Source organism: Streptomyces lunaelactis, assembly GCF_003054555.1.
In the GTDB taxonomy this organism is placed as follows: Bacteria; Actinomycetota; Actinomycetes; order Streptomycetales; family Streptomycetaceae; genus Streptomyces; species Streptomyces lunaelactis.
Genome location: NZ_CP026304.1, coordinates 1,487,279 through 2,398,627, shown reverse-complemented (window position 1 = coordinate 2,398,627; position 911,349 = coordinate 1,487,279). Strand labels below are relative to the sequence as shown.

The following is a 911,349-nucleotide window of genomic DNA, read 5'->3' as shown; positions in this document are numbered from 1 at the left end:
GGCGGCCCTCGCTGTTACTGACACTGGGTCAGAGAATCGACCGAGCGGTGCACACACGGTGCACAAGGGGGTGGAAGACCAGCGGGAACAACGAGAACTGCTGCGAAGTGTTTTTGCAGTTCGCAGCCGGTTCCCTGGTCTCCCGCCCGGGTCGCCCGACCCTGATCTTTAGATGTCGAAGTACAGCTCAAACTCGTGCGGGTGCGGCCGCAGCTGGATCGGGGCGATCTCGTTCGTCCGCTTGTAGTCGATCCACGTCTCGATCAGGTCCGACGTGAAGACCCCGCCGACCTGCAGGTACTCGTTGTCCGCCTCCAGCGCCTCGAGCACCGCCGGGAGCGAGGTCGGGACCTGCGGGACGCTCGCGTGCTCGTCCGGGGCCAGCTCGTACAGGTCCTTGTCGATCGGCTCGGCCGGCTCGATCTTGTTCTTGACGCCGTCGAGGCCCGCGAGCAGCAGGGCCGAGAAGGCCAGGTACGGGTTCGACGACGGGTCCGGCGCGCGGAACTCGACGCGCTTGGCCTTCGGGTTCGAGCCCGTGATCGGGATACGCATCGCCGCCGAGCGGTTGCGCTGCGAGTAGACCAGGTTGACCGGGGCCTCGAAGCCGGGGACCAGACGGTGGTACGAGTTCACCGTCGGGTTCGTGAAGGCCAGCAGCGACGGCGCGTGCTTCAGGATGCCGCCGATGTAGTAGCGGGCGATGTCCGACAGGCCCGCGTAGCCCTGCTCGTCGTAGAACAGCGGGACGCCGCCCTGCCACAGGGACTGGTGGACGTGCATGCCCGAGCCGTTGTCGCCGAAGATCGGCTTCGGCATGAAGGTCGCGGTCTTGCCGTTGCGCCACGCGACGTTCTTCACGATGTACTTGAAGAGCATCAGGTCGTCGGCCGCGGCCAGCAGCGTGTTGAACTTGTAGTTGATCTCCGCCTGGCCGGCCGTGCCCACCTCGTGGTGCTGGCGCTCGACCTGGAGGCCGTTCTTGTCCAGCTCCAGGGAGATCTCGGCACGCAGGTCGGCGAAGTGGTCCACCGGCGGGGCCGGGAAGTAGCCGCCCTTGTAGCGGACCTTGTAGCCACGGTTGTTCTCGACCGCACCGGTGTTCCAGGCGCCGGCCTCGGAGTCGATGTGGTAGAAGCTCTCGTTCGCGGCGGTGTTGAAGCGCACGTTGTCGAATACGTAGAACTCGGCCTCGGGGCCGAAGTACGCGGTGTCCGCGACGCCTGTGGAGGCGAGGTAGGCCTCGGCCTTCTTCGCCACGTTCCGCGGGTCACGGCTGTACTGCTCGCCCGTGATCGGGTCGTGGATGAAGAAGTTGATGTTGACCGTCTTGTCCTTGCGGAACGGGTCGAGACGGGCGGTCGACAGGTCCGCGCGGAGCGCCATGTCGGACTCGTGGATGGCCTGGAAACCGCGGATGGACGAGCCGTCGAAGGCAAGCTCGTCGTCCGGGTTAAACACCGCTGCCGGGATGGTGAAGTGCTGCATCACACCGGGCAGGTCGCAGAACCGGACATCGACGAACTTCACATCCTCGTCGGCGATGAACTTCTTCGCGTCGTCGGCGTTCTGGAACATCCAACTCCTCCTACTCCCGACCCGGGAGGGGCGGGGTTGCAGCTCGGTCGTGCGGCCAGTGCGGTGGCACACGCTGGACCCGACCATAGGCAGACGGGATTTCTCCAGCATGACCCATTTGTTTCGACGAAGTTAACCGGACCGGGGTCGGAGTCGTGTCAAGGCCCCACCCGCGGGTGGGTGAAACCGGTCGCAGTACCGTGTACGGGTGGACAACAGGCAAGCAATCGGATCGTGGCTCTCCGGGCCCCGCGCGGCGGCCGAGGACATGGGCGCCGACTTCGGTCACCGGGGCGAGCGGCTCGGTCTGCCGGCGGCGGGACCGGGCTCCATCGCCCCCCTCGGGCGGCGCTTCGGCGCCGTGTTCGTCGACTGGGGGCTCTGCCTCCTGATCGCATACGGGCTGTTCGCCAACGGTGACCGGCAGGCCGCCGGGAACTGGGCGCTCGGCATCTTCCTCGTACTCGGTGTGCTGACCGTGGGCACGGTCGGCTTCACCCCCGGAAAGCGGCTCCTCGGGCTGCGCGTCGTCGCCGAGGACGGCGGGCGGCTGGGGATCTTCCGGGTTCTCGTACGGAGCGTCCTGCTCTGCCTCGCCATTCCGGCGCTCATCTGGGACCGCGACGGGCGCGGGCTGCACGACCGCCTCGCCCGCGCCGTACAGGTGCGGATCTAGAAGCGGGCAGGAAGCGGCCAAGAAGCGGGCAGGACAGGAAAAGGACAAGAGAAAAGAGGAGGCGGCCGGGACACTTCGTCCCGGCCGCCTCCTCTGCTTCTTCTCGTAGGTCAGCGCATCTTTCCGCCGCGCGGCATCCGCATGCCCTTCGGCATCGGACCCTTTGGCAGCGGCATATTGCTCATCAGGTCACCCATGGCCCGCAGCCGGTCGTTCGCCGCCGTGACCTGCGGTCCGGTCAGCACCCGCGGCAGCTTCAGCATCGTGGTGCGCACCTTCTGCAGCGGCACCTGGCCCTCGCCGTCGCCGACGACGATGTCGTGCACCGGTACGTCCAACACGATGCGCGCCATCTTCTTCTTCTCGGCCGCCAGCAGCGTCTTCAACCGGTTCGGGTTGCCCTCCGCCACCAGCACGATGCCTGCCTTGCCGACCGCCCGGTGCACTACATCCTGGCTGCGGTTCATCGCCACCGCAGGGGTCGTGGTCCAGCCACGGCCCACGTTCTGCAGTACGGCCGCCGCCGCGCCCGGCTGTCCTTCCATCTGTCCGAAGGCCGCTCGCTCGGCGCGGCGTCCGAAGATGATCGCCATCGCCAGGAAGGCCAGCAGGAAGCCAAGGATGCCCAGATAAATGGGGTGGTCGATCAAGAAGCCGATCGCGAGGATGACACCGAAGGTGACGATTCCCACAGCCGCGACGACAAGACCGACCTTCGGGTCGGCCTTCCGGGTCATCTTGTACGTCAGGGCGATCTGCTTCAGTCGCCCAGTTTCCGCTGCAGCGTCACCGCTGTCTGAGTTTGCCTTCCTCGCCATGAGTGGAAGTTTACGTGGCCTAGGAAGTGCGGTCGGCCACGGCCTCCAGTACATGCTGTGCCTCGACCCGGTCCTTGGCCCGGCGCCGGTCTTCGAGGACCGCCGTCCATGCGTTACGGCGGGCGGTGCGCTGCCCGCCGCCCAGGAGCAGAGACTCCATGGCGCGCAGAGCGTCGGTGACGGACGGGATGGCGGTTGCGCGTACGGGACGAACCGGCGCGGCCTGCATGGTGGAGGTCCCCCTTCGGGGCGAGCGTCGACGATGAGTGGGAGCGGTGCGGTGCGGGTGCGTGCGGTGCGGGGTGCAGTGAGCGATACGTGATGCGGTGCGTGCGGTGCGTGCTGTGCGTAAAGCTAATGTCACTGATTGGTGTTACCAGCGCGTGACCCGGCGGTCAAACACCGATGAAACCTTGACGCGTTGCTCCAAAACGCTGACGCGGCTCGTACCCTGCCCCGACCTGCGGGGAGCGTACGAGCCGCGTCCAACCTCTGTTACTCAGCGGTAGTTGCTTGTGCCTGAATTCACACAGTCGAACCGTCTGCGATCACGCCGTCTGCGGCGCCACCGCGCTCCGGCGCTCCATCGCCTGCTGGTACAGCCGGCCCGCGCGGTACGAGGAACGCACCAGCGGTCCCGACATCACACCGGAGAAGCCGATCTCCTCGGCCTCCTCCTTCAGCTCCACGAACTCGTGCGGCTTCACCCAGCGCTCGACCGGGTGGTGCCGTACCGAAGGGCGCAGGTACTGGGTGATCGTGATCAGCTCGCAGCCCGCCTCGTGCAGGTGCCGCAGTGCCTCGCTCACCTCTGCGCGCTCCTCGCCCATGCCCAGGATGAGGTTCGACTTGGTGACCAGGCCCGCCTCGCGGGCGCGGGTGATGACCTCGAGGGAGCGCTCGTAACGGAAACCGGGGCGGATCCGCTTGAAGATCCGCGGCACGGTCTCGACGTTGTGGCCGAGCACCTCGGGGCGGGAGGAGAAGACCTCGGCCAGCTGCTCGGGCACCGCGTTGAAGTCGGGGATGAGGAGCTCGACCTTGGTGTGGCCGGCTTCGCGCTCCGACGTCATCGTATGGATCTGGCGCACGGTCTCCGCGTACAGCCAGGCGCCGCCGTCCTCAAGGTCGTCGCGTGCGACGCCGGTGATGGTGGCGTAGTTCAGGTCCATCGTGACGACCGACTCGCCCACGCGGCGCGGCTCGTCGAGATCGAGGGCGGCGGGCTTGCCGGTGTCGATCTGGCAGAAGTCACAGCGCCGGGTGCACTGGTCGCCGCCAATGAGGAAGGTCGCCTCGCGGTCCTCCCAGCACTCGTAGATGTTCGGACAGCCGGCCTCCTGGCACACGGTGTGCAGACCCTCGCTCTTCACGAGCTTCTGCATCTGCGTGTACTCGGGGCCCATCTTCGCCCGGGTCTTGATCCACTCGGGCTTGCGCTCGATGGGGGTCTGGCTGTTCCGGACCTCAAGGCGCAGCATCTTGCGTCCGTCGGGTGCGACTGCGGACACGTCCGGCTCCCTACGACTTCGATTCTTCGGCGGACACCAGGGTACGCCCGTTATTTGTGTGGCCTTACGTCTGGCCAACCTCTGGCCAGAGGGGCGCATTCCCTAGACGGCGGCTTCGACCGCGGCTTCGACCGCGGGCTCGGGCGCGGGCTCGACGGAGCGCGGCCGCAGCTCGGCGTTCTCCAGGACGGCGCGCAGGTGCTTCTCGATGACCGGGAGCACCTCGGCGATGGTGATCCCGCGGCCCAGTTCGTACGAGAGCGAGGTGACGCCCGCATCCCGGATGCCGCACGGCACGATCCGGTCGAACCAGGTGTTGTCGGGGTTCACGTTGATCGCGAAGCCGTGCATCGAGACGCCCTTGGCGATACGGATGCCGATCGCGGCGAGCTTGCGGTCCTCGCGGCGCTGGCCGGCGTTGGACGGGGCGTACTCCGGGCCGTTCAGCCTGGGGTCGAACTCCTCGTCCTGCAAGCGCGGGTCGAAGTCCAGCGACAGACCGCCGATCGACGGGCGCTGCTCGACCGGGTCGCCGAGCACCCACACGCCGCTGCGGCCCTCGATGCGCGTGGTCTCCAGTCCGAACTCCGTGCAGGTGAGGATCAGCGCGTCCTCGAGCCGGCGCACATGCGCGACGACGTCCACCGGGCGCGGCAGCTTCAGGATCGGGTAGCCGACCAGCTGGCCGGGGCCGTGCCAGGTGATCTTGCCGCCGCGGTCGACGTCGACGACGGGAGTGCCGTCCAGGGGACGCTCGCTGTCCTGCGTGCGCCGCCCGGCCGTGTAGACCGGCGGGTGCTCGAGCAGCAGGCAGGTGTCCTCGATCTCGTCCGCGAACCGGGCGGCGTGGACCTCGCGCTGCTTCTGCCACGCCTCCTGGTACTCGACCGCTTCCTCGCCGAACCCCAGTCGGACGAACCGCAGCTCACTCACGAGCTCACCCACGGCTGTGCCTCCCTAGAACCTTCACCCTGCACTCATCACGCCCCAGCCACTGTACGGCGGCTCCCGGAAGGGCGTCCGGGGAGGTGCCGACCAGGCGGTCCTCGTCAGCGACGCCCCCAATCCTCACACGATCGGATGAATGTGGGGCGAAGGCGGTGGTGGGGGCGGGAAGGGCCGCTAAATTCGCGCCGTTCCATGAAGGGCTGCTCCCGGCCCGGAAGGCAGGAGACCGCACCGCTGATGACGGAACGACCCCCACAGCGCATCCCCAACCGACAGCTCGCCGCGCTCATCGCAGAAGCCGGATTCTCCAACGCAGGCCTTGCTCGCCGAGTGGACCAGCTCGGACTCGAGCATGGCCTTGATCTGCGCTACGACAAGACCTCGGTGACCCGCTGGCTGCGCGGCCAGCAGCCGCGCGGTACGACGCCTGCCCTGATCGCGGAGGTGTTCACCCGGCGGCTGGGCCGTCGGCTCTCGGCGCAGGACCTGGGTCTGGACGCCTGTGCGCCCGTCTACGCCGGTCTTGAGTTCGCGGCGACGCCCGAGGAGGCGGTGGACATCGTCGGCGGGCTGTGGCGCAAGGACTCGGGCAGCCACGCGGAGCTGCGGAAGATCGCGTTCACCCCCGCCGGACTGGTGGTCCCGAGCAGGGACTGGCTGATCGGACGGGCCGACGAGCGGGTGAGCCGGGGGGACGCGATGCCGCACGGGACCACCCGCATCCCCTTACAGGGCAGGGCGACCGTGCCCCGGCAGCGCGGCACCGACCGGGGCCCCGGGCAGAAGGTCTCCAACGGCGACATCGCCGCGCTGCGGTCGGTCGCCGAGCTGTTCCGCACCCTCGACCACGCCTACGGCGGGGGGCACGCCAGGCAGGCCCTGGTGCGCTATCTCGAGCACGAGGCCGAGCCGATGCTCCGCGGCACCTACGGGGAGGTGACCGGGCGGCGCCTCTTCGCCGCAGCCGCCGATCTGACCCGGCTGGCCGGCTGGACCTCGTACGACATCGCGGCGCACGGCCTCGCGCAGCGCTACTTCGTGCAGGCGCTGCGGCTCTCCCAGGCGGCGGGCGACCGGGCGTACGGCTCGTATGTGCTGGTCACCATGAGCCGGCAGGCGGTCTATCTGGGGCACGGGCGCGAGGCGGTGCAGCTGACGCGCGTCGCCCAGCAGGGGGTGGGGTCAGCGGCCCCGCCCCTCGTGCAGGCGCTGCTGCACTCCGTCGAGGCGCGCGGGCACGGCGTGCTGGGCGAGGTCCGGGCGTGCACGGCCTCGCTCGTACGTGCCGAGCGGGCGCTGGAGACCGCCCGGCCCGGGGACGACGTCCCGCACTGGGCGCGTTTCTTCGACGAGGCGCAGCTCGCCGACGAGTTCGGGCACTGCCACCGGGATCTGCAGCAGTACCGGTCGGCGGTGCAGCACGCGGAGCGCTCGCTCCAACTGCGCGCACCGGCGTTCGCGCGCAGCCGGCTCTTCTGCAGGGTGGTGCTGGCCACCGCCCGGCTCGGCCTGGGCGAGCTGGACCAGGCGTGCGCGCTGGGGGCGGAGGCGGCGTTGCAGGCGTCGGAGATGCGGTCGGCGCGGGCGGTGGAGTACGTACGGGAATTCGAGCGGAGGCTGGATCCGTACCGGGACGCGGCGGCGGTCCGCAACTACCGGGACCGGGTCGCTGCGCTTGGCTAGGGGGTGTTTGGCGCTTTGTCCTCAATCGCCGGACGCGTGGAAAATTCGGCCCGAGCTAGGCCACCGCCGAGAGCGCGGCCGCCTCGTGACCCGTCACGACGCCGAAATCCCGCAGAATCGCATCCGCGGCACGGCGGCCCGAGTACAGCGCCCCCTGGACCGTGCTCGTGTCGCGGTGGTCCCCGCACACGTACAGCCCGGACAGCAGCCGCACCGGGCGGCGCACATCGTGCGGCGGGGGCATCGCGGGGACCGCCTCCGGGGAGTGGTGGACCGTGAGCAGCTCCCACTCGTCCGTCGGCGTGCCGTACAGCGTGGCCAGATGCGCGCGGACCGTGCGGTCCAGGTCCGGCGGGGGAGTGCCGAGCACCGTCGATGAGATCAGCACGCGGCCGTGCGGCGCGCGCGACGGGTCGACCTCGCTCATCACCGCCGTGTGCGAGACGGGACCGCCGCGGTCCGCGTCCAGCAGCAGCGCCGCCTCGGTGAGCGGCGGCGCGGGCGCCGTGTGGTGAAGGACCGTCACCGGGTGGAAGGACGGCACCCGCAGGCCCGGCAGGAGTTCGGCGGCCGCGCGGGCGCCGGTCGCCAGCACCAGGGCGCGGCAGCCGATTTCGCCGTGCTCCGCCGTCGTCACGCGGCTGATGGACGCGTCGGTGACCCGTACCCCCGTGTGTACGGTGCCGGGCGGCAGCGCCGCCGCCAGCTGCTCGGGGAACGCCGCGGCGCCGCCCGCCGGTACGCACATCAGGCCCCGCGCGAAGCCGCGCAGTGCCAGATCGGCGCACCGGCTGGAGGTGGTCAGCGCCGGGTCGCAGAGCAGCGCGGACAGCAGCGGGCGCAGGAAGCCGTGGACCGCACGGGCCGGGAGGCCGCGGGCACAGAGCGAACTCGCGGTGGGCCGCTCTGGGCGGGCAAGCAGGCGCTCCACCGGCATCGCGGCGAGACGGGCGAGTGACGCGCCGAGCCTGGCCTGGTCCAGCGGCCTGGGGGCGCTCGCCAGGGCGCGCGCGACCGTCAATGCGCCCCCTACGCCCCGGAGGGGGTAGGAAGACCCCCATCGCGGGCTACCCGCCTCACCGGCCCGCCGGACCACTTCGCCGGTCCGCTGCAGCCGTCCCCCGCTGTGCACGAGCACCCCGGGCGAGAACGGCCGCAGGGCCGCCTCCCCGAGCCCCGCCGTACGGCGCAGCTCCGGATAGGAGGTGTTGAGCAACTGTCCTATGCGGTCGAGCCGGAAACCGTCGATCTGTTCGGTGGCCATCCGGCCGCCCACTTCAGGGGCGGCCTCCAGAACGCTGACCGAGACGCCTGCGCTGGTCAGTTGATGAGCCGCCGAGAGACCGGCGATCCCGGCCCCGACGATGACGACATCCGCATGGTGAGCGCTGCTGAGCACGTGCCCCTCCCCGAGGTCGGCGCGGCTGGTGGGAGGCTCATGCCCCCAACAGGCCCAGGGAATACCCGAGTTCGGACCGAGACTAGGGAGCCGTGGCCGCACTGCCAGTCGCGCACACCGCGGAGCACCGGTGCGCGGGGGCGCACACCCGGGGCTCCGCCCGGGACCCCGCGACTCAAACGCCGGAGGGGCTGGAGTTCGCCGCGCGGATCGCCTCGTCGATGCTCGGGAACGCGAACGAGAAGCCCGACTCCAGCAGCCGCGCGGGCAGCGCCCGCTGGCCGGTGAGGATCTCCACGGACATCTCACCCAGCGCGATCCGCAGCGCGGGCGTCGGCACCGTGAAGACCGTCGGACGGTGCAGAACGCGTCCCATCGCCGCCGTGGCCTCGCCGTTGGTGACCGGTTCCGGGGCCGTGAGATTCACCGGACCCGACAGGGACTCGGTATCGAGAAGGTGCCGCAGCGCCGCGATCTCGTCGTGCAGGGCGATGAAGCTCCAGTACTGTCTGCCGTTGCCGAGCCGCCCGCCCAGACCCGCCTTGAACAGCGGGAACATCCGGCCCCACGCGCCGCCCTTGCGCGCCACCACCAGACCGCTGCGGGCGAACACCGTCCGAATGCCCGCCTCCTCGGCCGGAGCCGCCGCCTCCTCCCACTCCACGCACATCCTCGGCAGGAACCCGTCGCCGGGCGGCGCGCCCTCGTCCACCGCACGGTCCCCCGTGTCGCCGTAGTACCCAACGGCGCTCCCCGAGACCAGGACGCGAGGCGGTACGTCGAGGGAGGTGACGGCATCCGCGATCGCGGCCGTGCCGAGCACCCGGCTGTCCCTGAGCTCCTTGCGGTACGCGTCGTTCCAGCGGCGGTCCCCGATCCCCGCCCCGGCGAGGTGGACGACGGCCTCGCAGCCGACCAGGCCGCCCACGTCGACGTACTGCCGGTGCGGGTCCCACTCCACCTCGTCCCCGGCCCGCGATGGCCGCCGTACCAGGCGCACCACCTCGTGCTTGTCGGCGCGCAGCGAGCGCACGAGTGCCGTACCGATGAGTCCGGATGAGCCGGTGACCGCGATCCGCATGGGCCCATCCTGCCCCCGCGGGGCCGCATGGCACAGTGACTCCATGTCCCCGTCTCACATACGCCCCGCACGCCACACGGACGAGGCAGCTCTCGGCGCGCTCGACCGGGACACCTGGTCGCCGCTGCACGCCGTACAGCCGAGGCCGAAGCCGCCGTACGACCCGTTCTTCGACTCGAACCACCGGCCCGAGGACTTCCTGGTCGCCGAGGACCCCGACGGCACGATCACCGGTTACCTACGGCTGATCCCGCCCACCCCGCTCGCCTGCAACCAGCATGTGCGGCAGATCCAGGGCCTCGCCGTCGCGGACCGGGCGCGCGGGCGCGGCATCGCCAGGGCGCTGCTGCGGGCGTCCTTCGACGAGGCGCGGCGCCAGGGCGCGGTCCGGATGACGCTGCGGGTGCTCGGCCACAACAAGCCGGCCCGCGCGTTGTACGAGGCGGAGGGCTTCGCGGTCGAGGGCGTGCTGCCGGGGGAGTTCTACCTGGACGGGCAGTACGTGGACGACGTGATGATGGGCCGCAGCCTGACCGTGTGAGCCGACGAGCCAACGGCCTTGCCGCGACGATGAGTTCCTACGGCTCCCCGAAGCGCTCCCAGAGCCGGGGAAAACGCTGCGCCAGCGCCGCGTCGTCGTCGAAGTCGAACGGCGTGCCCGACGGCTCGGCCGCCTGCGCCGCGATCCCCAGATCCGGTGCCACCACGCCGGTCAGCTGCTCGTACGCCTCGTCCGCCGCGTACCCCAGCTCCTCGCCGTCCCCGTCGATGTCCTCGTCGAACTCGTCGAGCAGCTCGGCGAGCGAGTCCGGGTCGTGCAGCGCGCCCTCGAAGATCTCCCGGCCCCGGCCGATCAGCCAGCAGCGGAAGTAGTCGAAGGCGTCGTCACTGGCACCGCCGAGCAGTACGGCCGCCGCGCCCCACAGATCCCAGCTGTACGCGCGGTTGTAGCGGGCCTCGAAGTGCCGGGCGAAGTCCAGCACGGAGTCGGGGTCGAGCTGCAGCAGCCGCTCGACCAGCAGTTCGGCATGGTCCTCGGGGTCGCCCTCGGCGGCCTCTCGGGTGCTGTCGATGATCTCCCAGAACTCCGTCTCGTCCATCACGGGTCCAGCATCGTGGTTGGCGGGGGGCGGCGCACGCGGAGCCGCCGAAATGCTGACTCTTTCGAATGGCAGACAGAGGATGTCGGGTATTCGTGCGACGGTCGGCGTATGACGACGGACAAGGCACTGAGCCCGCTGACGGGGAAGATCGCGCTGGTCGCGGGGGCCACCCGGGGCGCCGGCCGCGCCATCGCCGTACAGCTGGGCGCGGCGGGCGCGACCGTGTACGCGACAGGCCGGACCACGCGCGAGCGGGTCAGCGAGATGGGCCGGGCGACGGAGACCATCGAGGGGACGGCGGAGCTGGTCACGGCAGCGGGCGGCGAGGGCATCGCCGTACCGGCCGACCATCTGGACCCGGCGCAGGTGCGGGCGCTGATCGAACGGATCGACCGGGACCACGGCCGGCTCGACATCCTGGTCAACGACATCTGGGGCGGCAACCATCTGATCGACTTCAACACGAAGGTGTGGGACGTCGAGCTGGACCGCGGGCTGCGGATGCTGGAGCTCGGTGTGAAGAGCCACATCATCACCAGCAGCTGCGCACTGCCGCTCCTGGTGCGGCAGCCCGGCGGGCTGGTCGTCGAGGTCACCGACGGCACCGCCGAATCGAACAAGGCCTTCCGCGAGAACTTCTACTACGACCTCGCCAAGACCGCTCCGATCCGGATGGCCTTCACCCTCGGCGAGGAGCTGAAGAGTGTCGGCGGCACGGCGGTCGCGGTCACCCCGGGCTTTCTGCGCTCCGAGGAGATGCTCGACACCTTCGGCATCACCGAGGAGACCTGGAGAGAGGGGATCAAGATCCAGCGCCACTTCGCGCTCTCCGAGACGCCGGTGTACATCGGCCGGGGGGTCGCGGCGCTCGCCGCGGACCAGGGGCGGGCGCGCTGGAACGGTCAGTCGCTCTCCAGCGGGCAGCTGGCGAAGGCGTACGGCGTCACGGACGCGGACGGCAGCCGGCCGGACGTCTGGGCCTATCTGGCGGAGGAGGCGGCGGGGGCGGAGCCCTCGATGGACGACTACCGGTGACGACTGGCCGCGACCACTGCCGGTGGAGCCACTGCCGGTGGAGCCACTGGCGGTAGAGCCACTACCGGTAGAGGCGTGCCGTACGGTCCGTGGCGTCGGCGAAGCGGGCACGCAGTTCCGGCGGCCCCAGGACCTCCACATCCGGTCCCAGGGACAGGAGTTGGGTGTACGCCACATTCGCGGACTCCACCGGCAGAGTGACCGTCACCCGGCCCTCGTCGTCCGCTGCCCCGGCCGCCGCCAGTGCCTCGCGCGCGGCGGCGCGGTCGGCGACGTACGGCAGCCGCTCGGCGCCCGCCTCCGAGAGGCGTACGACCACCTCGCTACGGAGGATCGAGCGCGCGAACTGGGCCGCCCGCTCCTCCCAGAACCCCGGCAGATCGAAATCCTCGTCCCGTTCGAACCGCTCATCGCCGAGAGTCACCGCGGTGAACCGGTCGATCCGGTAGACGCGGACCGTGCCCGCGCCGCCGTCGGCGCGGGCGCACAGATACCAGACGCCCGCCTTGAGCACGAGGCCGTACGGAGCCAACTCCCGCTCCACCTCGGCATCCTGGCGCCGGTAGCGGGCGGACAGCAGCCGGTCGTCCCACACCGCCTCCGCGACGGCGGGCAGCAGCTCGGGCGTCGCGGGCTCCTGGTACCAGCCGGGGGCGTCCAGATGGAAGCGCTGAGCCGCGGAGTCGGAGGCGTCCCGCAGGGAGGGCAGCAGCGCCGCGGAGACCTTCAGGCGGGCCGCGGACGCCGCGTCCTGAAGGCCCATCTCCCGCAGCGCGCGCGGCAGCCCGGAGAGGAAGAGCGCCTCGGCCTCACTGCGGCCGAGCCCGGTCAGCCGGGTGCGGTAGCCGCCGACCAGCCGGTACCCGCCGGCCCGCCCCCGGTCGGCGTAGACCGGAACCCCGGCCTCCGACAACGCGAGGGCGTCCCGCGTGATGGTCCGCTCCGACACCTCGAGCTCCTTGGCCAGCTCGGCGCCGGTCATGGAGGGCCGTGCCTGGAGGAGCAGCACCATCTTGATCAGCCGGGCAGCGCGCATCCGCCCATTGTCCACGCGGCGGCCGCGGGCCCGGGGTACCGGACGGAGTCCGGCCGCGGACATCAGAACTCAGCCCAGGGGCTCCTGCAGCTCCGTCACCCACTTCTCGCGGTCCGCCGGGCACTCCAGGGAGACCTCACGCGCGTAGCCCGCCGAGCGGTGGCCGCCCGCGTCCATCCAGCGGCCCAGGATCTGTGCCGTGGGCACGATCGCGTCCATGGGACCGCGGTGCACGATCGTCGCCGCCCGCTCGATGGCCGGCAGGTCGACGGTCTCGAAGCCCTGGCCCGGCTGCGGACCGGCGGCGACCGTGACTCCCGCGTGCACCAGGATCGCGCCGTCGCCCTCGGGCGCGTCCTCGTAGTAGGCGATGCCGGGGCCCGTCGGCGTCACACCGGCCGCCTCGATACGCCGGAACAGCTCGTCGTACAGGGGGCTGATGACAGGGCCGATGTGCTCGGGTCCGTAACCTGCCGCGGTGGCGGTCAGTTCGGCCACCCGTACCGCGGGGATGCTCTTGACGATGACGTCCTCGGTGGGCATGTGCCCCTCGCTCTCGATCGACCGGAGCCTCGCCTCGACCTGGGCCAGCCCGGCGGCCGCCGCGGCCATCGCCTCTTCCAGTTCGGCCCGCCGCAGCGTGAGCATCCCGCGCAGCTCCTCAGAGCTCACGCGCTCCTCCAGGATCTCCCGCACCTGTTGCAGCGTGAAGCCGAGATCCTTCAGGGCGATGATGCGGTTGAGCTGGGCGAGCTGGGCCGCCGCGTAGTAGCGGTAGCCGCTGAACGGGTCGGTGCGCTCGGGGCGCAGCAGCCCGATCGCGTCGTAGTGACGCAGCATGCGGGCCGACACACGGCCGTGCCTGGCGAAGTCTCCGATGGTGAACATGACGCCCCCTACTGCACGGCTTCACACGGTGTCAGGGTCAAGGAGGAACCCCCGGCGGCCGTGCGGCCACCGGGGGTTTCGTACACACAGCGGGCGTCAGAACCCGTAGCGCTCGCGCGCCTCCTTCACGGCCGAGGCCGGGACCTCGCCGCGCTTGACCAGCTGGGCCAGCGCGGCGACCGCGATCGACCGGGCGTCCACGCCGAAGTGGCGACGGGCCGCCTCACGCGTGTCGGAGAGACCGAAGCCGTCCGTGCCGAGCGAGGAGTAGTCCTGCTCGACCCACTGGCTGATCTGGTCCGGCACCTGGCGCATCCAGTCGGACACCGCCAGCACCGGGCCCGGAGCGCCCTCCAGCGCCTGGGTGACGTACGGCGTACGCTGTTCGCCGCGCAGCAGTGCCTCGTCGGCCTCCAGTGCGTCCCGGCGCAGCTCGCCCCAGGAGGTCGCGGACCAGACGTCGGCCGTAACTCCCCAGTCGGAGCCGAGCAGTTCCTGCGCCTCGAGGGCCCAGTGGATCGCCGTGCCGGAGGCGAGGAGCTGGAGGCGGGGAGCCTCCGCCGAGGCGGCGACTCCCTCCTTGAAGCGGTAGAGACCGCGGAGGATGCCTTCCTCGACGCCCTCGGGCATCGCGGGCTGCCGCTTCGGCTCGTTGTAGACCGTCAGGTAGTAGAAGACGTTCTCCGCTTCCGGGCCGTACATCCGGCGCAGACCGTCCTTGACGATGACGGCGATCTCGTACGCGAACGCCGGGTCGTAGTTGAGCGACGCCGGGTTCGTGGAGGCGATCAGATGCGAGTGGCCGTCCGCGTGCTGCAGGCCCTCACCGGTCAGGGTCGTACGACCGGCGGTGGCACCGACGATGAAGCCCCTGCCGAGCTGGTCGGCGAGCTGCCACATCTGGTCGGCCGTGCGCTGCCAGCCGAACATCGAGTAGAAGATGTAGAACGGGATCATCGGCTCGCCGTGCGTCGCGTACGACGTCGACGCGGCGATGAAGTCCGCCATGGCACCGGCCTCGGTGATCCCCTCGTTGAGGATCTGGCCGTCCTTGGCCTCCTTGTAGTACATCAGCTGGTCGCGGTCGACCGGCTCGTACGTCTGCCCCAGCGGGGAGTAGATCCCGGCCGACGGGAAGAGCGACTCCATGCCGAAGGTGCGGGCCTCGTCCGGGACGATCGGAACCCAGCGCCTGCCGGTCTCCTTGTCCCGCATCAGGTCCTTGACCAGGCGCACGAAGGCCATGGTGGTGGCCATCTCCTGCTTGCCGGAGCCCTTTTCGAGCGCCTTGAAGGCACGCTCCTCAGGCGCGGGCAGCGCCACCGCCTGTACGCGGCGGGCCGGGGCCGGGCCGCCGAGCGCGGCGCGGCGCTCCTGGAGGTAGCGGACCTCGGCGGAGTCGGCGCCGGGGTGGCCGTAGGGCACCAGGCCATCCGCGAACGCGCTGTCCGGGATCGGGAGTCCGAGCAGGTCACGCATGCCCTTGAACTCGTCGCTGGTCAGCTTCTTCATCTGGTGGTTGGCGTTCTTGGACTCGAAGCCCTTGCCGAGCGTGTAGCCCTTCACCGTCTGAGCGAGGATCACGGTCGGCGCGCCCTTGTGCTCGACGGCCGCGCGGTAGGCCGCGTACACCTTGCGGGCCTCGTGGCCGCCGCGGGAGGTGTAGAAGCACTCGGCGATCTTCGCGTCGCTCAGGACCGAGGCAAGCTGCGCGAGCGCGGGCCCGGTGCCGAAGAAGTGTTCGCGGATGTACGCCACATCACGCGTCGCGTACGTCTGGAACTGGGCGTCCGGGACCTCGCGCAGCCGGCGGACCAGCGCGCCCGTGGTGTCGAGCTGGAACAGCTCGTCCCAGGCGGAGCCCCACAGCGTTTTGACGACGTTCCAGCCGGCGCCGCGGAACTGGGCCTCCAGCTCCTGCACCACACGGAAGTTGGCGCGGACCGGACCGTCGAGGCGCTGCAGATTGCAGTTGATGACGAAGGTCAGGTTGTCGAGCTGCTCACGGGCCGCGAGGGCGAGGGCCGCGGTCGACTCGGGCTCGTCCATCTCGCCGTCGCCGAGGAAGGCCCAGACGTGCGAGTTGGCGGTGTCCTTGATGGAGCGATTGTGCAGATAGCGGTTGAAGCGCGCCTGGTAGATCGCCGAGAGCGGGCCGAGGCCCATCGAGACGGTGGGGAACTCCCAGAGCCAGGGCAGCCGGCGCGGGTGCGGGTAGGACGGCAGGCCGTTGCCTCCGGCCTCCTGGCGGAAGTGGTCGAGCTGCTGCTCGGACAGACGTCCGTCGAGGAAGGCGCGGGCGTAGATGCCGGGGGACGCATGGCCCTGGATGTAGAGCTGGTCGCCGCTGCCGTCGCCCTCCTTGCCGCGGAAGAAGTGGTTGAAGCCGGTCTCGTAGAGCCAGGCCGCGGAGGCGAAGGTGGCGATGTGGCCGCCGACGCCGAAGCGGGAGCCGCGCGTGACCATCGCGGCCGCGTTCCAGCGGTTCCACGCGGTGATGCGGGCTTCCATCGCCTCGTCGCCGTCGAAGGCGGGCTCGGCGGAGGTGGGGATGGTGTTGACGTAGTCCGTCTCCAGCAGCCGGGGCACGGGAACGCCGGCCCTCTCGGCGTGCTGGAGGGTGCGGCGCATCAGGTACGCGGCTCGGTGCGGGCCGGCGTGCTCGGTGACGGCGTCGAGGGAGGCCGCCCACTCGGCGGTCTCCTCGGCGTCACGGTCCGGGAGCTGGTCGAGCTCGCTCGGAAGCTTGCCTACGGGGTCGGTCATGATCGCCGCCTTCCGGACAGGAGGGGGGTGGAGAAAAGGGGGGCCTTGCCTGGCAGGACAGGGCGACGGGTTGGTGAACCCGGCGCCAACTGTAAGTCCCTGATCGATGATCGATCAAAGATCCTGGGAAATTGGCATCCAGTGCCGCGAAATGGGGCACAGGGTGTCGCCCCGAACCGGGGCAAATCAGCCCCTCGGTAATTGAGGGGCGGGGTTCGGGGCGGAGCCCCGACAGGCGCCCGCGGAGCCCCGGTCAGGCCCTCGGCGCGCAGCCCAGGACGTGGGCCTTCACCAGCGGGCCGATCTCCGGGTCACGGCGGCGGAAGGCCTCGACAAGCTCCTGGTGCTCCTCGGCGTACGACTTCTGCACCGTGCCGAGCCAGCGGATCGAGAGCGCCGTGAACACCTCGATGCCGAGCCCCTCCCAGGTGTGCAGCAGCACGCTGTTCCCGGCGGCCCGCACCAGCTCCCGGTGGAAGCCGACCGTGTGCCGCACCTGCGCGGCCGAGTCGGCGGCCCTGTCCGCCTCGTAGAGGGCGGCCACATGCGGCTCCAGCGCCGAGCAGTCGTCGGCCAGCCGACCGGCCGCCAGCTCGGCGGCGATCTGCTCCAGGCCGGCCCGCACCGGGTAGCTCTCCTCGAGATCGGCGGCGGTGAGATTCCGTACCCGTACGCCCTTGTTGGGCGCGGACTCGATCAGCCGCAGACTCTCCAGCTCGCGCAGCGCCTCGCGCACCGGCGTCTGGGATACCTCCAGCTCGGTGGCGATCCGCCGCTCGACGATCCGCTCGCCCGGCTTCCAGCGGCCGCTGACGATCCCCTCCACGATGTGCTCGCGGATCTGTTCGCGCAGCGAGTGGATGACGGGCGGGGTCATGAGGGCTCCTCCAGTGCGACAGGCACGAATGACAATACGGCGGCGCCCACCGGCAGGCTGCCCAAGGGTGCGCCGGAACAGGCCTCGTGGGTACGACAGTGCCCCGCCCGGAGTGTTCCGGACGGGGCACTGTCGTACTGCTGGTGAGCCCTACAGGCCGAGCTCGACCTCGAACTCGCCGGCCTCCAGGATCGCCTTGACGGCCGTCAGGTAGCGGGCCGCGTCGGCGCCGTCCACCAGGCGGTGGTCGTAGGAGAGAGCCAGGTACGTCATGTCGCGGACGCCGATGACGGTGCCCTCGGCGGTCTCGATGACCGCCGGACGCTTGACGGTGGCGCCGATGCCCAGGATGGCGGCCTGGTTCGGCGGGACGATGACCGTGTCGAACAGTGCACCGCGCGAGCCGGTGTTGCTGATCGTGAAGGTCGCGCCGGCCAGGTCGTCCGGGGTGATCTTGCTGGCGCGGACCGCGCCCGCGAGCTCCGCGGTCTTCTTCGAGATACCGGCGATGTTGAGGTCGCCCGCACCCTTGATGACCGGGGTCATCAGACCCTTCTCGGAGTCCACCGCGATACCGATGTTCTCGGTGTCGAAGTAGGTGATCGTGCCCTCGTCCTCGTTGATCCGGGCGTTGATGACCGGGTGGGCCTTCAGCGCCTGGGCCGCGGCCCTGACGAAGAACGGCATCGGGGACAGCTTGACGCCCTCACGGGCGGCGAAGGCGTTCTTCGCCTGGTTGCGCAGCTTCATCAGCTTGGTGATGTCGACCTCGACGACCGAGGTCAGCTGGGCCTGCGAGTGCAGCGCCCTCATCATGTTGTCGCCGATGACCTTGCGCATGCGGGTCATCTTGACCGTCTGCCCGCGCAGCGGGGACGCCTCGAGGGCCGGGGCCTTCGAAGCGGCCGCCGGAGCAGCGGCGACGGGCGCCTTGGCGGCGGCCTTGGCGGCCTCCGCGGCGGCGATGACGTCCTGCTTGCGGATCCGGCCACCGACGCCGCTTCCCTTGACCGCGGCCAGGTCCACGCCGTTCTCGGCGGCGAGCTTACGGACCAGGGGGGTCACGTACGCGCCGTCGTCACCGGCGGGGGCGGCCGGAGCCACCGGGGCCGGGGTGAGCGGAGCCGGAGCGGCAACCGGAGCCGGGGCGGGCGCCGGAGCGGCGACCGGAGCGGCCGGAGCAGCAGGCGCGGCCGGGGCCGCGGGAGCCGCAGGGGCAGCCGGAGCCGGAGCAGCAGCGACCGGGGCCGGAGCCGGAGCGGCGGCGGGGGCCGGGGCAGCCGGAGCGGGCGCGGCGGCAGGAGCGGTACCCGGGGCGCCGATCACTGCGAGCCTGGCGCCGACCTCGGCCGTCTCGTCCTCGCCGACCACGATCTCGAGCAGCACGCCGGCGGTGGGGGAGGGGATCTCGGTGTCGACCTTGTCCGTGGAGACCTCGAGCAGCGGCTCGTCCTCCGCGACCTCCTCGCCGACCTCCTTGAGCCAGCGGGTGACGGTGCCCTCGGTGACGCTCTCGCCGAGCGCGGGGAGGACAACGTCCGTACCGGTGGCGCCGCCCGCGGGGGCAGCGGCCGGAACGGGGGCCGGAGCGGGCGCGGCGGCCGGAGCCGGGGCCGCGGGGGCCTCGGCGACCGGAGCCGGAGCGGCGGGGGGCTGAGCCACCACGGTCTCGGCCGCGGCGGCAGCCGGAGCACCGGTGCCGTCGTCGATGATGGCCAGCTCGGCGCCGACCTCGACAGTCTCGTCCTCGGCGACCTTGATGGACGCGAGGATGCCGGCGGCCGGGGCGGGGATCTCGGTGTCGACCTTGTCGGTCGACACCTCGAGCAGCGGCTCGTCGGCCTCGACGCGCTCTCCCTCGGCCTTCAGCCAGCGGGTGACAGTGCCCTCGGTGACGCTCTCGCCGAGCGCCGGAAGGGTTACGGAAACCGCCATGGTTTCAGTTGCTCCTTACGAATGTGCGGAAGTGGTCGTCGCGCCCTGGACTACTAGTCGTGGGAGTGCAGCGGCTTGCCGGCCAGGGCCAGGTGGGCCTCGCCGAGCGCCTCGCTCTGCGTCGGGTGCGCGTGGATGAGCTGCGCGACCTCGGCCGGCAGTGCCTCCCAGTTGTAGATCAGCTGAGCCTCGCCGACCTGCTCGCCCATACGGTCACCGACCATGTGGACGCCGACCACGGCACCGTCCTTGACCTGGACGAGCTTGATCTCGCCCGCGGTCTTGAGGATCTTGCTCTTGCCGTTGCCCGCGAGGTTGTACTTCAGAGCGACGACCTTGTCCGCTCCGTAGATCTCCTTGGCCTTGGCCTCGGTGATACCGACGGACGCGACCTCCGGGTGGCAGTACGTCACCCGCGGCACACCGTCGTAGTCGATCGGAACGGGCTTGAGACCTGCCAGGCGCTCCGCCACGAGGATGCCCTCGGCGAAGCCGACGTGCGCGAGCTGGAGCGTCGGGACGAGGTCGCCGACCGCCGAGATCGTGGGCACATTGGTCTGCATGTACTCGTCGACCAGGACATAGCCGCGGTCCATCGCGACGCCCTGCTCCTCGTAGCCGAGACCGGCGGAGACCGGGCCGCGGCCGACGGCGACCAGCAGCACCTCGGCGTCGAAGGTCTTGCCGTCGGCGAGGGTGACGCGGATGCCGTCCTGGGTGTACTCGGCCTTCTGGAAGAAGGTGCCCAGGTTGAACTTGATGCCGCGTTTGCGGAACGCGCGCTCAAGCAGCTTCGAGCTGCTCTCGTCCTCGACCGGGACCAGGTGCTTCAGACCCTCGATGACGGTGACGTCGGTGCCGAAGGACTTCCACGCGGAGGCGAACTCGACGCCGATGACGCCGCCGCCCAGCACGATCGCGGACTGCGGGACGCGGTCCAGCGTCAGCGCGTGGTCCGAGGAGATGATGCGGTTGCCGTCGATCTCCAGGCCCGGCAGCGACTTCGGCACGGAGCCGGTCGCGAGGAGGACGTGGCGGCCCTGCACACGCTGGCCGCCCACGTCGACGGAGGTGGGGGAGGACAGCCGGCCCTCACCCTCGATGTAGGTGACCTTGCGGGAGGCGATCAGACCCTGGAGACCCTTGTACAGGCCGCTGATCACCTCGTCCTTGTACTTATGGACGGCCTCGATGTCGATGCCCTCGAAGGTGGCCCTGACGCCGAACTGGCCGGCCTCACGAGCCTGGTCGGCGATCTCGCCGGCGTGCAGCAGAGCCTTCGTGGGGATACATCCGTTGTGCAGGCAGGTACCGCCGACCTTGCCCTTCTCGATCAGGGCGACGTCCAGGCCCAGCTGAGCTCCACGCAGCGCCGCAGCGTAACCGCCGCTACCACCGCCGAGGATCACTAGGTCGAAAACGGTGCTGGCGTCGTTCGCCACGTCACGTCCTCCATGCATGTGCGCCGGTCGCCGGTCCTCGATGGCCGGTCGGCGGCTGGTGTTCGGCCGCTGTATTTTCGGCCCTGTGGTGGGGGCCCTGTCCTGCCGAGAACCCATCTTCGCACTTGTTGCCGGAAGGCGGGACCCGGGGCCGGTTTACCACGGGCCTCCGGGTCCCTTACGTGACGCAGGCCTCAGCCCAGGTCACCCGCGGCGGTGCGCTCGGCGAGCTTGACCAGAGTGCGGATCGCGGACCCCGTGCCGCCCTTGGGGGTGTAGCCGAACGGCGCACCCTCGTGGAAGGCCGGGCCCGCGATGTCCAGGTGCGCCCAGGTGATGCCCTCGCCCACGAACTCCTTCAGGAACAGACCGGCCACCAGGCCGCCGCCCATCCGCTCACCCATGTTGGCGATGTCGGCGGTCGGCGAGTCCATGCCCTTGCGCAGCTCGGTGGGGAGCGGCATCGGCCAGGACTGCTCGCCGACCTCCTCCGCGATCTCGTGGATCGAGGTACGGAAGGCGTCGTCGTTCGACATGATGCCGAAGGTGCGATTGCCCAGCGCCATCACCATCGCGCCGGTCAGCGTCGCGACGTCGACGATCGCGTCCGGGTTCTCCTCACAGGCCCTGGTGAGCGCGTCGCCCAGCACCAGGCGGCCCTCCGCGTCGGTGTTGAGCACCTCGACCGTCTTGCCGCTGTACATGCGCAGTACGTCACCGGGGCGGGTGGCCGAACCGGACGGCATGTTCTCGGCCAGCGCGAGCCAGCCGGTGACGTTGACCGCGAGGCCCAGGCGGGCGGCCGCGACGACGGCGGCGAACACGGCGGCCGCGCCGCTCATGTCGCACTTCATCGTCTCGTTGTGGCCGGCCGGCTTCAGCGAGATGCCGCCCGAGTCGTAGGTGATGCCCTTGCCCACCAGCGCCAGGGTCTTGGCCGCCTTGGAGTGGGTGTAGGTGAGCTTCACCAGGCGGGGCGGGTTCTGCGAACCCTGGCCGACGCCGAGGATGCCGCCGAAGCCGCCCTTGGCCAGTGCCTTCTCGTCGAAGACCTGCACCTTGATGCCGTGCTCCTTGCCGGCGGCGGTGGCCACGGCGGCGAAGGACTCGGGGTAGAGGTCGTTCGGCGGGGTGTTGATCAGGTCGCGGGCGCGGTTGATCTCCTCGGTCAGCGCGATCGCGCGCTCGGCCGCGGCCTTGAACGCCTTGTCGCGCGGTTTGGCGCCGAGCAGGGCGACCTCGGCGAGCGGCAGCTTCACGCCATTGCCGGTGCCGTCCTTGCCGTTCTTCGCATCCTTCTCGCCGCCCTGGTAGGCGGTGAAGGCGTACGCGCCGAGCAGCGCGCCCTCCGCGATGGCCTCCGCGTCCTCGGCCGCCTCGACCGGCAGGGCGAACGCGGCCTTCTTCGAACCGGTCAGCGCACGGGCCGCGGCGCCCGCGGCACGGCGCAGCGACTCGGCGCCGTACGCCTGGTCCTTCTCGGGTACGGGGCCGAGCCCGACCGCGAGGACGACCGGTGTCCTGAGGCCGGACGGCGCGGGGAGCTTGGTGATTTCGCCCTCGGCACCGGTGGCACCGAGGGTCTCCAGGATCGCGGCGAGCTTGCCGTCGAACGCCTTGTCCACGGCCTCTGCGCCCGGCGCGACGACCGGGGCCCTGGAGCCCTTCGCGACGCCGACGACGAGGGCGTCTGCGCGCAGCGTCGCCGCTCCGGCAGTGCTGAGAGTGAGAGCAGTCACGGTGGTGAAATCTCGCTTCCGTTGAGTTCCGGGGCCGTAGAAGGGGATGGATCGACATCCCACGCCGGACAAGAGCCTACGCGCGGCCGCATGTATCGCTCACGGCGGCGGCAGTTCACTCATCCGTGGCGTCTCTTTCACGTTTGCCCCGAACTCCGGCGAGACCTGAGTCACACTCGCGTCATTCGGGCAAGGGGGCGAGGGGCTTCTTTGCGTCATCTGCACAGGTCCTCCGCATTTTCCGGGTGCCGGGGCTTCGTGCGAGGGGGGAAACCATGGGGTTCCACGGACTGCGCGCGGGCAGGGCGGCCGCGGTGGCACTGGCCGCCGGAATGCCGGCCACGGCCGTACCGGCGGCGGGGGCAGCCGCCGCGGCGCCCGCGCCGCGCATCGATCTGACCGTGCTCGTCGTCGACGACGGAGGCGGCGCGGTCGGCGCGATCGTCGCGGAGCTGAAGGACACCGGGGTGCCGTACCGGACGGTGCGCGTGAAGCAACTCTTCCTGGGCACCGCCGTGTTCGGGGCCGCGTACGCGGGAGCGCGCTCGGCCTGGACATCACCGGAGCTGCTCCAGTCGGCGGTCACGCTCAGGCTCCCCGCCTGAGCCCGCCGCCGACCAGATGTCGTGCGGTCGCACCGCGGTCTCGCCCCTACCGGGACGGGCAGCCCCCGTCTCGTCGGCCTCGGCAGCGCGGCTGTCACGGCGGTGCTGCCGGCCGCCCGGGTCTGTGGTCTGCTGGGCCGTGCGACCGCCCACCGCGACGGAGGAAGCCTTCCGTGAAGACCCTGCTGGTGCCCTACTACGAGCACCCCGCCGAGCGCCCCGACGCCTGGGACGCCGTCGTCGCCGCAGCGCCCCGGCTCTACGGCGTGGTGCTCAACCCGGCCGACGGCCCCGGCACCGCCCCCGATCCGGCCTTCGCGGCGGTCGCGGAGCGGCTGCGCGCCGCCGGGGTGCGCGTCCTCGGCTACGCCGACACCGACTACGCCCGCCGCCCGCACTCCGCCGTCGTGCACGATCTGCTGCGCCACCGTGACTGGTACGGCGCGGACGGGGCCTTCCTCGACCAGGTGTCCGCGGAACCCGGCGCGCTGCCCCACTACCGCCGCCTCACCGTCGCCGCCCGCGCGGCCGGCGCCCGCACCCTCGTCCTCAACCACGGCGTCCACCCCGACCCCGGCTATGCTCAACTCGCCGAGCTGCTGGTCACGTTCGAGGGCCCCTGGGACACCTACCGCGACCTCGTCCTCCCGCTCTGGACCGCTGCCCACCCGCCCGAACGCTTCTGCCATCTCATCTACGCCGCCCCGCCCAACGCCCGCGCCGCCGCGGCCGTCCACTGTCTGGTCCCCGGTACCGGGGCGCACCCCTGGGGCACCCTTCCCCACGCCCTGGAGCCCGCCCGGTGAGACGTGTCCCCCTGCTGCTCGCGCTGCTCCTGCTCGTACTGGCGGGCTGCACCGCCCCGGAGCGGAACGAGCCGCACGAGGCGCCGGACCAGACGGATCCGAGGCCGTCCGCCGAGCGCTGGCTGCCGGAGCCGGGAGTGGCCTGGCAGTGGCAGCTCAGCGGCCGGCTCGACCCGACCGTGGACGTACCGGTGTACGACATCGACGGCTTCAACCACCCGAAGTCCGCCGTCGACGATCTGCACCGCCGGGGGCGCAAGGTCATCTGCTATCTCTCCACCGGCGCCTGGGAGGACTTCCGCCCCGACGCCGCGAAGTTCCCCAAGGCGCTCCTCGGCCGCGGCAACGGCTGGGAGGGCGAGCGCTGGCTCGACATCCGCCGAACCGACATCCTCGAACCCCTGATGGCCGAACGCATCGACATGTGCCGGGCCAAGGGCTTCGACGCGGTCGAGCCCGACAACATGGACGCGTACGCCAACCCCACCGGCTTCCGCATCACCGCCGCCGACCAGCTCCGCTACAACCGTCTGATCGCGCGCCTCGCCCACGACCGGGGCATGGCCGTCGGCCTGAAGAACGACCTCGACCAGATCCCGCAGCTGGTGGGCGACTTCGACTTCGCGGTCAACGAACAGTGCGCCGAGTACGACGAGTGCGAGGAGATGACCCCGTTCATCGAGGCGGGCAAGGCGGTCTTCCATGTCGAGTACGAGTTGAAGACCGCGGAGTTCTGCCCCCGGGCCCGCAGCCTGAAGCTCAGCTCGATGCTGAAGAAGTACGAACTGGGGGTCTGGCGGCAGGCCTGCTAGGTCCCGCCAGGCCTAGCCGAGCACGAGCGCGATGAGCGAAGCCGTCGCCGCGGCCTCGGCCAGCGCGCCGAACACATCCCCCGTCACCCCGCCGAAGCGGCGTACGCAGTGACGCAGCAGGAGTTGGGCCGCGCCCAGACCGGCCAGGACCGCCAGTGCCTGGTGCAGTACGCCGCCGTATCCGCCGAGGAGCGCGCCCGCCGCCGAGCAGACCCCGGTGACCAGAGCCGCGACGGCCAGCCCGGCGCGGACCGGAACGACCCCCGCGACCGCCGCGCCGAGGCCTTCGGGGCGGGCCGCCGGGACTCCGGTGCGGGAGGCGAGGGTGAGGGCGAGTCGGGCGGTGACACCGGAGACCGCGGCGCCGACCGCGCCCTGCGCCCAGCCCTGCCCGTACAGCTCGGTCAGCGCGGCGACCTGCGCGAGCAGCACGAACAGCAGCGTGATGACCCCGAACGGCCCGATGTCCGACTGCTTCATGATGCGCAGGGCGTCCTCGGCGGGCTTGCCGCTTCCCAGACCGTCGGCCGTGTCGGCGAGGCCGTCCAGATGAAGGCCGCGGGTGAGGGCGGCGGGGACGGCGGCCGTGGCCACCGCGGCGAGCAGTGGGCCGGAACCCAGCAGCAGGAGCACTCCGCCCAGGGCCGCCGCGAACAGGCCCACGACCAGCCCGGCCAGCGGCGCGCACAGCATTCCGGCGCGTGCCGCCTCACGGTCCCAGCGCGTGACGCGGACCGGGAGTGCGGTCAGGGTGCCGAAGACGAAACGTATGCCGTCCTGAGGAATCATCGCGCGAAGGGTAGCCCGGCCCGACTGACGGTAAATTGCGCATAACGTGCGAATCGGGAGCGGGTGGCATGGGTCACTGGTTTTATCGCAACATCATCGAGCCGGGGAAGCTCCCGATGCTCCTCGCGCTGACCTCCTTCATCCTCACCTTTCTGATCACCCGTACGGTCACCCGGCTGATCAGGGCGGGAAGAGGGCCGTTCAAGAACATCACGCCGGGCGGCATGCACATTCACCATGTGGTCCCCGGCGTCATCCTGACCGTCATCGGCGGCTTCGGGGCGGTGGGCAGTGCCCGGCACGGGGCGGCCGCGGCGGTCTGCGCGATCATCTTCGGGATGGGAGCGGGCCTCCTGCTCGACGAGTTCGCGCTCGTCCTGCATCTCGACGACGTCTACTGGACCGAGCAGGGCCGGCAGAGCGTGGAGGTCGTCGTGCTGGCCGCGGCCCTCGCGCTGCTGGTCCTCAGCGGCTTCGCGCCGCTCGGCGTCAACGAAATGACCCCCGACGAACGCCAGGACCGCGCCTCGCTGATCCTGACCCTGTTGATCAACTTCCTGCTCGTCCTCATCACGCTCTTCAAGGGCAAGCCGCGGATGGCTCTCATCAGTGTTCTGGTGCCGTTCGTGGCGATCTTCGGGGCGCTGCGGCTGGCCCGGCCGGGCTCCTCGTGGTCCCGCCGCTTCTACCGCAACCGGCCCAAGGCCCGCGCCAAGTCCCGGCTGCGCTCCTACCGCCACGACCGCCGCTGGGACCGGCCGCGCCGCAAGTTTCAGGACTTGATCGGCGGGGCGCCCGACCGGCTGCCGACGGCCAAGCCCTGACGTCTGACCCGCCGCCGTTGCCGTCGCCGCAGCGACGAGAGAGCGCACACGACAAGCACCGCCGCGATCGCCGCCAGATGTTCCTTGCCCGCGAGGTTGTTCTTGACGAGCACCTCGCCGATCATCGCGAGGATCACCAGCGTCGCCGTGAACCAGGACCGGTAGCGCCGGCAGACGAAGACCGCGAGGCCGACGACCGCCGCCGACGGCCCTGTGTCGACGACCTGCGCGTCCGAGGCCGGCAGCCCGAAGAAGCCGTCCGGGCCGAGCGCGATACCGATGCGGGCGTACGTCGTACCGGCGAGCGTCGAGACGTACGCGATCACCAGCGTCCGCCACGCGCCCAGACAGATCTCCGCGATCCCGAACACCAGCAGGACCTGCACCAGCGCACCCCACACCGGCAGATCCAGCGCCGGTACGAACAGCGAGAGCGGGGTACGCAGCAGCGCGAGCCAGAGCGGATCGTCGGCCTTCACGAAGCCGATGGCGCGGACGAAACCGTGGCCCCAGGACTGGTTCTGCAGCAGTTGGAAGAACGCCGTCAGACAGACCGCTCCGAGCGTCATGGGGACGGCCCGCCACCGCTTGGTGACGAGCGCCCCCCGCAGGGTCACGTACAGCGGTCCCCACTCGCGGCGCGCGAAGGCGCTCACCGTGTTCAACGCCTGGTCTCCAGATGTCTGCGGTGCAGCCACTTGGGCAGTCCGGGCGCCTCCAGAAAGCCCTCGGCGCGGCCTGCCGCCAGGCCGATGCGCAGCAGGTCGGCGCTCTTTTCGAAGAGCATGAAACGGGGCTCCCAGATAGGTCGGTACTTGGCGTTGGCGCGGTACAGCGACTCGATCTGCCACCAGCGGGAGAAGAAGCTGAGGAGCGAGCGCCACAGCCTCAGCACCGGACCGGCGCCGAGCTTCGAGCCACGTTCGAAGACCGACCTGAACATCGCGAAGTTCAACGACACCTGCGTGATCCCGGTCTCTTTCGCGCCCTGCAGGAGTTCGATGACCATGAACTCCATCAGGCCGTTCTCGGAGTCCCGGTCACGCCGCATCAGATCGAGCGAGAGCCCCTCGGGCCCCCACGGCACAAAGCTCAGCACCGCCCGCAACTCGCCCTGGCCGTCGGTGCACTCGAGCATCACGCAGCGGCCGTCGCCCGGATCGCCGAGCCGCCCCAGCGCCATCGAGAAGCCGCGCTCGGTGGCGCCGTCGCGCCAGTCGTCGGCGCGCCCCAGCAGTACGGCCATCTCGTCGGCCGGGATGTCCTCGTGACGGCGGATCCGCACCTCGTACCCGGCGCGCCTGACCCGGTTGTAGGCCTGGCGCACGGTCCGCATCGCGCGGCCCTCCAGGGTGAACTCGTCGGTCTCGACGATCGCCTCGTCGCCCAGCTCCAGGGCGTCCAGGCCGTGCCGCGCGTAGATCGTCCCGGCATCCTCGCTCGCCCCCATCACCGCCGGGATCCAGCCGTGTTCGCGAGCCTCGTCCAGCCAGGGGCCGATCGCGCCGGGCCAGGCCTCCGGGTCGCCGATCGGGTCGCCCGAGGCGAGCGATACACCGCCCACCACCCGGTAGACGACGGCGGCCTTGCCGGTGGGGGACCAGACGACGCTCTTCTCGCGGCGCAGCGAGAAGTAGCCGAGCGAGTCCCGCTCGCCGTACCGCTCCAGCAGTACGCGCAGCCTCCGCTCGTCGTCCTCGGTGAGCGCGTCGACGGCGCGACGGGAGCGGAAGGCCGCGTACAGCACGCCGAGCAGCAGCAGCGTGGAGAGGGCGTTGATGGTGACGTTCACCCAGCCGGGCGTACTGATCCCGGCGAAGGGGGAGTCGTCGGCGGCGAGCGAGACCAGCCGCATCAGGCCGTAGCGCCAGCGCTCCAGGAAGGTGGACTCGCCGGCCGAGGTGTTGGTGACCGTGACGAGTATCGCGGCGAGCAGCGAGGTGACCAGCAGTCCGCCGACCGCGACGACGGCGGCAAGCCGCGGGTTGGCGCGGTCGCCCTTCGCGTAGAACTCCCGTCGGCCGAGGACCAGAGCGAGGACGAAGGCGGCGGTCAGGGCGAGTGAGATCCAGTTCTGCGCGTGCTCACGGATCTCCGGGTCGACGCCGATCGCGAGGGCGAAGAGCAGCAGGAAGAGTCCGCCGAGGACGAGATTGAGGATCCAGGCGGCCCGCTTGCGGCGGCGCATGGTGATCGCCAGGAAGAGCGTGAAGGCCCCGGAGGCGAAGCCCGCGGTGAGCAGGTACGGCGTGAAGTAGTCATCGATGTTGTGCCGCCGAAGATCCTGGCCCAGGGAGACCCAGACGGCACTCAGGAAGTTGATGAACGTCACGGCGCGCAGATACCAGACGGCGAACGCCGCACTGCGCCGCGAGCGGACGGTGCCTCGGCTCGTACTCCGATCGGCGCCGCGGACTGTTTGCGGGCTCGCCTCGTCGATGGACAAAAGGACCTCTCCCATGAAACGCGATGATATGGGGCATCACGTCTCGAAATGGGCGAGGCTGCGGCCTGAAGCGGTCCCGGGGAAATGCGGGCGGCGTCACCCGCACTTCCCCGGCACCGCTTGGTCGGTGGCGGCCGCGTCCGCGCGTCAGTCCGTATCGCTCTCCACCGGAACCGCCGCCTCTTCCGGCTTCACCGGCTCCGTACGTTCCGGCAGTTCGGCCGCGAGCGCGGCAGCCGCCTGCACGAGGGGGAGTGCGAGCAATGCCCCGGTTCCTTCCCCCACAGTGACGCCATGATCGAGCAGCGGGTTGAGCGCCATGCGGTCCAGTGCCTTCGTCTGCGCCGGTTCGCCGCTCACCTGGCCCGCGAGCCACCAGTCCGGCGCGCGGAACGCGGCCCGCTGACCGACCAGCGCACACGCCGCGGACACGACCCCGTCGAGGATCACCGGCATCCGCCGTACGGCGCTCTGCAGCAGGAATCCGGTCGTCGCCGCCAGATCCGCGCCGCCCACCGCGGCCAGCAGCTCCAGCTGATCGCCGAGCACCGGCCGGGCGCGCCGCAGCGCGTCGCGGATCGCCGCGCACTTGCGCATCCACGCCAGATCGTCGATGCCCGCGCCGCCGCGGCCGGTGACCACCGAGGCATCCGTGCCGCACAGCGCGGCGATGAGCGTCGAGGCGGGCGTGGTGCCGCCGACGCTCAGATCGCCGAGCACGATCAGGTCGGTGCCGGAGTCGGCCTCCTCGTCGGCGATCGCCATGCCGAGGCGTACGGCCTGCTCGGCCTCCTCGACCGTCAGCGCGTCCCCGACGTCGATACGGCCGCTGCCGCGCCGCACCCGGCGACGTACGACCGTCTCGGGCAGCAGCTCCGGATCGCAGTCCAGACCCGCGTCGACGACCCGCACCGGCACGCCCATCCGGCGGGCCAGTACGGCGACGGGACTCGCGCCCTCCAGCACGGCACGCACGAGCTCGTGCGTGGAGCCCGACTCCCGGCCGGAGACGCCCAGTTCGGCGACCCCGTGATCACCGGCGAACAGCACCACACGCGGCTGCTCGATGGCCTTGACCGGTACGGAGGCCTGCGCGGCGGAGAGCCACTCGGCCAGCTCGTCCAGACGGCCGAGAGAACCGGGCGGGACGATCAGCCGCTCCCGGCGCTCTTCGGCGTCACGCCGGGTACCGCTGTCGGGGCGCTCGATCAGATCGGAGAAGTCATCGAGATTCAGCCTGCTCATTCGCGGAACAGTACCGGCAGCGGTGTCCGGGCCGGGCAGTGGCCCGTCAGCCGCGCAGCACGAGGACCTGGCCGGCGACGACGAGCAGGACGTGCTCGCACTCGGCGGCGAAGGCGGCGTTGAGGCGGCCCAGTTCATCTCGGAATCGCCGCCCGGAGGGGGTGGCGGGGACGACGCCGGAGCCGACCTCGTTGGTCACCGCCACAACAGTGCGCGACGTCTCCCGTACGGCCGCGACCAGCTCGGCCACGCGCGCGTGCAGCTCGCGCTCGCCGTCCGCCGCCCACTTCGCGTCGTCCCACGCGTCCACCCGGTCCATCGCGTCGGTCAGCCAGAGCGAGAGGCAGTCGATCAGCAGCGGCGGTCCGTCGTGGGCGAGCAGCGGTACGAGATCGCAGGTCTCGACCGTGCGCCAGGCGCCGGGGCGGCGATCGCGGTGCAGCGCGACGCGGGAGGCCCACTCGGGGTCGCCGTCCCTGCGGCCGCCCGTCGCGACGTACAGCACGTCGGGGAACGTCTCCAGCCGGCGCTCGGCCTCCAGCGACTTGCCGGAGCGTGCCCCGCCGGTGACGAGTGTGCGGCGGGGCACGTCCGGTACGGCGTGGTGCTCACCGACGTACAGCGTCGTCCCGTCGGGCACCGCGCGTGCGCCGGCGGCCGCGAGGCGCCGGGCCAGCTCCGGGCCGGCGGGCACGTCGTGGTCGATGTGCACGGCGATGACGTCGGTGGTCGACCCGATCGCCCCGGCGGCGCGCAGCCGGACGATGGCGTCGGGGCGCCCCACCACATCGGCGACGACCGTGTCGTACGCGGCCAGGCCCTCGGCGAGACCGGCGGGCGCCCCTCCGGGCGGCAGGTAGAGGAGCCGCTCGCCCTCCAGCGATGTGACCTCGTACCCCGTACCCGGGTGGTCCATCGGCACGGCCCGCACCCGGTGCCCGCTGATCAGCGTCAACTCCCGGCCGTCCGGCACCCGCCCGGCCGCGGGCAGCCCGGCGGGCAGGTCCACGGCGGGCCCGTTGTGCGGATGCGTCAGCAGCACCTGCCGGACGCCGGCGAGGGAGTGCCCGGACCGGGCGGCGGCCATGGCGGCGCCGGGGGTGAGGTCGAGCAGCAGCGCACCGTCGACGAGCAGCGCGGTGGCGGCGCGGGCGAGGGCGCCGCGGGAGGCGGCGCAGACGGCACAGGGGCAGTCGGGCCGGGGGAGTCCGGAGGGGGCGCCGGTGCCGAGCAGAGTGAGTTCCACGCATCTGATCCTCTCGCGTCACCGCGGGGTGTGCGCGCCCGGCTACGCTGCGGGCAGGAAAGAGATCACTGGCGGACCTGGGAGGCGCACATGGCATGGGTGTGGCGGTTCGAGAAGTCGGACGGTACGGAGGTCCAGCCGGCGGTGCAGCCGGAGGAGTTCACGACGCAGGGTGACGCCGAGTCGTGGATCGGCGAGTACTGGAAGGACTTGCTGGAGGGCGGCGCGGACCAGGCGATCCTGTCGGAGGACGCGACGAAGATCTACGGCCCGATGAGCCTGCACGCGAACGAGGCGTAGCCGGGGGGCCTGGGGGGCGGGGTCCGCAGGCGTTCCTGGGGCCGGGCCGGGCCACGCGCGCCGCGGAGCCGGCGTCCTGGGGGTGTGGGGGCGCCGGCCCCCACGTCCCTCCCCCCGGCAGGGGGTCTGGGGCTCCCCCCGGTTTCGGGAAGGGGCGGGTAGGGAACAAGCAGCACCCGCACCCCGGGCACCCGCCCCAGGCACCGCACCCCGATTAGGGGCCCCCCGCCGGTCAGGCGGCCCCCGGCGCCGACGCCAGGAACTGTGTCGCCGCCAGCTCCCCGTACAGCGGATCCCCCGCCACCAGCTCGCCATGGGTGCCCACCGCCCGTACCTTCCCCGCGTCCATCACGACGATCCGGTCGGCCAGCGTCACCGTCGACAGCCGGTGCGCCACCACCAGCACCGTCACCTCCCGCGACACCTCCGTGACCACATCGCGCAGCGCCATCTCGTTGACCGCGTCCAGCTGCGAGGTGGCTTCGTCCAGGAGCAGCAGCCGGGGCCGCCGCAGCAGCGCACGCGCGATCGCCACCCGTTGCCGCTCGCCGCCCGAGAGCTTGGAGCCGCGGTGCCCGACCACCGTCTCCAGGCCGTCCGGCAGCCGCTCCACGAGCACGTCGAGCCGGGCCCGTACGAGCACGTCCCGGATCTGCTCCTCGCTCGCGTCCGGCGCTGCGAAGACCAGGTTCTCGCGCAGCGTCCCCGCCAGCACCGGCGCGTCCTGCTCGACATAGCCGATCGCGGCGCGCAGATCGGCCAGCGGCCAGTCGCGGATGTCCTTGCCGTCGACCGTGATCCGGCCGCCGTCCGCCTCGTAGAACCGCTCGATCAGCCCGAAGACCGTCGTCTTGCCCGCGCCCGAAGGCCCGACGAACGCCGTCATCCCGGCACCCGGCACCTCGAAGGAGACGCCGTGATGGACGTACGGAAGACCGTCCCGGTAGCGGAAGGTGACGTCCTCGAAGACCACCGACGCGGGCCCCGTGCCCGCGTTTCCCGACGGCGTCGTCAGCGTCTCCGTCTCCAGCCGCTCGGCCTCCACGATCCGCGCTATCGCGGCCGAGCCCACCTGGTACTGGGTGGCCGCCTCCACCAGCTTCGACACCGGTTCGATCAGATAGAAGAGAAAGAGCAGGAAGGCGATGAGCGACGAGATGGAGATCGCCCCCGAGGCGACCCGCGCCCCGCCGATCCCCAGCACCGCGAGGAACGACACCTGCACGGCCAGACCGATCGAGGACCCGGCCACGGACTGCCACTTCGCGGACCGTACGCCGTGCCGCCACGCCTCCCGCGCCGCCTTCGCGACGACCGTCGTCTCGCGCTCCTCGGCGCCCGAGGCCTTGACCGTACGGAAGGCTCCGAAGGCCCGCTCCAGCACGGTGGATATCTCGCCGACCGCCATCTGCGAACGCTGCGTGGCCTGCGCGATCTTCGGCATCACCAGCGCGACGGCGCCACCGATCAGCACGATCACGCCCAGCGTGACACCGAGCAGTACCGCGTCCATCAGGCCCATCAGCACGATCGTCGCGATGAAGGCGAGCCCGCCGGTCGCCGCCGAGACGATCGACTGGGTGGTGACCGCGCGCAGCAGGGTGGTGTCCGAGGTGACCCGGGACATCAGATCGCCCGGCTGAGTGCGCTCCACCTCCGGCAGCCGCAGCCGCAGCAGCCGCCCGATCAGGCTGTGGCGGGCGGCGAGGACGACGGACTCGGCGGTGCGTTCCAGGATGTACGAGCCGACCGCCTCGATCGCCGTGCCGAACACCACCAGCGCGGTGAGCAGCAGCAGAATCCCGGTGATCGACTCGTCGCTGCCGAGCCGGTCGACGAGGGCCTTGGCCGCGAGCGGCTGAGCCAGCCCGGTCGCGGCGCCGATCAGTGCGAGGAACGCGCCGAGCGCGACGACCCAGCGGTGCGGGCGGAAGTGCCGGTACAGCGCCCGCCAGGTCTCGCGGGCGGGCAGTCTGACGGGAGGGTCTGCGGTGGCTGCTACGGCGGCCTCTGCTGTGGTCACTTCAGTGAGGACGCACAAACCCCCGGCGCACCTGAGCCGGGGGGCCTTGAATCAGCCGCGTACGCCGCACAGATGCAGCAGCGCGGCCACACCGCGGTACGGATCCGTGCGCCCCGCGCGGTCCTCCGCCGCCAGCAGCCGCTCCAGCTCGTCCGCGGCGGGCAGCCCGGTCTCGTCGGGGACGTTGTCGGTGAAGACCCGCACCCCGTACCAGGCGTGCAGCGGCGCGGCGATCCCCGCCAGCGTCGCGGTCACCGCCTCGAGCCGGTCCGCGCGGACCGGAAGCCCGAGACGGTTGGTGTACGTATCGGTGTCGAAGGCGGTCAGCGCGGCCGACCAGTCCCCGGCCAGACCCGGCCGCATGGCCAGCGCGTCCGCGTTCCGTACGAGCAGGGAGAGCAGACCACCCGGTGCCAGCATCCTGGCCAGGCCCGCGAGCATCGCGTCCGGCTCCTGGACATGCATCAGCACTCCGTGGCAGAGCACCACGTCGAAGCTGCCGGGCAGGAAGTGGACCCCGGTCTCCAGGCCGTCGCCCTCGATCAGCCGGACCCGCTCACGGATCCCGGCCGGCTCGGTGGCCAGCGACTCGCGGGCCGCCTTCAGCATGTCGGGGTCGGACTCCAGGCCGGTCACCGTGTGTCCGGCCCGCGCAAGCCGCAGGGCCTGGGTGCCCTGCCCCATCCCCACATCGAGGATCCGCAGACGCTGCCCGACCGGGTAGCGACCGGCTATCTGCTCGTCGAGCCGGCGGGCGACAAGCTCCTGGCGGACGGTGTTGCGCAGCCCGCCCAGCCCGGCCGGCCAGTCGGCCGAAGCACCTCCGAAACCGGAGATCTTCGTGGTCAGGGCCGCTCTCCGCGCTTGACCTGCGGCTTCGGCAGACGCAGTCGGCGCATCTGGAGCGTACGCATCAGGCCGTAGGCGACCGCGCCGCGCTTGGGCTCGTCCGGGAAGCGCTCATTGAGCTGCTTCTTCAGGCGCATCGTCAGACCGATCGAGTCAACGACGATCAGCACGATGACGCCGAGCCAGAGCAGCAGTGCGATGTTCTGCAGGGAGCCGATCCGGACCATGCTCATCACCAGGATGACCACGGCGAGCGGCAGGAAGAACTCGGCGATGCAGAAGCGGGAGTCGACGAAGTCGCGCACAAAGCGGCGGACCGGACCCTTGTCGCGGGCCGGCAGATAACGCTCGTCGCCACTGGCCAGGGCCTGGCGCTGCCTGGCCATGTCGGTGCGGCGGGCCTCCCGCTGGCGCTTCGCGGCCTCCTTGCGGTCGGTCGGCGCACTGGAAGAGGCACGGCGGCGCTGGGTCTGGGCCTCACTCCGCTTGGGCGTGGGGCGGCCCTTCGGGGCCTCGGGGCTGCGGGGCTGCTTGGAGAGGTCGGCCGTCACCTTGCCGGTGGGCGCCTTCTCTTCTTTCGCACGGCTACGGAACACAAAACCCAAGGGTACGGGGTGGAATGCAGGGACCCCACCCCCACGGGGAACGATCCCGCAACGCCGTGCGTCTGTAGGGGACAGAAGCCGGTCGTTAGCCGGACAGAGCGGACGTTGCCCGAGGTTTCCCTGATGGCCACCTACTCCTTGCGCCGGATCAAAGGCGTAGGCAGTCGTCCTTGGGGAGGAGCGCATCCGCGCTGGAACAGTGCGGTAATGGATGCAGGGCCCGTACTGTGGGTTCTGTTGGAGTGCTGAAGCTGAGTCCGTCAGAAGGGGGCGCGCGAAGCCCATGAGCGGTGTCATGAAGCGTATGGGGATGATCTTCCGCGCGAAGGCAAACAAGGCCCTTGACCGGGCCGAGGATCCGCGCGAGACCCTCGATTACTCGTACCAGAAGCAGCTCGAACTGCTGCAGAAGGTCCGCCGTGGAGTCGCCGATGTGGCGACCTCCCGCAAGCGTCTCGAGCTGCAGCTCAACCAGCTCCAGGGCCAGTCCACCAAGCTCGAGGACCAGGGCCGCAAGGCGCTGGCGCTCGGCCGTGAGGACCTGGCCCGCGAGGCACTGTCCCGCCGCGCCTCTCTGCAGCAGCAGGTCAGCGATCTCGAGACGCAGCACCAGACGCTGCAGGGCGAGGAGGAGAAACTCACTCTCGCGGCCCAGCGGCTGCAGGCCAAGGTCGACGCCTTCCGTACGAAGAAGGAGACCATCAAGGCCACCTACACCGCGGCCCAGGCGCAGACCCGGATCGGCGAGGCCTTCTCCGGCATCTCCGAGGAGATGGGCGACGTCGGCCTGGCGATCCAGCGGGCCGAGGACAAGACCGCGCAGCTGCAGGCGAGGGCCGGCGCGATCGACGAGCTGCTGGCCTCCGGCGCCCTGGACGACCAGTCCGGGATGGCGAAGGACGATATCGCCGCCGAGCTGGACCGCATCTCCGGTGGTACTGATGTAGAGCTGGAACTGCAGCGGATGAAGGCCGAGCTCGCCGGCGGCCCGAGCTCCTCGCAGCAGGCGATCGAAGGCAGCAATGGCCAGCAGGACGCCGCTCCGCAGCAGAACACCCCGAGCAAGTTCGACAAGCAGTAGGGACTCGTCGTGATCGTACGGATCATGGGGGAGGGTCAGCTGAAGGTGGCGGACAGCCACTTCGCCGAACTCAACAAGCTCGACAACGAGCTGCTGGCCGAGATGGAGAGCAGTGACGGCCCGGGCTTTCGCCGGACTTTCCACGCGCTTCTGGAAAAGGTCCGCGAGCTCGGCGAGCCCCTGCCGGACGACTCCCTGGAGCCGTCCGAGCTGATCCTGCCGGCTCCTGACGCGACCCTCGAGGACGTACGGGAGATGCTCGGCGACGACGGTCTCATCCCCGGCTGACCGCTCGCACTCCAACACCCGGGATGCCCCGTTCCGATCATCCGGAGCGGGGCATTCTGCTGTCTTCCGCTGTGCCCGCGGGTGTACGACCCTGTCGCGGCACGCCGTACCGTTGCTGGTTGTGACCTCACTCGCCACCGGGTTCGCCCGCACCCAGCGCTGGCTGCGCGCGCATCCGCTGGCGTTCGACGGCGCGCTGGCCGTGGTCGTCCTGGTCTGCATGCTCGTCGGTTCCTTCGCCGACCCGAACGGGCGGCACGGTCCGGAGTTCGGCGGCCGTACCCCCGAACTGCGCAGTGTGGTGCTGGTGGTCCTGGTCGCCGGCGCCCTCGTCTTCCGCCGCCGCAACCCGATGGCCGTGCTGGTGTTCACCACCGCGGTCTCGGTCGTCGAGCTCGTCGCGGGCGAGCCGCCCGCCCCGATCGCGATGAGCGCCGCGGTCGCGCTCTACACCGTCGCCTCCCGCACCGACCGCTCCACCACCTGGCGGGTCGGTCTGCTGACCATGGGGGTGCTGACCGCCGCCGCGATGGTCTTCGGCTCCACGCCCTGGTACACGCAGGAGAACCTGGGCATCTTCGCCTGGACGGGGATGGCGGCGGCCGCGGGCGATGCCGTACGCAGCCGTCGCGCCTTCGTCGACGCCATACGGGAGCGGGCCGAACGCGCCGAGCGCACCCGCGAGGAGGAGGCGCGCCGCCGGGTCGCCGAGGAGCGGCTGCGGATCGCCCGCGATCTCCACGATGTGGTCGCGCACCACATCGCCCTCGTCAACGTCCAGGCGGGTGTCGCCGCGCATGTCATGGACCGGCGGCCCGACCAGGCCAAGGAAGCCCTCGCCCATGTGCGGGAGGCCAGCCGCTCCGCGCTGAACGAACTGCGTGCCACGGTCGGGCTGCTCCGCCAGTCCGGCGATCCGGAGGCCCCCACCGAACCGGCGCCCGGCCTCGATGTCCTCGACGAGCTGGTCACCACCTTCCGGCAGGCCGGTCTGCCGGTCGAAGTGGCCCGCGCGGACGACGGCGTACGGCTGTCCGCGGCCGTCGACCTCGCGGCGTACCGGATCATCCAGGAGGCGCTGACCAATGTGCGGAAGCACGCGGGTACGGACGCGAAGGCCGAGGTGAGCGTGGTACGGGTCGGCCCGACCGTGGAGGTCACCGTGCTCGACAACGGCGCGGAGGCCGAAGGCCCGGCGGACGGCGGCGGTCACGGTCTGCTCGGCATGCGCGAGAGGGTCGGCGCGCTCGGCGGCAGGCTCACCGTGGGCCCCCGCTACGGCGGCGGCTTCCGCGTGCAGGCGATACTGCCCCTCAAGGCTCGGACGGCGGAGGACGGATGACGATCAGGGTGCTTCTGGCCGACGACCAGACACTGCTGCGCAGCGCGTTCCGGGTCCTGGTGGACTCCGAACCCGACATGGAGGTCGTCGCGGAGGCCGCGGACGGCGCCGAGGCGGTGGCCCTCAGCCGTTCCGCCAAGCCCGATGTCGTCCTGATGGACATCCGGATGCCGGGCACGGACGGTCTCGCCGCGACGCGCATGATCAGCGCCGACCCCGAACTCGCGTATGTACGCGTCGTCATGCTCACCACTTTCGAGGTGGACGAGTACGTCGTGCAGTCGTTGCGGGCAGGCGCATCGGGCTTCCTCGGCAAGGGTGCGGAACCGGACGAACTACTCAACGCCATCCGTATCGCCGCGGCGGGTGAGGCGCTGCTGTCCCCGGTCGCGACCAAAGGGCTGATCGCCAAGTTCCTTGCGCAGGGCGGCGGTTTTGACGACGAGTCGCGGAACCGGGTGCGCTCCGAGCGGCTCGGCGCGCTCACCGTGCGCGAGCGCGAGGTCCTCGTCCTGGTCGCAGGCGGTCACTCCAACGACGAGATCGCGGAGCGCCTCGAGGTCAGTCCGCTGACCGTCAAGACCCATGTGAACCGGGCGATGGCGAAACTGGGCGCCCGCGACCGGGCCCAATTGGTGGTTATTGCATACGAATCGGGCCTGGTACGTCCAAGGGTGGAGTGAGCCGGCGACCCGCGTACTCCAGCTGCGGTATGCGCGAGATAAGGAACTGGACCTGGGGTCTACGGTTGGGCCCTCTCGAATGGCTGATCGTATGAGTGGGCTGCCGACTGCCCCTCCGCGTCCTTCCTGCCGCTCACGCCACAGAAGAGAGACCCCATGTCCTGGCTGTCCAGATTCAGCCTGTCGCAACGGGCCCTGATCGGTCTGATGTCGATCGTCGCGATCGTCTTCGGAGCGATCGCCATCCCCCAGCTCAAGCAGCAACTGCTGCCCTCCATCGAACTGCCGATGGTGTCGGTGCTGGCCCCGTACCAGGGCGCGTCCCCCGATGTGGTCGAGAAGCAGGTCGTCGAACCGCTCGAGAGCACCCTCAAGGCCGTCGACGGCATCAAGAGCATCACGTCCACGGCGAGCGAGGGCAACGCCGTGATCATGGCCGGCTTCGAGTACGGGGACGGCACCAAGCAGCTCGTCGCCGATGTGCAGCAGGCCGTGAACCGCGCCCGTACCCAGCTGCCCGACGAGGTCGACCCGCAGGTCATCGCCGGTTCGACGGACGACATCCCGACCGTCGTCCTCGCCGTCACCTCCGCCCGGGACCAGCAGGCGCTCGCCGACCAGCTGGAGCGCACCGTCGTCCCGGCCATCGAGGACATCGACGGCGTCGGCCAGGTCTCCATCGACGGCGTCCAGGACCTCCAGGTCTCCGTCACCCCCGACGACAGGAAGCTCGCGGCAGCGGGCCTGAACACCATGGCGCTCGCCGAGACGCTGAAGGCGGGCGGCGCGACCATGCCGGCCGGTTCCTTCGCGGAGGGCGGCAAGAGCCGTACGGTCCAGGTCGGCGGCGGCTTCACCACGCTGAAGCAGATCGAGGACCTGCGTGTCCTGGCGGCTCCGCCCGCGAAGGGCAAGCCCGTACGCCTCGGTGACATCGCGACGGTCGAGCAGACCCCGTCGACCGCCGTCTCCCTCACCCGTACGAACGGCAAGCCCAGCCTCGCCGTCCTCGCCACCATGGACAACGACGGCAGCGCCGTCGCCATCTCCGACGCGGTCCGGGACAAGCTGCCCGGGCTCCGCAAGGACCTGGGCTCCGGCGCCGAGCTGACCGTCGTCTCCGACCAGGGCCCGGCCGTCTCCAAGGCGATCTCCGGCCTCACCACCGAGGGCGCGCTCGGCCTGCTCTTCGCGGTCGTCATCATCCTCGTCTTCCTGGCCTCGCTCCGGTCCACGCTGGTCACCGCGGTCTCCATCCCGCTCTCGGTCGTCCTCGCGCTGATCGTGCTGTGGACCCGCGACCTGTCGCTCAACATGCTCACGCTGGGCGCGCTGACCATCGCGATCGGCCGGGTCGTCGACGACTCGATCGTGGTCCTGGAGAACATCAAGCGGCACCTCGGCTACGGCGAGGAACGCCAGTCGGCGATCATCACCGCGGTGAAGGAGGTGGCGGGCGCGGTCACGTCCTCGACGCTGACCACCGTCGCCGTCTTCCTGCCCATCGGTCTGGTGGGCGGCATGGTCGGTGAGCTCTTCGGCTCGTTCTCGCTGACCATCACAGCGGCCCTGCTGGCCTCGCTGCTGGTCTCGCTGACCGTCGTCCCCGTCCTGTCGTACTGGTTCCTGCGCGCCCCGAAGGACGTACGGGGCATCGACCCGGACGAGGCCCGGCGCAAGGCGGAGGAGAAGGAGGCGCGCAGCCCGCTGCAGCGGATGTACGTCCCCGTACTGCGCTTCGCGACCCGTCGCCGCATCACCAGCGTCGTCCTGGCGCTCGTGATCCTCTTCGGCACCTTCGGCATGGCCGGTCTGCTCAAGACCAACTTCTTCGACCAGGGCGAGCAGGAGGTCATGTCCGTCAAGCAGGAACTGGCCCCCGGCACCAGCCTGGAGGCGGCCGACGCCGCCGCGAAGAAGGTCGAGAAGGTCCTCGACGGAGTCGACGAGATCAAGGACTACCAGGTCACGGTCGGCTCGTCCGGCTTCATGGCGGCGTTCGGCGGCGGTACGGGTGCCAACCAGGCCTCGTACCAGCTGACCCTGAAGGACGCGTCGTCGTACGAGAAGGCCCGTGACCGCATCGACGCGGAGCTCGGCAAGCTCGACGGCATCGGCGAAACGACGATCGCGGCCGGCGACGGCTTCGGCAGCCAGGACCTGAGCGTCGTGGTGAAGGCGTCCGACGCGGACACGCTGCGGAAGGCGGCCGAGGAGGTACGGACCGAGGTGGCGGGGCTCGACGACGTCACCGACGTACAGAGCGACTTGGCGCAGAGCATCCCGCGGATCTCGGTCAAGGCGAACGCGAAGGCGGCGGACGCGGGCTTCAACGAGACCACACTGGGTCTGGCGGTCGGCCAGGCGGTGCGCGGCACGCCATCGGGCAAGGCGATCCTGGACGACAGCGAGCGCGATGTCGTGATCACCTCGGCGAAGCCGGCGAAGACGCTCGCGGAGCTTCGGAACCTGTCCCTCGGCGCGGTGAAGCTCGGCGACATCGCCGAGGTCGAGCTGGTCCCGGGCCCGGTCTCGATGACCCGGATCGACGGCTCGCGGGCCGCGACGATCACGGCGAAGCCGACCGGGGACAACACGGGCGCGGTGAGCGCGTCGCTGCAGACCAAGCTCAAGTCCCTGGACCTCCCGGAGGGTGCCACCGCGACCATCGGCGGCGTCTCGGAGGACCAGGACGAGGCCTTCGCCGCGCTGGGCCTGGCGATGCTGGCGGCGATCGCGATCGTCTTCATGCTGCTGGTCGCGACGTTCCGCTCGCTGATCCAGCCGCTGATCCTGCTGGTTTCCATCCCGTTCGCGGCGACGGGCGCGATCGGGCTGCTGATCCTGACGGGTACGCCGATGGGTGTCCCGGCGATGATCGGCATGCTGATGCTCATCGGCATCGTGGTCACCAACGCGATCGTGCTGATCGACCTGATCAACCAGTACCGGGCGCAGGGCCTGGGCGTGGTGGAAGCGGTCATCGAGGGCGGCCGCCACCGGCTGCGCCCGATCCTGATGACGGCACTGGCGACGATCTTCGCGCTGCTCCCGATGGCTCTGGGGGTCACGGGCGAGGGCGGGTTCATCGCCAAGCCGCTGGCGGTGGTGGTGATCGGCGGCCTGATCACGTCGACGCTGCTGACGCTGCTGCTGGTGCCGACGCTGTACGCGATGGTGGAACTCCGCAAGGAGCGCCGCGCGAAGAAGAAGGCGGCGAAGAGGGCGTCGAAGCCGGGCGCCCCGGAGGACGGCGCGACGACTTCGGAGTCCCCGGTCCCGGAACCGGCCCAGGTCTGACCTGACGACGAGAGGGCCCCGTGGCTGGGGCCCTCTCGTCGTACCGGCCCCCGCAAGGGCTACGGGAGCGCCAGCATCCGCTCCAGCGCCAGCTTGGCGAAGCTCTCCGTCTCCTTGTCGACCTCGATGCGGTTGACCAGATTCCCCTCGGCCAGGGACTCCAGCGCCCACACCAGGTGCGGCAGGTCGATGCGGTTCATCGTCGAGCAGAAGCAGACCGTCTTGTCGAGGAAGACGACCTCTTTGTCGGGGTGGGCCGCGGCGACCCGGCGCACCAGGTTGAGCTCGGTGCCGATCGCCCACTTGGAGCCGGCCGGGGCCGCCTCCAGCGTCTTGATGATGTACTCCGTCGAGCCGACATGGTCCGCCGCCGCCACGACCTCGTGCTTGCACTCCGGGTGGACGAGCACATTCACGCCCGGAATCCGCTCCCGCACGTCGTTGACCGAGTCCAGCGAGAAGCGACCGTGCACCGAGCAGTGCCCGCGCCACAGGATCATCTTCGCGTTGCGCAGCTGCTCGACGGTCAGCCCGCCGTTCGGCTTGTGGGGGTTGTAGAGGACGCAGTCCTCCAGCGTCATCCCCATCTCCCGCACCGCGGTGTTGCGCCCCAGGTGCTGGTCCGGCAGGAACAGCACCTTCTCGCCCTGCTCAAAGGCCCAGTCCAGCGCGCGCTTCGCGTTCGACGAGGTGCAGATCGTCCCGCCGTGCTTGCCGGTGAACGCCTTGATGTCAGCGGAGGAGTTCATGTACGAGACGGGCACGACCTGCTCGGCTATGCCGGCCTCGGTCAGTACGTCCCAGCACTCCGCGACCTGCTCGGCCGTCGCCATGTCGGCCATCGAGCAGCCGGCCGCCAGGTCGGGCAGCACGACCTTCTGGTCGTCCGAGGTCAGAATGTCCGCGGACTCGGCCATGAAGTGCACACCGCAGAAGACGATGTACTCGGCCTCCGGACGCGCGGCCGCGTCCTTGGCCAGTTTGAAGGAGTCCCCGGTGACATCCGCGAACTGGATGACCTCGTCGCGCTGGTAGTGGTGCCCGAGGACGAAGACCTTGTCCCCGAGCTTCTCCTTGGCTGCACGAGCACGCTCCACCAGGTCCGGGTCGGACGGGGAGGGCAGATCGCCGGGGCACTCCACGCCGCGCTCGCTCCTGGGGTCGGCCTCGCGGCCGAGCAGCAGCAGGGCGAGCGGCGTCGGCTGGACGTCGAGCTCCGGGCGGGCTTGGGCGGTGGTCACGACACGCACCCTCTCTTTTCTGCAGCGGGACCTTCTCGTCTGTTTGACGCTATCTATCATAACTGCTTCACGTCACTTTGACGATGGCCATAGCGTCTATGTGACGCACCCCCGTCCACAGGCCAGTGCCTCCTCGTGGCCGGGTGTGCGAGCATGAAAGGGAACGACATGTCCTCGGCCCGGAATGAATCCGCGGCCACGCCGGTTGCAATCGTCGGCAAGCAGTGTCCGTACAACCCGGGAGAGAAGCAGATGTCCGTATCGGACGAGACCACCACCGTGAGCGACGGCATCCTCCTGTCCGACGCCGCCGCGGCCAAGGTCAAGGGCCTGCTGGAGCAGGAAGGCCGCGACGACCTGGCGCTGCGCGTCGCCGTTCAGCCCGGCGGCTGCTCGGGCCTGCGCTACCAGCTGTTCTTCGACGAGCGTTCGCTCGACGGCGATGTCGTCAAGGACTTCGGCGGCGTCAAGGTCGTCACCGACCGGATGAGCGCCCCGTACCTGGGCGGTGCCTCCATCGACTTCGTCGACACGATCGAGAAGCAGGGCTTCACGATCGACAACCCGAACGCCTCCGGGTCCTGCGCGTGCGGCGACTCCTTCAGCTAAAAGCTGAGCCCAGACGATAGGCGGCGGTCCCGATTCCGGAACCGCCGCCTTCGTCGTACGAGCCCGGCACGATCCAAACGAGAGGCCCTAGTTCCGCGGCACGGCCTCGCCCGTCGCCGCGTCCACGACCTTGCGGTCGCCCAGCGGCCGCTCCAGCGTCACCTTCTCCGTCAGCTCCTTGGCGATGGCGATACAGACCCTCTTCGGGTCCGGATTCGTCTCGGAGATCCGCACCTTCACCTGACTGCCGCTCTCGGTCGCCGTCGCCGCGTAGTTGCTGCACACCCCGCCCCAGAACGTCACGGACAGGACCTTCCCGTCCGCCGTGTACGACTGGATGCGCCGCTCGGACGGCGCCGCCGGGTCCGTGGGCGGCTCGGTCGGCTTGATGCTCTGCTCCGGCGGGCTGCTCTTCGCCAGGAACTCCGGGTCCACCGCGAGCTGGGTGACCGTGAACGGCTGGGCGCCGCCCCGCGGCACCACCTCGAACAGCCACGACGGTACGAGCGCCTGCTGCCCGTCCACGTACCGCGCGGCCAGCCCGAAGACCGCCTTGCCGACCGCCAGCCGCTCAGGACCGGTCGCCCTGCTCTTCGGCTCGCACGGCGCGGCCGGCTTCTGCTCGCCCTCCGGCTTCTTCTCGCCCTCCAGCGGCACCGCCGTGGCGCAGCCGCCGATCCCGATCGGGCCCGCGTCCTCACCGGCCTTGTTCAGCTGCGCCAGCGCCTCCTGGGCCGAGAGCACCGGATACTCGTCACTCTTCACGGGCTTCTTCAACTGCCCGCTGCCGCCGACCACTTGACCGTCCGCGCCGACCTGGATCCCGGTCGTCCAGCCGTACGTCGGCAGCCCGCCGACCAACGGATCGGCGTTCACGACCCGTACCGCGCCCATCAGTTGGCGCGCGTCCAGATCGGCGTCGCTCTGGCCGACGGCCTTCAGTACGGGCGATGCGGCCTTCTTCGCGGCCTCCTCGCTCACCGCCGGGCCCTCGCCGGTCTTCGCCGTCCCACCGCGCGCCGGACACTCCTTGCCCTTCAGGCAGTTGTCACCGCCCGGCGAAGCGCCGAACCTGGCGAACGTCCAGGTGCCCGGCGCCTGCTTGTTGACCTGGAGCATCGGACCCGAGCCGTCCTTCTCGGCCCCGGTCTTCCAGGCCGCGCCGTCCAGCCGCGGCGTGCCCGCCACGCCGAGCGCCTGCGCCAGCCGGGTCACCTCGGCCTCGGTGACCACACCCTTCGTACGGTGGACGGCGGCCTTGTCCGGGCCGTCCGGCAGCTTGCCCTCGGCCCGGTAGACGATCCCGCCGTTCGGGTCGGGCTCGCCGGGCGCGATGCTGCCCGGCCCCCCGCTCTCCTTGCTGCTGTCGAGGGCGAGCGGGGGCGGATTGCCGTCGCCACCCGGCGCACCGCTCCTGGCGTCCGCGCCGTCGCCGCCGCCTCCGAAACCGGCGGTCGCGAAGTACGTACCGCCACCAGCGACCAGCACCGCCACCGCCACCGAGGCGACGGCGAGCGGGGAACGCCGGCGGCGGGGGCTGTCGTGAGTGTTCTCCGTGCTGCTCACCGCATCGCTCCTTGTCTCATGTCCCCTTCCGCAGGGGGCACGGATGGGACGGAGCGGGGGAGCGTGCGGTTCCCTCCGTGCGCCTCTTCGCGCCTCAGTCGCCGTATTCGGACATCGCGTCGATCAGCCGGGCGGAGGCGGCCGGCACCACGACACCGTGGATACGGGACGGTGACACGCGCGCGGGTGCGGCGGCCGCGGGCACCACCCAGTGCGGAGCCATCCGCGCGCAGTCACCGCGCAGCTGGGCCAGGCTGTACTCGGACTCTCGCGACTCGCGCGGGGCGATGTGCTTCGTCATATCCGCACCGTACGCACGAGGAGGTCCACGAAAAAAGAGCTACTATCGGGTAGTTTCCGCACTTCAGCGCCCGTACCTCGACCCGGTAGCGTGAACTGTCAACGCCACCCCGCCACAGGAGCGTCCTCGCCGTGCGAATCGCAGTCACCGGCTCCATCGCCACCGACCACCTCATGACCTTCCCCGGCCGCTTCGCCGACCAGCTGGTCGCGGACCAGTTGCACACGGTCTCCCTCTCCTTCCTGGTCGACAACCTCGATGTGCGCAGGGGCGGTGTCGGCGCGAACATCTGCTTCGGCATGGGCCAGCTCGGCACCGGGCCGATCCTGGTCGGGGCCGCCGGCTCCGACTTCGAGGAGTACCGCGCCTGGCTCGACCGGCACGGCGTGGACACGGATTCCGTCCGTATCTCGGAGGTCCTGCACACCGCGCGCTTCGTCTGCACGACGGACTCCGACCACAACCAGATCGGCTCCTTCTACACCGGAGCGATGAGCGAGGCCCGCCAGATCGAGCTCCAGTCCGTCGCCGAGCGGGTCGGCGGCCTCGACCTCGTCCTGATCGGCGCGGACGACCCCGAGGCGATGCTCCGCCACACCGAGGAGTGCAAGACCCGCTCCATCCCGTTCGCCGCGGACTTCTCGCAGCAGATCGCGCGGATGAGCGGCGACGACATCCGTACGCTCCTCGACGGCGCCACCTATCTCTTCTCCAACGAGTACGAGAAGGGGCTCATCGAGTCCAAGACGGGCTGGACCGACGTGGAGATCCTCGGCAAGGTCGGCCACCGGGTCACCACGCTCGGCTCACGCGGCGTCCGCATCGAGGGCGTCGGTATGAACCCGATCGAGGTCGGCTGCGCGGAGGAGGAGGCCAAGGTCGACCCGACCGGCGTCGGCGACGCGTTCCGCGCGGGCTTCCTGTCGGGCCTGTCCTGGGGTGTGAGCCTGGAGCGGGCGGCTCAGGTGGGCTGCATGCTGGCGACGCTGGTCATCGAGACGGTGGGCACGCAGGAGTACACGCTGCGGCGGGCGCACTTCATGGACCGGTTCACGAAGGCGTACGGCCACGAGGCGGCGTCGGAGGTCCGTGCCCACCTGAAGTAGCCGTGCCCACCTGAAGTAGCCGTGCTCACCTGAAGTAGCCGTGCCCACCTGAAGCAGCCGGGGCCACCGCCCTTGCCGGGGCTCCGCCCCAGACCCCGCGCCTCAATCGCCGGCGAGGCTTGATTGTGCCGTACGGGGTCTGGGGGCTTGCCCCCAGTTACGGGAAGGGGCGGGCAGGGGAAAGGTCACGCCAGGCGGCGGACCACGTACGCAACCCCCCGCTCCGCCCGCTCCTCGCCCACGTACTCCTGCCCCCGCATCTCGCACCACGCCGGAATGTCCAGCCGCGCCGCCTCGTCGTCCGACAGCACCGTCACCGTCCCCCCGACCGGCACATCCCCGATCACCTTCGCCAGCTCGATCACCGGAATTGGGCACCGCTTCCCGAGCGCGTCCACCACCAGCGACGCCCCCTGCCCGGCAGCCGTCACGCTCACGGGCGCGCCGAGGCGTTCCCGTACCGCCGAGACCACCCCCGGCAGCACCTCCAGGAAGCGCTCCACCTCATCGTCCGGCGTACCCAGCGGCAGCGAGACGCGGACGTTCCCCTCCGACAGCACCCCCATCGCCCGCAGCACATGGCTCGGCGTCAGCGTGCTGCTCGTGCACGACGAACCCGACGAGACGGAGAAACCCGCCCGGTCCAGCTCGTGCAGCAGAGTCTCTCCGTCGACATAGAGACAGGAGAAGGTGACGAGATGGGGGAGCCGGCGCACCGGATCGCCCACCACCTCCACATCCGGGACCAGCTCCGGGACGCGGGCGCGGATGTGGTCCACCAGGGCCCTCAGCCGTACCGCCTCGTCCGCCGCCTCCGCCCGAACCGCACGCAGCGACGCCGCCGCCGCCACGATCGCCGGAATGTTCTCGAAGCCGGCCGTCCGCCCCGACTCCCGCTCGTCCACGGGACCTTGAGGGGCGAACCGGACGCCCTTCCGTACGGCGAGCAGCCCCACCCCCGCGGGGCCGCCCCATTTGTGCGCACTTGCCGTGAGCAGTGACCAGTCGGCCTCCACCGGGCCCCAGCCCAGCGACTGCGCCGCGTCCACCAGCAGCGGCACCCCGGCCGCCCGGCAGGCCTCGGCGACCAGCGCCACCGGCTGCTCGGTACCCACTTCGTGGTTGGCGGACTGCAGACAGGCGAGCGCGGTGTCCTCGCGCAGGGCGGAGGCGTACGCGGCGGGGGACACCGCCCCGGCCCGGTCCACCGGCACCTCGGTCACACCGCCCTGGGCCGCACGGGCCGGACCAACCGCACCGCTCTCGGCCGCACCGCCGTCCGCCGCCCCCAGGGCGGCAGCCGCATGCAGCACCGAGGAGTGTTCGACCGCGGAAACGACCAGGTGGCGCCCGACACGCCGACGCCCCGCGGCCGCGCCGGAGATTCCGAGGTGAACCGCGCGCGTCCCCGAAGGAGTGAAGACGAGTTCGTCCGGACGGCAGCCCACCGCCTCCGCGGCCGCCTCCCGCGCCGCGTCCAACAGCAGCCTGGCGCGCCGCCCCTCACGGTAGAGCCGGGCCGGATCGGCCCAGCCCTCGTCGAGGGAGGCCTGCAGGGCCTGCCGGGCAACCGGGTGCAGGGGAGCGGAGGACGCGACGTCGAAGTAGGGCACGCCTCAACGCTAACCCCCGCAGGTGGAGGGCCCGTCAGATGCCCGCCGGAGGCCGGGATTCCAGGGGGATTCCACCCCTTCGGGGAGTCGGGCGGCGCGTTGGGCACCCTCCCCGCGCGACCCCAAATAGCGTCCAGTAGGGTTTGCTCCGCATAAACATCCAAACCCCTGCCCGCGTCAGGGCCGGCGACCGACCACGAGACGGCCGCGGCATGCCGCGCGGGCCGAGACTCTCGGGAAGGCGCTACGTGAGTCCCAACGGCTCCGACCGCTCGTCGCGGCGCCCGATGCGGCGGAAGCTGCTCCAGGTGCTGACCGTGGGCGTGGTCCTGGCGACCGCCTCTGGTTGCACATACGAGGACTTCCCCCGCCTTGGAATGCCCACCCCGGTAACGGAAGAGGCCCCTCGGATCCTCTCCCTCTGGCAGGGCTCGTGGGCGGCAGCGCTCGCCACGGGCGTGCTGGTGTGGGGTCTGATCATCTGGAGTGTCATCTTCCACCGGCGCAGCCGCACGAAGGTGGAGGTACCTCCGCAGACCCGGTACAACATGCCCATCGAGGCCCTGTACACCGTGGTTCCGCTCATCATTGTTTCGGTGCTCTTCTACTTCACGGCGCGTGATGAGTCGAAGCTCCTCTCCCTCTCCGAAAAGCCTGCCCACACGGTCAACGTGGTCGGCTACCAGTGGAGCTGGGGCTTCAACTACATCGAGAACCTGGACGGCGACGCCACGACCGGCGCCGAGGTCCCCAAGGAGCTCGACGCCGTCCCGGACAAGTTCCAGAAGCAGTTCCCCGAGGGTGCCGAAGGCGTCTACGACGCCGGTATCCCCGGAACCCGGAATCCGCAGACCGGAAACCCGGGTCCGACTCTCTGGCTGCCCAAGGGTGAGAAGGTCCGGTTCATCCTGACCTCTCGTGACGTCATCCACTCCTTCTGGGTGGTCCCCTTCCTGATGAAGCAGGACGTCATCCCGGGTCACACCAACTCCTTCGAGGTGACTCCGAACCGGGAGGGCACCTTCATGGGCAAGTGCGCCGAGCTCTGCGGCGTCGACCACTCCCGGATGCTCTTCAACGTCAAGGTGGTCTCCCCGGAGCGCTACCAGCAGCACCTGAAGGAGCTGGCGGAGAAGGGGCAGACCGGCTTCATCCCGTCGGGCATTGAGCAGACGGACCCGGCCAGGAATGCGGAGAAGAACAAACTGTGAGCATCCTCAACGAACCTCAGGGTGCCGCCGCAGCAGCTGACGACTCGTACGAGAACGAGCTGCCGGTACGGCGCAAGCAGCCGGGCAATGTGGTCGTGAAGTGGCTGACCACCACTGACCACAAGACCATCGGCACGATGTACCTGATCACGTCGTTCGTGTTCTTCTGCGTCGGCGGTGTGATGGCGCTCTTCATGCGCGCCGAGCTCGCCCGTCCCGGCACGCAGATCATGTCGAACGAGCAGTTCAACCAGGCGTTCACGATGCACGGCACGATCATGCTGCTGATGTTCGCGACGCCGCTGTTCGCAGGGTTCGCGAACTGGATCATGCCGCTGCAGATCGGCGCGCCCGACGTGGCGTTCCCGCGGCTGAACATGTTCGCGTACTGGCTCTACCTCTTCGGCTCGATCATCGCGGTGGCCGGCTTCCTCACCCCGCAGGGTGCGGCCGACTTCGGCTGGTTCGCCTACTCCCCGCTGTCGGACGCGGTCCGCTCGCCGGGTATCGGCGCCGACATGTGGATCATGGGTCTGGCCTTCTCCGGCTTCGGCACGATCCTCGGCTCGGTCAACTTCATCACCACGATCATCTGCATGCGCGCTCCCGGCATGACGATGTTCCGGATGCCGATCTTCGTGTGGAACGTGCTGCTGACCGGTGTGCTGGTCCTGCTCGCCTTCCCGGTGCTGGCCGCCGCGCTCTTCGCGCTGGAGGCGGACCGCAAGTTCGGTGCGCATATCTTCGACTCGGCCAACGGCGGGGCTCTGCTCTGGCAACACCTCTTCTGGTTCTTCGGCCATCCAGAGGTGTACATCATCGCCTTGCCGTTCTTCGGAATCATTTCCGAGATCATCCCGGTCTTCAGCCGGAAGCCGATGTTCGGCTACATCGGTCTGGTGGCCGCGACGATCTCGATCGCGGGTCTGTCCGTGACGGTGTGGGCGCACCACATGTACGTCACAGGCGGCGTCCTACTGCCGTTCTTCTCCTTCATGACGTTCCTCATCGCGGTGCCAACCGGTGTGAAGTTCTTCAACTGGATCGGCACCATGTGGAAGGGCTCACTGTCCTTCGAGACCCCGATGCTCTGGACGATCGGCTTCCTGGTCACCTTCGTCTTCGGTGGTCTGACCGGCGTCATCCTGGCCTCGCCCCCGATGGACTTCCACGTCTCCGACTCGTACTTCGTCGTCGCGCACTTCCACTACGTCGTCTTCGGCACCGTGGTGTTCGCGATGTTCGCCGGCTTCCACTTCTGGTGGCCGAAGTTCACGGGCAAGATGCTGGACGAGCGCCTCGGCAAGATCACCTTCTGGACGCTGTTCATCGGCTTCCACGGCACGTTCCTGGTGCAGCACTGGCTGGGTGCCGAGGGCATGCCGCGTCGTTACGCGGACTACCTCGCCGCCGACGGCTTCACCACTCTGAACACGATCTCGACGATCAGCTCGTTCCTGCTGGGCCTGTCGATCCTGCCGTTCATGTACAACGTCTGGAAGACGGCGAAGTACGGCAAGAAGGTCGAGGTGGACGACCCGTGGGGCTACGGCCGTTCGCTCGAATGGGCGACGTCGTGCCCGCCGCCCCGGCACAACTTCCTCACCCTGCCGCGGATCCGTTCCGAATCCCCGGCGTTCGATCTGCACCACCCTGAGATCGCGGCTCTCGACCAGCTCGAGAACCATGGCGGAGCCGCCCAGGCTCTCGCCGGTGGCAAGGAGGACGGCAAGTGAAGATCCAAGGCAGGATGTTCATCTGGCTGAGCGTCTTCATCCTCGCCGTCGCCATCCTCTATGGCGTCTGGTCGAAGGAGCCGGCCGGTACGACGGCGCTGTTCCTGGCCTTCGGCCTGAGCATCATGATCGGCTACTACCTGGCCTTCACGGCCCGGCGAGTGGACGCCATGGCCCAGGACGACAAGGAGGCCGACGTCGCGGACGAGGCCGGCGAGGTGGGGTTCTTCGCCCCGCACAGCTGGCAGCCGCTCTCGCTGGCCACCGGTGGTGCGCTCGCCTTCCTCGCGATCGCGATCGGCTGGTGGCTGCTGTACTTCTCGGCGCCGCTGATCCTGGTCGGCCTCTTCGGCTGGGTGTTCGAGTACTACCGCGGTGAGAACCAGAACCAGTAACACAGCGTCAGCAACGCACGGCCGGGCCCGGGTCACCCTCACTCCTGAGGGGGACCCGGGCCCCTCGTTTGCAGTCACTCAGCGCGCCGCTACCAACAGATCTTCATAACGTGTGCTTATGAACCACACGCCACGCATCCGCAACGTTCTCGGCTGCACCCTGCTGGTCGCGTCCCTCGGGGCGGTCGCGACGGCGTGCGGTGCTTCCGACACCCATCCGCTCTCCGCGACGCCGTACGACGCCGCGGACCAGGTCGGCCTCAACGCGCCGTCGGGCAGCGCCAAGGCGGACCCGGACAAGCCTCTCGAGGTCACCGCCGAGGACGGCGGCGGCCGGATCACCGATGTGACCGTCACCGACGAATCGGGCCACTTCCTCGCCGGTGAGCTCTCCGCCGACGGCACCCGCTGGCGCTCGACTTCACCCCTGTCGGCCGGTGTGAAGTACAGCGTCAGGATCTCCACGGAGGACGAGGACGGCTACCCGGGCAACCGCACGGTGACCTTCGAGACCGCTCCATCCAAGGAGCTCCTCACGGTCAAGTTCGGCCCGCAGAAGGGCACGTACGGCGTCGGGCAGCCCGTCACCGCGGAGCTCAGCGCCCCGGTCAAGGACAAGGCGGCCAGGGCCGTTGTGGAACGCGCCCTCAAGGTCGAGTCAGCGCCCGCCGTCGAGGGCACCTGGTACTGGGTGGACGACACGAAGCTGCACTACCGCCCGAAGGAGTACTGGCCCGCGGGCGCGACCGTCAACGCGATCAGCAACCTCCAGGGCGTCAAGGTCGCCAGCAAGCTCTACGGCGGCCCCTCGAAGCCGCTGAAGCTCACCATCGGGGACCGTATCGAGGCCATCACCGACGCCGGCGCGCACTCCATGACGGTCATGCGCAACGGAGAAGTGATCAATACCATTCCGGTGACCACGGGCAAGCCCGGCTTCTCCACCCGGAACGGAATCAAGGTCGTGCTCGGCAAGGAGTACTTCGTACGGATGCGCGGCACCAGCATCGGCATCGCCGAGGGCAGCGCGGACTCCTACGACCTGCCGGTCTACTACGCGACGCGTGTCACCTGGAGCGGTGAGTACGTCCACGCCGCGCCGTGGTCCGTCGGCTCACAGGGTTACGCCAACGTCAGCCACGGCTGCACGGGGATGTCCACCGGCAACGCCGCCTGGTTCTACGGGACCGTGCGCCAGGGCGACATCGTCAAGGTCGTCAACAGCATCGGCGAGGAGATGGACCCGTTCGGCAACGGCTTCGGCGACTGGAACCTGGCCTGGGACAAGTGGCGCAAGGGCAGTGCCCTGGTCGCCGACACCAGGGACGGCAGCAGCCCCGCCGACGCGGCACGGCTGCGTCCCCAGGTCTGACACCTCCTGGGCCAGGACAGGGCCCGGGAGTGGTCTCAGGCCTGAATGGCGAGCCTGGCGCGCAGCAGGGACGCCAGAGCGGCCGCGAACTCCACCGGGTCGACCGGGAGGGTCACCGCGGCCTCGGCACGGCTCCAGGTGGCCAGCCAGGCGTCCTGCGGGCGGCCGATCAGCAGCAGCACGGGCGGGCAGTTGAAGATCTCGTCCTTGATCTGCCGGCAGACACCCATACCGCCCGCGGGGACCGTCTCGCCGTCCAGTACGCAGACATCGATGCCGCCCTCGTCCAGCTGCTTCAGGACGGCGGGGAGGGTGGCGCACTCGATGAACTCGACCGGCGGTACGTCCGCGGCCGGCCTGCGTCCGGCCGCCAGCCGCACCTGCTCGCGAGTGTTGGCGTCGTCGCTGTAGACCAGGACCGTGGCGCTCGACTGCATTGTTCCTCCGAATCGACGGCGGCACCGCATCGTGAATGGGACGGATGCTACTCCGTCCCACACCTCGTCAACAGCGGTTCGGACAGTGCTTCGATGGGCCGTTCGGGCTGGACACGGCCCACTGACACACCGAACGGCACCCCCCGGGGTGAGGGCGGGATAAGCGACCGACATAATGTCGGTCGTGGCGACAGCAACGACAGTAGAAACCGGGCACGCGCACCCGTCGGTCAATCGGCCGAACCTCACCAGCGTCGGAACCATCATCTGGTTGAGTTCCGAGCTGATGTTCTTCGCGGCCCTCTTCGCGATGTACTTCACCCTGCGATCGGTGACGGGTGCCGAGTTCTGGAAGTCTCAGGCGGATCATCTGAACTTCCCGTTCTCGGCGACGAACACCACGATCCTGGTGCTCTCCTCCCTCACCTGCCAGCTCGGCGTCTTCGCCGCGGAGCGGGGCGACGTGAAGAAGCTCCGCTCGTGGTTCACGCTCACGTTCGTGATGGGTGCGATCTTCATCGGAGGTCAGGTCTTCGAGTACACCGAGCTGGTCAAGGCGGACGGTCTCTCGCTGTCCTCCAACGCATACGGCTCGGCGTTCTACCTGACCACCGGCTTCCACGGCCTGCACGTGACGGGAGGTCTCGTTGCCTTCCTGCTGGTTCTCGGCAGGACGTACGCGGCCAGGAGATTCACTCACGAGCAGGCAACCGCCGCCATCGTCGTGTCCTACTACTGGCACTTCGTCGATGTCGTCTGGATCGGCCTCTTCGCCACGATCTACATGATCAAGTAACGGCGCGGGCACTCGCTGCCTGAAGCAGACACAGTCCAGAAGCATCGACGCAGAAGATCCTGACACCGGGGTAATCCGTGAAAAAGCTCTCCGCACGACGACGCCATCCGCTGGCGGCGGTCGTCGTCCTACTCCTCGCGCTGGCGGCCACCGGGGGGCTGTACGCCGCGTTCGCACCCGCGGACAAGGCGCAGGCCGAAGAGACCGCCCAGTCCCTCGCCATCGAGGAGGGCAAGAAGCTCTACACCGTCGGCTGCGCAAGCTGCCACGGAACCGGCGGTCAGGGAACCTCTGACGGTCCGTCCCTGGTCGGCGTGGGCTCCGCCGCTGTCGACTTCCAGGTCGGCACCGGCCGGATGCCGGCCCAGCAGCCCGGCGCGCAGGTGCCGAAGAAGAAGGTCATCTACTCGCAGAGTGAGATCGACCAGCTCGCGGCGTACGTCGCCTCCCTCGGCGCCGGCCCGATCGTGCCGACCGAGAAGCAGTACAGCCCCGAGGGTGCGGACATCGCCAAGGGTGGCGACCTGTTCCGTACCAACTGCGCCGGGTGTCACAACTTCACCGGTGAGGGCGGTGCGCTGACCAACGGCAAGTACGCCCCGAGCCTTGAGGGCGTGGACCCCAAGCACATCTACGAGGCCATGCAGACCGGCCCGCAGAACATGCCGTCCTTCCCCGACACCACGATGCCGGAGAAGCAGAAGCAGGACATCATCGCGTACATCCAGACCGTGAACGGCGAGGAAGCCGAGAGCCCCGGTGGACTCAACCTGGGCGGCCTCGGCCCCGTCAGTGAGGGTCTGTTCGGCTGGATCTTCGGTCTGGGTGCGCTGATCGCAGTCGCCATCTGGGTCGCGGCCCACACCGCTAAGGCCAAGAAGTCATGAGTAGCCAAGAGATTCCAGAAGAGAACCTGCCTGTTGAGCAGGGCGCCGCGCACGCCGCGGTAGAGGTCGCCGAAGACCCGTTCGCCGACCCGGGACTGCCGGTCCACAAGCCGCGCATCCAGGACATCGACGAGCGGGCAGCCAGGCGCTCCGAGCGCACGGTCGCGTTCATGTTCACGCTGTCGATGCTGGCGACGATCGCCTTCATCGCCTCGTTCGTGACCTTCCCGGTCGACAAGATCGTCTACATCTGGCCGTTCGGGAACGTCAGCGCGCTCAACTTCTCGCTGGGTATGACCCTCGGGGTCGCGCTCTTCGCCATCGGCGCGGGAGCGGTCCACTGGGCCCGCACCCTGATGTCCGATCAAGAGATCACCGACGAGCGTCACCCGATCGCGGCCGAGCCCGAGGTCCGGGCCAAGGTCATGGCCGACTTCGCGGCCGGCGCCGAGGAGTCCGGCTTCGGCCGGCGCAAGCTGATCCGCAACACCATGTTCGGCGCGCTGGCCATGGTGCCGCTCGCCGGTGTGGTGCTGCTGCGCGACCTGGGTCCGCTGCCCGAGAAGAAGCTCCGCAGCACGCTGTGGGCCAAGGGCAAGCAGCTCATCAACATGAACACCAATGAGCCGCTGCGTCCCGAGGACGTCGTCGTCGGTTCGCTGACCTTCGCCAAGCCCGAGGGCCTCGAAGAGGACGCGCACGACTTCCAGGTGCAGATCGCCAAGGCGGCTCTGATGATCGTCCGGATCCAGCCGGACGACATCAAGGACCAGCGCGAACTCGAGTGGTCGCACGAGGGCATCGTGGCGTACTCCAAGATCTGTACGCACGTCGGCTGCCCGATCGGCCTCTACGAGCAGCAGACGCACCACGTGCTCTGCCCGTGCCACCAGTCCACCTTCGACCTCGCCGACGGCGCCCGCGTCATCTTCGGCCCTGCCGGTCACCCCCTGCCGCAGCTGCGGATCGGCGTGAACGCTGAGGGCAACCTCGAGGCGCTCGGCGACTTCGACGAGCCTGTCGGTCCTGCCTTCTGGGAGCGCGGATGAGTACTACACCAACGAATCCATCAAGCGCCGGCGCGCCGGGCAAGCGCCAGGCGCCCGCCGGCGAGCGGGTGGCCGACTGGGCGGACGGCCGGCTGGGGATCTACGGCCTGGCCAAGGCCAATATGCGCAAGATCTTCCCGGACCACTGGTCCTTCATGCTCGGTGAGATCTGCCTCTACAGCTTCATCATCATCATCCTCACGGGTGTGTATCTGACGCTGTTCTTCCACCCGTCGATGAACGAGGTGGAGTACCACGGCAGCTACATCCCGATGCAGGGTGTGCGGATGTCGGAGGCGTACGCCTCGACGCTGGACATCAGCTTCGACGTACGCGGCGGTCTGCTGATCCGCCAGATCCACCACTGGGCGGCCCTGATCTTCGTGGCGGGCATGCTCGTCCACATGATGCGCGTCTTCTTCACCGGCGCGTTCCGCAAGCCGCGCGAGGTCAACTGGCTGTTCGGCTTCCTGCTGCTGGTGCTCGGCATGTTCACCGGCTTCACCGGCTACTCGCTCCCGGACGACCTACTGTCCGGTACGGGTGTCCGCTTCATGGAGGGCGCGATCCTGTCGGTGCCGGTCGTCGGCACGTATCTGTCGATGTTCCTCTTCGGCGGAGAGTTCCCCGGCGGCGAGTTCGTGGCCAGGTTCTACTCGATCCACATCCTGCTGCTGCCCGGCATCATGATGGGCTTGCTGGTGGGGCACCTGATCCTGGTCTTCTACCACAAGCACACGCAGTTCGCGGGTCCCGGCCGGACCAACAAGAACGTCGTCGGCATGCCCCTGCTGCCGATCTACATGGCCAAGGCCGGAGGCTTCTTCTTCCTGGTCTTCGGTGTCATCTCGGTCGTCTCGGCGGTTGCCTCGATCAACCCGATCTGGGCGCTCGGCCCGTACCGTCCGGACCAGGTGTCCACCGGGGCCCAGCCCGACTGGTACATGGGCTTCTCCGAGGGCCTGATCCGAGTGATGCCCGGCTGGGAGATCAATGCCTGGGGGCACACACTCGTCCTGGGTGTGTTCATCCCGCTGATCATCTTCCCGCTGGTGCTGGTGGCGATCGCGGTCTATCCGTTCATCGAGTCCTGGGTCACCGGCGACAAGCGCGAGCACCACATCCTGGACCGCCCGCGCAACGCCCCGACCCGAACCGCCTTCGGTGTGGCGTGGCTGACCTGGTACTTCGTCCTGCTGATCGGTGGTGGAAACGACATCTGGGCCACCCACTTCCACCTCTCGATCAACGCGATCACCTGGTTCGTCCGGATCTTCTTCTTCGTCGGACCGGTCATCGCCTTCGTCATCACCAAGCGGATCTGCCTGGGTCTGCAGCGGCGCGACAGGGACAAGGTGCTGCACGGACGCGAGTCCGGCATCATCAAGCGCCTGCCGCACGGTGAGTTCGTCGAGGTCCACGAGCCGCTCAGCCAGGGTGCCCTGCACACGCTCACGGCGCACGAGCAGTACGAGCCGGCCGAGGTCGGCCCGACGGTCGACGAGAACGGTGTCGAGCGCAAGGTGACCCGCGCGCAGAAGCTCAAGGCCAAGCTCAGCAACAGCTACTACGGCGAGGGCAACCAGATCCCCAAGCCGACCACCGAGGAGTACAAGGAGATCATCGAGGGCCCCGGCCACCACTGATCGCCTGTACTGATCTGTACGGATCGCCACAGCGGGAGCCCCGTCCATTCGATGGACGGGGCTCTTCGCCGTCCGTGGGGCTGGATAGGGTGGACCCATCCCTATTCGGCTGTGGACCCAGGAGTGGACCATGAACGTTGTGACCCCGGTTGGCGGCGACAGCGTGGCGGACCTCTCCTGGCCCGGTGTGCTGAACGCCCTCCTGGAGAACCGTGACCAGAGCGCGGATGCCACCGCCTGGGCCATGGACCGCATCCTGAGCGGCGAGGCGACGAACGCGCAGATCGCCGGTTTCGCTGTCGCGCTGCGCGCCAAGGGCGAGACGGTCGAGGAGATCTCCGGCCTCGTACGGACCATGTACGAGCACGCCAATCTGATCGAGGTGCCGGGCCCCAGCGTCGACATCGTCGGTACCGGCGGTGACGGTGCCAGGACCGTGAACATCTCCACGATGTCCGCGATCGTCGTCGCGGGGACGGGCGCGAAGGTCGTCAAGCACGGAAACCGCGCCGCGTCGTCGGCGAGCGGTGCCTCGGACGTACTGGAGAAGCTCGGCGTCAATCTTGAGCTCACCCCGCAGCGGGTCGTGGAGGTCGCGGCCGAGGCCGGGATCACCTTCTGCTTCGCGGTGAAGTTCCACCCGGCGCTGCGGCATGTGGCGGCGGCCCGCAAGGAGCTGGGCATCCGCACCACGTTCAACTTCCTCGGCCCGCTCACCAACCCGGCGAAGGTGAAGGCCCAGGCCACCGGTGTCGCGGACGCCCGGATGGCGCCGATCCTGGCCGGAGTGCTGGCCGACCGAGGCTCGTCGGCGCTGGTCTTCCGGGGCGACGACGGCCTGGACGAGCTGACGACGACGGCGACGTCCCGGGTGTGGGTGGTACGGGACGGGGCCGTGCGCGAAGAGGCCTTCGACCCGCGGGACATCGGCATCGATCTGGTGCCGGTGGAGGCCCTGCGGGGCGCGGACGCCTCGTACAACGCCGATGTGGCGCGCCGGCTGCTCGCCGGTGAGACCGGGCCCGTACGGGACGCGGTGCTGCTCAACTCGGCGGCGGCGCTTGTCGCTCTCGCGCCGGGAGAGGGGTCGCTCGCCGAGCAGATTTCGGCCGGGATGGCGAAGGCGGCGGACTCGGTCGACTCGGGGGCGGCGAGGGCGGCGCTCGAGCGGTGGGTGGCCATCAGCAACGCGTAGGGGTTGAGGAAGGGTCCGGCCTGCCCGCCGGGCCCTTCCGCCGTCCCGGATTCCGGACACCTGGTTGCGCCCCCGCGATCAACTGGCATACTTCTCGGCAGGTCATGAGTGACAGCGATAAGGCCCCGGCTCGCTGTCCGGCAACCCTCCGTCCGTGGCGGGGTGCCCCGGGTGAAGACCAGGCCGTAGGCAGCGAGGTCTGCGGCAAGCGCGGACCCCTGCAAGCCCTGGGGTCCTGGTCCTCAAGGGAGCAGTCTCGTGAGCAAGCGAATGCGATAGGGCTGACCGGCCCCTTCTTCAGCAGACCCTCCGTGCGGCGATCGCCGTGACGTTTTGAGGGCAATCCCCGTACACAGAGCGGCCGTTCGGCCGTTGTGCGGGTCTTCGAAGCCATTCCGCCTTCCTGCCGGGAGATTCCGCCATGTCCGCATGCCCGAACGCCGCCGCCACGTCCACCGCTGTCGCCCCCTCCGAGTCCGAGCCCGCCTGTGCCGCGCCGCTGCCGGTGCTCGGCCGCGATGTGACCGTCCCGCTCGTCACCGGCGGCGAGGTCACCTACGCCGCCCTCGACTACGCGGCGAGCGCCCCCGCCCTCCAGCGGGTGTGGGACGACGTGGCCGCGTACGCCCCGTACTACGGCAGCGTGCACCGCGGCGCCGGGTACCTCTCGCAGCTGTCCACCGACCTCTTCGAGAACAGCCGCACGACGGTCGCCGAGTTCCTCGACTGCCGCGCCGGCGACCAGGTCGTCTTCACCCGCTCCACCACCGACTCGCTGAACCTGCTGGCGGCCGCGCTCCCCGCCGACTGCCAGGTCTTCGTCTTCGAGACCGAGCACCATGCCTCGCTGCTGCCGTGGCGCGACGCCCGGGTGACGTACCTGAACGCGCCGCGTACGCCGGCCGAGGCAGTCGGCACGCTGGAGCGCGCGCTCGCCGACCGTACCGCATCTGCTCAGGACGTCCACGGCCCGGCGCTGGTCTGCGTGACCGGCGCGTCCAATGTCACCGGTGAGCTGTGGCCGGTGAAGGAGCTGGCGGCCGCGGCCCATGCCCACGGCGCGCGGATCGTGCTCGACGCCGCCCAGCTGGCACCCCACCACCCGGTCTCCGTACAGGAGTTGGACGTCGACTGGGTCGCCTTCTCCGGGCACAAGCTGTACGCGCCGTTCGGCTCGGGCGTGCTGGCGGGCCGTTCGGACTGGCTGCAGGAGGCGGAGCCGTACCTCGCGGGCGGCGGCGCGTCGCGCAAGGTGGCCCGGCGTACGGACGGCGGCGTGGACGTCGACTGGCACACCACGGCCGCCCGCCACGAGGCCGGATCGCCGAACGTCATCGGTGTGTACTCCATCGCCTCCGCCTGCAAGGCACTCACCGAGGCCGGCTTCGACACGCTGGTCGCCCGTGAGCAGCGGCTGGTCGCCACGGTCCGTGCGGGCCTCGCCGAGGTGGAGCAGGTCAAGGTGCTCTCGCTCTTCGGGGACGACGCGCCGCGGGTGGGCGTCATCTCCTTCGTCGTCGAGGGCTGGAACAGCTCGCACTTCGCGGCCGCGCTCTCGGCGGAGTACGGCATCGGTGTACGGGACGGGCTCTTCTGCGCCCACCCGCTGGTGCGGACCCTGCTGGGCAGCGACTCGCAGGACCCGGGCGAGTGCGGCGCGCCGGAGGCGGAGCCGGGCGAGCCCTCGCTGAACGCGATCCGGGTCAGTTTCGGGGCGGGTACTCCGGACGAGCACGTGGAGCGTTTCGTACGGGCGGTCAAGGAGCTCGTCAGCGACGGCGCGAAGTGGAACTACCGCACGGAGGACGGCCGCTGCGTGCCGGCGGTGTGACCCCGGGGCTCCGGCCCCGGTCCCCGTGCGGCGCGTGCGTCTGCGCCTGCGGCGCTGTTCCTCCGTATGCGCTGCGCGCGTGTCCTCAATCGCCGGACGGGCTGAATGTGCGGCCCAGCCGCACCCCGGCACCCCCCGCTGGAGGCGCTAGGCGTCCAGGCCGATCGCGAACGCCGCCTCGAGGTCGTGCTGCGAGTACGTACGGAACGCCACATGCGTGTCCGTGCCCTCGACGCCCGGGATCCTGCTGATCGAGCCGGGGATCACATCCGCCAGGTCGTCGTGCTTGGCCACCCGCACCATGGCGATCAGGTCGTACGTACCGGTCACGGAGAAGACCTCGCTGACGCTGTCCAGCGCCGCGATCGACTCGGCGATCTCGGGGATGCGGTCCACGCTGGTCTTGATGAGCACGATCGCGGTGATCACGGTTGGCTTTCTCCCTCGGTGGCCGCTGCTTGGGCCTTCACTCTAGTCCCCTGCCGGAATCGTCCCCAGGCGTAGAGAAAGCCGGCCCCGAACCCCACCAGATGGGCGAGATACGCGACCCCCGGACCGCTGCCCGCGCCCTTTGCCGCCAGCCACTGCAGGACGAACCAGAAGATCAGCACGATCCAGGCGGGGAAGCGCAGCGGCAGGAAGAAGAGGAACGGGAAGAGACTGGTGACCCGGGCCTTCGGGAAGAGGTAGAGGAAGGCGCCGAGCACGCCCGAGATCGCCCCTGAGGCGCCCACCAGGGTCTGCTCGGAGCCGGCATTGGCCGCCGCGTAGGCGAGCAGCGCGACATAGCCGCAGCCCAGATAGAAGAGGCCGAACTCCAGCTGCCCCATCCGTTCCTCGGCCATCGCGCCGAAGACGTACAGAAAGAGCATGTTGCCCAGCAGGTGCAGCCAACTGCCGTGGACGAAGAGGGCGGTGAGGGGGGTGAGAAGGGCGCCGGGGGTGCTGCTCATCAGCTCGGCGGGGATCACGCCCCAGCGCTCGAAATACGTGCTCTGCGCGGTGAGCAGCGCGTCACCGGTGCCGTACACCGGGTTGAGGCCCGAGACGGGGCCGAGGACGAACGCCACACAGCAGACGGCGATCGTGCCGTATGTCACCGCAGGTCCCGAGGCCGCGCCACGGACCGCACCCCACCAACCGATCATGGACAGATCATGGCGTAGTGGGGCTGACCGGTACAGAGTGCCTCGCCGCGTCATCGGGTACCCGCGAGGCCGTAGGGTTACAGGCAGTACGTCCGCAGTTCGACGGCGCACAGCGGCACCCGCATCCGCATGACGAAAGAGGACGGCACGATGACGACGGTTCCCCCAGCGACGGCCGATACCCGCTGGCGCTGCACGCTCTGCGGCAACCTCACGCGCTTCGATGTCACCCGCTCCTCCAAGGTCGTCGAATACGTCCATCTGGACCTGGCCGGAGAGCCGAAGGTCGAGGAGCGCGAGGTGGTCAGTGAGACCATCGAGTCGGTGCGCTGCCGGTGGTGCAACGCGGTGGACCAGATCGAGCTGGTGGACAGGCCGGGCGCCGGTTCCTGAGGGAGCGGCCCGAAGGGCCCTGAACGGGTAGTGGGGTGACGGATTGTGGAGCAGCCTGCAAACGGCGCGGAGCCGGCCGGTGCGGCCGGTGACGCCGCCGAGGCGCTCGACCGCCCGCTGCCCGAAGGCGTACGGCGCCGGGTGGTGTCGCTGGTCTCGGACGCCTTCGGCGGTCTGACCGTCGGCGAACTCCCGGCGCAGCTGCGACAGTACGCCCGATTCACCCCGACTCGTCGCGCGAAGTTCGCGGGCAACGCGATGGCCGCCGCGCTGGAGAGCGACCCGGTCTTCCGGCAGCGCATCGGCGAGCGGCTCAGCCAGGCGCAGCCCGAACTGTCCGGGGCGCTGGAGGCCGGATCACCCCCCGCGGCCGCCGATCCCGTCGATGTGGCGGCCGCCGCCTATGTACTGCGGCCCGCCGGATGGGTGAAACTCGTCGCCGCCGCCGGCGAGGAGGCCCAGCGGGCCGACGCCGAGCGCGCCGACGAGGCGGGCAGGCGCGAGCTGGAGCGGCTGCGCGAGGAGCTCAGCGAGGCGCGCGGCCAGGTCAAGAGCGAGACCGAGCGGCTGCGTACGGAGCTGGAGACGGTCCGCAAGGAAGCCGAATCGCTGCGCCGCAAGCTGCGCAGCGCCCAGAGCGATGTGAAGCGCGGTGAGGCGTCCCTGCGCCGCAGGGACGCCGAGATCGAGTCGACCAGGTCGGAGGCCGCGGTCCAGCTGTCGGCGGCCGAGAGCGAGAGCCGGCGGCTCAAGGCGCGTCTCGGCGAGGCCGAGGCGTCCGTGGAGGCCGGCCGCCGGGCGGCCCGCGAGGGTCGCTCGATCGAGGACATGCGGCTGCGGCTGCTGCTCGACACGGTGCTCGACGCGGCTCAGGGGCTGCGCAGGGAGCTGGCGCTGCCGCCCGCGGGCATCCATCCCGCGGACACCGTCGACGCGGTCGAGCCGGGCCGGATGTCCCCCAAGGACATCGCGGCCCGTGCGCTTTCGGAGACCGATCCTGCCCTGCTCGACCAGCTGCTCGCACTGCCCCAGGCACATCTGGTGGTGGACGGCTACAACGTCACCAAGACCGGCTATCCGACGATGCCGTTGGAGAAGCAGCGGCTGCGGCTGCTCGGCGGTCTCTCGGTGCTCGCGGCGCAGACCGGCGCCGAGATCACCTGTGTCTTCGACGGCGCGGAGCTGGCGGCGCCGGTGCTGCTCGCACCGCCGCGCGGGGTGCGGGTGCTGTTCTCGAAGGCCGGTGTGACGGCCGACGAGCTGATCCGTCAGCTGGTCCGTGCGGAGCCGCCGGGCAGGCCCGTGGTGGTGGTCTCCACCGACCGCGAGGTCGCCGACGGAGTCGCGAAGGCGGGCGCCAGGCCGGTCGCGTCCGCTTTGTTGCTGAAGCGGCTTTCGCGCGTCTAATAACTACCGCGCCAAATGCCCGAATTGATGCTCTCTCTGACGGACGTTGTGTCAAGTGGTCACTACTGCGCGTGTGGTGTGTGTAAAGAATGCGCGCGGCAAGGCACTTTTTTCTCATCAGGATTTGAACTGATCACAAGAAGGTCACTAGGGTCGGGCCTCGAACCTTCGCGCGGTTGATCGCCCATCCGGGGTGACAGCGAAGGAACCGCCGAGTTCGTACAGTTCAGTCCCTTTTCCCCGGGGGACCTGAAGTGCGGACGCCGGGGCTTGAACCCCCCACAGCCCGGTAGGCGGCTCGAGGAAGAAGGAGCTCGCCTTCGTGGCGTCCCACCGTCGACCCAAGCAGCCGAGCCGCACCCGTGTGACCGTGCTCACCGCGACCGCCGCCGCGGCCGTAGCCCTGACCTCCCAGGCCGCCCAGGCCGACCCGGCGCCGAGCAAGAGCGAGGTCAAGGAGAAGGTCGACAAGCTCTACGAAGAGGCGGAGAAGGCCACCGAGAAGTACAACGGGGCCAAGGAGCAGCAGACGAAGCTCGACAAGCAGATCGACGCGCTCCAGGACAAGGTCGCCCGCGGTCAGGACGAGCTCAACACCCTGCGCGACGGTCTCGGTTCGGTGGCGAGCGCCCAGTACCGCTCCGGCGGCATCGACCCCGCCGTACAGCTCTTCCTCTCCGCCGACCCGGACAGCTACCTGGACAAGGCCTCCGCGCTGGACCAGCTCGGTGCCAAGCAGACCGAGGCGCTGACGGAGATCCAGGCCAAGCAGCGGACCCTCGCGCAGCAGCGCAAGGAGGCCCAGTCGAAGCTCGGTGACCTGGCGGACACCCGCAAGGAGCTCGGCGAGAAGAAGAAGGAAGTCCAGACCAAGCTGGTCGCCGCGCAGAAGCTGCTGAACTCGCTCACCGCGCAGGAGCGCGCCGCGCTCAGCGCCGACGAGTCCCGCGCCAACCGCGCCAGCTCGCGTGCGGACCTCGGCAACGCGGTTCCGGCCTCGCAGCGGGCGTCCGCCGCGTTCTCCGCGGCCCAGAGCAAGATCGGTTCGCCGTACGTCTACGGCGCCTCCGGTCCCAACTCCTTCGACTGCTCCGGGCTGACCTCCTGGGCGTACGCGCAGGCCGGTGTCTCCATACCGCGCACCTCCCAGTCGCAGGCCAACGCCGGCACCCGCATCTACTCGCAGAGCGCACTCCAGCAGGGCGACCTGGTCATCTTCTACGGCGACCAGCACCACGTCGGCTTCTACGCGGGCAACGGCCAGGTACTGCACGCCCCGAAGCCCGGTGCCAGCGTGCGCTACGAGTCGATCAACAACATGCCGTTCCAGTTCGGCGTGCGCATCTGACGCACCCTGAAGCGCAGCCGACCCGTCGTTCACGCCCGCCCAAACGGGCGAATTGGGTCAACTCCCGCTGACGTCGCGCCCCGCCGGTGACCTGTGGTCTCCGGCGGGGCGTCACTTTGCGTGCCCGGCACGGTCTTTGGCCGCTCCGTGTTCGCACGGCTACTGTCTGCCGCGCAACATCCCTCGTACAGCGGAAGGGAGCGCGGCCCGTGGCGTCCCATCGCCGACCCTCACAGTCCGGCCTCACTCAGAGCGCCCGGGTCACCGTCCTGTCCGCCGCGGCGGCAACGGCCGCTGCGGCCCTCGGCGCCGCACCGGCGAGCGCGGACCCGCGCGACGCCACGGAGGCGACCCGGGCCAATGTCGACCGGCTGTACGAGGAGGCCGAGCAGGCCACCGAGAACTTCAACAAGGCCGGTGAACGGGTGGGGCGGCTGCGCGAGCAGGTGGCGCAGGCGCAGGACAGCGCGGCCCGCGGCCAGGAGCGCATCAACCGGATGCGGGGAGCGCTCGGATCGGTGGCGGGCGCCCAGTACCGCTCGGGCGGCATGGACCCCGCGCTCGCCCTGCTGCTCTCCGAGGACCCGGACAGCTACCTCGACAAGGCCGCGACCCTGGACCGCATCAGCGAGCGGCAGACGAGGGCCCTGGAGGATCTCCGGCGGGCGCGGCGCAAGCTCGGCCAGGAGCGCGAGGAGGCCACAAGGGACCTCGCCGAGCTGGAACTCAGCCGGACCGCAGTCGCCCGCCACAAGCGCACTGTCGAGCGCAAACTCACCGAGGCGCAGCGGCTGCTGAACTCGCTGCCCTCCGAGGACCGCGCGGCCTTCGACCGGGTCTCCCGCTCCGGCCGCGGCTCGCTGCCCGAACTGTCCGGCCTCGCCCCCGCCTCCGCTCGTGCGGCGACCGCGGCAATGGCGGCCCGCAGTGCTGTCGGCCGCCCCTATGTGTGGGGCGCCAACGGGCCCTCCGGCTTCGACTGTTCGGGGCTGATGCAGTGGTCGTACGCGCAGGCGGGCGTCGGGCTGCCGCGCACCTCGCAGGCGCAGCGGTACGCGGGCAGGCAGGTCTCCCTGGCGGAGGCGCGCCCCGGCGATCTCGTGGCGTACCGCAGCGATGCCAGCCATATCGGGATGTACATGGGCAACGGCCAGGTGGTGCACGCCCCGTATCCCGGCGCGCCGGTGCGCTACGACCCGGTCGGCATGATGCCGGTCTCGTCGGTCACCCGCGTGTGACCGTACGATCGGCAGGATGGCTGGTCAAAGGCGCACAGCGGCGGCGATACGGTGCGCGGCGGGGCTCGGCCTCGCCGCGGCGCTGCTGGCATCCGGCTGCGCGTCCCCAAAGGCGTCCGACACCACCGCGCGGGACATCCGGCGGACGCTGGACGGGCGGGCCGCCGCCGTGCTCGGCCACGACCGGAGCGCCTATCTCGCGGCCCTCGCCCCCGAGGCCGCGAAGCTGCGGGCGACGCAGAGCAGGGAGTTCCAGAACCTCGCGGACATACCCCTGGAATCCTGGGAGTACCGGCTGGGGGATGTGCGGCGTCAGGGCAAGCGGGCCGTCGCCCAGGCCGAACTGCGCTACCGGATCGCCGGCTACGACACCGCGCCCGTGACCGTCTCCCGCACGCTGGAGCTCGGCGAACGCGACGGCCGGTGGTACGTGACCGCCGAGCGCGCGGGCAGGGGCGGCGCACAGCAGCTCTGGCAGCAGGGCGACGTCCAGGTCGTACGGGGCGGGCGAAGCCTCGTACTCGGCGTCGGCCAGGACCCGGTACGGCTGCGCGCGCTCGCGGCGACCGCCGACCGCGCAGTGCCCGCTGTGTCCGACGCCTGGCCCTCGAAGTGGGCGGGCCGCGTGGTCGTCCTCGCCCCCGCATCGCTGGACGCCATGGGGGCGCTGCTGGGTGCGGCCGCGGCCGGATACCGGGGGATCGCGGCGGTCACCACCGGCGAGACCGGGGCGCCGGGAACGGCGCCCGCGGACCGCGTGATCGTCAACCCCCAGGCGTACGCGGTACTCGGCGCCTTCGGCCAGGACACCGTGCTCACCCACGAGACCACCCATGTGGCCACCCGCGCCCACACGTCGGCGGCCACGCCGATGTGGCTGTCGGAGGGCTTCGCCGACTGGGTCGCCTACCGCGGCACGGGAAGTACGGCCGGCCGGATCGCCCCCGAACTCCAGCGGGCGGTACGGCTCGGTGACGTGCCGGCCACGCTGCCGGACGACAAGGACTTCGGCTTCGCGGGGGACGCGGGCCGGCTGGCGCGGGCGTACGAGGGCGGCTGGCTGGCGTGCGAGCTGATCGCCGCGCGCTGGGGCGAGGAGCGGCTGACGGGGTTCTACCGGGCCGTCGGAGAGGGGAAGCACCGGGCGGGCGCGGTGGAGAAGGCCATGAGCGATGTGCTGGGGACGACGCCGGAGGAGTTCACGATGCGGTGGCGGGAGTATCTGCGCGAGCGGCTGGGCGGCTGAGGCGGTTCGGCGGTCGGTTCGGCGGTCGGTTCGGCCCGACCGCCGGAGCGGGCGTCTGTGAGGCTCACGAGGAGAGCAGCGCGTTGTCGCGAGCCGGCCGAGCGGGCAGCAGCCCGCGGCGGCGGGGCTCGGTCACCGTTTGGCGCCACAGCCGCCCGCAGGCGGTCAGCGTCGCCGCGACCAGCAACCCGTTGCGTACGGCCAGCAGCAGCACGCCCAGCGGGTCGCTCGCCACCACATGCGCGAACCAGACGGGAAACTCCAGCATCGTCACCCCCGTGGCGGCCACCGCCAGCCACGCGGGCAGCGCCATCCGGCTGCCCCGGAAGGCGAGGCACGCGGCGGCCAGGCCCACCAGCCAGATCATGTACTGGGGGCTGATCACCCGGCTTGTCGTGGTGAACAGCAGCACGGCGGCGAAGGCCGCGTCGCACGGCGTGCTCGGCGCGAACCTCTTCGCCCGCAGCCGCCACACCGCCAGCCAGCCCATGGCGAGAGCGGTCAGGGCAAGGGCGAGCGTGGAGACGAGAGGGACATACGGGCCGAGGAACTCCACCGAGCCGTAGTTCAGCAGCACCTCGCCCTGCCAGCCGAAGTGGCGCGCGACATGGAAGACCAGCGCGCCCAGCGACTCGATCTCCGTGCCCCGGTCGCGCTGGAAGGTGAGGAACGCCAGCGCGCCCGGCATCGACGCGTTGAGCAGCAGCGTCAGCCCGGCCGTCGTCCCGGCGGCGGTGGCCCAGGAGCGGCGGGTGGCACGGCCGCGCGGGGTGCCCGCGAGCAGCAGCAGCGGCCACACCTTCAGCAGCGCGCCGAAACCCGCCAGCGCGCCCAGCGTGCGTGGATGGCGCGCGCCCGCGAGCAGCGCGGCGACGGCGACGGCGGTCACCATCAGGTCGTAGCGGGCGTACGCGGTCGGCCCGAGGAGCGTCACCCCCGTGACCCACACCCAGGTGCCGCGCTGCGACTTGCCGGGCCGCCCGCCCGCGTACCGCAGCAGCCCGAGGACGAGCGCGTCGCAGAGCAGTGCGAGGAAGGAGAAGGCGGCGGCGTAGCCGAGGAAGGGCAGCAGCGCGGGGGAGAGGATGGCGAGCGCGGCGGCGGGCGGGTACTGCCAGGTGACGTCGTCCAGCGGATACGTGCCGGTCTGCAGCACCTCGTACCAGCCCTGGTAGATCACCGAGACATCGGTGGTGACATCGGGGCCGGGGAAGGTGACGACCCTGAGGACGAAGAGCAGCAGTGCGGTCCTGGTGAGGAGCCACACCGCGACGGGGAGGCGTGTGCCGCCGCGGGGGAGGGGGAGCCGTGTGCCGCCCCCGGCGAGGGGGAGCCGTGCGCCGCCGCCGCTTGCGCTGCCCGCCATGAGCACCTCGTCCCTTTCATCCGGGATTGGGGGTGCCCATGATGCCGGGCGGGGGCTCGCCGGAGCGGTCAGGCAGGGCCGTTCGGTACTGTCGGCAGCGATGCACAAGACCTTGATCGTGACCAACGACTTCCCGCCCAGGCCCGGCGGCATCCAGGCGTTCCTGCACAACATGGCGCTGCGACTGGACCCCGGGCAGCTCGTCGTCTACGCCTCCACCTGGAAGCGGGGCCCCGAGGGCATCGAGGCGACCGCCGCGTTCGACGCCGAGCAGCCCTTCACCGTCGTACGGGACCGTACGACGATGCTGCTGCCGACCCCGCGCGTCACCCGAAGGGCGACCCAGCTGCTGCGCGAGCACGGCTGCGAGTCGGTGTGGTTCGGCGCGGCAGCGCCGCTCGGGCTGATGGCACCCGCCCTGCGCAAGGCGGGTGCGCGCCGGCTGGTGGCCACCACGCACGGCCATGAAGCGGGCTGGGCGCAGCTGCCCGCGTCCCGGCAACTGCTCCGCCGCATCGGCGAGGGCACGGACACGATCACCTATCTCGGTGAGTACACCCGCTCGCGCATCGCCGCCGCGCTGACCCCCCAGGCCGCCGGGCGCATGGTCCAACTGCCGCCCGGTGTCGACGAGAAGACCTTCCACCCGGCCTCGGGCGGGGACGTGGTCCGCAGCCGCCTCGGGCTGAGCAGTCGCCCGGTCGTGGTGTGCGTATCCCGGCTCGTGCCGCGCAAGGGGCAGGACACCCTGATCCGCGCGATGCCCGCCATCCTGGCGAGCGTGCCCGACGCCGTGCTGCTGATCGTGGGCGGTGGCCCGTACGAGAACGAGCTGCGGGGCCTCGCGGCCGCGACCGGGGTCGAGGGCTCCGTACGCTTCACCGGCGCCGTCCCCTGGGCGGAACTGCCCGCCCACTTCGGTGCGGGGGATGTCTTCGCGATGCCCTGCCGTACCCGAAGGGGAGGCTTGGACGTCGAGGGTCTCGGAATGGTGTATCTGGAGGCGTCGGCGACCGGACTGCCGGTCGTCGCGGGCGACTCGGGCGGCGCCCCCGACGCCGTACTCGACGGAGAGACGGGCTGGGTGGTCCGGGGCGGCTCCGCCGAGGAGTCCGCCGAGCGGATCGTCGCGCTGCTGGGCGACTCCGAGCTGCGCCGGCGGATGGGGGAGCGCGGCCGGGAGTGGGTCGAGGAGAAGTGGCGCTGGGACCTGCTGGCCGAGAGGCTTCGGACGCTTCTCTGAACTCCTGGGCCGTGTCCGACACCCGGCAGGATCGACCGGACAGGGCCTACGGCCACGCCAAGGGCTGTCCGGGGCTCCCGGATCCCCGCCGAGGACCCGGGAGCCGAACAGCGGCGGCGGTCAGCCTCGGTAGATCGCCTCGACCTCGTCGGCGAAGTCCTTCGCCACCACATTGCGCTTCAGCTTCAGCGAGGGGGTGATGTGTCCCGCCTCTTCGGTGAACTGGGAGCTCAGAATACGGAACTTCCGTACCGACTCCGCCTTGGAGACGGCCGCATTGCCGTCGTCCACCGCCTGCTGGACCTCCGCCAGCAGATCAACGTCGTCGCGCAGGGAAGCAGCTGTCGAACCGGCCGGCTTGCCGTGGTCCGAGGCCCAACGGCCCAGGAACTCCTCGTCGATGGTGACCAGCGCGCCCACGAACGGGCGTCCGTCGCCGACCACCATGCACTCCGCGACCAGCGCGTGCGCGCGGATGCGGTCCTCGATCACCGCGGGAGCGACGTTCTTGCCGCCGGCGGTGACGATGATCTCCTTCTTGCGCCCGGTGATGGCGAGGTAGCCGTCCTCGTCGAGGGTGCCGATGTCGCCGGTGTGGAACCAGCCGTCGGCCAGCGCCTCCGCCGTCGCCGCCTCGTTGTTCCAGTACCCCTGGAACAGGTGCTCGCCGTGCAGCAGCACCTCGCCGTCGTCCGCGATCCGTACCACCGAGCCCGGCAGCGGCTGACCGACCGTGCCGATCTTCTGCCGGTTCCAGGGGTTGAACGCGGTCGCCGCACACGACTCGGTGAGGCCGTAGCCCTCGAGCACCGTGAAGCCGATACCGCGGAAGAAGTGCCCGAGGCGCTCGCCCAGGGGAGCGCCGCCGGACACCGCGTACTCACCGCGGCCGCCCAGCACCGCACGCAGCTTGCTGAAGACGAGCCGGTCGAACACCTTGTGCTTGAACTTGAGCCCGATCGACGGGCCCTCGGGGGTGCCCAGCGCACGGCTGTAGGCGATCGCCGTCTGCGCGGCCTTGTCGAAGATCTTGCCCTTGCCGTCCGCCTGGGCCTTCGCGCGGGCCGAGTTGTAGACCTTCTCGAAGACGCGCGGCACACCGAGGATCAGAGTCGGCCGGAAGGAGGCGAGCTCATCGGTGAGGTTCTTGATGTCCGGTACGCAGCCGAGCTTGATCGGTGCCATCACGGCCGCGATCTCGACCATGCGGCCGAAGACGTGCGCGGCGGGGAGGAACAGCAGCACGGAGCTGTCGCCCGTACGGAACAGGGGTTTGAGGCGCTCGACGAGGTTGCCGCACTCCGCGAAGAAGCTGCGGTGGGTGAGCACACAGCCCTTGGGGCGGCCGGTCGTGCCCGAGGTGTAGACGATCGTCGCGGCGTCGTCCGCCTTGGCGCTCGCGCCGCGCTCCTCGACCGTCTCGTCGGTGACGTCGGCGCCGGCCGCGGTCAGTTGCTCGACCGCCCCCTGCTCGATCTGCCAGATGTGGCGCAGGCTGGGCAGTCTGTCGCGTACCGACTCGACGGCGGCGGCATGCGCCTCGCCTTCGACGACCACCGCGACCGCGCCCGAGTCACCGAGGATCCACTGGACCTGTTCGGCCGAGCTGGTCTCGTACACGGGGACGGTGACCGCGCCCGCGCTCCAGATGGCGAAGTCGAGCTGCACCCACTCGTAGCGGGTGCGGGACATCAGGGCGACCCGGTCGCCGGGCCGTACGCCGGCGGCGATCAGCCCCTTCGCAGCAGCCCGTACCTCGGCGAGGAACTGGGTGGCGGTGACGTCCGTCCAGACGCCTGCCACCTTTCTGCCCATCACTGCGACATCGGGATGCTGAGCGGCATTGCGGCGGATGAGATCCGTCAGGTTGCCGTCCGAAGGGACCTCGTACAGGGCCGGAAGGCTGAACTCGCGCAAGACTGCTGCTCCTCATCGGGCGCCGGCGCCACGGCTCTGTGTGATGCACCGGCTGCGGTCCAAGATCGGGCAGGTGCTCAGTGGGGTGAGCACGACTGGACTGCCCGGACGTTACCCACCAGTACTCGGTTCCCGATAGGGGGTTCCGGCCAGATGTTCGCTGCGTCACACGTGTATGGCAGTGCTTCGCGCAGAGTAGTCCACGCCTGTCACGACTCGGAAGAACGGCTGGTCCGCCCCCCTCTACCCAGCCGCAACGCAAGCGTCCTAGGGTGATCGCCATGCGAGGTATCCGAGTCAATGTGGTCAGTGACGTGCACGGCAACTCCAAGGATCTCGCTACCGCGGGCGACGGTGCCGACGCGCTCGTCTGTCTCGGTGACCTCGTGCTCTTCCTCGATTACGCCGACCACTCGCGCGGCATCTTCCCCGACCTCTTCGGCGTCGAGAACGCCCATCTGATCGTGGAACTGCGCACCGCCCGCCGCTTCGACGAGGCCCGCGAGCTGGGGCGCAGCCTCTGGGCCGGGCTCCAGGCGGACCGGGAGAGCGCCATCGAGTCGGCCGTAAGACGTCAGTACGCCGAGATGTTCGCGGTCTTCCCCACCCCGACGTACGCCACCTACGGCAATGTCGACATGCCGACCCTCTGGCCCGAGTACGCCCGCCCGGGCACCACCGTCCTGGACGGCGAACGCGTCGAGATCGGCGGCCGCGTCTTCGGCTTCGTCGGCGGCGGACTGCGTACCCCGATGAGTACCCCGTACGAGATCTCCGACGAGGAGTACGCGGCGAAGGTCGAAGCACTCGGGGACGTCGATGTGCTCTGCTCGCACATCCCGCCCGAGGTGCCCGAACTGACCTACGACACCGTCGCGCGCCGCTTCGAGCGCGGCAGCCGCGCACTCCTGGACGCGATCCGCCGTACCCGGCCCCGGTACGCGCTCTTCGGCCACGTCCACCAGCCGCTCGCCCGCCGGATGCGGGTCGGCGCGACGGAGTGCGTGAACGTCGGGCATTTCGCCTCGACCGGGCGGCCCTGGTCCCTGGAGTGGTGAGACCGGACCCCGGGATGGTGACCTGTCAGCTCGCGATAGCCTGCACACCACACCACACCACCCCCGGTCCGTACCGCACTGTGAGGAGCCGCAGCGATGGCGGAACACACCAGCTCGAGCATCACGATCGAGGCGGCGCCGGCCGACGTCATGGGCGTGATCTCCGACTTCACGCGCTACCCGGAGTGGACCGGCGAGGTGAAGGAGGCCGAGGTGCTCGCCACCGACGCCAAGGGCCGCGCCGAGCAGGTCCGGCTGGTGCTCGACGCCGGCGCGATCAAGGACGACCACACCCTGGCGTACACCTGGAACGGCGACAATGAGGTCAGCTGGACGCTGGTGAAGTCCCAGATGCTGCGCGCCATCGACGGCTCGTACACGCTCGCCGCGGTCGGCGGCGGTGACCGCACGGAGGTCACCTACCAGCTGACCGTCGACGTCAAGATCCCCATGCTCGGCATGATCAAGCGCAAGGCCGAGAAGGTCATCATCGACCGCGCTCTGGCCGGTCTGAAGAAGCGCGTCGAGAGCGGTCCCGCGGCCTGATGCGTACGGTCCTCGTCACCGGCCTGGGCGGCGCGGGCCGTACCACCGTCGCGGCGGCCACCGCACTCGCCGCAGCGAGGCGCGGCAAGCGCGCCCTCTTCCTCTCCGCCGAGCCCGCCGACGTCCTCGCCACCCCTGTCACCGGCCTGCCCGGCGCACCCGCCGAGGTGACGGCCGGGCTGTGGGCGGCCCGCATCGACTCCGCCGCCGACTTCCGCGCGGAGCTCCTCTCGCTCCAGGAGCGCAGCGCCACCGCACTCGATCTGCTCGGCGCGGAACGGCTGGAGGACGAGGAGCTGACCGAGCTCCCGGGCAGCGAACAGTTCGCCCTGCTGCGTGCGCTGAGGACTGCCGCGGACGGCGGCTGGGACGTGGTCGTCGTCGACATGCCGCCCCTGCGCGAGACCATCGCCCTGCTCGCGCTGCCCGAGCAACTGCGCCGCTATCTGCGCCGGCTGCTGCCGCCCGAGCGCCAGGCCGCCCGCGCGCTGCGTCCGATGCTCGCCCAGCTCGCGGGCGTACCGATGCCCGCGCAGTGGCTGTACGAGACCGCCGGCCGCTGGGAGGCGGAACTGGCAGCCGTCCAGGCGCTGATCGAAGCCGGCACCACGACCCTGCGGGTGGTCGCCGAGCCCGGACCCGCGGCCGCCGACGCCCTGCGCACCGCACGCACCGGGTTCGCGCTGCACGGACTGCGCGTCGACGCCCTTCTCGCGAACCGGATGCTGCCGCCCGCATCGGCGGACACCTGGCTCGCCACCCTCTCCGCACAGCAGGAGAAGTGCCTGGCCGAGTGGTACGGGCAGTGGGCCCCCGGGACCTCCCTCTGCGAGGTGCGCCATCTCGGCAGGGACCCCCGCGGCCTCGCCGACCTCGCGCTCCTCGATACCGGGCCCGGCTGTGAGACCGGCCGGCAGCGCGAGGAGCGGGCCGACGACATCTGGCAGCAGGTCGAGGACCGGCGCGCCGAGGACGGTGTCCTTCTGTGGCGACTGAGCCTGCCCGGCGCCGTCAAGGAGGATCTCGGTCTCGTACGCCGCGGAGCTGAACTGCTGCTCACCGTCGGCCCGTTCCGCAGGATCGTTCCCCTGCCGTCGGCGCTGCGCCGCTGCACGGTATCGGGCGCGGGCCTCACGGACGGCGTACTCAGTGTCCGCTTCACACCGGACCCCGGGCTGTGGCCGCGCACAGGCTGAACGTCCTGCCTCCATTCGGGTAACGTCGAGCGTACGAGCCCGCAGAACCGCGGTCCTTTCACGTCCTTCCGCAGGAGTACGCCATGAGCGATGCCACCGAGCGTCCCACCGTCGACGCCGATGCCTGGGCGAAGGCGTGCGCCGAGGATCTTGAGGCGGAGAAGGCCCGCCGCCGTACCCAGTACGGGCCGGAGCCCGGCTCCGCCGGCGAGGAGCTGCGCAAGCTGCTCGACGCGGTCGCCGACAAGGTCTCCTCGTTCCAGACCTCGCTGCCCGGCATGGCCGCGCAGAGCGCCGTATCGCAGCTCGTCAACCAGGCGAAGTCCGCCGTCGAGCCGGTCATCGAGCGCAACCCGCAGATCTTCGACCACCTCGCGGCGGCCGGCAGCGAGCTGCTCGCCGCCTATCGATCCGCGGTCGAGGGGCACGAGCGACGCTGGACCCAGGGTCCGACCGACTCGGGCAACGAGCCCAGGGACGGGTTCAAGGACGCCACGGACCCCCGTGACGAGGGCCCCGGGGCGAGCGAGCACATCGACCTGGACTGACAGGACCCGTGCCCGCCCTCGGGTACCGTTGGCCGTAGCGGGGCTCGACCGAATACTGAGGGACACATGGGACTCACCATCGGCGTCGACATCGGCGGCACGAAGATCGCGGCGGGCGTGGTCGACGAAGAGGGCACCATTCTCGAGACGTACAAGGTGCCGACCCCGTCGACCCCCGAGGCCATCGTCGACGCGATCTGCGCAGCCGTCGCCGGGGCCGGCGAGGGGCACGACATCGAGGCCGTCGGCATCGGCGCCGCCGGATACGTCGACGACAAGCGCGCCACCGTGCTGTTCGCTCCGAACATCGACTGGCGCCACGAGCCGCTGAAGGACAAGGTCGAGCAGCGCGTCGGGATGCCGGTCGTCGTGGAGAACGACGCCAACGCGGCGGCCTGGGGCGAGTACCGCTTCGGCGCAGGCCAGGGCCACGAGGACGTCATCTGCATCACGCTCGGCACCGGGCTCGGCGGCGGCATCATCATCGGGAACAAGCTGCGCCGCGGACGCTTCGGTGTGGCCGCGGAGTTCGGCCACATCCGGGTGGTCCCGGACGGTCTGCTGTGCGGTTGCGGCAGCCAGGGCTGCTGGGAGCAGTACGCCTCCGGGCGCGCCCTCGTCCGGTACGCGAAGCAGCGCGCCAACGCCACCCCGGAGAACGCGCAGATCCTTCTCGGCCTCGGCGACGGCACGGTCGAGGGCATCGAGGGCAAGCACATCAGCGAGGCCGCCCGGCAGGGCGACCCGGTCGCGGTCGACTCCTTCCGCGAGCTCGCGCGTTGGGCGGGCGCGGGCCTGGCCGACCTGGCGTCGCTCTTCGACCCGTCGGCGTTCATCGTGGGCGGCGGCGTCTCGGACGAGGGCGAGCTGGTCCTGGACCCGATCCGGAACTCCTTCCGCCGCTGGCTGATCGGTGGCCAGTGGCGGCCGCACGCGCAGGTGCTCGCGGCACAGCTGGGCGGCAAGGCGGGCCTGGTGGGCGCGGCGGACCTGGCGCGCCAGGGCTAGCTTCCCTCTGTGTTCTGTCCTCAATAGCCGGGCGGGCTATTCAGCCCGTCCGGCTATTGAGGACCGGGGTCCGGGGCGGAGCCCCGGAAAGACCCGCGCCCGGCGTATCTTGCTGCGCATGGTGATCACCGCACTCCCCAACTCTCGCACCGAGCCGGACGGTTCGGCTGTGGTCCGGGTGCTCAGCTACAACATCCGCTCCATGCGCGACGACGAGGACGCGCTGGCCCGGGTCATCCGCGCCTGCGAGCCCGACCTGGTCTTCGTCCAGGAGGCCCCGCGCTTCTTCCGCTGGCGCAAACACGCCGCCCGGCTCGCGGCCAAGAGTGAGCTCGTCGTGCTGACCGGGGGCGCGACCGCGACCGGGCCGCTGCTGCTCTGTTCGCTGCGCGCGACCGTGGAGCGTACGGAGGATGTGCTGCTGCCGCGCACCCCCGGCCTGCACCGGCGGGGCTTCGCGACGGCGGTCGTACGGATCGGGGGCGCCCGGATCGGGCTGCTCAGCTGCCATCTGAGCCTGCAGTCCAACGAGCGCTACGCACAGGCCGGGATGCTGCTGGAGAGGCTGGCCGCGATGGACGTGCCGTACGCGATCACGGCCGGCGACCTCAATGACCGGCCCACCGGGCGCAGCTTCCGCCGGCTGTCGGAACAGCTCCAGGACTGCTGGGCGGTCGCGCCGTGGGGCGGTGAGTACACCTCGACACCCGACGACCCGCACCAGAGGATCGACGCGATCTTCGCGACGAAGGGCGTCGAAGTGCTGGGCTGCGGCGTGCCGCTGGACCTCCCGGGCATCACCCGGTCCGACGTGCGCGCGGCGACGGACCACCTTCCGGTGCTGGCAGCGCTGCGCGTCCCCGCGAGCTGAACCAAGCGCGATCGCGCGCCTGGACCACCGTGCCTGGACCACCGTGCCTGGACCGCCGTGCTCACACCGCCGTGCTCACACCACCGCGCCGCGGCCCGGGTCGTCGTCCTCGTCGTCGTCGCCGTGCGACATCCGGGCCACCAGGGTCACGAAGCCCCCCAGGAAGCCGCCGACGCACAGCGTCGTCAGCCACCACGTCATGTCCCACTGCAACAGCACCGCGATCAGCATCAGCACCGGACCGCCGACGACCGCGAGCCAGGCGAACCTGGCCGTGACATCCGCGTCCGGCAGCGGCGGCGGCTCCGGCGGTACGAAGTGGCCCTCGTCGCTCTCGTCGAGGTCGTCGTCCTTCGGCTCGGGTACCTCGTAGTCGCGCGGGCCGCCGACCCCGGGCGCGAAGGTGATGGAGCTGCCCAGCGCGGGCCTGTCCGCATCGGGGTCGGGCTCGGGCTCCACCCCGGGCGCCTTGTCCTTCGGAGTTTCGTTCATCCCGCCCTCGAGCACGGCGAGATCCTCCACCGACTTGAACGGCTTGGCTCCCGGTGGGTCCTTCGGCTCGTCGCCGTACCCCGCGACGATGGCCGCCCACGCGGCCTCCTCGTCGATCGGCTGCGGCTCGCGGTCCGCATCGTGCTGCTCAGCCACCGGTCGTGCTCCCCTTCTTCCCGACACTCGGAGCGAGCCGGCCGATGAACGCGTAACTCTCCTCGAAAATCCGCTCCGCATCGTGGTCCAACGTCGCCACGTGGTAGCTCTGTTCCAGCAGGATCTCGGAAACATCCGTGGAGGAGACCCGGCTGAGGATCCGCGCCGAGTCGGCGGGCGGCACCACATGGTCCTGCGGGCTGTGCAGCAGCACCATCGGCTGGGTGACCTGCGGAAGCTCGCCGTCGACCAGCCGGAAGAATTTCCGCAGGGAGTGCGCGGAGTGCAGCGGGACCCGCTCGTACCCGACCTCCTCCGAGCCCTCCTTGGCGATGTCGCTCGTCAGACCCTTGGTCGTCCGCACGAAGTGGCGGGCGACCGGCAGGGCGTACGCGGAGAGGCCGTGCACCTTGTTCGCCGGGTTGACCACGACGATTCCGCTGATCGCGTCCCCGTGCTTGGCGGCGAGCCGCAGGGTGAGCGCCCCGCCCATCGAGAGCCCGAAGACGAAGATCTGGCTGCACCGCTCCCGCAGCACCCGCAGCTCGCGGTCCACCTCCGCGTACCAGTCCTGCCAGCCGGTGAGCTGCATGTCCTGCCAGCGCGTGCCGTGTCCGGGCAGCAGCGGCAGCGACACCGTGAGACCGCGCTCCGCCAGATACTCGGCCCAAGGGCGCAGCGACTGCGGGGAACCGGTGAATCCGTGACAGAGAAGGACGCCGACCTCTCCGCCTTCGTGGCGGTACGGCTCGGCTCCAGGGAGGACCGGCACCGGGGTCTCCTGTTCTGTATGACGCTCGAAAGGTGTATTCACCGTACGCGACCGGACCGACACCGACCAGGTCCGTAAGCGCCCCAGGGCGGGGATCCGGAGCCCACCACGGGTTAAGGTCTGTTCGACAGCACACAGGAGGCATTCGAGTTGATCTACGGCGCAATGAAGTTCTCCATCGGGGGCTCGTTGAAGCTTGCCTTCAGGCCCTGGGTGGAGGGCCTCGAGAACATTCCCGCCGAGGGACCGGCGATCCTCGCGAGCAATCACCTGTCCTTCTCGGACTCGTTCTTCCTGCCCGCGGTCCTCGACCGCAGGGTCACTTTCATCGCCAAGGCGGAGTACTTCACCTCGCCCGGTGTGAAGGGCAAGCTCACCGCGGCCTTCTTCAAGGGCGTCGGACAGCTCCCGGTGGACCGTTCGGGTGCCCGTGGCGCGGGTGAGGCGGCGATCAAGGCCGGCATAGACGTCCTCGACGGCGGCGGTCTCTTCGGGATCTACCCCGAGGGCACCCGCTCCCCCGACGGCCGCCTCTACCGGGGCAAGCCCGGCGGCCTCGCGCGCGTGGCGCTTGCCAGCGGCGCTCCCGTCATCCCGGTCGCCATGATCGACACCGAGAAGATCCAGCCGCCCGGCAAGGTGGTCCCCAAGCTGATGCGCCCGGGGATCAGGATCGGCAAGCCGCTCGACTTCAGCCGCTACCACGGCATGGCGGGCGACCGCTTCATCCTGCGCTCGGTGACCGACGAGGTCATGTACGAGATCATGAAGCTTTCCGGCCAGGAGTACGTCGACATCTACGCGACCGCCGCCAAGCGGCGGATCGCGGATGCGGAGAAGGCCGAGAAGGCCGCGGAGAAGGCCGCGGAGAAGGCGAAGGCAGCGGCAGAGAAGGCGGAACGGCCGGCCGCCTAGTCGCGTCGTCCGTTCTGGGGTGGGGGAAATGGCCAAGCGCGAGCGTGTCGTGCGGATGTCGGTCGAGCTGCCGCTGTGGCGTGCGCTCGCCGCCTACCGCGTACTCACCATGATCTACGCGGTGCTCCTCTTCGTCTTCACCCGCAGCAAGTTCGAGCGTCCCTGGGTGGCGGTCGTCTTCCTCGCGGTGATGGCCGTCTGGACGATCGTCACGCTCCCCAAGGTGGCCAACGCCACCCGCTGCACCAAACGCTTCCTGGTCGTCGACCTCACCATCGCGCTGACCGGCATCATGCTCACCCCGCTCGCCGACTTCCACGCTCAGACGGTCGACGGCCCCACCCTGCCCACGATATGGACCGCCGGATCCGTCCTCGCCTTCGCCATCAAGGGCGGCTGGCGCTGGGCGGGCTTCGCGTCCTCCTTCGTCGCCGTCGCCAACATCATCGAGCGCGGCTCACCCAGCCGGGACACGTTCCACAACGTCCTGCTGGTCTGGGTCGCCTCCATCGCCATCGGATACGTCGTCGAGGTCGCCCGCGCCTCCGAACTCACCCTCGCCCGCGCCCTGGAGATCGAGGCGGCGACCCGTGAGCGGGAACGGCTGGCCCGCGACATCCACGACAGCGTGCTCCAGGTGCTGGCGATGGTGCAGAGGCGCGGCAGCGCCCTGGGCGGCGAGGCCGCCGAGCTCGGCCGGATGGCGGGGGAGCAGGAGGTCGCCCTGCGCACCCTGGTCTCCAGCGGTCTGGTGCCCACCACGCGCGCGTCCGAGGACGTGTCGCTCGGCGCCGTGGTCCGGACCGTGGATGTCGACGACGACCCGTCGGACGGTCCCGGCCCGCACGATCTGCGCTCGCTGCTCGCCCGGCACGCCGGGTCGAAGGTGACCCTCTCGGAGCCGGGCGCCCCGGTGCTGCTCCAGGCCGCCGCGGCGGCCGAACTCGCGGCCGCTGTCAGTGCCGCCCTGGACAATGTCCGCAGACACGCGGGGGATGACGCCCAGGCCTGGATCCTGGTCGAGGACTGGCCGGACGAGGTGATCGTGACGGTACGGGACGACGGCCCGGGCATCCCGGAGGGCAGGCTCGCGCAGGCCGAGGGCGAGGGGCGGCTCGGTGTCGCCCTCTCGATCCGCGGGCGGCTGCGGGATCTGGGCGGCACGGCCGAGCTGATCTCGGTGCCGGGCCAAGGCACAGAAGTTGAACTGAAGGTTCCACGGGTGAAGGCAGGAAAATGACGGACCAGCAGACGATCAAGGTGATGGTCGTCGACGACCACCCGATGTGGCGGGACGCGGTCGCCCGCGATCTGGCCGCGGCCGGGTTCGACGTGGTGGCCACGGCGGGCGACGGGCCGCAGGCGGTCCGCCGCGCCAGGGCCGTGATGCCCGACGTCCTCGTCCTCGACCTCAACCTGCCCGGGATGCCCGGCGTCCAGGTGTGCAAGGAGCTCGTCGGCTCCCACCCCACCCTGCGGGTCCTGGTCCTCTCCGCGAGCGGCGAGCACGCCGACGTACTGGAGGCGGTGAAGTCCGGCGCCACCGGCTATCTGCTCAAGTCGGCCAGTACGGAGGAGCTGACCGATGCCGTGCGGCGCACTGCCGTCGGCGACCCCGTCTTCACCCCGGGCCTGGCCGGTCTGGTGCTCGGTGAGTACCGTCGGCTCGCCTCGGAGCCCGTCCCCGGGACCGGCGCCGGCGAGTCGAAGGCCCCGGAGCTGACCGAGCGGGAGACCGAGGTCCTGCGGCTGGTGGCCAAGGGGCTCTCGTACAAACAGGTCGCCGAGCGGCTGGTCATCTCGCACCGCACCGTCCAGAACCACGTCCAGAACACCCTCGGCAAGCTCCAGTTGCACAACCGCGTGGAGCTCGTGCGGTACGCGATAGAGCGCGGCCTCGACGACGCGTAACCCTCTGCCCTTGACTCGTACGGGTGAATGACCGACCTCCGGGGGCCCGTCAACCGCCGTATGACGCACAGGAATTGACCTTTCCCCCCATCCCTGAGTGACCTGGATCACCATTAGCGTGGCGGTCATAAGGGCTCACCAGGCGAAGGGAAGTTTCCATGCGCGTCGGAGTACTGACCGGGGGCGGCGACTGCCCCGGGCTCAATGCGGTCATCCGTGCCGTCGTCCGCAAGGGCGTTCAGGAGTACGCGTACGAATTCATCGGCTATCGCGACGGCTGGCGCGGACCCCTCGAAGGCGACACGATTCCGCTCGACATTCCGGCCGTACGCGGGATTCTGCCCCGCGGCGGCACCATCCTCGGCTCTTCGCGCACCAACCCCCTCAAGGCGGAGAACGGCATCCGCCGGATCAAGGACACCCTCGCCAAGGACGAGGTGGACGCGCTGATCGCGATCGGCGGCGAGGACACCCTCGGCGTCGCCGCGCGGCTCCACGACGAGTACGGCATCAACTGCGTCGGCGTGCCCAAGACCATCGACAACGACCTGTCGGCCACCGACTACACCTTCGGCTTCAACACCGCGGTCGGCATCGCGACCGAGGCGATCGACCGGCTGCACACCACCGCCGAGTCTCATATGCGCGTCCTGGTCGTCGAGGTGATGGGGCGGCACGCGGGCTGGATCGCCCTCCACTCCGGGCTGGCCGGCGGCGCCAACGTCATCCTCATCCCCGAGCAGCGCTTCGACGTCGACCAGGTCTGCGCCTGGGTGACCTCGCGTTTCAAGGCCAGTTACGCCCCGATCGTCGTGGTCGCCGAAGGCGCCATGCCCAAGGACGGCGATGCGGTGCTCAAGGACGGCACGCTCGACTCCTTCGGCCATGTCCGGCTCTCCGGAGTCGGCGAGTGGCTGGCCAAGGAGATCGAGAGGCGTACGGGCAAGGAGGCGCGCACCACCGTCCTCGGCCATGTCCAGCGCGGCGGCACCCCGAGCGCCTTCGACCGCTGGCTGGCCACCCGCTTCGGGCTGCACGCGATCGACGCGGTGCGGGACGGGGACTTCGGCAAGATGGTCGCGCTCCAGGGCACGGACATCGTGCGCGTCCCGATCGCCGAGGCGACGGCGAAGCTCAAGACGGTCGACCCGAAGCTGTACGAGGAGGTCGGGGTCTTCTTCGGCTGACCCGCTCCTCAATCGCCGGAGGGCTTATTGAGCCCGTCCGGCGATTGAGGACACGGCCGGAGGCCGTACGGGGTCCGGGGGCTTGCCCCCCACGCGGCGGAGCCGCACATCGATACAGCGGGAAGGGGCGGGGAAAGGATCAGGCCCGGCCCACCCGCGTCGCCGCAGCCAGGAGGTCGTGGATCACCTCCGGACCCCGCATCGTCAGTACCGATTCCGCGTGGAACTGGATGCCCGCGAAACCCGGCCCGCGCATCGCGTGCACCTCCGCAGAGAGGGGATCGCGGGCCACCTCGACCCCGTGCGCCTCCAGCTCCGCTACGGCCGCGTCGTCGCAGCGCGCGGTGAAGCTGTTGTAGAAGCCCACCGTCTCCTCCCGCCCGAAGAAGTCGATCCGCTCCTGCGCCCCCTGGTGCGGCGCGTCCTTCCGTACGATCTCCAGGCCCAGCTCGGCCGCCATCAGCTCATGGCCGAGGCACACGCCCAGCAGGCCGTGGCGGTGATCCCGCAGCAGATCGGCGGCGAGCGCGCGCAGGAAGTGCATCTTCGGGTCGGTGGCATCCGCCGGATCGCCCGGTCCCGGCCCCAGCACCACCGGACCCTCGTGGGTGCGCACGGTCTCGCGCAGGCCTGGCTCGTCGAACCGCCGTACCGTCACCTCCAGGCCCGACGAGCGCAGCAGATGCGCCAGCATCGAGGTGAAGGTGTCCTCGCCGTCGACGACCAGGGCGTGGCCTCTCAGGTCCTGTCCGGGCGATCTTGTCGGGCCCTCGACGCCGGCTACGGCACCCTCGAAGATCGCCCGACCAGGGCCTAGTTGCGCGGACCGCTCCTGCATCCGCAGCCAGAAGGGCGCGAGGTCGGCGCGGCGGGCGTCGAGGGCGGCGCGCACCCGCGGGTCGTCGGCGAGCTTCGGACGTTCGGCGTGCTCCCGCGGCCGTCCGGGGCGTACCCCCAGCGCGGCCAGCACGCCAGCCGCCTTGGCGTGCGTCTCGGCGACTTCGCCCGCCGGGTCGGAGTGCCGGACCAGGGTCGCCCCGACCGGCACGCGCAGCGATCCGTCGGCGTCGATGTCGGCCGTACGGATCAGAATCGGCGAGTCGAGGGTCTGCGCGCCGCCCGCGTCCTTACCGATCAGGGCCAGCGCACCCGCGTAGTAGCCGCGCCCGCCCACCTCATGGCGCTCGATGACCCGGCAGGCGTTCTGTACGGGCGATCCGGTGACGGTCGCCGCGAACATGGTCTCCCTCAGCACCTCCCGTACATCGAGGGACGAGCGCCCCCGCAACTCGTACTCGGTGTGCGCGAGATGAGCCATCTCCTTGAGCCGGGGCCCGATGACGACACCGCCCATGTCGCCGACGGTGCACATCATCTTCAGCTCCTCGTCGACGACCATGGAGAGCTCCTCACGCTCCTTGCGGTCGTCCAGGAAGCCGAGCAGTGTCTCGGGGGCCGGTCCCTCGGGCGGATAGCGGTAGGTGCCGCTGATCGGGTTCATCACGACGGTGCCCCCGCTCATCCGGACATGGACCTCGGGGGAGGCGCCGACGAGGGTGCGCTCGCCTGTGTGCACGACGAAGGTCCAGTACGCACCTCGCTCGCCGGCCAGCAGCCGCCGGAAGAGGGCCAGGGCATCGGCCTTGCCGAAGCCGGGGATCCGGCCGGTGCAGGTGCGGCGGATGACGAAGTTCGCGCCCTCGCCCTGGCCGATCTCGTCCTCGATGACCCGCCGGACGATGCCCGCGTACTCCTCGTCGTCGACGTCGAAGGCTCCGCCCTCGACCCGTACGTCGTGCGCGGGCAGTCTCTCCAGGGCCTCGGCGAGCGGCAGTTCGTACGACTCGTCGGCGACCAGCACGCTCAGCGGCGTGCCGTCGTCGCGTACATCGAAGCCCCGCTCCCTGATCTGGCGGAACGGGATCAGAGCCAGCGAGGGCCGGTCGCCCGCAGGGATGTCGGCGAGCGTGGCGGCCTCGTGCACCGCGCCGATCAGCACCTCGACGGTGTCGTGGTCATGGCCGGGGGTGCGCCTGCGCAGCAGGGCGAAGGGCGGGCAGTCGTCGTCCAGCAATCGGCTGATGGGCATCAGGTGGGTTCCTTCCGGGTGGGAGGAACGGCCCGTGGCAACGGAAAAGGCCGCCCCTCGGGGCGGCCTTCGCGAGCTGTGTACGCGCAGTCAGCGGGCCGCCGGATGAGCGGTCCACCACCAGTTCTGGATCGAGTGCGCGAGCATGGCGCCGACCCTAACGCATCCGCCCGCGGCGCCGCGGGCGGAGGGTGACCCGGACGAGCAGGTCGTAGATGTTCCAGCCGCTGCCGATCAGGTCGGAATGATGGACTGCGTCTCATTTGGTGAGCAGCTGGATGGACCGCCCACCCGACACCGTAGTGTTGGCTGCGTGACCGTGAACGCTAAGACCACCAGTGCCGGTGGCAACACCTGGCGAGACCTGCCCGCGGCGCAGCAGCCCGAGTACCCGGATGCCGAGGCTCTGCGCGATGTGATCGCGGACCTCGAGTCGTATCCGCCGCTCGTCTTCGCGGGCGAGTGCGACCAGCTGCGCGCCCGGCTGGGAGCCGTCGCCAAGGGCGAGGCGTTCCTGCTGCAGGGCGGCGACTGCGCCGAGGCCTTCGACGCGGTCTCCGCCGACCAGATCCGCAACAAGCTCAAGACCCTCCTCCAGATGGGCGCGGTGCTCACCTACGCCGCGTCCGTCCCGGTGGTGAAGGTCGGCCGGATCGCGGGCCAGTACTCCAAGCCGCGCTCCAAGCCGACCGAGACCCGCGACGGCGTGACGCTCCCGACCTACCGGGGCGACTCCGTCAACGGCTTCGACTTCACCGAGGCGGCCCGTATCCCGGACCCCGAGCGCCTCAAGCGGATGTACAACGCCTCCTCGGCGACGCTCAATCTGGTGCGCGCCTTCACCACCGGCGGTTACGCCGACCTGCGCCAGGTGCACGCCTGGAACCAGGACTTCGTGAAGTCGTCCCCTTCGGGCCAGCGTTACGAGCAGCTCGCCCGCGAGATCGACAACGCGCTGAACTTCATGAAGGCGTGCGGCACCGACCCCGCGGAGTTCCGCACGGTCGAGTTCTACGCCTCCCACGAGGCGCTGCTGCTCGACTACGAGGGCGCGCTGACCCGCACCGACTCCCGTACGGGCAATCTGTACAACACCTCCGGCCACATGGTCTGGGTCGGTGAGCGCACCCGTCAGCTGGACGGCGCGCACATCGAGTTCGCCGCGAGGATCCGCAACCCGATCGGTGTGAAGCTCGGCCCGACGACCACGGTCGACGATGCCCTGCAGTACATCGACAGGCTCGACCCGGACCGTGAGCCGGGCCGGCTGACCTTCGTCGTCCGTATGGGCGCCGACAAGGTCCGGGACAAGCTCCCCGAGCTGGTCGAGAAGGTCACGGCCTCCGGCGCCACGGTGGCGTGGGTGACCGACCCGATGCACGGCAACACCTTCGAGGCCGCCTCCGGCCACAAGACCCGCCGCTTCGACGATGTGCTCGACGAGGTCAAGGGCTTCTTCGAGGTCCACAAGGGCCTCGGCACGCACCCGGGCGGTATCCATGTCGAGCTCACCGGTGACGATGTCACCGAGTGCGTGGGCGGCGGCGACGAGATCTTCGTCGACGATCTGCACCAGCGCTACGAGACGGCCTGCGACCCGCGGCTGAACCGCAGCCAGTCCCTGGACCTGGCGTTCCTGGTCGCCGAGATGTACCGCGACCAGTAGTGACGGATCAACGACGGTGGGGCGCGGATCGATGTGATCCGCGCCCCACCGTCATTTCCGGGGCTTTTGCGCAGCGGGCCCGGCGGGTAAGGTTAGGTTAGCCTCACCGATTAACGGGGACGGCGCCGCCTAACGATCCCCTCCGGGAGGTGAACCGCGTGTACGTCTGCTCATGCTTCGGCATCACGGAGAAGCAGGTCAAGGAACACGCGGATGCCGGCGCCTGCACTCCCCGCCAGATAGCGTCGGTCTCCAAGGCGGGCACCGACTGCGGATCGTGTGTGCGCCGGATTCAGGGGATTCTCGGCCGGGGCGCCTGCCCGCGGCGCGAGCTGCTCGACCAGGGCGAATCCGCCGCCGTACTGGCCGTCGACCCCGGCTCGCAGCCCGAGCTCAGCGAAGCGGCCTAGGCCTAGGCGTGGGCCTCAGCTGTCCGGCTGCTCGATCAGCTGGGCGATGTAGAGCGCTTCACCGAGCTTCTCGACCAGCTCCAGCTGGGTGTCGAGATAGTCGATGTGGTGCTCCTCGTCCTCGAGGATCGACTCGAAGATGTTGGCGGACGTGATGTCGCCCTTGGCGCGCATGACCTCGATGCCGCGTTTGAGGCGGTCGATCGCCTCCACCTCGACCTGCCGGTCGGCCTGGAACATCTCGGTGACCGTCTGGCCCACGCGCACATGGAAGAGCCGCTGGTAGTTCGGCAGACCGTCGAGGAAGAGGATCCGGTCGGTCAGTACCTCCGCGTGCTTCATCTCGTCGAACGACTCCGCCCGCGTGTACTTCGCGAGCTTGGTCCAGCCGAAGTTCTCCTGCATCTTGGCGTGCAGAAAGTACTGGTTGATCGCCGTCAGTTCGGCGGTCAGCTGCTCATTGAGAAACTCGATGACCTCGGGGTCGCCCTGCATCGCAGAGGCTCCTTCCGCGCGTGTGGCTGGGGCAGGTGCGCGCATCCTCGCACCGGGACCGGGGGGCGTCCAGTAAGTGCCTCCTTAGTAGGAGTTGCCCGAATCGGGCCAGACCTGGTCATGACCACCCCTCGCGGTCTGTCACCATTGAAGGCATGGGTCAGCCGGAGAGCCGGGAATACCGCGCGTCAGAGGAGTCCGAGCTTCCGCCGGGGCAGCGACTGCAGCGTGGCTGGCCGGTCACTCACTACGGGCCCGTACCCAAGTTCAAGCCGGACCGCTGGGAGTTCAGGGTTTTCGGGGCCACGGCGGACGGCGACAAACGCTGCTGGAACCACGAGGAGTTCTCGGCGCTGCCCTTCTCCACCGTCGTCGCCGATCTGCACTGCGTGACGAAGTTCAGCATGCTGGGGGCCGAATGGGGCGGTGTGTCCGCCCGTACGATGGTGGACTTCGCTCCGCCGGCGCCGAACGTCACCCATGTCATGGTCTGGGCCGAGTACGGATACAGCGCCAATCTGCGGCTCTCCGACTTCCTCTCGGAGTGCGCGATGTTCGCGACCCACAAGGACGGTGAGCTGCTCACCGCCGAGCACGGCTTTCCGCTGCGGCTGGTCGTACCGCATCTGTACGCCTGGAAGGGGCCCAAGTGGGTCCGGGGTATTGAGTACATGACCGCCGATCGCCGCGGCTTCTGGGAGGAGCGCGGCTATCACAACGTCGGCGACCCCTGGCGGGAGCAGCGCTACTCCTACCAGGAGGAGCCGGGGGACGGCCCGGAGCTGTAGGGCGCGAGGGTGTCAGTGGTACTGGTGCACCACGGCGTGGCCCTTGCCGCGGCCGATCATCCACTTGTTGACCGGCACGGTGATCGCAAAGGCGGCGGCCAGCGCGATGGCGAGCACCAGCCAGAACTTCACATCCGCGAGATGCGCGTCCATGGCACCGGGCCAGAGCGCGATCACGCCGTTGTCGATCAGTTCCATCACGGCGATGGAGAGCGTGTCCGCGGCCAGGGCGACCCGGAGGGCGGTCCTGAAGTCGACGCCGGCCTTGAGGACGCCGCGCAGGGTGAAGGAGTAGCCGAAGAAGAACGCGAGGACGATCGCCAGGATCATCGTCTGGACGTTTCCCCAGCCCAGCGCTGTGCCGATGACCATGCCGAGCACTTCGCCGATGGCGCACCCGGTGAGGCAGTGGAGGGTCGCCTGCGCGGCCATGGACCAGCTGACCGTGCCAAGGCCGCCGTGCTCGTGGTGCGCGTGCTGGGTGTCGTGCTGCATGTGAGGCCCCCAACGTCAGGCAGTGGTTCCTGTCGGATGCAAGAACCATATACCCCCTAGGGGTATTCCCGGTCAGTCGCGGAGCTTCTTCAGCCGCGCCACATCCGCCGCGTGCCCTTCCTTGCCACCCGGCGTCTCGATGATCAGCGGTACGCCTTCGGTCGCCGGGTGACGCATCAGTTCCCGGAACGGCTCCTCGCCGATATGGCCCGAGCCAATGTTCTCGTGGCGGTCCTTGTGGGCGCCGACCACATCCTTGGAGTCATTGGCATGGATCAGTTTCAGCCGCCCCTCGCCGACCGTTTCCACCAGCAGATCCAGAGTCTGAGCCATCCCGTGCGGGCCCGCGAGATCGTGCCCCGCCGCGAAGATGTGGCAGGTGTCCAGACAGACGCCCAGCTTGGGGTGGGCGTCCAGGGCCTCGAAGTACGGGCCGAAATCCCAGGTCCGCGAACAGAGCGAGAAGCCCTGGCCGGCCGTCGACTCCAGCAGCAGGAACGGGTCGTCGTCGTGCGTCAGCTCGTCGAGCAGCGGCAGCATCCGCTCCCGTACCTGCGCCAGCGCCACCTCACGGGGGCGTCCGCCGGTCGCCGAGCCGGTATGCACCACCACGCCCGGCGCGCCGATCTCGCGGCCCCTGCGCAGTGAGTGGCGCAGCGACTCGACGGACCTCTCGGCCGTCTCCTCGGTGTGCGAGCCGAAGTTGATCAGATACGGGGCATGGACGTACGCCGAGATCCCCTCGGCGGCGCACTCGGCCCGGAACTGCTCGTCCTGCGCCGGGTTCCCGGTGGGCGTCGCCCAGCCGCGCGGATTGGCGACGAAGACCTGGACGGTCTCCGCCTCCAGCTCACGGGCGTAGGCGAGGCCGGTCGTGGCGAGGCCGCCGGCCACGGGGACATGGCCGCCGACGGGGTTGCGCATCAGAGCTGGAGCCCCTTGGTCTTGATCGTGATCGTGCTGCCCTCGGGGGCCTGTCCGCCGCCTGCGACCGACTGGCTCTCGACGGTGTCACCGAGGAAGGGGAAGCTCTTCTCGACCTTGACCTCGAAGCCCGCCGCCTCCAGCTCGCTGGTGGCGTCGTCGACCTTGTCGCCGACGACATCGGGGACCTCGATCATCCGCGGGCCCTTGGACACCGTCAGGGTGATGGTGTCACCGCGGGCCAGCTGGGAGCCCTCGGCGGCGGACTGCTTGGCGACGGAGCCCGCATCCTCGGGGGAGTTGATCCGCTCGGCAGCGATCCTGACCTCGAAGCCCGCGCCCTTCAGCTCGCCGGTGGCGTCCTCGAGCGTCTCGCCGGTGACGTCCGGGACGTCGATCGGGGTGCCCTTGCTGACGACGAGGGCGACGGCGGAATCGGGGCTGCGCTCGCTGCCGGCCTCCGGGTCCGTACGGATCACCGAACCCTGGTCGATCTCGTCGCTGAACTCCTTGGTGACCACTCCCGGCGCGAGACCGAGCCTCTTCAGCTCGCGCTCGGCCTCGGCGAGCGGCTTGCCCTCGACGTCGGGGACCTTGACGATCTCCGGGCCGCGCGAGACGACGATCGTCACCGAGTCATTGCCGCGAATGCGCTGGTTGGTCGCGGGGTCGCTGCTGATGACCATGCCGCGCTTGACCGTCTCACTGAAGTCGAACCGGACCTTCCTCACATCCAGCCCGGCGTTCCTCAGCTCCTGCCGGGCGTCCTTCTCGCTCTTGCCGATCAAGGCGGGGACGCGGGTGAACTGCCCGGAGTTGATGTACCAGACGCCGGCGCCCACGCCGAGGACCAGGAATGCCGCGACCAGCAGCGCGAGGACGCCGCGCCTGGGGACGGCGCGGCGGCGGTCCGGCCGGGGCTGCTGCGGCGGCTGCGGGGGAGGCATCGTCAGCCGCGTGGTGCGGTGGACCTCGGGCTCCTCGCCGGGGAGCACCCGCGGGATGACGCTTGTGCGGTCCTCGGAGGCGGGAATCCGGCTCTCGTCCGCGTCCTCGGCCGGCTCCTCGGGGTGCGCCTGCGGCGGCATCAGGTCGAGCTGCTCGTCGCCGAGCGCCGCACGGGCCTCGCGGGCCTGCGCGAGCAGCGCCACCGCGTCGTGCGGGCGGACCTCGGGATTACGGGCGGTGGCGCTCGCCACCAGCTCGTCGAGCTCGACGGCGAGCCCGGGGACCAGGGCGGACGGGGCCGGAACGTCCTCGTTCAGATGCTGGAAGAGGACCGCCGCGGGGGTGTCGCCGGCGTGCGGCTTGGAGCCGGTCAGCATCTCGTAGAGGACGACCCCGCAGGCGTACACGTCGGCGCGGGTGTCTGCCGTGCCGTACTCGATCTGCTCGGGGGCGAGATACGACACCGTGCCGAGGACGGTGCCGGTGGTGTTGGTGACGGAGCCCACGGCCCGTACGAGACCGAAGTCGGCGACCTTGACCCGGCCGTCGTCCCCGATCAGCACGTTCTCCGGCTTCATGTCCCGGTGCACGAATCCGGCCCGGTGCGCGGCGCCGAGCGCGGCCAGCACCGGCTCCAGGATGTCGAGCGCGGCCCGCGGCTGGAGCGCCCCGCGCTCGCGCAGGACGTCGCGCAGCGTGCAGCCCGCGACGTACTCCATGGCCAGATAGACGTACGCACCCTCGGCGCCCTGGTCGAAGACCCCCACCACATTGGGGTGGGCGAGGTGCGCCACGGACTTGGCCTCGCGGATGAAGCGCTCCACGAAGGAGGCGTCGGCGGCGAGGGCGGGGTGCATCACCTTGAGCGCGAGCACCCGGTCGAGCCGGGTGTCGACGGCCCGGTAGACCGTGGCCATCCCGCCGACGGCGATGCGCGCGTCGACGCGGTAGCGGCCGTCGAGCACGTGCCCGACGAGGGGGTCCTTGAGGGTCGTATCCACGCGGGAGAGTCTACGAGCCACGGCCGACAGTACGGACGGGGCGGGGTGGGACCGGAGCCGTACTGCAGCCGAGCTGTAACGCTGCGCGTGTCCCCGCCGGGGGGCTCCGCCCCGGACCCCCGCGCCTCAATCGCCGGCGAGGCTCGAGTTGCCTGGCAACACTCAGAACGCGGGCCGCTCCGGGTCCAGGGCCGCCCGGCCCTCCACCGGCGACGACGCCTCCGCGAAATGCCGGCGCGGAATCCGCCCCGCCCTCCGCGCCAGCCGCCCGCCCCACCGCGTACCGCATCGCCTCCGCCATCAGCACCGGCTCCTGCGCCCGGGTGACCGCCGACGCCAGCATCACCGCCGCGCAGCCCAGCTCCATCGCGAGTGCCGCGTCGGACGCCGTGCCCGCGCCCGCGTCCAGAATCACCGGCACGCGCGCGTGCTCGACGATCAGCTGGAAGTTGTGCGGATTGCGGATGCCCAGTCCGGACCCGATCGGTGAACCCAGCGGCATGATCGCCGCGCAGCCCACATCCTCCAGCTTCCGGGCCAGCACCGGGTCGTCGTTCGTGTACGGCAGGACCGTGAAACCGTCGTCGACGAGCGTCTCCGCCGCGTCCAGCAGCTCGATGGGATCGGGCAGCAGGGTCCGCTCCTCCGCGACGACCTCGAGTTTGATCCACTCCGTGCCGAGGGCCTCCCTGGCCAGCCGCGCGGTCAGGACGGCCTCGCCCGCCGTGAAGCAGCCCGCCGTATTGGGCAGTACGCGGATGTTCAGCTTCTCCAGGACGGACAGCACCGAGCCCTGGACGGTCGGGTCGAGACGGCGCATGGCGACGGTGGTCAGCTCGGTACCGCTCGCGACGAGGGAGCGTTCGAGTACGTCGAGACTGGGCGCCCCGCCCGTACCCATGATCAGCCGGGAGCCGAAGGTGGTGTCGCCGATGGTGAGAAGGTCGTCGGCCATCGCTGATCAGCCTCCCTGCACTGCGGTGAGGACCTCGACGCGGTCGCCGTCGCCGAGCGGGGTTCCGGCCCACTGGCTGCGCGGGACGACGCTCTCGTTGACGGCGGCGGCGACGCCGGACGGGGCGGCGGTGAGGTCCGCGACCAGGGCGTCCAGGGTCGTGCCGGTGGCGAGCTCACGGGCTTCGCCGTTGACGGAGACCGAGACGGACACGGAGACGTTCATGCGGGCTGCTCCTGAGGTACGGGGGAGAAGCGGCGAGGAGTGAAGGGGCGTGCCACGTCCGGCAGTTCACCGGTGACCAGCACGGCAGCGAGCACATCACCGGTGACGGGCGTGAGGAGCACCCCGTTCCGGTGGTGGCCGGTGGCCAGATGCAGACCGGGCAGGGCCGTCGGGCCCAGCAGCGGGGCGTTGTCGGGCGATGCGGGGCGCAGCCCGGCGCGGGTCTCGGTGAGCGGCAGCTCGGTGAGGCCCGGCACCAGCTCGTGCGCGTCGCGCAGCAGCTCGTACACCCCGCCCGCCGTGACCGTCGTGTCCCAGCCGAGCTCCTCGCTGGTCGCGCCGACGACCAGCTCGCCGTTCTCGCGCGGCACCAGATAGACATGGCTGCCGCGCACCACCGCCCGCACGGTCCGGGAGAGGAAGGGCGCGTACGGACGCGGCACGGTCAGCCGCAGCACCTGCCCCTTCACCGGCCGTACCGGAGGCAGCACCTCCGCCGGTACGCCGCCGAGCCTGCCGCTGAGCGAGCCGCCCGCCAGCACCACCTGGTCCGCGGTGACGTCGTCGCCGTCCGTCAGAAGGGCTCCCCTCGCCCGGTCCCGTACCACCAGCAGCCGCTCCGCCCAGCCGCGATGGAACACCACCCCGGCCCGCTCGCAGGCCGTCACCAGCGCCGCGGCCAGCCGCCGCGGATCGACCTGGTGGTCGCCGTCCACCCGCAGCCCCCCGCGCACACCGGGCGCGAGCATCGGTTCCAGACGGCGGCATTCGCGCCCCGTCAGCCACTCCGACTCCAGGCCCGACCGGCGCTGCAGGGCGTGCAGTTCACGCAGGTGTGCGCGGTCGTCGGCGTCGAGTGCGACGGCGAGCGTGCCGCACGCGCGGTAGCCGACCGACGCTCCGCTCGCCTCCTCCAGTTCCGCCACGAACGCGGGATAGCGCCGGGCGGATTCCAGATTGAGGCCGAGCAGCGTCTGCTCGCCGTAATGGAGCTCGGTGACGGCGGCGAGCATGCCCGCCGCGACCTGTGCGGCCCCGCCGCCCGGCTCCGGATCGGCGACGGCGACGCGCAGCCCGCGCTGCGCCGCACGCCAGGCCGTGACCAGGCCGATGATTCCGCCCCCGATGACGAGGACGTCTGAGGTGCGGGTTTCAGAGATACGCGACATGGGCGTCCAGCCCCTCCCTTCGCCGGCATGACCCGGATCAGGTTCGTACGGTCGGAGGCCGTCCAGCCTCCCTCTCAGCCCGGTGCGTCCGGGCTCCCGCGAGTGCCTTACGGTGGCCACCCTAACCCCAGGCCCCAACGCGCAGTAAGGGAGCAGCCACAGTGGCAAGGTCGCTCGACGGACTCGTGCTCTCCCCGGTGGCCGACCAGGCTCCGGGCCAGGTGGGCACCCGCACCCGGTTCACGTACCACGAGCACGACGGCCGGATCTGGGCCGAGTACGAGGGCGGGGACGTGATCCGCGGCCATCTCGTGGGCACCAGGGAGGGCGACCGGCTCGACTTCCGATATGTGCAGCTGAAGACGGACGGCGGCACGTCATCGGGGCACTGTGTCTCCACCGTGGTCGAGCTCGATGACGGGCGGTTGCGCCTGGAGGAGAGCTGGGAATGGGAGTCCCAGGAGGGCAGCGGGACGAGCGTCGTCGAACAACCGCCTTCCTGACGGTCCGTCAGGTGCGTAAGGTTGACGAGTGAGCGAGCAACAGACAGCACAGGGGCAGCGCCGCGTGGTCGTCGTCGGCGCGGGCATGGCCGGCGTGCAGACCGCGGTGGCCCTGCGTGAACAGGGCTTCACGGGACCGGTGACCCTGATCGGCGCCGAGCCCCACCAGCCGTACGACAGGCCGCCACTCTCCAAGGCGATCCTGCTCGGCAAGGCGGAGGGATCGGCCTTCGAGGTCGACTTCGAGGCACTCGACATCGAGCTGCGGCTGGGCTGCGAGGTGACCGGCGTACGCGCCGGGGCGCATGAGCTGGACACCGAGGCGGGACCGGTCCCGTACGACGTCCTGGTCATCGCCAGCGGCGCCGAACCGATCACCCTGCCCGGCGCCGAGGGCGTCCAGGGCGTCCATCTGCTGCGCACCCTCGACGACGCCGAGCGGCTGCGCCCCGTCCTCGCGGAACAGCACGACATGGTGGTCGTCGGCGCGGGCTGGATCGGCGCGGAGTTCGCGACGGCGGCCCGTGAGGCGGGCTGCACGGTCGTCGTCGTCGAGGCCGCCGAGCGGCCGCTGGCAGGGGCTCTGCCCGCCGAGGTCGCAGCTCCGATGGCCGACTGGTACGCCGAGTACGGCGTCGAACTGCTCACCCACGCGCGCGTGGCCGACATCGAGCCCGGCGCGGTCATCCTCGCGGACGGCAGGCAGCTGCCTGCCGGGGCCGTGGTCGTCGGCATCGGCGCCCGCCCCGCCACCGCCTGGCTCGCGGGCTCAGGCATCGCACTCGGCCCGGACGGCGCAATCACCGCCGACGCGTACCTGCGCACCTCGCTGCCCGATGTGTACGCCGTCGGGGACTGCGCCTCCTTCCCGTCCGGCCGCTACGGCCGACGGCTGCTCGTGCACCACTGGGACAACGCCCTGCAGGGGCCGCGCACGGTCGCCGCCAACGTCGTCGGCGGCACGCCGGGGGCCCTGCCGCCCGAGGTCTACGACCCGGTGCCGTACTTCTGGTCCGAGCAGTTCGGGCGCTTTGTGCAGTACGCCGGCCACCACGAAGCCGCCGACACGACGGTGTGGCGGGGCGATCCGGCGGACGCGGCCTGGTCCGTGCTCTGGCTGCGGGAGGGCGCACTGGTCGCGCTGCTCGCCGTCGGCAGAGCCCGTGATCTGGCGCAAGGGCGCAAACTCATCCTCGCCGGTGCGCGGCTGGATCAGGACCGCGCGGCCGACCCCCTGGTCCCGCTGAAGGCGGCCGTTCTGGCGTAGTCGTGACAGGGTCCGGCTACCGACTGTCAGTCCGGGATGGCAGGCTTGTCCTGTGACCGAGATTGACGCAAAGATCGATGCTCTCGTACCTGCCTGGCTCCACCTTCCCGACATCGCGGAAAAGCTCGATGTCGAGGTGACCCGCGTACGGCAGCTGGTAAAGGAAGGCCAGCTGATCGCTGTACGCCGTGGTGAGAACCGGGCGCTTCAGGTGCCTGCCGCCTTCATTGACGGCGACAAGGTGGTCAAGGGGCTCGCTGGGACCCTGACGCTCCTGAGGGACGACGGCTTCACAGACGCCGAGATGCTGGAATGGCTCTTCACCCCCGACCCGACCCTGCCGGGCACGCCCGCGCAGGCGCTCAGCGAGAATCGCGGCACGGAGGTGAAGCGCCGGGCCCAGGCGCTCGCCGTCTGACACGAGAAGACAACCAGACGCGGTGTGCGGGCCGGGGGCTGTGCCCCTTGCCCGCGTACCGACGACCGACTACCCAGCGGGGGGAATCGCCATGTCCACAGCTCGTGCGCTGCTGTCCGACGCCCGGCTCTATCTGTGCACGGACGCCCGGAAGAAGCAGGGCGACCTCGCGGAGTTCCTCGACGCCGTGCTCGCCTCCGGCGTCGACATCGTGCAGCTGCGCGACAAGGGCATGGAGGCGGGCGAGGAGCTGGAGCACCTCCAGGTCTTCGCCGACGCCTGCCGCCGGCACGGCAAGCTGCTCGCCGTGAACGACCGGGCCGATGTGGCACACGCCGGCGGCGCCGGCGTACTGCATCTGGGACAGGACGATCTGCCGGTCCCGGCCGCCCGCGCGATCCTCGGCGACGAGGTGCTCATAGGCCGCTCCACGCACGCCGGGTCCGAGGTGGACGCGGCCTCCGTCGAGCCCGGCGTGGACTACTTCTGCACGGGCCCCTGCTGGCCGACCCCGACCAAGCCCGGGCGGCATGCCCCCGGACTCGGCCTCGTGCGGTACGCCGCCGCGCTGGGGACCGAGCGGCCCTGGTTCGCGATCGGAGGAATCGACGCGGGCAACCTCGACGAGGTGCTGGACGCGGGTGCGCGCAGGGTCGTGGTCGTCCGAGCGATCACAGAGGCCGACGATCCGGCCGCGGCCACCGCGGATCTCACCAAGCGGATACGGGCCTACGGGCAGTAGGCCATTTCATGAGAGATCGGTGTCCGAAAGGTGGACTCCGGTTGGGTGACCCGGAAGGCCTGGCTAACCTGCGAGTATGGCCCTCGGTACACCTTCGACCAGGACAGATCGCGCGCGTACCGTGCGCGACCTTCTCGCGACCGGCAAAACCTCCTACTCCTTCGAGTTCTGGGCGCCCAAGACCGAAAAGGGCGAGCGGAACCTGTGGAACGCGCTGCGCCGGGTCGAGGCGGTGGCCCCCAACTTCGTGTCCGTGACCTACGGCGCCGGCGGTTCGACGCGCTCCGGCACGGTCAAGGCGACCGAGCAGATCGCCGCCGACACCACTCTCACCCCCGTCGCGCACCTCACCGCCGTGAACCACTCCATCGCCGAGCTGCGCAACATGATCGGGCAGTACGCCGACGCCGGGATCCGTAACATCCTCGCCGTCCGGGGCGACCCGCCCGGCGACCCGATGGGCGAGTGGGTCAAGCACCCGCAGGGCGTGCGGTACGCCGCCGAGCTCGTCCAGCTGATCAAGGAGTCCGGGGACTTCTGCGTCGGTGTCGCGGCCTTCCCCGAGATGCATCCGCGCTCCGAGGACTGGGACGCGGACACCCGGCACTTCGTCGACAAGTGCCGGGCGGGCGCCGACTACGCCATTACGCAGATGTTCTTCAAGCCCGAGGACTATCTGCGGCTGCGTGACCGGGTCGAGGCGGCGGGCTGCACGACCCCGATCATCCCGGAGATCATGCCGGTCACCAGCGTCAAGCAGCTCGAGCGGTTCGCCCAGCTCAGCAACGCTTCGTTCCCGCCGGAGCTGAAAGAGAGGATCCTCACCGTCAAGGACGATCCTGCCGCTGTACGCTCCATTGGCATCGAGTTCGCGACGGAGTTCTGCGCGGGGCTGCTCTCGGAGGGCGTCCCCGGACTGCATTTCATTACACTCAACAACTCCACGGCGACGCTCGAGATCTACGAGAAACTCGGACTGCACGAGCAGTCGTGATCGGCCGTACCCGCCCCGACCCGGGGCGGCGGCCGCAGGAGAGGGGCGGGCATGGGCTGGACGGTCCTCTATCTCGCGTTCGGAGTCGTCGCGCTGTGGCTGCTCGGTGAGGTGCTGCTGCAGTACAAGGCGCGGCTGCGCTGGCGGCTGCTCGCCTTCGGCGGGTTCCTGGGCGTGGTGCTCGGCGTACTGATGCCGTCCGTCGTGGTGATCGCACTCGGTGCGATCGCCTTCGCGGTCGGCCAGACGTACGTCACGCTCTCCTTCCGGCGCGGCTTCTCCACCGGCTGGGCGCTCGGCGGCAGTCCGGGAGCCAGTCCGCGGCGCAAGTCCGGCAGGCCGGACAAGTCCGCCTCGCGCGAGCCCACGCTGGAGGTGTCCGACCTCGCCTATGAGCCGGGCGCCTATGAGCCCTATGAGCCCGGCGCCTATGAGCGCGGCCCGCAGGCACCCGAGCCGGAGCCGGATGCGGTCTACGAGCCGCAGCCGCTGCCGGACGACACCGGGCAGTACGGCGTGTACAGCGAAGCGGCGTATGCCGCACAGCAGCAGGACCAGAGCCAGGACCAGAGCCAGAACTACGCCACGTACGGCAGCGGTTACGACCCCTACGCCGGCTACGAGCAGCAGCCGGTGGCCCAGGACAGCTACGCGGGGCAGTACGACTACGGGACCGGGCAGCAGCAGTACGCCGCCTACTCCGACCCGTACGTGGGCGGCCAGCAGTACAACACGTACGAGACGTACGACAGTTACGGCGGGCAGCAGCAGTACGCCGACCCCTACGCCCAGCCGCAGTACAGCGAGACGCCGCCCGGCGGCGTGTGGGTCCCGCAGCAGCGCGACGGCGAGCAGCAGGTGCCGCCGATGCCGCAGGAGGCGCCCTCTCCGTACGGCTACGACCCCGGGTACAACGAGCAGCAGTACCGCCACTGACTCACCGAGGGCTCGCTGAGGGCTCACCGAGAGCCGAGAGCCGATCGCCGGGAACCGTCATGGGGAGCCGGTCACTGGGAGCCGCGGAAGTCCGCGCCCTCCACGATCAGTCCGGCCACCAGCGCCCCCGACATCCCGGCGTGCGCCGGCCCGCCGCCCGGGTGCGAGCGGCCGCCCACCAGATACAGGCCGGGCAGCCGTGTCATGTTCGCCGGGTGCAGATAGCGCCCGCCCTGCCCCGCCAGTGCGGGCGCGGGCAGTGGTCCAGTCTGCGCGGGCGTACGGATCTCGTGCCACAGCAAGCGTTCGCGTATGTCCGGCAGCGCCGCGCGCGCGGCATCGATCAGCACCTCGGCGTACGGCTCACGCGGCTCCGCGTCGGTCCAGTCCACCTGCCCGCCGCTCGCCGTGACGGTCGCGGAGAGGGTGACCGCCTCGTGCTCCCCGTCCGGGCGGGTACGCGGATCGTCGGGCCGCAGCACGGTGACGGTGGGCCGCTCGGCCGTCCGGCCGCCGAAGATGTCCGCGGACTCCGCGCCGGCGTCGGGGGAGTGGACCACACTGCGGTGGACGGCCGATCCCGGCCGCGCCCCGCGCAGCGCCAGCAGGACGGTGAACCTGCCCGGCAACTGCGCACCGGCCGCGCCCCCTTGGGGCCGTACATCGCCGTCCTGCCAAAGATCGTGCCCGACGAGCGCCGCCGCCCCGGCGCCCGCCACCACATGGCCGGCCTCGGCGGTCGTGCCCCCGGCGAGCTCGACTCCCGCCGCCCGGCCGTCCTTCTCGACGATCCGGGACACCTCGGCCCCGAAGATGAACTCCACCTTCCGGGCCAGGCACCGCTCGTACACCGCGCGGGCCAGCTCCCGCATCCCGCCCTCGACGTACCAACTCCCGAAGGTCTGCTCCATGTACGGCAGCAGGGCGGCGCTCGCCGGGGCGTGCCGGGGATCCAGTCCGTAGGAGAGGGCGTACCCCTCCAGCAGCGCGGCGAGCCGTGGCTCGGCCAGCTCCCACGCGCCGATCTCCGCGACCGTGGACGCCTGCCGGGCGCGCAGCAACCTCCGCTGTCGCAGTGCCGGATAGGGATCGCGTCCGAGCATCTGCCAGTCGGCCCGCAGGGGCTCTTCGAGCAGCGGCCGCCTGGACCGGTCCCAGGCGTCCCGCGCGCGCCCCAGGAACGCGCCCCAGCGCTCGCCCGCCCCCGCGCCCAGCGCGGAGTCGAGTGCGGAGACGATTCCGGCCCGTGAGGCATTCGGCAGGGACACCTCGGTGCCGTCGGCGAAGAGATGCCTGCTCGCCGGGTCCACCTGGACGAGCCCGACGCACTGCTCCAGCGGCTCCTTGCCGGTCTTGACGAACAAGTCCCGCCAGACGGCAGGCAGATGCAGCAGACCGGGTCCGGTGTCGAAGGCGAAGCCCTCGCGCTCGAACCGGCCCACCGCGCCGCCGTAGGTCGACGAGCGCTCGTACACCGTCACCCGGTGGCCTGCCACGGCCAGCCGGGCAGCAGCCGCCATGGCGCCCATCCCGGCGCCGATCACCGCAATCCGTGCCATGTCCGCGACTTTATCCGCCGGGGTCCGGGGGCTGTCACCCGGGAAAGCACAGCATCGGCCACCACGGGCAGTCACCCCGGCGGTCGGCGGAGCCCGGGCCTCACTCGGGTCGAGCAGAGCCCGTGCGGGTGGGCATGAGTGCGGACGACTGAGTACCCGTACTTAGTGGGTGAGATGAGTACGCGCGCGGATGGGGTCCGACCTGTGCGGAAGGAAGAGTGGAGACCACGGAAGGGGCGCAGCGCCGGCACCGCCGACACGGGGCGGCGGAAACGGCGCGGCTCCCCCGACGGAACGGGGAGCACAACGGAGAACCCAACGACCACCGGGGGAACAACGGGGGCAATGGGTTCTCCGGCACCACGGGGGACAGCGGGGGACAACGGGGACACGGGGACACGGGGAACGCGCCGGTCCGGCGGGGCTCGGGGGGATCGAGCCTCATCGGACCGGCGCTTCTGTCTCTCGGGCGCTGCCTTCGGCGCTGTCCCCGAACTGGACCGGCCGGACAGGAGACCTATCGACCGCTCACGCGACCGTGCAGCAGCCGCGACAGCGCCGCGTGCACATCGTCGAGCGACCGCTCCGGCTGGAACGCCTGCCAGTCCAGTGCAGCCACCAGCACCATCCCGACCAAGGCGGCGGCCGTCAGCTGAACGTCGATCTCCTCGCTCAGCTCGCCGTTCTCGACGGCCTCCCGCAGCACCGTCTCGATCACGGCCACCGCCTGTTGCCGTACGACCAGAAGCGTCGACTGCCAGGCGCGGTTGGTGCGCCACAGCTCGGCGACGTACAGCTGGGTGAAGGCCGGATAGCGGTCGATGAAGCCCAGACCGGCCCTGATCATCGCGTCCAGCGCCTCGACCTTGGTGCCGCCGCGCTCCGCCGTCTCGTCGGCGGCGGACTGCAGCGACGCGGTGAGCAGCCCGACGCCGTACCGCAGCAGCTCCTCGAAGAGCTCGGTCTTGCTCTTGAAGTTGTAGTAGACCGTGCCCTTGGCGACCCCGGCCCGCTCGGCGATCTCGTCCACCGTGGTGGCGGAGAAGCCCTGCTCGGCGATGAGCGTCACAGCGGCCTCGTAGAGCTTCGCCCGGGTCGCCCGGCGTCTGGTGCTGGTGCTGTCCTTGGCGTCCATGGCGTCGTCCATGGCGTCGATTCTCACAGGTCCGGCCAGGTTCACAGGCTCAGCTCCGGGTGCAGACGGTCGAGTGTCCACACCTGCTTGCGCCGCGCGGAGAGGGCGGTCAGCGCGAGCGCGCCGACGGTGAAGGCGGCCAGCACCGCGCACGCCTGCCACACCGGGCCGAGTCCGCCGCCCGTGATGAGCCTGCGCAGCGCGTCGACGACGTAACTCATCGGGAGGAAGGGGTGGATCGCGTTGAAGAACGCCGGGCTGGTCTCTACGGGGTAGGTGCCGCCCGCCGAGGTCAGCTGGAGCATCAGCACCGCCAGTACGAGGATCCGGCCCGCGGCCCCGAAGCGGGCGTTGAGCCATTGGATGATCGCGGCGAAGCAGCAGGTCACCAGCGCCAGGAAGGCGACCGTGCCGGCCGCGTACGCCATCTGCAGGCCAAGGCTCCAGTGCAGTACGGACATCAGGGCGCCGACCTGCAGCAGACCGATCGCGGCTACGGGCAGCCAGCCGGCCAGGGCGATCCGCCAGGCGGACGCGCCGGCGGCGAGCGCACGCCGGTTGAGCGGCAGAATGATCATGTACGCGACCATCGAGCCCACCCAGAGGGAGAGCGGGATGAAGTACGGGGCGAAGCCGGTGCCGTAGTTGGGCGCCTTGTGCAGGGACTGGCCGGCCAGTTGCACAGGGTCGGCCATCACTTCGGTACGGCGGTCGCGGTCCTTCCTGTCGTAGTCGGGAATCCGGTCCACGCCGCTGTTCAGCCCGCCGGCCAGCTCGGTCGAACCGTCGGCGAGCTTGAAGAGCCCGCCGTCCAGGTCGCCCGCGCCCTTCTTGAGCTTGCCGACGCCGGTGTCGAGGTCGGCGGAGCCGGTCTTCGCGCCGCTCAGGCCGGTGTGCAGCTTGCTCGCACCCTGGGCGACCTTCTTCGCGCCGGAGTTGAGCCGATTGATCTTGCCGACGGCCGACTCCAGGTCCTCGTCCAGACGTGGTGACCGCTTGGCGAGGTCTGTCGCCTGCTGCTGCAGCTTGGCGAGGTGTCCGTCCAGCTTCTTCAGATCGCCGTTGTTGTCCTTCACCGAAGCGTTGACGTCGTCGGCGATCCTGGCGACATCGGCCGCGGTGTCCTTGGCGCGCTTCAGGTCGGCGCAGACGGTGGGGTCGGGGATGGGCGCGTCCTCGCAGCGCGAGGTGTGGATGGAGCTCAACGCGTCGGCCGACTTGTGGGCGAGGACGGCGGATCGGGGCGCCCTCTTCACAAGGTCGCCGAGGTTGCGGCGTACCGCGCCGGACGAGTCGGCGACCAAGCGGGCCGTGTCACCGATCGACCTGCCGTTGTCCTTGAGGTACGGACGGACGTCGGCGGCGATGCCGTTGACCTTGTCGGCGAGCGACTGGGTGCCGTCGGAGACCTGCTTGGAGCCGGTCTCGAGGTCGCGCGCGCCCTTGTTGAGCTTGGTCAGCCCGCCGGCCAGTTTGCCGCTGCCGTTCTTGGCGTCCTTCAGCCCGTCCGCGAGGTCCTTGGAGCCCTTCTTGGCCTTGCCGACCCCGTCCTTGAGCTTGTCGGCGCCCTTCGCCGCCTTCTCGGTGCTGTCATGGATGTCGGAGAAGGAGATGAAGATCCTGTCGAGGAACGTGCGGGAGGCATTGGTCGACGCGGCGGTGCGCACCTCGGAGAAGACCGTCCGCGAGATCTGCCCGACGATGTAGTTGTTGGCGTCGTTCGTACGCACCTGGAGGGCGCCGGTCTCGGGGGAGTCGCCGGAGCTGGACGCGATGCGCTTGCTGAGGTCCTCCGGCATGGTCAGCGAGAGGTAGTACGCGCCGTCCTCGACGCCCTTGCGGGCCTCGGCGGCGCTCACCTCGTGCCATTCGAAGACCTTGCTCTCGCGCAGGCCCTCGGTGATCTCGTCGCCGGCCGCGACCTTCTTGCCGTCGGCGGTGGCCCCCTTGTCGTCGTTGACGAGGGCGACGGGTATCCGGTCGAGCTGTCCGTACGGATCCCAGAAGGAGCACAGGTACAGCGCGCCGTACAGCAACGGCAGCAGCAGGACCGCGACGAGCGCGGCGGCCGGCAGCTTCCCCCTGCGGAACCGCGTCAGCTCAAGCGCGGCCAGTTTCGGCGAGCGCATCGGCCGTCCCCTCCTCGTTCGTGGTCGTGTCCCCGCTCGAACAGGTGGCCTCGTTCGTACGGATGGCCTCGTTCGTACGGGTGTCGGTGGTGGTGCGGACGGTGGCCGTGCCCTCGGGTGCCTGGCTGCACACGGCGAGCACGGTCGTACCGCCGTCGGCCACGGAACGCAGCAGTTTCCAGGCCTCGGCCCGGTCGGTGTCGGAGAGCTTGAGATCGCTGTCGTCGACCGCGAGCAGCCGGGGACTGCCGATCAGTGCGAGGGCGACGGACAGGCGCAGCGCCTCCAGCCGCTCCAGGTCACGCACGGAGGTGCGCTCGTCCTTGGGCAGCGTGGCGATGTCGAGGCCCGCCGCCTCCAGTGCCTCGTCGATACGGCGCCGGGCCGCTGCCACTCTCTCGGACCGCGGCCGCAGCAGGGCGCGCAGCGAGCCGTCGAAGCGGCGCTGCAGCAGCGCGCGTTCGCGCAGGTGCTCGGCGACGGTCAGGGCCGGGTCGAGCTCGCTGACGCCCGTTACCGGGCCGAGCGCGCTGATCCGGCGTACGGCTGCCATCTGGCGCGGCAGGTGCAGGCCCGCGATCTCGGCCCGGCCCTCGGTGGGGCGCATCCGTCCGGTGAGCGCGAGCAGCAGGCAGGTGCGGCCGGAGCCGGACGGGCCCTCGATCGCGATCAGCGAACCGGGCTGCGCGTCGATGCTGACCGAGCGGAACGCCCAGCCGCGCGGGCCTTTGAGCCCGAAGTCCTCGGCGGTCACGGCCGCCCCGTGCGGGCTGTCCACGCACCCTCCCCATTTTTTGCACTGACCAGTCAGTGCAAAAACTACCGCGGCTCACGCCCGAAGCAAAACCCGGCCGGTCAGCGCGGGTCGGCGCGGGTCGGCGCCGGTCAGCGATCGGGATCCGCTCGCTCGCGCGGCTCCACCCCGGCGACCATCTCGGCGAGCCGTGAACAGACCCGCTTGATCTCCTCGTGGGTCTCGTTCCGCTCGGTGATGACCGCCGCGAGCAGCAGGGCCGTCAGTGCCGCGGCGCCGTTGAAGGCCTGCAGCGTGACCATGTTGGTGAACAGGTCGCGACCGGCGAACGGGCCGTCCTCCCGGGCCGCGGCGAGGATCGTCAGCGTCGAAACCGCCAGCGCACACGGAGCGGCACCGGCCAGCTGGAATCGGAACGCGGCCCAGATCAGGAACGGGAAGGTGAGGAAGAGCAGGGTCGAGCCGGTGGTACTCGTCGCCAGAATCGTCACCAGGATCGTTCCCACAACCAGCGCTGCCGCTTCGATCCAGCGGCCGATGCCGGTCCTATGAGGCCACCGGGCCCTGTGGAGGACGAGGAGGAACGGAGTGACCACCAGGACCCCCATCGCGTCACCGGTCCACCACACCGACCACGTCGGCCAGAATTCGCTCGCGTCCAGCGCCCCGGAAAGCACCAGCACACCGCTTCCCGCGGTCGAGCTGATCAGCATCCCGGCCAGGGCGCCGAGGAAGACCAGCGCCAGTACGTCCCGCAGCCGGTCCAGCTCCTCGCGGAACTGCGCCCGACGCAGCAGCAGGTATGCGCAGACCGGAGCCAGGGTGTTGCCGGCGGCGATGGCCAGCACGGCGAGAACCGAAGGGCCGAGGGATGCGTTGACCAGGAGTGCGCCGAGCGCGATGCCCGGCCAGATCCGCAGACCGAACACGAACAGACCGGCCAGGGCCACCCCGGTCGGCGGCCACAGCGGAGTGACCTGACCGCGTACCAGCTGCTGAAGGAGCCCGAGCCGCGCGGCCCCGTAGTAGACGGCGGCGACAGCGAGGATCCACAGAGCAGCGGACCCGTAACGGCTGATCTCCGCAGTGCGCACCACAGCAGTCTGCGCTCCCGGTGAGCCTGCGGCGACTCCGCGGCGCAGGCCGGTCAGCCGGGTTCCGGCGGGCCGTCGTAGCGGACGACGAGGACGGCGGCATCGTCACGGTGACCGGTCTGCTCGGCCACCTTGATGACGGCGGAGGCCAGTACGTCGGGGTCGGCATCGAATCCCGCGCGCACCAGCCGGGCCACCTCGGCCAGACCGGCCTCCATCGGGTAGGTCGGTCCTTCCACGACCCCGTCGGTGAGCAGGACCAGGACCCCGGCCTCCGTCAGCCGACGGTGGGTCACCGGATAGCGCTCGCCCGCCAGGACGCCAAGGGGCGGGCCACCGCGGTCGAGGGCGATGCCGGAACGGCCGCCGGCGGTGGCCCAGACCATCGGGACATGGCCGGCCCGGGACACGGTGAGATCGCGGCTGACCGGGTCGAAACGCAGGAAACAACAGGTCGCGAAGAGGCCGAAACCCATTGATATCAGCAGGTCGTTGGTGCGGCTCAGTACCTCTCTCGGATCGCTCGTCGCCTCGGCGATGGCCCGCAGACTGGTGCGGACCTGCCCCATGAACGCGATGGCCTCGACGTCGTGGCCCTGCACATCGCCGATCGTGAGCCCGAGCGACCCGTCCATCATCAGGAAGGCGTCGTACCAGTCGCCGCCCACGTCAAGACCGTCCCGTGAGGGCGCGTAGCGGGCCGCGATGTGCACCCCGGGCAGCTGTGGCAGCCCGGGCGGGAGCATATGACGCTGCAGGGCCATGGCCAGCTCTGCGCGGGCCTGCTGCAGCTTGATCCGCTCCAGGGCCTGGTCGACAAGTCGCCCGAGGGTGAGGAGCAGTTGCTGCCCACTGTCGGACGGGTCGGTGCGATGTCCGGGCATGACCGCTCCGAGGGCTCCCACGTACTCCTCACCATAGCCGTCACCCCGGCCCACCACCCTTGCCGCGAAAACAGCAGGCCCTGCCGGGAAAGCAGCAGGCCCTGCCGGGAAAGCAGCAGGCCCCTGCCGGGAAAGCAGCAGGTCAGAACCGATTGTCAGTGGTGCCCTTCACGATGGACACATACGGCCACAGCGCCGTCACACGACGACGGAGGTTCGTCATGGCCAGCTCCTACGCAGCAGCCGCACACCGGCGCCGCGCCACCGGCCCTGCCCCCTCACCGACCGGACCGGCGAACGACATGCACCCCGTCCTGCGACGGGCCTCGGCACCACCCGCCGCCCTCGACCTGCTCGCCCAGGCCCGCACGGGACTTGACGAGGCCGCCACCCTCGAAACCCCCAACGAACGATTCGCCACGGCCCATCTGGCCGCCCTGCGCACCGCCGCCGCGGTCCTCGCCGCCCGTGGCCGCCCGGAGACCAGCGAGCGTCGCCGACAGCGGATACGCAGCGCCTGGGAAGTCCTTCCCGAGATCGCGCCGGAGCTGTCCGAGTGGAGCGTCCTGTTCGCCTCGGGCGCCCGCCGCCGGGCGCGCGCGGAGGCCGGCATACAGGGCGCGGCGAGCGGCCGCGACGCCGACGACCTGCTGCGTGACGCGGCCATGTTCCTGCGCCTCGTCGAGCGGATGCTGGTGCTCCAGCCGGTACTGCCGCAGCCCAGGACGGAGGGGGAGCCGGGTGGTGCCGTGGGGTGAGACGGAGGGCCGGGACGGTCGGCGAAGGCAATAGGGTGGGCTGCGTCTTCGACGTACAGCCGCCCGAGGAGTCAACTGCCGTGTCGGACCCGATGCGACCCCGCGCCGCTCTCCGTACCGCCGTGGTCTGGGAGGTCCTCAAGGACGCTCTCGACCGCCGGGTCAAGGTGACCGGGACGGATGCCCTGGACGTCCTCGACACCGGCGGCGGCACCGGCAACTTCGCGGTGCCCGTGGCCAAGCTCGGGCACCGCGTCACCGTCGTCGACCCCAGCCCCAACGCGCTCTTCGCGCTGGAGCGCCGCGCAGCCGAGGCCGGGGCGGCCGACCGGGTCCGCGGGGTGCAGGGCGATATCCACGGCCTGTTCGACGTCGTCGAGCGCGGCGGCTACGACGCCGTGCTGTGCCACGGGGTCCTGGAGTACGTGGACGACCCGGCCGAGGGCGTACGCAACGCGGTGGCCGCCCTCCGGCCCGCCGGCGCGCTCAGCCTGCTCGCCGCCGGGCTCGGCGGGGCGGTCCTGGCCCGTGCGCTGGCCGGGCACTTCAACGAGGCCCGCCAGGCGCTGTCCGACCCCGCGGGCCGCTGGGGCGCAGGCGACCCGGTGCCGCGACGCTTCACCGCCGAGCAGCTCGCCGAGCTCGTCGCGGACGCCGGCGTCGAGGTCGGTGCCGTGCACGGCGTAAGGATCTTCGCCGATCTGGTCCCGGGCGTCCTGGTGGACACCGAGCCCGGCGCCCTGGACGCGCTGCTCAAGCTGGAGGCCGCCGCCGCCGAGCTGCCCGCCTTCCACTCGGTCGCGACCCAGCTGCACGTACTGGGCGAGAAGCGGGGCTGATCAGCGGCGCAGCCGCACATGGAGTACGCCACAGACCACCCGATCGTGGCCTTCGCCCCGTATGATCGGGGGACACCATCCGGCATGACGGATCGGCGGTTGGGGAATCAACGCCTCAATGACCGGGCCGACGTGGCGGCCCGGACTGGCGGATTGGCGTTGAGGGCGGGTTTCACGGGGGCGGTTCCCTGCCTATCCTGAAAGGGCCGCATACCGGTCGCCCCCCGCGACCGACGACTAGGAGGACTCCGTGCCGCTCTCGGAGCACGAGCAGCGAATGCTCGAGCAGATGGAGCGAGCGCTGTACGCCGAAGATCCCAAGTTCGCTACAGCGCTTGAGGGAAGCGGGCTGCGTACGTACACCCGGCGACGGGTCTACCAAGCGGTCGCGGGCTTCCTGGTGGGTATCGCGCTCCTCATGGCCGGAATGGTCGCGCAGCAGATCTGGATCAGCGTGGTGGGGTTTCTCGTCATGCTCGGCTGTGCGGTTCTCGCGGTCACCGGTTGGCGCAAGGCGCCCAAACCGGGTGAGCAACAGACCCTGGGGGACACGGCGGAACCAGCTCGCCGCCAGCCCCGCCGGCGCAAGTCGATGATGGACCGAATCGAGCAGCGGTGGCAGCGCCGCCGCGACGAACAGGGCCACTGAACAGACCGCGGTTTCTCTCCGAGTGAGCCGCGGTCCTGGTTCGCAAAGCTTGCTGTACGGGTGAGGGGCGACGCTCTTGAGCGTCGCCCCTCACCCGTACTCGTGACCGTGCTTGAATCCGCCTCGTACCCGCCTCGGGTCAGCCTCGCTGCCGGGACGGGCGGCGCAGGACTCCCGACCACCGCTCCAGGGTGCGCCGACGGCGCGCGCCCCAGCGGTCCGTGAGCGCCGCCCAGCGCGCCGAGAGGGCCCACACCACCCGGACGGAGGAGCGGGGCGCGAGCAGTGCCCGCAGGCGGGTCCCACGGCCCACCCCGGCCCGGAGCCCGGCCCGGATCTGCTGGGTGTCCTCCTCCAGTGCCGTACCCGGCCGGGGCTCCGGGGCGTACAGCACCTGCTCCACGGCGCCGGCCATCCGGTGCATCGCCTCCGCCGACTCGTCCTCCAGCTTTCCCAGCCGGACGATGCGGGCGGCCGCCTTGCGCGGCGTCTGCGACTCGTCCGGCAGGATGCCGTGGTCCCAGGCCAGGTCGGAGATCTCGTGCCAGGCCGCCAGGGTCCGGGCCGACGCGGTCGCGGTCGCCTTCGCCCGGGCGGCCGCGGCGGCCTGCCCGCCGGAGGCCGCATCCCCGTCCAGCGATGTCCCGGCCGGGACATCCGCGGGCCTGCGGCCACCGGCGCGCAGGCGCTGGGACCGCGTCCTGATCCGCCACAGCATCGGCAGCAGAGGCAGCAGCACCAGCGCCACCACGCCCAGGGTCAACAGCAGCACGGACTTCACATCCGTCCCCGCGTCGGCGGGCGGCTGGATGTCACGCGGTGCGGCCGCTCCGCAGTCCCCGAGCCGCCTGGCCTGAGGCGGGCAGTTGTCCGAGGCGGAAGGCTCCGCGGTGGGCGCCGCCGAGCCGCTGGCCTCGGGCTGGCTCGGGCTGCTCGGCCCGCCGCCCGGCGACTGGTCCCGGGTGTAATCGGGAGCGGTGCCCCGGGTCGGGGTCGGCTCGAACCGCGTCCACCCCACGCCCTCGAAGTACAGCTCGGGCCAGGCGTGTGCCTCTTTCAGACCCACCGACATGGTGCCGTCCGAGAGCGGGGAGCCCGGAGTGAAGCCCACCGCGACCCGCGCCGGTATGCCCAGCGTCCTGGCCATCGCGGCCATCGAGAACGAGAAGTGGACGCAGAAGCCCTTCTTGTCCCTCAGGAAGCGGGTGATCGCGTTGACACCCGTCCCCGAGCGGACGTCGGTGTTGTAGCTGAAGCCGCCGCTCGCGGCGAACCAGTCCTGCAGCTTGACGGCCCTGTCGTAGTCGCTCGTGGCGCCCTTCGTCACGTCCAGTGCCGTGCGCTTCACCACGCTCGGCAGCGAATCGGGCACCTTGGTGTACTCCTTCACCAGCGCGTCGGGCGCCGGGGGCGCCGTGGCCAGCTGCTTGGCCGCCGGGTTCACCATGAGGCTGGTGACGGAGTACTGCGCACCGCGGGTGTCCTGCCCTCGGTCGCCGACCAGCGTTCGCCCGGCCGGCTCGTACCGCCAGCGGCCGCTGATCGCCACCTTCGTCGCCGGGTAGGGCATCGGCAGATAGTTCTGCTTGTACGAGCCCGCGGCCGAGATGTTCGTCCTGATCTCGGTGGTGCCGACCGACTGGCTCAGTCCGTCCGGCAGGGGCAGCACGCCCGGCACCTCGCCGATCGTGCGTTGCGAGGTTTTCCAGACCGCGCCGTCGAACTCGTCCAGCGCGACGATCCGCAGATACATGTCCTGGGTGCTCGTGGCGTTGGTGCGGTACCGGATGACCTCGCGGTTCTCCGGCTGGTTGAGGTTGTCCTGCAGTGAGACCAGCGGGTTCACCGCGGAGATGGTGCCACCGCCGGCGCCCGGGCCGTCCCCGCTGCCCGCACTGTCCAGCAGCCCGCCGTTCAGCGCCGGAAGTGCTGCCGGGACAACGAGCGCCACGCCCAGCGCGAGGGCGCCGATACGCCGCCCGGTGCGGACCGGTGCCAGCGGAGTACCGCCCGCCGGTTCGAACCCGGAGCCGGTACGCCCCTGAGCGGGCGCCGCTCCCCCGAAGACGCGGCCCCACTGGGACAGCCGGTCCCGGCCCTCGGCCAGCAGGAGCACCAGATATCCGGAGGCCGCGACCAGGAACCACAGCCAGCTCGCGCCGCCGCCGGAGAGCCCGGCGGCCACCGAGTAGAGCGCCAGCAGCGGCAGTCCGGCCGGGGCCGCCATGCGGAACGTCACCGCGAGCGTGTCCACGGCGAGGCCGATCACGAGCACGCCGCCGATCACCATCAGCCTGATGCCGTCCGTCGCCGGCGCCGGGATCGCGTACCGCCCGACGTCCTCGGCGCCCGCGTTCAGCAACTGGCCGAACTGCTGGAAGGCCTCGGGCCCCGGCAGTATGCCGAGGACCGCCTGGCCCCGGGCGAAGACCACGGTGAGCAGCAGCAGTACGACGAGGGCCTGCACCGCCACCGTCAGCGCTCTGGCCAGCGGCACCCGACGGGCGAGTGCGCCCACCCCGCTCTGGATCGCCAGCAGGAACGCCGCCTGCAGCATCCAGGAGGCCGGATCGACCAGCGGCAGCATCGCGCCCGCCGCCATCAGCGTGGCGGCGAAGGCGCAGAGTGCCAGCCTCCCGCGACCGCTCATGACCAACCCCCAGAGAAACCGTTCGTACCGCTGTCGGAGTACCCCGACGTCTCCGTGCGCTGACGAGCGGCCTGCGTCCACAGATCGGAGAGCTGCACCCCGGGCCCGACGGCGAGCGCCGTCCAGCCGGACTCGCGCAACTGCCTCAGACGCTCGTCCACCGCCCCGGCCACCGCGCCGTTCGTCACCCAGGTCCCGCTGTCCAGGACGAAGGCGACGGCGGCGCCACTGCGCTGCCGCATCCTGGCCGCCACGGCCGCCTGCTCCTCGTCCAGATCGCCGAAGAAGGCGACCAGCAGCCCTTCGTTCCCGCCGCGCAGTACGTCGTACGAGCGCGAGAGCCCGGCCCCGTCGGAGTGGTCGACGACCGCGAGCGTGTCCATCATCAGACCCGCGGAGTCCGCGGACTCCTGGGTCGATCCGGCGAAGCCGTCGGCCCCCTCACCGGGCACCGAGCTTCCGGTGTCCGTCAACAGCCGGACGGCGAAGCCCCGTCCCAGCATGTGCACCAGTGCGGAGGCCGCGCCCGACACCGCCCACTCGAAGGCGGAGTCGGGACCCGCGCCCTGATAGGCGAGCCGCCGGGTGTCGAGGAGAACCGTGCATCTGGCCCGCTGCGGCTGCTCCTCGCGGCGCACCATCAGCTCGCCGTAGCGCGCGGTGGAGCGCCAGTGGACCCGGCGCAGATCGTCGCCGTGGCGGTAGCTGCGCGGGATGATGTCGTCGTCGCCGGCCAGCGCGAGCGAGCGCTGGCGCCCGTCGCCGTACCCCGAGGCCTCGCCCGCGAGCCGCACGGGCGGCAGCGCCTCGGTCCGCGGTATGACGGTGAGGGTGTCGTACGCGCTGAAGGAGCGCGTCAGTTCGCACATCCCGAAGGGGTCGCTCAGCCGCAGCTGCAGCGGCCCGAGCGGATAGCGCCCGCGCAGATCGGAGCGCACCCGGTACGAGACCTCGCGCCGGCCGCCCGCCTCCACCCGGTCGAGCACGAATCTCGGCCGCGGCCCCAGCACGTACGGCACATGGTCCTGCAGCATCAGCAGCCCGGTGGGCAGCCGCGAGACATTGTCCATCCGCAGATGCACCCGCGCCTCGGACCCGGCGGGCACCCGCGACGGCGAGAGACGGCGGCTGCCCGCGACCCGGTAGCGGGTGCGGTACAGCACCGCCACACAGGCCAGCGGCAGTACGGCGAGCAGCAGCCCGACCCGGAGCAGGTCGCCCTGCCCCAGGACGTACGCGCACACCGCCGCCGCCACTCCGGCCGCAAGGAAGGAGCGGCCGCGCGTGGTCAGCCCGCCCAGGGCCGCCCGCAGTCCGCCCGCGTCCTTGCCTTCCGCGGCGGCGGGCGCCCCGGCCGACATCACAACCGCCGGGCGCCGGGCTGCTGGCCGTAGAGCGGCGGCTGAGCCGGCCGGCCCGGGACGTAGGCGCCGTCGGTGCCCCCGGTCGTGGGCACGGGGATGCGCTGCATGATCTCCTGCACCACCTGCTCGGCGGTACGGCGGTTCAACTGGGCCTGCGCGGTGGGCAGCAGCCGGTGCGCGAGCACCTGCACCGCCAGCGCCTGGACGTCGTCCGGCAGCGCGTAGTCACGGCCGCTGAGCGCGGCCGAGGCCTTCGCGGCACGCAGCAGATGCAGCGTGGCGCGCGGCGAGGCGCCGAGTCTGAGGTCCGGGTGGTTGCGGGTGGCCCCCACCAGCTCCACGGCGTACCGCCGCACGGAATCGGCGACATGGACCGTACGCACCGCTTCGATGAGCTTCACGATGTCGTGGGCGTGCGCCACCGGCTGGAGGTCGTCCAGCGGCGAGACGCCGCCGTGCACATCGAGCATCTGCAACTCGGCTTCGGCGCTGGGATAGCCGATCGACACCCGCGCCATGAAGCGGTCGCGCTGCGCCTCGGGCAGCGGGTACGTGCCCTCCATCTCCACCGGGTTCTGGGTGGCCACCACCATGAAGGGGCTGGGCAGTTCGTAGGTCTGCCCGTCGATGGTGACCTGGCGCTCCTCCATGGACTCCAGCAGCGCGGACTGGGTCTTGGGCGAAGCGCGGTTGATCTCGTCGCCGATCACGATCTGCGCGAAGATCGCGCCCGGCTTGAACTCGAAGTCACGGCGCTGCTGGTCGAAGATCGACACACCGGTGATGTCGGACGGCAGCAGGTCGGGCGTGAACTGGATGCGCCGGACCGAACAGTCGATGGATCTTGCCAGCGCCTTGGCCAGCATCGTCTTGCCCACGCCCGGCACATCTTCGATGAGCAGATGTCCCTCGGCGAGGAGCACGGTCAGCGAAAGCCGTACGACCTCAGGCTTGCCCTCGATCACACCCTCCACCGACCTGCGGACACGCTCCGCTGTGGTGGTCAGATCTGTGAGGCTCGCTCGATCGTCATAGGTCGTCACCCGGCCCTCCTCGGCCCGTTCTGCGGGCCGGTTGCTCTTCGGACGGCCCGGCCCACCCCAAAACACGGACACCGTCTCCGGAAGGTTCCGGATGGCGTCACACACGCATTCTTGTTGCCGTTACCGCTTCGTGTCACTCGCCTGTGGATAAGTGGGTGGGATATGCCGGTTTTGCTCTGTTTTCTCAGGGTGCTCGGCCGGTCACGCCGAGGGATCGATCTCCCGCAGCAGCCCGTCCGTCACATCGAACACGAAGCCGCGCACATCATCGGTGTGCGGCAGGAACGGCGAGGTCCGTACCCGCTGCATCGACTGCCGTACATCCTGGTCGACGTCCCGGAACGCCTCGACCGCCCAGGCGGGCCGCTGTCCGACCTCGTCCTCCAGCTCGTGCCGGAAGTCCTCGGTGATCGTCTCCAGACCGCAATTGGTGTGGTGGATGAGTATCACGCTGCGGGTGCCGAGCGCCCGCTGGCTGATGGTCAGCGACCGGATCACATCGTCCGTGACCACGCCGCCCGCATTCCGGATCGTGTGACAGTCGCCCAGCGCCAGACCGAGCGCGTCGTGCAGGTCGAGCCGGGCGTCCATGCAGGCCACGACGGCCACGTGCAGAACGGGGCGCGCGTCCATCCCGGGGTCCTGGAAGCCGGCGGCGTAGCGCTGGTTCGCCTCGACAAGACGATCTGTGACCGTGCCACCGGAACGCGCTGCGTCGGCGGGGTGGTGCGCGGAAGTCGACATGAGGATGACGGTAATGGGCACAGGCGGCCGAAGCCTGCTGTGAGAGGGGACAAAGAACATCATTGAGTCTTGGTGTGAGCTAACCCACAGGTGTGGAGCGGGCACGCCCGTACGGGTGAAGTGTCCGCATCCGTCACCCGTCCCCACGTGCTGCGCGCCACGCGCCATCCGGTTGATTGACCGGAAGGACCCGTGGACTAAAGTGACGCGCAGTTCACGGACACTTCCTGCACATTTCCAAGTTTCTCCCCGCGTGTGCGGCGTACGTACGGCCTCTTCAGCGGGCGGGGACCAGGCAGTACGTACACCCGCGCCGGACCATGAGAGGGCGCATGAGTCAGACCCGACACGTTCCGGTGATGCTCCAGCGGTGCCTGGACCTGTTGGCCCCGGCGCTGGAACAGCCGGGCGCGGTCGTCGTCGACTGCACCCTCGGCCTCGGCGGACACAGTGAGGCACTGCTCACACGGTTCCCTGACGCACACCTGGTCGCGCTCGACCGGGACAAGGAAGCACTGCGGCTGTCCGGCGAGCGGCTCGCACCCTTCGGCGACCGGGCCACGTTGGTGCACGCCGTCTACGACGAGCTGCCCGAGGTCCTGAGGCGGCTGAAGATCCCCCGCGTCCAGGGCATCCTGTTCGACCTCGGCGTCTCCTCCATGCAGCTCGACGAGGCCGACCGCGGATTCGCGTACGCCCAGGACGCTCCGCTCGACATGCGCATGGACCAGTCGACCGGCGTCAGCGCCGCCGAGGTGCTCAACACCTACCCGCCGGGCGAGCTGGTGCGGATCCTGCGCGCGTACGGCGAGGAGAAGCAGGCGAAGCGGATCGTCTCCGCGGTCGTACGGGAGAGGGAGAAGGAGCCCTTCTCCAACAGCGCCCGGCTCGTCGAGCTGATCCGTGACGCGCTGCCCCAGGCCGTCAAGCGCACCGGCGGCAACCCCGCCAAGCGCACCTTCCAGGCGCTGCGCATCGAGGTCAACGGCGAGCTGACGGTCCTGGAGCGGGCGGTCCCCGCCGCGGTGGGGGCGCTCGCGGTCGGCGGCCGGATCGCCGTGCTGTCGTACCACTCGCTCGAGGACCGGCTGGTCAAGCAGGTCTTCGCGGCGGGCGCGGCCAATACGGCGCCTCCCGGCCTGCCCGTCGTGCCGGAGAAGTACCAGCCGCGGCTCAAGCTGCTGACGCGAGGCGCGGAGCTCCCCACGGAGGAGGAGATCGCCGAGAACCGCCGTGCGGCGCCCGCGCGGTTCAGGGGAGCGCAGCGCATCCGGGAGGACGAACTGTGAGCAGTGGGGCGAGCGGGGAGTACAGGTGAGCGCGGCGGCCGGGCAGCTGAAGGGACGGGCCGCCCGGCTGGCCCGGCTGATGCCGTCGGGGCCGAGCACCGCGGCACGTACCCCCTTCGTCCTGCTGGTCGTGCTCCTTCTCGGTGGCGGGCTGATCACGCTGCTCCTGCTGAACTCCTCTCTCAACGAAGGCTCGTTCGAGCTGAGCGAGCTCAAGAAGAAGACCACCGAGCTCACCGACCAGCAGCAGGAGCTGCAGCGGGACGTGGACAGCTACTCCGCCCCCGGCGCCCTTGAGCGGCGGGCCCGCGAGCTGGGCATGGTGCCCGGTGGCAGCCCCGCTTTCCTGGACCCGGACGGCACGGTCCGCGGCGTGCCCCGAGAGGCCTCGGCGCAGCCCACCCCGGATCCGTCGCCCATGGAGAACCGGGAGTCGGTCGCCCCGACGCCCCCGGCCGCCGCCTCCCCGTCCGTCTCCGCGTCCCCTTCGGCCCCGGCCACCGCAGCCCCGTCCGCGGCAGCCCCGTCGACGTCTGCGGCCGCCCCGACGCGGACACAGAGGCAAACGCAGCCCCAGCCCCGGCCACAGACGCAGCAGTCCGCGCCCCAGCAGCCGCACAGGCCCGCGATCTCCAAGTCCACCAAGCCCACCAAGGCCTCCAAGCCGTCGCACACACCCGCGAAGCCGACCCCGACGACCCCCGGCAGGTGACGCAGTGCCCTCCAAGGAACCACCGCGGCGACGGGTTCCGAGCCCCGCCCGGCGGCCGTCCGCGCGCCCCGCACTCCGCCGCTCGCGTCCCGCGCAGCGCAGCACCCCGCGCCCGATCCGGCTCGGCAGCCCCCGCCCCCGGCTGCGGCTGGTCAGCCTCGGCCTGACCCTCGTGATGCTCGCCTTCGTCGTCCGGCTGCTCCAGGTCCAGGCCGTCGACGCGAGCGCGTACGCCGCCAAGGCCGAGAAGGATCGCTACTTCAGCCACAAGCTCACTGCCGAGCGCGGCGAGATCACCGACCGGGCCGGCATCGCCCTGGCCACCAGCGTCGACGCGTACGACATCACCGCCGACCCGCAGCTGTTCACGCCGAAGGAGAGCAAGGCTCCCGACGCGCCGGAACAGGCGGCCGCGCTGCTCGCCCCGATCCTCGGCAAGGACGTCTCCGAGCTCGCCAAGAAGCTCGGGACCCCCAAGTCCCGCTACACCGTGCTGGCCCGCCGCCAGACCCCCCAGGTCTGGAACCAGATCAAGGACCTCAAGGGCGTCTTCGCCGAGAAGGCCCGGGCCGACAAGCACAAGGGCGGCTCCGGCGCCAATGTGCTCCTCGGCGTCTTCCAGGAGCCCAGCAGCAAACGCGTCTACCCCAACGGCGATCTCGCCGCCGGGATACTGGGTTACGTCAACGGTGAGGGCAGGGGAGGCGGCGGCGTCGAGTCCATGCTCGACAAGGCGCTCGCGGGCCAGGACGGGCAGATCACCTACGCCCAGTCCGGCGGCCGGCGAGTCCCCACCGCGGGCTCCCGTGAGGTCCCCGCGGTCCCCGGCTCGGATATCGAGCTGACCATCGACCGCGACATCCAGTGGGCCGCCCAGCAGGCCATCGCCGAGCAGGTGAAGAAGTCCAAGGCCGACCGCGGCTACGTGATGGTGCAGAACACCCAGACCGGCGAGGTCCTCGCCATGGCCAACGCGCCCGGCTTCGACCCCAACGACCTCTCCCAGGCCAATTCGGCTGCCATGGGCAATGCCGCGCTCCAGGACGCGTACGAGCCGGGCTCCACCGCCAAGGTGATGTCCATGGCCGCCGTGCTGGAGGAGAAGGCCGCCACGCCCGCCACCCATGTCGTCGTCCCCAACCGGCTGCACCGCGGCGACCGGCTCTTCAAGGACGACATCGACCACCCCACCTGGAACCTCACGCTCAACGGCGTACTTTCCAAGTCCAGCAACATCGGCACGATCCTGGCGACCGGCCAGCTCGGCAAGACCCAGCCGGCGGCCAACCAGGTGCTCTACTCCTACCTGCGGAAATTCGGCCTGGGCAGCCCGAGCGGGCTCGGTTATCCGGGCGAGACGCCCGGCATCCTCGCCAAGCCGCAGGACTGGTCCACCTCGCAGCAGTACACGATCCCGTTCGGCCAGGGCCTCTCGCTCAGCGCCATGCAGGCGGCCTCCGTCTACTCGACGATCGCCAACGGCGGTGTACGCGTCGAACCCACCCTGATCCGCGGCACCAAGGGGCCCGACGGGCGGTTCACCCCGGCCGCCGCCCCCAAGAAGACGCGCGTGGTCAGCGAGGCGACCGCCAAGACGCTGGCCACCATGCTGGAGTCGGTCGTCGACGACGAGGAAGGTACGGGCACCAGGGCTCGTATCCCCGGCTACCGCGTCGCGGGCAAGACCGGAACGGCCAACCGCGTCGATCCGGAGCTCGGCCGCTATAAGGGCTACACCGCCTCCTTCGCCGGCTTCGCGCCCGCCGACCAGCCGCGGATCACCGTCTACTGCGCCATCCAGAACCCCACCAAGGGCAGCTACTTCGGCGGCCAGATCTGCGGCCCGATCTATCAGAAGGTCATGGAGTTCGCCCTCAAGACCCTCCAGGTCGCACCGACCGGCAGTACTCCCGCCCGGCTGCCCGTCACCTTCGAACCCGGCGAGTGACCCGGAGGAACCACCAGTGACAACGATCACCTCCGATTCCGGGAACCGCCCGGACCGCAGTACCCGCAAGGCCCCCTCCTTTTCGCCCGGGCCGGGTGCGCCGGGTACGCTCACCGCCGTGTCACACGCTGATCAGTACCGAACCGCCCAGCCGGACGTCCGCGCGGGGCACCCGGGAGCGCCCCGTCCGGACCGGCCCCGCCCGACCCCGCTCGGGGAGCTGGCCGCCCGGCTGGGCGCGAAGAGCCCGGCCCCCGGTGAGGTCACCGGCATCACCCACGACTCCCGGGCGGTACGCCCCGGTGACGTGTACGCGGCCCTGCCGGGCGCCCGCTTCCACGGCGCCGACTTCGCCGCGCAGGCCGCCGACCTCGGGGCTGCCGCGATCCTCACCGACCCGGCGGGTGCCGAGCGCGCCGCCGCGACCGGCCTGCCGGTCCTGGTCACCGAGAACCCGCGCGGCCGTATGGGCGAGCTGGCAGCCGAGATCTACGGGCATCCCGGCGAGGACCTGCTCCAGATCGGGATCACCGGCACCTCCGGCAAGACCACCACGGCGTATCTCGTCGAGGGCGGGCTCCGGAGGGCGGGCCGCTCGACCGGTCTGATCGGCACGGTCGAGATGCGTATCGGCGACGAGCGCATCAAGTCCGAGCGCACCACCCCCGAGGCCACCGATCTCCAGGCACTGTTCGCCGTCATGCGCGAGCGTGGCGTCGACTCGGTCGCCATGGAGGTCTCCAGCCACGCCCTCGTGCTCGGCCGGGTCGACGGCTGCGTCTTCGACGTCGCCGTCTTCAACAACCTCAGCCCCGAGCACATGGAATTCCACTCCGGCATGGAGGACTACTTCCAGGCGAAGGCTCAGCTGTTCACCCCGCGCCGCAGCAGGCTCGGGGTCGTCAACTTCGATGACGAGCACGGCCGCAGGCTGGTCAAGGAAGCGACCGTCCCGGTCACCACCTTCTCCGCCGAGGGCCACCCGGACGCCGACTGGCGGGCCGAGAACGTTGAAATCAGCGCAGTCGGCTCGATTTTCACCGCGGTCGGCCCTGAGGGCGAGCGCATCCGCGCCCGGGCCCCGCTGCCAGGACCCTTCAACGTCGCCAACACCCTGGCGGCCGTCGTCACCCTCGCCGTCGCCGGCATCGACCCGCAGACCGCCGCCGACGGCATCGCCGCCGTCCCCGGCGTGCCGGGCCGCCTGGAGCGCGTCGACGCGGGCCAGCCGTACCTCGCCGTCGTCGACTACGCCCACAAGACGGACGCCGTCGAATCGGTCCTGCGCTCCCTGCGCAAGGTCACCGAGGGCAAGGTGCACATCGTGCTCGGCTGCGGCGGCGACCGGGATGTGACCAAGCGCGGCCCGATGGGCGCGGCCGCCGCCCGCCTCGCCGACACCGCCGTGCTGACCTCCGACAACCCCCGCTCCGAGGACCCGCTCGCGATCCTCGCCGCGATGCTCGCGGGCGCCGCCGAGGTGCCGATCCATGAGCGCGGCGACGTCCTGGTGGAGGCCGATCGGGCAGCGGCCATCGCGGCGGCCGTCGCCCGCGCACGCCCGGGCGACACCGTGCTGATCGCGGGCAAGGGCCACGAGCAGGGCCAGGACATCGCCGGAGTGGTCCGCCCCTTCGACGACCGTCAGGTACTTCGCGCAGCAATCGAGAACAGTCAGGGATGACCCAGTGATCGCCCTCTCCCTCGCCGAGATCGCCGAAATCGTCGGCGGGCAGTCGTACGACATACCGGATCCGGCCGTACGGGTCACCGGTCCCGTCGTCATCGACTCCCGCGCGGTCCGGCCCGGCAGCCTCTTCGCCGCCTTCGCCGGCGAGCACGTCGACGGCCACGACTACGCACGGAGCGCGGTGGCGGCAGGTGCGGCGGCCGTACTCGCCACCCGCCCCGTCGGCGTACCCGCGATCGTGGTGCCCGACGTCACCGTCGCGCTCGGAGCCCTCGCCCGCACCATCGTCGAACGCCTCGGCACCACCGCCGTCGCGCTCACCGGCTCCTCCGGCAAGACCAGCACCAAGGACCTCATCGCCCAACTCCTCGAGCGCAAGGGCCCCACGGTCTACCCGGCGGGCAATCTGAACAACGAGATCGGCCTGCCGCTGACCGCGCTGCGGGCCGTCGAGGACACCGAGCACCTCGTCCTCGAAATGGGCGCCCGCTACATCGGCGACATCCGCTATCTCAGCGGCCTGGTCCCGCCGAAGGTCTCTCTCGTACTGAACGTCGGCACCGCCCACATCGGCGAGTTCGGCGGCCGTGAGCAGATCGCCGAGGCCAAGGGCGAGATCGTCGAGTGTCTGCCCGAGGACGGAGTCGCCGTGCTCAACGCCGACGACCCCCTCGTACGCGCCATGTCCTCCCGTACCAAGGCCCGTGTGGTCCTCTTCGGAGAGGCCGCGGACGCCGACGTACGTGCCGAGAATGTCCGGCTCACCGAGCACGGACAGCCCGCCTTCACGCTCCACACCCCCACCGGGTGCAGTGACGTGACCATGCGGCTGTACGGTGAGCACCACGTGTCGAACGCGCTCGCCGCGGCCGCCGTCGCCCATGAGCTGGGCATGTCCGTCGACGAGATCGCCCTCGCGCTCTCCGAGGCGGGCACCCTCTCCCGCTGGCGCATGGAGGTCACCGAGCGTCCGGACGGCGTGACGATCGTCAATGACGCCTACAACGCGAACCCCGAGTCCATGAGAGCCGCACTGCGTGCGCTCGCTGCCATGGGCCGGGGGCGGCGGACCTGGGCGGTGCTCGGCCAGATGGCCGAGCTCGGCGACGAGGCGCTCGCCGAGCACGACGCGGTCGGACGGCTCGCTGTCCGGCTCAACGTCAGCAAGCTCGTCGCAGTCGGGGGCAGGGAAGCGTCCTGGCTGCAACTGGGCGCATATAACGAGGGTTCGTGGGGTGAGGAGTCGGTGCACGTGTCCGACGCGCAGGCGGCGGTCGACCTGTTGCGCAGTGAGCTGCGTCCGGGAGACGTCGTGCTGGTGAAGGCTTCCAGGTCGGTCGGGCTCGAGCGGGTCGCCCAGGCACTGCTCGAGAACACGACCGAGGGTGAGGTCACCGGCCGATGAGGCAGATCCTCTTCGCGGGAGCCATCGGGCTCTTCCTGACCCTGGTCGGAACCCCGCTGCTGATCAAGCTCCTTGCCCGCAAGGGTTACGGGCAGTTCATCCGGGACGACGGCCCGCGCAGCCACGGAAGCAAGAAGGGCACGCCCACCATGGGCGGTATCTCCTTCATCCTGGCCACGTTCATCGCGTACGCCCTGGCCAAGGTGATCACCGGCGAGGACCCGACGTTCTCGGGTGTGCTGGTGCTCTTCCTGATGGGCGGCATGGGCGTGGTCGGCTTCCTGGACGACTACATCAAGATCGTCAAGCAGCGCTCGCTCGGTCTGCGGGCCAAGGCGAAGATGGCGGGACAGCTGATCGTCGGCATCGCCTTCGCCGTGCTGTCGCTGCAGTTCGCGGACAACCGGGGCAACACCCCGGCCTCCACGAAGCTTTCGTTCATCACGGACTTCGGCTGGTCCATCGGCCCGGTGATCTTCGTCCTCTGGGCGCTGTTCATGATTCTCGCCATGTCGAACGGCGTGAACCTGACGGACGGTCTGGACGGCCTGGCCACCGGTGCGTCGGTGATGGTCTTCGGGGCGTACACCTTCATCGGGCTCTGGCAGTTCCAGGAGTCCTGCGCCAACGCGGTGACGCTGACCAACCCCAACGCCTGCTTCGAGGTACGCGATCCACTCGACCTCGCGGTCGTCGCCTCCGCCCTGATGGGCGCATGCTTCGGCTTCCTGTGGTGGAACACCTCACCTGCCAAGATCTTCATGGGTGACACCGGCTCGCTCGCCCTGGGCGGCGCGCTCGCGGGTCTGGCGATCTGCTCCCGTACGGAGCTGCTGCTGGCCCTCCTCGGCGGCCTCTTCGTGATGATCACCATGTCGGTGGTCATCCAGGTCGGCTCCTTCAAGATGACCGGCAAGCGGGTCTTCCGGATGGCGCCGCTCCAGCACCACTTCGAACTCAAGGGGTGGTCCGAAGTCCTTGTGGTGGTCAGGTTCTGGATCATCCAGGGCATGTGCGTGATCGTGAGTCTGGGCCTCTTCTACGCGGGATGGGCAGCCGACAAGTGAGCACCTGGCAGGGCAAGAAGGTCACCGTCGCGGGACTCGGCGTGAGCGGCATCCCCGCCGCCCGGGTGCTGCACGGCCTCGGTGCCGTCGTCACGGTCGTCAACGACGGGGACGACGAGCGCTCCCGTACGCAGGCGGCCGAGCTGGAGGCGGAGGGGATCACCGTCCGCCTCGGCGACGGATCTTCCCTGCCCGCCGGTACCGAGCTCATCGTCACCACGCCCGGCTGGAAGCCGGCCAAGCCGCTCTTCCTGGCCGCCACCGAGGCGGGCGTCCCGGTATGGGGCGACGTGGAGCTGGCGTGGCGCCTGCGGGGTCCGGACGCCGCTCCCTGGCTCGCGGTCACCGGCACCAACGGCAAGACCACGACCGTACGCATGCTCGCCTCGATCCTCGAGGCCGCGGGCCTGCGCACGGCTGCCGTCGGCAACATCGGCGTCTCGCTGCTCGACGCGGTCCTCGGCGATACGACGTACGACGTACTCGCCGTCGAACTCTCCAGCTACCAGCTGCACTGGGCGCCCTCGCTGCGCGCCCACTCGGCCGCCGTGCTCAACCTGGCGCCGGACCACCTCGACTGGCACGGCTCCATGGAGGCGTACGCCGCCGACAAGGGCCGTATCTACGAGGGCAACACGGTCGCCTGTGTCTACAACGCCGACGACAAGGCGACCGAGGACCTGGTGCGCGAGGCCGACGTCGAGGAGGGCTGCCGGGCGATCGGCTTCACCCTCGGCACGCCCGGCCCCTCCCAACTCGGCGTTGTCGACGGCATCCTGGTCGACCGCGCCTTCGTGGACAACCGGCACAAGCAGGCCCAGGAGCTCGCGGAGGTCGCGGACGTCAGGCCGCCGGCCCCGCACAACATCGCCAACGCCCTCGCGGCGGCCGCGCTCGCCCGCGCCTTCGGCGTCCCGCCCGCCGCCGTACGCGACGGACTGCGGGCCTTCCGCCCCGACCCGCACCGCATCGAGCACGTCCAGGACGTGGCCGGTGTGGCGTACATCGACGACTCCAAAGCCACCAACACCCATGCCGCGGAGGCCTCCCTGGCGGCCTACGACCCGATCGTGTGGATCGCGGGCGGCCTGGCCAAGGGGGCGACCTTCGACGAGCTCGTGGAGAGGTCGGCAAAGCGACTGCGCGGAGTCGTACTGATCGGAGCGGACCGCGCCCTGATCGCCGAAGCCCTCGCGCGACACGCCCCGGAGGTCCCGGTCGTCGACCTCGACCGGACAGACACTGGGGCGATGTCGGCGGCGGTCCGGGAAGCAGCAGGGCTCGCCCGGCCCGGGGATACGGTTCTGCTGGCCCCGGCGTGTGCCTCGATGGACATGTTCGCCAACTACAACAAGCGAGGCGAGGCGTTCGCGGACGCGGTCCGCGCACTCGCAGAACGCGCCTGACCGGCCCGACCCCCGCGCTGCCGCGCCGCGCACACCTGGAGGGGACAGCCAGCATGGATATCCAGCCCGTGGGGGCACCTCCCAGCGGTAGCCGGGGGAGATTGAGGACGAAGCTGTCGCCGGACGGGCCCGCACGCGCCGCTGTCGGCCTCCCCGGGCTCGCGCTGCGGGGCCGCGCCGGGGGAGCCGTACGCCGCCCAGCCGTCGCCCGCGGCACCGACCGCAGGCCCAGCCCGCCGCGACCGCCCCGCGGCCGCGGCCTCCGGCGGCTGTACGAGCAGGCGCGCCGGGCCTGGGACCGGCCGCTGACCGCGTACTACCTCATCCTCGGCAGCAGCCTCCTGATCACCGTCCTCGGCCTGGTCATGGTGTACTCCGCCTCGATGATCAAGGCGCTGGAGCTCTCGCTCCCCGCCTCGTACTTCTTCCGCAAGCAGTTCCTCGCCGCGGCGATCGGCACCGTGCTGCTCCTGGTCGCGTCGCGGATGCCCGTCACCCTGCACCGGGCCCTGTCCTACCCGCTCCTCATGGGCGCCGTCTTCCTGATGGTGCTCGTCCAGGTCCCCGGGATAGGACATGCGGTCAACGGCAACCAGAACTGGATCTATCTCGGCGGCCCGTTCCAGCTCCAGCCCAGTGAGTTCGGCAAGCTGGCGCTGATCCTGTGGGGCGCCGATCTGCTCGCCCGTAAACAGGACAGGCGGCTGCTGACCCAGTGGAAGCACATGCTCGTGCCGCTCGTCCCGGTCGCCTTCATGCTGCTCGGTCTGATCATGCTCGGCGGCGACATGGGTACGGCGATCATCCTCACCGCGATCCTCTTCGGCCTGTTGTGGCTGGCCGGAGCGCCGACCCGGCTCTTCGCCGGTGTGCTCGCCATCGCCGGCTTCGTCGGCTTCGTACTGATCAAGACCAACGAGAACCGCATGTCACGGCTCTCCTGCATCGGCGCCATCGACCTCGGCCCCCAAGGCGAGTGCTGGCAGGCCGTGCACGGCATCTATGCTCTTGCCTCTGGCGGATGGTTCGGTTCCGGCCTGGGTGCAAGTGTGGAAAAATGGGGTCAACTCCCCGAACCTCACACCGATTTCATCTTCGCCATCGCCGGGGAGGAACTGGGCCTGGCGGGGACGCTGTCGGTGCTCGCCCTCTTCGCGGCTCTAGGCTATGCGGGTATCCGCGTGGCCGGATGCACGGAGGACCCCTTCGTGAGGTACGCGGCGGGAGGTGTGACCACCTGGATCACGGCTCAGGCCGTGGTCAACATCGGTGCGGTGCTCGGTCTGCTGCCGATCGCCGGTGTCCCGCTCCCGCTGTTCTCCTACGGAGGGTCGGCCCTCCTGCCGACCATGTTCGCGGTGGGGCTGCTGATTGCCTTCGCGCGAGAGGATCCCGCCGCGAGGGCGGCCCTGGCCATGCGGAGGCCCGGGGTGAGATGGAAGACGATCAGACGGCGCGCCAAGAAGCGTCCGTCCGGAGAGCGGTGAATTTCGGTGCATGTCGTACTCGCCGGTGGGGGGACCGCCGGCCATATCGAGCCCGCGCTCGCCCTCGCGGACGCCCTGCGCAGGCAGGACCCGACCGTGGGAATCACGGCCCTCGGCACGGAGAAGGGGCTCGAGACCAGGCTCGTACCCGAGCGGGGATACGAGCTGGCGCTCATCCCTGCCGTTCCGCTGCCGCGCAGGCCTACCCCTGAGCTGATCACGGTCCCCGGACGACTGCGCGGCACCATCAAGGCCGCCGAGCAGATCCTGGAGCGTACGAAGGCGGACTGCGTCGTCGGCTTCGGCGGCTATGTCGCGCTGCCCGGCTATCTGGCCGCCAAGCGGCTCGGGGTGCCGATCGTGGTCCACGAGGCCAACGCCCGGCCCGGCCTGGCCAACAAGATCGGTTCGCGGTACGCCGCGGGCGTGGCCGTCGCCACCCCCGACAGCAAGCTGCGCAACTCCCGCTACATCGGCATCCCGCTGCGCCACACCATCGCCACCCTCGACCGCGCGCGGGTGCGCCCCGAGGCACGCGCCGCCTTCGGTCTCGACCCCAACCTGCCGACGCTGCTGGTGTCCGGCGGCTCGCAGGGCGCCCGCCGCCTCAACGAGGTGATCCAGCAGATCGCTCCGGTGCTGCAGCGCTCCGGCATCCAGATCCTGCACGCGGTCGGTCCGAAGAACGAACTGCCGCGCGTGGACAACATGCCCGGTATGCCGCCCTACATCCCGGTACCGTACGTGGACCGGATGGACCTCGCGTACGCCGCGGCCGACATGATGCTCTGCCGCGCGGGCGCGATGACCGTCGCCGAACTCTCCGCCGTCGGGCTGCCTGCCGCATACGTACCGCTGCCGATCGGCAACGGCGAACAGCGGCTCAATGCCCAGCCTGTGGTGAAGGCCGGCGGCGGACTGCTGGTCGACGACGCCGAACTGACCCCCGAGTGGGTCCAGGGGCATGTCCTTCCGGTGCTCGCCGATCCGCACCGGCTGTACGAGATGTCCCGTGCGGCCGCCGAGTTCGGCCGCAGGGATGCCGACCAGCTGCTCGTCGGCATGGTGTACGAGGCGATTGCTGCACGCCGCAAGGCGTGAGGAGGCAGGGGAGCGTGGCCGGACCGACCACCGCCGAACGTGGCGCACGCAGGCCGTCCGACGGGGCGGACGGGTCGCCCCTGCCGTCCCGGCAGGGTCCCCCGGCCCGGCGGCTGCGCCTCCCCGGCCGCCGCGCCCTTTTGATCGCCAGTGCCGTCATCGTGCTTCTCGCGGGCGGAATCTGGACGCTTTACGGCTCCGAATGGCTGCGCGTGGAGCGTGTGACGACCACCGGAACCGAGGTTCTGACACCGGGTGAAGTGGAAGCGGCGGCAGCCGTTCCGATCAAGACACCGCTGATTTCCGTCGATACGGACGCCATTGAGGCCCGGCTGCGGCATAAGCTGCCCCGTATCGACTCGGTGGATGTGGTCCGGTCATGGCCGCACGGGATCGGTCTGAGAGTGACCGAGCGAAAGCCGGTCCTGCTTTTCGAAAAGGGCGCAAAGTTCATCGAAGTGGACGCGAAGGGTGTCCGGTTCGCCACGGTGGACAAGGCACCCAAGGCTGTTCCGCTGCTCGAATTGGCAGTGGACCAGTCTCCTAGTCTGCGGCGTTTCGGCGCGGACCGGCTCCTTGTGGAGGCGGTCCGGGTCAGGGGCGAACTCCCCGGAAAAGTCGCCGCGGACACAAGAACGGTCACGGTGCGCTCGTACGACTTCATCACCCTGGAGTTGAGCCGGGACCGTACGGTGGTCTGGGGCAGCCCCGAGGAGGGCGAGGCGAAGGCGCGCGCACTCACCGCGCTGATGAAAGCCGCACCGAAGGCCCGGCACTTCGATGTAAGTGCTCCCACCGCCCCTGCCGCATCAGGGAGTTGACGCACAAAAGTGCTGGCCAGCACCCTGGTTGGTCACCGCAACGGCTGATCACATAGGGTGAAAAGAAAAACGGGAGGTTCGGCGTGTTCGTTGAACGTGCGCCACTTGTCGACTTAGTGTCCTGTTCGGAGAGTCCAGGAAGCAGACACACTGGTAACCCTGAACTTCAAGGTTAGGGTTTGGGTCGGCGTTTCGGACCGTCCCATCGGCATCCGTCGTCGCGACGCGACAACCGCGCAGCGACGACACGTAACTCGAGGCGAGAGGCCTTCGACGTGGCAGCACCGCAGAACTACCTCGCAGTCATCAAGGTCATCGGTGTCGGCGGCGGTGGTGTCAATGCCATCAACCGAATGATCGAGGTCGGTCTCAAAGGCGTCGAGTTCATCGCGATCAACACTGATGCGCAAGCTCTGTTGATGAGCGACGCCGACGTCAAGCTCGACGTCGGCCGTGAACTCACCCGGGGCCTCGGCGCCGGAGCGAATCCGGCAGTCGGTCGCAAGGCGGCAGAGGACCATCGCGAGGAGATCGAGGAGGTCCTCAAGGGGGCCGACATGGTCTTCGTCACCGCCGGTGAAGGCGGCGGCACCGGTACCGGCGGCGCACCTGTCGTCGCCAACATCGCACGCACGCTCGGCGCCCTGACGATCGGTGTGGTCACCCGGCCGTTCACCTTCGAGGGCCGGCGTCGGGCGAACCAGGCGGAGGACGGCATCGCCGAGCTCCGCGAAGAGGTCGACACCCTCATCGTCATCCCGAACGACCGGCTGCTGTCCATCTCGGACCGCCAGGTCAGCGTGCTGGACGCGTTCAAGTCCGCGGACCAGGTGCTGCTCTCGGGTGTTCAGGGCATCACCGACCTCATCACCACGCCCGGTCTGATCAACCTCGACTTCGCCGACGTCAAGTCCGTGATGTCCGAGGCCGGATCGGCGCTCATGGGCATCGGCTCGGCCCGCGGCGACGACCGCGCGGTGGCCGCGGCCGAAATGGCGATCTCCTCGCCGCTTCTCGAGGCGTCCATCGACGGCGCCCGTGGGGTGCTGCTCTCCATCTCCGGTGGCTCGGACCTCGGTCTCTTCGAGATCAACGAGGCCGCGCAGCTGGTGAGCGAGGCCGCCCACCCCGAAGCCAACATCATCTTCGGTGCGGTCATCGACGACGCCCTGGGCGACGAAGTACGGGTCACGGTCATCGCGGCCGGCTTCGACGGCGGGCAGCCGCCGACCCGGCGCGAAACCGTGATCGGTTCCGCGACCGGCAAGCGCGAGGAGCCGGCGATGCCGTCGCGCAGCACGGACACCTCGCGTCCGTCCGGCGGACTCGGCACCGTACCCGTGCGCGACGAGCCCTCGGCCCCGGCCGAGCCGGTTCCGGTCGCGAACGACCTGAGCGCCCCGCAGGTTCCGCCGGCCCGTCCGTACCAGGACAGCCAGGCCGAAGAGCTGGATGTCCCGGACTTCCTGAAGTGACAGTGCGGCACGACGCGATACACGTGAGCGGCGCGCACTTCGCCTTCACCGACAGGTGGGGCGGGGTGAGCGCCGTTCCGTACGACGAGCTCAACCTCGGCGGCGCGGTCGGCGACGACCCCGCGGCCGTACTGACCAACCGGACGATCGCCGCGAAGTCCCTGGATCTCGACCCGGACCGGGTCGTCTGGATGAACCAGGTCCACGGCACTGACGTCGCCGAAGTGGACGGGCCGTGGGGCGAGGGTCCGATTCCTCAGGTGGACGGTCTGGTCACCGCACGGCGCGGGCTCGCCCTCGCCGTACTGACCGCGGACTGCACCCCCGTACTGCTGGCCGATCCGGTCGCGGGCGTCGTGGCCGCCGCGCACGCGGGCCGGCCCGGGATGGTCGCGGGGATCGTGCCCGCCGCCGTCGGGGCGATGACGTCGCTGGGCGCGGAGCCGTCCCGGATCATCGCCCGTACCGGACCCGCAGTCTGCGGACGCTGCTACGAGGTTCCCGAGCGGATGCGGGCCGATGTGGCCGCGGTCGAACCGGCGGCCTGGTCCGAGACCGGCTGGGGAACCCCGGCCGTCGATGTCACCGCCGGAGTCCACGCCCAGCTCGAAGCGCTCGGTGTACGGGACCGGCAGGCCTCGCCGGTCTGCACACTGGAGTCGCGGGACCACTACTCGTACCGCCGAGACCGCACCACCGGGCGGCTCGCGGGATATGTCTGGTTGGACGGGCGGGAATGACGGACCGGAAGAAAGAACTCGCGGGCGGTCTGGCGACCGTGGAGGAACGTATCTCCGCAGCCTGCGCGGCCGCGGGCCGCAAGCGGGAGGAGGTGACCCTCATCGTGGTCACCAAGACCTACCCCGCGAGCGATGTACGGCTGCTCCACGAACTCGGCGTGCGGAATGTCGCCGAGAACCGTGACCAGGACGCGGCCCCCAAGGCCGCCGCCTGCTCGGATCTGGACCTCACATGGCACTTCGTCGGACAGTTGCAGACCAACAAGGTCCGTTCTGTGGCGGGTTATGCCGATGTGGTGCAGTCCGTTGACCGTCTCAAGCTCGTTTCCCTCCTGTCCGCCGCCGCGATCCGGGCGGAGCGTGAGCTCGGCTGTCTGATCCAGGTCGCGCTCGACGCCGAGTCGGGCGAGCGCGGTGAGCGGGGTGGCGTCGCACCGGACGGCATCGGGGAGTTGGCCACCGCGGTGGCCGAAGCACCAGGACTGCGGCTCGACGGACTGATGACCGTCGCGCCGCTCGCCGGACCGTACGCGGGGCGGCAACAGGCGGCGTTCGAGCGGCTGATGGAATTCTCATCCAGCCTGCGCGCCGGGCATCCGGCTGCGAACATGGTGTCAGCAGGGATGAGTGCGGACCTCGAACAAGCAGTGGCGGCCGGAGCGACACATGTGCGCGTCGGCACTGCGGTACTCGGAGACCGACCCCGGCTCGGGTAACGTCGCGAAGCAAGTCGGACCACAGCAGAAAATATGGTCATTCCCGTCACAACGCGGGTAGACCGAGTGGATCGCCGGCACTTGGTGACGATGCCGATCCACCACAGAGCGGAGGACTCAGAGAATGGCCGGCGCGATGCGCAAGATGGCGGTCTACCTCGGCCTCGTGGAGGACGATGGGTACGACGGCCGGGGTTTCGATCCCGATGACGATTTCGAACCCGAGCCGGAGCCCGAGCGGGACCACCGCCGGCACCAGCCCCCGCACCAGGTGGAGCGGGAAGAGCCGATGCGGGTGGTGCAGCCCCCCGCGCAGCGCGAGCCGGTTCCGCTTCTCGCTGAAAGTGGACGTCCGGCACGAATCGCCCCCGTGGCATCCATCACACCTGAACGTCCGAGCCTGGAGAAGAACGCACCGGTGATCATGCCCAAGGTCGTGTCCGAGCGGGAGCCGTACCGCATCACCACGCTGCACCCGCGGACCTATAACGAGGCCCGTACCATCGGGGAACACTTCCGCGAGGGCACCCCGGTGATCATGAATCTCACGGAGATGGACGACACGGACGCGAAGCGACTTGTCGACTTTGCCGCGGGACTCGTCTTCGGCCTGCATGGCAGCATTGAGCGGGTGACGCAGAAGGTGTTCCTGTTGTCGCCTGCTAACGTCGATGTCACGGCGGAGGACAAGGCCCGCATCGCAGAGGGCGGGTTCTTCAACCAGAGCTGAGAAATACGACACCGGAACGACCCGGCCGCAAGGCCGGAATGATGAGAGCCAGGGGAGAGGGAAGCGCGGGATGGGCGTCGCACTACAGGTGGTCTACATCGCGCTGATGTGCTTCCTCATCGTGCTGATTTTCCGGCTGGTCATGGACTACGTTTTTCAGTTCGCGCGCTCATGGCAACCCGGCAAGGCGATGGTGGTCGTTCTGGAGGCCACCTACACTGTCACCGATCCACCGCTCAAGCTTTTGCGGCGGTTCATCCCGCCGTTGCGTCTCGGGGGCGTGGCACTCGACCTGTCCTTCTTCGTTCTGATGATCATCGTCTACATCCTGATCAGCATCGTGAACAACTTTGCGAGCAGCGTGTGAACGATACGGTCTTGCCGACTGCCGACGACTACGTAGAGGTGAAGAAGAGATGCCGCTGACTCCCGAGGACGTGCGGAACAAGCAGTTCACGACCGTCCGCCTCCGAGAAGGCTATGACGAGGACGAGGTTGATGCCTTCCTCGATGAGGTCGAGTCCGAGCTGACCCGCCTGCTCCGCGAGAACGAGGACCTGCGCGCCAAGCTGGCCGCGGCGACCCGTGCGGCGGCGCAGAACCAGCAGCAGCAAGGTATGCGCAAGCCGCCGGAGCAGCAGGACGGCCGTGGGCCCGGTGCACCGGTGCCCGCCGCCATATCCGGACCGCCGGTCCAGCAGCAGCCCCCGCAGATGGGTCCGCCCCAGCTGCCCGGTGGTGCGCCGCAGCTGCCCGCCGGCCCCAGCCACGGTGGCCCGCAGGGCCCGCACGGCCACGGCCCGATGCAGGGCGGTCCCATGGGTGGACCGATGGGCGGCCCCATGGGCGGTCACGGTCCGCAGATGCCGCAGCAGGGACCTGGCGGCGACAGTGCCGCGCGTGTGCTCTCGCTGGCGCAGCAGACCGCCGACCAGGCGATCGCGGAGGCCCGTTCCGAGGCCAACAAGATCGTCGGCGAGGCGCGCAGCCGCGCCGAGGGCCTGGAGCGGGATGCCCGCGCCAAGGCCGATGCACTGGAGCGGGACGCTCAGGAGAAGCACCGCGTCGCGATGGGCTCGCTGGAGTCCGCGCGCGCCACGCTGGAGCGCAAGGTCGAGGACCTGCGAGGCTTCGAGCGCGAGTACCGGACCCGGCTGAAGTCGTACCTGGAGAGCCAGCTGCGTCAGCTGGAGACCCAGGCGGACGACTCGCTGGCGCCGCCGCGGGGGCCCGTGGCCGCTTCGCTGCCGCCGTCGCCCTCGATGGCTCCGGCCGGTGCGGGTGCGATGGGTCACACCATGGGTGGCAACCCGTCCATGGGGCAGTCGATGGGCCAGCCGATGGGTGGCAACCCGTCCATGGGCGGTGCCCCGTCGTACGGCGGCCAGCAGCAGATGTCGCCGGCGATGACCCAGCCGATGGCACCGGTGCGGCCGCAGGCGCCGCAGCCGATGCAGCAGGCGCCGTCGCCGATGCGTGGGTTCCTGATCGACGAGGACGACAACTGAGGGCGGCGGGTCGCGCGGACAGCGCGTAGCCGTCGGCAGGCTGAGGGCCGGGCCCGGGACTGATGTCCCGGGCCCGGCCCTTTTGCGTGCGCAGCGTGCGGGGTCGCCTGCGGGGGCTTGTTCCCCACCCCGCCCCTTCCCCTGACCAGGGCTCCGCCCCGGACCCCGCGCCTCAATCGCCGGCGGGGCTGACAGAGTCAGCCCGTCCGGCGATTGAGGACACGGCCGAAGGCCGTACGGGCCCGGCGTCAGACCTTGCGGAGGCGGAACGTCAGGGACAGGCCCTCGTCCGTGAACAGGGGGCCGAAGCCGGCGTCCGGCTCGTCCGGCGTGAAGCTCGTCGCCAGCACCTCGTCCGCGATCAGCTCCGCATGCGCCGACAGTGCCTCCGCCGTCGACGGGTCCGAGGAGGACCAGCGCACCGCGATCCGGTCCGCCACGTCCAGGCCGCTGTTCTTGCGGGCCTCCTGGATCAGGCGGATCGCGTCACGCGCCAGGCCCGCCAGGCGGAGCTCCGGAGTGATCTCCAGGTCCAGGGCGACCGTCGCGCCCGAGTCGGAGGCCACCGACCAGCCCTCGCGCGGGGTCTCCGTGATGATGACCTCGTCCGGGGAGAGGGAGACGGTCTCGCCGTCCACGGAGACCGACGCGTTGCCCCCGCGCAGGGCCAGGGACAGTGCCGCCGCGTCCGCCTCGGCGACCGCCTTCGCCACCGCCTGGACGCCCTTGCCGAAGCGCTTGCCCAGCGCGCGGAAGTTCGCCTTGGCCGTCGTGTCGACCAGTGAGCCGCCGACCTCCGAGAGAGAGGCCAGGGACGAGACGTTCAGCTCCTCCGTGATCTGGGCGTGCAACGCGGGCGGGAGCGACTCGAAGCCCGTCGCCGCGACCAGCGCGCGGGACAGCGGCTGACGGGTCTTGACACCCGACTCCGCACGCGTCGCGCGGCCCAGCTCCACCAGCCTGCGCACCAGCGCCATCTGGGAGGAGAGCGTGGGGTCGATCGCGTCCAGGTCGGCTGCCGGCCAGGTCGACAGGTGGACCGACTCGGGCGCGTCCGGCGTCACCGGGACGATCAGGTCCTGCCAGACCCGCTCCGTGATGAAGGGGGTCAGCGGAGCCATCAGGCGGGTGACCGTCTCGACCACGTCGTGCAGGGTGCGCAGTGCCGCCTTGTCGCCCTGCCAGAAGCGGCGGCGCGAGCGGCGTACGTACCAGTTGGACAGATCGTCGACGAACGAGGAGAGGAGCTTGCCGGCGCGCTGGGTGTCGTACGACTCCAGGGCCGAAGTGACCTGGTCCACCAGCGCGCCCAGCTCGCTCAGCAGCCAGCGGTCCAGGACCGTGCGCTCGGCCGGCGCCGGATCCGCCGCGGACGGCGCCCAGTTGGACGTACGGGCGTACAGCGCCTGGAAGGCCACCGTGTTCCAGTACGTCAGGAGCGTCTTGCGGACGACCTCCTGGATCGTGCCGTGGCCCACGCGCCGCGCCGCCCACGGGGAGCCGCCGGCCGCCATGAACCAGCGGACCGCGTCGGCGCCGTGCTGGTCCATCAGCGGGATCGGCTCCAGGCTGTTGCCCAGGTGCTTGGACATCTTGCGGCCGTCCTCGGCGAGGATGTGGCCGAGGCAGACCACGTTCTCGTAACTGGACTTGTCGAAGACGAGCGTGCCGACGGCCATCAGCGTGTAGAACCACCCACGCGTCTGGTCGATCGCCTCCGAGATGAACTGCGCCGGATAGCGCTTCTCGAAGAGCTCCTTGTTCTTGTACGGATAGCCCCACTGCGCGAACGGCATCGAACCCGAGTCGTACCAGGCGTCGATGACCTCGGGGACGCGCGTCGCGGTCCCCTGGCAGGTCGGGCAGGGGAACGTCACATCGTCGATGAACGGACGGTGCGGGTCCAGTGCCGACTGGTCCGTGCCCGTCAGCTCGGTCAGCTCGGTGCGCGAGCCGACGCAGGTGAGGTGGTTCTCCTCGCAGCGCCAGATCGGCAGCGGCGTGCCCCAGTAGCGGTTCCGCGACAGCGCCCAGTCGATGTTGTTGTTCAGCCAGTCGCCGTACCGGCCCTGCTTGACCGAGTCGGGGAACCAGTTGGTGTTCTCGTTCTCCTCGAGCAGCCGGTCCTTGATGGCCGTGGTGCGGATGTACCAGGACGGCTGCGCGTAGTAGAGCAGCGCCGTGTGGCAGCGCCAGCAGTGCGGGTAGCTGTGCTCGTACGGGACGTGCCTGAAGAGCAGGCCGCGGGCCTGCAGATCGTCCACGAGGGTCTCGTCGGCCTTCTTGAAGAAGACACCGCCGACCAGCGGCACATCCTCCTCGAAGGTGCCGTCGGGGCGGACCGGGTTGACCACCGGCAGGCCGTACGCACGGCAGACCTTGAGGTCCTCCTCACCGAAGGCGGGGGACTGGTGGACCAGACCCGTACCGTCCTCGGTCGTCACGTACTCGGCGTTGACGATGTAGTGGGCCTCCGAGGGGAACTCCACCAGGGCGAAGGGGCGGTCGTACGTCCAGCGCTCCATCTCCGCGCCCGTGAAGGACCGGCCGGTGGTCTCCCAGCCTTCGCCGAGCGCCTTCTCCAGCAGCGGCTCCGCGACGACGAGCTTCTCCTCGCCGTTCGTCGCGACGACGTATGTGACGTCGGGGTGCGCGGCGACGGCGGTGTTGGAGACCAGGGTCCAGGGGGTGGTGGTCCACACCAGGAGGGCCGCCTCGCCGGCCAGCGGGCCGCTCGTCAGCGGGAAGCGGACGAAGACGGACGGGTCCACGACCGTCTCGTACCCCTGCGCCAGCTCGTGGTCGGAGAGGCCGGTGCCGCAGCGGGGGCACCAGGGGGCGACGCGGTGGTCCTGGACCAGCAGGCCCTTGTTGAAGATCTCCTTCAGCGACCACCAGACCGACTCGATGTACGACGGGTCCATGGTGCGGTACGCGTCGTCGAGGTCGGTCCAGTAACCCATGCGGGTCGTCAGCTCGGCGAAGGCGTCCGTGTGCTGGGTCACCGACTCACGGCACTTGGCGTTGAACTCGGCGATGCCGTACGCCTCGATGTCCTTCTTGCCCGCGAAGCCGAGTTCCTTCTCGACGGCGAGCTCGACCGGCAGGCCGTGGCAGTCCCAGCCGGCCTTGCGGGCGACGTGGTAGCCGCGCATGGTGCGGAAGCGCGGGAAGACGTCCTTGAAGACGCGGGCCTCGATGTGGTGCGCGCCGGGCATGCCGTTGGCGGTCGGCGGGCCCTCGTAGAACACCCACTCGGGGCGGCCCTCGGACTGCTCCAGGCTCTTGGCGAAGATCTTGCTCTCGCGCCAGAAGTCGAGCACAGCGTGCTCGAGCGCGGACAGATCGACCTGGGCGGGCACCGGGCGATACTGGGGTGGTGTCATCGACGAGCTCCTCCAACGGACAGTGTCTGTTCCGTCGGAGGGACGAGAGCGCGAGCTCCCGCGGTACCACCCTCCTTGGCCCGCCGGCCAGTGACCGGTGAGCCCCCTCATTGGGGTCGCGATGCCGGGTCTACTCGCCCGCGGTCCGGCTGCGGGCTTTCTTCCGGCGGCTCAGGGGTGATGCTTCACTCCGCGCTCGCCCCCGGGCTCTCACCGTCCCCGGGTCGCTCATGGCTGCGTACGAAGCTACTCGTCCCCATCCACGCCTTTCGCTCCGCCCAGTGTACGGGGCGGTACGGGAGGCGGCCGACCGCATTTCACGGGGCTGTCCGCGGTGTCGTCCACGGGGTCTCTCGCGGGCCGTGCCGTTGACCCGAATGGCCACACACGGTCCGGCGGAGTCCGGCTCCGCCCGTGCGGCGGATTACCCGGCGGGGAGCTGGGCACAACGGATGCAGGTTCGTCTTGCCGCAGGCCAAGGCGGGCCCAGCTGGCGGCGTGCCCCGTTTGCCGCGGGGCTGGGGTCGACTTATCGTCCCAGCACGATTCGCGAGCGAGATCACAATATGTGAAGGGGCCGCGGCCATGGTGGCGAAGAAGACCGCCGAGAAGACGGCGTCCGCAAGATCCGCCGCCGCTGGTGCGGCGGCGAAGGACCCGAGCGGGAAGAAGAGCACCGTCGCCAAGCAGGCCGTGGCGGCGGACAACCCCGTGAAGAAGAAGGCGTCGGCGGCTGCGGCGCCTGTCAACAAGGTGTCGGCTCTCGAGGCGCCTGCCAAGAAGGCGGTCGCCAAGAAGGTCACCGCGAAGAAGACCACTGCCAAGGCCACGGCCAAGAAGGTCACCGCCAAGAAGACGGCGCCGGCGAAGGCAACGTCGAAGAAGGCGACCGCCAAGACGACGACCGCGAAGAAGACGACCGCGAAGAAGACGACGACCGCCAAGAAGACGACTGCGAAGAAGGCGACGGCCGTGAAGGAGATGGCCGCACCGGCGGTGGGGACCTCGCCGGTGAAGAAGGCACCTGCGAAGAAGGCCGTGGCCAAGAAGGCCGCGAAGAAGGCCGCGAAGAAGGCCGCACCTGCGGCCAAGGAGGCGGCCCAGGCCGCCAAGCAGACAGGAGCCAGAACGGTGGGAGCGAAGAAGACCGCGGGTGGGGCATCGGCTGCCGGCAAGGGCGCTGCAGCGCTGCCCACGGCCCCTACAGTGGCCGCGACACCGCCCGGTGAGCTCGCGGTACGGCCCGGCGAGGATCCCTGGACACCGGAAGAGGTCGCCGAGGCGAGGGCGGAGCTGGAGAGCGAGGTGACCCGGCTGAACGCCGAGCTGCTCTCCTCGGAGGTGGCACTGGCCGGGCTGATGCGCGACTCCGGCGACGGTGCCGGCGACGACGACGCCGACACCGGGACCAAGAACATCACGCGCGAGCACGAGATGTCGCTCGCCGCCAACGCCAGGGAGATGCTGGAGCAGACCGAGCGGGCGCTGCAGCGGCTCGACGCGGGGACGTACGGGCTCTGCGAGATCTGCGGCAAGCCGATCGGAAAGGCCCGTATGCAGGCGTTCCCGCGCGCCACGCTCTGTGTCGAGGACAAGCAGAAGCAGGAAAGGCGGGGCTGAGACTCCGTACGTGTGTGCCGTACCCTCGTGCTCAGTCAGGCACCTAGGTTGAGGGACTCACGTGGCAGAGGCGGAGCGCATCATCGGTACGCCAGATGTTGACGACGAGGCTGCGGCGCGCGCCGAGCAGCCGAAGGGCAAGCGCAGGATCGCCGTGCTGTTCGGCGTTGCCCTCGTGGCCTACCTGATCGACCTCGGCAGCAAGATGCTCGTGGTGGCCAAGCTGGAGCACCACGAGCCGATCGAGATCATCGGCGATCTGCTGAAGTTCGAGGCGGTACGGAACGCCGGCGCGGCCTTCGGTATCGGCGAGGCCTTCACGGTGATCTTCACCGTCATCGCGGCCGCGGTGATCGTGGTGATCGCGCGGCTGGCGCGCAAGCTCTACAGCCTGCCCTGGGCGATCGCGCTCGGCCTGCTGCTGGGCGGTGCGCTCGGCAATCTCACCGACCGGATCTTCCGTGCGCCCGGCGTTTTCGAGGGCGCGGTCGTCGACTTCATCGCGCCCGCGCACTTCGCCGTCTTCAACCTCGCCGACTCCGTGATCGTGTGCGGCGGGATCCTGATTGTGATCCTGTCGTTCAAGGGGCTGGACCCCGACGGGACCGTCCACAAGGACTGACAAGGCATACTCGACGGGTGAGTACCCTTCCCGAGATCCGCACCCTGCCCGTACCCGATGGCCTTGAGGGCGAGCGCGTCGACGCCGCCATTTCCCGGATGTTCGGGTTCTCCCGTACGAAGGCGGCCGAGCTGGCCGCCGCCGGGAAGGTGCAGGTGGACGGCTCCGCCGTCGGAAAGTCCGAGCGGGTGCACGGCGGTGCGTGGCTCGAGGTGGAGATGCCCCTGGCGCCCGCCCCGGTGCAGATCGTGGCCGAGCCGGTCGAGGGCATGGAGATCGTGCACGACGACGACGACATCGTCGTGATCGTCAAGCCGGTGGGCGTGGCCGCGCATCCGAGCCCGGGCTGGACCGGGACGACGGTGATCGGCGGGCTCGCGGCGGCGGGGTACCGGATCTCGACGTCGGGTGCGGCGGAGCGCCAGGGCATTGTGCACCGCCTTGACGTCGGCACGTCCGGGCTGATGGTCGTGGCCAAGTCGGAGCGGGCGTACACCCTGCTGAAGGCGCAGTTCCGGGACCGGATCGTGGACAAGCGGTACCACGCGCTGGTGCAGGGGCACCCGGACCCGATGAGCGGGACGATCGATGCGCCGATCGGCCGGCATCCGAACCACGACTACAAGTGGGCGGTCACGGCCGAGGGCAAGCCGTCGGTCACGCACTACGACCTGATCGAGGCGTACCGGGCGGCGTCGCTGCTGGACATCAAGCTGGAGACGGGGCGTACGCACCAGATCCGGGTGCACATGTCGGCGCACAAGCACCCCTGTGTGGGTGACCTGACCTACGGCGCGGACCCGACGCTGGCGAAGCGGCTGGGCCTGACCAGGCAGTGGCTGCACGCGGTGCGGCTGGGCTTCGAGCATCCGTCGGACGGGCAGTGGGCCGAGTTCTCGAGCACGTACCCGGACGATCTGCAGCAGGCGCTGGACAAGATCACGGCGGAGAGCGAGTGAGTTCCTTCGTCGTGCGGGTCGCTGCCGCCCCGGCCGACCGTGAGGCGTGCTTCGCGGTCCGCAACGCGGTCTTCGTGGTCGAGCAGCAGGTGCCCGAGGAGATCGAGTACGACGCGCTGGACGCGGAGGACGCGGACACGGTGCATGTGCTGGCGGTCGCGGCGGACGGTCTGCCGCTGGGCACGGGACGCCTGCTGTACGGCCCGGCCGCGGCGGACAGGACCGGCGGTGACGCGTCGGTGGGCTCGCTGGGCCGGCTCGCTGTGAACAAGGCGGCGCGCGGGCTGGGCGTGGGCGTGGCGCTGGTGCGGGGCATCGAGGACGCGGCGCGGGAGCGGGGGCTGGCGGCGGTGGACCTGCATGCGCAGACCCAGGCGCTGGGGTTCTACGAGCGGCTGGGGTATGTGGCGTACGGTCCGGAGTTCTTGGACGCGGGGATGGGGCATCGGGCGATGCGGCGGGTTCTGTAGCGGCCTGATCCAGAAGCCAGATGATGTCGGCGGCGCGCCACGAGGTGCTGTCGGCACGGAACGAACCGGGCGCGACGTCAGCCTCGGCCCGTGCGGGGCTGATCGCCGTCGGGGTGGCCGTCGTCGTGGTCTTCCGCCGGTGTGCCGGACTTCGCCGCCGCGCCTCCATCCACCGCCGCCGGCGACGTCGTGATCCGCGGCAGCGCGTACGGATGCTGCTCGCACAGCCAGGCGATCATCTGCTCCCGTACGGCACACCGCGCCGTCCAGACGTCGTCGGCGTCCTTGGCGGTGACCACTGCCCGTACCTGCATTGTGCTGGGAGTCGTGTCCGTGACCGCCAGGCTCCAGTCCCGGCCGTCCCACGCACCGCACTCCCGCAGGATGTCCTGCAACTTCTCGCGCATCAGGCTCACCGGCGCCGAGTGGTCCAGATGGAAGAAGACCGTTCCGGTCATCTGCGCCCCGCCGCGCGACCAGTTCTCGAAGGGCTTGCTGGTGAAGTACGACACCGGCATGGTGATGCGCCGCTCGTCCCAGGTCCGTACGGCCAGGAACGTCAGCGTGACCTCCTCCACCGTGCCCCACTCGCCGTCCACCACCACCGTGTCGCCGATCCGCACCATGTCGCCGAAGGCGATCTGGAAACCGGCGAAGAGATTGCCGAGTGTGGACTGCGCGGCGACACCGGCGACGATGCCGATGATGCCCGCGGAGGCCAGCAGGGAGGCGCCGACCTTCTCCATGCCGGGGAAGGTCAGCAGCATCGCCGCGACCGCCACCACCACGACGATCGCGGTGACGATCCGCATGATCAGCGTGACCTGCGTACGCACCCGCCGTACCCGGGCCGGGTCGCGGGTCGATGACGCGTAGCGGACGTACGTGGACTCCACCACGGCGGAGACGATCCGTATCACCAGCCAGGCGCTCGCGCCGATTAGCACCAGCGACAGCACATGGCCGATCCCGGCCTCGTGGTCCTCGATGAGCTGCCACTGCGTCTCGCGGTAGGTCCCTCGCAGCAGGGCGGTGAGGAGCACGACCTGCAAGGGCAGCCGGCAGCGGCGCAGCAGCCCCCACAGGGGAGTCTCGGGGTGGTGGCGGTCCACGCGGCGCAGCAGCAGGTCGACGACCCAGCCGAGCAGCAGGGTGAGCACGACCGAGCCACCGACCACGGTCAACGGGCGCAGTGCGTTCTCCATGACTCCAACGCGGGCTGGCAGGATGGCCGAATGGACATCATGCTTTTCCATTCGGCCTACGGTCTGCGCCCGGCCGTGCACGCCGCAGCCGACCGGCTGCGCGAAGCGGGGCACCAGGTTCACGTGCCCGACCTCTTCGGGGGACAAACCGTCGAGAGCGTCGAAGTGGGCAGGGAGCTCCAGGACAAGATCGGCACGGACGAGCTGCTGCGCCGCGCGATCCTGGCGGCGGCGCCCCACTCCGACGAGGGGCTGGTGTACGCCGGGTTCTCCCTCGGCGGCTCGATCGCGCAGAACCTCGCGCTGGGCGACGAGAAGGCGCGTGGGCTGCTGCTTCTGCACGGCACCTCGGACATCGCGGCGGGAGCGGCCGTGGACGAACTGCCCGTACAGCTGCACGTCGCGGACCCGGATCCGTTCGAGCCGCACGACTGGCTGAGCGCCTGGTATCTGCAGATGCAGCGGGCGGGCGCGGATGTGGAGATCTACCGCTACCCGGGCGCCGGGCATCTGTACACCGACCCCGAACTGCCCGACTACGACGAGGCGGCGGCCGAGCTGACCTGGCGGACCGCGATCGGATTCCTCGCGACGCTGTAGGGCTGGGGGCTTGGGGTCTCAGGGGCGGGTGCACCGGCCGGTCGTGCCGCCGCCCGGGGCCGGGTTGCAGAGATACACGCGGTCGGACTCGCTGTCGCTCAGAAAGCGGCCGAAGCATTCGTTCTTCGTACTGAGGCCGTTGGTGCGGCACCAGGTGACCGCGGCGGCGCCGTTGTCGAAGCCGGGGACGTAGAACATCCAGTAGCCGGCGCGAAGTGAGGCGTACTCACCGCTGTCGACGTAACGGACATTGCTGAGGCCCTGGTTGCGCAGGACCCGCTCCTGGCGGTCGCGGGCGGCGGTGCCGGCCGACTTCGACACGGAGGCGAGCTGGGCGACCCAGATATCGGTGGTCGGGTTCCCGGCCGGGGGAGTTGGGCTCGGCGTCGGCGTCGGCGTCGGAGTGGGTGTCGGGGTGGGGCTCGGCGACGTGGTCCCGGTAGGGGTCGGCGCGGGGGAGCTGCTGCTCGATCTGCCTTTGCCCGCAGAGCTGTTGCCGTCCCCGCTGTCCGGGTTGCGCAGGGCGAGCACCAGCACCGCGCCCGCGGTGACCGCGAGGGCCACCGCGATCACCGCGGCGACGACCGGCATACGGTTCCGGGCCGACCCGGCCGATCCCCGCGGCCGCGGCCGAGGCCGCAGCCGCGTCGCCGCCGGCTGGTACGGGGTCTGCGGCGGGGTCGGATACAAGGGCGGGGGCGGCGGCACCGGAGCCACGCCCGCCGTCCTTGTCGGCTGCGCCCAGTGCGGCGCGTTCCCCGACTCGACCTGCGCCAGCATCGTCTCCAGCCGGGCCGCGTCGGGCCGCGCCGCCGCATCCCGTACCAGCAGCGCGTTCAGTACGGGCGCGAGCGGACCGGAGCGCACCGGCGGCGGCACCGGGTCGTCCAGCACGGCCGCCAGCGTGGCCAGCGTCGTACCGCGGCGCAGGGGACTGACGCCCTCCACGCACACGTACAGCACCAGACCGAGCGACCACAGGTCGGAGGCCGCGTCGTTGTCCCGCCCGCGGATCCGCTCCGGGGCGATGTACTCGGGCGAGCCGATCAGGTCACCGGTCGCGGTCAGCGAGGCCGAACCCTGCAGGGCCGCGATGCCGAAGTCCGTGAGCACCGCGCTCCCGTCGGCGCGCAGCAGCACATTGGCGGGCTTCACATCCCGGTGATGGATGCCCGCTGCGTGCGCGGCACGCAGCGCCGAGAGCACCTGCCGCCCGATCCGCGCCGCGTCCCGCGGCGCCAGGGGCCCCTGGGCGAGCCGGTCCTGGAGCGTGGTGCCGGGCAGCAGCTCCATGACGATCCACGGGTGCGGGCCCTCGTCCACGATGTGATGGATCGTCACGACATGGGGGTGGCTGATCCTGGCCAGGGCCCTGGCCTCGCGCAGCACACGTTCCCGCAGTGTGCGCGAGGCCTCCGGGTCACCGGCCGCGAGCGCCGGATCGGGCGGCCGGACCTCCTTCAGCGCCACCTCGCGGTGCAGGGCGGTGTCCCAGGCGCGCCAGACCGTGCCCATGCCTCCGCTGCCGAGCCGCTCCCGCAGCTCGAAGCGCCCGTCGATGACCCTGTGAGCCGAGCCCCCGTTCATGCGGGTCAGCGTACGGGCTGGCCGACCCGCTCGACACGCTGTGTCCCCGACAGAGTCCGGTAGGACCGGGCCCACTTGGAGGTCGCGTCCTCCGTCGTCTTGTCGGAGATGACGTAGTAGTCCATCTGCGAGCGCTCGGCGGTGACGTCGAGGACGCCGTAGCCGTGGTTGTCCATGTCGATCCACTTCACATGGCGGTTGGCCGCCTTGACGGCCGCCGACGCGACCAGCGAGAGGGTGCCCGGGGCGACGTGGAGGATGTCGTCCAGGTTGTCGGAGGTCACCGACGTCACCACGAACTCGGTCGCCGCGGACTCCGAGAAGGGGTACGTCGCCGCCTTGACCGGCACGTCGTTGGCCCAGGCCATGTGGATGTCACCGGTGAGGAAGACGGTGTTGTCGATCCCGCGCTGGGTGAGGTGCGCCAGCAGCTCCTTGCGGTCGTCGGTGTAGCCGTCCCACTGGTCGACGTTGACCGCGAGGCCTTCCTTGGGCAGGCCCAGCAACTCGGCTATCGGACCCAGCAGATGGGCCGGTACGGAGCCGAAGGCGACCGGCGAGATCATCACCGAGGTGCCGACCAGCTTCCAGGCCGCGTCGGATCCGGCGAGGCCCGCCTTGAGCCAGTCGAGCTGGGCGCGGCCGGTGATCGAACGGTTCGGGTCGTCCACGCTGCCGCTGCCGACCGTCGCCTGCTGGGAGCGGAAGGACCGCAGGTCGAGCAGGTGCAGATCGGCGAGCTTGCCGAAGCGCAGCCGGCGGTAGACGGTGCCCTCGGTGGAGGCGCGGACGGGCATCCACTCGAAGTATGCCTGGCGCGCTGCCGCCGCCCGTGCCGCCCACTCGCCCTCGGCGCCGGGGGTGTGGTTCTCGGCCCCGCCCGACCAGGTGTCGTTCGCGAACTCGTGGTCGTCCCATATCGCGATCACCGGGTGCGCGGCGTGCAGCGCCTGGAGGTCGCTGTCCGTCTTGTACGTGGCGTGGCGGGTGCGGTAGTCGGCGAGCGTGGTGATCTCGTTCTTCGGCGAGTGCTGGCGTACGACGTACTTGGGCTCCGGGTAGCCGCCGGTCGCGTACTCGTAGATGTAGTCGCCGAGATGGAGGATCGCGTCGAGGTCGGCGCGGGCGGCGAGATGGCGGTACGCGGAGAAGTAACCGGCCTCCCAGTTGGCGCAGGAGACCACACCGAAGCGCACTCCGGGGGTGGCGGCTTCGGTGGCCGGGGCGGTGCGGGTGCGGCCGACGGCAGAGATTCCCGTACCGGCGGTGAAGCGGAAGTAATAGGCGGTCGCCTGGCGCAGGCCCCTTACGTCGACCTTGACGGTGTGGTCGGAGGCGGCCTTCGAGGTGGTGGTGCCGCGCGCGGCGATCCGGGCGAAGGCCTTGTCCTCGGCGACCTCCCAACCGACCGCGGTGTCGGCGCCCTTGCCGGAGCCCGGCACGGCGTCGGGGGTGGGTGTGATGCGGGTCCACAGCAGCACGCCGTCGGGCAGCGGATCGCCGGACGCGACGCCGTGCAGGAAGGCGGGGGCCTCCTGGGCGGAGGCGGCGGTGGCGGAGGAGGCGGCCGCGAGAACGGGGGCGGCGACGACAGCGGTGGCGGCGGCGGCCTTGACGACCGTGCGGCGGCTGGGAGTTGAGGAGAGTCGACTGGTCACGGCGGATCAGACTACTGAGCAGTAGCCCGAATGGGCGAGCGAATGGGGAAAGTTCGCACGGGTATTGGGGGCGGGTCACCGGGATGTTGCCTGGGGTTGGGGAGGTCGTAACGGGCGAGCGGGTGTTTTCCCCACCCACCGCGCCCTCCCGAAACCAGGGGGATACCCAAGAGCAGCGCCCTGCCCCGCCGGGGGGGCAGAGCAGCGCCCCACCCCCCGCCCGTCGTCAGGCCTTCAGCGCCTTCGCGATCGCCGCGTTGAACTGCTCCACCGTCATCGGCGGGTTGTCGCTGCCCTCCGCCGTCACCTTCTTGCCATCCATCTTCAGCGCCGGCGTGCCCGTGACCCCGCTCTTGTCGAACGTCGCCGACATCTTCATCGCCCACGCGTCGAAGGTGCCGTCCTCCACGTTCTTCTTGAACTCGGCATTGCTCTTCAGCGCCGGAATCGTGTCGGCGACCTCAAGCAGGTACGAGTCCTTGGCGAACTTGTCGTCGCTCTCCTTGGGGTGCCACTTCGCCGAGTACAGCGCGGCCTTGTACTCCGTGAAGGCCTCCGGGCTGACATTGAGCGCCGCACCCAGCGCGCTCAGCGCGTTCTTCGAGCCCTCGCCCGAGTCGGAGTTGTCGATGAACGTCGCGCCGACGTACTTCACCTTGTACTTGCCGGCGTCGACGTCCTTCTTCACCGTCGGGCCCACCGCCTGCTCGAAGCTCGCGCAGACCGGGCAGCGCGAGTCCTCGTACAGCTCCAGCGTCTTCTTCGCGGTCGACTTGCCGATGACGACGGTCGTCCCGTTCTCGCCCTCGGTGTTCTTCGGCGCGGTGACGTTCTTCTCGTCCTTCACCGACTCCCAGTGGGTCGGCTTATTGGCCTGCATGATCGCGTAACCGGCGCCGCCCGCGATCGCGAGGACCACGATCGCCGAACCGATCACGATCAGCTGCCGGCGGGTCTTGTCCTTCTTGGCCTGGCGCTCACGCTCCTGGCGCAGCCGCTCGCGGGCCGCCGCCTTGTTGGCCTGGTTGTTGCGTGCACTCATGCTCATTCACTCCGTGTGACGTCGTATCAGGAGATACGGAAAGGGGTACGGCAAAGGGGGACTGCGTGCTCAGGCGAAAACTGCCGCCGAGCGCGGCGGTCCCCGCCGTCCGACGGAGTGCACCAGCAGGCGGGTGCGGGAGGTACGGGGCCGGCGGGGCGCGGGGCGCGCTCCGCGGCGTACGGTCCGGTGCGCCGTGCCCACCGCGGCCGCGAGCAGCAGCGGGCGGAATGCGAAGGCGCCCACCGCCCGCACCAGACCCGCCAGCGCCGACTCGCCGCGCCGCAGCCACGCCGCGGCGAGCAGCCCGACCGACATGTGCGCGGCGAGCAGCAGCCAGGGCAGCGCCGGGTCCGCGGAGTGCAGCAGGGTGGCCGCACCCCGCTCGGGGATGGCCACCCCCGGCAGCGCCGTGCCGACATTGCCGCCGCACAGCACGTCGAAGCCGACCGAGCGCAGCGAGCCGGCGACCGGTCCGCCGGCGGGGCCGTAACAGACGTTCTGGCCCGTGGTGAAGACCGTGTCGGCCGCCAGCTCCAGCGGCACGAGCAGGCCCGCGATCCGCCAGAAGCCGCGCTCCCGGCCCGACAGCGCGAACGCGACGGCGAAGACGCCCGCCGCGAGTCCGGCGACGGTGGTCAGCGGCAGCGGGACCTGGGACAGCAGCACATGGGAGGCGGCGGACAGCGTCACGACCAGTCCCGTGAAGATCGCCGCCCGCAGCCCCCTGAGCCGCATCCCTGATATGTCCATCACCGGGGAGTGTCCCATGCCCGCCTGTAAGAGACTCCTAAGGCCCCGAGGAGCTGGCCCCGAGGAGCCGGCCCTGAGGAGCCGGCCCGCGGCCCTGTCCTAGAGGCCCGGAATCTTTCCGTTGCGGAACAGGTCCACGAAGATCTGGTGGTCCGCCCGCGCCCGCGCGCCGTAGCTGTGCGCGAACTCCACCAGCAGCCCGGCGAAGCCCTCCTCGTCCGCCGCGATCGCCGCGTCGATGGAACGCTCGGTGGAGAACGGCACCAACGAGTGACCGCTCTGGTCGTCCGCCGCCCCGTGCATCGTCGCCGTCGCCCGGCCCAGGTCCGCGACGACCGCCGCGATCTCCTCCGGGTCGTCGATGTCCGACCAGTCCAGATCCACCGCGTACGGCGAGACCTCGGCCACCAGCTGACCGGCGCCGTCCAGCTCGGTCCAGCCCAGCCACGGGTCGGCGTGGTCCTGCAGCGCACGCTGCGAGATCACCGTGCGGTGGCCCTCGTGCTGGAAGTACTCCCGCACGGCCGCGTCGGTGATGTGACGGGAGACTGCGGGGGTCTGCGCCTGCTTCATATAGATGATGACGTCGTTCTCGAGGGCGTCGCTGTTGCCCTCGAGCAGGATGTTGTACGACGGCAGGCCGGCCGAGCCGATGCCGATGCCGCGCCGCCCCACCACGTCCTTGACCCGGTACGAGTCGGGCCGGGTCAGGCTGGACTCGGGCAGGGTCTCCAGATAGCCGTCGAAGGCGGCGAGCACCTTGTACCGGGTGGCCGCGTCCAGCTCGATGGAGCTGCCGCCGGCCGCGAACCGGCGCTCGTAGTCGCGGATCTCGGTCATCGAGTCCAGCAGCGAGAAGCGGGTGAGCGAGCGGGCGTCGCGCAGCACATCGAGCAGCGGGCCGTCGGCGGTGTCCAGCGTGAAGGGCGGTACCTCGTCGTTCTTCGCGCCGGCGGCCAGGGCGTGGATGCGCTCGCGGTAGGCGGCGGCGTAGACCCGCACCAGCTCGGTGATCTGCTCGTCGCTGAGCGCCTTGGTGTAGCCGATCAGCGCCAGCGAGGCGGACAGCCGCTTCAGGTCCCAGGTGAAGGGGCCGACGTACGCCTCGTCGAAGTCGTTGACGTTGAAGATCAGCCGGCCGTTGGCGTCCATGTACGTGCCGAAGTTCTCGGCGTGCAGGTCGCCGTGGATCCACACCCGGCCGGTGCGGTCGTCCAGGAACGGGCCGCCGTGCTGCTCCCGCTCCAGGTCGTTGTAGAAGAGGCTGGCGGACCCCCGGTAGAAGGCGAACGCCGAGGCGGCCATCTTCCGGAACTTGACCCGGAACGCCGCCGGGTCGGCGGCCAGAAGCTCGCCGAACGCGGTCTCGAAGACGGAGAGAATCTGCTCGCCGCGCTGATCGGCTTCAGCCTGCTGGACCGACATCGCTGGGTGCCTCCTGGTGCCAGATGTGCATGACAAATGGGACGGTTGGTTCCGCCCCTTCCAACGCATGAAGGTACTCGCGAGTGCCCTCGGACTGTCAGTGCGGAGACGTAGACTTCCACGCTGTTCCCCCAGACTGTCCGCAGCAGGGGGTCCGGGGGTGTCCCCCGGGTAAACACAGTGCTCAACGTTCTTTCGGAGGCATTCCGTCGTGACCAAGCCGCCTTTCACGCACCTTCACGTCCACACCCAGTACTCCCTGCTGGACGGTGCCGCGCGGCTCAAGGACATGTTCGACGCCTGCAACGAGATGGGCATGTCGCACATCGCCATGACGGACCATGGCAACCTCCACGGCGCCTACGACTTCTTCCATCAGGCCAAGAAGGCCGGTGTGACGCCGATCATCGGCATCGAGGCGTATGTGGCCCCGGAGTCCCGGCGGAACAAACGGAAGATCCAGTGGGGCCAGCCGCACCAGAAGCGGGACGACGTCTCCGGCTCCGGTGGCTACACCCACAAGACGATCTGGGCGCACAACAGGACCGGTCTGCACAACCTCTTCCGGCTCTCCTCCGACGCGTACGCGGAGGGCTGGCTGCAGAAGTGGCCGCGTATGGACAAGGAGACCATCGCCCAGTGGTCCGAGGGGCTCATCGCCTCCACCGGCTGCCCCTCCGGCGAGCTCCAGACCCGGCTGCGCCTCGGCCAGTTCGACGAGGCACTCAAGGCGGCCTCCGAGTACCAGGACATCTTCGGCAAGGACAAGTACTTCCTGGAGCTGATGGACCACGGCATCGAGATCGAGCGCCGGGTCCGCGACGGTCTCCTGGAGGTCGGCAAGAAGCTCGGCATCCCGCCGATCGTCACCAACGACTCGCACTACACCTACGCGCACGAGGCGACGGCCCACGACGCCCTGCTCTGCATCCAGACCGGAAAGAACCTCTCCGACCCGGACCGCTTCCGCTTCGACGGCACCGGCTACTACCTGAAGTCCACGGACGAGATGTACGCGGTGGACTCCTCGGACGCCTGGCAGCAGGGCTGCGCCAACACCCTCCTGGTGGCCGAACAGGTCGACACCACGGGCATGTTCGAGGCGAAGAACCTGATGCCGAAGTTCGACATCCCGGAGGGCTTCACCGAGATCACCTGGTTCCAGGAGGAGGTCCGGGTCGGCATGAACCGCCGCTACCCGGGCGGTGTCCCCGACGACCGGCAGAAGCAGGCCGAGTACGAGATGGACATCATCATCCAGATGGGGTTCCCGGGGTACTTCCTGGTCGTCGCCGACTTCATCATGTGGGCCAAGAACAACGGCATCGCGGTGGGCCCCGGCCGTGGTTCGGCGGCCGGTTCGATCGTGGCGTACGCCATGGGCATCACCGACCTCGACCCGATCGAGCACGGGCTGATCTTCGAGCGATTCCTCAACCCCGAGCGTGTCTCCATGCCCGATGTCGACATCGACTTCGACGAGCGCCGGCGCGTCGAGGTCATCCGGTACGTCACGGAGAAGTACGGCGCCGACAAGGTCGCCATGATCGGTACGTACGGCAAGATCAAGGCGAAGAACGCCATCAAGGACTCCGCGCGCGTCCTCGGCTACCCGTACGCGATGGGCGACCGCCTCACCAAGGCGATGCCGGCCGATGTGCTGGGCAAGGGAATCGACCTCAACGGCATCACCGACCCGAAGCACCCGCGCTACAGCGAGGCGGGCGAGATCCGGGGGATGTACGAGAACGAGCCGGACGTCAAGAAGGTCATCGACACCGCCAAGGGCGTCGAGGGCCTGGTCCGGCAGATGGGTGTGCACGCGGCCGGCGTGATCATGTCCAGCGAGACGATCACCGACCACGCCCCGGTCTGGGTCAGGCACACCGACGGCGTCACCATCACACAGTGGGACTACCCGAGCTGTGAGTCGCTCGGCCTGCTGAAGATGGACTTCCTGGGTCTGCGAAACCTGACCATCATGGACGACGCCGTCAAGATGGTGAAGGCGAACAAGGACGTAGAGCTCGATCTGCTCGGCCTCCCGCTGGACGACCCCACGACGTACGAGCTGCTGTGCCGGGGTGACACGCTCGGCGTGTTCCAGTTCGACGGCGGTCCGATGCGCTCGCTGCTGCGGCTGATGAAGCCCGACAACTTCGAGGACATTTCCGCCGTGTCGGCCCTGTACCGGCCGGGCCCGATGGGCATGAACTCCCATACGAACTACGCGCTCCGCAAGAACGGCCAGCAGGAGATCACGCCGATCCACCCGGAGCTGGAGGAGCCGCTCAAGGAGGTCCTCGGCCTCACCTACGGTCTGATCGTCTATCAGGAGCAGGTGCAGAAGGCCGCCCAGATCATCGCGGGGTACTCGCTCGGCGAGGCCGACATCCTCCGCCGCGTGATGGGCAAGAAGAAGCCCGAGGAGCTGGCGAAGAACTTCGGCATCTTCCAGGCCGGCGCCCGCAAGAACGGCTACAGCGACCAGGCCATCCAGGCGCTGTGGGACGTGCTGGTCCCCTTCGCCGGATACGCCTTCAACAAGGCGCACTCCTCCGCGTACGGCCTGGTCACCTACTGGACCGCGTATCTCAAGGCCAACTACCCGGCCGAGTACATGGCGGCGCTGCTCACCTCGGTCAAGGACGACAAGGACAAGTCCGCGGTCTATCTGAACGAGTGCCGCCGCATGGGCATCAAGGTGCTGCCGCCCAATGTGAACGAGTCGCAGTCCAACTTCGCCGCCCAGGGCGACGAAGTGATCCTCTTCGGTCTCTCCGCCGTCCGGAACGTCGGCACGAACGTCGTCGATTCGATCATCCGCTCGCGCAAGGCGAAGGGGAAGTACTCCACCTTCCCGGACTTCCTCGACAAGGTCGAGGCCGTCGTCTGCAATAAGCGGACGGTCGAATCGCTCATCAAGGCCGGCGCCTTCGACGAGATGGGCCACACCCGCAAGGGCCTGGTCGCCCACCACGAACCCATGATCGACAATGTGGTCGCGGTCAAACGCAAGGAGGCCGAGGGCCAGTTCGACCTCTTCGGCGGGATGGGCGAGGAGGAGACCAGCGAGCCGGGATTCGGGCTCGACGTCGAGTTCTCGGACATCGAGTGGGACAAGTCGTATCTGCTCGCGCAGGAGCGCGAGATGCTCGGTCTGTACGTCTCCGACCATCCGCTCTTCGGTATCGAGCACCTCCTGAGCGACAAGTCGGACGCCGCGATCTCCCAGCTCACCGGCGGTGAGCACTCCGACGGAGCCGTGGTGACCATCGGCGGCATCATCTCGGGCCTGCAGCGCAAGATGACCAAACAGGGCAACGCCTGGGCGATCGCCACCGTCGAGGACCTGGCCGGCTCCATCGAGTGCATGTTCTTCCCGGCGACCTATCAGCTGGTGTCGACCCAGCTCGTCGAGGACACCGTCGTCTTCGTCAAGGGACGGCTCGACAAGCGCGAGGACATCCCGCGGCTGGTCGCCATGGAGATGCAGGTCCCCGACATCTCCTCGGCCGGCACCAACGCCCCGGTGGTCGTCACCATCCCCACGGTGAAGGTCACTCCGCCGATGATCAGCAGGCTCGGTGAGATCCTCAGCCACCACAAGGGCAACACCGAGGTCCGGATCAAGCTGCAGGGCCCCCGCAAGACCACGGTGCTCCGGCTCGACCGGCACCGCGTCCAGCCGGACCCGGCGCTCTTCGGAGATCTGAAGGTGCTGCTCGGCCCGTCCTGTCTGGCCGGCTGACCCACTTCGCCTACGCCTACGTCTACGCACACGCCGCAAGGGGCGCGCCCGTCGTCACGGGCGCGCCCCTTGCGGCGATGTACGGCGCGATCAGTTGTGGCCGAAGCGCCGCTGGTGTTTACGGGCGACGTCCGCCGGGCTGCCCTGAGCCTGTGACTGGGGCCGAGCCTGGGACTCGTACGCGGTCGACTTCGCCTGCTCGCTGCCGCGCTCGGCGGCGGGTGAGCGGTCCTGCTGGCCGCTCTGCTTGCGATTCTTGTTCTTGGCCATGGTGATGCCTCCTGTGGGATTTCTCGGGGCCAGGGCCGCTGTCAGACTCACATACCCGCAGAACTGCCGCATTTTGGATCAATACGGTGGGTAAGGGCTCCCTGTCATGCCATGGGTGAGGGATCCGCCACGCCGATGATCGAGTTCCGGCCGTTAACCCTCCCGTGGTCGGGCAGACTCGAAGGAAACCCGGAACAATCCCCGATCCGGAACCTTCTCCGATCCCGAAGTTCCCGAAAGAGGGTGGAACGCGTGGACCGCTGCGTTGTCCTGGTGGACGCCGGATATCTGCTGGGCGCCGCCGCGAGCCTGCTCGCCGGAGAGCCGGCGCGTTCCCGGATCACTGTCGACCACGCCGCCCTCATCCAGGGCCTTCGCGACCTCGCCGAGGCCGATACGGAACGCCCCCTGCTCCGTATCTACTGGTTCGACGGAGCCCCCGACCGCGTACCGCAGCCCGAGCACCGGCGGCTGCGCGTCATGCCGCGCGTGACGGTCCGGCTCGGCGCACTGACCCGCAGCGACGGCCGCTGGGCGCAGAAGGGCGTGGATGCCGCCATGCACGCCGAGCTCACCGAACTGGCCAGAAATCGCGCCTGCTCGGATGTCGTCCTGGTGACCGGCGACGGAGATCTGCTGCCCGGACTGATGTCCGCGAAGGAGCACGGCGTCGCCGTCCACCTCTGGGCGGTGCAGGCCGCCGACGGCGACTACAACCAGTCCGAGGACCTGGTCGCCGAGGCCGACGAGCGGCGGGTGCTGGACCGTGTGTGGATCACCCGTTCCGTACGGGCCAAGGAGCTCACCGGCATCTGCGCGCCGCCCCCCGCGCCCCGCCCGGAGATCGCTGCGATCCTCTCCGCACCGCTGCCCGAATCGGCGCTCGCCGCCTCGCAGGAGCGCGCGGCCGAGGCCGTACGGAACGGCTCGCAGCCCCCGGCCTCCGAGAACGGCGCCGAGGCCGGCCCCGCCCCCGCCACCACCAAGGGGGGCGTCCCCACCCCCAAGGACCTGGCAAGCCTGCGCGCCCCGGGGCCCGCCACCGCGGCACACCCGACGAGCGCCACCCTGCGCTGGTCCTCCGACAAGGGCTGGGTCGAGCGCCCCGGCGGCGGAGGGGCACTCGGCGAGCCGCCGGAGACCGCATCGCTGCCGACGCTGGCCCAGCTCACCAGCGCCGAGCAGCGCTGGGCCGACCGCGAGGAGGACATCACCACGGTCGGCGGCGACCCCTTCGAGGTCGGCCAGGTCTTCGCCAGGCGCTGGATGGAACGGCTGCCGGAACAGAGCCATGTGCAGAAGCTGTCCACCATGTACCCGCGGATCCCGCACCGCATCGACGGCGAACTGCTGCGCTACGCGGCCCGCTTCGGGCTGCTCGCGCACAAGGACGACCAGATCGACGAGCACGACCGCTATGCGATCCGGGCCGGATTCTGGCGCGAGATCGACGTACGGGCGGCCGCCGAGCACGCCCCCGCGGGGGAGTAGCCCTGCCGACCCCTTAGGCTCGTCCCTTGTGAGTACGGTGTGCGTGGTGCGCGATCTGGTCAAGACGTACCCCGCCGTGCGCGGTCGCCGCGGTACCCCCGGGACCCCCGAGGTGCGCGCCACCGACGGCATCTCCCTCGAGGTGCGGCGCGGTGAGATCTTCGGCCTGCTCGGGCCCAACGGCGCCGGCAAGTCCACCCTCGTGCGACAGCTCACCGGACTGATGCGGCCGGACTCCGGCAGTGTCGAGATGCTGGGGCACGATCTCGTTCGTCATCCGGAGCGGGCTTCCCGGCTCGTCGGCTATCTCGGGCAGCAGTCCACGGCGCTCGACGAGCTGACCGTCGCGCTCGCCGCGGAGACGACGGGGCGGCTGCGCGGACTGTCCGTACGCGATGCGCGGGCCGAGCGGGACGGCGTACTGGAGGAGCTCGGGCTGACCGAGCTCGCCGCGCGCCCGCTGAAGAAGCTGTCCGGCGGACAGCGGCGGCTGGCCTGCGTCGCGGCGACACTGGTGGGGGACCGGCCGGTGCTGGTACTGGACGAGCCCACCACCGGAATGGACCCCGTCGCGCGCCGCGCGGTCTGGGCCGCGGTCGACCGGCGGCGGGCCGGGAACGGGGCGACCGTACTGCTTGTCACCCATAACGTCATCGAGGCCGAGACCGTCCTCGACCGGGTCGCCGTACTGGAACGGGGCCGCGTCATCGCCTGCGACAGCCCCGCCGGGCTCAAGGAACGGGTCGCGGGCGAGGTGCGGGTCGAGCTGGTGTGGCGCGAGCGGGCGCCGCTGGATGTGCCCGAGGTCGCCGCGCTGCGCGGGTCCGCTCAGGAGTCCGGGCGCCGCTGGGTGCTCAGGCTCGCGCCGGACGAGGCGCGTGCGGCGGTCGCGGCGGTGACGGGGGGCGCGGCGTTCGCGGCGCTCGACGACTTCACGCTGGCCACGCCCAGCCTGGAGGACGTGTACTTGGCGCTCGGCGGGAACGCGACGAAGGGGCTGGTCAAGGCATGAGCATCGCGCCTGCGGAGGCGGTGGCCGAACGGGTCGGGGCGGCCGGCGCGGCAGCGGTGGAAGCCGCACCGCTCGCGCCCCGCGCCCGGCTGCTGCCCGCGCTCTGCGCCGTGTACCGCGCGCAACTGTCGCGGGCGCGCGTCGCCCGGATCCCGCTGCTCTTCGTGGCGACCTTCCAGTCGATCGGGATCATGGTCCTGATGCGCGGGGTCGTCGACGGGGGGAATGAGGCGCGGGCCGTCGTCGCCGGGTCGAGCGTGCTCGTCGTCGCCTTCGTCGCGCTCAATCTGCTCGCCCAGTACTTCGGACAGCTGCGCGCCAGCGGCGGCCTCGACCACTACGCCACGCTGCCGGTGCCGCCGGCGGCGGTGGTGCTCGGTGCGGCCGGTGCGTACGCCTCCTTCACGGTGCCCGGGACGGTGGTCACGGCGGTCACCGGCAGTGTGCTGTTCGACCTGCCGATGACGCATCTATGGGTGCTGGCCGCGGTGATCCCGCTCGCCGGTGCGGCTCTGGCCGGGCTCGGCGCGGCGCTCGGGCTGCTCGCGCCGCGTCAGGAACTGGCGACGCTGCTCGGCCAGTTGGGCATGTCCGCGGCGCTTCTGCTCGGCGTGCTGCCGGCCGACCGGCTGCCCGGTCCTGTCGGGTACGCGCGCGATCTGCTGCCTTCCACGTACGGTGTCGAGGCGCTCGCCAGGACTTTCGACGCCCGGCCGGACTGGGCGGTCGTGGGACTCGATCTCGGGGTCTGCGCCGCGGTCGGTGTTGTCTCGCTGAGCGTCGCGACGTGGGCGTACCGGCGGGCGGCGGTCCGGTGAGGCACCGTTCGAGTACGCCTGGCACGATGGCGGTGTGACCGCACCTCTGACTCCGCCTCACCAGCCGCATCAGTCTTCGCCGAATTCGCCGAACCCCGGCCCTTGGCAGTCGCCGCCGACGGGGCACGCGCCGGCGTACGCGACCGACGCGGAGGAGACCCCGGACGTGAGGACGGAGCTGCGGGACGCGGCCGTGGTCCTGGTGGCCGTGGCGATCGCGGGCGTGGCGCTGGGCCTGCTGTGGCTGTGGCTGGCACCGCGGGTGCCGCTGATCTCCAACGACAAGGCGGTCTTCCTCAAGGACACGGAGGGCGAGGAGGCGGTGGGCGCAGACGGAACGTTTGCCCTGCTGGCACTCGGCTTCGGCGCGGTGAGCGCGGCGGCGGTCTTCTGGTTCCGAAGGCGCGGGGGCATCGCCCTGGTGGTGGCCCTGGCCCTGGGCGGCCTGCTGGGCTCGCTGCTGGCGTGGGGCATCGGGACGTGGTTCGGCCCGACGGACGATGTGGTCGCACATGCGAGGGCGGTCGGCGAGGGCGTGACGTTCGACGCGCCGCTGGAGCTGAAGGCGTACGGGACGCTGCTGGCGTGGCCGGTCGCGGCGATGGTGGTGCACCTGGCCGTGACGGCGCTGTTCGGCCCACGGGACCCGGAGCCGGAATGGCCCCCCACGCCGTACGGCCCGCCGCCCGGGGCGTGACGCCCGGCCCGTACGGCATCCGGCCGTGTCCTCAATCGCCGGACGGGATGAGGTTGCCGGACCGGCAGCCCGCCGCTCCCGTCAGTTGGGGCTCGTCGGCGCCCGGGTCAGATCGACCGCGGGCAGCGACGGAAGATGGCGGATCACCGCGGTTTCCGCGCGCAGGAGCGTGAGCTCCTCGCGCAGCCGGGTCGCCGTGTCCGGGGCCTGCAGCAGCCGTTGCTTCGCGGGGGTGTCCAGTACCGCCGCCGCGGCGACCAGATACGAGACCACCGACGGATCGTCCGGCAGATCCGCCCCCGTCGACAGGGACCGCTCCCGCGCTCCCGCCAGCCGCTTCTGATAGCTGCGGAACGCCCGCAGCACACCCTCGGCCAGCGCGCCCGCGCCGTCCCCCGAGTCCTCCGGGATCTCCTCGAACTCGGCCGTCAGATACGGGCCGCTCGCGTCGACCGAGAGGAGCTTGACCCGGGACGTACCCGTGGCCAGCACCTCGAAGCTGCCGTCCGCGCGCTCGCGGATCGTCGCCGCGTCCGCGATACAGCCGACGTGGTGGAAGGCCTGGATCGGGTCGGAGCCGAACCCCGCCGCCGGCCCGCGCTCGGGCAGCGCGGTCGGGTCCGGCATGCCGGGCGCGCTCGGCGCGACCTCGCGGCCGTCGCGGATCGCGACCACGGCGAAGCGTCGCGGCTCGGACTCGTCCGTCTTCATGAGCTCCCGCATCATGGCGCGATAACGCTCCTCGAAGATGTTCAAGGGCAGGACGAGGCCCGGGAACAGCACTGAGTTCAGCGGGAAGAGGGGGAGACGAGCGGTGGTCACAACGGTCAAGCCTAATGGCCCACGGACCTGCTTCGTCCTGCCCGTCCACGCAGTGGCATCGCGGACGCGATCTCGATCCGTACACCGTCCCTCGCCTCGAGGAACCGGCCCAGCGGATCGTCGGTCACGGATGTCCACGGGAAGGACGTCGCGTACGGGCCGATCAGCCGGAACTGCTCCAGCGCCTGGGCCCACCGCCCCCGCCCCACCAGCACATACGCCAGCAGGTTGCGCACCTCGGCCGGCCAGGGATCCCCGGCCGCGTAGTCCGCCGAGAGCGCGATCGCGAGATCCGCCGCCGCGTCGATCCGGTCGTCCTGTACGGAGGTGGTCTCCCCGCTCAGCAGCTGCGCGAAGGCCGCGCGCAGCGGAAGTGCCTGTATCAGCGAGCCCGGCAGCGCGTCCGCCGCCGCCTTCTCGGCGAAGTCGAAGCAATCGCGGTGTGAGCCGTACCACTGGGCCGACAGATACTGCAGCGCCGCGACATGGCAGCCGTAGTGGTGCGAGGAGCGGCGTACCGCCTGCCCCCACAGCGACTCGAAGGCCGTGTGCGTGGCATGCGTACCGCGCGCGTGGTCCAGCGAGATGCGCCACGGCACCGGGTCGCTGGGATCGCCGTCCGCCGCCGCGTCGATCAGCGGCCCGACCTCGCGCAGCCGTTCGGCCCGCGCCGGCGACTCCCAGGCCCTGCGGACCGCGAGCTCCGCCTTGACCACGAGCGCGTCGGGGTCGCGCGGTGCCGCGGCGAGCCAGTACGTCAGCCACTCGTCGCGGTTGAGTGCGAAGGCCGCGAGCCGCATGACGTACCGGTCGCGGTTCTCCCACTCGGCCGCCTCGCGGGTGGTGGCCAGCAGCTTGGCTGCCGGCTCGTACTCACCGAGCGCGGCCGCCACGAGCGCGGGGCCGAGCCGCTCGTCGGGGGCGTCGAGCAGTACCGCCTCGTCGGGCGGCAAGCCGTCGGCGAGCAGCGGCGTATGACGGATCATGCGCGCGGTACGGATCAGGGCGGTGAGCAAAGACATGGTGCGGACCATTGAAAACCGCAGGTCGGGGGTGCGCCATAGGACAGCTGTGAAGCTTTGGTAGCGGCAGAATGGTTGTCCTGGCGAAAGCCAAGAGAGCGTAAAGAAAGCGAGCGTTGAGAAGGGCGTTAAGGCGTTGGGAAGGGCGTAGGAACAGTGAGTCAGCCGCGCCGGAGAAGGCGGGACGCGCCCGCAGCGACCGTCGTCGCCAGGATCCAGCCGAGCAGGATCAGCGCGGCGGAGGCCCATTGCCAGTGGCCGTCCAGCCGCCAGTAGCCGTCCTGGCCGAGATTGATCACCGGCACCAGCAGATCCAGCGCGTACAGCGGGGCGTTCCACTGCGGATGCTCGTCGCCCTTGATCGGTGCCGGATCGATCTGGGCGAAGGCCACCGCGCCCGCCGCCCAGAGCACAGCCATCCACAGCGCGGCCCGGCCGGGGCGGTAGCCGTACGCCACCGTCCAGTCCTGGAGGTAGCCCCAGAGCTTCGCGGCCAGCGGCAGCGTCTCCCGGCGGCGGCGCTGCTTGGCGAGCAGCACCTCGCGGGCGTCCGCGTCCTCGCCGCTGTTGCGCAGCACGGTCGCCAGCCGTTCGTACGGCTCCGGTGAGTACTCCGGGGTCGCCGACGCCACCCACTCCAGGCGCCGCCCCAGCGGGAACTCCTCGTACGGGACGAGGTTCTCGTACACGAAGCCGCCCATCGCGAGCCCGCCGGGCCCCGGCCAGCTCGCCGCCTTGTCGATCAGCGTCACCACCTTCGCGCCGTTCAGCACGACGCGTCCCTCTTCCGGGCGCTCCGCGTTGAACCGCAGTTCCGGAGTGGCGATCCGGCGCAGCGACAGCTCCTCGCGCGGGCTCAGCACGAACCGCGCGCGGTTCAGGTCGACCGCGTCGCCGAACCGCCCGTCGTCCAGCCGCACCCCGCCATGGCATTCGAAGGGCTGCAGCCGGGTGCCGCGATTCGTGGTGCCGGCATGGGCGATGCCGAACGGGGGAGTTGCGCCCTGGTTGCCCGTGGCCTCGCTCACCCACGCGCCCGTCATGTAGAGCGTCCGCTCCACGCTCAGCTGGGGGGCGTTGAGTGCCCGCCGCTCCGCCGCCGCGCGCAGCCGGCTGCCGCGCAGGCTCAGTGAGACCCCGACCTTCGCGCCGCGCAGACTGAACTCGCCGTATGTCTCGATCAGTTCGGCCTGTAAGTCCTGGGCGACGGACATCCCGTCGGCGGTGATCGCGCGGCCCCGGCGGTCCGGCCGCACATGGATCTGGTTGATCAGCAGATCGGTGCCGATCTGCGCGTCGGTGAGCCGGATGCCGTGCTCGACGCGGCAGCGCGGCAGATGCAGATCGCCCTCGGTGCGCAGCCGGGCGGCCTCGATGCGCGGGATCGCGCAGCCCACCATGCGTACCGTGGTGAAGTGCGCCTCGGGCATCAGTAGTTCGCTTTCGAAACGGCAGCCGTTCAGCTCGACGTAGGGGGCGATGCTGCCGCCGGCGAGCTTGAGCGTCCCGGTGATCTGGACCCCGCGCAGCTTGAGCGCGGCGACTCGGCCGGGCCGCGCGGGCGGACCGCTGAGCAGCAGCCGGGCGACGATGCCGGCGCGAACGCTGCGCTCGGGGCCCCAGGGGCGGGGCGAGAAGGGATCGTTCAGCAGGGGATTGGTGTCGCTCAGGTCGCAGGTGTTTCCGTTCCGGAAGGCGTTCCACATCTCCAGCTCGGTCGGGCGCAGCCCGTCTGGAGGCCCGTCGTCCAGCGGCTCGGTCAAGGCCGCTCCTCACGCATCGTTGGCTCGTACAGTTGTTCTTCCCGCTGAGTAGCGGACTGAACGCTAGTGGTGATGGTCAAGTTCTGGGACGTGTATCAGCCAGTGATACGGGCGACCGGCGGCCGATACCGGTCTGAGAGAATTGGTTCCGTGATCTCACGAATCGACCTGCGTGGTGACGCCCTCCCCGAGGGCGGCGCCCTGCGCGACCTGCTGCCCCGTGCCGAGTTCGACGTGGAAGCCGCCCTGGAGAAGGTCCGGCCCATCTGCGAGGACGTGCATCATCGCGGCACGGCGGCGCTGATCGAGTACGCGGAGAAGTTCGACGGTGTGAAGCTGACGCAGGTCAGGGTGGACGCGAAGGCGATCACCGACGCCCTGGAGCAGCTCGACCCCGAGGTCAGGGCCGCTCTGGAGGAGTCGATCCGGCGCGCCAGGATCGTCCACCGCGCGCAGCGCCGCAGCGAGCACACCACCCAGGTCGTCCCGGGCGGCTCCGTCACCGAGAAGTGGGTGCCGGTCGAGCGCGTGGGTCTGTACGCCCCCGGCGGCCGTTCCGTTTACCCCTCCTCCGTGATCATGAACGTGGTGCCGGCCCAGGAGGCGGGCGTCGAGTCGATCGCGCTCGCGTCCCCGCCGCAGGCCGCATTCGACGGCCTCCCGCACCCCACGATCCTGGCCGCCTGCGCGCTGCTCGGCGTCGACGAGGTGTACGCGGCGGGTGGCGCCCAGGCCGTCGCGATGTTTGCGTACGGAACCGAGGACTGCGCCCCCGCGAACATGGTCACGGGCCCCGGCAATATCTGGGTCGCCGCGGCCAAGCGGTACTTCACCGGCCGGATCGGCATCGACACCGAGGCCGGACCGACCGAGATCGCTGTCCTCGCCGACTCCACCGCCGACCCGGTGCATGTCGCCGCCGACCTGATCAGCCAGGCCGAGCACGACCCGATGGCCGCCGCCGTGCTGGTCACCGACTCCGTGGAACTGGCGGACGCGGTCGAGAAGGAGCTCGAGCCGCAGGTCGCCGCCACCAAGCACATCGAGGACCGGATCGTCCCGGCTCTCAGCGGCAAGCAGTCCGCGATCGTCCTGGTCGACGGCGTCGAAGAGGGACTGCGGGTCGTCAACGCGTACGGCGCCGAGCACCTGGAGATCCAGACCGCCGACGCCTCCGCGGTCGCCGCCCGGGTCCGTAACGCCGGCGCGATCTTCGTCGGCCCGTGGGCGCCGGTCTCCCTCGGCGACTACTGCGCGGGCTCCAACCACGTCCTGCCGACCGGCGGCTGCGCCTGCCACTCCTCAGGTCTGTCCGTCCAGTCCTTCCTGCGCGGCATCCACATCGTCGACTACACACGGGACGCGCTCGCCGAGGTGACCCACCACGTGGTGACACTCGCCGAGGCCGAGGACCTGCCGGCGCACGGGGCGGCGATGAAGGCCAGGTTCGGGTGGAAGGTGCCGCAGAAGTGACAGGCATCGACGACCTCCCCATCAGGGACGAGCTGCGCGGCAAGTCCCCGTACGGCGCGCCCCAACTCGACGTACCCGTACGCCTGAACACCAACGAGAACCCCTACCCGCTGCCCGAGCCGCTGGTCGAGCGCATCGCCGAGCGCGTCCGCGAGGCCGCCCGCCAGCTCAACCGCTACCCCGACCGGGACGCGGTCGAGCTCCGCACCGAGCTGGCCGCGTATCTCACCCGCACCGCGGGACATGAGGTCACGGCGGCCAATGTCTGGGCGGCCAACGGCTCCAACGAGGTCATCCAGCAGCTGCTGCAGACCTTCGCCGGACCGGGCCGTACCGCCATCGGCTTCGAGCCCTCGTACTCCATGCACGGCCTCATCTCGCGCGGCACCGGCACCGCCTGGATCTCCGGGCCGCGCAGTGAGGACTTCACCATCGACGTGGCGGCCGCCGAGGCCGCCATCGCCGAGCACCGCCCCGACGTCGTCTTCATCACCTCGCCCAACAACCCCACGGGCACCGCGGTCGAGGCCGGGACGGTCCTCGCCCTGTACGAGGCCGCCCAGGCCGCCAAGCCCTCGCTGGTCGTGGTCGACGAGGCGTACGTCGAGTTCAGCCACCGCCCCTCGCTGCTGCCGCTGATCGGTGGCCGGCCGAATCTGGTGGTCTCGCGCACCATGTCCAAGGCCTTCGGCGCCGCCGGTCTGCGCCTGGGCTATCTGGCCGCGCACCCGGCCGTGGTCGACGCCGTCCAGCTGGTGCGCCTGCCGTACCACCTGTCCGCCGTCACCCAGGCCACCGCGCTGGCCGCGCTGGAGCACACCGATACGCTTCTCGGGTACGTCGAGCAGCTCAAGACCGAGCGGGACCGCCTGGTCGGCGAGCTGCGGGCGATCGGTTACGAGGTCACCGAGTCCGACGCCAACTTTGTGCAGTTCGGACGCTTCCAGGACGCGCAGGAGGTCTGGCAGCAGATCCTCGACCGGGGAGTCCTGGTCCGTGACAACGGCGTACCAGGCTGGCTGCGGGTCACCGCGGGCACCCCGGCAGAGAACGACGCGTTCCTCGATGCGGTACGCGCGATCAAGAAGGAGCAGAGCGCATGAGCCGCGTAGGACGGGTCGAACGCACCACCAAGGAGACGTCCGTCGTCGTCGAGATCGACCTCGACGGCCACGGAAAGGTCGATGTGTCGACCGGGGTCGGCTTCTACGACCACATGCTCGACCAGCTCGGACGCCACGGCCTGTTCGACCTCACGGTGAAGACCGAGGGCGATCTGCACATCGACTCGCACCACACCATCGAGGACACCGCCCTCGCGCTCGGCGCCGCCTTCAAGCAGGCGCTCGGCGACAAGGTGGGGATTTATCGATTCGGCAACTGCACGGTGCCACTGGACGAGTCCCTCGCCCAGGTCACCGTCGACCTCTCGGGCCGTCCGTACCTCGTGCACACCGAGCCCGAGAACATGGCGCCGATGATCGGCGAGTACGACACGACGATGACGCGGCACATCCTGGAGTCCTTCGTCGCACAGGCCCAGATCGCGCTGCACGTCCACGTCCCGTACGGCCGCAACGCGCACCACATCGTGGAGTGCCAGTTCAAGGCGCTGGCCCGTGCCCTGCGTTACGCCTGTGAGCGCGACCCGCGCGCCGCCGGCATCCTCCCCTCCACGAAGGGCGCCCTCTAAACCCATGACCGGTCTCTCCACCATCCTCATCGTCGTCGGGCTTTTCCTCGCCGGCGGTGTGTACTCCTTCTCCAAGCAGAAGATGCCCAAGGGACTGATCGTGCTCCTCGGCATCGGCTCGGTGATGTGCCTGGTCGCCGGTGTCCTGCGGATTCAGGGGATCTGGGAATGAGCGCGCCCAAGAAGGTCGTCGTCTTCGACTACGGATTCGGCAATGTCCGCTCGGCCGAGCGGGCACTGGCCCGGGTCGGCGCTGACGTCGAGATCACCCGTGACTACGACAGGGCCATGAACGCCGACGGGCTCCTCGTCCCCGGTGTCGGTGCCTTCTCCGCCTGCATGGAGGGCCTGAAGAAGGCCCGCGGTGAGTGGATCGTCGGCCGCAGGCTCTCCGGCGGCCGCCCGGTCATGGGCATCTGCGTCGGCATGCAGATCCTCTTCGAGCGCGGCATCGAGCACGGCGTGGAGACCGAGGGCCTCGACGAGTGGCCCGGCACGGTCGGCCCGCTGAAGGCCCCCATCGTTCCCCACATGGGCTGGAACACCGTCGAGGCGCCCGCCGACAGCAGGCTCTTCGCCGGCCTCGACGCCGACGCCCGGTTCTACTTCGTGCACTCCTACGCCGCGCACGAGTGGGATCTGGAGGTCACCAACCCCGCCATCCGCGCGCCCCAGGTCACCTGGGCCACGCACGGCGAGCGCTTTGTCGCCGCCGTGGAGAACAGCGCGCTGTCGGCGACCCAGTTCCACCCCGAGAAGTCCGGCGACGCCGGCGCCCAGCTGCTGACCAACTGGATTGAGACGCTGTAATGCCGAAGCTTGAACTCCTCCCCGCAGTCGACGTCCGCGACGGCCAGGCCGTGCGCCTCGTCCATGGCGAGTCCGGTTCGGAGACCTCGTACGGCTCCCCGCTCGAAGCCGCTCTGACCTGGCAGCGGTCGGGCGCCGAGTGGCTGCATCTGGTCGACCTGGACGCGGCCTTCGGCACCGGCGACAACCGGGCGCTGATCGCCGAGGTCGCGGGCGCGATGGACATCAAGGTCGAGCTGTCGGGCGGCATCCGCGACGACGCCTCGCTGGCGGCCGCGCTGGCCACCGGCTGCACCCGGGTCAACCTGGGGACGGCAGCGCTGGAGACCCCCGAGTGGGTCGCCAAGGTCATCGCCGAGTACGGCGACAAGATCGCGGTCGGCCTGGACGTACGCGGTACGACGCTGCGCGGCCGAGGCTGGACCCGCGACGGCGGCGACCTCTACGAGACGCTCGCCCGTCTCGACTCGGAGGGCTGCGCCCGCTACGTCGTCACCGACATCGCCAAGGACGGCACCCTCCAGGGCCCCAACCTGGAGCTGCTGCGCACTGTCTGCGCGGTCACCGACAAGCCGGTCGTCGCCTCCGGCGGCGTCTCCTCGCTCGACGATCTGCGCGCGATCGCGTCGCTGGTGCCCGAGGGCGTGGAGGGCGCGATTGTCGGCAAGGCGCTGTACGCCGAGGCGTTCACCCTGGAAGAGGCGCTTGCGGCGGTGGCCGAATGACGGACGTCGTACGCCGTATCGCTTCGAGCGGTCCGTGGGAGGAGGCCTTTGGTTACTCCCGGGCCGTGGAGCTGCCGAACGGCCTCGTCCTGGTATCGGGCTGCACCTCCGTGGTCGACGGCGTGGTCCTCGACGGCGATCCGTACGACCAGGCGATCACCGCTTTCGGTGTGGCCGTCGGCGCGCTGAGGGACCTCGGTCTCGACCACGAGGATGTGGTGCGTACGCGGATGTACATCACCCACGCCCGGGATGTGGACGAGGTCGGCCGGGCCCACCGGGAGCTGTTCGGCTCCGTCCGCCCCGCCGCTTCGATGATCATCGTGTCCGGCTTCGTCGACCCCCGGCTGGTCGTCGAGGTCGAGGTCGAAGCCTACCGAGGAGGTGCCCGATGACTCTCGCCATACGGGTCATTCCCTGCCTGGACGTGGACAACGGACGGGTCGTCAAGGGCGTCAACTTCCAGAATCTGCGCGACGCGGGCGACCCCGTCGAGATGGCCAAGCTGTACGACGCCGAGGGCGCCGACGAGCTGACCTTCCTCGACATCACGGCCTCCTCCGGCAACCGCGAGACGACCTACGACGTGGTGCGCCGCACCGCCGAGCAGGTCTTCATCCCGCTGACCGTGGGCGGCGGTGTGCGCAGCGCCGACGACGTCGACAAGCTGCTGCGCGCGGGCGCCGACAAGGTGGGCGTCAACACCGCGGCGATCGCCCGCCCCGAGCTGATCCGCGAGATCGCCGAGCGTTTCGGGCGCCAGGTGCTGGTGCTGTCGGTCGACGCGCGGCGTACGCCCGGGGGCTCCTTCGAGGTCACCACGCACGGCGGCCGCGAGGGCACAGGCATCGACGCCGTCGAATGGGCGCACCGGGCCGCCGAGTTGGGCGCGGGCGAGATCCTCCTCAACTCGATGGACGCCGACGGCACGAAGGACGGCTATGACACCGAGATGATCGCGGCGGTGCGCAAGCACGTCACCGTCCCGGTCATCGCATCCGGTGGCGCGGGCAAGCTCGCCGACTTCCCGCCGGCCATCGCGGCGGGCGCGGACGCGGTCCTGGCCGCGTCCGTCTTCCACTTCGGCGATCTGCGTATCTCCCAGGTCAAGGACACACTGCGGCAGGCCGGCCACCCGGTCCGGTGACACCGGCGGACACTGTCCGAGACGCCTGAGAGGACCGGCTCCCATGTCCGCCGTGGACAGCAAGGCCATGGCCGCCGCCGTCGAACGCCCCGCGTACCGCGACACCAATGTGCTGCGCTGGCTCGGCGCCTACGCAGCGTCGACCGTCGGCGACATCATCTACTACCTGGCCCTGTCCTGGGCCGCCACCCGCGGCGGCAGCCCCGCCCAGGCAGGCGTCGTGCTCGCCATCAGCGCCGTGCCGCGCGCCCTGCTGATGCTCGGCGGGGGAGTACTCGCCGACCGCCTCGGACCCCGCCGGGTGGTCATCGCCGGCGACGCGGCACGCAGCGTGATCGTCCTCGGTGTCGCGGCCCTGCTGCTCGTCGCCGCCCCGGGGCTGTGGCTGCTGGCCGCCGTCGCCGTGGTCTTCGGCGTTCTGGACGCGCTCTTCATGCCGGCCGTCGGTGCCCTCCCGCCCCGGATCGCCCCGCCGGGCCAGCTCGCCAGGATCCAGGGCATGCGCGGACTCGCCTCCCGCCTCGCCACCGTCGTCGGCGCCCCGCTCGGCGGTGTCGCGGTCGCCCTCGGCGGCTCTGTGACCGCGTTCGGCCTCGCCGGACTGCTCTTCGCGCTCTCGCTGCCGCTGCTGCTCGCCGTACGGATCGGTCCGCTGCCGGCCGACGACGACCGCCCCAAGGCCACCGCCCTGCGGGATCTGACGGGAGGGCTGACCTACATCCGCCGCCACCGGGTCCTCGCCCCGCTGCTGGTCGTCATCGCCCTGGGCGACCTGGGCTTCGTCGGACCGCTGAACGTCGGCCTCGCCCTGCTCGCGGACGACCGCGGCTGGGGCGCGTCCGGCATGGGCTGGATCCTCGCCGGGTTCGGCATCGGCTCGGGCGCGGCCTCACTGCTGCTGGCCGTGCGGGGCCGTATCGCGCGCGCCGGACTCGTCCAGGGACTCGCGCTGGTCGTCGGCGCCGGGGCGATCGCCGCCCTCGCCGTAGTGCCGCACATCGTCGCCGCGGCCGGCATCGCCGTCGCGATCGGGCTCTTCGCGGGGCTGAGCGGCGCGGTGTGCAGCGCGCTCGTGCAGACGCAGACCGATCCGGCCTACCTCGGCCGCGTCACCTCGGTCTCGACCTTCTTCAGCCTCGGCGTCGCACCGCTCAGCTTCCCGCTCACCGGCGCGGCCGTCGGCCTGTGGGGCACCGCGCCCGTCTTCACCGCGAGCGCGGCGGTCTGCGCCCTCGGAGCGGTCTACGGACTGTGCTCCAAGGGCCTGCGCGGCGCCGAGCTCCCGTGACTCCGGCGCGCGCTACAACCCCAGCTTGGCTTCGTTCAGCCGGGTGATCGCGTCCTTGTCGCCCTCGAGGTCCACCTGCGCCGCGTCCTGCCGCCCGAACATGAAGATCGTCAGCTCGCCCGGCTCCCCGGACGCCGTCACCACCGGGGTGCCGCGGTGGGCGACCGCCGTCTGACCGTCCGCACGGCGCAGCACCAGACCGACCGGCGCCCTGCGGCCCAGCAGCCTGGACGCCTTCTCCAGCCGTGACCACAGGGCGTTCTCGAAGACCTGGTCCAGCTCGCGCGGCGTCCAGTCCGGCTGCGCCCGCCGCACATCCTCGGCGTGGACGAAGAACTCGACGGTGTTCGCGGCCTCGTCGATCTGCTTGATCCCGTACGGGGACATCCTCGGCGGTCCCGTACGGATCAGCTGGATCAGCTCCTCGTACGGCTTCGCGGCGAACTCCGCCTGCACCCGCTCCATACGCTCCCTGAGCGCGCCGAGCAGTACCCCGGCCGCCGCGTCCATCCGTCGCTCGCGCATCACCACATGGGCCGCGAGCTCCCGGGTCGTCCAGCCCTCGCACAGGGTCGGAGCATCCGAGCCCGCCGCTTCCAACAGATCAGCGAGCAGAAGTCGTTCACGCTTTGCATGGGTCGACATGCCCGCCAGCGTACGGCGGCGGCACCGGGTCCGCCCAGTGGACGCACCGCCCGGCGAACCCGGCGGACACGGCACAATGGCGTTATGACCAGCAGTGTCCCCGCAAGCTCCCTCGATCCCGCCGTCGCCGCCCGCCTCAAGCGCAGCGCCGACGGCCTGGTTCCGGCCATCGCCCAGCAGTACGACACCGGTGAGGTGCTGATGCTCGGCTGGATGGACGACGAGGCCCTGCACCGCACCCTGACCACCGGCCGCTGCACCTACTTCTCACGCAGCCGCCAGGAGTACTGGGTCAAGGGCGACACCTCCGGCCATGTCCAGCACGTCAGGTCCGTCGCCCTGGACTGCGACGCCGACACGGTCCTCGTCAAGGTCGACCAGGTGGGCGCCGCCTGCCACACGGGGGCCCGCACCTGCTTCGACAACGACGTTCTCCTGGACAAGTAGGGTCGGGCGCCATGGATCTCGAGACCTTCCGCAAGCTCGCCGCCGACCGCCGTGTCATCCCCGTCAGCCGCCGCCTTCTCGCGGACGGCGACACCCCGGTCGGGCTCTACCGCAAGCTCGCCGCCGAGCGCGAAGGCACCTTCCTCCTCGAATCCGCCGAGAACGGCCGCTCGTGGTCCCGCTACTCCTTCATCGGCGTGCGATCCGACGCGACCCTCACCGAACGGGACGGCTCGACCCGCTGGCTCGGCAACCCGCCCGTCGGCGTCCCCGTCGACGGCGACCCGCTGCAGGCCCTGCGCGCCACCGTCGAGACCCTGCACACCCCGCGCGACCTCGCCTCCGGCATGCCGCCCTTCACCGGCGGCATGGTCGGCTATCTCGGGTACGACATCGTGCGCCGGCTGGAGAAGATCGGCCCCGGCGAGCGCGACGACCTGAAGCTCCCCGAGCTGACCATGCTGCTCACCTCGGACCTCGCCGTGCTCGACCACTGGGACGGCACCGTCCTGCTGATCGCCAACGCCATCAACCACAACGACCTCGACACCGGCATCGACGAGGCCTACACGGACGCCGTCGCCCGTCTCGACGCGATGGAGTCCGATCTGGCGCGGCCGCTGGCCTCCGCGCCGGCCGCGCTGCCGCCCTCCGAGCTGCCGGAGTTCTCGGCGCTGTGGGGCGGCAAGGCCTACCAGGACGCCGTCGAGGACATCAAGGAGCGCATCCGGGCCGGCGAGGCCTTCCAGGTCGTACCCTCGCAGCGCTTCGAAACCCCTTGCCACGCAAGCGCGTTGGACGTCTACCGGGTACTGCGGGCCACCAACCCCAGCCCGTACATGTACCTCTTCCGCTTCGACGGCTTCGATGTCGTCGGCTCCAGCCCCGAGGCGCTGGTCAAGGTCGAGGACGGGCACGCCATGGTGCACCCGATCGCCGGGACCCGGCCGCGCGGCGCGACCCCGCAGGAGGACCAGGCGCTCGCCGAAGAGCTCATGGCCGACCCCAAGGAGCGCGCCGAGCATCTGATGCTCGTCGACCTCGGCCGCAACGACCTGGGCCGGGTCTGCGCGCCCGGCAGCGTCGAGGTCGTCGACTTCATGTCGGTCGAGCGGTACTCCCACGTCATGCACATCGTCTCGACCGTGACCGGCCAGGTCGCCGAAGGCCGTACCGCCTTCGACGTACTGACCGCCTGCTTCCCCGCGGGCACGCTCTCCGGCGCCCCCAAGCCCCGCGCGATGCAGATCATCGACGAGCTCGAACCTTCGCGGCGCGGCCTGTACGGCGGCTGCGTCGGCTATCTCGACTTCGCCGGGGACTCCGACACCGCGATCGCCATCCGCACCGCGCTGCTGCGCGACGGCACCGCGTACGTGCAGGCCGGAGCCGGTGTGGTGGCGGACTCCGACCCGGTCGGCGAGGATACCGAGTGCCGGAACAAGGCGGCCGCGGTGCTCCGCGCCGTCCACACGGCGAACCGCCTCAACGGAGCATGAAGCCGTAGGGGATAGTGGGGTACGTGAGTGCTGTACCCGTACCCCAGCCCCGCGCCGAAGCCGCAACCGCCGCCACGAGCAGCCGCCGCAGCCTCGCCGCCGCCCTGTTCCTCGGCGCCGTCGGCGCCGTCGTCGTGCTGCTCGCCTCCGGCCGGACCTGGGCAGAGGGGACGGCCGCGGTAGGGGGCGGCAGCCTGCCGCTCGGCGCCGACGGCGGCGATGTCACCGGCGTACCGACGGCGCTCGCGATCGTCGGCCTGGCCGCCCTCGTCGCCGTCTTCGCGGTACGTCGCGCCGGCCGGCTGCTCGTCTCCGCCCTGCTCGCCCTGAGCGGCGCGGGCGCGGCCCTCGCGGCCTTCCTCGGCGCCTCCGACAGCGCGGCCCTCGACGAGAAGGCCGCGCAGACCACCGGCGACGCGGCCGCCACGGTCGACGCGCTCACCCACTCCGCCTGGCCGTATGTGACCGTGGCGGGCGGCCTGCTGATCCTGCTCGCGGGCCTGCTCGCGCTGCGGTACGGCAAGCAGTGGCCGGCCATGTCCGGCCGCTACGAGCGCGACGGCACGCCCCGGCCCCGCAAGGCCCCGGTCGTGGACCCGGACCGGCCCGAGGACCTGTGGAAGGCCCTGGACCGCGGCGAGGACCCCACGCGCGAAGCGTGACCCCGGGCTCGGGCATTCCCCGGCGTACGGGACAATGAGAGCCGAGCTTCCGGCTCACACAGACCGACAGCTCACCACAGAGCAACATCGACGAGGAGCAAACTCATGGCGGGCACCAGCCACGGACACACCCCGGCCGCCTGGACCGGCGTCACCATCGCCTTCATCGGCTTCTGCATCGCAGGCGTCTTCATGGTGGCGGCCAGTCCGCTCGGCTTCTGGGCCGGCATGGCCGTCATCGCGCTCGGCGGTGTCATCGGCCTCGCCATGAAGGCCGCCGGTCTCGGCATGCCGAAGGAGTCCGAGGCCGCGGTGCACGCCAGGCACCAGGCCGGCCGGATCACGGGGCAGACCGCTCAGGCGCAGACGACCGCCTGAGGCCGCGGTCCGGCCCGCGATGCGAGGCGCGGCCCGGCGTTGGCGGGCTGCGCCATTCGGTATGAGCTGCGCCTTTCCGCACGAACGGGGAGAATCACGGGGTGGACGCCATGCCTTCCTCCGCCGCACCCGCTCACGAGCCGGGCCCCGCCCCGCTCGCGCGGCGCCTGGCGATGCCGCTGGCCACCCTCGCGGGGGTCGCCGCGGCCTTCGCGTACGTCGGCTCGGTCGACCCCAATGAGCCCGGCCACTACCCGGTCTGCCCGCTGCTGCGCTTCACCGGGATCTACTGCCCGGGCTGCGGAGGGCTGCGCAGTGCCCACGCCTTCATCCACGGCGATCTGACCACCGCTCTCGGAGCCAACGCGGTGGCCGTCGTCGGCTACGGAATCTTCGCCGTGGTGTGGCTGATGTGGCTGATTCGCGCCGTACGGGGCGAGCCATTGCGGATCGCTCCGGCACCCGCCTGGTGGTGGTCGCTGGGCGGTGTTCTGCTGATCTTCAGCGTCGTACGGAACCTGCCGTTCGGGTCACTGCTGGCCCCGTGAAGTCCCAGGTAGTGGGACGGGCGGCGGCCGGATGCGAGCCGCGGGCCATCCTCCGGATACCATCGACATGGCTGATCCTGTTCCATCTCCACCGTCCCGGAAGGGGGCCGCTCGCGTGAGTGTGCTCGACGAGATCATTGAAGGCGTACGCGCCGACCTCGCGGAGCGGCAGGCGCGTGTGAGCCTCGACGAGCTCAAGGAGCGCGCCGCCAGGGCTCCTGAGGCCAAGGACGGCGTCGCCGCGCTGCGCGGTGAGGGCGTCCACGTGATCTGCGAGGTCAAGCGCTCCAGCCCGTCGAAGGGTGCGCTCGCCGCGATCGCCGACCCGGCCGGGCTCGCCGCCGACTACGAGGCGGGCGGCGCGGCCGTCATCTCCGTACTGACCGAGCAGCGCCGCTTCGGGGGATCGCTGGCCGATCTCGAAGCCGTGCGCGCCAAGGTCGACATCCCGGTGCTGCGCAAGGACTTCATCGTCACCGCGTACCAGCTGTGGGAGGCCCGGGCCTACGGCGCCGACCTCGTGCTGCTGATCGTGGCCGCGCTCGAGCAGGAGGCGCTGGTCTCGCTGATCGAGCGTGCCGAGTCGATCGGGCTCACGCCGCTGGTCGAGGTGCACGACGAGGACGAGGCCGAGCGCGCGGTGGAGGCCGGAGCGAGGATCATCGGTGTCAACGCCCGCGATCTGAAGACGCTCAAGGTCGACCGGACGGTGTTCGAGCGGGTCGCCCCCGAGATCCCGGCGCATATCGTCAAGATCGCCGAGTCCGGTGTGCGGGGCCCGCACGACCTGATCGCCTACGCCAACGCGGGCGCCGACGCGGTGCTGGTCGGCGAATCCCTGGTCACCGGCCGCGACCCGAAGTCGGCGGTGGCCGACCTGGTCGCCGCGGGCGCGCACCCGGCCCTGCGGCACGGTCGGAGCTGACCCTCCTGTGACCGCCGCCGCTCGCCCTGCCGCCCTGCCGTACCGGACGCCTTCGCGCCCGGCGCGGGCGGGTGTGGCCGCGCGCGCGGACGAGACGGTGAGCGACGGGTACGCACGCCTGGCCAGGGGCTGCAAGCCCCGCGGCTGCCGGGCCCCGGCCCGGCGGGTACACGGCCGCCGGGTGCGGTATGTGATCGGCTCCGAGCCGGGACAGGTCAACGGCATGCGATGGCGCGGTAGCCGCGCGCGCGACTGATGGGGGCTCTGCCCCCGGATCCCCGCGCCTCAATCGCCGGCGGGGCTGACAAGGTCAGCCCGTCCGGCGACTGAGGACACGGCCGGAGGCCGTACGGGGTCCGGGGCCTGCCCCTCACGCGGCGGAGCCGCACATCGGTACAGCGGGAAGGGGCGGGCAGGGGAACAGGCCCCCGTCCGACTCCCGCACGCGCGCACACCGTGTCCCCGCACACCCAGAACCCCTGGGGCATCCGCCCCGACAAGGAGCACGTCGCAATGTCGAGCGACTTCTTCATCCCGGACCCGGACGGTCGAGTCCCCAGCCCCGAAGGCTACTTCGGCGCCTTCGGCGGCAAATTCATTCCCGAGGCGCTCGTCGCCGCGGTCGACGAGGTGGCCGTCGAGTACGAGAAGGCCAAGGCCGACCCCGCTTTCGCCGCCGAGCTCAACGACCTGATGGTCAACTACACCGGCCGCCCCAGCGCGCTCACCGAGGTGCCCAGGTTCGCCGAACACGCGGGCGGTGCGCGGGTCTTCCTCAAGCGCGAGGACCTGAACCACACCGGCTCGCACAAGATCAACAACGTGCTCGGACAGGCGCTGCTCACCAAGCGGATGGGCAAGACCCGCGTCATCGCCGAGACCGGCGCCGGACAGCACGGCGTCGCCACCGCGACCGCCTGTGCCCTGTTCGGCCTCGAGTGCACCATCTACATGGGCGAGATCGACACGCAGCGCCAGGCCCTGAACGTGGCCCGGATGCGGATGCTCGGCGCCGAGGTCATCCCGGTGACCTCCGGCAGCAGGACCCTGAAGGACGCCATCAACGAGGCGTTCCGTGACTGGGTCGCCAATGTGGACCGTACGCACTATCTCTTCGGCACCGTCGCGGGACCGCACCCCTTCCCCGCGATGGTGCGCGACTTCCACCGCGTCATCGGCGTCGAGGCGCGCAGGCAGATCCTGGAGCGGGCCGGCCGGCTGCCCGATGCCGCCGTCGCCTGCGTCGGCGGCGGGTCCAACGCGATCGGGCTGTTCCACGCGTTCATCCCGGACGCCGGTGTACGGCTCATCGGCTGCGAGCCCGGAGGCCACGGCATCGAGACCGGCGAGCACGCGGCCACCCTCACCGCCGGCGAGCCCGGCATCCTGCACGGCTCGCGGTCCTACGTCCTGCAGGACGAGGAGGGCCAGATCACCGAGCCGTACTCGATCTCGGCCGGACTCGACTACCCGGGCATCGGCCCCGAGCACTCGTACCTCAAGGACAGCGGGCGCGGGGAGTACCGCGCGGTGACCGACGACGAGGCGATGCAGTCGCTGCTGCTGCTCTCTCGTACCGAGGGGATCATCCCGGCCATCGAGTCCGCGCACGCGCTGGCCGGCGCGCTGGAAGTGGGCCGGGAGCTGGGCAAGGACGGACTCATCCTGGTCAATCTGTCCGGCCGGGGCGACAAGGACATGGACACGGCGGCCCGCTACTTCGGGCTGTACGACGGCGAGGGGGACGCGAAGTGAGCGGGAACGTCGAGCTGCTGAGCGACACTCTCGCCGGCGCCAGGAGTGAGAACCGGGCCGCGCTCATCGCGTACCTCCCGGCCGGATTCCCGACCGTCGACGTCGGGATCGAGGCCGTCAAGGCGGCCTTCGAGGGCGGCGCGGACGTGGTGGAGGTAGGGCTGCCGCACAGCGACCCCGTCCTCGACGGCCCCGTCATCCAGACCGCCGACGACATCGCCCTGCGGGGCGGAGTCAAGATCGCCGATGTGATGCGTACGGTCCGCGAGGGGCATGAGGCCACCGGCAAGCCGGTCCTCGTCATGACGTACTGGAATCCGATCGACCGGTACGGCATCGAGCGCTTCACCGCCGAGCTCGCCGAGGCGGGCGGCGCCGGCTGCATCCTGCCCGACCTGCCGGTCGAGGAGTCCGGGGTGTGGCGTGAGCACGCCGAGAAGCACGGTCTCGCCACCGTCTTCGTCGTCGCACCGAGCAGCCAGGACGCCCGGCTGGCGAAGATCACGGCGGCCGGCTCCGGCTTTGTCTACGCGGCCTCGCTGATGGGCGTCACCGGCACCCGCGCCTCGGTGGGCGTGCAGGCCCAGGACCTGGTGCGGCGCACCCGGGCCACCACCGAACTGCCGGTCTGCGTGGGCCTCGGGGTGTCCAACGCCCAGCAGGCCGCGGAGGTCGCCTCGTTCGCGGACGGGGTGATCGTCGGATCCGCGTTCGTGAAGCGGATGCTCGACGCGCCGGGCCCGGCCGCGGGCCTTGAGGCGGTACGCGAACTGGCGGCCGACCTCGCCAAGGGCGTGCGCCGGGGAGCGTAGCTCGTACGGGTGGATATGGGACCGGGGAGGCATGCACAGCCTCCCCGGTTCGTTTGTGGGATGTGAGTGAGAAGAACCAGGAACGGAAGCGGACCGCGCGAGAGCGGCTCCAGCAGGAACGTGAGTCGGAGAAGGCGCGTGAGAGGCGCCGGCGGCTCCTGATCGTGTCGGCGGCGGTGGTGGCCGTGCTGGGCCTGGCCGCCGTGGTCGGCGTGATCGCCGCCAACTCCGGGAAGGACGACAGCGGCTCCGATGCCGGTCCCCTCCTCGCGCCGGCAGGCGTGCAGGGCAAGGACCGGCTCGCGATCCCGGTGGGCGCGAGCGACGCCCCGTCCACGCTCACGGTGTGGGAGGACTTCCGCTGCCCGGCCTGCGCCAGTTTCGAGAACGGCTTGCGGGACGCGATCCACGAGCTCGAGCAGGCGGGTCGGATCAAGGTCGAGTACCACCTCGCCACCATCATCGACGGGAACATGGGCGGCAGCGGTTCGCTGCGCGCGGCGAACGCCGCGGCGTGCGCTCAGGACGCCGGAAAGTTCGCTCCGTACCACGACGTGCTGTACCAGAACCAGCCGCCGGAGACGGACGACGCCTTCGCCGAGAACAGCAGGCTGATCGAGCTGGCCGGCAAGGTCGACGGTCTCGACACCCCCGCCTTCCGCAGCTGTGTCCAGGAGGGCAGGCACGACAGCTGGGTCGACAAGTCGAACACCGCGTTCCAGAACGGCGGCTTCCGCGGCACGCCGACCGTGCTGCTCAACGGGGAGTCCGTCTTCCCGCAGAAGGGCTCCGAGCAGATCTCCGTGGCCAACTTCAAGAAGTGGGTCGAAGAGGCGAACAAGGGCAAGAAGCCGGGCACCCAGCGGTCCACACCGAGCCCGGGTTCGTCCTCTTCCTGACCGCTTCGGGGCGGCCTCCCGGGTGCGTCCGGGGCGCGGCTCGTTATCCAGACGTTGCCGGGTGGGTTGTCGCACGTCCCACCCGGCAGGGTAGCGTCGGTGCTGCCATGGATATTGCCTACATTCCCAGCCCGTCGACCGGAGTGATCCATCTCGGACCGCTCCCGCTGCGCGGCTATGCCTTCTGCATCATCATCGGTGTCTTTGTGGCCGTCTGGTACGGCAACAAGCGCTGGATCGCGCGGGGCGGCAAAGCCGGCACCGTGGCCGACATCGCCGTCTGGGCGGTGCCCTTCGGTCTCGTCGGCGGCCGGCTGTACCACGTGATCACCGACTACCAGCTGTACTTCAGCGAGGGTGAGAACTGGGTCGACGCCTTCAAGATCTGGGAGGGCGGCCTCGGTATCTGGGGCGCGATCGCGCTGGGCGCGGTCGGCGCCTGGATCGGCTGCCGCCGCCGCGGGATCCCGCTGCCTGCCTGGGCCGACGCCCTGGCACCCGCCATCGCCATCGCGCAGGCGATCGGCCGCTGGGGCAACTGGTTCAACCAGGAGCTGTACGGCAAGGAGACGGATCTGCCGTGGGCCCTCAAGATCACTGAGGGTACGAACCGCGAGGCGGGCCTCTACCACCCGACGTTCCTGTACGAGTCCCTGTGGTGCATCGGCGTCGCGGTGCTGGTCATCTGGGCCGACCGCCGCTTCAAGCTGGGCCACGGCCGGGCGTTCGCGCTGTACGTCGCGGCCTACTGCGTGGGCCGGGCCTGGATCGAGTACATGCGGGTCGACGAGGCGCACACCATCCTAGGGCTGCGCCTCAATGTGTGGACCTCGATCGTGGTCTTCGTGCTGGCGGTGACGTACATGGTCATCTCGGCGCGACTGCGGCCGGGGCGCGAGGAGATCGTCGAGCCGGAGCCGGCGAAGGCCGGTACGGCGAAGCCGGACGCCGACTCCGAGGACAAGGCCGCTGCCGAGGACTCGGCGCAAGCGACGGAGGACGCCTCGGACGTGGACGCCTCGGACGTGGACGCGGAGTCGGCCAAGAAGGGCTGACCGCGGACCACACGCACGGTGCAAGGCCGCCGGGACCGAGAGGTCCCGGCGGCCTTCGCGTTTCTCAGAGGGCTTCGCGCCGAGCGAGGGAGAGGGTCCGTTGCGCCGCGGCCACGACCGCGGCATCCACGAAACGGCCGTCCGGCAGGGCCAGCGCGCCCTCGTCCGTGGCGGCCGCTTTGACGATCTCCTCCGCCGCCTCGATCTCCTCGGGTGTGGGCCGGAACGCCCGCTCGATGACCGGGAGTTGGTGGGGGTGGATGGCCGCCCGGCCCAGGAAGCCGAGGGAGCGGCCGTGGGCGCAGGAGGCGTAGAGGGCGTCCAGGTCGCGGATGTCGGGGAAGACGGACTGGATGGGTGGCGGCAGCTGCGCGGCCCGGGCGGCGACCACGATGCGGGTGCGCGGCCAGTCGAGGCCGGCACCGTCCCGTACGCCGAGGTCGGCGCGGAGGTCGGACTCGCCGAGTGCGATGCCGTGGACGGCGGGGTGGGCGGTGGCGATCGCGTACGCGTGCTCGACGGCGAGCGCGGATTCGAGGAGGGGGTAGAGGGGGAGGTCCGGTGCCCGGGCCGCGATCTGCTGAATGTCAGTGGCGTATGCGACCTTGGGGATACGCAGAGCACGGAGGCCCGGGAGTCCGGTGAGGGTCTCGATGTCATGGGGGGTGTTGATGCGGACATGGACCGGGAGGGGCTGGGGCGAGGCGAGGAGTTCGGCTGTGGCGTCCAGCGCGTACTCCTTGCGGCCGGGGGACACCGCGTCCTCCAGGTCGACGATCACGACGTCGGCGCCGGAGGCGAGGGCCTTGCGTACGACCTCGGGCCGGTCGCCGGGGGCGTACAGCCAGGTGAGGGGGGTGGTCATACGGCCCCCTGGGTGCGCAGTGCGGTGATGTCGGCCTGGGACAGGCCGAGTTCGGTGAGGACCGCGTCGGTGTCTGCGCCGTGCGGGCGGCCCGCCCAGCGGATGGCGCCGGGGGTGTCGGAGAGGCGGAAGAGGACGTTCTGCATACGGAGGGGGCCGAGTTCGGGGTCCGGGACCTCGGTGACGGTGTCCAGCGCTTGGTACTGGGGGTCTTCCATGACGTCACGGATGTCGTAGATCGGTGCGATCGCCGCTTCGGCCTTCTCGAAGGCGGCCATGGCGTCGTCGCGGGTGTGGCGGGCGATCCAGCCGCCGACCGCCTCGTCGAGTACGTCCGCGTTCTCGGCGCGGCCGCTGCCGGTGGCGAACCACGGCTCGTCGATCAGCTCGGGGCGGCCGACGAGATGCATGACGCGTTCGGCGATGGACTGGGCCGAGGTGGAGACGGCCAGCCAGCAGCCGTCGGCCGTGCGGTAGGTGTTGCGCGGGGCGTTGTTGCGGGAGCGGTTGCCGGTGCGCGGCTGGACGTAGCCGAGCTGGTCGTACCAGAGGGGCTGCGGGCCGAGGACGGTCAGGATCGGCTCGATGATCGCCATGTCGACGACCTGGCCGCGGTCCGTCGCGGTGCGGGCGGTGAGTGCGGTCATGACGGCGTACGCGGTGGCGAGCGCCGCGATCGAGTCGGCGAGGCCGAACGGGGGGAGGGTGGGCGGACCTTCGGGTTCGCCGGTGATGGATGCGAAGCCGCTCATCGCCTCGGCGAGGGTTCCGAAGCCGGGGCGGTGGGAGTACGGGCCGAACTGCCCGAAGGCGGTGACGCGGGTCAGGACGAGACGGGGGTTGGCGCTGCTCAGCTCGTCCCAGCCGAGCTGCCACTTCTCCAGGGTGCCGGGGCGGAAGTTCTCGATGATCACATCGGCGGTGGTGGCGAGGCGGAGGAGGGTCGCGCGGCCGCCCGGGGTGGAGAGATCGAGGGTGACGGTGCGCTTGTTGCGGCCGAGCAGCTTCCACCAGAGGCCGACACCGTCCTTGGCGGGGCCGTGGCCGCGGGAGGGGTCGGGCCGGGTGGGGTGCTCGACCTTGATGACCTCGGCGCCGAAGTCACCGAGCATGGTGGCGGCCAGCGGGCCGGCGAAGAGGGTGGCCAGGTCGAGGACGCGCAGTCCCTGCAGGGGAGTTCCGGGGGCTGTGGTCATGAGGCGTCGATCTCGGTGCGGTACGGCATGGAGGTGGAGGCTCCTGGGCGTTGGACACAGAGTGCCGCTGCGGCGGAGGCCCAGATGAGGGCCTGCTGTACGGGGCGGCCCTCGCCGAGTGCGACGGCGAGGGCGCCGACGAAGGTGTCGCCGGCCGCGGTGGTGTCCACGGCGGTGACATGGGGTGCGGGGACGGTGAGTGGCTCGGCTCCCCGGCGGGCGTACAGGCTGCCCGCCGAGCCGAGCGTGATCACGACCTCGGGGACCTGACGCAGCAGCGCCTCGGCGGCGGCGGGCGGGTCGGCGATCCCGGAGAGGGTGGCGGCCTCGTGCTCGTTGGGGACCAACAGGTCGGTGACGGCGAGGAGTTCGGGAGGGAGGGGCTGGGCGGGGGCGGGGGTCAGGACGGTGCGTACGCCGTGGCGGCGGGCGGCTTCGGCGCCGCCGAGCACGGCGGTGAGGGGGAGTTCGAGCTGGAGGAGCAGGGTGTCGGCGGTGGCGATGAGGGCTTCGTCGCCGGGGACGAGGGAGGTGACGGTGCCGTTCGCGCCCGGGATCACGACGATGGAGTTGCCGCCTTCGTCGTCGACGACGATGTGCGCGGTGCCGGAGGGGCCCTCGGCGGTACGGAGGAGGTCGTCGTCGACGCCGGAGGAGACGAGCGTCCGCCTCAGCCGTACGCCGAAGTCGTCCGAGCCGACCGCGCCGATCATCGCGACGTCTCCGCCGGCGCGGGCGGCGGCGACGGCCTGGTTGGCGCCCTTGCCCCCGGGGATCGTACGGAACTCACGACCCGTGACGGTCTCTCCGCGTTTCGGCGCGTGCGCGACGTACGCGACGAGGTCCATGTTGGTGCTGCCGAGCACCGCGATGCCTGTCATGGGCGGAGTGCCTCCTGGTGGGTGAGGTGGGCGAGGGTGTCGAAACCGATGCCCGCGAAGCCGGGGACGGAGGTGGCGAGGCGGTTCTTGAGGGGCGCGGTCCAGCGGTCGGGGAGTGCGTCCGGGTGGCCGGCGAGCAGTCCGGCGATGGAGCCGGCGGTCGCGCCGTTGGAGTCGGTGTCCCATCCGCCGGACACGGCACGGCAGATGGAGCCGGTGAAGTCGCCGTCGGCGTGGGTGAGGGCGGCGGCGAGGAGGGCGGCGTTGGGGATGACGTGGACCCAGTGGTGGTGGCCGTAGATGGCGTGGATGAGGTCGACCGCCTGCTCGAAGTCCGGTTCCTTGTGTGCGGTGTCGATGCCGAAGCGGATGGCTTGGGCGAGGCGGGAGCGTGGCGGGATGACGGACAGGCCGGTCCGCAGGCACTGGTGGATGTCGCTGCGGCCGCCGGCGGCGGTGGCGATGGTGGCCGCGACGAACATCGCGCCGTAGATGCCGTTGGCGGTGTGCGTGAGCGACGCGTCGCGGTACGCCTGCGCGGCGGCGGCCGCGGGGTCGCCCGGGTGTGTCCAGCCGTGGATGTCGGCGCGGATGGCGGCGCCGATCCACTCCCGGAAGGGGTTGCGGTGGCGGGCGGTGAGCGGGGGCTCGATGCCGGAGAGGAGGTTGCGGTAGGCGATGCGCTCGGCGGTGAAGGTACGGCCGGCGGGGAGCTCGTCGAGCCAGAGCCCGGCGAGCTGGGCGGTGGTGAAGTTCCTTCCGTGGCGCTGGAGGAGGAGCAGGTTGAGGAGGGGGTAGTTGAGGTCGTCGTCCTCGGGCATGCCGTCGATGTTCTCGGCGAGGGAGGTACCGGCGGACCGGCGGTTCCAGGGGTGCGCGGCGGCGAGGTCGGCGGGGAGGCCCTTGGCGGTGAACCAGCTGTTGAGGGGCCAGTTGCCGGTGGCGCGGGCGAGGTCGCGGATGGCGCTGAGGGGGAGCTTCTCGACGGGCTTGCCGAGCAGGCACCCGACGGCGCGGCCGAGCCAGGCGGCGTGCAGGGGGTGCTGTTCCCCCACCCCGCCCCTTCCGTCCCGGTCGCGCGCTGAGGGCCAGTTCGGGCAGGACGTCACGATCATGGCCAGGTCCGTTGGCTCCTCCGTCGTCAACGGGGAAGGCAGCAGCGACAGTTCGGCCAGCAGTTCGACCGCGAGGGTGCGCAGGTGCGGGGGAGCCGGGGTGGGGGAGGCGCCGGCTCGGGGTGGGGCCGGGTGGCCGCCCGCCGTCTGCCACCTTGCGCGGATCTCGGTCGCGTCGCGGCCGTCCTCCTCCGCCTGGCGCAGTTCGTGGCCGAGGAGGTCCTCCGGCTGGACCCAGGTGAGGCGGAGGTCCGTCATCGTGCCACCGTCAGACGGGCGAACGCCGACTCGTGGGCGCGGCGGCGTTCCCTGTCGCGGGTGAAGATCTCGCGGGTGACCGCGGTCAGTTCCGCCGCCGGGGCGTGCAGGTCCAGGCGGCTCGCCTCGGCGACCCCCTTCGCCCAGTCCGCCGGGACCGCCGACTCGCCGTGGAGCGCCCCCGCGATCGCCCCCGCCATCGTCGCGATCGAGTCGCAGTCCCGTCCGTAGTTGACCGAGCCCAGGACCGTACGGCGGTAGTCGCCCCCGCCCACCAGAAGCATGCCGAGCGCGATGGGGAGCTCCTCGATGGAGTGGAGACGGGACGGGCGGCGGGCCGCGAGCGTCGGGGCGCGGTAGTCGGGGCCGACCGTGTCGAAGGGGGCGACCGCGACCCGCAGCGGTGCCATCGCCGACTCGAAGTCCGAGTGGTCCGCCGCGACTTCGGCCACCGCCTCGATCGCCGAGGCCGTGCCGTCCTTGGCCAGCGACAGACAGCTGTCGATGACCGAGGCCGGCGTCGCGCCCGGGAGGCAGGCCGCAGCGACCGCCGCCGCGAAGACGCCCGCCGCCTCTCGTCCGTACGAGGACTGGTGCGCGCCCGCGACGTCGATGGCCTCGGCGTATGCGGCGGCGGGATGCGCCGCGTTGACCAGGCCCACCGGCGCCATGTACATCGCCGCGCCGCAGTTGACGATGTTGCCCGCACCGGCCTCGCGCGGGTCGTTGTGCCCGTAGTGCAGGCGCGCGACGATCCACTTCTCGGCGAGGAAGACCCGCTGGAGGGGGAGCGCCTCCGCTTCCAGCTCCGGGATCCAGCGGGGGTTCGACATCAGGTCGGGGACCAGATGGTCGGCGACCGCGTAGGCGTCGATGTGGTCGCGGACGGTGGCGTACACGCGGATCAGCGCGTGGGTCATGAGGGTGTCGTCGGTGATGTGGCCGTCGCCCTTGTGGTACGGCGCGATGGGGCGGGCGGTACGCCAGGCATCGCCGTTCCACGGGCCGACGATGCCGTGGACGCGGCCGCCGTGCCGTTCCACGATCTGCTCCGGGGTGTAGCCCTCGACCGGGCCGCCGAGTGCGTCACCGACAGCCGCTCCGATGAGGCTGCCGGCGATCCGGTCATCGAGTGCGAGTGTCGTCTCGAGTGTCGTCGTCATGCCGGAATTGTCCACCCGGGGCGGTCAGTTCCGTGTGTGCGAGCAGCCCGGCGAGTTCGACCAGATCCGTACCCGCGAGCCGGGGGAGCGCGCAGCCGGCCAGGATGCGGCAGGCGTCGCGCCAGGTGCCGGGGACGGAATCGCCGCCGCCGAGCGCCCCGGTCAGGGCGCCGGCGAGGGCGGGGGCGGAGTCGGCGACGCGGGAGAGGCAGGCGGCCGCGGGTACGGCTTCGCAGACCCGGCCACGGGCGGCGGTGGCGAGGGCGAGGGCGACGGGGACGGTCTCGGCGGCGGCGATGCCGTAGCTGTAGACGTGGTCGACGATCTGGTGCTCGAGGAGGGGTACGAGTTCGAAGGCGCCGTGCGCGTCGCGGGCGAGCTTGACGGCGTGCTGGGCGTTGCGGCCGATCTCGGTGGCGGCGGGGAGTTCGGCGAGGGCGGCGTCGACGGCGTCGTCGACGGGCGCGCCGCCGAGGGCGACGGCGACGGCGGCGGCCATGGCGCGGGCGCCGTGCACTCCGTCGCCGTCCTGGGTGTAGCGCGCGTCGAACTCGGCGAGCGCTGCGGCGGCGGCCGGGTCGCCGGGGTGGACGACGGCGAGGACGACGGCGCGTACGCAGGCGGCGTCGTCGAAGTAGTGCGGGTTGTCGTGGCCGGTGGCGGGCGGGCGCAGTCCGGTGGCGAGATTGCCGAGGCCGGCGCGTACGGAGATCCGGGCGCGGAGAGGGAGTACGGCGGACTCGACCTCGGGGGCGCGGTCGGCGGCCGCGGCGACCTCGCTGGCGAGGGAGTTCCAGGCGAGGGCGACGGCGGCGCGCATACGGCGGCCGGGGGCGAGGCCGGAGAAGAGGTCACCTGCCGCGGTGAGCACGGTCTCGGCGGCGAAGGCGGCCCACTCGGCGTCGTCGGACGGGCCGAGGCGGAGGGTTCGGGGGGCTGGTTGAGGGCGATGGGGACGGGGAGGGTGGTGGTTGCGTTCTGCTCGGCGAAGGTGTCGAGCTCGCGGGTGAGGCGGCGGGTCCACTCGGGCATCCGCGCGGCCCGGTGCCGCGCGGCGGGCCACCCGGCGGCGTCCCCGGCGGCGAGCCCGAGGAGGAGGCCTTCGATGGGCCGGGGAGGGGTGCGCCCGGTGGGGTGGTGTTCCCTCGGCCCGCCCGTTCCTGAAACCGGGGGGAGGGCCTCCGGCCCCGCGGTGGTGCCCGGCGCTTCCCGCGAGGGCGGTGTCGTGTCCTGGGCGTGCCCGCACTCCCCGGGCGCGCTCGGCGATTCCCGCGTGCGCCCACGCCCGTCGGATTCCCGCGTGCGCCCACGCCCGTCGCTCGGCGGCAGGCCTTCCGGGCGTGGTGCCTGCCCGCTCTCGGGCCTCATGCGCCGGCCTGGGGTTCGTCGTCCGGGGTCAGCAGTTCCGCGATGTCCAGGACATGGTGGCCGCTCATCGAGGGCAGGCAGCTGCCGCGGACCGGGCCGATGGCCGAGGACCATTCGGGCGGGATCGCTGCGGCCCCGGACATCGCTCCCGCCAGCGCTCCCGCCACTGCCGCCGTCGTGTCCGCGTCGCGGCCCATGTTGACCGCGGTGAGCACCGACGTACGGAAGTCTCCGCGGGCCGCCGCGAACGCGCCGAACGCCAGGCCCACCGCCTCCGGCGCCAGGTCCGTCCACGGGTAGCCGCCGATCACGACCGCCGAGCGGACCGCACGCTCCATCGCGAGCGTGTCCGTGTGGGTGTGCTGGGCCGCCACGACCGCGCGGCGCAGCGAGCGGGCCGTCCAGGAGTCCATCGGGACCACGGACAGCGCCGCGCCGATCACCCCCGCCGGGCCCGCGCCCGCCATCGCCGCCGCGACTCCCGCCGCCACCGCCTGGCCGCCGTAGATGCCCTCACCGTCGTGGCTGACGCTGCCGTCGATCGCGACGAGCCGTGCCGCCTCCGCCGGGTGGCCCGCCGCGAAGACGCCGAACGGCGCCGCGCGCATCGCCAGGCCGTCGCTCCAGGCGTGCCGGTGCTGGGCCGAGATGGGGGCCGCGAGCCCGCGCCGGAGGTTTTCGAGGGTGCCGCGTTCGCTGAAGCCCGCACCACGGAACGGGCCTTCGTCCAGGTCCGCGATCCAGTGGTGCCATGCCTTCTCGACATGCGAGACGGTCAGTGCCGAGCCGTGCCGGGCGAGCAGCAGGCCGGAGAAGATGGCGTACTCGGTGTCGTCCGTGCCCGCCGGGTCGTCGCTCACGAAGCCCTCGATACGGCCCCAGCGCCGGCGGATCTCGGACGGCCGCATGTTCTCCGCGGGGGCGCCGAGCGCATCGCCCACCGCGAGGCCGAGCAGTGCGCCGCAGGCCCGCTCGCGGAGCACCGCGGCCGTCGGGGGCGCACCGGGTGCGGGGCCGGCTGACTCGGCGGCCTGGGCGGAGTCGGCGGACTCGGCGTGGGCGGGGCCGGCCGGATCAGCGGGATTGCATGCAATCAACTCCATGAGGCGGGGCCCTTTCGCGCGCTCCGAGCCTGTTCATGCATCCCTGCCACATGTGGCGCGTGACGAGTCTGAGAAACGTGTCTGTCACCCGTTCCGCCACCCGCCCGAACCCAGGTAAGTACGGCCTGCCTTGCTGGCGGACCCCTTACGTCGTGCGTATTTTCGAGGGTGTTGAGGGGGAGCGGGACCACAGGGCCCGCTGCTGAGAAGGGGAGAACTGTGTCCATCATCGAAACCGGAGCGACGCTCCACGAGGCGCACCGCGACAATCACACCCACCGTGATGTGAACGGCGGCTGGCTGCGCCCGGCGGTGTTCGGCGCGATGGACGGGCTCGTCTCCAACCTGGCGCTGATGACCGGTGTCGCGGGCGGCGCGGCCTCCCAGCAGACCATCGTCATCACCGGCCTGGCCGGACTCGCGGCGGGAGCCTTCTCCATGGCGGCGGGCGAGTACACGTCCGTGGCCTCCCAGCGTGAGCTCGTCGAGGCCGAACTCGACGTGGAGCGGCGGGAGTTGCGCAAGCATCCGGTGGACGAGATGGAGGAGCTGGCCGCCCTGTACGTCGCGCGCGGCGTGGAGCCAGTGCTCGCTCGCGAGGTGGCGATGCAGCTCTCCAGGGATCCCGAGCAGGCGCTGGAGATACACGCGCGCGAGGAGCTCGGCATCGACCCGGACGACCTGCCGTCGCCGACCGTCGCCGCGGTCTCGTCCTTCGGCTCGTTCGCACTGGGCGCGCTGCTGCCCGTACTGCCGTATCTGCTCGGCGCGGCCGCCCTGTGGCCGGCGGTGCTGCTGGCGCTGACCGGGCTCTTCGCCTGCGGTGCCCTGGTGTCCCGGGTGACGGCGCGCGGCTGGTGGTACAGCGGGCTGCGCCAGCTGGTCCTCGGCGGGACCGCGGCCGCGCTCACCTTCGGGCTGGGTTCGCTGCTCGGTGCCGCGGTCTGACCGGCGGTCCTCCCCGCTTGTGACGTACGCCCCTGGCCGGAATCACCAAGTCGGTGGGACACTATGCGTGGCGCCACATAAGTAGCCGTTACCCGGCGGTTTCGAGTCCTTAACCACCGGGCATGAGCCGTAGGCGCTGCGGGCAATGAAGCCTGCTCTGCGACGGGCTCGCGGACATCGATCTGTCCGGCTGTGACCCACCTCCACCACTTTGCGTGGTGTCCGCATGCTGGAACGGACTATCCGCTTTTCGAGAAGCGTTCCATCATGTAACCTGCACGAAATTTCGCGGAGGGCCAACGTCGTCCCTCGATAATCGCTCCCCCGGACGTGGTCCGGGAGGGCATACGACGACGACGGGAGAGCCGATGCGTTCCGACGCCTGGTCGCCCATGGACGGTCGCCCCGCCCCCCAGGGGCTGTACGACCCCCGTAACGAACACGACGCATGCGGCGTCGGGTTCGTGGCCACCCTCACCGGTGTTGCCAGCCATGAGCTGGTCGAACAGGCGCTGACCGTCCTGCGGAATCTCGAGCACCGCGGTGCCACCGGCTCCGAGCCCGACTCGGGTGACGGCGCCGGCATTCTGCTCCAGGTCCCGGACGCCTTCCTGCGCGAGGTCAGCGGTTTCGAGCTTCCCGAGGCCGGTTCGTACGCCGTCGGAATCGCCTTCCTGCCGGCCGATGAGAGCACTGACGCCGTCTCACGCATTGAGACGATCGCCGCCGAGGAGGGTCTGACCGTCCTCGGCTGGCGCGAGGTCCCGGTCACCCCGGATCTGCTCGGCAGCGGCGCCCGCGCCACGATGCCCGCCTTCTCGCAGCTCTTCGTGTCGGACGGCGGTACGAGCAAGGGCATCGCCCTCGACCGCAAGGCCTTCGTGCTGCGCAAGCGCGCCGAGCGCGAGGCCGGTGTCTACTTCCCCTCGCTCTCCGCCCGCACCATCGTCTACAAGGGCATGCTCACCACCGGTCAGCTGGAGCCCTTCTTCCCGGACCTCTCCGACCGGCGCTGCGCCACGGCCGTCGCGCTCGTCCACTCGCGCTTTTCCACGAACACCTTCCCGAGCTGGCCGCTCGCCCACCCGTACCGCTTCGTCGCGCACAACGGCGAGATCAACACGGTCAAGGGCAACCGCAACTGGATGAAGGCCCGCGAGTCCCAGCTCGCGTCGGGCCTCTTCGGTACGGACCAGCTCGACCGGATCTTCCCGGTCTGCACGCCGGACGCCTCCGACTCCGCCTCCTTCGACGAGGTGCTCGAACTCCTCCACCTCGGCGGCCGCTCGCTGCCGCACAGCGTCCTGATGATGGTTCCCGAGGCGTGGGAGAACCACGAGTCCATGGAGCCGTCGCGCCGCGCGTTCTACCAGTACCACGCCACGATGATGGAGCCCTGGGACGGCCCGGCCTGTGTCACCTTCACCGACGGCACCCAGGTCGGCGCGGTCCTCGACCGCAACGGTCTGCGCCCCGGCCGCTACTGGGTCACCGACGACGGACTCGTCGTCCTCTCCTCCGAGGTCGGCGTCCTCGACATCGACCCGGCGAAGGTCGTCCGCAAGGGCCGTCTCCAGCCCGGCAGGATGTTCCTCGTCGACACCGCCGAGCACCGCATCATCGAGGACGACGAGATCAAGTCCACCCTCGCCGCCGAACAGCCCTACAAGGAGTGGCTGGAGGCCGGCGAGATCGAGCTCGAGGACCTTCCCGAGCGCGAGCACATCGTCCACACCCACGCCTCGGTCACCCGCCGCCAGCAGACCTTCGGATACACCGAGGAGGAGCTGCGCGTCATCCTCGCGCCGATGGCCCGTACCGCCGGCGAGCCGCTCGGCTCCATGGGTACGGACTCCCCGATCGCGGCCCTGTCCGAGCGCCCCCGGCTGCTCTTCGACTACTTCACCCAGCTCTTCGCGCAGGTCACCAACCCGCCGCTGGACGCCATCCGCGAGGAGCTCGTCACCTCGCTGCGCTCCTCGCTGGGACCGCAGGGCAACATCCTGGAGCCGACCGCCGCGGCCTGCCGCAGTGTGACCCTGCCCTTCCCGGTGATCGACAACGACGAGCTGGCCAAGCTCATCCACATCAACGCCGACGGCGACATGCCCGGCATGACCGCCGCGACGCTCTCCGGTCTCTACCGGGTCAGCGGCGGCGGCAACGCCCTCGCCGCCCGTATCGAGGAGATCTGCGCCGAGGCCGACGCGGCCATAGAGGACGGCGCCCGCCTGATCGTCCTCTCCGACCGCCACTCGGACGCCGAGCACGCGCCGATCCCCTCGCTGCTGCTCACCTCCGCCGTGCACCACCACCTCATCCGCACCAAGCAGCGCACCCAGGTGGGCCTGGTGGTCGAGGCCGGCGACGTCCGCGAGGTGCACCATGTCGCGCTCCTCATCGGTTACGGCGCCGCCGCGGTCAACCCGTACCTCGCGATGGAGTCGGTGGAGGACCTGGTCCGCGCCGGCACCTTCATAGAGGGCCTGGAGCCCGAGAAGGCCATCCGGAACCTGATCTACGCGCTCGGCAAGGGCGTTCTGAAGGTCATGTCCAAGATGGGCATCTCCACCGTCGCCTCCTACCGCGGTGCGCAGGTCTTCGAGGCCGTCGGCCTCGAAGACGCCTTCGTGGAGAAGTACTTCAACGGCACCGCCACGAAGATCGGTGGAGCCGGTCTCGAGGTCGTCGCCAAGGAGGTCGCCGCCCGGCACGCCAAGGCCTACCCCGCCTCCGGCATCTCCGCCACGCACCGTGCGCTGGAGATAGGGGGCGAGTACCAGTGGCGCCGCGAGGGCGAGCCGCACCTGTTCGACCCGGAGACGGTCTTCCGGCTGCAGCACGCCACGCGCTCGCGCAGCTACGACATCTTCAAGAAGTACACGGACCGGGTCAACGAGCAGTCCGAGCGCCTGATGACGCTCCGCGGCCTCTTCGGCTTCAGGTCCGACCGTCCCGCCATCTCCGTCGACGAGGTCGAGTCGGTCTCCGATATCGTCAGGCGCTTCTCCACCGGCGCCATGTCGTACGGCTCCATCTCCAGCGAGGCGCACGAGACCCTCGCCATCGCCATGAACCAGCTGGGCGGCAAGTCCAACACCGGTGAGGGCGGCGAGGACGCGGACCGGCTGTACGACCCGGCGCGCCGCTCCTCCATCAAGCAGGTCGCCTCCGGCCGCTTCGGTGTGACCAGCGAATACCTGGTCAACGCGGACGACATCCAGATCAAGATGGCGCAGGGCGCGAAGCCCGGCGAGGGCGGCCAGCTGCCCGGCCACAAGGTCTACCCGTGGGTCGCCAAGACCCGGCACAGCACCCCCGGTGTCGGTCTGATCTCCCCGCCGCCGCACCACGACATCTACTCCATCGAGGACCTGGCTCAGCTGATCCACGACCTCAAGAACGCGAACCCGGCGGCGCGTATCCACGTGAAGCTGGTCTCCGAGGTCGGCGTCGGCACGGTCGCCGCGGGTGTCTCCAAGGCGCACGCGGACGTCGTCCTCATCTCCGGCCACGACGGCGGTACGGGCGCCTCGCCGCTCACCTCGCTGAAGCACGCGGGCGGCCCCTGGGAGCTCGGCCTCGCCGAGACCCAGCAGACCCTGCTGCTCAACGGCCTGCGCGACCGTATCGTCGTGCAGACCGACGGCCAGCTGAAGACCGGCCGCGATGTCATCATCGCCGCGCTGCTCGGCGCCGAGGAGTTCGGTTTCGCGACCGCGCCGCTCGTCGTCTCCGGCTGCGTCATGATGCGCGTCTGCCACCTGGACACCTGCCCGGTCGGCATCGCCACGCAGAACCCGGTGCTGCGCGACCGGTTCTCCGGCAAGGCCGAATACATCGTCAACTTCTTCGAGTTCATCGCCCAGGAGGTCCGCGAGCTCCTCGCCGAGCTGGGCTTCCGTACGATCGAGGAGGCCGTCGGCCACGCCGAACTGCTCGACACCGAGCGGGCCGTGCACCACTGGAAGGCGCAGGGCCTCGACCTCGAGCCCCTCTTCTACGTCCCCGAGCTGCCGGACGGCGCCGTACGCCACCAGGTGATCGAGCAGGACCACGGTCTGGAGAAGGCCCTCGACAACGAGCTGATCGAGCTCGCCGCCGAGGCGCTGAGCGCGGCCTGTGCCGAGGACGCCCAGCCGGTCCGCGCACAGATCGCGATCCGCAACATCAACCGCACGGTCGGCACCATGCTCGGCCATGAGGTGACGAAGAAGTTCGGCGGTGCGGGTCTGCCCGAGGACACCGTCGACATCACCTTCACCGGCTCGGCCGGCCAGTCCTTCGGCGCGTTCCTGCCGCGCGGTGTGACGCTGCGGCTGGAGGGCGACGCCAACGACTACGTGGGCAAGGGCCTCTCCGGCGGCCGCGTCATCGTCCGCCCGGACCGGGGCGCGGACCACCTCGCCGAGTACTCCACCATCGCGGGCAACACCATCGCCTACGGTGCGACCGGCGGCGAGCTGTTCCTGCGCGGCCGCACCGGCGAGCGGTTCTGCGTCCGCAACTCCGGTGCCACGGTCCTCTCGGAGGGCGTGGGCGACCACGGCTGCGAGTACATGACCGGGGGCCGCGCGGTGGTGCTCGGCGAGACCGGACGTAACTTCGCGGCCGGTATGTCCGGCGGTATCGCGTACGTCATCGACCTCGACCGCGACAACGTCAACGTGGGCAACCTCGGCGCGATCGAGGCCCTCGACGACTCCGACAGGCAGTGGCTGCACGATGTCGTGCGCCGCCACCAGGAGGAGACGGGCTCGACCGTCGCGTCGAAGCTGCTGGCCGACTGGTCCGCCGCGGTGGACCGGTTCAGCAAGATCATCCCGACCACGTACAAGGCAGTGCTCGCCGCCAAGGACGCCGCTGAGCTCGCCGGTCTCTCCGAGCAGGAGACCACCGAGAAGATGATGGAGGCGGCGACCAATGGCTGACCCCAAGGGCTTCCTGACCACCGGCCGAGAGGTCGCCGAGACCCGCCCCGTCACGGAGCGCCTCAAGGACTGGAACGAGGTCTACGTTCCCGGTTCGCTGCTGCCGATCATCAGCAAGCAGGCCGGGCGCTGCATGGACTGTGGCATTCCGTTCTGCCACAACGGCTGTCCGCTGGGCAACCTCATCCCCGAGTGGAACGACTACGCGTACCGCGAGGACTGGTCCGCGGCGAGCGAGCGGCTGCACGCGACCAACAACTTCCCGGAGTTCACCGGGCGGCTGTGCCCCGCGCCGTGCGAGGCCGCGTGTGTGCTCGGCATCAACCAGCCGGCCGTCACCATCAAGAACGTCGAAGTCTCGATCATCGACAAGGCGTGGGACAGCGGCGATGTCACCCCGCAGCCGCCGGAGCGCCTGTCCGGCAAGACGGTCGCGGTCATCGGCTCGGGCCCGGCGGGTCTGGCCGCCGCCCAGCAGCTGACCCGGGCGGGTCACACGGTCGCCGTGTACGAGCGCGCGGACCGCATCGGCGGGCTGCTGCGGTACGGCATCCCCGAGTTCAAGATGGAGAAGGTGCACATCAACCGGCGCATCGAGCAGATGCGGGCGGAGGGCACCAAGTTCCGTACCGAGGTGGAGATCGGCCGCGACATCGACGCGGCGAAGCTGCGCAGGCGGTACGACGCGGTGGTCATCGCGGCCGGCGCGACGCTCTCGCGCGATCTGCCCGTCCCGGGCCGTGAGCTGACCGGCGTCCACTTCGCGATGGAGTACCTGCCGCTCGCCAACAAGGTGCAGGAGGGCGACTTCGTGGCCCCTCCGATCACCGCCGCGGGCAAGCACGTCGTGGTCATCGGCGGCGGCGACACCGGCGCGGACTGCGTGGGCACGGCGCACCGGCAGGGGGCGGCCTCGGTCACCCAGCTGGAGATCATGCCGCGCCCGGGCGACGACCGCCCGACGGGCCAGCCGTGGCCGACGTTCCCGATGCTCTACAAGGTCACCTCGGCGCACGAGGAGGGCGGCGAGCGGGTCTACTCCGTCTCCACCACCCACTTCGAGGGCGACGAGGACGGCAACGTCCAGTTCCTGCACCTGATCGAGGTGGAGTTCAAGGGCGGCAAGCTGGAGCAGAAGCCCGGCACGGAGCGGAAGATCCCGGCGCAGCTGGTCACCCTGGCGATGGGCTTCACGGGCACGGACCAGGCCAACGGCCTCGTCTCCCAGTTCGGCCTGGAGCTCGACGAGCGCGGCAACGTCGCGCGCGACGCGGACTTCGCGACGAACGTCAACGGCGTGTACGTCGCGGGCGACGCGGGGCGCGGCCAGTCGCTGATCGTCTGGGCGATCGCCGAAGGACGCTCGGCAGCGCGGGGTGTGGATCGTTTCCTGACCGGTGCGAGTGAGTTGCCGGCTCCGATTCGTCCCACGGACCGTGCGCTGACGGCGTGATGACTGTTTGACCCCTTATACGGTCCCGTACAACGGCGTACGGGCTCGGGTTGGTCCGGGGCTCCGGACCCCCGTACCGCGGCGCTCGCCCTGTCCCCGACCGGACACTGGGTGGGCGCCGCGGCGCGTTCGGGCTCAGACACGGCCTTAAGCGGCCCCGGGGAAGTCCGGGCGGCGTCGCGGGCCGATGGCTGTCGCCTGGCTGCGTTGTCGTCAGTCGCCGACGCTCCGCGTGGACTCTCCCCCTGCCTTCGGCGGGGGGACCCCCATCCTCCGCCTTGCCAGACTCGGCCCTCCCCCGTAGCCCTGCGGGCACGGGAGGTACCCCCACCTTCACCCACCCGGACTTCCCCGACACCGCTCAGGGCGAATGCCCGTCGTCCGTGCCCGTCAAGGGACTTGGCGACTCCCGCCTCTCGTCCCGACAGCGGTGACGTAATCTGCTCACTCCAGGACGAACGGAGCCCCGCATGGCGGCCATCAGCCTCCGCAAGGTCGAGGAGACCGCCCCCGCGCTCGTCAGCCTCTACAAGAGCGCCGGCGTCTCCTTGGAGAAGCACCGGCTGAGCGGGGAGCGTGCGGCCGTCTATCTCGTGCTCGACTACTCCGGCTCCATGAAGGAGTACTACAAGGACGGCAGCGTCCAGGCACTCGCCGACCGCGTCCTGTCCCTGTCGGCCCATCTCGACGACGACGGCCGGGTGCCCGTCGTCTTCTTCTCCACGGACATCGACGCGGTCACCGACATCGCCCTGGACAACCACCACGGGCGGGTCGACGAGATCGTGGCGGGCCTCGGGCACATGGGCAGGACCAGCTACCACCTCGCCATGGACGCGGTCATGGACCACTACGTCGACAGCGGCTCGACCGCGCCCGCGCTCGTCGTCTTCCAGACCGACGGCGGCCCGATCAGCAAGCACGCGGCGGAGCGCTATCTGTGCAAGGCGGCCAAGCTGCCGCTGTTCTGGCAGTTCATCGGCTTCGGCAACAAGCGCAGCTCGCAGTTCGACTTCCTGCACAAGCTCGACGAGCTGGCCGTACCCGCCAAGCGCCCGATCGACAACGCCGGCTTCTTCCACGCCGGACTCGACCCGCGGCAGGTCCCGGACGCCGAGCTGTACGACCGGCTGGTCGCCGAATTCCCGCTCTGGCTGGCCGCCGCCCGCGCGCAAGGGATCGTGCGGTGACGCTACGGGTGCTGCGGGCGGCCGACCGTACGGCCGTGCCCTGGAAGAACGGCGGGGGAGTCACCCGGGAGATCGCCGCCTCCCCCGAAGGCGCCTCGATGGACGCCTTCGACTGGCGGGTCAGTCTGGCGGATGTGGCCGCGGACGGGCCGTTCTCCGCGTTCCCCGGCGTCGACCGGACCCTGACCGTGGTCGAGGGGGCAGGGATGGACCTCATGGTGGGCGGCGAACACCACATCGTCGACGAGCAGTACTGGCCCCATGACTTCCCCGGGGACCTGGAGACCGACGGCCGACTCCTCGAAGGCCCGGTCGTGAATTTCAATGTGATGTACCGAAGGGGGCATACGCAAGCGGCGACCGCGGTCGTACGCGGCACCCTCCGGCTCATGGTGCCGCAGGGCGGTGCGGTGCTGGCTGTCGCACTCGAGGACGGTGCCGTGCTCGACGGGCAGGGCGTCGAACTCGCCCGCTACGACGCGGTGTTGGTGACCGGCGAGTCACCGGGCGTACTCCGGACGCAGGGGTATGCGGTGGTGGTCACGCTCTCGGTCCGGTGAGCGGTGCTACGCCGCCCCGGGTGTCCAGTGGTTGTGCACCTGCGCGATCTTCGGGGGTCCGCCGGTCCGGGGGAAGCCAAGACCCTGGGCGACCGGCATCATCACGGTGGTGAACTTGTCCATGGCCGCCTCGGACTCCCACAGGTCGAAGATCTCCAGGCCCGAATCGGATGCTACGCAAACGTGCGAGAGACACCCGGCGAAGGTGTCGCCCGGCAGGGCCTGCAATTCGCTGTTCAGCGTGTCGTACTGGTCTGTCGTGATGCCCGGCAGAGTGGCGTGCATGAAGATCGCCATCAGAAATCTCCTCGGGTGGCGGGTTCGGTCCCCCGCGCCGCCACGATGACGGCCCTGCCCTCTCCAGCAGACCACGTTCGCCCTGGGACGGCATCCGTGCGGCACCCGGATCCGAAACCCGACAGAAGATGTCGGGATTCTGGGGTTCGATGGCGTCATGACATCGAGTACAGGGACATCGAGTGCGGGGACCACCTGGGCAGATTTCCGGGCGGCGGAGCCGGCCTTCGCCGAGACCGTGCGGAAGCGGTTCCAGCAGTACAAGCATCATGTCCTGGCCACCCTCCGCAAGGACGGCTCACCGCGGGTGACCGGCCTCGAGGTGGACTTCCGCTTCGGTGAGCTGTGGCTGGGCATGATGCCGTACTCCCGCAAGGCGCAGGATCTTCAGCGCGATCCGCGGTTCGCGGTGCAGGCCAACCCCGGCCCCGACGACTCGATGGACGGCGGTGACGTACGGATCGGCGGGCGCGCGTTGGAGGTGACCGACCCGGAGGTGATGGCCCGGTTCGTGGCGGAGGCCAAGCCGCCGGAGCCGTTCCATCTGTTCCGCGTCGAACTGGACGAGGTGGTGCGGACGCACGTCGAGGGCGAGGAGCTGGTCGTAGAGTCCTGGCGGCCCGGCGGAGCGGTGCGCACCGTCCGGCGGCGCTGAGCCCTCCTCCGCTCATGTCCCCAGCACCCGCGCCCGGCACTGGGCGGGGGTGCCCCACGCGTCGCGCAACGGCCGTGCCTTGCGCAGCCAGAGCGAGAGATCGAGCTCCTCGGTGTAGCCGACGGCGCCATGCAGCTGGAGAGCTGTGCGGGCCGCGGCGTACGCGGCCTCGCCCGCACTCACCTTGGCGGCGGCGATATCGGCGGGGGCCATGGAGAGGGCGGCCCCGTAGAGCAGCGGGCGGGCGAATTCGAGCCCGATCAGAGTGTCGGCCAGCCGGTGCTTGACCGCCTGGAAGGAACCGATGGCGGTCCCGAACTGGGTGCGCTGCTTGACGTACGCGACGGTGCGGTCGAGGAGGGTGAGCCCGACGCCGAGGGCCTGCGCGGCGGTGGCGAGGGCGGCGACATCGGCGGCGTACGCGGCGACGGCGGCGACCTGCGGCCCGACGGCCAGGGCTGCGCCCTCGGGGCCCGGCACCGCCGACCGCCGCACGGGATCGACGGACCCCCGAAGAGGCCCGTGCCCGCGGGCTACCCGTAGCGTGGCCGATGCGCCGCCGGCCCGACCGCTGCCGCCCCCCGCCTCCACCACCAGCGTCACCGTCGCCGCGTCCGGGTCCAGCGCGTACGTGCCGCAGCCGTCCACCGCCAGTGTCAGGACCTCCTCGCCGCCCGCCACGCCCGGCAGCAGCCGCTTCGCGGGGGACGCGTCGCCCAGCTCCGCGAGGCGGGTCAGCAGCGCCGCTGCCGCGACCGTCTCGACCACCGGCCCCGGTACCGCATGGCGGCCCAACTCCACGAAAGCCACCACCAGTTCGACGGGGAGCGTGCCCACGCCCTCGTACGTCCGAGGGACCGCAAGCGCGAAGACCCCCGCCTCCGCCAGCCGGGCCCACACCTCGCGGCCCTGCGCGTGGTCGCCCATGGCCCACGCGCGGGCCGCCGACGGGACGTCCGACGCCGACAGCATCGCGTCCAGCGAGCGCGCGAAGGCCCGCTGTTCATCGGTGAGCAGAAAACGCATCAGCGGCGGCCCTTCGGAAGGCCGAGCAGCCGCTCGGCGATGATGTCGCGCTGGATCTCGTTCGTCCCGGCGTAGATGGGTCCGGCGAGCGAGAACACATATCCCTCCGCCCACTCACCGTCCGCCAGCTCCCCCTCCGCGCCCAGCAGATCGAGCGCGGTCTCGTGCAGGGCGATGTCGTACTCGGACCAGAAGACCTTGTTCAGGCTGGACTCGGCACCGATGGACTCGCCCGCCGCGAAGCGCGAGGCGCCCGCGCAGGTGAAGAGCTGATAGGCACGGGCGCCGATCACCGCGTCCGCGACCCGGTCGCGCAGCGCGGTGTCCGACCCGTCGGCCGACGCGCGCCACTGCCGTACGAGACGGTCCGCCGCGGCCAGGAAACGGCCCGGCGAACGCAGCGTCAGCCCCCGCTCGTCGCCCGTCGTGGACATCGCGATCCGCCAGCCCTGCCCCGGCTCGCCGATCACGTCCTCGTCGGGCACGAAGACCTGGTCCAGGAAGAGCTCGGCGAAGGCCGGCTTGCCGTCGAGACGGCCGATGGGCCGGAGGGTCACCCCCGGCGCCGACAGGTCGAACATCAGGTAGGTGAGGCCCTGGTGAGGCTTCGGCGCATCGGGATCGGTGCGGAAGATGCCGAAGGCGCGATCCGCGAACGCCGCCCGCGAGGACCACGTCTTCTGGCCGCTCAGCAGCCAGCCGCCCGCCGTCCGCACGGCCCGCGATGTCAGCGACGCGAGATCGGACCCGGCCTCGGGCTCGGACCAGGCCTGCGCCCAGATCACCTCGCCGCTCGCCATCGCGGGCAGCACCCGGGCCCGCTGCTCCTGCGTGGCGTGGTCGAAGAGCGTCGGGGCGAGGAGGCTGATGCCGTTCTGCGAGACCCGGCCGGGCGCCCCCGCCGCGTAGTACTCCTCCTCGAAGACCAGCCAGCTGAAGATGTCGACGCCCCGCCCGCCGTACTCGCGCGGCCAGGAGACGACCGACCAGCGGTCCGCGCGGAGCAGGGCCTCCCACGCGCGGTGGGCCGCGAAGCCCTCCTCGGTCTCCAGCGAGGGGAGCGGCTCGGCGGGCACATGCGCGGCGAGCCAGGCGCGGGCCTCGGCCCGGAAGGTTTCCTCGTCGGCACCGTGGTGCAGGTCCATTCGCGCATCCTTCCCTAACAAGTGTTTGGTAGGTTAACGTGCTGCTGTGACGAACAACAGGGCGCAGTACGTACCGGGCCATGGCCTGCTGAAGGGCCGTACCGCCGTCATCACCGCCGCCGCCGGAGCCGGCATCGGCGGAGCGACCGCCCGCAAGTTCCTGGAGGAGGGCGCGCGCATCCTCATCAGCGACGCGCACACCCGCCGGCTCAAGGAATCGCAGGAGGCGCTCGCCGAAGAGTTCGGAGCGGACGCCGTCACCTCACTGCCCTGCGACGTCACCGACGAGCCCCAGGTCCAGGCGCTGTTCGAGCAGGCGGTACGGGACCACGGCGGCCTGGACATCGTCGTCAACAACGCGGGCCTCGGCGGCACCACGGCCCTCGTCGACATGAGCGACGAGGCGTGGGACAAGGTCATCGACGTCACCCTGAAGGGCACCTTCCGCTGCACCCGGGCCGCCCTGCGCTCCTTCAGGGCGACCGGCCGCGGCGGGGTGATCGTCAACAACTCCTCCGTCGTCGGCTGGCGCGCCCAGGCCGGCCAGGCCCACTACGCCGCCGCCAAGGCCGGAGTCATGGCGCTCACCCGCTGCGCGGCGATCGAGGCGGCCGAGCACGGCGTACGCGTCAACGCCGTCGCCCCCAGCCTCGCCATGCACCCGCACCTGGTGAAGGTCACCTCGGCCGAACTGCTGGCGGAGCTGACCGCCAAGGAGGCCTTCGGCCGGTACGCCGAGCCCTGGGAGATCGCCAACGCCATCGTCTTCCTCGCCAGCGGCTACTCCTCGTACCTCACCGGCGAGGTCGTCTCCATCAGCAGCCAGCATGCGTAGGACGAGAATGGCCCTGTGCCGACCAACAGCAAGAAGAAGACCCAGGTGACCGCCTCACCCGCGCGCCGCCGCGAGCTCCTCGACACCGCCGCCGAGGTGTTCGCCGCGCAGGGGTACAACGCCACCACCGTCCGCAAGATCGCGGACCGGGCGGGGATGCTCGCCGGCAGCCTCTACTACCACTTCGATTCCAAGGAATCGATGCTCGACGAGATCCTCTCCGCCTTCCTGGACGAGCTGTGGCAGGGATACGACGCCGTGCTCGCCGCCGGCCTCGGGCCCAGGGAGACCATCGAGGCCCTCGTCACCGAGTCCTTCCGCGAGATCGACCGGCACCGCGCCGCCGTCGCGATCTACCAGAAGGAGTCCAGGCACCTGGCCGCGCAGCCCCGCTTCCACTACCTCACCGACTCGCAGCAGAAGTTCGAGAAGGCATGGCTGGGGACGCTGGAGCGCGGGGTCTCCGACCAGGTCTTCCGACCCGACCTGGACATCCGGCTCACCTACCGGTTCGTGCGCGACACCGTATGGGTCGCCGCGTCCTGGTACCGGCCGGGCGGGCAGCACAGCCCGGAGGAGATCGCCCGTCAGTATCTGTCGATGGTGCTGGACGGTATCGCCGTACGTACATAGACAGCCGTACGTACATGGACATGGGGAGTTGTCATGGCCGAGGCCTACATAGTCGAAGCGGTACGCACTCCGGTGGGCAGGCGCAAGGGCGGACTGTCCGGTGTCCACCCGGCCGACCTGGGCGCGCATGTGCTGCGGGCCCTCGTCGAGCGCTCCGGAGCCGATCCGTCCGCCGTCGAGGACGTCGTCTTCGGCTGCCTGGACACGGTGGGCCCGCAGGCCGGCGACATCGCCCGTACGGCATGGCTGGCGGCCGGGCTGCCCGAGGAGGTGCCGGGCGTGACGATCGACCGGCAGTGCGGGTCCTCGCAGCAGGCGGTGCACTTCGCGGCGCAGGGAGTGCTGTCCGGCACCCAGGACCTGGTCGTCGCGGGCGGCGTCCAGAACATGACGCAGATCCCCATCGCCTTCGCCTCCCGGCAGGCCGCCGAACCGCTCGGGCTGACCGCGGGCCCCTTCGCCGGCAGCGAGGGCTGGCGGGCCCGGTACGGGGACCGGCCGGTCAACCAGTTCCACGGCGCGCAGCTGATCGCCGAGAAGTGGGGGATCTCGCGCCGTGACATGGAGGAATTCGCGCTCCGTTCCCACCAGCGGGCGGTCCGGGCGATCGACGAGGGCCGCTTCGATCGGGAGCTGGTCGCGTACGGCGATGTGACGGCGGACGAGGGCCCGCGCCGGGACACCACCCTGGAGAAGATGGCGGCCCTGAAGCCGGTCATGGAGGGCGGGACGATCACCGCGGCCTGCTCCTCGCAGGTCTCGGACGGCGCCGCGGCGATGCTGATCGCGAGCGAGCGCGCCGTCGCCGAGCACGGCCTGGTGCCGCGGGCCCGTATCCACCACCTCTCCGTACGGGGCGAGGACCCGATCCGGATGCTGTCCGCGCCGATCCCGGCGACGGCGTACGCGCTGAAGAAGACCGGCATGTCGATCGACGCCATCGACCTGGTCGAGATCAACGAGGCCTTCGCGCCCGTGGTGCTCGCCTGGCTGAAGGAGACCGGCGCGGACCCGGACAAGGTCAACGTCAACGGCGGGGCGATCGCGCTGGGTCATCCGCTGGGCGCGACGGGGGTGAAGCTGATGACGACGCTTCTCCATGAACTGGAGCGCACCGGCGGCCGATTCGGACTGCAGACGATGTGCGAAGGCGGGGGTCAGGCGAACGTCACGATCATCGAGCGGCTGTGAACACGGGCCTTCGCGGCCGAGGCGTGCTACGGTGTGGGCGTTGCAGTTTTGGTACCCATGAACTTTGTGTGCGCCTGACGGGAATGCTTCCTCAGGCGCATGTTTTGTTTTCCGGCTTCTCCGGATGGGGCTCAATACAACAACGGGAAACTCACGAGGTGTGGGTTTCCGGCTTGCCCCTTGTTTTAGGAGAATGACATGGCTACTGGAACCGTGAAGTGGTTCAACTCGGAAAAGGGCTTCGGCTTCATTGAGCAGGACGGCGGCGGCGCCGACGTCTTCGCCCACTACTCGAACATCGCCACCCAGGGCTTCCGTGAGCTCCAGGAGGGCCAGAAGGTCTCCTTCGACGTCACGCAGGGCCAGAAGGGCCCGCAGGCGGAGAACATCGTCCCGGCCTAATTGCTGGACGCGTACCTCGCAGCCGGGGCCCGCACCGTCAAGGTGCGGGTCCCGGCTTGTGCTGTCCACAGGCCCAGGAAGGCAATATCCGCATGACTCGCTCCGAACGCCCGGCCCGTCCGACCCGAAAGGGCCCGGTCAATTCGCGCGCCAACGGCCCCGCGAAGGGTTCCGGCAAGGCTCCCGCCCGCAAGGTGGCGCCCCCGCAGGAATTCACGCTGCCGGAATCCACTACTCCCGCGCTGCCTGCCGTCGAGGCGTTCGATGAGCTCGACATGCCGGCCGCCCTGCTGAAGACCCTTGTGGCACAGGGTGTGACCGAGCCCTTCCCGATCCAGGCCGCCACCCTGCCGAACACTCTCGCGGGGCGCGACATCCTCGGCCGGGGGCGCACCGGCTCCGGCAAGACCCTTGCCTTCGGCCTCGGGCTGCTCGCCCGCACCGCTGGGCGACGCGCCGAGCCGCGGGCGCCGCTCGCGCTCGTGCTCGTACCGACGCGTGAGCTGGCGCAGCAGGTCACCGACGCGCTCCTGCCGTACGCGACCTCCGTGCAACTGCGGATGGCCACGGTCGTCGGCGGCATGTCGATCACCAAGCAGGCGGGCACGCTGCGGCGCGGCGCCGAGGTGCTCGTCGCCACGCCCGGACGGCTCAAGGACCTGATCGAGCGTGGCGACTGCGCCCTCGACCGGGTGTCGATCACCGTCCTCGACGAGGCCGACCAGATGGCCGACATGGGCTTCATGCCGCAGGTCACGGCGCTGCTCAAGCAGGTCGAGCCGGACGGTCAGCGGATGCTGTTCTCGGCGACGCTGGACAAGAACATCGACCGGCTCGTACGGATGTTCCTGACCGACCCTGTCGTGCACTCCGTCGACCCGTCCGCGGGCGCGGTCACCACGATGGAGCACCACGTGCTGCACGTGCTGGACGAGACCGACAAGAAGGCCGTGGCCACGCGGATCGCGGCGCGCGACGGGCGGGTGATCCTTTTCGTGGACACCAAGCGCGCGGCGGACCGCTTCGCCAAGCGGCTGCTGTCCAGCGGCGTACGGGCGGCGGCGCTGCACGGCGGCCGTTCGCAGCCGCAGCGCAACCGCACCCTCGACCAGTTCAAGACCGGGGAGGTCACCGCGCTGGTCGCGACGAACGTCGCGGCCCGCGGCATCCATGTCGACGATCTCGACCTGGTCGTCAACGTCGATCCGCCGGTCGACCACAAGGACTATCTGCACCGCGGCGGGCGCACCGCCCGTGCGGGTGAGTCCGGCAGTGTCGTGACGCTGGTGCTGCCCGAGCAGCGGCGTGAGATGACCCGGCTGATGGCGGACGCGGGTATCAGCCCGCGTACGGCTCGGATCAAGTCCAGCGACGAGGAGCTCAGCCGCATCACCGGTGCGCGCGAGCCTTCCGGTGTCGCGATCACGATCGAGGTACCGCAGCCGGTCGTGCAGCAGCAGCAGCAGCGGCCGCAGCGGCGCCGTGCGCAGGTCCCGGGCCAGGGCGGCGGGGGCCGTGCGGCTCAGGGCGGCGGTGGCGGCGGTGGCCGTGGTCGGCGCGGTGGTCAGGGCGGTCAGGGTGCGCAGGGCGGCGGCCAGGGCAGGCAGGGGGGCCAGGGCGGACGCCCTCGCGGTGCGCAGGGCGGCGGCGGCCGCCGCGCCGCGGCGTAGCGGCGCCGGCCTTGTCGGGGCTCCGCCCCGAACCCCGCTCCTCAATCGCCGGAGTGGCTGACCTTGTCAGCCCCTCCGGCGATTTGCAGCGCGCCCAGTACCCGCGCCGCCTCCGTCATCACACGCGCGACCAGCTCCTCGCAGCTCGGGACGTCCTCGATCAGCCCCGCGACCTGACCCGACGCCATCACACCCAGGTCAGCGCGGCCCTCGACCATCGAAGCCCGCAGCAGCATCGGGGTGTTGGCGGCGAGCAGGACCTGGCTCCAGCTCAGGTCCCTGCCGTGCTTCATGGCGAGACCGTCGCGGATCATCTGCGGCCAGGAAAGGCCCGAGATCTTCTTGAAGCCCGCCGCACGGCGTACGGCCTGCGCCAGGGCTCTCGTACGGCCCGCCCGCTCGAGGGCGTCGACCAGCTCCGTACGCAGCATGCGATGCGGGAGCCCGTCGACGGCGGTGGTGAGCGTGATGTCCTTGACCGTCGCCGCGAGGTACCGGGCCTTGACCGCGTCCGGCACGGTCGAGTCCGAGGTCAGCAGGAAGCGCGTGCCCATCGCGATGCCCGCCGCTCCGTAGGCGAGCGCCGCGACCAGGCCCCGCCCGTCGTGGAAGCCGCCCGCCGCGATCACCGGAATGTCGACCGCGTCGACAACCTGCGGCAGGAGCACGGTCGTTGCCACGTCACCCGTGTGTCCGCCGCCCTCACCGCCCTGGACGATCACCGCATCCGCGCCCCAGGCCGCGACCTTCTCCGCGTGCCGGCGGGCCCCGATGGAGGGGATCACGACCACGCCCGCGTCCTTGAGCTCGGCGATCAGCTCGCGGGACGGAGCCAGAGCGAAGGAGGCGACCTTCACCCCCTCGTCGATGATGATCCGGACGCGGTCGCGTGCGTCGCTCGCATCCGCGCGGAGGTTGACCCCGAAGGGCGCGTCGGTGCGGGACTTGACCTCGCGAACGGCCTCCCGCAGCAGGTCGGTGGTCATCGTCGCGGAGGCGAGGATGCCCAGTGCGCCGGCCCGGGCCGCGGCGGAGACCAGGCGGGGTCCCGCGACCCAGCCCATCCCCGTCTGCACGATGGGGTGCCGGACTCCGGTGAGCTCGGTGAGGGCCGTCCGGATCAGCGCCGTCTCCATCAGGGCCTGACCTCGCGGTCGCGCAGGCCCTTCGGGTCGATCACCTCGCGGATCAGCCGGAGTTCGGCGGGGGTGGGCTCACGGGTGTACGGGACGTCGTCGGGGATCGTGAGTGCGAAGCCGGTCGCCTGCCGGATCTGCCCGACCGTGACACCCGGGTGCACGGACGCGAGCCGCATCGAGCGGTCGGGGGTCGCGAAGTCGAAGACGCCCAGGTTGGAGACGACACGCGGGATGCGGTGGAAGCGGGTGGCGGACGGGCCCGCGGCGGCAGCACGGTCGTAACCGACACCGCTGACCATGTCGACCCGCTCGACGAAGACCCGGGTGGAGTGCTTCGGCACCCAGTAACTGACCGGATTGTTCAGGGTGTTGACGGGCGCTCCGCGTACGCCGAGCAGCTGGCGGGTGGGCTGGTGCCAGTCGCCGACGCAGGAGATGTTCTGGTTGCCGAAGCGGTCGATCTGGCTTGCGCCCATCATGACGTGCCGCTTGCCGCCGGTGACCATGGTGAGGTGCTGGCGGTACGGCAGCCAGCCCTCTGTCGTCCCGTCGAGATCGACGAGCATCGCCTCGCCGTCCGTGAGCAGGAGCTCGGGGGAGAAGGTGCGCTTGGCGAGCCGGGCGCCGAAGGAGGAGACGGGGGCCATGGTGGCGGCCAGCACCTCGCCGTTGTCGCGCCAGGCCTCGGCGCAGGCGACCACGCAGTACTCGGCGCGGCCGGCGGTCAGCGTGTCGGTCACTGCTGCTCCTCGTGCCAGGTCCGGACGGCGGACTGGTAGTCGAGCTCGGCCGGGCCGGCGAGGAAGCGCTCGGCGAACTCCGGCCAGGGGGTGCTCGCGTACAGCTTCTGGAAGGCCTCGTCGCGCCCGTAATCGGGGGCGCAGGAGGTGAAGTGCGCGCCGTTCGGCGTCTCGGCCACGCCCGTCACCGAGTGGCGCTTGACGAGCAGGGTCTGTGGGGCCGCGTCCTTGGTGAGCTCGGCGGTCTCGACGAGCTGCTCGCAGCAGACATACGCGGAGTCGGCGGCCTCGCAGAAGAGATCGTCGAAGTACGGGTCGGGGCCGAGGTACTGGCCGTTGCCGAGCCGGTCGGCGCGGTTGAGGTGGACCAGGGCCGCGTCCATGCGCAGGGCCGGTACGGCGACGAACTCCTCCCCGTCCTCGTACGGCGAAGTGACCGTACGCAGCCCGGGGTTGACCCGCATGACGTCGGAGCCGATGCCGGCCCGCACCGGCAGGAACGGCAGCCGGTTGGCGGCCGCGTGCAGCCCCCACATGAACATCGCCTCGTCGATCTCGGTGAGCGCGAAGGCGCCGCGCTCGCGGGCGGCGCGGAAGTGCGGCTCGAGCGGGATCGAGTCGAGGGTGACAAAGGCAGTGACCAGCTTGCGGATCCGTCCGGCCGCTGCGAGGAGGCCGACGTCGGGGCCGCCGTACGAGACGATGGTGAGATCGGTGATCCCGGAACGGAGCAGTGCCCGCACCAGCGCCATCGGCTTGCGGCGCGAGCCCCAGCCGCCGATGCCGATCGTCATCCCGCTGCGCAGGCGACCGACGACCTCCTCGGGAGTCATGGTCTTGTCGGTCACTGTGCGCCCTCCTTGCCGAAGGTGTCGCGGACGCGGTCGGCGACCCCGCTGAGGTTGGCCTCGAAGGTGAAGCCCTGCTCGAAGCGGTAGCTGCGGCGTACGTCGACGGGGTCGATGCCGTTGATGGCGGCCTTGGCCAGCCGGATGAGGCAGCCGTCCTTCCGGGCGATCTCCCGCGCCAGCTCCAGGGCCGCGGCGGCCAGTTCCTCGCGCGGGACGACCTTCCAGACCGATCCGTGGGCGTGCAGCTCCCGCGCGGTCGCGGTACGCGAGGTGTAGTACAGGGCGCGCATCAGATGCTGGGGGACGAGGCGGGCGAGATGGGTGGCCGCGCCGAGCGCGCCACGGTCCAGCTCCGGGAGCCCGAAGGTGGCGTCGTCGGAGGCGACGATCGCGTCCGCGTTGCCGACGAGGCCGATGCCGCCGCCCAGGCAGTAGCCGTTCACCGCGGCGACGACGGGCACTTCGCACTCGTACACGGCGGCGAAGGCCTCGTAGCAGCCGCGGTTGGCGCCGATGAGCGCGGCGTGTCCGGTGTCGCGCCGCATCTCCTTGATGTCGACGCCCGCGTTGAAGCCGCGGCCCGCGGCGGCCAGGACGACACAGCGGATCTCGGGGTCGCGGCCCGCCGCGCGGAGGGCGTCGGCAAGGTCGTACCAGCCTTGTACGGGGAGGGCGTTGACGGGTGGGAAGTCGACCGTGACGACACAAATTCCCCTCTCGGGGCTTGTGGTGGAGACACCCATGAGCGGATCAGCTACCTTTCCACCAAACATTTGTTAGGTCAGGAAGGTAGCAGCGGATGGAGCTGGCCGGGAAGGTGGTCGTCGTCACCGGCGGCACGCGGGGCGTGGGCGCGGGCATCGCGCGGGCGTTCCTGCGGGCGGGCGCCGAGGTGGTGGTCTGCGCCCGCCGGCCGCCGGAAGTCCCCCTCGCCGGGGCCGAGTTCGTGCCGCTCGAGCTGCGCGATCCGGCCGCGGTGGCGGAGCTCTTCGACGGGATCGCGGCCCGGCACGGCCGGCTGGACACCCTCGTCAACAACGCGGGCGGCACACCGTACCGGCTGCTCGGTGAGGGTGATGCGGCCCGCCACGCACGCGTGATCGAGCTCAATCTCACCGTGCCGCTGACCGCCTCGCTCGCGGCCCACGAACATCTCAAGGCGGCACGCGGATCGGTCGTGATGATCGGCAGCGTCAGCGGCGGCCGCCCCTCGCCGGGCTCGGCGGCGTACGGGGCGGCGAAGGCGGGCCTGGAGAATCTGGCCCGCTCCATGGCCGTGGAGTGGGCGCCCGAGGTGCGCGTCAACACCCTTGTCCTCGGCATGGTCCGCACGGAGCTGTCGCATCTGCACTACGGCGACGAGGACGGCATCGCCGCGGTCGGCCGCACCGTGCCGCTGGGCCGTCTTGCCGAGCCGTCGGAAATCGGTGAGGCGGCGGTGTTCCTCGCCTCGGAGCGGGCGGCGTATGTGAGCGGGGCGTCGCTGCTCGTGCACGGCGGCGGGGAGCGCCCCGCCTTCCTCGACGCCGCAACTGCCAACAAGGAGAAGTGACATGACCGGGATCTGCGACGGGCGAGTGGTGATGGTGACGGGCGCGGGACGGGGCCTCGGGCGGGCCCACGCGCTCGCCTTCGCCGCCGAGGGCGCGAAGGTCGTCGTCAACGACCTGGGTGTCGGCCCGGACGGGGCAGGTGGATCGAGCGGACCCGCCCGGCAGGTCGTCGACGAGATCCGGGCGGCCGGCGGTGAGGCGGTGGCGCACAGCGGCGACATCGCGACGACGGAGGGCGCCGCGTCCCTGGTCAGGGCCGCTCTGGAGACGTACGGCCGGCTCGACACCCTCGTCAACAACGCCGGGTTCCTGCGCGACCGGATGCTCGTCAACCTCGACGAGGACGACTGGGACGCCGTCATGCGCGTTCATGTGAAGGGCCACTTCCTGCCCCTCAAGCACGCCGCCGCGCACTGGCGTTCCGAGGCCAAGGCAGGGCGGCCGGCGGCGGCCCGGGTGATCAACACCACCTCCGGGGCAGGCCTGTTGGGCAGCGTCGGGCAGGGCAACTACGCGGCCGCCAAGGCCGGGATCATCGGCCTGACACTCGTCGCGTCGGCCGAGCTCGGCCCGTACGGAGTCCAGGTCAACGCCATCGCGCCGGCGGCCCGCACCCGGATGACCGAGGAGACCTTCGCCGGTCTCTCTGCCCTGCCGGAGGATGTCTCGCCGCTCGTCGTCTGGCTCGGCTCCGACGGCAGTACGGGCGTGACGGGCCGCGTCTTCGAGGCCGAGGCGGGCCGTATCACCGTCATGGAGGGCTGGCGGCCGGGACCCACCGCGGACAAGGGCGCGCGCTGGACTCCTTCCGGGGCGGGGGAGGCGGCGCTGAAACTGCTCACGGAGGCCGAGCGGCCGCAGCCCGTGTACGGCGTGCGGTAGCCGCGCGGAGAGAAGGTGAAGGCCGGCTTCCGCCGGACCGCAGCCCGGTTAACTTCCGGGAAATTCAGCCCAGTTGACGTTGACGCGTCAAGGTCTACGCGCATCAATAGTGCGTATGCGAATCCCCCCACGAATCGCCACCCTCGGTGGCATCGCCGCCCTCGTCTCGACTCTCCTCATCGGCGGAACGGCCACGGCCACCCCCACGACCGTGGCCGCCGTCGGTGACATCTGCTACTCCGACCTCCCCTCCCAGGCGCACGACACGCTCGACCTGATCGACCAGGGCGGGCCGTTCCCGTACCGCCAGGACGGCACCGTGTTCCAGAACCGCGAGGGCATCCTGGCGTCGCACCCGACCGGCTACTACCACGAGTACACGGTCAGGACGCCGGGCTCCTCCAACCGCGGCGCCCGCCGCATCGTCACGGGCGACACGGCCCAGGAGGACTACTACACCGCCGACCACTACGCCTCGTTCGACCTCGTCGACCACGGCTGCTGAGCCGGTATCCTCCGCCCCGTGACCAGGACCTATGTGATCGACGGGGCGGAGGTCACCGGCCTCGACAGCTTCTGGCGGGTGATCGGCGCCGCCGTGAACGGGCCGGAGGGATACTTCGGCCGCAATCTCGACTCCTTCGCGGACGCTCTCAGCGGTGGATTCGGCACGCCGGACGACCGCGACTTCGTCATCGAGTGGCGCGACCACGAACTCTCCCGCCGGGCACTGGGGCGGGAGGAGACCGTACGCCGGCTGCGACTGCGGCTGGAGCGCGCCCATCCGCTGAACAGGGCCGCGATCCAGGCCGAGTTGGCGCAGGCCGAGGCGGGCCGGGGCGCGACCGTCTTCGACTGGCTGGTGGACATCATGGCGGAGCGTGCGCCGGGCGCACTGCGGCTGCGCTGAGCGGGGCCCGGCCGTCCGTGTGCGGCGACCGCGCCGTCAGCGGCAGCGCGGTGCCGTCTGTTCCAGCCGGCGCCTGAGCTGTTCGTCCCGTACGTGTCCCACGGCCTCCAGCGCCGTCTCGCGGGCGTAGCCGTCCGGATCCTCGTCCGCGAGGATCCGGGCCAACGCCGCTGCCGCGCGAGGATCCTGACGCATCGCCAGGCCGCGCGCCGCCTCCGCCGCCGTGTCCGCGTCCGGGTCGTTGAGCCGTGCCGCCAGCGCCTCGCGGACCTCGTGCGCATCGGATTCCACACCCGCCAGAGCCGTCGTCGCCCAGTCCCTGACATGGGTGTCCGCGTCCCGGCTCAGCGCGATCAGGGTCTCGACACCCTCCGCATGGTCGCCGGACACCAGCCCGCACAGCGCCAGCGCCACCCGGTGGCGCACCTCCGCGTCCGGATGCCCGGCATGCCGCAGGATCTCGGGCAGCGCGCCCGGATCCCCGTGGTGACCGAGCCCGAGAACGACCGCCTGGATCAGCTCCGCGTCACGCGCCCGACGGGACAGCTCGCGCAGCAACGGCAGCGCACGGGCGGCGAACGGCCGTACGGGGCCGTGCGCGGACGACCCGTCCACGGGTGCGCGGAAGCCCAGTTGCGCCAGCACATCGGCCGCGAACGCCTGCCGCATCGGATCGTCGCTCGCGCACCACGCTGCCGCCGCCTGGAACGTCTCCTCGTCGCCCCGGCCCCGCAGCGCGGTCATCGACTCGACCCAGTCGTCCCGGCCCGGGTCCCCGCAGCGCAGCGCCCGTTCGGCCAGCTCCGCGTACGGCGTCGAGATCCCCAGCTCCCCTTCCAGCAGGGTGGCGATCGCGCCGTGCCCGGTCTGCCGCTCATTGCCTGCCAGCGGTGTGCCGTCCCGCAGCAGCTCGACGACGACGGTCACCCCGCCGTCCTCCTCTATCCGGCGCGCGTACGTCTCGTACCGCTCGCCGTCGGCCTCGCCCTCCCCCTCACCGAACGCCTGCAGCAGCCCGTCCCGCAGCTCTCGCTCCACATCCCGTACGAGCCACTGCCTGGCCTCCGCCAGCGCCGCCTCCTTCGCGCCGGTGCCGGCTCCGTGCCGCAGCAGGGCCCGCACGGTCGAAGGGGAGCCGCGGCGGGCGGCCAGCACCAGCGGCGGCTCGCCGCCGGGGCCCGGCAGATCGGGGTCGGCCCCGTACTCCAGCAGGACCTCCACCGTCCCGGTGTGACCCTGCCCCACCGCCCAGGCCATCGCCGTGAACCCGTACGACTCCGGCAGATCGGGCCGGGCGCCCGCGGCGAGCAGCGCCCGTACCACCTCGGTGTGCCCGCCGACCGCGGCCCCGCACAGCGGCAGGTCCCCGGCGTCGGGGCCGCTCGCGCGCTCGGGGACGGCACCCGCGGCCAGCAACAGCCGTACGATGCCCACTTCGTCGCTCACCGCCGCCAGATAGAGCGGCGTCTGCCCGTCCTCGTCCGTCACATCGGCGGCGGTCCCGGCCCGCAGCAGCCGTACGACAGCGTTGTCCGCGCCGTCGTGCACCGCGTCGAACAACGCGGCCCGCCCGGCGTGGGCGCCCGCTGTCGGCTCTTTCGTCATGCTTCGACCCTACGGAAGATCGGTCAGGTGTCGCATTCCAGAATCGTGCGGCACAGCCCGCATCGGGCGCGCACCCGCCCCCGCACGGGTACGCGGATGCGTGCGTGACAGGTGGGGCACGAGAAGGAGACACGCAGTCCGTCGGGTCCGCTCTCGAAGGCGTACGCGGACGACGACGCGGACGAAGAGGTGGACGCCGACGCCCACGATCCGGCGTCCGCGGGGGCGGCGCCCGGGTGCTCCCGGGCGTAGCGCCGGTCCTTGGCGTAGCGGTGGCGGCCCGACCAGCCCGCCGTCGTGAGCGGCGGCTGCTGCGCGTCGCGCAGCGCCTGCGCGCGGCCCTTGGTGTAGGCGGTGTATCCCTGCGGGCTGGTGAACCAGGGCGAGGGGTCCTCGTCGAAGGCGATCGCCCGCTTGGCGAGTACGTAACCGAACTCCTCCGGCGTGAGATAGCCCAGCTTCTGGCTGGAGACGCGGTCCTCCCGGAACGCGTCCAGCAGCAGCCAGCCCGCGCCGAGATAGGTGGTCGCGGTGTCGGTGAGGATCTCGTTGTCGCGCGTGCCGGGGAAGGAGAGGTCGAGCCGGTGCAGCAGCACATGCATGATCTCGTGGGCGAGGGCCGCGCCGATGTCCCTGCGGTGGGTGCGGAAGCGGTCGTTGAGCTCGATGAAGTACTCGGGTCCCGCGGTGAACTCCACGCTCGCCGCATGGTGCATCTCGCGGAAGCTGACGATCATCCGGGCCTCCGGCAGCTTCAGATGCTGGACCAGGGCGCGGGCGACGCGCTGCGCGCCCAGATGCAGATCGTCCTGGTCGGCGAAGGCCACATCGCCGGGGACGACGCTGGGCGCGTAGGAGAGCACGCCCTCGGGTGACAGCCGTCTGTAGAGCGCGGTGATCGCCGACCGCACGGTGTCGAGGTGCGGAAAGCCGTGTACGACCTCGCTGCCGTTCGCCACCACTCCCGTACCCCCCCATGAACGACGGTCGGCCGGAATCAACTGTACGGGGCGGCGGCGGCGAATCCTCGCTGGTGACCCTGGCCGAAAACTGCTCCTTGTGGCACTCGTGATCCGCTCTCCATAATCCGGATCACGCCTTGTCGGGCCCATGTCAGCGCGTGCACTGTGCTGCCTGGATCCGGCAGACGCGTAGGCATCAACCCCCCACGAAAGGCAGTCCGTTGAAGCAGCTTCTGCGTGTGCTCAAGAGATGTGCCGCGGCCGGGACCGTCATCCTCGCCGCGATAAGCCTCCAGCCCAGCTCGGCCTCTGCCGCCGCGCCGCCAGTCGTCGGCGGAACCCGCGCGGCCCAGGGTGAATTCCCCTTCATGGTCCGGCTCTCCATGGGCTGTGGCGGCGCGCTGTACGCCCAGAACATCGTGCTGACAGCCGCCCACTGTGTGAGCGGCTCCGGCAACAACACCAGCATCACCGCGACCGCGGGCGTCGTCGACCTGAGGAGCCCCAGCGCCATCAAGGTCAAGTCGACCAAGGTCCTCCAGGCCCCCGGCTACAACGGCACGGGCAAGGACTGGGCGCTGATCAAGCTCGCCAAGCCGATCAACCTGCCCACCCTGAAGATCGCCGAGACGAAGGCGTTCGACAACGGCACGTTCGACGTGGCCGGCTGGGGCGCGGCGCGCGAGGGCGGCTCTCAGCAGCGCTACCTCCTGAAGGCCAAGGTGCCCTTCGTCTCCGACGCCAGCTGCAAGCAGGCGTACCCCTCGCTCGTCTCGAGCGAGGAGATCTGCGCCGGTCTCCCGCAGGGCGGCGTCGACACCTGCCAGGGTGACTCGGGCGGCCCGATGTTCCGCAAGGACAACAACAACGCGTGGATCCAGGTCGGCATCGTCAGCTGGGGCGAGGGCTGCGCGCGGCCGAACCTCCCGGGTGTCTACACCGAGGTGTCCACGTTCGCCGCCGCGATCAAGTCCGCGGCGGCCGGCCTGTAATGACCGGGGCTCCGCCCCGGACCCCGCGCCTCAATCGCCGGCGATGTTTGAGTTGCCGGGCAACCTCAGCCCGTGCGGCGATTGAGGACACGGCCGAAGGCCGTACCGGGGTCCGGGGCGGAGCCACAGTCACCCCAGACAGACCGACGTTCCCGCCGCCTCCAGCTCCAGCACCCACACCTCGTTCGTACCCTCGCGCAGCACCGGCCCCGGAACGTACAGCGTGTGCTGCGGTCCCGCCGACCAGTAGCGGCCCAGGTTGAAGCCGTTCACCCAGACGAAGCCCCGTGTCCAGCCGGGCAGTTCGAGCTCCGCGTCGCCGGGGACAGCGACCTCGAAGGTGGCCCGGTACAGACCGGGGGCCGCGGCCCCGTCCCCGGCCGGCGCGCGGAACGGCACCTTCGCGACCGCGCCCGCCTCGTCGAAGGCGTCCAGCCGCAGCCCGCGGGACCGTACACCGTGCAGATACTGCCGCTCGTGCATCACGCCGCCGGTGATGCCCTTCGTCTCGCCCATCAGCGGCCCGTAGTTGACGCGGCCCAGCGACTCCACCCACAGCTCCACGGCAGCGGGCCCCGCCACCGGCTCGGCCAGCACGGCGTGCTCGCCGCTCAGCACCCCGGCCCGCACGCCGTCGACGTACACGACGGCCCGGTCCCGCAGACCGGCCACGCTCAGGGGACGTGGCTTCCGTGGCCCCGGAATGCCGACCCGGTAGCGGACCAGACCGCGGTCCACGTCCAGCTGCTCGAACGACGCTGGCACGGGTGTCTCCGCCTCCGTGCCGCCGAGCACGTCCAGTACGTCCCCCAGCGGCGCCCACTCGGTGAGCTCCACCTGTACCGGCGCGCCGAACAGGGCGGGGGCGGGCGGCAGTTCCGGCAGCGGGCCCTCCTGGTACAGCGCGAGCACATCCCGGAACAGCCAGAACTTCCGCGTCGGCCTCCCGAACTCATCGACCGGCGCACCGTAGTCGTACGACGTGACGTCCGGCTGGAGCTCTCCCATGTGCAGATCGCCGCCGCCCCGGTTGGCGCCCGACCAGCCCGCGAAGTTCGTTCCTCCGTGCGCCATGTAGATGTTGACCGAGGCACCGCACTCCAGGATCTCCCGCAGCGTGGCCGCCGCGTCCGCCGGATCCCGTACGACATGGTCCGCGCCCCAGTGGTCGAACCAGCCGCACCAGAACTCCATGCACATCAGCGGTCCGGCCGGCTGATGGCGGCGCAGGGTCTCAAACCCCTCCCGGGCCCCCGAGCCGAAGTTCGCGGTCGCCAGCACCCCGGGCACCGAGCCGCCGGTCAGCATATGGTCCTCGGGCCCGTCGGAGGTGAACAGCGGTACGGTCACCCCGCAGCTCCGAAGCAGGTCCACCAGTTGGCGCAGATAGCCCTGGTCGGTGCCGTAACTGCCGTACTCGTTCTCGACCTGCACCATGATCACGGGTCCGCCACGGCCGATCTGCCGCTCGGCGACCTGGGGCAGCAGCCGCGTGAACCACCGCTCCACATGGCCCAGATACTCGGGGTCCTCGGTGCGCACGCGCAGTCCGAGCCGGCCGGTCAGCCAGTGCGGCAGCCCGCCGTTCTCCCACTCGGCGCAGATGTACGGTCCCGGCCGCACGATCGCCCACAGTCCCGCCCGGTGCGCGGCGTCCAGGAAGCGTCCCAGTGCGGCGTCGTCCGCGTACCGGCCGGGCTCCGGCTCATGCATGTTCCACGGGACGTACGTCTCGACGCAGTTGAGCCCCATGGCCCGCAGCATCGCCAGCCGGTGGTCCCACTGCTCCTCGTGGACCCGGAAGTAGTGCAGTGCTCCCGACAGCAGCCGTACGGGCCGCCCGTCCAGCAGGAAGTCCGCATCACCCACAGTGAACTCAGCCACCGTTCCCGCTCCTCACTCGGTCCCTTACCGCGACCAACCATCGCCCCCTGGCGGTGAGCCGGTCCATGGACAAAGATCAGCGCTGTTTGGACGCAACGTCGGCACTCGGCGCCCAGGGAAAGGACAGAGGCGGATGTACCACACCTGGATGCGCTATTTCACCCCACGTCCCGTCCACCATCGTCTGGGCCTGGTCTGTCTCGGCGTCGGCCTCCAGCACGGCACCCTGCCCACCGTCGGACCCCGCACCCTCGACCACCATGTCGCCGTCGTGATCAGCGCCGGCAGCGGCTGGTTCCGCGGCCCCGACGGACGGCGCGCCACCGTCACCGCACCGGCCCTGATCTGGCTCACCCCCGGCGTACCGCACCACTACGGACCCGATCCGGCCTGCGGCTGGGACGAGAGCTTCGTCGATTTCACCGGGCCCGCCACACTCACGTACACCGAACTCGGCTACATCGAGCCCGACCGTGCCCTCGTCCCGCTCTCCGACGCCGGCGGGGCCCGCGCAGTCGTCGGCCGTATCGCCCGCGCGGCACGCCGCGGCAACCCGCTCCTGGAGGTCGAGACGGCCGCCGCCGTCCATGAACTCCTCGTCGCCCTGCGCCGCGCCCGCGCCGACACCAGCGCCGAGGGCGACCCCGTACTCACCGCACTGGCGCGCGACGCCTTCCGGCCACTCTCCGTCGCCGAACACGCCGCGCGGCACGGTATGTCCCCCGCCGAACTGCGCACCGCCGTACGCCGCGGCGCCGGCTGCAGCCCCAAGGACTACCTGCTCGGCATCCGTCTCGGCCGGGCGAAGGAGCTGCTCGCGGCCACCGAACTCCCCGTCGCAGCGGTCGCCCGCCGCGTCGGCTACGAGGACCCGGCGTACTTCTCCCGGCTGTTCACCCGCCGCGTCGGCATCGCGCCCATCCGCTTCCGTGACCAGCAGGGCCGGGCCGTCCCCGGCGGCTGGAGCAACCAGATTCCGGATCCCGAACACCCCCCGACGATCACCACGTGATCGACGCGGGGCCTGTCCTCCGGAGCAGCCCGGCACGATCCAGAAGCAGGCCCTAAGCTCGATGACCATGACCACGAGGGACATCGACGAGACCGTACGCGCCGAACTGAACCGCCTGCGCGAGAGCATCGACAACATCGACGCGGCGGTCGTCCATATGCTCGCCGAGCGCTTCAAGTGCACCCAGCAGGTCGGCCACCTCAAGGCACAGCACCATCTGCCGCCCGCCGACCCTGCCCGCGAGGCCAGCCAGATCGAGCGGCTGCGCCAGCTCGCGGTGAGCGCCCACCTCGACCCGGCATTCGCGGAGAAGCTGCTCAACTTCGTCATCGCCGAGGTCATCCGGCACCACGAGACGATCGCGGGCCAATCCGCCGGCCGCACATGACCAATGACGGCCGTACACAGAGTGACCGCGTAGATCGCCACGGACACGGCGGCGGCCGGAATAGGGCGCCGCCGGTACGTGCGCCGCCGGCGGAACCGATACCCCGTGTGCGGGACGGGGCCCATCAGGCAGCATGGCCCCATGTCCGTACTGACGCGCGACGAAGCGCAGACCCGTGCCCAGCTCCTCGACGTCCACCGGTACACGATCGACCTCGATCTCACCACCGGCGAAGAAACCTTTGACTCGCGAACCGTCATCCACTTCACCGCGCGCGCGGCCGGGGACACCTTCGTCGAGCTCAAGCCGGCCGTGCTGCGCTCCATCACACTCGACGGACACCCCATCGACCCCGGGACACTGGCCGAGAACCGGCTCGCGCTCACCGGCCTGAGCGCCGGGGAGCACGAGCTGCGCGTCGAGGCGGACATGCGCTACTCCCGCACCGGCGAGGGCATGCACCGCTTCACCGACCCGACCGACGGTGAGGCGTACGTCTACACCCAGCTCTTCATGGAGGACGTCCAGCGCGTCTTCGCCGCCTTCGACCAGCCCGACCTCAAGGCCGTCTTCGAAGTCTCCGTCACCGCCCCCGACGGCTGGACCGTCCTCGGCAACGGCATCGCCACCCACACCGGCGAAGGCCGCTGGACCTGCGCGCCCACCCCGCCGCTCGCCACCTACTTCGTCGCCGTCACCGCGGGCCCCTGGCACTCCGTGCGCACCGAGCACGCCGGTCTGCCCTTCGGCCTCCACTGCCGCCGCTCCCTGGCGCCGTACCTCGACGCGGACGCCGACGAGATCCTCGAGATCACACGCCAGTGCTACGACCGGTACCACGAGAAGTTCGACGAGCCCTACCCCTTCGACTCCTACGACCAGGCCTTCGTGCCCGAGTTCAACGCGGGCGCGATGGAAAACCCCGGCCTGGTCACCTTCCGCGACGAGTTCATCTACCGCTCCGCCGTCACCGACACCGAGCGGCAGACCCGCGCCATGGTCATCGCCCACGAGATGGCCCACATGTGGTTCGGCGACCTGGTCACCCTCAAGTGGTGGGACGACATCTGGCTGAACGAGTCCTTCGCCGAGTACATGGGATACCAGACCCTCACCGAAGCCACCCGCTTCACCGACACCTGGGTGGACTTCGGCATCGGACGCAAGTCCTGGGGTTACGACGCCGACCAGCGGCCCTCCACCCACCCCGTCGCCCCCGACCCGGACGCCGTCCCCGACACCGCGTCCGCGATGCTCAACTTCGACGGCATCTCCTACGCCAAGGGGGCCTCGGCGCTGCGCCAGCTCGTCGCCTGGCTGGGCGAGAAGGACTTCCTGGCCGGCATCAACACCCACTTCGCCCGGCACAAGTTCGGCAACGCGACCCTCGCCGACTTCATCGACTCGCTGGCCGGCGCCACCGACCGCGATGTGCACGGATGGGCCGAGTCCTGGCTCCGTACGACCGGAGTCGACACCCTCACCCCGGCGATCGCCGAGTCCGACAGCGGCTGGTCGCTGACGGTCGCCCGCGACGGCAGCCGCCCGCACCGCATCCTGGTCGGCGCCTACGACGCCGACCCGATCGACGCGGACCGGCTCGTCCTGCGCGACCGCATCGAACTGGACATCCCGCAGAGCGAGAACGGTGCGCGCCCCGGCCGCCGCCCGGCCCTCGTCGTCCTCAACGACGGCGACCTCGGCTACGCCAAGGTCCGCCTCGACGCCACCTCCTGGAACACGGCCGTACGCGCGCTCTCCGGCATTCCCGACCCGCTGACCCGCACCGTCGTCTGGAACGCCGCCCGTGACATGGTCCGCGACGGAGAGCTCGCGCCCGCCGCGTATCTCGAGGCCGCCCGCGCCCACCTCCCGCGCGAGTCGGACCTCGCGGTCGTCCAGGGCGTCCTCGCCTTCGCCGCCACCCAGCTCGCCGACCGCTACCTCACCGCCGAGCAGCGGCCGGCCGCCCTCGGCACGCTCAGGGAGATCTGCCGCGCCCTGCTGCGCCGCACCGAGGACGGCAACGGCCCCGGCCTGCGCCTCACCGCCGTACGCCACTTCATCGACGCCGCCGCCCAGCCGGACACCCTCCAGCAGTGGCTCGGCGACGGCAGCGTGCCCGGCGGCCCGGAGCTCGACCCGGAACTGCGCTGGCGCATCCTGTACCGGCTCGCCGTCCTGGGCGCGACCGACGACGCGGCGATCGCCGCCGAGCTGCACCGCGACCCCAGCGCCACCGGCCAGGAGGGCGCGGCCCGCTGCCGCGCCGCTCTGCCGACCCCGGAGGCGAAGGCGGCGGCCTGGGAGCGGCTCTTCACCTCGGACGGCCTGTCCAACTACCTCTTCACGGCCACGGCCCAGGGGTTCTGGCAGCCCGAACAGGCCGATCTGGTACGGGAGTACGTCCCCCGCTACTACCCGCACTCGGTCGCCCTCGCCGCCCGCCGCGGCCCGGTCATCGCGGAGGCCGCGGGCCGCTACGCCTTCCCGCTCCACGCGGTGGACGCGGAGACCCTGCGCCTGGGCGAGGAGTGCCTGCGGGACGCGGACATGATCCCGGCGCTGCGCCGCAAGCTGGTCGACCAACTGGACGACTTGCGCCGCGCGCTGACGGTACGGGGCGCCTAGGGTCCCCGTACGGCCTCCGGCCGTGTCCTCAATCGCCGGACGGGCTTATTGAGCCCGTCCGGCGATTGAGTACCACTTTCCGGTTCCGATCGTTGAGCTCTGCGGGCCCCGGACGGGGCCCCGTCCACCCTGGTGTGACACTCCCGCTCGCCGAAGGACCCCGCATGAGTACGCCGCCCCTCGCCGGAGGCACCACCGGACCCGACGCCCTGCGGCCCCTGCTCGCCGTCGTGCTCGACGCGCTCCACGACGGTGCGGCGGACCGCGGCGGCCCGCTCCCCGCCGGAGGCCCCGACGCGGTCGCCGCCCGGATGCGCCAGGCCGCCGAGCCCGTGCTCCCCGACACCGGCACCGGCGCCGGTGAAGCCCTCCGCAGCCTCGTCCACGCCGTGGCATACGGCTCCGCCGACCCCGCCGACCCCCTCTGCGCCGCCCATCTCCACACGCCGCCCCTCGCACTCGCCGTCGCCGCCGATCTCGCCGCGTCCGCCCTCAACGCCTCCATGGACTCCTGGGACCAGGCCCCCGCCGCGTCCGAGCTGGAGGCCGCGGTCACCCGGACCCTCGCCGCCGAGGTCTACCCGCACGGCCCTGACCCCGACGCCCTCGTCACCACCGGCGGCACCGAGTCCAACCAGCTCGGCCTGCTCCTCGCCCGTGAACGCCACGGCTCCGTACAGGTCGTCTGCGGCGCCGGCGCCCACCACTCCGTACACCGCGCCGCCTGGCTGCTCGGCCTCCCCGAGCCGGTGACCGTCCCCTCCGGCGTACTCGACCCGGCCGCCCTGGACGAGGCCCTCACCGATCTGTCCGGACCGCTCCTCGTCGTCGCCACCGCGGGGACCACCGACACCGGGCGCATCGATCCACTGTCCGAGATCGCCGATCTGTGCGAGCGCCACGGCGCCGAGCTGCACATCGACGCCGCGTACGGCGGACCGCTGCTGTTCAGCGCGGAGCGCCGCGGCAAACTGGCGGGCCTCGACCGCGCCCACTCCGTCACCCTCGATCTGCACAAGCTGGGCTGGCAGCCGGTCGCGGCTGGCCTGCTCGCCGTACCGGACCGGGCCCACCTCGCCCCCCTCGGCCACACCGCCGACTACCTCAACGCCGACGACGACACCGAAGCCGGTCTGCCCGATCTGCTGGGCCGCTCGCTGCGTACGACCCGCCGCCCCGACATTCTCAAGATCGCCGTCACCCTCAGAGCCCTCGGCCGCACCGGCCTCGGCGCCCTCGTCGACCGCACCTGCGCCACCGCCCGCCTCCTCGCCGACCTCATCGAGAAGAACCCCCGCCTGGAGCTGTACGAGCGGCCCACCCTCTCCACCGTCCTGTTCCGCCCCACCGGCGCCACCGACGAGCAGACCGCCGCCATCCGCCGCACCCTCCTCGCCGAGGGCCGCGCGGTCCTCGGCCGGGCGCGCGCCGACGGCCGCCTCTGGCTCAAGGCCACCCTCCTCAACCCCCACGCCACCCCCCGCGACCTGGCGAACCTGATCGAACTCGTGGAAGGCAGCACCCCCCGATGACCGGCATGCCCGCAACCGAACCTGAGCAGCCCCACGACCTCGTGGGCATCGGCATCGGCCCGTTCAACCTGTCCCTGGCCGCGCTCGCCGACGGCGTCCACGGCGGCATCGCGGCCACCTTCTACGAGCAGCGGCCCGCCTTCACCTGGCACCCCGGCCTGCTGATCGAGGGCGCGACCCTCCAAGTCCCGTTCCTCGCCGACTTGGTGACCCTCGCCGACCCGGCCAGCCCCTGGACGTTCCTCAACTACCTGCGCTCGAGGGACCGGCTCTTCCCCTTCTACTTCGCCGAGCGTTTCCACATCCAGCGCGCCGAGTACGACGCCTACTGCCGCTGGGTCAGCCACAGTCTCTCCGGCCTGAACTTCGGCCATCAGATCGACGCCGTCCGCTGGAACCCCGAACGTTCCCTCTTCGAGGTCGACTTCACTCAGCTCGACGCCGACGGCGAGGCCGAGGCCCTGGGCCGCGCGTACACCCGGAACATCGTGCTCGGCGTCGGCACGGAGCCGTACGTCCCCGAGCCGCTGCGGCCGCTCGCCGAAGCGCCCGCCGTCCCCGTCATCCACTCCGCGGAATATCTCGACCACCGCGAACGGCTGCTGGCCGCCGAGCACATCACGATCATCGGCTCGGGCCAGTCGGGCGCCGAGGTCTTCCTCGATCTGCTGCGGGCCCGCCCCGAAGGGGTCGAGAAGATCCACTGGCTGACCCGTACCGAGGCGTTCGCGCCGATGGAGTACTCCAAGCTCGGCCTGGAGCACTTCACACCCGACTACACCCGCTACTTCCACGCGCTGCCCGAGCAGACGCGCGACGAACTCCTGCCGCGCCAGTGGCAGCTCCACAAGGGCATCGACGCCGGCACCATGGCGGCCATCCACGACGAGCTCTACCGCCGCACCCTGCACTGGGGCTGGCCCGACGTCGTCCTCACGCCCGGCGTCAGCGTCCGCACAGCGGGCCGGGTCGCCACCACCAAGGTCGAACTCCACCTGGAGCACGTCCAGCAAGGAGCCCGCTCCCGCCTCACGACCAGCGCCGTAGTCCTCGCCACCGGCTACCGCGAGCGGCCGCTGAACCGGATGCTCGCCGGTCTCGACCCGTATGTGCGCCGCGACGCGTCCGGACGCACATGCATCGACGACCAGTTCCGGATGGTCCTCGACGACTCGGTCACCGGGTCCGTCTACGTACAGAACGCCGAACGGCACACGCACGGCGTCGGCGCGCCCGACCTCGGCCTCGCCGCCTGGCGCAGCGCCAGCATCCTCAACTCCCTGACCGGCAAGGAGCCCTACCCGCTGCCGCAGCGCACCGCCTTCACCAGCTTCGGCCTGGAACGGCGCGAGGCGCCCAGCATCCCCGCTCCGGCGCCGGAGCTGACGCCCCTCGCCCAGGGAAACTGAACGCCCCGCGACCGATCCCGCATGGACCGAGCCCGTGCCGACCGAGCCCTTACTAGAAGACCGGCGTGCCGTCCCGCGTCAGCTTCCAGCCCACGACCGCGAACTGCGCCGGGTCGACCGTGCCCTTCGCCTTCACCCAGTTGATGATCGTGTTCCGGATCTCCTCCGAATTCGCCCACAGCTGCTGGGAGCCCGCGACATGCGGGAAGTTCCCGCCGCCGCTCGCCCGGTAGTTGTTGACGGCCAGCACGAACCGCGCCGCCGGGTCGATCGGCTTGCCGTCGAAGGACAGGCTCACGATCCGTGAGCCCGCCGGCTTGGCGATGTCGATCTCGTACGTCACACCCGAGATCGCGTCGTAGTTGTAGTCCGGGGTGTTGCCGGCGTTCGTCAGCTTCGAGGTGTCGACCGGACCACCGGCCGGCGTCTGCACGTAGTACCGCGCCGAGAACTCCAGATAGTCCTTGACCTGCGCGCCGGTCACCAGCCGCGCCTCCAGGGTGTTCTCGAACACGTAGAGCCCGGCCGCGTCCCTGATGGTCACCCGTCCGGCCGGAATCGCCGCGGTGCGCGAGAAGCAGGAGGCCTGCGAGAGGACGGGCAGCGCCGCGTACTGGCCGCCGGCCAGCGCCGCCTTCACCGTCTCCGCCTGGACATGGTTGATCAGATCGATGATCGGCTCGTCCTTCCACGGCGCCTCGGCCGTGGCCATCGCGGCGGTGGAGGTGCCGATGACCTGGTTGACGTACGCGACGACCTTCGTGTGCTCGTCGCCGAGCAGCCGGGTGATCTTCGGATCCTCGGCGGTGGTGTTGGAGTTGAGGACCTGCGCGCCGACCTTCTCGACCGTCCAGCCGCCCTTGTCCCAGACCAGGTCGAAGTCGAAGAGGGTGAGCCGCTGACCCCACTTGAGCGGCTCGGAGAGCACGACCTTCTGGCCGGTCTCCTTGTTGGCGACGAAGTACTCGGCGATCTCGGTGTGCGCGTGGCCGACCAGGATCGCGTCGATGCCGGGCACCTGCTCGGCGACAAGACCGGCGGCGTTCTCGATGTACGGGAGCTGGTCACCGTAGGAGGAAGTGCCGCTGGAGCCCGAGTGGGCGGAGACGATCACAACGTCCGCACCCATGGAGCGCAGCTTCGGCACCCACTTCGCGGCCTGCTCCTCCAGGCCCGGGAAGGTCATCTTCCCCTGGACGTTGGCCTTGTCCCAGATGGCGATGCCCGGGTTGGTAAGACCGAGGACAGCGACCTTCACATCACGGCCGCAGGGGGTGCGCAGCCGGTGCAAGCTGTACGGGGCGAAGGCCGGCCGGAGCGTCTTGGCGTCCAGGGCGTTCGCGCCGAGCAGCGGGAAGTCGCACTGCTCCTCGAACTTCCGCAGCACCGGGATGCCGTAGTTGAACTCGTGGTTGCCGAGCGCCGCCGCGTCGTAGCCGATGGCGTTCATTGCCTGCGCCATGGGGTGCACGGGGCCGTGCTCCGCCGTGATCGGGTCGACCTTGGCGTAGTAGTACGAGAGCTGGGTGCCCTGGATGGTGTCACCGGCGTCGATGAGGAGGGTGTTGCGCGGGCCCTTCTCCTTGCGGATCCTGTCCACGAGCGTGGAGATCTTCGCCAGGCCCACGTCGTTGTGGTCCTTGTCGTCGAACTCCTTGTCCGTGAAGTAGTCCCAGTTGAAGACATTGCCGTGCAGGTCCGTGGTGCCCATGACGGTGAAGGAGTACCGCTTCGGCGGGCGTCCGTGGCCGTGGCCGTCCTCCCGTGCCTCAGCCGGCGCGGCGGCACTGCCGACTATCGCCACACCGGCCCCGGCGGCGGCCGACCGCTCCAGGAACGTCCTACGGTTCAGCGGCATTTCGTCTCCCTCGTTTCAGTTCTGCAGTGGTGCACAACGCGCGTAGATTCTGGCCCAGGAGCACCATCCGGCAACACCCCCCGCGGGTTTCCATCTGGTGTCCGCCGGTTGTCCTGCGCGGATGCGAGAGTGTGCGGGACCACTGCCACAGGACGAGGGAGCCATCCGTGACCACCGACGCACCCACCACCGCCGCGCCGTACGGCACTCCGGAGACACCGCGGGTCGCCGTACGCGGCGAAGCACGCCTGGAGTTCGACCCGGAGATCGCCAGGATCGGCGTAGTGGTCAGCGCACGCGGCACGGACCGGCGCAGCGCGCTGGAGGACCTCACCCGTCGAAACGCCGCCGTCCTCGACCTGATCAAGTCCTACGGCGAATCCGTCGAAAAGCTCGAGACGGGCGCCTTCTCCATCAGCCCCGAACTCACCCGCCACGGCCGCGGCGAACGTGTCCGCGCCTACCACGGCCGCGTCAACATCACCGCGGAGCTCGCCGACTTCACCGCGCTCGGCGAGCTCACCACCCGCCTCGCGGACCTCGAACTCACCCGCGTCGACGGCCCCTGGTGGGCCCTGCGCCCCGACTCACCGGCCCACGGCGAAGCCCGCCGGCAGGCCGTCAAGGAAGCGGTCCAGCGGGCCCGCGAATACGCCGAGGCACTGGGCGCGCAACTGGCAGCCCTGGTCGAGCTGGCCGACCTCGGCGCGGAGCACGCCGAGACGTACCCCGTTGTCTCCTACGGAGCGCCCCGCGGTGCCGCCTACGGCGGCGCCCAGGCCGAGAGCGCCCCGGCCCTCGATCTGGAGCCCCAGCGCCAGACGGTCTATGCGCAGGTGAATGCGCGCTTCACGATGACTCCGCCGCAGCTCTAGAGCGTGTTTAGAAAGTGCGTTCACAGCCACTCGTCGATCATGGCGATGTTGACTGTGGCCTCGTAGCGGACGGCCAACTTGTCGTACCGGGTCGCGACCGCGCGTCGGCGCTTGAGCCGGCCGATCCCGCACTCCACCGCGTGGCGCTCGCGGTAGTCGACTTTGTCGAACGTCGGTGGTCGGCCACCGGCGGAGCCCCGCTTCCTACGGTTGCGGATCCGGTCCCGCTTCTCCGGGATGGTGCAGCTTATGCCAAGACCCTCAAGGGGCAGCTTGACCTGGAACGGCACGGCGGCAAGAGCCCGGCGGGCGTAACCGTGCGGGTCCTGTCCCGCATCCTCGCGCTGACCACCGCGATCTGGCTCAACGACAAGACCGGGCAACCCATCAAACGATCACTGACAGCCTTCGATCACTGACCGCAACCACACCCCTTGGACTCAATCATCTAGAGCCTGGCTGACCGCGCCGTCGGGCTCCTCGATGCAGTCGAGGCTTGCGTCCCTCCCTGGGAGTCCGCCAACGACGGTTCCCTGGTACGGAGTTGTCCCGAGCAATGGCCACGGGATCCGGCCGCAGCCAACGAGCTCATGCGAGACCTCGGTCGTCGCAGGGTTGGTACGCTTGCCATGCTGCACTCACAGCTGGGGAGGCGTCGTCGTGACCGGGATCCCGTTGGCCAGCGCGATCGCCGACCTGCGCTCGGAGTTGCAGAAGGCGATCCTGGCGGGTGCCAGGGAGCCGTTGCGCTTCGAACTTGACACAGTCGAGCTGGAGCTTCAGGTCGCCATCACCACCACGGGTTCCGCCGAGGCGAAAGTGGGCCTGTGGAGTGTGCTGACGGCTGGAGCCTCCGCCGAACACAGCCATGGATCCGTGCACAAGCTGACGTTGAGGCTGTCCCCGAGGCATGCCAACCCGGCCAGCGGGGTCACCGTCCTGGTCGGTGACGACCTGGAGGCACTGCCTCCGGCGGCCACGCCGGAGGACTGAGCACACCATCCCGCTTCGGGGGAGGCCGGCCATGGATCATCGGCAGCAGCGGACCGGACTGCATCGCGTGGTCGAGGTGTTCGGGGTGACCTACGGCTCCGGGTACGCGATCAACGACCGAATGGTCCTGACCGCCCGTCACCTGCTGGTCGTGGACGGGAAGAGGATTGCGCCGGGCCAACCGGTCACTGTCCGCGTCACGGGCGAGGAGAACGGGCGCCGCGCGACGGTCGAGTGGGTCAGCAAGGACGTCGGCGACGCGGCGCTGCTCTCGGTCGAGGGAGCACCGTGGGCCGACGCTCCCGACGTCGGCGCCGTACGCTGGGGCTGTGTCGCCGACGATGGCCCGGTGCGGTGCCGGGCCTGGGGATTCCCGGCCGCGCAGGCGCGGGCACAGGGGAACCGGGAGGTCCGGGACCCGGAGGAGATGCTCGGTGGGGTCAAGGCGCTGACCGCCTCCAAGCGCTATGAGATCGACGTCCGTTCCGCGGCGCCGGTGCTCACCGACGATGAACACTCGCCTTGGCAGGGGATGTCCGGCGCGGTCCTGATGGATTCCAGGAAGCGGATTCTAGGCGTCGTCATCGCCAACCGCCTGCGCTACGGCGGACAGCGACTGCAGGCGACTCCGATGGAACGCCTTTTCACGGACCCCGAGTTCTGCGAGAGGGCGGCTGCCGACCCGAGCCGGCTGGAGGCTGTCGGCGCCGAGGACGCCGTCCAACTGGACGCTCCCGGGGAACGGCCCATCCTGCAGACCTTTCATACGGCCGCGCCAAGGCTTCGCGGGCTTTCCGACTACCAGTTGCTCCAGGCGAAGTCTCAAGCGGTCCACTTCCTTGGCCGGGAGGACGAGCGACAGGACCTGCGAGCCTGGTGCACCGCGGACCAGGCCGTCAGCCTGGGGCTGGTGGCCGGCACAGGCGGGGCGGGCAAGACCCGACTCGGCATCCAACTGTGCCGGGAGTTCGCGGAACGGGGCTGGTCTACCGGCTTCGCCGACGAAGAGGTCCTGGACGGTGCCCTAGGCGCCAACAAGGCCGTCGACGTCGTATGGCCGACCCTGCTGATCCTCGACTATCCGGATCGTCTCACCGACCGGACCATCAAGTGGATCGAGAGCATGGGCGCGCGGTCCTTCGGACCGAAGCTGCGGATCCTGCTGCTCGACCGGGTGCCCGGGGGCACCGACGACCGGACCGAAGCGGCGCGCGCCGACCTCACCTGGTGGGCCAACGCCAAGAGGATCACCCGCAGTGACTTCATCGCCAGGCCGCAGGTCGTGGTCCACCTGCGCACCGGCGGGTTGACCGGGATCGATCGATCCCGCCATCTGGAATCCGCCCGTCGTGCCTTCGGCGGCCGCAGTACGGATCTTTCCGGTCTCGACCTCTCCGACGACGCCTATCGCAATCCGCTGAAGGTGCATGTCGCGGCGCTGCTGGCGATCCGCGGCGAGTTCTATCCGACGGCCGCGGAGGTCATGCGCCATTTCCTCGACCGGGAAATGGACATCTGGATACGGGAGCTGAACAAGCACCGGATCGGCAACATCGCGGCGCCGCTGGCGCATCAGATTGTCGCGCTGACCACTCTGACCAGGCCGAAGATCGATGCCGTGCCGCAGTTGCTGTCGGCGATCCCAGACCTGGCCGACCCCGTCGACGGCGGAGGGCTGCTCCGGCCCAACATCAGGAACTGGCTGACTGAACTGTTCGGAGTCGGATCCCGGATCTCCGCCATCGAACCGGACCTGCTGGCAGAGGAACTGCTCGGCACCACTCCAGATCTTGACCGGATCGTGGTGGCGATCTACAGGCACAAGTCCAGCACCGCCGAGCACGCGGCGAGCATGCTCGAGTCCCTGAGCCTCGCGGGTGGTGGCAGGGAGAGTATCCGCAAGGCGCTCCGGCGGTTCCTGGCCACCTGCCTCGGGCCCTTGATGGCCCAGGCCGCCGCGGAACCTGGCGGGCGGCTTCCCGGCCTGATCGAGATCGCGCTGACCCAATTCCGGGACGACGGGGACGCGCTCGCGGAGCTGGCCGTCGTCGCCGCGGGCATCCGCAGAGTCCCGCACCCGCAGGACAGCTATCGCCAGGTGATGAGCCGTCTCGCCCAACTGGCTCTCGCATGGTGCGATGCGCAGCCGCCGAGCGTCAGGACCAGGCTGGTCCGGGTGGACGCGCTGACCGACATGGCCGCGGAAGCCGCCATCACCGGTAGCGTCGCCGAAGCGACAGCGCTGGCCGGTGAGGCACTCGGCGTCTGCCGCTCACTGGGCCCCGACGAGTCCCGGCGCCTGGCGCGCGCCTGGTACAACCTCGGAACCTGCCAGGCGAACAGCGGCGACCTGCCGGCCGCGCGGGAGGCGCTGTCCACGGCGGCTGCCGGGTACCGGCAGAGGGCGGACGAGGACACTGGCGAACTGATCGAGCGCCGCGAGGCGCTGATAAATCTTGGCTCCTGCCTGGCCGATCTGGACGATCAGGCGGCGGCGCTGGACGCCTGCGTGGAAGCGATCGAGCTTCATGTCGGACGGGACTACACCGGTCATATGCTGGAACCGCTGGCCGAGCCGCTGGCCCTGCTGGCCCGGAGCGTGCGCGGGAACCCCGGGCCCGGCGCTTCGCTCGGTGATCCGCTGCCCTTCCGTCCACTTGGCTGGAGCGAACCGGAGCACCGGACCTGGATCCCGCCGCACAGATTCGCGCTGATCACGCTGGTGGCGAGGTTGAGCACTGGCCTTGCCGACAGCCTTGCAGCGCACCTTCGCACCTTGCCCGGAAACGAGGCCCCAGCGAAAGCCGTCGCGCTGTCCGACGCACTTCACCGTCTCACCCTCGACCTGTCCGACTTCACCTTGTCCGAAAGACCGCTGATTGAGAGCATCGAGCTCCGCCGCCGGTTCGTCACCGACGACCAGTCGCGTGCCGTATTCGCGAAATATCTCAGCACCATCGCCGAGGATTTCGGTGACGCGGATCGCAGCGACGCGGCCATCGCTTATGCGAACGAATCGATCACCGAGTTCCAGCGGCTGAGCCCCGAGCATATCGCGCAATATGAGGATGATTTCGGGAAGGCAGTACTGACCAAGGTCGGGGCACTGACCCAGCGTGGCATGATGGACCCACTGCAATTGACACAGGCCGAGCTGCAGCAGTCGACCACTCTGGAACTCGAAGAGGCCGAGCTGCTCCTGAGCAGGCTGCCGGAGACTCCGGAGAACTCCCTGGTGCTCGCGAGTGTGAGCACCATGCGGGGGATCAACCTCCTGCTTACCGGCGATACCGATGCCGCGGGTGAGGCTCTGACCAGGGCTGGCGAACGATATGCGGCGATCACGGATGATTCCGAGGACTCCTTTGATGAGCGGGCGATACCGTACATCCTGCTGGAATTACTGGCCGGTCGGCGGCCGTATGAATGGCTGACCTCATTGAGCGATTATGAGCTGACAGAAATGGACCCGGAGGCACTGCCACTGCTTGACCAGGCCATCCTGGCGGACTCGGAGGAGATCGGGCAGTTCTTCGATCTGCTGTCCGGTATGCTCATTGCCGCCGATCGACCGGACCTCGCCCTCGGATTCGCCAATCAGTCCGTCGAGCTCGCCCGGTTCTGGCTGAGGTTCGAAGAGGAATCGGATCCGGAGGAGCGAACCGAAATTCGGATGGGTTTGAGCAGTTCGCTGTCGAACCTATCCGGGATAAGGATAGGGGTTCCCGAGGAGGCGCTTCGATATGCCAGGGAAGCCGTGGACGTCATCGCCTCGGCCCCCGAGGATGAGCTGCTGCTGCCGCTCGTCCGCGGACAGGCCGAGCTCGCGTTGGCCCGCGCATCACTGGCCGGCGATCCGCACATCGACGTCGTCGGTATCGCGGAGAGTGCGACGGCCGATCTGGTGACGGCGGTGCACTCGCTCGGCGAGATCGACGAGCTGGGCTCGTTCGCAGACTCGGCGAGTGTGGCGGTGATGCGAGCCGAGGCGCTGGTCATCCTGTCCAACGCCTACCTCGCCGCCGATCGGCATGCGGAGGCGATCGAGCAGGCGCTGGTCGCACGTGACCTTCTCCTGCCGTGGCCGCAGACGAAACACGTCGTCACCCTGATGCTGTCCACCTACCTCGTCGAAGGCCAGGGCGAGCTCGCTTTCGGCCGCTACGAAAGCGCCCTGGCCGCGCTTGATCAGGTCATCGGAGTGCACGAGGATGCGGATCTCGCGCCTTCCTCCCCGGCCGCTCTGGCGCAAGCCGTATTCCTGACGGCCGTCTGTCGGCAGGAACTGGGCCAGGCGGAACTGGCCGTGCAGAGTTCGCGGCTGGCCATGGAACTGCTGCGAAGTCCTGAGCTCGAGCAGGTGCCGGCGCTGCAGGCACGGGTGGCCCCGAACCTGGTGGTGCAGGCCGTCGGGCTCGGCATGCTCGGAGATCTCAACGAGGCGTACCGGGTCAGCCTGGAGGCCGTCGTGGCAGCCCGGGGCGTGCCGCAGGCTGCCGCCGAGCTGGTGAACGCCTTGCGAGTACATGCGAACTGTGCGTTCGAACTCGGCCGCCTGCCGGAAGCGCTGAGCGTGCTCGAAGAGGGCTTGAACGTGGCCGAGTTGGCCGTAGGTCACAAGATCCCACCGATCCAGCTCGGGCTCGTCAATCTCGGCTACGGGAACTGCCAGGTTGCGCTCAGTCGGCACACCGAAGCGCTGGACGCGTTCCTGGCGGCGGCGGGGTTCTTCCGGGAGATCCCCGACCAGACGCCGCTGTTCTCCGGGACGCTGGTGCTCGCCGCCCGGTGCCATCGGGAGCTGGGACGCGACCTGGCCGGGCTGCCCCTGCTGAACGAGGCGGTGAGCCGGTGCTGTGAGCTCATCGTCGACCAGCACAGCGCCGCTGGCCTCGCGGACGCGCTGACCGAAGCCCTGTGGGAGGTGGTCGTCTGCCAGGAGTCGGCCGGCAACAGCGTTGACGCCGACGCCGCAGCCACCGAGGGCATCGACTTCCTCCGGACATGGAGGCTATCCCAGCCGGGCGAACCGACCCATGCGACGCTCTACTACGCCGACATGTTGACCTCTCACTTCAGCTTCCTCGCCGAGCACGGCCGTGATCTCGAAGCGCTGCCCTTCTGTGTCGAGGCAACCGGGATCTTGCGGAACCTGGGCGGGATCGATCCGGAGGCATACCTGCCCGCATACCTCAACTCCCTTGCCAGTCAGGGAGAACTGCTCCGACGCCTGGGCCGGCCCGCCGAAGCGGCTATGGCCGACGACGAGTACGCCCGCTGGGCGGCGGACTGATCCGAGCGGACGGTCGGCACTCTCCGGTGAGCGGATGGGCCGGGGCAAGACGCTGGTCTTACTGAGCCCGAATCCACCGGTCAATTGCTGGTCCAGGGCTTGGACGTGAGGGCGTGGATACCATCTGACCTGGGATGATGGGACTTCCCACGGTTCCAAGTCCACAGATCGAGAGAACATCCGCGAGATGCAATCTTCCCATGCCATCACGGCGGTCCGCGCTGCGTTCGACGAGCCGAACCTGATCGCCGACGCCGGGCTGCGGCCGCTGGTCCGCCTGGCCGAGCGGGCCGGACTGCCCGACCTGGCCGCCGCGATACGCATCGACGGGGCCGCCAACAGCGACGGCGCCCACCCGGCGGCCAAGGTGATGTCGCTGCTGGGGCCAGCGCGCCGTGCCGCAGCCGGTCGGCGTCGTCGATGCTGCCCGCTCTCGCGCACATCGCGCCCGCCTTCGGCGGCGTGCGCGCACCGTCCGCGCCTACCTGCGCAGACGCGGCATACGCTGCACCATCCAGGAGAAGCGGGACCGGATCCGCAACCGTAGGAAGCGGGGCTCCGCCGGTGGCCGACCACCGACGTTCGACAAGGTCGACTACCGCGAGCGCCACGCGGTGGAGTGCGGGATCGGCCGGCTCAAGCGCCGACGCGCGGTCGCGACCCGGTACGACAAGTTGGCCGTCCGCTACGAGGCCACAGTCAACATCGCCATGATCGACGAGTGGTTGTGAACGCACTTTCTAAACACGCTCTAGGCAATGCCGAGCCGATGGCCCGGTAATGCTCATCAGAGCACCCCCGCGCACAATTCAACACTTGTCAATAAGCTTTCACGTAAAGGTTGTTGAGTAGTCATGCAGGGCCAATTCTCTACCGACCGGTAAGCCGTAGGCTCGAATCATGCGCCGAGCAAAGATCGTCTGTACTCTTGGGCCCGCCACCGACACATACGACCAGATCAAGGCACTGGTCGAAGCCGGAATGGACGTCGCCCGCTTCAACCTCAGCCACGGCACCTACGCCGAGCACGAGGAGCGCTACCAGCGCGTACGCAAAGCTTCCGACGAGACGGGCCGCAGCGTCGGCATCCTCGCCGACCTTCAAGGTCCGAAGATCCGTCTGGGCCGCTTCCGGGAAGGTCCCGTACTCCTTGAACGCGGCGATGAATTCACCATCACCGTCGAGGAGACAGAAGGCGACCGTCACACCTGCGGCACCACCTACCAGGGCCTCGCCGGCGATGTCACCATCGGTGAGCGCATCCTCGTCGACGACGGCAAGGTCGCCCTGGAGGTCACCGCGGTCGACGGCCCCCGGGTCCGTACCACCGTCGTCGAAGGCGGCATGGTCTCCGACCACAAGGGCCTCAACCTCCCCGGCGTAGCGGTGTCCGTGCCCGCGCTCTCCGAGAAGGACATCGACGACCTCCGCTGGGCCCTGCGTATCGGCGCCGACATCATCGCCCTCTCCTTCGTGCGCAGCGGACGCGACATCGTGGACGTCCACCGCATCATGGACGAGGAGGGCCGCCGCCTCCCCGTGATCGCCAAGGTCGAGAAGCCCCAGGCCGTCGAGAACATCGACGACATCGTGGCCGCCTTCGACGGCATCATGGTCGCCCGCGGCGACCTCGGCGTCGAAATGCCGCTGGAGCAGGTGCCGATCGTCCAGAAGCGCGCCATCAAGCTCGCCAAGCGCAATGCCAAGCCGGTCATCGTCGCGACCCAGATGCTCGACTCGATGATCGACAACTCCCGCCCCACGCGCGCCGAGGCGTCCGACGTCGCCAACGCCGTCATCGACGGCACGGACGCCGTGATGCTGTCGGGCGAGACGAGCGTCGGCAAGTACCCCGTCGAGACGGTGAAGACGATGGGCCGCATCGTCGAGGCGGCCGAGGAGGACGTCCTCGCCAAGGGCCTGCCGCCGCTGACCGAGCGCAACAAGCCCCGCACGCAGGGCGGCGCCGTGGCCCGCGCGGCCGCGGAGATGGGCGACTTCCTGGGCGCCAAGTTCCTCGTCGCCTTCACCCAGTCCGGCGACACGGTCAAGCGGCTGTCCCGCTACCGCTCACCGATTCCGCTGCTGGCCTTCACCCCGGACGCGGCCACCCGCTCCCAACTCAACCTCACCTGGGGCGTGGAGACCTTCCTCGGCCCGCACGTCGGCTCAACGGACGCGATGGTCGCCCAGGTCGACGAGGAGCTGCTGAAGATCGGCCGCTGCGAGAAGGGCGACATCGTGGTCATCACGGCCGGTTCCCCGCCCGGGGTCGCTGGCTCCACGAACCTCGTGCGGGTGCACCACATCGGCGATGACGACAGCCCCAAGTAGGCGGCGGGGCAGGTCTGTCGGGCCGGGGTGGTCAGTACTTCGGCCCGACGTGGGCGTCCATGAGCGCGACGGACGCGCGCTTGGCGACGGAGATGTTGTACGGCTTCCCTGCGCGGGTGCAGTGCTTCCACTCGACGCCGACCTTGTCGAGAGTGTCGGTGTAGAGCTGTCGGATGTCGTCAGACACGTTGGTGAACCAGTAGCGGGGATACTCGTAGCGCTTCCGCTCGCCGCTGACGAGGCGAGTGGTCCAGTTCATGTTCCGGCACCCGTCAGAGTGAATCAGCCCACGGATGAACGCCCAGGGATGGGCGTCCACGATCTCTCGCTGCCAGGGTTCGAGCACGATCTTCCGCTCGTGCTTCTTGCCCGGGCCATGCTGGGGGAACATGCACGTCCAGTGCTGCGTGTAGGACTTGACCTCCACGCACCCCTGTCTCTGCCGTCGTCGCACGCTTGGCAGGGACATCACGTGGCGCATTGCCGACTCTGCTGCATTGATCAATCCGGGCCATGTGTCGGTGCAGAAGATCGACAGGTGATGCTGCTTGGGCTTCGAGATGATGTGGCCGTCGCCGAGGTAGAGCCCCAGAAGGTACGAGTACGCCTCGCGGTCGAATCCGCGTCCCGTGCACTTCGGGCAATCGGTGGGGTGCTCGAACTTCTCGCCCCGTTTCTTGCGGTCTTCGTGGCGCCACCAGCCGACCGTGCCGCGAGGCACGTTCAGGCGGTCGGCCACGGCACGATTGGTCACGCCTCGCCTCAACAGCACGAGTGCTTCTTCGCGTATCGAAAGGTCATGTTGCTCCATGGCACGAGCTTCGCTGGATCTTCGCCAAGCCGAGCTGAAGCGATGATGCGTTCACCGTGAAGAGCGACGATCACGAAAGGGGTACGTGACCTTGGAATCCAAGGAAATGTGCCCCAGGTGGGATTCGAACCCACACTGTCGGTGGTTTGAGCACCGTCTCTCTAACCATTGGAGTACTGGGGCCTTGCGAATCGAAGGATCAAGGGGGCCTTCTGCTGCCCTACCTTACCGCAGCTGGGTAGGCTCATGGATAGCTGCACCTGCCCTGAACGAGGAGTCCCGTGACCGCCCCCGAGTCGCCCCAGCCCGCCGCCGATGACGACAAGTCGCACGTTCCGCCGCTGACGACCCGCGTCGTGATCGCCGAGGACGAGGCCCTCATCCGTCTCGACCTCAAAGAGATGCTCGAGGAAGAGGGATACGCGGTCGTCGGCGAGGCCGGTGACGGTCAGCGGGCCATCGAGCTCGCCCGGGAGCACCGTCCCGACCTGGTCATTCTCGATGTGAAGATGCCCGTCCTGGACGGGATCTCCGCGGCCGAGAAGATCGCCGAGGAGTCCATCGCCCCCGTCCTGATGCTGACTGCGTTCTCGCAGCGCGATCTCGTCGAACGGGCGCGGGACGCCGGAGCGATGGCGTATCTGGTGAAGCCGTTCAGCAAGAGCGACGTGGTGCCCGCCATCGAGATGGCTGTCTCCCGTTTCGCGGAGCTGAAGGCGCTGGAGCAGGAGGTCGCGGACCTCTCCATGCGGCTGGAGACGCGGAAGTTGGTCGACCGCGCGAAGAGCGTTCTGCAGACGCAGTACGGGCTGACGGAGCCTGCCGCGTTCCGGTGGATCCAGAAGACCTCGATGGACCGGCGGCTGTCGATGCAGCAGGTCGCCGAGGCGGTCATCGAGGACGCCGAGGAGAAGAAGGCCGCGAAGGGCGAGTAGGACATACGGAAGGGCCCGCACCCCGACTCGGGGTGCGGGCCCTTCCGTATGCGTAGGCCTAGTCCTCGCCGAGGTACGTCTTGCGGACGTTCTCGTCGTGGAGCAGGTCCTGGCCGCTGCCGGTCAGCTTGATCTCGCCGACCTCCATCACATGGCCGTGGTCGGCCAGCGAGAGAGCCGCCTGGGCGTTCTGCTCGACGAGCAGGATGGTGGTGCCCTGCGCCTTCAGCTCGATGATCGTCTCCATGATCTTCTGCATCATGATCGGGGAGAGACCCATCGAAGGCTCGTCCAGCATCAGGAGCTTCGGCTGGGACATCAGTGCGCGTCCCATCGCCAGCATCTGCTGCTCACCGCCCGAGAGGGTGCCCGAGGCCTGCTTCCTGCGCTCTCCCAGAATCGGGAACAGGTCGTAGGCCTTCTGGATGTCCTTCTCGATGCCCGCCTTGTCGGTCCGCAGGAACGCACCGAGCTGGAGGTTTTCCGCGATCGTCAGACGCGGGAAGATGTGCCGGCCCTCGGGGGAGTGGGCAAGCCCCAGCGACACGATCTTGTGGGCCGGGACACCGGCGAGCGGCTTGCCGTCGAAGCTGATCCGGCCGCCGGAGGGCTTGAGCAGCCCGGACAGCGTCCGCAGGGTGGTGGTCTTGCCCGCGCCGTTGGTGCCGATGAGGGTGACGACCTGGCCGGCCTCGACGCTGAAGGAGATGCCCTTGACGGCTTCGATCTTGCCGTAGGCGACCCTGAGGTCCTCGACCTCGAGCAGAGCGGTCACTGGGTTTCCCCTTCCTTGCTGGTGGTGCTGGTGGTGCTGGTGGTGCCGGTGGAGCTCTGTGCCTCGGCCGCCTCGACAGCGGCGGCCTCCTCCGCGCCCGGTGCGCCTTCGAAGGGCGTACCGAGGTAGGCGGCGACGACGCGCTCGTCGCCCTGGACGACGTCGGGTGTCCCCTCGACGAGCTTCTCGCCCTGGACGAGACAGGCGACGCGGTCGCACAGATTGAAGATGAAGCGCATGTCGTGCTCGATGACGAGTACGGCGATGCCCTGGTCCCGGATGGCGAAGATGAGCTCTTCGGCCGCCCGGGTCTCCTGCGGGTTCATGCCGGCGGTCGGCTCGTCGAGAAGCAGCAGGCCGGGCTCGCTGGCCATGGCCCGTGCGATCTCGAGCTTGCGCTGCTCGCCGTAGGGGAGGTTGCGGGCGAGGTGGTCGGCCTTGTGCTGCAGGCCGATGAACTCGAGCAGTTCCATGGCGCGTTCGTGCGAGGCGGCTTCGGCCTTCTTGAAGCCGGGGCCGCGGAGCAGAGCGGACCAGAGGCCTTCCTTGGTCCTGGTGTGGCGTCCGACGAGGACGTTCTCCAGGACCGTCATGTTGGAGAAGAGCCTGATGTTCTGGAAGGTGCGGGCGACGCCTGCCTTGGTGACGAGGTGAGGCTTGGGCGGCAGGGTGGTGCCCTTGTAGGTGACCTTGCCCTCTGTGGGTATGTACAGCCCGGTGAGGCAGTTGAAGAAGGTGGTCTTGCCGGCGCCGTTGGGGCCGATGAGACCGACGATCTCGCCGGCGCCGACGGTGAGGTCGACCGAGCGCACGGCGGTGAGGCCGCCGAAGCGCATGGTGACGCCGCTGGCGTCCAGCACGGTGCCGGTCGCGGTGTTCGTGGTGGTGGTCGTCATGTCGTTCACGCCCCCGCCTTCGCGATGCCGACGCCGGAGGGGGGCGGCCCCTCGTCCGGTACGTCGAGTTGGTCGTTCTCGTGGTATTCGAGCTGGGCACGCCGGTTGGCGATCAGGCCTTCGGGCCGGAAGCGCATCAGCAGGATCAGCGCGATACCGAAGCCGAGGAGCTGGTAGTCCTGGAGGAACTGCAGCTTCGCGGGAATCATGTACAGCAGCGTGGCGCCGATGAGGGGTCCGCTGATGGTGCCCATGCCGCCGAGGATGACGGCCGCCAGGAGGAAGGCGGAGTTGGGCGGGACCGGACCGGCGAACTGGTACATCTCGGGGACCACGGTGCTCTGGACATGTGCCTGCACGGTGCCGGCGAGGCCGGCCAGGGTGGCGCCCAGCGCGAAGGCGATGAGCTTGACCCGGAAGCCGTTGATGCCCATGGCGGTCGCCGCGGTCTCGTCCTCGCGGATGGCGACCCAGGCGCGTCCGATGCGCGAGCTGCCGGCCCGGCTGAAGACGACGACCACGAGGATCATCACGACCAGCATCAGCAGGTAGTAGTTGGCGTAGGAGCCGAGTTCGAAGCCCAGGATGTTGTGGGACTCGCCGAAGCTGTACCCGAAGAAGACGAGGTCGGGAATGTTCGGGATGCCGTTGGGGCCACCAGTGATCTCGGGTCCCGATACGCCGTCCAGGTTGCCGACGGTGATTCGGAAGATCTCGCCGAAGCCGAGGGTGACGATGGCGAGATAGTCACCGCGGAGCCGCAGGGTCGGGGCTCCGATGACGACACCGAAGATCAGGGAGACCGCGGCTCCGGTGAGGACTGCCGCCCAGAAGGGGAATTCGACGTCGAAGGCGGAAGCGGTCGATCCGGAGACGAGGGCCGCGGTGTACGCGCCGACGCCGAGGAAGGCGACATATCCGAGGTCGAGGAGTCCGGCGAGGCCGACGACGATGTTCAGTCCGAGAGCGACGGTCGCGAAGATGAGGATGTTGACCGCGATCAGGGTGAACTGGTCGGTGTTCTGGGTGAACGGGAAGGCCGCGGCGGCGACGAACGCGGCGGCGACGGCGATGGAGCGGTACTTGGCGGTGAGCGCCGAGAGCCGCGCCATGAGGCCGGCCTTGAAGAGTGCCGCCGCTGCGAGGCCGGCGGTGATCAGGTAGCCGGTGAAGAGTTCGGCGTACTCCGTGTCGATGCCGTAGGTGATCGCGAACAACGCGATCGCGAAGGCGCCGACGATGATCAGGATTTCGGCCCAGGAGGGGAGCTCCTTGGGGCGCGCGGCCTTGCGGGTGTCGTCGGGGAGCTGGAACGCCGCGGCGACGGGGATGGCCGAGGCCACGGCGGCGACGAAGCCGCCCGGTTCGAGGTTGACCACGCCGCCGAGTTCGACGGTGATGGCGATGACCGTGAACCAGGTGGTGCCGAACGCGCCGAGGGCGAACAGCTGCAGGGCCTTGGTCGTGCCGGTCGGCGCCAGCCAGCGCAGGCCCTTGATCTCCAGCGAGGCCAGTGCGTACAGCAGGACGAGCAGGCCCGCCACGAGGGTGAGGACCTGGAGGCCGCCGGGGTACCCGTAGACGGTGAGGTCGCCGGGGAACTCGTCCGTGTACGTCCAGGACAGGAAGGTGCTGGCGATGGTGGCGAGCCCGCCGACGGCGATCAGCCGGCGGAGCGTGGTGGTACGGGAGGTGACCCCGGCCGGGATGGCTTCGGCGGTCTTGGTGGTGTCGGTGGTCATCGCTCTCACGCCCGATCCGCGACGCGCTCACCGAGCAGACCCTGCGGCCTCACGAGGAGCACGACGATGAGAAGTACGAATGCCCAGACGTTGGACCAGGCGCCACCGCCGAGCTGCTGCATACCGGGGATCTCTTCGATGTAGGCGATCGACAGGGATTCCGCCAGGCCGAGGACGACGCCGCCGACCATGGCTCCGTAGATGTTGCCGATGCCTCCGAGGACCGCTGCCGTGAAGGCCTTCAGTCCGAGGATGAAGCCCATCTCGAAGTTGATCTGGCCCTTGTCGAGTCCGTAGGCGACCGCTGCGACCGCGGCGAACGCGGCGCCGATGGCGAAGGCCATCACGATGATGCGGTCGGTGTTGATGCCCATGAGCTGCGCGGTGTCGCGGTCCTGTGCGGTGGCCTGCATGGCGCGGCCGCTGCGGCTCTTGGAGACGAAGACGCCCAGGGCGAGCATGCACAGGGGGGCGAGGATCAGCACGAAGGCGTCGGCTCGCTGGATGGCCAGGTTGTCCAGGACCTTGAAGGACTCACCGTGGAACTCGGGGAAGCTGCGGGCCGCCTTTGCTTCGGGGTAGAAGCCCCAGATGAGCTGCTGCAGGGCGATGGACAGGCCGATCGCGGTGATCAGCGGGGCCAGCCGTGGGGCGCCGCGCAGCGGCCGGTAGGCGAAGCGTTCCGCGGCTGTGGCGACAGCGACGGAGGCTATTGCGCCGCCGACGATCATGAGGGGTATCGCCACCAGGAGTGAGGTTCCGCTGGGGAGCAGAATGTAGGTGGTGAGGGCGCCGAAGCCGCCGATCATGAAGATCTCGCCGTGGGCGAAGTTGATGAGCTGGACGATGCCGTAAACCATCGTGTACCCAATGGCGATGAGGCCATAGAGGGCTCCGAGGGCAAGGCCGTTGGCCAGCTGTTGCGGCAGTTCGTTCACCGCAGGGCCTCCGATGAGCTTGTCGGATATGACTCCGCGCGAGGGCGCTGTTGCGCCCTCGCGCGGCTGGATCAGGTGGTGCGGGGCGATGCGGTGTGGATCAGTCCTCGAACGTGGCGCTCTTGACGTCGACCCAGGCGTTGCCCTTGACCGAGTACACGGTGAGCTGCTTGTTCGTGGTGTCACCGAACTCGTCGAAGGCGACCTTGCCGGTCACACCGTCGAAGGAGACCTTGGCCAGTGCCTCGACGACCTTGGTGCGGGCGTCGTCCGGGACCTTGCCGTCGTTGGCGGCGACCACGGTCTTGACGGCCTGGATGAGGGCCCAGGCTGCGTCGTACGAGTAGCCGCCGTAGGCCGCGTACGGGTCCTTGTAGCCACCGGCCTGGTAGTCCGCGATGAACTTCTTGGCGGTCGGGAGCTTCTCCACCGGGTAGCCGACGGAGGTCGAGAGGTCACCCTCGTTGGCCTCGCCGGACGCCTTGATGAAGGCGGGGTCGTAGATTCCGTCGCCACCCATGGTGGGGATCTTGGCTCCGGCCTTCTTGACCTGGTCGGAGAGGAGACCGCCCTCAGGGTACTGGCCACCGAAGTAGACCGAGTCGGCGCCGGAGGCCTTGACCTTGTCGGCGGTGCTGGAGAAGTCGGTCTCCTTCACCGTGACGTGGTCGGTACCGGCGATCGTGCCGCCGAGGCGCTTGAACTCCGCGGAGAAGATCGCGGCGAGACCGGCGCCGTAGGTCTGCTTGTCGTCGACGACGTAGACCTTCTTCTTCTTCGCGTCGTTGTACAGGTACTGGGCGGCGAACTTGCCCTGGATGACGTCCGTGGTGGCGGTGCGGAAGTACGTCTTGAACGGACGCTTCTTGTCGCCGCTGCCCCATTTGTCGCCCTGGGTCAGTGCCGGGTTGGTGTTGGCCGGGGAGACCTGGGCGAGGGTGGCCTTGTCGAAGACGCTCTGCATTGACTGGGCAACACCGGAGTTCAGCGGGCCGACGGCGCCGAGAACGTCCTTGTTGGCGACGAGCTTGGTGGCGTTGGCCTGGCCCGAAGCGGGAACCGCCTGGTCATCGAGGGCTTCGATCTTGAACTCGACGCCCGGAACCTCGTTGTTCTTGTTCGCGGTCTTGGCCGCGAGGTCCACGGAGTTCTTGATGCCCTGGCCCAGTGCGGACAGCGAGCCGGTCAGCGGTGCGTCGACACCGATGACGACGGTGGTCTTCTTTCCGCTGTCGGTGCCCTTGTCGTCGTCGCGCGATCCGCAGGCGGAGAGGGTGAGAGCTCCCGTGGTGACCACGGTGGTGAGGATGAGCAAGGAACGGTGTCGCACAATAAATCCTTTCCCTGGCGCGGCCCCCTCTGCTGAGGTGCCGTTTGGTCGCCGGGCCGTACTGAGAGGTACACGGCCGTGCTGATGACGAGCCCGGCGGCGCGGTGACTGGCCGTGACTCTAAGCGGAGGCGGCGGGGTCGGGGAGCCGGGACGTCAGGATGTGACGCTCTTGTTATGCCGAGGCCAAGGCTCGGTGGGGGGACTGTGGACAGATCGGGCGTTCGTTACACCGACGTTTCGGCTCACATGGTGAGAACGCGCAGTTCCGCTAAGGGGCTTGAAGCGATCTTGGTGCCGGCGGCGGAAAGATCGCGCGGAGGGCTCGCGCGAGATCGTCGGAGTGGGTGCGGCCGGGGGTGGAGCCCGAACCCCCGACCCCTTCCTTGTTACGGAGAGTTATATCAAGGAGGGGCGGTTGCGCGTCACGCGGGAAGCCGTCGCGGCCGCGCACGGTGACCTCAAGAGTGCTGGTGCGGCTCGCGCCAGGGCATACGGCGAGGACCGGGGCGGTGGCCGCGGCGCCGGCGAGCGCGGGTCGACTCCAACGGGGCGTCCGATTATCGGGGTTGGCGTCACCGATTGTCGCGCACGGCGGTGTCCTCACCGTCGGTGACCGCTTCGACCGGCGAGATGCCGCCGCCTATTTCGGCGGACGCCAGTTCTCCGAGCTGCCGGTGGCGCCGTTCTGTGCGGTGCACTTCTGCCTGGCCTGGAGATCGATCAACTTCAGGGCCGCTGGACGCCCTTGCCGCTTCTCCTCGGCGCGAGCCGCGGCGAGGATCTCCTCGTGGATGGCGTACTGCTCGTTGGACAGCCCCTTCTGCTCCCAGTCGAGCCCCGACCACTTGCCGCCGTTGACTGTCTCTTTTGCCCAGTAGGAGACGAGATTCGCGCATACATCTGCCGGCGATGTCTTCTGCGGTACGGGTGTTGAGGTGGCGGGCTGCCCGGCCGGGGACGATCGGGTGCAGCCCGCGACGGCGAGCGCGGCCAGGAGCGCGCAGGCGAGGTACCTGGCCGAGGTGTACTGCTTGGTCCCCATAAGGGGAACGCTAAGTCGTCACGATCCGTGACACAACAGGCCGGAAAGTCCCCGGCCGGCCCGCGCGGGACCGTTCACGCAGTGGACGCCGCCGCGCCGCCGGCATCCCGCAGCAGACAGGTCAGCCGAGCCGTGCAGACCCGCTTGTCCTGCTCGTCGGTGATGACGATCTCGTACGTGGCCGTGGTGCGGCCCCGGTGCACCGGGGCCGCGACCCCGGTGACCAGGCCAGAGCGGACGCCACGGTGGTGCGTGCAGTTGAGATCGACGCCGACGGCGATCTTGGAGGTCCCGCCGTGCAGCATCGAGCCGATCGAGCCGAGGGTCTCGGCCAGCACGGCGGAGGCGCCGCCGTGCAGGAGTCCGTACGGCTGGGTGTTGCCCTCGACCGGCATCGTGCCGACGACGCGGTCCGCGGATGCCTCGACGATCTGTACGCCCATGCGGTTGCCCAGATGCCCGGCGGAGAAGAGCGCGGGCAGATCGACCCCCAGCGCGGCGTATTCGTCGATGACCTCTTGCGGGAACTTCACGGTTCGCTGCTCGCCCATGGGGCCCGGCTCCGATCGTCGTACCGTCCTGTGCCTGAGCGAACGCTTAGGCGGGTGGTGATTGTTCCAGACGTACGATCACGGACTTGCTCGCGGGGGTGTTGCTCGTGTCCGCGGTGGAGTCCAGCGGCACCAGCACATTGGTCTCCGGGTAGTACGCGGCCGCGCAGCCACGGGCAGTGGGGTAGTGCACCACCCGGAACCCGGGGGCCCGCCGCTCCACACCGTCCTTCCACTCGCTGACCAGATCGGTGTACGAGCCGTCCGCGAGGCCCAGCTCCCCCGCGTCCTCGGGGTTCACCAGCACGACCCGGCGGCCGCCCTTGATGCCCCGGTAGCGGTCGTCGAGACCGTAGATCGTGGTGTTGTACTGATCGTGCGAGCGCAGCGTCTGCAGCAGCAGCCGGCCCGCGGGGACCTCGGGGAACTCGACCGGCGCCGCGGTGAAATTGGCCTTGCCGGTGGCGGTGGGGAAGCGGCGCTCGTCGCGCGGGCCGTGCGGGAGGGTGAAGCCGCCGGGCCGGGCGATCCTGGCGTTGAAGTCCTCGAAGCCGGGCACCACGCGCGCGATGCGGTCGCGGATCGTCCCGTAGTCCTTCTCGAAGTCCTCCCAGGGCGTGACCGAGCCGGGGCCGAGCACGGCACGCGCCATGCGGGTCACGATGGCCGGCTCGGACAGCAGATGGGGGCTCGCCGGGGTGAGATTGCCGCGCGAGGCGTGCACCATGCCCATCGAGTCCTCGACGGTCACCACCTGCCGCCCGCCCGCCTGCACGTCCTTGTCGGTACGGCCGAGGGTGGGCAGGATCAGCGCCCGGGTGCCGGTGACGGCGTGCGAGCGGTTCAGCTTTGTCGACACATGGACCGTGAGGCGGGCCCTGCGCATCGCGGCCTCGGTGACCTCGGTGTCGGGAGTCGCGCTCACGAAGTTGCCGCCCATGGCGAAGAAGACCTTCGCCTCGCCGTCGCGCAGCGCGCGGATGGACCGTACGACGTCGAAGCCGTGGTGGCGGGGCGGCGCGAAGCCGAACTCCTTCTCCAGGGCGTCCAGGAAGGCCGGGGACGGCCGCTCGAAGATGCCCATGGTGCGGTCGCCCTGGACGTTGGAGTGCCCGCGCACCGGGCAGACGCCGGCGCCCGGGCGGCCGATGTTGCCGCGCAGCAGAAGGAAGTTGACCACCTCGCGGATGGTCTGCACGGCGTGCTTGTGCTGGGTCAGACCCATCGCCCAGCACACGATGGTGCGCTTCGAGGCCAGGACCATCGCCAGCGCCTGCTCGATCTCCGCGCGGCCGAGCCCGGTGGCGGCGAGCGTCGCCTCCCAGTCGGCCGCGCGCGCCGCGGCCGCGAACTCCTCGTACCCATGGGTGTGTTCGCGTACGAACGCCTCGTCGACCGCGCCCTCGGCCTCCAGGATCAGCTTGTTCAGCAGCCGGAAGAGCGCCTGGTCGCCGCCGATACGGATCTGCAGGAAGAGGTCGTTGAGCGCGACGCCCTTGAGCATGCCGTGCGGGGTCTGCGGATTCTTGAACCGCTCCATACCGGCCTCGGGCAGCGGATTCACCGAAATGATCTTCGCGCCCGCGGTCTTGGCCTTCTCCAGCGCGCTGAGCATCCGCGGGTGGTTGGTGCCCGGGTTCTGCCCGGCCACGATGATCAGGTCCGCCTCGTGGATGTCCTCCAGGGAGACGCTGCCCTTGCCGACGCCGATCGTCTCGGTGAGCGCCGAGCCGGAGGACTCATGGCACATGTTCGAGCAGTCGGGGAGGTTGTTGGTGCCGAACTCGCGGGCGAAGAGCTGGAGCAGGAAGGCGGCTTCGTTGCTGGTGCGGCCCGAGGTGTAGAAGAGCGCCTCGTCGGGGGATTCCAGCGCCGTGAGCTCCTCGGCGATGATCGCGAAGGCCCGCTCCCAGGTGACCGCTTCGTACCGCTCGGCGCCTTCGGGGAGATACATCGGCTGCGTGATGCGGCCCTGCTGCCCCAGCCAGTAACCACTGCGCGAGGCGAGGTCCGCAACGGGATGCGCGGCGAAGAAATCGGGGGTCACGCGGCGCAGCGTCGCCTCCTCGGCGACGGCCTTCGCGCCGTTCTCGCAGAACTCCGCCGTATGCCGCTTGTCGCCCTCCGGCCAGGCGCAGCCCGGACAGTCGAAGCCGTCCTTCTGATTGACCTTGAGCAGGGTCTGCGCGGTCCGGCGCACGCCCATCTGCTGCTGGGCCATGCGCAGGGTGTGCCCGATCGCGGGGAGTCCGGCGGCGGCGTGCTGCGGGCCCGCGACCTGCGGTGCGTCCTGGACCGGGTCACCTGTGGGCGGCTTGCTGGCCATCGCGCTCTCCCTCGAGCCTGCGTCTGCTGCGTACGTGTCCGATCCTGCCACGGTTCTTCCCGCGGTCGGGATTGTCAGTGGTACGTGGCAGGATCGGGGACGTGGCTGAGACGGCATCGAAGAAGACCGCAGACAACCGACCGCGCCTGCTCCTCATGGACGGGCACTCCCTGGCGTACCGGGCGTTCTTCGCGCTGCCCGCGGAGAATTTCACGACCGCGACCGGCCAGCCGACGAACGCCGTCTACGGCTTCGCCTCGATGCTGGCGAACACGCTGCGCGACGAGTCGCCCACGCATTTCGCGGTGGCGTTCGACGTGTCCCGCAAGACGTGGCGCTCGCAGGACTTCCCCGAGTACAAGGCGAACCGCTCCAAGTCCCCGGACGAGTTCAAGGGCCAGGTCGAGCTGATCGGCGAGCTGCTCGACACCATGAACGCCGAGCGGTTCGCGGTGGACGGCTTCGAGGCGGACGACATCATCGCCACCCTCGCCACGCAGGCCGAGACCGCCGGCTTCGATGTGCTGATCGTCACCGGCGACCGGGACTCCTTCCAGCTGGTCAGTGAGCACACCACCGTGCTCTACCCCACCAAGGGCGTCTCCGAGCTGACCCGCTTCACCCCGGAGAAGGTCCAGGAGAAGTACGGACTGACCCCGCAGCAGTACCCGGACTTCGCCGCCCTGCGCGGCGACCCGTCGGACAACCTGCCGGGCATCCCCGGCGTCGGTGAGAAGACCGCCACGAAGTGGATCAGCCAGTTCGGTTCGTTCGCGGAGCTGGTGGAGCGCGCCGACGAGGTCAAGGGCAAGGTCGGGCAGGCGCTGCGCGACCACCTGGAGTCCGTCAAGCTCAACCGCCACCTCACCGAGCTGGTGCGGGACGTGGAGCTGCCGAAGCCCGTCATGGACCTCGAGCGAAAGCCGTACGACAGGACCGCGCTCAAGGGGTTCCTGGAGGTACTGGAGATCCGGAACCCGAGCCTGCGCGAGCGGCTCCTCGCCGTCGACCCGGGCGCGGAGGAGGACGAGGCCCCGGCTCCCGCCGCCGGCGTCGAGCTGGACGGCACGGTGCTCTCCACCGGCGGGCTCGCACCCTGGCTGGCGGAGCACGGATCGCAGCCGCTCGGCGTGGCCACCGTCGACACCTGGGCGCTGGGCACCGGCACGGTCACCGAGATCGCGCTCGCCGCGGCCGGGGGAGCCGCCGCCTGGTTCGACACCACCCAGCTGAACGAGGCCGACGAGCAGGCCTTCGCCGCCTGGATCGCCGACGCCGGCCGGCCCAAGATCATGCACAACGCCAAGGCCGCCATGCGGGTCTTCCCCGAGCACGGCTGGAGCGTCGACGGCGTCACCATGGACACCGCGCTCGCCGCCTATCTGGTCAAGCCGGGCCGCCGCTCCTTCGCCCTGGACGCCCTCTCCGTGGAGTACCTCGGCCGTGAGCTCGCCCCGGCCGCCGCCGACGGCCAGCTCGCCTTCGGTACGGACGAGGACGAACAGGCCGAGGCGGACGCCCTGATGTCCCAGGCCCGCGCGGTCCTCGACCTCGGGGAGGCCTTCTCCGGGCGGCTGCCCGAGGTCGGCGCGGCCGAGCTGCTGCACGACGTCGAGCTGCCCACCTCCGCGCTGCTCGCCCGCATGGAGCGGAACGGCATCGCCGCCGACCGGCCCCATCTGGAGGCCATGGAGCAGCAGTTCGCGGGCGCGGTGCAGCAGGCCGTGAAGGAGGCGCACGCCTCCGTCGGGCACGAGTTCAACCTCGGCTCGCCCAAGCAGCTCCAGGAAGTCCTCTTCGGCGAGCTGAACCTCCCCAAGACCAAGAAGACCAAGACCGGTTACACCACGGACGCGGACGCGCTCGCCTGGCTGGCGTCCCAGACCGAGCACGAACTGCCGGTCCTCATGCTGCGCCACCGCGAGCAGGCGAAGCTCCGGGTCACGGTCGAGGGTCTGATCAAGACCATCGCGCCGGACGAGCGTATCCACACCAGCTTCAGCCAGATCGTGGCGGCGACCGGCCGGCTCTCGTCCACCGACCCGAATCTGCAGAATGTGCCGGTGCGCACCGACGAGGGCCGCGCGATCCGCCGCGGCTTCGTCGTCGGCGAGGGCTTCGAGTCGCTGATGACCGCCGACTACAGCCAGATCGAACTGCGCGTGATGGCGCATCTGTCGGAGGACGAGGGTCTGCTGGAGGCGTTCGCCTCCGGCGAGGACCTGCACACCACCGTCGCCTCCCAGGTGTTCGGCGTGGAGCGGTCCGCGGTCGACGCGGAGATGCGCCGCAAGATCAAGGCCATGTCGTACGGACTGGCCTACGGGCTCTCGGCGTTCGGCCTCTCCCAGCAGCTGAACATCGATCCCGCCGAGGCACGCGGCCTGATGGACACCTACTTCGAGCGCTTCGGCGGCGTACGCGACTATCTGCAGCGGGTCGTGGTGGAGGCCAGGGCGACCGGCTATACCGAGACGATGCTGGGCCGCCGCCGCTATCTGCCCGACCTCAACAGCGACAACCGTCAGCGCCGTGAGGCCGCCGAGCGGATGGCGCTCAACGCCCCCATCCAGGGCACCGCGGCGGACATCGTCAAGGTCGCCATGCTCAATGTCGACCGGGCGCTGCGGGAGGCGAAGCTGTCCTCCCGGCTGCTGCTCCAGGTCCACGACGAAATCGTCCTGGAGATCTCGCCGGGCGAGCGCAAGAAGGTCGAGGAGCTGGTCCGCAAGGAGATGGCCTCGGCCGTGTCCCTGCGTGCGCCGCTGGATGTCTCGGTCGGCGTCGGCACGGACTGGGAGTCCGCGGCGCACTGACCCCGCTCCTCAATCGCCGGCGGGGCTCAAAAAATCACCCCCGCCGGCGATTGAGGACAGGGCCGAAGGCCGCAGGCGACGACTCGGCCGCGCCCCGCCTCAGACCCGCACCGCGCGCGCCCGCAGCCGCATCCCCGCCCTGTACACGAACAGGCCGACCCCAGCCCGCGCCCGCCCCGAAGCAGGCCGTCGGGATGATGTCGAGGGGCGAGTCCACCCGCCCGTAGTACACGTACCAGCGCGCACACCGCTGTACGACGCCGAGCAGTACGCATATCCCCAGCAGCGCCCCCGCGAGCCATCGCCCCCGCCGGTCGAGTACCGGCACGGAAGCGGGCGACGCGACCGCCGGCTGCCGCCGCAGCGCGGAGACCAGGAACCACACCATGGCGACGAGGGCGAGCGCCGAACTGCCGTACTGCGCGTACGAGTACACCGGCAGCCCCGCCACCGTCCCGCCGAGCACCGGCACCAGCTCCGTGCCCCACCGGTCGTGGTGGGTGAAGGCGTCCCACACGACGTGGGTGCTCGCGCCGAGGACCGCCGAGACGTAGAACCGGAGCGCGAAGGCCGGGCGCCCGCCACCATCGGGCGCTCGCCCCTGTACACACGCGTGCACCCGCCCCCGCCAGGCGGCGGGCAGCAGCGCGAGCAGTGGTTCGCGCAGCAGCAGCCACACCGCCACCAGCGCCGCGGCGATCGCCACATCGACGGTCAGCACCCCGAGCGGGGCGTGCGTGAAGCTCCCGAACTCCATCGCTCCCGGAATGGCAGTGGCCGCGAAGTACGTCATATCGGGCGCGAACGAGCCCATCACGAGCGCCGAGGCGAGCAGGGGGCCGCGGCCGGTCCCGTCTCTCCGGATGCCCGGCAGTACGGCCGCGGCATGGCTCAGCGTGAACGGCATGGTGGTGTGCCCCCTGCGACCGTTGTGGATCAATGACGCCCAGTATGCGTGACGTTGGAAGACCGGAATCCGGGCAAACGGGAGGTGGCGAACCGGTGAAAGCCGGTCAGGGGGCAGTGTTCCAGGGTCTCCGGTTGCCGTAGGGTCACCTGAGTCCGCGCTGGGGAGCGCGAACAGCCGCCGATGGGGAGGGACCAGACGTATGGCAGCGCAATTCGGCCGCCGACTGCGCAGGGGGGCGACCACCACCGCGATTGCCGCGGCAGCCGTGGCCGCACTCGCCGCCTCACAGGCGCCCGGTGTCACGCACACCCCCTCGGGCGGCAGCCAGGGAGCAGCCGACGAGACCCCGCCTCCCGGCACCCCGGTCACCGGCAACTCCCCGTACTACACCGACCTGCCGCCGCTGAACACGCCCGGCAAACCGGGCACTTCCATAGATCTGCCCGCGACGGGCACGGCGGAATCGGGCATACCGGCCACCGTCCTCGCGGCGTACAAGCAGGCGGAGCAGACCATCGCGGGCACTGACCCCGGCTGCCACGTCCCGTGGCAACTGCTCGCCGCGATCGGCAAGGTGGAGTCCGGACAGGCGCGCGGCGGCAAGGTCGACGCCGACGGCACCACCCTCTCCCCGATCCTCGGCCCGGTACTCAACGGCGTCGGCTTCGCCAACATCTCGGACACCGACAACGGCGCGTACGACGGCGACTCGACGCACGACCGCGCGGTCGGCCCGATGCAGTTCATCCCCTCCACCTGGGAAACGTGGGGCCAGGACGCGAACGCCGACGGACTCAGGGACCCCAACAACATCTACGACGCCGCGCTCGCCGCGGGCCGCTACCTCTGCGCCGACGGCCGCGACCTGGCGGTCAAGGCGGATCTCGACCGGGCGATCCTCGGCTACAACCACTCGCAGGAGTATCTGCGCACGGTTCTGTCCTGGTTCGAGTACTACAAGCGCGGCACCCACGAAGTCCCGGACGGCACCGGCGTACTGCCGGACGCCACCGTCCCCGACAGCCCTGGCTCGACACAGCCGCCCAGTGCCACACCGAGTCCGCCCGCGTCCGGGACGCCCAGCCCGCCTCCCACCCCCCCGAAGCCGGGTGGCGACCCGGGCGGAAAGCCGACCGCGCCACCGACGCCGACCCCGCCACCTACGCCGCCCCCGGCCCCGTCGCCCGTCACCCGTATCGAGGACGCGGGCACCGGCGAGCTGGCCGCCATGGCGGGCCAGGAGTTCACCGCGCGGCCCACGGTGCGGGTGAAGAACGCCGCGGGCCGTACCGTCCCGGCGCAGGCCGTGCGCTTCGAGATCGTCGGCGACACGGACGCCCTCTTCCCCGGCGGCAAGAAGAGCGTCGTCCTGTACACCGGCGCGGACGGGACGGTCGATGCGCCGGCCCTCCAGGCGGGCGAGAAGACCGGCACCTTCACGGTGCGGGCCACGGCGGCCGCTCCCCTGGCTCCCGTCATCGACTTCACCGCGACTGTCACGGCCCGGGCCGCGGACGCGATCGCCAGGACCGACGAGAAGGTCCTGACGGCCGCCCCCGGCGCCGAGTTCGCGGACACCGTCGAGGTCACGGCCACGTACAAGGGCGCCATCGCCTCGGGCGTCGCGGTGACCGCCACCATGATCACCGCCGCGGACAACCCGGCCGTGAACGACAAGGGTCCGTACTTCAAGGACGCCGACGGCAAGACGGTCCGCACGCTCACCGAGCTCAAGACCGACGCCAACGGTGTTCTGGAGCTCCCGAAGATCTACGCGGACGACGCGACGGGCACCTTCCTGCTCCGCCTCACCACCGAGGGCGGCGCGACCGTGACCATCGAGCTGGAGGTCGCCGCCCCGGCCGCCTGACCCACCACGCACCTTCACCGCCCCTGTGCCGCCGGCCGGCGCCGGGGCGGTGTGATGTGCCGGTGGTGAAACGTGTTCTCATCTCGCGGCTCCATTGCTACGGTGCCCCCGCCCTGACGCCGTATCAGATCCAACCGGATCCGAGCTCCCGGGAGGCCGAGCATGCGCGCACTTCTCGCCGCAGCCGTCGGGCTGGCCGCTGCCCTCGCCCTCGTCCTCACCATCACGGCGATCGGCGCACCTCCCGGCGAGACCTCGCCCGAACCGCTGCTGACCACCGTCCCCGGCCCCAGGAAGTAGGAGGGCCGGACCATGCGCCGCAGAGTGAGCCTCGTACTCCTCGCCTTCGCCGTCTTCTTCGCCGCTCTTTCACCGCTGCTGCGCTGGTACGCCTTCCCGCGGCTCGCGAAGATCCCGCCCGGCCAGTATCAGGAGATGGTGCTCGAGGCGAAGCCCGCGACCCTCCTCGACTACGGGACCCTGAAGGCGAAGGAGGTCGAGAAGGTCACCATCGTGCAGACCCTCAAGGGAAATGTGGAGGAGTCCGAGAAGATCGAGCGCAGCGCGGGCCGCGATGTCGTCGTCTGGGACTCGCTCTCCTACGTCCAGGGTCCCGACGGCAAGATGGTCTCCCAGATCCCCGAGCGCTATATCTTCGACGCCCACAGCCAGGCGCCCGTGCACGCCACCGGCGAGATGGTCGACGGCGACGCGGTACGGCGCGAGGGCATCGAGTTCAAGTGGCCGTTCCTCACCGAGAAGCGGGACTACGAGTACTTCGACGCCCAGGCCCGTACATCGGCGCCCATCCACTACAAGGGGACGCAGAAGTTCCGCGGGCTCGACGTCTACTACTTCGACCAGACGATTCCCTGGACCAAGGTGCCGTACCCGAAGAAGATGCCCATCCCGGGCGTCGACGCGACGACGCTGGAGAAGCAGACGGGCACCACCCGCTGGTACACCACCAAGCGGATGTTCTGGGTCGACCCGGTCACCGGAGCCCCGGTCAACGGCGAGGAGATCCACCGGGAGGAGCTGCGCGGCGGGACACTGCTGGGCGGCCGGGACAAGGTCACCGCGTTCGCCGGACATGTGAAGATGCGCGCGGACTACATCGACTCGACCGTCGAACTGGTCAAGTCCCAGCGTCAGTTGGTGCTGCTGATGACCTCGTATCTGCCGTGGGGCTTCCTGGTGCTCGGCGGCGGACTGCTGGCGCTCGCCCTGGTCCTCGAGGCCCGCAGCCGCCGGCCGCACCCGCCGGCGGCGGAGCGTGAGCCGGAGCCCGAGCCGGTGCCGGCCTGACGGACCGCCGCGTCAGCTCTCCCTGCTGAGCCGCGCCTTGGTGTGCCGGGTCGGCTCGGCGGTCGCCGGGTCCTCCGGCCAGGGGTGCTTCGGGTAGCGGCCGCGCAACTCCGCCCGCACGGACCGGTATCCGCCCTTCCAGAACGACGCCAGGTCCGCGGTGACGGCGGCCGGCCGGCCGGCGGGGGAGAGGAGATGCACCAGCACCGGCACCCCCGAGACCGTGGGCGTCTCACGCAGTCCGAACAGCTCCTGGAGCTTCACCGCGAGGACCGGCTGCGGCCCGCCGTACTCGACGCGGATCCGCGATCCGCTCGGCACCTCGATCCGCTCCGGCGCCAGCTCGTCCAGCCGGGCCGCGTCCCCGGTCGCCCAGGGCAGCAGCCGTTGCAGCGCCTGGCCGGCCTGGATGCGACCGAGATCGGCCCGCCGCCGAGCTCTGGACAGTTCAGGCTCCAGCCACTCCTGCGTACGGTCCAGCAGCGCGGCGTCCGACACATCGGGCCAGGGCGCCCCCCATACCCGGTGCAGAAAGGCGAGCCGCTCGCGCAGCCCTTCCGCCTCGCGCGTCCAGCGCAGCAGCCCGAGCCCCTCGCGCCGTACTCCCTCGAGCAGGGCCTCGCGTACGAGAGCGGGGTCCGGCGACTTCAGCAGACGCACGGAGAGCTCGACGGCTCCCAGCCGCTCCACCTCGCGGGCGACGACATCGCCGTTCTCCCAGTGGACCTCCTCGCCGGAGGCGAGCAGGTGCGCGGCGGCCGTACGCGCGGTCTCCTCGTCGATGACGGCGGCGAGCCGCACCCGCGCGGATGCGGAATGAGCGGGACGGTCAGCGACGGCGACGGCCAGCCAGGGCGCGTTACGCAGCCCCGACCCGGCGAGCAGTTCGCCGGCGGTCCCGGACGCCATCAGGAACGTGCCCTCACCGCGGGCCCTGGCGACTCGCTCGGGGAACGCGAGCGCGGCGATGAGCCCGGCGACGGCGTCCGTACTCTCCGGCCCCGCCTGCGTTTGAGGCGCGGGGTCCGGGGCGGAGCCCCGGTTACGGGAAGGGGCGGGGTGGGGAAAGGCCCGCCGCAGGCGTTCCGCTTCGGAGCGCCAGCGCCCCGCATACGAGTCGCCGCCCCGCCGGGCCGCGCGCCACGCCGCCCCCAGATCGTCGCCGTACTCCCGCGGCGGCTCCTCGCTCAGCAGCGCGACGACCTCCGCCGCCCGGCGCGCGCCCACCTCCCGCGCGCCGTCGAGCAGCGCCCGCGCGAGCCGGGGGTGCAGGCCCAACCGGGCCATCCGTACGCCTCGTTCGGTCGCCCGGCCCGACGCATCCACCGCGCCGATCGCGGTCAGGACAGAGCGCGCCGCGGCCAGCGCACCCGCCGGCGGCGGGTCGAGGAGCGCCAGGCCGGCAGCCGTCGGATCGCCCCAGCACGCCACCTGCAGGGCGAACGCCGCCAGGTCGGCGACCTTGATCTCGGGCGATGCGAACCGCGTCAGCCGCGCGTCCTCCGCCTCGGTCCAGCACCGGTACACCGTGCCCGGGGCCTCGCGTCCCGCACGTCCCGCCCGCTGCCGCGCCCCCGCCTGCGAGACGCGCACCGTGGTCAGCGCGCTCAGACCCCGCGCGTGATCGGTGCGCGGCTCGCGCGCGAGACCCGCGTCCACGACGACCCGCACGCCCGGCACGGTCAGCGACGACTCGGCCACCGCGGTCGCGAGCACGACCCGGCGCCCGGAGCCACCGGACAGCACCGCGTCCTGCACGGCTGCCGGTGCCCGCCCGTGGACCTGCAGGACATCCGCGCCCACATCCCCCAACTGGCCCGCCACCCGGCCGATTTCACCCACGCCGGGCAGGAAGCACAGCACATCGCCCGCGCGCTCGACGAGCGCCCGACGCACCACCGAGGCCACATGGGTCAGCAGCACCGGGTCGACCCGCATCCCGTGCGGAGGCCGAACGGGTCGCGCCGGTGGAGCCCACACCACGTCCACCGGATGCGCGACGCCCTGCGCCTCCACCACCGGCGCATCGCCGAGCAGCCGTGCCCAGCCCTGCGCGTCCGTGGTCGCCGAGGCCGCCACCAGCCGCAGCTCGGGCCGCAGCGCGGCCCGTACATCCAGCAGAAACGCGGCCACCGTGTCCGCGTCCAGATGCCGCTCGTGGCACTCGTCGATGATCACCACATCGACCCCGGCCAGCTCCTGGTCGCGCTGAAGCCGCTGCAGCAGCACACCGGTGGTCACGACCTCGACCACCGTCCCGCGCCCGACCACCCGTTCCCCGCGCACGGTGAAGCCCACCTTGCCGCCGGCACTCTCGCCCAGCAGCCACGCCATCCGTCTGGCCGCGGCCCGCGCCGCGATCCGCCGCGGCTCGGCGACCACCACGCGCCGCACAGGACCGCCACCCACCAGTCCCGACAGCACCAGGGGTACGAGCGTGGTCTTCCCGGTTCCGGGCGGCGCGCACAGCACCGCGCACCCGTGCGCGTCGAGCGCACGCGTGAGCGCAGGCACGGCGGTGTATACGGGCAGGCTGCCGAGAACGTCTTCGCGGATCACCGCCCCAGTCTCCCAAGAGCCGTGCGGCTGGTCTCCCACGAGCCCGGCGGGTGATCCTGGGGCCCGCACTCGGGTCGCTCTCAGTCGCGCTCGCAGACGAAGATCGCCGTGCCCGGGATGAGATTCCCGCGCAGTGGCGACCAGCCGCCCCACTCCTGGCTGTTCCAGGCCGGCCACTCCGGCTCGACCAGATCCACCAGCCGGAAGCCCCCAGCCACCACGTCCCGCACCCGGTCGCCGAGTGTCCTGTGGTGCTCGACATAGACCGCGCGCCCCCGCTCGTCCTGTTCGACGTACGGGGTGCGGTCGAAGTACGACGCGGCCACCGAGAGCCCCTCGGGGCCCGGCTCGTCGGGAAACGCCCAGCGGATCGGGTGCGTGACGGAGAAGACCCACCGCCCGCCGGGCCGCAGCACGCGCCGTACCTCCCGGAAGACCTGCACCGGGTCGGCCACGAACGGAACCGCGCCGTACGCCGAGCACGCCAGGTCGAACGAACCGTCCCGGAAGGGCAGCGCCCCCGCGTCCGCCTCCACCAGCGGGATCTCGTCGCCGATCCTGAGCGCGTGCTGGAGCTGCCGGTGGGAGAGGTCCAGGGCCACCGGGCGCGCGCCCTGCGCGGCCAGCCATCGTGAGCACTGCGCCGCGCCCGCGCCGATCTCCAGGATGCCGAGCCCCTTCAGCGACCCGGCAGGACCCAGCAGGCCGGCATCCGCCTCGTCGAGCCCTTCCGGCCCCCATACGAAACGGTCGTCCCCCAGGAACGCGCCGTGCTCGGTCTGGTACTCATCGGCGTTCCGGTCCCACCAGCCGCGGCTGGCCCGGCTGCTCTCCGAGTCGTCGGTGTTACGGCGCGTGGCTTCCGGCTCAAAATCTTGGAACATCGTCACCGTCGTTGTAGTTTGCGTGCAGCGCGGCCAATGGCGGCCAGGGCGGTCAATGACGGCCATGGTGGCCTCGGCAAACATTAGTTGTGCCGGGTATGGGCGTTCCGCCCCGGGTGTGCGCCTTCGCGCATTGACCCTGTCCGGCTGCCCCCGTATGCTACAAGTTGCGCTGCGGGCCTGCGCGCCTCAGACAGAGCAGGCCGCGCTCGCATCTGTATGCATGTCCCCTCGGTTCACGAGGCGCCCCGGGCGGTGTTTGCGAAAACACGAGCCGGGTCGGCGCTTCTCAGGCTGTCCGGCTTTTATACAGCTGCGATACGGGCTCCCGGCGTAGCAGTACCTACGACTCACTGTCCGTACCGGAGCCCTTACCCACATGACGAGCAGCACCGAGACCACCGCCACCACCCCTCCGCAGGTAGCGGTCAACGACATCGGTAACGCGGAAGCCTTCCTGGCCGCGATCGACGAGACGATCAAGTACTTCAACGACGGCGACATCGTCGACGGCGTCATCGTGAAGGTCGACCGGGACGAGGTCCTGCTCGACATCGGTTACAAGACCGAAGGCGTGATCCCGAGCCGCGAGCTCTCGATCAAGCACGATGTCGACCCGAACGAGGTCGTCAAGGTCGGCGACGAGATCGAGGCCCTGGTTCTCCAGAAGGAGGACAAGGAAGGCCGCCTGATCCTCTCGAAGAAGCGCGCTCAGTACGAGCGTGCCTGGGGCACCATCGAGAAGATCAAGGAAGAGGACGGCATCGTCACCGGCACCGTCATCGAGGTGGTCAAGGGTGGTCTCATCCTCGACATCGGCCTCCGTGGCTTCCTGCCGGCTTCCCTCGTCGAGATGCGCCGTGTCCGCGACCTCCAGCCCTACGTGGGCAAGGAGCTCGAGGCGAAGATCATCGAGCTGGACAAGAACCGCAACAACGTGGTCCTGTCCCGCCGCGCCTGGCTCGAGCAGACCCAGTCCGAGGTTCGCCAGACGTTCCTCACCACCCTGCAGAAGGGTCAGGTCCGCTCCGGCGTCGTCTCCTCGATCGTCAACTTCGGTGCCTTCGTGGACCTGGGTGGCGTCGACGGTCTCGTCCACGTCTCCGAGCTCTCCTGGAAGCACATCGACCACCCCTCCGAGGTTGTCGAGGTCGGCCAGGAAGTCACCGTCGAGGTTCTCGACGTCGACATGGACCGCGAGCGCGTCTCCCTGTCGCTCAAGGCGACGCAGGAAGACCCGTGGCAGCAGTTCGCCCGTACGCACCAGATCGGTCAGGTCGTCCCGGGTAAGGTCACCAAGCTCGTTCCGTTCGGTGCGTTCGTGCGCGTCGACGAGGGCATCGAGGGTCTGGTCCACATCTCCGAGCTGGCCGAGCGCCACGTGGAGATCCCGGAGCAGGTCGTCCAGGTCAACGACGAGATCTTCGTCAAGGTCATCGACATCGACCTCGAGCGCCGCCGCATCAGCCTCTCGCTGAAGCAGGCCAACGAGGCCTTCGGCGGCGACCCGGCCTCGGTCGAGTTCGACCCGACGCTGTACGGCATGGCCGCGTCGTACGACGACCAGGGGAACTACATCTACCCCGAGGGCTTCGACCCCGAGACCAACGACTGGCTCGAGGGCTTCGAGTCCCAGCGTGAGGTGTGGGAGACCCAGTACGCCGAGGCGCAGCAGCGCTTCGAGCAGCACCAGGCCCAGGTCATCAAGTCCCGCGAGGCCGACGAGGCCGCCGCTGCCGAGGGTGCTGCCGCCCCGGCCGCCGGTGCGGGTGCCGCCGCTGGTGTCTCGGGTGGTTCGTACTCCTCGGAGTCGGACGACAACTCCGGCGCCCTGGCGTCGGACGAGGCCCTGGCTGCCCTGCGCGAGAAGCTGGCCGGTGGCCAGAGCTGACGCTCTGACCCCAGCTGGTAACTAGCTGAAGTAAGGCCCGCTCCCCCCTGGGGAGCGGGCCTTACCGCGTTATGGGGCACGGACATTTTCTACGGCGTTATGGGGATGTTCGTCAGGCCCTTGCCGCCGGTGACGGTGTTGCCGGCGTAGACGGTCGTCCTGCAACTGGAGCTGTTGTTGGTGACGTTGATGGCGAGTTGCTTGTCGCCGGTGGAGCCGCGCAGATCCGACGTGTTGCTGCGGAAGACGGTGCCGCAGCCCCAGCCGCTCTGCTGGGTGTGGGTCTCATAGCCGTTGTTGGTGGTGTTCTTGCCGGTGTTGTTCTCGACGAGGACGTTGTTGCCCTTCACATCGACCCAGGAGTCGTCGAAGTTGGCGCCGGTCAGACCGCGGCCGTCGAAGGTATTGCCGGTGATCTTCGCGCCGGTGGTGCCTTCCTTGATGTCGATGGCCTCGCCGCCGACGTCCGGACCGATGGTGTTGCCCAGGATCTGTACGTTGTCGCTCTTGTCGGACGTGCCGCCCGCCGAGCCGACGTAGACGCCCTCGCCCATGCCGCTGCCGTTGTTGCCGGTGTCGTAGATCCGCGAGTTCTTGATGACGCCGTTGCGGCTGGACTTGCGGAAGTGGACGCCCTCCATGTCCAGTCCGTGCACGGTGACCGAGTCGATGACGACGCCGTCGGCCGTGTCCGTCATGATCCCTTTCTGGCCACCGGTGACGGTGACGCCCTTGACGGTCCAGTACGAGGCGCCGTTGAGGTGGAGGCCGTAGCCGCCGCCGGCCGTGAGTACGGCCTTCGAGGATCCGGTCAGGGTGATCCGGGATCCGGAGGTGCCGGGCGTCGTCGCCTTGAAGTTGCCGGTGTACCTGCCGTCGGCGAGCCGGATCGTGTCGCCGGGGCGAGCGGCGGTCAGCGCCGACTTCAGCTGGGCGGCCGTGGTCACATCGATGACCGTGGCAGCTTTCGCAGGAGTGGCGAGCAAGGACAGTCCGCCGGCCGCGACTGCGGAGGCCAGCAGGGCGGGGAGCAGCTTTCGGGTACGCATGTGGGGTTGCCTTCCCGTCGGGTCCGGGTATCGGGTCCGGGATTCGAGCGTTCTCGTATGCGGACAGTGGGCGTGTCTCTGAACGTGCGCTGCCCCGTGACGGTAGGGACGGGCCGGAGACGTGTCAAGGTCCGGACCAACAGGGCGGCTCGGTCGGCAGCTCCGTACGGTTGCCGCGAACTGAGCGTTCTGCTCCAGGTGTTCATCACGCGATGACGGGAATGCTCATGCACCACCACGCGTTCTTGCCTAAGAACACGAGGAGGAGCGGTAATCGTGCTTGATCCGCAGGGTTTGTACGAATGGGAGCCGAAGGGCCTCGCGGTCGTCGACATGGCGCTCGCACAGGAGTCGGCCGGCCTGGTCATGCTGTACCACTTCGACGGATACATCGACGCGGGTGAGACCGGCGAGCAGATCGTCGACAACCTGCTCGAGACGCTTCCCCACCAGGTGGTGGCCCGCTTCGACCACGACAGACTCGTGGACTACCGGGCCCGCCGCCCGCTGCTGACCTTCCGCCGCGACCGCTGGAGCGCCTACGAGACCCCGACGCTCGACGTCCGGCTCGTCCAGGACGCCACGGGCGCGCCGTTCCTGCTGCTGTCCGGCCCCGAGCCGGACGTGGAGTGGGAGCGCTTCGCCGCTGCCGTCGGACAGATCGTCGAGCGCCTCGGAGTGCGGCTCGCGGTCAACTTCCACGGCATCCCGATGGGTGTCCCGCACACCCGTCCCGTAGGCCTCACACCGCACGGCAACCGCACGGACCTCATGCCGGGCCACCGCAGCCCCTTCGACGAGGCGCAGGTGCCGGGCAGCGCCGAGTCGCTGGTGGAGTACCGCCTGATGGAGTCGGGTCACGACGTTCTGGGCGTTGCCGCACATGTGCCGCACTATGTCGCGCGTTCCTCCTACCCGGACGCCGCGCTGACCGCCCTGGAGGCGATCACGGCCGCGACGGGCCTGGTCCTGCCGGCTGTCGCGCACTCCCTGCGCACCGAAGCCCATCGCACTCAGACCGAGATCGACCGGCAGATCGGCGAGGGCGACGAGGAGCTGGTGTCGCTGGTGCAGGGACTTGAGCACCAGTACGACGCGGTGGCGGGTGCCGAGACCAGGGGCAGCCTGGTCGCCGAGCCGGTGGACCTGCCGTCCGCCGACGAGATCGGCCTCGAATTCGAGCGCTTCCTCGCGGAGCGGGAGGGCGACGCGTAGGGCGCCCGCACGCGGGGCTCGCGTAGGCTGCGGCCCATGCTGAAGGTGGGCCTGACCGGCGGAATCGGAGCCGGCAAGAGCGAAGTCTCCCGTCTGCTCGAGTCGTACGGGGCGGTGCTGATCGACGCCGACAAGATCGCTCGCGAGGTCGTCGAGCCCGGAACGCCGGGGCTCGCTGCCGTTGCCGAGGCTTTCGGCCCGGAGATCCTCAACCCCGACGGGACCCTGGACCGGCCGAAGCTCGGCTCGATCGTCTTCTCCGACCCCGAGCGCCTGGCGACGCTCAACGCGATCGTCCATCCGCTGGTGGGGGCGCGCTCCATGGAGCTGGAGGGCATGGCAGGGCCGGACGCGGTCGTGATCCACGACGTACCGCTGCTCGCGGAGAACAAGCTGGCGGGGCTGTACAACCTGGTGGTCGTGGTGGACGCCTCGCCCGAGACCCAGCTGGACCGGCTGGTGCGGCTGCGCGGAATGGCAGAGTCCGAGGCGCGTGCACGGATGGCCGCGCAGGCCACGCGCGAGCAGCGGCGGGCCATCGCCGACCTGGTCATCGACAACGACGGGCCGCTGGAGGATCTGGAGCCCCAGGTCCGCAAGGTGTGGGCGGAGCTCACACAGCGCGCCGCCACGGGGTCCGCTCCGCGTTAGGCATCCGTCAATGAGCTCCCGCGATCAATAACATCCCGCAAACGAACGGCCGGGTCGGCCTAGCATCGATGAGGTGCAGATCGTCTTCGCGGCCTTCACCGCCATCGGCGGCCTGGTCGCCGCGCTCGCCGGTGCGTACGGCCTGCGGCAGACCCGCCGGATCGCCGCCTCGGGGCACTTCGCCATCGCCCTGGTGAAGCCCGCGCCGCCGGGAGTCGAGCGGCCGCTGCTGCAGTACGAGACGGAGGACGGCCGGGTGATGGAGATCGTCTCGCCCGTGCCGCTACAGGCGCCATTGGAGTCGGGGAGCAGTGTGCGGCTCTCGTACGACCCGGAGGATCCGCGCGATGTCGTCCTGGACGGGCATGCGCGTACCCGTGTCGACAAGGGATTCGTGATCGCCGGGCTGGCACTGGTGGTGATCGCCCTCGTGCTGGCGGTCACCGCGCTCTGAGTCCCCGCCGAGCGCCGGGCTGAACCGGCTGTTCGTCCCTTCGCCGGAATAGCGTTGTCGGACCCGGTGTTGGAACCGTGCAGCGAGGGGAAGGATGTGACCGTGCCCAAGAGCAACCCGGAGACGCACGTCATCGACTACCGCGCGGCTGAGCACTTGCTGGCCGCGCGGGATCCGCGCGGGGCCGTGAAGCTGCTGGACTCGGTGATAGCGGCCCACCCGGAGAACACGGCGGCGCGGCTGCTGCGCGCTCGCGCCTTCTTCGCGGCGGCGCAACTGCGCCCGGCCGAGCTCGAGTTCGAGCTGGTCCTGGAGCGCGAGCCGGACAACGCGTTCGCCCACTTCGCACTGGCCCGCACCTTCGAGCGTTCCGGCCGCCCGGAACAGGCGAAGCGTCACTTCCGCCTGGCGGCCGCGCTGGACCCGAAGCCGGAGTACATGAGGGCCGCTCGCTTCGACGCGGAGGCCTGACCGCGTCAGCGTCCACCTCTGCCGACCGGGCCGTGGCCGCCGTGGTCCGGTTCGTACGGCGGGATGTCGCGGCCCGGCTGGTAGTGCGGGCCCTGGTGGATATGGCGCAGGACCATGGCCAGATCGACCGCCACGATCAGCAGCAGCACACCGCAGGCGGCCGCCCAGCCGGGCCGGCCGGCGAGTGTGAAGAACGCCGTGCCCGCGGCTGCCCAGATCAGGCCCCACACACTCAGCCAGAACCGCAGCCGCAGGGGACTGCGTGCAGTCGTCGGTTCACTCCCAGTGCGCATGGCCATCGCATCTCCTCCTCCAGAATGCACCCGTACGACCGCTGTCCGCCTTCCGATGCGTACGCCTGATCCGCACAATCGACGAGCGCGATCGACCCGCGCGACCGACCTGCTCAACTGATACCGGAGGGGGAGGAGTCGCTGGTGACAAGTACGTTGCTGGACCTGCCGGAAGCCGACGACCTGGCCGAGGCTCTGCTGGATCTCGCGGTGCCGCACGAGGACATCAATGAACTCCTCGCTCTGCGCGGCCGGATGCTGTCGGACCCAGGGCTGCGCCGGCTGCTGGATGCGGGCGCGGCGGAGCTGGTCCAGGACATGGGAAAGGTCGGCGGGGGAGGGGAACTGCCCCGGATGCCCGAGGAATCGGGGGCGGTGGGCCGCTACCTCCCGGTGTACGTGTTTGTCGCGGCCCTTCCGTACGTACGGGCCTACCACCGTGAGCGTTCCGTACCGGACGAGGTCTCCCGCCGTACGCTCGCCGACCTCGGCCGCAATATGGCCGTTCACCGGCGGCGGCACGGCACGGGCGGACTGCTGATACCGGGCTGGATCGGGCTGCACTTCCGGGGCGAGCTCTACCAGCTGGGGCGGCTGCAGTTCCAGCGCTCCCGGCTCGGCGGCCGGACCGGTGAGGCCGTGCGGGCGGCCGGACTGCCGCTCGGGCCCGGCGACTTCGCCCTGGATCTCCATGTCCCGGACTTCCTCGGGCCGATCTCGCCCGCGACCTGCGACCGATCGCTGGCGCGGGCCCGGGACTTCTTCGCCCGGCACTTTCCGGAGGAGCCGTACCGGGTCGCCACCTGCCACTCCTGGCTGCTCGACCCGCAGCTTGCCGAGTGTCTGCCGAAGGAGTCCAACATCGTCCGCTTCCAGGGCCGCTTCCGGCCCGCGTACGAGGCGAAGGAGGTCGACGACGGCGGCCCGGTCGGGTTCGTGTTCGGCGACCCGGAGCTGCTGCCGGACGGGCTGCCGCGCCGTACCGGCGTGGAGCGCGCCATCGGCGACCATCTGCGGGCGGGCGGCCACTGGTACGGCGGGCACGGCTGGTTCGAGATCTGAGCCCTCCGGTTCATGGGTCTGATGACCGGCGCTGCGGCGGCAGGGGAGAGTGGGAGGCTCGACCGAGGGGGTATACCGGGCATATCGTGGTAATTAATACCCGGCTCGGACGGTAGGGGGTGCCCTGATGGTCGAAGAGCTGGTGGCTGTGGGCGCTGCGGTCGCGGCCGGTTGTTTCGTCTATGTGGTGGCGGCTGCCAAGGTGGTCAAGCAGTACGAGCGGGGCGTGGTCTTCCGCCTCGGCCGGCTGCGCGGCACTGTGCGCGGGCCGGGCTTCACCATGATCGTTCCTGCCGTTGACCGGTTGCGTAAGGTCAATATGCAGATCGTGACGATGCCGGTTCCCGCGCAGGACGGTATTACGCGGGACAACGTGACGGTGCGGGTGGACGCGGTGATCTATTTCAAGGTCATCGACGCCTCCGACGCGATCGTGCAGGTCGAGGACTATCGGTTCGCGGTCTCGCAGATGGCGCAGACGTCGCTGCGTTCGATCATCGGCAAGAGTGATCTGGATGATCTGCTGTCCAACCGCGAAAAGCTCAATCAGGGGCTGGAGTTGATGATCGACAGTCCGGCGATGGGGTGGGGTGTGCAGATCGACCGGGTGGAGATCAAGGACGTGTCCCTGCCCGAGGCCATGAAGCGGTCGATGGCGCGGCAGGCGGAGGCGGACCGGGAGCGCCGGGCGCGGGTCATCAACGCCGACGCGGAGCTGCAGGCCTCCAAGAAGCTGGCCGAGGCGGCCGGGGTGATGGCCGAGCAGCCCGCCGCGCTTCAGCTGAGGCTGTTGCAGACGGTGGTCGCGGTCGCGGCCGAGAAGAACTCCACGCTGGTGCTGCCGTTCCCGGTCGAGCTGCTGCGCTTCTTGGAACGTGCCCAGCAGCCCGCGTCGTCGGGGCAGTCCCAGCCCGCGCAGTCCCAGATCGCGCAGCCGACGTCGGGGGAGCCCACGTCCGTGGAGCCGCCGGCGCGGGCCGAGGAGCAGGAGGCATTGGAGCCGCCGCCGGTGCAGCCGGTGCCGCCTCTGCCGCCGGCCGTGCCGCCCGCCGCGTGAGTGCGCCCGGCCTTCACCCACATCGCGCCGGGCATCGGCGCACCCGCTCGGGAGCGCCGTCTCATAGGCTGTCGGGGCCCATTGTCAGACCCCACCCGTAAGGTCGTAGATCCAGTACTTCGGTACGCGACCTGCGGGAGCGAGGTGACCCGATGACGTCCGAGACGCGGCAGCTGCTGCACACCCGTGCCGCGGTCTTCGTGCCGGCGGCGCTGCCGCGCGAGGGGCGGGTCGCCTTCTGGGATCCGGACGGCGACCGGCTCGGTGACGGGTTCGGCGACCGGCTCGGCGACCGGCTCGGGGACGCCACCGATGAGCTCACCGTCGTAGGCCGCGATGGCACGGGCATCCGTAGCCGTACCGTCCCCGCCGTGCTGCTGCCGATCGCCGAGGCCGTACCGCTGCTGACCCGAGCCCGTCATGACCCGGCCGCGCACCCCGCCACCGCCTGCTGGGGCGCCGCCGCGCTGCATGCCGTCCATCTCGTGGCGCGCGGCAGGCTGCTGCCGGGCCTGACCGTCACCGATCACGACGCATGGCGGGCGGGCCCGCTGGACGCCGACGACATCGCCCAGCTGAGGGCGATCGCCGCCGCCATGCCGTACGAGGCGCATGCCATCGCCGTCCCGGAGCTCACGCCGCTGCAGCTGCCGGACCCCGAGGCGCTCGTGCGGTCGTTCTTCGACGCGGTGGCCGACGCCCTGCCGCGTACGCCCGCCGCCGTGTACGCCGCGGGGGCGCCGTTCGCGGCCGTCTCCGCGCAGTATCTGCCCGGGGCGAGGGAGTGGGCGGCTGAGGCCGCGGCGGGCATGGACGCGGGGGTGCGGGTCTCCCTGCGCCTCGACCTCTCCGCGTTCGAGCTCTTCGACATCGCCGAGGAGGACGGGGCCGAGCGGAATGCCGGCGCGGCCCTCGTCCAGGTGCACAGCCTCGCCGATCCGACGCTCGTCATCGACGCGGCCCGGCTCTGGGCGGGCGACGGCGACGAGCACTTCGGGCCGCGCGCCCGGATCGACGCGGTGCTGGCGCTGCGCCGCGCGGCCCGGGTCTGGCCGCCGCTCGCCGGCCTGCTCGAGCGGGACGTGCCCGATGTGCTGCCGCTCACCGAGGACGAGCTGTACGAGCTCCTGGGGCCGGGGGCGGCGCGCCTGGCCGCCGCCGGAGTGGCCGTGCACTGGCCGAAGGAGCTGGCCCGTTCCCTCTCGGCCGCCGCGGTCGTACGGTCCGCGCCCGGCTCGGCGACGGACGGCACGCCGTTCTTCGACAGCGAGGAACTCCTCAAGTTCAACTGGCAGTTGGCCCTCGACGGCGATCCGCTGACCGAGCGCGAGATGGACGCGCTGGCCGAGTCGCACCGCCCGATCGTGCGACTGCGGGACCAGTGGGTGGTGCTCGACCCCGATCTCGTACGGAAGGCGCGCAAGCGGGAGCTGGGGCTGCTCCAGCCGGTCGACGCGCTGGCCGTGGCGCTGACCGGCACGGCGGAGGTGGACGGCGAGACGGTGGAGGCGCTGCCGACGGGAGCGCTCGCGACCCTGCGCGACCGGCTCACCGCGGCCTCCACCCCCGTCGCACCCCCGGCGGGCCTCGCCGCCACACTGCGCGACTACCAACTCCGGGGCCTGGCCTGGCTGGACCTGATGACCTCGCTCGGACTCGGCGGCTGCCTCGCGGACGACATGGGCCTCGGCAAGACGGTCACGGTGATCGCCCTCCACCTCCACCGCGCGCGTACGGCCCCGACGCTGGTCGTCTGCCCGGCCTCACTGCTCGGCAACTGGCAGCGGGAGATCAACCGCTTCGCCCCCGGCGTGCCGGTGCGCCGCTTCCACGGTGCCGACCGCACACTGCCCGAGCTCGACGGCGGCTTCGTCCTCACCACGTACGGCACGATGCGCACCAGCGCGGACCAACTGGCCGCGCACAGCTGGGGAATGGTCGTCGCCGACGAGGCGCAGCACGTCAAGAACCCGTTCTCGGCGACCGCCAAGGCGCTGCGCACCATTCCCACCCCCGCGCGCGTCGCCCTGACCGGAACGCCCGTCGAGAACAACCTCTCCGAGCTGTGGGCGCTCCTGGACTGGACGACCCCCGGACTGCTCGGCCCGCTGAAGGCCTTCCGCTCCCGGCACGCGCGCCTGGTGGAGAACGGGGAGGACGACCACGCGGTCGAGCGGCTCTCCCGGCTGGTCCGCCCCTTCCTCCTGCGCCGCAAGAAGTCCGATCCGGGCATCGTGCCCGAGCTGCCGCCGAAGACGGAGTCCGACCATCCCGTCGCGCTCACCCGCGAGCAGGCCTCGCTGTACGAAGCGGTCGTACGGGAGACGATGGCGGCGATCGAGAGCGCCGAGGGCATCGCGCGCCGCGGCCTGGTGATGAAGCTGCTGACCGCGCTCAAGCAGATCTGCAACCACCCCGCCCAGTACCTGAAGGAAGAGACGGCGAGGCTGGCGGGCCGCTCCGGCAAGCTGTCACTCCTGGACGAGCTCGTGGAGACGATCCTGTCGGAGGACGGCTCGGTCCTGATCTTCACCCAGTACGTATCGATGGCCCGCATCCTGTCGGCGCACCTCGCCTCCCGGGCGATCCCGTCCCAACTCCTGCACGGGGGAACGCCGGTGGCGGAGCGCGAGCGCATGGTGGACCGCTTCCAGTCCGGCGAGACACCCGTCTTCATCCTCTCCCTCAAGGCCGCGGGCACCGGTCTGAACCTCACCCGGGCGGGCCATGTCATCCACTTCGACCGCTGGTGGAACCCGGCGGTCGAGGAGCAGGCGACGGACCGGGCGTACCGCATCGGCCAGACACAGCCGGTGCAGGTCCACCGCCTGATCGCGGAGGGCACGGTGGAGGACCGCATCGCCGAAATGCTCGCCTCCAAGCGGGCGTTGGCCGACGCGGTCCTCGGCTCGGGAGAGGCGGCCCTGACCGAACTGACCGACCGAGAGCTGGCCGACCTCGTCTCGCTGCGGAGGCCGTCATGACCCCGCGCACCCCTCCCCGGTACGACGACCGCCGCCGTACGTTTCCGGCCATGGAGCCGCTCAGGGACGCCAAGGGCGAGGAGTTCGCATCCAGCTGGTGGGGCAACACCTGGGTGGAGGCGCTGGAGGACATGGCGTTGGACCGGGCTCGTCTCGCCCGGGGCCGCGCGTACGCCGGCCGTGGCCATGTCGACGCGATCACGGTCACGCCGGGCCGGGTCATGGCGTACGTCCACGGCAGCAGGCCGCGCCCGTACCGCACGGAGATCCGCCTCCGTACCCTCAGCGACGCCGACTGGGACGACTTCCTGGCCGCCGCGGCGGCCCGACCGGACCACATCGCGGCGCTGCTCGACAAGGATGTCCCGCACGCGCTGGCGACCGCGGCGGATCTGCTGCCCACGCCGGGTGATCTGATCCCCGACTGCTCCTGCCCGGACGACGGTTACCCCTGCAAGCACGCGGCCGCGCTCTGCTATCAGACGGCGAGGCTGCTGGACGAGGACCCGTTCGTCCTGTTCCTGATGCGCGGTATGGGAGAGCGCGACATCCTCGCCTCGCTCTCCCACCGGAACGCGACCCGGTCGGCCGCCGAGCGCACCACCGCGGCCACCGCCACCCCCGTGCCGACGGTCCCGGCCGACGAGGCCCTGGCCCGGCGCTCACTCCCCATGCTCCCGCCCCGTTCCGGCCCCGCCCACCCCGGACGCCCACCGCCTACCCCACATGCCCGGCGCCCCCGACCCCCTGGCCCTGGACCTCCTGGCCACCGAGGCGGCCGCCCGCGCCCACACCCTCCTCACCACAGGCACCGACCCCACCGCGGAGCTGACGGAATGGCAGGACGCGGTCCGCCTGGCCGCCGCCCACCCCGGATCCGGCCTGACCGCCTCCACCCGCGCCCTCTACCGCGATCTCGCCGCGGCCACCGACCACACCCCCACCGACCTGGCCCGCGCGGTGGCCGCCTGGCGCCAAGGGGGTCTCGAAGCCCTGGCCGTACTCGAAGACCCCTGGGACCCGCCGGCGGGCCCCTTCGACCGCGCCCGCCCGGCCCTGATCGCCGCCGACTTCCCGTACTTCCGTCCCTGGCGCAACCACCTCTCCACGGACTCCATCCAGCTCCGCTTCGGCCGCGACGGCCTCTGGTACGGCTATGAATCGGACGCCGGCCGCGAGGACTGGTGGCCGCGCGGCACCCCGGACGCCGACCCGGTGGGCGCGCTCACCGCACTGCTGGGCAGGTGAGCGACTGGGCGCTAGCGGGAGGCCGCGAACGGGACGAACGCCGCCCATGAGCCGTCTGCGAAGGCGAGTTGCGCGCCTGCCTTGTCCTTTGAGTCCCGGACGCGGACGGTACCGGGGGCGGAGGCGACCTCGACGCACTCGGGACCTTCGCCGGTGCTGTAGCTGCTCTTGAACCACATCAGCTCGGCGGCGCTGTCTGCAGAGGGTTGCACTGTCATGTCTCTCCCAGCACTTTCTCGATCAGGGCCAGCGACTCCCGTGGAGTGAGAGCCTGCGCTCGGATGGTGCCATACCTTGCCTCAAGGGTGCGGACCTCTTTCCGGTCAGTGACCACGCGGCTGAACTGCTGCACTTCGGCGTGCGCTGTCCTGGGCCCAACCTTGGGCTCCAGCAGCTGGAAGGGGCCGCCCAGTCCTACATGCTCCTCACGGTCGGTCGGCATCACCTGGATCGAAACATTCCGCAACTTGCCGATCTCCAGCACCCGTTCCAGCTGAGCCCTCAGCACATGCCTGCCACCGACTGGGCGGAGCAGTGTCACCTCCTCCTGAACGAAGGTCAGGAGCGGAGCGGGCCAACGGCTGAAGATCTCCTGGCGGGCCATGCGTGCGGCGACGTACCGTTCGATCGTCTCTTCGTCCAGTAGGGGCGTCCGCATCCGGAACAGCGTCCGGGAGTAGTCCTCGGTCTGCAGCAGCCCGTGGATGACGGAGTTGGCGTACGCACCCAACTCGACTGCCTCCGCCTCCAACTTGGCGAGATCCCGCACTTTCCTGGGATACCGCGCCCGTTCCACGTCCCCCTTGAACGCCGCCAGGATCCCGCCCGCCCCCAGCGCCTCGTCCGCCCGGTCGAGGAACTCCGGTTTCGCGATGCGGCGCCCTCGCTCGACCGCCGAGACCTGGTGCTCCGTGTAACCGATCGCCTTGCCGAGCTCGGCCTGCGTCAAGTGAGCCCGTTCCCGCCACAGCCTGACCTGCTTGCCGACGGTCTTGAGGAGTTCCGCCGTCCCCTCGTCCCAGTCCGGCTGCTCTTCTGCTTCGTCGTTCATCGGCCCTGTCGTATCCGCCATGTCGTCCCACCTTCGACGCGCCCCTGACCAACGCCGCCCTGCGCTCTGCGTCACGCCCGACAACCCGGACAGCACGCCTCCGAGCTTGGACAATCACGCTGCGTACCGACAACGCTCCTGTTCAGGTTACGCACGCTCGGCCACGCTGAGTGATGTGAATCACCAAACCGTCAGCACCGAACTCCCCGTCCCCACCCACCGCTTCACGGTCCGGCTGAGCGCGACCCGCCGCGGCGCCCGTCTCGCCCGACGACTCGCCACTCAGCAACTCGACGCCTGGGGCTGGCCGTACGACTCCGACTCCTCCCGGACGGCCGCCCTCCTCGTGGCCGAACTCGCCGCGAATGCCATCACGCACGGTCGTGTCCCCGGCCGGGATTTCCGGCTGGGGCTCACTGTCGTCCCTCCTGGCACGCTCCGTGTGGAGGTCAGCGATGCCCGCCGCGACCGTGGGCTGCCCGTGCCGGCTGACCTTGGGTCCGCACCTCTCGACTCCGACGGTGGTCGCGGCCTGCTTCTCGTCGACGCCCTCGCTGCCGACTGGGGAACCAGCCACAGTGATCCCGTCCTGAAGACCGTCTGGTGCTCGATCGCTCTGGGCCCCAGCGTCACCGGGGCCCGGCGGGTCACAAGCCCTCCGCCCAGCTGACCAGCGCCGCGAAGTCCTCCTCCCGCAGCCCCCGCCCCGGGTGGATCCGCAGGAGCAGCGCCGGTGCGTCGTGGTTGGCAGCGACATGGGCCGTGTCCAGGTCCGTGATCATGTCGTCCACCCAGGCGAACGGGCGGCCTGCCGCCCAATCCAGCAGCGGCCGGGTCTTCCAGTACAGGCCGTCCGGGTCCTTCGCGAAGAGTTCCGGCCACTCGATCACCGGGAGATCGGCGGGCAGGCCGACGCCCGGGGCGATCATGGTGTTGGCCTCGTGCATCCAGGTGGTCGCCCAGGCCAGTTCGAAGGGCAGGCCCGTCAGCCGTGGGCCGTGGGCGGGGTTGAGACGGACCCGTAGGCCGCGGCGGTGGCGGCGGGAGCCAGGGCGCTGGCGGGCGAGCCAGTTCGCCGGGTGCAGGCGGTGCGTCGTATAGCCGCGCAATCGCGGGAGACGCGCCGCGTACGGGTTGAGCGGGCCGTCGACGTCGAGGAGGAGCAGCGGGCGATCCGTCATGGGGGAGAACTGCCCGCTGCGGAGCCGGATTACGGCAGGCAGCCGTCGACAGTTCCGGACTGCCGCACCCTCCAGGGGGACCGGGCCCCTGCCCGCTCAGTAGTCGAGGTACTGGACACCCGTGAGTTGCTGCGATGTCGCCCATAGGGCGTGGGATCCGTCGCGGTCGAGGCCTGCACCGGTGAACGCCCCGGGCCGCACCTGCGGGTGGAGCTTGGGGCCGGTCGGGCCGTAGAAGCTGCCCGGCGAGGCGTCGGGGGAGGTTGCGGCGTAGAGGATCGGAACGGCAGCGTGTTCCGCGGGCCGTCCGATCAGCGCCGCCGCCGTCTTCGTCACGAGCCGCAGCGCGGGTGAGGGGTAGGTGGTGTGCAGTGGTGTCTTCGCCATGCCCGGGTGGGCGACGAAGCTTCTGACCGTGGAGCCGGACGCTTGCAGGCGGCGTTGGAGTTCGCGGCCGAAGAGCACATTGGCGAGCTTCGAGCGGTTGTAGGCCCGGCCCGGTGAGTAGGTGCCACTGCCGTCGAGTCGGTCCAGGTCCAAGTCGGCGCGCGCATACAGCGCGGACGCGACGACGACGATCCGTGGATCATGGCCGTTGCCGAGCAGATCCAGCAGCGGACCGGTCAGCGCAAAGTGACCCAGGTGGTTCGTCGCGAACTGGCTCTCCACGCCCTCGGGGCTCAGCACGAGCGACTGGCTGCTGATCCCGGCGTTCTCGATCAGCAGGTCGACCGCCGTGAACCGCTCGTGCACCGCGGCCGTGAACCGGTGCACCGAGGCCAGGTCGAGCAGGTCGAGTTCCATCACCACCGCTTCACCCGGACCTGGGGCCAATTCGGCGCGCATCTGCTCGGCCTTGGCTGTGTTCCTCACCGCCATGACGACTCGTGCGCCGTGGGCGATGAGTGATCGTGTGACCGCCAGCCCGAGACCGCTTGCGGCGCCGGTGACAACGGCGGTACGTCCGGCCAGGTCGGGCATGTCATCGGTGGACCATGAGAGGGCAGGAAACCGGGGAGAACGAGTGCTCATACGCCGACGCTAAACTCTGACATCAGTGTCAAGGTCAAGGAAGCCGGGCGGTGAGCGGCTGCGAGTGGAGAAGCATGAGGATCGGCGAGTTGAGTCGAGCGACCGGCGTCAGCGCCCGCTCGCTGCGCTACTACGAGCAGCAGGGCATCCTCACGTCCGAACGCCGGGGCAATGGGTATCGCGAATACGGACCTGAAGCGCCCGAAGTGGTCTTCCGTATCCGTGCGCTGCTGGCCATCGGCCTGCCGACTGACAGGATCCGCGACATCCTGCCCTGCGACGGCGCGGCGGGACGGCAGTCAGAGGTCTGCCCCACGCTGCTGGCGAAGATCCGCGAGATCCGCGACAACGTTTCCGAGCAGGCCGCAGAACTGTCCCGTACGAGCGACGCCCTTACCCGCTACCTCGGCGAGAACTTCGCCTGACCCGGCCCGTGTCGTTCGCCTCGATCCGGTAGCCGGTACGAACAGACCCGTCAGTTCGACAAGAAGCACACTCGATGGAGTGAAAGGCATTTCTGCCATAACCCGAATGGCCTCATGAGCGTTGGTTCAGGTGCGGGCGAGTGCCCGCGAACTTCTCCTGAAGGCAGGGAACCCATGAGGCAGGTTCACCGAAAGGGTCTGGCCGTCCTGATGCTCACGGGCGGCGCGCTCGCCATGGCGGGGCACGCGCACGCCGACTCCAACGCGGACGGCGGTGCGGCTCGTTCGCCCGGACTGCTGTCCGGCAACACGGTGCAGATCCCGGTGAATGTCCCGGTCAACGCCTGCGGCAACACGGTCGATGTCCTCGGAGTGCTCAACCCTGCCGCCGGGAACGCCTGCGCCTCCGCCCCCGACGTCCCCGGCAGGCCGCCCGTCCGCCCGCGTCCTGCCACCCCGCCGAAGCCCGCGGCACCGGTGCGCCTGGCCGACACAGGCTCCGGTTCTGTCGCCCTGACCGCGCCCGCAGGCGCCGCCCTTCTGCTCGGCGGAATCGTGCTCTACCGCCGCCGCCGGCCCGCCAACCGGTCCTAGTGCGCAGGGCAGGACCAGGACGCCAGCACCCCATCGATCACAGCCGCCACCCTGGCCCGCGCTTCATAGCGGGCCACTCCGGCCATCAGCAGGGTGTCGTACTCCGTGTCGAGATGCCGTACGGAGGCCCGCACCGCGGCCGTGACCGCACCCTCATCCAGGGAGCGGCCCGCCGCGGTGCGGCCCACCCTCCCGCTGCCGCGCGCCGAGGCGTGCTCCGCGACCTCGCGGGCGCGGGCAGGCGGGCAGCCGGGGAACAGCCGCAGGATCTCCGCGGCGAACGAGGTGGTGAACCGTACGTCCTCGGCCGCGCGGCGGACCGCGTCCCGCTCGCGACGTCGCGCCCGTGCGTCCGCGTCCGCCAGGCACGCCGACTCGGCGCGGGCCAGCGCCGCCTCCTCGACCAGCAGCCCCTGGCGTTCGTACCGCTTGCGGCGCCGGTTGAAGCGGACCACGACCGCGCACAGCGAACTCGCCTCACGGGCACGGCGGGTGAGAGCCGCGGAGCCCCGCGGCAGATACACCAGGTGGGCAAGGTCCGCGCAGTCCAGACAGACGGGCGCGTTGAATTCGAGAAGGTGCAGCGGAAGAGGCCCTTGGCGGCACTCGGCGCAGTGCCGCTGCTTCAGTGGTTCGATCACCACCAGGTCCATGTCCGCAGCGTACCCAGCAGGTACGCTCCGCTCCCATGACGCTGCACTGTGCCGTGCTCGACGACTACCAGGATGTCGCGCTGTCCATGGCGGACTGGTCGGCCCTCGGAAGTGATGTCGAAGTGACCTCGCTGCAAAGTCACTTCACACACGAGGACGAGGTCGTGGAGGCCGTCGGCGACTGCGAGATCCTCGTAGCGATGCGCGAACGCACCCCGTTCACCGCCTCCCTCTTCGCCCGGCTGCCGCGTCTGCAGCTGCTGATCACGTCCGGTATGCGCAACGCGTCCATCGACCTCGAAGCCGCCGCCCGCCACGGTGTCACCGTCTGCGGCACCAGCAGCAGCTCCGAACCGCCCGCCGAGCTGACCTGGGCGCTGATCCTCGGACTGGCGCGGCACGTCGTCCAGGAGGGCTCGGCCTTCCGCGACGACGGCCCCTGGCAGAGCACCGTCGGCGCCGATCTGCACGGAAGTCGGCTCGCGCTCCTCGGCCTCGGCAGGATCGGCGCGAAAGTCGCCCGCGTCGGACAGGCCTTCGGGATGGAGGTCATGGCGTGGAGCCGGCACCTCACCGACGAGCGGGCCGCGGAGGTCGGGGTCGTACGCGCCCACTCGCTCGGGGAGTTGCTCGAAGCCGGTGACTTCGTCTCCGTACATCTGCAGCTCGGCGACCGCACCCGCGGGCTGATCGGCGCGAAAGAGCTCGAGCGGATGCGGCGTACGGCCTACCTGGTCAACACCTCGCGGGCCGCGATCGTCGACCAGGCAGCGCTGGTGCGGGCCCTGCACGACGGCTGGATCGCCGGAGCGGGCGCCGACGTCTTCGAGACGGAGCCGCTGCCCGAGGACGACCCGTTGCGCTCCGCGCCGAACTTCCTCGGGCTGCCGCACCTCGGCTATGTGACCCGGCGCAATTACGAGGGGTACTTCCGGCAGGCCGTCGAGGACATCGCCGCATATCTCGCCGGCCGGCCCGTCCGTACGCTCGGTCCCAGCCCGGGGTAGGAAGTCCCAGCCCGCGCTAGGGAGTCTCAGCGCACGCCCGGCGCCGCCGCCCCGATGAACTCGGACAGTGTCTCGCGCGCCTGCTCGGAGCGCTGCGAACGGTCGGCCTCGTCCGGCGCCTCGTGCATGCAGTTGGTGACCTCGAAAGCGGACGCGGCCAGCTCCAGCGCCTGAGCATCGTCACAGACCAACTGGACGCGGATCAGCGCCTGATGGGCGGACGAGCGCAGCCGGTAGGAGTCGATACGCGCCGCCTCGGCCACCGCGCTGCCCGGCCGCTCCTTCGCCCGGTGCCAGCGGTCGTTCTGACCGCGCCGGTAGTCGACGAGCGTGCCGGCGAAGGCGCTGTACGCGGAGATCCGCTCCTGGCGCAGCTGTTCGGCACGGGTGAGGGCAGCGGTGCGCTCCATGGTCTGGCGCTGGAAGAAGTGGGTGGCCACCGAGCCGAGCAGGGTGCCTATGACCGCGATGACGGCTGTCTCCATCGTGCGTAACTCCCCGGCGGATCTGAAGAGATGGATCTGAAAATCGTTCGATAACGGGTGGGCGGTCTTGCTAGCTTGATCGACGTGGCGAAACTCAATCAGATCATCGCAGTCGAGAAAGGCGTCAAGTCCAAGGCGCATCAGGACCTGACGACAGCGCATCACGGGCTGCAGAAGCCCGCGCTGCTCGCCGGCATCTCGCGTACGTACCAGCCGAAGGACGAGGAGGGCGAGCAGCTGCCGCCCGAGTCCACGCGGGTGCAGGTCAAGGCCGAGGATGTGCTGCGCGAGACCGCGAAGACGCTGACCCGGCTGTTCGACGTGACCGCCACCAAGGACTGGGCCAACTGCACCGCGCGCGCCGATGTCACGGTGGACGGGCGGGTCCTGGTGAGCGAGGTGCCGGTGGCGTATCTCCTCTTTCTCGAGAAGCAGTTGACGGACATCAACACCTTTGTGCGCAAGCTGCCGGTGCTCGATGCCTCGGAGTCGTGGTCTCAGGACCCGTCGACCGACGCATGGAAGACCGAGTCGGTACGGACTCTGCGTACGAAGAAGGTCCCGCGCAACCATGTGAAGGCGGAGGCGACCGAAAAGCATCCCGCGCAGGTCGAGGTGTACTACGAGGACATTCCGGTCGGTTACTGGACGACCGTGAAATTCTCCGGTGCGCTGCCGGCCCGGCGGGTGAATGAACTGCTCGAGCGGGTGGAAAAGCTTCAGCAGGCCGTGAAGTTCGCCCGCGAGGAGGCGAATGGCGCGGAGGTCACCGACCAGCGGGTGGGCGACGCCGTATTTGGCTATCTGTTCGGGTAGCCTCAATGATTCCCCGGCCGCCTCTGTGCGGGCGGGGTGCGCGAGGAGCGCAAGCTGAAACTGAAGCTTGTCGTGACTGTGCGGTTCAAGTGGAGGTTCGAGTCCTCCCCGCGGCACATCCAGCAGGATGTACGGGCCGCGGTAGCCCAACTGGCAGAGGCAGACCGCGATCAATCTCAGACTATTGCTCCAGACTCAGCATTCGCCGCCGATCGCCGGATCAACCGGGCCCAGGCCCTGGTGCGTCGAAATGCCGGTTCAAGTCCGGCCCGCGCAGCTCGATGCGCGGTGGTCCAAAGGCAGGACGCGGCGACATAACGACTGACCTGGGTTCTCAAGCGTGCCGGCGTGCGAAATGGGCGGCATCACAGGGCTCGGGAGCCGGCTACGCTCCCGGGCCCGCTCCCGTTTCCGGTCCGGAACGGACTTCTCATCCGGTACGTTGGGGCCGTTTTGGCGGCGCCGCCGAGTTGGAGGAGTTCCATGGGATTCAAGGACAGAACGCGTACGCGGATGGTCCTGGCCGGATGCCTCGCAGCGCTCGCGACGGTGCCCTCCGCGGCGAACGCCACGCCCGGCAGCGGCGTTTCGGGCACGGTCCTCGCACAGGGAGTTTCGGAGGGGACCCTCAAGCTGAAGGCCAAGGGGACGACGGATGTGGTCGTACGGACGATCACGATCGCCCCGGGCGGCTCCACAGGCTGGCACACGCACGCCGGGCAGCTTCTCGCCGTCGTCAAGTCCGGGACGCTGACTCGCACTCTGGACGACTGCTCCGTCGAGGTCACGTCCGCTGGTACGGCCTTCATCGAACCGTCCGGCAAGAAGCACCGGCACATCGGGCGCAATCTGGGCAGCGAGCCGGTCGTCCTGTACGTGACGTATCTGCTGCCCACGGGCAGCGCACTGTCCGACGACGCGGACGCGCCGCCGTGCGCCGGTAAGTAGGCCATGCGATTCGAGGCGATCTCCTGGGAGCGGCTGACCGCTGCCCTCGTCGGCCGGATCATGGAGGCCAAGGCGGAGGACGGCAGTCCGTGGCTGCGCATTGGTGTCGACGGGGCTCCCGCCGCGCCGGCCGGGGAGCTCGCCGGGCGGGTTGCCGAAGCGCTGCGGGTGCGGGGGCGGGGCGTCCTTGTCGTCGGGACCGGGGGGTTTCTGCGGCCCGCCTCGCTGCGGTACGAGTACGGGCGCGAGGACCCCGATACGTACTACAGCGGCTGGTTCGACACCGGGGCGCTGTGGCGTGAGGTCTTCGGGCCGCTGGAGGCAGGCGGCAGCGGGCGGGTGCTGCCCGATCTGTGGGATCCGGCGACCGACCGGGCGACCCGTAGTGCGCGGGTGGAACTGCCGCCGGGCGGCGTCCTGTTGCTGCACGGACCGCTTCTCCTCGGGCACTGGTTCCCGTTCGATCTCACCGTGCATCTGCGGCTGTCGGCCGCTGCGCTCCGGCGGCGTACGGAGGAGAGCGAGCGCTGGACACTGCCCGCGTTCCAGCGGTACGAGGACGAGGTGGAGCCGGGGGCGGCGGCGGACGTGCTCGTACAGGCCGACGATCCCCGCCGTCCCGCGTGGGGTGGGCCGGACCGAGAGGCCTGACCGGCGCCCCCGCGGCACTACGGGCGGCCGCCGACCACCGTCACCGCCTCCGCGCCCGCCCGGCAGCCCTGCGCCGCGGCCGTCGCCGCATCCGCCCCCGCCAGCCGCGCAGCGAGGAACGCACCCGTGAACGCGTCGCCCGCGCCCGTGGAGTCCACCGCATCCGCCGGGAACGGCGCGACGCGGGCCGTGACCCTGCCGGACTCCGCGACCAGGGCGCCCTCGGCGCCCAGGGTGACAACGGTCAGCGGGACATGCCGGCTCAGCTTGGCCGCCGCGTCGGCCGGGTCGGAGAGGCCGGTGAGGAGGCGGGCCTCGTCGCCGTTCGGGATGAGGACGGCCGCGCCGTCGACCGCCGCCAGCACGCGGTCCACGCCGAGCTCGGTGATGAAGCCCGCGGATGCCGGGTCCACGCTCACCGGGACGCCGCGGGCTCGCGCCGACTCCAGTGCGAGCAGGGCCAGTTCACGGCTGGTGTCGGCGAAGAGCAGATAGCCGGACAGATGCAGATGGCCGACGCCGTCCAGCATCGAAGGCGACCAGTCCGCGCGGGATATCCGCAGCACCGCACCGCTGTCGGTGAGGAACGTCCGCTCGGCCGTCGCGTCGACCAGGGCGATGACGGTCGCGGTCGGAGCCTCGGCGTCCGGGACGAGGAGGGGACGTACGCCCGCGGCCCGCAGATGCTTCTCGTGCCAGCCCGCCTCGTCCTCGCCGACCCGCCCCAGCAGCGTTACGTCCGCACAGCCCCAACGCGCCGCCCAGCAGGCCGCGTTGGCCCCCGCCCCACCCGGCAGTATGCGGATCCGGGCCGCCGTGTCCGTCCCCCGGGGGAACGAAGTGAGACGGGGGTCCCCCCGGCCGACGGCCGGGGGAAGCGTGCGGTGCCTGGCCACGACATCCGTGACGACATCCCCGATGACCAGCAGTGCGCCCCCCTGGCCATCGCTCACAGCGCCACCGCGATCCGCGCCGCCAGCCGCACATTGCCGCGCACCGCTGCCAGGTTGGCCTCCAGCGAAGCCCCCTCGGTCTGCCGCATCAGATAGTCGAGGAGGAAGGGGGTCACCGACTGGCCGCGGATGCCCCGCTCCCGGCACTCGTCCAGCGCCTCGCCGAGCACCCGGTCGTGCAGCGCCGGATCCAGTTGATCGGCCTCCGTGACCGGATTGGCGACGATCAGCGCCGACTCCGGACCGCCGAGGGCCTCCTTGGCCCGGATCACCTCCGCCACCTCCTCCGGCGTACGGACCGTCCAGTCGACCCCCTCACCCGATGAGGTCAGATAGAAGCCGGGGAAGCGGTCGGTGCCGTAACCGACGATGGTGACGCCCAGCGTCTCCAGTCGCTGCAGCGTCGCCGGGACGTCCAGTATCGACTTCACGCCCGCGCACACCACCGCGATCCGTGTCTGCGCCAGCAGCCGCAGATCCGCCGACTCGTCCTGCGTCTCGGTCCACTCGCGGTGCACCCCGCCGAGCCCGCCGGTCGCGAAGACCCGGATCCCGGCCCGCGCCGCCAGGAACGCCGTCGCCGACACCGTCGTCGCCCCGCTCGCCCCCGCCGCCAGCGCGGGCGCGAGATCCCGGTGGCCGAATTTCCGTACGCCGTCGTCCCGCGCGATCCGCTCCAACTGCTCCTTGCCCAGTCCGATATGAGGCTGTCCGTCCAGTACGGCGACGGTGGCGGGGACGGCGCCCCCGGACCGTACGAGCTCCTCCAGCTCCTCGGCGACAGCCAGATTGCGCGGACGCGGCAGCCCGTGCGCGATGATCGTCGACTCCAGGGCGACGACGGGCCGGTTCGCGTCGAGCGCTTCCTGTACTTCCTCGGTCACTTCGGTCAGCAGCATGTCCCATCCCTGGCACGGGAGGGGCACGCCCAAACCCTCGGGCCGGCCGCTGCGCGCGTCGGCCGCAGCCCGGCATCGGCGGCAGCCGGTCCGCCTCCCCGCCCGGATTTCCGGACAGTCAGCTTCCGGGAAGAGGGCGGAGCGCCCTCCGGACCGTCAGGGCCGCCATCGGCAGCAGCAGACTCGCGCCGATCAGGTTCAGCCAGCCGTAGCTCGCCTGCGCGACGATCAGGCCGGCGGCCGCGCCGCCGAGGCCCGCCGCCGTGTTCATGGTCAGGTCCGACAGGCCCTGCACGGCCGCGCGGGCGGGCTGCGGCACGGAGTCGGTGAGCAGCGTCGAACCGGACACCAGGCCCGCCGACCAGCCGAGGCCGAGCACGAAGAGCCCCGCCGCGGTCTGCCCGTGGCTCGCCCCCGCCGTACCGGCGAGCAGCGCGGCCAGCGCCAGCAGCCCGGCCGCCAGCCCGATCACCGCGAGCCTGCCGATACGGTCCGCCAGCCACCCCATCAGCGGCGAGAACGCGTACATGCCCGCGATATGGCCACTGATCACCAGGCCGATCAGCTCGATGCTCGCGCCGTGGTGGCCGAGCGCGACCGGGGTCATCGACATGATCGACACCATCGCCGTGTGCGAGACGGCGACGGTGACCAGCGCGAGGCGGGCCATCGGAGACTCGCGTACGGCCCGCAGCCCCGCCCGCAGCGAGCGCCCTTCGGGCGAGCGGTCGGCCGGGGACAGCGCACGGGCGGTCAGCAGCGGGTCGGGGCGCAGCAGCACGAAGACCATGACGGCGGCCACGAGGAACACCCCGGCCGCCCAGACGAACGGGCCCGCGGCCGCCGGTATGCCGAGCCCGGAGACGCTGCGGCCCGAGGGCGCCGCGATATTGGGGCCCAGCACCGCGCCGATCGTGGTCGCCCAGACGACATTGGAGATGGCCCGGCCGCGCCGCTCGGGCTCGGCCAGATCGGCGGCCGCGAAGCGCGCCTGCAGATTCGCCGACGACCCCGCACCGAACGCGGCCATGCCCAGGAGCAGCAGCGGAAAGTTCCCGACGACCGCGCCGAGTACGACCACTCCCGCGCCCAACGCCCCGATCACATAGGCGAGTACGAGCCCGGGCCGCCGCCCGCGGGCCGTCATCAGCGCGGCCAGCGGCATGGAGAGCAGCGCGGTCCCGGCCACGGTGGCGGTCGGAGCAAGCCCCGCCAGCGCCTCGGTCCCGCTCACCTGCTGCGCCAGCACTGTGGCCAGCGCGATCCCGGTCGCGACACCGAGCCCGCCGAGGATCTGACTGGCGACGAGCACGGCGGTGATACGCCGCCGCAGCGCGGGCAGCGCCTCCGCCGACACGGGCGCGAGAGCCGCGGCCTTGTCGATCGACGTCATAGCGCGTACGCCGATCCACCCCAGCTGCACGGGGGTGCAGGGTTGTGCGGCACGTGGGCTATGTCAGGTGCGTCAGGGCTGATGGTCACTGGCGCAGTGTGCCAGCCCGTACGAGCGTACGAAAACGGGTTCCCCCGCCCTCGGCCGGCGACGGCCTCGACGCACACGCTCCTCCACGCCACCCGCTCAGAACAGCGGCTCGGGCAGCACCCCCTCAAGTGCCAGCAGCTTTCGCTTCGTCTCAAGACCGCCACCGAACCCGCCGAGCCCGCCGTTCGTCTCCACCACCCGGTGGCACGCCACCACCACCGGCAGCGGATTCGATCCCATCGCCGCGCCCACGGCCTGTGCCGCGCCCGGCTGACCCACGCGCGCCGCCAGATCGCCGTACCCTACGACCGTCCCGTACGGCACCCCGTCCGCGAGCTCCCGCAGCACCTGCCGGTTGAACCCGGAGGACAGCGTCCAGTCCAGCGGGAGGTCGAACTCCCGCAGCCCGCCCGCGAAATACGCCTCCAGCTGCCGTATCGGCTCGGCCAGCAGTCCCGTCGCGTCCTCGACCGGCTCGGCGCCGAGCCGGCCCGTCAGCCGGCCGAGCACCTTGTCCCGTACCGCCGCGTCGGCATGGAAAGCCACGCTCACCAGACCCTCGTCGGTCGCGGCGAGCAGCAGCGGGCCGATGTCCGTGCCCACGACGGTCCACTCGAAGCTCTTCATGCGAACCACCGTACGACCGGGCACTGACAATGCCGGTTCAGTCCAGCGCGTCCCGTACGACGTCCGGGTTGTTGGTGATGATGCCGTCCACCCCGAAGCCGGCCACCCGCACCGCGCCCGCCGCGTCGTTCACCGTCCAGGTGCTGACCTGCAGCGGCTTGCCGTGAGGGCCCTTCAGCCGGTGCACCGCGGCCACATAGGCGGCCGTGAGCGTGGTGTACGTCGGGTTGATCTGGTCGGTGAACGCCGCGTACGACGGCAGATCGGCGACGGCGGGCGTACCGAGGAATCCGGTGACGATGTCCGGCCGCTGCCGGTGCACGACCTTCACGGTCTCCGCCCCGAAGCTCTGGATGACCAGCTTGTGCCCGACGTGGCAGCGGTCGAGCCAGCCCTCCGCGCCCAGCACCCGCAGGGTGTCCTGTTCGATGCCCGGGTAGGACCGGGGGTTCTTGATCTCCAGCAGCAGTTTCTGGCCGTTGTCCTCGACCCGGTTCAGATACTGCTTCAGGGTCGGCACTCGCGCGCCCGCCCACTTCGGGCCGAACCAGCTGCCGGCGTCGAGCGTGGCGATCTCGGCGGCCGTGAAGTCCTTGATCTTCCACGGGGCGCGGCCGGGAAAGCGCTGCTCCACATCCGGGTCCGGGCCAGGGATTCGTCGTGGACGACGACCAGCTCGCCGTCCTTGGTGCGCTGGACGTCGTTCTCGACCCAGGAGAAGCCCATGTCGCCGGCGAGGTCGATCGCCGCGAGGGTGTTCTCCGGGGCGTAGGCGGAGGCTCCGCGGTGGGCGATCACGAGCGGTTCACCGTGCCGGACGGCGGCCGGCACGGCGGACCGGGAGGCCTCGGCGGCCCCGGCCGCGGCGCCCGGAACGAGCAGCGCGGTGACTCCCAGGACGGTGGCGGCCGTTGCTGCGGCGGGACGTGCGTACACCTGGACTCCTCACGTCTTCGGATCGCGGACGGGCCGAGGGTGGCAGCCGGCAGCCAACGAGGAACAGGCGAAGTATGGCCACAACGTGAACGGAACCGCCCAGATCGCATCACCTGCTGATTTCCGTGTCGATAAATCTCTGCTCCAATGTTTGCTTACTGTGGCGTCAGCCATACTCTCGGCCCGGACCAGACGTTCCGTCAGGGATCACGGGGATCGCAAGGAGCGAAGGGCATACGGGTATGCAGGGCACAGTGGACGGATTCAGCTACGGCCTCGTCACACCCGTGGCCGCGTACTTCATGGCGTGCCTCGGCGGCGCCCTCGGTCTGCGCTGCACCACCAGGTCTCTCCGCAACCGGCGTTCCTTCAAGTCCGGCTGGCTCGCACTCGGCGCGACCGCGATCGGTTCGGGCATCTGGACCATGCACTTCGTCGCGATGATGGGCTTCAGCGTCGCCGAGGCGCCGATCGGCTACGACCGGCCGACCACCTTCGCCAGCCTCGCCGTCGCGATCATCATGGTCGGCATCGGGATCTTCATCGTCGGCTACCGGGGCGCGACCCCGATGGCCCTGATCACCGGAGGCACGATCACCGGCCTGGGGATCGCCTCCATGCACTACCTCGGCATGGCCGGGATACGGCTGCAGGGGCGCCTCGAGTACGACACGGCGACCGTCGCCCTCTCCGTGGTGATCGCCGTCGTGGCCGCCACCGCGGCCCTCTGGGCGGCCGTGTCGGTCCACGGCTTCATGGCGAGCCTGGGCGCCAGCCTGGTGATGGGCGTCGCCGTGAGCGGTATGCACTACACGGGGATGGCGGCGGCCAGCGTCCATCTGCACGGAGCGGCGGCGGCTGCCGTCGGCGACGGCGATTCGCCCGCCTCGCTGCTGGCCCCCCTGCTGATCGGCCCGGCGGTGTTCCTGCTGCTCGCCGGAGTCGTGGTGATGTTCGACCCGCTGCTGGTGATGGGGGAGCCGGACTGGCGGGAGCCCGCGGCGGGCAGGCGCGCCCGCCCCGGCGTGCCCTCCCAGCGGCCGAAGCCGTCGTACGGAGCGTCCGCCTCCTGGGCGGCCGACCGGTCCCCCCGCCGCGAGGTCCCACCCCGGGAATCCCCGCGCTCCAGCGACTGGTGACCAGCTGATCCACCACCGATCACCCACCCGCTGTCAGTGCTGGGTCGTACGGTGGATCCATGCGGCCCGTTTCCAACATCGAACGTACGGTGGCGCCCTTCGAGGTCGTCAGTCCCTACCAGCCCAGCGGCGACCAGCCGACGGCCATCGCCGACCTGGAGCGGCGTGTCCGCGCAGGTGAGAAGGATGTCGTCCTGCTCGGTGCGACCGGTACCGGAAAGTCGGCGACGACCGCCTGGATGATCGAGAAGCTTCAGCGCCCCACCCTGGTGATGGCGCCGAACAAGACCCTGGCCGCCCAGCTGGCGAACGAGTTCCGCGAGCTCCTGCCGAACAACGCGGTGGAGTACTTCGTCTCGTACTACGACTACTACCAGCCCGAGGCGTACGTCCCGCAGTCGGACACCTACATCGAGAAGGACTCCTCGATCAACGAGGAGGTCGAGCGGCTGCGCCACTCCGCGACGAACTCCCTGCTCACCCGGCGCGATGTGATCGTGGTCGCCTCCGTCTCGTGCATCTACGGCCTCGGCACCCCGCAGGAGTACGTCGACCGGATGGTGCCGCTCAAGGTCGGCGAGGAGATCGACCGCGACCAGCTGCTGCGCCGCTTCGTCGACATCCAGTACACGCGCAACGACGTGGCGTTCGCGCGCGGCACCTTCCGGGTCCGCGGCGACACCATCGAGATCTTCCCGGTCTACGAGGAGCTCGCCGTCCGCATCGAGATGTTCGGCGACGAGATCGAGGCGCTCTCCACCCTCCACCCGCTCACCGGCGAGATCATCAGCGAGGACGAGTCGCTCTACGTCTTCCCGGCCAGCCACTATGTGGCGGGCCCGGAGCGTATGGAGAAGGCGATCAACGGCATCGAGAAGGAGCTCGAGGAGCGCCTGGCCGAGCTGGACAAACAGGGCAAGCTCCTGGAGTCCCAGCGGCTGCGCATGCGCACCACATATGACCTCGAGATGATGCGCCAGATCGGCTCCTGCTCCGGCATCGAGAACTACTCGATGCACTTCGACGACCGCTCGACCGGCACCGCCCCCAACACCCTCATCGACTACTTCCCCGAGGACTTCCTCCTCGTCATCGACGAGTCGCATGTCACGGTCCCGCAGATCGGCGCGATGTACGAGGGCGACGCCTCCCGCAAGCGGACCCTCGTCGACCACGGCTTCCGGCTGCCGTCCGCGCTCGACAACCGGCCGCTGAAGTGGGAGGAGTTCCAGCAGCGGATCGGCCAGACCGTCTATCTCTCCGCCACCCCCGGAAAGTACGAACTCTCCCGCGGCGACGGCTTCGTGGAGCAGATCATCCGTCCCACCGGCCTCGTCGACCCGGAGGTCGTGGTCAAGCCCACCGAGGGCCAGATCGACGACCTGGTGCACGAGATCCGGCAGCGCACCGAGAAGGACGAGCGGGTCCTGGTCACCACGCTCACCAAGAAGATGTCCGAGGACCTCACCGACTACTTCCTCGAACTGGGCATCCAGGTCCGGTACTTGCACAGCGACGTCGACACCCTGCGCCGTATCGAGCTGCTGCGCGAACTGCGCGCCGGTGAGTACGACGTCCTGGTCGGCATCAACCTGCTGCGTGAGGGCCTCGACCTCCCCGAGGTGTCACTGGTGGCCATCCTCGACGCCGACAAGCAGGGCTTCCTGCGCTCCGGCACCTCGCTGATCCAGACCATCGGCCGCGCGGCGCGCAATGTCTCCGGCCAGGTCCATATGTACGCGGACTCCATCACCCCGGCGATGGCACAGGCCATCGACGAGACCAACCGCCGCCGGGAGAAGCAGGTCGCGTACAACACCGAGCGCGGCCTCGACCCGCAGCCGCTCCGTAAGAAGATCAACGACATCGTCGCGACCATCGCGCGCGAAGAGGTCGACACCGAGGAGCTGCTCGGCACCGGCTACCGCCAGGCGGCGGCGGACAAGTCCGGCAAGGGCGCCAAGGCGCCGGTCCCGGTGCTCGGCGGCCGGGGCGGCAAGAAGGGCGAGGTGCTCACCGACCGTCCCGCGGCCGAACTGGCGGGGATCATCGAGGAGATGACCGACCGGATGCGGGCGGCGGCCGCCGACCTGCAGTTCGAGGTGGCCGCCCGGCTGCGTGACGAGGTGAGCGAGTTGAAGAAGGAACTGCGGCAGATGAAGGAGGCGGGCCTCGCCTGAGCACCGCGCACCTGGTGTGTTTCAAGACCGACACAAAAATGAGCCAATTGTGCTGCCTCGTCGACGCCACTGCGTAGGGTGCAGGGCAACCGCACACACGAGCGGCCGCATATCGGGAGAAGGGGACAGCGCGTGACGGTCAACATGACCAAGGGTCAGGCCATCAACCTGCAGAAGAGCGACGGGGGCACTCTCACCGCGGTGAGGATGGGGCTCGGCTGGCAGGCGGCGCCGCGCCGCGGTCTGTTCGGCTCGCGCACCCGTGAAGTCGACCTGGACGCCTCGGCGGTGCTGTTCGCCGACAAGCAGCCGGTCGACGTGGTCTTTTTCCGCCACCTCGTCAGCGACGACGGCTCGGTCAAGCACACCGGCGACAACCTGGTCGGCGGCGCCGGCTCGGGCGGCGACGACGAGGCGATCCTGGTCGACCTGCAGCGTGTGCCGGTCCACATCGACCAGATCGTCTTCACGGTGAACTCCTTCACCGGCCAGACCTTCCAAGAAGTGCAGAACGCCTTCTGCCGCATCGTCGACGAGACCAACGGCCAGGAGCTCGCCCGCTACACGCTCGACGGCGGCGGCCAGTACACCGCGCAGATCATGGCGAAGGTGCACCGCGCGGGCGCCGGCTGGCAGATGACCGCCCTGGGCAACCCCGCCAACGGCCGTACCTTCCAGGACCTGATGCCGTCGATCCTGCCGCACCTGTAGGCACGGCTCGTACGGAAGACGACGCAGCTCCCGGAGGCACCTGGCCGCCGGGAGCTGTACCAATTGCCACCACGCGCACCAATACCACCAGCCGCAGCGATTACCACCACCGAGCACCGCACAGCACTGAGGGGACAGAGGCGATGACGGCCGAGCTGGTCCGGGGACAGAACCACCCCTTGCCCCACACCCGCCTGGAGATAAGGGTGTCCGCAGGCCATCCGGTCATGGCCTGCGCCACCTGCTCCGACGAGCGGGGGTCGGTGCGGGAGCAGTGGCTCGCGCATCCCGGCGCCCCCGCACTGCCCGGAGTCGAGGTGTCCCCGCGCGCCACCGAAGCGCCCCGGTTCACCGTCGACCTGGAGGCCGTGCCCGAAGCGGTGCATCAGGTCAACGTGCTGCTCGCGCTCCCCGAAGGCACCGGCGGCCCGGCCCAGTTCGGAGCAACCGCGGCGCCTTTCGTGGCGGTCGCCTGCCAGGACGGCACCGAGCTGGCCAGCTTCACCATCACCGGCCTCGAGGCCGAGACCGCGCTCGTCGCGCTCGAGCTGTACCGCCGCCAGGGCGCCTGGAAGGTCCGCGCCGTCGGCCAGGGGTACGCGGGCGGACTCGCGGAACTGCTGGGCGACCAGGGGCTGCAGACGGCCCGCGAGACGGCCGCGGACATTCAGCAGGCGGTGGCTCCGCGCGCCCCCCGGGCCGAACCGGCGCGGCTGCGCACGCGCGGCGCCGACGGCGCTTTCACCCCGCAGGCCGCGCCGCGGCCGAACCAGACCCCCGCACCCGGACCGGACACGACGGTGCCCGACGGCCTGTCCACCTCGGGTCAGGCCGGCGCACCGGGCGGCCACGCGGGTTCCCAGCAGACTCCCGTGCCCGACGCCGCGCCAGGGCCCGACGGGCCCGTCAACTACGCGCATCCGCGCCGTCAGTCCGCCGCGCCCCCGCCGCCCCGGCCGCACAGCCCGCCCAGCCCGGTCAGCCGGCTCCGCCCGTCGCGGGCGATGCCACCGGCTGGTCCATGGACGAGCGGCTCTACAACCAGATCTGGGGCATGTTCGAAGACCTGGCCCGCAGTGTCGCCGCGTACCGCAGCGCCATCGACTTCGCCGAGAACCGGATGGACCAGGAGCTCGACAAGGTCCTGTCCGACCCGCGCAGCCGTATCGGCGGCCAGGGGGACGCCGCCCGCGATGCGGCCCGCGTCAAGTACGAGCAGCTGGCCGACCAGGCACGCCAGGTCCTCGACCGCGATCTGGCCCAGCTCGCCGCCGAGTCCGAAGTCGTCGAGCCCGCCCTGCCGCCCGCCTTCGCCCGCTGGGACAACCCCGCCTGGCACGCGTACCGCGTCCCCATGGAGATCCCGATGGCGCTGCGCCTCGGCGATCTCCATCTGCCCGAGAGCCCGGAGCTGCGCATCCCCTTCCTGGTGCGGCTGCCGCTGGAGCGCGGGCTGTGGGTGGACAGTGGACGGTCCGGCTCCGAGGCCGCGTTGGTGCTCGACGAGGGGCAGTTGCGCAAGCTCGCGCTGGACTGCGCGGTCGCGCACGCGGCCCGGCTGCTCGCCGTCTACCCGCCGGGCGAGTTCACGGTCCATGTCATCGACCCGGCGGGCACAGCGGCCCCTTCGCTCACCCCGCTGGTCGACTCCGGGGCGCTCGACGGACCGCCCGCGGCCGGCGCCCAGGGCGTCAGTGCCGTCCTCGCCAAGCTCACCCAGCGCGTGGACCTGGTGACGATGGCGGTGCGCGGCGGCGCCGCCGACTCGCTCCCGCCCGATCTGGACACCGCGGAACAGCTGCTGATCGTCAACGACTTCCCGCACGGCTTCGACGACCGCGCGGTCACCCAGCTGCGGTACCTCGCCGACGAGGGCCCGGCGGTCGGCGTCCATCTGCTGATGGTCGCGGACCGCGAGGACGCGAGCGCGTACGGCCCGGTGCTCGACCCGCTCTGGCGCTCCCTGCTGCGGATCACCCCGGTCCCCGACGACCACCTGGCCGACCCGTGGGTCGGCCATGCCTGGACGTACGAGCCGCTGACGGTGCCCGCGGGCAGTGGAGTGCTGCGGCAGGTACTGGATCAGGTCACCGCCGCCCGTCGCTCCTGGCGCCGCTGACCTGCACACTTGGGGCCTGCTTTACCAACGCCTTTACCTCCCTTTGGTCTTTCCTGTACTCTTCTTTGCGCGGAGGGGAGTACTCCCGACTCGCGGCGTTCCCGTCAATACGGACCGGCATCGGTCCCGGGGCGTCGGCCCGTGGTGCGGCGGAGGCCGCTCGGGTGGAGGAGACCTCCGGCAGCGACGACGCTGATCAGTAGCCGTACGACGCCGGAGGCGCAGTGGACGTTTCATGGACCCTTTGGGCGCTCACCATTCTTGGTCTGAGTGCCCTGATCGCAGTCGACTTCTTCATCGGGCGGAAGCCCCATGACGTGTCGATCAAGGAAGCCGGAATCTGGACCGTCGTCTGGATCGTCCTGGCCGCGCTCTTCGGCCTCGGCCTCCTGGTATTCGGCAACACCCAGGCGTCGGGCGAGTTCTTCGCGGGCTTCATCACCGAGAAGTCCCTCAGCGTCGACAATCTCTTCGTCTTCGTCCTGATCATGGCGAAGTTCTCGGTGCCGTCCCACCTCCAGCAGCGGGTGCTGCTGTTCGGTGTGCTGATCGCCCTCGTTCTGCGCGCGATATTCATCGCCGCCGGCGCCGCGGTCATCGCCAACTTCTCGTGGATCTTCTACATCTTCGGTGCGTTCCTGATCTACACCGCCTGGAAGCTCATCCAGGAGGCGCGCTCCGACGACGAGGAAGAGGAGTTCGAGGAGAACCGACTCCTCAAGTCCATCGAGAACCGCTTCGGCGTCGCCGACAAGTACCACGGCACCAAGCTCTTCATCCAGAGCAACGGCAAGCGCGTGCTGACCCCGTTGATGGTGGTCATGCTCGCCATCGGCACCACCGATGTGCTCTTCGCGCTGGACTCCATCCCGGCGATCTTCGGCCTGACCCAGGACCCGTACATCGTCTTCACGGCCAACGCCTTTGCCCTGATGGGTCTGCGCCAGCTGTACTTCCTCATCGGCGGGCTGCTCAGGAAGCTGGTCCACCTCAGCTACGGCCTGTCGGTCATCCTCGGCTTCATCGGCGTCAAGCTGGTGCTGCACGCCCTGCACGAGGGCGGGGTGCACGTGCCCGAGATCTCCATTCCGTTCTCGCTGGCGGTCATCTGCGGCGTACTGATCATCACCACGATCACCAGCCTGATCGCCTCCAAGAAGCAGGCCGAGCGGGAGGCGGCCGAGGCGGCCGAGAAGGAGAGCGTCGAGGCCTGACGGTCGTACGGCGCAGGGATGACCAGCACCGGCCGGAGCGAGTGACGCACTGCCGCCCGATCCGGCCGGTGTTCGGCTCTACGGCGCTCAGTACGTCACGGTGATCCGGCGGCCAGGACCGTCGACGCGGACCGAACCGCCGTAGGGGATCACCAGCTGAGGGTCGGTGTGCCCGAGGTCGACGTCGAAGACCGCCATGGTGTCCGGGGCGTACTCGGCCAGCGCGCGCTGCACCGCCTCGCGCTGCTCACTGGCGTAACGCTCCGCGGAGGCCCGGTCGTTGGGCTGCTCGAAGGACCAGGTCTTGGGGCGGCCCATCAGCAGCGCGGGGAAGCGCCGCAGCAGCCCGCGCTCGCCCATGTTCCGCAGTATCCGGAACACCTCGGTGGCACGCGGCAGTTCCTCTGAGGTCTCCAGGAACAGCACACAGCCGTCGTACGCGGAGAGGCCGGCCTGGATCTCTCGGTCCGACATCAGCAGCCAGGAGAGCACCTCCAGATTGCCGCCCCAACTCCTCCCGTCCACCACGTGCTGCGGCCCGTACCAACTCCAGCCGCCACCCGGCCGGGTCTTCGGCTCCGCCGTGAAAGTCGCCGGGTCGGCCCAGTCGCGGTCGGCATCACGGAACCGTTCGGCGGGCCGCAGCTCATAGGTCCCGGAGGAGAACAGCGCGGCCCGCACGGACTCCGCCGTATGCGGATCCATCGCCCCGGGCCGCCCGAGCTCCGTCATCACGCTCGCGCCGTGATAGCCGACGACCCCGGTGTTCCACAGCCAGGCCAGCAGATTGGTGTTGTCGCTGTAGCCGAAGAAGGGCTTGGGGTTGTCGCGGATCAACTCCCGGTCCAGCAGCGGCAGCACGGTGATCTGATCGTCTCCGCCGATGGACGCCATCACCGCCCGGACGGAGGGGTCCTGGAAGGCTGCGTGTATGTCGTCGGCCCGTTCCCGCGGCGTGGCCCCCATCTTCCGGCTCGCCGGATACTCCACCGGTACCAGCCCGAAGTCCTTCTCCAGCCGCAGAAGCCCGAGTTCGTACGGCATCGGCAGCAACCCCGGCAGCCCGCTGGATGGCGAGATCACACCGATCCGGTCACCGGGACGGGGCTTGGGCGGATACGTGGGATTCGGCATCCGGTGATCGTAGCGAGGGCACCGTGCGCGGCCGAGGTCTTTTTCGGCAGGGAGCCCAGTGGTTGAATCGGGAGATGGACATGAGCAAGAAGCCGCTGGGCGAGGTCAGTCTGTCCAAGGGCGGTCAGGCCCGGATTTCCCTGGACAAGGGGGATCACGACGTCACGGTGACGGCGTCGCTCCAGTGGGACGGCGGCAGCGACCAGCGCCGGCAGCGCGGCGCCGACCTCGATCTCTACGCGCTGTACGTCCCGGCCGAGGACGCCGTGCGCAGCGCCGACCATGCACCCGGGTATGTCTTTCCCCAGCTGAAGCGGGGATTCTTGGGGCCGAAGAACAAGGACGAGGCCAAGGCCCTGAAGGCGCAACTGGCGGACCGTACGGACGCCGGTCAGGTCGTCTACTACAAGCGGCTCGGCTCGCTGAAGACGGCGCCGTACATGAAGCTGAGCGGCGATGCGAAGATCCCGGGCGAAGAGACGATCACCATCGTCCGCCCGGATCTCCAGGGCTATGCCCTGATCTGCGCGTACAGCGCGGTCGAGAATGGCAGGGGCAGCTTCCGCAGTTTCGGCGCGCGTGCTGTCGTCTCCGACGGACGCGGTTCGGAGGTGACCGTGCCGCTCTACGAAGAGGCAAACACCTCGTACTGGGTCGCCATCGCCTTCATCGACTTCACCGATCCGCAGGGCGTGGAGATCAGCCACGTCGAGCGGTACGCCAGGCGGGCCACGGAGAAGCGGCCGGTGCTGCACACCGATGGGACCGTGCTGATGGACGCGGGGCCGGTGGAGTTCAAGCGGACCTAATCACCAGCCGCGCTCGCGCCACTCCGCCAGATGCGGTCGCTCGTCGCCCATGTCGGGCGCCGGCTCCCGCGCGGCCGCCCTCGCGATGGTCTTCAGCTCGTCGAGTCCGCCCAAGCCCGCTGGCGGGCCGTGAACGCACCTCCCCTCGTCGCCCTCGTCCGGGCCGGAGCCCGCTTCGAGCGCGGCCACCTCGTCGAACGCTCCGAGGCTCACGCGGCCTGAACCACCTCAACTGACGCAGAGGTATTGACAATTACTCAACCGAACCGGCCTGCATGTAGGGCCGGATGGCCACCGTGACATCCATGTCGAAGGCGTTCGCCCCCGCCGCGGACGGCAGGCCCAGGGCCCGGTCGAGCGCGCGGCTCAGGGGGCCGCAGCCACTAGTGCCCGGGGCGGCGAACTCCGCGTCCTGGGCACCGAAGGCGACGACCAGGGGGTCCTCGGATATCACCCGGGTGGGATCGGTGTCCTTGAGCACTAGGTGGACCGCGTCCTCATCGCTGCCCACCGAGCAGCCCGACGACGGCAGGGCCAGCAGCCCGTGCGCCGAGCCTATGGCGAACTTGATGTCGAACTCGCCGCGCCGGGTGTCGTCGGACAGGAAGTCCGAGTAGCCGCCGTACTGCGGAGTCAGGGTCAACGGGGTGCCTCCCACCCGGATTGGCGCAGCGGTCATCTCCCCGAAAACCTGGCGGAATTCACCGTCCACACGGCCTTCCGCAAAGGTGATCTTCATAGGTTCGGTGAGCGGCTCGTCGACGGCGCCCATGCGCAGATACCCCGTGGCGTGCATGACCTCGCAGCGCCAGGTCCCGGGGTCCGCACCCGCAGGCAGCTCATCGACGGTCGGGCAGGCGGAGAAGTCGAACTCGGGTCGATCCGCGGCCCGTTCAGCTCCATGCGCGGGTGCGGCGCCCAGGGCGAGTCCGGCAAGTAGTGCCCCCGCAGCACCACTTGTGAAGCGGCGGACTGTGCGATTCAAGGTCACTCGGTTCGGCGTCATACGCCACAGCATTGCAGAGGTTTCTCTGCAGAGTAAGATCTGCAGAGAAATCGCTGTGATCTGGATAGACTGCCGCCATGACGAAAGAGCGGAGAGCGGAAGCCGCAGTGCGGCGCACGGTCGACAGCCCCGAGGTGCTCAAGGCCCTCTCACACCCCCTGCGCCTGCGCATCCTGCGCCACCTCGGCGCGGCGGGCCCGGCCACCTCAACCACACTGGCCGCCGCCCTCGGCGAAAACACCGGGACGCTCAGCTACCACCTGCGCATGCTGGAGCGCAGTGGCCTCGTCGAGGACATCCCCGAGCGCTCGACCGGGCGTGAGCGCTGGTGGCGCGGGGTGCGCGGCCTCGACATCCGCAGACCGCCGCAGGGTGAGCTGACGGAGGCCGAGCGTGCCATGTCGGCCGAGCTGGACCGGATGAGGATGGAGGAGGACGTCGAGCTAGCCCGGCAGTTCACCGCCGGACAGGCGGAGTCCGAAGGCTGGATGCGGGGTTCACGCGGCCTCATCCACCTCACGAAGGGTGAGCTGGACGCGTTCCATGACGACTATCTGGCCCTGCTCGCGCGCTATGCCCGCGGCCCCGAGGACGCCCCCGACGACGCACGACCCATACTCCTCCGCTGGTTCGGCCTGCCCGCTGACTGACCGGCAGCCGGCCGACGAACTGTATGATCGACCGACTGACGTGCGAGTGAGTTGAGGGAACGGACCAGGTCGGGCCGACTTCTTCACTCGGGGCCGACCGGTGTGCAGTCGGCGGGTTCGGGCCCTTGCCCGTACTGCCGTTGCCTGTGGTCGTCACACATTCAAGATGGCGCGGCCACGGAGAGTTGCGCGGCGTCAGTGCGGGCGTCAAAGCGGCGACATACGGGGCGTCATATCGGTGTCATTCAAGGCGGGTTGGAGCTACCGTTCTCCCATGGCCACACCGAACAGCGCACTGCGAGCAGTCCGCATGGGCCTGCTCATGTCCCAAGACGACTTCGCCCGCGCCGTGCGAGATGCCGGAACCCGCGCGGGCCAGCCCAACGACGCCAACAAGCGGCTCGTGCAGCGCTGGGAGTCCGGCACGACGACCGCGCCCCGCCCCGTGTATGCCCGCGCCCTGGAGTACGTCACCGGTCTGCCCATCGAGTCCCTCGGCTTCAGCGGCGTCGTGCCCATGGCGCGCGTTGCCGAGGACGGGCAGGGCGGGCACGACGTCGAAGCGTCCGTGAACGGCATCGCCCCCGCGCATGCCGCGCCGCAGCCCGAACCCCATGGCAGCCACCGCAACTACTCGGGCGTATGGCTGTCCCGCTACGAGTACTTCTCCAGCGGCCGCGACTCGTCCTACACCGGGCAGCACTACGTGGTGCTGCTCCAGCACGGCAACCGGCTGTCCGCGCGGAGCCTGCCCGGCTCCAGTGACTCGCCGCTGACGATGGATCTGGAGATAGACGGCCACGTCGCCACGGGCACCTGGACCGAGCAGACGGAGACTGAGGGCTACTACCGGGGCGCCCGCTATCACGGGGCGATTCAGCTGCTCGTCGAACCGACCGGTCGGCGCATGACGGGCAAGTGGGTGGGGTTCGGTAAGGAGTTCGATGTGAACACCGGGCCGTGGGAGCTGGTCTTTCAGGACGGCTCGACGAACAAGGCGACTCTCGCGGCGTACAACAAGCGGCCCGACGCCTGACCCTGGACGCACGGATGCGCCCCTCCCACCCGAAGGTGAGAGGGGCGCAGTGCGTTACGGGTACTGCCCTGTCGGCTGGCCTCAGCGGGGCAGGGGGCATCGTCCGCTGGTCGTCAGGTTCGGGCATCCGGGGGTCGGTCAGACCTGCATGGCCTTGCGAGGCATGGTCACCTCACCGCATGCGTGAGCACGCCCGCGAGGGTGTGTCGGCCACGGGCGCTCACCTCCCTCCTATGCCTTGGGGATGGCCCACTCGGTGGGCTCGGACTCCTCAGGCTCGTACACTAGGTTCTGAGGACGCTTGTCGCTGGGCACTGGGAAGGCGATCAGGCCGCGCGCGCATCGCCCTGGCTTGAGGGTCTTGTCCATCGGGAACTCGGGCTTCGGCATGTCGCCGCCCGAGGAACCGGTGACGTCGATGCTGGTGCCATCGCTGTAGGTCAGTGACCAGGGGAACTGGCTGACGCTGATGTCGGCGCCCTTGACGTTGCAGACCTTGACGTCTGCCGTTGACCAGGTGTCGCCGCCCTGGAAGTCCTGTGGGGGCTGGGGCTGGGGCTGGGGCTGGGGGCCCTTGTAGGGCTGTTGGTAAGCGAGCGCCTGAACGGTGATGTGGATGTTGTTCTCGGGGTCGACAGCGTCCTTCTTGGACCCCATCTTGAGGACGCTGTCGGTTTGGGCGGCGGCGGCTTCCTTGCCGGGCGTGGCCGTGACAGTCTGCGTGACGGTGATGGTGATCTTCTCTGGTTCGCCGCTGCTGCTGCAGGCGGTGGCAGTAGCTGCGACAAGCACGGCTGCGCAGGCGGCTCTATGGGTGCGCACTGTCCCCCCAAGGACTGTTGCGTGATGAGGGGACATCGTGGCGTGAGTCAGGAGATGGCGGTGCCAACGTGGCCATTCCGTAGTGCGGCCGTTCGGCTGCTGCCAGACTCTCGCCATGGATCAGGGGGACGCGGCTGTCTGGGCCGCAGGCATTGGGGTGGTGGTGGGCGCCCTGGCTGGGGCCCTCGGCGGCTTCTTCGCTGGGCGGGCTCAGGCCAAGGCCACTGTTGACGGAGTGAAGCTTTCCGTTTCTGGTGAGCGGACCAACGCGCTCTGGGAGGGGCGCAAGAGCGCCTACGCGTCCTTCTTGGCTGGGATCGAAGAGGTGCGGATGAAGCTAGTGCACCTTGCCCAGATCGGACCTACTACTTCGAGGGGATCAGCGGGAACGGAGCGGCAGTTGGGCGGGCGGTAGACGAAGCGGCTGAGCACTACAAGGATCTCCTGCTGCGGCAGTCCACGCTCAGGCTCTCGGTGGACAGTCCCGAGGTCGTTCAGGCGGAAGACCTGATGAAGCTGGCGTGGCAGGTCATCCAAGCCTTTAACGAATACGCGCAGTTGGCCGACAGTCATGCTGACTCCGAGGGCTCCTGGGGGAGTTCAGTGATGGGCTACTGCGCCTGCGGTCCGGAGTCGAAGGCTGGGCGGTGAACGCGCGCAAGCGACTGACAGATGCCGAGCAGTGGCACGGCGAAGGACCCGACCTTAGGGGCGATCGGCGCGGATGCAGATGAATGACCTGCCGCTGGTATCCATGGCGGTCGTCGTCGAGGGCGGGCGTGTCCTGCTGATCCGGCGCAGCGTGCGTGAAGGTGACCTGTCCTGGGCGTTCCCTGGGGGAGTCGTCGAGGCCGGAGAGTCCGCAGCGGAAGCGGCAGTTCGGGAGACGCTCGAGGAGACCGGGCTCACGGTCCGCGCCGTCCGGGCGCTTGGTGAGCGCCTCCATCCCGACACGGGCCGGCTGATGGCGTACACGGCGTGCCATGTAATGGGGGGTGCCGCGCGCGCAGCCTCTCCCCGGGAAGTCTCCGCGGTCTCCTGGGTGGGGCACGGCGAGCTTGCCCGCTACGTGCCGCGCGGACTGTACCCGCCCGTTCAGGCGTACCTCGACGACGTTCTGCTGCCGCACTAACTCCCCGCCGCCGTCCGGACCTAGGAGCGCGAGAAGCCCGCCGTGAGGCGGGCTTCAGCTGTATGCGGCGGTCTTGGCTAGGTCACCAGCCCCTGGCGCGCCACTCATCAATGTGAGGCCGCTCATCCCCGAGCGTCGTGTCATTCCCGTGCCCGGGGTACACCCACGTCTCATCAGGCAGCACCTTGAACAGCTTCTCCCCGAGGCCGTCCATGAGGCTGTTGAAGTCCTCTGGGTTTGTTGTCCTCCCAGGACCGCCGGGGAACAGGCAGTCGCCGGTGAAGACGTGCGGGGGCCCCTGCGGGTCGTCGTAGATGAGGGCGATGGAGCCCGGGGTGTGGCCCACGAGCCGGCGGGCGGTCAGTTCGACGCGGCCGACCCGGATCGTGTCGCCGTCCTCCACCAGTACGTCGGTCGGGACGGGGATGCCCTCGGCGTCGTACCGGCCCGCGTAGGTGCGGGCGCCGGTCGCGCGGACGATCTCGGCGAGTGCCTGCCAGTGGTCGCCGTGGCGATGGGTGGTGACCACGGACTCGATGGAGTCGTCGCCGATCAGATGCAGGAGGGTCTCGGGCTCGTTGGCCGCGTCGATCAGCAGCTGCGCGCCGGTGTTCCGGCACCGCAGTAGATAGGAGTTGTTGTCCATCGGGCCGACCGCGACCTTGGAGATCATCAGCTCCGTCAGTTCGTGGACAGCGGCACGGCCGCCGACCTTCACCACACCGCTGTACGTCATGGAGTCAGCCTATAGCGGGGGCAGCGCGGGCAGCGGGGCTCCCGCGGTGTTCAGGGCCGCTCCGTCGCGGCGGCCCGCGAGCCAGCCGAGCAGCGCGGGGGCGGTGCCGGAGACCGTGACCGGGTCGCCGTCCCCGCCGCCGGTTCCCCACTCGCCGGTGTCCGCGACGATCCGGGTCGGCGGGACGTCCGGGCGCCCGGAGAAGCGCTGTGCGAGGAAGGCGATCTCCCGCTCGGCGAATTCCTTCGGCAGGTCCTCCAGGTCGTAGCCGATGCCCAGGTCGACGTGGTGCAGTTCGACCTCGATGAGGCGGCGGAAGGGGATGCGGGCCGCGGCGTCGGTGATGCCGTTGCGCAGCTCGACCGTGCGGCTCCAGTCGGCGGGGACGGCGCCCGCGGCCTGGAAGCGGGCGGCGGTCGCGCGCACATCGGCGAGCTGGTCGGTGAGGGGGCGGGGCGCGTCCCGCTCGATGTCGGCTTCGCGTGCCTCGCCGCTCGTATACATCGGGCGGCCCTCGAGAACATTCACGAGCGCTTCGGCGTTACGGGAGATGTGGGCCAGGACATGGCCGCGGCTCCAGCCGGGCAGTCGCGACGGCTCGGCGGTGGCGGCCTCGTCCAGTCCGGCGGCTGCGGCGAGGAGCCGTTCGGTGGCTTCACGTACAGAGTCCAGGTCGCGCAAGGGATCGATCATGGCGCCGACGATAGCCGCGCCACACGATCGGGTGAAGGTGGCAGAGCAGCGCCGTAATTCGAATGCACGTGCTATAGGCTCAGTGGAGGAATCCGGCATCCTTGGTTGGCAGCAGCCAATTCAGAGCTTGGATCCAAACGATCCGGCGGCCCCCATAGTCTGGGACGGGGGCTGTGCCCCCCGCTTCTCTCAAGAAAGGTGCGGACCGGCGTGGCCGACCGTCTCATCGTTCGTGGCGCTCGCGAGCACAATCTCAAGAACGTCTCGCTCGACCTCCCGCGTGACTCCCTCATCGTCTTCACCGGGCTCTCCGGGTCGGGCAAGTCGTCCCTCGCGTTCGACACGATCTTCGCCGAGGGGCAGCGCCGGTACGTCGAATCGCTCTCCTCGTACGCCCGGCAGTTCCTCGGACAGATGGACAAGCCGGACGTCGACTTCATCGAGGGCCTCTCACCGGCCGTTTCGATCGACCAGAAGTCGACCTCGCGCAACCCGCGCTCCACGGTCGGCACCATCACCGAGGTCTACGACTACCTCCGGCTGCTCTTCGCCCGCATCGGCAAGCCGCACTGCCCCGAGTGCGGCCGGCCCATCTCGCGCCAGTCGCCGCAGGCCATCGTCGACAGGGTGCTCGAGCTGCCCGAGGGCAGCCGCTTCCAGGTGCTGTCGCCCCTCGTGCGCGAGCGCAAGGGCGAGTTCGTCGACCTCTTCGCCGATCTCCAGACCAAGGGATACAGCCGGGCCCGTGTCGACGGGCAGACGATCCAGCTCGCCGAGCCGCCCACCCTGAAGAAGCAGGAGAAGCACACCATCGAGGTGGTCGTCGACCGCCTCACTGTCAAGGACAGCGCCAAGCGCCGGCTGACCGACTCGGTCGAGACCGCGCTCGGCCTCTCCGGCGGCATGATCGTGCTCGACTTCGTCGACCTCCCCGAGGACGACCCCGAGCGTGAGCGGATGTACTCCGAGCACCTCTACTGCACGTACGACGACCTCTCCTTCGAGGAGCTCGAGCCCCGCTCGTTCTCCTTCAACTCGCCCTTCGGCGCCTGCCCCGACTGCACCGGCATCGGCACGCGCATGGAGGTCGACCCCGAGCTGATCGTCCCGGACGAGGAGAAGTCCCTCGACGAGGGCGCGATCCACCCCTGGTCGCACGGCCACACCAAGGAGTACTTCGGGCGGCTCATCGGCGGGCTCGCCCAGGCGCTCGGCTTCTCCACCGACATGCCCTGGGCCGGGCTGCCGCAGCGCGCCAAGAAGGCCCTGCTGTACGGGCACAAGACCAAGCTCGAGGTCCGCTACCGCAACCGTTACGGACGGGAGCGGGCGTGGACCACGCCCGCTTTCGAAGGGGCCGTGCAGTTCGTCAAGCGGCGGCACACCGAGGCCGAGAGCGACTCCAGCAGGGAGCGCTTCGAGGGCTATATGCGCGAGGTGCCCTGCCCGACGTGCGAGGGCACCCGGCTGAAGCCGATCGTCCTCGCGGTCACGGTGATGGAGAAGTCCATCGCCGACATCGCCGCGATGTCGATCAGCGAGTGCGCGGACTTCCTCGGCCTGCTGCGGCTCAACGCCCGCGACAAGAAGATCGCCGAGCGGGTGCTCAAGGAGGTCAACGAACGGCTGAGGTTCCTGGTCGACGTCGGCCTCGACTACCTCTCGCTGAACCGCGCGGCCGGCACACTCTCCGGCGGCGAGGCCCAGCGCATCCGGCTCGCCACCCAGATCGGCTCCGGCCTGGTCGGCGTGCTGTACGTACTGGACGAGCCGTCCATCGGCCTGCACCAGCGCGACAACCACCGGCTCATCGAGACCCTCGTCCGGCTGCGCGACATGGGCAACACGCTCATCGTCGTCGAGCACGACGAGGACACCATCAAGGTCGCCGACTGGGTCGTCGACATCGGCCCCGGCGCCGGCGAGCACGGCGGCAAGGTCGTGCACTCCGGCTCGCTGAAGGACCTGCTGGCCAACAAGGACTCGATCACCGGTCAGTACCTCGCAGGGAAGAGGTCCATCCCGACCCCGGACATCCGCAGGCCCATGGACCCGAGCCGGCAGCTCACCGTCCACGGCGCCCGGGAGAACAACCTGCAGGACATCGACGTCTCGTTCCCGCTCGGCGTACTGACGGCGGTCACCGGTGTCTCGGGATCCGGCAAGTCGACGCTGGTCAACGACATCCTCTACACCCACCTGGCGCGCGAGCTGAACGGCGCCAAGTCGGTGCCGGGCCGCCACACCCGAGTCGACGGCGACGACCTCGTCGACAAGGTGGTGCACGTCGACCAGTCGCCCATCGGCCGTACGCCCCGGTCCAACCCGGCGACGTACACCGGCGTCTTCGACCATGTCCGCCGTCTCTTCGCGGAGACGATGGAGGCGAAGGTCCGGGGCTACCTCCCCGGCCGGTTCTCCTTCAACGTCAAGGGCGGCCGCTGCGAGAACTGCTCCGGTGACGGCACCATCAAGATCGAGATGAACTTCCTGCCGGATGTGTACGTCCCGTGCGAGGTCTGCCACGGAGCGCGCTACAACCGGGAGACCCTGGAGGTCCACTACAAGGGCAAGTCCATCGCCGAGGTGCTGGACATGCCGATCGAGGAGGGCCTGGAGTTCTTCGAGGCCGTCCCGACGATCTCCCGCCACCTCCGCACGCTCAACGAGGTGGGCCTGGGATACGTCAGGCTCGGGCAGTCCGCGCCGACGCTGTCCGGCGGTGAGGCACAGCGCGTGAAGCTGGCGAGCGAGCTTCAGAAGCGTTCCACCGGCCGTACGGTCTATGTCCTGGACGAGCCGACGACCGGTCTGCACTTCGAGGACATCAGCAAGCTGATCAAGGTGCTGTCCAACCTGGTCGACAAGGGCAACACGGTCATCGTCATCGAGCACAACCTGGATGTCATCAAGACGGCCGACTGGGTCGTCGACATGGGTCCAGAGGGCGGCAACGGCGGCGGACTGGTCATCGCCGAAGGCAGCCCGGAACAGGTCGCGGGGGTGTCGACCAGCCACACCGGCAAGTTCCTGCGGGACATCCTGGACGCCGAGAGGATCAGCGACGCGGTGGTGCCGGCGGCGCGCAGGGCGCCGAAGAAGGCGACGGCCAAGAAGACCGCCGCGGCGAAGAACGCGGTGGCCGCGAAGGCGAGCCCGGCCAGGAAGACGGCGACGGCGCGGACCAGCCGGGCCCGTAAGGCCTGACCGGGATGCCGTTCTGCCCTCGATCGCCGGACGGGCTTGATTCAAGCCCGTCCGGCGTCGAGGACGAACCGGCTGCCGGACGGCCCCGACTTCTCCCGTCAGCCGTCAGCCGTTCAGCTCCGACGCGTACGGCGGCTCCGCGCCCGTGCGGGAGCAGGTGACGGCCGCCGCTCGGGCGGCGAAGCCCAGCACCTCACTCCAGCCGTCCGCGTCCAGACCGGGCAGCGCGTCCGCCGACAGGGCGTTCCGGGCCGCGAGGCTGTGCAGCAGCGCCGCGTTCACCGTGTCGCCCGCGCCGATCGTGTCCGCGACGGTCACCGGTGCGGCCGGGACCGAGAGCTCGAGCCCGGCCCGCGTCCGTAGCGTCAGACCGTCCCCGCCCCGTGTCAGCACCACGGCCGCAGGGCCCACCGGCACCCCGCCGAGCCACTCCGCGTCGTCCTCGGAGAGCTTCAGCAGCGACACATACGGCAGCCAGCCGGCGAACCGCGCGCGGTAGGCGTCCGGATCCGGGATCAGGCCGGCCCTGATGTTCGGGTCGAGCAGGGTGAAGACCCCACGCCCGGCCTCCCGCCGCAGCAGTGCCTCGTACGCCGTCGCGCCCGGCTCCAGCACCAGCGAACAGGTGCCGAACGCCAGCGCCCGTACTGAATCCGGCAGTGGCGGCGGCAGCTCGAAGAGGCGGTCCGCGCTGCCCTGCACGTAGAAGCCGTACCCGGCGGAGCCGTCCGCTTCGATCGCCGCGACCGCGAGCGTCGTCGGCTCCGGGCCGCGCTGTACCAGGGAGGTCCCGACCCCCGCCGTGCGCAGCCCGGCCAGCAGCGCCTCGCCGAATCCGTCCGTCGAGACGCGGGAGCAGAAGGTGACCGGCGCGCCCAGCCGCCCCAGGGCGACAGCGGTGTTGTACGGTCCGCCGCCGAGCCGCGGCAGGAGCATCGGCAACGGCTCGCCGCCCCGCTGCGGGACCAGGTCGATCAAGGACTCTCCGGCGACGACGATCACGGGCCAGAAGGTAACCCATCGCCTCAGGGCGTAACAGGCGGCCCGCACGGAGGGCCGCCGATCTCCGCCGGTATCGTCGGGTCTGTCACCGACGCCCTGCCGGACGGGCGGCGCCTCCGTCCGATGACCCACCCGATGCCCCGTCCGACGCCCTGAACTGTGGAGAATCCATGCCCGGCCAGCCCGCCGCCCGCCGCACCGTGCTGAAAGGCGCCGCCCTCGCCGGCGCCGCCGGGCTGGGGGTCGCCGCCTGCTCCACCGAGTCGAAGCTCGGTCACGCCGAGAACCCGACGCCGACCGCGCCCGTCGACCTCGGTGCGGCGGACGCCGTCCCGGTCGGTGGCGCCAAGCTCTACCGCGAGCAGCGGCTCGTCGTGAGCTGCCCGGCCAAGGGCCAGTACAAGGCATTCAGCGCGCAGTGCACACACGCCGGCTGTGTCCTCGACAAGGTCGAGGGCACCGAAGGCAACTGCCCCTGCCACGGCAGCCGCTTCGACGTCACGACGGGCAAGGCGCTCCAGGGTCCGGCGACCGAGCCGCTTCCCGAGGTCCCGGTCAAGGAGGCGGGCGGCAAGCTGGTCGCGGGACCCGACGCGTAGCGAGCCGGGAGGTCCGGCCGCCGTCAGGCATCAGTCCCAGTCCCAGTCGATCCCGAGGATCCCCGGCCGTACCCCCTGCTCCACCATGTGGACCGTACGGTGCCGCCCGCTGAGCGTCAGATTCGTACGGGCCCCCCGTGACGCCCCCGTCGTCGCCTGCGCGAACCGACGGCACCGCACCGGCAGCGCGCCCTCGTCGAAGCGCACCTGCAGTACGTACTGCCCGCCCGCGAAGCTGAAGCCGCGCACATACTCACCGCTCGGCCCGCCGGTCCCGTCCTCGAAGCCGTAGCCGAAGAGGTACGTCTCACCCGCGCGCAGCCGGGCGTCGAACAGCAGCTCCGCGACGAGCACCCCCGTCTCCCGGTGCCACCGCACCCGCCCCGTGCGGCAGTTCTCCAGCGCGCTCACCTCCACCCGCGCCGGGTCGCAGCCCGGATCGCCGTGGTGGATGGCCAGATAGCGGTCGATGCCGTCCCGGTGGGCGCGTACGACGTGCTGCGAGTCGCGCCCCACCAGCTCGCGCCCCGCCCCGATCCGTACGCGCTCGTGGTGCCCCACCGTGTGCAGCCCGCCGTCCGTCGGTGACTCGAGGTCGGCGAGCAGCTGCTCCACCGCCCCCGAAGCCTCCACAAGTGAGCGGTACGAGCGCGAGGCCGGGCGCTCGACATCACGCTGTGCGCTCCCCTCGCCGACATCGAGCAGCCGGATCAGCGAGTTCCCGGGCAGTTCGAGCACGTCCTCCAGTGCGCGCACGGCGCGCAGCGACTCGGGGCGCTGCGGGCGGCGCGCACCCTGCTGCCAGTAACTGAGGCTGGTCACCCCGACCGTGATGCCGCGGTGGGCGAGATGGTGCTGGACCCGCTGGAGCGGCAGCCCGCGCACGGCGAGGGCGGCGCGCAGAGCCAGATGGAAGGGGCCGGTGTGCAGCACCTGTGCCAGATCGGCCTCGGTGTGCCCCATGGTTCCTCCAGCGCTTACAGGGAATGAGTGAACGTTCACGAAGTGTGCGAGCCGCTGCGGGTGGGCGGCGACGGGCGTCCAGGTGGAGCGGGACGGAGGTGTTCACATCCCGGCCGCAGCATTCACAGCGCCGTGTCACCCCGCATTGAAGCGTGTTGGCCTGCCCTCGACAAGGACTGATGCACATCCGCAGCGGTCGCCTCGGCCGGGGCTCCGCAGTAGGGGGCGGGTCCACGGGCGGAGCCCCCGGGTACACCGCGCGCGCCCGCACTGTCAGCCCCCGCCAGTAGGGTGGACGGCATGGCAGACCCCTCCAGTTACCGCCCCAAGCCGGGACAGATCCCCGACTCCCCGGGGGTCTACAAATTCCGCGACGAGCACCGCCGGGTGATCTACGTCGGGAAGGCCAAGAGCCTGCGCCAGCGCCTCGCCAGCTACTTCCAGGACCTGGCGAATCTGCACCCGCGCACCCGCACCATGGTCACCACGGCCGCCTCCGTCGAGTGGACCGTCGTCTCCACCGAGGTCGAGGCGCTGCAGCTGGAGTACTCCTGGATCAAGGAGTTCGACCCCCGGTTCAACGTCAAGTACCGGGACGACAAGAGCTATCCGTATCTCGCGGTCACCCTCAACGAGGAGTTCCCGCGGGTCCAGGTCATGCGCGGCGCCAAGAAGAAGGGCGTGCGCTACTTCGGTCCGTACGGACACGCCTGGGCGATCCGCGAGACCGTCGATCTGATGCTGCGCGTCTTTCCCGTACGCACCTGCTCCGCCGGGGTCTTCAAGAATCACGCGCAGAAGGGCCGCCCCTGTCTGCTCGGCTATATCGGCAAGTGCTCCGCGCCCTGCGTGGGCCGGGTCACCCCCGATGAGCACCGCGAACTGGCCGAGGAGTTCTGCGACTTCATGGCCGGCCGCACCGGCACGTACATCCGCCGCCTGGAGAAGCAGATGATGGTGGCCGCCGAGGACATGGAGTACGAGAGGGCCGCCCGGCTGCGTGACGACATAGGCGCACTCAAGCGGGCCCTGGAGAAGAACGCCGTCGTGCTCGCCGACGCCACCGACGCCGATCTGATCGCCGTGGCCGAGGACGAGCTGGAAGCGGCCGTGCAGATCTTCCACGTCCGCGGCGGACGCGTCCGGGGCCAGCGGGGCTGGGTCACCGACAAGGTCGAGGCCGTCGACACCGCCGGTCTTGTCGAGCACGCCCTGCAGCAGTTGTACGGGGAGGAACGTGGCGACGCCGTCCCCAAGGAGGTCCTCGTCCCGGCGCTCCCCGAGGACACCGACGCCGTCACCCAGTGGCTGAGCGACCGCCGCGGCTCGCAGGTATCGCTCCGCATTCCGCAGCGCGGCGACAAGAAGGACCTGATGGGGACGGTCCAGCGCAACGCCGTGCAGGCGCTCGGCCTGCACAAGACCAAGCGCGCCAGCGACCTCACCACCCGCTCCCGCGCACTGGAGGAGATCGCCGAGGCACTCGGCCTCGACTCGGCGCCGCTGCGGATCGAGTGCTTCGACATCTCGCATCTCCAGGGCGAGGACGTCGTGGCGTCGATGGTGGTCTTCGAGGACGGTCTGGCCCGCAAGAGCGAGTACCGCCGCTTCCAGATCAAAAGCTTCGAGGGGCAGGACGACGTCCGGTCCATGCATGAAGTGATCAGCCGCCGCTTCAAGCGGTATCTGGCGGAGAAGGACAAGACGGGGGAGTGGATCGGGGACGACATCCCCGAGGACGACGGCAGGCCCAAGCGCTTCGCGTACCCGCCGCAGCTCGTCGTGGTAGACGGCGGACAGCCCCAGGTGGCCGCCGCCCAGCGTGCCCTCGACGAGCTCGGCATCGACGATGTCGCCGTCTGCGGCCTCGCCAAGCGCCTCGAGGAGGTCTGGCTGCCGCACGACGACGACCCGGTGGTCCTGCCCCGCTCGAGCGAGGGGCTGTATCTCCTCCAGCGGGTCCGTGACACAGCTCACGACTTCGCCATCCGCTACCAGCGCGCCAAGCGGAGCAAGCGCATCAGGACAAGCCCGCTGGACGCGGTCCCCGGCCTCGGCGAGTCCCGCAAGCAGGCTCTGATCAAGCACTTCGGCTCCGTGAAGCGGCTGAAGCAGGCGACAATCGAGCAGATCTGCGAGGTACCGGGAATGGGCCGCAAGACGGCGGAGTCCGTCGTGGTGGCCCTTGCCCAGGCGGCTGTGGCCGCCCCTGCCGTGAATACGGCAACAGGAGAGATCATTGAAGAGAACGACGGGGGCAGCAGGACATGACTGAGCACGATGGAGACGGAGCAGCTGAAGTGAGTACGGGCACCACGGCCGAGCCCGGCGGAGCCGCAGACGCGGCCATCCCCGAGCTGGTCATCATCTCCGGAATGTCGGGCGCCGGGCGCAGCACGGCCGCGAAGTGTCTGGAGGACCTCGGCTGGTTCGTCGTCGACAACCTGCCGCCCGCGCTGATCCCCACCATGGTGGAGCTCGGCGCCCGCTCGCAGGGCAATGTCGCCCGGATCGCCGTCGTCGTCGACGTACGCGGCCGGCGGTTCTTCGACAACCTCCGCGAATCCCTCGCCGACCTCGACTCCAAGCAGGTCACCCGGCGGATCGTCTTCCTCGAGTCCTCCGACGACGTCCTGGTCCGCCGCTTCGAGTCGGTCCGCCGGCCCCATCCCCTCCAGGGCGACGGCCGGATCGTCGACGGCATCGCCGCCGAGCGCGATCTGCTGCGTGAGCTGCGCGGCGACGCCGACCTGGTGATCGACACCTCCAGCCTCAACGTGCACGAGCTGCGCGCCAAGATGGACGCCTCGTTCGCGGGCGACGAGGAGCCGGAGCTGCGTGCCACGGTGATGTCGTTCGGATTCAAGTACGGACTGCCGGTCGACGCGGACCTCGTCGTCGACATGCGCTTCCTGCCGAACCCGCACTGGGTCCCTGAGCTGCGCCCCTTCTCCGGACTCAACGAAGAGGTGTCGAACTACGTCTTCAACCAGCCCGGCGCCAAGGAGTTCCTCGACCGCTACACCGAGCTGCTCCAGCTGATCGCCGCGGGCTACCGCCGCGAGGGCAAGCGGTACGTCACCATCGCAGTCGGCTGCACCGGCGGCAAGCACCGCTCGGTCGCCACGTCCGAGAAGCTCGCCGCACGCCTCTCCTCCGCGGGGATCGAGACCGTCATCGTCCACCGGGACATGGGGCGCGAGTGAGTGGACGCAATCTCCGTCTGAGGCGTCTGCGCAGGTCCACGCACGCGCCGTCGGGACGGAAGCGCGGGGCGCAGCCCAAGGTCGTCGCACTCGGCGGCGGCATGGGCCTGTCCGCGTCGCTCACCGCTCTGCGCCGTATCACCGGCGACCTCACCGCGGTCGTCACCGTCGCCGACGACGGCGGCTCCAGCGGCCGGCTCCGCGACGAGCTGGGCGTGCTGCCGCCCGGCGACCTGCGCAAGGCCCTGGCGGCGCTGTGCGGCGACGACGACTGGGGCCAGACCTGGGCCCGCGTCATCCAGCACCGCTTCCACTCCAAGGGCGATCTGCACGAACACGCGGTCGGCAACCTGCTGATCGTCGCCCTGTGGGAGCAGCTCGGCGACCATGTCCTCGCCCTGGACCTGGTCGGCAAGCTGCTCGGCGCGCACGGCCGGGTGCTGCCGATGTCCGCCGTGCCGCTGGAACTGCAGGCGCTCGTACGGGGCCACGACCCGGCGCGCCCGGACGACGTGGACACGGTGCGCGGTCAGGCGACCGTCGCGCTCACCCCCGGTGAGGTGCAGTCCGTGCACCTCGTCCCGCACGACCCGCCCGCCGTGCCCGAGGCTGTCGCCGCGGTCCTGGACGCCGACTGGGTGGTGCTCGGCCCCGGCTCCTGGTTCTCCTCGGTGATCCCGCACCTGCTGGTGCCCGAGCTGCTGGACGCACTGATCCAGACGAAGGCCCGCCGCGTCCTCTCGCTGAACCTCGCGCCCCAGCCGGGTGAAACAGAAGGCTTCTCACCGCAGCGTCATTTGGAGGTTTTGGGACGACACGCGCCTAAACTCGCCCTGGACGTGGTGCTGGCCGACGAGGCCGCCGTGCCCGACCGCGAGTCCCTCGCAGACGCCGCCAAGCGGCTCGGAGCCGCGGTCGAGCTGGCGCCGGTGGCTTCGCCCGACGGACTTCCGAAGCACGACCCGGAGCTGTTGGCCGCCGCGTACGACCGTATTTTTCGGATGCATGGAAGGATCGGCCCATGGCGATGACGGCAGCGGTGAAGGACGAAATCTCCCGGCTTCCCGTCACCCGGACCTGCTGCAGAAAGGCAGAGGTCTCGGCGATTCTTCGGTTCGCGGGCGGGCTGCACCTGGTCAGCGGCCGCATTGTGATCGAGGCGGAGCTGGACACCGGCATCGCGGCGCGCCGGCTGAAGCGGGACATCCTGGAGATCTTCGGGCACAGCTCCGAGCTGATGGTGATGGCGCCGGGAGGACTGCGCCGCGGCTCCCGTTACGTCGTACGGGTGGTGGCGGGCGGTGACCAGCTCGCCCGCCAGACCGGTCTGGTCGACGGCCGGGGCCGCCCGATCCGCGGGCTGCCCCCGCAGGTCGTCTCCGGCGCCACCTGTGACGCGGAGGCCGCCTGGCGCGGCGCGTTCCTGGCGCACGGCTCGCTCACCGAGCCCGGCCGCTCCTCCTCGCTGGAGGTCACCTGCCCCGGCCCGGAGGCCGCCCTCGCCCTGGTAGGCGCGGCCCGCAGGCTCTCCATCGCAGCCAAGGCGCGCGAGGTACGCGGCGTGGACCGCGTCGTCGTACGCGACGGGGACGCGATCGGCGCGCTGCTGACCCGGCTCGGGGCGCACGAGTCCGTACTGGCCTGGGAGGAGCGGCGGATGCGGCGCGAGGTGCGCGCCACCGCCAACCGCCTCGCCAACTTCGACGACGCCAACCTGCGCCGCTCGGCCCGTGCCGCGGTCGCCGCCGGTGCCCGGGTGCAGCGCGCGCTGGAGATCCTCGGCGAGGAGGTGCCCGAGCACCTCGCCGCGGCCGGCCGACTGCGGATGGAGCACAAGCAGGCCTCCCTGGAGGAGCTGGGCGCGCTCGCCGACCCGCCGCTGACCAAGGACGCGGTCGCGGGCCGGATCCGCAGGCTGCTCGCGATGGCCGACAAGCGGGCCCAGGACCTCGGCATTCCGGGTACGGAGTGCAACCTCACCGAGGAGATGGCGGACGGCCTCGTCGGCTGACCCGCCGTCACCACCCGGTCGACCCACCGCTGCCGGCGTTCACACGGACGCCGGCAGCGGTTGTACATTGCACCCCTTCGGACCGCGTGGCTGTCTTGACATGGCCATGGGGTCTGATGAGTCTGGCGTCTGTTGCTTTTCCTGGCAGACACCAGCAAGGGGGGCCAATGAGACGAAGAGCGAGATCGATCCTCGCCGCCGTATCACTCCTGACCGCCGGACTCGCGGCGGCGCCGCTCGCCCAGGCCGACCAGAGGGGCGAGGGCGACGGACTCTCCGTATGGCACGCGACAGTCACCGAGGCACAGGTGCCGCTGATCCTCGCGGCAGGCACCGACGGCCACGAGCTGACGGAGCAAGTGCCTGACAAGGGCACCGCCACCATCGAGCTGTTCCTCACCGAGAAGCAGGCCGGCGAACTGCGCCGGCAGGGCATCGGCATCACCGAGCACACGATCTCGGCCAAGTCCGAGAAGCGTGTCGCGGCCGCCGGAGACGGCGTCTTCCGCCCGTACAGCGGCGAGAACGGCCTGCAGCGCGAGATCCTCGCCACCGGACAGGCCAACCCGAACCTGACCAAGGTCGTCAGCATCGGCAAGAGCGTCAAGGGCCAGGACATCCTCGCCCTCAAGATCAGCAAGGGTGCCAAGAAGGTCAAGGACGGCTCCAAGCCCTCCACGCTGTACCTCTCCAACCAGCACGCCCGCGAGTGGATCACGCCCGAGATGACCCGGCGGCTGATGCACTACTACCTCGACGGTTACGGCAAGGACCCGCGGGTCACCAGGATCGTGGACTCCACCGAGCTGTGGTTCGTCCTCTCCGCCAACCCCGACGGCTACGACTACACCTTCACCGGCACCGACGAGCGCCAGTGGCGCAAGAACCTGCACGACAACAACGGCGACGGCAAGACCGCCCCCGGCGACGGCGTGGACCTCAACCGCAACTTCGCCTACAAGTGGGGTTACGACAACGAGGGTTCGTCCCCCGACCCGGCCGACGAGACCTTCCGCGGCACCGGTCCGGCCTCCGAGCCCGAGACCAAGGCCCTCGACGCCTTCCAGAAGCGCATCGGTTTCGAGTACGGCATCAACTACCACTCGGCGGCGCAGCTGCTGCTGTACGGAGTCGGCTGGCAGGTCGCGACCCCGACACCGGACGACGTCCTCTACGAGTCCCTCGCCGGTACGCCCGCGAACTCCGCCGTCCCCGGCTACCGCCCGCAGGTCTCCTCCGAGCTCTACACCACCAACGGCGAGGCCGACGGACACGCGGCCAACATCAACGGGATGATGATGTACACCCCGGAGATGTCGACCTGCGGCACGGTTTCCCGCATCGACCCCAACGACCCCTGGAACGCTGCCGACTGCGCCTCCGTCTTCACGTTCCCGGACGACGAGAAGCTGATCCAGCAGGAGTTCGCCAAGAACGTCCCGTTCGCGCTCTCCGTCGCCGAGACCGCCGCCCACCCCGACCAGCCGTCCTCCTCGCTCGGTCTGAAGGCCGCGGACTTCACCCCCGATGCGTTCACCACCTCCTACGCGCGCGGCGGCGACCAGGAAGTGTCCGTCATCGCCCGCAAGTCCGTACGCGACAAGGAGCTCAAGTACCGCGTCAACGGCGGCCATACGCACGATCAGGCACTCAGGGCCTGGAAGGGCGGCGAGACCTACGGCGGCGACGACAACATCCGCTTCGACGAATACCGCGCCAAGGTGCAGGACGGCGACGTCGGCGACAAGGTCGAGGTCTGGTTCACCGGCGAGACCAAGGCCGGGAAGCCCACCGCCGGCGAGCACTTCACGTACACGATCGCCGAACGGCCGCGCGGAGACACGCTGGTGATCGCGGAAGAGGGCGGCACCACCGCGGCGAAGAACACGGCCGCCTACACCAGGGCCCTCGCCGACAACGGCCGCAAGTCCGCGGTCTGGGACGTCGCCACCCAGGGCGTCCCGGACGCCCTCGGGGTGCTGAGCCACTTCAGGACGGTCGTCTGGTACACCGGCGTCAACCAGCCCTCCGCGGCGACCACACAGGCCGTACGGGACTTCCTCAACGAGGGCGGCAAGCTGATCAACGCCGGTGAGCAGGCCGGCGGCACCGTCGACCTCGGCGGCGCCGACTCCGACGACTTCGCCCAGTACTACCTCGGTGCCTACAACCGGGTCGGGCTCAAGTCCCCGCCGGCCTTCGCGGGCGCCGGGAACCTCGCGGGTGCGAATGCCTCCCTCGCCGACGCACCCGGCAACCCGCTCGACCTGGCCGGGGCGTACACCATCACCTCGGACACACTGAAGCCCGACCGGTTCCCGCAGTTCAAGAGCGCGCCCGCGGGCGGCTACCCGGGTACCCGTACCCCCTTCGAGCCGGCCGACGGCTCATGGTTCGCGGCGGCGAAGCACCAGGACAACGGCTATATGCGGCTGTCGCGCACCGTGGACCTGTCAGGTACGGCGGCCACCGCCGAGCCGAGCCTTCAATTCCGGCTCAGCTACGACACCGAGCCCGGCTTCGACAACGTCATCGTCGAGGCGCACACGGTCGGCCAGGACGACTGGACGACCCTGCCGGACGCCAACGGCGGCACCACGTCCGAGGTGCCCGTGCAGTGCGAGGAGGGCTACTACGTCCAGGGCCACCCGTTCCTCGCCCACTACCTGACGGTCGCCGACAGCGGCTGCACGGCGACGGGCACCAGCGGCGCCTGGAACCGCTTCACCGGCTCCTCCAACGGCTGGCAGACGGTCTCCGTCGACCTCGGCGCCTACGCGGGCAAGCAGGTCGAGCTCTCCATCTCGTACGCCTCGGACCCGGGCACCGGCGGGATCGGCGTCTTCGTCGACGACACCAAGCTCGTCGTGGGCGGCACCCCGCAGGGTCCCGAGGGCTTCGAGACGGCGCTCGGCCCGTGGAGCGTTCCCGGACCGCCGGCGGGCAGCCCCGGGAACGCGGACGACTGGGCACGGTCCCAGGCGCTCTTCCGGTCCCATGCGGCCGTGACCACGCGGGACACCGTGCTGATCGGCTTCGGTCTGGAGCATGTGCCAGGCGCGGCCGACCGCGAGCAGGTCATCGGGAAGGCGCTTCGTGCCCTGCGCCGCTGACGCTGACGCTGAGTAGTCAGTACGCATAGTGCACGGTCAGGACCCGAGTCGCGGCGGTCCGTGCCCCTACTGGGGGGTAGGGACCGCCGTGCCACGCAGGGACCCTCTCGATGTCACCCCTGGGCTCACAGGGAGGTAGGGTCGTAGGCGGTCGGGGACATCCCATACAACTCGCCGGCGTCTAAAACCGGCGTACCACGAGGAGATCGGTTCGTGACGATCCGCGTAGGCATCAACGGCTTTGGCCGCATCGGTCGTAACTACTTCCGCGCGCTGCTGGAGCAGGGTGCAGACATCGAGATCGTGGCTGTCAACGACCTGGGTGACACTGCGACCACGGCCCACTTGCTGAAGTACGACACCATCCTCGGCCGTCTCAAGGCCGAGGTGACCCACACCGCCGACACGATCACGGTCGACGGCCACACCATCAAGGTGCTCTCGGAGCGCAACCCCTCGGACATTCCGTGGGGCGAGCTGGGCGTCGACATCGTCATCGAGTCGACCGGCATCTTCACCAAGAAGGCCGACGCCGAGAAGCACATCGCCGGCGGCGCCAAGAAGGTCCTCATCTCGGCTCCGGCCAAGGACGAGGACATCACCATCGTGATGGGCGTCAACCAGGACAAGTACGACGCGGCCGGCCACCACATCATCTCCAACGCCTCCTGCACCACAAACTGCGTGGCGCCGATGGCCAAGGTTCTCCTCGAGAACTTCGGCATCGTCAAGGGCATGATGACCACGGTGCACGCGTACACGAACGACCAGCGCATCCTGGACTTCCCGCACTCGGACCTGCGCCGCGCCCGCGCCGCCGCCGAGAACATCATCCCGACCACCACCGGTGCCGCGAAGGCCACCGCGCTGGTCATCCCGGAGCTGGCGGGCAAGCTCGACGGCATCGCGATGCGCGTCCCGGTCCCCACGGGTTCCGTGACCGACCTGGTCATCGAGCTGGAGCGCGAGGTGACCAAGGACGAGGTCAACACCGCGTTCCAGAAGGCCGCCGAGGGTCAGCTCAAGGGCATCCTGGACTACACCGAGGACCAGATCGTCTCCTCGGACATCGTCAACTGGCCGGCCTCCTGCACCTTCGACTCCTCCCTGACCATGGTCCAGGGCAAGAGCGTCAAGGTCATCGGCTGGTACGACAACGAGTGGGGCTACTCCAACCGTCTGGTGGACCTCACGGTCTTCGTCGGCGGTCAGCTCTAATCAGCAACGAGAGCAGCAAGATGTGAGCGACAGGGCTCGGCCGGTGCAAGGAAGCGCCGTCCGAGCCCTGTCGCACGTCTCCCCTTTACGGCTGAACCGCCGCCGCTCTCGCGGACGTGGTTGCTCGCCGTGGGGGTTACTCAATTGATGGTTGCTGTGTTCCTCGCTCGGTCGGGGAGCCGCTCTCTAGGAGTCATGCACGCATGAAGACGATCGACGAACTTCTCGCTGAAGGGGTCGCCGGCAAGCGGGTATTCGTCCGCGCCGACCTCAACGTGCCGCTCGACGGCACCACCATCACCGACGACGGCCGTATCCGCGCCGTCCAGCCGACGATCGCCAAGCTCGCCGAGGCGGGCGCACGTGTCATCGTCGCCTCGCACCTGGGCCGTCCCGCGGGCGCCCCGGACCCGGCGTTCTCCCTCGCCCCGGCCGCCGCGCGGCTCGGTGAACTGCTCGGCGCCGATGTCGCGTTCGCGACCGACACGGTCGGCACCTCCGCCCAGGAGACCGTCGCGGGCCTCGCCGACGGCCAGGTCGCCGTCATCGAGAACCTCCGCTTCAACGCCGGCGAGACCTCGAAGGACGACGCCGAGCGCGGCGCCTTCGCCGACCGGCTCGCTCAGCTCGCCGATGTGTACGTGGGCGACGGCTTTGGTGCCGTACACCGCAAGCACGCCTCGGTGTACGACCTCCCGGCCCGGCTGCCGCACGCCGCCGGCCACCTCATCGCCACCGAGGTCGGCGTACTGAAGAAGCTCACCGACGAGGTCAAGAGCCCGTACGTCGTCGTACTCGGCGGCGCCAAGGTCTCCGACAAGCTCGCCGTCATCGACCAGCTGCTCGGCAAGGCCGACCGCATCCTCATCGGCGGCGGCATGGCGTACACCTTCCTCAAGGCCCAGGGCCACGAGGTCGGAATCTCCCTCCTGCAGGAGGACCAGATCCCGACCGTCACCGAGTACATGCAGCGGGCCGAGAAGAACGGCATCGAGCTGGTGCTGCCGGTCGACATCCTGGCCTCGGGCGAGTTCCCCGACCTGAAGACCAAGGCCCCGGCCGACTTCATCACGGTCGACGCCGACAAGATCCCCTCCGACAAGGAGGGCCTGGACATCGGCCCGAAGACGCGCGAGCTCTTCGCGTCGAAGATCGCCGACGCCGAGACCGTCTTCTGGAACGGCCCGCTCGGCGTCTTCGAGCACCCCGACTACGCCGGGGGCACGAAGGCCGTCGCGCAGGCACTGCTCGACAGCCCCGGCTACACGGTCGTCGGCGGTGGCGACAGCGCCGCCGCGGTCCGGATCCTGGGCTTCGACGAGAACGCATTCGGCCACATCTCGACCGGTGGCGGCGCGAGCCTCGAATACCTCGAGGGCAAGACGCTCCCCGGCCTCGCCGCACTGGAGGACTGACCCCCTTATGACTGACATTGCTCAGGGCCGTATCCCGCTGATGGCGGGCAACTGGAAGATGAACCTCAACCACCTCGAGGCCATCGCGCACGTCCAGAAGCTTGCCTTCGCCCTGGCGGACAAGGACTACGACGCCGTCGAGGTCGCCGTACTGCCGCCCTTCACCGATCTTCGGTCGGTGCAGACCCTGGTCGACGGCGACAAGCTCAGGATCAGGTACGGCGCCCAGGACGTCTCGGCGCACGACTCCGGTGCGTACACCGGAGAGATCTCGGGCCCGATGCTGTCCAAGCTGAAGTGCACCTACGTCGCCGTGGGGCACTCCGAGCGCCGGCAGTACCACGCCGAGACGGACGAGATCTGCAACGCGAAGGTGAAGGCCGCCTACCGGCACGGCCTGACCCCGATCCTCTGCATCGGTGAGGGCCTGGACGTCCGCAAGGCCGGCCGGCAGGTCGCGTACACGCTCGCGCAGCTCGACGGCGGACTGAAGGACATTCCGGCCGAGCAGGCCGAGTCCATCGTGATCGCGTACGAGCCCGTGTGGGCGATCGGCACCGGCGAGGTCGCCACCCCCGAGGACGCGCAGGAGGTCTGCGGTGCGATCCGCGGGCGCCTTGCCGAGCTGTACTCCCAGGAACTGGCCGACACGGTCCGTATCCAGTACGGCGGCTCGGTGAAGTCGGGGAACGTCGCCGCGATCATGGCGCAGCCCGATGTGGACGGTGCTCTGGTGGGCGGTGCGGCGCTGGACGCCGACGAGTTCGTCAAGATCGTCCGGTTCCGCGACCAGTGAGTATGCGGTAGCGCGGATCCGTCGTACCCTTGCGGGGGCCTGAGGCTTTTCCAGCCCGGGCCCCCGTCGTCCGTTTCAGTCCGAGGAAGTTGGTCCAGCCGTGATTATGGGGTTCTCGATCGCCCTGGTCGTCTTCAGCCTGCTGATGATGATGCTGGTGCTGATGCACAAGGGGAAGGGCGGCGGCCTCTCCGACATGTTCGGTGGCGGTATGCAGTCCTCGGTGGGCGGCTCTTCGGTAGCCGAGCGCAACCTGGACCGCATCACTGTGGTTATCGGTCTGCTGTGGTTTGCGTGCATTGTCGTACTTGGTCTGCTGATGAAGCTGGACAGCTGACCCAAGCCTTCCGTGTCCTGGGCTGGGGTGTAACTCCAATCACTGGACGAGCGTTGGGCCTTACGTAGACTGGGGCACCGCGGCGCAGCCGCTGTGAGACGCTGTGCAGCACCATCACGCAGGGAGTTACGACCGTGGCAAGTGGCAACGCGATCCGGGGAAGCCGGGTCGGAGCGGGGCCGATGGGTGAGGCTGAGCGAGGCGAGTCCGCGCCACGCCTCCGCATCTCCTTCTGGTGCTCCAACGGGCACGAGACGCAGCCGAGCTTCGCCAGTGACGCACAGGTCCCGGATACGTGGGACTGCCCGCGCTGCGGGTTCCCGGCCGGCCAGGACCGGGACAATCCGCCGGACCCGCCGCGCACCGAGCCGTACAAGACGCACCTCGCGTACGTACGCGAGCGGCGCAGCGACGCGGACGGCGAGGCGATCCTTGCCGAGGCGCTTGCCAAACTGCGCGGCGAAATCTAGAAGTTGCGGTCCGGCCGGACACCTGAGGGTGCCCGACCGGACCTTTTTCGTTGACTGTCAGTGGCACCCCCTACGGTTCTGAATCACAGGACCGGGAGGGGATGTTGTGACGGCGACAGAAGCGGTGCGGACGCGAACACCCGCGTGGCGCGGGGGGTTCGGGCGGCTGTGGACGGCCGCGATCGTGTCCAGGTTCGGAGACTCGCTCCGGATCGCCGCGATGCCGCTGCTCGCCGCCTCCTTCACCGACGACCCGCTGCTGATCGCCTCGGTGACCGCATGCGGCTATCTGCCCTGGCTGCTGTTCGGACTGCTCGGCGGCGCGGTCGCCGACCGGGTGGACCAGCGGCGGGCGATGTGGGCGGTGGATCTGCTGCGCGGCGCGCTGATGGCCGCCTTCGCCGTCGCTGTGTGGCTGGACCTGGGATCCATCGCCCTCCTGCTCGCCCTCGCCTTTCGCGCTCACCACACTCCAGACGCTCTTCGACAACGCCGCCACGGCCCTGCTGCCCTCCCTGGTGCCGGCCGATGCGCTGAGCAGTGCCAATGCCCGGCTGATGACCGCACAGCAGATCGTTGGCGGCTTCCTGGCCGCGCCGCTGGTGCCGGTGCTGCTCGTCGCGGGCGCCGCCGTGCCGTACGCGGCGGATGCGGCCACCTACGTCGTGGCGGCGCTGCTGGTCGCCTCCCTGCGGGTGGCGGCGCCCGACAGGGCTCCCAGACCGCCGGGCAGCACACTGCGTGCGGAGATCGGGGAAGGGCTGCGGACCCTGTGGGCGGATCGCGCCCAGCGCGGGCTCTGTATCGCCACCACCCTCTGCAACATCGGCATGGGTGCTCTCATCGCCACCCTCGTCATCCACGTCACCGGCTGGCTGGACGCGGGCAACGGCGGATACGCGGCGGTGATCACGGCGTTCGGGGCGGGCAGCGTGCTGGGCGGACTGCTGGCCCGCAGACTCTCCGACCGCCTCGGCCGAATACGGAGCGTGTTCGCCGCCGGGATCGTGCAGACCGGATGCCTGGTCGCGATGGGATCGGTGCGCGCGCTCTGGGCGACGATCGCGGCGATGGCGGTGTTCGCCGTCATGGGCATGGTGTGGAACGTCAACCAGACGACGCTGATACAGGAGCGCAGCCCGGCGGCCATGCTGGGCCGGATCAGCTCCGCCTTTCGCACGCTCGCGATCGCCGGCGCCCCGCTCGGCGCACTGCTGGGCGGTGCGGCGGCCGCCGCCTGGGGCCCGAACACGCCCGCGCTGCTGGCGGCCGGACTGTTCATTCCGGCAGTCGCGTCGCTCACCCCGCTGATCAATTAGGTTGGAGACGCAGCGGGGCACGCAGGCAGGTACGAGAAGAAGTGGGCTGATGTCCGGATGAACGCAGAAGGCCGTACCAGGCTCAACCAGACGCCCGAATGGGCTGCTCTCGGCAAGCACCGGGAGCAGCTGGGGGAGACGCATCTGCGGGAGCTGTTCGCAGCCGATACGGCGCGCGGCACCGAGTACACCCTCCAGGCCGGCGATCTGTACCTCGACTACTCCAAGCACCTGGTGACCGACGAGACGCTGGCGCTGCTGCGCGAGCTGGCCGCCGCCACCGACGTATCCGGCCTGCGGGACGCGATGTTCCGCGGCGAGAAGATCAACACCACCGAGGACCGCGCCGTCCTGCACACGGCGCTGCGCGCCCCGCGGAACGCCGTGATCGAGGTGGACGGCGAGAACGTGGTGCCGGCCGTCCACGCGGTGCTGGACAGGATGAGCGCCTTCTCCGACCGGATCAGGTCGGGCGAGTGGACCGGCCACACCGGCAAGCGCATCAAGAACGTCGTCAACATCGGCATCGGCGGCTCCGACCTGGGACCGGCGATGGCGTACGAGGCGCTGCGCTCCTACACCGCGCGCGATCTGACGTTCCACTTCGTGTCGAACGTCGACGGGGCCGATCTGCACGAGGCCGTCCGGGACTTGGACCCGGCCGAGACGCTCTTCATCATCGCCTCCAAGACCTTCACCACCATCGAGACCATCACCAACGCCACCTCCGCCCGCGACTGGCTGCTCACCGGTCTCCGGGCCGGCCAGGAGGCCGTCGCCGCGCACTTCGTGGCGCTGTCGACGAACGCCGACAAGGTCGGCGACTTCGGCATCGACACGGCGAACATGTTCGAGTTCTGGGACTGGGTCGGCGGGCGGTACTCCTACGACTCCGCCATCGGCCTCTCGCTCATGATCGCGATCGGCCCGGACCGCTTCCGGGAGATGCTCGACGGCTTCCACCGGATCGACGAGCACTTCCGTACGGCTCCGGCCGAGACCAACGCGCCGCTGCTGCTCGGCCTGCTGGGGGTCTGGTACGGCGCGTTCTTCGACGCGCAGTCGCACGCGGTGCTGCCGTACTCCCACTATCTGAGCAAGTTCACCGCCTACCTCCAGCAGCTCGACATGGAGTCCAACGGCAAGTCCGTTGACCGCGACGGCAATCCGGTGGACTGGCAGACCGGCCCCGTGGTGTGGGGCACGCCCGGCACCAACGGGCAGCACGCGTACTACCAGTTGATCCACCAGGGCACCAAGGTGATCCCGGCGGACTTCATCGGCTTCGCCGAGCCGGTCCAGGATCTGCTGCCGGGACTGGTGGCTCAGCACGATCTGCTGATGGCCAACTTCTTCGCGCAGACGCAGGCGCTCGCCTTCGGCAGGACGCCGCAGGAGGTACGGGCGGAGGGCGTGGCCGAGGAGCTGGTGCCGCACAAGACGTTCAAGGGCAACCATCCGACGACGACGATCCTCGCGGACGAGCTGACCCCGTCCGTGCTGGGACAGTTGATCGCGCTGTACGAGCACAAGGTGTTCGTCCAGGGCGCCATCTGGAACATCGACTCCTTCGACCAGTGGGGCGTCGAGCTCGGCAAGGTCCTCGCGAAGAAGATCGAGCCGGTGCTGACCGAGGGGACAGGTGCCGAGCAGCTGGACAGCTCGACGTCGACGCTGGTGGCCAAGTACCGCACACTGCGCGGACGTTGAGCCGATGGCGGGGGAGGGGGGCGGCACGGCCGGGGTACGGCTGAGGCCGCCGGACAACAGGCTGAGCGAGCGGGCCGTCGGCTTGTGGCGGGTGCAGTGCCTGCTGACGACCGCCGTGCCCGTGACCGTACTGGCCGTGCTCGGCGCACTCATCGCGCCCGCACGGCCGTGGCTGCTGACGATCGCCGGGGTACTGGCGGTGCCGGGTCTGGCCGGCACTGCCTTCTTCCCCGCGTGGTGGTTCAGGGTGCACCGCTGGGAGGTGACGGACGAGGCTGTCTATGTCCGTACGGGTGCGCTCTGGCAGGAGTGGCGGATCGCGCCGATGTCCCGGATCCAGACCGTGGACACGCTGCGCGGGCCGCTGGAGCAGGCGTTCAGGCTCGCCACGGTCATCGTCACGACGGCCTCGTCCAAGGGCGCGATCAAGATCGAGGGGCTCGACCATGAGCTCGCAGCGGAGCTGGCCGAGCGGCTGACCCGGATCACCCAGGCCACGCCCGGGGACGCGACATGAACAGCCCGCAGGAGGAGTGGCGGCGGCTCGACCGGCGTACGGTCCTGGTCACCGCGCTCGTCATGGCGGGCGTGGCCGCCGGCGCCGGGCTGCCCACCGCCCTCGGCCTCGCGGGCGGGATGCCGCTGTGGGAGGCGTTCGCCTGGGTGCTGACGGGGGCGGCCCTGCTCATCGCCGCCGGCGCGGGCGTCGACTACGTGCGGTGGCGCCGGACCCGCTACCGCATCGGCCTTGAGCGCGCCGAACTCCACACCGGGCTGCTCGTGGTCAAACGCCGCTCGCTGGCCCGTGAGCGCATCCGCAGCGTCGATCTCGCCGCCAACCCGCTGCTGCGGGTCATGGGCCTGGTCAAGGTGCGTATCGGTACGGGCGAACAGAGCGCGGGCGGCGAGTCCACGCTGGAGCTCGACGCGGTCTCCAGGGCGGAGGGCGAGCGGCTGCGTACGGAACTGCTGGCCCGTGCCGCGCGTGCGCCCGGCACTCACCGCGAGGGCGTGCTCGCCGCCCTCGACCCGTCCTGGATCCGCTATGCGCCGGTCTCCTTCGTCGCGCCGCTGCTCGGCGGCGCGGCGGTCGGCGGTGTGATGCAGGTCAGCGAGTGGTTCGGGGCTCAGGGCGAGGTCATCGACTGGGTCGGGGACCGTTTCCAGGACACCTCGATCCTCATGATGGTGGTGGTGCTGGTCGCGGCGGCCGGGGCCGCGGGGCTCGTCGGCGCGCTCGGGCTCTGGATCGAGATGTGGTGGAACTACCGCCTGGAGCGTGAGCCGGGCGGCACGCTGCGGGTGCGGCGCGGCCTGTTCACCGCCCGCTCGATCTCCATAGAGGAACGGCGGCTGCGGGGCGTCGAGCTCGTCGAGCCGCTGGGCGTGCGGCTGTTCGGGGCGGCCCGGGTGGACGCGGTCGCCACGGGTCTCGTCGAGGACGAGCAGGCCAGGCACGGGGACCTGAAGGTGCTGCTGCCGGCGGCGCCGCGTGACGTGGCTGAGGAGGTGGCCGCGCAGGTGCTGCGCGAGCCGGTGGCTCCGACGAGCGCGGTCCGGCTGACCGCGCACCCGCTCGCCGCCCGGGGCCGCCGGCTGCGCCGGGCGCTGACGACCGTGCTGCTCCCGGTGCTGGTGGCGGCGGCCCTGGGCGCCTGGCTCACTCCCGTACTGCTGTACATCGCGGCGGCCCTCGCGGTCGTGGCGGTGCCGGTCGCGGTGGTCCTCGCGCGGGACGCGTACCGCAACCTGGGTCACGGCATCAGCGGCGGGTACCTGGTCGCCCGCTCCGGGACGGTCCGCCGGGCGACGGTCGCGCTGCAGCGGGGCGGGGTCATCGGCTGGACGCTCAAGCAGTCCTCCTTCCAGCGCCGGGCCGGTCTGCTGACGCTGACGGCGACGACGGCGGCCGGGGCGGGGGAGTACTCGGTGTACGACGCCGGGGAGGACGAGGGCCTGTCCTTCGCGGCGGAGGCGGTACCGGGGCTGCTCGAGCCGTTCCTCATACGGGACCACGGGGCATGCCCCGGACCCCGTACGGCCTTCGGCCGTGTCCTCAATCGCCGGACGGGCTGACTCTGTCAGCCGCGTCGGCGATTGAGGACACGGGGTCCGGGGCGGAGCCCCGGCTTCACTTCAGGCCGACGCCGGTGGGTACAGATCGCGGGGGAGCTGGGACGCCGCCGCCGCGTCCAGCAGCCACAGCGTCCGGCTGCGGCCGTACGCGCCGGCCGCCGGAGCCTGTACCTCCCCCGCGCCCGACAGCGCGATCGTCGCCGCCTTCGCCTTGTCCTCGCCGGCCGCCAGCAGCCATACCTCCCGCGCCGCCCGGATCGCCGGGAGCGTGAGCGAGATACGCGTCGGCGGCGGCTTCGGCGCGCCGTGCACGCCGACCACCGTGCGCTCCGTCTCCCGGACCCCAGGGAGCTCCGGGAAGAGCGACGCCACATGCGTGTCGGGGCCGACGCCCAGCATCAGGACGTCGAAGGTCGGCACCGGGCCGTGGTCCTCCGGCGCCGCCGCGGCGGCGAGTTCGGCCGCGTACGTGGCAGCCGCCGCGTCCGCGTCGTTGCCGTACTCGCCGTCCGACGCGGGCATCGCGTGCACCCGCGCCGGGTCCACCGGAACGCTGTCCAGCAGAGCCTCACGGGCCTGCGTGACATTGCGCTCCGGGTCGCCCTCAGGAAGGAACCGCTCGTCGCCCCACCACAGGTCGAGCCGCGGCCAGTCGATCGCGTCCCGGGCCGGCGAGGCCCCGAGGGCGGCCAGCAGCGCATTGCCGTTGCGGCCGCCCGTCAGGACCACCGACGCCGAGCCGCGCGCGGACTGGGCGTCCACGATCTTCGTGATCAGCCGGGCCGCCGCGGCCTGCGCCATCAACTCCTTGTCGCGGTGGACGACGAGTTGCGGGGCACTCACTTCGCCGCCGCCTTCTTGGCCGGTGCGGCCTTCTTCGCAGGGGCGGACCCGGCCTCAGGCTTCGACTCTTCCGCGGGCGTCCCCGACCCGTCACTCAGCCGGTCCACGCCGAACCGCAGCGCCGACGCGTAGGTGTCGTCCGGGTCGAGCCGCCGCAGCTCCTCCGCGATCAGCTCGGCCGTCTCACGCCGCTTGAGCGCCACTGCCCGGTCCGGCTGCCCCTGGATCGACAGCGTCGCCAGCGAGCCGTCCGCCCGGTCCAGCACGATCGGACCGCAGGTGGACCCCATCCGAACGGCGGTGAGGCCGGGGCCGGAGGACCGCGAGCGCCTCACCGGCACGTTCAGCCGGTCCGCGAGCCACATGGCGAGCAGCTCACAGCTCGGGTTGAACTCCTCGCCCTCCACCTCCACCTCGGTGACCTCGCAGCTGACCTGGTCCAGAGCGGCCGCGAGCATCGAGCGCCACGGCGTGATCCGGGTCCAGGCCAGGTCGGTGTCGCCGGGGGTGTACGCCTCGGCGCGCGCCGCCAGTTCGTGCACCGGCTGCTCGGCGGCGTACGTGTCCGTCACCCGGCGCTGTGCCAGCGTGCCCAGCGGGTCGTTGGCGGGGTCGGTCGGCGCGTTCACCGGCCACCAGACCACGACCGGCGCGTCGGGCAGCAGCAGCGGCAGTACCACCGACTGGGCGTGGTCGATGACCTCGCCGTACAGCCGCAGGACGACCGTCTCGCCGGTGCCCGCGTCCGCGCCCACCCGCACCTCGGCGTCCAGGCGTGGCTTCGCCCGGTCGCGCGGCGAGCGCGAGACCCGCTTGATGACGACGAGGGTGCGCGAAGGGTGTTCGCGGGACGCCTCGTTGGCCGCCTTCAGCGCGTCGTAGGCGTTCTCCTCGTCGGTGACGATGACAAGGGTGAGGACCATGCCGACGGCAGGCGTGCCGACGGCCCGCCGCCCCTGCACCAGCGCCTTGTTGATCTTGCTGGCTGTGGTGTCCGTAAGGTCGATCTTCATGGCCGACGCCAGCTCCGTCCGTCTCGTGCGAGCATTTCGTCCGCCTCGACCGGACCCCAGGTGCCGGACGGGTACTGAGCGGGCTTGCCGTGCTTGTCCCAGTACTGCTCGATCGGGTCGAGGATCCTCCAGGAGAGCTCGACCTCCTCCACCCTCGGGAAGAGGTTGGAGTCGCCGAGCAGGACATCGAGGAGGAGGCGCTCGTACGCCTCGGGGCTGGACTCGGTGAAGGACTCGCCGTAGGCGAAGTCCATCGAGACGTCCCGCACCTCCATCGAGGTGCCGGGCACCTTCGAGCCGAACCGCATGGTCACGCCCTCGTCCGGCTGGACGCGGATGACCAGGGCGTTCTGGCCCAGTTCCTCCGTCGCCGTGTGGTCGAAGGGGGAGTGCGGAGCGCGCTGGAAGATCACCGCGATCTCTGTGACACGACGGCCGAGCCGCTTGCCCGTACGGAGATAGAAGGGGACGCCCGCCCAGCGGCGGTTGTCGATCTCCAGCTTGATCGCGGCGTAGGTGTCGGTCTTCGACGTGGGGTCGATGCCGTCTTCCTGGAGGTAGCCGACGGCCTTCTCGCCGCCCTGCCAGCCCGTCGCGTACTGCCCGCGCACCGTGGTCCTGGACAGGTCCTTGGGCAGCTTCACCGCGCCCAGCACCTTGGTCTTCTCGGCCGCGAGCGCGTCCGCCTCGAAGGAGGCGGGCTCCTCCATCGCGGTCAGCGCGAGCAACTGGAGCAGGTGGTTCTGGATGACGTCACGGGCGGCGCCGATGCCGTCGTAGTAGCCGGCACGGCCGCCGATGCCGATGTCCTCGGCCATGGTGATCTGGATGTGGTCGACGTACGACCGATTCCAGATCGGCTCGAAGAGGGTGTTGGCGAAGCGCAGCGCCAGGATGTTCTGGACGGTCTCCTTGCCCAGGTAGTGGTCGATCCGGAAGACCTCGTTGGACGGAAAGACCTCGTGCACCACCTGGTTGAGCTCCTTGGCGGAGACCAGGTCGTGGCCGAACGGCTTCTCGATGACCGCGCGGCGCCAGGAGCCTTCCTTCTGGTCGGCGAGCCCGTGCTTCTTGAGCTGCTGGACAACCTTGGGGAAGAACTTCGGCGGCACGGACAGATAGAAGGCGAAGTTGCCGCCGGTGCCCTGCTTCTTGTCGAGGTCCTCGATCGTGGCCTTCAGCTTCTCGAAGGCGTCGTCGTCGTCGAAGTCGCCCTGGACGAAGCGCATGCCCTGGATGAGCTGCTGCCAGACCTCATCGCGGAACGGCGTACGGGCGTGCTCCTTGACGGCGTCGTGGACCTCCTGCGCGAAGTTCTCGTCCTGCCACTCGCGGCGGGCGAAGCCGATGAGCGAGAAGCCCGGTGGCAGCAGCCCCCGATTGGCGAGGTCATAGACGGCAGGCATCAGCTTTTTACGTGACAAATCACCCGTGACGCCGAAAATGACCAGGCCCGACGGCCCCGCGATACGCGGGAGCCGTCGGTCTGCGGGGTCACGAAGCGGGTTGGCTCCGCTAAGACCGGACAAGTTGGTCAGCCCTCCGAAGGAGCGAGGCGCTTGAGCTCGGCCTCGGTCGAGTTGAGCAGGTCGTTCCAGGACGTCGCGAACTTCTCGACGCCCTCGTCCTCGAGCAGCTGCACGACGTCGTCGTAGGAGATCCCGAGCTTCTCGACGGCGTCGAGGTCCGCGCGGGCCTGCTCGTACGTGCCGCGCACCGTGTCACCGGTGATCTGACCGTGGTCGGCGGTGGCGTCGAGGGTGGCCTCAGGCATGGTGTTCACCGTGCCCGGGGCGACCAGCTCGTCGACGTACAACGTGTCCTTGTACGCCGGGTCCTTGACGCCGGTCGAGGCCCACAGCGGACGCTGCTTGTTGGCCTGCGCCTTGTCGAGCTCGGCCCAGCGGTCGGAGGAGAAGACCTCTTCGTACGCCTCGTACGCCAGACGCGCGTTGGCCAGAGCCGCCTTGCCGCGCGCCTCCTTGGCCTCGGGCGTGCCCAGGGCGTCGAGCCGCTTGTCGATCTCGGTGTCCACGCGGGACACGAAGAAGGACGCCACGGACTGGATCTTGGAGAGGTCCAGGCCTGCGGCCTTCGCCTTCTCCAGACCGGCCAGGTAGGCGTCCATGACCTCGCGGTAGCGCTCCAGCGAGAAGATCAGCGTGACATTGACGCTGATGCCCCTGCCGATGACCTCGGTGATCGCCGGCAGGCCGGCCTTCGTCGCCGGGATCTTGATGAGGGTGTTCGGACGGTCCACCAGCCAGGCCAGCTGCTTGGCCTCGGCGATGGTCGCCGCGGTCCGGTGCGCCAGGCGCGGGTCGACCTCGATGGAGACCCGGCCGTCCTGGCCGCCGGTGGTGTCGAAGACCGGGCGCAGGATGTCGGCGGCGTCGCGGACGTCCGCCGTCGTGATCATCCGTACCGCTTCCTCGACGGTCACCTTGCGCACGGCGAGGTCGGCGAGCTGCTGCTCGTAACCGTCACCGCTGCTGATGGCCTTCTGGAAGATCGACGGGTTGGTGGTGACGCCCACGACGTGCTGCTGGTCGATCAGTTCGGCGAGGTTGCCGGACGTGATCCGCTTGCGCGACAGGTCGTCGAGCCAGATCGCGACGCCTTCGTCGGAGAGGCGCTTGAGTGCGTCTGTCATGAGAGTTGCATCTCCTACTTGTCGTGTACGGGCGTCAGCGCGCGGCGGCTTCGATGGATTCCCGGGCGGCGGCGGCCACGTTGTCGGCAGTGAAGCCGAACTCCCGGAAGAGAACCTTGCCGTCGGCCGAAGCGCCGAAGTGCTCCAGCGAAACGATGCGACCGGCGTCACCGACGAAGCGGTGCCAGGTGAGACCGATACCGGCCTCGACCGCCACGCGCGCCCTCACGGACGGTGGCAGCACGCTCTCCTTGTACGCCTGGTCCTGCTCCTCGAACCACTCGACGCACGGCATCGAGACCACCCGGGTCGGAACGCCGGCGGCCTGCAGCTGCTCGCGCGCGCCCACGGCCAGCTGGACCTCGGAGCCGGTGCCGATCAGCACGACCTGCGGCGCTGTGCTCTGCCCTTCGGGGCCTTCGGCGTCGAACAGGACGTAACCGCCCTTGGCCGCGTCCTCGTTGCGCTCGTACGTCGGCACGCCCTGGCGGGTCAGCGCCAGGCCGTGCGGAGCGCCCACGCCGAACTTCTTGGTGTAGCGCCTGAGGATCTCGCGCCAGGCGATGGCGGTCTCGTTGGCGTCGGCCGGGCGGACGACGTTCAGGCCCGGGATCGCGCGCAGCGAGGCCAGGTGCTCCACCGGCTGGTGCGTCGGACCGTCCTCGCCGAGGCCGATCGAGTCGTGTGTCCACACGTGCGTCACCGGCAGGTGCATCAGCGCCGCGAGCCGTACGGCATTGCGCATGTAGTCGGAGAACACCAGGAAGGTGCCGCCGTAGATACGGGTGTTGCCGTGCAGCGCGATGCCGTTCATGGTCGCGGCCATCGCGTGCTCGCGGATGCCGAAGTGGACCGTACGGCCGTACTTGTCCGCACCCGGCAGCGGGTTGCCCTCGGGGAGGAACGACGACGTCTTGTCGATCGTCGTGTTGTTCGAGCCGGCCAGGTCGGCGGAGCCGCCCCACAGCTCGGGGATGACCGCGCCGAGCGCCTGGAGGATCTTGCCGGAGGCGGCGCGGGTGGCGACGCCCTTGCCGGGCTCGAACTCCGGGAGCTTCTCCTCCCAGCCGGCGGGCAGCTCGGCGGCGCGGATCCGGTCGAACTCGGCGGCGCGCTCGGGATTGGCGGTGCGCCACGCGGCGAAGGTCTTCTCCCACTCGCCCTTGGCCTCGCGGCCGCGGTCGAGCGCCTCACGGGTGTGCGAGAGGACCCCTTCGGAGACCTCGAAGCTCTTCTCCGGGTCGAAGCCGAGGACGCGCTTGGTGGCCGCGACCTCCTCGTCGCCCAGCGCCGAGCCGTGCGCGGCCTCGGTGTTCTGCGCGTGCGGGGCAGGCCAGGCGATGATCGAGCGGGCCGCGATGAAGGAGGGGCGCTCGGTCTCGGCCTGCGCCGCCTTCAGGGCCTGGTACAGGCCGGCCGGGTCGAGGTCGCCGTCGGGCAGCTGCTCGACGCGCTGGACGTGCCAGCCGTACGCCTCGTACCGCTTGAGGGTGTCCTCGGAGACGGCTGTCTCCGTGTCGCCCTCGATGGAGATGTGGTTGTCGTCCCACAGCAGCACCAGGTTGCCCAGCTTCTGGTGCCCGGCCAGCGAGGACGCCTCCGCGGAGATGCCCTCCTGGAGGCAGCCGTCACCGGCGATCGCCCAGATGGTGTGGTCGAACGGCGAGGTGCCGGGGGCGGCGTCCGGGTCGAACAGCCCGCGCTCGTAGCGGGAGGCCATCGCCATGCCCACCGCGTTGGCGACACCCTGGCCGAGCGGCCCGGTCGTCGTCTCGACGCCCGTGGTGTGGCCGTACTCCGGGTGCCCCGGGGTCTTCGAACCCCAGGTGCGGAAGGCCTTCAGGTCGTCGAGCTCCAGGCCGTACCCGGCCAGGTAGAGCTGGATGTAGAGGGTCAGGGACGAGTGCCCCGCGGAAAGCACGAACCGGTCGCGGCCGGTCCAGTCCGCATCGGCGGGGTCGTGCCGCATAAGCTTCTGGAACAGCACGTAGGCGGCGGGCGCGAGGCTCATGGCCGTACCGGGGTGGCCGTTGCCGACCTTCTGTACGGAATCCATGGCCAGGACGCGGACGGTATCAACGGCCCGCTGGTCCAGATCGGTCCACTCGAGGTCTGTGGTGGTCGGCTTGGTGCTCACCCTGGGTCAGGGCTCCTCTCCACATGTTCGTATCCCGGTGACGACGGAAGCACCGGGCGTTGTCGAGCCTACCCCCGGAGCGGCGCGCGCTTTTCGAGTGCCCGCCTTTTGAAATGAGGCGGGTCACAGTGGAAAAAAGCAGACACAGCCAGGGTGCCGTCACAGCCGGGTCTCCGCCTGTCGGCGATGTATACGCACGCGGTCCGGACGGCGCTCAACACGAGCGCACCCCCGCGAAGATCGGCGTCTGGGCAACGTCTAGAGTGGCGTGGTACGCGCAAGTCTTTACCGGGCATTCACGCCGGGAACTTGCTGGGATTTCTCTGTCAGGGGTGTGCGTGACGGCCGTCGAGTCCCGACCCGCAGGGGTCGTCTTGACTCCCAGCCCGGGGGGCCATCGGCCGTTCGGGGCCCGCGTCAAGGCATTCGTGGCGCTGACCAAGCCCCGGATCATCGAGCTGCTGCTGATCACCACCGTCCCGGTGATGTTCCTGGCCGCGCAGGACGTGCCCGATCTGTGGCTCGTGCTCACGACGTGCATCGGCGGCTATCTCTCCGCCGGTGGCGCCAACGCGCTCAACATGTACATCGACCGCGACATCGACGCCCTGATGGACCGGACGTCGCAGCGGCCGCTCGTCACCGGAATGGTCTCGCCCCGCGAGGGCCTGGTCTTCGGACTCGTACTCGCCGTCGTCTCCACCCTCTGGTTCGGACTCCTCGTCAACTGGCTGTCCGCCGCGCTGTCGCTGGGCGCGCTGCTCTTCTACGTCATCGTCTACACGATGATCCTGAAGCGCCGCACCTCACAGAACATCGTCTGGGGCGGCATCGCCGGCTGTATGCCGGTCCTGATCGGCTGGTCCGCCGTCACGAACTCGATGTCCTGGGCCGCCGTCATCCTCTTCCTTGTCATCTTCTTCTGGACGCCGCCGCACTACTGGCCGCTGTCGATGAAGGTGAAGGAGGACTACGCGCGCGTGGGCGTTCCGATGCTGCCGGTCGTCGCCTCCAACAGCGTGGTGGCCCGCCAGATCGTCCTCTACTCCTGGGTGATGGTCGCGGTTTCGCTGCTGCTGACGCCGCTCGGCTACACCGGCTGGTTCTACACGACGGTGGCGTTGGTGACGGGTGGCTGGTGGCTCTGGGAGGCGCACTCCCTGCAGAACCGCGCGAAGTCCGGCGAGACGGGCGGCAAGCTCAAGGAGATGCGGCTGTTCCACTGGTCCATCACCTATGTGTCGCTGCTGTTCGTGGCCGTCGCGGTGGACCCCTTCCTCCGCTAGCTAATCCGCTCTACTCGCGAGTAGCATCGCCGTATGGCAGACACCAAGCAGGCCGAGCACTCCAAGCAGGCCGAGCGCAAGGCGGCCAAGCTCGCCAAGCAGATCGGCGCCTTCGCCAAAGCGCACGGCGGCGCCGAGGGGCAGCTCGCGTACATGGGTCAGATGGGCACCCGCATCGTGCTCGTCGGCGAGGACGGCGGCTGGGGCGACCTCGTCGCGCCGGACCACTCCATCGCCGAGGCCGCGGCCGAGAAGGCCGGGATCACCCTGCACGAGTCGTTCGACGGCGAGTTCGCGGCCAAGGTCCGCACCGGTCCGTACGAGTGGACCCGCATGGCCGGCATCCAGCTCGGCGGTCCGTCCAACGGCTGAGCAACACCTCGTCGGGGTGTCACCCGTTAGGACTGTGGAAGCACGGTCCACGACTGGGAGCCCGGATGATCGACACCCCGACCCTCGTGGACCAGTACTGCCACGGCGTGCTCCGTACGGAACTCGGCCTCGGCACCTTCGAGGCGCACCTGGGCAGGACCGCGGGCCCGCCCGCGCCCGGCACCACCTTCTTCGACACCCAGACCGGCTTCGCGGTACGCCGCTGGTGCCCGCCGCTGCTGGATCTTGAGCCGCACTGTCCGCCCGCGCGCTATCTCGCCCGCCGCCGCGAGCTCGGAGTGCTCGAGTCGGGCAGGCGGCTGCTGCGGGGGAGCGGGATTTCCACCTACCTGGTGGACACCGGGCTGCCCGGCGATCTCACCGGACCCCGCGAGATCGCCGCGGCGGGCTCGGCCGAGGCGCGCGAGATCGTACGTCTGGAACTCCTCGCCGAGCAGGTCGCCGACACCTCGGGCACCGTGGAGGGCTTCCTGGCCAATCTCGCCGAGGCCGTGCACGGGGCGGCCGCCTCCGCCGTCGCCTTCACCTCCGTCGCCGCCGTGGGCCACGGGCTCGCCCTGGCGCCCGAACCGCCGGGCCCCGGGGAGGTACGCGGGGCGGCCGGGCGCTGGCTGGCCGGACGACAGGTCGGCGGCAGGCTCACCGATCCCGTACTGGTGCGGCATCTGCTGTGGATCGCGGTCGCCTCGGGCCTGCCGCTCCAGCTGCACGTGGGGGTCGAGGACCCGATGCTGCTCACCGGCTTCGCGGCCGCCACCAGCGGACTCGGCACCGATCTGGTGCTGCTGCACGGCTATCCGAACCACCGGCACGCCGCGCATCTGGCGAGCGTCTTCCCGCATGTGTACGCCGATCTGGGGCCCGCTCTCGTGCACACGGGGGCGCGGGCCGCGGCCGTGCTCGCGGAGATCCTGGAACTCGCGCCGTTCGGGAAGCTGCTCTTCTCCAGCGGCGCGCACGGGCTGCCCGAGCTGCATGTGGTGGGCGCGCGGATCTTCCGTGAGGCGCTCGGCCTGGTGCTCGGCGGCTGGGTGGGCGACGGCGCCTGGGCGCGTGCGGACGCGGAACGGGTCGCCGGGATGATCGCGGCGGGCAACGCGCGCCGCGTCTACGCCCTGCCGGACGCCTGAGCCGCCCGGCGTTGAATCAGACGCCGGACGTTGAATTCAGACGGTCGAGAGGGCCGCGTCGGTCTGGGCCGGGATCTCCGCGTTCGTCTCCGGGCGCTCGCGCAGGCTCAGCGCCAGCCGCAGCACCGCGATCCACATCAGCGCGGAGCCGAGCATATGGGCGGCCACCAGCGCCTCGGGCACATGCGTGAAGTACTGGACGTAGCCGATGGCGCCCTGCGCGAGCAGCACGAGCAGCAGGTCGCGGGCGCGCGCCCGGATGTCATCGGGGGCGTCGACGACTCGCAGCACCAGCCACATCGCGACGGCCAGTGCACACACGACCCAGGCGGCGATCGCGTGGACGTGTGTGGCGTCCGTCCAGTCCCACGGCATGCGCGGTACGTCGCTGCTGTCGCCGGCGTGCTTGCCGGACCCGGTCACCGACGTGCCCAGGGCGATGAGCACCACCGAGACGCCGACGATTGCCCAGGACAGCTTGCGCACCGGGCGCGGGACGCGCGGGCGCGGTGTGCTGTCGCCCTCACGGGTGCGCTGCCAGGTGATCGTGGCGACCGTGAGCAGCCCGGTGGCGAGCATGAAGTGCCCGGCCACGGTCCACGGGTTGAGGCCCGCCCAGACCGTGATGCCGCCGAGCACGGCGTTGCCCATCACGATCCAGAACTGCGACCAGGCGAGCCGGGTCAGCCCGCGCCGCAGCGGCTTGGTGGCGCGCGCCGCGATGATCGCCCAGCCGACCGCCGCCGACAGGACGTACGTCAGCATCCGGTTGCCGAACTCGATCGCGCCGTGGATGCCCTGTTCGCGCGTGGCGAAGAGGCTGTCGTCCGTGCACTTGGGCCAGGTGTCGCAGCCGAGACCGGAGCCGGTCAGCCGGACCGCGCCGCCGGTGACGATGATGACGACGCTCATCACGACGGCGGAGAGCGCGGCGCGCCGGAGGGTCCGGGGTGACGGAGTCCAGCGCTCGGAAATGAAGGTGAGCGGGTTTCGCGCGGCTTGAGCGACTTCGGCTCGGGTCAGCTTGGGCACGCGCACCATCGTAGGCGGGCGTTTGTGCACGCTTTCACGAGGGGGTCGGGGGGTCCCTGAAAGGCCCATGGGATCCCAGGAAAAGTCACGTGGTGGGTGCGGAGGGGGTGGCGGGCGCGGACGGCGCGTACGTCTTCAGGAAGCGCGAGCCGTCCAGATGGTCCTCCTCCTCCCACCACACCGCGATCCGCCAGTGCACCGAGGACGGCGGGCGGTCGGGCGCATGCAGGAACGCGTCGGTCAGCTCCGCCGCGACCGCCGCCGCGCTGCGGTCCGTGACCGCGTCCGTCCCGCGCCAGGGGTACCTCATCGGGGTCCAGTGCCCGTCGGCCGTGTCGCGCACGTCGAACCGCCACACCGCACGCCAGGACCGCGCCCGCAGGATGCGCCGGACCTCCGTGCCGTCCACCCCCAGCCCCTCGGCGATCGCGTCCGGCTCCACACCCTCGATGCGCGCGGCCACGACAGCGAGCGGCACCAGTCGGCCCGGAAGCAGGCCCTCCGCCTGCAGCTGTGTCAGCCCGCCGTCGAAGGGGCAGCGCCTGAGCCTGCGTTCGAGCTGATCGCCGAGATGCTCCAGGGTCGCGTTGTGCGCCGCTTCGCGCGGATCGGGCGGCGACCACAGGAGGTGGAACTCACGCTCCGCCCGTACGGCCCAGGCCGCCGCGTCCACCGGACGCCCCAGCTCCTCCAGCCGGTCGCCGAGGAAGACATGCGCCTGGGCGAGACCCTCCTGGTTGCGCGGGTCCGACTGGTCCAGGCTCTCCCAGACCCCGATGGCCCGGCGGGTGGCCGCCAGGGCGGCGAGCCCGTCCTCCCGGTCGTCGGGCGAGGGCTGCTCGCCGCTGGGATGGAAGGCATAGCGCGGCAGACCCAGCTCGTCGCTGAGCGGCTCGGCCAGATAGACGGCCTGGTTGATCAGCGCCCGCGCGTACCAGCGGGCGTGCTGTTCGTCGTGCCTGGCCGGCTCCTCGCAGCGCCGGATCGCCTCGTCGACGGCGGTCAGCGCCGCCTCGCGGCGGCCGGTGTCGAAGTGGTGCCGCGCCAGATCCCCGTACCGCAGGCTCAGCCGCGCGGTGAGCGAGAGATCGTCCTCGGCGTGCGGGGCGAGCGCGGCGATCAGGTCCGTGAGCATGCGCTCGCGCTTCCCGGGCGAGGTCCCGGCCCTGCCGGACCTGATCTTCGCCCATTCCGCGTCCATGCGCAGTGCGGCAGTCCGCTCCATCGAGGCCTCCGACCGTATGATCTTGGCAGGCTCATACTGGCCCGTGAGTCAGTCCCAGCGGAAGAGCCGGGCGGCCGCGCCGAGACCGAGCACCGCCCATACGGCGAGGATCGCGAGATCGCCCCACGGCACCGCGGCGCCGTGCTGGAGCACATCGCGCAGACCGTCGGAGAGCGCCGAGATCGGCAGCAGCGCGAGGACCGACTGGACCCCGTCCGGGAACGTGTCCAGCGGCACGATCACCCCGCCCCCCACCAGGAGCAGCAGAAAGACCAGGTTGGCGGCGGCCAGGGTGGCCTCGGCCCTGAGCGTCCCGGCCATCAGCAGACCGAGGCCGGAGAAGGCGGCGGTGCCGAGGACGAGCAGCAGCAGTACGGAGAGAGGGTTGCCGTGCGGCGACCAGCCGAGCGCGAAGGCGATGACGGTCAGCAGCGCGATCTGGAGGACCTCGGTGGCCAGGACGGAGAGCGTCTTGGCGGTCATCAGCGCCCAGCGGGGGATCGGCGAGGCACCGAGCCGTTTGAGGACTCCGTACCGGCGCTCGAAGCCGGTCGCGATGGCCTGGCCGGTGAAGGCGGTGGACATCACGGCGAGGGCGAGGATGCCTGGCGCGAGGAAGTCGACGGCCTTGCCGCTGCCGCCCGTGTTCTCAACGGACAGGGTGACAACGTCGACGGTGGAGAACAGCACCAGCAGCAGCGACGGGATGATGACGGTGAGCAGCAGTTGCTCGCCGTTGCGCAGCATTATCTTCGTCTCGAACGCGGTCTGCGCCGCGATCATGCGGGGCAGCGGGGCGGCACCGGGCCTCGGCGTGTACGTACCGACGCTCATGAACGCAGCCGTGAGCTCGAGGCTGTGTCTTCCCGGGGGGCAACCCCCGGACCCCCGGTCGAGACCGGTGTCGTCCCACTTCATGAACGCAGCTCCTTGCCCGTGAGCTCGAGAAAGACATCTTCGAGGGTGTGGCGCTCGACCGAGATCCCGTCCGGCATCACTCCGTGCTGCGCGCACCAGGAGGCCACGGTCGCCAGCAGTTGCGGGTCGACCTGGCCCGTGATCCGGTACGCGCCCGGCGTGAGCTCGACCGCCTCCGTGCCGTCGGGGAGCGCCTTGAGCAGGGAGCCGGCATCGAGCCCCGGCCGTCCGGTGAAGCGCAGGGTGTTCTCGGCGCCGCCCCGGCAGAGCTGCTCCGGGCTGCCCTGGGCGATGACCTTGCCCGCGTCGACGATCGCCACATCGTCGGCGAGCTCCTCGGCCTCGTCCATGAAGTGGGTGGTGAGGACGGCCGAGACCCCGTCGCCGCGGAGTTCGCGTACGAGCTCCCAGGTGGACCGGCGGGCCTGTGGATCGAGGCCGGCGGTCGGCTCGTCCAGGAAGAGCAGTTCGGGGCGGCCGACGACGGCCATCGCCAGCGCGAGGCGCTGCTGCTGGCCACCGGAGAGCCGCCGGTAGGTCGTACGGCCGCAGCTGCCGAGGCCGAGGCGCTCGATCAGGGCGTCCACATCCAGCGGATGGGCGTGCAGCTTCGCCATGTGGCGCAGCATCTCGTCGGCGCGGGCGCCCGAGTACACGCCGCCGGACTGGAGCATCACGCCGATCCTCGGGCGCAGCTTTCCGGCGTCGGCGACCGGATCGAGGCCGAGCACGCGTACCGTGCCCGCGTCGGCGCGGCGGTAGCCCTCGCAGGTCTCGATCGTGGTGGTCTTACCGGCGCCGTTGGGGCCGAGGACGGCGGTCACGGAGCCCCGGGGGACCTCGAGATCGAGGCCGTCCACGGCCGTCTTGGATCCGTACCGCTTCACCAGGCCACGGATCTGGACGACGGGCTCGCTTCGCATGCCGGGAATTCTAGGCGGGGGTTCAAGACCGCCGGGGCGCGGGGGCCGGGGTCCGCCACAGGGGACCGCCGTGTACGGATCACGCCATGCGGTGGACGGGGTGTGGGGGAGTGACTGCTGGTGGCCGTTTCGCCGTACGGGGTCGGGCACCGACAGCCTTCGCCTTCGGCGGGACGGCGCACCGCTCGGGCCGCCGGCCGCTGTCCGGAAACAACGCCCGGCCGGCGTCGGGGATCTGCCGCGCGACCTCCCCTTCATCGTGCCGCGCACTGCGACCGGCCTCGGGCGGCCCATGGCTGATTCCAGTGCTCCAGGTGGCGCGCGGGACGCCCGTGACAGGAATGGCCGGAACTGACACCAGAGGCGTTCTTCACATGAACCTGCCAATTCCTTCACGATCGTTGTTGGCTCAAGCCGCCACTGCACCCCCCACCCCGTCCCCCCACACCACGGGACAGCAGCGGTACTGAGCGTCGGTACGAACCCACTCACGCAAGGAGAGTTCGTGGCTAGACGCATCCCGGGACGGCGAGGAACCCTCGCCACGCTCACGGCCGCCGCGGTGGCTCTGCCGCTCGCCCTCGGCGCCTTTCCCGCCCAGGCACAGGACCCCGAAACCTCCCGGACAGCCCTCCCCCCGGCGTATCTGCACAAGGCCGAGGACTCACTGATGGGGCGGCTCGCGACCAAGGACAGCGCGACCTTCTGGGTCACCCTGACGCAGGAGGCCGACACCTCCGCAGCCCGCAGGGCCAAGGGCAAGACCGCGAAGGCGCGCACGCTCTACGAGACCAAGACCGCGTACGCCGAGAAGTCCCAGGCCCCGCTGCGCGCCCTGCTGGACAGCGCGGGCGTCCGCTACGAGTCGTTCTGGATCACCAACACCCTCAAGGTCACCGCCGGCAAGGCGCTCGCCGAGAAGATCGCGGCCCGCGCCGACGTCGCCGCGCTCGAGGCCGACGACCCGGTCACCATCCCCGACCCGTTGCCGGGGAAGAACGAAGAGCGCCTGGACGCCGTCGAGTGGAACGTCGACCGGGTCAACGCCCCCAAGGTCTGGTCCGAACTCGGTGTACGCGGCGAGGGCGTGGTCGTCGCCAGCATCGACTCCGGTGTGCAGTTCGACCACCCGGCGCTCAAGGCGAAGTACCGCGGGCTCAAGTCCGACGGCAGTTACGACCACGCCTACAACTGGTTCGACCCGGCCAAGGTCTGCACCACCGCCGCCCCCTGCGACAACAACGGCCACGGCACCCACACCATGGGCACGATGGTCGGCGACGACGGCGCCGGCAACCGGACCGGCGTCGCCCCCGACGCCAAGTGGATCGCCGCCAAGGGCTGCGAGACCAGCTCCTGCAGCCGCGACTCGCTGCTCCGCTCCGGCCAGTGGCTCGTCGCCCCGACCGACCCCGCCGGCGCCAATCCGCGCCCCGACCTCGCGCCCGACGTGGTGAACAACTCCTGGGGCAGCGGAATCATCGACACCTGGTACAAGGACGTCGTGCAGTCCTGGCGGGACGCGGGCATCTTCCCGGCGTTCTCCAACGGCAACAGCGGCCCTGGCTGCAACAGTTCGGGCTCCCCCGGCGCGTACACCAACTCGTACTCCTCCGGCGCCTTCGACATCAACAACACCATCGCGTCCTTCTCCTCGCGCGGCACCGGTGAGAGCGGCGGCATCAAGCCCAACCTCGCCGCTCCCGGCGTCAACGTCCGATCCTCCTGGGCGGGCGGCGGCTACAACTCCATCTCCGGTACGTCGATGGCCTCACCCCACACCGCCGCCACCGTGGCGCTGATGTGGTCGGCGTCGCCCGCGATCCGCGGCAACATCGCCGAGACCGAGAAGCTCCTCGACTCCACCGCCGTCGACACCGACAACACCGGCTGCGGCGGCACGGCGGCCGACAACAACGTCTTCGGCGAGGGACGGCTCGACGCGTACGCCGCCGTCACCGCCGCCCCGCGCGGCGCGCTCGGCGCCGTCAGCGGCAAGGTCAGTACGGCCACCGGCCCGCTCGCCGACGCCGCCCTGCGCTTCGAGGGCCCGATGAGGACGACCGTCACCAGCGGCGCCGACGGCGGCTACGCCCTGCCGAAGCTGATGGTCGGCGACTACAAGGTCAGCGTCGCCAAATTCGGTTACGTCACCGCCCAGGGCGACGTCACCGTCGTCGAGAACGGCAGCGCGGTCAAGGACTTCGCGCTCGCCGAGGCCGCCTCCGCCGATGTCACCGGCAAGGTCACCAGCAGTGCCGGAGCCGAGGCGAGCGCCGTCATCACGGCCCAGGGCACCCCGGTCACCACCAAGTCGGGCGCCGACGGCGGCTACACGCTGCGGCTCCCCGTCGGTACGTACGACCTCGCCGTCACCCCCGGCCACCGCTGCGCCGCGGCGACCAGCGTCCGCGTCGAGGTCACCGGCAACACGGCCAAGGACATCGGCCTGCCCGACCGGACCGACACCTTCGGCACCGCCTGCGCCCTGGGCGGCGGTGAGTTCCCGTCGGGCGCCGCCAAGCTGGCGTACACGAGCACGACCTTCGGCACGGCAGCCTTCGACCTGCCCTTCCCGGTCGCCTTCTACGGCCGCACCTACCGGGCGGCGACCGCGTCCATCGACGGGGTGCTCTCCTTCGGGACCGCGTCGACGTCCAGCAGTAACAGCACGCTGCCCACGACCTTCACCCCGAACGGCTCGCTCTATCCGTTCTGGGACAACCTCACCGTGGACGCCGAGTCGGGCGTGTACTGGTCGGCCACCGGCACCGCCCCGTACCGGAAGATCGTCGTCGAATGGCGCAACGCGCTGATCGCGGCGACCACCACCGAGCGCGTCTCCTTCGCGGCGGTGCTCGGCGAGGACGGCTCGGCGTCCTTCCACTACAAGGACATCTCCGGGACCGGCTTCGAGAACGGCTCCGGCGCGACCATCGGCGCCGAGAACGCGACCGGCACGGACGCCCTGCTCTACTCCTTCAACGAGGGCACTGTCCGCGACGGGCTCAGCCTCGGCTTCCGTACGACCAGGAGCGCGGTCGTCGCGGGCCGGGTCACGGATGCCAACGACGGCAAGCCGGTGGCCGGCGCGGCTGTCGCGGTCACCAGCGGCGGTACGGCGACGGGCAGCGACACCACGGGCGCCGACGGCGGCTATCTCCTCCAGGTGCCCGCCGACGCGCCGTACGACATCGCCGTCTCCGCCCCCGCCTACAGCGGCGCGAGCGCCCAGCAGACACCCAGGCCCGGTGAGATCGCGGTCGCCGACGCGGCCCTGAGGACCGGCCGGGTCGCGGCCGACAGCGGGGCACTGACCGTCGTCGTACCGGCGACGCAGCAGCGCACCCGGGCGCTCACCCTCGCCAACACCGGATCGGCCACCGCGTTCACGGTCGCCGAGAAGGACGGCAAGAGCTGGATCAAGGCCGCGCCGGGCACCGGGCAGCTGGCGGCCGGCGCCTCGCAGAAGGTGGCACTGAGCCTGGACACCGCCGGGGCCGCCCCGGGCACGGTCCTGACTGGGACCCTGCAGGTGAGGTCCGACAGTGGCCGCCGGCCGGTGATCGAGATTCCGGTCAGCGTCGTCGTACCGGCCTATCAGGCGGCGATCGACTCCGGGACGTCGAAGTCCTCGGTGGACGCCCTCGGCGACACCTGGGGCCCGGACCGAAAGCACGCAGGCGGCTCCTACGGATATCTGGGCAGCGCCAGTGAACTGTCCACCACCCGGACGATCACGGGCGCGGCCGACCAGACGCTCTACCGGACCGCCCGGCAGGGCATGTACGAGTACCGCTTCGACGGTCTTCCGGCCGGTACCTACCGGATCGAGCTGGGCTTCGCGGAGCTGAGCTCCAAGGACCCGACGGACCGGGTCTTCGACGTGATGGCCGAGGGGACGCAGTACGTGCCCAACCTCGATCTCGCGCTGGAGGCCGGCACCCGTACGGCCCATGACCGGGCCTTCACGGTCCAGGTCACGGACGGCGTGCTCAACCTGCGGTTCGTCGCGAATTCGGGCAGGACTCTGGTGAATTCGATCAGGGTCACCGAGCGCCCGGATCTCGCCGGATAATTTCCCGGGACATTCCTGGTCAGGGCCCGTACGGCAGCTGCCGTACGGGCCCTGTTCTTAGGTGACCCTTAGTGATGAAGCGCACCGGACCACGTCGTGGACGCCAGTTGTCAGGGCCAGAGGAATTACGCAACAATGGCGTTGTGAAAAACGTTGGCGAGGTTCCGCAGGAGGAACTCGCGACCGGTGAGCGCTCCACGCGCAACCGGGTCGCGCGCTCCATCCTGGATCACGGCCCGTCCACCGTGACCGACCTCGCGGGGCGCCTCGGCCTGACCCCGGCCGCGGTCCGCCGCCACCTCGACTCGCTCGTCGCCGAGAATGTCGTCGAACCCCGTGAGCAGCGGATCTACGGCGCACGTACGCGCGGGCGGCCCGCGAAGGCGTTCGCGCTGACCGACTGCGGGCGGGACGCCTTCGACCAGTCCTACGACACGCTGGCCGTCGACGCTCTCCGCTGGATCGAGCAGAACGCCGGGGGAGAGGCGGCCGTCGCCGCCTTCGCCCGCGCTCGGATCGAGGCACAGGCGGTGGCTTACCGCGAGGCGGTCGAGGCCGCAGCCCCCGAAGAGCGCACGGAAGCTCTCGCCAAGGCCCTGAGTGCCGACGGGTACGCTGCTACGGCGCGTAACGCGCCGGTGGGCGAGCAGCTCTGCCAGCACCACTGCCCGGTCGCCCATGTCGCCGAGCAGTACCCGCAGCTGTGCGAGGCGGAGACCGAGGTCTTCTCCCGCCTGCTCGGGACCCATGTACAGCGTCTGGCAACCATCGCCCACGGCGACGAGGTCTGCACGACGTTCATTCCCAAGACCACACCGCCATCAGGTTCTGCAAGCACGGCCGGGAGGAACCCCGCATGACTCTCCCCACGGAGACTGCCCACCCCGAACTCGAGGGTCTGGGTACGTACGAATTCGGCTGGGCCGACTCCGACGCGGCAGGCGCCACGGCCAAGCGTGGCCTTTCTGAGGCCGTCGTCCGCGACATCTCGGCGAAGAAGAACGAGCCGGAGTGGATGCTGAAGCTGCGGCTCAAGGGCCTGCGGCTGTTCGGCAAGAAGCCCATGCCGAGCTGGGGCTCCGACCTGTCGGGCATTGACTTCGACAACATCAAGTACTTCGTCCGTTCCACCGAGAAGCAGGCCGCTTCGTGGGAGGAACTGCCGGAGGACATCAAGAACACGTACGACAGGCTCGGCATCCCCGAGGCGGAGAAGCAGCGCCTGGTCGCCGGTGTCGCCGCTCAGTACGAGTCCGAGGTCGTCTACCACCAGATCCGTGAGGACCTGGAGGAGCAGGGCGTCATCTTCCTCGACACGGACACCGCGCTGAAGCAGCACCCGGAGCTCTTCCAGGAGTACTTCGGCACGGTCATCCCGGTCGGCGACAACAAGTTCGCCTCGCTGAACTCCGCCGTGTGGTCCGGTGGCTCGTTCATCTACGTGCCCAAGGGCGTGAAGGTCGACATCCCGCTGCAGGCCTACTTCCGTATCAACACGGAGAACATGGGCCAGTTCGAGCGGACGCTGATCATCGTCGACGAGGACGCCTACGTCCACTACGTCGAGGGCTGCACCGCCCCGATCTACTCCTCGGACTCGCTGCACAGCGCCGTCGTCGAGATCATCGTCAAGAAGGGCGGCCGCTGCCGCTACACGACGATCCAGAACTGGTCGAACAACGTCTACAACCTGGTCACCAAGCGCGCCGTGGCCTACGAGGGCGCGACCATGGAGTGGGTCGACGGCAACATCGGCTCCAAGGTCACCATGAAGTACCCGGCCGTCTACCTGATGGGCGAGCACGCCAAGGGCGAGACCCTGTCCATCGCCTTCGCGGGCGAGGGCCAGCACCAGGACGCCGGCGCCAAGATGGTCCACATGGCCCCGAACACCTCCTCCAACATCGTCTCCAAGTCGGTGGCGCGAGGCGGCGGCCGTACCTCCTACCGCGGTCTGATCGAGATCGGCGAGGGCGCCGCGGGCTCGAAGTCCAACGTGCTCTGTGACGCGCTCCTGGTCGACACGATCTCCCGCTCGGACACCTACCCGTATGTGGACGTCCGCGAGGACGACGTGTCCATGGGCCACGAGGCCACCGTCTCCAAGGTCTCCGAGGACCAGCTCTTCTACCTGATGAGCCGCGGTATGACGGAGTTCGAGGCGATGGCGATGATCGTGCGCGGCTTCGTCGAGCCGATCGCCAAGGAACTGCCCATGGAGTACGCGCTGGAGCTCAACCGGCTGATCGAGCTGCAGATGGAGGGGTCGGTCGGCTGAGACCCGCCGTCCCCGAGCAGCGACTGTTCTTCTGTCTGACGTAGGCAGCGTCCTTTTAACGAGAGTGAGCAAGACGACAGCCATGGCTGAGGCTCAGAACATTCCGGCGGGATCCACCACCGCCGGCTCGATCGCGGTGGCCGCCGAGTCGACCGTCGCCACTCGCATGAGTGCGCCCCCGTCCTTCGACGTGGCGGACTTTCCGGTGCCGCACGGCCGCGAGGAGGAGTGGCGCTTCACTCCGCTGGAGCGGCTGCGCGGTCTGCACGACGGCACCGCCACCGCGACCGGCACCGGCATCAAGGTCGACATCGACGCGCCCGAGGGCGTCATCGTCGAGACCGTCGGCCGTGACGACGCCCGGCTCGGCAAGGCCGGCACCCCCGTGGACCGGGTCGCCGCCCAGGCGTACTCCTCCTTCGAGAAGGCCTCGGTCGTCACCGTGCCCAAGGAGGCCGTGCTCACCGAGCCGGTCCGGATCTCCGTGCACGGCGAGGGCGGCACCGCCTTCGCGCACCAGGTCATCGAGCTCGGCGCCTTCGCCGAGGCCGTCGTGGTCATCGACCACACCGGTGACGCGGTGCTCGCCGCCAATGTCGACTTCCTGCTCGGCGACGGCGCGAAGCTCACCGTCGTCTCCGTCCAGGACTGGGACGACAAGGCCGTCCATGTCTCCCAGCACAACGCGCTGGTCGGCCGCGACGCCACGTTCAAGTCGTTCGTCGTGACCTTCGGCGGCGATGTCGTACGTCTCCACCCGCGCGTGCAGTACGCGGGCCCCGGCGGCGAGGCCGAGCTCTTCGGCCTGTACTTCACCGACCAGGGCCAGCACCAGGAGCACCGCCTCCTGGTCGATCACAACGCCCCGCACTGCAAGTCCAACGCCGCCTACAAGGGCGCGCTGCAGGGCCAGGACGCGCACGCCGTATGGATCGGCGATGTGCTGATCCGGGTGATGGCCGAGGGCACGGACACCTACGAGATGAACCGCAACCTCGTCCTCACGGACGGCGCTCGGGTCGACTCGGTGCCGAACCTGGAGATCGAGACCGGTGAGATCGCCGGCGCCGGTCACGCCTCCGCCACCGGCCGCTTCGACGACGAGCAGCTCTTCTATCTGCAGGCCCGCGGCATCCCCGCCGGCGAGGCCCGCCGTCTGGTGGTCCGCGGCTTCTTCGCCGAGCTGGTCCAGAAGATCGGCCTGCCCGATGTCGAGGAGCGCCTTCTCGCCAAGATCGACGCGGAGCTGGAGGCGTCCGTCTGATGGCCTTCGTCAAAGCCTGTGCGCTGAGCGAGCTCGAGGAGGACACCCCGAAGCGGGTGGAACTCGACGGCACGCCGGTCTCGGTCGTGCGCACGGAGGGCGAGGTGTTCGCGATCAACGACATCTGCTCGCACGCGAACGTCTCGCTGTCGGAGGGTGAGGTCGAGGACTGCTCCATCGAGTGCTGGCTTCACGGTTCCACCTTCGACCTCCGCACCGGCAAGCCGTCCGGCCTTCCCGCGACGCGCCCCGTCCCCGTATACCCCGTAAAGATCGAAGGGGACGATGTGCTCGTCTCCGTCACCCAGGAGTCCTGAGTCACCCATGGCAACGCTTGAAATCCACGACCTGCACGTCTCCGTCGAGGCCGAGAACGGCGCCCGCGAGATCCTCAAGGGCGTCGACCTGACCGTCAAGCAGGGCGAGACGCACGCCATCATGGGCCCCAACGGCTCCGGCAAGTCGACCCTCGCGTACTCGATCGCGGGCCACCCCAAGTACACGATCACCAGTGGCACCGTGACCCTGGACGGCGAGAACGTCCTGGAGATGACCGTCGACGAGCGCGCCCGCGCCGGCATGTTCCTCGCCATGCAGTACCCGGTCGAGGTCCCCGGCGTCTCGGTCTCCAACTTCCTGCGCACGTCGGCGACGGCGATCCGCGGCGAGGCCCCCAAGCTGCGTACCTGGGTGAAGGAGGTCAAGTCCGCCATGGAGCAGCTCCAGATGGACCCGGCCTTCGCCGAGCGCAACGTCAACGAGGGCTTCTCCGGCGGTGAGAAGAAGCGCCACGAGATCCTCCAGCTGGAGCTCCTCAAGCCGAAGATCGCGATCCTCGACGAGACGGACTCCGGTCTGGACGTCGACGCGCTGCGCCAGGTCTCCGACGGCGTCAACCGCGTCCGTGAGACCGGCGAGGTCGGCACTCTGCTGATCACCCACTACACGCGCATCCTGCGCTACATCAAGCCCGACTTCGTCCACGTCTTCGCGAACGGACGGATCGCCGAGTCCGGCGGCGCCGAGCTCGCCGACAAGCTCGAGGCCGAGGGCTACGAGGCATACACGAAGGGTGGCGTATCCGCGTGACACAGCTGCCGGGCCTCCTCGACACTGAGGCGCTCCGCAAGGACTTTCCGATCCTGGACCGCGTGATCCACGACGGGAAGAAGCTCGTGTACCTGGACAACGCGGCGACGTCACAGACGCCGCGGCAGGTGCTCGATGTGCTGAGCGAGTACTACGAACAGCACAACGCCAACGTCCACCGCGGTGTCCATGTGCTCGCCGAGGAGGCCACGGCGCTGTACGAGGGCGCCCGCGACAAGGTCGCCGCCTTCATCAACGCACCGAGCCGCAACGAGGTGATCTTCACCAAGAACGCCTCGGAGTCGCTCAACCTCGTTGCGAACATGCTCGGTTGGGCCGATGAGCCCTACCGCGTGGACCACGAGACCGAGGTCGTCATCACGGAGATGGAGCACCACTCCAACATCGTTCCGTGGCAGCTGCTCTCGCAGCGCACCGGCGCGAAGCTGAAGTGGTTCGGCCTCACCGACGACGGCCGCCTCGACCTGTCCAACATCGACGAGATCATCACCGAGAAGACGAAGATCGTCTCCTTCACGCTGGTCTCCAACATCATGGGCACGGTCAACCCGGTCGACGCGATCGTCCGCCGCGCGCAGGACGTCGGCGCCCTGGTGCTGATCGACGCCTCGCAGGCCGCGCCGCACATGCCGCTGGACGTACAGGCGCTCGGCGCCGACTTCGTGGCCTTCACCGGCCACAAGATGTGCGGCCCGACCGGCATCGGCGTGCTGTGGGGCCGGCAGGAGCTGCTCGAGGACCTGCCGCCGTTCCTCGGCGGCGGCGAGATGATCGAGACCGTGTCGATGCACTCCTCGACGTACGCGCCCGCGCCGCACAAGTTCGAGGCGGGGACGCCCCCGATCGCCCAGGCCGTCGGCCTCGGCGCGGCCGTGGACTACCTCACCGCGATCGGCATGGACAAGATCGCCCAGCATGAGCACGCCCTCACCGAGTACGCGGTGAAGCGTCTCCTGGAGGTCCCTGACCTGCGGATCATCGGCCCCACCACGGCCGAGGACCGCGGCGCGGCGATCTCCTTCGTGCTCGGCGACATCCACCCGCACGACGTGGGCCAGGTACTCGACGAGCAGGGCATCGCGGTCCGGGTCGGCCACCACTGCGCGCGGCCGGTCTGCCTGCGGTACGGAATTCCTGCGACCACGCGGGCGTCGTTCTATTTGTACTCCACGCCGAGTGAGGTCGATGCCTTGATCGACGGGCTGGAGCACGTCCGCAACTTCTTCGGATGAGGGACTGAGGCGTGAAGCTGGATTCGATGTACCAGGACGTCATCCTGGACCACTACAAGCACCCTCACGGGCGCGGTCTGCGGGACGGCGACGCCGAGGTGCACCATGTCAATCCGACGTGCGGTGACGAGATCACTCTCCGCGTGCGGTACGAGGGAACGCTCATCGCGGACATCAGCTACGAGGGCCAGGGCTGCTCCATCAGCCAGGCCAGCGCCTCCGTACTGAACGAGCTGCTGGTCGGCAAGGAGCTCGCCGAGGCGCAGAAGATCCAGGCGACCTTCCTGGAGCTGATGCAGTCCAAGGGCCAGCTCGAGCCGGACGACGCGATGGAGGAGGTGCTGGAGGACGCGGTCGCGTTCGCCGGTGTCTCGAAGTACCCGGCCCGTGTGAAGTGTGCTCTGCTGAGCTGGATGGCGTGGAAGGACGCGACGGCGCAGGCGCTGTCCGAAGGGAAGACCGCATGAGCGAGAACGAGATGGTGACGACCAAGCCGGCCTCCGAGGAGGAGGTCCGCGAGGCGCTGTACGACGTTGTCGACCCCGAGCTGGGCATCGACGTCGTCAACCTCGGCCTGATCTACGGCATCCACATCGACGACTCCAACATCGCCACCCTGGACATGACACTGACGTCCGCGGCCTGTCCGCTGACCGATGTGATCGAGGACCAGGCGAAGTCGGCGACGGACGGCATCGTCAGTGAGCTGAAGATCAACTGGGTCTGGATGCCGCCGTGGGGCCCGGACAAGATCACGGACGACGGACGCGAGCAGCTGCGCGCGCTCGGCTTCAACGTCTGAGCCGGATTCTCACCGAGATCCACGAAACGGCCATGACCGCCAGGCAGACTGGCGGGCATGGCCGTTTCTCTGTACACCGTCGTCATCGACGCCCACGATCTGCCGGCGCTCGCCCGCTTCTGGAGCCGGGTGCTGGACTGGAAGGTGGTCTTCGAGGCCGAGGACGAAATCGTCATCGGGGCGGACGAGTTCACTCTGCCGGGGATCACCTTCGTACCCGTGGGGGAGCGCAAGTCGGTCAAGAACCGGCTGCACATCGACCTCACGCCCGACGATCAGGGCGCGGAGGTCGACCGGATCATCGGGCTGGGGGCGCGGCGGGCCGACGTCGGCCAGCGGCCGGAGGCGACCTGGGTGGTGCTCGCCGACCCCGAGGGCAATGAGTTCTGTGTGCTGCGACCGAAGAAGACGCTGCTCGACTAGGACTAGTACACGGGCGGTACGGCGGCGGCCTCGGCGAGCGTCGGGGCCAGGTTCTCCTTGCGGATGCGCTGGTCGACGTAGAGCAGGCTGCTCACCAGCTGCGGGAAGACGGCGACGAAGATCTGGCCGATCAGCTGGCCCACCATCGCCACGATCAGCGCGCCGCCCATGGCGACCAGGATCTGGGAGACGCCGGGGTCGGAGCCCAGATCCGAGGTGTCGACCAGGCCGGGAAGGGCCCCCGCGAGATTGAACGGCAGCTGGATGACGTAACTCGCCGCAGCGGCCAGGACGGCCGCCAGCAGTGAGATGCCGAAGATCCGCCACCAGCCGCCCCGCACCAGCTCGGAGGAGCGGCGCAGCGCCGCGATCGGGCGCTGCCGCTCGATGACTGCGGCCGCCGGGGCCAGGCTGAACTTCACCCAGAGCCAGATCCCCAGCGGGGCGGTCACGAGGGCGCCGAGGAAGGCGAGGAAGGGCACGATCAGCGGTCCGGTGCGCAGGGCGAGCAGCGCGACGGACAGGGCGACGAAAGCCGTCAGGAACAGGGCCAACGGGATCAGGAAGATCAGAGCCGTGAGGAAGAGCGTGCCGATGACCGAGGGGACCCGGGCCCAGGCGCGCCGCCAGACGCTGCCGAAGGTGGTCGGCCGGCCCAGGACCGCGTCCTGGAGCAGCGCGGGACAGGCGGCGTAGATCACCGCCGTGGCGAGCAGCATGGCGATCATGCTGACGCACCACACGACGACGAAGGCGATGAGCAGCGGCAGGATGTCGTCCCAGGCGGACGGATGGTCGTCCTCCACGCCGACGACCCGGTCGAGGTTGTCCCCGACGACGGCGTACGCGACCGCCAGCGCTGCCGCGACGACGGCGGTCGCCGCGCCGTACACGGCCGCGGCTATGCCGAACAGCTGCTTCCAGTAGCGGCCGATCGTGGCGAAGGCGCCGGACAGTATGTCGCCGAGGGTGAGCGGGGCCAGCGGGATCACCCCTGGCTTTGGCGGCGGCGGGGGCATCCAGCCGCCCCAGCCCGGAGGGCCTGCGTGCGGCGTGTTTCCGTATGCCACTGGTGAATCTCCCGCGCGTCTCGTGCCTGGTCGGACGGGACACCGTAGCGGGACGGGGCGGGGTGGGACAGGGCAGGGTCCATCACCGCGCCGCCCGGCGGGGATCCGGCGTTGTGTACGGATGTACGCAACGATGTGTACCCTCGTACGCATGGGATACGGACTGCTGGCCGCGGCGATCGCGGCGGAGGTGGCCGGAACGACGGCCATGAAGTACAGCGAGGGCTTCACCCGGCTCTGGCCCTCACTGCTCACGGTCGCGGGCTATGTGCTCGCCTTCTCGCTGCTCGCGCAGACCCTCAAGACGCTGTCTGTGGGCACCGCGTACGCGATCTGGGCGGGCGTCGGCACCGCCGCGATCGCCGCGATCGGCATGATCTTCCTGGGTGAGTCGACCAGCCCGGTCAAGATCGCGGGCATCGCGCTGGTGATCGCCGGGGTCGTGGTGCTCAACTTCGGGGGTGCGCACTGATGGCGCGGCGGTACGACCCCGAGCGGCGCGAGCGCATCATCGACGCGGCGATCCGGGTGGTCGGGCGCAGCGGGATCGCCGGGCTCAGCCACCGCACGGTGGCGGCGGAGGCGGATGTGCCGCTCGGCTCGACGACGTATCACTTCGCCTCGCTGGACGAGCTGTTGGTCGCCGCGCTGCGCCAGGCCAACGAGGGCTTCGCGGCGGCCGTCCGGGACAGCGACGCGCTCGCCGACCCGGACGCGGACCTCGCCGAGGAGCTCGCGCGGCTGATGGGGGACTGGCTCTCGGGGGAGCGCGCGGGGGTGGAGCTGGAGTACGAGCTCTACCTGGCAGCCCTGCGGCGGCCCGCGCTGCGGCCGGTCGCGGCGGAGTGGTGCGAGGGCGTCGCCGAGATCCTGTCCCGCCGGACCGATCCGGTCACCGCGCGGGCGCTGGTGGCGCTGATGGACGGGATCTGCCTGCAGGTGCTGCTGACGGGCGCGGAGTACGAGGCGGGGTACGCGCGCGAGATGCTGGCGCGGATCGCCGGCTGAGCGAGCGCCGACCCGGACCGGGCGGCAGGGCCTGGAGCGTCCCTCCGGCCGTCCCGCTGTTGACCGGCCATGATCCGGCTGACATAGTCCGTTCCCAAAGGGAACTCACTGGGGGGCGGGTCGATGGCGGGGGCGGCACGAGCGATACGGGATGTGCCGCGGGCGGTGCGGATGCTGGCCTTCGGGGCGTTCTTCAACTCGGTGGTCAGCTTCACCTTCGTCTATCTCTTCGTGTATCTGACCGGGCCGCGCGGGCTGACCCTCGCCCAGGCCGGGCTGATCAGCGGCATCGGCGGCGCCGGCCTCGTCGCGGGGAACTTCACCGGCGGCTGGTTCGGCGACCGCTACGGTCACCGCCGGGCCCTGCTCGCCGGCGCCACCGTGAGCGGCGCCGTCCTGGTCACCCTCCCGGCGCTCCCGATCGCCGCGCTGTACGTGGCCCTTCCGCTCGCCGAGTACGCCGCCGGCGTCGTACGCGCCACCAGCTCCGCGCTCGTCGCGGTGTCCGTCCCCGACGGCGCCCGCCGCCAGGGCTTCGCCGTGATGCGCTTCGCGGGCAACGCGGGCTTCACCGTCGGCCCGCCGCTCGGCGCGCTGATCGCCGCCCGCGCCTCGTACGACTGGCTCTTCGTCGCCGACGGCCTCGGCACGCTCGCCTTCGCCGCGTACGCCTCGCGAGTGCTGCCCGCCCGCGCGGCGGTGCACGCCAAGCCCGCGTACGACCCGCAAGCGCCCGGCGTATGGCGCGAACTGCGCGCCCGCCCCACCGTGTTGGTGCTGCTCGCCGCGATCCTCTGCGTCGACCTCGTCTACCGGCAGCAGTACTCCACACTGCCCGTTTTCCTCGCCGACCACGGTATGGACACCCAGGTCTACGGCTGGCTGCTCGCCATCAACGGCGGCGTCATCCTCTGCCTCGAACTCCCCGCCGCCCACGCCCTGCGCAGGCGCGCCCCGCTGAGCATCGTCGGCACCGGACTGCTGCTGGTCGGCCTCGGCTACGCCGTACTGATCCCGGGCGCCGGGCTGCTGTTCGCCATCACCATGATGCTGTCGCTGACGGCGGGCGAGATCCTCTACAAGACCACGGCCACCGCCTACGTCGCCGACGAGGCCCCCGTCCATGCGCAGGGCCGCTTCCAGAGCCTGTACGCGGGCGCCTCCGTCAGCGGCCAGGTGCTCGCGCCGCCACTGGGAGGCGCGCTCTACTCGGCCGCGCCCGCGCTGTTGTGGCCCGCCTGCGCGGTCCTCGCGGGGGCGGCGGGAGTCACGGTTCTGGCGGCGGGGAGGCTGCGTACGCGCCCGTCAACTGAGACCGGTTCGCTCAGTCGCCTCCCGGCCGGTTAGGTTTTCTGTCATGACCGACACCACTGCTCCCCGCACCACCGGCGCCGTCGCCGCCGGACTCGCCACCCTCACCACCGACGGCACCGTCCTCGACACCTGGTTCCCCGCCCCCGCGCTCACCGCCGAGCCCGGGCCCGCCGGCACTGAGCGGCTGAGTGCCGAGCGCGCCGTCGAGCTCCTCGGCGAAGGGGCAGCCAAGGCCATCGGGTCCGACCCGCGCCGCGGAGTCGAGGTCGTCGCCGTCCGTACGGTCATCGCCGCGCTCGACGACAAGCCTCTCGACGCGCACGACGCCTACCTGCGTCTGCACCTGCTCTCGCACCGGCTGGTCAAGCCGCACGGCCAGAACCTCGACGGCGTCTTCGGGCTGCTCGCCAACGTCGCCTGGACCTCGCTCGGACCGGTCGCCGTCGACGACGTCGAGAAGGTGCGGCTGAACGCCCGCGCCGAGGGGCTGCACCTGGCCGTGACGAGCATCGACAAGTTCCCGCGGATGACGGACTACGTCGCGCCCAAGGGCGTACGCATCGCCGACGCCGACCGTGTCCGCCTCGGCGCGCACCTCGCCGAGGGCACCACCGTGATGCACGAGGGCTTCGTCAACTTCAACGCGGGCACGCTCGGCACGTCGATGGTCGAGGGCCGGATCTCCGCGGGTGTCGTCGTCGGTGACGGCTCCGACATCGGCGGCGGCGCCTCCACCATGGGCACGCTCTCCGGCGGCGGCAATGTGCGCATCGTCATCGGCGAGCGCTGCCTGATCGGTGCCGAGGCGGGCGTCGGTATCGCGCTCGGCGACGAGTGCGTCGTCGAGGCCGGTCTGTACGTCACGGCGGGGACCCGGGTCACCCTGCCCGACGGGCAGATCGTCAAGGCCCGTGAGCTGTCCGGCGCGAGCAACATCCTCTTCCGCCGCAACTCGGTCACCGGCACGGTGGAGGCCCGCCCGAACAACGCGGTCTGGGGCGGCCTCAACGACGTCCTGCACAGCCACAACTGATCACCGGCGGCCGTGACCTGCGGCCGCCTAATAGATCATCGCTTTGACCCGCTGCCAGGCTGTCGGCAGTTTTCGGCGTCGGTCATCGTTGAGCGCCCTTCCACGGCCCCAGGACGGCCCGGGAAGGGCGCTCGTGCGTTGGGCGACACCTGCTTTGTAAGCCTGGCGCCGCTCCCTAAAACGTGCTTCCAGCTCAACAGCCCTGCCAGGGCTCCGGGCCTACCTATCGTCACCGACACCGTCACACACCCCGATTGCCCGTGGCTGACCGATGGATCTGGCACGGATCTGGCACGCCGGGACCTCCATGGCGCTTCCCCTTGCTCTCCTCACGCGCTCTTGGGTCCCCCCCCACAGAGACCTAACGGTCGAGACACATGCCGCTCTGCGCTGGCGCACGGAGGGGAAGGGTGGTACGAGGCCGTCGCTACGGCGAACGCTCTGAGCTTGGGAATCACCGGAACACGGGTGCGGATCACCTGGTCATCGTTGTGCGGCCGGGGGCCATGAGAGCGGCCTCTCCGCGCACCATTTGCGGGAGTGCATCGGACCAAATAAGTTTGATATGCACTATCCGACTGTGGATCAGGCTAGTTTCTGCGGCTCGCCGCTACGCCCAACCTTGCCCAGGAGGTGCTTTCGAGGTGTCAACCGATCGGACCATCAATGTACGGTTCTTCAACGAGTGGGGTGCGGACCTTCAGAACGTCGTCCTGAAGTTCAGTACCTCAAAGAGTGGTGTCGAATCCGACTCGTATAAACTCGACTTGCTGAAGGACGGGGACAGTGCCGGGCCGTTCCTTCGGCACTACCAGACCGGGATGGGCTCGGAGAATTTCGACTACTGGTACGTTGAGTTCGTTTCCACGGGCCAGCCGAGCGGAAAGTACTGGACCAAGAACAACTTCTCCTGCGTGCTGGACTCCGACGTCGATAACACTCGGGAAGCCCACTTCTGGGTCGGCGGAACCCAGAAGGAGGCGTACACGGGATTCCCGGAGGCCGGTGGCGGCTGGGAAGACGGGTACGACGGTACTCCGAAAAAAGACCCTAAGAGCGACTACACGTGCTACGTCAGCCTGGACGGGCCCGCCTGATCATCCGTCAGTGGAAGCGTCTTTTGTGTGACGGCCCGCCCCTTCTTCGGGCGGGCCGTTTCGAGGCCCTTTCGTGCATGCTGCTCGGGCCAGCCGCAAAGCGCAGTACCCGTGAGCTGGCGTCCCGCCCCCATGAGGCGGTGGCGTACTCCGTCACAGAACCGTGCTGGTCCCAATAGCGGCACAGGCTGCACGCACACCACGTCACGCCTCCGCACCGCACGCCGCCCGGTCCGGTCCTCGATCAAACCGAACGTCATCTTCGGCAGCTTCTCCGGCACGGCCAACTCGGGGGCGCTCTCGGCCAGCTCACCCGGCAGCCACGACACCAAGACGCCGCAGATGACGGCCCCGACACGGCCCATGAGGCGGATTGATCCTCTGGCCTGCAACAACATCAGAACAGCCACAACTGAGGCACCCCCGGGGCTCAGCTCCGGCCCTCCGCCCCTCAGAGGCCGGAGGGGCTTGACCCTTGCAACGCCTCGTACGCCACGCGCAGGCCGTCGACCGCCTCGCGGCCGGCGGGCTGCAGCGGTTCCCGGACCGGCCCCGCGCCCAGCAGCGCCTTCGCTGTCACCGTGCCCGGCAGGCCCGAGGCCATCATCAACTCGGCCAGCGGGATGGTCAGCCGGTTGAGCCGCGCGGCCTCGGTGACCCGGCCCGCGTCGTACGCGTCGAGCACCGCCCGCAGCTGCCGGGGCGCGACATTCGCCACCGTACTGACGAAACCCGTGCCGCCCACCGCGTACAGCGGCAGATTCAGCTCCTCGCAGCCCGAGTAGTACGCCAGCGAGGTGCGCGCGATCACCTTGGTCGAGCCGAGCAGGTTGTACGCGCAGTCCTTGACGGCCACGATGCGCGGATGCCCGGCCAGGCGCAGCATCGTGTCCGGCTCGATACGGGTACCGGTACGGCCGGGGATGTCGTACAGCATCAGCGGGATGCCGACCGCGTCCGCGACCCGCCGGAAGTGCGCCTCGACGGCGGCCTGCGGGGGACGGCTGTAGTACGGCGTCACCACCAGCACCCCGTCCGCGCCCGCCGCCTCGGCGGACCGCGCCAGCTCGACGGTGTGCCGGGTGTCGGCGCTGCCCACGCCCGCGACGACGGACGCGCGGTCGCCGACCGCCTCCACCACCGCCCGTACGAGCGCGGTCTTCTCGGCGTCCGAGGTGGTCGGTGACTCACCGGTGGTGCCGTTCAGCACGAGACCGTCGCAGCCGTCGGCCACCAGCCGGTCCGCGAGCTTCCGGGCGCCGCCCAGGTCCAGCTCGCCGGAGTCCGTGAAGGGCGTGATCATCGCGCAGAGGGCGCGGCCGAAGGGGGGTGTTGTGGTCATACGGCAGTCTCGGCCGAGCCAAGTGTGAAGGTCTACTTAGATTTTCTTGGGGTGAGGGGCAAGGGGCGCTGAACAGTCGAGTCCTTCCCTCCGTCTGTCATGATCGGTTACGGGTGGGACAGGACCGACATACGGAGGGAACCGAACATGACTGAACAGCGCGTGGCCCTGGTGACCGGTTCGTCGTCCGGCATCGGCGAGGCGGTGGCCCGTCGGCTGACCGCGGCGGGGATCAAGGTGGTCGTCAACTCCGCCCACTCGGTGGAGGCGGGCGAGAAACTCGCCGCCGAACTCCCGGGCGCTGTCTACATCCAGGCGAACGTGGCCGAGGAGCGCGAGGCCGCCAGGCTCGTCGAGGCCGCGGTCGCCGCGTACGGACGCCTCGACATCCTGGTCAACAGCGCGGGCACCACGAGGTTCATCCCGCACGCCGACCTGGCGGCGGCCACGCCCGAGGTCTGGCGGGACATCTTCGACGTCAACGTCCTCGGCGTCTGGCAGACCATCACCGCAGCCGTGCCCCATCTGCGGGCGAACGGCGCGGGCAGCATCGTCAGCATCTCCTCGCAGGCGGGCGTGCGGCCGGGCGGCAGCTCGATCCCGTACGCCGTGAGCAAGGCGGCCGTGAACCACATGACCGCGCTGCTCGCCAAGACGCTGGGCCCCGATGTGCGGGTCAACGCGGTCGCGCCCGGCTTCATCGACACCCACTGGTTCGACGGCGTCGAGGGCGCCGACGAGGCGAGGGCGCGGGTCGCGGAGACGGTTCCGCTGCGCCGGGTGGGCCGGGCCGAGGACATCGCGGAGGCCGTCTTCGACCTCACCAACGCCTCGTACATCACCGGCGAGGTGCTGCTCGTGGACGGTGGGGGTCATCTGCTGTGAGACCGGCACACCCCGGGAACCGCTCACTCCGGTAGCCGGTACACGCCCGCGCTGAGTCTCAGCGCGGGCGTGTAGGCCCTGCGCTTATGGGCGGAAGCGCAGCACCTGCGGGTCGTGGTCGCTGTTCTGGTCCGCGAACTCCGCGTTGATGTGCACGCTGTCGTACGCGAAGTCGTCGATCGACGGGCTCGTCAGGATCTGGTCGAGGACCTGGCTGTTGCCCTGGAAGACGTACGAGTAACGCTCCGAGCGGGGCAGGGACTTGATCGCCGGGTAGAGCGCGCCGCCGTTCGTCAGGGCCTTCGTCGTCGCCGAGAAGTCGAAGTCGTTGATGTCGCCGACGACCAGCACATCGGCGTGACGCTCGGCCTTCAGGATGTCCTTGACGAAGGCGTTCACCGCCTGCGCCTGCAGCAGACGCTTGGCCTCGGAGGAACGGTTCGGCGGCTGGTGGTGCGAGGTCAGCGACTCGTCGCCGCCCTTCGAGCCGAAGTGGTTGGCGATCACGAAGACCGTACGGCCACGGAAGTTGAACTCACCTGCCAGCGGCTTGCGGCTGTCGGCCCAGGCGGCGTTCGCCGGGTCGATCCGGCCGGGGGAGAGCGTCAGGGCCGCGCGCCCCCGCTCCCGTACGACCGTTGTCGCCGTCTTCGCGTCGCCGCCCGCGCGGTCCGTGAAGGAGACCCGCTCCGGGTTGAAGAGGAAGACCTGACGGATGTTGCCGCCGGGCTCGCCGCCGTCCTTCTTGTCCTCGGGGTTGATGGTGCGCCACTGGTACGCCGGGCCGCCGGCCGCCGTGATCGCCGCCGTGAACTTCTTCAGCGTCTCCTCGGCCGAGACCGTGCCGTCGTTCTTGGCGCCGTTGTCGTCCTGGATCTCCTCCAGGGCGAGGATGTCGGGCGAGGCGAGGTTGTTCACGACCGCGGCCCCGAGCGCGTCGAACTTCGCCTGCGGGTCGGTCGGGTCGAGGTTCTCGACGTTGTAGGTGGCGACCGCCAGCTCGCCGCCGCGCTGCTCGCGGGTCTCCTCGGGCTCCAGGCCGCGGTCCTCGACCGTGCCGAGGGTCCGCGCGGTCAGCGTGTAGCCGCCGAACTGGTTGAAGTCCAGCGGTCCTTCGGTCGTCCCGGACAGCACATCCCCGACGTTCGCCTTCGGGAAGGGCTTCTCGGCGAGCGGCGTCAGCGACTGGATCTGGAGCCGTCCGGTGTTCTGCGCGGTGTACGAGCGGTAGAGCGTGCCGCCGCGGCGGACCGGGTTCTCGTGCGGCTTCACCGTCACCCACAGCTCGGCGTACGGGTCGGTCGCGCCGACGATGCGCGAGGTGCCGATGCGTACGTTGCTGCCCTCGAGCGACTCGTAGTAGTCCAGGGCGTATGCGCGCGGCTGCAGCGGCAGGGCGTTGATGCTGCCGGCCGCGGCCGTGTCGCCGGCCGGGGTGTACGCGGAGGGAACCGACCAGGCGGAGATGGTGACCGGCGCGGGCAGCGCGTTGCCGGCCGAGACGACGGTGACGGTCGGCTTGGCGATCTGGGTCACCGACTGGTTGCCGGAGGAGGTGCCGCCGGGGATGTACTCGCCGACGGTGCCGGAGACCAGCACGCTGTCGCCGACGGCGACGGTCGGGTTCGAGCCGGTGTAGACGAAGACGCCCTCGCTGGTGGCCTGATCCGTGTCGGCCTGCGGGTCCTGGAACCAGAAGCCCTTGGAGCCGTAGGCCCGTACGCCGGTGACGATGCCGGGGACCTCGGTCACCAGCTGCCCGACCAGCGGGGATATCCGGGTGGTGCCCTGGATGTCGTGGATCCGGACCCCGGTGGCGGAGTCGGCGGAGGCGGCGGACGAGCCGGCCAGCAGGCCGGTGGCCAGCGCGGCGGCGACAACGGCCGCGAGCGCGGCGGATCTCGGTGCGACGGAGGAAGGCATCAAGGAACTCCGGGAGTGAGGGTTGTGGGGTGGCGCAATTGGTTCTACGCGCGTCAATCTCTTGGTTTTGCACGGGAGTTGTCAAGGGTCGACGGGTGTACGGCGGCCAACGGGCGGGTGAACCGTCGCGCGGGAGCCGGTCGGGAGCACGTCGGGAGCCGGTCGGGAGCAGGCCGGAGCCGGTACCGCCCCCCGGCTGTCCTGTGCTTACTGCTCGGGGGCGGCGAAACCCGGTGAAATACGTCTACGCTGGGGGCCGCCCACCGGGCAGCCCGCACCCCGCCCCACGCCCGTACCCCCCGTACGCCCCGAGGAGAACCACCAGATGTCCGAAGACCGCCCCACCCTGCCGCCGGTGCGGCTGCACTCGGAAGCGGAGCTGGCGCGGGACGCGCTCGCCGCACCGCTGCTGACCAGGGCCGTCCGGCTCGCCCGCTGGGCGGGGCCGAAGACGCGGGTCGGCGCCGGTGGCGAACTTGTCGACGAGCAGCTGCCATCGGCCGCCGAAGAGCTGGGTCTCGGCGGGGCCGACGGCGACGGGCCCGCGTTCGCGAGCGAGGCGTGGCGCATCGCCGTGGACACCGGTCTGGTGGAGGCCCAGGACCCGCAGGAGGACGACGCCGAGTACGGCACGGTCGGCGCGGGGGAGAACCTCGCCCTGATCACCGCGGGCGGACCGCAGGACATCCTCGGGATCTGGCGGGACGCGCTGGAGGCCGTGCACGCGGACGCCACCGCACCGGTGCTGGCGGACCTGGCCGACGCCATCGGCGAGGACGGCGAGATCGACTTCGCGGCGCTGGACTGGGACCCGGAGGCGGAGTCCGCGTTCCTCGACGGGGTGCTGGGGAACCTGTATCTGCTCACCGTCACGGAGGGCGGTGCGGGCGAGGAGCCGGTGCCGCTGCCCGCGCTCGCGGCGTCGATGATCGTGCCCGACGACATGGGTGAGCCCACCGACGACGTACTGGAGCAGGTGTCGGAGGCAATGATGCGGCTGGACGACCAGTTCCGGCTGCTCGAGCCGATCGGTCTTGTCGAATACCGGCCGATGGACGCGGCGTTGATGGCTGAGGAGGGCGGGGCCGGGGACGAGCCCGTGCCGCCCGTCGACGACGAGGACGTCACGCGGTACGGGATGGTCAAGCTCACCCCGCTCGGGCTGTACGGCATCAGGGCGCGGATGCGAGAGGCGGGCATCGACGCGCCGGCGGTCGGAGACCTGGCGGACAAGGGCGCGGACGCGCTGCTGGACGGGCTGGCGAACTACCCCGAGCTTTCGGCCCGGGCCGAGACCGAGCAGTGGCTGGCGCGGCGCGCCGTGGCCGACGCCGCGCGCGAACTCCTCGCGGCGGCGCGGGGCACGGACGCGGGCGCGCCGCTGCGCCGCCTCCACTGTCAGCAGGCGCTGACCCTGGTGGGCCCGCAGGCCGAACCCGCGGTCCGGGCGGTCCTCGACGACGCGGAGCTGGGTGGCCTCGCGCGGGTGTGGCTCGCGGAGCGGGGCGCGACGGATGTGCCGGCGCCGTCGGAGGCGATGATCTTCTGGCTGGCGATCGACACGATTGCCGCGCAGCTGGACGCGGAGGGTGAGGTCGAGGAGCTCCAGGACCTCGTGGAGGGGCTTGTCGGCCGGCACAGCGGCTTCTTCGAGGCGGCGTGGCGGGTGGAACACCCGGCGACGGCGGAGGTGCTGGAGGCGATGGGGCGGCTGCACCCGGACAAGAGGGCGGCGAAGGAAGCACGCAAGGCGGCGTTCAAGGCGCGCTCCCGGGCGGGGGGCTGACCAACTCGGCCTCGCCGGCGTTTGAGGCGCGGGGTCCGGGGCGGAGCCCCGGTTCGGGGAGGTGGCGGGCGGCGCGGCAGCACCGCCGCGTCGCCCGCCTGGTGAGGGAACGTCAGCACTCGTACCGGGTGGTGTGCTTGAACGAGGACGTCGCGCCCTCGAAGCCGTACGTGCCCCGGTACGCCGGCGGGTTCTGGTACTCGCCGACGATCGTGATCGTGTTCGCGCACGAACCCTGGCCCGAGCGCTTCGCGTCCAGCCTCAGCTGGTCGCCGATCGAGCCGCCCGTGATGTCCCACGGCGCGCCGCAGATGCCGGACGTGATCTGACCGCCCGTCACCACATGCGGGTAGGTGTTCGGGTTGTACTTCACCTCGATGGCGAAGGTGACCTGACCGTTGTGCAGTTCCAGCTTCGCGGACGCCTGGAGCGCCTCCGCGGAGACCTCCAGCGGCTGGGCGAACGCCTCGTCGCGCGTCTTGACCTCCGCGCCCTGCGCGTTGAGGTAGCGGTGCTCGGTGCGGGCCTGCGCGGTCTTCTGCTTCCTTGCCTGAGTGGTCATGGTGCCTCCTCCCGTCAGGCCAGCTGCTCGGCGATCTCGACGCGCAGCAGCGCGCGGACGTTCTCGATGTGGTTCGCCACGGTCACGACCGAGGAACCCGCGAACAGCAGACCGACCGCGACGTTGTCGAGCGAGGTCACCAGCGAACCGGAGTCGCCGCCCGCCGAGATGTTCGTCGTCAGGATCTGGTCCTTGAAGCGGGCCGTGCCCGCCGTGCCGTAATTGACGTCGATCGTCGCGTCCACCGCGATGATGCGGCCGAAGCTGATGTTGGTCGTCCGGCCGGTCTTCTTCACCAGGTCGCCGACCGCTACATTCGCCCTGCGCCGCCACGCGCGCGGCGCACCGCTGAAGTACTGCTGCCGTGTCGCGTCCTCGAACTCGACCTTGCCGAGCGCCGCGTCGACGACGTTGTTGTGCTGGGCCGGCGGGATCTGCGGCGCGAACTGGATCGTGATGAACCGGTCCAGCGTCGCGATCCGGTCCGCCGGGTCCTGCCCGCCGTCGAACACACCGGGCTGCACGATCGGGCTGCCCAGCTGTGCGCGGTTGGAGTCCGCGAGCACATGGTTGTTGGAGAGGATGTAGAACTTCCCCGGCACGCCGAGACCCGGCCCCGGCGGGTCCGTGGTGGCCCCGGGCAGGAAGTCGTACACCACACTGCCGAGCGTTCCGGCCGTCACCCGTACGTTGCCCACCGAGATCCCGGCCGGCGCGGGCCGCAGCCTGCGCCGCAGGAGCTGCGGCTCCAGCGTGCCCATCTCGCGCAGCTCTTCGAGCAGCGGCCGGGACAGCTGCGAGAGCTGTTCCGCGACACTGCCGTCGGAGCGGTACTGCGTGTCCTGCTCCGACGCGCGGCGCGGCTGCTGCCGCGGCTGCCGCTGCGCGGAGACGTGCCCGACCGCGATCACATCGGTCGGCGTTCCGTCGTCCATCTGCCGCGGGATCACGTCCCGTTCGGGCAGCATCGACTCCGGGACCTTCTGGGTCACGAAGACGAGCACGGCCTCTTCGCCGGTGGGGCGGCCGTCGCTCCACTTCACGCCGTGGCCGAAGCCGACGACGTTGGCGAGCGGCGCCTGCGGTCGCAGGAAGTCGCTCATCGCCTGCTGCCGGGAGCTGTCACTGACCTGCCCGCCGGTCGGTCCTCGCATCATCTCGGGCTGGCTCGTCACGCCAGACCACCTCTTCCCCTGGTTCGAAGGGGCTCCCTCACAACTCCTGGTCGTGGGCGTCGACTTCACCGATGGCGAGCACGCGCACCGGTACGCCTTCGAGCTGTGCGGGAACCATGTCTTCTTCCCGGAGCCGGTCACGGGGCACTTTGCGGGTGACGAGGACGACGATCACGTCCTCGCCCGAGTGCTCGTCCCTCCCGGTGCCGACACCGGTCACATTGGCCAGCTCCAACAGCCGGCTCTCATGGAGTTCGCGAGCCCCTTTCGCGTCCACTCGGTGGCTCGCCTCCCCCCGCGGGTGATGCCTTGCAGGTAGGGCATGTCTATTGCCGCGCCCTTCAGCGGTCAAGGTGTTCCGCACTAAATCATGGGTTTGGTAATGATCCATCCCTGTTGACCTTGTTTACGAAGATTCTTCGGACGAACCGTCACCTATGCAGATGCGAAGTGCCGTTGAGGCCGAGCACCGCGCGGCGGCCGGTGGCTCGGATACTCATGGACTGCGAGGCCTTTCGATGTCGGACAGCGTTCAAGTGCTGTTTATTCGTGGGAGGAAGTGTGTGGCCGTCATCAGACAGCCGGATGCGCCCCCTCAGGAGACCCCGATGCCGCTCACCCGCAGGGAATTCAGCAGACAGTCCGCGCTCACCGGTGCGGGAATCGCCATCACCGGCGCAGTCGGTGCGCTCGCCAGCGCGCCCGGCGCACTCGCCGCCGAGGACTCCGTCGAGACCGCGGAGCACGGCGACGACGGGCACGACGGCCAGGGCCACGGCAGCCACCGCCCCGGCTACGGACCGCTGATCCCGGACCCCAAGAAGCTCCTCGCGCTGCCCGCCGGATTCTCGTACCGCGTCATCGCCCACGCCGGTGTCACCAAACTGGAGTCGGGCGAGTTCACCCCGGCCAAGCACGACGGCACCGCCACCTTCGAAGGCCCGCGCGGAGTGACCCTCCTCGTCGTCAACCATGAGCTCAGGGGCGACCGCTCCAAGATCAAGCACCCGGTCCCGCTCACCGAGAACCTCGTCTACGACCCCGCTGCGCCCGGCGGCTGCACGGTCGTCGAGACCCACCGCAGCGGCGAGGTCGCCTCGTGGGTCGGCATCGCGGGCACCGCGCAGAACTGCGCCGGCGGGAGCACCCCCTGGGGCACCTGGCTCACCTGCGAGGAGAACGAGGACCGGGCGGGCCAGAACGGCACGACCAAGGACCACGGCTATGTCTTCGAGGTCGACCCCTACGACCGACGCGCCAACCGCGCCCCCAAGCCCATCAAGGCACTCGGCCGGTACGCCCACGAGGCCGTCGTCATCGACCCCAAGCGCGGCCACGCCTATCTGACCGAGGACGCCGACACCCCCAACGGCCTGCTCTACCGCTGGGTCCCGCCGCACGGCTTCAAGCACGGCCGCGGCCACCTGCGCGGTCTCGCCGACGACGCGGGCGTCCTCCAGGCGACCAGGTGCTACGACTCCGGCGGCCGTTTCGTGGACGACCTGTCCCGCGCCACCAAGATCGGCACGGTCTACGGCGTGGACTGGGTCGACGTGCCGGACCGCGACGCCCGTACCGTCTCCGTGCGCAAGCAGTTCACCGACAAGCAGGTCACCCGCGCCCGCAAGCTCGAAGGCATGTGGTGGGGCGACGGCGGCGCGTACATCGTCTCCTCCTACGCCCGTGACGAGAGCCCGGTCCACCACGACGGCCAGGTCTGGTTCTACGACCCCAAGCGCCGCACCCTCACGCTGAAGGTGCTGTTCGGCGTCAACCCCGACCCGTCCAAGGACGGCGCCTACGACGGCCCGGACAACATCACGGTCTCCCCGTACGGCGGCCTGATCCTCGCCGAGGACGGCGCAGGCATCCAGCACCTCATCGGCGCGACCGAGCGCGGGCGCACGTACCCGATCGCCCGCAACGAGCTGAACCTCGGCACCGAAGAGGACCCGGACTTCAGCGAATTCGCCGGAGTCGTCTTCTCTCCCGACGGCCGGACGCTCTACGCCAGCATCCAGACCCCGGGCATCATGCTCGCGATCACGGGGCCCTGGAAGCGCCAGTCGCACCGCGACTGACCTCGGCCGGACAGGGCCGAAGCGGCCCTGTTGTACGCCCGTACCGTCCTCCCGCCGGTACGGGCGTACCAGCCGGCCACCTCGGTGCTCAGCCCGAGGATGCCCGCCGGCTGCCCCGTGTGAGAGCTGCCGTACGCATCCGGCCGGTCACTGCGACGCCAGGAGGTCCGGCCTTGGTCGCGCCCCCCGAAAACCCTTGGCGCACCCGAGGACTGTCCTCCTAAAGTGATCCTTGTCCAGGTGCGAAGGCAGGACCTACTTCCACTCTTAATGGGGAGGCCACGGGTTCGACTCCCGTCACCGGCTTTCGAGCCGGTGTAGCTCAGTGGCAGAGCACCTTGTCGGTTCCGCCGGCCTCGATCTCTGGACACACCACATTTCATGCACCTCCCGGTGCGAAGGCCGCGGCTACTTCTTCGAACGAAATCACGCCGCAGCCACTCTTGATCTCGGGAGGCCCGGCATTTCGGGGTGCCAGGTGCGCAGGCACCCCTTTCTGCTGCGCTTCCCCCAGGAATTCGGGGGAATTCACATGGCACGCTTCAACGCCCGGGTCACCAAGGTCTGGGCCACCTCGCCCGTGCGGTCGACCGGCCGCGCCCTGCGCACCCACCAGGGCGGCACCGGCGCCGAGCGCGACCCGCGTTCCGAGCTCTTTCTGCTCGCAGTCGCCAACTTCGTTTCCCAGCAGACCTTTTCCGAGACCGGCGACAACCGCGACAACCGATTCACCACACTCGTACGCCGACTCGCCGTCGAGGACCCCCAGTGGACCGCAGATCATCTGCTCGGATGGCTGCGCGGCGCGGGCAATATGCGGACCGCTTCCATCGTCGGCGCCGCCGAATACGTCAAGGCGCGCCTGGACGCTTCCGCGACCGCGGGTCCGACGAACCGGCAGGTCATCGACTCCGTACTGCGGCGCGCCGACGAGCCCGGCGAACTGCTCGGATACTGGACCTCGCAGTACGGCCGCAATGTCCCCAAGCCCGTCAAGCGCGGAATCGCCGATGCCGTGGCCCGCCTCTACAACGGAAAGTCGCTGCTGAAGTACGACACGGCGTCCAAGGGGTACCGCTTCGGCGACATCCTCAACCTGGTGCACGCCTCGCCCGACCCCGGGAAGCCGTGGCAGGGCAGCCTTTTCCAGTACGCCCTCGATCGTCGGCACAACCCGGACACGGCCGAGCCGCCCGCCTCGAACCGCACCCTCACCGCCCACCGGGCGCTGATGGCCGTCCCGGTCTCCGAGCGGCGTGCGGTGATCACCGCGCCCGACGGCTCGGCGCGCCTGGCGGAGGCGGGCATGACCTGGGAGGCGCTGGCGGGCTGGCTGCAGGGACCGATGGACGCGGCGGCCTGGGAGGCCGTCATCCCGTCCATGGGCGCGATGGCGCTCATCCGGAACCTCCGGAACTTCGACGGGGCCGGAGTCTCGGACGAGGTCGCCGCGCAGGTCGCGGCGGAGATCTCGGACCCGGAGGTGGTCGCGAAGTCGCGGCAGTTCCCTTTCCGCTACCTCGCCGCCTACCAGCACGCCCCGTCGCTGCGCTGGTCGTACGCGCTGGAGCGGGCGCTCGGCCACTCGCTGGCCAATGTGCCCGCGCTGTCCGGCCGGACGCTGATCCTGGTCGACCGCTCGGGCTCCATGTGGGCACGGCTGTCGGACCGCTCCGAGCTCAACCGCGCGGACGCGGCCGCGATCTTCGGCACGGCCGTGGCGATGCGGGCGGCCGGGGCCGACCTGGTGCAGTTCGGCACGACCAACTCCCCGGTGAAGTTCCGCACGGGCGAGTCCGTGCTGAAGGTCCTGGAGCGCTTCGGCGACCTCGGCGGCACCAACACCACCGAGGCGGTCCGTAAGCACTACAACAAGCACGACCGGGTACTGATCGTCACCGACGAGCAGGCGGCGTACAGCCACCACGGCGATCCGGCCGAGCAGGTGCCGGCGCACATCCCCGTCTACACCTGGAACCTCGCGGGATACCGGGCCGGCCACGCGCCGTCGGGCACGGCGAACCGGCACACCTTCGGGGGCCTGTCGGACGCGGCCTTCCGCATGGTGCCCCTGCTCGAGCGGGGCCGGGACGCCGACTGGCCCTGGAACTGAGCCCGGGGTGTCCCCGGCGCGCCTGAGGGCGCCGGGGACACCTTCGGTGGACGGGGGAAAGTCGACGGCAGAGCCGACAGCCCTGGTCACGCGGGGTGAGACCGGGTCCGGAGCGGCCCAATTCCCTGCCTGTCCCGGCGGTCGGCCGGGCCTCGGCGCCCACAGCGCACGGTTCCGACGTGGCGTGCCGGGGGCCCGAGGGCGCATACTCGAGGTGATGACAAAGTCAGCCGGATCCCGGCGCCACCTGCCCTCCAGTCCCTTCAACAAACCGGCCGCGGCTGCCCCACCCATTGAGCAGTACCAAGTGGGGGACCGGGTCTCGCACGACCAGTTCGGACTCGGAAGAGTCCTCGCAGTCGAGGGCGACAACGCCGCTGTGCTCGTCGACTTCTCCGGGCGACAGGGAAGAATCCTGAGCCCTTATTCCAAGCTGGCCAAACTCTGAGGACCTGGCCCCCGGGCCCGCCATCACCGTTCTGATGGCGGTCCCGGCGGCGTGGGTCACGGTGTCGGCGCGAGTTACAGCGCCTGGGCGGCCGGCTTCACCATGCCTCGTACCGTCCGGGACTTCACGAAATCGCCCATGGCGGTCATGTCCCATTCGCCCGAGAACTGCTTGATCAGCTTCGCCATCATCACGCCGGTCTGCGGCTCCGCGCCGGTCAGATCGAAGCGGACCAGCTCCTCGCCCGTCGCCGCGTCGATGAGCCGGCAGTAGGCCTTGGCGACCTCGGTGAACTTCTGTCCCGTGAACGAGTTGACGGTGAAGACCAGGCCCGTCGCTTCGGCGGGAATGCGGCCCAGATCCACGACGATCACCTCGTCGTCGCCCGCGCCCTCGCCCGTCAGGTTGTCGCCGGAGTGCTTGATCGCGCCGTTGAGGATCGAGAGCTTGCCGAAGTAGCAGCTGTCCAGGTGGTTGCGGTTGGGGCCGTAGGCGATGACGGAGGCGTCGAGGTCGATGTCCTTGCCGCGGAACGCGGGCTCCCAGCCGAGGCCCATCTTGACCTGGGAGAGCAGCGGGCGGCCGCCCTTGACCAGGGAGACGGTCTGGTTCTTCTGGAGGCTGACCCGGCCCTTGTCGAGATTGATCTTCCCCGTGCCGGGGGCGGCGGCGGGAGCGGCCGGGGGTGCGGACGGTGCGGGCGGGGCGGCGGCGAGACGCGGATCGACGGGAGCGGCCACGGGGGCGGGCGGAGCGGCCGCTACGGGCGCGGCTGCGGGCTCCTCGTCGACGGAGACGCCGAAGTCCGTGGCGATGCCCGCCAGGCCGTTCGCATAGCCCTGGCCGACCGCACGGGCCTTCCAGGCGCCGTTGCGGAGGTAGATTTCGACGACGACCAGCGCGGTCTCGGCGCCGAGCTGCGGCGGGGTGAAGGTGGCCAGCGCGCTGCCGTCGTCGGCGCTGCGGATGGTTGCGGTCGGCTCGATGCCCTGGAAGGTCTGCCCCGCGGCGTCCGGGCTCGCGGTGACGACGATCTTCTCGATGCCGGGCGGGACGGCGGAGGTGTCCACCACGATCGCGTCGGGGGCGCCTCCCCCGCCGGAGCGATAGCTGACGCCGGCGCCCGCCGGCTGGTTGTAGAAGATGAAGTCGTCGTCGGAGCGCACCTTGCCGTCGGCGGTGAGCAGCAGGCCCGATACGTCGAGCCGCACCGGAGCGGCGACGTCCACCGCCACGCGGGTGACGGAAAGAGGGATGTTCGAGCCGGGGGTCATAGCTGTCATGCCAGGGGTAACGAGCGAGACCGCTTTACCGTTCCCTTACTCTTTTCAGCGATTGCGGCCCGGATGGCCCCCCCGCATTGCCTGGCCGGGCCCGGAGCTCGCGACGGGCGGCTGATCAGTACGGCCACCGCGGCGGGTTGGTGGTGAAGTGGCCGCCCAGGTGTGCGTGGTCCGGGTTGTCCGGGTCGAGTTCGCCCTGTTCCGCGACGAGCTTCTCCGCGTACTGCTCCGAGTCGTCCTGCGGCTCGTAGCCGAGCGAGCGCGCGGTCGTGAGGTCCCACCACAGCCGGGTGTTGGCGGAGGAGCCGTAGACGACGGTGTGGCCGACGTGCTCGGCGGTGAGCGCCGCGTGGAAGAGGCGGGCGCCGTCGCCGGGGCTCATCCAGACCGACAGCATCCGCACCGACGTCGGTTCCATGAAGCAGGAGCCGATGCGGACGGAGACGGTCTCCAGGCCGTGCAGATCCCAGTAGAGCTGGGCCAGGTCCTCGCCGAAGCACTTGGACAGGCCGTAGAAGGTGTCCGGGCGGCGCGGGGTGTCGATGGGGATCAGCTCGGAGGGGGCGTGAGGGGCCTGGCCGCGCGGGCGCGGGGTGAAGCCGACCGCGTGGTTGCTGGAGGCGAAGACGATGCGCTCCACGCCCTCCTCGCGGGCCGCCTCGTAGAGGTTGTAGGTGCCTTCGATGTTCGCGCGAAGGATCTTGCCGAAGGAGGCTTCCAGGGAGATGCCCGCGAGATGGATGATCGCGTCGACGCCCCGTACCGCCTCGCGCAGCGCGTCCTTGTCGGCGAGGTCGGCGGTGACCGCGTCCGGCACCCCCTCTATCGGGGTGGCGTCGAAGAGGCGGAGTTCGTAGCCGTACGCGGGCAACAGCCCCCGCATCAGCGTGCCGAGGCCGCCTGCGGCGCCGGTGAGCAGGAGGGTACGGGGAGCGGGCATGGGTGGATCTCCTCGAAATGCTCAGGTCCGTAGACGGCATTCACATTCGTGGAAACGCTAGGGAGTGGTCCGGATGCCGTCAAGTGTCGCGCGGAGGGTCCGACTCCGCCTCTGAGTTGCGGTTTTCCGTCTTGACCGGCGCCACGCGGCTGCCTTAGCGTGACGGCGTTCAGAAATATGGACGTCGATCAGAATGGTGCACGGGTCGACAGGCTCGGTGCACGGCCCAGGGAGCGCCCGTGACCTCAGCCCCGCTCGCCGCCCGGCTCACCCGGGTCGAAGGACCGCTGTTCTTCCCCGTCACCGCGTACGGACCGGACGGCAGCCTCGACCTCGATGCCTTCCGCGCCCATGTGAGAACCGGCATCGACTCCGGCGCGGCCGCGGTCTTCGCGTGCTGCGGCACGGGCGAGTTCCACGCTCTCACCCCCGAGGAGTTCCGCGACTGCATCGCCGCGGCCGTCGAAGAGACGGCCGGCGAGGTGCCCGTCGTCGCCGGCGCGGGCTACGGCACCGCGCTCGCCGTCCAGTACGCCCGGCTCGCCGAGGACGCGGGCGCGGACGGACTCCTCGCCATGCCGCCCTACCTGGTCGTCGCCGACCAGACCGGACTGCTGCGCCACTACACCGCGCTCGCCGCGGCGACCTCCCTCGACGTCATCGTCTACCAGCGCGACAACGCCGTCTTCACCCCCGAGACCGTCGTCGAACTCGCCCAGGTCGAGGGCATCATCGGCCTCAAGGACGGCTACGGCGACCTCGGTCTGATGCAGCGCATCGTCAGCGCCGTCCGCCGCGAGCTGCCCGAGCGGGACTTCCTCTACTTCAACGGGCTGCCCACCGCCGAGCTCACCGGCCTCGCCTACCGGGGCATCGGCATCACCCTGTACTCCTCCGCCGTATTCGCCTTCGCCCCCGACATCGCCCTCGCCTTCTACCGCGCGCTGACCACCGGCGACGACAAGACCGTCAACCGGCTGCTGGACGGCTTCTTCGTACCGCTCGTCGAACTGCGCGACACGGGCCGCGGATACGCCGTCTCGCTCGTCAAGGCGGGCGTACGGCTGGAAGGCCTGGACGTCGGCGAAGTGCGGCCGCCGCTGAGCGAACCCCTGGCCGTCCACATCAAGGCGCTGGCGGGACTCATCGAACGCGGCCGCGCGCTGCTGGAGGACGGCGCGTGAAGACCTCCGCCTTCCTCTACCCCTGGGACGTCGTCGGCGACCCGGACGCCGCCGCCCGCATCGCCGGCCTCGGCGTCCAGCAGGTCACCCTCGCGGCCGCCTACCACTCCACCCGCGCTCTGACCCCGCGCCACCCGCGGCACCGGATCGTCACCGCCGAACACGCCGCGGTGCTCTACGAGCCGGACGAGGCGCGCTGGGCCGGCCGGGAGCTGCGCCCGTACGCCGCCGGGGGCTGGGCCCCCGGTGACGCGTACGGCGAAGCGGCCGCCGCACTCGCCGATGCCGGGCTCGAGGTCCACACCTGGGTGGTCCTCGCCCACAACTCCCGCCTCGGCGCGGAGCATCCGGAGACCTCCGTGGTCAACGCCTACGGAGACCGCTACCCCTGGGCGCCCTGTATCGCGCAGCCGGCCGTCCGCTCCCTGCTGGTGGATCTCGCGGCCGAGGCGGCGACCCGGCCCGGTGCGCGCGGCACCGAGCTGGAGTCCTGCGGCTGGTACGGCCTCGCGCATCTGCACGCCCACGACAAGATCGCGGGCGTGGCGCTCGGCGACGCGGCGCAGTTTCTGATGTCGCTGTGCTTCTGCGCCGCGTGCGCTGAGGGCTACGTGGCACAGGGCGTGGAGCCGCAACTGCTGTCCGCCGCTGTACGGAACGCGCTGGAGCCGGTCTGGGCGGGCGTGGCGCCGTCGGACGCCGGGATCGAGAGACTGCTCGGCGCCGAACTCACGGCGGCGACGCTGGACTTCCGGACACGGACGGCGCGCACGCTCCAGGAGTCCGCGGTCGCGGCGGTGCGGGCGGCCGCGCCGGCCGGCTTCCAAGTGCTGCTGCACGCGGACCCCGTGGCCTGCCACGGCGGGGCGAACGCGGGGGTGGACCCCGCGCATGTCCTGTCCGTGGCGGACGGAGTGGTGGTGCCGTGCACGGGTGGCGCGCGGCTGCTGGAGCCCTTCGCGAGCCGTGGCGTGGCCGGCTCCGTGCTCGCCGCGAACTTCACGGTGGTGAGGGGGATGGGGGGCAGTCCGGGGACGCTGGCGGAGGACGCGGCGCGGGCGGTGGGGCTCGGGGCGAATGAGCTGCGGCTCTACCATGCGGGGTTGGCGTCCGACGGGGACCTGGCGGTGGTGTCGGCGGCGCTGTCCGGGCCGGCCTGACGGGGCCCTTGCCGGGGCTCCGCCCCAGACCCCGCGCCTCAATCGCCGGCGAGGCTCATGTTGGGGCTCCGCCCAATCCCCGCGCCTCAATCGCCGCCGCCCCCGGATCCGTACGCGGGGTGAAAGTCCGGTGCGAAGTAACACGCGCATAACCTGGAACGGCCTTCTCGCAGGAACAATCCAGCTACCCCCCAGCCGGATCGCCGCCAACGAGGAGTGCCATGTCCGCACAGGTCGACCGCTACTTCCATATCAGCGCACGAGGCTCGACCTATGCGCGCGAGATACGCGGCGGCTTCGCCACGTTCTTCACGATGGCCTACATTCTCGTGCTCAACCCGATCATCCTGGGCAGCGCCGAGGACAAGTTCGGCGCCCACCTCTCCGGTCCCCAACTGGTCACCGTCACCGCCCTGGTGGCCGCTGTGATGACCGTGATCATGGGCATCGGCGGCAATCTGCCGCTCGCCATCGCCGCCGGACTCGGGCTCAACGCCGTCGTCGCCTTCCAGATAGCGCCGCTGATGAGCTGGCCCGACGCGATGGGGCTTGTCGTACTCGAAGGCATCCTCATCTGCGTCCTGGTCGTCACCGGACTGCGCGAGGCCGTCATGCACGCCATCCCGTCCTCGCTCAAGCAGGCCATCAGCGTCGGCATCGGCCTCTTCATCGCCTTCATCGGCTTCGTCGACGCGGGCTTCGCCACCCGCATCCCCGGCGACACCGGCTCCGTGCCCGTGCAGCTCGGCGCGAGCGGACACCTCTCCGGCTGGCCCGTCCTCGTCTTCTGTCTCGGCGTCCTGCTCACCGTCGCGCTGATGGCCCGCAAGGTGAAGGGCGCGATCCTCATCTCCATCGTCGCCATGACCGTCCTGGCGATCGTCATCAACGAGAACGCCGACATCGACCCGCTCGCCTGGGGACTGACCGTTCCGTCCGTGCCCGACGATGTCGTGGCCGCGCCCGACTTCGGGCTCGTCGGCGACTTCAGCCTCTTCGGCGCCTTCGAGCAGATCGGGGTCGTCACCCTTGTCCTGCTCGTCTTCACGCTGATCCTCAGCGACTTCTTCGACACCATGGGCACGGTCGTCGGCATCTCCAACGAGGCCGGTCTGCTGGACGAGAACGGCAAGGTCCCGAACCTCGGCCGGGTGCTGCTGATCGACGGCGCCGCCGCGGTGGCGGGCGGCGCGGCCTCCGCGTCCTCCAACACCTCGTACATCGAATCGGCGGCCGGCGTCGGCGAGGGCGCGCGCACCGGATTCGCCTCCGTGGTCACCGGCGCGCTGTTCGCGCTCGCGCTCTTCTTCACCCCGCTCGCGACCGTCGTCCCGGCCCAGGCCGCCGCCCCCGCGCTCGTCGCCGTCGGCTTCCTGCTGATGGCGCAGGTGCGGCACATCGACTGGGAGCGGTACGAGATCGCCATCCCGGCCTTCCTGACGATCGCGGTCATGCCGTTCACGTACTCCATCACCAACGGCATCGGCGCCGGCTTCCTCGCCTACGTCGTCATCAAGACGGTGCTGGGCAAGGCGCGCGACGTGCACTGGCTGCTGTGGGGCACGGCGGCGCTGTTCGCGGTCTACTTCGCGATCGACCCGCTCGAGCAGCTCCTCGGCGTCAAGTAGGGGTCAGGACGTCAGGGCCGCGGCCATCATCTTCTTCGCGATGGGCGCGGCCAGACCGTTGCCGCTGACCTCCGAGCGGGCGGCGCCCGAGTCCTCGATCAGCACGGCGACCGCGACCTCCTTGCCGGTGGAGGAGTCCTTGGCGTAGGAGGTGAACCAGGCGTACGGCGTCTTGCTGTTGTTCTCGCCGTGCTGGGCGGTGCCCGTCTTGCCGCCCACCTCCGCGCCGTCGATCCGGGCGTTGGTCCCGGTGCCCTTGTCCACCACGGTGACCATCGCGCTCCGCAGCTGCTCGGCGGTCGATGAGGAGACGATGCGCTGCGACGCGCCGTCCTCGTAGGAGTTGAGCGTGCTGCCGTCGGCGTCCACGACCTTGGAAACCATGTGCGGCGACCGCATGACGCCGTCGTTGGCGATGGCCGCCGAGACCATGGCCATCTGCAGGGGAGTCGCGGTCACATCGAACTGGCCGATGCCGCTGTAGGCGGTCGAGGGCTTGTCCATGCCGGTCGGATACACGCTCGGCAGGGCCCGCACGGGGGAGTCCTGCTTCGTGTCGTTGAAGCCGAACTTCTCCGCCATCGCCCGGACCTTGTCCTGGCCGAGATCGACGGCGAGCTTCCCGAAGACGTTGTTGCAGGAGTACTGGAGTGCGGTGCGCAGGCTCGCGTTCTCGCAGGGCGCGGACTTGTTCTCGTTCTCCAGGGCCCGGCTCGTGCCGGGCGGGGTGTACGGATCGGGGCTGTCCGTCCTCGCGTCCACCGACGCGTAGCGCCCGTCCTCCAGGGCCGCCGCCGCGACCACCAGCTTGAAGGTCGAGCCGGGTGGCAGCGGCTGCCGCAGTGCCCGGTTCACCAGCGGCTTGTCCGGGTCGGCCAGGAGCTTCTGCCAGGTCTCGCCGTCCGTCGTCCCGCTGATCTTCGAGGGGTCGTACGAGGGGGTGCTGACCATCCCCAGGATCTTCCCGGTCTTCGGGTCGATGGCGACTGCGGCGCCCTTGGTGTCGCCGAGTGCCTGGTAGCCCGCCTTCTGGACCGCCGGGTCGATGGTGGTCAGCACATCGCCCGGCTCCTGCTGCTTGCCGGTGAGCGCGTCGATGGGGTTCTTCAGCCGGCTGTCGGTGCCGTCGAGGACATGGCTGTAGATGCCCTCCAGCTGGGTCGCGCCGTACGCCTGCGAGCTGTAGCCGGTGACCGCGGCGTAGAGCGCGCCGTCGGTGTACGTGCGTTTGTACGCGAGATCGCCGCCGGTCGTCCGCTTCGAGCCGGTGACCGCCGATCCGGCCACGACGATGTCGCCGAGCGGCTGCGCGTACTGCGCGATGATCTTGCGCCGGTTCTTGTCGTTGTCCGCGAGTGCCGTGGCTTCGTACGCCTGGACCCAGGTCGCCCGCACCAGCAGGGCGAGGACCAGCAGCAGACTGAAGACCGCGGCGTTCCTGATCGTCTTGTTCATCCCTCGTAGGGACGAGCGGGACTCGGGAAGCCGTTCCCCGTTCGTCCCCTTTCTCAGGTTTCTCAGGAATTCCTCATGTCCATCTCCGCGTCACCGGGGCGAGACGAACCCCGACTCGTACGCCGCGATCACCGCCTGTGTACGGTCCCTGGCGCCCGTCTTCGCGAGGACCGCCGCCACATGCGTCTTCGCCGTCGCGGGACCCACACCCATCCTGCCGGCGATCTCCGCGTTGGTCAGGCCCGTCGCCATCAGCCGCAGCACCTCGGCCTCGCGCTCGGTCAGCCTGGCCGCCCACGGCGGGGGAGCGGCCGGCTGCCGGCTGCCGTACTCGGCGGCCAGGGAGCGCAGTGCCGACGGGAAGAGCAGCGAGTCGCTGCGGGCGACGAGACGGACGGCCTGGACGAGCTCCTCGGCGGCTGCTCGCTTGAGCAGAAAACCGGCCGCTCCCGCGCGCAGCGCGTCGTACACATAGGAGTCGTTCTCGAAGGTCGTCACCACCACGATCCGGGGCGGCTCCGCCAGGGTGCCCAGGATCTGCTCGGTGGCCCGGATGCCGTCGATCTCGGGCATCCGCACATCCATCAGCACCACATCGGGGCGCAGCTCGCGCACCACCGACACCGCCTCCGCGCCCGTCGACGCCTCGCCGATCACCTCCAGGTCGGGCTCGGCGTCTAGGATGACGCGCAGCGCCGTACGGACCATCCGCTCGTCGTCGGCGATGACGACCCGGATCGCGCTCATCGGCGGCCCGCCAGGGGGAGCCGGGCCGACAGCCGCCACAGCGCACCCTCGGGGCCCGCCTGCGCGTGCCCGCCGAGCAGCGTGGCCCGCTCGGCGATGCCGCGCACTCCGCGGCCGCCTCCCGGGCGGACCGCCGGGGCCCTGCCGGGCAGCGGATTCTCCATCGTGATCTCCAACTCCTCGCCGCGCAGGGCGATCCACAGGGACACGGGGGGCGCCCCGGCGTGGCGCAGGGCGTTGCTCAGGCCCTCCTGGACGATGCGGTACGCCTCGCGGGAGACGGGCGCGGGGACGGCCGCCAGGTCGCCGTCGGCGATGAGCGACACCGGGACCCCACTGCGCGCGAGCATTCCGTCCAGGGTGTCCAGGGCCGGTCCGCCGAGCTGGGTGGTGTGGTCGTCGTCCTGGCGCAACAGGCCCAGTACGGAGTCGAGTTCGCCCACCGTGCGCCGGGTGGTCTCCTCGATCGCGGCCAGTGCCTCCCGTACGAAATCCGGATCGCTGTCCAGGACCCTGCGGGCCGCGCCCGCCTGCAGGGTGACGGCGCTCAGGGCGTGGCCCACCGAGTCGTGCAGCTCGCGGGCGAGCCGGTTGCGCTCGGCCAGTTCGGTGGCCCGGCGCTCCGCGGCGGCCAGCCGGTCCGCGGGGGTGTGGCCGAGAAGGACCTGCGCCTGGCGGGCCAGCAGTGCCCCGGCCGCCGCCGCACAGGCGGCGAGCGCGATCAGCATGGCGATCCCGGCGAACGGGAACAGGGCCAGCTGCCAGGCCGGGTAGTGCGGCATCTCCAGCCAGTCCCGCAGCGAGGGGAAGAACGGCACCACGATCAAGCTCACGGCGAACGGCGGCAGCGCGAGCGTGGCCCCGCTGATCAGCGCGCCGATCCCCACATGCAGCGTGAACCAGCCCGAGGTCCGCAGCCGCGCGGCCCGCGAGCGCGCCGGCCCCTCCGCGAACAGCTCGGCGGGCACCCCGCACAGCGCCTTGGCCACCGCCACCGACACCGGTCGGGCGAGCGGGAACAGCGCGGTCGCCGCGGCGATCGGCAGGGCGACGCCATACGCGCCGAACTGCACGGCGAGGGAGTTGGAGAACATGTTGCCCGAACCGAGGAGCGGGCCGACGACCACCGTGCCCACCAGCCAGTACGGCATCAACAGGGCGCCGCCCAGGATCAGATGGACCCAGCGAAGCCTGGCCCGCATCCCGAACAGCGCCCGGACGGACGCCTTGAGCACTCTTTTCACGCGCCGCGCCGCCGCAGGAACGAGGCGGTCCCGGTGGCGACGAGCAGACCGACGATCATGCCCACAGCGTAGGTCAGGGCCATCAACCCCGAGGCCCGCCCGCCTTCTTCACCAGCGGGCAGTACCGCGGCGATCAGCAGCCAGATGCCCCAGCAGCCCACCGCGCCCGAGCCCAGCCAGGCCATGGCCAGCGGCGCCTTCAACGGCAGCGCGGGGACCCGGCGGAAAGCGAGCATCAGCGCTCCGGCCACGGCGATGACCACAAAGAGGACGCTGATCCCCTCGAGTACGTAGAAGTCGGCCGTACGCTCTTCGATCCGTGCCTCGGAGAGACCGGTCGTCGCGCCGCACGCCCACAGCAGGCGCATCGTGGCGGGGAAGAGCGCGAGCACGGCGGCGGCCACGGCGGTCACCTTCAGCGTCCCGCCGATGGCGGCCGTGGGCAGGTCCCAGACCCGGCCCCGCCACACATGGTTCCAGCGCTCCCGCGCGTACAGCACGAAGAGTGTGCCGAGGGTCAGGCCCTGGACGATGAAACCGGAGTAGACGACGCCGAAGACCCACTCGTCGAGGAAGGGTTCACTCGTGGAGCGCTCGGCCTCGGCCCCGGTGAAGGCCCCGGCCAGCAGCTGGACCGGGAAGCCGACCATGATCGGGAGCAGCAGGCCGCCCGCGGTCCACATGGGGGCCGCCAGCAGCCAGGCGGGGACGCGGCGGCCCCAGGCCTGGACGAGCAGCAGCGCCAGGACGATGACGGCGCCGTCCATCAGGACGGTGATGCTGTTGGCGACGGCCATCAGGGCCCGGTTGTCGAGCAGCGCACTGCCGTCCGGTATGCCGGTCCGGCTGCCGGCGATCCAGGCGGTCTTGAGCCCGAGATAGGGGACGCAGGAGGCGATCGCGACGGCGCACAGCACCGTCCGGGCGCGTCCGGCGGGTACGGGGAAGGCGGCGGGAGCGAGCGGTGTCCGTGTCATGACACCCACGCTCCCGGGCCGGGCGGTCCCGCACCTCCTGCCCTGCGACGAACCCCCTCCGCCGCGCGGGGGAGGGGATCAGCCGGTCAGGGTGAGGAGCACCTCGTCGGTCTCCGCACCGCGGGCGTTCGCGAAGCTCCGCTCCGTGCCGGTGACAGTGAACCCGCACTTCTCCAGAACCCGGATCGAGCCGGCGTTGTCGGCGGCGGTACGGGCGGCCAGCGGCCGCTTCGGTGCGACGTCGAGCAGCGCGCGCAGGGCGGCGGTGGCGACGCCCCGGCCCCAGTACGCGCGGTCGATGACGTACGTGACCTCGCGCTCCTCGGGCGGTCCGTACACGGCGGTGTGGCCGACGACCACGCCGTCGGCGAGGACGGTCCGTATGACGGCGTCCGAGGCGCGGATCCGCGCCCAGTGCGCGTCGAAGGCGGCACGGTCGGTGGGGTCCTTGGAGGTGAAGGCGGCCATCCGGTTCGACGCGGGGTCGCTCATGTGCCGGAAGAAGTCCGGCAGATCACTGTCGATCACCTCGCGGAGGGTGACATGCGCGGCCATTCAGAGCCTCCGGGTGGCGAGCGTCAGCCGGTCGCGCGCGTCGAAGAGCGCGTCCTTGATCATCTGCTCATGCGCGGGGGTCAGCCGGGCCACCGGCACGGAGCAGCTGATCGCGTCGCGCGCCGGGGTGCGGTACGGGATCGCGATGCCGAAGCAGCGCAGTCCGAGGGTGTTCTCCTCGCGGTCCACGGCGTAGCCCTGCTCGCGGATGAGGTGCAGCTCCTCGATGAGCTTCTCGCGGTCGGTGATGGTGTGCTCGGTGAGCGGCGCCATGGTCTCCGGCAGCATCTTGCGCACCTGCTCGTCGCTGTGGGTGGCGAGCAGCGCCTTGCCCAGCGAGGTGGAGTGGGCGGGCAGCCGGCGGCCGACGCGGGTGAAGGGACGCAGATAGTGCTGCGACTGGCGGGTGGCGAGATAGACGACATTGGTGCCGTCGAGCCGGGCGAGGTGGATGGTCTCGGTGGTGTCGTCGGAGAGCCGGTCCAGGGTGGGGCGGGCGGCCGCGACGACCTCGTCCCCGTCGATGTAGGAGGTGCCGACCAGCAGGGCGCGTACGCCGATGCCGTACCGCGTGCCCGTCGCGTCCGTCTCCACCCAGCCGAGCTCCACCAGGGTGCGCAGCAGCATGTAGAGGCTGGACTTGGGGTAGCCGACGGCCTCCTGGACCGCGGCGAGTGAGTGCATGCCGGGGCGCCCGGCGAAGTATTCGAGCAATTCCACCGTCCGCACCGCGGACTTGACCTGTGCCCCACCGGAATCCGCCGTTGACATTGCTCTTCGCCCCTTCTTGACCGCGCAGAACGCCCGGAAATAGAGTCCCCACACATTCACCATCAGGAACGATGTTCAGAATACCGAACAAAACCCCTGATGGGTGGCAGTAGACCGGGAAGGAAGCCGCGGTGGCAGCAGCACCAGTCTGGAGTGTCGACCCCCGAACCGGGAACCCGCGTGAGCAGGTTGCCGTGGAGTCCACAGCCGATGAGATCGACCGCGCGGTCCGCGCGGCCGACGCCGCACGCTCCGCGCTCGCCGACCGGAGTGTACGCGCGCTCCTGCTGCGCACCGCCGCCGACCTCCTCGACGAGGCCGGCGAGCACGTCATCGAGGCCGCCGACGCCGAGACCGCGCTCGGTCCCACCCGCCTCACCGGTGAACTCGCGCGCACCACCGCCCAGTTGCGGGCCTTCGCCGAGATCGTCGACGAGGGAGCCTTCCTCGACATCCACATCGACCACGCCGACGGCACCCGCACGCCGCCGTGGCCCGACCTGCGCCGCTACAAGATCCCGCTCGGCGTCGTCGCCGTCTACGCCGCCAGCAACTTCCCGCTCGCCTTCTCCGTCCCCGGCGGCGACACCGCGAGCGCGCTGGCCGCCGGCTGCCCGGTCGTCGTCAAGGCGCACCCCGACCACCCCGGCACCTCGGAACTCTGCGCGTCAGTCCTGCGCAGGGCCGCCCACCGCGTCGGCCTGCCCGAGGACGTCGTGATCCTCGTGCACGGCTTCGAGGCGGGCATCGAGCTGGTCAGGCACCCGCTGGTCGCGGCCGCCGGCTTCACCGGCTCCGTACGCGGCGGGCGCGCGCTCTTCGACGCCGCGGCCGCCCGGCCCGCACCCATCCCCTTCCACGGGGAGCTCGGCTCACTCAACCCGGTCGTGATCACCGAGGCCGCAGCAGGCGAGCACGCGGAGCAGCTCGGCGCCGGGCTCGCGGGCTCGATGACCTTGGGCGAGGGGCAGTTCTGCACCAAGCCCGGCTTCGTCCTGGCCCCCGCGGGCGACGCGGGCGACCGGCTGCTCAAGTCCCTGACGGCCGCGGTCAGCGAGACCGAGCCCGGCGTGATGCTCGACCACCGGATGCGCGGTGCCTTCGTCGACGGCGTACGGGAGAGGGCCGAACTGCCGGACGTGGAGGCTCCCATCACCCCCGGCGCGGGCGGCGAGCACACCGTGAGCGCCGGCTTCCTCTCCGTACCCGCCCGGCTGCTGGCCGCCGAAGGGCCGCACGACCTGCTGCTCGAGGAGTGCTTCGGCCCGGTCACCGTCGTCGCCCGCTACGAGTCCGACGCCGAGATCACCGCGGTCCTCACCCGCCTGCCCGGCAACCTCACCGCCACCCTCCACCTCTCCGACGGCGAGGCCGCGGGCGAGGGCCGGGGCGCGGAGCTGCTCGCCGAACTCACCCCGCTCGCGGGCCGCGTCCTGGTCGGCGGCTGGCCGACCGGCGTCGCCGTCGCCCCCGCCCAGCACCACGGCGGCCCCTACCCAGCGACCACCTCCACCTCCACCTCCGTGGGGGCCACCGCGATCGAGCGCTGGCTGCGCCCGGTCACGTACCAGACGACCCCCGAGGCGCTGCTCCCGCCCGAGTTGCGCGACGAAAACCCGCTGGGGCTGCCGCGTCGGGTGGACGGCCGACAGGAGACTCCGGGAAGCTGAGCGCTGTGACCGACCAGATCGACCTGCCCGAGTTCCCCTTCCCGCTGCGGCCGTACGGCCCCGACGCCAACTGGTCGTACGAGAACGGGGTGCTGACCGGCTGGGCGGGAGCCAGGCAGGACCGCTTCGTACCGCCCGCGGGCGAGTCCCTGGAGCCCGCATCCGACGCGCCGCGCCTGCTCGGCGCGCCGGAGGGCGACTTCCAGCTCATCGCGCGCGTCACCGTCGGCTTCGCCGCGGCCTTCGACGCCGGCGTGCTCTATCTGCACGTCGGCGAGCGGGAGTGGGCCAAGCTCTGCCTGGAACTCTCCCCGGACAAGCCCACCATCTGCACGGTCGTCACCCGCGGCCACTCCGACGACGCCAACTCCTTCGTGGTGGACGGCGACAGCGCCTGGCTGCGGATCAGCAGGACCGGCAAGGCCTTCGCCTTCCACGCGTCGACGGACGGCGAGCGGTGGACCTTCGTACGGATCTTCGCCCTGGGCACCGAGGAGCAGGCGGGGGCCGCGCTCGTCGGCTTCCTGGCGCAGTCGCCGGTGGGCGAGGGCTGTGTGGCGACCTTCGACCGGATCGAGTACCGGCCCGGCTGGCCGGAGGGCCTGCGCGACGGCAGCTGACGGGCGGCCTTCTGACGGGCGTCGCCGCCGTGTCCGATACGGCGCCGACGGCCCGAACCGACTACAGCTCGTCGTATGTCGCACTGGCGCACAGTAGCCAGTACCACACTGCGGGACACACCGGAAACCATCGCAGACCCCATCGTCGAACTCACAGCACAAGGCATGGGCCAACTCCCGGCCGCACAACACTGGAGGAACCTGGTGGCCGTGGACCTCTCCTTCTACACCTCACCCCTGTCGGAAGAGATTCGAGACGAAGGCCGCGCCCAGGGCATCGCGCAGAGCATCGTTCTCCTGCTCGAGCAGCGCGACATCGTCGTTCCCGTCGCCGCCCGCGAACGCATCACCAGCTGCGGCGATCCCGAGATCCTGCGGCACTGGCTCGCCCGGACCATCACCGCATCCTGCGCAGAGGAGATCTTCGCAGAGGAATAGTCCCGCCCCGCCGAGGCGCAATCGGCCAGGGCGGACGGCCAATGCGAACGCCTCTGGTGTCAAGGTCGGCCGGGAACACCGATGCCTCTGCGACCAGGTATGTGGTCTGGGGATTCGGGGCGTTGAGCGAGATCAGACGACAGCATGTCCGTCGCGAGCCCGATCTCGGTCAGTGACAAATCTGCGTGTCTCCGCGCCCCGACTCCACGCCCGCCGGGTCCCGGAGAACCGGCGCCCGCCGGGTCCCGGAGAACCGGGACCCGGTCAACACCGTCAGCCGGAAGCTGGACCCAACGCATGGACCGGGTTCGTGCCGCACCTCACACCGGCGGCCCGTGCGGACGCGCTGCGCCTGCCGTCCTGGCCCGACCCGGCTGCGCGCCCTTCAGTTCTCGACGAGCCGGGCCACGAGGACGAAGCAGGCGCCCAGGAGCAGGGCGCTGATGTAGCCCGAAACCAGCCGCCGGCGCCCCCGGATCAGGTTCCGCACCGAGGCGACGATCGCGAACACGGCGGCGAGCATCCCGAGACCCCCGAGCACCGCGGCCGTCCAGTACGCCCAGCCGTGCTCCCCGAGGTACCGCAGCAGCATCATCGCGGGCACCAGCAGCACCAGCGCCGGCAGGCTGTCCGCGACCACGGTCTCCTTCGGCGCCCGCTCCACTTCCCCGACAGCCTGTGCCTCTTCGACGGCCCGCTCTGTCATTCCCGCTGCCTCCCTTGTCAGGAACTGCCCTCCGGAAAGGACGCGCGGCCCACCCGCCGGGTTGCCTCCACCGGACGGCCCGCGCTTACCGCCCATACGGCCGACGGCTCCTGCGAGGTCCCGCAGCGCTGATCACTGCCGATCGGACAGGTCGGCGGCCATGTGGAAGCCCTGCTGAGAGGCACCCCTCAACAATTCGCGATTGACCAGGCGTTGAGGGGGCCGCAGGGTGATCACATGGAGACCCTGGGCGGCGCCGAGTTCGCGCCGGACACGACGTATCTGAACACCTCCACCTGCGGGCTGCTGCCCCGCCGGACCGTCGCGGCGGTGACCGCGCTGGCCGAGGAGCTCGCCGCGGGGCGGCCGGGCGGGGCCGGTGACTTCTCGGAGGTGACCGCCGCCCGGCAGTCCTTCGCACGGCTCGCCGGCGTGGACGAGGAACGGGTGGCGGTCGGCGGCTCGGTCTCGGTGCACGTCGGACTGATCGCCGCCTCGCTGCCGACCGGCGCGGAAGTCCTCTTCCCCGAGGGCGAGTACGCCTCGGTCATCACGCCCTTCACGGTGCGCGCGGATCTCAAGCTGCGCTACGCACCGCTCGACGGCCTCGCCGACGCGGTACGTCCCGGCACCGCGCTGGTGGCCTTCTCGTCGGTGCAGTCCGCCGACGGCCGGATCGCCGATCTGCCGGCGGTACGCGCCGCCGCGGCCGCGCACGGCGCCCGTACGCTCGTCGACGCCAGCCAGTCGGCGGGCTGGCTGCCGCTGGACGCGGGCGCGTGGGACTACACCGTCACCGGCGGCTTCAAATTCCTGCTCTGCCCGCGCGGCGCGTCCTTCCTCACCGTGACCGAGGAGGCGCAGCAGTCCCTGCTGCCGATCCACGCCGGGACCTTCGCCGGTGAGGAGCTGTGGGGGACCACCTACGGGCCGGTCGAGGAGCTGGCGCTGTCGGCCCGCCGGTTCGACGAGCCGCCGGCCTTTCTCTCGTACCACGGGGCGAAGCAGTCACTGGCGCTGCTGGAGGAGATCGGCATCGACGCCGTGCACGCCCACAACACGGCGCTCGCCCGGCTCTTCCGGGCCGGTCTGACGGAGCTGGGGCACCAGGCGGTGCCCGGCGAGTCCGGCATCGTCGCCGTCCCCGGGCTCGGGCACCGCGTCGCGGAGCTGGCTCGCGCGGGCATCCTCGTCGCGGACCGGGCGGGCCATCTGAGGGTGGCCTTCCACCTGTACAACTGCTCCGCCGATGTGGAGCGGGTGCTGGACGTCCTGTCGGTCTGACCGGAGCGGATCAAACGCCCGGCTGCGCGTCCCGCCCGCCCCGGAGCTCGGCCCTGCGGTCGGGGCACTCCTCGGCCGCCGTGCAGAGGTTCTCCTCGACCTTGGCGAGCAGCCGGGTCAGCTCACGGCGCTCGTCCGCGTCGAGCCCGGCGAGCGTGTACGCCTCCAGATCGCCCCAGGCGTCCGTCACATCGGCGAGCAGGGCGCAGCTGTTGTCCGTGGCCTCGACGAGCACCGCGCGCCGGTCGTCCGGGTCCTGGCAGCGGCGTACATGCCCGGTCTGTTCGAGCCGCTGGAGCATCTTGGTGACGGTCGACGGGTCGAGGTCGACGGCCTTGATGAGCTCCGACTGCCGTACGGGGCCCGCGTCCCACAGCCGCATCATCACGAACTCCTGGCCGGGGTAGAGGCCGAGCCGCTTGAGCAGCTTGCCGGCGGCGATGCGATGGAGCCGGGCGACGCGGGAGATGGCGTGGCTGACCGGACCGCCGCGGGCGGCGATGGGCAGCTCGTCGGGGCACGCGGCGTTCGGCCGCGCGTCGGTACGGACGGGGTCGGCCTGCACCGGGGACGTGGCGGACATCGTGGCCTCCTCGGACCTCCTGGCTCAGGTACTGAGAGTACTCGCACAGGATTACCTTGGTCGACCAAGTAATACGCTACAGTGGCGCTCGCCGCAGATTTGATTGGCCGACCACATACTTCTTGGGAGCTTCCATGACCACCGCCTTCGACCCGATCGACCTGTCCGGCACCCGGCTGGGCAACCGGATCGCCATGGCGCCCATGACCCGTAGCCGGGCGCACGGCGAAGGGCTCACCGTCACCGACTCCACCGTCGAGTACTACAGCCAGCGCGCCTCGGCCGGCCTGATCATCACCGAGGGCATCCAGCCCTCGGTCGTCGGCCAGGGCTACCCGAACACCCCGGGCCTGCACAGCGCCGAGCAGGTGGCCGCGTGGCGCAAGGTCACCGACGCCGTGCACGCCGAGGGCGGGAAGATCTTCGCCCAGATCATGCACGCCGGACGCATCGGTCACCCGGTGCTCTGGCCGGAGCGGGAGCTGGTGAGCGTGGCCCCGTCCGCCGTCGCAGCCGAGGGCCAGCTCTACACGCACGAGGGGCCCAAGGACTTCATCGCCCCGCGCGAGCTGTCGGGCGACGAGGTGCGCCCCATCATCGGCGAGTTCGTCGAGGCGTCCCGTAACGCCATCGCGGCCGGCTTCGACGGCGTCGAGCTGCACGGCGCCAACGGCTACCTCATCCACCAGTTCCTGGCGCCCAACACCAACCTGCGCACCGACGAGTGGGGCGGCAGCGTCGAGAACCGCATCCGCTTCGCCGTCGAGGTCACCAAGGCCGTGGCCGAGGCGATCGGCGCGGAGCGGACCGGACTGCGGGTCTCGCCCGGCAACGTGTACAACGACATCAAGGAGACCGACCCGGAGGCGGTCTACCCCGCGCTGATCAACGAGCTGGAGCCGCTCGGCCTCGGCTATCTGCACGTCGTCGAGATGATGCCGGGGTTCCGGGAGATCACGCTCGGGCTGCGCAAGCAGTTCAGCGGCACCTTCATCCTCAACCCGGCGACCGAGGGCCCGACCGACCACGGGGCGCTGGGGCTGATCGAGGAGGGCAGCGCGGACATCCTCGCCTTCGGCGCGCTGTTCCTGGCCAACCCGGACCTGCCGGTCAGGCTCAGGACCGAAGGCCCGTACAACACCCCCGACACCGCCTCCTACTTCGGCGGTGACGACAAGGGCTACACCGACTACCCGGCCCTGTGACGCAGTTGACCGGTGGGGGCCCCTTCGCGAAGGGGCCCCCACCGGTCACGCCGGTCTCACCGTACGGGTGTGAAGTCCCGCGCGCCGATGAAGGCCGGGCGCGGCACCGGCGCCGCGAACGGCTTCACCGCCGCGTTCTCCACGCTGTTGAACACGATGAAGACATTGCTGCGCGGGTACGGGGTGATGTTGTCCCCGGAGCCGTGCATGCAGTTGCAGTCGAACCAGGTCGCCGACCCCGCCGGACCGGTGAAGAGCCGGATGCCGTGCCGGTCCGCGTACCGGGTCAGCGCCTCGTGCGACGGCGTTCCGGCGTCCTGCATCTGCAGCGACCTCTTGTAGTTGTCCTTCGGCGTCTCGCCCGCGCAGCCCAGGAACGTCCGGTGCGAGCCGGGCATGATCATCAGGCCGCCGTTGGTGTCCCGGTTCTCGGTCAGCGCGATCGAGACGGAGACGGTGCGCATGTTCGGCAGCCCGTCCTCGGCGTGCCAGGTCTCGAAGTCCGAGTGCCAGTAGAAGCCCGAGGCGCCGAACCCCGGCTTCACATTGATACGGGACTGGTGGACGTACACATCGGAGCCGAGGATCTGCCGGGCCCTGCCCACCACCCGCTCGTCGCGCACCAGCTGGGCGAAGACCTCGCTGAGCCTGTGCACCTCGAACACCGAGCGCACGTCCCCCGACTTCGGCTCGATGATCGAGCGCTCATCGGCCCGTACCGCCGGATCGGCGATCAGCCGGTCCAACTCCGAGCGGCAGAGCGCGACGTCGTCCTGCGAGATCAGCTCGTCGACGGTCAGGAAGCCGTCCCGCTCGAAGCCCATCAGCTCGGACGGGACGATCGGCCCCGGAGCGCCGGGCGAGGACCAGACGACCGGGTCCTGGCGCGTGGTCGTCACCTCGCCCACGCCACGGGTCGGGTACAGGTCGGCGCGTACAGGGGCGGTGGTCATCTTTCAGCCCTCCTCGGACTCGGTCAGCAGCGGGTAGACGCCGTTCTCGTCGTGGTCCTCCCGTCCGGTGACGGGCGGGTTGAAGACGCAGACACAGCGGAAGTCGGTCTTGGGGCGCATGGTGTGACGCTCATGGCCGTCCAGCAGATACATCGTGCCGGGCTCGATCCAGTGGGTCTCGCCGGTCTCGTCGTCGGTGAGCTCGGCCTCGCCCTCCACGCAGAGCACGGCCTCGATGTGGTTCGCGTACCACATCGACGTCTCCGTGCCCGCGTAGAGCACGGTCTCGTGGAGCGAGAAGCCGACCCGCTCCTTGGCGAGCACGATGCGCTTGCTCTCCCAGGTGCCGGACGCGGCCCTCACATGGCGGTCGGTGTTCTCGATGTCCTTGAACGATCGGACGATCACGGTGCGTCGGTGCCTTTCTCGTACGGGTGTCAGGCGGTCTCGCGGACGGAGCGGGCCAGAATGCGCAGGCCCTCGTCCAGCTCTTCGGGAGAGACGGTGAGCGCGGGCAGCAGTTTCACCACTTCGCCCTCCGGGCCCGAGGTCTCGAGCAGCAGCCCCAGTTCGAAGGCGCGGGCGCAGATGGCCGAGGCGCGCGGCTTGTCCTCGAACTCCAGGCCCCACACCAGACCGCGGCCACGGAAGCTCACACCGGCGCCGTCGTTCTCGTCGACGATGGCCAGCAGCGCACGCTCGATCTGCTCGCCGCGCGCCAGGGTCTGCTTCTCCATCTGGCCGTCGGCCCAGTAGGTGTTGAGGGCGGCGGCCGCGGTGACGAACGCCGGGTTGTTGCCGCGGAAGGTGCCGTTGTGCTCGCCCGGCTCCCAGATGTCCAGCTCCGGCTTGAACAGGCAGAGGGACATGGGCAGTCCGTAGCCGCTGATGGACTTCGACAGCGTGACGATGTCCGGCGTGATGCCGGCCTCCTCGAAGGAGAAGAAGCCGCCGGTACGGCCGCAGCCCATCTGGATGTCGTCGACGATCAGCAGCATGTCCTGGCGGTGGCACAGGTCCTGCAGCGCGCGCAGCCACTCGGCGCGGGCGACGTTGATACCGCCCTCGCCCTGCACCGTCTCGACGATGACGGCCGCGGGCTTGTTGAGCCCGGAGCCCTGGTCCTGGAGCAGTCGCTCGAACCAGATGAAGTCAGGGACCTGGCCGTCGAAGTAGTTGTCGAACGGCATCGGCGTGCCGTGCACCAGCGGGATTCCGGCGCCGGCCCGCTTGAAGGCGTTGCCGGTGACGGCGAGCGAGCCCAGCGACATGCCGTGGAAGGCGTTGGTGAACGAGACGACGGACTCGCGCCCCTTCACCTTGCGGGCCAGCTTCAGCGCCGACTCGACGGCGTTGGTGCCGGTCGGGCCGGGGAACATGACCTTGTACGGAAGGTCGCGCGGCCGCAGGATCACATTCTCGAACGACTCGAGGAAGGCGCGCTTGGCCGTGGTGGCCATGTCGAGGCCGTGCGTGATGCCGTCGCGCTCGATGTAGTCGATCAGCGCGCGTTTCAGCACCGGGTTGTTGTGCCCGTAGTTGAGCGATCCTGCGCCGGCGAAGAAGTCGAGGTAGGTGTGGCCGTCCTCGTCGTGGAGGTAGCTGCCCTGCGCGCGGTCGAACACGGCGGGCCAACTGCGGCAGTAGCTGCGCACCTCCGACTCCAGGGTCTCGAAGACACTCAGGGCGGGCGGGGTGATGGTCACAGCAGTCTCCAGAGGTGGGGGGGTTCAGGCGGAGAGGGGGCTGATGCGGTAGAGCACTTCCGGCTGGTGCGTTCCCTCGGGGAACAGCCCGCCGTCGAAGAGGACTTCACGCTCCACGCGTGCGCCGTGGCGCTGGGCGTACGAGGTGAACAGCCGGTCGGATGCGGTGTTGTCCGGGGTGATGGTGGTCTCGATCTCCCGGATCCCGCGGCCGTCGGTGACCCTGGCGGTCAGCGCGTCCAGCAGTACGCCGGCGAGTCCCCGGCCGCGGTGGGCGTGGTCGACGGCGACCTGCCAGACGACGAGTGCCTCGGGGCGGTCGGGACGTACGTAGCCGGTGACGAAGGCGATGGGCTCACCGTCACAGCCGCGCGCCACCACGGAGGTGGCGGCGAAGTCGCGACACCACAGCAGATAGCTGTACGAGGAGTTGAGGTCCAGGACCTCGGAGTCACGGGCGATGCGCCAGATCGCGGCTCCGTCCTCCACTCGTGGGGTGTCGATCTCCAGAAATTCGCTCGGGGTGCTGGCTCGTACAAGGTGTTCTTGTGCGGCTGTCATGCCGAGGAAATTTACCGAGCAAATTCAGAAAATGCATCGAGGGAAGGGGTTGGGTGGAGTGTCCCCTTGTGTTATCGCGCGGGCGCGTGCCTCAACTCAACGCGAGGGCATTTTGATGGCTTTTGTGCCGGATTTAAAGCACGAATCGGACGCGATGTGGAGTCGGTCACACGGCTGTAACTCCCGTGAGACCCGTCCGAATTACGTCGTTCGATCCTATCGAAACCTTGGCGTTTAGGATCGCGGAACGGGGGCAGACGAATACGGGAAGCTGCCTGGAATAAAGCAGCTTCCCGTCTATTTCAATTAACGCAGAATTTAGTGTCCGGAGAAATGCTGTTCGTCGTGACTGCGCTCACTCTGCCGATACGACCAGCGGGGAAGCGCCGACTCCGGCCGTACCCGGGCCCTCGTACAGTGCTGTTCATGAGCGATCACACGGTGCTGCACGTGAAGGGGCGGGTGCTCGTCGGGCCCGAGGAGGCGAGGGACGAGCTGTGGGTGGTGGACGGCCGGATCTCCTACGATCGGCCCCGCGCCGAGGCCGTCACCGTCCGGGGCTGGGCGCTCCCGGGGCTCGTCGACGCGCACTGCCATGTCGGGCTCGACCACCACGGCGCCGTCGACGAGGCGACCAGCGAGAAGCAGGCGCTCACCGACCGGGACGCGGGCACGCTGCTCATCCGCGACGCGGGATCGCCGTCGGACACCCGCTGGATCGACGAGCGCGAGGATCTGCCGAAGATCATCAGAGCGGGCCGGCACATCGCCCGCACCCGCCGCTACATCCGCAACTTCGCCCATGAGATCGAGCCGGACGACCTCGTCGCGTATGTCGCCCGGGAGGCCCGGCGCGGCGACGGCTGGGTCAAGCTCGTCGGGGACTGGATCGACCGGGACGCGGGGGATCTGACCGCCTGCTGGCCACGCGGCGAGGTCGCGGCGGCGATCGCCGAGGCACACCGGCTCGGCGCGCGGGTCACCGCGCACTGCTTCGCCGAGGTCGCGCTCCGGGACCTGGTCGAGGCGGGCATCGACTGCATCGAGCACGCCACGGGGCTCACCGAGGACACCATCCCGCTGTTCGCCGAGCGCGGCGTCGCGATCGTCCCGACGCTGGTCAACATCGCGACCTTCCCGGACCTCGCGGCGGGCGGCGAAGCCAAGTTCCCCCAGTGGTCCGCCCATATGCGCCGGCTGTACGAGCGCCGCTACGACACGGTGCGCGCGGCGTACGACGCGGGTGTGCCGGTCTTCGTCGGCACGGACGCGGGCGGCTCGCTGGCGCACGGCCTGGTGGCCGCGGAGGTGGTGGAGCTGGTGAAGGCGGGCATCCCGCCCGTCCAGGCGCTGTCGGCGACGGCCTGGGGGGCGAGGGAGTGGCTGGGCCGCCCGGTGCTGGAGGAGGGCGCTCCGGCGGACCTGGTGGTGTACGACGAGGATCCGCGGGCGGACGTCAGGGCGCTGGCCGCGCCGCGGCGGGTGATCCTCAACGGGCGGGTGATCGGCTGACGCGGCACCGACGTCTAGGGTCTTTCGTTTGGATCAGGCCGGATGAGTGAGCGGGGTCTGGTGCGTGCGATCGCAAGGCGGAGGAGGGAGGCATGGCGGAGCCATGCCGACCGACGACAACGCGGCGAGCGTGCGTGCCAGGGCACGCGAGCCCGGCAAGATCCAAACGAGAGGCCCTAGGTGCGGGCGCCGTGTTGACCGAGCGTGACCTGCTCGTTGTCCGGCTCGTTGAAGCACTTCACGCGCGAGCCGCCGCAGTCGACCGGCGCACTGCCCGTTCGTCGCGACACGCGCGGCTGAGGGGAACGCCCGCACCTCATGAATCGAATGCGAGCACGGAAACCCCACTTTAGGGTGAACTCACGCCAGGTGTCTGCCGGTTCACTCTCCGTGCGTAAAGATTCCGGTGTCTCAGTCGCCGCCGACCACGTGTCCCCGTGGGGCGGCGGGCGACGCCATGTCTCTTGTGGGGGTTCCACCACCTTGAACAGCAACACGTTCCGCGCTGCCGCCGCGCTCCTCGCCACGGCGCCCGTCGCCGTCCTCGCCGCGGCTCCGGCGCATGCCACAGGGGGCGGCGGCGAGGGTGGCCGGGCGAGCGCGGTCGTGCTCCGTACCGGCCTCGATGTGTCCCTGCTCAACAAGACCGTCAACGTCCCGCTGGCGGCCACGCTCAACGAGGTGCAGGCGCCCGCCAGTGCCGAGAAGACCGCGCTGACCGTGCAGTTGGACGGGGTCGACGGGGGCAGGCCCTTCCAGGTGCTGCGCGCGGACGTCGCCACAGCGAAGGCCACCGTCGACCGGCACAAGGCCGAGGGCCACACCAACCTCGCCCGCGCCGGGCTGCATGTGCCCGGACTGCCGCTGCTCTCGCTCGTCGAGGTCGAGAAGGTCACGTCGAAGGCCGTCTGCGAGGCGGGCAAGCAGCCGGTCGCCGAGTCCAGTCTGCTCGGCCATGTGACCGTGCTCGGCAAGAAGGTCACGCTCACCACCGGCGGCACCAGCCGGGTCGAGGTGCCGGGGATCGGCGAGGTGACGCTCGATCTGTCGAAGACGCACACCACGTCGCGCACGGCGGCGGCCACCGCGCTGTCGCTGAAGGTTTCGGTGAACCCGCTCAAGCTGAACGTCGCGGAGGTCACCGGCACGGTCACTCTGGCCGAGGCGAAGTGCGAGTCGCCGGAGGCGCCCGCGAAGCAGGAGGAGCCCGCGGAGCAGAAGCCGTCGGCGAAGCCGAGCGCCGGAATGCAGGCGCAGTCCGGCGAGGACCCGGCTACGGAGAACCTCGCGGAGACGGGTGGCAGTGGGGCGACGCCGTACATCGCGTGCGGCGCGATCCTGTTGCTCGCGGTCGGTGGCCGGGGGCTCCTCCTGGCTCGCAGCCGCGCGCGGGACTGACCCCGGGCCCTTGGCGGGGCTCCGCCCCGAACCCCGCGCCTCAATCTCCCCCTACGCCCTGCGGGCGTGGGGGGACCCCCAGCGGGGCTGGAAGGTCCAGCCCGTCCGGCGATTGAGGACTGGGGGTCTGGGGGCGAAGCCCCCAGCAGTACGCCCCTAGGGCGTGTTTTAGAAGTCCCGCCTGCCCCGCGGCGCCTGGCACGCGCACTCGCGATGTTGTCGGAGTCGCCCAAGTACATCCAGTACGAGGGCGATCCTCCGCCTTGCGATTGCACGCACCAGACGCCGCAGGGCCCGCCCTCCGGGCGGACGGCGCTACTTCTAAAACACGCCCTAGTCGCCCACCATCGTCAGCGCCTGGTCGAGCGCCTGCAGAAAGCGGTTGGTCGTCGCACGGTCCCGTACCGCCAGCCGCAGCCAGTCGGGGCCGAGTCCCGGGAAGGTGTCCCCGCGTCTGGCCGCGAAGCCGAGCCCGCGCAGCCGCTCGCGCACCTCGGCGCCGCGCCGGACATGCAGGAGGACGAAGGGGGCCTCCGCCGCCTCCACCACCCGTACCTCGTCGAACTCCGCGAGCCCCGCCAGCAGATGCGCCCGCTCCCTCGCGATTCCGCAGGCGGCCAGCGAGGCCTCCTTGAGCGCGGCCGGCTCCATGCACGCCTCGGCCGCCGCCAGCGCGGGCGTCGCGACCGGCCACAGCGGCTGGGCCCGCTCCAGCGCCACGATCGTCTCCGGCTCGGCGAGCACATAGCCGATACGCAGGCCAGCGAGGCCCCAGGTCTTGGTGAGGCTGCGCAGCACCACCAGACCCGGGACATCGGTCCGGCCCGCCAGCGCCTCGGACTCGCCGGGCACCGCGTCCATAAAGGCCTCGTCCACCACCAGCACCCGGCCGGGCCGGGCGAGTGAGGCGATGTCGGCGGCCGGATGCAGCACGGATGTCGGGTTCGTCGGGTTGCCGATCATCACCAGGTCCGCCGCGTCGGGGACGGCCGCCGGATCGAGGCGGAAACCGTCCGCCTCCCGCAGCAGCACCCGCGCCACCTCGTGTCCGGCGTCCCGCAACGCCGCCTCCGGCTCCGTGAACTGCGGGTGCACGACCAGGGGATGACGTACCGTCAGGGCGCGGGCGAGCAGGACGAAAGCCTCGGCCGCGCCCGCCGTCAGCAGCACCCGCTCCACCGGCACCCCGTGCCGCCGCGCGACCGCCGCACGCGCCGCCCGCCCGTCCGGATACGCGGCCAGGGCCTTGAGTGAGTCCGCGATTCGCTCGCGCAGCCAGTCCGGGGGAGTCCCGGTCCGGACATTGACCGCGAGGTCCGTGAGATGCGCGTCCCGCACCTCGGCGTCACCGTGGTGGCGCAGATCGTGTGCGTCAGTGTGCGTGCGCATGACTGCCATGGTGATGCCCGTGGCCGTGGTGGTGCCCGTCGTCATCGGGGTGGAAGTGGGGCTGCTGCGGCAGACCCACCTTGTCCTCGAAGCCGGGCAGCGCGATCCGGTACACGCAGGAGTCGCAGTTCATCCGGATGTCGCCGGCGACGGCCTCCCGGTAGCGCTCCATGACCAGGTCCAGCAACTCCTCGGTGGGGCCGATCACATCGGCCGAGACCACGTCCACCTCGGGGTGGGCCGCCGCCCAGCCCTGCGTCTGCAGGCGGACGCGCTCCGGCAGGATGCCGGTGAAGAGGAAGTACGGGAGCACGACGATCCGGCGCGCGCCCAGTTGCACGCACCGGTCGAGACCGCTCGGCACATCGGGAGCGGCGAGCGAGACGAACGCGGTCTCCACGCCCGCGTAACCGCGTCCCTCCCACAGCAGCCTGGCCGCCTTGAGCACCTCGGCGTTGGCGTCCGGGTCGGTCGAACCGCGGCCCACCAGCAGCACGGTCACATCGGCGCGGTCGGCGGGCGTACGGGCAGCCGTGCCCAGCGCCTCGTCCAGCCGCCGCTCCAGCACCTTCAGCAGCGAAGGGTGCGGGCCGAGGGGACGCCCGTAGGCGTACGAGATCCCCGGATGCCGCTCCCGCTCACGGGCGAGGGCCGCGGGGATGTCGCCCTTGGCGTGCCCGGCCGAGACCAGCATCAGCGGCACCGCGGCGAAGCGGTTCACGCCCTGCTCGACGAGCTCGGTGACGGCGTCGCCGAGCGGCGGCGGGGACAGCTCGATGAAGCCGCCGGCGACGGGGAGTTCGGGATGGCGCCGCCCCAGCTCCCCTACGAAGTCCCGGAAGGCCTCGGCCCCGGCTTCGTCACGGGTGCCGTGGCCGGCGATCAGCAGTGCGGGCGGGGTGGTCACGCGTTCTCCTTGATATGGGGGTGGTAGAGCAGAGCGTTGAGGGCGGCGGCGGCGACGGCACTGCCCCCCTTCTCGGACACGTTGCTGACGGCGGGCAGCCCGCTCGCGCGCAGCGCGGCCTTGGACTCGGCGGCGCCGACGAAGCCGACGGGCAGGCCGATGACGAGGGCGGGCGCGGCATCGAGGACGAGGAGCTCCTCGAGTGCGGTGGGAGCGCACCCGATGACCCAGATGGCACCGGGCCCGACCTGCTCGTGGGCGAGCCGCACCGCGTGCGCGGAACGGGTGAGCCCCGGGCCGGACCTGGCGTCCCTGAGGCGGCAGACGGTCTCGCGCCGGGTGATACCGGCGGCGACCATCTCGACATCGGCGACGACGGGCGCACCGGCGTGCAGCGCGGCGTGCGCGGCGCGGAGCGAGGGCTCGTCGCAGACGAGATCGGTGGCGTACTCGAGGTCGGCGGCGGAGTGAATGACCCGCTCGACGACCGCTCGCGTCAGTGGCTGAAAACCGCTGGTGTCGAGCCGCGAGCGAAGCCGCCGGAACGACTCCTGCTCGATGGGGTGAACGACGCGGGTCACGGGGCGACTCCGGGGTGACGGCGGGCGGTACCGGCTTTCGCCGGCGGTTGAGCGGGGCCGGGGGCCGCGGACCACGGGGGAGCGGAGACGCGGTCGCCCGCGTGCGCCACGGGGCCGCGGCGCCGCCGCGCCTCGGTGGTGCCGGGGTGCGGCACAGGCGCGCGGTCCCGCGCACCCCCCACCGCGGGCGCGGCACACGCTGCCCTCACGACTGCCACCGGTAGCCGCGTGGCGTCACCATGCGGCCCGCGATTTCCCGCGTGGCCGTGTTGCCGACCGTCACGACCGTCATCATGTCCACCGTCGTCGGATCCAGTCCCGCCAGTGTCGTCAGGCGGCTGGATTCGTCCGCCCGCGAAGCGTTGCGTACGACCCCGACGGGCGTCGAAGCCTCCCGGTGCCCGGCGAGGATCACCAGCGCCTTCGGGAGCTGCCAGTCGCGGCCCCGGCTGCGCGGGTTGTAGAAGGTCACGATGATGTCCGCCTCCGCCGCTGCCCGCACCCGGCGCTCGATGACCTCCCACGGCGTGTGCAGATCCGAGAGGCTGATCGAGACGTGGTCGTGCCCGAGCGGCGCGCCCAGGATCGCCGCCGCGGCGAGCGCGGCGGTCACCCCCGGCACCCCCACCACGTCGATGTCGTCGGACGCCTCGGCGAGCGCGGGCGACGCCATCGCGTACACGCCCGCGTCGCCGCTGCCGATCAGCGCGACCGCGTGACCGGCGCGGGCCTCGGCGACGGCGGTACGGGCCCGTTCCTCCTCCGCCCCCAGGCCGGATTCGAGCACCCGCGTGCCGGGCCGGAGCAGGTCGCGGATCTGGTCGACGTACTGGTCGAGCCCGACCAGTACGGAGGCCCGGCGCAGCTCTTCGGTGGCGCGCGGAGTGACCAGGTCGCGGGCGCCGGGCCCGAGCCCGACCACGGCCAGCCGTCCGCGCGGAGCCCTGCGTACGACCGCGCAGGTCGCCATCGCGGCCCGGCCCCCGGGGCTCGACTTCCGCTTCGGGACGAGGAGTTCACCCCCGCCCGCGAGCGCCGCGGCCTCCGCGACGGAGGGCGTACCCACGGCGGCGAGCGGCGCGCCGGACGGGTTCGGCACCGCGATCGCGGACAGTTCACCGGCCGCGTACGTGACCACCGGCACCCCGAGCCGCTCCGCCGCCGCCACGATCCCCGGCTCCGCCGCCTTCGCGTCGACGGTCGCCAGCTCGGCGATGCTCAGCGGCGAGAGCCCGGCCTCGCGCAGCGCCTCCTCGATCAGCCCGAGCACCTCGTCGACGGGAGCGCCCTTGGAGGCCCCGACCCCGACGACGAGCGACGCGGGCCGCAACACCGCCTCCCGCGCGCCGGGTTCGACGACGCGGTCGGTCACCCGGAGGACGGCCTCGCCCTCGGCGCCCACATTCGGTGGCAGCGGCGGCAGCGGCCACACCGCGTCCGACCGCAGCGCCACCGGCTCGCCGTCCAGGATCGCCCGCGACACCGCGGCGACCGCGCCCTCCACCGGCAGGCCCAGGGTGTCCAGGCCCGGCACGTCCGTCGCGTCCGTCGCCGTCGTCACCACGGGGGCGCAGCCCAGGACGTCCGCGACCTCCGCGGCCAGCTCGTTCGCGCCGCCGCCGTGCCCGCCGAGCAGGGACACCGCGTACCGCAGCCCCTCGTCCACGCACACCACACCCGGGTCCGCCGACTTGTCCGCGAGCAGCGGGGCGATCAGCCGTACCACCGCACCCGTCGCCAGGAAGCACACCAGCTGCTCGCACTCCGCGAACGCGCGCTCCACCGACTCGCGCACCGGGCCCTCGTACACCCGGGTGCGGCCGGGCCGGGCCGCGGCCAGGCGGTCGCGGGCGGCGGCGCCCGCCGCCGTCGCGGAGATCAGGCCGATCACTGAATCGCTCCTTCGTTCACCGAATCCGCGGGACGGTCGCCCCACAGCAGGAAGACGGGGTTGGCGGCCGCGAGCCGGGTCACGTCCCCGGGCAGTGGGGCCAGCCGCGACGAGTGCAGCAGTACGCCGTCGGACGCGAACCCGGCGGCGCCCAGCGCGGACCGCACCGAGGGCACCCGGTCCAGCGCCGCCAGCGCGACGACCACCGTGCGCCGGGCCCGCCGCGCGCACGCGGCGACGATCGCGGGCAGCTCCGCGCCCCCGCCGCCGATGAACACCGCGTCCGGGTCCGCCAGATGGGACAGCACCGTCGGCGCCGCACCGTGCACGGCCTGTACGTCGACCCCGTGCGCCGCCGCGTTCGCGCGGATCCGCTCCACACCGTCGGGCGTCTTCTCCACGGCGACCACCGCCGCACCGAACCGCGCACACTCCACCGCCACCGAACCGGACCCCGCGCCGATGTCCCACACGAGGTCGCCGGTACGCGGTCCGAGCCTTGCCAGCGCCAGCGCCCGCACCTCGAACTTGGTGATCATCGAGTCGCGGTGCTCGAACTCGCCCTCGTCCAGGGCCCATCGGGACGGCGACAGCCGCGGCCCTGCCACCGTCCGCTGGGCCGGCGACAGCGCCCGACGCTCGTCCAGGCAGAGCACCACACTCACCGCGTCCCACTCCCGCGCCGCCGCCTCCGCGGGCGTCATCCGCTCGATCCGCTCGTGCTCCGGGTCGCCGAGCGCCGTCGCCACCACCAGCGTCCGCTCGGTGGCCCGGTAGGCCAGCTCGGCGCCCAGCTCCGCAGGACCCGAGCCGGGGCCGGTGAGCACGGCCGTCTTGGGGTGCGCCCGGCACACATTGACCGCGGTCCGCAGATCACGGCCGTGCGCGCTGACGACGACCGCGTCGTCCCAGGGCAGCCCGATCCGCGCGAAGGCGACCGCCACGGACGGCGCCCCGGGCCGTACGTCCAGCGCGTCCGCGCCGAAGCGCTCGGCCAACGCCCGTACGATCCCGAAGAATCCGGGGTCGCCCGAGGCCAGCACGACCACCCGCGCCCCGCCCCGGGTCCGCTCCTTCTCGATCACGTCGAGCGCCGGCGCGAGCGGCCCCAGCGTCAACTCCTGTGCGGCGGCGGGCACGTCGGCCGACGCCAGATGCCGCCGGGCGCCCACCACGAGCGTGGCCGCCGCCAGCGCCGCGCCGTCGCGTACGGACAGGGGCGCCCCCGTCCCCGTACCGATGACCGTGATCACGGCGTCCCACCTTGCGCGCGAAGCGCGCGCCGGGCCTCGGGGTCCGCCTTGCGGAAGCCGTGGAAGTGCCCCGGGTGGTACAGATGCGACCGTGTTCCCGACGCCGCCAGCGCCGGACCGACCAGGAACAGCGTGTGCTTCCAGAGCTTGTGCTCCTTGACGGTCTCCTCGAGCGTGCCGATCGTGCAGTGCAGGATCAGCTCCTCGGGCCAGGTCGCCTGGTACGCGATGACCACCGGCGTACTCGTCGGATAGCCGCCCTCCAGCAGCTCCTGCGTCAACTGGCCCGAGCGGGCCGCCGACAGGAAGAGCGCCATGGTCGTGCCGTGCCGCGCGAACTCCCGTACCTCCTCGCCCGGCGGCATCGGCGTCTTGCCGCCGCCCAGCCGGGTCAGGATCACGGACTGCGCGACCTCCGGGATCGTCAGCTCGCGCTGCGCGATCGCGGCGACCGCGGAGAACGACGAGACGCCCGGCACGATCTCGACGTCGAGGCCCAGCTCCACGCACCGGTCGAGCTGTTCCTGCGTGCCGCCCCACAGGGCCGGGTCGCCGGAGTGGATCCTGGCGACCTTCAGGCCCTCCTCGCGGGCCCGTTCGTAGACGGCGACCACGTCCTCGAGCGACATCGCCGCCGAGTCGAGGATCTCGGCGCCCTCGCGGGCGTGGTCGAGGACGTCGGCCTGCACCAGGCTCGCCGCCCAGATGACGATGTCGGCGTCGGCGATGGCACGCGCGGCGCGGAACGTCAGCAGATCGGCGGCGCCGGGGCCGGCGCCGACGAAGGTCACCTTGCCGTGGGTGGCGGCATCGGCCATGAGCGGGGGTCCTCTCGGGTCATTCGGGGTGGATCAGGATCCGGGATTGGTCAGACACGGCCCAGCAGGGGCGCATGGCTGTGTTCGTCGCGCTCGGCGCGTTCCTAACCCGAGGTGCACCACGACCACCCCGCCCGCTCCACCCTGCTGTGCACGGTGGGAGGCGTGGCCTTCATCCGGCCGGTGGTCGGCCTCGTGGAGTGAGGACTTCGGCGGGGCGCTCACAGTTTGCCTCCTCTGCCGCCGCCGCGCGGCGCCGGCGCGATGAGCGTCGAGAGGTACGGCAGCGGTCCTTCTGCCAGCTCCGCGGCCGGCCGGATCGACTCCTCGGGCAGCCCGAGCGCCGATCCCCATACCGCGCCCTCGGTACGGCCCGTCTCGCGCAGCGCGGTGGCGACCTCCGCCGCGAGCCGCCCGAACTTGTACGCCACGACCGTCCCCGGCCCTTCCAGGGCCTCCTTGAGCGCGGCGGCGCCGGCGGTCACGGGCACCAGGGTCAACGGCTCGGTGCCCTCGGTGAGTACGGCGCCGCTGCGGGCCGCCAGGTCCTGCATCGCCGTGATGCCCGGCACGGTCTCCACGACGGTCCCCGGGACCAGCTCGGCGACGGTCTGCGCGAGATAGGTGAACGTCGAGTACACATTGGGGTCGCCGATCGTCGCGAAGGCGACGGAGCCGTGTGCGCGCAGGAGGGCGGCGACGCGCTCGCCGGCGGCGTCCCAGGCGGCTTCACGGCGGGCCCGGTCGGTGCGCTCGTTGAGCGCGAAGACGACCCGTACGACCTTCTCCGCGCCGACGTAGTGCAGCACGGTCGCCTCGGCGCGTCCCGGCTCGCCGCCGTCCTTTCCATCGGATGCGGACATCACCGGTACGACGACGGCGTCGGCCTCCTGAAGGGCGCGTACACCCTTCACGGTCACCAACTCCGGGTCGCCGGGCCCGACTCCCACTCCGACCAATGTGCTCATCGCGTACACCTCTCAACAAACCGAAGGGCCATGCCGGGCTGCGAAGCCCAATGCGTGTGCAGATAGCTCGCGTGCACGCCCTGCTGTACGAATCCCTCGACGCGGCGCTCGGACCGGTGCATCCCCCACGCGGGGGCGGGTCCCGCCGCCGGTTCGACGACGGTGCGGTGGAACTCGTGCCCGTTCAACCGCGTCCCGGCCGCGGCGAGCGCGCTGTCGCTCACGGCGACGGCCTCCCGGTACCCGAGCGTGAGCCGCTCCGACATCCGTGCCTCGGCATCCAGCACACCGCACATGGGCGCGCCGTCCAGGGACCGCGCGAGATACAGCAGCCCGGCGCACTCGGCGGCGATGGGCGCGCCGGAGGACGCGAGCCCGGCGACGGCCTTGCGCAGCGCCTCATTGGCGGACAGCTCGGGCGCGTACACCTCCGGGAACCCGCCGCCTATGACGAGCCCGCTCGTCCCGTCGGGGAGTTGCTCGTCCCGGAGCGGATCGAAGGTGACGACGTCGGCGCCGGCGGCGGTGAGGAGTTCGGGGTGCTCGGCGTAGGAGAACGTGAACGCGGGGCCGCCCGCGACGGCGACGACGGGCGGGGCTGACGTTGTCAGCCCGACCGGACCGCAGGCGGCCCCCGCCTCCCACGGCTCGGCCCCCAGCGACGGCGCACTCCGCGCCAAGCCCAGGAGCGCCTCCAGGTCACACCCCTCCCGCACCAGCTCCGCCATCGCCTCGACCGAGGCCACGGCATCGGCGCGGCGTTCGGCGACCGGCACCAGCCCCAGGTGCCGTGAAGGCGTAGCGGCTCGCTGGATCCGCCGGAGCACCCCCAGCACCGGCACCCCCGACTCCTCCAGCGCCACCCGCAGCAGCTCCTCGTGCCGGTCCGACGCCACCTTGTTCAGGATCACGCCCCCGATCCGCACCTGCGGATCCCAGGATGCGAAACCGTGCACCAGCGCCGCCACCGACCGTGACTGCGACGACGCGTCCACCACCAGCACCACCGGTGCCCGCAGCAGCTTCGCGATCTGCGCCGTGGACGCCAGCTCACCCGCCCCCGCCGCACCGTCGTACAGCCCCATCACGCCCTCGACCACCGCCAGATCGCACCCCGCCGCGCCATGCGCGAACAGCGGCGCGATCAGCTCCGTGCCGCACAGATACGCGTCCAGATTCCGGCCCGGACGCCCCGTCGCGAGCGCGTGATAGCCGGGGTCGATGTAGTCGGGACCGGCCTTGTGCGGGGACACGGTCAGGCCCGCCGAGGTGAACGCCGCCATCAACCCCGTGGCGACAGTGGTCTTCCCACTCCCCGAGGCCGGCGCCGCGATGACGAGACGTGCTACCACTCGATGCCCCGCTGCCCCTTCTGACCGGCGTCCATCGGGTGCTTGACCTTCGACATGTCGGTGACGAGATCCGCGAAGCCGACCAGCCCGGCAGGCGCGTTGCGCCCGGTGATCACCACATGCTGCGTCCCCGGCCGGTCCCGCAGCACCGAGATCACCTCGTCGGTGTCCACCCACCCCCAGTGCATGGGGTACGCGAACTCGTCCAGCACGTACAGCTGATACGTCTCGGCCGCCAGGTCCCGCTTGACCTGCTCCCAGCCCTCGCGCGCCGCGTCCTCGCTCGACTCGATGTCGCGCTGCACCCAGGACCAGCCCTCGCCCATCTTGTGCCACGCGACGGAACCGCCCTCGCCGGAGTCGCCCAGCACCCGCAGCGCCCGCTCCTCGCCGACCTTCCACTTCGCGGACTTCACGAACTGGAACACCCCGATCGGCCAGCCCTGGTTCCAGGCGCGCAGCGCGAGCCCGAAGGCGGCCGTCGACTTCCCTTTGCCGACCCCTGTGTGCACGACGACGAGCGGCCGGTTGCGCCGCTGGCGGGTCGTGAGTCCGTCGTCCGGGACGACGGACGGCTGTCCTTGCGGCATTACGCGACCCTCCTGGCAGTGTGAACGTCCTTGACGAGCCCGGCGATGGAGTCGGCGCGCAGCTCGTCGAGGGTGACGGCGGTGCCGCCGAGATCGCCGGCGAGTGTGCCCGCAAGACCGAGCCGTACGGGACCGGTTTCGCAGTCCACGACGATCGCGGCCGTCCCCTCGGCGCAGTGCAGCCGCGCGGCCCGCGCGGCCAGCGCCACCGGATCGACCCCGCCCGTCGCCCGGCCGTCCGTCACCACGACCAGCAGCGGCCGCCTGGACGGATCGCGCATACGCTCCACCCGCAGTACGTCGTGCGCCTTGAGCAGCCCGGCCGCCAGCGGTGTGCGGCCGCCCGTCGGCAGCTTCTCCAGACGGACGGCGGCCGCCTCAACCGACGAGGTCGGCGGCAGCGCCACCTCCGCGTCCTTCCCTCGGAAGGTGACCAGCCCGACCTTGTCGCGCCGCTGGTAGGCGTCGAGCAGCAGCGAAAGCACCGCGCCCTTGACCGCGCTCATCCGCTGCCGGGCCGCCATCGACCCCGACGCGTCCACCACGAACAGCACCAGGTTTCCCTCGCGCCCCTCGCGGTTCGCCTGCCGCAGATCGTCCCTGCGCACCACCAGGCCACGGCCGCTGCGCCCGCGCGCCCGCTGATGCGGTGCGGCGGCCTGCACGGTCGCCGCCAGGTGCAGCTTGGTGAGCGCCCCTTGGGGCCGCCGCGCGCCCGTCGTCCGCCCGTGCTCGGTCCGCGCACGGGACCTGCGCCCCGCCGCGCCCTCGCCGAGACCGGGCACGCTGAGCATCTTCGTACGGTACGGCTCGGCCGCCCGTACGGGCTGCTGCTCACCACCGCCCGCCGACTGCGGCTCCCCGCCCTCCGACTCCTGCGGCCGCGCGGGTGTGTCGCCCTGCCCCGCATCGCCCTGCGGCGGAGTGCCGGGCCCGCCCTGCGGCGGCTGCCCACCGCCGCCGCCCGGACCGTCCGGGTCCGGATCGTCGTCGCTCTCGTCCTCGCCGCCGAACTCCTGCAGCGTGTCGTCGAGTCTGTCCTCGTCGAGCCCGGGAGCGTCGAAGGGATTGCGCCGCCGCCGGTGGGGGAGCGCCAGCAGCGCGGCCTGCCGTACGTCCTCGGCGAGTACGTCCGTACGCCCCGCCCACGCTGCGAGCGCGGTCGCCGTCCGGGCCATCACGATGTCGGCGCGCATGCCGTCCACCTCGAACGCCGCGCAGGTCGCGGCGATCTGCCGCAGCGCACCGTCCCCGAGCCGGACCTCGGGCAGCAGGGCGCGCGCGGCGACGATGCGCGAGCGCAGCGCGGACTCCTCGTCCGCCCACCGGGTGGCGAATCCCGCCGGATCGTCGTCGTACGCGAGCCGCCGCCGCACGACCTCCACCCGCTGATCGGGCTCGCGCGAGGCAGCGACCTCGACGGTCAGCCCGAAGCGGTCCAGCAACTGCGGCCGCAGCTCGCCCTCTTCGGGGTTCATGGTCCCGACGAGCAGAAAGCGCGCGGCATGCCGCACCGAGACACCCTCGCGCTCGACGTACGAGGCGCCCATGGCGGCCGCGTCGAGCAGCAGGTCGACGAGGTGGTCATGGAGGAGGTTGACCTCGTCCACATAGAGAATCCCGCGGTGCGCGTCGGCGAGCAGCCCGGGCTCGAAGGCCTTCACGCCCTCGGCCAGCGCCCGCTCGATGTCGAGCGCCCCGACGAGCCGGTCCTCGGACGCCCCGACGGGCAACTCGACCATCCGCGCGGCCCGCGCGGTGCCGCCACCGGGCTCGTGCGGACCGTCGGGGCAGGCGGGATCGGGCGAAGCGGGGTCACACGAGAACCGGCATCCGGGGACGACCGGAACCGCCGGTATCAACGCCGCAAGGGCGCGGACGGCGGTGGACTTGGCGGTCCCCTTCTCCCCCCGCACGAGGACACCACCGACGGCGGGGGACACGGCGTTGAGTAGAAGGCCCAGCCGCAGGTCGTCCATGCCGACGATCGCGGTGAAGGGGTACGGGGTGCTCATGCGGACTCCTCGATCGTGTTCGGGCGGTGTGGCTGCATCCGATATGCGGCTCCGCCGCGTGGGCCCACCGCAGGCGCACCCCTCACGCGTCCCCCTCCAAGTCGCCCTCGAGCTCGAGATACGTCTGCCGAAGCCGCTCCAGGGTCTCCGCGTCCGGCTCCGCCCACAGCCCCCGCTCCGCCGCCTCCAGCAAACGCTCCGTAACCCCCCGCAGCGCCCAGGGATTGGACTTCTGCATGAACTCCCGGTTCTCCGGATCGAAGACGTACTCCGCCGAGAGCTTCTCGTACATCCAGTCGTCGACGACCCCCGTCGTCGCGTCGTACCCGAACAGGTAGTCCACGGTCGCCGCCATCTCGAACGCGCCCTTGTACCCGTGCCGCCGCATCGCCGCCATCCAGCGCGGATTGACCACCCGCGCCCGGAACACCCGGTGCGTCTCCTCCCCGAGCGTCCGCGTCCTCACCTGGTCCGGCGTGGCCGAGTCACCCACGTACGCCTCGGGCGACTCACCCGTCAGATGCCGCACCATGGCGACCATCCCGCCGTGGTACTGGAAGTAGTCGTCCGCGTCGACGAGGTCGTGCTCCCTCGTGTCGACGTTCTTCGCGGCGACCGCGATCCGCCGGAACGCCGTCTCCATGTCCCCGCGCGCCGCCCGCCCCTCCAGCCCGCGACCGTACGCATAGCCGCCCCACACCGCGTACACCTCGGCCAGATCCGCGTCGCTGCGCCAGTTCCGAGCGTCGATCAGCGGCAGCAGCCCCGCCCCGTACGCCCCCGGCTTCGAGCCGAAGATCCGGGCCGTCGCCCGCCGCCGGTCGCCGTGCTCCGCCGTGTCCTCGTCCGCGTGCGCCCGTACGTAGTTGGACTCGGCCGGCTCGTCCAGCTCCGCCACCGCCCGTACCGCGTCGTCGATCAGCCCGACCACATGCGGGAAGGCGTCACGGAAGAAGCCGGAGATACGCACCGTCACATCGATGCGCGGCCGTCCCAGCTCCGCCACCGGCACGACCTCGAAGCCACTCACGCGGCGCGAGGCGTCGTCCCACACCGGCCGGCACCCCAGCAGCGCCAGGATTTCGGCGATGTCGTCGCCCTGGGTGCGCATCGCGGACGTGCCCCACACCGTGAGGCCGACCGACTTCGGGTACTCGCCCGTGTCCGTGAGGTAGCGGGCCACCAGGGAGTCGGCCAGCGCCTGGCCGACCTCCCACGACAGCCGGGAGGGAATCGCCTTGGGGTCGACGGAGTAGAAGTTGCGGCCGGTCGGCAGCACATTCACCAGGCCGCGCGTCGGCGACCCGGAAGGCCCGGCCGGTACGTAGCCGCCGTCCAGCGCCCGCAGGATGTTGCCGATCTCGTCCGTCGTACGGGCCAGCCGGGGCACGACCTCCTCGCAGGCGAAGCCCAACACGGCCACCGCGTCCGGGAGTTGAGTGCCCAGCACATCGCGCACCAGGCCGGCCACGGCCGCGAGGTCCCAGCCGCGCTCCTCCATGCCCTCCGCGAGCCGCCGGCACAGCTGCTCCAGCAGATCGATCGCGTCGGCGCCCGTCCGCGCGGGTCCCTCGACCAGCTCCGTGAGCTCCACCGGCACCTTCACCGGTGCGCCCGGCTCGCCCAGCAGGTCCTTCTCCACCAGAGCGAAGTGCTCGGCGAGACAGGCCCTGAGCCCCGGCAGCGCATTGGCCGTGCCGCCCCACACCTGCGATGCGCGCAGCACGGCCAGGACGAGATTGACCCGGGCCTCCGCCTCGGGACCGCCGCCCAGGATGTGCAGACCGTCCCTGATCTGGACGTCCTTGATCTCGCAGAGATAGCCGTCGATGTGCATGACGAACGAGTCGAACTCGCCGTCGTCCGGCTGTTCGTCGACATGCAGATCGTGGTGCAGCTCGGCCGCCTTCACCAGCGTCCAGATCTGCGCGCGCACAGCGGGCGCCTTCGTCGGGTCGAGATCGCTGACGAGCGCGTACTCGTCGAGCAGCTGCTCCAGCTTGGCCAGATCGCCGTAGGTGTCGGCACGGGCCATCGGCGGCACCAGATGGTCCACGACCGTGGCGTGACCGCGCCGCTTCGCCTGGGTGCCCTCGCCCGGGTCGTTGACGATGAACGGGTACACCAGCGGCAGTTCGCCGAGCACGGCGTCCGGACCGCAGCCGGCCGACAGGCCGAGGCCCTTGCCCGGCAGCCACTCCATCGTGCCGTGCTTGCCCATGTGCACGATCGCGTCCGCGCCGAAGGTGTTGTCCAGCCACCGGTACGCGGCCACGTAATGGTGCGAGGGCGGCATGTCGGGGTCGTGGTAGATCGCGATCGGGTTCTCACCGAAGCCGCGCGGCGGCTGGATCATCACGACGACGTTCCCGAACTGCAAGGACGCCAGCACGATGTCGTCGCCGTCGACATACAGCCGACCCGGCGGCTCGCCCCAGTGCTCCAGCATCCCGTCGCGCAGTTCCGGCTCCAGCTTCTCGAACCAGGCGCGGTAGTCGGCGAGCGGGACCCGCGCGGGAGCGGCGGCCAGCTGCTCCTCGGTCAGCCACTCCACATCGTGGCCACCGGCGTTGATGAGCCGGTGGATCAGCTCGTCGCCGTCGTCCGGGTAGCCGTCCACGGCGTAACCGGCGCCGCGCAGCGCGTCCAGTACGCGAACCGCGGAGGCGGGAGTGTCGAGACCGACCGCGTTGCCGACCCGCGAGTGCTTGGTCGGATAGGCGGTGAAGACGATCGCGAGCTTCTTCTCGGCGTTCGGCTTGTGCTTCAACCGGGCGTGACGGACGGCGATCCCGGCGACCCGACCGGCCCGCTCGGGGTCGGCGACATACACCGGTACCCCGTCGGGGCCCTGCTCCTTGAAGGAGAACGGCACCGTGATGATCCGCCCGTCGAACTCGGGGATCGCCACCTGCATCGCCGCGTCCATGGGAGACAGGGCCGCGTCCGACGCCTCCCAGGTCGCCCGCGACGAGGTCAGGCACAGCCCCTGGAGGACCGGCACATCGAGGTCGGCGAGCGCGCCGATGTCCCAGGCCTCGTCGTCCCCGCCGGCGGAGGCGTCACTGGCGCGGGTGCCGCCGGCCGCGAGCACCGTGGCGACCAGCACGTCGGTCCGCCCCAGCGTCTCGTACAGCTCCGCGTCGGCGCCGCGGAGCGAACCGCAGTACACGGGAAGGGCGTTGGCCCCCCGCGCCTCGATCGCGTCGCACAGGGTGTCCACGAAGCCGGTGTTCCCGGAGAGCTGGTGCGCCCGGTAGAAGAGCACGCCGACGCTCGGCCGCCCCTCCACGTACGCACGCTCGCCGTGGACGCCCCACTCGGGCATCTTCTGCGGCTCGGCACTGTGCCTGTTCCGCGCGCCTCCGGCACGACCGTGGCCGCTCAGCAGCACGTCCTCCGTCAGGAACCGGGCCAGCTCGACGAGGTTCCCCGGACCACCCTCGACGAGATACTGCAGAGCCTCCGCGACAGCACCCGCATGCACGGACGACTCGGCCATCAACTCCGCGTCGGGCACCGCCTCGCCGCCCAGCAGGACCGTCGGAATCCCGGCGGCCTTCAGTGCGGCGAGCCCGTCCTCCCAGGCCCGCTTGCCGCCGAGCAGCCGTACGACCGCGACGGACGCGCCCGCGACGAGCGCGGGCAGCTCCTCGGCCACATCGATACGGGTCGGGTTGCCGATCCGGTAGGGCGCGCCGGATGCCCGGGCCGCCAGCAGGTCCGTATCGGCGGTGGACAGCAACAGCACGGTGTTCTCGGTGCTCATGGCGCTCCAGGTGCGATGAAGGGAAGTCCTGACGGTGCGCCCGACTCGATGAGCCGCAGCAGCGCATCCGTATCCGCGTGTTCTTCGACGAGGTCGCCGAGGCGGTCCAGCTGCTCCTCGCGCAGTGCTCCGAAACTGGTGTCGGGCGCGGGCACGAAGCGCCGTCCCGCGGCGCGCGCGACCTCGCGCAGGAAGGCGCGCCGGAAGCCGTCGCTCTCCAGCGATCCGTGCCAGTGCGTGCCCCAGACGGCCCCGGCCCGGCAGCCGTCCAGGCTGTGTCCATCGCCATCAGAGATGAACGGGTCGCCGCCGAGTACTTCGGCGACGCCGTGATGGATCTCGTAGCCCTCGACGCGCTCGCCGAGGGCTTCGCCGACGGGCCTGGCGAGGGTCTTGCCGACGGCGAACCTGATGCGTACGGGCAGCAGCCCCAGGCCCTCGACGCTCCCCGCCCGCGACTCGACCTCATCCTCGATGTGCTCACCGAGCACCTGGAAGCCGCCGCAGATACCCAGGACGGGCCTGCCCTCGGCGGCCCGCCGCTTCAGCGCCTCCGCGAGCCCCCGCTCCCGCAGCCACTCCAGGGCTCCGACCGTGCCCCGGGTCCCCGGCACGATCACCAGGTCGGCGTCGACGAGTTCCTCGGCCCGGTCCACGAAGCGCACGACGACGCCCGGTTCGGCGGCCAGGGCGTCCACGTCCGTGAAGTTGGACATCAGCGGGACGGCGCAGACGGCGACCCGCAGAATGTCCTCGCCGACGGGCGGGGCGACCACCGACTCCCGTACCGCGCCGCGCAGGGACACCCGCAGCCCGTCCTCCTCGTCGATGCCGAGACCGTGGGCGTACGGCAGAATCCCGTACGTGTGCCGCCCGGTCAGCCCCCGCAGCATCTCGATGCCGGGCTCGAGCAGCGACACATCGCCCCGGAACTTGTTGACGATGTACCCGGCGACCAGCGCCTGATCCTCGGCACTGAGCAGCGCGGTGGTCCCGAAGAACGAGGCGAAGACGCCCCCGCGGTCGATGTCCCCGACCACGAGCACCGGGAGCCGGGCCGCCCGCGCGATGCCCATGTTCACGATGTCCGTACGCCGCAGATTGATCTCGGCCGGACTGCCCGCCCCCTCACAGATCACGGCTTCATACGTGCCCCGCAGCTCCTCCAGGCACTCCACGACGGTGCCCAGGAGAGCCTCCTGCCGCCCCCCGTGGTAGCCGCGGGCGCTCAGTTCGCCCACCGGCTTGCCCATCAGGACCACCTGGCTCGAACGGTCGCTCCCCGGCTTGAGCAGTACGGGATTCATCAGCGCTGTGGGCTCCACGCGCGCCGCCTGCGCCTGCATCGCCTGGGCCCGCCCGATCTCCGCGCCCTCGCGCGTCACGAACGAATTGAGCGACATGTTCTGTCCCTTGAAGGGCGCGACCTTCACTCCCTGCCGTACGAGCCATCGGCAGATCCCGGCCGTGACGACGCTCTTGCCCGCGTCGGACGTCGTCCCCGCGACCAGCAGCCCGCCGCCTCTGCGCCTGCTCATCCCCGCCCCTTTCCCGCGCGCCGCGCGCGCAGCGCGTGACCCGCCAGGCGGCCCGCCGCGCAGGCCGCCAGAGTCAGCCAGCCGACGCGGCGGGAGAGCCGCACGGCGCGTTCGATGTCACCGAACTCCACGGTGCGGCCCGAGCCGTTGAGCACGGGCCGGTGCTCGACCCGGCCGCCGTACGAGAGGGTCCCGCCGAGCCGTACGCCGAGCGCCCCCGCGAACGCGGCCTCCACCGGCCCCGCGTTCGGGCTCGGGTGCTTCCTCGCATCGGCCCGCCACGCCCGTACGGCCCCGGGCGCGTCCCCGCCCGCGAGCACCGCAAGACCGGCGGTGAGCCGGGCCCCCGGCCAGCCGGCCACATCGTCGAGGCGTGCCGACGCCCAGCCGAACCGCCGGTACCGGGGCGACTTGTGCCCGACCATCGCGTCCAGCGTGTTGACCGCCCGGAAGCCCACCAGACCCGGCACACCCGCGAGCGCACCCCACACGAGCGCGCCCACGACCGCGTCGGAGGTGTTCTCGGCGACGGACTCCACGACGGCGCGCGCGATCTGCCGCTCGTCCAGGTACTGCGGATCGCGCCCGCACAGATGCGGCAGCCGCTCCCGCGCCACCTCCAGATCCCCGGCCGCGAGCGCGCCACCGATGGCCCGCGCCTCGCGGCCCAGCGACGTACCCCCGACAACGGCCCAGGTGGCGGCGGCGGTCAGCGCGACGGATGCGGCGCCGCGGCCCCGCGCACCGCGCGAAACAAGCGCGGCACCGGCGGCGGCACCTCCGGCGCACAGGGCGGTGTGCAGGGCGCCCCAGCCGCGGTGATCACGCCACAGCACCTGCTCGACAGCGCCTGCGGCCCGCCCGAACGCGGCGACCGGATGCCCCCGGCGAGGATCGCCGAGCAGCAGGTCACCGGCCAGACCGGCGATGGCGCCGTACACGAACTCACGGTCGACACGCATGGGTTCAGGCCGCCGTTACGCCTCGAGTGACCCTGGGATCGACCTTCGTACTGACAGCGGGAACGGAACGGCAGCCGGGCATGGCGATATGTCCTCACTCAGGGTGTCCGCGCCCTGGTTCGACGTGATCGGCGGTGAGAGTTCCTGGCTTCCGGGGATGTGCTCCCCGGTGACAGTGGCGGGACCGCGCCGGATTCGCACCGGCTTCCTCTTCTGCCGCCGTAATGGCCTCGGCAGTCCACCACGCTCGCGAACGCCCGTCAACTCGCCCTTGACCTGCGGTGGGACAGTGTGCCGAGCCCCACACCGGGCAGTCGGCCGGGCGCCGCGCCCAGGGCAGCGGAAAGCCGGGCCGGACGCACCCGAGGGTGTGTCCGGCCCGGCCGGTGAAGCTGTGCCGTTGCGGCTGTGCCGTCAGGTGACGATCAGATAGATCCCGTACGACACGGCCGCCGCGCAGAGCGCGAAGCAGGCGTACGCACCGGTGCGCGCCATTGCCGCGGTGCCGCCGCCCTGTCCGGACGCCGACTCCTGCTTGGTCAGGCCCACCACGCCGAGGGTGAACAGGCCCACCAGGGCGACGGTGGCGACGAGGCTCACGCCGAAGACGGAGCCGAGAGCTACCCAGTCGATGTTCATGCAGATCTGTCCTTACACCGTGGCCGGCTGCGTCGGCTCGGAGCCGGCGGGGGCCGGAGCCGGGATGGTCGTCTTGAGGTCGTCGTTCGCGGGCGTGCCGGCCGGCGGCGGGGTGACGGCCGCGATGGCCGCGGTCACGACGCCCGCGGGCTCGGCGTCGGCGCTCACGTCGTTGACGTTGGTGTGGTCGACGACCTGGCGGCGGGAGACGAACCAGATCGCGGTGCAGGCGCCGATCAGGAAGACCGCGACGGCCGCGACGCCCCAGTCGCCCTGCTTGGTCACGAACTCCGAGCCCGCGGCGACCAGGCCGGCGGCGGGCAGGGTCAGGCCCCAGGCGACGAACATCCGGGTGGCGGTGGACCAGCGGACCACGCCGCCCTTGCGGCCGAGGCCGGCGCCCATCACCGCGCCGGAGCAGGAGTGCGTGGTCGACAGCGAGAAGCCGAGGTTGGAGGAGGCGAGGATGACGCTGGCCGCGCTGGTCTGGGCGGCGAAGCCCTGCTGCGGCTGGAGGTCGGTGAGGCCCTTGCCCATGGTGCGGATGATGCGCCAGCCGCCGAGGTAGGTGCCCATCGCGATCGCGAGACCGGCGGAGAGGATGACCCACATCGGGGGGTTGGAGCCGGGGGAGAGCACACCGCCGGCGACGAGCGCCAGCGTGATGATGCCCATCGTCTTCTGCGCGTCGTTGGTGCCGTGGGCCAGGGAGACCAGGCCGGCCGAGGCGATCTGGCCGGTGCGGTAACCCTTCGCGGTGGCCTTCTCGTCGGCGTTCTTGCCGATCTTGTACGTCAGCCGGGAGGCGAGGAAGGCCGCGATGCCGGCGACCAGCGGGGCGGCGATCGCGGGGATCAGCACCTTGGTGACGACGGTGCCGCCGTTGACACCGCTGACGCCGACCGAGGCGATGGTGGCGCCGATCAGACCGCCCATCAGGGCGTGCGAGGAACTGGACGGCAGGCCGATCAGCCAGGTCATCAGGTTCCAGAGGATGGCGCCGACGAGCGCCGCGAAGATGACTTCGGGTGTGATGCCCGCCTCGGTCACGAGGCCGCTGGAGATCGTCTTGGCGACCTCCACGGACAGGAACGCGCCGACGAGGTTGAGCGCGGCGGACATGGCCACCGCTGTCTTGGGCTTGAGCGCGCCGGTCGAGATGGTCGTCGCCATCGCGTTGGCGGTGTCATGGAATCCGTTCGTGAAATCGAACACGAGCGCTGTCACGATCACAATCGCAAGGAGCAAGGTGATGTGTTCCATTTACCCAGGCAATCGTTTGACGTCAGTGGCGCGGCGAACGTAGTTAACCTGGATGAACGGAAGATGAACTACGACGGGCGTTGCGGTGTCGTTAAGTGAGGATCCATCACCCCGCTCCTCAGGGGGAGTGGCCACAGCGGTGCGTCAGACCGTGTCGGGCTTGCGTCAGGGTTGCCCGAGGGGGTTCCGCGAGGCGCCGGAAGCGGCATTTGTGCGGGTTGAAGAGATCTCCGTCACTCGACGCCCTGCGGCACGCCGCAGCCGCCTGACAGGATCACCGCATGACCGATGAGGTACGGCAGGACGCGATCGGGCGGGCGTGGGAAGACCTCGTGGCCACGGCCCGCAGAACGGCGGCCGAAGGCCTGGTGGTGGGCACATCGGGCAATGTCTCGGTACGGGCCGGCGGACTCGTCCTGGTCACCCCGAGCGGAGTGCCCTACGACCGTCTCACTCCCGAGGACGCCGTCGCCGTCGATCTCGACGGCAACCAGGTCCTGGGCGATCTCGCCCCCACCAGCGAGCTGCCGCTGCACCTCCAGGTCTACCGGAACACCCACGCGGGCGCCGTGGTGCACACCCACGCCGTGCACGCCACCGCCGTCTCCACCCTGGTCCCCGAGGTCCCGCTGATCCACTACATGGCGGCTGCCCTCGGCGGACCTGTCCGCGTCGCCGCGTATGCCCTGTACGGAACGGACGAGCTGGCCGCGAACATGCTGCGCGCCCTGCGGGACCGCACCGGGTGTCTGCTCCAGAACCACGGAACGGTCACCTACGGCGACTCCCTCGACCAGGCCTACGACCGCACCGCCCAGCTGGAGTGGATGTGCAGGCTCTGGCTGACCGCGGCGGCGCTGCCCGGATACTCGCCCAGCCTGCTCTCCAGGTCCCAGCTGCGCGAGGTGGAGGAGAAACTCCAGGGCTACGGCCGGCCCCGGCCCAGCACCTGAGGCTCCCCGACACCTGCGGCCCCCGCCCACTGGCAGCGCGGCCGGTGGGTGCCGACACTGGAACAGTGCGCCCGGCTATAGCGGCGGCAGCAGCCGTCACCACTCTGATCGGCGTCGGCGCGGCCGCGATCGCGGCCGGCCGCTACGCGAGCGACGCGGCGCTCAAGGCGCCGCTCGGCCGGCCCCTGCCCGGCGACCCCCGGCTCACCGTGCACGCCACGGCCCCGGGCAGGCTGACCCTCACCCGCAGCCTCGCCTCGCTGCGCCCCGGTACGTACGGCCTGGAGGGCCCCGACGTCCACGCGGTCGTCGGCGCCGTACTCGACGAGGTCCCGCACGCCCCCGACACCGTCGTACGCCGCCTGGAACGGGTCAGCCACGGCACCCTGGACCCGCGCACCCGGGTGCGGCTCACCCCGCAGGTGCACAGCGGCGACCCGGCCAGCGCGCTCGGCCTCAAGCACAGCGATATCGACATCCCCGGCGAACTCGGCGCGCTGCCCGCCTGGTTCGTGCCCGGCGCCCGCGACACCTGGGTCATCACCGTGCACGGCCTGGGCACCACACGGGAGCACCCCATGAACATCATGGAGTTCCTCAGCGCCCACCACTTCCCGGTGCTCGATCTCGCCTACCGCGGGGACCTCGGTGCCCCCAGGCCCCCGGACGGACTCGCTCACCTCGGCGACTCCGAATGGCGCGACCTGGACGCGGCCATCCGCTATGCCGTCCGCCACGGAGCCGCGCGTGTCGTCCTGCACGGCTGGTCCACCGGAGCCTCGATGGCCCTGCACGCGGCGGCAAACTCCTCGCTGCGCGACCGGATCAGCGGACTCGTGCTGGACTCCCCGGTCCTGGACTGGGGAACGACCCTGCGCAATCTGGCCGCCGCCCGCGGCACCCCGGGGCCCCTGCTGCCCCTTGTCGTCAGGGCGGCCCAGGGCAGGACCGGGCTGCACGGCGACCGGCTGCTCGAAGCGGCCGACCCGAACGGCCTGCGCGTACCGACCCTGATCTTCCACGGCCCGGACGACACCCTCGCGCCCTGGGGGCTCTCCCGTGAACTCGCCGCCCGCCGCCCCGAACTGATCACCCTGCACACCGTCCGGCACGCCCCGCACGCCGCGATGTGGAACGCGGCCCCCGTGAGTTACGAAGAGGCCCTCCGGCGCTTCCTCACCCCCCTGATGTAGCCGGGACCTGTCCGAGATGTCGCCGGACAGTCCCTGACGGGACGGCCGCTCTGTCCGGCCGACCAGGTTCCGTTTGGGCTTTCGGGCCGTCAGCGGGAAGACTGCCCCCGTGACGTCCCGAAAGCCTGATGAGCAATTGGCGCGCAACTCCAGACTCCGTCTTGTCCGCCCGCGATCGTTGGCCACCGCACGGCGGGCCGTGACGACCCGGCGCACCCGGCCGGCCCCGCGGCCTCCCGAGGGAACTCCGCCCCCCGCCGAGCTGGCCCGCCAGGCGAGGGCGGTCCTCGCCGACGCCGTACGCATCGCCCGCTGGGCGGCCGTCGAGAGGGACCCCAGCACCGCCCCACTCGCCGAGCGCGCCCAGGAACGGGCCGCGGCCGCCCTGGAGTTGACCCCGCTCCAGGTACGCGTCGGCTGGGACCGGGCCCGTCTCGCCGGCCTGGTCGAGCTGCACGGTGACACCGCACGCCCCGGCTGGCGGCTGCGCGCCTGGGACCGCGACGACATGGCCGTGCTGCGCGGCTGGGTCGCCCTCTTCGACGCCTGGTCGCTGATCCACCCCGCACCCGGCGATGTCGCCCCCACGGCGGTCGCCGAGGTCGTCGAAGCCGTCCCCCAGGTGCTCTCCCTCCTCCAGCTCTCGGCAGGACCCGTGCTCGTACCGGTCCTGCTCGACCTCCTGCAGCAGCGCGTCGCCGAACTCCGCGAGGAGCGCTGCGAGGTCCCGTACGGTTCGCACGCCGGTCCGCGCCCCGCCGACGCGGAGCACGGGCACGGGTCCGGGCCCGATCCCCACCCCTTGACCGAATCCGATCCCCGTCCCGAGTCCGGGACCGAGGACCGTCCGGGCGTTCCCGTCTCCCTCCTTCTCGACTGGGCCCTGGAGGGCCTGTCCGCCGTCGGCGCCCTCACCCTGGACAAGGGCCGGTCCGCCACCCTCACCCCGCTCGGCAACTGGGCGGTCTGGGTCAAGCTCGAGCAGATCTGCGTCGCCGCCCAGAGCCCCGCGGGCAATATCGAGCAGTCCGCCGAGGACATGGTGCGCGGCTGTGCCCGGCTCACCCCCGGCCCGGCCCGCGCCGAGTACCGCGCCTGGCTCGCCGCCCGCACCGTCTCCAGCGCCGTCACCGAACTTCTCGCCGTGGCCCGCGGCGAGGACGCCCTGCTGCGCGGACTCGCCTTCGAGGCCCTGCGCGTCGTCGGCGCCCCCGCCGAGCCCGAGGTCCGAGCCGCCGCCGACGAGCCCTCACTGCGGCCCTACGTCCTGCTCTGGCTCGCCGAGTACGAGGGAGCGGACCCCGAGGACGCGGCCGACGTCCTCACCCGCGAGGAAGCGACCTGGCTCTGGGTCGACACCGCGGCGGCCGTCGCCGACCACGGCGAGCCCCAGCTGCTCCTGCGTCATCTCGACTCCGCGGTGCAGGGCACGGTCCCCGCGCTGCTCGAGGCGGTCCGGGTCGGCGGCCACCCGCGAACGGTCCAGGTCCTGGTCGCCCTGGCGGCCGCGCACCCGGACCCGGCCCTGGCCAAGGCCGTGCGCCGGGCGGCGTTCCAGGTGCACACCGGAGGGTCCTGAACGGGCAGGACGCGGCACGGGGGGCGGGGGAGGCCGGGTCAGACACGGCCTACGACTCCTCCGCCCCCGGTGCGTAGGTCCCGAAGCTCCAGATGTTGCCCTCGACGTCGCGCGCCATGTAGTCGCGAGCCCCGTAGTCCTGATCGGTGGGCGGCATCACGATCTCCGCGCCGTGCTCCACAGCCGTGCTGTGGTGCGCGTCGGCATCATCGACATGGACGAACACGCCTGTGGGTCCGCCGCCCGCCATCAGCTTGTCGAACTCGCTGCCGGTGCCCTTACTGCCGAGCATCACCATGCCGTTCCCGTACGTCAGCTCCGCGTGCATGACCACGCCGCCCTCGTCCTCGTACACCGCGCGCTCGGCGAAGCCGAAGGCCTCGGTGAGTTGCTTGATCGCAGCCTTGGCGTCCGCGTACACCAGCGTCGGACAGATGCTCGGTGAGTCCGTCATCCCGATCACTCCTTCATGCTCGACGGTAGGGGTGTGATCTGGGTCTCAGTCTTGCACCGGCCACTGACAGCGGGGCCGAGGTGCGGTCCCAGCGCGATGAGGCCGACGATGCCGCCGCCGACGGTGGCCCTGCCGCCGGGGATACGGTCCGTGACTGTGCTCTGCGCGTCCCGGCCGGATCGCCTCCCATCCGCACGCCCCTTGCCAACGACCGACGAATAGCACTTGCCCGGGCCCGTTAGACTGGCCCGTATGGCAATTCTCCTTGTGCATTAGACGGCGTCGAAGCTCCTGCGTCCGTCCCTTCCGCCGTCCATACCGCCCTGGAGTCTTTCCGTGATCACCGCCTCTGGTGTCGAGCTGCGCGCAGGCGCGCGCGTCCTCATCGAGTCCGCTTCCTTCCGCATCGCCAAAGGCGACCGCATCGGCCTGGTAGGCCGCAACGGTGCGGGCAAGACCACCCTCACCAAGTGCCTCGCCGGTGAAGGCGTCCCCGCCGGCGGCGCCATCACCCGCTCGGGCGAGGTGGGCTACCTCCCGCAGGACCCGCGCACCGGCGACCTCGACACCCTCGCCAGCGACCGCATCCTCTCCGCCCGCGACCTCGACTCCGTCCTGAGGAAGATGCGCGAGAACGAGGAGCGCATGGCGAACGGCCAGGGCGCCACCCGCGAGAAGGCGATGAAGAGGTACGAGCGCCTGGAGACGGAGTTCCTCACCAAGGGCGGTTACGCCGCCGAGGCCGAGGCCGCCACCATCGCCGCCGCGCTCGGCCTGCCCGACCGGGTGCTCGGCCAGCCGCTGCATACGCTCTCAGGTGGTCAGCGCCGCCGCGTCGAGCTCGCGCGCATCCTCTTCTCGGACGCCGACACCCTGCTCCTCGACGAGCCCACCAACCACCTCGACGCCGACTCGATCGTCTGGCTGCGCGACTACCTCAAGACCTACCGCGGCGGCTTCGTCGTCATCTCCCACGATGTCGACCTGGTCGAGACCGTCGTCAACAAGGTCTTCTACCTGGACGCCAACCGCGCGCACATCGACATCTACAACATGGGCTGGAAGCTCTACCAGCAGCAGCGCGAGGCCGACGAGAAGCGCCGCAAGCGCGAGCGCCAGAACGCCGAGAAGAAGGCCGCCTCGCTCAACTCGCAGGCCGACAAGATGCGCGCCAAGGCCACCAAGACCGTCGCCGCGCAGAACATGGCCAAGCGGGCCGAGCGGCTGCTCTCCGGTCTCGACGCCGTACGGGTCTCCGACAAGGTCGCCAAGCTGCGCTTCCCGGATCCCGCGCCCTGCGGCAAGACCCCGCTGATGGCGGAGGGTCTGTCCAAGTCCTACGGCTCGCTGGAAATCTTCACCGATGTGGATCTCGCGATCGACAAGGGTTCACGGGTTGTGATCCTCGGCCTCAACGGCGCGGGCAAGACCACACTGCTGCGCCTGCTGGCCGGGGCCGAGAAGCCCGACACCGGCGAGGTCATAGAGGGCCACGGTCTCAAGATGGGCTACTACGCCCAGGAGCACGAAACCCTCGACCCGGAACGCACGGTCCTGGAGAACATGCGCTCCTCCGCGCCCGACCTCGATCTCGTCCACGTCCGCAAGACGCTCGGCTCCTTCCTCTTCTCGGGCGACGACGTCGACAAGCCGGCCGGGGTCCTCTCCGGCGGTGAGAAGACCCGTCTCGCGCTGGCGACCCTGGTCGTCTCGTCCGCGAACGTGCTGCTTCTCGACGAGCCCACCAACAACCTCGACCCGGCCAGCCGCGAGGAGATCCTCGGCGCGCTGCGCACCTACAAGGGCGCCGTCATCCTCGTCACCCACGACGAGGGCGCGGTCGAGGCGCTCGAGCCGGAGCGCATCATCCTGCTGCCGGACGGCGTCGAGGATCTGTGGGGCGCGGACTACGCGGACCTCGTCGCGCTCGCCTGATGCCGGCCGGATCGGAAGCCGGATCAGGAGCCTGATCCGGTGCGATCCGGTGCGATCCGGTGCTGATCCACTCCGTATGGATCATTCGGCTTACGGGTGATCCATCATCTGAGTGAGAACGTCTCGTACTGCGGCGTGGCGGCGGGCGGATTCAGGCCTTCCGGTCCCACGCGGCGCTTGTCCCCGGTGCGCTGCGCTGACCAGGCACTTCTCCGGGAAACCCGTTCGGACGTGCGAACGCGGGCGTGCGGAATCAAGGATTCCGGTAGTGGCGATTGCCCAGCGCCGGGCAAAGCTTGTCGCACGGACCTTGCCGAATGGGTGGCCAGGAAGCCCCCGAGGGGTGATCATGAGAGTCCAGAGCGCACTTCCCATGAGGAGGCACGGGTGGCCGAGACTCTGAAGAAGGGCAGCCGGGTAACCGGCGCCGCGCGCGACAAGCTCGCGGCAGACCTGAAGAAGAAGTACGACTCCGGTGCGAGCATCCGGGCGTTGGCCGAAGAGACCGGCCGCTCCTACGGATTCGTCCACCGGATGCTCAGCGAGTCCGGAGTCACGCTGCGGGGACGCGGCGGAGCGACGCGAGGCAAGAAGGCCGCCTCGGCCTGACGGTCGAGGCTCCTCCGGCCTACCGGTTTTCACGGTGGCCACCCGGTCGGTCGCACGGTCGACCGGGTGGTTACTGTGCAGTCACTTATCTTCGTTTGCAGTGACTGTTCCCGAACCGGAGGCGCCCCATGACTTCGCTCGACTCTGTGCTCGACAAGGACGGCGTACGGCTCACCGTCGAGGACGCGGTTGCCACGGTGACCTTGACCAACCCGGACAAGCGCAACGCCCAATCTCCCGCTCTGTGGCGGGCGTTGGCGCAGGCGGGTCGGTCATTGCCGGGCACTGTGCGGGTCGTGGTGCTGCGCGGCGAGGGCAAGTCCTTCTCCGCGGGTCTCGACCGGCAGGCGTTCACGCCCGAGGGCTTCGACGGCGAGCCGTCCTTCCTCGATCTCGCACGCGGTTCCGACGAGGAGCTCGACGGGGTCATCGCCGAGTACCAGGAGGGATTCACCTGGTGGCGCCGCAGTGACATTGTCACGATCGCGGCCGTCCAGGGTCATGCGATCGGGGCCGGTTTCCAGCTCGCCCTCGCCTGCGACCTCCGGGTCGTCGCTCAGGACGTGCAGTTCGCCATGCGTGAGACCAGCCTCGGGCTCGTACCGGACCTCACGGGTACGCACCCCCTGGTGTCGCTCGTGGGCTACGCCCGCGCGCTGGAGATCTGCGCGACGGGCCGCTTTGTGCATGCCGAGGAGGCGGAGCGCACCGGCCTCGCCAACCTTGTTGTGCCCGGCGACGAACTCGACGGCGCGGTGCGGGACTTGGCGGCCGCGCTGCTGGCGGCGCCGCGGGACGCGGTGATCGAGACGAAGGCGCTGCTTCAGGGTGTGACGAGCCGCTCGTACGAGGACCAGCGCACCGCGGAGCGCGCCGCGCAGGCGCGCCGTCTGCGCGATCTCGCGGGCCTCTCCGACTGAGTCATGCCGATGCGGGTCACCCGCACGCTGGGCACCCCGTGCCGGTCGCCACAGCGCGAGCGACCCCAGCACGAGTCACTCCTGGGCCGAGGTGACCAGCACCGCCACCGGTCGGCCGTCCGCGAGAGCCGTCGTCACCGCCTCGCGGACCGCCCGGACCACGTCCAGGGGCTGATGGCCGCTCGCGGTCGCCACCTCGACGCGGACATGGTCCGGGGCCAGGTGCACCGCCGTGCCCAGGGTGGCCGTCAGATGCGCGACGCCCGGCGCCCCGGCCGCCGCCGTGCCCGCCGGGTCCTTCGGGGCGACCGGCCGTACCCCGGGTGGGGGAGCGGCGGCCGACGATTCCGGGGCGGTGTCCAGCAGCTCCGTCACCCGCAGATCCACCTCGGTGACCTCAAGGCCCAGCAGGTCCGCCGAGGCCGTGAACAGCGCGGTGCGCAGGGCTGCCGCGGCGGCCGGCAGCGGCTCCTGCGCCACCGCCCCGAAATCCGCCTCGATACGCAGCGGCCCCGGCGGCAGCGCGCTCGGCGGGGCCGGTAGGGCCGGAGCAGCCGCCGATTCCGGGTCCACGAGAGCCAGCCTGAGCCGGCCCAGCGCCACCCCGGGCACTTCGGCCGCCGCACGCCGCAGCACCGTGTCGGCCGCCTGTTCGGTCAGCCAGGCCCCGTCCGCCGCCCCGCCCAGCGCGAGCAGCCTGCCGAGGCCGAGCCGTCTGCGAACCGCGTCAGCAGTGGTCATTGCTCCAGCCTGCCGCATCCCCGGCGCGAGACCTGGCAAGCGCACTTAGTGTGGGCAGAGGAGTCCACCAGCGCCCGGAAAGGACGAACGGCGATGACCGACACCGCTCAGCGGAACAGGCCCGAGCCCTCCGGCAACGAGCCGTCGGGCTCGGGCGAAGGATTCAGGAAGACCTCAGGCACCAGGCGCGGCGGCGGAGATCCCGCATCCCGCGGCCGTACCACCATCGCCGACGGCGTGGTGGAGAAGATCGCCGGGCTCGCGGCCCGTGAGGTGATCGGCGTCCACGCCATGGGCAGCGGCTTCTCCCGCACCCTCGGCGCGGTGCGCGACCGGGTGCCGGGCGGCAGCAGGTCCAATGTCACCCGAGGGGTCAAGGCAGAGGTCGGCGAGCTGCAGACCGCCCTCGACCTCGAAATCGTCGTCGACTACGGCGTCTCCATCGCCGATGTCGCCCGCGCGGTCCGCGAGAACGTCATCTCGGGGGTCGAGCGGATGACGGGTCTTGAGGTCGTCGAGGTCAATATCGCGGTCAGCGATGTGAAACTGCCCGATGAAGAAGAGGAAGAGCCGGAGCAGCGGCTCCAGTAGAGGAGCTCACGATGAGCATGGCGGTGGTCGGCCTGATGGCCGGCATGGCGCTCGGCTTCGCCGGATACTTCGGCGGCTTCGGTGCCTTTCTGCTGGTGGCCGCCTTGGGGGCGGTCGGCTTTGTGGCGGGCCGGTTCCTCGAGGGCGACCTCGAACCCGGCGACTTCTTCCGGGGTCGCGAGCGCGGCGACCGGCGGCGGTGACCCGCAGTGGCCGCTGGGGATCCCCCCACCGGAGGCAGGGAGAGCATCGTCGCCGGCGAGCGCGGGCAGACCACGATCGCCGACCGGGTCGTGGCGAAGATCGCCGCGCAGGCGGCACGGGAAGCGCTCGACGCCGTACCGGCAGGCGGCAAGGCGCCGCGTGCCACGGTCACGGTCCACCATGACGCCGCCCGGGTGCGGATCAGCCTCGAACTCGACTATCCCTCCGACATCGGCCGCCAGTGCGGTGCCGTGCGTCATCGAGTCACCGAGCGGGTAAGGGCGTTGGCGGGGATGGACGTGCCCGAGGTGGCGGTGCTCGTCGAGCGGCTGCACTCCGACCACCTCCGCAGCGCGGCACAGGGGAGGACCAGATGAGCGAACCCGCAAAGCCCGCAGGCCCCGTACTCGATCTGGACCAGTCCGCATCGGCGGCGGCGTACGAGCCGGTGCCGGACGACGGCGACGGCGGCAAGGCCGGACGCTTCTGGTCCGTACGCCGGGTGCCGGCCGGGCTGCTGGCGGTGGTGGTGCTCGGCGGCACGGGGCTGCTGCTGTACGACATCGCGGCGGTACGGGCCGACCGGCCGGCCATGCACTGGCGCCGCACCACCGCGGCGCACCTCGAGGAGTGGCGGCTGGACGAGACGGGGGTGCTGGCAGCCGCGGCGGCCGCGATGGCCCTCGGCGTCTGCCTGATCGTCATCGCCGTGACGCCGGGGCTGCGGGCGCTGCTGCCGATGCGCCGCGACGTCGCTTCGGTACGTGCCGGTCTGGACCGGGAGGCCGCTGCGCTGGTGCTGCGGGACCGGGCTATGGAGGTCTCCGGAGTCCAGTCCGTACGCGTACGGATGGGGCGGGCGAAGGTCTCGGTGCGGGCACAGTCCCACTTCCGTGAACTCGACGACGTACGTGCCGATCTGGACGCGGCACTGGGCACCGGCATCAGGGAACTGGGACTGGCCAGGCAGCCGGCCCTGACCGTGTATGTGAGCCGGCCTCCGGCGAAGAAGGCGTGACGAAGGCGTGACGAAGGCGTGAGGTGAGGGCGGAATGCTTCGGGTGGTCAATCGCGTACTGCTGGGCCTCGCCGGACTGGTGCTGCTGTGCGCGGGCGGTGCGGTGCTGGCGGCGGGTACGGGTCTGTCCGTGCCGTCCTGGTGGCCCTACGACGGGCGGGACGACGTGCTGCTGAGCCGGGCGGACCGGTACCGATGGCGCGACGAGGGCTGGTGGTGGCCGGTGGTCATCGCGGCGCTCGCGGTGCTGGTGCTGCTCGCCGTCTGGTGGCTGCTCGCCCAGCTGAGGCGCGCCCGGCTGGCGGAGATCCTGGTCGACAGCGGCGACGGCGAGGGCGCGCTGCTGCGGGGCCGCGCGCTGGAGGGCGTGCTGGCGGGCGAGGCGGAGTCCCTGGAGGGCGTGGCCCGCGCGCGGGTGAGCCTGACGGGCCGCCGGAGCACGCCGGAGGCGCGGGTGGGCCTGCTGCTGGAACCGTTCGCGGCGCCGGGCGAGGCGCTGACGCGCCTGACGGACGAAGCGCTGGCGCACGCGAGGGACTCGGCGGGGCTGGCGTCGCTACCGGCGGAGGTCAGGCTCCGGGCGGCGAAGCACGGGGCGCGCAGAGTGAGTTGAGGGGCCCCGTCCCCCAGGAGCGCTATTTGTCAGACCCGGCCTAGAACGGCCTAGAACCCGTGCCGCGCGCCCCCGTCCACCGGGAGCATCACACCCGTCAGGTACGACGCGGCCGGCGACAGCAGGAACGCCGCCGCCTTCCCGAACTCCTCCGGCCTCCCGTACCTCCGCAGCGGAATGCGGGACTCGTTCGCCGTGCGCGCCGCCTCCGCGTCGCCCGACAGCGCGTCCAGTTCGCGGACCCGGTCGGTGTCGATGCGGGCCGGGAGCAGCCCGGCCACCCGGATGCCCTGGGGGCCCAGCTCGTCCGAGAGGGACTTGGCGAAACCGGCCAGACCCGGGCGGAGCGCGTTGGAGATCGTCAGGCCCGGGATCGGCTCATGGACCGAGCCCGACAGAACGAAGCCGATCACGCCGCCTTCGCCCAGCTCCGCCGCCACCGTGCGGGCCAGTCGTACCGCGCCCAGGAAGACGGACTCGAACGACGACTGCCACTGCTCGTCCGTGTTGTCCGCCGCGAAGCCCGGCGCCGGGCCGCCCACGCTGATCAGAACGCCGTCGAGGCGCCCGAACTGTGCCCGCGCGGCCGCGACCAGACGATCCGCTGTCGCAGGGTCGGCGTTGTCGGTGGCGAGGCCGACGGCGTTCGGGCCGAGTCCGGCGGCGGCGTCCGCCACGGCCTTCTCGCCCCGCCCGCTGATGACGACCTTCGCGCCGTCGGCGACGAGCGCACGCGCGGAGGCGTTCCCCAGCCCTCGGGACGCACCGGTGACGATGTAGACGCGGTCCTTCAGTCCAAGATCCATGGACCTATCCTGCCGTGTCCTCCCGGCACAGCGCGAGGGCCGTGGACACCAGCCCGATATGACTGAAGGCCTGGGGGAAGTTCCCGACCTGCCGCCCGCTCACCGGGTCGTACTCCTCGGCGAGCAGCCCGACATCGTTGCGCAACGCGAGCAGCTGCTCGAAGATCTCCCTGGCCTCCTTCACCCGTCCCGTCATCCGCAGCGCGTCCACCAGCCAGAACGAGCAGGCCAGAAACGCTCCTTCGCTCCCCGGCAGCCCGTCGACCGCCTCTCCGGCCGTGCTGTAGCGGCGTACGAGCCCGTCGCCGGTGCCCAGTTCCGCCAGAATCGCGTCCACTGTCCCGATCACCCGCGGATCCTCGGGCGGCAGGAAGCCGACCCGTGGGATGAGCAGAGCCGCCGCGTCCAGTTCGACGGAGCCGTACGACTGCGTGAAGGTGTTCCGTACCGGGTCGTACCCCTTCTCGCACACCTCCTGGTGCACCTCGTCGCGCATGGTGCGCCACCGCCCCACGTCGCCGCGCATCTCGGGATGCTCCTCCAGGGTGCGTACGGCACGGTCCGCGGCGACCCACGCCATCACCTTGGAGTGCACGAAGTGGCGCCGCGCGCCCCGCACTTCCCACAGCCCCTCGTCCGGCTCGCGCCACCTGGACTCCAGGAAGCCGAGCAGGCTGAGCTGCAGATTCCAGGCGTGCCGCTCCGCGGGCAGGCCGGCAGCCCGCGCCAGATAGAGGGAGTCGATGACCTCTCCGTACACGTCGAGCTGCAGCTGGCGTACGGCTTCGTTGCCGGTACGGACCGGCGATGAGCCCTCGTACCCGCTCAGCCACGGCAGCTCCATCTCCGGCAGCCGGCGCTCGCCGGAGAGCCCGTACATGATCTGCAGGTCCGCCGGGTCGCCGGCCACCGCCCGCAGCAGCCAGTTGCGCCAGGCCTTGGCCTCGTCCAGATAGCCGGCCGACAGCAGCGCGCCCAGCGTGAGGGTGGCGTCGCGCAGCCAGCAGAAGCGGTAGTCCCAGTTGCGTACGCCGCCGAGCTCCTCCGGCAGGGACGTGGTGGGCGCGGCGACGATCCCGCCGGTCGGGGCGTAGGTGAGCCCCTTCAGCGTGATGAGCGAGCGGACGACGGCCTCGCGGTACGGGCCCTCGGCCTGGCAGCGCGAGGACCATGCGGCCCAGTCCGTCAGGCTCTCCTCCAACGCGGCGAAGGGGTCGCAGAGCGCCGGCCGGTCATGGTGCGAGGGATGCCAGGTGAGGACGAACGCCACCTTCTCGCCCGCGCCGACCGTGAACGACGAGCGGGTGCTGAACTGATGCCCCCACGTCTTGACCTGCGGCTCACTGCGCAGCCATACGGAGTCGGGCCCCGCGATGGCGATCCGCTCACCGTCCGAGCGCCGCACCCACGGCACGACGGAGCCGTAGTCGAAGCGCAGCCGCAGGGTTCCGGCCATCTCGACCGTGCCGCTGACGCCCTCCACGATCCGGATGACATCGGGCGCCGCGTCGCGCTGCGGCATGAAGTCGACGATCTTGACGGTGCCGGTCCTGGTCTCCCACACCGACTCCAGGACCAGCGATTCACCCACATACCGGCGGCGGGTGCAGCGGCCCGCGCCCTTGGGAGCGACCCGCCAGTGACCGTTCTCCTCGTCGCCGAGCAGCGCGGCGAAGCAGGCCCCCGAGTCGAAGCGGGGCAGGCACAGCCAGTCAATGGAGCCGTCCATGCCGACCAGCGCGGCGGTCTGCAGATCGCCGATGAGGGCGTAGTCCTCGATACGTTGCGTCACGCTCTGGCGTGTTCCCGCCAGGCGCGTCCGCTAAGCAGCCGCGGTGGCCGGTTCCGGTGAGTTCGGGGTACTGGCTGCCTGGCCGTCGCGCTTCTCCCGGCGTACGAGAATCACCCAGCCGACGGGTACGGCCGCGACGAACAGCCACCACTGGACGGCGTACGCCATGTGCGGGCCGATGGACTGGTGGTCGGGCTCGGGGATCAGTTCCGGGTTGCCGCCGGCGGGCTCGGGCGCGCTCTGTTCCAGATATCCGCCGAGGACGGACCGGCCGAGCGCCTTCGCCTGCTGCGCGCTGCTGATCAGCATGACCTGGCGGGGCGGCAGACCGGCCAGGTCCTTGATGCCGCTGGCGCTGGTCGTCTCGTCGGCCTTGAGCCGGCCGGTGATGGTCACGCTGCCCTTGGGGGCGGCCGGCACGGCGGGGAAGGCCTTCTGGTCGGCGGCGGCCGGGACCCAGCCGCGGTTGATCAGGACCGCTCGGCCGTCGGCCAGGACCAGCGGGGTCAGCACATGGAAGCCGACCCGCTCGTCGGCGGAGGTGCGGCGGCGTACGACGACCTCGTGTGCGCTGTCGTAGGTGCCGGTGGCGGTGACCTGGCGCCAGTAGTCGGCGCGGGGGACGGTGTGCCCGGGGGAGGTGAGCTCGCTCACCGGTACGGGCTTCGCCCTGAGGTTCCGTGAGATCAGGCCGTTCTGCTCGACCCGGTGTTCGTGCCGGTGGAGCTGCCAGAAGCCCAGCTCGATCATCGCGGGGATGAGGACGAGGGCGATGAGGGTGAGGATCACCCACTGCCGGGACAACAGGAAGCGGTACACCCCATGACCGTACAACTGGGGTCATGGGGTGCGAGGAGTGGGGGTCGGGGAGCCGGCGCCGAGGAGCCTGGCTCCGGGGGCCCGGGATCAGACTCTGTCGACGATGCCCGCCTTTCCGTCGGCGCGGGCGCAGTGCCCGCCGCAGTACCAGTGGCCGTCGGCCTCGACACCCTGGCCGATGACCTGGACCCGGCAGTGCTCACAGATGGGCGCCATGCGGTGAATGGCGCAGGAGAAGCAGTCGAAGACGTGCACCGCGCCCTGCGCGTGCACCTCGAAGGACATGCCGTAGTCGTTTCCGCATACCTCGCAACGTGCCATGCGCCACAGGGTGGGACGCGCGGTGGCCGCGGGCGGGCGCGCGGCGCGGCGAGTCGCGCCGGGTTCACTCCGATGCGCGTGCCGGGGCCACGTCCCGCAACAGCTGGGTGAAGGCAGCCTCGTCGATGACCGGGGTGCCGTACGACTTCGCCTTGACGGTCTTCGATGTCGACGCCTCGGGATCGTTGGTCACCAGCAGGCTGGTCAGCCGGGAGACGCCGGTCGCGATGTGCAGGCCCGCTTCGATCGCCCGGTCCTCCAGCAGCTCGCGGTCGACGGAGGTGTCGCCGGAGAACGCCACCCGCATCCCCTGCGTCAGCTGCTCGCCCACCTCGTACCGCCCGGGGTTGGGGTAGGGGCAGGGCGGGCGCTTGCGCGAGGGCCGCCAGCCGTTCTGCCCGTACGAGCCCTGGCCGTACGACGCCTGGTAGCCGATGCGCGGGGTGGCGGGGGAGTCCGACCACTCGGTCAGCGGGCGGCACTCGAGCAGCGGCAGCCGCACCCCATCGCGGGCCGCGGTGTGCAGACTCGGCCGGAACGCCTCGGCCAGCACCCGGGCGTCGTCCAGCGCGTGGTGCGCCCGCTGCTGTACGACCCCGAAGTGCGCGGCGAGCGACTCCAGCTTGTGGTTGGGCAGCGGCAGCCGCAGCTCCTTGGAGAGCGCGATGGTGCACAGCCGCTGGCGGGTGGGCGCGGCCCGCTCCGCGCGCGCGTACTCCCGGGCGATCATCGACCAGTCGAAGATGGCGTTGTGCGCGACGAGGACCCGGCCGTCGAGCCGCTCGGAGAACTCGGCGGCGATATCGCCGAAGAGCGGGGCGCCCTCCAGCACGTCGCTCGTCAGACCGTGGATCCACACCGGGCCCGGATCGCGCTCCGGGTTGACCAGGGTGTACCAGTGGTCCTCGACATCACCCCGGGCGTCGAGGCGGTACACGGCAGCGGACACTATCCGGTCGTCGCGGGCGAGTCCGGTGGTCTCCACGTCGACGACCGCGTACCCCTGGGGGTACGCGCCCGGCCACGTCGTCGCTGCGGTCGTACGGTCGTCGAGCATGGTCACAGAGAATACGGGCCGGGACTGACAGCGACGGACGGGCCCGGTCCCCCTCACACTCACGTGTCCACAAGTGCGCTCACCAACGCCCGTACGGAGGCGGTGAACAGCCTCTCCGGATCGGCGGGCCGCGCCAGCGCGCGGGCCAGCGCCGGGTCGTGCTCCGCCGTCGTGGCGTCGTCCCACAGCTCGCCCTCGCCGGGCGACTGGACGGGCGAGCGCTCGCGGTTGCGCTCGACGAGCACGAAGCCGACGACCTGGAACTGCACGGCGCGCACGGCCTCGGCGGCGCGCGTCCCGCGCAGTCCGGCGGCGTGCATCTCATGGACGAGCGCCTGCTGGGCGGGCAGGAACATCCGTTCCGTCAGGCCCCGTTCATGGACCATCGCGATCAGATGCGGGCGCTCGCGCAGCTCGCGGCGGAGCCCGCGCGCGACCGAGACGACCCGCTGCGCGGGCGTACGGCCGACGGGCCGGATGGCGCCCATCTCCTGGACCGTGCGCTCGACCAGCGCGTCCAGCAGGGACTCACGGTTGCCCACATGCCAGTAGATCGAGGTGACGGCGGTTCCGAGCTCGGCGGCGAGCCTGCGCATCGTCAGGGCCCCCGGGCCGTGCTGCCTGACGAGGGCGCCGGCCGCTTCGAGTACCTCTTCGCGGGTCAGCGCGGTTCTCGGCATGGGACCCCCAATTCCGGTACGTGCACGGCTCTTTACCCTTCATCGCCGTCGGTGTAACTGTGTTACAGGCTTCCCGACGAAGGGCGGTACGGCATGGCACGCGTACGGTACGGCGCGCGCACCGAGGCGGAGATCACCGCGGCCCGCGCATCCAGTTCCAAGCTCCCCGACATCTGGTCCACGGGCGTGGTGGCGGTGTGGGAGAGCGACCCGGACGCGGTCGCGGCCGTACTCCCGCCGCCACTGGGGCCCACCGAGCGCCCGCTCGTACGGGCCAACATCAGCAAGGTCGACCTGACCGGCTATCCGCTCGGCGCCGGCTCGGTGGCGGTCGCCGCGCTGCACGACGGACGCGAGGGCTGGTACCCCCTCGTCATGCCGATGACCCACGAGCGCGCGCTGATCGGCGGACGCGAGGTCTTCGGCGAGCCCAAGAAGCTGGGCGAGGTCACCGTCGAGCGGGACGGCCTGCTCGTGCGGGCGGCGCTCGCCCGGCACGGCATCGCCTTCGTCGAGGTGCGGGGCGCGGTGGACGGCCCCCTTCCGCTGCCCGAGCCGGCCGAGAAGCTCGACTTCTACTTCAAGTTCCTGCCCGCGGTGGACGGTCAGGGCTTCGACGCCGACCCGGTGCTCGTCCACTGCACCCGTAACGAGAAGTTCCGCAGACTGGAGAAGATCACCGGCGATGTGGTGCTGCGCGAGTCGGTGTACGACCCCGTCGCCGACCTCCCCGTACGCCGCGTTGTCGAGCTCACCATCGGCGAGAAGACCACCGATCAGAAGGGCCGGGTCGCGGAACGGGTGAGCGCGCAGGCGCTCCTGCCGTACATCCACCAGCGCTACGACGACCCGCGGCAGATCCTCGACGAGCCGCCCGAGGGGAGCGTCTGATGGAGCTGAGCGCAGGACAGGTCGCCGTCGTCACGGGCGCGGCGAGCGGCATCGGCCGCGCGATGGCGCGCCGGTTCGCCGCGGACGGGCTGAAGGTCGTCCTCGCGGACGTCGAGGAGGAGGCGCTGCGCAAGGCCGCCGGTGAACTCACCGCGGAAGGCGCCCAGGTGCTCGCCCGCACGGTCGACGTCAGCGACCGGGCCTCGGTGCTCGCGCTGGCGGACGCCGCGTACGAGACCTTCGGCGCCGTCCATGTGCTGTGCAACAACGCCGGGGTCGGCTCCGGCGCCGAGGGCCGGATGTGGGAGCACGAGCCCAACGACTGGAAGTGGGCCTTCGCCGTCAACGTCTGGGGTGTCTTCCACGGCATCCAGGCCTTTGTGCCGAGGATGATCGCGAGTGGCGAGCCCGGTCATGTCGTCAACACCTCGTCGGGCGACGGCGGGATCGCCCCGCTGCCCACCGCATCCGTGTACGCCGTCACCAAGTCGGCCGTCGTGACGATGACCGAGTCGCTGTACGCGCATCTGAGGGCGGCGCACGCGCGCGTGGGCGCGTCCGTGCTCTTCCCGGGACCGCACATGCTGCGCACCGGACTGTGGGAGTCGCACCGCAACCGGCCCGAGCGGTACGCCAAGGAGCGGCCGCGCAGGACCCCGTACCGCAGCCTCGAGAAGTGGGAGACGGCGATGAAGGACGCCGGGCACGAGGTGGCGTTCACGCCGGTCGAGGAGGTCGCCGGGCTCGTCGTGGACGGGATCCGCGCGGACCGGTTCTGGATGCTGCCGGCGAGCGAGCACAGTGACCGGCAGATCCGTGCCCGGTCGCAGTCGATGCTCGACCGCGCCAACCCGTCGTACCTGGAAAACTTCATTCTGGACTGAGGGACTGGGGACTAGCGATGACAGAGCGGGACCCGTACCTGATCATCTCCTCCGACTGCCATGCCGGGCTGCCGACCGAGCAGTACCGGCCCTATCTGGACAGCAGGTTCCACCGGGCCTTCGACGGCTTCCTCGCCGGGCGCGACGCGCGCCGCGAGGAGATGAACCGGCTCGGCGTACGCAACGAGGCCTTCGCGGCGAAGTGGTTCAGCGACAACGAGGAAGGCCTGAAGGGCGGTTGGGACACCGCCCAGCGGCTCAAGGAGCTGGACGGCGACGGAGTGGCGGCCGAGGTCGTCTTCCCCGACGCGGACGCGGTCGACAGCCGGACCGCCGCGCCCTTCGGTGTCGGCCTCGGGCTCTCCGGCGACCAGGACCCCGACCTCGGCATGGCGGGCGCGCAGGCGCACAACCGCTGGCTCGCCGAGTTCGTCGGCGAGAATCCCGAACGGCACTGCGGGGTGGCCCTGTTGCCCATCACCGGCGAGGTCGACCGGGTCGTCGCCGAGATCCACCGGGCCAAGGAGTCCGGGCTCGGCGCGCTGATGATCCCCTCGATGTGGGTGGACAAGGAGCCGTACCACGACCGGCGCTACGACCCCGTCTGGGCGGCCGCGGCCGAGACCGGCATGCCGATGGTCACCCACTCCGGCGCGGCTCCGCGCCATGAGTACGGAGACCACCTGGGCATCTATGTCTCCGAGGTCACCTGGTGGCCGGCCCGCCCGCTGTGGTTCCTGCTCTGGTCGGGCGTCTTCGAACGACACCCCGGCCTGAGGTTCGGCGTCGCCGAGTCCGGCTGCTGGTGGCTGCCGAACCTCCTCTGGTTCATGGACCGGCTCTACCTCGGCGCGCACGGCGGCAAGAAGCTGTCGCCCTTCGCCGAACTGGGGCGGCCCCCCAGCGAGTACCTGGACCGCCAGATCTTCATCTGCGCCACCAACACCAAACGGCGCGAGCTCGCCCAGCGGTACGAGATCGGCGTCGACAACATCCTCTGGGGCAGCGACTTCCCGCATCCGGAGGGCACCTGGCCGCGCACGCGCGCGTGGCTGAAGGACACCTTCCACGACATCCCGGTCGCCGAGACCCGCCGGATGCTGGGCCTGGCCGCCGCGGACGTCTTCGGCTTCGACACCGCGAAACTCGCCCCGATCGCCCGCCGCATCGGTCCGACCCCGGCCGAACTGGGCCAGCCCGACGACCAGTCGGCCGTCGAGGCCTCCTGGGCGAGGTCCCGCGAGGTGGGCCGGCACTGGCTGACCGACCATGACTTCCCGGTCCTGGGGGCCTCGTCATGACGGAGCGCTACACGGTCGTCTCCGCCGACTGTCACGCCGGGGCCGATCTCCTCGACTACAAGCCGTACTTGGAGAAGAAGTACCACGACGACTTCGACGCCTGGGCGGCCACGTACATCAATCCGTACGAGGATCTGCTCGCCGACACCGCCGACCGGAACTGGAACTCCGAGCGCCGCGTCAGCGAGCTGGAGGCGGACGGCATCGTCGCCGAGGTCCTCTTCCCCAACACCATCCCGCCCTTCTTCCCCAGCGCCTCGCTGGTGGCCCCGGCGCCGCCACGGGAGGAGTACGAACAGCGCTGGGCCGGGCTGCGCGCCCACAACCGCTGGCTCGCCGACTTCTGCGCGGCGGCCCCCGGGCGCCGGGCGGGCGTCGCGCAGATCCTGCTGGGCGACGTCGAGGAGGCAGTACGCGAGATCCGCCGGACCAAGGAGGCCGGGCTCACCGGCGGGATCCTGCTGCCCGGCACGCCGCCGGGCTCGGGGCTGCCCGAGCTGTACTCGCAGACGTACGACCCGATCTGGGCGGTCTGCGACGAGCTCGGCGTACCGGTCAATCACCACGGCGGCTCGGCGTCGCCGCCGCTGGGCGAAGAACCGGCGGCCCGCGCGGTGTTCATGGTGGAGACCACCTGGTTCTCGCACCGGGCCCTGTGGCACCTGATCTTCGGCGGGGCCTTCCGCCGCCACCCGGAGCTGAAACTGGTCCTCACCGAGCAGGGCTCGGGCTGGATCCCCGGCGTGCTCGACATGCTGGACTACTACCACGCGCGCCTGGTGGCCGCGGCGACGAAGGCCGTCACCGCCGAGTCCAAGTTCGGTGCCGGGCTCGCCGCTTCGATGGGCCGGGGCCCGAGCGAGGTCTGGCGCGACAACTGCTTCGTCGGCGCGAGCTTCATGCGCCCGCACGAGGTACCGCTGCGTGAGCGGATCGGGCTCGACAAGATCATGTGGGGCAGCGACTATCCGCACGACGAGGGCACGACCCCGTACTCCCGCGAAGGCCTCCGCATCGCCTATGCGGGCCTGCCCCAGAGCGAGGTCGCGGCGATGGCCGGCGGCAACGCCGCCCGCGTCTACGGCTTCGATCTCGGCCTCCTCGACCCGATCGCGGCCGAGGTCGGCCCGACGGTCGAGGAGATCGCCGAGCCCCTGGCGGAGATCCCGGCCGACGCGACCAGCCCGGCGTTCGCCCGGGGCGGGTCGGTGCGGGTGTGGTGAGGGGGAGGGTGAGACCCTCCCCGGGTGACTGACGCACCTCACGAGGAAGCCCACGGCGAGGCCCTCGGCGCGCGCCTCAACTGGCTCCGCGCCGCGGTACTCGGCGCCAACGACGGCGTCGTCTCCACCGCGGGCCTCGTCGTCGGCGTCGCCGGAGCCACCGACTCGCGCGCCACCCTGCTCACGGCGGGCCTCGCGGGACTGCTGGCGGGCTCCATGTCGATGGCGGCGGGCGAGTACGTCTCCGTCTCCACCCAGCGCGACTCGGAGAAGGCGGCGCTGGCCATGGAACGACGCGAGCTGCGCGAACAGCCCGAGGAGGAACTCGAGGAGCTGACCGGCCTGTTGGCCGCCCGCGGCCTGTCGCCGGAGGTGGCCCGCGAGGCGGCACAGCAGCTCACCGAACGGGACGCGCTGCGTGCCCACGCGCGCGTGGAGCTCGGCATCGACCCGGACCAACTGGCCAACCCCTGGCACGCGGCGGGCGCGAGCTTCCTGGCCTTCACGGTGGGCGCGCTGCTGCCGCTGCTGGCGATCGTCCTGCCGCCCGTGTCCCTGCGCCTGCTGATCACGGTCCTCTCGGTGCTCGCAGCCCTCGCCCTGACGGGCTGGTGGAGCGCCCGCCTGGGCTCGGCGGCGGCCGGGCCCGCGATGCTGCGGAACGTGGGCGGAGGAGCGCTGGCGATGGCCGTGACGTACGCGGCGGGGTCGCTGCTGGGCGCTGCGGGCGTCTGAAGGCCGTCGCATGCGCGCCACCGTCATCCAAGCCCGCACGACATCCGCGTGGAGCCCGTCTTCGACCTGTCGGTCGGCCTCGACGGCGTGCCGGCCGGTTACAGGGCAATGGACGAGCGCACCGCGCTCAAGGTCATCATCAAGCCGTAGCCACGACCTCGGCCCGGGTCAGCGCCACTCGGGTGCGTCCGTGCCCCACCGGCCGGACGGGCGTGCCCAGTTGACCGGGCCACCGGCGAAGGAGACGGGCGGCAGGGCGTGCCGCAGCCGGCCCATGGGGCTGTCCGTCAGGGTGAGCCACGGCTCGGGGTCGTACGGAACGGTTTCCCCCGCCGGGCCCTTCCCGAGGCCGTTCACCAGCCAGGCCGCGGTCTGGGTGAGGGCGAGCCGTACCAGCCTGGCCCTGCCGTCGTCGGCCTGCTCGGTGAGCGCGCGCAGTACGCCCGCCGCCAGCAGATACCCGGTGCCGTGGTCGAGAGCCTGCGCGGGCAGCGCGCCGAGCTGCTCCGCATCGCCCTCGATCGCGGCGATACCGGTCGCCACCTGCACCAGACTGTCGAAGCCGCGACGCCCGCCCCACGGCCCGTACCCGCCCCACGCGGAGAGCTGTGCGATCACCAGCCGCGGATTGCGTACGGCCAGCTCGGCCGGTCCCATCCCGGAGAACTGGTCCAGCGCGCCCGGCCGGTAGCCCAGCACCACCACATCCGCGCTCTCCAGCAGCTCCTCGAAGGTCCGCCGGTCGCCGCCCCGGTCGGACAGATCCAGCCGGGTCGAACGCTTCCCCATGCCCGTGTCGTTGTGCGCCTCCTGGCTCTCCGGCAGCTGGGGCGCGTCGATCCGCAGCACATCCGCGCCGAGCAGCGCGAGGGTGCGGGTGGCGACCGGGCCCGCGAGCACCCGGGTGAGGTCCAGGACCCGCAGCCCGGCGGCCGGGAGCAGGGTGCCGCCCGTCAAGTCCGGGAAGCCGCGCGGCGGTTGCCCGGCCGCCTCGCGCACCGAAGACGCATCGACTGGAGCGATCGTCAGCAGCGGGTGCGTGGCGGCCAGAGCGCCCTGCTCGTGCGCCGCCCACTCCTGGGGCGTACGGGCGGCGACGGCAAGACCGCCCGCCGCGTACACCGTCTCCTCGACCTCCGCGACCCTGCGCCCGCCGATCTCGGCCGCGACGGCCTCCACGCCGGCGTCGCCGGGCAGCCCGAGCCCGGCCAGCAACCAGGCGCGGTGGTGCGGGTAGTTGGCGTGTGTACGGACCCAGCCGTCGGCAGCCCGCCAGAAACGGGACAGGGGAGCGAAGGTCGTCGGCGCCTCGCCGTCGACCCGCACCAGCCGGTCGCTGAGGAACGCAGCCGTGACCGCACCGTCGTCGACCCGGACGGACGGGACCTGCCCACCGGTACGGCGGGCGGCGAGCTCGGCCGCGGCCAGCGCGCAGACCGCCACGGAGGAGCGGGCCAGTTCCATGACGGGCAGTTCGGCGGGCAGCCCGCCGGTGCCTTCGTACCGGACGCGGCCGAGGAGCGTGGGATCGCCGCCGAGCGCCGCCCACGCCTGGGCAGTGCCGCTCGAAGGCGTACCGCTCGAAGACGTAGCGCCCAAGGATGTCTGAGCCATACAGGCACTATGGCACTGAGTGCCAACCGAGTGCCATGCGGCGAGTGCCATGCGGTCGAGTGTCATGCGGTCGAGTGTCATGCGAAGGGGCCGGACGCGGAATGCCACGTCCGGCCCCCCAGAGCGCTGTTACCGGCGAACCGCGTCCAGGGCGTCGGCGACACCCGTTCCGTAGAAGCTGTTGTCGCGCGTGCCGCCCTCGCACACAGCGTCGACAGTGCCGTCGCCGTTGATGTCGTACGGGTTGGTGCAGGCCGTGTCGTCGGCCTGCCCGTAGAGCAGCGCCTTCACCTGCGCCGCCGAAGCGTACGGGTGCTGCGACTTGATCAGCGCGACGACGCCCGCGACATGCGGCGAAGCCATCGACGTACCGGCCTTGTAGCCGTATCCGCCGCCCGGCAGCGTCGACAGGATCCGGCCGTCGACGGCAGGCGCGTCCGGCTTCTGGAAGACGGTCGAGTCACCGCCCGGCGCGGAGATGTCGATGACGCCGAGACCGTAGTTGGAGTACGAGGACTTCAGGTTCTTCGCACCCAGCGCGGAGACGGTGACGACCCCGGGAATCTGGGTCGGAATGTCCAGGCAGTCACGGGGGTTGATGACCCGCTCGACCGGAGTGGTGTCGTTCGGGCTCGTCGTGTCCGTGAGCGCGTCGGAGGCCAGGTCCATCCTGGAGTTGCCGGCCGCGGCGACGTTCACCACGCCCTTGCGCTCCGCGTACCCGATGGCCCGGCGGTGTGCCTCGACAAGAGCCCCCTGGTCGAGGTCGTCCTTGCAGTTGAACAGCCACGGGTCGGTGTAGTAGCTGTTGTTGGTCACATCGACGCCGTGCTCCGCGGCCCAGACGAAGCCGCAGACGACCGCTTCGGTGTAGAAGAAGCCGGGCTGGGTCGACACCTTGATGCCGGAGACCTTGACGCCCGGCGCGACACCGGTGATGCCGACGCCGTTCTTGGCCGCGGCGATCGTGCCCGCGACATGCGTGCCGTGGTCGCTCTCGTCGGCGGCCGGCCGCCAGGAGCCCGGCGTGGTGTCCGGCTTGCCGGTGACGCAGTTGGCCGACGCCTGGGCGTCGAAGTTGGGCGCCAGGTCGGGGTGGGTGTCGTCGACACCCGTGTCGATGACCGCGACGGTGACCTTCTTGCTGCCCAGCGTCCTCTCGTGAGCCTTGTCCGCCTTGATGGCGGGCAGGTCCCACTGAAGCGGCTCGAGCGGGTCCTGGTCCGCGTCCGCCTGCGCCGCCGCCGTCTTCGCCTCCTCGGCGGTCAGCGGACGCTCGGAGTCGATCGCCGTGTCGGCCGCGGGGGCGATCGGCGCCGTGCGCGTCGCGCCGGCCGAGGCGACGCCCCGGACCGTACGGATCGCCGTGGCGAAGTCCGGGTTCTGCGAGTGGACGACGATGACACCTATCTGGTCATAGGCGATCACCACCGAACCGCCCGCCTTGGCTATCGCCTTCTTCACCGCTGTGGCGGTGCCGTACCCGCCCTTGACGTTCACGACATACGACAGCTTCGGGCCGTCGGTCACGACCGCGGCGGGTACCTCGTCCGCCGGGGCTGCCGAGGCGGCTCCCGCGGGAAGGAAGCCGAGCGAGGCCGTGAGTGCCAGACCTGCGGGCAGAGCGAGCGCGCGCCGCCGTCTGGATCCCAGATGAGCCATGGGTTCTCCACATCATCCGTGACAAACCCGCCCAGACACCCCTGTTGCGAATGGGCGGGTACATGACCAGCGAAGCTATCGCTGATCATGCGGCGCCTTCAATGAGTTCGAGAAGAAATTCGAGAAGAAAGCGGCAAGAAAGAGGCTGATGTTGAACCGGTTCGGCGTGCTCACCGTGCCGTTGTCAGGGGGTGGAGCAACATCAATCCATCCCCGACCAGTGAGGTTCTGTTGTGACTACCCCTACGTCCTTCCCCACCGCACCCGCGTCGCGAGGAGATTCCGTGGCTACCGATGCACCGCCGCCCCCGGGCGGCACGGACACCAGCCCCGCTCAGCCCACGACAGAGGCGTTCGTCGAGGTGCAGGAGAGTGCGGAATTCGGCGAACTGCGCCGCACATACCGCTCCTTCGCCTTCCCGCTGACCGTCGCCTTCATCGCCTGGTACCTGCTCTACGTGCTGCTTTCCAACTACGCCGGCGGCTTCATGGGCACCAAGGTCTTCGGCAACATCAATGTCGCCCTGGTCTTCGGACTCGCCCAGTTCGCCACCACGTTCCTCATCGCCTGGCTGTACTCGCGGCACGCCGCCACGAAGCTCGACCCGAAGGCTCAGGAGATCAAGTCCCGCATGGAGGCCGACGCATGAGCGCCGCGTACGCCGCGTATCCCCCGCTTCAGCTCGCCGCAGGAGAAGGGGCGAGCGAGCACCGGCCGCTGATCATCACGCTCTTCGCCTGCTTCGTCGTCGCGACGCTGGTCATCACCGTGTGGGCCGGCCGCCAGACCAAGAGCGCCTCCGACTTCTACGCCGGCGGCCGCCAGTTCACCGGCTTCCAGAACGGCCTCGCGGTCTCCGGCGACTACATGTCCGCCGCGTCCTTCCTCGGCATCGCGGGCGCCATCGCCCTCTTCGGCTACGACGGCTTCCTGTACTCCATCGGCTTCCTCGTCGCCTGGCTGGTCGCGCTGCTCCTGGTCGCCGAACCGCTGCGCAACTCCGGCCGCTACACCATGGGCGACGTCCTCGCGTACCGCATGCGCCAGCGCCCGGTCCGTACCGCCGCGGGCACGTCCACCATCGTCGTCTCGATCTTCTATCTGCTGGCGCAGATGGCCGGCGCGGGCGTCCTGGTCTCGCTGCTCCTCGGCATCACCAGCGACGCGGGCAAGATCGCGATCGTCGCCCTGGTCGGCGTACTGATGATCGTGTACGTGACCATCGGCGGGATGAAGGGCACCACCTGGGTGCAGATGGTCAAGGCGGTCCTGCTCATCGCGGGCACCCTGCTCATCACCTTCCTGATCCTGCTGAAGTTCAACTTCAACCTCTCCGACCTGCTCGGCACGGCCGCGTCGAACAGTGGCAAGGGATCGGCGTTCCTGGAGCCCGGTCTCAAGTACGGCGCCACGAGCATCTCGAAGCTGGACTTCATCTCGCTCGGCATCGCGCTGGTGCTGGGCACCGCCGGACTGCCGCACATCCTGATCCGCTTCTACACCGTGCCCACCGCGAAGGCCGCCCGTAAGTCGGTGATCTGGGCGATCGGCATCATCGGCGCCTTCTATCTGATGACCATCGTGCTCGGCTTCGGTGCCGCCGCTCTGCTCAAGCCCGGCGACATCATCGCCTCCAACAAGGCGGGCAATACGGCGGCCCCGCTGGCAGCCCTGGAGATCGGCGGCGGATCGGGCTCCACCGGAGGCTCGATTCTGCTGGCGGTGATCTCCGCGGTCGCCTTCGCCACCATCCTCGCGGTGGTCGCGGGCCTCACCCTGGCGTCCTCGTCCTCGTTCGCGCACGACATCTACGCGAACGTCATCCGCAGGGGCAAGGCCACCGAGAAGGAGGAGGTCCGTGCGGCCCGCTGGGCGACGGTCGCCATCGGCGTCGTCTCCATCGCGCTCGGGGCACTGGCCCGCGATCTGAACGTCGCAGGCCTGGTCGCACTCGCCTTCGCGGTCGCCGCTTCGGCGAATCTGCCGACGATCCTCTACAGCCTGTTCTGGAAGCGGTTCACCACACAGGGCGCCCTGTGGTCCATCTACGGCGGTCTGGCCTCGTCCGTGCTGCTGGTGCTCTTCTCGCCGGTCGTCTCGGGCAAGCCCACCTCGATGTTCAAGGACGCGGACTTCTACTGGTTCCCGCTGGAGAACCCGGGAATCGTCTCGATCCCGCTGGGCTTCCTGCTCGGCTGGCTCGGCTCCCTCGTGTCGAAGGAGGAGCCCGACAAGGGCAAGTACGCGGAGCTCGAGGTCAAGTCCCTCACCGGGACGGGAGCGCACTGACCAGGAGCGTTCCACGCGTACGAAGCGCGGCCGCGTCGTAGAGTCCTACGACGCGGCCGCGCCGGTCCTCGTGACAATCGGGCCACCCCGTTGTCGGACCTCTGGCGTAGGCTCGAAGACAATAAGATCCGCGAATCGGGGAGGGGGCCCATAGTGCTCATCGACACCTATGGCCGTGTGGCCACTGACCTGCGTGTTTCACTCACTGACAAGTGCAATCTGCGGTGCTCGTACTGCATGCCGGAAGAGGGCCTGCAGTGGCTCGCCAAGCCGGATCTGCTCAGTGATGACGAGATCGTCCGGCTGATTCGTATCGCCGTCACCGACCTCGGTATCACCGAGGTCCGCTTCACCGGTGGGGAGCCGCTGCTGCGGCCCGGCCTGGTCGGGATCGTCGAGCGGTGTGCCGCGCTCGAGCCCCGCCCGAAGATGTCGCTGACCACTAATGGCATTGGGCTGAAGCGCACCGCGGCCGCCCTGAAGGCCGCCGGCCTGGACCGGGTCAATGTCTCGCTCGACACCCTGCGGCCCGAGGTCTTCAAGACCCTCACGCGCCGCGACCGCCACGACGACGTACTGAACGGGCTCGACGCCGCCCGCGCCGCCGGCCTCACCCCGGTCAAGATCAATACGGTGCTGATGCCGGGTCTCAATGACGACGAGGCCCCCGACCTGCTCGCCTGGGCTGTGGCCAACGACTACGAGCTGCGCTTCATCGAGCAGATGCCGCTCGACGCGCAGCACGGCTGGAAGCGCGACGGCATGATCACCGCAGGCGACATCCTGCAGTCCCTGCGTACGCGCTTCACGCTCACCGAGGAGGGTGAAGAGGAGCGCGGCTCCGCGCCCGCCGAGCGCTGGATCGTGGACGGCGGGCCGCACCGGGTCGGCGTCATCGCCTCCGTCACCCGCCCGTTCTGCGCGGCCTGCGACCGCACCAGGCTCACCGCCGACGGCCAGGTGCGCAACTGTCTGTTCGCCCGTGAGGAGACGGACCTGCGTGCCGCACTGCGCTCGGAGGCGCCGGACGAGGAGATAGCCCGCCTCTGGAAGCTGGCGATGTGGGGCAAGAAGGCCGGATCCGGCCTTGACGACCCGACGTTCCTGCAGCCCGATCGGCCGATGTCAGCGATCGGCGGCTGAGCCGTGGCCCGAGTCGGAGCCCAGGCCGTGGCCCGAGTCGGAGCCCGCGCCGGAGTTCCGCTCCCACTCCGCGAGCGTCACGACATCCTTCAAGAAGCCACGCACACCCAGGAATTGGGAGAGATGCTCGCGGTGATCGTCACAGGCGAGCCAGGTCTTGCGGCGCTCGGGAGTGTGCAGCTTCGGGTTGTTCCACGCGAGCACCCAGACCGCGTCGGCGCGGCAGCCCTTGGCGGAGCAGATCGGCGTTTCGTCACTCACTGATGTTCATCCCAAACAAGGCGACGCCGAGCAGCCACGGGGGGAGCTGCCCGGCGTCGGTCCGTCGCTCCGACGGGGGATGCGGAGCGCGTACGAAGTATGTCACGGGGACCGGGGTGCAGTGCACAGGAACTTCATGATTGATCTGAGCTTTTCCTGAGCTTCACGGGCCCGCGAGATCAGGTCCGTTCGTGCCCCTGACGGCCCCGTTCAGAGGCTCCGGCCTCCGGTTCGCCCTCTGTTGCGCCGGGCGCCGGCGAGGGCGCGGAGACGGGCGCGATCACCGGCCGGGAGGGGGCGGGGACGAACGTCGAGGGCAGCGAAGGGGCGCTCTCCCGGCCCGCGTTGGCGATCACCACAGCGATATAGGGGAGGACCCCACCCAGCACCAGCGCCACAATCGCCACGGGGCGTTCCACGTTCCACAGGGTGACGGCGAGGATCACCGCGAGGGTCCGCACCGACATGGAGATCACATAGCGGCGCTCCCGGCCGCGCACATCCTCGGCGAGCCCCTGCCTGGCTCCCGTGATCCGGAATACCTCCGCGCTGCCATGCTTCCGCATCACGTCCACCACCCGGTTTCCACGTCGGACGCTCCCGGTCCTGACCACTCCACCGTACGCCGCGCCTGCGACGCCTACGAGAGCGGGGGCGGACCCGCCTGCGTGTCCCGACTGCGCCGTCGCGCGTATGGCGGTGCCCGACATGCGCCGTATGGCGGACAGGCCGAGACTGGCGGCGTAACTGCTCACACAGGGCCGTACGAGGAGGCAGCCATGGGCTGGTTGTGGGCGATCATTGTGGGATTCGTGCTGGGCCTGATCGCAAAGGCGATCATCCCCGGCAAGCAGCACAGTCCCCTGTGGCTGATCACCATTTTCGGCATCTGCGGCGCCGCACTCGGCAACTGGCTGGCGATGGGGTTCGGGATCGACGAGACCAGGGGCATCGACTGGGGCCGGCATGCGCTTCAGCTCGCGGCGGCCGTGCTCATCGTCTTCCTCGGCGACAGGGCGTACAGCACGGTACGCGGCGACAAAAAGCAGCGAGCTTGACCGTTGTCGCCGGCGGGGCTGAACCCAGCCCCGCCGGCGTTTGGGTCGCGGGGTTCGGGCCGGAGCCCCGACCGAGTCAGCCGGCGGCCGTGACCTCGACCGCGGCCAGGTTCTTCTTGCCGCGACGCAGCACGAGCCAGCGGCCGTGCAGCAGTTCGTCCCGCGCCGGCACCGCGTCCTCGGCGGCGACCTTCACGTTGTTCACGTAGGCCCCGCCCTCCTTCACCGTGCGGCGGCCGGCCGACTTGCTGGCCACCAGCCCCACCTCCGCGAGCAGGTCCACGACCGGGACCAGCTCGGCGACCTGGGCCTGCGGCAGCTCGGAGAGCGCCGCCCGCAGCGTCGGCTCGTCGAGCTCGGCCAGCTCGCCCTGCCCGAAGAGCGCCTTCGACGCGTTGACGACGGCCGCGCACTGGTCGGAGCCGTGCACCAGCGTCGTCAGCTCCTCGGCCAGCGCCCGCTGCGCGGCACGCGCCTGCGGCCGCTCCTCGGTCAGCCTCTCCAGCTCCTCGATCTCCTCGCGGGACGTGAAGCTGAAGATCCGCAGGAACTTGGAGACATCCCGGTCGTCCGCGTTCAGCCAGAACTGGTAGAAGGCGTACGGCGTCGTCCGCTCGGGATCGAGCCAGACCGTGCCGGACTCCGTCTTGCCGAACTTCGTACCGTCGGCCTTGGTGATCAGCGGGGTGGCCAGCGCGTGCACATCCGCCTCGGGCTCGACCCGGTGGATCAGGTCGGTGCCCGCGGTGAGGTTGCCCCACTGGTCGCTGCCGCCGGTCTGCAGGGTGCAGCCGTACCGCCGGTTCAGCTCCAGGAAGTCCATGCCCTGCAGGATCTGGTAGCTGAACTCGGTGTAGCTGATGCCCGCGTCGGAGTTCAGCCGCCGCGCGACCGCCTCCTTCGCGATCATCTTGTTGACCCGGAAGTACTTGCCGACGTCGCGCAGGAAGTCGATCGCCGAAAGACCCGACGTCCAGTCCAGGTTGTTGACCATGGTCGCGGCGTACGGACCCTCGAAGTCGAGGAACCGCTCGATCTGCCCGCGCAGCCGCTCCACCCAGCTCGCGACGACCTCGGGCGCGTTCAGCGTGCGCTCCGCATTGGGCTTCGGGTCACCGATCAGGCCGGTGGCACCGCCGACCAGACCCAGCGGGCGGTTCCCCGCCTGCTGGATCCGGCGCATGGTGAGGATCTGGACCAGATTGCCCAGGTGCAGGCTCGGCGCGGTCGGGTCGAAGCCGCAATAGAACGTGACGGGACCGTCCGCGAACGCCTTGCGCAATGCGTCCTCGTCAGTGGAGAGGGCGATCAGCCCGCGCCACTGCAGTTCGTCGACGATGTCCGTCACTTCTCTCGCGTCTCCTTCGATCTGCCAATAGACGTTTACGAGGTTATACGCCCTGGCTGACCGAGCTCATATTGAAATCCGGGACCCGGACAGCGGGCATCGCGGCCCGGGTGAACCAGTCGCCCCACTCGCGCGGCAGCGTCTTCTCGGTGCGGCCGGCCTCGGAGGCCCGGGACAGCAGGTCGACGGGCGACTCGTTGAAGCGGAAGTTGTTGACCTCGCCGACGACCTCGCCGTTCTCCACGAGATAGACGCCGTCCCGGGTCAGCCCGGTCAGCAGCAGCGTCGCCGGGTCGACCTCGCGGATGTACCAGAGACAGGTCAGCAGCAGCCCGCGCGCGGTCGCGGACACCATCTCCTCCAGCGAACGCTCGCCGCCGCCGTCCAGGATCAGGTTGCCCGCCCCGGGCGCGACCGGCAGCCCGGTCAGCGCGGCGCTGTGCCGTGTGGTGACCAGATGCTCCAGCTTTCCGCCGCGCACCCAGTCCGTCGGCGGCAGCGGCAGGCCGTTGTCGAAGACCGAGGCGTCGTCACCGGAGGCGTGCGCGATCACGAAGGGCGCGGACTCCAGGCCCGGCTCGTTCGGGTCGCTGCGCAGGGTCAGCGGCAGCGGGGAGAGCCTCTCGCCGACGCGGGTGCCGCCGCCCGGCTTGGAGAAGACCGTACGGCCCTCTGCCGCGTCCCGGGCCGCAGACGACCACAGCTGGTAGATCAGCAGATCGGCCACGGCGGTGGGCGGCAGCAGCGTCTCGTACCGGCCGGCGGGCAGTTCGATACGGCGCTCCGCCCAGCCGAGCCGCTGCGCGAGCTCCGCGTCGAGGAGTGCGGGGTCCACGTCCTTGAAGTCCCGCGTGGAGCGGCCGGCCCAGGCGGAACGCGAACGGTCCGGGGACTTGGCGTTGAGCTCCAGCGTGCCGCCCGGCTGGTCGTGGCGCAGCCGCAGCCCGGTCGACGTACCGAGGTAGGTGGAGGTCAGCTCGTGGTTGGCGAAGCCGTACAGCTGACGCTCCCCGGCGCGGGCACGGGCGAAGGCCTCGCCGAGCGCGGGCGCGAAGTCGGCGAAGACGGCCGAGGAGGTCTCGGCCGGAGCGTCGGTGAAGTCCGGGGACGCCTGGACCCCTTCGACGAGAGGCTGGGCGTCCTCGGCGGGTTCGGCTCCACGGGCGGCGGCCTCCGCGGCCCGCACCAGCGGCTCGAGGTCGTCGGCGGTGACGGCGGACCGCGACACGACGCCGGATGCGGTGCCTTCGGCGCCGTCGACGGTCGCGATGACGGTGAGGGTGCGGCCGCGGGTGACGCCGTTGGTGGTGAGGGCGTTGCCGGCCCAGCGGAGATTGGCGGAGGAGTGCTCGTCGGCGATGACGACACAGCCGTCGGCGGTGGACAGCTCCAGGGCCCGCTCGACGATCTCGTGCGGCTTGCTGCTGCGGCTCATCGACCGGCCTCCTGCGTGGTGTTGAGACTGTGCTTGCCCGGGGGGCGCCCCCCGGACCCCCGGCAAATTCCGTGCCGCCCGCTCATCGACCGGCCTCCTGCGTGGTGTTGAGGATGTTGACACCGCGGAACAGCGCGGACGGGCAGCCGTGGGAGACCGCCGCGACCTGGCCCGGCTGGGCCTTGCCGCAGTTGAAGGCCCCGCCCAGCACGTACGTCTGCGGGCCGCCGACCTTCTCCATCGAGCCCCAGAAGTCCGTCGTCGTCGCCTGGTAAGCGACATCGCGCAGCTGACCCGCCAGCCGGCCGTTCTCGATACGGAAGAAGCGCTGCCCGGTGAACTGGAAGTTGTAGCGCTGCATGTCGATCGACCACGACCGGTCGCCGACCACATAGATGCCGCGCTCGACCCCGCCGATCAGATCGTCCGTCGACAGCCCGCCCGGGTCCGGCTGCAGCGACACATTCGCCATCCGCTGCACCGGCACATGCCCGGGGGAGTCCGCGAACGCGCAGCCGTTGGACCGGCCCAGGCCCGTCAGCTTCGCGATCCGCCGGTCCAGCTGGTAGCCGACCAGCGTGCCGTCCTTGACCAGGTCCCAGGACTGCGCCTCGACACCCTCGTCGTCGTAGCCGATCGTGGCGAGACCGTGCTCGGCGGTACGGTCGCCCGTCACATTCATCACCGAGGAGCCGTACTCCAGCTTCCCCAGCTTGTCGAAGGTGGCGAAGGAGGTCCCGGCGTACGCGGCCTCGTACCCCAGCGCCCGGTCCAGCTCGGTGGCGTGGCCGATCGACTCATGGATGGTCAGCCACAGATTCGACGGGTCGACCACCAGGTCGTACCGCCCGGCCTCGACGCTCGGCGCGCGCATCCTCTCCGCGAGCAGCGTCGGGATCCGCTCCAGCTCGGACTCCCAGTCCCAGCCCGTGCCGGTCAGATACTCCCAGCCCCGCCCCACCGGGGGCGCGATCGTGCGCATCGAGTCGAACTCGCCGGTCGTCTCGTCGACGGCGACAGCGGTCAGCTGCGGGTGCAGCCGCACCCGCTGCTGGGTGGTGACGGTGCCCGCCGTGTCCGCGTAGAACTTGTTCTCCTGGACCGTGAGCAGCGAGGCGTCCACATGCGCGACGCCGTCGGCCCGCAGCAGCCGCGTACTCCACTGCGCCAGCAGCGCAGTCTTCTCCTCGTCGGGTACCTCGAACGGGTTGATCTCGTACGAGGAGACCCAGGTCCGGTCCGCGTGTACCGGCTCGTCCGCCAGCTCCACCCGCTCGTCGGAGCCCGCCGCCGCGATCACCTGACCGGAGAGCTTCGCCATCGAAATCGCCTGGCCCGCGACCCTGGCGGCCGCGTCCATCGTCATATCGACGCCGGATGCGAAACCCCAGGCGCCGCCGTGCACCACCCGCACCGCGTAGCCGAGGTCCGTGGTGTCCGACGAGCCCGCGGGCTTGGCGTCACGCAGCCGCCAGGCCGCGCTGCGTACGCGCTCGAAACGGAAGTCGGCATGCTCGGCACCGAGCGCGCGGGCCCGGGCGAGTGCCGCGTCGGCGAGCGCCCGCAGCGGCAGCGCCGTGAAGGCTTCGTCGATGGAATGAGGCACGAATGTCTCCTGTCGTCGAGACGGGTCGCCCTGATCATCGCGCGCCGGAGGGTCCGTTGCCCAGCCGCCCGGCGGAGCCGGGGGGCTGGGCCTTCTGTAGAGACCCGACAGTGACTCAACCAAGGCGCTGTCAGGGCCCGATTCTCCATAAGGCGGACAGGACCGATAGGTTTTCGAGGTACCAGACCGCGTACGAGCCCGCTATCGAAAGGGTGATCCGTTGAGCCGCTCGGTTCTCGTCACCGGAGGAAACCGGGGCATCGGCCTCGCCATCGCCCGCGCATTCGCCGACAACGGTGACAAGGTTGCGATCACCTACCGCTCCGGCGAACCGCCGGCCGGCTTCCTGGCCGTCAAGTGCGACATCACCGACGCCGAGCAGGTGGAGCAGGCCTACAAGGAGATCGAGGAGAAGCACGGTCCCGTGGAGGTGCTCGTCGCCAACGCCGGTGTCACCAAGGACCAGCTGCTGATGCGGATGTCCGAGGAGGACTTCACGTCCGTCATCGACACCAACCTCACCGGCACCTTCCGGGTCGTGAAGCGTGCCAACCGCGCCATGCTGCGGGCCAAGAAGGGCCGTGTCGTACTGATCTCCTCCGTGGTGGGGCTGCAGGGCTCCCCGGGGCAGGCGAACTACGCCGCGTCCAAGGCCGGTCTCGTCGGCTTCGCCCGTTCCCTCGCCCGTGAGCTCGGCTCGCGGAACATCACGTTCAATGTCGTCGCTCCCGGTTTTGTCGACACCGACATGACCCGGGTGCTGACCGAGGAGCAGCGCGCGGGCATCGTCGCCCAGGTGCCGCTCGGCCGCTACGCGCAGCCCGATGAAGTCGCCGCCGCGGTGCGCTTCCTCGCCTCCGACGACGCCTCGTACATCACTGGAGCCGTCATTCCCGTTGACGGCGGATTGGGCATGGGTCACTGATCACATGAGTGGAATCCTCGCCGGCAAGCGCATCCTGATCACCGGTGTGCTGATGGAGTCGTCCATCGCCTTCCACACCGCCAGGCTGGCCCAGGAGCAGGGCGCCGAGATCATCCTGACCGCCTTCCCCCGGCCCACGCTCACCGAGCGCATCGCCAGGAAGCTGCCCAAGCCCGTCAAGGTCATCGAGCTGGACGTGACCAATACCGAGCACCTGGACCGGCTCGCCGACCTGGTACGCGACGAGCTCGGCGGGCTGGACGGCGTCGTCCACTCCATCGGCTTCGCCCCGCAGGACGCGCTCGGCGGCAACTTCCTCAACACGCCGTTCGAGTCCGTCGCCACGGCGATGCACGTCTCGGCGTTCTCGCTGAAGTCGCTCACGATGGCGTGCCTGCCGCTGATGAACGAAGGCGGCTCGGTCGTCGGCCTGACCTTCGACGCCAAGTTCGCCTGGCCGCAGTACGACTGGATGGGCCCGGCCAAGGCCGCGCTGGAGGCCACGTCGCGCTACCTCGCCCGCGATCTGGGCAAGCAGAACGTCCGCTGCAACCTGGTCTCGGCCGGTCCGATCGGCTCCATGGCCGCCAAGTCCATCCCGGGCTTCTCGGAGCTCGCGGACGTGTGGAACCACCGTTCCCCGCTGGAGTGGGACATGTCCGACCCGGAGCCTGCCGGCCGTGGTGTCGTGGCGCTGCTCTCGGACTGGTTCCCGAAGACGACCGGCGAGATCGTCCACGTGGACGGCGGTCTGCACGCCATCGGCGCGTAGCGAGTCACCGCGCAGCGAGTTCTACGACGACGCCCCGGCTCCTCACAGGAACCGGGGCGTCGCCCGTTCGGGCCCCCGGAGCGCGCGGTGCACCCCGCAGAGGGCGAGGCTGGAGAGGCAATCCCCCTTGTGGTGCAGCCGCGGCCACCAGCCGCAGTACGGCCGAGGAGGTCCTGCTTGTGCGTACGACCTGGTGCTCCGCCTCCGTACTGGTCAGCCTGACGGTCCTGCTGTGGGCCACGCCGACCGCCGTTTCCCAGCCGCGCATCGAAGAGCCGAAGTCCCGGTCCCAGTCGCAGCCCGTAACCTTCGAGGCCGACTGCCGCATCGTCGTCGAAGGCTCCCGGGCCACCGCCTACTGCCACAATCCGTACCCCGAGACCGACCGCGTCCAACTGCATGTCGAGTGCGAACGCTGGTGGGACGTCGACGCGGACAGCGCGCCCGTCAGCATCGGCCCGGCCGGCTACGCGGAGCTCACCGAGCGCTGCTGGAAGGAGATCCGCGAGGTCTGGGTCAGCCACCGGCCCCAGTAGGTTTCCGCAGGCACATGAACGGGTGGCGGGCCCCCCTCCGCGGCCGCCGCGTCGCCGTCGCCCGTGCGGATCGCATCGACCATCCGCGCGTGGTCCATGGGCTATCTGATCTCCATCCCGGGACCGCTGCTGGTGGCCGGCCGGGACCGGACGATCGAGGACGAATGCCGAGGTGCGAGACTGAGTCCATGCCTGTGCTCGACCCGAACCCCCCGAACGGTCAGAAGAAGCTCCTCCTCGTGTTCGGCGCGATGATCGCCATCACGGTGGTGATCGCCGTGATCGCGTCCATCGCCTCGCCCTGACACGGAGTTGGTCGCCCGCGGCCCGCAAGGTGGTGCTAGCACCACCAACCCCTAGGGGGTCAGGGTCAGGGTGAAGTGGGTGGGTCACCGGATGGGCCCGCGGGCCCATGATCCCTAGGTTTGAGGTACTGAAACCGCAGACCTACGGAGGCGGCCATGTCGGCCCACACGTACACCCGGTCCCACGCCAAGGCCTCGGGCAGCGTCGACATCCGGCTGCCGTGGTGGGCCCTCGCCCTGCCGATGCTCGCCTTCGTCGTACTGCTCCTGCTGATCGCGGACCCCGGCCAGGCGCACGCCGCGGGCGGCGACCCGGCGGTCGGCCAGATCATCGACCGCATCCAGCACACACTGTCCCGGTAGACACGGTCCCGGTGACGGATTCACCCTTCGTGGGGGAGCCCGCCAACACCCTGCGCCCGCTGGCGCATTTCATGCGAAGCTGGGGTGCATGAGCGCCGCTGTGTCTTCCGGTGGGACACCCCCCGGACCTCCCGAATCCCGCAGGATCGCCCTCCTCCGGCATGCGAAGGCCGACTGGCCGCAGGTGTCCGACCATGAGCGCCCGCTCGCCGAGCGCGGCCGCCAGGACGCCTCGACGGCAGGCCGCAGACTGGCCGAGACCGGTATCGCCTTCGACCTGGCTCTGTGCTCGACAGCGAGCAGGACCCGCGAGACCTGGAAGCTGGCGGTGCACGAGCTGCCGCACCGCCCCAGGACGGTGTACGAGGAGCGGCTGTACGACGCCTCACTCGGCGATCTGATCGCGCTGCTCAACGAGACCCCGGACGAGGTGAACGATCTTCTCGTGATCGGCCACAACCCCGGGGTGCACGCGCTCGCGGACGCGCTCGCCGGCAAGGCCGAGGGTGACACGCTGGCCCGGATGACGAAGAGCGGCTTCCCGACCGCGGCGCTCGCGGTCGTGGGCTTCAGCGGCTCCTGGAAGTCCGTGGAGCACGGCGTGGGCACTCTGCTCGAATACTGGGCGTCGCACGACTGACCCCCATCCGGCCGATGCAGCCGGCCCAGGCGCGAGTCTTCGCGCCGGGGCCCCTTGCCCGTGCGCGCCAGGGGGTGATTTCAGCCCCTCCGGCGATTGAGGAGCGGGGTGCGGGGCGGAGTCCCGGTTCGGGCGACGGCACCCGCTATTTGTCAGACACCCCCTAGTGCTCCGCGCCCTCGCCGTCGGCCGCCTCGACCTCTTCGCGCGTAATCCCCAGCAGATAGAGCACCGCGTCCAGGAACGGCACATTGACCGCGGTGTGGGCCGCCCGGCGGACGACGGGCTTGGCGTTGAAGGCGACACCGAGCCCTGCCGCATTGAGCATGTCCAGATCATTGGCACCGTCACCGATCGCGACGGTCTGCGACAGCGGCACCCCCGCCTCGGTGGCGAACCGGCGCAGCAGCCGGGCCTTGCCCGCGCGGTCCACGATCTCGCCGACCACCCGGCCGGTGAGTTTCCCGTCCACGATCTCCAGCGTGTTCGCCGAGGCGAAGTCGAGCCCGAGCCGCGTTTTGAGATCGTCGGTGACCTGGGTGAAGCCACCCGACACGACGCCCACCTGGTAGCCGAGCCGCTTGAGCGTACGGATCAGGGTGCGGGCACCGGGGGTCAGCCTGACCTCCGTCCGTACCTTGTCCACGACGGACGCGTCGAGCCCGGCCAGCAGCGCCACGCGCGCGTGCAGCGACTGCTCGAAGTCCAGCTCACCGCGCATCGCGGCGGCGGTGACCTCGGCGACCTTGTCCTCGCACCCCGCATGCGCGGCGAACAGCTCGATGACCTCGTCCTGGATGAGGGTCGAGTCCACATCCATGACGACCAGGCGCTGGGCCCGCCGGTGCAGCCCGGCCGACACGACCGCCACATCTACGCCGATCTCGGCGGCCTCGGTCGCCAGCGCGGTGCGCAGCGGCTCGGTCTCCGTGCCGGACACCGCGAACTCGACGGCGGTGACGGGATACTTGGCGAGCCGGAAGATCCGGTCGATATTGCCGCCGATCGCCGCGATCCTGGCCGCTATGGCGGCGGTCGACTCGGCGGTGAGCGGGTGCCCCAGCACGGTGACATGCGAACGGCCACTGCCGCGCGGCCGGTTGTCGCCGGTGCCCGAGATGATCTCGGCCTGCAGCTTCAGGGACTCGGCCCAGCTGTGCACGGTCGCCCGCAGCTCGCCCTCGGTGGTCCCACCGGCGGTCGGCGCGGTGACGAGGGCGCACAGGACGAGGCGGCCCCGGGAGACGACCTGCTCGATGTCGACGACGTCGACGGAGTAGGCGGCGAGGGTGTCGAAGAGGCCTGCGGTGATCCCGGGACGGTCCTTCCCGAAGATCTTGACGAGGAGGGTGGGTACGTCAGGGGTCTCAGAGGTCTCAGGGGTCTGAGGGGTCTGCGATGCGGGGGGCTGCGATGCGCTCATGGTGCTTCCACCGTATCGGGCGGAGGTGACGGTGAGACGACGCGTCCCGAGTGCCGGACAGCCGGCGCCCTCAGCGGCCGCTTCTCGGGGCGCCGGGCGGGGGCGGCCCCTCCTCCGGGTCCGGTGCGGAGGGCGGCGCGGCGGGTGGTGGAGTGAGCGGGCCCACCATCGTCGGGGCGCCGTGGATCCCCGGCGGCGGGCGCAGATACGGGTTCGTGTCGTCGTTCGACGGGCGGTACGGCGCCGCCGGGCGGTACGGCCCGGGCACGTCGGCCGCAGCCACCTCGGCCTGCGCCGGCCCGGCGCCCGCGTCCGTACACCAGCAGCGCCCCACCCCGCCCGTCCCGCTCCCGCCGCCCCAGCAGCAGCGCCATGCCCATCTGGCCGTGCAGCTCGATGCCCGCGCCGAAGGCGTCTATGCCCAGCACCGACAGCGACGCGTCCGCCGAGACATCCGTCAGCCACACCAGCAGCGGCAGGGTCAGCGCCGTGACCAGCCCCAGACGCACCGCGCACCGACCGGCGAACGCGAAGGCCCCGTGCCCGTCCACCGGTGTACGCGCCGCCGCCAGCACCCCCGCGTACAGCATCATCACCGCTGCCGCGACCGCCAACAGCCATACCCGCCCGTCCAGTTCCGCCAGCCTGCTCACGGTCGCGGGCTCGTCCGCCGAGACCCGCAGCAGCTCGTCCAGCGGATCAGGCAGCACCTTCGCCAGCTCACCCGTCGCTCTGCCGTCCCAGGGCACGAACAGCCCCAGGGGTATCCCCAGCCACGCCCCGTTCGGCGCCCCGATCAGCGCCGCTCCCGCGATCCGCTTCGGGTGGTCGTCGCCGATCGCCGCGTACGCGGCAGCCGCGTACCCCGCGAGGACCGCGACCAGCAGCACGCTCACCATCGCGGACGCCGCCGGCCGTACGGTGCGCCGCACCGCCTCCCACGCTGCCCCGCGGGGCAGCGGCGTACGCCGGGACGCGAGCAGTGCGATCACCAGCACCCCGAGCACCCAGAACAACGCGCCCGCCAGCGAATCCGTGGTGTTCACGCTGAACCCCACCGCCGCCTCGGCGTCCACGAGATGCCCGACCCGGTCGGGCAACAGCCCCCCGATGTCCCCGATGTCGCCCAGCCCCGGTACCTCGATACCGCCGCCACCGGCCCCCGGCGCCTTGTCGAGGTCCAGCCCCAGCTCCGCCCCGTCGATCGTGATGACGTCGTGACCTGCCCATGCCAGCCCGCCGACGGTCGCGACGAACAGAATCACCACCCCGCCCGCCCGCGCGGCGAGTTCGGTCCCCGAGATGTACGGCCCGGCGCCACGCAGCGAGCGTAGGAAGAAGTACGCAAGGAGTAACGCCCCGACGAGGCCCACGCCCAGTGGCGTGATGTCGACGGCCGTCGTGGCCTCTGCGCCTTCCAGCCCGAACGCGGACACATCACCTGCCGGAGTGACCGATCCGCCCACCGCGAGCACCACCGTGGCCGCCGTCATCGGCCCGAGCGCCGCCGTCGAATCCGCGCCCAGCAGGTGCAGTCCGAGCGCCGCCGCACCGGCCATACCGACCAGTGCCCAGCTCACCGCCGCTATCGACGCCAGCAGCACATCGCCCCAGCGCACCCGGTCGGCACTGCCGCTCGCGTTCATGCGGACCCCCCGATCCCTCTGGGTTTGCCCCAGTTACCCCCATTCGCGCGTGATCCGTACGCACTCATGGGCGGTTACCACTCTCCGGGCGTGTTTCTCCCCCGTCAACGGCCGGTCCGAACGCGGTCTTCACAAGGCCCGGCTTTCGGATACGGGAGCGGGCCTGAAATAGTTCCTCAGGATGTTCGCCATCCCTAGACTCCCTGTGATGGGGGTAACTCGGGGGACAATAAGTGGGGCATGGAGTGCCGGAACTCGTACTGGAATTGAACGGAAGGACCTGGACCCTCGATCCGTCCAGGTCATACACCCTCGGACGTGATCCGCAGGGCGACCTGGTGATCGACGACGCCAGGGTCTCGTGGCGGCACGCCAGCATCAGCTGGGGCGGCCGGAGTTGGGTGATCGAGGACCACGGCAGCACCAACGGCACATACGTACAGGGCCAGCGGATCCATCAGATGGAGATCGGCCCCGGCTCGGCCGTGCACCTGGGCAACGCGACCGACGGCCCGCGGCTGAGCCTCTCGGGTGCCGCCAGCGCCGGCGCGTACAGCGCCCAGAGTGCCGCGCCCCAGCAGCAGGCGGTCAAGCAGCAGGCCGCGCAGGCTCCGGTCCAGCCGCAGCAGCAGGGCTGGCAGCAGCCGCCGCAGGCTCCGGCGCAGCCCCAACAGGGCTGGCAGCAGCCGCCGCAGGCGCAGGTCCCGCACCAGCAGGGACCCGGCGGCGCGGGCGGTTTCGCGGGGGCTCCGCCGGTGTACGGGGACCGCAGCCCGACCACCTTCCATCAGCTGGCCCTCGGCCGGGTGATGCGCATCGGTCGAGCGCTCGAGAACGAACTGGTCGTCTCCGACCTCCAGGTCTCGCGCAACCACGCCGAGTTCGTGGCGACTCCCGACGGCCGCTTCGAGATCCGCGACCTCGGATCCCACAACGGCACGTACGTCAACGGTCAGCCGATCGCCAAGAACGGCACCGTACTCCTCGGCCCGAACGACATCGTCGGCGTCGGTCACTCGACCTTCCGCCTCGTCGGGGACCGGCTCGAGGAGTTCGTCGACACCGGTGAGGTCTCCTTCTCCGCCCGCCACCTCACGGTGACGGTCGAAGGCGGCAAGCAGATCCTCAAGGACGTCTCCTTCGGCGTCCCGGAGAAGTCGCTGATCGCGGTCATCGGCCCGTCGGGCTCCGGCAAGTCCACCCTGCTCAAGGCGCTCACCGGCTACCGGCCCGCCAACGAGGGTGACGTCCTCTACGACAACCGGAACCTGTACAAGCAGTTCGCCGAGCTGCGCCAGCGCATCGGTCTGGTCCCGCAGGACGACATCCTGCACAAGGAGCTGACCGTCCGGAAGGCCCTCAAGTACGCGGCCAAGCTCCGCTTCCCCGGCGACACCGCCGAGGCCGAGCGCGAGGCCCGTATCGACGAGGTGCTGCGCGAGCTCAAGCTCGACATCCACAAGGACAAGAAGGTCACCTCGCTCTCCGGCGGCCAGCGCAAGCGCGTCTCCGTCGCCCTCGAGCTGCTGACCAAGCCGTCGCTGATCTTCCTGGACGAGCCGACCTCCGGCCTCGACCCGGGCATGGACCGCGATGTCATGCAGCTGCTGCGCGGCCTCGCCGACGACGGCCGTACGGTCCTCGTCGTCACCCACTCCGTGGCCGAGCTGGCGATCTGCGACAAGCTGCTCGTCATGGCCCCCGGTGGCGCGGTGGCGTACTTCGGCCCGCCGGAGGAAGCGCTCAACTTCTTCGGCTACAGCACCTGGGCCGACGTCTTCTCGGCGTTCGAGAACTACCGCGACTACGACTGGGCGGGACGCTGGCGCGGCTCGCAGCACTACCAGATGTACGCCGCCGACATCGACGCCGTCGCCGCGCAGTCCGTCACCATGCCGCCTGCGCAGCAGATGCGACCGCCGAAGGCGCAGAGCTGGGGCTCCCAGCTGTGGACGCTGATCCGCCGCTACTCCTCGGTGATCGCGTCCGACCGGGGCTTCCTGGGCCTGATGGTGATCCTGCCCGCCGTCCTCGGTGTGGTCAGCGTCGTCATCCCGGCCGACTTCGGCCTCGCCCCGCCGACGCCGCCGTCCAGGTTCAACGGCGACGCCGGCACGATCATGCTGATCCTCGCGGTCGGCATGTGCTTCTCGGGCGCGGCCAACTCCGTACGAGAACTGATCAAGGAACGGGTCATCTACGAACGGGAACGGGCCACCGGCCTGTCCCGCTCGGCGTATCTGATGTCCAAGGTGATCGTCCTCGGCGTGATAACGGCCATCCAGGGCGTCATCATCTGCGGTATCGGCTTCGCCACGCGCGAGCTGCCCGAAGAGGGCCTGATCATGCCGCCGGCCGTCGAGCTGTGCGTCACCATCACGGCCCTGGGCTTCACCTCGATGATGTTCGGCCTGGTCATCTCCTCGCTGGTGAAGACCGCCGAGAAGACGATGCCGCTGCTGGTCATGTTCGCGATCGTCCAGGTCGTCTTCACCGGCATTCTCTTCCAGGTCTACGGTTCGCCCGGCCTGGAGCAGTTCGCCTGGCTGATGCCGTCCCGCTGGGCCATCGCCGCCGCCGGTGCGACGCTCGACCTGTCGCACCTGATGCCGCCGTGGGACCCGAAGAACCCCACCAACCTGGACCCGCTGTGGGAGCACACGGCCGGCCAGTGGGGCATGAACATCGCGATCCTGCTCGCGATCGGCATCGCCTGCGGCTTCGCGGTCGCGCGGCTGCTGCGCCGCCACGAGCCGGAGGTCATGCGCAAGTAGCGTGGACACGCACACGCCGAAGGGCGGCACCCCGCCGGGTGCCGCCCTTCGGCGTATGTCAGGAGCGTGCCTGTGTTGCTCAGTAGGCGCTGTCGACGTTGTCGATCGAGCCGTAGCGGTCGGCGGCGTAGTTGGCCGCGGCGACGATGTTGGCGACCGGGTCGTACTGGTTGTGGGCCGTGCCCGCGACGTGGTAGGCGTCGAACGTCGGCTTGATGACCTGCAGCAGGCCGATCGACGGGACGCCGTTGATCGCGTTGATGTCCCAGTTGTTGATGGCGTTCGGGTTGCCGCTGGACTCACGGATGATGTTGCGGTGCAGCCCGTCGTACGTGCCGGGGATGCCGTGCTTCTTCATGATCGAGAGACCCTCGCGGATCCAGCCGTCCAGGTTGTTGGCGTAGACCGGCTTGCGGGCGGCGGCGCGGCTGGCGGCCTGCTTCTTCGCCCGCTCCTTCACGGCGGCCTTGGCAGCGGCCTTCTTCTTGGCCGCGGCCGCGGCGGCAGCCTTCTTCTTGGCGGCAGCGTCGGCGGCGGCCTTCTTGGCCGCAGCAGCCTTCTTGGCCGCGGCGTCGGCCTTGGCCTTGGCCGCGGCGTCTGCTGCAGCCTTCTTGGCCGCGGCGGCCGTCTTGGCCTTGGCCGCGGACTGCTGCTCGGCGATCGCCTTCACGGCGGTCGTCTTCGCGGTGTCGGCGGCGCGGATCTCGGTGCCGGCGGAGGCGTTCCCCGGGACGAGGGAGAACGCGAGGGCCGCAGCGCCGGCCGTGGCGATGCCGGCGATGGAGAACTTGTGGGTCTTGTTCAGACGACTGTTAATGCGGAACGCGGACATACAGACGTACCTCATTCGAATAGCGGAAGTCGCATCAGGCCGGGGCGGCGCTGCGCTCCTCGGCGGCGACGGCTGCAATTCTTAGCGGCAGCAAAATGCTGTGGCAAAGGTGTGACGTACTATCCGCAGTAGTGGATCACGGTCGGGGTAAATGCCTCAAAACCTACCCAGTCCCCGCTCACGTGCCCCATATGTGTCCACTAGGGGTGTTCGTAAGTGATGTGCGTCCTATGCGCGGGCTCACATCGAGCGCGTAGCATTCTCACCACGCGTTGCGTCAGCAATGCAAAGAGTGAGGGTTGTCGTCCGGGAGTATGAGGTGGACGTCGCCGAACTCGTGCCAGAGGTAGAGACGGCGCAATGCCTCGGCATAACCGCGGTACAGAGCCTCTCGCCCCGCGATCGCCTCCAGCATCAGCAGATGCGAGGCCTCCGGCTCGTGCAGCCCGGTCAGCAGCCCGTCCACGGCACGCGCCCCGCGCCCCGGCGTGATGACCAGATCGGTCCACCCCGAGGCCGCGTGCACCACGCCGTCGGGACCCGCGGCCGACTCCAGGGCGCGTACGGCCGTCGTGCCGACCGCCACGATGCGCCCTCCCGCCCGTCGCCCGCCACCACCCTTCCAAGGAAGCGCTCCGCGCCCTGCTCTCTTCGCGCGCGCGGCATTCACCAGCCACGCCGTCGTCGGCGGCACCTCGAAGCGCTCCGGATACGGCGGCTCGTACGCCTCCGCCGACGCCACCCCCGTGTGCAGAGTGACCGGAGCGAACTGCACGCCACGGCTCACCAGCTCTGCCACCAGCCGCGCGGTGAAGGGGCGCGCGGCGCTCGGCATCTCCGCCGAGCCGGCGCCGTCGGGGGAGGGCAGCGCGAAGACCGTCTGATACGCGGACAGGGGCTGGTCCCGCACCGTGTACCGGTACCGGATCGGCCTGCCGCAGCGGCGCATCAGCCCTGCCACGTCCGTCGACACCGAGGCCCACCACAGCCGGTCCGCGCCCGGCGTCAGCGGCTCCTCCAGCACGAGCTTCTCGCCCCCGGGAAGTCGTACGAGCGCCCCCACGGGCCCTCCGGCGCGCGGCAGCGTGCTGCCCGAGCCGTCCGGCCGGCGCAGCTCCACCGCCCAGCGGTGGTCGTCACCCCGCGTCGAGAAGTGCACGACGACCGCATCGCCGCCGACCCGCCCGTTGACCGCCGCGGGCAGCGTGACCGATGTATTGACCACCAGGACGTCCCCGGCCAGCAGTTGCCCGGGAAGGTCACGGAAGGCGTGGTGGGAGACCTCCGTCCCGCGCGAGACCATCAGGCGTACGTCGTCCCGCCCCGAACCGCGCTCCTCGGCCGGCACCCGCGCCGAGAGCTCCTCGGGCACCCACAGCGTCTCCAGCACGCTCATCGCACATCCACCAGCGCGGGCGCCGCGTACCGCCCGCTCACGGGCCGCTGCTCCAGCAGGCGGAGGAAGCCCGGAACCACCGCCTCCGGCGCCGGGCGCGGATCGTCGTCGTCCGGTACGGCGGCCGCGTACAGATCCGTCTGCATGTCGCCGGGGTCGACCGTCCACACCCGCAGCTCCGGCTCCTCGACCGCGAGGACCGCCGCCAGCTGGTCCAGAGCGGCCTTTGAGGCCCCGTAGCCGCCCCAGGTCTCGTACGCCTCGGCCCCCGCGTCCGAACTGACCGCGATCACCGTGCCCGCCTCCGACGCCCGCAGCAGCGGCAGCGCCTCCTGTACGAGCCCCAGCGCGGCGACCACATTGGTCTCCAGCGCCGCCCGCAGCCCCTCCAGCGGCAGCGCGTCCAGCCGCACCAGCGGCTCGGCGCCCAGGGCGCTCGCATTGCTCACCAGCAGATCAAGGCCGCCGAGCCCGCCGGCCGCGGCCAGCAGCTCCTTACGGTGCCCGGCATCGGTGACATCTCCCGCCACCGGCACCACGCGCGTTCCGTACGAAGCGCCGATACTCCGCGCGCTCTCGTTGAGGGCGCTCGCGGTCCTGGCCCCCAGCACCAGATCCCAGCCCTGCTCGGCGAGGGCGGCCGCGAGCGCACGCCCCAGGCCCTTCGAAGCCCCTGTGATCACCGCTACCGGCATGATGTCCATCCCCTTGCCCGCTGTCCGCGTCGATGCCCCCAACGTAGGAACGCGGCCGTGCCGGACGCCTCGTGCGCGGGGACCCACCGGTAAGGGATTTCGACCTACGCCCTGAGCCCTGGGCGGGTGCCGTCCCTGGCCCGATACGGACTGTCACAACCCGCCGGTACGGTGAGTTCATGAGTCATCGACCCAGCTCCGGCCTCGCCGCCGTGAGCACCGCGCTCCTCGCGATGAGCAGGCATCTCGAGGTGCGCGACGTGCTGAAGACGATCGTCGCCTCGGCGCGCGAGCTCCTCGACGCCGAGTACGCGGCGCTGGGCGTGCCCGACGACCACGGCGGCTTCGCCCAGTTCGTCGTCGACGGCGTCAGCGACGCGCAGTGGAAGGCGATCGGTCCCCTCCCGCGGCAGCACGGCATCCTCGCCTCGATGCTCCGCGACGCGAAGGTGGAGCGACTCGCGGATGTCCGCGAGGACTCTCGCTTCGAGGGCTGGCCGTCCGCCCACCCCGACATGTCCGACTTCCTCGGCCTGCCGGTCAAGGACGGCGACGAGGTCATCGGCGCGCTCTTCCTCGCCAACAAGAGGTGCCCCAAGCCGGACGGCGGCTGCGGCTTCACCGCGGAGGACGAGGAACTGCTCTCCATCCTCGCCCAGCACGCCGCGATAGCCCTGACCAACGCCCGGCTGTACGAGCGCAGCCGCGAGCTCACCATCGCCGAGGAGCGCTCCCGCCTCGCCCATGAACTGCACGACGCGGTGAGCCAGAAGCTCTTCTCGCTCCGGCTGACCGCGCAGGCCGCGGCCGCCCTGGTGGACCGCGACCCGGCCCGCGCCAAGGGCGAGCTCCAGCAGGTCGCGGGGCTCGCCGCCGAGGCAGCGGACGAACTGCGCGCCGCCGTCGTCGAGTTGCGCCCCGCGGCCCTCGACGAGGACGGCCTGGTCAACACACTCCGTACGCACATCCAGGTCCTCGACCGCGCGCACAGTGCCAAGGTCACCTTCGACGCCTCCGGCATCCGCGCCCTGCCGGCAGCGCAGGAGGAGGCCCTGCTCCGCGTCGCCCAGGAGGCCCTGCACAACGCGCTGCGGCACTCCGGCGCCGACCAGGTCGATGTGGTCCTGGCCCGCCGTGGCCAGGGCGCGGTCCTCGGCGTCACCGACAACGGCAAGGGATTCGAGCCGAGGACGGTCCGCCGGGCCGGCCGGCATCTGGGACTCGTCTCGATGCGGGACCGGGCGAGCGGGGTCGGTGGAAGGCTCACCGTGGATTCCGCGCCGGGCAAAGGCACCACGATCGAGATGGAGGTCCCCGGTGGCTGACAATATTCGGGTCCTGCTGGTCGACGACCACCAGGTGGTCCGCCGAGGCCTGCGTACGTTCCTGGAGATCCAGGACGACATCGAGGTCGTCGGCGAGGCCGCGGACGGCGCCGAGGGGGTGGCCCGCGCCGAGGAGCTGAAGCCGGACGTCGTCCTCATGGATATCAAGATGCCCGGCATGGACGGCATCGAGGCGCTCCGCAAGCTCCGCGAACTCGCCAACCCCGCCAAGGTGTTGATCGTCACCAGCTTCACCGAGCAGCGCACGGTCGTCCCCGCCCTGCGCGCGGGCGCCTCGGGCTACGTCTACAAGGACGTCGACCCGGAGGCACTGGCCGGCGCCATCCGCTCGGTACACGCGGGCCATGTCCTGCTCCAGCCGGAGGTCGCGGGCGCGCTCCTCTCCCAGGACGACCCGGGCAGCGGCACGGGCCGCGGCAGCACCCTGACCGAGCGCGAAAGGGAGGTGCTCGGCCTGATCTCCGACGGTCGCTCCAACCGCGAGATCGCCCGGGCGCTCGTCCTGTCCGAGAAGACCGTCAAGACACACGTCTCGAACATCCTGATGAAGCTGGACCTGGCGGATCGCACCCAGGCGGCGCTGTGGGCCGTCAGACACGGCATGGCGGGCTAGGGCCTCTCGTTTGGATCTTGCCGGGCTCGCGTGCCCTGGCACGCACGCTCGCCGCGTTGTCGTCGGTCGGCATGGCTCCGCCATGCCTCCCTCCTCCGCCTTGCGATCGCACGCACCGCAGTGACATCAGCCGCTCCGCGGCGGGCCGCTCACTCATCCGGCCTGATCCAAACGAAAGACCCTAAGCGGCCCCGGGGAAGTCCGGGCGGCGTCGCGGGCCGATGGCTGACACCCCCTAACCGGACCGTCGCCTTCCGAACCGAGATTCATACTGTCGGGTGTATGTCACCCGTCCAGCGCATCCTGATCGACTCCGCGCCGTTCTCCATGGAGTGCTGCGGCGGTTGGCCGCAGCGAATGCTCAGGAGGATTTCGAAGTGAAGAACCTGAAGAAGGCCGCAGCCCTCACCATGGTCGCCGGTAGCCTCGTCGCCGCCGGTGCGGGTGTGGCGTCCGCCACCACGGGTGCGCACGCCGATGGCACGGCCGTCAACTCCCCGGGCGTTGCCTCCGGCAACCTGGTCCAGGTCCCGGTCCACGTCCCGGTGAACGCCGTCGGCAACACCGTCAACGTGATCGGCGCGCTGAACCCGGCGTTCGGGAACGACGGCTTCAACGGCTGACCGGTTCCCACGACCGAACGGTGACCCCCCGGCCCCCAGGCACCACCTGGGGGCCGGTCCCTTGCGGGGACCGGTCATGTGGTCGGCGTGGGCCGGGTGGCACCGGGCCCCCGAACCCGAGCGCCGTCAGCGCGCTCCCCGCTCCCTCTCCTCCACGTACGCGTTGTACGCCGCCACCTGCGCCCGTCTCGCCACCCGTTCCACCGGCCGCAGCGCCTCCCCCCGCGCCGCCATCTCCGACGCGCTCACCGCCCCGCCGTGCCCGTTCTCGTACGCCACCGAGATCAGCAGCCCGACCCGCTGCGCCAGCTCCAACACCCGTACCGCGCGCGGCGGATACCCCGGAGCCAGTACCTCGCCGGCGCCCCGTGACGCCCGCGCCCGGTACGCGTCGATCGCCGCCTCCGCCACCGGACCCGACGCCGCCACATCCAGCCGCGACATCACCTCCGTCGCCTCCCGCAACGCCTCCGCCAGCTCCCGCTCCGCCTCTCCGAGCGAGGGCACGTCCGCGGGCGGCGCATCCCGCACCGGCAGGCAGTGCCAGACGACCTCCGTGTGCACATCTCCCGCGGGCCCGGCCTCGTACACCTCGGGCACCAGGCCGTATGCCGCTCCCGAAGCGACCACGGCCTCCTCCGCGTCGAGCGCCCGCGCGTTGAAGTCCGGCGGCCCGCTGAGTCCCAGCGGATGACCCGGCGCCGGCAGCGCGACCCGGTACCCGGTCACCCCGAGCACCCGCAGGCGACCCAGCGCCAGCGTCAGCCCGACCGGGCCCGCCTCGCCCGGCAACCCCTCCACTCGGTGCACCGCGTCGTCGCCGACGATCGCGAGCACCGCGTCATCCGGCGATACAAATCCGGCCAACAGGGCATTTCCCCATGCGGCCAGTCGTCCTGAGCGTGGTTCGGAAAGCATGGACCCAGCCTAGGGACCGGGCCGGGGGGCCGGGCCACCCGACTGGTGGCGTAGGTTTTCCCTGGGAGCTGTGCCCACAGGTGCACAAAGGCCCCCAATACCTCAAGACGATTGCATGGGGAGACAACGCGCTCATGAGCGATGTACTGGAGCTGGTGGACGTATCCGTGGTCCGCGACGGACGCGCTCTGGTGGACGACGTCTCCTGGTCGGTCAAGGAGGGTGAGCGCTGGGTGATCCTCGGCCCCAACGGCGCCGGCAAGACCACCCTCCTCAACATCGCCTCCAGCTACCTCTTCCCGACCTCCGGTACCGCGAAGATCCTGGGCGAGCGCCTCGGCACCGCCGGTGTCGATGTATTCGAACTCCGCCCCCGCATCGGCATGGCCGGCGTCGCCATGGCCGAGAAGCTCCCCAAGCGCCAGACCGTGCTGCAGACGGTGCTCACCGCCGCATACGGCATGACCGCCACGTGGCACGAGGACTACGACGCCGTCGACGATGAGCGCGCCCGCGCCTTCCTCGACCGCCTCGGCATGACCGACTACCTGGACCGCAAGTTCGGCACCCTCTCCGAGGGCGAGCGCAAGCGCACCCTGATCGCCCGCGCGATGATGACCGACCCCGAGCTGCTGCTCCTCGACGAGCCGGCGGCCGGCCTCGACCTCGGCGGCCGTGAGGACCTCGTCCGCCGCCTCGGCCGCCTCGCCCGCGACCCGTACGCCCCCTCCATGATCATGGTGACGCACCACGTCGAGGAGATCGCCCCCGGCTTCACCCATGTGCTGATGATCCGTCAGGGCAAGGTGCTGGCCGCCGGTCCGATGGAGACCGAGCTGACCTCACGCAACCTCTCGCTCTGCTTCGGCCTCCCGCTCGTCGTCGAGCAGAGCAGCGAGCGCTGGACCGCGCAGGGCCTCCCGCTCGGCTGACACGCGCACGAAACCCGCACACCGGGACTGTTCCACCTGATCGCGACCCCTGTCCCCACTGCGACCGGCGGACCTACCATGAGCATGTGGAAATCGACGCATGGGTGTGGTGGCTGATCGGCGCGGTCGGACTGGGCATTCCGCTTGTCCTGACCGCGATGCCCGAGTTCGGAATGTTCTCCGCAGGAGCGGTGGCCGGGGCCGTCGTCGCGGCGCTCGGCGGCGGCACGGTGGCACAGGTGCTCGTCTTCGTCGCGGTCTCCGTCGCACTCATCGCGGTCGTACGCCCCATCGCGAGCCGACACAGAGCCCAGAGCCCCCAATTCGCCAGCGGGATCGACGCGCTGAAGGGCCGTCAGGCCGTCGTCCTGGAGCGGGTCGACGGCAGCGGCGGCCGGATCAAACTCGCCGGCGAGATCTGGTCCGCGCGCGCACTCGACGCGGACATGTCCTTCGAGGCCGGCCAGCAGGTCGACGTCGTGGAGATCGACGGCGCAACCGCCGTTGTCATGTGACCCAACCAGGCCGAACACCCCACACACCAGCCCGTGTTCTGGGAAACTCGATCATCAGATTCATCCGGCAGCGAAGGGCCAAGGGAACGCGATGCAACCGATCATCATCGTCCTGATCATTCTGGTGGTGCTGGTCTTCATCGCCCTGATCAAGACGATCCAGGTCATCCCACAGGCCAGTGCCGCCATCGTCGAACGTTTCGGGCGCTACACCCGCACCCTCAACGCCGGCCTGAACATCGTCGTCCCGTTCATCGACTCGATCCGCAACCGCATCGACCTCCGTGAACAGGTCGTCCCCTTCCCGCCCCAGCCGGTGATCACCCAGGACAACCTGGTGGTCAACATCGACACCGTCATCTACTACCAGGTGACCGACGCCCGCGCCGCGACGTACGAAGTCGCGAGCTACATCCAGGCGATCGAGCAGCTCACCGTCACCACCCTGCGAAACATCATCGGTGGCATGGACCTCGAGCGGACCCTGACCTCCCGCGAGGAGATCAACGCCGCGCTGCGCGGTGTCCTCGACGAGGCCACCGGCAAGTGGGGCATCCGCGTCAACCGCGTCGAGCTCAAGGCGATCGAACCGCCCACCTCCATCCAGGACTCGATGGAGAAGCAGATGCGCGCCGACCGTGACAAGCGCGCCGCGATCCTCACCGCCGAAGGCATCCGGCAGTCCGCGATTCTCACCGCGGAGGGCGAGAAGCAGTCCTCGATCCTGCGCGCCGAGGGTGAGGCCAAGGCGGCCGCCCTGCGCGCCGAGGGCGAGGCCCAGGCGATCCGTACGGTCTTCGAGTCCATCCACGCCGGAGACGCCGACGAGAAGCTCCTCGCCTACCAGTACCTCCAGATGCTCCCGAAGATCGCCGAGGGCGACGCCAACAAGCTCTGGATCGTGCCCAGCGAGATCGGCGACGCGCTCAAGGGACTGAGCGGTGCCATGGGCAACATGGGCCCGATGGGCGGTATGCGCGGCGGCTCCGGATCCGGCTCCGGTTCCGGCAAGTCCGGCGGTGGCAACGGCACGGAGCGCCGCGAACAGCCCCCCATCGACTGACCCAGCCGCCTCTGAGGCATGATCGGTGCATCCGGCACCGATCATCGAGAGGCACAGCGTGACCATCTGGGAGATGCTCGCCGTCTTCGCCGCGGGCATCAGCGCCGGCACGATCAACACCATCGTCGGATCGGGGACGTTGATCACCTTCCCGGTGCTCCTCGCCACGGGCCTGCCCCCGGTCACCGCCACCGTCTCCAACGCCCTCGGCCTGATCCCCGGTTCGGTCAGCGGAGCCATCGGCTACCGCGCCGAACTCACCGGGCAGCGCAGCCGCGTCCTGCGCCTGAGCATCGCCGCCGCGATCGGCGGCATCAGCGGAGCCGTACTGCTCCTGATGCTTCCCCCGAGGGCCTTCGAGACGATCGTGCCCGTACTGGTCGCGCTCGCCCTCGTCCTGGTGATCCTCCAGCCGCGCATCTCCAAAGCTGTCCAGCGCCGCCGCGAACAGAACGGCACCCACGCCCACCCCGACGGCGGCCCGCTGCTGTTCATCGGACTGCTCCTCGCCAGCGTCTACGGCGGCTACTTCACCGCCGCCCAGGGGATCATCTACGTCGCCCTCATGGGCATGCTGATCGACGACACCCTGCAGCGCCTCAACGCCGCCAAGAACGTCCTCGCCGCCGTCGTCAACAGCGTCGCCGCGCTCTTCTTCCTCTTCGTCGCGGACTTCGACTGGACGGCGGTCGTGCTGCTCGCGGTCGGCTCCGCCATCGGCGGCCAGTTCGGCGCCAAGGTCGGCCGCCGCCTCCCCCCGACGGCACTGCGCGGCCTGATCGTGGTGGTCGGCACCGTCGCCATCGTCCAGCTGCTGCTGCGCTGACCGCCCGCGACGCACGAGAGCCCGCCCTCGTACGAAGGCGGGCTCTCCCACAGAAGACCTACGCGGCAGGCTGCGCCGCCAGCCACCGCGGCAGCTCCGACCGCTCACCGGCCCGCATCCCCAGCAGCATCGCATCGGCAGGCGACGGCACGAACGGCGCGTGCAGCAGCGGCATCCCCGCCTGCTCCGGCGTACGGTCAGCCTTGCGGTGGTTGTCCTCGGCGCACGACGCCACCGTATTCAGCCAGCTGTCCGCACCACCGCGCGACCGCGGCACCACATGGTCCACGGTCGTGGCACGCCTACCGCAGTACGCGCACCGGTGCTGGTCCCTGACCAGCACACCCCGCCTCGACCACGGCGCCTGTCTTCGGAAAGGCACCCGGACATAGCGGCAGAGCCTGATCACCCGGGGCACCGGAAGATCGACTGCGGCCGCGCGCATACGGAGTCCGGGGTGGGCGTGCTCCACGACGGCCTTGTCCTGCAGGACCAGCACCACCGCACGATTGAGGGTCACTGTCGACAGCGGCTCGAAGCTCGCATTCAGTACCAGCGTGTCACGCATCTCGCCCACCTCCCGTTCGCCGGCCCAGCCCTGTTGCGGGCCTGGGGCTTGGATCAACTTTGGCCGGGCGCGCCGAGATGGACAACGCAATAAAAGATGCCCTGCCCTGATCTCTCCAAGACCAGGGCAGGGCAAACAACAAACGAACGGTCAGCTCTACGAGGGACCCTCGTACTCAGCGATGAGCTGCGCACGGGCCAGCGTGTGGAAGCGCAGATTGAAGCCCACGACCGCGGGCGAGACATCCGCGTCCGGCCCGAGCCTCTCGCTGTCCACCGCGTACACGGTGAAGACATAGCGGTGGTTCTCACCGGCCGGCGGAGCGGCGCCGCCGAAGTCCTTCGACCCGTAGTCGTTACGGACCTGAACGGCGCCCTCGGGCAGCCCCTCGAACTTCCCGCTGCCCGCACCCGCCGGCAGCTCCGCGACCGACGCCGGGATGTCGAAGAGCACCCAGTGCCAGAACCCGCTGCCGGTCGGCGCGTCCGGATCGAAGCACGTCACGGCGAAGCTCTTGGTCTCCGCCGGGAAACCTTCCCACCGCAGCTGCGGCGAGGTGTTGCCCGCCGCGTGGACCTGGGCGTCCTTCAGCACCGACCCCGGCTCGATGTCATCGCTCACCACCGTGAACGACGGCACCGCCGGATGAAAGTCGTGCGGAAGCGGCGCCCTCTTGAGCTCGGTCACGTCTGAACCTCCGGTTTCGGCTGTTCTCCTGCCAACCTGCTGCCGCATCCGAGCCTAGAGCCAGTTACGACGCCCACCGACATCGGCGAGCCACTGGTTGAGGTATGCCGCCCAGTCGGTCGACTGGAAGTCGTGGTGACCGACCCGGAAGGCCTTGTACGAGTCACTGCTCTCGCTGAACAGCCCCGGCTTCTTGTCCATCTCCAGGATGACGTCCATCTCGCGGTCGTCCGCGACGAACGTGAGCTCGATCTGGTTCAGCCCGCGGTACTGCTGCGGCGGGAAGAACTCGATCTCCTGGTAGAACGGCAGCCGCTGACGGGTGCCGCGGATTTGCCCGCGCTCCATGTCCGCGCTCTTGAAGCGGAAGCCAAGCTGGATGAAGGCATCCAGGATCGCCTGCTGCGCCGGCAGCGGATGCACGTTGATCGGGTCCAGGTCGCCCGAGTCCAGGGCCCGCGCGATCTCCAGCTCGGTGGTCACACCGATGTTCATCCCGCGCAGCTGCTGCCCGGCGATGCTGGTGACCGGGGTCTCCCACGGAATCTCGAGCCCGAACGGCACCACATGCGTGGCCCCGGCCTTCACCTGGAAGGCGCCACCGAGCCGCTGCTTGGTGAACTCGATGTCCTGCTTGACCTCCTGGTCACCGCCCTCGACCTCGACCCGCGCCTGCAGACCGACGGAGAGCCCCTCGATCAACTGGTCAACCGAGCCGCCCTGAATACGTACCTCGCCCTGGACGACACCGCCAGGTACGACGTTCGCCTCGGTCAGCTCCGTCTCCACGGAAGCACCGCCGGCGCCCATGCTGGCAAGCAGCCTCTTGAAGCCCATGTCCACTCCTCCTTGGTCCTGACCTCTACATACGCGCGACGACCGTAGTCGGTTCCCGGGTACGCTCGTACGCCATGATCGAGAGGCCCGACCGTACGCCGCTGCCCCGGGGCTTTTTCGACCGCCCTGTACTGGACGTGGCCCCCGAGCTCCTTGGCTGCACACTGGCACGTCTCACCGGCGACGGCCCCATCGAGTTGCGGCTCACTGAAGTAGAGGCGTACGCGGGCGAACTCGACCCCGGCTCCCATGCCTACCGCGGCCGAACCCCGCGTAACGACGTCATGTTCGGCCCGCCCGGTCACGCGTACGTCTACTTCACCTACGGCATGTGGCACTGCCTGAACGTGGTGTGCGGCCCGGAAGGCAGGGCGAGCGGCATCCTGCTGCGCGCCGGGGAGATCCAGATCGGCGCCGATCTCGCACGTAAACGTCGATTCTCGGCCCGTCATGACAGAGAACTGGCCAAAGGCCCCGCCCGCCTGGCCACGGCCCTCGATGTCGACCGTGCCCTGAACGGCACCGACCTCTGCGCCGACGCCACCGCCCCACTGTCTCTGCTGCCCGGTACCCCGCCCCGCCCTGACCAGGTGCGCAACGGCCCGCGTACGGGAGTGGGCGGCGGGGGAGCCCACCAGCCCTGGCGCTTCTGGATCGACAGCGACCCCACGGTCAGCCCCTACCGGGCCCATGTACCGCGCCGCAGGGCAACTTGACTCGGCTTCCCGGGACGCCTAACGTGGCCCGAGCCGCTTGAAACGGGCCCTGCTGTTCAGCAACCCGAAGTGGCCATCCACTACTCACGACGAACCCAATCGGGTGCGATTTCGGCATGCCGAAATTCAAGCCCACTGACTCGATTATGAGTCACCCTGGGAATCGGCTAAAGTAGTGAACACGCCGAAAGGCGAAAGGCTCCCAACGGCCACTGGATTTGAATTCCTCACCGGAAACGGAACGGAAAAAGAATCTGGTAAGGTTGGAAACACGAAGGGAAGCGCCCGGAGGAAAGCCCGAGAGGGTGAGTACGAAGGAAGCGTCCGTTCCTTGAGAACTCAACAGCGTGCCAAAAGTCAACGCCAGATTGACAACCCCGGCCCACTTCGGTGGGTTGAGGTTCCTTTGAAAGTCCTACTGGCCCTTGTGGTGGGTAGGCAATGACACAGCGAGGACGCTGTGAACGGTCGCTCTTATTCCGAGTCGACTGTTCCGCTCTAAGTGGTGTTCATCCCGATTACGGGAAAACATTCATGGAGAGTTTGATCCTGGCTCAGGACGAACGCTGGCGGCGTGCTTAACACATGCAAGTCGAACGATGAAGCCCTTCGGGGTGGATTAGTGGCGAACGGGTGAGTAACACGTGGGCAATCTGCCTTCACTCTGGGACAAGCCCTGGAAACGGGTCTACCGGATAATACTTCTTCCCGCATGGGAAGAGGTTGAAAGCTCCGGCGGTGAAGGATGAGCCCGCGGCCTATCAGCTTGTTGGTGGGGTGATGGCCCACCAAGGCGACGACGGGTAGCCGGCCTGAGAGGGCGACCGGCCACACTGGGACTGAGACACGGCCCAGACTCCTACGGAGGCAGCAGGGAATATTGCACAATGGGCGAAAGCCTGATGCAGCGACGCCGCGTGAGGGATGACGGCCTTCGGGTTGTAAACCTCTTTCAGCAGGGAAGAAGCGAAAGTGACGGTACCTGCAGAAGAAGCGCCGGCTAACTACGTGCCAGCAGCCGCGGTAATACGTAGGGCGCAAGCGTTGTCCGGAATTATTGGGCGTAAAGAGCTCGTAGGCGGCTTGTCACGTCGGATGTGAAAGCCCGGGGCTTAACCCCGGGTCTGCATTCGATACGGGCTAGCTAGAGTGTGGTAGGGGAGATCGGAATTCCTGGTGTAGCGGTGAAATGCGCAGATATCAGGAGGAACACCGGTGGCGAAGGCGGATCTCTGGGCCATTACTGACGCTGAGGAGCGAAAGCGTGGGGAGCGAACAGGATTAGATACCCTGGTAGTCCACGCCGTAAACGTTGGGAACTAGGTGTTGGCGACATTCCACGTCGTCGGTGCCGCAGCTAACGCATTAAGTTCCCCGCCTGGGGAGTACGGCCGCAAGGCTAAAACTCAAAGGAATTGACGGGGGCCCGCACAAGCAGCGGAGCATGTGGCTTAATCTGACGCAACGCGAAGAACCTTACCAAGGCTTGACATATACCGGAAAGCATCAGAGATGGTGCCCCCCTTGTGGTCGGTATACAGGTGGTGCATGGCTGTCGTCAGCTCGTGTCGTGAGATGTTGGGTTAAGTCCCGCAACGAGCGCAACCCTTGTTCTGTGTTGCCAGCATGCCCTTCGGGGTGATGGGGACTCACAGGAGACTGCCGGGTCAACTCGGAGGAAGGTGGGGACGACGTCAAGTCATCATGCCCTTATGTCTTGGGCTGCACACGTGCTACAATGGCCGGTACAATGAGCTGCGATGCCGTGAGGCGGAGCGAATCTCAAAAAGCCGGTCTCAGTTCGGATTGGGGTCTGCAACTCGACCCCATGAAGTCGGAGTTGCTAGTAATCGCAGATCAGCATTGCTGCGGTGAATACGTTCCCGGGCCTTGTACACACCGCCCGTCACGTCACGAAAGTCGGTAACACCCGAAGCCGGTGGCCCAACCCCTTGTGGGAGGGAGCTGTCGAAGGTGGGACTGGCGATTGGGACGAAGTCGTAACAAGGTAGCCGTACCGGAAGGTGCGGCTGGATCACCTCCTTTCTAAGGAGCACTTCTTACCGAGCCTGCTCGGTCAGAGGCCAGAACACCGGCGAATGTCCGGTGCTGGTTGCTCATGGGTGGAACGTTGACTATTCGGCACGTTTGGTTTGGGACTGTCAGTACTGCTTCGGCGTGGAACACAGGATCTGGATTGGACGTGCCGGGCGCGCTGTTGGGTATCTGAGGGTGCGGACTGAAAAGTCTGAACCTTCGCGATGCCGGCCCCAGTGAACTCGCCTGTGAGGGCGGGGTGATGGGTGGCTGGTCGTTGCTTGAGAACTGCACAGTGGACGCGAGCATCTGTGGCCAAGTTTTTAAGGGCGCACGGTGGATGCCTTGGCACCAGGAACCGATGAAGGACGTGGGAGGCCACGATAGTCCCCGGGGAGCCGTCAACCAGGCTTTGATCCGGGGTTTGAATGGGAAACCGGCAGTCGTCATGGGCTGTCACCGCTGCTGAACACATAGGCAGTGTGGAGGGAACGAGGGGAAGTGAAACATCTCAGTACCCTCAGGAAGAGAAAACAACCGTGATTCCGGGAGTAGTGGCGAGCGAAACCGGATGAGGCCAAACCGTATGCGTGTGATACCCGGCAGGGGTTGCGCATACGGGGTTGTGGGATTGCACTTCAACAGTCTGCCGGCTGTTGGGCAAGTCAGAAACCGTTGATGTAGGCGAAGGACATGCGAAAGGTCCGGCGTAGAGGGTAAGACCCCCGTAGCTGAAATTCATACGGCTCGTTTAAGAGACACCCAAGTAGCACGGGGCCCGAGAAATCCCGTGTGAATCTGGCGGGACCACCCGTTAAGCCTAAATATTCCCTGGTGACCGATAGCGGATAGTACCGTGAGGGAATGGTGAAAAGTACCGCGGGAGCGGAGTGAAATAGTACCTGAAACCGTGTGCCTACAAGCCGTGGGAGCGTCGCTCATTGAGTTTACTCAATGGGTCGTGACTGCGTGCCTTTTGAAGAATGAGCCTGCGAGTTAGCGGTGTGTAGCGAGGTTAACCCGTGTGGGGAAGCCGTAGCGAAAGCGAGTCCGAACAGGGCGATTGAGTTGCACGCTCTAGACCCGAAGCGGAGTGATCTAGCCATGGGCAGGTTGAAGCGGAGGTAAGACTTCGTGGAGGACCGAACCCACCAGGGTTGAAAACCTGGGGGATGACCTGTGGTTAGGGGTGAAAGGCCAATCAAACTCCGTGATAGCTGGTTCTCCCCGAAATGCATTTAGGTGCAGCGTCGTGTGTTTCTTGCCGGAGGTAGAGCACTGGATAGGCGATGGGCCCTACCGGGTTACTGACCTTAGCCAAACTCCGAATGCCGGTAAGTGAGAGCACGGCAGTGAGACTGTGGGGGATAAGCTCCATGGTCGAGAGGGAAACAGCCCAGAGCATCGACTAAGGCCCCTAAGCGTACGCTAAGTGGGAAAGGATGTGGAGTCGCAGAGACAACCAGGAGGTTGGCTTAGAAGCAGCCACCCTTGAAAGAGTGCGTAATAGCTCACTGGTCAAGTGATTCCGCGCCGACAATGTAGCGGGGCTCAAGCGTACCGCCGAAGTCGTGTCATTTCAGCATATAGGGCCAACGCCCGCTGGGATGGGTAGGGAGCGTCGTGCCGGGTGAAGCCGCGCCGGAAGGCAGTGGTGGACGGTACACGAGTGAGAATGCAGGCATGAGTAGCGATACACACGTGAGAAACGTGTGCGCCGATTGACTAAGGGTTCCTGGGTCAAGCTGATCTGCCCAGGGTAAGTCGGGACCTAAGGCGAGGCCGACAGGCGTAGTCGATGGACAACCGGTTGATATTCCGGTACCCGCTTTGAAACGCCCAATACTGAATCCTCTAATGCTAAGGCCGTGAAGCCGCCCTGATCTCTTCGGAGTTGAGGGGAGTGGTGGAGCCGCCGGCCCAAGGTGGTAGTAGGTAAGCGATGGGGTGACGCAGGAAGGTAGTCCAGCCCGGGCGGTGGTTGTCCCGGGGTAAGGGTGTAGGCCGTGTGGCAGGTAAATCCGTCACACATTAAGGCTGAGACCTGATGCCGAGCCGATTGTGGTGAAGTGGATGATCCTATGCTGTCGAGAAAAGCCTCTAGCGAGTTTCATGGCGGCCCGTACCCTAAACCGACTCAGGTGGTCAGGTAGAGAATACCGAGGCGTTCGGGTGAACTATGGTTAAGGAACTCGGCAAAATGCCCCCGTAACTTCGGGAGAAGGGGGGCCATCACTGGTGAGAGGACTTGCTCCTTGAGCTGGGGGTGGCCGCAGAGACCAGCGAGAAGCGACTGTTTACTAAAAACACAGGTCCGTGCGAAGCCGTAAGGCGATGTATACGGACTGACGCCTGCCCGGTGCTGGAACGTTAAGGGGACCGGTTAGTGCGCTTTCGGGCGTGCGAAGCTGAGAACTTAAGCGCCAGTAAACGGCGGTGGTAACTATAACCATCCTAAGGTAGCGAAATTCCTTGTCGGGTAAGTTCCGACCTGCACGAATGGCGTAACGACTTCTCGACTGTCTCAACCATAGGCCCGGTGAAATTGCACTACGAGTAAAGATGCTCGTTTCGCGCAGCAGGACGGAAAGACCCCGGGACCTTTACTACAGTTTGATATTGGTGTTCGGTTCGGCTTGTGTAGGATAGGTGGGAGACTTTGAAGCGGCCACGCCAGTGGTTGTGGAGTCGCCGTTGAAATACCACTCTGGTCGTGCTGGATGTCTAACCTGGGTCCGTGATCCGGATCAGGGACAGTGTCTGATGGGTAGTTTAACTGGGGCGGTTGCCTCCTAAAGAGTAACGGAGGCGCCCAAAGGTTCCCTCAGCCTGGTTGGCAATCAGGTGTTGAGTGTAAGTGCACAAGGGAGCTTGACTGTGAGACCGACGGGTCGAGCAGGGACGAAAGTCGGGACTAGTGATCCGGCGGTGGCTTGTGGAAGCGCCGTCGCTCAACGGATAAAAGGTACCCCGGGGATAACAGGCTGATCTTCCCCAAGAGTCCATATCGACGGGATGGTTTGGCACCTCGATGTCGGCTCGTCGCATCCTGGGGCTGGAGTCGGTCCCAAGGGTTGGGCTGTTCGCCCATTAAAGCGGTACGCGAGCTGGGTTTAGAACGTCGTGAGACAGTTCGGTCCCTATCCGCTGCGCGCGCAGGAGTCTTGAGAAGGGCTGTCCCTAGTACGAGAGGACCGGGACGGACGAACCTCTGGTGTGCCAGTTGTCCTGCCAAGGGCATGGCTGGTTGGCTACGTTCGGAAAGGATAACCGCTGAAAGCATCTAAGCGGGAAGCCTGCTTCGAGATGAGGACTCCCACCTCCTAGAGAGGGTAAGGCTCCCAGTAGACGACTGGGTTGATAGGCCGGATATGGAAGCACCGCAAGGTGTGGAGTTGACCGGTACTAATAGGCCGAGGGCTTGTCCTCAGTTGCTCGCGTCCACTGTGTTGTTCCCGGGTTGCGAACAGTCGCACCGGTTGAACAGTTTCATCTCTTAATTGAAGAGTGTGCTTGTTCGCTAGAGCCCGATAGGGTTTCGGTGGTCATAGCGTTAGGGAAACGCCCGGTTACATTCCGAACCCGGAAGCTAAGCCTTTCAGCGCCGATGGTACTGCAGGGGGGACCCTGTGGGAGAGTAGGACACCGCCGAACAATCTTTCAAGGACCCTTGGTCCAGCGTTCATGCTGGACCAAGGGTCCTTTTTTGTTTTGCCTATTTTTTCGAAGCGCGTCCGATGGCCGGCTGCGCGAGAATGACTGCAGTACCCGAAGACAGGAGTCACGCCGATGTCCCCCAACTCTCCCGACGACCGTCCGGAGCGCGAGCCGCGTCGTAAGGACGGTGGTGACCGGGGCGGCTTCCGCGGCGGCCGTGACGACCGGGACCGTGGGCCGCGACGTGACGATGACCGTGGTGGAGCCCGCGGGCCGCGACGTGATGACGACCGTGGCGGCCGGCCGAGCTCCGGCGGCGGTGGTTTCCGTCGCGATGACCGTTCCGGCGGTGGCAGCAGTGGCGGTGGCGGCGGCTTCCGTCGCGATGAGCGGCCGAGTGGGCCGCGTCGCGATGATGACCGTGGCGGTCGCCCCAGTGGTGGCGGTGGCTACGGCTCCCGTCCCAGCGGCGGTGGCGGTGGCGGTGGTTTCCGTCGTGACGACCGTTCCGGCGGTGGCAGCAGCGGCGGTGGCGGCGGCTTCCGTCGCGATGAGCGGCCGAGTGGGCCGCGTCGCGATGATGACCGTGGCGGTCGTCCCAGCGGTGGTGGTGGCTACGGCTCCCGTCCCAGCAGCGGTGGCAGCAGTGGCGGTGGGGGCGGCTTCCGTCGCGATGAGCGGCCGAGTGGGCCGCGTCGCGATGACGACCGTGGCGGTCGTCCCAGCAGTGGTGGTGGCTACGGCTCCCGTCCCAGCAGCGGTGGCAGCAGTGGCGGTGGCGGTGGCGGTGGCGGCGGCTTCCGTCGCGATGAGCGGCCGAGTGGGCCGCGTCGCGATGATGACCGTGGCGGTCGTCCCAGCGGTGGTGGTGGCTACGGCTCCCGTCCCAGCAGCGGTGGCAGCAGTGGCGGTGGCGGCGGCTTCCGTCGCGATGAGCGGCCGAGTGGGCCGCGTCGCGATGATGACCGTGGCGGTCGTCCCAGCGGTGGTGGTGGCTACGGCTCCCGTCCCAGCAGCGGTGGCAGCAGTGGCGGTGGCGGCGGCTTCCGTCGCGATGAGCGGCCGAGTGGGCCGCGTCGCGATGACGACCGTGGCGGTCGTCCCAGCAGTGGTGGTGGCGGCTATGGCCCCCGTCGCGATGACGACCGTGGTGGGTACCGCGGGTCTCGTGACGACCGCGGCTCGCGGCCCAGTGGTGGCGGGTACGGCGCACGCCGTGACGATGACCGTGGCGGTCGCCCCAGCAGCGGTGGCAGCAGTGGCGGTGGCTACGGGCGTAGGGATGACCGGCCGAGCGGGCCGCGTCGCGATGATGACCGTGGCGGTCGTCCCAGCGGTGGCGGTGGCTACGGCTCCCGTCCCAGCAGCGGTGGCAGCAGTGGCGGTGGCTACGGGCGTAGGGATGACCGGCCGAGTGGGCCGCGTCGCGATGACGACCGCGGTGGTCGGCCGAGCTCCAGCAGTGGTGGTGGCTACGGGCGTCGCGATGACCGGCCGAGCGGGCCCCGTGGTGACGACCGCGACCGTGGTGGCTTCCGTGGGCCGCGTGACGACCGGCGGGACGACCGCGGCGGCTACGGGCGGCGCGACGACCGCGACCGTGACCGCGGTGAGCGCGAGCCGATCAAGCGGCTGCCGATTCCCGACGACGTCACGGGCGACGAGATCGACAAGGACGTACGGCAGGAGCTCCAGAGCCTGCCGAAGGGTCTTGCCGAGGACGTGGCCAGGAACCTCGTCATGGTCGCCAATCTGATCGACGAGGACCCCGAGCAGGCGTACGCCTACTCCAAGGTGGCGCTGCGGCTCGCCTCCCGTGTCGCTGCCGTGCGCGAGGCCGCCGGCTTCGCCGCGTACGCGACTCAGAAGTACTCCGAGGCACTTGCGGAGTTCCGCGCTGCGAAGCGGATGACCGGGAGCGTCGAACTGTGGCCCGTCATGGCCGACTGCGAGAGAGGGCTCGGGCGGCCCGAGCGGGCGATGGCGATGGCCGGTGAGCCCGAGGTGCAGAAGCTCGACAAGGCCGGCCAGGTCGAGATGCGGCTGGTCGCGGCCGGAGCGCGCAGGGACATGGGGCAGATCGACGCCGCCATCGTGACCCTGCAGAGCCCCGAGCTCGCGTCCAACTCCGTACAGCCCTGGTCCGCGCGGCTGCGTTACGCGTACGCCGACGCACTGCTGTCGGCCGGGCGTGAGGGCGAAGCGCGTGAGTGGTTCGCCAAGGCGCTCGAGGCGGACAAGGACGGGGCGACGGACGCCTCGGACCGGCTCGCCGAGATGGACGGCGTGGAGTTCGTCGACGCCATGGGCGAGGACGAAGTGTCCGACGAGTCCACGGAGTCGGCGGCACCCGCCCAGCAGTCCGACGCTGATGTCGACGAAGACGAAGACGAAGTCGACGAGGACGAGGACGAAGACAATGTCGACGACGACGACGATGCCGACGAGGGCGATGTCGCGGGTGACAAGGGCAAGTAGGCACAGGTAGTTGAAAGGGCGGCACCCGGTTCGGGTGCCGCCCTTTCGTATGTCCGGATCTCCGCGTCAGTCCAGCGCGAGGCTTCTCAGGACCAGGCCCGTCGCCGGCTTCGGGCCGAACGACGTGGACTTGCGGGGCATGGTGACACCTTCTCGCGCGAGTTCCCGTACGACCTCTTCCCGTACCGGATGCATCAACACCGCTGTGCTGTCGTTGCGTTCCGCGTGGGTGACGGCCGCCTCGGTGTCATGGATGTAGGCGATGTGCTCCGGGGTGTCCGGGATCCGCCAGATATGGTCCAGGAGCGTGGAGTGGAGGACCGTGGCGTCGAGCGTGCGCCACGCCTCAGGGCGGTCGGCGCGGATCGTACGGGACAGGAGCTCCGGGTCCGGGCGGTCGACGAGGTGGAATCCGCCGTCGCCCGCGAGCAGAAAGGCATTGCCCTCGGCCGCCGCGTCCGCGAGAGCGTCCAGCGCCAGCGGAAGCGGGCCGTCGACGCGCTTGATGCGGAAGGAGCCGGACAGGGCGGCGATCGCCTCGGAGACGGGAAGCCGGTGCAACAGGCGGTGGATCGAGCGGACCTGCAGCGGATAGCGGGCCGTGTCGATCAGCAGGACCAGGCCGTAGTTCCACGGACCGGGCGAGGGATGCTCGGCGCGCAGCCGCAGATATGTCGCCCAGCGGTGGTGGCCGTCGGCGATCAGGGCCTGGCGGTCGGCGAGATCGGCGCGGATCTCGGAAAGCTCGCCGGGATCCGTCACCGACCAGAGGCGGTGGCTGAAGCCGTCCTCCGTGGTGGTGGCCAGGAGCACGGAGCGCAGGATGGTCCGCTCGATGACGGCCGTCGTACCGGCCGCGTTGCCCGTGCTCCGGTACGTGAGGAGCAGCGGCTCCAGATTGGCGGCTGTCGTACGCATCAGAGCCGCGCGGTCCGCGACGATGTCCGGCATCACGTCCTCGTGGGGGAGGACGACACCCTCGGACGGTTCGGACAGGGCGAGCGCCCCGATGATGCCGCGCTGCAGGATGTCGCCCCTGCGCTGCTCGTACACATAGAGCGCGGGCTCGGCGTCCGGGGCGAGGACGCCCTCCGAGAGCCAGCGGTCGAGGGTCTCGGCGGCCTGCTGGTTGCGGGCTTCGGCGGTGGTCGCCTGGGGCAGGATCAGCCGGACGATGTTGTGGGGGTCCGCCGACTCCAGGTGGAGCAGACCGTCGGGCCTGACGACCACGTCGTACGGCGGTGAGGTCACGGCGGCGAGGCTGCCGATCCGCTCGGGGACGTAACGCAGTCCACGGAACGGGATCAGATGCAGACCTTCATTGGCCGCGGGACCTTCGGTGTTCATTCGAGCATCGTATGTGGATCGCGGGGATGAGCGATGATCGGGGGAGTGACGGTGAGCGAGGAGCGGAAACGTATGAGTCAGCGGAGCAGGACCCGGCCGAGCGGCAGCGCTACGGCGCTGAGCAGCGCGTATGACACCGCGCTGCTGGATCTCGACGGAGTGGTGTACGCGGGTGGCGAGGCGATCGCGCACGCCGTGGAGTCGCTCCTGGTGGCGCGTGCGGGCGGTATGCACCTTGCGTATGTGACGAACAACGCGCTGCGGCCGCCCGAGACCGTGGCCGCGCACATCACGGAGCTCGGGGTGCCGGCGGATGCTGCTGATGTCATCAACTCCGCGCAGGCGGTTGCCCGGCTGATCTCCGAGCAGGTGCCGGCCGGCTCCCGGGTGCTGGTGATCGGCGGCGATGGACTGCGCGTCGCGCTGCGCGAGCGGGGGCTCGAGCCGGTGGAGTCCGCCGACGATGATCCGGCGGCGGTGGTGCAGGGGTACGGCGGTCCCGACCTGCCCTGGGGGCGCTTCGCCGAGGCCTGTTACGCGATCGCGCGCGGTGTGCCGTGGTTCGCCTCCAACACGGATCTGACGATTCCGAGTGCGCGGGGGATCGCGCCCGGCAATGGTGCGGCCGTGGAGGTCGTACGGATCGCGACGGGGGCTGAGCCGCAGGTGGCCGGCAAGCCGCTGCCGCCGATGCACAAGGAGACGATACTGCGGACCGGTGCGAAGAAGCCGCTGGTGGTCGGGGACCGGCTGGACACGGACATCGAGGGTGCGTTCAACGGTGGAGTGGACTCGCTGCTCGTACTGACCGGGGTGACCGACGGCGCGCAGCTGCTGGCGGCGCGGCCCGAGCACCGGCCGACGTATGTGGACGCCGATCTGCGCGGGATGCTGAGCGGACAGCCCGAAGTGGCCGAGGCGGAGGGAGGATTCGGCTGCGGGGGCTGGACCGCTTCCGTACGGGACGAGGAGCTGGCGCTCGACGGCGAGGGTGATCCACTGGACGGGCTGCGGGCCTTGTGCGCGGCGGCCTGGACCCAGGCAGGGGACGGCGTCTGCGAGCTGGAGGCGGGCAAGGCGCTGTCCCGGCTGGGGCTGTAGCGCCGTCCTCGCCGGGCTCGGGCGTCTGCCTGCGGGCGTCTCTCCGCGGGCTTTTCCCAGCAGGCGACTCGAGGCGCGATGCGAGGCTAGGCTAACCTAACCTCGTGTTGGTCGACAGTCCTCCCGAACAGAGCGCGGAGCCGATATCCGCACCCACACCCCGTAGGCGCCACGCACTGCGCGCCACGGGGTTGCTGGTGTCCGTCGGCATCCTGCTGCTGGTCTGCGTCGCGAGCATCGCCGTAGGTGCCAAGTCGATGCCGCTCTCCGACGTGTGGCACGGCCTGTTCCACAACTCCGGCGCCGGCAATGACGTGATTGTGCACGATGTGCGCGTACCGCGGACCCTGCTCGGTCTGCTCGTCGGCGCGGCCCTCGGGCTCGCCGGCGCGGTGATGCAGGCGCTGACACGCAACCCGCTCGCGGAACCAGGCCTGTTGGGCGTCAACGCGGGAGCGTCGGCCGCCGTCGTGTCCGCCATCAGCTTCCTCGGCGTCACCTCGCTCACCGGCTATGTGTGGTTCGCGTTCCTCGGTGCGGCCGTCGTGTCCGCACTCGTGTACATCCTCGGCGGCAGCCGCGGCGCGACACCGGTACGGCTCGCGCTCGCCGGGACTGCCGTCTCCGCCGCGCTCTTCGGCTACATCAACGCCGTACAGCTGCTGGACGCGGCCGCGCTCGACCGGATCCGGTTCTGGACGGTCGGCTCGCTGGCCTCGGCCGACATGGGGACCATCGGCAAGGTGGCGCCGTTCATCGGCGTCGGCGTGCTGCTGGCGCTGCTGCTCGCACGGCCGTTGAACGCGATGGAGATGGGCGACGACACCGCCCGCGCGCTGGGCGCGCATCTCAACCGCACGCGCATCCTCTCGATGCTCGCCGTCACCCTGCTGTGCGGGGCGGCGACCGCCGCCTGCGGGCCGATCGTCTTCATCGGCCTGATGATCCCGCACCTCGTACGCAGCATCACAGGACCGGACATGCGGTGGATCCTGCCGTACGCGACGGTGCTCTCGCCCGTCCTGCTGCTGGGCGCGGACGTCGTCGGCCGGGTCGTCACCCGCCCCGCCGAGCTGCAGGTCGGCATCGTCACCGCGCTGATCGGCGGGCCCGTCTTCATCCATCTCGTACGCCGCAAGAGGATGGCCCAGCTGTGAAGGCCGTGCTGTGTCCCGGGGGACGCCGCACCCGAAAGCGGCTTCGCCACGGGCCGGATCCCCGGCAGGACAGACAGCTCCGACGACCTGCCCGGCACGTCATGCGAGGGACATCCCAGTGAAGGCGATACGCACCCCCGGCGGGCTCTCCGTCCGGGTCGATCCCCGGGCGGCCGTCGCCGTCCTGCTGCTCGCCGCGGCCACCGCGGCCACCGCGGTCGTACTGATCGGCAGCGGCGACTTCCCGATCTCGCCCGGCGATGTGATCGCCACGCTCCTCGGGAACGGCACTGCGGCACAGGAGTTCATCGTCCAGGACCTGCGGCTGCCGCGTGTGCTCGTGGGACTGCTCGTCGGTGCCTCGCTCGCCCTCAGCGGAGCGATCTTCCAGTCCATCTCCCGTAATCCGCTGGGCAGTCCGGATGTGATCGGCTTCGGGCAGGGCGCGACCGTCGGCGCGCTCAGCGTGATCGTGCTCTTCCACGGCGGGGCCGCCGCCGTGTCGGCCGGTGCCGTTGTCGGTGGACTGGTCACCGGACTCGGCGTCTATGTGCTGGCCTGGAAGCGCGGCGTGCACGGCTATCGTCTCGTCCTCGTCGGCATCGGCATCGCCGCCATGCTCACCGCCGTCAACCACTATCTGCTCACCAAGGCCAGCCTGATCGACGCCACCCGGGCGACGCTGTGGATGACCGGCTCGCTCGACGGCCGCGACTGGGCCCAGGTCTGGCCGCTGCTCGCGACGTGTGCCGTCCTCGTACCGCTGGTGTTCGTGTACGGGCGGCCGCTGCGGATGCTGGAGATGGGCGACGATGCCGCGTACGCGCTGGGCGCGCCGGTCGAGCGCACCCGCCTGGTGCTGATGAGCGTGGGCGTCCTGCTCATCTCGGTCGCGACGGCCGCCGCCGGACCCATCGCCTTCGTCGCGCTGAGCGCACCGCAGCTGGCCCGCCGGGTGACCCGCGCGCCCGGTCCGAACCTCGCCGCGTCGACGGTCATGGGCGCCGCGCTGCTGCTGGTCGCCGACTGGACCGCCACCAACGCCTTCGGCGAGCGGCAGTTGCCGGTCGGTGTGGTGACCGGGGTGCTCGGCGGCTGCTATCTGCTCTGGCTGCTGGTCACCGAACGCAAGGCGGGACGCATATGAGCCCCGCGAGGCAAGCGAAGCCCGTTGCCGCCGGACCATCGGAATCCAGGAGTACGACGACTATGCAGCGCCTCACCGCGGAATCGGTCACCCTCGGCTACGACCAGCGGATCATCGCCGAGAACCTCTCGGTGGAGATCCCTGACAACTCCTTCACGGTGATCGTCGGCCCGAACGCCTGCGGCAAGTCGACCCTGCTGCGCGCCCTGTCACGGATGCTGAAGCCGTCCCAGGGGCGGGTCCTGCTGGACGGGCAGGTCATCCACTCGCTGCCGGCCAAGAAGGTCGCCAGGACCCTCGGCCTGCTGCCGCAGTCGTCGATCGCGCCCGACGGGATCACGGTCGCCGATCTCGTCGCGCGCGGCCGCTATCCGCACCAGGGGCTGCTGCGCCAGTGGTCGCCCGAGGACGAGCGGATTGTCGAGGAGTCGATGGCCGCGACCGGAGTCGGCGAGTTGGCAGAGCGTTATGTCGATGAATTGTCCGGCGGGCAGCGGCAGCGCGTATGGATCGCGATGGCGCTGGCCCAGCAGACCCCGCTGCTGCTGCTCGACGAGCCCACGACATTCCTGGACATCCAGCACCAGCTCGAGGTACTCGATCTGTGCGCGGAGCTGCACGAGACGCAGGGACGGACGCTCGTCGCCGTACTGCACGACCTGAACCAGGCCGCCCGTTACGCGACACACCTCATCGCGCTGCGGGAGGGAAGGGTTGTCGCCGAGGGCGCGCCGGCGGACGTGGTCACCGCCGAGCTGGTCGAGCAGGTCTTCGGGGTGAAGAGCCAGGTCATCGACGACCCGGAGTCCGGGACGCCGCTGGTGGTGCCGGCGGCCCGGAGGCGTACCGCTACAGCAGCGTCCGCAGGCGCAGCAGATCGCGGAAGCCGGCCTCGAGTCTGACCCGGCCCGAGGCCCAGGCCTTGGCGAAGTTCAGTTCGCCGTTCACCATCGCCACCAGGTCGTCGCCGCTCATCGCGAGGCGGATCTGAGCCCTTTCGGGGGGCGGACCGGGGAGCGTGTCGGCCACCTCGATCCGGCCGTCCTTGAGACGGCCGGTGAACGTGATGTCCAGGTCCTTGATGTGGCAGCTGAGGGAACGGTCGAGCGCGGCCGCGCTCCGTACGTCGCCGTCCGCCTGTGCCAGGTTGTCCGAGAGTTTGTCGAGCGCGCTGCGGCACTCTTCCGTCGTCGCCATCGTGATCGACGGTACCTCAGGGCTTCGCGGTAGCGTCTTGGCATGAGCGACTCGATGCCGGGCCCGGAGATCCAGGACCAGGGGATCCATGTGCAGGGAACGCAGGGCGAGCCGGAGCGCCCGGAGAACCCGGAGCGCCCCGAGACCCCGGAGAACCCGGAGCGGGAGCGCGCGGAGGCCCTGAGTCCTGAGGCCGGGGGCGGGCAGCCGCCGGCGGCCGGCCGCGAGGCGTACGACCCCGCCGCGCCCGCACCCATCGGTGTACAGCGGGTGCCGACCGGCGACGCCGGTGTCGACGCCCAGCTGGAGCGTCTTGCCGACGCCGACCACCTCCCGGCGGACGGACACCTCGAGGTGTACGAGGATGTACACCGGGGGCTGCGCGACACGCTGACCGCGCTCGACGCACGCCCGGGTCCCCCGGCGCCCTCCGCTTCGTACGACAACAGGAGCTGAACCGAACGTGGCAGGAGTGGCCCGCCGCCGTCTCGACGCCGAGCTCGTACGCCGCAACCTCGCACGCTCGCGCGAACACGCGAGCCAGCTGATCGCCGCGGGGAGGGTGACGGTCGGCGGCAACACCGCGACCAAGCCCGCCACCCAGGTCGAGACCAGAGCCGCCGTCGTCGTCACCTCCGACGGCAGCGACCCCGACTACGTCTCGCGCGGCGGGCACAAGCTCGCCGGAGCGCTGGCGGCCTTCGTGCCGCTCGGGCTGAAGGTCGAGGGCCGGCGGGCGCTCGACGCGGGCGCGTCGACCGGCGGCTTCACGGACGTACTGCTGCGGGCGGGTGCCCGTCAGGTCGTGGCAGTCGATGTCGGATACGGACAACTCGCCTGGTCTCTTCAGAGTGATGAACGCGTGAGGGTCAAGGACCGTACGAATGTGCGCGAGATGACCCTGGAGACGATCGACGGTGAGGCGGTGGACCTGGTGGTGGGGGACCTTTCCTTCATTCCGCTCGGGCTCGTCCTGCCCGCACTCGTCCGGTGCACCGCGCCCGGCGCGGACCTGGTGATGATGGTCAAGCCGCAGTTCGAGGTGGGCAAGGAACGCCTCGGCAGCGGTGGGGTCGTACGCAGTCCCGAATTGCGCGCGGACACGGTACGGAACGTGGCGCGCAAGGCGGCGGAGCTCGGTCTCGGTGTGCTGGGCGTCACCGCCAGTCCGCTGCCGGGACCCTCCGGGAATGTCGAGTATTTTCTCTGGCTCCGGGCCGGAGCGCCCGAGCTCGATCCGGCGGATGTCGACCGTGCAGTTGCGGAGGGACCTCGTTGACCACGACACCAGCAGCCACGCCAGAAGCCACGTCAGCACGCACCGTTTTCCTGCTTGCGCACACCGGCCGGCCTGCGGCGATCCGCAGCGCCGAACTCGTCGTACAGGGGCTGTTGCGCAGCGGCCTGAGGGTACGCGTACTGGAGGCGGAGGCTGCTGATCTGCCGCTGCCGCCGTCCGTCGAGACGGTCCGCGAGGCCAATCCCGGCGTACTCGACGGCTGTGAGCTGCTGATCGTGCTCGGCGGCGACGGGACGCTGCTGCGCGGCGCCGAGTTCTCCCGCGCTTCCGGGGTGCCGATGCTCGGCGTCAACCTGGGGCGGGTGGGCTTCCTCGCCGAGGCCGAGCGGGACGATCTCGACAAGGTCGTCGACCGGGTCGTCACGCGCGCCTACGAAGTCGAGGAGCGGATGACCGTCGATGTCGTCGTGCACAACAACGGCGATGTCGTGCACCGGGACTGGGCGCTGAACGAGGCCGCCGTGCAGAAGGTCTCGCCCGAGCGGATGCTGGAGGTCGTGCTCGAGATCGACGGGCGTCCGGTGACCGGTTTCGGATGCGACGGCATCGTCTGCGCGACGCCGACCGGCTCGACCGCGTACGCCTTCTCGGCCGGCGGTCCGGTGATCTGGCCGGAGGTGGAGGCGCTGCTGATGGTGCCGATCGGGGCGCACGCCCTGTTCGCCAAGCCGCTGGTGACCTCGCCGACGTCGGTGCTCGCGGTGGAGGTGCAGCCGCACACGCCGCAGGGGGTGCTGTGGTGCGACGGGCGCAGGACGATCGAACTGCCACCGGGCGCGCGGGTGGAGGTACGGCGCGGGGCTGTTCCGGTGCGGCTGGCGCGGTTGCACCACGCGTCCTTCACGGACCGGCTGGTGGCGAAGTTCGCGCTGCCGGTTTCGGGTTGGCGCGGCGCGCCGAGCTAAGCGGCCCCGGGGAAGTCCGGGCGGCGTCGCGGGCCGATGGCTGTCGCCTGGCTGCGTTGTCGTCAGTCGCCGACGCTCCGCGTGGACTCCTTCCTCCGCCTTGCCAGACTCGGCCCTCGACCCGCTCCTTCACCCACCCGGACTTCCCCGACACCGCTTAGGCCGTGTCTGGCAAATGGCGCCGTCCGCCGAGGGTGTGGGCGGGGCGCGGGTGAGGGGCCGGTGGGTGCATATGTCCGTCCCGTGCCCCGGAGAGTGAATCGGCGACCGGGGCCCGTCGCACAGCGGGCCCCGGACCTCGTAAGGTCGTGTCCGTGTTGGAGGAGATGCGGATACGGTCGCTCGGTGTCATCGACGACGCGGTCGTCGAGCTGTCACCCGGTTTCACCGCGGTGACCGGTGAGACGGGCGCGGGCAAGACCATGGTCGTCACCAGCCTGGGGCTGCTGCTCGGCGGGCGCGCCGACCCCGCCCTGGTGCGGATCGGTGCCAAGTCGGCGGTGGTGGAGGGGCGGATCAGTGTGTCCGCCGGCGCCCCCGCCGCCGTACGGGCCGAGGAGGCCGGGGCCGAGCTCGAGGACGGCACCCTGCTCATCAGCCGGACCGTTTCCGCGGAGGGGCGCTCGCGCGCCCACCTCGGGGGGCGGTCCGTGCCGGTGGGCGTGCTGGCCGAGCTGGCCGACGAACTGGTCGCCGTACACGGACAGACCGACCAGCAGGGGCTGCTGCGGCCGGCGCGGCAGCGGGCGGCGCTCGACCGGTACGCGGGCGGTGCGGTCACCGGGCCGCACGCCAAGTACGCGGCGGCGTACCGGCGGCTGCGGGCCGTGTCCGTGGAGCTGGAAGAGCTGACTACGCGCGCACGTGCGCGGGCGCAGGAAGCCGATCTGCTGCGCTTCGGGCTGAACGAGATCGCGCGCGTCGAGCCGCGGGCGGGTGAGGACGTCGAACTCGCCGCGGAGGCGGAGCGGCTCGGCCACGCGGAGGCGCTTGCCTCTGCCGCGTCGGTGGCGCACGGCGCGCTGGCGGGCAACCCCGAGGACCCCGAGGGCGTCGACGCGGCGACCCTGGTCGCGGGCGCGGGGCGGGCGCTGGACGCCGTGCGCTCCCACGATCCGGTGCTGGCCGCGCTCGCCGACCGGATGGGCGAGATCTCCATCCTGCTCGGCGATGTGGCGGGCGAGCTCGCCGGGTATGCGGACAATCTGGACGCCGATCCGCTGCGGCTGGCCGCGGTGGAGGAACGCCGGGCGGCGCTGACCGTGCTGACGCGCAAGTACGGCGAGGACGTTGCCGCCGTACTTGCCTGGGCGGAGGAGGGCGCGGACCGGCTCACCGAACTGGACGGCGACGACGACCGGATCGGCGAGCTGGCGGCGGAGCGGGACGCGCTGCGGGGCGAACTGTCCGGTCTGGCTCAGGCGTTGACCGACGCGCGTACGGAGGCGGCGGCGCGGTTCGCCGACGCGGTCACCCAGGAGCTGTCCTCGCTCGCGATGCCGCACGCGCGGGTGTCCTTCGACGTTCGCCAGACCGAGGCCGTCGAGGCGGCCTCGGGCGTCGAGGTCGGCGGCCGCTCGGTGGCGTACGGCCCGTCCGGCGTCGACGAGGTCGAGCTGCTGCTGGCCCCGCATCCGGGGGCGCCGCCGAGGCCGATCGCCAAGGGGGCGTCGGGCGGTGAGCTCTCGCGGGTGATGCTGGCGGTCGAGGTCGTCTTCGCGGGGACGGACCCGGTGCCGACGTATCTCTTCGACGAGGTCGACGCGGGCGTGGGCGGCAAGGCGGCGGTGGAGATCGGGCGGCGGCTCGCGAAGCTCGCGAAGTCGGCGCAGGTGGTGGTGGTGACGCACCTGCCGCAGGTGGCGGCGTTCGCGGACCGCCAGCTGCTGGTCGAGAAGACGAACGACGGCACGGTGACGAGGAGTGGCGTCACGGTCCTCGAGGGGGAGGACAGGGTGCGGGAGCTGTCGCGCATGCTTGCGGGCCAGGAGGACTCCCAGACGGCGCGGGCCCACGCGGAGGAACTCCTGGCGACGGCGCGGGGGGACGGGTAGGGGTTGCCCTCATCGCCGCCGCCGCGTACGGAGACGAGGTCACCGGCCCCGCGGGATCACCCATGTGAGTGATCCGGCGTCCGGAGTCCCAGTTCCGGACACGGGCACGATGCCTCGACGGTGCCGGAACGTGCGTACGGACTGGCATCCTTGGCCGAGTGACACAGCTGCGTACGGTCCAAGTGCTGGGCGGCGGCAGTGCGGGCAGCTGCGCGCACGTCAGGTCGCTGGCCGCGGGACTGGTGGCGCGCGGCGTGCGGGTGACGGTGTGCGCCCCCGCCGAACTGGAGCACGCCTACGACTTCCCCGGCGCCGGGGCCCGGTTCGCACCCGTACCGCGGCGCAGCGACCCGGCGGCCGTCGGAGCCCTGCGCGCGGCGTGCGCGGGCGCGGATGTGGTCCACGCGCACGGAGTGCACGCCGCCGCACGCGCCACGCTCGCGCTGAGCGGGCAGCGGGTACCCCTGGTCGTCACCTGGCACACGCGGGCGCACGACGACGGCGCGCGGGGCCAGGTGCTGCGCCTGCTGGAGCGAAGGGTCGCGCGGGCGGCGGCGGTTGTGCTCGGTACGTGCTCCGAACTGGTCGACCGGGCCCGAAAACGGGGCGCGCGCGACGCTCGCCTCGCACCGGTCGCGGTGCCGGCGCCCCGGGGGCGGCCCGGCGGCGCGGAGGGCAAGGCGCGTGCGGAACTGGGCGTCGCCGACCGCCCGTTGCTGATGGCCGTCGGCAGCCTGGTGCCGCACCGGGGCTACGGAACCCTGCTGGACGCGGCCCGGCAGTGGCGCGACCTGGATCCCGTGCCGCTGCTGGTGATCGCGGGGGAGGGGCGGCAGCGGGGTGCGCTTCAGCGCCGTATCGAGGCGGAGGGGCTGCCGGTGAGGCTGGTGGGCCGCAGGGACGACATCGGCGAACTGCTCGCGGCGGCGGATGTGGCGGTGCTGCCGAGCCGCTGGGAGGCGCGGTCGCTGCTCGCGCAGGAGGCGCTGCGGCTGGGCGTCCCCCTGGTCGCGACGGCGGTCGGCGGAGTCCCTGAACTGGTGGGCGACGCGGCGGAGCTCGTTCCGTACGGCGACGCGGGGGCGCTGGGGGACGCGGTGGCGCGGCTGCTCGGGGATGCGGCGCGGCGGGAGGAACTGGTGGCGGCGGGGCGGGCGCAGGCGGCGACGTGGCCGACGGAGGACGAGACGATCGCGCTGGTGCTGAGCGTGTACGACGAGGTGGCGGCGGGGCGGGTGCGCTGAGGACGCGGGCTTTCCGCTGCCCGGGGCGGACACGGCTCAGGGCAAGAGCCTCCGGGCGCGTAGCGCCAGGCTCAGGGCCAGCACCGTCTGGGGGTCGTCCAGGTCAGTGCCCAGGAGTTCCGAGATGCGGGCCAGGCGGTTGTACAGCGTCTGGCGGTTGAGGTGGAGTTCCCGTGCCGTCTCCGCCTTGCGGCCCGCGTGGGTCAGATACGTCTCCAGCGTCGGGAGCAGCGCGGGACGCGAGGTGCGGTCGTGGTCGCGCAGCGGGCCGATCGCCCGGTCCACGAACGCCGCCAGGTCCGGGTGGTCCCGCAGGCGCCACAGCAGCAGGTCCGTGTCCAGCCGGCGCGCGTCGTACCACGGGAGCTCCGACAGGCCCTGCGCCGCCGTCGCCGTCTCCGCGGCGTGGCGCAGGCCCGCCGACGCCGCCGCCCAGCCGCCCGCCATGCCCACCACCACGACCGGCGGATGCGCCCCCGCCCTCTCCAGGCCGGCCCGTTCCACACCCGCCCGCAGCGCCGCCGCGACCCGGTCCGCGACCGCCGTGCGTTCGGACTCGGAGCGCAGACCCAGCAGCAGCGGCACGCGGCCCTCCACCGGGCGAACGCCCAGCAGCACCGGCACGCCCACCGACGACAGTTCCTCCAGCACGGCCCTGGCCAGCAGCGCCCAGTTGCCCGAAGGGGACAGCTCGGCGGCCAGGCGCATCACCACCGGCAGCAGCGGTCCTTCGCCCGGTTTGAAGCCCAGCACCCTCGCCTGCGCCGGTGCGTCCTCCGCCGTGATGCGGCCCTCCGCCAGGTCCGTCAGGAAGTCCCCGCGGCCGCGCGCCGCCAACTCCTCCTCCTGGCGCGCCTGCATCAGTACGACCGCGAGCAGCCCGGCCGCACGCTCCGCCGCCATCCGGTGCACCGGGAGCAAGGGTGAGGCGACGGCCAGCAGCACCAGCCGGGCCCGTACCGAAGCCGCCCCCTGCCCGCCGCCGGGGACGTCCACCAGGACCGCGCCGACCGGGAGAGACTCCCGCGCCGCCCGCTGGCCACGCATTCCGTCCCAGACCTGGAGCGGATCCGCGCCGGCCTGCCCCGACTCGGACCCGGCCGCGAACAGCAGCTGCCCGTCCGCCGTCTCCAGGAAGACCGGGTTCGCGGTGAAGTCCGCGAGGATACGCAGCACTTGGGGCACTCCGCCCCCGTCGAGCAGCACCTCCGTACACCGCCGGTGCACTTCCTCCGCCTGACGCAGCAGCGCGTAGTGCCCGTTGACGATCTCGGTGTGGACCTCCTCCGTCACCGAGACGAAGGGGACCTCACGGTGCAGCTGTACGAGCGGCAGCCCTGCCGCCCGCGCCGTATCCACGATCGTCGCCGGCAGCCTGCTGAAGCGCGGCCCCAGCTCCACCACCAGCGCGGCGATCCCGCGGTCCGCCAGCTGCCGTACGAAGGCGCGCTGTTCGGCCGGCCGGGTGCCGAGCCCGAGACCCGTGGTGAGCAGCAGCTCGCCGCCCTTGAGGAGCGAGGCGATGTTCGGCACCTCGCCCGCGTGCACCCAGCGCACCGTACGGTTCAGCCGCTCCGCGCCGGCGACGACCTCCGGCAGTCCGGCCCGCAGTCCGGGCAGCTCGAGCGCCCGCTGCACCGTGATTCCACCTTGGGTCTCCACTGACTCTCGCCTCGCGATCACACACCGGCCGGACGGGCAGTCGCCCGGGATCCGGACGCTACCTCGGCGGTACTTCCCTGAACATCACCAGGGCCGCGAGGACCGAGGGCCTGATCTCTGGATCAGGCCGGTTTGATGTTGTGGTTGAGCCGGAACACATTGTCGGGGTCGTACTGCGCCTTGACCGCCGCGAGGCGCGCGTAGTTGTCGCCACCGACACCGGCGACGACCCGCTCGTCGCCCTCCTGCCCGATGAAGTTGAGGTAGACGGCGCCATTGGACCAGGGCTGCACATCGGCGCGCACATCGCGGACCCACTTCTTTCCGCGCTCGTCGTCGGCGGGGCTCTCCCAGGTGCCGAAGGGATGGACGACCCACGGCGAACCACGCCACGGCAGCGGATAGTGGGCCGGGCCGTCGGCCGCCGCGCCGCCCAGCGGGAACAGCACATGCTGGGTCCCGGAGGGCACGATCATCGTCGACGAACGGGCGCAGAAGGCGTCCACGGCCTTGTCCGGGAGGGCGTCCAGATACTCCGCCGACCAGTAGTTGCGCATCCCGGCCGGGTCGTCGAGCATGCACTGCAGTTCGGCGTAGGGCAGTTCGGCGATCATCTCTGCCGCGTGCGCGAGTTCCAGCATCGGCGCGGCCACCATGCGCGCCTCCGATTCCGTGCCCGCGTAGGTGATCAGAACCGCGCAGACGAGCTTGCCCACCAGATCCTCGGGGACGAACTCCTCGGGAGGCCCGGTGAGATAGATGCACCCTCCGCCCACCTCGTCCGGGGCCGACTCCACGAAGTCACGGTAGGCGCGCAGCACTTCGGGTCCGGAATCGGGCCGGAACAGCAGCATGATCATGCTCATTGCGGGCAGCTCATGCAGCTTCAGGGTGATCGCGGTGGCCACACCGAAGTTCCCGCCACCGCCGTGCAGCGCCCAGAACAGCTCCTGGTTCTCGTCCTCACTGGCGTGGACGGTGCTGCCGTCGGCCGTCACCAGCTCGACGGCGAGCAGATTGTCGCAGGCCAGCCCGAACTTGCGCTCCAGCCAGCCCGATCCGCCGCCCAGCGTGAACCCGCCCACCCCGGTGGTGGACGCCCGGCCACCGGTGGTCGCCAGGTCGTACGGCTGTGTCGCCCGGTCGAGATGGCTCATCGTGGCGCCGCCCCCGACGCGCGCCGCACGGCTCTCGGGATTGATGATCACGGTGTGCATACGCCGTAGATCCACGACGATTCCGCCGTCGCTCAGCGACATGCCCGCGACGCTGTGGCCCCCACCGCGGACAGCGATCTCCAGGTCGTTCTCCCGGCCGAAGCGGATCGACCGGGCCACATCCGCTTCCGTCTCGCACTGCGCGATGACCGCGGGCCGCCGGTCGATCATGGCGTTGTGGACCGCGCGAGCCTCGTCGTACCCCGGATCACCAGAGGTGAGCGCATCGCCGGTCAGTTGTTGACGGAAGCCGGTCAGCGCCGCCTCCGTCATGCCTTGGGGCGCCATAGTGGCCCCCTTCCGAGGGCGCGAGGGGACCTTCTCATCGTAGTCCCGCACGGGGAATCGTGATCAGTCGAAGGTCCTGCCGGGCCAGGGGGCGCTCTACCCTCCGTACGCCCCGGACGCGGTGAGCCGCAGCGCCGTGTCGATCAGCGGGACATGGCTGAACGCCTGCGGGAAGTTCCCCACCTGCCGCTTCAGCTTCGGGTCCCACTCCTCGGCCAGCAGCCCCAGGTCGTTCCGCAGCGACAGCAGCTTCTCGAAGAGCCGCCGCGCTTCGTCCACCCGCCCGATCATCGCCAGGTCGTCGGCGAGCCAGAACGAGCAGGCCAGGAACGCGCCCTCGTCGCCCTCGAGACCGTCGACGCCGGCCTCCTCGCCCGCGGTCGGGTAGCGCAGTACGAAGCCGTCCTCCGTGGACAGCTCCCGCTGGATCGCCTCGATCGTGCCGATGACGCGCTTGTCGTCCGGCGGCAGAAAGCCCATCTGCGGAATCAGCAGCAGGGAGGCGTCCAGCTCCTGCGAGCCGTACGACTGTGTGAAGGTGTTGCGTTCTTTGTCGTAACCCTTCTCGCAGACATCGCGGTGGATGTCGTCGCGCAGCTCGCGCCACCGCTCGATCGGCCCGTCGGCGTCCCCGGACTCGATCAGCTTGATGGTCCGGTCGACCGCGACCCAGGCCATGACCTTGGAGTGCACGAAGTGCCGGCGCGGACCGCGCACCTCCCAGATGCCCTCGTCCGGCTGGTCCCAGTGCTTCTCCAGATAGCGGATCAGCTTGAGCTGCAGCAGCGAGGCGTAGTCGTTGCGGGCCAGACCCGTCATGTGCGCCAGGTGCAGCGCCTCGGTGACCTCGCCGTAGACATCCAGCTGGAGCTGGTGCGCCGCGCCGTTCCCGACCCGGACGGGACCCGAGCTCTCGTAACCGGGCAGCCAGTCCAACTCGGTCTCGCCCAGCTCCCGTTCACCCGCGATCCCGTACATGATCTGCAGGTTCTCCGGGTCGCCGGCGACCGCGCGGAGCAGCCACTCGCGCCAGGCGCGGGCCTCCTCGCGGTAGCCGGTGCGCAGCAGCGACGACAGGGTGATCGCCGCGTCGCGCAGCCAGGTGTAGCGGTAGTCCCAGTTCCGTACGCCGCCGATCTCCTCCGGCAGCGAGGTCGTCGGCGCGGCGACGATCCCGCCCGTCGGCCCGTACGTCAGCGCCTTCAGCGTGATCAGCGAACGGACCACGGCCTCGCGGTAGGGCCCGTTGTACGTACAGTGCTCGACCCAGTCGCGCCAGAAGTCCGAGGTCGCCTCCAGCGCACCCTCCGGGTCGGGCAGCGCGGGCGGCTGGTGGTGCGAGGGCTGCCAGCTGATCGTGAAGGCGATCCGCTCGCCGGGAGCGACGGTGAAGTCCGAGTAGGTGGTGAGGTTCTTGCCGTACGTCTCGGTCTCGGCATCCAGCCAGACCGAGTCGGGTCCGGCGACGGCGACCGTACGCCCGTCGACCTTGTGGACCCAGGGCACCACACGTCCGTAGCTGAAGCGCATACGCAGCGCGGAGCGCATCGGCACCCGCCCGCTCACGCCCTCCACGATCCGCACCACCTGCGGCGCGCCGTCACGGGGCGGCATGAAGTCCGTCACACGGACCGTGCCGCGTGGCGTATCCCACTCCGATTCGAGGATCAGCGAATCCCCGCAGTAGCGGCGCCGGTCGGCCGGCGGCGGCTTGGCCTCGGCGGCGTGCGCCGGGCCCAGCCGCCAGAAGCCGTGTTCCTCGGTGCCGAGCAGCCCGGCGAAGATGGCGTGTGAGTCGAAGCGGGGCAGGCACAGCCAGTCCACGCTGCCATCCCTGCAGACCAGCGCTGCGGTCTGCATGTCTCCGATAAGTGCGTAATCCTCGATGCGCCCGGCCACGTGCATCTCCAGTCGAACGGCCACGTCCGCCCCTCGGGGCGCTTACTGCGGTCAAGCGTCGTTGACGAGCGCGATGTTCCGGGTGACGGACGGGGAGGGTGCCGTTTGACAGCCTGGCTCGGCAGCGAGTGTCCGAGCAGGATACGACGCACCCTAGTGATCTGCGCGACGGGTCCGGCAACACGGGTCTGCCGAACGGGTGAGCCAAGGGTGAGCCCCTGGTGAACGGGGTGCGCGTGTGAGCGCGCGTGGCCGGAAGCAGTCTCCCGTCGTCGCTGATACCCTGGTACCCCGTGGACCGGTGGCCGTCCTGTGCAGAACAGGGGCCCCGAAACCGCAGCGACGGCACCCCTCGAACCTCCGGGAGGGTCGCCGGTACGCATCTCACCTCGCGACCCACGGGAGCCCCCTCTTGGCGATGCCGCCCAAATCCATGACGACCAAGCACATCTTCGTCACCGGGGGTGTCGCCTCCTCCCTCGGCAAGGGCCTCACGGCCTCCAGTCTGGGTGCGCTGCTGAAGGCGCGGGGTCTGCGGGTCACGATGCAGAAGCTCGACCCGTACCTGAACGTCGACCCGGGCACGATGAACCCGTTCCAGCACGGTGAGGTGTTCGTCACCAACGACGGTGCCGAGACCGACCTGGACATCGGCCACTACGAGCGCTTCCTCGACGTCGACCTGGACGGTTCGGCGAATGTCACCACCGGCCAGGTGTACTCGACGGTGATCGCCAAGGAGCGGCGCGGCGAGTACCTGGGCGACACCGTGCAGGTCATTCCGCACATCACCAACGAGATCAAGCACCGCATCCGGCGGATGGCGGCCGACGACGTCGATGTCGTGATCACCGAGGTCGGTGGCACGGTCGGCGACATCGAGTCGCTGCCCTTCCTGGAGACCGTCCGCCAGGTCCGCCACGAGGTCGGCCGGGACAACGTCTTCGTCGTGCACATCTCGCTGCTGCCCTACATCGGCCCGTCCGGTGAGCTGAAGACCAAGCCGACCCAGCACTCGGTGGCCGCGCTGCGCAACATCGGTATCCAGCCGGACGCGATCGTGCTGCGCGCGGACCGCGAGGTGCCGACCGCGATCAAGCGGAAGATCTCGCTGATGTGCGATGTCGACGAGGCCGCGGTGGTGGCCGCGATCGACGCCAAGTCGATCTACGACATCCCCAAGGTGCTGCACACCGAGGGTCTGGACGCCTACGTCGTACGCAAGCTGGACCTGCCGTTCCGCGATGTCGACTGGACCACGTGGGACGACCTGCTGGACCGCGTCCACAACCCCGACCACGAGGTCACGGTCGCGCTGGTGGGCAAGTACATCGACCTCCCCGACGCGTACCTCTCGGTGATCGAGGCGCTGCGCGCCGGCGGTTTCGCGAACAAGGCCCGCGTCACGGTCAAGTGGGTGGCTTCCGACGACTGCAAGACCCCTGCGGGCGCTGCCGCGCAGCTCGGCGATGTGGACGGAGTCCTCATCCCCGGCGGCTTCGGCGACCGTGGTGTGTCCGGCAAGGTCGGCGCGATCCAGTACGCCCGGGAGAACAAGGTCCCGCTGCTGGGTCTGTGTCTGGGCCTGCAGTGCATCGTGATCGAGGCGGCGCGGAACCTCGCCGAGATCCCCGATGCCAACTCCACCGAGTTCGACGCGGTCACCTCCCACCCGGTGATCTCCACGATGGAGGAGCAGCTGGCGTACGTGGAGGGCGCGGGCGACCTGGGCGGCACCATGCGGCTCGGTCTCTACCCGGCGAAGCTCGCCGAGGGCTCGATCGTGCGTGAGGCCTACGGTGACCAGCCCTACGTCGACGAGCGCCACCGCCACCGCTACGAGGTGAACAACGCCTACCGCGCGGAGCTGGAGAAGAAGGCGGGCATCGTCTTCTCCGGCACCTCTCCGGACAACAAGCTCGTCGAGTACGTCGAGTACCCGCGCGAGACGCACCCCTACCTGGTCGCCACCCAGGCCCACCCGGAGCTCCGCTCCCGCCCCACCCGGCCGCACCCGCTCTTCGCCGGCCTGGTGAAGGCCGCGGTGGCGCGCAAGTCGGGCGAGTAACGGCAAGGCGATACGGTTGCCGGGGTATGAGTCTTCTGGGACTCGTACCCCGGTTTCTGCGTGGAGGACGTACATGGAGCTCAAGGACACCCCCGAGGAATGGCAGGTCACCGCGACCGCGACACCCTTCCGGGGCAACAAGACCAGCGTCCGTACCGACGATGTGGTCATGCCCGACGGCACCGTCGCGCGACGTGACTACCAGGTGCACCCCGGCTCCGTGGCGATCCTCGCGCTCGACGACTCCGCCCGCGTCCTCGTACTGCGTCAGTACCGGCACCCCGTGCGTCACAAGCTCTGGGAGATCCCGGCCGGTCTGCTCGATGTGCCGGGGGAGAACCCGCTGCACGCGGCCCAGCGCGAGCTGTACGAGGAGGCGCACGTCAAGGCCGAGGACTGGCGGGTGCTGGCCGACGTCTACCCCACCCCGGGCGGCTGCGACGAGGCCGTACGGATCTTCCTCGCCCGTGATCTCTCCGAGGCCGAGGGCGAGCGCTTCGAGGTCTCCGAGGAGGAGGCCGACATGGAGCTGGCGCGGGTTCCGCTCGAAGAGCTCGTACGCGGTGTGCTCGCCGGGGAGTTGCACAACAACTGCCTGGCGGTGGGCGCCCTGTCGCTGGCCGCCGCGCTGAACGGCGGCAGCGTCGACGCGCTGCGTCCGGCCGAGGCGCCCTGGCCGGCGCGTCCGTTCGAGGCCTGAGCGACAACCCCGGTGATGCAGGGCAGGCCCCGCTCACTGATCCGGCCTGATCGGCCGGACAGGGCCCGGTAAGACGATCTGCTGATCCGATCGGGGGATGCCCCGCCGCGCTCCGCCGGGATCGTTGCAGAGCGTGAACTACGCTCGGAACGCCCGTGCGGAGTCCCTACGGGCTCGACTCGTGCGCGGACGGACGGGAGCGTGGCCCGTGACGGATCAGGCGGTGGACTCGGGCGGCCCTGCCGACGCGTCCCGGGACCAATTCTTCGGTCGGCAGCGGGAGTTGAAATCCCTGCGCGCCGATATCGAGCGAGCCGGTCTGGACACCATCGCCGGACGCAAGGCTCCCCGTGCCCGGGTGCTCCTGATCGCGGGCCGGCCAGGATCCGGGCGCACCGCGCTCGCCGAGGAACTCGCGCACCGGCTCGCCGGCGACTACCCCGACGGGGTGCTGCGCACCCGGCTCACCGAGCCGGGCGGGCGGCGGGTCCCGATGGAGCGGGCGGCGCGCGGACTGCTCGACTCGCTCGAGATCGCATCGCCGCCCGGCGCGGGCGAGGACGAGCTGACCGAGATGGTGCGCGAGGCGCTCGCCGTACGCCGGATGCTGCTGTTCCTCGACGACGCCGGGGACGCCGAGCAGGTCGACCCGCTGCTCCCCGACAATCCCGACTGCCTCGCCGTGGCCGTGGCCCAGGGGCCGCTCACCGGCATTCCCGACGTACGGCCGTGCACGCTCGGCGGCATGGACGCGAAGTCCGCGATCGAACTGCTCGGCACCTTCACCGGATCGGTGCGGATCACCGTCGATCCGCAGGCCGCCGAGACCCTCGCGGAGGAGTGCGGCGGCCAGCCCGCCGCACTGGTCCTGGTCGGCGGCTGGCTCGCGGCCCGGCCCAAGACGTCGGTCGCCGATGTGGCCAAGCGGCTGCGCGCCCTGCCGGACGACGGTGAGCAGCCCAGGAGCGTCAGGCCGCTGGCCCGCGCTTTCCGGCTGGTGTACGAGTCGCTGCCGCAGGCCGCCGCCCGGATACTGCGACTGCTCGCCCTCGCGCCCGCCGGACTCGCCGACGCGCACACCGCGTCCGCGCTGGCCGGCTGCTCGGTCTCGGCCGCGCAGACGACGCTGAACGACTTCACCGCTCTCGGTCTGGTGCACCGCAGCGGCCACCAGTACGAGGTGCCGGGAGCTCTCGCGCCCCTGCTGCGCGCCCTGCTGGAGGCGCAGGACCGGCCGGCGGAGGTGCAGCTGGCCCGGGCGCGGATGCTGGAGCGGACCGTACGGCAGCTGCACTCCTGCCGGGCGGTCACCGAGCCCGACGGGTCCCCGGCCCGCAAGAAGCTGGCCGGTCTGCCGCGCGCACTGCGCTTCGCCACCGCGCCGGCCGCCGCCGAGTGGCTGCGGATCCGGCAGCCCGCACTGCTGGCCTCGGCCCGGCTCGCGGTCGAGGACGGCGAACTGGACACGCTGGCGCGACGGCTGGTCGCCGCGCTGGTCAGGGCGCTGGCCGCGCACCGTGGCACCGAGGACGCGGCCCCCGAGCTCTACGGTCTGCACCAGTTGGTGCTCGGTGTGGCCGAGCGCCGCGGGCTGCACCGCGAAGAGGCCGCCGCCCTGCTGAATCTCGCCGATCTGGACGCGCAGACGGGCCGTACGGAGGAGGCGCTGGCCCGCTACCGGGCCGCGCTGGACGCCGGACGGGCAGCAAATGATCCGTACGCGACCGGCCGCGCGATGGAATCCGTAGGTGGTGCCTATCAGGAGCTGGGGGACTGGCAGCGGGCCGCCGACTGGTACGGGCGGGCGCTCGCGCAGCGGCAGGCGCGGGGCGAGCGGGCCGACGAGGCGCGGCTGTACGGCCGGCTCGCAGCGGCGCACACCTATGCGGGCCGGTACGGCGACGCGCTGCGCGGCTGGCGGGCCGCGGTGGCCGGATACCGCAGGCTGGGCGATCTCCCGTCCCAGGCACGAGCGTTGAGCGAGGCGGCGCGCGTACAGGAGTACGCGGGCCGGCCGGAGGAGTCGTTGCACACCTGCAGGGAGGCGGTGGAGTGGGCGCGGCAGGCCGGGGACGTGCGGCTGCAGGCAGCTCTGCAGCTCAGGCTGGCCGACACCCTCGACCGGATCGGCGACCCGGCGTCCGCACGGCTGCACCGCGGCACGGCGGGGAGATTGCTAGGGCCGGAGGGTACGGAGGGATTCAGCCTGCGAAATCCGTAGCACTTCGACCAAAGATTAAAGCTTTGTAAGGCTAGACAGCGTGAAATCCTTCATTAGACTGGCTCCGCCATGTGTTCTCGTGGTGTCTCCCGGTGCGTCCTGCGCATCTGGGTATGTATGGCATTGCCCGGTAAATCCCCTGAGCCAAGGACCGTGATCGACGTGAAGGTCGGCATCCCCCGCGAGGTCAAGAACAACGAGTTCCGGGTGGCGATCACCCCCGCCGGTGTGCACGAGCTCGTGCGCCACGGCCACCAGGTCTTCATCGAGCAGAACGCCGGTGTCGGCTCCTCGATCACGGATGACGAGTTCGTCGCCGCGGGCGGGCAGATCCTGCCCACCGCCGACGAGGTCTGGGCCACCGCCGACCTGCTGCTGAAGGTCAAGGAGCCCATCGCGGAGGAGTACCACCGCCTCCGCAAGGGCCAGACCCTCTTCACCTACCTGCACCTCGCCGCGTCCCGCGAGTGCACGGACGCCCTGCTGGAGTCCGGCACCACCGCCATCGCGTACGAGACGGTGGAGAGCGCGAACCGCGCGCTGCCGCTGCTCGCCCCGATGTCCGAGGTCGCGGGCCGTATCGCCCCGCAGGTCGGCGCGTACCACCTGATGCGCCAGGCCGGCGGCCGTGGCGTACTGCCGGGCGGCGTCCCGGGTGTCGCCGCGGGCAAGGCTGTCGTCATCGGCGGTGGCGTCTCCGGCTGGAACGCGGTGCAGATCGCGGTCGGCATGGGCTTCCACGTCACGCTGCTCGACCGGGACATCAACAAGCTGCGCGAGGCCGACAAGATCTTCGGCACCAAGGTGCAGACGATCGTCTCCAACGCCTTCGAGCTCGAGAGGGCGGTCGTCGAGGCCGACCTCGTCATCGGTGCCGTCCTCATCCCCGGCGCCAAGGCCCCGAAGCTGGTCACCAACGAGCTTGTCGCCAAGATGAAGCCCGGAAGTGTACTTGTCGACATTGCAATCGATCAGGGTGGCTGCTTCGAGGACTCGCGTCCGACCACCCACGCCGAGCCGACCTTCCCGGTCCACAACTCGGTCTTCTACTGCGTCGCCAACATGCCGGGTGCGGTGCCCAACACCTCCACCCACGCGCTCACCAATGCGACGCTGCCGTACATCGTCGAGCTCGCGAACCGTGGCTGGGTCGAGGCGCTCCGCCGCGACCAGGCGCTTGCTCTGGGTCTCAACACCCATGACGGCCAGGTCGTTTACGGCCCGGTGGCCGAGGCTCACGGCCTGCAGAGCGTCGAACTGAGTACGCTCCTCGGCTGACGCTCCCCTACAGCCTCCGGCGTGGGAGGTGCCCCCATATGCGCACGTTCGTCAACATCACGCCAACGGCCGGACCTTGCCGAGCAGGGTCCGGCCGGATGTGTATCCGCCCACTTTGCGAGGCTCGTTCAACTCGCCTCGAACGTAACCCTTTAACCGTTTCGCGCACCCGCGAAACGTGCGGGCCGGGTTGCGCCAAGAGTCTTGAGCGCCCTTGACAGAAGGGTGTTCGGTTGCCGACACATCGGGCCGGGTCCGGCGGATTGTGTTGCTGCGGACCGGTGACACGCCATAGAGTCGCCAACCGTCGGCATGGTGCCACGCTGACCTATCGATAAAGTCCTGGTCACGTCCAAGGAGGTAAGACGACTTGTGAATGAGTCGACATTTACTCCCGGGGGTGGTCAACCTGGTATGCCTGCGCGGGGCCAGAGCCCGTCATCCGGGCTCGAGGCTGTCGGCTCCGTCGCTGTCCGCACCTTCGAGACGCACCGGCGCGCGACGCACACGACGCACATGACGACAGCCCACACGATGAAGATGATGGACGGCCAACACGTGAACGCCATGGCCGGCAACGAGAGTGGCCGAGAGTCCACCCACTTCGCCGCCTACCAGGAAGTCCCCGAGGGGCACTTCTACGACCCCGACGCCGAGTACGAGCCCGATCCCGAGTACGCGGCCACCCTCGCCCCTGACGCAGCCCGTCAGCGCCGCGAGCGGATCGGCCCCACCGGGCGGCCTCTGCCGTACTTCCCGATCCCGGGCCCGCTGACCTCACACGGTCCCGCGACGATCATCGCGATGTGCAATCAGAAGGGCGGCGTCGGCAAGACGACGTCGACCATCAACCTGGGCGCCGCGCTCGCGGAGTACGGACGGCGTGTACTGCTCGTCGACTTCGACCCGCAGGGAGCCCTGTCGGTCGGCCTCGGCGTCAACCCGATGGAGCTCGACCTCACCGTCTACAACCTGCTCATGGAGCGGGGCATGCAGGCGGACGAGGTGCTGCTGAAGACCGCCGTGCCCAACATGGACCTGCTGCCGAGCAATATCGATCTCTCGGCCGCGGAAGTGCAGTTGGTGAGCGAGGTCGCGCGCGAGTCCACGCTGCAGCGGGCGCTGAAGCCGCTGATGTCGGACTACGACTACATCGTGATCGACTGTCAGCCCTCGCTGGGCCTGCTCACGGTGAACGCGCTGACCGCCGCGCACAAGGTGATCGTGCCGCTCGAGTGCGAGTTCTTCGCGCTGCGAGGCGTGGCGCTGCTGACGGAGACCATCGAGAAGGTCCAGGAGCGGCTCAACCCCGACCTGGAGCTCGACGGGATCCTCGCCACGATGTACGACTCGCGGACGGTGCACAGCCGTGAGGTGCTGGCGCGGGTGGTCGAGGCATTCGACGATCACGTCTACCACACGGTGATCGGGCGGACCGTGCGCTTCCCGGAGACGACGGTGGCCGGTGAGCCGATCACCACGTACGCCTCCAACTCGGTTGGCGCGGCCGCCTATCGTCAGCTCGCCAGGGAGGTGCTCGCCCGGTGTCACGCCGAGTGAGTCTGCCCGGGGCCGACGAACTGTTCCGTACGACCGGGGGCATGGCACTGCAGTCGTCATCGCCGCGCCGGCAGGCGAACGGTGAGGCGAGGGTGCCGGCGCCGGCGGGGGAGAGCGATCCGGTCGCGGAGGGCGGGGCCGAATCGTCCCCGGCTTCGTCCGGTTCCAGCTCCACGTCCACGTCGTCGCGGGAGCACTCCGCGGCGGACGCGGACTCCTCCACCGGGGGACGTAGCCGGGGGGCGGAGGCCGAGCAGGGCGCGTCCGCCGGGTCTGCGGGCCGCCGCCAGCAGGACGCGGCCTCGGTCGCGGCCGGAGCCGCGGGTGTGTCGCCGACCGGACAGACGCGTCGCCGTCGCAGCGGTGCGAACCGCCGGCCCAGCGGCCGTGAGAGGCACGACGAGAAGATCACGGTCTATGTCTCGGCCGAGGAACTGATGGATCTCGAGCACGCGCGGCTGGTGCTGCGCGGCGAGCACGGGCTGGCGGTCGACCGCGGGCGGATCGTCCGCGAGGCGGTGGCGGTGGTGCTGGCGGATCTCGAGCAGCGCGGCGACGCGAGCATTCTCGTACGACGTCTGCGCGGGCGCTGACGGTAGCCTGCGCGCTGCCCTGCCTGATCCTTCCGCTCCCTGGACCGCGATGCCGCCGACCGACGATTCCGCCCCCCCCCAGCCTCCGGCCGGGCGCTCGCCCCGCCGCAACCTGGGCCGCGGCCCGGGTACACCGCGCCCCGAGTCGGCGGCGCCGGACCTGGGGGGTGACGCGGGCGACGAGCCCGAGGGGGCCGCGGGTGCTGTTTCCCCGAACCCGCCCCGCCCCGCCCCTTCCCGAGACCGGGGGCGAGCCCCTGCACGGCGACGGTGCCGGCCCAGAGGCGTACCGGGGCTCCAGGGACTCGGATGCCGCCTCCGGGGCACTGGGGGCGGTCACGGAGCCTCTCGTGGACGTCTCGGCGCCGGGCGGCTCTGAGCCCGACGCTCCAACCGGTCCCGAGCCCACGGCCGGCGCCGGGCCCGTTGATGACGGGCGGTTCAAAGTACGGCTTGCCAACTTCGAGGGGCCCTTCGACCTCCTCCTGCAGCTGATCTCCAAGCACAAGCTCGATGTGACCGAAGTCGCCCTCTCCAAGGTCACCGACGAGTTCATGGTGTACATCCACGCCATGGGGCCCGACTGGGATCTCGATCAGACCACCGAGTTCCTCGTCGTCGCGGCCACGCTGCTCGATCTCAAGGCCGCGCGGCTGCTGCCCGCCGCCGAGGTGGAGGACGAGGCCGACCTCGCGCTGCTCGAGGCGCGGGACCTGCTCTTCGCGCGGTTGCTGCAGTACCGCGCGTACAAGCAGATCGCCGAGATCTTCAGCGCGCGGCTGGAGGAGGAGGGGAAGCGGTATCCGAGGACCGTCGGGCTCGAGGCTCATCACGCCGAGCTGCTGCCCGAGGTCGTCATCAGCATCGGCGCCGAGGGCTTCGCCAGGCTCGCGGTGAAGGCGATGCAGCCCCGGCCCGAGCCGCAGGTGTACATCGACCACATCCACGCACCCCTCGTGTCCGTACGCGAGCAGGCCGAGATCGTCGTCGCGCGGCTGCGGGAGGCCGGCGAGGTGAGCTTCCGGGAGCTCGCCGCGGACGCCCCCGACACCCTCACCGTCGTCGCCCGCTTCCTCGCCCTGCTGGAGCTCTACCGCGAGAAGGCCGTGGTCCTGGACCAGGAGGAGGCCCTGGGCGAGCTCATGGTGCGCTGGACCGGCGGTGAGGGCGCCGGCCGGCCCACCGTCACCGATGAATTCGATTCCGAGGTTCACGAGAACCCGGACGAGGAGGAGGACGCGTGAGTGATCTGAAGCCCGCGCTCGAAGCCGTTCTCATGGTCGTCGACGAGCCGGCCACCGAGGAGCACCTCGCCAAGGTCCTGGAGCAGCCGCGCCGGGCCGTCGCCGACGCGCTGCGCGAGCTGGCCGACGAGTACACCGTCCAGGGCCGCGGCTTCGAGCTGCGGCTCGTCGCGGGCGGCTGGCGCTTCTACAGCCGCGCCGAGCACGCCGACGCCGTCGAGCGCTTCGTCCTCGACGGGCAGCAGGCCCGGCTCACCCAGGCCGCCCTGGAGACCCTCGCGGTCGTCGCGTACCGCCGGCCGGTGAGCCGTTCGCGCGTCTCCGCCGTGCGCGGAGTGAACTGCGACGGCGTCATGCGCACCCTCCTCCAGCGCGGTCTGGTCGAGGAGGCGGGCGCGGAACCCGAAACAGGTGCGATCCTGTACAGGACGACGAACTACTTTCTGGAGCGGATGGGCCTGCGTGGCCTGGACGAGCTCCCGGAGCTCGCGCCCTTCCTCCCCGAGGCGGAGGCGATCGAGGCCGAGACGCAAGAGGGTGTGCCGTCGTTCGATCCGGACGCACCGGACACCGACGCAGACGACAAGACGGAATTTTGATGCGAAGCAGCGGCAGGAACAGCGGAAGCGGCAACCGGGACTCTCGGGGTGCCGGCGGCAAGGGGCGCGACGACCAGCAGAAGCGCGCGGGCCGGCCCCGTCCCGAGGAGCGCCGTTACGACGTCGGCGGCAGCCAGGGTTCCGAGGGCGGCGGCAAGGCCGGCGGCGGTCGCGGCGCGTCCGCGCGCGGTGGCGCCAAGGGGGGCCCGAAGTCCCCGCAGAGCGGTAGCAGGGGCGCGGCCCCGCGCCGCGGCCCGCACGGCCAGCGCGAATCCCGTCCCCGCGAGCTCGACGCCAAGATCGAGGAGCGCAACCGGGAGCGGCACAACAAGCCGCAGGTCAAGACGCCCAAGACCTTCCCCGGCGCCGAGCAGGAGGGTGAGCGGCTGCAGAAGGTCCTCGCCCGCGCCGGCATGGGCTCCCGCCGCGCCTGCGAGGAGCTGATCGACCAGGCCCGTGTCGAGGTCAACGGTCAGATCGTCACCGAGCAGGGCAAGCGCGTCGACCCGGACCACGACGAGATCAAGGTCGACGGGCTGACCGTCGCCACCCAGTCGCATCTCTTCTTCGCGCTCAACAAGCCAGCCGGTGTCGTCGCCACCATGGAGGACCCGGACGGCCGCCAGTGCCTGGGCGACTACGTCAACAACCGGGAGACACGCCTCTTCCACGTCGGCCGGCTCGACACCGAGACCGAGGGCATCATCCTGCTCACCAACCACGGCGAGCTGGCCCACCGGCTGACCCACCCCAAGTACGGCGTGAAGAAGACCTACCTCGCCGCGATCCAGGGCCCGCTCCCGCGCGACCTCGGCAAGCGGCTCAAGGACGGCATCGAGCTGGACGACGGCTACGCCCGCGCCGACCACTTCCGCGTCGTCGAGAACACCGGCAAGAACTACCTGGTCGAGGTCACCCTCCACGAGGGCCGCAAGCACATCGTCCGCCGCATGCTGGCGGAGGCCGGGTTCCCGGTCGACAAGCTCGTCCGGGTCAGCTTCGGCCCGATCGCGCTCGGCGACCAGAAGTCCGGCTGGCTGCGCCGGATGACCAACACCGAGGTCGGCATGCTGATGAAGGAAGTCGGCCTGTAAACCTGCCCCTTACTACGTAACAAAGCCCGCGACCTGACCGGTCGCGGGCTTCTCGCGTCTTGTGGGACAGACCCCGGCACCTTTATAGTCAACATGACTATTAAGGAGGCGGGCGTGAGTCTCGCGGACATCCTCGGACCCCTGCAGCAACCGCTGTTCACCGTTCTGGACACCCCGGTGAGCTGGACCGAGTTCCTCGGTTTCGGCAGTGGCGCGCTCTGCGTCTGGCTCGTCGCCCGCCAGCACCTCGCCAACTGGCCGATCGGCATCGCCAACAACCTCTTCTTCATCCTGCTCTTCACCCAGGCGGGCCTGTACGCCGACGCCGGCCTGCAGGTCGTCTTCATCACCCTCGCCGTGTACGGCTGGTGGACCTGGACCCACGGGGGTGGACCAGGTCCCGACGGACTCCCGGTGCGGCGCACTTCGCGCACCGAGTGGTCCTGGCTGCTCGCGGCGGGGGTGGTGGGGACACTCGCACTGACGCTCCTCCTCGGCCGCGCCACCGACTCGAACGTCCCCTTCTGGGACGCGCTCACCACCGCCCTGTCGCTGATGGCGACCTACGGGCAGTGCCGCAAGCGTCTCGAGTCCTGGTGGCTGTGGATCGCCGCCGATGTGGTGTACGTGCCGCTCTACGCGTACAAGGAGCTCTATCTGACCTCCCTGCTGTACGCAGGCTTCCTGACCCTGTGCGTCATCGGCCTGCGCAGCTGGTCGCGCGATCTGGTCGTACGGCAGCGGGAGTTGGCGGAGGTGGTCGTATGAACACCTACCGGCACGGCCTGGTGCTCGGGAAGTTCTACCCGCCGCACGCGGGCCACCACCACCTCGTACGGACCGCCGCCGACCGCTGCGAGCGGCTGACCGTCCTGGTCTGCGCCTCCTCGGTGGAGACGATTCCGCTCGCCGAACGCGTGCGGTGGATGCGCGAAGTACATGCGGACGTACGGGTCGTGGGCGCCGTCGACGACATCCCGATGGACCTGAACGACCCGGACATCTGGGAGGCGCACATGGCCGTCTTCCGCGCCGCCGTCCCCGAACCGGTCGACGCCGTCTTCACCTCGGAGCCGTACGGCGAGGAGCTCGGCCGGCGCTTCGGCGCCGCGTCCGTGTGCGTCGACCCCGACCGCACCGTCTTCCCGGTCTCCGGCACGGCCGTACGCAAGGACCCGGTCGGCTGCTGGGACTTCCTGGCGCCGCCCGTGCGCGCGGCGCTCGTCCGGCGTGTGGTCGTCCTCGGCGCCGAGTCCACGGGCACCACGACGATGGCGTGGGCCCTCGCCGAGCACTACCGCGGGCGCGGCGGTGTCTGGACGCGGACCCGCTGTGTGCCGGAGTACGGACGGGAGTTCAGCGAGCACAAGCTGGTGGAGCTGCGCGCCCGGCGGCCGGAGGCGGGCTGGGACGAGGTGCGGTTCACCTCGGAGGAGTTCCCGCTGATCGCCCGGCGGCAGACGGAGCAGGAGGACGAGGCCGCCCGGGCCGGATCGCCCGTGCTGTTCTGCGACACCGACGCCTTCGCCACCACCATCTGGCACGAGCGCTACCTGGGCGGCCCGAACGCGGACGTCGCCCGGATCGCCGCCCGCGGACAGCAGCATCTATGGCTGCTCACCGACCACCGTGGCGTGGACTTCGAGGACGACGGGCTGCGCGACGGAGAGCATCTGCGGCCCTGGATGACCGCCCGCTTCGCGGCCCGGCTCGCCCGCACCGGACGGCGGACCGTCGTGCTTCAGGGACCGCACGAGCAGCGGCTCGCCACCGCCGTCGCCGCCGTGGACCAACTCGTCGGCGAGGGCTGGGACCTCGCCGAACCCCTGCCGGAGCAACGATGATCAAGGACTACGACCCGGGCGCCTTCCCGCCCTTCGCCGTCACCGTCGACCTCGCCGTCTTCACGGTCCGCGAGGGCCGGCTGCACGTCCTGCTCGTCGAGCGCGGAGAGGACCCGTACAAGGGCGCCTGGGCGCTGCCCGGAGGCTTCGTACGCCCCAAGGAGTCGGCCGGGCAGGCCGCCCGCCGTGAACTGGCCGAAGAGACCAGCCTGTCCGAGGAGACCGTCGCCGGCCTCCACCTGGAGCAGCTGCGGACCTACAGCGACCCGGACCGCGACCCGAGGATGCGCGTCGTCTCCGTCGCGTACACCGCGCTCGTACCGGACCTGCCGGAGCCGCGCGGCGGCGGGGACGCGGCGCACGCCCGGTGGACACCGCTCGCATCCGCCCGTGGGCTCGCCTTCGACCACGAACGGATCCTCGCCGACGCGCACCACAGGATCGGTGCCAAGCTCGAGTACACCTGCCTCGCCACCACGTTCTGCCCGCCCGAGTTCACGCTCGGCGAGCTGCAGCAGGTGTACGAGACGGTCTGGGGCGTCGAGCTCGACCGTCCCAACTTCCGGCGCAAGGTCCTCACCACACCCGGCTTCGTCGAGGCCGTCGAGGGTCCGCCGCGCCGCACCGGCGGCCGCGGGAAACCGGCCGCGCTGTACCGGGCGGGTGCCGCCTCCGCCCTGCATCCCCCACTCCTGCGACCGGAAGGACGGCACACATGACCACCATGAGAACCACGAGGACCATCACCAAACAAGCGGCCACCGGCTCGTTGATCGGGCTCGCGCTCGGGGACGCGCTGGGCTTCCCGACCGAGTTCAACGATGTGCCGCGGATCCTCGCCACGTTCGGGCCGTGGCGCGAGATGAGCCTGCCGAGGCCCGCGATCGTCACGGACGACACCCAGATGACGCTCGCCCTGGGGCGCGGCATACGTACCGCGATGGACCGCGGGGTGCTCGTCGCCTCCCGGCTGACGGGGCCGGTGCGCGAGGAGTTCGTCCAGTGGTACCACTCCCCGGACAACAACCGGGCCCCCGGCAACACCTGCCTGGTGGCCTGCGAGAAGCTCGACAGCGATCTGCCCTGGCAGGAGGCCAGCCAGGTCGGCTCCAAGGGCTGCGGCGCCAATATGCGGGTCGCGCCGGTCGGACTCGTACCTGGGCTGAGCGAGGAACAGCGGGCGGGCGCCGCGCAGTTGCAGGCCGCCCTCACCCACGGACATCCCACCGCGCTGGCGGCGAGCGACCTGACGGCCCGCGCGGTGTTCCTGCTGGCACACGGCGCGGAGCCGATGGGGCTCGTGGGGCAGCTGCGCTCGTACGCGTACGAGATGCGCAACCACTACTACCACCACTGGCTCGGCAATCTGTGGACCTACTCCCACGATCCGACGCCCGAGGCCTTCATCGCACGCGGCTGGGACGAGTGCCTGCAGATCCTGGAGCGGCTCGCGACGGCGCTGCGCACGGCCAACCCGGAGACCGACCCGTGCCTGGCCACCGGCGACGGCTGGATCGCCGAGGAGGCGCTCGCCACGGCACTGCTGTGCTTCCTGATGTTCCCCGAGGAGCCGGTCACGGCACTGCGCCGGGCCGCCTGCACCAAGGGCGACTCGGACTCGATCGCCTGCCTCGCGGGCGCGTTCGCCGGGGCTCACCTCGGGGCGGGCGCCTGGCCCAAGGAGTGGTCCGAGCGGATTGAGTACCGCAGCGATCTGATGTCGCTCGGCGCGCTCTGGGACTCTTGATCCATGACTGATCCACTGGCCATGGAACTCGGCCCCGTCGTCGCCGAACAGCCCGACCCGCTGCTGTTCGCCACCGTCTCCGGGGCGCATCTGTACGGATTCCCGTCCCGGGACTCGGACGTGGACCTGCGGGGGATCCACCTGCTGCCCGTCGAGGAGCTGCTGGGGCTGCACGAGCCGGAGGAGACCCGGTCCCGGATGTGGGACCGGGACGGCGTCGAGATGGATCTGGTCACGCACGACCTGCGGAAGTTCGTAAGGCTGATGCTGCGGCGCAACGGATACGTCCTGGAACAGCTGCTGTCGCCGCTGGTGGTGCACACGTCGGACGCGCACGCCGAGCTCATATCGCTCGCTCCCGGTGTGCTCACCAGCCACCACGCCCACCACTACCGGGGGTTCGCGAACACCCAGTGGCGGCTCTTTGAGAAGACCGGCGAGCTCAAGCCGCTGCTGTACACCTTCCGGGCGCTGCTCACCGGCATCCATCTGATGCGCAGCGGCGAGGTGCAGGCGCATCTGCCCACGCTGCTCGGGGAGGTCGAGGCCCCGGGCCGGCTGCCCGCGCTGATCGCGGCCAAGGCGGACGCCGAGCACGGCCACGTCACGGGGGTGGACCACCACCGCGTACGCGCCGACGTCGAGGCGCTGCACGAGGTGCTCGAGGAGGCGCGGGTGGCCTCGCCGCTACCCGACGAGCCCACCACCTACGAAGCGCTGCGCGACTTCGTGGTCCGCGTCCGCCTGGAGCGCTGACGCCTCGAGCGCCGACGCCTGGAGCGCCGACGCCCGGCGCGTACGGAACAGGAAGTCCTCGACGCGCGCCCGGTCGGGCTCGGGCGGCAGCGGGGAGCCGGGCGCGGCCTCGTCCGCCTCGTCGGCGAGGCGGTTCATCCACGCCTCGACCCGCGGCCACGGCACCTCGCCCCGCTTGACCTCCAGCAGCCGCTCCCGGCCGGCGCCGACGTCGATCACCAGCTCGCCCGTACGGAGCAGATCGCGGCAGGTGGCGAGGAGCCGCAGCAGATGCATGGCGTGCTTCCAGCGCGGGGTGCCGTGCTGACGGATGTCCGCCTCCAGCTTCCTGCGCTGGCCGATCGCATAGCGCACGAAGGTCTCGTGGGCCTGGCGGGAGAGGAATGCCCCGCGCAGGGCGAGGAGTTCCCGGCCGGTGTCGTCGACGCGCTCGACGAGAGGGGAGTGCAGACACTCCAGGACGTTGGGGTTGGCGCGCAGAGCGAGCTCCAGGAAGCGCTCCAACTCCCAGGAGAACTGCTCGTCGGCCGGTCCCTCGGCATGGGTGGGGGGCTTGTCGAGGCGCCAGTAGAGCGGGGCGGGCGCGAGGAACACCCCGCGGCGGTCGGTGTCGCTGCCGTCCGTGGCCAGACCGAAGGCGCGCGAACCCATCACGCACGAGTAGATCGTGTGGTCGCGTACGAGCGCTTCGGAGGTCAGTTCGGGAGGCATGCGCGAGAGGGTACGCGAGTGGGGCCGGTCGAGCCGGGCTGGGCCGTGTCTGACAAATGGCGCCGTCCGCCCGCAGGGCGAGGTGCGCGGCGTTCGGTGCGTGCGATCGCAAGGCGGAGGATCGTCCTCGTACTGGACGTACTTGGATGACTCCGACAACGCCGCGAGTGTGCGTGCCGGGCGTCGCGCGCCAGGCGGGATTTGTCAGACACGGCCCAGGGCGTTTCGTTTGGATCGAGCCCGGCACGGTCCGAACGAGAGGCCTAGGTCAGCACGATGGTGTCCCCGGAGACGTTGATCTGCTTCGTCGGCAGCGGCCGGGTGGCGGGGCCGTGGACGACCGCGGCGTCCTCGATGTTGTATTTGCTGCCGTGACAGGGGCAGTCGATGGTGCCGTCCGCGACCTTGTTGACCGTGCAGCCCTGGTGGGTGCAGATCGCGGAGAAGGCCTTGAAGTCGCCCGACGTGGGCTGGGTCACGACGACCTTCTGGTCGGCGAATACCTTGCCGCCGCCCACCGGGATGTCGGCGGTCTTGGCGAGCTCCTCGCCGGCCGGGGGCGCCGAGCTCTCGGGCGGGGCGCTCGTCGTGCCGGTGCCCGAAGTGGCGGGCTGCGTGGTTTCCGGTCGGCTCGTGCTCGGTGTGGCCGACGTGGAGCCGCCGCCCTCGTCGCCGTAGTTGCTGCAGCCCGCCACCAGAGCGGCGGCGCCCGCCGCGCCCGCCACCAGAACCGTACGTCGTGGAGTCTCCATGGCCGTCTCCCTATGTCGTGACCCCGACCGTGCGGAAGAACCACAGCGCCGAGGTCAGCCAGATCACCGTGAGCGCCGTGAAGGCCGCCCCGCCGACGACCGGCAGCAGCCAGCCAGGCAGCCGTTCCGCTCGCAGCAGGAGCATCTTGGCGCTGAAAGCGCCGAAGAAGAAGCAACCCAGCAGCGAGTGCCACATCACGCGCGAGCTGTACGTCTGATAGCCCAGTCCGTACAGGCAGTGGACGGCCACCGGCACGGCGAGGAGGAACGCGATCCGGCCCGACCAGCGGTGCAGCGCGGGGATCCAGGAGGCGGCGCGTACGCCCGGAAGCCGTCCGTACATCGCGAACGCCGAAACGATCTGGACCAGAGCGAAGGCGAGGGCCGCAGTGCCCAGCCAGGACTTGACGGCCCCGGTGCTGCTGAAGCCGGCGAGGTTGAAGGCCGTGCCCGCCGGATCGTGCACCTTTCCGTACGCCCCGAGTCCGACCGCGACCGCGGCGGCTACCAGGGCGGGTACGAGGTAGCGGGCGGCGCTCGGGCGGGCGTGGTTGCCCGGGCTCGCGGGGAACGAGGCGGTGCGGGCGTTGGGGTCGATGGGAGGACCGAAGCTCATGACGCACCTCAGGGGACGACGGGGCGGGCGGTGAGCCGGGTGCCGTCGACCGTGACGGCGCCGGATGCGGGGTCGATCCGGGGTGCGGCGGCGGGCTCGCCGTCGCGCTTGAGGATGCCGACCTGGCGGCCGTCCGGCAGGACGATCCAGCCGCCGTCGAGCTTCGCGCCGCGGACTTCGGCGGTGGCGCGGTACAGGCCTGATGGCCTGACCGCCTTGGCCGCCGTGAACTGCCGGGTCCTGTCCTGGATTTCGACCGTTCCGTCGAGCTTCCCGGCGCGCAGGACGCCTTCCAGCCTGGCGCCGTCGTCGCCGGTGAGCCGCATGCTGCCGTCGTCCCCGACCTCGCCGCGCAGCCAGGACTCCTGGTCCCGGCCGTCGCAGAAGTAGCCGATCGCCTTGCTGCCGCGTACGGAGACGGAGACGGCGGCGGTGTCGTCCGCCGTACGGCCCGCGTACTCGGCGTCGGGCCGCGGGGCCGCGGTCGCGGACGCCGATGTGCCTGGCGCGGGCGTGCTCGGCGCGGGCGTGGACGGAGCCGGCGCGCTCGGGGAAGGTGCGGTGGGGGAAGGCGGCGCGATGGTGCCGCCGGACGAGGCCGTGGCGCGCGTCCCCGTCGTGGCGTTGAGCGACAGCATGAACAGCCCCAGCAGCAGCCCCGCCAGCAGCGTGAGCAGTGGTCCTGAACGCTTCACGGGGCGGCCTCCCCCTGCGGTGGGGCATGCGCGGACACCCAATGCAACTGCACCGGGGGCGTCGCGTCCAGGGTTTCGGGGGTTCAGGCCCAGGGGGTGAGCTCACGCGCGCGTCCGTCGGCATCCCGCCGCACCGCCATCACGGTCGTGACGGCGGCTCGCTCGATCGGACCGTACACATGCGGGAAGAGCATGTCCTCGGACCCCTCCCAGCGGACCTCGGCGCCGAGCCGTCTCTCGTCGATCAGGAGGACCAGCAGGTCGGGCGCGTCCCGGTAGGGGCCGTCGGCGATGGCGAGCGCGGTCGGTTCGTCCGGCGAACAGTGCACGAAGCCCTCGGTGGTCAGTGAGGCCGGGGTGTACGGCCGCTCCACGTCAGCCGTCCACTCGTCCACGGGCACGACATGAAAGAGCATGCCGTCAGTTGTAGCGCAGGGCGGTCGAGCGCGGGGTCGCCCAAGTGGCGATCGGGTCCGATGGGGGCGACATTGACCGTGTTCGGGCGCTCGGGCCGTGTCCCTGCGGAGCCCGGGCCCTCCCGCTACGCGCGTGCCCGCGGCGGCCGCCCGCTCCGGCGCTCTCGTCTCGGAGGGCGGTCGCCGCGGCCGTGTGCCCCGGGGCCTGACTACGCTGAATGGAGCACTCGCACAGGTAAGGAGCACGACGTGGCGGTACGAGCGGTCCGTGGAGCCGTCCAGCTGGAACGGGACGAGGCCGGACACATGGACGAGCAGGTCAGTGAGCTGCTCACCGCCATCCTGGAGCGGAACGGGCTCGGCGCGGACGATCTGATCAGCGTCTGGTTCACGGCGACGCCCGATCTGCGCAGCGACTTCCCGGCGGCGGCCGCGCGCAGGCTCGGCATCGTCGACGTACCGCTGATCTGCGCTCAGGAGCTGGACATCGTGGGCGCGATGCCGCGAGTCGTCCGGATTCTGGCGCACGTGGAGTCCGAGCTGCCCAAGTCAAAGATCGCGCATGTGTACCTCGGTGCCGCGGCTGCCCTGCGCAAGGACATCGCCCAGTGAGAACCGCCGTCGTCATCGGAACCGGCCTGATCGGTACGTCCGCGGCCCTCGCCCTGGCGGGCCGCGGCGTCGCCGTCCACCTCGTCGACCACGATCCGGAGCGGGCCCGTACCGCGGCCGCACTCGGCGCGGGGACGGACGAGCCGCCGGAGGGACGGGTCGACCTGGCGATCGTCGCCGTACCGCCGGCGTACGTCGCGACCGCGCTCGCCGAGGCGATGCGCGCCGGGATCGCGCGCGGCTACCTCGACGTGGCGAGCGTCAAGGGCGGTCCGCGGCGTGAGCTGGAGGCGCTGGGCCTGGACCTGAGCCCGTACATCGGTTCACATCCGATGGCGGGCAAGGAGCGCTCGGGTCCGCTGGCGGGCACGGCCGACCTGTTCGAGGGCCGCCCATGGGTGCTGACGCCCACGCGTGACACCGATACCGAGGTCCTGAACCTGGCCCTGGAACTGATCTCGTTCTGCAGGGCCGTGCCGGTGGTCATGGACGCCGACGCCCACGACCGGGCGGTCGCGCTCGTCTCCCACACCCCGCAGCTGATCTCCTCGATGGTCGCGGCCCGGCTGGAGGAGGCGGACGAGACGGCGGTACGGCTCTGTGGCCAGGGCATCCGTGATGTCACCCGGATCGCGGCGTCCGACCCCCGGATGTGGGTCGAGATCCTCTCCGCGAACCCGGGCCCGGTGGCGGACGTCCTGGCCGGGGTCGCGGCCGACCTGGACGAGACGGTCCAGGCGCTGCGCGCCCTGCAGTCCTCGGACGAGTCCAAGCGCCAGGACGGCGCGGAGGGCATCGAGGACGTCCTGCGGCGCGGCAACGCGGGCCGCACCCGCGTCCCCGGCAAGCACGGCGCGGCGCCGACGACGTACGAGATCGTGGCGGTCCTGATCAGCGACCAGCCGGGCGAACTGGCCCGGATCTTCGCGGACGCGGGCCGGGCGGGCGTGAACATCGAGGACGTCCGCATCGAGCACGCGACGGGCCAGCAGGCGGGCCTGGTCCAGCTGATGGTGGAACCGACGGCGGCGACGGTGCTCAGCGCTTCGCTCCGGGAGCGCGGCTGGTCGCTCCGCCTCTAGGCCCTGGCGGGCCCTGGCGGGAGCGCGGCACGGGACGCGCCGAATCCTCGGTAACCTTGGGCAGGGCCATCCGCACTTCCGCCGGCCCCCTCCACAGACCAGGAAGGTGTCCGACACCGTGGAATCCGTGATCGTCGCCATCGATGGACCCTCCGGCACGGGCAAGTCGAGCACCTCCAAGGCCGTCGCCGCCGCGCTGGGGCTGAGCTATCTGGACACCGGTGCCCAGTACCGGGCGATCACCTGGTGGATGATCAGCAACGGCGTCGACACCCAGGACGCCGCGGCGATCGCGACCGCCGCGGGCAAGCCCGTCATCGTCTCCGGCACCGACCCGGCCGAACCCACCATCACGGTCGACGGCGAGGACACCTCCGCCGCCATCCGTACCCAGGCCGTCACCTCCAAGGTGAGCGCCGTCAGTGCCGTCCCCGAGGTGCGCGCCCTGATCACCGAGCTGCAGCGTTCGATCGCCGCGGCCGCCGAGAAGGGCATCGTCGTCGAGGGGCGCGACATCGGCACCACCGTCCTCCCGGACGCCGATCTGAAGATCTTCCTGACCGCTTCGCCCGAGGCCCGTGCCGCCCGCCGCTCCGGCGAGATCAAGGGCGCCGACGTCGCGGCCACCAGGGAAGCCCTGATCAAGCGGGACGCGGCCGACTCCAGCCGTAAGACCTCGCCGCTCGCCAAGGCGGACGACGCGGTCGAGGTGGACACCACCGCCCTGACCCTGCAGCAGGTCATCGAGTGCGTGGTCAGTCTGGTCGAGGAGAAGCGGAGCGCGACCGATAATGCGGAGAAGCGGGCCGCGCGGTGACCGTACCCTCTGAGAAGGGCGCGGCGGTCGGGCGGAGGATCGGCATCGGGCTCATGTACGGGCTGTGGAAGCCGCGGGTGCTCGGCGCCTGGCGGGTTCCGGCGGCAGGCCCCGTGATCCTCGCCGTGAACCACTCGCACATGATCGACGGGCCGATGCTGATGGGCACCGCGCCCCGTCCCGTGCACTTCCTGATCAAGAAGGAGGCGTTCGTCGGCCTCCTCGACCCGTTCCTGCTGGGAATGGGTCAGGTGAAGGTGGACCGTACGACCGCCGACCGCGCCGCCATCACCAACGCGCTCGGCGTGCTGGAGGCCGGCGGAGTTCTCGGGATCTTCCCCGAGGGCACCAGGGGCGAGGGCGACTTCGCCTCGCTCCGGGCCGGTCTCGCGTACTTCGCGGTACGCAGCGGAGCCCCGATCGTCCCGGCCGCGGTGCTGGGAAGCACCGAGCGCCGCGGACGGTTGATACGGGCCATGCCGCCGCTGCGCAGCAAGGTCGACGTCGTCTTCGGTGACGCCTTCGAGGCGGGCGACGGCAGTGGCCGGCGCACGCGCACGGCGCTGGACGACGCCACCGTACGAATCCAGGAGCGGCTCACCGCCCACCTGGAGAACGCCAAGCGCCTGACCGGGCGCTAGGAGAGACTTGAGTAGTGGGCCGCGGATCGCGGTCCATCGATGATGCAACGAACGAGGTACGAGACTTCATGAACGACCAGATCCACTCCGGCGACGAGCACGGCGAGCTTGGCGACGCCGAGTACGCGGAGTTCATGGAGCTCGCATCGGTAGAGGGCTTCGACGCCGAGGAGATCGAGAACGCGATCGGTGAGGCCGGTCACGGCCCGCTGCCCGTCCTCGCCGTCGTCGGCCGCCCCAATGTCGGCAAGTCGACCCTGGTGAACCGCATCATCGGCCGCCGTGAGGCCGTCGTCGAGGACAAGCCCGGCGTCACCCGCGACCGCGTCACCTACGAGGCCGAGTGGGCCGGCCGCCGCTTCAAGGTCGTCGACACCGGCGGCTGGGAGCAGGACGTGCTGGGCATCGACGCCTCCGTCGCCGCCCAGGCCGAGTACGCGATCGAGGCCGCCGACGCGGTCGTCTTCGTCGTGGACTCCACCGTCGGCGCCACCGACACCGACGAGGCCGTCGTCAAGCTGCTGCGCCGGGCCGGCAAGCCCGTCGTGCTCTGCGCCAACAAGGTCGACGGACCCAGCGGTGAGGCGGACGCCACTGCCCTGTGGTCGCTCGGCCTCGGCCAGCCGCACCCCGTCTCCTCGCTGCACGGCCGCGGTACGGGCGACATGCTCGACGCCGTCCTGGAGGCGCTGCCCGAGGCCCCGGCCCAGACCTTCGGCACAGCCATCGGCGGCCCGCGCCGTATCGCCCTGATCGGCCGCCCGAACGTCGGCAAGTCCTCGCTGCTCAACAAGGTGGCGAACGAGGACCGGGTCGTCGTCAACGAGATCGCCGGCACCACCCGCGACCCCGTCGACGAGCTGATCGAACTCGGCGGTGTCACCTGGAAGTTCATCGACACGGCCGGCATCCGCCGCCGCGTCCACCTCCAGGAGGGCGCGGACTACTACGCCTCGCTGCGTACCGCCGCCGCCGTCGAGAAGGCCGAGGTCGCGGTCATCCTGATCGACGCGAGCGAGTCCATCAGCGTCCAGGACCAGCGGATCATCACGATGGCCGTCGAGGCGGGCCGTGCCATGGTCGTCGCGTTCAACAAGTGGGACACCCTCGACGAGGAGCGCCGCTACTACCTGGAGCGCGAGATCGAGACCGAGCTCGCTCAGATCGCGTGGGCGCCGCGGGTCAATGTCTCCGCCCGTACCGGCCGCCACATGGAGAAGCTCGTCCCGGCGATCGAGACGGCACTCGCGGGCTGGGAGACGCGGATCCCGACCGGCCGGCTGAACGCCTTCCTCGGCGAGATCGTCGCCTCCCACCCGCACCCGATCCGCGGCGGCAAGCAGCCCCGCATCCTCTTCGGTACGCAGGCCGGCATCAAGCCGCCGCGGTTCGTGCTCTTCGCCTCCGGCTTCCTGGAGCACGGCTACCGGCGCTTCGTCGAGCGCCGCCTGCGCGAGGAGTTCGGCTTCGAGGGCACTCCGATCCACATCTCGGTGCGGGTGCGCGAGAAGCGCGGCCGCAAGAAGTGACGTAACGACGAAGGCGTACGACGACGTTCGACGACGGCGCTGCCCCGGACCTGTCACCGGTCCGGGGCAGCGCCGTGTCTGTTGTCCCGGATGTCCCGGGACCGGTCAGAGACCTCTGCGGCGAGCCGGTGGCAGCGCCGCCGGGACGTGGTGGACGCCGCTGTGCGGCCGGCTCACCGGGTACGGCTGCCACCCGGCTCCCGGGTGGCTCGTATGGCCGCCCTCTCCGCCGCGGCTGCTGTGCAGCCCCGTGCCGAAGGCCCTGAAGTCGAGATCCTCTTCCCCGCTCCTGTCGCCCGGCAGCGCGCGGTACGCCCTGAGGTACTCGGAGTACAGCGCGTCGTAGATCGGCGTGGGCGACTGGCCGGCCGGTACGTCGCGCGCGGGGCGCATGGAGGGGATCTGACTCTGGTACGGCTGGAGTGAGGGGTCGTATGAGTGCACGTACCTGCAACGACACCGCCGTCGGACGGATGCGGTCTCGGCGGAGCCGGATTCCTGCGGGCGACGGTACACACCTGCGGGCGCCGGTACGCAGACCTGCGCCGGGAGTACGTCCGTGTACTCCCGGCGTTTGTCACGCGCCCGTCGTATGCCCGGCCTGCGCCCGCTGTCCGCTCAGGTGCCCGCAAGCGGCATGGCCGCGGCCACCAGACGGCCGCGGGCCGCGGCCTTCTCCAGCGCTTCGCGCAGCAGGTCCTCGCGCGGCTGCTGGCCGATGGAGCCGACCGGAGCGGCGAAGACCAGCACCGTGTGCGACTTGTTGGCGGCCGCGCGCCAGCCGTCGGTGACCTGCAGCGGCTGATGCGCCTGCCACCAGGCCACCGGGCCGCCGCCGCCCGTGCCGGGCTGGAGCACCGCGTGCAGCTGGCCCATGGCGACCAGCACGGACCAGCCGGAGAGCTGGCTGGGCCGTTGGTTCACGTCGGAGATCGGCAGGAAGCCCTGCTCGATGAGGAGCGGGAGGAAGTCGTCGCCGCCGTTGCCGGTCGTGCCGGGGCGGGCGATGGGCGCGGTCGGTTCGACGACCAGGGCGGGGTGCAGTTCGCCCTCGATCAGTACGAGGCCGCTGGTGATGCCGAGCACGGCCTGCTCGGGACCGGCGCTGCCGGGGACCTGCGGCTCCTCGCCGGTGATGGACCGTACCGCGCCCTGCAGTTGGTCCTCGGCGACCTGGACGACCTGCGAGGGGATGCAGCTCGCGTGGGCGAAGGCGAGAACGGCGGTCTCCTCGCCGACGAACAGCACGGTGCTGGTCCGTTCCTGCCCGGAGTCGCCCGGAGTGCGGCAGGAGGTGCAGTCGTAGCTGCCCGGGGCGTTCTCGCCGGCGAGCAGCCGGTCGGCTTCTTCGTCGCCGATCTCGGCGCGTACGTCCTCGCTGACGTCGAGCATGCGCGGCACGGGTGGCTCCTCGGGCTTGTACGTGGACTTGATACGGGCGCCGGGCGGTTCCCGGCTCGTAAAGACTCAACGGGTGATCTGTGGCGGGAGTCACGCGCGAAAGGGAACGGAATCGAACCATCCGGCGCAAGCGGTGAGACGGCGGGCGGAACCGGTTACTCCGCGTCAATAGCTGCTGAGTGCACGGAAGTTGAGGTGGTGAACCGAGTCACAGATCGACTCGGCGTCAGGTCGACAAATCATGAAATCAGCGAATCAAGTGGGTGGCCGGACATCGCCGATACCGCAGGTAACGGGCAACTGGCCTGGAATGACAGGGGATTGGTTGGTGTCACCGGGTTCACCTGCCTAGATTCCTTCGACGTGTGCAGAGAGCACCGCCCGGGACCGCCCGCCGGCCGTACAGCCAGTACGGCGCAGCAGCAGCACGGCACGACGACCTCAGGCGGGCGAGGCGGAGCGGACCCGAGGCGCCGGATGCGCCGGAGTCCGCACCGCCCGGAGGGACCCCGGGTCCTTCGAGAGGGATTTGATGTTCACGAGTTCCCGTTCCATACGCAGGCGTGACACGGCAGCGCTCGTAGGTGCCGCACTGGTGGCACCGCTGGCACTGCTCGCCGCGACCACGGGCGAGGCCCGGGCGGCGGACGGAGGGGTATGGGACCGCATCGCAGCGTGCGAGAGCGGCGGAAACTGGCACATCAACACAGGCAACGGCTACTACGGCGGGCTGCAGTTCTCCGCCGGGACCTGGCGGGCCTACGGCGGCGGGGCGTACGCGTCCACCGCCGACAGGGCGAGCAAGGGGCAGCAGATCGCTGTCGCCGCGAAGGTGCAGCGGGCGCAGGGCTGGGGGGCGTGGCCCACGTGCTCGGCGCGGGCCGGGGCGAACGGGAGCGCACCGGCGGCACCCAAGGCCGCAGCACCCAAGGCAAAGGCAAAGGTGAAGGTCACGCCCAAGGCTGCCGCACCCAAGGCCGCCGCACCCAAGGCAAAGGCTCAGGCAAAGGCGCCGGAGCGGGCATCGGGCCACGCCGACCGCGGTAGCACCCGCGGCGACTACACCGTCAAGCGCGGCGACACCCTGAGCGGGATCGCCTCGGCGCACGGCGCGGACTGGCGCGCCCTGTACGCCGCCAACAAGGCCGTCATCGGCGGTGATCCGAACCTCATCGTGCCCGGGCAGCGCCTCGCGCTCTGATCCGCTCGCTGATTCGAGGTGCTCGAGGTGCTCGAGGTGTTCGACCCCAGCCCCGCCCGGTCGTCCGACCGGGCGGGGCTGCCCAGCGTGACCCGATGCCCAGAGTGTCCCAGGAGGTACGGGCTCAGCGTGGGCTCGATGCCGGCTCCTGCGGCGGGGGCAGCTCGGCGGGCTCTCCGCTGAACACGAGGGAGCCGCGACGCAGTTCATGCACGACGACGGGCCTTTGGCCGCTGCGCACGCCGGGCGGCAGGCGCTGTTCCGCGATCACGACGGCCGCGTCGAGTGCGCGCAACAGCTCATAGGTACGGGCCGCGACAGGCGGCGACATGCCCTGCGCGGGCTCGTCGACGAGGACCACGCGGGCGGGCGAGAGCAGCGCACGGGAGACCGCGAGCATCCGCTGCTCGCCGCCGGACAGGGTGCCGGCGCGGCGCCCCAGGAGCGGACCAAGGGCCGGATACCCCTCCAGCGCCGGTCCGAAGTCTCCTTCCGATGCGGCCAGTTCCAGGTTCTCGGCGACGGTGAGGCTGTCGTACACCGCGCGCAGATCCGGTACGAAGCAGAGCCCGCGGCGCGCTCGTTCATCGGCGTGGAGAGCGGTGACGTCGGCGCCGCGCCACACCACCTGCCCGGCGGCGAGCGGCACGGTCCCGGCGAGGGCACGCAGCGCGGTGGTGCGGCCGGAGCCGTTGCGGCCGGTCAGGACGGTCAGGGTGCGGGCGGGGACGGGGAGGCGGATGCCGTGCAGGGCCTCGAGGGGTCCGTACCGTACGCGGGCGCCGCGCAGCTCGATCTCGACGGTCATCGCACGATCCGCCCCGCCTCCATGACATGCACGGTGTGCGCGATGCGCGCGACGAGATCCAGATCGTGCTCGACCACGAGCACGGCCATCCCGTCCGCGGCGAGTGCCTCCAGGATGCGGGCCAGGGCCTCGGCCTCCACGGTGTCGAGCCCGGCCGCGGGCTCGTCGAGCAGCAGCGTGTGCGGCCCCCCGGCGAGCGCGCGCCCCAACTCGACGCGGCGCAGCGTCCCGGTGGCCAGCCCGGCGGCGGGCCGGTGCCGTACGGGCCCGTCCAGCCCCAGCAGCCGCAGCACGGGCCCGACGGCGGCGGGGTCGCGCCGACGGCCCTGCTCGGCGCCGATCCTCACGTTCTCCTCGACGGTCAGCGAGGGGAAGACGGCCAGCTGCTGGAACGTCCTGGCGATCCCGAGCCTGGTGCGTGTGTGGGCGGCACGCCGGGTGATGTCGACCCCGTCGAGCTCGACGCGCCCGGAACGGGGCCGGAGGGTGCCGCAGAGGCAGTGGAAGAGGGTGCTCTTCCCGGCCCCGTTGGCCCCGATGAGTGCGGTGACCTGTCCGGCGGGAAGGACGATGTCAACCCCGTCGAGGGCGGTGTAGTGCCCGTACTGGAGCCGCACGTTGTGGGCGCTGAGGGTGTGTGCGCCGGGTACGGGGCCGGCGGGCCGGTTCCCCCCGGTCCGGCGCCTGCGCGTATCCGGTGAGCGCATCTCCGCCCCCACCCCGCCGCCGGACGGCGTACGAGCCCCCGCCGCCGTCAGCCCCACCCGCCGCAGCACCCACCGTGGGCCGTCCGGGAAGCGGCCGATCAGGATGGCCATCAGGCCGATCAGCGCCGCCGCGACACCGCCCCGGGCGCCCGCGTCCAGGCCCACCAGGAGCGCCGCCGCGGCCAGGGGGCCCAGGAGGTTGTCCGCGCCCAGGACCACGACCGCCGCGAACCAGAGGAGGCCGCGCACCGGGTCGTACGCCGACGGGTCGAAGGCGCGCAGGCCCATACCGAGGAGGCCGCCGCCCAGGGCCGCGAGGGCCGCGCCCGTGACGAAGGCCAGGAGTTTGAGCGCGGGGACCGGGACGCCCGCCGCGGACGCGCCCGGCTCGTGGTCGCGCAGGGCCGCGAGGGCGCGGCCGGTCCGGCCCCGGCGCAGCGCCGACACCGCGAGCAGCGCACCCGCCAGGACCGCCAACTCGACGACGTAGAACGCGCGGTCGGACGAGAGGCCCGCGGGACGCGACAGTGACAGGCCCGCCGTCGCGTACGGCTGCGCGAAGACGAAGCGGCTCACCCCCACCCCCACCGCCAGCGTGGCGAGCGCCAGCGCGAGACCGTGGCGGCGGATCGCCGGCCAGCCCGTCAGCACACCCAGCGGCGCGACCAGCGCCGCCGCGACGACCAGGGCGAGCAGCTCGGGGAGCCGAGGCAGCCCCGGGAAGCGCCCGGCCGCCAGCAGAGCTGTGAAGAGCGCGCCCAGACCCGCGTACGCCGCCTGGCCCAGCGAGATCTGGCCGCCCCGGCCCGTCACCACCACAAGCGACAGCAGGATCACGGCCAGCGCCGGGACCTGGACCGAGGTGTGCAGGTCCGAGCCCGCGAAGCCGAGGGGGAGCAGGAACAGGATCGCGGCGACCAGCCAGACGACGCCGGGGATGCGTACGGCCGGCGCCGCGGGACGCGTGAGAGTGCCCCGCGAGCCCACCCCCGGCAGCACCAGCGCCGCGATCAGCAGCGCCACCACGAAGAGGTTCGCGCTCACCGCCTGCAGCAGCGGCTCGCCCCATCCCGAGGGATGAAGGCGCGTCAGCTGGGCCTGGGCCACGCCGATCGCCAGCGCCGTGCCCACCGCCACCGGCAGGCTCCGCATCCGCGCCACCACCGCGACCGCGATCACCTCCACGACCAGGAGCGGCAGCCCGTACGGATCGAGGCGTACGTACGGCGCGAGCAGCACACCCGTCAGACCGGCCGTGAACGAGCCGAACGCCCAGCCCACCGCCGACACCCGGTCCGCGTCGATCCCGCCCAGCGCCGCGAGCGCGCGGTTGTCGACGACCGCGCGCACCTCCCGGCCGAACCTGGTCCACCGGGTGACCACCGTGACCAGCGCGGCCAGCAGAGCCACAGCGGTCAGCTGCGCCCACGGGTCGTCCGGCAGCAGCTCCGGCGCGTCCGACCGCGCCCCGCTGCCCCACAGCAGCGCCGCACCCCCGACGAGCAGTACGAACACCCCGATCGAGGCGACCAGGGCGCGCGCGGGGTCCACGTCCCTCACCGCGATCGGCCGGAAGACAAGCCGGTCGAGGAGCAGCCCGATCCCCGGGGCCACCAGCAGCAGGGTCACCGCCGCGCCGAGCGGAAGGGGCCAGCCCCACTCCACCACCAACTGCCGCAGCACATAGGCGCACACCATCGCGATCGCGCCCTGCGCCAGGTTGAGGACCCCCGTCGCCCGGTAGGTGACGATCAGCCCGATCCCGGTGAGCGCCGCCGCACTGCCGACCGCCAGCCCCGCGAGGGTGAGGTCGTACGTCAGCGAGCTCACCCGTCAGATCCGGGGCTCGCACACGGGGCACGGGCCGAGCTCCCGGTCACCGACCGGCTCCGCCTCCGGCTTGCCCGCCACCAGCGGGCAGTCGGGCCGGTGCGCCAGCGTCCCGCCGGGCACGCACAGCGGCGGCCCGTCCGAGGACGGCGCGTCCCAGGGCGGCACCTCCTCCGCGGCCGCGTCCCCGGCGGCCGAGGGCTCATCCGGTGCCGGCGGCCCGCCGTGGCGCCCCGCCGCCGCGATCAGCACCGCACCAGCCACCAGCAGGGCCGCCCCCGGCACCGTGCTCGACGCCAGATAGGGGAGCTGCCGCGCGGTGAAGCGCTCGCCGGACACCCCGTACCACCCGATGACGCACAGCACAGCCCCACAGGCCGCGGCCACCAGCCCGCCCCACCACAGCAGTCGGGAAGTCGGCATCGGGGCGCCCTCCGGCTCTGGTGTTGAACGCCGATTCCTTGCACTATGCCCTGAACCGGCACACGCTGGAAGCCGAGAATCGGTGGTGAGCCAGATGGTCCATGTCAGGCACCGGAGAACCGCGGCGTGGGCGGCTGCCGCGGTTTTGATACTTGTCCCGGCCGCAGGATGCTCGGACGACGGCGGCGGCGGCTCCACGCCCTCACCGACCCCGTCCGCGACGGCCCCGACCACACCGGCGACCAGCGCCCCGGCAGCCGACGGCCCCGCCGACCCGGCCGCGGCCAAGCAGCAGATCGAGGCGAACTGGACGACGTTCTTCGACCCCGAGGCGTCGACCGAGGACAAGGTCAAGGTGCTGGAGAACGGCAACCTGCTGCGGCCGCTGCTCGCCGCCTTCGGCGGTGACGAGAACGCCGCGCAGTCCTCCGCCAAGGTCACGGACGTGCAGTTCACCTCGCCCACCGAAGCCACGGTCACCTATGACCTGCTGGTCGGCGGCACCCCAGCGCTGCCCGGGGCCAAGGGCACCTCGGTCCTACAGGACGACACCTGGAAGGTCTCTGTGAAGACCCTGTGCGCCCTGGTCAAGCTCAGCGGCAATGCGGCCGCGCCGGGCTGCTGAAGCGCTGCTGCTCGCGGCCCTGACGACCGGGATCGCCGCCTGTGGCAGCCGGCTGCCGGAGAGCGACTTCGAGGGCGGCCCGTCACCCGTACGCAGCAGCGGCGGTGAACCGATCCGTATCGGCATCATCGCCAGCGCCACCAGCCCGGTCGGTGGTGCCGCCTTCACCGGGCCCGGGGAGGGGGCCAAGGCCTACTTCGACGCGCTCAACGCACAGGGCGGCGTCGACGGCCGCCGTATCGAGGTGGTCACCTGCGACGACGGCGGCAGCGGCGTCGGCAACAACGAATGCGTCCACAAGCTGATCGACGAGAGGAAGGTCTTCGCCCTCGTCGCCACCACCGCACTCGACTACGCGGGCGCACCCCTCGTCGCCAAGGCCGGTGTCCCCGACATCGGCGGCCAGCCGATCGGACCGGCGTACGACACCTATCCGCATCTGTACGGGATCTACGGAAGCCTCGCCCCGCGTGACGGCGGCAAGCCCGGCTGGGACGGCACCCTGTACGGCGGCACCGAGGTCTACCGCTACTTCAAGCGCGACCAGGGCGCCCGTACAGCCGCCGTCGTCTCCTACAACCAGGCCTCCTCCGCCGCGTACGCCCGCCTGATCACCCAGGGACTGAAGGCCGAGGGCTACCGCGTCGTCAACGAACAGGTCGACTTCGCACTGCCGAATTTCCGGGCGGTCGCCGCCGACCTCGGACAACAGGGCGCCGATCTGGTCTTCGACGCCCTGGACACGCACGGCAACGCCCAACTGTGCGAGGCGATGGACGCCGCCGGCGTACGCGTCACCGCCAAGGTCACCAACGTCCAGAACTGGAACTCCTCGGTACCGAAGGACTTCAAGAACGCCCCCACCTGCCGAAACGCCCTGTGGGTGACCGGATCCAGCCGCAACTACGAGGACGCGGGCCACCCCGCCGTACGCGGCTTCCGCGACGCGATGAAGGGCCGCGAACTCTCCCAGTGGCAGCTGGAGGGCTGGGCTGCCGCCATGTGGTTCACCGACGCGGCCAAGTCCTGCGTGCGAGGCGGAGCGGCGGAGCTCACGCGCGCGTGCGTCGAGAGATTCCTGAACCGTCCGGAGCCGTACACCGCCCGCGGGCTGCTGCTCCCCGTCTCGTACGAGAAACTGGCCGAGCCGCCCAAGACCCGGCGCACGTGTCTGTCGGTCGCCCGCTGGCAGGACGGAAAGGGCTGGGTGTCCCAGAGCGGCGAAATGAACGGGAACTGCTTCACCGTGCCCCAACTCCCGTATCAGCCCTAGGGCATCTCGTTTGGATCTTGCCGGGCTCGCGTGCCCTGGCACGCACGCTCGCCGCGTTGTCGTCGGTCGGCATGGCTCCGCCATGCCTCCCTCCTCCGCCTTGCGATCGCACGCACCAGACCTCGCTCACTCATCCGGCCTGATCCAAACGAAAGACCCTAGGAGACCAGTACAGTCCGGTTTGCACACCGGAAGACCTGGGGGACACGGCGGCACATGCACATCTCTTTTCTGCTCCACAACGCGTACGGCATCGGCGGGACGATCCGGACGACGTTCAACCTCGCCCAGACCCTGGCCGAGGAGCACGAAGTCGAGATCGTCTCCGTCTTCCGCCACCGCGACGAGCCGATGATGGGCGCCCCTTGCGGGGTCACCATGAAGCACCTGGTCGATCTGCGGACGACGAGCCCGGGCTACGACGGCCACCGCCCGGAGTACGGGCTCCCCGCCAAGGTCTTTCCGCGCGGCGACGGCCGGCACAAGCAGTACAGCCGCCTCACCGACGCCCGGATCGCCGCCCATCTGCGCTCCCTCCAGGCCGATGTCGTCGTCGGCACCCGGCCCGGACTCAACGTCCACATCGCCCGCCAGACCAGGCGCGGCCCGGTCCGCGTCGGCCAGGAGCACCTCACGCTGGACAGCTACGGCCACCGGCTGCGCCGCGAGATCGGGTACCGCTACCCGCTCCTCGACGCGGTCACCACGGTCACGGAGGCGGACGCCCGCTCCTACCGCTCCCAGCCGAACCTGCGCGGCGTACGGATCGACTCCGTCCCCAACTGCGTGCCCCTGCCCAAGGTCGCCCCGGCCGACCTGGCCGCCAAGTGGATCGTCGCGGCCGGCCGGCTGACCGGGGTCAAGCGGTACGACCTGCTGGTCAAGGCGTTCTCCAAGGTGGTCGCGGCCCGCCCCGACTGGCGGCTGCGGATCTACGGCGGCGGGGACGCGACCGGCAACGAGCGGAACGCCCTCCATGCCCTGATCGCGGAGCGCGGGCTGCACAACCATGTCTTCCTGATGGGGCCCGCCAACCCGCTCGAACCGGAGTGGGTCAAGGGCTCGATCGCCGCCGTCACCTCCAGCCGCGAATCGTTCGGCATGACCATCGTCGAGGCGATGCGCTGCGGCGTCCCCGTCGTCTCCACCGACTGCCCGCACGGGCCCGGCGAGATCATCGAGGACGGCGTCGATGGCCGGCTGGTCCCGGTCGGTGACGTGGACGCGATCGCCGACGCGCTGCTGGGGCTGATCGACGACGACGAACTGCGGCGCCGTACGGGACAGGCAGCGCTCACCGCCTCGGCCCGCTTCGACCCGGCGCGCATCGCGCAGCGCCATGCGGCCCTGTTCACGGAGCTCGTCGCGCGCCGCCAGGGTGGTCGCACGCACAGCGCACTGCGCGACGCGCTGTACCGAGGCCGGAGCGCGCTGTACGACATGGCGTACTCCCTGCGTGATCGGGCCGCCGACGTGATCCGGAGAAGGAAGAGAGCCTCATGACCACGTCCACCTCATCAGCCGTCGAGCAGCGGACACCACGGGCCGACTGCATCGCGGACTCGGCAGGCGGCATCACCTTCGACCTGGCGGTGCCCGCTTCGCCGGACGCGGTGCTGGTGCTGAAGCCGCGCTCCGGCAAGGACGCGGCGGACGAGGTGCGGCTGCCGCTGACCCCTCTGGGGGACGGCTCTTCGCGCGCCGTACTGCCCAGCACCGTCGAACTGGCCGAGGGCCACTGGGATGTGCTGCTCAGCAAGCAGGGCGTGGACGGCGGTGACGCCGTGGAGCCCGGCATCCGGGATCTGCGGGCGCTCCTCGACCGCGCCCCTCACGCCGACCGGATCACCGCGCGAGTCCCCTGTCCTGCGGCGGGCGGCCGCCTCGCGCTGCGCTGCTGGGCGCGCGCGCCGCACGCCGAGGCCGGCGACATCGGCTTCGCGCCCCAGCAGGGCGCACTGACGGTGGAGGGGCTTCTGTACGGCGCCGAGCCGGCCGGAGGAGCTGTGGCGGAGGCAAGGCTCCACTCCGGCGAACTGGTGCACGAGGTGCCGGTGACGGGCGAGGGCAGGGCCTTCGCCTTCACCCTGCCGTGCCGGCCGATGGCCGGAAAGCCGCTCGGCAAGGGGCAGGTGTGGGATCTGTGGCTGCGCCCGGCCGCGGACGCCCCCGCGATCCGGATCTCCCGCATCCTCGACGACATCTGGGACAGGAAGGACATCTTCGTCTACCCGAGGCTGACCACGGACACCTGTCACGCCGCGGCCTTCTACACCAACGACAACGACCTCTGCTTACGCCTCACCGAAGCGGGCTGAAGAGGCCCTGACGTCCCCGACCAGGGGATCGGGAGCCTCCAGCGCGGCGAAGCCATGTCCCTCAGGGCACGCAGGCTTGCGGACAGTCGGTGTCCTCAATGGCTGGCAGACTCGAAGCCATGTTGGAGACCTCGGCAAGACTGCTGCGTCTGCTCTCACTGCTGCAGGCCCACCGTGAATGGTCCGGGGCCGATCTGGCCGACCGGCTCGGTGTCACACCGCGGACCGTACGGCGCGACGTGGACCGGCTGCGCGAGCTCGGCTATCCCGTCAACGCCAGCCCCGGCACGGGCGGTGGCTATCAGCTCGGCGCGGGGGCCGAGCTGCCGCCGCTGCTGCTCGACGACGAGGAGGCCGTGGCCGTCGCGGTCGGGCTGCGCACCGCCGCCGGCAACGGCATCGAGGGCATCGGCGAAACCTCCGTACGCGCCCTGGCCAAGCTGGAGCAGGTGCTGCCGCACCGGCTGCGCCGCCGGGTCGGCGCGCTCAACGCGTTCACCGTATCGATGTTCCGCGCACCTCAGTCACAGGTCGACGCCTCCGTGCTCACCGAACTGGCCAACGCCTGCAGGGACAGCGAGCGGCTGCGCTTCGAGTACCGCGACCATGGCGGCTCCGCCACCCGCCGCAGCGTGGAGCCGCACCGCCTGGTCTGCACCGAGCGGCGCTGGTATCTGGTCGCCTGGGACCTGGACCGTGCCGACTGGCGTACGTTCCGGGCGGACCGGATCACCCCGAAGCCGCCGCACGGACCGCACTTCACCCCGCGCACCCCGCCGGCCGAGGACCTCGCGGCGTATGTCTCCAGGGGTGTGTCCACCCGCGCCTACGCGGCACAGGCGGTCATCAGACTCCATACGTCCGCCGAGCTGGCCGCCCAGATCGTCGGCCCGTCCGACGGGGTGCTCGAGGCGGTCGACGAGAACACCTGTCTGCTGCGCACCGGGGCCGCCAGCCTGGACGTGCTGGTGATCCATGTGATGCTCATGGGCGTGGACTTCGAGGTGATCGAGCCGGCGGAGCTGACCGAGCACATCAGGGCAGTCCGGGACCGGCTTTCCCGGGCCCTGGACTGATCGAGTCCGGTTCGTGTGCCAGCTCCTCCACCGCCGCGAACTCGGGATGGTGCAGATCGAAGGCGGGCGACTCGGAGCGGATACGGGGGATGGTCACGAAGTTGTGGCGGGGCGGCGGACAGGACGTGGCCCACTCCAGCGAACGCCCGAACCCCCAGGGGTCGTCCATGCCGACCTTCTTCCCGTACTTGGCGGTCTTCCAGACGTTGTAGAGGAACGGCAGCGTCGAGATGCCGAGCAGGAACGAGCCGATGGTGGAGATGGTGTTGAGCGCGGTGAAGCCGTCGGCCGCCAGATAGTCCGCGTACCGCCGTGGCATGCCCTCCGCGCCCAGCCAGTGCTGGACCAGGAAGGTGGTGTGGAAGCCGATGAACAGTGCCCAGAACTGGATCTTGCCGAGCCGCTCGTCGAGCATCTTGCCGGTGAACTTGGGCCACCAGAAGTAGAAGCCGCCGAAGGTCGCGAAGGCGACGGTGCCGAAGACGACGTAGTGGAAGTGCGCCACCACGAAGTACGAGTCGGTGACATGGAAGTCCATCGGCGGCGAGGCCAGGATGACGCCGGTCAGCCCACCGAACAGGAACGACACCAGGAAGCCGACGGCCCACAGCATCGGTGTCTCGAAGGACAGCGAGCCCTTGAGCATCGTCCCCGACCAGTTGAAGAACTTCACCCCGGTCGGGACCGCGATCAGGAACGACAAGAAGGAGAAGAAGGGCAGCAGCACCGCGCCGGTGGCGAACATGTGGTGCGCCCACACCACCACCGAGAGCCCGGTGATGGCCATGGTCGCGGCGACGAGCGTGAGGTAGCCGAAGATCGGCTTCCGGGAGAAGACCGGGAGGATCTCGGTGACGATGCCGAAGAACGGCAGCGCGATGATGTAGACCTCCGGATGGCCGAAGAACCAGAAGAGGTGCTGCCACAGCAGCGCCCCGCCGGACTCCGGCTGGAACACCACCGATCCGAACTGCCGGTCCGACTCCAGCACGAGCAGCGCGGCCGCGAGAACGGGGAAGGCGAACAGCACCAGGATCGACGTGAAGAGCACGTTCCAGGTGAAGATCGGCAGCCGGAACATCGTCATGCCGGGCGCGCGCATCCCGATGATGGTGGTGATGAAGTTGACCGCGCCGAGGATCGTGCCGAAGCCCGCGAGCGCGAGACCCATGATCCACATGTCGGCGCCGATGCCCGGCGAGCGCTCCAGGGAGTTGAGCGGGGCGTAGGCGAACCAGCCGAAGCTCGCCGGTCCGCTCGGGGTCAGCAGGGAGCCGAGCACGATCAGGCCGCCGAAGAGGTACAGCCAGTACGAGAGCATGTTCAGCCGTGGGAAGGCCACGTCCGGTGAGCCGATCTGCAGCGGCATGATCTCGTTGGCGAAGCCGGCGAAGGCGGGGGTGGCGAAGAGCAGCAGCATGATCGTGCCGTGCAGCGTGAACGCCTGGTTGAACTCGTTGTTGCTCATCAGCTGGAGCCCGGGGCGGGCCAGCTCGGCGCGCATCATCAGCGCGAGCAGCCCGGCGATCAGGAAGAAGATGAACGAGGTGATCAGATACAGGTGCCCGATCTTCTTGTGATCCGTGGTGGTCAGCCAGTCCACCACCACCCTGCCCGGCTTCTGTACCCGTGCCCGTTCGGCTGTCGCCTCAGCGGTCTCGGTACCCATCGTTGCCCCCTCGCTGTCCGCGGCTCGGGCTTCGTCGCACCGGTTTCGGGCTGCAGACATGATGCTCGCGGTCCGGTCGTCTTCAACAGGGTGCGTACGCGGCGGGATGCGTGTTCGGTCAGGAGGCCGCACGTAGGAGCGGGGGGTTATGTAAGGAACCCGTAAATTACCTACGCTCCGTCAATTCCTGGGGAGACACCTGCCGCGGACAATTCCGCGAGGATATTCGACGTGATCGCCAAAGCGTGCGCAATTACTGTGGGGGCGACGCTGAACTGCTCGTTCGAGTGACGGCGTTTGAGCTGAACGCGTGTCGTGATCCTGTGACAGAAGCGTGACCGCTGAGGTACGTGGGACTGTTGACGCATGCTCGGACCCCCGACTTCCGTCACCGTCCGAGGCCGCCTACGGTGGGTGTCATGGCACCCGTACCGACTCCTCCCGCACAGCCCGACGACGCCCCCGAGTCGTATGTCGGCCTCCCCGCCGAGGGCGCCGAGGGCGCCGAGCAGCTGGCCCGCGAGCGCGGCTGGACCACTGTCCGATCACTGCCGCCGGGCGCGATCATCACCATGGAGTACCTGGTGGGCCGGCTCAACTTCGAGGTGGAGGGCGGCACCGTCGTCCGCTGCTGGATCGGCTGACATCCCCGTACGCGCCCCGGACCACCGGCCCGTACCCGGGCACGGCGAAGGCCCCGACCTGGACGGTCGGGGCTGGGCCGTGTCTGACAAATCCCGCCTGGCGCGCGACGCCCTGTACGCACACTCGCTGCGTTGTCGGAGTCATCCCAGTACGTCCAGTACGAGGATGATCCTCCGCCTTGCGATTGCACGCACCGGACGCCGCGCGCCCCGCCCTGCGGGCGGACGGCGCTATTTGTCAGGCACGGCCCAGGGCGCTCTGCCAGGTCAGCCGCCCGTGACCGGCCGTGAGGTCGGCGGACGGCGGCTGCCGGACGGAGTGAGCGGCGTCCGCTCGGAGCGCACCGCATGCGGCCGCGGCTGGGCGAGCTGCGTCGCGGTCCGCGTCGTGGACACGGACCTGCTGCCTCCCGCGGCCACCGGCTCACGGCTCTGCTCGTCGTCCCCCAACGGCCCACGCTGGGGGAACATCGCAGGCCGCGGGCCACCAGCGGCGACCGGCAGGGACGGGGCGAGCCGACGGCGCGCACGCCACTGCTCGCGCAGCGAGAGGATCCAGGCTTCCGCACGGCCGATCAGCGGCTCGCACCAGGGCAGGGCGAGCAGGATCAGCAGCCCGGCGGCCCAGCCGAGCAGCACATCGCTCAGCCAGTGCGTACCGAGATAGACGGTGGTCAGTCCGACTCCGAGGGAGACCACGGCCGAGAGGGCCGACAGATAGCGCCTGGCGCGCGGAGTGGTGGCCAGATACGCCAGGATTCCCCAGGTCACGACCGCGTTCGCGGTATGTCCGGAAGGAAATATATCGCCGCCGGCGAAGAGCTCGGCGGATCCGATCTCGGTCGCGTAGTGGGGGCCGAGCCGCCCGAGGCCGATCTTGACCGCGCCGACGGTCACGTTGAGCAGCAGCAGCGAGGCGCCCAGCGCCAGCAGGGGCCGGAGGGTGTGCTGACGCCAGGAGCGCCAGCCGAGCCAGGCCGCGACCATCACGGCGGTGGGGCCGCGCTGGCCGAGGACCACGAAGTAGTCGAGAAAGGCGTGCAGCTCGGACCACTGCTGGTAGGGCCGGAAGAGCATGACCTTCCAGTCGATGATCACCAGCCAGGACGGCACCAGTACGGCGACCACGATGGCGAGATAGAACGCCGACGTCCCGCCGAAGAGCGCGAGACGGGTGCGGCTCATCCGCGGGATCTCTATCTTCGGCGGTTCCGGCTCCCGGTCCAGGCGGGCAAAGATGTCGGTACGCACCCAATCGACGTTACAGCGAGTGAGTGAGGGCCCAGGTCGATCCCGGCCGTTCGTGATGACGATGTGATGTGGACTATGTCTCAGCTCCCGCTCTATTCCAGACCAATCCGGAAATCACGGTGACCTTGTGAGCTATTTTCCGGGAGGTCGACTCCGGGAGAGTTCTTTCTGTGTCGCGGAAATAGTTCACCGCTTGCCCGTATGGAATTTCCCCCTCGTTCGGCAGCGCCCGAGATCGACTTCGGTGCGGCTCGGGACAGTTGGGGGTGGAGCCCAGGTCAGGCGCAGGCCCGGGTCCGATCGGCCCGCCCAGGGGACTCGGCGTGGCGTACGCCACACTCGCGAGGCCTTCGAGGTGAGAGATCGACCACGCGCCACTGGCCTGAACTCGCGTACTCTGACGGCTCACTCGCCCGTCGATGCCGGGCCGCCCCAGTGGGACACCGCTCTGTACCGTCCCCGGCCGGCCCGCCGAGCGCGAGGGACTCATTGGGAGGTAGGTACATGTTGGGGACGACCACGGCCGGAGCACGGCTGCGTGCCGTCGGCGGCGGTGCCAACCGCTGGGTCGTCCTTGTCGTCCTCTGTATCAGCCTTCTACTGGTCACGCTCGACGCGACCGTGCTGCATGTTGCCGTCCCGGCCGTCACGGAGGATCTGCGCCCCAGCGGCGTCGAGCTGCTCTGGATAGTGGACGCGTATCCCCTCATCTGCGCCGCCCTGCTGATCCTCTTCGGCACCCTCGGCGACCGGGTCGGACGCCGCCGTGTCCTGCTGATCGGTTACGGGATCTTCGGCGCAGCCTCCGCGGTCGCCGCCCTCGCCACCACCCCCGAGGTGCTGATCGGGGCGCGCGCCCTGCTCGGCGTCGGCGGCGCGATGATCATGCCTGCGACGCTCTCCATACTCCGGGCCGTCTTCCCGGACCGGCGGGAGCGGGCGATGGCCATCGGCATCTGGACCGCGGTCGCCGCGGTCGGCGCCGCCACCGGACCCGTAATCGGCGGCTTCCTCGTCGAGCACTTCTGGTGGGGCTCGGTCTTCCTGATCAACATCCCGCTGATGGCACTGATCCTGCCGATCGCCCGCTGGCTGCTGCCCGAGTCCAGGGGCGGCGCCGACGGCCCCTGGGACGTACTCGGCGCGCTGATGGCGGCGGCCGGTGTGCTCGGCGCGGTACTCGGCGTGAAGCGGCTGGGCGCCGGCGAGGGCCTGCTCGACGTCAGGACCGCCTGCCCGCTGCTGGTGGGCGGCGTGCTGCTCGCCCTGTTCGTACGGCGGCAGAAGCGCCGCGAGCACCCGCTGGTCGATATGCGGATGTTCGCCAGCGCCACCTTCTCCACTTCCGTCGGCTGCATCGTCCTCGCCATGCTCGCGCTGGTCGGCCTCGAGCTGATCGCCGTCCAGTACCTCCAGCTGGTCCTCGGCCTGAGCCCGCTGGAGACGGGTCTGCGGCTGCTGCCGCTGACCTTCGCCGCGATGGCCGCCGGCGCCACCGGCTCGCACACGCTGCACCGCATCGGCCCGCGCCGGATGGTCGGCTGGGGCTTCGTCCTCACCGCGGCGGCTGTGCTGCTGCTGACCCTGATGGGCCAGGACGACCGGCCCTGGCTGCTCACCACGGGCTTCGTACTCCTCGGCTTCGGACTGCAGACCACGCTCTTCGCCGCGTACGAGTCGATGCTCAGCGAGGCGCCGCCGGAGCAGGCCGGCGGGGCGGCCGCGATCGGTGAGACGTCCTACCAGCTGGGTGCGGGCATGGGGATCGCCCTGCTCGGCAGCATCATGAACGCCGCCTACGCGCCCGCGTTCACCTCCCTCGGCGGCGTCCCGGGATCGGCGAGCTCCGCCGCGTCCCATTCGCTGGGCGAGGCCTACCAGGTGGCGGACCGGCTGGGCGGCGCGCCCGGCGAGGTGCTGCGCAACACCGCGCGCCACTCCTTCGTCCACGGCCTCCATGTCACGCTCCTGGTCAGCGCCGGGCTGCTGCTGCTCGGCGCGCTCGCCGCGCTGCGGCTGCCGCGGGTCATGGAGTGCCCGACGGTCGAGAAGTGCCCCAGGCCGAGGCGCGAAGTCCCGCTTCCGGCAAGCCGCGAGCCCGCCGAGGCCACCGGGTCTGGACGCAGGGCACACTGAGCCGTAACGTCAGCCGAGCCGTAACTAGCGCTGCTAGTTTTCGGTGATCGGTGATCCACTGTTGTGATCCGCTGTGTGAGCGCCACCGGAGGCCACGCCATGTCCGCACCCTCGAAGCTGCCGCCCTTCGACGCCGGCGACCCCCTCGGCCTCGACGATCTGCTCGAACCCGAGGACCTCGCGATCCGCGACACCGTCCGCAGCTGGGCCGCCGACCGCGTACTGCCGTACATCGCCGACTGGTACGAGCGCGGCGAGCTCCCCGACGTCCGCGGGCTGGCCCGTGAGCTCGGCTCGATCGGCGCCCTCGGGATGTCGCTGACGGGGTACGGCTGCGCCGGCGCCAGCGCCGTCCAGTACGGACTGGCCTGCCTCGAGCTCGAGGCCGCCGACTCGGGCATCCGCTCGCTCGTCTCCGTACAGGGCTCGCTCGCCATGTACGCGATCCACCGCTTCGGCTCCGAGGAGCAGAAGCAGCGCTGGCTGCCCGGCATGGCGGCGGGCGGGATCATCGGCTGCTTCGGCCTCACCGAGCCCGACCACGGCTCCGACCCGGCCGGTATGCGCACCTTCGCCAAGCGCGACGGCGGCGACTGGGTGCTCACCGGCCGCAAGATGTGGATCACCAATGGCTCGGTGGCCGGGGTCGCCGTCGTCTGGGCGCAGACCGACGGGGGCATTCGCGGTTTCGTCGTACCGACGGACGCCCCCGGCTTCTCCGCCCCCGAGATCAAGCACAAGTGGTCGCTGCGCGCGAGCGTGACCAGCGAGCTGGTCATGGACGAGGTGCGGCTGCCCGCCGATGCGGTGCTGCCGGACGTCACCGGTCTGAAGGGCCCGCTGAGCTGTCTGTCGCACGCCCGCTACGGCATCGTCTGGGGCTCGATGGGCGCGGCCCGCGCCAGCTTCGAGTCGGCGCTGGAGTACTCGAAGACGCGCGAGCAGTTCGGCAGGCCGATCGGCGGCTTCCAGCTCACCCAGGCCAAGCTCGCCGACATGGCCGTCGAACTGCACAAGGGGATCCTGCTCGCCCACCATCTGGGCCGCCGCATGGACGCGGGGAAACTCCGCCCCGAGCAGGTCAGCCTCGGGAAGCTCAACAATGTGCGGGAGGCGATCGAGATCTGCCGCACCTCGCGCACCATCCTCGGTGCGAACGGGATTTCGCTGGAGTACCCCGTGATGCGACATGCGACGAACCTCGAGTCGGTGCTCACCTACGAGGGCACCGTCGAGATGCACCAGCTGGTGCTGGGCAAGGCGCTCACCGGCCTGGATGCCTTCCGGTGACCCGGTGACCCGGTGACCCGGCGGCCTGTTGGCCCCACCTGCCGGACGGGCGGGCGGCTGGCGAGCGCCTTGCTCAGTTCTGGTTGAAGAAACCGTCCTGCGCAGGACGGCCGGCGGCTTCCCCGCTGACGACCTGCGTGTCGGCGGGGCTCAGCAGGAAGACCCGGGTCGCAACACGGTCGATGGAGCCGCGCAGCCCGAAGGTCAGCCCGGCGGCGAAGTCCACGACGCGCTTGGCGTCGGTGGGCTCCATGGAGGTGAGGTTCACGATGACCGGGACGCCGTCCCGGAACAGCTCACCGATACCGCGGGCGTCCCGGAAGCTGGAGGGCGACACCGTGGCGATCCGGCGGCCCACTTCCTGGGCGGACTCGGAGGCCACGCGCACCCGGGGGTCGGTGACCCACGCGTCACCCGTCTCAGCACCCTCGGCGTACTCGTCGTCGTAGTAACGCTCGTCACCGTCCTCGACGAGTCCCAGCCAGGCGCTCGCCTTGCGCACAGATCCCATGGACGCCTCCTTCCGCTCCAGTCCGCTCATTGCGGTCTTCTGTCGTTCCGCATCCCTATGGTCGTCCATAATGCGGATCCCGCGCCAAGTGGATAGTCGCCGCGCAGGTGATTCGTGACGGTACTGGTGCAGAAGATGTGGCGATTCGTCAAGGTTCTACCTGTGTACGGGGCGTGGCGGGCCCAAAATATGAAAGTCGGGCCAGACGGGTGATGGTGGGGACGTACGGGTGAACGGTTGGCTCGATACGATGCCTGACGCACTGTTGAACGACTCTCGGGGGACCGTCGTGTTCGGAATCGTCAGGCCATGCACCCACCGGCTCACCGACGGGCTGAAAACCGAGTGGATGGCCCATCTCTGCGGGCTCTGTCTGGCACTTCGCTCCGACCACGGCCAGTTCGCCAGGGTCGTCACGAACTACGACGGTCTGATCGTCTCGGTCCTGACGGAGGCTCAGACCGAGCGCACCCCGGCATCGAGGCGCACCGCGGGCCCCTGCCCGCTGCGCGCCATGCGCACCGCGCCGGTCGCCCGGGGCGAGGGCGCGCGCCTGGCGGCGGCCGTCTCGCTGGTGCTGGCCTCAGCGAAGGTAAGGGACCACGTCGCCGACCGGGACGGGGTGTTGGCCCGCAAGCCGGTGGCTGCCGCGGCCCGCAGGGTCGCCGCGGGCTGGGACCGGGCGGGCGCCCGCACCGGCGCGGAACTCGGCTTCGACACGGCGGTACTGCTCGACGCGGTCGACCGGCAGACCGGGATCGAGGCGCTGGCCGGTCCTGGCACCCCGTTGCTGACGGTCACCGAACCGACCGAGACGGCGACAGCCGCAGCCTTCGCGCACACCGCCGTACTGGCCGGGCGGCCGGAGAACATGGCGCCGCTGGCCGAGGCGGGCAAGCTCTTCGGGCGGCTCGCGCATCTGCTGGATGCCGTGGAGGACAGGGAAGCTGACGCGGCGTCGGGTGCGTGGAACCCGCTCACTGGGACCGGCACCTCCCTGACCCAGGCGCGCAGGCTCGCCGACGACGCGCTGCACGGGATACGCCTCGCGCTGCGCGACGTCCGCTTCGTCGACGACAAGCTGGTGCATGTGCTGCTCGCTCACGAGCTGCGGACCTCGGTGGACCGTGCTTTCGGCACGACGACCTGTTCGCACCAGGGGTACGGAGCGCCGCAGCCGCCCCAGCACGGGAATCCGTACCAGGGCGGCGGCCATGGGCCGAATGGCTCGAACAACCCCTACGGCGGCGGCAACCCGGGAGTGCCCGGCGGACCCGGTGGCCCCGGCTGGCTGCCTCCGCAGTTCGGCGGTGAACCGCCGAAGCCCAAGCGGCGCGGCTTCCTGGCCGGCTGCGCGGTCTTCACCGGTCTCTTCTGCACCTGCCAGATCTGCTGCGCCAAGGAGTACGAGGGCCCCTGGTCCCGCAAGAAGCGGGAGGGCTGCTGCCGTGACTGCGACTGCCCGGACTGCTGCGACTGCTGCGGGTGCGACTGCTGACCCTGCGTCAGATTGCTGGGCGCGCGTCACGTTGCCCGACACGTCAGATGGGTCACTCGGCGCGTCACCTCGCTCCACCGCCGGAGGACACTGGATCTCCGGCGGCGAGATCTGCGACTTCTCGATCGCCGAAAGGAAGCAGGTGCGAATTCCGGCCGTCCCGGGGATCTGGACCGAGGACGGTGACGACGTGGTCCTGACCGCCACCGCCGAGGACGGTCTCACGGGTCCAGGGCATCGAGGCGACCGCGTACGACGCCCGCCGGTAGCTGACGGGACGCTTCCGTCCGTACGAGGAGCACCGCAGCGTACGGGTCGAGAACGCCGATGGGCGCGAGCGCGGCCTCGGCCTCGGCGGCGAGATCGCCTTCGAGCGTCGACTCAACCGGGCGCTGCCGCCGCCGTGCGCCTTCGCGGACCACTTCATCTGCCCCTTCCCGCCGCCCGGGAACACCCTTGAGGCAGGCGTGCCGGCGGGCGAACGGAACCTTCGCAGCCGCTGACCCGTCCTAAACGAGCAAGGCCGCATACGACACAGCCCCGGAGGCCACCGAGCCTCCGGGGCCGCGCGCCGTGAGGCGCCCGCGCGGCCGAAAGACGCCCTTGCGCGGGTAGTTGACGGCCCGAATACTCCCGTTGCAGCGCTTGTCAGGAGCACGGCTAGTCCGAAATCCGAACAGCTGCTCCCTGGCTGCGCCTCACGGGCCCCGAACCCCACTGAGGGCCCCCGATTCCCTTCGGGAGGAACGACAAGTGAGGATCAAGCGCACCACCCCCCGCAGTGGCACGGCGAGACGTACGCGTCTGCTCGCCGTCACCACTGGCCTGATCGCCGCCGCCGCTCTGGCAGTCCCCGCTGCCAGCGCCGACACCGCCCAGACCTTCAGCGCCAATCAGCTCACCGCCGCGAGCGACGCCGTACTCGACGCGGATGTGGCAGGTACCGCCTGGCACATCGACAAGGCAGCGGGCACCCTGGTCGTCACGGCCGACAGCACCGTCTCCCAGGCCGAGATAGCCCAGATCAAGCGTGAGGCCGGAGCGAACTCCGGTGCGCTGCGCATCGAGCGCACTCCCGGCACGTTCTCCAAGCTCATCTCCGGCGGCGACGCCATCTACGCCACCAGCTGGCGCTGTTCGGCGGGCTTCAACGTCCGCAGCGGCAGCACCTACTACTTCCTGACCGCCGGCCACTGCACCGACGGCTACCCGCCCTGGTACACCAACTCCTCGCGTACCACGAGCATCGGGCCCACGGCCGGATCCAGCTTCCCCGGCAATGACTACGGCATCGTGAGGTACTCGAACACCTCGCTCGCCCACCCGGGCACCGTCGGCAGCGTCGACATCACCAGCGCGGCCAACGCCACGGTCGGCATGTCCGTCACCCGCCGCGGCTCCACCACGGGCATCCACAGCGGCTCCGTCACGGGCCTCAACGCCACGGTCAACTACGGCGGCGGCGATGTCGTCTACGGGATGATCCGCACCAACGTCTGCGCCGAACCGGGCGACAGCGGCGGCCCGCTCCACTCCGGCAGCCGGGCCATCGGCCTGACCTCCGGCGGCAGCGGCAACTGCTCCTCCGGCGGCACGACGTTCTTCCAGCCGGTCACCGAAGCGCTCAGCGCCTATGGAGTCAGCGTCTACTGACCTGACGCACCACTTCCGCGGCCGACAGCCGTCGACAGCAGTCGAGCCCCCGTCCTGTGATACGGACGGGGGCTCGACGTCGCTCTCCCTTTTGAGAGGATGTCAGAGCGGTCGGGCACCGGAGAAACGGGGGCGCGGTTCAGTGAAACGCATTGGAGTGACCGGCCACCGAGGCATTCCCCCCGAGGCCCATGCCCATATCCGCGCCGTGATGCGCGCGGTGCTCTGCGGCCACGAGGGCTCGATGGAGGCCCTCTCCAGCCTCGCGGCGGGCGCCGACCAGCTCTTCGCGGACATCGCCCTGGCCTGCGGCGCGGAGCTGACCGTGGTCATCCCCAGCGGTGACTACGAGGACGGCTTCACGGTCCCGGACGAGCTCGCCCGCTACCAGTACCTCAGGGGCAGGGCGACCCGGGAGGTCCAGCTCTCCTTCCCGTACTCCACCGACGAGGCGTACTACGCGGCCGGCGCCTATATCGCCGACAACTGCGACCGCCTCCTGGCGGTCTGGGACGGCCGCCCGGCCCGCGGCCTGGGCGGCACGGGCGACATCGTCCGCTATGCGCGCGACCTCGGCAAACCCGTGACGGTCATCTGGCGCGAGGGCCTCGAACGCTCATGATCGGCCATGAGTGATACTCCATCAACTCCGGTGCCTGACAAGCCAGTCGGTGTGCTGCGGCGAGACGATGCGCTCGGTCTCGTACACCGCCGACCCCCACTCCACATCGGTCACCGTGGTCTCCATCGCCGTGTGCATCGCCGCGAGGTCCTCCTCGACCAAGGAGTGGGCGGCGATGAGGGGTTGATGACGCCGGATCTCGCTCCACGCCAGACACGCGGCCGCCGCTGCCGACAACAGACCCACCACACCGGCCGATTCGGCGAGCGAGAAGGTCCGCAGCAGCGCGAAGAACAGTGCGAGCAGGGTGAGCAGACCGATCGAGGCGGACCAGAACGTGGTGGCGCGACGGGAGATCTCCGTGCGGCGGTGGTACCAGTTGCGCTGCTCGATCAGCCGGTCCCTGACGTACGTCTCCTTGCGGATGCTGAACGTCTTCGCGCGCAGCCGCCGCATGGGAGTGGTGATCAGGTCCGCGGCGGCCACCTCCCCGTCGCTCTCGCGCGGGTCCTCCCAGCCGACCTTGGCCAGCTCCCGCAGTCCTTCCTCCAGGCGGATGACGAACAGTTCGTCGGCGTCGGTGGAGTTGGAGTCGAAGGGCGCTCCATGAACGGCGTAGCGCCAGCACATGGATCTGATGAACTCCGCGGCGGAGCGGTTGAGTTGCCAATGCGACTTTGCTCTGCGGCGGGAGGAGCGGTAGCTGAGCGTCAGCACCCCGGCGTACGCCAACGCGCTGAGTGCGCCCGCGAGTTGGAAGGAGTCGCCGAGCTGCCACGAGGACGGCAGCGCCGCCAGAGCCGCGCCCAGGACCAGGAGCAGCAGCTGGTGGCGGGTGGCGCCCACGGCCTCGCGCTGGCGCGCGATCGCCACGCTGTCGGCGCGATGGAAGAGAACAGGCAGATCAGTGTTACGGAAGACCATGCTGTGCAGTGGGCCGTGAAAATCGGTCATGCGCACCCCCGTCTGCAGTTTTGTCTTCACTCTTTAGGCGGAATGGCTTGTTCCGTACTGTCCTGCGAGAATGCGGCGCAACGCTTTTGATGCATCTCCACGCGCTGAGTTGCTGCAAGTGGCCATGAGAGTAAAGTCGTGCCGCCGGCATCGCAACGGTGCGTGGTATCTGTGCTGGACACAATGCTGGACACAACATCAAGGACGGCCCCTCATGACGTTTCAGACCTCCGCCTCCTTCGCCGCTGCGAAGAAGAATCGCGTCCCGCTGGCACAGATCGACGTGCGAGGTGCCGATGCCGCCCGGAAGCTGGCACGCGTGCTCCCCGCCTCCACGGACCGCACTCCGCGGGCGTCGACCTTCAACTCCGCGCTCTAGACTGGCGGAATGACTGGACCCCTGGTCCCATTCCGCGAGATCGTCTTAAAGGTCCACAGCAGATGTGATCTTGCATGTGACCACTGCTATATCTACGAACACGCTGATCAGAGCTGGCGTACCCGCCCGAAGGCAATCTCTGACGAAGCGATTTCCTGGACAGCTCTGCGACTGGCCGAGCATGCCAAGAGTCATGCCCTGCCCTCCGTGTCAGTGATCCTGCACGGAGGGGAGCCTCTTCTGGCAGGGCCCGCACGACTGCGACGCGTCTGCGAGGAGCTCACTGCGGCCCTCGACACAGTCGCCGGCCTCGATCTCCGGATCCATACGAACGGCCTTCAGCTCAGCCCCCGCTACCTCGACCTCTTCAGCGAGTACGACGTCAGGGTCGGGATCTCACTCGACGGCGACCGACGCGCGAATGACCGCCATCGCCGCTTCGCGGACGGCCGCACCAGTCACCCCCTGGTCCTGAGAGCCGTCGATCTGCTCCGTCAGGAGCGCTACCGCCACCTCTACCTCGGTCTGCTCTGCACCATCGACGTGGCCAACGACCCGATCGCCGTGTACGACGCGCTCACCGACCTGGACCCCCCGCGCATCGACTTTCTGCTGCCGCACGCGACCTGGGACGCCCCGCCGGCGCGCCCGGACGGCTCGCCCACCGCCTATGCCGACTGGATCCTCGCGATCTTCGACCGCTGGGACCAGCAGGGCCGGAAGGTGCCGGTGCGGCTCTTCGAATCCGTACTCTCCACCCTCGGCGGCGGCCCCAGCCTCACCGAATCCCTCGGCCTCGCCCCCACCGACCTCGTCGTCGTCGAGACCGACGGCACCCTGGAGCAGGTCGACTCGCTCAAGAGCGCCTACGAAGGCGCCGCCGCCACCGGATTCGACGTCTTCACGCACCCCTTCGACGAGGTCGCGGCCCACCCCGGAGTCAGAGCACGCCAGCAGGGGCTCGCCGGAGTGAGCGAGACCTGCCGCCAGTGCCCGGTCGTACGGTCCTGCGGCGGCGGGCTCTACACCCACCGCTACAGCTCCCGGAACGACTTCGACAACACCTCCGTGTACTGCGCCGACCTCGAAGCGCTCATCCGCGGCATCGAGGAGCGCACGGCCGCCGCCACCGTCTCGCCCGCGGTCACAGATCCCGGAGTGCTGATGGCCGAGCACCAGGACGTGACCCGCAATCTGCTCGCCGACGTCCATCTGGAGCTCGACGGGCGGGGCGGCGAGGCCTGGGACGAGGCCTGGGAGCTGGCGTGTGCCCTGGAGGAGCGCTCCGACGCGCTCGACGCCGTATTCGCTCACCCGTACACCTACACGTGGCTGCAGGACTGTCTGGCCGCGCTGCGCGAGGGGCTGCCCACGGCTGCCGGGCTCGCGCTGCGGCTGCCGTCGTATCTCGCCGCGGCGGTCGTACGGGGCGGGCTCGAGGTCCCCGTCCGGGTGCCGTACCGGGACGGCAGGCTCGTGCTGCCCACGCTCGGGGAGCTGCGGCCCACGGGCTCACCGGAGCACGGCGAGGCCGAGGTGCGCGTGGCCGGGAAGGGGTTCCAGATGCGGGTGGACGGCCGCGAGCCCTGGCAGGTACGCCCCGGTGAGGACAGCGGCGACTGGCGGCCCGTGCGCAGGCTCGGCGACGACGGGGCGCCCGCTCTGCGGCTCGACGACCTCGACCCGTACCGGGACAGCTTCGGCGCACCCGTACGGGAGCGGCTCGGCGCTCGCGAGGCGGCCGACTGGAGCGGCCGGCTGGCGGCGGCCTGGCGCCTGCTGCGGCAGGCCGTACCCGAGCAGGCCACCGAGGCCGCCGACTGTCTGACCACCGTGACACCGCTGGTCGCGGGCGAGCCGTCGGTGCTCCGGCACGGCTATGGAGCGCTCGGCCTCGCGGTGCCCGGCAGGCCCGAGGAGCTGGCACCCGCGCTGCTGCGCGGATTCCGCCGGGCCAAGCTGCACGCCCTGGTCGACGTCGCGGACCTCTACGCGCAGGACGGCTGGTGGACCCACCCGGCGCCCTGGCGGAACGCTCCGGTGCCGGTCTCCGAGCTGCTGGCGGGGGCGTACGAACGCGTGGGCCTCGCGGCCTTCGAGCCGGCCGCGGCCGAACAGGCCGGGCGCGCGCTGGAGACCCTGGAGCGCGCGGCCGAACTGACCGTCAGCGGGCAGCGGCTGCTGGACGCGATGTGGAAAGAACTGGACTGTGGCTGAGCCCGGATACGGGGTATGACACCCGTGCAGTCGGCACTCTTCCGGGCGGACTTGCCGGCCATCGGTACCGCGATCTCCTGCGGTCGGGGGATGGGCCGGTTGGCCGAGTCCGTACATAACGCAATTGATCTCGCCGAATACCGGACCGGAGCGTGCCCGCACACCTATCGTTGTGTGGTGCAGCGACCTGGTGGGGACAATCAGTGGGCCGGGTGCGAGGGCATAGAACCGGAGGATGACTGAAAAGCGGTGTTGATTGACTGAACGTCGGGGGGATGGAGAGTGACCGGCTCCGTAATGATTAATTCGCTCGCAGCCTTCTCGCTTGTGGGTGTGGGTTCGGGCGTTCACACAGGACGGGGGTCGTGTGGCAGATTCATCGCAGAGAGCGGCGGATCATCGGCCGTACTTCTTCTTGAGTTATGCGCATACGCCGCGGTACGGGGCAGGCGGCCCGGATCCCGACATGTGGGTCGAGCGGTTATTCCGTGATCTGTGCGGCCATGTGATGGCCATGACCGATCTGCCGGCCGGCGCGCCCGCGGGGTTCATGGACCGGGAGATCCGCTCGGGGGAGGGCTGGTCGGAGCGGCTGGGTGAAGTACTGGCCACCTGCCGGGTGTTCGTCCCGCTCTTCTCGCCGCGGTACTTCGCCAGCGAGATGTGCGGCAAGGAGTGGTACGCCTTCGCCCAGCGCGCGATCTACCACCATGCCAAGAGCAACCGGCCGGCGGAGGCGATCGTGCCCGCGCTGTGGGTGCCGATGCCGCCGGAGCAACTCCCGGGCCCCGCCGAGCGGTTGCAGTTCAACCACCGCGCCTTCGGTGACCGCTATGTGACCGACGGGCTCTACGGGCTGATCAAACTCCGCATATTCGCCGAGGAGTACGAGGCTGCCGTCTATGAACTCGCCAAACGCATCGTCAGCGTCGCCGACACTACGCGCGTCGGTTCCGGCAGCCCGGTCGACTACCGGCAGGCGCCCAGCGCCTTCGGCAGGCCCACCGGCGGTCCCCGCCCGATGCATGTGACCGTCGCCGCGCCCACCCAGCACGATCTGCCCGAAGGGCGCGCCTTTGACTACTACGGCAAGCAGTCCCAGGACTGGAATCCCTACCACCCGGACTCCGCACGGCCGTTGGCGTATGTCGCCCAGGACCTGGTGCGCTCCCTCAACTACCAGCCGACGGTCTCCTCCTTCGACCATGAGACACCGCCCGACATCAGCCTGCCGCCCACCCGGCCCGAGATACTTCTCGTCGACCGCTGGGCGCTGGAGGACGACGAACGGCGCCGGCGGCTCGCCGCCTTCGACGCGGAGAACCGCCCCTGGGTGAGCGTCGTCGTCCCCTGGAACCGCGACGACCCGCAGAGCCGAATATCGGAGGCCGAGCTGGTCGAGAAGCTGGAACGGACCATGCCGCACCAGATGCGCCAGGGCCGGGCCGCCTGCCGGGCCGCCGCCAAGGGCGTGCTCAGCATGGAGGCCTTCGGCCAGATCCTGCCGCAGGTGGCGGAGGCGGCGGCCCAGGAGTACCTGCGGCACGCCGAGGCCTTCCCGCCGGCGGTGCCGCCCGGCGCGGCGCCCCGCGAACGCCCCCGGCTGCGCGGCCCGATGGCCGAGTACGGCACCACCCACTACGTGCCGCCCACGCATGACATCGCCCCGGATGCGGAGGACACGGATGACAGCCAGTCGTGAGGGACGCATCGTCACCTTCTATTCGTACAAGGGAGGTACGGGCCGCACGATGGCCCTGGCCAATGTGGCCTGGATCCTGGCCGCGAACGGCAAGCGGGTCCTGGCGGTCGACTGGGACCTGGAAGCGCCCGGCCTGCACCGCTTCTTCCACCCCTTCCTGGACCCCTCGACGCTCGGCGCCACCACCGGGGTCATCGATCTGATCACCGAGTACGCCTGGGCCGCGACCAGCCCCGAGCCGCGCCGCGACGACTGGCACCTCGACTACGCGCGCATCCAGCCGCACGCGGTCTCCCTCACCCCCGAGAGCCTGGGCTGGGAGTTCCCCGACGGCGGCACGCTCGACTTCGTCTCCGCCGGCAAGCAGAACCGCGAGTACTCCGCGACCGTCTCCACCTTCGACTGGGACAACTTCTACGACCGGCTCGGCGGCGGCCACTTCTTCGACGCGCTGCGCGACGACATGAAGGCCAACTACGACTACGTCCTCATCGACAGCCGTACCGGACTCAGCGACATCGCCGACATCTGCACCGTTCATCTGCCCGACGTCCTGGTCGACTGCTTCACCCTCAGCGACCAGTCCATCGACGGCGCCGCCGCGGTGGCCCGGCAGATCGACGAGCGGTACGGCGGCCGCGGCATCAAGATCTTCCCGGTGCCGATGCGGATCGACGAGGGCGAGAAGGAGAAGGCGGACGCCGGACGCGCGCTGGCCCGGCTGAAGTTCGACCGCTTCCCCTCCGGGCTCACCGGCGAGGAACAGACCGCCTACTGGGGCGCGGTGGAGATTCCGTACCGCCCCTACTACGCGTACGAGGAGACCCTCGCCACCTTCGGCGACGAAGCAGGCCTGACCAACTCCCTGCTCTCCGCCTTCGAACGGCTCACCTCCGTCGTCACCGAGCAGCGCATCACCTCGATGCCGCAGGTCGGCGAGGAGATCAGGCTCCGGATCAGGGACGCCTTCACCCGCCGCCGTCCCGCGCTGCCCGCGGATCTCTTCCTCAGCTATGTGGCCGAGAACCGTATGTGGGCCGACTGGGTCGAGTCCGTCCTCACCCGGGCCGGCTTCCGCGTCGTGCCGCGGGATGTCTCGGTCGAGCGTGAACCGGTCGGCACGGACGCGCTCGCCGCCGAGAACGCCGCCCGCACCGTGGTGCTGCTGTCCAGCGCGTATCTCAAGTCCGCCCGTGCGGTGGAGGTCTGGTCGCGGGCCGCGGCCGAGGACCCCGGCGGCGGCCGCCGCCATCTGCTGCCGATCCGGGTCGGCGACGTCAGACTCAGCACCCCCTACATCGACCGCAACCCGGTCGATCTCTTCCGGCTCGACGAGATGCACGCCGCCACCGCGCTGCTGCGCGCGCTCGACCGCCCGGTCCAGCTCCCCGACAGCGCCTCGCCAGGACCGCGCTTCCCCGGCACCGTGCCGAAGATCTGGAACGCGCCGCCCCGCAACCCCGGATTCACCGGGCGTTCCGTGGTGCTCGAGCGGATGCGCGACCAGCTCGGCGGCGGCATGGCCGTGGCCGCGGTGCTGCCCCAGCCGCAGACCCTGTACGGACTCGGCGGCGTCGGCAAGACCCAGGTCGCGCTCGAGTACGTCCACCGCTTCATGGCCGACTACGACCTGGTGTGGTGGATCTCCTCCGAGCAGCCCGACGACGTGGTCGCAGGTCTCGCCGAACTCGCCGTCCGGCTCGGCGCCCAGGGCGGGGAGGACATGGCGGCCGCGTCCGCGGAGGCCATCGACCTGCTGCGGCGCGGAGTCCCGTCATCGCGCTGGCTGCTGGTCTTCGACAACGCCGACGACCCCGAGCAGCTCAAGCGGTTCTTCCCGCCGCAGGGACCCGGGCACATCCTGGTCACCTCCAGGAACCAGACCTGGTCGCAGTACGGGGACGCGCTGCCCGTCGACGTGTTCCTGCGCGAGGAGTCCATCGAGCACCTCCAGCGGCGCGCCCGCGGGCTGACCATCGAGGACGCCGACCAGGTCGCCACCGCGGTCGGCGATCTGCCGCTCGCCGTCGAACAGGCCGCGGCCTGGATCGCGGAGACCGCCACACCCGTCGCCGCGTATCTGGAGCAGCTCAGGGAACAGGCCGCGAGCGTTCTCGCGCTCAACCAGCCCGCCGGCTATCCCGAGCCGGTCGCCGCGACCTGGAACGTCTCCATCCAGCGGCTCAAGGAGCGTTCACCCGCCGCCGTGCGCCTCCTCCAGCTCTGCGCCTTCTTCGCACCCGAGCCGATATCCGCGAACCTCCTCTACAGCAAGGAGATGATCGACGCGCTCAAGCCGTACGACGCCTCGCTCCAGGAGAAGCTGGTGCTCGGCCGGGTCATCCGGGAGATCGGCCGGTTCGCCCTCGCCAAGGTCGACCAGGTCTCCAACAGCATCCAGGTGCACCGTCTGGTGCAGGCGGTCATCAGGGCGCAGCTGACCGAACAGGAGCAGCGGGACGCGCGGCACGCCGTCCACCGGGTCCTCGCGGGCGCGCGGCCCGACGACGACGAGCCGATCGACAACCCCGAGACCTGGCCGCGGTTCGCCACCATCTGGCCGCATCTCGGCACCTCCGAGGCCAGGTTCTGCAAGGAGCCGGAGACCCGTCGGCTGATGATCGACCGCGTGCGCTATCTGTGGAAGCGCGGTGACTTGAACGCGGCCTACACACTTGCCGACGAACTGCGCGAGGTCTGGCGGGAGATGCTCGGCAACGACGATCTCCAGTACCTCTACCTCCGCTTCCACCTCTCCAACATCCTTCGCTCACAAGGCCGTTATGTGGAGGCGAAGGAGCTGGACGAGGTCACCCTGGAGCGCCAGCAGGCCGTGCTCGGCACGTCCCATCCGCATACGTACATGACCACCAGCGGTCTCGCGATGGACCTCGGAACCCTCGGCCAGTACGGCAAGGCGATGGAGCTGGCGACCGAGGCGCACGAGGGATTCAGCCAGATCTTCCACGAGTCCCATCCGCGTACGCTCGCGGCCGCCAACAACCTGGCGTTGAATCTGCGCATGGTCGGCCAGTACGCCAAGGCGCGCGAGATCGACCAGGAGGTGTTCGACCGGCGGACCGAGGTGCTCGGCCCGGAGCATCCGTACACCCTCTCCTCGGCCATGAACCTGGCGCGTGACCTGCGCGAGGTCGGACGGTACGAGGACTCCGTCTCGGTGCTCAGCCGTACGTACGACATCTACAAGGAGCAGCTCGGCAGGGCCTTCCCCGGCACGCTGGCGGCGGCCAAGAGCCTCGCCGTGTCGCTGCGCAGGGCCGGCCGGACCGAGGACGCGCGACGGCTGACCACGGCGACGCGCAACCGCTATCGCGCCAAGTACACCTCGGCCAACCCGGACTCGCTCTCCTGCGATCTGAACCTGGCGGCGGACCTTTTCGCGGCCGGGGAGCCGGTGGCGGCGCGCGATCTGGCGCAGGAGGTCGTCGACCAGTACATGAAGGTGCCGGGGGAGCGGCATCCGTACACCCTGGCGGCCCTGAACAACCTCGGCATCTTCCACTGGGGCTGCGGCGCTCCGGAGGCCGCGGAACAACTGCTGGTGAAGGTGTCCAGGACGATGCAGGAGGTCCTCGGGGAAGCGCATCCGCACGCCCTGTACAGCACCATCAACCTCGCCAACGCGCTGGCGGATCTGGGCGGTCTGGAGGAGGCACTGGAGATCGAGCAGCGGACGGTCACCAGGCTGCGGGAGGTGCTGGGATCGCACCACCCCGAGGTGCTGGGCATCGCCTCCAACATGTCCGTCACGCTGGGGCTGCTGGGGCGCAAGGACGAGGCGGCGCATCTGCGGGCGGAGACCGTGGACGAGCTGCAGCGGCTGCTGGGCGAGGAGCACGCGCTGACCCGGATCGCGCGGGACGAGCGCAGGGTGCACCGCGACCTGGAGCCTCTCGCGGTGTGACCCGGGGGCTCAATCGCCGGAGGGGCTTGTTGAGCCCGTCCGGCGATTGAGGACACGGCCGAAGGCCGTACGGGGTCTGGGGGCGCAGCCCTCAGGTCAGCGCTCGAGCAGCCAGGTCAGGATCCGCGGCAGCGCATGCAGCGCATCGAAGTGCGCGGCGGCCGGTTCCAGTACCGCCGTCACGCCCGGGATGCGCTGCGCGAGCCAGCGGGAGTGACCCACGGGTGAGAAGACGTCCTTCTCGCCGTGCCAGAGCATCACCGGGCCCTTGATCTCGGCGGGGTCGAAGCCCCAGGGGCTGCAGAAGGCGAGCGCGTCGTCGATCCAGCCGTACGCCGAAGTGCGCAGCGCCTCCTGGTAGTTGCGCAGGAGCATGGATCTGACACCCGCGTCCGCCACGACCATCCGGTCGGAGTCGGTCAGTTCCCTGCGCAGATCGTCCAGAAGCCGGATCGGGTCCTTCCTGATCTCGGCGGAGCGCAGGATGAACCGCTCCGTCATCCCGGCCGGGTCGACCGAGGCGGAGGTGTACTCCGTGACGTTGGAGGCCGCCATGCCCTCGAACCAGTCGAGTCCGTCCGCGTCCCTGGGGGCGAGCGTGACCAGAGCGGCGGTACGGGTGATCCGCTCGGGCATCAGGGCGGCACAGGCCAGCGCATGCGGGGCGCCCCCCGAGCGGCCCACCACGGCGAACCGGTCCAGGCCCAGCTCGTCGGCTATCGCCCGTACGTCCTGGGCCACATCGGCGACGCTGCGGCCCGCCAGCCGGTCCGAACCGCCGTAGCCGGGGCGGTCGTACGCGATCAGCTGCGTACCTCGCTGGTACAGCACCATGCCGCGCGGTGCCGGACCCAGTCGGCTGCCGGGGGTGCCGTGCAGCAGAAAGACCGGTCTGCCGCGCGGGTCCCCCAGTCGCTCGACCATCAGATGCCGCCCGTCCGTCGCGCGCAGCCGACGTCGCACTCCCGCGCCCCCTTCGTCGTAGGTGCCCTCTGCAGGCATGGTGAGCGTGGCATTCCCCACCGGTTCGATGATTACCCATCAGGGGCACTTACCGGGACTCCCTTTGACGTCATTTGGGGACTACCGTCGAAGAGGTACGTGTATGCGCGTCCACATCGCACCCCAGGGGGCCGTGATGGTAGAGGCACTGGTGACGGCCGGCGCTCTTGTGGCGTCCGCCGGCGTCGTCTACGTGATGGCGGCCGCCCGCGTCGTCAAGCAGTACGAGCGGGGCGTGGTCTTCCGGCTCGGAAGGCTCAAGTCCTCGGTACGCGGGCCGGGCTTCACCCTGATCGTCCCCTTCGTGGACCGGCTGGCGAAGGTCAATATGCAGATCGTGACGATGCCGGTTCCCGCGCAGGACGGTATTACGCGGGACAACGTGACGGTGCGGGTGGACGCGGTGATCTATTTCAAGGTCGTCGACGCCTCCGAGGCGATCGTGCAGGTCGAGGACTATCGGTTCGCGGTCTCGCAGATGGCGCAGACGTCGCTGCGTTCGATCATCGGCAAGAGTGATCTGGATGATCTGCTGTCCAATCGCGAAAAGCTCAATCAGGGGCTGGAGTTGATGATCGACAGTCCGGCGATGGGGTGGGGTGTGCAGATCGACCGGGTGGAGATCAAGGACGTGTCCCTGCCGGAGACGATGAAGCGGTCGATGGCGCGGCAGGCGGAGGCGGACCGGGAGCGCCGGGCGCGGGTCATCAACGCCGACGCGGAGCTGCAGGCCTCCAAGAAGCTGGCCGAGGCGGCCGAGGTGATGTCGGACCAGCCCGCCGCCCTTCAACTGAGGCTGTTGCAGACGGTGGTCGCGGTCGCGGCCGAGAAGAACTCCACGCTGGTGCTGCCGTTCCCGGTCGAGCTGCTGCGCTTCCTCGAACGGGCGGCTCCGCCGCAGGCCGGACCGCCTCCGGTGCATCCCGCGGTGGAACAGCCGCCCTCGGAATCCGGTCCCGCAGCGGCGAAAACAGGACAGGACTAGTCCTTACCCGCTGCCCATGGGGTGATTGCACGCGGTGTTCGCAAACGGAATCGGCCAGTGGGGACGGTTCCTGTGAAGGCGCCGTGTACGCCCCCGCGTTGTCGTGTGCGCGTCCTGAAGTCGACCTTGTGTGCTACCGATCGGTATCGGAATAGTGGGCGTCCCATCCTCCGTGTCCTGACACCCCACTTGCCCGGACGCGGCCCCCACAGGAGGTTGATGTTGAAGCACCGACGCATACCCAAAAGGAAGGCGGCCATCGCAGGCGGCGCGGTCGCCGCTCTCGTAGCCGCGGGCGTCACCTTCCAGAGTGCGAACGCCAGTGACAACACTGAGCAGTTCACCGTCAAGCCGCTGACCGCGGTTGCGGCCGGAAACCTTGCTTCCACCCTCAGCAAGGATCTGGGCGCCGACGCGGCCGGTACGTACTACGACGCCGACGCGAAGTCCCTCGTCGTGAACGTCGTCAACGAGGTGGCCGCCCAGACCGTCCGCGAGGCGGGCGGCAAGGCGAGAATCGTCGAGAACACCCTCGGCGAGCTGAAGAGCGCCCGGCTGACCCTCACCACCAAGGCGACCATCCCCGGCACCTCCTGGGCCGTGAACCCGGTCACCAACAAGGTGGTCGTCACCGCCGACCGTACGGTCACGGGCGCTGAGCTGACCAAGCTCAGCGCGGTGGTCAAGGGTCTCGGCGGCAAGGCCGAACTGAAGAAGTCCGCCGGGGAGTTCAAGCCCCTCATCGCGGGCGGCGACGCGATCCACTCGGGCGGCGGACGCTGCTCGCTCGGCTTCAACGTCGTCAAGGACGGCGAGCCGCACTTCATCACCGCCGGTCACTGCGGGCAGGCCGGCAGCGACTGGTCCGACTCCGCGGGCGGTGCGGCGATCGGCTCGATGGCCGACTCGCAGTTCCCCGGCAACGACTTCGCGCTGGTCAAGTACAGCGGCAGCAGCGAGCACCCGAGCGAGGTGAACCTGTACAACGGCAGCTCGCAGGCGATCACCAAGGCGGGCGAGGCGACCGTCGGCATGGCGGTGCAGCGCAGCGGCTCCACCACCCAGGTGCACGACGGTGAGGTCACCGGGCTCGACGCCACGGTCAACTACGGCAACGGCGACATCGTCGAGGGCCTCATCCAGACCAACGTCTGTGCCGAGCCCGGCGACAGCGGCGGCTCGCTCTTCGCGGGCGACACCGCGATCGGCCTGACCTCGGGCGGCAGCGGCGACTGCTCCGCGGGCGGCGAGACCTTCTTCCAGCCGGTACCGGAGGCGCTCGCGGCCTTCGGCGCCGAGATCGGCTGACGGCTCCACCCTGGGCCACAAGGCCCACGGCTCCACCCTGGGCGGCCACGAGGCCCGGGTCACCCGTCCTGGGTGGCCCGGGCCTTGCCCATGGTCCTGTTGGCGAGGTCCTGCTCGGGTGTCCTGCGCAGGGCCTGACGGGCCGACCAGATGACGGACACCAGCGGTACGGCCACCACCGCGCCCACCACTCCCGCCGCGATGGCTCCGCCGATGACCGAGAGCGCGACCACCACCGGGTGCAGACTGACGGCCCAGCTCATCACGATCGGGTGCAGCAAATGCCCCTCGATCTGGCCGATGACGACGATCAGCGCGACGACGACGGCAGCGATCAGCGGCCCCTCGGACGCCAGCGCCACCACCGCCGCGACGGCCAGCGCGATGGGCGAGCCGATCAGCGGGATGAAGGCGGCGAAGAACTCGAGCAGCGCCAGGGGCACGGCCAGCGGCACACCGAGAGCCCACAGGGCCACACCGACCAGTACGGCGTTGATGGCCGCCACCAGCACGATGCCGTGGGTGTACCCGGTGAACGTCCGCCAGCCCGCCCGGCCCGCCACCGCCACCCGGTCCCGGACCGACATCGGCAGTTGAGCGCAGAACCAGCCCCACTGCCGGTCGCCCGAGTTCATGAAGAAGACCGAGCAGAACAGCGCGAGCGCCAGCACGGTCAGCACTTCCACCAGCCGGCGGCTGCCACTGAGAGCGGTGCTGATCAGCGTGGACCGGTGATCGGACAGGAACCGCCCGATCCGCCCCTGGATGTCCGTCAGCGCCTCCGGGTTCAGCCGGAACGGAGGCTGCTCCAGCCAGCGCTCGATCCTGCCGATCCCGGCCCCGAACTCCCGCTCCAGTACGGCACGCTCACCGGCGACCGTCTCGCCGACGAAGGCCAGGATGCCGAGGACGAGGGCGATGCTGGCGAGCAGCGCCACGGCGACGGCGAGCGGCCGCGGCAGCCGGCGGGCCAGCAGACCGGCCACCGGCCGGAGCATCGCCGTGACGACCAGACCGAGAAAGACGGCCACGGCGATTTCGTGAAAGCGCCCCAGCAGCGAGAAGACGGCGTACACGAGGGTGCCCACCACCAGGAGCCGCCAGGCGTAGGCGGCGGAGGTCCGCAGTACCGGGGACACCCGCGGTTCGACACCCGTGTCCGCGCCCGCGCCCGTCCCGCCCGTCCCGCCGTGCCCGCCGTGCTCTGTGCCGGAGCGGGCAGCGGTGCGGGCCGGGCCGCGCGGGGTGCGGCGCGCCGCCCGGATCCGGAGCCGCCGCTGCGCCGTCGGCTCGCCGCTGTGCTGTGGATCGGTTCGTTCGGTCATCGGGCCCGCCTCAGCCGGTGGCCGGGCGGCCGGCGGTGGCCGTCCCGCCGGCACCTGTGTGTGGTGTCCCGCTTCCGCGCGCCGGCACCCCGATGACCAGGGCCGCCGCCCGCGTACTCACCGCGTCCTCGACCTCGCTGAGGAAGCCTGCGCGGGGGGCGTCGTCTGTCTGGGTCATGGCCCCACGCTCCGTGGAGCGGGGTGTTCACGCAGGTGGTGCGGGGCCGAATGGCCGATGGGGCACATGTCGCACGCATGTTCGAAATCTGGTCTATGGTGGAGGCGGGGGAGGTGAGACGGACTGATCCAGGAGGTGCGGATGCCCGGGTTCACGCATCTGCACACCGTTTCCGGGTTCTCCCTGCGCTATGGGGCCTCGCACCCGGAGCGGCTTGCCGAGCGCGCCGCCGAGCGGGGCATGGACGCCCTCGCTCTGACCGACCGCGACACCCTCGCGGGCGCGGTCCGCTTCGCCAAGGCCTGCGCGAAAGAAGGCGTGGGGGTCCGGCCGCTGTTCGGGGTGGACCTGGCGGTGGGCGAGCGGGCACGCAAGGAGGGACCCACCGAACGGCGGCGCACTCCCGTACGCGGCGGGGCGTTCGTCGACGAGTCCGCGCCCCGCACCGTCTATCTCGCCCGCTCCCGCCAGGGCTGGGCCGAGCTGTGCCGCATGGTGACCGCCGCCCACGCGGCGGACGGCGGCAGCCCGCTGCTGCCCTGGAGCGAGAACCACGGCGATGGGCTGACCGTGCTGCTCGGTCCCGCCTCCGAGATCGGCCGGGCGCTGGCCGCCGGCCGTCCCGACCGCGCGGCGAAGCTGCTCGTGCCCTGGCAGGAGAACTATGGCGACCGGCTGCGCCTCGAAGTCGTGCACCACGGCCTGGGGGGCACCGGCCCCGGCTCGCTGCGGCATGCTGCCCGCACCCTCGGCTTCGCCGCCGAACAGGGCGTACGGGCCGTGCTGGCCAATGCCGTCCGGTACGCCGACCAGGGCCAGGGCCCGGTCGCCGATGTCCTCGACGCGGCCCGCCGCCTCGTACCCGTAGATCCGCGCAAGGGCCTCGACAGTGGCGAGCGCTGGCTCAAGGACCCTCGCGAGATGGCCCGTATCGCCGAGCGGGTCGCCGAAGCCGCCGGCTTCCGGCGCGACACCGCGTACCGGCTGCTCGCCATGACCGAGGAGACGGCTGCCGCGTGTCTGGTCGACCCCGAGGACGATCTGGGGATCGGTGCCGTCCACTTCCCGGAGCCGCATCTGGTCGGCGCCGGGCTCCGTACCCCGCAGCGGGTGCTGGCTTCCCGCGCCGCCGCCGGCATGGTGCTGCGCGGCTATGACGGCCGGCGTGAGTACTGGGAGCGGATGCACCGCGAGCTGGACATCATCGCGCACCACGGCTATGCCTCGTACTTCCTGACGGTGGCTCAAGTGGTCGATGACATAAGAGAGATGGGCGTCAGGGTCGCGGCGCGCGGCTCCGGGGCCGGCTCGCTCGTCAACCATCTCCTCGGCATCGCGCACGCCGACCCCGTCGAGCACGGGCTGCTGATGGAGCGCTTCCTCTCCAAGCGGCGCGTCGTGCTGCCCGACATCGACATCGACGTGGAGTCCGCCCGCCGGCTCGAGGTCTACCGCGCGATCATCGGCCGCTTCGGCGAGGAGCGGGTCGCGACCGTCTCCATGCCCGAGACCTACCGGGTCCGCCATGCGGTACGGGACGTGGGCGCCGCGCTCTCCATGGACCCGGCCGAGATCGACAGGATCGCCAAGTCCTTCCCGCACATCCGCGCCCGCGACGCCCGCGCCGCCATGGAGGAACTGCCTGAACTACGTGCTGTCGCAGGAGAGGTGGATCGGCACGGACGGCTGTGGGAGCTGGTCGAGGCGCTGGACGCGCTGCCGCGCGGGATCGCCATGCACCCGTGCGGGGTGCTGCTCTCGGACGCCACGCTCCTCACCCGTACGCCGGTGGTGCCCACCAGCGGCGAGGGCTTCCCCATGTCGCAGTTCGACAAGGAGGACGTGGAGGATCTCGGGCTGCTCAAACTCGATGTCCTGGGGGTGCGGATGCAGTCGGCGATGGCGCACGCGGTCGCCGAGCTGCGCCGGGCGACGGGGGAGGAGCTCGACCTCGACGACCCGGAGCAGGTGCCGCCGGACGACCCGGCGACGTATCGGCTCATCAAGTCCACCGAGACGTTGGGCTGCTTCCAGATCGAGTCGCCGGGCCAGCGCGATCTGGTCGGCCGGCTGCAGCCGGCGACCTTCGGCGACCTGGTCGTCGACATCTCGCTCTTCCGGCCGGGGCCGGTCGCGGCCGACATGGTGCGGCCGTTCATCGAGGCCCGGCACGGCCGTGCACCTGTCCGCTATCCGCATCCGGACCTTCAGGGGCCGCTGAAGGAGACGTACGGGGTGGTCGTCTTCCATGAGCAGATCATCGAGATGGTGAGCATCATGACCGGCTGCGGCCGGGCCGAGGCCGACCGGGTGCGGCGCGGGCTCTCCCACCCGGAGTCGCAGGGGGCGATCAAGGTCTGGTTCGCGCAGCAAGCGGAGGCGAAGGGGTACGGGCCCGAAGTGATCGCCCGTACCTGGGAGATCATCGAGGCCTTCGGCTCGTACGGCTTCTGCAAGGCGCACGCGGTGGCCTTCGCCGTGCCGACGTACCAGTCGGCGTGGCTCAAGGCGCACCATCCGGCGGCCTTCTACGCCGGGCTGCTCACTCATGATCCGGGGATGTATCCGAAGCGGCTGCTGCTGGCGGACGCGCGGCGGCGCGGGGTGCCGGTGCTGCCGCTGGATGTGAACCGGTCCGCGGCCGCTCATCGAATCGAACTGGTGTCTGATGACCGGGCCGGGCGTGAGGTGTGGGGCCTGCGGCTCGCGCTCTCGGACGTCCATGGCATCAGTGAGGCGGAGGTGGCGCGGACCGAGGCCGGGCAGCCGTACTCCTCGCTGCTGGACTTCTGGCAGCGGGCCCGTCCGGGGCGGCCGGTCGCCGAACGGCTCGCCCAGGTCGGCGCGTTGGACGCCTTCGGCGCGAACCGGCGTGATCTGCTGCTCCACCTGGCCGAACTCCACCGCGGGCACCGGAGATCGGGCGTACACGGTGGTCAACTCCCCCTGAGTGACGGGCAGAAGACCGCCCCGGTCGGACTCCCCGACCTCGGTGACGCGGAACGCCTCAGCGCCGAGCTGGGCGTCCTCGGCATGGACGCCTCCCGTCATCTGATGGGGGATCACCACGCCTTCCTGAAGGAGCTGGGCGTGCTCTCGGCCCAGCGGCTGCGCGCGGCACAGCACGGGCAGACGGTGCTGGTCGCGGGCGCGAAGGCGGCCACCCAGACCCCGCCGATCCGGTCCGGCAAGCGGGTCATCTTCACCACGCTCGACGACGGTACGGGCCTGGTCGACCTGGCTTTCTTCGACGACAGCCACGCGGCGTGCGCGCACACCGTCTTCCACTCCTGGCTGCTGCTGGTGCGCGGGGTGGTGCAGCGCCGCGGACCGCGCAGCCTCAGCGTGGTCGGCGCGGCGGCCTGGAATCTGGCGGAGCTCGTGGAGCTGCGGCGTACGGGCGGTCTCGACGCGGTCGCGGCGCGGCTGGCGGCTCCGGTTCCCGAGGAGGCCCCTGACGGGGTTCCGTCCGACAGCGGCCGCCGGATCCACCTGCCGACGGGCTATGAGCTGAACCCCTGGGCGGACCTCCAGCCGCCCGGCGAACGGGCCGCCACCGGACGGAAGCTGTGGCACCAGAGTCCGGGGAGCGCGGGATGATCCTCTGCGTACGCTTCCGGCGGCCCCCCATGTATGAGGCGGGCGGGGTGGAGTCGGGCGGGGTCGAGGCTGCGCTGCCGGCGCTGCTGGGCCTGGTCGAGGACATCAGCCCCGTCGTGCAGGCGCTCCCGCCCGACGCCGCGCTCGTCGATGTCCGGGGTGCCGAACGGTACTTCGGCCGGGACGCGGCCCAGCTCGCCTCGCTGCTGCGGGTGCGGGCGCTCGCACACTGCGGGGTGGACTGCGTGATCGGGGCGGGCCCCAGCCCGATGCTGGCCAGGATTGCGGCACGGGAGGCCACACCCGGGACGACCCTGGTGGTGGCGGACGACGGGGCCGCGGAGTTCCTGGCCGACAAGCCGGTCGCCGCGCTGGACGGGGTCGGAACGGCGACGGCCCGCACCCTGTGCGCGTACGGCCTCGACTCCATCGGCCGGGTCGCCGCCGCGCCGCTCGCCGTGCTCCAGCGGATCGTCGGCGCGCGGGCGGGGCGCGAGCTGTGGGAGCGGGCGCGCGGCATCGACCGTACGACGGTCGTCCCGAACGCCGCCGCCCGCTCGGTCGCCGCCGAACGAGCCTTCTCGCACGATGAGCTGGACCCTGCGAGCCACCGCAGGGCACTGCTCTCGATCGCCGAGGAGCTGGGGCTGAGGATGCGTGGCGAGGGCCAGGTGTGCCGCTCGCTGGCCCTGACCGTGCGGTACGCCGACCGGTCCACGACCACGCGTGCGCGCACCCTGCGCGAGCCGACCGCCCACTCCGTGGCGCTCACCGGTGTCGCATACCGGATCCATGAGTCGCTCGGCCTGCAGCGGGCCAGGGTGCGGAGTCTGTCGCTGCGGGCGGAGGATCTGACACCCGTCGAACGGGCCGCGCGGCAGCTGACGTTCGACCCCGCGGACGAGCGGGCGCGGCGGATCGAGGCGGTGGCGGACCGGGCGCGGGCGAGGTTCGGCCCGCGGGCGGTGGTTCCGGCCTCGCTTGCCGCGTAAGGCCCCTGTCCGGATCTTGCCGGGGGCAGCCGGCTTTAGCACCACGTGTTGACGAAGGGTCAGTTTTTACCGACGCGTAACTTCCATTCTTTCGTTACCCGTGCGTAAGTTGGCTAGAGCGCCACATATCCAGCCATCGCTACTCCCTTGAGCCGCAAGGAGACTGCCCGATGCTGTCCTGGAAACGTGCACTCAGACCGCTGGCCGCCCTGCTGCTGACCGCGGTCGTCACCCTCACCCCCGCCGCCGCTGCGAGCGCCTCCCCAGCGCCCAGCAGTGGCTGGAACAACTACTCCTGCAAGCCCTCCACCACCCACCCCCGCCCCGTCGTCCTGGTCCACGGGACCCTCGGGAACTCCGTCGACAACTGGCTCGCCCTCGCTCCGTACCTGGTGAAGCGCGGCTACTGCGTCTTCAGCCTCGACTACGGGCAGCTCCCCGGCGTGCCCTTCTTCCACGGCCTCGGCCCGATCGACAAGTCGGCCGAGCAGCTCGACACGTACGTCGACAAGGTGCTCGCCGCGACGGGCGCACCCGAAGCGGACCTCGTCGGCCACTCCCAGGGCGGCATGATGCCGCGCCACTACCTCAAGTTCCTGGGCGGGGCCGACAAGGTGAACGCGCTGATCGGCCTCGCACCCGACAATCACGGCACCACGCTGAGTGGCCTCACCAGGCTGCTGCCGTACTTCCCCGGCGCGGCGGACCTGCTCAGCGCCACCACCCCGGGGCTGGCCGACCAGATGGCCGGCTCCGCCTTCCTCACGAAGCTCAACGCGGGCGGCGACACCGTGCCCGGCGTGCGCTACACCGTCATTTCCACCCGCTACGACGAGGTGGTCACCCCGTACCGATCGCAGTACCTGGCAGGACCGGACGTACGCAACGTCCTGGTCCAGGACCTGTGTTCGGTCGACCTGTCGGAGCATGTGGCGATAGGACTGTGGGACCGGATCGCGTACCACGAGGTGGCGAACGCGCTGGATCCGGCGCGGGCGACGCCCACGACGTGTGGTTCTGTGTTCGACTGAGTACGGACGAGTCCGACGAGTCCGAGAAACGCACAACTGCCGTCCGTTCCCGGGGGTACGGACGGCAGTTGTGCGTCTGGGGCTGTATACGGTCAGCGGCTGTGACGCCCGCCGGTCGTCGCGGCCTTGCGGCGGACGGTGCCGAACATCGCGGCGGCACCGACGGCGAGGGCGGCGGCACCACCGATGGCGATGTACGGGGTGTTGCTGTCGCCGCCGGTCTCGGCGAGGTTCTCGCTGCCGGCTTCGGGGGCGGCGGCGCCGTTCGCCTCGGGGGCGTTGTCGGCCGGCTGCTCGGCAGCAGGCGTGGCCGGGGCGGCCGGAGCGGTCGAGTGCTCGGCGTGCTCGTCACCGCCATGGCCGTTGTGGTCGACGGTGGACTCGTCGGCGCCGTCGGCGATCTCCTCGTCGGAGGGTGCGGAGGCGGTCGGCGCGGGCGCGGTGCCACCCGTTCCGCCGTTGTCCTTGCCGAAGACCACGTCGGAGCAGGTGTAGAAGGCCTCGGGCGAGTCCGAGCGCTGCCAGATGGAGTAGACCAGGTGCCGGCCGGACTTGTCGGGGACGACGCCGTCGAAGACGTACTCACCGTTGACCAGCGTGGGGTTGGTGACCTTGGCGAACGGCTTCTGCTCCAGGTCCGACCACTTGAGGGGCTTCGACGGGTCGTAGCCGTCCTTGGTGAGGTACAGCTCGAAGGAACCCTTGTGCGGGGCGGTCGCCTTGTAGCGGAAGGTGTGATTGCCGGAGGCGAGCGAGGACGACGGCCAGTCGCCACGGGGCAGGTCGAGACCCTTGTACTTGTCGCGCCCCGCGCTGCACAGCTTGCCGTCCGGGATCAACTGCTGGTGGTTCCCGGCGGCGTTGGCGATGTTGACTTCGTTCCAGTCGTAGAAGGCCTGCGCCCCACTGGCCGCGACCGCCGCCTTGCACGCCGCCGACCGCGGGCTCTCGGGCCCTTCGGCGTAACAGGCGGACACCCGGCTGACCGGATCGGTCATCGACCCGTGCGCAACGGCCGGAGCGGCAGCCAGCCCGGCCAGAGCGAACGGCGCGAACCCGAGGGCGGCGACCGAGGTGACCTTACGGCGAGCGGTCATGGTGACGTACTCCTTCAAGAGCGGCATATGGGGGGACCCGGGACAGGTTCAAACGGGCGGCGCGGCCCCCCGTAGGACTACGGAGCCGACCGCTCGAACCGGCCCCGGCGATCAGCAAGCTAGCCGCTCGGGACGGTGAAATCGCCTGCTGGGAGGGGGTGATGGCGATCCTTATGGTGGCTTTAAGGCGGGGGTAAGCGGGGGCTCAGGAAGGGGGTGGCGCGCGCCGGCCCGGGCAGGGAGCCGGCCACGGACGGCGGGCGAGATGTTGCGGCCCTGATCACCCAGGGTGACGCTGGGCGGGACGCCACCGGACTCAGCGAGCGCGGACCGTACTGCGCCGGTCGTGGCGGTTCGAAGGAACGAGTGCGATGCGGGGGATGCTGCGAGCCCGTCTGGACATCCAGGCCTCGAACGAGGCGATCAAGAACGGCAGGCTGCCGCAGATAACCTCAACGACGGCGTGCGGTCCTTCATCATGGTCTTCGACCTGCAGGACAGCTCGGATCTGGTGACCATCAACGAACCGCTCTTCATGGAGCTCGGCGCGCTGCTGGAGGTCCAGCCGGTGATGAACAGCGAGGACTTGCAGAAGGGGCTTGCGGCTCTGCAGCAGCGCCAGAGCTGACGCGTGAGCGATTTGCCGCACCACCCATCAGCCGATGCAGGGCGTCGTTCATCGACGTCATGACTGCTCCCCATACGGGTTCCCCGAGGCGGGGGTGACGCGCCAGAAGGTGGTCTGTACGGCTCGATAGGAGCGGTGGCCGGGGTGCGAGCCGGTGTGCTGGAGCGCCCATACCTCGGCGGGCAGGCGACGGCCCTCAGTCGCTCCCGACGTCTCCCCGCAGGTGGTGCACTGTGCCTCGTGCAGCGGCTCCGCCGGTGCCCCGCGTTCGATGTCGATTCCCAGAGTCCACTCGACTGCGGCGATGATCGTGTGCGCGCTCATGACGATGCCTCGAGTCGATCTCGGCCGATGGCCAACAGTGCGGCCACAGCCTCAGCTGTGCACAGGTCGCCTGCGGACCGGGGCAGCACCGCCCAGTGGACGCCACGTGGCTGCGTGCGGTCCGCACTGGGCACCCCGAGCCATCCACCGCGACCCCGGCACTGCGCCAACGAGGAGGCCCAGTCCTCGGTCGTCCGCGGCGGCACCAGTGCGTAGTACCAGGTCTGTCGGTCGCAGATCACAGGCCCGTCGAGGAGCTCGGCCAGCGTTCGGGTGACCACGTCTGCCGCGGTGCTGCCGATGGCGGCGTGAACGAGCGCCCGGGGCATGCGAACGGCATCGAAGAGGCGCCCAGTTGGCAGCATTGTCAGACGCTGCTCACGCCAGTCGCTATGGGCGACCTCGGGAACTCCGAGCGCGCGGGCCAGCCAGTTGGCGATCGCGAGCTCGGTGTCGGTTGCGGTGTGCACTGCGGCCCCCGGTTCTCGGTTGGTTCGGTGCCTCAACAGTCGCAACCAGCGCCGTTGCCGTCACGGTCACCGGCGTCCAACTTTTGTGGCAGGTCGACGAACCTATGACCTGGGAGAACGTGTGGCTTTGGACTGCGACATGGACGGATTGTGCCCGGGGCTACTCATTGTCCAGCTCCCCAACGGGTGAACTGGTGGCTACGGTGAGCGAAGCTCCGCGTACGTAGGGAGAGTTGATGACGGCACAGGGCAGCCAGGGCACCAAGAGCAATCGGGATGCCCTGCGCCATGAGATGACAGCCGCCGGGTGCAGCCTCGCTGAGATCGCGGTGGAGATGCGCGTCCGCTTCCGCATGCGCCCGCGCGAGGCGTGGCGCCATGCACACGGCTGGACGCTGCAAGAGATCGCCGAGCGCATCAGCGCGTGTCCAGGGCAGACCATCGCTGCTGACGCATCGCTCGTCAGTAAATGGGAGAAGTGGCCGGGCCCGAGCGCACGCCGTCCCAGCCTGTCCGTGCTCGTCGCCACCGCGACGGTGCTCGGCTGCACAGTCGAGGACCTCCTTGACCTGGACGACTACAGGGCTCTTCCCCAGAGTGACCTGCGCATCCTGCGCCACCACGCTCCGGAGGCGCCATCCGTCGAGTCGGCGCCGACAGCGGCCCCGCCTACGGCTGTAACACCACCGGACAAAGATGACATCCTGGCCGCCGCGGACGAGTCGGCCGCATGGGCGCAGTGGGCAGAGACAACCAATGTCGGGGAGATCGCCCTGGAGCAGATCCTCGCGGACGTGCAGACCCTCGCCGGGGACTACCTCACGGGCGATGCCGTCGAGTTGTTCGGCCGCGCGCGGAGGCTGCGGGACCGCGTCTTCCGGCTCCTCGAGGGGCATCAGCCGCCTCAGCACTCTGCGGAACTGTATGTATCCGTCGGCTATCTGTGCGGGCTCCTGGCCTGGATCTCCAGCGATCTGGGGAACCTCCGCGCGGCGGATACGCAAGGACGTACGGCGTGGCTGTGCGCCGAGATGTCCGGCCACTCCGAGCTGCACGCATGGGTCGCCTCCACCCGGAGCAAAGTCGCGTTCTGGGACGGCCGCCTGAGGGACGCGATCAACCACGCCCGGCGCGGTGCCAGTTACCACCCGCGTGGAAGCGTCGGCGCACTGCTCGCATGCCAGGAGGCCGACGCCTGGTCCAAGCTGGGCGTGGCCGACGAGACACAAGCAGCGCTGCGCCGCGCTGCCGCAGCGAGGGAAGCTCTCGTCGGCGTGGACGACATCGGGGGTATCTTCGCCTGTCCGCCGGCCCGGCACGAGAACTACGCGGCCGGGGCACACCTGCGCATCGGCGCTTACCGCGATGCGCTCACCGAGGCGGACAGAGCGCTCGACCACCTGCGAGCTCAGCCGGTCCACGCCTACGGAACCGAGGCTCAGGTCCACATCACCCGCGCCGCCGCATTCGCAGGGACCGACCAGCCCGACGGCGTCATGGAGGCACTCACGCCGGTGCTCGCCATGCCACCGCAGCAGCGTCTTGAACCCATCACCCGACGTATGCAGGACCTCGGACAGTTCATGGCCGGCAGCCGCGCGGCGACCGGTTCGGCAACTGTTGCGGCACGGCGGGCGCTGGAGGAATGGTGCTTGGACTCGGCGCCCCGGCAGTTGGCCCTCTCGTCAGGAGAGGGGGCAGCCTGATTGGATCTCGGGGCATGACGACAGGACCGGAGCACATGCGTGATCACTGGTGGTGGCGACCCGGTTGGAGCGTGGGTCGGCGCTTCTACACCTGGCACCTGACGTTCGAGGGGCAGTCCGACGTCCACCGGTTCGCGGCGGCATACCGCGCGGCGCTTGCCCCCGTTGGGGGACTCGATCTGATCCCAGACCAGTGGCTGCATCTCACGATGCAGGGCATCGGATTCGTGGGCGAGGTGGATGAGAAGGATGTGGCGTCCATCGCCGAGGCGGCAGAACGGAGACTCGCGGACGTGCCGCCCTTCGATGTCCTGCTGGGCACACCCGTAGTGGATCCGGAGGCGATCCTCGTGCCGGTGCAGCCGGATGCTCCGGTGCGAGCGGTGCGTGACGCGATCCGGGCCTCGATCGGCGACGTACTCCCCGAAGTCCCGGAACGTGCAGAGGGTTTCACTCCACATGTCTCGGTTGGCTACAGCCACGGGGCAGGTGAGGCTGCTTCGTTCGTTGACGCCCTCGCCGCCACGGACATCGAGCCGGCCCATGCTCGCATCACTCAGGCTGAGTTGATCGTCATCAACCGGGACAACCGTATGTACGAGTGGGAGTCCCTCGCGCAGGTACCCCTGGGCTGACTGGCCTCGGACTGGTGGCCCCACCACCTCTTCGGCGAACCGCACCTGTACAACCTTCGGGACGCCCTGCTGCACGTCATCACCGAGACGGCGTGCCACGCCGGCCACCTCGACGCGGCCCGAGAACTCATCGACGGCCAACGCTGGATGGTCCTGACCTAGACCCGGACTTCGCGGGTCGTTGATTCGGATCTGCCCCGGTGGTTCCAGCGGGTCTCACTGGTGCCGTATCAGTGAACGCACCTGGCTCGGAAGTGAGTTGCTCGGCAATGGAGGGCGGCGCGAGGGCAGGAACCTTGCCTGGCGGGTCATCGACCCGGGTGCCTCCGCATGCCACTATCGGCGGCGTACGGAGCCCGACCGACTGGAAGGACGCCATGCCCGCCTATGCCATAGCGCACCTGCAAGAGGCCACCCTGGTCCCGGAGATCGTTGAGTACATCGAGCGCATCGCCGCCACCTTCGAGCCGTACGGCGGCCAATTCCTCGTGCACGCCGCGCAGCATGAGGTGAAAGAGGGCAGTTGGCCCGGGCACGTCGTGGTGATCGGCTTCCCCGGGATTGCCGAGGCACGGGCCTGGTGGGAATCGCCCGCGTACCAGGAGATCGCACCCCTGCGCTCGCGGCACATGGATGGCGACATCATCCTGGTCGAAGGCGTTCCCGAAGGCTACGACCCAACTGCCACGGCCAAGGCGATGCGGGAGACCCTAACTACCGAGTAACCCCAGGTTCGGGCCCGGCGCAGTAGCGCCTGGCCCTCTGCGGAATTCGGTCCCGCGGTAGCCGGATGTAGCTGCGGTTCAGCAGTGCGAGTGATCGTGAACGCCGCCGCTGAACTCGTCACAAATCCTCTGCAGGGCAGTTGAGGACATCCTCATCGAAGTGCCAGTCCAGAGCAGGGACGCCGTGCTCGTCCTCAGTGACGTGAAAGCGCAGGCAGGAAGCGACACGGCGCTTCGCCGCGATCACACCGAGGCGGGCGACGATCTTCTCGGCATTCTTGTAGTGCCGTCCGCCGCCCGCCCCGGCGAGCTTGCCGAGATCGTCAGCCGCCTTGGTCAGGCGCTTGTCCCGGGCGGCCCGCTGGCCGGCGGCGTTCGCGGTGGAGTGGACCAGGATCCGCCGCACGGTGAGCTCGGGATCGCTCTTCCTCGCTCCCTTCAGGGTGTGGGTGTCCTCCAGCACCCGGTAACTCTCCCGCTGAGCGGAGGTCTTGCCCGCGTCTCTGCCCGGCACCCAGTCCACGGTCGCGGCCCGGGTGAGGCCGAGGGCGGCATAGACCTCGTCCTTGACCTGATCGGCGGGGGCCGGAGCGATGAACTGGACCCCGGCCGTCAGCAGTGCGCTGGCGTTGGAGTAGGAAACCAGCTTGGAGTCGGCGACCATCAGCAAGTCGCGGGTGCCGGCCATCGTGCGCAGGTCCCTCATCGCGCCGACGACCTGGCTGACCTCGGCAGCCGACCCGTCGAAGACCGGGCATGGACCGGGATACCCCCGTCGGCGCTCACCGCGAGCCCGGCCTGGACCTGCTTCAGATCCACCCGCCGGTCCTTGGGATGCCCGTAGCCGATAACAGGGAAATCCTCGTCCTGGCCCTCGGCCGGATAGGCGCCGTGGACGGACATATTGGTCATATCCCAGTGTAAACGGGACACATCGATGCCGAACTCGGCGATCGCCCGGGCCCCGACCGTCCCGGCAAATGCTCCAGATGCGGAGCGATCGCATCCAGAGCCCGGGCCAGCCGGTCGTCGTTGAGCAGGCCGGCTCGATACCGAAGACTTCCTCCACCGCCCAGGTGCGAGCCCAGTCCCCGACCCGCACCACACTAGGCTCGCCAGTACCACCATTTGCCTGGAGGAGAGCGATGCGCATCAGCGAGCTGGTCGGCACTGACGAGTGGCACACCGTCGATGGGCGGCCGTACGTCGTGTACAAATACGCAGCCACGCTGGACGGACGCATCGCAGCAATGGACAGCACAAGCCAGTGGATCACCAGTGCGGAATCCCGTGCCGAGGTGCATGCCCTGCGCGCAGTCTGTCAGGCGACCGTCGTCGGCTCTGGAACCCAGCAGGCTGACAACCCGCATCTCGCCGTGCGTTCGACGAAGGACGACCCAAACCTTCAGGTGGCCGTACCCGTCGACCAGCAGCCCTGGCGCGTCATCATCGATACCAACGCCCGCACACCTGCCGACGCCCGGGTCCTCGATGCGGTCGCACCCACGATGATTGCCGTTGCTGAGGACGCCGACGCCTCCCACCTGGAAGGTGCCGCCACCGTTGTCCGGCTGCCGCGAGCAAAACAGGGTCTGGACATTGGGGCGTTGCTGCGGGAGCTACACCATCGCGGCGTGCGCGGCATATTCCTGGAGGGCGGACCCACGCTCGCCGCGTCCTTCGTGTCGGCGGGGCTGGTAGACCGCATCATCGCCTACATCGCGCCCGCGCTCCTCGGCCGCGGGAAGAGCGCTCTCCAGGGCGGCACCATCGAGACGATGGATGACATCCTCCGGTACGAGCTGCTGGACGTGGCCCGGTCCGGCCCGGATGTGCGGCTGATCGCCCGCCCGCGAAACTGAGAACGCTGGGAACAGCAGCGCCCGGCCCCTCCGTGAGGGTGCCGGGCGAGCAGGCCGCGTGCGATGGCCTCAGCATCATCCAGGTTGTGGAGCCGGGCGTACGAGCACGTCGAGGACAGTGCCGTCGCGGTAGAACCGGAACACCTGCAAGTGTGCGGCGAAGATCCCGCTCAGGGATGAGGAGCGTTCACGATGGCGCCGAGTGCTGGTCATTCGCTGATTCTCCCAGGTGCTCATGGCCGCCTCCTCGCGTCTCCCCGGCGCAGCGAGCGGCAAGCGCGACGATTCGCACCGCCGTCACCACGCCGACGCGGCACTCGGCCGAACGGCCTTCCCGAACGAGGGAGGCGGCCGATTCCGGGCACGGGCCGGAAGTCCGGTGGAGGGTGTACTGCGCCGGCGGGCGGGCAGCTGGCCGAGGGGCGTGTCTGGGCACGGGTGGTTAGCATCCGCGCAGGGGCAGCCCACGGATGGCACCGGAGGCCGACATGCACAGGACACCCCCTTCGCGCCTGTCGCGGAACCGCTCACGACTGGGGCACAAGGTGCGATACGCGCTGCGGCATCCGCGGCGTGTGCTGCCGTACCTTCGACGGGCGGGCCGGGACGGCTGGCTGTGGTTCCGGCATCGCGGGAGTCACGTCGCCTACTACCGGGCCGTGATGGCATCGGACACCGCGAGGAGTCCGGAGGCGGCCGTCGGTGGTGGGCCGTCGCACGACCGTTGGCTGGCCATCGGGCAGCTGCAGTTCGACTACCTGGTGCGGCACGGGCTGAAGCCGCAGGACCGGATGCTCGAGATCGGGTGCGGCAACCTGCGCGCCGGGTGGCGGTTCATCGAGCACCTGGAGCCCGGCCACTACGTGGGGATCGACATCTCGCCCGACATCCTCATCGAGGCCAAGAAGACCCTGGTCCACTACGGCCTTCAGGACAAGATGCCGTACCTGACACCCGTCGACAATCTGACGCTGGACTTCCTTCCCGACGCCTGGTTCACGGTGGTGCACGCGCACAGCGTGTTCTCGCACTCACCGCTGGAGGTCATCGACGAATGCCTCTCGCACGTCGGACGGGTGCTGGCCCCCGGCGGCTTCTTCGACTTCACCTACGACCGCACCGAGGGAGGCGAACACCGGGTGCTCGGTGAGGACTTCTACTACCGCACAGAGACGCTGATCGCGCTGGCCGAGAAGCACGGTCTCGTCGCCGGCTTCATGGACGACTGGGAGCGGCTGCCGCACGGACAGTCGAAACTCCGGGTCACCCACCCCGCGCCTGAAGGGGACAGCTGAACCGCGGCCACGCCTTGCGCGGTGCCCGAGGCACGGCCCCAGCGAGTACGACAGGACCCAGCACCACGGACACTGCGGCGACCGCGACCGCGATCGGTGCGCGGGTGCGCAGGCGGGCGAGTGGCTCCGTCCGCACAGCATGGCCGGCGGAGTCGGCCCGTCGTCAGCCGATCCGCCGGTACCGCCGCTCCGGACGCCCCGTCCCCCGTACCGCAGCGTCACCTCCACCCGCCCCGTCTCCACGAAGTACTCCAGATACCGCCGCGCGCTGACCCGTGACAGTGAGCCGAGATAGTGCAGGGCGCCCGCGCGCAGTGCCGCCCGTACAAGGCCCGCATCCCGCGCGGCCGTGATGAACAGGACGTCCACGCTCCCGCGCAGTTCGTCGCGCTCCTCCGCCGCGCGCAGCTCCCGCAGCACGTTGATCCCGTCCATATCAGGCAGATAGATGTCGAGCAGTACGAGATCAGGCCGAAGCCTCTCGGCCGCGCGCAGCGCTTCCGCGCCGCTGTGGGCCACCCCGACGACCGTGAAGCCCTCAGCCCTCGGCAGCCGCCACCTCGACCGCGATCCGCTCATCGCCGCGGTCCTCTCCCTGGTCACCTACTTCGTCTTCGACAACCTGCTCGGTGTTCCGCTGCCGGGTGGCCCGCTGATGGGAGTGCTTTATGGACTCTCTCAACTCCCTCATCGACGGGTTCGGCACAGCGCTGACCCCGATCAATCTGCTCTGGGCGGCGATAGGCGTGCTGCTCGGCACGGCGATCGGCGTACTGCCCGGCATCGGGCCCGCGATGGCGGTGGCACTGCTGCTGCCCGTGACGTACGGACTGGAGCCGACCGGCGCGTTCATCATGTTCGCCGGCATCTACTACGGCGCGATGTTCGGCGGTTCCACGACCTCGATCCTGCTCAACACGCCAGGTGAGAGCGCCGCCGTGGTCGCGGCGATGGAAGGCAATCCGATGGCCAAGGCGGGCCGCGGCGCACAGGCCCTCGCGGCCGCCGCCGTCGGCCACTTCGCAGGCGGCATGATCGGCACCATCCTGCTGGTCGTACTCGCCCCGACCGTCGCCGAACTGGCCGTGGACATCGGTGCCCCCGACTACTTCGCGATCATGGTGCTCGCCTTCATCGCGGTCACGTCCGTACTCGGCTCCTCACGTATTCGCGGGCTGGCATCTCTGCTGATCGGACTCACCCTCGGGCTCGTCGGCCTGGACCAGATGACCGGCCAGCAGCGGCTCACCTTCGGCTCGCTCCAACTCGCCGACGGCATAGACGTGGTGATCGTCGCGGTCGGCCTCTTCGCGATCGGCGAGGCCCTGTGGGTCGCGGCCCATCTGCGGCGCAGCAGCGGCGAGCCCATCCCGGTCGGCCGGCCCTGGCTCGGCAGGTCCGACGTCAGGCGCACCTGGAAGTCCTGGCTGCGCGGTCCGGTCATCGGCTTCCCGTTCGGCGCGATCCCGGCCGGCGGCGCGGAGATCCCGACCTTCCTCTCGTACGTCACCGAGAAGCGGCTCTCCAAGCACAAGGAGGAGTTCGGCAAGGGAGCGATCGAGGGCGTGGCCGGACCGGAGTCGGCTGCCTCGGCCTCGGCCGCGGGCACCCTGGTCTCGATGCTGACGCTGGGCCTGCCCACGACGGCGGTCGCGGCCGTGATGCTGGCGGCCTTCCAGCAGTACGGAATCCAGCCCGGACCGCTGCTCTTCGAGCGCGAGCCGGACCTGGTCTGGGGTCTGATCGCCTCGCTCTTCGTGGGCATGGTGCTGCTGCTCGCGCTGAATCTGCCGCTGGCGCCGGTGTGGGCGAAGCTGCTGCGCATCCCGCGCCCGTACCTCTACGCGGGCATTCTCTTCTTCGCGGCGGTCGGTGCGTACGCGGTCGGCGGCGAGGCGCTCGACCTGGTGATCCTGCTGATCATCGGTCTGATCGGCTTCGGCATGCGGCGGTACGGACTTCCCGTGCTGCCGGCCGTGATCGGCGTCATCCTCGGCCCGGCCGCCGAGCAGCAGCTGCGTCGTGCGCTCCAGATCAGCGACGGCAGTGTGACGGGGCTGGTCAACACGCCCTTCTCGGTGACGGTGTATGTCGTGATCGCCGTGCTGCTCGCCTGGCCCCTGCTGAAGAAGGTGATCATCCGCCGTCGTAACGCGGCGGCGTGACCGGCGCGGCCCACCACCGCTACTTCCCGTCGCGAGCCCAGTGCTCGGACCACCGAGTGAGCCCGGCCAGTGCGGCGCACGCCTCCTGGCCGAGCTCACTCAGCCGGTAGTCCGTCCCGGACAAGGCATGCCCTGGCCGACTACGCTCCGGCTCAGGTGAGCAGAGCCGTGAACCCGCCCTCGCGGGCGAGGAGTTCGAGCTCGTCGAGAGCCCGCAGGGCGCGGTCCGCGGCCTCCGGGTCGCGGGCGGCCAGGCCGCTCGCCTCGAACTCGTCCTCGTCCAGGCGCAGTACGGATGTTCCGTCCGCCGACACCCACAGATCGAGGTCCAGGTCCTCGACCACCAGCTCCCCGCCGTCGAGGACGGCGGGGCGGGTGATGTCGCAGTACCAGCCCTTCAGCGTGCCGTCGCCGCTGCGGACCTCCTTCACCGCGTACCAGCGGTCCCGCCAGTAGTACTCGGTGAAGACATCGCCCGCCTCGAACCGCACGAAGCCGAAGTCGCGGACGCCGTCGCCCGCCCACGGAGCGCGGACCGTGAGGCGCGTTCCGTCGTCGGCGACCACCTCGGCGGGGTAACGGATCTTCGTCGCGCCGGCCTTGACCAGTCGCACCTCAACCGAGGGTGCGGACATGACGTACCTCCGTGGCGCAGATCTCGTAGCCGAACCACTTGTTGACGGCCAGCATGGGTCCATTGTCGCCGTCATTGCTGGTGAACGCCTCCGCATGGCCGGCCGCGCGGGCACGGCGCAGGGAGTCGGTCTTGGCGAGCTTCGCGAATCCCCGGCCGCGGTGGGCACGCAGCGTGCCGGTCATGCCGGACATGTAGCGGGTGCCGCCGTCCGACTGGGCCGCGGTGAAGGCCGCGACCTCGCCGTCCACCAGCACGACCGTGCTGAGCTCACGGTCGAGTAGCGGGTTGTTCCAGGTGTGGCTGATCCAGTCCTCGTAGTCGTCGAAGTCCGCGCTGATATCACTCGGCTCGTCCGACGTGGCCTCGGCGTCGGCCCGGAAGATCGGCCGCGGATCGGCCTCGAAGTCCGCGGCGGTACGCAGCTCGACGCCCGCGGGCAGTTCCGGCAGCGGGGGCAGCGTGCCGCCCCGCAGGTCCAGACGCTGGAAGTGGGCCGGGCGCGTCGGCCGGTAGCCTCGCTTCTCGGCGAAGGACCGGGACTCCGGCTCGTCCATGACCCAGGCGTAGACGGTCCTCGCGCCCTCGGCCGTCAGATGCTCCTCGGCGGTCCGCAGGATCAGCGCGCCGGCGCCCTGGCCGCGGTGGGCCGGGTGGACGTGCGGGGTGACGAAGGACTGGCCCGGCTCGCTGGAGTCGTACGCGACGCCGGTATGGGCCGTGCCGATGATCTCCCCGTCCTTCTCGGCGATCAACAGCCGGTATTTCTTGGCCGGGTTGGCGGTCTCCACGGCGAAGACGATGGCTTCGGGGGTCGTCACCATGTAGGGGAGAGCGGCCCGCCTGACGGCGGACACGGATGCGGCGTCCTCGATGCGGAAATCACGGACGATCAATGTCATGGGGAGCGACGGTACGGGCCTGCCGGGTGGCGTCGCCTCCCATTTTGCGGCGGTGGGGGAGAATCGGCGGGTGACCTTGAAGATCGCCATTGATGCAGGTGCGGCCGACGCCCCGTACGAACAGCTGCGTGCCCAGATCTCGAAGCAGACGCGCTCGGGCAAGCTGCCTGTGGGCTACCGGCTGCCGACCGTGCGAGGGCTCGCGGAGGAGCTGGGGCTCGCCGCGAATACCGTGGCCAAGGCGTATCGCGCGCTTGAGGCCGACGGGGTGATCGAGACGCGCGGCCGGAACGGCACGTTTGTCGCGGCGGCGGGGGATGCGGCGAAGCGGCAGGCGGCGGCCGCGGCGGCGGCGTATGCGGAGCAGGCGCGGCGACTTGGGCTGAGCCGGGCGGCTGCGGGGGCGGCGGTCGAGGACGCGCTGCGGGCGGTGTACGAGGGCTGAGGTCCCTTGCTGGGGCTCCGCCCCAGGCCCCGCGCCTCAATCGCCGGCGGGGCTCTTTTCGGGGCTCCGCCCCAGGCCTCGCGCCTCAATCGCCGGCGGGGCTTGACCCAGGCTCACAGGTACAGGCCCGCGTCCGCGCCGTCGTGCTGGGATGGGACCGACGCCGGGCTCGTGCCGCGGCGCAGCGCGTACAACTCCGCCAGCGTCGCGCCCTCGCGGCCCACGCCCTCCTCCGTGCCCAGCCAGTTCACCGACTCCTCGCGGGTCAGCGCACCCACCTCGATCCGGGCCAGACAGCGGCCCGGGCGGACCACCGCCGGGTGCAGGCGCTCCAGGTCCTCGTTGGTGGTCACGCCCACCAGGACGTTACGGCCCTGGCCCAGCAGGCCGTCCGTCAGATTGAGCAGCCGGGACAGGGCCTGGCCCGCCGTGTGCTTGGCCTCGCCGCGGATCAGCTCGTCGCAGTCCTCGAGCAGCAGCAGCCGCCAACGACCCTTCGACGTGCCCTCGTCCTCGCCGATCGCGATGTCCATCAGATAGCCGACGTCGTTGAAGAGCCGCTCCGGGTCGAGCACACAGTCGACCTGGCACCAGTCACGCCAGGAGCGGGCCAGCGTCCGCAGCGCCGAGGTCTTGCCGGTGCCCGGCGGGCCGTGGAGCAGCAGCAGCCGGCCCGAGATGTCGTCCGGCGTCACCTTCATCAGCCGGTCCATGGCATCGGCCACCGGCGCCGTGTAGTTGGGCCGGACCTCGTCCCAGGTCCCGGCGGCGATCTGGCGGGTGGTGCGGTACGGGCCGCGCCGGGGCGAGACGTACCAGAACCCCATGGTCACGTTCTCCGGCTGCGGTTCCGGCTCGTCCGTGGCGCCGTCGGTCGCCTGGCCAAGGACCTTCTCGGCGAGCTCGGAGCTGACCGCGGTGACCATGACATCGGCGCCACGGTTCCAGCGGGAGATCAGCAGCGTCCAGCCGTCGCCCTCGGCGAGCGTGGCGCTGCGGTCGTCGTCGCGCGCGGAGCGCAGCACACAAGCGGACGGCGGCAGCAGAGAGGCGCCGGGCTTGACGCGGTCGATGGTGGAGCTGTGGGAGTGAGGCTGCTCGCCCGTCGCGAAGCGGCCGAGGAACAGCGCGTCGACGACGTCCGATGGTGAATCGCTGTCGTCGACGTTGAGCCGGATCGGCAGAGCGTCCTGAGGCTTGGCAGACATGCGCCCATGATCCGGCACGGGACCGCTGTGTGCACGGTGTTTTGACCGCTGACGCGAGGCGTCCGGGTGAGGGGATCCGGCGGCGGTCGAACGCCGCCGGTTCCTGTCGTTCGGCTCCGCCATCAGGTCCTGACCCGGCGGATCAGCCCGCCGGCCCTGCGGGCCCGGCGCACCACGGCGTAACCCTTGGTCAGTGCACGGTCCCTGGCGAAGTTGCGGGCGATGGATCTGCCCACGACGAGCTGTTCGAACTCCTCGATACCGGTGGTGCGCCGCACGGTCACCCGCTCCAGGGCGTACGGCCCCTGGCGGCGTACGGCGAGCGCGTTGCCGACGGCGAGCGACTGGGCGAAACCGGCCGCCCGGACCGTACGCCGCACCCGGCGGCTGGAGTAGCCGTAGGGATAGGCGAACGACACCGGCCCGGCGCCCAGCTCGTCCGCGATGATGTCCCGGCAGCGGACCGTCTCGTACCGGAGGCGGTCGTCGTCGAGCTGGTCGAGCTGCGGATGGGTGTGGGTGTGGCCGCCGATCTCCGTGCCCGCCGCGGCCAGTTCGCGCACCTGGTCCCAGTCGAGCATCGTGTCGAGCGCACCGCCCGCTTCGTACGCACCGCGCAGCCAGCCGGTCGAGACGAAGAGGGTCGAGGCGAAGCCGTGCTTGGCGAGGACGGGGAGGGCGTGCCGGTGCACGCCCTCGTAGCCGTCGTCGAAGGTGATCAGGACGGGCCGGCGCGGCAACGGTCCGCCCGCCGCCCGCCAGGCAGCGCCCAGTTGGGCGGTGGTGACGGGCGTGAACCCGCGCTCGCCGAGCAGTTCCATCTGCTCGGCGAAGGCTTCGGGCGAGACGGACAGACCGTACGCGGCCTGCGCCGGGCGGTGTCCGACGGCGTGGTACATCAGAATGGGCACCGGCTGGTTCACCCGGACATACCTCCCATGACCGGTTCTGCCGCGATGGGACCGGAGGAGAACGTGGCGCCGCCCCCACGGGCACGCACGCTCCCGACCACATAGCCGCCCGCCGCCGCCGCGACCCCGGTGACGATCGCACCGGCCCGGCCCACGCCGCCCCGGCGGCCCAGCGCCGCGTCGCGCAGCCCGCGTACGACTCCGGCCGGCAGTACCCGTGTGGTGTAGCGGCGCTCGGACTCGAGTCCCTTGTCCGCCCCCACACTCTTGGCCACGAGCGCCTTGGACAGGCCCTCGGCGTAGGCGCGGGTGCGGAAGTAGCCGAACCGTTCCCTGACGGCCGGGACCTTGTGGTGGATCACCGCGCGGTCGTCGATCAGCAGGACCGCGTCCGGCACGGCCTTGGCCAGCCGGATGCACAGTTCGGTCTCCTCGCAGCCCAGCGGCCGTTTGTCGCCGTCGCGCCCGATGCCCGTGGCGAAGCCGCCGGAGGCGTCGAACGCGCTGCGCCGGAAGGAGGCATTGCCGCCCAGGACATTGCGGACGCGCACCTTGCCGCGCGGCAGCCCCCGGTACGTACAGCCGACGACCCAGTCGAACTCCTCGGGGAACCAGACGGGCCTGCGGCCCGATGCCCAGGCGGCCATCGTCCGGCCGCCGACGGCCATCACGAGCCGGTCGTCGTACCCCTCGGCGAAGTACCGCAGCCAGTCGCGCTCGGCCACGGCGTCGTCGTCGAGGAAGGCGACGAACTCGCCGCGCGCGGCGGCGATTCCGGTGTTGCGGCCCGCGGAGAGGCCACGGGGGCCCGCGTTGGCGAGCACCCGCACCCCCTCACCGTGTGCCGCGCTCTCCTTGAACTCCTTGCCGAGCCGCGCCAGCAGGGCCGCGTTGTGGTCGACCACGAGCAGCGTCTCGAGGGCAGGCAGTGACTGCTTCCGTACCGAGTCGACGGCCGCGAGGATGTCGTCCCAGCGGTCCTCGGTATAGACGCAGATCACCACGGAGAACCGGTGCGACGGGCGCTCGCTCAAGATGCCTCTCCCCGCGGGATCCTGACGCTCGGCGCTGCCCACGCGTGACGGCGCGCCGATCTGCGTACGCCCTTCTCCTTCACGATCACCTTGAGGACCCGCAGTCCGTCCCGTACGGCGCTGAGGTTGCTGACGCCGTGGATGCGGAGGTACTCGTGGCTGGGGACCTCCTGCACCCGCAGCCCGGCCTTGACGACCCGGATGTTCATCAGGGTCTCTATCTCGAAGCCGGTGCAGTCCAGGGTGACCTTGTCCAGGCAGTGCTTCCAGAAGGCGTTGTAGCCGTAGCAGAGATCGGTGTAGCGGGCCCCGAACTTGGCGTTGACGATGGCGCACAGCACCCAGTTGCCGAACTTGCGGATCGGGGTCATGTCGTCGGTGCCGCCGCCGTTGGCGAAACGCGAGCCCTTGGCGAAATCCGCGCCCGAGACCAGGGCGGACACGTAACTGACGATCTCATGGCCGTCGGCCGAGCCGTCGGCGTCGACCATCACGATTATGTCGCCGGTGCAGGCGGCGAATCCGCTGATGAGGGCATCTCCTTTGCCCTTGCCGACCTGCTTGACGACCTTGACGTCCGGCCACAGTTCACGGGCGACCTGGACGGTGTTGTCGCTGGAATTCCCGTCGACCAGCACGACTTCATGAATCCACGCGGGCAGAGTCTTGAAGACGTACGGGAGATTCTCCGCCTCATTCATGGCGGGGATCACGACGCTGACGGGCGGAGTGATCGCGAGATGCGAGGAGATAGGCCGGTACGTGGCGGATATTCGGCCGAGGCTACTCACCGGTCCTTCCGGACCGGCGGCTGTTTCGACGGTGTCCCCATGGTGCGACGGTGCGGTGAACGGATCTTGCCCCGGCGCCGCCGGGTGCAGGACTGAGCTCATGAGTCTGATTCCCTCTCCACCGGTGGACCGCCCGCCCCCGGGCAGTCCGGATGAGTTTCCGGTTTGAAAGGGGGGTTCTTCTCACCCCGGCCATGACGGAATAGCGCTCCCTACCTGGTGGGTGAGCTGGCAAAACTGGCCGCGCGGCATACGGCTCCGACAGAGCGCGAAAACCGAGCACGGCACCCCCCTACCGCGCCCCGCTCCGAATCCATCGCGACGCTTGAGCCCTCCCCTAGAGCCGCTTAGTGATGGACCGTTGCGGGTGGATGTACGACGGTATTGATGATTAGGACTGTATGGCAAGACCTGGAACGTGGACTCACTTTTTTACTTTTTTGGTACACCTTCTGCCGTCAGATGCGGAACCGTCCCGATCGGGTTTCCTTGATCCCTTTCATCAATCGGTCGACCGGATTGATGAGTTCCGTCTTCCGTATGCGCCGGCCCAGTGACAAGAGGAAGAGCAGAGCGGTGATCGCCACGACCGCGATGACCGCCCCGCCGACCGTCAGGACGTGCAGGGACGAGACGGTCTGAGCTGCCAGCCCGTCGATGACGAGGGCCCCGGTCGCGGCCGCGGAGGCGCGGGCCGCGGGTTCCAGTCCGGGCAGTGCGGCGGTGAGACCGCCGGCCGGGCCCGCGAAGAGGAAGAAGAGGATGAACGGCGCGCGCAGCGGCGACCGGACGTCGGCGAGCGCCAGCGCGACGCCCACCCCCGAGATGGCGACCGCGATGCCCGCGAGCACCGGGAGCAGATCTGTCCAGACCGCTTCCGGCTTGCCTCTGATCGTCTGCATGGCCGACTTTGCCCCCAGGCGCCGGATGCCGAGCCTCAATGCTCGGTAGCGGGCGACGCTCCGTCAAGTCCACACGGAATCTTCTTGGCATGGACACTTCCGGTGAAGTATGGGACTTGCTACGACAGTTGTGGCAGAAATCCTGCTAAAGGGAGGTTCCATGAAACTGTCCCGAATCGCGGCATTCTCATCCTCACTCCTCCTCGGCGCCGTCCTCGCTCTCACCGGAGCCGGCCAGGCACAGGCCTCGGACACCGCACTGGCGCTGGACTACGTGGCCCTCGGCGACTCCTACTCATCGGGTCTCGGGGCCGGCAGCTACGACAGCTCGAGCGGTAACTGCAAGCGCAGCAGCCGTGCCTACCCCAAGCTCTGGGCGGCCGCGCATTCACCCTCGTCGTTCGCGTTCACCGCTTGCTCGGGCGCTCGTACGGGTGATGTCACAGCCGGTCAGCTTGCCCCCCTCAGCTCGGCCACCGACCTCGTCTCCCTCACCATCGGCGGCAATGACGCCGGCTTCGCGGACGTCATGACGACCTGCGTCCTGCAGTCGGAGTCCACCTGCCTCAACCGGATCGCGACGGCGCGCGGTTACGTCGACTCCACCCTGCCCGGCAAGCTCGACCAGGTGTACTCGGCGATCAGAGCCAAGGCCCCGGCCGCCCAGGTCGTCGTCCTCGGCTACCCCCGCTTCTACAAGCTCGGCGGCAGCTGCGTCGCCGGGCTGAGCGAGAAGGAACGGTCCGCGATCAACGGGGCCGCGGACTACCTCAACGCCGCAATCGCGAAGCGGGCGGCCAACCACGGATACGACTTCGCGGACGTCGCCGGGGCCTTCACCGGACACGAGATCTGCTCCAGCGCGTCCTGGCTGCACAGCGTCAACTGGCTCAGCATCAGCGAGTCCTACCACCCCACCGCGTCCGGGCAGTCCGGCGGCTATCTGCCGGTCCTGACCGCCCACGCCTGACCGCTCGCGCGCTCAGCCCGATCCACCCGCTTCATCGGTTCCGTACGTGTTCGCCGTGTAGGAGCCCCCGTCCGTCGGGGTCTCCTGCTTGCAGGTGACCGAGAAATCGATCCAGTTGGAGCGCACCTCGACCGGACTCCGGATCTCCACCCGGATCCGGTCGTTGTGCGTCCCGTCCTGCTTGTAGGTCAGCTCGACGTGGTTGACCTGCTTCTGCTTCCCGCCCCCCGAGGCGAAGTGCAGTGTCTTCCAGCCGTCGTCGGAGCTCTCACCGCTCTTGGTCGCCCAGCGGTACTCGACGGCCGCCGGCGTACGGCCGACCGTGATCGTCGCCTCGAAGGCCGGAGCCTGGGCCTCGGGCGGCGGGCAGGTGCCCGAGTAACTCCCGTGCACGGTCCGGACGTAGACCTGCACGGACTGGGGCGGCGGCGTCGTACCGCCGTTGCCCCCATCGTTGCCCCCACCGTTCGTCCCGCCGTTCGTCCCCGCACCGCCGCCGTCCGAGCCGGCGGCGGGCGGGGAGGCCGTGCCGGCCGAAGGGGCGCTCGAACTCCCGCCCACCGGCGTCGTACCGCCGCCGTTGTCCGTTCCGCCCGGGTTGTTGTCCTTGTTGACCAGGGCCCAGGCGAGGCCGCCCACCGCGAGGAGAAGGAACGCCACCCCGGCGACCAGCACTGTCGTCGCCCGCCGCGAGCGGTCCTGCTGCGGCACACCGGTCGTCGCCGTCGTCGGGGGCGGCGGACCGAAGGACGCGGGGGGGGGACGAGACCGGGGTCGGGGACGAGGCCGCCACCGTAGGGCTGTACAGGCCGGGCGCGGCCGGCGGCACCGTGCGCACGGTGCCGCCGGCGCCCACCACCCGCAGCTGATGCCCGGCCTCCTCGGCCGAGAGCCGCTCGGCCGGATCCTTGCGCAACAGCCCCGCGATCACCGGCGCCAGCGGACCGGCCCTGCGCGGCGGCGGCAGCTCCTCGTCGACAACGGCGCGCAGCGTGCTCAGCGGGGTGTTCTGCCGGAACGGGGAGTTGCCCTCGACCGCCGCGTACAGCAGCACCCCGAGCGACCACAGATCCGACTCGGGCCCCGGCGTACGCCCCATCGCCCGCTCGGGGGCGAGGAATTCGGGCGAGCCGATCAGCTCGCCCGTCATGGTCAGATTGGAGGTCCCCTCGACCATGGCGATCCCGAAGTCGGTGAGCACCACCCGGCCGTCATTGGCGATGAGTACGTTCCCGGGCTTCACGTCGCGGTGCAGCACACCCGCCTCGTGGGCGGCGCGCAGAGCGGCGAGAATCTCCGCCCCGACATGCGCCGCGCGCTGCGGGGTGACGGGCCCCTCCGCGTCGAGTACGTCGGAGAGCGCGAGTCCGCGCACCAGCTCCATCACGATCCAGGGCCGGCCGTCCTCGGTCGCCACGTCGTAGACGGTCACCACATTGCGGTGCGAGATCCGGCCCGCGGCCCAGGCCTCCCGCTCCAGACGTGCGTACAGCCGCCGCTCGTCGGCCTCGCCGAGCGCGGTGGGGGCGCGGACCTCCTTGACGGCGACCTCGCGGTTCAGCACCTCGTCGCGGGCGCGCCACACGATGCCCATGCCGCCCTCGCCGAGGGGGCTGAGCAGCCGGTACCGGCCTGCCACGACACGCTCACTGCCCGGCACTTCACTCACCGGCGAGCCCCCCATCCGTAGCAGAGCAACCACCCCAAGTTAGCTCACGCAAGAGCTGTTGCCGCCCCCTTGAGCGCCAATCCGCATCCGAGGGCGAGCACCACGCACGCCGTGCCGAGCGGCAGCGTGCGCTGCGCGGCGGAAATCAGCCGTCCCTTGCGAAGGCTCCGCTCGGCGAGAAGACGGGCCGCGCGGTCGCCGAGGCGGACCGCCGCGAAGCCCGCGGCGGCGAGGGTGAGGGCGAGCCCGGCGCCGTACGCGAGGACGAGCAGCAGACCGAACCAGGCGCGGCCCAGCGCGGCGGCCCCGACGAGCACGACGACGGCGGAGGGGCTGGGGACGAGTCCGCCGGCGAAGCCGAGGAGGAGGGTGGAGCGGAAACTCAGCGGGCGGTGATCGTGGCTGTGGCTGTGGCCGTGACCATGACCATGGCTGTGTCCGTGGTCATGGCCGTCCGAGTGCCCGTGTCCGTGGTCGTGTGCGTGGTCGTGTCCGTGGCTGTGGCCGTGCGAGTCGCCTCGGTTCCTCCAGGCCCTGCGCACCAGCATGACCCCCGCCCCGGCGACCAGAGCGCCGCTCGCGACGCCCAGCCACGCCACCACCGACGGCGCCGCCGCCGAGCCCGCGGTGATCAGCGCGCCCAGCGCGAACACCCCGAGCGTGTGCGTGAGCGTCACCGAGGCGCCCAGCGAGAGGACGTCGCGCAGCGACTTCCGTCCGCCCGCCGCCGCCGCGGCGGCCATCACCGTCTTGCCGTGGCCCGGCGCGAGCGCGTGCAGCGCACCGAGCAGAAGCGCGGTCGCCAGCGCCAGGGCGGCGAATCCCGCGGTCAGTTCGCGCCGGGACACCAGATCGGTCAGCGCCTGCGTCCAGCGGTCCGCGCCCCGCGGCAGTACGGAGGCCGGGGGGGCCGCCCCCTGCCGGTCCGCCGCCGCCGGGGCGCCGCCCGGTGCCACCGAGAGTTCGGCCGCCCGCTGATCCGGCGCGGAGGAGAGCTGCCCGTCCGGATAGACCGCCAGCCGCCGGGACACCGATGTCTTCGGCACGTCGGAGGAGGTGAGCGTCATCCGGTCGCCGCCGGCCGCGATCTCCCGCCAGCCCGGCCCCTGGTCGCCGCCCGGCGCCCGGAAGCCGATCGTCTGCCGCCCGTCCGGCAGTGCGGCCGTGAGCCTGCACTCGACGCGGAGCGTCGGCAGCCCGGCCTGCCCGGGGCGCACCTCGGCGCGGCTCGCGCCGGGCGTGAGCGCGGCCGTACGCCCCGCGACGGTGACCCGGCCGTCCCGCGCCGCGTCCCGGCAGCGGCCCTGGGCCCACCCGGACAGTTCACCGGGGGACATCTTCCGGTCGCCGTCCCCGTCGATCCTGGTACGCGCCTGGGCGGCGGGTATCTCCGCCAGATCCTCCACATGATCGACGCTCAGCACACCGGGCGCGACGAGCAGCCCGTCGTAACGGTTGACGGTGAAGTTCCCGAGGGGATGCGCTGCCGCAGTCCCCGCCGGCAGCAGCGCGAGCGCCGCCCCCGTGAGGAGTACCGCCGCGCCGGTGACGGTCGTACGCCTCCTCATGACGCCTCCAGTGCCTTCAGCGCGGCACTGGCCGCGCGTGAACCGGTCGGTGAGAAGCCGGGGTTGATCTTCAGCGCCGCGGCGAGCGAGACGCGGGCGGCCGCCGTCCGGCCCGTGGCGCGTTCGATCATGCCGCGGTGGTACAGGAACAGCGCGTTGCGGCAGCCGGCCGGCGCCGACGTGGCCAGGTACGGGAGGGCTTCCGCGGAACGGCCGTTGACGTGCAGCGACCACGCGAGCGCGTCGGCCGTGTGTACGGTCCTGCGCTCGCTCCACTCGGCGCGCGCCGCCTTGAGCGCCTCGGCCCTGTCGCCGTGGTCGGCCAGCGCCAGAGCGGTGTCCAGATCGGTGTCCACGCCGTTGGCGCGGGCCAACTCGGTCCAGGTGCCGATGAGTTCGTACTGCGCGCGGGCATCGGACATGCGGCCCCCCGCCTCGTAAAGCTCACCCAGAGCCACGAGCTGTCCCGGCAGCGGCAGCCGGTCCACCACCGCTTCGAGCCCGGACACCGCGCCCTTGCTGTCGCCGCGCGCGGCCTGGGTGCGGGCCCGGCCCTCGAGCGCGGACAGATACGCCGGGTCCGCGTCGAGCGCCGTCGTGAAGTACCTGAGCGCCGGGGCGTACGCCCCCTGACTCCACTCCAGCTGGCCCAGAGCGGTCGCCACATACGCTGTGTCGCCGGGGGACGAGGCCGAGTTCAGCGCGGCGCCGAGCACCCGGCGGGCACCGGCGATGTCGCCGCGCAGCTCCAGCACATACGCGTAGCGCGTGAAGACGGGGATGCCGGGGCGGCGGCCGTCGGCCTCCTTGGCCGCCGCCAACGCCTTTGGATAGCTGCCCAGTTCGACGAGCGCGTCGATCCGGGAGGCGAGCGCGCGTTCGCTGAACGGGTTGATCTTCAGCGCGGCCTCCGACTCGCGCAGCGCGCCGCGGAAGTCGTGCCGCGCCGCCGCGAGCGCGGCACGACCCGCGAGTGCCGTGTCATTGTCCTGCGGCCGGAGCGCCATGGAACGGGCCAGCGCCTTGTCGGCCTGCGGATACCTGGTCGGGTCGCCGCTGGTCCTGGCCTGCTCGACATAGGCGGCGCCCAGGGCCGCCCACCCCCGCGCATCCTTGGGCTGAGCCCGCACATGGGCCTGGAGGCCGGTGACCCCGCGGGCGAGGTCACCGGTGCCGATCCGCTCGAACGGCGCGTCCCCGACGGGTGCGGCGGTGCGGGCCGCCGGGGGCTCATCGCCCGCACCGCCGGACACGACGATGCCCACGGTCAGGGCGACGGCCAGCACCCCGGAGGGCAGGAGCACGCCCACCAGCCTGCCTGCCCCGAACCGGGGGCCGGTCTCCCGGCCCCCCGGGTCGCGGCCGCCGGCCGCGGTCGTTCCTGGCGCCCTTCGCAGGGACATGTGTCTGCCCTTTCCTTGTCGTGGCGTGCCTGCTGCGTCGGGCCGGTCAGCGGTACGCGTTCCGGCGCCGCATCCGCCACCAGTTCAGCCCCAGCGTGACAAGCAGTACGCCCGCACCCGCGGCGACCGCGGAGGCGATCAGCGTGTTGTCGGTGAAGTCACTGCCGGAGGAGGCGGACGATGCGCCCCCGCTGAGCAGGTTGCCCTGGGCGTCCTTGGCCGCGCCGTCCTTGGCGAGCGGACCCCGCGAGCCTGCCGTCGGCAGCGCCAGATACGGGAAGGACCCGGTGAACTTCTGGTCGTTCTCGTTGACCGCGTCACCCAAGTCGTTCTTCGCGCCGACCAGTTCGCCCTCGACGACCTGGAGTGCGATGTCCAGGACGTCGTCCGTCAGACGCCGCCCGTTGGGGAATCCGGCGTTGTCGCCGTCCAGCACACCCAGCCGCTTGGGCTCGGCGCTCGGCGGGATGGAGGTGTTGAGCCGCAGTGCCTCGGCGGGGCGGACGTGTGGCGGCTTGTTGAGCTTGTCGACGCCGGTCAGGAACACCGAGACGAGGTCATTGCGCGGTTCGGCCGGGGCCTTGATCTTGTAGATGCCCTCGATCAGCTTCGGCAGCTCGGGCTGGGTGACGAACTTCAGGAAGTCGCCGTCGTTCCACGGGTGGGACGCGTTGAACTTGTCCTTGTCCTTCACGGGGATGACGACCTCGTTGACCAGCGGCATACCGAGCCGGGACACCTGCGCCCAGTGACCGCTCGCGCTCTTGCGCTGGGTGGTGGACCAGATGCCGACGATCGGCTGCTTCTCCGACTGCCGGATGTACGCGGTCGGCACCTGCAGGGCGATGGAGTTGACGCTGTAGCCCTTGAGCGTGTCGTTGCCGACCTCGGAGAGGTTCCCGCCGTAGAGCAGGTCGAAGACGCGCAGGTCCGCGAAGAAGGGATCGTCCGCCTGACCCGCGAACGCCGTGGATCCGCCCGCGATCTGCTTCACGGCCTGGTCGCGCAGGCTCTGATAGTCCGGCATGGACGCCTTGCCCACGTTCGACGGTGCCACCGGCAGATCGTCGGCGATCTTCGTGGAATGCATCACACGCTGGTTCTTCAGCCTCAGCATCTCGATGTCGTACGTCTGCGTGATGTTGAGGTCCGGGTCGTCGATCGAGGTGACGGGACCGGTGTTGAACAGGAACGTATTGCCGTTCTTGACGTGGTCCTTGAAGGTCCACCGGTAGATCAGGTCGCCCTGGGCGTCGCCGTCGCTGTCGATGTGGACGTCGTACTGCGCGTCATTGGCGAACTTGTAGAAGTTCGGGCCGCCGCCCGGCTCCTCGAACGGCAGCCAGTTGGCGACGAGCGTGGTGGTGTCGGGCTTGTCGGGGCTGACGAACGCGTACACGTCCGTGTTGTCGTACTGAGGCTGCCCGGAGATCAGCGGGGCTTCACGGTGGCTGGAGGCGCGGGCCGTGCCCGGCTCCGCGCCGGTCACGCCGGAGGCCACCAGGCCTCCGGTGGCCAGCGCCACGCAGGTGAGTGCGGCGAGCCTCTTGAGCCCCCGCCCGCTGCTGCTGATTGCGGTCATCGAGTCCGTCCTTCGCGCGATTGCCGTTCGTGCTTCGATGCCAGCGATTCGGCGCGGAGGGCCGGGCGGATTGGTCGGTGGGCGGAGATTTTCTTGATGACGACTGCGCGCACTGTCCAACTCACCCTGGAATCAGGCATATTCGGAGGGAAGTCGTCAACCTTCGTACAGGCGTGGTGAATCCTGTGGCCGGGATACACGAGTGTCCTGACGGAGCGATAGGGTTAACCTGCCCGGGCCGGGTGCCCTCGTACGGGTGGGGAGTGACATGGAACAGATAACAATGCACAGCAGGGCGCGAGTGCCTGCGATCACGTGTGGGAGCAGTGCGACCAGCACGCGTCTCGACCGTCATCTCGCGGTGCTCGGCGGCCCTGCCGTCCCGCAGCGTGAGACAGCCGAGGCGACGTCGCTGATGCTCGAGCTCACCTCGCGTGATATCGCGCACACCCGCCAGAGCAAGAGTGCGCGCGTCTCGCTCTTCGCGCCGCTGCGGCGGCTGCGTCGCTCGCTCTTCGGCAGCCGCGGCTGACCCACCAGCACGTCATCCCGTACGCGAACGCGCTCAGGCGATCACACCGTCCCGGCGCAGCGCCGCTGTCCCCTCATCCGTCATTCCCAGGGCCCTCAGCAGCGCGTCGGTGTGCTCGCCGAGCGCGGGAACCGCTCCCATCCGCGCCTCGGCATCGCCCGGCAGGTTGATGGGCGGCAGCAGGGCCCGCAGCGGCCCGACCGGTGAATCCACTTCCCGCCACCGGTCCCGCGCCGCGAGCTGCGGATGCTCGGCCACATCCCGCACGGTGTTGAGCCGGGCGCAGGCGATGCCCGCCGCCTCCAGCCGGCGGATCGCCTCCGGAGTGTCCAGCGCGGCCAGCGCCTCGGCCACCGCCGCATCCGTCCTCTCGCGGTTCGCCGTACGGGCGGTATTGGTGGCGAAGACCGGATCCTCGCCCAACTCCGGCCGCCCAAGCACCTGTTCGGCCAGTCGGCGCCACTCCCGGTCGTTCTGCACCGACAGCAGCACCTGCCCGCCATCCGCCGTCGCATAGGCGTCGTACGGGGAGATGACGGCGTGTGCGACCCCGGTGCGCGCCGGGGCCTCACCTCCATGCATCCCGTAGTTCAGCGGATGCCCCATCCACTCGGCGAGCGACTCCAGCATCGAGATCTCCACCGGCCCGCCGCGGCCTGTGGTGCCCCGCCGCAGCAGCGCCGCGAGCACTCCCGAGAAGGCGTACATCGCGGCCGCGATGTCGGCCGCGGGAATGCCCGCCTTGACCGGGTGCAGCGCCGTCCCGGTCACCGACACCAGGCCCGCCTCGCACTGCACGAGCATGTCGTACGCCCGCTTGTGCGCGTACGGACCCTCCGCGCCGTATCCGGAGATGTCCACGGCGATCAGCCGCGGGAGCTCGGCGCACAGTGCGGCCGCGTCCAGACCGAGCCGCGCGGCCGCGCCCTGTGCGAGGTTCTGCACGAACACATCGGCGTCCGCGAGCAGTTGACGCACGATCTCAATACCGCGCGGGTCCTTGAGATCGACGGCCAGGGACTCCTTGCCGCGGTTGCACCAGACGAAGTGCGAGGCGAGCCCGCGGGCGGCGGTGTCATAGCCGCGCGCGAAGTCACCGCCGTCCGGGCGCTCGATCTTGATGACGCGGGCGCCGAGATCGGCGAGCTGACGGGTGGCGAAGGGCGCCGAGACGGCCTGTTCGACGGCGACGACCGTGATCCCGTCGAGGGGCAGGGGCTGATGGTTCATACAGCCGTGCCTACCGTGTACGTGGCACCTTTGTCATCCCCCGACGGGTGTCACCTGCCGTTTTTCGCGAAACGGCGGACGGCGAGGGGTTCCGCGAGGTCGAGAGCGGCGCTTATCCGCGCCTGGCGGCAGCGTTCGCCGACGGCATCGGGGCGCTCGACCCGGACGAGGTCTTCGAGCGCGTACTGACCCGCGTCCTCGACGCATTTCAGAGCAGCGCGAACTGACCTTCCGGCCCCTCTTCGTGATGGTCCAGCACGGAGGCGGGCCGCCGGGCGGCGGCGGGCGGCGGCAGCACACCGGCCAGCTCGCCCGGCGTGATCTCGGCCCCCACCTCGAATTCCCCCTGCCGCAGTTCACCCAGCAAGGCCAGCACGGTGATGAGCTCCAGCAGCTCGGAGGTCCACTCCTGCGGCCACGACGCGGGCCGGATCGCCTCCAGCGTGCCGGGCTCGACCTCGGCGGTCCGCCGCTCGAACCAGAGCTCGAGCACGCGTACGCCACCGACCTCGAAGTCCCAGGCCTCACGCGGTACGGGGGAGATGCGGCCCCCGCCGAGACTGAGGGCCTGCTCATCGGCGTCGTAGGCGATCGCGTCGGGCCGGGCGGGCACAGCCGCCCGCACATACGGCCGCCGGCCACCGGGCAGCCTGGGCCGTTCATCACCGCGGGCCCCGCGCAGCTGGATCTCCAGCATCCGCCGCCCCAACTCCACGCCGCTCAGCCATATATGCGGGTCGGCGGGCAGCGGTACGACACAACCGCCCGGCGCGGACCTCGCGGCCGCAACGATCCAGCCGGCCATGTCGCCGGCATCGACCTCACGCCCGTACCGCGAGCGCAACAACGGGAGCAGTCCAGGGGCGAGATTCGGCTCGAGACCACCGGGCCGCCGGTAGAGCGGCCGAATCCGTCCGGGCCTTCCGGCAGGCGAGCGCCCGTCGGGCAACAACGCCGACGCCACCACGGCGGGTCCCGACGCTTCCGCGACGTACCCCTGCTCCACCACGAAGACCTGCCGCTGGTCGGCGACGCGCCACAACTCCGGCCGAGCGGCGTCGATGAGCCGGTGGTCGGGTATCAGCCACTGCTCGTCGAAGGCCCCGTGCAGGACACGCACGGGCGCGGGACACCGTCCGTCCTCGCGGAAGAACCTGCCGGTTCCGGTGGACTGCCCGGGCAGCTGGCTGACGGCACTGCGAGGCGTACGCGCCCGGGTGGCCCGGAAGAGCGCCTCGCGCTCGCCGCCCTCGGCCTTCACGAGGGCATCCCACCGACCCTTGAGCGAGGCGGGATCGGGGCTCATCACCCCCCCCCGCCCCAACCGCAGGGGAGCCGCGCCCCACGGCATGAGCTGGTCCAGCATCGGCATGCGGAAATGTTAACCGCGCGCCCAGGGGCCCGTCCTGGCGCCCACATGAGCCCCGCGTTCCGCGCCCCGGCGCACCCCGAGGAACCGCACCCGCACCCCGGGGCCCGGTCCGCCCCGCGGGGTCACTCCGCGTCGACCGTTACCGAGAACGAGAACCGGTCCCCCCGGTACCGGATCCGGGCCACATCCACCACCCGTCCCGCCTCGTCGTACGTCACCCCCGTGTAGTGCAGTATCGGGCTCAGCAACGGCACCCTAAGCAGCTCCGCCGTCGGCGGATCCGCCAGCCGCGCCTCCACCGTGTCCGTGATCCTGCTGATCCGTACGCCCACCGCGTCCCGCAGCACCTTCGTCATCGGCCAGCGCTCCAGGTCGGCGACGTCGAGACGCGCCGCCACCTCCGGACGCACCGCGTTCTCCGCCCAGTTCGTCGGCTCGCCGCTCTCCCCGTCGCACCGCAGCCGCTTGTACATCACGACCTCCGCCACACCCGGGAAGTACTCCGCCAGCTCGCCCGGCACCGGCGTGGGACCGTGCGCCAGGATCGTCGTCCGTTCGCCCGACTGCTGTGCCACGATCGCGTCGATCGAGCCCAGCAGCCGCCTCGGCGCACCCCGCCTCGCCCCCGGTTCGATGAAGGTCCCGCGCCGCCGGTGCCGGCTGATCAGGCCCTCCTCCTCCAGTTCTTTGAGGGCCTGGCGCATGGTCAGCACACTGACGCCGTAGTGCGCGGCGAGCTGCTCCTCGGTGGGCAGCCGCAGAGACGCCTCGGGCGCCCGGCCGAGTATCGAGGCACGCAGCGACTGCGAGACCTGGTACCACAGCGGCAGCTTGCGGTTCAGGACCAGCGAGTCGGGAGCGAAGGCGGTCACGGCATCTCCGAACTACGACTACGACCGGAAGTGGCGTTCAAGACCCTGCCACACGTCGTCGTACCCCTTCTGCAGATGGTCCGCGCCCGCCGCCTGCCCGGTCGCCGTCAGCGGCCACCGCGTCTCGAACATGAACGCAAGCCCGTCGTCGATCTTCTGCGGCTTCAGCTCGGCCGCGCTCGCCCGGTCGAAGGTCTCCCGGTCCGGACCGTGCGCGGACATCATGTTGTGCAGCGACCCGCCTCCGGGGACAAAGCCCTCCGCCTTGGCGTCGTACGCGCCCTCGATGAGCCCCATGTACTCGCTCATCACGTTGCGGTGGAAGTACGGCGGCCGGAACGTGTCCTCGCCGACCAGCCAGCGCGGCGCGAACACCACAAAGTCGACGCCCGCGAGACCGGGCGTGTCCGAGGGAGAGGTCAGAACCGTGAAGATCGACGGATCCGGGTGGTCGTAGCTGATGCTGCCGAGCACATTGAAGCGCCGCAGGTCGTAGACGTACGGAACATGGTTGCCGTGCCAGGCGACGACATCGAGCGGCGAGTGGTCGTACGTCGCGGCCCAGAGGTTCCCGCAGAACTTGTTGACGACCTCGACCGGCCGCTCCACGTCCTCGTACGCGGCCACCGGCGTGAGGAAGTCCCGGGCGTTGGCGAGCCCGTTCGCGCCGATCGGGCCCAGATCGGGCAGCTGGAACGGCTGCCCGTAGTTCTCGCAGACGTACCCCCGCGCGCTCTCGTCAAGGAGCTCCACGCGGAACCGCACCCCGCGAGGGACCAGCGCCACCTCGCCCGGCCGGGCGGCGAGCAGCCCGAGTTCCGTACGGAGCAGCAGGCCGCCCCGCTCGGGCACGATCAGCAGCTCGCCGTCCGAGTCGCTGAACACCCGATCGATCATGGGGGAGTTGGCGTGGTAGAGGTGCACGGCCATGCCGGTGCGCTGCGTCGCGTCGCCGTTTCCGCCGAGCGTCCACAGACCGGCCAGCCAGTCCGTGCCGGCCGCGGGCTCCGGCAACGGGTTCCAGCGCAGCCGGTTGGGGTCGGGCACCGCCTCGGTGAAGGGTGCGCTGCGCAGCCGGCCGTTGTCGACGCGTACGAACGGCGGATGCGCCGCCGAGGGGCGGATCCGGTACAGCCACGAGCGGCGGTTGCCGGCGCGCGGCTCGGTGAAGGCCGAGCCGCTCAGCTGCTCCGCGTACAGCCCGAGCGGCGCGCGCTGCGGCGAATTGCGTCCGTGCGGAAGCGCGCCAGGCACGGCCTCCGAGCTGTGTTCATTGCCGAAGCCGGCCAGGTACCCAAGACCCTGGGCCGTCTTCCGCGCCTGCTCGATGCCGCTCATCGTCCGCTCCCGGTGCTGAAGGTTCGCGTGCTCGATTCCTATGCTCAACCGTAGGATTGCGGGACCGCTCCGTCAACGGCAAGCGGGCGGCATGATGGAGCCCGTGTCCCCAGCGAGCCCTGCCCCGCATCTCCGCCGTACGCCCGTACAGCAGCGCAGCGCCGAGCGGCTGACCCGGATACTGGACGCCTGCGCCGCACTCCTCGACGAATCCGGTTACGAGGAGCTGTCCACCCGGGGGGTGGCCGCGCGAGCGGGTGTGCCTATCGGCTCCGTCTACCGCTTCTTCGGTAATAAGCGTGCCCTCGCCGACGCGCTCGCCCACCGCAATCTGGACAGCTACGCCGAGCGGATCAGTGGCCGTCTCGCCGAGCTGCCCGCGGGCGACTGGCGCGGCGCGCTCGACGCCGTACTGGACGAGTACGTGGCGATGAAGCGGACCATGCCCGGCTTCGCGCTGATCGACTTCGGCTACCGGATCCCGTTGGGCGCGCCCGCGGCCGGGGCGAACCACGAGGTCGCCGACCTGCTCGCCGAGCTGCTCGCGGGACATGTCGGCCGCAGCGCCGACGAGGAGCTGCGCCGCGCGGTCCTGGTCTCCGTGGAGGCGGCGGACGCGCTGCTGCAACTTGCGTTCCGGGTGGAGGCGGCGGGGGACGAGGCGATCGTGGCGGAGACGCGGGAGATGCTGCGCGCGTATCTGGCGAGACTGCTGGACTGATTTCAGCCCGTCCGGCGATTGAGGAGCGGGGTCTGGGGCGGAGCCCCAGGAAAAGGCCCGCGCCCCTCCCGTGCCTGCATACCGGTCGGTATGCTCTGGAGGAACCGCGCGCCACCGCCGTCGCCCCGGGGAGGGCCCATGTCCCGCACCGCCGCCACCCGTACCGCCCTGCGCATCTGCCCCCTCTGCGAAGCCACCTGCGGGCTGACCCTCACCATCGAGGGCACCCGTGTCACCGGCGCCCGAGGCGACCGTGACGACATCTTCAGCCGTGGCTTCATCTGCCCCAAGGGCGCCTCCTTCGGGGAGCTCGACGCCGACCCCGACCGACTGCGCAGCCCCCTCGTACGCAAGGACGGCGAGCTCCGGGAGGCGAGCTGGCAGGAGGCTTTCGACGAGGTCGCGGCCCGGATCAGGCCGCTGATAGAGGAGTACGGGCCGAACGCCGTCGGCGTCGTCCTCGGCAACCCCAACGTCCACACCATGGCCGGCGCGCTCTATCCCCCCGTACTGCTCTCCCTGCTGCGCACCCGCAACCTGTTCACCGCCAGCACCCTGGACCAGATGCCCAAGCACGTCTCGAGCGGGCTGCTCTTCGGCGACCCCGTCGCCATCCCCGTCCCGGACCTGGACCGCACCGACCATCTGCTGCTCCTCGGCGCCAACCCCTTCGACTCCAACGGCAGCCTGTGCACCGCCGCCGACTTCCCCGGCAAGCTCAAGGCGCTGCGCCGACGCGGCGGCACGCTCACGGTCGTCGACCCGCGCCGCACCCGCACCGCGCAGCTCGCCGACCGGCACATCGCCATCCGTCCCGGCGCGGACGCCCTGCTGCTCGCCGCCCTCGCGCAGGTGCTCTTCGAGGAGAAGCTCACCGATCTCGGAGCGCTGGAGGCGCATGTCGAGGGTGTGGGTGACGTCGAGGAAGCGGTACGGGAGTTCACCCCGGAGGCCGTCGCCGCCGCCTGCGACATGGACCCGGAGGAGATCCGTACGATCGCCCGGGAGCTCGCCGCCGCGCCGACCGCCGCCGTGTACGGACGCGTCGGCAGCAGCACCGTCGAGTTCGGCACCCTCACCAACTGGCTGGTCGACGTCCTCAACGTGCTCACCGGCAATCTCGACCGCCCGGGCGGCGCCCTGTTCCCGCTCTCCGCCACCGACCGCGCACCCCGCCCCGCCGCCCCCGGCAAGGGCTTCGCGCTCGGCCGCTGGGCCAGCAGGGTCAGCGGACACCCCGAGGCCAAGAGCGAACTGCCGATGGCCGCCTTCGCCGAGGAGATCGACACCCCCGGGGACGGGCGGATCCGCGCGGTGATCTCGCTCGCCGCCAACCCCGTGCTCTCCGCCCCCGACGGCGACCGCCTCGACCGCGCACTGGCCGGACTCGACTTCATGGTCAGCGTCGACCCGTATCTCAATGAGACCTCGCGGCACGCGGATGTGATCCTGCCCCCGCCGCCGCCCTCCCAGAGCTCCCACTTCGACTTCGCCTTCAACGCCTTCGCCGTGCACAACCAGGTCCGGTACACCCCTGCGGCGATCCCCCTGGAGGAGGGCCGGCTCGGCGAGAGCGAGATCCAGGCCCGGCTGGTGCTCGCCGTGGGCGGACTGCACGGCGCGGAGCCGTCGGCCGTCGACGACATGGTCATCGAGCGCACGCTCACCAAGGCCGTAGCCGACCCGCACTCCCCGGTCCACGGCCAGGACGTCAAGGAGCTCACCGCGCGGCTCACCGGCCGCACCGGACCGGAGCGGCGACTCGACATGATGCTGCGCCTCGGCCCGTACGACCTCAGCCTCGAGGCGCTGCTCGCCAGCCCGCACGGCATCGACCTCGGCCCGCTGCGGCCCCGTATCCCGCGACTCCTGAAGACCCGCAGCGGACACATCGAGCTGCTGCCGGCACCCATCGCCGCCGATCTGCCCAGGCTCCGGCGCGCCCTGGAGGAGCGGCCCGGCGCTCTCCTGCTCGTCGGCCGGCGTCATCTGCGCTCCAACAACAGCTGGATGCACAACGTCGCCACCCTCAACGGCGGTTCGAACCGCTGCACCCTCCAGATCCACCCCGTCGACGCGGCACGGCTGGGCATCGAGGACGGAGCCCCGGTGCGTATCACCGCCGAAGGAGGGGAGCTGGAGGCGCCGGTGGAGATCACCGACGCCGTACGGACCGGAGTGGTGAGCCTGCCGCACGGCTGGGGACACGACCGTCCCGGCACCCGGATGTCGGTGGCCGCCGCGCGCCCCGGGGTCAATGTCAATCAGCTGCTCGACGGCTCCCGGCTCGACCCGCTGTCCGGCACCGCTGTGCTCAACGGCTTCCCCGTCGAGCTATCACCTCTGCGATGACCTGGGGTTTTGCTCGTATTGCTCACGCGTCAACATCTTGTTAACGGCTGTTGGCGCGACCTAACGTCATCCGAACCGCCGCTCCCGGTGGGAGTTCAAGGGTGAACGTTAGGTGTCCCACATGCTGACAATCCTCGGCTTTGCCATGATCGCGACCTTCCTGGTCCTGATCATGATGAAGAAGATGTCGCCGATCGCGGCGCTGGTCCTGATCCCCGCACTCTTCTGCGTGTTCGTAGGAAAGGGCGCGCACCTCGGGGACTACGTCCTCGAAGGCGTCGGCAATCTCGCCCCCACCGCCGCGATGCTGATGTTCGCGATCGTCTACTTCGGGGTGATGATCGACGTCGGTCTCTTCGACCCGATCGTCCGGGGCATCCTGCGCTTCTGCAAGGCCGACCCGCTGCGCATCGTGGTCGGTACGGCGGTGCTCGCCGCGATCGTCTCGCTGGACGGCGACGGCTCGACCACCTTCATGATCACCGTCTCGGCGATGTATCCGCTCTACAAGCGCCTCAAGATGAGCCTGGTCGTGATGACCGGAGTCGCCGCCACGGCGAACGGCGTGATGAACACCCTGCCCTGGGGCGGCCCCACCGCCCGCGCCGCCACCGCGCTGAAGGTGGACGCGGCCGACATCTTCGTCCCGATGATCCCGGCGCTCGCCGTCGGACTGCTCTTCGTCTTCGTCCTCGCCTATGTGCTGGGCCGACGTGAGCGCAAGCGCCTCGGCGTGCTCACCCTCGACGATGTGCTGGAGACCGAGACCGAGGCTGAGAGCGTCACCGAGACCGTGCTGGTCAAGACCGGGGGTGGCAAGGGTACGGACAGGAGCCCGACCGGTGGAGCGGGTACGGGCGCGGACGCCGCGTCCCGGAACGAAGGCGCCGCGTCCCAGAAGGACGACGCCGAGTCCCAGAACGACGACGAGGACGACGAGCGCCTCCAGGGCCTCGACCCCGACCGCGCCACCCTGCGCCCCAAGCTCTACTGGTTCAACGCCGGCCTCACCGTCGCCCTCCTCGCCGCGATGATCATGGAGATCCTCCCCATCCCGGTGCTCTTCCTCCTCGGCGCCGCCCTCGCCCTCACCGTCAACTTCCCGAAGATGGCCGACCAGAAGGCCCGCGTCGCCGCCCACGCCGAGAACGTCCTCAACGTCTCCGGCATGGTCTTCGCCGCCGCCGTCTTCACCGGAGTCCTCACCGGCACCGGCATGGTCAAGCACATGGCCGACTGGCTCGTCGGCGCCATCCCCGAGGGCATGGGCCCGCACATGGGCATCGTCACCGGCCTGCTGAGCCTCCCGCTCACCTACTTCATGTCGAACGACGGCTTCTACTTCGGCGTGCTGCCCGTCCTCGCCGAGGCCGGCGCCGCGCACGGCGTGTCCCCGCTGGAGATCGCCCGCGCCTCCCTGGTCGGACAGGCCCTGCACATGTCGAGCCCGCTCGTCCCCGCCGTGTACGTCCTCGTCGGCATGGCCAAGGTGGAGTTCGGCGACCACACCAAGTTCACCGTCAAATGGGCCGCGCTCACCTCGCTGGTGGTGCTCGGCGCCGGAATCCTCTTCGGCATCATCTGATCGTGCCTGTTTCCCAAGGGCCCGGCAGGGGCTGGCTGCTGCGTCTCGTCATCGCCTTCGCGTTCGCGCAGGGTGCGGTGTCGATGGCGCGGCCGGCCGTCTCCTACCGGGCCCTCTCGCTGGGCGCGGACGAGCGCGCGATCGGTGTCATCGCGGGTGTGTACGCGCTGCTTCCCCTGTTCGCCGCCGTACCGCTGGGGCGCAGGACGGACCACGGGCGGTGTGCACCCCTGCTGCCCATCGGTGTCGTCCTGATCTCCGGCGGGTGTGCCCTCAGCGGTACGGCGGCTTCACTCCTCGCGCTGGCGGCCTGGAGCGGAGTGATGGGGCTCGGCCATCTCTGCTTCGTCATCGGCGCCCAGTCGATCGTCGCCCGCCAGTCCGCCCCGGCCGAACAGGACCGGAACTTCGGTCACTTCACCATCGGCGCCTCGCTCGGGCAGCTCGTCGGACCGATCGCCGCCGGGTTCGCGGTCTCCGGGCAGGACGGTGCCATGGGGCGTACGAGCGCACTCGCCCTGGTCGTGTCGGCGGCCGTCGCCGCGGTCTCCTTCGGCTCGCTCTGGCGCATCGAGCACCGTACGAATGGCGGTGCGGCCCGAGAGCGGCGGACCAGGGTCCCCGTACACCGGATACTGCGCACCCGCGGCGTACCCGCCGGGATCTTCATCAGCCTCGCCGTGCTCTGCGCAACCGACATCCTCACCGCCTATCTGCCGGTGATCGGCGAACACCGCGGTATCGCCCCCGCCACCATCGGGCTGCTGCTGAGCCTGCGCGCGGCCGCCACCATCGCCTGCCGGCTGGTGATGACGCCGATGATCCGCCTGCTCGGCCGTACGGCGCTGATGACCGTGACCTGTCTGCTCGGCGGTCTGCTGTGCGCGGGCGTCGCGCTGCCCGTCCCGGTCTGGGCGCTCGCCCTGATGCTCGCCGTCCTCGGCTTCTGCCTGGGCGTCGGACAGCCGCTGTCGATGACGACGGTCGTCCAGGCCGCCCCGGCGGAAGCCCGCTCGACCGCCCTCGCCCTGCGGCTGACCGGAAACCGCCTCGGCCAGGTCGCCGCGCCCGCCTCCGCGGGACTGGTCGCCGGGGTCGCGGGCACGGCGGCTCCGTTCGTGATGCTGGGCGGACTGCTGCTGGTGGCGGCGGGTCTGGGCGCCCGGCAGTCAAGTCGCCCGGTGCGGAGGGAAGTTCCCGAGGTCAGGGGCAGGGGCCGACGCCGGGCACGGGAGGCGGCCCGCTCCGTACAAAAAGCGCACGCCCAACCTTCGCGCGAAACATTCCCTGACCCGGAGTAGTCGGCTAGTTTCAGGCGTCTCGGTCGCTCCTCCTCTCACTCCGGCGGATCCATATGAGTCGCGCCATCTCCCTGCGCAGTGTCAGCAAGAGGTACGGACGCTCCACCCGCGCCGTCGACCGCTTCACCCTCGACATCGCACCGGGGGAGTTCGTGGTGCTGCTGGGCCCCTCGGGCTGCGGCAAATCGACCGTCCTGCGGATGATCGCCGGCCTCGAGGACATCACCGAGGGGGACTTGCTGCTCGACGGCGAGCACGCCAACCACATCCCGCCGCGCGAGCGCGAGATGGCCATGGTGTTCCAGAACTTCGCGCTGTACCCGAGCATGACGAACCGCGAGAACATCGGCTTCCCGCTCCGGCTGGAGAACCCCCGTATGGACAGGGGCCCGCAGGTCGAGGCCACCGCCCGGATGCTGGGCATCGAGGACATCCTCGACCGCTATCCCAGCCAGCTGTCCGGCGGCGAGCGCCAGCGGGTCGCGATGGGCCGTGCCATCTCCCGCAAGCCCTCGGTCTTCCTGATGGACGAGCCGCTGTCCAACCTCGACGCGAAGCTGCGCAACCATCTGCGGGCCGAAATCTCCAAGCTCACCGCCGAGTTGGGGGTGACCACCGTCTATGTCACCCACGACCAGGCCGAGGCGATGTCGCTGGGCGACCGGGTCGCCGTCATGCGCGGCGGCGTGCTCCAGCAGGTGAGCACCCCGCGCGAGACCTACGCCCTGCCGCAGAACGTCTTCGTCGCGGCGTTCATCGGCACCCCGCGCATCAATCTGCTGCAGGCCGTCGTCTACGCACCGCTGGACGGCCGCATGTCGATCGACCTCGGCAAGCAGCGGCTGCCGCTGCCCGAACCGCTGAGCATCGACCACCAGTTGCTCCGTATCCAGCAGGGCCGGCAGATCATCGTCGGCCTGCGCTCCGAGGCCACCCGCATCGCCCCGCCGAGCCAGGCCCGCCCCGGCGAGGTCGCGCTGACCGGGATCGTCGAGCACATGGAGTACCAGGGGCACGAGGCGCTGGTTCACTTCAACACCGGCTCGCAGGCCGCCGTGGTCGCCGACCTGGAGTCGCCGAGGCCCCAGCCTCCCGGGCGCCGGCGACGAGGCAGAAGCGGCGGGCCGAGCGTGCTGGCCCGGCTGAAGGAGCGCGCGGTCGCGCATGTCTCGGGTCCCGTCGTGGTCCTCGATGAGCCGGAACCGCTGCCGGGGCCCTTCGCGCCCGCCCCCGCGCGTCAGGCCGTGGCGGCGGGCGATCTGGTCGTCCGCACCGGACCCGACGTGCGGCTGCGGACCGGCGCACAGGTGCCGCTCCTCGTCGACCTCGCGCATCTGTACGTCTTCGACCACCACGGGCACCGGATCTGCCCCGCGCCCGCGGACCTCCCCGGGCTGGACGGCTGACCCTCCGGCTACGCTCCCAGTGCCCCTGGCGTCCAAAAACTAACACCGCTAGTTTGGGGTGCGGACGACTACGCAGGTTCTGGGTTCAAAGGAGTGCGATGAAGGCTCACGACGGGATGTACATCGGCGGCCAGTGGCGGCCGGCCGCCGGACCCGACACGATCGCGGTGGTCAATCCCGCGGACGAGCAGGTCATCGCCCATGTCCCGGCCGGCACGGCGGACGATGTCGACGCCGCCGTACGCGCCGCCCGCGAGGCGTTCCCCGCCTGGGCCGCCACCCCGCCCGCCGAGCGCGCGGCAAGGATCGCCGCGCTGCGCGACGTACTCGTGGCCCGCAAGGACGAGATCGCCGAGACGGTCACAGCCGAGCTCGGCGCGCCCCTCGCCCTCTCGCGGACGGTCCACGCCGGAGTGCCGGTCCTGGTCGCGGGCTCGTACGCGGAACTGGCCGCCTCGTACTCCTTCGAGGAGAGGATCGGCAACTCCACCGTGCTGCTGGAGCCGGTCGGCGTCGTCGGCGCGATCACCCCCTGGAACTACCCACTGCACCAGGTCGTCGCCAAGGTGGCCCCCGCCCTCGCCGCGGGCTGCACGGTCGTACTCAAGCCCGCCGAGGACACCCCGCTGACCGCCCAGCTCTTCGCCGAGGCCATCCACGAGGCAGGGCTGCCCGCCGGGGTGTTCAACCTGGTGACCGGCCTCGGCCCGGTCGCAGGCCAGGCGCTCGCCGCGCACGAGGGCGTCGACCTGGTCTCCTTCACCGGTTCCACCGCGGTCGGCAGGCAGATCGGCGCCACGGCCGGCGCCGCGGTCAAGCGGGTCGCCCTGGAGCTCGGCGGCAAGTCCGCCAATGTCATCCTGCCGAGCGCCGACCTGGCCAAGGCCGTCAGCGTCGGTATCGCCAACGTCATGTCCAACTCCGGCCAGACGTGCAGCGCGTGGACCCGGATGCTGGTGCACAGGAACCAGTACGACGAGGCGCTCGCGCTCGCCGCGGCCGCGGTCGCCAAGTACGTACCGGGCGAGAGGGTGGGGCCGCTCGTCAACGCCAAGCAGCAGAAGCGCGTACGCGGCTATATCGAGAAGGGTCTCGCCGAGGGCGCCCGCCTGGTCGCGGGCGGTCCCGAAGCCCCGCACGAGACGGGCTACTACGTCAGCCCGACCGTCTTCGCCGACGTCACCTGGGACATGACCATCGCGCAGGAGGAGATCTTCGGCCCGGTCCTCTCCATCCTCAAGTACGAGGACGAGGAGGACGCGCTCCGAATCGCCAACGGCACCGTCTACGGCCTCGCGGGCGCCGTCTGGGCTGCGGACGAGGCGGAGGCCGTCGCCTTCGCCCGCCGGATGGACACCGGCCAGGTCGACATCAACGGCGGCCGCTTCAACCCCCTTGCCCCGTTCGGCGGTTACAAGCAGTCGGGCGTAGGCCGCGAGCTCGGCCCGCACGGTCTGTCCGAGTACCTCCAGACCAAGTCCCTCCAGTTCTGAGCCGGGAGCCTCGCCATCATGGTCCGCGCCGCCGTACTGCCCTCCGTCGGCTCTCCACTGGAGATCACCGACATCGAACTGCCCGACCCCGGCCCCGGACAGGTCAGGGTCCGCCTCGCCGCCGCCGGGGTCTGCCACTCCGATCTGTCCCTGTCCAACGGCACCATGCGCGTCCCCGTCCCGGCCGTACTCGGTCATGAGGGCGCGGGCACGGTGGTATCCGTCGGCGAGGGCGTCACCCATGTCGCCCCCGGCGACGGGGTCGTCCTCAACTGGGCGCCCTCCTGCGGGAGTTGCCACCACTGCGGGATCGGCGAGGTGTGGCTGTGCGCCAACGCGCTCGCGGGCGCGGCGAGTGTCTACGCCCGCGCGGTCGACGGCACCGAGCTGCATCCTGGTCTGAACGTCGCCGCGTTCGCCGAGGAGACCGTGGTCGCCGCCAACTGCGTACTCCCGGTTCCGGCCGGCATCCCGCTCACCGACGCGGCCCTGCTCGGCTGCGCGGTCCTCACCGGTTACGGCGCCGTCCACCACTCCGCCCGGGTACGGGAGGGCGAGTCGGTGGTGGTCTTCGGCGTCGGCGGGGTCGGCCTCGCCACGCTCCAGTCCGCGCGGATCGCGGGCGCGGGGACGGTCATCGCCGTCGACGTGTCCGCGGAGAAGGAGTCGCTCGCCCGCCGGGCGGGTGCCACGGAGTACGTCATCGCCTCGGACACCACCGCCAAGGAGATCCGTAAGCTCACGGGCGGCCAGGGGGCGGACGTCGCGATCGAGTGCGTGGGCAGGGCCGCGACGATCCGCACGGCCTGGGACTCCACGCGCCGCGGCGGCCGCACGACGGTCGTCGGCATCGGCGGCAAGGACCAGCAGGTCACGTTCAACGCCCTGGAGCTCTTCCACTGGGGCCGTACGCTCTCGGGCTGCGTCTACGGCAACAGCGACCCGGCTCGTGACCTGCCGGTCCTGGCGGACCACATCCGGGCGGGCCGCCTGGACCTGGGCGGTCTGGTGACGGACCGGATCGGCCTCGAAGGCATCCCGTCGGCGTTCGCCGACATGCTGGCGGGCAAGGGTGGCCGGGCGCTGGTGGTCTTCTAAGCGGCCCCGGGGAAGTCCGGGCGGCGTCGCGGGCCGATGGCTGTCGCCTGGCTGCGTTGTCGTCAGTCGCCGACGCTCCGCGTGGACTCCTTCCTCCGCCTTGCCAGACTCGGCCCTCGACCCTCCCCCGTAGCCCTGCGGGCACGGGAGGTACCCCCACCTTCACCCACCCGGACTTCCCCGACACCGCTTAGTTGGCTGAGGCGACCGGCACCTAGACGGCGGTCTCCGGCTGCATCATCGGCCTCGCCGTGATCGCGCTGATCTCGATCAGGATTCCGGCGTCGAGGACCGCGACCCGGGACTGGCCCCTTCAGCAGCACGGCCACCGCTCGGCCGTGCGCGACGGTCGCCCCGCACCTCCCCATCGCGCGGGGCGGCCGTCACCTTCCGGCCGCGGGACCGCGACACCGCCACGCCCGCCAGACACAGCGCACCGCCCGCCATGGTCAGCCAGCCCGGCACCTCGTCCAGCGCCAGCCAGGACATCAGCACCACCAGCGCCGGGACCGCGTAGGTCGTCGCGCCCATCCGGCCCGCGGTCGTACGCGCCAGGGCGTAGGCCCAGGTCGTGAAGGCCAACGCGGTCGGGAACAGGCCCAGATAGACCATGTTCAGGGTGGCCGGGACCGGTGCCCGACCGGCCTGGTCGACCAGCTGCCCGATGAAAGGCAGACAGGCCACCGTTCCGACCAGACAGCCGAATGTCGTCACCTGCAGCGCACTCGCATGCGCCAGCGCGGGCTTCTGGCCCACCACTCCGCCCGCGTACCCCACCGCCGCCAGCAGACACAGCAGCACACCCAGCGTGGACGCGCTGCCCTCGCCGGACATGGAGAGCCCCACGGTCACCGCCCCGGCGAACGACACCGCCATGCCCGCCAGCAGCCGCGGCGGCAGCGCCTCGCCCAGCAGCCGCGCGCCGAGCAGCGCGATCAGCACCGGGCCTATGTTCACGACCATCGCCGCCGTGCCCGCGTCGACCTCCTGCTCACCCCAGTTGAGCACCACCATGTAGACGCCGAACCAGAGCAGCCCCGAGATGGCGATGCCCGGCCACGCGGCGCGCGGCGGGAGCCCCTCACGCCGGATCAGCAGCACGGCGCCGAGCGCGAGCGATCCGGCGAGCAGCCGTCCGAGGGCGAGCGCGCCGGGGGAGTACGCCTCTCCGGCACTGCGGATCGACACAAACGCGGAGGCCCACAGGACGACGGTGACGCCCGCCGCGGCCAGCGCGGGCCACTGCACACGACGGGCGGAGGAAGCTGAGCCGGGGGAAGCGGAGTCTGTCATGGCCCGACCGTACGGCTCCGGCCCTTCGGCGTTCACCGCAATACTCCGGGCTCGATGCCGAGCAGCTCGGCCAGCGCCCGCTCCCCGTCCGCGGTCACCTTCACGGCGCGCTCCGACCCGATCCGTACGCACCAGCCCGCCGCCAGCGCATGGCGGCACAGCTCGGCCCCCGCGACGCCCGCAAGATGCGGCCTGCGCTCGGTCCAGTCCAGGCACGACCGCACGAGCGGCCGCCGGCCCGTGCGCTCCAGCGAAAGCCCCAACTCCCGGAACCAGTCCGTCCCTTGAACGGTCAGCGCGAAGCCGGTGTCCTGGTGCAGCAGCCCGCGTGCGGTCATGGCCTCGGTGATCGTGATGCCGAGCCGCCCGGCGAGATGGTCGTAGCAGGTCCGCCCGCGGGCCATGGCGCCGCGCGCGTTCGCCGCCCGCAACGTCCCCGGCCGCTCGGGACCGGGGCCGGCGTACGAGGTCAGCTCCTCGACCAGATGCGCGACCCGCTCGTCGGCGAGGCGCACATAGCGGTGCCGCCCCTGACGCTCCTCGGCGAGCAGCCCGCCGGCCACGAGCTTCCCGAGATGCTCGCTGGCGGTCGACGGCGCGACTCCGGCGCGCCGCGCCAGCTCCCCCGCGGTCCAGGCGCGCCCGTCGAGCAGGGCGAGACAGAAGGAGGCGCGGGTGTCGTCGGCGAGCAGAGCGGCCAGCGCGGCCAGATCTCGGGAGGAGCTCATGCACTCCAGGATGGCGCACTCACTGTTCGGCAGCGGCCGAACCTTTCTCTGCCCCTGTCTCGTACTGCACGGCCAGCCCGTCCAACAGCGCCCGCAGCCCCGTCTCGAAGGCGCCCTCGTCCACCTTCTGCTGCCGCTCCGCGAGCAGATGCGCCTGGCCGAGGTGCGGATAGTCGGCCGGGTCGTACGCCGTCTCGTCGTCGACGAACCCGAGGGCGAAGGAGCCGAGTGCCGAGCCGGTGATGAAGTACCGCATCAGGGCACCGATACAGGTCGCCTGGGCCGGCGGCCAGCCCGCGCGGACCATCGCGCCGAAGACCGCGTCGGCCACGCGCAGGCCGGCCGGGCGGCGGCCGGGGCCGCGGGCCAGGATCGGGACCGTGTGGGGGTGGGCGGTCAGGGCGGCGCGGTAGGAGACGGCCCAGTCGTGCAGCGCGGTGCGCCAGTCGCGTTCGTCGTCCTGATCGAACATCGACAGGTCGACCTGGGCGCTGACCGCGTCGGCGACGGCTTCGAGGATCTCGTCCTTGGTGCGGAAGTGGTTGTAGAGGGAGGGCCCGCTGACGCCCAGCTCGGCGGCCAGCCGCCGGGTGGAGACGGCCTCGAGTCCCTCCGAGTCCACGAGCGCGCTCGCCGTTTCGACGATGCGTTCTCTGCTGAGGAGGGGCTTGCGCGGTCGGGCCATGCGGCACATGGTAGGGCCTGCGAACTGGAAACTAGCAGTGATAGTTAAAAGCGGGGGACCGAGTAGGGACCCGCCGAGAACATCGACAAGTCGACCGTGGGCAGTCCCGGCCTTCTCAAGGCCGGACTCTCCGCTTTCTGAGTACGCAGGTGAGTACGGGAGCGGAGGTCGCGCGGGCCGTAACGGCCGATGCTGACCGACATGAGTGAAACACCGGTCAAGCAGCAGAACACGGCGGCGTTCTACGGACAGGCCGTCGCATCCTTCGCGGTCGCCCTGGCGGCCGTCAGCCTCGGCATCCTGTACCTCGACGCCAACGCCTGGGTGCGGAGCTTCCTGGCGATCGCCGTCCTCTACCTCACCACCTCGGCGTTCACGCTGGCCAAGGTGATCAGGGACCGTCAGGAGGCGGGTCAGATCGTCAGCCGCGTCGACCAGGCCCGGCTGGAGAAGATGCTCGCCGAGCACGACCCCTTCCAGAAGCAGCTCTGAGTCACGGAAGCCGCGCCAGGGCTCTAAGCGCTTGCTCACCTTCGAGGTATGGTGTGCGTTCTGATGAACAGAAGGAGCGAGCGATGAGCACGGCGGAGGACACGGCCGGCGAGGACATGCCGTGGGACGAGGTCACGCCCGAGGCGGCCAGAAAGCTTCTCGTCGCCGCCGTCGAGGCCTTCGCCGAGCGCGGCTACCACGCGACGACGACCCGCGACATCGCCGGCCGTGCCGGGATGAGCCCGGCCGCGCTCTACATCCACTACAAGACCAAGGAAGAGCTGCTCCACCGGATCAGCCGGATCGGGCACGACAAGGCCCTGGAGATCCTTTCGGCGGCGGCCGGCACGGAGGGCACGCCCTCCGAGCGGCTCGCCGACGCCGTCAGTTCCTTCGTCCGCTGGCACGCCGGGCGGCACACCACCGCGAGGGTCGTCCAGTACGAACTCGACGCGCTCTCCGCCGACCACCGCACCGAGATCATTGAACTGCGCCACCGCAGCGACGCCGTCGTACGCGGCATTCTGCGCGAGGGAGTCGAGGCCGGGGAGTTCGACGTCCCTGATGTGCCGGGCACCACGGTCGCCGTGCTGTCGCTCTGCATCGATGTGGCGCGCTGGTTCAACACGAAGGGCCGCAGGACGCCCGACGAGGTCGGCGCGCTCTACGCCGACCTCGTCCTGCGCATGGTTTCCGCTCCGAAGCAGTCCGGCAGCAGTAGTCCGGGAGCGGTGTCGGACGCTCAGAAGTAGTTCGGACGCTCAGAAGTAGTAGCGGGACACCGACTCGGCCACGCAGGCCGGCTTGTCGCCGCCCTCGCGTTCCACCGTGACGAGGGCGGTCACCTGCACACCGCCGCCCGCCTCCTCGACGCTCTGCAGGACCGCCGACGCGCGCAGCCGCGAGCCGACGGGCACGGGGGAGGGGAAACGGACCTTGTTCGTCCCGTAGTTGATGCCCATCTTCATGCCCTCGACGCGCAGGATCTGCGGGACGAGCGTCGGCAGCAGCGACAGCGTCAGATAGCCGTGCGCGATCGTCGTGCCGAAGGGGCCGCCCGCCGCCCGCTCCGGGTCCACATGGATCCACTGGTGGTCACCGGTGGCATCGGCGAAGAGGTCGATCCGCTTCTGCTCGATCTCCAGCCAGTCGCTGTGCCCCAGCTGCTCGCCGACTCCGGCGCGCAGTTCATCGGCGGAGGTGAAGATCCTCGGCTCAGCCATGTCCCTGGTCCCTGCCTCTCAAGCGTTCAACAGCTCTTCTCCGAGCCCTTGTCTAAGCGCTTGCTCAGCATGGTTGGGCGGGCGCGGTCCTGTCAACGGATGACCAGTAGGGTTCGAGGAGTGCCACAGATTCCCGAGAAGATCCACGAGCTCACGGTCGGCCAGCTGTCGGCGCGCAGCGGTGCCGCCGTGTCCGCCCTGCACTTCTACGAGTCCAAGGGTCTGATCAGCAGCCGCCGGACCAGTGGAAACCAGCGCCGCTACGGAAGGGACGCGCTGCGCCGCGTCGCCTTCGTGCGGGCCGCCCAGCGGGTCGGAATCCCGCTCGCCACCATCAGGGACGCGCTCGCCGAACTGCCCGAGGAGCGCACGCCCGACCGGGAGGACTGGGCCCGGCTGTCCGAGGCCTGGCGTACCGGGCTCGACGAGCGCATCCGGCAGCTCGGCCGGCTCCGCGACCATCTCACCGACTGCATCGGCTGTGGCTGTCTCTCGCTGGAGACCTGTGTGCTGTCCAACCCGGACGACGTCTTCGGCGAGCGGATGGCCGGCTCGCGGCTGCTGCCGGAGCGCCGGCGCGCGATGTGAAAGGTGGGCCCGCACCCCCGTGCCGGGCCCACCCAGATCCTGTCCGCCGTTCCTACTCGTACTCCGTGCCGCCCTTGCGGGTCAGATACGCGGGGCTGACCGCCTTGGCGATCGCCCTGCCGCCCACCACCGGGCTGTAGCGCTCGGTGGCCGGACGGATCACGACGCCCTCGCGCAGATGCAGCTCGCGCCCGGACACGCTCTCCCGTCCGCTCGCCAGCTCCAGCACCTTCTCGATGTCGTACGGGCCCTCGTACAGCCGTGGCACCAGGGGCAGTTCACCCTCCAGCAGCCCGGCCGGGTCCAGCCATCGGACCTGGCCGTCGATCTCGGCCGACACGTCGAAGACGGCGTAACCCAGCGCCTCGGAGCGAGCGTCGGCACCGTAGACGAGGTCCTGCACCCCGGCGCCGTACACCTCGCCGAAGAGCCCGACCCGGCTCGCCCCCAGCTTGGCGGCGAGGCGCGCCGCGACGGCCGGGACGTCATGGCCGAGGATCGCCCGCCAGTACAGATTCCGCGGGTCCTCCTTCAGCGCCAGGCCCTTGGACCCGAAGCCCTTGGACGACACCTGCACGCGCCCGCCGTCCGGATCGCCCTCGGCGCTGCCGCCCGCCACGCTGTACGTCATCAGGCAGGCCGAACCGTGCAGCTTCTCGGTCAGCACCACGGGCTCGCCCGGCTCGAAGATCTCCGGGTAGCGCTGGATGTTCTCGATGTCCACCCACGGCAGCAGGTCCGGCGCCCTCTCCACGTCGCCGTCCATCGTGGGCGGGATGGGCGGTGCCCACTTGGTGATCGAGAGCAGCTCCGCGAAGTCCGTGCCGTCGGCGGCCGCCTGCGCGAGATCGATGTCCGCGACCGCCCGCGGCCGGCACACGATGCCCTGCGACAGCTCCCCGCGCAGCCGCACCGCCTTGACCCGGTCGGACGCCCTTCCGGCCAGCCGCCCCGTCAGCCCCAGCTCCTCGATCAACTCCGTGGGGAGCACGGCCTGCTCGGGGATGTAGACGGCGATGTCACCACTGCGGTACGCACCCTTGGCGACGACGGCGCGGTAGAGACCCACCTGGGCCAGCTCGAGCGCGTCGGCGTTCGGGTGCTCGTGGACGGTCAGCAGTTCGGCGGTGACGCGCAGCGTCGACATGTCAGGGCTCCTCGGGTGCGGTTCGCATCGACCCCACTGTGCGTGCCGGGAATCCCTCTGGGCCACTCAATATTGCCTCTGGTACCGTCCCCCGGTTCGGTCTGCGGGACTGTGATCGCCCCATGCCGTCAGGAGCGGGCGTCGGCCAGGACGCGCGGCGACAAGGCGTCGTCCCCTCACGCCACCGACGCCAGGTCCTTGCGCCCGGCCCGCTTCGCCGCCGCCACGGCCTCGGACGTCAGAACGGGCTGCGGCACGACGATGCCGCAGCCCCTGCACACCGGCCCGAACCACGGCTCATGGGCGAGATCCTGCCGCCATACGATGCTGGTTCCCTCGCACACCGGGCAGGCCGCTCCCGCGTCCGTCCCCAGCGCGGAGATCAGTCGGCGCAGCACCTCGCCGAGCGCGCCCGAAGGATGGGCGGCCGGGGTGTCGCAGCGCGCGACACCGTTCCCGCCCCAGGTCCGGCGGTGCCAGTCGTCGATGGAGCCGGGCCGTCGCCGTCCGTCGTGCTTCTCGCGCTTGCGGCGGTCCGCGAAACTTTCCTCGTACGCGAGCCAGACGGCCCGCGCCTCTTCCAGTTCATCGAGCGCGGCCACCAGCCGCGCCGGATCGGGCGCCCTGTCCTCGGGCTCGATGCTGTGCCTGCCGCACAGATGATCCCAGGTTGCCCGGTGCCCATAAGGGGCAAACCGCTCAAGGCACTTCCGTAGCGAATAGCGCCTGAGCGCCAGATCGCACCGCGGATCGCGCACCTGTCTGGCAAGACTCCGGAAACCGGCCATCGCACTGCCACCTCCGTCGCTGGTACATCGACGTCAAAGAGTGGACGTACGAGTACCCGATCCGGCTCCATCGAAAATTCGATGACGGTCATCAGGACATCGCCCGGCGCGCGCTCGCACCCGTGCGCCCATCGGAAAAGGTGACGCATCTTCACCTCGCTCGCGAGTCCTACCGCCAGTAACGCCCGACGCCCGCACGGGCGCCCGGCGATTCAGCGCCCGATGCGGCCCGCGGCGAGCACCACCCGGGCCAGCTCCGCATGACAGATGTCGCTGTGCGCACCCGACGGCGGCCCGCCGCGCCGGACCACCGACGCCGTGTCCACACTGACGCAGCCCGAGCCCGGTATCCCGTCGCGCAGCGCCTCGTCCAAGGTCAGCCGCGGTGTCCGCGGGACGGCCTGGATGCCGTCGTGGCCCATCGCCCACCACCGTTTGTCGAGTCCGGCCGCGGTCGCCGAGTCCCCGGCCAGACTCGACGCCAGCGGGTAGATCACCCCGAGCGCGCTGTCGTGCCGCGAATAGCAGGCGACCACCGGCCCGTCGACCCGATGATCCATGGTGCACAGGGCGCCGCCGGTGTGCGGTGCGTGCGGCAGACTCGATGCGAACGCATAGTGGGAAAAGGCTCCCTGAAGGAGCGTCAGTGATTTCACGTTGCGTGCGCCGTCGGGCAGTCCGCGCAGCGCGAACGAGACCAGCCGGGCCCCCTGACTGTGCCCGACCAGATGCACGCGCACAGTGGGGGAGGACCGCGCGAGCTGCCCGAGCAGCGGCCCGAGCCCCAGCTCGCCGACCGTCCCGGCGCGCCGCTTCATCGCGTAGTACGTGGTCTGCCGCAGTAGCTCCTTCGCGCCCTTCCACACCGTCTTGAGCCCGCCGCCGAGCGAGAAGGAGGGTGCGGCGGGCTTCTCAGTCACCGCTCCGGTCTCGTCCAGTGCCAGGCTGAACCTGCGGCACATGGCGAGGGTGTTCTCGTACAGCACGGCCGGGGGGCTCTGCTCGTCCTGCGGCAGATCGTCCGTGAAGCGAGCCTCCAGGCCGCCGGGCGGCACCTCCGCCAACTGCCGTGCCAGCATGCCGAACTCCGCGAACGCCGCCTCCGACTCGGGCTGTTCGTCGAGCAGTTGGGCCAGGCGCTCCACCGTCTCCGTGTGTCCCGGGAAGAGTTCGGTCAGGGCGTCCTGGGTGGCCTTGTCCAGGCGGGCCTCCACAGGCGCGACGGCCGAGGGCCTGAAGTCGGGGATCGGCTCGTCCGTGAAACGCATCGACGGCCACACGACACCCACGTACCCCAGCCGCACCCCCGGCGAGTGCGCCAGCAGCCCCGGGAAGGGTGCGAAGAAGGCGGAGTACAGCTGGGCGGCGACCGAGGGCGAGTTGTTCCACCCGTGGGCGAACATCACCAGATCGGTGACATCCGTTTCCGCCAATCGGTCACGCTGCCCGGCGTTGACATCGCCGTCCGCGTCGAAGGTGATTTCCCGGTACGGCCGCACGCTCATCTCCGGCATGACCTGCCCCTCCCCGTTACCGTCCCCTGTTCGAACAGCATCCTGCGCGGGGGGAGGGAGGGCCATACCTATGACACATGTCGGCCATTGTCGACCTGGACCGGTCGCATACGGTCCCCGGTCAGTACCGCAGATATCCCTTCCGTACGGCCCTGAACGCGGCAAGGTCGCCCTGCCACGCCCCCACGACCTCGTCCGTCCCGGCGCCCGCGTCGATCATCGTGCGTACGTTCGCCGAGCCCGTCAGCTTGTCGATCCAGTTGTCCGGCCGCCAGGCGAAGCCGCTCCAGGTCCGCTTCGCCGTCACCAGCAGCGCGATCCCCGTGCGCACCGGGTCGTACGACGTCCGGTCGTGGATGTGCAGTTGGACCCCGCCGATCGTCCTGCCCTGGAACTTGGAGAACGTCGGGGCGAAGTACGCCTCGCGGAAGCGGACGCCCGGCAGCTCCAGGGCGTTCGCGGCCTGAGCCCAGCGGCGGTCGATGCCCTCGGCGCCGAGCAGCTCGAACGGCCGTGTCGTGCCGCGCCCCTCCGAGAGGTTCGTCCCCTCGAACAGGCAGGTACCCGAGTAGACGAGCGCGGTCTGAGGCGTCGGCATATTGGGGCTCGGCGGCACCCACGGCAGGCCCGTGTCGTCGAAGAAGTCCGAACGCCGCCAGCCCGACATCCGTACCGTCTCCAGTTCAACCGGCTTCGTCAGGAACTCGTCGTTGAACAGCCGCGCCAGCTCGGTCACGGTCATGCCGTGCGCCTGCGCGATCGGCTCGCGGCCCACGAAGGTCGCGAAGGCCTTGTCGAGCACGGGGCCGAGGGCGGCCCGCCCGGTCACCGGGTTCGGCCGGTCCAGCACCACGAAGCGCTTGCCCGCGAGCGCGGCCGCCTGCATGCAGTCGTAGAGCGTCCAGATGTACGTGTAGAAGCGGGCGCCGGCGTCCTGGATGTCGAAGACGATCGTCTCCACGCCCGACGCGGTGAAGATGTCGGCGAGCGGCTGCCCGCTCTTGAGATACGTGTCATAGACGGGCAGCCCGGTCGCCGGGTCGTCGTAGCGGCCCTCGGAACCGCCCGCCTGCGCCGTGCCCCTGAAGCCGTGCTCGGGGCCGAAGACGGCGACGAGGTTCACCCGCTCGTCCGCGTGCATCACATCCACGATGTGACGGACGTCCCGGGTGATCCCGGTCGGGTTGGTGACCAGCCCGACCCGCTGCCCGGACAGCTGCGCGTAGCCGTCGGCGGCCAGCCGGTCGAATCCGGTACGGACCCGGCCGCGGCCCGAGTGGGCGGCCGTGGGTGACGCGCCCGCGGCGAGCGCGCCCACCGCGCCGCCCGCGGCCAGTAAACCCCGTCTGGACAGGCTCATCGGGCTACCTCCGTGATCGCCTTCGGTACCGCCGTCTGTCATGGCCACGCACGCTGGGGCGTGTTGTGGAAGTCCCGCCTGCCCCGCGACGCCTGGCACGCACACCCGCGATGTTGTCGGAGTCGCCCCAGTAACGCCAGTACGAGGGCGATCCTCCGCGGAACGCTGCGGAACGCTGCGGAACGGACCGGGCGCGCCGCCCCACTCCGTCCCTCCCCCTTCCCTCGCTACATACCGACCGGTTAGTCTGCGTGGATGGCCGGCACGCGGAGAGGCGGAGCTTGATGAGTACGGTGCAGGGAGCTGGGGTTGTGGTTACGGGCGCGGGCGGCGGTATTGGTGCCGCACTCGCCCGCCGGTTCGCGGCGGAGGGTGCCCGCGTCGTGGTCAACGACCTCGACCCGGCAAGGACCAAGGCGATCGCCGACGAGATCGGCGCGACCGCGGTCCCCGGTGACGCGTCCGAGATCGTGGACGCGGCCCGCGACGCGCTGGACGGCACCGTGGATGTCTACTGCGCCAACGCCGGTCTCGCCTCGCCCGGTGACGCCTTCGCCGACGAAGCGGTCTGGGGCGCGGCCTGGGACGTCAATGTCATGGCGCACGTCCGCGCGGCCCGCACCCTGCTGCCCGACTGGCTTGAGCGCGGCAGCGGCCGCTTCGTGTCCACCGTCTCCGCGGCCGGACTGCTCACGATGGTGGGTGCCGCCCCGTACAGCGTCAGCAAGCACGGCGCGTACGCCTTCGCCGAGTGGCTCTCGCTCACCTACCGCCACCGCGGCCTCAAGGTCCACGCGATCTGCCCCCAGGGCGTGCGTACGGACATGCTCACGGCGGCCGGATCGGCGGGCGAGCTCGTCCTCGCCCCGACCGCGATCGAGCCCGAGGACGTCGCGGACGCGCTGTTCGAGGGCATCGAGGCCGACCGCTTCCTGATCCTGCCGCACCCCGAGGTCGCCGGGTACTACCAGGCCCGCGCCGCCACCCCGGAGCGCTGGCTCACCGGCATGAACCACATCCAGCAGAAGTGGGAAGGTGCCGGCCAGTGACCTCGATCTACGCCGCCAAGCCGTGGCTCTCCCAGCTCAGTGCGGCCCAGCGGGCCGACATCACGCCGCCCGCGACCGTCGTGCACTCCTTCCGGGCCGCCGTCGACCGCGCACCCGATCACACCGCCCTCGCCTACTTCGACGGGCGGCTGACCTACCGCGAGACCGACGCGCTGTCCGACTCCGTCGCGGGCCATCTCGCCTCGCGCGGCATCGAGCGCGGCGACCGCGTCGCGATCATGCTCCAGAACACCCCGCACTTCGTGATCGCGCTGCTCGGCGCCTGGAAGGCCGGCGCCACCGTCGTACCGCTCAACCCGATGTACAAGTCGGCCGAGGTCGCGCACGTACTGGCCGACGCCGACGTCACCGCGCTGATCTGTTCGGACCGCGCCTGGGAGACGTATCTGCGCGAGAGCGCCGCCGGTTCGTCCGTACGAATCGCCCTCACCGCCTGCGAACTCGATCTGCAGACCCGCAACGACGAACGGGTCCTGGGCTTCGAACGGCTGACACCGCCGGCCGACGCCGACGATCTGGTGGCCGTGGCCCGGAAGGGTCTCCCCGCGCCGTCGGAGCGTCAACTCGCCGCCACCGACGTGGCTTTGATCAGCTACACCTCCGGCACCAGCGGCACCCCCAAGGGCGCCATGAACCTCCACGGCGGCATCACCTACAACGCCGAGCGCCAGCGCACCGGCCACCCGGTGCCCGAGGGTGCCTGCTACTTCGCCCTCGCGCCCCTCTTCCACATCACCGGCATGGTCTGCGAACTCGCCGCGTGCATCGCCAACGCGGGCACCCTCGCCCTCGCATACCGCTTCGACGCGGGCGTCGTCCTCGACGCCTTCACCGAGCACCGGCCCGCCTACACCGTCGGCCCCTCGACCGCCTTCATGGCACTCGCCGCCCACCCCGCCGCCACCCGCGAGCACTTCGACTCCTTCCAGGTGATCTCATCGGGCGGTGCCCCGGTGCCGCCCGCACTGGTCGAGAAGTTCCGTGCCGGCTTCGGCCCTTACCTCCGCAACGGCTACGGACTCACCGAGTGCACCGCCCCCTGCGCCTCCGTTCCCCCGGAGAAGGAGGCCCCGGTCGACCCGGCATCCGGCACCCTCTCCGTCGGCATCCCGGGCCCGGACGCGATCGTCCGGATCGTCGACGAGAAGGGGGCCGACGTGCCCTTCGGCGAGCCGGGCGAGATCGCGGTCAGCGGCCCCCAGGTGGTGCCCGGCTACTGGAAACTGCCCGAGGCCACCGCCGAGGCCTTCCCGGACGGCGAGCTGCGCACCGGCGACATCGGCTTCATGGACGCGCAGGGCTGGCTGTACGTCGTCGACCGCAAGAAGGACATGATCAACGCCTCCGGTTTCAAGGTGTGGCCGCGCGAGGTCGAGGACGTCCTCTACACGCACCCGGCGGTGCGCGAGGCGGCCGTCGTCGGAATACCCGACGACTACCGCGGGGAGACGGTGAAGGCGTACGTCAGCCTGCGCCAGGGGTCTGCCGCGGAACCGGACGAAATCTCCGCGTACTGCGCGGAACGACTGGCTGCGTACAAATACCCGCGCGAAGTGGAGATCCTGCCGGAGCTGCCGAAGACCGCAAGTGGGAAGATCCTCAGGCGGGAACTGCGTTCCCAGGCGTAGAACCGCGGAATTGAACGAAAGGCAGGTGGCGGCAATGGCCAGGACGACGGACGGCAACGGCACCCCCGTCCCGCAGAGGCTGCTGGCCGCCGCCACCCGGCTCTTCGCGGAGCGCGGCTACGACCGGACCTCTGTGCAGGAGATCGTCGAAGCGGCCGGCGTCACCAAGGGAGCGCTCTACCACTACTTCGGCTCCAAGGAAGACCTGCTCCAGGAGGTCTACTCCCGGATGCTCCGCCTCCAGCAGGAGCGGCTCGACGCGTACGCGGAGGCCGACGAGCCGGTGGAGGAGCGGCTGCGGGGCGCGGCGGCCGATGTGGTCGTGACGACGATCGACAACCTCGACGACGCCGCGATCTTCTTCCGGTCCATGCACCACCTGAGCCCGGAGAAGCACAAGCAGGTACGCGCGGAGCGCCGCCGCTACCACGAGCGGTTCCGCGCGCTGGTCGAGGAGGGCCAGCAGAGCGGGGTGTTCTCCTCGGCGACCCCCGCGGACCTGGTCGTGGACTACCACTTCGGCTCGGTCCACCACCTGTCGACGTGGTACCGCCCGGACGGCCCGCTCACGCCCCAACAGGTCGCGGACCACCTGGCCGACATGCTCCTCCGCGCCTTGCGCCCGTAGGGCCCGGGCCCTTGTCGGGGCTCCGCCCCGAACCCCGCGCCTCAATCGCCGGCGGGGCCGGAAATCCAGCCCGTCCGGCGACTGAGGACACAGGGGTCCCGGGGGCCCGGCAAGCTACAGGTACTTCTTCAACTCCCGCCGCGCCAGCGACCGCTGATGCACCTCGTCCGGCCCGTCCGCCAGCCGCAGCGTCCGCGCCCCCGCCCACAGTTCCGCCAGCGGAAAGTCCTGGCTGACCCCGCCCGCGCCGTGCACCTGGACCGCCTTGTCGAGGATGTCCACCACCGCCCGCGGCGTCGCGATCTTGATCGCCTGGATCTCGGTGTGCGCCCCGCGGTTGCCGGCCGTGTCCATCAGCCAGGCCGTCTTCAGCACCAGCAGCCGCAGCTGCTCGACCGTGACGCGCGCGTCCGCGATCCAGTTCTGTACGACTCCCTGCTGGGCGATCGCCTTGCCGAAGGCCTCACGGGACACGGCCCGCCTGCACATCAGCTCGATCGCCCGCTCGGCCATGCCGATCAGCCGCATGCAGTGGTGGATGCGGCCCGGGCCCAGCCGCGCCTGGGCGATCGCGAAGCCGCCGCCCTCCTCGCCGATGAGGTTCGACGCGGGCACCCGTACATCGGAGAAGACGATCTCCGCATGGCCGCCGTGCGAGTGGTCCTCGTAGCCGTACACCTGCATGGCCCGCCGCACCTCGAGGCCGGGGGTGTCCCGCGGTACCAGAATCATCGACTGCTGGCGGCGGATGTCCTCGCCGTCCGGGTCGGTCTTGCCCATCACGATGAAGATCTTGCAGTCGGGGTTCATCGCCCCGGAGATGTACCACTTGCGGCCGTTGATGACGTAGTCGTCACCGTCCCGGTCGATCCGCGTCTGGATGTTCGTCGCGTCGGACGAGGCGACCTCGGGCTCGGTCATCGCGAACGCCGACCGGATCTCCCCGGCGAGCAGCGGCTCCAGCCACTGCTTCTTCTGCTCGTCGGTGCCGAACTGCGCGAGCACCTCCATGTTCCCGGTGTCGGGAGCGGCACAGTTCAGCGCGGTCGGCGCCAACTGGGGGCTCCGGCCGGTGATTTCGGCCAGCGGGGCGTACTGCAGATTCGTCAGCCCGGCGCCGTGCCCGGCATCGGGCAGGCTGTGCTGGTCCACAAAGAACAGGTTCCACAGACCCTGCTTGCGCGCCTCGGCCTTCAGTTCCTCCACGATCACCGGCTGGTCCCACGGCGAGGCCAGCAGCTGCCGCTGCTCGTGCGCGATCGCCTCGGCCGGGTAGACGTGCTCGTCCATGAAGGCGAGCAGCTTGGCACGCAGCTCTTCGGTACGGGCGTCGAATGCGAAGTCCATGGGGTACTCAGCCTTCCTGAAGGGTGGTGAGGCCGTGCTCGATGAAGAGGGGGACGAGATCGCCCATCCGGTCGAAGCCGGCTCCGACGGTCTGGCCGAGGGTGTAGCGGTAGTGGATGCCCTCGAGGATCACGGCGAGCTTGAACCAGGCGAAGGCCGTGTACCAGGAGATGGCGGAGGTGTCGCGGCCGGAACGCGCGGCGTACCGCTCGATCAGCTCGGCGGCCTCCGGGTGGCCCGCGGCCCCCGCGGTCGTGCTGATCGGGGAGTCGGGCAGCTCCAGCCTGGCGCTGTACATCACCAGCAGCCCGAGATCGGTCAGCGGGTCGCCGAGGGTCGACATCTCCCAGTCGAGTACGGCCTTGATCCGGTCGTCGTCGCCGAGCAGGACGTTGTCCAGCCGGTAGTCGCCGTGGATGACGGTCGGCGTGGATGAGGCGGGCAGCGAGCGGCCGAGCGCGGCGTGCAGCTCGTCGATGCCGGCGAGTTCGCGGTTGCGGGACGCGTCGAGCTGCTTGCCCCAGCGCCGCAGCTGCCGGTCGAGGAAGCCCTCGGGCCGGCCGAAGTCGCCCAGACCCACCGACTCCGGGTCCACCGCGTGCAGATCGACGAGGGTGTCGAGAAGGCCGAGCACCGCGCCCCGGGTGCGCTCGGGGCCGAGCGGGGCGAGTTCCTCGGCCGTGCGGTACGGAGTGCCGTCCACGAACTCCATGACGTAGAAGGACGATCCGATCACCGACTCGTCCTCGCACAGCAGCACCGGCTCGGGCACCGGTACGGCGGTCGGGTGAAGCGCGCTGATCACCCGGTGCTCGCGCTTCATGTCGTGCGCGGTGGCCAGCACATGCCCGAGCGGTGGCCTGCGCACGACCCAGCGGCCGGTGCCGTCGGTGACGGAGTACGTGAGGTTGGAGCGGCCGCCCTGGATCAGCCGGGCGCTGAGCGGTCCGCTCACCAGACCCGGCCGCTCGCGGTCGAGATAACCGCGCAGCTGCCCGGGATCGAGGCCTGGCGGGGGAACTGAGCTCATCGTGGGCACCTCCGGGGGCGGAAGAACGGATCCCGCCCATGATGACCGACCAGTCGGTATGTCGTCCAGCGTGCTCACCGAACCCGGGCCTGGATCACAGTCCGGGGGTCACATCCGTGGGCGAGGTTCACATGGAGGAGCGCGCCTCGAAGGGCCCTTTGTCGGGTCGGGCCTGCGGCGTCGGGCCCGCCCGGGTGCGGGCCGCGCTCAGGCGTGGCAGGCCACCGGTACGCCGCCGTTCATCGCCGCCATGTCGGCGAACACGGCCACGGCATCGAGCGGCGACCCCGCCGGCTTCCCGTCGAGCTCCGCGTACGCCCGGTGCAGATTCGCCACCAGCCGCTCGCTCTCCCGCAGTTCGGCGAAGACCCCGAGATCCGCCTCGCGCGCCGCCTCCAGCGGGGTGCGCCCCTTGCCGTACGCCTCCTGGGCCAGCTCGGCGACGTACCGCAGATAGCGCTCCGTGGCCTCGTACGCGGACGGGCCGGTGATCGGGCCGTGTCCGGGGACCACCGTCGTGGCGTCGAGCGAGCGCAGTACCTCCAGGGCCCGCAGGGACCCGCTCAGCGAGCCCATGGGCACGAAGGGTGTGCCGCCCTGGAAGATCAGGTCCCCGGTGAAGACCACCCGCTGCCGGGGCAGATGCACGATCGTGTCGCCGATGGTGTGCGCGACGCCGGGGTGGATGAGCCGTACCTCGATGTCTCCCACGTGGACGGTGAGACGGTCGTTGTACGTCACGGTCGGCGCGGTGATCCTGATGTCGCCGAAGTCGGTCTGCGGCCACATCAGATGGAGCTGATGGCCGGCCGCGAGCACCTCGCTGCGGCAGGAGTCGTGCCCGATCACCATGGCCTCTGGCAGGAAGACGCCATTGCCGTACGTGTGATCGCCGTGGTGGTGCGTATTGACGACGGTACGGGGGAGCGGGACGCCGCTCGCCAGGACCGCCTCGCGCAGCGCCCGTGCCCGCCGTTCGGTGGCCGCGGTGTCGATGAGGATGGTCGATTCCCCGTCGCTGATGAATCCCGCGTTGTTCAGGCACCAGCCGCCGTCCGGCTGGACGTAGGCGTGCGCTTCAGGCGTGAGCCGGACGGTGTACGGATCCGTGGCGGACAACAGAGCTCCCCGAGTAAAGGCCGAACTGGTCAGTAGGAGACTGCCAGTTGGAGATGGCGCCGGGGAAGCCGGGGCCCGGGCCCCGTGGGCGAGGACCGTGCTCAGTGGTCGTCCCAGTGCCCGTCGTGCTCGGCGTGCCGGTGTCCCTCGTGGACGTAGTCCTGGTGGTCGCCGTGCTGCACGGCGGGGTGCCCGCAGCCGGGGCCGTGATCGTGGACGTGACCGCTGTGCGCGATGTGCTCGCCCGGCTCGCACTCGTCCCAGTGCCCGGAGTGCTCCTTGTGGAGGTGGCCGTCGTGCGCGTAGTCGACGTGGTCGCCGTGCCGGACTTCGGTATGTCCGCAGGCCGGGCCGTGCGTGTGCTCGTGCGTGGGGTGCTCGTGGTGGAGAACGGTCATGAGGCTCACCTTTGGTGTGATTCGTGGCCTTCTGTCCCTCGCAGGCTAGTCCTCGAGACCGGCTCCGCACCCTTCCAGGCTCTGTGCCACGCCCGGGAAGAACACGATGACCCCACGGACCGCCAGGCCCCTCTCCGTCAGACCACCATCGCCACGGCGAACCCTGCCAGGGCAACCGTGCAGGCCACGGCGGCCAGCGCGGCGGGCACCGACATCGCCGGAGGCCTCGGCCCGCTGCCCAGAGCCAGCACCCGCCGGTGGGCGACGCGCAGAAACCCCAGCCACACCAGCGCACTGCACGCCACCGCGACAAACCCGGCCGCGCTCAGATCGCCGCCCGCCACCTGCCTGGCCGCCAGCACCGCCGCCACGGTGAACGCCAGCGTCGTCCTGCGCCAGGCCAGCCGGGTCCGCTCGGGCTGCAGCCCCGGATCGCGCTCCGGGGCAACGGCGTCCGTGTTCAACGCCCTTCCCAGCCGAAGAGCACGACGACCACCATGGCCACCGCGACGACCGCGACCACCAGGCTCAGCACGGTCGGGAACCGGGAGACGGGCAGGTCCTCGCCGCGCCGCATCGCCCGCTCGCAGCGCACCCAGTGATTGACCGCCCGCAACGCACACAGCACCCCGGCGCCGAGCAGCCCCAGCGCCATTCCGGCGCGTACTCCCCAGGCCAGATCGGGCAGGAACTGGTCGACGGCGAAGCCGCCGCCGATGAGCGCGAGAGCCGTACGGAGCCAGGCGAGGAAGGTCCGCTCATTGGCGAGCGAGAACCGGTAGTCGGGGGTCTCGCCCTCCTCGCTCACACGCTGGGGCGCGAACCACAGCCGCAGGCTCCGCACGAAGTCGCTCACAGGCCCGACTCCCGCAGCCGCTGCCACGCCGCCAGGCCGTCCGGCACCCACTCCCACTCGCCGAGCCGCCGTTCGAGTTCTTCCTCGGGGAGGAAGTCGTGCCAGGCGACCTCCTCCGCCTGAGGGTGTACCGGCAGCTCGCAGCGGACCTCGTACACCGCCGACCACCAGCTGTGCTCGCCGTTGTCGTAGAGGAACTTGAACAGCGGCACGGGCCGGGGGAGTCCGGAGACCCCGAGCTCCTCCTCCGCCTCGCGCAGCGCCGCGGCGTCGTACGACTCGCCCGTGCCGACGACTCCGCCCACGAACATGTCGTACAGCGAAGGGAAGACCAGCTTCGTCGAGGTCCGCCGGTGGACGAAGATCCGGCCCTCCGCGTTCCTGACGAGGATGAACGCGCAGCGGTGGCGCATCCCGCGCGCGTACGCCTCGCCGCGCGGGGCCTGGCCGATCACCTCGTCGTTCTCGTCGACGATGTCCAGGATTTCGTCAGCGGGGGTCATGACCCCATCCAATCACCGGGTCGGACAGCCGCGCTCCGCCGACACCTTGACGAGTTACTGGCCCGTACCGAAGATCAGAGCCATCGCAGTCCGGCTCCCCGACAAGGATGGAACCCATGGCGTACGACGCTGATGTGATCGTGATCGGGGCAGGGCTCGCGGGCCTGGTGGCCACCGCGGAGCTCGTCGATGCCGGGCGCAAGGTCATCCTGCTCGACCAGGAGCCCGAGCAGTCGATCGGCGGGCAGGCGCACTGGTCCTTCGGCGGGCTGTTCTTCGTCGACTCGCCCGAGCAGCGCCGGATGCGGATCAAGGACAGCCGGGAGCTGGCGTACCAGGACTGGCTCGGCACGGCCGGCTTCGACCGTGACGAGGACCGGTGGCCGCGCAAGTGGGCCGAGGCGTACGTCGACTTCGCCGCCGGCGAGAAGCGGTCCTGGCTGCACGCCCAGGGCATGCGGTTCTTCCCGGTCGTCGGCTGGGCCGAGCGCGGCGGCTACGACGCCACCGGGCACGGCAACTCCGTACCGCGCTTCCACATCACCTGGGGGACGGGCCCCGGCGTCGTCGCCCCCTTCGAGCGGCGGGTCCGTGAGGGCGTCGCCCGCGGCCTCGTCCAGCTGAGGTTCCGCCACCGCGTCACCGGGCTGACCGGCAGCGCGGGCGCGCTGGACACCGTGAGCGGCGAGGTACTCGAAGCCTCCGACGCCGAGCGCGGCACCGCGAGCAGCCGCGAGGTGGCGGGGGCCTTCGAGTTCCGGGCGCAGGCGGTGATCGTCACCTCGGGCGGCATCGGCGGCAACCACGACCTCGTACGCGCCCAGTGGCCCGAGCGGCTGGGCACCCCGCCCGCGAAGATGCTCTCCGGCGTCCCCGCGCACGTCGACGGGCTGATGCTCGGCATCGCGGAGCGCGCGGGCGCGAGCCGCATCAACGGCGACCGTATGTGGCACTACACCGAGGGCATCGAGAACTGGAACCCGATCTGGGCCAAGCACGGCATCCGGATCCTGCCGGGGCCGTCCTCGCTCTGGCTGGACGCGCGCGGCAAGCGGCTGCCCGTCCCCCTCTTCCCCGGCTTCGACACCCTGGGCACGCTCGAGCACATCATGAAGTCCGGCCACGACTACACCTGGTTCGTGCTCGACCAGAAGATCATCGGCAAGGAGTTCGCGCTGTCGGGCTCCGAGCAGAACCCGGACCTGACGGGCAAGTCGGTCCGCGACGTCATCGGGCGCGCGCGGGCGGATGTGCCGGGCCCGGTGAAGGCCTTCATGGACAACGGAGTCGACTTCGTCGTCGAGAACGACCTTTCGGCGCTCGTACGGGGCATGAACGCGCTCACCAAGGAGGCGCTGATCGACGAGGCGGAACTGCGGCGCGAGATCACCGCGCGGGACCGGGAGATCAAGAACCCGTTCACAAAGGACCTCCAGGTGACGGCGATCCGCGGGGCGCGCAAGTACCTCGGCGACAAGCTCATCCGCACGGCGGCGCCGCACCGCATCCTCGACCCGAAGGCGGGCCCGCTGATCGCCGTCCGGCTGAACATCCTCACCCGCAAGTCGCTCGGCGGTCTGGAGACCGACCTGTCCTCGCGGGTACTCGGCGATGACGGCGAGCCGCTGGCGGGTCTGTACGCGGCGGGCGAGGCCGCCGGATTCGGCGGCGGCGGGGTGCACGGCTACCGCTCGCTGGAGGGCACGTTCCTGGGAGGCTGCATCTTCTCGGGCCGGGCGGCGGGGCGCGCGGCGGCGAGGGCGGTGGCGTAGCCGGGGCTCTGCCCCGGACCCCGCGCCTCAATCGCAGGCGAGGCTGGAGTATCCAGTAGGGGAACGCCCCCCGGTCACCGCAACACGCGGAACCGCTCCGCCACCACCCACGTCTCGTCGTCCACCACGAACCCCCCGTCCCCCAGCGCCTCCCGCATCTCCTCCCCCTGCCAGAACCGCTCATGCGCCGCCCGCCACTCCGCCACCGACCCGTACCCCTCGCCCTCGTCCAGCGCGTGCTGCAGATCGACCTCGCCGAGCCGCAGTACCCGCACCTCCGTCAGCTCGATCACCGCCACCTCGCGGCCCTCCGAGTCGATCAGCGCCGACCGTTCGCCGACCGGCGGCAGCTCCTCGTTCTCCGCCTCGTACTCCGCGAGGAGCCCGGTCGTCGAGACCTTCCGGCCGGACAGCACTGCGGCCACCAGCTGGTCGCGCAGCGGCCCGGGAAAGGCCAGCAGGAACGGCTTCAGCTGTTCACGGTCCTCCGAGTCACGGTTCTTCATGCGCCGAGTGTGACGGAAGTCTGACGTGCCCCCGCTTCTCCTGGCTTCTCGGAGCCCGGAGTGTTCGAATCGATGGGTGACCTCACACCACTCCGATACGGAGGGCGTGCCCGTCGGCCGCCGTCTGGTGCTCTCCATGCTCGGGCTCGGCGCGGCCGGCTTCGCCGCCGCGCCTTATCTGCAGCGCGGCCTCGAATCCTTCCTCGGCTCGGCCGCCGGCAGCGACCCGACCGGTCTGACCGGGCTGCTGCCCAACGGCGGCGGCTTCCGCTACTACTCGGTCGCCTCCTCCGTACCGCACAAGAACGAGCAGAACTACCGGCTGAAGGTGGACGGACTGGTCGACCGCCCGGCGACGTACACCCTCGACGCCCTGCGCAGGCTGCCGCAGACCCGCGTCGTGCGGGACGTCCAGTGCGTCACCGGCTGGCGGGTTCCCTCCACCCCCTTCGCCGGCGTCAAGCTCTCGTTGCTGCTGGACGCCGCAGGCGTACGCCCGGGAGCCAAGGCGATCCGTTTCACCTGCTTCGACGGCACGTACAGCGAGAGTCTCACCCTCCCGCAGGCCCGCCGCGACGATGTGCTGGTCTGCCTGCAGATGCAGGACAAGCCGGTCACTCACTCCCACGGCGGTCCGGTCCGGCTCTATGTCGCGCCCATGTACTTCTACAAGTCGGCGAAATGGCTCTCCGGGATCTCCGTCACCTCCGACGTACAGCCCGGTTACTGGGAGGAGCGGGGATATGACGTCGACGCCTGGGTCGGCCGGTCCAATGGCCGCAGTGACACCCCCACCGTCTGAACGGCCCGCGCGGGTACGGCGGTTCAGCCGTGCCGAGCGCTGGGTGCACCGTACGACCGCCGGGTTGATGCTGCTGTGCGTGGCGACGGCGGCCGCGCTCTACGTACCCCAGATCGCCGAACTCGTCGGCCGCCGCCATCTCGTGGTCACCGTCCACGAGTGGTCGGGGATCCTGCTCCCCGCGCCTTTCCTGCTCGGTCTCGCCTCGCGCGCCTTCCGCAAGGATCTGCGCCGGCTCAACCGCTTCGGGCCGCACGACCGCACCTGGCTGCGCGCGGCCCGGCGGCGCGACCATCGTGCCGAGTCCCGTCCGGCTGGCAAGTTCAACGCCGGGCAGAAGGTCTACGCGGCGTGGATCGCCGGCGCCGTGCTGCTGATGCTCGGCACCGGGCTGCTGATGTGGTTCACCTCGCTCGCCCCGATCGTGTGGCGGACGAGCGCGACCTTCATCCACGACTGGCTGTCGCTGGCCGTCGGCATCGTGCTCGCTGGGCACATCGCAATGGCGCTCGCCGACCCGGAGTCACGCAGGGGGATGCGTACCGGGTCGGTCGAGCGCCATTGGGCGAAGCGGGAACACCCGCTGTGGCTGGAGGACGAGTGACAGCAGCAGGACGAAGCCGAGACCGGTCACGGAGAGTGATCGTTTCGGTGGCGTCCGCTGCCGGCGTCCCGACGCTGAGACTGGTCACGGTGGCGATTCCTCAGCTCTCGAGCCGGCGCAGCGAGGCGACGGCCCGTTCGATGATTTCTTCGGGGGTGCCGGACACGTCGACGGCGACGCCCGCCTCGTCGCTTCCCAGCGGCTGAAGCGTGGCGAACTGCGAGTCCAGCAGCGCGGCGGGCATGAAGTGCCCCTTGCGCTCGGACATCCGCTGTTCGATGAGCGCCCGGTCGCCGGTGAGGTGGAGGAAGACGGCATCCGGCGCCGCGGCCCGGAGCCGGTCGCGGTAGACCCGCTTGAGCGCGGAGCAGGCGACCACTCCGCCGAGGCCCGCCCGGCCGTGCGCCCACTGCCCTATGGCATCGAGCCAGGGCAGCCGGTCCGCGTCGTCCAGCGGGATGCCGGCGGACATCCTGGCGATGTTCGCCGGGGGATGGAAAACGTCTCCCTCGGCGTACGGGACGCCCAGGGTGTCGGCGAGCAGGGGGCCGATCGTGGTCTTGCCGGTCCCTGCCACGCCCATCACCACGACGACGTGGGGGGTGCTCATTACGTGCCTCGCTGTCTGCGCTGTCTTCGTCGACATCGGTCCGTCGCGCTACTGAAACCCATTAGGTATGACGTATTCAAGATGTTGAGACATAAACGTCATACTTTTCGTTGTCGAACCGTGGCCCGTAGTCTTGTCGCATGACCACAGAAGGCCCGGGGCTCCACACCCACGTTCTGGACACCCTCGGCCTCGCGATCACGGCCGGCGAGTATCCGCAGGGCAGCGTCCTGCGCACCGACGAAGTGGCGCAGCGCTTCGACGTCTCGCGCACCGTCGTACGCGAAGTGGTCAGGGTCCTGGAGTCGATGCACCTGGTGGCGTCCCGGCGCCGGGTCGGCGTGACCGTGCGCCCCGCCGAGGAGTGGAACGTCTACGACCCGCGCGTCATCCGCTGGCGACTGGCCGGCACCGACCGCCCGCGCCAGCTGCGCTCACTGACCGTGCTGCGCTCGGCCATCGAGCCGGTGGCGGCGGGGCTCGCCGCCCGCAACGCCACACCTGAGCAGTGCGCCGAGCTCACCGAGTGCGCGCTGGGCATGGTCGCCACCTCGCGCGGACACCAGGTCGAGGGGTATCTGGAGCACGACAGCGCCTTCCACCGCGTGGTGCTCAACGCCTCCGGCAACGAGATGTTCGCGCGGCTCGGCGATGTGGTCGCCGAGGTCCTCGCAGGCCGGACCCACCATCAGGTCATGTTCGACGACCCCGATCCGGCGGCCGTGACCCTGCATGTCCAGGTGGCCGAGGCGGTCCGCGAGGGCGACGCCGCCCGGGCCGAGGAGATCACCCGCCAGATCACCGTCGGCGCGCTGGCCGAACTGGATGTGCTGGCGCCCTGAGAGGTCCCGCGGCCGCGGCAACGGCCCCCGCGGGAGAGGGCCGTTCCCGTCGCCGTCAGTCGCCGTGACAGTCCATAGTGGTGGTCGGTTTACGTGCGAAGAAGGGCAGGTTCTCGATGTCGCAGCAGGTGCAAGGCGTGATCGCGCCCGGCAGGAACGAGCCGGTACGGATCGAGACGATCATCGTCCCCGATCCCGGCCCCGGTGAGGCCGTGGTGCAGGTGCAGGCGTGCGGGGTCTGCCACACCGATCTGCACTACAAGCAGGGCGGGATCAACGACGACTTCCCCTTCCTCCTCGGCCATGAGGCCGCGGGCGTGGTGGAGTCGGTCGGCGACGGCGTCACGGATGTCGCTCCCGGCGACTTCGTCGTACTCAACTGGCGTGCTGTGTGCGGCCGTTGTCGTGCCTGTCGGCGGGGCCGCCCGCAGTACTGCTTCGACACCCACAACGCCCGGCAGAAGATGACCCTCACCGACGGCACCGAGCTCTCCCCGGCACTCGGCATCGGAGCCTTCGCCGAGAAGACCCTGGTCGCGGCCGGCCAGTGCACCAAGGTCGACCCGGCGGTCTCCCCGGCCGTCGCGGGCCTGCTGGGCTGCGGAGTGATGGCCGGCATCGGCGCCGCCATCAACACCGGCCAGGTCGGCCGCGGCGACTCGGTCGCCGTCATCGGCTGCGGCGGCGTCGGTGACGCCGCCGTTGTCGGCGCACGCCTGGCGGGCGCGGCCCGGATCATCGCCGTCGACATCGACGACCGCAAGCTCGAGACGGCGAAGGCGATGGGTGCGACGCACACCGTCAACTCCCGCTCCACCGACCCCGTCGAGGCGATCCGCGAACTCACCGGAGGCTTCGGCGCGGACGTCGTCATCGAGGCGGTCGGCCGCCCCGAAACGTACGAACAGGCCTTCTACGCCCGGGACCTGGCCGGCACGGTCGTCCTCGTCGGCGTTCCGACCCCCGAGATGAAGCTGGAACTGCCGCTCCTCGACGTCTTCGGCCGCGGCGGTGCCCTCAAGTCCTCCTGGTACGGCGACTGTCTGCCGCCCCGCGACTTCCCGATGCTCATCGACCTCCACCAGCAGGGCCGCATCGACCTGGGCGCGTTCGTCACCGAGACCATCGGACTCGGCGACATCGAGAAGGCCTTCGCCCGGATGCACGAGGGCGACGTACTGCGTTCGGTGGTGCAGCTCTGATGAACCCCCGAAACTGCAGGATTGACCACCTGGTCACCTCCGGCACCTTCTCGCTCGACGGCGGCACCTGGGACGTCGACAACAACGTCTGGATCGTCGGCGACGAGCGGGAGGCGATCGTCATCGACGCAGCCCACGACGCCCAAGCCATCGAGGCCGCACTGGACGGCCGTACGCTGCGCGCCATCGTCTGCACCCACGCCCACAACGACCACATCGACGCCGCCCCCGCGCTCGCCGCGGCCACCGGCGCGCCCATCCTGCTGCACCCCGACGACCTGCCGCTGTGGAAGCAGACGCACCCCGGGCGCGCCCCCGACGGCGAACTGGCCGACGGCCAGGAGCTGGAGGTGGCCGGCACCCGGCTGCGCGTGCTCCACACCCCCGGCCACGCCCCCGGCGCCGTCTGCCTCCACGCCCCCGAGCTGTCCACGGTCTTCACCGGCGACACGCTCTTCCAGGGCGGCCCCGGTGCCACCGGCCGGTCCTTCTCGCACTTCCCGACGATCATCGACTCGATCCGCGGCCGGCTGCTCACGCTGCCGCCGCGGACGGTGGTGCGCACCGGCCACGGCGACCCGACCACAATCGGCGACGAGTCTGACCACCTGCAGGAATGGATTCAACGTGGCCACTGAGTCAGCCGCAGCCGACTCTCGAAGCGGTACGGCTCTCCCGTCACCGGGTCGGTGAACTCCAGCACCCTCGCCAGGAGTTGCAGGGGACGGGCGTAGTCGTCGGGCTCGGCCTCCAGGACGAGCGGATAGAGCGGGTCGTCCAGGATCGGCAGCCCCAGGCTGTTCATATGGACCCGCAACTGATGGGTACGGCCGGTGGCCGGCAGCAGCCGGTACCGGCCGAGCCCGCCGCGATGCTCCACCAGCTCGATCCGGCTCTCGCTGTTCGGCTCGCCCGCCACCTCGCGGGCGGCCAGCACGCCGCGCTCCTTCTCGATGCGGCTGCGTACGGTACGAGGCAGCGCCACCGCGGGGTCGTACGGCGCCACCGCCTCGTACTCCTTGCGCACCTGCCGGTCCCGGAACAGCGTCTGGTACGCGCCGCGGTCCCCGGGCCTCACGGCAAAGAGCACAAGCCCCGCCGTCAGCCGGTCGAGCCGGTGTGCGGGCTGCAGCTCCGGCAGCTCCAGATCGCGGCGCAGCCGGGCGACAGCCGTCTCGGTGATGTGCCGGCCGCGCGGAGTGGTCGCGAGGAAGTGGGGCTTGTCGGCGATCACGAGCCGCTCGTCGCGGTGGACGATCCCGATCTCGAACGGGACGCGCTCCTCGGCGGCGAAGTCCCGGTGGAACCAGAGAAACCGGCCCGCGGTGTACGGCTCGTCGGCGGCGACCGGACCGTCCGTGCCGACGATGCGCCCCTCCCGGAACATCGCCTCGACCGTCCCGGCCCCGATGGCGTCGGCGTACCGCCACAGGAGATGGTCGCCCACCGTCTCCCAGAGCCCGTCCGGATCGGCGGGCAGCCGCAGCCGCACCGGGTCGATCCCGTGGCGCTGGGGGAGCGGCGCCGGCGGGGCGTGGTGTCTGCGTCTCACCGACGTGACCCTATGCCCAGCGACGTTCGCCCAACGAAAAGATCCCCACGGGAATCCGTGGGGATCTTGCTGGTGTCCGAGGGGGGACTTGAACCCCCACGCCCGATAAAGGGCACTAGCACCTCAAGCTAGCGCGTCTGCCATTCCGCCACCCGGACAAGGTGTCTGTCTCCCGGCCATGGGCCGTTCCGACGTGGAAAACCATAGCAAACATTCGACTGTGCTCGATCACGCCCCGGTCCGGTGAGACGGCCGCATGGCGGCGGACAGTCGCCCTTGGGGTACCGGGCCCAGCGCGGGAGGATGAGGGGGAACCACCAGCAGCGACAGTGGGAGGAATCAGCGTGAGCGAGTCGAACAGGGCTGACAAGACCAGGCCCGTCTCGGGTGAGGACGAGGTCGTCGACCTCTGCCGTGAGCTGATCCGGATCGATACGAGCAACTACGGCGACCACTCGGGCCCGGGAGAGCGGGCCGCCGCGGAGTACATCGCGGAGAAGCTCGCCGAGGTCGGGCTCGAGCCGCAGATCTTCGAGTCCCACAAGGGCCGCGCCTCCACAGTGGCCCGGATCGAGGGCGAGGACCCCTCCAGGCCGGCGCTGCTCATCCACGGCCACACCGATGTCGTACCGGCGAACGCCGACGACTGGACGCATCACCCCTTCTCCGGCGAGATCGCGGACGGCTGTGTCTGGGGCCGCGGCGCGGTCGACATGAAGGACATGGACGCGATGACACTCGCGGTCGTACGTGACCGGCTGCGCACCGGCCGCAAGCCCCCGCGCGACATCGTCCTGGCCTTCCTCGCCGACGAGGAGGCCGGCGGCACCTACGGGGCACGGCACTTGGTCGACAAGCACCCGGATCTCTTCGAGGGCGTGACGGAGGCGATCGGCGAGGTCGGCGGCTTCTCCTTCACCGTCAACGAGAAACTGCGGCTGTATCTCGTCGAGACGGCCCAGAAGGGCATGCACTGGATGCGCCTCACCGTGGACGGCACCGCCGGGCACGGGTCGATGACCAACAACGACAACGCCATCACCGAGCTCTGCGAGGCCGTCGGCCGGCTCGGCCGGCACACCTGGCCGGTCAGGATGACCAAGACCGTACGGTCCTTCCTGGATGAGCTCTCCGACGCGCTCGGCACTCCGCTCGACCCGGAGGACATGGAGGCGACGCTCGCCAAGCTCGGCGGTATCGCGAAGATGGTCGGCGCCACCCTCCGCAACTCCGCCGCCCCCACGATGCTCGGCGCCGGCTACAAGGTGAACGTCATCCCGGGGCAGGCGACCGCCCATGTCGACGGACGCTTCCTGCCGGGGTACGAGCAGGAGTTCCTGGCCGACCTCGACCGGCTGCTCGGCCCCCGGGTCAAGCGGGAGGACGTGCACGGCGACAAGGCGCTGGAGACCAGCTTCGACGGCGCTCTCGTCGACGCGATGCAGGTCGCGCTCAAGGCCGAGGACCCGATCGCCCGGGCCGTTCCGTACATGCTCTCCGGCGGCACCGACGCCAAGTCCTTCGACGATCTCGGCATCCGCTGCTTCGGCTTCGCGCCGCTCAAGCTGCCGCCGGAGCTGGACTTCGCGGGCATGTTCCACGGGGTGGACGAGCGGGTGCCGGTGGAGGGCCTGACGTTCGGTGTGCGGGTGCTTGACCGATTCCTGGACCAGTGCTGAACCGTCGGGAGTGAAATCTGCTGAGACGAAACTCCAATAATCGCCAGCCTGTACGCAGTTGACTGAAAAGAGTGAAAAGAACACTGGGCGCGTAGCCCCCCTGCTTCCTCCTCGTTACAGGTGGTGCGGTCCACGGCTGGGATCGCATTGCCAACAAGGAGGAATAATGATCAAGAAGGTCGTCGCTGCTGCGGCTGTCACCGGTGGTCTGGTGCTCGCGGGTGCGGGCGTGGCCATGGCCGACGCGGGTGCCCAGGGTGCTGCTGTTCACTCTCCCGGTGTGCTCTCCGGCAACGTCATTCAGGCGCCCATCCACGTGCCGGTGAATGTGTGCGGCAACACGGTCTCGGTGATCGGGCTGCTGAACCCCGCCTTCGGCAACACCTGCGTCAACTACTGACGTTGTGACTCGGCCCGTAAGGGTTTGGGTTTGAACCCGGGCGGTCCCGGAGTGCGCGCCATGCACACCGGGACCGCCCGGGCATTCCACCCCGGGCACCGAAGTCCGGGGGTATTCCTGAAGCTGGAAGGCGGGAATCAACCTATGCGACAGGTCACTCGCAAGGGCCTGATCACCATGGCGGCCGCGGGCGGCGTACTCGCTCTCGGCGGCGGTTATGCGCACGCGGATGCGGGGGCAAACGGAAGCGCGTCGAATTCACCGGGCGTACTGTCCGGAAACTCGGTCCAGGCTCCGGTGGACGTCCCCGTCAACGTGTGCGGGAACACCGTGAATGTCGTCGCGCTGCTCAACCCCGTCGGCGGCAATCGCTGCGCCAACGAGTCCTCCGGGTCCGGGCCCGGGGGTGGCTCTCACGCCGGCGGGTCCCAGGCGGGCGGGGGAACCAGCAATTCTCCCGGCGTCGGCTCGGGCAACCATGTCCAGGCGCCGGTCGACGTTCCCGTGAACGTCTGCGGGAACGCCGTCACCATCGGCGGCCTCGGCAACGCCGCCATGGGCAACGACTGCGGCAACGACACGGGCGACACCCCGCCCGGAAACCCGGGCAATCCGGGTCACCCGGGGGAGCCCGGAAATCCGAGTAATCCAGGCAACCCCGGCAACCCCGGAGAGCCGGGCAATCCCGGCGGGCCTGGGACCCCTGGCGGGCCGGGAACCCCTGGCGGGCCGGGAACCCCTGGTGGACCCGGGACCCCTGGTGGGCCGGGTGCGCCGGAGGTGCCGGTCACTCCGTACGAGCCGAACACCCCCGGCGCGCAGTCCATCACCCAGCCCAAGGGTGCCGAGCAGCTCGCGCAGACCGGCACCGGTCCGCTCGACATGCTCGTCCCGGCGGGTGCGGGGCTGCTGCTCGCGGGAGCGGTGCTGTACCGGCGGGCTCGCGCCTCCGCGTAGGTGCGCAGCCACATCGGTAGGAATCAGTACAAAACGGAGCGGGCCCCGCGCATGCGGGCCCGCTCCGTCTCACTCGCTCACCAGGTGGCGCGCACCTGACGGATGATGCGCCGGCGCAGCCGCACCCTGCGGCTGCCGTCCCGGTGCAGACTCAGTCGGTCCAACTCCCAGTGTCCGTACTCGGCATGTTCGGTCAGCAGACGGGTCGCTTCCTTGCGGGAGACCCCGCGCGGCACGTACACGTCGACAAATTCGTATTCCGGCATCGCATCTATTGTGCGGGCAGAGCCCAGGTACGGATAGCGTCTGCACTATGTCTGATGCTGCGCAGCCCACCGCTGCCGAGGTACGTGCCGCCGCCGAGGCGGTCAAAGCCGCACTGGACCGTCACCTCGAGGCGGTCGAACACCGCACGGGCGAGGACGACCCGGCCGTTTATGACGCGTTCAACATCCTTGCCGCGGCGGCGGAGGCGTACGACGAGCGGCTCTACGACCGCTACGACGAGGTGACTCCTTTCGAGATCCCGGGCGCGGACGATTCACTGCCGCCGTACGCGGGTCCCGAGGAGCCGAACTCGCTCAGCGTGCTGATCCGCCGGGACTACGCGGTGGTGGAGCCGCAGCGGCTGCTGGCACAGGCACAGCGCATCGCAGATCTGGATCCCGATGACGACCGGTCGGAGAACGCCCCGGTGGTGGGCGCGAGCGTGCATGCGGCGCTCGGCGTGCTCTTCGGCGAGTTCGAACCGGACGAAATCGCCTCCCGGCACAAGGAGTTCGGTCTGGAGGAGGGCGACTCGACGCTGTGGGTGTCGGCCTCGGACGACCTTCCGGAACCGGGCGAGTGGCTGAGTACGCCCTTCGATCAGGCGGATCCGCAGCGGGTCGTCTGCCGCTTCGACGTCAGTTCGGTCTTCGACGAGGACGAGCTGGGCGAGGACCTGGACGAAGCGGAGTCCTGACGCCGCTTGTCCCGCACGGCGCGGCCGCCCACCGGTAAGGAGGGCGGCCGCGCCGTGCGGTCATCGGCAGGCCCTCCTACGTCGTCGGCGCGAGGAGCCCTTCGAGCAGGGGCCGCAGCCGCGTGGTGCGGTCCTGGGCCGGTACCTCGGCGACCGCGCGCTGCAGCGCCTGATCCGCTCCGTGCACCACGGACAGATGCCGTTCGCCGCGGCTGAACGCGGTGTAGACCCACGGCCGGCTCAGCGCCTGGGCCGCGTCCCCCGGCAGCACCACGACCGCCGCGGGCCAGCGCATCCCGGCCGCCTGGTGCGCGGTCAGCGCCCAGCCGTGGCGCACCGCCGACTCGACCCGCTCCTTCGGTACGACGGCGGGCGTGCCCTCGCAGTCCAGGTGCAGGCCCTCCCCGTCCGCCGAGACGACCGTGCCGCTCAGGGTCCGGCCGGGGGCGGGTGCGTAGGCGACCCGGTCGCCCGGGTCGAAGCCGCCGAACCGGCCGGGCCCGGGATTCAGCCGCTGCTTGAGCGCGGCGTTGAGCGCCCGGGTCCCCGCGGAGCCGCCGTGTCCCACGGCGATCACCTGGGTCTCCTCGGTCGGCACGCCGATCGCCCGCGGCACCGAGTCCGCGACGAGCTGCACCGTACGGTGGACCGCCTCGCCCGCGTCACGGACCGGGACGATGACGACCTCCTTGCCCGGCGCCTCCACCTGGTTCAGCTCGCCGATGCCGATGCCCGAGACCAGCTCACCGATCGGGCCGGGGTCCGGCGTACGCGAAGCGATCTGCGGGCAGACCCGGGCGGCGAGCACATCCGCGAACACCCGGCCCGCACCCGCCGAGGACAGCACACCCGGGTCGCCGCTGAGCACCAGCCGACTGCTGTCGGGCATCGACTCCACCAGCATCGCGGCGGTCTCGACGTCCAACTGCGGTGCGTCCAGCACGACGAGAAGGTCGAGTGCGAACGCCCCGTCCGCGTCCCTGCCGGGGCCCTCGGCACCGGAGAGCAGCCCGGCGACGGTGACCGCCGCGGGGCCGAGCCGACGGCTCCCGTTCTCGCTGTGGACCGCGACGACCGCCCGCAGGCCGAGCGCGCCGGAGGCGTCGGCGAGCGCGACCGGCTCGGCGCGCGCCGCCTCACCGCCCGTATGCGCGACCAGGCCACTGGCGGCGACCGCGCGGACCAGCTCTGTGGGCTCGGCCGCCTCCCACCTGGCGTCCGCACCGGACTTGGCCAGCCGCGCCAGACCGTCCGCGAGACTCTCCTCGGCGAGTGCGTACCGGTCGAGCCCCAGCAGGACCGGCACTGCCTGCTGCTCGGAGTCCTCGGTGTCCTCCCCGTCCGCGGCCTGCTCGACGTCCTCGACGCCGTCCTGGAACACCAGCACCGCGCCCTCGGCGATGGCCTGCTGCAGTGCCTCGTCCGGATCGGGCACCGACCGCTCGGCCAGCGCCGCGCGCACGGACGAGGACTCCAGTGCGGTGTGGCCCTGGAGCGCCGCGCGCTCCAGCTGCCAGCCGACGAGAGCCGCCGCCCGGCGTTCGTCACCCGGGCCGCACTCCGCACCGAGCAGCGCACGCGCGAAGCCGTCGGCCTGCTCCGGCCGGACGCCGGGCACGGACAGCAGCCGCCACGGGTCCTCGCGCAGGGCGTCCGCGGCCCGCTCCCCGAGCGCGCTCGCCACCTGTGCGGCCAGCGACTCGGGTGCCCCGCCCTCGGCGAGCACCGCCCGCACGGTCGTCACGGTCTCCGGCGCGGTCGCCCGCGGTGCCTGTGCGGGCTGCGGAACCCGGGGCCGTACGGGCTCGGCGGCCGCGGGAGCGGGGCGCCTGGGGGCGGGCGCGGGGGAGTCGAAGAAGGCGGTGCCGGACTTCTCGCCGCTCTCCACCGCCCGTACCGCCGCGAGCAGATCGGCGGCGGTCCCGCTCAGCTTGGTGCCGCTCTCGATGGGCGCGTCCTTCTCGGCCTTCCGCTGCTCGATCTTGGCCCGCAGCTCCCGCTGCGCGATCAGCTCGGCCTCGGCCTCGGACGGCTCGGCGGCCTTCTCCGGCTCTGTCCTGTCGGTGCCACCCGCCTCGACGGCGCCACCCGCCTCGCCACCCGCGTCAGCGCCCGCCCCTTCGGCCGAACCGTCATCGGTGACGTCCGCGCTCGCGGGCGCAGCCACCTCGTCGGTGCCCGGTGCCGGGGCGGCGGCCTCGTCCGTGGGGGCGCGGTCCTCCGCCGGGGATCCGGGGGGCGTCCCCCGGGAAGGCACAGTCACAGCGTGCTCCAGTCCTGGTCGGGATAGCGGTGCACGGGCGCCGACACATCGTCGAGCGCCTGGCAGATCTCGTGAGGAAGACTAAGCGCCTCCACTGACAATGCGGCCGTGAGCTGCTGAGCGTTGCGCGCGCCGACGATCGGGGCCACCACTCCGGGCCGGTCCCGCACCCACGCCAGCGCCACCTGGAGCGCCGTCGCCGCCAGCCCGTCCGCCGCCGTCGCCACCGCGTCCACGATCCGGCTCGCCGCTTCGTCGAGATACGGCTCCACGAACGGCGCCAACCGCTCCGAGGCGCCCCGCGAATCCGCCGGAGTCGCATGCCGGTACTTGCCCGTCAGTACTCCGCGACCCAGCGGCGACGACGGCAGCAGGCCGACCCCCAGATCGAGCGCCGCCGGCAGCACCTCCCGCTCGACTCCCCGCTGCAGCAGTGAGTACTCCATCTGCGTACTCGCCAGCCGCGTCCGTATCCCCGGCGAGGCCAGCTGCCAGGTCGCCGCCTTCGCCAGCTGCCAGCCGCAGAAGTTCGACACCCCCGCGTACCGTGCGCGCCCGCTGCTGACCGCGATGTCCAGCGCCTGGAGCGTCTCCTCCAGCGGGGTCCCCGGATCGAAGGCATGGACCTGCCACAGATCGACGTAGTCCGTCCCGAGCCGCCCCAGCGAGTCGTCCAGCGCCCCGAGCAGATGCCCACGCGAACCGTCGAAGCGGCGGTCCGGGTCGGGCACGCTGCCCGCCTTCGTCGAGATGACCAGATCGCGCCGAGGTACGAGCCGCTCGACGAGCTGCCCCAGCAGATATTCGGAATCCCCGCCGCCGTACACATCGGCGGTGTCCACCAGCGTCCCGCCCGCCTCCCAGAACGCCTTCAGCTGGTCGGCAGCATCATGCTCATCGGTGTCCCGGCCCCAGGTGAGGGTGCCGAGCCCGATCCGGGACACACGCAGGCCGGTACGGCCGAGATGCCTCTGCTCCATGGGCGCTGAGATTACTGGCCATGGGCCCACCCCGAGAGAGCCTGTGGACAACGCCCCCCTGACGAATCGTACGAACCCGCGCTACAGTCCCCGGAACAGGGACGTTACTGATCAGTAAGAGGGAGCGGTTATGCGGCTCGGCATCAACCTCGGCTACTGGGGCGCGGGGATGGACGGCGACAACCTCGCCGTCGCGAAGGAGGCCGACCAGCTCGGCTACGACGTCTGCTGGGCCGCCGAGGCGTACGGCTCCGACGCCCCCACCGTGCTCACCTGGGTCGCCGCGCAGACCGAGCGCATCGACGTCGGCTCCGCCATCATGCAGATCCCGGCCCGTCAGCCCGCCATGACCGCGATGACGGCCGCCACCCTCGACTCCCTCTCCGGCGGCCGCTTCCGGCTCGGCCTCGGCGTCTCGGGCCCGCAGGTCTCCGAGGGCTGGTACGGCATCAAGTTCGACAAGCCGCTCTCCCGCACCCGTGAGTACGTCGAGATCGTCCGCAAGGCGATGTCCCGCGAGCGGCTGTCGTACGAGGGCGAGCACTGGACGCTCCCGCTGCCGGGCGGCCCGGGCAAGCCGATCAAGCTCACCGTCCACCCGGAGCGCGAGCACATCCCGCTCTACATCGCCGCGATCGGCCCCAAGAACCTGGAGCAGACCGGCGAGATCGCGGACGGCGCCCTGCTGATCTTCCCGTCCGCCGACCACCTCGAGGACACCGCGATCAAGCACCTGCGCGCGGGCCGTGAGAAGGCGGGAAAGACGATGGAGGGCTTCGACGTCTGTCCGACGCTGCCGCTCGCCGTCGGTGACGACGTCAACGGACTGGCCGACATGTTCCGTCCGTACACCGCGCTGTACGTCGGCGGCATGGGCAGCCGCAAGCAGAACTTCTACAACCAGCTTGCGCAGCGCATGGGTTACGAGAAGGAAGCCGCCGAGATCCAGGACAAGTACCTCTCCGGCGACAAGCCGGGCGCGGCCGCGGCGGTCCCGCACCAGCTGATCGACCAGACAACTCTGCTGGGCCCGGTGGAGCGGATCGCCGAGCGGATGCAGGCGTACGCCGCTGCAGGTGTCACGACCCTGACCCTCGCCCCGGCCGGCTTCACGCTCGACGAGCGGCTCACAGCCCTGCGCGCCGGCACCGATGCCCTGGAGCGCGCGGGTCTCGCGTAGTACCTGGGGAAGCCTGCGGCCGTGGTGGGGGCTCGGGGGGTCTTCCCCGCCACGGCCGTCACGCAGCACAACGCGCGAAGGCCCACCCCGGTTACGCCCCGTACGAGCCTTGATGTCAGCCGTTCGGCGGAGTTGTCCGGCCCACCTGTTGCCTCGCCTCCCGTACCGCATTTGACTCGTTTGCGGGACGTTCTCACGGAGGTGGCAGTGATGCTTTCGGCCCGAAGTCTTTTCCAGGAAATAATCGACGACGACGACTCCTTCCAGCTCTTCTGCTCGATCGCGGCCAGTGGCGAGACCCAGGGCGGCTGGGAGAACGGCCGTATCGCCGCCCTCGTGCCCGAGAGCATGCGTGCCCTCGCGCCGAAAATCACCCGGCACGGCGCCGACGAGGACAAGCACGGCCGGCTCTTCAACGCCCTGCTCAAGAAGCGTGGGCTCGAGCCGGTCGCCGTCCCGCCCGAGACCGACTACACGATGCTGCTCGAGAAGCAGGGCATCGGACTCGCCCACGAGAAGCTGCGCCGCGACGAGCCGCTGAGCGAAGAGGACATCGTCGTCTATCTCTCGCACAGCAGGGTCACCGAACAGCGGGCCGCCGACCAGATGGACATGCTGGTGAAGCACTTCGGCGACCACCCCGAACTCGGCAGGGCGATCACCATGATCTGCCACGACGAGGACAACCATCTGTCGTACTGCCACGAGGAGTTGCTGCGTCTCGTTGCCGCTGGGCACGGCCGGACGATCCAGCGGGTGCTGCGCGAGAGCGCACTCGCCGAGATCAAGGTCTACCGCGATGTGAGCCTCGCGGTGATGGACCACATGGGGCGTCTGCTGCACTGGCCCAAGCCCAAGTCCGCGGCGCTCGCCGCGGGCATCCACGCCATGTACGCGTACGAGAGGTTCGGCGGCTGGCACGGGATGGTCAGCCTGAAGATGCCGCAGCGCCGCGGCACACTCGACGGACCCGCCGCGCCCGCGCCCGCGTTCTAGGCCGTGTCCGACAAATCCGCGAGGGCGCCGGAGGGACCTACAGCCAGCCGCGGCGCTTGAACTGCCGGAACAGCCCCCATACCGCCCCTGCCATCAGAAGCAGCACAACCGGGTATGCCCACACCCACCGCAGCTCCGGCATGTGGTCGAAGTTCATTCCGTAGATCCCCGCGACCATCGTGGGGACCGCGATCATGGCCGCCCACGCCGAGATCTTGCGCAAGTCGTCGTTCTGCCGCACGCCCATCTGCGCGAGATGGGCGGACAGGACGTCCGACAGCAGCCGGTCGAGACCCTCCACCTGCTCGTTCGCTCGCATCAGATGGTCGTTGACGTCCCGGAAGAACGGCTGCGAGTGCTCATGAACGAACGGAACGGCCGCGCTCGCAAGACGGGCCATCGGAGCGGACAGCGGTGCGGCGGCGCGGCGGAACTCCAGCACCTGCCGCTTGAAGGTGTAGATCCGCTCCGCGCTGTTGCGTGCGCCGCGGCCGACGGGTGCGAAGACCTCGGTCTCCAACTCCTCCAGGTCCACCTGGAGCTCGGCGGCGACGTCGATGTAGTGGTCGACGACCGCGTCACTGATCGCGTACAGCACCGCCGTCGGGCCGTGCTTGAGCACCTTCGGATCGGCCTCCAGACGTACGCGTACGGCGTGCAGCGGAGAGCCCTCCCCGTGCCGGACCGTCACCACGAACGAGTCGCCGATGAAGACCATCAGCTCGCCGGTGGTGACGGTGCCGCTCTTCTGGTCGTAGACGACCGGCTTGAGGACCGCGAACAGCGAGTCGTCGTAGACCTCGAGCTTGGGGCGCTGGTGAGCGTTGAGTGCGTCCTCAACCGCCAGCGGATGCAGCGCGAACTCCGCCGATACGTGGTCGAACTCCTTCTCGGTCGGCTCGTAGAGACCGATCCAGAGAAAGGCGTCGCCGGTGGCCCGTGCCTCGGCCAGGGCATCGGAGAGGTCGGACGGACCCTCGGTCCGGCGCCCGTCGCGGTAAATGGCAGAGTCCACGATCACGGCGCGCATTCTTCCGTGTCCACGGCCCGGACGCACCCCCGCGGGTCGGTCGCTCTAGGCTGATCGGCATGGCCACGCTGATCCTCGTACGCCACGGACGTTCCACCGCCAACACCGCGGGGGTGCTCGCGGGCTGGACGCCGGGCGTCTGCCTGGACGAGCGCGGCGCTGCCCAGGCGGCCGCGCTGCCCGAGCGGCTTGCCGCGGTGCCGCTCGCCGCCGCCGTCGCGAGCCCGCTGGAGCGCTGCGTACAGACCCTGCAGCCGCTGCTGGACGCCCGGCCCGGTCTTGAGCTGCACACCGACGAGCGGATCGGTGAGTGCCACTACGGCGACTGGTCGGGGCGCAAGCTCGCGGAACTCGCCGACGAGCCGCTGATGGAGGTCGTGCAGCAGCATCCGTCCGCCGCGACGTTCCCCGGCGGCGAGTCGATGCGGGCGATGCAGGCGCGTTCCGTCGACGCGGTACGCGACTGGAACGCGCGCGTGGACGCGGCGCACGGCGAGGACGCGGCGTATGTGATGTGCTCGCACGGCGACATCATCAAGTCCTTGGTGGCGGACGCGCTCGGCATGCATCTCGATCTCTTCCAGCGGATCCATGTGGAGCCGTGCTCCGTCACCGCGATCCGCTACACCCGCACCCGTCCGTTCCTTCTGCGCCTCGGTGACACCGGGGACTTCGGCTCCCTGGCACCGCGTGAGAGCGGTGGTGGCGGGGCCGGTGTCGTAGGAGGCGGCGCGGGCGCACCGTGATCGCTTCGCGCAGTAGGGTGGACGGGCCGAAAACCCGTACGCCCGCTCGACAGTCGTCCGAGTCCGTCCGACACCCGTCGGTGCCGACAGATCCCAAGGGAGAGAGAACGTGTCCCGTCAGGTGTTCCTCTACGACCCGCCGGACCGTTTCGTGGCCGGTACGGTCGGGCTGCCTGGACGCCGTACGTTCTTCCTGCAGGCTTCCGCCTTGGGGCGCGTGACCAGCGTCGCCCTGGAGAAGACCCAGGTGGCCGCACTCGCCGAGCGGATCGACGAGCTGCTGGACGAGGTGGTACGCCGCACCGGGGGCAACGCGCCGGTACCGGCCGTCGCGCCGGCAGACGTCGCGGACACCGCGCCGCTGGACGCGCCGGTCGAGGAGGAGTTCCGGGTCGGCACGATGGCGCTGGCCTGGGACGGCGAGGAACAGCGCATGATCGTCGAGGCGCAGGCGCTGGTGGAGCTGGACGCGGACTCCGAGGAGGACCTCGCAGAGGCCGAGGAGCGGCTGCTGCAGGACGAGGAGAACGGTCCGCCGATGCTGCGCGTACGGCTGACCGGATCGCAGGCCAGGGCCTTCGCCAAACGCGCGCTGGAGGTGGTGAACGCCGGCCGGCCGCCGTGCCCGCTGTGCAGCCTGCCGCTCGATCCGGAAGGACACGTATGCCCGCGCCAGAACGGATACCGCCGGGGCGCGTGACCTCGGTGGACCTGCTTGCCAAGGGTGAGCTCACTGTGCGCGGCCGGGTCCGCGAGGCGTCCAACGCGGTGCTGTACTGCTCCGTCTCGTACGAGGGCGAAAAGGCCCACTGCGTCTACAAGCCGGTCGCCGGGGAACGGCCGCTGTGGGACTTCCCGGACGGGACGCTCGCGCAGCGGGAGGTGGCGGCGTACGAGCTCTGTGAGGCGATGGGGTGGAGTCTCGTCCCGCCGACCGTCCTGCGGGACGGGCCGTACGGCGAGGGCATGGTCCAGCTCTGGATCGAGGCGGACCCGTCGGCGTCCCTGCTGGCCCTGGTCGAGGACGAGGAGCCAGGAGAGGGCTGGAAGGCGGTCGGCTTCGCGGAGGTGGGCGAGGGGCGTACGGCGCTGCTGGTCCACGCGGACGACGCACGGCTGCGGCGTCTCGCGGTGCTGGACGCGGTGATCAACAACGGGGACCGCAAGGGCGGGCATCTGCTGCCGACGGTGGACGGGGCGCTGTACGCGATCGACCACGGGGTCACGTTCAACGTGGACGACAAACTGCGGACGCTGCTGTGGGGGTGGGCGGGGGAGTCCCTGCCGCCGGAGGCGGCGGAGTCCCTCGCCACGCTGGCCGCGGCCCTGGGCGAGGGCACACCGCTCACCACCCGTCTGGCGGAACTGCTGACGTCGGCGGAGGTGGAGGCGCTGCGGGGCAGGGTGGACGCGCTGCGGGAGTCGGGGCGGCATCCGGGGCCGTCGGGGGAGTGGCCGGCGATTCCCTGGCCGCCGGTGTGAGGTGGGGGGTGTGTTTCCCCCACCCCACCCCGGCCCTTCCCGAACCGGGGGCAAGACCCCCGAACCCAGGGGGAGGTAGGTGAGACCCCAACGGGCACCGGACAAGACCGGGTGCCCACACAGGACCCCGCACCCCCAGGACCCCGAATCCCGCCAAGTCGAGTGATCCGGTTCGTATGCGGAACACCCGTCCGGTTAGGCTCATGACATGTATGCCTGGCCCGCTTCTGAGGTCCCCGCCCTGCCTGGTGAGGGCCGCGACCTCCAGATCCACGACACCGCGACCCAGGGGACGATCACCCTCGACCCCGGTCCCGTCGCCCGTATCTACGTCTGCGGCATCACGCCGTACGACGCGACCCACATGGGTCACGCGGCGACCTACAACGCGTTCGACCTCGTTCAGCGCGTGTGGCTCGACACCAAGCGGCAGGTTCACTACGTCCAGAACGTGACCGACGTCGACGACCCCCTCCTCGAGCGGGCGATCCGCGACGGTCACGACTGGACCGAGCTCGCCGAGCGGGAGACCGCACTGTTCCGCGAGGACATGACCGCCCTGCGCATGCTCCCGCCACAGCACTACATAGGCGCCGTCGAGGCGATACCCGGCATCGTGCCGCTCGTCGAGCGCCTCCGCGACGCCGGTGCCGCGTACGAGCTCGAGGGCGACGTGTACTTCTCCGTGGAGGCCGATCCGCACTTCGGGGAGGTGTCCAATCTCGACGCCGAAGCCATGCGGCTGCTGTCCGCCGAGCGCGGCGGCGACCCCGACCGGCCAGGCAAGAAGAACCCGCTCGACCCGATGCTGTGGATGTCCGCCCGCGAGGGCGAGCCGAGTTGGGACGGCGGCACTCTCGGCCGCGGCCGGCCCGGCTGGCACATCGAGTGCGTCGCCATCGCCCTGGATCACCTCGGCATGGGCTTCGACGTGCAGGGCGGCGGATCCGATCTCACCTTCCCGCACCACGAGATGGGGGCGTCGCATGCCCAGGCGCTCACCGGCGAGTACCCCTTCGCCAAGGCGTACGTGCACGCCGGCATGGTCGCGCTCAACGGCGAGAAGATGTCCAAGTCCAAGGGCAACCTGGTCTTCGTGTCCAAGCTGCGCCGCGACGGCGTGGACCCCGCCGCGATCCGGCTCGCGCTGCTCTCGCACCACTACCGGGCCGACTGGGAGTGGACGGACGCCGTGCTCGAAGAGGCGCAGCAGCGCCTCGGGCGCTGGCGCGCGGCCGTCTCCCGGCCCGACGGGCCGTCCGCCGACGACCTCGTCGAGGAGATCCGCGAGGCCCTCGCGAACGACCTCGACGCCCCCGCCGCGCTCCTCGCCGTGGACCGCTGGGCCGCGCTCCAGGAGTCGGACGGCGGTACGGACGAGGGGGCGCCAGGTCTGGTGTCCCGCGCCGTCGACGCCCTCCTGGGCGTAGCGCTCTAGGACCTGAACCCCACCGGTTAACCCTCCGGCCGCTCCGGGACGCGCGATAAGTCCAGGAGCGGCCGGACATAAGTCCATGGTCGTGTACGCGCCAACGCGTTAGACACACGCCATGACACCAAAACGGTTCAGATCAGCGGTCGTTGCCGCCCTGATCGGGTTGCTCGCCGCCGTCACCGGCCCTGCCGGCAGCGCGCAGGCCGAGCCCGCCGATACGACAGTGGGTGACGTCACCGGCTTCGCGCACGACGGCCCCGTCTACCGGCTCACGGCCGGCAACGCCGTCGCCCGCGTCAGCTTCGTCTCCGGCGAGACCTTCCGTATCGAACTCGCCCCGGACGGCACCTTCACCGACCCCACCGGCCAGGACATCGTCCTGCCCCAGGGCGCCCCGCCCGCCACCCACTGGAGCGACAAGGGCGACCGCTATGAACTCGGCACCTCCAAGGTCACCCTGCGCGCCTACAAGTCGCCCCTGCGCTTCGCCCTCCACCGCGCCGACGGCACCCAGCTCTGGGCCGAGACCACGGGCCTGACCTGGGGCCGGGACAAGACCACCCAGACCCTCGCCCGTGGCACGGCCGAGCAGTACTACGGCGCCGGAATGCAGAACGGCCGCGGCAACACCTCCCACCGCGGCAAGACCGTCGAGGTCGGCGTCGACTACAACTGGGACGACGGCGGGCACCCCAACTCCGTGCCGTTCTACCTCTCCTCGGAGGGATACGGCGTCTACCGCAACACGTACGCACCCAACACATACGCGTTCAACGACCCGGTGACGGCCACCGCCAAGGAACAGCGCTTCGACGCCTACTACTTCGCGGGTCCCAGCGCCAAGGACGTCATCGGCCAGTACACGAAGCTGACCGGCAAGCCCTTCCTGCCACCCGTCTACGGTCTCGAGATCGGCGACGCCGACTGCTACTTGCACAACGCCAACCGGGGCGAGCGGCACACTCTCGACGCCCTCAAGGTCGCCGACGGGTATGTGCAGAACGACATGCCCAACGGCTGGATGCTCGTCAACGACGGCTATGGGTGCGGATACGAGGACCTGGCGGAAACGGCCAAGGGGCTCCAGGACCGCAAGACGCAGATGGGCCTGTGGACCGAGGACGGCATCGGCAAGCTCGCCGAGCAGGTCAGGGCAGGACAGCGCGTCGCCAAACTGGATGTCGCCTGGGTCGGCGACGGCTACAAGTTCGCCCTCGACGGCTGCAAGGACGCGTACAAGGGGATCGAGGAGAACAGCGACGCCCGCGGCTTCACCTGGGCGCCGGAGAGCTGGTCGGGCGCGCAGCGATGCGGAGTGCAGTGGTCCGGCGACCAGTCCGGCAGCTGGGAGTACATCCGCTGGCAGATCCCGACCTACGCCGGCGCGAGCATGTCCGGACTCGCCTACACGACCGGCGACGTGGACGGAATCTTCGGCGGCAGCCCCAAGACGTACGCCCGTGATCTGCAGTGGAAGATGTTCCTGCCGGTCACGATGACGATGGACGGCTGGGCGGCGAGCGATAAGCAGCCCTTCCGGTACGGAGAGCCGTACACCTCCGTCAACCGCGACTACCTCAAGCTGCACGAGTCGCTGCTGCCGTACATCTACTCCTACGCGCACGAGGCGACCCGGACGGGCGTCGGGCTCGCCAGGCCGCTCGCGCTCGAGTACCCGGACGACCCCGAGGCGGCGACGGACGCGGCCAAGTACGAGTTCCTGAGCGGCGAGGACTTCCTGGTCGCGCCCGTCTACCAGGACGCCGTCGAGCGCGACGGGATCTACCTCCCGAAGGGGACGTGGATCGACTACTGGAGCGGGCGGAGTTACGAAGGTCCCGTCACCGTCGACAACTACAGCGCACCGCTCGACACCCTGCCACTGTTCGTGAAGGCCGGGGCCACCGTCCCGATGTGGCCGGGCATCCGCTCGTACGCCGACCGCACCGCCGGATCCCCGCTCGCCTGGGACATCTACCCGCAGGGGAAGTCGTCCTTCACGCTGTACGAGGACGACGGCGTCACCCGTCAGCACCGCGGCGGCAAGTACGCGACCCAGCGCGCGGATGTCGACGCGCCGCGGAGCGGGGCCGGAGACGTGAGGGTCCGGATCGGTGCGAGCAAGGGCGAGTTCACGGGCAAGCAGTCCACACGCCCGTACCACTTCAGCGTGCACACCGGTGACGCGCCGAGCACGGTGGAGCTCGACGGCCGCGGGCTGCCGAGCCGGAGCTCGAAGGGCGCGTACGAGAGGGCCGCGCAGGGCTGGTGGTACGACCAGGACGACCGCGGTGGCGTGGTGCACGTCAAGACGCCGTCTCTGCGCACCGACCGGGGCTTCGAGCTGGAGCTCGAGGACACCAGCGCGGTCGGCGGCAGGACTCCGGGCGCGGCCGTGTCCGTCTCCGTACCGGCGGGGCAGGAGCTCGGCGCGGGCGCGCCCGGCAAGGTCGCCGTCGATGTCACGGCGGGCGGCCGGGACGCCACCGGGGTACAGGTTTCCCTCAACGCGCCTGCGGGCTGGCAGATCACGCCCGCGCAGACCGTGGACCGTATCCCGGCGGGGACGACGAAGCGCGTCGAGGTGGCCGTCACCCCCGCCGTGGACGCCAAGCCGGGCGAGGCGACGCTGACGGCGGCCGTGCGCCATCGGGCGGCGGGCGTGGACCGTACCTCCGTACAGCGGTTCGCGGTGGGAGTGATGCCGCCACCGCCGGCCGCCGACGCCTGGGCGAGCGACCTGGTGTGGCTGAGGTCCACGAACGGCTACGGGCCCGCCGAACGCGACCGCAGCAACGGCGAGTCGGGGGCGGCGGACGGACATCCGCTCACCCTGGCGGGCACGACGTACGAGAAGGGGATCGGCGTCCACGCGGACTCCGGCATCGAGGTCTACCTCGGCGGCCGCTGCACCTCGCTGACCGCGGACGTCGGCATCGACGACGAGATCAACGGCTATGGGGAGGTGGCCTTCTCGGTCGAGGCGGACGGCAAGGTGCTGTGGACCTCGCCGAAGGTGACGGGGGCGTCGGCGACGGTACCGGTGGATGTGCGGCTGGAGGGGGCGCGGCATGTGCGGCTGAACGTGACCGACACGAATGGGTCGAAGGCGGGGGACCACGGGGACTGGGCCGCGGCGCGCTTCAGTTGCGCGTGAGCCTGTAGCCGGGGCCCGCGCCCCAATCGCCGGCGGGGCTGAGCTTCGCCGGCGATTGAGGGCGCACGTCCTACTGCTTGTTCACCACGACCGCCTGGATGACGCTGTTCGTGGATTCGTAGAACCCGATGACCTGCTGCCCGAAGGCAAACGCCTCCTGGACCTCGTCATGCGTCACCTGGTTCGGGTTGACCAGCTGCCGCCACGCGTTGTCGATGAACAGGTAGAGGATCGACGGCTGGCCCGGGAACGGCGTGACGACGTCCCAGAACTTCGTGGCGATGCCGCTGGTGATGGCCTGGGCGTCGACCGCGCTCGGCAGCACCATCGGTTGCTGCGACTGCTCCTGGCCGAGCTGCTGGAGCAGCTGCTGGTACGGCTGCTGCTGGCCGAGCTGACGCAGCTGCTGCTGGAGCGGCGGGGCGGTGCTCGCGCCCTGCTGGGCGAACGGCTGCTGCCCGTACTGCTGGTGGCCGTACGGCTGCTGCCCGTACTGCTGACTCATCGTGCTGGGGTTCATCTGCGGGGTGGTGCTCATGCCATGTTCACCTTCCCTTTCGATTCATCCGGCGACGACAAGGCCCACGACCTCGTCGTCCGAGTACCAGACGCGTACGTCCGGCCGTCCCCCCGCGAAGGCGGCATGTACCGCCTGGCGGACCTCGGGGGCGGGGTGGTTGAGGTTGCGCCACGCGCCGGCCACGAACAGCCTCAGGCGCGGGGGAAGTTCACGGGGGTACGGCATCAGTTCGTCCCAGTACTGCTCCGCCTGACCGGACCCGACCGACGAAGGAACCAGCTGGGTGACGGCCGCCTTGATGTCGGGCCGGTTGCCGATGCGCTCCGAGACCGGGCGGCCCGGGGCGTCCTGCTGCGCCGAACCGGTCCTGCGTAACACCTCGCGGGCCCGCTCGGGGCTCATCGGGGCGAGGCCTGCGGCCTTGAGGATGCCCTGCAGGCAGGCCAGTGCGCCGACCACCACCGGCGATGCGGACGAGGTGCCGGAGAAGGTGTCCGTGTACCAGGCGATCTCCTCCGCGCCGCCCTGCAGATCACCGGCCCGGTCCCAGAAGCCGCCGGTCGTGGTGACCTCGCGGCCCCAGCCCTGGGCGTCGAGCCGTGCCCCGTAGTTGGAGAACGCCAGCCGCGAGCGGTCGGGACCGTGGTCGCGGCCGTGCGTCCCGGGCGGGGGAGCGCCCGCTCCTACGAGCACCGCGCCCGAGGCCTGGTTCGACGGGTTGAAGGGATTGCGCCACCACTCGGGGAACGCGTCGGGCCTGCGCTCGTACACCGCGTCGTCCAGGCTCTCGCCGCCGTTGCCCGCCGCCTCCACGACCAGGACGCCCTTCGCCGTCGCCCAGCGGATCGCGGCACAGTCGTCCGGCCACCACTCCACCGCGACATAGCCGCGCTGGTCGTCGCGTACCGCGTAGTCGAACCGCGGGCCCGGCCGGTGGAGCTCGATCAGGAGGAGGTCGCCGGCCAGGAGGCGCTCGGCCGCGGCATGGATGGCCGCGGCGGAGCCGATGCCCTGGAACGACGCAGCCGCGGTCACCGCCTCGGGCGCGATACCGGTGATGCCCTTCTCGTCTCGGTCGCCGCCGATGACGCCGAGGACCGCCGTGCCGTGATTGCGCCAGGCGATGTCCTGGATCGGATGTCCGACGACGATCCCGGCGAGCTTGTCCGCGAGGTCCTCGTGGCCCAGCTGCCAGGCGCCCTCGACGTCGACGACGGTGACGTCCTGGCCCGAGCCGCCCGGCCGCTGCCAGGCCCAGTACGCGTCGACGCCCTCGGGCGCGGGCGCCAGGTAGCCCTGGCGGCCGGTGTAGTCGGGGGTCGCGGGCGCGCCCTCCTTGAGTCGTTTGGCCTCCTCCGGCCGGAGGTTCGGCGGGGCGCCCTGCGGTGTGGTCCGAGCGGGTACGGCGCCGGGCTTGACGTACGCCGTCTCGATCTCGGGGAGTGCGGCCAGCCGCGCGGTCAGCTCCTCGGCCCGCTCGCCGCCGCCCCGTACGCGATAGAAGAGCGAGAGGTCCGGCATCGTGCCCCGGCCGCCGCCGCCGCCGTCGGCCGGTCCGGAGGGCTGCGCGGGCAGGGCGGACCGGATCCGCTCCTCATTGCCGAACACCGGCTCCAGAGCGAGCTGTTCGTCGCTCAGGAACATGTTCAGTGCGGAGATGTCCGCCCCGGAGGCCGACCGTATGCCTTCCGTGCCGGCGCGCAGCCGGGCCTCGGCCCGTGCGACGACGATCAGCTCCGGCTCGGCTCCTTGATAGGTGAATCCAGCTCCGTCGGGTCCAGGGCCCGCAGTTCCGGGGCCCTGACCTGGGAGTGCCTGATCGGTCATCGCTTCGACCGCTCCCTTCGTGCCGTGCTCCATGTCGTGCCGTGGTGGCCACCCTGCTCTCGCCGGGGCGGCGCGTCCACCCCGCTTGCGCGAACTACGTTTGAAATCAAGTCACATGGGAAGCCCATGCATTTCGTCTTGAAGGCGATGTCACCCCACAATTCGGCCAAACACTACGGAGCCGCCTGCTGTGTGCTGAGGTGAGAGCGTCTGTAGAACACTTGTCGGAAGGACGGTCAATGCAACGCTCCTTCGCACGTCGAAGAGTTCTCGGGGCGGTCGCGGCCCTCGGCGGCGCGGCGCTCCTCTCCCCTCTGGGCGGGGTTGCCCGGGCGGCCGAATCCACCAGTGGGCGATGGCCCACGAGTTTCCCGCTGCCGGACGGCTTCCGGCCCGAGGGCGTCACCATCGGATCGAGCCAGTACGCCTATTTCGGGTCGATCGCGAGCGGCGACATCCACCGCGCGTCCCTGGCCACGGGCCAGGGACGGGTCATCAGCCAAGGGCTCGGCGCCGAGCACCCCGTGATCGGACTGAAAATCGACCGGCGCGAGCGGCTGCTGTTCCTCAGCGGCGGCGCGAGCCGGGAGATCCGGGTGGCCGACGTCCGCTCGGGGAAGCTGCTGAGGACCTTCTCCGTCGGCTCGGACACCACGTTCGTCAACGATGTGATCCTCACCCCGGGGGCCGCCTGGTTCACGGATTCGTTCACAGCGCAGATCTACCGGCTCCCGCTCGGCCGGCACGACGAGCCGGGCGACAAGGTCACGACCGTCCCGCTGACCGGTGACTGGGAGCAGGGGACCGGCTTCACGGCCAACGGCATCGAGCGCACCCCGGACGGCCGCGCCCTGCTGATGGTCAACACCGTGGTCGAAGGCGGCTCCCTGATGCGGGTCGATCCGCGTACGGGCGTCGCGCGCCGCGTCGACATCGGCGACACCGAACTCCCGAACGGCGACGGACTGTTGCTGCTCGGCCGCATCCTCTACGTCGTGCAGCAGCAGCAGAACGCCGTCGATGTGCTGCGGCTCAACGAGTCCGGCACCCGTGGCACGGCGATCGCACGCATCACCGATCCCCGCTTCAAGATCCCCACGACGGCGGCGGCCTGGGGCGAGAGGATCTATCTGCCCAACGCCCGCTTCGATGTGACGCCGACACCCGCCACGACGTACGACGCGGTCGCGGTGGACCAGGGCCGCTAGGAGAGATGTGAGAAGGGGCGGCGCCACCGGCGCCGCCCCTTCTCCTCACCTCGATGCCTCAGTCGTCCGAGGAATCTTCCCCGTCGCCCGCTCCGGCCTCCGGCTCGGCCTCGGTGTCCGGCTCCGCCCGCGGCGGCATCGGCGGCCGGGTGCGCCCGCTGGAGGGGTCGCGCAGATACGAACTGCCCTCGCCCCCGTCGGTCGCGTGCCCCGGCCCCCCGTCGCGCCGCCGCAGATACCGCTCGAACTCGCGCGCGATGGCCTCACCCGACGCCTCGGGCAGCTCCGCGGTGTCCCGCGCCTCCTCCAGCGTCTGGACGTACTCCGCCACTTCGCTGTCCTCGGCGGCCAGTTGATCCACCCCGAGCTGCCAGGCCCGGGCGTCCTCGGGCAGTTCACCCAGCGGAATGCGGAGGCCGATGAGGTCCTCGAGACGGTTGAGCAGGGCCAGCGTCGCCTTGGGGTTGGGCGGCTGCGACACATAGTGCGGCACCGCGGCCCACAGGCTCACCGCCGGCACGCCCGCGTGCGTGCAAGCCTCCTGGAGGATGCCGACGATGCCGGTCGGCCCCTCGTACCGGGTCTCTTCCAGATCCATCGTCCTGGCCAGATCCGCGTCCGACGTGATGCCGCTGACCGGCACGGGACGGGTGTGCGGGGTGTCGCCGAGCAGCGCGCCCAGGATCACCACCATCTCGACGCCGAGTTCATGGGCGAAGCCCAGAATCTCGTTGCAGAACGAGCGCCAGCGCATGGACGGCTCGATGCCGCGCACCAGCACCAGGTCGCGCGGCTTGTCGCCGCCGATGCGGACCACGGAGAGCCGGGTGGTGGGCCAGGTGATCTTCCGTACCCCGCCGTCCAGCCACACCGTGGGCCGGTTGACCTGGAAGTCGTAGTAGTCCTCGGCGTCGAGCGCCGCGAACACCTCGCCCTTCCATTCCCGGTCCAGGTGAGCGACCGCGGTGGAGGCGGCGTCGCCGGCGTCGTTCCAGCCCTCGAACGCGGCCACCATGACCGGGTCGATCAGCTCGGGAACCCCCTCGAGCTCGATCACCCAGTGCCTCCTTCCGAAGTTCCCTTGTCCACGCCCCAACCTTACGGCTTACCGGGTGCCCCGCCGCAGCCCCCTTGCACGGCCGGGTGAACTTCCGCTCGATCGGGCATACGTCGGAGAACCAGGGCATCCGGCAGTCGATTCATCCGAGCTGTGGCCGAAACTTTTGCCCCCAACCCTGGACGCTGCCCTCTGGACGGCGCTATACATCGGATGACCAAGAGGTCCGATGTTCGTCTTCCGGGGGTGCGTGCATGAGCCAGACCGTCACGGAGTTCGAGGTTCACGACATCCGCTTCCCCACCTCGGAACAGCTCGACGGCTCGGACGCCATGAACCCGTGGAGCGGGGTCCGGGGCGGACCCCGGCTACAGCGTCGAGCGGAGCCACTGCTCCACGCTCGCGATGTGCACCGTCGCCCATGACCGCGCCGCCTCCCCATCCCTGTCCCGCAGCGCCGACAAGATCGCCCGGTGCTCGTGCAGCGTGCGGCTCGCCGCGTCCTCCTGGGTCAGGCCGCGCCAGACCCTCGCCCGGGTCGTCGGCCCGGAGAGCCCGTCCAGCAGCGAGCACAGCACCGAATTGCCCGACGACTGCACGATGCCGCGGTGGAATTCGAGGTCCGCGGCGACCAGCTCCTCCACCGAAGGGTGCGCCCCCAGCGCATCCAACTGGGCGCTCAGTACGTCCAGTTCGCTCTCGCTGATCCGCGTCGCCGCCATCGCCGTGGCGGCCGGCTCCAGGATGCGGCGTACAGCCAGGAACTCAAGCACCGTGTCGTCCCGGTGGAAGTCCACCACGAAGCTCAGGGCCTCCAGCAGCAACTGCGGGTCCAGGCTGGTGACGTACGTGCCGTCGCCCTGCCGTACGTCGAGGATGCGGATGAGCGACAGCGCGCGCACCGCCTCGCGCAGTGAGTTGCGGGACAGGCCCAGCTCGGCGGCGAGTTCGCTCTCCTTGGGGAGGCGGTCGCCGGGGCTCAGTGCACCCGAGACGATCATTCCCTTGATCTTCTCGATGGCCTCGTCGGTTACGGCCATGGGCGACCTCCAGACATCCGATGTATCAGTCCCCCATTATGCGTCCCAGAGTGTGGTCGGAGCCTCCTTCCGTACGATTGGAGCGATCTCCTCGGCAAATCGCCGCAGGGTTTCGGTCTGTTCCGTCCGGTCGAGCCCGAAGGGATCGAAGTGCCCGGCCTCCGCGCCCTTGCCGGCATGGCACGACAAAGGGGCGGCCCCACACGGGGCCGCCCCTTCAACCGGTGCTGTCAGGCCTTGTTGCCCAGCATGTCCGTCACCTTGGCGCGGACGTCCTCGGTGTCCAGGCCGCGGATCGTCAGCGTCGTACGGCGGCGGAGCACGTCGTCCACCGTCTCGGCCCACTCCTTGTCCCGCGCGTAGACGACCTGCGCCCAGATCTCCGGACCGTCCTCGTGGATCCGCTCGCCGAGCGCCGGGTCCTCGTTGACCAGGCGCGCGATGTCGAACGACAGCGAGCCGTAGTGCGACGCCAGGTGGCGCGCGGTCGCGGGATCCATCCGGGTGCCCGGCTCACTGCCGACCAGCAGCCGGTGCGCGACCGCGTTGGGGTTGGCGACACCGGGCAGCGGCACCCGGCGGACCAGGGACGACATCGGCTCCATGTCCCCGGTCAGGGGGCTGCCGGGCAGTTTCGCCAGCTTGTCCATGACCACCCGGCCGATGTGCCGGTAGGTCGTCCACTTGCCGCCCGCGACGGAGAGCATGCCGCCGGCGCCCTCGGACACAACCGTCTCGCGCTTGGCCTTCTCGACGCCGCCGGGGCCGCCGGGCAGCACCCGCAGGCCCGCGAAGGCGTACGTCATCAGCGAGCGGTCGAGGTCGGCGTCCTTCACCGAGAAGGCCGCCTCGTCCAGGATCTGCTGGATGTCGGACTCGGTGGCGTGGACGTCCGCCGGGTCGCCCTCGTACTTCTCGTCGGTCGTACCCAGGAGCAGTTGGTCCTCCCACGGCAGGGCGAACGTGATGCGGTACTTGTCGATCGGGGTAGCCATGGCGGCCTTCCACGGCGACGTGCGCTTCATCACGATGTGCGCGCCCTTGGAGAGGCGGATGGACGGCATGGAGTGCTTGTCCTCCATGCGCCGCAGGTGGTCCACCCAGGGACCGGTCGCGTTGAGCACGACGCGGGCGTTCACGCCGAACTCAGTGCCGTCGAGGCGGTCCTTGAGCTCCGCGCCCGACACCCTGCCCTGCGTCATGCGCAGACCGGTGACCTCGGCGTGGTTGAGGACGACCGCACCGGACTCGACGGCCGCGCGGACCGTCATGACGGCGACCCGCGAGTCGTTCATCTGGTGGTCGTAGTAGACGGCGACGGCTTTGAGGTTGTCCGTCTTCAGACCCGGGTTGGCGGCGACCGCCTTGGCCGGCGAGATGACCTTGCCTATGCCGTCACCGAAGGCGGACAGCGCCGAGTAGGCGAACACGCCCGCGCCCAGCTTGGCGGCACCCACCGGTCCGCCCTTGTAGACCGGCAGGTAGAAGGTGAGCGGGTTGACCAGGTGCGGGGCCACGTCCTTGGCCAGTACACGCCGCTCGTGGTGGTTCTCCGCCACCAGCCTGACCGCGCCGGTCTGCAGGTACCGCAGCCCGCCGTGGACCAGCTTGGAGGAGGCGGAGGAGGTGGCGCCGGCGAAGTCGCCGGCGTCCACCAGAGCCACCCGCAGCCCGGACTGCGCCGCATGCCAGGCCGTGGAGATGCCCAGGATGCCGCCGCCGATCACCAGGAGGTCGTATGTCGCCTTGGAAAGCTGCTCCCGAGTCGCGGCGCGGCTCGGCAGGGAGCCGGAGGCCGGGTGCGTCCCCAGGGCAGGGACGCTCTGCAGGGTGGTCATCTCGATTTACTCCTCGTCAGCGTCGTCTTCGAGCCAGCCCATGGTCCGCTCGACGGCCTTGAGCCAGCTCTTGTACTCACGGTCCCGCTGGTCCGCGTCCATGCGGGGGGTCCACTCGGCGGCCCGGCGCCAGTTGGCACGCAGGGCGTCGGTGTCCGGCCAGTAGCCGACGGCCAGGCCGGCGGCGTAGGCAGCGCCGAGGCAGGTCGTCTCGGCGACCATCGGGCGCACGACCGGTGCGTCCAGGAAGTCCGAGAGGGTCTGCATCAGCAGGTTGTTGGATGTCATACCGCCGTCGACCTTGAGCGCGGTCAGCTCGACGCCGGAGTCCTTGGTCATGGCGTCACTGATCTCGCGGGTCTGCCAGGCGGTGGCCTCGAGCACGGCACGCGCGATGTGAGCCTTGGTGACATAGCGGGTCAGACCCGCGATCACACCACGGGCGTCGTCACGCCAGTACGGGGCGAACAGGCCGGAGAAGGCCGGTACGAAGTAGGCGCCGCCGTTGTCCTCTACGGAGAGGGCAAGCGTCTCGATCTCAGCGGCAGTGCTGATCAGGCCCATCTGGTCGCGCATCCACTGCACCAGCGAACCGGTGACGGCGATGGAACCCTCCAGCGCGTACACCGGAGGCTGGTCGCCGATCCGGTAGCCGACCGTGGTCAGCAGGCCGTTGTACGAGTTGACGGGCTCGTGACCGGTGTTCATCAGCATGAAGGTGCCGGTGCCGTAGGTGGACTTGGCCTCGCCCTCGGCGAAACAGGTCTGGCCGAACAGGGCCGCCTGCTGGTCACCGAGCGCGGACGCGACCGGCACACCGGCGAGGGCGCCGCTCTTGGCAGTCCCGTACACCTCGGCGGAGGAGCGGATCTCCGGCAGCACCGCGGCCGGCACGTCCATGGACTGGAGGATCTTCTCGTCCCAGTCGAGGGTGTGCAGGTTCATCAGCATGGTGCGCGAGGCGTTGGTGACGTCCGTGACGTGGTGGCCGCCGTCGACACCGCCGGTCAGGTTCCAGATGACCCAGGAGTCCATGGTGCCGAAGAGGATCTCGCCACGCTCGGCGCGCTCGCGCAGGCCCTCGACGTTGTCGAGCAGCCAGCGGATCTTCGGGCCGGCGAAGTACGAGGCCAGGGGCAGGCCGGTCTCGCGGCGGAAGCGGTCCTGGCCGACGTTGCGGCCGAGCTCCTTGCAGAGCGCGTCGGTACGGGTGTCCTGCCAGACCAGCGCGTTGTGCACCGGCTCGCCGGTGTTCTTGTCCCAGAGGACGGTGGTCTCGCGCTGGTTGGTGATGCCGATGGCCTTGACGTCGGCGGAGGTGATGCCCGCCTTCGCGATGGCGCTGTCGACGACCTCCTGGACATTGGTCCAGATCTCGGCTGCGTTGTGCTCCACCCAGCCCGGCTTCGGGAAGATCTGCTCGTGCTCCTTCTGGTCGACGGAGACGATCCTGCCGTCGGTGTCGAAGACGATGCAGCGGCTGGAGGTGGTGCCCTGGTCGATGGCCGCGATGAACGGGCCGGTGGTGTGTGCGTCGGTCACGGGGTGCTCCTGCGAGATCGAAGGGACGGCTTAGGCGAACGCGAGGTTGTAGATACCCGCCGCGAGGGCTCCGCCGACCAGCGGGCCGACAACCGGGATCCAGGCGTAGCCCCAGTCCGAGCCGCCCTTGTTGGGCAGCGGCAGCAGGGCGTGCACGATGCGCGGGCCAAGGTCACGGGCGGGGTTGATGGCGTAGCCGGTCGGGCCGCCGAGCGAGAGGCCGATGCCGACGACGGTGAGCGCGACGATCAGACCGCCGATGACGCCCAGACCGTCGCCGCTGTTGTTGAGGCCCTGCGTCAGTACCGCGAGCACCAGGACGGTGGTGCCGATGATCTCGGTGGCCAGGTTCTGCCATGCCACGCGGACCTCGGGTCCGGTGGAGAAGACGCCGAGCACCGGGCCGGCCTTCGGAGCGGCCTCCTCGCTGACCAGGCCTTCCTCGTGCGGAGGTGCGGAGATGATCTCCGGGTCCGTGAGGTGGGCGCGGAACTGTCCGTAGTACGCGATCCAGACCAGGGCGGCACCGAGCATGGCGCCGACCATCTGGCCGGCGATGTAGACCGGAACGTTGCTCCAGTCGCTGTCCTTGATCGCGATGCCGACGGTGACCGCCGGGTTGAGGTGGGCGCCGGAGAGCGTGCCCGTCATGTAGACCGCGATCATGACCGCGAAGCCCCACCCGAAGGTGATCGCCAGCCAGCCGGCGTTCTGCGCCTTCGAGCGCTTGAGTACGACTGCGGCGACGACGCCACCGCCGAGCAGGATGAGAACGGCGGTACCAATGATCTCGCCGATGAAGATGTCGGAGTTGGACACCCGCGACTCCTTTGTCCTTCGGGGGAAGGCGAACCCCGGGTCCCTCCGGTGGTCCGCGCCCTCAGGTGAGGGCGTTTTCGGCCGTTGGCGTTGTCACACCCTAACGTGTATTACCGGTAGGTGTTCGGCAATGCCGACCGATGCACGGCAGTGTTGCCCCGGGGTTAATACGACGTCAAGGGTTCAGTGGCCGAAAACTGGATCGTTACCGATGGTCTGCCAAACCGTGCCGAAGCGCCGCTCAGAAGCGCTGGGCGCCCAGATCCCGGGAGACCGCGCGGGCACAGTCCCGTACCGCGGCGACCAGTTCGGAACGCAGCTCACCGTCGTTGCAGACCCGCTCGACCGCACCCGTGATGGCCACAGCTCCGACGGGCATACGGCGCCGGTCGTGGATGGGCGCGGCCACCGAGGCGACGCCCTCCCAGGTCTCCTCCACATCGGCCGCCCAGCCGCGCGCCCGCGCATCGTCGAGCACCGTCTCGAAGTCCGTCAGGCCTGTGACGGTCCGCGGCGTGAAGACCTTGCGCTCGACCTCGAGTGCCTCGGTGTGCGCCACCGGGTCGTACGCCGTGATCACCTTGCCCAGGGCTGTGGAGTGCAGCGGCTGCATGGCCCCCACCTCCAGGACCTGGCGGCTGTCGTCGGGCCGGAAGACGTGGTGGATGATCAGGACGCCGTGCTGGTGCAGCACGCCGAGGTGGACGCTCTCGCCGCTGGAGCGCGCCAGGTCGTCCGTCCAGACCAGGGCACGGGCGCGCAGCTCGTGCACGTCGAGATAGCTGTTGCCGAGGCGCAGCAGCTCCGCCCCGAGCTGGTAGCGGCCGGACGCCGCATCCTGCTCGACGAAGCCCTCGGCCTGGAGCGTGCGCAGAATGCCGTGGGCGGTGCCCTTGGCCAGATCGAGCGAGGAGGCGATGTCGGACAGGCCCAGCCGGCGCTCTCCGCCCGCGAGCAGTCGCAGCATCGCCGCTGCCCGTTCGAGTGACTGGATGTTTTTCGCCATCGGCTCGGCCCTTCTCCACTTCAGTTCGACAATGCCGAACACTATCGCTCGATGCCGACCTTGTGTCACCGCAGAGCGAGTACGCAACAACCGAAAGACAACGCGAACCCGGGGAAGGGAATCGCGTCCGCCCCGTGGGACGCCCGCGCCCACTGCGGTCCGCCCGGCTACTCTGGCTCCGTGCGCCTTCCACCGGAAGACGCAAAGCCGACAGCCGTCGCATCCCTGGGAGTACATCCATGGCCTCGTTGCCGACCCCCTCCGCTGACAGCCGGACCCGAATCGACGCCCTCCGTGAGGCGCTCGCCACGCGTGTGGTCGTGGCCGACGGCGCCATGGGCACGATGCTGCAGGCACAGGACCCGACACTCGAGGACTTCGAGAATCTCGAAGGCTGCAACGAAATCCTGAACGTCACCCGCCCCGACATCGTCCGCTCCGTGCACCAGGAGTACTTCGCGGCCGGTGTCGACCTCGTTGAGACCAACACCTTCGGGGCAAATTTCTCCGCCCTGAACGAGTACGACGTCGCGGAGCGCAACTTCGAGCTCTCGGAAGCCGGCGCCCGCATCGCCCGCGAGGTGGCCGACGAGTTCTCCGCGGACGGCCGGCAGCGCTGGGTGCTGGGCTCGATGGGCCCCGGCACCAAGCTGCCGACGCTCGGCCACGCCCCGTACACCGTGCTGCGCGACGGCTTCCAGCAGAACGCCGAGGGACTGATCGCCGGCGGCGCCGATGCGCTCATCGTGGAGACGACGCAGGATCTGCTGCAGACCAAGGCCGCGGTGCTGGGCGCCCGCCGGGCACTGGACGCGGCAGGGTCCGACCTTCCGCTGTGGGTATCGCTGGCCTTCGAGACGACCGGCACCATGCTGCTCGGCTCGGAGATCGGTGCGGCACTGACCGCGCTCGAGCCGCTCGGCGTCGACATGATCGGTCTGAACTGCTCGACGGGCCCGGCGGAGATGAGCGAGCACCTGCGCTACCTCACGCGCCACTCCCGTATCCCGCTGCTCTGCATGCCGAACGCCGGACTGCCGGTGCTCACCAAGGCCGGGGCGCACTTCCCGCTCGGTCCCGAGGGCCTGGCCGACGCGCAGGAGACCTTCGTACGCGAATACGGTCTCTCGCTGGTCGGCGGCTGCTGCGGTACGACTCCGGAGCACCTGCGCCAGGTCGTCGACCGGGTACGTGATCTGACCCCGCCCGCCCGTGACCCGCGCCCGGAGCCGGGCGCGACCTCGCTCTACCAGACCGTGCCCTTCCGTCAGGACACTTCGTACCTGGCGATCGGTGAGCGGACGAATGCCAATGGCTCGAGGAAGTTCCGCGAGGCCATGCTGGACGGGCGCTGGGACGACTGTGTGGAGATGGCCCGGGACCAGATCCGTGAGGGCGCGCACATGCTCGACCTGTGCGTCGACTACGTCGGCCGGGACGGTGTTGCCGACATGGAGGAGCTGGCGGGCCGCTTCGCGACCGCGTCCACGCTGCCGATCGTCCTCGACTCCACGGAACTGCCTGTTCTGCAGGCGGGGTTGGAGAAGCTCGGCGGCCGCGCTGTCATCAATTCGGTCAACTACGAGGACGGCGACGGCCCGGAGTCGCGGTTTGCGAAGGTCACCAAGCTGGCCGTCGAGCACGGTGCCGCGCTGATCGCTTTGACGATCGATGAGGAGGGTCAGGCCCGCACCGTCGAGCACAAGGTCGCCATCGCCGAGCGGCTGATCGACGACCTCACCGGCAACTGGGGGGTGTACGAGTCGGACATCCTCATCGACACGCTGACCTTCACGATCTGCACGGGCCAGGAGGAGTCCCGCGGCGACGGCATCGCCACCATCGGTGCGATCCGCGAGCTGAAGCGCCGCCACCCCGACGTCCAGACCACCCTGGGTCTGTCGAACATCTCCTTCGGCCTCAACCCGGCCGCCCGCGTGGTCCTCAACTCCGTCTTCCTCGACGAGTGCGTCAAGGCCGGCCTCGACTCGGCGATCGTGCACGCCTCGAAGATCCTTCCGATCGCGCGGCTGGAGGAGGAGCAGGTCAAGGTCGCCCTCGACCTGATCTACGACCGCCGCGCCGAGGGGTATGACCCGCTGCAGAAGCTCATGGAGCTCTTCGAGGGCGTCAACATGAAGTCGATGAAGGCGGGCAGGGCCGAGGAACTCCTCGCCCTTCCGCTGGAGGAGCGCCTGCAGCGCCGCATCATCGACGGCGAGAAGAACGGCCTGGAGGCCGACCTCGACGAGGCGCTGCAGTCCCGCCCCGCCCTCGACATCGTCAACGAAACCCTCCTGGAGGGCATGAAGGTCGTCGGAGAGCTCTTCGGCTCCGGGCAGATGCAGCTGCCGTTCGTGCTGCAGTCCGCCGAGGTCATGAAGACCGCCGTCGCCCATCTCGAGCCGCACATGGAGAAGTCGGACGCGGAGGGCAAGGGCACCATCGTGCTCGCCACGGTGCGCGGCGATGTGCACGACATCGGGAAGAACCTGGTGGACATCATCCTGTCCAACAACGGCTACAACGTGGTGAATCTGGGGATCAAGCAGCCCGTCTCCGCGATCCTGGAAGCCGCTGAGGAGCACCGGGCCGATGTCATCGGGATGTCCGGGCTGCTGGTGAAGTCCACGGTGATCATGAAGGAGAACCTGGAGGAGCTCAACCAGCGCAAGCTGGCCGCCGAGTTCCCGGTGATCCTGGGCGGTGCGGCGCTGACGCGGGCGTATGTCGAGCAGGATCTGCACGAGATCTACGAGGGTGAAGTCCGCTACGCCCGCGACGCGTTCGAGGGTCTGCGGCTGATGGACGCCCTGATCGGGGTCAAGCGCGGCGTCCCCGGAGCCGTACTGCCCGAGCTCAAGCAGCGCCGGGTCCGCGCCACCACGAACGCGGTCGTCGAGGATCGTCCCGAAGAGGGCGAGGCCCGCTCGGACGTGGCGATCGACAACCCGGTCCCCGAGCCGCCGTTCTGGGGCACCCGGGTGATCAAGGGGATCCAGCTGAAGGAGTACGCGTCCTGGCTGGACGAGGGCGCGCTGTTCAAGGGCCAGTGGGGCCTCAAGCAGGCCCGCGCGGGTGACGGGCCGACGTACGAGGAGCTCGTCGAGACCGAGGGCCGGCCGCGGCTGCGGGGCTGGCTGGAGCAGCTGCACACCAGGAACCTGCTGGAAGCGGCCGTGGTCTACGGATACTTCCCCTGCGTCTCCAAGGGCGACGACCTGATCCTGCTGAACGAGGACGGCTCGGAGCGCACCCGCTTCTCCTTCCCGCGTCAGCGCCGCGGCCGCAGGCTCTGCCTGGCGGACTTCTTCCGCCCCGAGGAGTCCGGCGAAACCGACGTGGTCGGCCTGCAGATCGTCACCGTCGGCTCGAAGATCGGTGAGGCTACCGCCGAGCTGTTCGAGTCGGACTCGTACCGCGACTATCTCGAACTGCACGGCCTGTCCGTGCAGTTGGCCGAGGCGCTGGCCGAGTACTGGCACGCCCGGGTCCGCTCCGAGCTCGGCTTCGCCGGCGAGGACCCCGCCGACGTGGAGGACATGTTCGCCCTGAAGTACCGGGGCGCCCGCTTCTCCCTCGGCTACGGCGCCTGCCCCGACCTCGAGGACCGCGCCAAGATCGCCACCCTGCTCGAGCCCGAGCGGATCGGCGTCCAGCTCTCCGAGGAGTTCCAGCTCCACCCCGAACAGTCCACCGACGCGATCGTCATCCACCACCCCGAGGCGAAGTACTTCAACGCACGTTAGTCGGACGCGACGTACACTTATCGGTCCAGTGCAGGCCGGCCGCCTTCCCCAGCTGGGAAGGCGACCGGCCTTCTCATCCCTCTGTGGAGGTGTGCCGGATGACCAGTACGGTCCCCGCGTCCTTGACCCGTTCGGCCGCAGGTTCTGCCCTGCAGGCCGTCTTCCTCGACATGGACGGCACCCTCGTGGACACCGAAGGCTTCTGGTGGGACGCGGAGGTGGAGGTCTTCGCCGACCTCGGCCATGTCCTGCACGAGTCATGGCGGGACGTGGTGGTCGGCGGTCCCATGACGCGCAGCGCCGGCTATCTCATCGAGGCCACTGGCGCCGACATCACCCTCGCCGAGCTCACCGTGCTGCTCAACGACCGCTTCGAGGACCGCATCGGGCGCGGAGTGCCGATGATGCCGGGCGCAGCCAAGCTGCTCGCCGAGCTCGCCGCGCACAATGTGCCCACCGCGCTGGTCTCCGCCTCCCACCGCCGCATCATCGACCGCGTCCTGGCCTCGCTCGGTCCGCAGAACTTCGCTCTCTCGGTCGCAGGTGACGAGGTGCCGCGTACGAAGCCGCACCCCGACCCGTATCTGCTCGCGGCCGACGGCCTGAGCGCCGACCCGGCGAGATGCGCCGTCATCGAGGACACGGCGACCGGTGTGGCCTCGGCCGAGGCGGCAGGGTGCCGGGTGGTGGCCGTACCGTCCGTGGCGCCGATCGCGCCCGCCGACGGCCGCGTGATCGTACGCTCGCTCGAAGAAGTCGACCTTGTTTTCCTGCGCACCCTGATCACCACGATGAACTGATGCGTGTACTGTCCGTGCTTCTTGAATGCACGGGAAACTCTCGGCAGCGGAGCAGGTCATTCCGGTGATCTGAGCCGTTGCTTATCGAGGGCCCGCCGATAAAAGTTCATGGCGTGACGTTCGTCACTGTGGGTGGCCCCGATGACCTTGGTCTGGACCGCGCCACGCCCCCTCTATGGGGAAGCGGCTGTGCCTATATGTCCGCATTGGTGGAGTGGTGCGCGAATCATTCCGTGCCGCGACCATCCACTCACAGGCATAACTGATCACTGAGCGCATACGCCCCAACTCGGGTCCGGTCAAGCTTTCCTGGCGCTGCCGACTAATCTCGTCGCGAGAACTTCGCCGCATCATCGATGTGCCCCGGCGGCCATCAAAAGCCGACGGGAACACAGGACCGATCGTTCTGTTCCCCGGCCCGATCGCACCGCCCCGAACGGGCGGTCGCGGCGGAGTCCCCCCGTAGACATCGCTGTATCCCAGTGCCGGATGAGGGAGAACGTCCAGGATGAACCGTAAGACTTTGGTGCTGCCGGCCGTGATCGGCCTGCTCGCGCCCGTGCTCGTCGCCTGCGGCAGTGCGGACGGCGGGTCCGGCGGCGGTGATGCCATCGTCGTGGGCACCACGGACCAGTTCATCGCGACGGAGGACACGCCCGCGCCCCTCGACCCGGCCTACGCGTACGACACCGGCGCGTGGAACGTACTGCGGCAGACCATCCAGACCCTGTTGCACGCCCCGCGCGGCGGTGGCGAGCCGGTGCCCGACGCCGCCCAGTCCTGCACCTTCACCGACAACGCGAGCGAGAGCTACCGCTGCAAGCTGCGCAGCGGGCTGACGTTCGCCGACGGCACCGAGGTCACCGCCGAGGACGTGAAGTTCTCCATCGAGCGTGTGCGGGACATCGACGCCGACAACGGTACGGCCGCCCTCCTCGCGAACATCGACACCATCGAGGCCAACGGCGACGAGGTGGTCTTCCACCTCTCCACGCCGGACGCGACCTTCCCGTACAAGCTCTCGACGCCGGCCGCCGGCATCGTCAGCAAGAAGAACTACGACGGCAAGAAGCTCCGCGAAGGGTTCCAGGTCGACGGCTCCGGTCCGTACACCATGAAGACCGAGACCAAGGGTGAGCAGATCACCAAGGTCGTCTTCTCCAGGAACTCCAACTACAAGGGCGACCTCAAGCTCCGCAACGACAAGATCGAGCTGCGGTCGTTCGCGGATGCCGACTCCATGGGCAAGGCGCTCGAGTCCGGGGACATCGACATGATGACCCGCGCGATGTCGCCGGAGCAGATCAGGGATCTGTCCGAGAACCCCAAGGAAGGCATCCAGCTCACCGAGATGCCGGGTCTGGAGATCCGCTACCTCGCCTTCAACACCAACGACCCGTCGGTGAAGGACAAGGCGGTCCGCCAGGCCATGGCGGCGGTCGTAGATCGCGGTCACATCGCCGGTCAGGTGTACGGCGCCACCGCCGAGCCGCTCTACTCGCTCATCCCGACGACCATCGCCGCGCACACCAACTCCTTCTTCAACAAGTACGGCGAGCCGAGCCGCACGAAGGCCGCGGAGATCCTCGACAAGGCCAACATCACCACTCCGGTGAAGCTGAAGCTCCACTACACGACCGACCACTACGGCCCCGGTACGGCCAAGGAGTTCGAGGCGCTCAAGCAGCAGCTGAACGCCACCAAGCTCTTCGACGTCACCATCGAGGGCACCGAGTGGGCGAAGTTCCGCCCCGCCCAGAAGCGCGGCGACTACGCGGTCTACGGACTGGGCTGGTTCCCCGACTTCCCGGACCCGGACAACTACATCGCGCCGTTCCTGGACAAGGGCAACTTCCTCAACACCCCGTACGTGAGCACCGTGGCACGCGAACTCATCCCGCAGTCGCGCCGTGCCGCCGACCGCACCTCCGCGTCCAAGGCATTCACGCAGATCCAGGACATCGTCGCCACCGACGTGCCGTTCCTGCCGCTGTGGCAGGGCAAGCAGTACGTCGCCGCCCGCGTCGGCGTGACCGGCGTCGAGTGGGTGCTCAACTCCAGCTCCGACCTGCAGCTGTGGGAGCTGGGCCGCGGCACCGTGTGACCCCTGCGGTGACCGGCGAGGACACTGCGAAACAAGGCTGAGAATGACCGGCGGCGGGCATCTGCCCGCCGCCGCTTGCCGTGCTCCGGTGATCCGCGGCGATCTGAGGTGATCTGGGTCGAGCTACTGCGCGCCGGGGCGCACCAGGCCGCTCTCGTACGCGTACACCGCGGCCTGGACCCGGTCGCGCAGGCTCAGCTTCGTCAGGACATGGCCCACATGCGTCTTGACAGTCGTCTCGCTGACGAACAGATCCGCGGCGATCTCGGCGTTGGACATCCCCCGCGCGACCAGTTTGAGCACCTCCACCTCGCGCTCGGTCAGCGTGTGCAGCGTGTCGGGGACCGGCTCCTCGCCGGACGGCAGATGGTCCGCGTACTTGTCGAGCAGCCTGCGGGTGATGCTCGGCGCCAGCATCGCCTCGCCCGCCGCGACCACCCGGATCGCCTGCACGAGCTCATTGGCGGGCGCGTCCTTCAGCAGGAAACCGCTGGCGCCGGCACGCAGCGCCTCCACCACGTACTCATCGAGGTCGAAGGTGGTCAGTACCAGCACCTTCGCCGATCCGTCCCGGCCGGGGCCGCTGATCTGCCGGGTCGCCTCGACCCCGTCCATCCGCGGCATCCGGATGTCCATCAGCACCACATCGGGCTGCAGCGCCCGCACCTGGTCGAGGGCCTGGAGGCCGTCCCCGGCCTCGCCGACGACCGCGATGTCCTGCTCCGCCTCCAGGATCATCCGGAAGCCGGTACGCAGCAGCGGTTGGTCGTCGACCAGTAGGACGCGGATAGCCACGGGTACTACTCCTTCACCTAGACCGGGCCCATTCTGCCCTGACCATCCTCCGCGGAATCGGCCGGGGAAATGCTCAGCGGATAAACCGGGGGAGTGCCACCGAATTCCGGACAGACCGCCTGGTGGTCGCACCAGCCGCACAGCTTGGTCGGCCGCGGCCGCCAGTCACCCGTCCCGGTGGCCTCCTTGATCGCGTCCCACAGCGCCAGCAGTTTGCGCTCCATACGCTCCAGGTCCGCCGGGACCGGGTCGTACGTCAGCACATCGCCGCTGCCCAGATACACCAGTTGCAGCCGGCGGGGCACGACGTTCTTCAGGCGCCAGATCACCAGGGCGTAGAACTTCATCTGGAACAGGGCGCCCTCGCTGTACTCCGGGCGCGGGGCCTTGCCCGTCTTGTAGTCGACGATCCGCACCTCGCCGGTGGGCGCCACGTCGACCCGGTCGATGACTCCGCGCAGCCGCAGCCCCGACTCCAGCTCCGTCTCGACGAACATCTCCCGCTCGGCGGGCTCCAGACGGGTCGGGTCCTCCAGCGAGAACCAGCGCTCGACCAGCTGCTCCGCCTCGCCCAGCCAGCCGGTGAGCCGCTCGCCCCCGGCATCCTCGGCGAACAGCTCGCTCAGCTCCGGCTTCGTCTCCAGCAGCCGGTCCCACTGCCCCGGGATCATCGCCTTCGCGCGCGGAACCGTGCGCTCCGCCGCCGGGTCGTCGAAGAGACGCTCCAGCACCGCGTGCACGAGCGTGCCCCGGGTAGCTGCCTCACTGGGCTTCTCCGGCAGCTTGTCGATCACCCGGAACCGGTACAGCAGGGGACACTGCATGAAGTCGCTCGCCCGCGACGGCGACAGCGATGTGGGCTGCTGGCTCGTACTCATGACTCAGACCCTACGACCCGCCACTGACAGCGAGCGCAATACCATCGACGTCAGACCCTGCGCACTGCATGATCAAGTGAATGACGCATACACGACGCATACGCAACGAAGGGAACCTGTGAACCAGGACGACATGAGCGGTGAGCGCAAGCGGCCGCAGTCCGGTACGGGGGGATCGAACCCCGACGGTGGCAAGCCGCGGCGCTCCGACGGCCCCGGCGGCGGCATCCTCATGGGCCGTCCCTTCGGCGTGCCGGTCTATGTCGCCCCCAGCTGGTTCATCGTCGCCGCCCTGATCACCTGGGTGTTCGGCGGCCAGCTGGACCGGGTGCTCCCCGAGCTCGGCGGCGTCCGCTATCTCGTCTCGCTGTTCTTCGCGGTCGCCTTCTACGCCTCGGTGCTCGTGCACGAACTCGCACACACCGTCGCCGCGCTGCGCTTCAAACTGCCGGTGCGCCGCATCCAGCTCCAGTTCTTCGGCGGCGTCTCGGAGATCGAGAAGGAGTCCGAGACGCCCGGCCGCGAGTTCATCCTCGCCTTCGTCGGGCCGCTGCTCTCGCTCGTGCTGTCCGGCGTCTTCTACCTCGGGATGATGGCCGTCGAGCCGGGCACCGTACCCGGCGTCCTGCTCGCGGGCCTGATGATCTCCAACCTCATCGTCGCCGCCTTCAACCTGCTGCCCGGACTGCCGCTGGACGGCGGCCGGATGCTCCGCGCCGTCGTCTGGAAGATCACCGGCAAACCGATGGCCGGCACGGTCGCCGCGGCCTGGGTCGGCCGGGCGCTCGCGGTCGCCGTCCTGATCGGCCTCCCGCTCCTCACCCACACCGGCGCCCTCGGCAACGCGACCGAGGACATCGGCGGCATGGAGACCGTCACCGACGCGCTGCTGGCCGCGATCCTCGCCGCGATCATCTGGACCGGGGCGGGCAACAGCCTGCGCATGGCGCGGCTGCGCGAACACCTGCCCGAGCTCGAGGCCCGCACGCTCACCAGGCGCGCCGTCCCCGTCGAGTCCAACACCCCGCTCTCCGAGGCCCTGCGCCGCGCCAACGAGGCCGGCGCCCGCGCCCTGGTCGTCGTCGACGGGCACGGCGACCCGACGGCCCTGGTCCGCGAGACGGCGATCGTCGGCGTCCCCGAGCACCGCCGCCCCTGGGTCGCCGTGAGCGGCCTCGCCCAGGACCTCACCGAGGGCATGAAGGTCTCGGCCGATCTGGCGGGGGAGGCCCTGCTGGACAAGCTCAGGGCGTCGCCCGCGACGGAGTACCTGGTGGTCGAGGAGACGGGCGAGATCTACGGGGTGCTGTCCACGGCGGACGTGGAGCGCGCCTTCGTCGCCGCCATGGCCCGGCCCTCTACTTAGAGGGCTCGGCCCACTCGCCGCACAGGCGGTGTGGTCCCCGGGGCCCAAAGGGCCCGGTAGGCTGGTCACATGTCCGAACCGACCGGTGCCGCCCGCCGACGCGGGCCCTTCAAGGTCGGGGACCAGGTCCAGCTCACCGACCCCAAGGGACGCCACTACACGTTCACGCTCGAGGCCGGGAAGAATTTCCACACCCACAAGGGTTCCTTCCCCCACGACGAGCTGATCGGGGCTCCCGAGGGCAGTGTTGTCCGTACCACGGGAAACGTCGCCTATCTCGCGCTGCGCCCCCTGCTCCCCGACTATGTCCTGTCCATGCCCCGCGGCGCCGCCGTGGTCTACCCCAAGGACGCGGGACAGATCCTGGCCTTCGCCGACATCTTCCCCGGCGCCCGCGTCGTGGAGGCGGGGGTGGGCTCCGGCTCGCTGAGCAGCTTCCTGCTGCGCGCCATCGGTGACCACGGCATGCTGCACTCCTACGAGCGACGCGAGGACTTCGCCGAGATCGCCCAGCAGAACGTGGAGCGCTACTTCGGCGGCCCGCACCCCGCCTGGCAGCTCACCGTCGGCGACCTCCAGGACAACCTGACGGACGCCGACGTCGACCGCGTCATCCTGGACATGCTCGCCCCCTGGGAGTGCCTGGAGGCCGTCTCCAAGGCGCTCGTGCCCGGCGGCATCCTCTGCTGCTACGTCGCGACGACGACCCAGCTCGCACGGACCGTCGAGTCCATCCGCGAGATCGGCTGCTTCGCCGAGCCGCAGCCCTGGGAGTCGATGATCCGCAACTGGCACGTCGAGGGCCTGGCCGTCCGCCCGGACCACCGGATGATCGGCCACACCGGCTTCCTCGTCACCGCCCGCCGTCTCGCCGACGGTGTGGAGCCTCCGATGCGCCGCCGTCGCCCCGCCAAGGGCGCGTACGGCGATGACTACGAAGGCCCCAACAAGGGCTGACGCCGGGGCTGACGCCCGTACAACGCGAAGACGCCGCCGCCGAGTTCCCGTGACCCACGGAGAACTCGGCGGCGGCGTCTTCGCGTTGACCGCTTCTTGACCTACACAGTCGGACCCCACTGTTCCGCTCCCGCTGTGACGTATGGCACGATGCAGGCCACCCCCACCGGCATCGCCCTTCACAGGAGACATCCCGCGTGCAGACCTCCGTCGTCCCGGACCTCGCGCACACCCACGCCCGCCCGGTGCACTGGCTGGCCACCGCGACGGCGATGGCCGCGGTCGTCGCTGCCGCCGGACTGCTGCAGCCCAGGGCGCAGGCCGCCTCCCAGGCGGGCCAGCCGCGCACCGGCACCGCCGCGGCGCCGGCGCCGGCCCCCGACCCGGCCACAGCGCGGCTCCCGCTGGAATGCGGCGGCGTGCAGAGCGTGGTGACCAAGAAGGCCTCGGGCGATCTCGACGGCGACGGCAGCCCCGAGACCGTGGCCGTGGCCCGCTGCGACGCCGGTTCCGGCACCCCGCCGAGCGGAATCTTCGTACTGACGCAGGGTGATGGGACCGTACCGCGCGTGGTCGCGACGCTGCTGGAGCCCGCGCAGAAGCTGAGCGTCGGGGACTTCGCCGTACGTGACGGAGTGATTACGGCGACCTTGCTCGGCTACTCCTCGCCAAATGTGCCGAGCTGCTGTCCCGACGAGCAGGAGAAGGTCAAGTGGCAGTGGCAGGGCGGGAAGTTCGTCCGCACCGCCCAGGCCTGAGCGTGGAGTGTGTGATCCGTCACCCTGCGTCGGGGCCGTAGACTTCGACCCTGTCCGAAACGCGACGTACATGGATGCAGTCGCCCGGGCACTCCTTCGCGGAGTCCACGACATCCCTCAGGAGCGGAAGCGGTACGGGCGCCACGGCGCCCGGGTTCTGGAGCAGTTCGTCGTCCGTGCTCTTCACATACGCCAGCCCGTCGATGTCGAGCTCGAAGACCTCCGGTGCGTACTGCGCACAGATCCCGTCCCCGGTGCAGAGGTCCTGGTCGATCCAGACCTCCAGGGCATCCGCGGCGCCGCCGGTGGGGGCCTCGTGCTGCACGGTCATATCTCCTGCCGTTTCCTTCGTCGGGTGTAGCAATGTGAAGCAAGTCGTGCCAGCCCTGACGGGTGTTGAACGCTTTGACGATACCTCCGCCCGCTTTCCGATGTTGATGGGTGGGTATTCCCCTGGCAGGAGGGAGAGCGCAAGGGTGAAGATCGGACACACCTCTACCGTCTTTGTGATCTAGGGGTTTCAATCACTACCCACCCAGGTAGGGTCAGGAAGCGTCCAGCTCCCCTTGGAGGAGGTGAGGACCGTGGCAGCCCACGACGACGACATCAACCGCGGCATCCGGCCGGGGCGGGGGTCTGAAGACCCAGCCGGCCAGGTTGCCTATCTCGAGCAGGAAATCGCCGTCCTGCGCCGCAAGCTCGCCGACTCTCCGCGCCATACGAGGATTCTCGAAGAGCGGATCGTCGAGCTGCAGACAAACCTGGCCGGCGTGTCCGCACAGAACGAGCGGCTCGCCAATACACTCCGTGAGGCCCGCGACCAGATCGTGGCTCTCAAGGAGGAGGTCGACCGGCTCGCACAGCCGCCGGCCGGCTTCGGTGTCTTCCTGCAGTCAAATGAGGACGGCACCTGCGACATCTTCACCGGGGGCCGCAAGCTCCGGGTGAATGTCAGCCCCAGCGTCGAGCTCGACGAGCTCCGGCGCGGCCAGGAAGTCATGCTCAACGAAGCGCTCAACGTGGTCGAGGCCATGGAGTACGAGCGTGCCGGGGACATCGTCACCCTCAAGGAGATCCTCGAGGACGGCGAGCGCGCCCTGGTGGTCGGGCACACCGACGAGGAACGGGTGGTGCGGCTCGCGGAGCCGCTGCTGGACATCACCATCCGTCCCGGCGACGCCCTGCTGCTCGAACCCCGCTCCGGCTACGTCTATGAAGTGGTGCCCAAGAGCGAGGTCGAAGAGCTCGTCCTCGAAGAGGTCCCGGACGTCGACTACGAGAAGATCGGCGGTCTGGGCGGCCAGATCGAGATGATCCGCGACGCGGTCGAGCTCCCGTACCTCCACCCGGACCTCTTCAAGGAGCACGAACTGCGGCCGCCGAAGGGCATCCTGCTCTACGGTCCGCCCGGCTGCGGCAAGACGCTCATCGCCAAGGCCGTCGCCAACTCCCTTGCCAAGAAGGTCGCCGAGGTGACCGGCCAGCCCGCGGGGAAGAGCTACTTCCTCAATATCAAGGGCCCCGAGCTCCTCAACAAGTACGTCGGCGAGACCGAGCGGCACATCCGCCTGGTCTTCCAGCGTGCCCGGGAGAAGGCGAGCGAGGGTACCCCCGTGATCGTCTTCTTCGACGAGATGGAATCCCTCTTCCGCACCCGTGGTTCCGGTGTCAGCTCGGACGTGGAGAACACCATCGTCCCGCAGCTGCTCGCCGAGATCGACGGTGTGGAGGGCCTGGAGAACGTCATCGTCATCGGCGCCTCCAACCGCGAGGACATGATCGACCCCGCGATCCTGCGGCCCGGCCGGCTCGACGTCAAGATCAAGATCGAGCGTCCGGACGCGGAGGCCGCGAAGGACATCTTCGCCAAGTACCTGACGGCTTCGCTGCCCCTGCACGGGGACGACCTCTCCGAGCACAGCGGCTCCAAGGATGCCGCCGTGCACGCGATGATCCAGTCGGTCGTCGAGCAGATGTACGCGGAGTCCGAGGAGAACCGCTTCCTCGAGGTCACGTACGCCAACGGCGACAAGGAAGTCCTGTACTTCAAGGACTTCAACTCCGGCGCGATGATTCAGAACATCGTCGACCGGGCCAAGAAGATGGCCATCAAGGCCTTCCTCGACCAGAACCAGAAGGGCCTTCGGGTCTCCCATCTCCTCCAGGCTTGCGTGGACGAGTTCAAGGAGAACGAGGACCTGCCGAACACCACCAACCCGGACGACTGGGCCCGGATCTCCGGCAAGAAGGGCGAGCGGATCGTCTTCATCCGCACCCTTGTCACCGGAAAGCAGGGCGCGGACACCGGACGTTCCATCGACACGGTGGCGAACACAGGCCAGTACCTGTAGAACGCAGACCGGCTGCGGATGCTGGGGGTCCCCCCGCCGAAGGCAGGGGGACGGGCATCCGCAGCCGGTTGCTTTCTGAGAAGGTCCGGCCATACCGGAGCAATGGCGAAATTGATCTCCCCACCAGCGCAGAGGCGTTCTAGGCTCTTCGGTACCGCCGCGTCGCGCAGTGCGGGGACGGGCACCGCACACGCACCGGAGAGACAGCGGTACTTGAGCGCCGTTCCCGGAGGGGAGCGCCGCCGGGCAAGGAGGGCCGCATGACCGTACGGCGAGTAATGGGCATCGAGACGGAGTACGGCATCTCCGTCCCGGGCCACCCGAACGCCAATGCCATGCTCACCTCGTCCCAGATCGTCAACGCCTACGCGGCGGCGATGCACAGGGCGCGGCGCGCCCGCTGGGACTTCGAGGAGGAGAATCCGCTGCGGGACGCCCGCGGCTTCGATCTCGCCCGCGAGGCCGCCGACTCCAGCCAGCTCACCGACGAGGACATCGGCCTGGCCAATGTGATCCTCACCAATGGCGCGCGGCTGTACGTCGACCATGCACACCCGGAATACAGCTCTCCGGAGGTCACCAACCCCCGTGACGCCGTGCTCTGGGACAAGGCCGGCGAGCGGATCATGGCGGAGGCCGCCGAGCGCGCGGCCCAGCTCCCCGGCGCCCAGCCGATCCATCTCTACAAGAACAACACCGACAACAAGGGCGCGTCCTACGGGACCCACGAGAACTACCTGATGAAGCGGGAGACCGCCTTCTCGGACATCGTGCGCCACCTGACGCCGTTCTTCGTCTCCCGCCAGGTCGTCACCGGCGCCGGACGGGTCGGAATCGGCCAGGACGGCCATGAGCACGGCTTCCAGATCAGCCAGCGAGCCGACTATTTCGAGGTCGAGGTCGGCCTGGAGACGACTCTCAAGCGGCCGATCATCAACACCCGCGACGAGCCCCACTCCGACGCCGAGAAGTACCGCCGGCTCCATGTGATCATCGGCGACGCGAATCTGTCCGAGATCTCGACCTATCTGAAGCTGGGCACCACGGCCCTGGTCCTCTCCATGATCGAGGACGGCTTCATCGCGGTGGACCTGGCCGTCGACCAGCCGGTGCGCACCCTGCACCAGGTCTCCCACGACCCGACCCTGAAACGTCTGGTCACGCTGCGCAGCGGCCGGACACTCACCGCGGTCCAGCTCCAGATGGAGTATTTCGAGCTGGCGCGGAAGTACGTCGAGGAGCGCTACGGCTCGGACGCCGACGAGCAGACCAGGGATGTCCTGATCCGCTGGGAGGACACGCTCAACCGGCTCGAGAACGACCCCATGAGCCTGTCCGGGGAGCTGGACTGGATCGCCAAGAAGGAGCTCATGGAGGGCTACCGGCGGCGTGACAACCTGGAGTGGGACGCGGCACGGCTGCACCTGGTGGACCTCCAGTACGCCGACGTACGGCCCGAGAAGGGCCTGTACAACCGTCTGGCGGCCCGCGGGAAGATGAAGCGGCTGCTGGACGAGCCGGCGGTCGTGCGGGCGGAGACAAAGCCGCCCGAGGACACCCGTGCGTATTTCCGCGGTCGCTGTCTGGAGCAGTACGCGGACGATGTGGCCGCGGCCTCCTGGGACTCGGTCATCTTCGATCTGCCGGGCCGTGACTCGCTGCAGCGGGTGCCAACCCTGGAGCCGCTACGCGGAACGCGTAATCACGTCAAGGAGCTCCTGGACAGGTGCCGCACCGCGGAAGACCTGGTCCGGGTGCTGTCCGGCGGCTGAAATGGTTCTCGGCCGGGAATCATCGAGGTGGTACCCGGACGTTGAGGCAAGTGCGGGGCCGATGTCGGACCCTGCTTGTAGGGTCTGATCTTGACCGAAGGAACTCACGTCAGGGCAAACCGAGCGGGGTGAGGGATATGGCGACCAAGGACACCGGCGGCGGACAGCAGAAGGCCACGCGTTCCACTGAGGAGGTCGAGGAGCAGGCGCAGGAAGCGCAGGCCTCCGAGGATCTCAAGGAGCGCCAGGAGAAGCTCTCGGACGACGTCGACTCCGTACTGGACGAGATCGACGACGTCCTCGAGGAGAACGCAGAGGATTTCGTGAGGTCCTTCGTCCAAAAGGGCGGAGAGTAGCGACCCCGAACTTTGTTGGGGGTACCCCCTGTTGTCCGTCCTCGGGCCGTCGGCGAAAGCCGTCGGCACCGGGGCGGATGACAGGCCACGGCGCGGGTAATGTCCGTGCACAGTTCGAAAGATCGGCCCGCGCCTGACATGGCGGGCCGCCGCCAATCCGGAAGGAAACGCGTGGAAGCCAACCCTCGTAGCACCGGGCGTCTGCCGGCAGCCTTCCTGACGCCCGGCTCGTCCTCGTTCATGGACTTTCTGGGTCAGCACGCGCCGGAGACACTGCCCGGCCGGCGGGTCCTGCCGCCCATCCAGGGGGCCATCGAGGCACCGCACGGCACGACCATCGTCGCGACGACGTTCCCCGGCGGTGTGGTGCTCGCCGGTGACCGCAGGGCGACCATGGGCAACATGATCGCGCAACGCGACATCGAGAAGGTCTTCCCGGCCGACGAGTACTCGGCCGTGGGCATCGCCGGCACTGCCGGCCTCGCGGTGGAGATGGTCAAGCTCTTCCAGCTGGAGCTGGAGCACTTCGAGAAGGTCGAAGGCGCCCAGCTCTCCCTGGAGGGCAAGGCCAACCGGCTCTCCACCATGATCCGCAGCAACCTCGGCATGGCCTTGCAGGGCCTGGCCGTGGTGCCGCTCTTCGCGGGATACGACGTCGACCGCGAGAAGGGCCGCATCTTCTCGTACGACGTGACGGGCGGCCGCTCCGAGGAGCACGGCTTCGCGGCGACCGGATCCGGTTCGATCTTCGCCCGTGGATCGATGAAGAAGCTCTACCGCGAAGACCTGACGGAGCAGCAGGCCATCACCCTGGTCATCCAGGCGCTGTACGACGCGGCCGACGACGACTCGGCGACCGGCGGCCCCGATGTGGCCCGGCGGATCTATCCGATCGTGACCGTCATCAGCGACGAGGGGTTCCGCAAGCTCACCGAGGCCGAGTCCTCGGAGGTCGCCCGCTCGATCCTGGAGCGACGCCTGGAACAGCCCGACGGCCCGCGCGCCGCGCTGCTCTGACGGCCCCTTCTTCCGACCGACATGCCACTGACAGAAAGGGACGGATAGCCGGTGTCGACGCCGTTCTATGTCTCACCCCAGCAGGCCATGGCCGACCGGGCGGAATACGCCCGCAAGGGCATCGCCCGTGGTCGCAGCCTCGTTGTGCTGCAGTACTCCGACGGCATTGTCTTCGTCGGTGAGAACCCGTCCCGTGCGCTGCACAAGTTCAGCGAGATCTACGACCGGATCGGCTTCGCCGCCGCCGGTAAGTACAACGAGTACGAGAACCTGCGGATCGGCGGCGTGCGCTACGCCGACCTGCGCGGATACACCTATGACCGTGACGATGTGACCGCCCGTGGTCTCGCGAATGTCTACGCCCAGACGCTGGGCACGATCTTCTCCAGCGCGGCCGAGAAGCCGTACGAGGTGGAGCTGGTCGTCGCCGAGGTCGGTGCCACTCCCGAAGGTGACCAGATCTACCGGCTGCCGCACGACGGATCGATCGTGGACGAGCACGGCTCGGTCGCGGTCGGTGGCAGCGCGGAGCAGATCAGCACCTTCCTCGACCAGCGGCACCGCGACGGGATGTCCCTCGCGGAGGCGCTGAAGCTGGCCGTACAGGCCCTGTCCAACCAGACCAACGGCAATGACCGGGAGATTCCCGCGGAGCGGCTCGAGGTGGCGGTCCTGGACCGTACGCGTCCTCAGCAGCGGAAGTTCAAGCGCATCGTCGGGCGGCAGCTGTCGCGGCTCCTTGAGGCCGACGGTGCCGCGTCGACGCCGACGGACGCGCCGTCGGACACCGAGGAGACGGAAGAGGCCGGGGAGTAGCCCCGAGTGCCGGCACGGCTGCGCCCCGGACCGCTCCGTGCGTTCCGGGGCGCAGCCGTCTGTTGCGCGTGCTCAGGGCCGCGGGGACCGTCCTGATCGGCGTCGCGCCGATCGGGACCTCGGCCGTACTCATCATGATCGTGATCGTTCCACGGCGGGTCCCACCGGCTCAAGGCCGCTGGTCACGGGCTGGATCAAGCGGGCGAGGGGGGTGCCGACGAGTCGCGTACGACGAGTCGCACCGGGAGGTCGCCCTCCGCGGGCGGGCGGCCTTCGAGGACCGCGAGCAGCGCGGACATGCCGCGCTCGCCGACCCGTTCCGCGGGCAGGCTCACGGTGGTGAGCTCGGGCTCCACGGCGGTGGCGAGCGCGAGGTCGTCGAAGCCGGTGACGGACACGTCATCGGGCACCCGCAGACCGTGTCGGCGTACGGCCTTGCAGGCCCCGGCGGCCAGGATGTCGTCGTCGCAGACGATGGCGGTGGGGCGCGGCCCGGGGCGGCTCAGCTCCCGCTCGACGGCCTCGCGGGCGGCGCCGACGTCCAGGGGCGCGGGCACGGTCCGCACGACGGCGTCGGGGACCCCGCGGAGCACCTCGTGAAGCGCGCCGGCCCGTACGTCGAAGGTCCAGGAGGTCACGGCCGAGGCGAGATGGACGAAGCGACGGTGGCCCAGTGTCAGGAGATGGTCCGTCATCTGCCGCATGCCGTCGGCGATATCGAGGTTCACGTGCGCTGCGGCGCCGGCGTCGGCCGGGTCGCTGTCGAGCATCACCAGCGGGAGGTCCGTGCCGCGGATGGCGGTGAGCGCCTCGGCGGCCATGGAGGAGGCGATCACCCCGTCGAGCGCGGCCCGAGCCGAGGCGAAGGGGTCCTTGGCGGGGCCGACGCCCTCGGGGGACGGGTAGAGGACCACGCCGAATCCGTGCTCGGCGGCGACGGTGGCCGCGCCCGCGTAGACGCGGGCGAAGAACTCGTTGGTGAGGGCCGGGACGACGAGCAGGGCGGTCCTGGTCCGCCCGAGCCGCAGATTGCGGGCGGCGAGATTCGGCCGGTATCCGAGCTCGCGCGCGGCGTCCCGCACAGTCTCGGCGGTGCGCTCGGAGACCCTGCCGCGCCACTTGTCCCCGAGGACGAGCGACACGGTGGCCTGCGAGACCCCGGCAACCCGTGCGACATCCCGGCTGGTGGGCCGTGAGATCCCGCCGTCGCCCCGGGAGGGCGGGACGATGCGGTCCGCCGCGGGCCCGGGCCGCTGCCCCGGCTCCGCGGGCCGGTCCTGGTGGGACCCGTGTGACATGGATGCCGTCCTCAGCCGCTCGTCCGGAAAAGCCTGCACATCTTCGGTAGACCTGCGGGCTGCCGACATGGTACGTATGACCGAGCACGTTATACGTAAAACCTCGGCCCGCCGGGGGAGAGAGGCAGATCATGGGCGCGGGAGCCACCGGCTACGCAGAGATACTCAAGGCGCCGCACGCCACACGGCTGCTCACCGGCACCCTTGTGGGGCGGCTGCCGAACGCCACCGCCCATATCGCCATCGTCCTGTTCACCCGCGCCGAAGGCGGCAGTTACACCCTCGCCGGCGTGCTCGCCGCCGTGTACGGGCTGGCGACCGCGATAGGCCAGCCGCTCCTCGGCCGCGCCGTGGACCTGTACGGACAGCCCCGCGTGCAGCTCCCCGCCGCCGTCGTCTCCGCCCTCGGCATGGCCCTCCTCGCCGCCGTGGGCACCGGCTCGCTGCCCGCCGCCTTCGCCGCCGTGGTCGTCGCGGGCCTGTTCACCCCGCCCCTCGAAGGCGGACTGCGAGCCCTGTGGCCCAGCGTTCTCGGCCGTGAGGACCGGGTGCACCGGGCGTACGCCATGGACGCCGTGGCCCAGGAAGTCATGTTCACGGTCGGCCCGTTGCTGGTCACCGTGCTCGTCTCGCTCTGGTCGCCCGCCGCCGCCCTGCTCGTCATCAACGCGATCGGCGTGCTCGGCGCGCTCTCCGTCGTACTCTCCGAGCCGTCCCGCGCCTGGCGCTCCGCGCCCCGTGAGGCCCACTGGCTGGGCGCTCTGCGCTCGCCCGGGCTGCTCGCGCTCCTCGGCGCGTTCTTCTTCGTCGGCCTCGCGCTCGGCTCGATCACCGTCGCCGGAGTCGCGTACGCCGACGACCACGGCCGCGAGGCGGTGTACGGCTGGCTGATGGCCGCCCTCGGCCTTGGCGCGCTCCTCGGTGGCACGTTCTACGGCGCCAGGCAGTGGGCCGGAGCCCCCGAGCGCCGGCTGCTCGTCATCGTCGCCCTGCTCGCGCTCGGCTATCTGCCGCTCGCGCTCACCCCCGGCGTGGTCGCGATGACCGCCCTCTCCGCCGTCGCGGGCGTCTTCCTCGCGCCCGCGATCGCCTGCGCCTTCATCGTCGTCGACCGGCACGCCCCGAGGGGCACCGTCACCGAGGCGTTCTCCTGGCTCGTCACGACCTTCGGCGTCGGCGCGGCGGCCGGCACCGCCGTCGCGGGACCGGCCGTGGAGCTCGGAGGGACCGCCTGGAGCTTCGCCGTCGCCGGAGCCGGAGGCATCGCCGCGCTACTGGTTCTGACAGCCACTCAGCGGGTCCTCGCAGTTCCCGGCCGTACCAAGGACATTGCGGGCGCAATCACGGGCTCCATCACGGTCTCATCGGAAAATGATCGAAACGGTGCTGCCGAACCCGGTTTCAGCTCAGGCCGTGAGGCGTAATGTTCAGACATGGACCGCCGCATTTTCGGGCTGGAGAACGAGTACGGCGTCACGTGCACGTTCAGGGGACAGCGCCGACTGTCACCTGACGAAGTGGCGCGCTACCTCTTCCGCCGTGTTGTCTCATGGGGCCGCAGCAGCAATGTCTTCCTGCGGAACGGCGCCCGCCTCTACCTCGACGTGGGTTCGCATCCGGAATATGCAACTCCCGAATGCGACAACGTGACCGAACTGGTCACGCACGACAAGGCCGGCGAGCGCATTCTCGAAGGCCTGCTCGTCGACGCCGAACGCCGCCTGCACGAGGAGGGAATCGCGGGCGACGTCTATCTCTTCAAGAACAACACCGACTCGGCGGGAAACTCCTACGGCTGCCACGAGAACTATCTCGTCGCCCGCCACGGAGAGTTCTCCCGGCTCGCGGACATCCTCATCCCGTTCCTGGTCACCCGTCAGCTGCTGTGCGGCGCGGGCAAGGTGCTGCAGACCCCGCGCGGCGCGGTCTACTGCGTCAGCCAGCGCGCCGAGCACATCTGGGAGGGCGTCAGCTCTGCCACCACCCGCTCGCGCCCGATCATCAACACCCGCGACGAACCGCACGCGGACGCGGAGCGCTACCGCCGTCTCCACGTCATCGTCGGCGACTCGAACATGTCCGAGACGACCATGCTGCTCAAGGTCGGCGCGACCGATCTCGTACTGCGCATGATCGAGGCGGGCACCGTGATGCGGGATCTGACCCTGGAGAACCCGATCCGGGCGATCCGCGAGGTCAGCCACGACATCACCGGACAGCGCAAGGTGCGTCTGGCCAGCGGACGCGAGGCGTCCGCCCTCGAGGTGCAGCGTGAGTACTACGAGAAGGCCGTGGACTTCGTCGAGCGGCGCGGAATCCGCACCGGCACGGTCGAGCAGGTCCTGGAGCTCTGGGGCCGCACGCTGGACGCGATCGACGCGGAGGACCTCGACCGGATCGGCACCGAGATCGACTGGGTGATGAAGTACAAGCTCATCGAGCGGTACCGGGCCAAGCACAACATGACCATGTCGCACCCGCGGGTCGCGCAGATAGACCTCGCCTACCACGACATCCACCGCAGGCGCGGGCTGTACTACCTCCTGGAGCGCAAGGGGCAGGCAGCCCGGATCTGCAACGACCTGAAGATCTTCGAGGGCAAGTCGGTGCCCCCGCAGACCACCAGGGCGCGGTTGCGCGGTGACTTCATCCGCCGGGCGCAGGAGCAGAGGCGGGACTTCACCGTCGACTGGGTGCACCTCAAGCTGAACGACCAGGCGCAGCGCACCGTGTTGTGCAAGGACCCGTTCCGGTCGGTCGACGACAGGGTGGAGAAGCTCATCGCCGGTATGTAGCCACCAGCCGGTGGAACGCCACTCGGGCCCCGTACGTTCATCGTGCGGGGCCCTTGGCACGCCCCAGGGGGGTCCCCGGCCGATCCGGCCTGATCAACCGGACACCCCCTAGAGTGTCGGGAACTACTGTGCCGTCTGAGATCTGAGGAACACGTGCGCCGACTTGCCGGCCTTCTCGTCGTCCCCTTGCTGCTGCTGACAGCGGCGTGCGGCAGCGACGACAAGGGCTCCGACTCCAATTCCAAGAACGGACTGCCCGCGATCACCGCCGGCGCCAAGTTCGGCGAGAAGCCGACTCTGGCGAAGGGTGAGGGTGATCCGCCCAAGGAGCTGAAGGTCGAGGTCATCAGCAAGGGCGACGGCGCTACGACCAAGAAGGGTGATGCCCTTCAGGTCAATTACCTCGGGCAGACGTGGGTTTCGGACAAGCCCTTCGACAACAGCTTCGACAAGAAGCAGCCGCTCGACCTCACCCTCGGTGCCGGCAGCGTCATCCCGGGCTGGGAGAAGGGCCTCGAGGGCCAGAAGGTCGGCAGCCGCGTCGAGATGTCCATCCCGCCGGAGCTCGGTTACGGGGATCAGGCCAAGGGCGAGGAGATCCCGGCCAATTCCACGCTGGTCTTCGTCGTCGACATCCTGAAGGCGACCACCATCCCGGTGTCCGCCACGGGCACCCAGGTCGCGCAGGACAATATCGACCTGCCGAAGGTGGGCATCAACACCGACGGCAAGGCCCCTTCGGTCACCTTCCCCAAGGAGTCCGGCCCGCCGAAGAAGCTCGTCTCCAACTACGTCATCGAGGGCAAGGGCGGGGTGCTCACGGCGAAGGACTCCGTCGTCGTGAAGTACGAGGCCTACCTCTGGGCCGGCGGCAAGAAGTTCGACAGCACCTACCAGGCGGGCAAGACCCAGACCTTCCCGCTGGAGCAGGTGACGCTCAAGGGCCTCAAGGACGGCCTTGTCGGCAAGAAGGTCGGCAGCCGTGTGCTGCTGGTCATCCCGCCGGACCAGGCATTCGGCGCCAAGGAACAGCAGGGCATCCCGAAGAACTCCACGCTGGTGTTCGCCGTGGACCTTCTGACAAAGGTGTAAGACTGTCCAGGTTGCCCCGTTCATCATTTAGAGGAGCAGTTCAGTGAGCATCGAGAAGCCCGAGATCGACTTCCCGGGTGGCGAGCCGCCGGCCGACCTGGAGATCAAGGACATCTGGGAGGGCGAGGGCCCGGTGGCCAAGGCGGGCGACACCGTCTCCGTCCACTACGTGGGCGTGGCCTTCTCCACCGGCGAGGAGTTCGACGCGTCGTGGAACCGCGGCACCCCGCTGCAGTTCCAGCTCGGTGTCGGTCAGGTCATCTCCGGCTGGGACAAGGGCGTGCAGGGCATGAAGGTCGGCGGCCGCCGGCAGCTGACCATCCCCGCGCACCTCGCCTACGGCGACCGTGGCGCCGGTGGCGGCTCCATCGCGCCGGGCGAGACGCTGATCTTCGTCTGCGACCTGGTCGCTGTCTGAGTCCGATCGCTGCACAGCGTGACGAGGGCCCATGCCTGGCATGGGCCCTCGGCTTTTGCCCCGACACCCCGGAGCGGTACGGTCAGCGGGCAGAAGTGACTTCGGCTGGAGGGTGTAGGGCTTCGATGGCCATTGCCAAGGCCGAGCGGTTGATGAATCTGGCGCTGTGCCTGCTGGGGACCCGGCGCCCGCTCAGCAAGCGCGAGCTGCGCGGGTCCATCGAGGCCTACCTCGAAGCCGGCTCCGACGACTCCTTCAACCGGATGTTCGAGCGCGACAAGGACGATCTGCGCGAACTCGGCCTGGTCATCGAGACGGTGGAGAACCTCGACGGCGAAACCGGCTACCTCGCCCGGCGCGACTCCAACCGGCTTCCCGCGATCACGCTGGACGCCGAGGAGGCTGCCGCCCTCGGCCTCGCCGCCAAGGTCTGGCAGCAGGCACGGCTGGCCGGGGCCGCCAGCGGTGCCCTGCAGAAGCTGCGCGCGGCCGGGATGCCCGAGGCCGAGGATTCGTACGAGGCCCACCACAGTGCCCTCGAGCCGCGCATCCCGGTCCATGAGGCCGCCTTCGAACCGCTGATGCTCGCCTGCCGCGACCGCCGCGCGGTCGTCTTCGACTACCGCAAGGCGAACGCCGCCCGCCCCGGGCAGCGCCATGTCGAACCGTGGACGCTCGAGTGCTGGCGCGGCCATTGGTATCTGGCGGGCTGGGACCGGGACCGGGGCGCCGAGCGGGTCTTCCGGCTCTCCCGTATCACCGGCCGGGTCCGCTCCCGCACCGGCTCCTTCACCGCGCCCGTGCCCGATGTCGTCACCGTCCGGGAGACCGTGGAGAGCTGGGCGGGCGAGACCGCGACCCGCTCCGCGCGCATCCGGCTCCGTGAGGGCTGCGGCTATCCGCTCCGCTCACGAGCACAGTCCATACGGGAACTGGGGGACGGCTGGGAGGAGTTGGAGATTCCGTACGGACACGGTCTGGACGCCTGGCTCGTGGAGTTCGGCCCGGACGTCGTCGTACTGGAGCCCGCGGACCTGCGGGCCGATGTCGTGGACCGGCTTCGTGCCGTGGCCAAGGGCTGAGGGGGACTCGTACAACCATGGCCGCCAACGCCATTGACCAGACCCGGCGGATGCTCTCGCTGGTGACCTATCTGCGCGAGCGACCCGGCGCGCGCGTCGGCGATGTCGCCCGCGCTTTCGGGATCACCGAGGACGAGCTGATCTCCGACCTCGACGTACTGCCGATGTGCGGGACCAGCTTCCGCGGCGGCGATCTGCTCGACATCGACACCGACGGTGACCGCATCTGGTGGCACAACCCCGACGATGTCGCCGAGCCGCTGCGGCTCGCGGCCGACGAGGCGACCGCCCTGCTGGTGGCCGCCCGTGCCGTCGCCACGCTGCCGGGGCTGCGCGAGAGCGACCGCGAGGCGCTGCTGCGGGCCACCGCCAAGCTGGAGGCCGCGGCAGGAGATGCGGCCGGCGCGAGCTCGCGGCTCTCGGTCACCTTCGAGTCCGAGGGCGGCGTCTTCGCCGAAGTGGACCGGGCGATCTCGGAGCGCCGCCGGCTGTGGCTGAAGTACTACTCGCCCGCGCGCGACGAGCTCACCGAGCGCGAGGTAGACCCGATCCGGCTCTTCGCGGTGGGCCACACGTATATGGAGGCCTGGTGCCGCCTCTCCGAGGCGCGCAGGACCTTCCGGCTCGACCGGGTGGCGGAGATCAGGCTGCTCGACGCGCCCGCCGCACCGCCCGAGGTCGAGCTGCGGGACCTGTCGGAGGGGCTGGTGCAGCCTTCCGCGGACGATCCGGAGGTCGTGGTCGAGGTCGGCCCCGGCGGACGCTGGGTCGCCGAGTACTACCCGCACGACAGCGCGGAGGAGCTGCCGGAGGGCGGCCTGCGCATCACCTTGCGTACGCCCGCTCCCGCTTCGCTGCGCCGGCTGGCGCTGCGGCTGGGGCGGGACGGGCGGATCGTCTCGCCGCAGGACCTGGCGGACAGTGCCCGGCTGGCGGCGCGCGAGGCGCTCACGGCCTATGACAGCCAGGAATAGGGAGATTCGCGCTACATGTCGCTGATGTCTGGAATCCCGGCCCAGGTGGGGCCGGTCCTCTTCAAGGCCGCGTGCCCCGAGTGCCAGGGCCGCTTCGAGCTCTCGGCGGGGTCGCTGCGCCTGGCGATCGGCGCCAGTCGCCGCACCACCTTCTACTCCTTCACCTGCCCCGAGTGCGAGAGGGCCGTCCGCAAGCCGGCGGGGGAGCGCATCATCGAACTCCTCACCGGCGGCGGGGTGCGGACGCTGCGCCTCCACTCCACCGTCTAGAACGGTCTAGGCTCTGCGCATGTTCTGGCCCATGCTCGCCATCGCCCTCGGCTTCCTCGGGATCGCCGTGCTGGGCATCCTCGGTATCCGGGTCTTCATCGAGGCCCAGCGGCTGGGCCGCGAGGTGACCCGCACGACGGAGCGGATCAACCGTGCGGCCGAGGACCTGGAGAAGGCGGCGACGGATCTGGCCCGCACCGGCGAGGCGCTGCGCTAGGAGATCAGGGTGCGCCCTGGGGGGCCGGAGCCCTGAGCGGTACGCTGCTGGTCGCGCCCCAGGTAGGGCGGGCGCGGGCTGCAATGGTGCGTATGCACGGGCATTGCCCTGTGTTTACTCCTGCGGGTTACGATCGCTGATAGCGCGGTGGCCAGACATGTGTCCGGCACTCGGGCATCAGACTCCATGTCGCCTCGGTGAAGAAGGTAAACAGTTATGGGTAAAATCGGCCCCACCGAGATCATCCTCATCCTCCTCGTTGTCGTCCTACTGTTCGGCGCCAAGAAGCTTCCGGACATGGCCCGTTCGCTGGGCAAGTCGGCCCGGATCCTCAAGAGCGAGGCCAAGGCCATGAAGTCCGACGACACGAAGAGTGCCGCGCCGGCCGACCCGCCGCAGCCGGACGCCACCCAGGACCAGGCCGCGCCGCGCACGATCCAGGCCGCTCCCGGTGATGTGACCAGCTCACGTCCCGTGACCGAGCCGACCGACTCGACCAAGCGCTGACCCTGGGCCGCCGCAGGCACCGAAAACGGTGACGGCCTGCCGCACGAGATGAGGACGTGGGTTGCTCAAGTCTGCCCGCAAGCAGGAGAAGGACCCCGAGGGGCGTATGCCTCTCGTGGAGCACCTGCGAGAGCTTCGCAACCGGCTCGCCAAGGGTTTGCTCGCCATCATGGCGGTCACGATTGTGGCCCTCGTGTACAGCGAGCAGCTCATGCAGTTCCTGACGGAGTCGGTGCCCAAATGTGCGCCGGGCGTCACGAGTGACGGCGGCAACTGCGCGATCGTCTCCTTCAACACGCTGATCGCGCCCTTCAGCACGACGATCCAGCTGAGCTTGACGACCGGCCTCGTCGTCGCGAGCCCGGTCTGGCTGTACCAGCTCTGGGCCTTCGTCGCACCAGGACTGCACAGGAACGAGAAGAAGTACACATACGCCTTCGTGGGCGCGGCTGTGCCGCTGTTCTCCGCCGGTGCGTACCTTGCCTACCTCATCCTGCCTATCAGCGTGAAGGTCCTGATCAGCCTTACACCGCAGGGCTCGGCGAACATCCTCTCGCTGGGCGATGTCCTCGACTTCACCCTGCGGATGGTGCTCGTCTTCGGGCTCGCCTTCGAGCTGCCTCTCGTGCTGGTGATGCTCAACCTCACGGGCGTCCTCAGCGGTAAGCGCATGGCCCGGTGGTGGCGCGCGGTCATCATGGGTGTCTTCGTCTTCGGTGCCGTGATCACCCCGACGACGGACCCGATCGGCATGATCGCGCTGGCCGGGCCGATCACCCTCCTCTACCTCATGGCCGTCGGCTTCTCGCTCCTGAACGACAGGCGTCGGCGCCGCAAGGACCCGGACGCGGAGCTGGACGACGACGAGGCCTCCGACATCGATCTGACCCCCGAGGCGGTGGGCGAAGTCGAGCCCGTCCTGGCCTCGGGCTCCGTGCCCGAGCAGGCGGACGGCAACCGTTCGAACCGGCTCAACGGTTACGACGACGTCACCTGACCTTGTAAGGCCTGCGGCGTGACCAGCGAGATCACCGTCTTCGTCAATCCCGCCGCAGGACGCGGCCGCGGCGCGCACGCCGCGCAGCCGGCCGAGTGTGTGCCGGGCGCCGTGCGGGTGCTCGCTCCGGTACGTGCCCCGGTCAATTAAAGATCGCGCCCACTGTCAGAGGCGGCGGGTAGGCTCGTGAGCAAGATGACCGAGGACCTCTCTCCCGCTGAGCGCTACGCCGCTGCCCGTGTTCGCGCCGCTGACGAGGCCACCGCGCTGGCCCCTTTCCGAGCGCTGTACGAATTCGATCTGGACCCCTTCCAGATCGAAGCCTGTCAGGCCCTGGAAGCGGGCAAGGGCGTGCTTGTCGCCGCGCCCACCGGTTCGGGCAAGACCATCGTCGGCGAATTCGCCGTCCACCTGGCCCTTCAGCAGGGCCGTAAGTGCTTCTACACCACGCCCATCAAGGCCCTGTCCAACCAGAAGTACACCGACCTGGCCAAGCGTTACGGCGCGGACAAGGTCGGCCTGCTCACCGGGGACAACAGCATCAACTCCGAGGCGCCGGTGGTCGTGATGACCACCGAAGTGCTGCGCAACATGCTCTACGCGGGCTCGCAGTCACTGCTCGGACTCGGCTATGTGGTCATGGACGAGGTGCACTACCTCTCCGACCGCTTCCGCGGAGCCGTGTGGGAGGAAGTGATCATTCACCTCCCCGAGTCGGTGACCCTGGTGTCGCTCTCCGCGACCGTGTCCAACGCCGAGGAGTTCGGTGACTGGCTGGACACCGTCCGCGGCGACACCGAAGTGATCGTCTCCGAACACCGGCCCGTGCCGCTGTGGCAGCACGTCATGGCCGGCCGCCGGATGTACGACGTCTTCGAGGAGGAGACCGACCACGGCGGCCGCGGCTCCGGCCGGCGCGAGGTCAACCCCGACCTCGTACGCCTGGCGCGCATGGAGAACCAGCGCACGTACAACCCCAAGGACCGCCGCCGCGGAAAGATGGTGCGCGAGGCCGACCGGGAGCGCGAGCGGCGCCAGCGCGGCCGGATCTGGACGCCCGGACGGCCCGAGGTCATCGAGCGGCTCGACGCGGACGGGCTGCTGCCGGCGATCACCTTCATCTTCAGCCGGGCAGGCTGCGAGGCCGCCGTACAGCAGTGCATGTACGCCGGGCTCAGGCTCAACGACGAGGACGCGCGCCAGCGGGTGCGCGAGATCGTCGAGGAGCGGACCGCGTCCATCCCCGGCGAGGATCTGCATGTCCTGGGCTACTACGAGTGGTTGGAAGGCCTGGAGCGCGGCATCGCCGCGCACCACGCGGGCATGCTGCCGACCTTCAAGGAGGTCGTCGAGGAGCTCTTCGTACGCGGCCTGGTGAAGGCCGTCTTCGCCACCGAGACGCTCGCGCTCGGCATCAACATGCCTGCCCGCTCAGTGGTGTTGGAGAAGCTCGTCAAGTGGAACGGCGAGCAGCACGCCGACATCACCCCCGGTGAGTACACCCAGCTCACCGGCCGGGCCGGACGGCGCGGCATCGATGTCGAGGGCCATGCGGTGGTGTTGTGGCAGCGGGGCATGGACCCGGTCGCGCTCGCGGGTCTCGCGGGCACCCGTACGTACCCCCTGCGCTCCAGCTTCAGGCCCTCGTACAACATGGCCGTCAATCTGGTGCAGCAGTTCGGGCGGCACCGCTCGCGCGAGCTGCTCGAGACGTCGTTCGCGCAATTCCAGGCGGACAAGTCGGTCGTCGGCATATCCCGCCAGGTGCAGAGGAACGAAGAGGGGCTCGAGGGCTACCGCGAGGGCATGACCTGCCACCTGGGGGACTTCGAGGAGTACGCGCGGCTGCGCCGCGAGCTCAAGGACCGCGAGACCGAACTGGCCAAGCAGGGCGTCGCGCAGCGGCGGGCCGCCGCGGCCGCGTCGCTGGAGAAGCTGAAGCCCGGCGACATCATCCATGTCCCGACGGGCAAGTTCGCCGGTCTCGCGCTGGTGCTCGACCCGGGGATCCCGGCCGGACGCAGCAATGGACACCGTGGTTTCGAGCAGCACGACGGGCCGCGCCCGCTCGTGCTGACCTCCGAGCGGCAGGTCAAGCGGCTGGCGTCGATGGACTTCCCGGTGCCGGTCGAGCCGCTGGAGCGGATGCGGATCCCGAAGTCCTTCAATCCGCGCTCGCCGCAGTCCCGTCGCGATCTCGCTTCCGCGCTGCGCACGAAGGCCGGACACATCGAGCCCGAACGGCACCGCAAGGGGCGTGCCGCCGCCGCCGACGACCGCGAGATCGCCCGGCTGCGTACAGAATTGCGCGCGCACCCCTGCCACGGCTGTGACGAGCGTGAGGACCATGCGCGCTGGGCCGAGCGGTACCACCGGCTGCAGCGTGACACCCAGCAGTTGGAGCGGCGCATCGAGGGCCGTACGAACACCATCGCCCGCACCTTCGACCGGATCGTGGCGCTGCTGACCGAGCTGGACTATCTGCGCGTCGACGAGGTCACCGAGCACGGCAGGCGGCTCGCGCGGCTGTACGGCGAGCTGGATCTGCTGGCGAGCGAATGCCTGCGCGACGGTGTGTGGGAGGGGCTCAGCCCGGCCGAACTGGCCGCGTGCGTCTCGGCCTTGGTGTACGAGGCGCGGCAGTCGGACGATGCGGTCGCGCCCAAGGTCCCGGCGGGGAAGGCGAAGACCGCACTGGGCGAGATGGTCCACATCTGGGGCCGGCTCGACGCCCTGGAGGAAGAGTTCAAGATCAACCAGGCGGAGGGCGTCGGACAGCGCGAACCCGACCTCGGCTTCGCCTGGGCGGCGTATCAGTGGGCCTCCGACCGGGGCCTGGACGAGGTGCTGCGCGAGGCGGAGATGCCGGCCGGCGACTTCGTCCGCTGGTGCAAGCAAGTGATCGATGTGCTCGGGCAGATCGCGGCGGCGGCGCCGCGTGAGGGCAGCACGGTCGCGAAGAACGCCCGCAAGGCGGTCGACGCGCTGCTGCGGGGTGTGGTGGCGTACAGCTCGGTCGGCTGACCGGCACCGTGCGTGTGATGGCCCCGTTCACCGCCTTCGGTAGGTGAACGGGGCCATCGGCATCCGGGGGCCTCTGGAAGTCAGCTCCAGAACGTGTCTTCCTCGTCGATGTCCTCGGTGCACTGGTCGATGTCGGTGATCTTGCCGCCGACGATCGTGAAGAAGAGTCCCTCGCGGATCTCGATACCGCGGTCGCCCCGGTCGGCCCGGACCGTGTGGAAGGACATCACATGCCCGCGCCCGTCGGCCATGACTGCTTCGAGCTCGACCTGCATCGTGCCGTTGGTCTCCTCGCCCAGGCGCTGGTACAGCCCGAGAACGGCGTCGCGTCCCTTGTGGTGTCCGGAGAGCGGGTTGCTTCCGGGTACGTGATGGACGACGTCCGCCGTCATCAGGGAGCCGAGTGCCTCCATGTCACCGGTTCCGAACGCTGCGTAGCCCCGGCGTATCAGGGCGCTGTCCGGGTGTTCAGCCATCGCGAATCACACCTTCCGTCCCTATGATCCCGTCTTCTGTCCATCTTCCGCCGGGTGCGGAGGGCTGTCCACGCAGGGGCAGCGCCTGGGCGACGGTCTCGGGGGTGCCGACCAGTGCCGTCGAATTGCCCGCGCCGCCCGTTTCGGCGGCGGTCGGGGTCCACAGCGCACGGTCCTGGCGCTCGCCCTGCGCGGCGAAGGCCGGGTACGAGACGTTGGGGCGCTGCGCGACCAGGATCTGGAGCCTGTCGGTGCGGGCCGCGATGTACGCGGCGGCGGGGGAGGGGTCGGGCGATCCTGAGCCGTAAGGGGCGACACGAGGCGGACCACACTCGACCGAAGTCGATGTGGTCACGGGTGACCAGCCGCAGCCGGGGACGCATCTGCCCGGTGGAACAGGTGTGTTGGGACCGAGTCAGCTGTTCCTGAAGGCCCGCCAGCCGCCGTACTCCGTGATGTCCTCGGCGCCGTCGAGGGCGGCGGGTTCGCAGAGGAAGCCGGGGGCAGAGGTGCCGTCGGCCAGCTCCACGCGGCCGATCGTCATGGGGCGGGGGAGGGCGGCGGTGAGTGCGCCGAGGCCCTCCGGGGGCAGCTCCCAGATCTCCGCCTCGATCCGGTGTCCGCCGCTTCCTGCGTGAACGAGGCCCGGCTTGGGCGGGTCGGTGCGCAGGGCGAAGAGACGGTAGCCGGCGGTGGTGGTGGTCGTGGCCTTGAACGTCGCGCCGAGGGCGAGGAGTTGGGGGTTGAGGGGCTGTCCGGCGAGGTGGGCGCCGACGACGGCGAGGCGGGTGCGCGGGGTGAGGTGGGCGGCGATCCGGGCCAGCCGGTCGTCGGTGCCGGCCGGGCCGATCAGCATGACGCCGAAGGGGCGGCCGGCCACCTCGCCCGCGGGCACGGCGACGGCGGCGAGGTCGAAGAGGTTGGTGGAGTTGGTGAACCGGCCGAGCCGGGCGTTGGCTCTGAGCGGGTCGGCGGCGACGTCGGCGAGGGTGGGGTGGCCGGGGGCGGTGGGCAGCAGGAGCGCGTCCGCGTCTGTGGCGGCGAGGGCGGCCATGGCCTGGTCGCGGAGGGCGCCGAGGCGGGCCTGGTCGGCGAAGAGCCGGTGGGCGGGGATGTCGCGGGCGCGGCGGATGATGGCGGCGACGGTGGGGTCGAGGTCGCCGGCTTCTGCGGTGGTGGCTTTGTCGATGAATTCCCCTACGGCGGTGTAGCGCTCGGCGACGAAGGCGCCTTCGTAGAGGAGGGCGGCGGCGTCCGTGAACGGGGTCAGGTCGATGGGGCCGAGCCGGGCGCCTGCGGTGGCGAGGCGCTCGGCCGCCGCTTCGTACGCCTCGGCCCAGCCGTCGTCCATCGCGCCGAGCTGCGCGGTAGGAGGCACGGCGATCCGCCAGGGGCCGGGGGCGCGGTGCGGGGCCTCGCGGCCCGGGGGTGTGGCGATCAGGGCGAGAGCGAGTTCGGCCTCGGGGAGCGTACGCGCGAAGACGCTGACGCAGTCGAGCGTGGCGCAGGCGGGGACGACGCCGTCGGTGGGGACGAGGCCGCGGGTGGGCTTGAGGCCGACGATGCCGTTGAAGGCGGCGGGGACGCGGCCGGAGCCGGCGGTGTCCGTGCCGAGCGCGAGGTCGGCGACGCCGAGGGCGACGGCGACGGCGGATCCGGAGCTGGATCCGCCGGAGATGCGGTCGGGGTGGTGGGCGCTGTGGACCGCGCCGTACGGGGAGCGGGTGCCGACGAGGCCGGTGGCGAACTGGTCCATGTTGGTGCTGCCGAGCACGACGGCACCGGCGGCCTTCAGACTGGCGACGGCGGGGGCGTCGACGGGCGGGTCGTAGGCGTAGGACGGGCAGCCGGCGGTGGTGGGGAGGCCCTTGGCGTCGATGTTGCCCTTGACGGCGAAGGTGCGGCCTGCGAGGGGGAGCTGCTCGCCGGCGGCGACGCGGGTGTCGATGTCGCGGGCGTCGGCCTCGGCGTCGGCGCGGGGGCGGAGGGTGATCCAGATGTCGGGTCGACGGATGCGTTCGATGAGGTCATGGGCGGCGCGGATGCGGGTGAGGGCAGGGGTGGGCATGGGGCGGCTCCTGCGGGCGGGCGGGTGCGGGCGCGTTGAGGGAAGCCTTCGGGCGTGTCCTCAGTCGCCGGACGGGCTTGATTTCCGCCCCGTCAGGGGTTCGTCGGGGTCAGGATGGCCAGCGGGGTGCCTGCCTCCACCTGGGTGCCGGGCGTGACCAGGAAGCGGGTGACACGCGCCGCGTACGGGGCGTTGATGCGGGACTCCATCTTCATGGCCTCCACGGTCAGCAGAGGCTGGCCCGTCGAGACCTCGGCTCCAGGTTCGGCGTTCAACTGCCAGACCGATGCCGCGAATTCGGCCTCCAGGACCCGGCCGCCCGGTGGGACGTCCAGTTCGGCGACAGGGGCCGGGAGCGCGGTCGACGTGCCCGCTCGGGCGAATTCGCCCGAGGCTTCCCAGGCGTCGCGTTCCTCGGCGAAGGCGCGTGCCTGGCGGGTTCGGAAGGAGGCGATCGAGGGTGCGTTGTCGGCGAGGAATCGCTGGTGGTCGGCCAGGGAGAACGTCCCCTCGTCGATACGCGGCGTGAACCTGCCCGCCGCCATGTCCGCCCGTAGCTCGAGGAGTTCCTCCGCATCCACCGGGTACCACTTGATCCGGTCGAAGAAGCGCAGCAGCCAGGGCCGTTCCTGCCAGCGCGACCACACCTGGGTCGTACGGCCCACGAACTGGTAGCCCCCCGGGCCCTCCATGCCGTACACGCACAGATACGCGCCGCCGATGCCGACCGAGTTCTCCGCCGTCCACGTCCGGGCCGGGTTGTACTTCGTCGTCACCAGTCGGTGGCGCGGGTCGAGCGGGGTTGCGACCGGCGCGCCCAAGTAGACGTCACCCAGGCCCAGTACGAGATATTCCGCATCGAAGACCGTCCGGTACACGTCGTCGACCGAGTCGAGTCCATTGACACGGCGGATGAACTCGATGTTCCACGGACACCACGGCGCATCGTCCCGAACTCCCGCCGCATAGCGCGCGATCGCCTCTCGCGTCGCCGGGTCGTCCCAGGACAGGGGCAGGTGGACCGTCCGGGACGGCACCACCAGGGCATGGGCGGGCGGGAGTTCGGACTCGATGCGGGTCAGGACCGACAGCAGCGTCCGCTGGGGCAGGACGGCCGGGTCGGTGTGGATCTGGAGCGAGCGGATACCGGGGGTCAGATCCACCACCCCCGGCAGCCGCTCCGCGGCCACCGCCTCGGCCAGTGCGTGCACCCGCATCCGCAGCGCCAGGTCCAGTTGCATCTCGCCGTACTCGACCAGCAGGTTGTCGTCCCCGCTGCGGCGGTACGTGACCGACTCGCCCCGCCCCAGAATCCCGCCGTCGACGATGACCGGGCGCTCCGCCCCCTCGACCGTCACCGGCACGCATCTGACGGTGTCGCCCGGGCGCAGCTGGCCCAGCTTCCAGCGCTCGGCCGTGAGGACGGTCGCCGGGCAGACGAAGCCGCCGAGCGACGGGCCGTCCGGGCCCAGCAGCACCGGCATGTCGCCGGTGTAGTCGACGGCACCGACCGAGTAGGGCGTGTCGTGGATGTTGGAGGGGTGCAGGCCCGCCTCCCCGCCGTCCGCCCGTGCCCACCGGGGCTTCGGGCCGATCAGCCGTACGCCCGTGCGCGCCGAGTTGAAGTGGACCTTCCAGTCGGCGGCGTAGAAGTCGTGAATGTCCTCCTCGGTGAAGAACTCCGGTGCGGCGTGCGGGCCTTCGGCCGCGCCGATGTGCCACACCTCGCCGAAGGAGGGGCGCTCCGCGTCCGGAACGGGGGAGCCCGGGACCGTCGCGGCTCCGCCGTGCAGGACATCGCCCGTACGCAGCTCCCGGCCGCCATGACCCCCGAACCGGCCCAGCGTGAACGTCGCCGCGCTGCCGAGGAAGCCCGGGACGTCCAGTCCGCCGCCCCCGAACAGGACGTAGCTGCGCAGGCCCTGGCCGGTGGGGGCGCCGACGGCCAGCGAGGAGCCCGCCGGGACGGTGAGCGGCTCCCACTGGCGGACCGGTACGCCGTCGACCGTCACGGTCACCGGCGCGCCAGTGACGCAGACCGTCGTCGCGTGCGTGCAGCGGAGCGTGGGGCCCTGGAGCGTGCACTCCAGGCCGGGCGCGCCCTCGTCGTTGCCGAGCGCACGGTTGCCGAGGCGGAAGGAGAGGTCGTCCATCGGCCCGGACGGCGGGACGCCGACCTGCCAGTAGCCGGTACGGCCCGGCCAGTCCTGGACGGTGGTCAGGGTGCCCGATGCGGTCACCTCGAGGCGCGGCGTAGGGTCGCTGATCGTCGCGAGCGTCGAGGTGGTGTGACGTGCGGCCCGTACGGACGCGTCGGCGAGCGCGGCCCGAAGCAGGCCCAGGTTCGTCTCGATGCCGTCGACACGGGTCGTGGCCAGCGCGGAGTCCAGGCGGGCCAGGGCTTCGGCGCGATCGGTGCCGTGCGCGATGATCTTCGCCAGCATCGGGTCGTACGCCGTCGTCACCTCTGTCCCCGTCTCGATCCAGGAGTCGACACGTACGTCAGGTATGTCCGAGGGGAGGGCCACCCGGGTCAGCAGCCCGGCGCTCGGGCGGTGGCCGCGGCTCGGGTCCTCGGCGTAGACGCGCGCCTCGACGGCGTGCCCGCGTGGCGTGCCGGGCTCCCGTACGACGGTTGTCTCGCCCTGCGCGAGGCGCAGCATCCACTCGACGAGATCGACGCCGTAGATCTCCTCGGTCACCGGATGCTCCACCTGGAGGCGGGTGTTGACCTCCAGGAAGTACGCCTCCTGGCGAGGCGCGTCGTACACGAACTCCACCGTGCCGGCCGAGCGGTAGCCGACGCTCTCGCACAACTCACGTGCAGTGAAGGCAAGTTGCGTGCGCAAGGAGTCGGGCAGCTCCGGTGCCGGAGCCTCCTCGAGCACCTTCTGGTTGCGGCGCTGGAGCGAGCAGTCGCGGTCGCCGAAGGTGACCACCCGGCCCTGGCCGTCACCGAAGACCTGCACCTCGACATGGCGGGCGCGCTCGACGAGGCGCTCCAGGAAGACTCCGGCCGAGGAGAAGGACGCCGCGGCGACCCGCTGCACCTGCTCCCATGCGTCGGCCAGGCCCCCGGCGTCGTACACGGCTCGCATGCCGATGCCGCCACCGCCGCCGGTCGCCTTGAGCATGACCGGGTAGCCGATGCGGTCCGCCGCCGCCAGCGCGGCGGCGAGGCCGGGCAGCAGGCCGGTGCCGGGGGCGAGCGGGACGCCCGCGGCCTCGGCGGCCGCGCGCGCGGTGTGTTTGGCGCCGAAGAGCTCCAGCTGCCCGGCGGTGGGCCCGACGAAGACGATCCCGGCGTCCTCGCAGCGGCGCGCGAAGTCGGCGTCCTCGGAGAGGAAGCCGTATCCCGGGTGGATGGCTCCGGCGCCCGTGTCCTTCGCGGCCTTGAGTACGAGGTCGGCGTCGAGGTACGACGCCTTGGCGGGCGCGGGCCCCAGCCGTACCGCCTCGTCGGCGAGGCGGACATGGGGCGCGGAGCGGTCGGGGTCGGCGAAGACCGCGACCGTACGCAGGCCGAGGCGGCGGGCGGTGCGGATGATACGGACGGCGATCTCGCCCCGATTGGCGACCAGCAGCGTGTCGAAGGTCATGCCGCACTCCTCGGCGCCGCGCCGATCGTCATGTCCACGGCCGTCGGCTCGAAGCCGTTGCAAGGGTTGTTGATCTGGGGGCAGTTGGAGACGAGGACCAGGACGTCGGTATCGGCGCGCAGGGTGACGCGCAGGCCGGGCGCGGAGATGCCGTCGACGATGCCGAGCGTGCCGTCCTTCTCGACCGGGACGTTCATGTACCAGTTGATGTTGGAGACGAGATCGCGCTTGCCGAGGCCGTAACGGGCGCCCTCCGCGAGGAAGTTGTCGACGCAGCCGTGCTGCGACCAGGTGTGGTGGCCGTAGCGCAGGGTGTTGGACTCCTTGGAGCAGGCGCCGCCGAGGGTGTCGTGGCGGCCGCAGGTGTCCTCGGTGACGGTCATCAGGGGGGTGTGCTCGTTCGACATCAGCACGCTGCCGGTGGTGAGGAAGATGTTCCCCTGGGCGTGGACGGTGTCGGCGGCGCTGTAGCGGACGGCGGTGTCGTCGGCGTCGTAGACCAGGAAGTCGACGGCCTGGTTGCCGTGCAGATCGGTGATGGTCAGCAGCTCACCGGCGCGGACGACGGCGGACCAGGCGGTGCGGGCGGGTACGACCGTCATGACTGGCCCCTCGCGGTGAGGAATTCGGCGGTGTTGAGGTAGGCGCGGCGGCCCTCGGGGGAGGCGTCCCAGAGCCAGTCGCCGGGGCGGGTGGGCGCGGCTCGCCAGGCCAGCACCTCCAGTGGGGTGCTGGTGTAGTCGGGGCGCGGGTCGAGGGGGTGCGGGACGTTCGCGATGAGGACGATGAGGTCCTGCTCGGCGCGGAGGGTGACCGAGGCGGCGGGTCCGGCCGATCCTGTGAAGTCGAGGACGCCGTCGTCGCGTACCTCCACGCCCTGGAAGAAGGAGATCGAGGGCGGGAGATCGCGCGGCTCCAGGCCGTTCTTGAGCGCGGCGAGCTTGAGCAGCTCACGGCCCGCGGGCGATGCGGACTGCGGGGTGCCGTCGCCGTACCGGTCTGTGTTGCGTACGAGGGTGGAAGTGCCGCACAGGGCGTCGTGCCGGCCGCCGGTGTCCGCGATCACGGTGGCGAGCACGCGGCCCTGGTCCGACAGGAGCAGCGCGCCGGCGCGGAGGTAGGCGTTCCACTGGACCTTGACGGTGTCGGCGGTGTTGAGGCGCTCCCAGGGGCGGCCGTCGGCATACAGCAGGACGTGCGCGCAGGCGTCCCCCTTGACGTCGGTGAGACGCAGCTCGGTGCCGCGGGCGAGGACGCGGTGCGTGTAGTTGCCGCCCGCGACGGTCTCGGCCCACACCAGATGCCCGGCCTCGCAGGGCGGCGCGGGCCAGTCGGTGGCCGGCACGACGGGCATCGCCTCGGCGTGGGCGCCTTGCTGGGCGCGGGCGTGGTCGCGGGCCCCGTATGTCGTCGCGGTCGCCATGGCTGTGTGTCTCCTCCGGCTCGACGTACATTTCTGTCGCGCGACAGAAATTAGGGCGAGGGGGAGTCGGGGTCATTGCCCGTCCGTTGCCGGTCGGTTACGGAACGCTCACCGTGATCTTGGGCGGCGGGGGTTTGCCGGGGGTGTGCGACGATCGGCTCCATGGGCATCACCACGGGACGACGGGTCGGGCGGCCGCGCGCGGAGCAGCGGCCGGACAGCGGGCTGTCCGTTCGGGACGAACTCCTCTTTGCGGCAGCGGAGTTGTTCACCACGCTTGGATACGCGGCGACGACGACGCGGGCGGTCGCGGAGAGCGCGGGGATGCGCCAGGCGACGATGTACCACTACTTCAGCGGCAAGGAGGACCTGCTCGCGGAGCTCCTCGAGTCGACGGTCACACCGTCGCTGACCCTGGCACGCGAACTCCTGGCGGACGACGAGCGCCGGCCGGAGACGCGCCTGTGGGAGCTGTGCCGCTCGGACGTGGAGCTGCTGTGCGCGGGTCCGCACAACCTGGGGGCGCTGTATCTGCTCCCGGAGGTGCGGGGAGAGCGATTCGCCGGCTTCCACCGGGTGCGGGCGGACCTGAAGGACGCGTACGGGCAGCTGCTGGCGGCGACGGAGGCGGGTGGCGAGCTGGACAAGGGTGAGTTGCAGCTCCGCACGGACCTGGTGTTCGGCCTGATCGAGGGCGTGATTCTGGTGCACAGGTCGGACCCGGAGCGGGCGGTGGGGGTGTTCGCGGGGGCCACGGCGGATGCGGCGCTGCGGATCGCGGGGGTGTGAGGGCGCGGGCGGGGGTCCACTAGGCGTCCGTTCCTGCCACCCGAGGGCGCAGCCCCTCTACTCCACCAACCGCTCGGCCGGCCATGTCAGTTCACACACCCGCAGCACCCGGTCCCCCTATCCCGGGAGCGGTACGCGCAGTGCCTCCAGCCATCTCGTTGGGATCGCCCCACCCCGTGCACCGACCCGGGCCGTGATCGCCCCGCACCTTCCTGAGTGCCCCGTAAATGGTTGGCCCGCAGCTGGAATGAGCGGGATGATCCGCGGTGTCAGGCCGCGAGCGTCCTTGATCGCGTTCGACCTGCTCAGAGAGGGGACTGTGGTGACCGTTGCCGCGTCCGAATCGTCCGGGGCCCAGCCGGAAGTCCGCACGGCGGCCGGGGCGCTGCGCGGAAGCCGGGAGGCGGGTCTGTCGGTCTTCCGCGGCATCCCGTTCGCCGAGCCGCCGGTCGGCGCCCTCCGTTTCGCCGCACCGCGGCCGGTACGGAGCTGGGACGGCGTGCGGCCGGCCGTGTCGTACGGCCCTCCGCCGCCGCAGGCGGGTGCGTTCGGCATGGACGCGCTGTCGCAGGACGCGGCGGACGACGACTGGCTTACGGTCAACGTCTGGTCGCCCGAGCCGGACCCGGGTGCGGGGGTTCCGGTGATGGTGTGGATCTACGGCGGCGCCTACGTGATCGGCGCGTCCAGCCTCCCCGAATACGACGGCGGCCGCCTGGCGCGGGACGGCGGCGTCGTCGTGGTGACGTTCAACTACCGCGTGGGTATCGAGGGCTTCGCGCAGATCGAGGGCGCGCCCGCGAACCGGGGCCTGCTCGATCAGGTCGCCGCTCTGGAGTGGGTGCGCGACAACATCCGGGCGTTCGGCGGCGACCCGGACCGGGTCACGGTCTTCGGTGAGTCGGCGGGCGCCGGATCGGTCGCCGCTCTGCTGGCGATGCCGCGAGCGGCCGGGCTCTTCCGCCGGGCCGTCGCGCAGAGCGCGCAGGGCACGTTCTTCTCGGCGGCGCTGGCCGCCGACATCGCCGCCGCCTGCGCCTCCGAGCTGGGGCTGCGGCCCACGGTGGCCGACCTGTCCACCGTGGCCCCGGCCCGGCTGCCCGCCGCCGGTGACGCGGTTGCCGCCAAGATGGACCAGTGGGTGGAGCGCTGGGGCCAGGCCGCGCACAGGTCGATCCCGTTCTCGCCCGTCGTCGACGGGGACGTTCTGCCGGTCACTCCTTGGCAGGCCCTGGCCGACGGCGCCGGCCGGGACGTCGAACTCCTCGTCGGCCACAATCGCGACGAGCAGCGGCTGTTCACCGCACTCGACGGCCTGCTCGGCGAGGTGACGCAGGAGCAGGCGCAGACCGCCCTGCGCGTCTTCGCCCCCGGTCCGGACGGCGCACGCGGCTACCGCGACGGATTCCCGGCCGCAGGCCCGGACGAGCTGTACGAACTGGTCAACTCTGACTGGCTGTTCCGGATGCCGACCCTCCACCTCGCCCAGCGCCAGACCGCCGCCGGCGGCCGTGCGCATGTCTACGAGCTGACCTGGCCGGCCCCGGGTATGGGCGGTGCACTCGGCGCCTGCCACGGCCTCGACGTACCGCTCGTCTTCGGCAACCTGAGCAGCGGGCAGGCCGCCATGCTGATCGGCGAGGACCCGTCCCAGGAGGCGGAGACGCTGTCCGCCCACATCCGCGCCGCGTGGACGGCGTTCGCCACCCACGGCGACCCCGGCTGGCCCGCGTACGACACAGAGCAGCGCCTCGTGCAGCTCTTCGACACCCGGCCGGCTGTCACCGCCTACCCGGAGGACACCTCCCGCCTGCTCTGGCAGGACCACACCTTCCCGGCGCTGCCGCTGAAGGCCGGTAGAGACCCGGCGGTAACCGCGCCAAGGGAATGAGCGTCCGAGAACGACGGCTTCACAGGCTCCGGGCCCTCCGAGGCGTAATCTGCGGCCCATGAGCAACTGGCTGCCGGACTTCGAGCCGCTACCCGATCCCGAAGCCGTCATCGCGCCTGAGATCACCGAGACGGAGTGCAGGCAGTGCGGTACCCGCGTCTCGGGGCTCGACGGGCGTTACGCATGTGGGGTGTGCGGTTGGGTCAATGACCACTCCGAGGGGCACCGGCCGCTTCCCGTGGCCGAGGACGACGCGGACTTTCCGGGCAGGAAGCCGGGCCGGGCCCGCAGAACCTGAGGCGCGGGACGGCTCGTCAGGCGGCCCCTTCCGGCAGTGTGCCGGAGAGGGCCCTTCCTGAGCCGGCGGCCCGTCGCCTGGCCGCGATGCGACGTGAGGCCGGCCGGTGAGCAGTCGCTGGCCGATCCGTCGCCCGACCGAGCACGCGGCCTTACCTGCGGCGGGCCGGTCGGAGCGGCGACTCCCCCCGGTACCCGCCAACTCGGGGCATGTCCAGCGTGCCCACATACCGCTGACCAGGACTCATGAAGGCCCCGACCCCTCACCGGTTCCTGGGACCTGACCGACGCCGACACCGGGCAGACCGTCACCACCTACCCCGGCAAGATCGACACGCATCAGATCGGCGCGGCGTACGGGAACCACTTCTGGTTCACCCGCACCCGCTCTCCGGAGTCCTATCCGCCGCCGGGCGACCGGATGAAGGTGACCGGCACGTGGACACTGGGCACGGAGATCACCGCTTACGACGGCCAGGCCAAGGTCTACGCGCACATCCCCGACCACGGGGCGCAGACCACCAAGGCCGAGTACCGGATCAAGCACGCCCACGGCACGACGGTGAAGGCGATCTCCCAGGACGCCAACCAGTCCAACAAGTGGGTCGACCTGGGCGCCTACCGATTCAACGGCATGACCGCCGAGGTCAGCCTGGACAACTTCAACGGCGGTGACGGCACTAACGAGGTTGTGCACGATTGAGGTCCGGGCGTGTTGGCCTGGCGGGTTGTCGACTTGGTGATCACCTGTCGGCGGTGCGGTCGGAGACCAGGCCAGCGACTGCCGCGTAGGTCTCGTCGAAGTACTCGCGGCGTCCGACGTACCGCTGGAGGGTCCGCCACTGCTTGTGTTCGGCGTTGGCGTGCTCGACGCAGATCCGTTCCGAGGACTGCTGATGGCGGGCCGCGTCCCAAGCAGCGACCTCTTCGGGCAGGGAGTCCTTCTTCGGCTTGGGCGGCGGGGCCTGGACCTGATCGGGGTACTGCTTGGCCAGACCCCGGTAGCCTGCATCAACCTTGGCCTTGACTTTCGGATACCGCTCGAACAGATCGCAGATCCCTCGGTCTTCACGACCGTCTGGTCGTGCATCCGGCCGGGCCGGAACGCCCCCGTCCACAGCGTGCGGCCCCGCTCGTCGGTGACCACAGTGGCCTTCTTGGTGTTCTGCCGCATCTTGCCCGACACGAAAGCGCGCCGGCCGGGCCTGTTCGCCTTCGGGCGGCGCACCCGGACCTCGGTACCGTCCAGCCGCACCTCGACGCCCTCGGCCGCCGCGTAGGCGAAGACGTCCTCCAGCGTGCGAAGCCGCAGGCCGGGGCGTCCTGGTACAGCGAAGCCACGAGCCGCCAGCAACGGCCGGATCTCGTGAACGGCCCGAGTGATCGTGGAACGGTCCACCCCGTAGAGCACGGCCAGGGCCGCGTGCGGGAGCTGGAACCGCAGGACGACCAACGTGGCGATGACCCGGTCGGTGAACACCAACTGGTGGTTCGGTCCCGCCCCGGCCGCGCGCAGACGGTCATGACCTCGACGGTCGTACAGTCGTCCTTCTTCGGCGGCCATCCACACCTGAGCCAACTCGCCGATCAGCGTGCCGAGTCGACGGTATCGAAGGCCGGTGAAGATACGCTGGGACAAGGCCGTGCGGCCAAGACATTGCGTCACAACAACACCCAACCCGCACGGCCCTCTTCACGAAACGGCGCGTCCAAGACCGTGGCGCAGCGGGACATCAACTCGCCCGCCGCCTCTTGCGGTTGGGGCGACGTGGACGGACGAAGGTGTCGAGCGCGCCCACAGCTGCACGGATATGGGCCGGGCCGCGACGCAACCGCTCTCCCGCGCACCACCAGGACAGCTGCCCGTCCGCATCCCGCGGATGCATGCCCAGGCCATGCTCGGCGCACAGCGGCCACGCCTGCCACAGACGCTCGGTGACGGTCTCCTGCGCGGCATCGGCGACGATCGCCAGTGCAGAGGCAGGGTCGTCCGCCGAGTCCGGGTACAGGTAATTGCCGTGCCACTCGCCGGTGGCCAGAGCGACGTAGACGTTCTCCGGCTCGTCCGCATCGTAGGGCGGAAGGGCCAGCAGTTGCAGGGGTTCCTGCTCGGGAAGGGTCACCGCCAGGTCCCGGTTGAGGAGGACGAGAGCCCCATCCCACATGGGATACTCGCCTGGCGAGACACGACGAGGCTCGGGGCGGTCGAAAAGAGCGCGCATGGGCACCATCCTCCGCCACGGAGGGGCAGCCCCAATCGCACACCACGTCGTAAGGACATCGCCTTCGATGCGATCGCGTTCGTGCCCGGTGACTACACCGGTATGCCGGACATGACGTACACGGCGGACCCCAACGCGCCGGAACCGGCTCCGGTCGAGCCACCCAGTACCATCGAGGGTTCATTCTTCCAGCACGGGGTTACATCGCTTCAGGCGACTTCATCAGGGCAGGACGCAAGCAGTACCCAGATGACGACTGAGGCGACGGCAAGCTGTTCCGTAGTCACGGGAACGATGACGTACACGCGGACTCAGGCGTGCATGAGAGATGAAGCGGTTCTCAGGTGCTACGAAGACGGCGCCGAGAAGGGTAAGGCGGTATTCGATTACCAGCATGAAATCGATCTCGACGTCAACAGCGGCACGTTCAAGCAGACGGTGATGATCACTCCGAAGTCGATGGATTCAGCGATCAAGAACGTGACCCTGGATCTCAACTTCAACTGCCGCGGCTACTGCGAGAAGGACACTCCGTTCTGAAACGGCGGCAAGACGTGGACCAATGGCGACTGGCACACCGCATACGGAACATCCACAATAAAGTGGACCCAAAGTAGCGGAAGTAACGTCATCTCCCCGTACTGGAAACTACTGGGGAATGTCAACGGGATCAAAACAAACAGCAACGACATCGAAAAATCGGAACTCGACATTCGATGCGACGCGATCGCGAAGAGCACCCCGGGATGCGTCTTCAGCCGGTACAAACCGACCTACCCGATGAACGGCGAGAAGTTCCCTGGCGCGGCAGCGCACATCTGGCTGATGTGGAACAAGGCAAACTTCCCCTACGGCAATAAGAAGGGCGGCAAGCCGCTCACATACCTGGGGAACAAGATGAACCTGGACGGAACCAAGAAGCCGAAGACCGAGAACCGCTCCAAGATCTGCGGAAGCAGCTTCACCAAGTACGCCGGAACAGGACTCTTCTCCGACAAGTGGGGAACAACCGACGCCATCAGCTGCGACGAGTTCGCCTTCGCCAACAGCTACCAGAGCGCCGGTACACCCACCGCCAACGGCGGCACCAACCCCGTCACCACGAACGGAAAGGAATGCATCCAGACCTACCTCAAGCGCAACAGCGACGACAGCATGACCCTGCTCCTGCGCCCGGATGCTCCGATCCCAACGTGGAACGAGCCGTGTGGGCGGTCCAGCATGTCGAACTGGCAGAACACTCAGTCCATGCAGCCGTTCGGAACGTTCATCACCAATCAGCGTCTGATCCAGGATGATGACTACTGGGTCGAGCTGAGCGGCTTCACTCCGTAACTGCATCACGCAGAACAGCGGCCTCCACGGATGACCGTGGGGGCCACTGTCGTTTGTGCCGAGGTCACCACACGAGGCGGCCGTCCTCGGTCGTCCCCGACCGGATCATCGCGTCGGCGACCGAATTGAAGTAACCGGCAAGCGTGGCGTGCGTCTCGAAGTTCGGCGTGTCGCCGTCTGACCACCCGCCGACAGCACCCGTCTCAGCGTCGATGAACAGCCCGTACAGCCAGTCGGCTTCTACCGCGAACGGTACCCAGTTTCTGTGCCAGATCAGTTCTTCCCGGTCTGCGTGCGCGGGATGGCCGGCGTCTTGTGCGAGCTTCATCTGCCGCTCGTATACCTTCACGATGTACTCGACGGGCAGCAGATGCCATTCGCATGGCAGGAAACTGCTGGGCGAAGCAGCCATGTTCGCCAGCGGATCTGGGTCGACTTTGACTCCGTTGTTGATGAGGAGCCACGACCGAATCTCCTGCGGGATGGCGATTCCCATCGCGGTTTCCGCATCGTTGATCATTTTCTGTGTTGCTGGTTCTTGGAGTGATTCAGCGTTTCGTGGTGCGTATTCCTCAAGCCAGCGCACCACACGCCCCCACACCTGACGCATGTCATGTGCATCCGACACTGGCAGCCTCCACGTCGAAATAAATCGGCAGGAAAGAGAAAACTACCAGGGCGTCTCCGCCGTCGGCTTGCTGAACCTACTGAGCTTGAACTCGTGATGTCGTGAGGATGCTCAAGTGGGTCCGATGGTCTGGTCGGTCTCGGCCAGGCAGCCGTCGATGAGGCGGCTTCGGTACTGGACGTGCCGTAAGGGACAACGGGTCGACGGCAAGGGAGGGAGACGCGAGGCTCCATCGCAGCGGTCGTTTCTGTACGCATCTTGACTCGACATCTCGCGAGCAGGACCGGCTGCTGTACGACCCCTGACTGCGGGTCCATGCCCGCGCCGGGGCGGTAATCGAGAAGGTGGCCCCCGTGTCGATGACGATCTCCGGGTCGCTCGCGGAGTGGCGGGAGTGGACCGGACTCCCGTTCGAACGACCGCGGACGTGTTGGTGCCAGACACCCTCGCTCCCGTGCGGTGCGACCTGGAGCGCGACAACGCGGTCTACGTCGAGCCGAACGTATGGGTACGGCCCCAGCTCTGAGGGGACGTTCGATACCGCGAGAATCGGGCCGCGTAGCACGGAGGTGAGCGCCCGTGGCCGGCAACCCGCGCCCTACCGCCGCCCCGTGGCTGCCGCGGCGAAAGCCCCCGGTGAAGGCTGACTAGGAGACACCAAGGCCCCGATCACCCTCAGGTCGGGGCCTTCGCCATCTGCATGCCCGTATCAGGAACCGTCAGCAGTCGCAGAGGGTGAGGCGTCTTGGCGCTCGGGCTCTCGCCACTCCCGCGCGATCCGCTCCAGGCGCGACACGTGGGCCAGCGGAGAGAACACTGAGCGAATCAAGGGGAACACGATCAGCCAGACCATTCCCCCCAGGATGGCCACCAAGCACACAGTGGCCAAGTCGGCCTCAGGCTTCGCCTCCGGCGTCGCGAGCCAAACAAGCGAGAGTGCGACCGCGACGACCTGGAAGATCCCGAACACCGCCCAAACGAAGGCGATGAACTGCCCCAACACGCTTCTCATGAATGGGAGCAGATACTTGTGAGCGGCTTCTCCGGCGGGTGGCGGGAGTCCGTCCGCCCGGTCCCGTTCCATCTCATCGCCGATCTCAGCAAGGATGGCAGTGGTTCTTCGGTCCGAGTTGACCAGCTCGACCGCTGCCACCAGCACGAGAACCGGCGCGACCGCGGCGATGCTGGCCGCAAAGGGTTCAGTCATCTGCATCCGGCAAGCGTGCCCATAGTGCGGCATGCCGCGCAGGGCTATGCAGGTTTGCCCAACTCTCGGATGTTCCTGACGGCCAGCGGACGATGCCCCCTGCCCCGACGGCTTCAGCCTCCAGCCCCCGCCCGGTGCCCCTGATGCACTGGTGTGTCGGCGCGATGGTGCCCCGCCGCCGTCCAACGGTGGCCTGCTGTCGATGGGCATGGATCCGTCCCGCCGGCAGTACCCGTAACGCACTGCGCCCCTCTCACCTTCGGGTGGGAGGGGCGCATTCTCCTGCCCACGCTGCAGCCAGGCGTGCACCCGATGAGCCCGATGTGGGATCCGCCCGAGCACGGAGCCGGCGACTGCTCCGCGTGCGGCCAGCACACCGACAACGGGCTCGTCCACTGGGTGCCCCGCATGTCCGCCCCCGACGTCCGCCTCGTCATCCACGGCGAGCCCGCCGACTGCCGGCCGCCTGCAGCTACACCCCACCGACTCCCGTCCGCGCCGGTGCACCCCTGACCCGGTGCGGACGGGTCTGCCCTCACCCGAGGGCGACGTCCACACAGGAGGAAGCATGACCATCGCGTTCGACCGTCCCGTGGGCACCACCAACCCGGCCGAGCTTGTCGGTCCCGAGATGACGCAGCGCCTCAGCGCCCGCATCGTCAAGGACCACCCCGAGATCGACCACGCCACCGCGCGGCGCATCATCGCGCAGACCGCCGCGTTCCTCGCCGCAGGCGCCCAGCGCCCCGGCCTGGAACTGTCCCCGAGCAAGCTCGTCGACATCGGCTGGCACACCTGGATCCTCCACACCGTCGACTACGCCGTGTTCTGCGAGCAGGTCGCCGGCCGGTTCATCCACCACGTGCCGACCGAGGACGGCGAGCCCGTCGACGGCGGCCCCGAGGCGGCGCGGGAGCGCACCCTCGCAACTATCTCCGAGGCAGGATTCGCGATCGACGCCGACCTGTGGCCCGCAGCCGCCAAGATGGGCAAGTGCACCCAATGTCACGCGGGCTGCACCGACAGCCCCAAGGGCAAGAAGTAGCAGCAGCTTCACGCCGGCTGCCCGGCCCAAGCGCCGGGCGGCTGGCCCCGCGAACGGAGCAGCAGTGACGGACACCAAGGCGTGGGACACCTACTCCAAGCAGAAGCCCGAGCGGCGCCCCACGAACGCCGTCGGCGAGACGACCTGGTTCAACTGGACCCAGTACCCCGACCACGGGCCCGGCGTGGAGCTCCTAGGCATCGGCCCTGGGGCGGCTGTACTGGACCTCGGCTGCGGCAAGGGCGGCAACCTCGCCCACTGCGCCACGCTCGGGGCCCACGCGGTCGGCCTCGACGTGTCCCTCGCGCAGCTGAGGGCCGCAGACACGCGGTGGGGTGACGTCGACGGGATGGTGCTGCGCCGCGGCGACGCCGTGCAGCTCCTCGCCGACACCACTGAGGACTTCGACGCGGTCTACTCCGTGTTCGGTGCCGTCTGGTTCAGCGATCCGAACGAACTGCTGCCCATCATTCGCAAGCGGTTGCGCCCCGGTGGTGTCCTCGCCTTCTCTCAACGCCCCGCGATCGAGGGCTGCTACGGCTGCCAGGCGTCGTACATCAACCGGTCCGAGGACGAGGACCCGCTCGTCGTGAAGCGGTGGGACTACGAGCCCGAGCGGTGGATGGAGATCCTGGCCGAGCACGGTTTCACCGAGGCGTCAGCTCGCGTCCTTCCGGCCCCGCCCGGCCCCCGGAAGATCGGCACACTCCTCGTCCGTGCTGATGGATAGCACTGCCCCGGCCTGCCCGCGTCCCCCGCGCGGACGGGCCGGGCTCTTCCTTGCAGTTCTCCCGTGCCCCTCCACCGAACTTGCCTGCGGTGCAAGGATGCTGGCTGCTATCGAGTCGGTTCTGGGAGGGTTTCCGCAGGGGCCAGTTTCGGAGTCGAGTGCCCCCGTTGTGCCCTGGCAACTCGCCATAGACCGCCAAGTACCACTGTGACCAGCAGGAACAGCACCGTGAACCACTGGAAGTACCAGTGCCCGCCCGACGGGTCGTACACCGCCGCCCTCGGCCACGCCAGGTTCACCGTCATGAACAGGCCGTAGACCAGTGCCACCACGTTGATCGGCAGGCCCCAGCGGCCAAGGCTGAACAGCGGGCGGCCCGTCTCGTCCGGCTGGTCGGTGTCCTGGTCCCATTCGCCGCGCAGGCGGCGGATCAGCATGGGGCCCGTCACCATCGCGTACGCCAGGTAGAGCATGGCGATGCACGTCGTGCCGATGGCGAGGAAGGCCTCCGGCGAGGCGAGGTTGAGCAGGCCCAGCGCCGCGGCCGCCGCGCCCACGACCAGCGCGGGGCCGGCCGGCATTCCGGTGCGCCGGGAGACCTTCGCGAGGCGGGAGGAGAAGGGCAGCACCCCGTCGCGTGCCATCGAGAAGAGCATCCGCGAACCGGCCGTCTGGATCGCCAGCGTGGCCACGGCGATCGCGATCACCACATCGATGAGCAGCGCCTTGCCGACACCGTCGCCGAGGCTGCTGGTGAGGACGTACGACAGGCCCTGCGTCGCGAGCCGCCCGTCGGTCAGGCTCGGCGCGGCCAGTAGCCCGCCGAGCACCAGCAGTCCGCCGAGGACGCCGGCCGAGACGAGTGCGAGAAGGATTGTGCGCGGGGCGGTACGGCGCGGACTGCGTGTCTCCTCGCTGAGTTCGCCCGCGCTGTCGAAACCGATGAGGACGTACGCCGCGGTGAAGGAACCGACGAGCAGCGCGCCGATCGCGCCGCCCTGGCCGCCGGTGTGCAGCGTGACACCCGCGCCCCGCTCGGTGTGGGTCAGCAGGAGGACGACGATCAGCACCGCCCCGATGATCTCGGCGGTCACGCCGACGCGGTTGACGGCCGACATGACGCGGTTGTCGAGGAGGTTGACGGCGGTGGTCAGGGCGAGGAGTACGACCGCGAGCAGCGCGGCGTTCGTGGCGCCCGACGGTGTGAGGGGCGACGGGTCGCCGCCGAACAGCTGGAAGCCGGACCAGATCGCGGGGAGTACGACCTGGAGTGCCAGGGCAGCGGCCGCGACCACCACGACCTGGCCGATCACCATGATCCAGCCCGCGAACCAGCCGAAGGACGGAGTGCTGAGCCGCGTCGACCACTGGTAGATGGCGCCCGACAGCGGGTAGCGGGCGGCGAGTTCGGCGAAGCAGGCCGCCACCAGCAGCTGGCCGACGAGTACGGCCGGCCAGGTCCAGAAGAAGGCCGCGCCGCCGAAGGAGAAGCCGAACGCGAAGAACTGGAAGACGGTGGTCAGGACCGAGATGAAGGAGAACCCGGCGGCGAAGGAGGCGTACCGCCCCATGCTGCGGTGCAGTTCCTGCCGGTAGCCGAAGCCCGCCAGCGCGGCAGAGTCGCTCTGGCCGGCCTCGGGAGGATCCGGCCGTACGTCGGTGGGTGCGGTGGCGGTCATGGCAGCCCCTGTCGCTGATTCCTGTGGCCGATTCCTGTCGGGTGACAGAAATTAGGGACGGGCTGTTTCACCGGTGTCACACGGCCGTGTCCGTACAGGGCCCATCTCCTCACGCCCCTACTCCTCACCCTCGTACTCCGCCCGCACGCCTCGCCCCCGAGTGCGCCGAAAGATCCCGCCCCCGACCAATCCGGAGCCGCCGCCGCGCCGAATGCCCAGCGAGCACAGCCGACCCAGGAGGGTGTGAAGTGAGCGTCTCCGTGTCCCCAGCATCGTCGAGAGCCGCGTCCGTCGACCCGTGGAACTGGCCCGATGTGGCCCGCCTGCCCCACGCTTCCCGGCTGCGGACCGTCGCCGCCGAACGGCTCGTCCGGCACACGCTCGGCAGGCTGCCGCTGCGCGTGCGCTTCGGGGGCGGCGAGCCGATCGGCCTGGGCGGGCCGCTCATGGAAGTGCACGACCTGCAGGCCTTCTTCCGCCGTATCGGCGCCGCCGGACCCACCGGCCTCGGCGAGTCGTACATGGCGGGCGAATGGGAGGCGCGCGACCTCGTCCGAGTGCTGACCGTGCTCGCCGAGCATGAGGCGACCCTCTTTCCCGCGCCGCTCCGACGGCGGCGCGGGACCTGGACGCTCCGCCGCCAGGCCGGGCATCGCAGGGGACCCGAGCGCTCGGGCGACAACGTCCGCCGCCACTGCGCTCGGTCGAGCGAACTGTCCGCGCTCTTCCTCGACGAGACCCTCTCGTACTCCTCCGCCCTCTTCCGCGGCTTCCCGGCCGAACGGAATCTGCTGCCCGCGGCGCAGCACCGCAAGATCGACCGGCTGCTCGACCTGGCGCAGGTCGGATCCGGCACCCAGCTGCTGGAAATCGGCACCGGCTGGGGTGAGTTGGCGATCCGGGCGGGTCAGCGCGGCGCGCGCGTCCTGACCGTGACCCTCTCGAGGGAGCAACAGGCGCTGGCGCAGCGGCGCGTACGCGAAGCGGGGCTGGAGGGCAGGGTGACCGTCCTGCTGCGCGAATACGGCAAGGTGCTCGGCCGGTACGACGCGATCGTCAGCGTGGAGACGATCGAGACCGTCGCCGAGGAGCGCCGGCCGGAGTACTTCATGATGCTGGACCGGCTGCTCGTGCCCGGCGGGCGGATCGCGCTTCAGACGATCACCGTGCCGCACGAGCGCCTGCCGGAGGCCCGCACCGCCTTCGCGTGGATCCAGAAGTACATCCCCTCCGCCGCGCTGCCGCCCTCGGCCGAGGCGATCGAGCAGCTCGTCCACGGCTGCACCGGACTGCGGGTGGCGGCATGCGACGGCTTCGGCCCGCACTATGCCGAGACGCTGCGCCTGTGGCGCCAACGTTTCACCCAACGCGCCGCCGAGGTCGCGGCCCTCGGCCTCGACGAGACCTTCCACCGGATGTGGACCTTCTATCTCGCCCGCACCGAAGCGGGGTTTCGCGCCGGCCATCTCGATGTGGGGCAACTGCTCCTGACGAAGGATGAGATGGCTGCGTAGGCGACGGAGAGGCTGAGCGACTGTCCGGGGGCGGCTCGGCCGCCCCCGGCGATCAGCCCAGTCCCCGCGCCCGCTCGAACCTCGCCCGTCCCTCCGCCTGGTCCACCAGTGGATCGGGGTAGTCCAGCCTCGCCCGGTCCAGCCCGTCGAGCTTCCACGGCTGATGGATCGCGGGCGCGGCCAGGTGCGCCAGCTCCGGAACCCAGCGGCGTACGTAGTCGCCGTGCGGGTCGATGCGCTTCGCCTGGGCGAGCGGATCGAGGACCCGGTTGGGGCGCGTGTCCGTCCCGGTGCCCGCCACCCACTGCCAGTTGAGCTGGTTGTCGGCGATGTCCCCGTCCACCAGCAAGTCCAGGAAGTGCCGGGCGCCGATGCGCCAGTCCACGTACAGGGTCTTGGTGAGATAGCTCGCCGCCAGCAGCCGCCCGCGGCCCGGCATCCAGCCCTCGTACAGCAGGTGGCGCATCGCCGCGTCCACGATCGGGCAGCCTGTGCGGCCCCCCTTCCAGGCGTCGATCTCCTTCTCGTCGCCGCGCCAGTGATCCCCGCGCGCACGGTAGTCGGCGTGCGCCGCGTCGGGCCGGGCCGCGAGAACCTGGTGGTGGAAGTCCCGCCAGGCCAGCTGCCGTACGAAGGCGTCGGCGGCGGGTCCGCCCTCGCGGCGCGCCCGGTGGACGAGTTCGGTGGCCGACAGCGTGCCGAAGTGCAGATGCGGGGAGAGCCGGGAGGAAGCGTCGCCCGCCAGATCCTTCGGCCGCTCCTCGTACGCCCCGATGCCCGCGCTCCCGTCGGCGAGCCACGCGCTCAGCCGCCGCCGGCCCTCCCGCTCCCCGCCCTTGGCGAGCCCGGGAGACACCCCGGTCACCGCGGTGCGCTTGGGCAGCGGATGCCCGGCGAGCTCGGGGACCGGTACCGAGTCCGGCGCCGCCACGGTCTCGCGCAGCCCGGCCGCCTGCCAGCTGGTGAAATACGTGGCGAACACCGCGAAGTGGTCGCGGTCGGCGGGGGCGACCTGCCCCGGCGGCAGCGCGGTGCTCACCCCGTCATGGACGTGCAGGACGCACCGGAGCGCCGTCAGCGCCTCGCGCAGCCGCTCCTCCCTGCGTACGGCGTAGGCGCTGAACCCGGCCGCGATATGCACCGAGCGGGCGCCGCTCTCGACGACCACCCGGCAGACCTGCTCGACGACACCGCCGATACGGACGACGAGCCGCCCGCCGCGTTCGTGCAGCCCGGCATCGAGCGAGGCCAGGCAGTCGGCCAGGAAGGCGCGGCGGTTGGGCGCGTCGAAGCCCGCTCTCCGTATGCCCGGATCCAGTACGAACAGCGGCACCACCGCGTCGGCGCCGCGCACTGCCGCACGCAGCGCCGGCTGGTCGTGCAGCCGCAGATCGGAGGTGAAGAGCATGACCGCGACACTCATGCGCCGTCCTTCCCTCGGGCGGGACGGTCCCTCATACGGGACAGCCCCTCACACCGGACACTTCAAGCGGGATCGATCTTCATGAGGGGACCGATCTTCAGGCGGGACAGCTCCTCAGGCGGGGAAGTTCAGCAGGGCAAGCGGGTCCGAGGTCGGCTCGGGGGAGCCGCCCGCCGGTTCGACCGTGATGCCCATGGCCACGGCCGCGCCCACCGGCCCGTTCATCAGCACGGCGCTGGTGGCGGCCGCCGGGTCCATCAGACCGGCCGGCCGCATCTTTCCGCCGTCGCTGAACCAGAGTTGGTAGACCTTGCCCTGCGGCGGCTTCGGCATCCCGGAGGCGAGGAACGCGGCCTTGTTCCTGGCGCGCGACACGACCACGGTGCCGGTCGCACCGTCCGTCAGCTTCCCGGTGGTCACCCTGGCGTCCGGCGCCGCGAGCACCGAGGCCAGCTCCTCGGCCTGGCGCTGCGAGCGCTGCGCCTCCTGGCGTGCGTCCTGGACCTCCTGGTACTGCCAGACGGCCACCCCGCCGAGGCCGGCGGCAGCGGCGAGACAGGCTGCCAGCGCGAAGCGCGACAGCGCTCGGCCGGGGCGGGCCCGTCGCGAGACCCGCGGCGGATCCTGGCGCTCGGTGGACACCTGACGCATCACGCGCTGCTTGAGCGCGGGCGGCGGAGCAACGGCCACCGCGAGCCCCAACCGGCCCACGGTTTCGGCCAGTTCGCGCACCTCCTGGGTGCAGGCGGGGCACATCTGCAGATGCCGCTCGAATTCGGCACGCTCGTCGGGCGCCAGTGCGTGCAGCACATAGGCGCCGGTCAGCGTGTGCAGATCAGCGGTGCTGCTCATACGGTCACCCCCAGGCAGTCGCGCAGCCGGATGAGCCCGTCGCGCAGTCTCGTCTTGACCGTGCCCAGCGGCACGGAGAGCAGTTCGGCCACTTCCCGGTAGGCGAGCCCCCGGTAGTACGCGAGCGTCACCGACTGCCGCTGGAGCTCGGTCAGGGAGCGCAGACAGCGCCGCACCTGCTCGCGTTCGAGACGGGCCTCGACCTGCTCGATGACCTCGTCGTAGGCGGGGGTCTGCTCGAGGAGTGCCGCTCGCCGCTCGCGGTCGGTGGCGGACTGGGCCGACCGCACCCGGTCCACGGCCCGCCGGTGGGCGAGCGTGAGTATCCAGGTCATCGCCGAGCCGCGGGACGGCTGGAAGCGAGCCGCCGTACGCCAGACCTCGATCAGCACTTCCTGGGTCACCTCCTCCGACTGGGCGGGGTCGCGCAGTACGGCGCGCACCAGCCCGAGCACCGGCCCGCAGACCGAGTCGTACACACGGGAGAAGGCCTCCTGGTCACCCCTGGCCACCAGGCCGAGGAGTTGCTGGAGATCGGGCCCCGCCGGGGCGGGGCCTCCGATATGTACTGCTTCCTTCACGCGGCTTACCTCTCACTGTGCGGGCATCTCGTCCGGACAGATTTCACCAGGCATTCGGAGCCGGTGGGGCCGCGGATTGGTTCCGGTTCGCAGACGGTTCCACGTCACCGATGTGCAGCGGCAGGGCGAACGGCCGGAGTCCGTACCAGAAGCCGGTCCAGAACCCTCACGAACGAAGCCATGGCTGCCCCCCGGTGAGTGTGTTGTGACTGCAGAATAGATAGCGACACTATCTGTTATCCGATAGTGAGGCTATCTATGATGGGGCTCGTGGCCGGCAAGAGCGGAGAGGTGAACACGCGGTGCGCATCGGAGAGTTGAGTCGCAGAACCGGGGTTCCGGTGCCGACGATCAAGTACTACGTACGGGAGGGAATGCTCCCGGCCGGGCAGCTGACCAGCCCGAACCAGGCGAGTTACGACGACGCGCACGAGCGCAGACTGCGGCTGATCCGCGCGCTGCTCGATGTGGGCGGGCTGAAAGTGGCGGCCATCGCGGAGATCCTCGCGGCGGTCGACGACCCCGGCAGGACCGTGCACGACGTACTCGGCGAGGCCACGAGCCCGATCGTCCCCAGGTATCCCGGTGGTGCGCCGGACGGGGAACTGGAGGCGGCGCGCGAAGATGTGCGGGCGCTGGTCAAGCGGTGCGGCTGGCGGGTCGACAGTGAGGCCCCGGCCGCGGAGGCACTCGCGGGCGCGCTGGTCGCGCTGGGCCGGGTCGGCCACGCGGCGTTCGCCGCCGAGGTGCTCGACGACTACGCGGCCGCGGCGGAACAGGTCGCCCGCGTGGACCTCGCGTATGTCGGGCGCCGGGCGGGCCTGGACGACCTCGTGGAGAGCGTGGTGATCGGCACGGTGCTGGGCGACGCGGTGTTCGTCTCACTGCGACGGCTGGCCCATATCGACGGCTCGGCCCGCGCGTTCGGGGGCGACAAGACCGCCCGGTGAGCGTGACCGTGCTCCCGGGCACGGCCGAGCTCCCGGCGGCATCGCACCCGGGGGCCGGGGCCGGGGCCGGGGGGTGCCGTCGGTGTCAGGCGGCCGAGGGCTTCTCCGTCTCGCGCTCCACCTGCTCGTTCCACTCGCGCTTCACCGCGCGCCACGCCTCGTCGGTCTTGCCCTGGCGCCAGTAGCCCGAGATCGACAGCTGCTCGGGCGGGACCTGCCGGTCCAGACGCAGATGGCGGCGCAACTCCCGTACGAACCCGGCCTCGCCGTGCACGAAGGCGCACACGCTGCCCGCCGGGAAGTCCAGCGCGGTCACCGCGGCGACCAGTTCCTCGCCGGCCGGCCGGCTCCCGCGGTGCAGCCAGTTGATCTCGATCCCGTCGGGCGTGACGATCTTCTGCTCCTCGTCGGGTCCGTCGACCTCGACAAGGGCATGCACGACCGCGCCCGCCGGCATCCGCTCCAGGGACGCGGCGATCGCGGGCAGCGCGCTCTCGTCACCCACCAGCAGGTGCCAGTCCGCCGACGGATCCGGCGCGTAGCCGCCGCCGGGGCCCAGAATGTACATCGTCTCGCCCACCTGGGCCTTCGCCGCCCACGGGCCCGCCAGGCCCTCGTCGCCGTGCACCACGAAATCGACCGTCAGCTCACGCTGGACCGGGTCCCAGCTCCGTACCGTGTAGGTGCGGTTGGCGGGCCACTGCTCGCGCGGGAACTCCTCGCGGATGCGGTCCACGTCGAACGGCTCCGGATACGTCACGCCCTCGGGCGCGAACAGCAGTTTGATGTAGTAGTCGGTGAACTCGTCGACGGCGAACCCGGCGAGCCCCTCACCGCCCAGGACGACCCGCACCATGTGCGGAGTGAGCTGCTCGGTGCGCACCACCCGCGTCTCGCGGACCTTGACTGCCTTCGCTGCCTTGCGGGCCGGTCGTTCTGCCACAGCGGTCTCCCCTGAACTCGTGCATTACTTAGGCTTGCCTAAGTTAACACCTCAGCCCTGAAGTGTGGACAGAAGCCGCTGCAGCGCGCCGCCGAGGCCCCACTGGGACGCGAGCTCCTCGAGCGTCGCCGGATCGCGCGGCTCGGAGGGCAGCGCCGGGTCGAAGTCGGGCAGCGGTACGTCCGCGGCGACCCGGACGACCTTGGGCGCGACCGCGACATAGTCCCGCGCCTCGTCCAGCCGCTTGCGCTGCGAGGGCGTCAGCTTGGCGCGCGGATCGTCGACGGCGGCCATGATCCCGCCCAGATCGCCGAAGGAGTCCAGCAGCTTGGCCGCGGTCTTCTCGCCGATCCCGGCCACGCCCGGCAGCCCGTCGCTCGGGTCGCCGCGCAGCAGCGCCAGATCGATGTAGCCCGGGCCGTCGACGCCGTACTTCTCGCGCAGCCACGCCTCGTCGGTGACCTGCAGCGTCCCGACGCCCTTCAGCGGATAGAGCACCCGCCGGCCGCGGGCGTCATCGACGAGCTGGAAGAGGTCGCGGTCGCCGGTGACGATGTCGACCGGACCGGTGGCGCGCCCGGTGAGGGTGCCGATCACATCGTCCGCCTCGTACCCGTCCGCGCCGACACGGGCGATGCCGAGCGCTTCGAGCACGTCCATGATCACCGGGACCTGGGGGGAGAGGGTGTCCGGGATCTCCTCCTCGTCGGGCCCCAGCTCCGTCTCCACCGCGACGCGATGCGCCTTGTACGAGGGGATCAGGTCGACCCGCCACTGCGGCCGCCAGTCGTTGTCCCAGCAGGCCACCAGGTCGTCGGGGTGGTGGTCCTGCACCAGCCGGGTGATGAAGTCGAGCAGCCCGCGCACGGCGTTGACCGGGGTGCCGTCGGGGGCCCGTACCGAATCGGGGACCCCGAAATAGGCCCGGAAGTACAGGGAAGCGGTGTCGAGGAGCATCAGGCGTCGCGTCACAACCCTGATGATGCCGCACCCCAGGCGAGGCCCACCCCTTTCTGTCTGCGCTCGCGACCGGCGCTGCGGACCGTGTCCCCCCGAGTACGCACAGTGGCCGCCGGGCCTGCTCACTGAACACCGGCGGCAGGAAGCTGCGTAAGGTGAGACAGGACCAGGAAGGGGAGCCCGGCGATGGCAGCGAAGGACGCCAAGGACCCGAAGGAGTCGGCACCCCTTCGGGTGGGCGCGGCCGTCCGCAGACGGCGCAGAGTCCTGGATCTCACGCTGGCCACGGTCGCCGAGCGCAGCGGCCTCTCCGTCCCCTTCCTCAGCCAGATCGAGAACGAGCGGGCCCGCCCCAGCATGCGCTCGCTCCATCGGGTCGCCGACGCGCTGGAGACCACGACCGGCCGTCTGCTCGCCGCCTCCGACGCCGCCCGCACCGTCAGGCTCGTCCGCGCCCCGCACGGCGGTGCGCTGCCGCCCACCGCCAGGGCCCGCCGGCTCGTGCGGGGGCAGCATCAGCTGCAGGCCCTCGAATTCACCGGGGAGCAGGACGCGGGCCGCGAGTTCGAGCACCGCAACGACGAGCTGATGTACGTCGCCGACGGTGCGGCGGAGGTCGAGGCGGAGGGACGCGCCTACCGGCTGGCGCGGGGCGACACCCTCTTCCTTTCCGGTGGTGTACGGCACCGGTGGCGCGCGACCGCGCCCGACACCCGGATCATCGTCGTCACGGTCTCCGACCACATCGAGACGCCGGAGGCGTAGGGAGCCGTCATGCGGGTCGTCTCCCTGGTGCCCTCGCTGACCGAGGCCGTGGCCGTGAGTGCCCCCGGGCTGCTGGTCGGCGCCACCGACTGGTGCAGCCATCCGGCGGACCTCGAAGTCGTACGGATCGGGGGCACCAAGAACCCGGATGCGGCGGCGGTGCTCCGGTTGCGCCCCGATCTCGTCATCGCGAACGAGGAGGAGAACCGGGAGCCGGATCTGGCCGCCCTGCGGGAGGCGGGCATCGAGGTGCTCGTCACCGAAGTGCGCGATCTGGGGCAGGCGTTCGCCGAGCTGGAGCGGGTGCTCGTGGCCGGGTGCGGGCTTACGCGGCCGCGCTGGCTGGACGAGGCGGAGGCGGCGTGGGCTTCTGCCGTACCGCTGGGCGAGTGGCGCGCGATCGTGCCCGTCTGGCGGCGGCCGTGGATGGTGCTCGGCCGTGACACCTTCGCAGGTGATCTGCTCGGCCGGCTCGGTGTGGGCAATGTGTACGCGGGTCACGCCGAGCGTTATCCGCGTATCTCTCTGGAAGAACTGCGGGACTGCGGCGCCCAGTTGGCGGTGCTGCCCGACGAGCCGTACCGCTTCGCGGCGAACGACGGGCCGGAGGCCTTTCCGGCGCTGCCGGCCGCGCTGGTCAGTGGCCGGCACCTGACCTGGTACGGGCCGTCGCTGGCCGAGGCGCCCTCGGTGCTCGGCGTGGCGCTGCGACGGGCGACCCGGCAGCTGGGCTGAAACCCGCCCGCGCCACCGGCCGAGGCCGGTCCGGCCGACCGTCGTAGTGGCGAGGACCGGAAGGGACCACATGGTTGACAGGCAGTCAGAGAATCCGGTGACCGCCGGATGTCGGGCTGCCGCACCGCCGCAAACCTGCTAGCTGTGAGCGCGGTAGCGAAGCAGACATGCCATGAGCTCCCCAGAAACACCGGGTTGAGTCTCGGCTCTCACATGCCCTCAAGAAAGGTCCGGGATGCCTAAAACTTTCGGTATCGCCCTCCTTGCGCTCGTGCTTGCGGCCGCATCGCCGACCCCCGCGGTGGCCCAGACGGCCGCATCACCGACCCCCGCGGTGGCGAAGGCGTCCGCACAATCCGACCAGATCCCCGGCCGGTACATCGTGACCCTCAAGGACACAGCCGCCCCCGACGGTGCCGAGATGAACGAGGCTGTGGACACGGCTGTCGAGCAGGCCTCCACCCTGGGTGCCAGGGTGCAGCACGTGTACCGCTACGCCCTTCACGGCTACTCGGCGTCCATGAGCCCGAGCGTCGCAGCCACGCTCGCCGACGACCCCCGGGTGCGTTCGGTGGAGCCCGACCGGCTGGTGCATGCCACCGCCCAGTCGACCCCGACCGGAGTGGACCGGGCGGAGGCCGACAAGAGCCCCACCGCGGCCATCGACGGTGTCGACACCCGGGTGAACGCCGACGTCGCGGTCATCGACACCGGAATCGCCCCGAACCACCCCGACCTGAATGTGTACCGGGCCGGTGGCAAGAACTGCTGGCTGTCCTTGCTGCCCCCCTCCGACTTCCACGGCCATGGCACGCATGTCGCCGGAACCATCGGCGCCCTGGACAACGGCACCGGCGTGGTCGGTACGGCACCGGGTGTCCGGCTCTGGCCGGTGCAGGTGCTCAGCCCCCTCGGCAGCGGCAGCACCTCGAACGTCATCTGCGGCATCGACCACGTCACCGAGCACGCCGACGAGATCGACGTCGCCAACATGAGCCTGGGCGGATCGGGCACCGACGACGGCAACTGCGGCAAGACCAACAACGACGCCATGCACCAGGCGATCTGCAATTCCGTCGCTCAGGGCGTCACATACGCGGTGGCGGCCGGCAACGACCACTCCGACGCCGCGAACATGGTTCCCGCCGCATACGACGAAGTGATCACCGTCAGTGCCCTGGCCGACTTCGACGGCAAGCCGGGCGGCCTCGCCGGGGCGACGTGCCGCAGCGACGTGGACGACACCTTCGCCAACTTCTCCAACTACGGCCCCGATGTCGACCTGATCGCGCCGGGCGTGTGCATCCGCTCCACCTCCAGCAGCGGCGGCTACACCACGATGTCCGGCACCTCGATGGCCGCGCCCCACGTCGCGGGCGGCGCAGCCCTGTACCGGGCCACCCACCCCGGCGCATCGCCCCAGACCGTCAAGGCGGCTCTGCAGGCTGCCGGCAGCTTCGACTGGACATGGCCGTCCCAGGACGGTGACGGAACCAAGGAGCGCCTGCTCAGACTCACGTCCTTCTGACGGCGGCCGTCTTTCTGACGGCTGTCACCTGAATCATGATGTGGGCCGTGAATCATGATGTGGGCGCGCACCGGCATCGGTGCGCGCCCACACCCGTCGAGCCATTCTTCACAGGCGCTGCGAGCAGCGCTCCGCCGAACAGGCCGCACAACGTACGGACGCCGGTCACCGCCCATGCGGCGACGAGGAACGCGTACAGGCCGACCGCGAGCCATTCGAGGGCCACCAGGCCGGTGTGGCGCGCCAGGCCCTCCGCGCCGGTCACGCAGGTGCCGACGGGGAAGGTGAAGGCCCACCAGGTCAGCGCGAACGGCATGCCGCCGCGCGCGGCCCGCACGACCATCGCACCGGCAAGCGCCAGCCACATCAGGGCGAAGCCCATCACGGGGACGCCGTAGATCACGGCGAAGGCGGCGAGCCCTTCGGCATACGGTGCCCGGATCGCGCCCGGCGCCACGTCCGCCAGCTTGCTGAGCGCGGTGGTCGACTGGCCGAGCGGGCCGAGCACCAGGAAGAGGGTGGGGGTCAGCGCGAGGGGCAGCGGGCCGTGGTGGACCAGCCGGGCGAAGACCATCGGCAGGATGAGCAGCGAGGCCAGCAGGCTGACCCCGAACATCGCGTAGCTCCCCAGCAGCATCGCCTCCCGCCACTGCCCGGCAGGCAGATGGGGGACCAGGAGAGGGCCGAAGGACGCGGAGACCATCGGGGCGACGACGGGCAGCAGCCACACGGGAGAGGCCGTGCCGGGCGCGACCTTGTGGCGTACGACCATCAGATACGGGACGACCACGGCGGCGGCGAGCCCTGTGAGGGTGCCGGCGCCGAAGAGCGTGGCCGCCGTCGCCACGGCCGCGGGTTCGCCGATCACGCCTTCGCCCACGGTCAGGGTGCCGATGCCGACGGCCAGCAGCGCCATCGACAGACAGCCGTAGAAGGGCGCGACCGCCGGGTCGAGGAGGTGCGCGCGGGCCTGGTCGCGGTGGTGGGCCCAGTGCGCGGCGCGGGCGGCCAGGACGACGGCCAGCAGTACGGCGGACAGCGCCCACACCGCGGTGCGGGCCGTCCGCAGGCCGGGGATGTCGACGGGCAGGGCGGCACCGGCGTTCGCGACGATGGCGGTGCCCATGACGGTCGCGTACCAGTTGGGGCCGAAGTGGCGGAGCGACGGCAGGCGTACGGCCGCGAGGACGGAGGCGGCGGCGTGGGTACGGGGCTGCACGGCGATGACCATGTCCCCACTGTCATCCGGGGTGCGGTTCCCCACCAGGGATCTCTCCCCTATGAGCCCATAAGCTGGATTTATGAGCGACGAGGATGAAGAGCGGGTGCCGTTGGCGCACCGGGTGCCGGACCTGGGCGCGCTGGAGCTGCTGCTCGCCGTCGCCCGGCACGGCAGCCTGGGGCGCGCGGCGCGCGAGCTCGGGATCACACAGCCGGCCGCGAGCAGCCGGATCCGTTCGATGGAGCGCCGGCTGGGTGTGGCCCTGGTGGACCGCTCCCCGCGCGGTTCGCGGCTCACCGACGCGGGGGCGCTCGTCACGGACTGGGCGCGGCGGGTCGTGGAGGCGGCGGAGGCGTTCGACGCGGGGGCGCAGGCGCTGCGGGGACGGCGGGACTCGCGGCTGCGGGTGGCCGCTTCGATGACGATCGCCGAATACCTGCTGCCGCGCTGGCTGGTCGCGCTGCGCGCCGAGCGCCCCGGCACGGCGGTCTCGCTGTCCGCCGGGAACTCCGCGGCGGTCGCTCAGCGGCTGCTCGCGGGCGAGGCCGACCTGGGCTTCGTGGAGGGTCTGTCGGTGCCGGAGGGCCTGGACGGGACGGTCATCGGCCACGACCGGCTGCTGGTGGTCGCCGCGCCGAGCCACCCGTGGGCACGTCGCCGTACGCCGCTCTCGCCCGCGGAACTCGCGGTCGCACCGCTGATCCTGCGGGAGCGGGGCTCGGGCACGCGCCAGGTGCTCGACTCGGCGCTGAGCGAGAGCGGGGGCCTCGCGGAGCCGCTGCTGGAACTGGCGTCCACGACGGCGGTCAAGGCGGCGGCGGTGAGCGGCGCGGGTCCGGCGGTCCTGAGCGAACTGGCGGTGACGGAGGAACTGGCGTCGCGCCGCCTGGTGGAGATCCCGGTCGCGGAGGTCCCACTCCAGCGGGACCTCCGCGCGGTCTGGCCGCAGTCGCACCGCCCAACGGGTCCGGCGCGGGATCTGCTGTCGCTGACGAGGAGGGGGCCGGGGGTGGGGTGACGGGGCCCTGGGGTTTCGGGAAGGGGCGGGTGGGGGAATGCCCCAGGGCCCGGCCACCCCGTGGCCGGTCGGGCCCTGGGCCGTCCCGTACCCCTCAGCCCGCCGCCCCCACCAGGGCCGACATCACCCTCGCGTCCTCTCCCGCCTCCGGATGCCACTGCACCCCCAGCACCCACTCCGCCGCCGAGGGCAGTTCCAGTGCCTCCACCGTGCCGTCCTCGGCGTGGGCGCTTGCCACGAGCGTGGGGGCCAGGCGGTCCACCGCCTGGTGGTGGTACGTCGGGACCGACGACTCCTTGGGCACGATCGACGCGTACCGCGTCCCCGGCACCGGCTTCACCGTGTGACGGCCGAAGACGCCCACACCCCCGACATGTCCGTCCAGGTGCTGGACCAGCGTTCCGCCCAGCGCCACATTCAGCAGCTGCATGCCCCGGCAGATGCCCAGCAGCGGTGTCCCGGACGCCAACGCCGCCCGGATCAGGGCGAGTTCCCAATCGTCCCGGTCCCGCGCCGGCGGGCCGGTGCGGGGCTCGGGCTCGGCCCCGTACCGTACCGGCTCGACGTCCGCGCCGCCCGCGATGACCAGGCCGTCCAGCCGGGCCACGAACGACTCGGCGAGCGCCGGGTCGTCCGGTGGGAGCATCGCGGCGAGGCCACCCGCCGTCTGGATGAGGCGCGCGTACCCGGCGGGCAGCAGAGCCGCGGGCATCTCCCACACGCCCCACTTGGCCGGCTCCAGGTACGTGGTGACTCCGATGAGCGGCTTGGACACAGTGACTCCGTTCAGTTCCCGTTCAGTTCCGTTCGAGTTCCGCCTCGGCCGCCGCCAGCGCCGCGAACTCCTCCTCCGGAGCCCGCGCCACCAGATGGTGCCGACTGTAGAACGCGAAGTAGGCGAGGGCGACGGCATAGACGCCGAGCGCCATGAACGCCGCGTCCTTGTCCACCAGGAACGTCGCGACCAGCGCGGACAGTGCGAGCAGGAAGGCGACGGACGAGGTGAGGATGCCGCCCGGCGTCCGGTAGGGGCGCGGGAGTTCGGGCTCGCGGCGCCGCAGCACGATGTGCGAGAGCGCCATCAGCGCGTACGAGATCGTCGCGCCGAAGACCGCGATGTTCAGCATCCGCGCGCCGTTGCCCGTCCCCGCAGCCAGCGCGAAGCCGATCGCCCCCGGGATCAGCAGCCCCAGATACGGCGACTTCCGGCTGCTGGTCAGCGAGAGGAAGCGCGGCAGATAGCCGGCCCGCGAGAGCGCGAAGAGCTGGCGCGAGCCCGCGTAGATGAGGGAGAAGAAGGACGCGACCAGGCCCGCCAGGCCCGCGTAGTTGACGAAGCGGCTCAGCGGCGTCGGGTCGCCGTCGCCCTGCAGGGCCACCACCAGCGGGTTGCCGGCCTCCTGGATCGCGTTGGAGCCGCGTGCCCCGGTCGAGGCGAGGAACGTGATCACGGCCAGCAGCGCCAGGATGCCCATGGAGATGGCGAGCGCCCGAGGCATCGAACGCACCGGGTCCTTCGCCTCCTCCGCCGCCAGCGGTACGCCCTCGACGCCGAGGAAGAACCACATGCCGAACGGGAAGGCCGCCCAGATCCCCAGCAGCCCGAACGGCAGCCAGGAGCCGGAGCCGAACGCGTCCTTGTCGACGGGGATGTCGTCGAGGCCGCCCGTGCTGAAGTCGGTGAACGCGCCGACCGCGAAGATCAGCAGCGCCGCGACCGCTATCGCCGTCACCACCAGGCTGAAGCGCAGCGCTTCGCCGACGCCCCACAGATGGATGCCGATGAAGATCGCGAAGCAGGCCAGATAGACCGGCCAGCCCGACTCCAGACCGAACAGGCCGAGCGATTCGACGTAGTCGCCGATGAAGATGGCGATCGCGGCAGGCGCGAGAATGTACTCGATGAGGATCGCGGTGCCGGTCAGGAACCCGCCCCAGGTGCCGAGCGCGCGGCGGGCGAAGCCGTATCCGCCGCCCGCCGTCGGCAGGATGGCCGACAGTTCGGCGAGGGCGAAGACGAGACAGGCGTACATGGCGCCCATCAGCAGCGTGGCGATCGCGAGGCCGCCGAAGCCGCCCTTGGACAGGCCGATGTTCCAGCCGGAGAAGTCGCCGGAGACGACATAGGCGACGCCGAGCCCGGTGAGCAGCAGCCAGCCGGCGCTGCCCCTGCGCAGAGTGCGCCGGTTCATGTAGGTGTCGTCGGCGGCTGGGGGAGAGGTGCGCGAAGTGGTGCCTTCGGCCATGAGTCGCTCCTGGCAGAGAGGTCAAAGGTTTGTGCGCACACCTTTGCGGTAGGCGTCGTGGATGCGCAAGCCCTCTGCGTAAACCCGTGGTTACGGATCGGTTGAGGCGAGGAGTCGGACGGGAAGGCGGGTGGGAAGTCGGACGGGAAGTGGGACGGGAAGTGGGACGGGAAGTCGGGCGGGAAGTCGGGCAGCGCGTCAGGAGAGGAAGCCGCGCAGCAGCGCCGCCGTCCCCTCGCAGTGCTCCCGCATCACCTCGCGTGCCGCGTCCGCGTCCGCGTCCAGCACCGCCTCGACGAGCGCGGTGTGCTGATGCTGCGAGTGCTCCAGGTTCCGTACGAGCAGCGGAATGCAGTCCAGCAGGTCATTGAGTGTCGCCCGCACCGCGGCGTACTGCGCGGTCAGCGTGGGGGAGCCGGACAGTTCGGCAAGGGTCAGATGCAGCAGGGTGTCCTGCCTCCGGTACTCGGCCAGCGGCGCGTCGTGCGTCGCCGAGAGCGCCCTGCGCAGCTTCTCCGCGCCCTCGTCGCTCAGACCGTGCGCCGCGCAGAGACCGGCCGCCCCCACTTCCAGGATCTCCCGGAAGCGCAGCGTGTCCTCGACGTCGACCTCTGCCACCCGCCGGCGCAGCTCGTCCTCGCCGTGACTGTCGGGGCGGTGCAGCACGAACGTGCCGCCGTACCGGCCCCGCCTGCTCTCGACCAGCCCCTGGTCCGTCAGTACCTTCAGCACTTCGCGCAGCGTGACGCGGCTTATCCCCATGCGCTCCGAGAGCTCGCGCTCCGCGGGCAGCCGCTCACCGCCGGAGACCAGTCCGAGGCGCAGCAGCTGAAGAATCTGTTCCAGTGCTTCTTCGAAGCCGTTGCCCGCGCGTACGGGGCGCAGCACGGGTGTCAGCCGGTCGGCCGGTTCACTCATCTTCACCACGTCGTCGTTTCCTCTTCCCATTCAATGGTCTTCAGTAATACCTTATGGCTCCCGGCTGATCCAAGGAGGCGTAACCCTGTGGCAGACCGCAAACCCCCGCTCGGCGTCGAGGAGCTTCGAGTCCTCGTCGCGAGCGGTGAGATCGACACAGTCGTCCTGGCCTTCCCCGATATGCAGGGGCGGCTCCAGGGCAAGCGGTTCGCCGCGCCCTTCTTCCTGGACGAGGTCCTGGAACACGGCACCGAGGGCTGCAACTACCTCCTCGCCGTCGACACCGAGATGAATACCGTCGACGGCTACGAGATGTCCTCCTGGGAGCGCGGTTACGGCGACTTCGCCATGCATCCCGACCTCACCACGCTGCGCCGGCTGCCCTGGAACGAGGGCACCGCGTTCCTCGTCGCCGACCTCGCCTGGAACGACGGCTCGCCCGTCGTCGCCGCCCCCCGCCAGGTGCTGCGCCGCCAGCTGGAGCGCCTCGCCGAGCACGGCTTCACCGCGCATGTGGGCACCGAGCTCGAGTTCATCGTCTTCAAGGACACCTACGAGGAGGCCTGGGACCGCAACTACCGCGACCTCATCCCGGCCAACCAGTACAACATCGACTACTCGGTCCTCGGCACCGGCCGTATCGAGCCGCTGCTGCGCCGGATCCGCAACGAGATGGCCACCGCCGGCCTGACCGTCGAGTCCGCCAAGGGCGAGTGCAACCCCGGCCAGCACGAGATCGCCTTCAAGTACGACGAGGCCCTGGTCACCTGCGACCAGCACGCCGTCTACAAGACCGGCGCGAAGGAGATCGCCTCCCAGGAAGGTGTCTCGCTCACCTTCATGGCCAAGTACAACGAGCGCGAGGGCAACTCCTGTCATATCCACCTCTCGCTCCAGGACGAGACCGGCACGAACGTCATGGCGGGCGAAGGGCCCGGCGGAATGTCGCAGGTCATGCGGCACTTCCTGGCCGGGCAGCTGGCCGCGCTGCGTGACTTCTCGCTGTTGTACGCGCCGAACATCAACTCGTACAAGCGCTTCCAGCCCGGCTCCTTCGCGCCGACCGCCGTCGCCTGGGGCTACGACAACCGCACCTGCTCGCTCCGCGTCGTCGGCCACGGCCGCTCGATGCGCTTCGAGAACCGGCTGCCCGGCGGCGACGTCAACCCGCACCTCGCCGTGGCCGGCCTGGTCGCGGCCGGTCTGTACGGCATCGAGCAGCAGCTGGAACTGCCGGAGGAGTGCGCGGGCAACGCGTACACCGCCGGATACGCACAGGTCCCCACGACGCTGCGCGAAGCCGCCGAACTCTGGGAGAACAGTCCCATCGCCAAGGCGGCCTTCGGCGACGAAGTCGTCGCGCACTACCGCAACATGGCGCGGGTCGAGCTCGAAGCCTTCGACGCCGCGGTGACCGACTGGGAGCTCCGCCGCTCCTTCGAACGTCTGTGAGGCACGTCTTGTCGTACGCGCACCACGAGGTACTCAACCCCGCGACCGGAGAGGTCATCGAGACCGTCCCGGCGACGACGGCCGCCGAGGTCGACGCCGCGGTCGCGCGGGCCGCGAAGGCCCAGCAGGGCTGGGCGGCCGCAGCCCCCGCCGACCGGGCCAGGCTGCTGCGCCGGTTCGCCGCGGTCGTCGACGGACACCTCGAAGAACTCGCCCGGCTGGAGGTCCGGGAGGCCGGGCACACCATCGGCAACGCCCGCTGGGAAGCGGGCAACGTCCGCGATCTGCTCGACTTCGCGGCCGGGGGAGTGGAGCGGCTGAGCGGCCGCCAGATCCCCGTGGCGGGCGGCCTCGACATCACCATCCTCGAACCGCTCGGCGTCATCGGTGTGATCGCGCCCTGGAACTTCCCCATGCCGATCGCCGCCTGGGGTACGGCCCCGGCGCTCGCCGCCGGGAACGCCGTACTCCTCAAGCCGGCCGAGACGACCCCGCTGACCGCGCTGCGCCTTGCCGAACTCGCCCTGGATGCGGGCCTTCCCGAGCATCTCTTCCAGGTACTCCCCGGCGCGGGCGACGTCGCGGGCAGCGCACTCGTCGAGCACCCGGGCGTCGCGAAGATCGTGTTCACCGGATCGACGCGGGTCGGCAAGCAGATCATGGCCAAGTGCGCGGACCGCGTGAAGCGCGTGACGCTCGAACTCGGCGGCAAGAGCCCCAATATCGTCTTCGCCGACTCCGACCTCGAGTCCGCGGTCGCCGCGACCCCCATGTCCTTCCTGGACAACTCGGGCCAGGACTGCTGCGCACGCAGCCGAGTCCTGGTGCAGCGCTCCGTGTACGACCGCTTCCTCGAACTCCTCGCCCCCGGCATCGAGTCCGTCGTCGTCGGCGACCCCGCCGACGAGAAGACCCAGATGGGCCCGCTGATCTCGCAGGCGCAGCTGGAGCGGGTGCGTGGTTACGTCCCCGACGAGCTGAAGGGGATCCGCGGCACGGCTCCCGACGGCCCAGGCTTCTGGTTCCCGCCGACCGTCCTCACCGGCCTCGACCCGGACTCCCCGGCCGCCTGCGAGGAGGTGTTCGGCCCGGTCGCCGTCGTGCTCCCCTTCGAGGACGAGGCCGACGCGATCCGGCTCGCCAACGCCACCGAGTACGGCCTGTCCGGGTCGATCTGGACCCGTGACGTCGGCCGCGCGATCCGCGTCTCGCGAGCTGTCGCCGCGGGCAATCTGTCCGTCAACTCCCACTCCAGCGTCCGCTACTGGACGCCGTTCGGCGGCTACAAGCAGTCCGGCTTCGGCCGCGAACTCGGCCCCGACGCCCTCACCGCTTTCACCGAGACCAAGAACGTCTTCATCAGCACGGAGGCCTGAGCACACCATGACCGACACCATTTGCCGCCGCCTGGCCGGCCGTACCGCAGTCATCACCGGCGCGGGCAGCGGAATCGGCCTGGCCACCGCGCGCCGCCTGGCCTCCGAGGGCGCGAACGTCGTCTGCGGCGACATCGACGAGACCGCGGGCAAGGCCGCCGCCGACGAGGTCGGCGGCACCTTCGTACATGTCGACGTGACCAACCCCGAGCAGGTCGAGGCGCTGTTCAAGACGGCGTACGACACCTACGGCAGCGTCGACATCGCCTTCAACAACGCGGGCATCTCGCCGCCCGACGACGACTCCATCCTCACCACGGGACTGGAGGCCTGGAAGCGCGTCCAGGACGTCAACCTCACCTCCGTCTACCTCTGCTGCAAGGCAGCCATCCCCTATATGCAGCGCCAGGGCCGCGGCTCGATCATCAACACCGCCTCCTTTGTGGCGATCATGGGCGCGGCGACCTCCCAGATCTCGTACACGGCGTCCAAGGGTGGCGTGCTCGCCATGTCACGCGAGCTCGGCGTGCAGTTCGCCCGCGAGGGCATCCGCGTCAACGCGCTCTGCCCGGGGCCGGTCAACACCCCGCTTCTGCAGGAGCTGTTCGCCAAGGACCCGGAGCGGGCCGCGCGCCGCCTGGTCCACATCCCGGCCGGCCGGTTCGCGGAGCCGGACGAGCTCGCGGCCGCGGTGGCCTTCCTCGCCAGCGACGACTCCTCGTTCATCAACGCGACCGACTTCCTGGTCGATGGGGGGATCTCGGGCGCCTACGTCACGCCTCTCTAAGCGGTGTCGGGGAAGTCCGGGTGGGTGAAGGAGCGGGTCGAGGGCCGAGTCTGGCAAGGCGGAGGAAGGAGTCCACGCGGAGCGTCGGCGACTGACGACAACGCAGCCAGGCGACAGCCATCGGCCCGCGACGCCGCCCGGACTTCCCCGGGGCCGCTTAGGTCCTGTCCGGTTGTTCAGGCGGGCGCCGGGCGCCGGGCGTCGCGGGATGCCCGGCTGCTCCGTCCTGAACCCGCCCTCTAGGGTGGCCGGATGAGCATGACGACGCCGGCAGGCTGGTACCCGGACCCCAGCGTTCCCTCCACCGAACGCTGGTGGGACGGCACCGCCTGGACCGCGCACACCCGCCCGGTCCAGTCACATGCCCCGGCGGTGGGCTTCGGCCCGCAGACCGCGCCCCTTCAGCAGTCGACCATGCCGGCCAACACCGGTGGCGGTGGCGGCAAGAGCCGGGTCGTCGCGCTCGTCACGGCGGGCGCCGTGCTCGTCGCCGCGGTCGTCACCGGTGCCGTGCTGCTCGGCAAGGGCGACGAGTCCGCGCAGCCCGACTCCACGCCGACCGCGAGCGCGCCGGCCCCGACCACGGCCGACCCCAAGAACAGTCCCGCCACCACGCCGTCGGCCGACGACTCCGCTCTCCTCATCGACCAGCTCAACGGCATCTCGATGCCCGTACCCGCCGGCTGGGAGAAGTCCGAAAGCTCCCTCGACGAGGGCACGACGATGGTGACCGACGAGACCTACGACTGCCCCGGAGGCGGCTCGTCGCTCTGCAGGCACGGCCGGGTGTCGTCGATCACGGCAGCGCAGGCCGGGGCGTCCTCCGCGGAGGCGCTGGCCAGACGGGACGTCGTGACGGCCGCGGACGCCGCGTACGACGAGGACGCCGTCGGCACCCGCGTCCACGGCGGCATCACGTCCCACACGGTGCTCAAGTCGCAGCCCATCGCGGTCGCCGGGCGCGCCGGCTATCTGGTCCGCTGGCGCGTCATCACCGGAGCCGGGCCCGGCGGATACGTCCAGTCGCTGGCCTTCCCCTCCACGGTGGGCAGCGAAGCCCTGGTCGTCGTCCGCTTCGCCTTCGACGCGGGTCCGGAGGGTCCGAAGCTCGCCGACATGGACAAGATCGCCGAGAGCATCCGCCCGACCGGCGACTCCACGGGCGGCGGCGTCGGGAGCAGCATCGGCCCGGGCCACGGCTGAGGCGCAGCCGCTGAGCCGGAGCTGCCGAGCCGGGACTTCCCCGACACCGCTTAGAGGAACGTACGGCCCTCACCGCGGTACGTCGGCGCCGTCCCCGTCACCCGGTCGCCCTCGATGAACTGCAGGGTGTCGAAGCGCTCGCACATCTCCCCGGCCTTGGCGTGCCGGAACCACACCTTGTCGCCGATCAGCAGATCGTCGGCGGGGGAGCCGAGCAGCGGGGTCTGCACCTCGCCCGGACCCTCCTGCGGGTCGTAGCGGAGCCCTTCCGGGAGATACGGGACCGGCAGCCGGTCCGCGCCCGCGGCACCCGAGGCCGGGTAGCCGCCGCCGAGCACCGTCACCGCACCCACACCCGGCCGGCGCACCACCGGCTGCGCGAAGAGCGCGGCCGGGCGCCCCGTGAACGACGTGTAGTTGTCGAACAGCCGCGGCACATACAGCCCGGAACCGGCGGCGATCTCGGTCACCGCGTCCTCGGCCGCCGTGTGCTGGACGCTGCCGGTGCCCCCGCCGTTGACGAACTCCAGGTCCGGCGCCACCGCGCGCACCGCCCGAACCACCGCCGCCCGCCGGGCGGCCAGTTCCCTGCGGGCCGCGCCCTGCATCAGCCGGATGGCGCGGGAGCGCACGGGACGGCCGACGAGGGAATCGCCGACTCCCGCCACATGGCCCTCGTACGCCATCAGGCCCACCAGCCGGAAACCGGGACGGCGCGCGATCGAGCGGGCCAGCTCGGCCAGCTGGGCGGGCTCGCGCAGCGGCGAACGGCGCGCGCCGATCCGTACCCTGCCGCCCAGCAGTTGCAGCGCGGTGTCGAGTTCCAGACAGAGCCGGATCTCCTCCTTGCCGCCGTGGCGCGCGCTGTCGATCAGCTCCAGCTGGGCCGGGTCGTCGACCATCACGGTCACGGCGGCGGCGAGCTTGGGATCGCCCGCGAGCTCCGCGAAACCGGCGCGGTCGGCGGAGGGGTAGGCGAGCAGGACGTCCTCGAACCCGGCCCGTGCCAGCCACACTGACTCGTCCAGGGTGAACGACATGATCCCGGCGAAGCCGTCCCGCGCCAGCACGCGCTCCAGGAGCGCCCGGCAGCGTACGGACTTGCTCGCCACCCGGATCGGCTTTCCGCCCGCCCGGCGCACCAGATCCTCGGCGTTGGCGTCGAACGCGTCGAGATCGACGACGGCGAGCGGGGCATCGAGATGGGCGGTGGCCCTGTCGTAGCGGGCCCGGTCAGCGGCACGGGGAGTCATGGCCCGAGCTTGCCAGACTGGTTTACCGCGGGGTAGGGGGACGTTTTGGGCAGATCCCCCCTGACCTCCGGTCTCGTTGCCGCCGGGTGCGATTCAGCCCGTAGAGTGACGCACACGCGGTGACGAACGGGCCTGCCCCGAAAGGCGATCCGTCGGTATACGTGGACGAGGAACTGGGGGGCGGGATGAGCACGGAGGCACAGCGCCCTCCCGGCCCGGCCTCGCCCCAGCCCGTAGACGACGAGACGACGCCCGGTACGTCCCGTATCAACGAGGCGCTGGTCCCGCCGGAGACCCCGGCGAGGCCGCTGCGTGTCTCGGGCATCGCCGCACTCATCCCCCCGGACCCACAATCGGCGGCCCCCGCGCGCTCTGCTGCCCCGCGCTCCGCTGCTCCGCAGTCGGCGAGTGCGTCCGGTGCGTCCCGTCCCGATGACCCTGTGCCGACGTCCTCCGCGCCCGGTGAGCCGGGTCGGTCGTTCGCGCACGTGGACCGTCCCACGAGCCCCGAAGCGACACGGCGGCCGTTCCGTATTCCGTCGACGCCTGCCGTGTCCCACGCCGAGCCGCCGTCACCCGGGCTCCCGCCGCGTTCCGACGCGCCCCCGGCCGGCACAACCGCGCCCGCCGAGCGCCGCGTGCCGCCGCGCCCCGACGGACCGCCTCCCGGGGCGCCCATAGCCGCGCCCGCCCAACGCGCGGTGCCGCCGCGCTCCGGCGCGGCCCCGCCCGTCCCCGACGTCGAGACCACTACCCGGCTGCGGCCCATCGCCGCGCCCGGCTCGCCCGCCCCGCGCAGCTGCCGCCCGAAACCCGCCACGGCCCGCGCTCCGCCCACCCGGCGCAGGCCGGTCGGAGCGTCGATCTCACCCCGCGCCCCGGCGCCGGGCCCGCCCCGTACTCCGTGCCCGGCCCCCGCTCCTGGGCGCCGCCGGAGACCCCGGCCGAGATGACCACCCGGCTCCGTCCGGTGCCCACCCGGCGCCCCGCGAGGACCATCGGTGCCCTCGCCGGTGTCGTCCTCGGGCTCGGGCTGATCGGCGGCGCGGCCACCGGCAGCTGGCTGACCGGCGATTCGAGGGCGGAGCCCACCGCCCGTACCGGGTACACCGAGGCGCGCACGCTCTGGCACAGCGTCCCCGTGGACACGCTCTTCCCCCGCACGCTCAAGGGCGACGGCGCGGGACCCGGTGCCGCGGACCGGGTCTGGACCCGGATCGCCGTCGCGCCCGACGGCGGCTGCGCGCCGGCCCTTGATCCGCTGCTGGTGAAGACCCTGCAGTCGGTCGGCTGCGTCAGGGTGCTGCGCGCCACCTACACCGATGCCACGGCCACCAGCGTCACCACCGTCGGGATGATCTTCACCGAGGCCGACTCGGACGCCATGCGCGCGCTGCGCTCGCGTTTCACCTCGCAGGGGCTCGACGAGCGCCCCGATCTGATGCCCCGCACCCTCCCGGCCAAGGGCACCGTCGCCGCCGGTTTCGGCAACGGGCAGCGGGCCAGCTGGACCGTGAGCGTGCTGACCGAGGAACCCGTCGTCGTCTACGCCGTGTCCGGTTTCGCCGACGGGCGTACCGTCACCGACCCGCAGCCGGCCGACGAGGCCAAGGCCGAGGGCGCCACGTCCGCGCCCGCGCAGGCCGGGCTCGGCCATGAGGCCACGGGCATCGCGGAACGTATCGAGCGCGGTCTGCGCAAGACCGTCAGCACGGCCACGGAGAAGCCCGAATGAGACGCCGCCACCGCCTCGCCGCCACCCTCGCGGCCGCCGCCTTCGCACTGCTCCCGGCCACTCCCGCGCACGCGGACGCGATCCGGGCCCAGCAGTGGGGCCTCGACGCCCTGGACACCGCCCAGGCCTGGAACACCACCGAGGGCAAGGGCATCACGGTCGCCGTCCTCGACACGGGCGTCGACGACAGCCACCCCGACCTCGCGGGCTCGGTCCTGCCCGGCAAGGACTTCATCGGCTTCGGCGCGCAGCGCGGCTCCCGCGCCTGGGCCCGTCACGGCACCGCGATGGCCGGCATCATCGCCGCCCACGGCCATGGTTCAGGACGCGAGGACGGCGTCCTCGGCATCGCGCCCGAGGCGAAGATCCTCCCGGTCCGGGTCATCCTCGAAGGCACCGACAAGGCCCGCGAAAAGGCCCGCAACACCCGCGGCACCGCCCTCGCCCAGGGCATCCGCTGGGCCGCCGACCAGGGCGCGGACGTCATCAACCTCTCCCTCGGCGACGACAGTGAGTCAGCGCACCCCGAGGCCGGTGAGGACGCCGCCGTCCAGTACGCGCTCGCCAAGGGATCCGTCGTCGTGGCGTCGGCCGGCAACGGAGGCGAGAAGGGCGACCACATCTCCTACCCCGCGGCCTACCCCGGCGTGATCGCCGTGACAGCCGTCGACCGCAACGGCACGCACGCCGCCTTCTCCACCCGCCGCTGGTACGCCACCGTCAGCGCCCCCGGCGTCGACATCGTCATCGCCGACCCCGACCGGAACTACTACCAGGGCTGGGGCACCAGCGCCGCCTCCGCGTTCGTCTCCGGCGCGGTCGCCCTCGTCCGCGCCGCCCACCCCGGCCTGGCCCCGGCCCAGATCAAGAAGCTCTTCGCCGACACCGCCCGCAGCGGCCCCAAGGGCGGCCGCGACGACGCGAAGGGCTACGGCATAGTCGACCCGGTCGCGGCGATCAAGGCGGGCGCCAAGCTGCGCCCAGGGGATCTGAAGGCCGCCTCCGCGGGCTACGGCAAGCAGTACTTCGGCCCCGGCCCCGCCGCCGCCAAGAAGGACACGGAACCGGCCGGCTGGCTCGCCCCGCTCGCGGGCGGCATCGGCGCCCTGGTGCTGGCGGGCGCGGTCGTACTGTGGCGCGGCGGCCGGCCCGGCCGGAACTGACCACGTCCCGCCGACCGGAACAGACCGCCTTCCGAGCCGTCGGCCACCCGCCGCATCAGGGACCGGAGATACGGGTAGGGCCGCCGAACACGGCCCGCATCAGGGTGAGTTGATCCCGCGCGGTGGTCCGGGTCAGCCCCCACGCGGACTCGGCCCGCGTCTGCGTGAGCCCGAGCCGCTCATGCATCGCGTCCAGGATCGAGACCATGACTATGCTCGCCGCGGCATACGTCCGTTCATCCCCGTACGACCGGTCGAGGAGGGCGACCGAGACACTGGCACTCGTACCAGGGAGGTTAGGGTCGACCCGTGGCGCTCAAGAACATCCCAGACCCCGGTTTCTCCGACGACGACGGCACGGCCGACCCGGCGCTGACGGCGGCCCTCGCCGCCTGGTCCGAGGACAGAACCGCTGTACGGCCGGTACTCGAAGCCCTCCGCGGCGCCCGGCTGCTGGTTCCGGTCGTCGCCGTGCTCGGCGAGGTGGAGGAGGACGAGAACGGCCTTCGCCGCGAGAAGACCAGCGACATGGCCGTGCCGACCCTGACGGCGGGCGACCGCCGCGCGCTGCCCGCGTTCACCTCGATCGCGTCGCTCGCCCGCTGGAACCCGGAAGCCCGCCCCGTCGCCGTACCCCTCCATCAAGCGCTTCAGGCGGCCGCCCACGAGAAGGCCGACACCGTGGTGCTCGACCTGGCGGGCCCCGTCCCGTACCAGCTGACCGGCCCGGCGCTGCTCGCCCTCGCCGAGGGCCGTACGAACGCCGACCCGCTCCAGGACCCCGCGGTCATCGCGGCGGTAAGGGCCGCGGCAGCCGCCGAGCCCGCGGTGCTCCGCGCCCATCTCGGTCCGGGCGGTGCGGACGGCACCCTCGCCCTGGTCCTCGCGGCGGACGCGGCCCCGGCCGAGGCGGCCCGGCGCGTCGCCGAGGCGCTGGCGGCCGACGACGTACTGAGGGCCCGCCTGGTGCGAGGCCTCGACCTGGCACTGCTGCCGGCCGAGGCCACCCCTCCGGGCGAGCCCCTCTTCGTACGTGAGTAGCGGCTACTAGGGCGTGTTTTAGAAGTCCCGCCTGCCCCGCGACGCCTGGCACGCGCACTCGCGATGTTGTCGGAGTCGCCCAAGTACGTCCAGTACGAGGGCGATCCTCCGCCTTGCGATTGCACGCACCAGACGCCGCAGGGCCCGCCCTCCGGGCGGACGGCGCTACTTCTAAAACACGCCCTAGCCGTAGACCGGTCCGGTGTACTTCTCGCCAGGCCCCTGGCCCGGCTCGTCCGGCACCAGCGACGCCTCGCGGAACGCCAGCTGCAGCGACTTCAGCCCGTCGCGCAGCGGCGCCGCATGGAAGGAGCTGATCTCGGTCGCGCTCGCGTCCATCAGACCGGCCAGCGCGTGCACCAGCTTGCGGGCCTCGTCCAGGTCCTTGTGCTCGGCGCCGTCCTCGGTCAGACCGAGCTTCACGGCGGCCGCGCTCATCAGGTTCACCGCGACCGTCACGATCACCTCGACGGCGGGAACCTCCGCGATGTCGCGGGTCATGTCGTCGAAGCCGGGGGATTCACTGGGGGTGGTCGCGTCACTCATGACGCACACGATATGCCCAGCCGCTCGTGCCCCCGCCACGGCCACCGGTTAGCTCCTTCCGCCGGGAGCTGCTAACCTTGTGTGACGACCGGCCGGACACCTGTGTGCCCGGCCCACAAGTGGAGGCTCCGATCTCCCACCTGGCTGTCCTTCGGGACGGCGGGTCACCGGTCAGGTGGCGCCCATCGTTCCGTACGGACGATGGAGCCGCCCGATAAGCCCCGCGGTAGCACGCGGCGGTGTTCCGGTATTCGAGGAGCTTCCGCCTGTGTCCCGTCCGGGGCATTTTTCACGTTCTGGCGCGGTTGGTCATAGGAAACAGACGTTACGCGGCTGCCTGCCAGACATCCGTGTGGTGCTACTTAGGAGGATCCATCAGCGCCGAGCCCCGCATCAACGACCGGATTCGCGTTCCCGAAGTGCGACTTGTCGGTCCCAGCGGCGAGCAGGTCGGGATTGTTCCGCTTGCCAAGGCCCTCGAGCTTGCGCAGGAGTACGACCTCGATCTGGTCGAGGTCGCGGCGACTGCCCGCCCGCCCGTGTGCAAGCTCATGGACTACGGGAAGTTCAAGTACGAGTCGGCCATGAAGGCCCGTGAGGCGCGCAAGAACCAGGCGCACACGGTCATCAAGGAAATGAAGCTCCGGCCGAAGATCGACCCGCACGACTACGACACCAAGAAGGGTCACGTCGTCCGGTTCCTCAAGCAGGGTGACAAGGTCAAGATCACGATCATGTTCCGTGGTCGTGAGCAGTCCCGCCCCGAGCTTGGCTTCCGTCTGCTCCAGCGGCTCGCCTCCGACGTCGAGGACCTCGGCTTCATCGAGTCGAACCCGAAGCAGGACGGCCGGAACATGATCATGGTTCTTGGCCCGCACAAGAAGAAGACCGAGGCCATGGCCGAGGCGCGTGAGGCTCAGGCCGCCCGCAAGGCGGAGCGTCAGGGCACCACGCACGAGGAGCCGGCGGACGAGGTTGCCGAGGCTCCGGCCGAAGCACCCGCCGAGACGCCCTCCGAGGCGTGATCCGAGGGGCTGCCACCCAGGCCGCCCCTGGTCCCGCCCGGAACCACAAACCAAGATCTGACGCTCCGCTGTCCCGGTGTCCGCACCGGGGGAGCGCCACTGACGAGGAGATACGGCGCGATGCCGAAGAACAAGACGCACAGCGGTGCCAAGAAGCGCTTCAAGATCACCGGCTCCGGCAAGGTGCTCCGCGAGCGCGCCGGCAAGCGCCACCTGCTCGAGCACAAGCCGTCCACGCTGACGCGTCGCCTGAGCGGCAACGCCGAGATGTCGAAGCCGGACAGCAAGACCATCAAGAAGCTTCTCGGCAAGTGACGTCGGTGCCCCCGGTGACGGGGGCACGATGCCGAGACCGGGACCAATTCGTTTCCGGGTCGTGTGAGTCCAACCACGGCCCCGCTACAAGGAGTTAACAAGTGGCACGCGTCAAGCGGGCAGTCAACGCCCACAAGAAGCGCCGGGCAATTCTCGAGGCCGCCAAGGGTTACCGCGGTCAGCGTTCACGCCTGTACCGCAAGGCCAAGGAGCAGGTCACCCACTCCCTGGTCTACAACTACAACGACCGCAAGAAGCGCAAGGGCGACTTCCGTCAGCTGTGGATCCAGCGCATCAACGCCGCTGCCCGCCAGAACGGCATGACGTACAACCGCCTCATCCAGGGTCTGAAGGCCGCCAACATCGAGGTGGACCGCAAGATCCTGGCCGAGCTCGCGGTCAACGACGCCAACGCGTTCGCCGCGCTCGTCGAGGTTGCCCAGAAGGCGCTTCCGAGCGATGTCAACGCCCCGAAGGCCGCCGCCTGATCAGGCTGTAGTCCTTCTCGCCGGACCCGCAGGCCCTGCGCCTGCGGGTCCGGTGTGTTCCCGGACCCCCCTCGTACGTAGGAAGAGCGAGCCACAGGCACATGCCCACACCCGAGCTGATCTCCCCGCGATCCCCGCGCGTCACCGCCGCCCGGCGGCTGGCCAAGCGGGCCTTCCGCGGCAAGGAGCGCCTGTTCATCGCCGAGGGCCCGCAGGCCGTGCGCGAGGCGGTCGCCCACCGCGGCCCCGGCGGCGAGCCCACCCTGGTCGAGCTCTTCACCACCGTCGAGGCCGCCGAGCGGTACGCGGACATCGTCCACGCCGCCTTCGCGGCCGGCGCCCGGGTGCACCACGCCTCCGACGCGGTGCTCGCCGAGGTCTCCCAGACCGTCACGCCGCAGGGCCTGGTCGGCGTCTGCCGCTTCCTCGACTCGCCCTTCGAGGAGATCCTCGCGGCGCGGCCTAAGCTCGTCGCCGTGCTCGCGCACGTCCGTGACCCCGGAAACGCCGGCACCGTACTGCGCTGCGCCGACGCCGCGGGCGCGGACGCCGTCGTCCTCACCGATGCCTCCGTCGACCTCTACAACCCCAAGTCCGTACGGGCATCGGTCGGTTCGCACTTCCATCTGCCCGTCGCGGTCGGCGTTCCCGTGGAACAGGCCGTCCAGGGGCTGCGCGACGCCGGCGTCCGGGTCCTGGCCGCCGACGGCGCGGGCGAGGACGACCTGGACGACGAGCTCGACGCGGGCACCATGGGCGGCCCCACCGCCTGGATCTTCGGCAACGAGGCCTGGGGGCTGCCGGAGGAGACCCGCGCGCTCGCCGACGCCGTGGTGCGTGTCCCGATCCACGGAAAGGCCGAGAGTCTGAACCTCGCGACCGCCGCGGCCGTATGTTTCTATGCCTCGGCGCGCGCCCAGCGCGCAGGCAGTACGCGCTGACCAGCAGTACTCGCTCAGGGGGTCCGCTCCGTCACTTCTAGCTAGTAGGGTGACGCACTCGGGGGCCCACTGCGCCGGCGGAGAGGTGGGGTACGGGGATGGCTGTCGGGACAAGCAGGCCCGCGGAGACACACGGGGCATTGCTGTGCCAGTCCGACGGCCCCGACGCCCTCGGGATCGACCCCGACGACCTCCCCGACGGACTCGTCGTCGCCGACGAGACCGGCCGGGTGATCTGCTTCAACAACGCCGCCGTACGCATCACCACCGTGTCCAAGGCCGATGCGCTCGGCCTGCCGCTGGACCGTGCGCTGCCGCTGGAGGACCTCAAGGGCCGCCGCTGGTGGACGCTGACCGATCCGTACGGCGGACTCGCCACCCGCGTCGGCCAGCCCGAGCGCAATCTGCTGCTGCCCGGCGGCCGTGAGGTCCTCGTCTCCGCGCGCTATGTGCGCGAGTGTCCCACCGGGCCGATACGCAGGCTCGTCATCAGCCTGCGCGGCACCGAGGCGCGGCGCCGTACCGAGCGCAGCCATGCCGAGCTGATCGCCACCGTCGCCCATGAACTGCGCTCGCCGCTCACCTCCGTCAAGGGCTTCACCGCGACGCTGCTCGCCAAGTGGGAGCGGTTCACCGACGACCAGAAGCGGCTGATGCTGGAGACCGTCGACGCCGACGCCAACCGCGTCACCCGGCTGATCGCGGAGCTGCTCGACATCTCCCGTATCGACTCCGGACGGCTCGAAGTGCGCCGCCAGCCCGTCGATGTCGCTGCGGCCGTCGGACGCCACATCCAGGCGCACATAGCCAGCGGCCAGTCCCCGGACCGGTTCCTCATACGCATCCAGCGGCAGCTGCCCGATCTCTGGGCGGACCCGGACAAGATCGACCAGGTGCTCGGCAACCTGCTGGAAAATGCGGTGCGGCACGGCGAGGGAACCGTCACCATCGAGGTGGCACCGGCATCCGCGAAGGACGACGAGAAGGGAACGGCCGTCACCGTGAGCGACGAAGGCCCCGGCATCCCCGAGGAGTCGATGGGCCGTGTCTTCACCCGCTTCTGGCGGGGGAGCAAGCGCGGTGGTACGGGCCTTGGCCTCTACATCGTCAAGGGCATCGTCGAGGCACACGGCGGGACGATCACCGTCGGCCGCGGACCCGGCGGCGGCGCCGAGTTCCGATTTATTCTGCCCGTCGGCGCCCCGGCCTACCTGGCCTGACCGCCCACGGGCTCATTCGCCTCTCCACACCCCGTTAGACTCGTCCTTTGGCACCTTTGCGTCCTCGGTCGAGAAGCGGGGGCCCCAGCCAGCCCATCGGAAGTACGGGAAGAGATGTCCGCACCCAATAAGTCGTACGACCCTGTTGAGGTCGAGGCACTGAAACCGGAAGAGATCGAGCGCATGCGGGACGAGGCGCTCGCCGCCTTCGCCGCCGCCGGCGACCTCGACGCCCTCACCCACGCGAAGATCGCGCACACCGGCGGCACCTCGCCGCTCGCGCTCGCCAACCGTGAGATCGGCGCGCTGCCGCCGCAGGCCAAGGCCGAGGCGGGCAAGCGCGTGGGTCAGGCCCGCGGTGTCGTGAGCAAGGCCCTCGCCGCCCGGCAGGCGGAGCTGGAGGCCGAGCGCGACGCCAGGGTGCTCGTCGAGGAGGCAGTGGATGTCACGCTGCCCCACGACCGCATCCCGGCCGGTGCCCGCCACCCGCTGACCACGCTGATGGAGCGCCTCGAGGACATCTTCGTGTCCATGGGGTACGAGGTCGGCGAAGGCCCCGAGGTCGAGGCGGAGTGGTTCAACTTCGACGCCCTGAACTTCGTGCCCGACCATCCGGCGCGGCAGATGCAGGACACCTTCTTCGTCCAGGGCCCCAAGGGCACCACGGACGACGAGTCCGGCATCGTGCTGCGTACGCACACCTCCCCGGTGCAGGCCCGCACGCTGCTCGACCGCGAGCCGCCGGTCTACGTCGTCGTGCCCGGCCGCGTCTACCGCACCGACGAGCTGGACGCGACCCACACCCCGGTCTTCCACCAGATCGAGCTGCTCGCCGTCGACGAGGGCCTGACCATGGCCGACCTCAAGGGCACCCTGGACCACATGGTCCAGGCGCTCTTCGGCCGGGACATGAAGACGCGGCTGCGCCCGAACTTCTTCCCGTTCACCGAGCCGTCCGCCGAGATGGACATGGCCTGCTACGTGTGCCGCGGCGAGTCCGTGGGCAACCCGGACCGGCCCTGCCGCACCTGCGGCAGCGAGGGCTGGATCGAGCTCGGCGGCTGCGGCATGGTCAACCCGAAGGTGCTCATCGCCTGCGGCGTCGACCCCGAGAAGTACAGCGGATTCGCCTTCGGGTTCGGCATCGAGCGGATGCTGATGTTCCGCCACAACGTCGAAGACATGCGAGACATGGTCGAGGGTGACGTCCGGTTCACCCGGCCGTTCGGGATGGAGATCTGATGCGGGTCCCGCTTTCTTGGCTGCGGGAGTACGTCGACCTGCCGGCGACGGAGACCGGTCGTGACGTCCAGGCCAAGCTCGTTTCCGCCGGCCTCGAGGTCGAGACCGTCGAGCAGCTCGGCGCCGGGCTCAAGGGCCCGCTCGTCGTCGGCAAGGTGCTCACCATCGAGGAGCTGACGGAGTTCAAGAAGCCCATCCGCTTCTGCACCGTCGACGTCGGCCGGGCCAACGGCACGGGTGAGCCGCAGGAAGTCGTCTGCGGCGCGCGCAACTTCTCCGTCGGCGACAAGGTCGTCGTGGTGCTGCCGGGCGCCGTGCTGCCCGGCGGCTTCGCGATCGCCGCGCGCAAGACGTACGGCAGGACCTCGCACGGCATGATCTGCTCCGGCGACGAGCTCGGCATGGGCGACGACGGCAGCGGCGGCATCATCGTGCTTCCGCCCGAGTACGAGGTCGGCACCGACGCCATCGAGCTGCTCGAACTCGTTGACGAGGTCCTCGACATCGCCGTCACGCCCGACCGCGGCTACTGTCTCTCGATGCGCGGTGTCGCCCGCGAGACCGCCATCGCGTACGGCCTGCCGCTGCGTGACCCGGCGCTGCTGGACGTCCCGGCCCCGAACTCGTACGGCTACGTCGTGAAGGTCGCCGACCCGATCGGCTGCGATCGCTTCACCGCGCGTACGGTCGTCGGCCTGGAGCCCGAGGCCCGCTCCCCGATCTGGCTGCGGCGCCGGCTGCAGAAGGCCGGGATGCGCCCGATCTCCCTCGCCGTCGACGTCACCAACTACGTGATGCTCGAAGTCGGCCAGCCGCTGCACGCCTACGACCGCTCCCGTCTCGACGGGCCGATCGGAGTGCGCCGCGCCGAGCCCGGCGAGAAGCTCACCACCCTCGACGGTGTCCAGCGGGTGCTGGACGCCGAGGACCTGGTGATCACGGACAACCGCGGGCCGATCGGTCTCGCGGGCGTCATGGGCGGTGCCAACACGGAGATCGCGGACCACGGCGACGACGCCGGTGCCACCACCGAGGTCGTCATCGAGGCGGCGCACTTCGACGCGATCACCATTGCCCGTACCGCGCGCCGCCACAAGCTGGCCTCCGAGGCGTCCAAGCGCTTCGAGCGCGGTGTCGACCCGCAGGCCGCGGCGGCAGCCGCGCAGCGGACCGTCGATCTGCTGGTGCTGCTCGCGGGCGGCACCGCCGAGGCGGGCGTCACCGAGGTAGTCGCCCCTTCCGCGCCCCGCACGATCGCCATGCCGGCGAACCACCCGGACCGTGTCGCGGGCGTCGACTACGGCCGCGAGAGTGTCGTACGCCGTCTCCAGGAGGTCGGCTGCGACGTCTACGGACAGGACGAACTGGTCGTCACCGTCCCCTCCTGGCGTCCCGACCTCAGCGAGCCGAACGACCTCGCCGAGGAAGTCATCCGACTGGAGGGGTACGAGAACCTTCCCTCGACGCTGCCCACGCCGCCCCCGGGCCGCGGGCTCAACGAGCGTCAGCGGCTGCACCGCCGCGTCGGCCGTGCACTGGCCGGGGCCGGTTATGTCGAGGCGCTGAACTACCCGTTCGTCGGCGAGCAGGTCCTCGATCAGCTCGGCATCCCCGCGGACGACGAGTGCCGTCGGCTGGTCAAGCTGGTCAACCCGCTCTCCGACGAGGAGCCCGCGCTGCGCACGGCGCTGCTGCCGGGACTGCTCGGCGCGCTGCGCCGCAACGACGGCCGCGGCAGCCACGACCTGGCGCTCTTCGAGACCGGTCTGGTCTTCCGGGCCCCGGTGAGGGAGGGCATCGCGGTACGGCTGCCCGTCCACCGCCGTCCGACCGAGGAGGAGATCGCCGGACTGAGCGGAGTGCTGCCCGTGCAGCCGCGCCATGTGGCGGTCGTGCTCGCCGGTGCGCGTGAGCAGGCCGGCTGGTGGGGCAAGGGGCGTCCGGCCGAGTGGGCCGACGCGGTCGAGTCCGCCCGCACGGTCGCACGCGAGGCAGGGGCCGAACTGATCGTCCGCCAGGGCCAGTACGGTCCGTGGCACCCGGGCCGCTGCGCCGAGCTCGCCGTGGTGATCGACGGAGCGGAGCAGACCGTCGGTTTCGCTGGTGAGCTGCACCCGCGCGTGGTCAAGGCGCTGCATCTGCCCGCGCGCAGCTGCGCCATGGAGCTGAACCTGGACCTGCTGGAGCAGGCGTCGCAGGGCCCGCTCCGGGCGCCCCGGATCTCCACCTTCCCGGTGGCGACCCAGGACGTCGCTCTCGTCGTCGACGAGCAGGTGCCGTCCGCCGAGGTCGAGAAGGTGCTGACCGAGGGCGCGGGTGAACTGCTGGAGTCCATCCGGCTGTTCGACGTCTTCACCGGTGAGCAGATCGGCGAGGGCAAGAAGTCCCTGGCGTACGCGCTGCGGTTCCGTGCCGCCGACCGGACGCTTACGGTCGAGGAGGCATCGGCCGCCCGGGACGCGGCGGTGGCCCTCGCCGCCGAGCGCACCGGGGCGGTGCTGCGCGGAGCCTGACTCGCTCCCACCTGCGCAGGGGCGCGCCCGGAGTTCCGGGCGCGCCCCTCACTGCTTCGGCTGAGAACGGAGGGCGGAGCCGATGAGGGATTGCCATGCGGCCGGCGCCGCCCGCCCTGCCGCGGAGTGTCGGGCAGATCAGCAGGGCAGGCGACGCGATCACGGGCCGTCGCACTGTACGAGGGGGAGCCGACGGCCCGGCCGCCTCTGTGAGAGGCAGCCCAGTCAACCGGTGTGCGCGGCGTGGCGGCAGAGCGCGCGGGGCACAGATGTGGGCACTTGGTTCACACCCCGTGCGAATCGTCCTCTACTACGCTGAGCGGACCGAGCCACCGGAGGGGCCCTGTGCAGCCCAACACTCTGCTCGACGCCCTGCTCGACGAGGCGGGCATCTCCAACGCGGGCCTCGCCGCCCGCGTCAACCACGCCGGCCGGGCACGAGGTCTCGCGCTGCGGTACGAACACACGGCCGTGGCACGCTGGTTGAAGGGCCAGCGCCCGCGCGGCCAGGTGCCCGACCTGATCTGCGAGGTGCTCGCCGCCCGGCTGCACCGGGCGATAGCGCTCGGGGACATCGGCCTTGGATCGCCGGGGGACTCCGTCATGCCGCCCGGCTCGCCGCTCTCCGGTTTCGTGGAGCGGGCCACCGCGCTGTGGCGCTCCGACGAGCAGCAGCGGCGGCACATCATCGAGGCGCCCGCGGTGACCGGCACCCCCGCCGTCATGCCGGTGTGGGAGTGGGAGAACCCCCCGGAGGACTCCGATGTCTCGCGCTCGGGACAGACGCGCGTCAGCATGGCCGACATCAAAATGCTGCGCGCGGCCCGGGCGCACTACGAGTTGATGTACCGGAAGGCGGGCGGTATCGCGACGCGCTCCCGCATCGTCGGCTTCCTCAACGCCGAGACGGCACCGCTGCTGCGCGGTGGCTACAGCGATGCGCTCGGCCGCCAACTGCACCGTGCGACCGGGGGTCTGGTCTCGGTCGCCGGTATCTGTGCGTACGACTCCGACGCGCACGGCCTGGCCCAGCGCTACTTCCATCAGGCGCTGCGGCTGGCAAAGGCCAGCGGTGACCGGGGACTTGGCGCCTATGTGATCGCGCTGCTGGTCAACCAGTCGCTGTTCATGGCGGAGCACCGGCAGGCGGTGGCCTTCGCCGAGGCGGCGCTGCGGGCGGCCGGCCGGCAGATCACTCCGGCGCTGGCCGCCGATCTGTACGCGATGCAGGCGAAGGCGTACGCCCATCTCGGCGACGGCAGCAGCGCGTTGAGGTGTATCCGGCGCGCGGAGCTGGAGGCGGAGCGGATCCGTCGGGGTGCCGAGCCGGACGAGACCGGGTACGTCCAGCCGGGCCTGGTGAACGTCCAGGTGGCGGAGGCCCTGCTCAGCCTCGGTGATCTGACGGCGGCACGGGAGCATGCCACCCAGGCCGTCGACACTCCGGCGCACGACCGCGGCCGGGTGCACCGGCTCGCCATGCTCAGCCAGATCGAGCTGCGTCAGGGCGAGGTGGACCGGGCGGCGCGGACGGCGGCCGAGATGGTGGAGCGGGCCAGGGGGATGGAGTCGCAGCGGCTCCGGGACCGGCTCCGTGCGGTGCGTGAGCACCTCGTGGCGAGCGGATGCACCAATGCCGATGAGGCGGCCGAACTCATCGACGGGGCACTGCGCGTTCCCCTCTGACCGAGCTCCTGCTGCGATATTGCCATCTACTTGTCGGAAGGTGGCAGAAAAGTGCAGTGGACGAAATTAAGCGAACAAACTGTGTACGAAAACCGCTGGTTCAGGGTCAACCTGGCCGACGTCGAGCTCCCCGACGGCCGGCACCTGGACCACTTCCTCATCCGGCTCCGCCCCGTCGCCGTCGCGACCGCGGTCAACAAGGCCAACGAGGTGCTGATGCTCTGGCGGCACCGCTTCATCACCAACAGCTGGGGCTGGGAGCTCGCCGCGGGTGTCGTCGAGGACGGCGAGGACATCGCGGCCGCGGCCGCCAGGGAGATGGAGGAGGAGACGGGCTGGCGTCCGGGCCCCCTCCAGCACCTGATGACCGTCGAACCGTCCAACGGCCTCACCGACGCCCGGCACCATCTCTACTGGTCCGAGGACGCCACGTACATCGGGCATCCCGAGGACGACTTCGAGTCCTCGCGCCGCGAGTGGATACCGCTGAAGCTGGTACCCGACATGATCGCCCGCGGTGAGGTCCCGGCCGCCAACATGGCGGCCGGGCTGCTGATGCTCCACCATCTGCGCCTGGGCTGAGGCCCGGCGGCTAGGCCTATGTGTCAGACACGGCCTACCGTCCCATCGCCTGCCAGAGCGTGACCGCCAGCGCTCCCAGCGCGGTCAGTGCGGCGACGGCGGGCAATGGCCACCTCGCGTGCTCGAGTGCTCCGACGCGCGCGGCCAGATCGGTCAGATTCTGGTCGATCTGGTCGTTGCGCTGCGCGAGCAGCGCCAGATGCCCGTCGATCCGGGCGAGGCCGACGTCGAGGCTGCGGCGTAACTCGGCGAACTCTTCGACGACCACTAAATGATCAGGGTCGGTGGTCACGGATTGGCTCCTCTTGAGGTAGTTGTACAGCGGACCCTTGACTGAGCGGAACCGAGTCAACTCTCCCTGGTAGGAGGGCGGGAGCGTGTGCGCACGGCATATGCGGGCACGCCCCGCACACTCCGTGTGAATGCCCCGGGGGAATCAGGAGTACGGGTAGAACCCGGAGCCCGACTTGCGGCCGAGCCGGCCCGCGTCCACCATCCGCTGCAGCAGCGGGGGAGCGGCGTACAGCGGCTCCTTGAACTCCGCGTACATCGAGTCCGCGACCGAGGCGACGGTGTCCAGACCGATGAGGTCGGCGAGCTTCAGCGGGCCCATCGGGTGGGCGCAGCCGAGCTCCATGCCGTTGTCGATGTCCTCGCGGCTCGCGATGCCCGACTCGAACATCCGGATCGCGGAGAGCAGATACGGGATGAGCAGGGCGTTCACCACGAAGCCCGAGCGGTCCTGGGCGCGGATCGGGTGCTTGTCGAGCACCTGCTGCACCACGGCCTCGGCGCGCTTGATCGTCTCCTCGGAGGTGGTCAGCGCCGGGATCAGCTCGACGAGCTTCTGCACCGGGGCCGGGTTGAAGAAGTGGATGCCGATGACCTGGTCCGGGCGGGAGGTCGCGACAGCGAGCTTCACCAGCGGGATGGACGAGGTATTGGAGGCGAGGATCGCGTCCTGGCGGGTGACCACCTGGTCCAGCACCTGGAAGATCTCGGTCTTGACCTGCTCGTTCTCCACGACGGCCTCGATGACGAGATCGCGGTCGGCGAACTCCCCGAGGTCGGTGGTGAAGCTGAGCCGCTCCAGGGTCGCGTCGCGCTCCTCCTCGGTGATCTTGCCGCGTTCGGCGGCCTTCGAGAGGGAGTTGTAGAGCCGGGTGCGACCGATCTCCAGGGCCTCGCCCGTGGTCTCGGCGACCTTCACCTCGAGGCCGCTGCGGGCGCACACCTCCGCGATGCCTGCGCCCATCTGGCCGCAGCCCACCACTCCGACGCGTGCAATGTCGGCCATTGAGTCCGTCACCTCGTGCCTTTCGCTGTTCGTGCGGCAGGCCGCCCGTGTGATTCCGGTGCCCGCCCCGACCCCCCGACGTTACTCCGGATGTATGCGTGCCCGACTGCCAGGGCCGGGCATGCTGTGCGGATACGGACGTGGGCGCCAAGGACGGACGAGGTGACATATGGGACTCATCGGGAGAAGAGGCTTTGTGGTGACGGCGGCCGGTGCGCTGGCCGCGCTGGCGACAGCCGGGGACGCGGCCGCCGTACCGGCCTCGGCGCGACGGCGCCGACGGCACGGGCCGGGCCCGGAGTTCCGCGGGATGTGGCTCGCGAGCGTCGCCAACCGCGACTGGCCGTCCAGGCCCGGACTCACCGCCGCCGAGCAGCGCGACGAACTGCTCGCCCTCCTCGACACCGCCGTCGCCCGCCGGCTGAACGCCGTCGTCTTCCAGGTCCGGCCGACCGCTGACGCGCTGTGGCCGTCACCGTACGAACCCTGGTCGGCGTACCTCACCGGCGTCCAGGGCAAGGACCCGGGCTGGGATCCGCTGGGCACCGCCGTGCGCGAGGCCCACCTGCGCGGTCTGGAGCTGCACGCCTGGTTCAACCCCTACCGGGTCGCCAACCACACCGACCCGTCCCGGCTGGTCGCGAACCACCCGGCCCGCGTCCACCCGGACTGGATCCTCCCGTACGGCGGAAAGCTGTACTACAACCCCGGTCTCCCCGACGTCCGGCGCTTCGTCCAGGACGCCATGATGGACGCCGTCCTCCGCTATGACATCGATGCCGTCCACTTCGACGACTACTTCTACCCGTATCCGGTCGCGGGCCAGGTCTTCGACGACGACGCCACCTACGCCCGCTACGGCGCCGGCTTCCCGGACAAGGCCGCCTGGCGGCGCGACAACACCGACCGGCTGGTGAGCGGCATGGCCGACCGGATCAAGAAGGCCAGGACGCGGGTCCGCTTCGGCATCAGCCCCTTCGGGGTGTGGCGCAACGCCACCACCGACCCGCTCGGCTCCGACACGCGGGCCGGCGTGCAGACCTACGACGATCTGCACGCCGACACCCGTAAGTGGGTCAAGCAGGGCTGGATCGACTACATCGTCCCCCAGATCTACTGGAACATCGGCTTCGCCGTCGCCGACTACGCCAAACTGCTGCCCTGGTGGAACGACGTCGTACGGGGCACGGGCGTCCATCTCTACGCCGGTGAGGCCCTGTACAAGGCGGGCGCCCCCGGCCAGCCCGCGCCCTGGCAGGACCCGGCCGAGCTCTCCCGCCATCTCACGCTGGCGCGCGCGTACCCGCACGTGCGCGGCCACTGCTTCTTCTCGGCGAAGGAAGTCATGACGGACCCGATCGGGGCGATGGCCAGGGTCGTGGCCGATCACTATCCGACCAGGGTGGCGCCGCCGAGCTGAGTCAGCCCTGCTCGGGGTGTTGTACGACGGTGTCGGGACCCGGTGACATCAGTGCCTCGTGCCCGTCCTGGAAGCGGACGCGATACGGGGGAGTGCCCTGGGGTCCCAGCACCTCGACGACTTCGGCGACCTTGTCGTGCTGCCCCACGGTCCTGCCGTGCACCAGCAGCGTGTCGCCCACGTTCGCTTGCATCGGTGTTGACCTCCTCGAAAGGGGATGGTCCGTGTTCCGAGTCTACGGCCGGGGGTGGGACTTGCACCCCTCAGGTTCGGGCGCGCTGGGTGACCGCGATGCAGACCAGAACGGCCACGGCCGCCACCGGGGCGGCGGGCGAGAGGGTTTCGCCCAGCAGGGACACCGACCAGACCAGGGTCAGGAGCGGCTGCGCCAGCTGGAGCTGGCTGGCCTTGGCGATACCGATCGAGGCCATGCCGCGGTACCAGACGTACAGCCCGAAGAACGTCGAGCCGACGGCGACCCAGAGCAGCCCGATCGTGCCGTGTGCCGTCAGTCGCACCGGCTCGAAGGCCAGGGCGACGGCCGAGCCGGCGAGCGCGAACGGCAGGCAGAAGATCAGCGCCCAGCCGACCACCTGCCAGCCCGGCATCTGCCGGGCGAGACGGCCGCCCTCGGTGTAGCCGGCCGCGCAGACCAGCAGGGCGCCGAACAGACAGACATCGCCGCTCCGGAGTTCGCCGCCGCTCTGCTGCACGGTGAAGGCGATCACCACGGCCGCTCCGGCGAGCGCCGCCAGCCAGAAGGCGCGAGAGGGGCGCCGGCCGGTGCGCACGGCCGCGAAGGCGGCAGTGGTGAGCGGCAGCAGTCCCACCACGACGGCGGCGTGCGAGGTGGTCGAGGTCTGCAGGGCGAGCGTCGTCAGCAGCGGGAAGCCCACGACCACACCGCCGGCCACCACTGCCAGACCGGCCCAGTGCCGGCGGTCGGGCAGCGGTACGCGCATCGCCAGCAGAAAGCCGCCCGCGACGATGGCGGCGAGCACGCTCCGTACGGCAGCCAGGGACCAGGGGCCGAAGCTCTCCAGGCCCCAGACAGTGGACGGGAAGGTGAGCGAGAACGCGACGACGCCCAGCGATGCGAGGAGGGTGCCGCTGCTGACCGCTATCGAGGTGGTGGGAGTAGCGCTATCCTGTGCTGTCATGCAAGAGCGTAGCAGTGTGGCGGAATTGGCGAGTACGTTGAAGCGAGAGCTCAACCGCTACTCTCCTGGTGGAAAGCTGCCGTCCAGTCGGGCGCTCGTCGAGCGGTACCGGGTCTCGCCGGTGACGGTCTCGCGCGCCCTGGCCCAGCTCGCCGCCGAGGGACTGGTCGTCACCCGGCCCGGCGCCGGCGCCTTCCGGGCGCAGCCCCGTACCGACGCCACGCCGCCCGGGGACACCTCCTGGCAGGAGGTCGCCCTCAGCGCCGACGCGGCCACCGAACCGGTGCCACGCGCCGTCGACGCCTCGGGGGTGCTGGCCACGCTCGCCGCGCCGCCGCCGGGCGTCGTGGAGTTCAACAGCGGCTATCTGCACTCCTCCCTCCAGCCGGAGCGGGCGATGGCCGCGGCCCTGGCACGGGCCGGACGGCGGCCCGGCGCCTGGGGCCGGCCGCCCACCGACGGACTACCCGAACTGCGCGAGTGGTTCGCCCGCGGCCTCGGCGACACCACCGGCGCCGCCGACGTACTGATCACGGCGGGCGGCCAGTCCGCGCTGACCACGGCCCTGCGCGCGCTCGCACCGCCCGGCGCCCCCGTCCTCGTCGAGTCACCCACCTACCCCGGCATGCTGGCGATCGCCCGCGCCGCCGGGCTGCGGCCGGTGCCGGTCCCGGTGGACGCCGAGGGGGTACGGACGGAACTGCTCGCCGCGGCCTTCCAGGCCACCGGCGCCCGGGTCCTCGTCTGCCAGCCGCTCTTCCAGAACCCGACCGGCGCGGTGCTCTCGGCAGAGCGCCGCCCAGAGGTGCTGCGCATCGCACGGGCGGCCGGGGCCTTCGTCGTCGAGGACGACTTCGCGCGCCGCCTGGCCCACGAGGACGCGGGCCCGCTGCCCGGGCCGCTCGCCGCGGACGACCACGAGGGTGTCGTCGTCCATGTGAGCTCGCTCACCAAGGCGACCTCGCCCAGTCTGCGGGTGGGCATGCTGGCCGCCCGCGGACCGGTCCTGGAACGGCTGCGCGCCATCCAGGTCGTCGACAACTTCTTCGTACCGCGACCGCTCCAGGAAGCGGCCCTCGAGCTGGTCGGCTCACCGGCGTGGAACCGTCATCTGCGCACTGTCGCGGCCGAGTTGAAGGCACGCAGGGACACGGCGACCGCCGCCCTGCTCCTGGACCTTCCCGAACTGGCCCTCCCGTACATCCCGTCCGGCGGCTACCACTTGTGGCTGCGGCTGCCCGACGGCACCGACGAGGCCGCGTTGTTCTCCGCCGCCCTGCGCGCGGGCGTCGCCGTCGCACCCGGCCGCCCCTACTTCTGCGCCGAACCCCCGGCCGCGTACCTGCGGTTGAGTTTCGCGGGCGTGGCAGGACCTGCCGAGATCGCCGAGGGCGTACGGAGACTGCGGACCGCTTGCGACGAGGTGCTGGGCTGAGGGCGGCCGCGGCAGCCCGGCGGCCGACCGGAACCGGCCCTTCAGTGACCTCTTGACCTGCGCGGTTTTCACATCCACGATCGCGCCATGAGTGTCCGGATCACGCTGGTCGCTGCCGCCCGCAGCTCCTCCCTGCTCGCCGAGCGCTTCGACGACGACCGGCCGCTCGACCAGGCCGGCTGGCACGAGGTGCAGCTCGCCGCGCACGCCCTCGTACCGCTGGGCGCCGCCGAGATGCGGTACTGCTCGCCGACCGCCCGCAGCCGCGGGACCGGCGAGGCCCTCGGCTTCGCGCCGCTCGTCCAGCCGGCGCTGAGCGACTGCGACATGGGCCGCTGGCGCGGCTCCACGCTCGCGGAGGTCACCCTTTATGAACCGGCCGCTGTCAACGCCTGGCTCGCCGATCCGCGCACCGCGCCGCACGGCGGCGAGCCGCTGCTCGCGTTCATCTCGCGCATAGGGAGTTGGCTGGACACCCGGCCCGCCGACTACGGCTCCATCGTCGCCGTCGCCGAGCCCGCCGTCGTACGGGCGGCCCTTGTGTACGCGCTGAAGGCGCCGCCCTCCTCGTACTGGAACGTGGACGTCCGCCCGCTCTCGACCGTCACCCTGACCGGCCTGCCGGGCCGTTGGAGCCTGCGCCTCCAGACGGCCGCCTGAGGGCTCTGCGGACGCGTCACCGGGCGGCGGTAGTACGAGGGCGCCGCCCAGCAGTCCTGTGTCCCTACTGACCCCGAGGCTGGTTGAAACGCAGCAAGTTGCCCGCAGGATCGCGGAAGGCGCAGTCGCGAACGCCGTACGGCTGGTCGATCGGCTCCTGGACCACGTCCGCGCCCGAGGCGCGGACGCGCTCGAACGTGGCGTCGCAGTCGTCCGTCGCGAAGATGACCGCACGCAGCATGCCCTTGGCCAGCAGCTCGGCCATCACCTGCTTGTCGGCGGGCGAGGCGTTCGGGTCCGCGCCGGGCGGCTCCAGGACGATCTCCACATCCGGCTGGGACGGCGGCGAGAGGGTCACCCAGCGCATCCCCTCGAACCCGACGTCATTGCGCACATCGAGGCCGAGAACGTCGCGGTAGAAGGCGAGCGCCTTGTCGTGGTCGTCGACGGCGATGAAGCAGTGGGACAGCTTGAGTTTCATGTCCGTCACGTTACGGACCGAGCGGCAGCTTCGCTTCCCCGTTCCGGACAGGCCGCGTCATGATCTTGGCGAAGCAGGCGGGGATGGCGGCACCCTGCTCGTGGCTCCGGGCCCGGTATGCGCTCGGGCTCTCGCCGACCAGCTCGGTGAACCGCGAGCTGAACGACCCCAGCGACGTACAGCCGACCTCGAAGCAGACCTCGGTCACCGTCAGGTCACCGCGCCTCAGCAGTGCCTTGGCCCGCTCGATCCGGCGGGTCATGAGATAGCTGTACGGCGTCTCCCCGAAGGCGGCACGGAAGCTGCGGGAGAAGTGGCCCGGCGACATCAGGGCGGCGCGGGCCAGTGCCGGGACGTCGAGCGGCTCCGCGTAGTCGCGGTCCATGGTGTCGCGTGCCCGGCGCAGATGGACGAGGTCTTGTGGCGTCACGCGACCAGCATCCCACGGCGCCGTGAGCCCCGTGAGGGGTCGGGCGCGGGGGCTACGGCCGGCGGCGAGGTTTGCCGCGCTTGCCGACTTTCGGGGCGCCGGAACCGGTCCGTGGGCTCTTGCCGGTCGACTTGCCGGCAGCGGGCTTCCGCCGTGCGCCGTCTTTGTCGGGGCGCTTGTTCTTTGGCTGCGCCGGGGCGGGGGAGCGGCCCCGTGAGCTGTTCACGGTCCGCCCGCGGACGATGCCGATGAACTCTTCCACCAGGTCGGTGGTTTCGTCCTCCGGCCACGACAGCGCGATGCGCGACTCGGGGGCGCCCGAGACCGGCCGATACGTGAGGTCCTTGCGGTGGTGCAGGCGGGCGAGTGACTGCGGGACGACGAGCAGCCCCACTCCAGCCGCCACCAGTTCGATGGCGTCCGCCGTCGTGGCGGGGCGCTCGTTCGCGGGCTTTCCCGGCCGACGCTCCCAGTCGAGGGTGTCGTCGAGGGGGTGCAGCACGATGTCGTCGGCCAGATCCTCGGCGGACACTTCGTCGACCGCGGCCACGACGTGGTCCTTCGGGGCCACGACGACCGTCGTCTCGGTGTAGAGCGGGATCGCGCTGAGGTCCGTCCGGTCGATCGGCAACCGCACGAAACCCGCGTCTGCGCCGCCGGCCCGCAGCACGTCGGATGCCTCGGTGGCGGACACCGGGACGAGGGTCAGTGGGATGTCGGGCAGCCGCTCGTTCCAGATCCGCACCCACTTGGTCGGCGTCACACCCGGGACATAGGCGAGCCGGAACGTAGGGGGTACTTCCGAGCCTGTCACTCCGCCAGGTTACCGGTCGTGGTCGGAGGTAGCGCACATGCTCGATACCCTTGACCCCATGACGTCGCACCAGACCACCCAGACGATGAAGCCTGCCACCGCGGCAAAGAAGCTGGGTGTGTACCTCGAGGCCACCCCCGCCGAGTTCCAGGAGGGTGTCGTCTCGCGCACCGAACTGAACGCGCTCCAGGCCGACCCGCCCGAGTGGCTGCAGGAGCTGCGACGCAATGGCCCGCACCCCCGGCCGGTGGTCGCGGCCAAGCTGGGCATCTCCATCGCGGGCCTCGCGCGCGGAGGCGTCACGGACGCGCTCACCACGGAGCAGATCGACGCCCTTAAGAACGACCTTCCCGAGTGGCTGCAGAAGGAGCGCGCCACCCAGGCCGAGGTCCGCAAGGAGACGGTTCGCATCAAGGAGATGAACGCGGAGCGGGCCGACCAGCCCCGCCGTCCGCGCTCCTGACCCCCGGCCCAGTACGGCGGTAAAACCGCTGAAGCACGGGAGAGCGACCGCCAGCGCGGTGCCGAACTCCTCGGCACGTGGCCCGACCCCGGCGGGAGCGGCGGATGCCGGGGCGCTGCCAGAGGCCGTCACCCGTTGGCAGCCCACCCCGGGACCGTCGGCAGCACGTTCTCGGCGACGCGGAGCACCACCGCGTCGTCCGGCACCACGCCGTCCGTGCGCCACAGGGTCACCTCGAAGGAGCCGCCGCTGTCCTTCGTGTCCCGGGCCACGGTGAGGGCGCGGGCCGGGACGCCGGGACCGCTGTCGGTGTCGCTCCCGTCGAGGCGGAAGCTGATGCTGATGGTGCGGTCCGAGTAGAAGACCGCCGGGCGGCCCAGAACCGTCTGCTGCCGCGCGCTGGCCCCCAGAAGTGAGGCGGACCCGGCCACCGGATGACGGTCGTAGGTGGCCGTCAGATTCACGGTGTAGGTCCCGAACTCGACCTCGGCCGAGGGAGTGGCGATCTCCTTGCCGTTGCCAAACTTGACGGAGCCGCCACTGCCGCCGGCGGTCTTTGCGGTCTCCCCCGGCGTGCCGAGCAGTTCAGCGAGGTCGGGACGGTTCAGCGCCTCGCACAGTTGCGCCCCGGACACGCGCCGAGGCGCCTTCCCGGACTCCTTCGGCGCCTTCTCGGGCTCCCCGCCCGAGCATGTAGCAGGCCGCGGGTCGCTGTCCGAGGACGACGCCTTCTCGATCGTCCACAGACCGGCACCGAGTGCCGCTACCAGCGCCACGGCGGCGACGGCCTGCCCCCAGGTGCCCGCGCCCTTCGTGGGCGCGTCGATATCGTGTGCCATGTCCCCCGCCTGCCGTGATCCCCCGATACGTGCCCGGGGACTTTAACCCGTGATCATCAGGAGGACAAGGAGATTGGCCGTCACCGCGTGCCAACCTCGGCCGACGCGCCCGCCCGTTACCCTGCGGGCCAGCCAAAACGCTCATGGGCCAACTGAAGCGCCACGTCACACCACTGTGACTGAGCGCGCGGCTTGGCCCGTTCGTGCCAACGGAGACGGCCGCGCCCCGTCCGCCGTGGCGGTTCGCGGGTGTCAGGCGCCGGGCGGGCGAAGCCCAGCCACCGCCCATTTCGCCCGCGTGGACAGCCGGCCGAGCGCCTTCGCCGACTCCTTGCCGATTGTGTCCAGCAGGAGTCTGCCGTGCGCCATCGTCGCCCGCGCGAGTTCTGCGTCACCCGCCTCGACCGCGGCGAGCGTCAGCTCCAAATGCTGCTCCGTGATCAGTCGGCCGAGCCCCCGGCGGTGCCACTGGGGAACCGCTCCGTCCGTCGTGGTGCCATCGGCGCAGACCGCCGCCCGTGCCCGCTCCAGCGCCCGCCCCGCTGCCGCGAGGTCGCCCTTGCGGCGCTCCAGGCGGGCGAGGACGTACGCCTCCGAGGCCCGGTCCCATGCTGTGTCCTGAAGCGAGAGGAGGTTGAACTGGGCGCGGGCCGCCTGTGCGTGGTCGCCGATGCGCTCCAGCGCGCGGCTCAGCTCCCGGAGCCGGTCCGCGTCCGGGCCCGTATCGTCCAGCATGCGTATGAGCGCGACCCGGGCGTGCTCGACACGACCCTGCCGGTGGGCCAGCTCGATCCAGGTGAACTCGCTCTCCGCAGCCACATCTCGCCCGTGCCGCTTCGCCTCCTCGGCGCGGGCCCACTCCACGGCTCCGGCACTGTCGGTGAACTGCCCGGCAGTGGCCGACCGCAGGAGCGGAACGTCCCCGTCCTGCCCGTGCAACGCCACCAGCACCGCGGCCGACCGCCGCTCCTCGAACCACTGGGTCCGCGCGGCACTCTCATGCTCCAGCAGGAAACGCAGCAGCGGCAGGTCGCCGTCACGGCGGTCGTACTGCGCCGCCCGCAGCACCCCCGCCCGCAGCACCGGATCAGCGGCAACCTCCTCCCGCGCGCCGAGGTCGCCGGAGCGCATCCGCTCCAGCGCCTCCCGTCCCGGGCCGAGGACGACGTCGCGCAGGGGCTGCCGGAAGGACTCGTCCAGGTATCGGCCACCGTGCCTGACCACGGCGTGACCATGTCGCATCATCCGCGCGACCTTCGTTCGCCGGGCAGATCGCCCCACGGCGGCGCCCGGACGCGGGCAACAGCCGCTGTAACAGCCGGCCGGCCGCCCGGGCGACAGTTTGGTCCATGTCGACCTGACTCCTTCAGGTTGGCCACGCCCCCGGGCCGTTCGCGCGGTCGCGGGGGTCTTCTGTGGGTGTCAGGGAACCGCACATGGCCAGCCAGAGCCACGGCAAAATGCCGCACTTCTGCTGCGGGTTTGCCGCAACGGATACGCTGAGCTGGGGATGTTGGACGGAGGGCGACGATGGCGGGCAAGCGGCAGGGCTTCGCGAAGCGCCGTAAGGCATGTGGATACACACAGGAGCAGTTCGCGGATGCCATAGCAGTGGACCGGACCACGGTTCAGCGGTGGGAGAAGGGTGACAACGACCCTCAGCCGTGGCTCAGGCCGCGGATTGCCACATTGCTCGATATGACTCCCGGTGAGCTGGACAGTCTGTTCTCTTCTGATGCTGGGATTCACGGTCCGCTGGGAGTCAACCCCTGGACCGTCGATTCCGTATCGAGTCCCGATGACGAGACTGACGCGTGGGAATTGATGCGGCGTGTCCAGGCAAGTGATGTCGGATCAGCCACGCTTGATCGACTCGATCATGCCTTTGATGAATTGGCTACGGCGTACCCAGTAACGCCACCGCAGGAACTCATGCAACGCGTACGGAAGCACTCTGCCTATGTCACTCGACTGTTGGACGCCCGCAAGTCATTGAACGAGCACCGCCGCTTGCTCGTTGTCGGCGGATGGCTTTCTCTATTCGGCGCGACGCTGCACATTGACCTCAAGCAAGATCAGGCGGCTACGGCCCGGTTGCAGACGGCCGCTGCGCTGGCCCGCGAAGCGGGTAATGCCGAGATCGAGGCTTGGTGCTTCGAAACTGATGCATGGCGCGTACTGACGGAGGGCGACTACGCCCGCGCGCTCGAACTCTCCCAGATAGCACAGCAGATCGCGCCGGCTGGCGGGTCGGCGGCCATTCAGTCGGCAGCGCAGGAGGGAAGAGCGCGTGCGCGACTGGGACAATCGAGGGAGACGTACACGGCTATTGACCGAGTGCAGCGCATGTCCGCGTCACTCCGCCGCCCGGATCGCCCGGAGCACCACTACCGCTACGACCCCGCAAAGGCCCTTGCGTACACTGCGACGACTCTAGCGTGGGCTGGGGACTCGGCAGCCGAGCCGTATGCACGCGAAGCCATCGCCCGGCTGAGCCCAAGTGATGACGTTCGGAAATGGCCCCGCCGGGTGGCCTCAGCAAATATCGATCTGGCTTTAGTGTTGCTCTCCGAAAACCGCATGGATGAGGCATGCGATGCGGCCCAGAAGGCAATACTTAGTGGCCGCGTCGTCCCCTCGAACCATTGGCGAGCGCTAGAGGTCGTGAAAGCAGTCGAGGCGCGGCAACTCCCCGAAGCGCCGGACTTGCGCGACGCGTACCAGGGACTCAAGGCCCTCGGAAGGACCTGACCGGCCCGAACCAAGAGGTTACATTCGCCGGGGTGTTGCTCCACCCACCACACGCCGCCGGAGCTGCTGACGGTCGTGTTCGCCGAATTCCATCGCACGCTCGCCCCCGGCTGCCATCTCATGGTGGCTGGCCACGTGGGAGACGACGAGCATCTACGTCCGACGCAGGCGTATGGCGGCCACCCGGTGACTTAACTTTCTGGCTCAGCGGCAGCTTGGGTTTGTCGGACTGCTTGCCGTGTGACCCGGCGCTGCGCGAGGCCGCGCCGTGAGCGACGGCGAACTCGTAGAAGCCTCCTGCCAGTCGCTCTCTGCGTTCGTCGCTTCGGCACCCGACTTCGTGAATTGTCCAGAACTCTCCTGGGTACGGCTACTCATGCGTCGCGCAATGCTGACGCCTACCGTCACATGCATGTTCAAGAGCCTTGTATGTAGAGCCCGGACCTCCAAACGGTCCGTCCTGTATGCCGTCACAGGGCTCGTGACGGTGGCGCTGCTTGTTGCTGCCGTGGTGGCGGGGAACGTCGTGTGGAACGGCGCGCAGTATCCTTCGGCCGACCCCGACGCCGTCGCGCAACGGCTCAAAGCCCGGTCCGACGAGGTGTACGACAGCTTCGCGCTGTCAGAAAAGTACGCCGCGGGCTCGGGCAGGGTCGATACCGGTGCCTGTTACTACCGCGGGCTGAGGAGCATCGCCCACATCGACGAGGCACGAAGCGACGTCCGCAGCTTCGGTCTCGATTGGAGCGTGCCCGACGTACCCGAAGCCGCCGCCCGAGACGCGCAACGGCGCGTGCGCCAGCGGCTGGTGCAGAAGGGTTGGAAACTCACCCACGAAGGCGACCGTGCAGGCGCAACCTTCCGCGAGCTGGGCTTCCGATTCGAAAACCCAGGCGGCGACCAGGTCGACGTGCGGTGGAACGACTCGACCACGACTCTGTTCATCAGCGTCTACGCCCCCTGCGGGCAGGTTCCCGACGAGTTCGTGGAATACGACTGGTCTGAGGCGGACTGGCACCCGCAAGAGCAATCCGCTGGGCCTTGAAGGGCCCCCTCCCGCCCCTGAGGACTGGATGCGATTCGTCACTCGGCTGGACACGCAGCACCGGCACGGTGCGGCTGTGGAGCGTATCTCTTCCTACGGCGGCCCAAACCATAGGCAAGATATGCCGGGCCCTGCACCAGGGCGACCAGGCGCCCGAAGTCTTCGACGGCGCCTGTCAGTTCAACGCAGTTCATACGCCCCGACGCTACCGGGCCGCCCCGACGTCCCCTCAGCCGATCATGACGGGTTCGCGCACAGCGCCCACGCCGTCAGCGTCTCGCCCGGCTTCAGCCTGGTGGTCACCATGCGTTGATGACCGGCGCGTCGGGTTCGTGCTGCCGCCAGGCCTCGTTGAGGCGCGCGAGCCGGTCCGCGGCGGCGATGCCGCGCAGGGACGCGACCTTGCCGTCGCTGACTTCGAACGCCACGGCGCCCACGACCCGGTCGTCGACCACGGCGAGGACGGCCGGGGAGCCGTTGACCAGCGCGATATGGATCGCGGGCGAGCCGCCGGCCAGCCGCCGCTTCGCCGGCGTGGGCTTGAAGCCGGCCCGCACGTAGGAGGCGACCCGCTCGCGCGTCTTGTACCGCAACAGCCGCTTGCCCAGTCCGGCGCCGTCCGAGACCGCCGTCACGTCGTCGGTGAGCAGCGCCACCAGCCGTTCGGTGCGCCCCGACGTGGCGGCGGCGAGGAACTCCTCGACGACCCGGCGCGCGGACGCGGGGTCGGCCTCGCCGCCGCGGCGGCGCTCGGCGGCGACCCGGATCCGGGCCCGGTGGACATGCTGCTGGCTCGCGGACTCGGTGATGTCGAGGATCCCGGCGATCTCGGCGTGGCTGTACGAGAAGGCCTCACGTAGGACGTAGACGGCCCGCTCGACCGGCGAGAGGCGCTCCAAGAGGGTCAGTACGGCCAAGGTCACCGATTCGCGCTGCTCGAAGGTGTCGGCCGGGCCGAGCATCGGGTCGCCCTCGAGGAGCGGCTCGGGCAGCCAGGCACCAGCCGCTCGCTCATGGCGCGCCTGCGCCGAGCGGAGCAGGTCGAGGCAGAGATTGGTGACGACCTTGGTCAGCCACGCTTCCGGCACCTCGACCCGTTCGCGGTCTGCGGCCTGCCAGCGCAGGAACGTGTCCTGCACGGCGTCCTCGGCGTCGGCGGCCGAGCCGAGCAGACGGTACGCGAGCGAGGCCAGCCGGCCCCGGCTGGCCTCGAACCGATCGATGGCTGCGCTGTCCATGCGGAACAACCTATGCGGCGACCCTCACACCGGCCCGGTCAGGCGCGGTGGCCAGGCGGCGCTTGCGCTTCGGCATGCCGAAGGTCGGATGGGCGATGCCCCACCCGGCCCCCTTGAGCACGCCCGACTTGAGCCGCGCGGCGGTCCGGCCGCCCAGGTACCAGGACTTCGACCGGACGTCCCCGTCCACCATCTGGAAGATCGCGTCCCGCCGCCCGAGGCTGATGTGGTTGCCGTGGTACTTCAGCCCGGTGGTCGGGACCTCGCTGCCCGTCAGGCGCGCGATGATCGCGGCGGTCGCCTGCATGTTGGTGAAGCCGGCCGAGGCGCAGGACATCGGCAGCAGCCGGCCGTTCTCGCCGATCGCGTAGGCGCAGTCACCGGCGGCGTAGACGTCCGGGTGCGAGACCGAGCGCATGGTGCGGTCGACGACGATCTGGCCGGTCTCGGCGACCTCCAGGCCGCTGGCGGCCGCGATGGGGTGCACGGCGAACCCGGCCGACCACACGGTCACGTCGGCCGGGATGGACGTACCGTCGGCGGCGATCGCCCGTGTCGGCTCGACGGCTTCGATGCCGGTGTGCTCGTGGACGGTGATGCCGAGCCGGTCGAAGGCCTGGCGCAGGTGACGGCGGGCCTTCGGGGAGAGCCAGGCGCCCAGCTCGCCGCGGGCGGCGAGCGCGACCGAGAGGTCGGCCCGGGACTCGGCGAACTCGGTGGCGGTCTCGATGCCGGTCAGCCCCTCACCGACGACCAGCACGGTGCCGCCCTCGCCCAGGCCGGCCAGGCGCTCGCGCAGACGCAGCGCCGAGGACCGGCCGGTCACATCGAAGGCGTACTCGGCCACGCCGGGGACGCCATGGTGGGCTACGGAGCTGCCGAGCGCGTAGAGAAGCGTGTCGTACGCGAGCTCGCCGTCGCCGTCCTCGCTCGTCACGGCGACGGTCCTGCGCTCGGGGTCGACGCCGGTGACGCGCGCCAGGCGCAGCCGCACCCCGGTGCCCGCGAATACGTCGGCGAGCTTGCGGAACGCGAGGTCCTGGCCGATCGCGAGCTGGTGGAGCCGCATCCGCTCAACGAAGTCGGGCACGGCGTTGACGACGGTGATCTCGGTGTCGGCGGGGGAGAGCCGGCGGGCCAGGTTTCCGGCGGCGAAGGCCCCGGCGTATCCGGCGCCGAGTACGACGATGCGGTGCTTCATGGCGTTGCTCCTGTCTCGTTCGCGTGGCCTTTGAACGAGACGGCGCCCCGATTGCTGACAGGAGCCGGGTGTGACGCGGGTCACCGAACTAAGACGAGCGGCTGAGCCTCCGACAGACGCTTGGGCCTGTCTTTGCGACTTTTCGGTGTAGATGACACCGCGGTGCTGGGCTGAGCTGGGCCCCTGGTTGAGCCTGTTCGCACTACTCGACACCGGAAGGTCGTTCTTTGTTGCCACCTGCGCCTGTTTTCGCGTGGCGGGCGGACCTCAACTCTTGACGGCCTCTGCGATCTGCAGGGCGGCCTGGGCGGGCGTGAGGTGCGTGGTGTCGACGACCTCGGCCTCGCCGTGCAGCCACGTGCGGGCCGCCTCGGCGTAGGGCTCAAGGTATTGGAGACGGAATGGGGAGGGGCCAAGAAGAGTGTCCCCCTCGATGCGCCCGCGGAGGGTGTCTTGGTCGGCGTGGAGGACGAAGTGCCGTACCGGAATGGCATGTTGGGCGAGGCCCGTGCTGATCTCGCGCCAGTACTGCTCGACCAGGACAGTCATGGGCATCACCAGAGTGCCGCCGGTGTAGTCGAGTACGCGGCGGGCGGTCTCGACGACGAGCGGCCGCCACGGCGGCCAGTGCTGGAAGTTGTCCGTCCCGGGCAGCCCCGGCGTGATGTCCATGAGTGTCTCGCCGACCTTCTCGGCGTCGAACACCCGTGAATCCGGGATCAGCTGCTGCACGAGTGCACTGGTCGTCGTCTTGCCTGCGCCGTGGGTGCCGTTGAGCCATACGATCACGGGACCCGAGGCTAGCGCTGTGCGGGCCGCGGGAACGGGCACGGCAGAAATCCGGTACGGCTTCGGCGTTTCTCAGGGTGGTGTCAACCACCGAGATCAGGTGTCACCTATCTCGAAAAGTCGCACGGCCCCGCCTGGCCAACTGTGACGCTCAGTGGCCAACTGGCGTGCTCAGTCACAAGGAGTGTGACTGAGCGCCGTAGTTGGCCTGTCTGGCCAGGTACAGCGCTCAACGTAAGGCGATGCGAAGGTCTCTTGCTGAGCAGTCAGGCCCGTGCGTTCGTTCAGCGGTGGGTCGGGCACAATCAGGGGCCGTGGTTACACCTCCTGATCCAGCCGTCCTGTATCCCGACATCGCGACCCAAGGCAGCCTCGGCGTGGCGCTCCAAGCTGTGGCGGAAGAGGGCGGTTTCTCCGTCCCCGTTACGGCCTCGGCCTCCGATCCGTTGCGCTATGCCGCCGTCGAGAGCACGCTGCCGCATCGCAGGGCTCTGCTCGTCAGCTCGTCGGCGATCGAGCGGCGGTGGCGGATCCGCGGTGAAGAGTCGTTCCAAGGCATGCCGCTCATCGTGGGCGACACCGACGATCTGGCGCAGGTCGCCAGGGCCGCACAGGCGTGGCTCGACGGAGTGCCATTGAGTGACATCCGCCAGGTCGCGCCGTTCGTGCACCTGACCGGCCGTTTCGAGGTGCCCGACCACGATCCCGTGCGCCTGACCGAATCCGAGTGGCAGGGCATGCGCACCGAGGCGAGCGCACGGGAGCAGCCCGGGTATCACGCGCTGGTCGAGGCGGCATATGCCGAGCCGGCGCTGCGGGGTCTCTACCCGTTCACCAGCCACTGGGCGCTGCGCTTCTCGACCACCACCGGCCCGTGGATGTCCACCGTCGGGCCGTGCCTGCTCGCGGATGACGTCGACCGGTACACGGTCAGCGCAGGCTTCACGGGCAGTGGCCTCATCGCACAAGCCACCACGGCGCAGGAGGCAGTGGCGGCAGCCGTACGCCATCTGCCCTCCGGCCTCGGGCCTGTCACGTCCGGGGCAGACCTCGCCGAGAATCGGCGTGAACTCAGTTCATGAGCTCCGTGGCCGTCACCAACAGATGATGGCGCAGCCGAGCGCGACGAAGCTCGCTGGATGTCATCGCGGATCTCCCAGCCGATCGGTCCGCACGTTTGACAACGACGATTGGGAATCAGTCACACACGCGTGTGACTGAGCGCGCCAGTTGGCCCGTGTAGCCAACAAGCGTGCTCAGACACAGTTCACGCGCCCGTGCAGTGCCCGGCCGCCGAAGTCGCCGAGCGATGCCCGTAGGTGGTTGTGTGGGTGGCGGGCTGGCCGGAGTGGTCAGGCGGGGAGGAAGAAGCCGGTCACGTCGGCGAGGAGGCCGTCCCGGTGCACCGCGCTGCTCACGCCTGTCATGAAGGTCTCGCCGTCCGGGCCGACCTGGGTCCAGCGGGCCAGTGACCGGTCGTGGTGGTCGAGGACCTCGTCGATGCGGAAGCGGTGTCCGGGAAACGCCCCGGCGAAGCCGCCCATGTACGCGTTGAGTTCGGCCAGGCCGCCGACCTCGGTCCCCGGATCCCGGTAGGTGACGTCGTCGACCGCGACCGCGCCGAGCGCGGTGAGCCGTATCGAGGGGTCGGCCGACCAGCACGCGGCGTAGTTGTCCCAGAGCTGCTGTTGGTCACTCATCGCTTTTCCTCTTCGTTGACTTGCTTGGCTGTCTTGGCTTGCCCTGCGCCGATCGATGCCAGGGCTCCGTCGGTGATGGTGTGCAGTTTGGCGGCGGCCGTACCGGACCGGACGAGCACCAGCAGGCCCTGGTAGAGCGCCAGGAGCTGGGCGGCTGACTCCTCGACGTCGAGTTCCGCGGGCAGCAGCCGCTGGGCGCGGGCGCGCGTCAGCGCGTCGGCGAAGCCGGACTCGATCGTCTCCAGCCCCCGGCGCACGCCTGGCGCCGCCTGCGGAACGGTGAACGACTCCACCGCGGTGTTGGTGAGCAGGCACCCCGGATCGGGTTCGGGGCTGATGCCGGTGTCGAACGCCGAGGTGAAGAACGAGCGGATGCCGGCCACGGGGTCCCCCGCGTCCCGCAGATGGACGCGAACCCTGCCCTCCACCACACGCTCGTTGTAGGCGTCCAGCGCGGCACTGAACAGGCCTTCCTTGCTGTGGAACGCCCGGTACAGGCTGCCCGGGTGCATTCCGGTCGCCTCTTCGAGGTCGCGCAGCGAGGCGCCGAGGTATCCACGACGACGGAACAGGCGCATAGCGGAGGCAAGCACCTCGTCCTGGTCCCAGACCTGTTTGCGGCCCATCAACGCTCCTATAGTTGAACGATCGCTCACAAACTAGCATGCGTGATGACCCCTACAGGCCGGCCGCCGCTGCCGCGCACCGAGCGCGGCCGGGTCAACTGAGCCGCTCACTGGCCAAGTGGAGCGCTCAATCGTCGCCCTCGCCTAGATCGGCTCTTCGTAGAGGTTGATCCCAGCGGGCTTGCGATCTTGGGGCGGCGGCCAGGCGGACGCTGAGCAAGTCAGGTCGGGTATCCGCGGGCGCTGAGGTCTCTGTTGCCCGCCGGCGGTGATGTGGAGCGCACTGCGGCACTCAGAGGTTCACTAGTAGATCAATATGCCGAATAGGTCCGGCCGCTACCCTGCGGGCCAATAACGATGCTCAGACGGGCCAACTCGAGCGCTAAAGGGCCAACTCAAGCGCTCAGTCTCAACGCGGATGCGGGCAGGCCAGTGACCTGATTGCATAAAACTGCGTTACTGCGTATAGTCATGCCATCGACGAGGAAGGCTCGATGATGGTACGCGCAGCAGTGGCAGGAGCGAGCGGATACGCAGGCGGGGAACTGCTCCGACTGCTCCTCGCCCACCCCAGGGTCGAGATCGGTGCCCTCACCGGCAACTCCAACGCCGGTCAGAGGCTCGGCGGACTGCAGCCGCATCTGCTCCCGCTCGCCGACCGCGTGCTCGAGCCCACCACTGCGGACGTGCTCGCCGGGCACGACGTCGTCTTTCTCGCTCTCCCGCACGGTCAGTCCGCCGCCGTCGCCGAGCAGCTCGGCGACGAGGTCCTCGTCGTCGACATGGGCGCCGACTTCCGGCTGAAGGACGCGGCCGACTGGGAGGCGTTCTACGGCTCCCCGCACGCCGGGACCTGGCCCTATGGGCTCCCCGAGCTGCCGGGCGCCCGCGCCGCGCTGCGCGGGTCCAAGCGCATTGCGGTGCCCGGCTGCTACCCGACCGCCGTCTCGCTCGCGCTCTTCCCGGCGTACGCGGCCTCCCTGGCCGAGCCCGAGGCCGTCGTCGTCGCCGCGACCGGCACATCCGGCGCGGGCAAGGCGCTCAAGCCGAATCTGCTCGGCTCCGAGGTGATGGGCTCCATGAGCCCGTACGGCGTCGGCGGCGGCCACCGGCACACCCCCGAGATGATCGAGAACCTCAGCGCCGCGGCGGGCGAGCGGGTCACCGTCTCCTTCACGCCGACCCTCGCGCCCATGTCCCGCGGCATCCTCGCCACCTGCTCCGCCAAGGCGAAGCCGGGCACGACGGCGCAGGACGTCAGGGCCGCGTACGAGAAGGCGCTGGCCGACGAGCCGTTCGTGCATCTGCTGCCGGAGGGCCAGTGGCCGGCCACCGCGTCCGTCTACGGTTCCAACGCTGTTCAGATCCAGGTCGCATACGACGAGGCCGCGCAGCGCATCATCGCGATCAGCGCCATCGACAACCTCACCAAGGGAACCGCCGGTGGCGCGGTCCAGAGCATGAACATCGCCCTCGGGCTTCCTGAGGACACAGGTCTTTCCACGATCGGAGTGGCACCGTGAGCGTCACGGCAGCAAAGGGATTCACGGCAGCGGGCATCGCCGCCGGGATCAAGGAGAACGGCAATCCCGACCTGGCTCTCGTGGTCAACAACGGACCGCGCCGCGCCGCCGCGGGTGTCTTCACCTCCAACCGCGTCAAGGCCGCGCCCGTCCTCTGGTCCGAGCAGGTCCTGCGCGGCGGCGAAGTCTCCGCGGTCGTCCTCAACTCCGGTGGCGCCAACGCCTGCACGGGCCCCCAGGGTTTCCAGGACACCCACGCGACCGCCGAGAAGGTCGCCGCCGTCCTGAACCAAGGCGGTCCCGAAGACCACAGCGCAGGCGAGATCGCCGTCGCCTCCACCGGTCTGATCGGTCTGCTGCTCCCGATGGACAAGGTCCTCGCCGGCGTCGAGAAGGCCGCCGGGGAGCTCTCCGCACACGGCGGCGAGAAGGCCGCCATCGCCATCAAGACCACTGACTCCGTCCACAAGACCGCCGTCGCCGAGGGCGAGGGCTGGACCGTCGGCGGCATGGCCAAGGGCGCGGGCATGCTCGCCCCCGGACTCGCCACCATGCTGGTCGTCCTCACCACCGACGCCGACCTCGAGTCCGCCACCCTCGACAAGGCCCTGCGCGACGCCACCCGGCAGACCTTCGACCGCGTCGACTCAGACGGCTGCATGTCCACCAACGACACCGTGCTGCTGCTCGCCTCGGGTGCCAGCGAGATCACACCCCGCTACGAGGAGTTCGCCGACGCCGTACGGACCGTCTGCGACGACCTCGCCCGCCAGCTGATCGGTGACGCCGAGGGGGCCAGCAAGGACATCCGTATCGAGGTGATCAACGCCGCGACCGAGGACGACGCCGTCGAGGTGGGCCGCTCCATCGCGCGCAACAATCTCCTCAAGTGCGCCATCCACGGCGAGGACCCCAACTGGGGCCGCGTGCTCTCCGCCATCGGCACCACCCGGGCCGCCTTCGAGCCCGACGCCCTCAACGTCGCCATCAACGGCATCTGGGTCTGCAGAGGCGGCAGCGTCGGCGAGGACCGCGAGCTGGTCGACATGCGCTACCGCGAGGTGAAGATCACCGCCGATCTCTCCGCCGGCAGCGAGTCCGCCGTGATCTGGGCCAATGACCTCACCGCCGACTACGTCCACGAGAACAGCGCGTACTCCTCATGAGCGCCCGTAAGCACACCGCGCTGCCGAAGGCCCAGATCCTCATCGAGGCGCTGCCCTGGCTGACCCGGCACAACGGCAAGACCGTCGTCGTCAAGTTCGGCGGCAACGCCATGATCGACGAGGACCTCAAGGCCGCCTTCGCCCAGGACGTCGTCTTTCTGCGGCAGGCAGGCCTCAAGCCGGTCGTGGTCCACGGCGGCGGCCCGCAGATCAGCGCCCAGCTCGACCGGCACGGCCTGGTCAGCGAGTTCAAGGCGGGCCTGCGGGTCACCACACCCGAAGCCATGGACGTCGTACGAATGGTGCTCGCCGGTAAGGTCCAGCGCGAGCTCGTCGGGCTGCTCAACCAGCACGGCCCGCTCGCCGTCGGTATGACGGGCGAGGACGCGCACACCATCACCGCCACCAAGCACCAGCCGCAGATCGACGGCGAACTGGTCGACATCGGCCGGGTCGGCGAGATCACCGAGATCGACACGGGCGCCATCCAGGCGCTCCTCGACGACGGCCGTATCCCGGTCATCTCCTCGATCGCGCGCTCCGCCGACGACCACCACGTCTACAACGTCAACGCCGACACCGCCGCGGCCGCGCTCGCCGCCGCGCTCGGCGCCGAGACACTGATGGTCCTCACCGATGTCGAGGGTCTCTTCGAGGACTGGCCCAACAGCGACGAAGTGATCAGCAGGCTCACCGCCACCCAGCTGGAGAAGCTGCTGCCCGACCTGTCCAGCGGCATGGTCCCCAAGATGGAGGGCTGTCTGCACGCCGTGCGCAACGGGGTCAACACCGCCCGCGTGCTCGACGGCCGTGTACCGCACTCGATCCTGCTGGAGATCTTCACCGACTCGGGCATCGGCACGATGGTCGTGCCCGACGGACAGGGGGAACCATGAGCAATGAGGAGCTCGCGCAGCGCTGGCAGGGCGTGATGTCGGACAACTACGGCACGCCGAAGCTGGCCCTCGTACGCGGCGAAGGCGCCCAGGTCTGGGACGCGGACGGCACCGAGTACTGCGACTTCGTCGGCGGTATCGCCGTGAACGCGCTCGGCCATGCCCACCCCGCGATCGTCGAGGCTGTCTCCCGGCAGATCGCCTCACTCGGCCATGTCTCCAACCTCTACGTCGCCGAGCCGCCCGTCGCGCTCGCCGAGCGCCTCATCCAGCTCTTCGGCCGCCCCGGCCGCGTCTTCTTCTGCAACTCCGGTGCCGAGGCCAACGAAGCCGCCTTCAAGATCGGCCGGCTGACGGGCCGTCAGCACATGGTCGCCACCGGCGGCGGCTTCCACGGCCGCACGATGGGCGCGCTCGCCCTCACCGGACAGCCCGCCAAGAAAGAACCGTTCCTGCCGCTGCCCGGAGATGTCACGCACGTCCCCTTCGGCGATGTCGAGGCGCTGCGGGCCGCGGTCACTGAAGAGACCGCGCTGCTGATCATCGAGCCGATCCAGGGCGAGAGCGGCGTGGTCGTCCCGCCCAAGGGCTATCTGGAGGCCGCCCGGGAGATCACCCGGGCCACCGGCACGCTGCTTGTCCTCGACGAGGTCCAGACGGGCATCGGGCGCACCGGCCACTGGTTCGAGCACCAGGCCCACCAGGGCGTCGAGCCCGATGTCGTCACCCTCGCCAAGGGTCTCGGCGGCGGGCTCCCGATCGGCGCGACCGTGGTCTTCGGCCCGGCCGCGGACCTGCTCCGGCCCGGACAGCACGGCACGACGTTCGGCGGAAACCCGGTCGCGTGCGCGGCCGGACTCGCCGTGCTCGACACCCTCGCGTCCGACGGGACCCTCGACGAGGTGAAGCGGCTGGGCGAGAAACTGCGGGACGGAATCGAGTCCCTCGGCCACCCGCTGGTCTCCCATGTCCGTGGCGCGGGCCTGCTGCTGGGTATCGTGCTCACGGAGTCCCTCGCGCCTCAGGTGCAGCAGGTGGCTCAGGGTGCCGGTTTCCTGGTGAACGCTCCCGCCCCCGATGTCGTACGGCTCATGCCGCCGCTGATCATCGGTGACGCGGAAGTGAACGCGTTTCTCCAGGCGCTCCCCGGCGTCCTCGACGGTGTGTACGGGGAAGGACGATCCGGGGAATGAGACGACGACGATGACCGAGGCGCAGGACACCGAGCACGGCGGGGCCGTAGTACCGCAGACCCGCACGGCCCGCCACCGCCGGATCGTGGACATCCTCAACCGGCAGCCGGTGCGCTCGCAGAGCCAGTTGGCGAAGCTCCTCGCGGACAACGGGCTGAGCGTCACTCAGGCGACGCTCTCCCGCGACCTCGACGAGCTGGGCGCGGTGAAGATCCGCAACACCGGCGGTGAGCTGATCTACGCGGTGCCCAGCGAGGGCGGCTACCGCACTCCGCAGGCGCCGCTCGGTGAGTCGGCCAAGGAGGAGCGCATGCGGCGCCTCTCCGGCGAACTGCTGATCTCCGCCGAAGCCTCGGCCAACCTCGTGGTGCTGCGTACGCCGCCGGGGGCCGCCCAGTTCCTCGCCTCGGCCATCGACCAGGCCGAACTGCACGACATCCTCGGCACCATCGCCGGCGACGACACGCTGATCCTGATCAGCCGCGACCCGAACGGCGGCCAGGCGCTGGCGGACCATCTGCTGCGCCTGGCCCAGAACGACCGCTGAGGGCGCCGGAGGCCGGTCGTCAGGCGGTCAACTTCGCCGTGTGACGGTCGAATCCGCGGGTCCGCCACGTGCTGCCGTCGGCATTGACCGCAAAGCCCTCGGTGTCGGGCAGCTCCTCCAGCCAGTCGCGGGCCCGCCCGCCCATGGCGTACGCGGCGGTCGCCCGGGCGTCGGCCTGGGTCAGTCCCGGGCAGACGACGGTCATCGACGCCATGCCCTCGGCGGGGGGCCGGCGGGTGTGCGGGACGACAATGTGGCAGCCGCGCTCCGCAGGGCCCGAGGTGGCGACGGCGACGCCCTCGTCGGCCTCGATCACGGTGACGAGCTCGCCCGGGTGGAGCGGGTCGCAGACGCCCACCCGCCAGGGGCCGCCGTACAGCTGGATGTCGCCGCCTCCGTTGAGGCAGACCGAATCCGCACCGGACGAAGCGAGCATGCGGACCGCGCACTCCACCGCCCAGCCCTTGACCAGACCGGTCGGATCCAGCTCGCCGGCGTAGCGAGCGGTGAACCAGCCGTTGCTCTCGTGCTCCGCCTCCGAGCACAGGTCGAGCACCTCGGCGACCTCGGCGACACAGTCCCCGAGCGGGAGTTCGCCGCGGGCGAGCCGGCTGAGCTGGCTGTCCTGACGGTACGTCGAGAAGATCTCGTCCACGCGGTGCAGACCGGCCACGGCGGCGGCGAGTCCGGCACGCACCCTGGGAGCGTCGCTGCGGGCGGCGATACGGATGTCGAACGAGAACACCGTGCCCATGGAGTGTTCGACATGGCGCAGCCGCTGCCGGCCGGGCATCACACACCCGCCTTGTCGAGCGCGCTCTGCAGGGACGTGATGTAGCCCTCGCTGGTGTAGCTGGCGCCGGAGACCGAGTCGATCTGTGCGCTCTGCGCCGTGACCGCCGCCTGGTTGAGCTTGGGCACAGCATTGGCGGCGATCTGCCGGCTGTTGGCGTCGGAGCCGGGTGCCTTGACGGCGTCGGCCGCGGTGACCTTGCCCCCGCTGACCGTGATCCGGACCTGCACCGGGCCGTACTGGGTGTTGGCCACGTCGCCGAGGACGGTCTTCGCCGCCGGGGCGGCGCCATCGGAGCCGGAAACCGAGCCCGAGCCGGTGCCCGTGCCCGATCCCGAGTCGTCGTCCGATCCCGATCCCGATCCCGAGCCGGTGTCGGTGCCGGATCCGGATCCGGGCTGCGTCCCTGCCCCGGGCTGGGTCCCGGCCTGCGCGTCGGAGCCCGGTGCCCCCACACCCCCGGCCTTGTCGAGCGCGCTCTGCAGGGACTTGATGTAGCCCTCGCTGGTGTAACTGGCCCCGGAGACCGCGTCGATCTGTGCGCTCTGCGCCGCCATCACGGCCTGGTTGAGCTTGGGGATCGCCTTGGCGCCGATCCGGCGGCTGTTCTCGTCGGCGCCGGGCGCCTTCACCGCCTGTGCCCCGGTGATTCTGCCGCCGCTGAGGGTGAGCTGGACCTGGACGTCGCCGTACTGCGTGCCCGCGACGTCACCGAGCACCGTCTGTCCCCCGGCGTTCCCGGCTCCGTTCCCGGCGGACGCCGAGCCGGCGGGCGGCACTTGAGAGCCGGCCTGCGACGACGCCTCGACCACGGTGTTGCCCGGCTGCTTCAGTGCGAGCAGCAGGACGACACCGGACGCGGTGGCGGCGATGCCGAGCATGATCCGGCGAAGCGGATGTTTCCTCTTCAAGGACGGCCTCACATCTCGAAGGACTCGTGGTGGATCCGGCGGGACGGCACTCCGGCTTCGCGCAGTGCCTGGTACGACTCATCGGCGAGACCGGGCGGCCCGCAGAGATAGACGTCGTGCTCGTCGATGTCGGGCAGCACCTCCTTGAGCCGCTCGGCGGTGATCTCGGGCCGGGCCCCGTCGGGACCGTTCACCGCGTACATCAGCTGTGCGTCCCGGCGCTGAGCGATCTGCTGCAGCTCGCTCCAGAGCGCCAGGTCCCGCCTCTCGCTGGCCCGGTAGAGCAGTGTCAGGTCGCCCGGACCGCCGGGCAGCGTCTCGAACAGCGCCCGCAGCGGGGTGATCCCCGCGCCGCCCGCGATCAGCAGCACCTTGTTGCGGCTCCGGCGGCCGGCGGTCATGGCTCCGTACGGGCCCTCGGCCCAGACCCGCGTCCCCGGCTCCAGTCCGGCGAGCGCCGTGCTGTGCTTGCCGACCGCCTTGACGGTGATGCGCATCAGATGGGGACGGGGCGGGGCGGAGAGTGAATACGGATTGGCGCTCCAGCGCAGCCCCTTGGTGAGGAACCGCCAGCGGAAGAACTGACCCGCCTCGGCGCCGAGCCGGTGCAGCCGTCGCCCGGTGATCAGCACGGAGACCACCCCCGGAGCCTCGTCCACGACGGATTCCACCCGCATCCGGTGCCAGAGGTTGAGCCGCACGGGCGCCAGGATCCGGTACCAGAGGAGCAGCACGCCGACTGCGGCGTACAGCACGTACCAGACCGTGCGGGCGGTCGAGCCGGCGACGAACTCGGCGCCGGTGGCCAGTTGGTGCCAGAAGGTCAGATATACGGCGGCATAGGTCAGGAGGTGCAGGTAGTACCAGGTCTCGTAGCGCATGCGGCGGCGCACGGCGCCGGCCGAGACGAAGCCGACCACCAGCAGGAGCGCCGTGCCGATCGCCGCCTTGATCATTTCGGGGAAGTCGACGACGACGGTGACGGTCTGCTCCACGAGGCCGGTACGGGCCTGGACGGCGTACCCCCATACGGTCAGCACGACATGCGTGACGATCAGACTGATCGCGTAGCGGCCGCTCATCGCGTGCCAGCGGGTCACCCGGTCGGAACCCACCCGCCGTTCCAGAGCGGGGACGCGCGCCATCAGCAGTACCACCAGTGCGATCACGTATCCGCCCAGCAGACCGGTGATCCTGCCGGCGCCGATCAGCCACTCGGCGGTGGTCATGTGCACCACCGCCGTGTTCTGCCACCACAGGGACAGCACGGCCATCGCCCCCGCCCAGGCGACCGCCAGCAACGCCACCGCCGGGTCACGACGGGGCCGGATCGCCCGCATGGTCTGGCGTCTCGCGGCCCGACCGCTCTGCAACATCGCCACGACTGCTCCTCGCCTGTACCTCTTTCGCGTGGGAATACGCGTGCGAGGAGCGTCCAGTTCAACTCGAGCGGTGTTTGTGGAATCTGTGAGCCGGTCGGCCGCCGTCGCCTCCGGCCCGGTCAGTAGCGAGTGATCGCGGTCGGTCCGCCACTGGTCCCGATCGCGATGTGCGGATCGCGCCGCTGGTCGGCCCAGGCCAGAATCCGGCTCATGGCCGCGTCCGGCACGGACACGCAACCGGCCGTCGCGCCACGCCCATTGACGTGGAGGAAGATTCCGGCACCCCGGCCGCGCACCGGGCGGTGGTAGTTGAAGCCGATGACCAGGGCGCGGGCGTACTGCTTCGCGTACGAGACCAGATGCTCGGACTCGGCCGCCCGGCAGTCGGCGGGCAGCCCCTCGACCCAGCGGTTGTACGCACGGGCCCGGTTGTCCTGGCACCACCAGGACCTCTTCGTCACCGTGCGGTAGGCGTAGCGGGTCCCGGCGGGCACGGCCTTGATCCCGAAGGCGTACGGCAGGTCGTACAGCCCGGTCGGCGTGGTGAAGGTGCTCTGCTTCCGACGGGCGCCCTCGACCAGGCCCTTCGCGCCGAATCGCGCCGCCGCCGAGCCGGCCGCCACCCACCCCCCGTCGCGGCGGCGGTCCCACCAGGTGACCCTTCCGGTGGTGGCGCCGGGGCGCGCGGCCACGGCGGTGATCAGCTGGCTGCCACCGCCGGTGTCGCCCATCCGCTCGGGGAGTGGGGCCGCGCGGCCGGGGACGGCCGCGACCGTACCGGCGGCGAGCAGCAGCAGAACGGAGCCAAGTGCGAGACCGGGGCGCATGGTTCACGACCGTACGCGCGCCGCGAGCCGTGCGCCGCCCGGACTGCGCCGTATGCCCTGCGACTGCTCCGGCGGAGGTCAGTCGGTACGCGCGGGGAGCGGAAGCGGCAGTGCCGGCAGCCCGTCCAGGCTCACCCCGACGTGGTCCTTCTTCTCGCAGTACGCGGCGAACTCCTCGTCCGACTTACGGCCGAAGTGCTCCGCGTGCTGGGTGCGCTCCTCCTGGTACTCCATGAACGGCACGGCGAATCCGCAGGCGTCACTGATCCGCTGCGCGTGGATGACGATGATCGCGCGGGCGCTCGGCCCGTCGACCTCCTTGAAGTGCGGGATGAACTCGGCCCAGCGCGGGTCGTCCCGGAAGACCGCCTCACCGCTGCCGTGCACCCGCAGCACCTTGGGCGGGCCGGTGAACGCGCACCACATCAGGGTGATGCGTCCGTTCCCCTCCTCGCGGAGGTGGGCGATGGTCTCGGCGCCGCTGCCGCCGAAGTCCAGATAGGCGAGGGTCAGCTCGTCGATGACGACGAGCGTGCCGCTGCGGCCCTTGGGGGAGAGGTTGATGTGCCCGTCGCCGCTCAGCGGGGCGGTGGCGGTGAAGAAGACGGGCTGCCGCTCGATGAAGTCGAGGATCCGGCCTTCTATTCGTTCATAGCGCTGTCCCATGCCAGGGATTATCGCCGTCGCCGGTCGCCGGAGGGCCGTGTCACGTCGTGTCCGTGCCGCATTGACGAAACATACAGTGGAGTGCATACTTATTCCATCACCGAATGCATCGTAAGGAGAAACCCGTGACCGAGCGCGTCGTACTCGCCTACTCGGGCGGTCTGGACACCTCCGTCGCCATCGGCTGGATCGCCGAGGAGACGGGCGCCGAGGTCATCGCCGTTGCCGTGGACGTCGGCCAGGGCGGCGAGGACCTGGACGTCATCCGCAAGCGCGCGCTCGCCTGCGGTGCGGTGGAGGCGGAGGTCGCCGACGCCAAGGACGAGTTCGCCGACGAGTACTGCCTCCCGGCGATCAAGGCCAACGCCCTCTACATGGACCGCTACCCGCTGGTCTCCGCCCTCTCCCGGCCCACGATCGTCAAGCACCTCGTCGCGGCCGCCAAGAAGCACGGCGCCACCACCGTCGCCCACGGCTGCACCGGCAAGGGCAACGACCAGGTGCGGTTCGAGGCCGGCATCGTCGCCCTCGCGCCCGAGCTGAAGTGCATCGCCCCCGTCCGTGACTACGCGATGACCCGGGACAAGGCGATCGCCTTCTGCGAGGCGAAGCAGCTCCCGATCGCGACCACCAAGAGGTCGCCGTACTCCATCGACCAGAACGTCTTCGGGCGGGCCGTCGAGACCGGCTTCCTGGAGGACATCTGGAACGGGCCGATCGAGGACATCTACGAGTACACCTCGAACCCGGCGGTGCAGCGCGAGGCCGACGAGGTCGTCATCTCCTTCAAGGAGGGCGTCCCGGTCGCCATCGACGGCAAGCCCGTCACGGTCCTCCAGGCGATCCAGCAGCTCAACGAGCGGGCCGGCGCGCAGGGCATCGGCCGGATCGACATGGTCGAGGACCGGCTGGTCGGCATCAAGTCGCGTGAGGTGTACGAGGCCCCGGGCGCGATCGCGCTGATCACCGCCCACCAGGAGCTGGAGAACGTCACCGTCGAGCGCGAGCTGGCCCGGTACAAGCGGCAGGTCGAGCAGCGCTGGGGCGAGATGGTCTACGACGGCCTGTGGTTCTCCCCGCTCAAGCGCGCCCTGGACGGCTTCATCAACGAGGCCAACCAGCACGTGACCGGCGACATCCGGATGACGCTGCAGGGCGGCCGCGCGGTCGTCACCGGCCGGAAGTCCGAGGAGTCGCTGTACGACTTCAACCTCGCGACGTACGACTCGGGTGACACCTTCGACCAGTCCAAGGCGCAGGGCTTCATCGAGCTGTTCGGCCTGTCGGCGAAGATCGCCGCACGGCGTGATCTTGCAGGCGGAGCCTGACGTCGACCTCGCTGAGTCGTTCACGTAGTACCTACCGCCTCCCCGTTCCTCCGCGGCGGGGAGGCGGTCGCACATCCACCTCCTGAGGAGCATCAGCTGTGAGCAGCAACAACGGTGACGTACGGCTCTGGGGCGGCCGCTTCGCCGACGGCCCGGCCGAGGCGCTGGCCAAGCTGTCGGCGTCGGTCCACTTCGACTGGCGCCTCGCGCCGTACGACATCGCGGGCTCGCGCGCGCACGCTCGCGTGCTCCACAAGGCGGGACTGCTCACCGAGGACGAGCTGACGCGCATGCTGGCCGGACTCGACCGGCTCGAGGCCGATGTCGCCGACGGCTCCTTCGTGGGCACGATCGCCGACGAGGACGTCCACACCGCGCTGGAGCGCGGTCTGCTGGAGCGCCTCGGCCCCGACCTCGGCGGCAAGCTGCGGGCCGGGCGGTCGAGGAACGACCAGGTCGCGACCCTCTTCCGGATGTATCTGCGCGACCACGCGCGGATCATCGGCGCTCTGATCGCCGAGCTCCAGGACGCGCTGGTGGGCTTGGCGGAGGCGCACCCGGACGTCGCCATGCCGGGCCGTACGCACCTCCAGCACGCCCAGCCGGTGCTCTTCTCGCACCACGTCCTGGCGCATGTCCAGTCCCTGTCGCGGGACGCGGAAAGGCTGCGGCAGTGGGACGAGCGCACGGCCGTCTCCCCGTACGGATCGGGCGCGCTCGCCGGGTCCTCGCTCGGCCTCGACCCGGAGGCGGTGGCGAAGGACCTGGGCTTCGAACACGGCTCTTCCGGCAACTCCATCGACGGCACGGCCTCCCGTGACTTCGTGGCGGAGTTCGCCTTCATCACCGCGATGATCGGCGTGAACCTGTCGCGGATCGCGGAGGAGGTCATCATCTGGAACACGAAGGAGTTCTCCTTCGTCACCCTCCACGACGCCTTCTCGACCGGCTCGTCGATCATGCCGCAGAAGAAGAACCCGGACATCGCGGAACTGGCGCGCGGCAAGTCGGGCCGTCTGATCGGCAATCTGACGGGCTTGCTGGCGACGCTGAAGGCGCTCCCGCTCGCGTACAACCGTGACCTCCAGGAGGACAAGGAGCCGGTCTTCGACTCCTGCGACCAACTGGAAGTACTGCTCCCCGCGTTCACCGGCATGATGGCCACGCTCACGGTCAACCGCGAACGGATGGAGGAGCTGGCCCCGGCCGGCTTCTCGCTCGCGACGGACATCGCCGAGTGGCTGGTCAAGCAGGGGGTCCCGTTCCGGGTGGCGCACGAGGTCGCGGGCGAGTGCGTCAAGGTGTGCGAGCGGCAGGGGATCGAGCTGGACGAGCTGACGGACGAGCAGTTCGCGAAGATCTCGGAGCACCTGACCCCGGAGGTACGCACGGTCCTGAACGTCCAGGGCGCGCTGGCGTCGCGGAGCGGCCGCGGGGGTACGGCGCCGTCGGCTGTGGCCGTCCAGCTCACGGAGCTGAAGGCGAACCTGGTCATCCAGCACGCGTGGGCCACCGCCAAGAAGTAGCAACGAGGGACACCTCTACAGCGCCGCCGCCCAGTCCGCGAGCGCGTCGAAGTCCGGCCGGAGCAGTCCGACCCGCTCGCTGACGCGCAGCAACAGGGCGGCGGCCAGGTGGTGTTGATCCACCCATTCATGGTCAAGCGCCGTGATGTCGTCGTCGATCCAGGCGAACGGCCGCCCGGCCGCGTACTCCAGGATGTACTGCGTCTTCCAGAAGGTCCCGCGAGGGGCCTTTCCGTGCATCACGGGCCAGTCGATGTACGGCAGTTCGGGCAGCCCGAGATGCGGGCCTATCCATTCATTTGCCTCGCCCTTCCAGGTCGTCGCCCAGACGAGCTCGTACGAGTCGGCGAGTGCCAGCAGCTCGACGCCGTGCTCCGGGTTGAGCCAGACGCGCAGCGGCTTGGTCTCCGTCCAGCCCGAGGGACGCATCCGGTGGGTCGCGTAACCCTCCGGTCTGCGCTGCGCACGCGCGGCGTAGGGGTTGAGCGGACCATCGACATCGATCAGCAGCAGCGGCTTCATCCGCACAGGGTCTCCTTCGTGCCGCCGGGGCGGCAGTGAATATCCAATGAGACATTGATGTCTCACATGGGCTATGGTTGTCTCATGACAGTCGACCGCGAACAGGTCCTCCGTACCGCCGCCGCCCTGCTCTCCCGCAAGGCGACCGCCACCATGGACGAAGTCGCCCGAGCGGCGGGCATCGGGCGGGCCACGCTGCACCGGCACTTCGCCGGGCGGCACTCGCTCGTCAAAGCGCTCGAGAGCCTCGGCATCCAGGAGTTCGAGGCCGCCCTCGACGCCGCCCGGCTCGACGACGGCACGGCCGAGGACGCCCTGCGCCGGCTGGTCGCCGAGGTGGAGCCGGCCGCCCCGCTGCTCGCCTTTCTCGTCACCGAGAACCAGCTCTTCGAGGGCGACCAGATGAACGAGGGCTGGAACCGCCTCGACGCCCGCGTCTCCGCGCTCTTCCGGCGCGGCCAGGAGCAGGGCGAGTTCCGTATCGATCTCACCCCCGCCTGGCTGACCGAGGCCCTCTACGGGCTCGTCGGCGCCGGCGCCTGGTCGGTGCAGGAGGGGCGGGTCGCCGCCAAGGACTTTCAGTACATGATCGCCGAGCTGCTGCTCGGCGGGGCACGACGGAGTGTGAGGGAATGACCGGTACCGACCTGCAGACGACGAGAGCGGAAGCCGTACGCAGTCCCGGCCGGTGGCTCGCCCTCGCCGTACTCGTACTGGCCGTCCTGCTGGTCGCCGTGGATGCGACCGTGCTCGGCCTCGCCACGCCGTTCCTCAGCGAGGACTTGCAGCCCTCCGGCACGCAGCTGCTGTGGATCGGCGACGTCTACTCGTTCGTCATCGCCGGTCTGCTCGTCTCCATGGGCAGCCTCGGCGACCGGATCGGCCGCAAGAAACTGCTGCTGGTCGGCGCGGTCGCCTTCGGCGCGGTCTCCGTGCTCAACGCGTACGCCACGAGCCCCGAGATGATGATCCTGGCACGGGCGCTGCTCGGTGTCGCGGGCGCCACCCTGATGCCGTCGACCCTCGCGCTGATCCGCAATATCTTCCACGACCCCAAGGAGCGCAGCCTCGCCGTCGGTATCTGGGGCGCCGCGGCCTCCGCGGGCGCCGCTGTCGGCCCCGTCGTCGGCGGCTTCCTGCTGGAGCACTTCTGGTGGGGCTCGGTCTTCCTGATCAACCTGCCCGTCATGGCGGTGCTGGTGCTCGTCGGCATCAAACTCCTGCCGGAGTCCCGCGACCCCAACCCCGGCCCCTGGGACCTGATCAGCGTCTTCCTCTCGCTGATCGGCATCGTCAGTGTCGTCTACGCAGTCAAGGAGGCGGCGGTGCACGGCTTCCGCTGGGACGCCGCCGCGGCCGCGGTCATCGGCCTCGCCGCGCTGTACTGGTTCGCACGACGGCAGTTGACCCTGCCCTCACCCCTGCTGGACATGCGCCTCTTCCACCACCGGGGCTTCTCCGGCGCGGTCCTCGCCGATCTGCTGACCATCCTCGGCCTGTCCGGACTTGTCTTCTTCCTCTCACAGTTCCTGCAACTGGTGCAGGAGCGCTCGCCGTTGGAAGCGGGACTGATCGAACTGCCCGCCGCGGTCGGCGCGGTGGGCGCAGGCCTCATGGCCGGCTATCTCGCCCGCCGAGCCTCCGTACGCAGCGCGGTGTCCGGCGGACTGACGGCGGTCGGCCTCGCACTCGCCGCCTGTACGGCGATCAGCGCCTCCACCGGAGTCGTCGCGCTCGGCATCGCGCTGTTCGTCGGCGGCATCGGAGCCGGCCTCGCCTTCACGGTGACCGCGGACGTCATCCTCTCCACCGTGCCCAAGCGGCAGGCGGGCGCTGCCTCCGGGGTGTCCGAGACGGCATACGAACTGGGCGCGGCGCTCGGCATCGCACTGCTCGGGACCATCGTGACCGGCATCTACCGCGGCTTCAGCGCGCCGCCCGGCATTCCCGCCGACGCGGCCGCGGCGGCGCACGACTCGCTCGGCGGCGCCGTCGAGGCGGCGAAGGAGCTGCCCCCGGAGCAGGGTGCCGCGATGGTGTCGGCCGCGCAGGACGCCTTCACCGACGGCTTCCAGACGGCCGCCGCGGTCGGTGCGGGCGTACTGTTCGCGACCGCCGTCGCGGCCTGGTTCCTGCTGCGCGGCCAGAAGCTCGAGGAAGGCCTCGAGCACCCGTGATCCACGGTGACGACGACGTAAGGGCCGGTCCCCATCAGGACCGGCCCTTACGTCGTCGTCAGGGTCGACGGCTCAGGCCGCCTTCGCCTTCGTCGCGTACATGTCCACGTACTCCTGGCCGGACAGCTCCATCACCTCGGTCATCACCGAGTCCGTCACCGCGCGCAGTACATAGCGGTCGCGGTCCATGCCGTCGTAGCGCGAGAACTCCATCGGCTCGCCGAAGCGGATCGTCACCCGGCCCGGCCGCGGCAGACCCGCGCCGCCCGGCTGCAGCTTGTCGGTGCCGATCACCGCGAACGGGACCACGGGCGCGCCGGTCATCAGGGTGAGCCGGGCGATACCCGTACGGCCCCGGTACAGCCGGCCGTCCGGGGAGCGGGTGCCCTCCGGGTAGATGCCGAAGATCTTGCCCTCCTCCAGCACCCGGCGGCCGGTCATCAGCGCTGCCACGCCGCCGTTGGCGCCGTCACGGTCGACCGGGATCATGCCGCTGCCGGTGAAGAACCAGGCCATCAGGCGGCCCTTGAGGCCCTTGCCCGTGACGTACTCGTCCTTGCCGATGAAGTGGACCGGACGGGCGCAGACCAGCGGAAGGATCATCGAGTCGATGAACGTGAGGTGGTTTCCGGCGAGGATGACCGGTCCCGTCCCGGGGATGTTCTTGGCGCCTTCCACACGGGGGCGGAACATCAGGTGCAGGATCGGCCCGAGCACTGCCTTGATGAGCGTCAAGCGGGACAACGGGTCCTCCGTGTCGTGGACGGGTGGTGATGGCCGGCGAAGTCTGTGCAGGTGAGGACGATACTCGCGGGTCAACCTGATCGCACATCGGGTTCACGGAGTGGATACGCAGTGTTGACCTGTGTTTTCGCTGCGTTCGTCCAGGCTCTGCCGTGTGTAAGGCGTAGCCGCCTAGCATCGGGCGACGCTTGACAGGTGCGGGACATCACACGGAGGAACGTCGATGACACAGGGTGAGAGCAGAAGTCCGGGGCGTCGGACCGTCCTGGGAGCGGCCGTTCTCGGCACGGCCGCCCTGGGGGCCGGCAGCACGGCCGCGCAGGCCAACGAGCGCAACAGCGGCCACGGTTCGTCGTACAAGGACCTGCCCCACCCGACGGTCATCGGCCACCGCGGCGCCAGCGGCTACCGGCCCGAGCACACCCTCGGCTCCTACCAGCTCGCCCTCGACCTGGGCGCCCACGTCGTCGAGCAGGACCTGGTGCCCACCAAGGACGGCCATCTCGTATGCCGTCACGAGAACGACATCACGGGCACGACGGATGTCGCCGCCCACCCGGAGTTCGCGTCCCGCAGGACCACCAAGTCCATCGACGGCGTCACCCTCACGGGCTGGTTCACGGAGGACTTCACGCTCGCCGAGCTGAAGACACTGCGCGCCAAGGAGCGGATCCCCGCCAACCGCCAGGAGAACACCCTCTACGACGGCCGCTGGGCCATCCCCACCTTCGAGGAGGTGCTGCGCTGGGCCGAGAAGGAGGGCCACCGGCGCGGCCGCCCCGTCTGGCTGCATGTCGAGACCAAGCACCCCACCTACTTCCGCGGGCTCGGACTCGGTCTCGAGGAGCGGCTCGCGGGGCTGCTGCGCCGCTACGGTCGCGACCGCCGCAACTCCCCGGTCTTCCTCCAGTCGTTCGAGCCGAGCAGCATGCAGCGGATGGCCGAGCTGGTCTCCTCGCCGCGCGTGGTCCTGCTGTCGGCAGCCGGCACCCGGCCCTGGGACTTCGTCGAGGCGGGCGATCCGCGCACCGTCGCCGATCTGGTCAAGCCCGAGGGCCTGAAGTGGATCGCTTCGTACGCGCAGGGCATCGGCCCGACCCTCGACCTGATCATCCCGAAGGACGCGAGCGGCAGGCTCACCACGCCGACGACGCTGGTACGGGACGCCCACGCCAAGGGCCTGATCCTGCACCCGTACACGATCCGCAACGAGAACACCTTCCTGCCCGCCGACTTCCGGCGCGGCACCGACCCGAACGCGTACGGCGATGCCTTCGGCGCCTTCAAGGTCTACTTCGAGACCGGCATCGACGGGATCTTCACCGACAATCCGGACACCGGGCTGCTGGCCGCCGCCGACTTCCGTAGCTGAGGCCGACGCACAGACGGCCCAGCTCTCGCCCGTACGGGTGGCTCTGCCGTCGCGCGGCAACCGCAGCCGTGCGACGGCCGTTTCATCGGGCATGACGCTTGTCGAAGACACCCCCGCCCATGTGGTCAGCACCCTGCGCCGGCTGGTCAGCGCCGAGGCCACGGCAGAGGCGCCGGGCACCGCCATGGAGGCCGGCGACCTGGAACAGGCCGTCTGGGTACGTCTGCTCGAGCGACTCGACGGGGACGGGCCGCCGCCGGACGCCGCGCGCTGGGTCAAGTCGGCCGTACGCGCGGAGGCGCGGCGCGCCCGCCGGACGGCCGCCCGTGAACTCCCGTACGGTCACGACCCCTCTGCCGACCCGGCCGGCAGCCCCGAGGGGGCCGCGCTGAGGGCCGAGCGGTGCCGCACGCTGTGGGCCGCGGTCGCGCGCACTCCGGGTAACTGCCCACGACTGCTTACTGCGATGTTGTCCCCCAACGACCCCACCTACCGGGAAATCGCAGGGGAGTTGGGAATCTCACAAGGAAGTCTGGGGCCGATGCGTTCCCGTTGCCTGGGATGCCTGCGCAGAATGCTCGCGGCAGAGGTTGGCGCTCCTGAACATGGGGGAAAGGAGCGGTAGACAACCGGCGGACAGGTGAGCGGGAGGCATGCGCACATGGGCATGAGCGTGACCATCTCAGCGGCAGCGGCGCAGGACGCAGAACACATCCTCAAGCTGCAGTATCTGTGCTATCAGAGCGAGGCCGAGCTCTACGGCGACTACGGAATCGAGCCCCTCACCCAGTCCCTCGATGATCTGCGGGCCGAAATAGCCCAGGGCCACGCCCTGGTCGCACGGCTCGGGGACGAGGTGGTGGCCTCGGTGCGCGGCCGGGTCGACGAGGGCGGGACGGCCCGGATCGCCAAGCTCATCGTCCATCCCCGGATGCAGCGGCACGGCCTGGGCGGCCGGCTGCTCGACGCGATCGAGGAACACTTCGCGGGAGAGCCGGCGGCCAAGCGGTTCCAGCTCTTCACCGGTCACCGCAGCGAGAGCAATCTGCGGCTGTACCGCAGCCGTGGCTATGTGCCGGTCTCCAGCGAGCAGGTCGGCCCGAGGCTCGCGCTCGTCACACTGGAGAAGGAGGCCGCGGCGCGGGCCTGTGTCGCGAGTGCCTAGGCCGTGTCTGATAAATCCCGCCTGGGCCTAGGCTGTTTCGGACCTGCGAGACCTGCGCAGCCAGAGCATCCCGGTGATCGGCAGCAGCACCGGGATGAAGAGGTAGCCCCTGCCGTACTCCGACCAGACCGTCGAGTCGGGGAAGGCGGACGGCTCCACCACCGTCCAGGTCCCGACGATCAGTACGCCCGCGAGCTCGGCGGCGCAGCACACCAGCGCCGCCCTGCGGGCCGTCTCCCCGCCGCGTACCAGGGTGTACGTGATGAACGCGTACACCGCGGCCGCGACGGCGGAGAGCGTATGGGCCAGCGGCGCGGTGTCGAAGTCGGTGGCGATCTCGTAGACCGAGCGCGACACCGCGCCGACCGACATCACGCCGTACAGCCAGACCAGCAGGAGACCGGGTCCTTTGACCAGCCTGGTCCGCTGCTTCGTGGGCTTCGTCTCCTGCGCTCCGGTGGCGGGCTCGGCCATCGTCAGCCTCCCCAGATGTCGTAGAGCCGTACTTCGAGCACCGCCAGGACCACCGCGCCGGCCGCGACGGTCGCGGAGCCCCAGCGGGTCCGCTCGGTCAGCGACAGAAAGCCGGCCGCCGGCACCGTGGCGAACGAGCCGATCAGATATGCGATGAAGATCGCGGTGCCCTCGTGTGCCTTCTCGCCGCGCACCAGCTGCACGATCCCGACCACCAGCTGCGCCAGCGCCAGAACCGACACCACGGCCATGCCGATGAAGTGCCAGTCCTTGGTGGGCTGGTCGCGGAGGGCGGCGTAGCCGCACCAGGCGGCGAGGGCGAGCGCGGTCACGGCGACCGCGACCGTCAGGGCGTCAAGCATGGGCTCGAGAGTATTACGGGCCAAAAGGACCGATGCGCGCGGCCCCGGCCGCCGCGATGGGCCGACGACCATGAAGATCCACGCCGAGGCCCCGAGCCTTCCTGCCCGGGGCGCGCGGCGGGCATGCGGACCGTGGCCTTGGCCACAACGCACCACAACGCACCACCGCTCCGAGCTGTTCGCCGATGTGGTCGCCAGCGGCCTGTCGGCCGTGTCCGTGCAGGCCACGGCTGGGGGAGTGCAGGCCACGGCCGGGGGAGTGGAGGTCACCGCGGCGGAATGAGTCCGTCCATATGCCGGATCAGGGGCGTCCGCTATTCGGACAGCGCTGATCGCCTCATATGTACCTCTGCTCTACTTGCCGACATGACCACGACGAGCAGCCGCACCCTTGCGACCGAGGCGATCACGACGCCCGGTGCTCGTTGTATGTGTCGAATGTGCGCCAACTGAGGGCCCCTGCCTGAGCCTCGCGCCCCGAAGCGAGACCGACAGCCGCGCCGATTCCGATCTTCCACTGGGAATGCGTCGGAACGAGCCTGCCCCGCGCACGCGTTGCCCCCGGCCACCAGCCGAATCAGCCGTGCCGCGTCGGAACCGAATGCCCCGTGCCCGGCGGACACCGCGCCGCGCACTCGACAGTGACGGAAACCCCTGTGATCACCACTACGGGCCTTACGAAAACGTACCGGGCTCACCAGTCCCGAGGCCGCGAGGTCACCGCTCTGGACGGCGTCGACCTGCACGTCCGTGAGGGCGAGGTCTTCGGAGTCATCGGCCAGAGCGGAGCCGGCAAGTCCTCGCTCATCCGCTGCGTCAATCTGCTGGAGCGCCCCACCGCCGGCACCGTGACCGTCGCCGGCCAGGACCTCACCGCGCTCGCGGGCCGCGGCCGGCGAGCGAGCAAGGAACTGCGCGAGGCGCGCAGCCGTATCGGCATGGTCTTCCAGCACTTCAACCTGCTGTCCTCGCGGACGGTCAAGGACAACGTCGAACTGCCCCTGGAAATCCTCGGGATCTCGGGCGCCGAACGCTCCCGCAAGGCACTGGAGCTGCTCGACCTGGTCGGCCTCTCCGACAAGGCCAGGGCGTACCCCGGCCAGCTGTCCGGCGGCCAGAAGCAGCGCGTCGGCATCGCCCGTGCGCTGGCCGGTGACCCGAAGGTGCTGCTCTCCGACGAGGCGACCAGCGCGCTCGACCCCGAGACCACCCGCTCGATCCTCCAGTTGCTGCGCGACCTCAACCAGCAACTGGGACTGACCGTACTGCTCATCACGCACGAGATGGACGTCGTCAAGACGATCTGCGACTCGGCCGCCCTGATGAAGAAGGGGAAGATCATCGAATCCGGAACGGTGAGCGAACTGCTCGCGACGCCCGGCTCGGAGCTGGCCCAGGAGCTGTTCCCGGTGGGCGGCGAGGCCTCAGGGCCACAGAGCACGGTCATCGACGTCACTTTCCACGGCGAGACCGCCACCCAGCCGGTGATCTCCCAGCTCTCGCGCACGTACAACATCGACATATCGATCCTCGGCGCCGCGATGGACACCGTCGCCGGCAAGCAGATCGGCCGGATGCGCATCGAACTGCCCGGCCGTTACGAGGAGAACGTCGTCCCGGTCGGCTTCCTGCGCGAGCAGGGCCTCCAGGTGGAGGTCGTCGACCCGGACGCCGGCCCCGACGCCTCCGCCGAGCCGGTCGCCCTCCCTGCGCAGAGCGCCGCCGCGCTGATCAAGGAAGGTGCCAAGTGACCTGGTCGGAAATGCAGCCGCTGCTGAGCCAGGGCACCGTCGACACCCTCTACATGGTGCTCTGGTCCACCGTCGTCACCGTCGCCGGCGGACTGCCGCTCGGTGTGCTGCTCGTCCTCACCGACAAGGGCGGACTGCTGCAGAACACCCCGGTGAACAAGGTCGTCGGCGTGATCGTGAACATCGGCCGCTCGCTGCCGTTCATCATCCTGCTGATCGCGCTGATCCCCTTCACCACCCTGGTGGTAGGCACCTTCATCGGTCCCACCGCGATGATCGTGCCGCTCGCCGTCGGCGCCATTCCGTTCTTCGCGCGGCTCGTCGAGACCGCGATCCGCGAGGTCGACCACGGACTGGTCGAGGCCGTCCAGTCGATGGGCGGCTCCATCCCGACGATCGTCCGCAAGGTCCTGCTGCCGCAGGCCCTTCCCTCGCTGGTCTCCGGCGTCACCACCACCGTGATCGTGCTCGTCGGCTACTCGGCGATGGCCGGAGCGGTCGGCGGTGAGGGGCTCGGCTCGAAGGCCGTCACCTACGGATTCCAGCGCTTCGAGACCCAGTTCATGCTGATCACGGTCGTCATCCTGATCGCGCTCGTCACTGTCGTACAGCTCATCGGCGACGGAGCCGTACGGCTCCTGGCGCGCCGCGGCCGTACCGCCTGACCCACACCGGACCTCACTCCAAGAAGCCCGCACTCCTTGTCCGGGCGCCGTTCCCGCTCCACCAGAAAGAGGCACTCTTCGTGCGCAAGAACATCAAGCTCACCGCGGCTGCCGCCGCCACCGCCGCCCTCGCTCTCGGCCTCACCGCCTGCGGCACCGCCTCCGACCCGGGTGCCACGTCCGACTCCGGCGGCAAGGCCGACGAGTCCAAGGCGCTGGTCGTCGCCGCGTCCCCGACGCCGCACGCCGACATCCTCAACTACGTCAAGGCCAACCTCGCGAAGAAGGCCGGACTCAACCTCGAGGTCAAGGAGTTCACGGACTACGTCCTGCCGAACACCGCCACCGAGAGCGGCCAGGTCGACGCCAACTTCTTCCAGCACAAGCCGTACCTCGACGACTTCAACACGAAGAACAAGACCCACATCGTCCCGGTCGTCAATGTGCACCTGGAGCCACTGGGCCTCTACTCCAAGAAGGTCAAGGACCTCAAGGAGATCAAGGCCGGCCAGACCATCGCCGTACCGAACGACACCACCAACGAGGGCCGCGCGCTCAAGCTGCTCGCCGACAACGGCCTGATCACCCTCAAGTCCGGTGTCGGTTCGGACGCCAAGCTTTCCGACATCGAGGACAAGAAGGGCCTGGAGTTCAAGGAGATCGAGGCCGCCACGCTGCCGCGCGCCCTGAACGACGTCGACGCTGCGGTCATCAACGGCAACTACGCCATCGAGGCCGACCTCAAGCCCGCCAAGGACTCCCTGGCGCTGGAGAAGGCGGACGGCAACCCCTACGCCAACTTCCTCGCGGTCAAGGCCGGGAACGAGAACGACGCCCGCGTGCAGAAGCTGGCGAAGCTCCTCAACTCCCCCGAGGTGAAGAAGTTCATCGAGGACACGTACGCGGGCTCCGTCGTGCCGGCCTTCGGCGCCGTCAAGTAGCGCTTGCCGCACGCCCTTTGAACGAGGCCCCGCGGCACCGCGACAGGTGCGCGGGGCCTCGTGCAACTCACCACCCGGCCATGCGCATCCGACACCCGATGCTGCATGCTGTGCCTTTACGGCTACGACCCTTACGACGGTCTTCGGCATGGAGCTGCGCATGACTACCACCTTCCCGGACGTGTCCATCAGCACGGAGCGGTTGGTGCTGCGCCCCTTCGAAGAAGCCGACATCCCGGCACACACCGAGATGATGAACGACGAGATGGTCACCACCTGGACCTCAGTGCCGCACCCGTACACGACGGCGGACGCCGAGGAATGGGTGCGCAGGATCGCTCCTGCAGAGCGCACCGAAGGCCGCGGCATCGTTCTGGCCGTCACCGAGTTCCTCACCCAGCGGCTCGTCGGCACCGTCCATCTGCAGCACACCAACTGGCGCACCCTCGCCACCGAGGTCTCCTATGTCACCGCCCCCTGGGCGCGCGGCGAGGGCTACGCCACCGAATCGGTGCTGGCCGTCGCCCAGTGGCTGTTCCGCACCCAGAGGTTCGAGCGCATCGAGCTGCGCACGGCCGCCGACAACACCGCCTCCCAGCAGGTCGCCCAGAAGATCGGCTGCATCAGTGAGGGTGTGCTGCGCAACGCCTGGATAGCGCGTACGCAGACCGAAGACGGCGGCTGGGCCGACATCCGCACCGACCTGATCGTCTGGAGCCTGCTGCCCGAGGACCTCGAGGGTGTCGCGGACCAGCTGGCGGACGCGGGCTACGCCTCCTTCCCCGACTGGAACTGACGGCACCGGACAGCTGCCGGATCCGAGGGCACCCCGCCCCTGACGGCCCCCGGCCACGACCGGCCGCCACCCGCTCCAGGTACTCTCGCCATGCCCGCGCCCGCGGGCTGCCCCGACCTGCGACAACTCCAGGAGACGACGACGATGGCCGACCGCGTCACGGTGATCGGCTGGGACGGTTCGCCCCTCACCGCCGCGGCCAGGTCCGCCCTCGCCGCCGCCACTCTGGTGGCCGGAGCCGCCCACCACCTGGCCCTGCCCGAGGTCCCGGCGGGCGCCGAGCGCATCCGGCTCGGCAGCGTCGACCTCGCCGCCCGCCGGATCGCCGGGCACCGCGGCAGCGCCGTGGTACTCGCCGACGGCGACCCCGGCTTCTTCGGGGTCGTACGCACCCTGCGCGCCCCCGAGCACGGCCTCGAGGTCGAAGTCGTTCCCGCCGTCTCCTCCGTCGCCACCGCCTTCGCCCGCGCCGCAATGCCCTGGGACGACGCGCAGATCGTCGTCGCCCACCGCCGTACGCTGCGCCGCGCCGTCAATGTGTGCCGGGCGCACTCCAAGGTCGCCGTCCTCACCTCCCCGGGCGCGGGGCCCGCGGAACTCGCCCTGCTGCTGGAAGGCGTGCACCGCACCTTCGTCATCTGCGAGGAACTCGGCACCGACCGTGAACAGGTCACCGTCCTCACCTCCGACAAGGCCGCCGATCATGTCTGGCGCGACCCCAATGTCGTCATCGTCATCGGCGGCCCGGGGAGCGCGGCGGTCCAGGGCGGCGGCTGGATCGCGGGCCGCGAGCCCGGCTATCCGCCGGCGGTACGGGGCTGGGCACTGCCTTCGCACGCGCACGCGCACGGAGAGGAGCCGGGCGAGGGCGCGTCGGTGCAGCTGCGCGCCGCCCAACTGGCCCGCCTCGGGCCGCGCATCGGCGACCTGGTGTGGGACATCGGCTCCGGCAGCGGGGAGCTCGCGGCCGAGGCGGCCCGTTTCGGCGCCGCGGTGATCGCCGTGGACGCGGACCCCGGCGCCTGTGGCCGCACCGATGCCACCGCCCGCCGCTCCGGCGTCCAGCTACAGGTGGTCCAGGGGCGTGCGCCGCATGTGCTGGAGCGCCTGCCCGAGCCCGATGTCGTACGGATCGGGGGCGGGGGGGTGCCGGTGGTGACCGCCTGCGCCGACCGGAGGCCGGAGCGCATCGTCACCCATGCCTCCACCAGGGACGAGGCCGAGGCGATCGGCGCGGCCCTCGGGGCGGGCGGATACGCCGTCGAGTGCGCGCTGCTGCAGTCCGTCGAAATGGACACCGCGGCATGGGCGGAGCGGGAGCGTTCAGTCGTCTTTCTCCTCTCCGGCCGCCGGCTGGACCGCGCCCCGTGACCCTGCCGCCGGACGGCCCGGGGTAGGCTGGCCGATCGTCGTACCGCACCCGGTCGTTCGTCGCTTCGTTCGTCAATGTCCGGAAAAGGGGGTCGCTTTGGCTCCTGTTTGTGGTACGTCGGTACCGGGGGGAAGCGCAACGTGGCGCAGCCCACATTCGACCGTGGCGGATCTCTGTGCCGCGGCGGCGAACGGCCGCGAGAATGCTTGGAGTCCGTGGGCATCGTGCCGCGCGGCGCACACGCTCGTTCTTGTTGACGGGCATCAGGTGTGCCGTGGTCGGGCGCCCCGGGCGATGGGCGAAGGAGCACAAGCGATGGGCGAGGGGTACGCATGACTGACACCGGCCAGGTCCCGGGCGAGGGGCTGCCGGAGAACGCAGGCATGGTGGAACAGCCGGGCATCCCCGCTCCGGGTGCGTACACCTACCTCGACCCCTCCGAGAACGCTCCCGAAGAGGACGATCTGCTGTTGATGCCGGGTTCGCAGGGCGCGTGGAGCGACACGCAGCCGGGCGTGGCTCCGGTGCTGCCGGGCGTGGGGCCGCAGGGTCCTGTGTCGCAGGCTCCGGTCGTGCAGGCTCCGGTCGTGCAGGCGCCGGTCTCTCAGCACTACGCCGACGCGTCCGTGCCTACGCATGCGCCTGCGGCGATGGGGCTGCCGGTGGATCAGGCGCCCCTGTCCGAGCCCGTTGCTTCCGGGCATCACTTCGAGGCGCCCGCGCAGGTGCAGATGCCCGCGGGGTCCGAGTTCGTGGCCCAGGAGTTCATGGCTCCGGATCTTGGGGCACCCGCGCCGGTGATGGAGCCCGTCGCGGCCGCCTTCGGGGCGGAGCAGCCGGTGTCCGCCCTCGAGGCCCTCCTCCAGACCGAACCGGGCGCCGAACCCGCCCCGATGCCCGAGCCGGTCCTGGAGCCGGTCGTCGAGCCGGTCGCGGGACAGGTCTCCGAGCAGGTTCCCGAGCCGGGCGCGCACGAGGCCGATGGGCGTGACTCCGGTTCCGTCGACCTCAGTGGCGTACGCATCCCGCCCACCTCCGCCACACCGACCCCGCCGCCCGCGCGGCGTCCGCTGCACATGGGACCTCCGGTGCCCGACTCCTCGGGCGGTGTGGTGCGCTCCCTGGCCGATCGCGGACCGGCGGGTCAGCGCGGCGCCGGCGGCGGCCACACGCCGCCGCACCCCATGCCCGCGCCCGTCCCGGCAGCGGCCACGACGGGCGTGGAGTACCTCGACTTCCCGCGGGACGAGTCGTCGCCGCTGCTGCCGGGGCCACAGCTGGGCGAGATCCCGCCGCAGGCCGGGACCCCGTGGGACCCGCGGCCTTCGCAGCCCGAGGTGCCGTCCGCCGTACGAGCAGAAACGGTCGTCCCGGAGCCTGTTCCGGTCGCTCCCGATGCTCCGGCCGTCGCCGAGGCACCCGTTCAGGAGCCCGCTGTTCAGGACTCCGCGCCGGAGCCCGAGCACGTCGGACAGTTCGTCCCCGTCGACGGATCGCTCCCCACCACGCCCCACCTGGCTCCGACGCCGGTGCCTGCGACGGCGACGCCCGAACCGGCGGCCGAAGCAGAGCCCGAGCCCGAGGCTGTCCCCGCACCCGAGCCGGAGCCCGTGCCCGTGCAGGAAGCGGAAGCTCCGGTAGAGCACGAGGCCGACCCCCGGTCCGAGTCCGCCCAGTCCCAGTCCCAGTTCGAGTCCGAGTCGATCCCGGAGCCGGAGGCCGAAGTGATCGTGCCCGCACCGCGCGACGGGGGTTCGGAAGCGCCCCTGGAGGCCGAGGCCGTACCGGCTCCCGAGCCGGTCGTGGCCGAAGAGCCCGCACCCCAGCCGGAGCCCGAGCCTGTTCCGGTAGCTGCCGGGACCGCGCCCGCTCCCGCCTATGACGACGTCGAGCGCGAAGCCGTACTCCGCGTCATGCGCGAGCGCCGGGACATCCGCAACGGCTTCCGTTCCGACCCCATCCCGCACGAGGTGCTGCTGCGCGTCCTCGAGGCCGCCCACACGGCCCCGAGCGTCGGCCACTCTCAGCCCTGGGACTTCGTCGTCATCCGCTCCGCCGAGACCCGGCGGTCGATGCACGAACTGGCCCAGCGCCAGCGGGAGGCGTACGCGAAGTCGCTGCCCAAGGGCCGGGCCAAGCAGTTCAAGGAACTGAAGATCGAGGCGATCCTCGACACCCCGGTGAACATCGTCGTCACCGCCGACCCGACCCGCGGCGGCCGCCACACCCTCGGCCGGCACACCCAGCCGCAGATGGCCCCGTACTCCTCGGCGCTCGCCGTCGAGAATCTCTGGCTCGCCGCCCGCGCCGAAGGCCTCGGCGTCGGCTGGGTCAGCTTCTTCGACGAGCGCGAGATGGTGCGTGCGCTGGGTCTGCCGGAGCACCTCGAAGTCGTGGCGTATCTGTGTGTCGGTTACGTCGACGAGTTCCCGGAGGAGCCCGAGCTGATGCAGGCGGGCTGGTCCAAGCGCCGTCCGCTGTCGTGGGTCGTCCACGAGGAGACGTACGGCCGCCGCGCCCTGCCCGGCGAGGAGCCGCACGATCTGCTCCAGGAGACCGTCTCCACCATCCGCCCGCTGGACGCGAAGGCGCTCGGCGAGGCGTGGGAGCGGCAGAAGCGGATGACCAAGCCGGCCGGCGCGCTCGGCATGCTGGAGATCATCTCCGCGCAGCTGAGCGGTCTCTCCCGGATGTGCCCGCCGCCGATCCCGGAGCCCGCGGCGGTCGCGATCTTCGCGGGCGACCATGGGGTGCACGCCCAGGGGGTCACTACCTGGCCGCAGGAGGTCACGGCCCAGATGGTCGCCAACTTCCTTGGCGGCGGGGCGGTCTGCAACGCCTTCGCCAACCAGGTCGGGGCCGAGGTCTGCGTCGTCGATGTCGGTGTGGCGGGCGATCTGCCCGCCACTCCGGGTCTGCTGCCGCGCAAGGTCAGGCCGGGTACGGCCGACTTCACGACGGGCCCCGCACTGAGCCGCGAGGAGGTCCACTCGGCGGTCGAGGTCGGCATCGAGACGGCACGGGACCTGGTGGCCGCGGGCAACAAGGCACTGCTCACCGGTGAGATGGGCATCGCCAACACGACCGTCTCCGCGGCGCTGATCTCCGTCTACACGGGCATGGACCCGGGTGAGGTCACGGGCCGCGGCACGGGCATCAACGACGAGATGCACGCGCGCAAGGTCGATGTGGTCCGGCGCGCGCTGGACCTGCACGCCCCGGACCCGGCGGACCCGATCGGCGTCCTGTCGGCGGTCGGCGGCCTGGAGCACGCGGCGCTGGTTGGCTTCATCCTGGGCGGCGCGTCGCTGCGTACGCCGGTGGTGCTGGACGGTGTGAGCGCGGGTGCGGCGGCCCTGGTCGCCCGAGCGATCGCACCTGAGGCGCTGGCAGCCTGCATCGCGGGCCACCGCAGCGCGGAGCCGGGCCACGTGGCGGCCCTCAATAAGCTGGGCCTGCGCCCGCTGGTGGACCTCGACCTCCGGCTGGGCGAGGGCACGGGCGCCCTGCTGGCGCTCCCGGTGGTCCAGAGCGCGGCGAGGGCGATGCACGAGGTGGCGACGTTCGACTCGGCGGGCGTGACGGAGAAGTAGCGTCCGCCCGGGCCGGCGATCGAGGACGGCCCGCGGTCCCGGTCAGGGCCTGTCCTGTGGATCGTGCCGCGCTCGCGTGCCCCGGCACGCACGCTCGCTGATCCGGCCCGATCCAGAAGACAGGTCCCAGGCGCGGGACCGGGGCAGGACGCCGCCCCGCCCGCGCCGTATCGTGGACCCCGCACCCAAACGCGCACGTCAGGGGCGGCTCCACCGCCGCAGCGGCCCCGACCGCACCCGCCGTACGAGGAGAGCTGCACCGCCATGGCTGCTGAGCATGTCGAGCACGAGCGTGCCGAGCACGACGACCACCCCGCCTACCCCGTAGGCCTCCGTCTCTCCGGCCGCCGCGTCGTGGTCATCGGCGGCGGCCAGGTCGCCCAGCGCCGCCTCCCCGCCCTCATCGCGGCCGGTGCCGACATCGTCCTCGTCTCGCCCTCCGCCACCCCCTCCGTCGAGGCGATGGCCGACGCCGGCGAAATCACCTGGAACAAGCGCCCGTACGAGGACGGCGACCTCGCCGGCACCTGGTACGCCCTCGTCGCCAGCTCCGACGCCGATGCCAACAACGCGGCATCCGCCGAGGCCGAGCGCACCCGCACCTGGTGCGTTCGCTCCGACGACGCGGACGCCGCCACCGCCTGGACCCCGGCCACCGGCCGCAGCGAGGGCGTCACGGTCGCCGTGCTCACCGCCGACGTCCAGGGCCGCGACCCGCGCCACACCGCCGCCATCCGCGACGCCGTGGTCGAGGGCCTGCGCGACGGCACCCTGGTCGCCCGGCACCACCGCACGCGTACCCCTGGCGTCGCCCTCGTCGGCGGCGGTCCCGGCGACCCGGACCTGATCACCGTCCGCGGCCGCCGCCTCCTCGCCGAGGCCGACGTCGTCATCGCCGACCGCCTCGGCCCCCGCGACCTGCTCGACGAACTCCCGCCCCACGTCGAGGTGATCGACGCCGCCAAGATTCCGTACGGCCGCTACATGGCCCAAGAGGCCATCAACAACGCGCTCATCGAGCACGCCAAGGCCGGCAAGGCAGTCGTACGGCTCAAGGGCGGCGACCCCTTCGTCTTCGGCCGCGGCATGGAGGAGGCACAGGCGCTCGCCGAGGCCGGCATCCCCTGCACCGTCGTCCCCGGCATCTCCAGCTCGATCTCCGTCCCCGGCGCCGCGGGCATCCCGGTCACCCACCGTGGCGTGGCCCATGAGTTCACGGTCGTCAGCGGCCATGTCGCCCCCGACGACGAGCGCTCGCTCGTCGACTGGCCGGCCCTCGCCAGGCTCCGTGGCACCCTCGTCGTCCTCATGGGCGTCGACAAGATCGGCGCGATCGCGCAGACCCTCATCGCCCACGGCAAGGCGGCCGAGACCCCCGTCGCCCTGGTCCAGGAGGGCACGACCGCGGCCCAGCGCCGCGTCGACGCCACCCTCGCGACCGTCGCCGAGACGGCCAGGGCAGCGGACGTCCGGCCCCCGGCCGTCATCGTCATCGGTGACGTGGTCGCCGTAGGAACCAAGTAACCAGCGGTAACCCAACACTGTCCCAGCCGTTGGCACCGCACCCCCGAGAAGGCAGTATCACCCTGTGGCTGATCTCATCACTGTCGAGGACCCCGACGACCCGCGACTGCGCGACTACACGGGCCTGACCGACGTCGAGCTGCGGCGCAAGCGCGAGCCCGCCGAGGGCCTGTTCATCGCGGAGGGCGAGAAGGTCATCAGACGGGCCAAGGACGCCGGTTACGAGATGCGCTCGATGCTGCTCTCCGCCAAGTGGGTCGATGTGATGCGCGATGTCATCGACGAACTCCCGGCACCGGTGTACGCGGTGAGCCCCGAGCTCGCCGAACGGGTCACCGGCTACCACGTGCACCGCGGCGCCCTTGCCTCCATGCAGCGCAAGCCGCTGCCGAACGCCGACGAGCTGCTCCGGACGACCCGCAGGGTGGTCGTCATGGAGTCGGTCAACGACCACACCAACATCGGCGCTATCTTCCGCAGCGGCGCCGCGCTCGGCATGGACGCCGTACTGCTCTCCCCGGACTGCGCGGATCCGCTCTACCGCCGCTCGGTCAAGGTCTCCATGGGCGCCGTCTTCTCCGTCCCGTACGCCCGTCTCGAATCCTGGCCCAAGGGCCTGGAATCCGTACGGGAAGCGGGCTTCAAGCTTCTCGCCCTCACCCCCGACGAGAAGGCCACCGCGATCGACGAGGCCGCCCCGCACCGGCTGGAGCGAGTCGCGCTGATGCTGGGCGCGGAGGGCGACGGGCTCTCCACGCAGGCGCTGGTCGCCGCCGACGAGTGGGTACGGATCCCGATGGCACACGGCGTGGACTCGCTCAATGTGGGCGCGGCGGCCGCGGTGGCGTTCTACGCGGTGGCGACGGGCCGCCCGCAGGTCTGAGGCAGCGCCTCGGCTACAACTGCTGGGCCGCGGCGATGCCCAGCGCCACGATCAAGGTCACCACGACGAAGACGATGATCCGCTGCCGCAGCAGCCGTGGGTTGGCGGGCCGCCGCCCCGTCGCCGTCGGACGGGTGCCGGGCCTGGTGCCGCCCGGACGGCCGTTCGTCCGAGAGGTGTTGCGGGACGGCTGGGGGCGCGTGCCCCCGGTGCGCGAGGACTGCGGGCGCGGCGCGGACGAGCCCGCCGTACGCCGCTCCATGCGCTCGGTCCGCTCAATCCGCTCGGTCCGGTTCGTGCGTGCCGGGCGCTCCGGGTAGCGCGAGGTCTGACGCTCCTGCTCGATCCGCTCGCGCTGGGCCGGTGGCCGGGCCTCAGGCAGCCCCTGCGCCTCCCTGGCCGCGATCTCCTTGAGCCGCATCGACAGCTGCAGCGTGCTGGGACGCTCCTCGGGATCCTTCGCCAGACAGGCCTGTACGAGCGGGGCCAGCGCGTCCGGGACCCCGTACAGCTGCGCCTCCTCGTGCACGACGCGGTAGAGCATGACCTCCGAACTGCCGTGCCCGAAGGGGGAGTCGGCGGTCGCCGCGTAGGCGAGCGTGGCGCCGAGCGCGAAGACGTCCGTGGCCGGGGTGACCATCGCGCCGCGTACCTGCTCGGGCGCGAGGAAACCGGGGGAGCCCACCGCCGTACCGACATGGGTGAGCGTGCTGGCGCCGGTCGCCCAGGCGATGCCGAAGTCGATGATGCGGGGGCCCTTGGGGGAGAGCAGGATGTTCGACGGCTTGAGATCCCGGTGGACGACGCCGGCCTCGTGCACCGCGACCAGGCCCTCGGAGAGCGCCGCACCGATGGCGGCCACCTCGGCGGCCGGCAGCGTGCCGTTCTCGGCGACCTTGTCGTGCAGGGACGGCCCGGGAACGTACTGGGTGGCGAACCACGGGCGGTCCGCCTCGAGATCGGCGGCGACCAGCCGTGCCGTACAGCCGCCGCGGATCCGGCGTGCCGCGGAAACCTCGCGCGCGAAACGCGACCTGAACTCCTGATCCTCCGCCAGATCCGGCCGGATCACCTTCAGGGCGACGCGCTGGCCGCGGCGGTCGGAGCCGAGGTAGACGACGCCCATGCCACCCGCGCCGAGCCGCCGGTGAAGCCTGAACGAGCCGACGACACGCGGGTCCTCGCGCCGGAGCCGCATCATCGCCATGTCCATCCCCGCTGCCCGGTCGCCATTTGACGTGGCACAGCTTACGTACCCCCGCCCCGGTGTGCTCATAGGCCGCGCCCTCACGGCCCGATCGATTGTCAGTGCCGGGTGGGAAACTTGAAGAGTGGTCAGGGGCCTGCGGATCCGGCACCCCTGACCCGGTGCGAGATCTCAATGGTCCGTCGCAGAAGGGGGATTGGATCGATGAAGGGTGACCGCGTGGAGATAGTCGTGGACGCTGGTGACACGACTCGTACCTACGAAGTGGTGGCGAGCAGGGCGGGCCGCCGCGTCGAGACGGCGGTGCGCCGGGGGGTGGTGGAAGTGAGCGAAGTCACCCGCAGCGGGTCGGTGGTGCGGACGGCCCGTTTCATGGCCACCCGAGTCCTGGCCCTGGTCGAGCAGCCGGTGCCTCGGGAGGACATCTCGGAGCGACCCCTCCGGGAAGACCCCAAGGCCTAGGACCGCGTCTCCACCCTGGGGAGTACGTCAGTGGGTGGTGGCTCATCCTCCGGGAGGCCCGGCAATCGGTACGCGGGCATGACGCCTGGGCCTTGTCGCTTCCCTAATGTTGAAGTCAAGCGGCGGGTGCAGCCACTCGTCCCCCGAGGTCAGACACCCGCCGCTGCCACATACGACAGGAGAGGGACCATGGCGGACACGGCTTCGCGGACGATGATCCGCATGCAGGGACGCAAGGCTTTCGCCGCGTTCGGCGGCCGCCAGTCCGGCACGCGCCACCCATTGGTGGCGACGGCCATGGTTCTTCCTCTGGCGGCACTGCTGGTGGTCGTCTTCGGCGGCTGGGAAGCGGTGGTCACACAAGCGTCGTCCGTGGGCGTGATGCTGGGGCGCTGAGCGGCGCCCCGGACCCGGAAGAGCGGTCCGGGTCGGGGACATCCGGCCAACAACCCCGTGGGGACGGGGGTGCGGCGGACGGCAGCGTTTGGCCGGTCAGCTGGGGAGCTGACCGGCCATCGCGCTGTCCGCGCTTCTTTGCGTGTCCCTCACGAGCATCGAATCGCCGCGCCGGACTCCGTCCGCCGGGACGGGGCGCGGGTCGCACAGTTCGGCTGTCTGAGGTGTGCCACCGGCGTGCCGCGAAGCGCGCGCTGCCCGGGGGTGTGGGGCGTCGGCCACCGCCCCAGGGCTCTGGGGCACCGCCCCGGTTCCGGGAAGGGGTGGGGTGGGGTGGTGGAAACCAACCCCGCATTCCGCCACGTAGGCTCCCGGGCGGGAACCGCACCCGGGGGAGAGACCGTGACCGCAGACGTCGTACACGCGCTTGCCCGCGTCGCCCGGGATGCCGCGCATCTCGCCGGAGCCCGCCAGGCCTGCCGCGCCTGTGGGCGGGACGAGGCCGTGCTCGCGGAGCGGGACGACGGCGCTGTCGTACGCCACGGCGAAGCCGTCGCCAAGGCGCACGCCCCTGATACCGACGCCGCCGCCCTCGCCGCGCGCCTCGCCGTCGCCGCCCACCCGCGCCTCACCGGCATCCTCCTGGGCCCCGTTCCGCTCCCCCCGCTCCCCTCCGGGGACGTCGACGGCCGGCCCGTCACAGCCTGGCCGTACGGCGTTCCCGTGGACCCCGTGGATCCCGACGCCGCCCCTTGGGAGGAGGCCGCCGGCCTGCTGGCCCGCCTCCACCGCGTCGAGCCCGCCGAGCTCCCCGGCCCGCTCCCGCCCATGCGCGGCCCCGCGAAGGCAGCCCGTGCCCTCGCGCGGATGCGCACGGCGGATCTGGGTGACCACCCCACGGCCGCCACCGTCCAGCGCGCCTGGGACCGCCTCCCCGCCTGGGCCCGCGACGCCGCACCATCCCCCCGCGCCCGCACGCTCTGCCACGGCGACCTCCACCTCGGCCAGCTCGTCCGCCACCCCGCCCCCTCCGGTCCCTGGCTGCTCATCGACGTCGACGACCTCGGCCTGGGCGACCCCGCCTGGGACCTGGCCCGCCCCGCCGCCTGGTACGCCGCCGGCCTCCTGCCCCCGGAGATCTGGCAGCGGTTCCTCGGTGCGTACACGGCGGCAGGCGGTCCAGCCGTGCCCGGCGACGGCGACCCGTGGCCCCAACTCGACGTCCCCGCCCGCGCCCTGACCGTCCAGACCGCCGCCCTCGCTCTCGCGAAGTCGGCCGCGGAACACCGCGACCTGGACGATGTCGAGCAGATCATGATCGACGCCTGTGCCCGAATCGCGGCACTCCCGCCCGAGTTGGAGTACGAGCCTCCGTCGTAGGCTGAACTCCTCATCACCGGGCATGCATCCCGGCGATGTCGACCGAACGGCGAGGAGCTGAGCAGATCATGCAGTGTCCCAAGTGCCATGCAGCGATGCACACGTACAACCGCAATGGTGTCCAGATCGAGCAGTGCAGTGGCTGCCGGGGGATATTCCTCGACTACGGCGAGCTGGAGTCCCTGACCCGCCTCGAGTCGCAGTGGACCCAGCAGGCCCCGCCCGCGCCGCCGGCCCCGCAGGCCTACCCCGCCGCCCCCGCGCCCGCCTGGGGCGCGCCGCACCAGGGCGGACACCAGGGCGGACACCATGGCGGTGGGCACTACCGCCAGAAGGGCTTCGGCAGGATGCTCTTCTCCTCCTGAGCAGCTTCTGAGCACCTCTGAGCCCCCTGAGCGAGCTGCACCCGCGGGGTGACTGTACGTGCTGATCCAGAAGGCCACCCAGCTCTTCACCGGCTGACGGGCGGGCCCCGGCAACGACAGAACCCCCGGCCGTCGAGACGGCCGGGGGTTCTGGCTGGTGCGCGATACTGGGATTGAACCAGTGACCTCTTCCGTGTCAGGGAAGCGCTCTCCCGCTGAGCTAATCGCGCGGGACGATCTTTCGTGGTACAGCGATCTTGCGTGGTACTGCGTGCGCGATACTGGGATTGAACCAGTGACCTCTTCCGTGTCAGGGAAGCGCTCTCCCGCTGAGCTAATCGCGCGTGATCCTTGCGGATCCAGTGGACGATACTGGGATTGAACCAGTGACCTCTTCCGTGTCAGGGAAGCGCTCTCCCGCTGAGCTAATCGTCCTTGGAGGTGGAGACGGGATTTGAACCCGTGTAGACGGCTTTGCAGGCCGTTGCCTCGCCTCTCGGCCACTCCACCCGGAGTGCTGGGGTTCGGGAAGCTCCCCCATCGAGCGGACGACGAGATTCGAACTCGCGACCCTCACCTTGGCAAGGTGATGCTCTACCAACTGAGCCACGTCCGCTTGTCGTTTCCGGTTCACATGCGCGTCCCGGCGACGTGTTGAACTCTAGCGGATTACTGGGCCAGCACAAAAACGCGTTTCCGCAGCGTGCTGAGGTGTGTTTACGTCGCAGCAGGCCATCGGCGCCCGCCATAGACTCACAGACGTGCATGACCTCGCTCCTTTGGCCCGCTTCGGCCGTCTCCTCGCTTCCGGCCTCCGGGATGTCACTCATGACCCCGAAGCACTCGACTCGGCCGGCTTCTGGGCCGTCGCCGCGGACTTCGAGGGCCGTCTGACCTGCGCCCGCTTCGGCGACGTGCGTACGGAACCGGTGCCCGAGCCGGCGCCGGGACGGTGGCACGGCCCCGCGGCCGGTGACTGGACGTCCTCGCTCGACCGCACCGCGTACACGGCCCGCGTCCGCCGCATCCGCGAGCACATCGCCACGGGCGAGGTCTACCAGGCGAACCTGTGCCGCGTCCTGTCCGCGCCGCTGCCCGACCCGGCCGCCGCCGATGTCGACGCGCTCACCGCGCTGCTGGCGCGCGGCAACCCCGCACCGTACGCAGGAACGATCCGGCTGCCGGTGCACGGTGTGGAGATCGCCACCGCGTCGCCCGAGCTCTATCTGCGGCGGGCCGGCAGCACCGTCGAATCCGGTCCGATCAAGGGCACCGGCCGCACCGCCGCGGACCTGCTGGACAAGGACTACGCGGAGAACGTGATGATCGTCGACCTGGTCCGCAACGACCTGGGGCGCGTCTGTGCGACCGGCACCGTGACCGTCCCGGCGCTGTGCGCGGTCGAGCAGCATCCCGGTCTTGTGCACCTCGTCTCCACGGTGCGCGGCGAGCTGACTCCCAAGGCGGGCTGGAAGGAGCTGCTGGCGGCCACGTTCCCGCCCGGCTCGGTGACCGGGGCGCCCAAGTCCAGTGCCCTGAAGATCATCGAGGCGCTGGAGACGGCGCCCCGCGGACCGTACTGCGGAGGCATCGGCTGGGTCGACGCGGACCGTGGCACGGGCGAGCTCGCCGTCGGCATACGTACCTTCTGGATCGACCGCGACGAACCGGCGGGCCCGGTGCTGCGCTTCGGTACCGGCGCCGGGATCACCTGGGGCTCCGACCCCGAGGGCGAGTGGGACGAGACCGAGCTGAAGGCCTCCCGGCTGCTCGCGGTAGCGTCGGGGGCGTACGAGGCGAGCGGAAGGACAGCTTGATGAAGCTTTGGGTCAACGGAGGACTCAGGGATGCCGACGATGCGCGGGTATCCGTGCTCGACCACGGGCTGACCGTGGGCGACGGCATTTTCGAGACCGTCAAGGCGGTCCACGGGCAGCCCTTCGCGCTCACCCTGCATCTCGAGCGGCTGACCCGGTCCGCCCGCGGTCTCGGCCTGCCGGAGCCGGACCACGACGAGGTGCGCCGCGCCTGCGCCGCCGTACTGGACGCCAATCCCATGGAGTTGGGCCGGCTGCGCATCACGTACACCGGTGGTCTCTCACCGCTCGGCTCCGACCGCGGCACGGCCGGCCCGACGCTGTTCGTCGCGCTCGGCGAGAGCAAGCGCCGCCCCGACACCACCGCGGTGATCACCGTGCCCTGGACGCGCAATGAGCGTGGCGCCCTGACCGGGCTGAAGACGACGTCGTACGCGGAGAACGTCGTCGCTCTCGCCAGGGCGAGCGAGCAGGGAGCCTCCGAGGCGCTGTTCGCCAACACCGTGGACCGGCTCTGCGAGGGCACGGGATCCAATGTCTTCGTCGTGCTCGACGGCGAACTGCACACCCCGCCCGTCGCCTCCGGCTGTCTGGCCGGCATCACTCGCGCGCTGACCGTGGAGTGGACGGGGGCGAAGGAGACGGACCTGCCGTTCGACGTACTGGACCGGGCCGAGGAGATCTTCCTGACCTCCACCCTCCGCGACGTCCAGGCCGTCGGGCGGATCGACGGGCGGGACATCGCGGACGCGCCGGGACCGGTCACCGCCAAGGCGATGCAGATCTTCGAGGAGCACGCGGCCGCCGACCGGGACCCGAAGGACCGGTAAACCTGGTGACGCGCGGGCGCGGGGACGGGTAGAACACCCCTGATGACCACCACCCTGCGGCCGACCGGGCCGATTCAGCACGAGGCCAACGGCGCCACATCACGTTCCTACGAGGTCTGTGTGAACAGCAGGCCGGTCGGCGCGGTCGAGATCGGCACGGATGCCAGGTTCGGGCCGCGCGGGGGCGTGATCCGCTCCCTGCGGATCGACGAGCCCGACCGTCGGCGCGGCAGGGGAACGGTCGCCGCGCTGGCGGCCGAGGAAGTGCTGCGCGGCTGGGGCTGCACCCAGGTCGGCGTCTCCGTACCGGCCGATGCCGCGACCGCGCTCCGGATGGCGTCGGCCCTCGGCTACACCGAGCGCGGCCGCAACATGCTCAAGGAACTCCCGCCGGAGCCCCCGGCGCTCCCCGCGGGCGTCGAGGGCCGCCCCATGAGCGAGGCGGAGTACGAGCGGTGGCTGGTCAGGGCGATCGACAGCTACGCACAGAACTGGATGGACCGGGGCGTGCCGGAGGAGCAGGCCCGCGCCAAGTCCCTGGCCGATCACACGGGCAACCTCCCCGACGGACTCGCGACGGCGGGCACCTGGTTCAGCGTCCTGACCGCCGACGGCGCCGTGGTGGGGCATGTGTGGGTCGCCGCGCGCGAAGTGCGCCCCGGTGAGCAGGGCACGTACGTGTTCGACGTCGAGGTCGCCGAGGAGTTCCGGGGGCGGGGCCACGGCCGGGCCCTGATGCTCCTGGCCGAACGCGTCTCACGGGAAGCCGGGGCGGAGCTGCTCGGACTGCATGTCTTCGCGGGCAACACCCCGGCCATCAGGCTCTACGAGTCACTCGGCTACGAGACGACCGCCGTCAACCTCTTCAAGCAGCTGCTCTAGGCATCGGAGCCGGAGCCGGAGCCGGAACGGGACTCGGATTCGGAGCCGCCGAGCAGCCGGTCGGTGATCTCCTCGATGCGCGCCCGCAGCCCTTCCTGGCTCTTGCCGCCGTCGAGGCGCTCACCGTCGATGACGTACGTCGGAGTGCCTGTCACGCCGATCGCCTTGCCCTCGGCCTGGTCGGCGTCGACGATCAGAATGTGCCGTCCGTCGATCAGGGCGGTGTCGAACTCCTCGGCGTCCAGGCCCAGTTCGCGCGCGACCTCCACCAGGAACGGCTCGCCCTTCGCCGCGAGCTCGCCGGTGCGCTCGAGCACCGCCTCCACGTAGGGCCAGCCCTTGCCCTGCTCGGCCGCCTCCTCCGCGGCCTGCGCGCCGGCAAACGCGTGCTTGTGCTTGTCGAGGGGGAAGTGCCGCAGCCGCAGCTCCAGCCGGTCGCCGTACCGCTCACGCAGGGCCCGCAGATCGCCCAGGGCGCTGCGGCAGTCGGGGCACTGGAGCTCGCACCAGACGTCGAGCACGACGGGGCGGGCGGTGGTGGAGTCGCTCATGGGACCAGTGTCCCAGCCCGCCGCCGTGCGGGCCGACCGGGACCTGGGGAGGAGGCCGTCCCGGAGATCTCCCTGAGGTCGTACGTGACCGTGGCCCGGACACCGCCCGACGGTGCACGATGGAGGGGACGTACCCGTACATGCCCGCCGAAGCCTGGAGGACCGGATGCTTGCCGAGACCATTTGTTCCGCGGTGTCCGTGGCGGGCCTGGGCATCGCCGCCGTCACGGCGTACCGCAAGCGTTTCCTGGCCGCGACGCGCATAGCCGCCTATTCCCTGGTCCCGATCGGACTGGTGCTGACCGGCGCGGTCGAATGGGCCGTGGACACGGCCTTCAGCCCCTCCGCCTGGCTCGGCTTCGGCCTGCTCGGCGGCGCCTTGCTGCTCTTCATGACCACCCGGGCCATCGAGCGGCGCGGCGGTGGGACGCGCAAGGAGCGCAAGGCCGCCGCAAGGGCGGCAGAGCGCGAGGCGGTCGCCCCGGCTGCGTCCGCTCCCGCACTCCGGCAGGGCGGCAGTCCGGTCGCCCAGCCTCAAGCCCGGCCCCAGCCCCAATCCCAGTCCAAGGCGAAGCCGAAGGCGACGGGTACCGGCGAGGACTTCAGCGACATCGAGGCGATCCTCAAGAAGCACGGAATTTGATGAACTAGCGCATTCGCGGGGCGTGTTGGTCGATCACGACCGGCCGCGCTGCGTCATCATCACCCCGAGATGCTCGATACCTCACGGGGCCAGGCCCCCGCACCGACCGAAGAGCCCCGCGGCTGCCTCTTCGCTCTCTCCCAGCCGCCCCTGATGATCTTCCTTGCGGTGATCGGCTTCCTGCTGCTCATGGCCGCGGTGCACGATCTGTTCGTGCTGTGAGGGCGGGCCGGTGAGGCTCAGCCCGCCGCTTCCTTGCGGCGCGCGCGGTACGCGGCGACATGCAGGCGGTTGCCGCAGGTCCGGCTGTCGCAGTAGCGACGCGAGCGATTGCGAGAAAGATCGACGAAGGCGCGTCCACAGTCCGGGGCCTCGCAGCGGCGCAGCCGCTCCTGCTCGTCCGCGACGACGATGAAGGCCAGCGCCATCCCGCAGTCCGCCGCGAGATGGTCGGCGATCGAGGCGCCCGGCGCGAAGTAGTGCACGTGCCAGTCGTAGCCGTCGTGGTCGGTGAGCTGCGGGGTGGTCCCCGCGGCCGCCACCAGCTGGTTGACCAGCTCGGCGGCGCTACGGCTGTCGGGCGCCGCGAAGATCTCCGCGAACAGTCCGCGTACGCCGTGAACGGCCTTCAGGTCCCGCCGGCTCAGGTCGCCCACGCCGCTCACGCTGTGGTTCGTTGCGAATTCGTACAGTGCCGCTATGTCGGCGAGCCCGTCGTTCTGCCCGCTCTCCGGTGCGGTGTTCACCAGATCGACGACGGTGTCGAGGGCGATCCGGGTGTCGTGGGGGATCAGCACGATTCGCTCCCTGGCCTGCTGCGGGCCGGTGCCCGCCGAATTGCGCTGACTCTAGCCGTTCGTGCCGAGAGCGCACCGGCGCCGTCACCGCGATGGATTCCGCGGTGACGGCGCCGGTGTCCGCCGTATGTGGTTGTCCGCGCGGCGCCGTCTCCCCGAGTCGGACGGCGCCGTGCAGCTCGCTGCCTGGCTCAGCTTTCGGCCAGGATGTGCGAAAGCTCCGTGTCGAGATCGAAGTGACGATGCTCGGTGCCGGGTGGCACCGCGGCGTCGGTCCGCTTCAGGAACGACTCCAGGGCCCGCGCCGGGGCCTCGAGCAGGGCTTCGCCCTCCGGGGAGCTCAGCGCGATGCAGACGACGCCCTGGCCATGGCTACGGGACGGCCAGACTCTGACGTCGCCCGTGCCGGTGGGCCGGTGCAGGCCCTCGGCGAGAAGATCGCGGGCGAACACCCACTCGACCGTCTCTTCGGCTCCGGTGTGGAAGGTGGCGTGCACGGCATAAGGATCGGCCGTGTCATACCGCAGGCCCGCGGGTACAGGCAGTGAAGACTCGCTCGATACAACGAGGCGCAGGTGCAGCTCGCAGCTGACCGTGGTGTTCATAAGCGCCAGGGCCTTTCGCTCAGTGTGCGCTCGGGGATTCGCACGTCGGCGAAATCGACATGCCACCTACGGTGCCGTTGTAAACCCCTCTGACCGTTTTGTGATCCTTCATGTCGCTCGTACGGCGGTGCGTCACTTTGTGTCATACGGCCATTCCGGTGACGAGGATCAATCCGGTAGGTTGGGCCTCATGAATGCGGAGAGTGACGAGCGGGGAGAGGTCGTCGCGGAGACGGTCGCGACGCCCGCGACGGGGGACGTGACGGCGGACGGGGCCACGGACGGGTCTGCGGGCGGGACGGCGGCGAAGGAGCCGGAGCTCGGCTCGAAGGCGCCCCACTTCATCAAGCGGTCAAGGACGCTGCATCTGAGCTGGCAGGTCGCGGTCTTCATCGTCGGCCTCGCGGTGGTCGCCGCCGGTGTCGTGATGCTGCCGCTGCCGGGACCCGGCTGGCTGGTGATCTTCGGCGGTATGGCGATCTGGGCGACCGAGTTCGTCTGGGCCCAATTGGTGCTGCGCTGGACCAAGCGCAAGGTCACCGAGGCGGCGCAGCGGGCGCTCGATCCGAAGGTGCGGCGACGCAACATCATCCTGACCACGATCGGTCTTGTGATCATTGCCGTACTGGTCGGAATCTACGTCTGGAAGTTCGGGATCGTGATGCCCTGGAAGATCGACGAGTGACCCGGAAAATGGTCGGGGGGACTCGCTGACATGGGGTAATGTTTCCCGAGTGCCCGGGCGATTAGCTCAGTGGGAGAGCGCTTCGTTCACACCGAAGAGGTCACTGGTTCGAACCCAGTATCGCCCACCCGGACCGAAGGCCCGGAGACGTCAACGTCTCCGGGCCTTCGGCGTTTTCGTGCCTGTCCGGTGTCTGTCCGGTGCCCGTCCCGTGCTTGCCGCTCAGCGCATCCGGCCGAGGGTGTCCCGCAGCTTCCTGGCGTCGCGCAGCCGCTGCTCGTAGGTGGCGCCCACCGCGAGGAGCAGCAGACCGGCGAGCGCGGGCGGCAGCCAGCGGGGCAGCGCGCCGACGGCCTGGACCACGTACGGCGCCAGCTCGTGCAGCGCGTCGAGGGCCAGCACCGCGCCGCCGAGCACCAGCAGCGCCTGGAGACGCAGGCGGGCGCCGACGAGCGTCAGGGCCAGGGCCGCGAGGCCGAGCAGCAGCGGACGCGGCCAGTGCTCGTCGCCCCAGGCCGCGAAGAGGCTCGGCACGAGCGTCGCGGCGAGACCGGGGCCGTACGCCGTCCAGGAGGGCGCCTCCGGGTCGCGGCGGCGGCGCAGAACTCCCACGACGAGCGCGGGGACCGTGACGGGCAGGGTGTACGCCTCCGGGGACGCGATGTCCGAAGCGGCCAGCCGCACCCACGTGGCCAGTACGAACAGCACCGCCGCGAGGTATCCGGCGGCGGGGCGGCGCTCGGCCCGCACTGCGGTGCCCGCGGCGATCACGCCGCAGAGCGCGAGCACCAGGGCCAGGGTCGGCCGGTGGCCGGTGGCGAGTGCGACCGCGAGGAGGCCCGCCGAGGCGCCGGTGAACTCCATCGGGAGCGCGACCGGGTGGCGGCCCGGCCGGGCGGCGAGGAGGGCCACCGCGGCGGGGACGGCGAGGAGCGTCAACGCGACGCGGTGAGGCGGGAGTTCGGCGGCGGCGCCGACGGCACCGACGAGCGCGGTCGCGAAGACGGTCCCCGCACAGGCGAGAACTGCCTGTACGGCCCGGTGCGCCCTGGTGGTGACCGCTGCCGCCGCGAACGCGACGACCAGGGTCCCGAGCACCGCGAAGGTCGCGGGGCGGGTGGCCAGGGACAGCAGGCCGGCACTCACGGCGCCGACGAGGCCGCAGGCCAGGGCGACGGCGTCACCGGTGGGTGCGTGCCGGGTGACCCACCCCGGGCGCACGGCGAGCGCGAGGGCGGCCGCGGTGAGGAGGAGCTGGAGCGTCACGGTCGCCGGGTAATTGAGGTCCAGTGAGGACGGCAGCACGAGCAGCCCTGCCCAGGCGAGGACGAGGGCACCGCAGGCGGCGAGGGCCCGCCGGGCGACACCGGAGACCGCGGGCCCGGCGGGCCGGGCCGCCCCGGCACCGCCTGACGGAGCCCAGCCGCCCCAGGCGGCGCCCGCTGCCGCGCCGGTGGGCGCTGAGGTGCCCGGAGCCCCGGCGGGTCCGGAGGGTCCCTCTGTGGGGCCCGGCGTGCCCGGGGTCGCCGCGGCGGCCGCGCCCGGCCACGGCAGGCGGGAGGCCGCCGCCAGGACCGTGGCCACCAGCAGCAGGATCACCGGGGGTGCCGGCAGGGCCGATGGCGGAAGGTCGAGGCCAAGTGCCTCGCGGGCGCCCGCCGGCGCGCCCGACCAGATGTCCTCCAAGCCGGTCAGCGGACCCGCCAGTGTGAGTGCCACCAGCGGCAGCGACCAGAGGACGGCGAGTGCGTGCACGGCGCCGGACGCGCCGTTCAGCCCAGTGGTCAGCCGGCCCGGCAGGCCCGTTCGTACGAGCCCCAACAGGGCCACCGCGCACAGCAGATAGCCCAGAACCGCCCACCCCTCCGGCACCCCCGCGCGAACCACGCCGCCCACCGCCGCGATCACCGCGAGACCCGCGGCCGCGGAGGACGCGACCGCGGCCGACGGTGCGCGCCAGGCCGCGAACAGTGCCAGGGCTGCCGCCGCGAGCAGCAGCACGGCAGGCGGGATCGCCTCCAGAGGCGTGTCCGCCGCCAGCGACTGCGAGCCGCCGATCAGCAGCGCCCAACCGCCCGTCGTCGCGCCACCGGTGGCCACGATGGCCCGTACGCCGGCCGGCTTCGCCCACAGCGCGACCGCCACATCGAGCGCGGCGGTCGCCAGCAGCGCCCACTCCATCGACGGCGCGCCCGCAGCGCCGGTCAGCGCCCAGAGCGGAAGCGGGAGTTGCGCGGTGAGCGCCGCCACCGGCAGGGGAATCCGCAGCTCGTCCAGCGACAGCCCGTACGCCGCCCAGAGCGCGGTGAGCGCCGCCGATGCGAAGGCCGCGTAGCCGAGCCCGTCGGTGTCGGCCAGTGCCACCCGGTGCAGTGCGTACGCGTCGAGCACCATCAGCACCAGGCCCAGCGCGGCCACCACCTCGGCGGTCGAGGTGAGCCGTCGGCGCAGCAGCGCGACCGGCGCGGCGAGCGCCGCGACCGTCACGGCGCCGAGCACTGCCGAGCGCCCGCCGATGCCCAAGTGACCCCAGCTGACCAGCGTGAACGCAATCGCGGCGATGGTCAGCAGAATGCCACCGAGAGTGAGCAGCAGGTTCTGCACATTCGGGGGCGAGGCCTCGGACGGCGGCGCGGCGAAGGGCCGCGCGACCGGTGCGGCGGGCATCGCGGGCGCGGCCGGCGGCCGTATCGCGTTGAGCAGCCAGGCTCTGCGGGCCAGCAACTGGGCCCGGCGAGCGTCCAGTCGGACCAGCTCGCGGTCGAGGATCGCCAGTTCCTCGGCGGGTGGCGGAACGTTCTCCATGGCCGGAAGTGTGGCCCCCGCCACACCTCATGGCATGCGTGCGGATACTCAGATCGCGAGTGAGTACGCCGCCGCGGGAGCAGACTTGGTCCCATGAACTGGAGTCACTTCCGCTTCCGCACCGTCTGGGACCTGACCGCCCGCCCGGACGCGGTGTACGCGGTGCTGGAGCGGGCCGAGGACTATCCCCTGTGGTGGCCGCAGGTCCGCGAGGTGACCCCGGTCGACGAGCACACCGGCACAGCGCGCTTCCGCTCCTTCCTCCCGTACGACCTGCTCATCACCGCCCGCGCCCAGCGGCACGACCCGTCCGCCGGCGTTCTCGAAGCGGGCATGGAGGGGGACCTCGAGGGCTGGGCTCGGTGGACGCTGAAAGAGGACGGCTCCGGCACCCGCGCCGTGTACGAACAGGAGGTGGAGGTGCGCAAGCCGCTGATGAGGCGGCTGGCGCTGCCCTGCCGGCCGGTCTTCGTCGCCAACCACGCGGCGATGATGCGCGGCGGACGGCGCGGGCTCACGGCGTACCTCGGCAGAGTTTGAAGGAAACCCGCAGGGGCCTGTATGGTTCAGTGCGTTCCCGGGCGATTAGCTCAGTGGGAGAGCGCTTCGTTCACACCGAAGAGGTCACTGGTTCGAAACCAGTATCGCCCACCGGGAGAGGCCGGTCCGTCGATGACGGACCGGCTTTCTTGTTGTACGGAGTGAGGCACGGGTCAGGCTGCCGCGGGCAGTTCGGGCCGCAGCGGCCACGCCGGGTCCACCATCTCGGGAGTGCCACTGCGGGCGAACCACGCCTGCAGCCCGCGCGCCTGAGCCGCGTGCCACACCGCCTGCAAGGTGTGCAGTTCGGCCGGCGACAGCCGCTCCATCCGCGAGGCGAATCGCCGCGCCACCGCCCGTACGACCTCGAGCGCCGCCGTCGCGTCCGCGGCCGCGTCATGGGCGCCGTCCAGCACCACCTCGTACTGCGCGCACAGATCGGTGAGCGTGCGGCGGCCTTTGCGATAGCGGTCCAGATGCTTGTCCAGGACCCTCGGGTCCAGTACGCACAGCGGGACGTTCTCCAGATAGCGGCCGAGCGACGAAGCCCGGTGCCGCCGCAGCTCGCGGTCGAGAATGGTCAGATCGAAGGGCGCGTTCATCACCACGAGCGGCCGGGCGACGGCGCACTGCTCGGCCAGCGCCCTGGCTATCTCCTCCATCACCGGCGCCGGCCAGCGGCCGTTGCGCTGCAGATGGTCGTCGGTGAGCCCGTGCACCTCGGTGGCGCCCGGCGGTACGGGCACCCCCGGATTGATCAGCCAGCGTGTGACGCGCGGCCGTCCGCCCGTCATGTCCTGGACGACGACGGCGGCCGAAACTATCCGGTCCTCCTCGACGTCGACTCCGGTGGTCTCAGTGTCAAATGCGGCCAGGGGGCCGTCATACCAGAGCGTCATCCCCGAACTCCTCGCAGGTGCCTGGCAGATGGCGAGATCCCCCTGCCCGAATCGGTGATACCCGGGCTGTTTGCGCCGTACTCAGGACGGTGACAACACAGATGAGGGGTACGGAAGTTGACGCCCCGTTGTGGGGACACTCATCGGCACAGCCCGGAAGGCACGAAGAGCCATGGCGCTCGCGCAGCCCGAACCGGGCGGGCTGCTGCCCCAGCGGACAGCTCCGCTGCGCGGCGCACTCGCCACCACCGCCTGCATGGAGACACTCCAGGTGGGCTATCTGCACGCGGTCGCCGCGGCGGCCGGCTGCTCGCTGTCGCAGCCGTTTCCCGACAACGGCATCGACTGGCATGTCAGTCACAGCTCAGCCGGACACACGGTCGACGACGAGGTGACCATCAAGGTGCAGCTCAAGTGCACGTACCAGATCCCCCCGCACCCGCCGGGCCCCGCCTTCTCCTTCACGCTCGACAACGACCACCTGGTGAAGCTGGCCCGCACCCCCGTCTCGGTGCACAAGATCCTTGTCGTGATGCTCGTCCCCCGGACCCAGGGCGAGTGGCTGCGCGCCAGTCACGACCGGCTCGATCTGCGGCACTGCTGCTACTGGACCAACCTGGCCGGCCACCCGGTGACGGGCAGGCGCAGGACCACTGTGCGGATACCGACCTCACGGATCTTCGACGACCGGGCGCTCTGCGAGATCATGACGAGGGTCGGGGCGGGAGGGAAACCCTGATGCACCGGCCTTTCGACGAGTCCGTCGACGAAGTGACACCGCCAGGCACACGCCCCCATCCAACAGGAGACGTGCCGGGAGTCTGGTACGGGAACGGGGAGCCGGACCCGGCGCAGGTCGACCCCGTCGTCCTCGGCGCGCTGCTCGACCGGCACGGCTGGCGGCGGCGCGGGGGAGCGGTGGGGCGCTATGCGCGCTGGACGCCGCCGGGTCCTGGCGCGGGCGGAACGAGTCTGCTCGTACCGGAGAGCAGGGCCTTCCCGGACTGTGAGGATCTGCTGGGCGAAGCGCTCGTCGCGCTCGCGCGCAGCGCCGCGCCCTCGGCCCGTGAGGTGCTGGTCGGGCTGACCGTGCCCAGCGACGAGATCCGGTGGTGGCGCGATGTGCCGCAGGGGCCTCTGGGCGCCGCCTCGTGGACCGTACAGGAGCAACTGCGGGCGGCCGCCCGGCAGATGCTGATGGCGGGGGCGCTCGCCGCCCGCGGACGGGCGGGCTACTACGGCGCGCGGCACCGGCGGCAGGCGCAGGCCTCGCTGGAAGGGGTCCTGGTGGGACCGGCGCCCGGTGGGCGAACCCTCACCGCGTTCGTGCCGGTGGAGAGCGGTCGCGCGATCACGGTCCGGCTGTACCAGGCGCTCCACGCGGCCCGGGAGGCCGCCGACTACCAGCGGGCGACCGGCGGTATGGAGGCCTTCGACGCGGCGGTGCAGGCAGGTGTGAGCCGGGAGCTGACGGACGCCGTGATCGCGCTGGTGCGCGGCTCGGAGGGGACGCGGATCGCGCTGGAGTGGTCGCCCGCGGCGGGAGTGCCGCAAGGGTTCGCGCCGCGGTCGGAGGCGGTGGAGTTCTCGCCGGGGGATCTGCCCGCGCTGCGCGAGGCGGGCGCGCGCTATCTCCAGGACGAGCCGTCCGTGCCGGTCCGCATCACGGGCGCGGTGGTCCGGATGCGGCGCTCGGGCCCGCGCGGGGAGGGGACGGTACGCCTGCGGGTGCTGGCCGGGGCGGAGGTGCCGCATGTGCGGGTGGCGCTCGACGAGGACTCGTACCGTACGGCGGGCCATGCGCATCTGGTCGGACTGCCGATCCGGGTGGTGGGCCGGCTGGAGAGCCGCGGGGGCTTCAGACGGCTGACGGATGCGTCGAACGTGGTGCCGGTGCAGGTGGATGAGGCGGAGCGGGACCGGCTGATGAAGTCGCTGTACGAGAACCTGGACTTCTTCGAGGAGGCGTGCCAGGGGGAGTGACGGGGTTCCCGTACCTGGGGCTCCGCCCCTCAATCGCCGGCGGGGCTGACATTGTCAGTCCGTCCGGCGATTGAGGACACGGCCGAAGGCCGTACGGGGGTCCGGGGCGGAGCCCCAGCTCGGAACAACCGTTTCGCGAGTGACGTCCCCGCCTCGGTAGGATCCGTAGTGCCATGGCGGTACGCCATGCGCGAGCCCCCTCAGTCAGGAGAGACCGGTGTCAGACGTCCGTGTGATCATCCAACGCGATTCCGAGCGGGAAGAGCGCGTGGTGACCACGGGCACCACGGCAGCCGACCTCTTCGCCGGCGAGCGCACCATCGTCGCCGCCCGCATCGCCGGTGAGCTCAAGGACCTCGCGCAGGAGATCAGGGACGGCGAGGAGGTCGAGCCCGTCGAGATCTCCTCCGAGGACGGCCTCAGCATCCTGCGCCACTCCACCGCGCACGTCATGGCGCAGGCCGTGCAGGAACTCTTCCCCGACGCCAAGCTCGGCATCGGCCCGCCCGTCAAGGACGGCTTCTACTACGACTTCGATGTCGACAAGCCCTTCCACCCCGATGACCTCAAGGCCATCGAGAAGAAGATGCAGGAGATCCAGAAGCGCGGCCAGCGCTTCTCCCGCCGGGTGGTGACCGACGAGGCCGCTCGCGCGGAGCTCGCGGACGAGCCGTACAAACTGGAGCTCATCGGGATCAAGGGCTCCGCCTCCTCCGACGACGGTGCGGACGTCGAGGTGGGCGGCGGTGAGCTGAGCATCTACGACAACCTGGACGCCAAGACCGGTGAGCTGTGCTGGAAGGACCTCTGCCGCGGTCCGCACCTGCCCACCACCCGGAACATCCCGGCGTTCAAGCTGATGCGCAACGCCGCCGCGTACTGGCGTGGCAGCGAGAAGAACCCGATGCTGCAGCGCATCTACGGCACCGCCTGGCCCTCCAAGGAGGAGCTGAAGGCGCACCTGGAGTTCCTCGCCGAGGCCGAGAAGCGCGACCACCGCAAGCTCGGCTCCGAGCTGGACCTGTTCTCCATCCCCGACCAGATCGGCTCCGGCCTCGCGGTCTTCCACCCCAGGGGCGGCGTCGTCCGCCGGGTCATGGAGGACTACTCGCGCAAGCGGCACGAGGAGGAGGGGTACGAGTTCGTCTACACCCCGCACGCCACCAAGGGGAAGCTGTTCGAGACCTCGGGCCACCTCGACTGGTACGCCGACGGTATGTACCCGCCCATGCAGCTGGACGAGGGCACGGACTACTACCTCAAGCCCATGAACTGCCCGATGCACAACCTGATCTTCGATGCGCGCGGCCGCTCCTACCGTGAACTGCCGATGCGCCTCTTCGAGTTCGGCACCGTGTACCGGTACGAGAAGTCGGGCGTCGTGCACGGTCTGACCAGGGCCCGCGGCTTCACGCAGGACGACGCGCACATCTACTGCACCAAGGAGCAGATGGCGGACGAGCTCGACTCGACGCTGACCTTCGTGCTGAACCTGCTGCGCGACTACGGCCTGACCGACTTCTATCTGGAGCTCTCCACCAAGGACCCGGAGAAGTTCGTCGGCTCCGACGAGGTCTGGGAGGAGGCCACCGAGACGCTGCGCAAGGTGGCCGAAAAGCAGGGCCTCCCGCTGGTCCCGGACCCGGGCGGCGCCGCGTTCTACGGCCCGAAGATCTCCGTGCAGGCGAAGGACGCCATCGGCCGCACCTGGCAGATGTCCACCGTCCAGCTGGACTTCAACCTGCCCGAGCGCTTCGACCTGGAGTACACCGGTCCGGACGGCACCAAGCAGCGCCCGGTCATGATCCATCGCGCGCTGTTCGGCTCGATCGAGCGCTTCTTCGCGGTGCTGCTCGAGCACTACGCGGGCGCGTTCCCGGCCTGGCTCGCGCCGGTGCAGGCGCTCGGCATCCCGATCGGTGACGCCCACATCCCGTACCTCCAGGAGTTCGCCGCCAAGGCGAAGGCCAAGGGGCTGCGGGTCGAGGTGGACTCCTCGTCGGACCGTATGCAGAAGAAGATCCGTAACGCCCAGAAGCAGAAGGTGCCCTTCATGGTCATCGCGGGCGACGAGGACATGGCCGCCGGCGCGGTCTCCTTCCGCTATCGCGACGGTTCGCAGGAGAACGGCATCCCGGTCGACGAGGCCATCGCGAAGATCGCGAAGGTCGTCGAGGAGCGCGTCCAGCTCTGACCCGGGACACGGCATACGAGACCCCCGCGGTGCGATCGGCACTGCGGGGGTCTCTGGCCTTCCCGGCCGGGTGAAGTCATATGCTGCACAGCATGACGAGTGAGCCGGAGCAGCAGATCGGAGTGGGGACGCAGGACGCGTTCCAGCGCCTGTGGACGCCACATCGCATGGCGTACATCCAGGGCGAGAACAAGCCGACCGGGCCAGGGGCCGACGACGGCTGTCCCTTCTGCTCCATCCCCTCCCAGTCGGACGAGGACGGGCTGGTCATCGCCCGCGGCTCGCGCGTCTACGCGGTGCTCAATCTCTACCCGTACAACGGCGGGCATCTGATGGTGGTGCCCTTCCGGCACGTCGCCGACTACACCGAGCTGGACGAGGCGGAGACCGCCGAGCTCGCGCTGTTCACCAAGCACGCGATGACCGCGCTGCGCAAGGCCTCGGGGGCGCACGGCTTCAACATCGGGATGAACCAGGGCACGGTCGCCGGAGCCGGCATTGCCGCGCATCTGCACCAGCACGTCGTGCCGCGCTGGGGCGGGGACACCAACTTCATGCCGGTCGTCGGGCACACCAAGGTGCTGCCGCAGCTTCTCGCCGATACGCGCAAGATGCTGGCCGAGGCCTGGCCCGCGTAGGCCTGTCGTCCGGATCAGGCCCTCGGGCCAGGCACCGCTACGCGTCGTAGAGATCGGCCGTGCGAGGTGTCGGGTCCTGGACAAAAGCGCTGACGACCATGGAGCGGTTACCGAAGCGCTCGGTGTCCACGCCGTTCTCCTCGAGCACCTTCATCGCCGCGGCATGCGTCACACGCAGCACAGGCGTCGCCGCGCGCATCGCGTCGTCCGCCATGAACCGGTGCCGCCAGGGCTTCTCCGCCCAGGCGTGCCGCAGTCCGAACGGCTCGGGCAGTACCAGCTTGCCGCCCAGGAAGTCCAGCAGCGGCGGGTACCAGGTGAAGGGCGCGCGCACCGCGAGCCGCACCACCTCGGGTGCCTCCACCAGCGGCAGCTGCCGGTCGACCGTCTCCCAGAACCGGACCGTCTTGGCGACCGTGACGGTCTTCGGCTTGGGCTTGGTGGTGAACAGCGAGTGCACCGGGCCGAGCGCATGCCCGGTCACCTCGACGCGCAGCGTCTCGTGGAGCACGGTCACGGTGATCATCATGGTGATCACCAACTGGCCGTCCCAGAGCGTGAACTGCACGCCCAGATAGTGGCGGTTTCCGCCGCCGAACTGCTGGTGGTTGCAGATCCGCTGTATTTCGTGGTTCTTGACCTGGAAGGTGTCCACGTCCTGGCCGTCCGGCCGGGACACCTCCCCGGCGTTCTCACCGACCGGCGCCACGATCCAGTGCTTGACCGACGGAGTGGGGAAGCCGCCGGAGTTCAGCGGACCGCGCTCCAGCAGCTTCAGCTTGTCGTGGATCGCCCGTATCACGTCATAGCTGCGGAACTGGTTGATCTCCTTGCCGGCCTCCTTGGAGACCAGCTCCTCGGCCAGCTGCCAGCTGCCCCAGCGGGTGCCCATGCCGAGTATCCCCTTGGGGCCGGCGTAGAAGACGGCGTTGGACTGCTGCTCGGCGGTGAGCTTCTCCAGGCCCTGGCGCAGCTGCTCGCGCGAGGTCTCGCCCGGGCTTCCGGGCACGGCCTCCGGCACCTTCGCGCCGATGCCGCCGCCATCGAGGAGGTTCGTCCAGCGGGCGCGCATGTCCTTCGCCGTGGACTCGCAGATCCGCTTGGCCAGCACCCAGCCGACGACCGGGGCGACGATCATGCCTCGTACGTAGTACGCCCAGAACCCGCCGAACGGCAGCCGCACCAGGAAGATCACGGCGAGGAGGCCGATGGCCACGAGCAGCAGGGTGCCCAGCGCCCCGGCGCGCTTGTTCTGGGCGCCCGCGATCGTGCGGCGGAGCTGGAAGACCCCCAGCCAGAGCAGCAGTCCGGGAAGGAAGAGCAGCCCGAAGGCCGCCATCACGGCGGTGAGCCTGGAGTCCCGTTCCTTGCGGATACGGGTGGCGGCCAGACAGTGCTCGACCACGGCCTGCGGCTCGGTGCCGAAGGACTGGATCAGGGCCTTGCGGGCGCCGCCCAGCATCCGGACCTGCACGGCACGCGAGAACGCCTCGCCCAGATTCGGCTCGAAGAGCGAGAACTTGCCCTTCTTCACATCGGACTTGTGCCACTCGCTGTTGGCTTTGAGGAGATCCGCGACGGGACTGTCGCGGTACGCGGCCGAGGCGAGCGCATGTGTCGCCGCCGTCTGCCCGGCCGAGCCCAGGAGAGGGACCTGAGCCCCGGGAGTGAAATCAAAACCGTTGTTGGCCACTACCGCCCCCATCGCCGCACCCGTCCGCACTGCGGCCTGTTCCCAACTATCGCGCCCCGCACACCTTCTGAGCTGGGCACCACAGCGTATCGGGGGTGTGCCGCCTTCGTCAGAGGACCGTGAAATGCCGCCCGCCGCAAGGGGGCGGGGCGGGCGGCAGCGTCAACTACGCCCCGTTTTCGGACGGTTCGCGAACCCTGGCGGCCACCTGCGGAGGCATCGCCTCATGACGCGCGTACGAGCGGCTGAACTGGCCCGTCCCGTGCGAGATGGACCGCAGATCGACCGCGTACCGCCCGATCTCCATCTCCGGCACCTCGGCCCGTACGAGCGTGCGCGCCCCGCCGGCCTGCTCGGTGCCGACCACCCGGCCGCGCCGCCCCGACAGATCGCTCATCACCGGACCCACGTACTCGTCCGGGACCAGCACCCGCACTTCGGCCACCGGCTCCAGCAGATCGATACGCGCCTCCGCGGACGCCTCCCGCAGCGCCAGCGCGCCCGCCGTCTGGAAGGCCGCGTCGGAGGAGTCCACCGAGTGCGCTTTCCCGTCCAGCAGCGTGATCCGTACGTCGACGAGCGGGTACCCGGCCGCGACGCCGTGCGCCGCCTGGGCGCGTACCCCCTTCTCCACGGACGGGATGAACTGCCGCGGCACCGCACCGCCCACGACCTTGTCGACGAACTCGATACCGGACCCCGGCGGCAGCGGATCCACCTCGATCTCGCAGATCGCGTACTGGCCGTGCCCACCGGACTGCTTCACATGGCGCCCGCGGCCCGACGACCGGTCGCCGAAGGTCTCCCGCAGCGACACCTTGTACGGCACCACATCGACCTGGACCCCGTACCGGCTGCGCAGCCGCTCCAGCGCGACATCCACATGCGCCTCGCCCATGCACCACAGCACCACCTGGTGCGTGGCCCGGTTCTGCTCCAGACGCATCGTCGGATCCTCGGCGACCAGCCGCGAAAGCCCCTGGGAGAGCTTGTCCTCGTCCGCCTTGCTGTGCGCCTGAATGGCGACCGGCAGCAGCGGATCGGGCATCGTCCAGGGCTCCATCAGCAGCGGGTCGTCCTTCGCCGAGAGCGTGTCCCCGGTCTCGGCCCGGCCCAGTTTCGCGACGCACGCGAGGTCGCCGGCGATGACCTGGGGGAGCGGGCGCTGCTGCTTGCCGAACGGCGCGGACAGCGCGCCGATGCGCTCGTCGACGTCATGGTCCTCGTGCCCGCGGTCGGCGAGCCCGTGGCCCGACACATGCACCGTGTCGTCGGGTCGCAGGGTGCCGGAGAAGACGCGTACGAGAGAGATCCGGCCGACGTAGGGGTCCGAGGCGGTCTTGACCACCTCGGCCACCAGCGGGCCCTCGGGATCGCAGCTGATCTGCGGGCGCGGTGCGCCCTGCGGGGTTGTGACGGCGGGGGCCACGGGCTCCAGCGGGGTCGGGAATCCGCCCGTGATCAGCTCGAGCAGCTCGACAGTGCCGAGGCCCTCCTTGGCGCCCTCCGGCGCGGGTGCGGCCGCGAGCACGGGGTGGAAGATGCCGCGCGCGACAGCCTTCTCCAGATCCTCGATCAGCGTCTTGATGTCGATCTCGCCGCCGCCGAGATAGTGGTCCATGAGCGTCTCGTCCTCGCTCTCGGCGATGATCCCTTCGATCAGCCGATTGCGGGCCTCCTCGATCAGCGGCGTCTGCTCGGCATCGGGCAGGGTCTCCTTACGCTCGCCGGAGGAGTAGTCGAAGATCTTCTGGGAGAGCAGTCCGACCAGGCCAGTGACCGGGGCGTGGCCGTCGGGGGTCCGGGCCCCGTACTGCGGCAGATACAGCGGCAGTACGGCGTCGGGGTCGTCCCCGCCGAAGATCCGGCCGCAGACCCGGGTCAGCTCCTCGAAGTCGGTGCGCGCGGTCTCCAGATGAGTGACGACGATCGCCCGCGGCATCCCGACGGCCGCGCACTCCTCCCACACCATGCGGGTCGCGCCCGCGATCGCATCGGCCTCCTGCGCAGCCGACACAACGAAAAGGGCCGCGTCCGCGGCTCGCAGACCGGCCCTGAGCTCCCCGACGAAGTCGGCATATCCGGGAGTGTCCAGCAGATTGATTTTGTACCCGCCCCATTCGACGGGGACGAGGGAGAGCTGTACGGAACGTTGCTGACGGTGCTCGATCTCGTCGTAGTCGGAGACCGTTCCTCCGTCTTCGACCCGGCCCGCCCGGTTGACCGCTCCCGCGGTCAGCGCGAGGGCCTCGATCAATGTTGTCTTGCCCGATCCGGAGTGGCCGACCAGTACCACATTCCGTACGGAAGAGGGCCGGTCGGCCGTAGCTGCCCTGCCGGCGGCTCCGGGGTGTGCGTTTGCCTTGTCGCCCATGATTCTTGCCTCCCGATCGATTTTTCACGGTGAGGAGAGGGGGCCGCGGGTGCGGGGAGCCGTGTAGAAGGCCCCGGACGGCATTCGGGTGCAGCTCCGGCGATGCCCGCGGTGGTCTTTCGAGCTTTCCACTCACGTCACGGTGCGTCCATACGTCGTACGCGACCGCGGGAGGAGGGTGTGCCTCGTTGGAGCACGTCGGTCCTGGCTACGATGGGCCAGCCGGTGGCCGATGGGGCCATGCGGCCCACCGAACCCTCGGGAAGGCCATGCTGAACAAGTACGCGCGTGCATTCTTCACGCGTGTCCTCACACCGTTCGCCGCATTTCTGCTCCGACGTGGGGTGAGCCCCGACGCTGTCACCCTCGTCGGCACGGCCGGAGTGGTGGCGGGTGCGCTGGTCTTCTTCCCCCGGGGAGAGTTCTTCTGGGGCACGATCGTCATCACGCTGTTCGTCTTCTCCGATCTGGTCGACGGCAACATGGCGCGGCAGGCGGGGGTTTCGAGCCGCTGGGGGGCATTCCTGGACTCGACGCTCGACCGGGTCGCCGACAGCGCGATCTTCGCCGGCTTCGCGCTCTGGTACGCGGGCACGGGAAACGACAATGTGCTGTGCGCCGTCGCCATTTTCTGTCTGGCGAGCGGCCAGGTCGTCTCGTACACCAAGGCCCGAGGCGAATCGATTGGCCTGCCGGTCGCCGTCAACGGACTGATCGAGCGGGCCGAGCGGCTGGTGATCTCACTGGTCGCGGCGGGCCTGGCGGGACTGAACAACTTCGGGGTGCCCGGAATCGACGTACTGCTGCCGATCGCACTGTGGATCGTCGCCGTCGGCAGCCTGGTGACGCTGGGGCAGCGGGTGGTGACCGTACGACGGGAGTCCGCGGAGGCCGACGCCGCCGCGGCACAGGGGAACGAGGCTGAGGCGACGTGATGCGGGACCGTCTGACCGACGGGCTGTACGGGCTCGGCTGGAGCACCGTCAAGAAGCTGCCCGAGCCGGCGGCCGCGGCCCTCGGCCGCACCATCGCCGACATCGCGTGGAAGCGGCGCGGCAAGAGCGTGCTGCGGCTGGAGTCGAACCTCGCCCGGGTGGTGCCCGACGCGACCCCCGAGCGTCTCGCAGAGCTCTCCAAGGCAGGTATGCGCTCGTACATGCGCTACTGGATGGAGTCGTTCCGGCTGCCCACCTGGAGCGCCGAGCGCGTCGCGAAGAACGTTCACATCAAGGACGCCCACTATCTGACGGACGGCCTCGCCTCCGGCCGCGGAGTGATACTCGCGCTGCCGCATCTGGCGAACTGGGACCTGGCGGGCGTGTGGGTCACCAGGACCCTGGGCATCCCGTTCACCACCGTCGCCGAGCGACTCAAGCCCGAGACGCTGTACGACCGGTTCGTGGCCTACCGCGAGAGCCTCGGCATGGAGGTGCTGCCCCACAGCGGCGGCACGGCCTTCGGCACGCTGGCCCGGCGGCTGCGCTCCGGCAGCCTGGTCTGCCTGGTCGCCGACCGTGATCTGTCGGCATCGGGCGTCGAGGTGAAGTACTTCGGGGAGACGGCCCGGATGCCGGCCGGACCGGCGCTGCTGGCCCAGCAGACCGGCGCGCTGCTGCTGCCGGTGACGCTGTGGTATGCCGACGAGTCCAAGATGCAGGGCCGGATCCACGCACCTGTCGAGGTGCCGGAGACAGGTACCCGGACCGAGAAGACGTCCTCCATGACACAGGCGCTGGCCGATGCCTACGCCACGGGAATCACCGAGCACCCGGAGGACTGGCACATGCTGCAGCGGCTGTGGCTCGCGGATCTCGAGCCCCGGGAGGAGCGGACGTGAGGATCGGCATCGTCTGCCCGTACTCCTGGGACGTACCGGGCGGCGTCCAATTCCACATCAGGGATCTCGCGGAACATCTGATCCGGCTCGGCCACGAGGTGTCGGTACTGGCACCGGCGGACGACGAGACACCGCTTCCGCCGTACGTCGTCTCGGCGGGCCGGGCCGTGCCCGTCCCGTACAACGGCTCGGTGGCCCGGCTGAACTTCGGCTTCCTGTCGGCGGCACGGGTGCGGCGCTGGCTGCACGACGGAACCTTCGACGTCATCCACATCCATGAGCCGGCCTCGCCCTCCCTGGGGCTGCTGAGCTGCTGGGCGGCGCAGGGGCCGATCGTCGCGACGTTCCACACCTCCAATCCGCGGTCGCGCGCCATGATCGCCGCATACCCGATACTGCAGCCGGCGCTGGAGAAGATCAGCGCCCGGATCGCGGTCAGTGAGTACGCCCGCCGGACGCTCGTCGAGCACCTGGGCGGGGACGCGGTCGTCATCCCGAACGGCGTCGACGTCGGCTTCTTCGACAAGGCCGAGCCGAAGGCGGAGTGGCAGGGCGGCACGATCGGCTTCATAGGGCGTATCGACGAGCCCCGCAAGGGCCTGCCGGTGCTGATGCAGGCACTGCCGAAGATTCTCGCGGAGTGCCCGGACACGCGGCTGCTGGTGGCGGGCCGGGGCGACGAGGAGGAGGCGGTCGCTTCGCTGCCCGTCGACATGCGCTCACGGGTCGAGTTTCTCGGGATGGTCAGCGACGAGGACAAGGCGCGCCTGCTGCGCAGCATCGATCTGTACGTCGCGCCGAACACGGGCGGGGAGAGCTTCGGCATCATCCTCGTCGAGGCGATGTCGGCCGGTGCGCCGGTGCTGGCGAGCGACCTGGACGCGTTCGCGCAGGTGCTGGACCAGGGGGCGGCGGGCGAGCTGTTCGCGAACGAGAACGCGGACGCGCTGGCGACCGCGGCGGTACGGCTGCTCCGGGACCCGGAGCGGCTGGCGGAGCTGCGGGAGCGGGGGAGTGCACATGTGCGGCGCTTCGACTGGTCGACGGTGGGGGCGGACATCCTGTCGGTGTACGAGACGGTGACGGACGGCGCGGCGTCGGTGGCGGCGGACGACAGGGCGACGGGCTTTCGCGCGAGGTTCGGACTGGCACGGGACTGAGAGTTCAGCCTCGCCGGCGTTTGAGGCGCGGGGTCCGGGGCTGAGCCCCGGCCAGGGGGGCTCTCACGCCCGGCGTGGCCACCGGTAGCCTTGCCGCCCGTGACCGAAACCCTGATCTGGATCGTCGTCGCCCTCGTCGCGATCGGCCTGTATCTGAGCTGGACCGCCGGACGGCTCGACCGGCTGCACACCCGGATCGACGCAGCCCGAGCGGCCCTCGACGCCCAGCTCCTGCGCCGCGCCTCGGTCACCCAGGAACTCGCCACCTCCGGCGTGCTCGATCCGGCGGCGTCGATCGTGCTGTACGAGGCCGCGCACGCCGCGCGACAGGCGGAGGAGGAGCAGCGCGAGGTCGCGGAGAGCGAGCTCAGCGCCGCGCTGCGGGCCGTCTTCGGGGAAGCGGTGCAGGTCGAGGCGGTGCGCCAGGTCCCCGGTGGTGAGGAAGCCGCCGGCGAGCTCGCGCAGGCCGTACGCCGGGTCCCCATGGCGCGCCGGTTCCACAACGACGCCGTACGCGCGGCGCGCGCGCTGCGCCGCCACCGTGCGGTCCGCTGGTTCCGGCTCGCCGGCCACGCGCCGTTCCCGCTGGCCTTCGAGATGGACGACGAGCCGCCCGTAGCCCTCGCCGACCGCCCGGGCACCTGAGCCGGACAGCCACACCGGCACCCGCGCTTCCAAAACGATCCACAGGCTGTTCATTGGCCCTTGCTGTGGACTGGTCCTCGGGGGTTGCATCAGTGCGGCATCAACTCCTTTCACCGAGCGAGGTCCCTCCGTGTCCAGCACCCTCCCCACCACCCCGCAGGCCCCCGAGACCGGCACCGCGCGCGTCAAGCGCGGAATGGCCGAGCAGCTCAAGGGCGGCGTGATCATGGACGTGGTCAACGCCGAGCAGGCGAAGATCGCCGAGGACGCGGGCGCGGTCGCCGTCATGGCCCTGGAGCGGGTTCCCGCCGACATCCGCAAGGACGGCGGCGTCGCCCGGATGTCCGACCCGAACATGATCGAGGAGATCATCGACGCGGTGTCGATCCCGGTCATGGCCAAGTCCCGGATCGGCCACTTCGTCGAGGCCCAGGTGCTGCAGTCCCTCGGCGTCGACTACATCGACGAGTCCGAGGTGCTGACCCCGGCCGACGAGGTGAACCACTCCGACAAGTTCGCCTTCACCACCCCCTTCGTCTGTGGCGCCACCAACCTGGGTGAGGCCCTGCGCCGTATCGCCGAGGGCGCGGCCATGATCCGCTCGAAGGGCGAGGCCGGCACCGGCAATGTCGTCGAGGCCGTCCGCCACCTGCGCCAGATCAAGAACGAGATCGCTCGCCTGCGCGGCTACGACAACAACGAGCTGTACGCCGCCGCCAAGGAGCTCCGCGCCCCGTACGAGCTGGTCAAGGAGGTCTCCGAGCTGGGCAAGCTGCCGGTGGTCCTCTTCTCCGCCGGTGGTGTGGCAACTCCCGCCGACGCCGCGCTGATGCGCCAGCTCGGCGCCGAGGGCGTCTTCGTCGGCTCCGGCATCTTCAAGTCGGGCGACCCCGCCAAGCGCGCTGCCGCCATCGTGAAGGCCACCACCTTCTACGACGACCCCAAGATCATCGCGGACGCCTCCCGCAACCTGGGCGAGGCCATGGTCGGCATCAACTGCGACACCCTCCCCGAGACCGAGCGCTACGCGAACCGGGGCTGGTAATGACCACTCCCGGTTCCCCTGTGATCGGGGTTCTGGCTCTGCAGGGCGACGTACGGGAGCACCTGATCGCCCTGGCCGCGGCGGACGCCGTGGCCAGGCCGGTCCGGCGCCCCGAGGAACTCGCGGAGGTCGACGGCCTCGTCATCCCCGGCGGCGAGTCCACCACCATGTCCAAGCTCGTCGCGCTCTTCGGCATGCTGGAGCCGCTGCGCGAGCGGATCGCCGCGGGCCTGCCCGTCTACGGCACCTGCGCCGGCCTGATCATGGTCTCCGACAAGATCCTCGACCCGCGCTCGGGCCAGGAGACGCTCGGCGGCATCGACATGATCGTCCGCCGCAATGCCTTCGGGCGGCAGAACGAGTCCTTCGAAGCGGCCGTCGAGGTCGCGGGCGTGGACGACGGACCGGTCGAGGGTGTCTTCATCCGCGCTCCCTGGGTGGAGTCGGTGGGCGCCGAGGTCGAGGTGCTCGCCGAGCACGGGGGCCACATCGTCGCCGTACGCCAGGGCAATGTCCTGGCCACGTCGTTCCACCCCGAACTGACCGGCGACCACCGGGTGCACGCCCTTTTCGTCGACATGGTGCGCGCGGCGTCCTGACACGATCCCGGTAGGATCTCTGGGGTTCGTTCAGAAATTGGTTACGCGAAGGAGACAGGCAGATGTCCGGCCACTCTAAATGGGCTACGACGAAGCACAAGAAGGCCGTGGTTGACGCCAAGCGCGGCAAGCTCTTCGCAAAGCTGATCAAGAACATCGAGGTTGCGGCCCGCACCGGCGGCGTGGACCCCGAGGGTAACCCGACGCTCGTCGACGCCATCCAGAAGGCGAAGAAGAGCTCCGTCCCCAACAAGAACATCGACTCCGCGGTCAAGCGCGGAGGCGGTCTTGAGGCGGGCGGCGTCGACTACCAGACGATCATGTACGAGGGTTACGGCCCGAACGGTGTCGCGGTGCTCATCGAGTGCCTGACCGACAACCGCAACCGCGCCGCGTCCGACGTACGCGTCGCGATGACGCGCAACGGCGGCTCGATGGCCGACCCGGGTTCCGTCTCGTACCTCTTCAACCGCAAGGGCGTCGTGATCGTCCCCAAGGGCGAACTGTCCGAGGACGACGTCCTGGGCGCGGTGCTGGAAGCCGGCGCCGAAGAGGTCAACGACCTGGGTGACTCGTACGAGGTCGTCAGCGAGGCCACCGACATGGTCGCGGTCCGCACCGCGCTGCAGGAGGCGGGCATCGACTACGACTCCGCCGAGGCCAACTTCCTGCCCACCATGCAGGTCGAGCTCGACGAAGAGGGCGCACGCAAGATCTTCAAGCTGATCGACGCGCTCGAGGACAGCGACGATGTGCAGAACGTCTTCGCCAACTTCGACGTCTCGGACGAGGTCATGGAGAAGGTCGACGCCTGACGGGCGGTCAAACGGCGGGCCGACGGGACACACCCGTCGGCCCGCCGTCGTTGTCAGAGGCGCCGGTTAGCCTGAGGACCGAAACCATCAATTGAGAAACCACGATGGCGAGCAGCCACCTCCGCGAGAGCGGCGGCGGTTTAGCCGCAAAGGGGGAGGGGGCGCACGATGCGGGTACTGGGCGTGGATCCCGGACTGACCCGGTGCGGCGTCGGTGTGGTCGAAGGCGTCGCGGGCCGCCCGCTGACGATGCTCGGCGTCGGCGTCGTACGTACGTCGGCGGACGCCGAGCTCGGCAGCCGCCTGGTCGCCATCGAGCAGGGCATCGAGCAATGGCTGGACGAGTACCGGCCCGAATTCGTCGCCGTGGAGCGGGTGTTCAGCCAGCACAACGTCAGTACGGTGATGGGCACCGCCCAGGCCAGCGCGATCGCCATGCTCTGTGCCTCCCGCCGCGGCATCCCCGTCGCACTGCACACGCCCAGCGAGGTCAAGGCCGCCGTCACTGGCAGCGGCCGGGCCGACAAGACACAGGTCGGAGCGATGGTGACCCGGCTGCTGCGGCTGGATGCCCCACCCAGACCCGCCGACGCGGCGGACGCTCTCGCCCTCGCCATCTGTCACATCTGGCGCGGCCCCGCGCAGAACCGCCTCCAGCAAGCCGTCGCACTGCACGCATCGAAAGGCCGTACCGCATGATCGCCTTCGTGAGCGGCCCGGTCGCCGCCCTCGCCCCCACCACCGCGGTCATCGAGGTCGGCGGCATCGGCATGGCCGTCCTGTGCACCCCGAACACGCTCTCGCGGCTGCGCATCGGCAAGGAGGCCAAGCTCGCCACCTCCCTCGTCGTACGGGAGGACTCGCTCACGCTCTACGGCTTCGTGGACGACGACGAGCGCCAGGTCTTCGAGCTGCTGCAGACCGCGAGCGGCGTCGGCCCGCGGCTGGCCCAGGCGATGCTCGCCGTGCACAGCCCGGACGCCCTGCGCGTCGCCGTGGCGACCGGCGACGAGAAGACGCTGACCGCCGTGCCGGGCATCGGCAAGAAGGGCGCACAGAAGCTGCTGCTGGAGCTGAAGGACCGGCTGGGAGAGCCGGTGGGCGCGCATATCGGCAGGCAGGGCATCGGCACCGCCGTATCCGCGTCATGGCGCGACCAGCTGCACGCGGCGCTGATCGGGCTCGGCTATGCCACCCGGGAGGCCGACGAGGCGGTCGCAGCGGTCGCTCCGCAGGCCGAGGCCGCCGTCGCCGGGGGCGGCACGCCCCAGGTGGGCCCGCTGCTGAAGGCCGCCCTGCAGACCCTGAACCGCACCCGCTGACCCGACGACCTGGCTGACCCGCACCCGCTGACCCACCCGGCCGACCCCGCGAGGCAATCCACTGTGAACTGGGACGACACCGCACCGCCGACCGACGACACCGCCACCGAGCGGCTCGTCGGCGCGTCCGCCGACGGCGAGGACCAGGCGGTCGAAGCGGCGCTGCGGCCGAAGTCGCTGGAGGAGTTCGTCGGCCAGGAGCGCGTCCGAGAGCAGCTGGACCTGGTCCTGAAAGCGGCCCTCGCGCGCGGCGGCACCGCCGACCATGTGCTGCTCTCCGGCGCCCCCGGGCTGGGCAAGACCTCCCTCTCCATGATCATCGCGGCGGAGATGAACGCCCCGCTCCGGATCACCTCCGGCCCCGCCATCCAGCACGCCGGCGATCTGGCCGCGATCCTCTCCTCCCTCCAGGAGGGCGAGGTCCTCTTCCTCGACGAGATCCACCGGATGTCCCGCCCCGCCGAAGAGATGCTCTACATGGCGATGGAGGACTTCCGGGTCGACGTGATCGTCGGCAAGGGGCCGGGCGCCACCGCAATCCCGCTCGAGCTCCCTCCCTTCACCCTGGTCGGCGCCACCACCCGGGCCGGACTGCTGCCGCCCCCGCTGCGCGACCGCTTCGGCTTCACCGCACACATGGAGTTCTACGACCCCGCCGAGCTGGAGCGGGTCATCCACCGCTCCGCCCGGCTCCTCGACGTCGGCATAGAGGCCGACGGCGCCGCCGAGATCGCCGGCCGCTCCCGAGGTACGCCCCGTATCGCCAACCGGCTGCTGCGCCGCGTCCGCGACTACGCCCAGGTCAAGGCCGACGGCCTGATCACCCGCGAGGTGGCCGCCGCGGCCCTGAAGGTCTACGAGGTCGACGCCCGCGGCCTCGACCGCCTCGACCGCGCCGTGCTCCAGGCGCTGCTCAAGCTCTTCGGCGGCGGCCCGGTGGGTCTGTCCACCCTCGCGGTGGCCGTGGGGGAGGAGCGCGAGACGGTCGAGGAGGTCGCTGAGCCCTTCCTGGTACGGGAGGGACTGCTGGCCCGCACCCCGCGCGGCAGGGTCGCGACCCCGGCAGCATGGGCGCATCTCGGTCTTCTGCCGCCGCAGCAGGCCCCTGGCGCAAGCGGACAACCGGGGCTGTTCGGGACGTAACGGCGCGGATAGGTGCACGGTCAGGAACCACGGTGGGATGCTGGGCGTTGTTCCATCGATGCGGACTCGCTTAGACTCCGCCGATGCCGCACCTTCCAGGTCGGCGTGCCCACCCCCGTAGATAAGGCCGCCTCACCAGCGCGGTCGTGCGAAGGAAGTTCCGTCCCGTGTCTCTCGTGACCCTCCTCCCCTTCATCGTGCTCATCGGGGCCATGTTCCTGATGACCCGGTCCGCCAAGAAGAAGCAGCAGGCGGCTGCGCAGATGCGCAACGATATGCAGCCCGGCACCGGCGTTCGGACGATCGGGGGCATGTACGCCACCGTCAAGGAGCTGCACGACGACACGGTCCTCCTCGAGGTGGCCCCCGGCGTCCACGCCATCTACGCCAAGAACGCTATCGGCGCGGTCCTCGACGACGCGGAGTACAACCGCATCGTGCACGGCGACGGCGACCTCGAGGTCGACGGCCATGTCGTGCCGGACGACGCTTCCTCGCTGACCGGGACCACGGACTCCGACACCTCGGACGACGCCAAGATCGACCTCGGCAAGAAGCCCGAGGCCGACGAGGTCAAGGACGAGGCCGAGGCCGAGGGCGACGCCGAGCCGAAGGACATCGAGTCCAAGGACGGCAAGACCAACGGCGAGTCCGACGCGAAGTAGCCACGATCGGGGACCGCGGCGGCGCCCATCGGCGCCCGGCGGTCCCTGGGCCGTGCTGACTTCTGCGGGGGCAGGTCCCCACAACACTTCGTGGCCGCCCCGGCGCACACCCGGCACGGGACGGTTGGACAGGGAGAAACGAGAAGGTGGCAGCACCGAATAGGGGCCGAAGGCCCACGGGGGCTCAGGGGAAGCCGGGGCGTGCCCTGGTACTGATCCTGATCGCCATGGTCGCGCTCACGGGCGGAATGTTCTTTGCGGGTCAGCTCACGCCGCGTCTGGGTATCGACCTGGCGGGCGGTACGACCATCACGCTCGAGGCGAAGAACACCGTCGCCAACAAGAACGCCATCAACGAGACCAACATGAACACCGCGGTCGGCATCATCGAGCGCCGTGTCAATGGTCTGGGCGTCTCCGAGGCTGAGGTTCAGACCCAGGGCGAGAAGAACATCATCGTCAACATCCCCAAGGGGACGAATTCCCAGCAGGCCCGTGAGCAGGTCGGTACCACCGCCCAGCTCTACTTCCGGCCGGTGCTGACCGTCGCCGCCGGCACTCCCACGGCTCCGCAGCCCACCCCGAGCGCCTCGGCGTCGGGCACGGCCAAGGACGGCAAGGCCACGGAGACGGCCACCCCGCCGTCCGGTACGCCGACGGCCACGGCGACCACGCAGGGCCGTGCGGTGACCGAGGCCCTGAAGGCGCCGACGCCGACTCCCTCCGGGTCGGGCGCGCCCAAGTCCACTCCGACGCCGACTCCGTCGGGTGACGCGGCGGCCGCGGACAAGCTGCAGAAGGACTTCCTGGCCCTCGACTGCAGGAACGACAAGGTCCGGGGCGCGCTCGGCGACAAGGCCAAGCCCAGCGACACGACCCTCGCCTGTGGCAAGAACTCCGCGGGTGAGTGGGAGAAGTACGTACTCGGCCCGGCCGAGGTCTCCGGCAAGGACGTCGACGACGCCAAGGGCCAGCTCGACCAGCAGCGCGGCATGTGGATCGTCACGATGGACTTCACCAACAGCGGTTCGAAGAAGTTCCAGGCGATCACCAGCAAGCTGTCGCAGCAGCAGCCCCCGATGAACCAGTTCGCCATCGTCCTCGACGGTGAGGTCGTCTCCGCGCCGTCGGTGAACCAGACGCTGAGCGCCAGTGCCGAGATCTCCGGCAGCTTCACCCAGGAGTCCGCGCAGGACCTGGGCAACATCCTGTCCTACGGTGCGCTCCCGCTCTCCTTCGAGGCGCAGAGCACCCAGACCGTCAGTGCCGCGCTCGGCGGCGAGCAGCTCCAGGCGGGCCTCATCGCCGGTGCGATCGGTCTCGCGCTGGTCATCATCTATCTGGTGGCGTACTACCGCGGCCTGGCTCTGGTCGCGATCCTCAGCCTCATCGTCTCCGCGATCCTGACGTACACGATCATGTCCCTGCTCGGCCCCGGCATCGGCTTCGCCCTGAACCTGCCCGCGGTGTGTGGTGCGATCGTTGCGATCGGTATCACCGCGGACTCGTTCATCGTGTACTTCGAACGCATCCGGGACGAGATCCGCGAGGGCCGCACCCTCCGGCCGGCCGTCGAGCGCGCCTGGCCGCGCGCCCGGCGCACCATCCTGGTCTCCGACTTCGTGTCGTTCCTCGCCGCCGCGGTGCTGTTCCTCGTCACCGTCGGCAAGGTCCAGGGCTTCGCGTTCACGCTCGGTCTGACCACCGTGCTCGACGTGGTCGTGGTGTTCTTCTTCACCAAGCCGATCATGACGCTGCTCGCCCGCATGAAGTTCTTCGCGGACGGCCACCCCTGGTCCGGCCTCGACCCGAAGCGGCTCGGTGCCAAGCCCCCGCTGCGCCGCTCCCGCCGCGCCTCCGCCCCCACCGACCACCCGAAGGAGGCCTGAGATGTCGCGACTCGGCACTCTCGGCGCCCGGCTCTACCGCGGCGAGGTCGGCTATGACTTCGTCGCCAAGCGGATGATCTGGTACGGGGTCTCGATCCTGATCACCATCACGGCCATCGTCGGCCTGGCGGTGCAGGGTCTCAACCTGGGTATCGAGTTCAAGGGCGGCGCCGTCTTCACCACCCCGAAGACGAGTGTTTCGGTCAGCCAGGCTCAGACGTACGCGGAAGAGGCCTCGGGCCACGACGCGATCGTCCAGGAGCTCGGCAACGGCGGCCTGCGGATCCAGGTCAGTGAGCTCGACCAGACCCAGGCGAACAAGGTCAACGAGACCCTCTCTGACAACCTGCAGATCCCGGTGGACAAGATCAACGCCGAGATCGTCGGCCCCAGCTGGGGTGAGCAGATCGCCAACAAGGCATGGACCGGTCTCGCGATCTTCATGCTCCTGGTGGTGATCTATCTCGCGATCGCCTTCGAGTGGCGGATGGCCATCGCCGCCCTGATCGCGCTGATCCACGACCTCACCATCACGATCGGTGTGTACGCACTCGTCGGATTCGAGGTCACGCCGGGCACCGTGATCGGTCTGCTGACCATCCTCGGTTACTCCCTCTACGACACCGTCGTCGTCTTCGACGGTCTCAAGGAGGGCTCGAAGGACATCACCAAGCAGACCCGCTACACCTACAGCGAGATCGCCAACCGCAGCCTGAACGGCACGCTGGTGCGTTCCATCAACACCACCGTGGTCGCGCTGCTGCCGGTGGCCGGCCTGCTGTTCATCGGTGGCGGTGTCCTCGGCGCCGGCATGCTCAACGACATCTCGCTGTCGCTGTTCGTCGGCCTCGCGGCGGGTGCGTACTCCTCGATCTTCATCGCCACGCCGCTCGTCGCCGACCTCAAGGAGCGCGAGCCGCAGATGAAGGCGCTCAAGAAGCGCGTCCTCGCCAAGCGCGCCGCCGCTGCCGCCAAGGGCGAGTCCGCGGAGGACGCCGGGGACGAGCGGGGTGAGCCGCAGGACGACGCACCGGGCGACGCCGCGGCGGCCGGAGCCGTCGTCGGCCCGCGCAACCGGGGCCGCGGCCGTCCTTCCGGCAGGCGTCGATGACCGTCGGCACGCAGGAGCTCCTGCTCAGCCGCATCCGTGATGTCCCCGACTATCCGAAGCCGGGCGTGGTGTTCAAGGACATCACGCCCCTGCTCGCGGACTTCGAGGCCTTCACGGCCATGACCGACGCGCTCGCCGAGCTCTGTGTACGCCACGGGGCCACGAAGATCGTCGGTCTGGAGGCGCGCGGTTTCATCCTGGCCGCGCCGGCCGCGGTCCGCGCCGGGCTGGGCTTCATCCCCGTACGCAAGGCGGGCAAGCTCCCCGGAGCGACGCTCTCGCAGGCGTACGAGCTGGAGTACGGCAGCGCCGAGATCGAGGTGCACGCCGAGGACCTCAGCGCGGGTGACCGCGTCATGGTCATCGACGACGTCCTCGCCACCGGCGGCACCGCCGGTGCCTCGCTGGAGCTGATCCGCCGGGCAGGCGCGGATGTCGCAGGCGTCGCGGTCCTCATGGAGCTCGGCTTCCTCGGCGGCCGGACCCGTCTGGAGCCGGCTCTGCGCGGGGCGCCGCTGGAGGCTCTGATCAAGATCTGACGCGAACGCGTTGGTTCGTCGAACGGGCGCCCCGGGATCTTTCCGGGGCGCCCATTCGCTTGCCCCGGCCGGAGCCCCGAATCGGCGCGCCTGCGCAGTACGGCCCCGCTCCGCGCCGCTGTCGCGTGGAGACAGGAAGTGACACAAGGGCGTCCGGAGGGGAACCGGGAGCCCTCTTGTGGCATGTGCGGACCCACAGCCTCGTGAGCACCGGGACTCCGAGGTCGATACCATGGCTTCTCCGGGCCTGACCGGGGGACCCGGAACCGCATGAGGAGCGCTCTTGCCAGACGAGGCCCAGCCCGCCGCCGCGCAGCCCGATCAGCAGGCCGAGAAGGCCGCGGCAGGCCCTGTCACGCCCGGGACCAAGCCGGCCGAGAACCCGAAGCCGGCCGGGTCCGAGCGTGCGAACGGTGCCGCCCCCGTCTCCGCCCCCACGCCCGCTCCGGCGCCCACGCCGAACCCGACGCCCGCCAAGCCCACGCCCGCGGCCGTGCCCCGGACCGGCGGTTCGTCGAATCGCGTCCGTGCCCGCCTCGCCCGCCTGGGCGTGCAGCGCTCGTCCCCGTACAACCCGGTCCTCGAACCGCTCCTGCGGATAGTGCGCAGCAACGACCCCAAGATCGAGACCTCCACGCTGCGCCAGGTCGAGCGCGCCTACCAGGTCGCCGAGCGCTGGCACCGCGGCCAGAAGCGCAAGAGCGGCGACCCGTACATCACCCACCCCCTCGCCGTGACGACGATCCTCGCCGAGCTCGGCATGGACCCGGCGACGCTGATGGCCGGTCTGCTGCACGACACCGTCGAGGACACCGAGTACGGCCTGGACACCCTGCGGCGCGACTTCGGCGACCAGGTGGCCCTCCTCGTCGACGGCGTCACCAAGCTCGACAAGGTCAAATTCGGCGAGGCCGCGCAGGCCGAGACCGTACGCAAGATGGTCGTCGCCATGGCCAAGGACCCCCGCGTCCTGGTCATCAAGCTCGCCGACCGGCTGCACAACATGCGCACCATGCGCTATCTCAAGCGGGAGAAGCAGGAGAAGAAGGCCCGCGAGACGCTCGAGATCTACGCGCCCCTGGCCCACCGGCTGGGCATGAACACCATCAAGTGGGAGCTCGAGGACCTCGCCTTCGCGATCCTCTACCCCAAGATGTACGACGAGATCGTGCGGCTCGTCGCCGAGCGGGCCCCCAAGCGCGACGAGTACCTCGCCATAGTGACCGACGAGGTCCAGTCCGATCTGCGTGCCGCCCGAATCAAGGCCACCGTCACCGGACGGCCCAAGCACTACTACAGCGTCTACCAGAAGATGATCGTCCGCGGCCGTGACTTCGCGGAGATCTACGACCTGGTGGGTATTCGTGTACTTGTCGACACCGTCCGCGACTGTTACGCGGCGCTCGGCACCGTCCATGCGCGATGGAACCCGGTCCCCGGCCGGTTCAAGGACTACATCGCGATGCCCAAGTTCAACATGTACCAGTCGCTGCACACCACGGTGATCGGTCCGAACGGCAAGCCCGTCGAGCTGCAGATTCGTACCTTCGACATGCACCGCCGTGCCGAGTACGGCATCGCCGCGCACTGGAAGTACAAGCAGGAGCCGTCCGCCGGTGCCTCCAAGGTGCGCACCGACGTGCCGAAGAGGGCCGGCAAGGACGACCACATCAATGACATGGCGTGGCTGCGCCAGCTGCTCGACTGGCAGAAGGAGACCGAGGACCCCAGCGAGTTCCTGGAGTCCCTGCGCTTCGACCTCTCCCGCAACGAGGTCTTCGTCTTCACGCCGAAGGGCGACGTCATAGCGCTGCCGGCCGGCGCCACCCCCGTCGACTTCGCCTACGCCGTACACACCGAGGTCGGCCACCGGACCATAGGGGCGCGGGTCAACGGGCGCCTCGTGCCGCTCGAATCGACCCTCGACAACGGCGACCTGGTGGAGGTCTTCACCTCCAAGGCCGAGGGCGCGGGCCCCTCCCGCGACTGGCTGGGCTTCGTCAAGTCGCCCCGGGCCCGCAACAAGATCCGCGCGTGGTTCTCCAAGGAGCGCCGCGACGAGGCCATCGAGCAGGGCAAGGACGCCATCGCGCGCGCCATGCGCAAGCAGAACCTGCCGATCCAGCGCATCCTCACCGGCGACTCGCTCGTCACGCTGGCGCACGAGATGCGCTACCCCGACATCTCGTCCCTGTACGCGGCGATCGGCGAGGGCCATGTGGCCGCGCAGGGCGTCGTACAGAAGCTGGTGCAGGCACTGGGCGGCGAAGAGGCCGCCAGCGAGGACATCGCCGAGAGCACACCGCCCACGCACGGCGGCCGCAGTAAGCGCCGCGCCAACGCCGACCCCGGTGTGGTGGTCAAGGGCGTCGAGGACGTCTGGGTGAAGCTCGCCCGCTGCTGTACGCCCGTCCCCGGCGACCCGATCATCGGCTTCGTAACCCGCGGCAGTGGCGTATCGGTTCACCGGGCGGACTGCGTGAACGTCGACTCGCTCTCCCAGCAGCCGGAGCGGATCCTCGAGGTCGAATGGGCTCCGACCCAGTCGTCCGTCTTCCTGGTCGCCATCCAGGTGGAGGCGCTCGACCGGTCCAGGCTGCTGTCGGACGTCACGCGCGTCCTGTCCGACCAGCATGTCAACATCCTCTCGGCGGCTGTCCAGACCTCCCGCGACCGGGTGGCCACCTCGCGGTTCACCTTCGAGATGGGCGACCCGAAGCACCTCGGGCACGTACTGAAGGCTGTACGGGGCGTGGAGGGCGTCTACGACGTGTACCGGGTGACCTCGGCGCGCAGGCCGTAGAAGCACGCGAAGCGGCCCCGGTACGTGTCACGTACCGGGGCCGCTTCGCGTCTGGCACATCAGCCAGGGGCTTGCTGTCAGCCGCCGAACTCCTCCAGGCCCTTCAGCGCCTGGTCGAGCAGCGCCTGCCGGCCCTCGAGCTCCTTGGCGAGCTTGTCAGCCTTGGCGTTGTTGCCCGCGGCGCGCGCAGTGTCGATCTGCCCGCGCAGCTTGTCCACGGCCGCCTGCAGCTGGCCCGTCAGACCCGCGGCACGCGCACGCGCCTCAGGGTTCGACCGGCGCCACTCGTTCTCCTCGGTCTCCTGCAGCGCACGCTCCACCGTGTGCATGCGGCCCTCGACCTTGGGACGGGCGTCGCGCGGCACGTGGCCGATGGCCTCCCAGCGCTCGTTGAGGGACCGGAACGCGGCACGCGCCGCCTTCAGATCCGTCACCGGCAGCAGCTTCTCGGCCTCGGTGGCGAGCTCCTCCTTGAGCTTGAGGTTCTCGCCCTGCTCGGCGTCACGCTCGGCGAAGACCCCGCTTCGCGCGGCGAAGAAGACGTCCTGGGCGCCGCGGAAACGGTTCCACAGATCGTCCTCGGCCTCGCGCTGGGCACGGCCCGCGGCCTTCCACTCCGCCATCAGGTCGCGATAGCGGGCGGCCGTGAGCGCCCAGTCGGTGGAACCGGAGAGCGACTCGGCCTCGGCGACCAGCTTCTCCTTGGCCTTACGGGCCTCCTCGCGCTGCGCGTCGAGCGAGGCGAAGTGCGCCTTGCGGCGCTTGGAGAACGCCGAGCGGGCGTGTGAGAAGCGGTGCCACAGCTCGTCGTCGGACTTCCGGTCGAGCCGGGGGAGGCCCTTCCAGGTGTCCACCAGTGCGCGCAGCCGCTCGCCGGCCGAGCGCCACTGCTCGCTCTGCGCCAGCTCCTCGGCCTCGGTGACCAGCGCCTCCTTGGAGTGCCGTGCCTCGTCGTTCTGCTTGGCCTTCTGGACCTTGCGCTCCTCGCGGCGCTTGTCGACCGTCGCGACAAGGCCGTCGAGGCGGACGCGCAGCGCGTCGAGGTCACCCACGGCGTGATGCTCGTCCACCTGCTGACGCAGATGGTCGATGGCGGTCTGGGCGTCCTTGGCCGAGAGATCGGTGGTCTTCACCCGCCGCTCGAGGAGGCCGATCTCGACCACCAAGCCCTCGTACTTGCGCTCGAAATAGGCCAGGGCCTCCTCGGGAGAGCCGGCCTGCCACGATCCGACGACCTTCTCGCCGTCGGCAGTACGCACGTACACGGTGCCCGTCTCATCGACACGGCCCCACGGGTCGCTGCTCACAGCGCCTCCTCCACCTGATGCCTGCGAGGGGGTTGGCCCCCCGGGCATCGTCCACAGTTTCCCCGGACGGGCCTCGCCCGCCCTCTCCAACGCGAATCCGGCCGCGCTGCACAACGCCAATCTAGGCGACCGGCCGCCCGGCTGTCCGCACTCAGCGCGGCCGAAATTCCCCGGCTCACACCTTCGAGACGGACGCCTTCTCCATGGTGACGGCCGTCTTCGGAGCGCCGTCCTTGGCACCGCCCGCGACTCCGGCCTTCGCCACGTCCTGCACGGCCTTCAGGCCCGCGGCGTCCATCGTTCCGAACGGTGTGTAGCCGGGCGGCAGTTTGGTCTCCTTGTAGACGAGGAAGAACTGACTGCCGCCGGTGTGCGGCTGGCCGGTGTTGGCCATCGCCACCGTCCCCGCCGGGAACGTCACGGTGCCGTCGGCGCCCGCCTTGCCCAGCGCGGTCAGATTCTCGTCGGGGATCGTGTAGCCGGGCCCGCCGGTGCCGTCGCCCTTCGGGTCGCCGCACTGCAGCACGAAGATGCCCTCCGTGGTCAGGCGGTGACACTTCGTGCCGTTGAAGAATCCTTTGTCCGCGAGGGACTTGAAGGAGTTCACTGTGTGCGGGGTCTTCGCCGCGTCCATCGCGATGGCGATGTCGCCCCCGCTCGTCTTCAGCGACATCGAGTACTTCGCCTTTTTGTCGATCGACATGGCGGGCTCGGGAGCGGCGCTCTCGCTCTGGGACGGGGCGGCGCTGGGGGACTGGCTGTCGCCCGCCGACGAGGCGTCGGACTTGGTGTCCCCGTCGGACAGGCCTACCGAGGCGAAGGCGGCTGCGCCCGCCGCCAGTACCACGGCGAGCGCGGCCGCGATAACCGTGTTCCGCTGCTTCCTCTTACGGGACTGCTGCCGACGCTGCTGCTGGCGCTCGAACTTCTCCCTGGCGAGCTGCCGCCGCCGCTGATCGCTGGTGACCACCGGGTCTTCTCCTTGTACGTCGCTTGATGCCGACCGGTCGAGTGTGCCCCGTACCGTATACGGGTTGGCTGTGGGATGAGCAGCGCCGGTAGGCTCTGATCTGCTGCAATTCGACACAGCAATATCCCTCTCGACGACCACACTGAGGACGATCGTGCTTATTGCCGGGTTCCCCGCTGGGGCCTGGGGGACCAACTGTTACCTGGTCGCCCCGGCCGCAGGCGAGGAGTGCGTGATCATCGACCCGGGCCACCAGGCCGCCCAGGGAGTCGAAGAAGCGCTTGCGAAGCATCGGCTCAAGCCCGTCGCCGTTGTGCTCACCCATGGCCACATCGACCATGTCGCCTCGGTCGTCCCGGTGTGCGGGGCCCATGACGTACCCGCGTGGATCCACCCCGCCGACCGGTACATGATGAGCGACCCGGAGAAGGCGCTCGGGCGCTCCATCGGGACGCAGCTGATGGGCGAGCTCACCGTGGGGGAGCCCGACGACGTCAAGGAGCTGGCCGACGGCGCCGAGCTGAGACTGGCCGGTCTCGACTTCTCCGTCGCGCATGCGCCCGGCCATACGAAGGGGTCGGTGACCTTCCGGATGCCCGAGTCCGCGGACATTCCGTCCGTGTTCTTCTCGGGCGACCTGCTGTTCGCCGGCTCCGTCGGACGCACGGACCTGCCCGGCGGCGACCACGCCGAGATGCTCGAGTCGCTGGCGCGTGTGTGCCTGCCCCTCGACGACTCGACCGTGGTGCTGTCCGGCCACGGCCCCCAGACGACCATCGGCCAAGAGCGCGCCGCCAACCCGTACCTTCGGGAAGTGGCCGCCGGCCTGGGAGCGGAACCCGCTCCTCGACGAGGAATGTGACGAGAGTTTCCGTGAGCACCTTTCAGGCCCCCAAGGGCACGTACGACCTGATCCCGCCGAAGTCCGGAGTGACCCTGGCAGTGCGTGAGGCCATCGCCGCACCGCTGAAGAACTCCGGCTACGGCTACATCGAGACGCCCGGCTTCGAGAACGTGGAGCTGTTCTCGCGCGGCGTCGGCGAGTCCACCGACATCGTCTCCAAGGAGATGTACGCCTTCGAGACCAAGGGCGGCACCAAGCTGGCGCTGCGCCCCGAGGGCACCGCGTCGGTGCTGCGCGCGGCACTGCAGGCCAACCTCCACAAGCTCGGCAACCTGCCGGTCAAGCTCTGGTACTCCGGCTCGTACTACCGCTACGAGCGTCCGCAGGCCGGCCGCTACAGGCACTTCTCCCAGGTCGGCGCCGAAGCGATCGGCGCGGAGGACCCGGCGCTGGATGCCGAGCTGATCATCCTGGCCGACCAGGCGTACCGCTCGCTCGGGCTGCGTCAGTTCCGCATCCTGCTGAACTCCCTGGGCGACAAGGAGTGCCGGCCCGTCTACCGGGACGCGCTGCAGGGCTTCCTGCGCGCGCTCGAGCTGGACGAGGACACCCGGCGCCGGATCGAGATCAACCCGCTGCGGATCCTCGACGACAAGCGCGACGCCGTGCAGAAGCAGCTCGTCGGGGCGCCGATGCTGCGCGACTACCTGTGCGACGCGTGCAAGGCGTACCACGAGGAGGTGCGCGAGCTGCTGACGGCGGCGGGTGTCACGTACGAGGACGACGAGAAGCTGGTGCGCGGCCTCGACTACTACACGCGGACGACCTTCGAGTTCGTCCACGACGGCCTCGGCTCGCAGTCCGCGGTGGGCGGCGGCGGCCGCTACGACGGCCTCTCCGAGATGATCGGCGGCCCGGCGCTGCCGTCGGTGGGCTGGGCGCTCGGCGTGGACCGTACGGTCCTGGCACTGGAGGCGGAGGGCATCGAGCTCGAACTCCCCGCCACCACGAGCGTGTTCGCGGTCCCGCTGGGCGATGAGGCGCGGCGCGTGCTCTTCGCTCTGGTGACGGAGCTGCGCCGGGCGGGCGTCGCGGCCGACTTCTCGTACGGCGGGAAGGGCCTGAAGGGCGCGATGAAGAGCGCGAACCGCTCGGGGGCGCGGTACACGCTGGTGGCCGGTGAGCGTGACCTCGCGGAGGGTGTGGTCCAGCTGAAGGACATGGAGTCCGGCGAGCAGACGCCGGTGGCACTGGTGGACGCGGTGAACGCGATCCGCGAACGCCTGGCCTGACGCCAGAGCCGGTTGCTGGGGCTCTGCCCCGGACCCCGCGCACGGGTCTGGGCGGAGCCCCAGGTACGCCCCGCTACAGCAACCCATTCCGCATCGCGCTCGTCACCGCCGCCGTGCGGTCGTCCACTCCCAGCTTCGCGAACACCCGCAAGAGATGCGTCTTCACCGTCGACTCGCCGATGAACAGCCGCCGCCCGATCTCCGCATTCGTGCACCCCTCCGCCACCAGCCGCAGCACCGCCGTCTCCCGCTCCGAGAGCCGCGGGCGCTCCGGGCGGCTGCGCAGCTGGTCGACCAGGCGCGCCGCCACCGACGGGGCCAGTACCGTCTCGCCGCGGGCCGCCGCCCTTACCGCGTCGGCCAGTTCACCGCGGGCCAGGTCCTTCAGCAAGTAGCCCGCCGCCCCCGCCTCCACCGCCCGCAGGATGTCGCCGTCCGTCTCGTACGTCGTCAGCACGATCACCCGGCAGGGCAGCCCCGCGGTTCGCATCCGGTCGATGGACTCGACGCCGCCGCCACCCGGCATCCGAAGGTCCATCAGGACGATGTCCGGGCGCAGTTCGGCGCTGAGAGCCTCGGCCTCGGGTCCGCTCGACGCCTCGCCGACGACCGCCAGGTCGGGCTCGGCGCCGAGCATGCCGCGCAGGCCCTCCCGTACGACGGGATGGTCGTCGGCGAGCAGAATGCGGATCACGCGGAGCTCCTGTCCGGCAGTAGTGGTAGTCGTACGGCGATGGTCGTCCCCTCGCCCGGCGAGCTGCGCACCTCCGCGCTGCCGCCCACCTCCGCGGCGCGGGCGCGCAGCCCGCTGAGCCCGTACCCCCGCGGCGGCACGGAGTCGTCGAAGCCGCAGCCCGTGTCCCGTACCGCCATGGACAGCGCGGCGGCGGCGTACGTCAGTGAAATGGCCACCGTCGCCTCCGGTCCCGCATGTCTCGTGGCGTTGGCGAGAGCCTCCTGGCAGGTGCGCAGCGCCACCACCTCCAGCGCCGGGGACAGCGGCCGCGCCGTGCCCGTCACCTCCACCGTCGTGGCGGAGCCATGCCGCGCCGCCAGCCGCCGCAGCGCGTCCGGCAGTGAGTTGCCGTCCAGATCCGCGGGCGCGCCGCCGGCGACCAGGGCGCGCGCCTCGGCGAGGTTCTGCCGGGCCGTCTCGGCCATCAGATCCAGATGACGGCGGGCCTGCGGCAGATCGCGCTCCAGCTCCGAGTCCACGGCCTGGACGAGCATCACCAGGCTGGTGAATCCCTGCGCGAGCGTGTCATGGATCTCGCGGGACATCCGCTCCCGCTCGGCCAGCGCGCCCCGTTCCGCGGACAGCCGCGCGATCTCCTCCCGGCTCGCGTCCAACTCGGCGATCAGCGCGGCCCGTTCCTCGCTCTGCTCGATGATGCGGATGATCCAGCTGCCGAAGACCGCCGAGAAGAGCAGGCTGACCACGGCGAACAGGGCGTTGAAGAAGACGATCCCGGCGTCGGGCCGCCACAGGACCGCCCACCCCACCACCGGAACGATGTTGATCACCGCCACGGCCACCAGGGCAGCCCTCATCCGCAGCAGCATGAAGCACTGCGGGGCGAGCGCGAACGTCGCGAGCCGCGTCTCGCCCACCAGGATCGCGGGCAGCAGGAAGAGCAGCACCAGACCGACGATGTAGCGCACCGAGCGCCGCTCGTCCTCGCCCTGCGCCATCAGCTCGCGACGCCCGACCCACACGTACCAGGGCACGAGCAGGACGAACAGCGCGGAGGCGACGAGCCGTACGGGCTCCGTGGACCCCGGTGCGCCGAGCGTGATGACCAGCGTCGCCACCCAGACGACCGCGAAGTACAGGTCCCACGGTCGCCAGGTGCGGTCCCACACGTCCGAGTCGCGCGCCCCGGCCGGCTCGCTCAGCCGTCGCGCCGGCTCTTCCACTTGAAGGTCAACAGACACAGCACCAATCCTCCGATGCACCAGGCCCCGAGCACCAGAGCGATACGGCCGTACTCCCAGCTCCCCGCCTGTTCCAGCACGGCGGCCGACTCCGGCAGGAACACCCCGCGAAGCCCCTGGCACATCCACTTCAGAGGGAACAGCGCGCTGATGTTCAGCATCCAGTCCGGGATCGTGTCGATCGCTATGTACACACCGGAGATGAACTGCAGCACCAGGAAGGGCAGTACGACCACGGAGGTCGCGCTCTGGCCCGACTTCGGCACACTGCTGATCGCGATCCCGAGCAGCGCACACCCGGTGAGCCCGAGTACGAAGATCCAGCCGAAGGTCAGCCAGGTGCCGACGCCGGTCGGCAGGTCGATGTCGTAGAACACCGTGCCCACCAGCAGCAGCGCGGCCGTCTCCAGCAGCCCGGTGACCAGCACGAGCCACACTTTGCCGAGGAAGTACGCGGCGGGCGGCATCGGTGTTCCGCGCAGCCGTCGCAGCTGCTTCTGGTCCCGCTCGATCGCGATCGAGATGCCCAGCGACTGGAAACTCGTCGACATGATGCCCGCGGCGATCATCGCCGGGACATAGAGCTGTGACGCGGTGATGCCCGCGCCCTCCACGTCGTCGCTGAAGATCGACGCGAAGAGGAAGAGAAAGACGATGGGGAACGCGAAGGTGAAGACGGCCTGTTCGCGCTGGCGGAAGAAGGCCCGCACCTCGAGACCGCCGCGTGCCAGCCCCAGCCGCCAGGCACCGGGAAGCTTCGCCGACGTGGTCCGTACGCTGTCGAGCCGGTCCGTGACCGTGGTCATCGTGCGGCCTCCTGTCCGGTGAGCCGCAGATAGACGTCTTCCAGGGTGGGCCGGCTGATCAGCAGGCCCGGGATCTCGCCGTCGAAGCGCTGCGTCAGCTCCGCGACGGTACGGGTCGGGGTAGCCGTCCGCTGCGAGCGCGACGAGCCGTCCGGCTCCGTCCAGGCGACGGTGGCCGCCGTGTCGTGCTGCTCGCGCAGCCCGGCCGGAGTGCCCTCGGCCACCACCCGGCCCGCCGCGATCACGGCAAGACGGTCGGCCAGCGCCTCCGCCTCCTCCAGGTAGTGCGTGGTGAGGACGATGGTGGTGCCCTCGTCCGCGAGCTGTCTGATCAGCTCCCAGAACTGGCGGCGGGCGGCCGGGTCGAAACCGGTTGTCGGCTCGTCGAGGAGCAGCAGCTCGGGGCCGCCGATCACGCCGAGCGCCACATCCAGCCGTCGCCGCTGCCCGCCGGAGAGCGTCTTGACCCGGCTCGAGGCCTTCTTCTCGAGGCCCACCAGGGCGATGACCTCTTCGGGGTCACGCGGTTTCGGGTAGTAGCGGGCGAAATGGGACACCGTCTCGCGGACCGTCAACTCCGCGGGCGCGGATTCGTCCTGCCAGACGATGCCGATACGGGAGCGCCAGAGGCGGTTTCCCGTCGCGGGATCCGCGCCGAGGACCGTCACCTCGCCCGCGTCCCGGGTGCGGTGTCCCTGGAGGATCTCCACCGTGGTGCTCTTGCCCGCCCCGTTGGGACCGAGGATGCCGAAGACCTCGCCGGGCCTGATGCCCAGGTCCAGGTCGTCCACTGCCGTCAGTTCGCCATAGCGCTTGCGAAGTCCGCGTACGTTCACCGCGAGTTCTGTCATGGGCACGAGCCTGCGCCCGGAACTGAGCGGTCCGGGACGACCGTCCGTACATCCTTATGTCCATCGAACGGTGGACACGGGCGCGGGTGCGGCAGAATGACCCTGCCCGGCAGCCTACTGAGCGATGGAACGGCGAAATGACGACTGCAGCTGTTGACGACGTGTCCTCCGGCCGGCGGGCCGACGGTTCCAAGGGCACGATCGGCGGCAGTCGTGCCTTCGCCTGGCTGCTGGTGATCACGGGTGCGGCGGGGCTGCTGGCTTCGTGGGTCATCACGATCGACAAGATCAAGCTGCTCGAGGATCCGTCGTTCACGCCGGGGTGCAGTCTGAATCCGGTGGTGTCCTGCGGGAACATCATGAAGAGCGAGCAGGCGGAGGCGCTCGGGTTCCCGAATCCGATGCTGGGGCTTGTGGCGTACGCGATGGTGATCGCGATCGGTGTCGCGCTGCTGGCCGGGGCCCGCTACCGCCGCTGGTACTGGCTGGGGCTCAATGCGGGCTGCCTGTTCGGTGTCGGCTTCTGCACGTGGCTGCAGTACCAGTCGCTCTACACGATCAACTCGCTGTGCCTGTGGTGCTCGCTGGCCTGGGTCGCCACGATCGTGATGTTCTGTTACGTCACGCTGCACAACATCGAGCACCGGATCTTCAAGGTCCCGGAGGGGCTGCGCAAGGGACTGCTGGAGTTCCACTGGATGCCGCCGGTGCTGTGGATCGGGATCATCGGGATGCTGATCCTGACCCGCTGGTGGGACTTCTGGACCAGCTGACCCGGACCGGCGCGAACAGGGCGGCGGTACCACCTGCCCCGGGCCGAGGGCACTGTCAGACCCCTGGCATAGGCTTCACAGCGTGGAGCCCGACCTCTTTACCGCCGCAGCCGAAGCACGCCAGGAGAAGGATCCGTCCAGCAGCCCCCTGGCCGTACGGATGCGCCCGCGCACCCTCGACGAAGTCGTCGGCCAGCAGCATCTGCTGAAGCCGGGTTCGCCGCTGCGCCGGCTCGTCGGCGAGGGCGGCGGCGGCCCCGCGGGCCCCTCGTCGGTGCTTCTCTGGGGTCCGCCGGGCATCGGTAAGACGACCCTCGCGTACGTCGTCTCCAGGGCTACCAACAAGCGCTTTGTGGAGCTGTCCGCGATCACCGCCGGCGTCAAGGAGGTGCGCACGGTCATCGACAGCGCGCGCCGCGCCGCCGGCGGCTTCGGCAAGGAGACCGTCCTCTTCCTCGACGAGATCCACCGTTTCTCCAAGGCCCAGCAGGACTCCCTGCTGCCCGCCGTGGAGAACCGCTGGGTCACGCTGATCGCGGCCACCACCGAGAACCCCTACTTCTCGATCATCTCGCCGCTGCTCTCCCGCTCCCTGCTGCTCACACTGGAGACGCTCACCGACGAGGATCTGAGCGGGCTGCTGCACCGGGCGCTCACGGAGGAGCGTGGGCTGGGCGGCGCGGTCACACTCCCCGCGGACTCCGAGGCGCATCTGCTGCGCATCGCGGGCGGCGACGCACGCCGGGCGCTGACGGCACTGGAGGCGGCCGCCGGTGCGGCGATCGACAAGAGCGAGAAGGAGATCAGCCTCCAGACCCTGGAGGAGACCGTCGACCGTGCGGCGGTGAGGTACGACCGGGACGGCGACCAGCACTACGACGTGGCCAGCGCCCTCATCAAGTCCATCCGCGGCTCCGACGTGGACGCCGCGCTGCACTATCTGGCCCGCATGATCGAGGCGGGGGAGGACCCCCGTTTCATCGCCCGTCGGCTGATGATCTCCGCGAGCGAGGACATCGGTCTCGCCGACCCGACGGCGCTGCCGACCGCGGTCGCGGCCGCCCAGGCCGTGGCCATGATCGGCTTCCCCGAGGCCGCTCTCACCCTCAGCCACGCCACCATCGCGCTGGCGCTCGCCCCCAAGTCGAACGCCGCGACCACGGCGATCGGCGCCGCCCTCGCGGACGTACGGAACGGGCTGGCGGGAGCGGTCCCGCCGCATCTGCGCGACGGCCACTACAAGGGCGCGGCCAAGCTCGGCCACGCACAGGGGTACGTGTACCCGCACGATGTCGCGGGCGGTATCGCCGCCCAGCAGTACGCCCCGGACGAGGTGCACAGCAAGCGCTACTACGAGCCGACGCGGTACGGCGCGGAGGCGCGGTACGCGGACGTGGTCGAGAAGGTGCGCGAGCGGCTCCGGGGCGAGGGCACATCGGGCCCGTCCGGCGACTGACGCCCAGAGGTCCACGTGCGCCGAGTGAGCCGAGTACGGGACCTCAGTGTGACGCGGCCTCGAAGAGCGTGTGCATCGCCCGGCGCAGCTCGGTGAGATCGCGCACCGGCGAGGGAAAGTCGAAGCGCACGTCGAAGCACCGCTCCCCGGTGAACCGCACCCGCAGCCCGAACCGGTCCAGCGCCAGTGGCACCGCCCGCTGCCCGTTCTCGTACACCTCGGCCTTCTCGCCGAGCAGCCCGCACAGCCCCTGCACCTGCTCGCTGTGCGTGGAGTGCAGGTGCTGCAGCAGCTCGGTCTCGTGTCCCACGAGGGGATCGACGGATGCCCGCGTGAACTCCTCCGGCTCGACGTTCTCGGCGCCCCACAGATCGTCGACGCTCGCCTCGCCCACCTCGAGCCGCAGCATCATGCCGCCGGGCTCGGCCAGCCCGGGTACGCAGGTGAGCCAGCCTGAGACCCAGGCGCGGCCGCGGATGCGATGGGGCACGGAGACCGGTGCGACATCGGTGAGCTCCAGCACAGCGGACAGTTCGTCGTCCTGCGCGTGCGTGGCGGCCCGTACCGCGGGTGAGTCGGCGGGAAACAGCAGGAACACCTCACCGTCGGGCCCCACGACCCGGGCCTCCGGCGCCAGCTGCTCGGGACGGGCCCCGTCCAGCCCCGGGATGAGCAGCACCGCGGAGCATGTACTCTGTACGAGAGTTCGTGTGCGCTCGGCTGCTGACGGCATCCGAGTGATTTCAAGCCCGCTGGGACGCGGCTGACCATGAGCTGATCGGACCTCCGTCGCCTCGACGTTCTCAGAAGCGTCGGTGTTCTTTGTGCTGTCCGTGATGCGCTTGGTGTTCCCAGGGCGAGACATGCGATCTCCTTGAGTAAGGTGAGCCTAACCTAACCTACAACGGAGGTCTGGAGAACGTGCCTAACCAGTCGCGTCCCAAGGTCAAGAAGTCACGCGCGCTCGGTATCGCGCTGACGCCGAAGGCTGTCAAGTACTTCGAAGCCCGCCCCTACCCGCCGGGCGAGCACGGCCGTGGCCGCAAGCAGAACTCTGACTACAAGGTCCGTCTGCTCGAGAAGCAGCGTCTGCGTGCCCAGTACGACATCAGCGAGCGCCAGATGGCGCGTGCCTACGACCGCGCCAAGAAGGCCGAGGGCAAGACCGGCGACGCGCTCGTCATCGAGCTCGAGCGCCGCCTCGACGCCCTGGTCCTGCGTTCGGGCATCGCCCGCACCATCTACCAGGCCCGTCAGATGGTCGTCCACGGCCACATCGAGGTCAACGGTGGCAAGGTCGACAAGCCGTCGTTCCGCGTCCGTCCCGACGACGTCGTGATGGTCCGCGAGCGCAGCCGCGAGAAGTCGCTCTTCCAGGTCTCGCGTGAGGGTGGCTTCGCCGCCGACGGCGAGACCCCGCGCTACCTGCAGGTCAACCTGAAGGCCCTGGCGTTCCGCCTGGACCGTGACCCGCAGCGCAAGGAAGTTCCGGTCATCTGCGACGAGCAGCTGGTCGTCGAGTACTACGCCCGCTGATCAAGGCGTAGCTCACCACGCTTCAGCCCGCCGCTTCCCCGCCCTTACCGGTGGGGGAGCCGGCGGGCTCTCGCGTTTCTCGCTCGCCGTCACCAGGGCCGGCAGCTCGATCGCCAGCACCATTGCCAATGCGGTATGGGGTCCGAGCCTGGGCGCGATAGGGTCGGAGGACGATTTTCGAGGTACCCATCGACCAGCAGAGAGCGGTGCAGAGTGACCGGTGGAGAGGTTGCCGGGATGCTGGTGGCCGTCTTCTGGGCGATCTTGGTCTCCTTCCTCGCCGTGGTGCTGGTGAGGCTGGCCCAGACGCTCAGGGCGACCACCAAGCTCGTGGCGGACGTGACCGAGCAGGCAGTTCCGCTGCTGGCCGACGCCTCTGCGACGGTGCGCTCCGCACAGACCCAGCTCGACCGGGTCGACGCCATCGCGACGGACGTCCAGGAAGTCACATCGAACGCCTCCGCGCTTTCCACGACGGTCGCATCCACCTTCGGCGGGCCGCTGGTCAAGGTCGCCGCCTTCGGATACGGCGTGCGCAGGGCCATGAGCCGCAAGGGCGACGACCTGCCGCCCGCGCCGTCCCGTCGTCCGGTGATCGTCGGCCGTACGGTGCCGGCCGCCCGGCGCAAGAAGCGGAAAGGCTGACGCACGATGTTCCGCCGCACCTTCTGGTTCACCGCGGGCGCCGCAGCCGGTGTCTGGGCCACCACCAAGGTCAACCGCAAGCTCAGGCAGCTGACCCCCGAGAGCCTCGCGGCGCAGGCCGCGAACAAGGCGATCGACGCGGGCCACAAGCTCAAGGACTTCGCACTCGACGTCAGGGCCGGAATGGTCCAGCGCGAGGCCGAACTGGGCGAGCGGCTGGGCCTGGAGGCACCCGTCGACCCTGAACTCCCCGCGCAGCGGCGCTTCGCTGCCATCGATCGCCCCGAGCACACGTACAACAAGCACACGTACAACTCGTACAACCGGAATGAGGACCACTGATGGAGTCGGCTGAAATCCGCCGCCGCTGGCTGAGCTTCTTCGAGGAGCGCGGGCACACCGTCGTCCCTTCGGCGTCGCTCATCGCGGACGACCCGACTCTGCTGCTGGTCCCCGCGGGCATGGTCCCCTTCAAGCCGTACTTCCTCGGCGAGGTCAAGCCGCCGTCGCCGCGCGTCACCAGCGTGCAGAAGTGCGTGCGTACGCCGGACATCGAAGAGGTCGGCAAGACCACCCGGCACGGCACGTTCTTCCAGATGTGCGGCAACTTCTCCTTCGGCGACTACTTCAAGGAAGGCGCCATCAAGTTCGCCTGGGAGCTGCTGACCGGCTCCGTCGCGGACGGTGGCTACGGCCTGGACCCCGAGCGTCTGTGGATCACGGTCTACAAGGAGGACGACGAGGCCGAGCAGATCTGGCGTGACGTCATCGGCGTACCTGCCGAGCGCATCCAGCGGCTGGGCATGGGGCCCAACTTCTGGTCGATGGGCGTCCCGGGCCCCTGCGGACCCTGCTCCGAGATCAACTACGACCGTGGCCCCGAGTTCGGCGAAGAGGGTGGCCCGGCCGTCAACGACGAGCGGTACGTGGAGATCTGGAACCTGGTCTTCATGCAGTACGAGCGCGGCGCCGGTGAGGGCAAGGAGGACTTCCCGATCCTCGGCGACCTGCCCTCCAAGAACATCGACACCGGCCTCGGCCTCGAGCGCCTCGCGATGATCCTGCAGGGCGTGCAGAACATGTACGAGACCGACACCCTGCGTGTCGTCATGGACAAGGCCACCGAGCTGACCGGCGTGCGCTACGGCGCCGACCACGGCTCGGACGTCTCCCTGCGTGTGGTCGCCGACCACATCCGTACGTCCGTGATGCTCATCGGCGACGGCGTCACCCCCGGCAACGAGGGCCGCGGTTACGTCCTGCGCCGCATCATGCGCCGTGCCATCCGCAATATGCGGCTGATGGGTGCCACCGAGCCGGTCGTCGCCGAGCTCGCCGGCACGGTCATCAGAACCATGGGCGAGCAGTACCCGGAGCTGATCACCGACCGCAAGCGCATCGAGACGGTCGCCGTCGCCGAGGAGGCCGCGTTCCTCAAGGCCCTCAAGGGCGGCACCAACATCCTCGACACCGCCGTCACCGAGACAAAGGCCGCCGGCGGCAAGGTCCTCCCCGGCGACAAGGCCTTCCTGCTCCACGACACCTGGGGCTTCCCGATCGACCTCACACTGGAGATGGCCTCCGAGCAGGGCCTGTCGGTGGACGAGGACGGCTTCCGCCGTCTGATGAAGGAGCAGCGGGAGCGCGCCAAGGCCGACGCCAGGGCCAAGAAGACCGGCCACGCCGACCTCTCCGCCTACCGCGCGGTCGCCGACAACTCCGGCTCCACCGAGTTCACCGGTTACACCTCCACCGAGGGCGAGTCGACGATCGTCGGCCTGCTCGTCGACGGCGTCCCGTCGCCCGCGGCCACCGAAGGCGACGAGGTCGAGGTCGTCCTCGACCGCACCCCCTTCTACGCCGAGGGCGGCGGCCAGCTCGCCGACCAGGGCCGGATCCGGCTCGACACCGGCGCCGTCATCGAGATCCGCGACGTCCAGCAGCCCGTCCCGGGTGTCTCCGTACACAAGGGCTCGGTGCAGGTCGGCGAGGTGACCGTCGGTGCCTCCGCCTACGCCGCGATCGACATCAGGCGCCGCCGGGCCATCGCCCGCGCCCACAGCGCCACGCACCTCACGCACCAGGCGCTGCGCGACGCGCTGGGTCCCACTGCCGCCCAGGCCGGTTCCGAGAACTCGCCGGGCCGCTTCCGCTTCGACTTCGGCTCGCCCGCCGCCGTACCCGGCACGGTCCTCACCGACGTCGAGCAGAAGATCAACGAAGTCCTCGCCCGTGAACTCGATGTCCAGGCCGAGGTCATGAGCATCGACGAGGCCAAGAAGCAGGGCGCCATCGCCGAGTTCGGCGAGAAGTACGGCGAGCGGGTGCGCGTCGTCACGATCGGCGACTTCTCCAAGGAGCTGTGCGGTGGTACGCATGTGCACAACACCGCCCAGCTGGGTCTGGTGAAGCTGCTCGGCGAGTCGTCGATCGGAAGCGGCGTGCGCCGTATCGAGGCCCTCGTCGGCGTCGACGCCTACAGCTTCCTCGCCAGGGAGCACACGGTCGTCGCCCAGCTCCAGGAGCTGGTCAAGGGCCGTCCCGAGGAGCTCCCCGAGAAGATCTCCGGCATGCTCGCCAAGCTGAAGGACGCCGAGAAGGAGATCGAGAAGTTCCGCGCGGAGAAGGTCCTCCAGGCCGCCGCCGGTCTCGCCGCGGGCGCCAAGGACGTGCGGGGCGTGGCCCTGGTCACCGGTCAGGTGCCGGACGGTACCTCCGCCGACGACCTGCGCAAGCTGGTCCTCGACGTCCGCGGCCGCATCCAGGGCGACCGTCCCGCTGTCGTGGCCCTCTTCACCACGGCCAACGGCCGCCCGCTCACCGTCATCGCCACCAACGAGGCCGCCCGTGAGCGCGGTCTCAAGGCCGGTGACCTGGTCCGTACCGCCGCCAAGACCCTCGGCGGCGGCGGTGGCGGCAAGCCGGACGTCGCCCAGGGCGGCGGCCAGAACCCGGATGCCATCGGGGACGCCGTGGCCGCCGTCGAGCGCCTCGTCGCCGAGACGGCGTGACGGCGCGGATGCGCAGAGGCCGTCGCCTCGCGTTCGATGTCGGGGACGCCCGGATCGGGGTCGCCTCGTGCGACCCCGACGGGGTCCTCGCCACCCCGGTGGAGACCGTGCCGGGACGCGATGTCCCGGCCGCCCACCGCAGGCTCGGGCAACTCGTCGAGGAGTACGAGCCGATCGAGGTCATCGTGGGCCTGCCCCGTTCGCTCAGCGGCGGGGAGGGCCCGGCCGCGGTCAAGATCCGCGGCTTCGCCCAGGAGCTGGCACGCGGCATCGCGCCGATTCCGGTACGACTGGTCGACGAGAGGATGACCACAGTGACGGCCAGTCAGGGACTTCGCGCTTCGGGCGTGAAGTCCAAAAAGGGCCGTTCCGTCATCGACCAGGCTGCCGCTGTGGTGATCCTTCAGAACGCTCTGGAGTCCGAACGGGCGTCCGGCGTTGCTCCGGGCGAGGGCGTCCAAGTGGTTATCTGATCGCGATACGGTAACGTTCCGCGCGATGCGGCGGTGTTCGAACAGCTGACGCACAGCAGAGAGGCGGATCGTCGTCTCGCGGCCCTAGGGGATCGATGACTGAGTATGGCCGGAGCCCCGGCTCCGAACCGTGGCATCCCGAGGACCCGTTGTACGGGGACCAGGGATGGGGAGGACAGCAGGCCGCAGCCGGCCAGACTCCGTACGGCGGCCAGCCGCAGCAGCAGGACCCGCAGCAGCCGCAGCAGTACGGCACTCAGCAGGACCCTTACCAGCAGTACAACGAGCAGCAGCAGTACAACGGACAGCAGCGACAGCAGTACAACCAGCAACAGCAGCAGCAGTACAACCAGCAGCAACAGCAGCAGTACAACCAGCAGCAACAGCAACAGCAGCAGTACCAGCAGCAGCAGTACAACCAGCAGCAGTACAACACCGGCTGGGACACCGGCCAGCAGGCCGCCATGCCGTACGGAGCCGGCCGGCCCGATCCCTACGACGGCCAGCAGCCCGGCTACAGCGGTGAGAATGCCGACTACTACGGCACTCCCGAGGCGTACCCGCCGCCGCAGCCCCCGAGTCGGCGCCGGGCCGAGCCCGAGCCCACGACCGACTGGGATGCCGAGGCGCCCCAGGAGGAGACCCACCCCTTCTTCACCGGCGACGACGGCCGGGACGACGACGGCGAATACGACGACGACCCGCGCGAGTCGCGCCGGGGCGGCGGGCGTGAACGCCGCGGCAAGGGCAAGAAGAAGAGCCGCAACGGCTGTGCGTGCCTGGTCGTTTCGCTGGTTCTCGCGGGCGGCCTCGGCGGGGTCGGCTACTTCGGCTACCAGTTCTGGCAGGGCCAGTTCGGCGCGGCCGAGGACTTCAGCGGCAGCGGCAGTGGCTCCACACAGGTCGAGATCCCCAAGGGCGCGGGCCTCGGAGAGATCGGCAGCATCCTGAAGGAGGCCGGGGTCGTCAAGAGCTCGGGCGCGTTCGTCTCGGCGGCCGACGGCAAGAGCATCCAGGCCGGCGTCTACATCCTGAAAAAGGGCATGTCCGGCGAGAACGCCGTGGACCTGATGCTCGATCCGGCCAGCCGGAACAACCTGATCGTCCCCCCGGGCAAGCGCAACTCCTGGGTCTACGAGCAGGTCGACAAACGTCTCGAGGTCAAGGTGGGCACCACCAAGGCCGTCGCGAAGGCGAAGGCGAAAACGCTCGGACTGCCCGACTGGGCCGACGACAACCCGGACATCAAGGACCCGCTCGAAGGTTTCCTCTTCCCCGCGACCTATCCCGTCGCCAAGGGCATGAAGCCGGAAGCAGTGCTGCAGAAGATGGTTGCCCAGGCAAACGCCGAGTTCGGCAAGAAGGACCTCAAGGCCGAGGCCGAGAGGCTGGGCCTGAAGTCGCCGCTCCAGGTGCTCACCGTCGCGAGCCTCGTGCAGGCCGAGGGCAAGTACAAGCACGACTTCGACAAGGTCTCGCGGGTCGTCTACAACCGTCTCAAGCCGAACAATCTGGAGACGGTCGGACGGCTCGAGTTCGACTCCACGATCAACTACATCAAGAGCGAGTCCACGCTGGACGTCGGTGCTGTCGACGATCTGCGGAAGCTCAAGGATCCGTACAACACGTACAACGTCAAGGGTCTGCCGCCGGGGCCGATCGCGAACCCGGGCCTGGACGCGTTCAACTCGTCGCTCAAGCCGACGCCAGGCCCCTGGTACTACTTCGTGTCGATCACCGAGGACAAGACGCTCTTCGCGGTCACCAACGCGGAGCACGAGCGGAACCGCAAGAAGTACGAGGCGGAGCAGGAGAAGAGCGGGCAGTGAGTACCCCGACGAAGCGCGCGGCGGTCCTGGGATCGCCGATCGCCCACTCGCTCTCTCCGGTGCTGCACCGAGCGGCCTACGCGGAACTCGGTCTCACCCACTGGTCGTACGACCGTTTCGAGGTGGACGAGGCCGGACTCCCGGGATTCGTCGAGGGCCTCGACGGCTCCTGGGCCGGGCTGTCGCTGACCATGCCCCTCAAGCGCGCGATCATGCCGCTGCTCGACAGCGTCAGCGACACCGCGGCCTCGGTGGAGGCTGTCAATACGGTGATCTTCACCGAGGACGGCCGCAGGCTCGGCGACAACACCGACATCCCCGGCATGATCGCCGCACTGCGCGAGCGGGGCGTCGACAAGGCCGAGTCGGCGGCGGTGCTGGGTGCGGGCGCGACGGCGTCGTCCGCGCTCGCCGCGCTCTCGCGGATCTGTACGGGACCGGTCACCGCGTACGTACGCAGTGCCGCCAGGGCCGCCGAGATGCGCGGCTGGGGCGAGCGGCTCGGCGTCGATGTGCGTATCGCCGACTGGGCGGAGGCGGGCGAGGCCCTGCGGGCACCGCTGGTCATCGCCACCACCCCGGCCGGCACCACCGACGAACTCGCGGCCGAGGTGCCCGAGCGGCCCGGGACGCTGTTCGACGTGCTGTACGAGCCATGGCCGACGGCTCTGGCCACCCGCTGGTCCGCGCGGGGCGGAGCCGTCGTCGGCGGCCTCGACCTCCTGGTCCACCAGGCCGTACTCCAGGTCGAGCAGATGACCGGCCGCTCGCCCGCGCCCCTGAGCGTCATGAGGGAGGCCGGGGAGCGGGCCCTCGCACAGAGCTAGGGCCTGTCTTCTGTGCCCGGGACCGACCGTCCGGTTCCTGGACCGGAGATCGGGTCACGGCCCCGGTCGTGGGAGGATCGGGGTAGGCGGGCCAGGGCCGCGCACCCGGTCGCGCCGTCGCAGTTCCAGGCGCGAGCAGGAGGAGCACCGTTGAGCAGGTTGCGTTGGCTGACGGCGGGGGAGTCTCACGGACCCGCACTGGTGGCGACTCTGGAGGGTCTTCCCGCCGGTGTACCGATCACGACGGAGATGGTGGCGGACCACCTCGCCCGGCGGCGGCTCGGTTATGGGCGCGGTGCGCGGATGAAGTTCGAGCGCGACGAGGTGACCTTCCTCGGCGGCGTGCGCCACGGGCTGACCATGGGATCGCCGGTCGCGGTCATGGTGGGCAACACCGAGTGGCCGAAGTGGGACAAGGTCATGGCGGCCGACCCCGTCGATCCGGACGAGCTCGCGCAGCTGGCCCGTAACGCGCCGCTGACCCGGCCGCGGCCCGGCCACGCGGACCTGGCGGGCATGCAGAAGTACGCACTCGACGAGGCCCGGCCGATCCTGGAGCGCGCCAGCGCCCGCGAGACCGCGGCACGTGTCGCGCTCGGCGCGGTCGCCCGCTCGTACCTCAAGGAGACGGCGGGCATCGAGATCGTCTCCCACGTGGTGGAGCTGGCGTCGGCGAAGGCCCCGTACGGCGTGTACCCGGCCCCCGCCGATGAGGCGAAGCTGGATGCGGACCCCGTGCGCTGCCTGGACGCCGATGCGTCGAAGGCGATGGTCGCGGAGATCGACCAGGCCCACAGGGACGGCGACACCCTCGGTGGTGTCGTCGAGGTGCTCGCGTACGGCGTGCCCGTCGGTCTCGGCTCGCATGTCCACTGGGACCGCCGCCTCGATGCCCGTCTCGCGGCCGCGCTGATGGGGATCCAGGCCATCAAGGGTGTCGAGGTCGGCGACGGCTTCGAGCTGGCGCGCGTGCCGGGGTCGCAGGCGCACGACGAGATCGTGCCGACCGAGGCCGGGATCCGCCGCACGTCGGGCCGCTCCGGCGGCACGGAGGGCGGCATGTCGACCGGTGAGCTGCTGCGGGTTCGCGCGGCGATGAAGCCGATCGCGACGGTGCCGCGAGCGCTGGCCACCGTCGACGTGGCCACGGGCGAGGTCGCGGCGGCGCACCACCAGCGGTCCGACGTGTGTGCCGTGCCGGCCGCCGGGATCGTGGCCGAGGCGATGGTCGCGCTGGTCCTGGCGGACGCGGTGGGGGAGAAGTTCGGCGGCGACAGCGTCTCCGAGACCCGCCGCAATGTGCAGTCCTTCCTCGACAACCTCCAGATCCGGTGAGCGCCCCGCTGATCGTCCTGGTCGGGCCCATGGGCTCGGGCAAGTCCACGGTGGGCAAGCTGCTCGCCGAGCGGCTCGGTGTGGCCTACCGGGACACCGACGCCGATATCGTCGCGGCCCAGGGCCGGGAGATCTCGGACATCTTCGTCGACCTGGGCGAGCCGTATTTCCGCGATCTCGAGCGTCAGGCCGTACGAGCGGCCGTCGCCGAGCATCCGGGCGTACTCGCCCTCGGCGGCGGTTCGATCCTCGACGACTCGACGCGTGAGCTGCTGGCCGGACTGCCCGTCGTCTATCTCTCGATGGACGTGGAGGAGGCGGTCAGGCGGGTCGGCCTCAACCAGGCGCGCCCGCTGCTCGCCGTCAACCCGCGCCGGCAGTGGCGGGAGCTGATGGACGCACGCCGCCACCTCTACACCGAAGTGGCCCGCGCCGTCGTGGCCACCGACGAACGCACCCCCGAAGAGGTCGCCCAAGCGGTCCTCGACGCACTGGAGTTGAAGGACGCATGACGGAACAGGCAGTGACCCGCATCCAGGTCGGCGGCACGGAAGGCTCGGATCCGTACGAGGTGCTGGTCGGCCGTCAGCTGCTCGGCGAGCTCCCCGGACTGATCGGCCGGGCCCAGAGGGTGGCGGTGCTGCACCCCGAGGCGCTCGCCGGCACCGGTGAGGCGATCCGCGAGGACCTGGCGGCCCAGGGCTACGAAGCCATCGCCGTCCAGCTGCCGAACGCCGAGGAGTCCAAGACCGTCGAGGTCGCGGCGTACTGCTGGAAGGCGCTCGGCCAGACCGGCTTCACCCGTACCGACGTCATCGTCGGCGTCGGCGGCGGAGCCACCACCGATGTCGCCGGCTTCGTCGCCGCGACCTGGCTGCGCGGGGTGCGCTGGATCGCCCTGCCGACGACCGTGCTGGGCATGGTCGACGCGGCGGTCGGCGGCAAGACCGGCATCAACACCGCCGAGGGCAAGAACCTCGTGGGTGCCTTCCACCCGCCCGCCGGTGTGCTCTGCGATCTGGCCGCTCTGGACTCGCTGCCGGTCAACGACTACATCAGCGGCCTGGCCGAGGTCATCAAGGCGGGCTTCATCGCCGACCCCGCCATCCTCGACCTCGTCGAGGCCGATCCGCAGGGTGCGCGAACGCCCGCCGGGCCGCACACAGCCGAGCTGATCGAGCGCTCCATCCGGGTCAAGGCCGAGGTTGTCTCCAACGACCTCAAGGAATCCGGGCTGCGCGAGATCCTCAACTACGGACACACCCTCGCCCACGCCATCGAGAAGAACGAGCGCTACAAGTGGCGGCACGGCGCGGCCGTCTCGGTCGGCATGGTCTTCGCCGCCGAACTGGGCAGGCTGGCCGGGCGACTGGACGACGCGACCGCCGACCGGCACAGCGCCGTCCTGGAGTCCGTTGGACTGCCGCTGACCTACCGCGGCGACCAGTGGCCCAAGCTCCTTCAGACCATGAAGGTCGACAAGAAGTCCCGCGGCAATGTGCTGCGCTTCATCGTCCTCGACGGTCTCGCCAAGCCGACCGTGCTGGAGGGCCCGGACCCGGCCGTGCTGCTCGCGGCGTACGGGGAGGTGTCCGGATGACCCGTCAGGTCCTCGTGCTCAACGGCCCCAACCTCGGGCGGCTCGGCTCCCGCGAGCCCGATGTGTACGGCGCGACCTCCTACGCCGGTCTGGTGGAAACCTGCCAGGAGCTCGGCAAGGAGCTCGGCTTCGACGTCGACGTACGGGAGACGAACGACGAGGGCGAGCTGATCCGCTGGCTGCACGAGGCCGCGGACGGTTCAATTCCGGTCGTTCTCAACCCGGGTGCTTTCACGCACTATTCGTACGGGATGCGTGACGCGGCCGCCCAGCGGACCGCCCCGCTGATCGAGGTGCACATCTCGAATCCCTATACGCGCGAGACATTTCGGCACACATCGGTGGTCGCGGCCGTCGCCAGCGGCACGGTCGCGGGCTTCGGCATCGGCTCGTACCGCCTCGCACTGCGTGCGCTGGCAGAGGAGTCGGGTGCCTGACAGGGCACTTGGGGCCGTCTCCGGCCGTTCTCACTGTGGCGGCCGGAGGGGGCACCTCCCAGCGGTGGCCGGGAGAGGTACCGTTCGGTAGCAGGGCAGCCGAGCTGCCGCTTGACCAGCGTCAGTCGTACGAGACGGAGTGGCACCGGATGCAGCACGCAGTGGGGGCTCCGCCGCCCCACGGACCGGGGCACGGACCGGCCGGATGGACGCACAGCGCCCAGCACCCGGGGCCTCTGCCCGGACCGCCCGCAGGTCCTCCACCGCCCGCGGCCCCTGCTGGTCCTCCGCCGCCTGCCGCTCCGTCCGGCGCGCCGCCCGGTGCTCCCTCCGGACCTCCCGCGGGTCCTCCGCACCGTGCTCCCGCCGGGCCTCCGCCCGGGGCGCCGCCGCGCCAGGGGCAGCCTCCCGCCCTCGGCTGGACGGCTCCCGCCTCCCAGCACGCCTCCGTGCCGCCCTCCCGCGAGACGACGGGGCACATCCAGCTGCCGCCCGGCGGTCCGGTTCCCATACCCGCGCCGCCGCAGGCGGGCGGCGGCACCGGTGCCACCACTCTCGCCGTCCTGCTGATCGGCCCGGCGGGCGCCGGGAAGACGACCGTGGCCCGTCACTGGGCAGCCGGCCGTCGCGTCCCCACCGCGCACATCAGCCTCGACGACGTGCGCGAATGGGTCCACTCCGGCTTCGCCGACCCCCAGTCCGGCTGGAACGACCACTCCGAGGCCCAGTACCGCCTCGCACGCCGCACCTGCGGCTTCGCCGCCCGCAATTTCCTGGCCAACGGGATCTCCTGCATCCTCGACGACGCGGTCTTCCCGGACCGTCCCGTCGTCGGGCTCGGCGGCTGGAAGCGCCATGTCGGCCCCGGTCTGCTGCCCGTCGTCCTGCTCCCCGGCCTCGAGATCGTGCTGGAGCGCAACGCCGAGCGCAGCGGCAACCGCCGCCTCTCGGACGAGGAAGTCGCCAGCATCCACGGCCGGATGGCCGGCTGGTACGGCTCAGGACTGCCGATCATCGACAACTCCAAGTACGACGTGGAGACCACGGCGCGGGTCCTCGACGACGTACTCGCCCGCTCGATCGCCAGCCCGCCGAGCTGGTAGGCCGCCGCCCACTCGCGTGCCCACCCCCGGTCGGACGCGCTGACCAGGCCGTGCCGTGCTCCCGCTCGTACGCTCGGAGCATGTCAGAGGTGTTCGGTGTCCGCCGTGGCCGGCTGCGCGACCGGTGCGCGGCGACCGGGAGTGCCGGGGTCCTGGTCTCCCGCCCCGCCAACGTCCGCTATCTCGCCGGTGGCGCGCCGCCCGGCGCCGTACTGCTGCTCGGTCCGGGCGAGGATGTCCTGCTCTGCCCCCGTACGCCCACCGGCGATCCCGCCGACGGCCGCCCCGACGAACAGCTGCGGCTGACCGTGCTGCCGAGCTCGGCCGGCGATCCGGCGGTCGCGGCCGCCGAGCTGGCCAGGACGGCCGGCGTGGAGTCGCTCGCCGTCGAGGAACACCATCTGACGGTCGCCCGGCACCGTGCGGTGGGCTCGGTGGCGCCCCGGCTGTACCTCGCCGACCTCGGTCTCGCCGTCGAGCAGCAGCGGCTCGTCAAGGACGAGGAGGAGATCGCCTGCATGCGGATCGCGGCGGAGATCGCCGACCAGGCCCTCGGCGAACTGCTGGAGTCGATCCTGGTGGGCCGCACCGAGCGGCATCTCGCGCTGGAGCTGGAGCGCAGGCTCGTCGACCACGGCGCCGACGGCCCCGCCTTCGCGACCTCGGTCGCGACCGGCCCGAACTCGGGCCAAGGCGGCCACCGGCCCTCCGACCGCCGGGTCGAGGAGGGTGATTTCCTCTCCGTCTGCGTCGGCGCCAACTATCGCGGCTACCGCTGCGAGATCGGCCGTACGTTTGTCATCGGGACGACTCCGGCCGACTGGCAGATCGAGCTGTACGACCTCGTCTTCGCCGCTCAGCGGGCCGGGCGGGAGTCTCTCGCACCTGGCGCCGCGTACCGCGATGTGGACCACGCGACCCGCCAGATCCTGGACGCCGCAGGCCATGGAGAGGGCGTCGCGCCGCTCACCGGGCACGGCGTCGGGCTCGAAATCGACGAGGACCCGCAGCTGGCGCCTGCGGCCATGGGTAAACTGGACGCTTGTGTGCCGGTCACCGTCGAACCGGGGGTTCACCTCCCGGGCCGGGGCGGGGTCCGGATCGATGACACGCTCGTCGTGCGCCAGGAGGCGGACGGCGGACCCGAGCTACTCACCATTACGACCAAGGAGCTTCTCGCGCTGTAGCGCGTACGCCTTCGCGGTCCCACCAGCTTCAGTCCAGGAGATTCCGCAACCGTGGCTTCCACGAACGACCTCAAGAACGGCCTGGTGCTCAAGCTCGACGGAGGCCAGCTCTGGTCCGTCGTCGAGTTCCAGCACGTCAAGCCCGGCAAGGGCCCTGCCTTCGTGCGCACCAAGCTCAAGAACGTGCTGTCCGGCAAGGTCGTCGACAAGACGTTCAACGCCGGCGTGAAGGTCGAGACGGCCACCGTCGACCGCCGCGACATGCAGTTCTCGTACATGGACGGCGAGTACTTCGTCTTCATGGACATGTCGACGTTCGACCAGCTCATGGTCGACCGCAAGTCCGTCGGTGACGCCGCCAACTTCCTGATCGAGGGCTTCACCGCCTCGGTCGCCCAGCACGAGGGCGAGGTGCTCTACGTCGAGCTGCCCGCCGCCGTCGAGCTGACCATCCAGCACACCGACCCGGGTGTCCAGGGCGACCGCTCCACCGGCGGCTCCAAGCCCGCAACGCTGGAGACCGGCTACGAGATCGGTGTTCCGCTCTTCATCACCACCGGTGAGAAGATCAAGGTCGACACCCGCTCCGGTGAGTACCTCGGCCGGGTGAACAGCTAACCGTGGCTGCCCGGAACAAGGCCCGTAAGCGGGCCTTCCAGATCCTCTTCGAGGCCGACCAGCGCGGGGCGTCCGTGCAGACGGTCCTCGCGGACTGGGTGCGGCACGCGCGGAGCGACGACCGGCAGCCGCCGGTCGGCGAGTACACCATGGAGCTCGTCGAGGGGTACGCGCAGTACGCGGACCGGATCGACGACCTCATCGCCACCTACGCCGTCGGCTGGACGATCGACCGGATGCCGGTTGTCGACCGGAACATCATCCGGCTCGGTGCGTACGAGCTGGTGTGGGTCGACGAGACCCCGGACGCGGTGGTGATCGACGAGGCGGTGCAACTCGCCAAGGAGTTCTCCACCGATGAGTCCCCGTCGTTCGTGAACGGCCTGCTGGGCCGCTTCAAGGACCTCAAGCCGAGTCTGCGGCGCGACCGCGACTGACCGGGCAGCCGGACGGCTGCACCAGGCCCGAAGCCCAGGACGAACAGTCCTGGGCTTCGGGCCTGGTGCATGTCCTGGCCGCCCCGTCGGGGCTCCGCCCCGAACCCCGGACACGTCTGAAGGGCGTCCCCGGAGAAACGCAGCGGAGGGCGAACCCGGAACAGCCGGGTTCGCCCTCCGACATGACGCCGAGGTGACGGCGACGTGACGTTTCTCCTGAAGTGGCGTCAGCCCTCGTCGTGGGCGACCGCGCGCCGCGCGTCCGCGTCGAGGACGCCCCAGCTGATGAGCTGCTCGGTCAGAACCGACGGCGACTGGTCGTAGATCACGGCCAGCGTGCGCAGGTCGTCCTGACGGATCGACAGCACCTTGCCGTTGTAGTCGCCCCGCTGGGACTGGATCGTGGCGGCATACCGCTGGAGCGGACCTGCCTTCTCCTGCGGCACATGGGCCAGGCGCTCCAGGTCCAGGACGAGCTTCGGCGGCGGCTCGGCGGCCCCGCCCGGCGTGGTGCCCGGAAGCAGTTCCTGCACCGGGACGCCGTAGAAGTCCGCCAGCTCGGCGAGGCGCTGCACGGTGACGGCACGGTCACCGCGTTCGTACGACCCGACCACTACGGCCTTCCAGCGGCCCTGGGACTTCTCTTCCACGCCGTGGAGGGAAAGTCCCTGCTGGGTGCGGATGGCGCGGAGCTTGGCCCCGAGCTGCTTTGCGTATTCGCTGGACATATAGCTCCCCGGACGCTGTGACAACGTGCGGCTCCGCCGCGCGGCTGGTAACTCACTGTGAGGTTACGCAGCGTTACTTGGATGCGTCAAGCCGAATGGTCCACACCGGTCTCTGCCCGGGCCGGACAAGGGGCGGTACAAGGGGCGGTACAAGGGGCCGCGCAAGGCCCTGGTAACGTGGGTGGCGCAATTTCGACGTCCTTTAAGATCCGTCCCGTGAGGCGGAGAAGGAGGTCCGTTTCATATGGACACGCAAGGCAGTTCCGATGTCGCCCGCCCCGTTCTCGAGGCTCCCGACATCGCGCGGGTACTGACCCGCATCGCCCACGAGATCGTCGAACGCGCCAAGGGCGCCGACGACGTGGTGCTTCTCGGCATTCCGACCCGCGGTGTCTTCCTCGCCCGCCGGCTCGCCGACAAGCTCGAAGAGATCACCGGCCGCAAGATCCCGGTCGGCTCCCTCGACATCACCATGTACCGCGACGACCTGCGTATGCGGCCCGCCCGCACGCTGGCCCGCACCGAGATCCCCGGTGACGGCATCGACGGCCGGCTGGTCGTCCTCGTCGACGACGTGCTCTTCTCCGGCCGCACCATCCGCGCCGCGCTCGACGCGCTGGGCGACATCGGCCGGCCGCGCGCCGTGCAGCTCGCGGTCCTGGTCGACCGCGGCCACCGCGAACTCCCCATCCGCGCCGACTATGTCGGCAAGAACCTCCCCACGTCGCTGCGGGAGACGGTCAAGGTCCTGCTCGCCGAGGAGGACGGTCGCGACACCGTGCTGCTCGGCGAGCGAAGCGAGGTGGGGGTCCCCCCGGACGAAGTCTGGGGGAGCGAGACCGCCCCGGCCGGCGAGCAGTAGCACCTCTCCGTACGCCTCCGAATCCCCGTACGGACGTGCCACCTGCGCGCCCGCATGCCGCTGTGCTTGTCCGGCGCCGCATCCCAAAGCGGCTCCGCCGCAGGCCGGACCCACGACCTCCAGACAAACGGAGCACACCCAGATGAAGCGTCACCTCATCTCGGCCGCCGACCTCACCCGCGACGACGCCGTGCTGATCCTCGACACCGCCGAAGAGATGGCCCGGGTCGCCGACCGGCCGATCAAGAAACTGCCGACCCTGCGCGGCCGTACCGTCGTCAACCTCTTCTTCGAGGACTCGACGCGGACCAGGATCTCCTTCGAGGCCGCCGCCAAGCGGCTGTCCGCCGATGTCATCAACTTCTCCGCCAAGGGGTCCTCGGTCTCCAAGGGCGAGTCCCTCAAGGACACCGCGCTGACGCTCGAGGCGATGGGCGCGGACGCCGTCGTCATCCGGCACGGCGCCTCCGGCGCTCCCTACCGGCTCGCCACCTCGGGCTGGATCGACGGCGCGGTCGTCAACGCCGGCGACGGCACGCACGAGCACCCCACCCAGGCACTGCTCGACGCCTTCACGATGCGCCGCCGCCTGGTCGGCGCGGACGCCGGCCTGGGGCGTGACCTGGAAGGCCGCCGGATCACGATCGTCGGCGACATCCTGCACAGCCGCGTGGCCCGCTCCAACGTCCTGCTGCTGAACACCCTCGGCGCCGAGGTCACCCTCGTCGCCCCGCCCACCCTCGTGCCCATCGGCGTCGAAAGCTGGCCGTGCGAGGTGTCGTACGACCTGGACGAGGTGCTGCCGAAGTCCGACGCGGTGATGATGCTGCGTGTGCAGCGCGAGCGGATGAACGCCGCCTTCTTCCCGACCGAGCGCGAGTACTCGCGCCGCTACGGCCTGGACGGCGACCGCATGGCCCGGATGCCCGAGCACGCGATCGTGATGCACCCCGGCCCGATGAACCGCGGCATGGAGATCACCGCGCAGGTCGCGGACTCCGACCGCTGCACGGCCGTCGAGCAGGTCGCCAACGGCGTCTCGACCCGTATGGCCGTCCTGTATCTGCTTCTGGGCGGCAATGAGCCCGCCGTCAGCCCCACCCCCGCGCGCACCGAGGAGAACCAGTAACCATGAGCAAGATCCTTATTCGCGGCGCGAAGGTGCTGGGCGGCGAGGCGCAGGACGTCCTGATCGACGGCGAGACCATCGCCGAGGTCGGCACGGACCTCGAAGCCGGGGACGCGACGGTCGTCGAGGCCGCAGGACAGATCCTGCTGCCCGGTCTCGTGGACCTGCACACCCATCTGCGCGAGCCCGGCCGCGAGGACTCAGAGACCGTCCTCACCGGCACCAAGGCGGCCGCCGTCGGCGGCTTCACCGCCGTGCACGCCATGGCCAACACCTTCCCGGTCGCCGATACGGCCGGTGTGGTCGAGCAGGTCTACCGACTCGGCAAGGAGTCCGGCTACTGCGACGTTCAGCCCATCGGCGCCGTCACCGTCGGCCTCGAAGGCAAGAAGCTCGCCGAGCTCGGCGCCATGCACGACTCCGCCGCGGGCGTGAAGGTCTTCTCCGACGACGGCAAGTGCGTCGACGACGCGGTGATCATGCGCCGGGCCCTGGAGTATGTGAAGGCCTTCGACGGGGTCGTCGCCCAGCACGCCCAGGAGCCCCGCCTCACCGAGGGCGCCCAGATGAACGAGGGCGTCGTCTCCGCCGAGCTCGGCCTCGGCGGCTGGCCGGCCGTCGCCGAGGAGTCGATCATCGCCCGCGATGTCCTCCTCGCCGCCCACGTCGGCTCGCGCGTGCACATCTGCCACCTCTCCACCGCAGGCTCGGTCGAGATCGTCCGCTGGGCCAAGTCCAAGGGCTGGAACGTCACCGCCGAGGTCACGCCGCACCACCTGCTGCTCACCGATGAGCTCGTACGCTCGTACAACCCCGTCTACAAGGTGAACCCGCCGCTGCGCACCGAGGCCGACGTGCTGGCCCTGCGCGAGGCCCTCGCCGACGGCACCATCGACTGCGTCGCCACCGACCACGCCCCGCACCCGCACGAGGACAAGGACTGCGAGTGGGCCGCCGCCGCCATGGGCATGGTGGGCCTGGAGACCGCGCTCTCCGTCGTCCAGCAGACGATGGTCGACACCGGTCTCATCGACTGGGCGGGCGTCGCCGACCGGATGTCCTTCCGGCCCGCGCAGATCGGCCGCCTGGAGGGCCACGGACGGCCCGTCTCGGCAGGTGAGCCCGCGAACCTCACCCTCGTCGATCCGGCATACCGTGGACGCGTGGACCCCGCGGGCTTCGCCTCCCGCAGCCGCAACACCCCCTACGAGGGCCGTGAGCTGCCGGGACGCGTCACCCACACCTTCCTGCGGGGCCGGGCAACGGTCGTGGACGGGAAGCTGGCGTGACTCCATTCATCCAACTGGCCGCCGAGCAGAAGTCGGCGGACGTGACGGACTGGGCCGCTCGCCTCGGCTGGGTCGCCGGACTGCTGCTCTTCATCGCCCTTGTCTACTGGCTGATGCGCCAGGGCTGGAAGTGGCGTGGCAGCCTCCAGTCCGGCCTCCCGGAGCTGCCCACCGCGCCCGAGGCGCCGGGTGAGGCGAAACTTGAGCTGAGGGGCCGGTACCACGGCTCCACGACCGCCGGACAGTGGCTCGACCGGATCGTGGCCCACGGCTTGGGTGTACGCAGCCGGGTCGAGCTCACGCTCACCGACGCGGGCCTCGACGTCGTACGCCCCGGAGCGAGCGACTTCTTCGTCCCGAGGGAAGCACTGCGCGAGGCCCGGCTCGACAAGGGCATCGCGGGCAAGGTCCTCGCCGAGGGCGGACTGCTGATCGTCACGTGGGCGCACGGCGGGACGCTGATCGACTCCGGCTTCCGCTCCGACCACGCGGCCGAGCACAGCACCTGGGTCGAAGCCATCAACAGCACGCAGAACTCGCACACGACGGAAGGCACCGCACGATGACGATCTCCACCCGGGGAGCCGCCAAGGCTCCCGCCGTACTCGTCCTGGAGGACGGCCGCACCTTCCGCGGCCGCGCCTACGGGGCCGTGGGGGAGACCTTCGGCGAGGCGGTGTTCAACACCGGAATGACCGGTTACCAGGAGACGCTCACCGACCCCTCGTACCACCGCCAGGTCGTCGTGATGACCGCCCCCCACATCGGCAACACCGGCGTCAACGACGAGGACGACGAGTCCGGGCGGATCTGGGTCGCCGGCTATGTCGTACGCGACCCCGCGCGCGTGGCCTCCAACTGGCGCGCCCGTCGCTCCCTGGACGACGAGCTCGTCGCCCAGGGCATCGTCGGCATCAGCGGCATCGACACCCGCGCGCTCACCCGCCATCTGCGTGAGCGCGGCGCGATGCGCGTCGGCATCTTCTCCGGCAACGCGCTGCCCGACGCGGGCACGATGCTCGCCGAGGTGCGCCAGTCGGCCGAGATGCAGGGCTCGAACCTCTCCGCCGAGGTCGCCACCAAGGAGACGTACGTCGTCCCGGCGATCGGAACCAAGCGCTTCACCGTCGCCGCCATCGACCTCGGCATCAAGGGCATGACCCCGCACCGCATGGCCGAGCGCGGCATCGAGGTGCACGTCCTGCCCGCCACCGCCACCGTCGACGATGTGTACGCGGTCGGCCCCGACGGCGTCTTCCTGTCCAACGGTCCCGGCGACCCGGCCACCGCCGACCTGACCGTGATCAAGGGCGTCCTGGAGCGCAGGACCCCGCTCTTCGGCATCTGCTTCGGCAACCAGCTGCTCGGCCGCTCGCTCGGCTTCGGCACGTACAAGCTGAAGTACGGCCACCGAGGCATCAACCAGCCCGTGCAGGACCGCTCCACCGGCAAGGTCGAGGTCACCGCGCACAACCACGGATTCGCCGTCGACGCCCCGCTCGACCAGGTCTCCGACACCCCCTACGGCCGCGCCGAGGTCTCCCACGTCTGCCTCAACGACAACGTGGTCGAGGGCCTGCGACTGCTCGACCAGCCGGCCTTCAGCGTCCAGTACCACCCAGAGGCGGCCGCGGGCCCGCACGACGCCGCGTACCTCTTCGACCGCTTCGTATCCCTGATGGAGGGCCAGCGTGCCTAAGCGCTCCGATATCCAGTCCGTCCTGGTCATCGGCTCCGGCCCGATCGTCATCGGCCAGGCCGCCGAGTTCGACTACTCCGGCACCCAGGCCTGCCGCGTCCTCAAGTCCGAGGGCCTGCGCGTCATCCTGGTGAACTCCAACCCGGCGACGATCATGACCGACCCGGAGATCGCCGACGCCACCTATGTCGAGCCGATCACCCCCGAGTTCGTCGAGAAGATCATCGCCAAGGAGCGCCCCGACGCGCTGCTGCCCACCCTGGGCGGCCAGACCGCGCTCAACACCGCGATCTCCATGCACGAGCAGGGTGTGCTGGAGAAGTACGGCGTCGAGCTCATCGGCGCCAGTGTCGAGGCGATCAACAAGGGCGAGGACCGCGACCTGTTCAAGGGCGTCGTCGAGGCCGTGCGCGCCAAGATCGGCCACGGCGAGTCCGCCCGCTCGGTCATCTGCCACTCCATGGACGACGTCCTGGGGGGCGTCGCGACGCTCGGCGGCTACCCCGTCGTCGTCCGGCCGTCCTTCACCATGGGGGGCGCCGGCTCCGGCTTCGCGCACGACGAGGACGAGCTGCGCCGTATCGCCGGACAGGGCCTCACGCTCTCCCCGACCACCGAGGTGCTCCTGGAGGAGTCCATCCTCGGCTGGAAGGAGTACGAGCTGGAGCTGATGCGCGACAAAAACGACAACGTCGTGGTCGTCTGCTCCATCGAGAACTTCGACCCGATGGGTGTGCACACCGGCGACTCGATCACCGTCGCGCCGGCGATGACCCTCACCGACCGCGAGTACCAGCGGCTGCGTGACGTCGGCATCGCGATCATCCGCGAGGTCGGCGTGGACACCGGCGGCTGCAACATCCAGTTCGCCGTCAACCCCGAGGACGGCCGGATCATCGTCATCGAGATGAACCCGCGCGTCTCCCGCTCCTCGGCGCTCGCGTCGAAGGCCACGGGCTTCCCCATCGCCAAGATCGCCGCCCGGCTCGCCGTCGGTTACACCCTCGACGAGATCCCCAACGACATCACCGAGAAGACCCCGGCGTCCTTCGAGCCCACACTCGACTACGTCGTGGTCAAGGTGCCCCGCTTCGCCTTCGAGAAGTTCCCGTCGGCCGACGCCACCCTCACCACCACCATGAAGTCGGTGGGCGAGGCCATGGCCATCGGCCGGAACTTCACCGAGGCGCTCAACAAGGCGCTGCGGTCCCTGGAGAAGAAGGGCTCGCAGTTCTCCTTCACCGGTGAGCCCGGGGCCAAGGCGGAGCTCCTCGAGACCGCCAAGGTCCCCACCGACGGCCGCATCAACACGGTCATGCAGGCCATCCGCGCGGGCGCCACCCCTGAGGAGATCTTCGACGCCACGAAGATCGACCCGTGGTTCGTCGACCAGCTCTTCCTGATCAAGGAGTACGCGGACGAGCTCGCCGCGGCCGAGAAGCTCGAGCCCGAACTGCTCGCGGACGCGAAGCGCCACGGCTTCTCCGACGCCCAGATCGCCGAGATCCGCGGGCTGCGCGAGGACGTCGTACGCGAGGTCCGGCACGCGCTCGGCATCCGCCCGGTCTACAAGACGGTCGACACCTGCGCCGCCGAATTCGCCGCCAACACCCCGTACTTCTACTCCTCGTACGACGAGGAGAGCGAGGTCGCGCCGCGTACCAAGCCCGCAGTGATCATCCTCGGCTCCGGTCCGAACCGCATCGGCCAGGGCATCGAGTTCGACTACTCCTGTGTCCACGCCTCCTTCGCGCTGAGCGAGGCGGGCTACGAGACCGTGATGGTCAACTGCAACCCCGAGACCGTCTCCACCGACTACGACACCTCCGACCGGCTCTACTTCGAGCCGCTCACCCTGGAGGACGTCCTGGAGATCGTGCACGCCGAGTCGCTGGCCGGCCCGGTCGCGGGCGTCATCGTCCAGCTCGGCGGCCAGACCCCGCTGGGTCTCGCCCAGGCGCTCAAGGACAACGGCGTCACCGTCGTGGGTACGCCGCCCGAGGCCATCCACGCCGCCGAGGACCGCGGCGCCTTCGGCCAGGTGCTCGCCGAGGCCGGACTCCCGGCGCCCAAGCACGGCACCGCGACCACCTTCGCTGGCGCCAAGGCCATCGCCGACGAGATCGGCTACCCCGTCCTCGTACGCCCGTCGTACGTGCTGGGCGGGCGCGGCATGGAGATCGTGTACGACGAGGCCCGCCTCGAGTCGTACATCGCCGAGTCCACCGAGATCAGCCCCACCCGTCCGGTGCTCGTCGACCGCTTCCTCGACGACGCGATCGAGATCGACGTCGACGCGCTCTACGACGGCACCGAGCTCTACCTCGGCGGCGTGATGGAGCACATCGAGGAGGCCGGCATCCACTCCGGCGACTCCGCGTGCGCACTGCCCCCCATCACGCTCGGCGGCTTCGACATCAAGCGGCTGCGCGCCTCGACCGAGGCCATCGCCAAGGGTGTGGGTGTGCGCGGACTGATCAACATCCAGTTCGCGATGGCCGGGGACATCCTGTACGTCCTCGAGGCCAACCCGCGCGCCTCACGCACGGTCCCCTTCACCTCGAAGGCGACCGCCGTACCGCTCGCGAAGGCCGCCGCCCGTATCTCGCTGGGCGCGACCATCGCCGAACTGCGCGCGGAGGGCCTGCTGCCGAAGAACGGCGACGGCGGCACCCTGCCGCTCGACGCGCCGATCTCCGTCAAGGAGGCCGTGATGCCGTGGTCACGCTTCCGCGACATCCACGGGCGCGGTGTCGACACCGTCCTCGGCCCGGAGATGCGGTCCACCGGTGAAGTCATGGGCATCGACTCGGTGTTCGGCACGGCGTACGCCAAGTCGCAGGCGGGCGCGTACGGTCCGCTGCCCACCAAGGGCCGCGCCTTCATCTCGGTCGCCAACCGCGACAAGCGCTCGATGATCTTCCCGGCGCGTGAACTCGTCGCGCACGGCTTCGAATTGCTGGCCACCTCCGGCACGGCCGAGGTCCTCAAGCGCAACGGCATCAACGCCACCGTCGTACGCAAGCAGTCCGAGGGCGAGGGCCCGAACGGCGAGAAGACCATCGTCCAGCTGATCCACGACGGCCAGGTCGACCTCATCGTCAACACCCCGTACGGCACCGGCGGCCGCCTCGACGGCTATGACATCCGTACGGCGGCCGTGGCGCGCTCCGTGCCGTGCCTCACGACGGTCCAGGCGCTGGCCGCCGCCGTCCAGGGCATCGACGCGCTCAACCACGGTGACGTGGGCGTCCGTTCACTCCAGGAACACGCGGAACACCTGACCGCGGCCCGCGACTAGCCACCCGGAGGGGGACACCGGCAACGGTGTCCCCCTCCTTCGTGAGGACACCCAACATGTACAAGCTCTTCTTCAACCTGGTCTTCAAGCGGATGGACCCCGAGCAGGCGCACTACCTGGCCTTCCGCTGGATCCGCCTCGCGGCCCGCATCCCCGTGCTGCGTACGCTCGTCGCGGCCGTCCTCGCGCCGCGGTACAAGGAACTGCGCACCGAGGCGCTCGGCCTGCGCATGCACGGCCCCTTCGGCCTCGCCGCCGGCTTCGACAAGAACGCGGTCGCCATCGACGGTATGACGATGCTCGGCTTCGACCACATCGAGATCGGCACGGTCACCGCGGAGCCGCAGCCCGGCAACCCCAAGAAGCGGCTCTTCCGGCTGGTGCCGGACCGTGCGCTGATCAACCGCATGGGCTTCAACAACGAGGGCTCGGCGGCCGTGGCCGAGCGCCTGGGGGCCCGCCGCGAGGTCTTCCGTACCACCGTCGGAGTCAACATCGGCAAGACGAAGGCCGTGCCGGAGGCGGACGCCGTCGGCGACTACGTGACATCGACGGAGCGCCTGGCCCGCCACGCCGACTATCTCGTGGTCAATGTGAGCTCGCCCAACACCCCCGGCCTGCGCAACCTCCAGGCGACCGAGTCGCTGCGCCCCCTGCTCACCGCCGTACGCGAGGCGGCCGACCGCAGCGTCCAGGACCGTCGTGTACCGCTCCTCGTCAAGATCGCGCCGGACCTGGCCGACGAGGACGTCGACGCGGTCGCGGACCTCGCTCTCGAGCTCGGTCTCGACGGCATCATCGCCACCAACACGACCATCGCGCGGGACGGCCTCGGCCTGAAGTCCGACCCGGCGCTGGTCAAGGAGACCGGCGGACTGTCCGGCGCGCCCGTCAAGGAGCGCTCCCTGGCGGTCCTCAGGCGCCTCTACGCGCGCGTGGGCGACCGGATCACCCTGGTGGGCGTCGGCGGCGTCGAGAACGCCGAGGACGCCTGGCAGCGCATCCTCGCGGGCGCCACGCTCGTCCAGGGCTACAGCGCCTTCATCTACGAGGGCCCCTTCTACGCCCGCGCCCTGCACAAGGGACTCGCCGCACGCCTGAAGGCGAGCCCGTACGCCACCCTCGCCGAGGCTGTCGGCGCCGAGACGCGAAAGGTCACCGCATGAGCCCCCTGGAGCCCTTCGGCGCACGTCTGCGCCACGCCATGGACACCCGTGGCCCGCTCTGCGTCGGCATCGACCCGCACGCCTCGCTCCTGACGGCCTGGGGCCTGAACGACGACATCGCCGGCCTCGAGCGCTTCACCCGTACGGTCGTGGAGGCGCTGGCCGACCGGGTCGCCGTCCTCAAGCCGCAGTCGGCGTTCTTCGAGCGCTTCGGCTCGCGCGGCATCGCCGTACTGGAGAAGTCGGTGGCGGAGGCGAGGGAGGCGGGCGCGCTGGTCCTGATGGACGCCAAGCGCGGCGACATCGGCTCCACGATGGGCGCGTACGCCGCGACCTACCTCGACAAGGACTCGCCGCTCTTCTCGGACGCGGTGACCGTCTCCCCGTACCTCGGCTTCGGCTCGCTGCGCCCGGCCCTGGACGCGGCCGCCGCCTCCGGCGCCGGTGTCTTCGTCCTCGCCCTCACCTCCAACCCGGAGGGCGCGGAGGTCCAGCGCTCCACGACCGCGGACGGCCGGTCCCTCGCCCAGCTGATGCTCGACCACATGGCGGCGGAGAACGCGGGCGCGGAGCCGCTCGGCTCGGTCGGCGCGGTCGTCGGCGCCACGCTCGGCGACGTGGGTGTGAACCTGGACATCAACGGTCCGCTGCTCGCCCCGGGCATCGGTGCTCAGGGCGCGACGCCCGCGGACCTTCCGGGGGTCTTCGGCCAGGCGGTCGGCAATGTTGTCCCGAGCGTGAGCCGGGGTGTGCTGCGGCACGGCCCGGACGTGGCGGCCCTGCGCGAGTCGGCGACGCGTTTCGCGGACGAGGTGCGGTCGGCGGTCGCGGGTCGATAGCCCCTCGTGGGGGCCTCGAACACCTCCGTGAGAATCCCTGCATCGACCACCTTGACGGAATCTTGGCTCAAAACCTGGTCAATATGTCGGAAATGTCCTGGTCGGTCGATGCTGACCAGGACTTTTCGTCTGTTCTCGCTGACTGGAGCGGCCATGGCCGCTAGTCTCCGTCGAAGAGCGAACGTGCAGCGAAGTTCCACTGCGTTGCACGTTGCTCGCCTGGTGAGGCGCGACTAGGTTCCTCACCGGTCCGTATCCGACAGTTCGACATCCGAGGTGACGTAGGCGTGGCTCTTCCGCCCCTTACCCCTGAACAGCGCGCAGCCGCGCTCGAAAAGGCCGCCGCGGCTCGCCGGGAGCGGGCCGAGGTCAAGAATCGACTCAAGCACTCCGGCGCCTCGCTCCATGAGGTCATCAAGCAGGGTCAGGAGAACGACGTCATCGGCAAGATGAAGGTCTCCGCTCTCCTTGAGTCCCTGCCGGGCGTGGGCAAGGTCCGCGCCAAGCAGCTCATGGAGCGGCTCGGCATCTCCGAGAGCCGTCGTGTGCGCGGTCTCGGCTCGAATCAGATCGCGTCTCTCGAGCGCGAGTTCGGCGGCGGCCCCGCCTGACGTTCCCGGGCACTCCCGGGAACCTGGATAATCGCTGCATGGCAGCAGAGGTACGTCCGCGGCTGACCGTGCTCTCCGGCCCCTCCGGGGTCGGCAAGAGCACGGTCGTCGCTCATATGCGCAAGGTCCACCCCGAGGTATGGCTCTCGGTGTCGGCCACCACGAGAAAGCCGCGCCCCGGCGAGCGTCACGGCGTTCAGTATTTCTTCGTCACCGACGAGGAATTCGACAAGCTGATCGCCAACGGCGAGTTGCTGGAATGGGCCGAGTTCGCGGGCAATCGCTACGGCACACCGCGCCGTGCGGTCCTCGACCGCCTGGAGGCGGGCGAGCCTGTGCTGCTGGAGATCGACCTCCAAGGCGCCCGGCAGGTCAAGACATCCATGCCGGATTCCCAGCTGGTCTTCCTGGCCCCGCCGAGCTGGGAGGAACTGGTCCGCCGGCTCACCGGCCGCGGCACCGAGTCGCCCGAGGTCATCGAGCGCCGGCTGGCGGCCGCGAAGGTCGAGCTGGCCGCCGAGTCCGAGTTCGATACGACCCTGGTCAACACCTCTGTCGAGGACGTGGCCCGCGAGCTGCTAGCCTTGATGCAAGTTGTTTGATCTTTGTCCGATCATTTTGCAAGTTCTTCGGAAGGCCTAGCGTGTCCTCTTCCATCACTGCGCCCGAGGGCATCATCAACCCGCCGATCGACGAGCTGCTCGAGGCCACTGACTCGAAGTACAGCCTCGTGATCTACGCGGCCAAGCGCGCGCGCCAGATCAACGCGTACTACTCGCAGCTCGGTGAGGGCCTGCTCGAGTACGTCGGTCCGCTGGTGGACACCCACGTCCACGAGAAGCCGCTCTCGATCGCCCTGCGTGAGATCAACGCGGGTCTGCTGACCTCGGAGGCCATTGAGGGCCCGGCTCAGTAGGCACTACCTGTTTCTTCACCACAGGCCCGGCGGCGCGTCCGCCGGGCCTGTGGTGTATTCGGGGGGCCCGGGGGGTCGTCGCCCCGGAGTGATGCAGCATGGGGAGGTACGGATACGAGTGCGGGGAGACGCTGTGGACAAGCCGAAGGTCGTTCTGGGGGTCAGCGGCGGCATCGCCGCGTACAAGGCGTGCGAACTGCTGCGGAGACTGACCGAGTCGGGCCATGACGTACGGGTCGTACCGACCGGGTCGGCACTGCACTTCGTCGGCGCGGCGACCTGGTCCGCTCTCTCGGGTCACCCCGTCTCGACCGAGGTCTGGTCCGACGTCCACGAAGTGCCTCACGTACGGATCGGGCAGAACGCCGATCTCGTCGTGGTCGCCCCCGCCACCGCCGACATGCTCGCCAAGGCGGCCCACGGCCTCGCCGACGACCTCCTCACCAATACGCTCCTCACCGCCCGCTGTCCGGTCGTCTTCGCGCCCGCGATGCACACCGAGATGTGGGAGCACCCCGCCACCCGGGAGAACGTCGCGACGCTGCGCCGCCGCGGGGCCGTCGTCATCGAGCCCGCCGTGGGGCGGCTCACAGGCGTCGACACAGGCAAGGGCCGGCTGCCGGAACCGGGCGAGATCTTCGAGGTCTGCCGCCGGGTGCTCGCCCGAGGCGTCGCCGCGCCGGATCTCGCCGGGCGGCATGTCGTCGTCAGCGCGGGCGGCACGCGCGAGCCGCTCGACCCGGTCCGCTACCTGGGGAATCGCTCCTCGGGGAAGCAGGGATACGCCCTGGCCCGTACCGCCGCGGCCCGTGGCGCGCGGGTCACGCTCATCGAGGCCAACACCGCGATGCCGGACCCGGCGGGCGTGGACGTGGTCCACGCCGGAACGGCGGTCCAGCTGCGCGAGGCCGTGCTCAAGGCCGCAGCGGACGCCGACGCGGTGGTGATGGCCGCGGCCGTCGCGGATTTCCGCCCCGCCACGTACGCCGAAGGCAAGATCAAGAAGAAGGACGGCCAGGAGCCCGCGCCGATCGCGCTGGTCCGCAATCCCGACATCCTCGCCGAGATCTCGGCCGACCGGGCCCGCCCCGCTCAGGTCGTCGTCGGTTTCGCCGCGGAGACCGACGACGTGCTCGCCAACGGCCGCGAGAAGCTGCGCCGCAAGGGCTGCGATCTGCTGGTGGTCAACGAGGTGGGCGAGCGCAGGACATTCGGCTCCGAGGAGAACGAAGCCGTGGTGCTCGCCGCGGACGGCGGCGAGACGCCGGTGCCGTACGGACCCAAGGAAGCGCTCGCGGACACCGTGTGGGACCTGGTCGTACCGCGGCTTGGGTGAATTCTTGGATTCGCCTGAGCGGACGGATGAAAACCCGTGAAATGCGGCATATTAGTCGCGGAATACCGCTCAGCCCCCTACTCTTTGCTGTCGGACCACAGGTCACAGAGCTCCCACGGAGCGAGACGGGTGGTCCGACGGAGGAGCGCGACCGATAAACTGCACCCGGAACGTCGCGGGGCGCAGCCCCCGGCCGGTCCGCCAATGATCAGCCAGCAGCCGCTGCAACCCCAGGGAGCGATGTGTCCCGCCGTCTCTTCACCTCGGAGTCCGTGACCGAGGGTCACCCCGACAAGATCGCTGACCAGATCAGCGACACCATTCTCGACGCACTTCTGCGGGAGGACCCGACCTCCCGGGTCGCCGTGGAGACCTTGATCACCACCGGCCTGGTGCATGTGGCCGGCGAGGTGACCACCAAGGCGTACGCCGACATCCCCACGCTCGTGCGCAACAAGATCCTCGAGATCGGTTACGACTCCTCGAAGAAGGGCTTCGACGGCGCGTCCTGCGGCGTCTCGGTCTCCATCGGCGCGCAGTCGCCGGACATCGCGCAGGGCGTCGACACCGCGTACGAGAAGCGCGTCGAGGGCGACGAGGACGAGCTGGACAAGCAGGGCGCCGGCGACCAGGGCCTGATGTTCGGCTACGCCTGCGACGAGACCCCCGAGCTGATGCCGCTGCCGATCCACCTGGCGCACCGGCTCTCCCGCCGGCTCTCCGAGGTCCGCAAGAACGGGACCATCCCGTACCTGCGTCCCGACGGCAAGACCCAGGTCACCATCGAGTACGACGGCGACAAGGCCGTGCGTCTGGACACCGTGGTCGTCTCCTCGCAGCACGCCTCGGACATCGACCTCGACTCGCTGCTCGCCCCCGACATCCGCGAGTTTGTCGTCGAGCACGTGCTGAAGCAGCTCATCGAGGACGGCATCAAGCTGGACACCGATGGCTACCGGCTGCTGGTGAACCCGACCGGCCGCTTCGAGATCGGCGGTCCGATGGGCGACGCCGGCCTCACGGGCCGCAAGATCATCATCGACACCTACGGCGGCATGGCCCGCCACGGCGGCGGCGCCTTCTCGGGCAAGGACCCGTCGAAGGTGGACCGCAGCGCCGCCTACGCGATGCGCTGGGTCGCCAAGAACGTGGTGGCGGCCGGGCTCGCGGCGCGCTGCGAGGTCCAGGTCGCGTACGCCATCGGCAAGGCCGAGCCCGTCGGACTCTTCGTCGAGACCTTCGGCACCGCGACGCTCGACGGCGACAAGATCGAGCAGGCCATCGCCGAGGTCTTCGACCTGCGCCCGGCCGCGATCATCCGCGACCTGGATCTGCTGCGCCCGATCTACGCGCAGACGGCGGCGTACGGCCACTTCGGCCGCGAGCTGCCGGACTTCACCTGGGAGCGCACGGACCGCGTGGACGCGCTGCGCAAGGCCGCGGGGCTGTAACCCGGCTGCATGCCATGACGCCTGTGCGAGGCCCCGGACCGATTTGGTCCGGGGCCCTCGTGCGTACGGAGACGTCCACGGCATGCCGCCCTGTCAGTGCTGTCTGGTAGGAATTTGGCTGTGAGCAGCGACAACAAGCAGCCCGAAGAGCCCGCCGCCGGTGGGCCGGAGCAGCTTGCTCTCATCCGGGAGACCGTGCGCGGGGCCAAGGTGCCGAAGGCCAAGCCGCGGACCTGGCGTGGGGCCGCGCTCGCCAAGGAGTTGCCCGTCGCACGGGTGATGGTCAACAAGGGTGTGCTCCACCTCGACCAGTACTTCGACTACGCCGTGCCCGAGGAGCTGGACGCGGACGCGCAGCCCGGGGTGCGGGTTCGGGTGCGGTTCGGGGCCGGCGCGCATCGGGTGCGGGACGGGCGGCGTGAGGGTGGCGGGTTGATCGACGGATTCCTCATCGAGCGGCGCGCCGAGACGGACTACGGGGGCGCGCTCGCCGCGCTCGCCTATGTGGTCTCGCCGGAGCCGGTGCTCAGCCCGGAGATGCTGGCTCTCGCACGCGCGGTCGCCGATCGGTATGCGGGGAGCCTGGCGGATGTGCTGCAGCTCGCTGTTCCGCCCAGGAACGGACGGGCCGAGTCGAAGCCGTCGCCGGAGCCGCTGCCGCCGCCGCCCGCGCCGGAAGCGGCGAGCTGGGGGCGGTACGGGCGCGGGGCGGCGTTTCTGGAGGCGCTCGCCGGTGGCGGTGCGCCGCGGGCCGTGTGGACCGCACTGCCCGGGCCCCACTGGCCCGACGAGCTGGCGCGGGCCGTGGCGGCGACGCTCGCCTCCGGGAGGGGCGCGCTGGTCGTCGTGCCCGACGGGCGGCGCGCGGCGCGGGTCGACGCCGCGCTCACCGCGCTGCTCGGCGAGGGACGCCATGCGGTGCTGACCGCCGAGTCCGGGCCGGAGAAGCGGTACCGGCAGTGGCTCGCCGTGCGCCGGGGGTCGGTGCGGGCCGTCGTCGGGACGCGGGCCGCGATGTTCGCACCCGTACAGGATCTCGGGCTGGTCGCGATCTGGGACGACGGCGATTCGAGCCACAGCGATGAGAACGCACCGTTCCCGCATGTGCGCGAGGTGCTCGAACTGCGTGCCACGCACGACCGGTGCGGCTTCCTGCTGGGCGGTACGAGCTGCACGGTGGAAGCGGCCCAGCTGGTGGAGAGCGGCTGGGCGCTGCCGCTGAGCGCCGGCCGGGAGCAGGTGCGCGGTGCCGCGCCCCTGGTGCGGACCGTCGGGGACGGCGACCTGGCGCGGGACGAGGCGGCGCGCGCGGCGCGGCTGCCCAGCCTGGCCTGGCAGGCCGTACGGGAGGGGCTGAAGCGCGGGCCGGTGCTGGTGCAGGTGCCCAGGCGCGGCTATGCGCCGAGGCTGGCCTGCGAGCGGTGCCGGACACCCGCGCGCTGCCGGCACTGTTCGGGACCGCTGGAGGCGCCGGACGAGCGGGATCTGAAGTGCGCCTGGTGCGGGCGCGGCGCGCCCGGCTGGCACTGCGTCGAGTGCGGCGGTACGCGGCTGCGCGCCCAGATCGTGGGCGCGCGGCGCACGGCGGAGGAGCTGGGCCGGGTGTTCCCCGCCGTCCAGGTGCGCACATCGGGCCGGGACCATGTGCTGGACAGCGTGCCCGACCGGCCCGCGCTGGTGGTGAGCACCCCGGGCGCGGAGCCCATCGCGGAGGGCGGCTACGCGGCGGCGCTGCTGCTCGACGGCTGGGCGATGCTGGGGCGCCCCGATCTGAGGGCGGGTGAGGAGGCACTGCGGCGCTGGATGGACGCCGCCTCGCTGGTACGGGGGCAGAGCGAGGGCGGCACCGTGGTCATCGTCGCCGAGCCCACACAGCGGCCGGTGCAGGCGCTGGTGCGCTGGGACCCGGTCGGCCACGCGCAGCGCGAGCTGGCGGAGCGGGCCGAGCTCGGTTTCCCGCCGGTGTCGCGGATCGCGGCGGTGACTGGCCGGGCCGAGGCGGTCGCCGAGTTCGTGGCGACGGCCGGACTGCCGGGCGACGCCGAGGTGCTGGGCCCCGTGCCGCTGCCGGTCACGGACCCGGGCAGGCCCCGCAGGCCGGGTGATCCTCCGGTGGGCGAGGTGTGGGAGCGGGTGCTGCTGAGGGTCCCGCCGGGCAGCGGTTCGGCACTGGCGGCCGCGCTGAAGACGGCCCAGGCGGCCCGGATGGCGCGCGGGAGCGGCGAGCCGGTACGGATCAGAATCGACCCGCCGGACATCGGCTGACGGGCCCCGTACAGGCCACGTACGACAAACGGCTGCCCCTGCCAGGCAAGGGCAGGGGCAGGGGCAGCCGGGCGGAAGGTCAGCCGTTGCGTGGGCCGGGGAAGGCGCTCGGGCGGGCCTCCTCGCGGAGGGACTGGCTGGTGGCCATCGGCTGCGGCGGCATCGAACGGGCGGCGGGGACGGCAGGCAGCCCCTGGCCGATCGGCAGCGTGCGGGCCGTCGAGGCATCCGCGCCGTGCTCCACTTCGGCGGGACCCGCCTGCTGCGCCGCCCGCCGGGCGCCGTAACGGCGGTGGACCGCCTGCTTGGTGACCCCGAGCGCCGAGCCCACGGCGTCCCACGAGAAGCCCAGCGAGCGGTCGAAGTCCACCGCGGCGGTCACCAGCGTCTCGACGCTGTCCCGCAGCTCCTGCGCGAGACGGACGGTCGGGGCCGGGGCCCTGCCGTAGACGACGAAGCCCGTGGACGGGCCGGAGCGGCGCGGGCGGTAGACATTGCCCAACTGGGCGGTGAGTGTGCGCAGGGCGTCCACCTGCCGGCGGACCCGCTCGATGTCCCGCACCAGGAGGTGCAGGCTCGCCCGGGCTTGGGCGTCATGGGTTGCGTGGTCGGCCATTGACGAGCCTCTCGAACCGGCGTTGAAAAGGGGTCGGGCCGCAGCGGGGCGGCCCGTTTCGGTCAATCTCTCTTGACCAACGCTCTACCGGGCGATGTGGTCACGCTGCGGGGGCGTATGCGCATATGCGCGGGGCGCGCGGTCCTCCGTACGCCCCCTGCCGTCACGGCCCATAGACTGGTGCGCTGCTCGTCACCGCACGTACCACCAGCTACCTGCACGTACCAGCCTGAGAGGCAGTCAGCCACCGATGAAGCTCGTCTTCGCAGGCACCCCCGAGGTCGCCGTACCCTCCCTGGACGCACTGATCGCCTCCGACCGGCACGAAGTGGCCGCCGTCGTCACCCGGCCGGACGCTCCCGCCGGCCGCGGCCGGCATCTGGTGGCCAGCCCGGTGGCCCAGCGTGCCGAAGAGGCAGGGATCGAGGTGCTCAAGCCGGTCAAGCCGCGGGACGAGGACTTTCTGGCGCGGCTGCGTGAGATCGCGCCCGACTGCTGCCCGGTCGTCGCCTACGGCGCGCTGCTGCCCCAGGTCGCCCTGGACGTGCCCGCCCGCGGCTGGGTCAATCTGCACTTCTCGCTGCTGCCCGCCTGGCGCGGTGCCGCGCCCGTCCAGCAGGCCATCATCGCCGGGGACGAGATGACCGGCGCCTCGACGTTCCTGATCGAGAAGGGGCTGGACTCCGGCCCGGTGTACGGGGTGATCACCGAGCTGGTGCGGCCCACCGACACCAGCGGCGACCTCCTCACCCGGCTCGCGTTCGCCGGTGCCGGGCTGCTGGTCGCGACCATGGACGGCATCGAGGACGGCACCCTCAAGCCCGTGCCGCAGCCGGCCGATGGCATCTCGCTCGCGCCGAAGATCACCGTCGAGGACGCCCATGTGGACTGGACGGCTCCGGCGCTGCGTGTCGACCGGCTCGTACGAGGCTGCACTCCCGCACCCGGGGCGTGGACGGTCTTCCGCGGGGAGCGGCTCAAGCTGATCCAGGTTGCGCCGGTGCCGGACCGTACGGACCTGGCACCCGGTGAACTCGCCTGCGGAAAGAACAATGTGTACGTCGGTACGGGGTCGTACGCCGTCGAGCTGCTCTGGGTCCAGCCGCAGGGCAAGAAGCCGATGCGCGCCGCCGACTGGGCGCGCGGGGTGCGGATCGCCCCGGGCGAGCGGGTCGGCGCCGCGGACGTAGGCTGAGAGGGTTCGGCCCTCTCACCATCAGCGGAGCACCTTTCACGTGAACGACCAGCCTCGTCGCCGTCCCGCCAAGCAGTCGAAGCCGTACCGGCGCCCCCAGAAGGATCCCGTGCGCATCCTCGCTTTCGAGGCGCTGCGGGCCGTCGACGAGCGGGACGCGTACGCGAATCTCGTGCTGCCGCCGCTGCTCAAGAAGGCCCGCGAGAAGGACGACTTCGACGGGCGCGACGCGGCGCTCGCCACCGAGCTGGTGTACGGGACGCTGCGCCGCCAGGGCACGTACGACGCGATCATCGCGACGTGCATCGACCGGCCACTGCGCGAGGTCGACCCGCCGGTGCTCGACGTGCTCGCGCTCGGCGCGCACCAGTTGCTCGGAACGCGGATCCCGACGCATGCCGCGGTGTCGGCGAGTGTGGACCTGGCCCGGGTGGTGCTCGGCGACGGGCGCGCCAAGTTCGTCAACGCCGTACTGCGGAAGATCGCGCAGAACGATCTCGACGCCTGGCTGGAGAAGGTCGCACCGCCGTACGACGAGGACGCCGAGGACCATCTGGCCGTCGTCCACTCGCACCCCCGCTGGATCGTCTCCGCGCTGTGGGACTCGCTGGGCGGCGGTCGCGCCGGGATCGAGGACCTGCTCGAGGCCGACAACGAGCGGCCCGAGGTGACCCTCGTCGCCCGGCCCGGCCGCTCCACGACGGACGAGCTGTTCGATGTGCTCGGCGAGGATTCCGGGCTGCCGGGGCGCTGGTCGCCGTATGCCGTACGGCTGGCCGAGGGCGGCGAGCCCGGCGCCATCGAGGCCGTACGGGAGGGGCGGGCCGGCGTCCAGGACGAGGGCAGCCAGCTCGTCGCGATCGCCCTGGCCAACGCGCCGCTGGACGGGCCCGACGAGCGCTGGCTCGACGGATGCGCGGGTCCCGGCGGCAAGGCGGCGATGCTCGCCGCGCTGGCCGCGGGGCGTGGCGCGTCGCTGCTGGCCTCCGAGAAGCAGCCGCACCGTGCCCGGCTGGTCGAGCGGGCGCTGGCCGGCAACCCCGGCCCGTACCAGGTCATCGCCGCCGACGGCACGCGCCCGCCGTGGCGTGAGGGCTCCTTCGACCGCGTACTCGTCGATGTCCCCTGCACGGGCCTCGGCGCGCTGCGACGCAGGCCCGAGGCCCGCTGGCGCCGTCGCCCCGAGGACCTCGAGGGCTTCGCCCCGCTCCAACGCGGGCTGCTGCGCGAGGCGTTGAAGGCCGTGCGGGTCGGGGGAGTCGTCGGATACGCGACGTGCTCGCCGCATCTCGCCGAAACGCGGGTAGTCGTGGAGGACGTACTGAAGGGCCGCGGCGGGCAGCAGCCGTTCGAGGCGGAGTGGGTCGACGCCAGGCCGCTGATGCCGGGCGTGCCCGCGCTGGGGAACGGACCGGACGTCCAGCTCTGGCCGCATCTGCACGGCACGGACGCGATGTACCTGGCGCTGTTGCGGCGTACGGCCTGAGGCGCGGCACGCAGGGGCCCTTCTCGGGGGGCCCACGACGGCCCATCGCCGGGTCAGCCGGCGGTCGGGCCGCCTGACGCCGGGCCGCCCGCCACAGGTTCCGGTTCCCGCTGCGGCGGCTCGGGTTCCTCGCGGGACATCCGGTGCGGCCACCACACCTTCGGTCCCACGTCCAGGAACAGTGACGTGACCAGTACGGACCGGACGACGAGGGTGTCCAGCAGCACGCCCAGCGCGACCGCGAAGCCGATCTCCGCGAAAGCGACCATCGGCAGCGTGCCCAGCGCCGCGAACGTGCCCGCCAGGACCAGGCCCGCCGAGGTGATGACCGCGCCGGTGGCCGCCAGGCCGGTCAGCACGCCCGCCCTGGTGCCCTGGCGGCCGGCCTCCTCCCGGATCCGGGTGGACAGGAAGATGTTGTAGTCGATGCCCAGTGCCACCAGGAACACGAAGACGAAGAGTGGGAAGTCCGTCGACTCGCCCGCGTAGTCGAAGATGTAGCGGAAAGCGAGCGCGCTCAGGCCCAGCGCGGCGGCGAAGGACAGCACAACCGTCGCGATGAGCAGCAGTGGCGCGATCAGAGACCGCAGCAGCACGATCAGCACCAGCAGCACCACCGCCAGGACCAGCGGAATGATCAGATAGTTGTCGTGCGTGGTCGCGGCGTCCATATCGAGCAGGGCGGCCGTACCCCCGCCCACCCGCGCGTCGGCGTCCGGGACCGCGTGCACCGCGTCCCGTACCCGCTCGACGGTGTCCTTGGCGGCCGCGCTGTCGGCGCGGTCCGTCATGGTCGCCTCGATCAGCACCCGGCCGTTGTGCTCGGGCGCCGTGCCCGGCGGTACGGCGATGGACTGCGGCACCACGCCGCTGGTCACCGCGACGGTCTCGCCGACCTGTCTGGCCTGTGGCGTGTTGGTGATGATGACCAGCGGATCACCGCTGCCCGCCGGGAAGTACCTGCCCTGGACCTGCTGCCCGGCGATCGAATCCGGCTTGCCGGTGAAGGAGTCGGCATTGCTGATACCCGCGGCCCGCAGCTGCGTGAGGCCGAAGGCGAAGGCGGCGAGAACGAGCGTCGTGACCACCCAGGTCTTCCGCGGACGGCGGGCGATGGACTGTCCCGTACGGGCCCAGAAACCGCGCTCGTTGGGCTCCGGAGAGCCGAGGTGCGGGATCGCGGGCCAGAAGATCCACCGGCCGAAGATCACCAGGAGGGCGGGGAAGAGCGTGATCATCGCGAGCAGGGCGACCGCGACGCCGATGGCGGCGACCGGGCCGAGCCCGCTGGTGGAGTTCATCTCCGCTGCCAGCAGCACCAGCATGCCCAGGACCACCGTGGCGCCACTGGCCAGGACCGCCGGGCCCGCGCGGTGCAGCGCGAGCGCCATCGCCTCGTGCCGGTCCTCGTGGCGGCGCAGCTCCTCGCGGTAGCGGGCGACCAGCAGCAGGGCATAGTCCGTCCCCGCGCCGAAGACGAGGACGGTCAGGATGCCCGCGCTCTGCCCGTTGACCGTCAGGTCGGCGTGCTTGGCCAGCAGATAGATCACGGCCTGTGCGGCGATGAGCGCGCCGACCACCGCGATCACCGGGACCAGCAGCAGGGTTGGACTGCGGAAAGTGATCAGCAGCATCACGATCACGACGGCGAGTGCCGCGAACAGGAGTGTGGAGTCGATGCCCTCGAAGGCCTCGGAGAAGTCGGCCGCGGTGCCGCCGGGCCCGGTGATGTGCACCGCGAGCCCGGATTGACTCGTGCCCGTCTCGTCGCGGACGGAGTCGACGGCGGGTGCGATCCGCTCCCAGCCCTTCTCGTCCATCGTGATCGGTACGAAGACCTCGGCGGCCCGCGGATTGTCGGGCCGGTCGTAGACAGGGCCGCGGACCTCGTTGCCACGCAGCCCGTGGTCCCGCAGCCCATTGATCGCCGCGACATCGTCGGCGATACGCGCCTGGTCGGCGGCGGTGAGGCCGCTCTCGCGCGCGTACACGACGACCGCCGGGATGACCTCGGGCCTGAACTCCTCCGACTCCGCCAGGACTTGCGTGGACTCGGCGCTGCCGGGCAGCCAGGACGCGGCGTCGTTGTCCTGGACGTCGGCGAGTTTCTGGGCGAGGGGGGCGGCCAGAAAGATCACGACCAGCCACAGGGCGACGACGACCCACTTGCTGCGCCGCCCGCAGACCAGGTGGGCGACGCCTTTCTGAGGCCGTACCTGTCCCCTGTGCGCGTCTGGCATGACGCCCCCAATTGCCCCTCGTCGTGGGCCGAATCGCCAGGATTGCACGGACTGTGCCGATCCGGGGAGCCCTTGGTCCGTACCGAGAGCTCTACTGGAGGAGGGGAAGAGACCCGGAACATGGCAGGCTTGGCCCATGGCCGTTCAGATCAGTCCCAGTATCCTCTCCGCCGACTTCTCGCGCCTGGCGGAGGAGGCCAAGGCCGTCGAAGGCGCCGACTGGCTCCATGTCGATGTCATGGACAACCACTTCGTGCCCAACCTGACCCTGGGTGTGCCCGTCGTGGAATCCCTCAGCCGGGCGACGGACACCCCGCTGGACTGCCATCTGATGATCGAGGACCCCGATCGGTGGGCCCCCCAGTACGTCGAAGCGGGGGCCGGATCCGTCACCTTCCACGTCGAGGCCGCCGCCGCACCCGTACGGCTGGCGCGCGAAATCAGGGCCAAGGGCGCCCGCGCCTCGATGGCGCTCAAGCCGGCCACTCCCATCGAGCCGTACGAGGACCTGCTCCCCGAGCTCGACATGCTGCTGATCATGACCGTGGAGCCGGGCTTCGGCGGCCAGGCGTTCCTGGACATCATGCTGCCGAAGATCCGCCGTACTCGGGAGCTGATCTCCAAGCACGGCCTCGAGCTGTGGCTGCAGGTCGACGGCGGGGTCTCGGACGCGACGATCGAGCGGTGCGCCGAGGCCGGAGCGGATGTGTTCGTCGCCGGTTCCGCGGTGTACGGCGCCCAGGATCCGGCGCAGGCCGTGCGCGCACTGCGCGGCAAGGCGCAGCAGACGATCGCCTCGGCGGCATGGGCGTGCGACCACTGAGCCACAAGCAAGTGAACTCAGCCCATCAGGGCTGATCAACAACCGCCGGATCTGACAGGATGACGGATCCGGAGTGTGTACAGCAGTGAGGAGATCGCGGTGTCTGCAAGGTCGTCGGGTCGCACAGCCCTGCGGATGGGACCCGCGGAGCTGGTGCAGGCGGCGGCCATGGCCCGCCGCTTCTATCTCGAGGGCAAATCCAAGATCCAGATCGCGGAGGAGTTCGGCGTCAGCCGCTTCAAGGTCGCGAGGGTTCTGGAGACGGCTCTCGAGCGTGATCTCGTACGGATCGAGATCCGCGTACCCGCGGAGCTGGACGCGGAGCGCTCCGACGCGCTGCGCGCCCGCTTCGGCCTGCGGCACGCGGTCGTCGTCGAATCCCCGTCGGAGGGCGAGGAGGAGTCGCCCGACCCGGAGAACCTCGGCGAGGTGGCCGCCGATCTGCTCGGCGAGCTGGTGAACGAGGGCGATGTGCTGGGCCTGGCCTGGGGCCGGTCCACGATCCACATGGCGGCCGCGCTCGACCGGCTGCCACCGTGCACGGTCGTCCAGCTCACGGGCGTGTACGACGCGGGGACCGCCGAACGCGGTTCCGTCGAGGCGGTACGGCGCGCCGCCCAGGTCTCCGGCGGTGAGGCCCACCCCATCTACGCCCCCATGCTGCTGCCCGACCCGGCCACCGCCGCGGCGCTGCGCAACCAGACGGGGATCGCCCGAGCCTTCGAGTACTTCGACAAGGTGACCGTCGCGGCGGTCTCGATCGGTTCCTGGGAGCCGGGCATCTCGACGGTGCACGACATGCTCACCGACGAGGAGCGCGCGCACTACGCCTCGCTCGGCGTCGCCGCCGAGATGTCCGCGCACCTCTTCGACGCGGACGGCCGGCGGGTAGGCCGTGACCTGGGCGAACGCTGCATCACGGTCGAGGCCGACCGGCTGCGCCGTATCCCCGAGGTGGTGGCGATCGCGGGCGGACAGCGCAAGGCCGAGGCGATCGGGGCCGTACTGCGCTCGGGTCTGGTGACCAGCCTGGTGACGGACACGGCGGCCGCGGACCACCTGCTGACGGCCCCACCGGGACAGCGGCCGGCACTGGAACGGGCCGACCCGGACGACTAGGCCGTGTCTGACAAATAGTGCCGTCCGCCCGCAGGGCGGGGTGCGTGCCGGGCGTCGCGCGCCAGGCGGGATTTGTCAGACACGGCCTGGCGGTCCACGGGCATCGCGCCGAGGCTCTCCGGCCGCACGGGAGCTATGGACGATCGCACCAGGCCACCCGTGCTGACCTGGAGGAATCGTCCGGGCAGCACATTGACTCCGGCATGGGACAATGAAGTACGTGCGATTTCCCCGGCTGAGATGCCCGGGGGCCAACTCCGATCGACTGGGATGTTCTGCACGTGCGTTTCCTCAATGATCTGAAGCCGCCGTACGACCTGACGTACGACGACGTGTTCATGGTGCCGAGCCGCTCGGCCGTCGGTTCCCGCCAGGGCGTGGACCTCTCGTCCCCCGACGGCACCGGCACCACCATCCCGCTCGTCGTCGCGAACATGACCGCCATCGCGGGCCGCCGGATGGCCGAGACGCTCGCCCGCCGCGGCGGCCTCGTCGTCATCCCCCAGGACATCCCCATCGACGTCGTCACCGATGTCATCTCCTGGGTCAAGACGCGCCACCATGTGCTCGACACCCCGATCGTGCTCGCCCCCGGCCAGACCGTCGCAGACGCGCTGTCCCTGCTGCCGAAGCGGGCGCACGGTGCCGGCGTCGTCGTCGACGCCGACCAGCGGCCGATCGGTGTTGTCACCGACGCCGACCTGACCGGAGTCGACCGCTTCACCCAGCTGTCCGAGGTCATGTCCAGGGACCTGCTGCTGCTCGATGCGGACATCGACCCGCGCGAAGCGTTCAACAAGCTCGACCATGCCAATCGGCGGTACGCCCCCGCGGTCGACTCCGAGGGCAGGCTCGTGGGTGTCCTCACCCGCAAGGGCGCCCTGCGAGCGACCCTCTACTCCCCGGCCGTCGACTCCGAGGGCAGGCTGCGCATCGCCGCCGCCGTCGGCATCAACGGCGATGTGGCGGGCAAGGCCAAGCAGCTCCTCGACGCGGGCGTCGACACCCTCGTCGTCGACACCGCGCACGGCCACCAGGAGTCGATGATCACCGCGATCAAGGCGGTCCGCGGGCTCGACCCGCATGTGCCGATCGCCGCGGGCAACATCGTCGCCGCCGAGGGTGTGCGCGACCTCGTCGAGGCCGGCGCGGACATCATCAAGGTCGGTGTCGGCCCCGGCGCCATGTGCACCACCCGCATGATGACCGGCGTGGGCCGGCCGCAGTTCTCCGCCGTGCTGGAGTGCGCCGCCGAGGCGAAGAAGTTCGGCAAGCACGTCTGGGCGGACGGCGGTGTCCGCCACCCGCGCGATGTCGCCATGGCGCTCGCCGCGGGCGCGTCCAACGTCATGATCGGCTCCTGGTTCGCCGGTACGTACGAGTCCCCGGGCGACCTTCAGCAGGCCGCCGACGGCCGGCTGTACAAGGAGTCCTTCGGCATGGCCTCGGCGCGTGCCGTCCGTAACCGTACGAGCGAGGAGTCGTCGTACGACCGGGCCCGCAAGGCGCTGTTCGAGGAGGGCATCTCCACCTCTCGGATGTTCCTCGACCCGACCCGTCCGGGCGTCGAGGACCTGATCGACTCGATCATCGCGGGCGTCCGCTCCTCCTGCACCTACGCCGGTGCCGGCTCGCTCGAGGAGTTCGCCGAGAAGGCGATCGTCGGCATCCAGAGCGCCGCCGGCTACGCCGAGGGCAAGCCGCTGCACGCCAGCTGGAGTTAGGCCGTGTCTGACACGGCTTAGGCCCCTCCGGTCGATCAGGCCGGGCAGAACCCAGCCCGCCACCTCACGCCAACCACGTCCGGCCCCGCGATCGCCGCGGCGGCCGGACGCGGCATGTGGCGTCAACTCGCCTGCCCAGGCATGGGTAAAGAGAGTCTGGGTAGGCGCCGCCCTGCACTGACCACAGAGCAGGGGAGGACGAAGTGTCCACGGCGAGCACGGTCACGACCGAACTCACACAGCCTGGAACACAGCGCCCGAACATCGCGGAGCTGGGTCTTCCGGACGTGCCGAAGCCGGGTGATGTCGCGCCCCGGGACGCACGTGAGATCTCGAAGCTCTTCTTCGTACGCCTCGCCTCGCTGGAGGAGGGGACGCAAGAGCATCAGTACGTACGGAACACACTCATCGAACTCAACCTGGCGCTCGTCAGGTACGCGGCAGGCCGGTTCCGTAACCGGGCCGAGCAGATGGAGGACATCGTCCAGGTCGGCACCGTCGGCCTGATCAAGGCGATCGACCGGTTCGAGCTGAGCCGCGAGGTGGAGTTCGCGACCTTCGCCGTCCCGTACATCGTCGGTGAGATCAAGCGGTTCTTCCGCGACACCAGTTGGGCGGTTCATGTGCCGCGCCGGCTGCAGGAGTTGCGGATCGATCTGGCGAAGGCCACCGACGAACTCTCCCAGGAGCTGGACCGCGCGCCGAGCACCGCCGAACTGGCCGGGCACCTCGGACTCGAGGAGGAAGAGATCATCGAGGGTGTGGTCGCGAGCAACGGCTACACGGCCGGCTCGATCGACATGCCCATGGACGACGCGTCCGACCATCCCTCCGCGCCGCTGTCCGACCGGCTCGGCGCACCCGACGCCGATCTGGAGACCGCGGAGAACGTCCAGGCGCTCAAGCCGCTCATCGAGGAACTCGACGACCGCGACAAGCGGATCCTGCGGATGCGCTTCGGCGAGGAGATGACCCAGTCGGAGATCGGCGTGGAGCTGGGCGTCTCGCAGATGCATGTGTCCCGGCTGCTGACGCGCATCACCTCGCGGCTGCGTGAGGGGCTGCTCATGGTGGAGTGACACTCCGCCCCGTTCGGCTCACGATCCACGATTTCCCCCCACGGGAGAAGCGGCGTCCCGACCGACCGGGACGCCGCCTCCGTGTGTCCGGTGCCGTGTGCCTGTGCCTGTGTCCGTGTGCCCGAGGGGGTTCCGCCGGCGGTCAGCAGGACGGCGACATCGGCCGGATCCAGGTCGCCTGGACCCGCTTGCCGTCCGGAAGGGGGCAGACCTCCACCCGGCCGGCGAGCTGCAGCACCATGTGCCAGCCGAAGCCGCCGCCGCCGGTGAAGTCGGGCTCGCGCGGCACGGGAGGCAGCGGGCTGGAGTCGTCCATCTCCACCACGAGCGTGTCCTGTCCGGCCGTCAGATGCAGCCGCCACCAACCGGCGGTGTGCCGTACGGCGTTGGTGACGAGCTCGGAGACGACCAGCAGCACCGCGTCCAGGTCCGCCCAGTCGCAGTGCTGCAGCAGAAACTCCGCGGTGGCGCGGCGGGCTCCCGCAATGTCCCTGCAGGGCGATTCTTCGATCACCACATGCGGTTCTGCGTTCATCACCGCTCGCTTACCCCAGTTGTCGCTCTTCTGTCAGCCCACGTACTTTACGCGCCGGACGGCCGGATTGACGAGAGCGCCGGATGCAGCGCTCCGGCGACCGCGGCGGCCAGAGCGGCATGGCCCTCGTCGTTGAGCTGGACTGCCGTCGAGGTGCGCGGCACCATGCGACAGGCACGACGAAGTGTCCATGGTGTACGACGTCGGACACCTCTGCCGTTACCTGCAGAAACATTGCGTGGCGCAGGCCAAGTCGCGTAGCTTGACTGCGCTTACCGGAGGGTAACCACCGCCGTTCAGTAGAACTATGTGCTCTGGGGAGACCATGCGCCGGCGATTCCGCCGCCCCACGATCCGCGGCCGGATCGTGACCCTTACCGTCATACCGGTCATCGCGCTGATGACACTGTGGACGTTCGCCATGGTCTCGGTCACCGGCGACCTGCGAGCCCTGATCCGGGTCCAGAGTGTGTACGAGGGCTTCGGCACCCCGGTCGACACCGCCGTGGGACAGATCCAGATCGAACGCCGGCTCAGCGCCGAGTATCTGGGCACGGGGCGCGAGGACACCCTGGCCACCGTCGCCGCCCTGACCGACCAGCAGCGCTCCACCGACCGGGCCGTCAGGGCCATGCGCGACGCGATCGGCGACCAGGACCGGCGTGCGGACCTCTCCCTGCGCCAGCGGCAGTCCCTCGATGCGATGGCCGACGCCGTCGACGGCCTGGAGGCCCTGCGCGAGCGGGTGCTGGCACGGACGATCTCCTGGGACGGCGCCGTCGACGCGTACACCACCCTCGTCGAGCCGACCTTCGACGTGCAGTCCACGCTCACCGCGCTGCAGGCCGGTCAGCTCGCCCGGGAGGCCCAGGTCGTCGTCGAGCTGGTGCGCGTACGGGAGTTCGTGTCCCGCGAGGACGCACTCGTCGCCGGGGCGCGCGCCGCGGGCACCCTCACCGACCGCCAGTACGACGCGCTCACCGCCACCATCGAGGACCGGCGGGTCTTCCACCGCACGTACGTCCCCGACCTCCCGGCCGACTCCCGGAAGCTGTTCACGGACTTCGCGCGGGGCGAGGAGTACCGGGCGCTGACGGCGGGCGAGGACGCCCTCCTGCGGGCCGGCGCTTCCGGTGCGGGGCAGGCCATGGCCGCCGACTCCTGGCGGACGACGACGGACCGCGCGGTCAAGCGGTACATGCTGCTGTGCACCGAATCGGCGCTCAACACCGCCGACCGCGGCCGGGCGTTCGCCTACCGGGAGATGGTCAAGGCCGCCGTCGTGGGTCTGATCGGGCTGATCGCGGTCGGCCTGTCGATCTGGTTCTCGGTGACCAGCGGCCGGCGCATCTCGCGCCGCCTGGAGGAGCTGCGCGACGCCGCCGATGTGCTCGCCACCCAGCAGCTGCCCGATGTGATGGAGCGGCTCGGCGCGGGCGAGGAGGTCGACGCGGCCGCAGCGGCCCCGCCGCTGGACTTCGGCGACGAGGAGAGGGGTCTCGACGAGATCGGCCAGGTCGGCCAGGCCCTCAACACCGCCCGCCTGGCGGCCGTGGAGGCCGCCGTCAAACAGGCGACCCTGCGCCGGGGCGTCTTCGCCGTACTGCTCAACATCGCCCGCCGCAACCAGGCGCTTGTGCACCGCCAGTCCAAGCTCGTCGACACGCTGGAACGCCGTACCAGCGATCCGGACACCCTCGAGGACCTGTTCCGGATCGACCACCTGACCACCCGGATGAGGCGCCACGCCGAGGGCCTCATCATCCTCTCGGGCGCCACGCCGGGACGCCGGTGGCGCAAGCCGGTTCCTGTGGTCGACATCGTGGCCGCGGCGGTCGGCGAGATCGAGGACTACACCAGGGTCGTGGTGCCGCCGATGCCCGCCGTGGGCATCAGCGCGGAGGCGGTGGCCGACGTGGTGCACCTCGTCGCCGAACTCGTCGAGAACGCCACCGTGTTCTCTCCGCCGCACACCCAGGTCACCCTGCGGACCGGACAGGCCGGCAGCGGATTCGTGCTGGAGATCGACGACCGCGGCCTCGGCATGGACGCGGAGGAACTCGCCCAGGCGCATCTGACCCTGGCGCGGCCGCGCGACTTCGACCCGGCGCAGGACGAGCGCCTCGGCCTCTACATCGTCGGCCGGCTCGCCGAGCGGCACGGCATCGGAGTCACCCTCACCCGGTCGCCGTACGGCGGCATCACGGCCGTGGTGCTGCTGCCCCACTCGGTCCTCGCGCCCGTCGAGCCGCCCGCGCGGACCAACGGCCAGGAACCCGTGGACAAGCCGCTGCCCGCACCGGTCCGGTCCGTGCCCACCCAGAGGACACTGGTGGCCGTGCAGCCGACGCACGACCACGCCCCGGAGGAGCCCGCCGAGCAGCCCGCCGAGCCGGGCGCGCCCGCACTCGGGCTGCCCACCCGGGTACGCCAGGCATCGCTCGCCGCCCCGCTGCGCGACGCACCGCCCGCAGCCGCCGAGGACGCCGACCGCGAGGTGTCCCCGGAAGAGATGCGCTCGATCTTCGGCGCCTTCCAGCGCGGACTCGACCGCGGCCGCGAGGGCGACCCCGCCGGCCCCGCGTCGCCGAGCTCCCCGCCGCGCACCCGCACGACCGATGAAGGGACGGACGACGATGCCTGACGGACCAACAGACGCCCCGGCTGATCAACCCGCTGATCAACCCGCTGATCAGCCCGCGGACGGTCAGGCCGGCCTCGGCTGGCTGCTCGACGATCTGCTGTCCAGGACCGATCACGTCCTCCAGGCGGTGCTGCTGACCGCGGACGGTCTGGTCAGCAGCGCCTCCAAGGGCATGGCCAGGAAGGACATCGAACATCTCTCCGCCGTCTGCGCGGGCTTCCACAGCCTCGCCAAGGAAGCAGGCAGCCGCTTCGACGCCGGGCCCGTACGGCAGACGATGGTGATGCTCGACCACGCCTTCCTCTTCATCACCCCCGCCGGGGACGGCAGCAGGCTGGCCGTGCTCTCCGACCCCGAGACCGACGTCGGACAGCTGGCCCACGAAATGTCACTGCTGGTCAGGCGGGTGGGCCGGCATATGGCCGTCCCCACGCGCTCGGCCGCCGAGGCCACCGACGCGTAACCCGTGAGCGACCACTGGTACGAGGACGAGAGCGGGCCTCTGGTACGGCCGTACACCGTGGCCGGCGGCCGGACCCGTCCCGCCGCCGAGCACAGTTTCGACCTGATGTCCCAGGTCACGGCCGTGGACCTGGACGGTCCCGAGCCACGGCTCGACCATGCCCGCAGCTCGCTGCTCGAACTGGTGCGCCGCGAGCCGCGCCCCGTCGCCGAGGTCGCCGCCGACGCGGATCTGCCCCTCACCGTCGTACGCGTCCTGCTGGCCGATCTCGTCGAGGCCGGACTGGTACGGATCTCCGCCCCGGTCACCCACGAGGGTCTCGACGACCCGGACCTGCTGCGTGAAATCGTCGACCGCCTGCGGGAGCTGTGACGCTGTCGTTCACCCGGGCGCAATGTTTCCCCGTGACACCCGTCATCGCGCAATGAATGTCCGCCGACGCGCAACAACCCTGCATTACGGGCGTGAGCTGCGGACTCGTAGGCTCATGCCCCGTACCAGGAGTGGCGGTGACCGTCTGCTCGGCGGTCCCTCCCTCATGCGCGGGCACATCCGTCATGCCCGCGGGCCGCCGCCGGTCACCCGTCGCGCCGACCCGCAGCCATGAAGGAGCCCCGCAGTGCTGGACCACGGCGAAGCCCCACCCGCGACCGCGCCATCGCCCACCACGAGCCTGCGGCTCGCCGGTCGGCTGATGCGGCGCAAGCCCGTCGAACTGCTGGTCGCCGAGGGCGGGCAGGGCGAGGGCGGCACGCTCCGCCGCTCGCTCTCCATGTGGCAGCTGACCATGATCAGCATCGGAGCCACCCTGGGCACCGGAATCTTCGTGGTGCTCGGCGAGGCCACGCCGCTGGCCGGCCCGGCCGTTGCCATCTCGTTCGTCATCGCCGGTCTCACCGCGCTGTTCTCGGCGCTCTCCTACGCCGAGCTGGCCGGCTCCATCCCGGTCTCCGGCTCCTCGTACTCGTACTCCTACGCCACCATGGGCGAGCTCGTCGCCTGGATCTGCGGCTGGTGTCTGATCCTGGAGTACGGCGTCTCGGTCGCGGCCGTGGCCGTCGGCTGGGGCGAATACCTCAACGAGCTGCTCGACGGCACGCTCGGCATCACCATCCCCGAGTCGGTGTCCGCCCCGCTCGGCGAGGGCGGCTTCATCAACCTCCCGGCCCTGGTCGTCATCCTGCTCGCCATGGTGTTCCTGATGCGCGGCGCCAAGGAGAGCGCCCGGGTCAACACGATCATGGTGGTCGTCAAGATCGTCACCCTGGTGATCTTCTGCGCGATCGGCTTCATGGGCATCAAGGCCGGCAACTACACCCCGCTCGCCCCGCTCGGCGTGACCGGCATCAGCGCCGCCGCGGCCACCCTGTTCTTCTCGTACATCGGCTTCGACGCCGCCTCCACGGCCGGTGAGGAGGCGACGAACCCCAAGCGGGACCTGCCCCGGGCGATCATGCTGTCGCTGCTCGTCGTCACCGTGCTGTACTGCCTCGTCGCCGTGGTCGCCGTCGGCGCCATGCCGTGGCAGGACTTCGAGGGCACCGAGGCCGCCCTGGCGCAGATCATGAAGGACGTCACCGGTCACAGCTTCTGGAGCGTCGTCCTCGCCGCCGGTGCGGTCGTGGCCATCGCCAGCGTCGTCTTCGCCGTCCTCTACGGCCAGACCCGCATCCTGTTCGCCATGGCCCGCGACGGTCTGGTCCCCAAGGTCTTCGCCAAGGTCGACGCCCGCACCGGGACCCCGCGCGCCAACACGCTGATCGTGTCGCTCTTCTGCGGTGTGCTTGCCGCGACCATCCCGCTCGGCGAGCTGGCCAATGCCACCAGCATCGGCACGCTCTTCGCGTTCGCGCTGGTCAATGTGGCCGTCGTGATCCTCCGGTACACCCGGCCCGACATGCCGCGCACCTTCCGCGTGGCGCTGTTCCCGGGGACCCCGATCCTGGGCCTGCTGTTCTGCCTCTACATGATGTTCAGCCTTCCGGGCGTCACCTGGGCGGTCTTCGGGGGCTGGATGATCGTCGGCCTCGTGTTCTACTTCGTTTACGGCATGCGCCGCTCCCGACTGGCCACGGCAGAGAAGTGATCCACCCGCAGTGCGACTGAACGATCTCGACGAACGCATCGTCCACGCCCTTGCCGAGGATGCCCGCCGCTCCTACGCGGACATCGGCTCCGAGGTGGGCCTCTCCGCCCCCGCCGTCAAGCGGCGGGTCGACCGGCTGCGCGCCGAAGGAGCCATCACCGGTTTCACCGTACGGGTGGACCCCAAGGCACTCGGCTGGGCGACCGAGGGCTTCATCGAGATCTACTGCAGCCGCAACACCTCGCCCGAGTCCATCGAGCGCGGTCTCAAGCGCTACCCGGAGATCGCGTCCGCCTCCACCGTCACCGGTGACGCGGACGCGATCGTCCAGGTCTTCGCCGCCGACATGAGGCACTTCGAGCGAGTGCTGGAGCGCATCGCGGGCGAGCCCTTCGTGGAGCGCACCAAGTCGGTGCTGGTGCTCTCCCCGCTGCTCAGACGCTTCTCGTCGGGCGCACCCACCTAGAGGGAGCCACCTGGCCGTCTGCGACCGCAGCCGTGGGGGCGTACGACCAGGGTCGGATCGGGTCCCGCGCAATGAATCACCGCTGCGGGCGCCGATTGCGCAACGGATCCACCTGCTGCGCGCAACGGTCGTGCCTTGTCCGGGGGGAACGCCGGACCGTACCGTTCTTAACGTCTCCCTCACACCCGCACAGACTGCCCGAGGTCAGCCATGCCGCCGCTGCGCACCGCCTTGCTCCAGAGTTCCGGCCGACCGGGTTCGGTCGCCGGGAATCTCAAGGTGCTCGACGAGGCCGCGGGCCGCGCCGCGGCCGCCGGCGCCGGGCTGCTGGTCTGCCCCGAGATGTACCTGACCGGGTACGCCATCGGCGACGACATTGGGCGCCTGGCCGAGCCCGCGGACGGCGCCGGTGCGCAGTCCGTCGCCGAGATCGCGGCACGCCATGGCATCGCGGTCATGTACGGCTACCCCGAGCGCGACGGCGAGCGAAGCGAGATGGGGGTCCCCCCGGCCGAAGGCTGGGGGAGAAGCGAGATGGGGGTACCCCCGGCCGAAGACCGGGGGAGGATCTTCAACTCCGCGCAGCTGATCGGCCCGGACGGCGACCGGCTCGCGAACTACCGCAAGACCCACCTCTTCGGCTGCTTCGAGCAGCAGTGGTTCACCCCGGGCGAGCAGCCTGTCGTCCAGGCCGAGCTCGGCGGGATCCGGATCGGCATGCTGATCTGCTACGACGTGGAGTTCCCCGAGAACGTCCGTGCGCACGCCCTGGCCGGCACCGATCTGCTGCTGGTGCCCACCGCCCAGATGCACCCGTTCCAGTTCGTCGCCGAATCCGTCGTCCCGGTGCGGGCCTTCGAGAGCCAGATGTACATCGCGTACGTCAACAGGACCGGACCGGAGGGTGAGTTCGAGTTCGTCGGGCTCAGCTGCCTCGCGAGCCCCGACGGCGCCACCCGGGCCCGCGCGGGACGCGGTGAGGAGCTGGTGATCGGCGAAGTGGACCCAGGCCTGCTGAGCGCATCGCGCGAAGCGAATCCGTATCTGCGCGACCGCCGCCCAGGCCTGTACGCCTCCCTGATCTGAACCCCGTCCCCGCTCGCCGCTCACCCTTTCCGTGCAAGGAGTCCGCACCCCATGACGTCCACTGTGCCCACCGCTGTCCAGCACACCGACGCGCAGCCGCCGATCACCATGTTCGGTCCGGACTTCCCGTACGCGTACGACGACTTCCTCGCCCACCCCGCGGGCATCGGCCAGATACCGGCGACCGAGCACGGCACCGAGGTCGCGGTCATCGGCGGCGGGCTCTCCGGCCTCGTCGCCGCTTACGAGCTGATGAAGATGGGCCTCAAGCCGGTCGTCTACGAGGCGGACCGGATCGGCGGCCGGCTGCGCACCGTCGGCTTCGACGGCTGTGTCCCGGAACTGACCGCCGAGATGGGCGCGATGCGCTTCCCGCCGTCCTCCACGGCGCTTCAGCACTACATCGACCTGGTGGGCCTGACGACCGAGCCCTTCCCCAACCCCCTTTCCCCCAGCACCCCGTCGACCGTCGTCGACCTCAAGGGCGAGTCGCACTACGCCGAGACCATCGACGATCTGCCGCAGGTCTACCGCGATGTCATGGACGCCTGGAACGCCTGTCTCGAAGAGGGCGCCGACTTCTCCGACATGAACCGCGCCATGCGCGAGCGCGATGTGCCGCGGATCCGTGAGATCTGGGCGAAGCTGGTGGAGAAGCTCGACAACCAGACGTTCTACGGCTTCCTCTGCGACTCCGAGGCCTTCAAGTCCTTCCGGCACCGCGAGATCTTCGGCCAGGTCGGCTTCGGCACCGGCGGCTGGGACACCGACTTCCCCAACTCCATCCTGGAGATCCTGCGCGTCGTCTACTCCGAGGCGGACGACCACCACCGCGGCATCGTCGAAGGCAGCCAGCAGCTGCCGCTGCGGCTCTGGGAGCGCGAGCCCGAGAAGATCGTTCACTGGGCACAGGGCACGTCCCTGAAGTCCCTCCACGAGGGCGACCCGCGCCCGGCCGTGACCCGGCTGCACCGCACCGCGGGCAACCGGATCACCGTCACCGACGCCTCCGGTGACATCCGCACCTACCAGGCGGCCATCTTCACCGCGCAGTCCTGGATGCTGCTGTCCAAGATCGCCTGTGACGACTCGCTCTTCCCGATCGACCACTGGACGGCGATGGAGCGCACTCATTACATGGAGTCGTCCAAGCTCTTCGTCCCGGTCGACCGGCCGTTCTGGCTGGACAAGGACGAGGAAACCGGACGCGATGTCATGTCGATGACGCTGACCGACCGGATGACGCGCGGCACTTATCTGCTGGACAACGGCCCGGACAAGCCCGCCGTCATCTGCCTCTCGTACACGTGGTGCGACGACAGCCTCAAGTGGCTGCCGCTGTCCGCGAACGAGCGGATGGAGGTCATGCTCAAGTCGCTGAAGGAGATCTATCCCAAGGTCGACGTGCGCAGCCACATCATCGGCAACCCGGTCACCGTCTCCTGGGAGAACGAGCCCTACTTCATGGGCGCGTTCAAGGCGAACCTGCCCGGCCACTACCGCTACCAGCGGCGGCTGTTCACCCACTTCATGCAGGACAGGCTGCCCGAGGACAAGCGCGGCATCTTCCTCGCGGGTGACGACATCTCCTGGACGGCCGGCTGGGCCGAGGGCGCCGTACAGACCGCGCTGAACGCGGTGTGGGGCGTGATGGCGCAATTCGGCGGTACGACCGACCCCAGCAACCCCGGCCCCGGTGATCTCTACGACGAGATCGCACCGGTCGAGCTGCCGGAGGACTGAGCTTCCGTCCGGGGCCGGCCGCGATCCGGCCGGCCCCGGACGGTCATCAACTTCTCGACCGCGTCAGGGCAAGGGGGTGAGCAGGCAGCGCCCCACGAGCCCGACACCCGTGTCCAGCCGTTCGGTGAACTCCTCGGCCAGGCCCGGGAATTCCCGTACGCCCCACAGCAGCCGCGCCGCCGACCAGGCGCCGTCGCGGGCCCGGTCCAGGCTCCAGGAGCCCAGCAGATGCGTCAGCGGATCGGCGAGCTCCAGCAGATCGGGGCCCGGCATCAGATCCTCGCGAATACGCTCCTCCAGCAGCGTGAGGATGTCGCCCACGCGCTCGAACTCACCCTCCAGGTCGGCCGGTTCGCAGTCGAGGGCACGACTCGTGTCCACCACCGCAAGCGCCAGATCGTGCCCGATATGCGCATTGATACCGGCGAGGGCGAACTGGACCGGCCGTACGCCGGGATGGCGCCGGTACTGGAAGAGCGGCCGCCAGCACGCCGGTGCCCGGCGCCCCTGAGCCACTGTCTCGACGGCCGTCAGATAGCGCCGGGCGAAGAGGACGTCCAGGGTGACGGCGGCCCGCCGGTCGGGGAACCCGCCGCTGTCGATACGCCGGCCGATCTCCTCCGTCACGGCCAGATAGACCCGGTTGAAGACGGCGACTCCGTCCGTCGCCGGCCAGTCGGAGCGGTACGAGCGCATACGCGCCACCACGGAGTCGACCGGGGACGTTCGGCTGCCGGCCCGCGCTGCGAACTGTTCCGTCTGCGCCATGGAGGCAGCGTCCCAGCCGTCGGCCAGATGGCGCACTGACCGGACGGGGCTTCCCCAGAACGGGGGACCCCGAATGGCGGCTACCGCCGGGAAGCGTCGTCGTAGTCCCATCCGTGAACCGTGCGCGGGGCATTGTCACCCGTAACCGGCAGCCCTACGCTCGCACGGTCTCGTTCATGAATCCCGTTCGCACGCTTCAGACCCCGCCGGGCGGAGGTTGTTCGCGGCGCCGGACCTCGCGCTCTCCCGTCCCGCCGACCGCAGCACCCCCGCCCCCAGGATCAGGCCGAAGGCAAGCGCCGTCACCAGAGTGAACGACACCACCAGACTCGTGGCGTCGGCGACCGCGCCGATCGCCGAGGGGGCGATCAGGCCCGAGGTGTACGTGATCGTGGCGACGCCCGCGATGGCCTGACTCGGATGGGGGCCGCTGCGTCCGGCCGCCGCGAAGGCCAGCGGTACGACGACGGCGACGCCGAGCCCGATGAACGCGAAGCCGGCCATCGCCACGGCCGGATGGGGTGCCAGGACCACCAGCAGCCCGCCCGCGGTCGCCAGCACGCCGCCCACCCGCACCGTGCGCACCGGGCCGAAGCGGTCCACGATCCGGTCGCCCGCGAACCGCGCCACCGCCATGGTCAGCGCGAAAGCGGTGGTGGAGGCGGCCGCGAGACCGGGCGATGTGTCCAGTACGTCCCGCAGGAAGACCGCCGACCAGTCCAGGCTCGCACCCTCCGCGAACACCGCGCAGAACCCGACCGCGCCGATGGCCAGCGCGGACTTGGGCGGCAGCGCGAACCTCGGCGGCGGCTGCTCGTCGGGGTCGCTGCGCAGATCCAGTACGCCCTGGCAGGCGATCAGCCCGAGCGCGGTCAGGGTCGCGGCCGCGAGGGCGTGGTGCAGCCGGGCGTCGCTGCCGAGATGCGCGGCGAGCGTGCCGCCGGCGGAGCCGATCAGCGCACCGGCGCTCCACATGCCGTGCAGGCCCGACATGATCGACCGGTCGAGCCGGTTCTCGATCTCGACGCCCAGGGCGTTCATGGCCACGTCGGACATCCCCGCCGTCGCCCCGAACACGAACAGTGCGCCGCACAGGGCGAGCAGATCCGGCGCGAAGGACGGCAGGGTCAGCACGAGGGTCCAGAGCACGATCAGTCCGCGCAGCGCGTTGCGCGCGCCGAAGCGGTGGCTGATCGCCCCGGCCAGCGGCATCGCCACCGATGCGCCGAGCGCGGGGAAGGCGAGCGCGAGACCGAGCTGCCCGGCGCTGACCGCCGCATGGTCCTGAATCCACGGGATGCGGGTGGCGAAGCTGCCGGTGACCGCGCCGTGCACACAGAAGACGGCGGCCACGGCGTACCGCGCCCGCTTCAACTGCGGTTGCCCGAAGACGACTTCGCTCGCCATGCCCACCCTCCCCGTAGCAGTGCTGCGTAAACTATCAGGAACCCTGCCTGATAAATAGTCGCGGCAGCTGTCTGGAAGGATTCCGGCATGCCCGCATCCCCGAGCACCGCCCGGGCCATCAACGACCGGCTCGCCCTCCGGCTGCTTCAGCAGGAAGGCCCGTTGACGGCAGGGCAGCTGAAGACCATGACCGGACTCTCCCGTCCCACCGTCGCCGATCTGGTGGAGCGGCTGCAAGGATCCGGCCTGATCCAGGTCGTCGGCGAGTCGGGCGCCGAGCGCCGCGGCCCCAATGCCCGGGTGTACGGGATCGTCGCCGACCGCGCCCACCTCGCCGCCCTCGACGTACGCACCAGAAGCGTGACCGTCGTCGTCGCCGATCTGCTCGGCGTCACCCTCGCCGAGGCCTCACTCCCCATCGGCAGCGACACCGGCACCGAGCCCGCCGTCGAGCGGGCGGTCGCCCTGCTGGAGCGGACGGCGCGGGAGGCGGGTGCGTCCAGGCTGCACAGCGTCGGCATCGGCGCGCCCGGCCTGATCGACCCGGTCAGCGGCGAACTGCGCGACACCAGCGGACTGCCCGCCTGGCACCGGAGCCTCGTCGCCGCCCTCCAGGAGCGCCTGCCTGCCAGGGTTCTCGTCGAGAACGAGACCAATCTGGCGGCCGTCGCGGAACAGCGGCTCGGCGTTGCCCGCGACCGCGACACGTTCGTGTTCCTGTGGCTCGGCCACGGGATCGGGGCGGCCCTCTTCCTGGACGGCAGGCTCCGCCGGGGCGCGTCGGGCGGCGCGGGGGAGATCGGTTTCCTGCCTGTGCCCGGCACGACGGGGCTGCCGGCCGCGGACGACTGCGAGGGCGGCTTCCACTCGCTGGCCGCGTCGGCCGCGGTCTGCGCGCTCGGCGCCCAGTACGGCATCGAGGCGGCGGAGTCCCAGGAGCCCCGGGCCGCATCCGTCGTCCGGGCCGCGGTCGCAGCCGGACGGGGCGACTTCCTCGACGCCCTGACCCAGCGGCTCGCCCTCGGCGCGGCGGCGGTCGCCTCCGTCCTCGACCCGGGCTGCGTGGTCCTCGGCGGGGAGGTCGGCCACGCGGGCGGCACGGAACTGGCCACCCGGGTCGAGGCGCGGCTGGCCGAACTCACCCCGCTGCGTACGGAGGTACGGGCCGGAAAGCTGGGCGGCGCCGCGGTGCTGAGCGGAGCGCTGCTGACGGCCCGCGAGGCGGCCCAGGACGAGCTCTTCGCGCCGGGCGCGTGAGCACGCGGCGCATGAGCAAGCGGCGCGTGCTCAGCCGAGGCGCTGCGTCAGGAACTGCTCGAACGTGACCTTCCCGACGGCCCGTTCGGGCGTCAGGTGGTCACCGGCCCGGTAGCCCGCGTACGCCTTCCCCGCCAGGCGGACCGGCAGCAGCGGGCGACGCCGGCCGCGGGCGCGGAGATAGGCCCGCGCCAGGTCCGGCAGCGGGCGGATCTCCGGACCGCCCATGTCCTCGACCCGCCCGGCTGGACCTGTGACGGCCAACTCGGCCAGCCGTTCGGCGACTTCATCCGTGTCGATGGGCTGGACACTCACCCCGGACGGCAGCGGCATCACCGGCAGCCGGGCAGCGCCCGCCAGCATGCGCAGCACCAGGTCGTGGAACTGGGTCGTCCGCAGAATCGTCCAGCCGGGTCCCGACTCCCCGGCCTCCTCGATCATCCGCTCGACCTTGCGCTTCATGACGTAGTAGCCGAGCGGCAGCCGGTCCACGCCGACGATCGAGATGTAGAGGAGATGCCGGACCTCGGCACGCCGCGCCGCGTCCAGCAGCCTCGAGGCTGCCTCGTCATCGCCTCCACGCGGAGCGGAGGCGCAGTGGACGATCGCGTCCACGCCCTCGACCGCCGCGTCCAGTCCCGTGCCGTTGCGCAGATCGACGGCGTACGCCTGGGAGTGGCGGCTGAGCACCCGTACCTCGTGTCCGCCCTCGCGCAGCTTCGCGCTCACCCGACTGCCCAGCGTTCCCGTACCGCCTGTCACCAGGATCGAAGTCATGGGAGCAGCGTGCCAGAGCGCGGGGAGCCCGGCGGCGGCAAGGGCCGGGACTCCGCCGCCGGGCGGTCGATTCCCCGCGGTGCACGGAGGTGCCGCAGACAGTAAATGGACTAGACCAGTGCGTCAATAGTGTGAACCAATCAGTCCGGATCGGCGGCCCTGTGAGCCAGGCCACAACCGTTCACTCGCATGGCCCCCGACCAGGCGTGGCACACTGGCCCTGTATCAGCAGCAGCGCACTCCGGGGTCGGTGTAATTCCGAACCGGCGGTTACAGTCCGCGACCCGTCCGCATCCAGTGGCCGGTTGACCAGGTGAAATTCCTGGACCGACGGTGAAAGTCCGGATGGGAGGCAGTGCGCGGCGGGCGACCTTTCCGGTACGTCGGCCGTAGTGGCTGATCGCCGTCGTCGGCGATCGGCGTGCTCGGCCCAGGCGTTGCTGTGAATTGTTGTCCCGCTCTCTGTCGACATCGACAGGCCCCGGAGTCCGTGCCCGAAAAGGCAGGAGGACCCGGTGGCCACCGCAGCCGACGCAGACGCCATGCGCCGAGCGATTCAGCTCGCCGCGCGCGGACTCGGCTCCACCAGCCCCAACCCCATCGTCGGGTGCGTCATCCTCGACGCCTCCGGACAGCCCGTCGGCGCCGGGTTCCACCAGCGCGCCGGCGGCCCGCACGCAGAGGTCCACGCCCTGCGCGACGCCGGAGAGCGTGCCCGCGGCGGCACCGCGTACGTCACCCTCGAACCCTGCAACCACACCGGCCGCACCGGCCCCTGCGCCCAGGCGCTCATCGACGCCGGGATCGGCCGGGTCGTGTACGCGGTCGGCGACCCCAACCCGCAGGCCACCGGCGGCGGCGACACCCTGCGCGCCGCCGGGATCAAGGTCGAGTCGGGCCTGCTCGCCGACGAGGCCGAAGCGGGCAACATCGCCTGGCTCACCTCCGTACGCCTCGGCCGCCCCTACGTCCTGTGGAAGTACGCCGCCACCCTCGACGGCCGGATCGCCGCCCAGGACGGCACCAGCCGCTGGATCACCTCGTCCGAGTCCCGCGCCGACGTCCACCGGCTCCGCGCCGAGGCCGACGCGGTGATCGTCGGCTCCGGCACGGCCCGCGCCGACGACCCGCACCTCGCGGTCCGCGGCATCGAAGGCGCCGTCAACGAAGTAATGCCGTCAGGCACTCAGCCGCTGCGCGTCGTCGTCGACACCGACGCCACCGCCGTACGGCCCGGAGCCCGCGTCCTCGACGACGCCGCGCCCACGCTGATCGCGGTCGCCGAGGACGCCGAGACCGAACTCCCCGATGTCGTACGGCTGCCGAGAGCCGACCGCGGCCTGTCCGTAGCGGCACTGCTGGAAGCCCTGCACCAGCGCGGTATCCGTTCCGTACTCCTCGAAGGCGGCCCCACGCTCGCCGGCGCCTTCGTCGCCGCGGGAGCCGTCGACAAGGTCGTCGGCTATCTCGCGCCCGTACTCCTCGGCGCGGGCCCCGCGGCCCTCGCCGACGCCGGAATCTCCACGATCACCGAGGCGTTGCGCCTCGACGTGACAGAGACCGTCCGTATCGGCCCCGATCTGCGCATCACCGCCGTCCCCGCAACCACCCCCAAGGAGCGCTGAGTGTTCACCGGAATCGTCGAAGAACTGGGTGAGGTCACCGCCGTCGAGAACCTCGGCGACTCCTCCCGCTTCCGACTGCGCGGCCCCGTCGTGACCGAAGGCGCCAAGCACGGCGACTCCATCGCCGTCAACGGCGTCTGCCTCACCGTCGTCGACTTCGGCGACGGCGAGTTCACCGCCGACGTGATGGCCGAGACCCTCAATCGCTCCAGCCTCGGCGCGCTCGAGACCGGCTCCCGGGTCAACCTGGAGCGGCCGATGGCCATCGGCGACCGGCTCGGCGGGCACATCGTCCAGGGCCATGTGGACGGCACCGGCACCATCGTCGAGCGGAAGCCGTCGGAGAACTGGGAGCTCGTGAAGATCTCCCTCCCCGCCGACCTCACCCGCTACGTCGTCGAGAAGGGCTCGATCACCGTCGACGGAGTGAGCCTCACCGTCGTCGACGCCGGGCCCGACTACTTCACCATCAGCCTCATCCCCACCACCCTCGCGCTGACCACGCTCGGCATCAAGCAGCCCGGCGACCCGGTCAACCTCGAGGTCGACGTCATCGCCAAGTACGTCGAGCGGCTGCTCGGCGCCGACGCCAAGGAGAACGTGAAGTGAGCGCTCTGTCCTGGCTCAACTCCGAGGCGTTCACGGCCTTCGACCAGCACATCATGTGGTCCGACATGATCGGCAACACCGTCGGCCTGGTCGCTCTCGCGCTCGGCTGGCGGCGCTCGATATGGACGTGGCCCGCGCAGTTCGCCTCCGGTGTCATCCTCGTCGGGGCGTACGCCTCCGCCCATCTCAGCGGCGGCGTCGGCAAGCAGCTCCTGGTCATCGGCGTCGCACTGTGGGGCTGGCGGCAGTGGACCCGAGGCCGGCAGCAGGCGCAGGACGGCTCCATCGCCGTCCGCTTCGCCACCTGGCGCGAGCGCGGCTTCCTCATCGCCGGTGCGGTCGTCGGCACCCTCGCCGTCGGCACTCTCTTCACGCTCTACCCGTCGCTCTCCTGGAGCCCGTGGGCGGATGCGTACATCTTCGTGGGGACCCTGGTGGCGATGGTCGCCCAGGCCCGCGGTCTGATCGAGTTCTGGTTCGCCTGGCTGCTCGTCGACCTCGTCGGCGTGCCGCTGGCCTTCAACAGTGGCCTGGCCTTCTCCGGCCTGGTCTACGTGGTCTACTTCGCGCTCGTCCTGTGGGGCCTGCGCGACTGGTGGCTGCGCTCCCGAGTGAGCGCCAAGCCCTCCCTGGAAGGAGCGGCAGCATGACTGCACTGCCCACCTGGTACTCCACCGACAACGTCGAGGACTTCGCCCTCGACCCGGTCGAGCAGGCCATCCGCGACATCGCGGCGGGACGGCCCGTCGTGGTCGTCGACGACGAGGACCGCGAGAACGAGGGGGACCTCGTCGTCGCGGCCGAGAAGGCCACGCCCGAGATCATCGCCTTCATGATGAGCGAGTGCCGCGGCCTGATCTGCGCCCCCATGGAGGGCGAGGAGCTGGAGCGGCTCGACCTGCCCCAGATGGTCGAGCGCAACACCGAGTCGATGCGGACGGCCTTCACCGTCTCCGTCGACGCGGGCCCCGCCTACGGCGTGACCACCGGCATCTCCGCATCCGACCGCGCCACCACCCTCCAGCTCCTGGCGAGCGGCGAGTCGGAGGCGTCCGACTTCGTACGCCCCGGCCATGTCTTCCCGCTCCGTGCCAAGCCCGGCGGTGTGCTGGTGCGCAACGGCCACACCGAGGCCGCGGTCGATCTCGCCCGGCTCGCGGGGCTGCGCCCGGCAGGCGCGATCGTCGAGATCGCGGGCGAGGACGGGGTGATGCTGAGGCTGCCCGATCTGATCCCGTTCGCCCGCAAGCACGGCCTGACGATCATCTCCATCGAGGACCTGATCGCCTACCGCCGTTCCTCCGAGCCGACCGTCAAGCGCGAGGCCGAGGTCCATCTGCCCACCTCCTTCGGCGAGTTCACCGCGTTCGGCTACCGCTCCACCGTCGACGGCATCGAGCACGTCGCCCTCGTCCACGGCGACATCGGCGACGGCGAGGACGTCCTCGTCCGCGTCCACTCCGAGTGCCTGACCGGCGACATCTTCCACTCGCTGCGCTGCGACTGCGGCCCCCAGCTGCAGGCGTCCATGGAGCACATCACCGAGGCGGGCCGCGGCGTGGTCGTCTATCTGCGCGGCCACGAGGGCCGCGGCATCGGCCTGCTGTCCAAGCTGCGGGCCTACGAACTCCAGGAGCGCGGCCGCGACACCCTCGACGCCAACCTCGAACTCGGCCTGCCCGCCGATGCCCGCGACTACGCGGCAGGCGCGCAGATCCTCGAGGACCTCGGCGTACGCAGCCTGCGGCTGATGACCAACAACCCCGACAAGACCGCCGCGCTCGTACGGCACGGTCTCACCGTCCACGGACGCGAGCCGATGCCCGTCCAGGCGGGCGAGCACAATCTCCGGTACCTGCGCACCAAGCGGGACCGGATGGGGCACGACCTGCCCTGGCTCGACCCCGCAGGCACGTCCACCTGCGGCAACCAGTAAGCCTGAGCGACAAGCACGTCAGTAAGCGTCAAAGGAGAGACATGAGCGGCAAGGGTGCACCCGAACTGTCCGTCCGCAACTGCGGCGACCTGCGGGTGGCGGTGATCGCGGCCCAGTGGCACGAGAAGGTCATGGACGGCCTCGTAGACGGCGCCCTGCGCGCACTGCACGAGCTGGGCATCGACGAACCGACGCTGCTGCGTGTGCCGGGCAGCTTCGAGCTCCCGGTGGTCGCCAAGGTGCTGGCGGGCCGCGGCTACGACGCGATCGTCGCCCTCGGCGTCGTCATCCGCGGCGGCACCCCGCACTTCGAGTATGTGTGCCAGGGCGTCACGGGCGGCCTCACCCAGGTCACCGTGGACACCGGCGTCCCGATCGGATTCGGCGTCCTGACCTGCGACACCGAGGAGCAGGCGCTGGACCGCGCCGGTCTGGAGGGATCGAACGAGGACAAGGGCCACGAGGCGGTCACCGCCGCCCTCGCCACCGCCGCCACGCTGCGTGCCATCAGCGAACCCTGGCGCTGAGTGGCGCGGGCGCACCCCTTACTCTTGGGACCATCATGGCGAACAAAACCTTCGAAGAGCTCTTCGCCGAGCTGCAGCTCAAGGCGAAGAACGGCGACCCTGCCTCCTCCCGTACCGCCGAACTGGTGGACAAGGGAGTGCATGCCATCGGCAAGAAGGTCGTCGAGGAGGCCGCCGAGGTCTGGATGGCCGCCGAGTACGAGGGCAAGGAAGCCGCCGCCGAGGAGATCTCGCAGCTGCTGTACCACGTCCAGGTGATGATGGTCGCGCGCGGGATCTCCCTGGACGACGTCTACGCCCACCTCTGAGCACCACCCCCGACCCCGTACGGAACACGCGAACAAAGGAAGCCCGTCCCATGCTGCGCATCGCCGTCCCCAACAAGGGTTCACTGTCCGGACCTGCGTCGGCGATGCTCCATGAGGCCGGCTACCAGCAGCGCAAGGAGTCCAAGGAGCTCGTCCTCGTCGACCCCGAGAACGAGGTCGAGTTCTTCTACCTGCGCCCGCGTGACATCGCGATCTACGTCAGCTCCGGCAAGCTCGACATCGGCATCACCGGCCGCGATCTGCTGCTCGACTCCGGCGCCAACGCCGAGGAGATCCTCCAGCTGGGCTTCGCCCGCTCCACCTTCCGCTACGCCACCAGGCCCGGCACGGCCACCGGCGTCGGCGACTTCGGCGGAATGACGATCGCCACCTCCTACGAGGGCATCGTCGCCAAGCACCTCGCCGACGAGGGCATCGACGCGTCCGTGGTCCACCTCGACGGCGCGGTCGAGACGGCGATCCAGCTGGGCGTCGCCCAGATCATCGCGGACGTCGTGGAGACCGGCACCAGCCTGCGCAACGCCGGTCTGGAGGTCATCGGCGAGCCGATCATGAAGTCCGAGGCGGTCGTCGTCCGCCGCACCGGCTCGCCCGCCGACGACCCCAAGGTGCAGCAGTTCCTGCGCCGCCTCCAGGGCGTCCTGGTCGCCCGCAGCTACGTGATGATGGACTACGACTGCCGGGTCGAGCACCTGGAGCAGGCCGTCGCCCTCACCCCGGGCCTCGAGTCCCCGACCATCTCGCCGCTGCACCACGAGGGCTGGGTCGCCGTCCGCTCCATGGTCGCCGCCAAGGAGGCGCAGCGGATCATGGACGATCTGTACGACCTCGGCGCGCGGGCGATCCTCACCACGGCCATCCACGCCTGCCGTCTCTGAAGGATGTCCGACACCATGTCCGCGCCCGCGCCCCAAATCCCCGCGCTCCCGGTCACGTTCAGGCCGACCCGTACCCGGATCGTCCTGCTGACCGTGGGCGCGGTGATGTTCGCCGTGATCACCGCGGTCGCCCTGCTGCTGGAGAAGCTGAGCGCGGGGGAGCGGAGCAGCTTCATCTTCACGGCGCTGGTCTTCCTCGGCGTACTGGCCCTGCTGAGCCGGCCCAAGGTCGTCGCCGACGAGCAGGGCGTCACTGTCGTCAATCTCACCCGAACGCGCCAACTGGCGTGGGCGGAGATCCTGCGGGTGAATCTGCGCCCCGGTGACCCCTGGGTCTTCCTCGACCTCAGCGACGGCACCAGCCTGCCCGTGCTCGGTATTCAGCCCGGTATCGCCAGGGCGCACGCCATCAGTGACGCCCGCGCCCTGCGGGCCCTCGCGGAGAGCCGCGGCACCCACCCCGACGAAGACTGAGCGGCGATGCCCCTGCCGCGTCCGCCCCTCGCTTGATTACTCTGGTGGACGGCGGGCGCCGACGGCGCCCCGCTCCGCATGTCACGGCCCCCAGCGGCCCGCGGGGCACCTGCGACCCGAGGAGTGACTCCCTCCAGCAATGGACGGATCGTCCGGTAGTACCTGCGCCGCCCCCTCCCAGGAGGCGGCGGCATGATCATCCCTCTTCTGCTGCTCGCCGCGGCATTCCTCCTGATCCTCGCCAACGGCTTCTTCGTGGCGGCCGAGTTCGGCCTCGTCACGGTGGAGCGGCCCGATGCCGAGCGCGCCGCCGCCGAGGGCGACCGCCGCGCCCGCCGCGTCGTCACAGCGCTGCGGGAGCTGTCCTTCCAGCTCTCCGGCACCCAGCTCGGCATCACCATCACCTCGCTCGTCGTCGGCATGCTCGCCGAACCCGCGCTCGCGCAGCTGCTCGACGGGCCGCTGACCGCGACCGGACTGCCCGAGGGTGCTGTCCCCGGGTTCGCCGTGGTCATCGGGATGCTGCTCGCCTCCGCCGTCCAGATGGTGATCGGCGAACTCGTCCCCAAGAACTGGGCGGTCTCCCGTCCGTTGCAGGTCGCGCGGTTCGTCGCGGGCCCGCAGCATCTCTTCTCGACCGTCTTCCGCCCGGTCATCACCCTGCTCAACACCGTCGCCAACCGTCTTGTGCGGCTGCTGGGCGTCGAGCCGACCGAGGAGCTGGCCTCCGCCCGAACCCCCGGTGAGCTGGTCTCGCTGGCCCGCCACTCGGCACGCGCCGGAACACTGGAGCAGGACACCGCGGACCTGTTCGTACGGACCCTCTCGCTCGGCCATCTCACCGCGCAGCATGTGATGACCCCGCGCGTGAAGATGAGCGCCCTGCAGAGCGACGCCACCGCGGCCGACGTCCTCAACCTGACCCGCGCGACCGGTCTTTCGCGCTTCCCCGTCTACCGGGAGCGCATCGACGAGATCGTCGGCATGGTCCACCTCAAGGACGCCCTCGCGGTGCCCGCCGACGAACGGCTGCGCACCCGGCTCGACCGGGTCGCCGTGCCGCCGCTGCTGGTGCCCGAGACGCTGCCCGTGCAGCAGCTCCTCGAGCGGCTGCGCAGCGAGCAGCCCATCGCCGTGGTCGTCGACGAGTACGGCGGCACGGCCGGGGTCGTCACCCTCGAGGACATCATCGAGGAGCTCGTCGGCGAGGTCCGCGACGAGCACGACGCCGAGGCCGACGCCCAGCCCGAGCTTGCCCCCGTGGCCCCGGAGGACGGCAACCCCGCCTGGGAGGCCGACGGCAGCTGCCGGGTCCTCACCCTGCGCCGGATAGGTCTCGATGTGCCCGACGGGCCGTACGAGACGGTGGCGGGCCTCGTCGCCGATCTGCTGGGGCGCATCCCCGCCCCCGGCGACCGGGCCGAACTGCCCGGCTGGCGGCTCTCGGTCCGCCAGGTGGACCGCTACCGCGCCGAGCGGGTGCGCCTGGTGCGTACCGCCGACGTCCCTGCCCTGACGGAGGCCGCGCGATGAGCGTCCTCCAACTCCTGTTCGCACTGCTGCTGGTGCTGGCGAACGGGTTCTTCGTCGGAGCCGAGTTCGCCCTCGTCTCCGTACGCCGCAGCCAGATCGAACCACGCGCGGCCCAGGGCTCCACACGGGCGAAGCAGGTCCTGCACGGACTGGAGAATCTGCCGCAGATGATGGCGGCCGCGCAGTTCGGCATCACCATGTGCTCGCTGACGCTGGGCGCGGTGGCCGAACCGACCGTGGCGCGCCTGCTGGAGCCCCTCTTCCACGCGGTGCATCTGCCCGAGGGGCTGATTCATCCGCTCGGCTATGTGATCGCCCTGGCCGTGGTCGTCTTCCTGCACCTCGTCATCGGCGAGATGCTCCCGAAGAACCTGGCGATGGCCGCCCCCGAGAAGACCGCCCTCTGGCTCAGCCCGGGTCTGGTCGCCTTCGCCCGGCTGTGCCGCCCGGTCACGGCGGGCCTCGGCGCCTGTGCCCGGCTGGTGCTGCGGGCCTTCCGCGTCGAGCCGAAGGACGAGGTGGAGGCGGTCTTCACCAGCGAGCAGCTCAACCGTCTCGTCGAGGACTCGGGACAGGCGGGGCTCCTCGATCCCGGGGAGCAGGAGCGGCTCGAGGACGCGCTGGAGCTGGGCAGCCGCCCGGTGACGGATGTGCTCATCGCCCGCTCCGCCCTGATCACGGTCGCTCCGTCGGTCACCCCGCGCCAGATCGAGGAGCTGACGGTACGGACCGGATACTCCCGTTTCCCGGTCTGCGCGGAGGGCGAAGGGCCGTTCATGGGCTACCTCCACGTCAAGGACGTACTCGACATCGAGGACCGCGAACGGGCCGTGCCGCAGCACATCTGGCGCCCCATGGCGACGCTGCGCGTGGAACTCCCCCTGGACGACGCGCTCACCGTGATGCGCCGCGCGGCCACGCACCTCGCCCAGGTCGCGGACGCGTCCGGGCGGGTGCTGGGCCTGGTCGCCCTGGAGGACGTCCTGGAGATGCTGGTCGGCGAGGTCCGCGACCCGTCCCACCGGGTCACCGTGCCCCGTACGCCGCTGGCCGGCCGGGACACCGCCCTGGTCGGCTGAGCGCCCGCGTCCGGTCGGCTGAGCGCCGACGGCCCCTGGGGGCCGTCGGATTCAGCCCGGCGGAGGATCCTGCGGGCCGCGGTCCACCGGACCGCGGCCCGACAGGACTTCGCCGTACGCCTGCATCAGATCGGGCAGCCGCAGCGTGGAGAGGTCCTCGCGGGTCGGTGTGCCCGGATAGCCGGACAGCCGCAGATCGCGGTAGGCGCAGCTCTTCTCGTACAGCGTGCGCAGGAACCGGCCGTTGCCGAGCTCGTTGATCCAGCCCTGGTCGACCACATGCCCGCAGATGGAGCGCAGCTCCTCGCGCACCTCGTCGTCCCACACATCGCCGTTCTCGGCGGCGAGCACCTCGCCGATGGCGGTCAGTTCGAGCGGGCGGTACGAGGGGAAGTCGACCCGGGTGGTGAAGCGGGAGGAAAGCCCGGGATTGGTGGCGAGCAGCCGGTCCATGCCCGCGGGGTAGCCGGCCAGGATGACCACGAGATGGTCGCGGTTGTCCTCGGCGCGCTTGAGCAGGACCTGGAGGGCCTCGTCGCCGTACGCGTCGCCCTTGGTGTAGCCGGAGTTGGAGAGGCTGTACGCCTCGTCCACGAACAGCACGCCGCCGATCGCGGAGTCGATGAGCTCATTGGCCTTGACGGCCGTCTGGCCGAGGAACTCGCCCACCAGATCGGACCGTTGGGCCTCCACCAGATGGTCGCCGCCGAGCAGACCGAGCGCGTAGAAGACCCGGCCCAGAATGCGGGCGACGGTCGTCTTGCCGGTACCGGAGGGGCCCGAGAAGACAAAGTGACGTTTCGGCGGCTGCACGGGCAGCCCCTGGCCGGCCCGCAGCCGGGCCATCTTCAGCTGCGCGGACAAGGCTTTGACCTGCCGCTTCACCGGCTCCAGGCCCACCATCCGCTCAAGCTCCGCGAGCGCCTCGGCGAGCAGCAACGGATCGGTGGGGCCGGCCGGGAACTGCGGGGGAACGGGCTGTGCGGGGACGACCGCCTTCGGCCGTAAGCCGTCGGGCGGGCCCGTCGGCACCGCGCCCGGCAGCTGGGTCCCCGGATCGGCGCCGAGCCGCGCCTCGGCCGCGAGCGCGCCGTCTCCGTCGGCCTGCGCGTCGGCGGCCTCCTGCCCGAAACCGGCCAGGGACACGGTCGCGAGTCCGGCCGACTCGTCGTACCCGTCGATGCCGTCGTACTCCGCGATCGCCGCCAGGCGCGCCGAGGTGTCCATGAACGCCGGGTCGATCCGGTGCACCGCCCGGTACAGCGGCAGCGCTGCCGCACTGCGGCCGGTGCCCTCGTGCGCCCGCGCCAGCCAGTACCGCAGCTCCTTGCGCTGCGGCTGCTCGCTGCGGCAGCGCATCAGGGCGGCGGACAGCAGCGGCTCCGCCTGCCCGTACATCTCCAGGCGCACCCGGGCCATGCCGCCGAAGAGCCTGGCCTCGATGCCCAGCATGGGATCGTTGACGAGCGGTTCGGTGTGGCGTACCAACTGCTCCCAGTCCTTGACCAGATACGCCCGGCAGGCGTGCAGAAAGCGCACCTGGGGGTCGGCGTCGACCGGCGGCAGCCCGGCCAGCGCACGGTCCAGCTCCGGCACATGGCGGCCGTCAAGCCAGTGCGAGGCGTGGGCGAGCAGCAGATCGCGCGGGCTCTCCAGCACCGGCTGGACCCACCACCCCAGCCAGTACCAGGAGTTGAGGGTGCGGCGGTGGCGGGCGCGCTGCTCGCCGAAGCGCTCGCGGCCCTGGTACATGCGCAGCAGCGCGGTGGTGGTGTCGACGCGGAGCGCGTGCAGGCCGAGCCAGCCGTCGGCCATCTCGGGATCGAGCCGTACCGCCGCCCGGAACTCCTCCTCCGCCTGCGGATACGCACCCATGGTGTAGGCGTCCACGCCGCGCACCCAGGCGAGGTCGGCCGGGGCCGATGGGCCCTGCGTGCCGATGTCCATCAGGTCCCCCACAAACCGTGCACCTGTGTGTCCCGCCGGGCGGGCGCCCGTCGGCAGCGTACTGAACCACCTTGCCGTGGACGGGATGTGACCGCACCGAGGTGCATCGTACCTGCGCAAAGGTGTGCGACGAAGGGCACGACAAGCACCCCGGGGACGGTGACCCAGGGTGAGCGTGATGTGGAGTACGGCGGCGGGGAAGAGGGGGAGGGGGCAGAACGAAGCCCCCGATCACGGGGGAACAACCGGGGGCTTCGCGTCTGCGGCGGCTCCGGAAAGCCGCACATTGAGAACGTAAGACCTGTACGCCCCCTCGGTCAAGCAGAGTTGAGGCACTCTTGAGGCGGATTTCCGACTGCTCAGTATGCCCGTGAAAAGCAGTGACTGTACGTGATGAACTGGTTCGGTCACGCTGTCGCAGTAGGCCCCTGGAGCCACTCGTACCCCTCCTGGCACTCGCGTACCAGCGCATGGGCGAACGGACGAGAAGGGTCCGCCAGGAAATGACGAGTCTCCGCCATCGTCCAGTCGTCCCAGAAGGCGGAGAGTTCGGCTCCGTCCCGCTGTCGGCCCCGCTGCCAGGACTCCTCGGCAGTGCGCTCCATCCACAGCAGCCTCGCCAGAAACGGCCGCACCACCCGTCGCCCCGCTCCGACGCCCTCGATCAGTACGACGGGGGCGGCTTCCAGGGGGCGCGGAGGCCCGAAGCGGCGCAGATTCCAGTCGTACGGGTGATAGTGCGCGGTTCTGCCGTTCGAGAGGGGGCCGATCACCTGGGTCAGCATCCGGTCCGTCCAGTCGAAGAGCTCCTCATGGCTGGCCAGATCGTCGAGATGCAGCACCGGAGCCCCATCGCTGTCGTCGTCGCCGAGTGCGGCCGCCAGCCGGGCGGCGAAGGTGCTCTTGCCGGAGCCCGCGTGGCCGTCGACCGCGACCAGCCGCACCGGTCCGCACGAGGGCGCAAGCGCGCGCAGCGCCCTGGCCTGCCGATCGAGGTCGTCCATCCCGCCACCCTAAGAGGGCGGCGCGCCCCGTCGCAGGTCACTCCCCCCTGGACCGGACCGGTATTGATCGGGCGACGCGGTCCGGAGTGCTGGCCGAAGCCCGCCGCCACCCGCGATAGTGGCCCCACTGCCGCGCACCTGACTTTGGGGGTCCCATGGCCAGACCTACTTCGCGCAGAAACGTGCTGAGCGCCGCCGTCGCGGCAGCGGCGGGTGCGGGCGCGCTGTCCGCCTCCGCCGCGCGGGCGGCCGCCGCTTCCGGTGCCGCGCCGACCGCGGGAGCCCGTCGTGCCGCTCCCGCCCCGCTGGTGGACAACCAGTTCTGGACCTCGTACACGGATTGGCGCTTCGGCACGGCGCACGGCACCCGGGCCGTCGCGGGCAGCCGTCCGGGTCTGGTCATCGCGACCCCCGCCGGCCGCACCGACTACACCGATCCGCACACCGGCACCACCACGAGCTGGGAGTACGCCACCTGGACCTCGCCCGTCCACCGCTCGAGCGTGCCCGCGACCGAGGTCATCGCCTCCTGGAACGCCGGCACCCCGGCCGGCACCTGGCTCCAGGTCGAACTGCGCGGCCGCTACTCCGACGCCACCTCCTCCCCGTGGTTCACGATGGGCCGCTGGGCAGCGGGCGACGGTGACATCCGGCGTACCTCGATCGACGACCAGAGCGACGGCAAGGCCAGCATCTGGACCGACACCTTCTCGATCGACACCGCGTCCGTTCAAGAGGAGGCGAGCGGGCTGCGGCTGGACTCCTACGAGCTGCGGCTGACCCTCTACCGCAAGCCCGGCACCCGGCTCACGCCCACCGTGTGGCGGCTCGGCGCGATGGCCTCCGGCATCCCGGACCGCTTCACCGTCCCCGCATCGAAGCCGGGACTCGCCCGCGAGCTGTCCGTACCGCGGTACTCGCAGAACACGCACGTCGGCCAGTACCCGGACTACGACAACGGCGGCGAGGCCTGGTGCAGCCCCACCTCCTCGCAGATGATCGTCGAGTACTGGGGCCGTGAGCCGTCGTCCGCCGATCTGGCCTGGGTGAACCCCGCCTTCGCCGACCCGCAGGTCTGCCACGCGGCCCGCTTCACCTTCGACTACCAGTACAAAGGCTGCGGAAACTGGCCCTTCAACGCCGCCTACGCCGCCACCTACAAGGACATGAGCGCGGTCGTGACCCGGCTGTCCTCGCTCACCGACCTGGAGACGCTGATCAGGGCCGGCATCCCGGCCATAACGTCGCAGTCGTTCCTCAAGGAGGAGCTGACCGGCGCGGGCTACGGGACCTCCGGGCATCTGATGACCGTGATCGGATTCACGCCCGCCGGCGATGTGATCGCCAACGACCCCGCATCCCCCAGCAACGAGGCCGTACGCCGCGTCTACAAGCGCGCCGAGTGGGAGACGATCTGGCTCCGCACCAAGCGCTACAACGCGAGCGGCAAAGTGGTGTCCGGCACAGGCGGCGTCTGCTATCTGTACTGGCCCGCACATCCGACACCCGCCCAGCGCGCGGCTCTGGCGGCCGTCGGCATCCACTGAGGCACCCACCGGACCCGGGGGCAGTCGGCAGCCGTGTCGCCGGCGGCCCACCTGCCGCTCTCGCGGAAGTCCCCCGACAGGTTCTGAGTGGCAGGTCTGCCATACTGCGCAGATCCTGTGGCAGTTGGAGACTAGGGCTCAATTTGAATAATAGTCAACAGCGCGGTGCGACCGAAAGATCCCAGGTGCGCCGCAGTGAACTCATCGCAACCGGGCGGAAGTTGTTCGCCGACACTTCCTACGACGCACTGTCCATGGATGACATCGCCAAGCACGCCGGAGTCGCCAAAGGCCTGATCTACTACTATTTCAAGAGCAAGCGCGGCTACTACCTGGCCATCATCGAGGACTCGGTGGCCGACCTGGTCTCGCGCGCCGCAGACGGGCCCGACCTGCCGCGCGCCCAGCGTGTGCACCGCACGATCGACGGCTATCTCCGCTACGCCCAGCACCATCAGGCGGCGTTCCGCACCATCGTCACCGGCGGCGTCGGCTTCGACACCCAGGTGCAGTCCATACGTGACGCGGTGCGCGACGAGCTGATCGCGACCATCGCCGAAGGGGCGTACGGCAGGCGCGACATCCCCCCGCTGGCCCGGATGGCGCTGCTCGGCTGGCTCAGCTGCGTCGAGGGGATCACCCTCGACTGGCTCGGGCATCAGGAGCTGGAGCGCGACACTGTGTGCGCGCTGCTGATGCGGATGCTGCGGGGCACGCTCGGCACCATCGAGGAGTTCGCGCCGGACTGCCCCGAACCGCCGCGCGAACCGATGCCGGTCCCGGTGCCCAACCCGGCGTGCGCGCCGGTCGAGGCATGACGCGAGGGCGGGGAGCCCGCCGGCTCCCCGCCCTCACCCACAGATCGGCAGCTCCGCGCTGGGCGGGATGTCAGACACGGCCTGGTTGATGGCCTTGATCAGCTCACCGCCCGTGGTGTCACCACTGAGCTCCCAGAAGAACCGTGCGGATCTACTTGGCATGAACGCGGTAAAGCGTGGGGGGAACGGTAGAAGGACTAGACCAGTGGGGTCAATGGTTCGGGCCAATTTCCCGGGGTGTCGAGGCGGTACCGGAACGAGTCCTGCCAGCCCGTGACGGAATCCCGCCGATCGGGCATACTCAACGCGCCACAGCCGCCGTCGAGCCACTTCCGTGATCCGGGAGGGCAGCATCGGCCTGGCAGGAAGACCGGCGGCGCGCCCACACCCTTCGCGCGCGACCGCCGCAGCGCCCGACAGGGAGGAGAGCGCCCCCATGCCCGACCGCGCCCCGCAGCCGGTGGACCGTCAACTGCCCACCGAGGAGTCCAGGGATCTGATCGCCCTGGTACGCGACATCATCCAGCGGGAGATCGCCCCCCGGGCGGCCGGGGAGGAGGACTCCGGACACTTCCCGCGCGAGGTCTTCTCCCTGCTTTCCGAGTCCGGACTGCTCGGCCTTCCGTACGACTCCGCATACGGCGGCGGAGACCAGCCGTACGAGGTCTACCTCCAGGTCCTCGAAGAGCTCGCCGCCGCCCGCCTCACCGTCGGCCTCGGCGTCAGCGTCCACTCCCTCGCCTGCCACGCACTCGCCGGCTACGGCAGCAAGGAGCAGCAGGCCGAGCATCTGCCCGCCATGCTCGGCGGCGGCCTCCTCGGCGCGTACTGCCTCTCCGAACCCGCCTCCGGCTCGGACGCCGCGTCCCTTCGTACGAAGGCCGTGCGGGACGGCGACGACTGGGTCGTCACCGGGACGAAATCCTGGATCACCCACGGCGGAATCGCCGACTTCTACACGGTGCTGGCCCGCTCCGGCGGGGAGGGTGCCCGCGGTATCACGGCCTTCCTGGTCCCGGGCGACGCGGCCGGCCTGAACGCCGCCGCCCCCGAGAAGAAGATGGGTATGAAGGGCTCGCCCACGGCCCAGCTGCACTTCGACGGCGTACGCGTCCCGGACGCCCGCCGTATCGGCGAGGAGGGCCAGGGATTCGCGATCGCGCTCTCCGCGCTCGACTCCGGCCGGCTCGGCATCGCCGCCTGCGCCATCGGTCTCGCCCAGGCGGCCCTGGACGAGGCCGTCGCGTACGCCACCGGACGTCAGCAGTTCGGCCGGCCCATCGCCGACTTCCAGGGGCTGCGCTTCATGCTCGCCGACATGGCCACCCGGATCGAGGCGGGCCGTGCGCTCTACCTCGCCGCCGCGCGGCTGCGCGACGCGGGACGGCCGTTCTCGCGGCAGGCCGCCATGGCCAAGCTGTTCTGCACGGACGCGGCCATGAGCGTCACCGTCGACGCGGTGCAGGTGCTCGGAGGCTACGGCTACACCCTGGACTTCCCGGTCGAGCGCTATATGCGCGAGGCGAAGGTGCTGCAGATCGTCGAAGGCACCAACCAGATCCAGCGCATGGTCATCGCCCGTCACCTGGCCGGACCCGAGACGCGCTGACCCTGGGGCTGGTCACCCGGGTTCGTGGGTGCCGTGGGCCAGGGGGCGTTGATGGTTGCCGTTCGGTGGGTGGTTTTCCCGGGCGAGCCCCATGCGGGCCGCGGCGCCGCGAAAGCCAGCGGCGCCGCGAGCCTGCTCCACTCCGGGTCGCGGCGCCCCGGCAGGGTCTGGCCCTTGCTCGCCCACAGATCGAGCAACTCCCGGTAGATGGGCGGATCGGCGGGGTGCTGAACCGATTCTTCGGGGCCGGGGGTCGCGAGCTGACGGCGGCCTTGGCCGGTCGTGGAGTACGGCGGGGTCATATCTGGCCAACGCGGCGCGTCCCGGCCGGGTTACCCCTGGGGCAAATCGAGCCCCAGTTCACTCCTTACCCGGACGGTCGGCCCGCGCCGACCCGAGGAGCCCTGACGCGAGTACGGTGCCTGGCTCTGGCCTCCCGCAGGGTTCCTGACGTACCGTCAACTTCCTTGTCCGCCCAGGAGCTGCCCAGAAGCCGCCCAGGAGGTCAGCCGTGTCCGACGACCGCCCGATCGCCCTCGACGAATACCCCGTGCACCAGGCGCCCCTGTCGATGAAGCACCTCGTCACCGGCGACCGCAATGCCTACGACCGGTGCATCTTCCAGGTTTTCGACCACGAAGGGCGCGCCCTGCTCATCACCGGCCTCGGCGTCTACCCGAACGCCGGGGTGATCGACGCCTACGCCACTCTCCGCATCGGCGACGAACTCCTCGCCGTACGCACCTCCGACGCCCTGACCGACGACCGGATGAACCTCGCCGTCGGACCGCTGCGCATCACCGTCGACGAGCCACTGCGCCGACTGCGGCTCCAGTGCGACGCCGACCCCGGCGACCCGCGCTCCCTCTCGTACGACCTCACCTGGACCGCCGACTTCCCCGCCGTGTGGGAGCCGCACCACATCCAGCGCCGCGGTGACCGCCTGATGCTGGAGGGCCGCCGCTTCGTGCAGGCGGGCAGCGTCAGCGGCTCGATACGCGCCGGCGGCGAGGAGATCGCCGTCACCGCGGGGGAGTGGACCGGCACCCGCGACCGCAGCTGGGGCGTACGGCCCATCCCCGGCGAGGAAGGCGGCCGCGCCGCCGAGGAGCTGCGCCCCGACGGCTTCCACTGGCTCTGGATCCCCGTCCGCTTCGAGGACCGCTTCCTGATGGTCATCGCCCAGGAGGACGCCGACGGCTACCGCACCCTCAACGAAGCCGTCCTCGTCCGCGACGGTCACCACGACACCCAACTCGGCTGGCCCCAGGCCGACATCACCTACCGCCCCGGCACCCGTCATCCCCAGCGAGCCGTCGTCCACCTCACCGACCCCGCCCGCAAACCCCTCGAACTGGGCGTCGAGATCCTCACCTCCTCCCCCCTCGCCATCGGCGCCGGCTATCCGCCCGCAACCGACTGGCAGCACGGCACCTGGCAGGGCCGCGGCTGGACCGACCGGCGCGGCTACGACCTCTCCGACACCGCAGCCCATCCCATGGCCGCCTTCGGCGTCACCGATCACTCCGCCCGCTTCACCCTCGACGGGCGGACCGGCCACGGGATCTTCGAGCACGGCAGCTTCGGCCGCCACGGCCCGAGCGGTTTCACCGGCTATGACTCGGTCGCCGGATAGGGCCCGGGCACGACAACGCAGCCAGGCGACAGCCATCGGCCCGCGACGCCGCCCGGACTTCCCCGGGGCCGCTTAGGTCCGAGAGGCGCCCTCAGCCGCCCAGAGCCGTCCGACAGCGAGGAGCACCGCCATGGCAACGGCACCACGCCCCCGCACCACCACCCGCGACCCCGAAGAGCTCGCCCGCCGTCTCACCGCATGGCTCGACGCCCGGCTGCCCGGCGCCAAGGTCTCCGGCGTGCGGGTCCCCGAGTCCAACGGCATGTCGAGCGAGACACTGCTCTTCGACATCGAGCACCCCGAACCACCGGTAAGGGCCTGTGTGTTGCGGCTCGCCGCCGACCCCGCCGCGTACACGGTCTTCCCGGTGTACGACATGGCGCTCCAGTACCGCACCATGCGGAGCGTCGCCGAGCACACCGACATCCCCGTGCCGCGCGTGCTGTGGCTGGAGGAGGACCCGGCGGCGCTGGGAGCGCCTTTCTTCGTGATGGAGCGCGTCGAGGGCCGGGTGCCGCCCGACGTCATGCCCTATACGTACGAGGGCAATTGGCTGCACGCCGCGAGCGACTCCGAACGCGCGCACCTCCAGGACGCCACGATCTCGCTGATAGCCCGGCTGCACGACCAGCACCCGACTGAACCTTCGCGCGGCAGCGCACTGCGCCGCCACGTCGATGCCCAACGGGCGTACTACGCCTGGGTGGTGGACGGCCTGCCGCGCTCACCGCTCATCGAGAGCGCCTTCGAGCGGCTCGGGGCGCTCTGGCCGAAGGACGACGGCGACGCCGTCCTCAACTGGGGCGACGCCCGCATCGGCAACATCATCTACGCCGGCTTCGAGCCCGCTGCCGTACTCGACTGGGAGATGGCCGCATACGCCCCGCGCGAGGTCGATCTCGGCTGGACGATCTACCTGCACCGGTTCTTCCAGGACCTGACGGTCGGCTTCGGTCAGCGCGGGCTGCCCGACTTCCTGCGCCGGGACACCGTCGAGCTCCGTTACGCCCAGCTCACCGGCCACACCCCGCGCGACATGGACTTCTACACCCTCTACGCGGCGCTTCGGCACGCCATCGTGATGCTGCGCATCGCCTACCGCCAAGTGCACTTCGGCGAGGTGCAGGTCCCCGCCGACCCGGACGGCCTGATCCTGCACCACGCCGACCTGGCCGCGATGGTGCAGGGAAGCTACTGGTGACCGCTCAGGCGGCCTGACGGCCGGGCTGCTGCGGCACCCTGAAGACCGGACGTGAGCCCGCACCCCCGACGTGCGAGAAGGGCTGCGTCCGCCAGTCGAGCCCCTGGGGGAGCGTCAACAGCAGCGCTGTGTCCTGCTCCTGGACCTCCAGCGACTCGTCCGCGGGACGGGCCTCGGCGGCCGCACGACCCGTGCCGGCGCACACGGTGAGCCCGAACGGGTTCCACGGCGTGGGGCACAGCGCATGCTCCGGCAGGACGTCCTCGTCCGCCAGCAGTGCGATCGGCTGAGCGCAGTCCGGGCAGATCACCCGGTACATCTCAAAGGTGTCGTACGCGTCGAGCTCGTCGATATCGGCCGGCCCGGCCGAATCGACGGGCTCCGGTTCGGTACGTCCACTGTTCTTCAGGTTCTGCATGGAGATCTCCCCCTCGGGTGGGCCGACCAGGTACTTGCGGCTCGACCACAGCAAGCAATTCCCATCGCGCCAGGCAGGTAACCGTGCGGTCATGATCGACTGGGTGTCAAACCTGTGGCATTCGTCACATGCCCGCTGCGGGCGCCCTTTCGCGCCACCGCCGACTGTGCCGGAAGCGACCCGGGGCAATAGGTTGATCCGCATGGAGGAGCTGGATCGTCAGATCGTGGAATTGCTCGTCAAGGACGGGCGGATGAGCTACACCGACCTGGGCAAGGCCACCGGCCTGTCCACCTCGGCGGTGCATCAGCGCGTCCGCCGCCTCGAGCAGCGCGGTGTCATCCGCGGCTATGGCGCCGTCGTCGACCCCGGGGCCGTCGGGCTGCCGCTTACCGCGTTCATCTCCGTCAAGCCGTTCGACCCCAGCGCCCCCGACGACATCGCGGAACGCCTCGCCGACGTACCCGAGATCGAGGCCTGCCACAGCGTCGCCGGCGACGAGAACTACATCCTCAAGGTGCGTGTCGCGACCCCGCTCGAGCTGGAACACCTGCTCACCCGCATCCGCTCGCTGTCCGGTGTCTCCACCCGCACCACGGTCGTCCTCTCCACCCCGTACGAGGCACGCCCGCCGCGTATCTAGGCTGGTCCCATGACCGAGAGCACCGCCCCCCGGGCCGAACACCGCACCGTGCTGCTGCGCGGCGGAGAAGTCCACAGCCCCGCCGACCCCTTCGCCACCGCGATGGTCGTCGAACGAGGCCACATCGCCTGGGTGGGCTCGGAAGGCGCCGCCGACGCCTTCGCCACCGGAGTCGACGAAGTGATCGACCTCGAAGGGGCCCTGGTCACCCCGGCGTTCACCGACGCCCACGTGCACACCACCGCGACCGGCCTCGCCCTCACCGGCCTCGACCTGTCCGGCGCCCGCAGCCTGACCGAGGCGCTCGATCTCGTACGGGCACACAGCGCCGCACACCCCGCCGACACGGTCCTCCTCGGCCACGGCTGGGACACCGCGCGCTGGCCCGAGCAGCGCCCCCCGTCCCGCGCCCAGCTCGACGAGGCGAGCGGCGGCCGCCCCCTGTACCTGCCGCGCGTCGACGTCCACTCGGCGGTGGTCACCACCGCCCTGCTCGACCTCGTCCCCGGCATCACCGACCTTGCCGGCTACCACCCGGACGCGCCGCTCACAGCGGCCGCCCACCACGCCGTCCGTGCCGCCGCCCACGCCGCCATCACCCCCGCCCAGCGCGCCGCCGCCCAGCGCGCCGCACTCGCCCGGGCCGCCTCCCTCGGCATCGGCACCGTCCACGAATGCGCCGGCCCCGAGATCTCCGACGAGGACGACTTCACGTCCCTGCTCGAACTCGCCGGGGCCGAGCCCGGCCCCCGCGTCGTCGGCTACTGGGCCGAACGGGTCGAAGGCGCCAAGGACGCCCGGCGCATCCGCGAACTCGGCGCCATCGGCGCGGCCGGCGACCTCTTCGTCGACGGCTCCCTCGGCTCCCACACCGCCTGCCTGCACACCCCCTACGCCGACGCCGCCCACACCGGCACCGGTCACCTCGACAGCGCGGCCGTCGCCGCCCATGTCACCGCCTGCACCGAAGCCGGGCTCCAGGCCGGCTTCCACGCCATCGGCGACGCCGCCCTCACCGCCGTCACCGACGGCATCCGCACCGCCGCCGACACCCTCGGCCTCGCCCGCGTACGCGCCGCCCGCCACCGCGTCGAACACGCCGAGATGCTCACCCCCGAAACCATCGCCGCCTTCGCCGAATTCGGCCTCACCGCCTCTGTCCAGCCCGCCTTCGACGCGGCCTGGGGCGGCGGCGACGGTATGTACGCCCAGCGTCTCGGCGCCGAACGGGCCCGCACCCTCAACCCGTACGCCGCACTGCTGCGTGCCGGAGTCCCCCTCGCCTTCGGCTCCGACAGCCCCGTCACCCCCCTCGACCCCTGGGGCACCGTCCGGGCCGCCGCCTTCCACCGCACCCCCGAACACCGGGTCTCCGCCCGGGCGGCCTTCACCGCCCATACGCGCGGCGGCTGGCGCGCCATCGGCCGCGACGACGCCGGCGTCCTGGTGCCGGGCGCGCCCGCCGACTACGCCCTGTGGCGCACCAGGGAACTCGTCGTCCAGGCCCCCGACGACCGTGTCGCCCGCTGGTCCACCGACCCGCGCTCCGGCACCCCGGGGCTGCCCGATCTCACCCCCGGCACCGAACTGCCCCGCTGCCTGCGGACGGTGGTCTTCGGACAAACCGTCTTTGAGAGGCTGAACGAGTGACGTGCGGACATTTCGCATCGCCGATCGATGGCCGCCGAGCTCGGCCGCGACCTGCGGATCTTCCGCGCTGACCTGGTGATTTGAGCAAACCGCGCAGATCAGACGACTGTTGACATGGAGCGCCCACCGGCGGGTAGGTTCGGCCGGGTCCACCACAGGACGTCCGACCGGCAAACCTCCACGCAGTCGTCGAACGCCGCTGGGTCATGGGGCAGCGTGCCGCACCGGCACACTGCCACTGGGAGCCAGGTTCAGCGCCCGCGCCTCGGGGGCGAGGGAAGGTTTCAGCCGGCCGGCAGGTGTGACCCGGGTGGGGCCCGGCGTTCAGTAGACAACGGCTCTCGGTAGACCCGCAGCCAGCGGGTCCCAGGTCGGCCCGAAGGACGCCGGGCCCCGACCGTTGCCCGTCCCGGCCCCCATGCTGCCGCGAATACGACACCCCAGGTCCGGGCCGTCGCAGCCGCACGCCGAGCGCTCGCTATGGTGGGGCTCAGCGTACGGAGACTAAGGGGCTGCAGTGAACGACGGTGGTGGGGTTCCCCGAGACAGAGCCCAGGGGAGGCGGTACGGCCCGCTCGGCAGAGCCCTGGTGATCATCCCGACCTACAACGAGGCCGAGAACATCAAGGCCATCGTCACCCGGGTGCGCGAAGCCGTGCCCGAGGCGAACATCCTTGTCGCCGACGACAACAGCCCCGACGGCACCGGCAAGATCGCCGACGAGCTCGCCGCCCACGACGACAAGGTCCACGTCCTGCACCGCAAGGGCAAGGAAGGCCTCGGCGCGGCCTACCTCGCGGGCTTCGCCTGGGGCATCGAGCACGACTTCGGCGTACTCGTCGAGATGGACGCCGACGGCTCCCACCAGCCCGAGGAACTGCCCCGGCTGCTCACCGCACTCAAGGGCGCCGACCTGGTGCTCGGCTCGCGCTGGGTCCCCGGCGGCCGCGTGGTCAACTGGCCCAAGTCCCGGGAGTTCCTCTCCCGCGGCGGCAGCACCTATTCGCGCCTCCTCCTCGGCGTACCCATCCGCGACGTCACCGGCGGTTTCCGCGCCTTCCGCGCCGAAACCCTCGAAGGCCTCGGCCTGACCGAGGTGGCCTCCCAGGGTTACTGCTTCCAGGTCGACCTCGCCCGCCGTGCCGTCGCCGCCGGCTACCACGTCGTCGAAGTCCCCATCACCTTCGTCGAGCGCGAGCTCGGCGACTCCAAGATGAGCCGGGACATCGTCGTCGAGGCGCTGTGGCGGGTCACCGCGTGGGGAGTCGGCGACCGGGCGAATCGTCTCCTCGGCCGCAAGCGTCCCTGACCGCCCCGCCGTCCAGCACGCCCGCCGCTCCACGATCTTCCTGATCACCCCCTTACGCCGCTTCGGCGGGCGTCCAGGCACACTGGGACCATGACGACCGGCGCACCGACCCCGACAGCCCCCAAGCGCTCCCGCGCCCGCAACCTCGTGCCGCTCGGCATCGCCGCCTGGCTGGTCCTGGAGATCTGGCTGCTGACCGTCGTGGCCGGTGCGGCCGGCGGGCTCACCGTCCTCGCCCTGCTCGTCGGCGGCGCCGTCCTCGGCGCGGTCGTCATCAAGCGGGCGGGACGCCGGGCCTTCCGCAGCCTGACCGAAACGCTCCAGCAGGCGCAGGCGCAAGCACAGGCGGGCAAGAGCCCGGCCGCACCCGAGACCGGCAGCACGGGCAACGGGTTCCTGATGCTCGGCGGACTGCTGCTCATGCTGCCCGGCCTGATCTCGGACGCGGCGGGCCTCGTGCTCCTGCTGCCGCCCGTGCGCTCCTTGCTCGGGCGGTACGCCCAGCGCTCACTGGAGCGCCGTATGCGGGCCGCCACGGCCGGCAGCCTCGGTGACGCCTTCCAGCAGGCCCGCATCCACCGACCCGACGGCAAGGTCGTCCAGGGCGAGGTCATCCGGCAGGACGCCCAACAGCCTCAGCGCGGCTACGAGGACGACGGCCCGAGGCCCCCGCTGGCCCCCTGAACCGCCCTTCCGGGGTGTTCCTTCGGGAGGCGACCGCAGGCACGCAGCAGAGCCGCGGGCCGTGGCACACACTCGGTGTGACACGGCCCGCGGCTCTTGTTCTTGCATGGTGTTGTTGTGCGGTGTGGTTACGCGGTCAGGCCGACTTCCGGCTGTCCCGCGGGTGCACTGCGATGTTCATGGCGCCGGAGCGAAGGACGGCCAGCCTCTCGGCCAGCACCTCCTCGAGCTCCTCGCGAGTGCGCCGCTCCATGAGCATGTCCCAGTGCGTACGCGCGGGCTTGCCCTTCTTCTCCTCGGGGCCATCCCCGTCAACCAGAAGTGCCTGGGCGCCACACGCCTTGCACTCCCACTCCGCTGGAATGTCCGCCTCTACGGAGAACGGCATCTCAAAGCGATGTCCGTTCTCGCATGCGTACTCCACCGCCTGGCGCGGGGCCAGATCGATGCCGCGGTCCGTCTCGTAGCTGGTCACCACGAGTCGCGTACCGCGGAGAGCTCGCTCACTCATGAATCGTGCCTCCCGGGCTTGTCGCCCACAGGACAGGTGTCGCTGTCGTCGTCATCCGGTCAACGTCCGGTCGGCGGTAAAGATTCCCGTTCCGGGTCATGCGTCGCCCGTCGTGCCGCCCCTTGTTGTACCCACCAGTGCCCGTTTTGTCACATCTGATCAGAAAGTGTCACCCAGTGATTTCACTTCTTCAGCACGCAGTAACGGTCCGCCTGGCAAGCCAAAGGCGTACACTACCGGCCTTTCACTTCAACGTCTAAATCCGCTCCGGCACAGGGTTGCCCGCAGCCTCCACAGCACGCCTCACCGGCACCCGCGCCAGCAGCACGAACCCGAGCACGAAGAAGACCACCAAAGAGATGATCGCATCCCGATAACTGCCGGTCAGCTGGTACGCGAGCCCGAACACCAGCGGCCCCAGCCAGCTCAGCCCGCGGTCGCTCATCTCATAGGCCGAGAAATACTCGGCCTCCTTGCCGCG

831 protein-coding genes, 10 tRNA genes, 3 rRNA genes, 24 pseudogenes and 4 riboswitches (1 of these 872 running past the window's edge) are annotated in these 911,349 nt (G+C 70.3%); of the genes and pseudogenes, 525 read left to right on the top strand and 343 right to left on the bottom strand.

Going from position 1 to position 911,349, the window contains the following annotated elements; genetic code table 11:
• Window positions 1–168: 168 nt before the first annotated feature.
• Window positions 169–1,578 carry a type I glutamate--ammonia ligase gene (gene glnA, locus SLUN_RS10795; protein ID WP_108148287.1) on the bottom strand — a complete coding sequence of 470 codons (1,410 nt, stop codon included), beginning with the start codon at window positions 1,576–1,578 and terminating at the stop codon, window positions 169–171.
• A gap of 208 nt (window positions 1,579–1,786) precedes the next feature.
• Here glnA and SLUN_RS10790 point away from each other — a divergent pair, with 208 nt between their 5' ends.
• Window positions 1,787–2,254, top strand: coding sequence for an RDD family protein (locus tag SLUN_RS10790; RefSeq protein ID WP_108148286.1), 468 nt, complete (start codon window positions 1,787–1,789; stop codon window positions 2,252–2,254).
• Window positions 2,255–2,364: 110 nt separating this feature from the next.
• Here the strand turns inward: SLUN_RS10790 and SLUN_RS10785 are convergent, their stop codons facing one another.
• The 4 genes from SLUN_RS10785 to lipB all read right to left on the bottom strand — a co-directional run bounded on the left by SLUN_RS10785 (window position 2,365) and on the right by lipB (window position 5,516).
• Window positions 2,365–3,072, bottom strand: coding sequence for a DUF4191 domain-containing protein (locus tag SLUN_RS10785; RefSeq protein ID WP_108148285.1), 708 nt, complete (start codon window positions 3,070–3,072; stop codon window positions 2,365–2,367).
• 19 nt (window positions 3,073–3,091) lie between these two features.
• Window positions 3,092–3,301: an SCO2195 family GlnR-regulated protein gene (locus tag SLUN_RS10780; RefSeq protein WP_108148284.1), complete on the bottom strand. Its 210-nt coding sequence runs from the start codon at window positions 3,299–3,301 to the stop codon at window positions 3,092–3,094.
• Between the two features lie 319 nt (window positions 3,302–3,620).
• Entirely contained in the window at window positions 3,621–4,583 is a 963-nt protein-coding gene (gene lipA, locus SLUN_RS10775; protein ID WP_108148283.1) for a lipoyl synthase, read from the bottom strand.
• Between the two features lie 102 nt (window positions 4,584–4,685).
• Window positions 4,686–5,516 carry a lipoyl(octanoyl) transferase LipB gene (lipB, locus tag SLUN_RS10770; RefSeq protein ID WP_108154656.1) on the bottom strand — a complete coding sequence of 277 codons (831 nt, stop codon included), beginning with the start codon at window positions 5,514–5,516 and terminating at the stop codon, window positions 4,686–4,688.
• Window positions 5,517–5,768: 252 nt separating this feature from the next.
• On the opposite strand from lipB, the gene SLUN_RS10765 reads away from it, so the two are divergent.
• Window positions 5,769–7,214 (top strand): NsdA family TPR-like regulatory protein, encoded by a 1,446-nt coding sequence (locus SLUN_RS10765; protein WP_108154655.1) that lies wholly within the window; start codon window positions 5,769–5,771, stop codon window positions 7,212–7,214.
• A 55-nt stretch (window positions 7,215–7,269) separates the two neighbouring features.
• Here the strand turns inward: SLUN_RS10765 and SLUN_RS10760 are convergent, their stop codons facing one another.
• Window positions 7,270–8,613 carry an NAD(P)/FAD-dependent oxidoreductase gene (locus SLUN_RS10760; RefSeq protein ID WP_108148282.1) on the bottom strand — a complete coding sequence of 448 codons (1,344 nt, stop codon included), beginning with the start codon at window positions 8,611–8,613 and terminating at the stop codon, window positions 7,270–7,272.
• A 175-nt stretch (window positions 8,614–8,788) separates the two neighbouring features.
• Window positions 8,789–9,694, bottom strand: a complete 906-nt coding sequence (locus SLUN_RS10755; protein ID WP_108148281.1) for a TIGR01777 family oxidoreductase — start codon at window positions 9,692–9,694, stop codon at window positions 8,789–8,791.
• A gap of 43 nt (window positions 9,695–9,737) precedes the next feature.
• Between SLUN_RS10755 and SLUN_RS10750 the strand changes: the two genes are divergently transcribed.
• Window positions 9,738–10,235, top strand: coding sequence for a GNAT family N-acetyltransferase (locus tag SLUN_RS10750; RefSeq protein ID WP_108148280.1), 498 nt, complete (start codon window positions 9,738–9,740; stop codon window positions 10,233–10,235).
• Window positions 10,236–10,272: 37 nt separating this feature from the next.
• Here the strand turns inward: SLUN_RS10750 and SLUN_RS10745 are convergent, their stop codons facing one another.
• On the bottom strand, window positions 10,273–10,794 hold the full coding sequence (locus tag SLUN_RS10745; protein ID WP_108148279.1) for a DUF4240 domain-containing protein: 522 nt from the start codon (window positions 10,792–10,794) through the stop codon (window positions 10,273–10,275).
• Window positions 10,795–10,905: 111 nt separating this feature from the next.
• On the opposite strand from SLUN_RS10745, the gene SLUN_RS10740 reads away from it, so the two are divergent.
• Window positions 10,906–11,832, top strand: coding sequence for an SDR family oxidoreductase (locus tag SLUN_RS10740; RefSeq protein WP_108148278.1), 927 nt, complete (start codon window positions 10,906–10,908; stop codon window positions 11,830–11,832).
• 61 nt (window positions 11,833–11,893) lie between these two features.
• Here SLUN_RS10740 and SLUN_RS10735 read toward each other — a convergent pair whose 3' ends face one another.
• The 7 genes from SLUN_RS10735 to SLUN_RS10705 all read right to left on the bottom strand — a co-directional run bounded on the left by SLUN_RS10735 (window position 11,894) and on the right by SLUN_RS10705 (window position 22,515).
• A complete protein-coding gene (locus SLUN_RS10735; protein ID WP_108154654.1) occupies window positions 11,894–12,868 on the bottom strand; it encodes a helix-turn-helix transcriptional regulator in 975 nt (324 codons plus the stop codon).
• A 69-nt stretch (window positions 12,869–12,937) separates the two neighbouring features.
• Window positions 12,938–13,756 (bottom strand): MerR family transcriptional regulator, encoded by an 819-nt coding sequence (locus SLUN_RS10730; RefSeq protein ID WP_108148277.1) that lies wholly within the window; start codon window positions 13,754–13,756, stop codon window positions 12,938–12,940.
• 96 nt (window positions 13,757–13,852) lie between these two features.
• The gene (gene aceE / locus SLUN_RS10725; protein WP_108148276.1) at window positions 13,853–16,522 is read right to left on the bottom strand and encodes a pyruvate dehydrogenase (acetyl-transferring), homodimeric type; all 2,670 of its coding nucleotides are present in this window, start codon (window positions 16,520–16,522) and stop codon (window positions 13,853–13,855) included.
• Between the two features lie 253 nt (window positions 16,523–16,775).
• On the bottom strand, window positions 16,776–17,399 hold the full coding sequence (locus SLUN_RS10720) for a GntR family transcriptional regulator (RefSeq protein WP_108148275.1): 624 nt from the start codon (window positions 17,397–17,399) through the stop codon (window positions 16,776–16,778).
• Between the two features lie 150 nt (window positions 17,400–17,549).
• Entirely contained in the window at window positions 17,550–19,334 is a 1,785-nt protein-coding gene (gene sucB, locus SLUN_RS10715) for a 2-oxoglutarate dehydrogenase, E2 component, dihydrolipoamide succinyltransferase (RefSeq protein ID WP_108148274.1), read from the bottom strand.
• 53 nt (window positions 19,335–19,387) lie between these two features.
• Complete coding sequence (gene lpdA / locus SLUN_RS10710; RefSeq protein ID WP_108148273.1) at window positions 19,388–20,776, bottom strand: dihydrolipoyl dehydrogenase; 1,389 nt, start codon at window positions 20,774–20,776, stop codon at window positions 19,388–19,390.
• A 194-nt stretch (window positions 20,777–20,970) separates the two neighbouring features.
• Window positions 20,971–22,515 (bottom strand): leucyl aminopeptidase, encoded by a 1,545-nt coding sequence (locus tag SLUN_RS10705; RefSeq protein ID WP_108148272.1) that lies wholly within the window; start codon window positions 22,513–22,515, stop codon window positions 20,971–20,973.
• A 275-nt stretch (window positions 22,516–22,790) separates the two neighbouring features.
• On the opposite strand from SLUN_RS10705, the gene SLUN_RS40305 reads away from it, so the two are divergent.
• The 3 genes from SLUN_RS40305 to SLUN_RS10690 all read left to right on the top strand — a co-directional run bounded on the left by SLUN_RS40305 (window position 22,791) and on the right by SLUN_RS10690 (window position 24,738).
• Window positions 22,791–23,120, top strand: coding sequence for a hypothetical protein (locus SLUN_RS40305; RefSeq protein ID WP_175314157.1), 330 nt, complete (start codon window positions 22,791–22,793; stop codon window positions 23,118–23,120).
• A gap of 173 nt (window positions 23,121–23,293) precedes the next feature.
• Complete coding sequence (locus tag SLUN_RS10695; protein ID WP_108148271.1) at window positions 23,294–23,926, top strand: spherulation-specific family 4 protein; 633 nt, start codon at window positions 23,294–23,296, stop codon at window positions 23,924–23,926.
• Window positions 23,923–24,738 carry an endo alpha-1,4 polygalactosaminidase gene (locus SLUN_RS10690; protein ID WP_108148270.1) on the top strand — a complete coding sequence of 272 codons (816 nt, stop codon included), beginning with the start codon at window positions 23,923–23,925 and terminating at the stop codon, window positions 24,736–24,738. Before SLUN_RS10695 ends, SLUN_RS10690 begins: the two co-directional genes overlap by 4 nt.
• Window positions 24,739–24,750: 12 nt before the next feature.
• Here the strand turns inward: SLUN_RS10690 and SLUN_RS10685 are convergent, their stop codons facing one another.
• A complete protein-coding gene (locus SLUN_RS10685; protein ID WP_108148269.1) occupies window positions 24,751–25,527 on the bottom strand; it encodes an adenosylcobinamide-GDP ribazoletransferase in 777 nt (258 codons plus the stop codon).
• Window positions 25,528–25,595: 68 nt separating this feature from the next.
• Here SLUN_RS10685 and SLUN_RS10680 point away from each other — a divergent pair, with 68 nt between their 5' ends.
• The gene (locus SLUN_RS10680) at window positions 25,596–26,351 is read left to right on the top strand and encodes a hypothetical protein (protein WP_108148268.1); all 756 of its coding nucleotides are present in this window, start codon (window positions 25,596–25,598) and stop codon (window positions 26,349–26,351) included.
• On the opposite strand, the gene SLUN_RS40300 is transcribed toward SLUN_RS10680, so the two are convergent.
• The 4 genes from SLUN_RS40300 to SLUN_RS10660 all read right to left on the bottom strand — a co-directional run bounded on the left by SLUN_RS40300 (window position 26,300) and on the right by SLUN_RS10660 (window position 31,288).
• Complete coding sequence (locus tag SLUN_RS40300; RefSeq protein WP_159100221.1) at window positions 26,300–27,016, bottom strand: hypothetical protein; 717 nt, start codon at window positions 27,014–27,016, stop codon at window positions 26,300–26,302. The genes SLUN_RS10680 and SLUN_RS40300 overlap by 52 nt on opposite strands.
• A complete protein-coding gene (locus SLUN_RS10670; RefSeq protein ID WP_108148267.1) occupies window positions 27,013–28,812 on the bottom strand; it encodes a phosphatidylglycerol lysyltransferase domain-containing protein in 1,800 nt (599 codons plus the stop codon). Before SLUN_RS10670 ends, SLUN_RS40300 begins: the two co-directional genes overlap by 4 nt.
• A gap of 132 nt (window positions 28,813–28,944) precedes the next feature.
• Window positions 28,945–30,033, bottom strand: a complete 1,089-nt coding sequence (gene cobT / locus SLUN_RS10665) for a nicotinate-nucleotide--dimethylbenzimidazole phosphoribosyltransferase (RefSeq protein ID WP_175314162.1) — start codon at window positions 30,031–30,033, stop codon at window positions 28,945–28,947.
• Window positions 30,034–30,088: 55 nt separating this feature from the next.
• Window positions 30,089–31,288: a bifunctional adenosylcobinamide kinase/adenosylcobinamide-phosphate guanylyltransferase gene (locus SLUN_RS10660; protein ID WP_108148265.1), complete on the bottom strand. Its 1,200-nt coding sequence runs from the start codon at window positions 31,286–31,288 to the stop codon at window positions 30,089–30,091.
• A 90-nt stretch (window positions 31,289–31,378) separates the two neighbouring features.
• Here SLUN_RS10660 and SLUN_RS10655 point away from each other — a divergent pair, with 90 nt between their 5' ends.
• Window positions 31,379–31,588: a hypothetical protein gene (locus SLUN_RS10655; RefSeq protein WP_108148264.1), complete on the top strand. Its 210-nt coding sequence runs from the start codon at window positions 31,379–31,381 to the stop codon at window positions 31,586–31,588.
• 232 nt (window positions 31,589–31,820) lie between these two features.
• Here SLUN_RS10655 and SLUN_RS10650 read toward each other — a convergent pair whose 3' ends face one another.
• The 3 genes from SLUN_RS10650 to SLUN_RS10640 are packed head-to-tail and all read right to left on the bottom strand — an operon-like array spanning window position 31,821 to window position 35,056.
• Window positions 31,821–33,611, bottom strand: coding sequence for an ABC transporter ATP-binding protein (locus SLUN_RS10650; RefSeq protein WP_108148263.1), 1,791 nt, complete (start codon window positions 33,609–33,611; stop codon window positions 31,821–31,823).
• 51 nt (window positions 33,612–33,662) lie between these two features.
• A complete protein-coding gene (locus tag SLUN_RS10645) occupies window positions 33,663–34,406 on the bottom strand; it encodes a class I SAM-dependent methyltransferase (protein ID WP_175313176.1) in 744 nt (247 codons plus the stop codon).
• Window positions 34,407–34,456: 50 nt separating this feature from the next.
• A complete protein-coding gene (locus SLUN_RS10640) occupies window positions 34,457–35,056 on the bottom strand; it encodes a DUF3043 domain-containing protein (RefSeq protein WP_108148261.1) in 600 nt (199 codons plus the stop codon).
• A gap of 304 nt (window positions 35,057–35,360) precedes the next feature.
• Between SLUN_RS10640 and SLUN_RS10635 the strand changes: the two genes are divergently transcribed.
• From SLUN_RS10635 to SLUN_RS10615, 5 genes are all read left to right on the top strand, one after another.
• Window positions 35,361–36,146 (top strand): PspA/IM30 family protein, encoded by a 786-nt coding sequence (locus SLUN_RS10635; RefSeq protein WP_108148260.1) that lies wholly within the window; start codon window positions 35,361–35,363, stop codon window positions 36,144–36,146.
• 9 nt (window positions 36,147–36,155) lie between these two features.
• A complete protein-coding gene (pspAA, locus tag SLUN_RS10630) occupies window positions 36,156–36,434 on the top strand; it encodes a PspA-associated protein PspAA (RefSeq protein WP_108148259.1) in 279 nt (92 codons plus the stop codon).
• Between the two features lie 121 nt (window positions 36,435–36,555).
• Window positions 36,556–37,776, top strand: a complete 1,221-nt coding sequence (locus SLUN_RS10625) for a sensor histidine kinase (RefSeq protein WP_108154653.1) — start codon at window positions 36,556–36,558, stop codon at window positions 37,774–37,776.
• Entirely contained in the window at window positions 37,773–38,459 is a 687-nt protein-coding gene (locus SLUN_RS10620; protein ID WP_108148258.1) for a response regulator, read from the top strand. The genes SLUN_RS10625 and SLUN_RS10620 overlap by 4 nt, the downstream gene beginning before the upstream one ends.
• Window positions 38,460–38,615: 156 nt before the next feature.
• Entirely contained in the window at window positions 38,616–41,759 is a 3,144-nt protein-coding gene (locus SLUN_RS10615) for an efflux RND transporter permease subunit (RefSeq protein ID WP_108148257.1), read from the top strand.
• Window positions 41,760–41,818: 59 nt separating this feature from the next.
• On the opposite strand, the gene nadA is transcribed toward SLUN_RS10615, so the two are convergent.
• Complete coding sequence (gene nadA, locus SLUN_RS10610) at window positions 41,819–43,009, bottom strand: quinolinate synthase NadA (RefSeq protein ID WP_108148256.1); 1,191 nt, start codon at window positions 43,007–43,009, stop codon at window positions 41,819–41,821.
• A 243-nt stretch (window positions 43,010–43,252) separates the two neighbouring features.
• On the opposite strand from nadA, the gene SLUN_RS10605 reads away from it, so the two are divergent.
• On the top strand, window positions 43,253–43,609 hold the full coding sequence (locus SLUN_RS10605) for a HesB/IscA family protein (protein ID WP_108148255.1): 357 nt from the start codon (window positions 43,253–43,255) through the stop codon (window positions 43,607–43,609).
• Window positions 43,610–43,696: 87 nt separating this feature from the next.
• Here the strand turns inward: SLUN_RS10605 and SLUN_RS10600 are convergent, their stop codons facing one another.
• Complete coding sequence (locus tag SLUN_RS10600) at window positions 43,697–45,175, bottom strand: hypothetical protein (RefSeq protein ID WP_108148254.1); 1,479 nt, start codon at window positions 45,173–45,175, stop codon at window positions 43,697–43,699.
• Window positions 45,176–45,269: 94 nt separating this feature from the next.
• A complete protein-coding gene (locus tag SLUN_RS10595) occupies window positions 45,270–45,476 on the bottom strand; it encodes a hypothetical protein (RefSeq protein WP_108148253.1) in 207 nt (68 codons plus the stop codon).
• A gap of 131 nt (window positions 45,477–45,607) precedes the next feature.
• Between SLUN_RS10595 and SLUN_RS10590 the strand changes: the two genes are divergently transcribed.
• On the top strand, window positions 45,608–46,582 hold the full coding sequence (locus tag SLUN_RS10590) for a carbohydrate kinase family protein (RefSeq protein WP_108148252.1): 975 nt from the start codon (window positions 45,608–45,610) through the stop codon (window positions 46,580–46,582).
• 185 nt (window positions 46,583–46,767) lie between these two features.
• Here the strand turns inward: SLUN_RS10590 and SLUN_RS10585 are convergent, their stop codons facing one another.
• Window positions 46,768–48,195 (bottom strand): cysteine desulfurase/sulfurtransferase TusA family protein, encoded by a 1,428-nt coding sequence (locus SLUN_RS10585; protein ID WP_108148251.1) that lies wholly within the window; start codon window positions 48,193–48,195, stop codon window positions 46,768–46,770.
• A gap of 248 nt (window positions 48,196–48,443) precedes the next feature.
• On the opposite strand from SLUN_RS10585, the gene ctaC reads away from it, so the two are divergent.
• The 4 genes from ctaC (at window position 48,444) to SLUN_RS10565 (ending at window position 52,909) form a co-directional block, all read left to right on the top strand.
• Window positions 48,444–49,406: an aa3-type cytochrome oxidase subunit II gene (gene ctaC, locus SLUN_RS10580; RefSeq protein ID WP_108148250.1), complete on the top strand. Its 963-nt coding sequence runs from the start codon at window positions 48,444–48,446 to the stop codon at window positions 49,404–49,406.
• The gene (gene ctaD / locus SLUN_RS10575; RefSeq protein ID WP_108148249.1) at window positions 49,403–51,142 is read left to right on the top strand and encodes an aa3-type cytochrome oxidase subunit I; all 1,740 of its coding nucleotides are present in this window, start codon (window positions 49,403–49,405) and stop codon (window positions 51,140–51,142) included. The genes ctaC and ctaD (SLUN_RS10575) overlap by 4 nt, the downstream gene beginning before the upstream one ends.
• The gene (locus SLUN_RS10570) at window positions 51,139–51,537 is read left to right on the top strand and encodes a cytochrome c oxidase subunit 4 (RefSeq protein WP_108148248.1); all 399 of its coding nucleotides are present in this window, start codon (window positions 51,139–51,141) and stop codon (window positions 51,535–51,537) included. Before ctaD (SLUN_RS10575) ends, SLUN_RS10570 begins: the two co-directional genes overlap by 4 nt.
• Window positions 51,538–51,655: 118 nt before the next feature.
• A complete protein-coding gene (locus tag SLUN_RS10565; RefSeq protein ID WP_108148247.1) occupies window positions 51,656–52,909 on the top strand; it encodes a L,D-transpeptidase in 1,254 nt (417 codons plus the stop codon).
• Window positions 52,910–52,944: 35 nt separating this feature from the next.
• Here the strand turns inward: SLUN_RS10565 and SLUN_RS10560 are convergent, their stop codons facing one another.
• Window positions 52,945–53,346: a DNA-binding transcriptional response regulator gene (locus tag SLUN_RS10560; RefSeq protein ID WP_108148246.1), complete on the bottom strand. Its 402-nt coding sequence runs from the start codon at window positions 53,344–53,346 to the stop codon at window positions 52,945–52,947.
• Between the two features lie 175 nt (window positions 53,347–53,521).
• Here SLUN_RS10560 and ctaE point away from each other — a divergent pair, with 175 nt between their 5' ends.
• From ctaE to SLUN_RS10530, 6 genes are all read left to right on the top strand, one after another.
• On the top strand, window positions 53,522–54,142 hold the full coding sequence (gene ctaE, locus SLUN_RS10555; protein ID WP_108148245.1) for an aa3-type cytochrome oxidase subunit III: 621 nt from the start codon (window positions 53,522–53,524) through the stop codon (window positions 54,140–54,142).
• A 77-nt stretch (window positions 54,143–54,219) separates the two neighbouring features.
• On the top strand, window positions 54,220–55,029 hold the full coding sequence (qcrC, locus tag SLUN_RS10550) for a cytochrome bc1 complex diheme cytochrome c subunit (RefSeq protein ID WP_108148244.1): 810 nt from the start codon (window positions 54,220–54,222) through the stop codon (window positions 55,027–55,029).
• A complete protein-coding gene (qcrA, locus tag SLUN_RS10545) occupies window positions 55,026–56,078 on the top strand; it encodes a cytochrome bc1 complex Rieske iron-sulfur subunit (RefSeq protein ID WP_108148243.1) in 1,053 nt (350 codons plus the stop codon). The genes qcrC and qcrA overlap by 4 nt, the downstream gene beginning before the upstream one ends.
• Window positions 56,075–57,724 carry a cytochrome bc1 complex cytochrome b subunit gene (gene qcrB / locus SLUN_RS10540; RefSeq protein WP_108148242.1) on the top strand — a complete coding sequence of 550 codons (1,650 nt, stop codon included), beginning with the start codon at window positions 56,075–56,077 and terminating at the stop codon, window positions 57,722–57,724. Before qcrA ends, qcrB begins: the two co-directional genes overlap by 4 nt.
• Window positions 57,725–57,854: 130 nt before the next feature.
• Entirely contained in the window at window positions 57,855–58,919 is a 1,065-nt protein-coding gene (trpD, locus tag SLUN_RS10535; protein WP_108148241.1) for an anthranilate phosphoribosyltransferase, read from the top strand.
• 100 nt (window positions 58,920–59,019) lie between these two features.
• Window positions 59,020–59,136: riboswitch (SAM riboswitch) on the top strand.
• Between the two features lie 204 nt (window positions 59,137–59,340).
• Entirely contained in the window at window positions 59,341–60,750 is a 1,410-nt protein-coding gene (locus SLUN_RS10530) for an aminotransferase class V-fold PLP-dependent enzyme (RefSeq protein ID WP_175313171.1), read from the top strand.
• Window positions 60,751–60,897: 147 nt separating this feature from the next.
• Here SLUN_RS10530 and SLUN_RS10525 read toward each other — a convergent pair whose 3' ends face one another.
• Window positions 60,898–61,179 (bottom strand): Lrp/AsnC family transcriptional regulator, encoded by a 282-nt coding sequence (locus SLUN_RS10525; protein ID WP_108148240.1) that lies wholly within the window; start codon window positions 61,177–61,179, stop codon window positions 60,898–60,900.
• The gene (locus SLUN_RS10520; protein WP_108148239.1) at window positions 61,176–61,898 is read right to left on the bottom strand and encodes a rhomboid family intramembrane serine protease; all 723 of its coding nucleotides are present in this window, start codon (window positions 61,896–61,898) and stop codon (window positions 61,176–61,178) included. Before SLUN_RS10520 ends, SLUN_RS10525 begins: the two co-directional genes overlap by 4 nt.
• 150 nt (window positions 61,899–62,048) lie before the next feature.
• On the opposite strand from SLUN_RS10520, the gene SLUN_RS10515 reads away from it, so the two are divergent.
• The 5 genes from SLUN_RS10515 to SLUN_RS10495 all read left to right on the top strand — a co-directional run bounded on the left by SLUN_RS10515 (window position 62,049) and on the right by SLUN_RS10495 (window position 67,530).
• Entirely contained in the window at window positions 62,049–62,291 is a 243-nt protein-coding gene (locus SLUN_RS10515; RefSeq protein WP_108148238.1) for a hypothetical protein, read from the top strand.
• Between the two features lie 45 nt (window positions 62,292–62,336).
• Window positions 62,337–63,698: an NYN domain-containing protein gene (locus SLUN_RS10510; RefSeq protein ID WP_108148237.1), complete on the top strand. Its 1,362-nt coding sequence runs from the start codon at window positions 62,337–62,339 to the stop codon at window positions 63,696–63,698.
• A 322-nt stretch (window positions 63,699–64,020) separates the two neighbouring features.
• The gene (locus tag SLUN_RS10505) at window positions 64,021–65,046 is read left to right on the top strand and encodes a C40 family peptidase (protein ID WP_108148236.1); all 1,026 of its coding nucleotides are present in this window, start codon (window positions 64,021–64,023) and stop codon (window positions 65,044–65,046) included.
• Between the two features lie 209 nt (window positions 65,047–65,255).
• Complete coding sequence (locus SLUN_RS10500; RefSeq protein ID WP_108148235.1) at window positions 65,256–66,284, top strand: C40 family peptidase; 1,029 nt, start codon at window positions 65,256–65,258, stop codon at window positions 66,282–66,284.
• 16 nt (window positions 66,285–66,300) lie between these two features.
• The gene (locus SLUN_RS10495; RefSeq protein WP_108148234.1) at window positions 66,301–67,530 is read left to right on the top strand and encodes a hypothetical protein; all 1,230 of its coding nucleotides are present in this window, start codon (window positions 66,301–66,303) and stop codon (window positions 67,528–67,530) included.
• 64 nt (window positions 67,531–67,594) lie between these two features.
• Here SLUN_RS10495 and SLUN_RS10490 read toward each other — a convergent pair whose 3' ends face one another.
• A complete protein-coding gene (locus SLUN_RS10490; protein WP_108154651.1) occupies window positions 67,595–68,896 on the bottom strand; it encodes a glycosyltransferase 87 family protein in 1,302 nt (433 codons plus the stop codon).
• 100 nt (window positions 68,897–68,996) lie between these two features.
• Between SLUN_RS10490 and SLUN_RS10485 the strand changes: the two genes are divergently transcribed.
• Window positions 68,997–70,139 (top strand): glycosyltransferase family 4 protein, encoded by a 1,143-nt coding sequence (locus tag SLUN_RS10485; protein ID WP_108148233.1) that lies wholly within the window; start codon window positions 68,997–68,999, stop codon window positions 70,137–70,139.
• A 120-nt stretch (window positions 70,140–70,259) separates the two neighbouring features.
• On the opposite strand, the gene SLUN_RS10480 is transcribed toward SLUN_RS10485, so the two are convergent.
• A complete protein-coding gene (locus SLUN_RS10480) occupies window positions 70,260–72,056 on the bottom strand; it encodes an AMP-dependent synthetase/ligase (RefSeq protein ID WP_108148232.1) in 1,797 nt (598 codons plus the stop codon).
• Window positions 72,057–72,337: 281 nt separating this feature from the next.
• Between SLUN_RS10480 and SLUN_RS10475 the strand changes: the two genes are divergently transcribed.
• The 6 genes from SLUN_RS10475 to SLUN_RS10450 all read left to right on the top strand — a co-directional run bounded on the left by SLUN_RS10475 (window position 72,338) and on the right by SLUN_RS10450 (window position 77,283).
• A complete protein-coding gene (locus SLUN_RS10475) occupies window positions 72,338–73,114 on the top strand; it encodes a metallophosphoesterase family protein (RefSeq protein ID WP_108154650.1) in 777 nt (258 codons plus the stop codon).
• 96 nt (window positions 73,115–73,210) lie between these two features.
• A complete protein-coding gene (locus tag SLUN_RS10470; RefSeq protein ID WP_108148231.1) occupies window positions 73,211–73,660 on the top strand; it encodes an SRPBCC family protein in 450 nt (149 codons plus the stop codon).
• Window positions 73,660–74,856 carry an ArsA family ATPase gene (locus SLUN_RS10465; protein WP_108148230.1) on the top strand — a complete coding sequence of 399 codons (1,197 nt, stop codon included), beginning with the start codon at window positions 73,660–73,662 and terminating at the stop codon, window positions 74,854–74,856. The genes SLUN_RS10470 and SLUN_RS10465 overlap by 1 nt, the downstream gene beginning before the upstream one ends.
• Window positions 74,857–74,939: 83 nt before the next feature.
• On the top strand, window positions 74,940–75,404 hold the full coding sequence (locus SLUN_RS10460; protein ID WP_108148229.1) for a DUF5304 domain-containing protein: 465 nt from the start codon (window positions 74,940–74,942) through the stop codon (window positions 75,402–75,404).
• Between the two features lie 66 nt (window positions 75,405–75,470).
• Complete coding sequence (locus SLUN_RS10455; RefSeq protein ID WP_108148228.1) at window positions 75,471–76,412, top strand: ROK family glucokinase; 942 nt, start codon at window positions 75,471–75,473, stop codon at window positions 76,410–76,412.
• Window positions 76,413–76,530: 118 nt separating this feature from the next.
• Window positions 76,531–77,283 (top strand): endonuclease/exonuclease/phosphatase family protein, encoded by a 753-nt coding sequence (locus SLUN_RS10450; protein WP_108148227.1) that lies wholly within the window; start codon window positions 76,531–76,533, stop codon window positions 77,281–77,283.
• A gap of 75 nt (window positions 77,284–77,358) precedes the next feature.
• Here the strand turns inward: SLUN_RS10450 and SLUN_RS10445 are convergent, their stop codons facing one another.
• Together SLUN_RS10445 and SLUN_RS10440 are read right to left on the bottom strand one after the other, a co-directional pair.
• Window positions 77,359–77,931 (bottom strand): hypothetical protein, encoded by a 573-nt coding sequence (locus tag SLUN_RS10445; RefSeq protein ID WP_108148226.1) that lies wholly within the window; start codon window positions 77,929–77,931, stop codon window positions 77,359–77,361.
• The gene (locus tag SLUN_RS10440; protein ID WP_108148225.1) at window positions 77,924–78,703 is read right to left on the bottom strand and encodes an alpha/beta hydrolase; all 780 of its coding nucleotides are present in this window, start codon (window positions 78,701–78,703) and stop codon (window positions 77,924–77,926) included. Before SLUN_RS10440 ends, SLUN_RS10445 begins: the two co-directional genes overlap by 8 nt.
• A 165-nt stretch (window positions 78,704–78,868) precedes the next feature.
• Between SLUN_RS10440 and SLUN_RS10435 the strand changes: the two genes are divergently transcribed.
• The 4 genes from SLUN_RS10435 to SLUN_RS10420 all read left to right on the top strand — a co-directional run bounded on the left by SLUN_RS10435 (window position 78,869) and on the right by SLUN_RS10420 (window position 82,716).
• Window positions 78,869–79,618, top strand: coding sequence for a lysophospholipid acyltransferase family protein (locus SLUN_RS10435; protein WP_108148224.1), 750 nt, complete (start codon window positions 78,869–78,871; stop codon window positions 79,616–79,618).
• 28 nt (window positions 79,619–79,646) lie between these two features.
• The gene (gene macS, locus SLUN_RS10430; RefSeq protein ID WP_108148223.1) at window positions 79,647–80,858 is read left to right on the top strand and encodes a MacS family sensor histidine kinase; all 1,212 of its coding nucleotides are present in this window, start codon (window positions 79,647–79,649) and stop codon (window positions 80,856–80,858) included.
• Window positions 80,855–81,529 carry a response regulator gene (locus SLUN_RS10425; RefSeq protein ID WP_175313166.1) on the top strand — a complete coding sequence of 225 codons (675 nt, stop codon included), beginning with the start codon at window positions 80,855–80,857 and terminating at the stop codon, window positions 81,527–81,529. The genes macS and SLUN_RS10425 overlap by 4 nt, the downstream gene beginning before the upstream one ends.
• 158 nt (window positions 81,530–81,687) lie before the next feature.
• The gene (locus tag SLUN_RS10420) at window positions 81,688–82,716 is read left to right on the top strand and encodes a 6-phosphofructokinase (protein WP_108148222.1); all 1,029 of its coding nucleotides are present in this window, start codon (window positions 81,688–81,690) and stop codon (window positions 82,714–82,716) included.
• Between the two features lie 139 nt (window positions 82,717–82,855).
• Here SLUN_RS10420 and SLUN_RS10415 read toward each other — a convergent pair whose 3' ends face one another.
• Window positions 82,856–84,805, bottom strand: a complete 1,950-nt coding sequence (locus SLUN_RS10415) for an anthranilate synthase family protein (protein ID WP_108148221.1) — start codon at window positions 84,803–84,805, stop codon at window positions 82,856–82,858.
• Between the two features lie 90 nt (window positions 84,806–84,895).
• The gene (locus SLUN_RS42310; RefSeq protein WP_108154648.1) at window positions 84,896–84,952 is read right to left on the bottom strand and encodes a trp operon leader peptide; all 57 of its coding nucleotides are present in this window, start codon (window positions 84,950–84,952) and stop codon (window positions 84,896–84,898) included.
• Window positions 84,953–85,118: 166 nt separating this feature from the next.
• On the opposite strand from SLUN_RS42310, the gene SLUN_RS10405 reads away from it, so the two are divergent.
• Entirely contained in the window at window positions 85,119–86,471 is a 1,353-nt protein-coding gene (locus SLUN_RS10405) for a class II 3-deoxy-7-phosphoheptulonate synthase (protein WP_108148220.1), read from the top strand.
• Between the two features lie 149 nt (window positions 86,472–86,620).
• Window positions 86,621–86,881: a (2Fe-2S)-binding protein gene (locus SLUN_RS10400; RefSeq protein ID WP_108148219.1), complete on the top strand. Its 261-nt coding sequence runs from the start codon at window positions 86,621–86,623 to the stop codon at window positions 86,879–86,881.
• Between the two features lie 15 nt (window positions 86,882–86,896).
• Here the strand turns inward: SLUN_RS10400 and bfr are convergent, their stop codons facing one another.
• Window positions 86,897–87,376 (bottom strand): bacterioferritin, encoded by a 480-nt coding sequence (gene bfr / locus SLUN_RS10395; protein ID WP_108148218.1) that lies wholly within the window; start codon window positions 87,374–87,376, stop codon window positions 86,897–86,899.
• A 155-nt stretch (window positions 87,377–87,531) separates the two neighbouring features.
• Between bfr and SLUN_RS10390 the strand changes: the two genes are divergently transcribed.
• The gene (locus SLUN_RS10390; protein ID WP_108148217.1) at window positions 87,532–88,164 is read left to right on the top strand and encodes a sulfite oxidase-like oxidoreductase; all 633 of its coding nucleotides are present in this window, start codon (window positions 87,532–87,534) and stop codon (window positions 88,162–88,164) included.
• A gap of 12 nt (window positions 88,165–88,176) precedes the next feature.
• On the opposite strand, the gene SLUN_RS10385 is transcribed toward SLUN_RS10390, so the two are convergent.
• From SLUN_RS10385 to thiO, 6 genes and pseudogenes are all read right to left on the bottom strand, one after another.
• Window positions 88,177–88,659: a DUF4396 domain-containing protein gene (locus SLUN_RS10385; RefSeq protein ID WP_108148216.1), complete on the bottom strand. Its 483-nt coding sequence runs from the start codon at window positions 88,657–88,659 to the stop codon at window positions 88,177–88,179.
• 72 nt (window positions 88,660–88,731) lie between these two features.
• Complete coding sequence (locus SLUN_RS10380) at window positions 88,732–89,583, bottom strand: deoxyribonuclease IV (protein WP_108148215.1); 852 nt, start codon at window positions 89,581–89,583, stop codon at window positions 88,732–88,734.
• Entirely contained in the window at window positions 89,583–91,532 is a 1,950-nt protein-coding gene (gene pknB, locus SLUN_RS10375) for a Stk1 family PASTA domain-containing Ser/Thr kinase (RefSeq protein WP_175313164.1), read from the bottom strand. Before pknB ends, SLUN_RS10380 begins: the two co-directional genes overlap by 1 nt.
• A gap of 162 nt (window positions 91,533–91,694) precedes the next feature.
• Window positions 91,695–92,487 (bottom strand): annotated as a pseudogene (locus tag SLUN_RS10370) (thiazole synthase).
• A 6-nt stretch (window positions 92,488–92,493) separates the two neighbouring features.
• Window positions 92,494–92,712, bottom strand: coding sequence for a sulfur carrier protein ThiS (gene thiS, locus SLUN_RS10365; RefSeq protein ID WP_108148213.1), 219 nt, complete (start codon window positions 92,710–92,712; stop codon window positions 92,494–92,496).
• Window positions 92,709–93,881, bottom strand: a complete 1,173-nt coding sequence (thiO, locus tag SLUN_RS10360; RefSeq protein ID WP_108148212.1) for a glycine oxidase ThiO — start codon at window positions 93,879–93,881, stop codon at window positions 92,709–92,711. The genes thiS and thiO overlap by 4 nt, the downstream gene beginning before the upstream one ends.
• A riboswitch (TPP riboswitch) is annotated at window positions 93,879–93,991 on the bottom strand. Its footprint overlaps the gene before it by 3 nt.
• 51 nt (window positions 93,992–94,042) lie before the next feature.
• Here thiO and SLUN_RS10355 point away from each other — a divergent pair.
• The 6 genes from SLUN_RS10355 to SLUN_RS10330 all read left to right on the top strand — a co-directional run bounded on the left by SLUN_RS10355 (window position 94,043) and on the right by SLUN_RS10330 (window position 98,741).
• Window positions 94,043–94,384, top strand: a complete 342-nt coding sequence (locus SLUN_RS10355; RefSeq protein WP_108148211.1) for an avidin-fold protein — start codon at window positions 94,043–94,045, stop codon at window positions 94,382–94,384.
• A gap of 85 nt (window positions 94,385–94,469) precedes the next feature.
• On the top strand, window positions 94,470–95,651 hold the full coding sequence (locus SLUN_RS10350) for an NAD(P)/FAD-dependent oxidoreductase (RefSeq protein ID WP_217506054.1): 1,182 nt from the start codon (window positions 94,470–94,472) through the stop codon (window positions 95,649–95,651).
• 52 nt (window positions 95,652–95,703) lie between these two features.
• The gene (locus tag SLUN_RS10345; RefSeq protein WP_108148209.1) at window positions 95,704–96,069 is read left to right on the top strand and encodes an Rv2175c family DNA-binding protein; all 366 of its coding nucleotides are present in this window, start codon (window positions 95,704–95,706) and stop codon (window positions 96,067–96,069) included.
• Window positions 96,070–96,160: 91 nt separating this feature from the next.
• Complete coding sequence (gene thiE, locus SLUN_RS10340) at window positions 96,161–96,811, top strand: thiamine phosphate synthase (protein WP_108148208.1); 651 nt, start codon at window positions 96,161–96,163, stop codon at window positions 96,809–96,811.
• A gap of 76 nt (window positions 96,812–96,887) precedes the next feature.
• On the top strand, window positions 96,888–97,805 hold the full coding sequence (gene metF, locus SLUN_RS10335) for a methylenetetrahydrofolate reductase [NAD(P)H] (RefSeq protein WP_108148207.1): 918 nt from the start codon (window positions 96,888–96,890) through the stop codon (window positions 97,803–97,805).
• Between the two features lie 51 nt (window positions 97,806–97,856).
• Entirely contained in the window at window positions 97,857–98,741 is an 885-nt protein-coding gene (locus SLUN_RS10330) for a hypothetical protein (protein WP_108148206.1), read from the top strand.
• Window positions 98,742–98,812: 71 nt separating this feature from the next.
• On the opposite strand, the gene SLUN_RS10325 is transcribed toward SLUN_RS10330, so the two are convergent.
• The 6 genes from SLUN_RS10325 to SLUN_RS10300 all read right to left on the bottom strand — a co-directional run bounded on the left by SLUN_RS10325 (window position 98,813) and on the right by SLUN_RS10300 (window position 106,296).
• Window positions 98,813–100,300: a phytoene desaturase family protein gene (locus SLUN_RS10325; RefSeq protein WP_175314292.1), complete on the bottom strand. Its 1,488-nt coding sequence runs from the start codon at window positions 100,298–100,300 to the stop codon at window positions 98,813–98,815.
• Window positions 100,301–100,817: 517 nt separating this feature from the next.
• Window positions 100,818–101,447 (bottom strand): TetR/AcrR family transcriptional regulator, encoded by a 630-nt coding sequence (locus tag SLUN_RS10320; RefSeq protein ID WP_254708683.1) that lies wholly within the window; start codon window positions 101,445–101,447, stop codon window positions 100,818–100,820.
• Between the two features lie 29 nt (window positions 101,448–101,476).
• Window positions 101,477–103,564: a YhgE/Pip family protein gene (locus SLUN_RS10315; RefSeq protein WP_108148205.1), complete on the bottom strand. Its 2,088-nt coding sequence runs from the start codon at window positions 103,562–103,564 to the stop codon at window positions 101,477–101,479.
• Complete coding sequence (locus tag SLUN_RS10310) at window positions 103,536–104,342, bottom strand: ATP-binding cassette domain-containing protein (protein WP_108148204.1); 807 nt, start codon at window positions 104,340–104,342, stop codon at window positions 103,536–103,538. Before SLUN_RS10310 ends, SLUN_RS10315 begins: the two co-directional genes overlap by 29 nt.
• Window positions 104,343–104,449: 107 nt before the next feature.
• A complete protein-coding gene (locus SLUN_RS10305; RefSeq protein WP_108154645.1) occupies window positions 104,450–105,412 on the bottom strand; it encodes an MASE1 domain-containing protein in 963 nt (320 codons plus the stop codon).
• Between the two features lie 53 nt (window positions 105,413–105,465).
• Window positions 105,466–106,296, bottom strand: coding sequence for a PP2C family protein-serine/threonine phosphatase (locus tag SLUN_RS10300; RefSeq protein ID WP_108148203.1), 831 nt, complete (start codon window positions 106,294–106,296; stop codon window positions 105,466–105,468).
• Window positions 106,297–106,517: 221 nt separating this feature from the next.
• On the opposite strand from SLUN_RS10300, the gene SLUN_RS10295 reads away from it, so the two are divergent.
• The 3 genes from SLUN_RS10295 (at window position 106,518) to SLUN_RS10285 (ending at window position 108,542) form a co-directional block, all read left to right on the top strand.
• Window positions 106,518–107,054: an SAV_6107 family HEPN domain-containing protein gene (locus SLUN_RS10295; protein ID WP_108148202.1), complete on the top strand. Its 537-nt coding sequence runs from the start codon at window positions 106,518–106,520 to the stop codon at window positions 107,052–107,054.
• An 80-nt stretch (window positions 107,055–107,134) separates the two neighbouring features.
• Window positions 107,135–107,893 (top strand): class I SAM-dependent methyltransferase, encoded by a 759-nt coding sequence (locus SLUN_RS10290; RefSeq protein WP_108154644.1) that lies wholly within the window; start codon window positions 107,135–107,137, stop codon window positions 107,891–107,893.
• Window positions 107,894–108,143: 250 nt separating this feature from the next.
• A complete protein-coding gene (locus tag SLUN_RS10285) occupies window positions 108,144–108,542 on the top strand; it encodes an SCO2097 family morphological protein (RefSeq protein WP_108148201.1) in 399 nt (132 codons plus the stop codon).
• 139 nt (window positions 108,543–108,681) lie between these two features.
• On the opposite strand, the gene SLUN_RS10280 is transcribed toward SLUN_RS10285, so the two are convergent.
• The 4 genes from SLUN_RS10280 to SLUN_RS10265 form a co-directional block, all read right to left on the bottom strand.
• Window positions 108,682–111,192, bottom strand: a complete 2,511-nt coding sequence (locus SLUN_RS10280; RefSeq protein ID WP_175314060.1) for a transglutaminase TgpA family protein — start codon at window positions 111,190–111,192, stop codon at window positions 108,682–108,684.
• On the bottom strand, window positions 111,189–112,553 hold the full coding sequence (locus SLUN_RS10275; RefSeq protein ID WP_108148199.1) for a DUF58 domain-containing protein: 1,365 nt from the start codon (window positions 112,551–112,553) through the stop codon (window positions 111,189–111,191). The genes SLUN_RS10280 and SLUN_RS10275 overlap by 4 nt, the downstream gene beginning before the upstream one ends.
• Entirely contained in the window at window positions 112,553–113,599 is a 1,047-nt protein-coding gene (locus tag SLUN_RS10270) for an AAA family ATPase (RefSeq protein ID WP_108148198.1), read from the bottom strand. The genes SLUN_RS10275 and SLUN_RS10270 overlap by 1 nt, the downstream gene beginning before the upstream one ends.
• A 201-nt stretch (window positions 113,600–113,800) precedes the next feature.
• Window positions 113,801–114,343 carry a beta-class carbonic anhydrase gene (locus SLUN_RS10265; protein ID WP_246339645.1) on the bottom strand — a complete coding sequence of 181 codons (543 nt, stop codon included), beginning with the start codon at window positions 114,341–114,343 and terminating at the stop codon, window positions 113,801–113,803.
• A 332-nt stretch (window positions 114,344–114,675) separates the two neighbouring features.
• On the opposite strand from SLUN_RS10265, the gene rsmH reads away from it, so the two are divergent.
• From rsmH to SLUN_RS10180, 16 genes are all read left to right on the top strand, one after another.
• Window positions 114,676–115,632: a 16S rRNA (cytosine(1402)-N(4))-methyltransferase RsmH gene (gene rsmH / locus SLUN_RS10260; RefSeq protein WP_108148196.1), complete on the top strand. Its 957-nt coding sequence runs from the start codon at window positions 114,676–114,678 to the stop codon at window positions 115,630–115,632.
• A gap of 25 nt (window positions 115,633–115,657) precedes the next feature.
• Complete coding sequence (gene ftsL, locus SLUN_RS10255) at window positions 115,658–116,344, top strand: cell division protein FtsL (protein ID WP_257153698.1); 687 nt, start codon at window positions 115,658–115,660, stop codon at window positions 116,342–116,344.
• A gap of 4 nt (window positions 116,345–116,348) precedes the next feature.
• On the top strand, window positions 116,349–118,292 hold the full coding sequence (locus tag SLUN_RS10250; RefSeq protein ID WP_108148195.1) for a peptidoglycan D,D-transpeptidase FtsI family protein: 1,944 nt from the start codon (window positions 116,349–116,351) through the stop codon (window positions 118,290–118,292).
• Window positions 118,293–118,308: 16 nt separating this feature from the next.
• The gene (locus SLUN_RS10245) at window positions 118,309–119,976 is read left to right on the top strand and encodes a UDP-N-acetylmuramoyl-L-alanyl-D-glutamate--2,6-diaminopimelate ligase (RefSeq protein ID WP_108148194.1); all 1,668 of its coding nucleotides are present in this window, start codon (window positions 118,309–118,311) and stop codon (window positions 119,974–119,976) included.
• Window positions 119,977–119,980: 4 nt separating this feature from the next.
• Complete coding sequence (locus SLUN_RS10240; protein WP_108148193.1) at window positions 119,981–121,387, top strand: UDP-N-acetylmuramoyl-tripeptide--D-alanyl-D-alanine ligase; 1,407 nt, start codon at window positions 119,981–119,983, stop codon at window positions 121,385–121,387.
• Window positions 121,384–122,454, top strand: coding sequence for a phospho-N-acetylmuramoyl-pentapeptide-transferase (gene mraY, locus SLUN_RS10235; RefSeq protein ID WP_108148192.1), 1,071 nt, complete (start codon window positions 121,384–121,386; stop codon window positions 122,452–122,454). The genes SLUN_RS10240 and mraY overlap by 4 nt, the downstream gene beginning before the upstream one ends.
• On the top strand, window positions 122,436–123,860 hold the full coding sequence (gene murD / locus SLUN_RS10230; protein ID WP_108148191.1) for a UDP-N-acetylmuramoyl-L-alanine--D-glutamate ligase: 1,425 nt from the start codon (window positions 122,436–122,438) through the stop codon (window positions 123,858–123,860). The genes mraY and murD overlap by 19 nt, the downstream gene beginning before the upstream one ends.
• 164 nt (window positions 123,861–124,024) lie before the next feature.
• On the top strand, window positions 124,025–125,347 hold the full coding sequence (ftsW, locus tag SLUN_RS10225; protein WP_371413906.1) for a putative lipid II flippase FtsW: 1,323 nt from the start codon (window positions 124,025–124,027) through the stop codon (window positions 125,345–125,347).
• Between the two features lie 6 nt (window positions 125,348–125,353).
• Window positions 125,354–126,448 (top strand): undecaprenyldiphospho-muramoylpentapeptide beta-N-acetylglucosaminyltransferase, encoded by a 1,095-nt coding sequence (gene murG / locus SLUN_RS10220; protein WP_108148190.1) that lies wholly within the window; start codon window positions 125,354–125,356, stop codon window positions 126,446–126,448.
• Window positions 126,449–126,462: 14 nt separating this feature from the next.
• Complete coding sequence (locus tag SLUN_RS10215) at window positions 126,463–127,269, top strand: cell division protein FtsQ/DivIB (RefSeq protein WP_108148189.1); 807 nt, start codon at window positions 126,463–126,465, stop codon at window positions 127,267–127,269.
• A gap of 275 nt (window positions 127,270–127,544) precedes the next feature.
• Complete coding sequence (gene ftsZ / locus SLUN_RS10205; protein WP_108148188.1) at window positions 127,545–128,744, top strand: cell division protein FtsZ; 1,200 nt, start codon at window positions 127,545–127,547, stop codon at window positions 128,742–128,744.
• Window positions 128,741–129,484: a peptidoglycan editing factor PgeF gene (gene pgeF, locus SLUN_RS10200; protein ID WP_108148187.1), complete on the top strand. Its 744-nt coding sequence runs from the start codon at window positions 128,741–128,743 to the stop codon at window positions 129,482–129,484. Before ftsZ ends, pgeF begins: the two co-directional genes overlap by 4 nt.
• On the top strand, window positions 129,481–130,200 hold the full coding sequence (locus tag SLUN_RS10195) for a YggS family pyridoxal phosphate-dependent enzyme (protein ID WP_108148186.1): 720 nt from the start codon (window positions 129,481–129,483) through the stop codon (window positions 130,198–130,200). Before pgeF ends, SLUN_RS10195 begins: the two co-directional genes overlap by 4 nt.
• Before the next feature lie 124 nt (window positions 130,201–130,324).
• The gene (locus SLUN_RS10190; protein WP_108148185.1) at window positions 130,325–130,930 is read left to right on the top strand and encodes a cell division protein SepF; all 606 of its coding nucleotides are present in this window, start codon (window positions 130,325–130,327) and stop codon (window positions 130,928–130,930) included.
• 70 nt (window positions 130,931–131,000) lie between these two features.
• A complete protein-coding gene (locus SLUN_RS10185; RefSeq protein WP_108148184.1) occupies window positions 131,001–131,297 on the top strand; it encodes a YggT family protein in 297 nt (98 codons plus the stop codon).
• 49 nt (window positions 131,298–131,346) lie between these two features.
• Window positions 131,347–132,438 carry a DivIVA domain-containing protein gene (locus SLUN_RS10180; protein ID WP_108148183.1) on the top strand — a complete coding sequence of 364 codons (1,092 nt, stop codon included), beginning with the start codon at window positions 131,347–131,349 and terminating at the stop codon, window positions 132,436–132,438.
• Window positions 132,439–132,686: 248 nt separating this feature from the next.
• On the opposite strand, the gene ileS is transcribed toward SLUN_RS10180, so the two are convergent.
• Window positions 132,687–135,824: an isoleucine--tRNA ligase gene (ileS, locus tag SLUN_RS10175; RefSeq protein WP_108148182.1), complete on the bottom strand. Its 3,138-nt coding sequence runs from the start codon at window positions 135,822–135,824 to the stop codon at window positions 132,687–132,689.
• A gap of 585 nt (window positions 135,825–136,409) precedes the next feature.
• Here ileS and SLUN_RS10165 point away from each other — a divergent pair.
• From SLUN_RS10165 to SLUN_RS10150, 4 genes are all read left to right on the top strand, one after another.
• Entirely contained in the window at window positions 136,410–137,444 is a 1,035-nt protein-coding gene (locus SLUN_RS10165) for a TraR/DksA family transcriptional regulator (protein WP_108148181.1), read from the top strand.
• Between the two features lie 61 nt (window positions 137,445–137,505).
• The gene (lspA, locus tag SLUN_RS10160) at window positions 137,506–138,066 is read left to right on the top strand and encodes a signal peptidase II (RefSeq protein WP_108148180.1); all 561 of its coding nucleotides are present in this window, start codon (window positions 137,506–137,508) and stop codon (window positions 138,064–138,066) included.
• A gap of 17 nt (window positions 138,067–138,083) precedes the next feature.
• Window positions 138,084–139,025, top strand: a complete 942-nt coding sequence (locus SLUN_RS10155) for an RluA family pseudouridine synthase (RefSeq protein WP_108148179.1) — start codon at window positions 138,084–138,086, stop codon at window positions 139,023–139,025.
• On the top strand, window positions 139,022–139,495 hold the full coding sequence (locus tag SLUN_RS10150) for a GNAT family N-acetyltransferase (RefSeq protein WP_108148178.1): 474 nt from the start codon (window positions 139,022–139,024) through the stop codon (window positions 139,493–139,495). Before SLUN_RS10155 ends, SLUN_RS10150 begins: the two co-directional genes overlap by 4 nt.
• 77 nt (window positions 139,496–139,572) lie before the next feature.
• Here SLUN_RS10150 and SLUN_RS10145 read toward each other — a convergent pair whose 3' ends face one another.
• Complete coding sequence (locus SLUN_RS10145) at window positions 139,573–140,700, bottom strand: mechanosensitive ion channel family protein (RefSeq protein ID WP_108148177.1); 1,128 nt, start codon at window positions 140,698–140,700, stop codon at window positions 139,573–139,575.
• A gap of 30 nt (window positions 140,701–140,730) precedes the next feature.
• Here SLUN_RS10145 and SLUN_RS10140 point away from each other — a divergent pair, with 30 nt between their 5' ends.
• Window positions 140,731–141,300 (top strand): dienelactone hydrolase family protein, encoded by a 570-nt coding sequence (locus tag SLUN_RS10140; protein ID WP_108148176.1) that lies wholly within the window; start codon window positions 140,731–140,733, stop codon window positions 141,298–141,300.
• Between the two features lie 18 nt (window positions 141,301–141,318).
• On the opposite strand, the gene SLUN_RS10135 is transcribed toward SLUN_RS10140, so the two are convergent.
• The 5 genes from SLUN_RS10135 to SLUN_RS10115 form a co-directional block, all read right to left on the bottom strand.
• Entirely contained in the window at window positions 141,319–142,887 is a 1,569-nt protein-coding gene (locus SLUN_RS10135; protein WP_108148175.1) for a serine/threonine-protein kinase, read from the bottom strand.
• 5 nt (window positions 142,888–142,892) lie between these two features.
• Window positions 142,893–144,545, bottom strand: a complete 1,653-nt coding sequence (locus tag SLUN_RS10130) for an alkaline phosphatase D family protein (RefSeq protein ID WP_108148174.1) — start codon at window positions 144,543–144,545, stop codon at window positions 142,893–142,895.
• A gap of 226 nt (window positions 144,546–144,771) precedes the next feature.
• Window positions 144,772–145,587 (bottom strand): DsbA family protein, encoded by an 816-nt coding sequence (locus SLUN_RS10125; protein ID WP_108148173.1) that lies wholly within the window; start codon window positions 145,585–145,587, stop codon window positions 144,772–144,774.
• A gap of 69 nt (window positions 145,588–145,656) precedes the next feature.
• Complete coding sequence (locus tag SLUN_RS10120; protein ID WP_108154640.1) at window positions 145,657–146,340, bottom strand: hypothetical protein; 684 nt, start codon at window positions 146,338–146,340, stop codon at window positions 145,657–145,659.
• Window positions 146,341–146,439: 99 nt separating this feature from the next.
• Window positions 146,440–147,765, bottom strand: coding sequence for a DUF2252 domain-containing protein (locus tag SLUN_RS10115; RefSeq protein ID WP_108148172.1), 1,326 nt, complete (start codon window positions 147,763–147,765; stop codon window positions 146,440–146,442).
• 211 nt (window positions 147,766–147,976) lie between these two features.
• Between SLUN_RS10115 and dnaE the strand changes: the two genes are divergently transcribed.
• The gene (gene dnaE, locus SLUN_RS10110; RefSeq protein WP_108148171.1) at window positions 147,977–151,516 is read left to right on the top strand and encodes a DNA polymerase III subunit alpha; all 3,540 of its coding nucleotides are present in this window, start codon (window positions 147,977–147,979) and stop codon (window positions 151,514–151,516) included.
• A gap of 90 nt (window positions 151,517–151,606) precedes the next feature.
• Here dnaE and SLUN_RS10105 read toward each other — a convergent pair whose 3' ends face one another.
• A complete protein-coding gene (locus SLUN_RS10105; RefSeq protein ID WP_108154639.1) occupies window positions 151,607–151,786 on the bottom strand; it encodes a hypothetical protein in 180 nt (59 codons plus the stop codon).
• Between the two features lie 252 nt (window positions 151,787–152,038).
• Between SLUN_RS10105 and SLUN_RS10100 the strand changes: the two genes are divergently transcribed.
• From SLUN_RS10100 to SLUN_RS10085, 4 genes are all read left to right on the top strand, one after another.
• A complete protein-coding gene (locus SLUN_RS10100; protein ID WP_108154638.1) occupies window positions 152,039–153,277 on the top strand; it encodes an NYN domain-containing protein in 1,239 nt (412 codons plus the stop codon).
• 37 nt (window positions 153,278–153,314) lie between these two features.
• Window positions 153,315–154,289: an ABC transporter ATP-binding protein gene (locus SLUN_RS10095; RefSeq protein WP_175313849.1), complete on the top strand. Its 975-nt coding sequence runs from the start codon at window positions 153,315–153,317 to the stop codon at window positions 154,287–154,289.
• Window positions 154,286–155,107: an ABC transporter permease gene (locus SLUN_RS10090; protein ID WP_254710176.1), complete on the top strand. Its 822-nt coding sequence runs from the start codon at window positions 154,286–154,288 to the stop codon at window positions 155,105–155,107. Before SLUN_RS10095 ends, SLUN_RS10090 begins: the two co-directional genes overlap by 4 nt.
• A 166-nt stretch (window positions 155,108–155,273) precedes the next feature.
• On the top strand, window positions 155,274–155,804 hold the full coding sequence (locus tag SLUN_RS10085; RefSeq protein ID WP_371413818.1) for an ABC transporter permease: 531 nt from the start codon (window positions 155,274–155,276) through the stop codon (window positions 155,802–155,804).
• 81 nt (window positions 155,805–155,885) lie between these two features.
• Here SLUN_RS10085 and SLUN_RS10080 read toward each other — a convergent pair whose 3' ends face one another.
• The 3 genes from SLUN_RS10080 to SLUN_RS10070 all read right to left on the bottom strand — a co-directional run bounded on the left by SLUN_RS10080 (window position 155,886) and on the right by SLUN_RS10070 (window position 159,411).
• Window positions 155,886–156,626: an LON peptidase substrate-binding domain-containing protein gene (locus tag SLUN_RS10080; RefSeq protein WP_108154635.1), complete on the bottom strand. Its 741-nt coding sequence runs from the start codon at window positions 156,624–156,626 to the stop codon at window positions 155,886–155,888.
• Window positions 156,627–156,637: 11 nt separating this feature from the next.
• On the bottom strand, window positions 156,638–157,660 hold the full coding sequence (locus SLUN_RS10075; protein WP_108148169.1) for a hypothetical protein: 1,023 nt from the start codon (window positions 157,658–157,660) through the stop codon (window positions 156,638–156,640).
• 149 nt (window positions 157,661–157,809) lie between these two features.
• The gene (locus SLUN_RS10070; protein ID WP_108148168.1) at window positions 157,810–159,411 is read right to left on the bottom strand and encodes an oxidoreductase; all 1,602 of its coding nucleotides are present in this window, start codon (window positions 159,409–159,411) and stop codon (window positions 157,810–157,812) included.
• Between the two features lie 150 nt (window positions 159,412–159,561).
• Here SLUN_RS10070 and hisD point away from each other — a divergent pair, with 150 nt between their 5' ends.
• From hisD to SLUN_RS10030, 9 genes are read left to right on the top strand one after another with little or no spacing between them, the layout of a single operon-like run.
• Window positions 159,562–160,884 (top strand): histidinol dehydrogenase, encoded by a 1,323-nt coding sequence (gene hisD / locus SLUN_RS10065; RefSeq protein ID WP_108154634.1) that lies wholly within the window; start codon window positions 159,562–159,564, stop codon window positions 160,882–160,884.
• Complete coding sequence (locus SLUN_RS10060; RefSeq protein ID WP_108148167.1) at window positions 160,881–161,987, top strand: histidinol-phosphate transaminase; 1,107 nt, start codon at window positions 160,881–160,883, stop codon at window positions 161,985–161,987. The genes hisD and SLUN_RS10060 overlap by 4 nt, the downstream gene beginning before the upstream one ends.
• Window positions 161,984–162,577, top strand: coding sequence for an imidazoleglycerol-phosphate dehydratase HisB (gene hisB, locus SLUN_RS10055; protein ID WP_108148166.1), 594 nt, complete (start codon window positions 161,984–161,986; stop codon window positions 162,575–162,577). The genes SLUN_RS10060 and hisB overlap by 4 nt, the downstream gene beginning before the upstream one ends.
• 4 nt (window positions 162,578–162,581) lie before the next feature.
• Window positions 162,582–162,749 carry a CG2302 family histidine operon protein gene (locus SLUN_RS39945; protein WP_170146566.1) on the top strand — a complete coding sequence of 56 codons (168 nt, stop codon included), beginning with the start codon at window positions 162,582–162,584 and terminating at the stop codon, window positions 162,747–162,749.
• Entirely contained in the window at window positions 162,746–163,387 is a 642-nt protein-coding gene (hisH, locus tag SLUN_RS10050; protein ID WP_108148165.1) for an imidazole glycerol phosphate synthase subunit HisH, read from the top strand. Before SLUN_RS39945 ends, hisH begins: the two co-directional genes overlap by 4 nt.
• Complete coding sequence (gene priA / locus SLUN_RS10045) at window positions 163,387–164,112, top strand: bifunctional 1-(5-phosphoribosyl)-5-((5-phosphoribosylamino)methylideneamino)imidazole-4-carboxamide isomerase/phosphoribosylanthranilate isomerase PriA (protein ID WP_108148164.1); 726 nt, start codon at window positions 163,387–163,389, stop codon at window positions 164,110–164,112. Before hisH ends, priA begins: the two co-directional genes overlap by 1 nt.
• A complete protein-coding gene (locus SLUN_RS10040; protein ID WP_108148163.1) occupies window positions 164,109–164,507 on the top strand; it encodes a RidA family protein in 399 nt (132 codons plus the stop codon). Before priA ends, SLUN_RS10040 begins: the two co-directional genes overlap by 4 nt.
• Complete coding sequence (gene hisF / locus SLUN_RS10035) at window positions 164,504–165,259, top strand: imidazole glycerol phosphate synthase subunit HisF (protein ID WP_108148162.1); 756 nt, start codon at window positions 164,504–164,506, stop codon at window positions 165,257–165,259. The genes SLUN_RS10040 and hisF overlap by 4 nt, the downstream gene beginning before the upstream one ends.
• Window positions 165,260–165,302: 43 nt before the next feature.
• Complete coding sequence (locus tag SLUN_RS10030) at window positions 165,303–166,547, top strand: MFS transporter (protein WP_108148161.1); 1,245 nt, start codon at window positions 165,303–165,305, stop codon at window positions 166,545–166,547.
• Between the two features lie 12 nt (window positions 166,548–166,559).
• Here the strand turns inward: SLUN_RS10030 and SLUN_RS10025 are convergent, their stop codons facing one another.
• Window positions 166,560–167,192, bottom strand: coding sequence for a TIGR03085 family metal-binding protein (locus SLUN_RS10025; RefSeq protein ID WP_108148160.1), 633 nt, complete (start codon window positions 167,190–167,192; stop codon window positions 166,560–166,562).
• Between the two features lie 84 nt (window positions 167,193–167,276).
• Between SLUN_RS10025 and hisI the strand changes: the two genes are divergently transcribed.
• From hisI to lgt, 11 genes are all read left to right on the top strand, one after another.
• Window positions 167,277–167,639: a phosphoribosyl-AMP cyclohydrolase gene (gene hisI / locus SLUN_RS10020; protein ID WP_108148159.1), complete on the top strand. Its 363-nt coding sequence runs from the start codon at window positions 167,277–167,279 to the stop codon at window positions 167,637–167,639.
• An 11-nt stretch (window positions 167,640–167,650) separates the two neighbouring features.
• Window positions 167,651–169,138: an anthranilate synthase component I gene (locus SLUN_RS10015; RefSeq protein ID WP_108148158.1), complete on the top strand. Its 1,488-nt coding sequence runs from the start codon at window positions 167,651–167,653 to the stop codon at window positions 169,136–169,138.
• A 14-nt stretch (window positions 169,139–169,152) separates the two neighbouring features.
• Window positions 169,153–169,800: a TIGR02234 family membrane protein gene (locus SLUN_RS10010; RefSeq protein ID WP_108148157.1), complete on the top strand. Its 648-nt coding sequence runs from the start codon at window positions 169,153–169,155 to the stop codon at window positions 169,798–169,800.
• Window positions 169,801–169,905: 105 nt separating this feature from the next.
• Complete coding sequence (locus SLUN_RS10005; protein ID WP_108148156.1) at window positions 169,906–170,178, top strand: HGxxPAAW family protein; 273 nt, start codon at window positions 169,906–169,908, stop codon at window positions 170,176–170,178.
• A gap of 110 nt (window positions 170,179–170,288) precedes the next feature.
• On the top strand, window positions 170,289–170,726 hold the full coding sequence (locus SLUN_RS10000) for a DUF2752 domain-containing protein (RefSeq protein ID WP_108154633.1): 438 nt from the start codon (window positions 170,289–170,291) through the stop codon (window positions 170,724–170,726).
• A gap of 115 nt (window positions 170,727–170,841) precedes the next feature.
• Window positions 170,842–171,651 (top strand): indole-3-glycerol phosphate synthase TrpC, encoded by an 810-nt coding sequence (gene trpC, locus SLUN_RS09995; RefSeq protein ID WP_108148155.1) that lies wholly within the window; start codon window positions 170,842–170,844, stop codon window positions 171,649–171,651.
• Window positions 171,652–171,724: 73 nt separating this feature from the next.
• Entirely contained in the window at window positions 171,725–171,907 is a 183-nt protein-coding gene (trpM, locus tag SLUN_RS09990; RefSeq protein ID WP_108148154.1) for a tryptophan biosynthesis modulator TrpM, read from the top strand.
• 257 nt (window positions 171,908–172,164) lie between these two features.
• Complete coding sequence (trpB, locus tag SLUN_RS09985; protein ID WP_108148153.1) at window positions 172,165–173,406, top strand: tryptophan synthase subunit beta; 1,242 nt, start codon at window positions 172,165–172,167, stop codon at window positions 173,404–173,406.
• Window positions 173,403–174,218: a tryptophan synthase subunit alpha gene (gene trpA, locus SLUN_RS09980; protein ID WP_108148152.1), complete on the top strand. Its 816-nt coding sequence runs from the start codon at window positions 173,403–173,405 to the stop codon at window positions 174,216–174,218. Before trpB ends, trpA begins: the two co-directional genes overlap by 4 nt.
• A 62-nt stretch (window positions 174,219–174,280) precedes the next feature.
• Window positions 174,281–175,117, top strand: a complete 837-nt coding sequence (locus SLUN_RS09975) for a thioredoxin domain-containing protein (RefSeq protein ID WP_108148151.1) — start codon at window positions 174,281–174,283, stop codon at window positions 175,115–175,117.
• 107 nt (window positions 175,118–175,224) lie between these two features.
• Complete coding sequence (lgt, locus tag SLUN_RS09970) at window positions 175,225–176,172, top strand: prolipoprotein diacylglyceryl transferase (RefSeq protein ID WP_108148150.1); 948 nt, start codon at window positions 175,225–175,227, stop codon at window positions 176,170–176,172.
• A 64-nt stretch (window positions 176,173–176,236) separates the two neighbouring features.
• On the opposite strand, the gene SLUN_RS09965 is transcribed toward lgt, so the two are convergent.
• From SLUN_RS09965 to SLUN_RS09935, 7 genes and pseudogenes are all read right to left on the bottom strand, one after another.
• The gene (locus SLUN_RS09965; RefSeq protein ID WP_108148149.1) at window positions 176,237–177,037 is read right to left on the bottom strand and encodes an HpcH/HpaI aldolase/citrate lyase family protein; all 801 of its coding nucleotides are present in this window, start codon (window positions 177,035–177,037) and stop codon (window positions 176,237–176,239) included.
• A complete protein-coding gene (locus SLUN_RS09960) occupies window positions 177,034–178,233 on the bottom strand; it encodes a CaiB/BaiF CoA transferase family protein (protein ID WP_108148148.1) in 1,200 nt (399 codons plus the stop codon). The genes SLUN_RS09965 and SLUN_RS09960 overlap by 4 nt, the downstream gene beginning before the upstream one ends.
• A complete protein-coding gene (gene rbsK, locus SLUN_RS09955) occupies window positions 178,230–179,114 on the bottom strand; it encodes a ribokinase (protein ID WP_108148147.1) in 885 nt (294 codons plus the stop codon). Before rbsK ends, SLUN_RS09960 begins: the two co-directional genes overlap by 4 nt.
• The gene (locus tag SLUN_RS09950; protein WP_108148146.1) at window positions 179,111–180,487 is read right to left on the bottom strand and encodes an ADP-ribosylglycohydrolase family protein; all 1,377 of its coding nucleotides are present in this window, start codon (window positions 180,485–180,487) and stop codon (window positions 179,111–179,113) included. The genes rbsK and SLUN_RS09950 overlap by 4 nt, the downstream gene beginning before the upstream one ends.
• Window positions 180,484–181,650 (bottom strand): ADP-ribosylglycohydrolase family protein, encoded by a 1,167-nt coding sequence (locus tag SLUN_RS09945; RefSeq protein ID WP_108148145.1) that lies wholly within the window; start codon window positions 181,648–181,650, stop codon window positions 180,484–180,486. The genes SLUN_RS09950 and SLUN_RS09945 overlap by 4 nt, the downstream gene beginning before the upstream one ends.
• Window positions 181,613–183,018 (bottom strand): annotated as a pseudogene (locus tag SLUN_RS09940) (ADP-ribosylglycohydrolase family protein). Before SLUN_RS09940 ends, SLUN_RS09945 begins: the two are co-directional and overlap by 38 nt.
• The gene (locus SLUN_RS09935; RefSeq protein WP_217506047.1) at window positions 183,015–184,121 is read right to left on the bottom strand and encodes an ADP-ribosylglycohydrolase family protein; all 1,107 of its coding nucleotides are present in this window, start codon (window positions 184,119–184,121) and stop codon (window positions 183,015–183,017) included. Before SLUN_RS09935 ends, SLUN_RS09940 begins: the two are co-directional and overlap by 4 nt.
• Window positions 184,122–184,340: 219 nt before the next feature.
• Between SLUN_RS09935 and SLUN_RS09930 the strand changes: the two genes are divergently transcribed.
• The 5 genes from SLUN_RS09930 to SLUN_RS09910 all read left to right on the top strand — a co-directional run bounded on the left by SLUN_RS09930 (window position 184,341) and on the right by SLUN_RS09910 (window position 193,203).
• Window positions 184,341–185,069 (top strand): VIT1/CCC1 transporter family protein, encoded by a 729-nt coding sequence (locus SLUN_RS09930; RefSeq protein WP_108148144.1) that lies wholly within the window; start codon window positions 184,341–184,343, stop codon window positions 185,067–185,069.
• A gap of 368 nt (window positions 185,070–185,437) precedes the next feature.
• Window positions 185,438–190,000 (top strand): glutamate synthase large subunit, encoded by a 4,563-nt coding sequence (gene gltB, locus SLUN_RS09925; RefSeq protein WP_108148143.1) that lies wholly within the window; start codon window positions 185,438–185,440, stop codon window positions 189,998–190,000.
• A complete protein-coding gene (locus SLUN_RS09920) occupies window positions 189,993–191,453 on the top strand; it encodes a glutamate synthase subunit beta (protein WP_108148142.1) in 1,461 nt (486 codons plus the stop codon). The genes gltB and SLUN_RS09920 overlap by 8 nt, the downstream gene beginning before the upstream one ends.
• Before the next feature lie 470 nt (window positions 191,454–191,923).
• A complete protein-coding gene (locus tag SLUN_RS09915; RefSeq protein WP_108148141.1) occupies window positions 191,924–192,643 on the top strand; it encodes a vWA domain-containing protein in 720 nt (239 codons plus the stop codon).
• On the top strand, window positions 192,640–193,203 hold the full coding sequence (locus tag SLUN_RS09910) for a HutD/Ves family protein (protein ID WP_108148140.1): 564 nt from the start codon (window positions 192,640–192,642) through the stop codon (window positions 193,201–193,203). The genes SLUN_RS09915 and SLUN_RS09910 overlap by 4 nt, the downstream gene beginning before the upstream one ends.
• A gap of 6 nt (window positions 193,204–193,209) precedes the next feature.
• On the opposite strand, the gene SLUN_RS09905 is transcribed toward SLUN_RS09910, so the two are convergent.
• Window positions 193,210–193,500, bottom strand: a complete 291-nt coding sequence (locus tag SLUN_RS09905; protein ID WP_108148139.1) for a hypothetical protein — start codon at window positions 193,498–193,500, stop codon at window positions 193,210–193,212.
• A 157-nt stretch (window positions 193,501–193,657) separates the two neighbouring features.
• Between SLUN_RS09905 and SLUN_RS09900 the strand changes: the two genes are divergently transcribed.
• Window positions 193,658–194,155, top strand: a complete 498-nt coding sequence (locus tag SLUN_RS09900) for a pyridoxamine 5'-phosphate oxidase family protein (protein ID WP_108148138.1) — start codon at window positions 193,658–193,660, stop codon at window positions 194,153–194,155.
• A gap of 12 nt (window positions 194,156–194,167) precedes the next feature.
• Here SLUN_RS09900 and SLUN_RS09895 read toward each other — a convergent pair whose 3' ends face one another.
• Together SLUN_RS09895 and SLUN_RS09890 are read right to left on the bottom strand one after the other, a co-directional pair.
• Window positions 194,168–195,181 carry an acyl-CoA dehydrogenase family protein gene (locus SLUN_RS09895; protein ID WP_108148137.1) on the bottom strand — a complete coding sequence of 338 codons (1,014 nt, stop codon included), beginning with the start codon at window positions 195,179–195,181 and terminating at the stop codon, window positions 194,168–194,170.
• Window positions 195,181–196,326 (bottom strand): acyl-CoA dehydrogenase family protein, encoded by a 1,146-nt coding sequence (locus SLUN_RS09890; RefSeq protein WP_108148136.1) that lies wholly within the window; start codon window positions 196,324–196,326, stop codon window positions 195,181–195,183. The genes SLUN_RS09895 and SLUN_RS09890 overlap by 1 nt, the downstream gene beginning before the upstream one ends.
• A 46-nt stretch (window positions 196,327–196,372) precedes the next feature.
• On the opposite strand from SLUN_RS09890, the gene SLUN_RS09885 reads away from it, so the two are divergent.
• The 5 genes from SLUN_RS09885 (at window position 196,373) to SLUN_RS09865 (ending at window position 201,057) form a co-directional block, all read left to right on the top strand.
• Window positions 196,373–197,161 (top strand): SDR family oxidoreductase, encoded by a 789-nt coding sequence (locus tag SLUN_RS09885; protein ID WP_108148135.1) that lies wholly within the window; start codon window positions 196,373–196,375, stop codon window positions 197,159–197,161.
• A 15-nt stretch (window positions 197,162–197,176) separates the two neighbouring features.
• Window positions 197,177–197,794, top strand: coding sequence for a TetR/AcrR family transcriptional regulator (locus tag SLUN_RS09880; RefSeq protein ID WP_108148134.1), 618 nt, complete (start codon window positions 197,177–197,179; stop codon window positions 197,792–197,794).
• A 33-nt stretch (window positions 197,795–197,827) separates the two neighbouring features.
• Window positions 197,828–198,985, top strand: coding sequence for an acetyl-CoA C-acetyltransferase (locus SLUN_RS09875; protein ID WP_108148133.1), 1,158 nt, complete (start codon window positions 197,828–197,830; stop codon window positions 198,983–198,985).
• Between the two features lie 198 nt (window positions 198,986–199,183).
• Complete coding sequence (locus SLUN_RS09870) at window positions 199,184–199,387, top strand: cold-shock protein (protein ID WP_015607926.1); 204 nt, start codon at window positions 199,184–199,186, stop codon at window positions 199,385–199,387.
• Between the two features lie 92 nt (window positions 199,388–199,479).
• Window positions 199,480–201,057: a DEAD/DEAH box helicase gene (locus SLUN_RS09865; protein ID WP_108148132.1), complete on the top strand. Its 1,578-nt coding sequence runs from the start codon at window positions 199,480–199,482 to the stop codon at window positions 201,055–201,057.
• Window positions 201,058–201,098: 41 nt separating this feature from the next.
• On the opposite strand, the gene SLUN_RS09860 is transcribed toward SLUN_RS09865, so the two are convergent.
• The 4 genes from SLUN_RS09860 to SLUN_RS09845 are packed head-to-tail and all read right to left on the bottom strand — an operon-like array spanning window position 201,099 to window position 204,530.
• A complete protein-coding gene (locus SLUN_RS09860; RefSeq protein WP_108154631.1) occupies window positions 201,099–202,178 on the bottom strand; it encodes an NAD(P)H-dependent flavin oxidoreductase in 1,080 nt (359 codons plus the stop codon).
• A gap of 14 nt (window positions 202,179–202,192) precedes the next feature.
• A complete protein-coding gene (locus tag SLUN_RS09855; RefSeq protein ID WP_175314093.1) occupies window positions 202,193–202,936 on the bottom strand; it encodes a CoA-transferase subunit beta in 744 nt (247 codons plus the stop codon).
• Complete coding sequence (locus SLUN_RS09850) at window positions 202,933–203,784, bottom strand: CoA transferase subunit A (RefSeq protein ID WP_108148131.1); 852 nt, start codon at window positions 203,782–203,784, stop codon at window positions 202,933–202,935. Before SLUN_RS09850 ends, SLUN_RS09855 begins: the two co-directional genes overlap by 4 nt.
• Window positions 203,781–204,530 carry an enoyl-CoA hydratase family protein gene (locus SLUN_RS09845; RefSeq protein ID WP_108148130.1) on the bottom strand — a complete coding sequence of 250 codons (750 nt, stop codon included), beginning with the start codon at window positions 204,528–204,530 and terminating at the stop codon, window positions 203,781–203,783. The genes SLUN_RS09850 and SLUN_RS09845 overlap by 4 nt, the downstream gene beginning before the upstream one ends.
• A 56-nt stretch (window positions 204,531–204,586) precedes the next feature.
• Between SLUN_RS09845 and SLUN_RS09840 the strand changes: the two genes are divergently transcribed.
• From SLUN_RS09840 to SLUN_RS09825, 4 genes are all read left to right on the top strand, one after another.
• On the top strand, window positions 204,587–205,339 hold the full coding sequence (locus SLUN_RS09840; RefSeq protein WP_108148129.1) for an SDR family oxidoreductase: 753 nt from the start codon (window positions 204,587–204,589) through the stop codon (window positions 205,337–205,339).
• A 1-nt stretch (window position 205,340) separates the two neighbouring features.
• Window positions 205,341–206,222, top strand: a complete 882-nt coding sequence (locus SLUN_RS09835) for an SDR family oxidoreductase (protein WP_108148128.1) — start codon at window positions 205,341–205,343, stop codon at window positions 206,220–206,222.
• A 115-nt stretch (window positions 206,223–206,337) separates the two neighbouring features.
• The gene (locus SLUN_RS09830) at window positions 206,338–206,727 is read left to right on the top strand and encodes a guanyl-specific ribonuclease (protein WP_108148127.1); all 390 of its coding nucleotides are present in this window, start codon (window positions 206,338–206,340) and stop codon (window positions 206,725–206,727) included.
• A gap of 18 nt (window positions 206,728–206,745) precedes the next feature.
• Window positions 206,746–207,132 carry a barstar family protein gene (locus SLUN_RS09825; protein ID WP_108148126.1) on the top strand — a complete coding sequence of 129 codons (387 nt, stop codon included), beginning with the start codon at window positions 206,746–206,748 and terminating at the stop codon, window positions 207,130–207,132.
• A gap of 36 nt (window positions 207,133–207,168) precedes the next feature.
• Here the strand turns inward: SLUN_RS09825 and SLUN_RS09820 are convergent, their stop codons facing one another.
• On the bottom strand, window positions 207,169–208,737 hold the full coding sequence (locus SLUN_RS09820) for an ankyrin repeat domain-containing protein (protein WP_108148125.1): 1,569 nt from the start codon (window positions 208,735–208,737) through the stop codon (window positions 207,169–207,171).
• Between the two features lie 23 nt (window positions 208,738–208,760).
• Window positions 208,761–209,696, bottom strand: coding sequence for a hypothetical protein (locus SLUN_RS09815; RefSeq protein ID WP_108148124.1), 936 nt, complete (start codon window positions 209,694–209,696; stop codon window positions 208,761–208,763).
• A 224-nt stretch (window positions 209,697–209,920) separates the two neighbouring features.
• Here SLUN_RS09815 and SLUN_RS09810 point away from each other — a divergent pair, with 224 nt between their 5' ends.
• Window positions 209,921–210,691 carry a S1 family peptidase gene (locus tag SLUN_RS09810; protein WP_108148123.1) on the top strand — a complete coding sequence of 257 codons (771 nt, stop codon included), beginning with the start codon at window positions 209,921–209,923 and terminating at the stop codon, window positions 210,689–210,691.
• A gap of 129 nt (window positions 210,692–210,820) precedes the next feature.
• Here SLUN_RS09810 and SLUN_RS09805 read toward each other — a convergent pair whose 3' ends face one another.
• Window positions 210,821–212,575, bottom strand: coding sequence for a glycoside hydrolase family 35 protein (locus SLUN_RS09805; protein WP_108148122.1), 1,755 nt, complete (start codon window positions 212,573–212,575; stop codon window positions 210,821–210,823).
• Between the two features lie 133 nt (window positions 212,576–212,708).
• Between SLUN_RS09805 and SLUN_RS09800 the strand changes: the two genes are divergently transcribed.
• From SLUN_RS09800 to SLUN_RS09780, 5 genes are all read left to right on the top strand, one after another.
• Entirely contained in the window at window positions 212,709–213,587 is an 879-nt protein-coding gene (locus SLUN_RS09800) for a helix-turn-helix domain-containing protein (protein ID WP_108148121.1), read from the top strand.
• Window positions 213,588–213,654: 67 nt separating this feature from the next.
• The gene (locus SLUN_RS09795; protein WP_108154629.1) at window positions 213,655–213,975 is read left to right on the top strand and encodes a chorismate mutase; all 321 of its coding nucleotides are present in this window, start codon (window positions 213,655–213,657) and stop codon (window positions 213,973–213,975) included.
• Window positions 213,976–214,116: 141 nt separating this feature from the next.
• Window positions 214,117–216,606, top strand: coding sequence for an aminopeptidase N (pepN, locus tag SLUN_RS09790; protein WP_108148120.1), 2,490 nt, complete (start codon window positions 214,117–214,119; stop codon window positions 216,604–216,606).
• 164 nt (window positions 216,607–216,770) lie between these two features.
• Window positions 216,771–218,138, top strand: a complete 1,368-nt coding sequence (locus SLUN_RS09785; RefSeq protein WP_108148119.1) for a pyridoxal phosphate-dependent decarboxylase family protein — start codon at window positions 216,771–216,773, stop codon at window positions 218,136–218,138.
• On the top strand, window positions 218,135–219,547 hold the full coding sequence (locus SLUN_RS09780) for a lysine N(6)-hydroxylase/L-ornithine N(5)-oxygenase family protein (protein ID WP_108148118.1): 1,413 nt from the start codon (window positions 218,135–218,137) through the stop codon (window positions 219,545–219,547). Before SLUN_RS09785 ends, SLUN_RS09780 begins: the two co-directional genes overlap by 4 nt.
• A 52-nt stretch (window positions 219,548–219,599) precedes the next feature.
• Here SLUN_RS09780 and SLUN_RS09775 read toward each other — a convergent pair whose 3' ends face one another.
• Window positions 219,600–221,405 carry a bifunctional metallophosphatase/5'-nucleotidase gene (locus SLUN_RS09775; RefSeq protein ID WP_108148117.1) on the bottom strand — a complete coding sequence of 602 codons (1,806 nt, stop codon included), beginning with the start codon at window positions 221,403–221,405 and terminating at the stop codon, window positions 219,600–219,602.
• 167 nt (window positions 221,406–221,572) lie between these two features.
• Here SLUN_RS09775 and SLUN_RS09770 point away from each other — a divergent pair, with 167 nt between their 5' ends.
• Window positions 221,573–222,280, top strand: a complete 708-nt coding sequence (locus SLUN_RS09770) for an SIMPL domain-containing protein (protein ID WP_108148116.1) — start codon at window positions 221,573–221,575, stop codon at window positions 222,278–222,280.
• 20 nt (window positions 222,281–222,300) lie between these two features.
• Here the strand turns inward: SLUN_RS09770 and SLUN_RS42575 are convergent.
• A pseudogene (locus SLUN_RS42575) lies at window positions 222,301–222,534 on the bottom strand (IS5 family transposase); the annotation flags it as partial.
• Here SLUN_RS42575 and SLUN_RS09760 point away from each other — a divergent pair.
• The 5 genes and pseudogenes from SLUN_RS09760 to pyk form a co-directional block, all read left to right on the top strand.
• Window positions 222,535–222,699: pseudogene (locus tag SLUN_RS09760) on the top strand (IS982 family transposase); the annotation flags it as partial.
• Between the two features lie 241 nt (window positions 222,700–222,940).
• Entirely contained in the window at window positions 222,941–223,273 is a 333-nt protein-coding gene (locus tag SLUN_RS09755) for a trypco2 family protein (RefSeq protein ID WP_108148115.1), read from the top strand.
• A complete protein-coding gene (locus tag SLUN_RS09750; RefSeq protein ID WP_108148114.1) occupies window positions 223,191–228,566 on the top strand; it encodes a trypsin-like peptidase domain-containing protein in 5,376 nt (1,791 codons plus the stop codon). The genes SLUN_RS09755 and SLUN_RS09750 overlap by 83 nt, the downstream gene beginning before the upstream one ends.
• A 395-nt stretch (window positions 228,567–228,961) precedes the next feature.
• A complete protein-coding gene (locus tag SLUN_RS09745; RefSeq protein ID WP_257153697.1) occupies window positions 228,962–229,297 on the top strand; it encodes a transposase in 336 nt (111 codons plus the stop codon).
• A 169-nt stretch (window positions 229,298–229,466) separates the two neighbouring features.
• On the top strand, window positions 229,467–230,900 hold the full coding sequence (gene pyk / locus SLUN_RS09740; RefSeq protein ID WP_108148113.1) for a pyruvate kinase: 1,434 nt from the start codon (window positions 229,467–229,469) through the stop codon (window positions 230,898–230,900).
• 31 nt (window positions 230,901–230,931) lie between these two features.
• Here the strand turns inward: pyk and SLUN_RS09735 are convergent, their stop codons facing one another.
• A complete protein-coding gene (locus tag SLUN_RS09735; RefSeq protein ID WP_108148112.1) occupies window positions 230,932–231,711 on the bottom strand; it encodes a helix-turn-helix domain-containing protein in 780 nt (259 codons plus the stop codon).
• A 109-nt stretch (window positions 231,712–231,820) separates the two neighbouring features.
• Window positions 231,821–231,894: transfer RNA gene (locus SLUN_RS09730), tRNA-Leu, on the bottom strand.
• Between the two features lie 98 nt (window positions 231,895–231,992).
• On the opposite strand from SLUN_RS09730, the gene SLUN_RS09725 reads away from it, so the two are divergent.
• Window positions 231,993–232,646, top strand: coding sequence for an ANTAR domain-containing response regulator (locus SLUN_RS09725; RefSeq protein WP_108148111.1), 654 nt, complete (start codon window positions 231,993–231,995; stop codon window positions 232,644–232,646).
• A 58-nt stretch (window positions 232,647–232,704) separates the two neighbouring features.
• Here SLUN_RS09725 and SLUN_RS09720 read toward each other — a convergent pair whose 3' ends face one another.
• The 8 genes from SLUN_RS09720 to SLUN_RS09685 form a co-directional block, all read right to left on the bottom strand.
• Window positions 232,705–233,421, bottom strand: a complete 717-nt coding sequence (locus tag SLUN_RS09720) for an ABC transporter ATP-binding protein (RefSeq protein WP_108148110.1) — start codon at window positions 233,419–233,421, stop codon at window positions 232,705–232,707.
• On the bottom strand, window positions 233,418–234,317 hold the full coding sequence (locus tag SLUN_RS09715) for an ABC transporter ATP-binding protein (RefSeq protein ID WP_108154628.1): 900 nt from the start codon (window positions 234,315–234,317) through the stop codon (window positions 233,418–233,420). The genes SLUN_RS09720 and SLUN_RS09715 overlap by 4 nt, the downstream gene beginning before the upstream one ends.
• Window positions 234,318–234,322: 5 nt before the next feature.
• Window positions 234,323–236,059 (bottom strand): branched-chain amino acid ABC transporter permease, encoded by a 1,737-nt coding sequence (locus tag SLUN_RS09710; RefSeq protein ID WP_108148109.1) that lies wholly within the window; start codon window positions 236,057–236,059, stop codon window positions 234,323–234,325.
• A gap of 5 nt (window positions 236,060–236,064) precedes the next feature.
• Window positions 236,065–236,997 carry a branched-chain amino acid ABC transporter permease gene (locus SLUN_RS09705; RefSeq protein WP_108148108.1) on the bottom strand — a complete coding sequence of 311 codons (933 nt, stop codon included), beginning with the start codon at window positions 236,995–236,997 and terminating at the stop codon, window positions 236,065–236,067.
• Between the two features lie 100 nt (window positions 236,998–237,097).
• Complete coding sequence (locus SLUN_RS09700; protein ID WP_108148107.1) at window positions 237,098–238,327, bottom strand: branched-chain amino acid ABC transporter substrate-binding protein; 1,230 nt, start codon at window positions 238,325–238,327, stop codon at window positions 237,098–237,100.
• Between the two features lie 642 nt (window positions 238,328–238,969).
• Window positions 238,970–239,371, bottom strand: a complete 402-nt coding sequence (locus SLUN_RS09695) for a hypothetical protein (protein ID WP_108148106.1) — start codon at window positions 239,369–239,371, stop codon at window positions 238,970–238,972.
• 74 nt (window positions 239,372–239,445) lie between these two features.
• Window positions 239,446–239,922 carry a PaaI family thioesterase gene (locus SLUN_RS09690; protein ID WP_108148105.1) on the bottom strand — a complete coding sequence of 159 codons (477 nt, stop codon included), beginning with the start codon at window positions 239,920–239,922 and terminating at the stop codon, window positions 239,446–239,448.
• Between the two features lie 46 nt (window positions 239,923–239,968).
• Entirely contained in the window at window positions 239,969–242,248 is a 2,280-nt protein-coding gene (locus SLUN_RS09685) for an FdhF/YdeP family oxidoreductase (RefSeq protein WP_108148104.1), read from the bottom strand.
• 101 nt (window positions 242,249–242,349) lie between these two features.
• Here SLUN_RS09685 and polA point away from each other — a divergent pair, with 101 nt between their 5' ends.
• Window positions 242,350–245,064: a DNA polymerase I gene (polA, locus tag SLUN_RS09680; protein ID WP_108148103.1), complete on the top strand. Its 2,715-nt coding sequence runs from the start codon at window positions 242,350–242,352 to the stop codon at window positions 245,062–245,064.
• 99 nt (window positions 245,065–245,163) lie between these two features.
• Here the strand turns inward: polA and SLUN_RS09675 are convergent.
• A pseudogene (locus SLUN_RS09675) lies at window positions 245,164–245,971 on the bottom strand (DUF4184 family protein).
• A 202-nt stretch (window positions 245,972–246,173) separates the two neighbouring features.
• Here SLUN_RS09675 and SLUN_RS09670 point away from each other — a divergent pair.
• The 3 genes from SLUN_RS09670 to pgfA all read left to right on the top strand — a co-directional run bounded on the left by SLUN_RS09670 (window position 246,174) and on the right by pgfA (window position 249,152).
• Window positions 246,174–247,844, top strand: coding sequence for a lytic transglycosylase domain-containing protein (locus tag SLUN_RS09670; RefSeq protein WP_108148101.1), 1,671 nt, complete (start codon window positions 246,174–246,176; stop codon window positions 247,842–247,844).
• Window positions 247,845–248,006: 162 nt separating this feature from the next.
• Window positions 248,007–248,144 (top strand): SPW_0924 family protein, encoded by a 138-nt coding sequence (locus SLUN_RS09665; protein ID WP_108148100.1) that lies wholly within the window; start codon window positions 248,007–248,009, stop codon window positions 248,142–248,144.
• 12 nt (window positions 248,145–248,156) lie between these two features.
• Window positions 248,157–249,152 (top strand): cell envelope lipid trafficking protein PgfA, encoded by a 996-nt coding sequence (gene pgfA, locus SLUN_RS09660; RefSeq protein WP_108148099.1) that lies wholly within the window; start codon window positions 248,157–248,159, stop codon window positions 249,150–249,152.
• Window positions 249,153–249,164: 12 nt separating this feature from the next.
• Here pgfA and hrpB read toward each other — a convergent pair whose 3' ends face one another.
• Entirely contained in the window at window positions 249,165–251,711 is a 2,547-nt protein-coding gene (hrpB, locus tag SLUN_RS09655) for an ATP-dependent helicase HrpB (RefSeq protein ID WP_108148098.1), read from the bottom strand.
• Window positions 251,712–251,791: 80 nt separating this feature from the next.
• Window positions 251,792–252,595 (bottom strand): class I SAM-dependent methyltransferase, encoded by an 804-nt coding sequence (locus SLUN_RS09650; RefSeq protein WP_108154627.1) that lies wholly within the window; start codon window positions 252,593–252,595, stop codon window positions 251,792–251,794.
• A 379-nt stretch (window positions 252,596–252,974) separates the two neighbouring features.
• Between SLUN_RS09650 and rpsA the strand changes: the two genes are divergently transcribed.
• Window positions 252,975–254,486 (top strand): 30S ribosomal protein S1, encoded by a 1,512-nt coding sequence (gene rpsA / locus SLUN_RS09640; protein ID WP_108148097.1) that lies wholly within the window; start codon window positions 252,975–252,977, stop codon window positions 254,484–254,486.
• Window positions 254,487–254,575: 89 nt separating this feature from the next.
• Here the strand turns inward: rpsA and SLUN_RS09635 are convergent, their stop codons facing one another.
• On the bottom strand, window positions 254,576–255,535 hold the full coding sequence (locus SLUN_RS09635) for a right-handed parallel beta-helix repeat-containing protein (protein ID WP_108148096.1): 960 nt from the start codon (window positions 255,533–255,535) through the stop codon (window positions 254,576–254,578).
• Window positions 255,536–255,811: 276 nt separating this feature from the next.
• On the opposite strand from SLUN_RS09635, the gene SLUN_RS09630 reads away from it, so the two are divergent.
• The 4 genes from SLUN_RS09630 (at window position 255,812) to SLUN_RS09615 (ending at window position 258,326) form a co-directional block, all read left to right on the top strand.
• Window positions 255,812–256,750: a PAC2 family protein gene (locus tag SLUN_RS09630; RefSeq protein ID WP_108148095.1), complete on the top strand. Its 939-nt coding sequence runs from the start codon at window positions 255,812–255,814 to the stop codon at window positions 256,748–256,750.
• 36 nt (window positions 256,751–256,786) lie between these two features.
• Window positions 256,787–257,401 (top strand): dephospho-CoA kinase, encoded by a 615-nt coding sequence (coaE, locus tag SLUN_RS09625; protein ID WP_108148094.1) that lies wholly within the window; start codon window positions 256,787–256,789, stop codon window positions 257,399–257,401.
• 73 nt (window positions 257,402–257,474) lie between these two features.
• A complete protein-coding gene (locus SLUN_RS09620) occupies window positions 257,475–257,855 on the top strand; it encodes a DUF3592 domain-containing protein (RefSeq protein ID WP_108148093.1) in 381 nt (126 codons plus the stop codon).
• A gap of 102 nt (window positions 257,856–257,957) precedes the next feature.
• Window positions 257,958–258,326: a tetratricopeptide repeat protein gene (locus SLUN_RS09615; protein WP_108148092.1), complete on the top strand. Its 369-nt coding sequence runs from the start codon at window positions 257,958–257,960 to the stop codon at window positions 258,324–258,326.
• A 5-nt stretch (window positions 258,327–258,331) separates the two neighbouring features.
• On the opposite strand, the gene SLUN_RS09610 is transcribed toward SLUN_RS09615, so the two are convergent.
• Entirely contained in the window at window positions 258,332–258,619 is a 288-nt protein-coding gene (locus tag SLUN_RS09610) for a DUF6343 family protein (protein WP_108154626.1), read from the bottom strand.
• A 144-nt stretch (window positions 258,620–258,763) separates the two neighbouring features.
• Here SLUN_RS09610 and SLUN_RS09605 point away from each other — a divergent pair, with 144 nt between their 5' ends.
• The 4 genes and pseudogenes from SLUN_RS09605 (at window position 258,764) to SLUN_RS09590 (ending at window position 264,970) form a co-directional block, all read left to right on the top strand.
• Window positions 258,764–259,681, top strand: a complete 918-nt coding sequence (locus tag SLUN_RS09605; protein ID WP_159100218.1) for an acyltransferase domain-containing protein — start codon at window positions 258,764–258,766, stop codon at window positions 259,679–259,681.
• A gap of 127 nt (window positions 259,682–259,808) precedes the next feature.
• Window positions 259,809–260,738, top strand: a complete 930-nt coding sequence (locus tag SLUN_RS09600) for a slipin family protein (RefSeq protein ID WP_108148090.1) — start codon at window positions 259,809–259,811, stop codon at window positions 260,736–260,738.
• A gap of 152 nt (window positions 260,739–260,890) precedes the next feature.
• Window positions 260,891–263,722 carry an SCO1167/SCO6262 family helicase gene (locus SLUN_RS09595; RefSeq protein WP_175314097.1) on the top strand — a complete coding sequence of 944 codons (2,832 nt, stop codon included), beginning with the start codon at window positions 260,891–260,893 and terminating at the stop codon, window positions 263,720–263,722.
• Window positions 263,719–264,970, top strand: a pseudogene (locus SLUN_RS09590) (SWIM zinc finger family protein). The gene SLUN_RS09595 and the pseudogene SLUN_RS09590 overlap by 4 nt, the downstream one beginning before the upstream one ends.
• An 11-nt stretch (window positions 264,971–264,981) precedes the next feature.
• Here SLUN_RS09590 and SLUN_RS09585 read toward each other — a convergent pair.
• Window positions 264,982–265,188 (bottom strand): DUF397 domain-containing protein, encoded by a 207-nt coding sequence (locus tag SLUN_RS09585; RefSeq protein ID WP_108148089.1) that lies wholly within the window; start codon window positions 265,186–265,188, stop codon window positions 264,982–264,984.
• On the bottom strand, window positions 265,185–266,021 hold the full coding sequence (locus SLUN_RS09580; RefSeq protein ID WP_257153696.1) for a helix-turn-helix domain-containing protein: 837 nt from the start codon (window positions 266,019–266,021) through the stop codon (window positions 265,185–265,187). Before SLUN_RS09580 ends, SLUN_RS09585 begins: the two co-directional genes overlap by 4 nt.
• Window positions 266,022–266,196: 175 nt before the next feature.
• Between SLUN_RS09580 and SLUN_RS09575 the strand changes: the two genes are divergently transcribed.
• Window positions 266,197–266,691 (top strand): ATP-binding protein, encoded by a 495-nt coding sequence (locus SLUN_RS09575; RefSeq protein ID WP_108148087.1) that lies wholly within the window; start codon window positions 266,197–266,199, stop codon window positions 266,689–266,691.
• Here the strand turns inward: SLUN_RS09575 and SLUN_RS09570 are convergent.
• Window positions 266,669–267,202 (bottom strand): HAD domain-containing protein, encoded by a 534-nt coding sequence (locus SLUN_RS09570; protein ID WP_108148086.1) that lies wholly within the window; start codon window positions 267,200–267,202, stop codon window positions 266,669–266,671. The two genes, SLUN_RS09575 and SLUN_RS09570, sit on opposite strands and share 23 nt — an antisense overlap.
• A 96-nt stretch (window positions 267,203–267,298) precedes the next feature.
• A complete protein-coding gene (locus SLUN_RS09565; protein ID WP_254710350.1) occupies window positions 267,299–268,234 on the bottom strand; it encodes an SDR family NAD(P)-dependent oxidoreductase in 936 nt (311 codons plus the stop codon).
• Window positions 268,235–268,308: 74 nt separating this feature from the next.
• Between SLUN_RS09565 and SLUN_RS09560 the strand changes: the two genes are divergently transcribed.
• Window positions 268,309–268,659: a MerR family transcriptional regulator gene (locus tag SLUN_RS09560; RefSeq protein WP_108148084.1), complete on the top strand. Its 351-nt coding sequence runs from the start codon at window positions 268,309–268,311 to the stop codon at window positions 268,657–268,659.
• 174 nt (window positions 268,660–268,833) lie between these two features.
• Window positions 268,834–269,253, top strand: a complete 420-nt coding sequence (locus SLUN_RS09555; RefSeq protein WP_175314329.1) for a chaplin — start codon at window positions 268,834–268,836, stop codon at window positions 269,251–269,253.
• Here the strand turns inward: SLUN_RS09555 and SLUN_RS09550 are convergent.
• Window positions 269,250–269,906 carry a DUF2293 domain-containing protein gene (locus tag SLUN_RS09550; RefSeq protein ID WP_108148083.1) on the bottom strand — a complete coding sequence of 219 codons (657 nt, stop codon included), beginning with the start codon at window positions 269,904–269,906 and terminating at the stop codon, window positions 269,250–269,252. The genes SLUN_RS09555 and SLUN_RS09550 overlap by 4 nt on opposite strands.
• A 35-nt stretch (window positions 269,907–269,941) precedes the next feature.
• Between SLUN_RS09550 and SLUN_RS09545 the strand changes: the two genes are divergently transcribed.
• The gene (locus tag SLUN_RS09545) at window positions 269,942–270,913 is read left to right on the top strand and encodes a D-2-hydroxyacid dehydrogenase family protein (RefSeq protein WP_108148082.1); all 972 of its coding nucleotides are present in this window, start codon (window positions 269,942–269,944) and stop codon (window positions 270,911–270,913) included.
• Window positions 270,914–270,939: 26 nt separating this feature from the next.
• On the opposite strand, the gene kilB is transcribed toward SLUN_RS09545, so the two are convergent.
• Window positions 270,940–271,398: a plasmid transfer protein KilB gene (gene kilB / locus SLUN_RS09540; RefSeq protein WP_108148081.1), complete on the bottom strand. Its 459-nt coding sequence runs from the start codon at window positions 271,396–271,398 to the stop codon at window positions 270,940–270,942.
• A gap of 84 nt (window positions 271,399–271,482) precedes the next feature.
• Between kilB and SLUN_RS09535 the strand changes: the two genes are divergently transcribed.
• From SLUN_RS09535 to SLUN_RS09520, 3 genes are all read left to right on the top strand, one after another.
• Complete coding sequence (locus SLUN_RS09535; RefSeq protein ID WP_108154623.1) at window positions 271,483–272,214, top strand: DUF7873 family protein; 732 nt, start codon at window positions 271,483–271,485, stop codon at window positions 272,212–272,214.
• Window positions 272,215–272,697: 483 nt separating this feature from the next.
• Window positions 272,698–273,162, top strand: a complete 465-nt coding sequence (locus tag SLUN_RS09525; RefSeq protein WP_254710351.1) for a cupin domain-containing protein — start codon at window positions 272,698–272,700, stop codon at window positions 273,160–273,162.
• Between the two features lie 3 nt (window positions 273,163–273,165).
• The gene (locus tag SLUN_RS09520) at window positions 273,166–273,813 is read left to right on the top strand and encodes a nucleoside/nucleotide kinase family protein (RefSeq protein WP_108148079.1); all 648 of its coding nucleotides are present in this window, start codon (window positions 273,166–273,168) and stop codon (window positions 273,811–273,813) included.
• A gap of 17 nt (window positions 273,814–273,830) precedes the next feature.
• On the opposite strand, the gene SLUN_RS09515 is transcribed toward SLUN_RS09520, so the two are convergent.
• From SLUN_RS09515 to SLUN_RS09495, 5 genes and pseudogenes are all read right to left on the bottom strand, one after another.
• Window positions 273,831–274,766 carry a carbohydrate kinase family protein gene (locus SLUN_RS09515; protein WP_108148078.1) on the bottom strand — a complete coding sequence of 312 codons (936 nt, stop codon included), beginning with the start codon at window positions 274,764–274,766 and terminating at the stop codon, window positions 273,831–273,833.
• A complete protein-coding gene (locus tag SLUN_RS09510; RefSeq protein WP_108148077.1) occupies window positions 274,763–275,665 on the bottom strand; it encodes a pseudouridine-5'-phosphate glycosidase in 903 nt (300 codons plus the stop codon). Before SLUN_RS09510 ends, SLUN_RS09515 begins: the two co-directional genes overlap by 4 nt.
• 118 nt (window positions 275,666–275,783) lie before the next feature.
• Window positions 275,784–277,058: an MFS transporter gene (locus SLUN_RS09505; RefSeq protein WP_108148076.1), complete on the bottom strand. Its 1,275-nt coding sequence runs from the start codon at window positions 277,056–277,058 to the stop codon at window positions 275,784–275,786.
• Window positions 277,059–277,244: 186 nt separating this feature from the next.
• Window positions 277,245–277,775: a methylated-DNA--[protein]-cysteine S-methyltransferase gene (locus SLUN_RS09500; RefSeq protein WP_108148075.1), complete on the bottom strand. Its 531-nt coding sequence runs from the start codon at window positions 277,773–277,775 to the stop codon at window positions 277,245–277,247.
• Between the two features lie 37 nt (window positions 277,776–277,812).
• Window positions 277,813–278,711: pseudogene (locus tag SLUN_RS09495) on the bottom strand (glycerophosphodiester phosphodiesterase).
• Between the two features lie 242 nt (window positions 278,712–278,953).
• On the opposite strand from SLUN_RS09495, the gene SLUN_RS09490 reads away from it, so the two are divergent.
• The 5 genes and pseudogenes from SLUN_RS09490 to SLUN_RS09470 all read left to right on the top strand — a co-directional run bounded on the left by SLUN_RS09490 (window position 278,954) and on the right by SLUN_RS09470 (window position 286,074).
• Window positions 278,954–279,850 carry an MHYT domain-containing protein gene (locus SLUN_RS09490; protein ID WP_108148074.1) on the top strand — a complete coding sequence of 299 codons (897 nt, stop codon included), beginning with the start codon at window positions 278,954–278,956 and terminating at the stop codon, window positions 279,848–279,850.
• Between the two features lie 59 nt (window positions 279,851–279,909).
• Window positions 279,910–282,030, top strand: a complete 2,121-nt coding sequence (uvrB, locus tag SLUN_RS09485) for an excinuclease ABC subunit UvrB (RefSeq protein WP_108148073.1) — start codon at window positions 279,910–279,912, stop codon at window positions 282,028–282,030.
• A gap of 132 nt (window positions 282,031–282,162) precedes the next feature.
• Window positions 282,163–282,741 carry a TerD family protein gene (locus SLUN_RS09480; RefSeq protein WP_108148072.1) on the top strand — a complete coding sequence of 193 codons (579 nt, stop codon included), beginning with the start codon at window positions 282,163–282,165 and terminating at the stop codon, window positions 282,739–282,741.
• 143 nt (window positions 282,742–282,884) lie between these two features.
• Window positions 282,885–284,860: pseudogene (locus SLUN_RS09475) on the top strand (TerD family protein).
• Between the two features lie 224 nt (window positions 284,861–285,084).
• The gene (locus tag SLUN_RS09470; protein WP_108148071.1) at window positions 285,085–286,074 is read left to right on the top strand and encodes a TerC family protein; all 990 of its coding nucleotides are present in this window, start codon (window positions 285,085–285,087) and stop codon (window positions 286,072–286,074) included.
• Between the two features lie 87 nt (window positions 286,075–286,161).
• Here SLUN_RS09470 and SLUN_RS09465 read toward each other — a convergent pair whose 3' ends face one another.
• Entirely contained in the window at window positions 286,162–287,208 is a 1,047-nt protein-coding gene (locus tag SLUN_RS09465; RefSeq protein WP_108148070.1) for a S66 family peptidase, read from the bottom strand.
• Between the two features lie 80 nt (window positions 287,209–287,288).
• On the opposite strand from SLUN_RS09465, the gene SLUN_RS09460 reads away from it, so the two are divergent.
• A complete protein-coding gene (locus SLUN_RS09460; RefSeq protein ID WP_159100217.1) occupies window positions 287,289–288,017 on the top strand; it encodes a TerD family protein in 729 nt (242 codons plus the stop codon).
• Between the two features lie 52 nt (window positions 288,018–288,069).
• Window positions 288,070–288,239: pseudogene (locus tag SLUN_RS41050) on the top strand (IS256 family transposase); the annotation flags it as partial.
• 31 nt (window positions 288,240–288,270) lie between these two features.
• On the opposite strand, the gene SLUN_RS09450 reads toward SLUN_RS41050, so the two are convergent.
• Window positions 288,271–289,008, bottom strand: a complete 738-nt coding sequence (locus tag SLUN_RS09450) for a hypothetical protein (RefSeq protein WP_257153908.1) — start codon at window positions 289,006–289,008, stop codon at window positions 288,271–288,273.
• A 92-nt stretch (window positions 289,009–289,100) separates the two neighbouring features.
• Here SLUN_RS09450 and SLUN_RS09445 point away from each other — a divergent pair, with 92 nt between their 5' ends.
• Window positions 289,101–289,673, top strand: a complete 573-nt coding sequence (locus SLUN_RS09445; protein ID WP_108148067.1) for an ArsR/SmtB family transcription factor — start codon at window positions 289,101–289,103, stop codon at window positions 289,671–289,673.
• 274 nt (window positions 289,674–289,947) lie between these two features.
• Complete coding sequence (locus tag SLUN_RS09440) at window positions 289,948–290,709, top strand: helix-turn-helix domain-containing protein (protein WP_108148066.1); 762 nt, start codon at window positions 289,948–289,950, stop codon at window positions 290,707–290,709.
• Window positions 290,710–290,940: 231 nt separating this feature from the next.
• On the opposite strand, the gene SLUN_RS09435 is transcribed toward SLUN_RS09440, so the two are convergent.
• Window positions 290,941–291,501, bottom strand: coding sequence for a DUF4352 domain-containing protein (locus tag SLUN_RS09435; RefSeq protein WP_257153695.1), 561 nt, complete (start codon window positions 291,499–291,501; stop codon window positions 290,941–290,943).
• Window positions 291,502–292,255: 754 nt separating this feature from the next.
• Between SLUN_RS09435 and SLUN_RS09425 the strand changes: the two genes are divergently transcribed.
• On the top strand, window positions 292,256–292,663 hold the full coding sequence (locus SLUN_RS09425; RefSeq protein WP_108148064.1) for an NUDIX hydrolase: 408 nt from the start codon (window positions 292,256–292,258) through the stop codon (window positions 292,661–292,663).
• A gap of 82 nt (window positions 292,664–292,745) precedes the next feature.
• On the opposite strand, the gene SLUN_RS09420 is transcribed toward SLUN_RS09425, so the two are convergent.
• Together SLUN_RS09420 and SLUN_RS09415 are read right to left on the bottom strand one after the other, a co-directional pair.
• Window positions 292,746–293,399: an MBL fold metallo-hydrolase gene (locus SLUN_RS09420; protein WP_108148063.1), complete on the bottom strand. Its 654-nt coding sequence runs from the start codon at window positions 293,397–293,399 to the stop codon at window positions 292,746–292,748.
• A gap of 9 nt (window positions 293,400–293,408) precedes the next feature.
• Entirely contained in the window at window positions 293,409–294,092 is a 684-nt protein-coding gene (locus SLUN_RS09415; protein WP_108148062.1) for a maleylpyruvate isomerase family mycothiol-dependent enzyme, read from the bottom strand.
• Between the two features lie 210 nt (window positions 294,093–294,302).
• Here SLUN_RS09415 and uvrA point away from each other — a divergent pair, with 210 nt between their 5' ends.
• Window positions 294,303–297,299, top strand: coding sequence for an excinuclease ABC subunit UvrA (gene uvrA, locus SLUN_RS09410; protein ID WP_108148061.1), 2,997 nt, complete (start codon window positions 294,303–294,305; stop codon window positions 297,297–297,299).
• Window positions 297,300–297,404: 105 nt separating this feature from the next.
• Here uvrA and SLUN_RS09405 read toward each other — a convergent pair whose 3' ends face one another.
• The gene (locus SLUN_RS09405; RefSeq protein ID WP_108148060.1) at window positions 297,405–298,301 is read right to left on the bottom strand and encodes a carbohydrate kinase family protein; all 897 of its coding nucleotides are present in this window, start codon (window positions 298,299–298,301) and stop codon (window positions 297,405–297,407) included.
• Between the two features lie 170 nt (window positions 298,302–298,471).
• On the opposite strand from SLUN_RS09405, the gene SLUN_RS09400 reads away from it, so the two are divergent.
• Window positions 298,472–298,900, top strand: coding sequence for a Rieske (2Fe-2S) protein (locus tag SLUN_RS09400; protein ID WP_108148059.1), 429 nt, complete (start codon window positions 298,472–298,474; stop codon window positions 298,898–298,900).
• 30 nt (window positions 298,901–298,930) lie between these two features.
• Here the strand turns inward: SLUN_RS09400 and SLUN_RS09395 are convergent, their stop codons facing one another.
• Window positions 298,931–299,863, bottom strand: coding sequence for a hypothetical protein (locus SLUN_RS09395; RefSeq protein ID WP_108148058.1), 933 nt, complete (start codon window positions 299,861–299,863; stop codon window positions 298,931–298,933).
• 300 nt (window positions 299,864–300,163) lie between these two features.
• Between SLUN_RS09395 and uvrC the strand changes: the two genes are divergently transcribed.
• From uvrC to SLUN_RS09325, 14 genes and pseudogenes are all read left to right on the top strand, one after another.
• Window positions 300,164–302,134 carry an excinuclease ABC subunit UvrC gene (gene uvrC / locus SLUN_RS09390; RefSeq protein ID WP_108148057.1) on the top strand — a complete coding sequence of 657 codons (1,971 nt, stop codon included), beginning with the start codon at window positions 300,164–300,166 and terminating at the stop codon, window positions 302,132–302,134.
• Window positions 302,131–303,069 (top strand): RNase adapter RapZ, encoded by a 939-nt coding sequence (rapZ, locus tag SLUN_RS09385; protein WP_108148056.1) that lies wholly within the window; start codon window positions 302,131–302,133, stop codon window positions 303,067–303,069. The genes uvrC and rapZ overlap by 4 nt, the downstream gene beginning before the upstream one ends.
• Complete coding sequence (locus tag SLUN_RS09380) at window positions 303,066–304,100, top strand: gluconeogenesis factor YvcK family protein (protein WP_108148055.1); 1,035 nt, start codon at window positions 303,066–303,068, stop codon at window positions 304,098–304,100. Before rapZ ends, SLUN_RS09380 begins: the two co-directional genes overlap by 4 nt.
• The gene (gene whiA / locus SLUN_RS09375; RefSeq protein WP_108148054.1) at window positions 304,091–305,080 is read left to right on the top strand and encodes a DNA-binding protein WhiA; all 990 of its coding nucleotides are present in this window, start codon (window positions 304,091–304,093) and stop codon (window positions 305,078–305,080) included. Before SLUN_RS09380 ends, whiA begins: the two co-directional genes overlap by 10 nt.
• 167 nt (window positions 305,081–305,247) lie before the next feature.
• Window positions 305,248–308,193 carry a M14 family metallopeptidase gene (locus SLUN_RS09370; RefSeq protein ID WP_108148053.1) on the top strand — a complete coding sequence of 982 codons (2,946 nt, stop codon included), beginning with the start codon at window positions 305,248–305,250 and terminating at the stop codon, window positions 308,191–308,193.
• Window positions 308,194–308,406: 213 nt separating this feature from the next.
• On the top strand, window positions 308,407–309,411 hold the full coding sequence (gene gap / locus SLUN_RS09365) for a type I glyceraldehyde-3-phosphate dehydrogenase (protein ID WP_108148052.1): 1,005 nt from the start codon (window positions 308,407–308,409) through the stop codon (window positions 309,409–309,411).
• A gap of 203 nt (window positions 309,412–309,614) precedes the next feature.
• Window positions 309,615–310,826, top strand: a complete 1,212-nt coding sequence (locus tag SLUN_RS09360; RefSeq protein WP_108148051.1) for a phosphoglycerate kinase — start codon at window positions 309,615–309,617, stop codon at window positions 310,824–310,826.
• A gap of 7 nt (window positions 310,827–310,833) precedes the next feature.
• Window positions 310,834–311,622, top strand: coding sequence for a triose-phosphate isomerase (tpiA, locus tag SLUN_RS09355; protein WP_108148050.1), 789 nt, complete (start codon window positions 310,834–310,836; stop codon window positions 311,620–311,622).
• Between the two features lie 106 nt (window positions 311,623–311,728).
• Complete coding sequence (gene secG / locus SLUN_RS09350; RefSeq protein ID WP_108148049.1) at window positions 311,729–311,959, top strand: preprotein translocase subunit SecG; 231 nt, start codon at window positions 311,729–311,731, stop codon at window positions 311,957–311,959.
• A gap of 134 nt (window positions 311,960–312,093) precedes the next feature.
• A complete protein-coding gene (locus SLUN_RS09345; protein WP_003957010.1) occupies window positions 312,094–312,429 on the top strand; it encodes an RNA polymerase-binding protein RbpA in 336 nt (111 codons plus the stop codon).
• Between the two features lie 106 nt (window positions 312,430–312,535).
• A pseudogene (locus SLUN_RS09340) lies at window positions 312,536–313,748 on the top strand (MFS transporter).
• A gap of 57 nt (window positions 313,749–313,805) precedes the next feature.
• A complete protein-coding gene (pgi, locus tag SLUN_RS09335; RefSeq protein ID WP_108148048.1) occupies window positions 313,806–315,458 on the top strand; it encodes a glucose-6-phosphate isomerase in 1,653 nt (550 codons plus the stop codon).
• Window positions 315,459–315,462: 4 nt separating this feature from the next.
• A complete protein-coding gene (locus tag SLUN_RS09330; protein ID WP_108148047.1) occupies window positions 315,463–315,975 on the top strand; it encodes a PH domain-containing protein in 513 nt (170 codons plus the stop codon).
• Window positions 315,972–317,534 carry a PH domain-containing protein gene (locus tag SLUN_RS09325; RefSeq protein ID WP_108148046.1) on the top strand — a complete coding sequence of 521 codons (1,563 nt, stop codon included), beginning with the start codon at window positions 315,972–315,974 and terminating at the stop codon, window positions 317,532–317,534. The genes SLUN_RS09330 and SLUN_RS09325 overlap by 4 nt, the downstream gene beginning before the upstream one ends.
• A 60-nt stretch (window positions 317,535–317,594) precedes the next feature.
• Here the strand turns inward: SLUN_RS09325 and pgl are convergent, their stop codons facing one another.
• Genes pgl through tkt form a run of 5 tightly spaced genes read right to left on the bottom strand, consistent with a single transcriptional unit; the run spans window position 317,595 to window position 324,180 of the window.
• A complete protein-coding gene (gene pgl, locus SLUN_RS09320; RefSeq protein WP_108148045.1) occupies window positions 317,595–318,377 on the bottom strand; it encodes a 6-phosphogluconolactonase in 783 nt (260 codons plus the stop codon).
• Window positions 318,374–319,390 (bottom strand): glucose-6-phosphate dehydrogenase assembly protein OpcA, encoded by a 1,017-nt coding sequence (opcA, locus tag SLUN_RS09315; protein ID WP_108148044.1) that lies wholly within the window; start codon window positions 319,388–319,390, stop codon window positions 318,374–318,376. The genes pgl and opcA overlap by 4 nt, the downstream gene beginning before the upstream one ends.
• Entirely contained in the window at window positions 319,387–320,919 is a 1,533-nt protein-coding gene (gene zwf / locus SLUN_RS09310) for a glucose-6-phosphate dehydrogenase (RefSeq protein WP_108148043.1), read from the bottom strand. The genes opcA and zwf overlap by 4 nt, the downstream gene beginning before the upstream one ends.
• Window positions 320,920–320,924: 5 nt before the next feature.
• Window positions 320,925–322,043 (bottom strand): transaldolase, encoded by a 1,119-nt coding sequence (gene tal, locus SLUN_RS09305; protein ID WP_108148042.1) that lies wholly within the window; start codon window positions 322,041–322,043, stop codon window positions 320,925–320,927.
• A 34-nt stretch (window positions 322,044–322,077) separates the two neighbouring features.
• Complete coding sequence (tkt, locus tag SLUN_RS09300) at window positions 322,078–324,180, bottom strand: transketolase (RefSeq protein ID WP_108148041.1); 2,103 nt, start codon at window positions 324,178–324,180, stop codon at window positions 322,078–322,080.
• A 338-nt stretch (window positions 324,181–324,518) separates the two neighbouring features.
• On the opposite strand from tkt, the gene SLUN_RS09295 reads away from it, so the two are divergent.
• The 3 genes from SLUN_RS09295 to SLUN_RS09285 all read left to right on the top strand — a co-directional run bounded on the left by SLUN_RS09295 (window position 324,519) and on the right by SLUN_RS09285 (window position 326,989).
• The gene (locus tag SLUN_RS09295) at window positions 324,519–325,466 is read left to right on the top strand and encodes a heme o synthase (RefSeq protein WP_108148040.1); all 948 of its coding nucleotides are present in this window, start codon (window positions 324,519–324,521) and stop codon (window positions 325,464–325,466) included.
• A 33-nt stretch (window positions 325,467–325,499) separates the two neighbouring features.
• Window positions 325,500–325,838: a hypothetical protein gene (locus SLUN_RS09290; protein WP_108148039.1), complete on the top strand. Its 339-nt coding sequence runs from the start codon at window positions 325,500–325,502 to the stop codon at window positions 325,836–325,838.
• Between the two features lie 65 nt (window positions 325,839–325,903).
• Window positions 325,904–326,989, top strand: coding sequence for an amidohydrolase family protein (locus tag SLUN_RS09285; RefSeq protein ID WP_108148038.1), 1,086 nt, complete (start codon window positions 325,904–325,906; stop codon window positions 326,987–326,989).
• Between the two features lie 36 nt (window positions 326,990–327,025).
• Here SLUN_RS09285 and SLUN_RS09280 read toward each other — a convergent pair whose 3' ends face one another.
• The 4 genes from SLUN_RS09280 to SLUN_RS09265 all read right to left on the bottom strand — a co-directional run bounded on the left by SLUN_RS09280 (window position 327,026) and on the right by SLUN_RS09265 (window position 331,087).
• Window positions 327,026–328,030 carry a COX15/CtaA family protein gene (locus tag SLUN_RS09280; RefSeq protein ID WP_108148037.1) on the bottom strand — a complete coding sequence of 335 codons (1,005 nt, stop codon included), beginning with the start codon at window positions 328,028–328,030 and terminating at the stop codon, window positions 327,026–327,028.
• A 76-nt stretch (window positions 328,031–328,106) separates the two neighbouring features.
• Window positions 328,107–329,246 (bottom strand): hypothetical protein, encoded by a 1,140-nt coding sequence (locus tag SLUN_RS09275; protein ID WP_108148036.1) that lies wholly within the window; start codon window positions 329,244–329,246, stop codon window positions 328,107–328,109.
• 48 nt (window positions 329,247–329,294) lie between these two features.
• Window positions 329,295–330,080: an ABC transporter permease gene (locus SLUN_RS09270; RefSeq protein ID WP_108154620.1), complete on the bottom strand. Its 786-nt coding sequence runs from the start codon at window positions 330,078–330,080 to the stop codon at window positions 329,295–329,297.
• An 80-nt stretch (window positions 330,081–330,160) separates the two neighbouring features.
• The gene (locus SLUN_RS09265; RefSeq protein ID WP_108148035.1) at window positions 330,161–331,087 is read right to left on the bottom strand and encodes an ABC transporter ATP-binding protein; all 927 of its coding nucleotides are present in this window, start codon (window positions 331,085–331,087) and stop codon (window positions 330,161–330,163) included.
• A 505-nt stretch (window positions 331,088–331,592) separates the two neighbouring features.
• On the opposite strand from SLUN_RS09265, the gene SLUN_RS09260 reads away from it, so the two are divergent.
• From SLUN_RS09260 to SLUN_RS09215, 10 genes are all read left to right on the top strand, one after another.
• Complete coding sequence (locus SLUN_RS09260; protein ID WP_108148034.1) at window positions 331,593–335,165, top strand: S8 family serine peptidase; 3,573 nt, start codon at window positions 331,593–331,595, stop codon at window positions 335,163–335,165.
• Between the two features lie 143 nt (window positions 335,166–335,308).
• A complete protein-coding gene (locus SLUN_RS09255; protein WP_108148033.1) occupies window positions 335,309–336,025 on the top strand; it encodes a helix-turn-helix transcriptional regulator in 717 nt (238 codons plus the stop codon).
• On the top strand, window positions 336,022–337,443 hold the full coding sequence (sufB, locus tag SLUN_RS09250; protein WP_108148032.1) for a Fe-S cluster assembly protein SufB: 1,422 nt from the start codon (window positions 336,022–336,024) through the stop codon (window positions 337,441–337,443). The genes SLUN_RS09255 and sufB overlap by 4 nt, the downstream gene beginning before the upstream one ends.
• 82 nt (window positions 337,444–337,525) lie before the next feature.
• Window positions 337,526–338,707, top strand: a complete 1,182-nt coding sequence (gene sufD / locus SLUN_RS09245; RefSeq protein ID WP_108148031.1) for a Fe-S cluster assembly protein SufD — start codon at window positions 337,526–337,528, stop codon at window positions 338,705–338,707.
• Window positions 338,707–339,024 carry a bifunctional 3-phenylpropionate/cinnamic acid dioxygenase ferredoxin subunit gene (locus SLUN_RS09240; RefSeq protein WP_108148030.1) on the top strand — a complete coding sequence of 106 codons (318 nt, stop codon included), beginning with the start codon at window positions 338,707–338,709 and terminating at the stop codon, window positions 339,022–339,024. Before sufD ends, SLUN_RS09240 begins: the two co-directional genes overlap by 1 nt.
• A 7-nt stretch (window positions 339,025–339,031) precedes the next feature.
• Entirely contained in the window at window positions 339,032–339,796 is a 765-nt protein-coding gene (sufC, locus tag SLUN_RS09235; RefSeq protein ID WP_108148029.1) for a Fe-S cluster assembly ATPase SufC, read from the top strand.
• Entirely contained in the window at window positions 339,793–341,049 is a 1,257-nt protein-coding gene (locus SLUN_RS09230; protein ID WP_108148028.1) for a cysteine desulfurase, read from the top strand. Before sufC ends, SLUN_RS09230 begins: the two co-directional genes overlap by 4 nt.
• Before the next feature lie 11 nt (window positions 341,050–341,060).
• Window positions 341,061–341,516: a Fe-S cluster assembly sulfur transfer protein SufU gene (gene sufU / locus SLUN_RS09225; RefSeq protein WP_108148027.1), complete on the top strand. Its 456-nt coding sequence runs from the start codon at window positions 341,061–341,063 to the stop codon at window positions 341,514–341,516.
• On the top strand, window positions 341,513–341,851 hold the full coding sequence (locus SLUN_RS09220; RefSeq protein WP_108148026.1) for a metal-sulfur cluster assembly factor: 339 nt from the start codon (window positions 341,513–341,515) through the stop codon (window positions 341,849–341,851). Before sufU ends, SLUN_RS09220 begins: the two co-directional genes overlap by 4 nt.
• Window positions 341,852–341,908: 57 nt before the next feature.
• Entirely contained in the window at window positions 341,909–342,274 is a 366-nt protein-coding gene (locus SLUN_RS09215) for a VOC family protein (RefSeq protein WP_108148025.1), read from the top strand.
• Window positions 342,275–342,276: 2 nt separating this feature from the next.
• Here SLUN_RS09215 and SLUN_RS09210 read toward each other — a convergent pair whose 3' ends face one another.
• Window positions 342,277–343,344, bottom strand: coding sequence for a hypothetical protein (locus tag SLUN_RS09210; RefSeq protein WP_257153694.1), 1,068 nt, complete (start codon window positions 343,342–343,344; stop codon window positions 342,277–342,279).
• Between the two features lie 151 nt (window positions 343,345–343,495).
• On the opposite strand from SLUN_RS09210, the gene SLUN_RS09205 reads away from it, so the two are divergent.
• The 5 genes from SLUN_RS09205 (at window position 343,496) to SLUN_RS09185 (ending at window position 347,796) form a co-directional block, all read left to right on the top strand.
• Window positions 343,496–343,816 (top strand): DMT family transporter, encoded by a 321-nt coding sequence (locus SLUN_RS09205; protein WP_246339608.1) that lies wholly within the window; start codon window positions 343,496–343,498, stop codon window positions 343,814–343,816.
• Entirely contained in the window at window positions 343,816–344,352 is a 537-nt protein-coding gene (locus SLUN_RS09200) for a TetR/AcrR family transcriptional regulator (protein ID WP_108148023.1), read from the top strand. The genes SLUN_RS09205 and SLUN_RS09200 overlap by 1 nt, the downstream gene beginning before the upstream one ends.
• Before the next feature lie 123 nt (window positions 344,353–344,475).
• Window positions 344,476–345,699 carry an MFS transporter gene (locus SLUN_RS09195; protein WP_108148022.1) on the top strand — a complete coding sequence of 408 codons (1,224 nt, stop codon included), beginning with the start codon at window positions 344,476–344,478 and terminating at the stop codon, window positions 345,697–345,699.
• 10 nt (window positions 345,700–345,709) lie between these two features.
• Window positions 345,710–346,699 carry a 2,3,4,5-tetrahydropyridine-2,6-dicarboxylate N-succinyltransferase gene (dapD, locus tag SLUN_RS09190; protein WP_108148021.1) on the top strand — a complete coding sequence of 330 codons (990 nt, stop codon included), beginning with the start codon at window positions 345,710–345,712 and terminating at the stop codon, window positions 346,697–346,699.
• A gap of 644 nt (window positions 346,700–347,343) precedes the next feature.
• Entirely contained in the window at window positions 347,344–347,796 is a 453-nt protein-coding gene (locus tag SLUN_RS09185; protein ID WP_108148020.1) for a hypothetical protein, read from the top strand.
• 451 nt (window positions 347,797–348,247) lie between these two features.
• Here the strand turns inward: SLUN_RS09185 and dapA are convergent, their stop codons facing one another.
• A complete protein-coding gene (gene dapA / locus SLUN_RS09175) occupies window positions 348,248–349,138 on the bottom strand; it encodes a 4-hydroxy-tetrahydrodipicolinate synthase (protein ID WP_108148019.1) in 891 nt (296 codons plus the stop codon).
• A 147-nt stretch (window positions 349,139–349,285) separates the two neighbouring features.
• Between dapA and SLUN_RS09170 the strand changes: the two genes are divergently transcribed.
• Window positions 349,286–350,023, top strand: coding sequence for an SDR family NAD(P)-dependent oxidoreductase (locus SLUN_RS09170; RefSeq protein WP_108148018.1), 738 nt, complete (start codon window positions 349,286–349,288; stop codon window positions 350,021–350,023).
• 84 nt (window positions 350,024–350,107) lie between these two features.
• Here the strand turns inward: SLUN_RS09170 and SLUN_RS09165 are convergent, their stop codons facing one another.
• Complete coding sequence (locus SLUN_RS09165) at window positions 350,108–351,946, bottom strand: DUF8508 domain-containing protein (RefSeq protein WP_108148017.1); 1,839 nt, start codon at window positions 351,944–351,946, stop codon at window positions 350,108–350,110.
• Between the two features lie 325 nt (window positions 351,947–352,271).
• On the opposite strand from SLUN_RS09165, the gene SLUN_RS09160 reads away from it, so the two are divergent.
• Window positions 352,272–353,732 (top strand): hypothetical protein, encoded by a 1,461-nt coding sequence (locus SLUN_RS09160; RefSeq protein WP_108148016.1) that lies wholly within the window; start codon window positions 352,272–352,274, stop codon window positions 353,730–353,732.
• Between the two features lie 112 nt (window positions 353,733–353,844).
• On the opposite strand, the gene SLUN_RS09155 is transcribed toward SLUN_RS09160, so the two are convergent.
• Genes SLUN_RS09155 through SLUN_RS09145 form a run of 3 tightly spaced genes read right to left on the bottom strand, consistent with a single transcriptional unit; the run spans window position 353,845 to window position 355,746 of the window.
• Window positions 353,845–354,294 carry a hypothetical protein gene (locus SLUN_RS09155; RefSeq protein ID WP_108148015.1) on the bottom strand — a complete coding sequence of 150 codons (450 nt, stop codon included), beginning with the start codon at window positions 354,292–354,294 and terminating at the stop codon, window positions 353,845–353,847.
• Between the two features lie 14 nt (window positions 354,295–354,308).
• Window positions 354,309–355,469, bottom strand: coding sequence for a chymotrypsin family serine protease (locus SLUN_RS09150; protein WP_257153693.1), 1,161 nt, complete (start codon window positions 355,467–355,469; stop codon window positions 354,309–354,311).
• 37 nt (window positions 355,470–355,506) lie between these two features.
• Window positions 355,507–355,746, bottom strand: a complete 240-nt coding sequence (locus SLUN_RS09145) for a hypothetical protein (RefSeq protein WP_170146564.1) — start codon at window positions 355,744–355,746, stop codon at window positions 355,507–355,509.
• 331 nt (window positions 355,747–356,077) lie between these two features.
• Between SLUN_RS09145 and SLUN_RS09140 the strand changes: the two genes are divergently transcribed.
• The 4 genes from SLUN_RS09140 to SLUN_RS41045 all read left to right on the top strand — a co-directional run bounded on the left by SLUN_RS09140 (window position 356,078) and on the right by SLUN_RS41045 (window position 360,111).
• Window positions 356,078–357,550: an alkaline phosphatase PhoX gene (locus SLUN_RS09140; protein WP_108148013.1), complete on the top strand. Its 1,473-nt coding sequence runs from the start codon at window positions 356,078–356,080 to the stop codon at window positions 357,548–357,550.
• 233 nt (window positions 357,551–357,783) lie between these two features.
• Window positions 357,784–357,853, top strand: a tRNA-Lys gene (locus tag SLUN_RS39395).
• Between the two features lie 229 nt (window positions 357,854–358,082).
• Window positions 358,083–359,663, top strand: coding sequence for a TROVE domain-containing protein (locus SLUN_RS09135; protein ID WP_108148012.1), 1,581 nt, complete (start codon window positions 358,083–358,085; stop codon window positions 359,661–359,663).
• A 217-nt stretch (window positions 359,664–359,880) separates the two neighbouring features.
• Window positions 359,881–360,111, top strand: a complete 231-nt coding sequence (locus tag SLUN_RS41045; protein ID WP_108148011.1) for a hypothetical protein — start codon at window positions 359,881–359,883, stop codon at window positions 360,109–360,111.
• Between the two features lie 74 nt (window positions 360,112–360,185).
• Here the strand turns inward: SLUN_RS41045 and SLUN_RS09125 are convergent, their stop codons facing one another.
• Both SLUN_RS09125 and SLUN_RS09120 read right to left on the bottom strand, forming a co-directional pair.
• Window positions 360,186–361,394, bottom strand: a complete 1,209-nt coding sequence (locus SLUN_RS09125) for a TerD family protein (protein WP_108148010.1) — start codon at window positions 361,392–361,394, stop codon at window positions 360,186–360,188.
• A gap of 115 nt (window positions 361,395–361,509) precedes the next feature.
• Window positions 361,510–362,334 (bottom strand): NAD-dependent epimerase/dehydratase family protein, encoded by an 825-nt coding sequence (locus SLUN_RS09120; RefSeq protein ID WP_108148009.1) that lies wholly within the window; start codon window positions 362,332–362,334, stop codon window positions 361,510–361,512.
• Window positions 362,335–362,573: 239 nt separating this feature from the next.
• Between SLUN_RS09120 and SLUN_RS09115 the strand changes: the two genes are divergently transcribed.
• The 3 genes from SLUN_RS09115 to SLUN_RS09105 all read left to right on the top strand — a co-directional run bounded on the left by SLUN_RS09115 (window position 362,574) and on the right by SLUN_RS09105 (window position 366,306).
• Complete coding sequence (locus tag SLUN_RS09115) at window positions 362,574–363,518, top strand: 5-dehydro-4-deoxyglucarate dehydratase (RefSeq protein WP_108148008.1); 945 nt, start codon at window positions 362,574–362,576, stop codon at window positions 363,516–363,518.
• Window positions 363,515–364,678, top strand: coding sequence for a hypothetical protein (locus tag SLUN_RS09110; protein WP_108148007.1), 1,164 nt, complete (start codon window positions 363,515–363,517; stop codon window positions 364,676–364,678). The genes SLUN_RS09115 and SLUN_RS09110 overlap by 4 nt, the downstream gene beginning before the upstream one ends.
• Window positions 364,679–364,899: 221 nt before the next feature.
• Complete coding sequence (locus SLUN_RS09105) at window positions 364,900–366,306, top strand: NCS2 family permease (protein WP_108148006.1); 1,407 nt, start codon at window positions 364,900–364,902, stop codon at window positions 366,304–366,306.
• Window positions 366,307–366,309: 3 nt separating this feature from the next.
• Here SLUN_RS09105 and SLUN_RS09100 read toward each other — a convergent pair whose 3' ends face one another.
• From SLUN_RS09100 to SLUN_RS09075, 6 genes are all read right to left on the bottom strand, one after another.
• Window positions 366,310–367,761, bottom strand: a complete 1,452-nt coding sequence (locus SLUN_RS09100; RefSeq protein ID WP_108148005.1) for a peptidoglycan D,D-transpeptidase FtsI family protein — start codon at window positions 367,759–367,761, stop codon at window positions 366,310–366,312.
• Window positions 367,762–367,851: 90 nt separating this feature from the next.
• Window positions 367,852–368,508 (bottom strand): response regulator transcription factor, encoded by a 657-nt coding sequence (locus tag SLUN_RS09095; protein WP_108154616.1) that lies wholly within the window; start codon window positions 368,506–368,508, stop codon window positions 367,852–367,854.
• Entirely contained in the window at window positions 368,505–369,710 is a 1,206-nt protein-coding gene (locus SLUN_RS09090; protein WP_108154617.1) for a sensor histidine kinase, read from the bottom strand. The genes SLUN_RS09095 and SLUN_RS09090 overlap by 4 nt, the downstream gene beginning before the upstream one ends.
• A 38-nt stretch (window positions 369,711–369,748) precedes the next feature.
• Window positions 369,749–370,729 (bottom strand): hypothetical protein, encoded by a 981-nt coding sequence (locus tag SLUN_RS09085; RefSeq protein ID WP_108148004.1) that lies wholly within the window; start codon window positions 370,727–370,729, stop codon window positions 369,749–369,751.
• 78 nt (window positions 370,730–370,807) lie between these two features.
• Window positions 370,808–371,284, bottom strand: coding sequence for a GNAT family N-acetyltransferase (locus SLUN_RS09080; protein WP_108148003.1), 477 nt, complete (start codon window positions 371,282–371,284; stop codon window positions 370,808–370,810).
• Window positions 371,285–372,055 carry an IclR family transcriptional regulator gene (locus SLUN_RS09075; protein WP_108148002.1) on the bottom strand — a complete coding sequence of 257 codons (771 nt, stop codon included), beginning with the start codon at window positions 372,053–372,055 and terminating at the stop codon, window positions 371,285–371,287.
• Window positions 372,056–372,186: 131 nt separating this feature from the next.
• Between SLUN_RS09075 and SLUN_RS09070 the strand changes: the two genes are divergently transcribed.
• The 3 genes from SLUN_RS09070 (at window position 372,187) to SLUN_RS39390 (ending at window position 374,783) form a co-directional block, all read left to right on the top strand.
• Complete coding sequence (locus SLUN_RS09070) at window positions 372,187–373,725, top strand: aldehyde dehydrogenase (NADP(+)) (RefSeq protein ID WP_108148001.1); 1,539 nt, start codon at window positions 372,187–372,189, stop codon at window positions 373,723–373,725.
• Between the two features lie 5 nt (window positions 373,726–373,730).
• Window positions 373,731–374,345 (top strand): DUF1349 domain-containing protein, encoded by a 615-nt coding sequence (locus SLUN_RS09065; RefSeq protein WP_257153692.1) that lies wholly within the window; start codon window positions 373,731–373,733, stop codon window positions 374,343–374,345.
• A gap of 75 nt (window positions 374,346–374,420) precedes the next feature.
• Entirely contained in the window at window positions 374,421–374,783 is a 363-nt protein-coding gene (locus SLUN_RS39390; protein WP_159100216.1) for a hypothetical protein, read from the top strand.
• Between the two features lie 385 nt (window positions 374,784–375,168).
• On the opposite strand, the gene SLUN_RS09055 is transcribed toward SLUN_RS39390, so the two are convergent.
• Entirely contained in the window at window positions 375,169–375,489 is a 321-nt protein-coding gene (locus SLUN_RS09055; protein ID WP_108147999.1) for a hypothetical protein, read from the bottom strand.
• Between the two features lie 237 nt (window positions 375,490–375,726).
• On the opposite strand from SLUN_RS09055, the gene SLUN_RS09050 reads away from it, so the two are divergent.
• The gene (locus tag SLUN_RS09050) at window positions 375,727–376,773 is read left to right on the top strand and encodes an aminotransferase class V-fold PLP-dependent enzyme (protein WP_108147998.1); all 1,047 of its coding nucleotides are present in this window, start codon (window positions 375,727–375,729) and stop codon (window positions 376,771–376,773) included.
• 10 nt (window positions 376,774–376,783) lie between these two features.
• Here the strand turns inward: SLUN_RS09050 and SLUN_RS09045 are convergent, their stop codons facing one another.
• A complete protein-coding gene (locus SLUN_RS09045) occupies window positions 376,784–377,356 on the bottom strand; it encodes a MarR family winged helix-turn-helix transcriptional regulator (protein ID WP_108147997.1) in 573 nt (190 codons plus the stop codon).
• A 134-nt stretch (window positions 377,357–377,490) separates the two neighbouring features.
• Here SLUN_RS09045 and SLUN_RS09040 point away from each other — a divergent pair, with 134 nt between their 5' ends.
• Window positions 377,491–378,561: an alkene reductase gene (locus SLUN_RS09040; protein ID WP_108147996.1), complete on the top strand. Its 1,071-nt coding sequence runs from the start codon at window positions 377,491–377,493 to the stop codon at window positions 378,559–378,561.
• 56 nt (window positions 378,562–378,617) lie between these two features.
• On the opposite strand, the gene thpD is transcribed toward SLUN_RS09040, so the two are convergent.
• The 4 genes from thpD to ectA are packed head-to-tail and all read right to left on the bottom strand — an operon-like array spanning window position 378,618 to window position 381,781.
• On the bottom strand, window positions 378,618–379,514 hold the full coding sequence (gene thpD, locus SLUN_RS09035; RefSeq protein ID WP_108147995.1) for an ectoine hydroxylase: 897 nt from the start codon (window positions 379,512–379,514) through the stop codon (window positions 378,618–378,620).
• Between the two features lie 3 nt (window positions 379,515–379,517).
• Window positions 379,518–379,922 (bottom strand): ectoine synthase, encoded by a 405-nt coding sequence (locus SLUN_RS09030; protein ID WP_108147994.1) that lies wholly within the window; start codon window positions 379,920–379,922, stop codon window positions 379,518–379,520.
• Window positions 379,923–379,951: 29 nt separating this feature from the next.
• A complete protein-coding gene (ectB, locus tag SLUN_RS09025; protein ID WP_108147993.1) occupies window positions 379,952–381,220 on the bottom strand; it encodes a diaminobutyrate--2-oxoglutarate transaminase in 1,269 nt (422 codons plus the stop codon).
• A gap of 24 nt (window positions 381,221–381,244) precedes the next feature.
• Window positions 381,245–381,781 (bottom strand): diaminobutyrate acetyltransferase, encoded by a 537-nt coding sequence (gene ectA / locus SLUN_RS09020; protein WP_175314424.1) that lies wholly within the window; start codon window positions 381,779–381,781, stop codon window positions 381,245–381,247.
• 426 nt (window positions 381,782–382,207) lie between these two features.
• On the opposite strand from ectA, the gene SLUN_RS09015 reads away from it, so the two are divergent.
• Both SLUN_RS09015 and SLUN_RS09010 read left to right on the top strand, forming a co-directional pair.
• The gene (locus tag SLUN_RS09015; protein WP_108154613.1) at window positions 382,208–383,293 is read left to right on the top strand and encodes an amidohydrolase family protein; all 1,086 of its coding nucleotides are present in this window, start codon (window positions 382,208–382,210) and stop codon (window positions 383,291–383,293) included.
• 483 nt (window positions 383,294–383,776) lie between these two features.
• Window positions 383,777–384,691 (top strand): SCO1860 family LAETG-anchored protein, encoded by a 915-nt coding sequence (locus SLUN_RS09010; protein ID WP_108147992.1) that lies wholly within the window; start codon window positions 383,777–383,779, stop codon window positions 384,689–384,691.
• Window positions 384,692–385,024: 333 nt separating this feature from the next.
• On the opposite strand, the gene cobC is transcribed toward SLUN_RS09010, so the two are convergent.
• From cobC to cobM, 6 genes are all read right to left on the bottom strand, one after another.
• A complete protein-coding gene (cobC, locus tag SLUN_RS09005; protein ID WP_108154612.1) occupies window positions 385,025–386,080 on the bottom strand; it encodes an Rv2231c family histidinol phosphate aminotransferase CobC in 1,056 nt (351 codons plus the stop codon).
• Window positions 386,064–386,987, bottom strand: a complete 924-nt coding sequence (locus tag SLUN_RS09000) for a sirohydrochlorin chelatase (protein ID WP_108147991.1) — start codon at window positions 386,985–386,987, stop codon at window positions 386,064–386,066. Before SLUN_RS09000 ends, cobC begins: the two co-directional genes overlap by 17 nt.
• Complete coding sequence (locus SLUN_RS08995) at window positions 386,984–387,568, bottom strand: precorrin-8X methylmutase (RefSeq protein WP_108147990.1); 585 nt, start codon at window positions 387,566–387,568, stop codon at window positions 386,984–386,986. The genes SLUN_RS09000 and SLUN_RS08995 overlap by 4 nt, the downstream gene beginning before the upstream one ends.
• Window positions 387,569–387,773: 205 nt before the next feature.
• On the bottom strand, window positions 387,774–389,459 hold the full coding sequence (gene cobJ / locus SLUN_RS08990; RefSeq protein ID WP_108147989.1) for a precorrin-3B C(17)-methyltransferase: 1,686 nt from the start codon (window positions 389,457–389,459) through the stop codon (window positions 387,774–387,776).
• Window positions 389,456–390,712: a precorrin-6y C5,15-methyltransferase (decarboxylating) subunit CbiE gene (gene cbiE, locus SLUN_RS08985; RefSeq protein WP_108147988.1), complete on the bottom strand. Its 1,257-nt coding sequence runs from the start codon at window positions 390,710–390,712 to the stop codon at window positions 389,456–389,458. The genes cobJ and cbiE (SLUN_RS08985) overlap by 4 nt, the downstream gene beginning before the upstream one ends.
• Window positions 390,709–391,530 (bottom strand): precorrin-4 C(11)-methyltransferase, encoded by an 822-nt coding sequence (gene cobM / locus SLUN_RS08980; protein WP_108147987.1) that lies wholly within the window; start codon window positions 391,528–391,530, stop codon window positions 390,709–390,711. Before cobM ends, cbiE (SLUN_RS08985) begins: the two co-directional genes overlap by 4 nt.
• Before the next feature lie 108 nt (window positions 391,531–391,638).
• On the opposite strand from cobM, the pseudogene SLUN_RS41040 reads away from it, so the two are divergent.
• A pseudogene (locus SLUN_RS41040) lies at window positions 391,639–391,734 on the top strand (ZIP family metal transporter); the annotation flags it as partial.
• A gap of 17 nt (window positions 391,735–391,751) precedes the next feature.
• Here the strand turns inward: SLUN_RS41040 and cobI are convergent.
• The 9 genes from cobI to SLUN_RS08930 all read right to left on the bottom strand — a co-directional run bounded on the left by cobI (window position 391,752) and on the right by SLUN_RS08930 (window position 404,626).
• The gene (cobI, locus tag SLUN_RS08970; RefSeq protein WP_108147986.1) at window positions 391,752–392,498 is read right to left on the bottom strand and encodes a precorrin-2 C(20)-methyltransferase; all 747 of its coding nucleotides are present in this window, start codon (window positions 392,496–392,498) and stop codon (window positions 391,752–391,754) included.
• Window positions 392,495–393,850, bottom strand: coding sequence for a cobyrinic acid a,c-diamide synthase CobB (locus SLUN_RS08965; protein WP_108147985.1), 1,356 nt, complete (start codon window positions 393,848–393,850; stop codon window positions 392,495–392,497). Before SLUN_RS08965 ends, cobI begins: the two co-directional genes overlap by 4 nt.
• Window positions 393,844–394,440, bottom strand: a complete 597-nt coding sequence (gene cobO, locus SLUN_RS08960) for a cob(I)yrinic acid a,c-diamide adenosyltransferase (RefSeq protein WP_108147984.1) — start codon at window positions 394,438–394,440, stop codon at window positions 393,844–393,846. The genes SLUN_RS08965 and cobO overlap by 7 nt, the downstream gene beginning before the upstream one ends.
• The gene (locus SLUN_RS08955) at window positions 394,440–396,455 is read right to left on the bottom strand and encodes a putative cobaltochelatase (protein WP_108147983.1); all 2,016 of its coding nucleotides are present in this window, start codon (window positions 396,453–396,455) and stop codon (window positions 394,440–394,442) included. The genes cobO and SLUN_RS08955 overlap by 1 nt, the downstream gene beginning before the upstream one ends.
• 82 nt (window positions 396,456–396,537) lie before the next feature.
• Entirely contained in the window at window positions 396,538–400,224 is a 3,687-nt protein-coding gene (gene cobN / locus SLUN_RS08950; protein ID WP_108147982.1) for a cobaltochelatase subunit CobN, read from the bottom strand.
• On the bottom strand, window positions 400,221–401,762 hold the full coding sequence (locus tag SLUN_RS08945; RefSeq protein ID WP_108147981.1) for a cobyric acid synthase: 1,542 nt from the start codon (window positions 401,760–401,762) through the stop codon (window positions 400,221–400,223). The genes cobN and SLUN_RS08945 overlap by 4 nt, the downstream gene beginning before the upstream one ends.
• Window positions 401,759–402,724 (bottom strand): cobalamin biosynthesis protein, encoded by a 966-nt coding sequence (locus tag SLUN_RS08940; RefSeq protein ID WP_108147980.1) that lies wholly within the window; start codon window positions 402,722–402,724, stop codon window positions 401,759–401,761. Before SLUN_RS08940 ends, SLUN_RS08945 begins: the two co-directional genes overlap by 4 nt.
• Before the next feature lie 116 nt (window positions 402,725–402,840).
• Window positions 402,841–402,982: riboswitch (cobalamin riboswitch) on the bottom strand.
• A 156-nt stretch (window positions 402,983–403,138) separates the two neighbouring features.
• The gene (locus SLUN_RS08935; protein ID WP_108147979.1) at window positions 403,139–403,363 is read right to left on the bottom strand and encodes a hypothetical protein; all 225 of its coding nucleotides are present in this window, start codon (window positions 403,361–403,363) and stop codon (window positions 403,139–403,141) included.
• Between the two features lie 12 nt (window positions 403,364–403,375).
• Window positions 403,376–404,626 (bottom strand): inorganic phosphate transporter, encoded by a 1,251-nt coding sequence (locus tag SLUN_RS08930; RefSeq protein ID WP_108147978.1) that lies wholly within the window; start codon window positions 404,624–404,626, stop codon window positions 403,376–403,378.
• 281 nt (window positions 404,627–404,907) lie between these two features.
• Between SLUN_RS08930 and SLUN_RS08925 the strand changes: the two genes are divergently transcribed.
• The 3 genes from SLUN_RS08925 to SLUN_RS08915 all read left to right on the top strand — a co-directional run bounded on the left by SLUN_RS08925 (window position 404,908) and on the right by SLUN_RS08915 (window position 408,351).
• Entirely contained in the window at window positions 404,908–405,579 is a 672-nt protein-coding gene (locus tag SLUN_RS08925; RefSeq protein WP_108147977.1) for a class II aldolase/adducin family protein, read from the top strand.
• 65 nt (window positions 405,580–405,644) lie between these two features.
• Window positions 405,645–406,772 (top strand): alpha/beta hydrolase, encoded by a 1,128-nt coding sequence (locus SLUN_RS08920; RefSeq protein WP_108147976.1) that lies wholly within the window; start codon window positions 405,645–405,647, stop codon window positions 406,770–406,772.
• Window positions 406,773–406,881: 109 nt separating this feature from the next.
• A complete protein-coding gene (locus tag SLUN_RS08915) occupies window positions 406,882–408,351 on the top strand; it encodes a hypothetical protein (RefSeq protein WP_371413817.1) in 1,470 nt (489 codons plus the stop codon).
• A gap of 49 nt (window positions 408,352–408,400) precedes the next feature.
• Here the strand turns inward: SLUN_RS08915 and SLUN_RS08910 are convergent, their stop codons facing one another.
• Window positions 408,401–408,805, bottom strand: coding sequence for a VOC family protein (locus tag SLUN_RS08910; protein WP_108147974.1), 405 nt, complete (start codon window positions 408,803–408,805; stop codon window positions 408,401–408,403).
• A 336-nt stretch (window positions 408,806–409,141) separates the two neighbouring features.
• Between SLUN_RS08910 and SLUN_RS08905 the strand changes: the two genes are divergently transcribed.
• The 3 genes from SLUN_RS08905 (at window position 409,142) to SLUN_RS08895 (ending at window position 412,269) form a co-directional block, all read left to right on the top strand.
• Complete coding sequence (locus tag SLUN_RS08905) at window positions 409,142–410,740, top strand: ABC-F family ATP-binding cassette domain-containing protein (protein WP_108147973.1); 1,599 nt, start codon at window positions 409,142–409,144, stop codon at window positions 410,738–410,740.
• Window positions 410,741–411,127: 387 nt separating this feature from the next.
• Window positions 411,128–411,349 (top strand): helix-turn-helix domain-containing protein, encoded by a 222-nt coding sequence (locus SLUN_RS08900; RefSeq protein ID WP_006123601.1) that lies wholly within the window; start codon window positions 411,128–411,130, stop codon window positions 411,347–411,349.
• 128 nt (window positions 411,350–411,477) lie between these two features.
• Complete coding sequence (locus SLUN_RS08895; RefSeq protein WP_108147971.1) at window positions 411,478–412,269, top strand: enoyl-CoA hydratase/isomerase family protein; 792 nt, start codon at window positions 411,478–411,480, stop codon at window positions 412,267–412,269.
• Window positions 412,270–412,344: 75 nt separating this feature from the next.
• Here the strand turns inward: SLUN_RS08895 and SLUN_RS08890 are convergent, their stop codons facing one another.
• The gene (locus tag SLUN_RS08890) at window positions 412,345–413,010 is read right to left on the bottom strand and encodes a hypothetical protein (RefSeq protein ID WP_257153690.1); all 666 of its coding nucleotides are present in this window, start codon (window positions 413,008–413,010) and stop codon (window positions 412,345–412,347) included.
• 93 nt (window positions 413,011–413,103) lie between these two features.
• Here SLUN_RS08890 and SLUN_RS08885 point away from each other — a divergent pair, with 93 nt between their 5' ends.
• Genes SLUN_RS08885 through amaP form a run of 5 tightly spaced genes read left to right on the top strand, consistent with a single transcriptional unit; the run spans window position 413,104 to window position 415,436 of the window.
• Entirely contained in the window at window positions 413,104–413,601 is a 498-nt protein-coding gene (locus SLUN_RS08885; RefSeq protein WP_108147969.1) for an Asp23/Gls24 family envelope stress response protein, read from the top strand.
• A gap of 11 nt (window positions 413,602–413,612) precedes the next feature.
• Entirely contained in the window at window positions 413,613–413,804 is a 192-nt protein-coding gene (locus SLUN_RS08880; protein ID WP_108147968.1) for a hypothetical protein, read from the top strand.
• Between the two features lie 6 nt (window positions 413,805–413,810).
• Window positions 413,811–414,182 carry an Asp23/Gls24 family envelope stress response protein gene (locus SLUN_RS08875; RefSeq protein WP_159100215.1) on the top strand — a complete coding sequence of 124 codons (372 nt, stop codon included), beginning with the start codon at window positions 413,811–413,813 and terminating at the stop codon, window positions 414,180–414,182.
• Complete coding sequence (locus tag SLUN_RS08870) at window positions 414,179–414,823, top strand: DUF6286 domain-containing protein (protein WP_108147967.1); 645 nt, start codon at window positions 414,179–414,181, stop codon at window positions 414,821–414,823. Before SLUN_RS08875 ends, SLUN_RS08870 begins: the two co-directional genes overlap by 4 nt.
• A 34-nt stretch (window positions 414,824–414,857) precedes the next feature.
• Window positions 414,858–415,436, top strand: a complete 579-nt coding sequence (amaP, locus tag SLUN_RS08865) for an alkaline shock response membrane anchor protein AmaP (RefSeq protein ID WP_108147966.1) — start codon at window positions 414,858–414,860, stop codon at window positions 415,434–415,436.
• 50 nt (window positions 415,437–415,486) lie between these two features.
• Here the strand turns inward: amaP and SLUN_RS08860 are convergent, their stop codons facing one another.
• The 6 genes from SLUN_RS08860 to SLUN_RS08835 form a co-directional block, all read right to left on the bottom strand.
• Window positions 415,487–416,242, bottom strand: coding sequence for an SDR family oxidoreductase (locus SLUN_RS08860; protein ID WP_108147965.1), 756 nt, complete (start codon window positions 416,240–416,242; stop codon window positions 415,487–415,489).
• 4 nt (window positions 416,243–416,246) lie between these two features.
• A complete protein-coding gene (locus tag SLUN_RS08855; RefSeq protein WP_108147964.1) occupies window positions 416,247–418,034 on the bottom strand; it encodes a glycoside hydrolase family 15 protein in 1,788 nt (595 codons plus the stop codon).
• A gap of 30 nt (window positions 418,035–418,064) precedes the next feature.
• Entirely contained in the window at window positions 418,065–418,853 is a 789-nt protein-coding gene (locus tag SLUN_RS08850) for an SURF1 family cytochrome oxidase biogenesis protein (protein ID WP_108147963.1), read from the bottom strand.
• Between the two features lie 87 nt (window positions 418,854–418,940).
• Window positions 418,941–419,174 carry a metallothionein gene (locus SLUN_RS08845; protein WP_108147962.1) on the bottom strand — a complete coding sequence of 78 codons (234 nt, stop codon included), beginning with the start codon at window positions 419,172–419,174 and terminating at the stop codon, window positions 418,941–418,943.
• A 64-nt stretch (window positions 419,175–419,238) separates the two neighbouring features.
• A complete protein-coding gene (locus SLUN_RS08840; RefSeq protein WP_108147961.1) occupies window positions 419,239–420,231 on the bottom strand; it encodes a DEDDh family exonuclease in 993 nt (330 codons plus the stop codon).
• 59 nt (window positions 420,232–420,290) lie between these two features.
• Window positions 420,291–420,911 (bottom strand): TetR/AcrR family transcriptional regulator, encoded by a 621-nt coding sequence (locus SLUN_RS08835; RefSeq protein WP_108147960.1) that lies wholly within the window; start codon window positions 420,909–420,911, stop codon window positions 420,291–420,293.
• A gap of 93 nt (window positions 420,912–421,004) precedes the next feature.
• Between SLUN_RS08835 and SLUN_RS08830 the strand changes: the two genes are divergently transcribed.
• From SLUN_RS08830 to SLUN_RS08805, 6 genes and pseudogenes are all read left to right on the top strand, one after another.
• Complete coding sequence (locus SLUN_RS08830) at window positions 421,005–421,802, top strand: acetoacetate decarboxylase family protein (RefSeq protein WP_108147959.1); 798 nt, start codon at window positions 421,005–421,007, stop codon at window positions 421,800–421,802.
• A complete protein-coding gene (locus SLUN_RS08825) occupies window positions 421,802–422,686 on the top strand; it encodes an SDR family NAD(P)-dependent oxidoreductase (protein WP_108147958.1) in 885 nt (294 codons plus the stop codon). Before SLUN_RS08830 ends, SLUN_RS08825 begins: the two co-directional genes overlap by 1 nt.
• Before the next feature lie 17 nt (window positions 422,687–422,703).
• Window positions 422,704–423,987 carry an amidohydrolase family protein gene (locus SLUN_RS08820; RefSeq protein ID WP_108147957.1) on the top strand — a complete coding sequence of 428 codons (1,284 nt, stop codon included), beginning with the start codon at window positions 422,704–422,706 and terminating at the stop codon, window positions 423,985–423,987.
• A complete protein-coding gene (locus tag SLUN_RS08815; RefSeq protein ID WP_108147956.1) occupies window positions 423,984–425,210 on the top strand; it encodes an amidohydrolase family protein in 1,227 nt (408 codons plus the stop codon). The genes SLUN_RS08820 and SLUN_RS08815 overlap by 4 nt, the downstream gene beginning before the upstream one ends.
• Before the next feature lie 24 nt (window positions 425,211–425,234).
• Window positions 425,235–425,945, top strand: coding sequence for a VIT1/CCC1 transporter family protein (locus tag SLUN_RS08810; RefSeq protein ID WP_108147955.1), 711 nt, complete (start codon window positions 425,235–425,237; stop codon window positions 425,943–425,945).
• A 54-nt stretch (window positions 425,946–425,999) separates the two neighbouring features.
• Window positions 426,000–426,095 (top strand): annotated as a pseudogene (locus SLUN_RS08805) (alcohol dehydrogenase); the annotation flags it as partial.
• An 18-nt stretch (window positions 426,096–426,113) separates the two neighbouring features.
• Here the strand turns inward: SLUN_RS08805 and SLUN_RS08800 are convergent.
• The gene (locus SLUN_RS08800; RefSeq protein ID WP_108147954.1) at window positions 426,114–427,559 is read right to left on the bottom strand and encodes a CoA transferase; all 1,446 of its coding nucleotides are present in this window, start codon (window positions 427,557–427,559) and stop codon (window positions 426,114–426,116) included.
• Between the two features lie 129 nt (window positions 427,560–427,688).
• Entirely contained in the window at window positions 427,689–429,221 is a 1,533-nt protein-coding gene (locus SLUN_RS08795) for a S8 family peptidase (RefSeq protein WP_108147953.1), read from the bottom strand.
• A 284-nt stretch (window positions 429,222–429,505) separates the two neighbouring features.
• On the opposite strand from SLUN_RS08795, the gene SLUN_RS08790 reads away from it, so the two are divergent.
• The 3 genes from SLUN_RS08790 (at window position 429,506) to moaA (ending at window position 432,654) form a co-directional block, all read left to right on the top strand.
• On the top strand, window positions 429,506–429,871 hold the full coding sequence (locus tag SLUN_RS08790; RefSeq protein ID WP_108147952.1) for a DUF485 domain-containing protein: 366 nt from the start codon (window positions 429,506–429,508) through the stop codon (window positions 429,869–429,871).
• Complete coding sequence (locus SLUN_RS08785; protein ID WP_108147951.1) at window positions 429,868–431,511, top strand: monocarboxylic acid transporter; 1,644 nt, start codon at window positions 429,868–429,870, stop codon at window positions 431,509–431,511. Before SLUN_RS08790 ends, SLUN_RS08785 begins: the two co-directional genes overlap by 4 nt.
• Window positions 431,512–431,664: 153 nt before the next feature.
• Entirely contained in the window at window positions 431,665–432,654 is a 990-nt protein-coding gene (gene moaA, locus SLUN_RS08780) for a GTP 3',8-cyclase MoaA (protein WP_108147950.1), read from the top strand.
• On the opposite strand, the gene SLUN_RS08775 is transcribed toward moaA, so the two are convergent.
• Together SLUN_RS08775 and SLUN_RS08770 are read right to left on the bottom strand one after the other, a co-directional pair.
• On the bottom strand, window positions 432,637–432,915 hold the full coding sequence (locus SLUN_RS08775) for a hypothetical protein (protein WP_108147949.1): 279 nt from the start codon (window positions 432,913–432,915) through the stop codon (window positions 432,637–432,639). The two genes, moaA and SLUN_RS08775, sit on opposite strands and share 18 nt — an antisense overlap.
• 179 nt (window positions 432,916–433,094) lie before the next feature.
• A complete protein-coding gene (locus SLUN_RS08770) occupies window positions 433,095–433,481 on the bottom strand; it encodes a DUF3099 domain-containing protein (RefSeq protein ID WP_108154610.1) in 387 nt (128 codons plus the stop codon).
• Window positions 433,482–433,694: 213 nt separating this feature from the next.
• Between SLUN_RS08770 and SLUN_RS08765 the strand changes: the two genes are divergently transcribed.
• Window positions 433,695–433,973 (top strand): GlsB/YeaQ/YmgE family stress response membrane protein, encoded by a 279-nt coding sequence (locus SLUN_RS08765; protein ID WP_108147948.1) that lies wholly within the window; start codon window positions 433,695–433,697, stop codon window positions 433,971–433,973.
• A 76-nt stretch (window positions 433,974–434,049) separates the two neighbouring features.
• Here the strand turns inward: SLUN_RS08765 and tyrS are convergent, their stop codons facing one another.
• The 3 genes from tyrS to SLUN_RS08750 all read right to left on the bottom strand — a co-directional run bounded on the left by tyrS (window position 434,050) and on the right by SLUN_RS08750 (window position 438,362).
• Entirely contained in the window at window positions 434,050–435,321 is a 1,272-nt protein-coding gene (gene tyrS, locus SLUN_RS08760) for a tyrosine--tRNA ligase (RefSeq protein ID WP_108147947.1), read from the bottom strand.
• A 43-nt stretch (window positions 435,322–435,364) separates the two neighbouring features.
• On the bottom strand, window positions 435,365–436,756 hold the full coding sequence (locus tag SLUN_RS08755) for a metallopeptidase TldD-related protein (RefSeq protein ID WP_108147946.1): 1,392 nt from the start codon (window positions 436,754–436,756) through the stop codon (window positions 435,365–435,367).
• A gap of 82 nt (window positions 436,757–436,838) precedes the next feature.
• On the bottom strand, window positions 436,839–438,362 hold the full coding sequence (locus SLUN_RS08750; protein WP_108147945.1) for a TldD/PmbA family protein: 1,524 nt from the start codon (window positions 438,360–438,362) through the stop codon (window positions 436,839–436,841).
• Between the two features lie 220 nt (window positions 438,363–438,582).
• Between SLUN_RS08750 and fabG the strand changes: the two genes are divergently transcribed.
• The 6 genes from fabG to SLUN_RS08720 all read left to right on the top strand — a co-directional run bounded on the left by fabG (window position 438,583) and on the right by SLUN_RS08720 (window position 441,903).
• Window positions 438,583–439,287 carry a 3-oxoacyl-[acyl-carrier-protein] reductase gene (gene fabG, locus SLUN_RS08745; protein WP_108147944.1) on the top strand — a complete coding sequence of 235 codons (705 nt, stop codon included), beginning with the start codon at window positions 438,583–438,585 and terminating at the stop codon, window positions 439,285–439,287.
• A 4-nt stretch (window positions 439,288–439,291) separates the two neighbouring features.
• Complete coding sequence (gene fabI / locus SLUN_RS08740) at window positions 439,292–440,059, top strand: enoyl-ACP reductase FabI (protein WP_108147943.1); 768 nt, start codon at window positions 439,292–439,294, stop codon at window positions 440,057–440,059.
• A 179-nt stretch (window positions 440,060–440,238) separates the two neighbouring features.
• Window positions 440,239–440,595, top strand: coding sequence for a hypothetical protein (locus tag SLUN_RS08735; RefSeq protein ID WP_108147942.1), 357 nt, complete (start codon window positions 440,239–440,241; stop codon window positions 440,593–440,595).
• A gap of 188 nt (window positions 440,596–440,783) precedes the next feature.
• Window positions 440,784–440,900, top strand: a complete 117-nt coding sequence (locus tag SLUN_RS41030) for an SGM_5486 family transporter-associated protein (protein WP_251018379.1) — start codon at window positions 440,784–440,786, stop codon at window positions 440,898–440,900.
• A gap of 156 nt (window positions 440,901–441,056) precedes the next feature.
• Window positions 441,057–441,263, top strand: a complete 207-nt coding sequence (locus tag SLUN_RS08725) for a hypothetical protein (protein ID WP_108147941.1) — start codon at window positions 441,057–441,059, stop codon at window positions 441,261–441,263.
• Between the two features lie 88 nt (window positions 441,264–441,351).
• Window positions 441,352–441,903, top strand: coding sequence for a SixA phosphatase family protein (locus SLUN_RS08720; protein WP_108147940.1), 552 nt, complete (start codon window positions 441,352–441,354; stop codon window positions 441,901–441,903).
• 163 nt (window positions 441,904–442,066) lie between these two features.
• Here the strand turns inward: SLUN_RS08720 and serB are convergent, their stop codons facing one another.
• Together serB and SLUN_RS08710 are read right to left on the bottom strand one after the other, a co-directional pair.
• The gene (serB, locus tag SLUN_RS08715) at window positions 442,067–443,326 is read right to left on the bottom strand and encodes a phosphoserine phosphatase SerB (protein ID WP_108147939.1); all 1,260 of its coding nucleotides are present in this window, start codon (window positions 443,324–443,326) and stop codon (window positions 442,067–442,069) included.
• Window positions 443,323–444,972 carry a streptophobe family protein gene (locus SLUN_RS08710; RefSeq protein WP_218929493.1) on the bottom strand — a complete coding sequence of 550 codons (1,650 nt, stop codon included), beginning with the start codon at window positions 444,970–444,972 and terminating at the stop codon, window positions 443,323–443,325. The genes serB and SLUN_RS08710 overlap by 4 nt, the downstream gene beginning before the upstream one ends.
• A gap of 233 nt (window positions 444,973–445,205) precedes the next feature.
• On the opposite strand from SLUN_RS08710, the gene SLUN_RS08705 reads away from it, so the two are divergent.
• Complete coding sequence (locus tag SLUN_RS08705; RefSeq protein ID WP_108147938.1) at window positions 445,206–447,746, top strand: ABC transporter ATP-binding protein/permease; 2,541 nt, start codon at window positions 445,206–445,208, stop codon at window positions 447,744–447,746.
• 79 nt (window positions 447,747–447,825) lie between these two features.
• Here SLUN_RS08705 and SLUN_RS08700 read toward each other — a convergent pair whose 3' ends face one another.
• The 3 genes from SLUN_RS08700 to SLUN_RS08690 form a co-directional block, all read right to left on the bottom strand.
• On the bottom strand, window positions 447,826–448,578 hold the full coding sequence (locus SLUN_RS08700; RefSeq protein ID WP_108147937.1) for a transglycosylase SLT domain-containing protein: 753 nt from the start codon (window positions 448,576–448,578) through the stop codon (window positions 447,826–447,828).
• 277 nt (window positions 448,579–448,855) lie between these two features.
• A complete protein-coding gene (locus SLUN_RS08695) occupies window positions 448,856–449,974 on the bottom strand; it encodes an S-adenosylmethionine:tRNA ribosyltransferase-isomerase (RefSeq protein ID WP_108147936.1) in 1,119 nt (372 codons plus the stop codon).
• Window positions 449,971–450,669, bottom strand: a complete 699-nt coding sequence (locus tag SLUN_RS08690; protein ID WP_108154609.1) for an SDR family NAD(P)-dependent oxidoreductase — start codon at window positions 450,667–450,669, stop codon at window positions 449,971–449,973. Before SLUN_RS08690 ends, SLUN_RS08695 begins: the two co-directional genes overlap by 4 nt.
• A 179-nt stretch (window positions 450,670–450,848) precedes the next feature.
• On the opposite strand from SLUN_RS08690, the gene SLUN_RS08685 reads away from it, so the two are divergent.
• The 3 genes from SLUN_RS08685 (at window position 450,849) to SLUN_RS08670 (ending at window position 453,251) form a co-directional block, all read left to right on the top strand.
• Window positions 450,849–451,994: a GAF domain-containing sensor histidine kinase gene (locus SLUN_RS08685; protein ID WP_108147935.1), complete on the top strand. Its 1,146-nt coding sequence runs from the start codon at window positions 450,849–450,851 to the stop codon at window positions 451,992–451,994.
• On the top strand, window positions 451,987–452,628 hold the full coding sequence (locus tag SLUN_RS08680) for a response regulator (RefSeq protein WP_108147934.1): 642 nt from the start codon (window positions 451,987–451,989) through the stop codon (window positions 452,626–452,628). The genes SLUN_RS08685 and SLUN_RS08680 overlap by 8 nt, the downstream gene beginning before the upstream one ends.
• Window positions 452,629–453,005: 377 nt before the next feature.
• Window positions 453,006–453,251: a chaplin gene (locus tag SLUN_RS08670; RefSeq protein WP_108147933.1), complete on the top strand. Its 246-nt coding sequence runs from the start codon at window positions 453,006–453,008 to the stop codon at window positions 453,249–453,251.
• A 126-nt stretch (window positions 453,252–453,377) separates the two neighbouring features.
• Here the strand turns inward: SLUN_RS08670 and SLUN_RS08665 are convergent, their stop codons facing one another.
• Window positions 453,378–454,169 carry an Rv1486c family protein gene (locus tag SLUN_RS08665; protein ID WP_108147932.1) on the bottom strand — a complete coding sequence of 264 codons (792 nt, stop codon included), beginning with the start codon at window positions 454,167–454,169 and terminating at the stop codon, window positions 453,378–453,380.
• 134 nt (window positions 454,170–454,303) lie between these two features.
• Here SLUN_RS08665 and SLUN_RS08660 point away from each other — a divergent pair, with 134 nt between their 5' ends.
• From SLUN_RS08660 to SLUN_RS08645, 4 genes are all read left to right on the top strand, one after another.
• Window positions 454,304–455,101 carry an ABC transporter ATP-binding protein gene (locus SLUN_RS08660; RefSeq protein ID WP_108147931.1) on the top strand — a complete coding sequence of 266 codons (798 nt, stop codon included), beginning with the start codon at window positions 454,304–454,306 and terminating at the stop codon, window positions 455,099–455,101.
• A gap of 86 nt (window positions 455,102–455,187) precedes the next feature.
• Complete coding sequence (locus SLUN_RS08655) at window positions 455,188–455,616, top strand: NfeD family protein (protein WP_108147930.1); 429 nt, start codon at window positions 455,188–455,190, stop codon at window positions 455,614–455,616.
• Window positions 455,617–455,707: 91 nt separating this feature from the next.
• Window positions 455,708–456,679, top strand: coding sequence for an SPFH domain-containing protein (locus SLUN_RS08650; protein ID WP_108147929.1), 972 nt, complete (start codon window positions 455,708–455,710; stop codon window positions 456,677–456,679).
• A 58-nt stretch (window positions 456,680–456,737) separates the two neighbouring features.
• Complete coding sequence (locus SLUN_RS08645; protein WP_108154608.1) at window positions 456,738–457,505, top strand: sulfite exporter TauE/SafE family protein; 768 nt, start codon at window positions 456,738–456,740, stop codon at window positions 457,503–457,505.
• 58 nt (window positions 457,506–457,563) lie between these two features.
• Here the strand turns inward: SLUN_RS08645 and SLUN_RS08640 are convergent, their stop codons facing one another.
• The 3 genes from SLUN_RS08640 to SLUN_RS08630 all read right to left on the bottom strand — a co-directional run bounded on the left by SLUN_RS08640 (window position 457,564) and on the right by SLUN_RS08630 (window position 459,597).
• Window positions 457,564–458,073 carry an HNH endonuclease gene (locus tag SLUN_RS08640; protein ID WP_108147928.1) on the bottom strand — a complete coding sequence of 170 codons (510 nt, stop codon included), beginning with the start codon at window positions 458,071–458,073 and terminating at the stop codon, window positions 457,564–457,566.
• A gap of 156 nt (window positions 458,074–458,229) precedes the next feature.
• Window positions 458,230–458,760: a YbhB/YbcL family Raf kinase inhibitor-like protein gene (locus SLUN_RS08635; RefSeq protein ID WP_108147927.1), complete on the bottom strand. Its 531-nt coding sequence runs from the start codon at window positions 458,758–458,760 to the stop codon at window positions 458,230–458,232.
• A gap of 54 nt (window positions 458,761–458,814) precedes the next feature.
• Window positions 458,815–459,597 (bottom strand): sporulation protein, encoded by a 783-nt coding sequence (locus SLUN_RS08630; RefSeq protein WP_108147926.1) that lies wholly within the window; start codon window positions 459,595–459,597, stop codon window positions 458,815–458,817.
• 74 nt (window positions 459,598–459,671) lie between these two features.
• Between SLUN_RS08630 and SLUN_RS08625 the strand changes: the two genes are divergently transcribed.
• The 6 genes from SLUN_RS08625 (at window position 459,672) to SLUN_RS08600 (ending at window position 468,485) form a co-directional block, all read left to right on the top strand.
• Window positions 459,672–460,313, top strand: a complete 642-nt coding sequence (locus SLUN_RS08625; RefSeq protein ID WP_108147925.1) for a DNA-3-methyladenine glycosylase — start codon at window positions 459,672–459,674, stop codon at window positions 460,311–460,313.
• Between the two features lie 531 nt (window positions 460,314–460,844).
• Window positions 460,845–462,359, top strand: a 16S ribosomal RNA gene (locus tag SLUN_RS08615).
• A 304-nt stretch (window positions 462,360–462,663) separates the two neighbouring features.
• A 23S ribosomal RNA gene (locus SLUN_RS08610) occupies window positions 462,664–465,779 on the top strand.
• Between the two features lie 108 nt (window positions 465,780–465,887).
• A 5S ribosomal RNA gene (gene rrf, locus SLUN_RS08605) occupies window positions 465,888–466,004 on the top strand.
• Together the 16S, 23S and 5S rRNA genes form the textbook arrangement of a ribosomal RNA operon.
• Before the next feature lie 193 nt (window positions 466,005–466,197).
• Window positions 466,198–467,763: a hypothetical protein gene (locus tag SLUN_RS41025; protein ID WP_306610683.1), complete on the top strand. Its 1,566-nt coding sequence runs from the start codon at window positions 466,198–466,200 to the stop codon at window positions 467,761–467,763.
• On the top strand, window positions 467,748–468,485 hold the full coding sequence (locus SLUN_RS08600) for a tetratricopeptide repeat protein (RefSeq protein WP_306610682.1): 738 nt from the start codon (window positions 467,748–467,750) through the stop codon (window positions 468,483–468,485). The genes SLUN_RS41025 and SLUN_RS08600 overlap by 16 nt, the downstream gene beginning before the upstream one ends.
• Window positions 468,486–468,551: 66 nt before the next feature.
• On the opposite strand, the gene SLUN_RS08595 is transcribed toward SLUN_RS08600, so the two are convergent.
• On the bottom strand, window positions 468,552–469,832 hold the full coding sequence (locus SLUN_RS08595; RefSeq protein WP_108147923.1) for a DUF1015 domain-containing protein: 1,281 nt from the start codon (window positions 469,830–469,832) through the stop codon (window positions 468,552–468,554).
• Between the two features lie 72 nt (window positions 469,833–469,904).
• On the opposite strand from SLUN_RS08595, the gene SLUN_RS08590 reads away from it, so the two are divergent.
• The 4 genes from SLUN_RS08590 to SLUN_RS08575 all read left to right on the top strand — a co-directional run bounded on the left by SLUN_RS08590 (window position 469,905) and on the right by SLUN_RS08575 (window position 474,139).
• Window positions 469,905–470,933 (top strand): HAD hydrolase-like protein, encoded by a 1,029-nt coding sequence (locus SLUN_RS08590; RefSeq protein WP_108147922.1) that lies wholly within the window; start codon window positions 469,905–469,907, stop codon window positions 470,931–470,933.
• 107 nt (window positions 470,934–471,040) lie between these two features.
• On the top strand, window positions 471,041–472,090 hold the full coding sequence (locus tag SLUN_RS08585) for a FecCD family ABC transporter permease (RefSeq protein ID WP_217502481.1): 1,050 nt from the start codon (window positions 471,041–471,043) through the stop codon (window positions 472,088–472,090).
• A gap of 112 nt (window positions 472,091–472,202) precedes the next feature.
• Window positions 472,203–473,237, top strand: a complete 1,035-nt coding sequence (locus SLUN_RS08580; protein ID WP_108154606.1) for a FecCD family ABC transporter permease — start codon at window positions 472,203–472,205, stop codon at window positions 473,235–473,237.
• Between the two features lie 62 nt (window positions 473,238–473,299).
• Complete coding sequence (locus SLUN_RS08575; RefSeq protein ID WP_108147920.1) at window positions 473,300–474,139, top strand: ABC transporter ATP-binding protein; 840 nt, start codon at window positions 473,300–473,302, stop codon at window positions 474,137–474,139.
• On the opposite strand, the gene SLUN_RS08570 is transcribed toward SLUN_RS08575, so the two are convergent.
• Window positions 474,087–474,434 (bottom strand): SCP2 sterol-binding domain-containing protein, encoded by a 348-nt coding sequence (locus tag SLUN_RS08570; RefSeq protein ID WP_108147919.1) that lies wholly within the window; start codon window positions 474,432–474,434, stop codon window positions 474,087–474,089. The two genes, SLUN_RS08575 and SLUN_RS08570, sit on opposite strands and share 53 nt — an antisense overlap.
• A 180-nt stretch (window positions 474,435–474,614) precedes the next feature.
• On the opposite strand from SLUN_RS08570, the gene SLUN_RS08565 reads away from it, so the two are divergent.
• From SLUN_RS08565 to SLUN_RS08545, 5 genes are all read left to right on the top strand, one after another.
• Window positions 474,615–474,890 (top strand): hypothetical protein, encoded by a 276-nt coding sequence (locus tag SLUN_RS08565; protein WP_108154605.1) that lies wholly within the window; start codon window positions 474,615–474,617, stop codon window positions 474,888–474,890.
• Window positions 474,891–474,897: 7 nt separating this feature from the next.
• Complete coding sequence (locus SLUN_RS08560) at window positions 474,898–475,713, top strand: TlyA family RNA methyltransferase (RefSeq protein ID WP_108147918.1); 816 nt, start codon at window positions 474,898–474,900, stop codon at window positions 475,711–475,713.
• Entirely contained in the window at window positions 475,710–476,639 is a 930-nt protein-coding gene (locus SLUN_RS08555) for an NAD kinase (protein ID WP_108147917.1), read from the top strand. The genes SLUN_RS08560 and SLUN_RS08555 overlap by 4 nt, the downstream gene beginning before the upstream one ends.
• A 326-nt stretch (window positions 476,640–476,965) precedes the next feature.
• Window positions 476,966–478,693 (top strand): DNA repair protein RecN, encoded by a 1,728-nt coding sequence (recN, locus tag SLUN_RS08550; protein WP_108147916.1) that lies wholly within the window; start codon window positions 476,966–476,968, stop codon window positions 478,691–478,693.
• Between the two features lie 158 nt (window positions 478,694–478,851).
• A complete protein-coding gene (locus tag SLUN_RS08545; protein ID WP_108147915.1) occupies window positions 478,852–479,937 on the top strand; it encodes a glycosyltransferase family 4 protein in 1,086 nt (361 codons plus the stop codon).
• Window positions 479,938–479,973: 36 nt separating this feature from the next.
• On the opposite strand, the gene SLUN_RS08540 is transcribed toward SLUN_RS08545, so the two are convergent.
• From SLUN_RS08540 to SLUN_RS08530, 3 genes are all read right to left on the bottom strand, one after another.
• Window positions 479,974–481,599, bottom strand: a complete 1,626-nt coding sequence (locus tag SLUN_RS08540) for a PucR family transcriptional regulator (RefSeq protein ID WP_108147914.1) — start codon at window positions 481,597–481,599, stop codon at window positions 479,974–479,976.
• A gap of 122 nt (window positions 481,600–481,721) precedes the next feature.
• Window positions 481,722–483,104: an FAD-binding oxidoreductase gene (locus SLUN_RS08535; RefSeq protein ID WP_108147913.1), complete on the bottom strand. Its 1,383-nt coding sequence runs from the start codon at window positions 483,102–483,104 to the stop codon at window positions 481,722–481,724.
• Window positions 483,105–483,200: 96 nt separating this feature from the next.
• On the bottom strand, window positions 483,201–485,003 hold the full coding sequence (locus SLUN_RS08530) for a glycoside hydrolase family 15 protein (RefSeq protein ID WP_108154604.1): 1,803 nt from the start codon (window positions 485,001–485,003) through the stop codon (window positions 483,201–483,203).
• A 418-nt stretch (window positions 485,004–485,421) separates the two neighbouring features.
• Here SLUN_RS08530 and pyrG point away from each other — a divergent pair, with 418 nt between their 5' ends.
• From pyrG to SLUN_RS08460, 14 genes are all read left to right on the top strand, one after another.
• Window positions 485,422–487,071, top strand: coding sequence for a CTP synthase (gene pyrG, locus SLUN_RS08525; protein WP_108147912.1), 1,650 nt, complete (start codon window positions 485,422–485,424; stop codon window positions 487,069–487,071).
• A gap of 73 nt (window positions 487,072–487,144) precedes the next feature.
• The gene (locus SLUN_RS08520; protein ID WP_108147911.1) at window positions 487,145–487,771 is read left to right on the top strand and encodes an NUDIX domain-containing protein; all 627 of its coding nucleotides are present in this window, start codon (window positions 487,145–487,147) and stop codon (window positions 487,769–487,771) included.
• Between the two features lie 208 nt (window positions 487,772–487,979).
• Window positions 487,980–489,992, top strand: coding sequence for a tetratricopeptide repeat protein (locus SLUN_RS08515; protein WP_257153689.1), 2,013 nt, complete (start codon window positions 487,980–487,982; stop codon window positions 489,990–489,992).
• A gap of 162 nt (window positions 489,993–490,154) precedes the next feature.
• A complete protein-coding gene (gene ald, locus SLUN_RS08510; protein ID WP_108154603.1) occupies window positions 490,155–491,270 on the top strand; it encodes an alanine dehydrogenase in 1,116 nt (371 codons plus the stop codon).
• A gap of 414 nt (window positions 491,271–491,684) precedes the next feature.
• Complete coding sequence (locus SLUN_RS08505; protein ID WP_108147909.1) at window positions 491,685–492,830, top strand: ParA family protein; 1,146 nt, start codon at window positions 491,685–491,687, stop codon at window positions 492,828–492,830.
• Entirely contained in the window at window positions 492,827–493,423 is a 597-nt protein-coding gene (locus SLUN_RS08500; protein WP_108147908.1) for a hypothetical protein, read from the top strand. The genes SLUN_RS08505 and SLUN_RS08500 overlap by 4 nt, the downstream gene beginning before the upstream one ends.
• A 350-nt stretch (window positions 493,424–493,773) precedes the next feature.
• Window positions 493,774–494,667 (top strand): segregation and condensation protein A, encoded by an 894-nt coding sequence (locus SLUN_RS08495; RefSeq protein ID WP_371413905.1) that lies wholly within the window; start codon window positions 493,774–493,776, stop codon window positions 494,665–494,667.
• A gap of 32 nt (window positions 494,668–494,699) precedes the next feature.
• Window positions 494,700–495,266 (top strand): SMC-Scp complex subunit ScpB, encoded by a 567-nt coding sequence (gene scpB / locus SLUN_RS08490; RefSeq protein ID WP_371413904.1) that lies wholly within the window; start codon window positions 494,700–494,702, stop codon window positions 495,264–495,266.
• Complete coding sequence (locus SLUN_RS08485) at window positions 495,266–496,360, top strand: pseudouridine synthase (RefSeq protein ID WP_108147906.1); 1,095 nt, start codon at window positions 495,266–495,268, stop codon at window positions 496,358–496,360. Before scpB ends, SLUN_RS08485 begins: the two co-directional genes overlap by 1 nt.
• Window positions 496,361–496,474: 114 nt before the next feature.
• Entirely contained in the window at window positions 496,475–497,128 is a 654-nt protein-coding gene (pnuC, locus tag SLUN_RS08480) for a nicotinamide riboside transporter PnuC (RefSeq protein WP_108147905.1), read from the top strand.
• Complete coding sequence (locus tag SLUN_RS08475) at window positions 497,125–498,204, top strand: AAA family ATPase (RefSeq protein WP_108147904.1); 1,080 nt, start codon at window positions 497,125–497,127, stop codon at window positions 498,202–498,204. Before pnuC ends, SLUN_RS08475 begins: the two co-directional genes overlap by 4 nt.
• A complete protein-coding gene (locus SLUN_RS08470; protein WP_108147903.1) occupies window positions 498,201–498,923 on the top strand; it encodes an NUDIX hydrolase in 723 nt (240 codons plus the stop codon). The genes SLUN_RS08475 and SLUN_RS08470 overlap by 4 nt, the downstream gene beginning before the upstream one ends.
• A gap of 5 nt (window positions 498,924–498,928) precedes the next feature.
• Complete coding sequence (locus SLUN_RS08465; RefSeq protein WP_108154601.1) at window positions 498,929–499,951, top strand: ADP-ribosylglycohydrolase family protein; 1,023 nt, start codon at window positions 498,929–498,931, stop codon at window positions 499,949–499,951.
• 3 nt (window positions 499,952–499,954) lie between these two features.
• Window positions 499,955–500,707 (top strand): nucleotidyltransferase domain-containing protein, encoded by a 753-nt coding sequence (locus tag SLUN_RS08460; RefSeq protein WP_108147902.1) that lies wholly within the window; start codon window positions 499,955–499,957, stop codon window positions 500,705–500,707.
• Here the strand turns inward: SLUN_RS08460 and SLUN_RS08455 are convergent.
• The 5 genes from SLUN_RS08455 to SLUN_RS08430 all read right to left on the bottom strand — a co-directional run bounded on the left by SLUN_RS08455 (window position 500,639) and on the right by SLUN_RS08430 (window position 503,897).
• A complete protein-coding gene (locus tag SLUN_RS08455) occupies window positions 500,639–501,418 on the bottom strand; it encodes a nucleotidyltransferase domain-containing protein (protein ID WP_108147901.1) in 780 nt (259 codons plus the stop codon). The two genes, SLUN_RS08460 and SLUN_RS08455, sit on opposite strands and share 69 nt — an antisense overlap.
• A 263-nt stretch (window positions 501,419–501,681) precedes the next feature.
• Window positions 501,682–502,170 (bottom strand): Rieske (2Fe-2S) protein, encoded by a 489-nt coding sequence (locus SLUN_RS08445; protein ID WP_108147900.1) that lies wholly within the window; start codon window positions 502,168–502,170, stop codon window positions 501,682–501,684.
• Between the two features lie 10 nt (window positions 502,171–502,180).
• A complete protein-coding gene (locus tag SLUN_RS08440) occupies window positions 502,181–502,786 on the bottom strand; it encodes a DUF6529 family protein (protein WP_108147899.1) in 606 nt (201 codons plus the stop codon).
• Between the two features lie 8 nt (window positions 502,787–502,794).
• Window positions 502,795–503,481: a hypothetical protein gene (locus SLUN_RS08435; protein ID WP_108147898.1), complete on the bottom strand. Its 687-nt coding sequence runs from the start codon at window positions 503,479–503,481 to the stop codon at window positions 502,795–502,797.
• An 83-nt stretch (window positions 503,482–503,564) separates the two neighbouring features.
• Window positions 503,565–503,897: a DUF952 domain-containing protein gene (locus SLUN_RS08430; protein WP_108147897.1), complete on the bottom strand. Its 333-nt coding sequence runs from the start codon at window positions 503,895–503,897 to the stop codon at window positions 503,565–503,567.
• Between the two features lie 249 nt (window positions 503,898–504,146).
• Between SLUN_RS08430 and aroH the strand changes: the two genes are divergently transcribed.
• From aroH to der, 5 genes are all read left to right on the top strand, one after another.
• On the top strand, window positions 504,147–504,509 hold the full coding sequence (gene aroH, locus SLUN_RS08425) for a chorismate mutase (RefSeq protein WP_108147896.1): 363 nt from the start codon (window positions 504,147–504,149) through the stop codon (window positions 504,507–504,509).
• Window positions 504,506–505,591 (top strand): prephenate dehydrogenase, encoded by a 1,086-nt coding sequence (locus SLUN_RS08420; RefSeq protein ID WP_108147895.1) that lies wholly within the window; start codon window positions 504,506–504,508, stop codon window positions 505,589–505,591. Before aroH ends, SLUN_RS08420 begins: the two co-directional genes overlap by 4 nt.
• Before the next feature lie 106 nt (window positions 505,592–505,697).
• Window positions 505,698–506,408 carry a (d)CMP kinase gene (gene cmk, locus SLUN_RS08415; protein WP_108147894.1) on the top strand — a complete coding sequence of 237 codons (711 nt, stop codon included), beginning with the start codon at window positions 505,698–505,700 and terminating at the stop codon, window positions 506,406–506,408.
• 53 nt (window positions 506,409–506,461) lie between these two features.
• Window positions 506,462–507,049 (top strand): lysophospholipid acyltransferase family protein, encoded by a 588-nt coding sequence (locus tag SLUN_RS08410; RefSeq protein ID WP_217505797.1) that lies wholly within the window; start codon window positions 506,462–506,464, stop codon window positions 507,047–507,049.
• A 68-nt stretch (window positions 507,050–507,117) separates the two neighbouring features.
• Window positions 507,118–508,578 carry a ribosome biogenesis GTPase Der gene (der, locus tag SLUN_RS08405; RefSeq protein ID WP_108154600.1) on the top strand — a complete coding sequence of 487 codons (1,461 nt, stop codon included), beginning with the start codon at window positions 507,118–507,120 and terminating at the stop codon, window positions 508,576–508,578.
• A 105-nt stretch (window positions 508,579–508,683) separates the two neighbouring features.
• Here the strand turns inward: der and SLUN_RS08400 are convergent, their stop codons facing one another.
• Window positions 508,684–508,971 carry a hypothetical protein gene (locus tag SLUN_RS08400; RefSeq protein WP_217502518.1) on the bottom strand — a complete coding sequence of 96 codons (288 nt, stop codon included), beginning with the start codon at window positions 508,969–508,971 and terminating at the stop codon, window positions 508,684–508,686.
• Window positions 508,972–509,196: 225 nt separating this feature from the next.
• Window positions 509,197–509,979: a DUF8842 C-terminal domain-containing protein gene (locus SLUN_RS08395; protein ID WP_108147891.1), complete on the bottom strand. Its 783-nt coding sequence runs from the start codon at window positions 509,977–509,979 to the stop codon at window positions 509,197–509,199.
• A 532-nt stretch (window positions 509,980–510,511) separates the two neighbouring features.
• On the opposite strand from SLUN_RS08395, the gene SLUN_RS08390 reads away from it, so the two are divergent.
• A complete protein-coding gene (locus SLUN_RS08390) occupies window positions 510,512–511,180 on the top strand; it encodes a LysM peptidoglycan-binding domain-containing protein (protein ID WP_108147890.1) in 669 nt (222 codons plus the stop codon).
• Between the two features lie 124 nt (window positions 511,181–511,304).
• Here the strand turns inward: SLUN_RS08390 and SLUN_RS08385 are convergent, their stop codons facing one another.
• The 3 genes from SLUN_RS08385 to SLUN_RS08375 are packed head-to-tail and all read right to left on the bottom strand — an operon-like array spanning window position 511,305 to window position 514,948.
• Entirely contained in the window at window positions 511,305–511,988 is a 684-nt protein-coding gene (locus tag SLUN_RS08385; RefSeq protein WP_108147889.1) for an ATP-binding cassette domain-containing protein, read from the bottom strand.
• A complete protein-coding gene (locus SLUN_RS08380) occupies window positions 511,985–514,525 on the bottom strand; it encodes an ABC transporter permease subunit (RefSeq protein WP_108147888.1) in 2,541 nt (846 codons plus the stop codon). The genes SLUN_RS08385 and SLUN_RS08380 overlap by 4 nt, the downstream gene beginning before the upstream one ends.
• A gap of 3 nt (window positions 514,526–514,528) precedes the next feature.
• On the bottom strand, window positions 514,529–514,948 hold the full coding sequence (locus SLUN_RS08375; protein ID WP_108147887.1) for a hypothetical protein: 420 nt from the start codon (window positions 514,946–514,948) through the stop codon (window positions 514,529–514,531).
• A 94-nt stretch (window positions 514,949–515,042) separates the two neighbouring features.
• Here SLUN_RS08375 and SLUN_RS08370 point away from each other — a divergent pair, with 94 nt between their 5' ends.
• The 5 genes and pseudogenes from SLUN_RS08370 to SLUN_RS08345 form a co-directional block, all read left to right on the top strand.
• On the top strand, window positions 515,043–515,573 hold the full coding sequence (locus SLUN_RS08370; protein ID WP_108154599.1) for an MTB12 C-terminal domain-containing protein: 531 nt from the start codon (window positions 515,043–515,045) through the stop codon (window positions 515,571–515,573).
• On the top strand, window positions 515,551–516,846 hold the full coding sequence (locus tag SLUN_RS08365; protein WP_108147886.1) for an ABC transporter substrate-binding protein: 1,296 nt from the start codon (window positions 515,551–515,553) through the stop codon (window positions 516,844–516,846). Before SLUN_RS08370 ends, SLUN_RS08365 begins: the two co-directional genes overlap by 23 nt.
• Before the next feature lie 216 nt (window positions 516,847–517,062).
• Window positions 517,063–518,349, top strand: a complete 1,287-nt coding sequence (locus SLUN_RS08360; RefSeq protein ID WP_108147885.1) for a glycosyltransferase family 4 protein — start codon at window positions 517,063–517,065, stop codon at window positions 518,347–518,349.
• Window positions 518,346–519,164 (top strand): hypothetical protein, encoded by an 819-nt coding sequence (locus tag SLUN_RS39385; protein WP_159100214.1) that lies wholly within the window; start codon window positions 518,346–518,348, stop codon window positions 519,162–519,164. Before SLUN_RS08360 ends, SLUN_RS39385 begins: the two co-directional genes overlap by 4 nt.
• A 119-nt stretch (window positions 519,165–519,283) precedes the next feature.
• Window positions 519,284–520,237, top strand: a pseudogene (locus SLUN_RS08345) (helix-turn-helix transcriptional regulator); the annotation flags it as partial.
• Here SLUN_RS08345 and ctaD (SLUN_RS08340) read toward each other — a convergent pair.
• On the bottom strand, window positions 520,200–521,909 hold the full coding sequence (gene ctaD / locus SLUN_RS08340; RefSeq protein ID WP_108147881.1) for an aa3-type cytochrome oxidase subunit I: 1,710 nt from the start codon (window positions 521,907–521,909) through the stop codon (window positions 520,200–520,202). The pseudogene SLUN_RS08345 and the gene ctaD (SLUN_RS08340) overlap by 38 nt on opposite strands.
• Before the next feature lie 419 nt (window positions 521,910–522,328).
• Here ctaD (SLUN_RS08340) and SLUN_RS08335 point away from each other — a divergent pair, with 419 nt between their 5' ends.
• The gene (locus SLUN_RS08335) at window positions 522,329–522,553 is read left to right on the top strand and encodes an I78 family peptidase inhibitor (protein WP_108147880.1); all 225 of its coding nucleotides are present in this window, start codon (window positions 522,329–522,331) and stop codon (window positions 522,551–522,553) included.
• A 267-nt stretch (window positions 522,554–522,820) separates the two neighbouring features.
• Here SLUN_RS08335 and SLUN_RS08330 read toward each other — a convergent pair whose 3' ends face one another.
• The gene (locus SLUN_RS08330) at window positions 522,821–523,804 is read right to left on the bottom strand and encodes a phosphatase PAP2 family protein (RefSeq protein WP_108147879.1); all 984 of its coding nucleotides are present in this window, start codon (window positions 523,802–523,804) and stop codon (window positions 522,821–522,823) included.
• 504 nt (window positions 523,805–524,308) lie between these two features.
• Between SLUN_RS08330 and SLUN_RS08325 the strand changes: the two genes are divergently transcribed.
• Entirely contained in the window at window positions 524,309–525,940 is a 1,632-nt protein-coding gene (locus tag SLUN_RS08325; RefSeq protein WP_108147878.1) for an MFS transporter, read from the top strand.
• Window positions 525,941–526,039: 99 nt separating this feature from the next.
• Window positions 526,040–527,230 (top strand): acyl-CoA dehydrogenase family protein, encoded by a 1,191-nt coding sequence (locus SLUN_RS08320; protein WP_108147877.1) that lies wholly within the window; start codon window positions 526,040–526,042, stop codon window positions 527,228–527,230.
• A 73-nt stretch (window positions 527,231–527,303) separates the two neighbouring features.
• Here SLUN_RS08320 and SLUN_RS08315 read toward each other — a convergent pair whose 3' ends face one another.
• Window positions 527,304–527,741, bottom strand: a complete 438-nt coding sequence (locus SLUN_RS08315) for a cell division protein SepF (RefSeq protein WP_108154598.1) — start codon at window positions 527,739–527,741, stop codon at window positions 527,304–527,306.
• Between the two features lie 289 nt (window positions 527,742–528,030).
• Between SLUN_RS08315 and SLUN_RS08310 the strand changes: the two genes are divergently transcribed.
• From SLUN_RS08310 to SLUN_RS08295, 4 genes and pseudogenes are all read left to right on the top strand, one after another.
• Window positions 528,031–529,239, top strand: coding sequence for a DUF5685 family protein (locus SLUN_RS08310; protein WP_175313605.1), 1,209 nt, complete (start codon window positions 528,031–528,033; stop codon window positions 529,237–529,239).
• Between the two features lie 31 nt (window positions 529,240–529,270).
• A pseudogene (locus SLUN_RS08305) lies at window positions 529,271–529,742 on the top strand (DUF1684 domain-containing protein).
• 250 nt (window positions 529,743–529,992) lie between these two features.
• Entirely contained in the window at window positions 529,993–530,892 is a 900-nt protein-coding gene (locus SLUN_RS08300) for a S1 family peptidase (protein WP_108147875.1), read from the top strand.
• Window positions 530,893–531,034: 142 nt separating this feature from the next.
• The gene (locus SLUN_RS08295) at window positions 531,035–531,514 is read left to right on the top strand and encodes a hypothetical protein (RefSeq protein ID WP_108147874.1); all 480 of its coding nucleotides are present in this window, start codon (window positions 531,035–531,037) and stop codon (window positions 531,512–531,514) included.
• A gap of 21 nt (window positions 531,515–531,535) precedes the next feature.
• Here SLUN_RS08295 and SLUN_RS08290 read toward each other — a convergent pair whose 3' ends face one another.
• The gene (locus tag SLUN_RS08290) at window positions 531,536–532,438 is read right to left on the bottom strand and encodes a DUF4231 domain-containing protein (protein ID WP_108154597.1); all 903 of its coding nucleotides are present in this window, start codon (window positions 532,436–532,438) and stop codon (window positions 531,536–531,538) included.
• 244 nt (window positions 532,439–532,682) lie between these two features.
• Here SLUN_RS08290 and fxsA (SLUN_RS41020) point away from each other — a divergent pair, with 244 nt between their 5' ends.
• The 4 genes from fxsA (SLUN_RS41020) to fxsT all read left to right on the top strand — a co-directional run bounded on the left by fxsA (SLUN_RS41020) (window position 532,683) and on the right by fxsT (window position 540,691).
• Window positions 532,683–532,847, top strand: coding sequence for an FxSxx-COOH cyclophane-containing RiPP peptide (fxsA, locus tag SLUN_RS41020; protein ID WP_108147873.1), 165 nt, complete (start codon window positions 532,683–532,685; stop codon window positions 532,845–532,847).
• 9 nt (window positions 532,848–532,856) lie between these two features.
• Window positions 532,857–535,064, top strand: coding sequence for a radical SAM/SPASM protein FxsBH, inactivated beta-hydroxylase extension form (fxsBH, locus tag SLUN_RS08280; RefSeq protein ID WP_175313603.1), 2,208 nt, complete (start codon window positions 532,857–532,859; stop codon window positions 535,062–535,064).
• A 367-nt stretch (window positions 535,065–535,431) separates the two neighbouring features.
• Window positions 535,432–536,766 (top strand): TIR-like protein FxsC, encoded by a 1,335-nt coding sequence (locus tag SLUN_RS08275; protein ID WP_159100213.1) that lies wholly within the window; start codon window positions 535,432–535,434, stop codon window positions 536,764–536,766.
• Window positions 536,750–540,691, top strand: a complete 3,942-nt coding sequence (fxsT, locus tag SLUN_RS08270) for an FxSxx-COOH system tetratricopeptide repeat protein (RefSeq protein ID WP_108147871.1) — start codon at window positions 536,750–536,752, stop codon at window positions 540,689–540,691. The genes SLUN_RS08275 and fxsT overlap by 17 nt, the downstream gene beginning before the upstream one ends.
• A 96-nt stretch (window positions 540,692–540,787) precedes the next feature.
• Here the strand turns inward: fxsT and SLUN_RS08265 are convergent, their stop codons facing one another.
• A complete protein-coding gene (locus SLUN_RS08265; protein ID WP_175313609.1) occupies window positions 540,788–541,654 on the bottom strand; it encodes an alpha/beta fold hydrolase in 867 nt (288 codons plus the stop codon).
• Window positions 541,655–541,829: 175 nt separating this feature from the next.
• On the opposite strand from SLUN_RS08265, the gene SLUN_RS08260 reads away from it, so the two are divergent.
• A complete protein-coding gene (locus SLUN_RS08260) occupies window positions 541,830–542,678 on the top strand; it encodes a slipin family protein (protein WP_254707132.1) in 849 nt (282 codons plus the stop codon).
• A gap of 222 nt (window positions 542,679–542,900) precedes the next feature.
• A complete protein-coding gene (locus SLUN_RS08255; protein WP_108154594.1) occupies window positions 542,901–543,986 on the top strand; it encodes a S1 family peptidase in 1,086 nt (361 codons plus the stop codon).
• A gap of 59 nt (window positions 543,987–544,045) precedes the next feature.
• Here SLUN_RS08255 and SLUN_RS08250 read toward each other — a convergent pair whose 3' ends face one another.
• Entirely contained in the window at window positions 544,046–545,311 is a 1,266-nt protein-coding gene (locus SLUN_RS08250) for an AI-2E family transporter (RefSeq protein ID WP_257153688.1), read from the bottom strand.
• A 10-nt stretch (window positions 545,312–545,321) separates the two neighbouring features.
• The gene (locus SLUN_RS39380) at window positions 545,322–545,489 is read right to left on the bottom strand and encodes a hypothetical protein (RefSeq protein WP_159100212.1); all 168 of its coding nucleotides are present in this window, start codon (window positions 545,487–545,489) and stop codon (window positions 545,322–545,324) included.
• Between the two features lie 141 nt (window positions 545,490–545,630).
• Here SLUN_RS39380 and SLUN_RS08245 point away from each other — a divergent pair, with 141 nt between their 5' ends.
• From SLUN_RS08245 to SLUN_RS08235, 3 genes are all read left to right on the top strand, one after another.
• Window positions 545,631–549,089 (top strand): DNA polymerase III subunit alpha, encoded by a 3,459-nt coding sequence (locus SLUN_RS08245; protein WP_108147870.1) that lies wholly within the window; start codon window positions 545,631–545,633, stop codon window positions 549,087–549,089.
• The gene (locus SLUN_RS08240) at window positions 549,086–550,081 is read left to right on the top strand and encodes a DNA polymerase Y family protein (protein ID WP_175314377.1); all 996 of its coding nucleotides are present in this window, start codon (window positions 549,086–549,088) and stop codon (window positions 550,079–550,081) included. Before SLUN_RS08245 ends, SLUN_RS08240 begins: the two co-directional genes overlap by 4 nt.
• Before the next feature lie 170 nt (window positions 550,082–550,251).
• Window positions 550,252–551,112 carry an esterase/lipase family protein gene (locus SLUN_RS08235; RefSeq protein WP_108147869.1) on the top strand — a complete coding sequence of 287 codons (861 nt, stop codon included), beginning with the start codon at window positions 550,252–550,254 and terminating at the stop codon, window positions 551,110–551,112.
• A gap of 92 nt (window positions 551,113–551,204) precedes the next feature.
• On the opposite strand, the gene SLUN_RS08230 is transcribed toward SLUN_RS08235, so the two are convergent.
• Complete coding sequence (locus SLUN_RS08230) at window positions 551,205–552,209, bottom strand: lytic polysaccharide monooxygenase auxiliary activity family 9 protein (RefSeq protein ID WP_108154591.1); 1,005 nt, start codon at window positions 552,207–552,209, stop codon at window positions 551,205–551,207.
• Window positions 552,210–552,672: 463 nt separating this feature from the next.
• On the opposite strand from SLUN_RS08230, the gene SLUN_RS42035 reads away from it, so the two are divergent.
• Window positions 552,673–552,837, top strand: a complete 165-nt coding sequence (locus tag SLUN_RS42035) for a hypothetical protein (RefSeq protein WP_306610681.1) — start codon at window positions 552,673–552,675, stop codon at window positions 552,835–552,837.
• 57 nt (window positions 552,838–552,894) lie between these two features.
• Here SLUN_RS42035 and SLUN_RS08220 read toward each other — a convergent pair whose 3' ends face one another.
• Both SLUN_RS08220 and SLUN_RS08215 read right to left on the bottom strand, forming a co-directional pair.
• The gene (locus SLUN_RS08220) at window positions 552,895–553,161 is read right to left on the bottom strand and encodes a DUF7848 domain-containing protein (protein ID WP_108147868.1); all 267 of its coding nucleotides are present in this window, start codon (window positions 553,159–553,161) and stop codon (window positions 552,895–552,897) included.
• Window positions 553,158–553,631 (bottom strand): hypothetical protein, encoded by a 474-nt coding sequence (locus SLUN_RS08215; RefSeq protein ID WP_108147867.1) that lies wholly within the window; start codon window positions 553,629–553,631, stop codon window positions 553,158–553,160. Before SLUN_RS08215 ends, SLUN_RS08220 begins: the two co-directional genes overlap by 4 nt.
• Window positions 553,632–553,867: 236 nt before the next feature.
• Here SLUN_RS08215 and SLUN_RS08210 point away from each other — a divergent pair, with 236 nt between their 5' ends.
• From SLUN_RS08210 to SLUN_RS08195, 4 genes and pseudogenes are all read left to right on the top strand, one after another.
• Complete coding sequence (locus SLUN_RS08210; protein WP_254710197.1) at window positions 553,868–555,337, top strand: helix-turn-helix transcriptional regulator; 1,470 nt, start codon at window positions 553,868–553,870, stop codon at window positions 555,335–555,337.
• A gap of 14 nt (window positions 555,338–555,351) precedes the next feature.
• Window positions 555,352–555,972, top strand: a complete 621-nt coding sequence (locus tag SLUN_RS08205; RefSeq protein WP_254710198.1) for a 2'-5' RNA ligase family protein — start codon at window positions 555,352–555,354, stop codon at window positions 555,970–555,972.
• A 12-nt stretch (window positions 555,973–555,984) separates the two neighbouring features.
• Window positions 555,985–556,134: pseudogene (locus tag SLUN_RS08200) on the top strand (mycothiol transferase); the annotation flags it as partial.
• Window positions 556,135–556,349: 215 nt separating this feature from the next.
• Complete coding sequence (locus SLUN_RS08195) at window positions 556,350–556,697, top strand: DUF1330 domain-containing protein (protein WP_108147866.1); 348 nt, start codon at window positions 556,350–556,352, stop codon at window positions 556,695–556,697.
• 118 nt (window positions 556,698–556,815) lie between these two features.
• Here the strand turns inward: SLUN_RS08195 and SLUN_RS08190 are convergent, their stop codons facing one another.
• Together SLUN_RS08190 and SLUN_RS08185 are read right to left on the bottom strand one after the other, a co-directional pair.
• Window positions 556,816–557,403 (bottom strand): hypothetical protein, encoded by a 588-nt coding sequence (locus SLUN_RS08190; protein WP_159100211.1) that lies wholly within the window; start codon window positions 557,401–557,403, stop codon window positions 556,816–556,818.
• Complete coding sequence (locus SLUN_RS08185; protein ID WP_159100210.1) at window positions 557,400–557,609, bottom strand: hypothetical protein; 210 nt, start codon at window positions 557,607–557,609, stop codon at window positions 557,400–557,402. The genes SLUN_RS08190 and SLUN_RS08185 overlap by 4 nt, the downstream gene beginning before the upstream one ends.
• Before the next feature lie 233 nt (window positions 557,610–557,842).
• Here SLUN_RS08185 and ribD (SLUN_RS08175) point away from each other — a divergent pair, with 233 nt between their 5' ends.
• Both ribD (SLUN_RS08175) and SLUN_RS08170 read left to right on the top strand, forming a co-directional pair.
• The gene (ribD, locus tag SLUN_RS08175; protein WP_108147863.1) at window positions 557,843–558,559 is read left to right on the top strand and encodes a bifunctional diaminohydroxyphosphoribosylaminopyrimidine deaminase/5-amino-6-(5-phosphoribosylamino)uracil reductase RibD; all 717 of its coding nucleotides are present in this window, start codon (window positions 557,843–557,845) and stop codon (window positions 558,557–558,559) included.
• A gap of 488 nt (window positions 558,560–559,047) precedes the next feature.
• Window positions 559,048–559,854 carry a class I SAM-dependent methyltransferase gene (locus SLUN_RS08170; protein WP_108154588.1) on the top strand — a complete coding sequence of 269 codons (807 nt, stop codon included), beginning with the start codon at window positions 559,048–559,050 and terminating at the stop codon, window positions 559,852–559,854.
• Between the two features lie 163 nt (window positions 559,855–560,017).
• Here SLUN_RS08170 and SLUN_RS08165 read toward each other — a convergent pair.
• Window positions 560,018–560,433 (bottom strand): annotated as a pseudogene (locus SLUN_RS08165) (response regulator).
• Here SLUN_RS08165 and SLUN_RS41015 point away from each other — a divergent pair.
• Window positions 560,396–560,521: pseudogene (locus tag SLUN_RS41015) on the top strand (tripartite tricarboxylate transporter TctB family protein); the annotation flags it as partial. The pseudogenes SLUN_RS08165 and SLUN_RS41015 sit on opposite strands and share 38 nt — an antisense overlap.
• A 1-nt stretch (window position 560,522) precedes the next feature.
• Window positions 560,523–562,019: a tripartite tricarboxylate transporter permease gene (locus tag SLUN_RS08160; RefSeq protein WP_108147862.1), complete on the top strand. Its 1,497-nt coding sequence runs from the start codon at window positions 560,523–560,525 to the stop codon at window positions 562,017–562,019.
• A gap of 152 nt (window positions 562,020–562,171) precedes the next feature.
• Here the strand turns inward: SLUN_RS08160 and SLUN_RS08155 are convergent, their stop codons facing one another.
• Both SLUN_RS08155 and SLUN_RS08150 read right to left on the bottom strand, forming a co-directional pair.
• Window positions 562,172–562,654 (bottom strand): ribonuclease FAU-1 family protein, encoded by a 483-nt coding sequence (locus tag SLUN_RS08155; protein WP_108147861.1) that lies wholly within the window; start codon window positions 562,652–562,654, stop codon window positions 562,172–562,174.
• Entirely contained in the window at window positions 562,635–563,555 is a 921-nt protein-coding gene (locus tag SLUN_RS08150; RefSeq protein WP_108147860.1) for a GNAT family N-acetyltransferase, read from the bottom strand. The genes SLUN_RS08155 and SLUN_RS08150 overlap by 20 nt, the downstream gene beginning before the upstream one ends.
• A gap of 70 nt (window positions 563,556–563,625) precedes the next feature.
• Between SLUN_RS08150 and SLUN_RS08145 the strand changes: the two genes are divergently transcribed.
• Window positions 563,626–564,000, top strand: a complete 375-nt coding sequence (locus SLUN_RS08145) for a GntR family transcriptional regulator (protein ID WP_170146562.1) — start codon at window positions 563,626–563,628, stop codon at window positions 563,998–564,000.
• 113 nt (window positions 564,001–564,113) lie between these two features.
• Here SLUN_RS08145 and SLUN_RS08140 read toward each other — a convergent pair whose 3' ends face one another.
• From SLUN_RS08140 to SLUN_RS08120, 5 genes are all read right to left on the bottom strand, one after another.
• Window positions 564,114–565,208 carry a DUF5925 domain-containing protein gene (locus SLUN_RS08140; protein ID WP_108147858.1) on the bottom strand — a complete coding sequence of 365 codons (1,095 nt, stop codon included), beginning with the start codon at window positions 565,206–565,208 and terminating at the stop codon, window positions 564,114–564,116.
• 122 nt (window positions 565,209–565,330) lie between these two features.
• The gene (locus tag SLUN_RS08135; RefSeq protein ID WP_108154587.1) at window positions 565,331–566,107 is read right to left on the bottom strand and encodes a polysaccharide deacetylase family protein; all 777 of its coding nucleotides are present in this window, start codon (window positions 566,105–566,107) and stop codon (window positions 565,331–565,333) included.
• Window positions 566,108–566,127: 20 nt separating this feature from the next.
• Window positions 566,128–567,153 carry a glycosyltransferase family 2 protein gene (locus SLUN_RS08130; RefSeq protein WP_108154586.1) on the bottom strand — a complete coding sequence of 342 codons (1,026 nt, stop codon included), beginning with the start codon at window positions 567,151–567,153 and terminating at the stop codon, window positions 566,128–566,130.
• Window positions 567,150–568,046, bottom strand: coding sequence for a glycosyltransferase family 2 protein (locus SLUN_RS08125; protein WP_108147857.1), 897 nt, complete (start codon window positions 568,044–568,046; stop codon window positions 567,150–567,152). The genes SLUN_RS08130 and SLUN_RS08125 overlap by 4 nt, the downstream gene beginning before the upstream one ends.
• A 356-nt stretch (window positions 568,047–568,402) precedes the next feature.
• On the bottom strand, window positions 568,403–568,846 hold the full coding sequence (locus SLUN_RS08120) for a hypothetical protein (RefSeq protein WP_108147856.1): 444 nt from the start codon (window positions 568,844–568,846) through the stop codon (window positions 568,403–568,405).
• A 160-nt stretch (window positions 568,847–569,006) separates the two neighbouring features.
• Here SLUN_RS08120 and SLUN_RS08115 point away from each other — a divergent pair, with 160 nt between their 5' ends.
• Window positions 569,007–569,816, top strand: a complete 810-nt coding sequence (locus SLUN_RS08115; protein WP_108147855.1) for an SGNH/GDSL hydrolase family protein — start codon at window positions 569,007–569,009, stop codon at window positions 569,814–569,816.
• A 12-nt stretch (window positions 569,817–569,828) separates the two neighbouring features.
• Here the strand turns inward: SLUN_RS08115 and SLUN_RS08110 are convergent.
• The 4 genes and pseudogenes from SLUN_RS08110 to SLUN_RS08095 all read right to left on the bottom strand — a co-directional run bounded on the left by SLUN_RS08110 (window position 569,829) and on the right by SLUN_RS08095 (window position 576,038).
• A pseudogene (locus tag SLUN_RS08110) lies at window positions 569,829–571,500 on the bottom strand (serine/threonine-protein kinase).
• A gap of 29 nt (window positions 571,501–571,529) precedes the next feature.
• Window positions 571,530–573,053: a HoxN/HupN/NixA family nickel/cobalt transporter gene (locus SLUN_RS08105; protein WP_108147854.1), complete on the bottom strand. Its 1,524-nt coding sequence runs from the start codon at window positions 573,051–573,053 to the stop codon at window positions 571,530–571,532.
• Entirely contained in the window at window positions 573,050–574,456 is a 1,407-nt protein-coding gene (locus SLUN_RS08100; protein WP_108147853.1) for a tetratricopeptide repeat protein, read from the bottom strand. The genes SLUN_RS08105 and SLUN_RS08100 overlap by 4 nt, the downstream gene beginning before the upstream one ends.
• A gap of 46 nt (window positions 574,457–574,502) precedes the next feature.
• Complete coding sequence (locus SLUN_RS08095) at window positions 574,503–576,038, bottom strand: DUF4331 domain-containing protein (RefSeq protein ID WP_108147852.1); 1,536 nt, start codon at window positions 576,036–576,038, stop codon at window positions 574,503–574,505.
• A 268-nt stretch (window positions 576,039–576,306) separates the two neighbouring features.
• Here SLUN_RS08095 and SLUN_RS08090 point away from each other — a divergent pair, with 268 nt between their 5' ends.
• A complete protein-coding gene (locus tag SLUN_RS08090; protein WP_108147851.1) occupies window positions 576,307–576,570 on the top strand; it encodes a hypothetical protein in 264 nt (87 codons plus the stop codon).
• A 33-nt stretch (window positions 576,571–576,603) separates the two neighbouring features.
• Here the strand turns inward: SLUN_RS08090 and SLUN_RS08085 are convergent, their stop codons facing one another.
• Window positions 576,604–577,800 carry a CaiB/BaiF CoA transferase family protein gene (locus SLUN_RS08085; RefSeq protein ID WP_108147850.1) on the bottom strand — a complete coding sequence of 399 codons (1,197 nt, stop codon included), beginning with the start codon at window positions 577,798–577,800 and terminating at the stop codon, window positions 576,604–576,606.
• A gap of 95 nt (window positions 577,801–577,895) precedes the next feature.
• Here SLUN_RS08085 and SLUN_RS08080 point away from each other — a divergent pair.
• A pseudogene (locus SLUN_RS08080) lies at window positions 577,896–578,027 on the top strand (TetR/AcrR family transcriptional regulator); the annotation flags it as partial.
• On the opposite strand, the gene SLUN_RS08075 reads toward SLUN_RS08080, so the two are convergent.
• The 3 genes from SLUN_RS08075 to hmgA form a co-directional block, all read right to left on the bottom strand.
• Entirely contained in the window at window positions 578,009–579,172 is a 1,164-nt protein-coding gene (locus SLUN_RS08075) for a type ISP restriction/modification enzyme (RefSeq protein WP_108147848.1), read from the bottom strand. The pseudogene SLUN_RS08080 and the gene SLUN_RS08075 overlap by 19 nt on opposite strands.
• 122 nt (window positions 579,173–579,294) lie before the next feature.
• Window positions 579,295–580,044 (bottom strand): GntR family transcriptional regulator, encoded by a 750-nt coding sequence (locus SLUN_RS08070; protein WP_108147847.1) that lies wholly within the window; start codon window positions 580,042–580,044, stop codon window positions 579,295–579,297.
• 18 nt (window positions 580,045–580,062) lie between these two features.
• The gene (gene hmgA, locus SLUN_RS08065; protein WP_108147846.1) at window positions 580,063–581,382 is read right to left on the bottom strand and encodes a homogentisate 1,2-dioxygenase; all 1,320 of its coding nucleotides are present in this window, start codon (window positions 581,380–581,382) and stop codon (window positions 580,063–580,065) included.
• Window positions 581,383–581,476: 94 nt separating this feature from the next.
• Here hmgA and SLUN_RS08060 point away from each other — a divergent pair, with 94 nt between their 5' ends.
• From SLUN_RS08060 to SLUN_RS08030, 7 genes are all read left to right on the top strand, one after another.
• A complete protein-coding gene (locus tag SLUN_RS08060; protein ID WP_108154585.1) occupies window positions 581,477–582,103 on the top strand; it encodes a TetR/AcrR family transcriptional regulator in 627 nt (208 codons plus the stop codon).
• Window positions 582,104–582,241: 138 nt separating this feature from the next.
• Window positions 582,242–584,455 (top strand): molybdopterin oxidoreductase family protein, encoded by a 2,214-nt coding sequence (locus SLUN_RS08055; protein WP_108147845.1) that lies wholly within the window; start codon window positions 582,242–582,244, stop codon window positions 584,453–584,455.
• A 121-nt stretch (window positions 584,456–584,576) separates the two neighbouring features.
• Complete coding sequence (locus tag SLUN_RS08050; protein ID WP_108147844.1) at window positions 584,577–586,040, top strand: CitMHS family transporter; 1,464 nt, start codon at window positions 584,577–584,579, stop codon at window positions 586,038–586,040.
• A gap of 83 nt (window positions 586,041–586,123) precedes the next feature.
• Entirely contained in the window at window positions 586,124–587,341 is a 1,218-nt protein-coding gene (locus tag SLUN_RS08045) for an MFS transporter (RefSeq protein ID WP_254710180.1), read from the top strand.
• A gap of 53 nt (window positions 587,342–587,394) precedes the next feature.
• Window positions 587,395–588,747: an ABC transporter ATP-binding protein gene (locus SLUN_RS08040; protein ID WP_108147842.1), complete on the top strand. Its 1,353-nt coding sequence runs from the start codon at window positions 587,395–587,397 to the stop codon at window positions 588,745–588,747.
• 98 nt (window positions 588,748–588,845) lie between these two features.
• Window positions 588,846–590,240 (top strand): aldehyde dehydrogenase family protein, encoded by a 1,395-nt coding sequence (locus tag SLUN_RS08035; protein WP_108147841.1) that lies wholly within the window; start codon window positions 588,846–588,848, stop codon window positions 590,238–590,240.
• An 18-nt stretch (window positions 590,241–590,258) separates the two neighbouring features.
• Window positions 590,259–591,338 (top strand): Zn-dependent alcohol dehydrogenase, encoded by a 1,080-nt coding sequence (locus tag SLUN_RS08030; RefSeq protein WP_108147840.1) that lies wholly within the window; start codon window positions 590,259–590,261, stop codon window positions 591,336–591,338.
• A gap of 270 nt (window positions 591,339–591,608) precedes the next feature.
• Here SLUN_RS08030 and SLUN_RS08025 read toward each other — a convergent pair whose 3' ends face one another.
• The 3 genes from SLUN_RS08025 to SLUN_RS08015 are packed head-to-tail and all read right to left on the bottom strand — an operon-like array spanning window position 591,609 to window position 594,044.
• The gene (locus tag SLUN_RS08025; RefSeq protein WP_108154584.1) at window positions 591,609–592,631 is read right to left on the bottom strand and encodes a DMT family transporter; all 1,023 of its coding nucleotides are present in this window, start codon (window positions 592,629–592,631) and stop codon (window positions 591,609–591,611) included.
• A 32-nt stretch (window positions 592,632–592,663) separates the two neighbouring features.
• Window positions 592,664–593,359 carry a helix-turn-helix domain-containing protein gene (locus SLUN_RS08020; RefSeq protein ID WP_108147839.1) on the bottom strand — a complete coding sequence of 232 codons (696 nt, stop codon included), beginning with the start codon at window positions 593,357–593,359 and terminating at the stop codon, window positions 592,664–592,666.
• Window positions 593,360–593,378: 19 nt separating this feature from the next.
• Window positions 593,379–594,044 (bottom strand): TetR/AcrR family transcriptional regulator, encoded by a 666-nt coding sequence (locus SLUN_RS08015; RefSeq protein WP_108147838.1) that lies wholly within the window; start codon window positions 594,042–594,044, stop codon window positions 593,379–593,381.
• A 201-nt stretch (window positions 594,045–594,245) separates the two neighbouring features.
• Between SLUN_RS08015 and SLUN_RS08010 the strand changes: the two genes are divergently transcribed.
• Window positions 594,246–594,536, top strand: a complete 291-nt coding sequence (locus SLUN_RS08010) for a YiaA/YiaB family inner membrane protein (RefSeq protein ID WP_108154583.1) — start codon at window positions 594,246–594,248, stop codon at window positions 594,534–594,536.
• An 83-nt stretch (window positions 594,537–594,619) separates the two neighbouring features.
• A complete protein-coding gene (locus SLUN_RS08005) occupies window positions 594,620–595,288 on the top strand; it encodes a TetR/AcrR family transcriptional regulator (protein ID WP_108147837.1) in 669 nt (222 codons plus the stop codon).
• Window positions 595,289–595,297: 9 nt separating this feature from the next.
• Here SLUN_RS08005 and SLUN_RS08000 read toward each other — a convergent pair whose 3' ends face one another.
• On the bottom strand, window positions 595,298–595,759 hold the full coding sequence (locus SLUN_RS08000; protein ID WP_108147836.1) for a MaoC family dehydratase: 462 nt from the start codon (window positions 595,757–595,759) through the stop codon (window positions 595,298–595,300).
• A 120-nt stretch (window positions 595,760–595,879) separates the two neighbouring features.
• Between SLUN_RS08000 and soxR the strand changes: the two genes are divergently transcribed.
• Entirely contained in the window at window positions 595,880–596,347 is a 468-nt protein-coding gene (soxR, locus tag SLUN_RS07995) for a redox-sensitive transcriptional activator SoxR (protein WP_306610680.1), read from the top strand.
• A gap of 52 nt (window positions 596,348–596,399) precedes the next feature.
• Here the strand turns inward: soxR and SLUN_RS07990 are convergent, their stop codons facing one another.
• The 4 genes from SLUN_RS07990 to SLUN_RS07975 all read right to left on the bottom strand — a co-directional run bounded on the left by SLUN_RS07990 (window position 596,400) and on the right by SLUN_RS07975 (window position 601,156).
• The gene (locus SLUN_RS07990) at window positions 596,400–597,494 is read right to left on the bottom strand and encodes an RNA ligase (ATP) (protein ID WP_108147834.1); all 1,095 of its coding nucleotides are present in this window, start codon (window positions 597,492–597,494) and stop codon (window positions 596,400–596,402) included.
• A gap of 176 nt (window positions 597,495–597,670) precedes the next feature.
• Window positions 597,671–598,282 carry a hypothetical protein gene (locus tag SLUN_RS07985; RefSeq protein WP_108147833.1) on the bottom strand — a complete coding sequence of 204 codons (612 nt, stop codon included), beginning with the start codon at window positions 598,280–598,282 and terminating at the stop codon, window positions 597,671–597,673.
• A gap of 212 nt (window positions 598,283–598,494) precedes the next feature.
• On the bottom strand, window positions 598,495–599,796 hold the full coding sequence (locus SLUN_RS07980) for a serine-threonine protein kinase (RefSeq protein ID WP_254708418.1): 1,302 nt from the start codon (window positions 599,794–599,796) through the stop codon (window positions 598,495–598,497).
• 121 nt (window positions 599,797–599,917) lie between these two features.
• Window positions 599,918–601,156: an exo-beta-N-acetylmuramidase NamZ family protein gene (locus SLUN_RS07975; protein WP_108147832.1), complete on the bottom strand. Its 1,239-nt coding sequence runs from the start codon at window positions 601,154–601,156 to the stop codon at window positions 599,918–599,920.
• A 284-nt stretch (window positions 601,157–601,440) separates the two neighbouring features.
• Between SLUN_RS07975 and SLUN_RS07970 the strand changes: the two genes are divergently transcribed.
• From SLUN_RS07970 to SLUN_RS07960, 3 genes are read left to right on the top strand one after another with little or no spacing between them, the layout of a single operon-like run.
• Window positions 601,441–602,205, top strand: coding sequence for an SDR family oxidoreductase (locus SLUN_RS07970; protein WP_108147831.1), 765 nt, complete (start codon window positions 601,441–601,443; stop codon window positions 602,203–602,205).
• Window positions 602,202–603,854 carry a class I adenylate-forming enzyme family protein gene (locus SLUN_RS07965; RefSeq protein ID WP_371413815.1) on the top strand — a complete coding sequence of 551 codons (1,653 nt, stop codon included), beginning with the start codon at window positions 602,202–602,204 and terminating at the stop codon, window positions 603,852–603,854. The genes SLUN_RS07970 and SLUN_RS07965 overlap by 4 nt, the downstream gene beginning before the upstream one ends.
• 34 nt (window positions 603,855–603,888) lie before the next feature.
• Window positions 603,889–604,482 (top strand): TetR/AcrR family transcriptional regulator, encoded by a 594-nt coding sequence (locus tag SLUN_RS07960; RefSeq protein ID WP_108147829.1) that lies wholly within the window; start codon window positions 603,889–603,891, stop codon window positions 604,480–604,482.
• A 114-nt stretch (window positions 604,483–604,596) separates the two neighbouring features.
• On the opposite strand, the gene SLUN_RS07955 is transcribed toward SLUN_RS07960, so the two are convergent.
• The 7 genes from SLUN_RS07955 to SLUN_RS07925 form a co-directional block, all read right to left on the bottom strand.
• A complete protein-coding gene (locus SLUN_RS07955; protein ID WP_108147828.1) occupies window positions 604,597–605,829 on the bottom strand; it encodes an acyl-CoA dehydrogenase family protein in 1,233 nt (410 codons plus the stop codon).
• A 7-nt stretch (window positions 605,830–605,836) separates the two neighbouring features.
• The gene (locus SLUN_RS07950; protein ID WP_108147827.1) at window positions 605,837–606,859 is read right to left on the bottom strand and encodes a phosphotransferase family protein; all 1,023 of its coding nucleotides are present in this window, start codon (window positions 606,857–606,859) and stop codon (window positions 605,837–605,839) included.
• Between the two features lie 207 nt (window positions 606,860–607,066).
• Window positions 607,067–607,978, bottom strand: a complete 912-nt coding sequence (locus SLUN_RS07945) for an MBL fold metallo-hydrolase (protein WP_108147826.1) — start codon at window positions 607,976–607,978, stop codon at window positions 607,067–607,069.
• A 101-nt stretch (window positions 607,979–608,079) separates the two neighbouring features.
• Window positions 608,080–608,376: a hypothetical protein gene (locus SLUN_RS07940; protein ID WP_175254950.1), complete on the bottom strand. Its 297-nt coding sequence runs from the start codon at window positions 608,374–608,376 to the stop codon at window positions 608,080–608,082.
• A gap of 137 nt (window positions 608,377–608,513) precedes the next feature.
• Window positions 608,514–608,840 (bottom strand): DUF202 domain-containing protein, encoded by a 327-nt coding sequence (locus SLUN_RS07935; protein ID WP_108147824.1) that lies wholly within the window; start codon window positions 608,838–608,840, stop codon window positions 608,514–608,516.
• Entirely contained in the window at window positions 608,837–609,232 is a 396-nt protein-coding gene (locus SLUN_RS07930; RefSeq protein ID WP_108147823.1) for a YidH family protein, read from the bottom strand. Before SLUN_RS07930 ends, SLUN_RS07935 begins: the two co-directional genes overlap by 4 nt.
• Window positions 609,229–609,735 (bottom strand): NUDIX hydrolase, encoded by a 507-nt coding sequence (locus SLUN_RS07925; RefSeq protein WP_108147822.1) that lies wholly within the window; start codon window positions 609,733–609,735, stop codon window positions 609,229–609,231. The genes SLUN_RS07930 and SLUN_RS07925 overlap by 4 nt, the downstream gene beginning before the upstream one ends.
• A 116-nt stretch (window positions 609,736–609,851) precedes the next feature.
• Here SLUN_RS07925 and SLUN_RS07920 point away from each other — a divergent pair, with 116 nt between their 5' ends.
• Window positions 609,852–611,507, top strand: coding sequence for an FAD-binding dehydrogenase (locus tag SLUN_RS07920; protein ID WP_108147821.1), 1,656 nt, complete (start codon window positions 609,852–609,854; stop codon window positions 611,505–611,507).
• A 74-nt stretch (window positions 611,508–611,581) separates the two neighbouring features.
• On the opposite strand, the gene SLUN_RS07915 is transcribed toward SLUN_RS07920, so the two are convergent.
• Window positions 611,582–612,013, bottom strand: a complete 432-nt coding sequence (locus tag SLUN_RS07915; RefSeq protein WP_108147820.1) for an ASCH domain-containing protein — start codon at window positions 612,011–612,013, stop codon at window positions 611,582–611,584.
• A 136-nt stretch (window positions 612,014–612,149) separates the two neighbouring features.
• Here SLUN_RS07915 and SLUN_RS07910 point away from each other — a divergent pair, with 136 nt between their 5' ends.
• A complete protein-coding gene (locus SLUN_RS07910; RefSeq protein WP_108154581.1) occupies window positions 612,150–612,815 on the top strand; it encodes a molybdopterin-dependent oxidoreductase in 666 nt (221 codons plus the stop codon).
• The gene (locus SLUN_RS07905; protein WP_257153687.1) at window positions 612,787–613,419 is read left to right on the top strand and encodes a cytochrome b/b6 domain-containing protein; all 633 of its coding nucleotides are present in this window, start codon (window positions 612,787–612,789) and stop codon (window positions 613,417–613,419) included. Before SLUN_RS07910 ends, SLUN_RS07905 begins: the two co-directional genes overlap by 29 nt.
• 100 nt (window positions 613,420–613,519) lie before the next feature.
• Here the strand turns inward: SLUN_RS07905 and SLUN_RS07900 are convergent, their stop codons facing one another.
• Window positions 613,520–614,029 (bottom strand): gluconokinase, encoded by a 510-nt coding sequence (locus tag SLUN_RS07900; protein ID WP_108147818.1) that lies wholly within the window; start codon window positions 614,027–614,029, stop codon window positions 613,520–613,522.
• A gap of 140 nt (window positions 614,030–614,169) precedes the next feature.
• On the opposite strand from SLUN_RS07900, the gene SLUN_RS07895 reads away from it, so the two are divergent.
• The 3 genes from SLUN_RS07895 to SLUN_RS07885 all read left to right on the top strand — a co-directional run bounded on the left by SLUN_RS07895 (window position 614,170) and on the right by SLUN_RS07885 (window position 616,711).
• Complete coding sequence (locus SLUN_RS07895; RefSeq protein ID WP_108147817.1) at window positions 614,170–614,871, top strand: FadR/GntR family transcriptional regulator; 702 nt, start codon at window positions 614,170–614,172, stop codon at window positions 614,869–614,871.
• A gap of 116 nt (window positions 614,872–614,987) precedes the next feature.
• Window positions 614,988–616,073 carry an S-(hydroxymethyl)mycothiol dehydrogenase gene (locus SLUN_RS07890; protein ID WP_108147816.1) on the top strand — a complete coding sequence of 362 codons (1,086 nt, stop codon included), beginning with the start codon at window positions 614,988–614,990 and terminating at the stop codon, window positions 616,071–616,073.
• A complete protein-coding gene (locus SLUN_RS07885) occupies window positions 616,073–616,711 on the top strand; it encodes an MBL fold metallo-hydrolase (protein WP_108147815.1) in 639 nt (212 codons plus the stop codon). The genes SLUN_RS07890 and SLUN_RS07885 overlap by 1 nt, the downstream gene beginning before the upstream one ends.
• Here SLUN_RS07885 and SLUN_RS07880 read toward each other — a convergent pair.
• Window positions 616,696–617,625 carry an RluA family pseudouridine synthase gene (locus SLUN_RS07880; RefSeq protein ID WP_108147814.1) on the bottom strand — a complete coding sequence of 310 codons (930 nt, stop codon included), beginning with the start codon at window positions 617,623–617,625 and terminating at the stop codon, window positions 616,696–616,698. The two genes, SLUN_RS07885 and SLUN_RS07880, sit on opposite strands and share 16 nt — an antisense overlap.
• 70 nt (window positions 617,626–617,695) lie before the next feature.
• Window positions 617,696–617,783, bottom strand: a tRNA-Leu gene (locus tag SLUN_RS07875).
• Window positions 617,784–617,969: 186 nt separating this feature from the next.
• Between SLUN_RS07875 and SLUN_RS07870 the strand changes: the two genes are divergently transcribed.
• The 3 genes from SLUN_RS07870 to SLUN_RS07860 all read left to right on the top strand — a co-directional run bounded on the left by SLUN_RS07870 (window position 617,970) and on the right by SLUN_RS07860 (window position 620,661).
• Window positions 617,970–619,304 (top strand): M20/M25/M40 family metallo-hydrolase, encoded by a 1,335-nt coding sequence (locus SLUN_RS07870; protein ID WP_108147813.1) that lies wholly within the window; start codon window positions 617,970–617,972, stop codon window positions 619,302–619,304.
• 166 nt (window positions 619,305–619,470) lie between these two features.
• Window positions 619,471–619,704, top strand: coding sequence for a chaplin ChpH (chpH, locus tag SLUN_RS07865; protein ID WP_108147812.1), 234 nt, complete (start codon window positions 619,471–619,473; stop codon window positions 619,702–619,704).
• 144 nt (window positions 619,705–619,848) lie between these two features.
• Entirely contained in the window at window positions 619,849–620,661 is an 813-nt protein-coding gene (locus SLUN_RS07860) for a chaplin (protein ID WP_108147811.1), read from the top strand.
• 77 nt (window positions 620,662–620,738) lie between these two features.
• Here the strand turns inward: SLUN_RS07860 and SLUN_RS07855 are convergent, their stop codons facing one another.
• On the bottom strand, window positions 620,739–620,927 hold the full coding sequence (locus SLUN_RS07855) for a DUF5703 family protein (RefSeq protein WP_071283078.1): 189 nt from the start codon (window positions 620,925–620,927) through the stop codon (window positions 620,739–620,741).
• A 47-nt stretch (window positions 620,928–620,974) separates the two neighbouring features.
• Between SLUN_RS07855 and SLUN_RS07850 the strand changes: the two genes are divergently transcribed.
• Window positions 620,975–621,625 carry a hypothetical protein gene (locus tag SLUN_RS07850; RefSeq protein ID WP_108147810.1) on the top strand — a complete coding sequence of 217 codons (651 nt, stop codon included), beginning with the start codon at window positions 620,975–620,977 and terminating at the stop codon, window positions 621,623–621,625.
• 76 nt (window positions 621,626–621,701) lie between these two features.
• Here SLUN_RS07850 and SLUN_RS07845 read toward each other — a convergent pair whose 3' ends face one another.
• Both SLUN_RS07845 and SLUN_RS07840 read right to left on the bottom strand, forming a co-directional pair.
• Entirely contained in the window at window positions 621,702–623,900 is a 2,199-nt protein-coding gene (locus SLUN_RS07845) for a helix-hairpin-helix domain-containing protein (protein WP_179955312.1), read from the bottom strand.
• Window positions 623,885–624,868, bottom strand: a complete 984-nt coding sequence (locus SLUN_RS07840) for an aldo/keto reductase (protein WP_108147808.1) — start codon at window positions 624,866–624,868, stop codon at window positions 623,885–623,887. The genes SLUN_RS07845 and SLUN_RS07840 overlap by 16 nt, the downstream gene beginning before the upstream one ends.
• 130 nt (window positions 624,869–624,998) lie before the next feature.
• On the opposite strand from SLUN_RS07840, the gene SLUN_RS07835 reads away from it, so the two are divergent.
• Both SLUN_RS07835 and SLUN_RS07830 read left to right on the top strand, forming a co-directional pair.
• Window positions 624,999–626,048 carry an LLM class F420-dependent oxidoreductase gene (locus tag SLUN_RS07835; RefSeq protein WP_108147807.1) on the top strand — a complete coding sequence of 350 codons (1,050 nt, stop codon included), beginning with the start codon at window positions 624,999–625,001 and terminating at the stop codon, window positions 626,046–626,048.
• 210 nt (window positions 626,049–626,258) lie between these two features.
• Entirely contained in the window at window positions 626,259–627,044 is a 786-nt protein-coding gene (locus SLUN_RS07830; RefSeq protein ID WP_108147806.1) for a hypothetical protein, read from the top strand.
• Between the two features lie 37 nt (window positions 627,045–627,081).
• Here the strand turns inward: SLUN_RS07830 and corA are convergent, their stop codons facing one another.
• Complete coding sequence (gene corA / locus SLUN_RS07825) at window positions 627,082–628,074, bottom strand: magnesium/cobalt transporter CorA (protein ID WP_108147805.1); 993 nt, start codon at window positions 628,072–628,074, stop codon at window positions 627,082–627,084.
• 59 nt (window positions 628,075–628,133) lie between these two features.
• On the opposite strand from corA, the gene SLUN_RS07820 reads away from it, so the two are divergent.
• The 5 genes from SLUN_RS07820 (at window position 628,134) to SLUN_RS07800 (ending at window position 634,894) form a co-directional block, all read left to right on the top strand.
• Window positions 628,134–628,820: a histidine phosphatase family protein gene (locus SLUN_RS07820; protein ID WP_108147804.1), complete on the top strand. Its 687-nt coding sequence runs from the start codon at window positions 628,134–628,136 to the stop codon at window positions 628,818–628,820.
• A gap of 109 nt (window positions 628,821–628,929) precedes the next feature.
• Window positions 628,930–629,520: a DUF3090 domain-containing protein gene (locus SLUN_RS07815; RefSeq protein ID WP_108147803.1), complete on the top strand. Its 591-nt coding sequence runs from the start codon at window positions 628,930–628,932 to the stop codon at window positions 629,518–629,520.
• The gene (locus SLUN_RS07810; protein ID WP_108147802.1) at window positions 629,484–630,302 is read left to right on the top strand and encodes an SCO1664 family protein; all 819 of its coding nucleotides are present in this window, start codon (window positions 629,484–629,486) and stop codon (window positions 630,300–630,302) included. The genes SLUN_RS07815 and SLUN_RS07810 overlap by 37 nt, the downstream gene beginning before the upstream one ends.
• Window positions 630,303–630,510: 208 nt before the next feature.
• The gene (gene mshC / locus SLUN_RS07805; RefSeq protein ID WP_108147801.1) at window positions 630,511–631,740 is read left to right on the top strand and encodes a cysteine--1-D-myo-inosityl 2-amino-2-deoxy-alpha-D-glucopyranoside ligase; all 1,230 of its coding nucleotides are present in this window, start codon (window positions 630,511–630,513) and stop codon (window positions 631,738–631,740) included.
• 112 nt (window positions 631,741–631,852) lie between these two features.
• On the top strand, window positions 631,853–634,894 hold the full coding sequence (locus SLUN_RS07800; protein ID WP_108147800.1) for an NPCBM/NEW2 domain-containing protein: 3,042 nt from the start codon (window positions 631,853–631,855) through the stop codon (window positions 634,892–634,894).
• A gap of 70 nt (window positions 634,895–634,964) precedes the next feature.
• Here SLUN_RS07800 and SLUN_RS07795 read toward each other — a convergent pair whose 3' ends face one another.
• Window positions 634,965–635,432 (bottom strand): hypothetical protein, encoded by a 468-nt coding sequence (locus SLUN_RS07795; RefSeq protein ID WP_108147799.1) that lies wholly within the window; start codon window positions 635,430–635,432, stop codon window positions 634,965–634,967.
• Between the two features lie 24 nt (window positions 635,433–635,456).
• Complete coding sequence (locus SLUN_RS07790) at window positions 635,457–637,241, bottom strand: S8 family peptidase (RefSeq protein WP_108154580.1); 1,785 nt, start codon at window positions 637,239–637,241, stop codon at window positions 635,457–635,459.
• Between the two features lie 239 nt (window positions 637,242–637,480).
• On the opposite strand from SLUN_RS07790, the gene SLUN_RS07785 reads away from it, so the two are divergent.
• A complete protein-coding gene (locus SLUN_RS07785; RefSeq protein ID WP_108147798.1) occupies window positions 637,481–638,449 on the top strand; it encodes an SMP-30/gluconolactonase/LRE family protein in 969 nt (322 codons plus the stop codon).
• 58 nt (window positions 638,450–638,507) lie between these two features.
• Here the strand turns inward: SLUN_RS07785 and SLUN_RS07780 are convergent, their stop codons facing one another.
• The 6 genes from SLUN_RS07780 to SLUN_RS07755 all read right to left on the bottom strand — a co-directional run bounded on the left by SLUN_RS07780 (window position 638,508) and on the right by SLUN_RS07755 (window position 645,751).
• Window positions 638,508–639,506 (bottom strand): PAC2 family protein, encoded by a 999-nt coding sequence (locus SLUN_RS07780; protein WP_108147797.1) that lies wholly within the window; start codon window positions 639,504–639,506, stop codon window positions 638,508–638,510.
• Window positions 639,507–639,874: 368 nt separating this feature from the next.
• Window positions 639,875–640,546, bottom strand: coding sequence for a FadR/GntR family transcriptional regulator (locus SLUN_RS07775; RefSeq protein ID WP_108147796.1), 672 nt, complete (start codon window positions 640,544–640,546; stop codon window positions 639,875–639,877).
• Window positions 640,547–640,776: 230 nt separating this feature from the next.
• On the bottom strand, window positions 640,777–642,384 hold the full coding sequence (locus SLUN_RS07770; protein WP_108147795.1) for a glycerol-3-phosphate dehydrogenase/oxidase: 1,608 nt from the start codon (window positions 642,382–642,384) through the stop codon (window positions 640,777–640,779).
• Between the two features lie 6 nt (window positions 642,385–642,390).
• Window positions 642,391–643,926: a glycerol kinase GlpK gene (gene glpK, locus SLUN_RS07765; protein ID WP_108147794.1), complete on the bottom strand. Its 1,536-nt coding sequence runs from the start codon at window positions 643,924–643,926 to the stop codon at window positions 642,391–642,393.
• Window positions 643,927–643,956: 30 nt separating this feature from the next.
• A complete protein-coding gene (locus SLUN_RS07760; RefSeq protein ID WP_108147793.1) occupies window positions 643,957–644,745 on the bottom strand; it encodes an MIP/aquaporin family protein in 789 nt (262 codons plus the stop codon).
• Window positions 644,746–644,986: 241 nt separating this feature from the next.
• Entirely contained in the window at window positions 644,987–645,751 is a 765-nt protein-coding gene (locus SLUN_RS07755; protein ID WP_108154579.1) for an IclR family transcriptional regulator, read from the bottom strand.
• 239 nt (window positions 645,752–645,990) lie between these two features.
• Here SLUN_RS07755 and metH point away from each other — a divergent pair, with 239 nt between their 5' ends.
• The 3 genes from metH (at window position 645,991) to SLUN_RS07740 (ending at window position 652,404) form a co-directional block, all read left to right on the top strand.
• Window positions 645,991–649,500: a methionine synthase gene (metH, locus tag SLUN_RS07750; RefSeq protein WP_108147792.1), complete on the top strand. Its 3,510-nt coding sequence runs from the start codon at window positions 645,991–645,993 to the stop codon at window positions 649,498–649,500.
• Between the two features lie 98 nt (window positions 649,501–649,598).
• A complete protein-coding gene (locus tag SLUN_RS07745; RefSeq protein WP_108147791.1) occupies window positions 649,599–650,300 on the top strand; it encodes an HAD family hydrolase in 702 nt (233 codons plus the stop codon).
• A gap of 508 nt (window positions 650,301–650,808) precedes the next feature.
• Window positions 650,809–652,404 carry an ABC transporter substrate-binding protein gene (locus SLUN_RS07740; protein WP_108147790.1) on the top strand — a complete coding sequence of 532 codons (1,596 nt, stop codon included), beginning with the start codon at window positions 650,809–650,811 and terminating at the stop codon, window positions 652,402–652,404.
• Between the two features lie 123 nt (window positions 652,405–652,527).
• Here SLUN_RS07740 and SLUN_RS07735 read toward each other — a convergent pair whose 3' ends face one another.
• Both SLUN_RS07735 and SLUN_RS07730 read right to left on the bottom strand, forming a co-directional pair.
• Entirely contained in the window at window positions 652,528–653,199 is a 672-nt protein-coding gene (locus tag SLUN_RS07735; RefSeq protein WP_108147789.1) for a response regulator, read from the bottom strand.
• A gap of 17 nt (window positions 653,200–653,216) precedes the next feature.
• Entirely contained in the window at window positions 653,217–654,077 is an 861-nt protein-coding gene (locus tag SLUN_RS07730; protein WP_108147788.1) for a RecB family exonuclease, read from the bottom strand.
• A 133-nt stretch (window positions 654,078–654,210) separates the two neighbouring features.
• Between SLUN_RS07730 and SLUN_RS07725 the strand changes: the two genes are divergently transcribed.
• The 3 genes from SLUN_RS07725 (at window position 654,211) to SLUN_RS07715 (ending at window position 657,158) form a co-directional block, all read left to right on the top strand.
• On the top strand, window positions 654,211–655,443 hold the full coding sequence (locus SLUN_RS07725) for a site-2 protease family protein (protein WP_175313716.1): 1,233 nt from the start codon (window positions 654,211–654,213) through the stop codon (window positions 655,441–655,443).
• Window positions 655,444–655,512: 69 nt separating this feature from the next.
• Window positions 655,513–656,400, top strand: coding sequence for a tRNA (adenine-N1)-methyltransferase (locus tag SLUN_RS07720; RefSeq protein ID WP_108147786.1), 888 nt, complete (start codon window positions 655,513–655,515; stop codon window positions 656,398–656,400).
• Window positions 656,401–656,597: 197 nt separating this feature from the next.
• The gene (locus tag SLUN_RS07715) at window positions 656,598–657,158 is read left to right on the top strand and encodes a hypothetical protein (protein WP_108147785.1); all 561 of its coding nucleotides are present in this window, start codon (window positions 656,598–656,600) and stop codon (window positions 657,156–657,158) included.
• Window positions 657,159–657,177: 19 nt separating this feature from the next.
• Here the strand turns inward: SLUN_RS07715 and SLUN_RS07710 are convergent, their stop codons facing one another.
• Window positions 657,178–657,489, bottom strand: a complete 312-nt coding sequence (locus tag SLUN_RS07710) for a ferredoxin (protein WP_108147784.1) — start codon at window positions 657,487–657,489, stop codon at window positions 657,178–657,180.
• Window positions 657,490–657,742: 253 nt separating this feature from the next.
• Here SLUN_RS07710 and arc point away from each other — a divergent pair, with 253 nt between their 5' ends.
• From arc to prcA, 5 genes are all read left to right on the top strand, one after another.
• On the top strand, window positions 657,743–659,509 hold the full coding sequence (gene arc, locus SLUN_RS07700; protein ID WP_108147783.1) for a proteasome ATPase: 1,767 nt from the start codon (window positions 657,743–657,745) through the stop codon (window positions 659,507–659,509).
• 260 nt (window positions 659,510–659,769) lie between these two features.
• Complete coding sequence (gene dop, locus SLUN_RS07695) at window positions 659,770–661,281, top strand: depupylase/deamidase Dop (RefSeq protein ID WP_179955288.1); 1,512 nt, start codon at window positions 659,770–659,772, stop codon at window positions 661,279–661,281.
• 137 nt (window positions 661,282–661,418) lie between these two features.
• Complete coding sequence (locus SLUN_RS07690; RefSeq protein ID WP_108147781.1) at window positions 661,419–661,637, top strand: ubiquitin-like protein Pup; 219 nt, start codon at window positions 661,419–661,421, stop codon at window positions 661,635–661,637.
• Between the two features lie 171 nt (window positions 661,638–661,808).
• Window positions 661,809–662,654: a proteasome subunit beta gene (gene prcB / locus SLUN_RS07685; RefSeq protein ID WP_108147780.1), complete on the top strand. Its 846-nt coding sequence runs from the start codon at window positions 661,809–661,811 to the stop codon at window positions 662,652–662,654.
• 51 nt (window positions 662,655–662,705) lie between these two features.
• The gene (prcA, locus tag SLUN_RS07680) at window positions 662,706–663,470 is read left to right on the top strand and encodes a proteasome subunit alpha (protein ID WP_108147779.1); all 765 of its coding nucleotides are present in this window, start codon (window positions 662,706–662,708) and stop codon (window positions 663,468–663,470) included.
• Between the two features lie 194 nt (window positions 663,471–663,664).
• Here the strand turns inward: prcA and SLUN_RS07675 are convergent, their stop codons facing one another.
• Window positions 663,665–664,768 (bottom strand): LacI family DNA-binding transcriptional regulator, encoded by a 1,104-nt coding sequence (locus SLUN_RS07675; RefSeq protein WP_108147778.1) that lies wholly within the window; start codon window positions 664,766–664,768, stop codon window positions 663,665–663,667.
• A 131-nt stretch (window positions 664,769–664,899) separates the two neighbouring features.
• Here SLUN_RS07675 and SLUN_RS07670 point away from each other — a divergent pair, with 131 nt between their 5' ends.
• The 12 genes from SLUN_RS07670 to SLUN_RS07620 all read left to right on the top strand — a co-directional run bounded on the left by SLUN_RS07670 (window position 664,900) and on the right by SLUN_RS07620 (window position 676,144).
• Window positions 664,900–666,192: an MFS transporter gene (locus tag SLUN_RS07670; RefSeq protein ID WP_108147777.1), complete on the top strand. Its 1,293-nt coding sequence runs from the start codon at window positions 664,900–664,902 to the stop codon at window positions 666,190–666,192.
• Window positions 666,193–666,201: 9 nt separating this feature from the next.
• Window positions 666,202–667,563, top strand: a complete 1,362-nt coding sequence (gene pafA, locus SLUN_RS07665) for a Pup--protein ligase (protein WP_108147776.1) — start codon at window positions 666,202–666,204, stop codon at window positions 667,561–667,563.
• A gap of 153 nt (window positions 667,564–667,716) precedes the next feature.
• On the top strand, window positions 667,717–668,655 hold the full coding sequence (locus SLUN_RS07660; RefSeq protein ID WP_108147775.1) for an FKBP-type peptidyl-prolyl cis-trans isomerase: 939 nt from the start codon (window positions 667,717–667,719) through the stop codon (window positions 668,653–668,655).
• Between the two features lie 43 nt (window positions 668,656–668,698).
• On the top strand, window positions 668,699–669,073 hold the full coding sequence (locus SLUN_RS07655; protein ID WP_108147774.1) for an FKBP-type peptidyl-prolyl cis-trans isomerase: 375 nt from the start codon (window positions 668,699–668,701) through the stop codon (window positions 669,071–669,073).
• Window positions 669,074–669,198: 125 nt separating this feature from the next.
• Window positions 669,199–670,155: a helix-turn-helix transcriptional regulator gene (locus SLUN_RS07650; protein ID WP_108147773.1), complete on the top strand. Its 957-nt coding sequence runs from the start codon at window positions 669,199–669,201 to the stop codon at window positions 670,153–670,155.
• A gap of 17 nt (window positions 670,156–670,172) precedes the next feature.
• Window positions 670,173–671,129 (top strand): helix-turn-helix transcriptional regulator, encoded by a 957-nt coding sequence (locus SLUN_RS07645; RefSeq protein ID WP_108147772.1) that lies wholly within the window; start codon window positions 670,173–670,175, stop codon window positions 671,127–671,129.
• Window positions 671,130–671,144: 15 nt separating this feature from the next.
• Window positions 671,145–671,399 carry a hypothetical protein gene (locus SLUN_RS07640; protein WP_108147771.1) on the top strand — a complete coding sequence of 85 codons (255 nt, stop codon included), beginning with the start codon at window positions 671,145–671,147 and terminating at the stop codon, window positions 671,397–671,399.
• Between the two features lie 19 nt (window positions 671,400–671,418).
• Complete coding sequence (locus SLUN_RS07635) at window positions 671,419–671,616, top strand: hypothetical protein (RefSeq protein ID WP_108147770.1); 198 nt, start codon at window positions 671,419–671,421, stop codon at window positions 671,614–671,616.
• Window positions 671,617–671,832: 216 nt separating this feature from the next.
• Complete coding sequence (gene tatA, locus SLUN_RS07630) at window positions 671,833–672,123, top strand: Sec-independent protein translocase subunit TatA (protein ID WP_108147769.1); 291 nt, start codon at window positions 671,833–671,835, stop codon at window positions 672,121–672,123.
• 61 nt (window positions 672,124–672,184) lie between these two features.
• The gene (tatC, locus tag SLUN_RS07625; RefSeq protein WP_108147768.1) at window positions 672,185–673,120 is read left to right on the top strand and encodes a twin-arginine translocase subunit TatC; all 936 of its coding nucleotides are present in this window, start codon (window positions 672,185–672,187) and stop codon (window positions 673,118–673,120) included.
• An 18-nt stretch (window positions 673,121–673,138) separates the two neighbouring features.
• Window positions 673,139–673,270, top strand: coding sequence for a hypothetical protein (locus tag SLUN_RS41010; RefSeq protein ID WP_257153965.1), 132 nt, complete (start codon window positions 673,139–673,141; stop codon window positions 673,268–673,270).
• Between the two features lie 45 nt (window positions 673,271–673,315).
• Window positions 673,316–676,144 carry a DEAD/DEAH box helicase gene (locus SLUN_RS07620; RefSeq protein ID WP_108147767.1) on the top strand — a complete coding sequence of 943 codons (2,829 nt, stop codon included), beginning with the start codon at window positions 673,316–673,318 and terminating at the stop codon, window positions 676,142–676,144.
• An 80-nt stretch (window positions 676,145–676,224) separates the two neighbouring features.
• Here SLUN_RS07620 and SLUN_RS07615 read toward each other — a convergent pair whose 3' ends face one another.
• The 6 genes and pseudogenes from SLUN_RS07615 to SLUN_RS07590 form a co-directional block, all read right to left on the bottom strand.
• Entirely contained in the window at window positions 676,225–676,620 is a 396-nt protein-coding gene (locus tag SLUN_RS07615) for a nuclear transport factor 2 family protein (protein ID WP_108147766.1), read from the bottom strand.
• A 79-nt stretch (window positions 676,621–676,699) separates the two neighbouring features.
• Window positions 676,700–676,822, bottom strand: a pseudogene (locus tag SLUN_RS40285) (LLM class flavin-dependent oxidoreductase); the annotation flags it as partial.
• A 213-nt stretch (window positions 676,823–677,035) separates the two neighbouring features.
• Window positions 677,036–678,688 (bottom strand): allophanate hydrolase, encoded by a 1,653-nt coding sequence (locus SLUN_RS07605; protein WP_108147765.1) that lies wholly within the window; start codon window positions 678,686–678,688, stop codon window positions 677,036–677,038.
• A gap of 92 nt (window positions 678,689–678,780) precedes the next feature.
• A complete protein-coding gene (locus tag SLUN_RS07600; protein WP_108147764.1) occupies window positions 678,781–682,287 on the bottom strand; it encodes a 5-oxoprolinase/urea amidolyase family protein in 3,507 nt (1,168 codons plus the stop codon).
• Window positions 682,284–682,889 (bottom strand): urea amidolyase associated protein UAAP2, encoded by a 606-nt coding sequence (locus tag SLUN_RS07595; protein ID WP_108147763.1) that lies wholly within the window; start codon window positions 682,887–682,889, stop codon window positions 682,284–682,286. The genes SLUN_RS07600 and SLUN_RS07595 overlap by 4 nt, the downstream gene beginning before the upstream one ends.
• The gene (locus tag SLUN_RS07590; protein ID WP_108147762.1) at window positions 682,886–683,710 is read right to left on the bottom strand and encodes an urea amidolyase associated protein UAAP1; all 825 of its coding nucleotides are present in this window, start codon (window positions 683,708–683,710) and stop codon (window positions 682,886–682,888) included. Before SLUN_RS07590 ends, SLUN_RS07595 begins: the two co-directional genes overlap by 4 nt.
• Before the next feature lie 162 nt (window positions 683,711–683,872).
• Here SLUN_RS07590 and SLUN_RS07585 point away from each other — a divergent pair, with 162 nt between their 5' ends.
• The 4 genes from SLUN_RS07585 (at window position 683,873) to SLUN_RS07570 (ending at window position 687,390) form a co-directional block, all read left to right on the top strand.
• Entirely contained in the window at window positions 683,873–684,499 is a 627-nt protein-coding gene (locus SLUN_RS07585) for a TetR/AcrR family transcriptional regulator (protein ID WP_175303613.1), read from the top strand.
• A 322-nt stretch (window positions 684,500–684,821) separates the two neighbouring features.
• The gene (locus SLUN_RS07580; RefSeq protein WP_108154578.1) at window positions 684,822–686,390 is read left to right on the top strand and encodes a carboxylesterase/lipase family protein; all 1,569 of its coding nucleotides are present in this window, start codon (window positions 684,822–684,824) and stop codon (window positions 686,388–686,390) included.
• Between the two features lie 58 nt (window positions 686,391–686,448).
• On the top strand, window positions 686,449–686,688 hold the full coding sequence (locus SLUN_RS07575; RefSeq protein ID WP_108147760.1) for a hypothetical protein: 240 nt from the start codon (window positions 686,449–686,451) through the stop codon (window positions 686,686–686,688).
• Window positions 686,689–687,108: 420 nt separating this feature from the next.
• On the top strand, window positions 687,109–687,390 hold the full coding sequence (locus tag SLUN_RS07570; protein ID WP_254710142.1) for a golvesin C-terminal-like domain-containing protein: 282 nt from the start codon (window positions 687,109–687,111) through the stop codon (window positions 687,388–687,390).
• A 40-nt stretch (window positions 687,391–687,430) separates the two neighbouring features.
• Here SLUN_RS07570 and SLUN_RS07565 read toward each other — a convergent pair.
• Together SLUN_RS07565 and SLUN_RS07560 are read right to left on the bottom strand one after the other, a co-directional pair.
• Window positions 687,431–688,353 (bottom strand): annotated as a pseudogene (locus SLUN_RS07565) (transposase).
• Window positions 688,354–688,420: 67 nt separating this feature from the next.
• Window positions 688,421–688,909, bottom strand: coding sequence for a hypothetical protein (locus SLUN_RS07560; protein ID WP_108147759.1), 489 nt, complete (start codon window positions 688,907–688,909; stop codon window positions 688,421–688,423).
• A gap of 81 nt (window positions 688,910–688,990) precedes the next feature.
• Between SLUN_RS07560 and SLUN_RS39360 the strand changes: the two genes are divergently transcribed.
• The gene (locus tag SLUN_RS39360; RefSeq protein WP_159100207.1) at window positions 688,991–689,449 is read left to right on the top strand and encodes a hypothetical protein; all 459 of its coding nucleotides are present in this window, start codon (window positions 688,991–688,993) and stop codon (window positions 689,447–689,449) included.
• 240 nt (window positions 689,450–689,689) lie between these two features.
• Window positions 689,690–690,244 (top strand): hypothetical protein, encoded by a 555-nt coding sequence (locus tag SLUN_RS07550; RefSeq protein ID WP_108147757.1) that lies wholly within the window; start codon window positions 689,690–689,692, stop codon window positions 690,242–690,244.
• A gap of 64 nt (window positions 690,245–690,308) precedes the next feature.
• Here the strand turns inward: SLUN_RS07550 and SLUN_RS07545 are convergent, their stop codons facing one another.
• Both SLUN_RS07545 and SLUN_RS42570 read right to left on the bottom strand, forming a co-directional pair.
• Window positions 690,309–690,872 carry an SMI1/KNR4 family protein gene (locus SLUN_RS07545; RefSeq protein WP_159100206.1) on the bottom strand — a complete coding sequence of 188 codons (564 nt, stop codon included), beginning with the start codon at window positions 690,870–690,872 and terminating at the stop codon, window positions 690,309–690,311.
• A gap of 111 nt (window positions 690,873–690,983) precedes the next feature.
• Window positions 690,984–691,061, bottom strand: a pseudogene (locus SLUN_RS42570) (transposase); the annotation flags it as partial.
• 116 nt (window positions 691,062–691,177) lie between these two features.
• Here SLUN_RS42570 and SLUN_RS41005 point away from each other — a divergent pair.
• Window positions 691,178–691,398, top strand: a pseudogene (locus SLUN_RS41005) (N-acetyltransferase); the annotation flags it as partial.
• A gap of 183 nt (window positions 691,399–691,581) precedes the next feature.
• Here the strand turns inward: SLUN_RS41005 and SLUN_RS07535 are convergent.
• The gene (locus tag SLUN_RS07535) at window positions 691,582–692,085 is read right to left on the bottom strand and encodes a hypothetical protein (protein ID WP_159100205.1); all 504 of its coding nucleotides are present in this window, start codon (window positions 692,083–692,085) and stop codon (window positions 691,582–691,584) included.
• A gap of 306 nt (window positions 692,086–692,391) precedes the next feature.
• On the opposite strand from SLUN_RS07535, the gene SLUN_RS07530 reads away from it, so the two are divergent.
• The 3 genes from SLUN_RS07530 (at window position 692,392) to SLUN_RS07520 (ending at window position 693,854) form a co-directional block, all read left to right on the top strand.
• Window positions 692,392–692,592: a hypothetical protein gene (locus SLUN_RS07530; RefSeq protein WP_159100204.1), complete on the top strand. Its 201-nt coding sequence runs from the start codon at window positions 692,392–692,394 to the stop codon at window positions 692,590–692,592.
• A 55-nt stretch (window positions 692,593–692,647) separates the two neighbouring features.
• Entirely contained in the window at window positions 692,648–693,124 is a 477-nt protein-coding gene (locus SLUN_RS07525) for a glycine-rich domain-containing protein (protein WP_108147753.1), read from the top strand.
• A 64-nt stretch (window positions 693,125–693,188) separates the two neighbouring features.
• Window positions 693,189–693,854, top strand: a complete 666-nt coding sequence (locus SLUN_RS07520) for a class I SAM-dependent methyltransferase (RefSeq protein WP_108147752.1) — start codon at window positions 693,189–693,191, stop codon at window positions 693,852–693,854.
• Between the two features lie 107 nt (window positions 693,855–693,961).
• Here the strand turns inward: SLUN_RS07520 and SLUN_RS07515 are convergent, their stop codons facing one another.
• On the bottom strand, window positions 693,962–695,533 hold the full coding sequence (locus SLUN_RS07515) for an amino acid permease (RefSeq protein ID WP_108147751.1): 1,572 nt from the start codon (window positions 695,531–695,533) through the stop codon (window positions 693,962–693,964).
• A 248-nt stretch (window positions 695,534–695,781) separates the two neighbouring features.
• On the opposite strand from SLUN_RS07515, the gene SLUN_RS07510 reads away from it, so the two are divergent.
• Window positions 695,782–697,047 carry an SAM-dependent methyltransferase gene (locus SLUN_RS07510; RefSeq protein ID WP_257153686.1) on the top strand — a complete coding sequence of 422 codons (1,266 nt, stop codon included), beginning with the start codon at window positions 695,782–695,784 and terminating at the stop codon, window positions 697,045–697,047.
• Window positions 697,048–697,099: 52 nt separating this feature from the next.
• On the opposite strand, the gene SLUN_RS07505 is transcribed toward SLUN_RS07510, so the two are convergent.
• The 3 genes from SLUN_RS07505 to SLUN_RS07495 all read right to left on the bottom strand — a co-directional run bounded on the left by SLUN_RS07505 (window position 697,100) and on the right by SLUN_RS07495 (window position 699,903).
• Window positions 697,100–698,470: a cryptochrome/photolyase family protein gene (locus SLUN_RS07505; RefSeq protein ID WP_108147750.1), complete on the bottom strand. Its 1,371-nt coding sequence runs from the start codon at window positions 698,468–698,470 to the stop codon at window positions 697,100–697,102.
• 114 nt (window positions 698,471–698,584) lie between these two features.
• A complete protein-coding gene (locus tag SLUN_RS07500) occupies window positions 698,585–699,322 on the bottom strand; it encodes an anti-sigma factor (protein ID WP_108147749.1) in 738 nt (245 codons plus the stop codon).
• Window positions 699,319–699,903, bottom strand: a complete 585-nt coding sequence (locus SLUN_RS07495; RefSeq protein WP_108147748.1) for a sigma-70 family RNA polymerase sigma factor — start codon at window positions 699,901–699,903, stop codon at window positions 699,319–699,321. The genes SLUN_RS07500 and SLUN_RS07495 overlap by 4 nt, the downstream gene beginning before the upstream one ends.
• A gap of 341 nt (window positions 699,904–700,244) precedes the next feature.
• Between SLUN_RS07495 and SLUN_RS07490 the strand changes: the two genes are divergently transcribed.
• Window positions 700,245–700,853, top strand: coding sequence for a MerR family transcriptional regulator (locus SLUN_RS07490; protein ID WP_371413814.1), 609 nt, complete (start codon window positions 700,245–700,247; stop codon window positions 700,851–700,853).
• Window positions 700,854–700,938: 85 nt separating this feature from the next.
• Here SLUN_RS07490 and SLUN_RS07485 read toward each other — a convergent pair whose 3' ends face one another.
• Together SLUN_RS07485 and SLUN_RS07480 are read right to left on the bottom strand one after the other, a co-directional pair.
• Window positions 700,939–701,796 carry a siderophore-interacting protein gene (locus SLUN_RS07485; RefSeq protein ID WP_108147746.1) on the bottom strand — a complete coding sequence of 286 codons (858 nt, stop codon included), beginning with the start codon at window positions 701,794–701,796 and terminating at the stop codon, window positions 700,939–700,941.
• A gap of 51 nt (window positions 701,797–701,847) precedes the next feature.
• Window positions 701,848–702,753, bottom strand: coding sequence for a 5'-3' exonuclease (locus SLUN_RS07480; RefSeq protein ID WP_108147745.1), 906 nt, complete (start codon window positions 702,751–702,753; stop codon window positions 701,848–701,850).
• A gap of 189 nt (window positions 702,754–702,942) precedes the next feature.
• On the opposite strand from SLUN_RS07480, the gene SLUN_RS07475 reads away from it, so the two are divergent.
• From SLUN_RS07475 to SLUN_RS07465, 3 genes are all read left to right on the top strand, one after another.
• Complete coding sequence (locus SLUN_RS07475) at window positions 702,943–703,521, top strand: helix-turn-helix domain-containing protein (protein ID WP_108147744.1); 579 nt, start codon at window positions 702,943–702,945, stop codon at window positions 703,519–703,521.
• A gap of 9 nt (window positions 703,522–703,530) precedes the next feature.
• Window positions 703,531–704,256 carry a helical backbone metal receptor gene (locus tag SLUN_RS07470; protein WP_108147743.1) on the top strand — a complete coding sequence of 242 codons (726 nt, stop codon included), beginning with the start codon at window positions 703,531–703,533 and terminating at the stop codon, window positions 704,254–704,256.
• Between the two features lie 235 nt (window positions 704,257–704,491).
• Window positions 704,492–705,784 (top strand): S8 family serine peptidase, encoded by a 1,293-nt coding sequence (locus SLUN_RS07465; RefSeq protein WP_108147742.1) that lies wholly within the window; start codon window positions 704,492–704,494, stop codon window positions 705,782–705,784.
• Window positions 705,785–705,836: 52 nt separating this feature from the next.
• On the opposite strand, the gene SLUN_RS07460 is transcribed toward SLUN_RS07465, so the two are convergent.
• Window positions 705,837–707,015: a TDT family transporter gene (locus tag SLUN_RS07460; RefSeq protein WP_108147741.1), complete on the bottom strand. Its 1,179-nt coding sequence runs from the start codon at window positions 707,013–707,015 to the stop codon at window positions 705,837–705,839.
• Window positions 707,016–707,085: 70 nt separating this feature from the next.
• Between SLUN_RS07460 and SLUN_RS07455 the strand changes: the two genes are divergently transcribed.
• Complete coding sequence (locus tag SLUN_RS07455) at window positions 707,086–708,024, top strand: LysR family transcriptional regulator (protein ID WP_175263920.1); 939 nt, start codon at window positions 707,086–707,088, stop codon at window positions 708,022–708,024.
• 94 nt (window positions 708,025–708,118) lie between these two features.
• On the opposite strand, the gene SLUN_RS07450 is transcribed toward SLUN_RS07455, so the two are convergent.
• The 3 genes from SLUN_RS07450 to SLUN_RS07435 form a co-directional block, all read right to left on the bottom strand.
• A complete protein-coding gene (locus SLUN_RS07450) occupies window positions 708,119–708,799 on the bottom strand; it encodes a gamma-glutamyl-gamma-aminobutyrate hydrolase family protein (protein WP_108147740.1) in 681 nt (226 codons plus the stop codon).
• Window positions 708,800–708,821: 22 nt separating this feature from the next.
• Window positions 708,822–710,270: an ethanolamine permease gene (gene eat, locus SLUN_RS07445; protein ID WP_108147739.1), complete on the bottom strand. Its 1,449-nt coding sequence runs from the start codon at window positions 710,268–710,270 to the stop codon at window positions 708,822–708,824.
• A 198-nt stretch (window positions 710,271–710,468) separates the two neighbouring features.
• Window positions 710,469–711,188, bottom strand: a complete 720-nt coding sequence (locus tag SLUN_RS07435) for a FadR/GntR family transcriptional regulator (protein ID WP_254708763.1) — start codon at window positions 711,186–711,188, stop codon at window positions 710,469–710,471.
• An 87-nt stretch (window positions 711,189–711,275) separates the two neighbouring features.
• Between SLUN_RS07435 and SLUN_RS07430 the strand changes: the two genes are divergently transcribed.
• The 4 genes from SLUN_RS07430 (at window position 711,276) to SLUN_RS07415 (ending at window position 716,006) form a co-directional block, all read left to right on the top strand.
• Complete coding sequence (locus SLUN_RS07430) at window positions 711,276–712,640, top strand: glutamine synthetase family protein (protein ID WP_108147737.1); 1,365 nt, start codon at window positions 711,276–711,278, stop codon at window positions 712,638–712,640.
• Window positions 712,607–714,016 carry an aldehyde dehydrogenase family protein gene (locus SLUN_RS07425; RefSeq protein WP_371413903.1) on the top strand — a complete coding sequence of 470 codons (1,410 nt, stop codon included), beginning with the start codon at window positions 712,607–712,609 and terminating at the stop codon, window positions 714,014–714,016. The genes SLUN_RS07430 and SLUN_RS07425 overlap by 34 nt, the downstream gene beginning before the upstream one ends.
• Before the next feature lie 7 nt (window positions 714,017–714,023).
• Window positions 714,024–714,803, top strand: coding sequence for a 3-oxoacyl-ACP reductase (locus SLUN_RS07420; RefSeq protein ID WP_108147735.1), 780 nt, complete (start codon window positions 714,024–714,026; stop codon window positions 714,801–714,803).
• 252 nt (window positions 714,804–715,055) lie between these two features.
• Window positions 715,056–716,006 (top strand): DUF2510 domain-containing protein, encoded by a 951-nt coding sequence (locus SLUN_RS07415; RefSeq protein WP_108147734.1) that lies wholly within the window; start codon window positions 715,056–715,058, stop codon window positions 716,004–716,006.
• 50 nt (window positions 716,007–716,056) lie between these two features.
• On the opposite strand, the gene SLUN_RS07410 is transcribed toward SLUN_RS07415, so the two are convergent.
• Window positions 716,057–717,259: an amino acid deaminase/aldolase gene (locus tag SLUN_RS07410; protein WP_108147733.1), complete on the bottom strand. Its 1,203-nt coding sequence runs from the start codon at window positions 717,257–717,259 to the stop codon at window positions 716,057–716,059.
• 949 nt (window positions 717,260–718,208) lie between these two features.
• Between SLUN_RS07410 and SLUN_RS07405 the strand changes: the two genes are divergently transcribed.
• Window positions 718,209–718,994, top strand: coding sequence for a hypothetical protein (locus SLUN_RS07405; protein ID WP_108147732.1), 786 nt, complete (start codon window positions 718,209–718,211; stop codon window positions 718,992–718,994).
• Complete coding sequence (gene mycP / locus SLUN_RS07400) at window positions 718,991–720,157, top strand: type VII secretion-associated serine protease mycosin (protein ID WP_108147731.1); 1,167 nt, start codon at window positions 718,991–718,993, stop codon at window positions 720,155–720,157. Before SLUN_RS07405 ends, mycP begins: the two co-directional genes overlap by 4 nt.
• Window positions 720,158–720,212: 55 nt before the next feature.
• Here mycP and SLUN_RS39355 read toward each other — a convergent pair whose 3' ends face one another.
• Entirely contained in the window at window positions 720,213–720,365 is a 153-nt protein-coding gene (locus SLUN_RS39355) for a hypothetical protein (protein ID WP_159100203.1), read from the bottom strand.
• 101 nt (window positions 720,366–720,466) lie between these two features.
• Between SLUN_RS39355 and SLUN_RS07395 the strand changes: the two genes are divergently transcribed.
• The gene (locus tag SLUN_RS07395) at window positions 720,467–721,198 is read left to right on the top strand and encodes an SseB family protein (RefSeq protein ID WP_108147730.1); all 732 of its coding nucleotides are present in this window, start codon (window positions 720,467–720,469) and stop codon (window positions 721,196–721,198) included.
• A gap of 183 nt (window positions 721,199–721,381) precedes the next feature.
• Here SLUN_RS07395 and SLUN_RS07390 read toward each other — a convergent pair whose 3' ends face one another.
• Window positions 721,382–721,744, bottom strand: a complete 363-nt coding sequence (locus SLUN_RS07390; RefSeq protein WP_108147729.1) for a DUF1844 domain-containing protein — start codon at window positions 721,742–721,744, stop codon at window positions 721,382–721,384.
• Window positions 721,745–722,094: 350 nt separating this feature from the next.
• Here SLUN_RS07390 and infC point away from each other — a divergent pair, with 350 nt between their 5' ends.
• The 9 genes from infC (at window position 722,095) to SLUN_RS07340 (ending at window position 731,756) form a co-directional block, all read left to right on the top strand.
• Window positions 722,095–722,769, top strand: a complete 675-nt coding sequence (infC, locus tag SLUN_RS07380) for a translation initiation factor IF-3 (RefSeq protein ID WP_108147728.1) — start codon at window positions 722,095–722,097, stop codon at window positions 722,767–722,769.
• 120 nt (window positions 722,770–722,889) lie between these two features.
• On the top strand, window positions 722,890–723,084 hold the full coding sequence (gene rpmI, locus SLUN_RS07375; protein ID WP_108147727.1) for a 50S ribosomal protein L35: 195 nt from the start codon (window positions 722,890–722,892) through the stop codon (window positions 723,082–723,084).
• A 101-nt stretch (window positions 723,085–723,185) separates the two neighbouring features.
• Window positions 723,186–723,572, top strand: a complete 387-nt coding sequence (gene rplT / locus SLUN_RS07370; protein WP_108147726.1) for a 50S ribosomal protein L20 — start codon at window positions 723,186–723,188, stop codon at window positions 723,570–723,572.
• Window positions 723,573–723,673: 101 nt separating this feature from the next.
• Window positions 723,674–724,513, top strand: coding sequence for a TrmH family RNA methyltransferase (locus SLUN_RS07365; RefSeq protein ID WP_108147725.1), 840 nt, complete (start codon window positions 723,674–723,676; stop codon window positions 724,511–724,513).
• A gap of 98 nt (window positions 724,514–724,611) precedes the next feature.
• On the top strand, window positions 724,612–725,733 hold the full coding sequence (locus SLUN_RS07360; protein WP_108147724.1) for a sensor histidine kinase: 1,122 nt from the start codon (window positions 724,612–724,614) through the stop codon (window positions 725,731–725,733).
• A gap of 114 nt (window positions 725,734–725,847) precedes the next feature.
• Entirely contained in the window at window positions 725,848–726,975 is a 1,128-nt protein-coding gene (gene pheS / locus SLUN_RS07355; RefSeq protein ID WP_108147723.1) for a phenylalanine--tRNA ligase subunit alpha, read from the top strand.
• Window positions 726,975–729,488 carry a phenylalanine--tRNA ligase subunit beta gene (gene pheT / locus SLUN_RS07350; protein ID WP_108147722.1) on the top strand — a complete coding sequence of 838 codons (2,514 nt, stop codon included), beginning with the start codon at window positions 726,975–726,977 and terminating at the stop codon, window positions 729,486–729,488. Before pheS ends, pheT begins: the two co-directional genes overlap by 1 nt.
• A gap of 345 nt (window positions 729,489–729,833) precedes the next feature.
• A complete protein-coding gene (locus SLUN_RS07345) occupies window positions 729,834–731,174 on the top strand; it encodes an NsdA family TPR-like regulatory protein (RefSeq protein WP_108147721.1) in 1,341 nt (446 codons plus the stop codon).
• 51 nt (window positions 731,175–731,225) lie between these two features.
• Complete coding sequence (locus tag SLUN_RS07340; RefSeq protein WP_108147720.1) at window positions 731,226–731,756, top strand: NUDIX hydrolase; 531 nt, start codon at window positions 731,226–731,228, stop codon at window positions 731,754–731,756.
• 34 nt (window positions 731,757–731,790) lie between these two features.
• Here SLUN_RS07340 and SLUN_RS07335 read toward each other — a convergent pair whose 3' ends face one another.
• On the bottom strand, window positions 731,791–732,048 hold the full coding sequence (locus SLUN_RS07335) for a hypothetical protein (protein ID WP_108147719.1): 258 nt from the start codon (window positions 732,046–732,048) through the stop codon (window positions 731,791–731,793).
• A 144-nt stretch (window positions 732,049–732,192) separates the two neighbouring features.
• Window positions 732,193–733,053: a 3-hydroxybutyryl-CoA dehydrogenase gene (locus SLUN_RS07330; RefSeq protein WP_108147718.1), complete on the bottom strand. Its 861-nt coding sequence runs from the start codon at window positions 733,051–733,053 to the stop codon at window positions 732,193–732,195.
• A gap of 169 nt (window positions 733,054–733,222) precedes the next feature.
• Between SLUN_RS07330 and SLUN_RS07325 the strand changes: the two genes are divergently transcribed.
• Window positions 733,223–734,473 carry a glycoside hydrolase family 10-like protein gene (locus SLUN_RS07325; RefSeq protein ID WP_108147717.1) on the top strand — a complete coding sequence of 417 codons (1,251 nt, stop codon included), beginning with the start codon at window positions 733,223–733,225 and terminating at the stop codon, window positions 734,471–734,473.
• A 1-nt stretch (window position 734,474) separates the two neighbouring features.
• Here the strand turns inward: SLUN_RS07325 and SLUN_RS07320 are convergent, their stop codons facing one another.
• Together SLUN_RS07320 and SLUN_RS07315 are read right to left on the bottom strand one after the other, a co-directional pair.
• Window positions 734,475–734,666, bottom strand: coding sequence for a DUF1918 domain-containing protein (locus SLUN_RS07320; RefSeq protein ID WP_108147716.1), 192 nt, complete (start codon window positions 734,664–734,666; stop codon window positions 734,475–734,477).
• Window positions 734,667–734,736: 70 nt separating this feature from the next.
• Window positions 734,737–735,633 (bottom strand): DMT family transporter, encoded by an 897-nt coding sequence (locus SLUN_RS07315; RefSeq protein ID WP_108147715.1) that lies wholly within the window; start codon window positions 735,631–735,633, stop codon window positions 734,737–734,739.
• On the opposite strand from SLUN_RS07315, the gene SLUN_RS07310 reads away from it, so the two are divergent.
• Both SLUN_RS07310 and SLUN_RS07305 read left to right on the top strand, forming a co-directional pair.
• Window positions 735,632–737,068 (top strand): aminotransferase-like domain-containing protein, encoded by a 1,437-nt coding sequence (locus tag SLUN_RS07310; protein ID WP_108147714.1) that lies wholly within the window; start codon window positions 735,632–735,634, stop codon window positions 737,066–737,068. The two genes, SLUN_RS07315 and SLUN_RS07310, sit on opposite strands and share 2 nt — an antisense overlap.
• An 87-nt stretch (window positions 737,069–737,155) precedes the next feature.
• A complete protein-coding gene (locus tag SLUN_RS07305) occupies window positions 737,156–737,728 on the top strand; it encodes a histidine phosphatase family protein (RefSeq protein WP_108147713.1) in 573 nt (190 codons plus the stop codon).
• Window positions 737,729–737,792: 64 nt separating this feature from the next.
• On the opposite strand, the gene SLUN_RS07300 is transcribed toward SLUN_RS07305, so the two are convergent.
• The 3 genes from SLUN_RS07300 to SLUN_RS07290 are packed head-to-tail and all read right to left on the bottom strand — an operon-like array spanning window position 737,793 to window position 739,453.
• Window positions 737,793–738,209 carry a VOC family protein gene (locus SLUN_RS07300; protein ID WP_108154575.1) on the bottom strand — a complete coding sequence of 139 codons (417 nt, stop codon included), beginning with the start codon at window positions 738,207–738,209 and terminating at the stop codon, window positions 737,793–737,795.
• 10 nt (window positions 738,210–738,219) lie between these two features.
• On the bottom strand, window positions 738,220–738,639 hold the full coding sequence (locus SLUN_RS07295) for a helix-turn-helix transcriptional regulator (RefSeq protein WP_108147712.1): 420 nt from the start codon (window positions 738,637–738,639) through the stop codon (window positions 738,220–738,222).
• A gap of 52 nt (window positions 738,640–738,691) precedes the next feature.
• Complete coding sequence (locus SLUN_RS07290; RefSeq protein ID WP_108147711.1) at window positions 738,692–739,453, bottom strand: LysR family substrate-binding domain-containing protein; 762 nt, start codon at window positions 739,451–739,453, stop codon at window positions 738,692–738,694.
• A 58-nt stretch (window positions 739,454–739,511) separates the two neighbouring features.
• Here SLUN_RS07290 and SLUN_RS07285 point away from each other — a divergent pair, with 58 nt between their 5' ends.
• The gene (locus SLUN_RS07285) at window positions 739,512–739,916 is read left to right on the top strand and encodes a DUF5997 family protein (protein ID WP_108154574.1); all 405 of its coding nucleotides are present in this window, start codon (window positions 739,512–739,514) and stop codon (window positions 739,914–739,916) included.
• A 128-nt stretch (window positions 739,917–740,044) separates the two neighbouring features.
• Here the strand turns inward: SLUN_RS07285 and SLUN_RS07280 are convergent, their stop codons facing one another.
• Both SLUN_RS07280 and SLUN_RS07275 read right to left on the bottom strand, forming a co-directional pair.
• Window positions 740,045–740,755, bottom strand: coding sequence for a DUF6215 domain-containing protein (locus SLUN_RS07280; protein WP_108147710.1), 711 nt, complete (start codon window positions 740,753–740,755; stop codon window positions 740,045–740,047).
• A gap of 252 nt (window positions 740,756–741,007) precedes the next feature.
• On the bottom strand, window positions 741,008–741,979 hold the full coding sequence (locus SLUN_RS07275) for a tetratricopeptide repeat protein (RefSeq protein ID WP_254709919.1): 972 nt from the start codon (window positions 741,977–741,979) through the stop codon (window positions 741,008–741,010).
• 306 nt (window positions 741,980–742,285) lie between these two features.
• Between SLUN_RS07275 and SLUN_RS07270 the strand changes: the two genes are divergently transcribed.
• From SLUN_RS07270 to SLUN_RS07260, 3 genes and pseudogenes are all read left to right on the top strand, one after another.
• Complete coding sequence (locus tag SLUN_RS07270; protein WP_108147709.1) at window positions 742,286–743,506, top strand: helix-turn-helix domain-containing protein; 1,221 nt, start codon at window positions 742,286–742,288, stop codon at window positions 743,504–743,506.
• 39 nt (window positions 743,507–743,545) lie between these two features.
• Window positions 743,546–743,698 (top strand): annotated as a pseudogene (locus SLUN_RS41000) (SAM-dependent methyltransferase); the annotation flags it as partial.
• Between the two features lie 220 nt (window positions 743,699–743,918).
• Complete coding sequence (locus SLUN_RS07260; RefSeq protein ID WP_159100202.1) at window positions 743,919–744,551, top strand: hypothetical protein; 633 nt, start codon at window positions 743,919–743,921, stop codon at window positions 744,549–744,551.
• 299 nt (window positions 744,552–744,850) lie between these two features.
• Here SLUN_RS07260 and SLUN_RS07255 read toward each other — a convergent pair whose 3' ends face one another.
• From SLUN_RS07255 to SLUN_RS07245, 3 genes are all read right to left on the bottom strand, one after another.
• Window positions 744,851–745,789, bottom strand: coding sequence for a sigma-70 family RNA polymerase sigma factor (locus SLUN_RS07255; protein WP_108147707.1), 939 nt, complete (start codon window positions 745,787–745,789; stop codon window positions 744,851–744,853).
• A gap of 10 nt (window positions 745,790–745,799) precedes the next feature.
• Window positions 745,800–746,990, bottom strand: a complete 1,191-nt coding sequence (locus tag SLUN_RS07250) for an NAD(P)/FAD-dependent oxidoreductase (RefSeq protein WP_108147706.1) — start codon at window positions 746,988–746,990, stop codon at window positions 745,800–745,802.
• A gap of 267 nt (window positions 746,991–747,257) precedes the next feature.
• Complete coding sequence (locus tag SLUN_RS07245) at window positions 747,258–747,779, bottom strand: ATP-binding protein (protein WP_108147705.1); 522 nt, start codon at window positions 747,777–747,779, stop codon at window positions 747,258–747,260.
• A 314-nt stretch (window positions 747,780–748,093) separates the two neighbouring features.
• Between SLUN_RS07245 and SLUN_RS07240 the strand changes: the two genes are divergently transcribed.
• On the top strand, window positions 748,094–748,861 hold the full coding sequence (locus tag SLUN_RS07240; protein ID WP_108147704.1) for a DUF6193 family natural product biosynthesis protein: 768 nt from the start codon (window positions 748,094–748,096) through the stop codon (window positions 748,859–748,861).
• Window positions 748,862–749,131: 270 nt separating this feature from the next.
• On the opposite strand, the gene SLUN_RS07235 is transcribed toward SLUN_RS07240, so the two are convergent.
• Together SLUN_RS07235 and SLUN_RS07230 are read right to left on the bottom strand one after the other, a co-directional pair.
• Window positions 749,132–749,479: a nuclear transport factor 2 family protein gene (locus SLUN_RS07235; RefSeq protein WP_108147703.1), complete on the bottom strand. Its 348-nt coding sequence runs from the start codon at window positions 749,477–749,479 to the stop codon at window positions 749,132–749,134.
• The gene (locus tag SLUN_RS07230) at window positions 749,476–750,105 is read right to left on the bottom strand and encodes a TetR/AcrR family transcriptional regulator (protein ID WP_108147702.1); all 630 of its coding nucleotides are present in this window, start codon (window positions 750,103–750,105) and stop codon (window positions 749,476–749,478) included. Before SLUN_RS07230 ends, SLUN_RS07235 begins: the two co-directional genes overlap by 4 nt.
• Window positions 750,106–750,599: 494 nt before the next feature.
• Here SLUN_RS07230 and argC point away from each other — a divergent pair, with 494 nt between their 5' ends.
• From argC to SLUN_RS07205, 5 genes are read left to right on the top strand one after another with little or no spacing between them, the layout of a single operon-like run.
• The gene (argC, locus tag SLUN_RS07225; RefSeq protein ID WP_108147701.1) at window positions 750,600–751,628 is read left to right on the top strand and encodes an N-acetyl-gamma-glutamyl-phosphate reductase; all 1,029 of its coding nucleotides are present in this window, start codon (window positions 750,600–750,602) and stop codon (window positions 751,626–751,628) included.
• Window positions 751,625–752,794, top strand: coding sequence for a bifunctional glutamate N-acetyltransferase/amino-acid acetyltransferase ArgJ (gene argJ, locus SLUN_RS07220; protein ID WP_108147700.1), 1,170 nt, complete (start codon window positions 751,625–751,627; stop codon window positions 752,792–752,794). The genes argC and argJ overlap by 4 nt, the downstream gene beginning before the upstream one ends.
• Window positions 752,791–753,690, top strand: a complete 900-nt coding sequence (gene argB / locus SLUN_RS07215; RefSeq protein WP_108147699.1) for an acetylglutamate kinase — start codon at window positions 752,791–752,793, stop codon at window positions 753,688–753,690. The genes argJ and argB overlap by 4 nt, the downstream gene beginning before the upstream one ends.
• Entirely contained in the window at window positions 753,687–754,883 is a 1,197-nt protein-coding gene (locus tag SLUN_RS07210; RefSeq protein ID WP_108147698.1) for an acetylornithine transaminase, read from the top strand. The genes argB and SLUN_RS07210 overlap by 4 nt, the downstream gene beginning before the upstream one ends.
• Window positions 754,884–754,893: 10 nt before the next feature.
• Window positions 754,894–755,430: an arginine repressor gene (locus SLUN_RS07205; protein ID WP_108147697.1), complete on the top strand. Its 537-nt coding sequence runs from the start codon at window positions 754,894–754,896 to the stop codon at window positions 755,428–755,430.
• 19 nt (window positions 755,431–755,449) lie between these two features.
• Here the strand turns inward: SLUN_RS07205 and SLUN_RS07200 are convergent, their stop codons facing one another.
• The 5 genes from SLUN_RS07200 to SLUN_RS07180 form a co-directional block, all read right to left on the bottom strand.
• Window positions 755,450–756,223, bottom strand: coding sequence for an FAD:protein FMN transferase (locus SLUN_RS07200; protein WP_254709920.1), 774 nt, complete (start codon window positions 756,221–756,223; stop codon window positions 755,450–755,452).
• Window positions 756,223–757,134, bottom strand: coding sequence for an FMN-binding protein (locus tag SLUN_RS07195; RefSeq protein WP_254709921.1), 912 nt, complete (start codon window positions 757,132–757,134; stop codon window positions 756,223–756,225). The genes SLUN_RS07200 and SLUN_RS07195 overlap by 1 nt, the downstream gene beginning before the upstream one ends.
• An 8-nt stretch (window positions 757,135–757,142) precedes the next feature.
• Window positions 757,143–758,510, bottom strand: coding sequence for a ferredoxin reductase family protein (locus SLUN_RS07190; protein WP_108147695.1), 1,368 nt, complete (start codon window positions 758,508–758,510; stop codon window positions 757,143–757,145).
• 125 nt (window positions 758,511–758,635) lie between these two features.
• Window positions 758,636–759,343 (bottom strand): L,D-transpeptidase family protein, encoded by a 708-nt coding sequence (locus SLUN_RS07185; RefSeq protein WP_108147694.1) that lies wholly within the window; start codon window positions 759,341–759,343, stop codon window positions 758,636–758,638.
• 78 nt (window positions 759,344–759,421) lie between these two features.
• Window positions 759,422–760,009, bottom strand: a complete 588-nt coding sequence (locus tag SLUN_RS07180; protein WP_108147693.1) for a pyridoxamine 5'-phosphate oxidase family protein — start codon at window positions 760,007–760,009, stop codon at window positions 759,422–759,424.
• Between the two features lie 125 nt (window positions 760,010–760,134).
• On the opposite strand from SLUN_RS07180, the gene SLUN_RS07175 reads away from it, so the two are divergent.
• On the top strand, window positions 760,135–761,337 hold the full coding sequence (locus SLUN_RS07175) for an argininosuccinate synthase (protein WP_108147692.1): 1,203 nt from the start codon (window positions 760,135–760,137) through the stop codon (window positions 761,335–761,337).
• A gap of 98 nt (window positions 761,338–761,435) precedes the next feature.
• Window positions 761,436–762,863, top strand: coding sequence for an argininosuccinate lyase (gene argH / locus SLUN_RS07170; RefSeq protein WP_108147691.1), 1,428 nt, complete (start codon window positions 761,436–761,438; stop codon window positions 762,861–762,863).
• A gap of 15 nt (window positions 762,864–762,878) precedes the next feature.
• On the opposite strand, the gene SLUN_RS07165 is transcribed toward argH, so the two are convergent.
• On the bottom strand, window positions 762,879–763,385 hold the full coding sequence (locus tag SLUN_RS07165; RefSeq protein ID WP_108147690.1) for an HAD domain-containing protein: 507 nt from the start codon (window positions 763,383–763,385) through the stop codon (window positions 762,879–762,881).
• Between the two features lie 84 nt (window positions 763,386–763,469).
• Here SLUN_RS07165 and SLUN_RS07160 point away from each other — a divergent pair, with 84 nt between their 5' ends.
• Window positions 763,470–764,021: a TetR/AcrR family transcriptional regulator gene (locus SLUN_RS07160; protein ID WP_108147689.1), complete on the top strand. Its 552-nt coding sequence runs from the start codon at window positions 763,470–763,472 to the stop codon at window positions 764,019–764,021.
• Entirely contained in the window at window positions 764,018–765,562 is a 1,545-nt protein-coding gene (locus SLUN_RS07155) for an MFS transporter (RefSeq protein ID WP_108147688.1), read from the top strand. The genes SLUN_RS07160 and SLUN_RS07155 overlap by 4 nt, the downstream gene beginning before the upstream one ends.
• A gap of 72 nt (window positions 765,563–765,634) precedes the next feature.
• On the opposite strand, the gene SLUN_RS07150 is transcribed toward SLUN_RS07155, so the two are convergent.
• Window positions 765,635–766,297, bottom strand: coding sequence for a lysophospholipid acyltransferase family protein (locus SLUN_RS07150; RefSeq protein ID WP_108147687.1), 663 nt, complete (start codon window positions 766,295–766,297; stop codon window positions 765,635–765,637).
• 232 nt (window positions 766,298–766,529) lie between these two features.
• Between SLUN_RS07150 and SLUN_RS07145 the strand changes: the two genes are divergently transcribed.
• The 3 genes from SLUN_RS07145 (at window position 766,530) to SLUN_RS07135 (ending at window position 768,843) form a co-directional block, all read left to right on the top strand.
• Window positions 766,530–767,678 carry a glycerophosphodiester phosphodiesterase gene (locus SLUN_RS07145; RefSeq protein ID WP_108147686.1) on the top strand — a complete coding sequence of 383 codons (1,149 nt, stop codon included), beginning with the start codon at window positions 766,530–766,532 and terminating at the stop codon, window positions 767,676–767,678.
• A gap of 91 nt (window positions 767,679–767,769) precedes the next feature.
• Window positions 767,770–768,303 (top strand): sigma-70 RNA polymerase sigma factor region 4 domain-containing protein, encoded by a 534-nt coding sequence (locus tag SLUN_RS07140; RefSeq protein WP_108147685.1) that lies wholly within the window; start codon window positions 767,770–767,772, stop codon window positions 768,301–768,303.
• Between the two features lie 36 nt (window positions 768,304–768,339).
• On the top strand, window positions 768,340–768,843 hold the full coding sequence (locus SLUN_RS07135) for a GNAT family N-acetyltransferase (RefSeq protein ID WP_108147684.1): 504 nt from the start codon (window positions 768,340–768,342) through the stop codon (window positions 768,841–768,843).
• 27 nt (window positions 768,844–768,870) lie between these two features.
• Here the strand turns inward: SLUN_RS07135 and SLUN_RS07130 are convergent, their stop codons facing one another.
• Entirely contained in the window at window positions 768,871–769,317 is a 447-nt protein-coding gene (locus SLUN_RS07130; protein WP_108147683.1) for a hypothetical protein, read from the bottom strand.
• A 2-nt stretch (window positions 769,318–769,319) separates the two neighbouring features.
• Window positions 769,320–769,679, bottom strand: a complete 360-nt coding sequence (locus tag SLUN_RS07125; RefSeq protein WP_108147682.1) for a hypothetical protein — start codon at window positions 769,677–769,679, stop codon at window positions 769,320–769,322.
• A gap of 656 nt (window positions 769,680–770,335) precedes the next feature.
• Here SLUN_RS07125 and SLUN_RS07120 point away from each other — a divergent pair.
• The 8 genes from SLUN_RS07120 to SLUN_RS07085 all read left to right on the top strand — a co-directional run bounded on the left by SLUN_RS07120 (window position 770,336) and on the right by SLUN_RS07085 (window position 781,204).
• A complete protein-coding gene (locus tag SLUN_RS07120) occupies window positions 770,336–771,430 on the top strand; it encodes a methionine ABC transporter ATP-binding protein (protein ID WP_170146559.1) in 1,095 nt (364 codons plus the stop codon).
• Window positions 771,427–772,095, top strand: a complete 669-nt coding sequence (locus tag SLUN_RS07115; protein ID WP_108147680.1) for a methionine ABC transporter permease — start codon at window positions 771,427–771,429, stop codon at window positions 772,093–772,095. Before SLUN_RS07120 ends, SLUN_RS07115 begins: the two co-directional genes overlap by 4 nt.
• Before the next feature lie 80 nt (window positions 772,096–772,175).
• Window positions 772,176–773,036: a MetQ/NlpA family ABC transporter substrate-binding protein gene (locus tag SLUN_RS07110; RefSeq protein WP_108147679.1), complete on the top strand. Its 861-nt coding sequence runs from the start codon at window positions 772,176–772,178 to the stop codon at window positions 773,034–773,036.
• A gap of 148 nt (window positions 773,037–773,184) precedes the next feature.
• Entirely contained in the window at window positions 773,185–773,832 is a 648-nt protein-coding gene (locus tag SLUN_RS07105; protein ID WP_108147678.1) for a GNAT family N-acetyltransferase, read from the top strand.
• A 144-nt stretch (window positions 773,833–773,976) separates the two neighbouring features.
• Entirely contained in the window at window positions 773,977–775,203 is a 1,227-nt protein-coding gene (cbiE, locus tag SLUN_RS07100) for a precorrin-6y C5,15-methyltransferase (decarboxylating) subunit CbiE (RefSeq protein WP_108147677.1), read from the top strand.
• A 333-nt stretch (window positions 775,204–775,536) separates the two neighbouring features.
• The gene (gene cobT / locus SLUN_RS07095; protein WP_108147676.1) at window positions 775,537–778,797 is read left to right on the top strand and encodes a nicotinate-nucleotide--dimethylbenzimidazole phosphoribosyltransferase; all 3,261 of its coding nucleotides are present in this window, start codon (window positions 775,537–775,539) and stop codon (window positions 778,795–778,797) included.
• Window positions 778,798–779,061: 264 nt separating this feature from the next.
• Window positions 779,062–780,321 carry a uroporphyrinogen-III C-methyltransferase gene (gene cobA, locus SLUN_RS07090; RefSeq protein WP_108147675.1) on the top strand — a complete coding sequence of 420 codons (1,260 nt, stop codon included), beginning with the start codon at window positions 779,062–779,064 and terminating at the stop codon, window positions 780,319–780,321.
• 64 nt (window positions 780,322–780,385) lie between these two features.
• Window positions 780,386–781,204, top strand: a complete 819-nt coding sequence (locus SLUN_RS07085; protein ID WP_108147674.1) for a TrmH family RNA methyltransferase — start codon at window positions 780,386–780,388, stop codon at window positions 781,202–781,204.
• Between the two features lie 13 nt (window positions 781,205–781,217).
• Here SLUN_RS07085 and SLUN_RS07080 read toward each other — a convergent pair whose 3' ends face one another.
• Entirely contained in the window at window positions 781,218–782,411 is a 1,194-nt protein-coding gene (locus SLUN_RS07080; RefSeq protein WP_108154572.1) for a serine/threonine-protein kinase, read from the bottom strand.
• 204 nt (window positions 782,412–782,615) lie between these two features.
• Between SLUN_RS07080 and SLUN_RS07075 the strand changes: the two genes are divergently transcribed.
• The 4 genes from SLUN_RS07075 to SLUN_RS07060 all read left to right on the top strand — a co-directional run bounded on the left by SLUN_RS07075 (window position 782,616) and on the right by SLUN_RS07060 (window position 785,014).
• The gene (locus SLUN_RS07075; RefSeq protein ID WP_108147673.1) at window positions 782,616–782,873 is read left to right on the top strand and encodes a DUF8836 family protein; all 258 of its coding nucleotides are present in this window, start codon (window positions 782,616–782,618) and stop codon (window positions 782,871–782,873) included.
• 189 nt (window positions 782,874–783,062) lie between these two features.
• Window positions 783,063–783,269 carry a hypothetical protein gene (locus tag SLUN_RS07070; protein WP_108147672.1) on the top strand — a complete coding sequence of 69 codons (207 nt, stop codon included), beginning with the start codon at window positions 783,063–783,065 and terminating at the stop codon, window positions 783,267–783,269.
• Between the two features lie 402 nt (window positions 783,270–783,671).
• The gene (locus SLUN_RS07065; RefSeq protein ID WP_108147671.1) at window positions 783,672–784,649 is read left to right on the top strand and encodes a phosphotransferase family protein; all 978 of its coding nucleotides are present in this window, start codon (window positions 783,672–783,674) and stop codon (window positions 784,647–784,649) included.
• A gap of 68 nt (window positions 784,650–784,717) precedes the next feature.
• Window positions 784,718–785,014: a TFIIB-type zinc ribbon-containing protein gene (locus SLUN_RS07060; RefSeq protein WP_108147670.1), complete on the top strand. Its 297-nt coding sequence runs from the start codon at window positions 784,718–784,720 to the stop codon at window positions 785,012–785,014.
• Window positions 785,015–785,169: 155 nt separating this feature from the next.
• Here the strand turns inward: SLUN_RS07060 and SLUN_RS07055 are convergent.
• The 5 genes from SLUN_RS07055 to SLUN_RS07035 form a co-directional block, all read right to left on the bottom strand.
• Window positions 785,170–785,244: transfer RNA gene (locus SLUN_RS07055), tRNA-Val, on the bottom strand.
• A 42-nt stretch (window positions 785,245–785,286) separates the two neighbouring features.
• Window positions 785,287–785,358: transfer RNA gene (locus SLUN_RS07050), tRNA-Val, on the bottom strand.
• Between the two features lie 19 nt (window positions 785,359–785,377).
• Window positions 785,378–785,449 (bottom strand) — tRNA-Val (locus SLUN_RS07045).
• A gap of 1 nt (window position 785,450) precedes the next feature.
• Window positions 785,451–785,524, bottom strand: a tRNA-Cys gene (locus SLUN_RS07040).
• Window positions 785,525–785,557: 33 nt separating this feature from the next.
• Window positions 785,558–785,630 (bottom strand) — tRNA-Gly (locus tag SLUN_RS07035).
• Between the two features lie 145 nt (window positions 785,631–785,775).
• Between SLUN_RS07035 and SLUN_RS07030 the strand changes: the two genes are divergently transcribed.
• The 3 genes from SLUN_RS07030 to SLUN_RS07020 are packed head-to-tail and all read left to right on the top strand — an operon-like array spanning window position 785,776 to window position 788,543.
• Window positions 785,776–786,831 (top strand): chorismate-binding protein, encoded by a 1,056-nt coding sequence (locus tag SLUN_RS07030; RefSeq protein ID WP_108147669.1) that lies wholly within the window; start codon window positions 785,776–785,778, stop codon window positions 786,829–786,831.
• Window positions 786,831–787,661: an aminotransferase class IV gene (locus SLUN_RS07025; protein ID WP_108147668.1), complete on the top strand. Its 831-nt coding sequence runs from the start codon at window positions 786,831–786,833 to the stop codon at window positions 787,659–787,661. The genes SLUN_RS07030 and SLUN_RS07025 overlap by 1 nt, the downstream gene beginning before the upstream one ends.
• 42 nt (window positions 787,662–787,703) lie before the next feature.
• Window positions 787,704–788,543: a GNAT family N-acetyltransferase gene (locus tag SLUN_RS07020; RefSeq protein WP_108147667.1), complete on the top strand. Its 840-nt coding sequence runs from the start codon at window positions 787,704–787,706 to the stop codon at window positions 788,541–788,543.
• On the opposite strand, the gene SLUN_RS07015 is transcribed toward SLUN_RS07020, so the two are convergent.
• Window positions 788,540–789,094, bottom strand: coding sequence for a DsbA family protein (locus tag SLUN_RS07015; RefSeq protein WP_108147666.1), 555 nt, complete (start codon window positions 789,092–789,094; stop codon window positions 788,540–788,542). The genes SLUN_RS07020 and SLUN_RS07015 overlap by 4 nt on opposite strands.
• Window positions 789,095–789,260: 166 nt before the next feature.
• On the opposite strand from SLUN_RS07015, the gene SLUN_RS07010 reads away from it, so the two are divergent.
• Both SLUN_RS07010 and SLUN_RS39935 read left to right on the top strand, forming a co-directional pair.
• On the top strand, window positions 789,261–789,737 hold the full coding sequence (locus tag SLUN_RS07010) for a hypothetical protein (RefSeq protein WP_108147665.1): 477 nt from the start codon (window positions 789,261–789,263) through the stop codon (window positions 789,735–789,737).
• Window positions 789,738–789,806: 69 nt separating this feature from the next.
• A complete protein-coding gene (locus SLUN_RS39935) occupies window positions 789,807–789,959 on the top strand; it encodes a hypothetical protein (RefSeq protein ID WP_170146558.1) in 153 nt (50 codons plus the stop codon).
• A 17-nt stretch (window positions 789,960–789,976) separates the two neighbouring features.
• Here the strand turns inward: SLUN_RS39935 and SLUN_RS07005 are convergent, their stop codons facing one another.
• Window positions 789,977–790,534 carry a CGNR zinc finger domain-containing protein gene (locus SLUN_RS07005; protein WP_108147664.1) on the bottom strand — a complete coding sequence of 186 codons (558 nt, stop codon included), beginning with the start codon at window positions 790,532–790,534 and terminating at the stop codon, window positions 789,977–789,979.
• Window positions 790,535–790,725: 191 nt separating this feature from the next.
• On the bottom strand, window positions 790,726–791,139 hold the full coding sequence (locus SLUN_RS07000) for an SsgA family sporulation/cell division regulator (RefSeq protein ID WP_003959770.1): 414 nt from the start codon (window positions 791,137–791,139) through the stop codon (window positions 790,726–790,728).
• 190 nt (window positions 791,140–791,329) lie between these two features.
• On the opposite strand from SLUN_RS07000, the gene SLUN_RS06995 reads away from it, so the two are divergent.
• Window positions 791,330–791,824 (top strand): TIGR02611 family protein, encoded by a 495-nt coding sequence (locus SLUN_RS06995; protein WP_108147663.1) that lies wholly within the window; start codon window positions 791,330–791,332, stop codon window positions 791,822–791,824.
• Between the two features lie 55 nt (window positions 791,825–791,879).
• Window positions 791,880–791,951, top strand: a tRNA-Val gene (locus SLUN_RS06990).
• A 95-nt stretch (window positions 791,952–792,046) separates the two neighbouring features.
• Here the strand turns inward: SLUN_RS06990 and SLUN_RS06985 are convergent.
• Window positions 792,047–794,629, bottom strand: a complete 2,583-nt coding sequence (locus tag SLUN_RS06985; protein ID WP_108147662.1) for an SCO7613 C-terminal domain-containing membrane protein — start codon at window positions 794,627–794,629, stop codon at window positions 792,047–792,049.
• 93 nt (window positions 794,630–794,722) lie between these two features.
• Between SLUN_RS06985 and SLUN_RS06980 the strand changes: the two genes are divergently transcribed.
• Both SLUN_RS06980 and SLUN_RS06975 read left to right on the top strand, forming a co-directional pair.
• Entirely contained in the window at window positions 794,723–795,169 is a 447-nt protein-coding gene (locus tag SLUN_RS06980) for an SRPBCC family protein (RefSeq protein WP_108147661.1), read from the top strand.
• Window positions 795,170–795,208: 39 nt separating this feature from the next.
• A tRNA-Val gene (locus SLUN_RS06975) sits at window positions 795,209–795,280 on the top strand.
• A 62-nt stretch (window positions 795,281–795,342) separates the two neighbouring features.
• Here the strand turns inward: SLUN_RS06975 and SLUN_RS06970 are convergent.
• Window positions 795,343–796,068, bottom strand: a complete 726-nt coding sequence (locus tag SLUN_RS06970) for a 3'-5' exonuclease (protein WP_108147660.1) — start codon at window positions 796,066–796,068, stop codon at window positions 795,343–795,345.
• Between the two features lie 172 nt (window positions 796,069–796,240).
• On the opposite strand from SLUN_RS06970, the gene SLUN_RS06965 reads away from it, so the two are divergent.
• From SLUN_RS06965 to SLUN_RS06950, 4 genes are all read left to right on the top strand, one after another.
• A complete protein-coding gene (locus SLUN_RS06965; RefSeq protein WP_108147659.1) occupies window positions 796,241–796,807 on the top strand; it encodes a DUF4365 domain-containing protein in 567 nt (188 codons plus the stop codon).
• Entirely contained in the window at window positions 796,807–798,051 is a 1,245-nt protein-coding gene (locus SLUN_RS06960; RefSeq protein ID WP_108147658.1) for a hypothetical protein, read from the top strand. Before SLUN_RS06965 ends, SLUN_RS06960 begins: the two co-directional genes overlap by 1 nt.
• Window positions 798,052–798,268: 217 nt before the next feature.
• Window positions 798,269–800,245 carry a threonine--tRNA ligase gene (thrS, locus tag SLUN_RS06955; protein ID WP_108147657.1) on the top strand — a complete coding sequence of 659 codons (1,977 nt, stop codon included), beginning with the start codon at window positions 798,269–798,271 and terminating at the stop codon, window positions 800,243–800,245.
• 80 nt (window positions 800,246–800,325) lie between these two features.
• Window positions 800,326–800,883, top strand: coding sequence for an HIT family protein (locus tag SLUN_RS06950; protein ID WP_108147656.1), 558 nt, complete (start codon window positions 800,326–800,328; stop codon window positions 800,881–800,883).
• Window positions 800,884–800,920: 37 nt separating this feature from the next.
• Here SLUN_RS06950 and SLUN_RS06945 read toward each other — a convergent pair whose 3' ends face one another.
• Both SLUN_RS06945 and SLUN_RS06940 read right to left on the bottom strand, forming a co-directional pair.
• A complete protein-coding gene (locus SLUN_RS06945; protein WP_108154571.1) occupies window positions 800,921–802,576 on the bottom strand; it encodes an AbeC-like domain-containing protein in 1,656 nt (551 codons plus the stop codon).
• 166 nt (window positions 802,577–802,742) lie between these two features.
• Window positions 802,743–804,950 (bottom strand): elongation factor G-like protein EF-G2, encoded by a 2,208-nt coding sequence (locus SLUN_RS06940; protein WP_108147655.1) that lies wholly within the window; start codon window positions 804,948–804,950, stop codon window positions 802,743–802,745.
• A 269-nt stretch (window positions 804,951–805,219) separates the two neighbouring features.
• Between SLUN_RS06940 and pgsA the strand changes: the two genes are divergently transcribed.
• The 15 genes from pgsA (at window position 805,220) to SLUN_RS06865 (ending at window position 820,523) form a co-directional block, all read left to right on the top strand.
• Window positions 805,220–805,885 carry a phosphatidylinositol phosphate synthase gene (gene pgsA, locus SLUN_RS06935; RefSeq protein WP_108147654.1) on the top strand — a complete coding sequence of 222 codons (666 nt, stop codon included), beginning with the start codon at window positions 805,220–805,222 and terminating at the stop codon, window positions 805,883–805,885.
• Window positions 805,885–806,787, top strand: a complete 903-nt coding sequence (locus SLUN_RS06930) for a phosphatidylinositol mannoside acyltransferase (protein WP_108147653.1) — start codon at window positions 805,885–805,887, stop codon at window positions 806,785–806,787. Before pgsA ends, SLUN_RS06930 begins: the two co-directional genes overlap by 1 nt.
• Window positions 806,784–807,947, top strand: a complete 1,164-nt coding sequence (locus SLUN_RS06925) for a glycosyltransferase family 4 protein (RefSeq protein WP_108147652.1) — start codon at window positions 806,784–806,786, stop codon at window positions 807,945–807,947. The genes SLUN_RS06930 and SLUN_RS06925 overlap by 4 nt, the downstream gene beginning before the upstream one ends.
• 99 nt (window positions 807,948–808,046) lie before the next feature.
• Window positions 808,047–808,592 carry a hypothetical protein gene (locus tag SLUN_RS06920; RefSeq protein ID WP_108147651.1) on the top strand — a complete coding sequence of 182 codons (546 nt, stop codon included), beginning with the start codon at window positions 808,047–808,049 and terminating at the stop codon, window positions 808,590–808,592.
• 130 nt (window positions 808,593–808,722) lie between these two features.
• Window positions 808,723–809,637 carry a pyridoxal 5'-phosphate synthase lyase subunit PdxS gene (pdxS, locus tag SLUN_RS06915; RefSeq protein ID WP_108147650.1) on the top strand — a complete coding sequence of 305 codons (915 nt, stop codon included), beginning with the start codon at window positions 808,723–808,725 and terminating at the stop codon, window positions 809,635–809,637.
• Complete coding sequence (pdxT, locus tag SLUN_RS06910) at window positions 809,637–810,236, top strand: pyridoxal 5'-phosphate synthase glutaminase subunit PdxT (RefSeq protein ID WP_108147649.1); 600 nt, start codon at window positions 809,637–809,639, stop codon at window positions 810,234–810,236. Before pdxS ends, pdxT begins: the two co-directional genes overlap by 1 nt.
• A gap of 62 nt (window positions 810,237–810,298) precedes the next feature.
• Entirely contained in the window at window positions 810,299–811,051 is a 753-nt protein-coding gene (locus tag SLUN_RS06905; RefSeq protein WP_108147648.1) for a YebC/PmpR family DNA-binding transcriptional regulator, read from the top strand.
• A gap of 168 nt (window positions 811,052–811,219) precedes the next feature.
• On the top strand, window positions 811,220–811,750 hold the full coding sequence (gene ruvC / locus SLUN_RS06900) for a crossover junction endodeoxyribonuclease RuvC (protein WP_108147647.1): 531 nt from the start codon (window positions 811,220–811,222) through the stop codon (window positions 811,748–811,750).
• A complete protein-coding gene (gene ruvA / locus SLUN_RS06895) occupies window positions 811,747–812,373 on the top strand; it encodes a Holliday junction branch migration protein RuvA (RefSeq protein ID WP_108147646.1) in 627 nt (208 codons plus the stop codon). Before ruvC ends, ruvA begins: the two co-directional genes overlap by 4 nt.
• Before the next feature lie 63 nt (window positions 812,374–812,436).
• A complete protein-coding gene (gene ruvB / locus SLUN_RS06890; protein ID WP_108147645.1) occupies window positions 812,437–813,516 on the top strand; it encodes a Holliday junction branch migration DNA helicase RuvB in 1,080 nt (359 codons plus the stop codon).
• A 167-nt stretch (window positions 813,517–813,683) separates the two neighbouring features.
• On the top strand, window positions 813,684–814,181 hold the full coding sequence (gene yajC, locus SLUN_RS06885) for a preprotein translocase subunit YajC (RefSeq protein WP_108147644.1): 498 nt from the start codon (window positions 813,684–813,686) through the stop codon (window positions 814,179–814,181).
• Between the two features lie 146 nt (window positions 814,182–814,327).
• Window positions 814,328–816,070 carry a protein translocase subunit SecD gene (gene secD, locus SLUN_RS06880; RefSeq protein ID WP_108147643.1) on the top strand — a complete coding sequence of 581 codons (1,743 nt, stop codon included), beginning with the start codon at window positions 814,328–814,330 and terminating at the stop codon, window positions 816,068–816,070.
• Between the two features lies 1 nt (window position 816,071).
• Entirely contained in the window at window positions 816,072–817,181 is a 1,110-nt protein-coding gene (secF, locus tag SLUN_RS06875) for a protein translocase subunit SecF (protein WP_108147642.1), read from the top strand.
• Entirely contained in the window at window positions 817,178–817,720 is a 543-nt protein-coding gene (locus SLUN_RS06870) for an adenine phosphoribosyltransferase (RefSeq protein WP_108147641.1), read from the top strand. The genes secF and SLUN_RS06870 overlap by 4 nt, the downstream gene beginning before the upstream one ends.
• Before the next feature lie 283 nt (window positions 817,721–818,003).
• On the top strand, window positions 818,004–820,523 hold the full coding sequence (locus SLUN_RS06865; protein ID WP_108147640.1) for a RelA/SpoT family protein: 2,520 nt from the start codon (window positions 818,004–818,006) through the stop codon (window positions 820,521–820,523).
• Between the two features lie 77 nt (window positions 820,524–820,600).
• Here the strand turns inward: SLUN_RS06865 and SLUN_RS06860 are convergent, their stop codons facing one another.
• Window positions 820,601–821,830: a DUF349 domain-containing protein gene (locus SLUN_RS06860; protein WP_108147639.1), complete on the bottom strand. Its 1,230-nt coding sequence runs from the start codon at window positions 821,828–821,830 to the stop codon at window positions 820,601–820,603.
• A gap of 175 nt (window positions 821,831–822,005) precedes the next feature.
• Entirely contained in the window at window positions 822,006–822,800 is a 795-nt protein-coding gene (locus SLUN_RS06855) for a peptidylprolyl isomerase (protein ID WP_108147638.1), read from the bottom strand.
• Between the two features lie 154 nt (window positions 822,801–822,954).
• On the opposite strand from SLUN_RS06855, the gene SLUN_RS06850 reads away from it, so the two are divergent.
• Window positions 822,955–823,662: an MBL fold metallo-hydrolase gene (locus SLUN_RS06850; protein ID WP_108147637.1), complete on the top strand. Its 708-nt coding sequence runs from the start codon at window positions 822,955–822,957 to the stop codon at window positions 823,660–823,662.
• 11 nt (window positions 823,663–823,673) lie between these two features.
• Window positions 823,674–824,936, top strand: a complete 1,263-nt coding sequence (gene hisS, locus SLUN_RS06845) for a histidine--tRNA ligase (protein WP_108147636.1) — start codon at window positions 823,674–823,676, stop codon at window positions 824,934–824,936.
• Window positions 824,937–825,009: 73 nt separating this feature from the next.
• Here the strand turns inward: hisS and SLUN_RS06840 are convergent, their stop codons facing one another.
• Genes SLUN_RS06840 through SLUN_RS06825 form a run of 4 tightly spaced genes read right to left on the bottom strand, consistent with a single transcriptional unit; the run spans window position 825,010 to window position 828,528 of the window.
• Entirely contained in the window at window positions 825,010–825,630 is a 621-nt protein-coding gene (locus tag SLUN_RS06840; protein WP_108147635.1) for a response regulator, read from the bottom strand.
• Window positions 825,627–826,871, bottom strand: coding sequence for a sensor histidine kinase (locus tag SLUN_RS06835; protein WP_108147634.1), 1,245 nt, complete (start codon window positions 826,869–826,871; stop codon window positions 825,627–825,629). Before SLUN_RS06835 ends, SLUN_RS06840 begins: the two co-directional genes overlap by 4 nt.
• Window positions 826,829–827,677 (bottom strand): ABC transporter permease, encoded by an 849-nt coding sequence (locus tag SLUN_RS06830; RefSeq protein ID WP_108147633.1) that lies wholly within the window; start codon window positions 827,675–827,677, stop codon window positions 826,829–826,831. Before SLUN_RS06830 ends, SLUN_RS06835 begins: the two co-directional genes overlap by 43 nt.
• Window positions 827,674–828,528, bottom strand: coding sequence for an ABC transporter ATP-binding protein (locus tag SLUN_RS06825; protein WP_108147632.1), 855 nt, complete (start codon window positions 828,526–828,528; stop codon window positions 827,674–827,676). Before SLUN_RS06825 ends, SLUN_RS06830 begins: the two co-directional genes overlap by 4 nt.
• Before the next feature lie 137 nt (window positions 828,529–828,665).
• Between SLUN_RS06825 and SLUN_RS06820 the strand changes: the two genes are divergently transcribed.
• Both SLUN_RS06820 and SLUN_RS06815 read left to right on the top strand, forming a co-directional pair.
• Window positions 828,666–829,301, top strand: a complete 636-nt coding sequence (locus tag SLUN_RS06820; protein ID WP_108147631.1) for a vitamin K epoxide reductase family protein — start codon at window positions 828,666–828,668, stop codon at window positions 829,299–829,301.
• 82 nt (window positions 829,302–829,383) lie between these two features.
• On the top strand, window positions 829,384–830,757 hold the full coding sequence (locus SLUN_RS06815; RefSeq protein ID WP_108147630.1) for a replication-associated recombination protein A: 1,374 nt from the start codon (window positions 829,384–829,386) through the stop codon (window positions 830,755–830,757).
• A gap of 43 nt (window positions 830,758–830,800) precedes the next feature.
• Here the strand turns inward: SLUN_RS06815 and SLUN_RS06810 are convergent, their stop codons facing one another.
• Window positions 830,801–831,490 (bottom strand): DUF2470 domain-containing protein, encoded by a 690-nt coding sequence (locus SLUN_RS06810; protein WP_108147629.1) that lies wholly within the window; start codon window positions 831,488–831,490, stop codon window positions 830,801–830,803.
• A 188-nt stretch (window positions 831,491–831,678) separates the two neighbouring features.
• Between SLUN_RS06810 and rpsD the strand changes: the two genes are divergently transcribed.
• From rpsD to nusB, 15 genes are all read left to right on the top strand, one after another.
• The gene (gene rpsD, locus SLUN_RS06805; protein ID WP_108147628.1) at window positions 831,679–832,293 is read left to right on the top strand and encodes a 30S ribosomal protein S4; all 615 of its coding nucleotides are present in this window, start codon (window positions 831,679–831,681) and stop codon (window positions 832,291–832,293) included.
• 213 nt (window positions 832,294–832,506) lie between these two features.
• A complete protein-coding gene (locus tag SLUN_RS06800) occupies window positions 832,507–832,938 on the top strand; it encodes a DUF948 domain-containing protein (protein WP_108147627.1) in 432 nt (143 codons plus the stop codon).
• Between the two features lie 6 nt (window positions 832,939–832,944).
• On the top strand, window positions 832,945–833,280 hold the full coding sequence (locus SLUN_RS06795) for a DUF6167 family protein (RefSeq protein ID WP_108147626.1): 336 nt from the start codon (window positions 832,945–832,947) through the stop codon (window positions 833,278–833,280).
• Window positions 833,280–835,949 carry an alanine--tRNA ligase gene (gene alaS, locus SLUN_RS06790; protein WP_108147625.1) on the top strand — a complete coding sequence of 890 codons (2,670 nt, stop codon included), beginning with the start codon at window positions 833,280–833,282 and terminating at the stop codon, window positions 835,947–835,949. The genes SLUN_RS06795 and alaS overlap by 1 nt, the downstream gene beginning before the upstream one ends.
• Window positions 835,950–835,957: 8 nt before the next feature.
• Window positions 835,958–836,422 carry a Holliday junction resolvase RuvX gene (ruvX, locus tag SLUN_RS06785; protein WP_108147624.1) on the top strand — a complete coding sequence of 155 codons (465 nt, stop codon included), beginning with the start codon at window positions 835,958–835,960 and terminating at the stop codon, window positions 836,420–836,422.
• Between the two features lie 95 nt (window positions 836,423–836,517).
• Complete coding sequence (gene mltG / locus SLUN_RS06780; protein ID WP_108147623.1) at window positions 836,518–838,251, top strand: endolytic transglycosylase MltG; 1,734 nt, start codon at window positions 836,518–836,520, stop codon at window positions 838,249–838,251.
• The gene (locus SLUN_RS06775) at window positions 838,248–839,078 is read left to right on the top strand and encodes a shikimate dehydrogenase (protein WP_108147622.1); all 831 of its coding nucleotides are present in this window, start codon (window positions 838,248–838,250) and stop codon (window positions 839,076–839,078) included. The genes mltG and SLUN_RS06775 overlap by 4 nt, the downstream gene beginning before the upstream one ends.
• A gap of 150 nt (window positions 839,079–839,228) precedes the next feature.
• Window positions 839,229–840,413: a chorismate synthase gene (gene aroC, locus SLUN_RS06770; protein WP_108147621.1), complete on the top strand. Its 1,185-nt coding sequence runs from the start codon at window positions 839,229–839,231 to the stop codon at window positions 840,411–840,413.
• 29 nt (window positions 840,414–840,442) lie between these two features.
• Window positions 840,443–840,925, top strand: a complete 483-nt coding sequence (locus SLUN_RS06765) for a shikimate kinase (RefSeq protein ID WP_108154570.1) — start codon at window positions 840,443–840,445, stop codon at window positions 840,923–840,925.
• Window positions 840,922–842,013 (top strand): 3-dehydroquinate synthase, encoded by a 1,092-nt coding sequence (gene aroB, locus SLUN_RS06760; RefSeq protein WP_108147620.1) that lies wholly within the window; start codon window positions 840,922–840,924, stop codon window positions 842,011–842,013. Before SLUN_RS06765 ends, aroB begins: the two co-directional genes overlap by 4 nt.
• A complete protein-coding gene (aroQ, locus tag SLUN_RS06755) occupies window positions 842,010–842,450 on the top strand; it encodes a type II 3-dehydroquinate dehydratase (RefSeq protein ID WP_108147619.1) in 441 nt (146 codons plus the stop codon). Before aroB ends, aroQ begins: the two co-directional genes overlap by 4 nt.
• A gap of 149 nt (window positions 842,451–842,599) precedes the next feature.
• Complete coding sequence (locus SLUN_RS06750; RefSeq protein WP_108147618.1) at window positions 842,600–843,553, top strand: Pro-rich N-terminal domain-containing protein; 954 nt, start codon at window positions 842,600–842,602, stop codon at window positions 843,551–843,553.
• Window positions 843,554–843,633: 80 nt separating this feature from the next.
• Window positions 843,634–844,740, top strand: coding sequence for an aminopeptidase P family protein (locus tag SLUN_RS06745; protein ID WP_108147617.1), 1,107 nt, complete (start codon window positions 843,634–843,636; stop codon window positions 844,738–844,740).
• Between the two features lie 51 nt (window positions 844,741–844,791).
• Window positions 844,792–845,358, top strand: a complete 567-nt coding sequence (gene efp / locus SLUN_RS06740; RefSeq protein ID WP_108147616.1) for an elongation factor P — start codon at window positions 844,792–844,794, stop codon at window positions 845,356–845,358.
• Window positions 845,359–845,360: 2 nt separating this feature from the next.
• Complete coding sequence (gene nusB / locus SLUN_RS06735; RefSeq protein WP_108147615.1) at window positions 845,361–845,795, top strand: transcription antitermination factor NusB; 435 nt, start codon at window positions 845,361–845,363, stop codon at window positions 845,793–845,795.
• Between the two features lie 227 nt (window positions 845,796–846,022).
• Here the strand turns inward: nusB and bldD are convergent, their stop codons facing one another.
• Entirely contained in the window at window positions 846,023–846,523 is a 501-nt protein-coding gene (gene bldD / locus SLUN_RS06730) for a transcriptional regulator BldD (RefSeq protein ID WP_023542978.1), read from the bottom strand.
• A 244-nt stretch (window positions 846,524–846,767) separates the two neighbouring features.
• On the opposite strand from bldD, the gene pyrR reads away from it, so the two are divergent.
• The 14 genes from pyrR to SLUN_RS06660 all read left to right on the top strand — a co-directional run bounded on the left by pyrR (window position 846,768) and on the right by SLUN_RS06660 (window position 863,387).
• Window positions 846,768–847,385, top strand: a complete 618-nt coding sequence (gene pyrR, locus SLUN_RS06725) for a bifunctional pyr operon transcriptional regulator/uracil phosphoribosyltransferase PyrR (RefSeq protein ID WP_108147614.1) — start codon at window positions 846,768–846,770, stop codon at window positions 847,383–847,385.
• A gap of 142 nt (window positions 847,386–847,527) precedes the next feature.
• A complete protein-coding gene (locus SLUN_RS06720; RefSeq protein ID WP_108147613.1) occupies window positions 847,528–848,514 on the top strand; it encodes an aspartate carbamoyltransferase catalytic subunit in 987 nt (328 codons plus the stop codon).
• Between the two features lie 2 nt (window positions 848,515–848,516).
• Complete coding sequence (locus SLUN_RS06715) at window positions 848,517–849,803, top strand: dihydroorotase (RefSeq protein WP_108147612.1); 1,287 nt, start codon at window positions 848,517–848,519, stop codon at window positions 849,801–849,803.
• On the top strand, window positions 849,800–850,369 hold the full coding sequence (locus SLUN_RS06710; RefSeq protein ID WP_108147611.1) for a PH-like domain-containing protein: 570 nt from the start codon (window positions 849,800–849,802) through the stop codon (window positions 850,367–850,369). The genes SLUN_RS06715 and SLUN_RS06710 overlap by 4 nt, the downstream gene beginning before the upstream one ends.
• A complete protein-coding gene (gene carA, locus SLUN_RS06705; protein ID WP_108147610.1) occupies window positions 850,366–851,502 on the top strand; it encodes a glutamine-hydrolyzing carbamoyl-phosphate synthase small subunit in 1,137 nt (378 codons plus the stop codon). Before SLUN_RS06710 ends, carA begins: the two co-directional genes overlap by 4 nt.
• Window positions 851,495–854,803 carry a carbamoyl-phosphate synthase large subunit gene (gene carB / locus SLUN_RS06700; RefSeq protein WP_108147609.1) on the top strand — a complete coding sequence of 1,103 codons (3,309 nt, stop codon included), beginning with the start codon at window positions 851,495–851,497 and terminating at the stop codon, window positions 854,801–854,803. Before carA ends, carB begins: the two co-directional genes overlap by 8 nt.
• Before the next feature lie 56 nt (window positions 854,804–854,859).
• Window positions 854,860–855,969 carry a quinone-dependent dihydroorotate dehydrogenase gene (locus SLUN_RS06695; RefSeq protein ID WP_108147608.1) on the top strand — a complete coding sequence of 370 codons (1,110 nt, stop codon included), beginning with the start codon at window positions 854,860–854,862 and terminating at the stop codon, window positions 855,967–855,969.
• Window positions 855,966–856,808, top strand: a complete 843-nt coding sequence (gene pyrF / locus SLUN_RS06690) for an orotidine-5'-phosphate decarboxylase (RefSeq protein ID WP_108147607.1) — start codon at window positions 855,966–855,968, stop codon at window positions 856,806–856,808. Before SLUN_RS06695 ends, pyrF begins: the two co-directional genes overlap by 4 nt.
• Before the next feature lie 287 nt (window positions 856,809–857,095).
• Window positions 857,096–857,419, top strand: coding sequence for an integration host factor (locus tag SLUN_RS06685; RefSeq protein WP_108147606.1), 324 nt, complete (start codon window positions 857,096–857,098; stop codon window positions 857,417–857,419).
• Window positions 857,420–857,457: 38 nt separating this feature from the next.
• Window positions 857,458–858,021: a guanylate kinase gene (gene gmk / locus SLUN_RS06680; RefSeq protein WP_108147605.1), complete on the top strand. Its 564-nt coding sequence runs from the start codon at window positions 857,458–857,460 to the stop codon at window positions 858,019–858,021.
• Window positions 858,022–858,062: 41 nt separating this feature from the next.
• Complete coding sequence (gene rpoZ, locus SLUN_RS06675; protein ID WP_005319902.1) at window positions 858,063–858,335, top strand: DNA-directed RNA polymerase subunit omega; 273 nt, start codon at window positions 858,063–858,065, stop codon at window positions 858,333–858,335.
• A gap of 133 nt (window positions 858,336–858,468) precedes the next feature.
• A complete protein-coding gene (coaBC, locus tag SLUN_RS06670; protein ID WP_108147604.1) occupies window positions 858,469–859,671 on the top strand; it encodes a bifunctional phosphopantothenoylcysteine decarboxylase/phosphopantothenate--cysteine ligase CoaBC in 1,203 nt (400 codons plus the stop codon).
• A gap of 242 nt (window positions 859,672–859,913) precedes the next feature.
• Window positions 859,914–861,122 (top strand): methionine adenosyltransferase, encoded by a 1,209-nt coding sequence (metK, locus tag SLUN_RS06665; RefSeq protein ID WP_108147603.1) that lies wholly within the window; start codon window positions 859,914–859,916, stop codon window positions 861,120–861,122.
• A 120-nt stretch (window positions 861,123–861,242) separates the two neighbouring features.
• On the top strand, window positions 861,243–863,387 hold the full coding sequence (locus SLUN_RS06660; RefSeq protein WP_108147602.1) for a primosomal protein N': 2,145 nt from the start codon (window positions 861,243–861,245) through the stop codon (window positions 863,385–863,387).
• 79 nt (window positions 863,388–863,466) lie between these two features.
• Here SLUN_RS06660 and SLUN_RS06655 read toward each other — a convergent pair whose 3' ends face one another.
• Window positions 863,467–864,003, bottom strand: a complete 537-nt coding sequence (locus SLUN_RS06655) for a hypothetical protein (RefSeq protein WP_108147601.1) — start codon at window positions 864,001–864,003, stop codon at window positions 863,467–863,469.
• A gap of 250 nt (window positions 864,004–864,253) precedes the next feature.
• Between SLUN_RS06655 and fmt the strand changes: the two genes are divergently transcribed.
• A complete protein-coding gene (gene fmt / locus SLUN_RS06650) occupies window positions 864,254–865,198 on the top strand; it encodes a methionyl-tRNA formyltransferase (RefSeq protein ID WP_108147600.1) in 945 nt (314 codons plus the stop codon).
• A gap of 40 nt (window positions 865,199–865,238) precedes the next feature.
• Entirely contained in the window at window positions 865,239–866,684 is a 1,446-nt protein-coding gene (locus SLUN_RS06645; RefSeq protein ID WP_108147599.1) for an RsmB/NOP family class I SAM-dependent RNA methyltransferase, read from the top strand.
• Window positions 866,685–866,737: 53 nt separating this feature from the next.
• Here the strand turns inward: SLUN_RS06645 and SLUN_RS06640 are convergent, their stop codons facing one another.
• A complete protein-coding gene (locus tag SLUN_RS06640) occupies window positions 866,738–868,924 on the bottom strand; it encodes an MMPL family transporter (protein ID WP_108147598.1) in 2,187 nt (728 codons plus the stop codon).
• A gap of 136 nt (window positions 868,925–869,060) precedes the next feature.
• Between SLUN_RS06640 and rpe the strand changes: the two genes are divergently transcribed.
• The 4 genes from rpe (at window position 869,061) to SLUN_RS06620 (ending at window position 873,669) form a co-directional block, all read left to right on the top strand.
• Window positions 869,061–869,747 carry a ribulose-phosphate 3-epimerase gene (gene rpe, locus SLUN_RS06635; protein WP_108147597.1) on the top strand — a complete coding sequence of 229 codons (687 nt, stop codon included), beginning with the start codon at window positions 869,061–869,063 and terminating at the stop codon, window positions 869,745–869,747.
• Between the two features lie 75 nt (window positions 869,748–869,822).
• Window positions 869,823–870,866, top strand: a complete 1,044-nt coding sequence (locus tag SLUN_RS06630; RefSeq protein WP_108147596.1) for a sugar-binding transcriptional regulator — start codon at window positions 869,823–869,825, stop codon at window positions 870,864–870,866.
• A gap of 281 nt (window positions 870,867–871,147) precedes the next feature.
• Window positions 871,148–872,590: a GuaB1 family IMP dehydrogenase-related protein gene (locus SLUN_RS06625; protein WP_179955287.1), complete on the top strand. Its 1,443-nt coding sequence runs from the start codon at window positions 871,148–871,150 to the stop codon at window positions 872,588–872,590.
• 203 nt (window positions 872,591–872,793) lie between these two features.
• On the top strand, window positions 872,794–873,669 hold the full coding sequence (locus tag SLUN_RS06620) for a SigB/SigF/SigG family RNA polymerase sigma factor (RefSeq protein ID WP_108147594.1): 876 nt from the start codon (window positions 872,794–872,796) through the stop codon (window positions 873,667–873,669).
• 142 nt (window positions 873,670–873,811) lie between these two features.
• Here the strand turns inward: SLUN_RS06620 and SLUN_RS06615 are convergent, their stop codons facing one another.
• Entirely contained in the window at window positions 873,812–874,204 is a 393-nt protein-coding gene (locus SLUN_RS06615) for an ATP-binding protein (RefSeq protein ID WP_108147593.1), read from the bottom strand.
• Window positions 874,205–874,529: 325 nt separating this feature from the next.
• Here SLUN_RS06615 and SLUN_RS06610 point away from each other — a divergent pair, with 325 nt between their 5' ends.
• From SLUN_RS06610 to SLUN_RS06580, 7 genes are all read left to right on the top strand, one after another.
• Complete coding sequence (locus SLUN_RS06610; protein WP_108147592.1) at window positions 874,530–876,848, top strand: sensor histidine kinase; 2,319 nt, start codon at window positions 874,530–874,532, stop codon at window positions 876,846–876,848.
• A complete protein-coding gene (locus SLUN_RS06605; RefSeq protein ID WP_108147591.1) occupies window positions 876,841–877,311 on the top strand; it encodes a roadblock/LC7 domain-containing protein in 471 nt (156 codons plus the stop codon). Before SLUN_RS06610 ends, SLUN_RS06605 begins: the two co-directional genes overlap by 8 nt.
• 3 nt (window positions 877,312–877,314) lie before the next feature.
• Window positions 877,315–877,683 (top strand): DUF742 domain-containing protein, encoded by a 369-nt coding sequence (locus tag SLUN_RS06600; RefSeq protein WP_108147590.1) that lies wholly within the window; start codon window positions 877,315–877,317, stop codon window positions 877,681–877,683.
• 247 nt (window positions 877,684–877,930) lie between these two features.
• Window positions 877,931–879,397, top strand: coding sequence for an amino acid permease (locus SLUN_RS06595; protein WP_371413813.1), 1,467 nt, complete (start codon window positions 877,931–877,933; stop codon window positions 879,395–879,397).
• Window positions 879,398–879,407: 10 nt separating this feature from the next.
• Entirely contained in the window at window positions 879,408–879,863 is a 456-nt protein-coding gene (locus SLUN_RS06590) for an Lrp/AsnC family transcriptional regulator (RefSeq protein WP_108147589.1), read from the top strand.
• A gap of 210 nt (window positions 879,864–880,073) precedes the next feature.
• Window positions 880,074–880,949 carry a carbon-nitrogen hydrolase family protein gene (locus SLUN_RS06585; RefSeq protein ID WP_108147588.1) on the top strand — a complete coding sequence of 292 codons (876 nt, stop codon included), beginning with the start codon at window positions 880,074–880,076 and terminating at the stop codon, window positions 880,947–880,949.
• Window positions 880,950–881,000: 51 nt separating this feature from the next.
• Window positions 881,001–882,692, top strand: coding sequence for a flavin monoamine oxidase family protein (locus tag SLUN_RS06580; protein WP_108147587.1), 1,692 nt, complete (start codon window positions 881,001–881,003; stop codon window positions 882,690–882,692).
• 63 nt (window positions 882,693–882,755) lie between these two features.
• On the opposite strand, the gene SLUN_RS06575 is transcribed toward SLUN_RS06580, so the two are convergent.
• Window positions 882,756–883,460 (bottom strand): DUF5995 family protein, encoded by a 705-nt coding sequence (locus tag SLUN_RS06575; RefSeq protein WP_108154568.1) that lies wholly within the window; start codon window positions 883,458–883,460, stop codon window positions 882,756–882,758.
• Window positions 883,461–883,634: 174 nt separating this feature from the next.
• Window positions 883,635–884,867, bottom strand: a complete 1,233-nt coding sequence (locus tag SLUN_RS06570) for an MFS transporter (RefSeq protein ID WP_108147586.1) — start codon at window positions 884,865–884,867, stop codon at window positions 883,635–883,637.
• Between the two features lie 87 nt (window positions 884,868–884,954).
• Here SLUN_RS06570 and SLUN_RS06565 point away from each other — a divergent pair, with 87 nt between their 5' ends.
• Complete coding sequence (locus SLUN_RS06565) at window positions 884,955–886,124, top strand: ROK family transcriptional regulator (protein WP_108147585.1); 1,170 nt, start codon at window positions 884,955–884,957, stop codon at window positions 886,122–886,124.
• A gap of 30 nt (window positions 886,125–886,154) precedes the next feature.
• Here SLUN_RS06565 and SLUN_RS06560 read toward each other — a convergent pair whose 3' ends face one another.
• Complete coding sequence (locus SLUN_RS06560; RefSeq protein ID WP_108147584.1) at window positions 886,155–886,901, bottom strand: SDR family oxidoreductase; 747 nt, start codon at window positions 886,899–886,901, stop codon at window positions 886,155–886,157.
• 232 nt (window positions 886,902–887,133) lie between these two features.
• Window positions 887,134–887,264, top strand: a riboswitch (FMN riboswitch).
• Between the two features lie 152 nt (window positions 887,265–887,416).
• Between SLUN_RS06560 and ribD (SLUN_RS06555) the strand changes: the two genes are divergently transcribed.
• From ribD (SLUN_RS06555) to SLUN_RS06510, 10 genes are all read left to right on the top strand, one after another.
• Window positions 887,417–888,526 (top strand): bifunctional diaminohydroxyphosphoribosylaminopyrimidine deaminase/5-amino-6-(5-phosphoribosylamino)uracil reductase RibD, encoded by a 1,110-nt coding sequence (gene ribD, locus SLUN_RS06555; protein WP_108147583.1) that lies wholly within the window; start codon window positions 887,417–887,419, stop codon window positions 888,524–888,526.
• Window positions 888,527–889,135: a riboflavin synthase gene (locus SLUN_RS06550; RefSeq protein ID WP_108147582.1), complete on the top strand. Its 609-nt coding sequence runs from the start codon at window positions 888,527–888,529 to the stop codon at window positions 889,133–889,135.
• The gene (locus SLUN_RS06545) at window positions 889,132–889,785 is read left to right on the top strand and encodes a nicotinamide mononucleotide transporter family protein (RefSeq protein WP_108147581.1); all 654 of its coding nucleotides are present in this window, start codon (window positions 889,132–889,134) and stop codon (window positions 889,783–889,785) included. Before SLUN_RS06550 ends, SLUN_RS06545 begins: the two co-directional genes overlap by 4 nt.
• A complete protein-coding gene (locus SLUN_RS06540) occupies window positions 889,782–891,071 on the top strand; it encodes a bifunctional 3,4-dihydroxy-2-butanone-4-phosphate synthase/GTP cyclohydrolase II (RefSeq protein ID WP_108147580.1) in 1,290 nt (429 codons plus the stop codon). Before SLUN_RS06545 ends, SLUN_RS06540 begins: the two co-directional genes overlap by 4 nt.
• Window positions 891,072–891,112: 41 nt before the next feature.
• Window positions 891,113–891,598 carry a 6,7-dimethyl-8-ribityllumazine synthase gene (ribH, locus tag SLUN_RS06535; protein WP_108147579.1) on the top strand — a complete coding sequence of 162 codons (486 nt, stop codon included), beginning with the start codon at window positions 891,113–891,115 and terminating at the stop codon, window positions 891,596–891,598.
• A gap of 35 nt (window positions 891,599–891,633) precedes the next feature.
• Complete coding sequence (locus SLUN_RS06530) at window positions 891,634–891,906, top strand: phosphoribosyl-ATP diphosphatase (protein WP_108147578.1); 273 nt, start codon at window positions 891,634–891,636, stop codon at window positions 891,904–891,906.
• A gap of 50 nt (window positions 891,907–891,956) precedes the next feature.
• Entirely contained in the window at window positions 891,957–892,805 is an 849-nt protein-coding gene (gene hisG / locus SLUN_RS06525) for an ATP phosphoribosyltransferase (RefSeq protein ID WP_108147577.1), read from the top strand.
• A gap of 15 nt (window positions 892,806–892,820) precedes the next feature.
• Window positions 892,821–893,279 carry a PH domain-containing protein gene (locus SLUN_RS06520; RefSeq protein ID WP_108147576.1) on the top strand — a complete coding sequence of 153 codons (459 nt, stop codon included), beginning with the start codon at window positions 892,821–892,823 and terminating at the stop codon, window positions 893,277–893,279.
• Window positions 893,280–893,471: 192 nt separating this feature from the next.
• A complete protein-coding gene (locus tag SLUN_RS06515) occupies window positions 893,472–894,812 on the top strand; it encodes a hemolysin family protein (RefSeq protein WP_108147575.1) in 1,341 nt (446 codons plus the stop codon).
• Window positions 894,809–895,891 carry a hemolysin family protein gene (locus SLUN_RS06510; protein WP_108147574.1) on the top strand — a complete coding sequence of 361 codons (1,083 nt, stop codon included), beginning with the start codon at window positions 894,809–894,811 and terminating at the stop codon, window positions 895,889–895,891. The genes SLUN_RS06515 and SLUN_RS06510 overlap by 4 nt, the downstream gene beginning before the upstream one ends.
• Window positions 895,892–895,942: 51 nt before the next feature.
• Here the strand turns inward: SLUN_RS06510 and SLUN_RS06505 are convergent, their stop codons facing one another.
• Entirely contained in the window at window positions 895,943–897,838 is a 1,896-nt protein-coding gene (locus tag SLUN_RS06505; RefSeq protein WP_108154567.1) for an AAA family ATPase, read from the bottom strand.
• 407 nt (window positions 897,839–898,245) lie between these two features.
• Window positions 898,246–898,842: a uridine kinase family protein gene (locus tag SLUN_RS06500; RefSeq protein ID WP_108147573.1), complete on the bottom strand. Its 597-nt coding sequence runs from the start codon at window positions 898,840–898,842 to the stop codon at window positions 898,246–898,248.
• 155 nt (window positions 898,843–898,997) lie between these two features.
• On the opposite strand from SLUN_RS06500, the gene SLUN_RS06495 reads away from it, so the two are divergent.
• Together SLUN_RS06495 and SLUN_RS06490 are read left to right on the top strand one after the other, a co-directional pair.
• On the top strand, window positions 898,998–900,389 hold the full coding sequence (locus SLUN_RS06495) for a C39 family peptidase (protein ID WP_108147572.1): 1,392 nt from the start codon (window positions 898,998–899,000) through the stop codon (window positions 900,387–900,389).
• A gap of 143 nt (window positions 900,390–900,532) precedes the next feature.
• Window positions 900,533–901,207, top strand: a complete 675-nt coding sequence (locus SLUN_RS06490) for a TetR/AcrR family transcriptional regulator (RefSeq protein WP_108147571.1) — start codon at window positions 900,533–900,535, stop codon at window positions 901,205–901,207.
• 33 nt (window positions 901,208–901,240) lie between these two features.
• Here the strand turns inward: SLUN_RS06490 and SLUN_RS40995 are convergent, their stop codons facing one another.
• Window positions 901,241–901,369 carry a hypothetical protein gene (locus SLUN_RS40995; protein WP_257153685.1) on the bottom strand — a complete coding sequence of 43 codons (129 nt, stop codon included), beginning with the start codon at window positions 901,367–901,369 and terminating at the stop codon, window positions 901,241–901,243.
• Between the two features lie 274 nt (window positions 901,370–901,643).
• Between SLUN_RS40995 and SLUN_RS06485 the strand changes: the two genes are divergently transcribed.
• The 3 genes from SLUN_RS06485 to SLUN_RS06470 all read left to right on the top strand — a co-directional run bounded on the left by SLUN_RS06485 (window position 901,644) and on the right by SLUN_RS06470 (window position 905,653).
• Entirely contained in the window at window positions 901,644–902,816 is a 1,173-nt protein-coding gene (locus SLUN_RS06485; RefSeq protein WP_108147570.1) for an acyl-CoA dehydrogenase family protein, read from the top strand.
• A gap of 511 nt (window positions 902,817–903,327) precedes the next feature.
• Window positions 903,328–904,452, top strand: coding sequence for an Rv3169 family protein (locus tag SLUN_RS06475; RefSeq protein ID WP_108147569.1), 1,125 nt, complete (start codon window positions 903,328–903,330; stop codon window positions 904,450–904,452).
• Window positions 904,453–904,582: 130 nt separating this feature from the next.
• A complete protein-coding gene (locus SLUN_RS06470; RefSeq protein WP_108147568.1) occupies window positions 904,583–905,653 on the top strand; it encodes a phosphotransferase family protein in 1,071 nt (356 codons plus the stop codon).
• A gap of 4 nt (window positions 905,654–905,657) precedes the next feature.
• On the opposite strand, the gene SLUN_RS06465 is transcribed toward SLUN_RS06470, so the two are convergent.
• Window positions 905,658–906,071 carry a hypothetical protein gene (locus SLUN_RS06465; RefSeq protein ID WP_108154566.1) on the bottom strand — a complete coding sequence of 138 codons (414 nt, stop codon included), beginning with the start codon at window positions 906,069–906,071 and terminating at the stop codon, window positions 905,658–905,660.
• A 202-nt stretch (window positions 906,072–906,273) separates the two neighbouring features.
• Here SLUN_RS06465 and SLUN_RS06460 point away from each other — a divergent pair, with 202 nt between their 5' ends.
• From SLUN_RS06460 to fxsA (SLUN_RS06445), 4 genes are all read left to right on the top strand, one after another.
• A complete protein-coding gene (locus tag SLUN_RS06460; protein ID WP_108147567.1) occupies window positions 906,274–906,714 on the top strand; it encodes an Lrp/AsnC family transcriptional regulator in 441 nt (146 codons plus the stop codon).
• Between the two features lie 9 nt (window positions 906,715–906,723).
• The gene (locus SLUN_RS06455) at window positions 906,724–908,364 is read left to right on the top strand and encodes an amidohydrolase (RefSeq protein ID WP_108147566.1); all 1,641 of its coding nucleotides are present in this window, start codon (window positions 906,724–906,726) and stop codon (window positions 908,362–908,364) included.
• A 517-nt stretch (window positions 908,365–908,881) separates the two neighbouring features.
• Window positions 908,882–909,673, top strand: a complete 792-nt coding sequence (locus SLUN_RS06450; protein ID WP_108147565.1) for a polyprenol monophosphomannose synthase — start codon at window positions 908,882–908,884, stop codon at window positions 909,671–909,673.
• Between the two features lie 90 nt (window positions 909,674–909,763).
• Window positions 909,764–910,357: an FxsA family membrane protein gene (gene fxsA / locus SLUN_RS06445; RefSeq protein ID WP_108147564.1), complete on the top strand. Its 594-nt coding sequence runs from the start codon at window positions 909,764–909,766 to the stop codon at window positions 910,355–910,357.
• Window positions 910,358–910,493: 136 nt separating this feature from the next.
• Here fxsA (SLUN_RS06445) and SLUN_RS06440 read toward each other — a convergent pair whose 3' ends face one another.
• Both SLUN_RS06440 and SLUN_RS06435 read right to left on the bottom strand, forming a co-directional pair.
• Entirely contained in the window at window positions 910,494–910,868 is a 375-nt protein-coding gene (locus SLUN_RS06440) for an RNA polymerase-binding protein RbpA (protein WP_108147563.1), read from the bottom strand.
• Window positions 910,869–911,124: 256 nt separating this feature from the next.
• Window positions 911,125–911,349: the 3' end of an MFS transporter gene (locus SLUN_RS06435; RefSeq protein WP_108147562.1), read on the bottom strand. It continues 1,122 nt past the right edge of the window; only the last 225 of its 1,347 coding nucleotides appear in the window; its start codon lies beyond the right edge, outside the window; its stop codon occupies window positions 911,125–911,127.

Coding starts and splice junctions, on each gene's coding strand:
- glnA (WP_108148287.1), bottom strand. CDS start 1,578: ATGTTCCAGAACGCCGACGACGCGAAGAAGTTCATCGCCGACGAGGAT.
- SLUN_RS10785 (WP_108148285.1), bottom strand. CDS start 3,072: ATGGCGAGGAAGGCAAACTCAGACAGCGGTGACGCTGCAGCGGAAACT.
- SLUN_RS10780 (WP_108148284.1), bottom strand. CDS start 3,301: ATGCAGGCCGCGCCGGTTCGTCCCGTACGCGCAACCGCCATCCCGTCC.
- SLUN_RS10765 (WP_108154655.1), top strand. CDS start 5,769: ATGACGGAACGACCCCCACAGCGCATCCCCAACCGACAGCTCGCCGCG.
- SLUN_RS10755 (WP_108148281.1), bottom strand. CDS start 9,694: ATGCGGATCGCGGTCACCGGCTCATCCGGACTCATCGGTACGGCACTC.
- SLUN_RS10750 (WP_108148280.1), top strand. CDS start 9,738: ATGTCCCCGTCTCACATACGCCCCGCACGCCACACGGACGAGGCAGCT.
- SLUN_RS10745 (WP_108148279.1), bottom strand. CDS start 10,794: ATGGACGAGACGGAGTTCTGGGAGATCATCGACAGCACCCGAGAGGCC.
- SLUN_RS10740 (WP_108148278.1), top strand. CDS start 10,906: ATGACGACGGACAAGGCACTGAGCCCGCTGACGGGGAAGATCGCGCTG.
- SLUN_RS10735 (WP_108154654.1), bottom strand. CDS start 12,868: ATGCGCGCTGCCCGGCTGATCAAGATGGTGCTGCTCCTCCAGGCACGG.
- SLUN_RS10730 (WP_108148277.1), bottom strand. CDS start 13,756: ATGTTCACCATCGGAGACTTCGCCAGGCACGGCCGTGTGTCGGCCCGC.
- aceE (WP_108148276.1), bottom strand. CDS start 16,522: ATGACCGACCCCGTAGGCAAGCTTCCGAGCGAGCTCGACCAGCTCCCG.
- SLUN_RS10720 (WP_108148275.1), bottom strand. CDS start 17,399: ATGACCCCGCCCGTCATCCACTCGCTGCGCGAACAGATCCGCGAGCAC.
- sucB (WP_108148274.1), bottom strand. CDS start 19,334: ATGGCGGTTTCCGTAACCCTTCCGGCGCTCGGCGAGAGCGTCACCGAG.
- SLUN_RS40305 (WP_175314157.1), top strand. CDS start 22,791: ATGGGGTTCCACGGACTGCGCGCGGGCAGGGCGGCCGCGGTGGCACTG.
- SLUN_RS10685 (WP_108148269.1), bottom strand. CDS start 25,527: ATGATTCCTCAGGACGGCATACGTTTCGTCTTCGGCACCCTGACCGCA.
- SLUN_RS10680 (WP_108148268.1), top strand. CDS start 25,596: ATGGGTCACTGGTTTTATCGCAACATCATCGAGCCGGGGAAGCTCCCG.
- SLUN_RS10670 (WP_108148267.1), bottom strand. CDS start 28,812: ATGGGAGAGGTCCTTTTGTCCATCGACGAGGCGAGCCCGCAAACAGTC.
- SLUN_RS10655 (WP_108148264.1), top strand. CDS start 31,379: ATGGCATGGGTGTGGCGGTTCGAGAAGTCGGACGGTACGGAGGTCCAG.
- SLUN_RS10635 (WP_108148260.1), top strand. CDS start 35,361: ATGAAGCGTATGGGGATGATCTTCCGCGCGAAGGCAAACAAGGCCCTT.
- SLUN_RS10620 (WP_108148258.1), top strand. CDS start 37,773: ATGACGATCAGGGTGCTTCTGGCCGACGACCAGACACTGCTGCGCAGC.
- SLUN_RS10615 (WP_108148257.1), top strand. CDS start 38,616: ATGTCCTGGCTGTCCAGATTCAGCCTGTCGCAACGGGCCCTGATCGGT.
- SLUN_RS10605 (WP_108148255.1), top strand. CDS start 43,253: ATGTCCGTATCGGACGAGACCACCACCGTGAGCGACGGCATCCTCCTG.
- SLUN_RS10595 (WP_108148253.1), bottom strand. CDS start 45,476: ATGACGAAGCACATCGCCCCGCGCGAGTCGCGAGAGTCCGAGTACAGC.
- SLUN_RS10565 (WP_108148247.1), top strand. CDS start 51,656: ATGAACCACACGCCACGCATCCGCAACGTTCTCGGCTGCACCCTGCTG.
- SLUN_RS10560 (WP_108148246.1), bottom strand. CDS start 53,346: ATGCAGTCGAGCGCCACGGTCCTGGTCTACAGCGACGACGCCAACACT.
- ctaE (WP_108148245.1), top strand. CDS start 53,522: ATGTCGGTCGTGGCGACAGCAACGACAGTAGAAACCGGGCACGCGCAC.
- qcrA (WP_108148243.1), top strand. CDS start 55,026: ATGAGTAGCCAAGAGATTCCAGAAGAGAACCTGCCTGTTGAGCAGGGC.
- qcrB (WP_108148242.1), top strand. CDS start 56,075: ATGAGTACTACACCAACGAATCCATCAAGCGCCGGCGCGCCGGGCAAG.
- trpD (WP_108148241.1), top strand. CDS start 57,855: ATGAACGTTGTGACCCCGGTTGGCGGCGACAGCGTGGCGGACCTCTCC.
- SLUN_RS10530 (WP_175313171.1), top strand. CDS start 59,341: ATGTCCGCATGCCCGAACGCCGCCGCCACGTCCACCGCTGTCGCCCCC.
- SLUN_RS10520 (WP_108148239.1), bottom strand. CDS start 61,898: ATGATCGGTTGGTGGGGTGCGGTCCGTGGCGCGGCCTCGGGACCTGCG.
- SLUN_RS10515 (WP_108148238.1), top strand. CDS start 62,049: ATGACGACGGTTCCCCCAGCGACGGCCGATACCCGCTGGCGCTGCACG.
- SLUN_RS10495 (WP_108148234.1), top strand. CDS start 66,301: ATGGCTGGTCAAAGGCGCACAGCGGCGGCGATACGGTGCGCGGCGGGG.
- SLUN_RS10490 (WP_108154651.1), bottom strand. CDS start 68,896: ATGGCGGGCAGCGCAAGCGGCGGCGGCGCACGGCTCCCCCTCGCCGGG.
- SLUN_RS10485 (WP_108148233.1), top strand. CDS start 68,997: ATGCACAAGACCTTGATCGTGACCAACGACTTCCCGCCCAGGCCCGGC.
- SLUN_RS10475 (WP_108154650.1), top strand. CDS start 72,338: ATGCGAGGTATCCGAGTCAATGTGGTCAGTGACGTGCACGGCAACTCC.
- SLUN_RS10470 (WP_108148231.1), top strand. CDS start 73,211: ATGGCGGAACACACCAGCTCGAGCATCACGATCGAGGCGGCGCCGGCC.
- SLUN_RS10465 (WP_108148230.1), top strand. CDS start 73,660: ATGCGTACGGTCCTCGTCACCGGCCTGGGCGGCGCGGGCCGTACCACC.
- SLUN_RS10460 (WP_108148229.1), top strand. CDS start 74,940: ATGAGCGATGCCACCGAGCGTCCCACCGTCGACGCCGATGCCTGGGCG.
- SLUN_RS10455 (WP_108148228.1), top strand. CDS start 75,471: ATGGGACTCACCATCGGCGTCGACATCGGCGGCACGAAGATCGCGGCG.
- SLUN_RS10450 (WP_108148227.1), top strand. CDS start 76,531: ATGGTGATCACCGCACTCCCCAACTCTCGCACCGAGCCGGACGGTTCG.
- SLUN_RS10435 (WP_108148224.1), top strand. CDS start 78,869: ATGAAGTTCTCCATCGGGGGCTCGTTGAAGCTTGCCTTCAGGCCCTGG.
- macS (WP_108148223.1), top strand. CDS start 79,647: ATGGCCAAGCGCGAGCGTGTCGTGCGGATGTCGGTCGAGCTGCCGCTG.
- SLUN_RS10425 (WP_175313166.1), top strand. CDS start 80,855: ATGACGGACCAGCAGACGATCAAGGTGATGGTCGTCGACGACCACCCG.
- SLUN_RS10420 (WP_108148222.1), top strand. CDS start 81,688: ATGCGCGTCGGAGTACTGACCGGGGGCGGCGACTGCCCCGGGCTCAAT.
- SLUN_RS10415 (WP_108148221.1), bottom strand. CDS start 84,805: ATGCCCATCAGCCGATTGCTGGACGACGACTGCCCGCCCTTCGCCCTG.
- bfr (WP_108148218.1), bottom strand. CDS start 87,376: ATGCAGGGCGACCCCGAGGTCATCGAGTTTCTCAATGAGCAGCTGACC.
- SLUN_RS10390 (WP_108148217.1), top strand. CDS start 87,532: ATGGGTCAGCCGGAGAGCCGGGAATACCGCGCGTCAGAGGAGTCCGAG.
- SLUN_RS10385 (WP_108148216.1), bottom strand. CDS start 88,659: ATGCAGCACGACACCCAGCACGCGCACCACGAGCACGGCGGCCTTGGC.
- SLUN_RS10380 (WP_108148215.1), bottom strand. CDS start 89,583: ATGCGCAACCCCGTCGGCGGCCATGTCCCCGTGGCCGGCGGCCTCGCC.
- thiS (WP_108148213.1), bottom strand. CDS start 92,712: ATGAACGTCTCCGTGTCCGTCTCGGTCTCCGTCAACGGCGAAGCCCGT.
- thiO (WP_108148212.1), bottom strand. CDS start 93,881: ATGTCGCGTATCTCTGAAACCCGCACCTCAGACGTCCTCGTCATCGGG.
- SLUN_RS10350 (WP_217506054.1), top strand. CDS start 94,470: ATGGCCGGCGTGCAGACCGCGGTGGCCCTGCGTGAACAGGGCTTCACG.
- thiE (WP_108148208.1), top strand. CDS start 96,161: ATGTCCACAGCTCGTGCGCTGCTGTCCGACGCCCGGCTCTATCTGTGC.
- metF (WP_108148207.1), top strand. CDS start 96,888: ATGGCCCTCGGTACACCTTCGACCAGGACAGATCGCGCGCGTACCGTG.
- SLUN_RS10330 (WP_108148206.1), top strand. CDS start 97,857: ATGGGCTGGACGGTCCTCTATCTCGCGTTCGGAGTCGTCGCGCTGTGG.
- SLUN_RS10325 (WP_175314292.1), bottom strand. CDS start 100,300: ATGGCACGGATTGCGGTGATCGGCGCCGGGATGGGCGCCATGGCGGCT.
- SLUN_RS10320 (WP_254708683.1), bottom strand. CDS start 101,447: ATGGACGACGCCATGGACGCCAAGGACAGCACCAGCACCAGACGCCGG.
- SLUN_RS10315 (WP_108148205.1), bottom strand. CDS start 103,564: ATGCGCTCGCCGAAACTGGCCGCGCTTGAGCTGACGCGGTTCCGCAGG.
- SLUN_RS10300 (WP_108148203.1), bottom strand. CDS start 106,296: ATGCCCGGACATCGCACCGACCCGTCCGACAGTGGGCAGCAACTGCTC.
- SLUN_RS10295 (WP_108148202.1), top strand. CDS start 106,518: ATGGCCAGCTCCTACGCAGCAGCCGCACACCGGCGCCGCGCCACCGGC.
- SLUN_RS10280 (WP_175314060.1), bottom strand. CDS start 111,192: ATGAGCGGTCGCGGGAGGCTGGCACTCTGCGCCTTCGCCGCCACGCTG.
- SLUN_RS10275 (WP_108148199.1), bottom strand. CDS start 112,553: ATGTCGGCCGGGGCGCCCGCCGCCGCGGAAGGCAAGGACGCGGGCGGA.
- SLUN_RS10265 (WP_246339645.1), bottom strand. CDS start 114,343: ATGTCGACTTCCGCGCACCACCCCGCCGACGCAGCGCGTTCCGGTGGC.
- rsmH (WP_108148196.1), top strand. CDS start 114,676: ATGAGTCAGACCCGACACGTTCCGGTGATGCTCCAGCGGTGCCTGGAC.
- mraY (WP_108148192.1), top strand. CDS start 121,384: ATGAGGCAGATCCTCTTCGCGGGAGCCATCGGGCTCTTCCTGACCCTG.
- murD (WP_108148191.1), top strand. CDS start 122,436: ATGGGCAGCCGACAAGTGAGCACCTGGCAGGGCAAGAAGGTCACCGTC.
- SLUN_RS10195 (WP_108148186.1), top strand. CDS start 129,481: ATGACGGACCGGAAGAAAGAACTCGCGGGCGGTCTGGCGACCGTGGAG.
- SLUN_RS10190 (WP_108148185.1), top strand. CDS start 130,325: ATGGCCGGCGCGATGCGCAAGATGGCGGTCTACCTCGGCCTCGTGGAG.
- SLUN_RS10185 (WP_108148184.1), top strand. CDS start 131,001: ATGGGCGTCGCACTACAGGTGGTCTACATCGCGCTGATGTGCTTCCTC.
- SLUN_RS10180 (WP_108148183.1), top strand. CDS start 131,347: ATGCCGCTGACTCCCGAGGACGTGCGGAACAAGCAGTTCACGACCGTC.
- ileS (WP_108148182.1), bottom strand. CDS start 135,824: ATGACACCACCCCAGTATCGCCCGGTGCCCGCCCAGGTCGATCTGTCC.
- SLUN_RS10165 (WP_108148181.1), top strand. CDS start 136,410: ATGGTGGCGAAGAAGACCGCCGAGAAGACGGCGTCCGCAAGATCCGCC.
- SLUN_RS10145 (WP_108148177.1), bottom strand. CDS start 140,700: ATGGAGAACGCACTGCGCCCGTTGACCGTGGTCGGTGGCTCGGTCGTG.
- SLUN_RS10140 (WP_108148176.1), top strand. CDS start 140,731: ATGGACATCATGCTTTTCCATTCGGCCTACGGTCTGCGCCCGGCCGTG.
- SLUN_RS10135 (WP_108148175.1), bottom strand. CDS start 142,887: ATGAACGGGGGCTCGGCTCACAGGGTCATCGACGGGCGCTTCGAGCTG.
- SLUN_RS10125 (WP_108148173.1), bottom strand. CDS start 145,587: ATGAGTGCACGCAACAACCAGGCCAACAAGGCGGCGGCCCGCGAGCGG.
- SLUN_RS10120 (WP_108154640.1), bottom strand. CDS start 146,340: ATGGACATATCAGGGATGCGGCTCAGGGGGCTGCGGGCGGCGATCTTC.
- SLUN_RS10115 (WP_108148172.1), bottom strand. CDS start 147,765: ATGTCGGTCCAGCAGGCTGAAGCCGATCAGCGCGGCGAGCAGATTCTC.
- SLUN_RS10105 (WP_108154639.1), bottom strand. CDS start 151,786: ATGGCCAAGAACAAGAATCGCAAGCAGAGCGGCCAGCAGGACCGCTCA.
- SLUN_RS10090 (WP_254710176.1), top strand. CDS start 154,286: ATGAGCATCGCGCCTGCGGAGGCGGTGGCCGAACGGGTCGGGGCGGCC.
- SLUN_RS10075 (WP_108148169.1), bottom strand. CDS start 157,660: ATGGTCCGCACCATGTCTTTGCTCACCGCCCTGATCCGTACCGCGCGC.
- hisB (WP_108148166.1), top strand. CDS start 161,984: ATGAGCCGCGTAGGACGGGTCGAACGCACCACCAAGGAGACGTCCGTC.
- SLUN_RS39945 (WP_170146566.1), top strand. CDS start 162,582: ATGACCGGTCTCTCCACCATCCTCATCGTCGTCGGGCTTTTCCTCGCC.
- hisH (WP_108148165.1), top strand. CDS start 162,746: ATGAGCGCGCCCAAGAAGGTCGTCGTCTTCGACTACGGATTCGGCAAT.
- priA (WP_108148164.1), top strand. CDS start 163,387: ATGCCGAAGCTTGAACTCCTCCCCGCAGTCGACGTCCGCGACGGCCAG.
- SLUN_RS10040 (WP_108148163.1), top strand. CDS start 164,109: ATGACGGACGTCGTACGCCGTATCGCTTCGAGCGGTCCGTGGGAGGAG.
- hisF (WP_108148162.1), top strand. CDS start 164,504: ATGACTCTCGCCATACGGGTCATTCCCTGCCTGGACGTGGACAACGGA.
- SLUN_RS10030 (WP_108148161.1), top strand. CDS start 165,303: ATGTCCGCCGTGGACAGCAAGGCCATGGCCGCCGCCGTCGAACGCCCC.
- SLUN_RS10025 (WP_108148160.1), bottom strand. CDS start 167,192: ATGTCGACCCATGCAAAGCGTGAACGACTTCTGCTCGCTGATCTGTTG.
- hisI (WP_108148159.1), top strand. CDS start 167,277: ATGACCAGCAGTGTCCCCGCAAGCTCCCTCGATCCCGCCGTCGCCGCC.
- SLUN_RS10015 (WP_108148158.1), top strand. CDS start 167,651: ATGGATCTCGAGACCTTCCGCAAGCTCGCCGCCGACCGCCGTGTCATC.
- SLUN_RS10005 (WP_108148156.1), top strand. CDS start 169,906: ATGGCGGGCACCAGCCACGGACACACCCCGGCCGCCTGGACCGGCGTC.
- SLUN_RS10000 (WP_108154633.1), top strand. CDS start 170,289: ATGCCTTCCTCCGCCGCACCCGCTCACGAGCCGGGCCCCGCCCCGCTC.
- trpB (WP_108148153.1), top strand. CDS start 172,165: ATGTCGAGCGACTTCTTCATCCCGGACCCGGACGGTCGAGTCCCCAGC.
- lgt (WP_108148150.1), top strand. CDS start 175,225: ATGGATATTGCCTACATTCCCAGCCCGTCGACCGGAGTGATCCATCTC.
- SLUN_RS09965 (WP_108148149.1), bottom strand. CDS start 177,037: ATGACCACCCCCCTCACCTGGCTGTACGCCCCCGGCGACCGGCCCGAG.
- SLUN_RS09960 (WP_108148148.1), bottom strand. CDS start 178,233: ATGACCACAGCCCCCGGAACTCCCCTGCAGGGACTGCGCGTCCTCGAC.
- rbsK (WP_108148147.1), bottom strand. CDS start 179,114: ATGACAGGCATCGCGGTGCTCGGCAGCACCAACATGGACCTCGTCGCG.
- SLUN_RS09950 (WP_108148146.1), bottom strand. CDS start 180,487: ATGACGGACCTCCGCCTCACCTGGGTCCAGCCGGAGGACCTCCTCGGC.
- SLUN_RS09945 (WP_108148145.1), bottom strand. CDS start 181,650: ATGACGACGACACTCGAGACGACACTCGCACTCGATGACCGGATCGCC.
- SLUN_RS09935 (WP_217506047.1), bottom strand. CDS start 184,121: ATGGAGTTGATTGCATGCAATCCCGCTGATCCGGCCGGCCCCGCCCAC.
- gltB (WP_108148143.1), top strand. CDS start 185,438: ATGCGTTCCGACGCCTGGTCGCCCATGGACGGTCGCCCCGCCCCCCAG.
- SLUN_RS09920 (WP_108148142.1), top strand. CDS start 189,993: ATGGCTGACCCCAAGGGCTTCCTGACCACCGGCCGAGAGGTCGCCGAG.
- SLUN_RS09915 (WP_108148141.1), top strand. CDS start 191,924: ATGGCGGCCATCAGCCTCCGCAAGGTCGAGGAGACCGCCCCCGCGCTC.
- SLUN_RS09905 (WP_108148139.1), bottom strand. CDS start 193,500: ATGGCGATCTTCATGCACGCCACTCTGCCGGGCATCACGACAGACCAG.
- SLUN_RS09900 (WP_108148138.1), top strand. CDS start 193,658: ATGACATCGAGTACAGGGACATCGAGTGCGGGGACCACCTGGGCAGAT.
- SLUN_RS09895 (WP_108148137.1), bottom strand. CDS start 195,181: ATGCGTTTTCTGCTCACCGATGAACAGCGGGCCTTCGCGCGCTCGCTG.
- SLUN_RS09890 (WP_108148136.1), bottom strand. CDS start 196,326: ATGGACCTGCACCACGGTGCCGACGAGGAAACCTTCCGGGCCGAGGCC.
- SLUN_RS09875 (WP_108148133.1), top strand. CDS start 197,828: ATGGCCGAGGCCTACATAGTCGAAGCGGTACGCACTCCGGTGGGCAGG.
- SLUN_RS09870 (WP_015607926.1), top strand. CDS start 199,184: ATGGCTACTGGAACCGTGAAGTGGTTCAACTCGGAAAAGGGCTTCGGC.
- SLUN_RS09865 (WP_108148132.1), top strand. CDS start 199,480: ATGACTCGCTCCGAACGCCCGGCCCGTCCGACCCGAAAGGGCCCGGTC.
- SLUN_RS09845 (WP_108148130.1), bottom strand. CDS start 204,530: ATGGGTGTCTCCACCACAAGCCCCGAGAGGGGAATTTGTGTCGTCACG.
- SLUN_RS09840 (WP_108148129.1), top strand. CDS start 204,587: ATGGAGCTGGCCGGGAAGGTGGTCGTCGTCACCGGCGGCACGCGGGGC.
- SLUN_RS09835 (WP_108148128.1), top strand. CDS start 205,341: ATGACCGGGATCTGCGACGGGCGAGTGGTGATGGTGACGGGCGCGGGA.
- SLUN_RS09830 (WP_108148127.1), top strand. CDS start 206,338: ATGCGAATCCCCCCACGAATCGCCACCCTCGGTGGCATCGCCGCCCTC.
- SLUN_RS09820 (WP_108148125.1), bottom strand. CDS start 208,737: ATGACGAAAGAGCCGACAGCGGGCGCCCACGCCGGGCGGGCCGCGTTG.
- SLUN_RS09800 (WP_108148121.1), top strand. CDS start 212,709: ATGTACCACACCTGGATGCGCTATTTCACCCCACGTCCCGTCCACCAT.
- SLUN_RS09795 (WP_108154629.1), top strand. CDS start 213,655: ATGACCACGAGGGACATCGACGAGACCGTACGCGCCGAACTGAACCGC.
- pepN (WP_108148120.1), top strand. CDS start 214,117: ATGTCCGTACTGACGCGCGACGAAGCGCAGACCCGTGCCCAGCTCCTC.
- SLUN_RS09785 (WP_108148119.1), top strand. CDS start 216,771: ATGAGTACGCCGCCCCTCGCCGGAGGCACCACCGGACCCGACGCCCTG.
- SLUN_RS09780 (WP_108148118.1), top strand. CDS start 218,135: ATGACCGGCATGCCCGCAACCGAACCTGAGCAGCCCCACGACCTCGTG.
- SLUN_RS09775 (WP_108148117.1), bottom strand. CDS start 221,405: ATGCCGCTGAACCGTAGGACGTTCCTGGAGCGGTCGGCCGCCGCCGGG.
- SLUN_RS09750 (WP_108148114.1), top strand. CDS start 223,191: ATGCCAACCCGGCCAGCGGGGTCACCGTCCTGGTCGGTGACGACCTGG.
- pyk (WP_108148113.1), top strand. CDS start 229,467: ATGCGCCGAGCAAAGATCGTCTGTACTCTTGGGCCCGCCACCGACACA.
- SLUN_RS09735 (WP_108148112.1), bottom strand. CDS start 231,711: ATGGAGCAACATGACCTTTCGATACGCGAAGAAGCACTCGTGCTGTTG.
- SLUN_RS09715 (WP_108154628.1), bottom strand. CDS start 234,317: ATGACGACCACCACCACGAACACCGCGACCGGCACCGTGCTGGACGCC.
- SLUN_RS09710 (WP_108148109.1), bottom strand. CDS start 236,059: ATGACCACCGACACCACCAAGACCGCCGAAGCCATCCCGGCCGGGGTC.
- SLUN_RS09695 (WP_108148106.1), bottom strand. CDS start 239,371: ATGGGGACCAAGCAGTACACCTCGGCCAGGTACCTCGCCTGCGCGCTC.
- SLUN_RS09690 (WP_108148105.1), bottom strand. CDS start 239,922: ATGGGCGAGCAGCGAACCGTGAAGTTCCCGCAAGAGGTCATCGACGAA.
- SLUN_RS09685 (WP_108148104.1), bottom strand. CDS start 242,248: ATGGCCAGCAAGCCGCCCACAGGTGACCCGGTCCAGGACGCACCGCAG.
- SLUN_RS09670 (WP_108148101.1), top strand. CDS start 246,174: ATGGCAGCGCAATTCGGCCGCCGACTGCGCAGGGGGGCGACCACCACC.
- SLUN_RS09665 (WP_108148100.1), top strand. CDS start 248,007: ATGCGCGCACTTCTCGCCGCAGCCGTCGGGCTGGCCGCTGCCCTCGCC.
- pgfA (WP_108148099.1), top strand. CDS start 248,157: ATGCGCCGCAGAGTGAGCCTCGTACTCCTCGCCTTCGCCGTCTTCTTC.
- SLUN_RS09650 (WP_108154627.1), bottom strand. CDS start 252,595: ATGTTCCAAGATTTTGAGCCGGAAGCCACGCGCCGTAACACCGACGAC.
- rpsA (WP_108148097.1), top strand. CDS start 252,975: ATGACGAGCAGCACCGAGACCACCGCCACCACCCCTCCGCAGGTAGCG.
- SLUN_RS09635 (WP_108148096.1), bottom strand. CDS start 255,535: ATGCGTACCCGAAAGCTGCTCCCCGCCCTGCTGGCCTCCGCAGTCGCG.
- coaE (WP_108148094.1), top strand. CDS start 256,787: ATGCTGAAGGTGGGCCTGACCGGCGGAATCGGAGCCGGCAAGAGCGAA.
- SLUN_RS09610 (WP_108154626.1), bottom strand. CDS start 258,619: ATGCGCACTGGGAGTGAACCGACGACTGCACGCAGTCCCCTGCGGCTG.
- SLUN_RS09600 (WP_108148090.1), top strand. CDS start 259,809: ATGGTCGAAGAGCTGGTGGCTGTGGGCGCTGCGGTCGCGGCCGGTTGT.
- SLUN_RS09595 (WP_175314097.1), top strand. CDS start 260,891: ATGACGTCCGAGACGCGGCAGCTGCTGCACACCCGTGCCGCGGTCTTC.
- SLUN_RS09585 (WP_108148089.1), bottom strand. CDS start 265,188: ATGACAGTGCAACCCTCTGCAGACAGCGCCGCCGAGCTGATGTGGTTC.
- SLUN_RS09580 (WP_257153696.1), bottom strand. CDS start 266,021: ATGAACGACGAAGCAGAAGAGCAGCCGGACTGGGACGAGGGGACGGCG.
- SLUN_RS09570 (WP_108148086.1), bottom strand. CDS start 267,202: ATGACGGATCGCCCGCTGCTCCTCCTCGACGTCGACGGCCCGCTCAAC.
- SLUN_RS09565 (WP_254710350.1), bottom strand. CDS start 268,234: ATGAGCACTCGTTCTCCCCGGTTTCCTGCCCTCTCATGGTCCACCGAT.
- SLUN_RS09560 (WP_108148084.1), top strand. CDS start 268,309: ATGAGGATCGGCGAGTTGAGTCGAGCGACCGGCGTCAGCGCCCGCTCG.
- SLUN_RS09555 (WP_175314329.1), top strand. CDS start 268,834: ATGAGGCAGGTTCACCGAAAGGGTCTGGCCGTCCTGATGCTCACGGGC.
- SLUN_RS09550 (WP_108148083.1), bottom strand. CDS start 269,906: ATGGACCTGGTGGTGATCGAACCACTGAAGCAGCGGCACTGCGCCGAG.
- SLUN_RS09545 (WP_108148082.1), top strand. CDS start 269,942: ATGACGCTGCACTGTGCCGTGCTCGACGACTACCAGGATGTCGCGCTG.
- kilB (WP_108148081.1), bottom strand. CDS start 271,398: ATGGAGACAGCCGTCATCGCGGTCATAGGCACCCTGCTCGGCTCGGTG.
- SLUN_RS09525 (WP_254710351.1), top strand. CDS start 272,698: ATGGGATTCAAGGACAGAACGCGTACGCGGATGGTCCTGGCCGGATGC.
- SLUN_RS09520 (WP_108148079.1), top strand. CDS start 273,166: ATGCGATTCGAGGCGATCTCCTGGGAGCGGCTGACCGCTGCCCTCGTC.
- SLUN_RS09510 (WP_108148077.1), bottom strand. CDS start 275,665: ATGCTGCTGACCGAAGTGACCGAGGAAGTACAGGAAGCGCTCGACGCG.
- SLUN_RS09505 (WP_108148076.1), bottom strand. CDS start 277,058: ATGACGTCGATCGACAAGGCCGCGGCTCTCGCGCCCGTGTCGGCGGAG.
- SLUN_RS09500 (WP_108148075.1), bottom strand. CDS start 277,775: ATGAAGAGCTTCGAGTGGACCGTCGTGGGCACGGACATCGGCCCGCTG.
- SLUN_RS09490 (WP_108148074.1), top strand. CDS start 278,954: ATGCAGGGCACAGTGGACGGATTCAGCTACGGCCTCGTCACACCCGTG.
- uvrB (WP_108148073.1), top strand. CDS start 279,910: ATGCGGCCCGTTTCCAACATCGAACGTACGGTGGCGCCCTTCGAGGTC.
- SLUN_RS09465 (WP_108148070.1), bottom strand. CDS start 287,208: ATGCCGAATCCCACGTATCCGCCCAAGCCCCGTCCCGGTGACCGGATC.
- SLUN_RS09460 (WP_159100217.1), top strand. CDS start 287,289: ATGAGCAAGAAGCCGCTGGGCGAGGTCAGTCTGTCCAAGGGCGGTCAG.
- SLUN_RS09445 (WP_108148067.1), top strand. CDS start 289,101: ATGACGAAAGAGCGGAGAGCGGAAGCCGCAGTGCGGCGCACGGTCGAC.
- SLUN_RS09440 (WP_108148066.1), top strand. CDS start 289,948: ATGGCCACACCGAACAGCGCACTGCGAGCAGTCCGCATGGGCCTGCTC.
- SLUN_RS09425 (WP_108148064.1), top strand. CDS start 292,256: ATGCAGATGAATGACCTGCCGCTGGTATCCATGGCGGTCGTCGTCGAG.
- SLUN_RS09420 (WP_108148063.1), bottom strand. CDS start 293,399: ATGACGTACAGCGGTGTGGTGAAGGTCGGCGGCCGTGCCGCTGTCCAC.
- SLUN_RS09415 (WP_108148062.1), bottom strand. CDS start 294,092: ATGATCGATCCCTTGCGCGACCTGGACTCTGTACGTGAAGCCACCGAA.
- SLUN_RS09400 (WP_108148059.1), top strand. CDS start 298,472: ATGCCCGGCCAGCCCGCCGCCCGCCGCACCGTGCTGAAAGGCGCCGCC.
- SLUN_RS09395 (WP_108148058.1), bottom strand. CDS start 299,863: ATGGGGCACACCGAGGCCGATCTGGCACAGGTGCTGCACACCGGCCCC.
- uvrC (WP_108148057.1), top strand. CDS start 300,164: ATGGCAGACCCCTCCAGTTACCGCCCCAAGCCGGGACAGATCCCCGAC.
- rapZ (WP_108148056.1), top strand. CDS start 302,131: ATGACTGAGCACGATGGAGACGGAGCAGCTGAAGTGAGTACGGGCACC.
- whiA (WP_108148054.1), top strand. CDS start 304,091: ATGGCGATGACGGCAGCGGTGAAGGACGAAATCTCCCGGCTTCCCGTC.
- SLUN_RS09370 (WP_108148053.1), top strand. CDS start 305,248: ATGAGACGAAGAGCGAGATCGATCCTCGCCGCCGTATCACTCCTGACC.
- SLUN_RS09360 (WP_108148051.1), top strand. CDS start 309,615: ATGAAGACGATCGACGAACTTCTCGCTGAAGGGGTCGCCGGCAAGCGG.
- tpiA (WP_108148050.1), top strand. CDS start 310,834: ATGACTGACATTGCTCAGGGCCGTATCCCGCTGATGGCGGGCAACTGG.
- secG (WP_108148049.1), top strand. CDS start 311,729: ATGGGGTTCTCGATCGCCCTGGTCGTCTTCAGCCTGCTGATGATGATG.
- pgi (WP_108148048.1), top strand. CDS start 313,806: ATGAACGCAGAAGGCCGTACCAGGCTCAACCAGACGCCCGAATGGGCT.
- SLUN_RS09330 (WP_108148047.1), top strand. CDS start 315,463: ATGGCGGGGGAGGGGGGCGGCACGGCCGGGGTACGGCTGAGGCCGCCG.
- SLUN_RS09325 (WP_108148046.1), top strand. CDS start 315,972: ATGAACAGCCCGCAGGAGGAGTGGCGGCGGCTCGACCGGCGTACGGTC.
- opcA (WP_108148044.1), bottom strand. CDS start 319,390: ATGAAGATCGACCTTACGGACACCACAGCCAGCAAGATCAACAAGGCG.
- tal (WP_108148042.1), bottom strand. CDS start 322,043: ATGACAGACGCACTCAAGCGCCTCTCCGACGAAGGCGTCGCGATCTGG.
- SLUN_RS09290 (WP_108148039.1), top strand. CDS start 325,500: ATGGCAGACACCAAGCAGGCCGAGCACTCCAAGCAGGCCGAGCGCAAG.
- SLUN_RS09285 (WP_108148038.1), top strand. CDS start 325,904: ATGATCGACACCCCGACCCTCGTGGACCAGTACTGCCACGGCGTGCTC.
- SLUN_RS09280 (WP_108148037.1), bottom strand. CDS start 328,030: ATGGTGCGCGTGCCCAAGCTGACCCGAGCCGAAGTCGCTCAAGCCGCG.
- SLUN_RS09275 (WP_108148036.1), bottom strand. CDS start 329,246: ATGGAGCGGACTGCCGCACTGCGCATGGACGCGGAATGGGCGAAGATC.
- SLUN_RS09270 (WP_108154620.1), bottom strand. CDS start 330,080: ATGAGCGTCGGTACGTACACGCCGAGGCCCGGTGCCGCCCCGCTGCCC.
- SLUN_RS09265 (WP_108148035.1), bottom strand. CDS start 331,087: ATGCGAAGCGAGCCCGTCGTCCAGATCCGTGGCCTGGTGAAGCGGTAC.
- sufB (WP_108148032.1), top strand. CDS start 336,022: ATGACTCTCCCCACGGAGACTGCCCACCCCGAACTCGAGGGTCTGGGT.
- sufD (WP_108148031.1), top strand. CDS start 337,526: ATGGCTGAGGCTCAGAACATTCCGGCGGGATCCACCACCGCCGGCTCG.
- SLUN_RS09240 (WP_108148030.1), top strand. CDS start 338,707: ATGGCCTTCGTCAAAGCCTGTGCGCTGAGCGAGCTCGAGGAGGACACC.
- sufC (WP_108148029.1), top strand. CDS start 339,032: ATGGCAACGCTTGAAATCCACGACCTGCACGTCTCCGTCGAGGCCGAG.
- SLUN_RS09220 (WP_108148026.1), top strand. CDS start 341,513: ATGAGCGAGAACGAGATGGTGACGACCAAGCCGGCCTCCGAGGAGGAG.
- SLUN_RS09215 (WP_108148025.1), top strand. CDS start 341,909: ATGGCCGTTTCTCTGTACACCGTCGTCATCGACGCCCACGATCTGCCG.
- SLUN_RS09205 (WP_246339608.1), top strand. CDS start 343,496: ATGGGATACGGACTGCTGGCCGCGGCGATCGCGGCGGAGGTGGCCGGA.
- SLUN_RS09200 (WP_108148023.1), top strand. CDS start 343,816: ATGGCGCGGCGGTACGACCCCGAGCGGCGCGAGCGCATCATCGACGCG.
- SLUN_RS09195 (WP_108148022.1), top strand. CDS start 344,476: ATGGCGGGGGCGGCACGAGCGATACGGGATGTGCCGCGGGCGGTGCGG.
- dapD (WP_108148021.1), top strand. CDS start 345,710: ATGACCGACACCACTGCTCCCCGCACCACCGGCGCCGTCGCCGCCGGA.
- dapA (WP_108148019.1), bottom strand. CDS start 349,138: ATGACCACAACACCCCCCTTCGGCCGCGCCCTCTGCGCGATGATCACG.
- SLUN_RS09170 (WP_108148018.1), top strand. CDS start 349,286: ATGACTGAACAGCGCGTGGCCCTGGTGACCGGTTCGTCGTCCGGCATC.
- SLUN_RS09165 (WP_108148017.1), bottom strand. CDS start 351,946: ATGCCTTCCTCCGTCGCACCGAGATCCGCCGCGCTCGCGGCCGTTGTC.
- SLUN_RS09160 (WP_108148016.1), top strand. CDS start 352,272: ATGTCCGAAGACCGCCCCACCCTGCCGCCGGTGCGGCTGCACTCGGAA.
- SLUN_RS09155 (WP_108148015.1), bottom strand. CDS start 354,294: ATGACCACTCAGGCAAGGAAGCAGAAGACCGCGCAGGCCCGCACCGAG.
- SLUN_RS09140 (WP_108148013.1), top strand. CDS start 356,078: ATGCCGCTCACCCGCAGGGAATTCAGCAGACAGTCCGCGCTCACCGGT.
- SLUN_RS09135 (WP_108148012.1), top strand. CDS start 358,083: ATGGCACGCTTCAACGCCCGGGTCACCAAGGTCTGGGCCACCTCGCCC.
- SLUN_RS41045 (WP_108148011.1), top strand. CDS start 359,881: ATGACAAAGTCAGCCGGATCCCGGCGCCACCTGCCCTCCAGTCCCTTC.
- SLUN_RS09125 (WP_108148010.1), bottom strand. CDS start 361,394: ATGACAGCTATGACCCCCGGCTCGAACATCCCTCTTTCCGTCACCCGC.
- SLUN_RS09120 (WP_108148009.1), bottom strand. CDS start 362,334: ATGCCCGCTCCCCGTACCCTCCTGCTCACCGGCGCCGCAGGCGGCCTC.
- SLUN_RS09105 (WP_108148006.1), top strand. CDS start 364,900: ATGTCCGCACAGGTCGACCGCTACTTCCATATCAGCGCACGAGGCTCG.
- SLUN_RS09100 (WP_108148005.1), bottom strand. CDS start 367,761: ATGAACAAGACGATCAGGAACGCCGCGGTCTTCAGTCTGCTGCTGGTC.
- SLUN_RS09095 (WP_108154616.1), bottom strand. CDS start 368,508: ATGAGCGCGATCCGGGTCGTCATCGCCGACGACGAGCGGATGGTCCGT.
- SLUN_RS09090 (WP_108154617.1), bottom strand. CDS start 369,710: ATGCGGGCCAGGCTTCGCTGGGTCCATCTGATCCTGGGCGGCGCCCTG.
- SLUN_RS09085 (WP_108148004.1), bottom strand. CDS start 370,729: ATGACACGGACACCGCTCGCTCCCGCCGCCTTCCCCGTACCCGCCGGA.
- SLUN_RS09080 (WP_108148003.1), bottom strand. CDS start 371,284: ATGGCCGCGCATGTCACCCTCCGCGAGGTGATCGACAGTGATCTGCCG.
- SLUN_RS09075 (WP_108148002.1), bottom strand. CDS start 372,055: ATGTCAACGGCGGATTCCGGTGGGGCACAGGTCAAGTCCGCGGTGCGG.
- SLUN_RS39390 (WP_159100216.1), top strand. CDS start 374,421: ATGTCGCACTGGCGCACAGTAGCCAGTACCACACTGCGGGACACACCG.
- SLUN_RS09055 (WP_108147999.1), bottom strand. CDS start 375,489: ATGACAGAGCGGGCCGTCGAAGAGGCACAGGCTGTCGGGGAAGTGGAG.
- SLUN_RS09050 (WP_108147998.1), top strand. CDS start 375,727: ATGGAGACCCTGGGCGGCGCCGAGTTCGCGCCGGACACGACGTATCTG.
- SLUN_RS09045 (WP_108147997.1), bottom strand. CDS start 377,356: ATGTCCGCCACGTCCCCGGTGCAGGCCGACCCCGTCCGTACCGACGCG.
- SLUN_RS09040 (WP_108147996.1), top strand. CDS start 377,491: ATGACCACCGCCTTCGACCCGATCGACCTGTCCGGCACCCGGCTGGGC.
- thpD (WP_108147995.1), bottom strand. CDS start 379,514: ATGACCACCGCCCCTGTACGCGCCGACCTGTACCCGACCCGTGGCGTG.
- ectA (WP_175314424.1), bottom strand. CDS start 381,781: ATGACAGCCGCACAAGAACACCTTGTACGAGCCAGCACCCCGAGCGAA.
- SLUN_RS09015 (WP_108154613.1), top strand. CDS start 382,208: ATGAGCGATCACACGGTGCTGCACGTGAAGGGGCGGGTGCTCGTCGGG.
- cobC (WP_108154612.1), bottom strand. CDS start 386,080: ATGCGCACGCACACTGACGCACACGATCTGCGCCACCACGGTGACGCC.
- cobM (WP_108147987.1), bottom strand. CDS start 391,530: ATGGCCGATGCCGCCACCCACGGCAAGGTGACCTTCGTCGGCGCCGGC.
- cobI (WP_108147986.1), bottom strand. CDS start 392,498: ATGAGCACATTGGTCGGAGTGGGAGTCGGGCCCGGCGACCCGGAGTTG.
- cobO (WP_108147984.1), bottom strand. CDS start 394,440: ATGCCGCAAGGACAGCCGTCCGTCGTCCCGGACGACGGACTCACGACC.
- SLUN_RS08955 (WP_108147983.1), bottom strand. CDS start 396,455: ATGAGCACCCCGTACCCCTTCACCGCGATCGTCGGCATGGACGACCTG.
- cobN (WP_108147982.1), bottom strand. CDS start 400,224: ATGAGCACCGAGAACACCGTGCTGTTGCTGTCCACCGCCGATACGGAC.
- SLUN_RS08945 (WP_108147981.1), bottom strand. CDS start 401,762: ATGAGCAGGCGCAGAGGCGGCGGGCTGCTGGTCGCGGGGACGACGTCC.
- SLUN_RS08940 (WP_108147980.1), bottom strand. CDS start 402,724: ATGCGTGTCGACCGTGAGTTCGTGTACGGCGCCATCGCCGGTCTGGCC.
- SLUN_RS08935 (WP_108147979.1), bottom strand. CDS start 403,363: ATGAACATCGACTGGGTAGCTCTCGGCTCCGTCTTCGGCGTGAGCCTC.
- SLUN_RS08930 (WP_108147978.1), bottom strand. CDS start 404,626: ATGGAACACATCACCTTGCTCCTTGCGATTGTGATCGTGACAGCGCTC.
- SLUN_RS08925 (WP_108147977.1), top strand. CDS start 404,908: ATGACCGATGAGGTACGGCAGGACGCGATCGGGCGGGCGTGGGAAGAC.
- SLUN_RS08910 (WP_108147974.1), bottom strand. CDS start 408,805: ATGACGGACTCACCGAGCATCTGTCCGACGCTGGTGTACGCGGACGCC.
- SLUN_RS08895 (WP_108147971.1), top strand. CDS start 411,478: ATGACTTCGCTCGACTCTGTGCTCGACAAGGACGGCGTACGGCTCACC.
- SLUN_RS08890 (WP_257153690.1), bottom strand. CDS start 413,010: ATGACCACTGCTGACGCGGTTCGCAGACGGCTCGGCCTCGGCAGGCTG.
- SLUN_RS08885 (WP_108147969.1), top strand. CDS start 413,104: ATGACCGACACCGCTCAGCGGAACAGGCCCGAGCCCTCCGGCAACGAG.
- SLUN_RS08880 (WP_108147968.1), top strand. CDS start 413,613: ATGAGCATGGCGGTGGTCGGCCTGATGGCCGGCATGGCGCTCGGCTTC.
- SLUN_RS08870 (WP_108147967.1), top strand. CDS start 414,179: ATGAGCGAACCCGCAAAGCCCGCAGGCCCCGTACTCGATCTGGACCAG.
- amaP (WP_108147966.1), top strand. CDS start 414,858: ATGCTTCGGGTGGTCAATCGCGTACTGCTGGGCCTCGCCGGACTGGTG.
- SLUN_RS08860 (WP_108147965.1), bottom strand. CDS start 416,242: ATGGATCTTGGACTGAAGGACCGCGTCTACATCGTCACCGGTGCGTCC.
- SLUN_RS08845 (WP_108147962.1), bottom strand. CDS start 419,174: ATGGCACGTTGCGAGGTATGCGGAAACGACTACGGCATGTCCTTCGAG.
- SLUN_RS08840 (WP_108147961.1), bottom strand. CDS start 420,231: ATGCTCGACGACCGTACGACCGCAGCGACGACGTGGCCGGGCGCGTAC.
- SLUN_RS08835 (WP_108147960.1), bottom strand. CDS start 420,911: ATGCCGAGAACCGCGCTGACCCGCGAAGAGGTACTCGAAGCGGCCGGC.
- SLUN_RS08830 (WP_108147959.1), top strand. CDS start 421,005: ATGGCACGCGTACGGTACGGCGCGCGCACCGAGGCGGAGATCACCGCG.
- SLUN_RS08825 (WP_108147958.1), top strand. CDS start 421,802: ATGGAGCTGAGCGCAGGACAGGTCGCCGTCGTCACGGGCGCGGCGAGC.
- SLUN_RS08820 (WP_108147957.1), top strand. CDS start 422,704: ATGACAGAGCGGGACCCGTACCTGATCATCTCCTCCGACTGCCATGCC.
- SLUN_RS08815 (WP_108147956.1), top strand. CDS start 423,984: ATGACGGAGCGCTACACGGTCGTCTCCGCCGACTGTCACGCCGGGGCC.
- SLUN_RS08800 (WP_108147954.1), bottom strand. CDS start 427,559: ATGGCTCAGACATCCTTGGGCGCTACGTCTTCGAGCGGTACGCCTTCG.
- SLUN_RS08795 (WP_108147953.1), bottom strand. CDS start 429,221: ATGGCTCATCTGGGATCCAGACGGCGGCGCGCGCTCGCTCTGCCCGCA.
- SLUN_RS08785 (WP_108147951.1), top strand. CDS start 429,868: ATGAGCGCCGCGTACGCCGCGTATCCCCCGCTTCAGCTCGCCGCAGGA.
- SLUN_RS08770 (WP_108154610.1), bottom strand. CDS start 433,481: ATGCGGAAGCATGGCAGCGCGGAGGTATTCCGGATCACGGGAGCCAGG.
- SLUN_RS08765 (WP_108147948.1), top strand. CDS start 433,695: ATGGGCTGGTTGTGGGCGATCATTGTGGGATTCGTGCTGGGCCTGATC.
- SLUN_RS08755 (WP_108147946.1), bottom strand. CDS start 436,756: ATGAGCCGCAGCAGCAAGCCGCACGAGATCGTCGAGCGGGCCCTGGAG.
- fabI (WP_108147943.1), top strand. CDS start 439,292: ATGAGTGGAATCCTCGCCGGCAAGCGCATCCTGATCACCGGTGTGCTG.
- SLUN_RS41030 (WP_251018379.1), top strand. CDS start 440,784: ATGCCTGTGCTCGACCCGAACCCCCCGAACGGTCAGAAGAAGCTCCTC.
- SLUN_RS08725 (WP_108147941.1), top strand. CDS start 441,057: ATGTCGGCCCACACGTACACCCGGTCCCACGCCAAGGCCTCGGGCAGC.
- SLUN_RS08720 (WP_108147940.1), top strand. CDS start 441,352: ATGAGCGCCGCTGTGTCTTCCGGTGGGACACCCCCCGGACCTCCCGAA.
- serB (WP_108147939.1), bottom strand. CDS start 443,326: ATGAGCGCATCGCAGCCCCCCGCATCGCAGACCCCTCAGACCCCTGAG.
- SLUN_RS08710 (WP_218929493.1), bottom strand. CDS start 444,972: ATGAACGCGAGCGGCAGTGCCGACCGGGTGCGCTGGGGCGATGTGCTG.
- SLUN_RS08700 (WP_108147937.1), bottom strand. CDS start 448,578: ATGTCCGCGTTCCGCATTAACAGTCGTCTGAACAAGACCCACAAGTTC.
- SLUN_RS08695 (WP_108147936.1), bottom strand. CDS start 449,974: ATGAGCGTGCTGGAGACGCTGTGGGTGCCCGAGGAGCTCTCGGCGCGG.
- SLUN_RS08690 (WP_108154609.1), bottom strand. CDS start 450,669: ATGCCGGTAGCGGTGATCACAGGGGCTTCGAAGGGCCTGGGGCGTGCG.
- SLUN_RS08685 (WP_108147935.1), top strand. CDS start 450,849: ATGAGTCATCGACCCAGCTCCGGCCTCGCCGCCGTGAGCACCGCGCTC.
- SLUN_RS08665 (WP_108147932.1), bottom strand. CDS start 454,169: ATGCTTTCCGAACCACGCTCAGGACGACTGGCCGCATGGGGAAATGCC.
- SLUN_RS08660 (WP_108147931.1), top strand. CDS start 454,304: ATGAGCGATGTACTGGAGCTGGTGGACGTATCCGTGGTCCGCGACGGA.
- SLUN_RS08650 (WP_108147929.1), top strand. CDS start 455,708: ATGCAACCGATCATCATCGTCCTGATCATTCTGGTGGTGCTGGTCTTC.
- SLUN_RS08640 (WP_108147928.1), bottom strand. CDS start 458,073: ATGCGTGACACGCTGGTACTGAATGCGAGCTTCGAGCCGCTGTCGACA.
- SLUN_RS08630 (WP_108147926.1), bottom strand. CDS start 459,597: ATGGGCTTCAAGAGGCTGCTTGCCAGCATGGGCGCCGGCGGTGCTTCC.
- SLUN_RS08625 (WP_108147925.1), top strand. CDS start 459,672: ATGATCGAGAGGCCCGACCGTACGCCGCTGCCCCGGGGCTTTTTCGAC.
- SLUN_RS08600 (WP_306610682.1), top strand. CDS start 467,748: ATGGTCGCCAATCTGATCGACGAGGACCCCGAGCAGGCGTACGCCTAC.
- SLUN_RS08595 (WP_108147923.1), bottom strand. CDS start 469,832: ATGAACACCGAAGGTCCCGCGGCCAATGAAGGTCTGCATCTGATCCCG.
- SLUN_RS08590 (WP_108147922.1), top strand. CDS start 469,905: ATGAGTCAGCGGAGCAGGACCCGGCCGAGCGGCAGCGCTACGGCGCTG.
- SLUN_RS08575 (WP_108147920.1), top strand. CDS start 473,300: ATGCAGCGCCTCACCGCGGAATCGGTCACCCTCGGCTACGACCAGCGG.
- SLUN_RS08570 (WP_108147919.1), bottom strand. CDS start 474,434: ATGGCGACGACGGAAGAGTGCCGCAGCGCGCTCGACAAACTCTCGGAC.
- recN (WP_108147916.1), top strand. CDS start 476,966: ATGCGGATACGGTCGCTCGGTGTCATCGACGACGCGGTCGTCGAGCTG.
- SLUN_RS08535 (WP_108147913.1), bottom strand. CDS start 483,104: ATGGCGCCCCAAGGCATGACGGAGGCGGCGCTGACCGGCTTCCGTCAA.
- pyrG (WP_108147912.1), top strand. CDS start 485,422: ATGCCGCCCAAATCCATGACGACCAAGCACATCTTCGTCACCGGGGGT.
- SLUN_RS08520 (WP_108147911.1), top strand. CDS start 487,145: ATGGAGCTCAAGGACACCCCCGAGGAATGGCAGGTCACCGCGACCGCG.
- SLUN_RS08505 (WP_108147909.1), top strand. CDS start 491,685: ATGCCTGCGCGGGGCCAGAGCCCGTCATCCGGGCTCGAGGCTGTCGGC.
- scpB (WP_371413904.1), top strand. CDS start 494,700: ATGGTCGTCGACGAGCCGGCCACCGAGGAGCACCTCGCCAAGGTCCTG.
- SLUN_RS08485 (WP_108147906.1), top strand. CDS start 495,266: ATGCGAAGCAGCGGCAGGAACAGCGGAAGCGGCAACCGGGACTCTCGG.
- SLUN_RS08475 (WP_108147904.1), top strand. CDS start 497,125: ATGAACACCTACCGGCACGGCCTGGTGCTCGGGAAGTTCTACCCGCCG.
- SLUN_RS08470 (WP_108147903.1), top strand. CDS start 498,201: ATGATCAAGGACTACGACCCGGGCGCCTTCCCGCCCTTCGCCGTCACC.
- SLUN_RS08465 (WP_108154601.1), top strand. CDS start 498,929: ATGAGAACCACGAGGACCATCACCAAACAAGCGGCCACCGGCTCGTTG.
- SLUN_RS08460 (WP_108147902.1), top strand. CDS start 499,955: ATGACTGATCCACTGGCCATGGAACTCGGCCCCGTCGTCGCCGAACAG.
- SLUN_RS08455 (WP_108147901.1), bottom strand. CDS start 501,418: ATGCCTCCCGAACTGACCTCCGAAGCGCTCGTACGCGACCACACGATC.
- SLUN_RS08445 (WP_108147900.1), bottom strand. CDS start 502,170: ATGGAGACTCCACGACGTACGGTTCTGGTGGCGGGCGCGGCGGGCGCC.
- SLUN_RS08440 (WP_108147899.1), bottom strand. CDS start 502,786: ATGAGCTTCGGTCCTCCCATCGACCCCAACGCCCGCACCGCCTCGTTC.
- SLUN_RS08430 (WP_108147897.1), bottom strand. CDS start 503,897: ATGCTCTTTCATGTCGTGCCCGTGGACGAGTGGACGGCTGACGTGGAG.
- SLUN_RS08410 (WP_217505797.1), top strand. CDS start 506,462: ATGTACGGGCTGTGGAAGCCGCGGGTGCTCGGCGCCTGGCGGGTTCCG.
- der (WP_108154600.1), top strand. CDS start 507,118: ATGAACGACCAGATCCACTCCGGCGACGAGCACGGCGAGCTTGGCGAC.
- SLUN_RS08400 (WP_217502518.1), bottom strand. CDS start 508,971: ATGCGCCCCGCGCGCGACGTACCGGCCGGCCAGTCGCCCACGCCGATC.
- SLUN_RS08390 (WP_108147890.1), top strand. CDS start 510,512: ATGTTCACGAGTTCCCGTTCCATACGCAGGCGTGACACGGCAGCGCTC.
- SLUN_RS08385 (WP_108147889.1), bottom strand. CDS start 511,988: ATGACCGTCGAGATCGAGCTGCGCGGCGCCCGCGTACGGTACGGACCC.
- SLUN_RS08375 (WP_108147887.1), bottom strand. CDS start 514,948: ATGCCGACTTCCCGACTGCTGTGGTGGGGCGGGCTGGTGGCCGCGGCC.
- SLUN_RS08370 (WP_108154599.1), top strand. CDS start 515,043: ATGGTCCATGTCAGGCACCGGAGAACCGCGGCGTGGGCGGCTGCCGCG.
- SLUN_RS08365 (WP_108147886.1), top strand. CDS start 515,551: ATGCGGCCGCGCCGGGCTGCTGAAGCGCTGCTGCTCGCGGCCCTGACG.
- SLUN_RS08360 (WP_108147885.1), top strand. CDS start 517,063: ATGCACATCTCTTTTCTGCTCCACAACGCGTACGGCATCGGCGGGACG.
- SLUN_RS39385 (WP_159100214.1), top strand. CDS start 518,346: ATGACCACGTCCACCTCATCAGCCGTCGAGCAGCGGACACCACGGGCC.
- ctaD (WP_108147881.1), bottom strand. CDS start 521,909: ATGGGTACCGAGACCGCTGAGGCGACAGCCGAACGGGCACGGGTACAG.
- SLUN_RS08335 (WP_108147880.1), top strand. CDS start 522,329: ATGGCACCCGTACCGACTCCTCCCGCACAGCCCGACGACGCCCCCGAG.
- SLUN_RS08325 (WP_108147878.1), top strand. CDS start 524,309: ATGTTGGGGACGACCACGGCCGGAGCACGGCTGCGTGCCGTCGGCGGC.
- SLUN_RS08320 (WP_108147877.1), top strand. CDS start 526,040: ATGTCCGCACCCTCGAAGCTGCCGCCCTTCGACGCCGGCGACCCCCTC.
- SLUN_RS08315 (WP_108154598.1), bottom strand. CDS start 527,741: ATGGGATCTGTGCGCAAGGCGAGCGCCTGGCTGGGACTCGTCGAGGAC.
- SLUN_RS08290 (WP_108154597.1), bottom strand. CDS start 532,438: ATGGTCTTCCGTAACACTGATCTGCCTGTTCTCTTCCATCGCGCCGAC.
- fxsA (WP_108147873.1), top strand. CDS start 532,683: ATGACGTTTCAGACCTCCGCCTCCTTCGCCGCTGCGAAGAAGAATCGC.
- fxsBH (WP_175313603.1), top strand. CDS start 532,857: ATGACTGGACCCCTGGTCCCATTCCGCGAGATCGTCTTAAAGGTCCAC.
- fxsT (WP_108147871.1), top strand. CDS start 536,750: ATGACAGCCAGTCGTGAGGGACGCATCGTCACCTTCTATTCGTACAAG.
- SLUN_RS08260 (WP_254707132.1), top strand. CDS start 541,830: ATGGTAGAGGCACTGGTGACGGCCGGCGCTCTTGTGGCGTCCGCCGGC.
- SLUN_RS08250 (WP_257153688.1), bottom strand. CDS start 545,311: ATGACCGAACGAACCGATCCACAGCACAGCGGCGAGCCGACGGCGCAG.
- SLUN_RS39380 (WP_159100212.1), bottom strand. CDS start 545,489: ATGACCCAGACAGACGACGCCCCCCGCGCAGGCTTCCTCAGCGAGGTC.
- SLUN_RS08245 (WP_108147870.1), top strand. CDS start 545,631: ATGCCCGGGTTCACGCATCTGCACACCGTTTCCGGGTTCTCCCTGCGC.
- SLUN_RS08240 (WP_175314377.1), top strand. CDS start 549,086: ATGATCCTCTGCGTACGCTTCCGGCGGCCCCCCATGTATGAGGCGGGC.
- SLUN_RS08235 (WP_108147869.1), top strand. CDS start 550,252: ATGCTGTCCTGGAAACGTGCACTCAGACCGCTGGCCGCCCTGCTGCTG.
- SLUN_RS08230 (WP_108154591.1), bottom strand. CDS start 552,209: ATGACCGCTCGCCGTAAGGTCACCTCGGTCGCCGCCCTCGGGTTCGCG.
- SLUN_RS08220 (WP_108147868.1), bottom strand. CDS start 553,161: ATGAGCGCGCACACGATCATCGCCGCAGTCGAGTGGACTCTGGGAATC.
- SLUN_RS08210 (WP_254710197.1), top strand. CDS start 553,868: ATGACGGCACAGGGCAGCCAGGGCACCAAGAGCAATCGGGATGCCCTG.
- SLUN_RS08205 (WP_254710198.1), top strand. CDS start 555,352: ATGACGACAGGACCGGAGCACATGCGTGATCACTGGTGGTGGCGACCC.
- SLUN_RS08195 (WP_108147866.1), top strand. CDS start 556,350: ATGCCCGCCTATGCCATAGCGCACCTGCAAGAGGCCACCCTGGTCCCG.
- SLUN_RS08190 (WP_159100211.1), bottom strand. CDS start 557,403: ATGAGGGACCTGCGCACGATGGCCGGCACCCGCGACTTGCTGATGGTC.
- SLUN_RS08185 (WP_159100210.1), bottom strand. CDS start 557,609: ATGACCAATATGTCCGTCCACGGCGCCTATCCGGCCGAGGGCCAGGAC.
- ribD (WP_108147863.1), top strand. CDS start 557,843: ATGCGCATCAGCGAGCTGGTCGGCACTGACGAGTGGCACACCGTCGAT.
- SLUN_RS08170 (WP_108154588.1), top strand. CDS start 559,048: ATGCACAGGACACCCCCTTCGCGCCTGTCGCGGAACCGCTCACGACTG.
- SLUN_RS08160 (WP_108147862.1), top strand. CDS start 560,523: ATGGACTCTCTCAACTCCCTCATCGACGGGTTCGGCACAGCGCTGACC.
- SLUN_RS08155 (WP_108147861.1), bottom strand. CDS start 562,654: ATGTCCGCACCCTCGGTTGAGGTGCGACTGGTCAAGGCCGGCGCGACG.
- SLUN_RS08150 (WP_108147860.1), bottom strand. CDS start 563,555: ATGACATTGATCGTCCGTGATTTCCGCATCGAGGACGCCGCATCCGTG.
- SLUN_RS08140 (WP_108147858.1), bottom strand. CDS start 565,208: ATGTCTGCCAAGCCTCAGGACGCTCTGCCGATCCGGCTCAACGTCGAC.
- SLUN_RS08135 (WP_108154587.1), bottom strand. CDS start 566,107: ATGTACCACGCCGTCGGACACCGCCCGGCGCAGGCCGCGTACGGTCTG.
- SLUN_RS08125 (WP_108147857.1), bottom strand. CDS start 568,046: ATGAGCTCAGTCCTGCACCCGGCGGCGCCGGGGCAAGATCCGTTCACC.
- SLUN_RS08120 (WP_108147856.1), bottom strand. CDS start 568,846: ATGCAGACGATCAGAGGCAAGCCGGAAGCGGTCTGGACAGATCTGCTC.
- SLUN_RS08115 (WP_108147855.1), top strand. CDS start 569,007: ATGAAACTGTCCCGAATCGCGGCATTCTCATCCTCACTCCTCCTCGGC.
- SLUN_RS08105 (WP_108147854.1), bottom strand. CDS start 573,053: ATGAGGAGGCGTACGACCGTCACCGGCGCGGCGGTACTCCTCACGGGG.
- SLUN_RS08100 (WP_108147853.1), bottom strand. CDS start 574,456: ATGTCCCTGCGAAGGGCGCCAGGAACGACCGCGGCCGGCGGCCGCGAC.
- SLUN_RS08095 (WP_108147852.1), bottom strand. CDS start 576,038: ATGACCGCAATCAGCAGCAGCGGGCGGGGGCTCAAGAGGCTCGCCGCA.
- SLUN_RS08090 (WP_108147851.1), top strand. CDS start 576,307: ATGGAACAGATAACAATGCACAGCAGGGCGCGAGTGCCTGCGATCACG.
- SLUN_RS08085 (WP_108147850.1), bottom strand. CDS start 577,800: ATGAACCATCAGCCCCTGCCCCTCGACGGGATCACGGTCGTCGCCGTC.
- SLUN_RS08075 (WP_108147848.1), bottom strand. CDS start 579,172: ATGCCGATGCTGGACCAGCTCATGCCGTGGGGCGCGGCTCCCCTGCGG.
- hmgA (WP_108147846.1), bottom strand. CDS start 581,382: ATGAGCGGCATCGAGCAGGCGCGGAAGACGGCCCAGGGTCTTGGGTAC.
- SLUN_RS08060 (WP_108154585.1), top strand. CDS start 581,477: ATGGAGCCCGTGTCCCCAGCGAGCCCTGCCCCGCATCTCCGCCGTACG.
- SLUN_RS08055 (WP_108147845.1), top strand. CDS start 582,242: ATGTCCCGCACCGCCGCCACCCGTACCGCCCTGCGCATCTGCCCCCTC.
- SLUN_RS08050 (WP_108147844.1), top strand. CDS start 584,577: ATGCTGACAATCCTCGGCTTTGCCATGATCGCGACCTTCCTGGTCCTG.
- SLUN_RS08045 (WP_254710180.1), top strand. CDS start 586,124: ATGGCGCGGCCGGCCGTCTCCTACCGGGCCCTCTCGCTGGGCGCGGAC.
- SLUN_RS08040 (WP_108147842.1), top strand. CDS start 587,395: ATGAGTCGCGCCATCTCCCTGCGCAGTGTCAGCAAGAGGTACGGACGC.
- SLUN_RS08035 (WP_108147841.1), top strand. CDS start 588,846: ATGAAGGCTCACGACGGGATGTACATCGGCGGCCAGTGGCGGCCGGCC.
- SLUN_RS08030 (WP_108147840.1), top strand. CDS start 590,259: ATGGTCCGCGCCGCCGTACTGCCCTCCGTCGGCTCTCCACTGGAGATC.
- SLUN_RS08025 (WP_108154584.1), bottom strand. CDS start 592,631: ATGACAGACTCCGCTTCCCCCGGCTCAGCTTCCTCCGCCCGTCGTGTG.
- SLUN_RS08020 (WP_108147839.1), bottom strand. CDS start 593,359: ATGAGCTCCTCCCGAGATCTGGCCGCGCTGGCCGCTCTGCTCGCCGAC.
- SLUN_RS08015 (WP_108147838.1), bottom strand. CDS start 594,044: ATGGCCCGACCGCGCAAGCCCCTCCTCAGCAGAGAACGCATCGTCGAA.
- SLUN_RS08010 (WP_108154583.1), top strand. CDS start 594,246: ATGAGTGAAACACCGGTCAAGCAGCAGAACACGGCGGCGTTCTACGGA.
- SLUN_RS08005 (WP_108147837.1), top strand. CDS start 594,620: ATGAGCACGGCGGAGGACACGGCCGGCGAGGACATGCCGTGGGACGAG.
- SLUN_RS08000 (WP_108147836.1), bottom strand. CDS start 595,759: ATGGCTGAGCCGAGGATCTTCACCTCCGCCGATGAACTGCGCGCCGGA.
- SLUN_RS07990 (WP_108147834.1), bottom strand. CDS start 597,494: ATGTCGACGCTGCGCGTCACCGCCGAACTGCTGACCGTCCACGAGCAC.
- SLUN_RS07985 (WP_108147833.1), bottom strand. CDS start 598,282: ATGGCCGGTTTCCGGAGTCTTGCCAGACAGGTGCGCGATCCGCGGTGC.
- SLUN_RS07980 (WP_254708418.1), bottom strand. CDS start 599,796: ATGCCGGAGATGAGCGTGCGGCCGTACCGGGAAATCACCTTCGACGCG.
- SLUN_RS07975 (WP_108147832.1), bottom strand. CDS start 601,156: ATGAGCCTGTCCAGACGGGGTTTACTGGCCGCGGGCGGCGCGGTGGGC.
- SLUN_RS07970 (WP_108147831.1), top strand. CDS start 601,441: ATGAGTACGGTGCAGGGAGCTGGGGTTGTGGTTACGGGCGCGGGCGGC.
- SLUN_RS07960 (WP_108147829.1), top strand. CDS start 603,889: ATGGCCAGGACGACGGACGGCAACGGCACCCCCGTCCCGCAGAGGCTG.
- SLUN_RS07955 (WP_108147828.1), bottom strand. CDS start 605,829: ATGGACTTCGCATTCGACGCCCGTACCGAAGAGCTGCGTGCCAAGCTG.
- SLUN_RS07950 (WP_108147827.1), bottom strand. CDS start 606,859: ATGAGCTCAGTTCCCCCGCCAGGCCTCGATCCCGGGCAGCTGCGCGGT.
- SLUN_RS07940 (WP_175254950.1), bottom strand. CDS start 608,376: ATGACCGTTCTCCACCACGAGCACCCCACGCACGAGCACACGCACGGC.
- SLUN_RS07925 (WP_108147822.1), bottom strand. CDS start 609,735: ATGACCCCCGCTGACGAAATCCTGGACATCGTCGACGAGAACGACGAG.
- SLUN_RS07920 (WP_108147821.1), top strand. CDS start 609,852: ATGGCGTACGACGCTGATGTGATCGTGATCGGGGCAGGGCTCGCGGGC.
- SLUN_RS07915 (WP_108147820.1), bottom strand. CDS start 612,013: ATGAAGAACCGTGACTCGGAGGACCGTGAACAGCTGAAGCCGTTCCTG.
- SLUN_RS07910 (WP_108154581.1), top strand. CDS start 612,150: ATGCTCGGGCTCGGCGCGGCCGGCTTCGCCGCCGCGCCTTATCTGCAG.
- SLUN_RS07905 (WP_257153687.1), top strand. CDS start 612,787: ATGGCCGCAGTGACACCCCCACCGTCTGAACGGCCCGCGCGGGTACGG.
- SLUN_RS07900 (WP_108147818.1), bottom strand. CDS start 614,029: ATGAGCACCCCCCACGTCGTCGTGGTGATGGGCGTGGCAGGGACCGGC.
- SLUN_RS07895 (WP_108147817.1), top strand. CDS start 614,170: ATGACCACAGAAGGCCCGGGGCTCCACACCCACGTTCTGGACACCCTC.
- SLUN_RS07890 (WP_108147816.1), top strand. CDS start 614,988: ATGTCGCAGCAGGTGCAAGGCGTGATCGCGCCCGGCAGGAACGAGCCG.
- SLUN_RS07885 (WP_108147815.1), top strand. CDS start 616,073: ATGAACCCCCGAAACTGCAGGATTGACCACCTGGTCACCTCCGGCACC.
- chpH (WP_108147812.1), top strand. CDS start 619,471: ATGATCAAGAAGGTCGTCGCTGCTGCGGCTGTCACCGGTGGTCTGGTG.
- SLUN_RS07860 (WP_108147811.1), top strand. CDS start 619,849: ATGCGACAGGTCACTCGCAAGGGCCTGATCACCATGGCGGCCGCGGGC.
- SLUN_RS07855 (WP_071283078.1), bottom strand. CDS start 620,927: ATGCCGGAATACGAATTTGTCGACGTGTACGTGCCGCGCGGGGTCTCC.
- SLUN_RS07850 (WP_108147810.1), top strand. CDS start 620,975: ATGTCTGATGCTGCGCAGCCCACCGCTGCCGAGGTACGTGCCGCCGCC.
- SLUN_RS07840 (WP_108147808.1), bottom strand. CDS start 624,868: ATGGAGCAGAGGCATCTCGGCCGTACCGGCCTGCGTGTGTCCCGGATC.
- SLUN_RS07835 (WP_108147807.1), top strand. CDS start 624,999: ATGCGGCTCGGCATCAACCTCGGCTACTGGGGCGCGGGGATGGACGGC.
- SLUN_RS07830 (WP_108147806.1), top strand. CDS start 626,259: ATGCTTTCGGCCCGAAGTCTTTTCCAGGAAATAATCGACGACGACGAC.
- corA (WP_108147805.1), bottom strand. CDS start 628,074: ATGCGCGCCGTGATCGTGGACTCTGCCATTTACCGCGACGGGCGCCGG.
- SLUN_RS07820 (WP_108147804.1), top strand. CDS start 628,134: ATGGCCACGCTGATCCTCGTACGCCACGGACGTTCCACCGCCAACACC.
- SLUN_RS07810 (WP_108147802.1), top strand. CDS start 629,484: ATGCCCGCGCCAGAACGGATACCGCCGGGGCGCGTGACCTCGGTGGAC.
- mshC (WP_108147801.1), top strand. CDS start 630,511: ATGTATGCCTGGCCCGCTTCTGAGGTCCCCGCCCTGCCTGGTGAGGGC.
- SLUN_RS07800 (WP_108147800.1), top strand. CDS start 631,853: ATGACACCAAAACGGTTCAGATCAGCGGTCGTTGCCGCCCTGATCGGG.
- SLUN_RS07795 (WP_108147799.1), bottom strand. CDS start 635,432: ATGAGCACCACCCCGCAGATGAACCCCAGCACGATGAGTCAGCAGTAC.
- SLUN_RS07790 (WP_108154580.1), bottom strand. CDS start 637,241: ATGACCGATCAGGCACTCCCAGGTCAGGGCCCCGGAACTGCGGGCCCT.
- SLUN_RS07785 (WP_108147798.1), top strand. CDS start 637,481: ATGCAACGCTCCTTCGCACGTCGAAGAGTTCTCGGGGCGGTCGCGGCC.
- SLUN_RS07775 (WP_108147796.1), bottom strand. CDS start 640,546: ATGGCCGTAACCGACGAGGCCATCGAGAAGATCAAGGGAATGATCGTC.
- SLUN_RS07770 (WP_108147795.1), bottom strand. CDS start 642,384: ATGACCACCCTGCAGAGCGTCCCTGCCCTGGGGACGCACCCGGCCTCC.
- SLUN_RS07755 (WP_108154579.1), bottom strand. CDS start 645,751: ATGGCGAAAAACATCCAGTCACTCGAACGGGCAGCGGCGATGCTGCGA.
- metH (WP_108147792.1), top strand. CDS start 645,991: ATGGCCTCGTTGCCGACCCCCTCCGCTGACAGCCGGACCCGAATCGAC.
- SLUN_RS07745 (WP_108147791.1), top strand. CDS start 649,599: ATGACCAGTACGGTCCCCGCGTCCTTGACCCGTTCGGCCGCAGGTTCT.
- SLUN_RS07740 (WP_108147790.1), top strand. CDS start 650,809: ATGAACCGTAAGACTTTGGTGCTGCCGGCCGTGATCGGCCTGCTCGCG.
- SLUN_RS07730 (WP_108147788.1), bottom strand. CDS start 654,077: ATGAGTACGAGCCAGCAGCCCACATCGCTGTCGCCGTCGCGGGCGAGC.
- SLUN_RS07725 (WP_175313716.1), top strand. CDS start 654,211: ATGAGCGGTGAGCGCAAGCGGCCGCAGTCCGGTACGGGGGGATCGAAC.
- SLUN_RS07720 (WP_108147786.1), top strand. CDS start 655,513: ATGTCCGAACCGACCGGTGCCGCCCGCCGACGCGGGCCCTTCAAGGTC.
- SLUN_RS07710 (WP_108147784.1), bottom strand. CDS start 657,489: ATGACCGTGCAGCACGAGGCCCCCACCGGCGGCGCCGCGGATGCCCTG.
- dop (WP_179955288.1), top strand. CDS start 659,770: ATGACCGTACGGCGAGTAATGGGCATCGAGACGGAGTACGGCATCTCC.
- SLUN_RS07690 (WP_108147781.1), top strand. CDS start 661,419: ATGGCGACCAAGGACACCGGCGGCGGACAGCAGAAGGCCACGCGTTCC.
- SLUN_RS07675 (WP_108147778.1), bottom strand. CDS start 664,768: ATGTCACACGGGTCCCACCAGGACCGGCCCGCGGAGCCGGGGCAGCGG.
- SLUN_RS07670 (WP_108147777.1), top strand. CDS start 664,900: ATGGGCGCGGGAGCCACCGGCTACGCAGAGATACTCAAGGCGCCGCAC.
- pafA (WP_108147776.1), top strand. CDS start 666,202: ATGGACCGCCGCATTTTCGGGCTGGAGAACGAGTACGGCGTCACGTGC.
- SLUN_RS07650 (WP_108147773.1), top strand. CDS start 669,199: ATGGCCATTGCCAAGGCCGAGCGGTTGATGAATCTGGCGCTGTGCCTG.
- SLUN_RS07645 (WP_108147772.1), top strand. CDS start 670,173: ATGGCCGCCAACGCCATTGACCAGACCCGGCGGATGCTCTCGCTGGTG.
- SLUN_RS07640 (WP_108147771.1), top strand. CDS start 671,145: ATGTCGCTGATGTCTGGAATCCCGGCCCAGGTGGGGCCGGTCCTCTTC.
- SLUN_RS07635 (WP_108147770.1), top strand. CDS start 671,419: ATGTTCTGGCCCATGCTCGCCATCGCCCTCGGCTTCCTCGGGATCGCC.
- tatA (WP_108147769.1), top strand. CDS start 671,833: ATGGGTAAAATCGGCCCCACCGAGATCATCCTCATCCTCCTCGTTGTC.
- SLUN_RS07620 (WP_108147767.1), top strand. CDS start 673,316: ATGACCGAGGACCTCTCTCCCGCTGAGCGCTACGCCGCTGCCCGTGTT.
- SLUN_RS07615 (WP_108147766.1), bottom strand. CDS start 676,620: ATGGCTGAACACCCGGACAGCGCCCTGATACGCCGGGGCTACGCAGCG.
- SLUN_RS07605 (WP_108147765.1), bottom strand. CDS start 678,688: ATGCCCACCCCTGCCCTCACCCGCATCCGCGCCGCCCATGACCTCATC.
- SLUN_RS07600 (WP_108147764.1), bottom strand. CDS start 682,287: ATGACCTTCGACACGCTGCTGGTCGCCAATCGGGGCGAGATCGCCGTC.
- SLUN_RS07595 (WP_108147763.1), bottom strand. CDS start 682,889: ATGACGGTCGTACCCGCCCGCACCGCCTGGTCCGCCGTCGTCCGCGCC.
- SLUN_RS07590 (WP_108147762.1), bottom strand. CDS start 683,710: ATGGCGACCGCGACGACATACGGGGCCCGCGACCACGCCCGCGCCCAG.
- SLUN_RS07585 (WP_175303613.1), top strand. CDS start 683,873: ATGGGCATCACCACGGGACGACGGGTCGGGCGGCCGCGCGCGGAGCAG.
- SLUN_RS07575 (WP_108147760.1), top strand. CDS start 686,449: ATGAGCAACTGGCTGCCGGACTTCGAGCCGCTACCCGATCCCGAAGCC.
- SLUN_RS07570 (WP_254710142.1), top strand. CDS start 687,109: ATGAAGGTGACCGGCACGTGGACACTGGGCACGGAGATCACCGCTTAC.
- SLUN_RS07560 (WP_108147759.1), bottom strand. CDS start 688,909: ATGCGCGCTCTTTTCGACCGCCCCGAGCCTCGTCGTGTCTCGCCAGGC.
- SLUN_RS07550 (WP_108147757.1), top strand. CDS start 689,690: ATGAACGGCGAGAAGTTCCCTGGCGCGGCAGCGCACATCTGGCTGATG.
- SLUN_RS07535 (WP_159100205.1), bottom strand. CDS start 692,085: ATGCAGATGACTGAACCCTTTGCGGCCAGCATCGCCGCGGTCGCGCCG.
- SLUN_RS07530 (WP_159100204.1), top strand. CDS start 692,392: ATGAGCCCGATGTGGGATCCGCCCGAGCACGGAGCCGGCGACTGCTCC.
- SLUN_RS07525 (WP_108147753.1), top strand. CDS start 692,648: ATGACCATCGCGTTCGACCGTCCCGTGGGCACCACCAACCCGGCCGAG.
- SLUN_RS07515 (WP_108147751.1), bottom strand. CDS start 695,533: ATGACCGCCACCGCACCCACCGACGTACGGCCGGATCCTCCCGAGGCC.
- SLUN_RS07505 (WP_108147750.1), bottom strand. CDS start 698,470: ATGAGTGTCGCGGTCATGCTCTTCACCTCCGATCTGCGGCTGCACGAC.
- SLUN_RS07500 (WP_108147749.1), bottom strand. CDS start 699,322: ATGAGCAGCACCGCTGATCTGCACACGCTGACCGGCGCCTATGTGCTG.
- SLUN_RS07480 (WP_108147745.1), bottom strand. CDS start 702,753: ATGCTCCTCGACACCGCTTCCCTGTACTTCCGGGCCTATTTCGGGGTC.
- SLUN_RS07475 (WP_108147744.1), top strand. CDS start 702,943: ATGGCAGCGAAGGACGCCAAGGACCCGAAGGAGTCGGCACCCCTTCGG.
- SLUN_RS07470 (WP_108147743.1), top strand. CDS start 703,531: ATGCGGGTCGTCTCCCTGGTGCCCTCGCTGACCGAGGCCGTGGCCGTG.
- SLUN_RS07465 (WP_108147742.1), top strand. CDS start 704,492: ATGCCTAAAACTTTCGGTATCGCCCTCCTTGCGCTCGTGCTTGCGGCC.
- SLUN_RS07460 (WP_108147741.1), bottom strand. CDS start 707,015: ATGGTCATCGCCGTGCAGCCCCGTACCCACGCCGCCGCCTCCGTCCTC.
- SLUN_RS07455 (WP_175263920.1), top strand. CDS start 707,086: ATGAGCGACGAGGATGAAGAGCGGGTGCCGTTGGCGCACCGGGTGCCG.
- eat (WP_108147739.1), bottom strand. CDS start 710,270: ATGGCCGAAGGCACCACTTCGCGCACCTCTCCCCCAGCCGCCGACGAC.
- SLUN_RS07435 (WP_254708763.1), bottom strand. CDS start 711,188: ATGAGTGAACCGGCCGACCGGCTGACACCCGTGCTGCGCCCCGTACGC.
- SLUN_RS07420 (WP_108147735.1), top strand. CDS start 714,024: ATGACCGACACCATTTGCCGCCGCCTGGCCGGCCGTACCGCAGTCATC.
- SLUN_RS07415 (WP_108147734.1), top strand. CDS start 715,056: ATGAGCATGACGACGCCGGCAGGCTGGTACCCGGACCCCAGCGTTCCC.
- SLUN_RS07410 (WP_108147733.1), bottom strand. CDS start 717,259: ATGACTCCCCGTGCCGCTGACCGGGCCCGCTACGACAGGGCCACCGCC.
- SLUN_RS07405 (WP_108147732.1), top strand. CDS start 718,209: ATGACCACCCGGCTCCGTCCGGTGCCCACCCGGCGCCCCGCGAGGACC.
- mycP (WP_108147731.1), top strand. CDS start 718,991: ATGAGACGCCGCCACCGCCTCGCCGCCACCCTCGCGGCCGCCGCCTTC.
- SLUN_RS39355 (WP_159100203.1), bottom strand. CDS start 720,365: ATGGTCTCGATCCTGGACGCGATGCATGAGCGGCTCGGGCTCACGCAG.
- SLUN_RS07390 (WP_108147729.1), bottom strand. CDS start 721,744: ATGAGTGACGCGACCACCCCCAGTGAATCCCCCGGCTTCGACGACATG.
- rpmI (WP_108147727.1), top strand. CDS start 722,890: ATGCCGAAGAACAAGACGCACAGCGGTGCCAAGAAGCGCTTCAAGATC.
- SLUN_RS07365 (WP_108147725.1), top strand. CDS start 723,674: ATGCCCACACCCGAGCTGATCTCCCCGCGATCCCCGCGCGTCACCGCC.
- SLUN_RS07360 (WP_108147724.1), top strand. CDS start 724,612: ATGGCTGTCGGGACAAGCAGGCCCGCGGAGACACACGGGGCATTGCTG.
- pheS (WP_108147723.1), top strand. CDS start 725,848: ATGTCCGCACCCAATAAGTCGTACGACCCTGTTGAGGTCGAGGCACTG.
- pheT (WP_108147722.1), top strand. CDS start 726,975: ATGCGGGTCCCGCTTTCTTGGCTGCGGGAGTACGTCGACCTGCCGGCG.
- SLUN_RS07330 (WP_108147718.1), bottom strand. CDS start 733,053: ATGGCCGACATTGCACGCGTCGGAGTGGTGGGCTGCGGCCAGATGGGC.
- SLUN_RS07325 (WP_108147717.1), top strand. CDS start 733,223: ATGGGACTCATCGGGAGAAGAGGCTTTGTGGTGACGGCGGCCGGTGCG.
- SLUN_RS07320 (WP_108147716.1), bottom strand. CDS start 734,666: ATGCAAGCGAACGTGGGCGACACGCTGCTGGTGCACGGCAGGACCGTG.
- SLUN_RS07310 (WP_108147714.1), top strand. CDS start 735,632: ATGCAAGAGCGTAGCAGTGTGGCGGAATTGGCGAGTACGTTGAAGCGA.
- SLUN_RS07315 (WP_108147715.1), bottom strand. CDS start 735,633: ATGACAGCACAGGATAGCGCTACTCCCACCACCTCGATAGCGGTCAGC.
- SLUN_RS07305 (WP_108147713.1), top strand. CDS start 737,156: ATGAGTGTCCGGATCACGCTGGTCGCTGCCGCCCGCAGCTCCTCCCTG.
- SLUN_RS07300 (WP_108154575.1), bottom strand. CDS start 738,209: ATGAAACTCAAGCTGTCCCACTGCTTCATCGCCGTCGACGACCACGAC.
- SLUN_RS07285 (WP_108154574.1), top strand. CDS start 739,512: ATGACGTCGCACCAGACCACCCAGACGATGAAGCCTGCCACCGCGGCA.
- SLUN_RS07280 (WP_108147710.1), bottom strand. CDS start 740,755: ATGGCACACGATATCGACGCGCCCACGAAGGGCGCGGGCACCTGGGGG.
- SLUN_RS07270 (WP_108147709.1), top strand. CDS start 742,286: ATGGCGGGCAAGCGGCAGGGCTTCGCGAAGCGCCGTAAGGCATGTGGA.
- SLUN_RS07260 (WP_159100202.1), top strand. CDS start 743,919: ATGTTCAAGAGCCTTGTATGTAGAGCCCGGACCTCCAAACGGTCCGTC.
- SLUN_RS07255 (WP_108147707.1), bottom strand. CDS start 745,789: ATGGACAGCGCAGCCATCGATCGGTTCGAGGCCAGCCGGGGCCGGCTG.
- SLUN_RS07250 (WP_108147706.1), bottom strand. CDS start 746,990: ATGAAGCACCGCATCGTCGTACTCGGCGCCGGATACGCCGGGGCCTTC.
- SLUN_RS07235 (WP_108147703.1), bottom strand. CDS start 749,479: ATGAGTGACCAACAGCAGCTCTGGGACAACTACGCCGCGTGCTGGTCG.
- SLUN_RS07230 (WP_108147702.1), bottom strand. CDS start 750,105: ATGGGCCGCAAACAGGTCTGGGACCAGGACGAGGTGCTTGCCTCCGCT.
- argC (WP_108147701.1), top strand. CDS start 750,600: ATGATGGTACGCGCAGCAGTGGCAGGAGCGAGCGGATACGCAGGCGGG.
- argB (WP_108147699.1), top strand. CDS start 752,791: ATGAGCGCCCGTAAGCACACCGCGCTGCCGAAGGCCCAGATCCTCATC.
- SLUN_RS07210 (WP_108147698.1), top strand. CDS start 753,687: ATGAGCAATGAGGAGCTCGCGCAGCGCTGGCAGGGCGTGATGTCGGAC.
- SLUN_RS07205 (WP_108147697.1), top strand. CDS start 754,894: ATGACCGAGGCGCAGGACACCGAGCACGGCGGGGCCGTAGTACCGCAG.
- SLUN_RS07200 (WP_254709920.1), bottom strand. CDS start 756,223: ATGCCCGGCCGGCAGCGGCTGCGCCATGTCGAACACTCCATGGGCACG.
- SLUN_RS07190 (WP_108147695.1), bottom strand. CDS start 758,510: ATGTTGCAGAGCGGTCGGGCCGCGAGACGCCAGACCATGCGGGCGATC.
- SLUN_RS07185 (WP_108147694.1), bottom strand. CDS start 759,343: ATGCGCCCCGGTCTCGCACTTGGCTCCGTTCTGCTGCTGCTCGCCGCC.
- SLUN_RS07180 (WP_108147693.1), bottom strand. CDS start 760,009: ATGGGACAGCGCTATGAACGAATAGAAGGCCGGATCCTCGACTTCATC.
- SLUN_RS07165 (WP_108147690.1), bottom strand. CDS start 763,385: ATGAAGCCGCTGCTGCTGATCGATGTCGATGGTCCGCTCAACCCCTAC.
- SLUN_RS07160 (WP_108147689.1), top strand. CDS start 763,470: ATGACAGTCGACCGCGAACAGGTCCTCCGTACCGCCGCCGCCCTGCTC.
- SLUN_RS07155 (WP_108147688.1), top strand. CDS start 764,018: ATGACCGGTACCGACCTGCAGACGACGAGAGCGGAAGCCGTACGCAGT.
- SLUN_RS07145 (WP_108147686.1), top strand. CDS start 766,530: ATGACACAGGGTGAGAGCAGAAGTCCGGGGCGTCGGACCGTCCTGGGA.
- SLUN_RS07140 (WP_108147685.1), top strand. CDS start 767,770: ATGACGCTTGTCGAAGACACCCCCGCCCATGTGGTCAGCACCCTGCGC.
- SLUN_RS07135 (WP_108147684.1), top strand. CDS start 768,340: ATGGGCATGAGCGTGACCATCTCAGCGGCAGCGGCGCAGGACGCAGAA.
- SLUN_RS07130 (WP_108147683.1), bottom strand. CDS start 769,317: ATGGCCGAGCCCGCCACCGGAGCGCAGGAGACGAAGCCCACGAAGCAG.
- SLUN_RS07125 (WP_108147682.1), bottom strand. CDS start 769,679: ATGCTTGACGCCCTGACGGTCGCGGTCGCCGTGACCGCGCTCGCCCTC.
- SLUN_RS07105 (WP_108147678.1), top strand. CDS start 773,185: ATGGAGCTGCGCATGACTACCACCTTCCCGGACGTGTCCATCAGCACG.
- cbiE (WP_108147677.1), top strand. CDS start 773,977: ATGGCCGACCGCGTCACGGTGATCGGCTGGGACGGTTCGCCCCTCACC.
- cobT (WP_108147676.1), top strand. CDS start 775,537: ATGACTGACACCGGCCAGGTCCCGGGCGAGGGGCTGCCGGAGAACGCA.
- cobA (WP_108147675.1), top strand. CDS start 779,062: ATGGCTGCTGAGCATGTCGAGCACGAGCGTGCCGAGCACGACGACCAC.
- SLUN_RS07080 (WP_108154572.1), bottom strand. CDS start 782,411: ATGGCGATGATGCGGCTCCGGCGCGAGGACCCGCGTGTCGTCGGCTCG.
- SLUN_RS07075 (WP_108147673.1), top strand. CDS start 782,616: ATGAAGGGTGACCGCGTGGAGATAGTCGTGGACGCTGGTGACACGACT.
- SLUN_RS07070 (WP_108147672.1), top strand. CDS start 783,063: ATGGCGGACACGGCTTCGCGGACGATGATCCGCATGCAGGGACGCAAG.
- SLUN_RS07060 (WP_108147670.1), top strand. CDS start 784,718: ATGCAGTGTCCCAAGTGCCATGCAGCGATGCACACGTACAACCGCAAT.
- SLUN_RS07025 (WP_108147668.1), top strand. CDS start 786,831: ATGAAGCTTTGGGTCAACGGAGGACTCAGGGATGCCGACGATGCGCGG.
- SLUN_RS07020 (WP_108147667.1), top strand. CDS start 787,704: ATGACCACCACCCTGCGGCCGACCGGGCCGATTCAGCACGAGGCCAAC.
- SLUN_RS07015 (WP_108147666.1), bottom strand. CDS start 789,094: ATGAGCGACTCCACCACCGCCCGCCCCGTCGTGCTCGACGTCTGGTGC.
- SLUN_RS07010 (WP_108147665.1), top strand. CDS start 789,261: ATGCTTGCCGAGACCATTTGTTCCGCGGTGTCCGTGGCGGGCCTGGGC.
- SLUN_RS39935 (WP_170146558.1), top strand. CDS start 789,807: ATGCTCGATACCTCACGGGGCCAGGCCCCCGCACCGACCGAAGAGCCC.
- SLUN_RS07000 (WP_003959770.1), bottom strand. CDS start 791,139: ATGAACACCACGGTCAGCTGCGAGCTGCACCTGCGCCTCGTTGTATCG.
- SLUN_RS06995 (WP_108147663.1), top strand. CDS start 791,330: ATGAATGCGGAGAGTGACGAGCGGGGAGAGGTCGTCGCGGAGACGGTC.
- SLUN_RS06985 (WP_108147662.1), bottom strand. CDS start 794,629: ATGGAGAACGTTCCGCCACCCGCCGAGGAACTGGCGATCCTCGACCGC.
- SLUN_RS06980 (WP_108147661.1), top strand. CDS start 794,723: ATGAACTGGAGTCACTTCCGCTTCCGCACCGTCTGGGACCTGACCGCC.
- SLUN_RS06970 (WP_108147660.1), bottom strand. CDS start 796,068: ATGACGCTCTGGTATGACGGCCCCCTGGCCGCATTTGACACTGAGACC.
- SLUN_RS06965 (WP_108147659.1), top strand. CDS start 796,241: ATGGCGCTCGCGCAGCCCGAACCGGGCGGGCTGCTGCCCCAGCGGACA.
- SLUN_RS06960 (WP_108147658.1), top strand. CDS start 796,807: ATGCACCGGCCTTTCGACGAGTCCGTCGACGAAGTGACACCGCCAGGC.
- SLUN_RS06950 (WP_108147656.1), top strand. CDS start 800,326: ATGCTGCACAGCATGACGAGTGAGCCGGAGCAGCAGATCGGAGTGGGG.
- SLUN_RS06940 (WP_108147655.1), bottom strand. CDS start 804,950: ATGGGCGACAAGGCAAACGCACACCCCGGAGCCGCCGGCAGGGCAGCT.
- pgsA (WP_108147654.1), top strand. CDS start 805,220: ATGCTGAACAAGTACGCGCGTGCATTCTTCACGCGTGTCCTCACACCG.
- SLUN_RS06930 (WP_108147653.1), top strand. CDS start 805,885: ATGCGGGACCGTCTGACCGACGGGCTGTACGGGCTCGGCTGGAGCACC.
- pdxT (WP_108147649.1), top strand. CDS start 809,637: ATGACCACTCCCGGTTCCCCTGTGATCGGGGTTCTGGCTCTGCAGGGC.
- SLUN_RS06905 (WP_108147648.1), top strand. CDS start 810,299: ATGTCCGGCCACTCTAAATGGGCTACGACGAAGCACAAGAAGGCCGTG.
- ruvC (WP_108147647.1), top strand. CDS start 811,220: ATGCGGGTACTGGGCGTGGATCCCGGACTGACCCGGTGCGGCGTCGGT.
- ruvA (WP_108147646.1), top strand. CDS start 811,747: ATGATCGCCTTCGTGAGCGGCCCGGTCGCCGCCCTCGCCCCCACCACC.
- secF (WP_108147642.1), top strand. CDS start 816,072: ATGTCGCGACTCGGCACTCTCGGCGCCCGGCTCTACCGCGGCGAGGTC.
- SLUN_RS06870 (WP_108147641.1), top strand. CDS start 817,178: ATGACCGTCGGCACGCAGGAGCTCCTGCTCAGCCGCATCCGTGATGTC.
- SLUN_RS06830 (WP_108147633.1), bottom strand. CDS start 827,677: ATGACCACGGTCACGGACCGGCTCGACAGCGTACGGACCACGTCGGCG.
- SLUN_RS06825 (WP_108147632.1), bottom strand. CDS start 828,528: ATGACAGAACTCGCGGTGAACGTACGCGGACTTCGCAAGCGCTATGGC.
- SLUN_RS06820 (WP_108147631.1), top strand. CDS start 828,666: ATGACGACTGCAGCTGTTGACGACGTGTCCTCCGGCCGGCGGGCCGAC.
- SLUN_RS06810 (WP_108147629.1), bottom strand. CDS start 831,490: ATGCCGTCAGCAGCCGAGCGCACACGAACTCTCGTACAGAGTACATGC.
- SLUN_RS06795 (WP_108147626.1), top strand. CDS start 832,945: ATGTTCCGCCGCACCTTCTGGTTCACCGCGGGCGCCGCAGCCGGTGTC.
- alaS (WP_108147625.1), top strand. CDS start 833,280: ATGGAGTCGGCTGAAATCCGCCGCCGCTGGCTGAGCTTCTTCGAGGAG.
- ruvX (WP_108147624.1), top strand. CDS start 835,958: ATGCGCAGAGGCCGTCGCCTCGCGTTCGATGTCGGGGACGCCCGGATC.
- mltG (WP_108147623.1), top strand. CDS start 836,518: ATGACTGAGTATGGCCGGAGCCCCGGCTCCGAACCGTGGCATCCCGAG.
- SLUN_RS06765 (WP_108154570.1), top strand. CDS start 840,443: ATGGGCTCGGGCAAGTCCACGGTGGGCAAGCTGCTCGCCGAGCGGCTC.
- aroB (WP_108147620.1), top strand. CDS start 840,922: ATGACGGAACAGGCAGTGACCCGCATCCAGGTCGGCGGCACGGAAGGC.
- aroQ (WP_108147619.1), top strand. CDS start 842,010: ATGACCCGTCAGGTCCTCGTGCTCAACGGCCCCAACCTCGGGCGGCTC.
- SLUN_RS06750 (WP_108147618.1), top strand. CDS start 842,600: ATGCAGCACGCAGTGGGGGCTCCGCCGCCCCACGGACCGGGGCACGGA.
- SLUN_RS06745 (WP_108147617.1), top strand. CDS start 843,634: ATGTCAGAGGTGTTCGGTGTCCGCCGTGGCCGGCTGCGCGACCGGTGC.
- bldD (WP_023542978.1), bottom strand. CDS start 846,523: ATGTCCAGCGAATACGCAAAGCAGCTCGGGGCCAAGCTCCGCGCCATC.
- pyrR (WP_108147614.1), top strand. CDS start 846,768: ATGGACACGCAAGGCAGTTCCGATGTCGCCCGCCCCGTTCTCGAGGCT.
- SLUN_RS06720 (WP_108147613.1), top strand. CDS start 847,528: ATGAAGCGTCACCTCATCTCGGCCGCCGACCTCACCCGCGACGACGCC.
- SLUN_RS06715 (WP_108147612.1), top strand. CDS start 848,517: ATGAGCAAGATCCTTATTCGCGGCGCGAAGGTGCTGGGCGGCGAGGCG.
- carA (WP_108147610.1), top strand. CDS start 850,366: ATGACGATCTCCACCCGGGGAGCCGCCAAGGCTCCCGCCGTACTCGTC.
- SLUN_RS06695 (WP_108147608.1), top strand. CDS start 854,860: ATGTACAAGCTCTTCTTCAACCTGGTCTTCAAGCGGATGGACCCCGAG.
- pyrF (WP_108147607.1), top strand. CDS start 855,966: ATGAGCCCCCTGGAGCCCTTCGGCGCACGTCTGCGCCACGCCATGGAC.
- gmk (WP_108147605.1), top strand. CDS start 857,458: ATGGCAGCAGAGGTACGTCCGCGGCTGACCGTGCTCTCCGGCCCCTCC.
- SLUN_RS06655 (WP_108147601.1), bottom strand. CDS start 864,003: ATGGCCGACCACGCAACCCATGACGCCCAAGCCCGGGCGAGCCTGCAC.
- fmt (WP_108147600.1), top strand. CDS start 864,254: ATGAAGCTCGTCTTCGCAGGCACCCCCGAGGTCGCCGTACCCTCCCTG.
- SLUN_RS06640 (WP_108147598.1), bottom strand. CDS start 868,924: ATGCCAGACGCGCACAGGGGACAGGTACGGCCTCAGAAAGGCGTCGCC.
- rpe (WP_108147597.1), top strand. CDS start 869,061: ATGGCCGTTCAGATCAGTCCCAGTATCCTCTCCGCCGACTTCTCGCGC.
- SLUN_RS06615 (WP_108147593.1), bottom strand. CDS start 874,204: ATGAACGCAGAACCGCATGTGGTGATCGAAGAATCGCCCTGCAGGGAC.
- SLUN_RS06610 (WP_108147592.1), top strand. CDS start 874,530: ATGCGCCGGCGATTCCGCCGCCCCACGATCCGCGGCCGGATCGTGACC.
- SLUN_RS06605 (WP_108147591.1), top strand. CDS start 876,841: ATGCCTGACGGACCAACAGACGCCCCGGCTGATCAACCCGCTGATCAA.
- SLUN_RS06585 (WP_108147588.1), top strand. CDS start 880,074: ATGCCGCCGCTGCGCACCGCCTTGCTCCAGAGTTCCGGCCGACCGGGT.
- SLUN_RS06580 (WP_108147587.1), top strand. CDS start 881,001: ATGACGTCCACTGTGCCCACCGCTGTCCAGCACACCGACGCGCAGCCG.
- SLUN_RS06575 (WP_108154568.1), bottom strand. CDS start 883,460: ATGGCGCAGACGGAACAGTTCGCAGCGCGGGCCGGCAGCCGAACGTCC.
- SLUN_RS06570 (WP_108147586.1), bottom strand. CDS start 884,867: ATGGCGAGCGAAGTCGTCTTCGGGCAACCGCAGTTGAAGCGGGCGCGG.
- SLUN_RS06565 (WP_108147585.1), top strand. CDS start 884,955: ATGCCCGCATCCCCGAGCACCGCCCGGGCCATCAACGACCGGCTCGCC.
- SLUN_RS06560 (WP_108147584.1), bottom strand. CDS start 886,901: ATGACTTCGATCCTGGTGACAGGCGGTACGGGAACGCTGGGCAGTCGG.
- SLUN_RS06540 (WP_108147580.1), top strand. CDS start 889,782: ATGACTGCACTGCCCACCTGGTACTCCACCGACAACGTCGAGGACTTC.
- ribH (WP_108147579.1), top strand. CDS start 891,113: ATGAGCGGCAAGGGTGCACCCGAACTGTCCGTCCGCAACTGCGGCGAC.
- SLUN_RS06530 (WP_108147578.1), top strand. CDS start 891,634: ATGGCGAACAAAACCTTCGAAGAGCTCTTCGCCGAGCTGCAGCTCAAG.
- hisG (WP_108147577.1), top strand. CDS start 891,957: ATGCTGCGCATCGCCGTCCCCAACAAGGGTTCACTGTCCGGACCTGCG.
- SLUN_RS06520 (WP_108147576.1), top strand. CDS start 892,821: ATGTCCGCGCCCGCGCCCCAAATCCCCGCGCTCCCGGTCACGTTCAGG.
- SLUN_RS06515 (WP_108147575.1), top strand. CDS start 893,472: ATGATCATCCCTCTTCTGCTGCTCGCCGCGGCATTCCTCCTGATCCTC.
- SLUN_RS06510 (WP_108147574.1), top strand. CDS start 894,809: ATGAGCGTCCTCCAACTCCTGTTCGCACTGCTGCTGGTGCTGGCGAAC.
- SLUN_RS06505 (WP_108154567.1), bottom strand. CDS start 897,838: ATGGACATCGGCACGCAGGGCCCATCGGCCCCGGCCGACCTCGCCTGG.
- SLUN_RS06500 (WP_108147573.1), bottom strand. CDS start 898,842: ATGGACGACCTCGATCGGCAGGCCAGGGCGCTGCGCGCGCTTGCGCCC.
- SLUN_RS06495 (WP_108147572.1), top strand. CDS start 898,998: ATGGCCAGACCTACTTCGCGCAGAAACGTGCTGAGCGCCGCCGTCGCG.
- SLUN_RS40995 (WP_257153685.1), bottom strand. CDS start 901,369: ATGCCAAGTAGATCCGCACGGTTCTTCTGGGAGCTCAGTGGTGACACC.
- SLUN_RS06485 (WP_108147570.1), top strand. CDS start 901,644: ATGCCCGACCGCGCCCCGCAGCCGGTGGACCGTCAACTGCCCACCGAG.
- SLUN_RS06470 (WP_108147568.1), top strand. CDS start 904,583: ATGGCAACGGCACCACGCCCCCGCACCACCACCCGCGACCCCGAAGAG.
- SLUN_RS06465 (WP_108154566.1), bottom strand. CDS start 906,071: ATGCAGAACCTGAAGAACAGTGGACGTACCGAACCGGAGCCCGTCGAT.
- SLUN_RS06460 (WP_108147567.1), top strand. CDS start 906,274: ATGGAGGAGCTGGATCGTCAGATCGTGGAATTGCTCGTCAAGGACGGG.
- SLUN_RS06455 (WP_108147566.1), top strand. CDS start 906,724: ATGACCGAGAGCACCGCCCCCCGGGCCGAACACCGCACCGTGCTGCTG.
- fxsA (WP_108147564.1), top strand. CDS start 909,764: ATGACGACCGGCGCACCGACCCCGACAGCCCCCAAGCGCTCCCGCGCC.
- SLUN_RS06440 (WP_108147563.1), bottom strand. CDS start 910,868: ATGAGTGAGCGAGCTCTCCGCGGTACGCGACTCGTGGTGACCAGCTAC.